The 922,746-nt window shown below is 49.7% G+C and carries 851 protein-coding genes, 13 tRNA genes, 1 other RNA gene, 4 pseudogenes and 1 CRISPR repeat array (2 of these 870 running past the window's edge); of the genes and pseudogenes, 383 read left to right on the top strand and 486 right to left on the bottom strand.

The window, feature by feature from the left end:
• The 3 genes from AACQ84_RS13205 to AACQ84_RS13195 form a co-directional block, all read right to left on the bottom strand.
• A protein-coding gene (locus AACQ84_RS13205) for a citrate synthase (RefSeq protein WP_012308218.1) crosses the window boundary here: on the bottom strand, positions 1–237 show its 5' end (the start). Its footprint begins 906 nt before the window's first position; only the first 237 of its 1,143 coding nucleotides appear in the window; it begins with the start codon at positions 235–237; the stop codon falls past the left edge of the window.
• Positions 238–319: 82 nt separating this feature from the next.
• Positions 320–817, bottom strand: a complete 498-nt coding sequence (gene sixA / locus AACQ84_RS13200) for a phosphohistidine phosphatase SixA (protein ID WP_012308217.1) — start codon at positions 815–817, stop codon at positions 320–322.
• A gap of 216 nt (positions 818–1,033) precedes the next feature.
• The gene (locus tag AACQ84_RS13195) at positions 1,034–1,150 is read right to left on the bottom strand and encodes a photosystem I reaction center subunit VIII (RefSeq protein WP_012308216.1); all 117 of its coding nucleotides are present in this window, start codon (positions 1,148–1,150) and stop codon (positions 1,034–1,036) included.
• Positions 1,151–1,397: 247 nt separating this feature from the next.
• On the opposite strand from AACQ84_RS13195, the gene AACQ84_RS13190 reads away from it, so the two are divergent.
• Positions 1,398–1,856 (top strand): photosystem I reaction center subunit XI, encoded by a 459-nt coding sequence (locus tag AACQ84_RS13190; RefSeq protein WP_012308215.1) that lies wholly within the window; start codon positions 1,398–1,400, stop codon positions 1,854–1,856.
• 327 nt (positions 1,857–2,183) lie between these two features.
• Positions 2,184–2,882: a photosystem II repair protein Psb32 gene (gene psb32, locus AACQ84_RS13185; RefSeq protein WP_012308214.1), complete on the top strand. Its 699-nt coding sequence runs from the start codon at positions 2,184–2,186 to the stop codon at positions 2,880–2,882.
• Positions 2,883–2,885: 3 nt separating this feature from the next.
• Here the strand turns inward: psb32 and AACQ84_RS13180 are convergent, their stop codons facing one another.
• Positions 2,886–3,359 carry a TspO/MBR family protein gene (locus tag AACQ84_RS13180; protein WP_012308213.1) on the bottom strand — a complete coding sequence of 158 codons (474 nt, stop codon included), beginning with the start codon at positions 3,357–3,359 and terminating at the stop codon, positions 2,886–2,888.
• Between the two features lie 81 nt (positions 3,360–3,440).
• Between AACQ84_RS13180 and AACQ84_RS13175 the strand changes: the two genes are divergently transcribed.
• Entirely contained in the window at positions 3,441–4,763 is a 1,323-nt protein-coding gene (locus AACQ84_RS13175) for a hypothetical protein (protein WP_012308212.1), read from the top strand.
• Positions 4,764–4,770: 7 nt separating this feature from the next.
• Here the strand turns inward: AACQ84_RS13175 and AACQ84_RS13170 are convergent, their stop codons facing one another.
• From AACQ84_RS13170 to AACQ84_RS13150, 5 genes are all read right to left on the bottom strand, one after another.
• A complete protein-coding gene (locus tag AACQ84_RS13170; protein WP_012308211.1) occupies positions 4,771–5,892 on the bottom strand; it encodes a CARDB domain-containing protein in 1,122 nt (373 codons plus the stop codon).
• Positions 5,893–5,933: 41 nt separating this feature from the next.
• A complete protein-coding gene (locus AACQ84_RS13165; protein ID WP_041443650.1) occupies positions 5,934–6,950 on the bottom strand; it encodes a hypothetical protein in 1,017 nt (338 codons plus the stop codon).
• A gap of 672 nt (positions 6,951–7,622) precedes the next feature.
• Positions 7,623–8,909, bottom strand: coding sequence for a glutamate-5-semialdehyde dehydrogenase (gene proA / locus AACQ84_RS13160; protein ID WP_012308209.1), 1,287 nt, complete (start codon positions 8,907–8,909; stop codon positions 7,623–7,625).
• 126 nt (positions 8,910–9,035) lie between these two features.
• The gene (locus tag AACQ84_RS13155; protein ID WP_012308208.1) at positions 9,036–9,371 is read right to left on the bottom strand and encodes a carbon dioxide-concentrating mechanism protein CcmK; all 336 of its coding nucleotides are present in this window, start codon (positions 9,369–9,371) and stop codon (positions 9,036–9,038) included.
• Between the two features lie 108 nt (positions 9,372–9,479).
• On the bottom strand, positions 9,480–9,788 hold the full coding sequence (locus AACQ84_RS13150) for a carbon dioxide-concentrating mechanism protein CcmK (protein WP_012308207.1): 309 nt from the start codon (positions 9,786–9,788) through the stop codon (positions 9,480–9,482).
• A 78-nt stretch (positions 9,789–9,866) separates the two neighbouring features.
• Here AACQ84_RS13150 and AACQ84_RS13145 point away from each other — a divergent pair, with 78 nt between their 5' ends.
• The 3 genes from AACQ84_RS13145 to AACQ84_RS13135 all read left to right on the top strand — a co-directional run bounded on the left by AACQ84_RS13145 (position 9,867) and on the right by AACQ84_RS13135 (position 14,295).
• On the top strand, positions 9,867–10,625 hold the full coding sequence (locus tag AACQ84_RS13145; protein WP_012308206.1) for a serine/threonine protein kinase: 759 nt from the start codon (positions 9,867–9,869) through the stop codon (positions 10,623–10,625).
• 69 nt (positions 10,626–10,694) lie between these two features.
• Positions 10,695–13,007, top strand: a complete 2,313-nt coding sequence (locus AACQ84_RS13140) for a heavy metal translocating P-type ATPase (protein WP_012308205.1) — start codon at positions 10,695–10,697, stop codon at positions 13,005–13,007.
• A 136-nt stretch (positions 13,008–13,143) separates the two neighbouring features.
• Positions 13,144–14,295 carry a serine hydrolase domain-containing protein gene (locus AACQ84_RS13135; protein ID WP_012308204.1) on the top strand — a complete coding sequence of 384 codons (1,152 nt, stop codon included), beginning with the start codon at positions 13,144–13,146 and terminating at the stop codon, positions 14,293–14,295.
• Positions 14,296–14,498: 203 nt separating this feature from the next.
• Here the strand turns inward: AACQ84_RS13135 and AACQ84_RS13130 are convergent, their stop codons facing one another.
• Both AACQ84_RS13130 and AACQ84_RS13125 read right to left on the bottom strand, forming a co-directional pair.
• Complete coding sequence (locus tag AACQ84_RS13130) at positions 14,499–15,221, bottom strand: hypothetical protein (protein ID WP_041443649.1); 723 nt, start codon at positions 15,219–15,221, stop codon at positions 14,499–14,501.
• Positions 15,222–15,444: 223 nt separating this feature from the next.
• Positions 15,445–16,803, bottom strand: coding sequence for an aromatic ring-hydroxylating dioxygenase subunit alpha (locus AACQ84_RS13125; protein ID WP_012308202.1), 1,359 nt, complete (start codon positions 16,801–16,803; stop codon positions 15,445–15,447).
• A 175-nt stretch (positions 16,804–16,978) separates the two neighbouring features.
• Between AACQ84_RS13125 and AACQ84_RS13120 the strand changes: the two genes are divergently transcribed.
• From AACQ84_RS13120 to AACQ84_RS13080, 9 genes are all read left to right on the top strand, one after another.
• Entirely contained in the window at positions 16,979–17,821 is an 843-nt protein-coding gene (locus AACQ84_RS13120) for a prohibitin family protein (protein WP_012308201.1), read from the top strand.
• 346 nt (positions 17,822–18,167) lie between these two features.
• Positions 18,168–19,415: an S-layer homology domain-containing protein gene (locus tag AACQ84_RS13115; RefSeq protein ID WP_198158664.1), complete on the top strand. Its 1,248-nt coding sequence runs from the start codon at positions 18,168–18,170 to the stop codon at positions 19,413–19,415.
• A gap of 88 nt (positions 19,416–19,503) precedes the next feature.
• On the top strand, positions 19,504–20,331 hold the full coding sequence (locus tag AACQ84_RS13110) for a prepilin peptidase (RefSeq protein WP_012308199.1): 828 nt from the start codon (positions 19,504–19,506) through the stop codon (positions 20,329–20,331).
• 49 nt (positions 20,332–20,380) lie between these two features.
• The gene (locus AACQ84_RS13105) at positions 20,381–22,048 is read left to right on the top strand and encodes an ABC1 kinase family protein (protein ID WP_012308198.1); all 1,668 of its coding nucleotides are present in this window, start codon (positions 20,381–20,383) and stop codon (positions 22,046–22,048) included.
• A gap of 489 nt (positions 22,049–22,537) precedes the next feature.
• Positions 22,538–23,662 carry a response regulator gene (locus tag AACQ84_RS13100; RefSeq protein ID WP_012308197.1) on the top strand — a complete coding sequence of 375 codons (1,125 nt, stop codon included), beginning with the start codon at positions 22,538–22,540 and terminating at the stop codon, positions 23,660–23,662.
• Between the two features lie 77 nt (positions 23,663–23,739).
• Positions 23,740–24,105, top strand: coding sequence for a response regulator (locus AACQ84_RS13095; protein ID WP_012308196.1), 366 nt, complete (start codon positions 23,740–23,742; stop codon positions 24,103–24,105).
• Between the two features lie 39 nt (positions 24,106–24,144).
• Complete coding sequence (locus tag AACQ84_RS13090; RefSeq protein WP_012308195.1) at positions 24,145–24,645, top strand: CheW domain-containing protein; 501 nt, start codon at positions 24,145–24,147, stop codon at positions 24,643–24,645.
• Between the two features lie 42 nt (positions 24,646–24,687).
• Positions 24,688–27,693, top strand: a complete 3,006-nt coding sequence (locus AACQ84_RS13085) for a methyl-accepting chemotaxis protein (protein ID WP_234991380.1) — start codon at positions 24,688–24,690, stop codon at positions 27,691–27,693.
• A gap of 46 nt (positions 27,694–27,739) precedes the next feature.
• Complete coding sequence (locus AACQ84_RS13080) at positions 27,740–30,505, top strand: hybrid sensor histidine kinase/response regulator (protein WP_012308193.1); 2,766 nt, start codon at positions 27,740–27,742, stop codon at positions 30,503–30,505.
• Positions 30,506–30,518: 13 nt separating this feature from the next.
• Here AACQ84_RS13080 and AACQ84_RS13075 read toward each other — a convergent pair whose 3' ends face one another.
• The 5 genes from AACQ84_RS13075 to AACQ84_RS13055 all read right to left on the bottom strand — a co-directional run bounded on the left by AACQ84_RS13075 (position 30,519) and on the right by AACQ84_RS13055 (position 37,627).
• On the bottom strand, positions 30,519–33,278 hold the full coding sequence (locus tag AACQ84_RS13075; RefSeq protein WP_143592283.1) for a carboxypeptidase-like regulatory domain-containing protein: 2,760 nt from the start codon (positions 33,276–33,278) through the stop codon (positions 30,519–30,521).
• A gap of 165 nt (positions 33,279–33,443) precedes the next feature.
• Positions 33,444–34,247 carry a hypothetical protein gene (locus AACQ84_RS13070; RefSeq protein ID WP_012308191.1) on the bottom strand — a complete coding sequence of 268 codons (804 nt, stop codon included), beginning with the start codon at positions 34,245–34,247 and terminating at the stop codon, positions 33,444–33,446.
• Positions 34,248–34,343: 96 nt separating this feature from the next.
• The gene (locus AACQ84_RS13065; protein WP_012308190.1) at positions 34,344–35,363 is read right to left on the bottom strand and encodes a hypothetical protein; all 1,020 of its coding nucleotides are present in this window, start codon (positions 35,361–35,363) and stop codon (positions 34,344–34,346) included.
• Positions 35,364–35,507: 144 nt separating this feature from the next.
• Positions 35,508–36,092 carry a hypothetical protein gene (locus tag AACQ84_RS13060; protein ID WP_012308189.1) on the bottom strand — a complete coding sequence of 195 codons (585 nt, stop codon included), beginning with the start codon at positions 36,090–36,092 and terminating at the stop codon, positions 35,508–35,510.
• A 977-nt stretch (positions 36,093–37,069) separates the two neighbouring features.
• Positions 37,070–37,627 (bottom strand): J domain-containing protein, encoded by a 558-nt coding sequence (locus tag AACQ84_RS13055; RefSeq protein ID WP_012308188.1) that lies wholly within the window; start codon positions 37,625–37,627, stop codon positions 37,070–37,072.
• 149 nt (positions 37,628–37,776) lie between these two features.
• Between AACQ84_RS13055 and AACQ84_RS13050 the strand changes: the two genes are divergently transcribed.
• The 3 genes from AACQ84_RS13050 to AACQ84_RS13040 all read left to right on the top strand — a co-directional run bounded on the left by AACQ84_RS13050 (position 37,777) and on the right by AACQ84_RS13040 (position 40,821).
• Positions 37,777–38,034, top strand: a complete 258-nt coding sequence (locus AACQ84_RS13050; RefSeq protein ID WP_012308187.1) for a MoaD/ThiS family protein — start codon at positions 37,777–37,779, stop codon at positions 38,032–38,034.
• Between the two features lie 101 nt (positions 38,035–38,135).
• A complete protein-coding gene (pdxH, locus tag AACQ84_RS13045) occupies positions 38,136–38,783 on the top strand; it encodes a pyridoxamine 5'-phosphate oxidase (RefSeq protein ID WP_012308186.1) in 648 nt (215 codons plus the stop codon).
• Positions 38,784–38,847: 64 nt separating this feature from the next.
• Positions 38,848–40,821: a bifunctional aldolase/short-chain dehydrogenase gene (locus AACQ84_RS13040; RefSeq protein ID WP_012308185.1), complete on the top strand. Its 1,974-nt coding sequence runs from the start codon at positions 38,848–38,850 to the stop codon at positions 40,819–40,821.
• 70 nt (positions 40,822–40,891) lie between these two features.
• Here AACQ84_RS13040 and hemH read toward each other — a convergent pair whose 3' ends face one another.
• The 3 genes from hemH to AACQ84_RS13025 form a co-directional block, all read right to left on the bottom strand.
• Positions 40,892–42,052: a ferrochelatase gene (hemH, locus tag AACQ84_RS13035; protein ID WP_012308184.1), complete on the bottom strand. Its 1,161-nt coding sequence runs from the start codon at positions 42,050–42,052 to the stop codon at positions 40,892–40,894.
• A gap of 160 nt (positions 42,053–42,212) precedes the next feature.
• On the bottom strand, positions 42,213–44,795 hold the full coding sequence (locus AACQ84_RS13030; RefSeq protein WP_012308182.1) for a bifunctional diguanylate cyclase/phosphodiesterase: 2,583 nt from the start codon (positions 44,793–44,795) through the stop codon (positions 42,213–42,215).
• A gap of 144 nt (positions 44,796–44,939) precedes the next feature.
• Positions 44,940–45,377: an NfeD family protein gene (locus AACQ84_RS13025; RefSeq protein WP_012308181.1), complete on the bottom strand. Its 438-nt coding sequence runs from the start codon at positions 45,375–45,377 to the stop codon at positions 44,940–44,942.
• 146 nt (positions 45,378–45,523) lie between these two features.
• On the opposite strand from AACQ84_RS13025, the gene AACQ84_RS13020 reads away from it, so the two are divergent.
• Positions 45,524–47,329, top strand: coding sequence for a protein phosphatase 2C domain-containing protein (locus tag AACQ84_RS13020; protein ID WP_012308180.1), 1,806 nt, complete (start codon positions 45,524–45,526; stop codon positions 47,327–47,329).
• On the opposite strand, the gene murG is transcribed toward AACQ84_RS13020, so the two are convergent.
• On the bottom strand, positions 47,313–48,362 hold the full coding sequence (murG, locus tag AACQ84_RS13015; RefSeq protein WP_041443645.1) for an undecaprenyldiphospho-muramoylpentapeptide beta-N-acetylglucosaminyltransferase: 1,050 nt from the start codon (positions 48,360–48,362) through the stop codon (positions 47,313–47,315). The genes AACQ84_RS13020 and murG overlap by 17 nt on opposite strands.
• A gap of 107 nt (positions 48,363–48,469) precedes the next feature.
• Here murG and AACQ84_RS13010 point away from each other — a divergent pair, with 107 nt between their 5' ends.
• The gene (locus AACQ84_RS13010; RefSeq protein ID WP_012308178.1) at positions 48,470–49,276 is read left to right on the top strand and encodes a hypothetical protein; all 807 of its coding nucleotides are present in this window, start codon (positions 48,470–48,472) and stop codon (positions 49,274–49,276) included.
• Positions 49,277–49,353: 77 nt separating this feature from the next.
• On the opposite strand, the gene AACQ84_RS13005 is transcribed toward AACQ84_RS13010, so the two are convergent.
• The 3 genes from AACQ84_RS13005 to AACQ84_RS12995 all read right to left on the bottom strand — a co-directional run bounded on the left by AACQ84_RS13005 (position 49,354) and on the right by AACQ84_RS12995 (position 54,058).
• The gene (locus AACQ84_RS13005; RefSeq protein WP_012308177.1) at positions 49,354–49,812 is read right to left on the bottom strand and encodes a phosphate-starvation-inducible PsiE family protein; all 459 of its coding nucleotides are present in this window, start codon (positions 49,810–49,812) and stop codon (positions 49,354–49,356) included.
• Between the two features lie 72 nt (positions 49,813–49,884).
• Positions 49,885–52,284 carry an endonuclease MutS2 gene (locus tag AACQ84_RS13000; RefSeq protein WP_012308176.1) on the bottom strand — a complete coding sequence of 800 codons (2,400 nt, stop codon included), beginning with the start codon at positions 52,282–52,284 and terminating at the stop codon, positions 49,885–49,887.
• 67 nt (positions 52,285–52,351) lie between these two features.
• The gene (locus AACQ84_RS12995; RefSeq protein ID WP_012308175.1) at positions 52,352–54,058 is read right to left on the bottom strand and encodes a mechanosensitive ion channel family protein; all 1,707 of its coding nucleotides are present in this window, start codon (positions 54,056–54,058) and stop codon (positions 52,352–52,354) included.
• Positions 54,059–54,417: 359 nt separating this feature from the next.
• Between AACQ84_RS12995 and AACQ84_RS12990 the strand changes: the two genes are divergently transcribed.
• Positions 54,418–54,777 (top strand): hypothetical protein, encoded by a 360-nt coding sequence (locus AACQ84_RS12990; protein ID WP_012308174.1) that lies wholly within the window; start codon positions 54,418–54,420, stop codon positions 54,775–54,777.
• 488 nt (positions 54,778–55,265) lie between these two features.
• On the opposite strand, the gene AACQ84_RS12985 is transcribed toward AACQ84_RS12990, so the two are convergent.
• Complete coding sequence (locus AACQ84_RS12985; RefSeq protein WP_159449833.1) at positions 55,266–57,875, bottom strand: hypothetical protein; 2,610 nt, start codon at positions 57,873–57,875, stop codon at positions 55,266–55,268.
• A 609-nt stretch (positions 57,876–58,484) separates the two neighbouring features.
• On the bottom strand, positions 58,485–60,032 hold the full coding sequence (locus AACQ84_RS12980; RefSeq protein ID WP_041443644.1) for a M16 family metallopeptidase: 1,548 nt from the start codon (positions 60,030–60,032) through the stop codon (positions 58,485–58,487).
• Between the two features lie 199 nt (positions 60,033–60,231).
• Here AACQ84_RS12980 and AACQ84_RS12975 point away from each other — a divergent pair, with 199 nt between their 5' ends.
• Together AACQ84_RS12975 and AACQ84_RS12970 are read left to right on the top strand one after the other, a co-directional pair.
• Positions 60,232–60,573 (top strand): hypothetical protein, encoded by a 342-nt coding sequence (locus AACQ84_RS12975; protein ID WP_012308171.1) that lies wholly within the window; start codon positions 60,232–60,234, stop codon positions 60,571–60,573.
• A gap of 29 nt (positions 60,574–60,602) precedes the next feature.
• Positions 60,603–62,405, top strand: coding sequence for a GAF domain-containing sensor histidine kinase (locus AACQ84_RS12970; protein WP_012308170.1), 1,803 nt, complete (start codon positions 60,603–60,605; stop codon positions 62,403–62,405).
• Between the two features lie 33 nt (positions 62,406–62,438).
• On the opposite strand, the gene AACQ84_RS12965 is transcribed toward AACQ84_RS12970, so the two are convergent.
• Both AACQ84_RS12965 and AACQ84_RS12960 read right to left on the bottom strand, forming a co-directional pair.
• Entirely contained in the window at positions 62,439–63,287 is an 849-nt protein-coding gene (locus AACQ84_RS12965; RefSeq protein WP_234991379.1) for a mechanosensitive ion channel family protein, read from the bottom strand.
• Positions 63,288–63,311: 24 nt separating this feature from the next.
• Positions 63,312–64,547, bottom strand: coding sequence for a hypothetical protein (locus tag AACQ84_RS12960; protein WP_012308167.1), 1,236 nt, complete (start codon positions 64,545–64,547; stop codon positions 63,312–63,314).
• A 280-nt stretch (positions 64,548–64,827) separates the two neighbouring features.
• On the opposite strand from AACQ84_RS12960, the gene AACQ84_RS12955 reads away from it, so the two are divergent.
• Positions 64,828–70,560, top strand: coding sequence for an Ig-like domain-containing alpha-2-macroglobulin family protein (locus AACQ84_RS12955; protein ID WP_041443642.1), 5,733 nt, complete (start codon positions 64,828–64,830; stop codon positions 70,558–70,560).
• Here AACQ84_RS12955 and AACQ84_RS12950 read toward each other — a convergent pair.
• Positions 70,557–72,332, bottom strand: coding sequence for a R3H domain-containing nucleic acid-binding protein (locus tag AACQ84_RS12950; RefSeq protein WP_012308166.1), 1,776 nt, complete (start codon positions 72,330–72,332; stop codon positions 70,557–70,559). The two genes, AACQ84_RS12955 and AACQ84_RS12950, sit on opposite strands and share 4 nt — an antisense overlap.
• Positions 72,329–73,393 (bottom strand): circadian clock protein LdpA, encoded by a 1,065-nt coding sequence (gene ldpA / locus AACQ84_RS12945; protein WP_012308165.1) that lies wholly within the window; start codon positions 73,391–73,393, stop codon positions 72,329–72,331. The genes AACQ84_RS12950 and ldpA overlap by 4 nt, the downstream gene beginning before the upstream one ends.
• A gap of 138 nt (positions 73,394–73,531) precedes the next feature.
• Here ldpA and AACQ84_RS12940 point away from each other — a divergent pair, with 138 nt between their 5' ends.
• Positions 73,532–75,259: a succinate dehydrogenase/fumarate reductase flavoprotein subunit gene (locus tag AACQ84_RS12940; RefSeq protein WP_012308164.1), complete on the top strand. Its 1,728-nt coding sequence runs from the start codon at positions 73,532–73,534 to the stop codon at positions 75,257–75,259.
• 75 nt (positions 75,260–75,334) lie between these two features.
• Here AACQ84_RS12940 and AACQ84_RS12935 read toward each other — a convergent pair whose 3' ends face one another.
• Complete coding sequence (locus AACQ84_RS12935; protein WP_012308163.1) at positions 75,335–76,879, bottom strand: peptide ligase PGM1-related protein; 1,545 nt, start codon at positions 76,877–76,879, stop codon at positions 75,335–75,337.
• An 86-nt stretch (positions 76,880–76,965) separates the two neighbouring features.
• A complete protein-coding gene (locus AACQ84_RS12930) occupies positions 76,966–77,172 on the bottom strand; it encodes a DUF751 family protein (RefSeq protein WP_012308162.1) in 207 nt (68 codons plus the stop codon).
• Positions 77,173–77,328: 156 nt separating this feature from the next.
• Between AACQ84_RS12930 and AACQ84_RS12925 the strand changes: the two genes are divergently transcribed.
• Complete coding sequence (locus tag AACQ84_RS12925; RefSeq protein WP_012308161.1) at positions 77,329–78,219, top strand: branched-chain amino acid ABC transporter permease; 891 nt, start codon at positions 77,329–77,331, stop codon at positions 78,217–78,219.
• Between the two features lie 76 nt (positions 78,220–78,295).
• Positions 78,296–79,375 (top strand): GDP-mannose 4,6-dehydratase, encoded by a 1,080-nt coding sequence (gene gmd / locus AACQ84_RS12920; protein ID WP_012308160.1) that lies wholly within the window; start codon positions 78,296–78,298, stop codon positions 79,373–79,375.
• Here gmd and AACQ84_RS12915 read toward each other — a convergent pair.
• Entirely contained in the window at positions 79,372–79,698 is a 327-nt protein-coding gene (locus AACQ84_RS12915; RefSeq protein ID WP_012308159.1) for an ArsR/SmtB family transcription factor, read from the bottom strand. The genes gmd and AACQ84_RS12915 overlap by 4 nt on opposite strands.
• 102 nt (positions 79,699–79,800) lie before the next feature.
• Between AACQ84_RS12915 and AACQ84_RS12910 the strand changes: the two genes are divergently transcribed.
• Entirely contained in the window at positions 79,801–79,971 is a 171-nt protein-coding gene (locus tag AACQ84_RS12910) for a metallothionein (protein ID WP_012308158.1), read from the top strand.
• A 100-nt stretch (positions 79,972–80,071) separates the two neighbouring features.
• On the opposite strand, the gene AACQ84_RS12905 is transcribed toward AACQ84_RS12910, so the two are convergent.
• On the bottom strand, positions 80,072–80,884 hold the full coding sequence (locus AACQ84_RS12905; RefSeq protein WP_012308157.1) for a tetratricopeptide repeat protein: 813 nt from the start codon (positions 80,882–80,884) through the stop codon (positions 80,072–80,074).
• Between the two features lie 108 nt (positions 80,885–80,992).
• The gene (gene folK, locus AACQ84_RS12900; RefSeq protein ID WP_041444014.1) at positions 80,993–81,496 is read right to left on the bottom strand and encodes a 2-amino-4-hydroxy-6-hydroxymethyldihydropteridine diphosphokinase; all 504 of its coding nucleotides are present in this window, start codon (positions 81,494–81,496) and stop codon (positions 80,993–80,995) included.
• A 138-nt stretch (positions 81,497–81,634) separates the two neighbouring features.
• On the opposite strand from folK, the gene AACQ84_RS12895 reads away from it, so the two are divergent.
• The 5 genes from AACQ84_RS12895 (at position 81,635) to AACQ84_RS12875 (ending at position 86,897) form a co-directional block, all read left to right on the top strand.
• Positions 81,635–82,969: a histidine phosphatase family protein gene (locus tag AACQ84_RS12895; protein ID WP_012308155.1), complete on the top strand. Its 1,335-nt coding sequence runs from the start codon at positions 81,635–81,637 to the stop codon at positions 82,967–82,969.
• Positions 82,970–83,052: 83 nt separating this feature from the next.
• Complete coding sequence (fabD, locus tag AACQ84_RS12890) at positions 83,053–83,931, top strand: ACP S-malonyltransferase (RefSeq protein ID WP_012308154.1); 879 nt, start codon at positions 83,053–83,055, stop codon at positions 83,929–83,931.
• Between the two features lie 38 nt (positions 83,932–83,969).
• Complete coding sequence (locus AACQ84_RS12885) at positions 83,970–84,602, top strand: transaldolase family protein (RefSeq protein WP_012308153.1); 633 nt, start codon at positions 83,970–83,972, stop codon at positions 84,600–84,602.
• Between the two features lie 69 nt (positions 84,603–84,671).
• Positions 84,672–86,096: a folate/biopterin family MFS transporter gene (locus tag AACQ84_RS12880; RefSeq protein ID WP_012308152.1), complete on the top strand. Its 1,425-nt coding sequence runs from the start codon at positions 84,672–84,674 to the stop codon at positions 86,094–86,096.
• Positions 86,097–86,237: 141 nt separating this feature from the next.
• Positions 86,238–86,897 carry a M23 family metallopeptidase gene (locus tag AACQ84_RS12875; protein WP_030007788.1) on the top strand — a complete coding sequence of 220 codons (660 nt, stop codon included), beginning with the start codon at positions 86,238–86,240 and terminating at the stop codon, positions 86,895–86,897.
• A gap of 13 nt (positions 86,898–86,910) precedes the next feature.
• Here the strand turns inward: AACQ84_RS12875 and AACQ84_RS12870 are convergent, their stop codons facing one another.
• Genes AACQ84_RS12870 through AACQ84_RS12860 form a run of 3 tightly spaced genes read right to left on the bottom strand, consistent with a single transcriptional unit; the run spans position 86,911 to position 90,010 of the window.
• Entirely contained in the window at positions 86,911–87,798 is an 888-nt protein-coding gene (locus tag AACQ84_RS12870) for an ATP adenylyltransferase family protein (protein WP_041443639.1), read from the bottom strand.
• A gap of 42 nt (positions 87,799–87,840) precedes the next feature.
• Positions 87,841–89,067: an ABC transporter ATP-binding protein gene (locus tag AACQ84_RS12865; protein ID WP_012308149.1), complete on the bottom strand. Its 1,227-nt coding sequence runs from the start codon at positions 89,065–89,067 to the stop codon at positions 87,841–87,843.
• 58 nt (positions 89,068–89,125) lie between these two features.
• Entirely contained in the window at positions 89,126–90,010 is an 885-nt protein-coding gene (locus AACQ84_RS12860; RefSeq protein WP_012308148.1) for a tetratricopeptide repeat protein, read from the bottom strand.
• 171 nt (positions 90,011–90,181) lie between these two features.
• Here AACQ84_RS12860 and AACQ84_RS12855 point away from each other — a divergent pair, with 171 nt between their 5' ends.
• A complete protein-coding gene (locus AACQ84_RS12855) occupies positions 90,182–91,606 on the top strand; it encodes an efflux RND transporter periplasmic adaptor subunit (protein WP_012308147.1) in 1,425 nt (474 codons plus the stop codon).
• Between the two features lie 8 nt (positions 91,607–91,614).
• On the opposite strand, the gene AACQ84_RS12850 is transcribed toward AACQ84_RS12855, so the two are convergent.
• The 5 genes from AACQ84_RS12850 to AACQ84_RS12830 all read right to left on the bottom strand — a co-directional run bounded on the left by AACQ84_RS12850 (position 91,615) and on the right by AACQ84_RS12830 (position 96,681).
• Positions 91,615–92,844: a double zinc ribbon domain-containing protein gene (locus tag AACQ84_RS12850; protein WP_012308146.1), complete on the bottom strand. Its 1,230-nt coding sequence runs from the start codon at positions 92,842–92,844 to the stop codon at positions 91,615–91,617.
• 108 nt (positions 92,845–92,952) lie between these two features.
• Complete coding sequence (locus AACQ84_RS12845; protein WP_012308145.1) at positions 92,953–93,972, bottom strand: ABC transporter permease; 1,020 nt, start codon at positions 93,970–93,972, stop codon at positions 92,953–92,955.
• Between the two features lie 31 nt (positions 93,973–94,003).
• The gene (locus tag AACQ84_RS12840; protein ID WP_012308144.1) at positions 94,004–94,522 is read right to left on the bottom strand and encodes an adenine phosphoribosyltransferase; all 519 of its coding nucleotides are present in this window, start codon (positions 94,520–94,522) and stop codon (positions 94,004–94,006) included.
• A gap of 101 nt (positions 94,523–94,623) precedes the next feature.
• The gene (locus AACQ84_RS12835; RefSeq protein WP_012308143.1) at positions 94,624–94,998 is read right to left on the bottom strand and encodes a (2Fe-2S) ferredoxin domain-containing protein; all 375 of its coding nucleotides are present in this window, start codon (positions 94,996–94,998) and stop codon (positions 94,624–94,626) included.
• A gap of 102 nt (positions 94,999–95,100) precedes the next feature.
• Positions 95,101–96,681: an NAD(P)H-quinone oxidoreductase subunit N gene (locus AACQ84_RS12830; protein ID WP_012308142.1), complete on the bottom strand. Its 1,581-nt coding sequence runs from the start codon at positions 96,679–96,681 to the stop codon at positions 95,101–95,103.
• Positions 96,682–97,115: 434 nt separating this feature from the next.
• Here AACQ84_RS12830 and topA point away from each other — a divergent pair, with 434 nt between their 5' ends.
• Entirely contained in the window at positions 97,116–99,758 is a 2,643-nt protein-coding gene (topA, locus tag AACQ84_RS12825) for a type I DNA topoisomerase (protein WP_012308141.1), read from the top strand.
• Positions 99,755–101,323, top strand: coding sequence for an ArnT family glycosyltransferase (locus AACQ84_RS12820; RefSeq protein WP_012308140.1), 1,569 nt, complete (start codon positions 99,755–99,757; stop codon positions 101,321–101,323). Before topA ends, AACQ84_RS12820 begins: the two co-directional genes overlap by 4 nt.
• A 49-nt stretch (positions 101,324–101,372) precedes the next feature.
• Here AACQ84_RS12820 and AACQ84_RS12815 read toward each other — a convergent pair whose 3' ends face one another.
• The 3 genes from AACQ84_RS12815 to rnc form a co-directional block, all read right to left on the bottom strand.
• Entirely contained in the window at positions 101,373–101,762 is a 390-nt protein-coding gene (locus AACQ84_RS12815) for a hypothetical protein (RefSeq protein WP_012308139.1), read from the bottom strand.
• Positions 101,763–101,797: 35 nt separating this feature from the next.
• The gene (locus AACQ84_RS12810) at positions 101,798–103,519 is read right to left on the bottom strand and encodes an ABC1 kinase family protein (protein WP_012308138.1); all 1,722 of its coding nucleotides are present in this window, start codon (positions 103,517–103,519) and stop codon (positions 101,798–101,800) included.
• A gap of 128 nt (positions 103,520–103,647) precedes the next feature.
• Positions 103,648–104,424 (bottom strand): ribonuclease III, encoded by a 777-nt coding sequence (rnc, locus tag AACQ84_RS12805; protein WP_012308137.1) that lies wholly within the window; start codon positions 104,422–104,424, stop codon positions 103,648–103,650.
• A gap of 186 nt (positions 104,425–104,610) precedes the next feature.
• Here rnc and AACQ84_RS12800 point away from each other — a divergent pair, with 186 nt between their 5' ends.
• Both AACQ84_RS12800 and AACQ84_RS12795 read left to right on the top strand, forming a co-directional pair.
• Positions 104,611–105,795, top strand: coding sequence for an NAD(P)H-quinone oxidoreductase subunit H (locus AACQ84_RS12800; RefSeq protein ID WP_012308136.1), 1,185 nt, complete (start codon positions 104,611–104,613; stop codon positions 105,793–105,795).
• Between the two features lie 97 nt (positions 105,796–105,892).
• Positions 105,893–106,528 carry an alpha/beta hydrolase gene (locus tag AACQ84_RS12795; protein WP_012308135.1) on the top strand — a complete coding sequence of 212 codons (636 nt, stop codon included), beginning with the start codon at positions 105,893–105,895 and terminating at the stop codon, positions 106,526–106,528.
• On the opposite strand, the gene AACQ84_RS12790 is transcribed toward AACQ84_RS12795, so the two are convergent.
• Positions 106,525–107,544, bottom strand: coding sequence for a DMT family transporter (locus AACQ84_RS12790; protein WP_012308134.1), 1,020 nt, complete (start codon positions 107,542–107,544; stop codon positions 106,525–106,527). The genes AACQ84_RS12795 and AACQ84_RS12790 overlap by 4 nt on opposite strands.
• A gap of 242 nt (positions 107,545–107,786) precedes the next feature.
• On the opposite strand from AACQ84_RS12790, the gene sppA reads away from it, so the two are divergent.
• The 3 genes from sppA (at position 107,787) to gatB (ending at position 110,601) form a co-directional block, all read left to right on the top strand.
• The gene (gene sppA / locus AACQ84_RS12785; protein WP_012308133.1) at positions 107,787–108,605 is read left to right on the top strand and encodes a signal peptide peptidase SppA; all 819 of its coding nucleotides are present in this window, start codon (positions 107,787–107,789) and stop codon (positions 108,603–108,605) included.
• Between the two features lie 15 nt (positions 108,606–108,620).
• Positions 108,621–109,034: a chorismate mutase gene (gene aroH, locus AACQ84_RS12780; RefSeq protein ID WP_041443638.1), complete on the top strand. Its 414-nt coding sequence runs from the start codon at positions 108,621–108,623 to the stop codon at positions 109,032–109,034.
• A 76-nt stretch (positions 109,035–109,110) separates the two neighbouring features.
• Positions 109,111–110,601: an Asp-tRNA(Asn)/Glu-tRNA(Gln) amidotransferase subunit GatB gene (gene gatB / locus AACQ84_RS12775; RefSeq protein ID WP_012308131.1), complete on the top strand. Its 1,491-nt coding sequence runs from the start codon at positions 109,111–109,113 to the stop codon at positions 110,599–110,601.
• A 130-nt stretch (positions 110,602–110,731) separates the two neighbouring features.
• On the opposite strand, the gene AACQ84_RS12770 is transcribed toward gatB, so the two are convergent.
• Positions 110,732–111,049 (bottom strand): DUF7734 family protein, encoded by a 318-nt coding sequence (locus AACQ84_RS12770; protein WP_012308130.1) that lies wholly within the window; start codon positions 111,047–111,049, stop codon positions 110,732–110,734.
• 120 nt (positions 111,050–111,169) lie between these two features.
• Here AACQ84_RS12770 and AACQ84_RS12765 point away from each other — a divergent pair, with 120 nt between their 5' ends.
• Positions 111,170–112,363, top strand: a complete 1,194-nt coding sequence (locus AACQ84_RS12765; protein ID WP_012308129.1) for a response regulator — start codon at positions 111,170–111,172, stop codon at positions 112,361–112,363.
• 100 nt (positions 112,364–112,463) lie between these two features.
• Here the strand turns inward: AACQ84_RS12765 and psb27 are convergent, their stop codons facing one another.
• The 12 genes and pseudogenes from psb27 to AACQ84_RS12705 form a co-directional block, all read right to left on the bottom strand.
• Positions 112,464–112,877 (bottom strand): photosystem II protein Psb27, encoded by a 414-nt coding sequence (gene psb27, locus AACQ84_RS12760; RefSeq protein WP_012308128.1) that lies wholly within the window; start codon positions 112,875–112,877, stop codon positions 112,464–112,466.
• 97 nt (positions 112,878–112,974) lie between these two features.
• Positions 112,975–113,409 (bottom strand): hypothetical protein, encoded by a 435-nt coding sequence (locus tag AACQ84_RS12755; RefSeq protein WP_086459443.1) that lies wholly within the window; start codon positions 113,407–113,409, stop codon positions 112,975–112,977.
• Between the two features lie 227 nt (positions 113,410–113,636).
• The gene (locus AACQ84_RS12750) at positions 113,637–115,073 is read right to left on the bottom strand and encodes a hypothetical protein (RefSeq protein WP_012308126.1); all 1,437 of its coding nucleotides are present in this window, start codon (positions 115,071–115,073) and stop codon (positions 113,637–113,639) included.
• Positions 115,074–115,493: 420 nt separating this feature from the next.
• Positions 115,494–115,880 (bottom strand): annotated as a pseudogene (gene panD, locus AACQ84_RS12745) (aspartate 1-decarboxylase); the annotation flags it as partial.
• A gap of 126 nt (positions 115,881–116,006) precedes the next feature.
• On the bottom strand, positions 116,007–116,633 hold the full coding sequence (gene hisH / locus AACQ84_RS12740) for an imidazole glycerol phosphate synthase subunit HisH (RefSeq protein ID WP_012308124.1): 627 nt from the start codon (positions 116,631–116,633) through the stop codon (positions 116,007–116,009).
• A 90-nt stretch (positions 116,634–116,723) separates the two neighbouring features.
• Positions 116,724–117,275 (bottom strand): DUF4340 domain-containing protein, encoded by a 552-nt coding sequence (locus AACQ84_RS12735; RefSeq protein WP_012308123.1) that lies wholly within the window; start codon positions 117,273–117,275, stop codon positions 116,724–116,726.
• Between the two features lie 19 nt (positions 117,276–117,294).
• Positions 117,295–117,738, bottom strand: a complete 444-nt coding sequence (gene aroQ / locus AACQ84_RS12730) for a type II 3-dehydroquinate dehydratase (RefSeq protein ID WP_012308122.1) — start codon at positions 117,736–117,738, stop codon at positions 117,295–117,297.
• A gap of 58 nt (positions 117,739–117,796) precedes the next feature.
• Positions 117,797–117,940 carry a hypothetical protein gene (locus tag AACQ84_RS12725; RefSeq protein WP_156785477.1) on the bottom strand — a complete coding sequence of 48 codons (144 nt, stop codon included), beginning with the start codon at positions 117,938–117,940 and terminating at the stop codon, positions 117,797–117,799.
• A gap of 185 nt (positions 117,941–118,125) precedes the next feature.
• Complete coding sequence (locus AACQ84_RS12720) at positions 118,126–119,385, bottom strand: competence/damage-inducible protein A (protein ID WP_012308120.1); 1,260 nt, start codon at positions 119,383–119,385, stop codon at positions 118,126–118,128.
• Between the two features lie 63 nt (positions 119,386–119,448).
• A tRNA-Thr gene (locus AACQ84_RS12715) sits at positions 119,449–119,521 on the bottom strand.
• 58 nt (positions 119,522–119,579) lie between these two features.
• A complete protein-coding gene (locus AACQ84_RS12710) occupies positions 119,580–120,224 on the bottom strand; it encodes a response regulator transcription factor (RefSeq protein WP_041443633.1) in 645 nt (214 codons plus the stop codon).
• 63 nt (positions 120,225–120,287) lie between these two features.
• A complete protein-coding gene (locus tag AACQ84_RS12705) occupies positions 120,288–120,704 on the bottom strand; it encodes a (2Fe-2S) ferredoxin domain-containing protein (RefSeq protein ID WP_012308118.1) in 417 nt (138 codons plus the stop codon).
• A gap of 121 nt (positions 120,705–120,825) precedes the next feature.
• Between AACQ84_RS12705 and AACQ84_RS12700 the strand changes: the two genes are divergently transcribed.
• A complete protein-coding gene (locus tag AACQ84_RS12700) occupies positions 120,826–121,566 on the top strand; it encodes a DUF561 domain-containing protein (RefSeq protein ID WP_012308117.1) in 741 nt (246 codons plus the stop codon).
• Positions 121,567–121,656: 90 nt separating this feature from the next.
• Here the strand turns inward: AACQ84_RS12700 and AACQ84_RS12695 are convergent, their stop codons facing one another.
• Positions 121,657–121,845: a hypothetical protein gene (locus tag AACQ84_RS12695; RefSeq protein ID WP_012308116.1), complete on the bottom strand. Its 189-nt coding sequence runs from the start codon at positions 121,843–121,845 to the stop codon at positions 121,657–121,659.
• Positions 121,846–122,197: 352 nt separating this feature from the next.
• Between AACQ84_RS12695 and AACQ84_RS12690 the strand changes: the two genes are divergently transcribed.
• The 4 genes from AACQ84_RS12690 to argB all read left to right on the top strand — a co-directional run bounded on the left by AACQ84_RS12690 (position 122,198) and on the right by argB (position 125,301).
• Positions 122,198–123,424 carry a bifunctional sterol desaturase/short chain dehydrogenase gene (locus tag AACQ84_RS12690; protein ID WP_012308115.1) on the top strand — a complete coding sequence of 409 codons (1,227 nt, stop codon included), beginning with the start codon at positions 122,198–122,200 and terminating at the stop codon, positions 123,422–123,424.
• 3 nt (positions 123,425–123,427) lie between these two features.
• On the top strand, positions 123,428–123,637 hold the full coding sequence (locus AACQ84_RS12685; RefSeq protein ID WP_012308114.1) for a lipopolysaccharide assembly protein LapA domain-containing protein: 210 nt from the start codon (positions 123,428–123,430) through the stop codon (positions 123,635–123,637).
• 56 nt (positions 123,638–123,693) lie between these two features.
• Complete coding sequence (locus AACQ84_RS12680) at positions 123,694–124,254, top strand: shikimate kinase (RefSeq protein ID WP_012308113.1); 561 nt, start codon at positions 123,694–123,696, stop codon at positions 124,252–124,254.
• Positions 124,255–124,389: 135 nt separating this feature from the next.
• Positions 124,390–125,301 carry an acetylglutamate kinase gene (gene argB / locus AACQ84_RS12675; protein ID WP_012308112.1) on the top strand — a complete coding sequence of 304 codons (912 nt, stop codon included), beginning with the start codon at positions 124,390–124,392 and terminating at the stop codon, positions 125,299–125,301.
• Here the strand turns inward: argB and AACQ84_RS12670 are convergent.
• Positions 125,298–126,479, bottom strand: coding sequence for an RtcB family protein (locus AACQ84_RS12670; RefSeq protein WP_012308111.1), 1,182 nt, complete (start codon positions 126,477–126,479; stop codon positions 125,298–125,300). The two genes, argB and AACQ84_RS12670, sit on opposite strands and share 4 nt — an antisense overlap.
• Before the next feature lie 193 nt (positions 126,480–126,672).
• Here AACQ84_RS12670 and AACQ84_RS12665 point away from each other — a divergent pair, with 193 nt between their 5' ends.
• Positions 126,673–128,214: a pentapeptide repeat-containing protein gene (locus AACQ84_RS12665; RefSeq protein ID WP_012308110.1), complete on the top strand. Its 1,542-nt coding sequence runs from the start codon at positions 126,673–126,675 to the stop codon at positions 128,212–128,214.
• Here the strand turns inward: AACQ84_RS12665 and AACQ84_RS12660 are convergent.
• Complete coding sequence (locus tag AACQ84_RS12660) at positions 128,211–131,843, bottom strand: hydantoinase B/oxoprolinase family protein (RefSeq protein WP_012308109.1); 3,633 nt, start codon at positions 131,841–131,843, stop codon at positions 128,211–128,213. The two genes, AACQ84_RS12665 and AACQ84_RS12660, sit on opposite strands and share 4 nt — an antisense overlap.
• Before the next feature lie 121 nt (positions 131,844–131,964).
• On the opposite strand from AACQ84_RS12660, the gene AACQ84_RS12655 reads away from it, so the two are divergent.
• Positions 131,965–132,165, top strand: a complete 201-nt coding sequence (locus AACQ84_RS12655; protein WP_012308108.1) for a chaperone DnaJ domain-containing protein — start codon at positions 131,965–131,967, stop codon at positions 132,163–132,165.
• Between the two features lie 80 nt (positions 132,166–132,245).
• Here the strand turns inward: AACQ84_RS12655 and AACQ84_RS12650 are convergent, their stop codons facing one another.
• Positions 132,246–132,455, bottom strand: a complete 210-nt coding sequence (locus AACQ84_RS12650) for a ferredoxin-thioredoxin reductase variable chain (protein WP_012308107.1) — start codon at positions 132,453–132,455, stop codon at positions 132,246–132,248.
• A gap of 231 nt (positions 132,456–132,686) precedes the next feature.
• Here AACQ84_RS12650 and AACQ84_RS12645 point away from each other — a divergent pair, with 231 nt between their 5' ends.
• Positions 132,687–134,660 (top strand): flotillin family protein, encoded by a 1,974-nt coding sequence (locus AACQ84_RS12645; RefSeq protein WP_012308106.1) that lies wholly within the window; start codon positions 132,687–132,689, stop codon positions 134,658–134,660.
• A 105-nt stretch (positions 134,661–134,765) separates the two neighbouring features.
• Entirely contained in the window at positions 134,766–135,971 is a 1,206-nt protein-coding gene (locus tag AACQ84_RS12640; RefSeq protein WP_012308105.1) for an S-layer homology domain-containing protein, read from the top strand.
• Positions 135,972–136,037: 66 nt separating this feature from the next.
• Here AACQ84_RS12640 and AACQ84_RS12635 read toward each other — a convergent pair whose 3' ends face one another.
• Positions 136,038–136,760 (bottom strand): biliverdin-producing heme oxygenase, encoded by a 723-nt coding sequence (locus AACQ84_RS12635; RefSeq protein WP_012308104.1) that lies wholly within the window; start codon positions 136,758–136,760, stop codon positions 136,038–136,040.
• A gap of 493 nt (positions 136,761–137,253) precedes the next feature.
• Positions 137,254–138,345, bottom strand: a complete 1,092-nt coding sequence (locus tag AACQ84_RS12630) for a Fe(3+) ABC transporter substrate-binding protein (RefSeq protein ID WP_012308103.1) — start codon at positions 138,343–138,345, stop codon at positions 137,254–137,256.
• A gap of 113 nt (positions 138,346–138,458) precedes the next feature.
• On the opposite strand from AACQ84_RS12630, the gene dprA reads away from it, so the two are divergent.
• Entirely contained in the window at positions 138,459–139,604 is a 1,146-nt protein-coding gene (dprA, locus tag AACQ84_RS12625) for a DNA-processing protein DprA (protein ID WP_012308102.1), read from the top strand.
• Here the strand turns inward: dprA and carA are convergent.
• The 3 genes from carA to AACQ84_RS12610 all read right to left on the bottom strand — a co-directional run bounded on the left by carA (position 139,601) and on the right by AACQ84_RS12610 (position 146,091).
• Complete coding sequence (gene carA, locus AACQ84_RS12620; RefSeq protein WP_012308101.1) at positions 139,601–140,743, bottom strand: glutamine-hydrolyzing carbamoyl-phosphate synthase small subunit; 1,143 nt, start codon at positions 140,741–140,743, stop codon at positions 139,601–139,603. The genes dprA and carA overlap by 4 nt on opposite strands.
• Positions 140,744–140,898: 155 nt before the next feature.
• Complete coding sequence (locus tag AACQ84_RS12615; RefSeq protein WP_012308100.1) at positions 140,899–145,182, bottom strand: PAS domain S-box protein; 4,284 nt, start codon at positions 145,180–145,182, stop codon at positions 140,899–140,901.
• A 240-nt stretch (positions 145,183–145,422) separates the two neighbouring features.
• On the bottom strand, positions 145,423–146,091 hold the full coding sequence (locus AACQ84_RS12610) for a hypothetical protein (protein ID WP_012308099.1): 669 nt from the start codon (positions 146,089–146,091) through the stop codon (positions 145,423–145,425).
• 388 nt (positions 146,092–146,479) lie between these two features.
• On the opposite strand from AACQ84_RS12610, the gene AACQ84_RS12605 reads away from it, so the two are divergent.
• The 5 genes from AACQ84_RS12605 (at position 146,480) to AACQ84_RS12585 (ending at position 150,196) form a co-directional block, all read left to right on the top strand.
• Positions 146,480–147,094: a class I SAM-dependent methyltransferase gene (locus AACQ84_RS12605; protein ID WP_041443631.1), complete on the top strand. Its 615-nt coding sequence runs from the start codon at positions 146,480–146,482 to the stop codon at positions 147,092–147,094.
• A gap of 119 nt (positions 147,095–147,213) precedes the next feature.
• Positions 147,214–148,143: a metal ABC transporter solute-binding protein, Zn/Mn family gene (locus tag AACQ84_RS12600; protein WP_071819482.1), complete on the top strand. Its 930-nt coding sequence runs from the start codon at positions 147,214–147,216 to the stop codon at positions 148,141–148,143.
• A gap of 7 nt (positions 148,144–148,150) precedes the next feature.
• Positions 148,151–148,954 carry a metal ABC transporter ATP-binding protein gene (locus AACQ84_RS12595; RefSeq protein ID WP_012308096.1) on the top strand — a complete coding sequence of 268 codons (804 nt, stop codon included), beginning with the start codon at positions 148,151–148,153 and terminating at the stop codon, positions 148,952–148,954.
• Positions 148,947–149,774 (top strand): metal ABC transporter permease, encoded by an 828-nt coding sequence (locus AACQ84_RS12590; protein ID WP_041443629.1) that lies wholly within the window; start codon positions 148,947–148,949, stop codon positions 149,772–149,774. Before AACQ84_RS12595 ends, AACQ84_RS12590 begins: the two co-directional genes overlap by 8 nt.
• Positions 149,774–150,196: a Fur family transcriptional regulator gene (locus tag AACQ84_RS12585; protein WP_012308094.1), complete on the top strand. Its 423-nt coding sequence runs from the start codon at positions 149,774–149,776 to the stop codon at positions 150,194–150,196. Before AACQ84_RS12590 ends, AACQ84_RS12585 begins: the two co-directional genes overlap by 1 nt.
• Here the strand turns inward: AACQ84_RS12585 and AACQ84_RS12580 are convergent.
• Positions 150,160–150,672 carry a gamma carbonic anhydrase family protein gene (locus AACQ84_RS12580; RefSeq protein WP_041443627.1) on the bottom strand — a complete coding sequence of 171 codons (513 nt, stop codon included), beginning with the start codon at positions 150,670–150,672 and terminating at the stop codon, positions 150,160–150,162. The two genes, AACQ84_RS12585 and AACQ84_RS12580, sit on opposite strands and share 37 nt — an antisense overlap.
• Positions 150,673–150,738: 66 nt before the next feature.
• Here AACQ84_RS12580 and AACQ84_RS12575 point away from each other — a divergent pair, with 66 nt between their 5' ends.
• The gene (locus tag AACQ84_RS12575; protein WP_012308093.1) at positions 150,739–151,164 is read left to right on the top strand and encodes a secondary thiamine-phosphate synthase enzyme YjbQ; all 426 of its coding nucleotides are present in this window, start codon (positions 150,739–150,741) and stop codon (positions 151,162–151,164) included.
• Here AACQ84_RS12575 and AACQ84_RS12570 read toward each other — a convergent pair.
• Complete coding sequence (locus AACQ84_RS12570; RefSeq protein WP_012308091.1) at positions 151,149–151,691, bottom strand: pyridoxamine 5'-phosphate oxidase family protein; 543 nt, start codon at positions 151,689–151,691, stop codon at positions 151,149–151,151. The genes AACQ84_RS12575 and AACQ84_RS12570 overlap by 16 nt on opposite strands.
• Positions 151,692–152,951 (bottom strand): M16 family metallopeptidase, encoded by a 1,260-nt coding sequence (locus AACQ84_RS12565; RefSeq protein ID WP_041444002.1) that lies wholly within the window; start codon positions 152,949–152,951, stop codon positions 151,692–151,694.
• Positions 152,952–153,188: 237 nt separating this feature from the next.
• Here AACQ84_RS12565 and AACQ84_RS12560 point away from each other — a divergent pair, with 237 nt between their 5' ends.
• Positions 153,189–153,518 carry a Mo-dependent nitrogenase C-terminal domain-containing protein gene (locus tag AACQ84_RS12560; RefSeq protein ID WP_012308089.1) on the top strand — a complete coding sequence of 110 codons (330 nt, stop codon included), beginning with the start codon at positions 153,189–153,191 and terminating at the stop codon, positions 153,516–153,518.
• 213 nt (positions 153,519–153,731) lie between these two features.
• The gene (locus AACQ84_RS12555; RefSeq protein WP_045442251.1) at positions 153,732–154,250 is read left to right on the top strand and encodes a phosphate-starvation-inducible PsiE family protein; all 519 of its coding nucleotides are present in this window, start codon (positions 153,732–153,734) and stop codon (positions 154,248–154,250) included.
• A 27-nt stretch (positions 154,251–154,277) separates the two neighbouring features.
• On the opposite strand, the gene yqeK is transcribed toward AACQ84_RS12555, so the two are convergent.
• A complete protein-coding gene (yqeK, locus tag AACQ84_RS12550) occupies positions 154,278–154,877 on the bottom strand; it encodes a bis(5'-nucleosyl)-tetraphosphatase (symmetrical) YqeK (protein WP_012308087.1) in 600 nt (199 codons plus the stop codon).
• Positions 154,878–154,964: 87 nt separating this feature from the next.
• Between yqeK and AACQ84_RS12545 the strand changes: the two genes are divergently transcribed.
• On the top strand, positions 154,965–156,671 hold the full coding sequence (locus AACQ84_RS12545; protein ID WP_012308086.1) for a transglutaminase domain-containing protein: 1,707 nt from the start codon (positions 154,965–154,967) through the stop codon (positions 156,669–156,671).
• Positions 156,672–156,691: 20 nt separating this feature from the next.
• On the opposite strand, the gene alr is transcribed toward AACQ84_RS12545, so the two are convergent.
• Together alr and carB are read right to left on the bottom strand one after the other, a co-directional pair.
• Positions 156,692–157,876 (bottom strand): alanine racemase, encoded by a 1,185-nt coding sequence (alr, locus tag AACQ84_RS12540; RefSeq protein WP_143589398.1) that lies wholly within the window; start codon positions 157,874–157,876, stop codon positions 156,692–156,694.
• 187 nt (positions 157,877–158,063) lie between these two features.
• A complete protein-coding gene (carB, locus tag AACQ84_RS12535) occupies positions 158,064–161,336 on the bottom strand; it encodes a carbamoyl-phosphate synthase large subunit (RefSeq protein ID WP_012308084.1) in 3,273 nt (1,090 codons plus the stop codon).
• Positions 161,337–161,591: 255 nt separating this feature from the next.
• On the opposite strand from carB, the gene argH reads away from it, so the two are divergent.
• Entirely contained in the window at positions 161,592–162,983 is a 1,392-nt protein-coding gene (gene argH / locus AACQ84_RS12530) for an argininosuccinate lyase (RefSeq protein ID WP_012308083.1), read from the top strand.
• A 250-nt stretch (positions 162,984–163,233) separates the two neighbouring features.
• Here argH and AACQ84_RS12525 read toward each other — a convergent pair whose 3' ends face one another.
• The 6 genes from AACQ84_RS12525 to AACQ84_RS12500 form a co-directional block, all read right to left on the bottom strand.
• Positions 163,234–163,431: a hypothetical protein gene (locus AACQ84_RS12525; protein ID WP_012308082.1), complete on the bottom strand. Its 198-nt coding sequence runs from the start codon at positions 163,429–163,431 to the stop codon at positions 163,234–163,236.
• A gap of 112 nt (positions 163,432–163,543) precedes the next feature.
• A complete protein-coding gene (locus tag AACQ84_RS12520; protein WP_012308081.1) occupies positions 163,544–163,972 on the bottom strand; it encodes a type II toxin-antitoxin system VapC family toxin in 429 nt (142 codons plus the stop codon).
• A complete protein-coding gene (locus tag AACQ84_RS12515) occupies positions 163,969–164,199 on the bottom strand; it encodes a hypothetical protein (RefSeq protein ID WP_012308080.1) in 231 nt (76 codons plus the stop codon). Before AACQ84_RS12515 ends, AACQ84_RS12520 begins: the two co-directional genes overlap by 4 nt.
• Positions 164,200–164,353: 154 nt before the next feature.
• Positions 164,354–165,748, bottom strand: coding sequence for a hypothetical protein (locus AACQ84_RS12510; protein WP_143589397.1), 1,395 nt, complete (start codon positions 165,746–165,748; stop codon positions 164,354–164,356).
• A 70-nt stretch (positions 165,749–165,818) separates the two neighbouring features.
• Entirely contained in the window at positions 165,819–166,163 is a 345-nt protein-coding gene (locus AACQ84_RS12505) for a hypothetical protein (protein WP_012308078.1), read from the bottom strand.
• 12 nt (positions 166,164–166,175) lie between these two features.
• Positions 166,176–166,574: an ABA4-like family protein gene (locus tag AACQ84_RS12500; protein WP_232321374.1), complete on the bottom strand. Its 399-nt coding sequence runs from the start codon at positions 166,572–166,574 to the stop codon at positions 166,176–166,178.
• 222 nt (positions 166,575–166,796) lie between these two features.
• Here AACQ84_RS12500 and AACQ84_RS12495 point away from each other — a divergent pair, with 222 nt between their 5' ends.
• Positions 166,797–167,159, top strand: coding sequence for a DUF1815 family protein (locus tag AACQ84_RS12495; RefSeq protein ID WP_012308076.1), 363 nt, complete (start codon positions 166,797–166,799; stop codon positions 167,157–167,159).
• A 133-nt stretch (positions 167,160–167,292) separates the two neighbouring features.
• Here the strand turns inward: AACQ84_RS12495 and AACQ84_RS12490 are convergent, their stop codons facing one another.
• The 9 genes from AACQ84_RS12490 to AACQ84_RS12450 form a co-directional block, all read right to left on the bottom strand.
• The gene (locus tag AACQ84_RS12490; RefSeq protein ID WP_012308075.1) at positions 167,293–168,171 is read right to left on the bottom strand and encodes a phosphatidate cytidylyltransferase; all 879 of its coding nucleotides are present in this window, start codon (positions 168,169–168,171) and stop codon (positions 167,293–167,295) included.
• A gap of 227 nt (positions 168,172–168,398) precedes the next feature.
• A complete protein-coding gene (gene cutA / locus AACQ84_RS12485) occupies positions 168,399–168,722 on the bottom strand; it encodes a divalent-cation tolerance protein CutA (protein WP_012308074.1) in 324 nt (107 codons plus the stop codon).
• A gap of 243 nt (positions 168,723–168,965) precedes the next feature.
• Positions 168,966–170,636, bottom strand: a complete 1,671-nt coding sequence (locus AACQ84_RS12480) for a sensor domain-containing diguanylate cyclase (RefSeq protein ID WP_012308073.1) — start codon at positions 170,634–170,636, stop codon at positions 168,966–168,968.
• 189 nt (positions 170,637–170,825) lie between these two features.
• Positions 170,826–172,049, bottom strand: coding sequence for a geranylgeranyl reductase (gene chlP, locus AACQ84_RS12475; protein WP_012308072.1), 1,224 nt, complete (start codon positions 172,047–172,049; stop codon positions 170,826–170,828).
• Positions 172,050–172,259: 210 nt separating this feature from the next.
• Positions 172,260–172,991, bottom strand: coding sequence for a hypothetical protein (locus tag AACQ84_RS12470; protein WP_012308071.1), 732 nt, complete (start codon positions 172,989–172,991; stop codon positions 172,260–172,262).
• Between the two features lie 87 nt (positions 172,992–173,078).
• A complete protein-coding gene (locus AACQ84_RS12465; protein WP_012308070.1) occupies positions 173,079–174,218 on the bottom strand; it encodes a glycosyltransferase family 4 protein in 1,140 nt (379 codons plus the stop codon).
• Between the two features lie 88 nt (positions 174,219–174,306).
• The gene (scpB, locus tag AACQ84_RS12460) at positions 174,307–174,801 is read right to left on the bottom strand and encodes an SMC-Scp complex subunit ScpB (RefSeq protein WP_012308069.1); all 495 of its coding nucleotides are present in this window, start codon (positions 174,799–174,801) and stop codon (positions 174,307–174,309) included.
• A 48-nt stretch (positions 174,802–174,849) separates the two neighbouring features.
• Positions 174,850–175,452: a ribonuclease HII gene (locus AACQ84_RS12455; protein WP_012308068.1), complete on the bottom strand. Its 603-nt coding sequence runs from the start codon at positions 175,450–175,452 to the stop codon at positions 174,850–174,852.
• A 3-nt stretch (positions 175,453–175,455) separates the two neighbouring features.
• Positions 175,456–176,334 carry a tetratricopeptide repeat protein gene (locus AACQ84_RS12450; protein WP_012308067.1) on the bottom strand — a complete coding sequence of 293 codons (879 nt, stop codon included), beginning with the start codon at positions 176,332–176,334 and terminating at the stop codon, positions 175,456–175,458.
• Positions 176,335–176,513: 179 nt separating this feature from the next.
• Between AACQ84_RS12450 and AACQ84_RS12445 the strand changes: the two genes are divergently transcribed.
• Both AACQ84_RS12445 and AACQ84_RS12440 read left to right on the top strand, forming a co-directional pair.
• The gene (locus tag AACQ84_RS12445; protein WP_012308066.1) at positions 176,514–177,728 is read left to right on the top strand and encodes a DUF790 family protein; all 1,215 of its coding nucleotides are present in this window, start codon (positions 176,514–176,516) and stop codon (positions 177,726–177,728) included.
• A 155-nt stretch (positions 177,729–177,883) separates the two neighbouring features.
• Entirely contained in the window at positions 177,884–178,411 is a 528-nt protein-coding gene (locus AACQ84_RS12440) for an NADPH-dependent FMN reductase (protein ID WP_012308065.1), read from the top strand.
• A 201-nt stretch (positions 178,412–178,612) separates the two neighbouring features.
• Here the strand turns inward: AACQ84_RS12440 and asnS are convergent, their stop codons facing one another.
• The 4 genes from asnS to AACQ84_RS12420 all read right to left on the bottom strand — a co-directional run bounded on the left by asnS (position 178,613) and on the right by AACQ84_RS12420 (position 185,464).
• Positions 178,613–179,995 carry an asparagine--tRNA ligase gene (gene asnS, locus AACQ84_RS12435; RefSeq protein WP_012308064.1) on the bottom strand — a complete coding sequence of 461 codons (1,383 nt, stop codon included), beginning with the start codon at positions 179,993–179,995 and terminating at the stop codon, positions 178,613–178,615.
• A 71-nt stretch (positions 179,996–180,066) separates the two neighbouring features.
• Entirely contained in the window at positions 180,067–180,468 is a 402-nt protein-coding gene (locus AACQ84_RS12430; protein WP_012308063.1) for a thiol-disulfide oxidoreductase DCC family protein, read from the bottom strand.
• Positions 180,461–184,003 carry a methionine synthase gene (metH, locus tag AACQ84_RS12425; protein WP_012308062.1) on the bottom strand — a complete coding sequence of 1,181 codons (3,543 nt, stop codon included), beginning with the start codon at positions 184,001–184,003 and terminating at the stop codon, positions 180,461–180,463. The genes AACQ84_RS12430 and metH overlap by 8 nt, the downstream gene beginning before the upstream one ends.
• 177 nt (positions 184,004–184,180) lie before the next feature.
• Entirely contained in the window at positions 184,181–185,464 is a 1,284-nt protein-coding gene (locus tag AACQ84_RS12420) for a TonB family protein (protein ID WP_012308061.1), read from the bottom strand.
• A gap of 135 nt (positions 185,465–185,599) precedes the next feature.
• Here AACQ84_RS12420 and AACQ84_RS12415 point away from each other — a divergent pair, with 135 nt between their 5' ends.
• Both AACQ84_RS12415 and AACQ84_RS12410 read left to right on the top strand, forming a co-directional pair.
• On the top strand, positions 185,600–187,642 hold the full coding sequence (locus AACQ84_RS12415) for a thioredoxin domain-containing protein (protein WP_012308060.1): 2,043 nt from the start codon (positions 185,600–185,602) through the stop codon (positions 187,640–187,642).
• Positions 187,643–187,711: 69 nt separating this feature from the next.
• The gene (locus AACQ84_RS12410; RefSeq protein ID WP_012308059.1) at positions 187,712–188,671 is read left to right on the top strand and encodes a cation diffusion facilitator family transporter; all 960 of its coding nucleotides are present in this window, start codon (positions 187,712–187,714) and stop codon (positions 188,669–188,671) included.
• Positions 188,672–188,726: 55 nt separating this feature from the next.
• Here the strand turns inward: AACQ84_RS12410 and mscL are convergent, their stop codons facing one another.
• Positions 188,727–189,164, bottom strand: a complete 438-nt coding sequence (gene mscL / locus AACQ84_RS12405; protein WP_012308058.1) for a large conductance mechanosensitive channel protein MscL — start codon at positions 189,162–189,164, stop codon at positions 188,727–188,729.
• 418 nt (positions 189,165–189,582) lie between these two features.
• Here mscL and AACQ84_RS12400 point away from each other — a divergent pair, with 418 nt between their 5' ends.
• Positions 189,583–192,189 carry an EAL domain-containing protein gene (locus tag AACQ84_RS12400; RefSeq protein ID WP_012308057.1) on the top strand — a complete coding sequence of 869 codons (2,607 nt, stop codon included), beginning with the start codon at positions 189,583–189,585 and terminating at the stop codon, positions 192,187–192,189.
• Between the two features lie 80 nt (positions 192,190–192,269).
• Entirely contained in the window at positions 192,270–193,745 is a 1,476-nt protein-coding gene (locus AACQ84_RS12395; RefSeq protein ID WP_012308056.1) for a leucyl aminopeptidase, read from the top strand.
• 73 nt (positions 193,746–193,818) lie between these two features.
• On the opposite strand, the gene AACQ84_RS12390 is transcribed toward AACQ84_RS12395, so the two are convergent.
• From AACQ84_RS12390 to glyS, 5 genes are all read right to left on the bottom strand, one after another.
• Entirely contained in the window at positions 193,819–194,283 is a 465-nt protein-coding gene (locus AACQ84_RS12390) for a DUF4870 domain-containing protein (RefSeq protein ID WP_012308055.1), read from the bottom strand.
• Between the two features lie 124 nt (positions 194,284–194,407).
• Positions 194,408–194,788, bottom strand: a complete 381-nt coding sequence (locus AACQ84_RS12385) for a hypothetical protein (RefSeq protein ID WP_041443625.1) — start codon at positions 194,786–194,788, stop codon at positions 194,408–194,410.
• Between the two features lie 231 nt (positions 194,789–195,019).
• On the bottom strand, positions 195,020–196,645 hold the full coding sequence (gene groL / locus AACQ84_RS12380; RefSeq protein WP_012308054.1) for a chaperonin GroEL: 1,626 nt from the start codon (positions 196,643–196,645) through the stop codon (positions 195,020–195,022).
• An 83-nt stretch (positions 196,646–196,728) separates the two neighbouring features.
• Entirely contained in the window at positions 196,729–197,040 is a 312-nt protein-coding gene (gene groES, locus AACQ84_RS12375; RefSeq protein ID WP_012308053.1) for a co-chaperone GroES, read from the bottom strand.
• 230 nt (positions 197,041–197,270) lie between these two features.
• A complete protein-coding gene (gene glyS, locus AACQ84_RS12370; protein ID WP_012308052.1) occupies positions 197,271–199,412 on the bottom strand; it encodes a glycine--tRNA ligase subunit beta in 2,142 nt (713 codons plus the stop codon).
• 69 nt (positions 199,413–199,481) lie between these two features.
• Between glyS and nth the strand changes: the two genes are divergently transcribed.
• A complete protein-coding gene (gene nth, locus AACQ84_RS12365) occupies positions 199,482–200,144 on the top strand; it encodes an endonuclease III (protein ID WP_012308051.1) in 663 nt (220 codons plus the stop codon).
• Positions 200,145–200,152: 8 nt separating this feature from the next.
• On the opposite strand, the gene AACQ84_RS12360 is transcribed toward nth, so the two are convergent.
• On the bottom strand, positions 200,153–200,341 hold the full coding sequence (locus tag AACQ84_RS12360; RefSeq protein WP_198158658.1) for a hypothetical protein: 189 nt from the start codon (positions 200,339–200,341) through the stop codon (positions 200,153–200,155).
• Between the two features lie 416 nt (positions 200,342–200,757).
• On the opposite strand from AACQ84_RS12360, the gene AACQ84_RS12355 reads away from it, so the two are divergent.
• From AACQ84_RS12355 to AACQ84_RS12340, 4 genes are all read left to right on the top strand, one after another.
• Positions 200,758–201,150, top strand: a complete 393-nt coding sequence (locus tag AACQ84_RS12355) for an STAS domain-containing protein (RefSeq protein ID WP_159457021.1) — start codon at positions 200,758–200,760, stop codon at positions 201,148–201,150.
• A 71-nt stretch (positions 201,151–201,221) separates the two neighbouring features.
• On the top strand, positions 201,222–203,831 hold the full coding sequence (locus AACQ84_RS12350) for a TIGR03960 family B12-binding radical SAM protein (RefSeq protein WP_012308048.1): 2,610 nt from the start codon (positions 201,222–201,224) through the stop codon (positions 203,829–203,831).
• 68 nt (positions 203,832–203,899) lie between these two features.
• Complete coding sequence (locus tag AACQ84_RS12345; protein WP_012308047.1) at positions 203,900–205,237, top strand: flippase; 1,338 nt, start codon at positions 203,900–203,902, stop codon at positions 205,235–205,237.
• Positions 205,238–205,251: 14 nt separating this feature from the next.
• Positions 205,252–206,334, top strand: a complete 1,083-nt coding sequence (locus AACQ84_RS12340) for a glycosyltransferase family 4 protein (protein WP_012308046.1) — start codon at positions 205,252–205,254, stop codon at positions 206,332–206,334.
• Between the two features lie 49 nt (positions 206,335–206,383).
• On the opposite strand, the gene AACQ84_RS12335 is transcribed toward AACQ84_RS12340, so the two are convergent.
• On the bottom strand, positions 206,384–207,235 hold the full coding sequence (locus tag AACQ84_RS12335) for a glycosyltransferase family 2 protein (protein ID WP_012308045.1): 852 nt from the start codon (positions 207,233–207,235) through the stop codon (positions 206,384–206,386).
• Positions 207,236–207,510: 275 nt separating this feature from the next.
• Positions 207,511–207,918 carry a CAAD domain-containing protein gene (locus AACQ84_RS12330; RefSeq protein ID WP_012308044.1) on the bottom strand — a complete coding sequence of 136 codons (408 nt, stop codon included), beginning with the start codon at positions 207,916–207,918 and terminating at the stop codon, positions 207,511–207,513.
• 371 nt (positions 207,919–208,289) lie between these two features.
• On the opposite strand from AACQ84_RS12330, the gene AACQ84_RS12325 reads away from it, so the two are divergent.
• The 3 genes from AACQ84_RS12325 (at position 208,290) to AACQ84_RS12315 (ending at position 213,158) form a co-directional block, all read left to right on the top strand.
• On the top strand, positions 208,290–210,296 hold the full coding sequence (locus AACQ84_RS12325) for a hypothetical protein (protein WP_143589396.1): 2,007 nt from the start codon (positions 208,290–208,292) through the stop codon (positions 210,294–210,296).
• A gap of 21 nt (positions 210,297–210,317) precedes the next feature.
• Positions 210,318–211,985: a helicase HerA domain-containing protein gene (locus AACQ84_RS12320; RefSeq protein WP_012308042.1), complete on the top strand. Its 1,668-nt coding sequence runs from the start codon at positions 210,318–210,320 to the stop codon at positions 211,983–211,985.
• A 63-nt stretch (positions 211,986–212,048) separates the two neighbouring features.
• Positions 212,049–213,158 carry an alkene reductase gene (locus tag AACQ84_RS12315; RefSeq protein ID WP_315862075.1) on the top strand — a complete coding sequence of 370 codons (1,110 nt, stop codon included), beginning with the start codon at positions 212,049–212,051 and terminating at the stop codon, positions 213,156–213,158.
• Between the two features lie 119 nt (positions 213,159–213,277).
• Here AACQ84_RS12315 and folE read toward each other — a convergent pair whose 3' ends face one another.
• The 3 genes from folE to accA all read right to left on the bottom strand — a co-directional run bounded on the left by folE (position 213,278) and on the right by accA (position 215,690).
• A complete protein-coding gene (gene folE / locus AACQ84_RS12310; RefSeq protein ID WP_012308040.1) occupies positions 213,278–213,997 on the bottom strand; it encodes a GTP cyclohydrolase I FolE in 720 nt (239 codons plus the stop codon).
• 98 nt (positions 213,998–214,095) lie between these two features.
• Positions 214,096–214,347: a hypothetical protein gene (locus tag AACQ84_RS12305; protein ID WP_156785475.1), complete on the bottom strand. Its 252-nt coding sequence runs from the start codon at positions 214,345–214,347 to the stop codon at positions 214,096–214,098.
• A gap of 365 nt (positions 214,348–214,712) precedes the next feature.
• Positions 214,713–215,690 carry an acetyl-CoA carboxylase carboxyl transferase subunit alpha gene (gene accA / locus AACQ84_RS12300; protein ID WP_012308039.1) on the bottom strand — a complete coding sequence of 326 codons (978 nt, stop codon included), beginning with the start codon at positions 215,688–215,690 and terminating at the stop codon, positions 214,713–214,715.
• 156 nt (positions 215,691–215,846) lie between these two features.
• Between accA and AACQ84_RS12295 the strand changes: the two genes are divergently transcribed.
• Positions 215,847–216,575 (top strand): Bax inhibitor-1/YccA family protein, encoded by a 729-nt coding sequence (locus tag AACQ84_RS12295; RefSeq protein ID WP_012308038.1) that lies wholly within the window; start codon positions 215,847–215,849, stop codon positions 216,573–216,575.
• Positions 216,576–216,643: 68 nt separating this feature from the next.
• Here AACQ84_RS12295 and AACQ84_RS12290 read toward each other — a convergent pair whose 3' ends face one another.
• The 5 genes from AACQ84_RS12290 to AACQ84_RS12270 form a co-directional block, all read right to left on the bottom strand.
• A complete protein-coding gene (locus AACQ84_RS12290) occupies positions 216,644–217,231 on the bottom strand; it encodes a TetR/AcrR family transcriptional regulator (protein ID WP_012308037.1) in 588 nt (195 codons plus the stop codon).
• A gap of 78 nt (positions 217,232–217,309) precedes the next feature.
• Positions 217,310–218,206 carry a hypothetical protein gene (locus AACQ84_RS12285; RefSeq protein ID WP_012308036.1) on the bottom strand — a complete coding sequence of 299 codons (897 nt, stop codon included), beginning with the start codon at positions 218,204–218,206 and terminating at the stop codon, positions 217,310–217,312.
• 137 nt (positions 218,207–218,343) lie between these two features.
• Positions 218,344–219,048, bottom strand: a complete 705-nt coding sequence (locus AACQ84_RS12280) for a hypothetical protein (protein ID WP_012308035.1) — start codon at positions 219,046–219,048, stop codon at positions 218,344–218,346.
• Between the two features lie 187 nt (positions 219,049–219,235).
• Positions 219,236–220,135: an ROK family protein gene (locus AACQ84_RS12275; protein WP_012308034.1), complete on the bottom strand. Its 900-nt coding sequence runs from the start codon at positions 220,133–220,135 to the stop codon at positions 219,236–219,238.
• Positions 220,136–220,444 (bottom strand): urease subunit beta, encoded by a 309-nt coding sequence (locus AACQ84_RS12270; RefSeq protein ID WP_041443984.1) that lies wholly within the window; start codon positions 220,442–220,444, stop codon positions 220,136–220,138. It lies immediately after the preceding gene.
• Between the two features lie 117 nt (positions 220,445–220,561).
• On the opposite strand from AACQ84_RS12270, the gene AACQ84_RS12265 reads away from it, so the two are divergent.
• Positions 220,562–221,410 carry a GNAT family N-acetyltransferase gene (locus AACQ84_RS12265; RefSeq protein ID WP_012308032.1) on the top strand — a complete coding sequence of 283 codons (849 nt, stop codon included), beginning with the start codon at positions 220,562–220,564 and terminating at the stop codon, positions 221,408–221,410.
• A 78-nt stretch (positions 221,411–221,488) separates the two neighbouring features.
• Here AACQ84_RS12265 and AACQ84_RS12260 read toward each other — a convergent pair whose 3' ends face one another.
• On the bottom strand, positions 221,489–221,635 hold the full coding sequence (locus AACQ84_RS12260; protein ID WP_156785474.1) for a hypothetical protein: 147 nt from the start codon (positions 221,633–221,635) through the stop codon (positions 221,489–221,491).
• Positions 221,636–221,838: 203 nt separating this feature from the next.
• Entirely contained in the window at positions 221,839–222,624 is a 786-nt protein-coding gene (locus AACQ84_RS12255) for a CsgG/HfaB family protein (protein WP_012308031.1), read from the bottom strand.
• 260 nt (positions 222,625–222,884) lie between these two features.
• On the opposite strand from AACQ84_RS12255, the gene AACQ84_RS12250 reads away from it, so the two are divergent.
• Positions 222,885–224,042: a glycosyltransferase gene (locus AACQ84_RS12250; RefSeq protein WP_012308030.1), complete on the top strand. Its 1,158-nt coding sequence runs from the start codon at positions 222,885–222,887 to the stop codon at positions 224,040–224,042.
• A 49-nt stretch (positions 224,043–224,091) separates the two neighbouring features.
• Positions 224,092–224,826, top strand: a complete 735-nt coding sequence (locus AACQ84_RS12245) for a sugar transferase (protein ID WP_012308029.1) — start codon at positions 224,092–224,094, stop codon at positions 224,824–224,826.
• Here the strand turns inward: AACQ84_RS12245 and AACQ84_RS12240 are convergent.
• The 3 genes from AACQ84_RS12240 to glyA all read right to left on the bottom strand — a co-directional run bounded on the left by AACQ84_RS12240 (position 224,823) and on the right by glyA (position 228,048).
• Complete coding sequence (locus AACQ84_RS12240; protein ID WP_012308028.1) at positions 224,823–225,584, bottom strand: 5-formyltetrahydrofolate cyclo-ligase; 762 nt, start codon at positions 225,582–225,584, stop codon at positions 224,823–224,825. The genes AACQ84_RS12245 and AACQ84_RS12240 overlap by 4 nt on opposite strands.
• A gap of 5 nt (positions 225,585–225,589) precedes the next feature.
• Positions 225,590–226,651, bottom strand: a complete 1,062-nt coding sequence (locus tag AACQ84_RS12235; protein ID WP_012308027.1) for a glycosyltransferase family 4 protein — start codon at positions 226,649–226,651, stop codon at positions 225,590–225,592.
• Positions 226,652–226,764: 113 nt separating this feature from the next.
• The gene (gene glyA, locus AACQ84_RS12230; protein ID WP_012308026.1) at positions 226,765–228,048 is read right to left on the bottom strand and encodes a serine hydroxymethyltransferase; all 1,284 of its coding nucleotides are present in this window, start codon (positions 228,046–228,048) and stop codon (positions 226,765–226,767) included.
• Positions 228,049–228,288: 240 nt separating this feature from the next.
• Between glyA and AACQ84_RS12225 the strand changes: the two genes are divergently transcribed.
• Positions 228,289–228,489 (top strand): hypothetical protein, encoded by a 201-nt coding sequence (locus tag AACQ84_RS12225; RefSeq protein ID WP_012308025.1) that lies wholly within the window; start codon positions 228,289–228,291, stop codon positions 228,487–228,489.
• A 113-nt stretch (positions 228,490–228,602) separates the two neighbouring features.
• On the opposite strand, the gene aqpZ is transcribed toward AACQ84_RS12225, so the two are convergent.
• From aqpZ to AACQ84_RS12210, 3 genes are all read right to left on the bottom strand, one after another.
• Positions 228,603–229,358, bottom strand: a complete 756-nt coding sequence (gene aqpZ / locus AACQ84_RS12220; RefSeq protein WP_012308024.1) for an aquaporin Z — start codon at positions 229,356–229,358, stop codon at positions 228,603–228,605.
• Between the two features lie 145 nt (positions 229,359–229,503).
• Positions 229,504–230,625 carry an LptF/LptG family permease gene (locus AACQ84_RS12215; protein WP_012308023.1) on the bottom strand — a complete coding sequence of 374 codons (1,122 nt, stop codon included), beginning with the start codon at positions 230,623–230,625 and terminating at the stop codon, positions 229,504–229,506.
• Entirely contained in the window at positions 230,622–231,752 is a 1,131-nt protein-coding gene (locus AACQ84_RS12210; protein ID WP_012308022.1) for a tetratricopeptide repeat protein, read from the bottom strand. The genes AACQ84_RS12215 and AACQ84_RS12210 overlap by 4 nt, the downstream gene beginning before the upstream one ends.
• 70 nt (positions 231,753–231,822) lie before the next feature.
• On the opposite strand from AACQ84_RS12210, the gene ppk1 reads away from it, so the two are divergent.
• The 4 genes from ppk1 to katG all read left to right on the top strand — a co-directional run bounded on the left by ppk1 (position 231,823) and on the right by katG (position 238,814).
• Positions 231,823–233,979 (top strand): polyphosphate kinase 1, encoded by a 2,157-nt coding sequence (gene ppk1, locus AACQ84_RS12205; protein ID WP_012308021.1) that lies wholly within the window; start codon positions 231,823–231,825, stop codon positions 233,977–233,979.
• Positions 233,980–234,057: 78 nt separating this feature from the next.
• Positions 234,058–235,551: a SulP family inorganic anion transporter gene (locus AACQ84_RS12200; RefSeq protein WP_012308020.1), complete on the top strand. Its 1,494-nt coding sequence runs from the start codon at positions 234,058–234,060 to the stop codon at positions 235,549–235,551.
• Positions 235,552–235,566: 15 nt separating this feature from the next.
• Positions 235,567–236,430, top strand: a complete 864-nt coding sequence (locus AACQ84_RS12195; protein ID WP_012308019.1) for a universal stress protein — start codon at positions 235,567–235,569, stop codon at positions 236,428–236,430.
• Positions 236,431–236,591: 161 nt separating this feature from the next.
• Positions 236,592–238,814, top strand: a complete 2,223-nt coding sequence (gene katG, locus AACQ84_RS12190; RefSeq protein WP_315862056.1) for a catalase/peroxidase HPI — start codon at positions 236,592–236,594, stop codon at positions 238,812–238,814.
• Positions 238,815–238,880: 66 nt separating this feature from the next.
• Here katG and lepA read toward each other — a convergent pair whose 3' ends face one another.
• Positions 238,881–240,689 (bottom strand): translation elongation factor 4, encoded by a 1,809-nt coding sequence (gene lepA, locus AACQ84_RS12185; RefSeq protein WP_012308017.1) that lies wholly within the window; start codon positions 240,687–240,689, stop codon positions 238,881–238,883.
• 133 nt (positions 240,690–240,822) lie between these two features.
• Positions 240,823–241,275: a helix-turn-helix domain-containing protein gene (locus AACQ84_RS12180; RefSeq protein ID WP_159457019.1), complete on the bottom strand. Its 453-nt coding sequence runs from the start codon at positions 241,273–241,275 to the stop codon at positions 240,823–240,825.
• A 104-nt stretch (positions 241,276–241,379) separates the two neighbouring features.
• Here AACQ84_RS12180 and AACQ84_RS12175 point away from each other — a divergent pair, with 104 nt between their 5' ends.
• A complete protein-coding gene (locus tag AACQ84_RS12175; RefSeq protein WP_012308015.1) occupies positions 241,380–242,957 on the top strand; it encodes a hypothetical protein in 1,578 nt (525 codons plus the stop codon).
• Positions 242,958–243,044: 87 nt separating this feature from the next.
• Here AACQ84_RS12175 and dnaK (AACQ84_RS12170) read toward each other — a convergent pair whose 3' ends face one another.
• From dnaK (AACQ84_RS12170) to ispE, 4 genes are all read right to left on the bottom strand, one after another.
• The gene (gene dnaK / locus AACQ84_RS12170; protein ID WP_012308014.1) at positions 243,045–244,973 is read right to left on the bottom strand and encodes a molecular chaperone DnaK; all 1,929 of its coding nucleotides are present in this window, start codon (positions 244,971–244,973) and stop codon (positions 243,045–243,047) included.
• A gap of 171 nt (positions 244,974–245,144) precedes the next feature.
• Positions 245,145–247,055: a hypothetical protein gene (locus AACQ84_RS12165; RefSeq protein WP_012308013.1), complete on the bottom strand. Its 1,911-nt coding sequence runs from the start codon at positions 247,053–247,055 to the stop codon at positions 245,145–245,147.
• A gap of 224 nt (positions 247,056–247,279) precedes the next feature.
• A complete protein-coding gene (locus AACQ84_RS16385) occupies positions 247,280–247,459 on the bottom strand; it encodes a DUF2214 family protein (protein ID WP_041443622.1) in 180 nt (59 codons plus the stop codon).
• 229 nt (positions 247,460–247,688) lie between these two features.
• Complete coding sequence (gene ispE / locus AACQ84_RS12160; RefSeq protein ID WP_012308012.1) at positions 247,689–248,639, bottom strand: 4-(cytidine 5'-diphospho)-2-C-methyl-D-erythritol kinase; 951 nt, start codon at positions 248,637–248,639, stop codon at positions 247,689–247,691.
• Positions 248,640–248,833: 194 nt separating this feature from the next.
• On the opposite strand from ispE, the gene AACQ84_RS12155 reads away from it, so the two are divergent.
• The 4 genes from AACQ84_RS12155 to AACQ84_RS12140 are packed head-to-tail and all read left to right on the top strand — an operon-like array spanning position 248,834 to position 254,051.
• Positions 248,834–250,243 carry a slr1306 family protein gene (locus tag AACQ84_RS12155; protein WP_012308011.1) on the top strand — a complete coding sequence of 470 codons (1,410 nt, stop codon included), beginning with the start codon at positions 248,834–248,836 and terminating at the stop codon, positions 250,241–250,243.
• Between the two features lie 52 nt (positions 250,244–250,295).
• Entirely contained in the window at positions 250,296–251,318 is a 1,023-nt protein-coding gene (locus AACQ84_RS12150; protein WP_012308010.1) for a DUF2325 domain-containing protein, read from the top strand.
• Positions 251,319–251,325: 7 nt separating this feature from the next.
• Positions 251,326–252,321 carry a glutathione S-transferase family protein gene (locus AACQ84_RS12145; RefSeq protein WP_012308009.1) on the top strand — a complete coding sequence of 332 codons (996 nt, stop codon included), beginning with the start codon at positions 251,326–251,328 and terminating at the stop codon, positions 252,319–252,321.
• A gap of 41 nt (positions 252,322–252,362) precedes the next feature.
• Entirely contained in the window at positions 252,363–254,051 is a 1,689-nt protein-coding gene (locus AACQ84_RS12140; RefSeq protein WP_012308008.1) for a DUF2079 domain-containing protein, read from the top strand.
• Between the two features lie 82 nt (positions 254,052–254,133).
• Here the strand turns inward: AACQ84_RS12140 and AACQ84_RS12135 are convergent, their stop codons facing one another.
• The 5 genes from AACQ84_RS12135 to trmD all read right to left on the bottom strand — a co-directional run bounded on the left by AACQ84_RS12135 (position 254,134) and on the right by trmD (position 259,189).
• Entirely contained in the window at positions 254,134–254,364 is a 231-nt protein-coding gene (locus AACQ84_RS12135) for a DUF3134 domain-containing protein (RefSeq protein WP_041443620.1), read from the bottom strand.
• Between the two features lie 91 nt (positions 254,365–254,455).
• Positions 254,456–255,211, bottom strand: coding sequence for an MBL fold metallo-hydrolase (locus tag AACQ84_RS12130; RefSeq protein ID WP_012308006.1), 756 nt, complete (start codon positions 255,209–255,211; stop codon positions 254,456–254,458).
• A gap of 51 nt (positions 255,212–255,262) precedes the next feature.
• Complete coding sequence (locus AACQ84_RS12125) at positions 255,263–257,614, bottom strand: HD family phosphohydrolase (RefSeq protein WP_012308005.1); 2,352 nt, start codon at positions 257,612–257,614, stop codon at positions 255,263–255,265.
• Between the two features lie 70 nt (positions 257,615–257,684).
• Positions 257,685–258,482, bottom strand: coding sequence for a hypothetical protein (locus tag AACQ84_RS12120; protein ID WP_012308004.1), 798 nt, complete (start codon positions 258,480–258,482; stop codon positions 257,685–257,687).
• Positions 258,479–259,189 carry a tRNA (guanosine(37)-N1)-methyltransferase TrmD gene (gene trmD, locus AACQ84_RS12115; RefSeq protein WP_012308003.1) on the bottom strand — a complete coding sequence of 237 codons (711 nt, stop codon included), beginning with the start codon at positions 259,187–259,189 and terminating at the stop codon, positions 258,479–258,481. The genes AACQ84_RS12120 and trmD overlap by 4 nt, the downstream gene beginning before the upstream one ends.
• 232 nt (positions 259,190–259,421) lie before the next feature.
• Between trmD and AACQ84_RS12110 the strand changes: the two genes are divergently transcribed.
• Complete coding sequence (locus AACQ84_RS12110) at positions 259,422–260,261, top strand: cyanophycinase (RefSeq protein WP_012308002.1); 840 nt, start codon at positions 259,422–259,424, stop codon at positions 260,259–260,261.
• A gap of 205 nt (positions 260,262–260,466) precedes the next feature.
• Positions 260,467–263,160 carry a cyanophycin synthetase gene (cphA, locus tag AACQ84_RS12105; RefSeq protein ID WP_012308001.1) on the top strand — a complete coding sequence of 898 codons (2,694 nt, stop codon included), beginning with the start codon at positions 260,467–260,469 and terminating at the stop codon, positions 263,158–263,160.
• A gap of 50 nt (positions 263,161–263,210) precedes the next feature.
• Here cphA and pheA read toward each other — a convergent pair whose 3' ends face one another.
• The 9 genes from pheA to AACQ84_RS12060 all read right to left on the bottom strand — a co-directional run bounded on the left by pheA (position 263,211) and on the right by AACQ84_RS12060 (position 270,690).
• Positions 263,211–264,089 (bottom strand): prephenate dehydratase, encoded by an 879-nt coding sequence (pheA, locus tag AACQ84_RS12100; RefSeq protein WP_012308000.1) that lies wholly within the window; start codon positions 264,087–264,089, stop codon positions 263,211–263,213.
• 42 nt (positions 264,090–264,131) lie between these two features.
• Positions 264,132–264,419 carry a hypothetical protein gene (locus AACQ84_RS12095; RefSeq protein ID WP_012307999.1) on the bottom strand — a complete coding sequence of 96 codons (288 nt, stop codon included), beginning with the start codon at positions 264,417–264,419 and terminating at the stop codon, positions 264,132–264,134.
• A 31-nt stretch (positions 264,420–264,450) separates the two neighbouring features.
• Positions 264,451–265,671: a M20 family metallopeptidase gene (locus tag AACQ84_RS12090; RefSeq protein ID WP_012307998.1), complete on the bottom strand. Its 1,221-nt coding sequence runs from the start codon at positions 265,669–265,671 to the stop codon at positions 264,451–264,453.
• A gap of 249 nt (positions 265,672–265,920) precedes the next feature.
• Positions 265,921–266,184 (bottom strand): photosystem I reaction center subunit PsaK, encoded by a 264-nt coding sequence (gene psaK / locus AACQ84_RS12085; RefSeq protein WP_012307997.1) that lies wholly within the window; start codon positions 266,182–266,184, stop codon positions 265,921–265,923.
• A gap of 148 nt (positions 266,185–266,332) precedes the next feature.
• Complete coding sequence (locus tag AACQ84_RS12080; RefSeq protein ID WP_012307996.1) at positions 266,333–266,878, bottom strand: DUF2854 domain-containing protein; 546 nt, start codon at positions 266,876–266,878, stop codon at positions 266,333–266,335.
• Positions 266,879–266,936: 58 nt separating this feature from the next.
• Positions 266,937–267,881: an AAA family ATPase gene (locus AACQ84_RS12075; RefSeq protein WP_012307995.1), complete on the bottom strand. Its 945-nt coding sequence runs from the start codon at positions 267,879–267,881 to the stop codon at positions 266,937–266,939.
• Positions 267,862–268,857: a bifunctional riboflavin kinase/FAD synthetase gene (locus tag AACQ84_RS12070; protein ID WP_012307994.1), complete on the bottom strand. Its 996-nt coding sequence runs from the start codon at positions 268,855–268,857 to the stop codon at positions 267,862–267,864. The genes AACQ84_RS12075 and AACQ84_RS12070 overlap by 20 nt, the downstream gene beginning before the upstream one ends.
• A 41-nt stretch (positions 268,858–268,898) precedes the next feature.
• Positions 268,899–269,810, bottom strand: a complete 912-nt coding sequence (locus tag AACQ84_RS12065) for an MBL fold metallo-hydrolase (protein WP_012307993.1) — start codon at positions 269,808–269,810, stop codon at positions 268,899–268,901.
• Between the two features lie 226 nt (positions 269,811–270,036).
• Positions 270,037–270,690 carry a lysophospholipid acyltransferase family protein gene (locus AACQ84_RS12060; protein WP_012307992.1) on the bottom strand — a complete coding sequence of 218 codons (654 nt, stop codon included), beginning with the start codon at positions 270,688–270,690 and terminating at the stop codon, positions 270,037–270,039.
• A gap of 465 nt (positions 270,691–271,155) precedes the next feature.
• Between AACQ84_RS12060 and AACQ84_RS12055 the strand changes: the two genes are divergently transcribed.
• Both AACQ84_RS12055 and trmFO read left to right on the top strand, forming a co-directional pair.
• Positions 271,156–271,494 carry a DUF1830 domain-containing protein gene (locus tag AACQ84_RS12055; RefSeq protein WP_012307991.1) on the top strand — a complete coding sequence of 113 codons (339 nt, stop codon included), beginning with the start codon at positions 271,156–271,158 and terminating at the stop codon, positions 271,492–271,494.
• Positions 271,495–271,624: 130 nt separating this feature from the next.
• Positions 271,625–272,995, top strand: a complete 1,371-nt coding sequence (trmFO, locus tag AACQ84_RS12050) for an FADH(2)-oxidizing methylenetetrahydrofolate--tRNA-(uracil(54)-C(5))-methyltransferase TrmFO (RefSeq protein ID WP_012307990.1) — start codon at positions 271,625–271,627, stop codon at positions 272,993–272,995.
• 165 nt (positions 272,996–273,160) lie between these two features.
• On the opposite strand, the gene gltB is transcribed toward trmFO, so the two are convergent.
• Positions 273,161–277,795 (bottom strand): glutamate synthase large subunit, encoded by a 4,635-nt coding sequence (gltB, locus tag AACQ84_RS12045; RefSeq protein WP_049761644.1) that lies wholly within the window; start codon positions 277,793–277,795, stop codon positions 273,161–273,163.
• Between the two features lie 439 nt (positions 277,796–278,234).
• Between gltB and AACQ84_RS12040 the strand changes: the two genes are divergently transcribed.
• Both AACQ84_RS12040 and AACQ84_RS12035 read left to right on the top strand, forming a co-directional pair.
• Complete coding sequence (locus tag AACQ84_RS12040) at positions 278,235–280,022, top strand: phosphodiester glycosidase family protein (RefSeq protein ID WP_012307988.1); 1,788 nt, start codon at positions 278,235–278,237, stop codon at positions 280,020–280,022.
• A 34-nt stretch (positions 280,023–280,056) separates the two neighbouring features.
• The gene (locus AACQ84_RS12035; protein ID WP_012307987.1) at positions 280,057–280,404 is read left to right on the top strand and encodes a c-type cytochrome; all 348 of its coding nucleotides are present in this window, start codon (positions 280,057–280,059) and stop codon (positions 280,402–280,404) included.
• Here the strand turns inward: AACQ84_RS12035 and AACQ84_RS12030 are convergent.
• Both AACQ84_RS12030 and AACQ84_RS12025 read right to left on the bottom strand, forming a co-directional pair.
• Entirely contained in the window at positions 280,401–281,903 is a 1,503-nt protein-coding gene (locus AACQ84_RS12030) for an MBOAT family O-acyltransferase (protein ID WP_012307986.1), read from the bottom strand. The two genes, AACQ84_RS12035 and AACQ84_RS12030, sit on opposite strands and share 4 nt — an antisense overlap.
• Positions 281,904–281,952: 49 nt before the next feature.
• Complete coding sequence (locus AACQ84_RS12025; protein WP_012307985.1) at positions 281,953–282,783, bottom strand: BMC domain-containing protein; 831 nt, start codon at positions 282,781–282,783, stop codon at positions 281,953–281,955.
• A gap of 110 nt (positions 282,784–282,893) precedes the next feature.
• Between AACQ84_RS12025 and AACQ84_RS12020 the strand changes: the two genes are divergently transcribed.
• Both AACQ84_RS12020 and AACQ84_RS12015 read left to right on the top strand, forming a co-directional pair.
• Positions 282,894–283,973 carry a RuBisCO accumulation factor 1 gene (locus AACQ84_RS12020; RefSeq protein WP_012307984.1) on the top strand — a complete coding sequence of 360 codons (1,080 nt, stop codon included), beginning with the start codon at positions 282,894–282,896 and terminating at the stop codon, positions 283,971–283,973.
• Between the two features lie 152 nt (positions 283,974–284,125).
• Entirely contained in the window at positions 284,126–284,326 is a 201-nt protein-coding gene (locus AACQ84_RS12015) for a hypothetical protein (RefSeq protein ID WP_012307983.1), read from the top strand.
• Positions 284,327–284,422: 96 nt separating this feature from the next.
• On the opposite strand, the gene AACQ84_RS12010 is transcribed toward AACQ84_RS12015, so the two are convergent.
• Entirely contained in the window at positions 284,423–285,094 is a 672-nt protein-coding gene (locus tag AACQ84_RS12010) for a pseudouridine synthase (protein ID WP_012307981.1), read from the bottom strand.
• Between AACQ84_RS12010 and AACQ84_RS12005 the strand changes: the two genes are divergently transcribed.
• The 5 genes from AACQ84_RS12005 (at position 285,082) to AACQ84_RS11985 (ending at position 290,223) form a co-directional block, all read left to right on the top strand.
• Complete coding sequence (locus AACQ84_RS12005; protein ID WP_012307982.1) at positions 285,082–285,396, top strand: hypothetical protein; 315 nt, start codon at positions 285,082–285,084, stop codon at positions 285,394–285,396. The two genes, AACQ84_RS12010 and AACQ84_RS12005, sit on opposite strands and share 13 nt — an antisense overlap.
• A gap of 350 nt (positions 285,397–285,746) precedes the next feature.
• Positions 285,747–287,087, top strand: coding sequence for a helix-hairpin-helix domain-containing protein (locus AACQ84_RS12000; RefSeq protein WP_012307980.1), 1,341 nt, complete (start codon positions 285,747–285,749; stop codon positions 287,085–287,087).
• 47 nt (positions 287,088–287,134) lie between these two features.
• Positions 287,135–287,827, top strand: coding sequence for an NUDIX hydrolase (locus AACQ84_RS11995; RefSeq protein ID WP_012307979.1), 693 nt, complete (start codon positions 287,135–287,137; stop codon positions 287,825–287,827).
• A gap of 65 nt (positions 287,828–287,892) precedes the next feature.
• Complete coding sequence (locus tag AACQ84_RS11990) at positions 287,893–288,672, top strand: MlaE family ABC transporter permease (protein WP_012307978.1); 780 nt, start codon at positions 287,893–287,895, stop codon at positions 288,670–288,672.
• An 81-nt stretch (positions 288,673–288,753) separates the two neighbouring features.
• Positions 288,754–290,223, top strand: a complete 1,470-nt coding sequence (locus tag AACQ84_RS11985) for a TM0106 family RecB-like putative nuclease (protein WP_012307977.1) — start codon at positions 288,754–288,756, stop codon at positions 290,221–290,223.
• A gap of 9 nt (positions 290,224–290,232) precedes the next feature.
• Here AACQ84_RS11985 and AACQ84_RS11980 read toward each other — a convergent pair whose 3' ends face one another.
• The 10 genes from AACQ84_RS11980 to bicA form a co-directional block, all read right to left on the bottom strand.
• Complete coding sequence (locus tag AACQ84_RS11980; protein WP_012307976.1) at positions 290,233–290,895, bottom strand: Na(+)/H(+) antiporter subunit B; 663 nt, start codon at positions 290,893–290,895, stop codon at positions 290,233–290,235.
• Positions 290,892–291,488, bottom strand: coding sequence for a DUF4040 domain-containing protein (locus AACQ84_RS11975; RefSeq protein WP_012307975.1), 597 nt, complete (start codon positions 291,486–291,488; stop codon positions 290,892–290,894). The genes AACQ84_RS11980 and AACQ84_RS11975 overlap by 4 nt, the downstream gene beginning before the upstream one ends.
• Complete coding sequence (locus AACQ84_RS11970; RefSeq protein ID WP_041443973.1) at positions 291,475–291,759, bottom strand: monovalent cation/H(+) antiporter subunit G; 285 nt, start codon at positions 291,757–291,759, stop codon at positions 291,475–291,477. The genes AACQ84_RS11975 and AACQ84_RS11970 overlap by 14 nt, the downstream gene beginning before the upstream one ends.
• A gap of 5 nt (positions 291,760–291,764) precedes the next feature.
• Complete coding sequence (locus AACQ84_RS11965) at positions 291,765–292,016, bottom strand: hypothetical protein (RefSeq protein ID WP_012307973.1); 252 nt, start codon at positions 292,014–292,016, stop codon at positions 291,765–291,767.
• Entirely contained in the window at positions 292,013–292,402 is a 390-nt protein-coding gene (locus AACQ84_RS11960; protein ID WP_012307972.1) for a cation:proton antiporter, read from the bottom strand. The genes AACQ84_RS11965 and AACQ84_RS11960 overlap by 4 nt, the downstream gene beginning before the upstream one ends.
• A complete protein-coding gene (locus AACQ84_RS11955; protein WP_012307971.1) occupies positions 292,399–293,835 on the bottom strand; it encodes a cation:proton antiporter in 1,437 nt (478 codons plus the stop codon). The genes AACQ84_RS11960 and AACQ84_RS11955 overlap by 4 nt, the downstream gene beginning before the upstream one ends.
• Before the next feature lie 40 nt (positions 293,836–293,875).
• The gene (locus AACQ84_RS11950; protein ID WP_041443972.1) at positions 293,876–295,309 is read right to left on the bottom strand and encodes a cation:proton antiporter; all 1,434 of its coding nucleotides are present in this window, start codon (positions 295,307–295,309) and stop codon (positions 293,876–293,878) included.
• Complete coding sequence (locus AACQ84_RS11945) at positions 295,309–295,659, bottom strand: cation:proton antiporter subunit C (protein WP_012307969.1); 351 nt, start codon at positions 295,657–295,659, stop codon at positions 295,309–295,311. The genes AACQ84_RS11950 and AACQ84_RS11945 overlap by 1 nt, the downstream gene beginning before the upstream one ends.
• A gap of 62 nt (positions 295,660–295,721) precedes the next feature.
• The gene (locus AACQ84_RS11940) at positions 295,722–297,140 is read right to left on the bottom strand and encodes a cation:proton antiporter (protein ID WP_012307968.1); all 1,419 of its coding nucleotides are present in this window, start codon (positions 297,138–297,140) and stop codon (positions 295,722–295,724) included.
• A gap of 178 nt (positions 297,141–297,318) precedes the next feature.
• Entirely contained in the window at positions 297,319–299,019 is a 1,701-nt protein-coding gene (bicA, locus tag AACQ84_RS11935; protein WP_012307967.1) for a bicarbonate transporter BicA, read from the bottom strand.
• Between the two features lie 332 nt (positions 299,020–299,351).
• Here bicA and mltA point away from each other — a divergent pair, with 332 nt between their 5' ends.
• Positions 299,352–300,500, top strand: a complete 1,149-nt coding sequence (mltA, locus tag AACQ84_RS11930) for a murein transglycosylase A (protein WP_012307966.1) — start codon at positions 299,352–299,354, stop codon at positions 300,498–300,500.
• A 79-nt stretch (positions 300,501–300,579) separates the two neighbouring features.
• On the opposite strand, the gene AACQ84_RS11925 is transcribed toward mltA, so the two are convergent.
• Positions 300,580–301,143 carry a hypothetical protein gene (locus AACQ84_RS11925; RefSeq protein WP_012307965.1) on the bottom strand — a complete coding sequence of 188 codons (564 nt, stop codon included), beginning with the start codon at positions 301,141–301,143 and terminating at the stop codon, positions 300,580–300,582.
• A gap of 309 nt (positions 301,144–301,452) precedes the next feature.
• Complete coding sequence (locus tag AACQ84_RS11920) at positions 301,453–301,776, bottom strand: thioredoxin family protein (protein WP_012307964.1); 324 nt, start codon at positions 301,774–301,776, stop codon at positions 301,453–301,455.
• Between the two features lie 109 nt (positions 301,777–301,885).
• On the opposite strand from AACQ84_RS11920, the gene fabG reads away from it, so the two are divergent.
• Positions 301,886–302,650, top strand: coding sequence for a 3-oxoacyl-[acyl-carrier-protein] reductase (gene fabG / locus AACQ84_RS11915; protein WP_012307963.1), 765 nt, complete (start codon positions 301,886–301,888; stop codon positions 302,648–302,650).
• Positions 302,651–302,664: 14 nt separating this feature from the next.
• Here fabG and AACQ84_RS11910 read toward each other — a convergent pair whose 3' ends face one another.
• The gene (locus tag AACQ84_RS11910) at positions 302,665–303,258 is read right to left on the bottom strand and encodes a methyltransferase domain-containing protein (protein WP_143589394.1); all 594 of its coding nucleotides are present in this window, start codon (positions 303,256–303,258) and stop codon (positions 302,665–302,667) included.
• Positions 303,259–303,445: 187 nt separating this feature from the next.
• On the opposite strand from AACQ84_RS11910, the gene AACQ84_RS11905 reads away from it, so the two are divergent.
• The 3 genes from AACQ84_RS11905 to AACQ84_RS11895 all read left to right on the top strand — a co-directional run bounded on the left by AACQ84_RS11905 (position 303,446) and on the right by AACQ84_RS11895 (position 307,384).
• A complete protein-coding gene (locus tag AACQ84_RS11905) occupies positions 303,446–304,564 on the top strand; it encodes a PAS domain-containing sensor histidine kinase (RefSeq protein WP_012307961.1) in 1,119 nt (372 codons plus the stop codon).
• 33 nt (positions 304,565–304,597) lie between these two features.
• Positions 304,598–306,406 carry a putative bifunctional diguanylate cyclase/phosphodiesterase gene (locus tag AACQ84_RS11900; protein ID WP_012307960.1) on the top strand — a complete coding sequence of 603 codons (1,809 nt, stop codon included), beginning with the start codon at positions 304,598–304,600 and terminating at the stop codon, positions 306,404–306,406.
• Positions 306,407–306,493: 87 nt separating this feature from the next.
• On the top strand, positions 306,494–307,384 hold the full coding sequence (locus AACQ84_RS11895; RefSeq protein WP_012307959.1) for a S1 RNA-binding domain-containing protein: 891 nt from the start codon (positions 306,494–306,496) through the stop codon (positions 307,382–307,384).
• A 108-nt stretch (positions 307,385–307,492) separates the two neighbouring features.
• Here AACQ84_RS11895 and AACQ84_RS11890 read toward each other — a convergent pair whose 3' ends face one another.
• On the bottom strand, positions 307,493–307,837 hold the full coding sequence (locus AACQ84_RS11890) for a DUF760 domain-containing protein (protein ID WP_012307958.1): 345 nt from the start codon (positions 307,835–307,837) through the stop codon (positions 307,493–307,495).
• A gap of 204 nt (positions 307,838–308,041) precedes the next feature.
• On the opposite strand from AACQ84_RS11890, the gene AACQ84_RS11885 reads away from it, so the two are divergent.
• Genes AACQ84_RS11885 through rsmI form a run of 3 tightly spaced genes read left to right on the top strand, consistent with a single transcriptional unit; the run spans position 308,042 to position 310,955 of the window.
• Complete coding sequence (locus tag AACQ84_RS11885; RefSeq protein WP_012307957.1) at positions 308,042–308,968, top strand: class I SAM-dependent methyltransferase; 927 nt, start codon at positions 308,042–308,044, stop codon at positions 308,966–308,968.
• Between the two features lie 3 nt (positions 308,969–308,971).
• The gene (locus AACQ84_RS11880) at positions 308,972–310,075 is read left to right on the top strand and encodes an NAD(P)/FAD-dependent oxidoreductase (RefSeq protein ID WP_012307956.1); all 1,104 of its coding nucleotides are present in this window, start codon (positions 308,972–308,974) and stop codon (positions 310,073–310,075) included.
• Between the two features lie 34 nt (positions 310,076–310,109).
• A complete protein-coding gene (rsmI, locus tag AACQ84_RS11875) occupies positions 310,110–310,955 on the top strand; it encodes a 16S rRNA (cytidine(1402)-2'-O)-methyltransferase (RefSeq protein ID WP_012307955.1) in 846 nt (281 codons plus the stop codon).
• Between the two features lie 2 nt (positions 310,956–310,957).
• Here the strand turns inward: rsmI and AACQ84_RS11870 are convergent, their stop codons facing one another.
• From AACQ84_RS11870 to AACQ84_RS11850, 5 genes are all read right to left on the bottom strand, one after another.
• On the bottom strand, positions 310,958–311,791 hold the full coding sequence (locus tag AACQ84_RS11870) for a helix-turn-helix domain-containing protein (RefSeq protein WP_012307954.1): 834 nt from the start codon (positions 311,789–311,791) through the stop codon (positions 310,958–310,960).
• Complete coding sequence (locus AACQ84_RS11865; protein ID WP_012307953.1) at positions 311,788–312,567, bottom strand: pseudouridine synthase; 780 nt, start codon at positions 312,565–312,567, stop codon at positions 311,788–311,790. The genes AACQ84_RS11870 and AACQ84_RS11865 overlap by 4 nt, the downstream gene beginning before the upstream one ends.
• A 191-nt stretch (positions 312,568–312,758) precedes the next feature.
• Positions 312,759–314,243 carry a TldD/PmbA family protein gene (locus AACQ84_RS11860; protein WP_012307952.1) on the bottom strand — a complete coding sequence of 495 codons (1,485 nt, stop codon included), beginning with the start codon at positions 314,241–314,243 and terminating at the stop codon, positions 312,759–312,761.
• A gap of 30 nt (positions 314,244–314,273) precedes the next feature.
• On the bottom strand, positions 314,274–315,506 hold the full coding sequence (locus AACQ84_RS11855) for an NAD(P)/FAD-dependent oxidoreductase (protein WP_012307951.1): 1,233 nt from the start codon (positions 315,504–315,506) through the stop codon (positions 314,274–314,276).
• A 6-nt stretch (positions 315,507–315,512) separates the two neighbouring features.
• Complete coding sequence (locus tag AACQ84_RS11850) at positions 315,513–315,782, bottom strand: hypothetical protein (protein ID WP_198158652.1); 270 nt, start codon at positions 315,780–315,782, stop codon at positions 315,513–315,515.
• Positions 315,783–315,818: 36 nt separating this feature from the next.
• On the opposite strand from AACQ84_RS11850, the gene leuB reads away from it, so the two are divergent.
• Positions 315,819–316,904: a 3-isopropylmalate dehydrogenase gene (gene leuB / locus AACQ84_RS11845; protein ID WP_012307950.1), complete on the top strand. Its 1,086-nt coding sequence runs from the start codon at positions 315,819–315,821 to the stop codon at positions 316,902–316,904.
• 205 nt (positions 316,905–317,109) lie between these two features.
• Positions 317,110–319,704, top strand: coding sequence for an ATP-dependent chaperone ClpB (clpB, locus tag AACQ84_RS11840; protein ID WP_012307949.1), 2,595 nt, complete (start codon positions 317,110–317,112; stop codon positions 319,702–319,704).
• A 112-nt stretch (positions 319,705–319,816) separates the two neighbouring features.
• On the opposite strand, the gene AACQ84_RS11835 is transcribed toward clpB, so the two are convergent.
• Positions 319,817–321,193 carry a choice-of-anchor I domain-containing protein gene (locus AACQ84_RS11835; protein ID WP_143589409.1) on the bottom strand — a complete coding sequence of 459 codons (1,377 nt, stop codon included), beginning with the start codon at positions 321,191–321,193 and terminating at the stop codon, positions 319,817–319,819.
• A 443-nt stretch (positions 321,194–321,636) separates the two neighbouring features.
• Between AACQ84_RS11835 and AACQ84_RS11830 the strand changes: the two genes are divergently transcribed.
• Positions 321,637–322,470: a DUF3598 family protein gene (locus AACQ84_RS11830; protein WP_012307947.1), complete on the top strand. Its 834-nt coding sequence runs from the start codon at positions 321,637–321,639 to the stop codon at positions 322,468–322,470.
• Here AACQ84_RS11830 and AACQ84_RS11825 read toward each other — a convergent pair.
• On the bottom strand, positions 322,433–323,407 hold the full coding sequence (locus AACQ84_RS11825) for a CHAD domain-containing protein (RefSeq protein ID WP_041443612.1): 975 nt from the start codon (positions 323,405–323,407) through the stop codon (positions 322,433–322,435). The two genes, AACQ84_RS11830 and AACQ84_RS11825, sit on opposite strands and share 38 nt — an antisense overlap.
• A 379-nt stretch (positions 323,408–323,786) precedes the next feature.
• Positions 323,787–324,191 (bottom strand): DUF4332 domain-containing protein, encoded by a 405-nt coding sequence (locus tag AACQ84_RS11820; RefSeq protein WP_012307945.1) that lies wholly within the window; start codon positions 324,189–324,191, stop codon positions 323,787–323,789.
• Between the two features lie 72 nt (positions 324,192–324,263).
• Here AACQ84_RS11820 and def point away from each other — a divergent pair, with 72 nt between their 5' ends.
• The 5 genes from def to AACQ84_RS11795 all read left to right on the top strand — a co-directional run bounded on the left by def (position 324,264) and on the right by AACQ84_RS11795 (position 328,369).
• Complete coding sequence (gene def, locus AACQ84_RS11815) at positions 324,264–324,827, top strand: peptide deformylase (protein WP_012307944.1); 564 nt, start codon at positions 324,264–324,266, stop codon at positions 324,825–324,827.
• A gap of 7 nt (positions 324,828–324,834) precedes the next feature.
• On the top strand, positions 324,835–324,957 hold the full coding sequence (locus AACQ84_RS11810; RefSeq protein ID WP_254903497.1) for a hypothetical protein: 123 nt from the start codon (positions 324,835–324,837) through the stop codon (positions 324,955–324,957).
• A gap of 472 nt (positions 324,958–325,429) precedes the next feature.
• Positions 325,430–326,296, top strand: a complete 867-nt coding sequence (gene bchL, locus AACQ84_RS11805) for a ferredoxin:protochlorophyllide reductase (ATP-dependent) iron-sulfur ATP-binding protein (protein ID WP_012307943.1) — start codon at positions 325,430–325,432, stop codon at positions 326,294–326,296.
• Between the two features lie 183 nt (positions 326,297–326,479).
• A complete protein-coding gene (locus tag AACQ84_RS11800) occupies positions 326,480–326,833 on the top strand; it encodes a DUF5331 domain-containing protein (protein WP_012307942.1) in 354 nt (117 codons plus the stop codon).
• Positions 326,834–326,950: 117 nt separating this feature from the next.
• The gene (locus tag AACQ84_RS11795) at positions 326,951–328,369 is read left to right on the top strand and encodes a ferredoxin:protochlorophyllide reductase (ATP-dependent) subunit N (RefSeq protein ID WP_012307941.1); all 1,419 of its coding nucleotides are present in this window, start codon (positions 326,951–326,953) and stop codon (positions 328,367–328,369) included.
• Positions 328,370–328,426: 57 nt separating this feature from the next.
• Here the strand turns inward: AACQ84_RS11795 and AACQ84_RS11790 are convergent, their stop codons facing one another.
• From AACQ84_RS11790 to AACQ84_RS11780, 3 genes are read right to left on the bottom strand one after another with little or no spacing between them, the layout of a single operon-like run.
• Positions 328,427–329,749, bottom strand: coding sequence for a DUF3370 domain-containing protein (locus tag AACQ84_RS11790; RefSeq protein WP_012307940.1), 1,323 nt, complete (start codon positions 329,747–329,749; stop codon positions 328,427–328,429).
• A 58-nt stretch (positions 329,750–329,807) separates the two neighbouring features.
• Positions 329,808–330,650: a type I methionyl aminopeptidase gene (gene map, locus AACQ84_RS11785; RefSeq protein ID WP_012307939.1), complete on the bottom strand. Its 843-nt coding sequence runs from the start codon at positions 330,648–330,650 to the stop codon at positions 329,808–329,810.
• On the bottom strand, positions 330,647–332,260 hold the full coding sequence (locus tag AACQ84_RS11780) for a peptidoglycan-binding domain-containing protein (RefSeq protein WP_012307937.1): 1,614 nt from the start codon (positions 332,258–332,260) through the stop codon (positions 330,647–330,649). Before AACQ84_RS11780 ends, map begins: the two co-directional genes overlap by 4 nt.
• Here AACQ84_RS11780 and sbcD point away from each other — a divergent pair.
• Positions 332,207–333,433 carry an exonuclease subunit SbcD gene (sbcD, locus tag AACQ84_RS11775; protein ID WP_012307938.1) on the top strand — a complete coding sequence of 409 codons (1,227 nt, stop codon included), beginning with the start codon at positions 332,207–332,209 and terminating at the stop codon, positions 333,431–333,433. The two genes, AACQ84_RS11780 and sbcD, sit on opposite strands and share 54 nt — an antisense overlap.
• Positions 333,434–333,596: 163 nt before the next feature.
• On the opposite strand, the gene AACQ84_RS11770 is transcribed toward sbcD, so the two are convergent.
• The 8 genes and pseudogenes from AACQ84_RS11770 to AACQ84_RS11735 all read right to left on the bottom strand — a co-directional run bounded on the left by AACQ84_RS11770 (position 333,597) and on the right by AACQ84_RS11735 (position 340,134).
• On the bottom strand, positions 333,597–334,946 hold the full coding sequence (locus AACQ84_RS11770; protein ID WP_012307936.1) for a UDP-glucose dehydrogenase family protein: 1,350 nt from the start codon (positions 334,944–334,946) through the stop codon (positions 333,597–333,599).
• A 39-nt stretch (positions 334,947–334,985) separates the two neighbouring features.
• A pseudogene (locus AACQ84_RS11765) lies at positions 334,986–335,597 on the bottom strand (NAD-dependent epimerase/dehydratase family protein); the annotation flags it as partial.
• A gap of 21 nt (positions 335,598–335,618) precedes the next feature.
• Positions 335,619–335,774 (bottom strand): annotated as a pseudogene (locus AACQ84_RS11760) (LAGLIDADG family homing endonuclease); the annotation flags it as partial.
• A 701-nt stretch (positions 335,775–336,475) separates the two neighbouring features.
• Positions 336,476–336,911, bottom strand: a pseudogene (locus tag AACQ84_RS11755) (GDP-mannose 4,6-dehydratase); the annotation flags it as partial.
• A 66-nt stretch (positions 336,912–336,977) separates the two neighbouring features.
• The gene (locus AACQ84_RS11750) at positions 336,978–338,468 is read right to left on the bottom strand and encodes a BCD family MFS transporter (RefSeq protein ID WP_012307934.1); all 1,491 of its coding nucleotides are present in this window, start codon (positions 338,466–338,468) and stop codon (positions 336,978–336,980) included.
• A 48-nt stretch (positions 338,469–338,516) separates the two neighbouring features.
• Positions 338,517–338,939 carry a YraN family protein gene (locus tag AACQ84_RS11745; protein ID WP_012307933.1) on the bottom strand — a complete coding sequence of 141 codons (423 nt, stop codon included), beginning with the start codon at positions 338,937–338,939 and terminating at the stop codon, positions 338,517–338,519.
• Positions 338,940–338,948: 9 nt separating this feature from the next.
• The gene (locus AACQ84_RS11740; RefSeq protein WP_012307932.1) at positions 338,949–339,467 is read right to left on the bottom strand and encodes a hypothetical protein; all 519 of its coding nucleotides are present in this window, start codon (positions 339,465–339,467) and stop codon (positions 338,949–338,951) included.
• Positions 339,468–339,591: 124 nt separating this feature from the next.
• Positions 339,592–340,134 (bottom strand): type II secretion system protein, encoded by a 543-nt coding sequence (locus AACQ84_RS11735; protein ID WP_012307931.1) that lies wholly within the window; start codon positions 340,132–340,134, stop codon positions 339,592–339,594.
• A gap of 322 nt (positions 340,135–340,456) precedes the next feature.
• On the opposite strand from AACQ84_RS11735, the gene AACQ84_RS11730 reads away from it, so the two are divergent.
• Positions 340,457–340,765 carry a penicillin-binding transpeptidase domain-containing protein gene (locus AACQ84_RS11730; protein ID WP_049761638.1) on the top strand — a complete coding sequence of 103 codons (309 nt, stop codon included), beginning with the start codon at positions 340,457–340,459 and terminating at the stop codon, positions 340,763–340,765.
• Positions 340,766–341,298: 533 nt separating this feature from the next.
• Here the strand turns inward: AACQ84_RS11730 and AACQ84_RS11725 are convergent.
• The 5 genes from AACQ84_RS11725 to serS all read right to left on the bottom strand — a co-directional run bounded on the left by AACQ84_RS11725 (position 341,299) and on the right by serS (position 345,996).
• Positions 341,299–342,456: an aminotransferase class V-fold PLP-dependent enzyme gene (locus AACQ84_RS11725; RefSeq protein ID WP_012307928.1), complete on the bottom strand. Its 1,158-nt coding sequence runs from the start codon at positions 342,454–342,456 to the stop codon at positions 341,299–341,301.
• 40 nt (positions 342,457–342,496) lie between these two features.
• Entirely contained in the window at positions 342,497–343,054 is a 558-nt protein-coding gene (locus tag AACQ84_RS11720) for a hypothetical protein (RefSeq protein WP_234992831.1), read from the bottom strand.
• Between the two features lie 113 nt (positions 343,055–343,167).
• On the bottom strand, positions 343,168–343,962 hold the full coding sequence (locus AACQ84_RS11715; RefSeq protein ID WP_012307926.1) for a type 1 glutamine amidotransferase: 795 nt from the start codon (positions 343,960–343,962) through the stop codon (positions 343,168–343,170).
• 55 nt (positions 343,963–344,017) lie between these two features.
• Complete coding sequence (locus AACQ84_RS11710) at positions 344,018–344,698, bottom strand: urease accessory protein UreF (protein WP_254903502.1); 681 nt, start codon at positions 344,696–344,698, stop codon at positions 344,018–344,020.
• Between the two features lie 14 nt (positions 344,699–344,712).
• Entirely contained in the window at positions 344,713–345,996 is a 1,284-nt protein-coding gene (serS, locus tag AACQ84_RS11705) for a serine--tRNA ligase (RefSeq protein WP_012307924.1), read from the bottom strand.
• A 375-nt stretch (positions 345,997–346,371) separates the two neighbouring features.
• On the opposite strand from serS, the gene AACQ84_RS11700 reads away from it, so the two are divergent.
• The gene (locus AACQ84_RS11700; RefSeq protein ID WP_012307923.1) at positions 346,372–348,024 is read left to right on the top strand and encodes an NAD(P)H-quinone oxidoreductase subunit 4; all 1,653 of its coding nucleotides are present in this window, start codon (positions 346,372–346,374) and stop codon (positions 348,022–348,024) included.
• Positions 348,025–348,184: 160 nt separating this feature from the next.
• On the opposite strand, the gene petF1 is transcribed toward AACQ84_RS11700, so the two are convergent.
• Positions 348,185–348,478 (bottom strand): ferredoxin PetF1, encoded by a 294-nt coding sequence (gene petF1 / locus AACQ84_RS11695; RefSeq protein ID WP_012307922.1) that lies wholly within the window; start codon positions 348,476–348,478, stop codon positions 348,185–348,187.
• A 363-nt stretch (positions 348,479–348,841) separates the two neighbouring features.
• On the bottom strand, positions 348,842–349,135 hold the full coding sequence (locus AACQ84_RS11690; RefSeq protein ID WP_012307921.1) for a ferredoxin: 294 nt from the start codon (positions 349,133–349,135) through the stop codon (positions 348,842–348,844).
• Between the two features lie 116 nt (positions 349,136–349,251).
• Between AACQ84_RS11690 and AACQ84_RS11685 the strand changes: the two genes are divergently transcribed.
• Both AACQ84_RS11685 and AACQ84_RS11680 read left to right on the top strand, forming a co-directional pair.
• On the top strand, positions 349,252–350,211 hold the full coding sequence (locus AACQ84_RS11685) for a Gfo/Idh/MocA family protein (protein WP_041443610.1): 960 nt from the start codon (positions 349,252–349,254) through the stop codon (positions 350,209–350,211).
• Positions 350,212–350,285: 74 nt separating this feature from the next.
• Positions 350,286–350,921 carry a hypothetical protein gene (locus AACQ84_RS11680; protein ID WP_041443608.1) on the top strand — a complete coding sequence of 212 codons (636 nt, stop codon included), beginning with the start codon at positions 350,286–350,288 and terminating at the stop codon, positions 350,919–350,921.
• On the opposite strand, the gene AACQ84_RS11675 is transcribed toward AACQ84_RS11680, so the two are convergent.
• Positions 350,918–351,283, bottom strand: a complete 366-nt coding sequence (locus tag AACQ84_RS11675; RefSeq protein ID WP_012307918.1) for a hypothetical protein — start codon at positions 351,281–351,283, stop codon at positions 350,918–350,920. The two genes, AACQ84_RS11680 and AACQ84_RS11675, sit on opposite strands and share 4 nt — an antisense overlap.
• Before the next feature lie 42 nt (positions 351,284–351,325).
• Positions 351,326–352,078, bottom strand: coding sequence for a TIGR00297 family protein (locus AACQ84_RS11670; protein WP_041443607.1), 753 nt, complete (start codon positions 352,076–352,078; stop codon positions 351,326–351,328).
• 110 nt (positions 352,079–352,188) lie between these two features.
• Here AACQ84_RS11670 and AACQ84_RS11665 point away from each other — a divergent pair, with 110 nt between their 5' ends.
• The 3 genes from AACQ84_RS11665 to AACQ84_RS11655 all read left to right on the top strand — a co-directional run bounded on the left by AACQ84_RS11665 (position 352,189) and on the right by AACQ84_RS11655 (position 356,478).
• Positions 352,189–352,710, top strand: coding sequence for a DUF411 domain-containing protein (locus AACQ84_RS11665; protein ID WP_083764467.1), 522 nt, complete (start codon positions 352,189–352,191; stop codon positions 352,708–352,710).
• A 12-nt stretch (positions 352,711–352,722) separates the two neighbouring features.
• Entirely contained in the window at positions 352,723–354,162 is a 1,440-nt protein-coding gene (locus AACQ84_RS11660; protein WP_012307915.1) for a multicopper oxidase family protein, read from the top strand.
• An 84-nt stretch (positions 354,163–354,246) separates the two neighbouring features.
• The gene (locus tag AACQ84_RS11655) at positions 354,247–356,478 is read left to right on the top strand and encodes a heavy metal translocating P-type ATPase (protein WP_012307914.1); all 2,232 of its coding nucleotides are present in this window, start codon (positions 354,247–354,249) and stop codon (positions 356,476–356,478) included.
• Here the strand turns inward: AACQ84_RS11655 and AACQ84_RS11650 are convergent.
• From AACQ84_RS11650 to AACQ84_RS11635, 4 genes are read right to left on the bottom strand one after another with little or no spacing between them, the layout of a single operon-like run.
• On the bottom strand, positions 356,475–356,918 hold the full coding sequence (locus AACQ84_RS11650) for a PIN domain-containing protein (RefSeq protein ID WP_012307913.1): 444 nt from the start codon (positions 356,916–356,918) through the stop codon (positions 356,475–356,477). The genes AACQ84_RS11655 and AACQ84_RS11650 overlap by 4 nt on opposite strands.
• Before the next feature lie 20 nt (positions 356,919–356,938).
• Positions 356,939–357,139, bottom strand: a complete 201-nt coding sequence (locus AACQ84_RS11645; protein WP_012307912.1) for a hypothetical protein — start codon at positions 357,137–357,139, stop codon at positions 356,939–356,941.
• 34 nt (positions 357,140–357,173) lie between these two features.
• On the bottom strand, positions 357,174–357,377 hold the full coding sequence (locus AACQ84_RS11640; protein WP_012307911.1) for a DUF2281 domain-containing protein: 204 nt from the start codon (positions 357,375–357,377) through the stop codon (positions 357,174–357,176).
• A gap of 23 nt (positions 357,378–357,400) precedes the next feature.
• Positions 357,401–360,145, bottom strand: coding sequence for a DNA methyltransferase (locus tag AACQ84_RS11635; protein ID WP_012307910.1), 2,745 nt, complete (start codon positions 360,143–360,145; stop codon positions 357,401–357,403).
• 142 nt (positions 360,146–360,287) lie between these two features.
• Between AACQ84_RS11635 and AACQ84_RS11630 the strand changes: the two genes are divergently transcribed.
• On the top strand, positions 360,288–360,494 hold the full coding sequence (locus AACQ84_RS11630) for a hypothetical protein (protein WP_030007371.1): 207 nt from the start codon (positions 360,288–360,290) through the stop codon (positions 360,492–360,494).
• A complete protein-coding gene (locus tag AACQ84_RS11625; RefSeq protein ID WP_012307908.1) occupies positions 360,494–360,901 on the top strand; it encodes a type II toxin-antitoxin system VapC family toxin in 408 nt (135 codons plus the stop codon). The genes AACQ84_RS11630 and AACQ84_RS11625 overlap by 1 nt, the downstream gene beginning before the upstream one ends.
• 92 nt (positions 360,902–360,993) lie before the next feature.
• Here the strand turns inward: AACQ84_RS11625 and AACQ84_RS11620 are convergent, their stop codons facing one another.
• Positions 360,994–362,376, bottom strand: coding sequence for an NAD(P)/FAD-dependent oxidoreductase (locus AACQ84_RS11620; protein ID WP_012307907.1), 1,383 nt, complete (start codon positions 362,374–362,376; stop codon positions 360,994–360,996).
• 149 nt (positions 362,377–362,525) lie between these two features.
• Between AACQ84_RS11620 and AACQ84_RS11615 the strand changes: the two genes are divergently transcribed.
• Positions 362,526–363,236, top strand: a complete 711-nt coding sequence (locus tag AACQ84_RS11615) for a 16S rRNA (uracil(1498)-N(3))-methyltransferase (RefSeq protein ID WP_012307906.1) — start codon at positions 362,526–362,528, stop codon at positions 363,234–363,236.
• 6 nt (positions 363,237–363,242) lie between these two features.
• Here the strand turns inward: AACQ84_RS11615 and AACQ84_RS11610 are convergent, their stop codons facing one another.
• A complete protein-coding gene (locus tag AACQ84_RS11610) occupies positions 363,243–363,479 on the bottom strand; it encodes a hypothetical protein (RefSeq protein ID WP_012307905.1) in 237 nt (78 codons plus the stop codon).
• Positions 363,480–363,642: 163 nt separating this feature from the next.
• On the opposite strand from AACQ84_RS11610, the gene mtnA reads away from it, so the two are divergent.
• Positions 363,643–364,683 carry an S-methyl-5-thioribose-1-phosphate isomerase gene (mtnA, locus tag AACQ84_RS11605; RefSeq protein ID WP_041443958.1) on the top strand — a complete coding sequence of 347 codons (1,041 nt, stop codon included), beginning with the start codon at positions 363,643–363,645 and terminating at the stop codon, positions 364,681–364,683.
• Positions 364,684–364,720: 37 nt separating this feature from the next.
• Here mtnA and AACQ84_RS11600 read toward each other — a convergent pair whose 3' ends face one another.
• Both AACQ84_RS11600 and AACQ84_RS11595 read right to left on the bottom strand, forming a co-directional pair.
• Positions 364,721–365,995 carry an MgtC/SapB family protein gene (locus AACQ84_RS11600; protein ID WP_012307903.1) on the bottom strand — a complete coding sequence of 425 codons (1,275 nt, stop codon included), beginning with the start codon at positions 365,993–365,995 and terminating at the stop codon, positions 364,721–364,723.
• 100 nt (positions 365,996–366,095) lie between these two features.
• A complete protein-coding gene (locus tag AACQ84_RS11595; protein ID WP_012307902.1) occupies positions 366,096–366,710 on the bottom strand; it encodes a hypothetical protein in 615 nt (204 codons plus the stop codon).
• A 296-nt stretch (positions 366,711–367,006) separates the two neighbouring features.
• On the opposite strand from AACQ84_RS11595, the gene AACQ84_RS11590 reads away from it, so the two are divergent.
• The 3 genes from AACQ84_RS11590 to AACQ84_RS11580 all read left to right on the top strand — a co-directional run bounded on the left by AACQ84_RS11590 (position 367,007) and on the right by AACQ84_RS11580 (position 369,531).
• Positions 367,007–367,357 carry a hypothetical protein gene (locus AACQ84_RS11590; protein WP_041443605.1) on the top strand — a complete coding sequence of 117 codons (351 nt, stop codon included), beginning with the start codon at positions 367,007–367,009 and terminating at the stop codon, positions 367,355–367,357.
• 287 nt (positions 367,358–367,644) lie between these two features.
• Positions 367,645–368,841, top strand: coding sequence for an HhoA/HhoB/HtrA family serine endopeptidase (locus tag AACQ84_RS11585; protein WP_012307899.1), 1,197 nt, complete (start codon positions 367,645–367,647; stop codon positions 368,839–368,841).
• 9 nt (positions 368,842–368,850) lie between these two features.
• Positions 368,851–369,531: a pantothenate kinase gene (locus AACQ84_RS11580; protein WP_071819472.1), complete on the top strand. Its 681-nt coding sequence runs from the start codon at positions 368,851–368,853 to the stop codon at positions 369,529–369,531.
• Between the two features lie 2 nt (positions 369,532–369,533).
• Here AACQ84_RS11580 and AACQ84_RS11575 read toward each other — a convergent pair whose 3' ends face one another.
• The 5 genes from AACQ84_RS11575 to AACQ84_RS11555 form a co-directional block, all read right to left on the bottom strand.
• A complete protein-coding gene (locus AACQ84_RS11575) occupies positions 369,534–370,502 on the bottom strand; it encodes a hypothetical protein (RefSeq protein WP_041443604.1) in 969 nt (322 codons plus the stop codon).
• Between the two features lie 181 nt (positions 370,503–370,683).
• Complete coding sequence (locus AACQ84_RS11570) at positions 370,684–372,609, bottom strand: peptidoglycan D,D-transpeptidase FtsI family protein (RefSeq protein ID WP_012307896.1); 1,926 nt, start codon at positions 372,607–372,609, stop codon at positions 370,684–370,686.
• A 60-nt stretch (positions 372,610–372,669) separates the two neighbouring features.
• The gene (locus AACQ84_RS11565; protein ID WP_012307895.1) at positions 372,670–373,140 is read right to left on the bottom strand and encodes a hypothetical protein; all 471 of its coding nucleotides are present in this window, start codon (positions 373,138–373,140) and stop codon (positions 372,670–372,672) included.
• A gap of 232 nt (positions 373,141–373,372) precedes the next feature.
• The gene (locus tag AACQ84_RS11560; RefSeq protein ID WP_012307894.1) at positions 373,373–374,908 is read right to left on the bottom strand and encodes a cryptochrome/photolyase family protein; all 1,536 of its coding nucleotides are present in this window, start codon (positions 374,906–374,908) and stop codon (positions 373,373–373,375) included.
• A gap of 254 nt (positions 374,909–375,162) precedes the next feature.
• Positions 375,163–376,743, bottom strand: coding sequence for a Na+/H+ antiporter (locus AACQ84_RS11555; RefSeq protein WP_041443956.1), 1,581 nt, complete (start codon positions 376,741–376,743; stop codon positions 375,163–375,165).
• A 288-nt stretch (positions 376,744–377,031) separates the two neighbouring features.
• Here AACQ84_RS11555 and AACQ84_RS11550 point away from each other — a divergent pair, with 288 nt between their 5' ends.
• The gene (locus tag AACQ84_RS11550; protein ID WP_012307891.1) at positions 377,032–377,409 is read left to right on the top strand and encodes a DUF805 domain-containing protein; all 378 of its coding nucleotides are present in this window, start codon (positions 377,032–377,034) and stop codon (positions 377,407–377,409) included.
• A 91-nt stretch (positions 377,410–377,500) separates the two neighbouring features.
• Here AACQ84_RS11550 and AACQ84_RS11545 read toward each other — a convergent pair whose 3' ends face one another.
• Both AACQ84_RS11545 and AACQ84_RS11540 read right to left on the bottom strand, forming a co-directional pair.
• A complete protein-coding gene (locus AACQ84_RS11545; RefSeq protein ID WP_012307890.1) occupies positions 377,501–378,601 on the bottom strand; it encodes a peptidylprolyl isomerase in 1,101 nt (366 codons plus the stop codon).
• 161 nt (positions 378,602–378,762) lie between these two features.
• Positions 378,763–378,836, bottom strand: a tRNA-Arg gene (locus tag AACQ84_RS11540).
• A gap of 60 nt (positions 378,837–378,896) precedes the next feature.
• Here AACQ84_RS11540 and moaC point away from each other — a divergent pair.
• The 5 genes from moaC to AACQ84_RS11515 are packed head-to-tail and all read left to right on the top strand — an operon-like array spanning position 378,897 to position 381,337.
• On the top strand, positions 378,897–379,406 hold the full coding sequence (gene moaC, locus AACQ84_RS11535; protein ID WP_012307889.1) for a cyclic pyranopterin monophosphate synthase MoaC: 510 nt from the start codon (positions 378,897–378,899) through the stop codon (positions 379,404–379,406).
• Between the two features lie 55 nt (positions 379,407–379,461).
• Entirely contained in the window at positions 379,462–379,719 is a 258-nt protein-coding gene (locus tag AACQ84_RS11530) for a 2TM domain-containing protein (RefSeq protein ID WP_012307888.1), read from the top strand.
• A complete protein-coding gene (locus AACQ84_RS11525) occupies positions 379,712–380,011 on the top strand; it encodes a DUF3181 family protein (protein ID WP_012307887.1) in 300 nt (99 codons plus the stop codon). The genes AACQ84_RS11530 and AACQ84_RS11525 overlap by 8 nt, the downstream gene beginning before the upstream one ends.
• A gap of 13 nt (positions 380,012–380,024) precedes the next feature.
• Complete coding sequence (tsaE, locus tag AACQ84_RS11520) at positions 380,025–380,480, top strand: tRNA (adenosine(37)-N6)-threonylcarbamoyltransferase complex ATPase subunit type 1 TsaE (RefSeq protein ID WP_012307886.1); 456 nt, start codon at positions 380,025–380,027, stop codon at positions 380,478–380,480.
• Between the two features lie 47 nt (positions 380,481–380,527).
• Positions 380,528–381,337, top strand: coding sequence for an LmeA family phospholipid-binding protein (locus AACQ84_RS11515; protein WP_012307885.1), 810 nt, complete (start codon positions 380,528–380,530; stop codon positions 381,335–381,337).
• Positions 381,338–381,661: 324 nt separating this feature from the next.
• On the opposite strand, the gene pstA is transcribed toward AACQ84_RS11515, so the two are convergent.
• The 3 genes from pstA to AACQ84_RS11500 all read right to left on the bottom strand — a co-directional run bounded on the left by pstA (position 381,662) and on the right by AACQ84_RS11500 (position 384,703).
• Positions 381,662–382,573 (bottom strand): phosphate ABC transporter permease PstA, encoded by a 912-nt coding sequence (gene pstA, locus AACQ84_RS11510; protein ID WP_012307883.1) that lies wholly within the window; start codon positions 382,571–382,573, stop codon positions 381,662–381,664.
• Positions 382,570–383,508: a phosphate ABC transporter permease subunit PstC gene (pstC, locus tag AACQ84_RS11505; protein ID WP_012307882.1), complete on the bottom strand. Its 939-nt coding sequence runs from the start codon at positions 383,506–383,508 to the stop codon at positions 382,570–382,572. Before pstC ends, pstA begins: the two co-directional genes overlap by 4 nt.
• 130 nt (positions 383,509–383,638) lie before the next feature.
• On the bottom strand, positions 383,639–384,703 hold the full coding sequence (locus AACQ84_RS11500; RefSeq protein WP_012307881.1) for a PstS family phosphate ABC transporter substrate-binding protein: 1,065 nt from the start codon (positions 384,701–384,703) through the stop codon (positions 383,639–383,641).
• An 873-nt stretch (positions 384,704–385,576) separates the two neighbouring features.
• Between AACQ84_RS11500 and AACQ84_RS11495 the strand changes: the two genes are divergently transcribed.
• Positions 385,577–386,521, top strand: a complete 945-nt coding sequence (locus AACQ84_RS11495; RefSeq protein WP_012307880.1) for a spermidine synthase — start codon at positions 385,577–385,579, stop codon at positions 386,519–386,521.
• 49 nt (positions 386,522–386,570) lie between these two features.
• On the opposite strand, the gene AACQ84_RS11490 is transcribed toward AACQ84_RS11495, so the two are convergent.
• Together AACQ84_RS11490 and clpS (AACQ84_RS11485) are read right to left on the bottom strand one after the other, a co-directional pair.
• Positions 386,571–387,425 (bottom strand): type II CAAX endopeptidase family protein, encoded by an 855-nt coding sequence (locus AACQ84_RS11490; protein WP_012307879.1) that lies wholly within the window; start codon positions 387,423–387,425, stop codon positions 386,571–386,573.
• Positions 387,426–387,516: 91 nt separating this feature from the next.
• The gene (gene clpS / locus AACQ84_RS11485; protein WP_012307878.1) at positions 387,517–387,804 is read right to left on the bottom strand and encodes an ATP-dependent Clp protease adapter ClpS; all 288 of its coding nucleotides are present in this window, start codon (positions 387,802–387,804) and stop codon (positions 387,517–387,519) included.
• Between the two features lie 226 nt (positions 387,805–388,030).
• Here clpS (AACQ84_RS11485) and AACQ84_RS11480 point away from each other — a divergent pair, with 226 nt between their 5' ends.
• The 10 genes from AACQ84_RS11480 to AACQ84_RS11435 all read left to right on the top strand — a co-directional run bounded on the left by AACQ84_RS11480 (position 388,031) and on the right by AACQ84_RS11435 (position 400,179).
• Positions 388,031–388,915 (top strand): alpha/beta fold hydrolase, encoded by an 885-nt coding sequence (locus AACQ84_RS11480; protein WP_012307877.1) that lies wholly within the window; start codon positions 388,031–388,033, stop codon positions 388,913–388,915.
• A gap of 22 nt (positions 388,916–388,937) precedes the next feature.
• Positions 388,938–389,480 (top strand): hypothetical protein, encoded by a 543-nt coding sequence (locus AACQ84_RS11475; RefSeq protein WP_041443603.1) that lies wholly within the window; start codon positions 388,938–388,940, stop codon positions 389,478–389,480.
• 92 nt (positions 389,481–389,572) lie between these two features.
• Complete coding sequence (locus AACQ84_RS11470) at positions 389,573–390,178, top strand: SH3 domain-containing protein (protein ID WP_041443601.1); 606 nt, start codon at positions 389,573–389,575, stop codon at positions 390,176–390,178.
• A 110-nt stretch (positions 390,179–390,288) separates the two neighbouring features.
• On the top strand, positions 390,289–391,455 hold the full coding sequence (gene recF / locus AACQ84_RS11465; protein WP_012307874.1) for a DNA replication/repair protein RecF: 1,167 nt from the start codon (positions 390,289–390,291) through the stop codon (positions 391,453–391,455).
• A gap of 85 nt (positions 391,456–391,540) precedes the next feature.
• On the top strand, positions 391,541–392,065 hold the full coding sequence (locus AACQ84_RS11460) for a hypothetical protein (RefSeq protein WP_012307873.1): 525 nt from the start codon (positions 391,541–391,543) through the stop codon (positions 392,063–392,065).
• Positions 392,066–392,094: 29 nt separating this feature from the next.
• Positions 392,095–393,375, top strand: a complete 1,281-nt coding sequence (hisS, locus tag AACQ84_RS11455) for a histidine--tRNA ligase (protein ID WP_012307872.1) — start codon at positions 392,095–392,097, stop codon at positions 393,373–393,375.
• A 19-nt stretch (positions 393,376–393,394) separates the two neighbouring features.
• Entirely contained in the window at positions 393,395–395,599 is a 2,205-nt protein-coding gene (locus AACQ84_RS11450; RefSeq protein WP_012307871.1) for a hypothetical protein, read from the top strand.
• 58 nt (positions 395,600–395,657) lie between these two features.
• Positions 395,658–396,449 carry a hypothetical protein gene (locus AACQ84_RS11445; RefSeq protein ID WP_012307870.1) on the top strand — a complete coding sequence of 264 codons (792 nt, stop codon included), beginning with the start codon at positions 395,658–395,660 and terminating at the stop codon, positions 396,447–396,449.
• A 180-nt stretch (positions 396,450–396,629) separates the two neighbouring features.
• Positions 396,630–398,150: a hypothetical protein gene (locus tag AACQ84_RS11440; RefSeq protein WP_012307869.1), complete on the top strand. Its 1,521-nt coding sequence runs from the start codon at positions 396,630–396,632 to the stop codon at positions 398,148–398,150.
• Between the two features lie 157 nt (positions 398,151–398,307).
• The gene (locus tag AACQ84_RS11435) at positions 398,308–400,179 is read left to right on the top strand and encodes an MASE1 domain-containing protein (protein ID WP_159449835.1); all 1,872 of its coding nucleotides are present in this window, start codon (positions 398,308–398,310) and stop codon (positions 400,177–400,179) included.
• Positions 400,180–400,196: 17 nt separating this feature from the next.
• On the opposite strand, the gene AACQ84_RS11430 is transcribed toward AACQ84_RS11435, so the two are convergent.
• Positions 400,197–401,816 (bottom strand): ABC transporter ATP-binding protein, encoded by a 1,620-nt coding sequence (locus tag AACQ84_RS11430; RefSeq protein WP_315862090.1) that lies wholly within the window; start codon positions 401,814–401,816, stop codon positions 400,197–400,199.
• A gap of 113 nt (positions 401,817–401,929) precedes the next feature.
• Between AACQ84_RS11430 and AACQ84_RS11425 the strand changes: the two genes are divergently transcribed.
• The 5 genes from AACQ84_RS11425 (at position 401,930) to AACQ84_RS11405 (ending at position 406,854) form a co-directional block, all read left to right on the top strand.
• On the top strand, positions 401,930–402,931 hold the full coding sequence (locus AACQ84_RS11425) for a glycosyltransferase (protein WP_234991383.1): 1,002 nt from the start codon (positions 401,930–401,932) through the stop codon (positions 402,929–402,931).
• Positions 402,932–402,984: 53 nt separating this feature from the next.
• Positions 402,985–404,319, top strand: coding sequence for a TrkH family potassium uptake protein (locus tag AACQ84_RS11420; RefSeq protein WP_041443599.1), 1,335 nt, complete (start codon positions 402,985–402,987; stop codon positions 404,317–404,319).
• A gap of 166 nt (positions 404,320–404,485) precedes the next feature.
• A complete protein-coding gene (locus tag AACQ84_RS11415; protein ID WP_012307864.1) occupies positions 404,486–405,190 on the top strand; it encodes a potassium channel family protein in 705 nt (234 codons plus the stop codon).
• Positions 405,191–405,203: 13 nt separating this feature from the next.
• The gene (locus AACQ84_RS11410) at positions 405,204–405,878 is read left to right on the top strand and encodes a M15 family metallopeptidase (RefSeq protein ID WP_012307863.1); all 675 of its coding nucleotides are present in this window, start codon (positions 405,204–405,206) and stop codon (positions 405,876–405,878) included.
• A gap of 25 nt (positions 405,879–405,903) precedes the next feature.
• A complete protein-coding gene (locus tag AACQ84_RS11405) occupies positions 405,904–406,854 on the top strand; it encodes a DUF6208 family protein (protein ID WP_012307862.1) in 951 nt (316 codons plus the stop codon).
• Here the strand turns inward: AACQ84_RS11405 and ribE are convergent.
• The gene (gene ribE, locus AACQ84_RS11400) at positions 406,849–407,532 is read right to left on the bottom strand and encodes a riboflavin synthase (protein WP_012307861.1); all 684 of its coding nucleotides are present in this window, start codon (positions 407,530–407,532) and stop codon (positions 406,849–406,851) included. The genes AACQ84_RS11405 and ribE overlap by 6 nt on opposite strands.
• Before the next feature lie 161 nt (positions 407,533–407,693).
• Here ribE and AACQ84_RS11395 point away from each other — a divergent pair, with 161 nt between their 5' ends.
• The 7 genes from AACQ84_RS11395 (at position 407,694) to bchI (ending at position 413,347) form a co-directional block, all read left to right on the top strand.
• Entirely contained in the window at positions 407,694–408,200 is a 507-nt protein-coding gene (locus AACQ84_RS11395) for a bifunctional nuclease family protein (protein WP_012307860.1), read from the top strand.
• Positions 408,201–408,221: 21 nt separating this feature from the next.
• Positions 408,222–409,547: a recombinase family protein gene (locus AACQ84_RS11390; protein WP_012307859.1), complete on the top strand. Its 1,326-nt coding sequence runs from the start codon at positions 408,222–408,224 to the stop codon at positions 409,545–409,547.
• A gap of 41 nt (positions 409,548–409,588) precedes the next feature.
• Positions 409,589–409,783, top strand: a complete 195-nt coding sequence (petP, locus tag AACQ84_RS11385) for a cytochrome b6f subunit PetP (protein ID WP_012307858.1) — start codon at positions 409,589–409,591, stop codon at positions 409,781–409,783.
• A gap of 158 nt (positions 409,784–409,941) precedes the next feature.
• Positions 409,942–410,337 (top strand): hypothetical protein, encoded by a 396-nt coding sequence (locus AACQ84_RS11380; RefSeq protein WP_041443598.1) that lies wholly within the window; start codon positions 409,942–409,944, stop codon positions 410,335–410,337.
• Positions 410,338–410,611: 274 nt separating this feature from the next.
• The gene (locus tag AACQ84_RS11375; RefSeq protein ID WP_012307855.1) at positions 410,612–411,451 is read left to right on the top strand and encodes a pentapeptide repeat-containing protein; all 840 of its coding nucleotides are present in this window, start codon (positions 410,612–410,614) and stop codon (positions 411,449–411,451) included.
• The gene (locus AACQ84_RS11370) at positions 411,452–412,210 is read left to right on the top strand and encodes a DUF429 domain-containing protein (protein ID WP_012307854.1); all 759 of its coding nucleotides are present in this window, start codon (positions 411,452–411,454) and stop codon (positions 412,208–412,210) included.
• 54 nt (positions 412,211–412,264) lie between these two features.
• The gene (gene bchI, locus AACQ84_RS11365) at positions 412,265–413,347 is read left to right on the top strand and encodes a magnesium chelatase ATPase subunit I (protein ID WP_012307853.1); all 1,083 of its coding nucleotides are present in this window, start codon (positions 412,265–412,267) and stop codon (positions 413,345–413,347) included.
• Positions 413,348–413,414: 67 nt separating this feature from the next.
• Here bchI and uvrB read toward each other — a convergent pair whose 3' ends face one another.
• On the bottom strand, positions 413,415–415,436 hold the full coding sequence (gene uvrB / locus AACQ84_RS11360; RefSeq protein WP_012307852.1) for an excinuclease ABC subunit UvrB: 2,022 nt from the start codon (positions 415,434–415,436) through the stop codon (positions 413,415–413,417).
• Positions 415,437–415,628: 192 nt separating this feature from the next.
• Here uvrB and AACQ84_RS11355 point away from each other — a divergent pair, with 192 nt between their 5' ends.
• Positions 415,629–415,997 (top strand): hypothetical protein, encoded by a 369-nt coding sequence (locus AACQ84_RS11355; protein ID WP_012307851.1) that lies wholly within the window; start codon positions 415,629–415,631, stop codon positions 415,995–415,997.
• Positions 415,998–416,075: 78 nt separating this feature from the next.
• On the opposite strand, the gene AACQ84_RS11350 is transcribed toward AACQ84_RS11355, so the two are convergent.
• From AACQ84_RS11350 to AACQ84_RS11325, 6 genes are all read right to left on the bottom strand, one after another.
• A complete protein-coding gene (locus AACQ84_RS11350; RefSeq protein WP_012307850.1) occupies positions 416,076–416,543 on the bottom strand; it encodes a GNAT family N-acetyltransferase in 468 nt (155 codons plus the stop codon).
• A gap of 94 nt (positions 416,544–416,637) precedes the next feature.
• The gene (locus tag AACQ84_RS11345; RefSeq protein ID WP_012307849.1) at positions 416,638–419,511 is read right to left on the bottom strand and encodes a DEAD/DEAH box helicase; all 2,874 of its coding nucleotides are present in this window, start codon (positions 419,509–419,511) and stop codon (positions 416,638–416,640) included.
• 178 nt (positions 419,512–419,689) lie between these two features.
• Complete coding sequence (locus tag AACQ84_RS11340) at positions 419,690–419,938, bottom strand: DUF5340 domain-containing protein (RefSeq protein WP_041443595.1); 249 nt, start codon at positions 419,936–419,938, stop codon at positions 419,690–419,692.
• Positions 419,939–419,980: 42 nt separating this feature from the next.
• On the bottom strand, positions 419,981–420,976 hold the full coding sequence (locus AACQ84_RS11335) for a hypothetical protein (RefSeq protein ID WP_012307847.1): 996 nt from the start codon (positions 420,974–420,976) through the stop codon (positions 419,981–419,983).
• A complete protein-coding gene (pth, locus tag AACQ84_RS11330; protein ID WP_012307846.1) occupies positions 420,945–421,565 on the bottom strand; it encodes an aminoacyl-tRNA hydrolase in 621 nt (206 codons plus the stop codon). Before pth ends, AACQ84_RS11335 begins: the two co-directional genes overlap by 32 nt.
• Positions 421,566–421,580: 15 nt before the next feature.
• On the bottom strand, positions 421,581–421,811 hold the full coding sequence (locus tag AACQ84_RS11325; protein ID WP_030007319.1) for a DUF2811 domain-containing protein: 231 nt from the start codon (positions 421,809–421,811) through the stop codon (positions 421,581–421,583).
• 513 nt (positions 421,812–422,324) lie between these two features.
• Here AACQ84_RS11325 and AACQ84_RS11320 point away from each other — a divergent pair.
• Positions 422,325–423,428, top strand: a complete 1,104-nt coding sequence (locus AACQ84_RS11320; RefSeq protein WP_012307843.1) for an aromatic ring-hydroxylating dioxygenase subunit alpha — start codon at positions 422,325–422,327, stop codon at positions 423,426–423,428.
• A 9-nt stretch (positions 423,429–423,437) separates the two neighbouring features.
• Here AACQ84_RS11320 and AACQ84_RS11315 read toward each other — a convergent pair whose 3' ends face one another.
• Positions 423,438–423,830: an SHOCT domain-containing protein gene (locus tag AACQ84_RS11315; RefSeq protein WP_012307842.1), complete on the bottom strand. Its 393-nt coding sequence runs from the start codon at positions 423,828–423,830 to the stop codon at positions 423,438–423,440.
• Between the two features lie 122 nt (positions 423,831–423,952).
• On the opposite strand from AACQ84_RS11315, the gene AACQ84_RS11310 reads away from it, so the two are divergent.
• On the top strand, positions 423,953–424,270 hold the full coding sequence (locus AACQ84_RS11310) for a DUF1825 family protein (protein WP_012307841.1): 318 nt from the start codon (positions 423,953–423,955) through the stop codon (positions 424,268–424,270).
• Entirely contained in the window at positions 424,270–425,043 is a 774-nt protein-coding gene (locus tag AACQ84_RS11305) for an HAD family hydrolase (RefSeq protein ID WP_012307840.1), read from the top strand. Before AACQ84_RS11310 ends, AACQ84_RS11305 begins: the two co-directional genes overlap by 1 nt.
• 3 nt (positions 425,044–425,046) lie before the next feature.
• Here the strand turns inward: AACQ84_RS11305 and AACQ84_RS11300 are convergent, their stop codons facing one another.
• The 3 genes from AACQ84_RS11300 to AACQ84_RS11290 form a co-directional block, all read right to left on the bottom strand.
• Positions 425,047–425,820 (bottom strand): ABC transporter permease, encoded by a 774-nt coding sequence (locus tag AACQ84_RS11300; RefSeq protein WP_012307839.1) that lies wholly within the window; start codon positions 425,818–425,820, stop codon positions 425,047–425,049.
• A gap of 26 nt (positions 425,821–425,846) precedes the next feature.
• Positions 425,847–426,014, bottom strand: a complete 168-nt coding sequence (locus AACQ84_RS11295) for a hypothetical protein (protein WP_012307838.1) — start codon at positions 426,012–426,014, stop codon at positions 425,847–425,849.
• 74 nt (positions 426,015–426,088) lie between these two features.
• A complete protein-coding gene (locus AACQ84_RS11290; protein WP_012307837.1) occupies positions 426,089–427,045 on the bottom strand; it encodes a ParA family protein in 957 nt (318 codons plus the stop codon).
• Between the two features lie 184 nt (positions 427,046–427,229).
• On the opposite strand from AACQ84_RS11290, the gene AACQ84_RS11285 reads away from it, so the two are divergent.
• Complete coding sequence (locus AACQ84_RS11285) at positions 427,230–428,330, top strand: acyl-CoA dehydrogenase family protein (protein ID WP_012307836.1); 1,101 nt, start codon at positions 427,230–427,232, stop codon at positions 428,328–428,330.
• Positions 428,310–428,381, top strand: a tRNA-Gly gene (locus AACQ84_RS11280). Before AACQ84_RS11285 ends, AACQ84_RS11280 begins: the two co-directional genes overlap by 21 nt.
• Before the next feature lie 170 nt (positions 428,382–428,551).
• Here AACQ84_RS11280 and AACQ84_RS11275 read toward each other — a convergent pair.
• The 8 genes from AACQ84_RS11275 to tatA all read right to left on the bottom strand — a co-directional run bounded on the left by AACQ84_RS11275 (position 428,552) and on the right by tatA (position 436,120).
• On the bottom strand, positions 428,552–429,595 hold the full coding sequence (locus tag AACQ84_RS11275; protein WP_012307834.1) for a hypothetical protein: 1,044 nt from the start codon (positions 429,593–429,595) through the stop codon (positions 428,552–428,554).
• A gap of 99 nt (positions 429,596–429,694) precedes the next feature.
• Positions 429,695–430,531 (bottom strand): matrixin family metalloprotease, encoded by an 837-nt coding sequence (locus AACQ84_RS11270; RefSeq protein ID WP_234991385.1) that lies wholly within the window; start codon positions 430,529–430,531, stop codon positions 429,695–429,697.
• 7 nt (positions 430,532–430,538) lie between these two features.
• Entirely contained in the window at positions 430,539–430,781 is a 243-nt protein-coding gene (secG, locus tag AACQ84_RS11265; protein WP_012307832.1) for a preprotein translocase subunit SecG, read from the bottom strand.
• Positions 430,782–430,840: 59 nt separating this feature from the next.
• Entirely contained in the window at positions 430,841–432,418 is a 1,578-nt protein-coding gene (gene gpmI / locus AACQ84_RS11260) for a 2,3-bisphosphoglycerate-independent phosphoglycerate mutase (RefSeq protein WP_012307831.1), read from the bottom strand.
• A 157-nt stretch (positions 432,419–432,575) separates the two neighbouring features.
• Positions 432,576–434,117 (bottom strand): GldG family protein, encoded by a 1,542-nt coding sequence (locus tag AACQ84_RS11255; protein WP_012307830.1) that lies wholly within the window; start codon positions 434,115–434,117, stop codon positions 432,576–432,578.
• Between the two features lie 29 nt (positions 434,118–434,146).
• A complete protein-coding gene (locus tag AACQ84_RS11250; protein WP_041443594.1) occupies positions 434,147–434,944 on the bottom strand; it encodes an ABC transporter permease in 798 nt (265 codons plus the stop codon).
• Positions 434,928–435,905 carry an ABC transporter ATP-binding protein gene (locus tag AACQ84_RS11245; protein ID WP_012307828.1) on the bottom strand — a complete coding sequence of 326 codons (978 nt, stop codon included), beginning with the start codon at positions 435,903–435,905 and terminating at the stop codon, positions 434,928–434,930. Before AACQ84_RS11245 ends, AACQ84_RS11250 begins: the two co-directional genes overlap by 17 nt.
• Positions 435,906–435,943: 38 nt before the next feature.
• On the bottom strand, positions 435,944–436,120 hold the full coding sequence (tatA, locus tag AACQ84_RS11240) for a twin-arginine translocase TatA/TatE family subunit (protein ID WP_041443593.1): 177 nt from the start codon (positions 436,118–436,120) through the stop codon (positions 435,944–435,946).
• A gap of 164 nt (positions 436,121–436,284) precedes the next feature.
• Between tatA and AACQ84_RS11235 the strand changes: the two genes are divergently transcribed.
• Positions 436,285–437,016, top strand: a complete 732-nt coding sequence (locus tag AACQ84_RS11235) for a phycocyanobilin:ferredoxin oxidoreductase (protein WP_012307826.1) — start codon at positions 436,285–436,287, stop codon at positions 437,014–437,016.
• A gap of 15 nt (positions 437,017–437,031) precedes the next feature.
• Here the strand turns inward: AACQ84_RS11235 and AACQ84_RS11230 are convergent, their stop codons facing one another.
• The 7 genes from AACQ84_RS11230 to AACQ84_RS11200 all read right to left on the bottom strand — a co-directional run bounded on the left by AACQ84_RS11230 (position 437,032) and on the right by AACQ84_RS11200 (position 443,052).
• A complete protein-coding gene (locus tag AACQ84_RS11230) occupies positions 437,032–437,361 on the bottom strand; it encodes a hypothetical protein (RefSeq protein WP_012307825.1) in 330 nt (109 codons plus the stop codon).
• Between the two features lie 133 nt (positions 437,362–437,494).
• Positions 437,495–437,567: transfer RNA gene (locus AACQ84_RS11225), tRNA-Arg, on the bottom strand.
• A gap of 31 nt (positions 437,568–437,598) precedes the next feature.
• Complete coding sequence (locus AACQ84_RS11220; RefSeq protein ID WP_012307824.1) at positions 437,599–439,269, bottom strand: hypothetical protein; 1,671 nt, start codon at positions 439,267–439,269, stop codon at positions 437,599–437,601.
• A 75-nt stretch (positions 439,270–439,344) separates the two neighbouring features.
• Positions 439,345–441,039: a hypothetical protein gene (locus AACQ84_RS11215; RefSeq protein WP_012307823.1), complete on the bottom strand. Its 1,695-nt coding sequence runs from the start codon at positions 441,037–441,039 to the stop codon at positions 439,345–439,347.
• Between the two features lie 75 nt (positions 441,040–441,114).
• A complete protein-coding gene (locus tag AACQ84_RS11210; protein ID WP_012307822.1) occupies positions 441,115–442,092 on the bottom strand; it encodes an ABC transporter ATP-binding protein in 978 nt (325 codons plus the stop codon).
• 193 nt (positions 442,093–442,285) lie between these two features.
• Positions 442,286–442,483 carry a DUF2949 domain-containing protein gene (locus tag AACQ84_RS11205; protein ID WP_012307821.1) on the bottom strand — a complete coding sequence of 66 codons (198 nt, stop codon included), beginning with the start codon at positions 442,481–442,483 and terminating at the stop codon, positions 442,286–442,288.
• Between the two features lie 446 nt (positions 442,484–442,929).
• Entirely contained in the window at positions 442,930–443,052 is a 123-nt protein-coding gene (locus tag AACQ84_RS11200; RefSeq protein ID WP_254903494.1) for a hypothetical protein, read from the bottom strand.
• A 13-nt stretch (positions 443,053–443,065) separates the two neighbouring features.
• Here AACQ84_RS11200 and AACQ84_RS11195 point away from each other — a divergent pair, with 13 nt between their 5' ends.
• From AACQ84_RS11195 to AACQ84_RS11170, 6 genes are all read left to right on the top strand, one after another.
• Positions 443,066–443,407, top strand: a complete 342-nt coding sequence (locus AACQ84_RS11195; protein WP_012307820.1) for a histidine triad nucleotide-binding protein — start codon at positions 443,066–443,068, stop codon at positions 443,405–443,407.
• Between the two features lie 49 nt (positions 443,408–443,456).
• The gene (locus AACQ84_RS11190; RefSeq protein WP_041443592.1) at positions 443,457–444,017 is read left to right on the top strand and encodes a gamma-glutamylcyclotransferase family protein; all 561 of its coding nucleotides are present in this window, start codon (positions 443,457–443,459) and stop codon (positions 444,015–444,017) included.
• A 42-nt stretch (positions 444,018–444,059) separates the two neighbouring features.
• Positions 444,060–444,548, top strand: coding sequence for an acyl-CoA thioesterase (locus AACQ84_RS11185; RefSeq protein ID WP_012307817.1), 489 nt, complete (start codon positions 444,060–444,062; stop codon positions 444,546–444,548).
• Positions 444,549–444,621: 73 nt separating this feature from the next.
• Positions 444,622–445,608 (top strand): (S)-8-amino-7-oxononanoate synthase BioU, encoded by a 987-nt coding sequence (bioU, locus tag AACQ84_RS11180; protein WP_012307816.1) that lies wholly within the window; start codon positions 444,622–444,624, stop codon positions 445,606–445,608.
• 207 nt (positions 445,609–445,815) lie between these two features.
• Positions 445,816–446,106 (top strand): helix-turn-helix domain-containing protein, encoded by a 291-nt coding sequence (locus AACQ84_RS11175; RefSeq protein WP_049761747.1) that lies wholly within the window; start codon positions 445,816–445,818, stop codon positions 446,104–446,106.
• Positions 446,079–447,065, top strand: coding sequence for an RNA-guided endonuclease InsQ/TnpB family protein (locus AACQ84_RS11170; protein ID WP_200807235.1), 987 nt, complete (start codon positions 446,079–446,081; stop codon positions 447,063–447,065). The genes AACQ84_RS11175 and AACQ84_RS11170 overlap by 28 nt, the downstream gene beginning before the upstream one ends.
• Positions 447,066–447,106: 41 nt before the next feature.
• Here AACQ84_RS11170 and AACQ84_RS11165 read toward each other — a convergent pair whose 3' ends face one another.
• The 8 genes from AACQ84_RS11165 to AACQ84_RS11130 all read right to left on the bottom strand — a co-directional run bounded on the left by AACQ84_RS11165 (position 447,107) and on the right by AACQ84_RS11130 (position 454,235).
• Positions 447,107–447,724, bottom strand: a complete 618-nt coding sequence (locus AACQ84_RS11165; RefSeq protein ID WP_041443591.1) for a HEAT repeat domain-containing protein — start codon at positions 447,722–447,724, stop codon at positions 447,107–447,109.
• Positions 447,725–447,777: 53 nt separating this feature from the next.
• On the bottom strand, positions 447,778–448,584 hold the full coding sequence (locus AACQ84_RS11160) for a HEAT repeat domain-containing protein (protein ID WP_012307812.1): 807 nt from the start codon (positions 448,582–448,584) through the stop codon (positions 447,778–447,780).
• A 136-nt stretch (positions 448,585–448,720) separates the two neighbouring features.
• Entirely contained in the window at positions 448,721–448,963 is a 243-nt protein-coding gene (locus AACQ84_RS11155; RefSeq protein ID WP_012307811.1) for a phycobilisome linker polypeptide, read from the bottom strand.
• A gap of 178 nt (positions 448,964–449,141) precedes the next feature.
• Complete coding sequence (locus AACQ84_RS11150; RefSeq protein WP_012307810.1) at positions 449,142–450,014, bottom strand: phycobilisome linker polypeptide; 873 nt, start codon at positions 450,012–450,014, stop codon at positions 449,142–449,144.
• Positions 450,015–450,132: 118 nt separating this feature from the next.
• Positions 450,133–450,621, bottom strand: coding sequence for a phycocyanin subunit alpha (gene cpcA / locus AACQ84_RS11145; protein WP_012307809.1), 489 nt, complete (start codon positions 450,619–450,621; stop codon positions 450,133–450,135).
• Between the two features lie 105 nt (positions 450,622–450,726).
• Positions 450,727–451,245, bottom strand: a complete 519-nt coding sequence (locus AACQ84_RS11140; protein WP_012307808.1) for a phycocyanin subunit beta — start codon at positions 451,243–451,245, stop codon at positions 450,727–450,729.
• A gap of 743 nt (positions 451,246–451,988) precedes the next feature.
• Positions 451,989–453,518 (bottom strand): ammonium transporter, encoded by a 1,530-nt coding sequence (locus tag AACQ84_RS11135; protein WP_041443948.1) that lies wholly within the window; start codon positions 453,516–453,518, stop codon positions 451,989–451,991.
• Positions 453,519–453,992: 474 nt separating this feature from the next.
• Entirely contained in the window at positions 453,993–454,235 is a 243-nt protein-coding gene (locus AACQ84_RS11130) for a 2Fe-2S iron-sulfur cluster-binding protein (protein ID WP_012307806.1), read from the bottom strand.
• A gap of 226 nt (positions 454,236–454,461) precedes the next feature.
• Here AACQ84_RS11130 and hemL point away from each other — a divergent pair, with 226 nt between their 5' ends.
• Complete coding sequence (gene hemL, locus AACQ84_RS11125; protein ID WP_012307805.1) at positions 454,462–455,760, top strand: glutamate-1-semialdehyde 2,1-aminomutase; 1,299 nt, start codon at positions 454,462–454,464, stop codon at positions 455,758–455,760.
• Positions 455,761–455,889: 129 nt separating this feature from the next.
• Positions 455,890–457,152 (top strand): pentapeptide repeat-containing protein, encoded by a 1,263-nt coding sequence (locus tag AACQ84_RS11120; protein WP_012307804.1) that lies wholly within the window; start codon positions 455,890–455,892, stop codon positions 457,150–457,152.
• Between the two features lie 21 nt (positions 457,153–457,173).
• On the opposite strand, the gene AACQ84_RS11115 is transcribed toward AACQ84_RS11120, so the two are convergent.
• Together AACQ84_RS11115 and trpD are read right to left on the bottom strand one after the other, a co-directional pair.
• Entirely contained in the window at positions 457,174–457,776 is a 603-nt protein-coding gene (locus AACQ84_RS11115; protein WP_012307803.1) for a hypothetical protein, read from the bottom strand.
• A 121-nt stretch (positions 457,777–457,897) separates the two neighbouring features.
• Positions 457,898–458,932, bottom strand: a complete 1,035-nt coding sequence (gene trpD / locus AACQ84_RS11110; RefSeq protein WP_012307802.1) for an anthranilate phosphoribosyltransferase — start codon at positions 458,930–458,932, stop codon at positions 457,898–457,900.
• Positions 458,933–459,054: 122 nt separating this feature from the next.
• Between trpD and AACQ84_RS11105 the strand changes: the two genes are divergently transcribed.
• Entirely contained in the window at positions 459,055–459,552 is a 498-nt protein-coding gene (locus tag AACQ84_RS11105) for a pentapeptide repeat-containing protein (RefSeq protein ID WP_012307801.1), read from the top strand.
• Positions 459,553–459,632: 80 nt separating this feature from the next.
• Here the strand turns inward: AACQ84_RS11105 and AACQ84_RS11100 are convergent, their stop codons facing one another.
• Complete coding sequence (locus tag AACQ84_RS11100) at positions 459,633–460,937, bottom strand: ABC transporter substrate-binding protein (protein WP_012307800.1); 1,305 nt, start codon at positions 460,935–460,937, stop codon at positions 459,633–459,635.
• Positions 460,938–461,063: 126 nt separating this feature from the next.
• On the opposite strand from AACQ84_RS11100, the gene AACQ84_RS11095 reads away from it, so the two are divergent.
• Entirely contained in the window at positions 461,064–462,518 is a 1,455-nt protein-coding gene (locus AACQ84_RS11095; RefSeq protein WP_012307799.1) for a carotenoid oxygenase family protein, read from the top strand.
• Positions 462,519–462,599: 81 nt separating this feature from the next.
• Here AACQ84_RS11095 and psbD read toward each other — a convergent pair whose 3' ends face one another.
• On the bottom strand, positions 462,600–463,658 hold the full coding sequence (gene psbD, locus AACQ84_RS11090; protein WP_012307174.1) for a photosystem II D2 protein (photosystem q(a) protein): 1,059 nt from the start codon (positions 463,656–463,658) through the stop codon (positions 462,600–462,602).
• A gap of 410 nt (positions 463,659–464,068) precedes the next feature.
• Entirely contained in the window at positions 464,069–464,902 is an 834-nt protein-coding gene (locus AACQ84_RS11085) for an acyl-CoA desaturase (RefSeq protein WP_041443588.1), read from the bottom strand.
• 408 nt (positions 464,903–465,310) lie between these two features.
• Between AACQ84_RS11085 and AACQ84_RS11080 the strand changes: the two genes are divergently transcribed.
• Positions 465,311–466,540, top strand: coding sequence for a methionine gamma-lyase family protein (locus tag AACQ84_RS11080; RefSeq protein ID WP_012307797.1), 1,230 nt, complete (start codon positions 465,311–465,313; stop codon positions 466,538–466,540).
• Here AACQ84_RS11080 and rodA read toward each other — a convergent pair.
• From rodA to AACQ84_RS11060, 4 genes are all read right to left on the bottom strand, one after another.
• The gene (rodA, locus tag AACQ84_RS11075) at positions 466,537–467,799 is read right to left on the bottom strand and encodes a rod shape-determining protein RodA (RefSeq protein WP_012307796.1); all 1,263 of its coding nucleotides are present in this window, start codon (positions 467,797–467,799) and stop codon (positions 466,537–466,539) included. The two genes, AACQ84_RS11080 and rodA, sit on opposite strands and share 4 nt — an antisense overlap.
• 64 nt (positions 467,800–467,863) lie before the next feature.
• The gene (locus tag AACQ84_RS11070) at positions 467,864–469,009 is read right to left on the bottom strand and encodes a quinone-dependent dihydroorotate dehydrogenase (RefSeq protein WP_012307795.1); all 1,146 of its coding nucleotides are present in this window, start codon (positions 469,007–469,009) and stop codon (positions 467,864–467,866) included.
• 93 nt (positions 469,010–469,102) lie between these two features.
• Complete coding sequence (locus AACQ84_RS11065) at positions 469,103–469,639, bottom strand: DUF2062 domain-containing protein (RefSeq protein ID WP_012307793.1); 537 nt, start codon at positions 469,637–469,639, stop codon at positions 469,103–469,105.
• Between the two features lie 67 nt (positions 469,640–469,706).
• Entirely contained in the window at positions 469,707–470,027 is a 321-nt protein-coding gene (locus tag AACQ84_RS11060; protein ID WP_012307792.1) for a 2Fe-2S iron-sulfur cluster-binding protein, read from the bottom strand.
• Positions 470,028–470,232: 205 nt separating this feature from the next.
• Here AACQ84_RS11060 and AACQ84_RS11055 point away from each other — a divergent pair, with 205 nt between their 5' ends.
• Together AACQ84_RS11055 and AACQ84_RS11050 are read left to right on the top strand one after the other, a co-directional pair.
• A complete protein-coding gene (locus AACQ84_RS11055) occupies positions 470,233–470,409 on the top strand; it encodes a hypothetical protein (RefSeq protein WP_012307791.1) in 177 nt (58 codons plus the stop codon).
• A 34-nt stretch (positions 470,410–470,443) separates the two neighbouring features.
• Positions 470,444–471,445 (top strand): zinc-dependent alcohol dehydrogenase family protein, encoded by a 1,002-nt coding sequence (locus AACQ84_RS11050; protein WP_012307790.1) that lies wholly within the window; start codon positions 470,444–470,446, stop codon positions 471,443–471,445.
• Here the strand turns inward: AACQ84_RS11050 and AACQ84_RS11045 are convergent.
• Positions 471,442–473,172, bottom strand: a complete 1,731-nt coding sequence (locus tag AACQ84_RS11045) for an ABC transporter ATP-binding protein (RefSeq protein ID WP_012307789.1) — start codon at positions 473,170–473,172, stop codon at positions 471,442–471,444. The genes AACQ84_RS11050 and AACQ84_RS11045 overlap by 4 nt on opposite strands.
• Positions 473,173–473,304: 132 nt before the next feature.
• Here AACQ84_RS11045 and AACQ84_RS11040 point away from each other — a divergent pair, with 132 nt between their 5' ends.
• The gene (locus tag AACQ84_RS11040; protein ID WP_012307788.1) at positions 473,305–474,510 is read left to right on the top strand and encodes an aspartate aminotransferase; all 1,206 of its coding nucleotides are present in this window, start codon (positions 473,305–473,307) and stop codon (positions 474,508–474,510) included.
• Between the two features lie 185 nt (positions 474,511–474,695).
• Positions 474,696–475,871 (top strand): TRC40/GET3/ArsA family transport-energizing ATPase, encoded by a 1,176-nt coding sequence (locus tag AACQ84_RS11035; RefSeq protein ID WP_012307786.1) that lies wholly within the window; start codon positions 474,696–474,698, stop codon positions 475,869–475,871.
• 66 nt (positions 475,872–475,937) lie between these two features.
• On the opposite strand, the gene AACQ84_RS11030 is transcribed toward AACQ84_RS11035, so the two are convergent.
• The 4 genes from AACQ84_RS11030 to AACQ84_RS11015 all read right to left on the bottom strand — a co-directional run bounded on the left by AACQ84_RS11030 (position 475,938) and on the right by AACQ84_RS11015 (position 479,022).
• Entirely contained in the window at positions 475,938–476,942 is a 1,005-nt protein-coding gene (locus tag AACQ84_RS11030) for a glycosyltransferase family 2 protein (protein WP_012307785.1), read from the bottom strand.
• A gap of 9 nt (positions 476,943–476,951) precedes the next feature.
• Positions 476,952–477,650 (bottom strand): C40 family peptidase, encoded by a 699-nt coding sequence (locus AACQ84_RS11025; protein WP_012307784.1) that lies wholly within the window; start codon positions 477,648–477,650, stop codon positions 476,952–476,954.
• A gap of 69 nt (positions 477,651–477,719) precedes the next feature.
• Complete coding sequence (locus tag AACQ84_RS11020; protein ID WP_012307783.1) at positions 477,720–478,169, bottom strand: hypothetical protein; 450 nt, start codon at positions 478,167–478,169, stop codon at positions 477,720–477,722.
• Between the two features lie 4 nt (positions 478,170–478,173).
• A complete protein-coding gene (locus AACQ84_RS11015) occupies positions 478,174–479,022 on the bottom strand; it encodes an ABC transporter permease (RefSeq protein ID WP_012307782.1) in 849 nt (282 codons plus the stop codon).
• Between the two features lie 188 nt (positions 479,023–479,210).
• Between AACQ84_RS11015 and rpmI the strand changes: the two genes are divergently transcribed.
• The 3 genes from rpmI to AACQ84_RS11000 all read left to right on the top strand — a co-directional run bounded on the left by rpmI (position 479,211) and on the right by AACQ84_RS11000 (position 480,725).
• The gene (gene rpmI / locus AACQ84_RS11010; RefSeq protein WP_012307781.1) at positions 479,211–479,414 is read left to right on the top strand and encodes a 50S ribosomal protein L35; all 204 of its coding nucleotides are present in this window, start codon (positions 479,211–479,213) and stop codon (positions 479,412–479,414) included.
• A 78-nt stretch (positions 479,415–479,492) separates the two neighbouring features.
• A complete protein-coding gene (rplT, locus tag AACQ84_RS11005) occupies positions 479,493–479,843 on the top strand; it encodes a 50S ribosomal protein L20 (RefSeq protein WP_012307780.1) in 351 nt (116 codons plus the stop codon).
• A gap of 99 nt (positions 479,844–479,942) precedes the next feature.
• Positions 479,943–480,725 (top strand): transporter substrate-binding domain-containing protein, encoded by a 783-nt coding sequence (locus AACQ84_RS11000; RefSeq protein ID WP_012307779.1) that lies wholly within the window; start codon positions 479,943–479,945, stop codon positions 480,723–480,725.
• A gap of 20 nt (positions 480,726–480,745) precedes the next feature.
• Here AACQ84_RS11000 and AACQ84_RS10995 read toward each other — a convergent pair whose 3' ends face one another.
• Positions 480,746–483,418 (bottom strand): hypothetical protein, encoded by a 2,673-nt coding sequence (locus AACQ84_RS10995; protein ID WP_143589412.1) that lies wholly within the window; start codon positions 483,416–483,418, stop codon positions 480,746–480,748.
• 610 nt (positions 483,419–484,028) lie between these two features.
• On the opposite strand from AACQ84_RS10995, the gene AACQ84_RS10990 reads away from it, so the two are divergent.
• Both AACQ84_RS10990 and AACQ84_RS10985 read left to right on the top strand, forming a co-directional pair.
• The gene (locus tag AACQ84_RS10990) at positions 484,029–484,601 is read left to right on the top strand and encodes a hypothetical protein (protein ID WP_012307777.1); all 573 of its coding nucleotides are present in this window, start codon (positions 484,029–484,031) and stop codon (positions 484,599–484,601) included.
• Between the two features lie 313 nt (positions 484,602–484,914).
• A complete protein-coding gene (locus AACQ84_RS10985; RefSeq protein ID WP_012307776.1) occupies positions 484,915–485,445 on the top strand; it encodes a tetratricopeptide repeat protein in 531 nt (176 codons plus the stop codon).
• A gap of 66 nt (positions 485,446–485,511) precedes the next feature.
• Here the strand turns inward: AACQ84_RS10985 and AACQ84_RS10980 are convergent, their stop codons facing one another.
• From AACQ84_RS10980 to psbA, 11 genes are all read right to left on the bottom strand, one after another.
• A complete protein-coding gene (locus AACQ84_RS10980) occupies positions 485,512–491,613 on the bottom strand; it encodes a beta strand repeat-containing protein (protein ID WP_083764465.1) in 6,102 nt (2,033 codons plus the stop codon).
• Between the two features lie 155 nt (positions 491,614–491,768).
• Positions 491,769–496,640 (bottom strand): hypothetical protein, encoded by a 4,872-nt coding sequence (locus tag AACQ84_RS10975; RefSeq protein ID WP_012307774.1) that lies wholly within the window; start codon positions 496,638–496,640, stop codon positions 491,769–491,771.
• Positions 496,637–498,178 (bottom strand): DUF11 domain-containing protein, encoded by a 1,542-nt coding sequence (locus AACQ84_RS10970; RefSeq protein ID WP_012307773.1) that lies wholly within the window; start codon positions 498,176–498,178, stop codon positions 496,637–496,639. The genes AACQ84_RS10975 and AACQ84_RS10970 overlap by 4 nt, the downstream gene beginning before the upstream one ends.
• A gap of 60 nt (positions 498,179–498,238) precedes the next feature.
• Positions 498,239–498,898, bottom strand: a complete 660-nt coding sequence (locus tag AACQ84_RS10965; RefSeq protein WP_083764463.1) for a DUF11 domain-containing protein — start codon at positions 498,896–498,898, stop codon at positions 498,239–498,241.
• 6 nt (positions 498,899–498,904) lie between these two features.
• On the bottom strand, positions 498,905–501,634 hold the full coding sequence (locus tag AACQ84_RS10960; protein WP_143589414.1) for a beta strand repeat-containing protein: 2,730 nt from the start codon (positions 501,632–501,634) through the stop codon (positions 498,905–498,907).
• 149 nt (positions 501,635–501,783) lie between these two features.
• A complete protein-coding gene (locus tag AACQ84_RS10955; protein ID WP_143589415.1) occupies positions 501,784–501,981 on the bottom strand; it encodes a hypothetical protein in 198 nt (65 codons plus the stop codon).
• Positions 501,982–502,144: 163 nt separating this feature from the next.
• Entirely contained in the window at positions 502,145–502,963 is an 819-nt protein-coding gene (locus AACQ84_RS10950; protein ID WP_012307768.1) for a hypothetical protein, read from the bottom strand.
• Between the two features lie 253 nt (positions 502,964–503,216).
• Positions 503,217–504,044, bottom strand: coding sequence for a putative bifunctional diguanylate cyclase/phosphodiesterase (locus AACQ84_RS10945; RefSeq protein ID WP_012307767.1), 828 nt, complete (start codon positions 504,042–504,044; stop codon positions 503,217–503,219).
• A gap of 289 nt (positions 504,045–504,333) precedes the next feature.
• Positions 504,334–504,822 carry a DUF3122 domain-containing protein gene (locus tag AACQ84_RS10940; RefSeq protein ID WP_012307766.1) on the bottom strand — a complete coding sequence of 163 codons (489 nt, stop codon included), beginning with the start codon at positions 504,820–504,822 and terminating at the stop codon, positions 504,334–504,336.
• A gap of 23 nt (positions 504,823–504,845) precedes the next feature.
• Positions 504,846–505,445, bottom strand: coding sequence for a Tll0287-like domain-containing protein (locus AACQ84_RS10935; RefSeq protein ID WP_041443936.1), 600 nt, complete (start codon positions 505,443–505,445; stop codon positions 504,846–504,848).
• Positions 505,446–505,714: 269 nt separating this feature from the next.
• Positions 505,715–506,797 carry a photosystem II q(b) protein gene (gene psbA / locus AACQ84_RS10930; protein ID WP_012307764.1) on the bottom strand — a complete coding sequence of 361 codons (1,083 nt, stop codon included), beginning with the start codon at positions 506,795–506,797 and terminating at the stop codon, positions 505,715–505,717.
• 199 nt (positions 506,798–506,996) lie between these two features.
• Between psbA and AACQ84_RS10925 the strand changes: the two genes are divergently transcribed.
• Complete coding sequence (locus AACQ84_RS10925; RefSeq protein ID WP_012307763.1) at positions 506,997–507,863, top strand: mechanosensitive ion channel family protein; 867 nt, start codon at positions 506,997–506,999, stop codon at positions 507,861–507,863.
• Here AACQ84_RS10925 and AACQ84_RS10920 read toward each other — a convergent pair.
• The 9 genes from AACQ84_RS10920 to AACQ84_RS10880 all read right to left on the bottom strand — a co-directional run bounded on the left by AACQ84_RS10920 (position 507,852) and on the right by AACQ84_RS10880 (position 517,910).
• Positions 507,852–508,763 (bottom strand): RluA family pseudouridine synthase, encoded by a 912-nt coding sequence (locus tag AACQ84_RS10920; protein ID WP_041443583.1) that lies wholly within the window; start codon positions 508,761–508,763, stop codon positions 507,852–507,854. The genes AACQ84_RS10925 and AACQ84_RS10920 overlap by 12 nt on opposite strands.
• 9 nt (positions 508,764–508,772) lie before the next feature.
• Entirely contained in the window at positions 508,773–509,720 is a 948-nt protein-coding gene (locus tag AACQ84_RS10915; protein WP_012307761.1) for a DnaJ C-terminal domain-containing protein, read from the bottom strand.
• 98 nt (positions 509,721–509,818) lie between these two features.
• Positions 509,819–512,077 (bottom strand): molecular chaperone DnaK, encoded by a 2,259-nt coding sequence (dnaK, locus tag AACQ84_RS10910; protein ID WP_012307760.1) that lies wholly within the window; start codon positions 512,075–512,077, stop codon positions 509,819–509,821.
• Positions 512,078–512,184: 107 nt separating this feature from the next.
• Entirely contained in the window at positions 512,185–513,009 is an 825-nt protein-coding gene (locus AACQ84_RS10905; protein ID WP_041443935.1) for a tetratricopeptide repeat protein, read from the bottom strand.
• Between the two features lie 161 nt (positions 513,010–513,170).
• Positions 513,171–513,743, bottom strand: a complete 573-nt coding sequence (locus AACQ84_RS10900; protein ID WP_012307758.1) for a Uma2 family endonuclease — start codon at positions 513,741–513,743, stop codon at positions 513,171–513,173.
• A 79-nt stretch (positions 513,744–513,822) separates the two neighbouring features.
• Positions 513,823–514,023, bottom strand: a complete 201-nt coding sequence (locus AACQ84_RS10895) for a hypothetical protein (protein WP_012307757.1) — start codon at positions 514,021–514,023, stop codon at positions 513,823–513,825.
• A 75-nt stretch (positions 514,024–514,098) separates the two neighbouring features.
• The gene (locus tag AACQ84_RS10890; RefSeq protein WP_012307755.1) at positions 514,099–515,154 is read right to left on the bottom strand and encodes a metallophosphoesterase family protein; all 1,056 of its coding nucleotides are present in this window, start codon (positions 515,152–515,154) and stop codon (positions 514,099–514,101) included.
• 5 nt (positions 515,155–515,159) lie between these two features.
• Positions 515,160–515,900, bottom strand: a complete 741-nt coding sequence (locus AACQ84_RS10885; RefSeq protein WP_012307754.1) for an HAD family hydrolase — start codon at positions 515,898–515,900, stop codon at positions 515,160–515,162.
• Between the two features lie 39 nt (positions 515,901–515,939).
• Complete coding sequence (locus AACQ84_RS10880) at positions 515,940–517,910, bottom strand: hypothetical protein (RefSeq protein ID WP_012307753.1); 1,971 nt, start codon at positions 517,908–517,910, stop codon at positions 515,940–515,942.
• 172 nt (positions 517,911–518,082) lie between these two features.
• On the opposite strand from AACQ84_RS10880, the gene AACQ84_RS10875 reads away from it, so the two are divergent.
• Entirely contained in the window at positions 518,083–518,379 is a 297-nt protein-coding gene (locus AACQ84_RS10875) for a 2Fe-2S iron-sulfur cluster-binding protein (RefSeq protein ID WP_012307752.1), read from the top strand.
• Between the two features lie 132 nt (positions 518,380–518,511).
• Positions 518,512–518,616, top strand: coding sequence for a photosystem II reaction center protein PsbM (gene psbM, locus AACQ84_RS10870; protein WP_012307751.1), 105 nt, complete (start codon positions 518,512–518,514; stop codon positions 518,614–518,616).
• Positions 518,617–518,709: 93 nt separating this feature from the next.
• Here psbM and AACQ84_RS10865 read toward each other — a convergent pair whose 3' ends face one another.
• Complete coding sequence (locus tag AACQ84_RS10865; RefSeq protein WP_012307750.1) at positions 518,710–519,561, bottom strand: universal stress protein; 852 nt, start codon at positions 519,559–519,561, stop codon at positions 518,710–518,712.
• A 131-nt stretch (positions 519,562–519,692) separates the two neighbouring features.
• Between AACQ84_RS10865 and AACQ84_RS10860 the strand changes: the two genes are divergently transcribed.
• On the top strand, positions 519,693–520,556 hold the full coding sequence (locus AACQ84_RS10860) for an energy-coupling factor transporter transmembrane component T family protein (RefSeq protein WP_041443581.1): 864 nt from the start codon (positions 519,693–519,695) through the stop codon (positions 520,554–520,556).
• On the opposite strand, the gene AACQ84_RS10855 is transcribed toward AACQ84_RS10860, so the two are convergent.
• On the bottom strand, positions 520,557–521,585 hold the full coding sequence (locus tag AACQ84_RS10855; RefSeq protein ID WP_041443579.1) for an ABC transporter permease: 1,029 nt from the start codon (positions 521,583–521,585) through the stop codon (positions 520,557–520,559).
• 197 nt (positions 521,586–521,782) lie between these two features.
• Here AACQ84_RS10855 and aroC point away from each other — a divergent pair, with 197 nt between their 5' ends.
• Entirely contained in the window at positions 521,783–522,877 is a 1,095-nt protein-coding gene (gene aroC / locus AACQ84_RS10850; RefSeq protein ID WP_012307747.1) for a chorismate synthase, read from the top strand.
• Here the strand turns inward: aroC and AACQ84_RS10845 are convergent.
• Positions 522,874–523,809, bottom strand: a complete 936-nt coding sequence (locus tag AACQ84_RS10845) for an AEC family transporter (RefSeq protein ID WP_041443577.1) — start codon at positions 523,807–523,809, stop codon at positions 522,874–522,876. The genes aroC and AACQ84_RS10845 overlap by 4 nt on opposite strands.
• 135 nt (positions 523,810–523,944) lie before the next feature.
• On the opposite strand from AACQ84_RS10845, the gene AACQ84_RS10840 reads away from it, so the two are divergent.
• From AACQ84_RS10840 to AACQ84_RS10830, 3 genes are all read left to right on the top strand, one after another.
• Positions 523,945–524,730, top strand: coding sequence for a M15 family metallopeptidase (locus AACQ84_RS10840; RefSeq protein WP_012307745.1), 786 nt, complete (start codon positions 523,945–523,947; stop codon positions 524,728–524,730).
• Between the two features lie 69 nt (positions 524,731–524,799).
• Positions 524,800–525,642 (top strand): SWIM zinc finger family protein, encoded by an 843-nt coding sequence (locus AACQ84_RS10835; RefSeq protein WP_012307744.1) that lies wholly within the window; start codon positions 524,800–524,802, stop codon positions 525,640–525,642.
• A 106-nt stretch (positions 525,643–525,748) separates the two neighbouring features.
• Positions 525,749–526,300, top strand: a complete 552-nt coding sequence (locus AACQ84_RS10830; RefSeq protein ID WP_012307743.1) for a hypothetical protein — start codon at positions 525,749–525,751, stop codon at positions 526,298–526,300.
• Between the two features lie 93 nt (positions 526,301–526,393).
• Here the strand turns inward: AACQ84_RS10830 and AACQ84_RS10825 are convergent, their stop codons facing one another.
• Positions 526,394–526,939: a hypothetical protein gene (locus AACQ84_RS10825; RefSeq protein WP_012307742.1), complete on the bottom strand. Its 546-nt coding sequence runs from the start codon at positions 526,937–526,939 to the stop codon at positions 526,394–526,396.
• Between the two features lie 303 nt (positions 526,940–527,242).
• On the opposite strand from AACQ84_RS10825, the gene AACQ84_RS10820 reads away from it, so the two are divergent.
• Positions 527,243–528,571: an IS4-like element ISSysp3 family transposase gene (locus AACQ84_RS10820; RefSeq protein WP_012305554.1), complete on the top strand. Its 1,329-nt coding sequence runs from the start codon at positions 527,243–527,245 to the stop codon at positions 528,569–528,571.
• A gap of 142 nt (positions 528,572–528,713) precedes the next feature.
• Here AACQ84_RS10820 and apcD read toward each other — a convergent pair whose 3' ends face one another.
• The 3 genes from apcD to AACQ84_RS10805 all read right to left on the bottom strand — a co-directional run bounded on the left by apcD (position 528,714) and on the right by AACQ84_RS10805 (position 532,248).
• Positions 528,714–529,199, bottom strand: coding sequence for an allophycocyanin subunit alpha-B (gene apcD, locus AACQ84_RS10815; RefSeq protein WP_012307741.1), 486 nt, complete (start codon positions 529,197–529,199; stop codon positions 528,714–528,716).
• Positions 529,200–529,379: 180 nt separating this feature from the next.
• Entirely contained in the window at positions 529,380–531,944 is a 2,565-nt protein-coding gene (gene glgP / locus AACQ84_RS10810) for an alpha-glucan family phosphorylase (protein ID WP_012307740.1), read from the bottom strand.
• Between the two features lie 215 nt (positions 531,945–532,159).
• Positions 532,160–532,248 (bottom strand) — tRNA-Ser (locus tag AACQ84_RS10805).
• 80 nt (positions 532,249–532,328) lie between these two features.
• Here AACQ84_RS10805 and AACQ84_RS10800 point away from each other — a divergent pair.
• On the top strand, positions 532,329–532,910 hold the full coding sequence (locus AACQ84_RS10800; protein ID WP_012307738.1) for a TIGR04376 family protein: 582 nt from the start codon (positions 532,329–532,331) through the stop codon (positions 532,908–532,910).
• Positions 532,911–532,951: 41 nt separating this feature from the next.
• Positions 532,952–533,536, top strand: coding sequence for a Uma2 family endonuclease (locus AACQ84_RS10795; protein WP_012307737.1), 585 nt, complete (start codon positions 532,952–532,954; stop codon positions 533,534–533,536).
• On the opposite strand, the gene AACQ84_RS10790 is transcribed toward AACQ84_RS10795, so the two are convergent.
• The 6 genes from AACQ84_RS10790 to AACQ84_RS10765 all read right to left on the bottom strand — a co-directional run bounded on the left by AACQ84_RS10790 (position 533,537) and on the right by AACQ84_RS10765 (position 539,247).
• Positions 533,537–533,683, bottom strand: a complete 147-nt coding sequence (locus tag AACQ84_RS10790) for a hypothetical protein (protein WP_012307736.1) — start codon at positions 533,681–533,683, stop codon at positions 533,537–533,539.
• Complete coding sequence (locus AACQ84_RS10785) at positions 533,680–534,063, bottom strand: nucleotidyltransferase family protein (protein ID WP_012307735.1); 384 nt, start codon at positions 534,061–534,063, stop codon at positions 533,680–533,682. The genes AACQ84_RS10790 and AACQ84_RS10785 overlap by 4 nt, the downstream gene beginning before the upstream one ends.
• Before the next feature lie 23 nt (positions 534,064–534,086).
• Positions 534,087–536,840 carry a class I SAM-dependent DNA methyltransferase gene (locus tag AACQ84_RS10780; protein ID WP_012307734.1) on the bottom strand — a complete coding sequence of 918 codons (2,754 nt, stop codon included), beginning with the start codon at positions 536,838–536,840 and terminating at the stop codon, positions 534,087–534,089.
• 150 nt (positions 536,841–536,990) lie between these two features.
• Complete coding sequence (locus AACQ84_RS10775; protein ID WP_012307733.1) at positions 536,991–538,286, bottom strand: homoserine dehydrogenase; 1,296 nt, start codon at positions 538,284–538,286, stop codon at positions 536,991–536,993.
• A gap of 76 nt (positions 538,287–538,362) precedes the next feature.
• On the bottom strand, positions 538,363–538,842 hold the full coding sequence (locus tag AACQ84_RS10770; RefSeq protein ID WP_041443575.1) for a hypothetical protein: 480 nt from the start codon (positions 538,840–538,842) through the stop codon (positions 538,363–538,365).
• A gap of 96 nt (positions 538,843–538,938) precedes the next feature.
• On the bottom strand, positions 538,939–539,247 hold the full coding sequence (locus tag AACQ84_RS10765) for a YggT family protein (protein WP_397427714.1): 309 nt from the start codon (positions 539,245–539,247) through the stop codon (positions 538,939–538,941).
• A 234-nt stretch (positions 539,248–539,481) separates the two neighbouring features.
• On the opposite strand from AACQ84_RS10765, the gene AACQ84_RS10760 reads away from it, so the two are divergent.
• A complete protein-coding gene (locus tag AACQ84_RS10760) occupies positions 539,482–539,967 on the top strand; it encodes a hypothetical protein (protein ID WP_030006630.1) in 486 nt (161 codons plus the stop codon).
• Between the two features lie 65 nt (positions 539,968–540,032).
• Here the strand turns inward: AACQ84_RS10760 and accC are convergent, their stop codons facing one another.
• The 3 genes from accC to glgA all read right to left on the bottom strand — a co-directional run bounded on the left by accC (position 540,033) and on the right by glgA (position 543,396).
• Complete coding sequence (gene accC / locus AACQ84_RS10755) at positions 540,033–541,379, bottom strand: acetyl-CoA carboxylase biotin carboxylase subunit (protein WP_012307729.1); 1,347 nt, start codon at positions 541,377–541,379, stop codon at positions 540,033–540,035.
• Positions 541,380–541,490: 111 nt separating this feature from the next.
• Positions 541,491–541,772 carry a hypothetical protein gene (locus AACQ84_RS10750; protein WP_012307728.1) on the bottom strand — a complete coding sequence of 94 codons (282 nt, stop codon included), beginning with the start codon at positions 541,770–541,772 and terminating at the stop codon, positions 541,491–541,493.
• 151 nt (positions 541,773–541,923) lie between these two features.
• The gene (gene glgA / locus AACQ84_RS10745; protein WP_012307727.1) at positions 541,924–543,396 is read right to left on the bottom strand and encodes a glycogen synthase GlgA; all 1,473 of its coding nucleotides are present in this window, start codon (positions 543,394–543,396) and stop codon (positions 541,924–541,926) included.
• A 267-nt stretch (positions 543,397–543,663) separates the two neighbouring features.
• Here glgA and AACQ84_RS10740 point away from each other — a divergent pair, with 267 nt between their 5' ends.
• A complete protein-coding gene (locus AACQ84_RS10740; protein WP_012307725.1) occupies positions 543,664–544,521 on the top strand; it encodes an urease accessory protein UreD in 858 nt (285 codons plus the stop codon).
• Between the two features lie 38 nt (positions 544,522–544,559).
• On the opposite strand, the gene AACQ84_RS10735 is transcribed toward AACQ84_RS10740, so the two are convergent.
• The 5 genes from AACQ84_RS10735 to AACQ84_RS10715 form a co-directional block, all read right to left on the bottom strand.
• Positions 544,560–545,888, bottom strand: a complete 1,329-nt coding sequence (locus tag AACQ84_RS10735; protein ID WP_012305554.1) for an IS4-like element ISSysp3 family transposase — start codon at positions 545,886–545,888, stop codon at positions 544,560–544,562.
• Positions 545,889–546,083: 195 nt separating this feature from the next.
• Positions 546,084–546,761, bottom strand: coding sequence for an HAD-IA family hydrolase (locus AACQ84_RS10730; RefSeq protein WP_012307724.1), 678 nt, complete (start codon positions 546,759–546,761; stop codon positions 546,084–546,086).
• Between the two features lie 14 nt (positions 546,762–546,775).
• A complete protein-coding gene (locus AACQ84_RS10725) occupies positions 546,776–547,948 on the bottom strand; it encodes an NAD(P)/FAD-dependent oxidoreductase (protein WP_012307723.1) in 1,173 nt (390 codons plus the stop codon).
• Between the two features lie 534 nt (positions 547,949–548,482).
• The gene (locus tag AACQ84_RS10720; RefSeq protein ID WP_012307722.1) at positions 548,483–548,815 is read right to left on the bottom strand and encodes an STAS domain-containing protein; all 333 of its coding nucleotides are present in this window, start codon (positions 548,813–548,815) and stop codon (positions 548,483–548,485) included.
• A 52-nt stretch (positions 548,816–548,867) separates the two neighbouring features.
• Complete coding sequence (locus AACQ84_RS10715; RefSeq protein WP_234992835.1) at positions 548,868–551,171, bottom strand: glycosyltransferase family 2 protein; 2,304 nt, start codon at positions 551,169–551,171, stop codon at positions 548,868–548,870.
• A gap of 540 nt (positions 551,172–551,711) precedes the next feature.
• Here AACQ84_RS10715 and AACQ84_RS10710 point away from each other — a divergent pair.
• Positions 551,712–552,794: a hypothetical protein gene (locus tag AACQ84_RS10710; protein ID WP_143589416.1), complete on the top strand. Its 1,083-nt coding sequence runs from the start codon at positions 551,712–551,714 to the stop codon at positions 552,792–552,794.
• An 85-nt stretch (positions 552,795–552,879) separates the two neighbouring features.
• On the opposite strand, the gene AACQ84_RS10705 is transcribed toward AACQ84_RS10710, so the two are convergent.
• A complete protein-coding gene (locus tag AACQ84_RS10705) occupies positions 552,880–555,570 on the bottom strand; it encodes a DUF3131 domain-containing protein (RefSeq protein ID WP_234991387.1) in 2,691 nt (896 codons plus the stop codon).
• 612 nt (positions 555,571–556,182) lie between these two features.
• Here AACQ84_RS10705 and AACQ84_RS10700 point away from each other — a divergent pair.
• Together AACQ84_RS10700 and AACQ84_RS10695 are read left to right on the top strand one after the other, a co-directional pair.
• Entirely contained in the window at positions 556,183–558,228 is a 2,046-nt protein-coding gene (locus tag AACQ84_RS10700) for a SpoIIE family protein phosphatase (protein ID WP_143589417.1), read from the top strand.
• 296 nt (positions 558,229–558,524) lie between these two features.
• Positions 558,525–558,611 (top strand) — tRNA-Ser (locus AACQ84_RS10695).
• A 2-nt stretch (positions 558,612–558,613) separates the two neighbouring features.
• On the opposite strand, the gene AACQ84_RS10690 is transcribed toward AACQ84_RS10695, so the two are convergent.
• Entirely contained in the window at positions 558,614–561,007 is a 2,394-nt protein-coding gene (locus AACQ84_RS10690) for a transglutaminase TgpA family protein (RefSeq protein ID WP_012307717.1), read from the bottom strand.
• A 195-nt stretch (positions 561,008–561,202) separates the two neighbouring features.
• Positions 561,203–561,274, bottom strand: a tRNA-Asn gene (locus tag AACQ84_RS10685).
• Positions 561,275–561,421: 147 nt separating this feature from the next.
• Between AACQ84_RS10685 and AACQ84_RS10680 the strand changes: the two genes are divergently transcribed.
• From AACQ84_RS10680 to AACQ84_RS10670, 3 genes are all read left to right on the top strand, one after another.
• Complete coding sequence (locus tag AACQ84_RS10680; RefSeq protein ID WP_012307716.1) at positions 561,422–562,021, top strand: sigma-70 family RNA polymerase sigma factor; 600 nt, start codon at positions 561,422–561,424, stop codon at positions 562,019–562,021.
• Complete coding sequence (locus AACQ84_RS10675) at positions 562,018–562,440, top strand: hypothetical protein (RefSeq protein WP_012307715.1); 423 nt, start codon at positions 562,018–562,020, stop codon at positions 562,438–562,440. The genes AACQ84_RS10680 and AACQ84_RS10675 overlap by 4 nt, the downstream gene beginning before the upstream one ends.
• A gap of 87 nt (positions 562,441–562,527) precedes the next feature.
• Positions 562,528–563,025, top strand: coding sequence for a Spy/CpxP family protein refolding chaperone (locus AACQ84_RS10670; protein WP_049761631.1), 498 nt, complete (start codon positions 562,528–562,530; stop codon positions 563,023–563,025).
• A gap of 6 nt (positions 563,026–563,031) precedes the next feature.
• Here AACQ84_RS10670 and AACQ84_RS10665 read toward each other — a convergent pair whose 3' ends face one another.
• Positions 563,032–565,971 (bottom strand): calcium-translocating P-type ATPase, PMCA-type, encoded by a 2,940-nt coding sequence (locus AACQ84_RS10665; RefSeq protein ID WP_012307713.1) that lies wholly within the window; start codon positions 565,969–565,971, stop codon positions 563,032–563,034.
• A 311-nt stretch (positions 565,972–566,282) separates the two neighbouring features.
• Here AACQ84_RS10665 and AACQ84_RS10660 point away from each other — a divergent pair, with 311 nt between their 5' ends.
• On the top strand, positions 566,283–567,398 hold the full coding sequence (locus AACQ84_RS10660; protein ID WP_162010638.1) for an RNA-guided endonuclease InsQ/TnpB family protein: 1,116 nt from the start codon (positions 566,283–566,285) through the stop codon (positions 567,396–567,398).
• 218 nt (positions 567,399–567,616) lie between these two features.
• Here the strand turns inward: AACQ84_RS10660 and AACQ84_RS10655 are convergent, their stop codons facing one another.
• Positions 567,617–568,600, bottom strand: coding sequence for an ABC transporter ATP-binding protein (locus AACQ84_RS10655; RefSeq protein ID WP_012307711.1), 984 nt, complete (start codon positions 568,598–568,600; stop codon positions 567,617–567,619).
• A 37-nt stretch (positions 568,601–568,637) separates the two neighbouring features.
• Entirely contained in the window at positions 568,638–569,765 is a 1,128-nt protein-coding gene (locus AACQ84_RS10650; protein WP_143589418.1) for a septal ring lytic transglycosylase RlpA family protein, read from the bottom strand.
• A gap of 398 nt (positions 569,766–570,163) precedes the next feature.
• On the opposite strand from AACQ84_RS10650, the gene AACQ84_RS10645 reads away from it, so the two are divergent.
• Positions 570,164–572,413 (top strand): ATP-dependent helicase, encoded by a 2,250-nt coding sequence (locus AACQ84_RS10645; RefSeq protein ID WP_012307708.1) that lies wholly within the window; start codon positions 570,164–570,166, stop codon positions 572,411–572,413.
• On the opposite strand, the gene argC is transcribed toward AACQ84_RS10645, so the two are convergent.
• The 3 genes from argC to AACQ84_RS10630 form a co-directional block, all read right to left on the bottom strand.
• Entirely contained in the window at positions 572,410–573,468 is a 1,059-nt protein-coding gene (argC, locus tag AACQ84_RS10640) for an N-acetyl-gamma-glutamyl-phosphate reductase (RefSeq protein WP_012307707.1), read from the bottom strand. The genes AACQ84_RS10645 and argC overlap by 4 nt on opposite strands.
• A gap of 158 nt (positions 573,469–573,626) precedes the next feature.
• On the bottom strand, positions 573,627–573,881 hold the full coding sequence (locus AACQ84_RS10635; RefSeq protein ID WP_041443573.1) for a hypothetical protein: 255 nt from the start codon (positions 573,879–573,881) through the stop codon (positions 573,627–573,629).
• Positions 573,882–574,718: 837 nt separating this feature from the next.
• The gene (locus AACQ84_RS10630) at positions 574,719–576,014 is read right to left on the bottom strand and encodes a PAS domain-containing sensor histidine kinase (protein ID WP_012307705.1); all 1,296 of its coding nucleotides are present in this window, start codon (positions 576,012–576,014) and stop codon (positions 574,719–574,721) included.
• Positions 576,015–576,152: 138 nt separating this feature from the next.
• Between AACQ84_RS10630 and AACQ84_RS10625 the strand changes: the two genes are divergently transcribed.
• From AACQ84_RS10625 to pyrC, 3 genes are read left to right on the top strand one after another with little or no spacing between them, the layout of a single operon-like run.
• Positions 576,153–577,103 (top strand): branched-chain amino acid ABC transporter permease, encoded by a 951-nt coding sequence (locus AACQ84_RS10625; RefSeq protein ID WP_012307704.1) that lies wholly within the window; start codon positions 576,153–576,155, stop codon positions 577,101–577,103.
• 1 nt (position 577,104) lies between these two features.
• On the top strand, positions 577,105–578,001 hold the full coding sequence (locus AACQ84_RS10620; protein WP_012307703.1) for a branched-chain amino acid ABC transporter permease: 897 nt from the start codon (positions 577,105–577,107) through the stop codon (positions 577,999–578,001).
• A 56-nt stretch (positions 578,002–578,057) separates the two neighbouring features.
• Complete coding sequence (gene pyrC / locus AACQ84_RS10615) at positions 578,058–579,098, top strand: dihydroorotase (protein ID WP_012307702.1); 1,041 nt, start codon at positions 578,058–578,060, stop codon at positions 579,096–579,098.
• On the opposite strand, the gene AACQ84_RS10610 is transcribed toward pyrC, so the two are convergent.
• The gene (locus AACQ84_RS10610; RefSeq protein WP_012307701.1) at positions 579,095–580,126 is read right to left on the bottom strand and encodes a hypothetical protein; all 1,032 of its coding nucleotides are present in this window, start codon (positions 580,124–580,126) and stop codon (positions 579,095–579,097) included. The two genes, pyrC and AACQ84_RS10610, sit on opposite strands and share 4 nt — an antisense overlap.
• Before the next feature lie 313 nt (positions 580,127–580,439).
• Here AACQ84_RS10610 and AACQ84_RS10605 point away from each other — a divergent pair, with 313 nt between their 5' ends.
• From AACQ84_RS10605 to AACQ84_RS10580, 6 genes are all read left to right on the top strand, one after another.
• On the top strand, positions 580,440–581,039 hold the full coding sequence (locus AACQ84_RS10605) for a chromophore lyase CpcT/CpeT (RefSeq protein ID WP_012307700.1): 600 nt from the start codon (positions 580,440–580,442) through the stop codon (positions 581,037–581,039).
• 44 nt (positions 581,040–581,083) lie between these two features.
• Complete coding sequence (locus AACQ84_RS10600) at positions 581,084–581,299, top strand: NAD(P)H-quinone oxidoreductase subunit O (RefSeq protein ID WP_012307699.1); 216 nt, start codon at positions 581,084–581,086, stop codon at positions 581,297–581,299.
• Positions 581,300–581,314: 15 nt separating this feature from the next.
• Positions 581,315–582,286 (top strand): malate dehydrogenase, encoded by a 972-nt coding sequence (gene mdh, locus AACQ84_RS10595; RefSeq protein ID WP_012307698.1) that lies wholly within the window; start codon positions 581,315–581,317, stop codon positions 582,284–582,286.
• Positions 582,287–582,297: 11 nt separating this feature from the next.
• The gene (locus AACQ84_RS10590) at positions 582,298–582,981 is read left to right on the top strand and encodes a 4'-phosphopantetheinyl transferase family protein (RefSeq protein ID WP_012307697.1); all 684 of its coding nucleotides are present in this window, start codon (positions 582,298–582,300) and stop codon (positions 582,979–582,981) included.
• Between the two features lie 65 nt (positions 582,982–583,046).
• On the top strand, positions 583,047–584,147 hold the full coding sequence (locus AACQ84_RS10585; RefSeq protein ID WP_012307696.1) for a branched-chain amino acid ABC transporter permease: 1,101 nt from the start codon (positions 583,047–583,049) through the stop codon (positions 584,145–584,147).
• Between the two features lie 118 nt (positions 584,148–584,265).
• On the top strand, positions 584,266–585,225 hold the full coding sequence (locus AACQ84_RS10580; RefSeq protein ID WP_012307695.1) for a DUF362 domain-containing protein: 960 nt from the start codon (positions 584,266–584,268) through the stop codon (positions 585,223–585,225).
• A gap of 107 nt (positions 585,226–585,332) precedes the next feature.
• On the opposite strand, the gene AACQ84_RS10575 is transcribed toward AACQ84_RS10580, so the two are convergent.
• Positions 585,333–585,403, bottom strand: a tRNA-Gly gene (locus AACQ84_RS10575).
• Between the two features lie 91 nt (positions 585,404–585,494).
• On the bottom strand, positions 585,495–586,196 hold the full coding sequence (gene modB, locus AACQ84_RS10570) for a molybdate ABC transporter permease subunit (RefSeq protein ID WP_012307694.1): 702 nt from the start codon (positions 586,194–586,196) through the stop codon (positions 585,495–585,497).
• Between the two features lie 244 nt (positions 586,197–586,440).
• Here modB and AACQ84_RS10565 point away from each other — a divergent pair, with 244 nt between their 5' ends.
• Positions 586,441–586,761 (top strand): Mo-dependent nitrogenase C-terminal domain-containing protein, encoded by a 321-nt coding sequence (locus AACQ84_RS10565; protein ID WP_045441732.1) that lies wholly within the window; start codon positions 586,441–586,443, stop codon positions 586,759–586,761.
• A 104-nt stretch (positions 586,762–586,865) separates the two neighbouring features.
• Complete coding sequence (locus AACQ84_RS10560; protein ID WP_012307691.1) at positions 586,866–587,117, top strand: hypothetical protein; 252 nt, start codon at positions 586,866–586,868, stop codon at positions 587,115–587,117.
• 156 nt (positions 587,118–587,273) lie between these two features.
• On the opposite strand, the gene AACQ84_RS10555 is transcribed toward AACQ84_RS10560, so the two are convergent.
• Positions 587,274–587,358: transfer RNA gene (locus tag AACQ84_RS10555), tRNA-Leu, on the bottom strand.
• Between the two features lie 313 nt (positions 587,359–587,671).
• Between AACQ84_RS10555 and rpsD the strand changes: the two genes are divergently transcribed.
• Positions 587,672–588,280, top strand: a complete 609-nt coding sequence (gene rpsD / locus AACQ84_RS10550) for a 30S ribosomal protein S4 (protein WP_012307690.1) — start codon at positions 587,672–587,674, stop codon at positions 588,278–588,280.
• Between the two features lie 127 nt (positions 588,281–588,407).
• Positions 588,408–589,550: a hypothetical protein gene (locus AACQ84_RS10545; RefSeq protein ID WP_012307689.1), complete on the top strand. Its 1,143-nt coding sequence runs from the start codon at positions 588,408–588,410 to the stop codon at positions 589,548–589,550.
• Positions 589,551–589,577: 27 nt separating this feature from the next.
• On the opposite strand, the gene AACQ84_RS10540 is transcribed toward AACQ84_RS10545, so the two are convergent.
• The 3 genes from AACQ84_RS10540 to AACQ84_RS10530 all read right to left on the bottom strand — a co-directional run bounded on the left by AACQ84_RS10540 (position 589,578) and on the right by AACQ84_RS10530 (position 592,445).
• Positions 589,578–589,958, bottom strand: a complete 381-nt coding sequence (locus AACQ84_RS10540; RefSeq protein ID WP_030006664.1) for a hypothetical protein — start codon at positions 589,956–589,958, stop codon at positions 589,578–589,580.
• Between the two features lie 82 nt (positions 589,959–590,040).
• Entirely contained in the window at positions 590,041–590,289 is a 249-nt protein-coding gene (locus AACQ84_RS10535) for a Ycf34 family protein (protein ID WP_012307687.1), read from the bottom strand.
• Positions 590,290–590,417: 128 nt separating this feature from the next.
• Complete coding sequence (locus AACQ84_RS10530; protein WP_012307686.1) at positions 590,418–592,445, bottom strand: elongation factor G; 2,028 nt, start codon at positions 592,443–592,445, stop codon at positions 590,418–590,420.
• A gap of 240 nt (positions 592,446–592,685) precedes the next feature.
• Between AACQ84_RS10530 and AACQ84_RS10525 the strand changes: the two genes are divergently transcribed.
• A complete protein-coding gene (locus AACQ84_RS10525; RefSeq protein WP_143589419.1) occupies positions 592,686–593,603 on the top strand; it encodes a tetratricopeptide repeat protein in 918 nt (305 codons plus the stop codon).
• 38 nt (positions 593,604–593,641) lie between these two features.
• Here AACQ84_RS10525 and rph read toward each other — a convergent pair whose 3' ends face one another.
• Together rph and AACQ84_RS10515 are read right to left on the bottom strand one after the other, a co-directional pair.
• The gene (gene rph, locus AACQ84_RS10520) at positions 593,642–594,364 is read right to left on the bottom strand and encodes a ribonuclease PH (protein WP_012307684.1); all 723 of its coding nucleotides are present in this window, start codon (positions 594,362–594,364) and stop codon (positions 593,642–593,644) included.
• A 113-nt stretch (positions 594,365–594,477) separates the two neighbouring features.
• Positions 594,478–594,549 (bottom strand) — tRNA-Lys (locus AACQ84_RS10515).
• A 278-nt stretch (positions 594,550–594,827) separates the two neighbouring features.
• Between AACQ84_RS10515 and clpS (AACQ84_RS10510) the strand changes: the two genes are divergently transcribed.
• Genes clpS (AACQ84_RS10510) through AACQ84_RS10500 form a run of 3 tightly spaced genes read left to right on the top strand, consistent with a single transcriptional unit; the run spans position 594,828 to position 596,386 of the window.
• Complete coding sequence (gene clpS / locus AACQ84_RS10510; protein ID WP_012307683.1) at positions 594,828–595,121, top strand: ATP-dependent Clp protease adapter ClpS; 294 nt, start codon at positions 594,828–594,830, stop codon at positions 595,119–595,121.
• Positions 595,122–595,409: a DUF2103 domain-containing protein gene (locus AACQ84_RS10505; RefSeq protein ID WP_012307682.1), complete on the top strand. Its 288-nt coding sequence runs from the start codon at positions 595,122–595,124 to the stop codon at positions 595,407–595,409. It begins immediately after the preceding gene.
• 41 nt (positions 595,410–595,450) lie between these two features.
• Positions 595,451–596,386 carry a YegS/Rv2252/BmrU family lipid kinase gene (locus AACQ84_RS10500; RefSeq protein ID WP_012307681.1) on the top strand — a complete coding sequence of 312 codons (936 nt, stop codon included), beginning with the start codon at positions 595,451–595,453 and terminating at the stop codon, positions 596,384–596,386.
• Here the strand turns inward: AACQ84_RS10500 and AACQ84_RS10495 are convergent.
• Together AACQ84_RS10495 and ureG are read right to left on the bottom strand one after the other, a co-directional pair.
• Positions 596,352–597,113, bottom strand: a complete 762-nt coding sequence (locus tag AACQ84_RS10495; RefSeq protein WP_012307680.1) for a hypothetical protein — start codon at positions 597,111–597,113, stop codon at positions 596,352–596,354. The genes AACQ84_RS10500 and AACQ84_RS10495 overlap by 35 nt on opposite strands.
• A 167-nt stretch (positions 597,114–597,280) precedes the next feature.
• A complete protein-coding gene (ureG, locus tag AACQ84_RS10490) occupies positions 597,281–597,880 on the bottom strand; it encodes an urease accessory protein UreG (RefSeq protein ID WP_012307679.1) in 600 nt (199 codons plus the stop codon).
• Between the two features lie 165 nt (positions 597,881–598,045).
• Between ureG and AACQ84_RS10485 the strand changes: the two genes are divergently transcribed.
• A complete protein-coding gene (locus AACQ84_RS10485) occupies positions 598,046–599,311 on the top strand; it encodes a dihydroorotase (protein ID WP_012307678.1) in 1,266 nt (421 codons plus the stop codon).
• 73 nt (positions 599,312–599,384) lie between these two features.
• Here the strand turns inward: AACQ84_RS10485 and ahcY are convergent, their stop codons facing one another.
• Positions 599,385–600,761, bottom strand: coding sequence for an adenosylhomocysteinase (ahcY, locus tag AACQ84_RS10480; protein WP_012307677.1), 1,377 nt, complete (start codon positions 600,759–600,761; stop codon positions 599,385–599,387).
• Positions 600,762–601,012: 251 nt separating this feature from the next.
• Here ahcY and grxC point away from each other — a divergent pair, with 251 nt between their 5' ends.
• From grxC to AACQ84_RS10420, 12 genes are all read left to right on the top strand, one after another.
• Entirely contained in the window at positions 601,013–601,318 is a 306-nt protein-coding gene (gene grxC / locus AACQ84_RS10475) for a glutaredoxin 3 (protein ID WP_012307676.1), read from the top strand.
• Complete coding sequence (gene tadA / locus AACQ84_RS10470) at positions 601,315–601,791, top strand: tRNA adenosine(34) deaminase TadA (protein ID WP_012307675.1); 477 nt, start codon at positions 601,315–601,317, stop codon at positions 601,789–601,791. Before grxC ends, tadA begins: the two co-directional genes overlap by 4 nt.
• 52 nt (positions 601,792–601,843) lie before the next feature.
• Positions 601,844–602,239 carry a phosphomannose isomerase type II C-terminal cupin domain gene (locus tag AACQ84_RS10465; protein WP_012307674.1) on the top strand — a complete coding sequence of 132 codons (396 nt, stop codon included), beginning with the start codon at positions 601,844–601,846 and terminating at the stop codon, positions 602,237–602,239.
• 33 nt (positions 602,240–602,272) lie between these two features.
• On the top strand, positions 602,273–602,602 hold the full coding sequence (locus AACQ84_RS10460) for a HesB/IscA family protein (protein WP_012307673.1): 330 nt from the start codon (positions 602,273–602,275) through the stop codon (positions 602,600–602,602).
• An 82-nt stretch (positions 602,603–602,684) separates the two neighbouring features.
• On the top strand, positions 602,685–603,059 hold the full coding sequence (rpsL, locus tag AACQ84_RS10455; protein WP_012307672.1) for a 30S ribosomal protein S12: 375 nt from the start codon (positions 602,685–602,687) through the stop codon (positions 603,057–603,059).
• Positions 603,060–603,284: 225 nt separating this feature from the next.
• Entirely contained in the window at positions 603,285–603,755 is a 471-nt protein-coding gene (gene rpsG / locus AACQ84_RS10450) for a 30S ribosomal protein S7 (RefSeq protein WP_012307671.1), read from the top strand.
• 216 nt (positions 603,756–603,971) lie between these two features.
• Positions 603,972–606,053, top strand: coding sequence for an elongation factor G (gene fusA, locus AACQ84_RS10445; protein ID WP_012307670.1), 2,082 nt, complete (start codon positions 603,972–603,974; stop codon positions 606,051–606,053).
• A gap of 22 nt (positions 606,054–606,075) precedes the next feature.
• Complete coding sequence (gene tuf / locus AACQ84_RS10440) at positions 606,076–607,305, top strand: elongation factor Tu (protein WP_012307669.1); 1,230 nt, start codon at positions 606,076–606,078, stop codon at positions 607,303–607,305.
• Positions 607,306–607,453: 148 nt separating this feature from the next.
• Entirely contained in the window at positions 607,454–607,771 is a 318-nt protein-coding gene (rpsJ, locus tag AACQ84_RS10435; RefSeq protein WP_002800099.1) for a 30S ribosomal protein S10, read from the top strand.
• 153 nt (positions 607,772–607,924) lie between these two features.
• Entirely contained in the window at positions 607,925–608,563 is a 639-nt protein-coding gene (locus AACQ84_RS10430) for an LON peptidase substrate-binding domain-containing protein (RefSeq protein ID WP_012307668.1), read from the top strand.
• Between the two features lie 44 nt (positions 608,564–608,607).
• Positions 608,608–610,023: a GTP-binding protein gene (locus AACQ84_RS10425; RefSeq protein WP_012307667.1), complete on the top strand. Its 1,416-nt coding sequence runs from the start codon at positions 608,608–608,610 to the stop codon at positions 610,021–610,023.
• Positions 610,024–610,082: 59 nt separating this feature from the next.
• Positions 610,083–610,523 carry an OsmC family protein gene (locus AACQ84_RS10420; protein ID WP_012307666.1) on the top strand — a complete coding sequence of 147 codons (441 nt, stop codon included), beginning with the start codon at positions 610,083–610,085 and terminating at the stop codon, positions 610,521–610,523.
• Here the strand turns inward: AACQ84_RS10420 and AACQ84_RS10415 are convergent.
• Entirely contained in the window at positions 610,520–611,458 is a 939-nt protein-coding gene (locus tag AACQ84_RS10415; protein WP_012307665.1) for a serine hydrolase, read from the bottom strand. The genes AACQ84_RS10420 and AACQ84_RS10415 overlap by 4 nt on opposite strands.
• Positions 611,459–611,525: 67 nt before the next feature.
• On the opposite strand from AACQ84_RS10415, the gene AACQ84_RS10410 reads away from it, so the two are divergent.
• Both AACQ84_RS10410 and AACQ84_RS10405 read left to right on the top strand, forming a co-directional pair.
• Positions 611,526–612,107: a DUF924 family protein gene (locus tag AACQ84_RS10410; RefSeq protein ID WP_012307664.1), complete on the top strand. Its 582-nt coding sequence runs from the start codon at positions 611,526–611,528 to the stop codon at positions 612,105–612,107.
• 52 nt (positions 612,108–612,159) lie between these two features.
• Complete coding sequence (locus tag AACQ84_RS10405) at positions 612,160–612,783, top strand: ribonuclease D (protein ID WP_012307663.1); 624 nt, start codon at positions 612,160–612,162, stop codon at positions 612,781–612,783.
• A 9-nt stretch (positions 612,784–612,792) separates the two neighbouring features.
• On the opposite strand, the gene AACQ84_RS10400 is transcribed toward AACQ84_RS10405, so the two are convergent.
• Positions 612,793–613,344, bottom strand: coding sequence for a phycobiliprotein lyase (locus AACQ84_RS10400; RefSeq protein ID WP_012307662.1), 552 nt, complete (start codon positions 613,342–613,344; stop codon positions 612,793–612,795).
• A gap of 89 nt (positions 613,345–613,433) precedes the next feature.
• On the bottom strand, positions 613,434–614,186 hold the full coding sequence (locus AACQ84_RS10395; protein WP_012307661.1) for a hypothetical protein: 753 nt from the start codon (positions 614,184–614,186) through the stop codon (positions 613,434–613,436).
• A 153-nt stretch (positions 614,187–614,339) separates the two neighbouring features.
• Here AACQ84_RS10395 and AACQ84_RS10390 point away from each other — a divergent pair, with 153 nt between their 5' ends.
• Together AACQ84_RS10390 and AACQ84_RS10385 are read left to right on the top strand one after the other, a co-directional pair.
• Positions 614,340–614,729 (top strand): hypothetical protein, encoded by a 390-nt coding sequence (locus AACQ84_RS10390; protein WP_012307660.1) that lies wholly within the window; start codon positions 614,340–614,342, stop codon positions 614,727–614,729.
• 24 nt (positions 614,730–614,753) lie between these two features.
• A complete protein-coding gene (locus AACQ84_RS10385; protein ID WP_012307659.1) occupies positions 614,754–615,179 on the top strand; it encodes a hypothetical protein in 426 nt (141 codons plus the stop codon).
• Here the strand turns inward: AACQ84_RS10385 and hisD are convergent.
• Positions 615,168–616,481 (bottom strand): histidinol dehydrogenase, encoded by a 1,314-nt coding sequence (hisD, locus tag AACQ84_RS10380; RefSeq protein ID WP_012307658.1) that lies wholly within the window; start codon positions 616,479–616,481, stop codon positions 615,168–615,170. The genes AACQ84_RS10385 and hisD overlap by 12 nt on opposite strands.
• A 239-nt stretch (positions 616,482–616,720) precedes the next feature.
• Here hisD and rpsT point away from each other — a divergent pair, with 239 nt between their 5' ends.
• The 5 genes from rpsT (at position 616,721) to AACQ84_RS10355 (ending at position 627,507) form a co-directional block, all read left to right on the top strand.
• Positions 616,721–617,020, top strand: a complete 300-nt coding sequence (gene rpsT, locus AACQ84_RS10375; RefSeq protein WP_012307657.1) for a 30S ribosomal protein S20 — start codon at positions 616,721–616,723, stop codon at positions 617,018–617,020.
• Between the two features lie 75 nt (positions 617,021–617,095).
• Positions 617,096–617,875, top strand: coding sequence for a TatD family hydrolase (locus AACQ84_RS10370; RefSeq protein WP_012307656.1), 780 nt, complete (start codon positions 617,096–617,098; stop codon positions 617,873–617,875).
• Between the two features lie 208 nt (positions 617,876–618,083).
• Complete coding sequence (rpoB, locus tag AACQ84_RS10365) at positions 618,084–621,395, top strand: DNA-directed RNA polymerase subunit beta (RefSeq protein WP_012307654.1); 3,312 nt, start codon at positions 618,084–618,086, stop codon at positions 621,393–621,395.
• 112 nt (positions 621,396–621,507) lie between these two features.
• Positions 621,508–623,418, top strand: a complete 1,911-nt coding sequence (locus AACQ84_RS10360) for a DNA-directed RNA polymerase subunit gamma (RefSeq protein WP_012307653.1) — start codon at positions 621,508–621,510, stop codon at positions 623,416–623,418.
• 93 nt (positions 623,419–623,511) lie between these two features.
• On the top strand, positions 623,512–627,507 hold the full coding sequence (locus AACQ84_RS10355) for a DNA-directed RNA polymerase subunit beta' (RefSeq protein ID WP_012307652.1): 3,996 nt from the start codon (positions 623,512–623,514) through the stop codon (positions 627,505–627,507).
• 98 nt (positions 627,508–627,605) lie between these two features.
• Here AACQ84_RS10355 and AACQ84_RS10350 read toward each other — a convergent pair whose 3' ends face one another.
• Entirely contained in the window at positions 627,606–628,265 is a 660-nt protein-coding gene (locus AACQ84_RS10350) for a Uma2 family endonuclease (protein ID WP_012307651.1), read from the bottom strand.
• On the opposite strand from AACQ84_RS10350, the gene AACQ84_RS10345 reads away from it, so the two are divergent.
• A complete protein-coding gene (locus AACQ84_RS10345) occupies positions 628,256–628,378 on the top strand; it encodes a hypothetical protein (RefSeq protein WP_255346743.1) in 123 nt (40 codons plus the stop codon). The two genes, AACQ84_RS10350 and AACQ84_RS10345, sit on opposite strands and share 10 nt — an antisense overlap.
• Here the strand turns inward: AACQ84_RS10345 and AACQ84_RS10340 are convergent.
• Entirely contained in the window at positions 628,375–629,775 is a 1,401-nt protein-coding gene (locus AACQ84_RS10340) for an aspartate ammonia-lyase (RefSeq protein WP_012307650.1), read from the bottom strand. The genes AACQ84_RS10345 and AACQ84_RS10340 overlap by 4 nt on opposite strands.
• A 99-nt stretch (positions 629,776–629,874) precedes the next feature.
• Here AACQ84_RS10340 and AACQ84_RS10335 point away from each other — a divergent pair, with 99 nt between their 5' ends.
• From AACQ84_RS10335 to AACQ84_RS10315, 5 genes are all read left to right on the top strand, one after another.
• A complete protein-coding gene (locus tag AACQ84_RS10335) occupies positions 629,875–630,555 on the top strand; it encodes a Uma2 family endonuclease (protein ID WP_012307649.1) in 681 nt (226 codons plus the stop codon).
• Between the two features lie 75 nt (positions 630,556–630,630).
• Complete coding sequence (locus tag AACQ84_RS10330) at positions 630,631–631,746, top strand: ABC transporter ATP-binding protein (protein ID WP_012307648.1); 1,116 nt, start codon at positions 630,631–630,633, stop codon at positions 631,744–631,746.
• 239 nt (positions 631,747–631,985) lie between these two features.
• Complete coding sequence (locus AACQ84_RS10325) at positions 631,986–633,140, top strand: ABC transporter substrate-binding protein (protein WP_234992837.1); 1,155 nt, start codon at positions 631,986–631,988, stop codon at positions 633,138–633,140.
• 85 nt (positions 633,141–633,225) lie between these two features.
• A complete protein-coding gene (locus AACQ84_RS10320; RefSeq protein WP_234991390.1) occupies positions 633,226–634,206 on the top strand; it encodes a carbohydrate ABC transporter permease in 981 nt (326 codons plus the stop codon).
• On the top strand, positions 634,206–635,069 hold the full coding sequence (locus AACQ84_RS10315) for a carbohydrate ABC transporter permease (RefSeq protein WP_012307645.1): 864 nt from the start codon (positions 634,206–634,208) through the stop codon (positions 635,067–635,069). The genes AACQ84_RS10320 and AACQ84_RS10315 overlap by 1 nt, the downstream gene beginning before the upstream one ends.
• Here AACQ84_RS10315 and AACQ84_RS10310 read toward each other — a convergent pair.
• The 3 genes from AACQ84_RS10310 to AACQ84_RS10300 all read right to left on the bottom strand — a co-directional run bounded on the left by AACQ84_RS10310 (position 635,066) and on the right by AACQ84_RS10300 (position 637,070).
• On the bottom strand, positions 635,066–635,755 hold the full coding sequence (locus tag AACQ84_RS10310) for a GUN4 domain-containing protein (protein ID WP_012307644.1): 690 nt from the start codon (positions 635,753–635,755) through the stop codon (positions 635,066–635,068). The two genes, AACQ84_RS10315 and AACQ84_RS10310, sit on opposite strands and share 4 nt — an antisense overlap.
• Positions 635,756–636,024: 269 nt before the next feature.
• Positions 636,025–636,411 carry an adenylyltransferase/cytidyltransferase family protein gene (locus AACQ84_RS10305; RefSeq protein ID WP_012307643.1) on the bottom strand — a complete coding sequence of 129 codons (387 nt, stop codon included), beginning with the start codon at positions 636,409–636,411 and terminating at the stop codon, positions 636,025–636,027.
• The gene (locus AACQ84_RS10300; RefSeq protein ID WP_012307642.1) at positions 636,411–637,070 is read right to left on the bottom strand and encodes a response regulator transcription factor; all 660 of its coding nucleotides are present in this window, start codon (positions 637,068–637,070) and stop codon (positions 636,411–636,413) included. The genes AACQ84_RS10305 and AACQ84_RS10300 overlap by 1 nt, the downstream gene beginning before the upstream one ends.
• Positions 637,071–637,313: 243 nt before the next feature.
• Between AACQ84_RS10300 and cruF the strand changes: the two genes are divergently transcribed.
• The 3 genes from cruF (at position 637,314) to purT (ending at position 640,727) form a co-directional block, all read left to right on the top strand.
• On the top strand, positions 637,314–638,222 hold the full coding sequence (gene cruF, locus AACQ84_RS10295; protein WP_012307641.1) for a gamma-carotene 1'-hydroxylase CruF: 909 nt from the start codon (positions 637,314–637,316) through the stop codon (positions 638,220–638,222).
• A 78-nt stretch (positions 638,223–638,300) separates the two neighbouring features.
• Positions 638,301–639,494: a 2'-O-glycosyltransferase CruG gene (gene cruG / locus AACQ84_RS10290; RefSeq protein ID WP_012307640.1), complete on the top strand. Its 1,194-nt coding sequence runs from the start codon at positions 638,301–638,303 to the stop codon at positions 639,492–639,494.
• 45 nt (positions 639,495–639,539) lie between these two features.
• Positions 639,540–640,727, top strand: coding sequence for a formate-dependent phosphoribosylglycinamide formyltransferase (gene purT, locus AACQ84_RS10285; RefSeq protein ID WP_012307639.1), 1,188 nt, complete (start codon positions 639,540–639,542; stop codon positions 640,725–640,727).
• A gap of 553 nt (positions 640,728–641,280) precedes the next feature.
• On the opposite strand, the gene AACQ84_RS10280 is transcribed toward purT, so the two are convergent.
• The 8 genes from AACQ84_RS10280 to AACQ84_RS10245 all read right to left on the bottom strand — a co-directional run bounded on the left by AACQ84_RS10280 (position 641,281) and on the right by AACQ84_RS10245 (position 649,451).
• Entirely contained in the window at positions 641,281–641,754 is a 474-nt protein-coding gene (locus tag AACQ84_RS10280) for a hypothetical protein (RefSeq protein WP_143589420.1), read from the bottom strand.
• Positions 641,755–641,919: 165 nt separating this feature from the next.
• On the bottom strand, positions 641,920–643,383 hold the full coding sequence (locus AACQ84_RS10275; RefSeq protein WP_012307637.1) for an LCP family protein: 1,464 nt from the start codon (positions 643,381–643,383) through the stop codon (positions 641,920–641,922).
• A gap of 93 nt (positions 643,384–643,476) precedes the next feature.
• On the bottom strand, positions 643,477–643,860 hold the full coding sequence (locus tag AACQ84_RS10270) for a hypothetical protein (protein ID WP_012307636.1): 384 nt from the start codon (positions 643,858–643,860) through the stop codon (positions 643,477–643,479).
• Positions 643,861–643,942: 82 nt separating this feature from the next.
• On the bottom strand, positions 643,943–644,851 hold the full coding sequence (locus AACQ84_RS10265) for a pentapeptide repeat-containing protein (protein ID WP_012307635.1): 909 nt from the start codon (positions 644,849–644,851) through the stop codon (positions 643,943–643,945).
• Between the two features lie 14 nt (positions 644,852–644,865).
• The gene (locus AACQ84_RS10260) at positions 644,866–645,504 is read right to left on the bottom strand and encodes a hypothetical protein (protein ID WP_012307634.1); all 639 of its coding nucleotides are present in this window, start codon (positions 645,502–645,504) and stop codon (positions 644,866–644,868) included.
• A gap of 152 nt (positions 645,505–645,656) precedes the next feature.
• Positions 645,657–646,769: a hypothetical protein gene (locus AACQ84_RS10255; protein WP_012307633.1), complete on the bottom strand. Its 1,113-nt coding sequence runs from the start codon at positions 646,767–646,769 to the stop codon at positions 645,657–645,659.
• Between the two features lie 107 nt (positions 646,770–646,876).
• Entirely contained in the window at positions 646,877–647,716 is an 840-nt protein-coding gene (locus AACQ84_RS10250; protein ID WP_012307632.1) for an HAD-IIB family hydrolase, read from the bottom strand.
• Positions 647,697–649,451 carry a sugar phosphorylase gene (locus AACQ84_RS10245; RefSeq protein ID WP_012307631.1) on the bottom strand — a complete coding sequence of 585 codons (1,755 nt, stop codon included), beginning with the start codon at positions 649,449–649,451 and terminating at the stop codon, positions 647,697–647,699. The genes AACQ84_RS10250 and AACQ84_RS10245 overlap by 20 nt, the downstream gene beginning before the upstream one ends.
• Positions 649,452–649,765: 314 nt before the next feature.
• On the opposite strand from AACQ84_RS10245, the gene AACQ84_RS10240 reads away from it, so the two are divergent.
• The 4 genes from AACQ84_RS10240 to AACQ84_RS10225 all read left to right on the top strand — a co-directional run bounded on the left by AACQ84_RS10240 (position 649,766) and on the right by AACQ84_RS10225 (position 654,702).
• Positions 649,766–651,022 (top strand): hypothetical protein, encoded by a 1,257-nt coding sequence (locus AACQ84_RS10240; RefSeq protein WP_012307630.1) that lies wholly within the window; start codon positions 649,766–649,768, stop codon positions 651,020–651,022.
• A 106-nt stretch (positions 651,023–651,128) separates the two neighbouring features.
• Positions 651,129–651,524: a hypothetical protein gene (locus AACQ84_RS10235; protein ID WP_012307629.1), complete on the top strand. Its 396-nt coding sequence runs from the start codon at positions 651,129–651,131 to the stop codon at positions 651,522–651,524.
• Positions 651,511–653,304 (top strand): ABC transporter substrate-binding protein, encoded by a 1,794-nt coding sequence (locus AACQ84_RS10230; RefSeq protein WP_041443568.1) that lies wholly within the window; start codon positions 651,511–651,513, stop codon positions 653,302–653,304. Before AACQ84_RS10235 ends, AACQ84_RS10230 begins: the two co-directional genes overlap by 14 nt.
• Before the next feature lie 6 nt (positions 653,305–653,310).
• Complete coding sequence (locus AACQ84_RS10225) at positions 653,311–654,702, top strand: TldD/PmbA family protein (RefSeq protein ID WP_012307627.1); 1,392 nt, start codon at positions 653,311–653,313, stop codon at positions 654,700–654,702.
• Between the two features lie 195 nt (positions 654,703–654,897).
• Here AACQ84_RS10225 and AACQ84_RS10220 read toward each other — a convergent pair whose 3' ends face one another.
• From AACQ84_RS10220 to rpoD, 4 genes are all read right to left on the bottom strand, one after another.
• Positions 654,898–655,536: a Vat family streptogramin A O-acetyltransferase gene (locus AACQ84_RS10220; protein WP_254903454.1), complete on the bottom strand. Its 639-nt coding sequence runs from the start codon at positions 655,534–655,536 to the stop codon at positions 654,898–654,900.
• 114 nt (positions 655,537–655,650) lie between these two features.
• Positions 655,651–656,031 carry a DUF423 domain-containing protein gene (locus AACQ84_RS10215; RefSeq protein ID WP_012307625.1) on the bottom strand — a complete coding sequence of 127 codons (381 nt, stop codon included), beginning with the start codon at positions 656,029–656,031 and terminating at the stop codon, positions 655,651–655,653.
• A 9-nt stretch (positions 656,032–656,040) separates the two neighbouring features.
• Positions 656,041–658,788 (bottom strand): bifunctional acetate--CoA ligase family protein/GNAT family N-acetyltransferase, encoded by a 2,748-nt coding sequence (locus AACQ84_RS10210; protein WP_012307624.1) that lies wholly within the window; start codon positions 658,786–658,788, stop codon positions 656,041–656,043.
• Between the two features lie 180 nt (positions 658,789–658,968).
• The gene (gene rpoD, locus AACQ84_RS10205) at positions 658,969–660,096 is read right to left on the bottom strand and encodes an RNA polymerase sigma factor RpoD (protein ID WP_012307623.1); all 1,128 of its coding nucleotides are present in this window, start codon (positions 660,094–660,096) and stop codon (positions 658,969–658,971) included.
• A gap of 769 nt (positions 660,097–660,865) precedes the next feature.
• Between rpoD and AACQ84_RS10200 the strand changes: the two genes are divergently transcribed.
• Entirely contained in the window at positions 660,866–661,678 is an 813-nt protein-coding gene (locus AACQ84_RS10200) for a carbon-nitrogen hydrolase family protein (RefSeq protein WP_012307621.1), read from the top strand.
• On the opposite strand, the gene AACQ84_RS10195 is transcribed toward AACQ84_RS10200, so the two are convergent.
• From AACQ84_RS10195 to AACQ84_RS10185, 3 genes are read right to left on the bottom strand one after another with little or no spacing between them, the layout of a single operon-like run.
• Positions 661,675–661,896 carry a type II toxin-antitoxin system HicB family antitoxin gene (locus tag AACQ84_RS10195; protein ID WP_041443566.1) on the bottom strand — a complete coding sequence of 74 codons (222 nt, stop codon included), beginning with the start codon at positions 661,894–661,896 and terminating at the stop codon, positions 661,675–661,677. The genes AACQ84_RS10200 and AACQ84_RS10195 overlap by 4 nt on opposite strands.
• Positions 661,889–662,101 carry a type II toxin-antitoxin system HicA family toxin gene (locus AACQ84_RS10190; protein ID WP_041443565.1) on the bottom strand — a complete coding sequence of 71 codons (213 nt, stop codon included), beginning with the start codon at positions 662,099–662,101 and terminating at the stop codon, positions 661,889–661,891. The genes AACQ84_RS10195 and AACQ84_RS10190 overlap by 8 nt, the downstream gene beginning before the upstream one ends.
• Positions 662,102–662,111: 10 nt before the next feature.
• Positions 662,112–663,311, bottom strand: coding sequence for a class I SAM-dependent methyltransferase (locus tag AACQ84_RS10185; RefSeq protein ID WP_012307619.1), 1,200 nt, complete (start codon positions 663,309–663,311; stop codon positions 662,112–662,114).
• A gap of 279 nt (positions 663,312–663,590) precedes the next feature.
• Between AACQ84_RS10185 and AACQ84_RS10180 the strand changes: the two genes are divergently transcribed.
• Positions 663,591–666,251 carry a phycobilisome rod-core linker polypeptide gene (locus AACQ84_RS10180; protein WP_012307618.1) on the top strand — a complete coding sequence of 887 codons (2,661 nt, stop codon included), beginning with the start codon at positions 663,591–663,593 and terminating at the stop codon, positions 666,249–666,251.
• Positions 666,252–666,368: 117 nt separating this feature from the next.
• On the opposite strand, the gene AACQ84_RS10175 is transcribed toward AACQ84_RS10180, so the two are convergent.
• Positions 666,369–666,863, bottom strand: a complete 495-nt coding sequence (locus tag AACQ84_RS10175; protein ID WP_012307617.1) for a hypothetical protein — start codon at positions 666,861–666,863, stop codon at positions 666,369–666,371.
• 340 nt (positions 666,864–667,203) lie between these two features.
• Here AACQ84_RS10175 and AACQ84_RS10170 point away from each other — a divergent pair, with 340 nt between their 5' ends.
• Entirely contained in the window at positions 667,204–667,596 is a 393-nt protein-coding gene (locus AACQ84_RS10170; protein ID WP_012307615.1) for a DUF3110 domain-containing protein, read from the top strand.
• A gap of 15 nt (positions 667,597–667,611) precedes the next feature.
• On the opposite strand, the gene AACQ84_RS10165 is transcribed toward AACQ84_RS10170, so the two are convergent.
• The 4 genes from AACQ84_RS10165 to AACQ84_RS10150 form a co-directional block, all read right to left on the bottom strand.
• Positions 667,612–668,175: a manganese efflux pump MntP gene (locus AACQ84_RS10165; RefSeq protein WP_041443564.1), complete on the bottom strand. Its 564-nt coding sequence runs from the start codon at positions 668,173–668,175 to the stop codon at positions 667,612–667,614.
• 244 nt (positions 668,176–668,419) lie between these two features.
• A complete protein-coding gene (locus tag AACQ84_RS10160) occupies positions 668,420–668,977 on the bottom strand; it encodes a manganese efflux pump MntP (protein WP_012307613.1) in 558 nt (185 codons plus the stop codon).
• A gap of 104 nt (positions 668,978–669,081) precedes the next feature.
• Positions 669,082–670,128, bottom strand: a complete 1,047-nt coding sequence (gene hrcA, locus AACQ84_RS10155) for a heat-inducible transcriptional repressor HrcA (protein WP_012307612.1) — start codon at positions 670,126–670,128, stop codon at positions 669,082–669,084.
• A 114-nt stretch (positions 670,129–670,242) separates the two neighbouring features.
• Entirely contained in the window at positions 670,243–670,599 is a 357-nt protein-coding gene (locus tag AACQ84_RS10150; RefSeq protein WP_012307611.1) for a rhodanese-like domain-containing protein, read from the bottom strand.
• 319 nt (positions 670,600–670,918) lie between these two features.
• Here AACQ84_RS10150 and AACQ84_RS10145 point away from each other — a divergent pair, with 319 nt between their 5' ends.
• From AACQ84_RS10145 to vapC, 3 genes are all read left to right on the top strand, one after another.
• The gene (locus AACQ84_RS10145; protein WP_012307609.1) at positions 670,919–672,499 is read left to right on the top strand and encodes an NAD(P)H-quinone oxidoreductase subunit 4; all 1,581 of its coding nucleotides are present in this window, start codon (positions 670,919–670,921) and stop codon (positions 672,497–672,499) included.
• A 216-nt stretch (positions 672,500–672,715) separates the two neighbouring features.
• Positions 672,716–672,910 carry a type II toxin-antitoxin system VapB family antitoxin gene (locus tag AACQ84_RS10140; RefSeq protein WP_012307608.1) on the top strand — a complete coding sequence of 65 codons (195 nt, stop codon included), beginning with the start codon at positions 672,716–672,718 and terminating at the stop codon, positions 672,908–672,910.
• 2 nt (positions 672,911–672,912) lie between these two features.
• Positions 672,913–673,311, top strand: a complete 399-nt coding sequence (gene vapC, locus AACQ84_RS10135; protein ID WP_012307607.1) for a type II toxin-antitoxin system VapC family toxin — start codon at positions 672,913–672,915, stop codon at positions 673,309–673,311.
• A 44-nt stretch (positions 673,312–673,355) separates the two neighbouring features.
• On the opposite strand, the gene AACQ84_RS10130 is transcribed toward vapC, so the two are convergent.
• Positions 673,356–674,105 (bottom strand): carbonic anhydrase, encoded by a 750-nt coding sequence (locus AACQ84_RS10130; protein ID WP_012307606.1) that lies wholly within the window; start codon positions 674,103–674,105, stop codon positions 673,356–673,358.
• A 207-nt stretch (positions 674,106–674,312) separates the two neighbouring features.
• On the opposite strand from AACQ84_RS10130, the gene AACQ84_RS10125 reads away from it, so the two are divergent.
• From AACQ84_RS10125 to AACQ84_RS10115, 3 genes are read left to right on the top strand one after another with little or no spacing between them, the layout of a single operon-like run.
• Complete coding sequence (locus AACQ84_RS10125) at positions 674,313–675,089, top strand: ABC transporter ATP-binding protein (protein WP_012307605.1); 777 nt, start codon at positions 674,313–674,315, stop codon at positions 675,087–675,089.
• On the top strand, positions 675,090–675,791 hold the full coding sequence (locus tag AACQ84_RS10120) for an ABC transporter ATP-binding protein (protein ID WP_012307604.1): 702 nt from the start codon (positions 675,090–675,092) through the stop codon (positions 675,789–675,791).
• A gap of 33 nt (positions 675,792–675,824) precedes the next feature.
• Complete coding sequence (locus AACQ84_RS10115; RefSeq protein WP_012307603.1) at positions 675,825–676,559, top strand: polysaccharide deacetylase family protein; 735 nt, start codon at positions 675,825–675,827, stop codon at positions 676,557–676,559.
• A gap of 4 nt (positions 676,560–676,563) precedes the next feature.
• Here AACQ84_RS10115 and AACQ84_RS10110 read toward each other — a convergent pair whose 3' ends face one another.
• Entirely contained in the window at positions 676,564–676,965 is a 402-nt protein-coding gene (locus tag AACQ84_RS10110; RefSeq protein WP_030007861.1) for a winged helix-turn-helix transcriptional regulator, read from the bottom strand.
• A gap of 165 nt (positions 676,966–677,130) precedes the next feature.
• On the opposite strand from AACQ84_RS10110, the gene acsF reads away from it, so the two are divergent.
• The 4 genes from acsF (at position 677,131) to AACQ84_RS10090 (ending at position 681,462) form a co-directional block, all read left to right on the top strand.
• Positions 677,131–678,207: a magnesium-protoporphyrin IX monomethyl ester (oxidative) cyclase gene (gene acsF, locus AACQ84_RS10105; protein WP_012307601.1), complete on the top strand. Its 1,077-nt coding sequence runs from the start codon at positions 677,131–677,133 to the stop codon at positions 678,205–678,207.
• A gap of 46 nt (positions 678,208–678,253) precedes the next feature.
• Complete coding sequence (locus AACQ84_RS10100) at positions 678,254–679,006, top strand: biliverdin-producing heme oxygenase (RefSeq protein ID WP_012307600.1); 753 nt, start codon at positions 678,254–678,256, stop codon at positions 679,004–679,006.
• Between the two features lie 139 nt (positions 679,007–679,145).
• Complete coding sequence (gene hemN, locus AACQ84_RS10095; RefSeq protein WP_012307599.1) at positions 679,146–680,543, top strand: oxygen-independent coproporphyrinogen III oxidase; 1,398 nt, start codon at positions 679,146–679,148, stop codon at positions 680,541–680,543.
• A gap of 76 nt (positions 680,544–680,619) precedes the next feature.
• On the top strand, positions 680,620–681,462 hold the full coding sequence (locus AACQ84_RS10090) for an acyl-CoA desaturase (protein WP_012307598.1): 843 nt from the start codon (positions 680,620–680,622) through the stop codon (positions 681,460–681,462).
• A gap of 95 nt (positions 681,463–681,557) precedes the next feature.
• Here AACQ84_RS10090 and AACQ84_RS10085 read toward each other — a convergent pair whose 3' ends face one another.
• Together AACQ84_RS10085 and AACQ84_RS10080 are read right to left on the bottom strand one after the other, a co-directional pair.
• Positions 681,558–682,082, bottom strand: coding sequence for an FKBP-type peptidyl-prolyl cis-trans isomerase (locus AACQ84_RS10085; RefSeq protein WP_012307596.1), 525 nt, complete (start codon positions 682,080–682,082; stop codon positions 681,558–681,560).
• Positions 682,083–682,142: 60 nt separating this feature from the next.
• A complete protein-coding gene (locus AACQ84_RS10080; protein ID WP_012307595.1) occupies positions 682,143–682,466 on the bottom strand; it encodes a phasin family protein in 324 nt (107 codons plus the stop codon).
• A gap of 97 nt (positions 682,467–682,563) precedes the next feature.
• Here AACQ84_RS10080 and hisB point away from each other — a divergent pair, with 97 nt between their 5' ends.
• Positions 682,564–683,172, top strand: coding sequence for an imidazoleglycerol-phosphate dehydratase HisB (hisB, locus tag AACQ84_RS10075; protein ID WP_143589461.1), 609 nt, complete (start codon positions 682,564–682,566; stop codon positions 683,170–683,172).
• Positions 683,173–683,311: 139 nt separating this feature from the next.
• Positions 683,312–684,262 carry a 2-carboxy-1,4-naphthoquinone phytyltransferase gene (menA, locus tag AACQ84_RS10070; RefSeq protein ID WP_012307593.1) on the top strand — a complete coding sequence of 317 codons (951 nt, stop codon included), beginning with the start codon at positions 683,312–683,314 and terminating at the stop codon, positions 684,260–684,262.
• Here menA and AACQ84_RS10065 read toward each other — a convergent pair.
• The 3 genes from AACQ84_RS10065 to AACQ84_RS10055 form a co-directional block, all read right to left on the bottom strand.
• A complete protein-coding gene (locus AACQ84_RS10065; protein ID WP_012307592.1) occupies positions 684,259–684,750 on the bottom strand; it encodes a YajQ family cyclic di-GMP-binding protein in 492 nt (163 codons plus the stop codon). The two genes, menA and AACQ84_RS10065, sit on opposite strands and share 4 nt — an antisense overlap.
• 84 nt (positions 684,751–684,834) lie before the next feature.
• Positions 684,835–685,269 (bottom strand): MAPEG family protein, encoded by a 435-nt coding sequence (locus AACQ84_RS10060; RefSeq protein ID WP_012307591.1) that lies wholly within the window; start codon positions 685,267–685,269, stop codon positions 684,835–684,837.
• A 43-nt stretch (positions 685,270–685,312) separates the two neighbouring features.
• Positions 685,313–685,816 carry a hypothetical protein gene (locus AACQ84_RS10055; protein ID WP_012307590.1) on the bottom strand — a complete coding sequence of 168 codons (504 nt, stop codon included), beginning with the start codon at positions 685,814–685,816 and terminating at the stop codon, positions 685,313–685,315.
• Positions 685,817–685,960: 144 nt separating this feature from the next.
• Here AACQ84_RS10055 and AACQ84_RS10050 point away from each other — a divergent pair.
• The 5 genes from AACQ84_RS10050 to AACQ84_RS10030 all read left to right on the top strand — a co-directional run bounded on the left by AACQ84_RS10050 (position 685,961) and on the right by AACQ84_RS10030 (position 693,571).
• Positions 685,961–686,034, top strand: a tRNA-Val gene (locus AACQ84_RS10050).
• Between the two features lie 391 nt (positions 686,035–686,425).
• On the top strand, positions 686,426–689,704 hold the full coding sequence (locus tag AACQ84_RS10045; RefSeq protein WP_041443562.1) for an aminotransferase class I/II-fold pyridoxal phosphate-dependent enzyme: 3,279 nt from the start codon (positions 686,426–686,428) through the stop codon (positions 689,702–689,704).
• On the top strand, positions 689,705–690,511 hold the full coding sequence (locus AACQ84_RS10040; RefSeq protein ID WP_012307588.1) for an SDR family oxidoreductase: 807 nt from the start codon (positions 689,705–689,707) through the stop codon (positions 690,509–690,511).
• A gap of 45 nt (positions 690,512–690,556) precedes the next feature.
• A complete protein-coding gene (locus tag AACQ84_RS10035; protein WP_012307587.1) occupies positions 690,557–692,335 on the top strand; it encodes a fatty acyl-AMP ligase in 1,779 nt (592 codons plus the stop codon).
• Positions 692,336–692,344: 9 nt separating this feature from the next.
• Entirely contained in the window at positions 692,345–693,571 is a 1,227-nt protein-coding gene (locus tag AACQ84_RS10030; RefSeq protein ID WP_012307586.1) for a glycosyltransferase, read from the top strand.
• Here the strand turns inward: AACQ84_RS10030 and AACQ84_RS10025 are convergent.
• Positions 693,560–694,897 carry a lipopolysaccharide biosynthesis protein gene (locus AACQ84_RS10025; RefSeq protein ID WP_012307585.1) on the bottom strand — a complete coding sequence of 446 codons (1,338 nt, stop codon included), beginning with the start codon at positions 694,895–694,897 and terminating at the stop codon, positions 693,560–693,562. The two genes, AACQ84_RS10030 and AACQ84_RS10025, sit on opposite strands and share 12 nt — an antisense overlap.
• A 179-nt stretch (positions 694,898–695,076) precedes the next feature.
• On the opposite strand from AACQ84_RS10025, the gene AACQ84_RS10020 reads away from it, so the two are divergent.
• Complete coding sequence (locus AACQ84_RS10020; RefSeq protein ID WP_012307584.1) at positions 695,077–695,598, top strand: sterol desaturase family protein; 522 nt, start codon at positions 695,077–695,079, stop codon at positions 695,596–695,598.
• 131 nt (positions 695,599–695,729) lie between these two features.
• On the opposite strand, the gene AACQ84_RS10015 is transcribed toward AACQ84_RS10020, so the two are convergent.
• The 6 genes from AACQ84_RS10015 to AACQ84_RS09990 all read right to left on the bottom strand — a co-directional run bounded on the left by AACQ84_RS10015 (position 695,730) and on the right by AACQ84_RS09990 (position 701,562).
• The gene (locus AACQ84_RS10015; RefSeq protein ID WP_012307583.1) at positions 695,730–697,334 is read right to left on the bottom strand and encodes an NAD(P)H-quinone oxidoreductase subunit 4; all 1,605 of its coding nucleotides are present in this window, start codon (positions 697,332–697,334) and stop codon (positions 695,730–695,732) included.
• Positions 697,335–697,601: 267 nt separating this feature from the next.
• The gene (locus tag AACQ84_RS10010) at positions 697,602–698,177 is read right to left on the bottom strand and encodes an anti-sigma factor family protein (RefSeq protein WP_012307581.1); all 576 of its coding nucleotides are present in this window, start codon (positions 698,175–698,177) and stop codon (positions 697,602–697,604) included.
• 3 nt (positions 698,178–698,180) lie between these two features.
• Positions 698,181–698,837, bottom strand: coding sequence for a sigma-70 family RNA polymerase sigma factor (locus AACQ84_RS10005; RefSeq protein ID WP_012307580.1), 657 nt, complete (start codon positions 698,835–698,837; stop codon positions 698,181–698,183).
• Between the two features lie 100 nt (positions 698,838–698,937).
• Positions 698,938–699,492, bottom strand: coding sequence for a late competence development ComFB family protein (locus AACQ84_RS10000; RefSeq protein WP_012307579.1), 555 nt, complete (start codon positions 699,490–699,492; stop codon positions 698,938–698,940).
• A gap of 258 nt (positions 699,493–699,750) precedes the next feature.
• Positions 699,751–700,716 (bottom strand): quinolinate synthase NadA, encoded by a 966-nt coding sequence (gene nadA, locus AACQ84_RS09995; protein WP_012307578.1) that lies wholly within the window; start codon positions 700,714–700,716, stop codon positions 699,751–699,753.
• A 75-nt stretch (positions 700,717–700,791) separates the two neighbouring features.
• Positions 700,792–701,562, bottom strand: coding sequence for an ABC transporter permease (locus tag AACQ84_RS09990; RefSeq protein WP_012307577.1), 771 nt, complete (start codon positions 701,560–701,562; stop codon positions 700,792–700,794).
• Between the two features lie 85 nt (positions 701,563–701,647).
• Here AACQ84_RS09990 and AACQ84_RS09985 point away from each other — a divergent pair, with 85 nt between their 5' ends.
• Positions 701,648–702,763, top strand: a complete 1,116-nt coding sequence (locus AACQ84_RS09985) for a DegT/DnrJ/EryC1/StrS family aminotransferase (protein WP_012307576.1) — start codon at positions 701,648–701,650, stop codon at positions 702,761–702,763.
• A gap of 108 nt (positions 702,764–702,871) precedes the next feature.
• Here the strand turns inward: AACQ84_RS09985 and AACQ84_RS09980 are convergent, their stop codons facing one another.
• The 6 genes from AACQ84_RS09980 to AACQ84_RS09955 all read right to left on the bottom strand — a co-directional run bounded on the left by AACQ84_RS09980 (position 702,872) and on the right by AACQ84_RS09955 (position 712,128).
• Entirely contained in the window at positions 702,872–703,150 is a 279-nt protein-coding gene (locus AACQ84_RS09980; RefSeq protein WP_012307575.1) for an HU family DNA-binding protein, read from the bottom strand.
• A gap of 266 nt (positions 703,151–703,416) precedes the next feature.
• Positions 703,417–704,538, bottom strand: coding sequence for an AI-2E family transporter (locus AACQ84_RS09975; RefSeq protein ID WP_012307574.1), 1,122 nt, complete (start codon positions 704,536–704,538; stop codon positions 703,417–703,419).
• Between the two features lie 136 nt (positions 704,539–704,674).
• Positions 704,675–706,876: an amino acid permease gene (locus AACQ84_RS09970; RefSeq protein WP_049761623.1), complete on the bottom strand. Its 2,202-nt coding sequence runs from the start codon at positions 706,874–706,876 to the stop codon at positions 704,675–704,677.
• Between the two features lie 195 nt (positions 706,877–707,071).
• Positions 707,072–709,273 (bottom strand): photosystem I core protein PsaB, encoded by a 2,202-nt coding sequence (psaB, locus tag AACQ84_RS09965; RefSeq protein WP_012307572.1) that lies wholly within the window; start codon positions 709,271–709,273, stop codon positions 707,072–707,074.
• Positions 709,274–709,447: 174 nt separating this feature from the next.
• Positions 709,448–711,667: a photosystem I core protein PsaA gene (psaA, locus tag AACQ84_RS09960; protein ID WP_012307571.1), complete on the bottom strand. Its 2,220-nt coding sequence runs from the start codon at positions 711,665–711,667 to the stop codon at positions 709,448–709,450.
• 302 nt (positions 711,668–711,969) lie between these two features.
• Positions 711,970–712,128: a hypothetical protein gene (locus AACQ84_RS09955; protein ID WP_156785473.1), complete on the bottom strand. Its 159-nt coding sequence runs from the start codon at positions 712,126–712,128 to the stop codon at positions 711,970–711,972.
• A gap of 157 nt (positions 712,129–712,285) precedes the next feature.
• On the opposite strand from AACQ84_RS09955, the gene rpsB reads away from it, so the two are divergent.
• Both rpsB and tsf read left to right on the top strand, forming a co-directional pair.
• Positions 712,286–713,056, top strand: a complete 771-nt coding sequence (rpsB, locus tag AACQ84_RS09950) for a 30S ribosomal protein S2 (protein WP_012307569.1) — start codon at positions 712,286–712,288, stop codon at positions 713,054–713,056.
• A gap of 49 nt (positions 713,057–713,105) precedes the next feature.
• The gene (gene tsf / locus AACQ84_RS09945) at positions 713,106–713,762 is read left to right on the top strand and encodes a translation elongation factor Ts (RefSeq protein WP_012307568.1); all 657 of its coding nucleotides are present in this window, start codon (positions 713,106–713,108) and stop codon (positions 713,760–713,762) included.
• A gap of 75 nt (positions 713,763–713,837) precedes the next feature.
• On the opposite strand, the gene queG is transcribed toward tsf, so the two are convergent.
• Complete coding sequence (gene queG / locus AACQ84_RS09940) at positions 713,838–714,782, bottom strand: tRNA epoxyqueuosine(34) reductase QueG (RefSeq protein WP_012307567.1); 945 nt, start codon at positions 714,780–714,782, stop codon at positions 713,838–713,840.
• A 36-nt stretch (positions 714,783–714,818) separates the two neighbouring features.
• Positions 714,819–715,529, bottom strand: a complete 711-nt coding sequence (locus AACQ84_RS09935; protein WP_041443558.1) for a response regulator transcription factor — start codon at positions 715,527–715,529, stop codon at positions 714,819–714,821.
• Positions 715,530–715,613: 84 nt separating this feature from the next.
• On the opposite strand from AACQ84_RS09935, the gene AACQ84_RS09930 reads away from it, so the two are divergent.
• Positions 715,614–716,153, top strand: a complete 540-nt coding sequence (locus AACQ84_RS09930) for a cofactor assembly of complex C subunit B (RefSeq protein WP_041443913.1) — start codon at positions 715,614–715,616, stop codon at positions 716,151–716,153.
• Between the two features lie 168 nt (positions 716,154–716,321).
• On the opposite strand, the gene AACQ84_RS09925 is transcribed toward AACQ84_RS09930, so the two are convergent.
• The gene (locus AACQ84_RS09925; RefSeq protein WP_030006452.1) at positions 716,322–716,651 is read right to left on the bottom strand and encodes a DUF3155 domain-containing protein; all 330 of its coding nucleotides are present in this window, start codon (positions 716,649–716,651) and stop codon (positions 716,322–716,324) included.
• Between the two features lie 279 nt (positions 716,652–716,930).
• Between AACQ84_RS09925 and AACQ84_RS09920 the strand changes: the two genes are divergently transcribed.
• Both AACQ84_RS09920 and AACQ84_RS09915 read left to right on the top strand, forming a co-directional pair.
• Entirely contained in the window at positions 716,931–718,247 is a 1,317-nt protein-coding gene (locus tag AACQ84_RS09920; protein ID WP_012307564.1) for a sensor histidine kinase, read from the top strand.
• 113 nt (positions 718,248–718,360) lie between these two features.
• Complete coding sequence (locus AACQ84_RS09915) at positions 718,361–719,134, top strand: HAD family hydrolase (RefSeq protein WP_012307563.1); 774 nt, start codon at positions 718,361–718,363, stop codon at positions 719,132–719,134.
• Here the strand turns inward: AACQ84_RS09915 and AACQ84_RS09910 are convergent.
• From AACQ84_RS09910 to AACQ84_RS09875, 8 genes are all read right to left on the bottom strand, one after another.
• Positions 719,080–720,261, bottom strand: coding sequence for an esterase-like activity of phytase family protein (locus AACQ84_RS09910; RefSeq protein ID WP_012307562.1), 1,182 nt, complete (start codon positions 720,259–720,261; stop codon positions 719,080–719,082). The two genes, AACQ84_RS09915 and AACQ84_RS09910, sit on opposite strands and share 55 nt — an antisense overlap.
• A 94-nt stretch (positions 720,262–720,355) precedes the next feature.
• Positions 720,356–721,246, bottom strand: coding sequence for a hypothetical protein (locus AACQ84_RS09905; RefSeq protein WP_012307561.1), 891 nt, complete (start codon positions 721,244–721,246; stop codon positions 720,356–720,358).
• Positions 721,247–721,304: 58 nt separating this feature from the next.
• The gene (locus AACQ84_RS09900; RefSeq protein ID WP_041443911.1) at positions 721,305–721,823 is read right to left on the bottom strand and encodes a hypothetical protein; all 519 of its coding nucleotides are present in this window, start codon (positions 721,821–721,823) and stop codon (positions 721,305–721,307) included.
• A gap of 90 nt (positions 721,824–721,913) precedes the next feature.
• Positions 721,914–723,125 (bottom strand): FAD-dependent hydroxylase, encoded by a 1,212-nt coding sequence (locus AACQ84_RS09895; RefSeq protein ID WP_012307559.1) that lies wholly within the window; start codon positions 723,123–723,125, stop codon positions 721,914–721,916.
• A gap of 88 nt (positions 723,126–723,213) precedes the next feature.
• Positions 723,214–723,678 (bottom strand): NADAR family protein, encoded by a 465-nt coding sequence (locus AACQ84_RS09890; RefSeq protein ID WP_012307558.1) that lies wholly within the window; start codon positions 723,676–723,678, stop codon positions 723,214–723,216.
• Between the two features lie 30 nt (positions 723,679–723,708).
• Positions 723,709–724,365 carry a YdcF family protein gene (locus AACQ84_RS09885; RefSeq protein WP_012307557.1) on the bottom strand — a complete coding sequence of 219 codons (657 nt, stop codon included), beginning with the start codon at positions 724,363–724,365 and terminating at the stop codon, positions 723,709–723,711.
• A gap of 79 nt (positions 724,366–724,444) precedes the next feature.
• Positions 724,445–725,041, bottom strand: coding sequence for a hypothetical protein (locus AACQ84_RS09880; protein WP_012307556.1), 597 nt, complete (start codon positions 725,039–725,041; stop codon positions 724,445–724,447).
• A gap of 46 nt (positions 725,042–725,087) precedes the next feature.
• The gene (locus tag AACQ84_RS09875; RefSeq protein WP_012307555.1) at positions 725,088–725,501 is read right to left on the bottom strand and encodes a VOC family protein; all 414 of its coding nucleotides are present in this window, start codon (positions 725,499–725,501) and stop codon (positions 725,088–725,090) included.
• A gap of 137 nt (positions 725,502–725,638) precedes the next feature.
• Here AACQ84_RS09875 and AACQ84_RS09870 point away from each other — a divergent pair, with 137 nt between their 5' ends.
• Positions 725,639–726,532 (top strand): ChaN family lipoprotein, encoded by an 894-nt coding sequence (locus AACQ84_RS09870; RefSeq protein ID WP_012307554.1) that lies wholly within the window; start codon positions 725,639–725,641, stop codon positions 726,530–726,532.
• Here the strand turns inward: AACQ84_RS09870 and AACQ84_RS09865 are convergent.
• From AACQ84_RS09865 to AACQ84_RS09855, 3 genes are all read right to left on the bottom strand, one after another.
• Positions 726,529–726,852 carry a translation initiation factor gene (locus AACQ84_RS09865; RefSeq protein WP_012307553.1) on the bottom strand — a complete coding sequence of 108 codons (324 nt, stop codon included), beginning with the start codon at positions 726,850–726,852 and terminating at the stop codon, positions 726,529–726,531. The genes AACQ84_RS09870 and AACQ84_RS09865 overlap by 4 nt on opposite strands.
• A gap of 383 nt (positions 726,853–727,235) precedes the next feature.
• Positions 727,236–727,463, bottom strand: a complete 228-nt coding sequence (gene psb34 / locus AACQ84_RS09860; protein WP_041443557.1) for a photosystem II assembly protein Psb34 — start codon at positions 727,461–727,463, stop codon at positions 727,236–727,238.
• Between the two features lie 50 nt (positions 727,464–727,513).
• The gene (locus tag AACQ84_RS09855; RefSeq protein ID WP_012307550.1) at positions 727,514–728,305 is read right to left on the bottom strand and encodes an ABC transporter permease; all 792 of its coding nucleotides are present in this window, start codon (positions 728,303–728,305) and stop codon (positions 727,514–727,516) included.
• A gap of 134 nt (positions 728,306–728,439) precedes the next feature.
• On the opposite strand from AACQ84_RS09855, the gene AACQ84_RS09850 reads away from it, so the two are divergent.
• The gene (locus AACQ84_RS09850; RefSeq protein ID WP_030006439.1) at positions 728,440–728,631 is read left to right on the top strand and encodes a hypothetical protein; all 192 of its coding nucleotides are present in this window, start codon (positions 728,440–728,442) and stop codon (positions 728,629–728,631) included.
• Here AACQ84_RS09850 and AACQ84_RS09845 read toward each other — a convergent pair.
• Positions 728,606–731,122 carry a DNA gyrase/topoisomerase IV subunit A gene (locus AACQ84_RS09845; RefSeq protein ID WP_041443556.1) on the bottom strand — a complete coding sequence of 839 codons (2,517 nt, stop codon included), beginning with the start codon at positions 731,120–731,122 and terminating at the stop codon, positions 728,606–728,608. The two genes, AACQ84_RS09850 and AACQ84_RS09845, sit on opposite strands and share 26 nt — an antisense overlap.
• Positions 731,123–731,441: 319 nt before the next feature.
• Here AACQ84_RS09845 and AACQ84_RS09840 point away from each other — a divergent pair, with 319 nt between their 5' ends.
• Positions 731,442–731,837 (top strand): response regulator, encoded by a 396-nt coding sequence (locus AACQ84_RS09840; RefSeq protein ID WP_012307547.1) that lies wholly within the window; start codon positions 731,442–731,444, stop codon positions 731,835–731,837.
• Between the two features lie 60 nt (positions 731,838–731,897).
• Here the strand turns inward: AACQ84_RS09840 and crtB are convergent, their stop codons facing one another.
• The 4 genes from crtB to AACQ84_RS09820 form a co-directional block, all read right to left on the bottom strand.
• Positions 731,898–732,839 carry a 15-cis-phytoene synthase CrtB gene (crtB, locus tag AACQ84_RS09835; protein ID WP_012307546.1) on the bottom strand — a complete coding sequence of 314 codons (942 nt, stop codon included), beginning with the start codon at positions 732,837–732,839 and terminating at the stop codon, positions 731,898–731,900.
• Between the two features lie 136 nt (positions 732,840–732,975).
• Positions 732,976–734,391 carry a 15-cis-phytoene desaturase gene (gene pds, locus AACQ84_RS09830; protein WP_012307545.1) on the bottom strand — a complete coding sequence of 472 codons (1,416 nt, stop codon included), beginning with the start codon at positions 734,389–734,391 and terminating at the stop codon, positions 732,976–732,978.
• Between the two features lie 168 nt (positions 734,392–734,559).
• Positions 734,560–735,432, bottom strand: coding sequence for a universal stress protein (locus AACQ84_RS09825; RefSeq protein ID WP_012307544.1), 873 nt, complete (start codon positions 735,430–735,432; stop codon positions 734,560–734,562).
• 249 nt (positions 735,433–735,681) lie between these two features.
• Positions 735,682–735,861 carry an NblA/ycf18 family protein gene (locus AACQ84_RS09820; RefSeq protein ID WP_012307543.1) on the bottom strand — a complete coding sequence of 60 codons (180 nt, stop codon included), beginning with the start codon at positions 735,859–735,861 and terminating at the stop codon, positions 735,682–735,684.
• Between the two features lie 258 nt (positions 735,862–736,119).
• Between AACQ84_RS09820 and AACQ84_RS09815 the strand changes: the two genes are divergently transcribed.
• The 6 genes from AACQ84_RS09815 to AACQ84_RS09790 all read left to right on the top strand — a co-directional run bounded on the left by AACQ84_RS09815 (position 736,120) and on the right by AACQ84_RS09790 (position 742,462).
• On the top strand, positions 736,120–736,980 hold the full coding sequence (locus AACQ84_RS09815) for a DUF72 domain-containing protein (RefSeq protein WP_012307541.1): 861 nt from the start codon (positions 736,120–736,122) through the stop codon (positions 736,978–736,980).
• A gap of 465 nt (positions 736,981–737,445) precedes the next feature.
• A complete protein-coding gene (locus AACQ84_RS09810; protein WP_012307540.1) occupies positions 737,446–737,931 on the top strand; it encodes an allophycocyanin subunit alpha in 486 nt (161 codons plus the stop codon).
• Between the two features lie 83 nt (positions 737,932–738,014).
• Positions 738,015–738,500, top strand: a complete 486-nt coding sequence (gene apcB, locus AACQ84_RS09805; protein WP_012307539.1) for an allophycocyanin subunit beta — start codon at positions 738,015–738,017, stop codon at positions 738,498–738,500.
• Between the two features lie 225 nt (positions 738,501–738,725).
• Positions 738,726–738,929: a phycobilisome linker polypeptide gene (locus AACQ84_RS09800; protein ID WP_012307538.1), complete on the top strand. Its 204-nt coding sequence runs from the start codon at positions 738,726–738,728 to the stop codon at positions 738,927–738,929.
• A gap of 196 nt (positions 738,930–739,125) precedes the next feature.
• Positions 739,126–741,360, top strand: coding sequence for a PBP1A family penicillin-binding protein (locus tag AACQ84_RS09795; protein WP_012307536.1), 2,235 nt, complete (start codon positions 739,126–739,128; stop codon positions 741,358–741,360).
• 121 nt (positions 741,361–741,481) lie between these two features.
• The gene (locus tag AACQ84_RS09790; RefSeq protein ID WP_012307535.1) at positions 741,482–742,462 is read left to right on the top strand and encodes a DnaJ C-terminal domain-containing protein; all 981 of its coding nucleotides are present in this window, start codon (positions 741,482–741,484) and stop codon (positions 742,460–742,462) included.
• Here AACQ84_RS09790 and AACQ84_RS09785 read toward each other — a convergent pair whose 3' ends face one another.
• The 9 genes from AACQ84_RS09785 to pipX all read right to left on the bottom strand — a co-directional run bounded on the left by AACQ84_RS09785 (position 742,463) and on the right by pipX (position 751,779).
• Entirely contained in the window at positions 742,463–743,242 is a 780-nt protein-coding gene (locus tag AACQ84_RS09785; RefSeq protein WP_012307534.1) for an RNA polymerase sigma factor SigF, read from the bottom strand.
• Positions 743,243–743,571: 329 nt separating this feature from the next.
• Positions 743,572–744,600, bottom strand: coding sequence for a tRNA lysidine(34) synthetase TilS (gene tilS / locus AACQ84_RS09780; RefSeq protein WP_012307533.1), 1,029 nt, complete (start codon positions 744,598–744,600; stop codon positions 743,572–743,574).
• A gap of 53 nt (positions 744,601–744,653) precedes the next feature.
• The gene (locus AACQ84_RS09775) at positions 744,654–746,411 is read right to left on the bottom strand and encodes a KGK domain-containing protein (RefSeq protein ID WP_012307532.1); all 1,758 of its coding nucleotides are present in this window, start codon (positions 746,409–746,411) and stop codon (positions 744,654–744,656) included.
• 146 nt (positions 746,412–746,557) lie between these two features.
• Positions 746,558–747,574 carry a c-type cytochrome biogenesis protein CcsB gene (gene ccsB, locus AACQ84_RS09770; RefSeq protein ID WP_012307531.1) on the bottom strand — a complete coding sequence of 339 codons (1,017 nt, stop codon included), beginning with the start codon at positions 747,572–747,574 and terminating at the stop codon, positions 746,558–746,560.
• 91 nt (positions 747,575–747,665) lie between these two features.
• Positions 747,666–748,823 carry a 7,8-didemethyl-8-hydroxy-5-deazariboflavin synthase subunit CofH gene (gene cofH / locus AACQ84_RS09765; RefSeq protein ID WP_012307530.1) on the bottom strand — a complete coding sequence of 386 codons (1,158 nt, stop codon included), beginning with the start codon at positions 748,821–748,823 and terminating at the stop codon, positions 747,666–747,668.
• On the bottom strand, positions 748,820–749,629 hold the full coding sequence (gene proC, locus AACQ84_RS09760) for a pyrroline-5-carboxylate reductase (protein ID WP_012307529.1): 810 nt from the start codon (positions 749,627–749,629) through the stop codon (positions 748,820–748,822). The genes cofH and proC overlap by 4 nt, the downstream gene beginning before the upstream one ends.
• 154 nt (positions 749,630–749,783) lie before the next feature.
• Positions 749,784–750,377, bottom strand: coding sequence for a cell division protein SepF (locus AACQ84_RS09755; RefSeq protein ID WP_012307528.1), 594 nt, complete (start codon positions 750,375–750,377; stop codon positions 749,784–749,786).
• Between the two features lie 418 nt (positions 750,378–750,795).
• Complete coding sequence (locus AACQ84_RS09750; RefSeq protein ID WP_012307527.1) at positions 750,796–751,464, bottom strand: YggS family pyridoxal phosphate-dependent enzyme; 669 nt, start codon at positions 751,462–751,464, stop codon at positions 750,796–750,798.
• Positions 751,465–751,509: 45 nt separating this feature from the next.
• Positions 751,510–751,779, bottom strand: coding sequence for a transcriptional coactivator PipX (pipX, locus tag AACQ84_RS09745; RefSeq protein WP_012307526.1), 270 nt, complete (start codon positions 751,777–751,779; stop codon positions 751,510–751,512).
• A gap of 280 nt (positions 751,780–752,059) precedes the next feature.
• Between pipX and miaB the strand changes: the two genes are divergently transcribed.
• The 5 genes from miaB to AACQ84_RS09720 all read left to right on the top strand — a co-directional run bounded on the left by miaB (position 752,060) and on the right by AACQ84_RS09720 (position 755,232).
• Complete coding sequence (gene miaB / locus AACQ84_RS09740; RefSeq protein ID WP_012307525.1) at positions 752,060–753,415, top strand: tRNA (N6-isopentenyl adenosine(37)-C2)-methylthiotransferase MiaB; 1,356 nt, start codon at positions 752,060–752,062, stop codon at positions 753,413–753,415.
• A gap of 5 nt (positions 753,416–753,420) precedes the next feature.
• Complete coding sequence (locus AACQ84_RS09735) at positions 753,421–753,897, top strand: MEKHLA domain-containing protein (RefSeq protein ID WP_012307524.1); 477 nt, start codon at positions 753,421–753,423, stop codon at positions 753,895–753,897.
• Positions 753,898–753,900: 3 nt separating this feature from the next.
• A complete protein-coding gene (locus tag AACQ84_RS09730) occupies positions 753,901–754,158 on the top strand; it encodes a hypothetical protein (protein WP_012307523.1) in 258 nt (85 codons plus the stop codon).
• Between the two features lie 81 nt (positions 754,159–754,239).
• Positions 754,240–754,566 (top strand): HD domain-containing protein, encoded by a 327-nt coding sequence (locus tag AACQ84_RS09725; RefSeq protein ID WP_012307522.1) that lies wholly within the window; start codon positions 754,240–754,242, stop codon positions 754,564–754,566.
• Between the two features lie 81 nt (positions 754,567–754,647).
• Complete coding sequence (locus AACQ84_RS09720) at positions 754,648–755,232, top strand: HD domain-containing protein (RefSeq protein WP_012307521.1); 585 nt, start codon at positions 754,648–754,650, stop codon at positions 755,230–755,232.
• Positions 755,233–755,281: 49 nt separating this feature from the next.
• Here AACQ84_RS09720 and petA read toward each other — a convergent pair whose 3' ends face one another.
• Positions 755,282–756,259 (bottom strand): cytochrome f, encoded by a 978-nt coding sequence (petA, locus tag AACQ84_RS09715; RefSeq protein WP_012307520.1) that lies wholly within the window; start codon positions 756,257–756,259, stop codon positions 755,282–755,284.
• Positions 756,260–756,309: 50 nt separating this feature from the next.
• Positions 756,310–756,852 (bottom strand): cytochrome b6-f complex iron-sulfur subunit, encoded by a 543-nt coding sequence (petC, locus tag AACQ84_RS09710; protein ID WP_012307519.1) that lies wholly within the window; start codon positions 756,850–756,852, stop codon positions 756,310–756,312.
• Between the two features lie 227 nt (positions 756,853–757,079).
• Here petC and AACQ84_RS09705 point away from each other — a divergent pair, with 227 nt between their 5' ends.
• The 3 genes from AACQ84_RS09705 (at position 757,080) to AACQ84_RS09695 (ending at position 759,808) form a co-directional block, all read left to right on the top strand.
• A complete protein-coding gene (locus AACQ84_RS09705; protein WP_012307518.1) occupies positions 757,080–757,391 on the top strand; it encodes a DUF3067 family protein in 312 nt (103 codons plus the stop codon).
• Entirely contained in the window at positions 757,376–757,912 is a 537-nt protein-coding gene (locus AACQ84_RS09700) for an AMIN domain-containing protein (protein ID WP_012307517.1), read from the top strand. The genes AACQ84_RS09705 and AACQ84_RS09700 overlap by 16 nt, the downstream gene beginning before the upstream one ends.
• Positions 757,913–758,140: 228 nt before the next feature.
• Positions 758,141–759,808 (top strand): adenylate/guanylate cyclase domain-containing protein, encoded by a 1,668-nt coding sequence (locus tag AACQ84_RS09695; protein ID WP_049761620.1) that lies wholly within the window; start codon positions 758,141–758,143, stop codon positions 759,806–759,808.
• Here the strand turns inward: AACQ84_RS09695 and ispD are convergent.
• Complete coding sequence (gene ispD, locus AACQ84_RS09690; RefSeq protein WP_041443905.1) at positions 759,805–760,500, bottom strand: 2-C-methyl-D-erythritol 4-phosphate cytidylyltransferase; 696 nt, start codon at positions 760,498–760,500, stop codon at positions 759,805–759,807. The genes AACQ84_RS09695 and ispD overlap by 4 nt on opposite strands.
• A gap of 82 nt (positions 760,501–760,582) precedes the next feature.
• Here ispD and AACQ84_RS09685 point away from each other — a divergent pair, with 82 nt between their 5' ends.
• From AACQ84_RS09685 to recQ, 5 genes are all read left to right on the top strand, one after another.
• The gene (locus AACQ84_RS09685) at positions 760,583–761,542 is read left to right on the top strand and encodes a glycosyltransferase family 9 protein (protein ID WP_012307514.1); all 960 of its coding nucleotides are present in this window, start codon (positions 760,583–760,585) and stop codon (positions 761,540–761,542) included.
• The gene (locus tag AACQ84_RS09680; RefSeq protein ID WP_012307513.1) at positions 761,535–762,128 is read left to right on the top strand and encodes a D-glycero-alpha-D-manno-heptose-1,7-bisphosphate 7-phosphatase; all 594 of its coding nucleotides are present in this window, start codon (positions 761,535–761,537) and stop codon (positions 762,126–762,128) included. Before AACQ84_RS09685 ends, AACQ84_RS09680 begins: the two co-directional genes overlap by 8 nt.
• Before the next feature lie 119 nt (positions 762,129–762,247).
• The gene (gene htpG, locus AACQ84_RS09675) at positions 762,248–764,221 is read left to right on the top strand and encodes a molecular chaperone HtpG (RefSeq protein ID WP_012307512.1); all 1,974 of its coding nucleotides are present in this window, start codon (positions 762,248–762,250) and stop codon (positions 764,219–764,221) included.
• Positions 764,222–764,340: 119 nt separating this feature from the next.
• Entirely contained in the window at positions 764,341–764,976 is a 636-nt protein-coding gene (locus AACQ84_RS09670; RefSeq protein WP_012307511.1) for an exopolysaccharide biosynthesis protein, read from the top strand.
• 22 nt (positions 764,977–764,998) lie between these two features.
• Positions 764,999–767,137: a DNA helicase RecQ gene (recQ, locus tag AACQ84_RS09665; RefSeq protein ID WP_012307510.1), complete on the top strand. Its 2,139-nt coding sequence runs from the start codon at positions 764,999–765,001 to the stop codon at positions 767,135–767,137.
• Positions 767,138–767,149: 12 nt separating this feature from the next.
• Here the strand turns inward: recQ and AACQ84_RS09660 are convergent, their stop codons facing one another.
• The 6 genes from AACQ84_RS09660 to AACQ84_RS09635 all read right to left on the bottom strand — a co-directional run bounded on the left by AACQ84_RS09660 (position 767,150) and on the right by AACQ84_RS09635 (position 773,459).
• Positions 767,150–767,938 (bottom strand): tetratricopeptide repeat protein, encoded by a 789-nt coding sequence (locus AACQ84_RS09660; RefSeq protein ID WP_041443554.1) that lies wholly within the window; start codon positions 767,936–767,938, stop codon positions 767,150–767,152.
• 55 nt (positions 767,939–767,993) lie between these two features.
• Complete coding sequence (locus AACQ84_RS09655) at positions 767,994–769,556, bottom strand: phospholipase D-like domain-containing protein (protein WP_012307508.1); 1,563 nt, start codon at positions 769,554–769,556, stop codon at positions 767,994–767,996.
• A 33-nt stretch (positions 769,557–769,589) separates the two neighbouring features.
• Positions 769,590–770,384: a TIGR03943 family putative permease subunit gene (locus AACQ84_RS09650; protein WP_012307507.1), complete on the bottom strand. Its 795-nt coding sequence runs from the start codon at positions 770,382–770,384 to the stop codon at positions 769,590–769,592.
• A 56-nt stretch (positions 770,385–770,440) separates the two neighbouring features.
• Positions 770,441–770,917, bottom strand: coding sequence for an FHA domain-containing protein (locus AACQ84_RS09645; RefSeq protein WP_012307506.1), 477 nt, complete (start codon positions 770,915–770,917; stop codon positions 770,441–770,443).
• A 293-nt stretch (positions 770,918–771,210) separates the two neighbouring features.
• On the bottom strand, positions 771,211–772,014 hold the full coding sequence (pstB, locus tag AACQ84_RS09640) for a phosphate ABC transporter ATP-binding protein PstB (protein WP_012307505.1): 804 nt from the start codon (positions 772,012–772,014) through the stop codon (positions 771,211–771,213).
• A gap of 344 nt (positions 772,015–772,358) precedes the next feature.
• A complete protein-coding gene (locus AACQ84_RS09635) occupies positions 772,359–773,459 on the bottom strand; it encodes a DUF389 domain-containing protein (protein ID WP_012307504.1) in 1,101 nt (366 codons plus the stop codon).
• Positions 773,460–773,671: 212 nt separating this feature from the next.
• On the opposite strand from AACQ84_RS09635, the gene rpmF reads away from it, so the two are divergent.
• The gene (gene rpmF, locus AACQ84_RS09630) at positions 773,672–773,839 is read left to right on the top strand and encodes a 50S ribosomal protein L32 (RefSeq protein WP_012307503.1); all 168 of its coding nucleotides are present in this window, start codon (positions 773,672–773,674) and stop codon (positions 773,837–773,839) included.
• Positions 773,840–774,068: 229 nt separating this feature from the next.
• The gene (crtH, locus tag AACQ84_RS09625) at positions 774,069–775,610 is read left to right on the top strand and encodes a carotenoid isomerase (protein ID WP_012307502.1); all 1,542 of its coding nucleotides are present in this window, start codon (positions 774,069–774,071) and stop codon (positions 775,608–775,610) included.
• Positions 775,611–775,712: 102 nt separating this feature from the next.
• Here the strand turns inward: crtH and AACQ84_RS09620 are convergent, their stop codons facing one another.
• Both AACQ84_RS09620 and hisA read right to left on the bottom strand, forming a co-directional pair.
• Positions 775,713–776,831 carry a SpoIID/LytB domain-containing protein gene (locus tag AACQ84_RS09620; protein ID WP_041443552.1) on the bottom strand — a complete coding sequence of 373 codons (1,119 nt, stop codon included), beginning with the start codon at positions 776,829–776,831 and terminating at the stop codon, positions 775,713–775,715.
• Between the two features lie 133 nt (positions 776,832–776,964).
• A complete protein-coding gene (hisA, locus tag AACQ84_RS09615) occupies positions 776,965–777,735 on the bottom strand; it encodes a 1-(5-phosphoribosyl)-5-[(5-phosphoribosylamino)methylideneamino]imidazole-4-carboxamide isomerase (protein WP_012307500.1) in 771 nt (256 codons plus the stop codon).
• Positions 777,736–777,794: 59 nt separating this feature from the next.
• Between hisA and AACQ84_RS09610 the strand changes: the two genes are divergently transcribed.
• A tRNA-Cys gene (locus AACQ84_RS09610) sits at positions 777,795–777,866 on the top strand.
• Positions 777,867–778,001: 135 nt separating this feature from the next.
• Positions 778,002–779,096 carry a phage integrase gene (locus AACQ84_RS09605; protein WP_012307499.1) on the top strand — a complete coding sequence of 365 codons (1,095 nt, stop codon included), beginning with the start codon at positions 778,002–778,004 and terminating at the stop codon, positions 779,094–779,096.
• Here AACQ84_RS09605 and AACQ84_RS09600 read toward each other — a convergent pair.
• A complete protein-coding gene (locus AACQ84_RS09600) occupies positions 779,047–779,265 on the bottom strand; it encodes a hypothetical protein (RefSeq protein ID WP_012307498.1) in 219 nt (72 codons plus the stop codon). The two genes, AACQ84_RS09605 and AACQ84_RS09600, sit on opposite strands and share 50 nt — an antisense overlap.
• A 272-nt stretch (positions 779,266–779,537) precedes the next feature.
• Here AACQ84_RS09600 and AACQ84_RS09595 point away from each other — a divergent pair, with 272 nt between their 5' ends.
• On the top strand, positions 779,538–780,161 hold the full coding sequence (locus tag AACQ84_RS09595) for a hypothetical protein (protein WP_012307497.1): 624 nt from the start codon (positions 779,538–779,540) through the stop codon (positions 780,159–780,161).
• 35 nt (positions 780,162–780,196) lie between these two features.
• Here the strand turns inward: AACQ84_RS09595 and AACQ84_RS09590 are convergent, their stop codons facing one another.
• The 4 genes from AACQ84_RS09590 to AACQ84_RS09575 form a co-directional block, all read right to left on the bottom strand.
• Positions 780,197–780,409: a hypothetical protein gene (locus AACQ84_RS09590; protein WP_012307496.1), complete on the bottom strand. Its 213-nt coding sequence runs from the start codon at positions 780,407–780,409 to the stop codon at positions 780,197–780,199.
• Positions 780,410–780,470: 61 nt separating this feature from the next.
• Complete coding sequence (locus AACQ84_RS09585) at positions 780,471–780,857, bottom strand: hypothetical protein (RefSeq protein ID WP_012307495.1); 387 nt, start codon at positions 780,855–780,857, stop codon at positions 780,471–780,473.
• Between the two features lie 31 nt (positions 780,858–780,888).
• Complete coding sequence (locus AACQ84_RS09580) at positions 780,889–781,074, bottom strand: helix-turn-helix domain-containing protein (protein WP_012307494.1); 186 nt, start codon at positions 781,072–781,074, stop codon at positions 780,889–780,891.
• A 3-nt stretch (positions 781,075–781,077) separates the two neighbouring features.
• Complete coding sequence (locus AACQ84_RS09575) at positions 781,078–781,371, bottom strand: helix-turn-helix domain-containing protein (protein ID WP_041443551.1); 294 nt, start codon at positions 781,369–781,371, stop codon at positions 781,078–781,080.
• Positions 781,372–781,494: 123 nt separating this feature from the next.
• Between AACQ84_RS09575 and AACQ84_RS09570 the strand changes: the two genes are divergently transcribed.
• The 5 genes from AACQ84_RS09570 (at position 781,495) to AACQ84_RS09550 (ending at position 784,692) form a co-directional block, all read left to right on the top strand.
• Entirely contained in the window at positions 781,495–781,716 is a 222-nt protein-coding gene (locus AACQ84_RS09570) for a hypothetical protein (protein ID WP_041443549.1), read from the top strand.
• Positions 781,703–781,921, top strand: coding sequence for a hypothetical protein (locus AACQ84_RS09565; protein ID WP_012307491.1), 219 nt, complete (start codon positions 781,703–781,705; stop codon positions 781,919–781,921). Before AACQ84_RS09570 ends, AACQ84_RS09565 begins: the two co-directional genes overlap by 14 nt.
• A gap of 83 nt (positions 781,922–782,004) precedes the next feature.
• Positions 782,005–784,152: a DnaB-like helicase N-terminal domain-containing protein gene (locus tag AACQ84_RS09560; RefSeq protein WP_012307490.1), complete on the top strand. Its 2,148-nt coding sequence runs from the start codon at positions 782,005–782,007 to the stop codon at positions 784,150–784,152.
• The gene (locus tag AACQ84_RS09555) at positions 784,145–784,288 is read left to right on the top strand and encodes a hypothetical protein (RefSeq protein ID WP_156785472.1); all 144 of its coding nucleotides are present in this window, start codon (positions 784,145–784,147) and stop codon (positions 784,286–784,288) included. The genes AACQ84_RS09560 and AACQ84_RS09555 overlap by 8 nt, the downstream gene beginning before the upstream one ends.
• Positions 784,279–784,692 (top strand): hypothetical protein, encoded by a 414-nt coding sequence (locus AACQ84_RS09550; protein ID WP_012307489.1) that lies wholly within the window; start codon positions 784,279–784,281, stop codon positions 784,690–784,692. The genes AACQ84_RS09555 and AACQ84_RS09550 overlap by 10 nt, the downstream gene beginning before the upstream one ends.
• A 2-nt stretch (positions 784,693–784,694) precedes the next feature.
• Here AACQ84_RS09550 and AACQ84_RS09545 read toward each other — a convergent pair whose 3' ends face one another.
• The 8 genes from AACQ84_RS09545 to AACQ84_RS09510 form a co-directional block, all read right to left on the bottom strand.
• On the bottom strand, positions 784,695–784,943 hold the full coding sequence (locus AACQ84_RS09545) for a hypothetical protein (protein WP_012307488.1): 249 nt from the start codon (positions 784,941–784,943) through the stop codon (positions 784,695–784,697).
• 2 nt (positions 784,944–784,945) lie between these two features.
• Complete coding sequence (locus AACQ84_RS09540) at positions 784,946–785,554, bottom strand: peptidoglycan-binding domain-containing protein (protein WP_012307487.1); 609 nt, start codon at positions 785,552–785,554, stop codon at positions 784,946–784,948.
• 88 nt (positions 785,555–785,642) lie between these two features.
• Positions 785,643–785,936, bottom strand: a complete 294-nt coding sequence (locus AACQ84_RS09535) for a hypothetical protein (RefSeq protein ID WP_012307486.1) — start codon at positions 785,934–785,936, stop codon at positions 785,643–785,645.
• A complete protein-coding gene (locus tag AACQ84_RS09530) occupies positions 785,933–786,148 on the bottom strand; it encodes a hypothetical protein (RefSeq protein WP_012307485.1) in 216 nt (71 codons plus the stop codon). Before AACQ84_RS09530 ends, AACQ84_RS09535 begins: the two co-directional genes overlap by 4 nt.
• Complete coding sequence (locus AACQ84_RS09525; protein ID WP_012307484.1) at positions 786,145–786,627, bottom strand: hypothetical protein; 483 nt, start codon at positions 786,625–786,627, stop codon at positions 786,145–786,147. Before AACQ84_RS09525 ends, AACQ84_RS09530 begins: the two co-directional genes overlap by 4 nt.
• On the bottom strand, positions 786,618–786,833 hold the full coding sequence (locus AACQ84_RS09520) for a hypothetical protein (protein ID WP_012307483.1): 216 nt from the start codon (positions 786,831–786,833) through the stop codon (positions 786,618–786,620). The genes AACQ84_RS09525 and AACQ84_RS09520 overlap by 10 nt, the downstream gene beginning before the upstream one ends.
• 3 nt (positions 786,834–786,836) lie before the next feature.
• Positions 786,837–787,487 (bottom strand): hypothetical protein, encoded by a 651-nt coding sequence (locus tag AACQ84_RS09515; protein WP_012307482.1) that lies wholly within the window; start codon positions 787,485–787,487, stop codon positions 786,837–786,839.
• Between the two features lie 52 nt (positions 787,488–787,539).
• On the bottom strand, positions 787,540–788,316 hold the full coding sequence (locus AACQ84_RS09510; protein ID WP_012307481.1) for a hypothetical protein: 777 nt from the start codon (positions 788,314–788,316) through the stop codon (positions 787,540–787,542).
• A gap of 417 nt (positions 788,317–788,733) precedes the next feature.
• Here AACQ84_RS09510 and AACQ84_RS09505 point away from each other — a divergent pair, with 417 nt between their 5' ends.
• From AACQ84_RS09505 to AACQ84_RS09490, 4 genes are all read left to right on the top strand, one after another.
• On the top strand, positions 788,734–789,372 hold the full coding sequence (locus AACQ84_RS09505; protein ID WP_012307480.1) for a hypothetical protein: 639 nt from the start codon (positions 788,734–788,736) through the stop codon (positions 789,370–789,372).
• Positions 789,373–789,417: 45 nt separating this feature from the next.
• Positions 789,418–789,906, top strand: a complete 489-nt coding sequence (locus tag AACQ84_RS09500) for a hypothetical protein (RefSeq protein WP_012307479.1) — start codon at positions 789,418–789,420, stop codon at positions 789,904–789,906.
• A 95-nt stretch (positions 789,907–790,001) separates the two neighbouring features.
• Positions 790,002–791,915, top strand: a complete 1,914-nt coding sequence (locus AACQ84_RS09495) for a hypothetical protein (protein WP_012307478.1) — start codon at positions 790,002–790,004, stop codon at positions 791,913–791,915.
• Positions 791,915–793,417, top strand: coding sequence for a hypothetical protein (locus AACQ84_RS09490; protein ID WP_012307477.1), 1,503 nt, complete (start codon positions 791,915–791,917; stop codon positions 793,415–793,417). Before AACQ84_RS09495 ends, AACQ84_RS09490 begins: the two co-directional genes overlap by 1 nt.
• A 381-nt stretch (positions 793,418–793,798) precedes the next feature.
• Here AACQ84_RS09490 and glgB read toward each other — a convergent pair whose 3' ends face one another.
• From glgB to AACQ84_RS09465, 5 genes are all read right to left on the bottom strand, one after another.
• A complete protein-coding gene (gene glgB, locus AACQ84_RS09485) occupies positions 793,799–796,132 on the bottom strand; it encodes a 1,4-alpha-glucan branching protein GlgB (RefSeq protein ID WP_012307476.1) in 2,334 nt (777 codons plus the stop codon).
• A 349-nt stretch (positions 796,133–796,481) separates the two neighbouring features.
• Positions 796,482–797,261, bottom strand: a complete 780-nt coding sequence (gene gloB / locus AACQ84_RS09480) for a hydroxyacylglutathione hydrolase (RefSeq protein ID WP_012307475.1) — start codon at positions 797,259–797,261, stop codon at positions 796,482–796,484.
• 70 nt (positions 797,262–797,331) lie between these two features.
• Complete coding sequence (locus AACQ84_RS09475) at positions 797,332–798,246, bottom strand: branched-chain amino acid transaminase (RefSeq protein WP_012307474.1); 915 nt, start codon at positions 798,244–798,246, stop codon at positions 797,332–797,334.
• Positions 798,247–798,307: 61 nt separating this feature from the next.
• Positions 798,308–800,110 (bottom strand): M61 family metallopeptidase, encoded by a 1,803-nt coding sequence (locus tag AACQ84_RS09470; protein WP_012307473.1) that lies wholly within the window; start codon positions 800,108–800,110, stop codon positions 798,308–798,310.
• 16 nt (positions 800,111–800,126) lie between these two features.
• A complete protein-coding gene (locus AACQ84_RS09465; RefSeq protein WP_012307472.1) occupies positions 800,127–800,807 on the bottom strand; it encodes a Crp/Fnr family transcriptional regulator in 681 nt (226 codons plus the stop codon).
• Positions 800,808–801,048: 241 nt separating this feature from the next.
• Here AACQ84_RS09465 and pap point away from each other — a divergent pair, with 241 nt between their 5' ends.
• Both pap and AACQ84_RS09455 read left to right on the top strand, forming a co-directional pair.
• The gene (gene pap / locus AACQ84_RS09460; protein ID WP_041443545.1) at positions 801,049–802,560 is read left to right on the top strand and encodes a polyphosphate:AMP phosphotransferase; all 1,512 of its coding nucleotides are present in this window, start codon (positions 801,049–801,051) and stop codon (positions 802,558–802,560) included.
• 278 nt (positions 802,561–802,838) lie between these two features.
• Entirely contained in the window at positions 802,839–804,599 is a 1,761-nt protein-coding gene (locus AACQ84_RS09455) for a putative bifunctional diguanylate cyclase/phosphodiesterase (RefSeq protein ID WP_200807555.1), read from the top strand.
• A gap of 40 nt (positions 804,600–804,639) precedes the next feature.
• Here AACQ84_RS09455 and AACQ84_RS09450 read toward each other — a convergent pair whose 3' ends face one another.
• Complete coding sequence (locus AACQ84_RS09450; protein WP_012307469.1) at positions 804,640–805,278, bottom strand: DUF3386 domain-containing protein; 639 nt, start codon at positions 805,276–805,278, stop codon at positions 804,640–804,642.
• Between the two features lie 239 nt (positions 805,279–805,517).
• Here AACQ84_RS09450 and AACQ84_RS09445 point away from each other — a divergent pair, with 239 nt between their 5' ends.
• Positions 805,518–806,363 carry a DMT family transporter gene (locus tag AACQ84_RS09445; protein ID WP_012307468.1) on the top strand — a complete coding sequence of 282 codons (846 nt, stop codon included), beginning with the start codon at positions 805,518–805,520 and terminating at the stop codon, positions 806,361–806,363.
• Here AACQ84_RS09445 and recG read toward each other — a convergent pair.
• Complete coding sequence (gene recG / locus AACQ84_RS09440; RefSeq protein WP_012307467.1) at positions 806,360–808,828, bottom strand: ATP-dependent DNA helicase RecG; 2,469 nt, start codon at positions 808,826–808,828, stop codon at positions 806,360–806,362. The two genes, AACQ84_RS09445 and recG, sit on opposite strands and share 4 nt — an antisense overlap.
• Before the next feature lie 185 nt (positions 808,829–809,013).
• On the opposite strand from recG, the gene AACQ84_RS09435 reads away from it, so the two are divergent.
• The 3 genes from AACQ84_RS09435 to AACQ84_RS09425 all read left to right on the top strand — a co-directional run bounded on the left by AACQ84_RS09435 (position 809,014) and on the right by AACQ84_RS09425 (position 811,535).
• Positions 809,014–809,601, top strand: coding sequence for a Uma2 family endonuclease (locus tag AACQ84_RS09435; protein WP_012307466.1), 588 nt, complete (start codon positions 809,014–809,016; stop codon positions 809,599–809,601).
• 71 nt (positions 809,602–809,672) lie between these two features.
• Positions 809,673–810,293 carry a YqiA/YcfP family alpha/beta fold hydrolase gene (locus AACQ84_RS09430; RefSeq protein ID WP_012307465.1) on the top strand — a complete coding sequence of 207 codons (621 nt, stop codon included), beginning with the start codon at positions 809,673–809,675 and terminating at the stop codon, positions 810,291–810,293.
• Positions 810,294–810,296: 3 nt separating this feature from the next.
• The gene (locus AACQ84_RS09425; protein WP_012307464.1) at positions 810,297–811,535 is read left to right on the top strand and encodes a lipid-A-disaccharide synthase-related protein; all 1,239 of its coding nucleotides are present in this window, start codon (positions 810,297–810,299) and stop codon (positions 811,533–811,535) included.
• A 19-nt stretch (positions 811,536–811,554) separates the two neighbouring features.
• Here AACQ84_RS09425 and AACQ84_RS09420 read toward each other — a convergent pair whose 3' ends face one another.
• Together AACQ84_RS09420 and AACQ84_RS09415 are read right to left on the bottom strand one after the other, a co-directional pair.
• Positions 811,555–811,938 carry a DUF309 domain-containing protein gene (locus AACQ84_RS09420; RefSeq protein WP_012307463.1) on the bottom strand — a complete coding sequence of 128 codons (384 nt, stop codon included), beginning with the start codon at positions 811,936–811,938 and terminating at the stop codon, positions 811,555–811,557.
• 5 nt (positions 811,939–811,943) lie between these two features.
• The gene (locus AACQ84_RS09415; protein WP_012307462.1) at positions 811,944–812,303 is read right to left on the bottom strand and encodes a ferredoxin-thioredoxin reductase catalytic domain-containing protein; all 360 of its coding nucleotides are present in this window, start codon (positions 812,301–812,303) and stop codon (positions 811,944–811,946) included.
• A gap of 279 nt (positions 812,304–812,582) precedes the next feature.
• On the opposite strand from AACQ84_RS09415, the gene AACQ84_RS09410 reads away from it, so the two are divergent.
• Positions 812,583–812,861 (top strand): DUF1816 domain-containing protein, encoded by a 279-nt coding sequence (locus AACQ84_RS09410; RefSeq protein WP_012307461.1) that lies wholly within the window; start codon positions 812,583–812,585, stop codon positions 812,859–812,861.
• A 93-nt stretch (positions 812,862–812,954) separates the two neighbouring features.
• Here the strand turns inward: AACQ84_RS09410 and lexA are convergent, their stop codons facing one another.
• Positions 812,955–813,572 (bottom strand): transcriptional repressor LexA, encoded by a 618-nt coding sequence (gene lexA / locus AACQ84_RS09405; RefSeq protein ID WP_012307460.1) that lies wholly within the window; start codon positions 813,570–813,572, stop codon positions 812,955–812,957.
• Positions 813,573–813,882: 310 nt separating this feature from the next.
• On the opposite strand from lexA, the gene AACQ84_RS09400 reads away from it, so the two are divergent.
• Positions 813,883–814,695 (top strand): class I SAM-dependent methyltransferase, encoded by an 813-nt coding sequence (locus AACQ84_RS09400; RefSeq protein ID WP_012307459.1) that lies wholly within the window; start codon positions 813,883–813,885, stop codon positions 814,693–814,695.
• A 53-nt stretch (positions 814,696–814,748) separates the two neighbouring features.
• Here AACQ84_RS09400 and clpP read toward each other — a convergent pair whose 3' ends face one another.
• From clpP to remA, 3 genes are all read right to left on the bottom strand, one after another.
• Positions 814,749–815,345, bottom strand: a complete 597-nt coding sequence (gene clpP, locus AACQ84_RS09395; RefSeq protein WP_012307458.1) for an ATP-dependent Clp endopeptidase proteolytic subunit ClpP — start codon at positions 815,343–815,345, stop codon at positions 814,749–814,751.
• Between the two features lie 78 nt (positions 815,346–815,423).
• Entirely contained in the window at positions 815,424–815,978 is a 555-nt protein-coding gene (gmk, locus tag AACQ84_RS09390) for a guanylate kinase (RefSeq protein WP_012307457.1), read from the bottom strand.
• Between the two features lie 35 nt (positions 815,979–816,013).
• On the bottom strand, positions 816,014–816,286 hold the full coding sequence (gene remA, locus AACQ84_RS09385; protein WP_012307456.1) for an extracellular matrix/biofilm regulator RemA: 273 nt from the start codon (positions 816,284–816,286) through the stop codon (positions 816,014–816,016).
• A gap of 738 nt (positions 816,287–817,024) precedes the next feature.
• Here remA and AACQ84_RS09380 point away from each other — a divergent pair.
• The 3 genes from AACQ84_RS09380 (at position 817,025) to AACQ84_RS09370 (ending at position 821,189) form a co-directional block, all read left to right on the top strand.
• On the top strand, positions 817,025–818,362 hold the full coding sequence (locus tag AACQ84_RS09380) for a S41 family peptidase (RefSeq protein ID WP_049761732.1): 1,338 nt from the start codon (positions 817,025–817,027) through the stop codon (positions 818,360–818,362).
• 116 nt (positions 818,363–818,478) lie between these two features.
• Positions 818,479–820,449 carry an ABC1 kinase family protein gene (locus tag AACQ84_RS09375; protein WP_012307454.1) on the top strand — a complete coding sequence of 657 codons (1,971 nt, stop codon included), beginning with the start codon at positions 818,479–818,481 and terminating at the stop codon, positions 820,447–820,449.
• A 74-nt stretch (positions 820,450–820,523) separates the two neighbouring features.
• Positions 820,524–821,189, top strand: a complete 666-nt coding sequence (locus tag AACQ84_RS09370; RefSeq protein WP_012307453.1) for a cytochrome b/b6 domain-containing protein — start codon at positions 820,524–820,526, stop codon at positions 821,187–821,189.
• Here the strand turns inward: AACQ84_RS09370 and AACQ84_RS09365 are convergent.
• Positions 821,186–821,782, bottom strand: a complete 597-nt coding sequence (locus AACQ84_RS09365) for a nitroreductase family protein (RefSeq protein ID WP_012307452.1) — start codon at positions 821,780–821,782, stop codon at positions 821,186–821,188. The genes AACQ84_RS09370 and AACQ84_RS09365 overlap by 4 nt on opposite strands.
• 119 nt (positions 821,783–821,901) lie before the next feature.
• On the opposite strand from AACQ84_RS09365, the gene AACQ84_RS09360 reads away from it, so the two are divergent.
• From AACQ84_RS09360 to acs, 3 genes are all read left to right on the top strand, one after another.
• Positions 821,902–822,567: a nuclease-related domain-containing protein gene (locus AACQ84_RS09360; protein ID WP_012307451.1), complete on the top strand. Its 666-nt coding sequence runs from the start codon at positions 821,902–821,904 to the stop codon at positions 822,565–822,567.
• Positions 822,568–822,697: 130 nt separating this feature from the next.
• The gene (locus AACQ84_RS09355) at positions 822,698–824,047 is read left to right on the top strand and encodes a hypothetical protein (RefSeq protein WP_012307450.1); all 1,350 of its coding nucleotides are present in this window, start codon (positions 822,698–822,700) and stop codon (positions 824,045–824,047) included.
• A gap of 137 nt (positions 824,048–824,184) precedes the next feature.
• On the top strand, positions 824,185–826,149 hold the full coding sequence (acs, locus tag AACQ84_RS09350) for an acetate--CoA ligase (protein WP_012307449.1): 1,965 nt from the start codon (positions 824,185–824,187) through the stop codon (positions 826,147–826,149).
• A gap of 97 nt (positions 826,150–826,246) precedes the next feature.
• Here acs and AACQ84_RS09345 read toward each other — a convergent pair whose 3' ends face one another.
• Positions 826,247–827,464 (bottom strand): ABC transporter substrate-binding protein, encoded by a 1,218-nt coding sequence (locus tag AACQ84_RS09345; protein WP_041443542.1) that lies wholly within the window; start codon positions 827,462–827,464, stop codon positions 826,247–826,249.
• Between the two features lie 657 nt (positions 827,465–828,121).
• On the opposite strand from AACQ84_RS09345, the gene AACQ84_RS09340 reads away from it, so the two are divergent.
• Together AACQ84_RS09340 and AACQ84_RS09335 are read left to right on the top strand one after the other, a co-directional pair.
• Positions 828,122–828,547 carry a Fur family transcriptional regulator gene (locus AACQ84_RS09340; protein ID WP_030006386.1) on the top strand — a complete coding sequence of 142 codons (426 nt, stop codon included), beginning with the start codon at positions 828,122–828,124 and terminating at the stop codon, positions 828,545–828,547.
• A gap of 163 nt (positions 828,548–828,710) precedes the next feature.
• A complete protein-coding gene (locus tag AACQ84_RS09335) occupies positions 828,711–829,439 on the top strand; it encodes a 2-phosphosulfolactate phosphatase family protein (RefSeq protein ID WP_012307446.1) in 729 nt (242 codons plus the stop codon).
• 78 nt (positions 829,440–829,517) lie between these two features.
• Here the strand turns inward: AACQ84_RS09335 and psaM are convergent, their stop codons facing one another.
• Complete coding sequence (gene psaM / locus AACQ84_RS09330) at positions 829,518–829,613, bottom strand: photosystem I reaction center subunit XII (RefSeq protein ID WP_012307445.1); 96 nt, start codon at positions 829,611–829,613, stop codon at positions 829,518–829,520.
• Between the two features lie 283 nt (positions 829,614–829,896).
• Between psaM and AACQ84_RS09325 the strand changes: the two genes are divergently transcribed.
• From AACQ84_RS09325 to AACQ84_RS09315, 3 genes are all read left to right on the top strand, one after another.
• Positions 829,897–830,604, top strand: a complete 708-nt coding sequence (locus tag AACQ84_RS09325) for a TerC family protein (protein ID WP_012307444.1) — start codon at positions 829,897–829,899, stop codon at positions 830,602–830,604.
• A 307-nt stretch (positions 830,605–830,911) separates the two neighbouring features.
• Positions 830,912–831,868 (top strand): RNA polymerase sigma factor, RpoD/SigA family, encoded by a 957-nt coding sequence (locus AACQ84_RS09320; protein WP_012307443.1) that lies wholly within the window; start codon positions 830,912–830,914, stop codon positions 831,866–831,868.
• A gap of 186 nt (positions 831,869–832,054) precedes the next feature.
• Complete coding sequence (locus AACQ84_RS09315) at positions 832,055–832,396, top strand: DUF760 domain-containing protein (protein WP_012307442.1); 342 nt, start codon at positions 832,055–832,057, stop codon at positions 832,394–832,396.
• A gap of 97 nt (positions 832,397–832,493) precedes the next feature.
• On the opposite strand, the gene lnt is transcribed toward AACQ84_RS09315, so the two are convergent.
• The 9 genes from lnt to AACQ84_RS09270 form a co-directional block, all read right to left on the bottom strand.
• Positions 832,494–834,158 (bottom strand): apolipoprotein N-acyltransferase, encoded by a 1,665-nt coding sequence (gene lnt / locus AACQ84_RS09310; protein ID WP_238986473.1) that lies wholly within the window; start codon positions 834,156–834,158, stop codon positions 832,494–832,496.
• The gene (panB, locus tag AACQ84_RS09305; protein WP_012307440.1) at positions 834,115–834,903 is read right to left on the bottom strand and encodes a 3-methyl-2-oxobutanoate hydroxymethyltransferase; all 789 of its coding nucleotides are present in this window, start codon (positions 834,901–834,903) and stop codon (positions 834,115–834,117) included. The genes lnt and panB overlap by 44 nt, the downstream gene beginning before the upstream one ends.
• 223 nt (positions 834,904–835,126) lie before the next feature.
• Positions 835,127–836,161 carry an oxygen-dependent coproporphyrinogen oxidase gene (gene hemF, locus AACQ84_RS09300; RefSeq protein WP_012307439.1) on the bottom strand — a complete coding sequence of 345 codons (1,035 nt, stop codon included), beginning with the start codon at positions 836,159–836,161 and terminating at the stop codon, positions 835,127–835,129.
• A 683-nt stretch (positions 836,162–836,844) separates the two neighbouring features.
• The gene (locus tag AACQ84_RS09295; RefSeq protein WP_012307438.1) at positions 836,845–838,404 is read right to left on the bottom strand and encodes a ferredoxin--nitrite reductase; all 1,560 of its coding nucleotides are present in this window, start codon (positions 838,402–838,404) and stop codon (positions 836,845–836,847) included.
• Positions 838,405–838,584: 180 nt separating this feature from the next.
• Positions 838,585–840,558 carry a glycine oxidase ThiO gene (gene thiO / locus AACQ84_RS09290; protein WP_041443897.1) on the bottom strand — a complete coding sequence of 658 codons (1,974 nt, stop codon included), beginning with the start codon at positions 840,556–840,558 and terminating at the stop codon, positions 838,585–838,587.
• A gap of 154 nt (positions 840,559–840,712) precedes the next feature.
• Positions 840,713–841,768: a 3-deoxy-7-phosphoheptulonate synthase gene (gene aroF / locus AACQ84_RS09285; RefSeq protein ID WP_012307436.1), complete on the bottom strand. Its 1,056-nt coding sequence runs from the start codon at positions 841,766–841,768 to the stop codon at positions 840,713–840,715.
• A gap of 224 nt (positions 841,769–841,992) precedes the next feature.
• Entirely contained in the window at positions 841,993–842,472 is a 480-nt protein-coding gene (locus AACQ84_RS09280; RefSeq protein ID WP_012307435.1) for a PAM68 family protein, read from the bottom strand.
• Between the two features lie 15 nt (positions 842,473–842,487).
• The gene (rpsO, locus tag AACQ84_RS09275) at positions 842,488–842,757 is read right to left on the bottom strand and encodes a 30S ribosomal protein S15 (protein WP_012307434.1); all 270 of its coding nucleotides are present in this window, start codon (positions 842,755–842,757) and stop codon (positions 842,488–842,490) included.
• 145 nt (positions 842,758–842,902) lie between these two features.
• The gene (locus tag AACQ84_RS09270) at positions 842,903–843,499 is read right to left on the bottom strand and encodes a phycobiliprotein lyase (protein ID WP_012307433.1); all 597 of its coding nucleotides are present in this window, start codon (positions 843,497–843,499) and stop codon (positions 842,903–842,905) included.
• A gap of 228 nt (positions 843,500–843,727) precedes the next feature.
• Here AACQ84_RS09270 and AACQ84_RS09265 point away from each other — a divergent pair, with 228 nt between their 5' ends.
• Entirely contained in the window at positions 843,728–843,892 is a 165-nt protein-coding gene (locus tag AACQ84_RS09265) for an NblA/ycf18 family protein (RefSeq protein WP_012307432.1), read from the top strand.
• A gap of 147 nt (positions 843,893–844,039) precedes the next feature.
• Here AACQ84_RS09265 and AACQ84_RS09260 read toward each other — a convergent pair whose 3' ends face one another.
• Positions 844,040–844,522, bottom strand: a complete 483-nt coding sequence (locus AACQ84_RS09260; protein ID WP_012307431.1) for a Tab2 family RNA-binding protein — start codon at positions 844,520–844,522, stop codon at positions 844,040–844,042.
• A 34-nt stretch (positions 844,523–844,556) separates the two neighbouring features.
• Entirely contained in the window at positions 844,557–845,504 is a 948-nt protein-coding gene (locus AACQ84_RS09255) for an NAD-dependent epimerase/dehydratase family protein (protein ID WP_012307430.1), read from the bottom strand.
• Positions 845,505–845,548: 44 nt separating this feature from the next.
• On the opposite strand from AACQ84_RS09255, the gene AACQ84_RS16380 reads away from it, so the two are divergent.
• From AACQ84_RS16380 to AACQ84_RS09245, 3 genes are all read left to right on the top strand, one after another.
• Positions 845,549–845,884: a ribbon-helix-helix protein, CopG family gene (locus AACQ84_RS16380; RefSeq protein WP_397427712.1), complete on the top strand. Its 336-nt coding sequence runs from the start codon at positions 845,549–845,551 to the stop codon at positions 845,882–845,884.
• Entirely contained in the window at positions 845,881–846,291 is a 411-nt protein-coding gene (locus AACQ84_RS09250) for a type II toxin-antitoxin system VapC family toxin (protein ID WP_012307428.1), read from the top strand. The genes AACQ84_RS16380 and AACQ84_RS09250 overlap by 4 nt, the downstream gene beginning before the upstream one ends.
• Before the next feature lie 107 nt (positions 846,292–846,398).
• On the top strand, positions 846,399–847,232 hold the full coding sequence (locus tag AACQ84_RS09245; protein ID WP_012307427.1) for a DNA-formamidopyrimidine glycosylase: 834 nt from the start codon (positions 846,399–846,401) through the stop codon (positions 847,230–847,232).
• Positions 847,233–847,245: 13 nt separating this feature from the next.
• Here AACQ84_RS09245 and sufR read toward each other — a convergent pair whose 3' ends face one another.
• Positions 847,246–847,902, bottom strand: a complete 657-nt coding sequence (sufR, locus tag AACQ84_RS09240) for an iron-sulfur cluster biosynthesis transcriptional regulator SufR (RefSeq protein WP_041443540.1) — start codon at positions 847,900–847,902, stop codon at positions 847,246–847,248.
• Between the two features lie 178 nt (positions 847,903–848,080).
• Here sufR and sufB point away from each other — a divergent pair, with 178 nt between their 5' ends.
• The 4 genes from sufB (at position 848,081) to AACQ84_RS09220 (ending at position 853,041) form a co-directional block, all read left to right on the top strand.
• Positions 848,081–849,520 (top strand): Fe-S cluster assembly protein SufB, encoded by a 1,440-nt coding sequence (sufB, locus tag AACQ84_RS09235; RefSeq protein ID WP_012307425.1) that lies wholly within the window; start codon positions 848,081–848,083, stop codon positions 849,518–849,520.
• Between the two features lie 66 nt (positions 849,521–849,586).
• Entirely contained in the window at positions 849,587–850,360 is a 774-nt protein-coding gene (sufC, locus tag AACQ84_RS09230) for a Fe-S cluster assembly ATPase SufC (protein WP_012307424.1), read from the top strand.
• 2 nt (positions 850,361–850,362) lie between these two features.
• The gene (gene sufD, locus AACQ84_RS09225; protein ID WP_012307423.1) at positions 850,363–851,721 is read left to right on the top strand and encodes a Fe-S cluster assembly protein SufD; all 1,359 of its coding nucleotides are present in this window, start codon (positions 850,363–850,365) and stop codon (positions 851,719–851,721) included.
• Between the two features lie 57 nt (positions 851,722–851,778).
• Positions 851,779–853,041 (top strand): SufS family cysteine desulfurase, encoded by a 1,263-nt coding sequence (locus AACQ84_RS09220; RefSeq protein ID WP_012307422.1) that lies wholly within the window; start codon positions 851,779–851,781, stop codon positions 853,039–853,041.
• A gap of 50 nt (positions 853,042–853,091) precedes the next feature.
• Here the strand turns inward: AACQ84_RS09220 and AACQ84_RS09215 are convergent, their stop codons facing one another.
• Positions 853,092–853,850 carry a hypothetical protein gene (locus AACQ84_RS09215; RefSeq protein WP_041443538.1) on the bottom strand — a complete coding sequence of 253 codons (759 nt, stop codon included), beginning with the start codon at positions 853,848–853,850 and terminating at the stop codon, positions 853,092–853,094.
• A gap of 282 nt (positions 853,851–854,132) precedes the next feature.
• Here AACQ84_RS09215 and speA point away from each other — a divergent pair, with 282 nt between their 5' ends.
• On the top strand, positions 854,133–856,067 hold the full coding sequence (speA, locus tag AACQ84_RS09210; RefSeq protein ID WP_012307419.1) for a biosynthetic arginine decarboxylase: 1,935 nt from the start codon (positions 854,133–854,135) through the stop codon (positions 856,065–856,067).
• A gap of 96 nt (positions 856,068–856,163) precedes the next feature.
• On the opposite strand, the gene AACQ84_RS09205 is transcribed toward speA, so the two are convergent.
• The 3 genes from AACQ84_RS09205 to AACQ84_RS09195 are packed head-to-tail and all read right to left on the bottom strand — an operon-like array spanning position 856,164 to position 860,766.
• Positions 856,164–857,300, bottom strand: a complete 1,137-nt coding sequence (locus tag AACQ84_RS09205; RefSeq protein ID WP_041443893.1) for a CO2 hydration protein — start codon at positions 857,298–857,300, stop codon at positions 856,164–856,166.
• A 31-nt stretch (positions 857,301–857,331) separates the two neighbouring features.
• Complete coding sequence (locus AACQ84_RS09200) at positions 857,332–858,813, bottom strand: NADH-quinone oxidoreductase subunit M (RefSeq protein ID WP_012307417.1); 1,482 nt, start codon at positions 858,811–858,813, stop codon at positions 857,332–857,334.
• A 54-nt stretch (positions 858,814–858,867) separates the two neighbouring features.
• Complete coding sequence (locus AACQ84_RS09195) at positions 858,868–860,766, bottom strand: NAD(P)H-quinone oxidoreductase subunit F (protein ID WP_012307416.1); 1,899 nt, start codon at positions 860,764–860,766, stop codon at positions 858,868–858,870.
• 406 nt (positions 860,767–861,172) lie between these two features.
• Between AACQ84_RS09195 and AACQ84_RS09190 the strand changes: the two genes are divergently transcribed.
• The 12 genes from AACQ84_RS09190 to AACQ84_RS09135 all read left to right on the top strand — a co-directional run bounded on the left by AACQ84_RS09190 (position 861,173) and on the right by AACQ84_RS09135 (position 872,857).
• Positions 861,173–862,849 (top strand): SulP family inorganic anion transporter, encoded by a 1,677-nt coding sequence (locus AACQ84_RS09190; RefSeq protein WP_012307415.1) that lies wholly within the window; start codon positions 861,173–861,175, stop codon positions 862,847–862,849.
• Positions 862,850–863,203: 354 nt separating this feature from the next.
• On the top strand, positions 863,204–863,515 hold the full coding sequence (locus tag AACQ84_RS09185) for a carbon dioxide-concentrating mechanism protein CcmK (protein ID WP_012307414.1): 312 nt from the start codon (positions 863,204–863,206) through the stop codon (positions 863,513–863,515).
• 96 nt (positions 863,516–863,611) lie between these two features.
• Complete coding sequence (locus tag AACQ84_RS09180) at positions 863,612–863,950, top strand: carbon dioxide-concentrating mechanism protein CcmK (protein WP_012307413.1); 339 nt, start codon at positions 863,612–863,614, stop codon at positions 863,948–863,950.
• 35 nt (positions 863,951–863,985) lie between these two features.
• On the top strand, positions 863,986–864,285 hold the full coding sequence (locus tag AACQ84_RS09175; RefSeq protein ID WP_012307412.1) for a EutN/CcmL family microcompartment protein: 300 nt from the start codon (positions 863,986–863,988) through the stop codon (positions 864,283–864,285).
• A 134-nt stretch (positions 864,286–864,419) separates the two neighbouring features.
• Positions 864,420–866,405: a ribulose bisphosphate carboxylase small subunit gene (locus tag AACQ84_RS09170; RefSeq protein ID WP_012307411.1), complete on the top strand. Its 1,986-nt coding sequence runs from the start codon at positions 864,420–864,422 to the stop codon at positions 866,403–866,405.
• A gap of 102 nt (positions 866,406–866,507) precedes the next feature.
• Positions 866,508–867,215 (top strand): carbon dioxide concentrating mechanism protein, encoded by a 708-nt coding sequence (locus AACQ84_RS09165; RefSeq protein WP_012307410.1) that lies wholly within the window; start codon positions 866,508–866,510, stop codon positions 867,213–867,215.
• 472 nt (positions 867,216–867,687) lie between these two features.
• Positions 867,688–869,103 (top strand): form I ribulose bisphosphate carboxylase large subunit, encoded by a 1,416-nt coding sequence (locus AACQ84_RS09160; RefSeq protein WP_012307409.1) that lies wholly within the window; start codon positions 867,688–867,690, stop codon positions 869,101–869,103.
• Positions 869,104–869,171: 68 nt separating this feature from the next.
• On the top strand, positions 869,172–869,576 hold the full coding sequence (locus AACQ84_RS09155) for a chaperonin family protein RbcX (protein ID WP_012307408.1): 405 nt from the start codon (positions 869,172–869,174) through the stop codon (positions 869,574–869,576).
• Between the two features lie 30 nt (positions 869,577–869,606).
• Positions 869,607–869,942, top strand: coding sequence for a ribulose bisphosphate carboxylase small subunit (locus AACQ84_RS09150; RefSeq protein WP_012307407.1), 336 nt, complete (start codon positions 869,607–869,609; stop codon positions 869,940–869,942).
• A 161-nt stretch (positions 869,943–870,103) separates the two neighbouring features.
• Positions 870,104–870,730 (top strand): DUF2059 domain-containing protein, encoded by a 627-nt coding sequence (locus AACQ84_RS09145; RefSeq protein WP_012307406.1) that lies wholly within the window; start codon positions 870,104–870,106, stop codon positions 870,728–870,730.
• A gap of 257 nt (positions 870,731–870,987) precedes the next feature.
• Entirely contained in the window at positions 870,988–871,392 is a 405-nt protein-coding gene (locus AACQ84_RS09140) for an NIL domain-containing protein (RefSeq protein ID WP_012307405.1), read from the top strand.
• Positions 871,393–871,612: 220 nt separating this feature from the next.
• Positions 871,613–872,857 (top strand): MFS transporter, encoded by a 1,245-nt coding sequence (locus tag AACQ84_RS09135; protein WP_012307404.1) that lies wholly within the window; start codon positions 871,613–871,615, stop codon positions 872,855–872,857.
• A 101-nt stretch (positions 872,858–872,958) separates the two neighbouring features.
• On the opposite strand, the gene AACQ84_RS09130 is transcribed toward AACQ84_RS09135, so the two are convergent.
• From AACQ84_RS09130 to AACQ84_RS09110, 5 genes are all read right to left on the bottom strand, one after another.
• Positions 872,959–873,522, bottom strand: a complete 564-nt coding sequence (locus AACQ84_RS09130; RefSeq protein WP_012307403.1) for a Uma2 family endonuclease — start codon at positions 873,520–873,522, stop codon at positions 872,959–872,961.
• 55 nt (positions 873,523–873,577) lie between these two features.
• Positions 873,578–874,435, bottom strand: a complete 858-nt coding sequence (locus AACQ84_RS09125) for a methyltransferase domain-containing protein (protein ID WP_012307402.1) — start codon at positions 874,433–874,435, stop codon at positions 873,578–873,580.
• Between the two features lie 11 nt (positions 874,436–874,446).
• The gene (locus AACQ84_RS09120) at positions 874,447–875,178 is read right to left on the bottom strand and encodes a DUF2232 domain-containing protein (RefSeq protein ID WP_012307401.1); all 732 of its coding nucleotides are present in this window, start codon (positions 875,176–875,178) and stop codon (positions 874,447–874,449) included.
• 51 nt (positions 875,179–875,229) lie between these two features.
• A complete protein-coding gene (locus AACQ84_RS09115; protein ID WP_012307400.1) occupies positions 875,230–875,940 on the bottom strand; it encodes a Crp/Fnr family transcriptional regulator in 711 nt (236 codons plus the stop codon).
• A gap of 130 nt (positions 875,941–876,070) precedes the next feature.
• Positions 876,071–878,281, bottom strand: a complete 2,211-nt coding sequence (locus AACQ84_RS09110; RefSeq protein ID WP_012307399.1) for a PP2C family protein-serine/threonine phosphatase — start codon at positions 878,279–878,281, stop codon at positions 876,071–876,073.
• Positions 878,282–878,363: 82 nt separating this feature from the next.
• Here AACQ84_RS09110 and AACQ84_RS09105 point away from each other — a divergent pair, with 82 nt between their 5' ends.
• From AACQ84_RS09105 to sfsA, 3 genes are all read left to right on the top strand, one after another.
• The gene (locus AACQ84_RS09105) at positions 878,364–879,002 is read left to right on the top strand and encodes a class I SAM-dependent methyltransferase (protein WP_012307398.1); all 639 of its coding nucleotides are present in this window, start codon (positions 878,364–878,366) and stop codon (positions 879,000–879,002) included.
• A gap of 178 nt (positions 879,003–879,180) precedes the next feature.
• Positions 879,181–879,759, top strand: coding sequence for a late competence development ComFB family protein (locus AACQ84_RS09100; RefSeq protein WP_012307397.1), 579 nt, complete (start codon positions 879,181–879,183; stop codon positions 879,757–879,759).
• A 29-nt stretch (positions 879,760–879,788) separates the two neighbouring features.
• Positions 879,789–880,547, top strand: a complete 759-nt coding sequence (gene sfsA, locus AACQ84_RS09095) for a DNA/RNA nuclease SfsA (protein ID WP_012307396.1) — start codon at positions 879,789–879,791, stop codon at positions 880,545–880,547.
• A gap of 15 nt (positions 880,548–880,562) precedes the next feature.
• Here the strand turns inward: sfsA and AACQ84_RS09090 are convergent, their stop codons facing one another.
• Both AACQ84_RS09090 and AACQ84_RS09085 read right to left on the bottom strand, forming a co-directional pair.
• Entirely contained in the window at positions 880,563–882,269 is a 1,707-nt protein-coding gene (locus tag AACQ84_RS09090; protein WP_012307395.1) for an NAD+ synthase, read from the bottom strand.
• Between the two features lie 22 nt (positions 882,270–882,291).
• Positions 882,292–883,248, bottom strand: coding sequence for a class I SAM-dependent methyltransferase (locus AACQ84_RS09085; protein WP_012307394.1), 957 nt, complete (start codon positions 883,246–883,248; stop codon positions 882,292–882,294).
• Between the two features lie 190 nt (positions 883,249–883,438).
• On the opposite strand from AACQ84_RS09085, the gene proB reads away from it, so the two are divergent.
• Both proB and AACQ84_RS09075 read left to right on the top strand, forming a co-directional pair.
• Positions 883,439–884,563, top strand: a complete 1,125-nt coding sequence (gene proB / locus AACQ84_RS09080) for a glutamate 5-kinase (RefSeq protein WP_012307393.1) — start codon at positions 883,439–883,441, stop codon at positions 884,561–884,563.
• 58 nt (positions 884,564–884,621) lie between these two features.
• Entirely contained in the window at positions 884,622–885,212 is a 591-nt protein-coding gene (locus AACQ84_RS09075) for a PAP/fibrillin family protein (protein ID WP_012307392.1), read from the top strand.
• A 27-nt stretch (positions 885,213–885,239) separates the two neighbouring features.
• On the opposite strand, the gene ffs is transcribed toward AACQ84_RS09075, so the two are convergent.
• Positions 885,240–885,336: signal recognition particle sRNA small type (gene ffs / locus AACQ84_RS09070), an RNA gene on the bottom strand.
• A gap of 37 nt (positions 885,337–885,373) precedes the next feature.
• Positions 885,374–885,841, bottom strand: a complete 468-nt coding sequence (locus AACQ84_RS09065; RefSeq protein WP_012307391.1) for a YidH family protein — start codon at positions 885,839–885,841, stop codon at positions 885,374–885,376.
• Between the two features lie 115 nt (positions 885,842–885,956).
• On the opposite strand from AACQ84_RS09065, the gene AACQ84_RS09060 reads away from it, so the two are divergent.
• A tRNA-Met gene (locus tag AACQ84_RS09060) sits at positions 885,957–886,030 on the top strand.
• A 169-nt stretch (positions 886,031–886,199) separates the two neighbouring features.
• Positions 886,200–887,175: direct repeats of the CRISPR family, unit length 36 nt; unit sequence GTGCTCAACGCCTTACGGCATCAATGGTTTGGACAC.
• Between the two features lie 255 nt (positions 887,176–887,430).
• Here the strand turns inward: AACQ84_RS09060 and cas2 are convergent.
• The 13 genes from cas2 to AACQ84_RS08995 form a co-directional block, all read right to left on the bottom strand.
• Complete coding sequence (gene cas2 / locus AACQ84_RS09055) at positions 887,431–887,724, bottom strand: CRISPR-associated endonuclease Cas2 (RefSeq protein ID WP_012307390.1); 294 nt, start codon at positions 887,722–887,724, stop codon at positions 887,431–887,433.
• Between the two features lie 2 nt (positions 887,725–887,726).
• A complete protein-coding gene (locus tag AACQ84_RS09050; protein WP_012307389.1) occupies positions 887,727–889,385 on the bottom strand; it encodes a type I-MYXAN CRISPR-associated endonuclease Cas4/Cas1 in 1,659 nt (552 codons plus the stop codon).
• 80 nt (positions 889,386–889,465) lie between these two features.
• Positions 889,466–890,098 (bottom strand): CRISPR-associated protein Cas5, encoded by a 633-nt coding sequence (cas5, locus tag AACQ84_RS09045; RefSeq protein WP_012307388.1) that lies wholly within the window; start codon positions 890,096–890,098, stop codon positions 889,466–889,468.
• Between the two features lie 19 nt (positions 890,099–890,117).
• Positions 890,118–890,504 (bottom strand): type II toxin-antitoxin system VapC family toxin, encoded by a 387-nt coding sequence (locus tag AACQ84_RS09040; RefSeq protein ID WP_012307387.1) that lies wholly within the window; start codon positions 890,502–890,504, stop codon positions 890,118–890,120.
• Positions 890,501–890,731, bottom strand: a complete 231-nt coding sequence (locus tag AACQ84_RS09035) for a hypothetical protein (RefSeq protein ID WP_012307386.1) — start codon at positions 890,729–890,731, stop codon at positions 890,501–890,503. Before AACQ84_RS09035 ends, AACQ84_RS09040 begins: the two co-directional genes overlap by 4 nt.
• A gap of 16 nt (positions 890,732–890,747) precedes the next feature.
• Positions 890,748–891,608, bottom strand: a complete 861-nt coding sequence (cas7i, locus tag AACQ84_RS09030; protein WP_012307385.1) for a type I-B CRISPR-associated protein Cas7/Cst2/DevR — start codon at positions 891,606–891,608, stop codon at positions 890,748–890,750.
• A 42-nt stretch (positions 891,609–891,650) separates the two neighbouring features.
• A complete protein-coding gene (cas8a1, locus tag AACQ84_RS09025) occupies positions 891,651–893,159 on the bottom strand; it encodes a type I-MYXAN CRISPR-associated Cas8a1/Cmx1 (RefSeq protein ID WP_012307384.1) in 1,509 nt (502 codons plus the stop codon).
• A complete protein-coding gene (locus AACQ84_RS09020; protein ID WP_012307383.1) occupies positions 893,156–895,447 on the bottom strand; it encodes a CRISPR-associated helicase/endonuclease Cas3 in 2,292 nt (763 codons plus the stop codon). The genes cas8a1 and AACQ84_RS09020 overlap by 4 nt, the downstream gene beginning before the upstream one ends.
• Positions 895,437–896,102, bottom strand: a complete 666-nt coding sequence (gene cas6 / locus AACQ84_RS09015; protein WP_012307382.1) for a type I-MYXAN CRISPR-associated protein Cas6/Cmx6 — start codon at positions 896,100–896,102, stop codon at positions 895,437–895,439. Before cas6 ends, AACQ84_RS09020 begins: the two co-directional genes overlap by 11 nt.
• Positions 896,103–897,080: a helix-turn-helix transcriptional regulator gene (locus AACQ84_RS09010; RefSeq protein ID WP_012307381.1), complete on the bottom strand. Its 978-nt coding sequence runs from the start codon at positions 897,078–897,080 to the stop codon at positions 896,103–896,105.
• A 140-nt stretch (positions 897,081–897,220) separates the two neighbouring features.
• The gene (locus AACQ84_RS09005) at positions 897,221–898,762 is read right to left on the bottom strand and encodes a phytoene desaturase family protein (RefSeq protein WP_012307380.1); all 1,542 of its coding nucleotides are present in this window, start codon (positions 898,760–898,762) and stop codon (positions 897,221–897,223) included.
• 44 nt (positions 898,763–898,806) lie between these two features.
• On the bottom strand, positions 898,807–899,250 hold the full coding sequence (locus tag AACQ84_RS09000; protein WP_012307379.1) for a DUF1493 family protein: 444 nt from the start codon (positions 899,248–899,250) through the stop codon (positions 898,807–898,809).
• Between the two features lie 10 nt (positions 899,251–899,260).
• Positions 899,261–900,193 carry an NAD-dependent epimerase/dehydratase family protein gene (locus AACQ84_RS08995; protein WP_012307378.1) on the bottom strand — a complete coding sequence of 311 codons (933 nt, stop codon included), beginning with the start codon at positions 900,191–900,193 and terminating at the stop codon, positions 899,261–899,263.
• 210 nt (positions 900,194–900,403) lie between these two features.
• On the opposite strand from AACQ84_RS08995, the gene AACQ84_RS08990 reads away from it, so the two are divergent.
• From AACQ84_RS08990 to AACQ84_RS08955, 8 genes are all read left to right on the top strand, one after another.
• On the top strand, positions 900,404–900,583 hold the full coding sequence (locus AACQ84_RS08990) for a DUF3285 domain-containing protein (protein ID WP_030007517.1): 180 nt from the start codon (positions 900,404–900,406) through the stop codon (positions 900,581–900,583).
• Between the two features lie 6 nt (positions 900,584–900,589).
• Positions 900,590–901,081: an rRNA maturation RNase YbeY gene (gene ybeY, locus AACQ84_RS08985; protein WP_012307376.1), complete on the top strand. Its 492-nt coding sequence runs from the start codon at positions 900,590–900,592 to the stop codon at positions 901,079–901,081.
• Between the two features lie 25 nt (positions 901,082–901,106).
• Positions 901,107–901,595: a diacylglycerol kinase family protein gene (locus tag AACQ84_RS08980; RefSeq protein WP_012307375.1), complete on the top strand. Its 489-nt coding sequence runs from the start codon at positions 901,107–901,109 to the stop codon at positions 901,593–901,595.
• Between the two features lie 48 nt (positions 901,596–901,643).
• A complete protein-coding gene (locus AACQ84_RS08975; RefSeq protein ID WP_030007514.1) occupies positions 901,644–902,258 on the top strand; it encodes an anthranilate synthase component II in 615 nt (204 codons plus the stop codon).
• Positions 902,259–902,280: 22 nt separating this feature from the next.
• On the top strand, positions 902,281–903,105 hold the full coding sequence (locus AACQ84_RS08970; protein ID WP_012307373.1) for an MBL fold metallo-hydrolase: 825 nt from the start codon (positions 902,281–902,283) through the stop codon (positions 903,103–903,105).
• Positions 903,106–903,278: 173 nt separating this feature from the next.
• Positions 903,279–903,596: a hypothetical protein gene (locus AACQ84_RS08965; RefSeq protein WP_012307372.1), complete on the top strand. Its 318-nt coding sequence runs from the start codon at positions 903,279–903,281 to the stop codon at positions 903,594–903,596.
• Positions 903,597–903,965: 369 nt separating this feature from the next.
• Entirely contained in the window at positions 903,966–905,489 is a 1,524-nt protein-coding gene (gene psbB / locus AACQ84_RS08960) for a photosystem II chlorophyll-binding protein CP47 (protein ID WP_012307371.1), read from the top strand.
• Positions 905,490–905,692: 203 nt separating this feature from the next.
• Positions 905,693–906,001: a YkvA family protein gene (locus AACQ84_RS08955; RefSeq protein ID WP_012307370.1), complete on the top strand. Its 309-nt coding sequence runs from the start codon at positions 905,693–905,695 to the stop codon at positions 905,999–906,001.
• Here AACQ84_RS08955 and AACQ84_RS08950 read toward each other — a convergent pair.
• Together AACQ84_RS08950 and ileS are read right to left on the bottom strand one after the other, a co-directional pair.
• Positions 905,998–906,702 (bottom strand): diacylglycerol/polyprenol kinase family protein, encoded by a 705-nt coding sequence (locus AACQ84_RS08950; protein ID WP_012307369.1) that lies wholly within the window; start codon positions 906,700–906,702, stop codon positions 905,998–906,000. The genes AACQ84_RS08955 and AACQ84_RS08950 overlap by 4 nt on opposite strands.
• Before the next feature lie 42 nt (positions 906,703–906,744).
• Entirely contained in the window at positions 906,745–909,636 is a 2,892-nt protein-coding gene (ileS, locus tag AACQ84_RS08945) for an isoleucine--tRNA ligase (protein ID WP_012307368.1), read from the bottom strand.
• A gap of 154 nt (positions 909,637–909,790) precedes the next feature.
• Between ileS and AACQ84_RS08940 the strand changes: the two genes are divergently transcribed.
• Positions 909,791–910,411, top strand: coding sequence for a Uma2 family endonuclease (locus AACQ84_RS08940; RefSeq protein WP_012307367.1), 621 nt, complete (start codon positions 909,791–909,793; stop codon positions 910,409–910,411).
• A 195-nt stretch (positions 910,412–910,606) separates the two neighbouring features.
• On the opposite strand, the gene AACQ84_RS08935 is transcribed toward AACQ84_RS08940, so the two are convergent.
• Entirely contained in the window at positions 910,607–911,866 is a 1,260-nt protein-coding gene (locus AACQ84_RS08935; protein WP_049761613.1) for an HNH endonuclease, read from the bottom strand.
• A gap of 498 nt (positions 911,867–912,364) precedes the next feature.
• On the opposite strand from AACQ84_RS08935, the gene hemB reads away from it, so the two are divergent.
• On the top strand, positions 912,365–913,348 hold the full coding sequence (gene hemB, locus AACQ84_RS08930; protein WP_012307365.1) for a porphobilinogen synthase: 984 nt from the start codon (positions 912,365–912,367) through the stop codon (positions 913,346–913,348).
• Positions 913,349–913,485: 137 nt separating this feature from the next.
• Here hemB and AACQ84_RS08925 read toward each other — a convergent pair whose 3' ends face one another.
• The 11 genes from AACQ84_RS08925 to cobT all read right to left on the bottom strand — a co-directional run.
• Positions 913,486–913,941, bottom strand: coding sequence for an LCCL domain-containing protein (locus AACQ84_RS08925; protein WP_012307364.1), 456 nt, complete (start codon positions 913,939–913,941; stop codon positions 913,486–913,488).
• 77 nt (positions 913,942–914,018) lie between these two features.
• Positions 914,019–915,191, bottom strand: a complete 1,173-nt coding sequence (locus tag AACQ84_RS08920) for an agmatinase family protein (protein ID WP_012307363.1) — start codon at positions 915,189–915,191, stop codon at positions 914,019–914,021.
• Between the two features lie 97 nt (positions 915,192–915,288).
• Positions 915,289–916,065, bottom strand: a complete 777-nt coding sequence (locus AACQ84_RS08915) for an ABC transporter ATP-binding protein (RefSeq protein ID WP_041443533.1) — start codon at positions 916,063–916,065, stop codon at positions 915,289–915,291.
• A 7-nt stretch (positions 916,066–916,072) separates the two neighbouring features.
• Positions 916,073–916,903, bottom strand: a complete 831-nt coding sequence (locus AACQ84_RS08910; protein WP_012307361.1) for an ABC transporter permease — start codon at positions 916,901–916,903, stop codon at positions 916,073–916,075.
• A gap of 65 nt (positions 916,904–916,968) precedes the next feature.
• Complete coding sequence (locus AACQ84_RS08905) at positions 916,969–918,009, bottom strand: ABC transporter substrate-binding protein (protein ID WP_041443531.1); 1,041 nt, start codon at positions 918,007–918,009, stop codon at positions 916,969–916,971.
• Positions 918,010–918,091: 82 nt separating this feature from the next.
• Positions 918,092–918,787, bottom strand: a complete 696-nt coding sequence (gene hypB, locus AACQ84_RS08900) for a hydrogenase nickel incorporation protein HypB (protein ID WP_012307359.1) — start codon at positions 918,785–918,787, stop codon at positions 918,092–918,094.
• Positions 918,788–918,799: 12 nt separating this feature from the next.
• Positions 918,800–919,165, bottom strand: a complete 366-nt coding sequence (hypA, locus tag AACQ84_RS08895; RefSeq protein ID WP_012307358.1) for a hydrogenase maturation nickel metallochaperone HypA — start codon at positions 919,163–919,165, stop codon at positions 918,800–918,802.
• Positions 919,166–919,265: 100 nt separating this feature from the next.
• Positions 919,266–919,763, bottom strand: a complete 498-nt coding sequence (locus AACQ84_RS08890) for a TIGR00725 family protein (RefSeq protein WP_041443530.1) — start codon at positions 919,761–919,763, stop codon at positions 919,266–919,268.
• A gap of 2 nt (positions 919,764–919,765) precedes the next feature.
• Positions 919,766–920,359: a recombination mediator RecR gene (gene recR / locus AACQ84_RS08885; protein WP_083764455.1), complete on the bottom strand. Its 594-nt coding sequence runs from the start codon at positions 920,357–920,359 to the stop codon at positions 919,766–919,768.
• 64 nt (positions 920,360–920,423) lie between these two features.
• Positions 920,424–922,154: a diflavin flavoprotein gene (locus AACQ84_RS08880; RefSeq protein WP_041443529.1), complete on the bottom strand. Its 1,731-nt coding sequence runs from the start codon at positions 922,152–922,154 to the stop codon at positions 920,424–920,426.
• A 122-nt stretch (positions 922,155–922,276) separates the two neighbouring features.
• Positions 922,277–922,746, bottom strand: the end of a protein-coding gene (cobT, locus tag AACQ84_RS08875; RefSeq protein ID WP_012307354.1) for a nicotinate mononucleotide-dependent phosphoribosyltransferase CobT. The gene runs 637 nt beyond the window's last position; only the last 470 of its 1,107 coding nucleotides appear in the window; its start codon lies beyond the right edge, outside the window — the gene reads right to left on this strand; it ends in the stop codon at positions 922,277–922,279.

Genomic DNA, 922,746 nt, shown 5'->3' with positions numbered 1-922,746 from the left:
TTTAATCCGACGATGATAGAGAATATCGTTTTTAAAATCTTCAAGTTCCTGGTAGGTCGGCAGTTCACCCCAGATCAGGAGGTAGGCAACTTCGAGGAAAGAACTTTTTTCGGCCAATTCTTGAATCGGGATCCCCCGGTATTCGAGGATGCCATTTTTTCCATCGACGAAGCTAATGCTGGATTGGGCTGCAGGAATTCCTTCTAAGCCGGGTTTAAATTCGCAACCAGTCGTCATACTGTGTACCTTGATTAGATCCTAAAAATAATATTGAGGCTAATTTCTTGATGCCCGTGGCTAACTTAGCCTATCACGGGGATTATGGCAGTAGCCATTTTGGCGAGGTCAACAAAAATAGCTCATTATCGGTGTGGGCTTGGATCCGGGCGGCACCGGAACGAAGGCCAATGATGCCTGCTTTTTTGAGGTTGAGGTGGTGGCCTGTCTGACCAAAGGCGATCGCCTCAGCCCATTCGCCCAAGTCTGGTTGATGGCCCACAAGGACTAATTTTGCATCCGGAGCCGCTTCCCAACGTTCTAGCCAGGCTAAAAATGCCCCTAGGGAACCCCTCGGTGCTAAACCTTGGAAAACCTGGGGATGGGGGCCTAGTTCTGCGGCGGCCAAAATTTCTGCGGTTTGTCTGGCCCGTAATAAAGGACTGGTTAAAATCCCCTCAAAGTGGAGACCAAGCTGCTGTAATCGTTGGGCCACAAGTTTTGTTCGGGTTTCGCCTTTGGTCGTCAAAGGGCGATCGCCATCCTCTGCATAGTCAGCCCGGTCAGCGGCGATGCCATGGCGAAAAAAATATAATTCCATTACTTTTCCTCCTGGGAGATGATGGTGCTGGAACACGCAGCAGCCATTTTCTATTCTTAACGACAATGGCCAGCAATGGGCCAAGCTTGCCCTGATCCCAGGGTGCCACACCCCAAAAACAATTCCCCACACAACCTCTAGTTACGGTGCATGGGGAAATGAGAACAATCTTAGATGTGAGGTAAATTCCTGAGGCGATCGCCCAGAATTTTTTACTTAAGCGTCAGATTCGATGTAGTTAAACAGAAGTCCCATCGCTAAAGCCGGGAAAACAACACCCGCCAAGGGGACAAGGATTACAGGCAGAAAAGAAGCTGCGTAGGCGCCGTTCATATTAAATCTTTCCTAAATGCTATTAACAAACTGGTTTTCACAATACCTTGGATATTACTGCCAGAGGTCTTGGGAGGGAACAGACATTACGATTCTTAACATAAATGGCCGAAATTCCCAGGACTTGCCCTAAATGTTGCCAAATACTAAGAAAGCCAGTAAATCTAGCAATATCTCTTATAATCCGTAACAAGTGTTTATCTGAACTTAAATTGTAAGTTTGTTTTGAGAGGAGCTTAAACATTAAATGGACATTATTCAACATGGTGGAGATCCTCAAGTAGGAAACCTCGCGACTCCGATTAATGCTTCTGCATTTAGTAAAGCTTTCATTAATAATCTACCGGGTTATCGTCAAGGACTTTCGGCACAGCGCCGTGGTCTAGAAGTTGGCATGGCCCATGGTTATTTCCTCTATGGCCCCTTTGCTCTCCTCGGCCCGCTGCGGAATGCAGACTTTGCTGGAGTTGCTGGCCTATTAGGAACCGTTGGCTTGATTTCCCTGTTGACCCTTGCCCTTTCCCTCTACGGAAGTGTCGGCGTCAGCACACCCACCGCAACCCTAACCACGCCCAATCCTCCTGAAAATCTAGGAACCAAAGAAGGCTGGAGCGAGTTTGCGGCTGGCTTCTTGATTGGCGGCTGTGGTGGTGCCCTGGTTGCCTATGGTCTCTGTATTGCCTTACCGATGATGTACACCATCTAGGGATTGGTTGATAAGTTTTTATACAAGGTGTTCTGTAGGGTAATCTAACGTTCTATTTGGTTATTCGACGGCCGCCACAATATATGACTTTAAAAATTACAAATTAGTAGATCTGGTCAATTGAGTTTGTTGTTTGTAAAGCCCGGTGAAAATTCACTGGGTTTTTTTGTGTCTGACAGAATTCAATGCCTAAAATTTAAGAGACTTAAGGAAAAGCGCGACTGGGCTAATCGGCACGGCTCAAAGGTCAGTTAGTTTCGGTGGCGATCGCCCTTGGTTTATTCTAGAACCTAAAAGATACGCACAATTTTTGGACTAGTTTTTAAGATGATATCTCAACCCAAAAGCTTGCAATGGTGGCAAAAACTGGGGGTGTGGCTCGCAACGGTATTGTTTACCTTTGGGAGTTTTGTTTCGGCAGCCCAGGCCACTGGTGTTTATGATGTGCCCTACGCCACGGGGGATCAACCGATCTGGATTGTGGATCAAGCAGAAGCAATTAGTCGTGCCAACGAAGGACGTTTAAATCGAGAGCTCAGCGAGTTAGCGGACACAACGGGCAAGGGTCTGCATTTTGTCGCGATTCGTCGCCTTGATTATGGTCAAACCATGGAAGAATTTACCGACAAGGTCTTTGCCAAGTGGTTTCCGACACCGGAGGCAGGGGCCGATGAAATCGTGGTGGCGATGGATGTGCTGACGAATAATGTGGCGATCGCCTTGGGAAATAATATCCAGGAGTTGATTCCACCGGAGACAGCCGAGAGTATTACCGGAGAAACGATCGGTTACCCCCTGCGCAGCAGTTCCTATAACCAAGCCTTCCTGGATGCTGAGGCCCGCATTGGCACCATTTTGAACGGGGAAGCAGATCCTGGCCCCCCAGACATTGCCGAAATTAACATCGAAAGCACTTTCACCAAGGCCGAAGACACAAAAACAACCAGTTCAACCATTTGGGTTGTGGTGTTGCTTCTCTTGGCGACAATCATTCCCATGGCTACTTACTGGTGGTACGTGCGCTAGGGATTAACTTTTGCCAGGATTAAGCCAAATCATTTCCCAGGTGATGTAGGTGCCGACTGGACTCCACAGCAAAAAAGGCAACAGAAGCCAAAAACTCGTTTTCGAGACGGGAAAAACGGCGATCGCCAACAATAAACCCACTACGAAACCCGCAGCCCCAATAATGGTTCCCACCGTTAGGCTGCGGGTTTTGCACATCACAGGGGTATAGGCCAAGATTACCAACTCCAACAGACCATAGCCCGCCATCAACAGCCAGGTACGAAACCCCTGGGGGTCTGCATGCCAAACATAGGTGGCGGAAATAATCCCACAGATAAAAATACTTGTCCACACCACTGGGATAATGCCTTCAAAGGTGAGCCAGGCCGGGCGGCGCAATTGGAAAAACCAGCGTTGATCGGCGCGAATCGCTCGGTTGAGCAACACCCCAAGGGCGATCGCCACCAAGGTGATCAATAATCCCGTTCCCAGCATTTCTCTGTCCCCCAGAATTTCAACCCAATTCTATACTGGTAACAGAAGCCCCCCAGATTATTTCTAACGATCCAAAGAGCCATGACCTTCTCGCCCCAACTAATGCGCGCCGTTGAAACCCTCCAATATCGAGCGACTGTCGGGGAAGTGGCGACCCAGGCTGGCCTAGAACTCAATGTGGCCCAAAACGGTCTTTATAATCTCGCGGCCGATGCCGGCGGACACCTCCAGGTGGCAGAAACCGGGGATGTTGTCTTTGAGTTTCCCAAAAATTTCCGGACGATCCTCCGCAATAAGTATTTTAAAATTCGGCTCCAGGAATGGCTCGATAAAACCTGGCGAGTTGTCTTTTTCCTAATTCGGATCTCCTTTGGCATCGCCTTGATTCTTTCGATTCTTTTGATGACGATCGCCATTCTGGCTCTAGTGACAGCCGCTAGTAGTCAGGACAATAATAATTCCTCCCGTCGTCGTAGTTCTTCTTTTAATCTACCCTGGCTCGTTTGGTGGGGGCCTAATCCATTTCGTGTCTTTAGCCCTAACTACTACGGCCCCCGACGCTATGGTTCTTCAGCAACCTTAAAAAACACGACGAGCAACACCGAGAAGGGGGGAATGAATTTCCTCGAAGCCGTTTTTTCGTTTCTATTCGGTGATGGCGACCCCAACCCAAACCTTGAGGAGCGTCGCTGGCAGACCATTGGTCAGGTCATCCAAAACAATGACGGAGCCGTGATCGCCGAACAACTTGCGCCCTATTTCGACGAACTATCACCCACAGAGAAGAATGAGGAAAGTTATATGTTGCCGGTTTTAGCCCGGTTCAATGGCTACCCGGAAGTCTCCCCTACAGGCGATTTAGTTTATTATTTCCCGGAACTACAGGTCAAAGCCCAGGAACGCCGCCAGAAATCTGTCCCCAACTATTTAGAAGAACATCGTTGGACATTTACCCTTGCCCCCACTGGACAAAAATTTTTGGCGATCGCCCTTGGGGGTGTCAACTTAGTCTTGGCCCTGATGCTAGGCGTTTTATTGCAAGATTCAGCCCTGGTGGCCGAACTTGGCGGCTTGGTGGGTCTTGCCCAGGCCCTTTATCCCCTCTTGTTCGCCTATGCGATCGCCTTTTTGGCCGTTCCCCTAGGCCGTTACTTTTGGCTCCAGCGCCGCAACCAAACCATCGAAAATCGCAACGCCCAGCGGCAAGAACGAGCGGCCCTACTCAACACTGGCGAACCTGAACTGCAACAAAAACTAGCCTATGCCCAGCAATTTGCAACCCAGAAAATTCTCACCGGTGAAACCATCACCTATGGCACCGACCAAGACCTCCTGGATCAACAACTGCAAGGGCGTGATGACCTCGCCAAAGATTGGGAACGACGCCTAGAAGAAGGTCAATAACGCTTGTTTAGTCCACGCGAATTGGAATGTAAGCTCGGTTATTAGAACCACTGACCTCAGAGATGGTGTTGTTCTCATCCACAATGATCCCAAGCCAGTAATTTTGACCAGGATTCAGATTATTCGGAATCGTAACTGGAATTGTCGTCGTATAAACGTCCGCCGGATGGATCGACCCAAATAACCCACCGCCAATGCGGGTATCACTATAACTGATATAGTCATTGCTTGAAATGTAGATCCCATAGGAAACATTATTATGGGTCTGCTTACCATTATTCTCAATCGTAAATTCAGGACGAACTGTACTGCCACGGTTGACGCGATAGCCCGGCTCCCCCGCAATCGTAATCCCACTTAAGGTAGCTGTATTCGCCGCATTGCGAATCCGTACCCTCCCATGACTTGAATACTCACCACTCGCACCCGTTCTGCGCCAGTGGGACGCAGAAACATCATTAAATGTAGAATTTTGACTGCCATAAAGTACACGGGAACCATGGGAAGCATCTTCCCCAAAATAAGTGCGTGCCGTAGAACCATTGGTATGGTGATGTCGCCAAGAGTCCCCCATTACGTTGTATTCCCAGTTGACGTGCATCAAGCCAAGGTAATGCCCAGCTTCGTGGTTAATCACTGCGTCGATCGGTAAACGAGACCCTGTATAGACCGTATTAGAGCTCTTACTCTGGGAAGTCGTCCAAGAACGGCCCGATGAATCAAGGACAATATCCACTTCATCTAAACCATAGTGCCAACCAAATAACCAGTAGCAGTGGTACCGCATCTGGGCAACCCCAGGCGGTGAAATACTATTTGCGTAAATCTCATTTTGGCCATTGCCGCTACCAACCCCCCCTGTTTCCGTCGTTGTGTTGATCACAAAGGGAGAGGGGTTGGTATTGGTCGCGTTAATGCCCCGCTCCACCGATTGCAGTAAACTACCGGGCGGAAAACTAATGGTATTGATACGGGCTGTTGTCGAATTGCCACTCCACCGTAATTTCTTACCGCTATCACCATTACACTCTAGCCAGGAAGCTGCCTGGGTGGGTTTTGGCAGGATAAAACAAGCAGAGATAATGGCTGAGGCCGCAAGTAGATAGGGATTAAACAAGTTGAACTTCATAGCAAAAGTCCCTGTAATAATTGGTTGTGATTCTGGTTAAATTAGGGGTTTATCCGTCTTAAGTCGGGTCTTAGCTCAGGTGAAATGGGTTGCGGTGAAAGGTCTCTCAAATTAGGCGAAAGATCACGAATTTGTCCTTCTCCTTCCTGGGCCTGAACATCATTCTTTTCTTCTTCGGTAATCTGATCCGGAACTGTGACAGCTCTGACTTCTTCTAACCTTGGATCCGCCACATTGAATGGTTTGTTCGGATCAGCCGATGGGATTGAAGACTGGGGGGGTTGTACCCGGTTGTTCCACTGGCGTACAGCTTCAAAAAACGCAGACAAACTGAGGGGCGGTCCAAAGGTTTCTATGGGAACTGCTTCAGGAGAATCGAAATTATCACCAGCTGTCACTGCCGCCTGAAAACCATAACCCACCCGATAAGCAGCAGGTGCTTCTGTTTCGTAGCGTCGTTGTAGCTCGGCAATGCTTTGACCCGTTCTCTGGCTTTCTTGCTGAATAATTCTTTGGGTTTCTGGTTGTTTCAATAACAGCTCAAAAGAAGGCCTTGGTAATTCGATCACATTGAGATCAAAACGGGGTTTCCCCCCAATCCTTAGTCTTTCTGTCGCTTCAACTACGGGAATTCCCCAACCATTAAACACACGATTGTCTACGACCCTAAAGCGGCCATCAACGCAATTTACCAAGGGACATCCCATTACGGCGTCTCCGGTTAGAAATAAAATATCTGCCTGGTTGCGAGCAAATATCGGTGCAGTCGTCTCCATGTAGATGCCACCACTGCCATCGGCGCCACCGGGCACTCGCAAGGTAATCGTTTCCCCTGGCGTTCTGCCCCGTAAGGTTTCACGAATTTTGTAAGTTACAAAAGTATGGGGTAATCCTTGGGGTTGTTCCCGTGTGGGTTGGGAGTTGCGATATTGAATGTCAATAACTTCGCCGAAAATGATTAGATCTGACTCGCCGACGAGAAATTCAAGCCCAGATGTTTTGGCAGAGGCCGGGTCATTTTGCAAATTAGTCGGACTGTGGGCAAGACTAGACTGCATAGGAGAAATACAGCACAATCCTAAGGTTATTAGTTTGAGAAAAGTCAGCCTTAAATAATTTTTCATGTATTTCAACAGACCTCCAATAAATTTAATGGCGTAGAATCAGATTTTGAAATCAATCAAAAAGTCATTGCTTACTTGGATTTAATACATTAAAATTTTCTTTTGCAATTCGTTTTTTTTTGAAAATTAAGCAATAAAAGAATTGTGTGTGTTTGCTTCAAATTTGACAAATCCCAACAACGAATTTCGTCTTTAAAATTTACTTGGAATTCTCGACAACAATCCTTTATAAAAGCTTTAAGCAAACGATTCTTTATTTTCGACGAAAGTATTTCACATATTTAATATGGATTTTAAAGCATGAATTTAAAGGATTCAAAGATACGATCAGTGCCGCAACAAAAAACAAAACAAATTCAAATAAATTTAGAGTAAAAATAATTGCAATCAGTTTTGATGAAGTTGTTTTTACAAAACGATCTATGATCTATATCTAAAGAAATATTTTATATTCTTAAATCACTATTAAATTGACAATGACCACTGATGCTTCACAAAAAATCAAGAAGTTGCTTATAAAGTCAATTAATCCCACTGATCACAAAAAAAATGCCCCAAAGCTAGGGGCAAATTGGAATTTCATCTATCCGGCGATCGCCATAATCGCTAGAGATCTCGGTGGGTAAAAGGCTTGGCATCGGGGCCACTATAGGTCGCGGCGATTTGACCATTGCCAACGAGATGATATTTGTAGGTCACAAGTCCTTCTAAACCCACGGGGCCACGGGGTGGCAGAGTTTGGGTGCTGATGCCTACTTCTGCACCAAAGCCGTAGCGGAAACCATCGGCAAACCGGGTCGAGCAATTATGGTAAACGCCCGCTGCTTTCACTTCATTGAGGAAAATCTGGGCCGTGGCCGCATCTTCTGTGATAATCCCGTCGGTGTGCTTGGAGCCGTAGGTATTGATGTGGGCGATCGCCGCTTCGACATCGGGCACAATTTTAATTGCCAGGACTAAATCGCTATATTCTGTGCGCCAATCTTCTGCCGTCGCAGGCTGGACAGGCATAATCTTTTGGGTTGCCGCATCGCCGCGTAAAGTGACCTGTTTCGCCGTTAAAGCTGCGGCAATCTGGGGTAAAAATTCTGGGGCAATTTTTTCGTGAATTAACAGCGTTTCCACCGCATTACAAGCCGCCGGATACTGGGTTTTCGCATCGACGACAATCGGAATGGTTTTGCTTAAATCTGCCGCCACATCAACATATAGGTGACAAACGCCATCGGCGTGGCCCAGCACGGGGATAGTCGTATTTTGCTGCACATATTGCACAAAGGCATTGGAACCGCGCGGGATGATCAAATCCACATACTGATCGAGGGACAGGAGGGTTTTAATTTCTTCGCGGGTGGTCAGGAGGGTGACAGCCTGGGGGGAAACAGCCGTGTCCTGGAGGGCGGTTTGGATAATTTCTGTCAACACAGTGCAGGATTGGATCGCTTCTTTGCCCCCTTTGAGAATCACACCATTACCCGATTTAATTGCGAGGCTGGTGATTTGGATCAGAGCTTCCGGGCGAGCTTCAAAAATAATCCCTAAAACCCCCAGGGGACAAGTGACCCGCTTCAGCACTAAATCTTGATCTAATTCTCGGTGTAGCTGGAGATGGCCGACGGGATCGGGGAGATTAATCACGTCATGGATACCGGCGATCGCCCCTTGTAATTTGCTCTCTCCCAATTTCAGACGGGCATAGAGGGCTGGCGCAATCCCATCTCGCTGGGCCGCTTCACAGTCTGCCTGGTTTGCCGCGACGATTTTCGCCTGATTGGCCGCGAGGGCCTGGGCCACTTTTGCCAAAGCATCATTGCGCTGGGCCAGGCTTAAGGTGCCTAGTTTTTGGGCTGCTGCCCGCGTTTGTTGCGCCAAGTCAATTAGCTGAGTTGCCATGATTCCCTCCAAATTTATCCAGTCCTATGGTTCTATTTAACATCACCCGTCGCCCGACCCAACAACGAAAAAAGCCCATCGAAATAGGCTTTTCTGTGATGAATCTGCGGTTTTGAGAAGGTTAATTTAAACGCGGGTTCCTTCTACGGCGGCCCGGTAGGGTTCTACATCTTCGCTGTAGTCGATGGGCAGTACCGCACAGACGTTGGGATGGGGACGGGGAATAATCACCCAGGATTCTAAAACGCCACCATGGGCTTTCTCAACGGCTTCAATACCCGCAGCCATTGCCGTTTTGACTTCCGAAACGTCGCCACGAATGTTGATATTGAAGCGGGCACTACCAACCCGAATGTAACCCACCAGGGTTACACGACCGGCTTTAACCATCGCATCGGCAGCGGCAAGTACTCCGGGAAAGCCTTTTGTTTCAAGTGATCCAACCGCAGCTTGAGCGGGCATAGGGGGTCTCCTTTATCTTTGTGATTAGTAAAACTTATTCATATTTGGTTCTTCACCCAAGCACATATTATTCTCTAAACTGGGCAAAACACCAAGATCTTCGCTGCACTAGGAGCGAAATTTGAGGGAGGCCTGGGTATATTCCAGGGGTAAAATCCCGACGACATTATCGGGGGGATTGGGCACGGTGTAATGGCTCATCACTTGACCACCGACAGTTTCCTCGGCGGCCCGTAGACCGGCTTCCATGGCAGGGCGCACTTCTGAGGTACGACCCCGAATGACAACGATAAAATTACCTCGTTCGGCTTTGTCAAAAAACACAATGGTGACACGGCCCGCTTTGACCATGGCATCAGCGGCGGCAAGGACGGCGGGAAAACCTAGGGTTTCAATAACTCCCACGGCTTCTTGCATAATCTCGACTCCTGGGGGCAAGGGATAGGGCTATATTCTCCCACATTGGTTCCCTTCTGCTATAGGAAATTTTTTGGAATGGTCTTGACTGGTTCTTTGCTGCCACTGCCCCCGGAGATTTTGGGTTATCCCCAGGCGACAACACCGGAGATCGAGCGGCGGCGATCGCATTTGAAACAGTGGGGCATTGAGGCGATGGTTGCAGTGGGGCCAAAAAACCTCGGTACTTTACCGATTCTGGGGTTGGGTTACGTGGGGGTTGTGGTCATGGTGCTTTGGCGGGGGCAGCCCCGTGCCCTGAAAATTCGCCGTTTGGATAGTAACCACGACAGCCTATTGCCGGAAATTGACTGTTTAGCAAAGGCCAATCAGATCGGCATTGGCCCCCGTTTGCTCAAAGGATCAGCAGATTTTTGTTTAATGGAATTTGTGGCAGGGCGATCGCTCCTGGCTTGGTTGCAGGCCCATCAAGGTCAAGTACATCAAACCTTGAGGCGGACGGTGATGCAAAATATCCTCTCCCAAGCCTTTGCCCTCGATCAGGTGGGGTTAGATCGCGGGGACATGGGGCGTTTGACCCAGGATGTGATTGTTAACGCTCAATGCCAGCCCGTGCTCTTAGATTTTAGTGGTGCTAGCCTGAACCGCCGCCCCCAAAACCTAACCAGTGCGCTCCAGGGACTGCTGTGGGGGAGTGCTTTAGCAGACTATTTTGCCCCGGATTTTCCGGCGAATCAGCGACAAAGATTAATGCCGCACCTGAGACTTTACAAACAAAAACCCCATTCTGAACAGTTTCAAGCGATTATGGCGACCCTATGCTGCAAACAACGGTAATAATCAGCCCTGGGACGAAAAATTTTTGGCATACTCAGGGGACAGCCTGTTGCAGTTGGGGCCTTTGGTATGACTTCCCGTTCTCTTTCTCCCGAATCGCGCCTTGCGCCACAAACCACGACGACCTTTGATGTTCAGGGGATGCGTTGTGCGGGTTGTGTCAAGGCCGTAGAACGCCAGTTAACGCAGCAGTCTGGGGTGCTTTCGGCGGTGGTGAATCTGATTACGGAGGTGGCGGTGGTCACCTATGAACCAGAAAAAATTCAACCAGAGGCGATCGCCAACCGTTTATCCCAAGCGGGCTTTCCTAGCGAACCCCGAACCACAGAAGTCGAAACCTTTAACCAATACCAAGAAAAACGCGCCCAATCCCAGCGGGAACAATATTGGCGTTTGGGGGCGGCGATTGTCTTGCTCCTCGCGTCGAGCCTGGGCCATTTGCATCATCTGACGGGCCTGAAAATTCCTCTGCTTCATTTGATGGGTGTCCATTGGGCGATCGCCACCTTGGCCTTATTTATTCCGGGGTTGCCGATTTTGCGGGACGGCTGGACAGGGCTGATTAAAGGCCATGCCAATATGAATACTCTGGTGGGTCTCGGAACATTGAGCGCCTACCTGACAAGCTGTGTGGCTTGGCTGATGCCCCAGTTGGGTTGGGAATGTTTCTTTGATGAACCGGTGATGTTACTGGGTTTTATCTTCCTTGGCCGCACCCTCGAAGGTAATGCCAGACTCAAGGCGATCGCCGCCCTCGAATCCCTCCTCGCTCTGCAACCCCAGGGGGCGCGCCTGATGGGTCGAGAACAAAAGGGCGAAACCGAAGAAATTACAATTCCCGTGGCCCAGGTACAGATTGGCGAATGGGTGCGCATTTTACCCGGCGAAAAAATTCCCGTGGATGGAGCGATTATTCGCGGTGAAACCACTGTGGATGAATCGATGTTGACGGGGGAAGCGCTGCCCCAGGAAAAAACGGTCGGCGCATCGGTGAAGGCCGGCACCCTCAATCAACTGGGGGTGATCATTGTGCAAGCCACCCAAACGGCCCAAAATACGATGCTCGCCCAGATTATTCGCACCGTAGAGGCGGCCCAGACCCGCAAGGCTCCCGTGCAAAAAATGGCAGATACCATTGCGGGATATTTTGCCTATGGGGTGATGGCTTTGGCGGTGTTGGTCTTTTTATTTTGGGAGCTGATCGGTAGCCAACTCTGGTTAGATCCAGGGGCGACGAACCCAGAAATATTAAGCCTGAAATTGGCGATCGCCGTTTTGGTGGTGGCCTGTCCCTGTGCCTTGGGGTTAGCGACGCCCACGGCTCTCCTGGTGGGGACAAGTCTTGGGGCTGAGCAGGGCATTTTAATCAAAGGGGGGGATATCCTCGAACGCCTCAATCAACTGACCACCGTTGTTTTTGATAAAACAGGCACCCTCACCCAGGGCAAACCGCAGATTGTCGAGTGGGTTAGCTTTGCCCCTTGGTCGCAAGATTCCCTGCTGCAATGGGCCGCGAGCCTGGAACAGCGCAGCACCCATCCCTATGGCCAAGCCTTTGTGGCGATCGCCCAACAGCAAAACCAAGAACTCTTTGCCCCTGATCAGGTTGAAACCGCTTTGGGTAAAGGCATTGTCGGTCAAGTGAATGGCCAGTCGGTACATATTGGCAACCAAGCCTGGCTTGAGACCGCCCAAATTACAATCCCGGAAGCCTGCCATCACCATCTCGAAACCTGGTCAGCCACGGGCAAAACCACCATTTTTATTGCCATCGATCACCAGGTGGCTGGTTTATTGGCGATCGCCGATCCAATTCGTCCCGATGCCGCCGCCTTGATCGAAAATCTACGCGCCAGAAATCTAGAAGTAATCCTCCTCAGTGGCGATCAAGCGCCCGTCGTCAAAAATCTCGCTCAAACTCTCCAGCTTGATCATTATCAAGGTGCCCTTTCCCCCATCGAAAAAGCCGCCACACTCCGCACCCTCCAGGCTCAACAAAAAGTAGTCGCGATGATCGGTGATGGCATTAACGACGCGCCAGCCCTCGCCACCGCCGATATTGGCATTTCCCTCCAGGGGAGTACTGATGTTGCCCTCGCCACCGCCGACATTATCCTCATGGGCGATCGCCTGATGGATTTTGAGCAAACCCTTCATCTGAGCCAAGCGACCGTCAAAGTGATCTACCAGAATTTGATCTGGGCCTTTGGCTATAACCTCATCGCAATTCCCCTCGCCGCAGGGATTCTCTTGCCGCAATTTAACTTCACCCTCAGTCCCGCTGTGGCCGCAGGCTTAATGGCCATGAGTTCTGTATTAGTTGTGACGAATTCTCTCACCTTGAAAAAATCGTTCCAAAAAACAAATCAAAATCCTCAATAAAGCCTCACATCAATATTTTTAAACCACTAGACTCGCCTCTGAATATTCATTCCATAATGAATGCGGTGTCAAATAGAATTAAATATTTATCATGCTTAAAATGCTGGCTTTAGCCTTCTTGGGAATTACTACTTCCATGACCTTTCCAATCATTGCTAAAGCGCTACCAGATCAAAAAATTAATCAATATTTAGCAGAACACTACACCCAATACCAAACACGAGAAAATTTTTCTGGGATTCAATTATCCGTTAAAGTTAACGAAGCCCCAACCCAAACCTACGTCATCGGTCGGGAAAGTCATGACCCCAACAGTGCGCCCATTACAGCCGAAAGCCTCTTTCACATCGGCAGCATTACGAAATCTTTTACGGCGGCTTTACTGCTTCAAAATGACCGTAACCAAGCCCTTGATCTAAATGCTGACTTTACCCAATATTTACCCGAATATTCCCACTGGTCTGGCATTATAACCACGCAGCTTTTGAATATGACATCTGGCTTGCCAAATTATACAGATAGTCCCACTGTTAATTATTTGTTGTCGCAAGACCTAGAGCAATTTTGGGAAAAACGCAGTTTGATTGACTTTGTTTATCCGCAACATTCTTCTGCTAAACCGCCCCTCAGAAGCGGGTATGACTACAACAACACAGGATATTTATTAAGTGCCCTACTTTTGGAAACAGTTACCGAAAAATCCTTTGCCAATCTGATTACAGAGCAGCTTTTGCAACCCTACGAATTGGAAAACACATTTTATCCTGTGCCTAATCCTAGTGCCGCTGTTCAGCAACGTCTCGTCGAAGGTTACAATTTCAATCCTTATACCAACCCAGAACTTGTGGGAAAAGATGTTAGCCGTAACAATCTGTCTTGGGCAGGGGCGGCGGGGGCCTTAGTTTCAAATACAGAAGACATTATCCACTGGGTACGAACATTATTCATTGAAGACAATTTGCTGTCCGCTGAAGAAAAAGAAGAAATGCAGCAAATCGTTTCTTTACAGACAGGAGAGGCGATCGCCCAAACAACAGCGACAGATCCCTATGGTTTTGGTTTGGGGATTATCCAGGGTTACGACGAACGTTGGGGCAATTATTGGTTTTATCAAGGCGAAACACTGGGCTATCGTTCATTTTATGTGTATTTCCCTTGTAATCAAGTGATTATTTCTGCTCTATTTAATAGCTCTGTAGATGCTCAGAATAACCACGCCCGCAGTTTAATCCAGCAGGTCTACGGTACTCTTTTAGAAGATGATCCTGCGTTGATATGTCAGACTTGAGTGTTGGAAAACGAATTTGCCCATCCTAGACAAGCAAGTTTAGCCTGAGTGTAGACCCAAGCCGATTTTATTTGTTCGATGCCGTCTTCATAAGCAAGGATTAAAAAAATCTTCCGCTGCTTAAGCTTGGTGAATATTTCTATCGGGGAGCTTAAGCATTGGAAGACAAGAATCAATTAAATTTGGCCTAGATTGATAGCTGGTTAGCGCACTGTAAAGGCATAACGATCTTGGACGACATAACCACCCGCAGACCAGTTGTAATAGACCCGTACTTCATAGTTGCCGGGGGCGAGACCTCTGAATTGGCGGGAGCCAGAGCGTTGTCCTTGGGTATAAAACCATTCACCGTAGCTATCATCAGGGGCATTGGCCGCAACAATGGTGATCCAATCCTGGCGATTACCAGGGAGATTAGCATAGTTCACCATAATCGGTTCATTGGCTTGGTAGACAGTCTTATTTGTCGAGATATGACGGTTGTTAATTGGTGTTACCGTTTGCGTCCCGACAGTGAAACGGTAGCGATCCTGGACGACATAACCGCCATTGGGCCAGTTGTGGTAAACCCGCACTTCGTAGCTGCCAGCAGCAAGACCTTTGAATTGACGGGAGCCAGAGCGCTGACCATCGGTATAAAACCATTCTTCGTAGCTATTGTCTGGGGCATTGGCCGGAACGATGGTAATCCAATCTCCAGAATTGCCCGGTAGATTGGCGTAGTTCACCATAATCGGTTCGCTGGGGGCGTAGGTTGTTTTTTGGGTGGCAACCTGTCGTCCCACTGGAACTTGACTCACTAGCACAGGGTAGGCGCTAGGGGTTGTGGTGGGAACCGTGGGGCGGGGATTGGCGATCGCCCCCTCAACCCAAAAGCCGAGGAGGACGGGTAAACAAGAGAGCAGGGGCCGTAAGGTGGATTTCATGGGGATTTTTAGAGGGAAAAGATAGGGAAAAGTAGTGCGCGAAATAAATTTCAGTTGGGTCTTGGGCAAACAAGTCCGTTAGATAGAGATAGTTGCTGAGGCCAAGAACTAATGCAGATTTTCTCGGAATAGCCGACTCTAGCTGAATTATAGGCAGCTCTTGGGGAGGTGACCTAGGTTTTCTGGCTGATTACAAGAAATTTTTCCCTAAAAAAAGTATTGATCAATCCTGATAGTTTCGCGTTGGGGGATATTCTCCTTCAAAAAATCGACGTTCTAGGCGATGGAGTTGCCACCAGAGTCCCGCTAAGACAATGATCACCGTGGCGATCGCCCCAAGGCTCCAAGTGGGCAAACCAGAAAAAATCGCGAAGGGCAAACCCAACCACAGGAGAAATCCCAAACCAATGACGCCTTTTTTCCCTTTCTGAATCCGATGAAGAGCCTGGGTACAACTGGCGCAATTTTTGGTGTGGGAATGGTAACGCTCTAACAATTGGCTTTGTTGTGGTTCTGCGGGCGAAAAATCTTCGTCTGGGAAAGGTTCGCCATACCGTTCTACCCATTGACGATAGGCCAACACAAACAAATCTGAACTGGTCGGTAAATAACAGGTTTTGGCATAGTTTTGGGTCGATTTTGCTAATTCCCGTTCCTGGAGATGCAAAAAGATTTGATCATCTTCAAGGATGCCCATTTGATTGAGATGGGAAAACCATCGGGGAGTAAATTTAAACGCGAGTCGGGGTATGGCTGCTTTAAAACGGAAGGGGAGTCGCACAATCGCCCGGCAGCGTCCTTTTTCGGTGGGGGTCGCGTAGACAACGGTCATCACCTGGCCAAAGGGACTTTCGGGAATGTCGTGCCACATGGCAGCCGGCGCAAAAAAGGTTGTTTTCTGGGAGCCGAGGGTGCCACGCCGGGGGCCTTCTTCCCAATTGCCCGTGAAGCCTGTTTTTTCTACTTCAGAAACATCGAGGATAAATTCCTTGGCATTTTTGCGGTTACCGACCCGGGGGTGGTGGGTAAAGGCCACATGACTCGTATCTAGGACATTTTCTAAGAGGGTTGTGGCGTCGTAGGGAATATCGCGAAACACATCGGCCATCACCCATTCCCCTGGATGTTGGTCTAACTGGGGCACCGTCGGGATTGGCGTTTGGGCTGCCTCGTGGCGATCGCCCCCATAGACAAACAGCAACCCTTGTTTAACGCAACTGGCATAGGTTTTTACCTGGGCTCTGGGACTGTGGTGGGCCTCACCGTCTGGGGCTTGGAAAGGAATTTTGGTACAGGCGCCCGTCTCCGCAAATTGCCAACCGTGGTAAGGGCATTCTAAACAGCCATCGACAATGCGACCTTCGGATAGGGGCGCGAGGCGGTGGGGACAGACATCGCTAAAGACTTGCCATTGCTGGGTTTTGGGCTGCCACCAAATCACGAGGGGTTCCCCCAGCAGCACGAAGCGGGTGGGTTTGGTTTTGTCGAGATCCTGCACGAAATGGATCGGATACCAAGCCTCATGCCAATCGAAGGCAGGCGTCGTGTCGGCAGTGGGTTCAGGGAGGGGCGTTGCAACCATAGATTAGAAAAGGAAATTTCAGACGGAATGATTGGGGTCAGTGCTTTTAGCTTAACGAATTGTTACATTTCCTTGGGGCGATCGCCTTTGGGTTTTGCCCCTTGCCTCCCGGTCGTCTTCACTACAATGGGATGGAAAACCGAGCCGCTAGAACTGATTTGGAGACCAAAACCGCGTGCGTAACATTACTCCCAACCAAAATTTTCCCCTTTCACTGATTGGGGTGGCGATCGCCCTGTTATTTTTCATCGTGCTCAATGCGTTTGTCATCATTAATCCTGGCCAAGCCGGTGTCTTGAGCGTTCTTGGGAAAGCCCAGGACGGCGCTCTCCTAGAAGGAATTCATTTCAAACCACCTCTGATTGCCAGCGTGGATGTCTATGACGTGACCGTCCAAAAATTTGAAGTCCCAGCCCAAAGCTCGACCAAGGATTTGCAAGATTTGACCGCCCGTTTCGCCATTAACTTCCGCCTCGATCCCGTGAAAGTCGTCGAAATTCGACGTACCCAGGGCACCCTACAAAATATCGTCTCGAAAATTATTGCCCCCCAAACCCAAGAATCCTTTAAGGTTGCCGCCGCCAAGCGCACCGTCGAAGAAGCGATCACCAAACGCACCGAACTTAAGGATGACTTTGATACCGCCCTCGAAACCCGCCTCGAAAAATATGGCATCCTTGTCCTCGACACCAGCGTCGTTGATTTAAACTTCTCCGCAGAATTTTCCCGCGCCGTCGAAGAAAAACAAATCGCCGAACAGCGGGCGCAGCGGGCTATCTACGTCGCCCAAGAAGCCGAACAGCAGGCCCAGGCAGATATCAACCGAGCCAAGGGGAAAGCCGAAGCCCAACGCTTGCTCGCGGAAACCCTCAAGGCCCAGGGGGGAGACCTCGTACTCAAAAAAGAAGCCATCGAAGCCTGGAAAGAAGGAGGCGCACAAATGCCTAAGGTGCTCGTCATGGGCGATCAACGCTCCAGTGCCCCCTTTATCTTTGATCTCAACGACATGCCGAAATAGCCCCACAACAATCAAAATTTTCACAAAATTACTATCGGGCGATCCAAAGGCGATCGCCTTTTTATGTTGCTTTTGACTAGCTGGAAACATTTTTTAAGCAGGGCTAGTCTTCAATAATCCCTGCATAAATTTAGCAATCCCCATTATTGTTCAGAACATTTCCAAGCAGTTGAAAACGAAAAAATCAGCGGAACATTTACGGGAACAAGTCGTCTAAAACCCTAGTAAATTTAGCTTAAATAATTTGATTTAAGCATTTTTTAAGTGAGAAGTGACGGTAACAACGCTAACCTGAAAATAAGCAGTCACCCTAATCTGAAACGCAAGGAAAAATAATATGCCTTCTATGAAGCGAACCCAGCAATCCACCGCTCTTCTTTTAGCCTTATCCCTCGGACTAGGAAGTACATTACCCTTCCAGGGATCGTTGCTGCAACCCGCAGCGGTGGTGGCCCAAACAAGCCAATTTCCAGATGTTCCGAGTAACTATTGGGCCACAGGCTTTATTAATGAATTGGTGAACCGGGGGATCATTGCCGGTTTTCCTGATGGTTCTTTTCGGCCCGATGCGCCTGTGACCCGTGCTCAATTTGCGGCCATGGTGCAGAAAGCCCTCCCCAAGAGCCAAGACCGCAATGCGATTAATTTTGTGGATGTCCCCAGCAGCTATTGGGCTTTTAATGCGATTAATAATGCCTACGAGATGGGCTTTCTTTCGGGATATCCAGGTCAGGTTTTCCGCCCCGAACAAAATATTCCCCGGGAGCAGGTTTTAGTCGCCCTAGCCAATGGTTTAAATTATTCAGCCCGTAACAACATCAATACCACCCTCGGCTATTACCAGGATGCAGCGAATATTGCTGATTTTGCCCGGAGCCCCATTGCCGCCGCGACAGAACAAAAAATGGTGGTGAACTATGCCAATTTGCAACAACTCAATCCCAAGCGCAATGCCACACGGGCTGAGGTGGCCGCGTTTATTTATCAGGCTCTCTTTTCCCAGGGTCAGGTACAGGCACTAAATTCCCCTTATATCGTTACCCAGGATGTGGTGGCTGTGGACTATCGCATCACAGCGGGCACGATTATTCCGATTAGTTACACCGCTGACAAAATTCTCTTAACCCAAGATGAAATTTTACCGGTGACCCTCACGGTGGATGCCAATATTGTCAATACCCAGGGGATAGTGCTGATTCCCCAGGGCAGTGAAATTCAAGGGGAGTTCCGACCGTCAGGAAATGGGACGCGCTTTGTCGCCCAACGCCTAGAGTTACCCAACGGCCAAATGTACAATATCAACGCGGCCTCCCAGGTGATCACAGATACGGAGAGTGTGCGTCGGGGCACTGATGTGGGCAATTTGTTGAGAAATGCGGCCTTAGGTACGGGGGCCGCCGCCGCGATCGCCGCCATTACTGGAGACCGGGCGATCGCCACAGAGGAACTCTTAATTGGTGCTGGCGCTGGCATCCTCGCCACCTTGATCCCCCAATTTTTGGGTCTTGATCGAGTGGATCTGTTGGTCGTAGAAACCAATACGGATCTCGATCTCACCTTGGCCAATGACTTGATTCTTCAGGTCAATCCCTAGGAAAAAGATTGTTTTAGGGTTTTTGAAAATTTGGCGATCGCCTAAGGGGATAATGGGGCTGGTTGGCTAGGGTTTGAGAGACATCACCATGCTCGCGCTTTTACAACAGTCCGGTTTACTGGCGATCGCCTTTATTTTTCTATTCATCTGGGGAGCCTGTTTCGGCAGTTTCCTCAACGTGGTGGTTTATCGGCTGCCAGCGGGTTTATCCCTGGCACATCCCCCCTCCCGCTGTCCCCACTGTGGCCACCAACTAGGGGCGCAGGAAAATATTCCGGTGTTGGGTTGGCTCCTGTTGGGGGGCAAATGTCACTGGTGTAAAACGCCCATTGCCGCCCGGTATCCCCTCGTCGAAACGCTGATGGGCTTGCTCTGTGTTGCCACAGTGGTTCAATTTGGACTAACCCTAGAGGCGATCGCCGCCTTTACCCTATTGTTTTGGTTAGTGGCCCTGGCCCTCATTGATTACGACACTTTTACCCTGCCCAACCCCTTAACCCAATCGGGCCTCGTACTCGGTCTCCTCTTCCAGATGGGGCTGGGTTTCCAGGCGAATGGCTTCCCTGGCGCGATCTATGGGCTAATGGGTGGCATTGGGGCGGCGGTATTGGGGCTTTGGCTACTCGATGGCATTGGTGTCATTGGTTCGGCGGTGCTGGGTCAAGAGGCCATGGGGGGCGGCGATCCGAAACTTTTGGCGATGATTGGCGCTTGGCTGGGTTGGCAAAACGTCCTCTTAACGGTAATTTTGGCCTGCGCCCTGGGCACGATGATTATTGGTGGGGCCATGGGCCTCGGCAAACACCAGCGGGGTCAACATTTACCCTTTGGGCCGTTTCTTGCCTTAGGGGCAATCATTAGTCTGTTTTGGGGCGATCGCCTGATCGAACTCTACCTAAACGCGTTTTTGGGTTGAAGCTTTTCTGTATGATGAGGGATGGTCGAAATCTAGGGCAATACCAATCGTGAAAACTCCCCGCTGGCAACGGCGCAAACTGAGTCTCAGGCAACGGCAACTGGAAATCTTTACCGTGGCCGCCCAGTTTATCTTCCGGCTGGGCAAAGACCGACTCCCCGGTGGCAACCCTGCCCGCAAACGCCATCGCCAAGCCCGCTGGCTCGTGAATCACCTCCTGGATCTGGGGCCGACCTTCATCAAAATTGGCCAGGCCATGTCAACCCGCCCGGATCTATTTCCCATCGAATACATCGAGGAACTGAGCCAACTCCAAGACCGGGTGCCCCCATTTAAGGGTCAAGCGGCGATCGCCGTCATCGAGCAAGAATTTAACAAATCCATCTACGCCCTCTTTAAGGATTTTGAACTAGAGCCCCTCGCCTCCGCTAGCCTGGGCCAAGTGCACCGGGCTACCCTCTACAGCGGCGAAGAAGTAGCCGTAAAAGTCCAGCGCCCCGGCCTGAGTCGTCTGTTCCAAGTGGATATGCAAGTCCTCGAAAAACTTTTGCATTGGGCCAGTTATTTTTTAAAAGACCTCAAAAAATACAATCTCAATCAGATTTACCGGGAATTTTTCGAGCTTCTCTACCAAGAAATTGACTACATCCATGAAGGGAAAAATGGCGATCATTTCCGGCAAAATTTCGCCGACGATCAGCAAATTCTCGTGCCCAAGGTTTATTGGCAATACACCACCCGCAAGGTCTTAACCCTCGAATATTTACCGGGCATTAAAATTGACGACCGGGCCGCCCTCGAAGCGAGCAATATTGACCCAGACCATGTGATCAGCCTCGGCATTTCTTCTTACCTCAAACAACTGCTCCAGGATGGCTTTTTTCAGTCCGATCCCCACCCCGGCAATATGGCCGTCGATGCCACAGGGAAGCTGATTTTCTATGATTTCGGCACGATGACCGAAGTCAAATCCATGGAAAAAACCCAGATGATGCGTACGTTTTTTGCGGTGCTGCGCAAGGATACGGACGAGGTGGTCGAAACTCTGGTTTACATGGGCCTCATCGAGCCGATGGCAGATATGACCCCGGTGAAACGGATGATCGCGTTTCTTTTGGATCGGTTTCGCGATCGCCCCATTGATCTCCAGGAATTTGAGCAGATTAGTAACGAGCTCTACCTGATGTTTGAGCAGCAACCGTTTCGTCTGCCGCCCCAAATGACTTTTATCATCAAGGCTCTCACCACCCTCGATGGCATTGCCCGCGCCCTCGACCCCCAATACAATCTCATGGCGGCGGCCCAACCATTTATTCGTAGCTTGGCCGTGAGTCACAAACCTGGGGAAAATCGCCTGGGGAGCCTCGCTCAACAGACTAAAGAATTTGTCCTGTACCAATTCCAGAAACCCAGCCGCACCGAAATGGCCATTAAACGCCTCGAATCACGCATCGAGTTAGGGGAACTGCAATTTCGCGTTAAATCCGTTGAAGGCGATCGCCAATTGCGCCGAATCTACCTCGCGATCAAAACCATGATGTATGGCATCCTCTGGGGTTTTAGCAGTGTGGTCGGTATTTTAGTCTGGAGTCAGGCGGCCTCTCTCTTCCTCATCGGGGCGATCGCCCTTACCGTATTTTTCTTTGGCCTCCAAACCCTCCGCGCCCTCCTCCAACTGCTCATCCAAGAACGCCTCGATCACTTAATCCGTCGTTAAGAGGCTCCCCCAATTTCAATTTAGACACCATTGGAACAGCACAAGGTAAAAATCCTGAAATTCCTTGCTATATCTAGGTTTGAAACATATTAATGGGGTGTCAAGATCGGTGGGGTCAAAGTCTTTTCGTAGCTAAACATACTACTTTTAACCAAGTCTTTATGGTAAGAAAATAATCTCTTTCTGTAGCATTAGTATTGCTCAGATTAACTAATAGAGTTGCCCCCAAGCACCATGAATTTTCAATCTTGCCCTAGCCCCATTTATTCAAGCTTTTTGTACTGCGGTTTGAGCCTAGTCACCAGGCAACCCGATAAAACTATGAAATCCATATTTTTCAGGCGATAAAGTCGATCTAGAATAAATTGCCCCTGACATAATTTTGTCGCTGCGCTTACCCACTACCCTCCCGATCCATGTTTCCCAGCCATGGGTAAAGACCAAAGGCGCTAAACCCTCTTCAAATCAATTCCCGCTAGTGTGTTTCATATGAAAGTGCAAGATGCCATCACCAAAAACGTTGTGATTCCGGGCCAAGTCCTCCAATCCCTGATCCAACGGCAAATGTCGGGGACCATGACCATTTACGATCCCTTAGATGAATCGGTATTTTGGCAGCTTTATTTTGGGGGCGGGAAGCTGCATTTTGCCACCAGTGGTATGGGCAAACGGGAGCGCTTAACGTATCTTTTGGGGCAACTGTTTCCGAAAGCGAAATTTCCCATGGGAGATAGCTTTTCCCAAGATTATGATTACATTTGTCAAATTTGGAAAGCTGGAAAATTATCCCTCCAGCAAGTCCGCCAAGTTTTATTTTTTACGACCCAAGAGGCGATCGCCCAGTTTTTATCCCTGCCCCGCGCTGCCATTAAATTTGAACGCGCCCTTAATTTAGATCCCCTGTTGCTGTCCCTGTCCCTCAAGGAAATGGTGCGCCCAATCCAGCCGACCGTTCGCCAATGGGTACAACTCCGCCCCGAAATCGCTTCCCCTTTCCAGCGCCTACAAGTCAAAGATTTCCGTGAAATCCGGAGCCGCTCCTGGCTAAACCTCCAGGACTATCAATTTATGGAAAGCCTCCGGGAGCCCCTCGACCAACAAGTCACCCTCTATGAGCTGAGTCACCACACCCGCCGTTCCACCCTCGAACTCAGCCAACTCTTCCATCCCCTCGTCAAAACAGGCTTGATTGAAGTTATTCCCTATGCGGGCGTTCCCCAAAAACCCAAACCCCGCATTGCCTGTATTGATGACAGCAAATCAATACAACGGGTCGTCAAAATGACCCTAGAAGCCAGTGGCTTTGAGGTTATCGGGGTCACTGAACCTGCTTTATCTCTGAGTACCTTTGCTCGCCAACGGCCAGAACTAATTCTGATGGATATCAACATGCCCGAAATCGATGGTTACGAGCTTTGTCGCCTGTTTAACCAATCCGAAATGCTTAGGGATATTCCCGTGGTGATGCTTACGGGGCGCGATGGAATTATTGATCGCCTCCGTGCCAAGATGGTGGGGGCTTCTGACTACATCGCTAAACCGTTCAATCCCCAGGATTTGATACGGATGGTGCAGTCCTATGTGGAGCAAACATCAGCGCAATCTACGCCCTAGAGGTTGTATTTCATAATCTCTAAACTCAATTTTCAGAATAAATTGCGCCAAGTTCTAACACTGATCAAGAAAATAAGATGAAAAAAGTTTTAGTTGTTGATGATTCTAAATCGGAACAAACCCTTGTCCGGGCACTCCTGGAAAAAATGAGCCTAGAGGTCAGCCTGGCGGACAATGGCGATGAAGCCTTAACTTGGCTGCGCAACCATGACCAACCGGATCTAATTTTCCTCGATATTGTGATGCCTGGGCTCAATGGCCTCGATTTATGCCGAGAAATTCGTGAAAGTCTGGGTTACGAGGAGGTGCCAATTATTTTTTGTTCTAACAAAAGCCAGGACTTCGACCGTTTTTGGGCGTTACGTCAAGGGGGCAATGCTTATTTAACGAAACCCTACAGTCCGATGGAATTCATGAAAACAGTCAAAGAGTATTTGGCTTAGATAGTGCTGTTTTTTCTTCGATAAAGGTCTGATTTTGCCATGGTCGCTCCCTCTACCCAAACCGATTTCTTCCGGGTTCAACTGTATCCTGCTGGGGCTGATCCCCTTGCCCAAACACGCTTGTTGATTCCCCTAGAGAATATGTTGGAAGTGATGACCCTGCCCCGCCAAGACATTTGCCCGGTACCAGGGGTCGCTCCAGGGGTGTTGGGGGTGACGAACCAACGGGGGCAGTTGATTTGGGTGGTGGATCGGCGATCGCCTTCGGGATTAGGAACATCCGCAGCGCGGCCCAATCCCCAGGAAAAGCTAACGGTGGTGCTCCTGGGCCAGGGAGATGCAGGGCAAGTGGGCTTTGTGGTGACCCAGCTTGAGGGCATTGCGCCGTTTGACTTGGGGGGGGCGGCTCCGGTGGCGACGGCTTGGCAGAGATTTTATCCCCATTGCGATCGCCAACTGGTCAAGGGGCCAGAGACGGGATTTACGTTGGCCATGGGCCATTTATCTCACTACCTACAGGGCACCCCGGTCAATCAGTAAGTTTTGAATTTTTTCAACGTCAATTTCACAGAATCACTACCTATGGGCACAACAGAACAGACCATGAACACGGCAACTTCTCCGGCTTTTTCTGAGGAAATCAAAGAACTCCAGGCGGCGATCGCCCTTGATCCGACAGATATTGTGATGAAAATCAGTCTGGCGAGTCAACTGGAAACCGAAGGCTTTTTGCCGGAGGCGGCGGAAGTTTACCGCGACATTGTGGCTTCGGATCAAGACGGCGTCTTTGCCGCCAGTGCCCAACAGGCGCTCCTTGCCCTAGGGGAAGCGATGGATTTCCCAGAGGTAAAGAATGGCAATGGTAACAATGGCGATCGCCCAGCGGCATCAACCAACGGGAACGGAACAACGGCTACGGCCCACCCGCCAGAATCTCCCATTGTCCTAGAAGTCTCAGAAACGAAAGAATACAGCCCAGAGATTGTGGCATTGCAAGCAGCGATCGCCGCTGACCCCACAGACATGGTGGCCCAAATTAGCCTCGCCAGTGCCCTCGAAAGTGAAGGCTTTTTTCCAGAGGCGATCGCCAGCTATCAGCAAATCATTGACCAAGATCCCGAAGGCATTTTTGCCGCCAGTGCCACCAAAGCCCTTGGAGATCTTCAGGCACAGTTGCCCCAGTCCGATCCAGAGACCGATGACCCCTCGGCGATCGCTCTCCCAGACCAAACCCCCAAACCCGTTGCCCTGGTTTACGACGATGTTGACTATACCGATGTCGATGTCACCTCTCCTCCCCTGAAGCGACTACAAAACCTTTCCATTGCCCAGAAACAATTTATCGGTATTTTTGTTTCCAGTGCCATTGCGATCGCCGGAGTGGTGGCAGCAGGGGCGGTGATTATTGTTACTTCTGGGCGATCGCAGCTGCGGGAACAGGCCACCTCAGAGCTCGCGGTCAACGACATTAACTACAACGTCAAAATTGACCAGATGGGTTTTGGGTTCCGGGGCCAATCGGATAATGCCGCAATCATCGCCGCCGCAGCGGCCTACCAAAGTACAGGTACCGTTCCCCCTGAGCAGCTCGCCCAGGTGCAGGCCATTCTCCAAAACGAAATCCAAGCCCGTAATATCGAATATGCCACCCTGGTCAGTACGAATCTCCGGATTATCACCAACGGCAACGGCGATCGCCAAGGGGAAGTGTTTGACCCCAATGGCCTCGTCACCCAAGCCCTCCAAACGAGACAGCAACTCAAAACCAGCGAACTGCTCTCTTGGGATGACCTGAATCGAGAAGTAACCAGATTCCCCATTGGCACCAAAAAAGGCGAATTTGCCCTCGTCCGCTACACCGTCACCCCCGTGATCGGCAGTAACGATAATCTGCTTGGAGCCTTGGTTTCCGGCGATGTGATTTTCAATGCCAAATTGGATATTGCCGCGAATACTGTCAGTGCGTTCAATGGCGGTTACAGTGCGATTTACCAAGTCAACCCCGATGGTGGTTTCCAGCTCGCCAGTGCCCTCTACCAACAGGATGCCCAGGAAGAAGGGGAAGACAGTACCCGTAAGGTGATCCAGACCTCCCTTAATGCCCCTGATCTGCTCACACTACCGGATTTCTCTTTCCTGACGGCCGCCGTCAACGCTAGGGGGGAAACCGTGGTCGATACCCAGGTGATCGATGGCATCTCCTACACCCTCGCGGCGGAATCCATTCTCAATAGCGCCGGGGAACCCGTGGCGATCATTGTCCGGGGCACCGATGAAAATACCCTCAATGCCCTAATCCAGGACAGCTTACTGCTTCAGACAACGGTGGGTTTAATTGGGGTCTTTGTGGCGGCTGGTCTAGCGTGGCTCCTGGGACGCACGATCACAAGACCGATCAAGCGCCTTCAAAAGGTAACCACCGAGTTTGGGGCCGGGAACCTTGATGCGAGGGCCGAAGTTTTTGCAAAGGACGAAGTGGGACAGTTAGCCACCACGTTTAATAATATGGCAGCTCAAATTCGCTCCATTACCGATGCCGTCGAAGCCCAAGCTCAAGCTAAAGATCAAGAGGCGGCCTTCCAACGCCAGGAGCGGGAACGTCTCCAGGAAGGGGTGATTCGGTTGTTGCTCCAAATTGAAGAGGTGCGCCAGGGGAACCTCACGGTACAGGCGATGGTAGACGAAGGGGAAGTGGGTTCCATTGCCGATGCCTTCAATGCCACCCTCCGGAGTCTGCGGGCCTTGGTTTCCCAGGTGAAATCTTCGGCAGACGAAGTATATGATTTGGCGATCGTCAACAATGACCTGATCACGCGCCTCTCCACTGAAGCCACAGTCCAGGAACAGGCGATCCAATCGGCGGAACGTTCGGTACAAGGTATTGCCCAATCCATTCAAGCGGTGGCGAAATCGGCCCAGGGGGCAGCCCAAATTGCCCGAAAATCCCGCTTGGCGGCCCAGGAAGGCCAGGCGACCATGGACGAAACGGTGACAAGTATTGATCTGATTCGGGGTTCAGTGGCAGATACCTCGAAGAAAGCGAAACGTCTGGCGGAATCTTCCCAGGAAATTTCGAAGATCGTTAACATTATTTCTGACATTTCCGAAAAGACGAACCTCCTGGCCTTTAATGCTTCCATTGAGGCAACGCGAGCCGGGGAAAATGGCCAAGGTTTCCGGGTGGTCGCTGATGAAGTACGTCGCTTGGCAGAACAGGTCACCACAGCAGCCCAGGAAGTGGAGCAGTTGATCGGCGGGATTCAAGAAGAAACGGCCCAAATGATGCAGATGATGGAGGAAAGTACTTCCCAAGTAGTCACGGGAACAGAATTGGTGAAAAAGACGAAAACGACCCTCCAGAGTGTGTCCCGCATTAGTGAGGAAATTGACAAGGTGCTGGCGCGGATTTCGAAGGCGATGGTCTCCCAGCGGGATGTGTCTGGGAAGGTCACGAAAATTATGCAATCGGCGGCGGAGGTGGCCCAAAAGACGGCGGCTGAATCCCAAACGATGTCTGGTCAGTTGGATGCGCTAACCCAGGTGGCGATCGCCCTGAAGGATTCTTCGTCCCGCTTTGAGATTGAGTAACGTTTGTATTTTTCGGCTGTTTTAATGTTCTTTTACTATCTTTGCCATGTTGGATGCTGCTAGTTTAAAGGCGATCGCCCTCGAAGCCCGCCACTGCTTTTTGCTGGAAGATGCCCCGGATTTTGTTGAGTTGTTCCACCAAAGTATGGGGCTGTTGCAAGCAGAACTCCAACAACCCGCAGGCCACGATCAGGCAAAGCTATACCAAGATCTGGTGCGCGCTGCCCATTCCATCAAAGGAGGCGCTGGCATCGCAGAATTATCGACCCTGCACAACCTAGCCCACCAGATGGAGGATCTCTTAGAGGCGATCGCCGCCGGCCGGATTAAAGAAGAACAGACTGCACTCGATTTGATCAGCCTCGCCATGGAAGAGGTGCAACATTGCCTCGACTTGGCAGCCCGGGACGACGATCACCCAGGGGACAGTCCGGGGGCCGCACAAATGGCGATCGCCCTCCAAGAATTTCTCGGTCAGGCCCAGACCCCTGCACCCGAAGCCATTGCTCCTGCTGGTAATGCCCCCAGTAAATTTGTCGCCACCGCCCTCAAGGTGGATCTCGAAGCCTGTGTGCAGCGCCTCGAAAAACTCCTCACCCACGATCCCACCCCCCGCAGTGCCGCCCGCCAACTCAAAACCCTCGAAGAAGAATGCCGCCTCCTAGGGGATGCCCTTGGGGTTCCCTGGCTGAAGGCCATTGCCACCCTGATCCAAACGGCCCTAGATAGTGCGGCCATTGATTCCGTTACCCTCAGCCAAGGGGCGATCGCCGAAATTCGTCGTCTGACCCAGGCATACCTAACCAACCCTGATGAGGCCAAGATTAGCGAATCATTCCAAGCTCTCCTAAGCGTTCCAGAACCACCAAAACTTGAGATCCCAGAGACTGATCCCAGTCCCGATCCAGTTCCTGCCACGCCGGTTAATGCCACGCCAAAACCTGCTCCCAAACAAACCTCTAGCCTGCAAATTCGGATGCCGATCCAGCAACTCAACCGCATGGGGAATGCTGTCGGGGAACTGTTCATTGGCTATGAAAAACTCACCCGGCACCAAGATCAACTCCTCCGGGCTAGCCGCAATCTTAAAAAAAGAACCCAGCAACTCAACCCGATCCGCGATGAAGTGACAGCCCTCTACGATAAATTGGCTGTGGCTACCGCTGGTTCTGGCCAAAATGGTGGCAGCCAGAAACCGTCCTTAGAATTGGCCACTGCGACCCATACGGAATTTGACACCCTCCACTTTGACCAATACACCCAGGCCCATTCCCAACTCCAGCAGTTCCAGGAACTGATGGTACAGGTGCAGGAGATCCAGGAAGATTTGGAACTAATGCGGTGGGAGTTCCAAGAATCTTTAGAAGGGGTGCGGCAACAGTTAGAGTATCTCAACCAGGATCTGACTCAATCCCGCCTGATGCCCTTTGGTAACTTGGCACGCCGTTTCCGTCAGTCCTTGGAGACCTTAAGCAAACGCTATCCCCAGATGGCACAGCTAGCCATTGAGGGGGAACAGGTTTTGGTGGATCAAGCAATTTTGGAACAATTGCGCACGCCCCTGACCCACTTAATTCGGAATGCCTTTGACCATGGCATTGAACCGCCCCAGGAACGCCGCCAAGCCCAAAAAACCGAGACGGGAACCATTCGCCTCAGTGCGCAATTGCGGGGCAATATGGTGGAAATTTTGGTGCAAGATGATGGCCGGGGCATTGATCTAAACCGGGTGCAACAAAAGGCGATCGCCAAGGGACTTTGCGCACCCAACCACCAACCGACCGAAGCCGAAATCCTTGAATATTTATTTGCCCCAGGCTTTTCGACCCGGGACACCGTCAGCGATCTCTCCGGTCGGGGTCTAGGCCTGGATATTGTCCGCCTCGAACTGGCCCAACTCAAAGGCACCATTACCGCCAGTAGTGAGCGTCACCAGGGCACACAATTTACGATCCGCATTCCCCTGAGCTTTAATATTTTGCCGTTGCTCCTCTGCCGCTGCCAGCAACAGGCGATCGCCTTTCCCTCGGTGACTGTCCAGGCTGTGCTCTCGCTGGTTAACAAAGACAATTTAGAGTATCCAGAATTTCTTGATTGGCAGGGCACCCCCCTTAAACTCCATGCCCTCGATCAACTGCTGCCCTATCCCCAAAGCAATCTCCTCTTGCCCCCGGAACAGCGACCAGCGCCCACCATCGGTCTGATCGTGCGTCAGGGGAAAAAATCTTTGGCGATCGCCGTGGATGAAATCCTTGGGGAGCGGGAACTGGTGCTGAAATCTCTAGATAATACTGTGGCCTATCCTCCCTACGTTGCGGGGTGTACCGTGTTAGGTTCCGGGGAAGTGATTCCGGTGCTTTTACCCGATGCCTTTGATCAACTCTTGGCCAGCCCAGAGCAACCCCAAGCTTCTAGCCCTGCCCCTGAACAACCCAAGCGCCAACCGACGATTTTGGTCATTGATGACTCTGTTGCTGTCCGCCGTACCCTCAATAAACTGTTGAATCAAGTCGGCTATCAGGTGCAGCAGTGCCGGGATGGCAAAGAAGCCTGGAACCTCCTCAACCGCTCAAAACAGACCTTTGATCTCGCAATTTGTGACCTGGAAATGCCTGGTTATGATGGCTTTACCCTCTTGCAAATGGTGCGGGGCCAAAGCCGATGGGATCATTTACCCTTCGTAATGCTCACCTCCCGCGATAATGATCTCCACCGTCAGAAAGCCCAGGATCTCGGTGCCAATGATTACTTCACAAAACCGTTTCACCCGGTGCGCTTCCTGAAGGCGATCGCCCAATATGTCGAGGCTTAACCGCAAACCAAGATTACAGGCGCAAATCCAATTCTGTAAATTCTTCAGCATCTATCTCAATGCGGAGCTGGCCCGGTTTAGCGGGTTTGCCATCGATGAATAGGTCATAGACACCAGTTCCTACGGATTCTAGATAGTAGATACCTGCGCCATTGGTCACCGACAATGATCGCTCCTGGGGGTTGTTTTGGTTGACTGCTTCGACCCTTACCCCACCCAGTGGTTTCCCTTGGGCATTGACCACCGTGCCCGCGACAATGTAGGCACGGGTAAGGGGCACATAAATAGGCGTGTAACTACCAGCACTCACTTCTACTGCAAAGGCCGACTGCGTTGTCTGCCAGCCCAGGGGCAAGCCCGCCGGATCTACATCGAAGCGATAGGTATCCGGTGGCAGTCGCACAAAGATTCCTCTCCGTCGCAAATCCGGCTCATATTCACTAAAGCGGTTAATGGGCTGTTCGTTAATCAAGAATAAAAAGTCTGCGGTTTCCGCCTCAATCCCTTGCAAATAGGCCGTTTCTGTTTCATCTTGGACACCATTCCGATTGGCATCGATAAAAGGGATCACCACAATGCCACCCTCTGTTCGTAAACGTTCAAAGCGACTGGGTTTTAGGCTGAAATTAGGTGAAAGGATTGCATCGGAACCAATGAGGAGGCTGAAGCTTGACTCATTACCCGTAAGAGAAATATCTTGGTACCGCGCGGTTAGATTCAGGCCCAAGAGCTGATTGGTGGTTACAGCAATTTGCCATCCTGCTCCCTGGGTGCCAACGCCATAGCCAAGATCGACGATCCAGTCGGAAAGGCGATCGCCCACCGTCGAATTTGCCTCATAGCGCCACCCTGCCACGAGCAGCTCGTTCGTCCGGGCCTCGTTGTCCTCGTTGGGGCTACTTTGGTAGCGCGCAAAGACCGAGTGACCCGTATCCACCAGGGCTTCAGGATTACGGAAAAAATACTCTACTTCCGTTGCAATCTGACGGTCACGCAGCCGGTGGTCTAGGGTGAGGTTTTGATAGCGGGAAAACAATCGCCAATCAAGGCTTTGGTCGGCACTAAAGGTTACGCTATTGCGAATTAAAAGATCCCCAAGGGCACCACTGAGGTCGAATCCACCTTCCAGGGCTTTATTGTTAAAGCTCCAACCAACCCGCGTACTAAAACCCGGAAAAAGCCGCCAAGTGGCCTGGGCGATTTGATCGCTGCTGTTACTGTTGAAGGCAAGACGAAATTTGTCACTGACATCCCAGCGGGTGCGAATGCGCTCAGACAGTTCATCTTTGTCAAACTCAAAATCAAACCTCTGGCCTGGATTGAAGCGGACATTTAGATCGTAGCGGAAATCAGATTGTTGTTCTCCCCGTTGTTCGTCGCTATTAAAGGTTGCTGCCCCAGTAATTCGCAGGGGCAATCGACCGGGCTGAAAGAAAAATTCCCCTAGACCTTTAAGTTGACCGTCGTAAAAAAGACCCGTACCGAGGGTGAGATTGTCCGTGGCGCCCCAACGGTAGGCGAATCCTCCCTGGAGATCATTCGAGAGGGAGCCAAAAAAAGTATCCGCTTGTCGAAGCCGTTCAAAGCCAGCAGAGAGGAGGAGGGCTGAGGTACCTTTACTCAGCTGCCCAGGCAGAGAAGAAAATTCAGCGGCCCGAATTTCTGGGAAGGCACTCAGTTGACCATTGGGATAAAGTCGAAGTTCGTAGCGATTACCGGCTATGCCGCCTCTGCCTTTATTGGTAGAAGCACTGGGAATATTTTCAAAGCGATAGATGCCAGACTGATCAACGAGTTGTTCCCCAACAATTAAATTGCCATTTTTATTGACCAGTTGAACGAGGGTCCCTGGTTCGGCGCGGCCTCGGATATCACGCTCTAGGCGATCGCTATTGAGACGTTGTTGGGGATTAAAGCCATCGCTGGCATTGGTAAATTCGGTGGGAGGTTGAAAGCCAAAGCGGCGCACGATACTGACACCTGTATAGCGACCACTGCCCTCTGGCCAAAAGGTACGCTGATCGCCGATGACATAGTCGGTGCTAGGGGTTTGGCGTAGGTATTGAAATTCTTCGAGTTGCCAACTGCGGGGATCGGTTAAATCGCGTTGATCAATCTTGCTGTACCAACTTCCCCCAAAAAATGTCCCGATGCCAACCAGATCGCCTTCGTATTCTGTGGGGCGATCGCCTCCTCCTGTCACACGAACTTCTTGACCAATGGCACTAAAAGACAAATTCGGAGCTTCAATGCGGGGTAAACCCTCCAACACAATGGGCCGCTCCGGGAGGGAATATCGCCCAGTTAATCCCAAAGAACCTGATGCCCTCAGCCACTCAGGGGTCAGAACAATAGCATATTCAGAAATATCAAACTCCACCGGAATTTGTAGCAGATCGCGGATCTGGGTGACGGTGAATACCAAGCCCAATTGTGGATCTGTATCGAGAAGGCTGGGATCGAGCCTGATGACTGCCGCCGGAGACCGCAACTCTATGGTGCCATCGGCAAGGGGGGTTGCCGTAAATTGGAGCGCTTTGAGGACATCATTGTAGGCGATCGCCCAGTTGGAAAAATCAATAGCTTGAATGCCATTTTCTGAACCCCGAACCAAGGTGCCAGGATTGGCCGTGCGATCGCCAAGCTTAATCCCCACTGGAATCAAATCAAAGGATGCAGGGAAAGTCTCCGACGTGGTTTCCGTTGCACCATTATCAGCAGGCTCGCTGTCCTGTTGGGCATCAACAACCTCAGCACCCAATAGGAAAAGCATGAAAAAGCTGAATAGTAGTAGCCGAAAGGTCAAGGGTAAATACTCTAAACGACGGGGAAAAATGTGAGACTTTTTCAGGTTAGAGTGCGCCACAGTTTCTTACAACAAAATAAGTCATCTGGCTGAATTTATTTTTCCCATTGGTGAGGGTCGGGTTAAGGCAAACTACCGTGCGGCAGGCACCGTGACATCAAAGGAAAATGGTGTTGTGGTCACTGCTCCAGATTCGCTCCATTGCAACTGCCCTGCTACTTGATAGGTTCCCGCTGGTAAGTTAGTCCGGTCTGGGGGCAGCTCTAGGGGGAAAAGGCGATCGCCTCCGGCAATTACAGTACGTTGATCAATATCTGCCTGGAGCAAAGGCTGATCATTTTGTGACAATGTCCAGGTGCCTTTTGATTGCACCGTACCATTGCTGGGGTTACTCACCAAAAGTTGAAATTCTTGTTTCGTTGGATCGTAGCTCGCCTCAACGGGAGTCAAGGCAAAATTGACCTGGCCATGTTTCACGTAAACTGTCACCCCCACACGGGCCCGAATACTCAAACCGCCCCCCGCTTCATCTCGTTCTCGCAGGGGTTCAGCAAAGATCACCGACCGATATTCACCATTTGCCGTCGAAGGCAACATTCGCGTAATCAGTCGCACTCGTCTCGTTTGGCCGGGTTCTAGAACCAACTCCCTAGGGGAAAACATCAAATAAGGACTGAGGTCATAGGGATCGGACTCTGCGGTGGCAAAACCAGTTCGAGTATAGGTAAAAGATTCCGCCGAGAGGCGTACCCGCTGGGATTGGGTTCCCTGGTTTGTTAGACTGATCACCCCATTCGCCATCCCCTGGCTGGTTTCTGTTTTGATCACCATGGGAGAGACTTGCACCTGGGCGTTGAGGGGGAGTGGCAAAAGTAAAGCCAAAGAACAGAGCGCCCAGCTAAGGTTTTTGCGCCAAGACACAACAGAATAAGCCATAGGACAAGGAAGAAAAGAAGTAATGGATAAAGATAAAGATGATGGCCTAGAAGCAATCTACGGAGAAAGGTTACTTACAAATTGCCTATGTGTGTATTATTTAGCCGTAATGGTGACAGTGGTTTGGGCGTTGTATTCTGAAGCGAACAGTTGATCACTATTCGGCGTCCAGGTGGAGCGAATCGTTAAGGTTGCATCACCATTGTCATCTGTATTTTGGTTTTCAATAAGCTCTGGGCCACTGTAATTGTTGAAGCCGTTGCCATTGAGTTCATAGGCGAATTGATGGGTTGCGGTCAGGTTGGTTGCCCCCCCTGTTGGCGGCGTGTAGGTAGCGCTGTCTGCACTAAAGTTGATATCGACGGTGGTGGCATTACAGTCAAACTTCGCTGTATCGCTGGCTTGAAGCTGGGAAACATTGGGTTCACTGCCTGTTTTGATATAGGGGGTGGCTGTTTCCCGGAAGCGAATCACATTATCGAGGACGCAACTGGGGCTGACCGTACTACTGATTGTGGTAGTTTCATCAGCAGTGGTGCCCCCACCAACTGGGGTTACATCAACTTCAAACTGGGTGGTGTAGGTGCCAGCGGCAAATTCGGAGGTGCTCCCCTGGAGTGCAAAGCGGGATTGGATATTCACCGTGATCGTTCCGGTACCATCGAGGAAGAGATTTTCGCCTTTACCACCAGCAGTTGACACGACTAAATTGGTTGAGCCACTGTTATTTACGGTGGTTTGAGTATCGACCAGATTCGTAAAGGAACCACCCGAACCAATCGAAATCGTATGAGTAACACCATTCGGAGAACCGAGATCCAGATTAGCCGGGCCAGCGGTTGGTGCAGTGAGCGGCAGTAGCGTCACATCTAGATCAACATTGCTGAGGTTGCTTCCTCCGGTCGTGCCATCATCGGTACAGCGAAATGTCACGGCGTAGCTTTCGGTTTGGGTTGTGCTGGTGACATCGTAGCTGAGAGGGGAAGAGGGGACATTCGTCGTAAAGCATCCTGGGGTTTGGGCGGAGGCTTGCTTTGTTTGGAGTCCCCCCAAAAACAGAGAGAGGAAGATGATCTGAAACCACCACTTGGGAGATGGAACGGCTTGAGAATTCATTACCTGAAGTGTGATCCGATGACGTTATTGCTTGATATTTTAGAAGCTGCCGAAGAGAACAGATTGAGCAAAGGCACAAATAATTTGAGAATGAAAAGAAATTCCCCCAATAATCCGGATAGAGGGGGAGATTCCAATAGAGAATTAGTTAGGAGTCACTGTTACAGTGATATCAGCAGAATAGTCCCCGGCTAACATTCCATTAGCTCCGCTCCATTTAGATTCAACACCCACTCTAAATAAGCCAGTTGCATTTACTGCTTGAGAAAATCCAGCAACGCCAGTAGCCTCATTAATGATCGTACCAGACGTTGGATCTGGATTTACAAGAGTATCAGTATCGTCTACCGCATATTTAGCAACATGAGTGGCAACTAAGCCACTTGCATTTGTAGGAGCCATTGGTTTTGAAGTAACAGGTGCAGCGATCGCAACAGTAGCAGTGTCGGTATTACATTCAAAATCAACATACTGAGTTTCAGAAAGCTCAGTGACATCTACGCCACTACCTGTGGCTGTATAAGTTCTGTCGCCGGCATCAAATGCTACTGCACCATCATCGTTGGAGAGTGCACAAGCTGGAGCGACCGTACCCGAAAAAGAAGCGGTGTCATCAACTGCGTAGGCTGACAGCATTGTGAAGTTGGCAGCGGTAATGGCCGAAACAAAGATCGTACCACCAACAATAAGCTTGGCAGATTTGGTGCTAAAAACGTTCTGGGATTTCATGGCTTTTCCTCAGTTTTAAAACAAAAAACTTTTGACCTGTAAAGCATTTTTGAATTTGAGGCAGTGATCGTCTGGCTTGACAAATTTCTTTTTGCTTTATACTCCCAATCATACCCAAAAGAAATCCAAAACCTAATAGCAAAAAAACAAAAATACAAAAGTTCACAAAGTCCATTGTTTTCAGGTAAAAACACAAGAAAAGGCAGTTATTTTCACTGATTTATATGTTTTAAAGATATTAATCACACCTAAGTACAGTGGTTTTAAGGGCGTTTTTAGGTATTTTTACGGTTAAAATAGTACCAGGCAAGAATGCCTAGTTGATATTACGAATATCAAGTTAAATGGATTAAATATTTTGTATTTGCACACAAAATCGTCGTCAAAAATCGAGCAACCTATGGGTTGCTTTTGATTTTTTTTACCACAAAGAGGGCATCTCCTTGATCAAAAAAAGACACCTAAGTCAGTTTCTTTTAAAGAAGTTCTCTAAAAAAATAAACTTTGTCTTATTTGGTTTTTTGAATCTTGTTGGGTCAGTTGGAACAACAACTGGCCGATAACAGCGCAGAAAAAATGTTTTTGTTAACGACAAGCTCTAGCGGCGATCTCCTTTTTTTAAGAGCTACTTTTGCTAGTAAGTATATGTACTTTATTTTTTCATTACAAAAAGATGGTTTTTCTTTACTGTTCTTTCATCATATCTGCATTTCTTAACGATGTCTATCTAGCGATCTGCCTTTGGACAGATGACGCACCCAGGATTACAAAATTTAATTGTCAGCCTTTGGCAGCAGATGTCTTTGGCTGAGCCGATCCAGGGTTAAGATTCGTCTTAAAACAAGGCTAAACCTATTTTGTGGTACTCATTAAGCGATCGCCAGCAGTTTTCGTCAAATATGTCCAAGTCCCCAACAGCCACCCACCCACCAGAAAAGGTGCAATGACGGCGGTTACTACACTTTTTGCGGCCTCGATTAAATCGCAGGGATCAAAATTGTCTGTAATAGTTCCTCTACCCGTTGGCGTAGCTTGCGGTTGTGGGGGTCAGCCAGGAGTGCTTTGTGGAGATAGGTGCGGGCTTTGTGGTGTTGCCCCTGTTGGAATAAATGGCGGCCCCAACTGAGATAAGTGATCCCTTGCCATTGGCGCACCTCTAGATCCTGGGGGAGCCGCTGGGCTAGACCTTCCATTAAGGCGATCGCCCTGGCATAGCGCTGTTGTTGTAGGCAGTCCTGGAGCCGTTGGTAGCTCTGCCACTTCAGCCGCTGATCCAAAGGAGAAAGGCTCGCCCTCCCTGGGGGCTGCTGTGGTTCTGGGGATGGGAGCCAAGTTTGTTTGTCCGGGGAACGGTGGATTTCTGCCAGGACTTTGTAGGCTTGGGTAATTTGGATAAATTTGTATTCCGCTTGGCGATCGCCACGATTTACATCCGGGTGACATTGCCGCGCTAAACGACGATAGGCCGCCTTTACTGCTTCCAGCTCTGCATCAACCCGTAACCCTAAAATTTTGTAGCACTCAAGGAGATTCATCGATGGTTGTTATCTGGAAGGAGGCGAAATTTAACCCAAGGATACCCCAAAAAAATCCTGTCAGCGTGATTCCTTTGGCGAAACCTCAACAACACCGCTATGATCCTCTGAAAATGTCATCACAACTCCCCCTCACCCGAAAACATTCAATGTCTGCCCCGCTCCAAATCACCATTAAGCTCTTCGCAATCTACCAAGAAACCTACGGCACCGAAGTTTTACATTGGCAAGTTGCCCCTGGCAGTACGGTTATGGACGTTTTCCAGCGCATTCTCAGTGAACATCCCAGTTTGGCAGAATGGCAGGCCGTCACCCGCTTTGGCGTGAATTTAGAATTTGTCTCCCCGGAAACAGTGCTCCAGGAGGGCGATGAGGTGGTTCTGATTCCTCCTGTCAGTGGTGGTTAATTTTTTGAGCGCACCACCCGCTGGAAAAAATTCCACTACAATACAAAGCGACTTTTGTTCTGTCCTTTGAGTCCATTACCGTTAGTTCGTTGGTGCCGCCGATGATTATGCACGTTGCCAATCTCCGCCAAAATTACACCAAAGCGGGTCTCCATGAAGATGATGTGAGCGATGACCCCATGGTGCAATTTGCCACTTGGTTCCAACAGGCAACGGAAACCAACGAAATTCGTGAGCCCAATGCGATGGTACTTAGCTCCGTCGGCCCTGACGGGAAACCGAGTTCACGGGTTGTGCTCCTAAAAGATTTTAGTGACGCTGGATTAACTTTTTTTACCAACTACGCCAGCCAAAAGGGTTTGGAACTAACAGGAACCCAATATGCGGCTTTGGTCTTTTGGTGGGAACCCCTAGAAAGGCAAGTGCGCATCGAAGGCACCGTCGAAAAACTGCCTCCTGAACGCTCCGATGAATATTTCGCCAGCCGCCCCCGGAAATCCCAAATTGGGGCCTGGGCCTCTGCTCAAAGTCAGGCGATCGCCAACCGGGAAGTCCTCGAACAACGTTTCAAAGACCTCGAAGCCGAGTACGCCGACAAAGACATTCCCCGGCCAGACCATTGGGGCGGCTTTTTGGTGAAGCCCGAAAAAATTGAATTTTGGCAAGGACGTCCCAGTCGTCTCCATGACCGGCTTGTGTTTACCTTACAAGGCGATCTCACCTGGCAACGGCAACGCCTAGCGCCGTAAAGTTTAGCTTTGCCACCCGAAGCGGCCTAAGATTTGTACTGTGTAATTTAGCGGAACTCAGTACATGAAAAGCCTTTGGAACGATCAAGAAGCAGCCACCTACCAGGGGGATTTGGCCCTGCGGGTTTACACATCGCGTTTGTTAGGGCGAGATCCCTCTTTGGTACTCCATGGCGGTGGTAATACCTCTGTCAAGGTCACGGAAACGAACCTCGTCGGGGAAACGGAAGAAATTCTCTATGTCAAAGGAAGCGGCTGGGACTTGGCGACCATCGAGGCGGCGGGTTTTGCCCCCGTGCGGATGAATCATTTGCTGAAATTGGCTCAATTGCCAAGCCTAAGCGACCCCCAGATGGTCAACGAACTAAAGACCCAAATGACTGTCGCCACGGCCCCGACCCCTTCGGTGGAAACGATTTTACACGCGATTTTGCCCTACAAATATGTCGATCACACCCACGCCGACGCAATTGTGACGATTACCAACACACCGGAGGGCCTGGAGCGAATCAAAGAAATTTATGGCGATCGCCTGGTGATTATTCCCTATATCATGCCGGGGTTTGACCTCGCTCGCCTTTGTGCCGAAAAATTTGCCGCCGCCGCCCACGCCCAAACCGAGGGGATGATTTTGTTAAACCACGGGATTTTCTCCTTTGGGGCGACGGCCAAAGAATCCTACGAGCGGATGATTGCCCTTGTCCAGGAAGCAGAAACCTATCTCCAGCAGCAAGGGGCTTGGCAGATTCCCCAACGTTCTGTAAAAACCAGTGACACTCCCATCGCGAAAACCCTAGCCCAACTCCGTTACGACGTTTCCCAGGTGGCAGGTTTCCCGGTCATTCTCAAAGGCGATCGCCGCCCGGAAATTTTGAACTTTACCCAGCGGGAAGACTTAGGGCGCATTTCCCAACAAAATCCCGCCACCCCCGACCATGTAATCCGCACCAAACCTGTGCCACTGATTGGCCGTGATGTGCAAGGGTTCGCCGCCGCTTACAAAGCCTATTTCACCAACCAAGCGCCCGAAGCCAAGGAACCCAAAACCATGCTTGATCCGGCCCCCAGGGTAATTCTCGATCCGGAATTGGGTTTAATTACCGTCGGCCAAACCGCCAAAGCCGCAAACATTGTCGCAGATATCTATCGCCACACCATCGAGATTATTACCCGTGCTGAACGGCTCAGTCGCTACCAAGCCCTGTCCCAAAAAGATATTTTTGATATGGAATATTGGGATCTAGAGCAGGCCAAACTGAAAAAAGGGGGCAATCCACCAGAATTTACCGGCGAGATTGCCCTGGTGACAGGGGCCGCCTCTGGCATTGGTAAAGCCTGCGTTGAATCTCTCCTGAAGCGAGGGGCGGCGGTGGTGGCCCTGGATATTAACCCCACCATTGAAACCTTATGCGATCGCCCTGATTTTCTTGGCCTGACCTGTGACCTGACGGACGAAACCCAAATTAAAAACGCCTTAGAGCAAGCAGTCCAATATTTTGGTGGTTTGGACATGGTAATTCTTAACGCCGGGATTTTCCCCCCCAGCCAGGCGATCGCCAATCTCCCCACCGACCACTGGCGACAGGTACTCGACATTAATCTCGACAGCAATTTGGTTCTGCTGCGGGAATGTCATCCTTTCCTGAAACTGGCACCGAAAGGGGGGCGGGTCGCGATCATTGGCTCGAAAAATGTTGCTGCCCCAGGTCAAGGCGTCGCTGCCTATTCCGTTTCCAAAGCGGCCCTCAACCAACTGGCACGGGTGGCCGCCCTCGAATGGGGTTCAGACGAGATTCGGATCAATACCATCCATCCCAATGCCGTCTTCGATACAGGGATTTGGACGCCCGAAGTGCTCGAAAAACGCGCCAAAGCCTACGGCCTAACCATTGAGGATTACAAGAAAAACAATCTCCTTCAGGTGGAAATCACTAGCCAGGACGTCGCTGAATGTGCCGTAATCCTTTGCAGTGATCTATTCGCTAAAACAACCGCCGCCCAAATTCCCCTTGATGGCGGCAACGAGCGCGTCATTTAACAAAAATCCCCCTTTGAAAGGGGGAGCTAGGGGGATGTCACTTCCGAAGGGGGAGCTAGGGGGATGTTATTTACATAATGCCAACAAAATGGAGCGGGCCTTGGCCACTAATCAACTCCAACAACAACGCCAAAAAGCCGATCATGGCGAGGCGGCCATTTAAGACCTCGGCGCTGGTATTCATGCCCCAGGACAATTCTTGGGGATACATTTTCATATTTTCTTTGGGGTGGGTGACCTGACCAAAGGTGCGAGGACATTGTTCGAGGGAATCGGTGACCAAGTTCGCCAAGGATTCGATGAACAATGGATGAGTATTCAGAGCCGGAACGCGGCGGAAATTTTCAATGCCAGCTTCCTCGGCAACTTCCCGATACTCAATATCGATTTCCTGGAGGGTTTCGATGTGCTCAGACACGAAACTAATGGGAATCACCACCAAATCCTTCACGCCTTTTTCGCCCAGGGCAATGAGGGAATCTTCGGTGTAGGGTTGGAGCCATTCTACGGGGCCAACACGACTTTGGTAGGCCAGGGTGTAGTCATTGGGACGACCAAGGGCTTCCATGATTAATTTGGTGCATTCTTCGATTTCTCGCTGGTAGGGATCTCCTGCTTCTTCGACATAGCTTTGGGGGACGCCATGGGCACTAAAGAAAATATGGGCCTGGTCTGGGTTATCAAATTGATCCAGCTCTTGGCGAATGAGATCGACCATCGCAGCAATGTATTGGGGATGGTCATACCAGGAGGGAATGAGGGTGTAATCGAGTTGATTGAGGTCTTTGTCGGTGCGCCACATTTCTTCGAGCACCCGGAAGCTAGACCCGCTAGTGCTGATGGAAAACTGGGGATAGAGTGGCAATACCACAAGCTGATCAAGGTCGTCTTTTTTGATTTCGGCGATCGCCTCTTCGGTGAAGGGGTGCCAGTAGCGCATCCCCACATAAACTTTGACCTCTTGACCCCACTCCGCCAACTTTTGGGCGAGGGCTGTCCCCTGGGCTTCGGTGATTTGTCGGAGGGGCGAACCACCGCCAATTTCTTTATAGTTTTCTTGGGATTTGCCGGCCCGGAGCGTGGAAATGAGCCAAGCAAGCGGCTTTTGCATCCATGGCGCGGGTAAACGAATAATTTCGGGGTCAGCAAACAAATTAAATAAAAAAGGACGGACATCCTCTAATTTGTCTGGCCCACCTAGGTTAAGTAATAAGACCCCAACACGACCCATAGCTGATACAAATTAAATTTACTGGTATTTTCTTTAAGTTATTGTAACAATATATCTCTTTGGGACGGCGTGCCTGTCGTGGTGGCTACAAGAAAGTCGAAAAAGTTTACATTTCACCACTTTATTTTTCAGGTTTTCAGCAAACCCAAGTAGTTTCTTTCTAAACAACTCGCTTCAGGCCTTCAGCGGAGAAGCGATGGACCTGCTCGGCCCTTTGGGGACGCCCGAGAAAATATCCTTGGGCAATGTCACACCCCATTTCTTTGAGTAAGTCTAGGATGGCCTGATTTTCAACCCCTTCTGCCACCACTTCTAAGCCGAGGCTATGGGCTAAATTAATCGTCGAGCGGACAATCACCAGGCTTTGTTCGTTGGTGAGCATATCCACCACAAAGGATTGATCAATTTTTAGGGCATGAACCGGAAACCGCTGTAAATAGCTCAGAGAAGAATATCCGGTACCAAAGTCATCAATGGATAAATGCACTCCCAGATTAGCGAAGCATTGTAATAGCTCTAGGGCATAGCGCGGGTCACTCATGAGGGCGGTTTCTGTAATTTCGAGTTCAACCTGTGCAGGGATGATTTCATATTGCTGGAGGAGCGATTCAAAGGTGGTCAGGCAGTTTGGATCGAGCAAGCTACAGGCCGATAGATTGAGGGCGATCGCCAAATCAAGACCTTGGTTTTGCCAGGCTTTTTTTTGTTGGAAAGCTTCTTCCCAAATCCAGTAGGTCAGCGCGTGGATTGCATCACTTTGTTCCGCGAGGGGGACAAATTCAGCGGGGGAAATAAGCCCAAACGTGGGGTGGTGCCAACGGGCTAAAGCCTCTACGCCGATCAGTCTTTTTTGCCGGAGATCAAACTTGGGCTGATAGCACAAAAAGAATTGTTGGCGGGCGCTCGGTTTCCCGAGGCTAGAGAGAATGGCGAGGCGACGCGGGGTGTAGTGGTCAATATCTTCGTGGTAAATCTCATAGGCTGTACGTTTTTGTTTTGCCGCATACATCGCCACTTCGGCACTGCGGAGGGCGGCGTGGCTGTCTGTCCCGTGGTTGGGGAACATCGCAATCCCCAGGCTCGCCGTAATATGAATCACATTACCCGCTGTCACAAAGGGCTGCTTAATCGCTGCCTGCAAAATATCGGCCAGCTCCACCGCATGCTGGCAGGCTTCTTCCCATTCGCTGTGCATCATCGGACAGGCAACGGCAAATTCGTCTCCCCCCAAACGACAGACGATCCCCTGGTAGGGACTGAGGGCCGAGAGTAAGCGCAGGGCAATCTGTTGTAGAAAGGTATTCCCAAGTTTGTGGCCCAGGGTGTCATTGAGATCCTTGAAACGGTCTAGGTCAATGAGCATCACAATGATTAACTCGTACCCCAAGGAGGGCGCATTTAACCACTCCTGAATCGTGTCATGGAATAGATTGCGATTGCCGATGGTCGTCAAACTATCGTAGCGGGCTTGGTAGCGCAGTTCTTTGAAATGGTGGGCATTGGCGATCGCCAAAGAAATCGACTGACCCAGGGCGCGGAGGGTATCAATTTCATAGGAAGCTAAGGTTTTATCCTCTTGGAATAGCATCAACAGCAAGCCAAACTGTTGTTCATGGAAAATCAAAGGAATCGTTAAAACCTTCGCCGCATTGCTCAGGGCGACACTTTGGGGACTGAGATCATCACAAAAACAAGCCAACTCCGCAGCGTCTAAAATTTGGAGCGTTTTATCCTGCAAAGCATAGCGAAAAAGACGATGGCTGGCGGTGAGTTGATTGAGGGCAACGCGCCTTTCCGACGAAAAACCCGCATGGCTCTGGAGCTTGAGTAGGCCATCCTCAAAAGTTGCACCTTCTAATAAATAAAAACCAATACAAGTTTCCCCATAATATTGATGTAGCGTTGTCGTGGTTTCCCGGGCAATATCTTCAATTTCTAGGGAGCCATGTAACCGCTGGGTAAGGGCATGGGCCAAGGTCAAGAAGCAATTGTGCATCTGCAAAGACCGTTGGGAACGTCGCAGTTCCGCTTCGACCTGTTTGAGGGCAGAAATATCAATGGCAATGCCCGTAAATCCCGAAGCATTTTGATCGAGATCAAGTTCAACCCGCGACGCAAATCCATATAGTCTTAAGGTTTGACCCTGTTTTGTCCGGACTCGAAATTCCCCTTCTGCATAGCCTTGACTAAAAACTTCTAGTAACTGTTGCTGCACAAACTCTCGATCTTCAGGCACAACCGTCTCAATCGCCTTGAGGTGAGACATCTCTGCATCACTAAAACCAAGCACTTCTTGATAAAAACGATTCCAACGGATAAAGTTACCCGCACCATCACAGACGAACAACGCGCCTTGGAGACTATTAAATAATCCTTGGAGAATATTGCGTTCGGATGCTAAGGCTTCACTGGTCTGTCTGTAGGCAGAGGCCCGCCGCTGGAACGCCGTTAAGGTTGGCAACCACCGCACCAGTCCAACGCCAACGAAAATCAGCCCAACACCTTCACTAATAAATCGCTCACCGAACTGCCAGACCGTTCCTAAAGATTGCCACTGGGTACCGAGGTATTGGGAGAATTGCAAAAAAGATAACCAACGTCCTAAAGCTAACAGGATGCAACCAAAAATAATGTAGCGATAGTCCTGTTGCCGCATCGCGATTTTTTGATCATGTTTTACGAGGACATAGACAATGCCCGTTAACATCAAAGCGGCACATAGGGCAGCAAGGGACTGGTACATAGATATGGCTAGAGCGGGAAGAAATGGTGTCGGGAAAAAGCTGCAATCTAAATGTATTTTATCGGTGAAAAACTTCTCAAATTATAGAATTGCTTACAGGTTAACTGAGCTTAACTAAACCTCTTCTGAGTTGGGGACATGGGCCTAGGGTTCAAGGAGATGCCGGGGCATGACAATCAAGGTTGTGCCTTCCCGACGTAGCACATAAACGGTCTGGTGGGGATCAATGGTGACGGTTTCGTCGGCGCAGCGGGCTCGCCAGGAGTTGCCTTCGTACAAAACGCGGCCAGCTTCACCGGGGGCGATCGCCGTTAGGGTTTCGGCATCGGCAGCATCACTGATGGTCCGTATGGAAGTTTTGGGGGTAAAAAAACGGCGGGAACTCACAATGGCGATGGTCGAAAACAGCAACCACAAAAAAATCTGCACATTGGGATCTAGGCTCGGAACGAGATACACAATGACGGCCACGGCCACGGCTCCAAGCCCTAGCATAAACTCCATGAAGGCGGTGGGAAAAATAAACTCTAGGGAGCAAAGCACCGCGCCAATAATTAACCAGATCATTAAAGGATTGAGCATTCACCGAGACCCTAATACTGGGGATTTTTCGCCATATAATTCGATCAGGGATGGCCTCCGTGGGTCAGCACCATTGACCGCTGACTTCATCATAGCTTGACTACTGGGCCTGGGCTGTTTGTGCGCTGTACTGTTTTCTAAAGTTTATGTCTATTACTCTTCCTTATCTCCGAGCATCGGGTTCCTTGGCGTTAACCTTTCAGGCAGCGGATCTTGTTGGCGATCGCTACTGGGTGGTTGCACCGCAAATTTGGCAAGACACCAAGCCCGAAGCACCACCGGACTGCACAGCCCCCAATGACCTGGCCCAACGCTATGGCAAATTATATTCCCGTCAACTGCACTTGCCCCGCATTTACGATATTTTGTCTCTCCCGGAAGGGGAAATTTTACTCCTCGACAACATCCCAATTAACAATCAAGGGGAACTGCTGCCTGCCCTAGGATCGGTCTGGGCCGATGCTTCTCCCCTGCAACAGTTAAATTGGCTGTGGCAAATGCTCGATCTTTGGGAAGATTTGGCAGCCGTGGCCATGGGCACCAGTCTTTTGCCGTTAGAAAATATCCGGGTCGATGGTTGGCGACTCCGACTGATGGAATTATTGGCCGATCCCCCTGGTGCCCCTGTCACCTTAGGGGCCTTAGTAACGCCCTGGCGATCGCTCCTGGCCGAAAGCACGCCGCCAGTCCAAGCAATGCTGACGGAACTAATTGAAAGCTTTAGCGAACCGGATGCAGATCTAGAGATTATTTTGCCCCGGTTAAATCAGCTCCTTTTAGAGCAGTCTAGCCAGCAACATCTGCAAATGGCGATCGCCAGTGCCACCGACCAGGGAAAACTCCCCACAAGCAACCAAGATGCCCACTACCCCACGACCCAGGATTTAGCCGCTCCCCCTACGGCAACCCTAGCCTTGAGTGATCATTTACTAATGGTGTGTGACGGCGTTGAAGGCCATGGCCAGGGGGATGTGGCGAGTCAGTTGGCAATTCAATCCCTCAAGTTGCAATTGACAGGTTTCTTCCAAGGGCTATTTGATACCGATGAAGTGGTTCCCCCGGCGGTCATCGAACAACAGTTGGCGGCCTACATTCGCATTACAAATAACTTGATCGCCGAACGTAACGATCAAGAAGGACGCACGGGGGGCGATCGCATGGCCACTACTCTAACCCTGGCCCTCCAGGTACCCCAAAGACCCAAGGCCGACAAACTCCAGGATAGCCACAGCCACGAACTCTACATTGCCCAGGTGGGGGACAGCCGTGCCTATTGGATCACTAAAGATCAATGCGTTTGCTTAACGGTGGATGATGATCTGCTCAGTCGGGAAGTCCAGGCGGGCCGGGCTATTTATCGTCAAGGGTTACAGCGTCCTGATCACATGGCCCTCACCCAAGCCCTAGGGATTAAAGGGGGCGATCGCCTCCATCCTGTGATTCGCCGCTTCGTGTTTGCTGAAGATGGGGTGTTGGTGGTCTGTTCCGATGGCCTGAGTGACCAGCAATTTTTAGAGTCCCATTGGCAGACCTTCGCCCCGGTGATTATCCAGGGTCATTTGCCCCCGGCGGCCCTGCTCCAGGGCTTAATCGAGAAGGCGATCGCCAAAAATCCTGAAGATAACATTACGGCGGCGATCGCCTTCTACCGCTTCACAACGGATACCTTCACCCAGGCCCCGGACATTGAAACGGCCCCCGCCCCGGAAGACTTTGAGCCGGAATTTGTCCCCCCAGATCTCGCCCTAGACACAACCCTTGAGGCGGAACTGGAGTCGGAACCAGAAACAGAAAACAGTCTATCCCAGTTCACCTTAATTCTGGTGAGTTTAGTGGCGATTCTTTTGATGTTAGTCCTGGCGGCCTTTGGCTTGAACTGGCTGTTAAACCGTGGGCCTGAGCCGACGCAACCGGGGGAGCCAAATCTTGAAACCCCTACAAACGCAGAGTAGTACGCAGGAAATAAGCAATTTTCTCGGCACTTTCTGGCATTCCTAGGGCAGCTACATTGGCGGCGATCGCCTCCCGTTTTCCCGGTGCTTCCAATAGACCCAAGACCATCGCGGTGAGGGATTCGGGCGTTAATTCAGCCTGGGGCGCTAACAGTGCGGCTTCGTGTTTCGCAAAAACCTGAGCATTGAGGGTTTGGTGATCCTCGGCGGCGTAGGGATAGGGAATCAGAATGGCCGGCGTTTTGGTAATGGTTAATTCCGTCAGGGCGCTGGCCCCGGAGCGACTAATCACCACGTCCGCCCGTTGCAGGAGGGGAGCAATATTCTCAACAAAGGGCAAGGTGAGATAGTTTTCGGCTTGGAACTGACCAACGTCAGGGTCGTTTTTCCCGGTGATATGAACGATCGAGGCTCCGGCTTCGAGCCAGCGGCCCGCACATTGACGCACCAATTGATTAATCCCCACGGCCCCCTGGGAGCCTCCCATCGCCAAAATCAAGGGGCGATCGCCTGGAATATCCAACTCTAGAGGTTGGGGCGTGAGAAATTCGGCTCGCACTGGGGTGCCGAGGTGAATGGTTTTTGCTTTGGGTAGATATTGGGCCGACTCCTGAAAGCCCATAATCACAGCAGTGGCATATTGCCCCAACAGGCGGGTCACTTTACCGGGAAGTACATTGGACTCGTGGAGGATCACCGGAATTCGTCGCAGTCGCGCCGCCAGGATTGCCGGAGCGGCAATATATCCCCCGGTGGTAAAGACAAGATCAATCTGGCGATCGCCTAAAATTTTGTAGGTTTGAAAAATAGACGCGAGCAACTGCAAACCATTGACTAGCTTTTGGAGGGGGTTGCCCTGGAGTCCCTTGGCCGTGACCGCGTGACGGCGATATTGATTAGGCACTAAATCCGTTTCGAGGCGATCGCGCACCCCCAACCATTCAATCTCACAGTCCGTTAATTTTTCTGCCACCGCCAGGGCCGGAAAGAGATGTCCCCCGGTGCCACTGGCCGCCATCAAGATTCGGGTCACTGCCTTTGCCACAATTTCAGTCGTTTTTCGTCTCAGGTTCTAGAATAGATTACACGTTCTGATCAACTGATGGGAACTTGTCCGCTTGAAGGAGTGATCGAAAATTTATGGGCTACTGGCAATCTTGGCAACGGTTTTTTGGCATGGCGATCGCCACGGGAGTTTTAACCCTGGGATTTGGTTTACGCAGCGAGGCCCGCACTCCGGCCACTGCCCCAGCTTCCCTCACGGATCTTTTGGTAGACATTGACCAAGCCGCCAATGACCAACAACTAGAACAACTCTTAAATTTTTATGGTGAGAATTTCACCCACAGCGACGGGCTAACCAAGACGGATCTCCAGGACTTGTTAACGCAACTCTGGGAAGAGTATCCCCGCCTGAGCTACAACACCAAGCTCCTCAATTGGGAACAAACGGGCGATCGCCTCGTGGCCGAAACCGAAACCCAAGTGCGGGGCCTCAAGAAACAAGCAGGCCGCTGGGTTCATTATGAAAGTACAATCCGTTCCCAACAGACATTCCAAGGGGACAAACTGATTAGCCAAGATATTTTGTCTGAAGCGTCAACCCTCACCAGTGGCGACAATCCCCCCGCCTTGAAAGTCTTGATCCCAGAAACCGTTGCCCCTGCCGCTGATTTTGGCTTTGATGTGATTGTGCAGGATCCCTTGGGAGAAGAAATTTTATTGGGGGGTGCCCTCGAAGAACCGATTACCAGTAGCACCTACACTAATCCGGAGGCCTTTGACCTGGATATTCTGCCTGCTGGCGGCATTTTTAAACGGGTAGAAGCCCCCACCGAAGCGGGAGATATGTGGTACTCGGCCTTGGTGGTACGCAGTGATGGCATGGTGCTCACCACCCACCGGGTCAAGGTTGGAGATGCGCCTCTCCAGGCCAACGGTCTATAGTTTGTCCGGCTAATCTAGTTGTGAATCAAATAATTAAATAACGTCAATTACCGCTCCGTGTTCAATGTTTGAGAACGCTACTGGGGCGGTTTCTGGTCTTTGGTCGGATCTAGGTCGGGGGAATATCCATCTTCGGGGTGGCTTTGTTTCATGAAGTAATAGCCCACCGTCAGGGAAAGAATAATTGCGGCAATGCCAAATAAACTCACGCTATCGGTGGTTTTGATGTCTAGAATAATTACCTTCCGGGCGATCGCAATAATGGCGACGGATAAAACCACTTCAAAATGGGGGCGTCCCTTAGAAAGATAGGTATTGATAATGCTCTCTAAAAGTTCGATGCCGATAATGATCAGCATAAAGAGACTAAAAACTTCTAGCAGTTGGTCGGCGTTTAACAACAGTATCGGGGGGGCGGCGATACTTTGGAACAGGAACCAGCCAAAATCCAGGGTTGCTAAGCCAATGGCGATCGCCATCATCGCCAGCAGAACTTGAATCATTAGTTTTTCGTAGCGTTTAAAGAGCTTGAGCATTGAGTCCCTGGGGCTAGAGTGGTGTTCTGGTACAAAAGGATTCCCAGGGAAATATTGTAGTATGCGGCCTTCTTAGGAAAAATAGGCCAGGGTGACGCCAGCTCCCCCTTCTTTTTGATCGGCGAGTTCGTAGCGCTGAATTTGGGGATGGTATTTCAAAAATTCATGGACGCCTTCCCGGAGCTTGCCGGTACCTTTGCCGTGGATAATCCAAATGACCTGGGAACCCGCAGCAGTGGCATTGGCGATCGCCTGTTCGAGGCTACTTTCTGCTTGGTGCATCCGTTGTCCCCGGATATCGATGGTATTGCGGGTGGTGCGCACCGTCACGGTCTCAGGTGTTTTTGCTTTGGGTGGCGCTTGTTTTTTCGGGGTTTTTGGCTTGGGCTCTGCCTCGACTTTCTGGCCCTGGAGCGATTCAATTTCTGTCCAATCGAGGGACATTTTCATCACCCCAAAACGGGCGACGAGGGTTTTATTGTCAGGGTCTAGTTCAATGACCTCGGCGGTTTGTCCCAGCTTAGAAATGCGAATTTTTTCCCCCAATTGCGGTTGATAACCCGGTTTTTTCCGTTTGGGTTGACTCATTTTGCTGGCGGCAATGTCCCCCAGGGCTTCGGTGGCAACCTGGGCTTTTTGGGCGGTGGGTTGGCCCTTTTGTAAGGTGCGAATTACCTGGGCAATCTCGGCTTTAGCTTCGGCGATCGCCGCTTGTACCTGTTGGTCTTGGGCGAGTTTGAGTTCAGCTTCCCGGCGTTGGAGATCGGCGGCTTTACTGGAAACTTCCGTATAGAACCGTTCGGTCTGTTTGAGGAGAGCTTCGGCTTCCTTGGCTTTTTGTTCCTGTTCCCGGCGCTGGGCTTCGAGGGCGGCGATCACCTCGTTGACATTGGTATTAGTATTCCCCAACAGATCCTGGGCTGTTTCCACAATCTCCGCATCTAGGCCCAAACGCTGGGCGATCGCCAAGGCATTGGAACGTCCCGGAATCCCCCAGAGCAACTTGTAGGTGGGCCGGAGGGAATATTCATCAAATTCGACCGAGGCATTTTCAAAGCGCTCATCCTCGTACTTTAGGGCCTTCAGTTCCCCGTAGTGGGTGGTGGCCACCGTGAGCTGGGTCTGGTCTGCCAAATATTTCAACAGGGCGATCGCCAGGGCGCTGCCTTCGGTGGGATCGGTGCCGGCCCCCACCTCATCGAGGAGCACAAGATTATTCTGACTCTCCTGGTCTAAAGCTTCAATAATCCGACCTACACGGCGAATATGGCCAGAAAAAGTCGATAAACTCTGCTGGAGGGATTGTTCATCGCCGATATCAGCTAAAACCTGGTCAAACCAAGGGATTTCCACCGGGGCGATCGCCGGGATAAAAAGGCCCACCTTCGCCATGAGCGCGGCCATTCCCAGAGTCTTTAAGGTGACAGTTTTGCCGCCAGTATTGGGGCCCGTGATCGCCACGACGCGGATTTCTGGGCGAATTTGCACATTGATCGGGATAACTTCCAGGCTTTCTTCTTGTTTCTCCTGCCACACCAGCAAAGGATGGCGCAACTGCCGCAGTATTGTCGGTTGATCGGGGGCGATAAATTTGGGCGGATGCCCATCGAGCCAAAGACTATAGCGAGCGCGGGTCATGGCGAGATCGAGGGTGGTGGCGATCGCCAGGAGTTTTTCGAGATCCTCGACTACCTCGGCCACTTTTTCGGTGAGCTGACGCAGGACAATTTCAATTTCCCGCTCCTCTTGTTTCACAGCCTGGCGGAGGCGATTACCCAGCTCCACAATCCCCTTGGGTTCGATGTAAAGGGTCGAGCCCGTGCTGGAAATATCGTGGACGATGCCAGGAATTTGTTCCTTTTGCCCTGCCTTAACGGGTAACACAAAGCGATCGCCCCGTTGGGTAATGACCGCTTCCTGGATCGAGCCACTGTGCCGCTGCATGATCCGCTGCAAGGTTTGGTAAATCTGCTCCCTGGCCCCTTTAATTTTGACGCGAATTCCTTCGAGCTTTGGGCTAGCTCGGTCTGTAACATCTCCCCGGTCATCGATGCAATGGTGAATATCTTGTTCCAATTCCGGGTAGGTGCGCACCTGCTCCACCAGGCGCGTCAATTGGGAGAGTTCTAACTCCGCATTTTCCACCAAGCGCCGCAAACGACGCACTCCGGCCAGGGTAGTGGCAATGAGCAATAAATCTTTCCCCGCGATCAGTCCTCCCACGGTCGCCCGTTCCAGAGCATCACTGATATCGCCAATCCCCTCAAAGGAAACGCCGTTGTCCACCGCTCCATCTAAGGCCTGCATTTCGACGGTTTGGGCCAGGAGAATCTCACTGTCTGCTTGGCTCTGGGGAAAAACCAAATGCTGCGCGGCGATCGCCCCTAACTTGGTTGCGGCAAAGGTCGATAAATGTTGGCACAGGCGTTGCCATTCGAGAAGTTTAAGGGTTTCGGCTTGGATCTCAGTCAAGGACAGTTAAGAGGAAATACGGCAGAGTTCAATTATATAGAAAATGAATTGAGCAAGGCGATCGCCCTTAATGGGGAGGCTCCAATGGCTGATCTGTACCGTGGAGCCACACATCACTCTGGAAGACAGGAATAATGATTCCCGCTTTTTCAAAGGCAATTTTGACCCGTCGCCGAAATTCCCGTGACACTTCCCACTGTTTTAGGGGCAAAGTTTTGATCCACAGCTTGATCACCATGCCCCGCTCATTGAAATTATCCACCCCCAGGACTAAGGGGGCTTCAATAATGCGCGATCGCCAATCTCGATCCGTATACATTTGTTCGGCCACTTCCCCCAACACCTTGAGGGCAAAATCGACATCTGTTTCGTAGGGCACCGGAATATTGAGATCGGCCCGTGACCATTGATTTGAAAGATTAGCGACGATCCGCACTTCTCCATTGGGAATCGTAATCAAGCGGCCTTCTGCGTCCCGAATTTGGGTAATGCGCAGGTTGATATTTTCGACTAAACCCGTCACCGAGCCCACATTAATCACATCGCCAACGGCGTATTGGTCTTCGAGGATAATCGAAAAACCATTGATAATATCCTTGAGTAAATTTTGAGCCGCAAAGGACACCGCCAAACCAATGATCCCGGCCCCCGCAAGGAGGGGAGCGATATTGATATTAATCGACCAAAAAAAGACCAGCAGGGCAATCACTAAAATAATCAGGGTGACGACGCTACGCATCACCTGGGAAAAGGTTTGTACCCGCAGTTCTAGCCGTTGGTTCGACTCTTGGGTGATAAAGGTAAACGCTTCGAGGGCACCATCGGCCAGGAGTTGGTTAAATTTGGCAATCAACGCATAACTCAGCCGGATCAATAAGTAACTCACTAGGGCGATCAAGGCGAGCCAAAGAGGATATCTAAAAATGCCCAACAGCCAAACCTGGGCAATCCGCGTTTGGGGAAATAAGCCCAAGTTAATAAAAATGGCTGCGGTAATCGCGCCTCCCTGAAGCAGTTGGCTCAAACGGACTTTGACTTCCCGGAGGTTGTTGCTTTGCCGTTGGCTCAGTTGAATTGAAATGAGGGTCGTATTGCCTTGGGGAAATTCTGCTTCCCGCTCCTGTTGTTTGTGGAGTTTACGCTGCCAGCGCCGCCCGAAAATTTCTAGGATTAAGGCCACCACGGCAACACCAATGGCGATCGCCACCCGCTGTTTTAAAAATGTGTCCGTTCGTTCAAGCTGAGCCCGGTCTAAGGCACTTTCAATCTGACCAATAATTTGCTCGGTGCGTCCTTCAATATCTTCGCCACTCAGTTGTGCGTCCCAGCGGGTCACGGTCATCAAGCGGATGGATTCATCATCTCCCACCTGGATTTGAATATTATTTTCTAGATCACCGTTCGCTTCCCCCTCAGACCCAACAGTTATCACTTGAATGTCTGGGGCATTTTCCGCGTCATATACCCGTTTAATCCGGTTGAGTTGGGTTTGGATATAGTTCAGCCGTGTCGAAAGTTCCGAACGGGGAGCCGCCACCTTAAAAATACAGTGGCCATCCAAATACACACACCGATCGACGATTAGCTCCTGACCATTGTTCGGCAACACCTCCCCTAGATCTGCTTCCGGTAAGGGTAGGCCAAAAATTGCCCCCGCTGGTTGCTGCAATCCAAGGCTAAGGCTGATCACCAGCAGGCAGGAGGAGAGGAAAAGGAAAAAAGGCGATCGCCAAATTTTGAATAAATGACTATATAAAAATTTAGTAACTCTCACAAATGCAAGGTGTTATGGAAACTTCAATCTTTATTTTTGGCCAAAAACAATCTAATTAACAACCCAAACCCATAAGCAGTACACGAAAACTAACTGCCCTTGCTGTCAAAGTTATACTTACGTAAAGATTGTTCCCTGGGATACTTGAAAAAAAAAGGCTTTCAATGTAGTTGTTAATTTGACTGATTCTTAACAAACAAAATATTAATTGCTCACAACAATTAAACGTGAATTTCTTATAAAGAATGATCGTTTCTTTTGAGAAGTGGGGTATATTTACTAAAGTAAGGGGTTATATATTCTAAGTATAATCTCCATCCAATTACACATTCAAAATTTTGATTATTGGAGAAACAAAAATGAACTTTGCAAAAATCGCTGCTGTTGCTGCTGGTGCTGCCGCTCTCTCTTTAGGCTTTGCCTCTTCCGCAAAGGCTGAATTCGCTGCTTCCGTCTCCTTCGTAGACATCGACACCACTGCTAACGGTATCTTTAGCTCTGACATCACTGGCTTTTCTGGCTCCGTTGCCTTTGGTGATGGCTATGCTGCTGCTGCAACTGGTGCTGCTGCCCTTCAGGTTCCTTTCGGTCCCGATGTCGTACTGACCTCTGGTTATGCCCTAGGTAATGACGATACTTCTGTATTTATCGAAGTTAACGAAATCAACCCCTTCGATGGTGAAGAAGAAGTCATCGAATTCACTATTGGTGACGACTAATACTGTTTAGGTATTTAGTTCGATAATCTATTTTTCAAAGGCTTAGATATTAAATATTATTCTAGGCCTTCTTTTTATGGCTTGATGAATTCGTTTTATCAAGCTTTTTTGGATACAAAAACAAATTTCTTATTTTTTCGAATAGATGTTACATTTTTTGTGATCATCTAAATTCTAAGAACATGTTAGCTTCTAAAAATTGCCACATGACAAAAGTTAATCTAAAGCAGTACTACTGCTGATTAAAAAGTCGCGGATTTTTAGAAGTGTATTTTTTCTGAGTAATATTGCTGTTGCTATGTTTAAGTCTTTGTATCTATGGTTTATTGATTTTCATTAAAAGGCAAAAAAATAAGCTTTTAACAATATTTTTTTATTGGCAAAGCTTTTTTTATGTGTAAATTGTTATCTGTTCACGTAATCAAAAAAAGATGGTGAGACAATCTTCACCATCTTTTTTTCTATAAATAGAGAAATTAAATTGGTTTTTACTGAGGGCCAAACGGATTGCCAGGACGACCCACGCGGAAGGTCAACGTGTAGCGATTGTCAATGAAGTTATTGGTGTCAAATCGATACTCATTTTGACTCCAACCCAAAGATAATCTTGGGCTATTGTAATCAGTACCAAAGCGGAAACCAAGGTTGGCCCCTACCAAGGCAACATTTGATCCCTCATCATAAGGTGTGTAAAAACCAGCAAAAGTAACATTCTCACCGAAGTCAATGCCAGCGGATAAAACAGTACTCGCATCATCAGAATTAGGGAAAAAGTCAATGTTATGATCAACACCTAGTCTGATGGAACCAAAGCGAGCCCCCGCACTCAATAAGAACTTACTGGCATCTGCATCAACAAAAACATCGTCACCCACATCATCCGCTTGGTCGATAGCATAGACCATTGAGGTGCCTAGTGTGAAAGCAGTATTTTTATCAGCAGAACTGAATGTTTTAGCAATTTCACCCCAAACTTGACTGTAGTAGTCTCGATCAGGATTAATGTAACCAATTACACCAGTGAAGGCCCGTACACCTTTCTCTGGATTGCGATACTGGTAGTCAGCTCCCAAGTAAGAACGAAACTTTTGCCCTGACTCTCCTTCGGTATAATCCCAAAGTAGACCAGTATAATAACGTTTTTGATTACGGGCATCAACTTTAGTTCCGGTAAAACTTACGTGGGGTACATAGTTTGTTCTTTCCCGAAATACAACAGTATTGGGGGCGATCGCATCTCTCTCAAAAAGATCGAGACCTACCTGAGTATAAGCATCGGGAATGTCACTGAAATCGAAATCAACAATATCCTCGACCTCCCCAAATTCATCCAAAAAGAGACCAAAAATATCAACATTGATATCTTCTTCGTCAAGATCAGCTGAACCGGCTTCCTCAAACACAGAATCTACTAAACGCGGCGCAGAGATGTTTCTAAAACGACTCCCATCTTCGGTCACTTCAAAACTGCGATCAATCACTGGTGATAGGCCAAGCCAAATACCGTTATAACGGCCCACTGGAATATCGTCGGACTGACGTTCTTCGCCTGGCGCTAGTCTTTCAAGGCTTGTTGCCTTTGCAATACCCGCGTGATACCAAGTAAAGCTGTTTGCCGGTAACCGAGCCGCATCGGCTGCTCTGAAAATGTTGACATTAATATTAGCGTTGTAGGGTTCGTCTGTTCCCTCTAGAGTTGGCTCCGCGTCAGGCAACCAAATACTTGCAAGCTGGGCAACAATATCTAACTCAACACTTTCATCATTGGGGATAATATTAAGCGCCCGGACGGTACGACCTAAAACAGCTTCTTCGCTATTCTGCTTAATGACTTGCCGTACATTAGCGATCTTAGTTGTCACTACATAATCACTTTCTTCGAATCTTCTCGTGAAGCGATCGCGGCTAAAGTCTTCTGCAAAGCCAGAATTACGGACATCAATGTCAAGACCAAGTTGTTTTTCCCCTGGTAATAGTGTTTCTTCTGAACCAATAAAACCATCACCATCAACGTCTTCGATTCTGGCAAGTAATGAACCAGGAACTGGTGTTCCGTCTTCGTCAGAAGCAGGAACTACTTCTCCAAACTGATACGCATCTACCCCACCATCAGGGAAACTTTCAAAGTCATCCCCAGCGAGGATGTCAATAGGAATCAAGTTAGTCGGCTCAGAATCCTCATATACAAGTCTTACTGGTGGTATGTAGCTACAAATAGAACCGTCAGGTGGGTTGGAGTTTGGCCCATCATCTAGAGGGACAAGTTCACAGGAGCCCGTAAGACTCAAGCGTAAACGAAATCCCTGAATGGTTACTGGAATCTCTAGGCTAGTAGTGACCTCTCGCAGCTGTTGGGCTGTTTTGACTTGGAGGAAATTACCATAAAATTCTGTGGTTAAGACATTATCTTCAACGCTAGCGCTCGTACCAGAGCCCAAATTCTGCAAGATTTGAAAACCAGTATCACGAACCGTGAAATCCCCGCTGAGAATACTGGTCGAAACCTCTAAATCTGAAAGATGAGAGACTGGCGTAGTATCCAAATAAACCGTGGAATAGCGCGGATTTAAGGCTCGTAGCTGGCTTTCGGAAATAACTTGTACCTCATCATCAGTATCTTCATCTTGATCGTCTGATTCAGAAAGAATATCTTCTAGCTCCTGCTCTGGATCTTCTTCTCCGGCGATAGTCTCGTCATCAACTTCTGCGTCTGGCGATACTTCATCTGGCTCAGAGAGCAGTTGCTCTAATTCTTCATCAACATTTCTAATATTAGAAGGGGAGCCAGGCTCTGAAACACTTGTGTCTTCGACGTCACCGGTGACTCCTGGCAACGAAGATTGACCTGTCGATGCAGCACCACTACCAGATTGAGCAATCAAACTTGTCTGCTGCCGAGTTTCAAGCTCAGGGACGGACTGAGGTTTGACGCGTCTTTTGTTTTCTTGTCTTTCTATGACCGGGCCGGAGTCTGAGAGAAGATGTTCTGCCGGATTCGCTGAAGCCGCGAAGATAGGGCCACAAGATAGAAGGATCGCAGTATAGACTACTGCCCTAATACCTTTGACTTGTTTTAAATTCTTGAAGTTCATACCCACACACCAAAATTATGCTTCTATTTTACGTAGACTTCCCGAAAAATCCGAGGGAATCCAAACTTATTTAACAAGTGAAACAATATTCTTCACATATTAGATGAGCTACTTTATTTTTCAATCACTCTTCATCAAAAATTCAAGACGATCGAAAATCTACCCTTAGACTGATTGCTTTTTATTTATTTAGCAAAGTAGTTGATGTGGGGTGGTGAATAGCTAGATAAACTAGGCTCTTGATTACTATTTGTTATGAAAAGTGCAAGTTTTATCGATAATTTTTGTCCTGATACTTTAAAACCACACCTAAACTTGCAGTAAATCACTGTTTCGAGAATTGTTTGTGACACTTTGTAGCTATTCTTAATATTTCGTGATTTGAACATAACACTCCCCACAACTCATAGCCCTGTGAGGTGTTTGCATTGGTGTGCATAAACACTTTAGCTGTATTTCATTAGTCAATTAATAGCGTGTCAGTTTTGACCCACGATAAGTTACCTCTATGGTTTCAGTAGAGTGTATCTACACACAAAGGCAAAGGCCTTTAACTCTCTGGGATGTACTCGCACCGCATTTTTTGATTCTGAGGCGATCGCCTTTATTCCGTCTCTATTCCGTCGGTGCCGACAACAACTTCCCAACGGTGCGATTTTCTGGGATGAAGGTTTCCTGGGCAACCCGTTGCACATCCTCTGCGGTAATTGCAGCAATGCGGTCTAGCTCCGTGAACAACTCCCGCCAGTCCCCCGTTTGCACTTCATAGGTCGCCAACAGACGGGCCATCCCCATATTGGAATCTAGCGATCGCAACAGACTGGCCCGGGCTTGGGTTTTTACCCGCTCTAGCTCCTCAGGGCTCACTGGCTCTGTTTTCAAGCGTTCCAATTCCGCCGCAAAGGCCGCAGCCACATCATCTACGGTTTTTCCGGGAGCTGTGAGGGCATAGAGCAACATAATATTCGGATATTTTTCGCCGGGAAAACCATTAAACCCTTCCGCATTCAGGGCCACCTGTTGTTCTTCCACAAGGGATTTGTACAAACGGGATGTGCGGCCATTGCTGAGAATCGAAGCGATAATTTGGTACACCACATAGTCTGGATCCGTTAACTGGGGCGCATGGTAGCCTTCCAAGTACCAAGGTTGGCTGGGCAGTTCGAGGGTGACAGAACGGGTTTCTGTTTGGGTTGGCTCCACAGGAAGCGGCGGTTCCTCCAAGGCTGCCGCTTTGGGAAAACGACCAAAGTAAACCTCTGCCATGGCTTTGACCTGGGTGGGGTCTACATCTCCCACAATGGCGATGGTGAGGTTATCGGGGGTGTAGTGTTCCGCAAAGAAATCCTTAATATCTTGGCGAGTCAGATTACGAATATCCTCGTCATAACCAATCACCGGACGACGGTAGGGGTGGGTCGAAAAGGCCGTATCAAGAAAGACTTCGACCATTTTGCCGATGGGGGAATTATCCGTGCGCATCCGCCGTTCTTCGAGGATCACCTCCCGCTCCTTATAAAATTCCCGAAAAACAGGATCTAAAAAGCGTTCCGACTCGAGGGACATCCACAGTTCTAATTTGTTGCTAGGAAAACTGTAAAAATATTGGGTATAGTCGGCGGACGTGGCGGCATTTAACCCGACTCCCCCAGCGGCTTCAACCACTTGGCCAAAGGCATTTTGGATGACATATTCGTTGGCTTCTGCTTGCACCTGCTGAAATTCGGTTTCAAGGGTCTCGAACTGGGCCATGTCGCCAGCTTCCTTGGCCTGCTGCATTTGGTCAAAGAGTCGATCAAGGCGATCTAATAGGACTTTTTCGGCCTCGTAGTTGGTGGTGCCGAGGTTTGTGCTGCCCTTGAAGGCGAGGTGTTCGAGGAAGTGGGCCACCCCTGTTTTGCCGTCGGGTTCATCGACGCCGCCCACATCAGCATAGGTGACAAAGGAAACGACGGGGGCGCTCCGGTCTTCGAGCACGATAAATTGCAGGCCATTGTCGAGGGTAAATTCGGTGATATTTTCAATGACTTGGTCGAGGTAGGGTTGAATCGAGGGGGTCACACCAGGAACCTGGGCCCAACTGATGGCGGGGGAAAGTTGCCAACTGATCACGGCGATTAAGCAACTGGCGAGTAATCTACGACGGAACAACCCTTTAAACATGGAGATTTTTGGTGATGATCTTGAAGAAAATATTCTCGTCCTATTCTAAAGGAAAGTTTTTGGAATGCCCGACGGGTTAGATCGAAAAATAGCGGCATTGATCCCCTGAAAACCGGAGAAATGGGCGACTCCCTGGCAAATTTTGGCGGGAATAAATAGTAAGATCGACGGGTCTACTTTGTCCTATCTTTGATTTTCGATGCCCATGGTTTCCCCTGATTCTGCCGCTAATCTCTCTGAACAACTTGACCGTATCCAGCAGGAATTATTAGCGATCGCCGCCCAATATGAAGGCAATGGGGAAAGGCTCCTGGAGATTTTGCGCGAACTAGAACTCACCCATCGTCAAATTTCTGAAGATTATTTTTATCCGAGTCTCCCGGAACGGCGGCGGGATCTGTATAACATCCTGCGGGACATGGAAACGGAAGGGGGATGGCCCTACATTGCGCGGCCGAAGTTACAGTTTATTTTGGAAAAGTTTTTGGCGGTGGAGTCAGAAGCCCTAGAGAATGATTCTGAGGATGACGGGGAAGAATAAAAGTAGAGCAAGATATTTCAGGCGAAACCATGGTCTCCGCTGCCCTCTACGACTGCTTAGAATTTGGCATCTCATCCCCGCGCCTTTTAACCCGCCTAACGGCGGCGATCGCCCAGCAGTTACAGGTGGATTGGGTTTGTTTGAGGGTCGATTTAAGCCCATCCCAAAGCCTCACCGAGACCTGGCCCACGAACCTAGCCGATGTCAATCTTGTTCTACCCCAAGAATTTCATCCTGACATTTGCACCTATACCGATTTACGTCACACGCCTTACCACGCTCTGATGGCCCAGGGTCTGGAGGCGATCGCCACTGTGCCCCTCCCCGCACAGCAGGCCCAGGGTTATCTATGGCTCGGTTGTCAGTCCCAAACCTTACCCCAGATAAATACCCTTGAGGCACTCCGCCCACCGCTCCAGTTGGCCCTTGGAATCTTGGCCCAGCAAAACCGCATCGTCAACTGCCAACAGTACCAACAGGCCCAGCGGGAAATTCAGCAGCTCATTGATGAAATTCAGGACACACAAAAATTATTTCAGGCCGCCAGTACCCAACTCCAAACAATTTTCGGCGTCGAGCAGGGAGGTATCCTTTTACTCAAATCGGCAAATCCCCTCCGTCAACGACAGGAACCTGATCCGACGGATACTTTGGAGCTCAAGTCTAGCTGGTCTGAGCTGCCGACCCAATGGTCGCTCCAGGACTGTGAACTCTGTCAGGTGGCTTGGCAAAAAGCGCCTCTGGTGTGGGTGATCGCCGATACCACAACCCATCCCTGGCAATCTCCTCTCCTGGGATCCCCAGTTCGTAGCCTATTATTTGCTCCGTTAATGGGTGGGCAACTGTCTTCCCAGCACAGTCAACCAGTCTTAGGCTTTGTGATTTTGGCCCAGCGATCGCCCCGACAATGGCTCCCCGAAGAAATTCAAACCATGGCCAGCATTGCTCACCAATTGGGCCGTACGATGATCCACCACCAGGCCCTCCGGCAGGTGCAATCCCTGGTCGAAGAACGCACGAGTCAATTGAAATGGAGCCTTGAAGTCCAGGCGAAACTTAGTCAACAGATGCGGCACCAAATTCAACAACTGCGGCACCTTAATCGCTTGAAGGATGATTTTTTGAGTACTGTTAGTCATGAACTCAATACTCCCCTGGCAACGATGAAGCTGGCGATTAAAATGCTCAAACAACCGGGGCGATCGCCAGAAAAACAACGGACTTATTTAAACATTCTCGATCAAGAACTCAACCGAGAAAGCAAACTCATCCACGACCTGCTCCAGCTCCAACAGGCAGAGGCCAGTGAATTTGCCCTCAAACCCCAACGCCTCGCCCTCGGCCCGGCCCTCTCAGAGCTTGTGCAAAAATTCCAAGATCGCTGGACTCCCCTCAAACAACTCCAGTTTCACCTCCGGTTTAAGCCCAAGGCTCTCAGCACAAAATTGCAATTTGAGACGGATCCAGAACAATTTCTCAATGCCATGAGTGAACTCCTCACCAATGCCGGGAAATATGCCACCCCCAAGAGTAACGTTACCCTCAGCGTTGAATATTTGGGGCGATCGCCCGCCCGGATTCAAATTCGCCTTTGTAACGATGGGGCCGCCATCCACACCGAAGAACAATCCCAGATTTTTGATAAATTTCGTCGGGGCACCGGGGCCACAGCCCAGGCCATTCCTGGTACTGGTCTTGGTCTCGCCCTCGTGAAAACCATTGTTGAACATTTAGAAGGTAGCATTACCGTTTCTAGTGACCCCAATCCTCACCGCAATGATTACCGCACGTGCTTTCTATTGGATTTTCCCCAGGCGATCGCCGGGTTTTAACAGGCGGATTTTTAGATCAATATAATTAACGACTTACTCCTCTGCATCCACGGTTTGGGGCACAAGCCTCGGGTAAGGCAGACCTTGGTGGGCGAAGGCTTGTTTCGCGCGACGGATTAAATCTGTTTTATAGATAAATTCGTCCCTCGCATCCATGGGATAGCAACGGAGTTTGAATTGGGTGCCCCACATTTTTTCTTGCATCACCACCACAATGGGTAGCTTAAGCTGGGTATATTTGCTGCTGTAGGCCGCTTGGTAGAGAATTTGGATCACCTGCTCCACATCAACGCCATGGCCAAAGAAAAAGTCCGTGGCGACCTGGGCTTCGAGTTGGCCGCTATTGGCATTGGAAACCGCCTCTGTCCAGGTTTTGTTATGGGGAATGGTGACGAGGTTATCGTCGGGGGTCTGGAGCTGAATCCCCCGCAATCCATAGCCAACGACCTCGCCATAATGTTCGCCAATTTTAATGCGATCGCCAACACGATAGGGCGCTTCAAATAAGGCCACGGCCCCGGCAATAATTGAGCTTACATAATCCTTAAAGGCAAAACCCAAGGCCACGGCGATGGTGCCGGTTAGGGCGATGAGGTTGTTTTGGGAGAGATTAAAAAACAAATTCAGCAGATAAGCGAGGATTAAAATTAGGATCAAGCCTTTCCAGAAGGGGATTGATTGTTTAATCAAGAGTCGCAAGCGCCGGGGCACCCGTTCCGACAGCCAGTTAATGGTGCCTTGGATCAGGGCCATCGTGCCGTAGGCAATGGCGATCGCCAGCACGGCCCGGAGGATTTTTTGGATCGTGAAATCCGTTAAAAGTCTTTGGGGTAAATTTTCAGGCGGGTCAACCTGGGCTAAGAGGGTGAACCATTCAGACATCGGCACAAAGGATACTCCCATCGATTAATCTTCCCCCACGAAAAAATTGTTATTGGCCAGCTCACTTTTGAGGCGGATATAGTGGGCCGCTTGGATGGAGAGGGCCCCTTGATTTTCCCGCAACACCCCCTGGCGGAGGAGCCACTGGATCCGTGCTTGGATGCGATTCCGGGATTCCCCTAAACTCAAGGCCAGATGGGCGCGGCTAATTTGGCCATGGATCAAGACGGAATGGAGAATGTAGAGATCACCACTGGCTAAGCTGGGCAGACTGGGCAGAGCTGGTTTAACGCTCTCAAGGGTGAGGGGCTGTTGGTGCGGATCTGTTGCGTCGAAATCAAATTGGAGGTTTGGGTGTTGCTCGATTTGCTCTTGGTGAATCCGTAAGCTTTGGAGCCAAAGATTTGCGGCGATTTGACCTGTGCCGTCGGCTTGACTAGCAAGATTTTGCCAATCATCGAGACGCTCGCCTTTAGGAGAATCTGATTTAGTCGTATCCTCTGGCGGGTCGTCGGGGACACTAGGGGGGGGTGGCAAAACCACCTGGGCAATGGGTTCTAACCAAGTCTGGAGCATTTCCCCTTTTAACTTAGGCAGGGTGTCCACATGGCTAAAATAGGCGCTAATTTGTCCCACAAAATCCAGAAAGTCCCAGGCCCAATGGTTACAACTCATGATCCAGAAACAGTGGCGATTTTGAATGGTGATATCCCGGAGGGTCTCAATGCCTTCCCAACCGCCAATACACCGGAGAAAACATTGCTCCAGACAGGGAATAATCACCAGGGTTTGTCGTTGTTCTAGTTGATTCACGGTTGGCTGATCTTGGCGATCGCCTGGGCTGAGATCAATCTGGGGATAAAGTTCTAGGGCTTTTTGGATCTGTTGGCTAATGTGTCTGGGGTGGAGGGGGCGCTGTAGACAATCCAGGGGAGTGAGGATTTCCAGATCAGGAAAAGTTTGGCGGGGGATACTCTCACTCAAAATTTTGGGGAGCGGCTCCACGGGATTGCCCAGAAGCACAAAACTATTGGGGGCTTCCAAATTCGTCTGCCAAGTTTCAATGGCCTCGGTAATGGAGGCTTTGACAGGCGCACAATAGACCTCTGGACTCGCCAGGGTTTCCAGTTGACGCGCCAACTGGAGGGACAGGGTATCGGGGAGTTCTACCAAGTCGGCAGCTTCTTCCGTGGTTGCCTGCTGCTGGGTAAACCAGATGTGGAACTGCTGTTTGAGGGAATCAACAAAAAGAGGTGCCATGGCATCGGTAGGGAAAAGCTACGGGGCGATCGCCAATCCATTCCCGGAGGAATCATCGTTATCAAGCCCATTTGCTCACAATTTGTCCGCCATTTTAGGGGATATTTGCAGAGCAGCCGACTTTTTCATCAAGATTGCGTCATTTTACCCAATGGCTCCCCCGGCGATCGCCACAATTTCGTCGCGAATTAATATCTTTGTCGTTTTTAAGAAATATACAAAAAATCGTTTATTGCCAGGGGGATTCGTTATCACAGAAGAGAGAATCAGAGGGCATTGTATGGGGTTTCCACGTCGCTTTGTTAAATTTCTCTTACTGGCCTGTTTAAGCTGTCTGTTGGCGATCGCCGGATTATCTGGGTGCCAACAAATCCTCCAAATCAGCCAGGTCACCAACCAAGCCGCGCCCTTTCCCACCGTTGCCGCGCTCCCTTTACCAGAACTATCCGACTGGATCACCGAAATTAGCCCCACCGGAGAAGCCGCCGATCTCGCCCAAATCAGGATTCTGTTTAAACATCCCCTGATTCCCGTTGCCCAACTCGAAAGCCCCGAAGAAACGGCCCTCCTCCAAAAGATTGAGCTGATTCCCGCCATTTCTGGACAATTTCGCTTTCTTACCCCCCAAATGATTGGTTTTCAAGCCGACCAACCCCTGCCCAAAGCCACCCGTTTCCAAGTCACTCTCAAATCCGGTTTAGGGGATCTCGAAAATAATCAACTCACGGAAGATTTAGCTTGGACATTCCAAACGCCCCAAATCCGCCTCAGTAATTTACCTGGGGTTGTCGGTACCTTGCCCGAAGAGGCAGAACCCTTGGGTCTTGAGGAAGAAAGCACAGTGACTAGCAACACCCGACTCGACCTCGATTCCCTGAAGCAACATACTGTTTTTGTCAGCAGTCAGAGTAGAGTCAAAGCGGTTATTACGCCTCAATCGCCTCCAGAAGATCCCATTGCAGACGGTCAATTCGATCCAGAAAAAACCTGGCAATACATTATTAAACCTCGTCAACCTTTACAGAAAGCAAGTCAATACACCCTAGAATTTCAACCGGGAATCGCCCCAGACCAAGGCAATTTGCCCACCGAAAAAAGCTTTCGCTCCGTCTTTAAAATCTATGCGCCGTTGCAATATGAAGAAATGGCTTTCTACGGGCAACCAGACGTAGGGGGAGCCTATGGTCGCTTTGTGAAAGGGAGCGCCCAACTGGTTTTTAATAACGGTTTAGATGCCGATTCTGCCTTGGAAAATATTACGATTAGTCCGAAACCGGAGGGTGAGGATCTCGCGGTTCGTACCTATCCCGGTAGCCGCACGGTGGATCTGAATCCGTGGGTACTCCAACCGAATACTGATTACACGATTACCATCGGCAAAAATCTCAAGGATCAATACGGGCAAACCCTCGGCAAGGATCAAACCATTACCTACAACCCCGGTGATGTGGCGGCGGATATTTGGGCGCAACGGGATCTGAATATTTTTCCGGCGGGGACGGATCTGAATCTTGATATTGAAACGATTAATTTACCTGAAAGCAAGTTTCAGGCGGGTTATCGGGTGGTGCAACCGACGGATTTGGTTTACGCGGCGACGGCTTATCCGCAAAATAACAGCACCGATTTAGTGCCGTCCGAAAGCAATTGGGAAAGTATTACGATTAAACAACCGAAAAATCAGTTGGTGAAAACACCGATTCCGATTCGGGAAAAATTGGGTGGGAATACGGGTTTACTCGCTTACGGGATTACGGCAAAAACCAATACCTATAAGGATCAGAATAATCAAACCCAGTGGCGATCGCCGCAATATTATGGCTTGGTGCAACTCACGAATTTGGGGGTGTTTGCCCAGTGGTTTCCGGAGTCGGGCATCGTGCGGGTACACCATCTGGATACGGGAGAGGCGGTTTCTAATGCCCAGATCGAAATTTATCAGTCGAAGTTAGATCAAAAAACGAAGGGCAATCCCCAAGCTTGTTTTACTGGGCGAACTGATGGGAGTGGTAATTTGCTGGTGACGGGACGTGATTGGCGCAGATGTGTGCAGGGTCAAGAATATGCGCCGCAATTGCTGGTGATTGCCAGCGAAAATTCGGACTGGGCTTTTACGCGCACCGATGAGTACAGCGGTTCCTACGGTTACGGGATTTATGCCGATTGGGATAATGGGGAAACCCAAGGGCGGGGCACAATTTTTAGCGATCACCAACTGTATCAACCGGGTGAAAAGGCTTATTTTACGGGGGTTGCCTATTATTTAAAAAATGGGGAATTGCGGCAGGATATTAACCAAAATTACAAGGTGATCCTCAGTAATCCTGAGGGGAAAGAGACCACTTTAGGCAACTTCCAAACGAATCACTACGGCACGTTTACGGTGGAATGGGATGTTCCGAAAACCCAGGATTTAGGCAATTATTATCTGCGTGCGGAAGCGTCGAATGGGGTGAATATTTACGGGGATTTTCGAGTGGCTGAATTCCGTCCACCGAATTTTAAAGTGGATCTCAAGCTCGATCAAAAATTCGCCAAAATGGGCGATCGCCTGACTGCCACCACCCAGAGCGATTATTTGTTTGGTGCGCCCGTGAGCAATAGCAAGGTGAATTATTACGTCACCCGCAGTCGCGGTTATTTTCAACCGGAGGGGTGGGATGAATTTCAGTTTGGGCGGCAGTGGCATTGGTCGGAAACGGAGCCGTCCATTAGTAGCGATGTCCTGCAAACGCAAAAAACCTTAAACGATGGTGGGCAAAGTTCCCAAACCATCGACGTGGCGCGGGATCTGCCCTATCCAGTGACCTATCGTGTGGAAACAGAAGTGACCGATGCGGCGAATCTATCCGTGTCCAATACCCAAACCTTTACCGCGTTGCCCGGCGATCGCCTGATTGGGATCAACCATGATTTTGTTGCCGATGCGGAAAAACCCTTTAAAACCCAAGTGATTGTCACCAGCCCCGACGGGAAAACACTTGAGGGGCAAACGGTCAAATTAGAATTGCAAAAAGTCAATTACAGCGAAGTTTCTCAAATTATCGAGGGATCTCAAGTTAAACGCCCCCAAGTGGAATACGAGGCGATCGCCAGCCAAACTATTAAATCTGCTGCCAAACCCCAAACCGTAGAATTAACCGCCCCCGACAGTGGTTCCTATCGTCTCCATGCCACCATTAGCGGGCAACCCGATGCCGCCGCCACCGATAGTTTCATTTGGGTCAGCGGTGCAGGCTGGTTTAATTGGGGCGATCGCTTCGACAATAACCGCGTGGAAGTCACCCTCGACAAAGATGAATACAAAATTGGCGACACCGCAACCGCGTTAATTCAATCCCCCTACCCCGAAGCAGAACTGTATTTTTCCGTGATTCGCCATGGCGTACTGTACGAAACCCAGCAAACCGTGACCGGAGCCGCGCCCCAGGTGCAATTTACCGTCACGCCGGAGATGTTGCCCAATGCTGCGGTGGAAGCCGTTTTAATTCATAGGGGGGAATCCATTGAAGCTGCCCACAAAAATGGCGTGGATAAGCTGATGAACATTGGCTTTGACGATTTCCGCACCAGCCTCGCCGAGAAAAAATTAACCGTCGCCATTCAGCCGCAACAGGATCAGGTGATGCCCGGTGACGCACAAACCTTAAATCTGCAACTCAAGGATCAAGGGGATCAACCCGTTGCCGGACAGTTAACGGTGATGGTGGTCAATGAAGCGATTTTGCAATTGACGGGCTATCGTCCCCCCGATCTGCTGGCTGAAATTTATCGCGATCAACCGATCACCACCCGCTGGGCAGACAATCGCCCCGATGTGACTATTGCGCCGATGGATTCGACCGAAGCAAAAGGTTGGGGTTATGGCGGTGGTGAATCTTCTGCGTTAGCAAATACCCGCACCCGCACCGATTTTAAGGCGATCGCCTTTTATGATGGTTCCGTTTTAACGGACAGCAACGGTCAAGCGGTTGTCTCCTTCACGCTGCCCGATGACCTGACCACCTGGCGCGTCCTCGTGGTGGCAACGGATGATCAAATGCGTTTTGGCAATGGCGACGAAACCTTTATCGCCACCCAACCCCTGCTCACCAATCCTGTGTTACCCCAATTTGCGCGGGTGGGCGATCGCCTTGAGGGGGGCGTAATGGTGACGAATACGACGGGTTCTAAGGGTCGTTTAAACATCGAAGCGCAATTGCAGGGGGTAATGGAATTTGCCCAAGGCAATAAACAACGGCAAACTCAAACTGCCGAAATTGGCAATAATACCGAGGTGTACCGTTTTCCGATGGTCGCCAATGCCGCCGGAACCGCCATCTATAAAGTTGCCACCCAGAAAAATGGGGCCGCCGATGCCGTGGAAGTGCCCCTTGACGTGAAGCAATTAGCGGTGAAAGAACAGGCGATCGCCACAGGGATTTTGACCGAGGCTGAAGTAAAAATTCCCCTGAACATCGATCGGCAGGTGGTTCCCAACCAAGGCGGTTTAACGGTCACCGTTGCCAGTACCCTAATCCCAGAATTAACTGCCCCGGCCCAAGATACGTTTAACGACGACGATTTCCCATTCCTCGAACCTACCGCCAGTCAACTACTCATTGCCGCGAATTTAGAAATCCTCAAACAGCGGTATAGTCAAGCCTCCGAGAATTTTGATATCCAAGCCGAAGCGAGCCAAGCCCTCACCCATCTCAGCCAATTGCAACTTGCCAGTGGCGGATTTGCGACCTTCCCCGGAGACGACACCTCCGATCCCTACGTCACCCCCTACGCCGCCGAGGCGATCGCCCTCGCCCAACAAACCGGATTGAGCATTGATGAAAATTTGGTGAGCAAACTGAAAAAATATCTCGACCAAACCCTCGCCAACCCTAGCCAATTTAGCGAATGCAGCACGACAAATTGTAAAAATACCGTCCGCCTCGAAACCCTCTTAGCCCTCGATCAACTGGGGGATGTGCGGGGCGACTTTGCGGCAACCCTGTACGATGCCCGCGAGGAGTTTGATACCGTCGGCAAAATTAAATTAGCCCGCCATCTTTCCCAACTGCTCGATTGGCAAATCCAAGCTCAGGAGTTAGCTGATGAAATCAACGAGTTAATTTATCAAACCGGACGCACCGCCCAGATTAATTTGCCCCAACGCTGGTTTTGGTATCACTCCAACACCACCGCCCAATCCCAAGCCCTCCGCCTATTTGCCGAGATCAAACAAACCCCCGCTACCCTTAGCCAAGTCTTACAAGGGTTGCTCGATCAACGGCGCGATGGCACATGGCAAACCAGTTATGACAATGCCCAAGCCCTCACCGCCTTAACTGCCTATAGCGCAACGGAATCGATTCCGCCCAGTTTGAGTGGCGCTATCAAGCTTGACCGTAAACAATTGGGTGAATTTAATTTCCAAGGCTACGAAAATCCCAGTGCCACCGTCGATGTGCCGATGCAGGATCTCCCCAAAGGCAATAGGGATCTGATTATCCAAAAAGACGGCGACGGCAAACTCCATTACCTGAGTGAATTTAACTATCGTCTCCCAGGCAGCCAACCCGGCAAACTAAACGGATTGCGCATTACCCGCTATATCCGCCCCGCTAACCAAACCGAAGTCGCCCGTAAATATGGGTTGTACGATCTAAAAGAACCCTTTAGCGTCGAAGCCGGACAAGTCTTTGACATTGGTTTAGAAGTAATCACCGATCACCCCGTCAATCATGTGTTGATTAGCGATCCCCTCCCCGCCGGCTTTGAAGCGATTGACACTGATTTTCAAACCGCCACCACCTATTACCAACCCCAACAGGACGCATGGCAACTCAGCTACCAAAAAGTCTATAAAGATAAAGTCGTTGCCTACGGCGATCGCCTGAATGCGGGCGTATATAACCTGCACTATCTCGTGCGGGCGATCACCCCCGGCAGCTTTGACTATCCTGGGGCTGAAGTGTCACTGCAATACAACGCCGAAACCTTCGGCAGAAGTACTTCTTCGACGTTAGAGGTGAATTAAGCAGGGAAAATCCGCAGGCGACGGTTTGGTTCTTCCCCAAAGCTCGATGATTGCAGACGGTAATGCTCAATCAGTTCGTGCTGCATCTTACGGATTTTGGCCGAACGGGGCAGCAGTTCCACGGGTTGACCCTGGGGAATGACGATTTGCTCCACTGCTAGACGGGCTTCTTCGAGGGCATCAATTTCATCGTCGCTATTGCTTTGGGCAAATAACCGTAAATCTGTCGGTTCCTGGTTTTGGGGATCATCTAAATTCAAAATGCGCCGCAAACCCCGCGTGATTTGGGGGATTGTATTAGACTTCACCGCATGGATCGGTACATGGCAAGTTTGGGCGATTTGACGCAATTTAGAATGATTTTTCAACTGCGATCGCAACGCTAAAACCGCATCGGCCCCTTCGAGATCTTTGGTGAGTTCGATGGGCAGCCGCAAAATTTCGATCACTTGCTCTAGCTGCGATCGCCCGACGCCATAGGGATAGACATACACGGGGTAATCTTCACCGTTGGGGCCAGGCACCCGCACTTTCTCCTGCTGTTGTGGATCACGGGCAATCCAAGATTGATCAATGAGGGGATCGAGGGCGTTGCTTCTCGGGGAAACTAATTTTTTTTTCTGGCTACCGAAAGGGAGAGGGGCCATTTTGCCAGAAGCACGCAGTCCCCGTGGACGGCTGGGTTCAGGGGCCATCTTTGTTTGGGGGTTCCAGTTGGGAATCTCGACGGGATGCTCCATTTCCTCGGTGATCTTCACATTGCCTTGATCATCGACGGTGCGGACTTCCAGTAACGGTTGGTGACCTCGCAAGAGGGTATCAATGGTGATCGACACATCGCTATGAACCACCCAGCGTTGCCGTTCTAGCATTTCTACAGCCACATCAAAGGTTGGGGGCGCTTTTCGTTCGAGGACAGTTTTTTGCGATCGCCTTTTGCGGGCCTCTTCATCCCCCAGGGTAACGGCTTGGATGCCGCCGACAAGATCCGAGAGGGTGGGGTTTTTAATCAGGTTTTCGATGCGATTACCGTGGGCGGTCCCAACGAGTTGAACACCCCGTTCGGCAATGGTTCTGGCGGCCTGGGCTTCAAGTTCGGTGCCAATTTCATCGATGATAATCACTTCAGGCATATGGTTTTCCACCGCCTCGATCATCACCTTGTGTTGCAATTCCGGGGTAGCCACCTGCATCCGGCGGGCGCGACCAATGGCGGAATGGGGAATATCACCATCCCCGGCAATTTCATTGGACGTATCGATAATCACGACCCGTTTGCCAAAGTCATCGGCGAGAACCCGCGCAATTTCCCGCAGCGCCGTAGTTTTACCGACCCCAGGCCGTCCCAACAGGAGAATCGATTTACCGCTTTCAACGAGTTCCTGGATCATTAAAATCGTGCCAAACACGGCGCGACCGATGCGACAGGTTAAACCGACGATGTCCCCCTGGCGGTTACGCATGGCACTGATCCGGTGCAGGGTGCGTTCGATGCCCGCCCGGTTGTCGCCACTAAACATCCCCACCCGCTCTACGGAATATTGCAAATCTTCGCGGCTAATGGGGCGATCGCCTAGGTCTTCGGTGCTATTTTCAAAGCGAGCTTCGGGGATGCGACCGAGATCCATCACCACTTCGATCAGGGCGTTTTTATTGGGGTGGTCGGCGAGGCGATCGCGGATCGCATCGGGCAAAATCGTCAGCAGTTTTTCGAGATCGTCCGTCACGAGGCGACGGTGGGCCGGAAAAGCGGGGGATTGGGGTGCAGTCATAGACTAAGGCTTGGGTTTAACGAAGATTTTAATGGATTTATCAACTGGGTGGCGTGGGCGATCGCCTGGTCAAAGCGTTCGGGATCGGTTTCGAGGGGGCGCAGCTGCATTTCAACGGCATTTTCAAGGATCGGTTGGAGTACTTTTCGGGCATAACCGCCAAAGGCAACCCCAGCAATAAAAGGCGATCGCCCTTCATTCAATAGACCAAGATGTCGCAATTTATCGAAGGTGTGATTATTCGTACCACCCGCCAGTTGCACATATCCCGGTAAACCGCTCTGGAGTACCTTTTGGGCAAACTGAATACTGGCATGGATTGTCCCTTTGCCGATGTCGCCACTCATCGGTCGTCCGTCGGTCTGCCAAAGGAGGAGACAGTCGAGGGGCTGAATTTCTATGAGCAATTGTTCGAGATAAGACAACACATCGGGATGATCCTGGCAGCTAATCGCAAGTAATTTGAGGTGATGGTGGACGGGTTTGAGGGTCTGCCAGAGTCGCTGAAAATCGGCAAAATGGCCCACTTGGGTATGGATTTCCACCGCATCGATCGCCATGGTCGTGATCATTTCCGCCGCAATGTGGGGACTGGAAATATAATTTTTCGCTTCGATTAAACCCAAAGGACAGATGGGCAAACAGCGGCCGCAACCATAACAGCGATCGCCAATTACGCCCGTGTGATCAATCGCGAGGGCAGGACAAACGGTTTCGCAGGGGCGTGGGCAATCGGCGGGACAACGATTTGGATTAAAAAACGCTTTGCGGAAATGGGGATCTTCGGCGTCATTGAGGCTAATCATCAACCAGGGTTTGCCCTGCCATTGGGGAAATTTTGCTGGATTTTGACGGGCGATCGCCTCCGCCTGGATGAGCGATTCCTGGGCCATGGTCACCACCGCCGGATCCGCCGCTACATCGATGCAATCGGCACCCACTAAGCTATAGACGAGGGTCAAATCACGGATGGCGGGGAGATGCTGAAAACTCGCACCACAGATGAGTTTGAACCAGTGGCCAGCGGTGAGGGATTGGGCAGGAAAAAGAGATTGCTTCACCCCTTTATCGTAACGCTCTAATTTTCCCTTTGGAAAGTCTTGATCAGGAGAGAGAGATGTAAAAAACCGTAAGGGCGATCGCCTTTCTCCCCGACCTCTAACCCACAATAGAAAGAATAACCCCTGAGTTTTGTGGATATGTTGCAACACGACGTCATTATTGTCGGTGGTGGTTTGGCTGGCTGCCGTGCTGCCCTTGAGATTAAAAAGAAAAATCCAAACTTTGATGTGGGACTCGTCGCGAAAACCCACCCGATCCGCTCCCATTCTGTGGCGGCCCAGGGGGGGATTGCCGCCAGCTTAAAAAATGTTGACCCAGAAGATAACTGGGAAGCCCACGCCTTCGATACCGTCAAAGGTTCTGATTACCTCGCCGATCAAGATGCCGTCGAAATCTTAACGAAAGAAGCCCCCGACGTAATCATTGAGTTGGAACATTTAGGGGTATTATTTTCGCGCCTCGAAGATGGTCGCATTGCCCAGCGCGCCTTCGGGGGTCATTCCCATAAGCGCACCTGCTATGCCGCCGACAAAACGGGACATGCCATTCTCCATGAATTAGTAAATAATCTGCGGCGTAATGGGGTCAACATCTACGATGAATGGTACGTGATGAACCTGATCTTTGAGGAGAATCAGGCGAAGGGGATTGTCATGTATCACATCGAAACTGGACATTTAGAAATTGTCCAAACGAAGGCCGTGATGTTTGCAACGGGGGGCTATGGCCGGGTGTTTAACACCACCTCCAATGATTTTGCTTCCACCGGAGACGGTTTAGCGATGACGGCGGCGGTGGGGTTGCCCTTAGAAGATATGGAATTTGTGCAGTTCCATCCGACCGGACTTTTTCCTGTCGGTGTTTTAATCTCGGAGGCGGTGCGGGGAGAAGGAGCTTACTTGCGTAATAGCGACGGCGATCGCTTTATGGAAAAGTACGCCCCGAAGCAGATGGAATTGGCCCCACGGGATATTACTTCCCGGGCGATTACCCTAGAAATTCGGGCAGGACGAGGAATTCATCCCGATGGCAGTGCCGGGGGAAATTTTGTCCATCTCGACCTGACTCACATGGGCAAGGAAAAAATTATGGAGCGGGTGCCCTTTTGTTGGGAAGAAGCCCACCGTCTTGTCGGCGTTGATGCCATTAATGAACCGATGCCTGTGCGTCCCACGGCTCACTATTCCATGGGCGGCATCCCCGTGAATACCGATGGTCGGGTGCGGCGCAATGGTACCGAATTAACCGAGGGCTTTTTTGCGGCAGGGGAATGTGCCTGTGTCTCCGTCCATGGAGCCAACCGTCTCGGCAGTAATTCCCTTTTAGAATGTGTGGTTTATGGCCAGCGGGTCGGTGGCAAGATTGCCGATTATATTGGCGATCGCCCTTTCCCAGAGATTAACGAACAACAATATTTAGACGAAGCGAAAAATCGCATTGGTCAGCTCCTCAATCAATCCGGCAATCTGCGCATCCATAATCTCAGGCAGCAGTTTCAAGACGCCATGAGCGACCATTGTGGTGTCTTTAGAACCGAGGCAACCATGGCGGCAGGGCTAGAACAAATTCAACATCTTAAGGATCAATACAATCATCTTTTTCTCGATGACAAAGATATCCATTGGAATACAGAACTGATTGAAGCCCTAGAGTTACAGAGCATTTTAAAAGTCGGAGAAGCCATTCTTACCTCTGCTTACCACCGCAAAGAAAGCCGGGGGGCGCACTCCAGGGAAGATTTCCCCACCAGGGATGATCAAACCTATCTAGCCCATACCCTAAGTTTCTGCAACGACACAGGTGTAACGATTGAGTATATGCCCGTTGTCATTAATCGTTTTGAACCCAAAGAGCGCAAGTATTAAAGCCCTCAGCCCTTCTCAAAGATGGTGCTGTGGCATGTTCCCCAAGAATACGGATTGAGGTTCCTTAGAAAAGACTTACCACGTCAAGGGAAGCGTCACCGTTGCAGGGCGTTGACTGGTTGTCTCTAAATCCAAAGCTTGCTCGACCTGTTGATAAATTTGGGCGGCTTCTTCGGGAGAATTCCCAATGCTGGTCAGCCCTAATTTGCCAAATTCTGAAAGGGTGCCCATCAGGTGAAACACGCTCCCTGTTTTCGTACTGCTGTCGAAATGGAGGCCATGGGCGGCGATGATATCCATCAAATCACTGGGCAGGAGGCCCTGGTATTGGGGTTTCTGGAGATTGTCAGAGGCGATGTAGTATTTTTTCTGGTGTTGGGGGGTAAAAAATGACCCTGTAGCGCAGTCATAGAAGCCTTTGGTTAACAGTTGCAATGTCATCAACGGATGGGTCGTACCCCCTTTGCGGAGATTAATTTCAATGGCCTGGAGATCCCAACTGTGGTCGGGGTTTTCGGTAGCGATAAAATCGACGCCATAGCGTTCCATCGCTCCCTTTTCAGCGAGAATCTTGCCAACTTTTAGGCCCAGTTCCTGTAACTGTAGGCGATATTCGCTGGCGGCTGGAAAATGGCATCCTAAGTAAATTTGGCCATCCTGTCCCCCCAGAATTTGGTCGTGGGTCGAGAGGATTTGGACTTCACCACTGGGCGTAATCAACCCTTGGACACTGGGCGATCGCTTTGGATCTCCTTCGATAAAGGCTTCGGCGATCGCCCCTAATTCGGGAATGCGCGAGGCAAAATTATCCCAGGTTTCACCGCTGGCCTGGAAACTGAGCTTGGGCAAAGCCGCCGTAATCTGTTCACAACGTTCCGTAAAACTTGCACTTTGTGGCAGAGCAGGCAACTTCAACACTGCATTCCCTTCCCCCGAAAACCCCTCGTTTAGCTTAATTACAATCCGTTTGAGGTGGGGTTGCCGCTCCCACAGTTGCGCCGTAACCTGGATCAATTCCGGCACTGTTTTCACCAAAGCACTGCCATCGGGAAAAGGAACACCCGCCGTCTGAAAGATCTCACGACTGCCACTTTTTGAACCCCAATAGTTCAGACTGGGGCTGGCGGCAAAGAGGGGAATCTGTAGTTTTTCCGATAGCTCCTGTTCTAGGGGCGTTGAGTTGTAACACACCATATAGGACTGGTTCGGGCGCAGGGCGCGACGAATTCTTTCCACCAGCCGGGGCCGCTCCAAAATCTTTTGGGTTAAAGGTTTGTAGGAATTATCATAGGTGGTCACCAACAGCAGGCGATCGCGGGCATGGGAAAACGGAATTCCCGATAGGAGCTGGAGATAATAGTCAATGATCAAAGGAGCTAGGGGTTGGGCCGTAACGTAAATCAAGCGCGTGTGGGGATTGCGCAGGCGAATTAGTGAGAACAGTAACCGCTCTTCATAGTGCAAAAATCCAGGCACCTTCTGGCCGACCCGCTGATCCACACTAAAAGAAGGCACCACTAAAATATCTTGATCGTCCGCCTCAAAATCAGCCGAATCTTGCCAACGTTGGCGCAGTTGCTGTTGTAATGCCGCAAAGGTCTGGAAAGAAGGATTATGCACCGTTTTTTGCCCAGATCAAACTCATAGGATCGTTTTTGACCACCCTACGTCTGATCTTAAAATTTTCTGTCCAGCTTACAAAAAAGCTAAACAACACTTAAACCAAGCATTGCCCGCAGGGTGAAGTAAAGAAACGCAAAGAGACCCACCAAAAGCCCAATCGTGGCGGTGGCCGTCGCTTTATTTTTAAAAAATAGTGGCTTCAGCCATTCAAATACACTGATAAAAATCCCCAGGATCAAACTAATCATGTAACGGGGATAGCGGAGGACGTTCTCAAAAAACTCTTGCATAGCACCGGAGGGGGAATTTTATGGGTTTAAATAGGGAAGATTTTATGGCTTCAAATTGTAGCATTCCCCTCTGCGTTCCCAGTTTTCCCCTGCCAAGGTAGGCTTGGTAAGATTAATTCATTTTTTATTTCCTTAGCCCTTACCTTCACCTTCGCCATGGACACCCTGCAACTCGTTCTCAATGGTCTGTCGGTCGGGAGTATCCTGGCCCTTGCTGCCGTGGGACTGACCCTAACCTACGGGATTCTGCGCTTATCCAATTTTGCCCACGGGGACTATATGACCTTGGGAGCCTACATTACCTGGCTGAGTAATTCCCTGGGGTTAAATATTTGGCTATCGATGGTGGTAGGGGCCTTTGGCACCATTGGCGGGATGCTCGTGGCAGAAAAATTACTCTGGCAGCCGATGCGGGATAAGCGGGCGACACCGACAACTTTGATCATCATCTCCATTGGATTGGCACTGTTTATCCGTAGTGCAGTGCTGTTTATTTGGGGCAGTGGCAATCAACAATATGATCTCCCGGTGGTACGGGCCATTAACTTGACCGAACTTGTGGGACTCCCGGAAACGGTGCCAGATTTGCGCATTGCCTACTATCGGGTCGTGGTGATGGTGCTGACAGTTTTAGTAATTTTAGGGCTGCATTTTATCCTGCAAAATAGCAAGGTTGGCAAAGCGATGCGGGCGGTAGCTGACAATATTGACCTGGCACGGGTGTCCGGCATTGACGTGGAACGGGTGGTACTCTGGACTTGGATTATTACAGGAACTTTAACGGCGATCGCCGGCAGTATGTACGGGCTGATCACCACGGTGCGACCGAATATGGGCTGGTTTTTAATTTTGCCGATGTTTGCTTCTGTGATCCTGGGGGGCATTGGCAATCCCTATGGGGCGATCGCCGGTGCTTTTGTGATCGGCATTGCCCAAGAACTCAGTGTGGCCTGGCTTGGCCCAGACTACAAGCTGGGGGTTGCGCTGTTCATTATGGTGGTCCTGCTGTTGGTGCGGCCCCAGGGTCTTTTTAAGGGCACCATGTAAATGGCGTCTTAAAGTCCATCTCGGTGAATACTGTTCTAAAATTGCTTAGTTGATATGTTGAGTAAACACGAGCTCCATGGGTAATCGAAAAGCACTGGTAACAGGGATCACCGGACAAGATGGCTCTTATTTGGCGGAACTGCTCCTCGAAAAAGGTTACGAAGTTCATGGCATTATCCGTCGCGCTTCTACTTTTAATACCGACCGCATTGACCATCTCTATGTCGATCCCCATATCCCCGACGCTCGGTTCTTTCTCCATTACGGGGATCTCACCGATGGCACATCCCTAGGAAAATTAATCGAAAAAATCCAGCCCCATGAAGTTTACAATCTGGGTGCCCAATCCCATGTGCGGGTGAGCTTTGATTCGCCAGAATATACCGTGGATACCGTGGCGATGGGGACGCTGCGTATCCTAGAAGCGATTCGGGACTACCAGGAACGGACGGGCAATGAAGTGCGCTTTTACCAGGCCGGTTCGTCGGAAATGTTTGGCCTTGTGCAAGAGGTGCCCCAAAAGGAAACGACCCCCTTTTATCCCCGCAGTCCCTACGCCTGTGCCAAGGTCTATGGCTACTGGCAAACGGTGAACTACCGAGAATCCTATGATTTGTTCGCTTGCAATGGCATTTTGTTTAACCATGAAGGGCCGCGCCGGGGGGAAACCTTCGTTACCCGAAAAATCACCAGGGCGATCGCCAGAATTATCGCCGGACAGCAGGACAAACTGTATCTCGGCAACCTCGATTCCAAGCGGGACTGGGGTTATGCAAAAGACTATGTGCGGGCAATGTGGCTGATGTTGCAGCAGGACAAACCCGACGACTATGTCATTGCCACAGGGGAAACCTATTCAGTCCGCCAATTTTTAGAAACCGCCTTCGCCTACGTCAATCTGAACTGGGAAGATTATGTCGCCTTTGACCGCCGTTATCTCCGCCCTGCCGAGGTGGACTTACTCATTGGCGATCCCACGAAGGCTAAAAAACAACTAAACTGGGAGCCGAGTATTGATTTTCCGACCCTCGTCGGGATCATGGTCGAAGCAGATCTTGCCATTTTGGGTTTACCGCCCCACAATCCAGCCATGGGCAAACTTTATGAAGCAGATCAAGCCTATATCCGCCAAGCAACCGGCAGCCGCGTTGATTAGTGGGTGTGTCCATCCTCTGGTTCGTCTAGGTGCTCCGAAGCGTCACGATAGAGATTAAGAATGTGGTGATCCTTGAGGCGATAAATCACATTCCGCCCTTCCTTGCGATAGCTCACTAAACGTGCTGTGCGCAGGGTTCTTAGTTGGTGAGAGACAGCCGATTCACTCATTTCAACGGCGGCGGCGAGTTCCCCCACCCGCATCTCTCCAGTGGCCAGGGCCGAAAGAATACGCCAGCGGTTGGCATCCCCCAAGACACCAAAAAATTCGGCCATCCGTTGGGCCTTGGCTTGGTTCAAGATTTTGCCACTGTGGTCTGTCATTGTTCGCTGATCTAAACAATACCTGAATAATTGTTCATGTGTTAATCTAAAAATGTGAACAATCGTTCAACTATTTAAGACAATACCTTGGAGGTTTAAACCATGGTAACTGTGACCCAAATGAAGTGCGCCTGTGAATCTTGTCTTTGCATCGTGGATCTCAATAGCGCTATCCAAAAGGAAGGTAAGAGTTATTGCAGCCAAGCCTGTGCCGATGGCCATCCCGCAGGGAGTGAAGGCTGTGGCCATGGGGGCTGTACTTGTCACCAATAGAGCCATCAATAGAAAGAAATTGAGCCAAATTTATAAGCTGAAGCAATACCCATCACCGAAGCTGGGTATTTTTTTTGATAAAGATTGATTTAGTTGAAGTTTAAAGTTGTTCTAGGGCAGCTTGGGCAATTTCTCGATTAATCAAAGCGTCTTCGTAGTCTGGGTCAATGGCGAGGGCTTGGTCATAGCTGGCGATCGCCTCGGTATAGCGCCCCAGTGCTTCGAGGGAAATACCGTGATTATTCCAGGCTTCGGCGTCGTCGGGATCGAGTTCTAGGAGGGCGGCATAGGTGGCGATCGCTTCTTCATGGCGACCTAAATCGGCCAGAACATAGCCTTTATTGAACCAAGCATCCACATCTGCGGGATCTAACGCTAGTACTTGATCGTAGCTGGCTAATTCTTCTTCATAGCGTTCCAGAAAGCCCAGGGCAATACCCCGGTTATACCAAGCATCCACATCCCCCGGATCCAGTTCCAGGGCGCGGTCATAGCTGGCCAGTTCTTCTTCGTAGCGCTCTAAAGCTCCTAACACAACGCCCCGGTTGTACCACACCAGGTTTTGATCGGGGTCAAGGGCGATCGCCTGATCATAGCTGGCCAATTCCTCTTCGTGCTGCCCCAAGGCCCCTAGGGTAACGCCCCGCCAGATCCAAAGCTCTGCATCGTTCGCATTCAAAATTAAGGCGGCATCGTAGGCTGCGAGGGCCAGTTCATATTGCCCTTGGTCATAATATTCATTGCCCTGGAATACCAATTCATCCACTGAATCGGCGGTCATGCCAGCACCTTGGGCGAAGAGGCAAGGAGTCGAACCACAGGGGCGCGCTTGGGCGATCGCCGGCGTTAATGTTCCTCCCAAAACCAAGGCTAGACCCATACCACCCAACAGCCCAGAAAAAATACGCACCATGGGAACACTCCACCAAATATTGCCGTTCGTCCAATATCTTCCATCATAGTCAGAATTACCGTTGCCGCTGCTTTTCCTAGGGGGAGATGTTTACAATCAATAATGGTTTTAGGTAGTTTCGCTGTCTAATCTCTGAATTCCAGTGAGGGGAAGCTGTTCCTTGAGGGCTTGGATCGTTTGTTGGGTGCGGGGTTCACACCAATGGGGCGCAATCTCTGCTAGGGGCACCAACACAAAGGCCCGTTCCTGCATCCGGGGGTGGGGCACCTGCAAATGGGGCAGATAAATTATGTCCTGGCCATACAAAAGCAAATCCAAATCCAACGTCCGTGCCCCCCAACGTTCCCGCCGTTCCCGTCCAAACAGTTGCTCTACTTTCAACAGGATTTCGAGGAGAGCTTCGGGACTGAGATTATGAACCTGACCAGTGACGCAACCATTGATGTAGTCCGGTTGCGGGGGGCCAACCGGGGCCGTGCGGTACCAAGCAGACCGAGCTGTTAGGGCGATCGCCGGATGTTCGCTTAAATGTTTAATGGCATTTTCTAAGATTTCCAAGGAGTTGCCCAGGTTACTCCCAAGAGCGATCGCCACATCCACAGCCCGTTCCATTGCGAAAAATTTCCCCGTATTCATGCCCCAAAATCATAGCCCGAACTTCACCTTTTCCCCTGACCCCGAACCAGATACTATGGTGTAGGCAAAAATCCCCCCTCGCAACACCACACCCAAATAATGGAGGAAACCAAGGTGGCAACCCGCGTCATAATCGTGCGTCACGGACAAAGTAGCTATAACGCCCTCAAAATGATCCAGGGCCGTTGTGATGAATCAGTACTCACCGACAAAGGCTGTGCCGACGCCGCCACCGTAGGCCAAACCCTCCAGGGCATCGACTTTGCTGCAATCTATTGCAGCCCCCTCCAACGGGCCAAACAAACCGCTGAAATTATCCACCAGCACCTCGACAAAGCCCCCGCCCCCATCACCAGTGAGGGTCTGCTAGAAATTAATTTGCCCCAGTGGGAAAAACTCCTCAAAAGTGACGTCAAAGAACAATATCCAGAAGCCTATCGCCTCTGGCACGAAAATCCCGCTGAATTTGTGATGACCCATGCTGATGGGAGCGAACACTCTCCGGTTAAAGACCTCTATGACCAAGCCCGGCAATTTTGGCAGGAAATCCTCGCAAAACACCAAGAGGAGACTGTCTTAATCGTTGCCCACAATGGCATCAACCGCTGTTTATTGATGAGTGCGGCGGGCATCCCCCCCAGCAAATACCAGAGCATTCAACAATCCAACTGCTGCATCAATGTGCTGAATTTTGTCGGCCAGTTGGGAGACATTGTCCAATTCGAATCAATTAACCAAACGGCCCACCTCGGCTTGCCCCTCCCCACCTATCGTCCTGGCCACAAAGGCCTCCGTTTACTACTGGTGCGCCACGGGGAAACCAACTGGAATAAAGAAGGGCGTTTCCAAGGCACCATGGATATTCCGTTAAATGAGAATGGCCAAGCCCAAGCCGCTAAAGCCCGTGAATTTCTTAAGGATGTGACCCTGCATTTCGGTATGACTAGCCCCATGAGTCGGCCCAAAGAAACCGCTGAAATCATTCTGCAAGCCCACCCTGGGGTGGTGTTGGGTACCCACCCTAAATTAGAAGAAATTGGCCATGGCCTCTGGGAAGGCAAACTAGAAGCTGACATTGAAGCGGGCTTCCCCGGCATGCTGGCCCAGTGGAAAACCAAGCCAGAAACCGTCCAGATGCCAGAGGGGGAAAATCTCCAACAGGTGTGGGACCGGGCCAACGAAGCCTGGGATGAGATTGTGGCGCAGTATAGCCAAACCCCGAACCAAGTGGGTTTAGTTGTTGCCCATGATGCCATTAACAAGGTGATTCTCTGTCGCTTGATGGGACTACAGCCCCAGGATATTTGGGCGGTGAAACAGGGGAACTGTGCAGTGACGGTCATTGACTATCTCCAGGGGGCAGACAGTGAACCGGTACTCCAGGCGCTAAATATTACGTCGCACCTTGGCTTTGGGGTGATTGATCAGACGGCAGCCGGAGCTTTGTAAGCCTGGGAAAAAATGAGGGGCGATCGCCATCCCCTATAATCAAGTCTGGAAAATTTTTGTAGCAAAAACAACGAGCGTGTGTAATGGGTAAAATTGCGTGGGTCTTTCCGGGCCAAGGATCTCAAACGGTGGGCATGGGTGTCGATCTCGCCGAACATCCCGTCGCCAAAGCAAGATTTGCTGAAGCAGAGGCAATCCTCGGTTGGTCAATTCTCGAAAAATGCCAGGGGGATGAAGCGACCCTCTCCCGCACCCTTTACACCCAACCCTGTCTCTATGTGCTAGAGGCAATTCTCTGCGATCGCTACCGGGAGAAAGCGCCCCAGGTAGACTTTATGGCGGGCCACAGCCTCGGTGAATATTCCGCCCTCTATGCGGCTGGGGTCTATGATTTTGCCGCTGGTTTGCAATTAGTGCAAAAGCGCGCCCAACTGATGGATCAAGCGTCTGGGGGGAAAATGGCGGCCCTGATGAAGTTTGACCGTACTGAATTAATGGAAAAAATTGCGGCGACCGAGGGAGTGACCCTCGCCAACGACAACAGCGAACAACAAGTTGTCATTTCCGGTACCCCAGAAGCCGTTGATGCGATTATGAATGGCGTTAAAACCAAGCGGGCGATCGCCCTGAATGTTTCTGGTGCGTTCCATTCCCCGTTTATGGCCGAAGCCGCCGCCCAATTTGAAGCGATTCTCGATGCCGTTACCTTTGCCGATGCCCAGGTACCCGTACTGTCTAATGTCGATCCCCAACCGGAAACCCAAGCAGCCGCCCTCAAGGAGCGCCTCAAGGCCCAAATGACCGGTTCTGTCCGTTGGCTCGAAATCATGCAGCAACTGAGCGCCCTAGAAGTTGCTGAGGCCGTAGAAATTGGCCCCGGTAAAGTATTAACGGGTTTAATTAAGCGCACCTGCAAAGACATGGCCACGGCAAACATTGATACCCTCGCCAGTATTGGCTAGGCTCAAGGCATACCAAACCACCGCGCCAAAAGGGAACCATGATTTATTTAGATTCGGCGATCGCCACCGAAGCCACCGAAGCCATGGCCTGGGGTTGGGTCAAGGGCATTACCACCAATCCCACCCTCCTGGCCAAAAGTGACGCGCCCCCGGAAGTGACCCTAAAAACCTTGGCGGCCATCACGCCTGGAGAACTCTATTACCAGTTAGTCAGTGAAGACTGTGAGGGGATGATCCGCGAAGCCCACCGGGCACGGGAAATCATTGGCAATCAGCTCGTGCTTAAAATTCCCGCCACTTTCAACGGCTTTCAGGCTTTGTCCAAACTCGCTCCGGAAATAAGCTGCTCTGTCACCGCCATCTATCAGCCGACCCAAGCGTTAATCGCTGCAGAAGGCGGCGCCAAATATGCGATCGCCTACGTGAACCGCGCCACAAACCTCCAGGGGGATGGTGGTAGCCTTCTCCGCGCCATGAAAGCTCTGTTACAAGGAAGTAAAACCACGATCCTGGCCGCCAGCCTTAAATCCGCCGCCGAAGTCACCCATGCCATAATTGCTGGGGCAGACCACATTACCGTCCCCTTTGCCCTGCTCAAAACCCTGACTACACACCCCCTATCGGCGGAAACCCAAGCCGAATTTAATCCCTTAGGGTGTGGTTTACGCTAAACAGATTTCAGAAAAGGTTGTCTATACTGAGAAAAGACTTTACAAAACTTCATCATAAGCGTTCCCTTGATGACCTTTCTCGACAATCTCAAAAAACCCACCCTCTTCGGCCATGCTGTCACCCCAGAGTTGTTTGCCCTGCTGACGGTCTATTTCGTCCAGGGGATTCTCAATCTCTCGCGGCTTGCGGTGAGCTTTTTCCTCAAAGACGATCTCGGCCTAACCCCGGCAGAAGTGGCAGCCCTCACGGGACTTGCGGCATTTCCCTGGGTCGTCAAGCCCCTTTTTGGCTTTTTGTCGGATGGCTTTCCGATCTTTGGGTATCGACGACGCTCTTACCTAATTTTGGCGGGTTTACTCGGTTGTGGCGCTTGGGCAGCAATGGCCACCATTGTCCAAGCACCCTGGTTGGCGGCAACGATGATTGTCTTGAGTTCCATCTCTGTGGCGATTAGTGATGTGATTGTCGATTCGGTGGTGGTCGAACGCGCCCGGGCCGAATCTTTGGATAAAGTAGGGTCACTCCAGTCCTTGACCTGGGCCGTGGCGGCGGTGGGGAGTTTAACAACGGCCTATTTGAGCGGTTGGTTACTGGAACAATTTAGTACCAGGGTTGTGTTTGGGATTACGGCCATTTTTCCGCTGTTGGTATCGGCGATCGCCTTGTTAATTATTGAGCAACCCCGTGAAGCCATATCCCTAAAAGCCACCACCGATAACATTGGCAACCAGATGAAAACCCTCTGGGGAGCAGTACGGCAGAAAAAAATTCTGTTGCCCACGGCCTTTGTTTTCCTCTGGCAGGCCACCCCCAGTGCCGATTCTGCCTTTTTCTTTTTTGTCACCAATGAGCTAGACTTTAACCCGGAATTTTTAGGGCGGGTGCGCCTAGTCACTAGCTTTGCGGCCCTGGCGGGGATTGCCATCTACCAAAAATATCTCAAGCAAGTTTCGTTCCGGAAAATGTTGGGGTGGAGTACCGTCATTTCCGCCGTCCTTGGTTTTACCACCCTTATTCTTGTGACCCACGCCAACCGTGCTTTGGGCATTGATGATCGCTGGTTTAGCTTGGGGGACAACTTGATTTTGACCGTTACTGGCGAAATTGCCCTGATGCCCATTCTGGTGTTGTCAGCGCGCCTTTGTCCGCCCGGCGTCGAGGCGACCATGTTTGCCCTGTTAATGTCGAGTTGGAACCTGGCGGGTTTACTCTCCCATGAGTTGGGGGCTCTTCTCACCCAGTGGCTCGGAGTGACAGAAACCAATTTTGACCGACTTTGGCTTTTGGTCACGATCACGAATTTGACGACCCTATTGCCCCTCGTCTTCTTGAAATGGCTCCCGGCAGGGGATCCCCAGGCTGATCTTGAAGAACACACCACGCCCTCAGTGGAACTTTACGAACACCACGCGGCGATTTCGGGAACAGAATCGGCCCTTTTCCCGACGGTAGAACCGAATTTGGTGGGTTCCCAGTCGGAAAAACAGTCTTAAAATGTCATGCCAGCAGTGGTACAGGTCAAAAATCTGTGAAACAAAAGTGCGCAGACTAAAGACTAGACTTACAATGGTTTGTCAACATGATCTTTTTTGTCTGGGACATCCCCTTACCATGGATTTTAGGCTTTGATGTAAATGCTTAACCTACAGTTTTATCTCCGTCGTGCTCGCCGCTGGATTAAACCAATCCTGCTGGGGGCTGTGACCTTGGCCCTTGTGTTGGGGTTTAATCTCCTGCCCCAGCCACAATCAACACCCCTGGCGATCGCCCAGGCCCAAACCCGCGTTAGTATCAACAACAGTTGGCGACAGGCTTCTTTTCCTGTCGAAAATTTTCAAAGTTACACATCTGGGTTTGGCTATCGCACTTCGCCCACCAGTGGTCAACGCCAATTTCACCAAGGCTTAGACATTGCTGCTCCCCTCGGTAGCTACATCCGTAACTGGTGGAGTGGTAAAGTTGTGGGCCTTTCGGATAACACCGCCTGCGGCACAATGATCCAGATTAAATCCGGTGATTGGGAACATATCTACTGTCACCTCAGTGGCTATGTTTCTTCCTCTGGTCAAGGGACTTTCCTCATGGATCGCAACGGTGGCATTCAGCTTTGGCTTGGTCAGGAAGTGAGCGCTGGCACTCGCATTGGTCGCGTTGGCATGACCGGACGCACCACTGGCCCCCACCTCCACTGGGGCTTGAAATATTCCGGGAACTATGTCGATCCGGCCCTTGTGCTCCAGGCAATGTACAACCAACCCACGGCTTCCCTGGATGATTTGGTACAGCCCACGTAGTCAGTTTTTTGGCTTATTCAAAGGGGGCGATCGCCCTTTGGGATAAATCCCCCCGTGCCGCCACTGAGGCTAATAGTTGCAGGGGGGTTAATTTTTTGAGCAAGCTTAACTGCATCTGATTACGCACCAAAAGAGCCCCCGCAAACCCCAGGGAATTCACTGGAATTTTTTCATACTGATCCTGGGCCCGTTGCACCAGCAACATCCAACGGCGGGTAACGAGGAGATTATAGGCTTGGGTTTGCCAGCCGGGGTTGAGCGGCCCGTCAATGAAGCGGAGAAAACGTAGTAGAGCCAGGTAACAATCGAACAAAATCTTGCCGTCGTAATCTTGGGGTAGGGAGATAATCCCGTGCATGAAGGGAAAGAGAGGAATTTGCTGGGGCTGCATCCGATCATTGAGCTGGGATAACACTTGGTCGATGGGCACTGAAAAGGTTTCCCCATTGCTCTGGAAAGGGATCAATTGCAAATGTTTGTGGGGTTGACTCGCCCCGGCGATCGCCCCGGCATTATAAAAGGCCAAGCCATCGAGACGTTGAAGACAATGGGCCAGGGCAGTAAAATCCGCCTCCATTAACCAGGTTTCCTGGGGCTGAAATTCCCGGGTGATGATCAAAATGTGGTGATCGACGACGTTAAATTTATTCAGCAGACAGACATGGTGGGGCGTCAGATCACAAACAAATAAATCCTGTTCGTAGGGCAAAAAAGGATTCACCTTCGCTTTTTCTTGCTTCGCTTGATAATTTTCCTTGCGGTCGAGTTGCTCTAAAATGCGCACCACAAAGGGAATCCCATGGTCAACAATCACTTCCTGGGCCGTGGTCAAAGAATGCAGCGCCCCTACCTGTTTGGCGTGGCGCGTAGTGTGTTGAATTTTGGTCAGCAATTCATTCATAGGGTGCTGGGGCGATCGCCACACGACTCAACATCCCAAAGTTTAGCGGATCAGTTGTTCCGCTTCACCCTTGGGGTGGGGTTGACCGAGGCTAAATTCCGTCTCTGGATCAAAAAAGTGGAGTTGCTCTAAATCAAAGGCCAACCAGACTTTTTCCTGGGGGGCAACCTTAGCCTTGGGGGGAATGCGCACCTTGAGATTTTGTAGCGGCAAGTCAACGGGGTGAGCCGAGAGGAAGGTTTCATTGCCCAGGGCTTCGACAAGATTGATCGCCACTTCAAGATTTTCGGGGGCGGCGGTACTGAGGCTGAGGTGTTCGGGCCGGATGCCCAGGAGGAGCGATCGCCCCTGGTAGGGCTGGAGTAATGGTCGCCAACCTTCTGGGACGGGAAAGCGAAATTGGGGATGTTCAACGACACCAGCGACGGTCAACTGCACTGACAGAAAGTTCATCGGTGGCGAGCCAATAAATTCCGCCACGAAGCGATTCACCGGGCGATTATAAACTTCAAGGGGCGGGGCCACCTGGAGAATCTCCCCTTGGTGCATCACTGCAATGCGATCGCCCATGGTCATTGCTTCGGTTTGGTCGTGGGTCACGTAAATCGTTGTAATCCCCAGTTGGCTCTGGAGCTGGACGATCTGGGCGCGGGTTTCACTGCGCAGGGCCGCATCCAAATTAGAAAGGGGTTCGTCCATCAGAAAAACCTGGGGATTGCGGGCGATCGCCCGCCCCAGAGCAACCCGTTGTTTTTGGCCGCCGGACAATTGTTTCGGGAGTCGTGTGAGGAGATGGTCAATCTGTAGCAGTTGGGCGACCTGCTGCACCTTTTGGCGGATTTGTAATTCGGCAGTCGGTTGGTAACGCAGGGATTTTGGGAGTGGTCTGGTGACGCCCCGCCAGGTATTTTGCAGCCAATGGCTTTTCGTTTCTGCCGTGGGCATCCGCCGCAACCCAAAGGCAATGTTGTCATAGACATTGAGGTGGGGATACAGAGCGTAATTTTGGAACACCATGGCAATGTCTCGCTGTTTAGACGGGAGATCATTTACCGGGCGATCGCCAATGGCAATTTGTCCCGTTGTTACCGTTTCGAGGCCCGCGATGAGGCGTAACAACGTACTCTTACCACACCCAGAAGCTCCCACCAGCACCATAAATTCCCCCGCCTGGATCTGGAGGTTAATCCCCCGCAAGACGGCGGTCATTTTTCCGGTGGAGCGATCCGCGAAAGATTTGTGAATATCGTTGAGTACAACCTGGGCCACGGCAATGTTTTCCCATCAACAGAGAAGCAGTGATGCTTATGGTATCGCACCCTTGTCCCTAGGGTTCCATCTCCGGTTGAAATGCCCTGCGGTCGAGTTCTGTGAAGAAAGCCTGGACGGTTGGCGTATCAAATACAGTTTGGGTGGCCTGGAGCAATTTTTCGCCCCAGAGGTTTTCCACGAGGAAATCAATTTCGCCGTAACGACCATCGAGATCTAAGGCGGTACGGGTCAGTTCTAAGCCCTTCGCGCGATCGCCTTTGGCGTAGGTGGCCACGGCAACAGCGAGCTGGGGCTCTGCGGCGGTGGGGTCGAGGGTGATCGCCTTTTGCCAACTGTTAATGGCGGCATCAACCTTGCCTTGTTCGTACTGGATCAAGCCAATATTATTAATCCCCGGCCAAAAGGTGGCATCGAGGGCAACGGCTTGGTTGTAGGTGGCGATCGCCGCGTCGTATTGCTTGAGTTTGTATTGGGTATTGCCGAGATCAAAAAGGGTTTCAATGGAATTGTCCCCAAGCTGGGTAGCCGTTTTCAGAGACCGGAGCGCCCCTTCGTAATCTTCCTGCTGGAAATAGGCCGACCCCAAAATACTATGGACGCCACTTTCACGGGGATTGAGTCGTTTGGCTGTGGTGAGGGCTTGAATCCCGGCATCAAGTTCCCGCTCTTGCACGAGGAGAGTGCCCAAAATGTACCAAGCTTCAAAACGTTCTGGCACCAGTTGGGTCGCGAGTTTGGCCCGGGGAATCGCCCATTCATATTGTTGGAAACGGGAAAGCTGAATGGCATCTTCAATAAGCATCAGCCCCTGCTGTTCCATCTGGGCCTGATCAAAATCCCGCCTCAGGGGCAGTACCGCCTGCGATCGCACAGGACTATTTCCCATCCACAACACACTAACACAGGCTCCAAGGGCAACTAACCAACGATGTTTAGGCACGGTTCAACTCTTCACGAAACAACGATTCTTAAAACCAAGTCTAGCGACTTTCCCCCGCAATTGACGTAAAACCATTGTAAAAAGATTCCCCACGGGGGACTATTTCAATTTTGAGGGATTACAGTAGACTACGGATTAGTCCTGTTTACTCAACCCCCCGCAAAAATTCCTATGATTGGTGCCCTTGTCACCCCCAAAAAAGTTGTTTTGTCCTTGGCGGCCTTAGCTGGTGGGGTGCTACTCATTGGTCTGCCGGTGGCGAGAATGTTTGGCGATCGCCAAGCAGGGGTGAATGAAGAACAACTGGCAGCCCTGACCGTTCCCGTTGAAGTGGAAAATTTAGCGGTGCGCATCGAGGCCAACGGCATTGTCGAACCGATCCAGAGCGTTAACATTAGTCCCAAAACCCCCGGTCGCCTCGCCCAACTGCTGGTGGAACAGGGAGATGTTGTCACCGAAGGCCAAGAACTGGCAATTATGGACAATAGTGAATTGTATGCCGAGGGGATTCGTGCTGAATCTCTGACAAAACAACGCATTGCCGAACTCCGGGCCACAGAAACCCGTATCCAGGGAGAAATCGAAGAAGCCCGCGCCCGCTACATTCGCACCCAAGCCCAACTGCAACAGGCGGAACAACGCATTCCCAAAGAAATTGATCAAGCCAATGCGCAACTAGCAGCAGCCCAAGCCAATCTCCAGCGCACCCAGGACAAGGTTGAACGCTTTGAAACACTCCTCGACAGTGGGGCGATCGCCCAGGAAACCTATGACGATGTCCGCAATGAATTTGACAATGCTAGCGCCCGCTTTTTTGAAGCCCAGCAACGGTTAGCCCAGGTTAGAAATACCGCCAATCCCGAACTCGAAGCCCTTACCGCTGCCACCGTCGAGGCCAGAGCGAGCCTAGATCGCCTCGAACGCAACGCTGAACCCCAATTAACTCAACTGACGGCGGCCCTCGAACAGGCCCAGGCCCAGCGACAAATTGCGGCGGTACAGTTCCAAGACAGCATTATTCGGGCGCCCTTTGATGGGGTAATCACCCAAAAATTCGCCACCGAAGGGGCATTTGTCACCCCAACGACTGCCGCTTCGAGTACGGCTTCGGCCACCTCTTCGTCTATTTTGGCCCTAGCACGGGGTTTGGAAGTGGTCGCCAGGGTGCCGGAGGTAGATATTCAGCAAATTGAACCGGGTCAGGATGTGGAAATTGTTGCCGATGCGGATCCCGCCCAGGTGTTTCGGGGACGGGTGTTGTTGGTGGCCCCGGAAGCGATTGTCGAAAATAATGTAACTTCCTTTGAGGTGCGCATTGCCCTGTTATCGGGTCGGGAATTTCTCCGCTCGAAGATGAATACTGACGTTACTTTCGTCGGCCAAAACTTAACCAATGTGATGACAGTGCCCACGGTGGCGATCGCCACAGAAAATGGCGAAACCGGGGTCCTCATTCCTGATGCGAATAACACTCCCCAATTTAAGCCTGTGATCATCGGCGCGACCGTCGGCGATCGCACCCAGATTGTCCGGGGCGTCACCCCAGAAGACAGGGTCTTTATTGACCTCCCAGAAAACCTAGAGCGGCCTGAATAATTTTAGATTTACTGGGGCAGAGAATCCGATAAATCCACCCCACACTGGCGACAAAACTCTGTGTATTTATAGGTTTTTGCCGCACAGTTTGGGCAACTAATCCATTGTTCAAATCCACAAAAAGGACAAAATTGATCGTCTTTGCGGAGCCGACTACTACATTGAATGCAGCGCTGTTTTTGAATGCGACTTTTTGCCTGGACTTTGGGATTAAAAACAAACCGCTGGAGAAATTTAATCAAGCCAAAGCCCAACAGCGGAATAATCAAGATCAGCAGATAGCTAGAAATAAAAACTAAGCCACCAAAAATTGCGATCAAGACATCAAAAATTGCCCGCACTAGATTCCCAAACTGGATAAATTGAAGAATTTTAATTAGCAGGGGGATCAGAAAAATAAGTAATAAATGCCAACTTAAAAGCGCCTGGGTTCCCCGGTGCCGCTCTACGGCCTGACGATGCCAAAAATAGCTAATCAAAATCAGCGGTAAGAGGAAAAGGGTCTGCAAAAAGAATTGCCGATTGGGGTGCCAAAATTCAGCCCGTTCAAAATCCTGTTTCAAAGTGGCAAAAAATTGGCGATCGCCAATGGCCGTTAAATACGTTTGTACCTCTGATTGATTAAGAAGCTCGGCTTTTCTACGATCTAGGGTCTCGGTCAGGGTCGCTTTTTGGGCTTCGGCGGCCTCAATGTCCGCCTTCGTTTGGGCTGCCGTTGTTTCGTTGATCGATTGATTCGGATCTTGACCCGCAATTTCTTCTAAAAGCGTCGAATCATATTGCTCTTTGTAGGTGGCAATGCGTTGGTTGACTTCATTAATTTGGGTTTGTAAATTCTGAATCTCTTTGGATAAAGCCAGGGTTTCCGGATTTTTTACCGTTGGTGTGAGGGCCAAAAGGCGATCGCACTGGCTAGAAACTTCCCCCAAGCGCCCTTCTGTTTTAATAAGCTGAATGTCTTGGGAAGGATAATCCCCCAACATTTCCATTACCCAGGTAAAGTCTTTATCGGAGTTATTGTTATTTTGATAGGTCTGATAAACGCGGTAGCAAGGATACCGTTCCTGGGGCGAAAGGGGCCAGTTACCAACACTATCAAGACCCTGAAACACATTGATCAACACAAAAATGTCGATCAAAATCAGGATTACAATACTCACTTTATTGAGTGGTTCCTGACGGACATGGGTCGATTTACGGACAAGATTCCGCCAAAGACGCTTCAGCCAACGCACCATAAAATAAGTCCCCCGTCGTTTTCTCTACTCTAGGAAAAGAAGCCCCAACGGGGGAACCTTGGTCATAAATCTTTGCTGCTGTAGCGCCTTCTGGAGGCCATGATGCAATTACTTCAAATCGTCTAATTTAATGCGGGGATCAGCAAACTTTAACATCAAATCTGCCAGGAGATTCCCCACAATGAGCATGGTTGCACTCATCATCAGGGCTGCCATGACTAAATACAAATCCTGGGATTGCACCGCTTGTAACGTCAAAGTTCCCAGGCCCGGCCAGTTAAAGAAAAATTCAGAAATAAATGAGCCACTCAACAGACTGGCAAATTCAAAGCCCAGCAGGGTAATGAGGGGATTGATCGCATTGCGGAGGGCATGGACATAGATCACGCGATTTTCGGGTAAGCCCTTGGCCCGCGCCGTTTGGATATAATCTTGCCGCAACACATCTAGGAGTTGACCACGGGTCAGCCGTTGCAACCCCGCAAAGCCCGTTAAGCTCAAGGCAATAGTGGGTAGGATCATGTGCCAGCCGATGTCGAGAATTTTGCCGTACCAGGGGAGATCCACGAAATTAATACTGGTCATGCCCCCCACCGGGAGCAACGGGGAAACCTGTTGGGCCACCATCAGCAAGGCGAGGGCCGTGATAAAGCTGGGTAAGCCCTGGCCGAGGTAACTGATCACCCGCAAAAATTTATCGAGGACGGTATTTTGCTTCACCGCACTGAGAATCCCCAAAGGAATGGCGATCGCCCAGGTACCGATAATTGACGTGAGCGCCAGGAGTAGAGTCGCGGGCATCCGTTCTAGGAGCAGCTCGTGGACAGGCCGGAAGGATTCAAAACTAATGCCAAAATCAAAGTAGCGCACCACCCGCCATAGCCAGCGGCCATATTGGGTCAGAATCGGTTGATCGAGGCCAAAACGACTTTGGAGATCTAAGAGCGTCTCTTCGGTCATCTTCGGGTTTTGCCTGAGGGCATCAAGGTAATCCCCTGGAGCCAGTTGGATAATCACAAAGCTCAGGATCGAAGCCAAAAACAGGGTAAAAATCGCCTGGAGTAGACGCTTTAAGATATAAAGAATCGTTTCTCGGTCAAAGATCGTTAGGGGATTACGAATGCTCATTGGGGGTTAAATCGGGTGTTCCAAATCCTGCCTAGTATTGTATGAGGGAAAGCACGGGGGCGTCTGGCAGGCGATCGCGGCCCTTGAGATCTAGGAGTTCGACGATAAACACAAAACCAATGATGTCACAGCCAATTTTTGTAAGCAGTTCTGCGGTGGCTTTGGCGGTACCCCCGGTGGCGATCAGGTCATCGACGATGACAATTTTGTCCCCAGACCCCACGGCATCCTGGTGAATTTCGAGGGTGTCGGTGCCGTATTCAAGTTCGTATTCGACGGTGTGGACGGCGGCGAGGAGTTTGCCGGGTTTACGCACGGGGACAAAACCAGCATTGAGGTTGTAGGCGAGGGTCGGCCCAAAGATAAACCCCCTAGACTCCATTCCCACCACATGATCGGGTTTGAGGTTGGCTTCAAGGCAGAGTTGCACTAGGGCATCCATGGTGTAGCGCATACCTTCGGGGTGGTTGAGGAGGGTGGTAATGTCGCGGAAGAGAATGCCGGGCTTGGGGAAATCAGGGATGTCACGAATCAGGGATTTTAGATCCATAGTTTTTAGAGCGGTTGAACGGGAATAAAAGGCGATCGCCCCTCATCTTAGCGAGTTCTGGCGCGTAAACATCACTGGCGGCCAGCTTATTTTCATGATTTTCAAAAGACTTCCGTGTGACTAGCCAAGAGCCAACATAGCCCGATCAGAAAGCCGAAAAAGGAAAAAAATAAAAAGAGAGCGGCGATCGCCCCGTGATTGGGTTGGTGAAATTTGCCATAGAGCTTCTGTTTGACGGGTCGGTTTTGGCGCAAATGCTGTTTAACAATTGCTGGAATATCGGCTTGTTGCACATGGGCATACCACACTTCATCGGGCAGCACGCGTACCAGGGGGCCATTGCCACATTCCCCAAAACAACCAGCCTGTCGCACTTCAACATCCGCCGGAGCTTGGGCTTGGAAGGCGGCCAAAATCGCCGTTGAACCCTGTTTTGGACAGGTATGGTGACAACAGATCAACACTGTACGGGTCATGTCGTTTGCTCAGTCGAACTCTGCTCCCATGCTAATCAAAACCCCCTACCAATTGCGGCAGAGGGTCATCATCTTGAACTGAAAATATTGTTTTACCGTTGCTTAGTGATCGGCGATCGCCACTCCAACCAGCTCGCTGTCTACTTGGGCAACGACCTGTTCTGTGGGATGATTTGCCACCTGCAACATCGGTGTACTGGTGACAGATTGATCCGCAATCACAAACAACGGATTCGAGAGAATTCCCGCCAAAGACGTGATAATCACCGACAGTACCAGACCCACTTGTAAAGGTTTCATCCCCACAGCCGTCCAAGTGACCGCTGGATAATTGCGCACAGAATCAGACATTTCCTGGGGTTCCTTGACCACCATCATCTTGATCACACGGATGTAGTAGTAGATTGAAATTACACTGGTGATCAAACCCAGCAGCACTAAGCCATAGAGGCCCGCTTGCCAGCCAGCCCAGAACAGATAAATTTTCCCGAAGAACCCAGCTAATGGCGGAATGCCCCCAAGGGAGAGTAGGCAAACACTAAGGCCGAGGGTTAGTAACGGATCTTTTTGGTAAAGTCCTGCGTACTCCGCGATTTGGTCTGTGCCCGTCCGGAGAGAGAAAAGAATCACACAGGTAAATGCACCGAGGTTCATGAACAAATACACCAGCAGATAGAAAATTACGCTGGAATAGCCCGCATCAGTCCCCGCAACGAGGCCAATCATCACAAAACCCGCCTGGGCAATGGAAGAATAGGCCAACATCCGCTTCATGCTGGTTTGCGCCAGAGCCACCACGTTCCCCAAGACCATACTGAGGATTGCCAAAGCTGTGAAAATGAAGTGCCATTCTTCGCTCACGGGGTTAAAGACCGTTACCAACAAACGGATCGCCAGGGCGAAACCAGCGGCCTTAGAACCCACCGAGAGAAACGCAACAACGGGGGTAGGCGAACCTTCGTAAACGTCAGGGGTCCATTGGTGGAAGGGCACAGCGGAAATCTTGAAGGCGATCCCGGCGATCGCAAAGACCAGGGCGATCGCCAACGCCAGGGACTGGCCCCCCTGGGGATCCGTAAATCCAAGGGCAATCTCACTGAGAATTGTCTTGCCACCCGATAGGCCATAGAGCAAAGACACACCGTAGAGGAAAATCGCCGAACTCGCGGCCCCAATTAACAAATACTTGAGGGCGGCCTCATTGGAACGGGGGTCTCGCTTCATGTAGCCCGTCAGTAGATAAGACGAGATACTAAGCATTTCGAGGGAGACAAAAATCATCACCAACTCATTCGCCCCAGAGAGGAACATCCCCCCCAGGGTGGCCGTGAGCAAGATGCAGATAAATTCAGAGAGGGCGGTGCCGGAACGTTCCACATAGCGCACCGACATCATGATCGTGAAGGCCGTAGACAGGACAATGATGCCCCGGAATAAAATACTGAGGTTATCGCTGTTAAATGCCCCCAAAAAGGCAACGGGATGGGGATTATCCCAACCGAGGTACAAGGCGAATACTGACCCCAACAGTCCGGCGATCGCCGCGTAGGGAATCCAACCCGAACGGGCGCGTCCGACAATTAAATCCCCCACCAAGACAACGATGAGGGTCAAAATAACGATACTTTCCGGCAGAATTGCCCCAGTGTACAACTGGCTTGCCACAGTGCTTGAAAAATCCATCTTTGCTCTTCGGCTTAGTGAACCAACTTCCAGTGAACTACCCCACCACAAACGGGCAGAGTTTCCTGATTCGACAGCAATGGCCTCTAGATCTCAGTCGTTCTTTTGGTCTTACATTGCCTCCACAGGCAGGCGTCCGGGTTCCCCAGACCCAATACTTTTTCTTGCGACACGACCCGCTGGGCTTAAGTTTGCGCTGCGGGATGCAGTGGTCAAGATGTATCAACCCATGGTACGCCCCAAGGGACGGGGATTTCAACCCGTTGCCGTGCAACAAAACCTTAAAAACAGGGTAAACGCCTGAATTCCCGGTTCTATCCCGGAGACTTAGAAAAATTTAATCCTTGACGAAACAGGGGCTTATGGGCCATTGATTAGATATGTAAGGTATATCAGAAGCCTAAACACCTAAACCCTCACTTTTTTGACAGCCCATGTCTACCCTTGTCATCGTTGAATCCCCGACCAAAGCCCGTACCATTCGGAACTATCTACCGAAGGGATATCATGTGACGGCATCCATGGGCCATATCCGCGATTTGCCCTCCTCTGCCGAGGAAATCCCTAAGGAACAAAAAGGGCAGCCCTGGTCTCAGCTTGGGGTCAATGTGGAAAATAACTTCGCGCCCCTCTACATCGTGCCGAAGAAAAAGAAGAAAGTTGTCACCGAACTCAAGCAAGCCCTCAAAGAAGCCGATGAGTTAATCCTGGCGACGGACGAAGACCGCGAAGGGGAAAGTATTAGCTGGCATTTGCTCGAAGTGCTCAAGCCCAAGGTGCCGATTAAACGGATGGTCTTCCATGAGATTACCCAAGAGGCGATCCAAAAAGCTTTAACCAATTGCCGGGAAATTGACGAAAACCTCGTCCATGCCCAGGAAACCCGCCGGATTTTAGACCGTTTAGTGGGCTACACTCTCTCGCCTTTACTCTGGCGCAAAATTGCCAAGGGTCTCTCGGCGGGACGGGTACAATCGGTGTCTGTACGCTTGTTGGTGCAACGGGAACGGGAACGGCAGGCCTTTCAATCGGCTAACTATTGGGACCTCAAGGCAGAATTACTCCAGAAGAAATCAAAATTTGAGGCCAAGCTGATCACCCTCGGTGGCAAGAAATTAGCGTCTGGGAGTGACTTTGATGCGGCCACGGGGAAACTCAGCAAGGGTAAAAAAGTTGTCGTTCTCTCCCAAGCAGAGGCGATCGCCCTCAAGGATCGCCTAAAAGATCAACCTTGGACGGTGAGCAAAACCGAGGAAAAACCGAGCACCCGCCGCCCCTCGCCCCCCTTTACCACTTCCACTCTGCAACAGGAAGCGAACCGCAAACTCGGTATTTCGGCGCGGGATACCATGCGCACTGCCCAGAAGCTCTACGAAGAGGGCTATATCACCTACATGCGGACGGACTCGGTGCACCTCTCGGAACAGGCGATCGCCGCAGCCCGTAGTTGCGTTGCAGAAAAATACGGCACAGAATATCTCAGTCCCAAGGTGCGCCAATATAAAACGAAAAGTAAAGGTGCCCAGGAAGCCCACGAAGCGATCCGGCCTGCGGGCAATACCTTTCGCACGCCCCAGGAAACCGGCCTCAGTGGTCGAGAGTTAGCCCTTTATGACCTTATTTGGAAACGCACTGTTGCCTGTCAGATGGCCGATGCTCGTCTCACTCAACTGTCGGTCATTCTCAAAGTCGATGATGCTGAGTTCCGCTCTGCTGGTAAACGCATTGATTTTCCAGGTTTTTTCCGGGCCTATGTGGAAGGCTCTGATGATCCCGATGCTGCCCTCGAAAACCAAGAAGTGGTGCTCCCCGATCTCAAGGAAGGAGACCAGCCCACCTGCAAAAAATTAGAAGAAGTCGATCACAATACTCAACCCCCGGCCCGTTATACCGAGGCCAGTTTGGTCAAAGCCCTTGAAAGCAAAGGCATTGGTCGCCCCAGCACCTACGCCACAATTATCGGCACCATCGTTGATCGCGGTTATGTGCAAATTCGCGATAAAGCCTTAACTCCCACCTTTACGGCCTTTGCGGTGACGGCCCTTCTGGAGGAACATTTCCCCAATCTGGTGGATACAGATTTCACCTCCCAAATGGAGCAGACCCTCGATGAGATTGCCACCGGCAAAGCCCAATGGTTGCCCTATCTAAAAAATTTCTACCTCGGAGATGATGGCCTGGGTACCCAAGTAAAAGTGCGCGAGGAAAATATTGATCCGGCCACCGCGAAGGCGATCGCCATCGAAAACCTCCCCGTGAAAGTCAAAATTGGTCGCTTTGGCCCCTACATTGAAGCTGCTAACGGCGAAGAAACAATTACCGCTTCCCTGCCCGCTGATTTAACCCCCGCTGACCTCGATCCGGAGCAGGTTGAGACAATTCTCAAACAAAAAACCGAAGGCCCCGAGCAATTGGGGACGCACCCTGAAACAGGCGATCCCATCTATTTACTTGTGGGTAGCTATGGCCCCTACGTTCAACTGGGCGAAGTCACCGAAGAGAAGAAAAAGCCCAAGCGTGCTTCCCTCCCCAAAACCGTTAAACCAGAAGAGCTCACCCTACAGATGGCTGTGGATCTGTTAGCGTTGCCGCGCCTATTGGGAGAACATCCCGAAACCAACAAACCCGTTAAAGTGGGTCTCGGTCGCTTCGGCCCCTATGTTGTCCATGACCAAGGGAAAGAAGGCAAAGATTACCGGTCTCTTAAAAAAGAAGACAATCTTTTTACGATCGATTTTGAACGGGCCATGGAACTATTAGCGCAACCAAAGCGTTCCCGTGGTCGGGGCAAAACAAAGACGCCCCTGAAGGAACTGGGGAAACATCCCGCGGATAACGAACCAGTCAATGTTTATGAAGGCCCCTATGGTATCTACGTGAATCACCTAAAAGTGAATGCAGGTTTGCCAGAAGGAGAAACCGTAGAAACAATTACCCTCGAAAAGGCCCTCGAACTAATCGCCGAAAAAGCGGGTAGCAAAGCAACCAAGAAACGTTCGACGACAAAAAAGAAAACGACGACGAAAAAAACAACAGCAAAAAAAACCACCAGCCGTAAAACAAAAACTTCTTCATGAGCCACAGCAAGCGTCGGTGGGAAGATTGGGGCCAAACCCTTGGCGATCGCCAAATTATCTTAGGTTTAAGTCTAGCGGCCCTTTTTTTGTTTTGTCTGAATCTGGGAAATATGCCCCTCCGGGATTGGGATGAAGGCACCAGGGCACTGGTGGCGCGGGAAATTTTCCGTACTGGCAACTGGTTGCATCCCACCCAATTCGGCGATCCTTACCTGCTGAAACCCCCCTTAATGGATTGGCTCGTGGCCAGTAGCTATACCCTCGGTGGCGTGAATGAATGGACAAGTCGCTTACCAGGGGCTGTAGGAAGTGCTCTGGGAGTGCCTCTCCTCTACTGCCTCGGACGGCAATTATTCCAGGGGCGATCGCCTGCCCTGTGGAGTGTCTTGGTCTATCTCACCCTCTTACCTGTGGTACGCCATGGTCGTCTGCTGATGCTTGATGGTCTGGTTTTAACGGCCCTCATCTTCAGTCTCTGGTGTTTACTCAAGGCGCAAAAATCCCCCATCTGGGGACTGGGCTTCGGTCTGGGCTTGGGCATCATTGCCTTTGTCAAGGGGTTATTAATGCTTCCCCTGGGGGCGATCGCCCTGTTGTTTGTGATTTGGGATCGCCGCTGGTTTATTTTTAAAAATCTCTATATTTGGCTGGGGTTGGGTCTCGGCGCTTGCCCGGTGCTTCTCTGGTATGGGGCGCAAATTCAGCATTATGGTGCGACTTTTATTCAGGTGCATTTTTTCAACCAAGGGTTTGACCGGGTCGCCAGTACCGTTGAAAGTCACCAAGAGCCCCCCTGGTTTTATTTATTAGAAATAGCCAAATACACGGCCCCTTGGTTATTTTTTCTACCCCAAAGTTATCAATACCTTTGGCAGATCCGCCAAACTTCTAGCAGCAGATTAATTTTGACGGGCAGCATCTTTTATCTGGGTTTAATTTCTGCGATGGGGACAAAATTGCCCTGGTATGTGATGCCGATTTACCCGTTTTTGGCCCTTGCGCTGGGACATTACTTAGCGAAACTCTGGGATGCACCACCACGCAAGGCGATGTTTCTGCGGGGGCTATTTGGGTTGTTGGCGATCGCCGCTTTGGGGGGAGGTATTTATCTCTACTTCACAGATCCCCAGGTTCCCTTAATTTTGATGGCCCTGACCCTAGGGGGGATGTTTGCCGTGACTACCTGGCTTTGGCCCCGGCCCCAGGCTCTTTATATTTTGGTGGGAGGAATGTATTGCGGTTTGGCTCTGCTGTTTTGCTCCCAGGCTTGGGTTTGGGAAATTAACGAAGCTTTTCCGGTCAAACCCATTGCCGCCATCATTCGGGCAGAGACCCCAGCCGATGCGATTATTTTTACCACCTTTGATTACAGTCGGCCCAGCTTAGATTTCTATGGCGATCGCCCTGTGCGTCCCCAGCCCCTCGAAGCGCCCGTTGGCGAGCAATATTGGCTCATTCACCAAGATTTGTTGACAGAACAACCGGCCCTAAAAGAAGCATTGCCTCCCTTTGAACTGCTGGGACGGGCCTCAGGATTTAACCTGGTGCATTTTTTCCCGGACTAAAGGAGGCGATTGCGCGATAATTCGGTTGTGTTGGGCGGCTAAATTGGCCTTAAAAAATATTGAAAGAATCAACTTCTAAGGCTTTTGATCCACCTTCCCGGAGAATGGCAAAGACTCGCTCCAATTGTTTCCATAAAAGACCCACAGTGCCGATAGTTAAAGGTAAAGACAAGCTGTAGGCAAACCAAGCGGGGATAAAAAAGACTTCTAAACCACTGGCGAGAAAAATACTCATGCCCATACCAATGCCAAAGAGAGGCAGTTGTAAATCAATGGTGGATAACTGTTTGTGAATATCGTCGTTATTGGCAACAATCCCCCGTGCTTTGAGCTTCAGGGTACTCTGGAACGCAAAGCCGCTAGTTAGGGCAATAAACAAGCCAAGGCCTACCAACAAAAACGGCGGCTGGGGAATGTAATAGTAATAATATTCTTCCATGGATTTTTTAACAAAACTTTATTAACTAGCCTTCATTATGACCGAGATTGGGCGAAACTCGGCAAAACAGCCGTTAAACGCTCACCGGAAAATTGGCGGAGATTTGACCAGGCGGCCCCCAGTAATTTTTGGGGTTGAAATTCGTCTTTCAGGAGCGCCCAGAGTCGTTGTACTTCTTCGGTATGGAGGCGATCGTCTTCCGTTAAGGCCAGGAGGATCATCCGCCGAATTTCTGCACCCTCTTCGGACATTAGATATTGAAAACCCATTTGGGCCGTGGGTAAAATATCAAACTGATTATCGGCCTGGGCGATCGCCAACATATTTTCGAGGCGATGCCATTGGAATTTTCCGTCTTTAAAGAGCACCTCTAAGAGCTTGCGGCGTAGCTCTGGGGTTTCGGCAGTTAGCAAGCGTCGAGAAACGTAAGGATAGGAAATTTCGACGATCTTGAAATCCGGATTTAGACTCAGGGCCAATCCCTCCTGGGTCACAAGGGAGCGGATAATCAACGCAAACTTGGCCGGCACCCGGAACGGATATTCATACATCAGCGCCGAAAATTCATCGGTAATCGTCTTAAAGTTAAAATCACCGACACTTTCCCCCACCGCTTTCCCTAAAACCTTTTCTAAGGCCGGAATAATCGGGCGGATGTCTGTTTTCGGAGCGAGGAAACCCAATTCCACAAAATCCTTCGCGAGGGTTTGATAATCCTGGTTGATCAGCTGTACGACGGAACTGGCAATGGTCTCTTTGGTGGTGTTGTCCAACTGATCCATCATGCCGAAGTCGATGTAAGCCATTCGTCCATCAAAGGTGGCAAACAAATTACCAGGGTGGGGATCGGCATGGAAAAACCCATGTTCTAACAATTGCCGTAGCCCTGTGGTCACACCAATTTCAATGATTCGATTCGGGTCTAGGCCAGCGGCACGGATGCGGTCTAATTCGTTGAGCTTATAACCTTGAATCCACTCTAAGGTAAGGAGGCGATGGCTTGTATATTCCCAATAAATGGCAGGGACTTTAACAGTGGGATCATCGCGAAAATTAGCGGCAAATTTCTCGGCGTTGCGACCTTCGTTAATGTAATCAATTTCTTCAAAAAGCTTGGTGCCAAATTCATCAACAATTAACGTCAAGTCATGGCCCAAATTAAGGGGAAGATAGGGGGCAAACAGGCTTGCCCCTAAACGCATCAGGTACAAATCAAGGGTCAGCAGCGGGAGTAATTTGGGACGTTGTACCTTAACGGCAACTTCTTCGCCACTATACAAACGTGCCCGATAGACCTGGGCGAGGCTGGCTGCCGCGACGGGATGGGGGGAAATTTCTTGGTAAATGTCATCGACGGGACGACCGAGATCTTTTTCAATAATCGCAAAGGCAATCTCGTTATCAAAAGAAGGCAGTTGGTCTTGGAGCTTGATTAATTCTTCGAGAAAGTCGGGACGAATCAAGTCTGGCCGGGTTGAAAGGGCTTGCCCTACTTTGATAAATGTCGGCCCTAAGCGGGTCAGAATTTCACGCAGTTCGTTGGCGCGACGGGCGCGGGTTTCGGGTTCTTCTTCGCGTTTACTATCTAGCCACAATTTGAAGGAAAACCACCCAAATAACCAAATGATCGTAAAGGCCCGCCACAGGGATTGCCAGGGTCGCCAACGGTAATGTTTGGCGATCGCCTTGGCGTCATAGCGGGTCAAGGTGGTAGAACCAAGTTTGTGGTCGGGGGCAACGGAAGGATACTGGGTCACAGTGGTTTCGCCGTCAATGAATTGTGTGGTTTTGTAAAGTAAATCACACTATATTGTATCGAAATTTTTCGCAGCGACACCAAACCAAGCCTGCATCGGGGATCAAGCACAGCCATTTTCTCGCCCAATTAAGGGGATTGGCGCGGGGTGATTTGGGTGGCAAGGGCTTGGAGGAGGGCAAAACGATCATCTGTTGCAGGTGGTTTAGGAGACGGCTCGGTGGGCACTGATGAAGGGGTTAATTTTTGTAAAGCAACCTGGGCTGCGGCTTTTTGGGCTTGCTTCTTCGAGGCCGCTTGACCCCGGCCCCATTCCTGTCCTTGGAGATAAACCGCCACCGTAAAAGTTTTTGCATGGTCGGCCCCGGATTCATTTAGGGTTTTGTATTTCGGAATTTCACCGTGGTTTGCTAGGGCCCACTCTTGCAATTGGCCTTTGAAATTTTGGGCGAGGGGATCGCTTGGTTGTTGCACGAGGCGATCGGCCACGGGAATGACTAAGGTTTCGACAAAGGCGATCGCCGCTTCGATCCCCGCATCTAAAAAGTAAGCCCCGACGACCGCCTCAAAGGTATTACTTAAAATTTCTGGGTTTTGCCTGGCCCCTTCCTTTTCGGCCCCTTTGCCGAGGCGCAAGATCTGATCGAGACCCAACACCTGGGCAAATTCAGCCAATTGGTGGCGATTATTTTCTAAACTGGCCCGCAGTCGGCTCAGTTCCCCTTCTTGAAAGTCAGGATAACGCTCGTACAGTAGCTTTCCCATGATGAACTTGAGCACCGCATCGCCTAAAAATTCCAGGCGCTCATTGTCTTGGATTGTCTCTGGTTGTTCGTTGGCAAAGGAGCGGTGGGTCAACGCCTGTAACAGAAGAGGCGATCGCTGAAAGGGAGGCAAGCTTGTCATGGTTAAGCGAAACTTTATAATGTTCAGAGAGTAAATAAACCTAGCGTCAAACCATCTAAAAGCCAATCACTGCAACTCATAAGCAACGGTGATTCAGGAGATTGGAAAAACGCAATGCACAAACAAACCATCTCACCCCATCACCAGATTTAATTTAAATAAGCATAACGGAAGACCTGCGGATCCATGACAAGAATTGAAACTCGTACCGAACCTATGGTGATTAACATGGGGCCTCACCACCCCTCCATGCACGGCGTATTACGCTTGATCGTCACCCTTGACGGGGAAGACGTCGTTGATTGCGAACCCGTCATCGGCTATCTGCATCGGGGTATGGAAAAAATTGCCGAAAATCGCACCAATGTCATGTATGTCCCCTATGTGAGTCGTTGGGACTACGCCGCAGGGATGTTTAACGAAGCGATCACCGTTAATGCCCCCGAAAAACTCGCCGATATCGAAGTGCCGAAGCGCGCCCAATATATCCGCGTGATCATGCTGGAGCTGAACCGCATTGCCAATCACCTCCTTTGGCTTGGCCCCTTCCTCGCGGATGTCGGTGCCCAGACACCTTTCTTCTACATCTTCCGGGAACGGGAAATGATCTATGACCTGTGGGAAGCCGCCACCGGGATGCGCCTAATCAACAACAACTATTTCCGCATTGGTGGTGTAGCTGTCGATCTTCCCTACGGTTGGAACGATAAATGTTTAGATTTTTGCGACTATTTCGATCCCAAAGTTGATGAATACGAAAAACTAATCACCAATAACCCCATTTTCCGCCGCCGGGTAGAAGGGGTCGGCACGATCACCCGCGATGAAGCGATCAACTGGAGTCTGTCAGGGCCAATGTTGCGGGCCTCTGGGGTGAAATGGGATCTCCGCAAAGTGGATCACTACGAGTGTTATGACGATTTTGACTGGGATGTACAGTGGGAAACTGCTGGGGACTGCTTTGCCCGCTATTTGGTACGAATTCGGGAAATGCGCGAGTCAGTGAAAATTATTCGCCAAGCCCTGAAAGGAATGCCCGGTGGTGCCTACGAAAACCTCGAAGCCAAGCGGATGTTAGAAGGGAAAAAATCCGAATGGAACGACTTCGATTACCAATACATCGCGAAAAAAGTTGCGCCGACGTTCAAAATCCCCGATGGCGAACATTATGTCCGTCTCGAAAGTGGCAAAGGCGAAGTGGGAATTTTCATTCAGGGCAATAACAATGTGTTCCCCTGGCGCTGGAAAATCCGTTCGGCAGACTTCAATAACCTCCAAATTTTGCCCCACCTGCTGAAAGGCGTGAAGGTGGCGGACATTATGGCGATTCTCGGTAGCATTGACGTGATTATGGGTTCCGTTGACCGTTAATTGTTCTGAGTGAGAAATGTGAAAGAGGGCTATGGCGGCTCTCTTTTTTTTGTTTGCGGTATTTAATAGTTTTGAAAATTTGGAGACTAGAAAAATTATGGCGATCGCCCCGTTAGAAAGTTTAGAATTTGCCAACTGCCCACCGGAGACCGCGCAATATTTGGTGGTAATGCTCCACGGTTGGGGGGCCAACTACCATGACCTCAAGCCCTTGGCCCGGATGCTGGATCTTCCCCACTGTCACTTTCTTTTCCCCAATGCACCTTTTCCCCATTTTCAGAGTCCCCAGGGGCGGGCTTGGTATGCCCTGGAACGGGAAGATTTTCAGGGTTTGCCAGAGGCGCGCGATCGCCTTTTTCAGTGGCTGCAAACCCTATCAGAAAATACGGGCATTCCTCCGGAACGAACCGCGATGATTGGCTTTTCCCAGGGAGGCGCGATGACCCTCGATGTCGGTTTGCAGTTCAATTTTGCGGCCCTTTGTAGTTGCAGCGGCTATCTCCATTACGAACCCCAAAGACGGCCAGGGGATTTTTCGCCGACGTTACTAATTCACGGCACCCAAGATCCCGTGGTGCCGATCCAAGCAGCCCACCAAGCCAAAACCCAACTGGGTCAAGTGGGCGTTCCCCTCGACTATTTTGAATTTTCTGGGGGCCACGAAATTCCGGCGATCGCCTTAGCCCGAATATCTCAGTTTCTAAACCAGCATTTGCTTCAGAAAGAAACCTAATTTCGTTTGCTGCTTTCGACGGGAATTTTACTGTCTTGGGGCGTGCCTACCCCTGCCGCAGCTTCAGCTTGGGAAAACCAAGCGGCAATTTTTTCCCGTTGGTTAATTAAATAAATGCTCACCAGAGTCAAGCCCACACCGACCCATTGCAGGGGGCTTAATTTTTCGTTGAGGAGGACATTGCCGAAAATTAGAGCAAAAACAGGGGTGAGGAACGTCAGGGCGCTAAGACTGGTTAAATTCCCCTCGGACGCCAGGTAGAAAAATAAACCATAGGCGATCGCACTGCCAAAAATCGTTGCATAGGCCAAGGCCCACCAGCCTGACGTGCTAATAAATTGCCATTGCAGGGTTTCTAGTTGATCCGAAGCGATAAAAAGTGGAATGCCGCCGAGAATCATGTGCCAGCCCGTTGCCATCACCGGATCCGCATGGCGACTGACATAACGGATCAAAATCGTGCCCACTGCCATCGATAGGGAAGCTCCCAGCATCAACACTTCACCACTGATCCCCAGGTTTTCCCACTGAAAAAAAGAAAGATCTCCCTGGAACAGCGCCAAAATCCACGCATCAGGAATGCCAATTAAGCTAATCCCCAAAATCCCAAAACCTAACCCTAGCCAACCCCAGAGGCCGATCACTTCACCAAATAGCCAGCTGGATAAAAGGGCCACGGCGAGGGGTTGCGAATCAATCATCACGGAACCCAATCCTGCTCCTGTTTTCACGAGTCCCTCTGCTAAAAAGCCTTGGAACATGAGGCCATCGACTAGGGCAAAGAGGCCAATCCAGAGCCAACCCTGCCAAGAAATGTGGCGATCGCGTCCCGATAGGAGTCCGAACAGCAACACCAATAATCCCGCTGGCACTAAGCGCAACCCCCCTAAAAAAAGAGGTGTGGTTTGGGGAATCACGCCCTTCATCGCGACCATGGCCGTACCCCACAGAAAAAAGGGCGCAATCAGTACCAAGGGAAATTGACTAAAGTTCGACTTCGAGAGATTGAGGGCCATAAATTCAGGGCAACTATAAAGACTCGCGGTAATGTGTAGTAATGTTAAGCATAGGGGAAATTTATAATTTTTGTTGTTCTTTCCCGTACAGTCCCCCCGCCACTGACCCCAAAAACTTGCCCATTTCCGCCGAAAAAACCACGGTAAGACCCAGCGGATCAGTTAGCATAGGGGATTAGTGCCCTCAACGTCTAATCTGCAGGGCCTGCTAACATTTCATTATTTATTTTTGACAAATCCCTATGGTGTGGCCGTTTCCTCCGAAAACCCGTAAACAAGTTGCGCGTATTGAAATCACCGGGGCGATCGCCGCTGATACCCGAAAACGAGTCCTGAAAGCCCTCGAAGAAGTCGAAGAGAAAAAATATCCGGCCCTGCTGTTGCGGATCGATTCCCCTGGGGGCACCGTGGGCGACTCCCAAGAAATTTATTACGCCCTCAAAAAACTCCAGGAAAAAACAAAGATTGTCGCCAGCTTTGGCAATATTTCGGCTTCCGGGGGCGTTTACATCGGCATGGGAGCGCAGCATATCGTTGCAAATCCGGGGACAATTACAGGCAGCATCGGCGTTATTTTGCGGGGCAATAACCTAGAGCGGCTCCTCGAAAAGGTTGGTGTCTCTTTTAAGGTGATTAAGTCTGGCCCTTACAAGGATATTTTGTCCTTTGACCGGGAGTTGACCGAGGCGGAAGAAAATATTCTCCAGGAAATGATCGATGTCAGCTACGGCCAGTTTGTCAAAACTGTCGCCGAAGCCCGCAATCTGGATGTGGAAACAGTGAAAACCTTTGCCGATGGTCGCATTTTTACCGGAGAGCAAGCGCAGGAACTTGGTGTCGTTGATCGCCTCGGCACCGAAGAAGATGCACGCATTTGGGCCGCAAAATTAGCGGGCTTAGATCCAGATAAGGCAGAATGTCGCACCATTGAGGAACCCAAACCCCTGATTACTCGCCTTTTGAGTCGCAATCAACTGAGTTCGCCCGTGGGGAACGCCCTTAATTGGGTAGAATTTGAACTGGCAACGGCGGGACAACCCCTGTGGCTCTATCGACCCTAATTTCGAAAATTTTTGATGCTTGAGGCGGAGGAAACCAACGTGGACTGGAAGGTGCGGGCTATTCGAGGCGCAATTACAGCAACGGCCAATACCAAGGAGGCGATCGCCGATGCGGTGCGGGAACTACTCGATGACATTGAAGTCCGCAACCAACTAGACCCCGAAGAAATTATCAGTGTGGTGTTTACTACCACCGCCGATTTGGACGCTATTTTTCCGGCAGCGATCGCCCGACAACGACCCAACTGGGATAATGTGCCCCTCCTCGATGTGCAGCAAATGGCTGTCCAAGGGAGCCTAGAGCGTTGTATTCGCGTCTTAATTCACCTCAATACCCCCAAACCCCAGGCGGAGATTTACCATTCTTACCTGCGCCACGCCCAAAACCTCCGCCCTGATTGGCACCTGGCCCAAATTGCGAGCCGTTAATCTCCAGTAACACCGCCCGCCAAGGATAGAATAGAGGCTATCGATTTTTGTACGTTTCCTAAATAAAAAAAGTCCTATGGCAGTTGCAGCACCCCGCAAAACCGAGTATGAAGCGATTATTGGGCTCGAAACCCATTGTCAGCTCAATACCGCCAGCAAAATTTTTTGTCATTGTTCTACTAAATTTGACAGCGACCCCAACAGCAATGTCTGTCCCGTCTGCCTAGGCTATCCTGGAGTTTTGCCCGTTTTAAACGAAAAGGTGCTGGAATCGGCGGTGAAAATGGGCCTGGCCCTCAAGGCAAAAATCAGCCCCTACAGCAAATTTGACCGGAAACAATATTTTTACCCAGACCTACCCAAAAATTACCAAATCTCCCAATTCGATCTGCCCATTGTTGAGCATGGTCACCTAGAAATTGAAATCGCCGACAAACCCAGTGACCCCCCCGTCAAAAAAACCATTGGCGTGACCCGCCTCCACATGGAAGAAGACGCCGGAAAATTAGTCCATGCCGGGAGCGATCGCCTCGCGGGTTCTACCTACTCTAAAGTGGATTTCAATCGTACCGGGATTCCGCTCCTGGAGATTGTCTCAGAACCCGATATTCGTTCTGGCAAAGAAGCCGCTGAATATGCCCAGGAATTGCGCCGCCTCGTCCGCTATCTCGGCATCGGCGATGGCAACATGCAAGAAGGCTCTCTCCGCTGTGACGTAAATATTTCCATTCGTCCTGTCGGCCAAGAAGAATTCGGCACCAAAGTCGAAATCAAAAATATGAACTCTTTCAGTGCGATCCAAAAGGCGATCGACTACGAAATCGAGCGACAAATCAAAGCCGTCGAAACAGGGGAACCCATCTACCAAGAAACGCGCCTCTGGGATGAAAGTAGCCAGCGCACCTTTAGTATGCGGAAAAAAGAAGGCTCCAGCGATTACCGTTATTTTCCAGAGCCAGACCTGCCCCCCATTGAAGTGACCCCAGCACAACTAGAAAAATGGGCTGCCGAACTCCCCGAAACCCCCGCCCAAAAACGAGAGCGCTACGAAACCGAGTATGGTCTGTCTTCCTATGACACGAGGGTTTTAACCGACGACCGCGACGTAGCCGAATACTTTGAAGCGGCTGTGGCGGCTGGGGCAGATCCGAAACAAGTAACCAACTGGGTGACCCAAGACATCGCTGCCCACCTGAATAAAAATGTCGGTCTAACGATTGTTGAGCTTCCCCTAAAGGCAACGCAATTAGCCGAACTCGTCAATTTAATTCACGATGGCACCATTAGCGGCAAAATTGCCAAAGAAATTCTCCCGGAACTGTTAGAGCAAGGCGGTTCGCCCAAGGCAATTGTTGAGAGTCGCGGCTTGACCCAAATTTCAGACACAGGTGCTCTAGAGGCCATGGTGGATGAAGTTTTGGCCGCCAATCCTGAGAAGGTAGAACAATTCCGCGCCGGAAAAACAAAGCTACAGGGCTTTTTTGTGGGGCAACTGATGAAAAAAACCAGCGGCCGTGCTGATCCGAAACTGCTCAACCAAATCCTGGCCCAGAAACTGCGGGGCTAGAAATTTTCTTAGGGTGAGGGGATTGTCCCCCCAGGTAGACTGGGCTATATTAAAGATAGTAGATGCACCCTGATGATTGGGGGAGTCACAAGGTGGCTCTCCTTTTTTTGTCGGTTAGAGAAATTAGCCTTTAACAGATGTCGGCATCGCTCAGGTATTGCTGCATCTGTTCTAGGGAAAGGTTTTGTTCGAGGAAAATAGGCTGGTTTGGATTGTAGGGACTTTGGAGACGATCAATCCTGAGAATTGGCATTTCTGCTAGAACTGGGTTATCGGGATTATAGTCTGTTGGCTGCATCAAAGAACTAGAAAAGCCTTTAAAAATAATAATTTGGTCTTCTATTTCCCCGTGGCCGAGGTGAAGTAGCAGCACTTCATGGGCATACTTACGGGTATAGGCTTCGAGGTGTTTGGCTAAACGGGAAAAATCTGTACTTTGGTGTGTCATGGTGATGATAGGAACAGAATAAATGACTTAGTATTGAGTATTAGTGTAGGCAATCACTGCGGTTTGTTTGTCAATTAATGTTGCAGTGGTGTTTCTATTTTGAAGCTTAAGGGTTATGCGATGACAAATGCCAACTTGCCCCCGGAAATTCCGATTCGCAATTTTGATGCAGCGAAGCAAACAACCCTTTTCCAGACCCTCAAAATGCCCCAGTTTACGGGTCGCTTGATCTTGACGGACCCGCGATCACATCAATGGTCTTTTTTCTTGTATTTTGGTCGTCTGGTCTATGCTTCGGGGGGAACCCACTCGGTACGGCGTTGGCGGCGTCATCTGACGGCTCAAATGCCCCACATCGCGGCCAATACGCAACTATTGCAACAGGGTTTATCGGCCATTACATCCCAGGCGATTAAACTGCATTGGGAATATGATTTGATTCAAACTTGGCATGGGCAACAACGGATTACGCGGGATCAAATTCGTCGCATGATTGAGGCGATCGCCACCGAGATTTTTTTTGAAGTCAGCCAGAGTACGCAAGTCACCTACCATTTCGATCCCGTCACAGAGCAGCAGGAAGATCCGCTCATTTTAATTGACCCAGCCCAAAGTATTTTGCGAGCTTGGCGCCTCTTTGAACAGTGGAATAATCTAGAGATTGCCCACCTGTCGCCCCAGGTTGCCCCCGTTATTGTTAAACCAGATCTGTTACAGGCGCGCTCTTCGGAAGCCAATTACCAGTTACTAACAAGTTTGGTCACGGGACGGCGAACCTTTTGGGATTTATCGATCCGTCTCAAACAGGATGTGCCCCAGGTCGCCCGACTCTTGATGCCCTACATGAAGTTAGGGTTTATTGATGTCAAGATGTTAGATGATCTGTCGTCACCGCTGACGAATGCTCCCCCCCAGCCGACGGCTTCAAAGCCAGTGATTGTTGAGAATCAGTCACTCATCGCCTATCTAAGCCTAGACTCCAAACAACATCAGCACCTCCGTCAAATCCTCAAGCAACAGCGTTATCGTTATTTGGCGATCGCCGATCTCACGAAGGCATTGCCGGATCTCTTAACAGAAAAACCGAATCTCATCCTTTTAGATCTAGAGCTTGATGGCAACACTAACGGTCTTGAATTTTGTACCCAGCTCAAAAAACTATCACTATTTCGCCAAACACCAGTCTTAATCATGACCGATAACAATCGTCTTTTTGATCGCGTTAAAGGACGTCTAACTGGGGTCACGGATTTTGTTTCAAAGACAAGTACACCAGACGAATTACGTAAAGCACTACAAAAATATCTCCGCTAGAGCCAGTGTTTCTGACTTACTAAAATCAAAAATCTCCCCTAAGTTTTTTAAGGAGAGATTACAAAATATTAGTCAAACAATGTAGGATTCAAGTGAACGATTAAATACCACGTTTGACAGCAATATTAGCTGTTTCAAATTCTGTCGCTAAACGTGTTTTTAATTTTTCAGGCAAGGGGCGACTGCCGAAAGAACTGTAATAGCCAGCCAAAGCATTCAGAGCAGTTTGCATGGTGGTGAAAGAACGCAACCCGGAGGTTTTGGGATCACGACGGTAGCGGGACATATATTCATTCATCTGCAAGCGGGCCGCTGCTTGTACTTCGCTGCGGTTGGGGGCATCGGCAGGGAGTTGAATTGCTTCGGTCAGATTTTCGACAACGAGTAAAGTATCGTCAACATATTTCCCGGTTAGGCCACTGGCACTGGCACCACTACAGGCTGTTAGTCCGGTTACGCTCACCATTACGACTAATACAAAGGCCACGAGGCGAGATAAAAATTTCTTTAACATAGTTTTTCGGTATAAAAAAGCACGCTTAGAGCTAACTGTTATCCTACCGCGAAAGTTTAGCCTTGTCTGCGATACGGCTGGGGATTAGTTTTGAAAATTATTGCTCTTCTGGTGACACATCAACATAGAGCGCAATCAGGCGGTAGCGACCATTGATTTGTTCATAGGCAAGGTTAAACACAGTATTCGGATTTGTCGGAAACGCGCCTCTCATCCGTAAAATACCTTGCTCATCAAGGGTAGGTTGTTCCGAAAAAACAGGTTCTAGCTGGGTGATCACCGCGATGTTTGAATCTCGACGACGCATTGGTGCGAAAACATCAGCCAAGTTTGTCAGGCTAAATCGGGCCTGGAAAGTGGGTGAAGCCAGCTCCTTCAGAACGCTGTAATTCCCTGTAAGATTGGCATTATTAACCGCAATTAAGGTGCTTTCGAGAAGAGATAAAAGCAAAAGGCGATCGCCTTCTGTTTGGACAGCAGGTCGTAAATTTGTTTGGGTTTCTGTCTGGGCATAGGCCGGTGCGAGAGGCATCAGGTTAAATAGTCCAACTGATGCAAGTCCCATGACACGAAAGATAAGCTTTGTTGAAGACTCTCTCATTGCAATAAGTTTTAATGACGTTGTGAGTAAAACAATAGCCCTAGTTTTCACTGATAACAATTACCAGGAGAACTAAGGGCTATACAAAATGAAGCAGAAATATAAGTCTCAGTGAGGACTTCGTATAAGTTATGACCTAGTTGTTATTGGTCATGTTCTTAGAAGCTTAGGCCGAGACCTGCACCGGCAGCGAAGCTATCGGTAGTAAGACCGAAACCAGCACTTGCTTTGAAAGTAACAGCGGTTCCAGTGCTGTTGGGATCGGTAAAGAGGAACTTACCAGAAGTACCAATTGCAGTTTCGTCTTCGTAGACCCCGAGACCAATACCGATGGCAAAGCGATGACCAGGACGAAGTTCAGCTTCTGCGTTATCCATCGCAATGGTGGCAGCAATACCAGATCTGAGATCATCAATGATATTGTTGTTTACACCGACTCGACCGTCACTTTCGATAACGAGGAGGTCAGTGGAGCTGCTGCTGGGAAGGTTATTGAAGAAAACATTGCCAGCATTGACGTCTAGAGTATCACCGGCAGCATCGCCAAGTGTTGTATTGTTTTGAACAGTTAGATCATTATTGATAGTCGTGGGACCATTGAGAGTAGTTGTACCATCTACTTCCAGGGTGCCTGCCACGTCGAGAGTATCAGTTGTAATCGCACCGGTATTGTCGATGCCATTAGTTGTCGTTAAACCCTGAATATCCACAGCACCGGCTGCATTTAGAGTATCAGTATTGATAGCTCCGGTGTTGTTGATGCCATTGGTTGTGGTTAAACCGTTGAGAGTTGTTTCGCCAGTAACATTAACATTACTATCGAATTGTGCGTTTCCGGTAACGTCTAGAACGCCTCCCACGACCGCGTTTCTGTTAATGAAGGCGTCTTGACCGACTTGCAGATTATTCCCAACGTTAGCGTTATTGCCAACATTGACATTGTTACCAGCGCTGACGTTACGGACAGCATTGACATCTTGACCCGCTTCAACATTGTTGGCGGCATTGATGTTATTGCCAGCATTGACATTGTTTGTTGCGCTAACGTTGCGACCAGCAGTGACATCTTGACCAGCGTTAACATTAACTCCTGCGTTAACACTTTGGTTGGTGTTAACATTGCCGCCATTGACAGTGACATTGTTATTGTTGACTTCTAGGCCGTTGTTTAGGGTCGTAAAGCCATCAACAGTCAGATCGTTCTGAACATCTACGTTGCCATTGAGATCAGTATCACCATTGACAGTCGTAGGGCCGGTAAAAGTAGACGTACCAGTGACGTTAAGTGCATCTCCAGCACTGTCGCCAATGTTTGTTGTTGAGTTATCAGCAACACCAATGTTTGTGGTTACACCAGGAGCATTGCCGACATTAACGGTTGTATCGTCTCCGGTATCGCCCAAGTTAACTGTATCATCAGGAAGACCGCCTGCGCCATCGTCACATCGGAATGTGACTGTGTTTCCAGAGGCGACGATCGCCGTCCCTGCCCCGCCCCCCACATCAGAACAAACTTGAGCGTTAACACTGCCCGCAGGCACAACGATCCCAGCGGCAAAAGCTAGGGTAAGGGAGAGTTTAAGGCCAGATTTCATCTTTTTATCCTCACACATTAAATTTTAGTTAAAAATAGGAATCTGCTAACTATTAAAAAGTTTAGGTGGAATACATTCCACTTCTTGTCATGGTAGACGCTAATTATTTTTGTGTCTACTAACTTCTATAAACAAATGATGATCCTATTGACTCAGTTGATTTTCGCAGTTTATACGTATTGTTGTCTTGCGCTAAATCAATGAATTTAGCGTCGAAAAGAGTGAAGCTGATCACCAGGGCAATAGAGCACGTCGATCTGTTGTTAAGACAGTTTTTTGGAGGAGGCTTGAACTGTATGTTTTGTATGTTTGCGTCAGCGTCGTGTACTTCACAGATGTAGTTTTTGAGAAGTGCAGATGATTTGGCTGAGTTTGATTGACAGAGCTGGGCGTTGTCACTGATAAATTCTCACCAATGGCACCTTGGGGATTGAGGCGTTGTTCAAAAAACGTCTGACAGCGGTTTTGCTCGTCGGCCAGGATTACCTTTGCCGTGTGGCCTTGCGCTAAAACATCGCGGCGATCGCGTAATTCATAGGCTGCGACAATCAGGCGATCGCCTGGGCTACAAAGATGGGCCGCCGCACCATTTAGACAGACAACACCACTATCCCGCTCACCAGGAAGAACATAGGTCGTTAAGCGGTTGCCATTTTCGACGTTCCAAATATTCACTTCTTCAAGGGGCAAAATACCTACTTTTTCGATCAGGGCTTGGTCGATGGTGATGCTGCCCACATAATCTAGCTCAGCCTGGGTCACCCGCAAATGGTGGAGTTTCGCGTGCATCAGTTTGATTTGGGCCATGGTAAAGGAGAACGGTAAAGGTAAAGAAAGTTGATTGGGAAAGGGGGACATCCCTCTAAATCTCTCTTCGGAAGGGAGACTTTGATAAATCTCTAAATCATTTTTCTGCAAGAGACTTGAAGAATTTCATTGCTGCTTAACCCAGTGCACAAAATTTTCGAGGATTTTTAGGCCAATCGCTGAGGATTTTTCGGGGTGAAATTGCATCGCAACTAAGTTATCTTTGGCGATCGCCGCTGTGACAGTTTGCTGGCCGTGGGTGACGGTGGCGGCATTTACTTCAGGATCTGTCGGGGCCACATAAAAAGAATGCACAAAATAAACGAAGGGATCTTTCGGTAAATCCTGCCAAATGGGATGATCCGGTTGGGTTAGTTGCAGTTGGTTCCAGCCCATGTGGGGAATGGTAATCTCTGGCTCTGGCTGAAAGCGTTTCACCCTGCCAGGGATAATACCTAAACCTTTTTCTGTGCCTTCGGCGGAACTGTCAAATAAAATTTGCATCCCCAAACAAATGCCGAGGAAGGGTTTGCCACTGGCGATCGCCTGGTTAATCGAGGCTTCGAGGTGGCGATCGCGGAGATGTTGCATCGCCGGATCAAACGCCCCAACCCCCGGTAGAACTACCGCATCGGCCCCCAGGATTTGTTCTGATTGATCCGTGATTGTGGGAGTTGCCCCCGCTTTTTCTAGGGCTTTGCAGGCGGAGTGGAGATTCCCCATGTCGTAGTCAACAACCGCAATATTCACCATCTTCTCATTGCCCGAACGTTCACGTTAGAAACCCCTAACATACACCACAAAAGGAATTTGATCCTAACAATTTCTTTAGAATGTTGACGCTTAACTTTCATTCACCCATTCCGACAACTGCCGGGTTACAGCATGACGAAATTCCAGCGGTAAGACTAAAACAATATTTTCATCATTCAGGCGACCGTAGATTTTGGTTTGGTCAAAGTTTTCGGTGCCGAGGCTGAGTTGAGAGGGTTGAGTTGCCGCTGTTTGGAGCGTGACCACAGCTTTGGGTTCAAGGAGGCCATAATCGGCGAGTTCCTCAGAGGCCACAGAAAAACTAGCGTAACCCTGGGGTTCGATGAGTAAATTGAGCAAATAGGCGATCGCCCCCCGATTGGCCGGTTTTTCAACGGGACTGGTCAGCCACCATTGAGGGACGGGTGCAAAGCGTTGTTCAAAGTTGAGGGTTTTCCCCTGAATTTCTAAAGACAAAGAGCGGATCTCCGCTTCCTGAATGGGAAGAAGCACCTCAGCATCTGCGGCAACAAAACCTGATTCTGAGGGTGTTAAGGTATTTTGTCGTTGCGTAACAGCCCAGGTGATTCCCCCAAGTCCCAAGGCGATCGCCAACCAAATTCCTGTACTCCGCTGCACCATGGTGATTTTTATCCAGTGCTTAAGAACGGATATGATTTACCAAAGCCCGTAAACCCAGATAGTAACTTTCCGCCCCAAAGCCGCAGATTTGACCCACTGCAATGGGCGCAATATAGGAATGGTGACGAAAAGCTTCGCGCTGGTGAATATTGCTGAGATGCACCTCTACGGTGGGTAAATTCACCGCCGCTAAAGCATCCCTAAGGGCGACACTGGTGTGGGTGTAGGCCGCCGGATTAATCAAAATGCCAGAAAATTTACCGAGGGCGCCTTGGATCTGATCGACTAACGCGCCCTCATGGTTGGACTGAAAGCAATGCAGAGAAGCATCAAGAGTTCCTGCCTCCTTTTCGAGGCGGGCGTTGATGTCTTTGAGGGTTGTGGCGCCGTAGATTTCAGGCTCCCGTAAGCCCAACAAATTTAAATTGGGCCCGTGGAGCACAAGGATATTCAGGGTGGACAACGGTGGTGAACCTAACGCAGATTAACTAATAAGGTTAGCATCCCAACGTCCGAGGCCTTTAGTAGCGGCGACGTTGACGGTCGTGGACAGGGATCGGGATGAGTTCAGGCTCAGGTTCGGCCGCTGGCCCAAGGAGGGTTTCAATGACTTTGCCCGCCCACTCTCTGAGTTTTTCCAGTACTTTTTCGATATAGCCCATCAAAAAGACGACTCCTGTAAACTCGATGTACCACGCTCTAATTTATTCATCATAAATCTTGGCGTCTTTGGTACGTTGTTCTTATAGATATATTAAGAATAACACAAGCTTTTCGGGGGGCGATCGCCGAATCCTTAGTTAGGGCCTAGACTTTTTCCTCAGAAACCATAATATTTCGTAACAAAACTTTAAGATTTGTCGCTCTTTAAATATCGCCTGAGGCCATCGAGGGCGTCACAAGCACTCAGGTAACGAATCAATTCCCGGTCTCGGTCTGTGCCGTAGCGGTAGGTATGGCTAAATACGTGATTTTGGGGATCGGCCCAGGCGATACAAACCAAGCCGATGGGTTTGGCGGAGTCATCACTCTTCGGGCCAGCAATGCCGGTAATGCCAATGCCCCAATCGCTATCAAGGGCTTGTTTGGCTCCCAGCGCCATTTGTTGGGCCACGGTTTCACTGACGGCTCCCTGGTTTTGCAGGTCGGCGGAATTCACGCCCAAAAGGTTTATTTTTACGGCATTAGCATAAGCGGTAATACCCCCCAAAAAGTAGTCGGAGCTGCCGGAAACGCTTGTAATTAGTGCGCCTAGGCCGCCGCCAGTGCAAGATTCGGCAACGGCTAGGGTTTCCTGGCGCGTCCGTAGTAAGTCGCCGATGACTAGGGGGAGACTGGCCCCATCGGAACCGAAATAATCCAATCCGGCGATCGCCTTAATTTCTGCAACCACCGGATCCATTAATTTTTTAGCTGCGGCAACAGATTCTGCCCGGGCTGCCACCCGTAACTTGACTTCTCCCTTGGAGGCATAGGGAGCTACGGTCGGGTTCGTCAACGCAAAAAGATGATTCACTTTAGCGGCTAGACTCGATTCACCAATGCCCCGGAAGCGCATCATTTCACTGTGAATCACAATCTGACCGTAGCCTTGGGCCTTGAGGTAGGGGACAGCAGTTTCTTGCCACATCCGCTTCATTTCCCCAGGGACGCCCGGAAAGGTAAAAATTGTTAGTCCCTCAATGGGTTGCCAAATCAGACCAGGGGCAGTTCCCGTTGGATTCGGGAGAATCTCTGCTCCCTCTGGCAAAAGGGCTTGTTTACGGTTGTTGGGGGTCATGGTGCGCCCCCGTTGGGCAAATTTTGTGGTGATATCGGCGACAATCTCTGGTCGCTCGATGAGAGGCGTTTGGAAATAGGCGGCGATCGCCTCGGTGGTGAGATCGTCGGGGGTGGGGCCAAGGCCACCTGTAAAGACGATAATTTCTGTCCCCCGTTGCACGGCAATCTCTAGGAGGGAATGGATGCGAGCAATATTGTCTCCCACCACAGACTGAAAATAATGGCTGATGCCAAGCTTTGCGAACTCCTGGGCAAGGTACTGGCTATTGCTATTGACGATATCTCCCAAGAGAATCTCGGTGCCGACACAGATAATTTCCGCCGCCATGGTGCTCCTTCAGTAAAAGGCGATCGCCTTTCCTCATTTGTTTGGTAGACATTTAATTTTAGAAGCCCACAACAGGACTTGAACCTGCGACCGGCTGATTACAAATCAGCTGCTCTACCAACTGAGCTACGTGGGCATTGGTCTCTAAACCGTATGCAAGTATAGCAAAAGCGCACCGGAAATTGTCAAGCCTTTTACACCAATCGACTGTCCATGGCCCACCGCGCCAGTTCCGTGCGGTTATTTAAGCTGGTTTTGTTCAACATATTCGACACATGACTTTCGATGGTGCGCTGGCTTACATTGAGCTTCTCGGCAATTTCCCGGTTAGAAAGTCCCTGGGCCACAAAGCTCACAACCTTAGTTTCCGTGGGGGTAAGCTCCACATGACTCGGCACCTGAAAGGCCATGGACGAGGTTGTCGCCCCAGAATGACTCAGGATACGCCGAGCCTGGTTTAACGACGACTCCACCTGGGCGACTAATTCTTCTGGTTCAAAAGGCTTCACAAGGTACACATCCGCCCCTTGGTTCAGGCCCTCGATGCGATCGCAGGTTTGCCCTTTTGCCGAGAGGAAAATTACAGGGATCCAGCTAATTTGCGAATTTTGACGGACATTTTGGATAAAGGTATAACCATCCATTTCTGGCATCATCACATCACAAATGATTAAGTCAGGGGTTGTCTCTTCGAGGATTTGCAGGCCTTCGACACCATTGGCCGCGGTCAACATGTCATAGCCGCGAAATTCGAGATAATCGCGCACTAACAAAATGAGATTGGGATCGTCGTCAATTAGGAGTAGAGTCGTACCTTGGGGATTAGGAAAATCGCTCATGGCAGGAATAGGGTCGCAAAGATCAGGGTTAGCCAAATCTTAGCAAAGGAATTTTGGCTGGGATTAGGGATTTGGGACGGGGTTTACTGGTGATGGTTTGGGTAGGGGGTGGGCCATAAATACATAATCCTGGACGGGGCGATCGCCGATTAAATGCTCTTGAATAATCCGTTCAATGACCGCTGGTGTGGCACTGTGATACCAAATGCCATCGGGATAGACCACCAAAATCGGCCCCTGACTACAGACCCGGAGACAGTTCGCTTTCGTGCGGAAAATGTGGGGTGAAGCGTCACTGGGAGCATCTAATCCCAATTCTTTGAGGCGTTTTTTGAGATAATTCCAAGCGTCAATGCTGGCCTGCTTATCACAGCATTTGGGCTTCGTTTGATCGGCACAGATAAACACATGGCGATCAATTCGGTCGAGGCCAAGATTCTGCGCACAGACTTTCAAACTTGCATCACATTGTTCTGCCATTACCAAGATTCTCTAGGGGGACGCGAACAATTTTACCGAGTCAGGCGATCCAGCGGCGAAGGAAGGAACATTGAAGGATACACTAGAGGGAAGCAAAAATTTTGAATAACTGTTTGATTCTATGGATCCCATGCTCAAAGATGCCTTTGCTCAACGTCGGGCATTAAAAGTCATTAGTGGTTTGAATAACTTTGATGCGACCAATGTTCTCGCTGTGGCCCGGGCAGCCGAAGCCGGTGGCGCAACCTTTGTCGATATTGCCGCCGATGCAGATTTGATTCGTCAGGTGAAAGAAGTCATTTCTCTGCCTGTATGTGTGTCTGGGGTTGATGCTCAAGTTTTAGCTGATGCGGTTGAAGCAGGGGCTGATCTTGTGGAAATTGGAAACTTTGATGCATTCTACGCCCAGGGGATTCGCTTTGAGGCAGAAGAAGTGCTGGCAATCACCAAGAAAACCCGCTCCTTACTTCCCGATGTCACCCTGTCTGTGACTGTTCCCCATATTCTCGCCCTCGATGAGCAGGTCGCCCTCGCCGAACAACTCGTGGCAGCGGGTGCAGATATTATCCAAACAGAAGGGGGGACTTCCAGCCGTCCCACCAGCGCTGGAACCCTCGGTTTAATCGAAAAGGCAGCACCCACCTTGGCTGCAGCCCATGCCATTTCCCGCGCGGTAGATGTCCCTGTGATGTGTGCGTCTGGGTTGTCTGATGTGACAGCTCCCATGGCGATCGCCGCTGGTGCTGCTGGGATTGGCGTCGGCTCTGCAATCAACAAACTCAACGATCCCTTGGCAATGGTGGCAACGGTGCGCCAATTAGTCGAGGCCCTCGATGGTGCTGTTGTGGGCGTAGAAGCTTAAAATTTCGTGCCAACAGTTTCGGTTGAGGCCAAAATAAAACCCTCCATCGTGCATGGGGGGCTTTATGTTAGGAGTTTTATTTCTTGCTTCTCAGAACAACAACAAGTGATGGAGACAGTTGTTCATCAAAAAATACACAACCATCATGGCAGCGGCGGCGGCGGCAACTAAGGTTCCTGCCAACATCAGAGAAAACTCCTGTTGGTCAAATGCCTGTTGCATCAGGTGGAGTGACCACGCAACTAAGGCAACATCAAAGATGAGAATTGGAACCAGCATATTTTAATTTTTGTTAACTTGGCTCCATTCTAATACATTGTCTTGCAAATCAGCGGGAAAAATTCAGGGTGTCTTAAGATTTGCGGGGCTGCCTAAAGCCTTATTTTGTCGAAGCTTGCGGGGATCGCCATCAAAAACAACTTTAAAATCCACTGATTTTTATTTTTGTCAAGTACAAATTGGCAGACATCAAGTTTGGGGTGTGGTGGGGTTTAAGGCGATCGCCAAAGGGAGGGCTTGGGTTGTTAGCCTGGGAAGGTTGGGCAACGTCTGAAGTTCCCAAGAAAAAGAAACAATGCTACAACAATTGGGTAGCAAAAACTCTCGATAATTCTTTTGTAATTCTTTGGGCATGATCAGCAGTAGCCAACTTGTTCTCGGTAGTGGTCTGGTTTTTGGGTCTGTCTTTTGGGTGGAACTGGTGCGGGATTTGTACCATGTCCTTGCCCATGTTTGGGAACCAGTGGGCCGCCTCCATGGATGGCACCATCGGGTTTTCCGGCGGGATCTAACGCCAGTCAACGCGGAAATTTACCGAAAAGCCCATTGGTACAATGATGTGCCAGAGGCGCTGGTGATGCTCAGTTTTGGGTTACTGCTTTGGGGGCTATTGGTTGCGCTGGCAGTGCCGACGGCTTGGCTGGGATTGGCGGGCTGCTTGTACACGCTCTCGTTTTTGGGGGCGGCGATCGCCAGGGGTTTGGGTTTACCCTACGTGGATGAACTGACGGATCTGACCCACCGTCCCGGAGACTTTACCGAGTTACCAGGGGATTGGTTTGTGAATCGCCCCTACCACTGGCGGCACCATTTTGATAACCAGGAGGCCTATTACTGTGGCACCTTTACCCTCGTGGATAAACTAATGGGCACAGCACTTTCTCTCAAAGGTAAACGTATTGCTGTAACGGGCGCTTCGGGGACCCTGGGCCATGCTCTCCTCACGGAACTACATCAGGCTGGAGCCAAGGCGATCGCCCTCACTTCGAGCCAAGAAACCATTTCCCTGACGATTAAGAATCAAGAAATCCCCCTGCAAACGGTGCCTTGGCAGATCGGCGCAGAAGCAGATTTATTAGAAACCTTAAAAAAAGTTGACATTCTTGTCCTTAACCACGGGATCAATGTCCATGGCGATCGCACCCCCGCAGCAATCCACAAATCCTACGCGATCAATACCTTTTCCCAGCAGCGTTTAATTGAGCTGTTCCTTAGCACCGTGGAAACCAACCAAGACCGGGTACGCAAAGAAATTTGGGTAAACACCTCCGAAGCGGAAGTCAGTCCCGCCGTTAGTCCTCTCTATGAACTGAGTAAGCGGGCCTTAGGCGATCTCGTTACTTTACAGCGCTTGGACTCTCCCATCGTGATCCGCAAGCTAATTTTAGGGCCATTCAAAAGTGCCTTAAATCCCGTGGGCGTGATGTCAGCCCGCTGGGTCGCGAAGGGGATCGTCGGTGGGGCTAGGCGAGATTTTCGCAATATCATTGTCACCATCAACCCCTTCACCTATCTGCTATTTCCCATCAAGGAATTTTTTGTGGCAAGCTATTTCAAGCTGTTTAGTCGCGGAGCATAACCCATGCAGACCCTAGGCCGCTTGATCGCCATGTCTCTCCTTGCTGCTGTGATGGTGGTGGTGGCGGTGGTGTCAATCCAGAATATTGAACTGGTGTCGATCCGCTTTCTTCTGTGGCAATCGGTGCGTTTACCCTTCGGCATCTTACTCGCCATTGGGGTCGGCCTGGGTCTGATTTTGGGCAGTTTAATTCCCCTCGGCTCTCGTCGTTAGGGCAGTGGGAAAAAACCCTTTATGATGGTTGTCTGTCGGTTTGGACTCGCTAATCCATGGATGATTTGCTCAAAGGTTTAAATATTTATCTCATCGGCATGATGGGCACGGGGAAAAGCACCCTCGCAGAAATTATTGCGGAATTGATGAATTACCGCAGTTTGGATTCGGACAGCATCATTGAAACCCTGGCAAAGCAGTCGATCAGTGAGATTTTTGCCGAGATGGGGGAAGCAGAATTTCGCAAACTCGAAACCCAAGTCCTCAAGCAAATCGCGGTACAAACCCGGACGGTGGTAGCGACGGGGGGCGGTATTGTGGTGTCCCAGGCCAATTGGTATTATCTGCGCCAGGGTTTGACCATTTGGCTGGATGTGCCAGTGCCAATCTTGGTAGAACGGCTGCGGAGTGATACATCGCGCCCCCTTTTGCAAAATGTTGATCTTGAGCGCAAATTAACGCAACTGCTCCAACAGCGGCGATCGCGTTATGCGGAGGCAGATTTACATATCCAAATTCCCGGCAATCGTCCCCCCCGGGCCGTGGCAGAGGACATCATCGCCCAAATTCCTTCGGTGCTGCGGAAACCGCCAGAATTTATTGGCGATCGCCCTTGAATTAAGACCCAAACCTAAAAATTCGTTAAAAATGCTAATCGGGAACAAATGGGGCGATCGCCGATCCCGTACAATACCGACCCATGTCGAGCCACATCACCGGGCTCAGTCCATCCTTAGAAACGACAACAATTCATGGAAAGCGAATACATCAGAGAAGTCGAAGCCACCCGCGTCCGCATCCTTAGTGAAGCCCTCCCTTATATGCAACAATTTGCAGGGCGTACCATTGTGGTGAAATATGGTGGCGCCGCGATGAAAGACAGCACCCTCAAAGATAAAGTGATTCGCGACATTGTCTTTCTCTCCTGTATCGGTATGCGGCCGATTGTTGTCCATGGCGGTGGCCCAGAGATTAATACCTGGCTGGCTAAATTAAACATCGAACCCCAGTTTAAAGATGGCCTGCGAGTTACCGATGCCGACACCATGGATGTGGTGGAAATGGTGCTCGTCGGTCGGGTTAACAAAGAAATTGTTTCCTTAATCAACCAAGAAGGCGGCGCTGCCGTGGGCCTCTGTGGTAAAGATGGCAACATGATCCAAGCCCGCCATGTCGGGAAAGAAGGGGTTGGTTTTGTCGGGGAAGTGACCACCATTGATACCAAATTGATTCAATCCCTCGTGGAAAATGGCTATGTGCCTGTCATTTCCAGCGTGGCCGCCGATGAAACAGGTCAAGCCCACAATATCAATGCCGATACCGTCGCCGGGGAGCTAGCTGCCGCCCTAAGTGCCGAAAAACTGATCCTACTTACCGATACCCCTGGTATTTTGGAGGATTACCATAATCCCGCAACCTTGATTCCCCGCTTGAATCTGCAGCAGGCACGGGAGTTAATTGATCAAGGTGTTGTATCCGGGGGAATGATTCCCAAGGTGACCTGTTGTGTGCGATCGCTAGCCCAAGGCGTTAAAGCCGCCCACATTATCGACGGACGGATTCCCCATGCTCTGTTGCTCGAAATCTTTACCAACGATGGCATTGGCTCGATGATCGTCGCGTCGGACTACCTCAGTCAGTTTCCGATGTCCCCTTTCCACTAGCCCTTGATGCAAAGCACTTGTTTCAGGGTGGCGACCACTTCCACTAAATCTGCCTGTTGCGCCATCACTTGTTCGATGGGTTTGTAGGCGGCGGGAATTTCGTCGATGATGCCAGTATCTTTGCGACATTCAACCCCAGCCGTTTGGGCCACCAAGTCATCTAAGGTAAAGGTTTTTTTGGCTTTGGCCCGCGACATTAAACGTCCCGCACCGTGGCTACAGGAACAATAGCTCATCACATTGCCTTTGCCCTTAACGATGTAGGATTTTGCGCCCATGGAACCGGGAATAATACCGTAGTCTTCCTGGCGTGCCCGCACTGCCCCTTTACGGGTGACGTAAATCTCTTCGTCAAAATGGGTTTCTTGTTCGGCATAGTTGTGGTGACAATTCACAACCATCAAGGCTTTTGTTGGTTTGCCACCAGCGAGATGTTTTTCGATGACCTTTTTAAACCGCGCCAGCATCACATCGCGATTGAAATGAGCATAATTTTGAGCCCATTGGAGATCGCGCCAATAAGCTTCAAATTCCGGCGTACCTTTCACGAAATAAGCGAGATCGGGATCTGGTACTTTAGTTTCCACGAGTTTCAGAAGATCCTTGGCGGTACCAATGTGACATTGGGCAAGTTTGTTGCCAATGTGACGGGAACCGGAGTGGAGCATTAACCACACATTATTTTCTTCATCCAAGCACACCTCAATGAAATGATTGCCGCCACCGAGGGAACCCATTTGCTTCAGGGCTTTGCTTTCGAGGTTTTTCACGCCCCGATGGAGATCTTTAAAGTTTTGCCAACCACCCCAATTACTCACCGTTTTATCAACGTCTTTGTTTTCTTCAAAACCAACGGGAATAATGGCTTCGAGGTCTTTGCGGATTTGCTTGAGTTTGCCGTCGAGGCGATCGCCTTTAAAGGGCAATTTGAGGGCGGCCATTCCACAGCCAATATCGACCCCCACCGCCGCAGGAATGATGGCATCTTTTGTGGCAATGACAGAACCCACCAAGGCTCCTTTCCCCAGGTGAACGTCGGGCATCAGGGAAACGTGTTTAAACACAAACGGCAGCGAGGCCACATTTTTCGCCATTTGCAGTTCCTGGGAGGCTAAATCATGGCCAGCCCAAGAATAAACGGGTTTTTCGGTTTGGATCGGTAGGGGTTGGTGGGGCATCGGGGGCTACGGAACAGCAGTAAAAATGAGGTGATTCAAAAAAGATTGGGTTATTTGTCACTCCTTCAGATCATAACGACTGCGTATCCAAGCATAAATATTTTTAACGTTTAGTTGATAAATCACGGCACCCTTGCGACGGGTTAAAGGGTGGGCACTAGGATAGAAAATCATCGGTCGCAGCAGGGCACTTATGAATTATTACGAGATTTTGGGGATTCAGATTACGGCTAACCAACGGGAAATTAAAACGGCCTACCGACGCAAGGCGATCGCCCTCCACCCAGACACCCTGACGATCAATACCCCCGCCGACCAACGGAAACAAGCGGAGGAAGACTTTAAGGAACTCAATCAGATTTACGAAATTTTATCTAATCCAGAACAGCGGCAAAAATATAACCAAGACCTCCAAGGCACTGAAAAAGCAGATCGATTGCAAAAAATTCGAGAACTCCGGGATCAACAAAATTTCCAGGCGGCGATCGCCCAGGCCCAGAGTCTCTACGGGCAATTTCCCACCGATCCCCAATGCGCCGATCTTTATGGCGAAGTTTTAATGCTCTACAGTCGCCAGTTGCTCGACAACAATCCGGTGGCGATCGCCCCAGAAATCAAAACCTATCTGGAATTAGCCCTATCGGTGGTGCACTCACACCGTATCAAACAGCAGATCCAACAACTTCTTGCTCACTTTGAAAAAACAGCCAAACAAAAAAAGACGACCCAACAGGCATCCAATAGTGAAGCGCCCCAGGAGTCATCTAACCTGATCAGCACCAAGCGCGCGATCCAACTCCTCAAAGCCGGGGAAGCTGGCATCAAAGCCTGGAACCAATTCCGGGAATATGAAACCTATTTACCCGACCTCGCCGGTGCTGATTTGAGCGGCATGGATCTCAGTCAGACCAATTTGCAGGGGGTGAATTTACGAGGGGCCGACCTGAGTCAGGCGAACCTAGGAGGCACAAATTTAAGTCAGGCCCAACTGATGCAAGCAAATTTAACAGGTATCAACGGTGAGTTGGCTAACTTTAGCCAAGCAGATCTGACAGAAGCTAACTTAACGGATAGCTGTCTAGTGAACGCTGATTTCAACCAAGCCAATTTAACCGCGGCAACTCTGAATCAAGCCAATGCTTACCGCGCCAATTTCCAGGGGGCAAATCTCCAGAATGTGCACTGGTGCGGGGGAAATCTGGGAGAAACCAACTGTCTCCAGGCGAGCTTTGCGGGAGCGATCCTCAACCAAACCAACGGCAAAAAAGGCAACTTTACAGCAACGACATTTACCAACAGTCAGTGGGAAGGGGCGGTGTTGGTAGATGCGGACTTTTCCCAGGGGAATCTGGAGCGAATGGAGTTGGCCAATGCCAATTTGTCGAACGTTAAATTTATCGGCGCGCGGCTCTGCGGCACGAACCTCAATGGCAGCGCCACCCAAGGCAGCAAAAAATATCCCTATTACCAGGGCAGCATTGATTTTTCTGGGGCAGATTTGTCCTGTGCCACCTGCATCGAAACGGTTTTTCCCAAGTCAAATTTCAGCAATACCCGCCTGCAAAATACCAATTTCGACCAGGCAGACCTCAGTGGCAGTAATTTCCAGGATGCGGTACTCCACAACACCAGCTTTCTGGGGAGTAACCTACGCGAAACCGATCTCAGTGGCACAAAGTTTTATTTTGCCTACGTGAACGCTCAGACGAAAATTACCGGGGCGAAGGGCATTTAACCAGGGGAGCCATAGCCACCCCCCCCAGGGGTCTGGATTTCTAGGCGATCGCCTTTTTCCATCGCCACTTCAACGGTACTGGGCAATATTGTTTCAGTGCCATCGCTGCGGATCACTTTATTTTCCCCACAAGCGCCCGGTAAGCCCCCCTCTAGCCCAAAGGGTTCTACTAATCGCCGACTGGACAAGATCGCGGCGGTCATTGGTTCCCGAAATTGCAAACGACGGATCACGCCATTGCCGCCATGAAATTGCCCTGGGCCACCACTATTTTTACGGATGGAAAATTCCTCGAGCATCACCGGAAAACGCCATTCCAAGACCTCTGGATCCGTCAGGCGAGAATTGGTCATGTGGGTTTGCACCGCATCCGTCCCGTGGAAATTTGGGCCAGCGCCGGAGCCGCCGCAGATGGTTTCGTAGTATTGATACTGGGCATTCCCAAAGGTGAAGTTGTTCATTGTTCCCTGGGAAGCCGCCATCACCCCCAAAGCACCATACAAACAATCGGTAATATTTTGGGATACCTCCACATTGCCCGCCACCACCGCTGCCGGATATTGGGGGTTGAGCAAACAGCCTGCGGGAACAATCACTTTGATGGGCTTGAGGCAACCATAATTTAGTGGGATGTCGTCCTGTACCAAACTCCGAAAAACGTACAATACCGCTGCTTGGGTCACAGCTTTGGGGGCGTTAAAGTTCGTCTTTGATTGGGGAGAAGTACCCGTAAAATCCACCGTGGCCGTTTGCTGCTCGCGATTAATTTGGATGCTGACCTGGAGGCGATCGCCATTGTCTAGATTGACGGTAAATTCCCCGTCTTGGAGTCGTTGAAGCTGCTGTTTGACCGCTTGTTCGGCATTATCTTGCACGTGCTGCATATAGGCCAAAACCATCCCCTGACCGTAATGGCGCACCAGTCGTTGCAGTTCCTGGAGTCCTTTTTCGTTGGCGGCAATTTGCGCCTGGAGATCCGCTAAATTCTGCGTTAAATTGCGCACGGGATAGGCAGCGTCGGTAAACAATTGCGCCACGGTTTCCGTTTGGAATTTCCCCTGTTTCACAAGGCAAACATTGTCGATTAAAATCCCTTCTTCCTGGATCTGGGTGCTTTGGGGCGGCATCGACCCCGGCGTAATCCCCCCTAGATCGGCATGGTGACCGCGAGACGCAACGAAAAATAAAGGTTTAGCCTGAGTATTTTCCCCTTGTCCCGGCGCGAAAACAGGCGTAATTACCGTCACGTCGGGTAAATGGGTGCCGCCATTGTAGGGATTATTTGACATATACACATCTCCGGGTTGGAGGTGCGTTCCGTGGGCCTGGATCAAGCTGTAAACGCTCTCACTCATGGAGCCGAGGTGGACAGGAATGTGGGGGGCATTGGCGACGAGGTGACCCTGGGGATCGAAAATCGCGCAGGAAAAATCGAGGCGTTCTTTGATATTGACCGAGTAACTGGTGTTTTGTAGAGTCACGCCCATCTGTTCGGCGATCGCCCGAAAGAGATTATTAAAAATTTCGAGGGTGACGGGATCTGGTTGACGGAAATCTGTGGGTACAGGTGTAATTTCCCGAGAGATGTCACTGACTTTTTCGAGGATCAAGTGATTGTATTCATTTAAGCGGCCTTGCCAACCGGGTTCGATGACGTTTGTGCCAGTTTTTTCGATGATTAAGGCAGGACTGGGAATCACATCACCGGGCTGGAGGACGGCGCAGTCATAAACGGGGGTTTGTTGCCATTGACCACCGCTATATATCGCTACGGTTTCCATCGGTTTTACAGGGCCAGCAGTGCGTTGGGGCTGGGGCGTTTCCGTCGCGGTTTGGGTTTCGCAAATAAGTTCCAGGCTAATGGATTCGACGATCAACGCCTTATCGGGCAGAGTAAACCCATAGCGTTGTTGGTGGAGGGCGGAAAACTCTGCCACCATGGTTTTTTGATCAGCGAAGGTGACAATTAACGTCGAGTCGGTACCCTGGTATTTCAGATGGGCTTTCCGTTCCTCAAAAATTTCCGCTTCACTTGGGGGATGTTGCTGACTAAGTTCTGCGATCGCCTGGTGCTTAAGTTGCTGGAATTCTGCTTCTAGTTCAGGGAAAAGATCCGCTTCTAAGACCTTTTCAATGGCTTTTTCCTTTAAGATGCGAATTTCGGCCAAACCAATGCCATAGGCGGACAACACCCCCGCAAAGGGATGGATCACAATAGTTTTAATCCCCAAGGTTTCGGCGATCGCACAGGCATGTTGTCCCCCAGCCCCCCCAAAGCAGCAGAGGGCATAGTCACTCACATCGTGACCCCGTTGCAGGGAAATTTGCTTGATTGCGTTACTCATATTCTCCACGGCGATCGCCAAAAAACCAGCGGCAATCTCGGCGGGCTCTTGCGCTAAAGTTTCAGCGAGGGCTTGGAACTTTTCTGTAACAATGGCGCGATCTAGGGGAGCTTTACCGTCTGAGCCAAAAACCTGCGGAAAGAAATCTGGCTGAATTTTTCCTAGGAGCACATTGCAGTCCGTGACCGTCAGTGGCCCCCCTTTGCCGTAACAGGCTGGCCCCGGATGCGCCCCGGCAGATTCTGGCCCGACCCGAAACCGTGCGCCGTCGTATTGCACTAGGGAACCGCCCCCCGCCGCGACAGTGTGGATCGCCATCATCGGTGTTTTCAAGCGTACCCCGGCAATTTCCGTTTCAAAGCTGCGTTCGTAGCTACCGTCGTAGTGGGCGACATCGGTGGAGGTGCCTCCCATGTCAAAGGTGACAATTTTCTCAAAGCCGGCGATCGCACAGGTTTTTACCGCCCCGACAATGCCCCCCGCTGGCCCGGAGAGAATGCTGTCTTTCCCTTGGAATTGCGTTGCCTCCGCCAGCCCCCCATTGGACTGCATAAACATCAGCTTTGGCCCCTGGCTCTCGGCTTGGAGATAACCCGCCACCTGATCCACATAGCGGCGCAAAATTGGCGATAAATAACCATCTACCATCGTTGTATCCCCCCGACTAACCAGCTTCATCAACGGACTGACCTGGTGGGATAGGGAGATTTGCGTAAACCCGATTTCTTTGGCGATCGCCCCAATTTGTCGTTCGTGGTCAGGGTAACGGTAGCCATGCATCAACACCACGCCACAACTGCGAATCCCTGCATCAAAAGCGTTTTGTAAATCCTGCCGCACTTGATCGAGATCCAATGGCTGCAAAATATTGCCTTGGGCATCGACTCGTTCCGCCGCCTCGATCACCCGTTCATAGAGCATCTCTGGCAGCTTAATCTCTAGGGCAAAAATATCCGGGCGATGTTGATAACCAATACGCAACGCATCCCGAAAGCCCTGGGTGATCACGAGAACTAGGCGATCGCCTTTGCGCTCTAGGAGGGCATTGGTCGCCACCGTCGTCCCCATTTTGATCACTTCAATATTTTCAGTGGGGATCGATTGATCCGGACTGAGACCCAATAAATTCCGGATACCCTGCACCGGCGCATCGGGGTAACATTCTGGATTTTCTGACAGCAACTTATGGGTAACCAGCCCGCCATCGGGGCGTTTTGCGACGATATCCGTAAAGGTGCCACCTCGATCAATCCAAAATTGCCAGCGAGAAGAAATTGTCACCATAATCCTCTGGGTTCCAAGGTTTGCGTGGTCTTGAATAAAGTCTATTTGTTTTGCGTTCTGTGGTGTCACCAGCGAGAAATTTGGTGTTCAATGGAGCAGGCTTTTTATTTTCTTCTGTGCCATGACAACTGATACCACAACTCTTTTGTGCCAATATTGTGCGGGTCAAGGTTTTATTATCGAGCGCGATTGTGGTGGCCAAGCCCAATACGAAATGACCTGTCCCCTGTGTGGCGGCACTGGAGAACTTACCCCAGAGGTAGACATTGACTCCACAGACCAAAGTGAATCTAAAAACTTAAGGACACTAGGTCAGTCCTAATGTCCCATCGAGAGCACCCTCAAAAAAATAATTCGTTGGGTTAATTTATAGCTGGGCCGGCGATCGCCCCTGACTGAGTTTTAGATGACTTCGATTTCCTCTTCCCGGAGGTGGGCCGCATATTTCGGGTCGAACCGGACTTTGATTGGTAACGTTGCGGTGATCGGGCGGCCGATAATCGTTTCGATGGTCCCTTCCATACCTTTTAGATCAAAGGCTTTTTTCCGGTTTTGGGGGTGGTTGTACACAATGACAGATGCCGTAACACGGATGCGATCGCCAACGTTCATAAACCTTTCTTGTCCTCTCTCGTACAAATATCTCTAAAGCTCTCTGGAGAGCAAACAGTTTTTCCATTGTACATAGCCATGGGCTCCCTACCGCACTGTTTTTTTGGAACTGGCGATCGCAAAAAGCCCATTCATCGGACAGATGTAAATATTGTTGCGTGAATCGCTTGATTCCCAGGGGACACGGGCAAAATAAAAACAGAATGCCCGTTACCAAAGGATGCGTGCCCCATGAAGTTTTGGTTTACCCTGCTCCAATCTCTGCCTGAACTGAGCACCATGGATGTAGAGTTACTCGATTCCAAAATCGACGCCCAGGCACTGCGGCTTGATCCGCATCCCACCTCCCCGGCCTCGGCCACCCTGACCCCCGCCCAACTCCCTGTTAGTGGCGCGTTGATCTTTCCAGGCATTATCGTCACCCTGATTGTGCTCTTTTTGATGAGCATTTGGGCCTACACCAGGGTCTATGTCATTACCCCCAACAACGAAGCCTTTGTCCGTACCGGGGGCGTGATTCGCAAAAAGAAAACGGTCATTCTCAACGGAGGTTGCATTGTTTTACCGGGATTCCACGAGTTAACTCGCGTACCGCTGCGAGAAATTTCCATCGATGTCGAACGTACCGGAAACCTCGCTGTCCGCACCCAAGATTACCTGCGGGCAAATATGCGGGTCACATTTTACGTTTGTATCAATGCCAATGAAGAAGATGTTTTAGTCGCCGCCGCCCGGTTATCCAAGCAGGGGCGCATTTCCGAAGCAGATATCAAAGAAGCCCTGGAGAAACGAGCCGATGACGCGATTCGGGCCGCCGCTAAACGCAAAAGCATTGCCGAAATTGATTCTGACAAACTGGGATTTGCTGACGAGGTTTTGAATCTAATTCAGCAGGATCTCAAGAAAGTAGGTTTGACTCTCAACAATATTGCCATTTCTGAAATCGAAGAAAGCGACACCTACGATGAAAATAATTTCTTCGATGCCCAAGGCGTCCGCCTCCGCACGGAAACAATCCAAAAATCCATTAAACAAAAACTCGATGTTGAGCTAACGGTGCTGAAGGAAAAGCGGGAGCTAGAACTCAACACCAAGGTAGAAATCGAAGAACAGGAACTCGCCGCCGAACAAAAATCCCTGAAGCTGGCTAAGGCGAAGGAAGAAGCCAAGCTCAATCAAGCGAAGGAAATTGAATTCCTCAAGGCACAACAGGCCCAGGAAATTCAGGCATCCCAGGATCAAGAATTAGCCAAGATTGAACGCAATCGCATTCTTCAGGAAAAGGCCGTCGAAGAGGAGAAAATTCAACAGAAACTTTCGATTCAGCAAAATCAAATTGCCGCCGATATTTCCCTCGAACAGCAAAATAAAGCCCTCAAAATTGCCATGGCGGAGGCGGAAGAGGAAGCAAAAATCGCCCAACAGCAGGCGGCGATCGCCATTGCCAATAAAGAAAAAGAACGCCTCGCCGCCGAGGCCGAACGCACCCGGGCCGAAGAAGCTGTGGCCACCTCCAAGGCCGTCGAACAGGCCAACCGGGAACAACGCCTGGCGATCATTGATGCTGAAAAAGAAGCCGATCAAAAACGCATCGCTGACCAAAACGTGGTGGAAATCGATGTGTTCCGGCGGCGGCGTCAAGCAGAAATTGCCCGTCAAGCGGCGGAACTAGAGGCCGAATCGATCCGCACCCTGGCCGATGCCAACCGCTACCAAGCCCTCGCCGAGGCCCAGGGGAAACAGGCTCTAATCGAAGCAGAAAATGCCCTGAGCAATGCCAACCGCACTGCGGAATTGATGAAGCTCTTTTTACCGACCCTCGCCGACCAACTGCCAGACATTATGAAATCCCTCGCTCCCCAACCCGGCGTCCTGGGCGATGCAAAAGTATTTGCCTTTCCGGGCACCAATGGCGATGGGGCTGGCCTGGGGGAGATTAATAAATTGTTGCTCTCGACGAGCGGTTTGTCGTTGGTCAATGGTCTTTTAGAAGACGGTAAATTGGGGACGCTGTTGGCCCAGGTGAAAGGCTTGTTGCAGGATAACGATGCAGACACCAGCAATAACGAGGTGTTGCAAAATGTGGAAACTCTCCTGGCTGAGTTAAAAGAGAAAAAGACAACGACAACATCCTCTGAAACCTCGCCGCTACCCACTACTTTTGTCCCGCTGCCCAAGGAGGCAAAAGATTCTGAAGGGGCATAATTTTTTCAGGGATTCTTAAACTCGATTTTCCAAAAAGGCGATCGCCAACCGAGCGAGGGAATACGCTACGATCACAAACGATGTGAATTTAGCGGCAAACCAGGCGTGCAGTACAGTTGGCAGAAATTTGGACTTTTGGGTGGGTTATTGGTGCTCTTGGGGGGCTGTGCCCAGTTAGGCAATTTAGAGGAGAGTCTAGCTCCCGATCCGCGCCTCGTAGAACAACAGGAACAGGCTGCGGAAACCGACCCCCCAGCAGATTCGTCCTTACCGACTGATTTTCCGGCAGAAATTCCCCTCTATCCCGAAGCAACCCTCATTCAAGCAGAAGACAAGACCACCGTCTGGGCGATCGCCGATAATGTCCAGAGCCTCGAAGCCTTTTACCGTAAAGCCTTTGGCGAAGCTCCCTGGGAAATTGTCGCGTCCCCCACTGCCGCGACGGATAATCTCTTAGAAATTGTCGCCCGCACCAGCGACCTAGAAGTAACCCTGTCTTTGTCGGAAGCTGCTTCTCCCACTACCAATGACTCCGACCAGGCCGTCGTGGGCACCACCTTTGTCCTCAGTTACCGAACTTTAAGCACCACCGGGACTAACGATCCAGTACCGACCGATAACGCAAATGCGGAACTTCCTACCCAGGTGCAAGATCTCGTTGCCCTCCAGGTTTTTACCGCTGCGGATTTTCAGGCCGATACGGTGATCACCAGACGCCAATTTGCCCGCTGGCTTTTCAAAGCCCACAACGCGATCTATGGCGATCGCCAAAACCAACAAATTCGCCGCGCCAATGCCAGCAGTAAACCCATCTTCACCGATGTACCGGCCAGCGACCCCGACTTTCCGTTCATTCAAGGGTTGGCCGAAGCCGGAATTATTCCCTCAAGCCTCACCAACGACACCATTACCACCTTTCGCCCCGATGCCCCCCTCACCCGGGAAAGCCTGATCGCCTGGAAAGTGCCCCTTGACCGTCGCCAGGCTCTGCCCCAAACCAGCCTCGATAATATCGCCGAAACCTGGGGCTTTCAGGATGCCGCCAAAATTGACACCAGAGCCCTCCAAGCCCTCTACGTGGACTTTCAAAACGGTGACCAAGCCAATGTGCGGCGGGTATTTGGCTATACCACCCTCTTCCAACCCCAAAAAACGGTCACTCAACAGGAAGTGGCGATCGCCCTGTGGTATTTCGGCTACCAAGGCGAGGGTCTATCCGCTGCCACTGCCCGTGGCGATCGCCAAACCTCGAACCAAAGTAACCAAACCACTGATACAGAGAACAATCCTCCCGCTTCCCAAAACCCATAGCTAAAAAAATTCCCCAATCACAACCGCGACTGAGGAATTCATTGTTTGAGGTTTAGACGAAACTTGTTAGTTGCTCGCCGGAGATAGATCAGCGTCGGTGCTGCCCTTGGTGCGGCGACGGGTCAAGGTATTGAAAAGCATCACACCGATGGCCTTAACGAGGTTTCCTTCTAGCTCCTTGAACATATTCATATTCATGCCAAAGGCATCATTGGCTTCCTGGACAATTTGCTCTGCCGTTTCTTCCGGCACATCCAAGCTGTTCATTGCCGCCCGGTACTTGTCTTTAAAGGCCTTTTCATCAGAGATATTCTCAAACTCATAGAAGGCCGTCCCTTCGCCGTCGAGGTTCATCGCATTTTGGGCAATTTTCTTGAGGATTTGTCCCCCAGAGAGATCGCCCAGGTAGCGGGTGTAGGAATGGCTGACTAAGAGTTCCGGTGCGGTCTGGGCCACTTCATGGATGCGATCCACATAAGCCTGACCAGCGGGAGTAATTTTTGCTTCGGCTTGCCAATTGGGGCCAAAATAATAGCGTAGATCCGTTTCGAGACTTTGTTTACGGTTTAACTCAGGGAAATAAATTTGGGAGACGACGGGATGATCCTTGAGGCGCTCCATCTCCTCTTCCATCGCTGAGTAAACATAGTAAAGGTCTGCCACAAGCTTCCGGTAGGATTTTTTCTCCACGACTCCCTTCAGGAAGCATTTCACGAAGCCAACGTTTTCCGCCATCGTGTGGGAAGTTTTCGTTCCCTCTCTCAACATTGTTGCTAGGTTAGCGACCATAGAAATAAGTCCCTTGTTCTTACTGAAAATGAATAGATATTAAAAGGTTTGTTAAAGAAAGTTAACAAAATTAAAAGACTGCTCAGTTTCGTAGGTTAACTGGTTTTACGGGTTTATGCTATTAAGTTTTTTTACGGGAAAATCGATGTGTTTTTTGTCAGACTTGCGCGGGCTTGGCGTTGGGATAAGGCGGGCTTTTGGGCGGCTCGGCCCTGGAGATTGGGGGCAATTTTCGCCGGGGATAGCTAATGTTTGTGATCCTGAATAATCTGCTGAGGAACTGATTCGGTTTTGGTTTCCTTTCGGTGGCGATCGCCATCAAATCTTCGCCTCATTGCGGTTATGGGAAAAAGTCAATCTCCTGAAAAATAACAGAAATGAACGGGCCTCGATGGAGCCTCTTGCAAAAAAAATCTTCCCTCAAAGGTCTTGAAGGAAGATCATTGCTATGTACATCAATAAGAGGAAAAACAAATGGTGCAGGGGGCCGGATCTATTTCCAACCAGCGCGATCCATCAACATGACGGCTTCGGCATTTTGCTCACCAAAACTTTCGAGGGGTAGATCCGAAGCTGTCCAGTCGCCAAACTGGGCCACCACGTCATTGGGGGCAACGGTATCCACCACGGGATATTCATTATTATTGTTGGCGAAAATTTCCTGGGCTTCTGGGGTCACCATAAACTCCAAAAATTCTTGGGCTGCTTCGACGTTCGGTGCATTGGCGATAATGCCAGCCCCACTGATGTTGATGTGGGTGCCACCTTCGCCTTCGTTTTGGTTCGGGAAAAATGCCCCAATATTTGCCACGATTTCTTGATCTTGGGGATCTTCAGAGGCACGCAGACGGGCGACATAGTAGCTATTGACCAGGGCGACATCACAAACCCCAGAAGCGACAGCTTGAATTTGGGCGGTATCGTTCCCTTCCGGCTCACGGGCGAAGTTCGCCACTAAACCTTGTACCCATTCTTCGGTGGCTTCAGCACCTTTTTCGACAATTTTCGCAGCCACGAGGGACTGGTTATAGGTGTTGCTGGAGCTGCGGACACAAACCCGACCTTCCCATTTCGGATCAGCAAGGTCTTCGTAGGTGGACAGTTCAGCCGGATCAACGGTTTCGGTGTTGTACACAATAATCCGTGCCCGTTTTGTCAGACCAAACCAGGTGTTGTCGCTACTGCGCAGATTTTCGGGAATGGCACTGGTCAGCACTTCGGACTCTGTGGGTTGCAGTAAACCATCCTGTTGGGCACGCCAGAGTCTGGCCACGTCTACTGTGATCAGGACATCGGCGGGACTATTTTCGCCCTCGGTTCTGATCCGTTCTAGGAGTTCGTCGTCACTGCCTTCAATGAGATTCACTTCAATGCCGGTGGCTTCGGAAAATGCTTCGTATAATTCTGCGTCGCTGTCGTAGTGCCGCGAAGAATAAAGGTTAATTTCGCCGGTTGCTTCACTGGAGGGAGCACCAGGATCAGTGGTTGTATCGGTGGCACCATTGTTATTGGTAGCTGGGGTGCAACCGGTGGCGATCGCCAAGCCAAGAAAAAGTCCGCAGAGGGACAGGGAACGGGATTTCATAAAGCGTTGTAATCGAGAGATGATGTTATGTTTTCCAAGGTAATGGTGATTTTAGCAGCTACTGCAACTTCTTCTCAATACATTTTTGTTTTTTAATTAAATTAGTCATCAAGATGGAACAGCATTACTGGGTGGCCTGGTCACAAATCAAGGGGGTCGGCCCAAGTCGCCTCAAAAAAATTTGGCACTGTTTCGGCTCCATGGAACGAGCTTGGCAGGCTTCTGGCCAGGAACTGGGGGCAGTCGATGGCCTAGGGGATAAGTTGATTCGCCTAATTTTGGCTGGGCGATCACCCCTGAATCCAGAGCGTATTTACCATGAGCACCTTGAGAAAAATCCGCAATTTTGGACGCCAGCAGATTCAGAGTACCCAAAGTTATTGTTAGAAATTCCCAGTCCGCCACCGTTGCTCTATTACCAAGGCCAAGTCAAGCTGTTAGAAAATCAAGGCCAAATTCCGGCGATCGCCATGGTGGGCACCCGGCATCCTTCGGAGCATGGTAAACGTTGGACAGCGCGCATTAGCCAGGCCCTCGCCCAGGTGGGCTTTTCGATTGTGTCGGGTATGGCCCAAGGCGTTGATGGTGTTGCCCACAGCGCCTGCCTCAAAACGGGGGGACGCACCATTGCCGTTCTAGGAACTGGCATTGATCAAATCTATCCCGCGAGCCACCGCAATTTATACAACGAGATCCTGGCCCAGGGCTTAATTTTGAGTGAATATCCGGCGGGGACGCGACCAGACCGGAGCCATTTCCCGGCCCGAAACCGGATTATTGCCGGGTTAACCAGGGCGACCCTGGTCATGGAAGCCCCCAGCCGTTCGGGTTCCCTCATTACGGCCCACTACGCGATGGATTTTAACCGTGAGGTTTATGCCCTGCCCAATTCCCCCGAACAGCAAGCGGCCACGGGGTGTTTGGACTTGATTCGGCGGGGAGCAGGCATGATTTTAGGGGAGACACAACTGATCGAGGAGTTGGGCGGACTGCCCCAGTTGGATGCAGCTTCCCCCCAGCTTAGTTTGTCATTCCCAGAGCCAGCGGTTGAGCCGACCCCGCAGCCCAGCACAGATTTTCGGCAAATTTCCCCAGAGTTACTTCCCCTCTGGCAGGCGATCGCCCCTGAACCCACGGCCTTTGATTTGATCGTTGTCCAGTCTGGCATGGGGGCAGATCAGGTTTCGGCGACCCTATTGCAATGGGAACTCGAAGGATTCATTACCCAACTGCCAGGGATGCGGTACCGTCGCCTTTAGGCATTTTTGTGGGCTTTCATGGAACGCACAAATTTTTCAAAGAGGTAGTCAGCATCGTGGGGGCCGGGGCTCGCTTCAGGGTGATACTGCACCGAGAAGAAAGGCAAGGTTTTATGTTCTAAGCCAGCGACAGTGCGGTCATTGAGGTTGAGGTGGGTAATGGCAACATCTTCGGCGAGGGAGGCTTCGGCGATCGCAAACCCATGGTTTTGGCTGGTAATTTCAATTTGCTTTTGCTTGAGACCAGCGGGTTGGTTGAGACCCCGGTGGCCAAATTTGAGTTTAAAAGTTTCAGCCCCCAATGAAAGCCCCAGAATTTGGTGCCCCATGCAAATGCCGAAGGTGGGTTTTTCAGCCTTAAGAATATCTTTAACCGTGGCGATGCCTTCGGTGACGGCGGCTGGATCCCCAGGGCCATTGGAAAGGAAAATGCCATCGGGATTATAGGCAAGGATTTTTTCGGCGGGGGTGTCGGCGGGAACAACGATTACCCGGCAGCCATAACTCGCCAAACGGCGCAGAATATTGCGTTTCACACCAAAGTCAATGGCAACGACGGTGAGTTCCTGGGCTTCAGTTGCGCTACTGCTAAATTCCCAATGGCGATCGGTAATTTCCGTCCATTCATAAACGCTAGCGGTGGTGACATCCTTGACGAGGTTTTGGCCTTCCATGGAGGGGACGTCTTGGAGTTGGCGGAGAAGTTCTTCGGGGTCGAGGATTTCTGTAGAGATCGCGCCATTCATCGCCCCAGATACCCGCAGGCGACGGGTTAGATCCCGCGTATCAATGCCATAGATGCCCACAACTTGGTGCTCTTTGAGATAATCGGGTAGGGCCTGGGTAGAACGCCAGTTGCTCGGTCGGGGAGCAATGTTCCGGGCGATCGCCCCTTTTACTTGGGGACGGCTGGATTCTTCGTCTTCAGGAGTTACGCCAGTATTGCCCAGCTCCGGATAGGTAAAAGTCACAATCTGACCACGGTAACTGGGATCGGTGAGGACTTCTTGGTAGCCCGTCATGCCTGTATTAAAAACGACTTCCCCAAAGGTGGTACCTGTCGCGCCAAATGACCGTCCGTGGTAAGTGGTGCCATCGGCTAAAACAAGGAGGGCGGGTTTTGCTTTCACAAGAGACATGGGCGGATTGACCTTTGATATATGCGTAACTTCTGCTGCTCAATCTTACTTGATCCGTTCCCTTCTCTACCGCTCCTTGGGGCGATCGCCGTTAATTTTTCTTGACCTAGGCGTTCTATTCCCCTAATTGAAACTGGATCGACTGGGAAACTTGCTCAGTTTCCGGCTGTTTCAGGGCTGTCCTCGGTGAGGGGAATGGTTACCGTAAACTGACTGCCTTTGCTGAGTTGGCTCGTGAGTTCGATCTGGCCGCCGTGGAGTTGCACATATTCTTTCACGATATTGAGGCCGAGACCGGTGCCGGGGATATTTTGGGTATTACTGGCCCGGTAGAAAGATTCAAAAATGTGGGGTTGGTCTTCTGGGGGAATGCCGACCCCTTGGTCAATGATAGTTAAGGTCAACGCTTCGGCACTGCTGCCTAACTGGACAGTCACCGTGGTGCCAGGGGCTGAATATTTACAGGCATTACCGAGAAGATTATTCAGGATGTGTTGCAACAAATTGGGGTCGAGGGCCAGGGGAGCGGCGATCGCCCCGGTGGTCTCAAGGTTGAAGTGATGCTGCTTACCGATGCCAATTTTAAGCTCGGCGATGAGATCTCGACAGAGGGTAACAATATCCACCGCTTGGCGTTGACAACCCAGTTTTCCGGCCTCGAGGCGACTCATGGTCAGCAGATCATCGATCAGTTGCCGTAACCGCATCACACTGTCTTCGATGTTGTTGAGATATTGCGATCGCCGCGCTTCGGGGAGATGGTCGTGGTAAGCACTGAGGATTTGAGCCGCACCGAGGATCACCGTTAGGGGCGTGCGGAACTCGTGGGAGGCGGTATCAATGAAGCGGGTTTTCAGGTGATTGAGTTCCCGTTCCTGGGTGAGGGCTTTTTCGAGCTCCCGTTTGGCCCGGCGCTGTTGGGTAATTTCTGAAGCCACGCCCAACACTTGATATTGGGGGTGATCGCCAGGGAGTTGGAGGGGCAGTTTCACCGTCCGAAAATAACGGGTTGCCCCTAGGAAATCCGTCGCCTTCGCCTCGTCAATGACCACGATTTTTTGTTCCCGGAGCACCTGCTGATCGGCCTGGATAAAACAGTCTGCTTCCTCAGAGTCTGGATGTAGATCACATTCTCGTTTCCCGACTAATTCATTGACCGTGGTGCCATAGAAATTCGCCATCGCCTGATTCACCAACAAGAAGCGGCCATCTTTATCTTTGACAAAAATTAAGTTGGGATTGTTATCGATGACCAGACGCAAAAAGGTTTGGCTCTGTTGCAGATCCCGTTCAGCCCGTTTGCGCTCCGTGAGGTCTTGGGTATGTACCATCACCAGATCCGGCTGGATATAAATATAAGTGGCCAGAAAATAGCGTTGAAATGCCTCAGGGTCATCGGGAGAGGGAATTTGCAGCGCCTCTTCAAAGGTCGTTTTAAAGTCGAAACAGCGGCGAATATTCTGATGAATCGCGTGGTCTGCGCCGTAAATGGCGTGGCTGGGGCAATGGAGAAAATCCTGGAGGGAGCCATCGTTGGCAATCTCGGCGGCACTGTTGTAGTCAATGAGGTAAAAGTTTCCCTGACGGTGCTGCCAGGTATAGGTGGGAATGGGAAAGTTGCGATATTGGGAACGGAGGAGGGCTTCGGTCTCACGGATTTTGAGGGCGGCGCGATTCCGGGCGGTGATGTCTCGACAGACGCAGATATAGTCACCGTCACTGGTGATGGTCAGGGAAATTTCTTGGGTAAAAATCTGACCATTTTGCCGTTGGGCGATCGCCTCCCCTTGCCAAGATTTGTGGCGATTGAGGTGGGGGAGAATATCTTTTTCTAGGCGTTTTTGCTCACTGGGGGCAAACAGCACTTCTTTCCAGGAATGCCCTGTCAAGCTTAAGCGGTGGGGATAGTCAAACAATTCTAAAAAAGCGGGATTGACTGAGATGAATTCTTCCCGCTGCAAAATGGCGATCGCATCCACCGCCGCATCCACCGCCGCCAACTGACGCCGCAGATTTTGTTCGATATTTTCTAGCACACGGGTGCGCTGTTCCACCCGAAACTCTAGCTCTTGGTTGAGGGTTTTGAGGGTGGTTTCAAAGGCTTGGCGATCGCTCATATCCATCCCCGTGGCGATCACATAATGGACGTTCCCTTGTTTATCCAAAAGAACGCCATGGGACCAACGCAGGTGGTGAACTTTCCCCGATTTAGCGCGCCAATCTACCTCGTAGGTACGGGGCTTTTTTTGTTGGAGGAGGCGTTGAAATTCCTGGACAATCTCCGCGACATCATAACGATCCCATAACAACAGATCCCAGAGGTACTGGTGGGCCACCTCGGTAAATTGATAGCCCGTAAGTTGCTCACAGGCCGGGTTAAACCGGATAATGCGCCCCTCCCGGTTCAGCACCATGAATAGGGCCGGGGTGAGGTCAAATAGGGTTTCGAGGAAATCCTGTTCCTGGCGGAGTTCCATCTCAGTCAGTTTCCGTTGCTGAATTTCGGTGTTGAGGGTTGCATTGAGGGCTTTGAGCTCCCTGGTGCGCTCTTGGATGATGGTAGTGAGGTTTTCTTGATCGGTGATCAGCTTTTGTTGGGAGAGTTTGAAGGGGGTGACATCATGGGCGGCCCAGACCACTTGCTGCTGATTAATGGCGACGATTTTCGCGACAAACCACACGGGGGCGAGGTGGGGATCTGGCTGCAGGGAATATTCATACTTCACGCTTTCCCCTGACAAGGGTTCATGGTCTGGGGTGGTGCCTTTGGCGATCGCCTGGTGAAGGTATGGCGTGAGGCGGCTTTGGTGCGCTTGTAAAAACTGGTAAGTCCCCTGGCAGAGATCTAGGGGGCCACAGCAATGGTTATTCTGGGGAGCGGTCACCTGCTTGATTTTCCAAGTTTGGGGATTGATCACAAAAACAATGTCGGTGATCGCTTCAAACAGGGCTTTCATCTGGCCATCGGTCAGTTTCAGTTGTTGGGCGATCGCCTGTTTAGCGGTCTTTTCTGCCTTGAGCCGTTGACTCAAACTCTGGAGTTGTTGATCCCGTTGCTGGAGATAACGCTTGGCCCCTGCTGTTTCGAGGACATAGCGCACCGAACGCATCAAAATTTCCCGCTCCGTTTGGGATTCCCCCGCGCACAGACTCCGCAGGAGGTAATCTTGGGCACCCAGCTCGATGCATTGGTGGGCCAGTTGGATATCTTCTTGGCGATCATCGGTGAGTAACAAAATAGGTCGTTGGGCGGCGCTGTTTTGTAAGCGCATAAAGGCTTCTAATTTGCCAGAAGAAACGATGTTGACATCGAAAATAATCAGGTCGTAGGTGTCTGTTTTTAATTGGGCGATCGCCTGGGGCAGACTGTCCACCTGGGTCACTTGAAAGGTTAGGGTACTGCCCAGGGGAGGATGCAACAGATGCTGGAGGATCACCGACTCGGTGGCAAGGCCTTCGATCAAGAGCACCCGTTGGGGTAATCCTTTTGGGTGGGGTTCTGGGGCCGCGACCTGGGCGATCGCCCTTTGGGGACGCCGGGCCACTTGGTCTAAGCGTTGTTGGAGGCTATGGGTTTGCCAATGGAGGGCAACGGGATCTAAGACCTGCAAAATTTCTCGCCAAGAAACCTTCCCCAACAATTGTTCTTCTTCGTCAACTACAGCGGCCCAACTGCCATTGGTTTCGACTAAATGGGCCGCCACTGACCAGAGAGAGTCCGTGGGTTTGACCCGCTGAAAATCATGGCTCCCCTCCGTGGCGATCGCCGTTGTGAGACCTTCTTTCCCTTTACCATAGCCCCGTAAAACATCCCATAGGGTCACCGCCCACAAGCCATTGGATGAGGGGGCTGTCATGGCACTGGCTTTTTCCATGACCATCAGGAGGGACTGTTGTTTTTGGTGTAAACGATGGGCCGCCATCAACAGAGTGCTATGGGAAGGCATCAAGGACAAATCCGTCACCATCACATCCTGGACTTGTCGCATTTGCAGGAGAGGCTCCGACCACAGGAGGCGCTGGAGGGAAAGACGTTCCACAAAACCAAGCCAAAATCCGTTCTCTCCCTGCACTGGCAGGAGATCCCGCTGCTCCTGGTGCATACGGTTGAGGCCCACCCAGGGATGCTCTAGATCTGCCAGGGCGATCGCCTTGGGGAGAGCCGTCATCACATCCCGTGCCAGGGTCTGCCCCAAATCAACATCTTCCGTAATCAGCTTCAAAACCGTTTGGGGCGAAATCAAACCCTGCAATTGATCGGCCTGCACAATCGGCACACAGGGGGCCACCATCTGCAACCCGACGCACTGGGGCACTGTCCACGGTCGAAATCCCGCCAACACATCGGCGATCGCCGCCGTCGGCGGAAAAGTTGGCATTCGACTCGGATCAATAATCTGGGCCTTGAGGGAAGCAAAGTTCACTGGAATATTGACCATGCGTTGCAGCTCGTAATTTCTGGGCTAGGGTTGGATGACAAACAAGAACTTTGACGATTTACACCAAATAAGACCGCACTGTATCTATCCCACTAAACTCAACCCTCTGTTGCCAGAAAAATTAACTTAATCGTAACCTTTGCTAAGGTTTTACTCCCACAACTATTACGGAATTTAGCAATCTCCCACCGTGGTCTGATTTTGATGCTGATGTAGAGGACATTGGCTGAGACAACTGTGTCAAAGCTGTTTGGGGTCAAAGTCTTCAGCCTTGATCAAATCAAAACTGGTCGCAAAAGCTTCTTCCGGATTAAAGGCGGGCTTTTTCGGTGGGTTGAGTTGGGGGTTTGTTTTTTTCGCTGCCTGGCGGTTCAAAAGTTTTTTGGAAGGCTTGGGGGAAGCCTGTTTCGGTGGTTTTTGGGGCAGGGTTTCTTTTAATGTCGCTCTGTTCCGTGGCGGCGTAGGCTTTTTCGTGGGACGAGAGGTCAAGGAAGTCCGAGCGAAGGGGGTTTTGTTGGTGGCGTGCAACTGATCCGGGAACAAATGTTCAATGAAAAAATGAATCGTATGTTGATTGACATAGCCCTTTAATACCGCAATTTCCCCGAAGCGCAGAGAGCGTCCCCAGGCATCATGTTTTTGGGCTGCCAGAATATCCTCTAGCTGTTCTTCATCAATGAGGTGGGCTTCCAGCAGATATTGACCAATATTTTTCCGTTCGGGCTGTGTGTGACGCATTTCCCAAAGCAGTTCAAAAAAATCAATGGTTTCTTCGACTGCCCAACCCCGGAGCGCAAGAATTTCACCGAGGGACATTTCTGGATGCAACTCTCGGTCATATCGCACCACCTGGGCCTGGGTATCACTTAAAAGCCCCGCTTGGATTAGGGTTTGAATGAGAGTTTCCATAAGTACCGGGTTTAGATGCAGTGGTCAGGGGCCTAGGTTAAGGCTCACTTTAAGAAATCGATGGGGAATAGGTAATGCTGCTTTTGATTGGTTGGAGATGCCTACATTTTAAGACAGTGGAGTTTTAGAATTATAGAACTTAATTTACATTTTAAAAAATAAAGAGTTTAGTGGTCGATGACTCAAAAATCAGCCGTTTTCTCGGATCGTGACCATGAAAATGTTGGCGTTTAGGGTATGATTTTTCTCAATTTTTCAAAAGTCATATTGTTCATATTTTTAATCATGGCATCATCAAAAAAGAGAATATTTCTTAAGTAAAAATACCGACCATTGCCCCGCCTCGCAATAAAATCATGGGGGTGTGGCCAAGGCTACGGAAAAAAATATGCATATTTACAATCGCTTTATTCTTCCCTCTTTGCTGGATTATGTGATGCATCGCCAGGCGATCGCCCAACAACGGCAAACATTACTCCAGGCGGCCCGGGGCAACGTCCTAGAGATTGGCTTTGGTACCGGGGCCAATCTTCCCCATTACCCAGGGGGAGTAGAAACTTTGCATGTCGTAGAGCCGGAAAGAATGCTACAACAACGGGTCGAGCAGCGGATTCGTCAATCGGGGTTGCGGGTCGAGTGGCATGGCCTGCGGGGAGAAGCGCTACCCTTTGAAGACCGCTGTTTTGATACAGTAGTGAGCACTTTTACCCTTTGTACGGTGCAGAAACCCGCCCAAGTGCTCCGGGAAATTCGTCGTGTCCTGAAAAAAGATGGCTACTTTTTGACCCTAGAACATGGCTTAAGTCCGGACGGAGCGATCGCCCAATGGCAACATCGGCTAAATGGCGTAATGAACTGTTGCGGCGGCGGCTGTAATTTAAACCGACCGATGGGGGCGCTTCTCAAGGCGGCGGGCTTTCAGATGGAGACCCTCAAAGAATTTTATTTACCGACCCTGCCCTCCATTGGTGGCTATCTCACCATGGCGAAACTTGCTCCTTAGGACTTGGGGGTTTACGGGGCGATCGCCTTTCTCTTAAAATAAGAACGATTATCATTTCAAGAAAGCGAGAAACGAACGTGCGATCGCCAATAACTTTTTCCCTCGCGGCCCTAAGCTGTCTGGGGCTCCTCTTTGGTTGTGGTGCAGACCCCGCTACCCAGACGGAAACATCCACGTCTAGCCCCGTAACCCCAGAGGCAACGACCCCCCAGCAGGAACCCCTGAAGATTACCGTTAGTGTTCTACCCCAGCAATATTTCGTCGAAAAAATTGCTGGCGATCGCGTCCAGGTTTCAACCTTGGTTGGCCCTGGGATCGAAGCAGAAAATTATGAACCTAAACCCCAGCAGTTAAAGGATCTCAGTGAGGCCGACGCCTACATTGGCATTGGCATCTTTTTTGAAGAAGTGTGGGGCGATCGCCTCCGCTCCGCCAATCGAGAAATGACTTGGTTAGACACCGCTGAAGGCATCGAAAAATTACCCCTTGCCGATCACCACCACCATGGCGATGACGGTCACAGCCACAGCCATGACCACGAAGGCGAACTACTCGATCCCCACATTTGGCTCTCTCCCCAGCGGGTTAAACAGCAGGCCGAAAGTATTTATCAACTGCTCGTCCAACTCGACCCCGACGGCGAAACCATCTATGCTGATAATCTCAATCAATTTTTAGGGGAACTGGATCAACTTGACCAAACCATCCGCGAGCGGTTAGCGCCTTTAGAAAATCGCACTTTCTTGGTCTTTCATCCTGCCTGGGGCTATTTTGCAGCGGACTATGACCTAGAGCAAATCTCCATCGAAGTCGAAGGCCAGGAACCCAGTGCCGCAGAACTTGCCCAACTTGTCCAAACCGCGAAGGAAAAGCAAATCCGCACCATTTTCGTGCAATATCAGTTTAATGTCCAAGCCGCCGAGGCGATCGCCCAGGAAATTAACGCCGAGGTGGTACCCCTCGATCCCCTCGCCCCCAACTGGTCAGAAAATATGTTGGCCATGACCGATGAATTTATCCAAGCCAGTCGCCCCAATCCCACGGAGTAGCTCCCCCATGGAAACGGTCATTTCCCTCGAACGAGTCTGGGCGGGCTACCCGAAGACCCCTGTCCTCGAAGACATTAACCTACAGGTACAGGCCTTGGATTTTATTGGTCTGATTGGCCCCAATGGTGGTGGGAAAACCACCCTACTGAAAGTGCTGCTTGGTTTGGTGCAACCCCAACGGGGGACGGTCAAAATTTTAGATCGCCCTGTCACCCAGGGCCGCCGTTACATCGGCTACGTACCCCAGATCCTAGAACTTGACCGGGATTTCCCGATCCAAGTCCGGGATGTGGTAAACATGGGGCGTTTGGGTAAACGAAAATTATTCCACCGCTACAACCGCAAGGACCGGGAAATTGTCCAGCGTTCCCTTGTGCAGGTGGGCATGGCTGATAAAGGCGATCGCCCCATTGGCGAACTGTCCGGGGGGGAAAGGCAACGGGTTTATATTGCGCGGGCCTTGGCTTCGGAACCGAAAATTCTCCTCCTCGATGAACCCACTGCTAACGTTGATTCCCATGTGCAGAATAGTATTTACGAATTGCTCAAAGAACTTAATCAATCCATGACGATTATGATGATTTCCCACGACCTTGGGGCCATCTCCTCCTATGTGAAAACCGTGGGCTGCCTAAATCGCCGCTTGCATTATCATCATGATCGCCTGATCACCCCCACCATGATCGAAGAAACCTACCAATGCCCCGTGGATCTCATTGCCCACGGCATTCCCCACCGGGTTTTTCCGGATCACGCTGATGGTTCTTCCTCGCCAACCCACCACCATTCTTCATCCTGCGACCATGCTTGACGCCCTCCAGTTCGACTTTATGCAAAATGCCCTGATGGCGGGAATCCTCGTCAGCATCGCCTGTGGCATTATTGGGACTTTTGTCGTCGTCAACCGCATTGTTTTTATTAGTGGGGGCATTGCCCACGCTGCCTATGGGGGTATTGGTCTGGGCTATTTTTTTCAATTTAATCCCATTTGGGGGGCGATCGCCTTTGGCTTGATCTCTGCCCTGGGGATGGGCTGGGTTGAACAACAAACCAAACAACGGGGTGATACCCTGATCGGCGTGATGTGGGCGATTGGCATGGCGATCGGCATTATTTTGATCGACTTTACCGAGGGTTATAAAGCGGGTTTAGAGAGTTATTTATTTGGCAGTATCCTGGCGGTGCCCCGGTCGGATCTGTGGCTAATGTTTGGCGTTGACTGTGTGATTATTGCCCTCATTGCTTTACTTTACAAAGAACTCCTCGCCATTTCCTTTGACCCGGTGTTTGCCACGACCCGCAATTTGCCCGTGCGCAGTCTGTATCTCGTCCTCGTGGGTTTAATCGCCCTGACGGTGGTGATGGTGATGCAAATTGTCGGTTTGATTATGGTGATTGCCCTCTTAACGATTCCGGCGGCGATCGCCAGCCAATGGCAGAAAAAAATTACCGCCATGATGGGTTTAGCCAGTCTGTTAGGGATTAGCTTTACGACGACGGGCCTCTGGCTCTCGTATCGCTTTAATCTGACTTCGGGGGCAACGATTATCCTAGTTTCAGGGATTGCCTATCTCCTGAGCCTCGGACTCAAAGCCTACGGCGATCGCCAATCCACCCAACCAGAAGCCTAATGTCCAAGAAACTCACTAAAAACCAACGCACCATTCTCCAGCTCATCCAAGCCAAAGAAACCGAAACCAGCGCCCAAAATCTCCATTTCGAGATGCAGCAAACGGGCCTAAAAATCGGTTTAGCCACCGTTTATCGCGCCCTGAAATTACTGAAAGTCGAGGGCAAAATCCAAGAGCGGGTCACCCCAGAGGGAGAATCGTTCTATAGCAAAATTGGCATGACCGAACACCACCACCACCATTTAAACTGCGTCAACTGCGGCCAATCTTACCCCCTCGATAGTTGTCCCATTAGTCAAAAAATTACCGACTGGTGCCAAACCCAGAAGTTCAAGGTCTATTACCACACCCTCGAATTCTTTGGCCTCTGCGCCGACTGTCAGACTCAGGCCGATAATGCTGAATGTTTTAACGCCAACTGATAATAGGCTTCAGCATGGTCAATTAATTCCGCTGCTTGGGTCTCCCCCACATCCTTGAGGCGCTTGGCAGGAATGCCCACCATGAGCGATCGCCCTGGGACATCCTTTGTGACGACACAACCCGCGCCGATAATACTGCCCGCGCCGACCCGCACCCCATCTAAAACAATCGCCCCAATACCAATTAGGCAGCCTTGTTCAATGTGGGCACTGTGGATCACTGCTTTATGGCCGATGGTGACGTAATCTTCAAGCACCGTCTGTTTACCCGGATCACCATGGAGTACCGCCCCATCCTGGACATTGCTAAAACGACCAATCTGAATCGCCTCTAGGTCACCCCGCACCACTGCCCCGTACCAAATGCTTGATCCCTCGGCGAGGCTGACATTGCCGATCACGGTAGCATTAGAAGCCACAAAGGCCGCTTGGCTCAGATCAGGGGTGGCAAGGGAAACATTAGACCAGGTGGACATGGTGGCTGTTGGCTCATTTTTCCCTATTCTAAAATGAGTTAGCCCGCATTTTTTTACTGCCCCCCCATGCTGCACCAACATCAAAGAGCCTTACAAATCCAAACCCAAGGGAAATCTCTCCATAAAATTACGGCCAAAATCGAGTCCTATGTGGCGGAATCGGGGATAAAAATGGGATTATGCGTCGTGTTTGTGCGCCACACTTCAGCCTCGTTAATCATTCAAGAAAATGCGGATCCGGATGTGTTGTTAGATTTAGAAAACTTCATGGCGAGATTGGTGCCAGAGGATGGCCACTCCTATATCCACAGCGCCGAAGGCCCCGATGATATGCCTGCCCATATCCGCTCGGTGCTAACCAAAACCGCTGAACAAATTCCCATTGCCAATGGTCGCTTGGTGTTGGGGACGTGGCAGGGCATTTATCTCTGGGAGCACCGCAGTTATCGCCATACCAGGGAAGTGGTGGTGCATATTTACGGGGAAAAATAATCCTTGAGAGAGTCGAGATCTAACTGAATTTTGGTGTCGATTAGTTGCCCTTGGGATAAGAGGCGATCGCCACTGACCCAAGCTTGCTCCACGATGAATTGGTACATTCGGCGCGGGGAGTCGTCAAGATAATCTGCTGCTTGCCTGGGTGTCGGTCGTTGGGCGCGCTGGTCGAATCGGCTTAAAACTTGCCGTAGAAGTTCCGATTCGGTTAATTCTGTGGCAATTCCTGCGAAAAAGGCGGCCTTAATGCGACTAGGATCATAAACTGTGACCATCGCCCGGCCTTGGTTCTGGTAAAGATTTTGGGAATGTTGGGCGGCGATCGCCGATGACCAATAGAGTTTTAAACCCTGATCCCAAACAAAAAGTAACGGGCTACTCCAGGGCAAGCCAACCGGCGAACAGGTGCTGAGGCTGCAATAAATCTGCGTGTCGAGTAAATCTTTGACGAGGGCGATCGCCTCTGGATCGGTGGCCTTAGTTGTATCCACCCAGCCGTTTTCTGCCGTTGCGAGTTGTGCCATTTAAGTACCGGTTAAAGTGACGATACCGTAGTGTTCCGGGGAAAGATACTGTCGCACTAAACGCTGGAGCGACTCAATCGTGAAGGTTTCCACCATCTGGGGATAGTGGTGGGCATAATCAAGGCTGCCGAGGGTTTGGTAATAGCCGTAGAGCCCGGCCAACTGACTCGCGCTTTCCGTCGAAAAAATGTGCTCATTACACAGCATGCGTTTCGCCCGACGCAGTTCTTCTTCGCTCACACAACAGGTCTGGAGATCAGCAAGGCGATCGCCAATCACCTGTTCTACATCGTCTAAATGTTCTGCATCGAGCCAGGCCTGGATCGTAAATAAACTAGAGTCCCGTTGCAAAGAGAAACCACTATTAATATCCAAAACCCACTGACGTTTTTCCCGCAATTCTTGCACCAGCCAAGCGGAAGTTGTCCCGGCCAAGATCACTGACAGGAGATCCAGACCCACCGCATCATTAAATTGCTCAACCCCTGTCCCCAGCCAACCGAAGATTAAGCGGGCCATTTGCACATTGGGCATTTGAATTTCATCGCGGCGAATCTCGATCAGGGGGGGTTCTGCCTCCACCTCAAAGGGGGGACATTCAGAAGGCACCTGAAAATCACTAAAGTTGGTTTGGATCAGATCTAGGGCCTGGTCGACTTGAATATTACCAACCATACTGATGATTAAATTTTGGGGTTGATAATGGGTCCGGTGAAAACAGCGCATTTGGTTGGGGGTATAGCCACACAGTTGTTCGGCATTGCCCAAAATCGAGCGGCCATAGGGGTGATTTTCGTACAGGAGACGGCTCAAGGCTTGGAAAGCGAGCCAGTCGGGGTCATCTTGGCTAATACTAATTTCTTCGAGTACTACCTGGCGTTCCCGGATAAATTCGGCGTCGGGAATGGTGGCATTGCGTAAAATATCGCTCAGATAAGGGAGAGTTTCTGGTAGGCGATCGCCCGTAGTACTGAGGTAGAAATGGGCGTAATCGTAACTGGTGGCGGCATTACTCAGCCCACCGCAAGTTTCAACAATTTGATCAAACTCACCGGGACAGACTTGGTGCGATCCCTTAAAGATCATGTGCTCTAAAAAATGGGCCATTCCTTCCCATTCTGTCGGTTCGGCGATCGCCCCTGCTTTAACCCATACATCGGTGACCACCACAGGCGTCCCTGGCAAATATTGATGCACCACCTGGAGGCCATTGGGGAGCGTAAACAATTGCACCGGATCGGGTTGGAGAGAGTAGGGCAAGGGGATAACCGAAGCGAAACTTACCCCCATCATAACCGCTTCTTTTCTGGGGCTTAAAGGAACATGAACTTAGCTAAACAACAACTTTTTTTGCGACGCCCCGATACAGGCTTTAGTTAAGCAGACATTATTAAACATAAACAAGATTTATATTATTTTAGGGTTTATATTCTTTGGGCTTATTACTAGACTGTAGAAGAACAAGGTTTTTCGCCTACTTCCCCAAAAATACTTGCCATGATTTTTTTTTCCCGCCGACCCTCTCTCAAAAATCCCAATCAGCAACTGCGGTTTTTGCCCTCGACATCTTTCGATCTGTTCCAGCCTCTCCGTCAATGGCTCAATGGCCTAGAGATTTGTAATCCAGATCGCGCCCGATTGATTTGCCAACTGGTGCCCGCCCAGTGCCCCTTTGCCCAAGAAATTTCCTTAGCGGGTCTGATTCACTTTAAAATTCCGCCACTGTGTAAGCTCAATCCCCTTTACGAAGAAGTCATCGGCCTACGATTTAGAGCCCTTTGTTACCTCGCCGAAAAATGTCCGAGCGAAGTTTGTCGCTATTGCTAACGCTCTAGGCTGGCCAAATTGCCAATCTTGAAAGTCCAACTCTTGGTTTGCTCCTTAGGATGATGAACTGCCCCAGGACTTCTGAATGATGAAGACGAGGATAATCCATGGTCAAGCTGAAACCAATCAGAGCGTATTCCACCTTATTTCGCTGCACGGCCCAAGCGACGCGGGTTCATCCAGCAACGTAGTTTTTAAATTAATTTAATGCCAATGAAAACGCCTCAAACTTTCTCTCTCCCTTGGTACCGCTGGCTCAATAGCCAATATGTTGTGCGGTTGTTAGAAACGGTTCAAGATCTGATTGTGATTGGCCTGTGTGTTGGGCTGTTTAGCTTTATGGTGTTGCAACTGCGGGAGATGGTGCTTTCGTTGTTGCCGCCTCTGCAATTTCAGACGGTTACTTCTGATATTCTCTTTTTACTGATTTTGGTAGAGCTGTTTCGTTTGCTGATTATCTACCTCCAAGAACACCGGGTTTCTATCGGTGTGGCGGTGGAAGTGTCGATTGTTTCTGTGCTCCGGGAAATTATTGTACGCGGTGTTTTAGAAACGCCTTGGACACAGGTTTTGGTTGCTTGTATTTTTCTGTTGGTTTTAGGGGCGCTGTTGGTGATTCGCGTTTGGTTGCCACCGACCTTTGACGGGATTGATCCGGAGCAAGTCGTCTCACAGCGGCACCGTTCTCGGCGTCATCCCCAAGAAAAAGAGAATCATACGTTGATTTCCTAGGGAAGTATTTTATCGGCAGCACCGGGTTTAAGTAATAGATGACTCGGTGCGATCGCCTTTAATTTGTAGAGCCCAATTGCGGGTCAAGATCATCCGGGGATGGATGATTTTGTGCTGTTTAATGAGGTGTTTCAACATATAGTCACACACTCCTGACACGGCTCGATAAAGATTTTTTTCGCTCAATTGCCGCAGTTTTTGCAGTTTTTTACCATCACCTCGATTCGGTTCTAGGGCATCGGCCACAAAAATAATGCAACTTAATTGATCCATGCCAGGGTGGCCGAGGGTGTGGTTGGCGATCGCCTGTAGAATCTGTGCATCCTGAATCCCAAACTCTGTCCGCGCCACAATTGCACTCACATCTGCATGGAGGAGGTGGGGTACATGGGCACAAATCGAATCAATCTCTAAACCGTGCTGTCGGGCGATTTGCAGCAATTTGGGCGGCGGAAAAAACTTCGCGAGGTCATGTAATAATCCCGCCTGGGCCGCTTGGTCTGGGTCTGTTCCGTGGCGTTGGGCCAAGGCTTGGGCCATTTGTTCGACTCCAAGGATATGCTCTAGGCGATCGCGCGAAACATTGTCTTGCAACCAACTGATCACCTGTCCTCGATCTAGTGTCATGCAGCCCCACTCCTCCGACGAAACATCAAGATCTTTGTACAAAACCCCCTAAATCTCCCTTACTAAAACGATAACGAAAGGAGTTTCATGGGTGATAATCCTAGTGAAGAATACAACCTACGACCGGAAATTGGGATTTTGAGTACTGCCACCCCGACAAACCACCGCACCATTCGCCCCATTTCAACCTATGCCCTCCACGGTGTGGCATTCCACGACGGCTATTTTTGGGCCATTGAAAATATTAATGGCTACTTGATGCGGATCGATCCCCAAACCGATGCAACACAAATTATCAACTCCCGCACTTGGTCAGCTTTTATTGGGGCGACGGGCCTCGCGATCCAAAACGAGATTCTTTGGTTTACCAGCGGCGATCGCCTCTACAAATGTGCCATGACCGACGGCCAATGGAATCCCGAACTCTTTACCCGCTTTCCCGATACCGTCAATGGCGTCGCGATTTCTGGCAATAGCCTTTATGTTTCCTGCCAAAAACGGGGCGAAATTTTTATCTACGATGCCACCAATGGCCGCTCCATTACCAGTCTCTATGCCCCTGGCATTGGCGTTGAAAACCTCGTGATTCGCGGCGAAGATCTCTGGGTTTCCGATAGCCTCGAACAAACCGTTTATTGCCTAGAGCGGGCCACTGGCGAAGTAAAATTCAGTCTACTGACCCCCTTTGAATCCCCCACGGGTTTGACATTCTACCCGAATCCGGAAGGAGGCCCAGACATTCTTTATGTCGCCTACGCTTCCCAAGAACCCTACATTCGCGATAATCCCAACGCCGACCCCAACTACGAACTCCAATACCGCGACGTTACTTTTCTGCATCCCCTCTATTTCCGCTACGATCCAGAGGCAAAATATGCCCTCTCCAATGGCTTTCTCCTGGAGATGAGCTACGTTGAAGAACTATCGCCCCTCGATCCCGTTGAATTGCAGGATCTCGAATGGAAAATTGCTCTCCCTGCCGAGACCGATCGCCAGCAAGTGGTTAGCATCGAACCCGTCGGTCTCCCCTTCACCATTGAAGAAAAAGAAGGCCAAAAGGTCGCCGTCTTTAAATTCGACCAACTCAATGACCGACATCGTCATATCTTTGGCTGGCGGGCCATCCTCAAAGTGTGGGGCATTAAATATCAATTTACGCCGCCGGACTGCGAAAACCTCGCGCCGATTCCAGAAGCACTCCAAGCAAAATATTTGGTGGATAACGAAAATTTGGCCATGGAAACAGAGATTATCCAGCGGGCCGCAACCGATGCCGTGGGGAGCGAAACCAATCTGCTCCGCCAAATGTACAACATCCGCAACTACGTTTATGACCATCTCTCCTACGGCATTAAGCCCCACATCGACACCCCAGATATTGCCCTCCGGCGGGGGGTCGGCTCCTGCGGTGAATATTTAGGTGTCCTCTTGGCTTTGGCTCGGCTCAACGGCATCGCCAGCCGGACGGTGGGTCGCTACAAATGTCCAGCCCACGCCCACCTGAGAAATCTCCCCCTCCAACCCGATTACAACCATGTCTGGATGGAATTTTATTTGCCGGGTTATGGTTGGCTGCCAATGGAATCGAACCCCGATGATCTGTGCGAGGGAGGGCCATACCCAGCCCGCTTTTTCATGGGACTGGCTTGGTACCACGCAGAAATGGCGAAGGGCGTCCCCTTTGAAAAGTTGTACCGCCAGGGGGAAATTGTCCCAAAAGAGCAAGTTTCCCTAGGAGATCTGGCCCTGAACCATGTGCGGTTTACGATCCTTGAGGAATTACAACCTCAATAGTTAGAAAGCGTGTGCAAATCTCAGAGGTTAATCCGGGGCAGGCGATGCTTGAAACCGCAGAGAATTTCCCAAGAAATCGTGCCCAATTGATTCGCCCATTGGTCAACGGTTAGCTGCTGGTCATGATCTGTACCAATGAGCGTCACCACATCACCGACTTGGACGTCCGGAAGATGGCTAACGTCGAGCATCAGTTGATCCATCGTAATCGCCCCAATTTGGGGGGCAAAGGCACCATTAACCAAGACTTTTAAGTTATTGGAGAGGCGACGGGGCACACCATCGGCGTAACCAATGCCCACCACTGCTGTTTTTGTGTCTGTGGCGGTAATAAAGCGATGGCCGTAGCTGACGCCAGTATCGGGGGGCAAAGTTTTCAGTTGAGTAATGCGGGCTTTGACCTGGAGCACGGGTTTGAGGTGAACTTTGGGGCTGAGGTGGGGCGCTGGATAGACACCGTAAATAGAAAGGCCCAAACGCACCAGATCGTAGTGGAGATCGCGGCTGTGGAGGGTGGCAGCGGAATTACTGATATGTCGTTTTGGGATCGGTATTCCCTGTTGTTCGAGTTTGGCGATCGCCGCTTGGAAGCGTTGGTGTTGCTGATCCATCGTCGTGGGGTCTGGGTCGTCAGCGGTGGCAAAGTGGGAGTAGATGCTGGCAATGTTGAGGTGCGGAGCTTGATGAACTGCCGCAACGAAGGGTAGCGCTTCCTCCCAGCGGGTGCCGAGACGGGACATTCCGGTGTCGATTTTGAGGTGTACAGGGAGCGTTTTCCCTAATCGGGCGAGGGCTTCATTAAAAATAGTCACCTGGGACAGGTTACAGAGGGTGGGTTGCAAATCCCAATGGGCGATCGCCTCAATCTCTTCGGTAGTATTGGTCGCCCCCAAAACGAGGATCGGCGCAGTAATCCCGGCTTCGCGCAGTTCGACCCCTTCCCCTAAGGTGGCGATCGCCAACCAACTGGCCCCCGCCTTGAGTACCGTTTCGGCGACCTTGACCGCACCATGGCCGTAGGCATCGGCTTTTACCACCGCCATCAATGCCGTTTGGGGCGCGAGAATGTCCTTGAGGGCACGGATATTAGCCGCCAGCGCTTGATGGTCAATTTCTACCCAGGCCCGTTGGCGAATCGCTTTAGAAAACTGATAATGACGGCACGCTTGGGACACGATATGGGATAGCTGTTCTCCATCTAACACAGGCGATCGCTCCAATTTTGATAAGAATTTTTTGCTTATTTTATCGAGTGTAGAGTCTAGGCTCGTATTTTGGGGCCACAAAAGCAGCAATTACGCTCCACAGAAACAGGCTGATTCCTCCAAACAGAAGGACAAAAAATCGCCCCTTGAATGAACGAGAGGCGATCGCAATTCAGAACTGGAAAAATTAAGCGTTGATGTATTCCTGGAGCGGTTTCACATCGAGGGGATGCTCTTGGAGAGACCGAATTGCTGCCACCGTTGCTCTAGCTCCTGCCAAAGTCGTGATAATCGGCAATTTGTAATCGAGGGCTGTGCGACGAATCATCCGCCCGTCCGCTTGGGATTCTTCCCCAGAGGGGGTATTGATAATGAACTGAATCCAACCATTTTTCATCCAATCGACCACATGGGGCCGCCCTTCATGGAGCTTTAATACCAATTCCACATCTTCAATACCGTTCTCTAGGAGCACTTGACGCGTACCAGAAGTGGCTACAATCCGGAATCCCAATTCCATGAGATCCTTAACCACAGGCACGGCGGCTTCTTTATTGCGGTCATTCATCGAGACAAAGACCGTTCCTTCTGTTGCCAGTTCAACCCCAGCCCCAATCTCCGCTTTAGCAAAAGCCTTACCGAAATCAACATCGATGCCCATCACTTCCCCGGTCGAGCGCATTTCGGGGCCGAGGAGGGTGTCAGTGCCTTCAAATTTGTTAAAGGGTAAGACGGCTTCTTTGACAGCAACGTGTTTCGGGGTAATTTCACCGTCAATGCCTAATTCATCAAGGGTTTTACCGGACATCACCAAGGAAGCAATTTTCGCTAGGGGCCGTCCAGTAGCTTTAGAAACATAAGGTACAGTACGGGAAGCGCGGGGATTCGCTTCGAGGATATAGACTTGGTTATCCTTGACAGCATACTGAATATTCATCAAGCCGACAACCTTAAGGGTTTGGGCTAATTTCACCGTCCATTCACGGATTGTACTAAGGACTTCATCGGGGAGAGAAGTGTGGGGGATTGAGCAAGCAGAGTCGCCGGAATGGATCCCAGCTTCTTCGATGTGTTCCATAATGCCGCCAATAACCACTTTTCCGGTGTGATCACAGAGGGCATCCACATCGACTTCGATGGCGTTTTCGAGGAATTTATCGACGAGGATCGGGTGATCGGGTTCGACCTGAACGGCGTATTTCATGTAGTGGTCGAGTTCTTCGTCGGAATAGACAATCTCCATTGCCCGTCCGCCAAGCACGTAGGAGGGACGCACGACTACCGGATAACCGACGCGATTGGCAATCTTTTGGGCTTCTTTGTAGTCGCGGGCAATGCCGTTGGCGGGTTGGAGAATTTCAAGGTCGTGGAGGATTTTTTCAAAGCGCTCCCGGTCTTCGGCGGTGTCGATCGCATCGGGCTGGGTGCCCCAAATTTTGGTATCAACGGGACAATCACCTGCGTTGAGGTAATTGTCGAGGGGGACGGCTAATTTTAACGGGGTTTGGCCGCCGAATTGGATGATTACGCCTGCGGGGTTTTCGGCTTCGATAATGTTTAAAACGTCCTCTTTGGTGAGGGGTTCAAAATACAGGCGATCGCTGGTGTCGTAGTCCGTGGAAACGGTTTCGGGGTTGGAGTTGACCATGATCGTTTCGTAGCCCGCATCGCTGAGGGAGAACGCCGCATGGCAGCAACAATAGTCGAATTCAATTCCCTGGCCAATGCGGTTGGGGCCACCGCCGAGGATCATCGCTTTGGGGCGATCGCTGGGTTCAACTTCCGATTCGGTGCCGTCGTAGGTGGAGTAGTAGTAGGGCGTAAAGGCTTCAAATTCTGCCGCACAGGTGTCCACGAGTTTATACACGGGTAAGACACCAATGGATTTGCGGTAGGCGCGCACGGCATCTTCGTTGGTTTTGGTGGCGTAGGCAATTTGGCGATCGCTGAACCCCTGTTGCTTAATCACCCGCATATCCGCCGCCGAAATTTCCGTCAGAGGGGTCTGTTTCATAAAGCGTTCCGTGACCAGCAATTCTGCCATTTTGTCGAGGAACCAGATATCAATCGCCGTCAAATCATGAATTTCTTCGACGGTCATCCCCAATTTCAACGCCTGATAAATGGTGAAAATCCGGTCGGGATTCGGTGTCCGTAAGCTCGTCGAAATGTGGCTCAGGCTGGGTAATGTTTCCTGGCGTTCTCCTCCGGAGCCGCTTTGCGGAGCGCAGCCAAAACCATACCGTCCCGTTTCAAGGGAGCGTAACGCCTTTTGGAAAGACTCTTGGAAGGTGCGCCCGATCGCCATCGCTTCGCCCACGGATTTCATTTGGGTGGTGAGAATCGGTTCTGAACCGGGGAATTTTTCAAAGGCAAAACGGGGAATTTTCGTGACCACATAGTCAATGGTCGGTTCAAAGGAAGCGGGAGTTTGCTTCGTGATGTCGTTCGGAATTTCATCGAGGGTGTAGCCCACCGCCAACTTCGCTGCAAATTTGGCGATCGGGAAGCCCGTTGCCTTCGAAGCCAGGGCAGAAGAACGGGACACGCGGGGGTTCATCTCGATGACAATCACTTCGCCGTTGAGGGGGTTCACCGAAAACTGAATGTTCGAGCCACCCGTTTCGACACCAATTTCACGAATAATTTTCAGGGAGTAGTCTCGCAACCGCTGATATTCCTTATCGGTCAAAGTTTGGGCCGGGGCCACGGTAATCGAGTCACCGGTGTGTACCCCCATCGGGTCAATATTTTCAATGGAGCAAATAATCACGACGTTATCGGCGAGATCCCGCATCACCTCCAGTTCGTATTCTTTCCAACCGAGGAGGGATTTTTCTACGAGAATCTGGGATACGGGGGAGGCTTCTAAACCGGACTTGCAGATTTTTTCGTATTCTTCTTGGTTATAGGCGATGCCGCCGCCACTACCGCCCATGGTGAAGGCTGGCCGAATAATGAGGGGGTAACTACCGATTTCGATGGCGACTTCCCGTGCTTCTTCCATCGTGCTGGCAATGCCGGAAGGACAAACGGGGACACCGATCCGGGCCATGGCTTCTTTAAAGAGGTTGCGATCCTCGGCCATCTCAATCGCTTCTAATTTCGCACCGATCAACTCGACGTTGAATTTTTCGAGGGTGCCGTTCTTCGCCAGGGAAACCGCTGTGTTTAAGGCCGTTTGGCCGCCCATGGTGGGGAGCAGGGCATCGGGCCGTTCTTTTTCGATGACTTTAGCGACAATTTCGGGGGTGATTGGCTCAACGTAGGTGCGATCGGCGGTCTCTGGATCCGTCATAATCGTGGCTGGGTTGGAGTTGACCAAGACCACTTCATAGCCTTCCTCCCGCAACGCCTTACAGGATTGGGTGCCGGAGTAGTCAAACTCACAGGCTTGTCCAATCACAATGGGGCCAGAACCAAGGATTAGAATTTTTTTGATATCGTCGCGGCGAGGCATAGGGCTACTACGTTCACTTTCGAAATTGTCTCAATCATTCTATCTGCTCTGATGCCGATTCTTAACGCGATCTGGGGCGGAACGGCAAGCCAAGTTAGATTTAGCTGACATCCGTGGTTTTGTGGCGATCGCCTTGGGGAAAATATCGTCAGTTCCTCACCGCTTTGGGGAAGATCGGCGTTTAGGGGAATGGCTTGATGCCGTAAGATTTACCGAGAGAATTGATTGTGATTTCCTGCGAGGGCTAGTGCCGTTATGACAGAAGCTAAAAAAACCTGGAGCGATCGCTTTGATACATCGCTACATCCGGCGATCGCCGTGTTTAATGCCAGTATCGGCTTTGATATTGAACTGATCGAGTATGACATTACGGGTTCAGTGGCCCATGCCCAGATGCTCGCCCACACTGGGATTATTTCCGCCGAAGAAGGTAAAATCCTCGTCCAAGGTTTAGAACAAGTCCGCCAGGAATATCGCAAGGGCAACTTTCACCCCGGCGTCGAAGATGAGGATGTCCATTTCGCAGTCGAAAAACGCTTGACGGCAATTGTTGGCGATGTGGGCAAAAAACTCCACACCGGGCGATCGCGCAATGATCAGGTAGGCACGGATATTCGTCTCTATCTGCGGGACAAAATTCGCGGCATTCAGCAGCAATTGCGAGACTTTCAACAGGTTTTATTGAATCACGCGGAAAACCATGTGGAGACTTTGATTCCCGGCTATACCCACCTGCAACGGGCGCAACCAATTAGCCTCGCCCATCACTTGATGGCCTATTTCCAGATGGCCCAACGGGATTATGAACGGTTGGATGATGTCTACAAGCGCACCAATACTTCTCCCCTTGGTTGTGGCGCTTTGGCGGGGACAACTTTTCCCATTGATCGCCATTTCAGCGCGAATTTACTCGGCTTTGAACGCCTCTATCAAAACAGTCTCGATGGGGTCAGCGATCGCGATTTTGCCATCGAGTTTTCCGCCGCTGCCAGCTTGATCATGGTGCACCTGAGCCGCTTGTCTGAAGAGATGATTTTCTGGGCCTCGAAGGAATTTAGTTTTATTAGCTTAAAAGATAGTTGTGCGACGGGTTCGAGCATTATGCCCCAGAAGAAAAACCCGGATATTCCGGAATTGGTGCGCGGCAAAACAGGTCGCGTGTTTGGACATCTCCAAGGGTTACTCGTGCTGATGAAAGGCTTACCCCTCGCCTATAATAAGGATTTGCAAGACGATAAAGAGGGCCTTTTTGATACCGTTAAAACAGTGCAGGGTTGCCTCGAAGCGATGACCATTTTGCTCGGTGAGGGGATTGAATTCCGCACCCAACGCCTTGAGGAAGCAGTAAACGAAGACTTTTCTAACGCGACCGATGTGGCTGATTATTTAGCGAGTAAAGGGGTGCCGTTCCGGGAAGCCTATAACCTCGTGGGCAAAGTAGTGAAAACCAGTCTTGCCGCTGACAAATTGCTCAAGGATTTGACGATGGACGAATGGAAAGCATTACATCCTGCCTTTGAAGAAGATATCTATCAGGCGATCGCCCCCCAGCAAGTCGTGGCAGCCCGTAATAGTTATGGAGGCACAGGTTTTGAACAGGTACGGCAGGCGATCGCTGAAGCCCAAAATCTTCTGACCAATCCCTAGCATTTCGCTGGAGGGGGTATCGAGAAGATACTTTCTTTGTAATGGATAGTGGCGATCGTTATTGCACTAATGATTTGTTAGCGAGCTATAGTGTTTCCTCTCAACCATTCTACTAATGCTTCTCGTCCTAGCTCACCCGATGCGATCGCCGACTCCAACAAGCCTAAATCTCGAATGCCAAATGCCCCACCGGATTGCTCAATGACTCTGTGGTGTAATGCCAGTACCTCGATTAACGTCAGAAAACGCACTATGCTAACCGCTGATACAACTCAGTATTTTTTGTGAGAACATAATCGGCTGCATCAACAAACCCCGTTTTTTGAGAATTAAGCCAATCCTCTAGGCTTGCCTTCAGTAAAACTTCAATCCCAATCCCATGCATGGTTGCTAAATCTTGCAGCTTTTGGAATTGGGTATCTGAAAGGTCAAGGGTAATAGAAGCCACGGCGATCGCCCTCCTGATATTTTTGTGCTAAGTCTAGCATCGACTCCAAACATTTAAGGATATCGAGAGAGTATTCCCTTAGTGATGGATGGTGGTGATCGCCCCGACTAACCTAACTACCATTTTGCTGCCTGACTTGCTGCAACAACTCTTGAATGGATAAAACGGGTATGGGTGAATTCAAAAAACCTTGAGAGTCACGGGTCACAATTGCTTCTAATCCTTGGTTGACGGCGCTAAAGATTTGAACAGCGTCTTCAAAATCAGCCAAGTCAGAATTAAAAGCTGATTCCAGAACGTCTCGATCAACTGGACAAATCATCATGGCAGTCAGTATTTCTGAGACTGCTTGCCGCGCTTGCTCAACATTACGAGTATGTCTGCGTGAGATATAAAAAATGTCTGTTAGTGTTGTTGCTGTGACATAGCCAACAATCTCACCTACATCAATTGCCTGAAACAGCAGTTCTGCATCCTGGAAAAATGGCTCTCGTTGCAGTAAAAAATCTAAAATAATATTGGTATCAACTAAGACTTTCACTGAAGATACTTCTCCGCCCGTTTTTCTTCCAGCATCACTGCCACTTCGTCATCTGTTGGCGCGGGTTGTTCCGTTTTTAACAATCCTTTCATTCGCCGAATTGCCCTAGAGCGGTCTACTTGAACAGCGGTCGTATCTTGTAAGGACTCAACGATAGCGGCGATTAGCGCGAGGCGATCGCTAGGTGGCAACTTGAAGATTTGCGCTTTTAGTTCTTGTGACAACATAGATTACTCCCAGGTTCAACGGGATTTCCCATTCAGTATGAGTGATCCTATTCTGAATGACCAAGGTAATGCTCGGTGCTTTGTCGGAGATTTCGATCTGGCGATCGCCCCTCAACAGATGATTGCTGCCTTGATTTGCTGAATGTCTAAAAACTTATCCAACTGTTTTCCAAAGCCAAAAGCCAACGCCAAGAACTAGAACAATCCCAGCAATCCACGCAAATTTTGTCCAATTTGAAGCAGGCTTCACCGGGGGAGTCGGTTCTACTTGAAATTTTGGTGTATTAAGATGTGAAAGTAGATTTTCCGGCGTGGCAATATTCTGGAAAATCTTTGTGACCCCAGGCCAAACATAATCGGTATTGTAGGCATTTGGGCCATCTTTAACGCCGCCAAAATCCTTAAATAAAGCATCGTCATAATATTGCGTCGAAGTCACCGCTTGATTATGAAAAGCGACCAGGGGCGGCTCGTTTTCTGGATTGGAATAGGAAAAATAAATCGCCTTATTTTCACTGGCGATCGCCTCATAATTAGAAGTAGCTTGTCCCCGCATCGGATCAACCCATTGACTGGGCGGCACCAAGGTATCAGAACCACCATGTAAGATTGCTACGGGCTGCTTTAGATCTGGCCCCGTATCCTGAATCAAAATCGGGGCTGCCGTGAAAGGAGACCGGAACAACTTCAAGATCCAAATCGCAATTTTGGGGATGCCCATTTCCGTACTGGCAGCGGGATCGGCTGTGACGATTTGCTTCGGGAAAAAGCGATTGCTAGGCGAATCTTTCAGCACAGAGGGGAGACTCAAGGCAATTAATCCACCCAAAGAATGACCAAAGGCAAAGGTCTCTAAGCTTTCCTGATTCCAGTGGGCATAGCGTTCCTGGGTCGTTAAATATTCCCAAGCATCTTCCGGGAGGGCGATCGCATTACTCAGCCATTCCGTTGGTGAATGCACTAGGCTCAAACCTACCGTAGACAAAAGATGAATCAAATTTTTCCCATACTCCCGCCGAAACCAGCTACACACAGTCAGCAGCAAAATAATCACGACCAAAGCCCAGGCCACGCGGCGCAAGTCTCCCATCGTAAAGGCAGATAGGCCACGGCTTAAACCCGTATCATTCCGTTCGTAAATTTCTGAAAATAGAGGGTGAATATCTTCTGTTGCTAAGGTCTTCTGGGCTGACTTCTGAGTTTGCGTCGCAGCCGCTAGCCATTGCTGAATATGGGGCTGAGATTGTCGGGGTGGCGTTGGCGTTTGGGGTGCTGTATTCGGATAAAAACTCCGCTGAAAATCAGGAAAAAAGACAATGTATCCTTGCTTTACCAACTCAAGCAGATGGGCCTCATAAAAAGAAGGCATACAGAGGGCAAACCCATGGAGATAAAGAATGACATTCAGCTTTGTGCCAGGATTTGAGGCGGACTCTGGGACATACACGCGAATAAATGTCCCATCTGCATGGCTGCCGCCCTGGTACACATAATATTCCCCCTCCGGCACATGCTCGCACATCCAAGATTCAGAAGCCGCCAGTGACATAGCTTGTAGATCCCCCTAATGAAATGGTGTAAACGCAGATTTATATAGTGTTTTGGCACTGGTCATACTTTTAACGCTTTTCCTCAGTTTTGTGGTTGAGTTTATAATCAGCCGCTGGCCAAATTTTATTAATCTCATCGGCCTGGTGCTGGGCATTAAATCGCTCCCAGATAATGCCATTCACATCCACTTCTTGGGTAAATTCCACTGCCGTAGGATCTTCCCAACCCAAATGTCTCAGGGAACCTGGAGGGCAGGTAGAATCTTGGCGCACTGAGAGGTTTAAACTGCTGGTTCTCCAGAGGGCATATTCCCCCGGAATGAATAAGTAAGGCGCTGTCCCTAAACGAGCTGTATAGTCCGCCACGGTTGCTGCAATTTTGTCGGTAGAAAGGGCGAGGTGTAGTTTCTTCATCGCTATCTGTTTTTAAGATTCTGGGGCATCGGTCGCCGCAACCTTACTTTGGTTTCGCCAAATACCAGTGATCCCAGCCGTCACAATATGAGACAACAACCCAGCCGGCCCTGCAAAAAGACATAGGGCGAGGGAATGGCGGGTGAAAATGCCTTTTTCTAACCCCTGTTGATAAATCCAGCGCCCGACAAACAAATCCATCACGAGAAAATGCGTCCAGCCAGTGGCCATCACCGGCGGTAACGAAAATAAAGCCGCTAAATCACCCAAGGTGGGATTTGACCAGATTGCAGCTTGGTCTGGATCGAGGGAAAGGGCAAACAAACCGACATATACAACGGCCAGAATCCCAAAGGGCACCAGGGAATCCATGAGTTTTTGGGTGCCTTGCCATTGGGGGGCAATGACCATTAATCCCCAAAAGGGCAATACAAATAAGTTTGTAAGATTAAATACAATGTCTAAGTTTTCTAACGTCATATTACTGATAAGTAACGGTATAGACAGGGTTTGCGGCCCATTTGGGTATGATAACTGTAGCGTATCAATCTTGCTGACTTTACACGGTAAATTTAAATCTTAAAAAAGTATTAATAAGGTTTAGAATAGGTGTGTCACTATGGAGACAATAAGGTGTTTATTCGACTGGCTCAACAACATCGTGATTTCGTAAAAGACCTCGTCATGAGTCTACAGGCCCTGGCGATCGCCCTTGAGAACCGTGGTTACCTCGCGTCCTGCTATACCTGCGGCACCGAACTCAATAGCGCTTCCTTTATGGTGAGTCTAGGCGAAAATCATCTCATTCGTTTTCTCGTTTCCGATTACGGCATCACCTGGACAGAAATGCGTGATGAGCGGGAGCTGATGAAGCTAGAAGGCGCAGAAGCGATCAGCCAACTCCAGGAGCTCGCCAACATGATCAAGTACGAGCGGGAACTGCCCAAAGAGTTTTCTTACCAGCGTCCTGAATCTGACTCTTTGGTCACCCTCTAGGCCCTAGTTCAATTGCTTCGTCTAGAAATGATTTTTTGAATTTCTCTTCAATTTTCGGACTGACTGCCACGGATCTCCCGAATGGGTGGAGATCTCTTTTGCTTGATGACCCATACTTTTTAAGAGGTGCTGTTTAGGAGCCGAAGATCGGCAGGACAATGGTCACAAATAGATAAACGACTGGCGCAGTAAAAACATAGCTATCAGTGCGGTCGAGGATTCCGCCGTGGCCCGGAATCAACTGTCCAGAATCCTTAAAGCCCGCATCCCGTTTCATGATTGATTCGGTTAGGTCTCCGAGTAGGGTGGTGACGCTGATGAGCAGCCCCAAAAGTGTTCCCGTGATGGGCCACCATGACCAATCGAGATACCAAGCCCCGGCGATCGCCACGAAGATAGTCCCTAAGGCTCCAAATACAGCCCCTTCGACGGTCTTTTTGGGGCTAATGGCCGAGAGCTTCGTTTTCCCTAGCCATTTGCCCATGAAGTAAGCCCCAATGTCGGCGGCCCAAATACAAACCATCACGACAAAGGTCAACTTGAGGGCCTGGGGCAAATTAAACCACTCTCCCCAGGAAGCCGGAAGATAGCCATAGAAGGGTAAGTTACTCACGGCTTCCGTTTCTGCGAGGCTGCCCATCCTCAGTCGTACCCAGTAGCTGGGCATATAACCGCCGTAAAAGAGTCCCAAAATTGAGGTGGAGAGATCGGCAATAGTTGCCATTTTGGGCTGGAATAGAAGATAAAAGCAGATAAACGTCCCGGCGAGGGGAAAGAGGGCGTCAGCAAGGCTCGGACTCAAGGTCGCAATCACAAGCAACAATTGAGACACGACTAGGGTGGTTTTTACCGCTGGTGCTAATCCCTTTGCCCGAACCATCCGGAAGTATTCTTGTTGGCCGAGAAAGACGAGGATGCCCATTCCCAAGGTAAAGTACCATCCCCCCAAGACAATGAGGGTCAAGGCCAGGGCGATCGCCACTACACCACTAATGATTCGCGACAAAGACATAAAACTGCAAGCTCACGGCTGGGGGCTTCAATAAAAGAATTAAAGCGGGTTCCCCAGGGTTGTTAAAGAAAATTTTATCAAACGTTAACAAGATTCACGGTACAGACGCGATGAATTCACCCGGTGGGCGCGTCCCTAGTGTTTCCTGTGACGAAGTACAGTACCCAAAAAATGCTAACACAACTCCTTTGGTCGCGGCTAAAGACCATGGCCTAGAAGTGATTTGGTTAGGCATGCTCGGAGGTGACATTGGCATCGATCCAATGGCCATAGGCGGTTTCTACCTGATCAAGGGCGATCGCATAGATGGCGGGCAGTTCATAGGGGTGGTTGGCTTTGATCGCGGTTTCCAAGGCAGCATATTGGGCCGCAGTGGTCTTAAGGAGGAGTCGAAATTCTGGTTCCTGCTGTAGCTGACCTTCCCAATAATAAAAGCTTTCAACTTCACTAATGTGGATACAAGCCGCGAGACGGAGATCCATAATTTGTTTGGCGATCGCCTGGGCTTCCTGGCGACTGCTGACGGTGGTAACGGCCATGAGATATTGCATCGACTTGATGAATCAACGAATGCTAAAATTCAAGTCTAAGCGGATTTAACGACAAAGGGTTGAAATCCCGCCCCTTGGGGCGTAATTAATGCTCTATAATCATATCGTTGACACGGCAACGGATAGCGAAAACCAAGCTAAACACATACAAAGTATTTTTTGTAACCGTGATTTTTGTCCCCGGGAACCGGGGAGTCCGCCTATCGCCAGAATATAAGACTCGCTATTCCTCGGAATAGAAAGCTATTCTTTGGGTAGGAAGCCTCGCTGCTTGCGGCGGGGTAGTTCACACGGCTTCCAACGGATGTAGCGGCGCTTGCCAGCTTGTTTAGCTTGATAAAGGGCTTTATCCGCGAAGTCTAAAACCAGCAACACATCTTCATGGTCAATGGGCCAGATTGCTAAACCGATGCTCGTGCCAATTTCGACGGTATGGTGACTCAGTTCAAAGGGCTGGGTCAGGGCGAATAAAACTTTTTGGGCAATGATCCTCGCAATATTTTCAGCTTGCGCCATGGGCAGAGGCAATAACAATAAAAACTCATCGCCCCCAAGTCGAACTCCGGCTTGGCCAACCCGCAATTCCATACGCAACCGATTGGCCACCGCTTTTAAAAGCTCATCCCCCACGCCGTGGCCGTGGTGATCATTGACCTGCTTAAACCCATCAAGATCGAGGGCCAGCACTGCCAGGGCTTGATCATTGGGAATCGCCCCTTCTGGATAATCCGCGAGAAACAACCGTAAACCTTCACGATTGGTAAGACCTGTGAGGGGGTCACGGCGGGAGGCTTGTTCTGCCAACTGCCGGGCTTTTTTTTGTTGTTCGCCTTCGTACTGGAGGTGGCGGATGGTTTGCTCTACGGTCTGGATCTCATCTGGGGCACGATACCGAGAAGAAATAGGCGTTTCTGGTGTAGACCATGCCTGCTGGCTCATGCGACTCAGACGGCGCAAAGGACGACTCAGCCAACCGGATAAATACCAAATCCCCACAATGGATAAACTACCAATCAGCAAGGAATAAACCCAGATATTGCGGGCTAAGCTGCGGGCCGGGGCGAGGGCGATCGCCTCTGGTTGTCTGGCTACCGTAAACCAGCCTAAACCAGGGTAATTTTGATAACCTTGGGTGCGACGAATATCCGTTAAATAACGGGTGCCGCCGGGCCAACGCAACACGAGGGAACGGGATTCACCTGGGGCGAGCTCCTCAAGGGGCAAAAAACCCATCAATGTTCCATCACTCCATTCCTCTGGGCCAAGCAGTTTATTTCCCTCAGCAGAAATGATGAAGAGTTCTTTTTGCCTTTCCCCAGCAATGGGCTCCATTAAAGTTGACTGGGTATTATCGGCCCATTCCCAGCTTAAGTGGGCGGCGAGGACTCCCTGGAACACCCCATCAATGCTCTCGACTGGTATTGCAATATCGACAAATTGAATTGGTTCTCCGTTGGGAAGCAGGGGAAATTTATTGGCCAATAACACTGCGTCATGGACATCCCCGATAAATTCTCCTTGGCGGCCCTCCTGAAAAACTGGGCGGCTGGCAATGGACTGGCCTTCGAGGATTCGGTCGGTGGCAATGCTGACGGTTCCCTGGGGATCGAGAAAGCCGATCCAGGTAAACATGGGTACGAATTCTTGGGCTTGTTCCAAGAGCCGTCTGGCTTCAGGATCCCGTTGGCGATCGCCAAATACAGGAATCACCGCGAGGGTTTTGACTTCATTGAGCCTTGCCCACATCCGCAGATCTAGCAGACTCGCAAACTGACGATTAATGTCCCCTAGATGTTCGGCGGCGGCGGTTTTATTGCTGACAATCGCCTGCTGACCCACCAGGGCACTCACTAGCCCCCCCACAAACAATAGGGCAAATCCATAGAAAATAGTGAGACGTTGCCGATAATTCATCTCGTGGCAAAGCGATCAATGCACCCTAAATGATAATGCTAGTGGATGCTGTTGTTTAGCCTAGGGACACCAAAGATAGAAATCAAGGTTTACTTGTTTTTTATTTACAACAAAAAATAGGGGGTCATAAAAATGCTCCCCCCGAAAAGTCAACTATTTAATCTGTTAATTTGAGATCCACAGGCACAACTAGGGTGCTAACGCATTACCCCGCAGCAGACTACCAATGGTTTTCGCGGTAATCTTCATCTGCTTGAGAGGATTAGCAGGAACAACGGTCTTGTACAGGTAGCTGTCAAAGGTGAGCTTCTGCACATCGATGTCAGCACACATTTCCACAAAGGCTTCGCGGGTGGCATCGGAACGGTAGAAAACCCGCTGGAGAATGTCCAGGACGAGGTAAGTCGCACCGTACTGCTTATCCCAACGCTTCAGGTATTGCTTGAGATCGGCTTCGGTGGGAACGCGCTGACCGTTGTTAGAAGCTTCGACGATCACCTCGGCACACATCCGCGCTGATTTGGCCGCAAAGTAAATGCCTTCACCAGAGGACTTGGTTACAGTACCGGCTGCATCACCAACGAGGGCGACACGACCAACAACGCGCCGGGGTCTGGGGTGTTCGGGAATGGGGTGGGCTTCTACTTTGATGATTTCGCCACCTTCGAGGCGTTTCGCCGCGCGGGCCCGGATGCCAGCTTGTAATTGCTTGATTTTGGCTTGGTTGACTTTCATGGTGCCAGTCCCAACAGCCACGTGGTCATATTTCGGGAAGACCCAAGCGTAGAAGTCAGGGGATACATCGTCACCGACATACATTTCGGCCAGTTCTTCGTAGTAGGCCATTTTGTCTTCGGGAAGACGAATCCGCTCTTGGAAGGCGATCGCATAGTTATAATCACCAGCATCGATGGCTTTGGCCACACGGGAGTTGGCTCCATCAGCACCGACAACCAAATCCACCTTCAGGGTTTTCATTTCCCCTTTCACTTCGCCGTTGGAGTGGTCGGAGTAGTGGAGGACGTAGGGATCGGTATTGTTGTTGGGGATCTCAAGTTTGAAAACGGTACCGTTGATCAGCGTTGCGCCGAGGTCAGCGGCTCGGTTGCGCATGAAGCTATCCATCACTTCGCGGCGGCACATCCCGATGTATTCATCGTCCTTGAGGGTTTGACCAATGTTGACTTCGATATTGGAAGGGGAAATCATCTTCATTTTCCGCACACGACGGTCGATGATCTCCGGGGGTAAGTCAAATTCGTCAACCATACAGAGGGGAATCGCCCCACCGCAGGGTTTGGCATTGTCCAGTTTGCGCTCGAAAATGTAGGTTTCGATGCCAGCTTTAGCTAAGATTTCGGCGGCGGAAGAACCGGCTGGCCCTCCTCCCACAACAGCGACCCGTAGTACCAAGGCTTTGCTCCTCGTCTCGTGATGAACTATACGTTGGGCATGGTATCACGGACTATCTGGGGCGTGCAGGCGATCGCCAAGGTTTCAGAAAATCTCGCAATAGACCTTAACAAGTTTGTTAAAAAAGTTAATGTTGATCGCCCTAAAAGCAATCTTGATCCTAGGGAATCCTCTATCTTGGTGCTCCTGCCCCGTTGAAAAATTTCAGGTTCAAAAATTTGGGGTTTCTTGGGCGTCTTGGGGGAGTTTACGGCCCGTTACCCGAAAAGCAGCCACAAGGGTCGAGAGGGCGATCGCCCCCAGGGCAAAGGCATTTAGTCCTACCATGATCCTTGGCCCCCAGATCCGCCGCTGTAGATCCTGTAAAAAGGCTTGGTGGGAGCCGGCAAAAATAATTTCACTCTGGATACTGTGGTTACCCGCTTCCGGTTCTGGCCCCACGGGGGCGTTGATAATTTCTTTTTTGCCAACAATAACGACCTGTTGTCGGGGATTAAGAAAGCGTAAATTCCGGTCTAGGGGCCAATTTCGAGGCTCGTAGGTCTCGTCATCAATAGCGATCTGGGTATCGTCGAGATCAAAGAGGATCTTGCGAGGCGTCCAGAGGCCATTGTCGTCTACATAGGCGAGGTATTCGTTATCTCGGCCCCGCACCGGATTATCGGGGCTAGCCACCGCCACCACCACAACAAGTTCTTCGGCTTCGATTTCTTGGAGATTCCGAAAAGTAGTTGTAGGCTCTAGGGCCACCGTGCGCTGAATCTGCTGCTGGGTTTGATAGGCGATCGCCAGATTAATCCCCAACACCACCATCAACACAACCACCGCCGGGAAAAAACGCTGGGTAAAGTTTTTAAATGTTTTGCAGCGGGGCAGACCGACCCGGAACAAACCAAAGGCGATCGCCACCACCCCACAGAAAATCAGAAGATTAATAAACATTGCAATCGAAACCACCTGCAATCACAGCTAAATGCCTTTAGGGTAGCGGCAAACGCTTTTTGGGGCTAAAAATGTCGGTAGTCTGGCCTAGGCAGCTAGGGAAAGGGGCTTACTTTTTTCCAAAATTTGCTGGTAGTAACTCTGTAATTGTGCCGTTGCCGCTGCCCAACCCCATTTTTCCGCTTCCTGGCGGGCTTGTACCCGGAGCATTTCCCGCTGGGTTGCATCCATCGCGAGGAGTTTTTGGGTTGCTTTTACGGCTCCGTCAGGATCTTGGGGGTCAAACATATAACCATTTTCGCCATCGGTAACGATATCAGGAATGCCACCGGAATTAGCTGCCACCACCGGACAACCCGCCGCCATCGCTTCGAGGAGGACTAAGCCAAGGGTTTCTGTGCGAGACGGGAACACAAAAGCATCAGCAGAAGCAAAAGCAGACGCCAGTTCTAAACCCTGGAGATAACCGACAAAGTGGGTATTGGTGCCCGCAAAATGGGCTTCTAGTTCAGCGCGGTAGGGGCCATCGCCAACAATCGCCAAGCGTGATCCAGGAATCGCTTCGAGGACGGGTTTAATTTGATCAATTTGTTTTTCTGCGGAGACTCGACCCACATAAAGTAACAAAGGCGCTTCTGGATGTCCCTGGGAAAGGCGATCGCGCATCTTCTCAGACTTTAAACTGGGCTGGAACATCTCTGTATCTACGCCCCGCTGCCACAGATCCAGGTTTTTAATGCCATGGCTGTGGAGTTCTTCGACCATTGCCGTAGAGGTACAGAGGTTTAATTCCGCTTGGTTATGGGCCGCTTTGAGGAGTTCCCAGAGCAAGCCTTCGAGGGCACCGAGGCCGTAATGCTGGAGATATTGGGGCAGGTGGGTATGGTAGGAGGCGATCAGGGGAATGTGGAGTTTTTTCGCGAAGAAAATCCCTCCCAAGCCAAGGATTGCGGGGTTGACCACATGAATGAGATCCGGCTGAAATTCCTCTAGGGCACGGCCCACCGAAGGCCCAGGAAATGCCATTTTTAGTTCGGGATATAAGGGCAGAGGATTGCCTTTAACGCCGTAGACCACGGCTCCTTTGTGTTCCCGCAGGCCACCGTCGGGACAAAATACCATTACTTGATCTCCGCTGCGTTGGAGATGATCTACGGTGTGGCGCAGTCTGGTGACAATCCCATCGACTTTCGGCAAAAAGGTTTCGGTAAACAGAGCTATACGCATGGCGATCGCAAACGAAGAAAATAGTTTGTCTGTAGGGTATCAGACGGGGTGACATTTCTTGACAATGGATCGCGGTTTTAAGGGGAGATTAAGGGGTTTCTGGAAGGTTGGGGGATAGCCCTAGATCCTCAGCATCAAATTCAAAGTATTGGTGAAATTTCGCGCTCACTTCGAGCCAATAGGAGCGCCCCTCTTGCTGCCGTCGCCGTTTAATAAAGCCCTGGGCCAAAAGATCCTGGATATGTTGGTAGGCACCACTACCCCGCAATTCGATCAGTTCCGTTTGTAGAATTGGTGATTTTAAGGCGATCGCCGCCAGGGTTCTTTGGGCACCAATGCTTAACTCTGTGGGGATAAGATTCGTCACGAGGGCTTGAAAGCTTTCCCGCAGTTGCAGGCTAAATCCGGTGGGGGTTTCTACCACTTCAAGGGCGCTGTCCCGGTGGGCATAATCATCCATCAATTCCAAAAGAGCATCGGCCACCAGGTGCCGGGGTTGTCCAGCGGTATCGGCCAATTCTTCCAGGCTCAGGGGTTGGGCTTTGATGTAGAGAATTGCCTCTAGGGTCGTCGCAAGCTTCATGGGGGGCAGACCAAACGGGGTGGGGTTTAGCCTCCCACTGTATCGGCTTTATTTCTGCTCCGGCAAGAGTTCGAGCTGTTGAGGCGGCGGCTGAATTTTAAAACTTTGGCGGTGGTGGGGCGTCAGTCCGTATTGCCAAATGGCTTGGCGATGTTTTTGGGTGCCATAGCCTTTGTTATTGGCTAAATCATATTCAGGATAATGCTCTGCCAATTGAATAATGTCTTGATCCCGTTGCACTTTAGCGAGGATACTGGCGGCAGCGATCGCCTTTACTTTGCTGTCCCCTTGAATAATCGCCTGTTGGGGGTAATTCAGTTTAGGAATAGTTTGGCGGCCATCAACAAAAATTTCCGTGGGTTTAATCTGTAATTTTTCAACAGCACGGGTCATCGCGAGAAACGTCGCCTGCAAAATATTAAGCTGGTCAATTTCGGCCACCGACGCCGAGGCGATCGCCCAGTCCGTTACCAGAGCCTGAATTTGGGGTACGAGGGTTTCTCGCCGTTTGGCCGACAGCTTTTTACTATCAGTAACACCCAGCTCCCCCAGGGCTTGTTCTTGGATTGTATTAACCACCACCACCGCGGCCACCACCGGCCCAAACAAACAGCCCCGGCCCACTTCATCAACGCCCGCCAGTAAAACCATGGTCTAGGCTTGGGTGGGCTGAGCTAACTGTTGGAGATTTTCCCAAGAAGCTAAGGAGCGTAGCGGTGTAAAACAGGGAGCCGTTTCTGCTTGGGGGAAATAGGTCAGCGGGTCGAGGGCGATCGCCTTTTCTAAACTCCGAAAAGCCCCTTGGCCATCACCGATCTGGGCCAAACAACGGGCTTGGGCATACCAAGTTTCTGCATCGTCGGGGGCATCAATTAGGGCTTGGGTAAAGGCGGCGATCGCCGCTGGGTAATTCCCCAAACTTGCGAGGGTGTTTCCCCGTTGGTACCAGGCCCAAAAATCATTGGGTTTTGCGTTGAGGGCTTGGTCGTAGCTGGCCAGGGCCGCTTCTGGTTTTCCCCAAGCTTGGAGGGCATCGCCTCGACGATACCAACACCAATAATCTCCAGGGCGAAATTCGAGGGCACGGTCATAGGCAGTCACAGCACGATCCTGACGGCCCAGGAGTCGCCAACATTCCCCTTGACGATAAATCGCCCAATAGTCGTTGGGTTGGGCGGCGAGGGCTTTTTCAAAACAGGCGATCGCCTGGGTGTAAACCTGGAGGACTTCCATGTAGAGGCAACCCTGGTCATACCAAGACCAATAGTTTTCTGGGCCAATGGCACAGGCCCGTTGGTAGGCGGTGATCGCCTCATCCACATGGCCTAATTTTTCATGGGCGATCGCCAGATGATACCAGGCCCAATAGTCATTGGGATAATATTCCAGGGCGCGATGGTAGCAGAGCAACGCTTCATCGACATTGCCTTCGAGCCAGCAGAGTTGTCCCTGCTGATACCAACCTCTATAACTGTCGGGACGGCATTCTAGGGGGCGATAGGTTGTGCGGGCTACGGTGAGTAAGTCTTCCATCCCAGGCGGTAATCTTGCGTTTTTTGGCAGATTAATAATTTTTCTATATCTAAGATAACGGATTTGTTAAGGTAATCTGAAGTCTGGATTTGACCTGCTTTGGGCGATTTTGCCCGGTTGAATAGGCCATTGGGACGGATTATTCACGCCGACGTTTTGTTACAAATTTTACGATTTTTATGCTGCCCACGGATTTACTCATGCACCGTCGCCAGGGGGAGAGCCTCATCCCGAAATATTTAGCTCCCAACAAGCAGGCGATCGCCTTAGCTGAAACTTTAATTGACTGTTTTCAACGGTGTCAGGGGGAACAGAAAAAAGTCCTCCAGGCGGAACTCCAGGAAATCGAAGGAGATAGCACCGATTTTAAAGTGCAGCGGGGTTTAGCCCACCTGTTGAAAAATCATTTCAGCACCTTTGAAATTGTCAGTCCCCTCGAACCCCAGATGTTGCGGGAAAAGGTGTTTGCCCAGGCCGCTGCAACGATGCCAATTCCCGAACAACAATTCAAAATCCTGGAGGCGATCGCCACCGAATTAAACAAAGCCCCGGATCAATCCGTCACCCCCGCAGCCGTTGCCACGGGTCTCTATGCCGATTTACCCGAAAATCACATTCTCACGGAGTTTTCGGCTCCCACTCCCCAAACGTTAATCGACCGCTATAACCTTTCCCAAGTCCAGGGCATTTTTTACAAAGCGAGCCAGCTCATCATCCATGCCCACCGCAATGACCCAGGGGAATACAAACTGCTATTCCGCTACCTGAAGCTTTTTCAACTGATGACCTACATCGAAGGCGATGCGGACACGGGCTTTACGATCACCATCGATGGCCCCACCAGTTTATTTAAGGCCAGTACCCGCTATGGCTTGGCGATCGCCAAAATGCTTCCGGCCCTGCTCCATGTGAGCAAATGGCAACTAGAGGCCCACCTGCAATACAAAGACACCTACAGCAACACCATGCGCCAGGGACAATTTAGCCTTGATGACAGTTGTAATCTCGTTAGCCACTATCCTCCCGGTAAACCCTATGACAGCATGCTCGAAGAATCTTTTGTGAAAGGCTGGCAAAAGCTGAAAACCGAATGGCAACTTGAACGGGAAGTTGATTTGATTCCGTTGCCGGGGAGTGTAATGATTCCCGATTTTCGTCTGGTGCATCCCGATGGCCAGGAATATCTTTTAGAAATTGTCGGTTATTGGCGACCGGAATATCTTCAGAAAAAATTCGCTCAGATTCGTCGCGCTGAACAACCTAATCTAATCATTGCCATTTCAGACCGTCTCAATCTTCAAAAAGCGGGCGTAAAATTCGACGATTTACCGAACCCAATTATTTGGTTTAAAAACAAACTGCCAGCTAAAAATATTTTGCAAATTATCGCATAAATGTCTACGTTGCTGACGCAATGAAAATGTCTAAATTTCTGACCTAATGAGCCTCTCAATGAATTATTGTCGCACGCATTGCCCCCAATCATAGAGTTTTAGAAGCTATATTAGAAACGTTGTCATCTATGTCATAAAAATCAGCAAGATCATAAATGAGTTATTTAATTATTGGTGCGAGTCTTAATCCTGAAAGCCGCAGTCAAATTCTCGCAGAACAAGCACAATTACTGCTGCAAAATCAAGGAAAATCTGCCCAATGGCTAGATCTTAGAAAGCTTGATTTACCTTTTTGTGCCGGGAGAAGCACCTACGATCACCCAAGCCTGCCTCCATTGAATGAAATGGTGGCCGAAGCGGAGGGCATCATCGTCGCTACTCCTATTTACAATTACGATGTGAATGCTGCTCTTAAAAATTTCTTGGAACTCACTGGTCAGTCTTGGCAAGAAAAAACGGTGGGGTTTCTCTGTGCTGCGGGGGGAAAATCTAGTTATATGTCTGTGATGTCCTTTGCGAATAATTTAATGTTCGATTTCCGCTGTTTAATCGTGCCACGTTTTGTTTACGCGACGCGGGAAGCTTTTGCGGAAGGAAAAATTGTCGATGAAACAATCGAAACCCGATTAGCAGAATTGGTACATGATTTGGTGCGAATCACAGAAGCCTTAAAGACCCAATAAACATAGTTCCTGACAACTAGAATATAGCTAAAGGTTGAAGTTTATCTTTAATCCGATCACACTTTTAGCTAACCAAATTTCTCAGTTTATTTATTGTGGCGATCGCCTGCTATTCTGCACTTTAGCAATGTCAGAAATTTCAACAAGATCAACATGTCTTGATTGAATTCATTTGTGAATCGCAAAACTAAAGAACAAACCTTAAAACTCAGCATTTAGAGGGGTACGGGGGAAAGGAATCACATCGCGGATATTGCCCATCCCGGTCATAAACTGCACCAGTCTTTCAAAACCAAGACCAAAGCCCGCATGGGGGACGGTGCCAAACCGCCGTAGATCGAGATACCACCACAGATCTGCTGCTTCGATGTTCATCTCCTGAATGCGTCGTTCCAGCACATCGAGCCGTTCTTCCCGTTGGGAGCCACCAATAATTTCGCCAATTTTTGGCGCGAGCACATCCATGGCCGCCACGGTTTTCTGGTCATCATTGAGGCGCATATAAAAAGCCTTAATATCTTTTGGATAGTTGCTCACGATCAAGGGCTTTTTAAATAGGTCTTCGGCGAGATAACGCTCATGTTCTGACTGGAGATCGATCCCCCATTCCACTGGAAATTCAAAGGTTTTATTGCTTTTTTCTAAAAGGGCGATCGCCTCGGTGTAGGTAATGCGGGCGAACTCATTCTCGATAATATTTTGAGCCGTGGCGAGGACAGAATTATCAATGCGCTTGTTGAAAAATTCCATGTCTTCAGGGCAAGCTTCCAACACATACTTGAAGATGTAGCGCAAAAATTCCTCGGCCAAATCCTGGTCGCCGACAATATCGCAAAAGGCCATTTCCGGTTCGACCATCCAAAACTCCGCCAAGTGCCTGGAAGTGTTGGAGTTTTCTGCCCGGAAGGTCGGCCCAAACGTATAAACATCTTTGAAAGCCATCGCCATCACTTCTGCTTCCAACTGACCGCTCACGGTGAGATAAGCAGGTCGCCCAAAAAAGTCTTCGGCATAGTCAACGGCTCCCTCTTTTGTCCGCTTCGGATTGGCCAGATCAAAATTGGTGACCGCAAACATTTCCCCGGCCCCTTCGCAATCGCTGGCAGTAATAATCGGCGTGTGAGCCCAGATAAAGCCCCGTTCCTGGAAAAATTGGTGAATCGCGGTGGCACAGGCATTCCGCACCCGCATCACTGCCCCCATGGTGTTGGTTTTGCCGCGCAGGTGGCCGATGGTGCGCAAAAATTCGAAGCTATGGCGTTTTTTCTGGAGGGGATAGGTTTCCGGATCTGCTTCCCCGTGGACAGTCACCGCTTTGGCCTGGAGTTCGATGCGTTGCCCTTTACCTGGGGATTCCACCACTAACCCCGTCGCTGTAACCGCAGCCCCTGTATTGAGCTTTTTAATGATTGCTTCGTAGTCGGCCAGATTGCCATCGATAATCACTTGGAGGCCATTCATCGTGGAGCCGTCGCTAATTTCAATGAAAGAAAATCCCTTCAATTCCCGTTTGGTTTTGACCCATCCCTCGGCGGTGATGGTGCTGTTGATGGCGGCGGTGTTGAGGATTTCCTTAATGCGCATGGTCGTTGATCGAGTCTGAGGTAGAGGAACTGAAAATAAGTGCGCCCTTTATCTTACCGAGTTTGCGGGGTTCAGGGCAGAAATGGGGACGGTTTCGTCAAATCCATGGTGCGACAGGTGCGTTGGCCAAACCAGCGGTAACGGTTAGTCGCCACCAGCCGATAGAGCCAATCCCGGAAGTTTTGCGGTAAAGGTCGGGCCAAAGTGAACAGTTGCCAGGGGCCGCCCAGCCTTTGACAGATAGCCAAGCAAGCATCGGAGGCATAGTAGGTATTCACCCCATCAAAATAGGCGATCGCCCAGTCTTCTGGATTTTCGGGGAGGGGTGGTAAATATTGCTGGGCCGTTTTTCCTTGGAGGGGGGCGAGATAAAACTTTTGGTCTGGGTCGATTTTGAGCATCAAATCCACAAAACCATTGCAAAGATTGCATTCCCCATCAAAGAAAATAATTGGCTTTGCTTGATCAAACATTGAAGTATTTCGCGACAGGGTGGTAGGTAATGATCGCCGAGGTGGATTGTTCGGGATAAATTTGCTCACTTTCGTCCATGTACATGCCAATGCGGTCGGTTTTCAGGAGGTCTAACTGGGTGTATTGATCCAAAATATTCGGACAAGCCGGATAACCAAAACTGTAGCGAGAGCCTTGGTAGCGCTGTTTCAACATATCTTTAATATTGTCGGGTTCAGCATCCCCAAAGCCTAATTCCCGTCGAATCCGAGCGTGACACCATTCTGCAAGGGCTTCCGCCGTTTGGACAGCGATGCCGTGGTAGTAGAGATAATCGGTGTATTCGTCGGCGGCAAAGAGTTTTCGGGCGTATTCCGTCGCAACTTCCCCCACGGTCACTGCCTGCATGGGAAATACATCTAAAACTCCCGATTCGGTAGACGCAAAGAAATCGGCAATGCACAGGCGTTTGCCGGATTTTTGCCGGGGAAATTCAAAGCGGGCCACTTCGCTAAGGGTCTGTTCGCTGACATATTCGTCGGGATCATAAATGATCAAGGTGTTGCCTTCCGATTGGCAGGGGAAATAACCATAAATCACTGTCGGATCAAGGATTTTTTCGGCGATCGCCTTTTGTTTCCATTGTTCTAAAAGCGGATGGACGGTGTCTTGAATGAACTGGTCATATTCCTCTTTAGATTGTTCTTTGGTTTTGCGGAATTGCCATTGACCCACAAATAATGCCTGAAGATCGAGATGCCAAAAAATTTCTTCTAGATCAATGTCTTCAGCCCGGAGAATTTTTGTCCCCCAGAAGGGAGGCCGGGGACGGGCGATATTATCCTCGACAAATTCAGAACGACGGGTATCGACAACTTCTGGTTCTTGGGATTTGGTTTCTTCGACGGCAATTTCTTCACCATCGCCGCTATAGGTGCGCTGGTTCGCTTCGGCATAGTCCCCTAGGAAACCATCAAAATCGTCCCATTGCTGCTCGGCCTTAGCGGGCATGAGTTTATCCATGAAATGGAGATCAGCGAAGGCATCTTTCCCGTAAATCACTTGTCCTTTGTAGGTATTTTGACAGTCTTGATAAACAAATTTGGGTGTTAAAGCGGCTCCCCCCAAAATCACGGGAACGGTAATCCCTTTTTCGTTAAAGGCTTCTAAATTGTCCTTCATAAAGGCAGTGGACTTTACCAATAACCCACTCATGGCAATACAATCTGCACCATTTTCTTCGTAGGCTTGGATAATGTTTTCAACGGGTTGCTTAATACCCAAATTAATTACTTTATAGCCATTATTGGACAGAATAATATCAACTAAATTCTTACCGATATCATGGACATCGCCCTTCACGGTGGCAATGATAAATGTACCTTTGCCGCTATCATCGCCTTCTTCTTTATCCATGTAGGGTTCGAGGAAAGCCACGGCAGCTTTCATGGTTTGGGCTGACTGCAAAACAAAGGGTAATTGCATTTGGCCAGAGCCGAACAGTTCCCCCACAACTTTCATGCCGTCGAGCAGGAAAATATTAATAATATCAAGGGGTGGATATTGCTCCAGAGCTTCAGTTAAAGCCTCTTCTAAACCAAGTCGTTCGCCATCAATAATGTGCTGTTTTAAGCGTTCATTAACAGGCAGATTTTTATCAATGGCTTCGGATTTTTTCGCTTTTTTCCCAGCAAATAATTCAGTGAGTTTCGTTAGCGGATCGTAGGTGCAAACTTCCCCCTCAAATTCGCGGCGATCGCCAATCAGATCCCGGCAAATTTTGATATGCTCTGGATCAATTTTCGCCATCGGTAAAATCTTACTGGCGCTCACAATCGCCGAATCCATTCCCAACTGCATCGCATCATGCAAAAAGACAGAGTTCAACACCTGGCGCGCCGCCGGATTTAGGCCGAAGGAAATATTAGAAACCCCAAGGATAATGTGACATCCTGGCAATTCCTTGTGAATTCTTTCAATCGCGTCGAGGGTCGCCTGTCCGTTATTTCTATCTTCCTCAATCCCCGTGGAAATCGGTAAAGCCAAGGGATCAAAGAACACTTCATGGGCGGGAAGGCCATAGGCGATCGCCGCATCATAGGCACGTTTGGCAATCTCAAATTTCTTCTCGGCGGTGCGGGCCATTCCTTCTTCGTCGATGGTGCCGATTACCACCCCGGCCCCGTATTTTTTCGCGAGGGAAAGCACCTGATAAAAGCGCTCTTCACCGTCTTCGTAGTTGGTGGAATTGAGAATACATTTCCCGCCAGCCACCTTTAAACCAGCCTCCATTTTTTCCCATTCGGTGGAGTCAAGCATCAAGGGCAGGGTGACGTTATTCACCAAGCGGGAAGCCAATTCATGCATATCGCGCACCCCGTCCCGCCCGACATAATCGACGTTCACATCGAGGACATGGGCACCTTCTTTTACCTGGGATTTGGCGAGTGACACCAGGCTATCCCAATCCTCTTCGTTTAATAATGTGCGGCATTTTTTCGAGCCACTGGCATTTAAGCGTTCGCCAACAATTAAAAAGGAGTTGTCTTGGATATAGGGTTGGGGACTATAGATCGAGGCCGCAGCGGGTTCATAGTCAGGGTGACGCTCTTTTGGCGTGAGTTCAGCCGCAATTTCTGCTAAGGCTTGAATATGTTCGGGGCGCGTGCCGCAACAACCGCCGATCACCTGGACACCGAGATCCTCGACGAAGTGCATCATTGCCATCTTCATTTCGAGAGGTGTGAGCTTGTAGTGGGCCTGGCCGCCAACGTTTTCGGGCAATCCAGCGTTTGGGATACAAGACACGATGAAGGGGGAATGCTCCGACAAATATTTAACGTGTTCCTTCATCAGGTCGGGGCCAGTGGCACAGTTCAACCCTAAAATGTCAATCCTGTAGGGTTCGAGAATGGCAACGGCGGCGGCAATCTCAGTGCCGACCAGCATTGTGCCCATGGTTTCCATCGTCACCGAGACCATGATCGGCAGACGATCGCCTTTTTTCGTGAAGGTGCGTTCAATGCCATTGAGGGCCGCTTTAATTTGCAATACATCCTGACAGGTTTCTACGAGCATCAGATCCGCGCCGCCATCATAGAGACCTTCGGCCTGTTCCGCAAAGGCATTTTCTAGGGTGTCGTAGTCAATGTGGCCCAAGCTCGGTAATTTTGTCCCAGGGCCAATGGAACCTGCCACAAAACGCGGTTTTTCAGACGTCGAAAATTCTGCCGTGACACTTTTCGCCAGTTCTGCAGCTTTTTTATTCAGTTCATAGGCGCGATCGCCGAGGTCATATTCCGCAAGGACGATCGAAGTACCACCAAAGGTATCTGTCTCAATCACATCCGCCCCAGCCGCTAGGAAGGCCCGGTGCACGGTGGCAACGGCTTCCGGCTTTGTCTGAACTAAATACTCATTACAGCCTTCATATTCAGCCCCCCCAAAATCTGCCGCCGTCAAATTCTGTACTTGCAGATTGGTGCCCATTGCCCCATCGAACACAAGGACAGGGCGCTCAGGACTATTTAGGCGATCGAGGAAGGCACTTTTCATGGAGAAATGTTTCGGCGGTATAGAACAAACAAATAAATAATGGCGTTCTATATTCTAACCTGATTACTCGGCCTGGGTTTGCCTGTTTTTCCTATCATTTTGGGCGGATTATGCCCTGGTTTTCCTAGGCGATCGCCTAGGAAAAAGTCCGTGAATCATCATCGCTTGGTACTCCCCTCAAGAATTTTCATCAGGGGCGATCGCCTCAGTTTCAGTTGAAGCCTCCGGTGCTTTCGGGGTCGTACGCGCTGGAGCTGGCGGATTAGCCGGAGTTGAGTTTGTTGAATTGGTGGGGGCAGGTTGGGGTTTCGGCATAAACGCCGCACAAAAAGCGGGTTCGTATCTATAGTTCACGCTGACCCGGTAGTTGCTATTTTTCCCATCAAAGCGGGCGTTACGAATATCTTGACTCGCTTGGTTATCCAAGGCATTTGTCCCAGAGCTTTGCACCAGGTTCCATTGGGAAGGACTACCTTCTGGGGACACGGTGACATTGTAAGTCGCGGTACCGCTAGCTTGGCTACTACAGGCCCCCTTGGGATAGTTTCCTGTCAGGCTACGATTGACTGCCGCTGTATTGCGGGCCGCCGTTTGGCTTGGGGGCGGTGTGTTGGTGCTGGGTGTGGGAGGGCGGTTATTCGTATTATTCGTGCCACTATTACCGTTACTATTGCTACTGCCATTGTTATTGCGCAGTTCCCGTGGCTTGAGCAAATCGGCATCAAAGTAAACTTCACCCCTGTTTGGGTTATTAGTACGGGGTTGGAGGGCGATCGCCGCTTCTTCTTCGAGTCGCCGTTGCCGTTCCACTAATTCCGGGTCGGGTTTGGTGGGAATCGTGAACTGTTGCTGTTGGCCAGAATTTCCATTGGGTCTGGGGGGTGTCAAGCTCGGTAAAGCGCCCCGCTCTGTCTCTGTTGGTGCATTAGGAAGCTGGGAACTGGTCTGGTTCGGAACGTTCGGTGGTGGCGGCAAAAAGCTCATATTCCGGGGGGGCGGCGGTGGTGCAAACCCGGTATAGCTACTGGAGATTGGGGGTGGACTGAGGGGAATAAAGGAAAAACTATCTTGCCCTAAACTGGGAGCCATGGGTGTTGGTAGGGTATTGAGGCCAGTAATGTACGTCCCGTTGGGATCCATTCCCTGACCACTTAAGCCAGACAAGTCCAAATTAAAATCTGGGCTCGCCTCGAAAATTGATAAATCTAAGGACGCTGTTGTCGAAGGGAGACGATTTTGCACCTCCGGGGGTAAATCCACCACCCTCACTACCGAACGCTCCTGGGACTCTGGGGGCGCATTGTCAAAGCTGGCCCACAGGGGAATCGTTGCTGCTGCCAATCCATGCAAGGCAATAGAACCAATAACGGCTGCTCCCTGGGGACGCCGGGCATAATCACCCAAATTTCTAAAGCTTTGGAAGAATTGGTCTCTGGGGCTAGCGAGGCTTTTGTCTAACATGAATCCAAAGGGGGCCGAGGGCAGATAGATGGCAAAAGATTGCTGTTCGATTCTAACTGATCACCCTGACAAATTTGGCACAGAATCCATTCGCTAGAATGCCTTTAGAAATTCTTTCCAGGAGCAGCACTTTCCATGGCGAATCGCTTGGCCGACACCAAAAGTCTCTATCTTCGCAAACACGCGGATAATCCCATCGACTGGTGGTATTGGTGTGATGAGGCTTTGGCCCAGGCAAAGGCAGAAAATAAGCCCATTTTTCTCTCCATTGGTTATTCTTCCTGCCATTGGTGCACTGTGATGGAAGGGGAAGCGTTTTCTGATCCAGAAATTGCCACCTATTTAAACGAAAATTTTTTACCCATCAAAGTGGATCGCGAGGAACGGCCAGACATCGACAGCATCTATATGCAAGCGTTGCAACTGATGACAGGGCAAGGGGGCTGGCCACTGAATATTTTTCTGACGCCGGCTGATTTGATGCCATTTTATGGGGGTACCTATTTTCCTGTTTCTCCCCGGTATAATCGCCCTGGATTTTTGGATGTGCTGATGTCTCTGCGACGGTTCTTTGATGAGGAGCCGGAGAAACTCCAGGAGATTAAAACTGAAATTTTCACAATTTTAGACCGTTCTGCTCAACTGCCCCAGGGCCAAGCGCCCCTCGATCAAAATCTGTTTCTCAAAGGCCTAGAGCCTTGTACTGCCATTGTGGGCCGGGGTGATGCGGGGCCAAGTTTTCCGATGATCCCCTACGGGGCGATCGCCTTACAGGGAAGTCGTTTTACCTCGAATGCGCGCCACAACGGTTTGTTAGTGAGTACCAAACGGGGTTTAGACCTTGCCCTGGGGGGAATTTATGACCATGTGGGGGGCGGCTTCCATCGCTATACCGTCGATCCCCATTGGACAGTGCCCCATTTTGAAAAAATGCTCTATGACAACGGGCAAATCACCGAGTTTCTCGCCAATCTGTGGGCTGAGGGGGTGACGGAGCCGGCCTTTAAAACGGCCCTAGAGGGAACCGTCGCTTGGCTCGCCCGGGAAATGACAGCCCCCCAAGGCTATTTTTATGCAGCCCAGGATGCCGATAGTTTTCTCGATGCCGGGCACCCAGAACCAGAAGAAGGCGCTTTCTATGTCTGGGATTACGACGAACTCCAGACGCAACTCACGGCGGCACAATTTGCTGAATTGGAACAGGCATTTTTTATTGCGCCGGACGGTAATTTTGAGGGAAAAATTGTTTTAAAACGACGGCAATCCACAGAAATTTCGGAGAGCTTGCAAGGCATTCTTGATCAATTATTTACAGAGCGCTACGGTACGCCCCGGCAGGCCCTCGATCAGTTTCCCCCTGCCCGCGATAACACCGAAGCAAAGGCAACAGCTTGGCCCAGCAGAATTCCGGCGGTTACAGATACGAAATTAATTGTGGCCTGGAATAGTTTGATGATTTCGGGATTGGCGCGGATCTATGGGGTTTTGGGTCTCGAAAAAGCTTGGGAATTAGCCGTCAACTGTGTCAATTTTATCCTCGAACACCAATGGCAAGGAGGTCGTTTATATCGGCTAAATTTTGACGGGGAAGCAGACGGGATGGCCCAGTCGGAAGATTATGCTTTCCTCATCAAAGCTTTGTTGGATTTGCAGACCAATCACCCTGAGCAGACGCATTGGCTCGAAAAGGCGATCGCCCTCCAGACAGAATTCGATCAGCAGTTTTGGTCAACGGATTTGAAGGGGTATTTTAACAACCGCCAAAGTCCCGAACTCTTGATCCAAGAACGCAGTTACCAAGACAATGCCACCCCTGCGGCTAATGGTGTTGCCATCTGTAATTTGATGCGTCTTTTCTTGCTTACAGAAAATACCCAGTACCTCGACCGCGCCACGGATGCATTGCTGTCCTTTGGGTCTGTGCTCGAAAAATCCCCACAACAGTGCCCCACATTACTTTTAGCCTTGGATTGGTACTTACATGGCACCGTTGTAAAAGCGAAGCCGCAGCAATTATTGAAACTCAGAAAAACCCTGTTAAATTCGGTGGTGCTTAAACCCACCCAGGAATTGCCTGCGGGGAGTATTGCCCTGGTGTGCCAAGGGTTGAATTGTTTAGAACCTTGTCGCAGCGAAAGTCAATTGGCGACTCAGCTTCAAACAAGTTTACAGCGGTGAGGGGTGTGAATTAGGCAACTTCGGTTACGCTGGATTTGCGATTCAATCCGTCTTCTCCCCATAAGCGCCATGCCAGAGCATAGTCATTCCTCGCACCACTTGCCCCAAGATAATCGTCGGGAGGTACGGCGGGTGTTGTGGTTAACGTTGTGGCTGAACTTGCTCGTGATGACGTTAAAGGCTGTGGTGGGTTTGATCACAGGTTCCCTGAGTCTCCAGGCGGATGCTCTCCATAGTTTTACGGATAGCGCCAATAATGTGCTGGGCTTATTTGCCAATAAGTTCTCTTCACCGGAACCCGACCGGGATCATCCCTATGGCCACCAAAAGTTTGAAGCAGTCGGCGCTTTGGGGATTGGGATGTTTCTGGGGATTGCTTGCTTTGAAATTTTACAGGGGGCGATCGCCAAATTAATTGCTGGGCAGAGTGAGATCAGCATCAGCCTGGGGGAACTGAGTTGGCTCATTGTCGTGCTGGGAATCAATATTTTTGTGGCATTCTATGAGCGGCGGGCAGGCCAACGGGTAGGCAGTGCGATTTTACTCGCCGATGCCAAACACACCATGAGCGATATTTGGGTGACGATCCTTGTGATGTTGGGTCTCTTAGGGGTCTGGCAAGCGAAGGTTTGGGGGCTGCCACAACTGCAATGGTTAGATGTGGTGCTGGCATTTCCCGTGGCCGCTTTAGTATTTAAAAGTGCCTGGGAAGTGCTCACTGATAATTTGCCCTGGTTAGTCGATGAAATGGCGATCGCCCCCGAAGCAATCCACAAACAAGTGATGACAATTCCTGGGGTGATTAACTGCCATGACATTGCGTCACGGGGTTTGCGCGGTCGGCAAGTCTTTATTGAAATGCACCTCATTGCCGCCGCCGAGGATGTGGCCACTGCCCATGCCATTAGCGAAAAAGTTGAACGTCACCTAGAGCAAATTTTCGCCCCAGCGAGGGTCACCGTTCACATCGAACCCAAAGCCTATAGCTCCGATCACATCGGCTTTGATGGCACCTCTTCTCACCCATAAAAAAGCCCCCACCAAAGGAGGCAATCCTTCCGTCAGGTATTGTGAGAATTCAGCTCTATTGCTGACGATTTTCCATTAAATTAGCCAGACGTTCGATGGCCGCCGTGAGGTTTTCTTGGGCCACAACCGCCGGATCGGGGGCTGGGGGCGGCGCGTCTATTTCTTCCATGGCTTTCGCTCGGTTAAATCGCCGTTGCATTTTTTCGATGGCCCGAATAACCAAGAAAATCGCAAATGCAATCACCAAAAAGTTAATTACAGCCGCCAAAAAAAGCCCGTATTTAATGCCATTAAAAGACAATTCACCCAGGGCATCTAAATTAGCTGCACTTAAGGCGGGTTGTAAGATCGCGGGCGTAATAATATCTGCAACTAAAGAATTGACAATTTGACCAAAGGCCCCGCCGATCACGACGGCCACTGCCAAATCAATCACATTCCCCCTCATGATGAAGGCTTGGAAATCACTCCAAAAACTACTTTTTTTTGCCATAAATGCTCATTCCTTAGTGATGGATTAAAAACGATAAACAAAGATAAAAATGTCATCGCCCCTATAAAGATAAGCGACCCGATCCAGCAAATCAATTTTCTTAACCAATTCTTAAAAAGAACCGGGGCAAAAAATCAAAATCTAGCTGAAAACAAACCTTTAAATCAGCGCCGTCAACCGTCAAACAGTCGAAAATAAAGTTGCAAATTTTGTGCCCAACTTTACTTTAGGGCCAACGATTAATCACTTGTTGGTTATTTAGCCACCACTCCATAAACAATATGCTTCACTGGCAAAAATTCACGAATAATGGCGTTGTAATATTTGTGTTACTTAATAGTGTTGCCGTTAATTTTTTATCTTAATTATACTTAAGAAGCCTGTTCCCTCAGTTGCCATCTACTAACTTCCTAATTTAATGAATAAAAGCACTGTGCTCTTGGCTCTAGGTCTTGCCGCGATGCTCTCTGGCACAGAGGCGATCGCCCAAAATCAGCCAGCAAAAACGATTACCGTGGGGGTTTACCAAAATGATCCCAAGGTTTTTATTGATTCAGGTGGGCGGGCCCGGGGCTTTTGGGTAGATATTACGAGTGACATTGGGCGTGTGGAAAATTGGGCAGTGACCTATGTTCCTTGTGAATGGAATCAATGTCTCCAACAAATTGAACAGGGGCAACTCGATTTGATGGTGGATGTCGCCTATTCCGACACGCGAGATGAAGTCTTTGATTTTAATACCATCATCGTTTTGTCAAGTTGGTCACAGATTTATGCGCGCCGGGGTGTTTATTTAGAGACGATTTTAGACCTCGACCAACGGAGAGTCAGCATCCTCGCCTCTGGGATTCAACAGGAAGTCCTCCGAGAAAGAATTAAAGCCTATGGCATTCAGCCGGAACTGGTGCCCATCGATAGTTATCCTGGGATGTTTGAACAGTTAGAGACAGGGGAAGTTGATGCTGCCATTGTCAATAATTTCTTTGGGAATAAATTTAGTCCCGACTATCCAGTCAATAAAACCAATATTCTGTTTAATCCAGCCCGGTTACATTATGTCGTTCCCGAAGGCGATCCCAAGCAGCTCCTGCCTGGTATTGATCGGCAAATGAGTCGTCTCTTACAAGATCGTGATTCTGTCTATTATCAGGCGATCGCCCAATGGTTAGAGCCACCCGAAACATTTAATTGGCTCAGCTTACAAAATTTTTTCTTTAGCCTGATTGTCTATCTACCATTTCTCTTTTTAGGATGGTTTATTCTCCGTAACTATAGCCTGAAAAAAGAAATTAAACGACGCAATCAAATTGAGACTAATCTCCTTGAAAGTCAACAACGATATGCCAACCTCGCTAATACCGTTTCCATTGGGATCTTTCGCACTAATTTGCGCCATGAATGCATTTATGTCAACGATTACTATTGTAAACTGCTGGCAATTCAACCCGAAGAAGCTCTCCATAAAGGCTGGTTAGAAAAAGTCTATCCCGACGACATTGACTACGTTCGAGAACAATGGCTAAAATCCATCACTAATCAAGAACTATTTACCTTAGAATATCGATTTCAGCGTTCTGACGGTTCGATACTTTGGGTATACGGCCAGGGCACCGCTGAGCTTGATAGTAAGGGTGAACCCCAAGGCTATGTTGCGACCATTACCGACATCAGTACCCGAATCAAAATGGAGCAACAACTCAAACATGATGCCCTCCATGATCGTCTTACTGGCCTCGCCAATCGTAACCTACTAATTGAACGGCTCAATCTAGCCTTAAAACGTTATAAGCGATATCCCATCCATGAATTTGCAGCTCTATTTTTAGACCTGGATAATTTCAAAGTAGTCAATGATAGTCTGGGCCATGTTGTTGGGGACGAATTACTCATTGAAGTCGCCCATTTACTCAAATCTTTTATTCGCGATACAGATGTAGCCGCCCGCCTGGGGGGAGATGAATTTGTCATTCTCCTAGAGGAAATTCACGGGGTAGAAGATGCTGTGCATATTGCCGATCGCATCCTCAATGCATTGAATATGCCTTTCCAGATTTCTAACTACGGCGTTTTTATCACGACGAGTATCGGGATTATCATCGGTGACTCTCGCCATGAATCAGCCCAGGATCTACTCCGGGATGCCGATATTGCCATGTACCGGGCCAAACAAAATGGGAAGTCACAGTACGCGATCTTTGACCCTCAAATGCACCTACAGGCGATGCAACGTCTCCAATTAGAAGGGGAAATCAGATCTGCCATTGAAGAAAAGCAATTTGTTTTGTACTATCAGCCGATTATTAATTTAGAACAGGGCAATATTGAAGGGTTTGAAGCATTAATTCGGTGGCAGCATCCCCAACGGGGTTTGTTATCCCCCTACGAATTTATTGATGTTGCCGAAGAAACAGGGCTCATTATTCCCCTCGGTGAATGGATTTTAGACGCGGCCTGTCGTCAATTATTTGAGTGGCAGCAGGCGTTTAAAACACCCCTGAAAGTCCATGTCAATTTATCGGTTAAACAACTCCAAGATTCGCTGTTATTTTCACTGGATCGATTATTAGAACGCTATCCAGTTTTTCCTAATACCTTAGGGTTAGAGATTACTGAGAGTATGCTAATTCAAAATATCGACATCACTTGTCGTTTGTTAAACCAAATTCGTCTCAAGGGAGTTTTTATTAGCGTTGATGATTTTGGCACGGGGTATTCTTGTTTAAGCTATTTACACCAGCTCCCCATTGATGCGCTAAAAATTGACCGGAGCTTTGTAAATATTTCTGAGTTGAATGACCGCAACCGGGTAATTGCAGAATCTATTCTCGCCCTTTCTAAATCCATTGGGATTAAAACCGTAGCAGAAGGTATCGAAACAAAACAGCAATACCAGTGGTTAAAGAGCCAGGATTGCCAGTTTGGTCAGGGTTATTTATTTTCTCGGCCTGTTTCTTTGGATCAAGCAACAGATTTGCTACAGGGTCACTCCTTCGAGGTGCTAGAGAAGTTGCGGTCTTCCTCGTAATGTTGCTCTGGGCAATTTCTTGGACAGGGTTTGCCGGAAATGTCAGACTAAAGGACAGTAACAAGTTTTGAGGTTTAGTTATGGAAATTCGCGGTAGTTCGCAAACGGCAGCGGCTTGGGCGGGTGAGGCGATCGCCTTGGGTTTTTTTGAAAGTGAAACGGTACTCACGGTACCCGAAAATTTGACGGCCCTGGACGAACGCTTATCGGGGGTGATCGCGGAAGTAATCGCTGAAACGGAATTTAAAGGTAAATCCGGCAAGCTATCGGTGACCCGTCTTGGGAGTGGTGCGCCAATTAAGAAATTACTCTTGGTGGGTCTGGGCAATGCCGAGAAATGGAATAGTGCCGTCTTACGGAGTACCGCAGCGGCGATCGCCCGGGCTGTGAAAGGGGACAAAGCCATCACAACTTTGGGTTTGCAGTTGCCAGTGGCCGAAACTGAGGCGATCACAGCGCAAATGGTCACAGAAGGGATGTATCTGGGCTTTTATGAAGATAATCGCTTCAAATCAGAACAAAAAGACCCCCCAGCCCTCGAAGCTGTTGAAATCCTTGGCATTGGCGACCAACCAGCGGCGATCGCCTTGGGCACAAGCCTCTGTGAAGGGGTGATCTATGCGCGGGAATTGGTTAACGCTCCGGCTAACATTATTAATCCTGTGACCCTGGCCGCTTCCGTGGAAAGCCTCGCCAGCACCTATGGCCTGGAACTGAATATCCTCGAAGAAGCAGACTGCGAAGCAGCAGGAATGGGATCTTTCCTTGGGGTGGCGGCGGCCTCGGATTTACCCCCGAAATTTATCCACCTCGTTTATAAACCCCTAGGCACACCCCGGAAGAAAGTGGCGATTGTCGGTAAAGGGTTAACCTTTGATTCTGGCGGTTACAACATTAAACCCTCCGGCCCCAGCATCGCGATGATGAAAATGGACATGGGGGGCGCAGCGGCAACTTTTGGAGCGGCAAAGGCGATCGCCGAACTAAAACCCGATGTGGAAGTGCATTTCATTAGTGCGGCTACTGAAAATATGATCAGTGGTCGGGGGATGCGTCCGGGGGATATTCTCACGGCCTCCAACGGTAAAACCATCGAAGTGAACAACACCGACGCCGAAGGTCGCCTCACCCTCGCCGATGCCCTCGTTTATGCCGAAAAGCTAGGGGTCGAAGCGATTGTAGACATTGCCACCTTGACCGGAGCCTGCGTCATTGCCCTGGGTGACGATATTTGTGGTCTGTGGAGTGACAATGATGATCTCGCCCAGGCGATCGCCACCGCATCAGAGAAAGCGGGCGAAAAATTCTGGCAGATGCCCCTCGAAGAAAAATACTTTGAAGGCTTAAAATCTCCCATCGCCGACATGAAAAACACTGGGCCACGGGAAGGCGGTTCGATTACGGCGGCGTTGTTCCTCAAGGAATTTGTCGAAAACACGCCCTGGGCACACCTCGATATTGCTGGGCCAGCCTGGTCAGAAAAAGACGCCGATATTTACAGCAAAGGCGGTACAGGGTTCCCGGTGCGTACCCTTGTGCATTGGGTACTGAGCTAATTTTTGCATCTAAAGTTTAATTAAAAACCCCCCTTGGCCAATCATTCCAGGGGGGCTGTTTTATGGAAATTATCTATTTCAGTAGTCTGAGATTAAAGGGATAACGATACATTTGCCCTTCTTGAACCTTGGTCGCCGCCAAGATTACGACTGCAATCTGGAAAATGGCGATCGCCACAATCAGCGCCAAAAAGATAAAGAAACCAATCCCCGTCACAATTGCCACCAGGGCCGCAAAGGGATTATTGCTGCCACCAATGCCCAACAGGATCATCAAAACAACTCCGGCGATGATCAAAATACTAAGAATAATTCCCGCCGCTAAACCATAAATGGTCATCGAAATCTGGAAATTAACCGATTCCTTTCCGTGGGCATCGATCAGCTCGGACTCCTCTTTTTTGAGATACCAGACCACCGCCGGCGCAATCACATTGACAAAGGGAATCGCCCCAATGCCGACAAAGGCTAAGACAATCCAAGCCAAGCTCGACAGATGGCAGGCGATCGCCCAATTTCTTTCCTGTTCTGCATCCATAAATTTATAGTCCCTCCATATCTACCCTAAATATATAGCAGCATTGAAAATGCTAATATAAAATTTCGAGGTTCCCTTCTATGATTACAGACACGATGTTAGTTAATAGATTTTATCTTTTAGACTATTGATTTTCAAGAAGAAAAGATTCGATTTGAAGCAGAGTTTGGTTAATGGCATTAATCACAGACTCAATTTCAAACTTCTTTTTTTCTAAAGGTTCTAATTCTCTAGCTAAGTTTCTGCGTTGTGCGTCGCGGCTGGCTGTTTGAACTGTTCTTATAAATTTCCCTACTCCTCCACCGCCTCTAAATTTAGAGCCTTGTCTTCGTATAGAATCGGTGTATTGGGAACGAATTTGTTTTTGTTCCTGAATCACTTGCTTTTTTAATAAATTAAATTCTTTCTTTTTTAACTTAAGCTGCTTAATAATGAGCTTTGCTTCTGGGACTGTGTTAAAAGAAACAGAAATTTCGTCGTTATTGATTTTTACAAAGTCATTCATGAGTTTAATTGTTTATTGACAATAAAAAAATAAGCTATTTCCAACATTATTGTAGCCCGAACACTGCGAATTGAAATCAAAGGAATTTACAATATTTACTATTTATTAACAAAAAGATCTCCTTAGTAGTCATTAAGGAGATCTTTTAATTGTTTTTAGTGGATGAAATTATTTACAGAGTGATTTCTCTAGGGGTTCACCATGGTAAACTCCTACATCGATCGATCCGCCTTAGTAGTCGAAGTCACCGGCACCGGGAGCCGCACCAGCTTTATCTTTTTCAGGCTTGTCAACAACGATGCACTCAGTGGTGAGAACCATGCCAGCGATAGAAGCCGCATTCTGGGTTGCAGAACGGGTTACCTTAGCGGGGTCAACGATACCAGCAGCGAGCATATCCACGAATTCGTTAGTTGCTGCGTTAAAACCAGTATTGAAGTCTTTTTCCTTCACACGCTCAGCGATTACCGCACCGTTTTGGCCAGCGTTTTCAGCAATGCGCTTCAGGGGGGCAGTCAAGGCACGGGCCACGATCAAAGCACCAGTGAGTTGCTCCGCAGTGAGGTTATCATTCGCCCAAGTTTCTAATTCGGGAGCGAGGTGCGCCAGGGTTGTACCACCACCGGGAACAATCCCTTCTTCAACGGCTGCTTTGGTCGCGTTGATCGCATCTTCGAGACGAAGCTTACGGTCTTTCATCTCAGTTTCGGTTGCTGCACCGACTTTGATCACAGCGACACCACCGGAGAGTTTCGCGAGACGCTCTTGGAGTTTTTCTTTGTCATAAGAAGAGTCAGATTCTTCGATTTGACGGCGGATCTGCTCACAACGGGTCTTAACTGCCTGCTCGTTACCATCGGCCACAATGGTGGTGTTGTCCTTGGTGATGGTGATGCGGCGTGCTTTACCGAGCATATCAACGCTGGTGTTGTCGAGCTTGAGACCCGCATCTTCGGTGATCAGTTGGCCACCGGTGAGTACAGCAATATCTTCGAGCATCTGCTTGCGGCGATCGCCAAAACCAGGCGCTTTAACCGCAGCAACGTTGAGGACACCCCGGAGACGGTTGACCACGAGGGTAGCAAGGGCTTCTTTCTCGATATCTTCAGCGATAATTACGAGGGGCTTACCTTGGCGAGCAACCTGTTCGAGAATCGGTACAAGGTCTTGAACCAGGGTGATTTTCTTGTCAGTGATGAGGATGAAAGGATCTTCAAGAACCGCTTCCATGCGCTCGGTGTCGGTGACGAAGTAGGGGGAAGTGTAACCCTTGTCGAAACGCATCCCTTCGGTGATTTCGAGTTCGGTTTCCATGGATTTCCCTTCTTCGAGGGAGATCACACCTTCTTTACCGACTTTGTCCATGGCTTTGGCGATCATGTCACCAACTTCCTTGTCGTTACCCGCAGAGATGGCACCGACTTGGGCAATCGCCGTCGAATCTTCTACCGGACGAGCTTGATCTTTGATGCGGCCAACGAGGAATTCAGTCGCTTTATCAATACCACGCTTGAGGGCGATGGGGTTCGCACCAGCCGCGACGTTGCGGAGACCTTCCTTGACCATGGCATGGGCGAGAACCGTTGCTGTGGTGGTTCCATCACCGGCCACATCATTGGTTTTAGAAGCCGCTTGGCGAATCAAAGAAACACCGGTGTTTTCGATGTGGTCTTCGAGCTCGATTTCCTTGGCAATGGTCACACCGTCATTCACGATCTGGGGTGCGCCAAATTTCTTTTCGAGCACAACGTTCCGACCTTTGGGGCCGAGGGTTACCGCAACAGCTTCAGCGAGGAGGTCGATCCCTTTTTCGAGGGCGCGGCGAGCATCTTCGTTGTAAATAATAGATTTAGCCATAATGATTGAATTTCTAGGTTGAGCGTTTTACGAGAAAAAATAGAAAAATCTGAAACGATTGCTTAGGTCAAACCTAAAAATAATTACGCAACGGTTGCGAGGATATCTTTCTCAGAAAGAAGCACGTAGTCATCACCACTGAGTTTGATATCAGTACCAGCGTACTTAGAGTAGAGAACTTTATCGCCAACTTTGACATCAACGGCGGAACGGCTACCGTCATCATTGCGCTTCCCTTCACCAACAGCCACAACTTCACCGATTTGGGGCTTTTCTTTGGCGCTATCGGGGAGGAGGATCCCACCAGCAGTTTTCTCTTCAGATTCGCTGACCTTTACGAAAACGCGATCGCCGAGGGGCTTGAGGGTAGAAACATTGATGCTAATTGCTGCCATGGATAATTTCTCCAGATCAATAAACGACTAAATTTAGCTAGATTGAAGTTTAGCACTCTCAATCTCTGAGTGCTAATTTAGCGGAGAAAATTAAATCCAGACAACTCCTGATAATGTACGGGTTCCCGAACTTTAGATCGCCCCAAAAATTGAACTGTATTGCTTCTCAGGGGAAACCCTGACAGAGACAGCTTTCTGTCCCTGCCATGACTCTAAAAATAAACAAGGATCTACTGTTTAACGATCGCCCCGAAATCTGCCAGAACCCGCGCGTGGTTCCGCAACAGCCCAAGGAGATTGAGGCGATTTTCCCGCACAGCAGGATCTTCTGCCATCACCAAAACACTATCCTCCCCATCAAAGAACCGCTCAACTGTGGGGGCCAGGGCAGCTAACCCATCGATCAGTTTTTGGTAATCCCGTTCGGTGCGGGCCACTTCGGTGGTGGGCACGAGTTCCACTAAGCCGGCATAGAGATCGCGCTCGGAATTTTGCGCAAATTTCTCCGGGTTAATTACCCCTGTCGGATCAAGACTATCCGTGCTGAGGTTCCCCTTGGCGGCCAACTTTGCAGAACGGTTCACGGTGGCGTAGATTTTTGCGAGTTGGCCATCGTCACGAATGCTCTGTAAAAAGGCAGCGCGATCGCCGACATCCAGTAAATCCGTTAAGGCCCGTTCAGTGTATTCTGCATCATCACCCAGCACCGCATTCACCAGGTCATAATCAATACCTTTTTCGTCCTGGAGCAGAGTCTGAATCCGCTGAATAAAGAAGCTTTGCAGGGCTTCGAGGGGAGACGTTTTATCGGGGTGAGCCGTAACAAAATCCTTCGCACCCTGGGCTAACAGTTCTCCAAGGTCAATTTCAAGACCCGCGTCCCAAGCGACAGTAATAATTGCATTGGCCGCCCGTCGCAGTGCAAAAGGATCCGAGGAACCAGAAGGGATCATCCCCAGGCCGAAAATGCTCACCAACGTATCGAGGCGATCGCCCATGCCCACCACTTGACCGGCAAGGGTTTGGGGCAAAATATCATCGGCATTGCGGGGTAGATAATGCTCAAAAATCCCCTCGGCCACGGCGGGTGCTTCCCCACTGACCAGGGCATATTTTTGACCCATGATGCCTTGGAGTTCTGGGAATTCATAGACCATCTGTGTCACCAAATCCGCCTTACAGAGCATAGCGGTGCTGGCAATAATTTCTTTGTCCGCCTCAGACAGGCCAAGCTGTTCCGCGATTTGCTGGGAAATTTCCATAATGCGGTCTACCTTGTCCCGCATCGTCCCTAATTCTTCCTGGAAGGTGACGGCTTCTAGTTGGGGCAAATAGGTTTCTAAATGTTCATCGCAATCGGCCCGGTAGAAAAATTGACCATCCGCTAACCGCGCCCGGATCACCCGACCATTCCCCGCAGCGATGATCTCTGATTTCTTGGGATCACCATTGGAAATCGTAATAAATTTCGGGAGGAGTTTTGTTTTATCTTGGCGATCGCGCACCGCAAAATACCGCTGATGGGTGACCATCACCGTCGTAATCACTTCCGTGGGTAGCTCTAAAAATTCCGCTTCAATGTCGCCGACTACCGCCGTGGGATATTCCACCAAATTCACCACCTCAGCGAGGAGATCAGCGGGCATTTCTGCTTCACCACCAATCTCTGCTGCCGCCGCTTTGACGCCAGCAACAATTTTTTCTTCCCGCACCTGGGGATTAACTTCCACGAAGGCTTGTTGCAAGGTCACCACATAATCAGCAGCATTGTTCAGGGTCACATCCCCTTGATGTAAAATCCGGTGCCCACGAGAAATACGACCCGCTTCTAACTTACCGGAGCCGTTCACCAATTCCAGGGGCAAAACAGCATCATTCCAAAGGGAAACCAACCAGCGAATCGGCCGCGGAAAGCGCAGATCGCCATCGGCCCACCGCATAAAGCGCCGCCCTTCGAGGGCCGTAAACCAACCTAAAACCAGTTCCTGCAAAATTTCTGGCGTCGGGCGACCGAGGGTTTTCTTTTGGACAAAGACAAAGTCTCCTTTTTCCGTGGGGCGCACCTCCAGGGCGGACAGTTCAACCCCCTGTTTGCGGGCAAAGCCTTCAGCAGCCTTGGTGGGTTGACCCTCTTTAAATGCGGCGGCAGCGGGGGGGCCTTTAATTTCTTCTTCCCGATCAGCCTGCTGGTCTGGCAACCCTTGGATTAACACAGCCAGGCGTCGGGGGGTTCCGTAGACTTCGATTCCGTCTGGGGTGAGAAAATACTCCGTGAGGCTATGGGAAACGCGGTCTTTTAATTGGGCGATCGCCGCCGCGACAAAATCAGCAGGGAGTTCTTCTGTACCAACTTCAATGAGGTAGGTTGCCATGGGAAACGAAATCAGGTCAATAATGAATCTTGATTAGTTTACCGTGAAGCCACAGGAAAAATAGTGCCCATGGCAATTCATTACCCGCGTAGTAAGAAAAAACGGGCGATCGCCGTTCTCGAAAAACTCCACGAACTCTATCCCGATGCCACCTGTAGTTTGGACTATGAAACCCCCGTGCAACTCATGGTGGCAACCATTCTTTCAGCCCAATGTACCGACGAGCGAGTAAATAAAGTTACACCGGCGCTCTTTGCCCGATTTCCTGATGCGGCGGCCTTTGCCGGGGCAAATGTGGCAGACATTGAACAGCTAGTGCGCTCAACGGGATTTTATCGAAATAAAGCGAAAAATATTCAGGGAGCTTGCCAGCGGATTATGGCGGTTTTCAATGGGAAAGTGCCGCAAACCATGGAAGAGCTTCTGACCTTGCCCGGTGTGGCCCGGAAAACGGCCAATGTTGTTCTGGCCCATGCTTTTGGGATTTGTGCGGGGGTGACGGTGGATACCCATGTCAAGCGTTTGAGTAATCGTTTGCGCCTCACAAAATCTGAGAATCCGGTACAAATTGAACGGGATTTGATGAAATTAATTCCCCAGCCGGAGTGGGAAAACTGGTCGATCCGTCTGATTTACCATGGTCGCGCCGTCTGTAATGCCAGAAAACCTCAATGTGAGGTCTGTGCGATCGCCAATCTTTGTCCCTCAGCCCCCAAACCCCAGCCAGTTTAAGGGTCTTGTCAAAAGATAAAGCGACTGGGCACAAGCTGAATCCGGCCCGCATCCATTTCTGCCATCAAAAGTTCGAGGGCTTCATAATCCGCATCGGAAACATGGCCAAGGCGTGTCAACTCGGAGTTGATCGCGTTTTCAATTTCGGGGGTCATCTGTTTAATGAAAAGGGCTTTTTCCACTAAACGACGAATCATAAATGGCGTACTCACAATAGTAATGTTTCCCTAAATAAGGAACTGATTTCATTACAAAAGAAAGATTCTCTTATTGTCGCTGATTAAAGGTAAATAATGAATGGTCTAAATAGCGTAAAGTGGTGAAGTTTGTTTAGGTCATGGTTCCATTTTCGAGGTATTTACACAATTTCTCCCCGGTCTTAAATAATTTTTAAACTTCGGGCTTCTTTTTTTAGAAAAAATGTAAACAAACATACCGTTCTCGAAGCAATAAAGGATCTTTTGGTAACGAGATGTTTTTGTTCAGGATAAGTTATCATCACACCTGATTTTTGAGTCTCCCCCATACAATGGTTCTATCCCGAATCAAATGTTTAGCAGCCTTTTCAGGGTTTTTTCAACCGAAAAAGTTGTTTGATTTTTGTATAAAAGTTGTGACTAAGACGATGGGTAAACAGGGAAGTTCCCCTGGGGAGAGTCTACCGATGGATAAAAACCAACAGCCTGTTATTCTGCGCCCAAATTGTGCTTTGACAACCTCAAATCTTGACGTATTTTGGCGATCGCTCCATGGGGCGATCAATGACGAATTCAGTCGAGAAATTTTAGTCGATCTCCAGCAGGTAGAATTTATCGACAGTGCGGCGGCGGTGGTGCTCAGTCAGGGCACAAAATTGGCAGAATCCCATGGTAAACGCCTCGGCTGTTGTGGGATCAATTCCCAGGTGCGCATGGTATTAGAGCTGACCCAAATGGAGCAGTTTGTGCGCATTTTCAAAGATGAAGCTGCATTTTTGACGCAGACATCCCAGTTACTCGCGGCCTAGCATCTCGAAAGCTCTCCGGTATAATGGGGGACTGAATTGTTTCCCTCGACTCCCTTGGAGGTTCATCACCTGTGGCAACGGCTCCCTGTCTTCCTCAACCGGCTGATTACGAAGCGCTGATTACGACGGATATTTTCAAACCAGCGCGCTACTTGGGTAATGAACTGGGGGCAATCCATAAGCCTTGGCAAGGGGCAGTGGTGCGTTGGGTGCTGACCTATCCGGAAGTCTATGAGGTGGGTTCCTCAAATTTGGGCCATATCCTGCTCTACAACGTGATTAATGCCCAACCTCGACAGTTGTGCGATCGCACTTATCTACCCGCCGCTGATCTGAGCGAGAAGTTAAAGGAAAAAAATCTGCCGCTGTTTGCCCTCGAATCCAGGCGATCGCTGTTGGAATTCGACATTCTCGGCTTTAGCTTGAGCTATGAACTGGGGGCGACAAATATTCTCGAAATGCTTACCCTTGCCCAGATTCCCCTCACTTGGCAGGAACGAGATCAAGGAAATTATCCGTTCATTTTTGCGGGGGGACAAACAGCCACCTCCAACCCAGAACCCTACGCTGACTTTTTCGACTTTATCGTTCTCGGCGATGGCGAAGAACTTTTGCCCGAAGTGGGTTTTATCCTCGAAGAAGCCAAGGTTAACGGTCTGAGTAAGGAAGAAACTCTGCTGGATTTAGCTCAAGTACCAGGGGTCTATGTGCCTCGCTTCTATGCAATGGCGGCGGATGGTTCTGTGCATTCAACCCGTGACGAAGTGCCCAAGCGAATTTTGCGCCGTGTCGCCACGCCAATTCCCGCCTATTCCATTGGTTTAGTGCCCTATGTGGAAACAGTTCATGATCGCCTGACGGTGGAAATTCGCCGGGGTTGTACCCGGGGCTGCCGCTTCTGCCAACCGGGAATGTTAACGCGGCCTGCAACGGATGTCGAACCAGAGAAAGTCGTCGATGCCATTGAAAAAGGAATGCGGGCGACGGGTTACAACGAATTTTCTCTACTTTCCCTCAGTTGTTCTGACTATCTCTCGTTGCCAGCGGTAGGAGTCGAGATTAAAAATCGCCTCAAGGACGAAAACATTTCCCTATCTCTGCCTAGCCAGCGGGTTGATCGCTTTGATGAAAATATTGCCAATATTGTCGGTGGGACGCGTAAAGCGGGTTTAACCTTTGCCCCAGAAGCGGGCACCCAACGAATGCGGGATGTGATCAATAAGGGTTTGACGAACGAAGAACTGCTACGGGGTATCCAAACCGCGGTAAAAGAGGGCTGGGATAAGGTCAAGCTTTATTTCATGATCGGTCTCCCTGGAGAAACGGATCTCGATGTGTTGGGCATCGCGGAAACGGTGCAATGGCTGCGGCGGGAATGTGCGTCCCTGAGCAATCGCCGTTTAAACTTCAACATCACCATTTCTAATTTCACCCCGAAACCCCACACACCTTTCCAGTGGCATTCGGTTTCGACGACAGAATTTAAGCGTAAACAGGAACTGTTGCGGGAAGCTTTTCGACCGATTCGCGGCGTGAAGGTGAACTATACCGATGTGCGCATTTCAGCCATGGAGGATTTCGTTGGCCGGGGCGATCGCCGTTTGGGTAAAGTCGTCCGCCGAGCCTGGGAACTGGGGGCGGGAATGGATTCTTGGTGGGAGAATTTAGACAAAGCCTATGGCGCTTGGGAACAGGCGATCGCCGAATCCGATCTCACCTGGAAGTACCGCAAAGTCGAAAGTGGCGAGTGGAATGTTTTTGAAACCACCGACAACGACCCCCTCGACGCCCCCTTGCCCTGGGATCACCTCAACACAGGCATTGATAAGCAGTGGCTCAAGGACGATTTAAAGCGAGCCCTCGAAGCAGCAACCATTCCCGACTGTGCCTTTGATGGTTGTTCCCATTGTGGCGTCTGCAGTACTGATTTTGGCCATAATGTCGTCTATCAACCGCCCGAAATTCCCGAATTTGTCGGTCAATTTCAAAAGGATCAAGAACGCCTACAACGGTTCCGGGTTTGGTTCGGTAAGCAAGGGGATATGCGCCTGGTTAGTCACCTCGATTTAGTCCGTTTATTTGACCGAGCTGTGCGCCGCGCTTCAATTCCCGTGGCTTTTACCAACGGCTTTCATCCGAGCCCCCGCATTTCCATCGCCAATGCCCTATCATTAGGAGCCACCAGCTCAGGAGAAATTATTGATTTTGAGTTGCGCCAAGTCTTGGATTTAGAAGATTTCCGGCGACGACTCGCTGAACAGTTGCCCATCGATATGCCGATCTATCGCGTTGAGGAAGTGCCCGTCCGTTCTAAGGCTGCCACTGCGCTCCTTACGGAAGCAGAATACCTGATTGATCTTGAAACCGAAGAACCCGTTTCTGCCGTACAGTGGGAAGCCTGGCTCGAAGTTATCCGTCAGACTCCGGAAATTCTCCTCGAAAAGAAAACGAAGTCTGGCAAAATTAAGCAACTGAATCTCCGAGAAATGTTAACGGCGATCGCCCTCGAAAAAGTCATTAGCCCCACCCAAGTCCAACTCCGTTATCGAGGTAGTTGCCGCAATGATGGCACTTTATTACAAGCAGATCATATTCTTTATATGATGCATACTATGAGTCAGCAAAATATAAAATTGCTTAAGGTACACCGCTTTATTCTGTACTTATCTGAAGATATTTAATCTAGCTTAATTGATATTATCATTTCGCTTAAATATAACACCATCATCTGACTCGACTTCTCTCATTTATGTTCAAAAGACTGTCGTTATTCAAAAAGCAGTTGATAGGTGAACAAAAAGCCATTTTGAGTAACATTTCGTGGTTGTCATTTGAATATGCTGTTCGGATGATAATCGGTTTTTTTATGAGTGCTTGGATGGCAAGATATCTAGGAGCTGCTCAATTAGGTACATTGAATTATGCCGGGGCAATTATTGTTTTACTTCACCCCCTATCCAAGCTTGGATTAGATACTTTAGTTATTCGTTCTCTAGTTAATTTTCCTCAAGAAAAAAATAAAATTTTAGGCACCGTATTTTGGCTCAAACTTGTGATATCTAGCATTATTTCACTTGGGCTTATTGCTACAGGAGTTTATCTTTTTTTGGGAACAGACAATACTGAATTTAGCTTGATTTTTCTAATACTAAGTTCAAGTATTTTATTTCAAGCTTTTGAAGTCGTTAATTTTTGGTTTTCTGCTCAAGTTAAATCTAAATATATAGTTGCCATTAAAATTCTTGTATTCATAGTTGTCACTCTCAGTAAAGTTGCGCTCTTAATTCTACAAGTTCCATTGATTTATTTTGCCTGGATTATATTTGGAGAAGCTGCTCTGGAAGCAAGTGGTTTTGTCTTAGTTTATCAATTAAAAAAATGCCCGTTCAAACTTGAATGGAATACTGAGATTGCAAAATCATTACTTCATGAAAGCTGGCCCTTAATCTTATCTGGTTTGAGCATCATCTTATATATGAAGACAGACTTAGTAATGTTGGGGAGCATCGTTGGAGAAGAAGCAGTTGGCATTTATTCATCCGCAACTAAAATATCTGAAATATGGTATTTTATTCCTAATATAATTATTGCTTCAGTTTCCCCTTCAATTTACGCAGCAAAAGAAAAAAACAAAAAACAATATTACGAAAAAATCAAAGACTTACTATCCTTTTTGATTCGTCTATCTTTGATGATTTCACTTCCCATTTTGTTCATTGCATCTCCTCTTATTTTGATGATTTATGGGCCAGAATATTTTGCTGCAGGGACAATCTTGAAAATTCATATCTGGGCAACATTATTTGTATTTATGGGAACAGGAATTTCTCCATGGTTTATTGCAGAGAAATTAAGCAATTATTCCTTCTGGATAACTTTTTCTGGCGCATTACTTAATATTATTCTAAATATCTTTTTGATTCCTAAATATTCTGGCGTCGGTGCAGCAATTTCTACAGTTATTTCTCAGTTATTTTCTGGATTTTTAATCAACGCTTTTTTTTCACAGACAAGAATTGTATTTCGTCTTCAATTAAATACTTTAAATCCATTAAAATTTCCAAAAAAAATCAATAAAAATACCTAAAATGCGTCTTTAATATGATACTCGTCAACTTATCTATCTTATCTAAAAAGCCGACAGGGATTAGTATTTATGCTCGCAATATACTACCATCCCTTTCTCAACTAAATTCTAAATCTCTTGTTTGTAATTTTGACAATCGATTTACAACTTTCAATTCTTATCTAATTCCAAAAGAACTTAGTCCAGATTTTGGCTTAAAGGGACATTTTAAACGGCTATATTGGACTCAGTTTGCTTTGCCAAAAATTTATCAAAAACTAGAGTCAAACTTGATTTTTTCTCCTTTACCAGAATCACCTATTTATACCACTGCTAAAACTGTTGTTATGGTTCATGATTTAATTCCATTACGCTATCCAGACAAGCGTTCTCCATTACACTATTATCAGAAATTTGTTTTACCTATTGTGTTAGATCAAAGTAAGCATATTATTTGTAACTCCCAAGCAACTGCAGATGACTTGATGAATTTTTTCAATATTTCTGCTACTAAAATTACACCCATTTATCTTGCTTATAATCCTAAAAATTTTTACATGCAATCGAATAAGTCAAAATCTAAAAAGCCTTATTTTTTATACTTGGGTCGCCATAACCCACACAAAAATCTCCCTAGAATGATTAAAGCATTTTCCCTGCTTAAGGATAAAGAAGATTATGAATTTTGGCTTATTGGGCCTAAAGATAAACGTTACACGCCACAGTTAATTGATTTGGTGAAAAATCTAGAATTAGAAAATCAAGTCTTATTTAAAGATTATGTTTCCTTTCAAGACTTGCCTATGATTCTTAATCAAGCATTTTGTTTAATGTTTGTAAGCCTTTGGGAAGGCTTTGGCCTCCCTTTATTGGAAGCAATGGCTTGCGGATTACCTGTCATCACATCTAATCAATCTTCATTAGTCGAAGTAGCAAAAGATTCTGCCATCTTAGTAGACCCAAAAAATGTTCAAGAAATACGTAGTGCGATGGAACGCATCACCAAAGATGATAATCTTTATGCTGATCTAATGCAAAAAGGACTCCAAAGAGCAAGTATGTTTTCATGGGAAAAAACAGGACAAGAAACCAGACAAATTCTCCGGAATTTAAGTTGATTTTCAGGCTTGTTTTTTGATCTACTTTTTTGAGAGGCTTTAGGAGTAATTATTTAGAAGAAAGCCAACCATTTAATCTACCTTGAAAAATAAGCCAATGGAATTTAGCCCGCCATCCCTGCATTTTAGTTGCATAATATAAAGTTCCCAAAATTGGCCTTAATAAAGCGATTGCAACAAACCAAAATGGATAACTATGCTTTTTTAATACACGGCCCGTTCCTGGAGCATACCTTTTTGCGCGTGCCAATGCTTGTTGGTCATACTGGGTAATTGGTTCAAGATGGTAGACTTTTACTTCTGGATCATAATATAGTTTCTTATTTTGTGATAGCAAGTTTAGAAGATAATCAGTCTCATCCGAGCATTGCCAAGGAGAGTCTGCACCTGGTCCAAGTGTCTCATCAAAACCTTGGGCGTTTGCAAGTGCATAGGTTCGCAAAAAAATGGATGAAGTAATTCCTCTACGCCAGACATTAAACTTATGAATTTCTCCTGGATTCTTATCCCATCTGCTTGTTGTCAAATTTTCTTTTAGATCAATAGTACAACCACTTAAAGCATCCCAATTAATATTATTTAAAAACCAAGTATTGACTGACATTAAAAGTATATCTGGATACCAGCAATCGTCATCAGGAAAACTGACAATTTCACCAGATACATACCTAAATCCAAAATTCCTCCCCGCTGATACCCCCCTTTGATCATGCTTCAGGTAAATCAAATTAATCTCATTAAAATAACTTTCTAATGTTACTTTGAGTTTTGAAGTCTCATTTTGATCGACAATAATCAATTCAAAATCCTGATGTTTTTGTTTTATTAAAGAGTGAATTAGGCGCACGATTTTATTATGCCTATCTTCACCTAATGTGCTGGTGATTAAGGAGAATTTCATTTTCTAGAGAACACTTATAAAAAAGGAGTTAAAATATAGCGGTTCCAAATAAAATACAAGAGTATTGCGACTTTATTTTCAGAACTACATGTAATGAAGATTCTTTTATAAGAATTTATTTAATCCAACAAAACTTTCAAGAGAGCATAGTTGGATTTTTAATTTTATAATTCTATTTTCACGATTAGAGAAAGCTGTTACTGACTATCTCTCTTAAAAATCAAAATTCCTCGGCACATGCCGAGGAGAGTCAAGTCCAGACGAGAAATCTAGGTTTATTTTTTACCCAACACTTGAGACTTAAGAGAATTGAATTCTGCTAGCAATTCATCACGGTTTGAAGCTTTAAGCAAATAGCGATAGACAAACCATGCTGTGTAAGAGATACCAATCAGCTCAAAGGTGGGCGCTAATAGGGGAATATCGTTAATGGCACCGATTAGTGCGAAGGTCAGCTTGACGGTGATCAAAGCTGCCACAATCAAACCGACGGTGATCAGGGGTTGCTTATAGTCGGCGAAAAATTTCCCTAGCTCCTCAGGCAGTTCAGACAGAAAATCCGTGATGGGTTTGACTGCTTCTTGCCAAGGCTGCTCGGTTTGGGGGGAGGTCATGGGACCGGGTGCTTCGTTGTTAAACGGAGTTGTACCAGTTTCTACTTGGGTTTCAGGCTGTTGTTCCATCTTTCAAACCTATCCTTAACGATTTATATAGTACAGAGTGGTGATGGGGCAGTCTCACTAGGATGCAGCGGAGGTGCCTTTCAGATTTTGAGTAAGGGACGAATGATGCCCATATTATCAGACATATCTATAAATCTCTGTCTACATCCTACTGAGAGAATCAAGAATAGCTGATATAAAACGGCCTTGGCGATATCTCTTCCTTAATTTATTGGAAAAGAACTTTGGAAAGGCTGTCAATTTTTTGGTTTGTACTGCGCCTAAACGCTTAAGATGCCTATGCTATGATGATGCCAATTTTTATGAAATCGCGTAGAACGTATCATAGATCTTAGCTATCCATGTCTGCAAAATTTTAGCCTCCGGTTTATATGAGCCAGAAACCTGATCCCTCGCAAGTGCAATCCGTTTCTTCCGTTGGCACCCAATCGCAGCCAGTGTTATCGACTGAAGCAGGTTTATCGGAAGCGTCTGGGACGCAAGATTTAAGCATGGAAACGACGGCGATCGCCAATGGGGATCCAGAGCAAGCAACGGCAGAGACAGAGACAGAAATCCTTGGGGTTCCGCGTAAACGCCAATTTCTTCTCCCCAATTGGCAATGGTTAGGGTTGCTCTTAATTTTCCTATCGGGAGGCGTAGGCTTTTTGGCGACATCGGTTCTCCTGAGTTTTAATGGCAGCAACAATTGCAGTGCCCTGTTCTTGCCTTTAGCCTCCGCCACAACCCGCTTATACTGCGCCCAGATTGAGGCGGAGAAACAGACCCTTGCCAGCTACCTAAAGGCGATTCGGATGGTGAGTGGTTTTTCGGAGAATCACCCCCTCCGGGCGGATATTGACCGCAACATTGAGGTGTGGGTTTCGCAAATTATTGCCCTTGCTGAGGTGGAATTCCAGGCGGGAAAGTTGGATGAGGCGATCGCCATGGTGCGCGATATTCCCGAAAAGGCCGGTTTTCAAGCAGAAATTGAGTCCCAAATCACGGCCTGGGAAGATATTTGGCAAGAGGGAGAAGCGATTCTAGCTAGCCTGCAACGGCAACTCGAAGCAGGAGATTTAAGCCAGGCGATGCGGACAGTCGTCCAACTCAGTTATTTAGACAATCGCTACTGGGCTACGGTGAAGTACGATGAGGCCATGGCGCAAATTCAGTTGGCTCGCAAGGAAACGGAGCAGCTAGAAGGGGCCTATGCAGCCCTGCGTCGGGGCGGTTTAGAAAATTGGCTCCAGGCGATCGCCCAGGCGAGCAACATTAGCCAAGATAGCTATGCTTACCCCCAAGCTCAACGTTTAATTAGTGACGCCCGCGAAAAAATCATTGACTACACCGACAACATTATTGATGAACGCCGCTGGGATGACTTACTGGCCCTCTGCGATCGCCTACCGGATCAACTGAACCTCGACAACGTGGTGGTCGATTGGCGAATTCTGGCCCAAGCTGGCCTCAGGGCGAACCAAGGAACCGTTAAGGATCTCGAAACAGCCCTGGTGCAAATCCAAAGTATTCAGCCCGCCAGTGCTGTCTATGACCAGGCCCAAGGTCTGATTAGTCGTTGGCAACGGGAAATTGAGGACGTGGCGATCCTAGAACAGGCTGAGGAATTGGCCCAGGGGGGAAATATCGCCGACTATGAACGGGCGATCGCCCAGCTCAACCGTGTTCCCTCAGGCAACCCCCGTTACGATGAAGCCCGCCAAAAAATTCGCCAATGGCGTCGCCAAATTGAAATCGCCGAAGACTCTCCCACCCTGGCCTATGCGAAAGATTTAGCAGCGACCAATCGTCTCCAGGAGGCGATCGCCGAAGCCCGCACGATCCAATCCGGTCGCGCCCTCTACAACGAAGCCCAAGAAAATATTCGTCAGTGGCGCAACACCATTGAACGGACTGAAGATCAGCCGATCTTTGACCGAGCTGTGGCCCTCGGCCAACAAAAACGCTTCGATGAGGCGATCGCCGTTGCTAACCAAATTGCCCCGAACCGTGTCCTTTATGACGAAATGCAGGCTAGGGTCAGGAGTTGGCGTCAAGAACAAACCGCGATCAATAATCTCAATCGCGCCTACCAAGTGGCCAATGGTAACTCCGTCTCTGCCTGGGTAGAAGCCATCAACCTTACCCAAGAAATTCCCAGCAGCGCTAGCCAACTGCGGGCCGAAGGAAAACAGGCCGCTGACCAATGGAGCTATCGGATCCTCTCTGTGGCCCAGAGCCAAGCCAATATCTCAATCCCCCAGGCGATCGCCACCGCTCGCCAAATCCCCCGCAATACCGCTGCCTACGACGCCGCCCAAACCCAAATCAACACCTGGCAACGTCTCACCACCCCCAGCCCTAGTCCCCAAACCATCGACGTTCCGACAAACCTCTAATTTCCCCTTCTTCAGTTGCCCATGACCACCGAACACCCCCTTGGCTCCGTAATTCAAGGTTCCCTCAGCCAAGGCCTCGAAGTCCGTCTCCATGGCGATGTGTCCGTCGAAGAAATGCGCGTCGGTAAATTTCTCGTCGTCAAAGGGAGCCGCTCCCAATTTTTCTGTCTTCTCACCGATGTTTCCCTGGGCACCTCTAGCCCCCGCATCCTCGCCGATCCACCCAATCCCAACGACGATTTCCTCCAAGCCGTCCTTGCCGGAACCAGCACCTATGGCACCGTCGAACTCGCACCGATGCTGATGTTTACCCCCAGCCAAGCAGAAGAGCATGAAACAGAAAACTTTGAGACCCTTGAGCTACTGCCCGTAAAAACGATCCCTAGTCACTTCAGTCAAGTTTACGAAGCCAACGAACAAGACTTTCGGCGAGTATTTGGTTGGGAGGACGATCCCCACCACAAAAAATTTGCCATTGGCCGTCCCCTTGATATGGATGTGCCCATTTGCCTCGACCTTGACCGCTTTGTGGAACGAAGTAACGGCATTTTTGGTAAGTCTGGCACCGGCAAATCCTTCCTAACCCGTTTATTGCTGTCTGGAATTATCAAGCGACGGGCCGCCGTAAACCTGATGTTTGATATGCATTCTGAATACGGTTGGGAAGCGATTGAAGAGGGCAAAGGCGTCAGTACCGTTAAAGGTCTCCGGCAGCTTTTCCCCGGTCAAGTCGAAATCTATACCCTCGATTCAGAATCCACTCAGCGGCGGGGGGTACGCGATGCCCAGGAACTTTACCTCAGCTTCGATCAAATTGAAATTGAAGATATTCGGCTCGTTGGCTTTGAACTGGGGCTATCTGAGGCGAGTCTCGATAATGCCAACGTCCTCTATTCTGAGTTTGGCCGTACCTGGATTGTCAAACTTCTGGAGATGAGCAATGAAGATATCCGCCTTTTTTGCGAAGAACGCCAAGGCCATGCTGGTTCTATTATGGCTCTGCAGCGGAAATTAAAACGACTCGAAAACCTTAAATATATCCGCCAAACTTGCCCCTTTAACTACATCGATCAACTGCTCCAGAGCCTTGATGCCGGGAAACACGTAATCATTGAGTTTGGCTCCCAGTCCAATATGCTGTCGTATATGTTGGCGACAAATATGATTACCCGACGCATTCACGCCGCCTATGTGAAAAAAGCAGATCTGTACCTGCAAACCAAAAACGTCCAGAATAAACCGACGCCCCTGGTGATCACCATTGAAGAAGCCCACCGATTTTTAGACTCTAAGATTGTCCATCAAACCATTTTTGGCACGATCGCCAGGGAAATGCGGAAATATTTTGTCACCCTCCTGGTCGTCGATCAACGTCCCTCCGGTATCGACAACGAAGTCATGTCCCAAATTGGCACGCGGGTAACTTGTTTGCTCAATGACGAAAAAGATATTGATGCGATTTTTACGGGGGTCTCTGGGGGCGGCAACCTACGCTCTGTCCTGGCCAAATTAGATTCCAAACAACAGGCTCTTGTGCTTGGTCACGCTCTCCCGATGCCGGTAGTGATGCGGACGCGCTCCTATGACCAGGCGTTTTACCAAGAAATTGGCTGCCATGACTGGCAAACGATGGCGGATGAAACCTTGTTTGTCGAGGCAGATTTGGCTAAGACAGATCTCGGTTTTTAGGAAAATTGTTAAAAAAGTTTACAATGAACAAATATTTTATTGACCAAGTAGTCAAAAAGAACAATTAAATCTATGACAACGACTTTTGCAACGCTTTTAGAGCCTTTTCACCTCTGGGATCTCCCTTTGACAAACCGTGTAGTAATGGCTCCCATGACCAGGGCACGGGCTGGCAAAGATCGCATTCCCAACGCGCTCATGGCGGAATACTATGGCCAACGGGCTTCGGCGGGTCTAATTATTGCAGAGGCCACAACCATTTCAGAACAGGCCAATGGTTGGAATGAATCGCCAGGTGTTTACACGGACGCCATGGTTGAAGGATGGCAACTCACCACCCAAGCCGTCCACGCCAAAGGCGGCAAGATTTTTTTGCAATTGTGGCACATGGGCCGCGCTTCCCATAGCAGTTTCCATGGGGGTCAATTGCCGATCGCCCCTTCCGCAATCAAAATTAATAACGGCGAAGAAATTCATACGCCCCTTGGCAAACAGCCCTATGAAGTCCCCAGGGCCATTGAAACAGAAGAAATCCCTGGGATTATTGAGGAGTATCGCCAGGCGGCAATCAGGGCAAAAGCAGCGGGCTTTGATGGTATTGAGATTCACTCCGCCAACGGCTATTTACTCGATACATTCCTCCAATCGAAAACGAACCATCGTACGGATGCCTATGGGGGCAGCGCCACGAATCGTTGTCGTTTACTCCTCGAGATTTTAGATGCGGTAACAACGGTCTGGGATTCCCGTCGTGTGGGTGTTCGTTTTTCCCCCAATGGTTCCTTTAATGATATGGGTTCGCCCGATTTCCGGGAGCAGTTTACCTATGCTGCCAGTCAACTCAATCGGTACAATTTGGCCTATTTCCATGTGATGGATGGTTTGGCCTTTGGTTTCCATGAACTGGGAGAGCCGCTGACCTTGGCTGATTTCCGGGCCGTTTATGATGGTGTTCTCATGGGTAATTGTGGCTATGATCGAAGCAGTGCAGAAACGGCGATCGCCACTGGGCAAGCTGACCTAATTGCCATTGGCCGTCCTTTTATTAGTAACCCTGACCTCGTTGAACGTTACACCAATAACTGGGCCTTAAACCCCGATGCAGATATAGCCACTTGGTATGCCCCCACAGGCGCGGAAGGCTATACCGATTTCCCGACCTATGCCGCCTAGGATGCTGGTCGATTTTCATTGCTGATAGGCAATTTAGCAAAAAGGGCAGCCCTAGGGCTGCCCTTCTCTTATTTATGTTTTTTATGTTTTAGATTGCGACACTACAATCTCAAATTGCCTTAAATAAAGCTGGGTTGGTGACGAATCAAGTTGAGAAACTCTTCACGGGTTTTTTGTTCTTTCTGGAAGCACCCAATCATGGCACTGGTAACTGTCCAAGAACCGGGCTTTTGGACACCCCGCATGGACATACACATGTGAATCCCTTCCATCACCACCGCAACCCCTTGGGGGTCAAGGATTTCTTGGACCGCTTCTGCAATTTGTCGGGTCAGACGTTCTTGCACCTGGAGACGACGGGAATACATTTCAACGATCCGCGCTAATTTGCTGAGGCCCACAACTTTCTGATTCGGGATATAGGCCACGTGGGCCCGACCCATAAAGGGCAACATGTGGTGTTCGCAGAGGCTAAAGAAATCGATGTCCCGCACCAATACCATTTCATTGTGCCCTTCATCGAAAATTGCACCATTGACGATGTCTTCAAGGGACTGGTTATAGCCTTGGGTCAGAAACTGCATGGCTTTTGCCACCCGCAGCGGCGTCTTTAGGAGACCTTCACGGTCAGGATCTTCGCCAACGGCTTCTAGCATCGTATGCACAGCCTCTGCCATTTTCTGCTGGCTTTCTTCTGTGGCAGGGCGAATGCTTGCTGCTTTGCCATTGTGGCTATTGCGGTCTGGCCGAGTCACCAGATCATTGAGGTCACGACCTAGAGCATCAGTCGCCATGGTTTTTGTAGAACCATTGAAGCCGCTTGAAGAAGATGTTGTCATAATTCGGTATGGAATGAAGAAGTAAAAGGAACTGGGGCAGGGGAGAGTAGATCCTCGCTAACAATAAACTGTTGGATTCCCTGCTTTAGAGATCATGGTCAATTCTTCAATACTGGGCTCAACGGATGGTCGAATCCCTTGAAGAATACTTTGGGGACGCTTTCGGAAATAAAAATCCTGGAGCGGCCAAAACTTAGCCAGACATGACTAGGCTGCGTCATTCGATGACGGCACAGCCGGGTGGGTCTGGGGATCAGGAGTTGCGGAATGGCAATGGATGAGGCGTTAAACAAAATCCCGAACCTGCCATGCTGTTGAACATTGAGCTTGGATATCAGGGGGGCTGCCATCGCAAAGGAAGGAAGAAAGGCCAAGGGTTTGCAAGAATTTAGGGGCAGAGGCGATCGCCAAAGGTGGACAGGAGAGATCATGGGCAGGGAACTGCACTCAACATAGCGCGATGGGTGGGCAAAAAATTTAGCTTAGTCCATAGAAAATCCCAGAAAAAATGTCCACGACCTAAACTCTGTTTACCAATGGAGACGAAAGGATATTGGTGATTTCACTGCCTTTTGGGAGAACAAAATTGGGGGAAAGTCCCATAGTTCACATTAGGGCTCAGCGGCTTCTTATCCTAGCAAAATTTCGGAAATGTTACAAAATATTGCTAAATGATTAGAATCAGTACCCATGAATGCCAAACCAGATCCTAAAGTTAGGAACTTTCTAAAAACACACCAATTTTCCGGAACCGCTGGTAGCGCAATTCACGGCGGCGTTCTGGCGTCAGCTTCAGCAAGGCTTGGAGGTTATCTTGGATCGCTGCTTTCAGGAGTTGGGCGGCCCCAATGGGATCGGCGTGGGCGCAGGAGGCTGGCTCTGGGACAATTTCATCGATAATCTCAAGGCTTTTCAGATCCTCTGCTGTAATCTTGAGGGCGGCGGCGGCCTGCTCTGATTTCCCGGCATCTTTCCAGAGAATGGCGGCACAAGCCTCTGGGGTCGCCACTGTGTAAACGGAATTTTTTAACATCAAGACGCGATCGCCCACGCCAATCCCTAAGGCCCCACCGGAACCGCCTTCGCCAATGACCGTGCAAATAATCGGCACATCGAGGCTAAACATTTCCCGGAGGTTAAAGGCGATCGCCTCCCCTTGGCCCAACTTTTCCGCTTCTAAACCCGCCCAAGCCCCAGGAGTATCAATAAACGTTAAAATCGGCATCCCAAAACGGTTGGCATGGTCCATCAGCCGCATCGCCTTACGGTAGCCCCCAGGAGCTGGCATGCCAAAATTGCGGGCGACATTATCCTTCGTATCCCGTCCTTTTTGGTGCCCTAGCATCATCACCGGTTGACCATCGAAGCGGGCCACCCCGCCAATGAGAGCCGGATCATCAGATCCACCGCGATCGCCATGGAGTTCAAACCATTCGTCCGCCATCATTTGAACATAATCAAGGGTGCTGGGACGCCGGGGATGCCGTGCCAATTGCAGCCGTTGGGCCGGGGTGAGGGTACTAAAAATTTCTTCCCGGAGCTGGTCTGCCCGCGCCTCTAGCTGCTGAATCTGTTCTGAAACATCAACATTATTCTCCGCAGCAAGATCACGAATTTGATGGATGCGTGATTCTAATTCCGAAAGAGGTTTTTCAAAATCAAGCAGAAACGTCCGGCGCTCCGTTTTCGGCATGGTGAGTCCAATTCACTGACGACAGTTCACAAATCAAAGTCTATTATCCCCGGAAGCCTCCCCAACAGTAAAGGAATCCGTACTGCCACCCCCGAAAAGTTTTGCCAAAATAGAAAGTAAGCAGTTTTAACTTTTCAAGCATCAAATCACTTATTTATGAGCAACACCAGTAATTTTCGTAACGCCATTCAGCAGGCCAAAGGTCAAGCCCTGGTTGGCCCAGAAGTCATTAAAAATGCCCTACCCTACTTGGGGGGCGGCCTACTCCTGACAGCCCTCGGAACCTATGGTGGTTTGGGAGTAATCCAAACCAATCCCAGCATCTTTATGCCCACCTTCTGGGTTGCCCTGATCGCTGAATTGGCCCTCTTTTTCGTTGCCCGTGGGGTCGCTGAAAAGGGAAATAATAGCGTCGCCCTCCCTCTCTTGGCCGGCTACAGTCTACTTTCTGGGTACACCCTCACAGGGATTGTTGCCCTCGCCATTGGTACTGCAGGAGTTGGGATCCAAGGGGTTGGGATCGCAGCCCTCGGCTGTGGTATTACTTTCATCATTGGGCGCAATATTGGCTCAAACCTCTCCGATGAAGATGGTTTAGCCCTGGCCCAAACAGTGCGCCTCGGAATTATTGCCTTGTTTGTGGTGCTGTTGGCCCAGCTTGGTTTTGCTTTCTTTGGAGTTTACACGCCCAGTTGGTTAGAGGTCGGGATCTCTGGCTTAGGGACACTATTATTTGCTGGTTCAGCGGTAGTTGACTTCTATGTGTTGCCTCGTGCCTACCGTAATGAGCAATATCTCTCGGCTGCTCTGTCGATGTATTTGACCTATATCAACCTATTTGTGTTTATTCTGCGCTTGTTGATTGCCATCAATAGCCGCGACTAACCCCCAATGTCTTCGACATCTCCCCCAGGGGAGAATGGGCTCTCTGGTTCATCGGCCAGGGGGCTTTTTTATTGGGGTTGCAGCACCATCAGGGCGAGATCGAGGGTTTCTCTAAGGTGTTCGGGGTTAGGCAAGCCTTTAATGCGGGTATTTAATCCTAGAAGGACATGGTAGAGATAACGGGCAGTTTTCGGGCTGTCAAAAGCGGGGGGCAGTTCTCCTTTGGCGATCGCCTGATTGAGGGTACCCGTAAAAATTTGCTCGACATTGGTGGCAATATCTTCCACGAGGGCGGCCACCTGGGGATCGTGGGGCGCGAGTTCAATCATTGCATTGACGACAAAACAGCCCCGACAACCGAGGAGCTTGGCATTGTCGGCGGTTTGATAAAACAAATTTCGGAGATTTTCGAGGGGGGAAGCGGAATAGTTGAGCCGCTCTTCTAGCTGGCGCACTGCGATTTTGCCGTAGTAGGCGATCGCCTCCAGGAACAAATCATGTTTATTGCCAAAGGTGTTGTACAGACTTTGCCGCTGGATCCCCATGTAGTCCAAAAGTTCCGCAAGGCTTGTAGCGCTGTAACCCTTTTCCCAAAACAATTCCATCGCCTTTTCAAGGGCAGCATTACGGTTAAAAGCAAGCTTTCGGCCTACCATGGCGCAACCTAGATACAGTGCAGAAAAACTGGTTTTATCCTAAAGGAAATTTCTCTGCACCGTCAAAAAATCTCGTGATCAGGGGCAAGTGCCAGACCAGGGTATTGGTCGGTTTAGGGAGTTGCCATAGACCCCTTCAAACTGACAAGGCGTCGTAAAGGTCATCTCAAAATCTCTCACAGGGCCACCCAAAGGGGCACCCAGGAGTCCTAGTTGAACAGTTCCTTTGATTACATAGGCATTTTGATTTGCGTCCCAACCCTCTGTGGTGATAGTCATGAAATCAGTGCCATCCGGCCCCCCAACCGTCGACAATCCCCAATCGATATAGCCCTGCAGTTCCCCATCGGTATAGCTGTAAGTAGTATCCCAAATTCCCCTTAAAGCAGGCCGGAATTGCCCAGAACCAGAAGGATTTCCGCCGGTAACTGGGCCATTTCCGGTATTCCCAGCATTCCCAGTATTCCCAGGATTTCCGGTGTTAGACGAGTTGTTATTGTTATTCCTATTCTGCGTCGCTGGGTTTGTGTTTGGCGTGCCAGGATTACGGGGTCGATCATTAGTGTTGCTGGTGGTAGGGGGTACCGGAGCCGCGCCTAAGCCAACGACTTGCATACAGCCTTGAGTATTATCGTTAAACACTCGGAGTGTCGTAGATTCGCTACTTTGCATGAGCTTGGGGAGATACTGGGCAGCACGGACACCAGTATCACAAATCACATTGGGTTCTCCGGAGCGAAAGGCACGATCTTGCCAACTACATTCCCCTGGTTGCAGGCCTTGGGGAGCACTGCCCGTTGCTGGCCGGAAGACAATTTTTACATTGTTACCGCTGGTATTGGTAATGCTTAAATTCCCGCCACCTCGACAGGTCAGAGGATAGTTTTGTTGGGCTTGGGCCGGGGCGATCGCCCCTTGGACAATCAGGAGAGAGGACATACCCAGATAGGCACAGGCTTCTTTAAAGACAGACATTGATTTCAGTCTCCAAAATAATGCTCAAGATAATGACATGGACAAAAAAAACAAAAAGCGATGCAGAGGAGAAGCTTGAAGCCTATTTCAATTCCCCCTGCATCTTTCAGCCAAGCAGCGATTAGGCCACAACCATTTTATTGACAGGAACCAGTCCAGCCGCCACTTGTGCCGTTAGGGCGACTCCAGCTACCGGAAAACTCGCAAGCGGAGCTAAATATCATTTCAAATGGCCCGGCATCATTACTATTTGTGCGACCCCAACGCCCTTCGACAACATAGGCATTACGATTACTGTCCCAACCTTGGGAAGTGATAGCAATGGTCTGGGTTTGGTTGCGATACCAACCTTCTTGCCAGTGGATATTGCCATAGTTAGACTGCCAAATCTGGTTTAAGTTAGGGCGAAATTGTACTGCCGCTGGAATCCCAGGGGGAACATTGAGCACAGGGGGGTTGTTAAGGATCGGTGCATTAGCTTGCATACAGCCCTGGTTGTTATTAAAAACTTGGAGGGTTGCATATTCATTGCTTTGGACAAGTTTGCTGACATATTGCACTGCCCGGGCACTGGTATCACAAATGACGGTCGGCTCTCCGGAGCGAAAGGCGCGATCCTGCCAACTGCATTCCCCTGGTTGCAGACCTTGGGGAGCACTACCAGCAGCGGCCCGGAAATTAATTCTGACGTTATTGTTGCCCGTATTGACGATGCTTAAGCCACCACCACCCCGACAGACGAGGGGGTAACTTTGTTGGGCTTGGGCCGGGGCGATCGCCAGGGGAATTGTCAACAAAGAAGTGGCACTGCAAAAAGCAGATATTTGTTTGTAGAAAGCCATGGTTTAGGGATTCCAGGAGGATAACTAAGGGACGAGATTACTTTAGTTGTAGTTCCCCTAAACAGATGCAAATATCTCGTTTTCTAACTCATTGCAGTAAATTTCTATGACGTTTACGAGGTTTCCGTATTTTGGCGGAGGCTTTTTAAAAAGATCAAGCTAGCAGAGATGGCATCAATAATTCTCCCTAATTGTCCAGGGTATTTAAGATTTTTTCGAGGGCGAGTTTTGCTGCGCCCACCATACCGGCATTGTTGCCTAACTGGGCCTTGGTCAGTTTTAAATCCACCCGTGAGGAAGGAAGCACCCGCCGTTCAATTTCGGCGATCGCCGCTGGGATGAAAAAGTCACTGCTGGCACTAATGCCGCCCCCCAGAATAATCATCTCCGGGGTGAAAATATAGATTAAGCTTGTCAGCCCAGCTCCCAACAGTTTGCCATAGGTTTGCCAATGGGCGATCGCCTCAGCATCTCCCGCCTGGGCCAGTTCTCCTAATTCCCCAGGGTCTTTACCAGAAATCCGCTTAACGCCATTGATCGAACAATATTGCTCGAAGGAACCATTATTACCACTATTGCAGGGGGGGCCATCGGGATTGAGGGTAATCAGGCCCAACTCGCCAGCGGCACCGTAATGGCCCGTAAAAAGTTTTCCGTTGAGGATTACCGCCCCACCGACTCCCGTTCCTAGGGTAATGAGCAGGAGATTTTGGCGATCGCGCCCCGCTCCTAACCAAGCTTCCCCCAGGCCGGCACAGTTGGCATCGTTATTTAACGTTGTGGGTAAACCGGTTTTGGCCTCAACCCAGTCCGCGAGGGGCACATCCTGCCAACCACTGAGATTGATCGCAACCTTGGCAATGCGCGCTGTACCATCTACCGGGCCAGGAATGCCGATCCCCACTGCTTTACAACTGTGATCTGAGTTAAGTTCCTTGACTAAATTGGCGATCGCCTCGGCGACAGCGGTTGGGGTACTGGGTTGGGGCGTAGGTACTGCTTTTTCCGCTAAACAAAGACCATCAGGGCTAAATTTTCCCCCTTTGATGGCCGTACCCCCCAGATCAATCCCAATCACTGTGCTCATCTAGTCCAATGCTCCATCTACCAAATTATTCAGACCATACACATGGCGACGACCCGCCAAGGCCACTAATTCTACGTCCTTTTCGTCACCGGGTTCAAAGCGTACTGCTGTGCCCGCCGGGATATTTAAACGCATTCCTTTTGTAGCCGCCCGGTCAAACCGCAGGGCACGATTGACTTCAAAAAAATGGAAATGAGATCCCACTTGAATGGGGCGATCGCCGCTGTTAGCAACCGTAACTATCTTTGTTTCTCGGCCAGCATTCAGTTCAATTTCCCCGGGTTGGGGGCGTAGTTCGCCTGGAATCATCGCCATGTCGCTCCAAAAACTGCTTTTATCCTACGCAATTATCAGGAAATGCAACAGAGCAAAAAGTCGCCAAAATATCCAAGCTAGACTGAAAAAAATTTACGGGGGCGATCGCCGATGAGCGGAACCTACACCATCAGAACCATGACCCGGACGGAACTAGATTTAGCGATTGAGTGGGCCGCCCAAGAAGGTTGGAATCCCGGTTTACAGGATGCTGCTAGTTTCTATGCCGCCGATCCCACAGGATTTCTGGTGGGCTTGCTCGATGGGGAGGCGATCGCCAGTATTTCGGCGGTGAAATATGCCCCAAATTTTGCGTTCATTGGTTTCTATATCGTCAAACCGGAGTACCGTGGCCAGGGTTATGGTTGGCAAATTTGGCAAGCGGCGATCGCCTCCGTGGCTGGTCGGAATGTTGGTCTCGATGGGGTCGTCGCCCAGCAGGAAAATTACAAAAAATCGGGCTTTAATCTGGCCTATAACAACGTGCGTTACAGTGGCCTCGGTGGTGGCCAGATTCCGGAATCTCCGGGCTTGAAGCCCTTGACAGCGGTCGATATTGAAGCAGTTTGTCAGTATGACCAGCAGTTTTTTCCAGGCGATCGCCGCTCCTTTTTAAAAGCTTGGCTGCAGCAACAAGACAGCACCACCTGGGTGATGGTCAATAATACTGAAATTACAGGCTATGGCATGGTGCGTCCCTGTCGTCGGGGTTATAAAATTGGCCCCCTCTTTGCTGACAATGCTGAAATTGCAGAAATTCTCTTTCTCGCCCTCAAAGGCAGTCTTCCCGCTGGTAGTGAACTTTTCCTCGATGTGTCCATGGTTAATCCAGAGGCGATCGCCCTGGCCCAACGCTACCAACTACAGCCCGTGTTTGAAACGGCGCGGATGTATACCCAAGCGCCCCCAACAATTCTTGTCCAAAACATTTTTGGGGTGACCAGTTTTGAGTTAGGCTAGCCCACTCTGGGGTTTCAAGTCATGAAAAAAAGCATATGTGTTGAAACATATGCCTACCGTAAAAATTATTTAACTGATTTATTCGCCGTATTCGTTAAGAATTTCCTTTGCTTCCCGGACTGCATCCGCATTTTTGTTCTGGGCATCTTGCTGCTTGAGCATATGTCTCGCCCAAACCCGTTCCATCGCCCGGAGGGTTTCATTTTTTTCTTTACGCATCCGCATAGCCTTAAACTCCCTTTAAGAAAAAACTTGATTTAGTTACTTTTGATACAGAAACTATCTTTTTTATATTATATGCAGCCGCCGTCAAAGATTCAAGGGCTTTTTTGGGGTACAAGTCTTCTGAAAATGGGCAAAAAAAATCAGCGATCACCGCTGACTTATATGTTGATTGTCCCTAAAGGAAGGGCAACGAGCTCAACGGTCTAGAAAAGATCAAGGACACTCCGGGTATTTTCCCGACGGCGCTCGTCCTTCGCTTCATATTCAGCCATGCAGCCATTTTGTTCGACCATCACACAACTGAGATAATCAGTGGCTTCAATCAAGGCCGCCCGGAGCGCTTGGCCAACGGGAGCGCGATTTGTTTCGGTGCGATCGCCACCAAGATTAATCCCAGCAAAACTAGCCGTTGCACCTCCGGAAGTCGAATCAGACTTTGCCTTTCCTTCAACGGTACGCGCATAGAGCACTTCCCCAGTGGTTGAGTCAACAACCCGTAGATCCACGGCAACGTAGGCTTCTTCACTAGAGCCACGGCCACCACCGCCGAGCCGGACGCCACCGATCCGAATACCACTGAGCCCAAAGCCAGTCGATTCTTCCTTGACCCCTTCTTCGTAGGAGGTGATCTGACCGAGCACGATGTATTGCGCCCCTGTGACTTGGCCCCGTTGGGCTCCCGTTTCTGGGCGAACAATTCCCAATTCAGCTAATTCCTGTTCTGACAGGACGGCCCCTAGGTTTTGCCGTTCAACAACGCGGAAGTTGCCAGTGGCAGTAAGCTCATTGCTGAGGGCATCGGCCAGTTCTTGGGAGGTGCTGCTGTTCCACCACCAATAGCTGCCATTGGTTTCGTTTTTAAATTCTGGGACAGAAATAGTCGGTTGCCACTGGGCCAGTGCTTTTTCGCCCCCAAGTCCTAGGGTGAGTGCGAGAAAGGCCAGGGCAGTAGAGCGACTTACGGATGTTAAAAGCTGATTGGTTTTCATGGGTTTCTTTCAGATGCTACAGAATAAGGACAAAGTTTTGGATGGTGCCGTATGCTTGCCCTTATATTTATACGCTTGTATGTATATGCCGCATACTGACACTGATGCACTTCACTGCACTTAAACATATATTGACGCTTTTGTCCCCTGCTGGGGTTCCCGGTTTGAGGATTTTGTGGGGTGAAATATACTAAAAGGTCTGGAATTCGCTAGAAGCTGGCATTTTCGGTTTGACCACTGCTTTGGAGAAGGGAGTCCCCATGACCCGTTACGCGCTTGTTCATGAATGGTTGACGCCCTACGCCACGGGGGGTTCAGAGCTGGTGGTGCGCGAAATGCTCCAGGACATTGAGGCGGATCTTTTTGCTCTGATTGATTTTGAGTCGTCTAACCCTGATAGCTATCTCTATGGTCGGGCGATCGCCACCAGTTTTTTACAAAAATTTCCCCGGGCCAAGTACGGTTTGCAAAACTATCTGCCGCTGATGCCCCTGGCCATTGAGCAATTTAACCTCGAAGCTTACGATGTGATTTTGTCGTCGTCCCACGCGGTGGCTAAAGGGGTTTTGACACGGCCCCACCAGCTACACATTTGCTACTGCCACACACCGATGCGCTATGCCTGGGATTTAACCTTTGATTATTTAGATAATTCTGGCCTCGGCAAGGGCGTTAAAGGGATTTTGGCGCGGTATTTTCTCCATCGACTGCGGCAATGGGATGTGATCAGTGCCAACCAGGTGGATTATTTTATTGCCAATTCCCACTGGACAGCCCAACGGATCTGGCGCTGCTATCGGCGGCGGGCAGCGGTGATTTATCCCCCGGTCAATTTGGAGCGCTTTACCTACCGAGAGGAAAAGGATGATTTTTATGTGACGGTGTCGCGGTTGGTGCCCTACAAAAAAGTGGCGTTAATCGTAGAAGCGTTTAACCAGTTGGGCAAAAATTTGGTGGTCATTGGTGGCGGGCCAGAATTAGAAAAGCTGCAAAAGATGGCAAAACCCAATGTGCAAATCCTGGGGCGGCAACCGGATGAAGTGGTGGAAGATTATCTGGCACGGGCAAAGGCCTATGTTTATGCAGGCTGTGAAGATTTTGGTATTGTTCTGGTCGAAGCCCAGGCCTGCGGGACGCCTGTGATTGCCTTCAATCGCGGGGGGGCGGCCGAAATTGTCGCCGATGGCAAAACGGGGATTTTGTTTCCTCAGCAATCGGCCCAGGCGATCGCCAATGGAGTCGAGCGTTTTGAGGCCCAGGCCCAAGATATTCAGCCGGAAGCTTGTTTTGTGAGAGCTCAGCAATTCGCCGTTAACATTTTTCGGCAAAGCTATGTAGAATTTGTAGACAACTGTCAAGAAAAATGGCGCAAATGGCGATCGCCCCGCTCCATTTTCCCAGGGTTCGACCAGTGGTGAGGCGTGACCCTAACAGCCAGGCAGTTTTTGGTGTGTGGAGAGGATCGTAATGGCAGTTTATCGGCAGTTTGATGCGCTGAAATTCGTGGCTGGGCTAGCACGACAAGGCTCAGAATTTTTGTTTGCCCCCAGCGACCATCGCTCCCTGTCCCTGCGGCGTTGGCTTGATGGGGTAGTGGCGAAGCGGAGCTTTGACATTTGTTTTTCCCTCGGCGTTCTGGTGCTATTTTCTCCCCTCTATTTGGCGATCGCCCTAATTATTAAACTCACCTCTCCCGGCCCTGTTTTCTATGTACAACGGCGGGTTGGTAAAGATTTTCGTCCCTTTGGCTGCATCAAGTTTCGGACGATGGTTATTAATGCTGACGCCGTACTCGAAGAAATGTTGCGGCGATCGCCAGAGTTGCGCGCCGAATTTGAACAGGATTTCAAGCTCAAAAAAGACCCAAGAATTACTGGCATTGGCCATATTTTGCGCCTCACCAGCCTCGATGAATTCCCCCAATTTTGGAATGTTTTAAAAGGCGATATGAGCATTGTTGGCCCCCGGCCCCTCGTCCCCAAAGAACTTTATAAATACGGTCGCCACATCGACAAAGTTTTGACCATTCGTCCGGGTCTCACGGGGCTATGGCAGGTGTCTGGGCGCAACGATATTCCCTACGGCACGAGGGTACGGATGGATTCGTATTATGTGCACCATCGCCATTGGTTTATGGATTTGTGGATCGTCTGTAAAACTGTTTTTGTGATGCTGTTCCCGAAAAATAACGGTGCCTACTAGGGCGACTTTTCCGAATTTTCTGCATAAAGCTTTTTGAGAATCGGGATTGTTTCCCACTGCTGGGGGCGAATCTGTTGCCAATCAAGGCCTTGGGGTTGCAGCTGGTTATGGTGTGTTTGATAAATAGTTGTAGGGGTACAAAGCCAATCTAGGGGCCAGTCGTGGGCTTCTAAGGGTAACGCTGTGGGGGACACCACCTGCAAATCATGCACCGTGGTCACAATGGTCGTTTTTTCGTCCACCAGGCCAAAGTGCTGAAGCATCGCTAGTTCTAAATCGGCGAAACCTGCTCCTTTCCCCGTACGTCCGCCGGCTACACTCACCGCCACACAGCCCACCACCGCTAAATCAATGGTTTTCATTTCCGCGAAACTAACGGGACGGCCATATCTGAGGATGTTGTTTTTTTCGGCGGCGATCGCCAAATCGAGACCTTGGGGTAGCTGCTCCCGCGTGATGGCGACAAAGCAAGATTCATTCACCAACTGCGGCACCGCCATATACAAGGTTTTTCCCGCAGCCAAGGCTTGGTGACGTACAGGGGCCTGGGGCTGATCGGGATTGCACTTAATCACCGTTGCCTGTTGCCAACTTGCCAAGGTAGTTAACCTCTCAGCGGCGGCGATCGCCCCGACGAAATTCGGAATGTGGCCGTGGGGAGGCGTTACTGTTGCTCCAGCCGTTGCCAAGCGGTCCCAAATGGTTTGCCTAAGGCGTGCTTTTGCGGGGTTGTAATGCTGCCAAGGGGAATGTGCCATTGGTACTATTTGCGGTGGACGGGAAAATCGCGCCTGCGCCACAGTTGCCACCCCCAAACCCCGACAATTAGGGACGTAATCCCCGCATAGAGGGTGCCGCTGGGGAGACCCGAAAAGGCGATCGCCAAACTCCCTGCCCAGAGGGTAAGGCCATAGATAAATAGAACCGTAGTGCGATGGGAAAAACCTGCCGCCAAAAGTCGGTGGTGCAGGTGCCGTTTATCCGGTTTGAAAGGAGAAGAGCCGCTACTAATCCGCGAAAAAACCACCGTGGTCATATCGATCAAGGGCACCGCCAAAATCACATAGGGCAAGAGCACCGCTGCCGCCGCCGTCGTTTTCACGAGGCCCACCACCCCCATCGCCGCCAGGGTAAAGCCCATAAAATAAGAGCCACCATCCCCCATGAAAATTTGGGCGGGGTTGAAGTTGTAGCGCAAAAAGCCGAGGGCCGATCCCGCCAAGGCCGCCGCAATAAAAGCCACCATGGGTTCGTTGAGATAGAGGGTCGTCACCAACAACACCGCCGCCGCAATCCCCGAAACCCCCGCCGCTAGACCGTCAAGGCCGTCAATCCAATTGATCGCGTTGGCCATGCCCACGAGCCAAATTAGGGTCAAAGGTAGGCTCAACCAGCCCACAGAAAACACTTCCCCGGTAAACGGAATCGTCAAAAATTCGATTTGTACCCCCATTAACCAGGCGATGCCTGCTGCGACGAATTGCATCAACAGTCGAGATAAGGCGCTTAATTCAAATAAATCGTCCCCAAAGCCAATTCCAAAAAAGGCGATCGCCCCGAAAAGCACCCCTAAGATCGGCCATTGTTCCCCAGGAAACAAAGGGGGGAACCAATCCATCTGCCAAGCCGTCCCTAGGGAGACGAGGGTGCCCATAAAAATCGCCACGCCACCCAAGCGCACCATCGGTCGGTCATGGACTTTCCGCTCGTTGGGTCGGTCTACCCGGCCACTCCGTAAGCCAATCGCTTTCACAATGGGGGTACTAATCAGCACCACAACCAGGGCGATTAGACTCGTGACTAAATACAACAATTCCTTCGGCATATTGGCGTTGGCTAAGAACAGAGAGAGTAGAGCAAAACCGAAATAAGAAAAAACTCAGGTTACCTTTTTCATTAAACCTGAGCTTTCCATTATTTAAAAAGATATTAAAGAATTTAGGCGATCGCCGCTACCGGAATCTGCAAATGGGGGTAGAGGGGGAACTTTTCACAAAGATCCGCAACGCGACCCAGACAATCCTGTTTCACCGCTTCATCATCGGGATTTAACAGACGATCCGCAATGATGTTGGCAATTTCGGCAAAGTCTACTTCCTTGAGGCCCCGGGTGGTCATCGCCGGAGAACCGAGACGGATGCCGCTCCCAATCCAAGGCTTCTCAGGATCGAAGGGAACGGTGTTTTTGTTGGCGGTGATGTTGATCTCACTAATCAAAGCATCAGCCCGCTTCCCGTTCATGCCAATGGAGCGCATATCCACAAGCATCAGGTGGTTATCTGTCCCGTTAGAAACGAGTTTGAAGCCACGGCTGACGAGGGTATTGGCCATCGCCTGGGCATTAGCAATTACCTGGGCAGAATAGGCTTTAAATTCCGGCTTGAGGGCTTCGCCGAAGGCCACCGCTTTCCCCGCAATCACATGTTCGAGGGGGCCGCCTTGGCTACCAGGGAACACCGATTTATCAAATTTCTTGCCCAGTTCGGCGTCGCGGGTCATGATCGAACCACCCCGGGGGCCACGGAGCGTTTTATGGGTGGTAGTTGTCACCACATCACAGTGGGGAATTGGGTTGGGGTGATGGCCTGTTGCGACTAATCCCGCAATGTGGGCAATGTCCGCCATCAAATAGGCACCTACTTCATCGGCGATCGCCCGGAATTTATCAAACTCAATAATGCGCGGGTAAGCAGAATAACCACAGATGATCAGCTTCGGTTTTTCCCGCAGGGCAATTTCGCGGATTTCATCATAATCGAGGCGTTCTGTCTCTTTATTAACGCCATACTGCACCACTTCAAACCATTTCCCCGACACATTCACCGGCGAACCGTGGGTCAAGTGGCCCCCATGGGACAAGTCCATCCCCATAATTTTGTCGCCAGGTTCCAGGAGCGTCAGGAACACCGCAAAGTTGGCCTGGGCGCCGGAGTGGGGTTGAACATTGGCATGGGCCGCTCCAAACAATTCCTTGACGCGATCAATGGCAATTTGCTCTACTTGATCGACAAATTCGCAGCCACCGTAATAACGCTTATTGGGAAGACCTTCGGCGTACTTATTCGTGAGGACAGAACCCTGGGCCGCCATCACCGCTGGGGAGGTGAAGTTTTCGCTGGCGATGAGTTCGAGGTGTACCCGCTGGCGGTTGAGTTCACTGGCAATCATCCCAGCAACAACGCTATCGGTTTGGGCTAAGAAATCAAGGTTAGTTTGGGTCACGGTGAGGTCTTCCTTTCGCAATCGCAAATAAAATTTAAAAATACTTCCTGCGGATGGCGCATTATACCATCGGCATCGCTAAAATTTTAACAAACATTCCTCGGCGGGCCGGACTAGGTGAATGGCGCTATGGCCCCCAAGGTTAAGCAGTGTAGCAAGTTTAACGAATTTATCAGCAGTTCCCTTTACAATAAAAATTAAGCAAGAGTGGTTGTTGGATCCCATGGGAGGCAAGCGCAGATGTTGATGATCCTTACGGATGGACAGATCTTACCCACTGATCAAGTGTGCCAGGGCTGTTTAATGGCCGATCAAAGTGGCACCCCCCGCGTACGCCAGGGCAAATTATGTTGCGGCCATCTCATCAATGGCAATTTTCCCAAGGTGGCGACGACCTATGAGTGCCAGATGGGTTTTCGGATTGCGGATGTTGGTGATTAGGCTCCCTGTCTCCAGCGGACTTAATTCCAGAGATTGACCATAAAAAATCCCCCAGGTTTTGAAAAATCAAGCGATGGGGGAAATATCAGGTAAAGATTATGTCTGGTATGGGCCTAAGCGATCGTCGGCGCCCCAGTACCCGTTGTATCTTTTGTTTCGCTAAAGAAAGCACTATAGGCATATCCTGCGGCGATCGCCCCAAAAATAGGTGCTACCCAAAAGAGCCATAGCTGACCGATTAATTCAACGTTGCCACAAAAGAGAGCGACGCCTGTACTCCGAGCCGGATTGACCGAGGTATTGGTGATTGGAATACTGATCAGGTGAATCAATGTTAAACCAAGACCAATGGCAACTGGGGCAAAACCAGCGGGGGCACGGCGATCTGTGGAACCCAAAATAATCATCAAAAACATAAAGGTCATGACAATTTCGGTAATCAAAGCCGCCAGTAAGCCATAGCCACCTGGAGAATGACTCCCAAAGCCGTTGGTAGCCAGGGGATTCGAGCCGGATAAGTCTAAGGCGCCATTGCCACTGCCGACTACCAAAATGACAAGGCCAGCTAAAGCTCCTCCCAACACCTGGGCCACGATATAGGGAAGTAATTCATGCCCAGGAAAGCGTTTGGCGGCCCATAGGCCAAAGGAAACTGCCGGGTTAAAATGGCCACCAGAAATATGCCCGAAAGCATAGGCGCCAGTCACAACTGTTAAACCAAAGGCCAGGGAAACCCCCAGAAAACCCAGACCTAACCCGTTGGAAAGGTCAGCGTCGGATAGGGCGACGACGGCGGCAAAAACAGCACTGCCACATCCCCCCAGAACCAACCAGAATGTCCCTAGAAATTCTGCAATGTATTTCTTCATGTATGTCGCCAATTACAAATAGACTACATACACAATTTTCTTTTCAACTCCAATGAAGAGGCGCTTTTTTGTCATAAGAGTTCACTAAAGATATTTACGTTCAGGCCTAGCCAATCAGCCCAGGATAAATTGCTGTGCAATGAGCTTACTTCGCGCTTTGCAGCACAAGACCAGAGGCGATCGCCATCACGATCAGGTTGGGTAACCAGGCCGCCAAAATGGGGTGCAAATACCCAGCTACGCCCACGGAACTGATCATAAAAGCGAGGAAATAATACCCAAAGATTAACCCCACACAGAGACCAAACCCGGTGGCTTTCCCTGCACTCTGGGGCCGCAAACCAATGGCGGCTCCCACCACACCCAGGGCGAGACAAATAAAGGGAAAGGAAATTTTCTCTTGGAACCGCACCCGCAACTTCCGCAACCAAGCCTCATCCCGGTCAGGGTCAGCGGCGACAGTCTGCATGTACTGCTGGAGTTGGGCTAGGCTCATATCTTCGTGTTTGGGTAATTCTTCGTCCACCCGTAGCTCGTTGCTGAGTTGAATTTGGTGGCGGTCAAAGCGCAGCACATTGCGGTAGGAGCCGTCGATATCAATGAAGTAGATAATGCCATTTTGAAAATTCCACTGATTACGGGCGAGATCCCAGCCAGCAGCATCGGCGGTGACAATTTGATTCAGGCTGCCGTTGGAGCGGTCGATGATCGTCAGATCTTTCATCTGCTGTCCGTCAAATTCAGCCGCATAAAATAAGCGTTTGAGGACGTTATCCTCGCCATATTCAGGATAAATAATTTTCTCATCTCGAAAGGGCGCTTGTTTTTGTAAAAAGGCTTGTTCCAGGGTTTGGGTGGCCTGGGCATTGGCGAGGGGGATCACTTGGTCTTTAAAAACGAAGGTGATTGCTGTGGCCAAGATACTGAAAATGAGGGCCGGTAAAACGAGGCGATAGACACTAATCCCCAGGCTGCGGAGGGCGATAATTTCACTGTCTCCAGAGAGGCGACTGTAAACAATGAGGGTCGCCAGCAAAACGGCCATCGGCAGGGCAAAACCGATAAATTCCGGCATTTTCAGAGCCATGACCTTCAGAGCCACATCAAAGAGCAACCGAGATTCTCGCACCTGGGCCAAAAGATCAAAGAGACTACCGACGGCGATTCCCAGGGCAGAAAATAGCCCCAAGCCAAACGCAAAGGCTAGATTGAGTTCACCGATGATGTAGCGGTCTAAAACGGCAAGATTTTTGAGCAAAGATTTCATTGAAGCGGCAGGGTGGCAATGGCTTGGGTGAAGTCGTTGATATTGTGGTTCAATTCTTTGGCGATCGCCAATCCCCTTTGGAGCGCAACGAGGGCGTCGGGGTAGCGGCCCGCCTGTTCATAGAGGGTGCCGAGGGTGCGGTAGGTTTCCATCATCCCAAAGCGGTTATAGCTCGCTTCCTGGACGGTGATCAGTTGTTCATAGACCTGGAGGCCAGAGGCGTTTTTCTCTTGGGCCAGGTAAAGGGTCGCCAACTGGGTGAGGGCACTTTCGGCGGCGTCAAAATACTCCAGTTCCCAGGCGAGGGTAAAGGCATCGCGGCTAAAGCTTACGGCCTGGGGATAATCCTGGAGTTGCCTGTAATTTTCGGCGATTTGTTGGTAAGTGCGGATCAGTCGGGGCAGGTTTTGTGCTTGGAAATAAACAGCGGTGAGTTGCCGTTGCTGGGCGATCGCCTTTTCGGGCTGCTGGGTTTGTTCATAGAGGGCGGCGAGTTGTTCCCGGTCTGCGTCCGTAAGGGCGTTGAGGGTTGCAATTTCTTCTAGGGCATTGAGGGCGGCGTTGGTGTTAAACCAATCTAGGGCCAATTGGGTAATTAGGCGCAAAATTTCTGGTTTGTAGGGATCTTCGAGGGTCTCTAGGTGCTGCCGATAGAGGGCGATCGCCCGTTGAGAATCCCGAATTTGTTCATAGGCCGTGGCCAGGGGCAGCAGGAGATTATAGTCTTGGGGAAAATTTTGTTGTTCGATGGCCACCAAACGTTCGGTGATGATTTGTACTGGCTCTGTTTGGTTATCTTCCCAGGCGATCGCCCCGATTTGTCCTAGGCTTTCCACTTCGGCTTGGCGATCCGGTAAAACTTGCCGTAACCGCAGTTGTCGCCACCACCGAGAAAAAGCCGCCTCTTTATTTCCCTCAGCCCATTGCTCGAACCCCTCAGCCTCTAGGGTGATAATTGTCTGGGTTAGTTGGGCCGCCTGGGATTCACTCAAGGGGCGATCGCCCTGCTGGGTTGGGAGTAAAGGATCTTGAATTGGCCCTACCAGAGATGCTGCCGAAACCTGCCCGGCCCCCATCATTAAGCTGAGGCTAAGAAAAAGCAAAAGTTTGCGATAACAATTGGTCATGGGGTTTACTCTATTAACAATGGCGAGAAAGGCTTCCCGTCACAGTTTCGATCCTCTGCATAAAAAGTATATGTCCTCTGCGAAAACCGCCAGTAAACTCAAAACTGACCTCGATAATCCGCAATATTATTTTAATCGGGAACTCAGTTGGCTTGAATTTAACCGCCGCGTTCTCAGTGAGGGATTGGACGACCGCAACGTACTGCTAGAGCGCCTCAAATTTCTCGCCATTTTTAGCAATAACCTCGACGAATTTTTCATGGTGCGGGTTGCCGGACTGAAGCAACAAGTGGAGGCCGGGGTCAGCAAACTCTCCTTTGATGGGCGCAATCCAGCCGAACAACTCCAAGACATTTACGAACGCCTCAAACCCCTCGTCCAACTCCAGGATCAACATTTTCAACATACCCTTAAGCCCCTCCTCGCCCAGGAAGGAATTCACCTCGTTGACTACCTCGACCTCAACCGGGAACAACGGAACTATTTTCATGACTTTTACCAGGAGCATATTTTCCCCGTCCTGACGCCCCTCGCCGTTGATCCGAGTCACCCATTTCCCCACATTTCTAACCTCAGCCTAAACCTTGCGGTGGTGATCAAAGAACCAGAAAATGAAGAACAAGAAAGATTTGCCCGGGTCAAGGTGCCAGGGAACTTTCCTCGGTTTGTCACATTACCCCCAGAGCTTTGCTATTACCCCGATCAAGAAAAAGTGATTTGGGTGGGGGTGCCCATCGAACAGGTGATCGCCCATAATCTGGATACCCTCTTTCCCCAGATGAATATCCAGGAGTGCTATGCCTTTCGGGTCACTCGCAATGCGTCTCTTTCGGTGGAAGAAGACGAAGCCGATGATTTGATGATTGCCATCGAGGAACAGTTACATAAGCGGCGGTTTAGCGGTTCTGTGGTGCGCCTCGAAATTCACCATTCCATGCCGGAAGATGTGCGGCAAATGCTCATCAAGGAAATGGATCTCCAGGACATTGATGTCTATGAAGTAGAGGGTTTAATTGGTCTAGATTCTTTGTTTACGTTCCTCGGTTTGCCCCTCAAGCACCTCAAGGACAAACCCTGGTCGCCCACTGCCCCGGCTTGGCTCGATGCGGGGAAGGGGAGCCGTTCTTCGGAAGATTTTGAGTCAGATTTTTTTGAGTTGATTCGTCAGGGCGATCGCCTTTTGCACCATCCGTACCATTCTTTTTCGGCCACCGTCCAAGCCTTTATTACCCAGGCGGCGAAGGATCCCGACGTGCTGGCGATCAAAATGACCCTCTATCGAACTTCCGGTGATTCCCCGATTATTCAATCCCTCATCGAAGCCGCCCAAAACGGCAAACAGGTGGCGGTACTGGTGGAATTGAAAGCCCGCTTTGATGAAGAAAATAATATTAACTGGGCTAGAACCCTCGAACAAAAAGGGGTTCATGTGGTCTATGGCCTGGCTGGGCTGAAAACCCACACCAAAATTGTTCTGGTGGTGCGCCAAGAGAAAAAGAAAAAAATTCGCCGCTACGTCCACATTGGCACCGGCAACTACAACCCAAAAACCGCCCGCCTCTATACGGATCTGGGGCTACTGAGTTGTCGTGAGGATTTGGGGGCAGATCTCACGGATTTGTTTAACTTCCTCACGGGTTATTCCCGCCAAAGTTCCTACCGTAAGTTATTGGTGGCCCCCGTCACCCTCCGGTCTCGCATGGTGGCAATGATCGAGCGGGAGATTGCCCACGTCAAAAATGGCGGCAGTGGACGGATCGTGGCAAAAATGAACTCCCTGGTCGATCTAGAGATGATCCAAACCCTCTATCGAGCGTCCCAAGCGGGGGTGGAAATTGATCTGATCGTGCGGGGGATTTGTTGTCTGCGTCCTGGCGTCGAAGGCCTCAGTGAGAATATCCGCGTCATCAGTATTATTGGGCGGTTCCTGGAACACTCGCGCATTTACTATTTCCAGAATGATGGGGCCGAGGAAATGTACATCGGTAGCGCCGATTGGATGACCCGTAACCTGAGTCGTCGGGTGGAGGCGGTGACCCCCGTAGAGGATCCCAAGTTAATTGGCGATCTCAACGAGATCCTGGGGATTATGTTGTCCGATAACCGCTTATCTTGGCAGCTCCAGCAGGACGGCCATTACCACCAAAAAGAACCCCATGCCGATGGCCATAGCGACAGCACCCACGATATTTTGATGCAGATGGCTCTCCAGGACAGCTTGGATTAGTTTTCGTTGTCGCGCGTTTCAAATTCTGTGGTAGCATCCTAACGCTTTTGGCTTGAACTTTTTTGTTACGGAGACACATTGAATTTAAGCGTTTTAAAACGGGAATGGTTTGCCAATGTGCGGGCGGATATTCTGGCTGGTGCAGTGGTGGGATTGGCGTTGATCCCGGAGGCGATCGCCTTTTCGATTATCGCTGGGGTTGATCCGAAGGTGGGCTTATATGCCTCGTTTATCATTGCGGTGATGACAGCCTTTCTGGGGGGTAGACCCGGCTCCATCTCAGCGGCCACGGGAGCGATGGCGCTGTTGATGATTGATCTGGTAAAAGATCATGGCCTGGAGTATTTGTTTGCGACGACCCTTTTGACGGGCGTGATTCAGGTGATCTTTGGGTTCCTCAAACTGGGCCGGCAGATGAAATATGTGCCGCGAGCGGTGGTTCTGGGCTATGTGAATGCCTTAGCGGTGTTGATTTTCTTGGCCCAACTGCCCCAACTGATCGGGAAATCGCCAATGGTTTATCTTCTCACGGCGTTGTCCTTGGTAATTATCTATGGTTTACCGCGGCTAACGACGGTGGTGCCTTCACCCTTGGTGACTTTGGCGGTGATGACGGTGGCGGCGATCGCCTTAAATCTAGACGTTCCCACGGTGGGGGATATGGGCGAACTGCCCACGGCCCTGCCCTTTTTCCGTTTACCCCAGGTGCCCCTGAACTGGGAAACGCTGCAGATTATTTTTCCCTACGCAATCACCCTGGCGATTGTCGGTCTCCTGGCTTCATTCTTAACGGCTTCTTTAGTGGATGAGTTAACCGATACCCCCAGTGATAAAAACCAAGAGGCGAAGGGGCAAGGCTTTGCCAACATTCTCACGGCCTTTTTTGGCGGCATGGCGGGCTGCGGCATGATTGGCCAATCGGTGATCAATGTCCAATCCGGTGGCCGGGGCCGTTTATCGACCCTGTGTGCGGGGATTTTTCTGTTGATTGCGATTTTGGGTCTCCAGGATTGGGTGCAACAGATGCCCATGGCGGCTTTGGTGGCGATCATGATCATGGTCTCCGTTGGGACGTTCCGCTGGTCTTCTCTCAAAAATTTGTCCCGTCTGCCGCGCAGTGAATCCATGGTGATGCTGACGACGATGACGGTAATTATCCTGACCCGCAATTTTGCCCTGGGAGTCGCGACGGGTATTGTGATGAGTACGGTCTTTTTCTCCAATAAGATTGCCCAGGTTGTTTTGGTAGACAAGCGGGTGGAAGCTGGCGGCGATCGCCATGTTTATACTGTCCGGGGGCAAATCTTTTTTGTCTCTAAGGAAGAATTTTTTGACGCCTTTAATTTTGAAGAAGTCGTTGATCAAGTCGTCATCGATCTCAGCGCCGCCCACCTCTGGGATCAAGGGGCTGTGGAAATGCTCGACCGCATCGTGGCGAAGTTTCACCGCACCGGGGCCGAGGTGGAATTGCTGGGCCTCAACGCTGAAAGTGCGAAACTGGTAGATAAGTTGGCCACCTACAGTAAAAAACACACCGCGAAAGTAACCCCGGCCCCCGTAGACGTTTCTTGAAAAGCTTGAAAAACCATGCAACGAATTTTGTTATGCACCGACGGCTCTAACTTTGCCCAGAGCAATTATCAATATGCCGCTTGGTTTGGTGATCGCCTGGGGGCAACCATCGACGTACTCCATGTCACCGACGCCCGGAGTAGGGCTGCCGCCGATGCCCGTAATTTTAGTGGCAGCATTGGCCTGGGAACGTCTGAAAGTCTCCTTCAACGTTTAGTCGCCCTTGAACATGAAAAAGCAAAACTCGACCACGAACGGGCAAAATTAATTCTCCAAGAAGCCCAAGAAACCCTAAGTGCTGCTGGCCAGCCCCCCGCAAAACTCCTCCATGAGGTGGGCTATTTTATCGATTGTCTCCAACATTTAGAACAAAATACCGATCTAATTATCTTGGGCAAGCGAGGGGAATCAGAAAATATCGCCCCCGATCACCTCGGAGCCAATTTGGAGCGTCTGATTCGGTCGAGCCATAAACCCTGCCTGGTCACCTCTCGCGAATTTCAACCCATCGATCGCCTCCTCGTCGCCTACGATGACAGTCCCAGTTGCCGCAAGCTCCTCGACTTTTTGAGTGAATGTGCCGCCCTCAAAGCCTTAGAAATTCATGTGCTGACCGTCACGAAAAAACCCGGTGATGCCACGACAAATCCCTGCCTTGCCCAGGCCAAACAACGATTGAGCACCGCTGGCATTGAGGCCCATTACCACCTCGTTCCAGGCAATTCCGAAACGGCGATCGCCCAATTTTGTGACCAAGCCAAAATAAACCTGTTAATGATTGGTGCCTATGGCCATAGCCGGATTCGCCACTTCGTCATTGGCAGCACCACCGCCCAAATCCTCCGGAGTAGTCGTATTCCTGTCTTCGTTTATCGCTAACTGTTTACCGACCTCTGAGAAACACTCCAGAAAGTAAAAATAAAAGTATCATCTGGGACATTACAAAAGAATCATTCCTATAATTTCTAGTTATGTAGTGCACAGGGATTGGCTGTTTGCCAGGGTGATGGCTTGGGATTACCACCATTGTGAGACCAACCATGGCAACAAGTATCTCTGTGTTGACTCGCAAGAGGAAATTATTAATGCATGACCACATCACGAACACCGGCGGCAAATGTCCAGTAATGCACGGTGCCCTGACCACGAGCAGCATGGCGACAAACATGGAGTGGTGGCCAAAAGCCCTCAATCTGGACATTCTGCACCAGCATGACCACAAAACCAACCCAATGGGCGCAAATTTCAATTATCAAGATGCAGTCAAAACCCTTGATGTTGATGCCCTCAAGCGGGATCTCCATGCACTAATGACAGACAGCCAGGACTGGTGGCCCGCAGATTGGGGACATTACGGTGGGTTGATGATTCGTATGACTTGGCACGCCGCCGGCACCTATCGGATCGCAGACGGTCGGGGTGGTGCTGGGACGGGGAATCAACGTTTTGCCCCGATCAACTCTTGGCCCGACAACACCAACCTAGACAAGGCCCGTCGCCTCCTCTGGCCGCTCAAAAAGAAATATGGCAATAAATTGAGTTGGGCCGATTTAATTGCCTATGCTGGCACCATTGCCTATGAATCCATGGGACTAAAGACTTTTGGCTTTGCCTTTGGCCGTGAGGACATCTGGCATCCCGAAAAAGATATTTATTGGGGTTCAGAAAAAGAATGGCTGGCTCCCAGTGATAACCCCCACAGTCGCTATTCCGGTGAGCGGGATCTAGAAAATCCGTTAGCTGCAGTAATGATGGGCTTAATCTATGTCAATCCTGAAGGTGTAGATGGTAATCCAGACCCCCTCAAAACAGCCCATGATATTCGGATCACTTTTTCGCGGATGGCGATGAACGACGAGGAAACCGTCGCCCTTACCGCTGGCGGCCATACCGTGGGTAAGTGCCATGGTAATGGGGATGCAACCTTACTTGGCCCAGAACCCGAAGCCGCCGATCTCGATGACCAAGGTTTGGGTTGGCTGAATAAGACCCAACGTGGCATTGGTCGTAACACCGTCACTAGTGGCATTGAAGGAGCCTGGACTACCTATCCAACCCAATGGGACAACGGTTATTTTCGGCTATTGCTCAACTACGACTGGGAACTTAAGAAAAGCCCAGCGGGAGCCTGGCAATGGGAACCGATCAATATCAAAGAAGAAGACAAGCCCGTTGATGTTGAAGATCCATCGATCCGCCTTAGCCCGATTATGACCGACGCCGACATGGCGATGAAAATGGATCCGGACTATCGACAGATTTCTGAGCGGTTTTACCAAGATCCAGCCTATTTTGCCGAAACTTTTGCCCGGGCCTGGTTCAAACTCACGCACCGGGATATGGGGCCGAAGTCCCGCTACATTGGCCCGGATGTACCCCAGGAAGATTTGTTGTGGCAAGATCCGATTCCAGCGGGCAAGACGGACTACGATCCGCAAGCGGTTAAGGACAAAATTGCGGCCAGTGGTTTAAGCGTTAGTGAAATGGTCTGTACGGCTTGGGACAGTGCGAGAACGTTTCGGGGCTCAGACAAACGCGGTGGGGCAAATGGCGCGAGAATTCGCTTGGCTCCCCAAAAGGATTGGGCAGGGAATGAACCAGCACGTTTAGCTAAGGTGTTGCCAGTACTAGAGGCGATCGCCACTGAGAGTGGAGCCAGTGTCGCAGATGTAATCGTTCTGGCAGGCAATGTTGGCATCGAGCAAGCAGCCCAAGCGGCGGGAGTGGAGATTACGGTGCCCTTTGCCCCAGGCCGTGGTGATGCGACGGCGGAAATGACCGATGTCGAGGGATTCGCGGTGTTAGAGCCCCTCCACGACGGCTACCGGAACTGGCTCCAAAAAGACTATGTGGTCAGCCCCGAAGAATTAATGCTCGACCGCACGCAATTAATGGGACTGACCGCCCCTGAGATGACTGTTTTGGTCGGCGGGATGCGTGTACTGGGCACCAATTATGGCGGCACCAAGCATGGCGTGCTCACAGACCGCGAGGGCGCCTTGACCAATGATTTCTTCGTCAATCTGACGGATATGAAATATACCTGGAAGCCAGCCGGTAAGAATCTTTATGAAATTGGCGATCGCCACACCGGTGAAGTCAAGTGGACAGCCACGCGAGTGGATCTCGTTTTCGGCTGTAACTCTATCCTGCGGGCCTATGCCGAAGTCTATGCCCAAGACGACAGCAACGAGAAATTTATCCAGGATTTTGTTGCGGCCTGGACAAAAGTGATGAATGCAGATCGCTTTGATCTAGCTTGATTTCCGAGTTAAATCCCCACACTACCGCGCTTTTTTGAGTGGGTGAGTGTGGGGATTTAGAAAAAATTACTGATCTAGCTTGAGAACTGCCATAAACGCCTCTTGGGGCACATCGACCGTACCAATCGACTTCATGCGCTTCTTACCTTTCGCCTGTTTCTGGAGCAGCTTTTTCTTCCGGGAAATATCACCACCGTAGCACTTCGCCAAAACGTCCTTGCGTAGGGCTGGAATATGCTCACTGGCAATGATTTTAGAACCGATCGCCGCCTGAATCGGAATCTTAAACTGGTGACGGGGGATTAATTCTTTGAGCTTCTCGGCCATTGCCCGTCCCACATTGTAGGCCTTGTCCCGATGGACAATCATCGCGAGGGAATCCACCGAATCTTTATTTACTAAAATATCCAAGCGCACCAACTGCCCGACTCGGTAGCCAATAAGTTGATACTCCATGCTGGCATAACCCCTGGTGCGAGACTTTAACTGATCAAAAAAGTCCGTCACCACCTCCGCCAAGGGCAATTCATAGATAATATTCGTGCGACTTTCGGTGAAATATTTCATGTCCTTGAAAATGCCCCGTCGCGTTTGGCACAGATCCATAATGGTGCCCACAAACTCTTCCGGGGTAATGACATCCACTTGAATGTAGGGCTCTTCGATTTTTTCTCGTTTTTGGGGATCTGGTAATTGACTGGGATTATCAATTTCCATCACTTCCCCATCCGTTGTGGTAACTCGATACACCACCGAAGGGGCCGTTGTAATCAAATCAAGGTTATATTCCCGCTCCAAACGTTCCTGGACAATTTCTAAGTGGAGGAGGCCCAGGAAGCCACACCGAAAACCAAACCCCATGGCGCTGGAAGTTTCTGGCTCAAAGGAAAGGGCCGCATCGTTCAGTTTCAATTTATCGAGAGCGTCCCGCAGATCTGAATATTGGTCGGCATCGGTGGGGAAAAGACCGCAGAAAACCATCGGTTTCGCTTCGGTGTAACCCGGTAGCGGTGCTGGTGCTGGGTGGACAGCGGAGGTGATCGTATCGCCGACCCGTGCATCTTCAACGGATTTGATCGCCGCCGCAAAGTAGCCTACTTCTCCGGCGTGGAGAGCGTCTACTTGCACTTGGTTTGGTGCGAGGACGCCCAGTTCGTCGATTTCATATTCTTTTTTGGAGGCCATCAGGCGCACTTTGTCGCCTTTTTTAACTTCGCCATCCATCACCCGGAAATAAACAATTACGCCACGGTAGGGGTCGTAGTAACTGTCAAAAATAAGCGCCCGCAACGGCTGATCGATGGTATCGGCCGGGGGCGGTACCTGTTGGACAATGGACTCTAAAATATCGTTGATGCCGAGGCCCTGTTTAGCGGAAGCTCGAATAATGTCAGTGCAATCTAAGCCAACGACCTCTTCAATTTCTTCGGTAACTCGATCGGGTTCAGCACCGGGCAGGTCGATTTTGTTTAAAACAGGAATAATTTCTAGGTTGTTGTCCAGGGCGAGGTAAACGTTGGCAAGGGTCTGGGCTTCAACCCCTTGGGAGGCATCTACGACCAGTAACGCCCCTTCACAGGCGGCCAAGGAGCGCGATACTTCGTAGGAAAAGTCAACGTGGCCTGGGGTATCGATGAGGTTGAGGATATATTCTTCGCCATCCTTCGCCACATAACGCATCCGTGCGGCCTGGAGCTTGATGGTGATTCCCCGTTCCCGCTCCAGTTCCATATTGTCGAGGAACTGTTCTTTCATATCCCGTTGCGCCACTGTTTGGGTGTCCTGGAGCATTCGGTCTGCCAGGGTTGATTTCCCGTGGTCGATGTGGGCAATGATCGAAAAATTACGAATACGAGAGACAGGAACGTCAGTCATGGAAGATCCACTAATTTTTGAAAAACTTTACTTATTTTAACTAATGAAGGGAGCCTTCATCGCGGAAAGACGAGGGAAGGAATCAGGATTGCCACGAATTTGGAGAGAATTTTCTGGAAAGTTAACGAGGGATTTAGGCTCGTTTGCGGCGACTGAGGCGAATCCCCTGTTCTTTGAGAATTTTACGCACGGTTTCGCGACAAATGTGTTTGACAATTTTTTGGGCTTTGAGTTCTCGTACCAGGAGACTGAGAGACCAATAGTCATGGTCGGGAGGTGGCCCACCGTGGTAGAGGGCAAGGAGTTTGGCGATCTTAGCGTCGCTGAGTTTGGGTTTGATCGGCGGGTGCGCCCTGGGTTTACGGCCGAGGGCTTGGGTTTCGCCGTCGCTGACAAAAAGTTTACGGACACGGGCGACGGTGTTGGGATGAACGCTCAGGGCTTGGGCGATTTGTTGATCTTGCCAGTTGCCGTCGGGGTGGGCGCGGTCGGCCATGAGTAGAATACGGGCATGGAGCATTTTCTTGGCTGGTTGGTAACCATTACGGGCGATCGCCCAGAGTCTTTCCCGTTGTTCAGTGCTCAAACACACCTTGTATTTAGTCCGCCTGCCCATAGAACCCGATAAAATAAACTGAAAATTTGATTCAATCCTGCTCAAAATTCACAAAAAATCGCCCTTAATTTACCATGACTATTGCACCACGCAGACAACCTAGCCGTACCAAACGTAATCGTACCAGTCTGCTTTTTGAGCGGGGTATGGCTCTCTTGGCCTCTGCTAATTTGGTGTTAGTCCTCTTTGACCTGAGTTACATCCCCCTGCGTAATTTCTGGTTACAGGGCCGAGTTCAATTTTACGCACGCATCGCTAAATATGAATGGAAATTTCCCGCCGAGCCGGTGCGTATTCTCCCGGTTAATGTAACCCACGCCTATGACTGGGTAAAGGGCATCGAAGAAAATCGCGATACCGCCTACTATCTCCAACGGGTCGAAGATCTCCAAGCAAAAATTCAGCAGATTAACGATCTGACCCTCCGGTCTACAGGTTCAAATAATGGCATTGTCGGTTCTGGCGATCGCCAAGACATCACCACCCAACTCCGCCGCTACAACCAAGAACAAGAAGCCATCCTTGCTGAACTCCGGGAACTGAGCGTTGAGATGGTGGATACCAATCCCTTTGAAATTGCCAACAAAACAGGTACCCTCGAAAAAATCAAAAATCGCATGCGCCGCCATGTATTTGGCGATGCCTCTGCCTCCTCCAAAGACGCCTTTCAACTCTTTTGGAGTAGCGAATATCTCTCAGAAAATGGCTGGCGTGAAGAATTCAACTTTTACGAACGCGAAATCGAACCCCTCCTAGAAACCAACTATTTCCGTCCCATTGGCGAAAACGGCAAATACATTGATAACTTTGGCATTCTCGATTTTCCCTTCTTTCTCGCTTTCCTCCTCGAGTTTCTCGCCCGGAGTTGGTACATCAGTCGGCGTCGCACAGGCGTAAGTTGGTTTGATGCCATGCTCTGGCGTTGGTACGATATTTTTCTGCTGATTCCCCTTTTCCGTTGGTTACGGGTGATTCCTGTGATCGTTCGTCTCAATCAAGCCGACCTTATTGATCTCAGCGCAATCCAAAAGCAAGCCAGTCAAGGTTTTGTTGCTGGCATTGCCGAAGATATTACCGAAGTCGTTGTCATTCGGATTATCAATCAAATCCAAGGCTCCATCCACCGGGGTGAATTTGCCACTCTTTTGGCCCAAACCACCAGCCGAGAATATGTCGATTTAAATGACATTAATGAACCCGTCGAGCTCGCAAAGCTCATGGCCAACCTCTTAGTCCACCAAGTCTTACCCAAAATTCAGCCCGAGGCCGAAGCCGTCATTCGCCATACCCTGGATCGAGTCATTTCCATGTCCCCTGCCTACCAAGGCTTACAGATGCTGCCCGGCATTGGCGATCTTAAAGGCACCCTGGCCAAGCAACTCTCCCATCAACTTTATCAAGTCACCGCAGACACCCTCAAAGCAGTCCTCGAAGAAGACCCCGTCTTTGAACAACTGCTCGAAGAACTCTTAACCCAACTCACCAGCAGCATCACCTCCGAGATCCAAGGCCAAGAAAGCCTCGCCCAAATGGAATCACTGATCAATGACCTCCTCGAAGAAGTCAAAATTAATTACGTTGAGAGACTCTCTGAAGAAGATGTCGAAGACATTCTGGAACAAACCCGTGCCCTGCGGCAGATGACCCGTTAAATTCACCCATAAAAAAACGAGGGTAAATCACTTACCCCCGCTGTTTGTTTACATTGCCAATACGATTGAAATCACAATGGCGATCGCTTACTTGGTTTCAGAGAACTCTGCATCAATGACATCGTCCCCACCATCGTTGCCGCCACTACCACCGGGCGCAGCGCCACCCGCTGCCGCATTCGGGTCAAACCCTGCTGCGGAAGGATCACCACCAGCTTGTTGGTAGATGTTGCTGCCAATGGTGTAGAGCAACTGTTGCAGTTCCGGCATTAATGTCGAGATTTTCTCATCATTTTCCTGGGCAACCGCTTCCTTGAGATCTTTAATCATTTGGTCAGCTTTGCTCTTGTCGTCGGCGGGCACTTTATCACCGAGCTCTTCGAGTTGCTTTTCAGCTTGGTAAACGAGGGAATCTGCCTGATTCTTGCGGTCAATTTTTTCGCGGCGTTCCTTATCTGCTGCGGCATTGGCCTCTGCCTCGCTAACCATCCGTTCTACTTCGTCATCCGGTAATGTCGATGCACCAGTAATACTGATGGATTGTTCTTTACCAGTGCCCTTGTCTTTCGCCATGACGTTCAGGATACCGTTGGCATCAATGTCAAAGGTTACTTCGATCTGGGGTACACCACGGGGAGCTGGCGGAATGCCATCGAGACGGAAGGTTCCAAGGCTCTTGTTGTCCTTAGACATTTCCCGTTCACCCTGCAGAACATGAATTTCAACGTTGGTTTGACCATCAACAGCGGTGGAGAAGACCTCTGATTTTTTGGTCGGGATGGTGGTGTTTCTGGGGATAATCTTGGTCATCACGCCACCGAGGGTTTCTACACCCAAAGATAGGGGCGTAACGTCGAGGAGGAGAATATCCTTAACCTCACCCGCAAGGACGCCACCTTGGATCGCCGCACCGATCGCTACAACTTCGTCGGGGTTCACAGTCTGGTTGGGCTTTTTACCCAGCACGCGCTCAACGACATCTTGCACGGCAGGAATCCGGGTAGAGCCCCCAACGAGAACGATTTCATCGATGGCAGACTTGTCGAGTTTGGCATCACGGATCGCGTTTTCAACGGGGATGCGGCAGCGGTCGATTAAGTCAGCGCAAAGCTCTTCAAATTTCGCCCGAGTTAGGCTCATGTCGAGGTGCTTCGGGCCATCTTGGGTTGCGGTGATGAAGGGGAGGTTGATGTCCGCTTGGGTAACGTTAGACAATTCGATTTTTGCTTTTTCAGCAGCTTCGGTCAGACGTTGAAGCGCTTGCTTGTCTTTGCGGAGATCAATGCCTTCGGTGCGTTGGAATTCTTCGGCTAAGAAATCAACGATCTTTTTGTCGAAGTCATCCCCACCCAGGTGTGTATCACCGGAAGTCGCGAGAACTTCAAAGACACCGTCACCGACTTCCAGGATGGAAACGTCGAAGGTTCCACCACCAAGGTCAAAGACGAGGATCGTTTCATTACTCTTCTTATCTAGACCATAGGCGAGGGAGGCCGCGGTGGGTTCGTTGATAATCCGCAGCACTTCTACCCCGGCGATTTTCCCGGCGTCCTTAGTGGCTTGACGTTGGGAGTCATTGAAGTATGCAGGAACAGTGATAACAGCCTGGGTAACGGGTTCGCCGAGGTACTTACTGGCGTCTTCGATCAACTTGCGGAGTACCTGGGCAGAGATTTCTTCGGGGGCGAATTTTTTCTCTTTGGCGGGGCAATCAATTTTTACGTTACCGGTGCTGTCGCGTTCTACTTTGTAAGCAACTTCGGTGGATTCGTTGCTGACTTCACTGTGTTTGCGACCGATGAAACGCTTCACGGAGTAAAAGGTGTTGCCAGGGTTCATCACGGCTTGACGCTTGGCGATTTGCCCTACGAGCAGGTCTCCGTTTTTGGCGTAGGCAACGACGGAGGGGGTAGTTCTAAATCCTTCTGCGTTGGCGATTACAGTCGGCTTACCGCCTTCCATAACGGATACGCAAGAGTTGGTGGTTCCGAGGTCAATACCGACGACTTTTCCCATAGCAGTGTGACTCCAAAGATCAGCGATTTAACTTGAATAAGACTTTCAAATATTGGTGCAAGTATGACGACTAGATATTCTAGGTTCGTTCATATGACTATTCCTATAGTGCTGTGCGATTTAAGGATCTTGATAGTGTAGGTTCCCGAACCTGTGGGGACGGTTTGGAACTTAAAAATCGAACTTGCAAGCATTGTAGCGTGGGGTTGGCCCAGGAATAATTTGGCCGAATACTAAGCGATCGCCCATGATATCTGGGGTCAGGTTGGCGGGTTCATTGACTACATTTACCTGAAGATGAGGGTTTTGCTTAGCTACTTGCAATCCCACGAGGCGTTCATAAAATTGACTTTGGTGTACCTGTTCGCAACCGATAATCGTAATTGAGTTTAACTGCGACAGTTCTTTTTGTTGGGCTGGGCTAGGCATGGTGACCTGACCAGAGGGGAACGTCGTCGCATCAGTAATTTTGTAAATGTGGAAAACAACATGGGCGATCGCCAAACCCAAAACAGCCTGGCGTTGCCAATTTGCCTGTTGGCGGAAATAATCCTTTAACCAAACCACAACTGGTAACAAAGCAAAAATTCCGAGGGGATAAATGAGACTGATGGCGATTTTCCCAAGACGATAGGTGGATTCTAATGGAATATAAGCCAGTAAATAGAAACTATATAAACCCATACCAGTACAACCAGCCAAAAGATCACGTTTAATTACAAAATCTTTGTTGCGGCTGTAGGCTCGATAGAGTTGCCAAAGGCAATAGACACTAAATAATAAACCTAAAACCACATTGAACCAAACGCCAAAATCCTTGTTTGCTCCCATAGGTTTCGGCTTTTCTTGAAAAAGACTCCAGGGATTAAGGGGTACAAAATTCGTTCCATGGGATTTCAGTGGATTAATGCTCTTTTGAATTTCATCAAGAATAAATTGAGAATTGAACAGTGTATAAAAGATTAAGCCACAAATCAAAATCAAAATAGCATATTTGCTGTAATCAAAAAACAATTGATTTAGACTTCTTTCGCTGTATTTTAAATAAATTAAAGTTGTGCAAAAATATACAGCAATAGTAATTGGTAAAAATGCTGGATAAAAAGAAAAAACAACTACTTGAATGCAAAACAAGCAGAGGAAATTTTGGGCATTAAATAAATTCTCATGTAAAGAGGCATTTCGGGCTTGACGAAAAACCAAGGAAATGACAATAATAAACAAGGTATTTGAAAAGTAAGCACTTACTAAAAGCCAATATAATTGGGGAGAAAAAACTGCCCAAATCACTAAAGCAAGATCACTTAAATTCAAGGACTGATGCTGGTCAAGGGGAGTGGCACACCAGTCTTTAAAAAGGGCCATGAATAGAGTTGCTCCTAGCATGCCTTGAAATACTGTAATTCCAAGGGATAGATCAGAAAATAGATACGAAACTATTGCCCCTAAAAATGAACTAAACTTTTTGGGACTACCAAGAAAATAGGCACAAGCAGAATTGTCAGGAAATTCAAAACTATCCGTCATCCCATAAAAATTTAGATTAGTTGTAGTCATTGCGCCATAACGACGAACATAGGCCCAAAAATCAGGGTTTGTATTTAATACCAAGGTATCTAAATTAGAATGACGAGTAACCATGACCCATATTGAAAAAACAAGGCACCAAATACTCGTATAAATAACCAAATGACGATAGCGTTGGATTAAGCGAAATCCAAATAGATCAAAAGCCTTTCGTTGAGTATTTGGCAATAATAAAAATACCAGTCCAAAGACTAATTCAAGGATTACTGTTCCATAGAAAGCATTAAAGCAATGATTAAGATAGGCTGTTGATAAACTTAAGACAGCAATTGGCATTGCCCCAACTAAGTATACCGCTGTCAAGCCTAGTGGCCTAAAATAAAAGCAATCCAGCCCGGGAGAGGTAATTGTACTTGTATTAGGCTGCCATTTCTTGTTGCATAGATGGAGGCCATAAAATAATAGTTGGCCATTGAGGTGACAAATAAACCAAAGAAAATATGTTGCCCCCAAGCTACTTAAAAATAGTAAACAAAGAAACGTTAACTTATCCATATTACAAGCTCAAAGAGGAAAATCCAAACTGGAGGAAGGATATTTACGAGTAGTTGATATTAATTATATCGTTACTCGTGTCGTAAGTTTAGCTATCAGGAGAATGAGCTAAAATCCGAAAATTCAGTGCAAATTGACCAGGTAATGAGAGTATATTAGGTGAGAATAATTGCGGGGAATACTCTTTAATTAAGTCTTTGATTAACCAGAAAATGAAAGTGATTTTAGAGTAGTCCTACCACAATAAAGATAGCGCTTTTCTGGACGAAAAGTGTGTGAAGAAGGTAGCATTCTGATTCTTTGGCAAAATAAAGCGCCCGGAGAATTTTCATAATAATAGTGCTTGCTGCAATGCCATATACATCATCTGCGATACCAACAATTAGGATATTTCTTTTTTGCAAAAGAGAGATTTCACAAATAGGGCGGCAAAACTAAGCATTAAACTAAGATAGTGGAGATAAGCGACAACAGTACTTAATAATCATGATGCTCTAAATAACATTGAAGAGAGTTGATAGGGAGTATATATGGGGGCAATCTAACTGCTTTCAGGTAGATTGCTTTTTGCTTTATTGCCTCTTAGTTATTTTAGGGACTTACTCAAAAGTGACTATTTTAAGTCATGGAAAGTTAACGGAAGTCCGCTTGGATGCCGGGGCTGGCAATGTGCGTCACCCAAAGATCGAGGGCTGGGTCGTTTAATTCTTGGGCAACTTGGACTTTGAGGGCTTGGGCTTGGGCGAGGGTCTCGCAGAGGGCAAACACACTGGGGCCGGAGCCCGACATCATCGTGCCGATCGCCCCGTGTTTGGTAAAGCAGTCACGCAGTTGTTGCACCTGGGGAAATTCGGGTAAAACGACTTTTTCGAGATCGTTATGGAGTTCATGGGCGATCGCCTGGATATTTTTTTGCTGAATGGCTTTGATCAGGCCGCCAGCATGGATTTGTGTCATGCGGGTACGCCAACTCGCCGCATCTTGGAGATAATGCTCCCCAAATTGGGCGCGGTAGGTTTGGTAGGCCCAGGGGGTAGAAACAGCAATGTTGCTGTACTTTGCGAGGACAATCGGGATGCCATCGAGATCGGGCAATGGGTCTAAAATTTCTCCCCGTCCGGTGGCGATCACCGTCCCCCCACCAATGCAAAAGGGCACATCCGAACCCAGTTCTGCTGCTAAGGTTTGTAATTCCGGTTGGGTTAACCCTAAATCCCAGAGCAAATTCAACCCCACCAATACCGCTGCGCCATCCGTTGACCCCCCAGCCAGTCCCGCCGCCACGGGGATATTTTTTTCGATGGTAATGTCAACTCCACCACCCACCCTGGCGTAGATATCTGCAAAGCGCGTCATCATTAACTGGGCGGCTCGGTAGGCAATATTGCTAGCGGTGAGGGGGACTTCGGGATGCTGGCAATAGAGATTGATGTCGCCGCTACGGTTTTGTCGCACCTCAATCCGGTCATATAAGCCAATGGTCTGCATCACCATCACCAACTCGTGGAACCCGTCGGGGCGATCGCCCAAAATTTCGAGGTAGAGATTAATTTTTGCGGGGGCAGTCAGAAGATAGGCGGACATCACACAGTACCAAGCAGTAAATCGAGACCATTATCTAGTTTCCCTTGTTTTTTGGAAATCCTTCCCAATATGAGCCAAGCTTGACTCTTAATATTTCTTGAAAGATCCCTGGCGATCGCCCCCTACCCTTAAGGGCCAGCACCTTTCGCAGTAGCATAGATAGACGAATTGTTGTATATGGCGGGGTAAGAACAATGCAAAAACCCATTCTTGTTGGCGGTTTAGGTTTAGCCTTATTTTTCGCAGTTTTGGGTCGCTGGCAGGGCAATATTTTCGACCTTGGCGAATGGCTATTTTGGGGGGTGATCGCCTGGGGTGGCCTCCTGCTTTGGCAGAAAAAACAACCCCAATACCCCCAGGACAATCCCCAAAATCCCCTTAAACGAAAAGACGTTGACCAAGCCATTGCAAACGCCCAACAGTGGGTGATGGCACTCCAGCAAGAAGTGCCCGATCAAGATTTCACAACCCTTAGGCAAACCCTGGATAACCTTAATCAAGAATTTCAACGGGACCACTTCACCGTGGCGATCGCCGGTGGCCGGGGCACTGGAAAAACAACCCTCCTCAGGCAGCTCCAAGCCACCGCACCAACTTATACCCTCCAGGAAACACCGCCCTTATTTACCGACCTCGCCAGCTATGACCAAGCGGCCCAAAACCAAGTCTTTGCCGCCGACCTGGTGATTTTCCTGGTGAATGGGGATTTGATGGCCTCCCAATGGCAAACCCTCAACCATTGGCACCAAGCTCGCCAGACAATCCTCATCGCCTTCAACAAGCAAGATCAATATCAGCCGGAGCAACGGGAATTGATCCTGAACCAACTGCGGAACCATTGTCAGCCGGCGATCGCTCCCCAAAATATTCTCCCCATCACCGCCGCGCCCCAGGCCATCAAAGTTAAAAAAATCCAAGCCGATGGCACCGCCACCGAACATTTTGAACGCCCGGATCCAGTCGTTGCCCCCCTACAACATCAACTCCAAACCCTCCTCAGTCAGCCCGAAACCCAACAACAACTGCTGTGGTCAACCATCTGGCGCACCGCACGGCTCACCCAGCACAATGCCAAGCAAACCCTCAATCAATTCCGACGGGAACGGGCTTTACCGATCCTCGAAAAATATCAGTGGTTGGCGGCTGGGGCGACCTTTGCCAATCCCGTCGCTGCTTTAGATTTACTCGCAACGGCAGCCGTAACAGGACAAATGATTATGGATGTGGGAGCGGTCTATCAACAGCGTCTTTCTCTGGGTCAGGCCCAGGCGATCGCCACCACCCTCGGCAAACAAATGATCCAACTTGGCCTTGTGGAACTCTCCACCCAAGCCGTCGGCGGAATGCTCAAAATCAACGCGATCACCTACCTTGCCGGGGGGGCTGTCCAGGGGGTCAGTGCCGCCTATCTAACCCACATTGCGGGGCTGAGTTTAATCCAGTATTTCCAAGAACAAAACCCCCAAACTGCCTCTGAATCTCTTAATTTCGAGAAACTCAGCCAGATTCTTAAGCGAGTTTTTGAGCAAAATCAGCGATCGCAATTTTTCGGCAATTTCGTGAAAGGCACCCTAAATCGCCTATCCCCCCAAACGATTAGCTAAGATCTATAGCTAGCCCAAAAAATCATAAAATTCATAACTCCCCTAAATTCCCATGGATATCGAACTCGAAAACCTAGAGGCCTCCGTTGAAAATTTGTTATCTGCGGCGAAGACCCACCTCGAAGAAAAAAAATTACAGCAGCAGCGGGACGAACAATACCAAGATATTGTGCGCCAACGGGAAGCAAAACTGCACCCTCTGCTCAAAAAAGTCGAAGAGATGATCAGTACCTACCGGGCTGAAGGATATCATCATGCCGACATAATCCAACAATTACAAGAAAAAGCCGATGATATTCGCCGTGAAATAGCAGAAATACCCGAAAAAGCCACAGAAATTGTCGATGCCCAGCTTGTCCTCCGGGAAGAAAGACTTTTAGAAGAAAAAGCGCGGGAAAAAGTCCAACGCTGGCAGTCGGATCTCCGGGACGATCTGCTCGATATGATCTTTGAACAACAAGACTTTTTTAGTGCCACCGATGCGGCGATCGCCATCAAAGGCTATGTGGATGACCTCAAGGAAATAGGTTCTCTCGAAGAAGTGGTTGACGCCCTGATTAACCAAATAAACGAACACAGCGAAGAAGGCCCCGTGGCGCGACTGCGGGGAACCCATGAACAAACCCTAAACTTTATCTATAACAAAGCCCTCGAAAACCGTTCCCGTACAGAACACCATCCCAATATTCAACCCAAATCCCGCCACCGCAAATCGGACAAACGCCCGGAACTGTATGCAGACTTAGTTGGAAAAGTCTTAGTTTTTGGCGGACATGATCGCCTCCAAACCGCCGTAAAGAATCGCCTGCGCAGTTCCCAGGTGGAATTGCAATGGTATAGCGAACAGGATGGTCTACAACTTTCTGCCCAGGGGGAAGCCCAGGTTACCAATGTTGACCTCATTCTCATTATCACGGGCTACGCCAGCCATTCCATGACGGAGCGGGCCATGGAAGCCTGTAAAAAAGCAGATAGGAAATATGAAATTATCAACACCACAGGCATGACCAGGGTACTAGAAGCCATCGAAGCAGGACTCAAAACCCAACAATTGGCACAACTCTGGAATAAGTAATCGCTCTATGGCAGTTCCCCCGAAGTTTCTGATTCAAACGGCACAATTTGTTTGGCATCGCCTGTGGCAAACCCTGATGTCTCAATTGGCCCCCAGCGACCCAACGGGCAATTTTCAGCGGGTTGAGAGTCAATTTCGCCATTGGGTCGGTTCTGAGCAGTTTCCGCCAGAGCCAAACCGTTATCGACTCTACATTGGCCTTACTTGTCCCTGGGCGCACCGGACAGCCATTACCCGCATCCTCAAGGGTCTAGAGGACGTTGTGGATCTGAGTGTGGCGATCGCCGATGTGTCAGTGGGAGGCTGGCGTCTGGAAAATGACCCCACGGGCTGCCGCAGCATGAAAGAGCTTTATCAATTGGGCCAGGCGGGTTACAGCGGCCGCTGTTCTGTACCAGTGCTGTGGGATTGCCAAACTTACCAGGTCGTCAATAACGAGAGTGCAGAGATTATTGTGATGCTCAATGATGCCTTTAATCGGTTTGCGAAATTCCCAGAGCGAGACTTATACCCAGAACCATTACGACCAGAAGGCGATCACCTCAATGACCTCATCTATCACACTGTTAATAATGGCGTTTATAAATGTGGCTTTGCCCGCACCCAAGCCGCCTATGACCAAGCGGCAACGGCACTTTTTCAAACTTTGGATCAGTTAGACCAACGCCTAGGCGATCGCCGCTATCTTTTGGGCGACCAACTCACCCTCTGCGATATCCGCCTATTTACTACCCTCATCCGCTTTGATCTCGTTTACCATGGTCTCTTTAAATGCGATCGCCGCCGCATCTGTGATTACAAAAATCTCTGGGGCTATCTACGGGATATCTATCAACTACCGGGTGTTGCCGCTACCTGCCCCCTCACAACAATCCAGCAAGAATATTACACTTCCCTCTTCCCCCTCAACCCCAGCGGCATTGTTCCCCTCGGTATCGATATTCATCGCTTTCAATCCCCCCATGACCGCCACACTTTAGCCATCAATTCCGACGATTCCTAACTCTGATAAGATTTTGGAGATTCATTGTTAGGCAGTGTTCTATGGTCAATCTTGAGGACATCAGACCCGTCAAAACCCCCTTTAAACAGGAAGAATGGCGGCCTATCCTGATTGTTAGCGGCATCTTTTTTATCATCTGTATGGCTTTGGTGCTGCACCGTCATTTCACATTCTATTCCTCCTATGACCAAGGCATCTTCAATCAGGTCATGTGGAATGGAGCCCATGGCCGTTTTTTTCAAAGTAGCCTCTCTTCACAGTTATCTACCAATGTTGTTCATGCAGGGGAAGTCCCAGATGTCAGCTACCATCGCCTTGGGCAACACTTCACTCCTGCTCTACTTCTGTGGTTGCCAATTTATTTCTTTTTTCCCCATGCTGCAACCCTAGCCGTACTTCTAGTTACCATGCTATCGGCAGCGGGTCTTGTTCTGTACCTATTAGCACGACATTATCTAGATCCAGTTCCTGCCCGTTGGATTACCTATAGCTATTACGGTGCAAATGCTGTAATTGGCCCAACTTTATGTAATTTTCACGATAATTTCCAGTTGCCTCTTTTTATCTTTACGTTGCTTTTAGCCATGGAAAAACGTTGGTGGTGGCTCTTTGGAATTATGTGTCCTTTGATCGTCATGATCCGTGAAGATAGCGGTATTGTTCTCTTCGGGGTGGGCGCTTATATGATCCTTAGTCGTCGTTTTCCAAAAATCGGAGCGGCGGTCTGTTTGTTTAGCTTTGGGTATATTCTGCTGCTAACTAATTTAATTATGCCGATCTTTTCCGAGGATATTTCTAAGCGATTTATGCTCGAACGATTTGGGCAATATACAGACGCGGCAGAGGCTTCCACCCTTGATATTTTATTGGCAATGCTCTCCAATCCATTGTTACTTCTTAGGGAACTGGTTACTCCTTTTGATCGGACAATTAAATATCTCGCAGGACAATTTTTGCCATTTGCTTTTGTCCCGGCAGTGGCTCCGAGTGCTTGGGCGCTCGCCGGATTTCCCTTGCTCAAACTTCTGTTAGGAAAAGGGATGTCTGTTCTCTCGATTAATATCCGCTATGCCCTTGCCGTTGTACCAGGTATTTGTTACGGGGTAATTTTATGGTGGTCTGGGGAAGGCTTTAATAATTTTTTCCGGAAAAACCAGCCCCGTCATCCCCGACAAATCAGCCCATTTTTTAAAAAATTCTGGATTACTTGTTTAACCTTATCTATCGCTTTTACCATCACAGCTAATCCTAACCGGACACTTTACTTTATGATTCCGGATTCTTTGCAACCTTGGGTTTATGTGTCCCCGATTGAGCAATGGTCTCGCAGTGTTGATATTCAGGGCATGATTGGCCGTATTCCTCAGGATGCAAGCGTCTCCGCAACAACCTACATCATTCCTCATTTATCTAGTCGTCGAGAAATTATTCGTTTACCCGGCATCGAAATTGAAAACGATCAACAAAACATCGAAAAAGTTGATTTTATTGTGGCAGATCTATGGCGTCTAGTGCGTTATCAAGTCGCTTTTGATGAGGATTGGCAACGATTGAAAGATTATGTTGGGGTAATTGATCAAATTGTTGATCAAAATGAATATGGCATTGTTGATTTTAAAGAAGGCGTTATTTTGTTAGAAAAAGGAAAAAGTTCAACACCTGATTCAAAACAGCAGTGGAGAGCATATCGACAAACTTTGATCCCGATCTTAAGTAAAAACGATAATTGAATATAAAAAAATTACCCCCTAATATCTTTACGGTATTGGGGGTCAACGAGATAATTTAGAGATTCATTTTTGGGTATTCTGTTTAATCGAGATCAGTATCATCATCGTCATCATCATCTTCAAAGCCGTCTTCATCCATCAGCTCAGATAAATCTTGATCGTCTGCCATCTCATCGATCAAGTCGTCTTTTTTCTCGCGGTAAATAATGCGACCGTTTTCTTCTAGCCATTCTAGTAATGATGTCTTTTGCTCGAGGGCAATCACGGAAGCAGGCGCGTATCGAGGTTCTTGGCGCAGGGAAGGATTTTTCATAGTCAAAACTAGGCGATCGCTACGGATATGTGAGCAGCTTTTTAGTATAGCTCATTCAGGATTCGGGCAGGACTTTGGATGGGGTTATTTTTTAAGCCAAAACCGTACAAGGACTCCCTGGCGTCGGTTCCAAAACCAGGGTGTCGGGTTGTTTTTCGTGGAGCATCTGCTTAAAGTCAGCGACCGTACCTTGGGGTTTGAGGAATTTCATCACCAGCCCTTCAAAGTTGACATCTCCACCAGCGGCAGTGGGCAAAATGACCTGGGGTTTTAGCCATTCACAAACCTGTAGGGCACTGGCTTGACCTTTGATCACGGGGCCGAGGAGGGGCAGGGTGAGATTAATCAATGGCGTCACCACAACGTCAATCGGAGCGTACTGCTTCAACTCCGGGGAATGATAGCCGTGGGGTTCGTAATAGAGCGTTTGGCCAGTGCTGAGATCCTTGAGCAGGTAGCCATTTTCCAAAGTGGTTGGCCCCACCGGAGACCCTTTCAGAGCCAGAATTTCTAAATTATCAATGGTGTATTTCTGGTGATGCTCTAGGGTGTGGATGGTTTGATAACCCAGAGACTCCACGACCTTGGCTGCATTAGGGGAAGCGACAACGGGTAATGCATGATCCAACTGCTCTAGGGTAGGTACGTGGGCATGGTCTGGTAGCCCTTGGGATAGGAGTATTAAATCTATATTTTCGGGAATGGGACGATCCTGGGGGCGATCGCCTTTAAATAACCAAGGCGTATTCCCAAACATCAACGAACCCACTAGCCAAGGATCTAGCAAAATACGTTTTCCGGCCATCTCAATGAGCCAGCTATTACTGTCGAGGTATGTCAATTCCATGGGTCAGCCTAGAGTACTTATTTACAGATCTTAACAATTTCTGTCCTGGGGTTAACGGCGAGACTCCAATACGGCCTGGGGATAAGCAATACGCTTATGGTTGTACTGCTCCCATACTTTTACAAAAACATCCACAATGGACGGCAACTCATTTTTTGCAATGCCAGATTCAGCTAATTGACCATCTTGCCAACGGGCCCGAAATATACGATTGACCATAATTGCCGCCTGGTCTGGGGTCGCTTCTTTCAAGGAACGTAGGGCTGCTTCACAACTATCTGCCAGCATTACAACCCCTGTTTCCCTTGATTGGGGGATCGGGCCAGCATAACGGAATAACTGTTCATCCACACTGTCTGGGGGGTGGCCTTCTTTTTCGGCAAGGGCACGGGCCTGATGATAAAAATACGAAATTTGCATCGTCCCTTGGTGTTCTGGGATGAAGTCGCGGATGGCCTTGGGGAGCTTATGTTTTTTGGCCATTTTTTCTCCTTCCGTCACATGCTTGCGAATAATCTCGACACTTTCGTAGGGACTAAGCTTGTCATGTTTATTGGGGCCACCCTGCTGATTTTCAATAAAACCTTGGGGGTCGTGGGTCTTGCCAATGTCATGGTAAAGGGTTCCAGCGCGGATTAATTCCACATCACAGCCTAATTGGCGACCAGCAGCTTCGGCGAGGGAGGCGACAAATAGTGTGTGTTGGAAGGTTCCAGGGGTTTCTTTAGCAAGCTTTGCGAGCAGAGGACGATTCGGGTTGGAAAGTTCAGCTAAGCGAATGGGGGTCAGCAGTTCAAAAAAGCGCTCCAAATAGGGGGAGAGTCCGAGGGCAATAATAATCCAGACGGTGCCAGAGAAGCCGAAAATTAATGCTTCTGGCAAGAGGACATACCAGAGGGTCTCGGCACTGGCACTGGCAATGAGATTCCAGGCGAGGCTAACGACAGCTTGCATGGCCCCAATGGTGAAGCCAAGGCTGGCTTGTTCTTCCCGTGATCGCAGTTTACCGCTTTGTTGGGCTGCAATGAGCCCGCCGACGGTGGCCGCAATGAGGTGATCCCATTTAATGTTTTCGTTGCTAATGCCCGTAATCCCGGATAAGAGGGCCACTTGGGTGATCGCAATGTGGGGATGGTAGAGGCTACCGGTGAGTAATCCGACGGCTGGTAAGTTGTTGTTGTAGGGAAATTTCGTCAGGCCCAAGAGGGGGGTACTCAGGCTAATGAGCAGCAGCAGCACCCAATCACGCCGCCGCAAGTTTTTCTTGGTTTTGGTAACGACAATGATGGTTATGACAACGCCACCGCTAACTAGAAGCGCATAACCGCCGAGACCCAACCAGTTAATTTGGCGATCGCTAAGGCCAAAGCCATCGAGTAGCACAAAATCTTCTTGGCTAATTTGCTCTCCCTTGGTGACAATGACCTCGCCCGAATCAATGCTTACAACGACGGGTTCTACGGCGAGGGCAGCCTGTTCGGAACGGCGTTTGGTTTCTTCGCGGTCTTCGATCAGGTTGGGGCGGAGAATTTGGGTTAAAGCGTCGATGGCAAAGGCGCGCCCGGAACTATCGTTTTCGAGTTGTACTTGGACAGTTTCCTGGAGGAGGCTTTGGGAAATGCCGGGAGGAATTCCCTGGGTCAAAATGCGATCGCCGGCCTGGAGAATATCAGTACGAACTTGCTCCCATTCGGCATCAGACAGACGGAGTAAAAACGTTTGGTGGGTTTGAAACAGGTCGGTGTTAAAGGTAGTTTGGGCTTCGGCGATCGCCTGTTGATAACCTTCCCGGGCAACCATGATCGTCGTGATTACCCTTTGCACTGCCGTAGGGCCAGCTACCCCTGCATAGCCGTAGAGTTCCCGGGTCGGGGTCGCCAAATTTGCATCCGTGGGCAGCAAGGTGTCGAGGGGGGGCAGGGGAGATATTTCGAGTTGATCGGCGATCGCCAACACCGTTTCCCATTGGGCATCGCTGGCTTGGCGGAGCATTGTTTGGCTCGGAACCGATAAAATTTGGGGATCGAGAAATGGAAATTCACCGGAAATGGTACGGATCCGGCTAATGTCATCGAGGAGGGTTTTGAGATCTTGCTTGATGGTTGGCGTCAGTTCTGGATCTCGCTTCAGGCTGGGGATAGCGCCCTGGCGAATTTCCTGGCGTTTGGCTTCGGTGGTCTTGGTATCTTCAAATTCGCCATCACTGGGGGCTGTGATCGTCTTGGGCGCAATGGTATCCACCGCCAATTGCGGTTGGTTATAGAAACGATCGCCAATAACGCTAGTCAAGGATGTGACCGCAACCACTGCCAATACCGAAGCAGAAAGTTGGCTAGGCGACTTCCGCCGGGTGGGAGATTGCCCTTGGCCCCGATGCTGTTTGGAATTAGACCAAAAATTCATATGCAAATTGAAAAAATGCGATTAATTCAGACGTCCACCGAGCGCAGAAGATTCAATCGGTCGCAGGGTGCTAAACAAGGTGGCGTTGGGAAATAAGTTGAAGCTGGGGGCGATATTGGAGAACGGACTGACTCGCAATGAGTGGTACTTGCTCCAACTGTAACTGATTTTCTGGGGGAAGTCCCGACCAGCGGCTCCAAAACTGTAAGACTTGGGTTTCCATTGCTTCTAAATCATGATGTAGCCGTAAGCATAGAGGTAAATGGCGATCGCCCCGGAGGATACCGATGAAAATTGCGACCCAAAGGCTGATAATACTTGATTCTGTTTGGACTAGGGCCAAGCTCTCTGGCCAACGACCGTTACCATAGGCGATCGCCCCATAGATTAGCAAAAGTTGTCGCGTTGCCTGATCAAGCTGTTTTTCGGCTCGAATCGTCCGACTGAAGCTTGTCCAGGTCTGTTGGGGAGTCCAGGGGGATGGTAGTAGTGTGCCGACCGGGGAATGTTGCGCGATGTGGGTACGGAATGTCCCAGGGGTGAGTTTTTCTCGGAAACAAGCACTCAAGGCCCCAGCCAAATCCAACACCATAGGATACTGCGCCGGGGGCAGGTCAAATTTTCCCAGGCGATCGCCTAAATCCTGGGGATCTTCATGACAAAATACCAACAGTGGCAACAACAAAAACGCATTTTCTAAGGGCTCTTCGGTAAACGGGGGCCGCCAACTGCCCGGTGTGCCGGTTTCGCTGTATTGGTTCATCAGGGCCTGCATTGAAAGGAGCAGGGGCGAGGTGTCATGGCCCTCAAATTGGCTGGCGATCGCCAACATCATGCCCAATAATCGGTGATAAAGACTCACAATCATTCTTGAACCTCCCCCTCGGAAGCCTGCCACGCTTCCCACAGATCTGGCCGCCGGGCCTGGGTGCGTTGGATTTGCTGGGACAAACGCCATTCCGCAATTTTTTGGTGATTACCAGACCGCAAGACCGCCGGTACTTCCCACTCCCGAAACTTGGCCGGGCGCGTATATTGCGGATAGTCCAACAGCGGCACCTGGAAACTATCGGCTTTCAGGGATGCTTCTTTGCCCACCGTGCCCGGCAGTAAGCGAATCACGCCGTTGAGCAACGTTAACGCCGGAATTTCGCCACAGGTCAAGACAAAATCGCCCAAGGAAATTTCCCGGGTCACCAAATGCTCCCGCACCCGTTCATCGACCCCTTCATAATGGCCGCAGATTAGAACCAACTGGTCATAGGTGGTTAATTCCGCCAAAAGTTGTTGGTCGAGCCGTTGTCCCTGGGGCGTCATCAAGATCACTTCCCGCTTAGGTTGCACGGGTAAAGACTCGACTGCGGCGAAGAGGGGTTCTGGTTTTAATAACATCCCCGCACCGCCCCCATAGGGTTCATCATCAACGCTCCGGTGTTTATCGGTGGTGAAATCCCTGGGGTTGGTGAAGTTAACGGTGGCAATGCCTTTCCCTAAAGCTTTTCCCAGGAGGCCGGACTGGAGCGGCGAGGTAAAAAAATCTGGAAAAAGGGTCACAAGATCGAAATGTAAAGCCATAGAAAAAGGGGGAGTGAAAGTGATGGTTTTTTGACCTAAAAAAGAATAATCAGCTAATTTGAGAATGACAAGGACTATGCAATAATTGTGGGGATTTTTCTGGATTTCTCTGGTTCTTTTGGTAAGGGTTCAGACCGCAGGAATCTGGTCAATGGCTCGGCCCCCATGGTGGCTTCACCAAGTGCAAACGGATCTGGAATTTCGCCTCTCACCTGTCCTCAAGATTAAACTAATGCCGTCAGAAACTTCTCTTGCTCAGCAAACTTCTTTTAAGAGTTCCATCCTTGTCATTGGGGGAGCGGAAGATAAGGTTCATGGTAAGGAAATTCTCGCTTCGTTTTTCCGACGGTCTGGGGGCACTGGGGCGGCGATCGCCATTATTCCATCGGCATCCCGCGAACCGTTACTGATTGGCGATCGCTACCAACGGATTTTTGAGGATATGGGCGTCGCAAAGGTTAAGGTCTTAGACGTGCGCGATCGCATCCATGCTGAAGATCGCTATTACCAAGAATTTGTTGAAGATTGTACTGGCGTTTTTATGACGGGCGGCGACCAGCTTCGCCTCTGTGGTCTACTTGCAGATACGCCACTAATGGAACGCATCCGCCAACGGATTCACAGCGGCGAAATCACCCTCGCTGGCACTAGCGCCGGGGCCGCGGTGATGGGCCACCATATGATCGCTGGGGGCAGTAGCGGCGAATCTCCCAACCGGGGTCTGGTGGATTTGGCCATGGGCCTGGGGATGATTCCAGAAATTATCGTCGATCAGCATTTTCACAACCGCAATCGCATGGTGCGTCTCCTCAGTACGATCGCCGTGCATCCAGACCGCCTGGGGATCGGCATTGACGAAGATACGGCGGCGGTCTTCGAGCAGGAAGGGTACTTAGAAGTCCTGGGCCGGGGGACAGTCACCATTGTTGATGCCCAGGATTTGACCCACACAAATCAGTCCCGTGTCGATACATCGGAACCGCTGAGTCTCCATAATTTGCATCTGCATATTCTCTGCCATGGCGATCGCTACGACCTCAAAAACCATCGGCCAATGTCCGGAAACCTTTAAATGATGGTCACTAACCGACAAATAATCCACGAACAAATTGTCCTAGAATAATTAGCAATTCTAGGGCGATCGCCAAATGTCATACTCCAGTTCACCATTTCCCCTTGACAGGCCACTGCTGCGGATAGCATTGGTCTAACGCCGTTTATCGTCCACCCAGCGGCATTTGCGCCCAGCCCCACCAGACTTTCAACCACGCCAACCTATGAGAATCCTCAAGACCCTAACCCTCAGAGGCCCCAATTATTGGAGTATTCGACGCAAAAAGTTGATCGTCATGCGTCTCGATCTCGAAGAAATTGCGGAAATCCCCTCCAACGAAATTAGCGGATTCTACGAAGCCCTCAGCGAAACCCTCCCGAGTCTCGTCGAACACCACTGCTCCCCCGGTTGCCGGGGTGGTTTTTTAAGTCGTGTCCGGGAAGGCACCCTCATGGGTCACATCGTGGAACATGTCGCCCTCGAACTCCAAGAATTAGCGGGTATGCCCGTTGGGTTTGGTCGCACCCGGGTCACTGGCGATCATGGTGTCTACAATGTCGTTTTTGAATATATTTATGAACAAGCCGGACGTTATGCTGGACGGGCCGCCGTACGCCTCTGTCAATCCATCCTTGATACTGGGCGCTATTCCCCCAAAGAACTAGAGCAGGATCTCGCCGATCTCAAAGATCTCTGTGCCAGCTCAGCCCTCGGCCCCAGTACCGAAACCATCGTCAAAGAGGCCGAATCCCGTGGGATTCCCTGGTCATTGCTCAGTGCCCGTTCCATGATTCAACTGGGCTATGGCCTACATCAGCGACGATTACAAGCCACCCTCAGCAACCAATCTGGCATTTTAGCCGTTGAATTAGCCTGTGACAAAGAAGGCACCAAAAATATCCTGGCCGATGCGGGTGTCCCCGTGCCCCGTGGTACCGTGATTCGCTATTTAGATGACCTTGAGGATGCCATTGAAGATGTCGGTGGCTATCCCATTGTGATTAAACCCCTCGATGGCAACCATGGCCGTGGCATTACCATTGATATCAAAACCTGGGCCGACGCAGAACACGCCTACGATCTCGCCAGTGAAGCCTCAAAAACCCGCTCCGTCATCGTAGAACGTTACTACAAAGGCAGTGACCACCGGGTATTGGTTATTAACGGTAAGCTCGTTGCTGTCTCCGAACGGGTACCAGCCCATGTGGTCGGGGATGGTCACTCAACCATTGAAACCCTCATCGAAGAAACAAACCGCGATCCAAATCGGGGCGACGGCCATGATAATGTCCTCACCCGCATCGTCATCGACCAAACAGCCCTAAAAGTGCTCGATCGCCAAGGCTTATCCCTGGACACCGTACTCCAGGACGGAGAAATTGCCTATTTGCGAGCCACGGCGAACCTCAGTACCGGGGGCATTGCCGTTGATCGTACCGATGATATCCACCCCTACAATGTGTGGCTCTTTGAGCGGGTGGCCAAAATTATTGGCTTGGATATTGCCGGGATTGATGTGGTTACTGAAGACATTACTCAGCCTCTCCCCGATACCGATGGGGTGATTGTGGAGGTCAATGCGGCTCCTGGTTTTCGGATGCACGTGGCGCCAAGCCGTGGTTTACCCCGAAATGTGGCGGCCCCAGTACTGGATATGCTCTATCCTGATGGTTCCCCCAGCCGGATCCCCATCATTGCCCTGACGGGAACCAATGGCAAAACTACCACTACCCGTTTAACGGCCCATATCTATCGCCAAACGGGAAAAGTCGTGGGCTATACCAGCACAGATGGGGTTTACATCGGTGACTATCTCGCCCAAAAGGGTGATAATACTGGCCCCCAAAGTGCGGCGATGATTCTCCAAGACCCAACGGTGGAAGTGGCCGTCCTGGAATCAGCCCGGGGCGGTATTTTACGGGCTGGTTTAGCCTTTGATCGCTGTGATGTAGGAGTCGTCCTCAATGTCGCAGCAGATCACCTAGGTCTAGGGGATATCAATACCATTGAGCAAATGGCCCAGGTCAAGGGCGTGATTGCTGAAACAGTTAGTCCCGATGGCTATGCGGTTCTGAATGCGGATGATCCCCTCGTTGCCGCCATGGCCGAAAAGGTGCGGGGTAAGGTCACTTATTTTTCAATGCAGCCAGATAATCCCTTGGTTTTAGAGCACATACGACGGGGTGGACTGGCGGCGGTTTATGACAATGGTTATCTGACGTTGTTAGAAGGAGAATGGAAGCTACAGGTGGAGCATGTGAAGCACGCGCCGGTGACAATGGGGGGCATGGCTCCGTTTATGATCGCCAATGCCCTCGCTGCTTGTTTGGCCGCCTTTGCCCAGGGCGTTGATATTGAACATATTCGCCAGGGGTTACGCACCTTTAAGCCTTCGGCAGCCCAGACCCCAGGACGGATGAACCTTTTTGATTTGGGAACGCACCACGCGCTGGTGGACTATGCCCATAATCCGGCGGGTTATGAGGCCGTTGGTGCCTTTGTGAAAAACTGGCCCGGCGAACGAATCGGGGTGGTGGGTGGCCCTGGCGATCGCCGCGATGAGGATTTAATTTTGTTGGGGCGCATTGCCGCTGCGGTTTTTGACCGAATTATCGTTAAAGAAGACGATGACAAACGGGGCCGCCACGCAGGGGAAGTGGCAGATTTAATCCGCCAGGGGATTCAAGAAGAAAATCCCAATTGCCAATACGAAACCATTCTTGATGAACAACGGGCCTTGAATGTTGCCCTCGATGAAGCGCCCCAGGAGGCTCTGGTGGTGATTTTCCCCGAAAGTGTGACCAGGGCGATCGCCATGATTGAGCAGCGCCTACCTAGCCAAACTAACCCTGGCCTGAATGGGACGGCGACTGTCTCTTCCGAAGCTCCGGTGAATTCTCCCTCCATCGCTAGCTAAGGGGTCGTTTGTCCGTAACTCACCTATTTTTCAAACAAAAAACGAGCATCCTACACCTGGAGATCAGAGGCGGGCGTTGCCCCCAGGGAAACTAAAGGAATCGTGCGGTAGTTGCCGAGGATTTTCAAAATTTCTGTGTGGGTCTGGAGTTCCGTCAGGGCTGCTTGAACATCGGGATTTGTGAGACAACCATCGAGATCGACAAAAAATAAATATTCTCCCAGGGAGCGTTTCGTGGGGCGCGATTCAATGCGGCTGAGGTTAATTTTGCGGCGGGCAAAGACCTCTAGGGCACTCACGAGAACCCCAGGAATTTTTGCGGGCAGGGTAAAGGCAAGGGAAATCACATCCCCAGCCGTCTGGACGTCCTTCCCTAAAACCCAAAACCGGGTGCAATTTTGCGGAAAATCACCAATGGCATCCACCACGATGGGTAAGTGGTAAAGATGTGCTGCCCGGGGCGCGGCGATCGCCCCCAGGTGAGGATTGTCCTTGAGGCTACCCAGGACTGCAGTTGTGGAATTTGCTTCAATCAGGGCCGCATGGGGGAGATGTTTTTCCAGCCACCGCTGACATTGGGCCAAGGCCTGGGGGTGGGAGCGGACTTCTTTGATGTCGCTAAAGTCTGAGGCAAAGGAAATTAGGGCATGGTGGATGGGCAGAATAATTTGATGGCAGATGGATAAAGGATGCAATTCCCAGACCAAATCTAAGGCGATCGCCACCGACCCTTGAATTGAATTTTCCACCGGGATCACCGCTAATTGCACCTCATCGTGGGCTAGGGCATACAAACTCTGGGCAATGCTCTGGCAGGGAACTAGATCAACAGCCGGAGATTGTTCCCGCTGCAACCACCCTTGATAGGTCTGTGCCGCTGCTTCGGCGTTGGTGCCCGCTGGCCCAAGGTGAGCAATTTTTATGGTCATACCCGACGATTAATTGGCGAATGTTTCCAATCCTACCAATTTTTAAGGGCGTTGCCGCTGCCGTGGTCGCGTCGTCCACCAGATCATCGCCCCACTGGCCAGGAGCAAAAGCAGGCCCAAGGCATTGAGAAAAGGATAGATTACCTCTAAGTTCACCGGCCCAAAATGTCCCCGGTGGAGTTCTAATAGCCAAAAAAAGTCCGCCGTGTTGCCCGTCAAAGAAGCCACTTGAAACAGGGATCCCGTTAGCACCGTAATCAAGAGAGGAGCCACCATAATGGGCACAAGACGACGGTGAACCTGACGAAGATCGCGTTGGGGAAAAGCCATAGCTTGCTGTTACCTCAAAAAATAATCTCCTCTATTGTGGGGTGTTTTCTAGAGATTGGTGGGTTGAAGCCGGGGCTGTTTCTTGGAAATATTTATGGGCCGTGTAGGCGAGGGTAATTACCCCTGTGAGAATTGCACTTTCGTCAATGTCAAAGAGGGGATGGTGCAGGGGATAGTTCAAGCGGTTTTGGTGGCCGACCCCCAAGCGAAACATCGTTCCCGGAAGATTTTCGAGGTACATGGAAAAATCCTCGGCCCCCAGAGAAGGCTCCGGTAAAATTTCGACGTGGCGATCACCTAGGGCTTCCCGACTCGCCTGTTCAAGAATTTTCGTCAAGTCAGGATCATTTTGCACCGAAGGCACCCCCCGCTGGTAGTTGACCTTATATTTTGCGCCGTAGGTATTGCAGATGTTGGCGACAATATTTTCAATCCATTGGGGTAAATCCGCATGGGTCTCTGGATGGAGCGATCGCACAGTGCCAGTCATGTGTACCTCATCGGCGATAACATTTGCCGCCCGGCCCCCGTTAATTTTGCCAATGGTCAGGACAATGGGTCGCAGGGGATTTTGGGTGCGGCTGATCGACTGTTGTAGGGCTGTGATCACCTGGGCCGCAATCCAAATCGCATCAATGGCTTGGTGAGGTCGCGCCCCATGGCCCGATTCGCCATAGATAAAAATTTCTAAATCATCGGCGGCGGCAGTGAGGGCACCATAGCGAATTCCGATGGTTTTAGCGGGAATGGTCGGGAAAACGTGCAAACCAATCACCCCATCGATCCCTACCAAGGCCCCGTCATCGACCATCCATTTCGCTCCCTGGGCAATTTCTTCGGCGGGCTGGAATAAAAAGCGGATGTTGCCGCCGATCGCCTCCGGGAGTTGAGCCAAAACCATCGCCGCTCCCAGACCCACTGTTGTGTGCACATCATGGCCGCAGGCGTGCATTACTCCCATGCGGGTAGAAGCATAGTCTAAGTTTGTACATTCTTGGATTGGCAGCGCATCCATATCGACGCGAATCCCTAGGGTGCGCGGGTCTGTCCCTTGGCCCCGGAGATTACCAACCACCCCAGTTTTTCCCACTGACTCCTGTACCGCAATGCCACAGGAAGACAAAACTCCAGACACATAGGCTGCTGTCTGTTGTTCCTCGCCGCTGAGTTCGGGGTGGGCGTGGATGTGGCGACGAATTTCAATTAAACGGGGCGCTAATTTTTCCGCAAGGCTTTTAATTTCGGCGAGCATAGGGGCGGTCAACTTTAGACGGGCAGTTGCAATGGAGGTTTAGCCTTTTATTGTAAAACAGCTAATTTGCTAGCGTTGTTCGGCGTCGTTGCTAACCAAGGGCGATCGCCCCTAGATTTTAAGACCACCCACCAAAACAAAAATCCCCAGAAAAACTCCGGGGATGCAACAACCTTCTCCAAAACAAAAGACAAAACGACGAATTTTAAAAATAACAAGCTCAAATTCAGACCAGCAAACACAGATTCTTTAGATCGCACCCATGCTACCCAAGCCGAGGATTACCCCAACACCGAGGATATGTCCGAAACTCGTGGTTGCGAGGAGTGCAGGAAGACCCATGCCACCAAACATATCAGGCATCGGCAATTCGGGGCCTTCGGAAGGGTGCTTAATGGTGGCTTTCCCAATGGCGATCGCCAAAACATTACAAATCACCATCACAACGGCGACTTTGGGGCTCCAGGCCATGGTGGTGGGCACAGCGGCAGCAACGGTAAGGGCAAGGGACATAAATCTTGACTCCTAAATAACAATTAAATAAATTTTGGATTTTTTAGCGTAATTGTCCCTAGTTTTGCCCAAAGCTGAGCCTTTGCTTTATTTCCTTTGCAATACTTAGCAACATCGTAAAGTTTTATAAATAGATCGCCCCCATCGGCTACTCAGCACGAATCAATGCCAGTTCAATTTCATCTTCTGTGGGTTGGGCGATCGCCGCCGTGACATCCGGGCCAAAAAACCGCTCAATTTTTTCCTGACGTGTCTGCCAATCTTCCAGGGAAAATAACGGCGACTTAAATTCCAGCACCAGCGCATAACGCCCTTTCCGAGACTCCTCGCGGATGTGGTGCAATAGAGGCCGTTCCTCGTCCGTCGGGCTTAATCCCAGGCGTTCTAAGGCATCATCTAAATGACAATCTTGACCATAGCGATAGCGCGTCACGTCTTTTCTGATTTGTTGTTGAGTGGCCGTTGCCTGGCTTTCTCGCAGTGCTTCTAGTTCCGGTGAAAGCGCTTTGCTGTAGGCGATCGGTTTAATTTCCGCTGCCTTGAGGGCCAACCCCCCCAAAAGAATCGGGATGCCGTAGAACATTCCCGCCAAATTCAAGGTGGCATTACCAAAGCCATAGGCCGCAAAGCCGACCACCGAGAGAATACCTCCCACCACTAAACCCACACTACCCAGGGAAATTTTGCCGAACATCCAGTTGCCCCATTAATCCTAAAAAACACAAAACGTTACTAATCTTAACATGGTGATTTTAGGTCGTCGGCAAACTGTAATCACTATTGGGCGTGGAAGGGTCAGTAATTGTTGCCACCAAAGTCTTGATCACGTCCTTCGCGCCTTTGCCACCAGTGACAATCACCCGATGAGCTAAAACAAACGGTGCAAGGTATTTGATGTCATCGGTCGTAATGAAATCTCGATCCGCCAAGAACGCATAGGCCTGGGCCGCCCGCTGGAGAGCCACCGTACCCCGGGGACTGACCCCCAGAATAATCCCTTCGTAATTGCGAGATTTTTGGACAATTTTGACAATATATTCCTGGATCGATTTTTCGACGTGGATTTGATTCACAAGACTTTGGAGTTCACGCATCTCCTCTAGGGAAATACAGGGCTTGAGTTCCTCTGGGGCAATGCGGGATTGGTGGAGTTGGAGCATATCCACCTCCTCAGAAAAGCCAGGATAGCCGAGGGTAAGCGAAAGAATAAAACGGTCCATCTGGGCTTCTGGGAGCGGAAAGGTGCCCTGGTATTCGATGGGGTTCTGGGTCGCAATCACGAAAAAAGGTTTAGGCACTTTACGGGCTTCACCATCGACGGTCACCTGTTGCTCTTCCATCACCTCAAGAAGTGCGGACTGGGTACGGGGGGTGGCCCGATTAATTTCGTCGGCGAGGAGGACATTGGCAAACACAGGGCCGGATAAAAATTCAAATTCACGGCTACTGGGATTCCAAATATTGGTGCCTGTAATGTCACTGGGTAAAAGATCGGGGGTGCATTGAATCCGCTGAAAGCGGCCATTGACGGAACGGGCGAGAGATTTTGCTAAAAGTGTCTTGCCGACGCCGGGGACGTCTTCGAGGAGCACATGGCCGCCACTTAACATCGCCACAAGGACAAGACGAATGGCATCTTCTTTACCGACGATGGTTTTCGAGAGGTTATCGGTGAGGTCACGAATGCGTTCTTTCATGCTGATTGGAGGTGGTGGTGAGCAGGGTACGGGCGCGATCGCCATCCTGGTGAATTTGATTTTGGAGGGCCTGGAGGGAGGCAAATTTTTGTTCTGGACGCAGGTAATGGAGGAGATCCACCTTCAGGTTGGCCCCATAGAGATCCTGGTGATAATCCAAGAGGTGCACTTCCACCGTCGGCAGGGCAGTGGTTGTGACCGTGGGACGACACCCAATGTTTAGTATGCCCCATTGGGCGGTGGGCAAAACATCGCTGGTGACTTGCACCGCATAGACTCCGTATTTCGGTAAAAATTTCGTCGCTTCTCCCTGGAGATTGGCGGTGGGAAAACCGATTTGACGGCCTAATTTTTGACCATGGGTTACGGTGCCTTGGAGGGAATAGGGACGACCGAGGAGTTGATTTGCGTATTGAATTTGTCCCGTCGCCAGGGCTTCGCGAATGGCAGAACTGCTAATTCTTGTTTCGGCTTCCCGGCACAGGGGCGTGATATGAACATCGATCCCAAAGCTTTTGGCGATCGCCTGGAGATCAGTGGCACTGCCACTCCGCCCTCGACCAAAGGAAAAATCACTCCCGACACTAATGGACTGGGTTTGTAACTGTTTGACGAGGATTTCGGCGACAAACTCCTGGGGAGAGAGGGCCGCGAGTTCCCGATCGAAGGGGAGTAACACCAATTGTTCGATCCCAAACTGCGCCAGAAAGGCTTGTTTCTCCGGGAGGGGCGTGAGGAGATGTTGGGGGTTCCCAGAGAAAAACTCCCGGGGGTGGGGGTCAAAGGTGACAACGGTGGCGTGGATTTTAGGAGAATTTGAAAGGCGATCGCCCACCACAACCCCTTGGGACAGCGCCCTTGCTTGGGTAACCGCCGGGGCAATGACCCGCTGGTGTCCCCGGTGAACCCCGTCAAAATTGCCCAGGGCAATGCAAGTGGGTGTTAACGCTTCAGTTGTTGATGAGATTACCCGCACGCTTTACAGTCCGAAACATTTGACCGTATTTTATACCGATATCAGACGGATAGTGCTTGGGCCGACCCAGGCAGCCCAGGATTTCCTTCTCCGGAGGCTTGCAAAATAATGGTCTTTCCTTCTTGGGCGATCGCCGTTCGGGGAAAAATAGCCTGGGCCGCTGCTTGGACGCCATCGAGGAAATCATCACCATGGCTTGGATCATGGTGAAACAAAATTAATTGCTTAACGTTGGCGGCCTGGGCCACCTTCACCGCCTCTTGCCAGGTACTATGGCCCCAGCTCACTTTGCTATGGCGCGGATCATGATATTCCTCGTCCGTGTAGGTCGCATCCATAATGAGGACATCGGCCCCCTGGGCGAGCCGTAGCACTTGATCATCGAGGCGATCGCCGTAATGTTCCGTGTCTGTGATGTAGGCGACCCCTAAACCTTGCCAATCGACCCGATAACCCACCGCGCCACCGGGATGATTCAAAGGGCCATTGGTGACTCGTACTTCTCCGAGGGACACCGTTTCCCCCAGGGCTAAGGCAACAAAATTTAACTCCGCCCGCATCACCTGGAGAGGCACCGGAAAGTTGGGATGGAGCATTTGGTCATGGAGCCGTTTTTGAATCGGGATCTCATCGTCCGCAGTGACGCCATAGATATTGAAACGATTTTGCGGCTGAAAAGCGGGCGTAAAAAAAGGAAACCCCTGGATGTGATCCCAATGGGAGTGGGAAAAAAATAGATGGGCAGCAATCGGTGCTGATTCAGCGACCAACGCTTCACCCAGCAGGCGCAGTCCCGTACCGCCATCAAAGATTAGGCGTTGATTTCCCGCGCACATTTCTACACAGGAGGTGTTGCCCCCGTAGCGGACGGTTTCTCGCCCGGGACAAGGAATACTGCCACGCACCCCCCAAAACTTGATCTTAAATTCCGTCTGGGTCTGGGCCTGGACCATGGCTCGTAAATATTACGTGAACATTAAATGAATTGACGTGAGAAGGGTGTCTTGCCTGAGATCGTTGGTTTTTGGCAATGGTAAGACTGCCTAGGGCTTTGATGCGACCAGCATTTTTATTGGTAAAACAAGCAAGATAGTAAGAATAGATACCGTTAGACTAACAAACCCGGCCGTCGATTTAGGGGGTTTGCATCACTTACGTAGCATGATTTGGATCACCAGATTAACGACCTAGGTGGTGCAGTTGATTAATAACCTCGGTACAGGTTTGGGTTACTTGGTTCAGGGATTCTTTTTTCACGGCTGGGGGTGGGGCGATCGCCTCACCGATGCGCACGGTTAAAGGTACCGATTGGGGCATTTTCTTCCCCTTGACTAAAATTTTCTCAGTGCCCCAAAGACTGATTGGCAGGAGAGGAACCTGGGCTTTCGCCGCAATGAGGGCTGCACCAGGTTTAGGATCGGTGATCATACCGTCTGGAGTCCGGGTTCCCTGGAGAAAAATACCCACGCCCCAACCTTGTTCGAGGGCTTTGATCGCCGCGCGGATCGCCCCCCGATCCCCGGCCCCCCGCTTCACTGGGTAAGCGCCATAGAGGGCGATCGCCTGCTTGAGAATTGGCACCTGAAATAATTCTTCCTTCGCCATAAAAGCCACCGGACGACAGAGGCAATTGGACAAAATCGGCGGGTCAAAGTTACTGGCATGGTTACTCACCGCGATAAATGGCCCCTCCCTGGGCACATGCTCGACCCCATACACCCGGCCCCGAAAATACGTCCGAAACACCGGGTTCACAAAGCCCCACTTAAAGGCACGATAAAGAATCAGGCTACTCAAAGGTTCCCTGGCGCGGGGAGATTCTAACTCAGGCATGGTGAAACAAGCGGCGAAACAACGGATTTGATCAGTCGATATTACCGCGATCGCCGGATCGATACCTAGACTCTCGGGACGAATTCAGAGAATTCTCTCCTTCGTGACCTGTGGTGATGGAATTCCTGATGATTTGTCGAGTTTTGCCCATTGGCTTTCGTCTTGGCCCCAAGCGTTATTTTGTAGCTTAAAGAACTTAATTTTTTCTTAAGATTCTTTTGGGGATCCAGAAACACTTTTAAGAATAAGGTTTTATATCAAAAATTGTTACTTAAATTACAAAAGAAAAATTCGGAAAACATCTTGCCAAAATGCGAATAGATAAAGAAATATCAAACTTTCAAGAAGAACTATTTTGCTTAGCTTATGTCTTTGTAGTAGACGTTACAACCATTGGGGATCAATCGGTGTTAGCTTATCATCGAGAGATATAAAAGACTATTTAAATATTTACCCAGGAATCCCATGGCTCAAATTCTTGATCCCATCCCAAATGATGACAACAAAGCTCTACTTTGCTGCTATGTAAATGCAACCAGTCAAATTCAAGTTGCGCGTATTACAAATGTTGAAGATTGGTATTTTGAGCGGGTTGTTTTTCCCGGGCAACGGCTAATATTTGAAGCCCTCCCCCAGGCGATCTTAGAAATTCATACGGGGATGATGGCGAGTGCTATTTTATCGGACACGATCCCCTGCTATCGTCTGGCAATGCAAGAAACTGGCTCGGAAACAGATGAACCAGAGCCGGCCCCGGTGAATCAAGATATTCCTGCGGCTAGACCGGTGGCGATCGCCCCCTAAGTTTTTCCTTAAATTTTTGCCACGAGCCATCCTCCGGGGTGGTTTTATTTTGTCTTCCCCCATCGTTAAACCCCAAAGCCAAAATGTAAGATAGAATACCGCTCCTAACTCTATTTGACCTTGACCGCCCATGACTAAGACCCTGCCTCCTGTAACTGTAATTGGTGGTGGCCTCGCTGGCACAGAAGCCGCCTGGCAAATTGCCCAAGCCGGGGTTCCGGTCACGCTCTATGAAATGCGCCCCGTCCAAAAAAGTCCAGCCCACCATACCGCCGACCTCGCTGAATTGGTTTGTAGTAATTCTTTTGGGGCCGCTTCCAGCGATCGCGCCGCCGGATTGCTTCACGAGGAACTTCGTCGCCTCCAATCCGTGATCATCAGCACCGCCGACCAACACCGCGTCCCTGCGGGGGGAGCCTTAGCCGTTGACCGGGGCGTTTTTAGTCAAGATCTCACCCAAAAGCTTGCCGAACATCCCCTCGTCACCTTTCGCCGGGAACCCCTAGACCAAATCCCCAGCGAAGGAATTACCGTTTTAGCGACTGGGCCTCTGACCACCGCTGCCCTGGCCACAGAACTGCAACAATTCACGGGCCTGGAATACATGAGCTTCTTTGATGCCGCCAGTCCGATTATTGTTGGTGAAAGCATCAACCAAGACATTGCCTTTCTCGCCTCTCGCTACGACAAGGGAGAAGCTGCCTATCTCAATTGCCCGATGGATCCAGCCCAGTACCAGGCGTTTCGGGCGGCCCTTTGTGAAGCAGAGCAAGCAGAACTGAAAGATTTTGAACTGGAGACCGCGAAGTTTTTTGAGGGCTGTCTTCCCATCGAAGAATTAGCCCGCCGTGGTGAAGATACCATGCGTTTTGGCCCCCTAAAACCCGTAGGTCTTTTTGATGCTCGCCTCGGGGATTTTCGCGCCCCCGAAAATAAAGGCAAACGTCCCTATGCAGTGGTGCAATTGCGCCAGGAAGATAAACAAGGTCAACTCTGGAATATGGTGGGTTTCCAAACCAATCTCCGTTGGGGCGAACAAAAGCGGGTGTTCCGGATGATCCCTGGGTTAGAAAATGCTGAATTTGTCCGTATGGGCGTGATGCACCGCAATACGTTTTTAAATTCCCCTGAGTTGCTCGAAGCAACGCTTCAATTTAAAAAACGCCCGACCCTCCTCGCCGCTGGCCAGTTGATTGGCACCGAAGGTTATACAGCAGCCGCAGCAGGGGGATGGCTCGCCGGAACCAATGCCGCGCGGTTAGCCCAAGGATTAACACCTTTGACCTTGCCGGAAACCACAATGATGGGCGCTCTCTTCGAGTTTATCCACAGTGCTTCTCCCAAGCATTTTCAACCGATGCCCCCCAATTTCGGGATTATTCCGCCCCTAGCAGAACGCGTACGGAGCAAGAAAGAACGGTATGGCGTTTATCGCGATCGCTCCCTCACTGACCTGGAGCAATGGCGGGAAGAGTCTTGTCGTCCAGCCGCCTTAGTCTAATAATTTCGTAACATCCCCCAGGTTCACCAAGATTTTTGACTCAGCAAGCGTACTTTGATGGTGCGCTTTTTTTGTGAGTAGAGAAGTCGGCGATCGCCAAAAAAAATCCCCCGATGATTACCGGGAGATTTACGGGTTAATTAGGCGTAATTCACACAATTTACATTAAACAGAAGTGAGTTGCTTTGCCGCCGCATTAACATTGGCTTCAGGGCTATCGGCCTCAGAAGGAGGAAACACTTGCCAGAACTGGGGTAAATAGTTAGCCCAATTTGCAAGAATTGCCTTGGCTTTCGGGCTACCGGTTTTCTCGGCGTGGGCTGTGATCAGATCCTTCAATTGTTTTTCCCCTGCTGTAGTACCGACCCGTTGAATGTTCACAATCTCTGTATTCATCTTTTCGGGGAGAGTGTTGTGTTCATCGAGAATGTAGGTGAGGCCACCGGTCATCCCTGCGCCCACATTACGACCCACATCACCGAGCACCACAATTACGCCACCGGTCATGTATTCGCAACAGTGGTCGCCAGTCCCTTCAACAACGGCTTTACCCTTCGAGTTCCGCACCGCAAAACGTTCACCCGCACGACCATTGGCATAGAGGGTGCCGCCGGTAGCCCCATAGAGACAGGTATTGCCGATGATTACGTTATCTGCCGCTGCATATTGGGACTGGGTTGGGGGAACGATGATAATTTCACCGCCATTCATCCCTTTACCCACATAGTCGTTGGCTTCCCCTTCGAGGTGCATGGTCATTCCCAAGAGATTAAAGGCCCCAAAACTTTGACCAGCAGAGCCTTTAAAGTTAAATTTGAGTTCTCCTTCAAAGCCTTCATTGCCGTACTGCTTGGCGATAAAACCGGAAACCCGGGCACCGACGGAGCGATCAGTGTTGATGATCTTGATCTCTTGACTCAGGGAGCCTTGTTCACGGATAGCTTGCTGCACCGCTGCATTTGCCAAAATCTCATCGTCTAGGACAGGGCCATTACTGTGCACATCACCATGGTTCAACCAATCGCGATTGTCGCGGACATCGGGCAGGTTGGTCAGGCAATCTAGGACGAGACCACTGGTCTTCGTGAGCTTGACGTTTTCGCGGGGCTTGAGCAGATCGGCGCGGCCAATAATCTCATTGAGACTCCGGTAGCCGAGTTTGGCCAAGATGGCACGAATTTCTTCGGCGATGAAGTAGAAGAAATTAACCACGTGCTCAGGAATGCCCTTAAAGCGATCGCGGAGGCGCTGTTGTTGGGTTGCGACCCCGACGGGACATTGATTAGTGTGGCAAACCCGCGCCATGATACAGCCTTCGGCAATCATCGCGATGGAACCAAAACCATATTCTTCGGCCCCCATGAGTGCGGCCATGATCACATCCCAGCCGGTTTTTAGACCACCATCGGCCCGGAGGATGACGCGATCGCGCAATTGATTATCCATGAGGGTCTTGTGCACTTCGGTCACACCCAATTCCCAGGGGCAACCTGCGTGCTTAATGGAACTGAGGGGCGAGGCACCGGTACCACCGTCATGGCCAGAAACCATAATGACATCGGCATTAGCCTTGGCGACCCCAGCGGCAATGGTTCCAATGCCAATTTCGGCAACCAGCTTCACAGAAACCTTCGCGGCAGGATTGATCTGGTGAAGATCGTAAATCAGCTGGGCGAGATCCTCGATGGAGTAAATATCGTGGTGGGGGGGCGGAGAAATAAGGGTAACACCGGGCTTAGAATTCCGCAGCATCGCGATGTATTCACTGACTTTTTTGCCGGGTAGTTGTCCTCCTTCGCCAGGTTTTGCCCCTTGGGCCATCTTGATCTCTAGCTGACGACCACTCATTAAATATTCAGGGGTCACCCCAAAGCGGCCGGAAGCAATTTGTTTGATGGCAGAGTTGGCGGTGTCGCCATTGCGCAAGCCGTGGAGATGGGGCAAGGTGGGGGAATCGCCGCTCGCATTCACATCATCAAGGATCTTAAAGCGCACGGGATCTTCGCCCCCTTCGCCGGAGTTGGATTTGGCACCGAGGCGGTTCATGGCGATCGCCAAAGTTTCGTGGGCTTCCCGAGAGAGGGAGCCTAAAGACATCCCACCGGTGCAGAAGCGTTTGACGATACTTTCTACGGACTCGACTTCACTGAGATCAATGGCCGGGCGATCGCTCTCGAAATCAAGCAAATCCCGGAGTGCCGTCGCAGGGCGATTTTCTAGATAATCCTGATAGTTGCCGTAGTGATCAAAGGCTTCTTGCTGATCGTCGTTGTAAGCTGCCACCGCCTTATGGAGGGCTTTGGTCATTTCAGGGGAATTCATATGATATTCACCCCCCTTGCGGTAATTTACAAAGCCATAATTGGCCAGTTTACTGCCGGAAAGTTCAGGGAAAGCACGACTATGGAACGCAATCCCTTCCTGGGATAGGTCGGCGAGGGTCATGCCACCCACCCGGGACGTGGTGCCCTTGAAGGCAACATTGATCACTTCCATGCCGAGGCCAATCGCTTCAAAGATTTGGGCACCATGGTAGGACTGGAGCAGGGAGATCCCCATCTTGGACAGAATTTTTAGTAGCCCCGCTTCAATGGCATGGCGATAGTTATCCTGGGCCTTTTCGATGGTCATGGCCGGAATTTGCTCAGCGGCCATTTGCTTCTGGACCCGGGGAATATACCACCAGTGACGGACGGCTTCTAAGGCGAGGTAAGGACAAACGGCAGAAGCCCCATAACCCACGAGACAGGCAAAGTGATGGGTACTCCAACATTGGGCCGTATCTACCACGATGGAGGCACTCAAGCGGAGGCCAACGCTGATGAGGTGGTGATGCACAGCCCCCACTGCTAGGAGAGGTGGAATAAAGCTGTGGTCTTGATCGACGGTGCCGTCGGCGCGATCGCTCAAGATAATAATTTTATTACCAGCCCGAACGGCAGCTTCCGCCGCTGCACAGAGTTTTTCAAGGGCACCCCGGAGACCATCGGGGCCATTGGCGATCGCATAGGTCGTGGCCAGGGTCGTGGCCCCTAGTTGGCTATCCCGGACCCGTTGCAGTTCTGCTTCGTTGAGGACGGGGCTATTCAGTTTGAGCACCTTGGCATCTTCAGTGCCGCAATCCAAGAGATTACCCCGTTCGCCGAGGTACATATTCAAGGACATGACCAGGCTTTCCCGCAGGGGGTCGATGGGCGGATTGGTGACCTGGGCAAAGCGTTGCTTAAAGTAGTCGTAGAGCAGACGGGGCTTGTCGGACAGTACCGCCAGGGGAATGTCATCGCCCATGCAGAAGGTCGGTTCTTTGCCCATCTCCGCCATGGCATTGATGATCATCTCGACGTCTTCGGCGGTGTAGCCAAAGGCCGTTTGGAGCCGGAGCAGATCGGTTTCACCTTGTTGGCGATCGCCAACGAAATCCTGGGATTCGAGGACTTGACGATTTTCCCTGAGCCAGGTGCCATAGGGCTGGGATTCAGCAACCCGCTGTTTGATTTCCCAGTTTTTGAGGAGTTCTTGGGTTTGGAAATCAACGGCGACCATCTGGCCAGGGCCGAGGCGACCTTTTTCCACAATATCTTCGTCGAGGACGTCCACAACCCCCGCTTCCGAAGACACAAGAATATAGCCGTCCTTGGTGATGCAATAGCGGGCCGGGCGTAAACCATTCCGGTCTAGGGTTGCACCGACAGTTTTACCGTCACTGAATACGAGGAGGGCCGGGCCATCCCAGGGTTCTTGCATACCCGCGTAGTAGTCATAAAAATCGGTGATTTCCGGGTGTGCTTTGAGGCTGGGTTGATTTTGGTAGGCTTCCGGCACGAGGATCATCGCCGCTTCCATGGGCGATCGCCCGGCCCGAACCAACAGCTCCATCGCACTGTCTAAATTGAAAGAATCACTATTATCGGTATTGACAATCGGGTGGAGGGCTTCAATATCATCCTTGTTCCAACCGGGAATTTCGAGGATATTTTCCCGGGCCTTCATCCAGTTGATATTCCCGATGAGTGTATTGATTTCCCCATTGTGACCCAACAAACGCATCGGGTGCGCCAGGGGCCACTTAGGCATGGTATTCGTGCTAAAGCGACGGTGGTAAACCGCAAATTCACTCTTATACAGCGGGTTGGTTAAATCCTTGTAGAACTTACCCAAGACTTCTGACTGCACCATGCCCTTATAAACGATGGTGCGACAGGACAAAGTACACACATAGAAAACATCGGTGAGGTGCTTCCCAATTTCCGAGCGGGCGATATAAAGGGCTTTATCCAGTTCATCGCCAGTTAACCCCTGTTCCGAGACCACAAACACCTGCTTCATCTGGGGTTGGTTTTCCCGCGCCTGAATACCTAGGGTTTCTGGGGCCACAGGCACATCCCGCCACCCTAAAATTTTGAATTGACGACGGGTCAGCACATCTTCAACTAACGCTTTTGCTGCTGCACATTCTGCTTCAGCCTGGGGGAGGAACACCATCCCAACGCCGTAGGTTTCGGGGGCTGGCTGGGTAATCCCCTCTGCTTGGAACCATTCAGCAAATAATTCGTGGGGCAACGCCGTCATCACCCCTGCACCATCACCGGATTCACGGTCGGCGGTACAGCCACCCCGGTGCTCCATGCAGCCCAGGGCCGTCAGGGTTTGTTCAATTAATTTATGGGTTTTGCGACCATCTTTATAGGCCAAAAAGCCAACACCACAGGCATCCCGTTCTTCCACAAGCCAACGGGGACCGGTGTAGTAGTTTGTTGTTTCTTGATGATTGTTTTGGGAGAAGGTGCCTTGATGGTTCATTATGTCTCGGTCCATAGGTTAGGAATTTTAGGGTAGAAAAAACCTGGTGTGCTGTGGGGAGGGGACGTATTTTTGGGGACGACTGGCCTCTACACGAACCCACTGGAAATGCTTGACTAGAAATCTCCGTTGGGCTTATTTAGAATAGCGATATTTTGTCGGACGTCAAGTTTTGGGGACGATGATCTCTATCCACTGCTGATCATTCGTGGCTTTGGGCAGGATTTTAGCGACTGCATTTCCCCAGGGGATGACGTTAACGCTCTTTAATTTTTAACTTGACAAAATCTGCGCTAAAGACAGCGTAGCAATATTATAGGAAATAAATTCATTTAACAATAGGGAATACCGTTAAAGGGCAGTCGTTTGGGGGGCGTGAAACATTTCCCCTGGGATAAAGTCAGTGTTTGTTGATGTTGTAAGGAAAGAGTAGGCTTTGATGGGATTACGTCGTTGGCAATGGTTCTTGGGGACAGTGGGTTGTTTTGGGCTGAGTTTTGGGACACCTAATTTGCTGGTGGGAGACTTGGCAAGTCCGCGGGCGATCGCCAATCCCGTGAGCCTTAATACCCAAATCCAAGCCAAGGGCAGTCAAATTCGCCTCAATGGTCAAACCCTCCGGGGAGCCTGGGCCCAATGGTCAGAAAATGGCACTGTGCGTCTGGGGATTGAATCGATGACCCTAGAAAAAACCCTGGGGATGGAATTGGGGAATGGCCTCGATTTGGGACAACAACCAGTCACCTGGTTTGACGATACTCCCTACCAATTGCCGATTCGCTTTGCCGCTCCCTACCGTTACCTCGATGTGACCGCTTTGGCCGCAGCGCAGCAATGGCAGGCTCGGCCCAACGGCAATGTTCTGGAACTGACGACGCCCAAGGGACAAATTTTGAGTGTCCGCCAGGGGAAACAGACCTGGGGCACGCGCTTGGTCATTGATCTAGACCGGCCTGTGCTCTGGCAAAAGGTGAGCCCCACAAAACTGCGGCTCCAGAGTGATTATGGAGTGACGGCCCAACGGCTTAGGGGGCAATTAACGGCGAATGCACTGCCGTTTACCCTCAACGATAGTAACGGTTTAACGGAACTTGTCTTTAAAGCGGGGGCTCCAGAGATCCAGGTCTTTAGTTTGGCGAACCCACCCCGCCTAGTGGTCGATTTGCGATCACAACCAGAAAATCAAAATCGGTCTGTGCAATGGCTCCCTGGGGTGCAGTGGCGACAGGAAAATTTTGCGGCCAGTTCTGGGCCTGTGCGGGTGACTTGGCTCGAAATTGACCCCACCCAACGGCAACTCCAGCTTAAGCCAATCACTCCGGATAACAACACAATTGTGGGGTTAGCGCCCCTGTTGATCCAGGCAGACACCAATCAGGCGATCGCCGCCATTAATGCGGGCTTTTTTAACCGCAATAACCAATATCCCCTGGGAATTGTCCAAGGCAATCGAGCTTTGCGTTCGGGGCCAATTCTCAATCGGGGAGCAGTGGCCTGGGATAATGCGGGCCGCTGGGAATTTGACCGCCTCAAAGTCGAAACCGATATTGTTGCAGGCAATGGTGAACGGGTCGGGGTTGAACTGATCAATAGCGGCTATGTGAAAGCCGGGGCCGCCCTGTATGACCGCGCCTGGGGCAGTCGTTACACCACAGCCGTTGATCATGAAATTGTGCTGACAGTGATGACCTCCGGGGGCCGCGACCAGGTCATTCGCCAGGAAACGGCGGGGAAAGCGGGCCAAAATAGTTATGAAATTCCCCAGGGTGGTTATTTGTTGGTCTTCCGCTCCTTTCGCACCGGGGCGGCCAAATTTCCCGTGGGGGTGACCCTAGAACGGCGACCCAGATTTACCCCCAATAGTTTTGCGACGTTACCGAATATTGTCGGTGGTGGCCCGCTCCTCCTGAAGAATGGTCAGGTTGTTCTCAATGGCCAGGCAGAACAGTTTAGTACGGCCTTCAATATTCAGTCAGCTTCCCGCAGTGCGATCGCCAGAACCCGAGACAACAAAATATTGCTGGTGACCCTCCACGGCGCGGCAGAAGAAACAGCCGGGGCAACCCTCAACGAATGGGCGAATATTCTCCGCCGTCTGGGGGCCACGGATGCCTTGAATTTAGATGGAGGTGGATCTTCGGCTCTCGCCCTTGGCGCTAATTTAAGCGATCGCCACCCCACTACCGCCGGACGGGTTAACAACGGTATCGGCTTGTTTTTAGAATAGAACCGACGCACACTAATCCCTGCCCGAATTACCGATGAATAAACGCCTTGTCCAAGTCATTGTCTTTGTGATGATCGTTCTGTTGCTGGTGCCCCTCCTGGCAACCCCTGCCTTTGGTGCTGATCTCGACCAGGGAGCCCAGATCTTTGAGGCCCATTGTGCCGGCTGTCATCTCAACGGTGGCAATATCGTCCGGCGCGGCAAAAATCTCAAAAAACGGGCCATGGCGAAAAATGGCTATACCTCCGTAGAGGCGATCGCCAATCTTGTTACCCAGGGGAAAGGCAATATGTCCGCCTACGGTGACAAACTCAGCTCTGAAGAAATCCAGGCCGTCTCCCAATACGTTCTCCAGCAATCCCAAACCGACTGGAAATCTTAAAAATCAAAGTAAATGTAAGGAATATTCCCCTCTGGCCCAAAAATCAAAATACCGTAGAAACAGAGGGGAATTAGCGCCACTTTAAGACCCCAATTCAGTTGCAGTTGCCACTGGCGCTGCACTAAATATGCGCCTCCCATGCCCAATAGGAGCAAACTCAACAGCACCAAAAAATCAGGTCTTGCTAAGCCAAGCCCCTCCAAATAAATTTTTTGGGTAAATTGCAAATCCCCCGGATAATGCCACAGATGCCGCAAAAGCAAGATAGCACGGGGGCCATCTGGTAAACGGAAGGGAATCCAACTCAAAAACACAAACGCCTGGGTCAAGAGCCATGCCCCCAGTATTCCCGGCAGCGACGCCCAGAAATTCTCTAACCACAGCCAACGATTCGCAAACCATTGTCCCAATCGATGAATCCCTAGACCCAAACCGTGGAGACAACCCCAGATAACGTAACCCCAGGCGGCCCCATGCCACAATCCGGCTAAAAACATCACTACAAAAAGATTGGCACAGGTGCGCCCCAAACCTCGCCGAGAGCCTCCCAGGGGGAAATACAGATAGTTGCGTAGCCAATCGCCCAGGCTGATGTGCCAACGTCGCCAAAATTCTGCCAAACTCGTTGAAAAGTAAGGAAAATCAAAATTTTCGGGGAGCTGAAAACCGAGCAACTTAGCACTGCCCAGGGCCAGATCCACATAGCCGCTAAAGTCAAAGTAAAGCTGGAGGCCATAGGCCAGAATAAAAAGCCACAGATCGCCGCTGCCTGCCCGTTCGAGGTTATTGGCACAAAGTTCCACAAAAACCCCCAGATTGTCGGCGATGAGGACTTTTTTTACCGCCCCGCTGGCGATGAGCCATAATCCTTCGACCCCTTCGTCGAGTAATAAGCCTGCGGTTCTACGGCTTTGCCCAGAAAAAATATGAAAGCGAGTAATCGGCCCCGATAGGAGTTTGGGAAAAAATAATTTATAGCTGCTAAATGTCAATAGGGACTGGGCCGCAGGAGCCCCCCGGTACACATCTACCAGATAGGCGATACATTCAAAGGTGAAAAAGGAAATCCCCAAGGGCGCGATTAGGGTTTCTGGGAAGGCGATCGCCCATTGCTCTAGTCCAGGCCAGGGCCAGAGCCACGCTAGATTCTCCAGGGTAAAAGGAATATATTTAAACCCAAAGAGCACCGCTAGATTTAGAAAAATACCTAAGCCCAGCCAGTACCCCGGCTGCCATTGCCACAATCGAAAAGCTTGCCGCAAAGACTGGGGGCGATCGCCCGATGGGCCTTGGCGCACGAGGAGTTTACCCCAAAAAAAGTTCAAGACCGTCAGACCTACCAGCAATGGTAAAAATTGCGGTTGTAGCAGGCTATAAAACAAGACACTAGCCAGTAGCAGCAGCCAGCGTTGCAAAGGTGGCCAAAACCGTCCCAAACCCCAATAGCTCACCACTGTTCCCAGGAGGAAACAGCCATAGCCGAAGGATACCAGCCTCATTGGTTCGTCAAAAAAACATCAGGGTCACCATAGCAGCCCTGTCTCAGAATTAATAGCCCTGGCCCGGATCAAAAGGTTCTACAATTTCGACTTCAACGGCCTTTTCAATTTCTGGTTCCGCCTCAATGACCAAAGGAGCCGACACGGGTTCTAGTTCCGGTAAGGCGATGCGCTGGGGTGCTTTTTCTTTCACAAGGTCTGGCATTGGTTCTGCCTTATCTAGCCAGTATTCCGCCACCGGTAACGTGTGCTCTAGATCCTCTAGCAGTCGCGGAATAATCATCACCGCGTGGAGCTCACCGATCCGTTCTGCTTCGTGCATCCCCGCATCAATGGCCATCGCTACGTTGGAAACAGTCCCGCGAATAATCGCCGTACATAGCCCATCACCGATGGTTTCATAGGAGGCCAGTTGTACATCAGCGGACTTTAACATCGCGTCGGCAGCCCCCACCATCGCCGGAAAACCACGGGTTTCTAGGAGACCGATAGAACGATTACTCAGACGACTATAACCCCGTTGCTGCTGGGCAATTTCTGCCAAGTGACTGCCAATGGGAAAAATGGCTTCAAGATTTGGCAACGGTCGGGGAATAACTAATTTAGAAACGTATTGATCAAACTGAGCTGCAGTGCGCGCCCCTTCTTCGACGGCCAGGCGAACATCCGCTGTTTTTCCCCGAACTACGGCTGTACAATAGCCGCCCCCAGTTTTTTCATAGCCGACAAGGGTCACTGCCGCTGACTTGAGCATCATGTCCGCAGTGCCCACAATTGCCGGAAAGCTCTTGGTGGAAACGAGTCCCAAGGCACAATCTTGAAACGGATGCGCACGGTGGGGTGCTTGGCGGAGGGGTTGCCGACGGGCAGGAAAATTCATAGGAACTGGGGGAAGGATCGGTTTAGAACAGTCTCGCTTTATGATTAAGTTTATCGGGCAAATACTGATTTACCTATCATTTTACGTTATTCCACTTTTGATTCGGCTTTATGATTGGACAACCGCAATCTCCAGAATACAAACTCTCCCCTGAAGAAACGGACGCTTTATTCCGGTCACTACTCCACAAGGAAGGGACTTGGGTCGAGTGGGGCGTCGGTTGCCAACAACTCCAGCAGTCAGGCCATAGCGCCCAGGAAATTTTTGAGCAGACAGGTTTCCAGACGGCCCAGCAAAATATGATCATTGTGGCGGCCCAGGTGTACCAAAGCATCGCAAGCAGTGGTGTGCCCGAAGATCTGCTGGCCTATTGCCGTGGCCCCCGTTCTGATGTGCTGTACGAACTACGGATCCTCAGTCATAGTCAAAGGGCGATCGCCGCCCAGGTGTGCCAGGCCAAAAGCCTTGAATTTGATGGGGCGAAGGAACTGGCCCGGGCAATGCAAGAGTTTGCCCGCTTACCCCAAATTCCCGATAGCTTCACAGAACACCCTGGAGATGCCGTTGCCTACCAAGCCTGGCGCTCCGCCAAGCAAAAAAAAGATTTACAAGACCGCACCCGCCTCATCGCCAAGGGGCTAAAGTTTGCCCATTCCGCCACGGCCCGGCAAAAAATCGAGCAACTCCTCAGTGACCTCACCACCAGCCCCACCAAGGCAGCCCCGCTCCTCCCCCTCTACCGTTACGACGAAGACACCAATGTTCCCCTGCTAATTCCGGTGGCGGGATCTTTACCGTTAGAAAGCGATCGCCTGTTGAGCGTCCCCCCCCTCAAGCAAGCGTCTCCTTTTAATCTCGTGACAGTTGCCACAGCGACAAGTCTGGTGCCGCTACCCAGTTGGCAAAATGTACTGACGGCGGGAGATCCGGTGGTGATCTTCCACCAAACTGATCAACTGCCCCAGCCCATCCCCGGTAAGCCGGAACCTGTTTTAATTTTGCTGGATCGTCAACAAACCACCTGGAATGACAACAGCTATTTTGCGGTAGATGCCGACGGCAAGGTGGAATTGGGTTGGTTTGCCGAAGCACCGATCGCCAAAATTTTAGGCCAAGTCCTCTTGGTGATGCGCCCGAAAAAAATTCTCGATGAGAATAACCTTCGGGAACCCTGGCAAATGGACGATTAAGCGCAAAAAATGCTGCTTTTACCCGAATTTTTCTCTATTTAACGCCAAAATTTTTATCTAGAAATTTCTCCTAACGGTGTACTAGATAGCATTACTTTTCTGGGCGATTGCGTTACAGTATGAAGTACAGAGCGTTATTCCTGAGGTGAAAAATGCCGCACTCGACCACTGCCTACACTGAAGCATCCCCAGATCACGCCATTTGGGATAGCCTGAAGCAGGCGATCGCCCGCAGTTCTGGTTTCAAGCGCTGGTATGCAAACCATTGCGAAATCCTCGCCCTTGAGAACCTCAGCGTCGATCAGCAAGTCACCATTTACCTCAAGGAAACCCTAGAGACCCTCGCTTATTAAGCGCCCCTCTCAATAGGGATCTGGTGGGCAACTACCAGCAAATCTTAAATCTTCAAGTTTCGTTTTCGTTCCAAACATCTTTCAAGATCAAAATAGTCAGCGGCGTTTTCCCTTCGGTTTGCGGCTGGCTGTTTTTTTGTGGGGCGATCGCTGGTTTGGCTTGGCTTTTTTTACCAGGTTTTGTAAGGCTCCAATTTCCGCCGTCGTTAAATGCCGCCATTCCCCCGGCCCCAGACCAGTGAGGGTTAATTTCGCTGGCCCTGCACCTATGGCGACGCGCATAAGGCGTAACGTGGGGTGGCCCACTGCGGCAGTCATGCGGCGCACCTGACGATTTCGCCCTTCCGTTAGGGTCAGTTCTAACCAGGCTGTCGGGACATTTTTCCGGAAGCGGATCGGGGGTTCTCGTGCGGGGACGGTTGGCTCAGGGGTCAAGAGATTGGCGATCGCCGGCCGCGTTTTTTTCCCTTGCACCATTACCCCCTGGCGCAACTGTTCTAAAGCCTGCCCGTCTGGGATATTTTCCACCTGTACCCAATAGGTGCGGGAGTGGGCAAATTTCGGTTCGCAAAGATAATGCTTTAAAGGAGCATCATTGGTCAATAATAAAAGCCCTTCGCTATCCAAATCCAAACGACCCACGGAATAAATATCTGGCACAGGCACAAAATCCTTCAACGTTTGCCGCTGTGACCCTTGGGGGCTATTATCAGTAAACTGACAAAGGACGTTATAAGGCTTGTGGAGCAAAACGTATGAGTGCTGCATTAGAACAAGAGATGACTACTAACATCATGCCCGAAGTCACCTCCCAGACACCAGAAAAAATCCAACTTCAGGAAACCCAACCCAGCCCCCTTGCGACTGCCCCGGCGGTGGTTCCTGAAACAAAAGCAGGGGAAAGTCCCCTCCTTGGCTTACTATTGCTAGTGCCCTTTATTTTTCTGATTTTGATTGCAGCCGTTGTCGTTGAGCGCCTGGTTAAATGGGGTTTGCGAAAGTTCTTTACAAATCAAACCTCTCCAGCAACTTCAATGCCGTCGTCTCCCTTTGCCATCTCCCGTGGCTGACCCCCATTTTTGTTAAAAACGAAAAGTTTTCATGGAGTCACCTTCTCTCTTTTTTAAAGATTAGAAAAAGTTTGTTTATGATGTCGCCATAGCAATGCTTAAAATTTAAAGCCAAACTATCGAAAAAGGGAATTTTTTATTGCCTTGAGGCTTGCGCAAACTAAAAAATAGAACAATTGGCCCTTTGTCCTCTGTGACTCCGTGAAAATGCGGAGACTTACTTTACAAAAAAGATGAAGTAACGGGATCAAGTGGGTCGCTGTCGGCTAAAAGTGTGCCAAGACAAAACTGAAAAATATGACTTTTTTTATATAGAATAGGGTTGATCTCGACCTAAGGTTCTCGCAGTTTTGGTTAAAATCATTCGCCGTAAGTTCATTGGCCATGCGCCGACCTATGATATTGGACTCAGTCAAGACCATAATTTCTTATTGGGTCAGGGCCTTATTGCGGCTAACTGTTTTAATAAATCCCACTCAACGGCCTATGCCTACGTCACCTACCAGACTGCTTACCTGAAGGCAAACTATCCCGTTGAATACATGACGGCACTGCTCAGTGCCAGCAGTGGAAATAAAGATAAAGTCCGCAAGTACCGGGAAAATGCCGAGCGCATGGGTATCCTGGTCTTGCCACCGGATATTAACGAGTCAGACCTGGATTTTAAGCCCGTAGGCCAAGGGATTCGTTTTGGTTTGTCAGCGGTTCAAAACCTTGGTGAAAATGCGATCAATGCCATTTTAGCGGCCCGGGAAGCGGGGCCTTTTTTAAGTTTGTCTGACCTCTGTTCTCGGTTAGATTTGCGTGTTGTGAACCGCCGCGCCCTAGAAACTTTAATTACCTGTGGTGGACTGGATTCACTCCATGATAATCGCCAGGCAATGCTGAAGGGTCTGGATTTAATGATGGATTGGGCACAGTTGAAAGCGAAAGAAAAGGCCAGTGGTCAAACGAATTTATTTGAAAGTCTGGGAGATACGGCAGCGGCATTTGATGAGGCCCCTGTGTTACCCAAAGTGGCTGATTTAACCTTAGAAGAAAAGCTCCGGCAAGAAAAAGAATTGCTGGGATTTTATGTTTCTGAGCACCCTTTAGAAAAGCTGCGGTCAACGATTTCGCCGATTTTATCGCCCATTAGCCTTACGGCGATCGCCAATCACATCAATAAAAAAGTCAGCGCCGTGGCGATCCTCACGGATATGCGCAAGATTTTTACGAAGGCCAATAATGAGCCCATGGCCTTTATTCAATTAGAAGATATTTCGGGTCAAGTAGAAGGGATTGTCTTTCCCCGCACTTATCAGAAAGTTGAGCAACTCTTACAGCTTGATAGCCGTGTCATTGTGTGGGGCAAAGTGCAACAAAAAGAGGATCGAACGCAACTGATTGTGGACGATCTCGAACCCATTGAAGAGGTGCGAATGTTGATGATTCGCCTCTCTCCGAGTGAGCTTCATCACACCCAAAGTCAGCAGCGACTGAAGCAAATTTTGTCACAGCAGGCTGGGGATAAGAAGAAGCGGGGGCGGATCCCGGTGATCGTGATCGTTGGGAGGGGCGGCGATCGCACCTTTATTCGCCTTGGGCAAGACTATTGGGTCGAGGACGATCACCAGGCCCTCTTGGCACTCCGACAGGGGGGCTTCCATGTCTACCGCGAAAACCTGATTCCCCAGGCCCAAGCGAGCTAACCATTACTTCTACTTTTTAAAAGAAACCCATAAAACCCATAAATCCTATGTCTTACACTTACGAATATCCAAAACCGAGCGTTACCGTTGACTGTGTTGTTTTCGGCCTTGACGCCACCCATACTCTGAAAATGATGCTGATTCAGCGGGGCGTTGAACCCTTTAAAGGGGAATGGGCCTTACCGGGGGGGTTTGTACGCCTTGATGAATCCCTCGAAGAAGCGGCCATGCGCGAACTCCGGGAAGAAACGGGCGTCGAAAAAATATTTCTAGAGCAGCTTTACACCTTTGGGGCTCCGGATCGTGACCCCCGCGATCGGGTGATTACCGTGGCCTACTATGCTTTGATTAACCTAGAGGATCACCCAATTCATGCCCAAACGGATGCCGATGCTGTGGCTTGGTTCTCGCTGGATGAACTGCCCAATGTTGCTTTTGATCACCAGCAAATCATTGATGTGGCGACCCAACGGCTCCAGGGTAAACTCCGCTATGAACCCATTGGCTTTGAGCTGCTGCCCCGCAAATTTACCTTGACCCAACTCCAAAAACTCTACGAGCAGATTTTAGGAACCCAGTTAGATAAGCGGAACTTCCGGCGCAAAATCCTTAAAATGGATCTCCTAATTAAATTAGATGAGTTGCAAACTGGGGTCGCCCACCGTGCGGCACGGCTTTACTCCTTTGATGAGGCTAAATATCAACGGCTCAAGGAGGCTGGCTTTAATTTCGAGCTTTAAGGCAGGTTTGGAGATCGTTCAGTTTGTCAGAGTCGCATCATTTTGAAGGCGATCGCCAAAAGTAGATGGAACCCATCGAGGAAAAACGCGATCCGAGTCTCTGGTATCGGCTTTACTGCGCAGGCTTAATGCTGGGCCAGGTGCTATGGCGTCTCCTGCGCGGGAAACTCCGGCGTGACCAGATCACGGAACAAATGCTAACGGCGGGACCGAAGGCGTTGGTGCCAGTGCTGTTAGTCGCTTTTTTTGGGGGAATGATCTTTACGATCCAAACTGCAAGGGAACTCACCACCTTTGGGGCCGAAAGTTTTGTCGGGGGGGCGTTTGCGATCGCCTTTTGTCGAGAACTGGCCCCGATTTTGACTGCGAGTATCATTGCGGGTCAGGTGGGGTCGGCTTTTGCGGCGGAATTAGGCTCGATGAAAATTACCGAACAGATCGATGCTCTGTATATGCTCCGGTCTAATCCCGTTGATTATCTGGTGATGCCCCGGGTGGTGGCTTGCTGTTTGATGTTGCCGATTTTAACGGTCTTTGCCTTGGTGGTGGGGGTGATCGGGGGTACCGGAGCCGCCTATCAGTTCTATGATCTTGCCCCCATTAATTTTTTAACGTCCGTACAAACTTTTCTTCAGCCCCGAGACCTGATTAATGTCGGCGTCAAAGGGATTCTGTTTGGGCTATTGGTGGGGATTATCGGCTGCAGTTGGGGTCTGACAACCGTCGGCAGTACGCAGCAGGTGGGTCGCTCTGCCACTTCAGCGGTGGTGACGACTTGGATCGGTATTTTTATGTTGGATTTCTTTTTATCGCTCCTGTTGTTTCACCAATCTCCCCTGGGTTAAGGGAGTCCGCAAAGATTTACTCAGCCTGAGGTCAGGGGGATATGTTATTTTCCAAGGAGATTCTTTTATTCCGAGTGCTACATGTTACTGAGCGATGATCTGTTGTTGAATTTTAAGCGGTGTGAACGTCGGGCTTTTTTAGACTTGTATGGCGATCGCACTGAGCAGACATCCGAAAAAGATTTTCTCCAAAAATTACGCAAAGAAAACCAGCGCCAAATTCAGGAATATCTGGGTCAACGCCCCTACCACGAACCCGCCGCCGCCGATTGGGAAACCTGTGCTGCCGAAACAGAAGCCCTGATGGCCGCAGGGGTCGAATGCATTTATCGGGGGGTCTTACTCTATCACTTCGACCAATGGCCCGGTACCCCTGTTGAACAGTTAACCCTGGTGGGGAAACCCACGGTTCTCTTGCGACAGGCTGGCCCTTCCCGCTGGGGTAACTGGCATTATCGACCGATCAGCGTCAAATTAGGCCAAAAACCAAAGCCGGAATATAAGCTGGTGGCGATGTTCCACTCTTTTCTATTGGAAGCGATCCAAGGGCGATCACCCCGCTTAACCCAACTCATTTTGCGGGCTCGCCGGCCCCACCGCGTTGACGTAGACCTCTGGGCCGACAAACTCCAGGAAACGATCACCGACTGCATTAACCTCCTATTACCCGAATTAGAGCCGGAAGTTTTTATTTCCCGGCAACGCTGTCACCTCTGCTCTTGGCACAACCATTGCTATGCGATCGCCCAGGCGGATAACCATTTATCCCTCGTGCCCGGCGTCACCCCCAACCGCTACGAATCCCTCCAGGGCATCGGCGTCAATACCCTCGAATCCCTCGCCCAAACTTCCCCCAAACACCTGGGTCAACACCTAGGCGCCGATATCGCCATGCAACTCCAACAGCAGGCCCGGGCGATCGTCCATCAAGAAGTCGTCTGGCGCATCAATCGTCCCAACAAAACCCAGCCCATTCCCCAGGGAAGCGTCGAACTTTTTTTTGATATCGAAGCAGAACCCGACCGCAACGTTGATTATCTTCTGGGGGTGTATCTGGTTGATCGCCAAAACCAAAAGGAAAAATTTTACGGTTTTGTGGCAGAAACTTTAGAGGAAGAAGGCAAAATTTGGCAAGAATTTGTGGCATTTGTCATGCAATTTCCCGAAGCACCGATTTTTCATTTTTCCCCCTACGAACGGGACACCCTCAATCGCCTGGGGAAAAAATACGGCACACCGCCCCAGCAACTCCAAAAAATTGTGGGTCGCCTGATGGATATTCACCAATGGGTGACAAAATATCTCGTGTTTCCCGTAGAAAGTTATTCCCTCAAGGCCCTGGCCAATTGCCTCGGCTACCAATGGCGCGAAAAGGGGGTCAGCGGCGATCAAACCGTATGCTGGTATGACCAATGGTTAGAAACGGGCGATCGCCAATTATTAGAGGCCATTGTCCGCTACAACGAAGATGATTGTCGGGCAACCCATCACCTCAAACAATGGATCACCAGCTTCCTAGAATCCCAGCAAAAAACCATGGTCTTACGTTGATCCCGTGGGCTACAGTAAACCGCGATAGCGAATAAACATTAAAATCGCCGCCCAGGAACCCAGGGCAACCTTGACCGCCACGATGATATTGAGGATCGTGATCCAACCACCACTAAATAACGTGCCAAATTCACCGTGGGGGAGCTGGAAGCCCATCAGGGACAATGCCGCTAAAAGGAAAAAGACCAGTACCGAAATTTTTTCGAGAATCGCTGCATTCCACTTTTTATAAATGGCATCCATCCATTGGGGCGAAGAGACGATCGCCACCAAACCAATGGCCGTCCCCCCCGCAACACCAGCGGCAAAACCACCCCCAGGGCTGAGGTGTCCCCGAATGGCCAGTTCAATCCCAATCAGGGCCGCAATGGTCGCCCCCAACCGCGCCAGGACAATGGAAGGGGAATCGGTAAATTGCTTAACTTCCTTCGAGGGGTGTTCGTCGGCCAGTAAAAAACGCACGCCCATGATCGCCAGGGTAAAAACCATCACTTCAAAGCCGGTGTCGTAGAGGCGATTGCGCAAAATAATCCCCGATACGGCATTGGGTACACCCGCTTCGGCGGCCACCACTTCGGCGATCGCCCCAATCTCCCCTTCCATCGCAAAATTCGGGAAGACGAGCATTTTCACAAATAAAGAAATACCAAAGGCAAGGTAGACCCACTTCATGATTGATGATTCTCCATAAGGGATTGCGGCGACGACGGCCCAACGACTTCAGGGGTAGGCTGTGGCTCTAGCAGTTGCAGTTCGATCACATCCGTCAGGGCCGAGGTTTTAAAAATTTCATAGAGGCGTGGTACACGGGTTTTCAGGACATGAAGGTGCCCATCGCCATCCACCTGCAAAATACAGTGCACATTTTTCTGCGCCAGGGCTTGACCCAGGGCTTGGGTATCTTCAAATACCACGGGTTCTAGACGCAAATGATATTTACCCAGCACCTGCTTGAGCAGCGGGTTGATTTTTTGGATGAGATTAACCGTATCTGTGCCAGTGGCCAAAACCCCCAAACGCATACTCATCGAAGAACGCACAGCCACCGCATAGAGGGTAATGGATAACATCGTCCCCACTAACGCTTCGGTCAAGGCCACATCCGCCGCTCCGAACATCGCGTAAAGGAGTGCGGCGATCGCCCCCAAAATTCCCCGAATCACCAACGCATAGTAAGGATTTTTTTGGGCGACTAATAATCCCCCCGTCACGGGCAATAACAAGGCGATCGCCCCCACAAACCAGTCAAAATTAGATCCGTTCATCACCGCCTCCACGACTCGAACAATAGGCCAGCACATACCCCAGTACCGTATTCCAAATGGCAAGGGCAATAATCGCCAAAATCAGCAGGGGCCATTCCCTAGGAATTTTTAGCAGTAGCCCCGCCATAATCGCCATCGAACCCAAGGTGTCAGAGACCGACAGAGTATGCAATTTAAACAACACAGAACGATTACCCAGTAGCGGCGCAGTGCCCCAAAACCAGAAAATCACCCCCACAATGATGCAGCCGTAGCTGAGAATATTGATCAAAGTGCTCATGGTAAATTCACCCGCCTCAAAATGTGAGCTAGTAGCATTAACGCTGCATTGCCGACGCACAAAATTAGGACACCGACAACCCCGACCGTCCAGTCATCCCGCAGTACCGAAATCACCAAAATCATCACCGAGGTTTTACTGGCAATGCTGGCGAAGGCCAGGAGCTTTTGCCAAATATCTTGATCCTGTATTGCTTCATAAATCGGGAGTAGTAACGCGCCGATCATCGCCCCAAAAATCCAGGTCATTTGAGTTTCCTCCTTTGCACACGGTGAACTTCGTACCAACCGTCTTTGTGATAATGCAGCACAATTGTTTTCGGGGTAAAGGTAATCAGAAAAATATCGAGAAAAATTAAGCCTGGAGTCCGATTTGGCTTTACCCGCTCCATGGTGACGGTTTCATAGAGATGGGGGCGAAAAATCATTTCAAAGGCTTCAAAATAGGCCTGGGGAATCGCAATGATAATTTCCCAAAACACATGGAGCCAATCTTTAATCTGAGCCCCATCAAAGCGTTTACCGGGCATCAAGATTGCAATGATCACGCCGATGAGAATATTGGCTGCACTCAGGTCTGCTGTGAGCAGAAACCAGATCATTAAAATTAGAAAAATATCGAGAATGCCGATCATAGGGTCACCATCCAAAATAATCCAGTTAAGACAACGCTCATGGCGCCGATCAACTGCTCAAACGCCTCGAAGATTCGGGGCAGCTTGAACTCGATGCGCTTCATAATGAGCCAGTACAACGCCCAACCAATGGCAATTTTGATCAAGGCCTTGGGGATATTGTCCAGTTGATAGGCTTCGAGATAAAAACCATTGCCGAGGATGACACCACTGAATAAAAAGGCGATCGCCCCCCAAAAGGTTGTGCTTTTTGCAGTAAATTTCGTCGCGGCATCATGGGGAATGAACAAGAATTTGGCGAAGGCCAGGGCTGTCCCCACGGCGGCAATATTCAGACCCATTGCCTGCCAGGGGGCAATATTTTTGAGTAGGAGGGCCTTTGAGCTGAAGCCAACCAGTAACGGCATCCCTACCATCGACAGGCAGGCGATCGCCAAGGGCAGCCACAGACTGCTCGCGATTTTGGTTTGGCGCAGTTCCTGAAAATTGCGGGTGGGCAATTGACCTGCCATCAAAAATAAAGAAGATTTCACTAAACCATGGGAGAGGGCCGCTAAACCCGCCACTGCTGGTGCTGAGAGCAACAACCCTAATTTTGAGATGGTGCTAAAAGCCAGTAAACGTTTGGCATCGGTTTCGAGAATGGCAAAGATAATCCCCAACAGGGCAGTGGCCAGCCCGAATAGTCTCAGCCATAAGTCCAGGTCTGGCACTAAAATGCCGCAGCGCAGGAGGGGGAAAATTCCCGCTTTGACCACGACACCGGACAACATCGCCGATACGGGGGTTTCTGCTTCGGAGTGGGTTAAGGGCAACCAGAGTCCCGACACAAAGACACCGCCCTTGGTGAGCAAACCCAGGAAAATCAGGGCGATCGCATCACTAGGCGCTTCGGCGAGACCCACAAAAGCGAAGGATTTTGTTGCTTGGTAGACCAGCACCGCCCCAATCAGATAGAACAGCATCGCCGTATTGCTGAGGAATAAATACCTGAGACCAATCCAAATAGAACGGTCGGTGCGCTGGTAGGTCATCAACAAAAAAGCCGCGATGCTAATGGCCTCCAGGGCAACGTAGAGGCTAATCAGATCGGCGCAGACAAAAACGGCATTGAGGGCCCCTTGCAAAACCACCAACTGGGTAAAGAAAAAAGCACTCTTGGCGCTTTTCCAGCAATACACCGTCACGGCGATCGCCACCGCCGCATTGGTCAAAATAAAATAGCCGCTCTGGTCATCCACCAGCAGATCTACCCCATACATCCCCAGGAGCTTGAGACTGTAGGGTTCCGGCTGAAAAATTTGGACAAAACCAAAGATTAACGAACAAATAGAAACGAAAATCGCCAGATAACGATCAATTTTGGGCAGTAAATAAATACTAAAGCCCACCACAAAGGGAAAAATTACCCAGCCAATGGTCAATTCATTCATGGTTATCTCCTCCCTAAACTAACGACCACTGAGAGTTGTCCTAAGCCAACACCAGCCAAAACAAACCCGTCAACACAAGACTCATCACCCCCACCAGATGTTCAAATTGCTCCACGACCCGGGGCAGCTTGACCGTAATCCGCTGGAAAATCAGCCCATAGGCCAGCCAACCGATGCCGATGGTGACTAACGCCTTGAGGATATTACTGGGTTGATAAGCTTCCAGGTAAAAGCTGTTGGTCACAAACAACCCACCCAGGAGCAGTACAATCGCGCCATAAAAATTCGGCAAAATTTTGAGGCTGGGGTCTGTTTTTTTCGGGAGGAAAATGAATTTCGCAAAGGAAATTGCTGTCCCCACTGCCGCCACATTGAGGGCGAAGCTTTGCCAAGGCAGAATATTTTTCATCGTCAGAATTTTAGAACTGTAGCCCGCCAGAAAAGGAAGACCAGAGATCGAAGCACAGGCTAACACCAAGACCCACCAGTAAGCCCGGGGAATCGACTGTTCGCGTAAAACTTTAAAATTGCGGCTGGATAACTGTCCCGCCGTCAGAAAGAGGGCGCCTTTAACGAGACCATGGGTGAGGGCATAAAACCCACCCACTGCTGGCGCGGCCAATACAAAACCCAATTGGGAAACGGTGTGAAAAGCCAACATTCGTTTTGTATCTTTCTCAAAAACCGCATAGCCAACCCCCAACAGAGCCGTACCCACACCGAATAATCGCACCACAGGATCAAGCTCTGGCACTAATAGAGCGCAGCGGGCCAAGGGAAAAACGCCAGCTTTAACCACAACCCCTGATAAAAGCGCGGATACGGGAGTTTCTGATTCCCCATGGGTGAGGGGGAGCCACAGACCAGAGACGAAAATGCCCCCTTTGGTCAGTAAGCCTAAGAAGATTAAGGCGATCGCCTCCTTGGGGGCCACCGCCAAACCCGAAAAAGCAAAGGAATTACTCGCTTGGTAGACCAATACCGCACCAATGAGATAAAACAACATCGCGGTATTGCTAATGAAGAGATAGCGCAGGCCGACCCAGAGGGAGCGATCGCTCCGGGAATAGGTGATTAACAAAAATGCAGCAATCCCAATGCACTCTAGGGCGACATACAGACTGATCAAATCTGCACAGCAAAACGTCGCGTTTACCGCCCCATGGAGGATCACCAGTTGAGTATAGAAAAAGGGTGATTTCTGTTTGTCAAAACAATAAAGGAGTACAGCCCCCGTCACCAGCCCATTCATCAAAATGAAATAGCCGCTCAGTTCATCGAACATCAGGGTGACGCCGAAGCTATCCAAGAGTTCTAGGGTAAAAGGCTCTAGACTCCAAAGCAGACCGATACTATAGACCACCGATAGAGCGGCGATCGCCAAAGCAAAGTAACGGTTCCAGCGGGGCAAGAGATAAATACTGAACCCCACAACAAACGGCAACAAAATCCAAATAATTGTGATGTCGTCGATCATGGCGTGTGGCTTTTCTCGATTTCGCTGGTTTCTAAGGTCGGATTATCCCGTGACAACTTCATCACGCCCACGAGCATCAAGGCCTGAATCGAAAAGCCAATCACAATCGCCGTCAAAATCACGGCCTGGGGCACCGGATCGGCATAGGCGATCGCCCCCTGGTCAGCATCCACAATGGGAGCAAAAATCCCCCCACGGGCCGCCACGAGAATGTAATACGCGATCACCCCTGTACTCATCACATCCATGGCCAGGATTTTCATAATCAGATTTTTTTTGAAAATGATGCCGAAAAACCCAATGAAGATTACTGCAAACACACAGGCTTCGAGCATAGACATCGACATGGCTGAATTCCCTCCGTCCGAGTGGGGGATGTCCCTGATGACAATCCCCCAGTAATGATTTCCTACACCGACAAACTTTTCTCAAGGGCTTCCCGGTCGGCAGGCACATCCGGATCCTGGGGCTTATTTAAAACAGCCTGGAGGAGCGGCGGTGCCAAGAAAGTGGTCAAGATCACCATCACAATGATGGCTGCTTCTAGGGGCTTATCTAACACACCACTAGCAGAACCAATGCCCGCAAAAACGAGGCCCACTTCTCCCCGGGGAATCATGCCAAAACCAATGGCCAAGCGATTCACCCCCGGTTGACCAAAGACGGCCCAGCCCGTGATTACCTTCCCGACAATCGCCACAACGATGAGGAACGCAGCAATCACTAATCCGGCGCGGTTGGCAGACTCGAAGGGGTTCAGAACACCAAGGTCTGCTTTTGCTCCCACAGTTACAAAAAAGATCGGCACTAAAAAGTCGGCAATGGGCATCACCTGACGGTCTAACTCTTTACGGAGATCCGTTTCATCCAACACAAGACCCGCTGCGAAGGCCCCTAAAATGGCTTCTAAATGGATGAGGTTCGCAATAATCGCCATCACCAACGCAAAGGCAAAGGCCGGAATCAACAGCGCGCCCCGGGTTTTTAGTTTGGCGGCGATCGCCTCAAAACCTTGGTTAAAGAATTTACCGAGCAGAATCGAACCCAACAGAAAAGCACTGGCCCCAATAATCAGATAGACCACATTCAGGAGATCCACTTCCCCGGTCTTGGCCAAACTCGCGACGACCGCTAAAACAATAATCCCCAGCACATCGTCAATCACCGCCGCACCAACGATAATTTTGCCTTCGGTGGACTTTAGCTGACCCAAGTCCGACAGTACCTTCGAGGTAATGCCAATACTCGTGGCCGTGAGGGCGGCCCCCGCAAAAATAGCAGGGATAATCGGCGTATGGAACAACGTCACTAGGCCCACCGTCCCCAAGAGGAAAGGTGCCACCACCCCGACAATCGCGACCACCGCAGCCTGGGAACCCACTTTACTCAGCTCTCGGAGGTCTGATTCGAGGCCAATCTCAAATAACAGCACGATGACCCCAAGCTCTGCCAATACCGAGATCACTTCGCTTTGGCTGGCAAAAATATGCTCAAGGGCAGTGCCATCTAAACCACCAAGCTGCTGCAAAAACAGCATTAAACTTGAGTCAGCAGCCGTGGCCCCTGTTTCCGGAAAGACGATGAGGTGGAGCGCCGAGACCCCGACTAGAACACCTCCGACCAGTTCCCCTAATACAGGAGGTAAGCCGACTCGTTTGGAGAGTTCTCCCCCCAACTTACTCATGGCATAGATCACGACCAGGGTCATTAAAACGCCGGTTAAAACAAATGAACCATAGTCAGCTTCCGGGGTTGTCGCCAGGGACAGGGAAGGAACGAAATCCGTCAATCCTGGCAGACTACCAGAAAAGATTGTGGGACTTAGCATAGAATTTTTGCCTCAAACGTTGTGGTAAAAAGCGATCGCAAATATTGCAGGGATGGGACAAAAGGGAAAAGGGATAGGTTGCATCGAACCTGGAGAGGGCTATCTGCCGACCATACCGTCCTGAGATAAGCCGGAAGGTTAGACCAAGATAGCCAGGAACCCACCGCAGATCAGGGCCTTAACCCATCTCTGAACTGGGAGCCGTAACACCATCCGCCAAATGGGGATAGATTCCGAGCACGGCATTCTTGAGGGCTTCTTCCCGCGACATCAAACATTTATCGGGGGGAACCCGCTTAAAGAGCTTGAGTTTTTCCAGACGGCGACGGGTTTGGCCCGCAGCACCGACAATATAAACCTGACGTTCTTTGTCGAGGGCCTCTTCAATGGCATTTTCTAAGGCTAGGGAAGCGGTAACCCCCATGTGGGGCACTTCACCGATATCAAAGACGAGGGCATCACAGTCACCCATCGCATTGTGTTCTCTGGCGATCGCCTTTGCGACCCCAAAGATCATCGGCCCACTGAGTTGAAACAAAAGAACACGGCCTTGGCCTTCATCCAACCAGCGTTTTTCAGTGGTAGTCAGGCGGATATTATCGTCAGCATCACTAACCGTTTGGACTTTTTCAGACTGGAGATTACTCATCCGTTCGATGGTGAGCACATTAGCGACAAACACACCCACACCCACGGCGACAATCAAGTCAACTAAGACCGTCAACAGAATGACGCCGTACATGATCAGTGCCCCCTTGGGGGAAATTTCGTGGGCCCGTTTTAGGAAACTCCAGTCAATGATGTCAACCCCGACCTTGAAGGCAATCCCAGCAAGCACAGCCAGGGGGATGGTTGCCGTTAAACTAGCCGCCCCAAGGATCACAACCAACAGGACAAAGGCCCGTACCAATCCAGAAAGCGCCGTTCGACCACCGGACTGGATATTTACCACAGTCCCCATGGTGGCCCCAGCCCCAGCAATCCCGCCGAACAAGCCAGAAAAGAGGTTCCCTAGACCTTGGCCAATTAATTCTTTGTTGGAATTATGCTCTGTCCGGGTCAAGCTATCGGCGACGACAGACGTCAAGAGGGCATCGATACAACCGAGCATCCCTAGCACTGCCGCATCGAGGATCATTCTCTGGAATTCAACCGGACTAAAGCTCGGTCTGACCAGCTCTGGGAACCCAGCTCGAATTTCACCGATGCGACGGAGATCGCTTACTTCTGGCGGGAAAACAAAAAAGGCGATTACTGTCCCCAAGACAAGGGCGACCAATTGGGGCGGGATTACCTTTTTAAACTTCTCTGGCATAAACCAGATGATCGCCACGGTGCCTAAAGCTAAGGCTGTTTCGCCCGGTTGAATATTACTCAGCAGTGTGGGTAAATTTTGGAGCGTGCCGATGACGCCGCCCCCCGGACTCGCCTGTCCCAGGAAGGGCGCTAATTGCAAAATGACCAGGATGATCCCGATCCCTGACATGAAGCCAGAAATCACGGTGTAGGGCATCATGGTGACGTATTTGCCGAGTTTGAGGGAGCCAAAAATAATTTGGAACACCCCGGCCATCATCACGACGGTAAAGGCGATCGCCAAACCTTCTTCTGGAGTAGCGGCGCTGGCCGTGAAATGGGCAATCACAGCGGTCATAACCACCGTCATCGGCCCTGTGGGTTCGGAAATGAGGGTGGGGGTTCCCCCAAAGAGGGCGGCAAAGAAGCCCACAAGCACAGCACCCCAGAGACCGGCTTCTGCCCCGGCACCGGATGCCACCCCGAAGGCGAGGGCCATGGGCAACGCAATGACCGCCGCCGTTAGCCCGCCAAAAATATCGCCGCGGATATTCCTAAAGTGAATTTTGTTGGTTATCTGCATGGTTACGCATTTTTCAGATCAGTGATGAGCAAAGCACTTAAACAAACCATAAAGGATTCGTTGCTTAGCCTGTTGGGTGTGAGTTAAGTTGTCAGTGCAACAGGAGCATAGTTTAATATCTATGAAAATTTTATTTTGTATTGATTAACATCTAACCATAGCCCCCTACCAATTGTCTCCATTGGGAAAACTATCTTTATTGATGAATTGAATAAGTTTTTTTTATCTAAAACATAGGTGGCGATCGCCTATGGCCTGACGCAATCGGGAGATTCCTAGGCTTCGAGTTACAATGGCAAAACTCTGTGGGGCGTCTAAGGAAAGAAGATATTATGAAAATTTTTTGGTCAGGTCTAACCATTGCCACCCTGGGCACCATCGCAAGTGTAGTCAGTCAGCCGGGCCTTACCCAAGTGCTCCAGCCGACCACAACGCCAGGGGCGATCGCCTTACCGGATTACGGCCTGTGGCAAAACCAAGAACGCCAAAAGTTACTCAACGCCATCGACCATAGCCTGCGCTACATCGACACCAATACCGCCCAAGCGGATTATGCAGCGGTACAAGTCCCCGGCTTCAGTCGAGAAAAGGTGCGGCGATCGCTGGTACGATTTCGGCAGTTAGTGCAACAATATCCCGACCCCCGCCAATTACACCAAGCGATCCAGCGAGAATTTATTTTCTATCGCTCTGTGGGTAAAGATGGCACGGGCCAGGTGGACTTTACCGCTTACTTTGAACCAGCCTACGTTGCCAGCCCCGTTAAAACTAACGAATTTCAATATCCCCTCTATCGTCAGCCCCCCGGTTTTAAAACTTGGTCGCAACCCCACCCCCGCCGTGTAGCCTTAGAAGGCCGTGATGGTATTCCGCCGAGCGATAGTCCCTTGCGGGGGCATGAATTGGTTTGGTTAAAAAGTCGCCTCGAAGCCTATCTGATCCAGGTGCAAGGTTCCGCCCGGTTGCAACTGACCAATGGCCGCACCATGACCATTGGTTTTGATGGCAGTACCGATTATGAATATGTCAGCTTGGGCAAGGAGTTGATTAACGAGGGCATTTTTCAGCCAGAAGAATTAAGCCTCCCCAAATTAATTGACTATTTTGAGGCGAATCCCACAGAACTCAGTAATTACATTCCTCGCAATAATCGCTTTATCTTTTTCCGGGAAACTTTCGGGTCGCCGCCCATCGGTAGTATCGGGGTGCCCGTCTTAGCAGAGCGATCAATTGCCACCGACAAAAGTATTTTTCCCCCAGGGGCGATCGCCTTTATTGCGACCCAGCTTCCTTACCAGCGGGCCAATGGAGACTGGTTAAAACTCCCCGTCAGTCGTTATGTCCTCGATCAAGACACAGGCAGCGCGATCAAAGGGGCTGGCCGGGTTGATATTTTCCTCGGCACCGGGCCAAACACCCAAACCCGCGCTGGTCTCGTCAACGATCCGGGTAATCTTTACTATCTCCTCCTCAAGGATTAAGCCTCGCCTAATTTCTCGATCAAAAATCCCCCTAAATTTTTTCATCTAGGGGGACTGAATCTTAAGGTTTAAAAGCGTGTTAAATATCAACAACGGCCTTAGTTGGCGCCTGGAAATCGGCACATTCTTTGAGCAGGGCATAATCTAGCTCACTAGGAACATTGATCGGTTGGAAGCCCGCTGGGACCATCTGCAACGTCGGGCGATCGCCACCAGCGGCGACAAACCCCTTAGCCACATAATCCAATTGGTAATCGTAGGCCACCTGTTCGTAGGGATCGAGGACGGCTAAATCTAACTTACCGTTGTTAATCGCGCCCGAAAAGCAAGCATATTCCGAATTCACTTGGTAAAAGACCCCTTGCACCCGGTTGTTGTCATTCACCTGGAGCACCATGTAGTCCTGGCCTAATTGTTGGGCAACAGGAGAAGTTCCATAAACGAAAACGGCACTTTGCTGCTGGGCAATCAAGCGGGTATTTAGAGATGCAAAAAAGTTTTCACTCCGACTCAGGGCACGGTGTTCGAGGGTTGCTCCCTGGGCTAAATTTGGGGCGATCGCCGTCAGACCTAAACCCAGCAGCAGCGCCACTGGCCGCGCCACGAAATGACCTGCGAATTTTCTTAACTTTTGCCACACCATATTGCGCTCCCTAAATCTCTATCAACTGCCAAAAATCTCGATTATGTCCCGAAAAATTCCCCAATTTTTGGATTACTGGCAAAAATTTTTCTGTGACTTTATTTGATTTCCTTATCTCTGACTGTAACGTAAATCGAAACCCTAATGGAAGGGGAAAAAAGCCTTTCTTCTCATAAGTTTACGATGTGATTTTTTGCTCACAAAAAAAGACCCGGCCGGGTCAAGAAATGTAAATATTCCCTGGGATTTAGATTGAATATTTTGAGCAGTAACCGTTAAGCTCGCCACCAGGGGAGTGATGTTGAAGGCTTAATTTTGGAGGGCGCGGCGGATTTGTTGCATCAGTTGTGGCGCGGCAACGGCCCCTTCGATGCGGGAAACTAATTGTCCTTTGTTGTAGAGCACGAGGGTGGGATAGGCATGGACACCGTGGTGGGAGGCAAGGGCCGGATAGCGATCGCCGTCTACTTTGACGATTTGAATTTCATTGGCCATTTGGGGGCTGATTTCTTCGAGGGTTTTGCCCATAATTTGGCAGGGGCCACACCAAGTTGCATAAAAATCGACTAAAACAGGCTTTTCGGCAGCCTGTAACATTGCTTCAAAACTGGAAAATTGTTTTTTGACAGCCATGGAAAATAGCTCCGAAACGAGATTGCGAGGGGAATTGTTGCGATCGCACGACCCTAACTCCTATGATAACCCAGTCATCAAAACGCAAAGACTTTTGGAGAGATAGGCAATGGAGCTTTTACCCGCCGCGCAACAACGTCTGAAGGATCAAGTGGCCATCGTCACCGGGGCGTCTCGGGGGATTGGTAAAGCCACGGCGATCACCCTCGCCACAGAAGGTGCAAAGGTGGTGATCAACTACGCCCGTTCCAGTGCTGCTGCCGAGGCATTGGTCGCGGAAATTCAGGCCGCCGGAGGTGAGGCGATCGCCCTCCAAGCCGATGTGTCCCAGGAAGATCAAGTCAACGATCTCGTCGAAAAAACCCTCGCCCAATGGGACCAAATTGATATCCTCGTCAACAACGCCGGGATCACAAAAGATACCCTACTGATGCGCATGAAGCTCGATGCCTGGCAAGCTGTCATTGACCTCAACCTCACCGGCGTCTTTCTCTGCACCAAAGCCGTCACCAAACCGATGATGAAAAAACGCCGGGGCCGGATCATCAACATCACCTCTGTGGCCGGACTAATGGGGAACCCTGGTCAAGCTAACTACAGCGCCGCCAAAGCCGGGGTGATTGGTTTTACGAAGACTGTCGCTAAGGAACTGGCTAGTCGAAACATTGTGGTTAATGCCGTGGCCCCTGGTTTTATTACCACTGACATGACCGAAGGCCTCGAAGCCGATGAAATTCTCAAGTACATTCCCCTGGGCCGCTATGGTCAACCGGAAGAAATTGCTGGGATGATTCGTTTCCTCGCCGCTGATCCTGCTGCTGCTTACATTACAGGTCAAACGTTTAATGTAGATGGCGGGATGGTGATGCATTAAATTAAAGCGATCGCCTATTTCTTTTGCAAGATCCCCCAATGTTCATCCCCTTGCCGACTCGACACAGAATTTTGAATCGGATCGAGGGCAAGAATCTTAAATTGTGGGGAAAACAACTGAATTACTTCCTGGGGGGTTGTGCCAAAGGGCGGGCCTCCCGTTTTGTTGTGGGTGTAGAAAATACCGTAGAGTTTGGCCCCTGGTTTAAGGATTGTGGCCGCCAAGGTAACGTAATCGGGACGCTGCTCTGGGGCGATCGCACAGAAACAGGTATGCTCGAACAGATAATCAAAGTGACTTTTATGACTTTTTTTGAGATCAAAAATATTTTCTTCGAGTAAAGTAAGAGTAACACCATGATCTTGGCTTAATGCTTTCGCGGCGGCGATCGCCGCTGGGGCAAAATCAACCCCCGTTACTGAGAACCCCTGTTTTGCTAAAAACACAGCATCATGGCCCTGGCCACAACCCAAAACCCCCCATTTCCCTTGGGGTAATGGTGCTGTCTTTGCGAAAAAATCCTGGAGCGGTGGCGCTGCTTGGCCGAGATCCCAGCGATGTTGAGCCGTTTGATATTTTTCTTCCCAAAAATTTTTTTTCCGAACCATTACCATTGCCCAACCTTAAAGCTTAGTTGCAAAGCACTAATGAGTTTATTTAATCAGTATTACACTAATTTCCAGAGGCTTTCTTATCAAACTTTTCAAATTGATTGCCGTTTAAGGGTCAGCAATTTCCCATCATTTCTCGTCTGATTTTCCTTTTTTTTTCTGTGCGTCTTATCTCACCCTGCCCATGCAATATAATCCTGCTCTAATTCAAGCCCTTGGCGACATCGTCTATGAACGCTGTTTAACCTCAGGTGCAATGGTGTGGTACGGGGATTTTACGCGGGTTTTGGGGTATTCGGCGGCGGAAATGGGTAATGATTGTCAAACTTGGCTAGAGCGGCTCTATCCGGACGATCAAACGAAAGTTTTGGCCACCCTCGAACAAGCCTTCGCCCAACAGCAAGCCTACGAGTTGGACTATCGATTCCAGCACCATGACGGTTCCTATGTTTGGATCCAAGACCGGGGAGTTCCTAAGGATATTACTGCGCAAGATTCGGATCAGTTTTGGGTGATTGGGGTGATGCGTGACATTAGCGATCGCAAACAGGTAGAGCTAGATATGCACAATGCCCTGATGCGCGAAAAAGAACTCAATCAACTGAAAACCCGTTTCATTGACATTGCCTCCCATGAATTCCGCACCCCTTTGACCTCGATTTTGGGCTTTACTGAACTCCTCGAACAATACGCCCACAAATTCAACCCAGAAGCGCAACGGCGGCATCTACAGCGAATTAAAGGGGCGGCCCAACGGCTCCAAACCCTCGTTGACGATGTCCTTTCGGTCAGTCGCGTCGATGCAGGACAACTCACCCTAGAGCCAGCGCCCGTGCATTTTGAAGGGCTGTGCCAGGACATCATCGAAGAGTTGCAAGTGGTGTTTGGCCATACCCACCCGATCCGGTTTGATTTCGTTCCCCAATACCAAGGCGATCGCCGCCTCTTACCCGTCCTAGACGCCAAGATTATCCGCCACATTCTGTCTAATTTACTCTCGAATGCCCTCAAATACTCTTTTCCCGGTGAAGCCGTCAGCCTAGTAGTTTGTTGTGGCGATCGCCAAATCAGCATCACCATCACTGACCGGGGAATTGGCATTCCCCAAGCCGATTTACCACATTTATTTGAACCCTTTCACCGGGCTCAAAATGTTGGCAAAATTCCAGGCACAGGCTTAGGACTACACATTGTGAAACGTTACATTGACTTACACAATGGTACGATTATGGTCGCAAGTCTCGTGAATTCTGGCACCACATTCCGCGTTAAAATTCCCTGCTCTTTCGTGAGTAAACCCTGACTGACGCATCAAGTCCCATGAGAAACATCTACTATGGTTGCCTCCTCACTTTCCCCCACCATTCTCGTCATTGAAGACGAAGATTCGATCCGAGAGCTCATCGTCACCTTGCTCATCGCCGAAGATTATCAGGTTCTAGAAGCAGAAAATGGGCAGATTGGCGTCGGCATTGCCATTGAAAATCGTCCAGATCTAATTATTTGTGACATCATGATGCCGGGCATGGACGGTTATGGTGTCTTAGAAATTCTCCAAGCAGATCCAGAAACCGAAACGATTCCATTCATTTTTTTAACGGCCAAAGGTACGAAAGAAAATATTCGCCAAGGGATGAACTTGGGGGCCGATGATTACCTCACAAAGCCCTTTACCACCTACGAGTTACTTGACGCCATTAAAACACGTTTGCGGAAACATCGCTCCTGGCAGGGGTATTTTCAGCAAAAGAAACAGGCTGGCGATCGCCAACAAATCAACTACGCCGTTACCCACGATCCCATTACCCAGCTTCCCAATCAACTCGCCCTCCGGGATGACCTCAACCGCCTCCTAAAACAGTGGGAACCGTTCGTTCAGCAGCAACTCCAACCCCATGAGTCGTGGCAGATTCCCATTTTCTATCTGAGCGTTGATCGCTTTGAAAAAATCAACGAATTATTTGGCTATCAATTTGGTAATGCTGTCCTCAAGCATATCGTGCGCCAGTTGGTGACGGTGGTGGCCGAGGAGGCCTATTTAGCCTGTTTAAATTACACAGATTTTGTGGTGATTTATCCCCCCAATTGTGCGGTGCATGAGGCCGAACTCAATCAAATGGCAGAGCAGATCCTAGAAGCCTTTGGCAGCCCCCTGACGGTCAATGGACAAAAGATCTTGATCAATTGGTACATCGGGATGATTACCATGCCCTACCGGGAATACAACTTCGATAAGTATCTCAACCAAGCAAAAGAGGCGATGGAGACGGCGCGGCAACGGGGCAGCACGAACTATTATTTCCATTTCCAAGAAGCGCAAATTAATGCCAATCACCAAAATCTACTGCTTGATGCGGATCTCTACGACGCGATCCAAAACAATCAACTGACCCTGTATTACCAACCTAAAATTAGTACGACGACGGGCAAAATTGTTGGTGCAGAAGCGCTCATTCGCTGGTTTCATCCCACCTTAGGTATGGTCTCACCGGCGAAGTTTATTCCCCTTGCTGAAAAAAATGGTTTGATCGCCAGCATTGGAGAATGGGTGTTTCGGGCTGCTTGTCACCAGGCTCAACAATGGATGCAAAGGGGCATGAGCGATCTTAGGATCGCTGTTAATCTTTCTGGACGGCAATTTTATCAAGCTCAACTGGTGGAAAATCTGGTCGAAATTACCCAGCAGTATGGGATTAATCCGGCTCAAATCGAACTGGAAGTGACCGAAAGTATTTTGATCTCGGATGTGGAGTTGGCGATCGCCCATCTGCAAGCCCTAAAAAACTCCGGTTTTCCCATTGCCATTGATGATTTTGGGACAGGCTACTCCTCCCTGAGTTATCTCCAAAATTTCCCCTTCGATATCCTTAAAATAGACCGCTGCTTTGTCCGCAACGTCGCCCACAACATTACCAACTCCACCATCGTCAAACACATCATCATGATGGCGAAACAACTCGAACTGACCACCGTTGCTGAGGGGGTCGAAACCATGGCCGAATTAGAATTCCTCAAGACGCAACATTGTGACGAGATCCAGGGGTTTTTGTTTAGTCCGCCGGTGCCCGCCGAAAAATTTACAGCCATGCTCCAGGCCGACCAAAATTTTTACGAACCATGCCCAATCTCCCCTAATCCCGCCTAGCTTCCGACCCTGACGCTACGAAAGAACCGGAGTACGATAGGATTAAGCCTATTCTAATCTTTTTTCGTATACAGACATTTATTAACAATGACTGCAGAGCCTAATCCCGCGATCGCCTTTTCCATGGACGACTTTGAGCATGCCCTCACCGAACACGATTACCAGTTCGAACAGGGACAAGTGGTCACAGGAAAAATCTTTGAACATCTATCCGATGGCGTCCTCGTGGATATTGGTGGAAAATCACCTGGGTTTTCTCCCCTCCGGGACGCACTCCTGGCAGGCGAAACAGATGCCCATACGGCTCTGCCCGTGGGCGAAAATGTTGAATTTTTGATTGTCCGGGGCCAAAATGCCGAAGGCCAAGTCACCCTGTCCCGTCGCAAATTAGCCGAACAACGGGTTTGGGAAGATCTCGCCCAAGCCGCCGAAGCAGGCAACTCCGTCCAAATGCGCGTCACAGGCAGTAATCGGGGCGGCGTCACCGGTGATATTCAAGGACTGCGGGGCTTTATTCCCAACTCCCACCTGGTCGATAAAAATATTGATGATCTCATGGGGCAACTGCTAACGGTTAACTTCTTGGAGTTTGACCAAGAACGTCGCAAATTAGTGCTGTCCCAACGCTATGCCGCCCAGGCCGAAGTGATGCGCCGCCTGTCGATTGGGGCTTTAGTCAGCGGCACCGTAGTGAATATTAAACCCTACGGCGTTTTCGTCGAGCTCGATGGCATGACCGGACTCCTCCATCGCAGTCAAATTAGTGCCAAGCCCGTTGAGCAAATCGAAGCCCTTTTTAGCATTGGCCAAACGGTGCGGGTGCTGATCACAGACATCGAAGAAAGTAATAATCGCATTTCCCTATCTCTCCAGGCCCTCGAAAAATTCCCCGGTGAAGTGATTGAGCAGTTTGACGCAGTACAAACCAATGCCGAGGAACGGGTAGAGGCAGCCCGCAAAAAACTCAATCTGGTTTAAGGCATAAAAATAAGGGAAAATTTTCCCTTGTTAACCGGAATCAAACAATTTGATTATTTGAGGTGGTTTTTTTAGGCCATCTTTTTTTTTTACAAATTTTGCCAGCGACTACTCAAAGTCTAAGTCCGTATGGAGAGAACCAGATTCAACTAAGCTCGATTCTAAGTTCATGCGTTGTTCCATTTGACCGAGAAAATAGCCCGTCATCATGGCGGACGCAAGGAGATTTGCTAAATTTTCGCGGTCGGTGGTGATACTTACTTGAAAATCGTCTGGGGGTAAGACACCGATTAAGCCTCTGACATTGTGGGCGATGATATCTTTTATCTCCGAGCTAGCGGACTGGGCCACCCGTGCAAGTACGTCAGGATTTTGCTGTTGCAAGTATTCCATTAAATTGTTTGCGGCTTGTTCGTCAACGTCGGCGGAAAAGAAGTCAGAGTTAAAAATCATTCCTTAGTCCGAAAATATTTACTGCTCACCCCCCACTTTAGCTTTTATTTATCGGACTGTACATGGTGGGTAACCGGAGAGCCCAGAGAGAGCGCTAGGGGCCAATGGTGTGAATCACGAAGGCGATCGCCCCCAAAAATTCCCCAGGGAAGATCACCTGTAAAATAGATTACGCCCACAAACCCTGTTGTATTCATTTCAACGATGACCGTAAGCCCGCCTCGCCAACCCACTGATTTCCGTGTCAAGCTAGTCAACGGCCTTTTAGCAATTCGGCCAATCGCCGCCCTGGCAAAAAACCGTGCTAGAGCAATGATGATTCAACGGGCCGAAAAGTTAGGGGTGCCCTGGCGAGAAACTGTGGCGACCCTACAAAAACGAGATTGGCAAGCAGATCTCGCGGCGGTTGAAAATCCAGATTTAACTTATCCCGAATACTACCTGCGTTCCTTCCATGCCTATGAAGCCGGAAATTTGGGTTGGGAGCCGGCCCTAGAGGTCGAGTCGGCGGCCTATTCTGTCCATTCAACCTTGTTTGGGGAACCGAACGTCCAAGGGGATGCGTTGTTGCGGGATAGTTATCACCAAATTTTGAAATTCAATATCGATATTACCCCGGAAAAAATTGTTGATATTGGCTGCAGTGTGGGCATGAGCACGGAGGCGCTACAGCAGGTTTTCCCCAATGCTCAGTTAACAGGGGTGGATTTGTCGCCCTATTTTCTCGCAGTGGCAAAATATCGCACCGCCGCTCATCACGCTGATCAGTTTACCTGGTGCCACGCGCCCGGAGAGGACACCCAACTGCCTGGACAATCGTTTGATTTAGTCTCCTGTTCTTTGATTTTCCATGAGCTTCCCCAAACAGCGGCGATCGCCATTTTCCGGGAAGCGAAACGACTCCTTAAGCCCGGCGGTTACTTCGCGCTGATGGACATGAATCCCCAGGCGGAAGTTTATAAAAAAATGCCCCCCTATATTTTGACGTTGCTCAAAAGTACAGAACCCTATTTGGATCAATATTTCAGCCTCGATGTGGCCGAGGAGTTGCAGCGGGCTGGGTTTGAAGCGCCCTTCATCCAAGAAAATACCGTCCGTCACCGCACGGTTATTGCCAAGGTCAGGGATTAAGCGATGGTAAAACGGGTTGTGATTTTGGGAGCAGGGGTCGTTGGGGCGGCGATCGCCTACGAGTTGAGTCAACTGGATCAGTTCAAGATTACGGTTTTGGACACAGCCCAACCCGCCAGGGGCTCGACGGGGGCTGCCTTGGGGATGCTGATGGGGATCATCAGTCGCAAAACGAAAGGACGCGCCTGGACATTACGCCGCCGCAGTATGGAACGCTTTCCGAGACTTTTAGAGGAACTTGCCGCCGCAGGTCAGCCAGTACCCCACAATTCTCACGGCATTTTGAAATTATTGCGGGAACCAGAAGAACTAGAAAAAGGCGATCGCCTCCGGGAATTGCGCCAAGCATCGGGTTGGCAGTTGGCAATCTGGGATCAAGAAATCATTCAACAACATTGTCCCCACCTCCAAGCCAAGGAAGCCGCTGGCGGCATTTTTTCGCCCCAGGATTTCCAGGTGCAGCCCGTCCCCTTCACCAAAGCCTTACTAGCCGTCGCCCAACAGAATGGTGCGCACTGCTACTTTGGAATTTCCCAACCCAAGTTGGAGATCACAGATCAACATTGTCAAAAAATTAGCACAGATCAAAACAGCTATCCTTGCGATTGGCTCATTGTTTCAGCGGGTCTGGGTTCCCTGGAGGTTACTAAACATCTAAGCGAAAGCCTGTCCCTGGGGCCAGTATTGGGGCAAGCCTTTCACCTGCGCGTGCCAAAAAAGCTTGAACCGCAAACCCCTTTTCAACCCGTGGTTAGCTTTGAAGATATCCATGTGGTACCCCTGGGCCAAGGGGAATATTGGGTAGGGGCGACGGTGGAATTTCCTGCTGAAACAGGTGGAATCACTCCAGACATCACCCTCGCCGATCAAGTGCTCCAAAAGGCGATCGCCTTCTATCCGCTTTTAAAAAATGCAGAAATTCTCCGGCATTGGTCAGGGAAACGGCCCCGGCCCAACGGTCAAGGTGCTCCCGTTCTCAAAGGGTTAGCGGGTTACGACAATATCCTCCTGGCCACAGGCCACTACCGCAATGGCGTCCTCCTGGCCCCAGCGACGGCCCTAACGATTCGCGATTGGCTCCTGGCCCCAGAAACCATTCCTTTTTAGTTTGTCCCAGTCCCTAATTTTTCTCACGTAAACCATGACGACCTCCGGCACCCTTTATTTGGTGGGCACCCCCATCGGCAATCTCGATGACATGACTTTCCGGGCGATCGCCACCCTCAAAAACGTCGATCTGATCGCCGCCGAAGACACCCGACACACCGGCAAACTTCTCAAGCATTTTCAAATTGCCACCCCCCAAATTAGCTACCACGACCACAACCGTCATCAACGGCAGGCGCAACTCCTCGAAAAATTACGCAGTGGGCTAAATATTGCCCTCGTGAGTGATGCCGGATTACCGGGGATCAGCGATCCGGGCTTTGAATTGGTCGCCAGTGCGATCGATACAGAAATTACGGTGGTGCCCATTCCTGGGGTTAGTGCCGGACTCACGGGCTTAATTGCCTCTGGATTATCACCGGAAAAATTTGTCTTTGAAGGTTTTTTACCCCCGAAAAAGAAGGATCGCCATCAGTTACTAACGGAGTTATCCCAAGAACCCCGCACCCTGATTTTCTACGAAGCGCCCCACCGATTGGTAAAAACCTTAACGGATTTGCTGGAACATTTTGAAGGCGATCGCCCCCTTGTCTGCGCCAGGGAACTGACCAAACTCCACGAAGAATTTTGGCGCGGCCCCCTCGAAACAGCCCTCACCCATTACCAGCAGCACAACCCCAAGGGAGAATTCACCCTGATCTTGGCCGGAGCAAGCCCACAAACTGACCACGAGGCACTGACCGATGCTGAAATTTTGGCCCAACTTCAGGCGTTAATGCAACAGGGCATGAGTCGTTCTGGGGCTAGCCGCACCCTCGCCCAACAGCTGAATTTATCCCGCCGCCATATCTACCAACTCAGCACAGAGCTAGAGGGTTAACTCTAGGAAGACGCTTGGGTTTTGGGCTTGTTGTTGTCTGCTTTAGCCTGGTAAGTAAATTCTTCGACGGCACCGGGTTCCCCTAAACGGTGGGGTTGCTGGTTGTTGATGGTAATGTAAACAGCCCCTGCATTGCCGGAACGGACGCGCACACTTTCATCGGCAATCCATTGTTTTTGGGTGCCCTTGGCGAGGGTGCCTTCAAAGGCCGTTTGACCATCGATTTCGACGCGCATCCAGGCCATTTCCTGGGCGCGAATATCCACCACCACGGACTCTGGTACATCTGCCCCATTGTTGTTGGGGTCGATCGGGGCGGTGACTGACGGGGATAGTGCTGTGGTCTGGGCTGTGTTACGTTCCTGGCGGGCTGGGGTTGTGCTCTCCAGGAGAGCTGGATCAAGTTGGGGCGTCAGACTGGGGTTTTGGTTGCGGACGATGTTGCCCAGGGATTGCACCGTGGCAACAATGATCAACAAATAGGCAAGGTACAGATGACTCGGCCGCAACTGGAAATGGTAAATAAATTGGCTCCAACGGGGAATATGCCAACGATTTTGGGTTTCGGCTTGGGGAAATTCCTGGGCGATCGCCGTTCCATCGAGGCCAAGACATTCCGCATAGCAACGCAGGAGACCTTGGAGATAAACCGGTTCTGGGAGTTGCTCTAGGCGACCCGCTTCAATATTTTCAAGGAGTGCCCGACGAATGTTCGTTTTACGGGACACAAAGGCGAGGGACCAGTCTTTGGCGAGGCGTTGTTGCTGCAACTGGACACCAATTTGGGCGAGGTATTCTTGCTGGGGGATGGGGGAATGGATCGCTGTCTCCTTCATGCTTGGTACTCCCGGACTGGGGCGGATGAATGGAATGGGAAATTAGAATTATATTGGGATCGGAGCTGTTTGATCTCCGCTTTCGTTAGGGGACGGGCTTGGCCCCGTTGCAGATCGCCCAGGTGTAGGTTACCAATGGCGAGACGATGGAGTTTTACCACAGGAAAACCGAGCTGTTCAGCGACCCGACGGATCTGGCGGTTGCGCCCTTCGGTAAGCATGATATCAATACAGGTTTTATCTTGGGTAATGGTTTTGAGGTGAATTTGGGTGGGCAAGGTACGGCGATCGCCCAACATTACCCCCTGACGCCACTGATCGAGGACATGTTCTGGTACTTTCCCCTTGAGCCAAACGCGATAGGTTTTGGGAATGTGGTATCGAGGATGAGTCAAGGCCAGGGTGAAATTACCGTCATTGGTCAGCAGCAACGCCCCTGTGGATTGGGCATCGAGGCGGCCGATGGGATGGATTCCCTTTCCTTGCCGTAGCGGAGGGGGCAGCAAATCTAAAACCGTCGATCGTCCCTTGGGATCAGCGCAGGTGGAAACCACACCCTTGGGTTTGTGGATTAGGTAATAGTAATGTCGCGGGCGTTCGGTCGCCTTGAGGGGTTTCCCGTCAACACAGAGGCGATCGCCTTCTGGATCCGCTTGATCCCCCAATTGAACGGGTTTGCCATTGAGGGTCACCCGTCCAGCGAGAATGAGTTTTTCTGCTCCCCGCCGTGACGCAATGCCCCAACGGGCGAGAATTTTTTGCACCCTTTCAGCCATAGATTATGGAGTGCTGGTTTCTAAAAAGCCAGGAAAATTGCAAGTCATATTTTACAAATCTTAGCAGGTGTTGTTTCCCCGCATAAATACCTAAAATCAAAGGCGGATGTCGAAATTCCTTGACAAAAGTAAGCTAAAGCGTGGGCTGACCTTGATCGTTTACCCACGACATCCGGCGTAATTTCGTCGGCTTAACGACCAATGGTGATGTTCCCCACCCGGATGGGGACGCAGGCGTGGGTCATTTGGGCAATCTGCATTGGTTCTCCTTTACCGCACATATCAGTGCCGCGCTGTTCTAATTCTGAGGCCGGGGCGATCGCCTCGACTTTATTCCAAAATTCTGTGGTCATGCTCTGGTAGGTAAGATTTTTGACCATGCCTTGAAGCTGGCCATTTTTAATCCGCCAGACGCCATTGCCGCCAAACTGGAAATTCCGCCGTTGCTGGTCAATGGAAAAAGTATCATCCCCGTCGATGAGATAACCATCTTTGGTATCGGCGATCATTGCCGCGAGGGTTGCCGTGCGATCGCCCCCTGGTTCCCCTGGTTCGAGGCCGAGATTCGGAATCCGCACCATGGGAACACTGGCCCAACTATCGGCAAAGGCACAGCCATTACTCTCCGGGCGGCCAAGGCGATGGGCGGTTTCCCGGTCGGTGAGATAATCCGTCAAAATACCATCTTTAACCACGTACCATTCCTGGGCCTTGACCCCTTCGTCATCATAGCCAGCCGTGCTGCGGCCACCGGGTTGGGTGCGGTCAGCCTTGAAATTGACCCAAGGAGCTGCGTATTGCAACTGGTTTAGATGATTGGTGGTGGCGAAGCTCGTCCCGGCAAAATTTGCCTCATAGCCATAGACCCGGTCTAGCTCCGTGGGATGGCCGACAGATTCATGGATCGGCAACCAGAGATGACTCGGCTTGAGGATCAAGGTGGTTTCACCGCTGGGGGCTTCGGGGGCGTGGACTTTTTCGATGGCTTCCTGGGCGACGCGCGCGACATTGTTCCGGAGGGTTTCCGGTTCGATGTGTTCGTAGCCGAGGTTCAAAGGCGATCGCTCATATTTGCGACCCTGGGCGTCTCCATTGGCCACCGCCGTACAACCCATCCCGGCGCCACTGCGATAGAGCCGTTGTTCAATTAACGACCCTTCCGTCGATGCAAAAATTTTATCTTCTTGGGTAAAGCTCAAATAGGCATAGGCTTTTTTAATCTGGGGATCATGGCCTAAGAACCGATCCGTTAAATCGAGGAGGAGGTTTGTCTTTTCCGTGAGGGATACCGCAAAGGGATCAATTTGAATCGGCGTTTCGTAGCGATCGCGGTAGGCTGGCACTGGCACCAAGCGAATTGGTTCCCGTTGGCTGAGGCGACTGCCTTTAGCAATATCAATGGCCAACTGCACAACGCGCACAATTTCTGCGGTCGTCCGCCGGTGACTCGCGGCAAATCCCCAGGCCCCCTGCCATAGGACTCGCACCCCAAAACCAGCGCTCACATTATCACTGAGGCGTTTGAGGGAACGATCCTGGGCCCAGAGTCGCTGCTTGCGATAGGTACAAAGACGAATTTCGCCGTACTCACAACCCTGGTTTCGGATTAGCTGAATGGCGGCCTGGGCGAGGTCGCTAAACGTCACATGTTGGGGGTGAGGCGCGGCTTGAACCATGGTTTAAAAAAGAATGAGGTTGTTGTGATCTTAATGAATATTTTGGGCGATCGCCTGACCCGCGAGCCAACTGGTCGTCCAAGCACTCTGGAAATTGAAGCCCCCCGTAATCCCATCGATGTCGAGCACTTCCCCGGCGAAAAAGAGGCCAGGACAACGGCGACTTTCGAGGGTTTTGAAGTTCACTTCCTTGAGGGAAACACCGCCGCAGGTGACAAATTCTTCTTTGAAAACGCCCTTCCCTTGGATGTTGTATTGGCCCTGGGTTAATTCTTGACAGAGGATATTCAGTTGTTTTTTCGCGAGATCCGCCCAATTTTGATCGGGGCTGATCCCCGCAGCTTGGGTCAAACTTTGCCATAGACGCTTGGGAAGGTCTACTGGAGCAAGGGTCGTAATTTTCTTTTTGGGATGTTGGGTCTTAAAAGTTTGGATGTCTTGACGGAGGGTTTCTGGATTAATGTCGGGGAGCCAATTCACCGTGAGGGACATTGTGTAGCGGTGTTCGGCTAACGTGCGCGCCCCCCAAGCCGAGAGTTTTAAAACCGCTGGCCCACTGAGGCCCCAATGGGTAATCAGCAGTGGCCCCATTTGTTCGAGCTTTTTCTTTTTATCTAACTTGATGCTGACGGTCGCCTCAGACACACTCACTCCCGCTAAACCCTGAAGACGGGGATCATTAATCTGGAACGTAAATAACGATGGTTGCGGCGGAATAATCTTGTGGCCCAAGGTGGCGGCCAATCGATGCCCGGAAGGATGACTTCCCGTCGCCAACAAAATGAAATCAGCCAAAAGGCGATCGCCCCCCTTGAGATTCACCTGAAATTGTCCTGTTTCATCTTGAATAATGCTTTGCACAACAGCCCCGGTGCGACATTGGATTTTTGCCTGGGTTGCTGCTGCGAGAAAAGCCCGGATAATCGTTTCGGAATCGTCTGTCACCGGGAACATTCGTCCGTCGACTTCGGTTTTGAGCTTGACCCCTTCGGCCTTGAGCCAAGCAATCATGTCCTGGGGTTGAAACTGACTGAAGGCCCCCCGTAATTCCCGCTGGCCCCTCGGATAGGCCTTGACTAATTCCACGGGATCAAAGCAATGGTGGGTAACATTACAGCGGCCGCCCCCAGAGATTTTCACTTTGCTCAAAAATGTTTTACCCGCTTCGAGGATAATCACCTCTAACTTTGGGTTCGTCCGGGCAGCGGCGATCGCCCCAAAAAAACCCGCCGCACCGCCCCCAACGACGATTAATCTTGCCATGGTTTGTTAGTAATTCTTTGTCCACTCCAGCCCATAGAGGATCCCAGAAAGGAGCGTCAGGAGCAACATGATATTGATGATGCCCCCCGGCAGTAGCGTAAAGGGCGGCACCCCAAACCCTCGCAAAATCCAGAGCAACAAAAAGCAGACGAGACAAGTAATAAAGAGGTAGAGAACACCGGAAGAATTGGAGCGATTCACAGGGCGACACACCGGGTCAAATAACGTCTCTAGTTTAACATTTGCCCCTTGGGGCCGCCCAAAACCCGCTATCATAAACAGTTGCAAAAATATCTAGATCAACACCCTCCTATGACCCAGCAATACCGGATCACCCTCCTCCCTGGCGATGGCATTGGCCCCGAGATTTTGGCCGTGGCAGTGGACGTTTTAAAAACCATTGGCCAACAATTTGATCTAGAGTTTGTTTTTACCGAAGCTTTGATGGGGGGCGCAGCCATTGATGCCACTGGGGAACCCCTCCCCCAAGCGACCCTAGATGCTTGTAAAGCCAGTGATGCGGTATTGTTTGCGGCCATTGGCGGCTACAAATGGGATAACCTTCCCCGGGCGCAACGGCCAGAAACGGGTCTATTGGGTTTGCGGGCGGGCCTGGGTCTGTTTGCAAATTTGCGTCCGGCCACGATTTTGCCTCAATTGATTGATGCGTCTACCCTGAAGCGGGACGTGGTCGAAGGGGTAGACATTATGGTGGTGCGGGAACTTACTGGCGGTATTTATTTCGGGAAGCCCAAAGGCAGCGTCACTTTAGAAACGGGCGAGAAACGGGGCTTTAACACCATGGTCTATGACGAATCGGAAGTGGATCGCATTGCGAAAGTCGCCTTTGACATTGCCCAAAAACGGGGTAAACGTCTCTGTTCTGTGGATAAGGCGAATGTCCTCGATGTGTCCCAACTGTGGCGCGATCGCCTGAATCTAATGGCCGAAAATTATCCCGATGTGGAACTGTCCCATCTCTACGTTGATAATGCCGCCATGCAGCTTATCCGCGCTCCCAAACAGTTTGACACCATTGTCACGGGGAATTTATTTGGGGACATTCTTTCCGATGCGGCCGCCATGCTTACGGGGAGTATCGGGATGTTGCCCTCGGCTAGTTTGGGGGCGGATGGCCCTGGGGTTTACGAGCCCGTCCATGGGTCTGCGCCAGATATTGCTGGCCAGGATAAGGCGAATCCTCTGGCGATGGTGCTCAGTGCGGCGATGATGTTGCGCTATTCTTTTGACCAACCAGAAGCAGCAGCCAAAATCGAACAAGCGGTACAAACGGTACTCGATCAAGGCTTCCGCACCGGCGACATCATGTCCGAGGGCATGACTCTCCTGGGCTGTAAAGGCATGGGCGAAAAACTCTTGGCGGCCCTCAATGCTTAGGTCTCACCTTGGAGGTTGATGCGGGTAAAAAATTCGGCGGGCTATTTTTTTGAAAACACCTTTTGGCCATGGGGAACCTGAACTTTTCGAGACGGATTCCCCTACTGTCAAATTCTCCAGACAAAAATACAATAAATGGGTAAGTTCTAGGGTTTCTTTTCGGAGAAGCGATGGGACTTTATCTTAATATTTATTGTTCTGTCCTATGCAACCCACTAACCCGAATCAATTTACCGAAAAAGCCTGGCAGGCGATCGCCCAAACGCCGGACATTGCCAAACAAAATCAGCAGCAGCAGATCGAATCTGAACATCTGCTACAGGCACTGTTAGAGCAAGACGGCCTCGCGAAAAGTATTTTTACCAAAGCGGAGATTCCCCTCTCAACATTGCGAGACCGCACCGCAACCTTTATTGCCCAGCAACCGAAAATATCCCAACCGAGCGAATCGGTTTATTTAGGCCGGAGTTTAGACCTCCTTTTAGACCGCGCCGATCAACACCGAAAATCCTTTGGGGATGACTTTATTTCCGTTGAACATTTAATCTTGAGCTATGCCAAAGATGACCGTTTTGGCAAAAATCTCTACAAAGAATTTGACCTCACAGAAAATAAATTAAAGACGATCATTACGCAAATTCGAGGTAATCAAAAGGTGACCGACCAAAACCCGGAAGGGAAATACGAATCCTTAGAAAAATATGGCCGTGATTTAACGAGTCTCGCCCGCAACGGCAAACTAGACCCGGTCATTGGTCGCGATGATGAAATTCGCCGCACGATTCAAATTCTCTCCCGCCGCACGAAAAATAATCCGGTTTTGATCGGGGAACCAGGGGTCGGGAAAACGGCGATCGCCGAAGGATTAGCCCAGCGGATCGTTAACCGTGATGTCCCCGAATCCCTAAAAGATCGCACCCTAATCGCCTTGGATATGGGGTCGCTCATTGCTGGGGCAAAATATCGTGGTGAATTTGAAGAACGCCTCAAAGCTGTTTTAAAAGAAGTCACCGATTCCGAAGGGCAGATCATTCTCTTTATTGACGAAATCCACACCGTTGTCGGCGCTGGGGCGACCCAGGGGGCAATGGATGCCGGGAACCTGCTTAAACCCATGCTCGCCCGGGGTGAACTGCGTTGTATTGGCGCGACGACCCTCGATGAATACCGTAAATACATCGAAAAAGATGCGGCCCTAGAACGGCGCTTCCAGTCGGTGATGGTCAACGAACCCAATGTGGTCGATACCATCTCGATTCTGCGGGGTCTGAAGGAACGCTACGAAGTGCACCACGGGGTCAAAATCGCCGATACAGCCCTCGTTGCTGCCGCGATGCTCTCCAACCGTTACATTAGCGATCGCTTTTTACCGGACAAGGCCATTGATCTGGTGGACGAAGCCGCCGCCAAACTGAAGATGGAGATCACCTCCAAGCCAGAAGAACTGGATGAAATTGACCGGAAAATTCTCCAGTTGGAAATGGAAAAACTCTCCATCCAAAAGGAAAAAGATGAAGTTTCCCTTGAGCGACTCGCCAAGCTGGAAAAAGAACTGGCCAATTTTAAGGAAGAGCAGTCCCAACTCAACGCCCAGTGGCAATCGGAAAAAGAATTTATCGACAAAATTCGCTTTCTTAAGGAGGAAATCGATAAAACCAACCTAGAAATTCAACAGGCCGAACGCAATTATGACCTCAATAAGGCGGCAGAGTTGCGCTACGGGAAGTTGACGGAACTGCAACAAAAAATCAAAGATATCGAGAGCAATCTCGCGGCCCAACAGGTAACTGGAGAATCTCTGCTACGGGAAGAAGTGATCGAGTCGGATATCGCTGAAATCATTTCAAAATGGACAGGTATCCCGATTAGTAAATTAATCGAATCGGAAAAAGAAAAGCTGCTCCACCTCGAAGCAGAACTCCACCGTCGGGTTGTCGGCCAAGAAGAAGCCGTTACCGCCGTTGCCGAAGCGATCCAGCGATCGCGCGCCGGACTCGCCGATCCCAACCGTCCTACGGCGAGCTTTATTTTCCTGGGGCCGACGGGGGTCGGGAAAACAGAACTCGCCAAAGCCCTCGCCCAATTTCTCTTTGATACCGAAGAAGCCCTCGTGCGGATCGATATGTCCGAATACATGGAGAAACACGCCGTTTCCCGTTTAATGGGAGCGCCTCCAGGCTATGTGGGCTATGAAGAAGGGGGCCAGTTAACGGAAGCAATTCGCCGCCGTCCCTACTCGGTGATTCTCTTTGATGAAATTGAAAAGGCCCACGCCGATGTGTTTAATGTGATGCTGCAAATCCTGGATGATGGCCGTTTGACCGATTCCCAGGGGCGGACAGTGGACTTTAAAAACACGGTGATCATCATGACCAGTAATATCGGTTCCCAATTTATTCTCGATATTGCCGGGGATGATGCCCGTTACGAGGAAATGCGCAATCGGGTAATGGAGGCGATGAATGCGAACTTCCGGCCGGAATTTCTCAACCGCATCGATGAACTGATTATTTTCCATGGTCTACAAAAAGATCAACTGCGTTCTATTGTTCAACTTCAGGTGAATCGCCTCGCCGAACGCCTCGCGGAACAGAAGATCAGCATTCAACTCACCCCAGAAGCCTATGATTTCATTGCTGAGGTGGGTTATAACCCGGTCTATGGTGCGAGACCCCTCAAGCGGGCCGTCCAGAAATATGTCGAAACGGCGATCGCCAAAGGGATCCTCAAGGGTGAATTTAAAGCAGGCAGTGCCATTACAGTCGATGTGAAAGATGAACGTTTGACTTTTCGTATTTAAACGCCTTTGAAATTCATCTTCATCAACAAACCCTGTGTTAGAGGCTTAGAAGCTAACACAGGGTCTTGAGTTTCTAAATATTTATTTATGTCAACTCAACGCAAGAAAAAGCCTAGCGTGGCATCACATTGATGTTTACCAAGCTCATGGCGTTGCCTTCTGGGTTGGAGACAATCACTTGATTCGTTGCAGGAATAAATTCAATCCCTTCTGGCTCAAACCCAGCCTCTTGATTGGCCCGAACAACATCAGGGTTGAGAACGACAGTATCGAGCAGCTGAACATTTCTAGGGTTGGAAATGTCATGGATTGTGATCGCATCTGAACGCTCGATCGCCACGAATGCTAGGGTACGACCATTTACAACACCAACGGAAACAACCTCAGGTTCTGGGCCTTTGCTGTTACAGCGCTGGGGCAAGCCGAGGGCGATGATGCTTTCTTCGATGGAATTGCCGCTATCTCCCAAAAGTTCACCCGTGGTTGCGTCAAAGACACTAATACTGCGGGTACCATGGGGACTTAAGAGAATTCCTTCGTAGGACTGGTTATTGACATTGGTCAAATTATCTTCATCGGCGGTGACAAAGTAGCGACCATCTGGGGTAATGGCAATGCCATCGGGTTCACGGGCAGAGGTGAATTCTTGTCTGAGGGATAGGTCATAGCTGCCAGAACGACAGCTTCCTTCTCCAACTTTATCTTGAACTAAACCGAAACCCGTACGAACGCCGACATCAAAGTTTTGCACCGAAAAGATATCAGGGGTTAGACGTTTGGGCAAAGGAGAGGGAATTTCAATGCGAGCGACAGCATTATTTTCTTGTAGTGTGGCGACAATAAAAGAGCTATCAGCCGCGATGCGAACCGTCTCAGGCTGTGGGTCGTGGGGGAAAAAGGGAATATTGTCGGGGGGAATGGGCACCTCGACCTGGGTCATGCGATTGGGGCCACGTCGGAGATCAATGATCGAAACGGTTCCAGCGCCGTTTTCTAGGTTCGTCAGATCTTCTTCGTTTTCTTCATCTTCATTGGCGACGGCAGCAAACTGACCATTCGGGGCGATCGCCACGGAGTCTGGGCCGCGACCTACAGTTACGTGCCCAAGGGGTTCTAGATCGGGGAGAGAGAGGGCCACGACCTTGCCTGGCATTTCGTCAAAGGTATCCAGATTTGCGTCATCTGCGTCTTTGACCCCGATGAGTGCGAAGGCCCCGTCTGGGCTAATGGAAACTCCAGTGAGTTCAGCGTCCGCAGAACCTGCGGGCAAAAATTCATCCGTTAGGGTCCAAGTCCCTTCGACGGTTAAGGCATTATCTTCGATCGCCACTAAGGTCGCTGTTTTTGCGCCGACCACAAGGGCGTGGCGACCATCTTTTGTGACAGCGAGCATTTCTGCGCCGGCGAGATCCGTTAATGTGAAAACAACTTCACCTCGAATAGTTGCGTTTTGGGCGATCGCTTGGGGCGGAAAGATTAGCGTGCCCAATGGAAGGCCGGCAAGAGTCGATAAGAGAGCTAACTTGAAACTAGCTTTTAGCTTGGGCTTCACCATTGATGCCACTAAGCTTTTCACACCACTATTTAAGTTCATTACCTAATATTTATTTGATTAATACCACGACCCCAACGATACAATGGAAAGAGAATTGCTTGAGTTAAAAAGAAACTAAGCAAAGTTTAATTTTAGATTTTGTAAAGACTATTTTTTGTGATTTTATTATTGTTTTTTAGTCAAATATTTTTTAGCTAAGGTGCAACTAAAAGTAATTAAATCAAGAAGATAATGTCTTACATTAAGCGAAGGGATTAGAGCCATGCTGAAGCATTGTTAACCTTGACCTTCCCGCATGGATCCATGATGGAGTTGCTTTCCCTTTTCTTTCTCCGGCACAATAGAAGACCGTGCAGTTTAGTCAGGGAAACATAACGATGGCCAGTCAGTGGGAAAATTTTCTAAAAAATCTGGGGAACTGGCGCGGTTCCTTTGCGGGGGTCAATCTAGATGGCGAGATCACCACGGAAGTCCCCTCTATTTTGACCCTATCACTCATCGACGGGAACCGGGATAAGGTGCTGTTTACCCTGCGGCGCTTTGAGAATGGCGGCTATGACAGCGAACCCACCAGCAATATGTCCCAGGAATTTACCGGATTGGGGCGGCACACGATGTTTTTCGATACGGGGTCTTTCTCGAAAGGTTCCATGTGTCTCTCGTCCATCTCATCGTTCATCGCCGAATATGGATTTATCAAAGGCGATCGCCGGATGCGGATGGTGCAAATGTATGGCGATGCCTTTACCTTCAATAAATTGGTCTTTATCCGAGAATTTCGTGAGGGAAGCAATGCCCAGGAACGACCACCACTGACTGTGGAACAACTTTTGGGTACCTGGGAAGCGGAATACTACGTTTACACCCCCGATCTCGATCCCCCCAAGGTGCACCAGAGCCGCTTAACCCTCAGCAAAGAAGGCGATTATCTCCACCAGACCCTCGAATTAGAACACCAAACCATCGCCTCTAAAGGACAGATCCAAGGCAAGACGATTCGCTTCACGGAAGGCAGTACGCCCCGCAATCTGGTGCTATTACCCGATGGGGCTTCGATGAATGTGCCGCCCCAATTGGCCCAGCGGCAAGCTTTTTTTGTGGAAGCAGGTTGGCTCGTCAGCGACAACGAACGACAACGGATCATGCGCAATTACAATGACCGGGGTGAATGGGTTAGTTCGACGTTGATTTTTGAGCGACGGGTGGCCTAGGCTGCGGTTGGCAGAGAGTTTGGTGTAGTTGATAGCGGTATTCGGCGTCGAGAAATTGGTGCTGGAGTTTTGTCCACTGGTGCCAAGTTTGGTGGCGATTATCGTGGAAAATTTGACAGAGGGTAGGCAACTCCTGATCGAACGTTTTACCGAGGGTTTTTTCTAGAAATGCTTGCAGCACTGCATCATCCTGGAGTAAACCGATTAGGGTTTGGACTTTTTTGATGGCCTGGAGCTGATTGGCATAATTCTCACCATAAAAAGGCGCAAAAATTTCCATGGTGTAGCGCGATCGCTTGGCGGCCTTGCGGAGGTCATGGAGAATTGGGCTGTCGGTCGCAAAAAGCGTTTCTAATTGTTTTTTGGAAAGCTTCTTCGGACTGTAACCGACCCACCAACCGGGATGGAGCAACAGTTCGCTGAGTTGGGGCAAGAGTAAATCCGGCAAGATCAGTTGAATATCCACCGAGGCGATCGCCTGATATTGGGGTTGATCTAACCAAGCCTGGGTTGCCCCTTTGAATTCCCCATAACGGGCTGAGTTGAGAAATTTCCGCACCTTAGTGAGTTGTTTTTGACGACGCTTGGCTAATTTTTTGAGGGCAATTTCGAGAATTGTGACTTCAACGGTCGGCAGTTGGGGCAGATACCGCTCCCGAAAAGTCAGGGTTATCACATCCACATCCCGCAACTTCCCCAGAACCCGACCATAACGGCCCACCTGTTTCGGGGTCAGAGCTTCCGGTAAAACCAGGGCAGGGGCAAACCCCAACAACACACTCCGCAAGCGCCGCATCCCCACCCGCATTTGGTGCAATTCTTCCGGATCACGGTCGGCTAAAACCCCCGCTTCGTGGCTGAGGATTTTTTTGTAATGCTTGGCGATCGCCTTATGTGCCCAATTGCCAAAACTTTGTGTTTGGGGTGGCTGCATCATTTATGCCCAAATCAATCTCACCACTTCGATCTTAAGAGGTGCAATTGTGAACTACCCCGCCGCAAGCAGCGGGGCTTCCTACCCAAAGAACAGCTTTCTATTCCGAGGAATAGCGAGTCTTATATTCTGGCGATAGGCGGACTCCCCGGTTCCCGAGGACAAAAATCACGGTTACAAAAAATACTTTGTATGTGTTTAGCTTGGTTTTCGCTATCCGTTGCCGTGTCAACGATATGATTTATGATTATAGAGCATTAATTACGCCCCAAGGGGCGGGGATTTCAACCCTTTGTCGTTAAAACCCGATTAAGAACACACAAGGCTTAATGATTCTGGGTTACAGTGTTTTCCCTCCCAGAGCAAAGCCCTAGTCCAATGTCTAAAGGAACTGTCGTGCTTCTGTCACCCATTGCTTGACCAACCCCAGGGGCGGCGCCAGATCCTTACGCTGGAGGTTCGCCACCTGTAACTTCATAATATTTTGGTGGAGTCGCGAAAAGGGTGTTTGGGCGAGCTGATTTACCGATGCCACGCCACTGTGCAATACTAGGCCGCAATATTGTGTGCCAATACTCGGTACTCTCGCCAGATCCGCCAGGGCCACCCATTTCAAAACGTAATTGGGATGAATTTTGAGGCGACGGGCTAACTGTTGTTTTGCCTGGGATGTGCGAGTAGCTAACAAAAGCTGATGGGTGGTGCGAATCCCTTGGGCGGCGAGTTGGGTCTGTTGTTCTTTGCTCAGGCCGGGTAACTCCGCAATCCGCCAATTACAGGAAGCCATAGGAATCCTTGTTAAAATGGAAGCACATGATATCAAGAAAAATTGTCGTTACCCTAAAACTTTAGAAAATTTATGACTGTTGGTATATCTGTCGAAAAAGGAAAGCAAGATACTCCTCCCTTAGAACTCCATTACCTCGGCGACAAAGTGCTACGCCAAAAAGCAAAACGCATCGCCAAAGTAGATGACGAAATCCGCACCCTGGCGAAGGAAATGCTGCAAACCATGTATTCTTCCCAGGGAATCGGTCTGGCTGCGCCCCAAGTTGGTGTTAATAAGCGTTTAATCGTCATTGATACCGATCCAGAAAATCCTGCCAATGCACCACTGGTTTTAATCAACCCTGAAATCAAAAAATTTGGACAACAGCTTTGTCCCTTTGAGGAAGGCTGTCTCAGCATTCCTGGGGTTCACTTAGATGTCATTCGCCCCGATGAAATTGAAGTAAGTTACCGAGATGAACAAGGTAAACCCAAACGTATCAAAGCTTCTGGCCTGTTGTCCCGGGTGATTCAGCATGAAATTGACCATCTCGATGGGGTGATGTTCGTCGATCGCGTCGAAAATGAAATTGCCCTCAGTAGCCAATTAAAACAACGGGGATTTGCCCTGAAATCGGTACAGCGCATCGCCTAAATTTTTTTTGACCTTTTCCACGTTTCAACATGACGGCAACGTAGTACTCTACGACGTTTGTGTGAGGCGATCGCCGTCCAGTGAAATAGACGTTCTGCCCTATGAGGTGGTCGTCTTTTTTATTGCCTAATATTTGGCAAGGTTGCGTTTTGTATCAAACAGCGAAAAATTTACGTTTCGTTAGCAAATGCCTGGGGTAGTCCAGAAGGATCGTTGCCACAAACATTGTTTTGAATCTCAGATTTCACAAAAAACAGAAGCTGGCTTTCGTCTATGGAGGGCGATTCACCTACTGCGGGGATTGTGTGGGGGCATCAGATTTGGCGATCGCCTTTTTGGACAGACCCCGTATTTATACTCAGGTTTATTTGTAAATCCATTTTTTGTTTATTGTCTTTATTTATATAAAACAAAGATATAAATAGAATCTAAAAAGTTTTTATCGCAGTTTTGAGTGATTTTTAGGCTTTTAAAAGTTTTATAAAAACTCTAAGTCTCTTTAGGTCTGTTTGAACGCTAAATCCCAAACAGTCGCACCTTTCCATTCCCCCAAGGATTGCCAATAATGCAGCTAACGGAATTTTTTAGGAGCACGCAATCCCATGACAATGACCCTCGCGGTTTACGGCAAAGGTGGCATCGGCAAATCTACCACCAGTTGTAATATTTCCGTCGCCCTCGCCAAACGCGGTAAAAAGGTTCTCCAAATTGGCTGTGACCCCAAGCATGACAGCACCTTTACCTTGACGGGCTTTTTGATCCCGACGATCATCGATACTCTCCAGGAAAAAGATTTTCACTACGAAGACATTTGGCCGGAGGATGTTATTTACAAAGGCTATGGCGGCGTTGATTGCGTGGAAGCAGGCGGGCCGCCGGCTGGGGCTGGCTGCGGTGGTTATGTGGTCGGGGAAACGGTCAAACTCCTCAAAGAACTCAATGCCTTCGATGAATACGATGTAATTTTGTTTGATGTGTTGGGAGATGTGGTCTGTGGGGGCTTTGCGGCACCACTCAATTATGCAGACTACTGTTTGATCGTGACGGACAATGGCTTTGATGCATTGTTTGCGGCGAATCGCATTGCGGCTTCTGTGCGAGAAAAAGCCCGGACGCACCCCCTCCGGCTGGCTGGTTTAATTGGGAACCGCACCTCGAAGCGGGATTTGATCGAAAAATATGTAAGCCATGTGCCGATGCCTGTGCTGGAAGTGTTGCCCCTGATCGAAGATATCCGGGTGTCGCGGGTGAAGGGAAAGACCCTCTTTGAGATGGCAGAAGGGGACTCGATGTTGGATTATGTCTGTGATTTTTATCTCAATATTGCTGATCAAGTATTAGCGGCTCCAGAGGGAGTTGTGCCCAGCGAAGCTTCGGATCGGGAATTGTTTAGTTTGCTCTCGGATTATTATCTCAATCCGCCCGTCGAAAAGACCCAGGAGGATGAGCTGGATCTGATGATGGTCTAGGCCAGAGGATGCTGGGCTTGGTCTCGAAATCGCTGATCCGACAATCGTTCACCTGGATCGTCCTCATGGGTTAAATTTTGCTTCAAAATAGAGGCGATCGCCCTAAACGGCACTAATGATCAAAAAAGGCGATCGCCAATGTCAAACAACCCTTGCAGTGGATTTACGAGGAGAGTAAGTATTGTGAGCTTTTTCGAGCAAATTAAACCCAGCATCAAAACCAAATGGCTAGATTATTTTGAAAATAACCAAGACTGGCTAAATATCCTGATGGATCGCGGCGAATCTGTGGCGACCCCCGACGGTGGCCGCCGCCCCCAAGGTTCCGTGATTCTCGGTGCCATCAGCGCCAAGGAACCCCGCCTCGCCGAAAGTCTTTATTTGTTTTCTTTAGTTGAAGCGAATTTTGACACGATTGTTGATGTTTTAGGGCTAAACTTTGACCCACTCTTGGAACTCCGAAACCTAGAGGAAAAAGGAGCGGCAGCAAAGCCAATGATTACGCCCCCAAGCCCAACCGTTTTACCCACCGAATAATTTCTCACCGTTTGCCCTTCATTTCTTTGGGGGGCATCCCCTGAGCAACAATCGTGTCACCCCATTTCTAATTCACCATTGCCAAAGCTATTTGCAAATCTATTTAGGAAAATTTTTATGACCGTTGCTCAAGAAACCCCGAACTTAACCTTTGATTGCGAAACAGGCAATTACCACACCTTTTGTCCGATTAGTTGTGTCGCTTGGCTTTATCAGAAAATTGAAGATAGCTTTTTCCTAGTCATCGGCACCAAAACCTGCGGCTACTTCTTGCAAAATGCCATGGGCGTGATGATCTTCGCCGAACCCCGCTACGCCATGGCCGAACTCGAAGAAGGTGATATTTCTGCCCAACTCAACGATTACGACGAACTCAAACGGCTCTGTCTACAAATTAAACGCGATCGCAATCCCAGCGTGATTGTCTTTATCGGTACCTGCACCACCGAGATTATCAAAATGGATCTCGAAGGCTTTTCGCCGCGCCTCGAAGAAGAAATCGGCATTCCCATCGTGGTTGCCCGTGCCAATGGCCTAGATTATGCTTTCACCCAAGGTGAAGATACCGTCCTCGCAGCAATGGCGAACCGTTGTCCCAGCGAACCCCCGGCCCCAGCAAAAGAAAAAGAAGAAGATGCCGCTGCCGCCACTCGCTTCCAAAAACTTTTGAATTTGGGCCTCAAGAAAAAAGAAGAAGCGCCCCCTGTGGCCACAGAACAAAAAGAGCATCATCCCTTAATTTTGTTTGGCTCTTTACCCGATCCCGTGGCGGCAAACCTAGAACACGAACTGAAGAAGCAGGGCGTTAAAGTCTCTGGTTGGCTCCCCACCAAGCTCTATACAGAATTACCCGTTGTGCAAGAAGGCTATTACGTGGCGGGAGTGAATCCATTTCTCAGCCGCACTGCCACTACCCTGATGCGTCGTCGCAAATGTAAGCTCGTGGGTGCTCCTTTCCCCATTGGCCCCGACGGTACCAGAGCCTGGGTTGAGAAAATTTGCTCCGTGTTGGAGATCGAACCCCAGGGCTTGGCAGAACGGGAAGCACAAATCTGGGAGAGTTTAGAAGACTATCTCCAGCTCATTCGCGGCAAATCGGTCTTTTTTATGGGGGACAACTTACTCGAAATTTCCCTTGCTCGGTTCCTAATTCGCTGTGGTATGACCGTCGCTGAAATTGGCATTCCCTACATGGACAAGCGTTACCAAAAAGCAGAACTGGATTTCCTCGCCCGCACCTGCCAAGAAATGGGAACGCCGATCCCCAAAATTGTTGAAAAACCCGACAATTACAACCAAATTCAGCGGATTAATGCTCTGCAACCAGATTTGGTGATTACGGGGATGGCCCATGCGAATCCCTTGGAAGCGCGCGGGATCAATACGAAGTGGTCAGTGGAATTTACCTTTGCCCAGATTCACGGTTTTACCAATGCGCGGGATATTCTCGAACTGGTCACGCGCCCCCTACGCCGTAATACAAACCTCAAGGATTTGGGCTGGGATAAGTTAGTCCGCGAAGAAGTGCTCACCTGAATAACACCACAATTTGAGTGCTCAACAAAGAGAATCATCAAGACGATGGTTCTTTTTTTATTGGGTTTTAACGGTTAAAACTTGAGGTGGCGTCGCATCAGGAGGATAGCGCAGTTGGATATTCACCAAACGGCGATCGCCTGGGGGCATTTCCAGGGTGACGAGGGGTTCCCCAGCTTGGCCGCGCTTTTGCACCAGGTGGAAATAGTCGGTACGCAAACGGCCCGTATCATCTTTGTAGTTGACCCGCACTGGCCCCCGGAAAAAGGTCGCCGTCGGCAGGGGCTCAAAAAAGCGCAATGCTTCATCCGTAGCATCTTGTTTAATGGGCGTTTCAAGGGCGATCGCCACGGTTTGGGTTGCCCCAGTGGGATTGTGGAGGGGCAGCGTCAAATCATAGAGCACCCCATAGTTGCCGTGGGCAGCATAGGCGGTATCCGGATAGCGGCGCAACATTTCTGCCGTTTGGATTTGGCCCGTGCTATGGGTGCCGCCGACGAGGGTGCTGATGCCATAGGAAAAGGCTTCCCCTGGGGCAGGAATGGTGAGATCCCAGGTGGGACTGTCATAAATTTGGGTTTTCCAAGTGCTGCCTTCAGAAACGCCAGCCACCCGACCATAGATTAATCCCCCTGGGGCACCGGGCACTGTAGGTTCGCGATCGCGCGGGCTAGAGAGTTCCCCGGTTTCTAAGAGTGCTTGCCATTCTGCCAGGGTAGGAGGCCGGAAATCACCTTGGCCATCGGGCTTTTCAAAGAGGGCTAAACTTGCCACATAAACGGGGCCAGTGCTCGTTAGTTCCAAATAGGTCGAGCGACCATTGAGGGGAGGCTCCAATTCCCGCACCGGAATCGGCAGATCAAAAATCATCTGGTAGTTCTGGGGGGCGATGGTCAACTGCTTCGGGAACTGTTCCTGGAGACGGCGACGCAGCAGATTATCCATTACCCGGCTGCCCGGCCCGGCGTAGACATTTCCCCTCGGATTCGGCACTTGGGGATCAAGGGCAATAAAAGGGGCATCCGGTTGACTTAAATAACTAGCCCCATTCAGAAAATAAAGGGTAACAGGTTGATCACTCGGATTGTAGGCGATCGCCCCAATATGTAGGCTGCGTAGATCCTCCGGAGAACCCTGGGCGACGTGGTGGGCAAACAGATCAAAGCGTCCCGAAAAGGCAAAATCGAGGTGGGCATCTGGATGGGTTTTGCCAGTGGCCGGAAATGTGGACAGTAGAATCCCTTCCCCCAACACCTTTTCTGGGCTGTTGCTATTAAACACAGGGGTTTGGTCTAGCTGTCCCGGTAAAACCCGTACTTCCTGGGGACGCACAATTTCAACTGGGGGCGGCGCTTGGGCAACAAAGAAGGGAAAAAACATACCAACATTCCACACACATTGCCGCCCATTGTATTGAGTTTTTTCGCTTTTTGGGTAATTACACCAGATTGCGATCCGTGAGAATCTCGTAGCCCGTTTCCGTCACCAGCACCGTATGTTCAAACTGGGCCGACAGGGACTTATCGGGGGTGATCACCGTCCATTTATCTTCGAGGGTGATGGTTTCTTTTGTTTTGGCATTGACAATCGGTTCAATGGCCAGCACCATGCCCGCTTCTAGGACGACATTGGGCAGGTCGCGGGTGCGGAAATTAAACACCGATGGTTCCTCGTGGAGCGCTTGACCGACCCCATGGCCCGTAAAGTCTTCCACCACCTGGTAGCCATAGCTGTGGACATGGTCTTCGACGGCCCCAGCAATATCCAGGAGCGTATTGCCTGCTTTTACTTGTTCAATCCCTTTATAGAGGGCTTCTTCAGCCGCTTGCATTAATCGTTTAGCCTCCGGTTTGATCTTTTTGCCAACGCCGACGGTAATACAAGAATCGCCATGATAACCATTAAATAATGCACCCGTATCGACTTTCACGATGTCCCCTTGGTGGATGCGTTTATCGGCCCGGGGAATGCCATGGACAACTTCATCGTTGATCGAGATGCAGATGGAACCGGGAAAACCGTAATATCCTTTAAAGCTGGGCGTTGCGCCTAATTCTCGGATCCGCTGTTCAGCATAGGTATCCACTTCGAGGGTCGTCATCCCTGGCTTGATAATCTCACTCATTTCCTTGAGGACGGTCGCCACAATCCGCGCCGATTGTCGCATAATTGCAATTTCAGCGGCGGTCTTAATTTTAACTTTGCTTTTTTTACGGCGGCGGGGGAGGCCCACTTGGGCTTTTTTAGGTTCGGGAATTAGGAGGTTGAGTAACTGTTTCAATGGAGTACCTTGAGGAAATCAATGGCAGATTGGGCAATTATTTCGGCGGCGGGATCGAGATCAGCGACAATGCGCCGGGCATGGTAAAAATCTTGGCGATCGCCATTGAGGTAATCGTCTAATTTTTGACCCGTAAACGAACCATCGCGCAGCCCCAGCACTAAGATGATCGCCGCGAGATGGGTTTCAGCGGCAAAGTCTGGGTGATCGACGAGATTAACGCCGGTGCGATCGCCCCACCGGGTATAGTTTAACCGACCGGCAATTTTTACGAAGCCCCGCCCCTGGTAGCGCAGCCCGTCACCCGGTTGGATATTCCCCAAATCACGACGACTTTCGAGGTTTGGGTCTGGGGTCGGCTCCACAAGACTGGCACCAAAATCGCCTGCATGGCCCGCCGTAGCAAGGATATAGGCCAACTGGGTCGGTTCGATGATCCCGCAACGTTGGCAGGTTTCTAGAAGCATCGGGATCGTTTTGCGGGCGGCATCCTGATGGGGATGATTTTCTAGGGAGGCAATCAGGCGATCGCCATAGCTTTTGAGGGGGCGTAGGGGCAAATAAACTTCCACCCATTGATTCAAAAGCGTCATCCAAGTTTGAGCACCAACGACGCCATCAATGGTTAATTCTGCAATCATCTGAAAGCGTCTAACCGCCTGTTCGGTTTGGGAACCAAAGTGACCATCAATGGGAAAATGCTCCAGGGACAGCAGCCGCTGCAACAAGCGTTGTAAATAGCGCACCGAGGCGTGGAGTTGAGGCGTCGCTAAACCATCGCCCAAGTGAAGGATGGGATATTTGCGGTCACTGGCTTGAAATTCCCCACTGGCAAAATGTTGCAAATCAGCATATTTTTTGGCGATCGCCTCTTGATCCCAAACGAATTTCTCCAAAGCTTCCCAGGTGGACAGCCCCACAATCCCATCGGCCACAAGTTTTTGGCGCACCTGAAAAAATTTCACGCCATTTTCTGTTTGCCGACCAAACTTTCCGTCCAGCTTGGCCGTTTCTGGGATAAATAGACCCCGTTGCAGCAATTTTTGCAGGTAATATACGGCCTGCTGTTGGGGCGAAATTTCAAAGCCAGCCCCCCGGCGCAACAGAAGCTTTTCGGGCCGATCTTGTTGCAAAAAGGAAGTGGGTTCCGGGGCCTGTTCGGAGGGAGGTTCAGCCGTCGCGGGAGAAGCTAAAAATAATTGTTGGTAACGTTCAATGGTTCGCCAGGTGCGGGGATCAACGGTGCCCGTTTTCGGCAATTTATTCGCCCGTTGAAATGACCGCACCGCCGCTTCCGTGGTGCGCCCAAAAATGCCGTCAATCACCGCTGAACGGGGTAAAAATCCGGCGGCCTGCAAAAAAGCTTGCAAATAACCCACATCATCGTTGGCGATCGCCTGGCATTGCAGTTGCCGGGGGCGTTTGAGGGAGGGACGTTCACAGACAGTGGTGGCGGACTCACGGTGACGCTTCATATTATGATTGGGGGTGATGGGAGGGGCGATCGCCTTCCATTGTAAGAAATCAAAAATTAGGCCATCCAAACTACCGCCACCATGTTCAGAATTCTTCACTTCGCCGATATCCATATGGGCAGCGGTTTTTCCCATGGTCGGGTGAACCCAGAAACCGGCCTCAATTCCCGTCTCGAAGATTTTGAGCAGACCCTGGGGCTTTGTATCGACCGGGCGATCGCCGACCCCGTAGACCTTGTTATTTTTGCTGGGGATGCCTTCCCCGATGCCACCCCCGCCCCCTACATCCACGAAGCCTTTGCGGGCCAATTTCGCCGCCTCGTCGCCCACAATATCCCGGCGGTGCTTGTCGTCGGCAACCATGACCAATATTCCCAAGGCAATGGGGGCGCTAGTTTAAATATCTATCGCACCCTGGCGGTGCCTGGTTTTATCGTGGGCGATCACCTCCGCACCCACACTCTCGAACTGCCCAAAGGCCCCCTGCAAATCATTACCCTGCCCTGGTTGAACCAAGCCACCCTCCTCACCCGGCAACAAACCGAAGGCAAAACCCTCAACGAAATCCATCAGATCCTGCTCCAAAAACTCGAACCGATCCTCGAAGCCGAAATTCGTCGCCTCAATCCCGAAATTCCCGCGATCCTGGTGGGCCATCTCATGGCCGACCGCGCCAACTTAGGGGCCGAGCGCTTCCTCGCTGTGGGCAAAGGCTTTAATATTCCTGTGGCTTTTCTGAACCGTTCCGAACTCGATTATGTGGCCCTCGGCCATGTGCACCGCCACCAAAACCTCAACCCCAGCAATGATCCCCCGATTATCTATCCTGGCAGCATTGAACGGGTTGATTTTAGCGAGGAAAAAGAAGCAAAGGGCTATGTTTTAATCAACCTCCGTAAAGGTCAAGCGGATTGGGAATTTGTGCCCCTCCCGGCCCGGGCGTTCCGCACGATTAAAATCGATGTGAGCGACGCAGACGAGCCAGAAACTGCGATTCTCAACGAAATTGCACAGGTTTCGATCACCAATACCGTTGTCCGTCTCATCTACAAAATTCGCCCCGAACAAACAGAACTCATCGACCAACGTGCCCTCAGAAAAGCCCTCAAAGCCGCCCACCAAGCTTCCATTCAAGCGGAACTGGTGAGCCAACTGTCCCGGCCCCGTCTACCGGAACTGGGCATTGGTCAATCCCTCGATCCGATGAATGCCCTAGATACTTACCTCACGAACCGAGAAGATTTACAGGATATTGCCCTCGCCATGCGCGAAACCGCCACAGAACTGATGTCACAAACCTCAACTTGAGAGGGGATTTATAAAGTAAATCTTAAGCGGCTATATCTACCGCGAAATAATGGTCTTAAGCGATGTAGGACGCTTGATCTACATGGCGACGAATGAAGCCAAATCCCTTATCCAGTCTTGATTTAATTTTTTCTTTATAAACAGGCTCTGAAGCTTAAAACACTTAATGGCCAATGCCCACATAGCGGAACCCCAGGGCTTCGAGGGCGTCTCGGTCGAGGAAATTCCGGCCATCGATGATCAACCGATTTTGGAGGCGATCGCCTAACTGTCCATAGTCGAGGTGCAAAAATTCTTGCCAGTCCGTGACTAAAACCAGAGCATCACAGGTATCTGCTAACATTTCTGGGCTATTTTCAATCAGGACGCCCGAAAGACCTTGACTAATGCCATTTTGGGACACAATCGGGTCATAGGCTTTCACCCGTGCTCCTAGACGATTAAGTTCTGCAATCAGCTTCAGGGATGGAGCATCACGCATATCATCGGTGTCTGGCTTGAAGGTTAACCCCAACAAACCAATGGTTTTCCCCTTAAGAATTTTCAATTCCTGTTGAAGCTTTTCGACGACGATTAATTTTTGCCGATTATTCACCGTCACTGCCGCTTCGAGGAGTTGCGCTTGGTAGCCATAATCTTCGGCAGTGTGTACTAAAGCGGCCACGTCTTTCGGGAAACAGGAACCACCCCAACCCAAGCCTGCCTGGAGAAATTTATTACCAATGCGACTATCGAGGCCGATGCCCTTCGCCACCTGGAGAATGTCTGCCCCCACGCGATCGCACACATTCGCCACTTCATTAATAAAGCTAATTTTCGTTGCAAGGAAAGCATTGGCAGCATATTTAATCATTTCGGCGGAATTTAGGTCAGTTTCCACCACCGGAATCGGTTTGAGGTGTTCTGGCGCGCTAAATTGCCCTTGGATGAGGGGATCATAAAGCTGTTTCATCAAGGCGATCGCCTTGGAGTTGCTACTACCTAAAACAATGCGATCGGGGTTAAAAGTATCGAAAATTGCTGACCCTTCCCGGAGAAATTCGGGGTTACTGACCACATCAAACTGCACCGTATGGCCGTTTTGCTTCTGTTTGACTCCATCGAGGACAATCATCCGCACCCAGTCCCCCGACCCAATCGGAACCGTTGATTTGTTAACAATTACTTTGTAACTATCGGCGGGCAAATGTTCACCAATACCCTTCGCCACGGCCTCCACATAGCGGGTGTCGCTTTCCCCCGTCGGCAAGGCTGGGGTACCCACAGCGATAAACAGAATTTCCCCATGATTGACGCCAAAACTGAGGTCTGTACTAAATTGCAAGCGTCCGGTGGCCATTTCTTCCTGCATCAGTTCCGCTAGACCGGGTTCATAAATCGGCGATCGCCCCGCCTGCATGAGCTTGATTTTCTGCTCATTGTTGTCGATGCAGATGACATCATGGCCCATGTGCGCCAGGCAAACCCCTGTGACCAGGCCCACGTAACCCGTTCCAATTACACAAACTTTCATCGCAATTTCTAGTGAATTTCTCGTGTTGTTGTCCGTTAGTTATTCTGCGAGGCGATCGCGGAAATAGGCGATCGTTTTTTCTAAGCCCACCTTGAGGGGCACCGTCGGCTGCCAATCCAAGTAGGTTTTAGCACGGGTAATGTCCGGTTGCCGTTGACGCGGATCATCCTGGGGTAGCGGCTCAAAGGCGACTTCAACATCAGGATTGACCATATTCTGAATCGTTTGGGCCAACTCCAAAATCGTGTACTCATCGGGATTCCCTAAATTGACGGGGCCGATAAAGTTTTGGTTCATCAAACGAATCAAACCTTCAACCAAATCACTCACATAGCAAAAACTGCGGGTTTGGGAACCATCCCCATAGACCGTCAACGGTTTCCCCTGGAGCGCTTGAACGATAAAGTTACTCACCACCCGCCCATCATTCGGCAACATATTGGGGCCATAGGTATTAAAAATTCGGGCGACACGGATATCAACATTATTAGAGCGGTGGTAATCAAAAGCCAGGGTTTCCGCCATCCGCTTCCCCTCGTCGTAACAGTTACCACAAAAAGCAACCCGACCATTACGACGTACCAAAACCACATGGTTTTTGACATTGACGCAGTACACATTCCCTTTGTAAAAAACTTTTTCTGGTTCTACCAGAGCCGCATCTTTAGCTACGCGAATATTAACCCGATATAAATCCCGTCCGACCGCATGGGACACAACAGAAGCAGCAAAGCCACACCGTAAGGCTAATTCTTGTACATTATCCGCTAGTTGCTTTGATTTAGAGTAATAGGTAAAACAATTACCCCGTTGAGAACCGTCACCCATGATCAGCGCATCAAACAAAATGCGAGATTGCCGTGGTGATAACCGCAGATATTCACGGGGAATATATTTTTCACCAGATTTACCCAATGGCAATAGAATCTCAGCAAGTTGTTTGCTACAAATCCTAAATTGATGATGATCAGAATCAAAATATTTAAAGCCCAAACGATTTAAACAAGCAGCAATCTTGGTGCGTCCTTCAGGATTTTCTTGGGCAATCAGAACATTATAATCAGCAACGTCGTAATTACTGCCATTTACCACCCGTACACGACGACGAACGTGGGTGCAGCCTTCGGACAGATAATAGCCCAGGAATTCCAGCCAATCGTCCATGAAAACAGTATTAAAGCGAACTTTGGCATTTAGAGGGGGGGGACCAAACGTAAAAGTTTTAAGCTCTTCACCTTGAAAAATTGCGCCTGTAATGACTTTCCATGAATGCCAGTGACGCTTTTCATCAGCCTGAAGAAATTTGAGTTTTCCTGTCTTACTGCGGACGTACATTTTGTGGTTTGGAGTCACACAAAGATCGAATTTGCTGTTATTAAATCTCAGCAAGTGACCAAGATAGGGTTGAATAATGAACTCATCGGGAAGATGATATTCCACTTGGTTTTGTTCGTTGAGGGTGGCAACTTTTTGGTTGGGTTGTAATTCGGGGAAGAGTACCCAACCGGAATCAGTCAAAATTTCGGTTTGGTCGTCGTAACAGGAGCGAATGCCGATGGGATTCACGTTGCCATGGTAGGTTTCTGGCTGGGGATGAACTTCCGGATCGCCATAGACTTCAGAGGTGGACGCCAACAGAATTCTCGCTTTGACCCGTTTGGCTAACCCCAACATATTTAGGGTGCCCATGACGTTGGTTTTAACGGTTTTGATGGCGTTGAACTGGTAATGGATCGGTGAGGCAGGACAAGCGAGGTGGTAAACCTGATCCACTTCGAGGCGGATCGGTTCGGTGATGTCGTGGCGCACCATTTCAAAGTAGGGGTTGCCAATCCACTGCAAAAGGTTATGCTTGCGGCCTGTGTAAAAGTTATCGAGGCAAATGACTTCATGGCCTTCGGTCATCAGGCGATCAATGAGATGGGAGCCGATGAACCCTGCGCCGCCGGTCACTAGAATTCGCATGGTTAGTTCTGGAACGATGACTGTTCAGATGGTTTTCCTAACGGTAGCGAGAGATAGACACTTTGTCTAGCCATCTAGTTCTCCTTCGAGGATCGTGGCGATCGCCTGCCTGGTATTTTCTTTGAATTCGTGGATATTCACGTTATTGAGAATAAAAATGGCACTGAACATCCCCACGGCTTGGAGCACAAAAACAGAACTGTAGGCCAAGAGGGGGGTTTGAAAAATTGCCCGCCCAATATCTAACACGACTCCCCCCATTAAAGTGGCGATCGCCCGGGACATCGCTTGGGCCAGCGCCCAGGTGCCAATGAAAGTACCAGCGGTTTCGGCGGCGGTGAGATCAAGCATTAAACTAATCGCGCCAATGGTGCCGATCCCCGTGGCCATCCCAAAGAGGACGAGGGCATATCTGAGGATCTGGGGCTGTTGGGTGAACCCTGCCAAAATAATTAAAAAGAAACAAGCCGCTGTGAGCAAACAACCTAAACGGGCAGTATTTTTCTTTCCTAGGCGCGGCACCACCAAAAATCCGGTCACACTATAGCCCACGAGAACACCGATCCCCCAGTAGGAATTGAGCAGGGTACTTTCGCCGATGGACATCCCAAACACTTCACCGCCATAGGGCTCCAGCACCGCTTCTTGCATAAATAGGCTAATCGTAAAGGTCACGAGAAAGCTAAAGAAAATGGCTGTTTGTGGACTGCTACGGACGACTTTAATAGAATCCTGAAAGGTGATTTGGTCTTCCCGCGTTGTGGGGGCAGTCCGCCGACTAAAACGAGAATATTTGCGTTCGATCCCAAGGATACCGAGTAGCCCCAAACCAAAGGCGATCGCCGGCACGACTAGAAACAGAGAATTAATTGGCCCCTGTAAACTTTCGATGGGCGTATTCAGGAGCTTTTCCCCTTGGGTGATGATTGCTCCGGCATTGGCCCCCAGGATGACCCCGGCCTGTTGTACCTGATCGAGGAAAATACTGCCACTGATCCCGCCAATCACAACCCCTAGCAGCAGCATTGACCAGACCACCGCCACAATTTTTGAGCGATTATTTTCATCGGAAATATCCACTAACAACGCCGTAAAGGGGGTGGACGTAGAGCTGAGGGCCAGGCCATAGAAACCGAGCACTGCCCCCAGGGCGATCGCCCACAGCAACATCTCCCCAGACCAGGCCCAGCCGCCATTTTCCCGCACCGCTAGGGCCAACTGCCAGACAATTTGTACCGCCACAAAGATTGCCGAACCGAACAACACCGTCCCAATCCAGACATAACCACTGCGGTGAAGCTTAAAAATCTTTTTGCTGTCGGACAGTTGCCCGAACCAGATCCGCGCGGGGGCCATAAATTGTGGTACCGCCAAAGCCCCCGCCGTCACCGTCGCCGGAATATCCAGCTCACTAATCATTACCCGGTTGAGTACCGCCAGGGTCAACACCGCCATCAGACCCAAGCCCAGGTTAAAAAGTCCCAGGCGAAACATGGTAAAGGGGCCAACAGTGGGTAAATTTTGCGCGGAGGTAGAGCTAAGTTCAGAAGTGGTCATGGGGCGATCGCCACAGGGCTTTAAGAATCACGGAAAACACCCTACATTCTAGGACGCATCGGCCTCGAATGCCCCTTCCAAGTAAGTAGCTAGGCGGAAACCCTGGGGAAAGGTTGCAGTTTTGCTGTAGGTGACAAGGGCCACATCAAAGCGACAACCGTAGGTTTCATATTGGGGAAATTTACTTAAAAATTGCATCGCCGCCCGGATGGTTTTGCGTTGTTTGCTGGGGGTGATCGCCAGTAAGCCTTGATAATCCAAGCTGTGCTGTTGTCGGGTTTTTACCTCTACAAAAGCAAGAATTTTTGTCTGGGCATGAAACGCAACCAGATCCAATTCTCCCCAACGACAGCGCCAACGGGTTGCGACAATCTGCCAATCCTGGCTTTTGAGATGCTGCTGCACAAAAAGCTCTCCCTGCTCACCAACGGCAAGGGCCGCTAATTTTTCGGGTGAAGGGGTGTCAGCCATGGCAAATGCTTACATCCCTCCAGATTCTGAATAGCCCTGGAGATTTTCCGGATTTTGCTCCTGGAGTAGACGGGTCACCAAGTCGCGGTATTTGTTCAACTCATATTTGTAGATCACGAGGTATTTCCCTGCATTGAGGCGATTGCGATAGGGTAGGGCATCGCCGCTCCCCACCGCCAAGCCAACGGTTGTGCCAACGAAATAGCTCCCCATGGCCCCGCCAACAGCCCCAGCGAGACCCCCGACAATATGATTACCCGGTGTACCAGCCCAGGCGAAGGTATCTAACCCCGTAATGTAATCGAAGACAAAACCCCCAAAGAAGCCGAAGGGGATTAGCCAATAGGCCATCAATTTTGCTCGCTTGCGCCCCTGCTTAGAGGGATCGATAAAGCCAAATTCATCGGCGGTTTGGTAGCCTTGACCAACAATAGCTAGATGTTTGGTGGGAACTTTAGCTTTTTCCAGTTGGGTATAGGCTTCTTCGGCGGTCATACGGTCTGGGAATACGGCGATCAGATAATTCATAGCAACGACAAACCAATGGAATCTTCAAAGTTTGATTGTAGGCGATCGCCTCAACCTCCGGTTCAAAGTTGTAAGAATTTAGGCCTAGTTTTATATTGGTTACAACTTAAAATGAAATATTTTTTTAATCACAGGGACTATCAGTAATATCCACAACCAAGACCAAATCATCATCAGTTCCATCATAGAAATGAAATCCAGTGGTGGATATTTCATTAATGGCAGCTTGAGTAAATCTTCTCAGACCATTTTTGCCAAAAAATGTCACCGCAATATAACAGCCAGAATTGTAATCCCAGCGTTCATAATCATAGACAGAATGAAATGGAATATCTGTATTATTATTTCGATTGATATCCGGTCTATCCCTAACATACCCTGTATGTACCTTAAAACACTCAGACCCAGGATAGTAAGGAACATTTCGATTTTGATCCGGGGGGTAACTGCCGTGATTCAGGCGATAAACTTTGAGCTCTTGAAGCATACAGCGCATTTGCAGCCGCGCTTTAGCATATCGGGACTTGTCCACTTGATTTAAAAAGGCAGGCAAGGCGATCGCCGTTAAGATGCCCGTGATTATCATTACAATCATGAGTTCAATCACGGTGAAACCTTGGAAATCTTGGGCTGCTTTCTTACGATGGAGAAAGAGAAGACGCAACATACATAAAGATATTTTTTGGAATTTTAAGAGAACTTTAGATTTACAATACCCAATTTATTTCTGACTCCATCTTTTACGCTAAAGAAAATTTCTATTGACCATGAAGCTACAGATCTCTACTTGATTAGAGGCCACAGTACTCGCTCATTACAATTGATTTTTAAGTAAAAGCTTACTTGTTTCTTTTATTTCTAGCCTACCTAAAATTTTAAAGAATTTAGTCCATCAGAAGTAAGAGTTTATGGCGTATAACGGGTGCTGCATCTGTAGTGATTTTAAGATTGAGGCATTTGACTTAGGATGCTCAACAGCAATAGATTTTATGCGTGGAGCCCTCCGTTTTACGGCAGCTTTGTCTTGTATGGAAAGATTATTTATGTCGATGGAAAGCTCAGTCAAAGAGATCATGATCGCTGAACAAATCCCCAATTACACGATTCGAGCAAAAACAGGCTGGTTTGGTTTTGGGAACCCCGGAGTTCAGAATATCGGTTGGTATGTGGGCTATGCGGAACGGGGCGATGATGTGTACTTTTTTGCGACCAACATTGATATCAATAGTCCCCAAGATGGTTCCGCTCGCCTGGAGGTTACCCGTCGCTGTTTACAGGAATTGGGGATTTTGCCTTGACCGCTTCCGCCCTTCAGCGTGGCAATTGATCAATCGGCTGTATTCTTTCCATCGCACCATACTGTCCCAGGCAACTACAGGTTTGTCCGCCAGAGTTCTGTGGCGATGTGCTGCTGGATTGATAGCCATGATAACGACAATAGTCGTGACAACGTTCTTGTGGAGATTTGGGGCCGAGGTTGCCATTACCCAACTGATGGAGCAAGATAATCGCGATTGGTAGTAAGGTTGCCCATAGAGATAGCCAAAGGTGTTTGCTTTTAAACCCTGACCTCGCCTCTAATTTTTTGCCGACACGGTAGCCCGCTACGGTAATTGTTAGCCATGAGCCAGAGAATATTAACAAAAACAAGACAGATATCAGCGGCTCTATCCACGTTGGCCATGGATTGTCGCCAAAGACATATAACCAGAGTATTCCGAGGACAGTACCCATTATTATCCAAGTACCCAGTAGAGAGACAGAGAAGCCAGGTAATAGGAACAATAATGAGTAGATATAGCGCTGTTTCATCTAAAAGGTTTTGGGAGCCTCAGGTGAGGGTGGTGAGGGCGATCGCCAATTGGTCGATGTCTGCGGGGGTGGTGAAGTAGTGTGTACAGGCGCGGATACAGTCCGGGAAGCGGATCGTCCGGAGACAAAACCCCTGGGCTTCGAGGGCTTTGACAATATCACTGTGGCTTTGGGCGGTATCGACTTGAAAGGAGACTAACCCCGAAGTGGGGGGGGTGGTTTTGAGACATTGCACCTGGGGGATCGCGTTGAGTTTTTCCCAACAGTAGGCACTGCGATCGCAGATTTGTTGATAACGGCTGGCCATATCACCCCATTGTTGATGTAAGCGGATCGCCTCCATTAAGCCAACGTAGAGAGGATAAGCGGAAGTTGCGACTTCATAACGGCGGGCATCCTGGGCAAGGGCCACTTCAGTCGTTGAATCCCACTGGGTTACCCCCCGCCAGCCAATAAAGGTCGGTCGATGCTGGGCGATCGCCTCGGTGGAAATATAAAGTCCGCCGACCCCAGCCGGGCCGCACCACCATTTATGACCCGTAAAGGCATAGAAATCGACCCCCAACCCTGGTAAATCGAGGGGTAGCATCCCGAAGGATTGGGCCGCATCCACCAGCACCAGGGTATTTTGGCCATGGCAGAGGGTACAAATTTCCTTTAAAGGCAATATCTGGCCTGTATTCCAAAAAAGATGGCTAATCACCAAGAGGCGAGTTTGGGGGGTTAAATGTTGGGCGATCGTCGCTGTAGGATCACCCCCATTGAGAGTGTCAAAGAGGGGACAAATGCGAATCTTCACGTCGAAGCGGGCCGCAATCTCCTGGACAATGCCAACAATGCCTGGATGTTCACAATCACCGAGGAGGATTTCGTCCCCCGCTTGCCAGTCGATCCCCCAGAGGGCGATGTTACAGCCAGCAGTTACATTTTCGGTGAGGGCAATATTTTGGGGTTGAGCTTGGAGTTCAGCGGCGATCGCCCCCCGCAATTTTTGAATAATGCCCGTTTCCCATTGACCCTGGGCGAGGGAAAAAGGCCCTTGGCGATCGCCCTGGTGATAACTGTCTAGGATGGCATTAAGGCTCGACTGGGGTAACGGCCCCTGGCCACCGTAGTTAAAGTAAGTTTTGTGGGCGAGGGCAGGAAACTGTTGGCGATGTTGGTGCAGATCGGGCATGGGAGAATGAATGAAATTATGGGGGTAAAAATGAACAGGGTTATTGCTGGGGCGAAAACTGACGGGTATTGGGATCGTAGCGCCAGGGAATATTATCGGGATCTTTAGCCTGACTCCATTCAGCAAAATTATCACGGCCCCGGCGTTTGCGGAGGGTGCTGGGATGTACGGAAAAACGTTTCGCGAGTTCCGTTTGAATCATCGGTGCTGGCGGTGATTTTGGAGTTAAGGGTGGTGGCGTGGGTTCCTGGAGGTCTGGCTCTGGGATTTCGGGATCACTGCCATTGAACATACTGCCCAGGGCACCGCTGGTCAAAAAGTAATAAACAATGCCTGTTTTTTGATAAACAACAGCCTGGGCGGCGTACTCCTTTGCTTTGCGTTCGAGAAACCAACGGACATCATTCCCCGATAAGCCCGTAGCAAGGGTTAAGTCGGCTACGGTAATTTTTCCTTGGTTTACTTCGATCAGGCGACGGAAATCGGGGGTGAGGGTGATTGAGAGTTGCTGCCAGCGGTACTGTTGCCAGAGATACCAGGCCACCACACAGGCGATCGCCACCACACAGATCGTCCAAACACTGAAAAATACAGTCATTAACAGGGTGCAGGGAATGATCAGGATCAAGGGGCTTTTCGCATCTTTCTCCATTGGTTTTGTCAGGCAATGCTGGTGAGAAGGGTCTACTTGCTAAGTTTAAACGGGGTTGCCTAAACGGGGCTGCTCGATACAGACAATGTGAGGCGCTGGAACATGGTCTGGCGTGCTTGGCGGGCCAGTTGATCATCGAGGGGATCAAGGTGAATTTCGGTGTTGTACTTCCGTTCCAGGGCTTTTTCGAGGAGCCAATCGGCTAGGAACGGATTTTTCGGTAGCAGTGGCCCGTGGGCATAGGTGGCGATCGCCTTTTGGTAGAATGCCCCTTCCCAACCATCTTCGCCGTTGTTACCGTAGCCCTTGAGAACTTTGCCTAGGGGTTGCACCTCTCCTAAGTAGGTACGCCCACCGTGGTTTTCAAAGCCGATGGCAATGGGGCGATCGCCGAGTTTGGCCTTTAATTCTGTGGCGAGGGGTTCAGCGGTGATTTCAAAGGCGACATTCCCGATGCAACGTTTTGCCCCAAAGCCTGGATGTTTGCTGACAAGATCTAAAATGCCGAGACCTTCAATGCGTTGGCCGAGGGCGGGTTCATAATATTTACCGAGCAATTGTGGTGAGCCGCAGGTGAAGACCCCTGGCACTTGATCTTCGATGAGGGCTTTTAATTGTTCGGCCTTGGCCCCCTGGAGATCCCGCATGACAATCTCCTGCTGGCGGTCTTGGGCGCCGCCGCCCACAATCAGATCGACCTCTTCCCAAACGTTTAGGGGCGCTTCTTTATCGAGGGGGATCACTTCAACGGTAATCTGTCGCCATTGGGCCCGTTTTTCTAGGCAAATCACATTGCCGCGATCGCCATAGGTGCCCATGAGGGTGGGGTAGAGCCAGCCGAGCTTGAGGTGCATCGTCATTGAGCCATTCACCGAAAAAAAGAATGCCCCTTATCTTAACCCCTGGGGGTCAACTCCGAAAAAGGCGAGTGTATTGGGTTTCGTGATTCATACTCGCCAAACTTAAACCCCAGGTACAGGCATAAAGATCCATCTCTTTTTGCGTTACTACAGTCTCTACTGTCTCAATAATTAGGGGTTGTAACTGGTAGATGATCCGTTGGCCTTGGGTTTGTCCGAGGGGAATCAACTTCACCCCCGCACTCACCAAGTTACTCAGCCAGCTATGAAGATAACCTAAAACGGCCTGGTGCGACTCAATGTCCCAGAGGGCGATCGCTATCCCAAAGGCGATCGCATAATGGCAGCTTTTGCCGATCTGCTCCCGGCAAGCCCCTAGCTGCGGTCGTTTGTTTTCGTCTAAATCTCCCAACAGTTTCAATAAACTATTGCCCATCTGGATACTTTGTTGCCGGAGTTCCCGCGTCTCCCGGGTGCCGTTGAGCCAGGTATTCCAATATTGGAGCTGATTAAAATCCCCGGAGGCGATCGCCTGTACAATCCTCAGCACAATGCTCACTTCAGCGCGGATCGAACCATAGCGCAGGTGCAACCCCAACCAATCCTGAAAGCTTTCTACCTCAGAACATCCAGCCGACTCTACCAAATATTCCAAACCCTCCGAATAGTTATAGGCTCCAAGGGGAAAGTTTGAATTAATCAGTTGCCAGAGAATGAGTTGTTGCACCAGTGACCTCGGATGGACTAGAGAAAATCACGCTTAAGGTAGGGCCGCAGCACCTCTGGCACAGCTACCGTTCCGTTCGGCTGTTGATAATTTTCGAGGATTGCCGCCATGGTGCGACCGATCGCCAACCCAGAACCATTGAGGGTATGGACAAACTGGGTGCCTTTTTTTCCTGCTTCTTTAAAGCGAATCCCCGCCCGTCGCGCTTGGAAATCATAAAAATTAGAACAACTAGAAATTTCCCGGTAGGTGTCTGCGGAGGGGAGCCACACTTCCAGGTCATAGCATTTCCCGGCGCTGAAACCCAAGTCACCACTACAGAGTTCGAGAACGCGATAGGGCAACTTGAGGGCTTGGAGAATCGCCTCGGCATTAGCAACGAGTTTTTCGTGTTCTGCCGCCGAGGTTTCAGGATGGACAAATTTTACAAGTTCGACTTTATTAAACTGATGCAGCCGAATTAGCCCACGGGTGTCTTTGCCATAACTACCTGCTTCCCGCCGAAAACAAGGGGTGTAGGCACAATGGTAAATGGGCAAATTTTCCGCTTCGAGGATTTCATAACGGTAGAGATTTGTGACGGGCACTTCAGCAGTGGGAGTTAGCCAGAGATCATCGTCGGCACAGCGGAAACTTTCCTCGGCAAATTTTGGCAGTTGTCCTGTTCCAGTAAGGGAATCACTATTGATCAACACCGGGGGCATTACTTCCACATAGCCTGCCGCAATTTGCTGATCCAACATGAAGTTGATCAAAGCTCGTTCTAGGGCTGCTCCCGCACCGACGAGGCTCACAAAGCGACTTTGGGCGACCTTTACTGACCGGGCAAATTCGAGAATACCGAGCTGTTCACCAATTTCCCAGTGGGGCAAGATGTTCTCATTGGTGGGCTTATGTGCTTCTCCCCAGCGGCGCACTTCGACATTTTCAGTTTCATTGGTGCCCACGGGGGTGCTTTGATCCGGCAGATTCGGCAGCGCTAACAGCAGATTGTAAATTTGGGCTTTGAGTTCTTTTTCCTGGGGTTCGAGGTCGGCGAGCTTTTGTTTGATTTCATTCCCCTCCGCTTTGAGGGTGGCAATTTCTTCGCCTTTGGGATCGGCACCGCCTTTAATCTTTTGGCCGATGAGTTTACCGATCTCATTGCTGCGGGCCTGGAGTTGGCTGCGATCGCCTTCGAGGGTGCGTTGTTGAATATCTAGATCAAGAATCGGTTGAATAGCGTATTCTCCCGCTTTACGGGCATCGAGGCGTTCTTGGACAAGGGTTGGATTTTCGCGGAGGAGTTTAATGTCTAGCACGGACTTTGCTTTGCTGCGGTTGAATCACCCAACATTATTCATGATGGGCTAGTAATAATCAATCGAATCCTGCTTGGTACTGTCTCTAGGGACACCCCTCTAACTCCCCTAACGGAAAGTCACCCTCTGCCTACGGCACCTCCCTCTAGGGAGGATTTTTAGAACTTTCCAGTGCACCGGCCAATTGTCCCCTCCTGGGAGGGGCTACGGGTGGGTTATCAGTAACTGACTGAGAACACAACACCCTCCGGTCTTCGACCACCTCCCTCAAGGGAGGATTTGGGCAGGGGGATTGCGACATTTTGCGGAGAAAGCACACCTCTTTGGTATGATGCTGGGATTCTAAACATTTCTACATATAGAAGCGAACAACTCATGGCACCAGATTTCCCATGGTTGACGGCAATCATTGCCCTGCCAGCTCTTTCGACCCTATTGATCCCGTTGCTTCCTGATAAAGAAGGAAAAACTGTACGTTGGTACGCCCTAATCGTCGGTTTAGTCGATTTTGCGCTGATGTGCTTTGCTTTTTGGCAACATTTTGACCCCCAGGCGACTGAGTTTCAATTGGCAGAGAGTTATCGTTGGCTGCCGTCCTTGGGAATTCAGTGGAGTGTGGCGGTGGATGGAATTTCCGCGCCCCTTGTTCTCCTCGCTGGTTTTGTGACGACCCTCGCGATGTTTTCGGCCTGGCAAGTTAATCAACGCCCCCGGCTTTTTTATGCCTTGATGCTGCTGCTCTATTCGGCGCAGATTGGAGTATTTGTCGCCAAGGATTTATTTTTATTCTTCCTAATGTGGGAGATCGAACTGATCCCTGTGTATCTCCTCGTTTGTATTTGGGGTGGGAAACGTCGTCGTTATGCAGCGATGAAGTTTCTCCTCTACACAGCCGCAGCTTCTATTTTCATTCTCGTTGCGGCCCTGGCCCTGAGCTTGAATCTTCCCGGTGGCCCGAACTTTGATCTAGGGGCGATCGCCCAACAGGATTATCCTCTGGGATTACAAATGTGGCTCTATGCTGGGCTGTTAGTTTCCTTTGGCGTGAAGTTAGCGATTTTTCCTCTCCACACCTGGTTGCCCGATGCCCATGGCGAAGCTTCCTCTCCCGTTTCCATGCTCCTGGCTGGCGTCCTGCTGAAAATGGGGGGCTACGGTCTCATGCGCTTCAATATGGAACTGCTACCCGACGCCCACGTGCGGTTTGCGCCCCTGTTGGTGATTTTGGGGGTGGTCAATATTGTTTATGGTGCGTTTAGTTCCTTTGGCCAGACCAACATGAAACGCCGCCTCGCCTACTCCTCTGTGTCCCACATGGGATTTGTCCTGATTGGCATTGCCTCCTTTACGGATCTAGGGATCAATGGGGCGATGCTGCAAATGCTCTCCCACGGTCTGATTGCGTCGGTGCTCTTTTTCCTCGCGGGAGTCACCTATGATCGCACGAAGACGATGGTCCTCGCGGAAGTGGGGGGCCTTGGTCAGGTTATGCCCAAGGTTTTTGCGATGTTTACGGTGGGGGCTTTGGCTTCCCTGGCACTACCGGGCATGAGTGGTTTTGTGGGGGAACTCTCGGTATTTGTGGGCCTCGCCAGCAGCGATACCTATAGCGCAACCTTCCGTACAATTACGGTTTTCCTTGCCGCCGTCGGCGTAATCCTCACGCCCATTTATCTGCTCTCGATGCTCCGGGAAATGTTCTACACCCGCGAGATGGATCTCAGTTGCGATCTTGGTCAACCGACCAATGTGGCGATCGCCGGGAATGCCCCCGTGTGTTTTGGGAATGACTGCGTATTACCGAGCAATGCCATTTATGAAGATGCGCGGCCCCGGGAAATCTTTATCGCCACTTGTTTTACCGTTTTGATTATCGGCGTGGGACTCTATCCGAAACTGCTGATGCAAATGTACGATGCGAAAACCCAAACCCTCAATACCAGTGTGCGTCAGGCCCAGGCGATCGCCAAGCAACCCAGTGAGCCCATCGCCGCTTTACAGGCCCCAGAATTGACCATGCCTCACTAGCTTGTTTGATGTTTTCAATACAGTGACATCCCCAGTCCCCGATCCGTCGGGGATTTTTTTGTACTTGCACCCCGTGGCGCAAAAAAATAGAAGCGCTTCCCAAGGGAAACACTTCTAAATGTTCTATTTATCTAGTTGCCCAAGGGTGGGCCGAGAAATTCTAGTAGAGTTCTTCCTCTTTGTTAGTTTCGATGGTGACATCAGATTGAGGATAAGCAATACAGGTCAGAACGTAACCCGCTTCAATTTGATCATCATCGAGGAAGGACTGTTCGGATTGGTCAACAGTACCGGAAACGATCTTACCAGCACAGGTGGAGCAAGCACCGGCACGGCAGGATGCAGGAAGGTCATAACCAGCATCACCGGCGGAGTCTAGAATGTATTCATCATCGGGAGCGTCGTAGGATACTTCGCCGTCGGGAGTGATGAGTGTAACCTTATATGTAGCCATTAGTGTTTCCTCTGGTGTAACAGGGTGTTTACAAGGATTTCATCCGGCCATTCAAGAGTGTGCCTGGGCCTAAGCTTTGGGCAACCCACTAAATGCCTTCTGAAATTGATGGATCATTTTCTGATGATAAAGGAAAACAAAAGAGAACGAATGTCGCATTAGGAATGAAGTTAGCCCACACACTTTATATAAGACTGACTTATGTTTTTTGGAGCAACAAAATTAGGGCAATAGAAGAATCCCTATAGCTTGCAAATCCGAGTGCTTCAGCGACCTAAGTCATGGAATGTGGTTATCGCCCCTTGTCATCTTCCTTTAAAACTGCATCAGGAATACTTATGCGATCGCCGCTGGATCGCCCAATTAGTAGAGATCTTCTTCTTTGTGAGTCTCGATCACACAGTTAGATGTGGGGTAAGCGATGCAAGTGAGCACATAGCCCGCGGCCACCTGTTCAGGGCTGAGGAAATTTTGATCACTCTGGTCAACGGTGCCTGAAATCAGTTTCCCGGCACAACTAGAACAAGCCCCGGCTCGGCAGGAATAGGGAATATCGATCCCTTGGTTTTCGGCTTCGTCGAGGATATACATATCATCGGGAACGCTGACGGTATATTCACCTTCGGGGGTTTTCAGAGTAACTTCGTAACTTGCCATTGCGGTAATGTAATTTTGCAACTAGGGTTTTCAGTTTCCATTAAACCCGTTTGGGGGCTCCGGGAAAATACCTGCCCCAGCAAGCACACAGCAGTTTGAGGAAAAAGCGTTAGGCGATGGCAAAATTTCGAGTGGGCATTGTCGGTACTGGTTACGCAGCTAAACGGCGGGCAGAGGCCTTTTTACGGGATGGACGGGCGGAACTAATGGCCGTGGCAGGAAAATGGCAGCAAGCACGGGAGCAGTTCGCTAGTAACTATGATTTAGCGGCGATCGCCTCCTGGGAAAACCTCATCCAGCGGGACGATCTCGATTTAATCGTCGTGTGTACGGTCAACCGACGTCATGGGGCAGTGGTGCGGGCGGCCCTCGAAGCGGGGAAACACGTAGTAGTGGAATATCCTTTGTCCTTGGATCCCACCGAAGCTGCTGAATTGATTCAACTGGCCGAGGCGAAAAAACGACTCCTCCATGTGGAGCATATTGAACTGTTGGGGGGACTGCACCAAACGATTCGGCAGACCTTACCGGAACTGGGCGCGATCACCTATGGCCATTACATTACCCTTGCTCCCAAAGCGAAAACCCTACCCCACTGGACATACCATTACGAAGATTATGGTTTTCCCTTTGTGGCGGCCCTGTCGCGGGTGAACCGATTGCTGGATCTCTTTGGTACGGTCGAAACAGTCACCGGGGCGGCCCAATTTCTCCCAGCAGAGTTGCCCGGCTACTACCAAAATTGCCTCTGTACGGCGCAACTAAAATTTCAAAGTGGTGTGATTGCCCACCTCACCTACGGTAAAGGAGTCTTGATCCCCAAAGGCGATCGCCGTTTTAGTCTCTATGGCGAAAAAGGCACTTTGGAATTTAACGGCAACCAAGGCACCCTAAGTCAAGGCGATCAACAGACAAACCTCGATGCGGGCAGTCGGCGCGGCGTTTTCTTGCAGGATACGGTGGCGGTGCTGGATCATTTAACCGCAGGCAAGCCCCTCTATATTCAGCCAGAACAAAGTTTATACGCTCTCCAGGTGGCCGCCCAAATCCAACGGGCTGCCCTGGGCCAAACCTAAATATTTCCCCGACTTCGCCGCTCTCGGCCCATGCCGCTCGATAAAATAGAGTCACGATTTACCTTGGGAAAATTATGGTTGCGTTGTTCTCTGCCCAACACAGGACAAAATTTTGGGGGCCAGTTCTGCTGCTGACTTTGATGCTGCTGAGTAGTTGTGGTGGTGGTGAAAATTCCCCAGAAGAGGCCGTGGTCCCTGAGTCTCAACCCCTGCCCACGGAAGAAATCCCCGTAGAAAATGCGCCCCAAGTTCCTAACGCGAAAAATAACAATAGCCCCCCCAAAGATAATCTGGTGGTGCAGGGGGAGCCGATCCAAAATGCGCCCGCCGACAGTGCCGCCCCCAAGATCACCAATAAAACGACCCTAGAGGCCGGGGCCTATTGCTACCGCACCGAAGCGGAAACCATCCAGGCGATCGCCGAACTACTCGTAGAACCCACAAACGATGTCAGTGGCACTATCGAAGCAACGATTACCAACGATGAAGCAGGCTATTACACTTCCTACAATCAAAGAATTGCCGGGGTCTTGGACACAGAAACCCTAAGCGTCGCCGTTGTCACCAACATTGAAAACGATGTGCAAAACTCCCAGGAAACCTGGACGTTGAATCGCAATGTGTTTAGCAATGGCCGGGATATGAACCTAAAGCGGGTGAGTTGCGAAGAAATTATCGCCCTGAAAGCTAACCGCAAAAATAATCCCTAGTGACTGTGGTCATGGCTGGGTTCTGCCATCGGTGCAGCGGTGGGCATTGTTGAGTTTTCGCTCGGTAAACTGTGCTGGTGGGGCTCGTTGAGGGTCATATTTTGCCGCCCAAAGGAATAAAGCCCCATGGAAACGGCCCCCACACTCAAGGCTCCCATGGAAACCAGGCCACAGGAAATCACCCCCATCGCCACAACTCCTAGGGAAATAATGCCGTGGGTGGCGACCCCAATCGCAACGATCCCGTGGGCAGAGATACCAATCGCAATGGTGCCGTGGGCGGAGATGCCAATGGAAAGAAATTTGGTTTTCGAGAGGGGCGAGGGTTTGGTGATTTTGGTTTCTGGGTGAAAAGTCGTCATCGGTACTGCACAAAATAATTTTTAAAAAAGAGGATTTAAAATCTAAGAAGTTACCGCCCAATATAACGAAGCTAAGGCGATCGCCACCGTTGCCCCCACCAAAGTATTGAGAATGTTCACCACCTCATTGGTAAGAACCGCAAATTTTTCTTGAACCGTTGCGCCGATTACGCTTTCGATATTCGTTGCCACAAAAGCCGCCACCACACACCAAAAGATTCCCAGCAGATCGATCAGACCAACGCCATACCCCACCAAGGCGATCGCCACCGAAGCCACCACCCCAGCTAGGGTTCCTTCTAAACTCACAGCTCCCTCCGTGCCCCTGGGGACAGCTTGGAAAGTGGTAATCAAAAAAGTGCGTTTCCCATAGGCTTTCCCCACCTCGCTAGCGCTTGTATCCGAGAGCTTCGTGCAAAAACTGGCCACATAACCGAGCAACAGTAAGGGTTTGATATTTTCTGGGACAATTAAAGTCCCCAGAGCGCAAAGGGTGCCAATTAAGGCCGACCCCCAAACATTTTCTGGCCCCCGCAACCCGCCCCGACCTTCGGCAATCCCAGCAGCTTCTTTGATATTTTTGCCAATTTTCGTGACACCGACCCCAACGAAAAAATAAAACAGCACCACCCCATAGCCCTGCCAACCGAGACAACCCCACACCAGTACTCCCAACAGCCAAGCGTGGAGATAACCCCAGGGGGTTAGTAACTTTTTCGGCACTAAAAAGGCGATCAAAATCAAGATCGAATTTAAGACGATCGCCACGAGCCAGTTATTTGTCAGAAGATCCATCACGAAAACCAAACTTACTTTTCAATATCTTATTGAATCGCTTTCTCGGTTGACCTTCTAGCTGAGGGGAGAGTCTATGATGAGAGTAAATTGTATTTGCGGTGTCAGTAATGGTAAAGAAATCTTGGTTTGCTGTCGGGGCGATCGCCTTTTTACTCGGAGTTGGGGGAATTGCGGCTTTTAGTCAATCCCAGGCCCAGGGGGATCAGCTCCGCCTCGTTGAAAATCAAACCCCAGTGCCCAGCCAGGCGATCGCCGCAGAGGTTTACCGGACGCCCACCTGCGGTTGTTGTGGTGCCTGGGTTGACCATGCTGAAGCCAATGGTTTCACCTTTACAGACAATATTCAGCCGGATATCACCGCCATCAAAGAACAATTTGGCATCACCCCAGAACTTGCGTCTTGTCACACCACCATTGCCAATGGTTACGTGTTTGAAGGTCATATTCCCGCCGCCGATATTCAACGGTTTTTAGCCAATCCTCCCGCCGATGTCGTCGGTTTGACCGTGCCAGGAATGCCCATCGGCTCTCCGGGGATGGAAGCGGGCGATCGCCAACAGCCCTACCAAGTTTTGGCACTCCATGAAGATGGCACGACTTCTGTCTTTCAGGAATATCCAGGTAATTAAGGGTTACAGACAATGGGCATTAAGCGGCGTGAGTTTCTCGGTTTAACGGCCTTGGGCGCAACGGGAGCATTGCTTTGGCAGGGGCGCAATCTCCTCCGAAGCCGAAACTCTAGTCCTTTAGCCGCCCCCATACCAGAGATTTATCGTAGTGAAGGGGGTTCCCTGGAAATTAACCTCGAAGCCCGCTATGAAGATGTAATCCTTGGGGGAGAACCCACGCGCAACATGATGACCTACAACGGTCAAATCCCTGGCCCCCGCTTGGAAGTTCGACCGGGCGATCGCCTAATTATTCACTTTAAAAATAGCCTCGATCAACCGACAAATCTACACTTCCACGGACTGCATCTTTCCCCAGAGGGCAACCAGGATAATGTATTCCTCCACATCGAACCAGGGGAAACTTTTCACTACGAACTGGAAATTCATCCCCAACAGCGGGCTGGCACTTACTGGTACCACCCCCACCACCATGGTTTTGTCGCCGAACAGTTATTTCAGGGGTTAGCTGGGCTGATCGTTGTGCGGGGGGACTTGGATGAACTGCCAGAAATCCGTGCCGCCCAAGAGGAATTTTTTGTTCTCCAGGATTTTAACCGTGATCGCCCACCCCAAGGAATGATGGGCTCCCACATGAATTTGATGGCGGGTCGAGAAGGGAATCTAATTACGGTCAATGGTCTTTTTCACCCAGAAATCGCCGTGACCAAAGACCTGGTGCGGCTGCGGTTACTGAATGCGTCCCCCTCGCGGTTCTATCGTCTCCAACTCTATGGCCAAAAGTTAATGCAAATTGCCGGAGATGATGGTGCTTTTTCTCAACCCCTGGAGCGGGATGAATTACTTTTAACCCCAGGTCAACGGGCGGAGGTGCTCATCAAAACCCAGGATCTACCGAAAACGCCGATCCATTTACTCAACCTTCCTTATCAACGCGCCCAGATAGGGATAATGGGACAGCAATACAACAATGCCACCGTGGCGATCGCCGATTTTACCCCCAGTGCTCCAACCTTCGCCCCGGTGCAAATTCCCGCCCAATTAATTCCCGTTGAACCTTTACCGGAGCCGAGCCGAACCCGTCGTTTTACCCTGAACCATGGCATGGTACCAGGACAGGGAATGGCTTTTTTGATCAATGGGGAAGCCTACCGGGATCAACCCCAAACCACCGTCCGCTTGAACGATGTGGAGGATTGGGAAATTGTGAATACGGGCACAATGGATCACCCCTTCCATGTCCATGTGAATGGTTTTCAGGTGGTGAGCCGCAACGGTGTACCGGAAGAAAATATTGCCTGGGCAGATACGGTACTGGTGCGGGTCGGGGAAACGGTCAAAATCAGAATCGCTTTCCGGGATTTTGCAGGGAAGACGGTCTACCATTGTCACATTCTCGACCATGAAGACCTTGGCATGATGGGCCAACTGGAAATTCTACCCGCTTCATAAAACGTGAAATTGCGGCCTTGACTCTCCAGTGCACTAGAGCTTTTATCCTGGAGCCAGCACTTGAATCATCGAGGAAAGTTCGCCATGGAAACCCGCCAGTTTCAGATCAAGGGGATGGGCTGCGCTGCCTGTGCCACCACCATCGAAACCGCCCTCCAGAACACCGCCGGGGTACAGGTTGCCCAAGTGAATTTTGCCGCCGAGCAACTGCGGGTGGAATTTGACGGCAGCCAACTCAATGGCGAAACCCTCCAGCAGGTGGTCAGTGATGCTGGTTATGAAGCAATTCCCCTAATGGCAGGCGATCGCCAAAGTCAGTTAGACCAACAGGAACGGGAACAGGCGCGGCAACTGCGCCAACTCAGCCGTAAGGTTTGGCTGGCGGGAGCCTTAAGTGCGGTGCTGGTAATCGGCAGTCTACCGATGATGCTGGGGGTCAATATTCCGGGGATCGCCCATTGGTGGCACAATCCTTGGTTGCAGTGGGCCTTAACGACGCCGATTATGGTTTGGCCAGGCCAGGGCTTTTTTACGGGGGCGTGGAAAAGTCTTAAAAATCGCACCGCTGACATGAATACCCTGGTGGCTCTGGGGACGGGTGTAGCCTATGGCTATTCGGTGCTGGCGACGGTGTTTGCGGCCCAATTCCAGACTTGGGGTTTGACGGGGGATGTGTATTTTGAAAGTGCGGCGGTCATTATTACCTTGATCCTCTTGGGGCGCTTTTTAGAGCGGCGGGCGAGGGGGAAAACGGCGGTGGCAATTCGTGAACTTATGGGCCTCCAGGTGAAAACGGCGCGGGTACTGCGGGACGAAACTACCGTTGATATTCCCGTAGAAGAGGTGCAGGTGGGCGATCGCCTTTTGATCCGGCCTGGGGAAAAAATTCCCGTCGATGGCGAAATTTTAGAAGGGAATTCCACCTTGGATGAAGCTTTGGTGACGGGGGAATCTTTACCCGTGGAAAAAACCGTTGGCGATCGCGTGATCGGTTCAACCTTGAATAAAACAGGCCGTTTGATCCTGAAGGCGACCCATGTGGGGGAAGATACGGTTTTGGCGCAGATTATTCGCCTCGTCCAGGAAGCCCAGGGCAGTAAAGCGCCGATCCAAAAGTTAGCGGATCAAGTGACCGCTTGGTTTGTGCCCGCTGTGCTGGTGATTGCGCTGGTTACTTTTAGTCTTTGGGCGATCGCCGGTAATCTTTCGCTGGCGATCACGACTTTAGTGAGCGTTTTGATTATTGCTTGCCCCTGCGCCCTGGGGTTAGCGACGCCCACCTCGATCATGGTCGGTACGGGGGTTGGTGCCCAGCACGGCATTTTGATTAAAGATGCCCAGAGCCTCGAACTCGCCGCCCACCTCAGCACCATTGTCCTCGATAAAACGGGCACCCTTACCCAGGGGAAACCCAGCGTTACCAACTGCCAAAGTTTGATTGACGAAGCGCAACTGTGGTCTTGGGTCGCCAGCGTAGAACAATCTTCGGAACATCCTTTAGGAGAAGCAATCTTTCAGCATGCCCAAGGCAAAAATGTGCCCCTCATTCCCCTGGAAAACTTCCAATCCCAAACGGGGCAAGGGGTACAGGCAACGATCGAGCAGCAGCAGATTCAAATTGGTACGGCCCAGTGGTTGACGGATCTCGGCATTGATCCGGAGCCGCTCACATCCCAGGCAACGACTTGGCAAAATGAAGGGAAAACGGTGATTTGGGTCGCCATTGACCAGCACCTCGCGGGCATTATTGCCCTGGCTGACCAGCTTAAACCCACTAGCCCCAACGTCGTGAAGCAGTTACAAAAACTGGGTCTGAAGGTTGTGCTCCTCACCGGAGATAATCCCCGCACCGCCGAGGCGATCGCCAAACAGGTGGGCATTGATCAGGTGCAAGCAGAGGTGCGCCCCGACCAAAAGGCTGCTGTGGTGCAACAATTCCAAAATCAGCGGGAAATCGTCGCCATGGTGGGGGATGGCATTAATGACGCTCCAGCCCTGGCCCAGGCGGATTTAGGGATTGCCATCGGCACGGGTACTGATGTGGCGATCGCCGCCAGTGATCTCACCCTCATTTCTGGGGATTTAGCAGGGATTTTAACGGCGATTAAACTGAGCCGCGCCACCCTCCGCAATATCAAACAAAATCTCTTTTTCGCCTTCTTCTACAATGTCGCCAGCATTCCCATTGCTGCGGGGATTCTCAGTGCTTGGGGGATTTTCCTGAACCCGATGATCGCCGGGGCAGCCATGGCCTTTAGTTCTGTTTCGGTGGTGACGAATGCTCTACGTTTGAAAAAAGTTAGTCAACGGCTTTAAAGCTTGCTTGATGGCTCAAAGGGATTGATGATTGTCAGTTGATTATCAACGACCAAACCATGATGCATATCTTCGGAATAAAGAAGCTCGACATTTACCTTTAAAGCACTAGCAATAATTAGACTGTCCCAATAGGAAAAGTAATATTTTTCTCTCAAGTGGCTCGCTTCAAGAAACACATCATAGTCAATCTGAATAATTTGATAATGCTTGTATAGAGAATCGGTAAATCTTCTGATATCTACTTCCTTAAAATTTGCTTTTTTAATTAAGTTTGCAGAAACTTCATTGACGACCTGAGTGCTGATGAAAATATTTTCAAATTCTGTTACTTTTGTCGCAATTTTCTTTTTTCTTGCGAAGTCTTCAGGATCATCCTTGATATTTTTTAGCACCCGATAAAGAAAGATATTCGTATCAACAAAGAGATTCTGAGACATGTCTACAACTTCATTTCTTATTAGCGATTATAGATTTCTTCACGATTCAAGAATCCATTTACTTCAATGGGGCTTTCTGTAAGCACTTCTAAGATGTCTTTTTCTTGAGGAGAAGAGGTGATTTTCTCCAGTTGATTTTTAGCCTTGAAAGCATCAACAATGACTTGGAGTTGATTAATTTGTTCAATCGTCAATCCAGTAAGATCAAGTTGTGTAAGCATATTTTTGAGTTACCTGAATTATACAATGGTTCTATTAAAGGATATTTTTTAGTAGTGGCTCGTCAAAGTCATCGGGAACAATAAATTCTCCTTCACACAGTCCAAAAGGACGTAATTTTTTTGACTGGTCAATATTTGATTTCTTTTGTTTTTCTTCGAGTAAGATTTCCAGAATTTTATGGACTAAATAATCTGGCATTTTTTCGATTTCTTGGATCAGTTGTTCTCTTTCTGTCATGGGTCGATGCTCGTGGTTCTGATTTATTTTGGTGGGTTATCGATCGCCCAGGGGCCAACTATATTTTCGCCATTTTTTTCTTTTTCGGCCAGGGCAAGGTTCAAGTCTAAAAGTTTTTCGAGAATGTCGTCGTCTTTTTTGAAGCCGTAGGCTTTGAGCACAAGGGCATCGAGCTTTTTGTGGAGTTTATGGAGTTGGCTGGCGGGTTCGTCGAAAAAGGCGTTGTAAAGTTTGGTGATCCCCCATTGTTTGGCTTCCATTTGGGCGGTGCGATATTCGTGGAGGTCGATCATCCCTTGGCGGATCTGTTGGGTGAGTTTTGCGATCGCCGTCTGGGGAAAGGGAAAAGTTTCAAAACAGGTATTGTGGGTGTAGCGGGTATCACCTTTTAGGGTTGAGCTTTGGGCTTTGACCCATTGGCGATGAACATCTGATGTCAAAATTCCCAACACATAAAAATCATCCGAAGCCACAACAGTTGTTGAGTCAGCAGGAAGCCAATCTAATTTACAAGGAATAAAAATAAACCATTTAGAATGTCTAGGAACTGCAAAGTAAAGAGCTAGTAACTCGATTGCTTGACGCATTGCAGGCCTAGCTCTTGGAAATAACCACCAGTATTCCCTAGTTTTTTGATCTCTGTTATTTTCACGCTGAGGCTTAACAAAAAAATTAACATGATCAAAAGGCTCTTTGTATGTAGATGCGTCTTCTAAAGAAAAATCATTAAAATCAATAATCCATCGACTGGGTTCACCATTTTTATTGCTGGCTAAATCTGAAGCTGATACAAATAGTTTCAAGACTTGATTGTTTTTTGTATTTTTCTGGATCCAATTTTCTACTTTTTTCTCAGAAATCAGAAAGTCTTTTCCCGTGGGTTGCACACCTTTGAAAGATTGATTCAGATTAACTTTTAGCTTAACGGCATTGGAAACATCCGTTTCAGACTTTAAAGATGAATTTATATTTTTGACAATTTCATGATCTAAGACATATTCTGGAGGCTTTAAATATTGCCAATTAACCAAGCTAACGTGGACATTCGCTTGTCCAGACCAAACCTGTGTAGAGATTGCATCGTGAATAATTCCGCCGTTATTGACAATATATTCTAAGCTTGCCCTTCTGCTAAAGCCTTGACTAATTGAATTTGTCCCAACTAAACCAGCTCGACCAGTTTTATTAAGATTTTCGTGTGCTAGACGAAACCAATAAACGCAAAAGTCTACTTTGTCCTTAACATCAGAAAACTTTTCAAAAATTCGTTCAACATATTTATCCCCAAGCTCTAAACGTACTCTTGAGCCACCAAGAAAAGGCGGATTGCCGATAATCGCGTCAGCCTTTGGCCAGTCATTAAATAGCGCATCTTGGCAGACAATATTTTGATCCAAAGAATCCAACGGCAAAGCAGGCTCAGTTAACCCAAACTTATCAATCGCAATCTTCCGGGCGATCATCATCGTCACCCGCGCCAACTGCACCGCAAACGGATTCGTATCCATCCCAAAAAACTGCAACGGCGTCACAATCCCGATTTCTTCCTGCTGTAAAACTTCCCCCTGGAACCGTTTGCGCCGCTCATAGATTTTGTTGAGCAAAACCCGTTCCAGCCGCTTCAACTCCTGATAAGCCACATAAAGGAAATTTCCCGAACCGCACGCCGGATCCAATACCCGATATTCCCGTAATTCCTGCTTCAGCTTTTCGAGATCTTCGTAGGTCGTCGCCTCGTCGATTTTCCCTTCCCAATAGTCGGCGATCGTCGGGCGCACAATCTGCCGGATATCCTTCTCAGAAGTGTAATGAATTCCCCTGGCATGGCGCTCATCCGCATCAATGGCACTCTCAAAAATATTTCCAAAAATCGACGGTCGGATATTCGCCCAATTATCCCGCGCACACACATCGAGAATTTCTAGCTCGTTCTTTTCTAAGGGAATCGGCTGAATTTCCCCAAACAAACCCCCATTAAAATAATCCACCCCCTTGTAACGACCCTGGGGCACGATCCCCGGCAAGTTCATCGCCCGAAACAAACCACTAAAGGCATCATAGGCATTATCCCGCCCCGCTAAACAGTCCTGCACCAACCCCACAAACAGATCCCGTGGCAGGAGATTCCGGTCTTCGGCAAACATCGCTAGCACACATTGCAGGGTAAACCGTTGCAGTTGCGCTTCTGTGAAATAAACAAACTTTTCCCTTTCGCCCCGCGATCGCACCAGCCGATAAAATTCCCCCATGCGCTTGGCCGTGCGTTCCGTCACCTCGACCTGATTGTTCCGAAAGATCGGCTCCCGACCACCGATCTCCATAAACGAAAATGTCCCTACCCGGTTCGGGAGATCTTCTAGCTTGACCCGGTCTACAGGCTCATCGACCTGGTTGTTAAAGTCATAGACCCAAAACTCATCAAAATTACAGAGAATCGAATAGCGTGGTTTCGGGGTGAGCCGCAGCCAATATTTTTCGAGCTGAGAATAATGCAGCGCCAGATCTGTCCCGCGCTTTTTCATCTCCACCACGACCCCCTTTACCCCAGGGGCGGGCGACCAGACCAAATCCGCAAAACCTGTTTTATCTTTCTTGCTCGCTTTTTTGACCCGCTCCTCAAACTCGGCCCCAACTTCCTTGATCCCAGCATGGCCAAAGGCTTGGAAAAATCGCGTTAAAAATGTCTGTGCCTCTGACTTCTCATCCCCTTGGATGTAGGCATTACAGTAATCCACAAACGCCTGGAGAGAATCACGGGTTACTGCCATCGGTCACTCAGCCCACAAGAAAAAACAATAATTTCTCCATAGTATCGCCCAACCCCAACACCATCCACCCAAAAACCACCGACAGAATTCACTGTGAGCAAGTATGATAAAAGTCATACCCTGCAGCTTGAGTCAAGCGCCCATGAAAAAGACACTGTACATCCCGGATGAGCTGTGGCAGCAGCTTGATCAATACCTCCAAACTCACCCCGAAGAAAATGCCTCTAGCCTCGTCCAGAGCGCCCTCAGAGATAAGTTACGTCCCCGGAATGGTCAGGATTTGCTAGATTTAGCAGGCCTAGTTCGTAATGCCCCTGTAGATGCTTCGACGAATCCCTTGGAGCGTTGATGGAACGACTGGTACTCGATGCAGGCCCTCTGATTGCCCTCGTTTCTCGCCAGGATCGATATCATGAGCTAGCTCAGTCCGGCTTTACCCAAATCCCAAAAGCTTTTGGAGAGATCATTACCCCTTTACCGATTGTTTTTGAGGTTTACAAATTTGTTTCACGCCGTGAGTCAATTCAAGCGGCTCAATTCCTTTTGACAACTTTGCAGACAAATACAGTCATTCAGACTATTTCTCCAACGGATTTTCAAGAGATTTACGAACTCAGCATTCGTTCACCCCAATGGCGAGGCAGTTTAGAAGATGCTTCTGTGCTGGTTGTAGCAAAACAAATGCAAGCAAAGGTTTGGACAATTGATTACAGAGACCTCGGCTTCTTTGAAGATATTGGTTTTTGGCATCCCTGAAAAAAGATTGCATCATAAAATCCCCCACAAAATTATTACTCTACGAGAATGTCGTGGGGGAAGTGCATTAAGATGCGCTATTCAGCTTGGCGTCAGGCTTCGACTTTAATGTTGACCTTCGTTTCTTTGTCCGCAGCTTCTTGGTAGAGCTTAAACCCAGACACAAGATCCTTTTCTCCGGTGATCAGACGGGCACCCCGACCTCTGGTGAAATAGTTCCAACCCCACTGGAGCATCACCACCATCTTGTTATCAAACTCGATCAGGTAATACACGTGGGCGAAGATCCAAATTAACCAGGCTAAGAACCCAGAGAATTTCACAAAACCGAGATCCACAACGGCGGCATTTTGCCCAATGACAGCTAGGCTACCCAATTCCATATAACGAAAAGGCGCCATCTCCTGACCATTGACCCGTTGTTTGATCAGTTTTGCCACATATTCCCCTTCTTGCATCGCCACCGGCGCCACCCCAGGTAGAGGCCGTTCATTTTGGTGGGGGAAGTTGGCCAAGTCCCCAATCACAAAGACATCAGGGTAGCCCGCAACGCTTAGGTTCGGCTCGACGATGACCCGACCAGCTCGGTCTAGGGTCGCGCTTAAACGGTCTTCGAGGACTTTACTCATGCCAGACGCTTTCACCCCAGCGGCCCAGACAATGGTTTTCGCGGCGATTTCGCACTGGTCATCGCCCTGCTTAAAGGTGACAAGGTGGTCTTCGATATTCGTCACGAGGCTCTTGGTTTGTACCTGAACTCCTAAGTTTTCCAGGGATTTTTGCGCTTTCGCCGACAAACTTGGATCGTAGGGGGGCAAGACCCGATCCATCCCTTCTAGGAGAATAATCCGGGCGCGGGTGGTATCAATTTTGCGGAAATCTTTTTTCAGAACGCTGTAGGCAATTTCGGCGATCGCCCCGGCCAATTCTACCCCCGTCGGGCCACCGCCCACGATCACAAAGGTCAACCATGCCTGTTGGAGTGCCGGATCTGTTTCCTTTTCCGCCGCTTCAAAGGCCATAAAAATGCGGTGGCGAATTTCGAGGGCATCTTCAACGGTTTTTAGGCCCGGTGCGTAGGGTTTCCAATGGTCATTCCCAAAATAGTGGTGGCTGACCCCCGTGGCAACGATCAAACTGTCATAGTTGACGATCCCTTCGTTCATTACCACCGTTTTGCTGTCGGGATCAATATCAACGACTTCATCAAGGAGCACATGGGTGTTTTTGTTGCCGCTGAGGACACCGCGCAGGGGCGAAGCAATATCCGCCGGGGAAAGGGTCCCCGTTGCCACTTGGTACAGCAGCGGTTGGAACAGGTGGAAGTTCCGTTTGTCGATCAGGGTGACATCCACGGCAGCCTCATATTTACCGAGGGTTTTCGCGGCATAAAGACCACCAAAACCGCCACCGATAATCACCACTTTATGCTTGTCTGTCTGGGGGGTGAGATTGGGGAGTTGGGTATTGACCATGGGTTCGCTGGGGTTGGGGAAAATATAAACTTTTATTTCAATCGGCCTGTGTTAGGTAAGAATACTAACAGAAATCTACCCAAAGAGATAAAAGGTGAGATTTCAATGGTGCTATTGCTCGAAAAAATAGGGCGGAGACGGTTAATTTAATGCAGCGTTTGGTGGTTTCTGAGGCGCAATTTACTGATCTTTCTAGGGTTAATTTAACGACAGAACAACGGCATTATCTGCTAAGTGTGCTACGGTTGCGGGCGGGCGATCGCCTGATTGTGTTAAATGGTTTGGGCCAAGCTTGGCTTGGTGAATTGACGGAGACTGAGGAAATTCAATTAATCGAATCCCAGCACCTCCAAACAGAATGCCCGATTCCAGTGAAATTAGTGGCCGCCCTGCCGAAAAATGGCTTCGATGAAGTGGTGCGGTGCTGTACAGAATTAGGCGTGACGCAGATTTATCCGGTGATTTCTGAGCGGACAATTTTAAAACCGAGTGAAAATAAGTTAAAACGCTGGCGTAAAATTGCCACCGAAGCCGCAGAACAATCGGAACGGGCAATTGTGCCGAAAATTGAAACACCACAACCTTTTTTGCAGCTTTTAGAAACCCTTTCCCCAGAGCAAACCTATCTCTGTGGCGCACGGGAAAAGTCATTGCATCTGCTTGATGCGTTACCCAAAACGCTGCCCCCAGAAATTACGGTACTGATCGGGCCGGAGGGGGGCTGGACAGAAACGGAAATCCAACAGGCGATCGCCAAAGGTATGCCAGTCGTCTCCTTGGGAAATTCGATTCTGCGGGCGGTGACGGCTTCGATCACGGCGATCGCCTTAGTGAATAGTCACTGTCGTCCAGGAAATTAACTGGATTTAACTTTGGGAATCCCGCCGGGATTTTTCGATGGCGATCAAGGTTTTGCGGAGGGACTCAATTTCCCCCTGGAGCTGACTCGTATAAGTCGCGTTACTCTGGGCTGCTGTGAGGAGTGCCGCCGCCTGGAACGCCGTATCGGGGGTAATATTCCCCTTATAGGTCATCATGATGCGTTGATAATGTTCGCCAAGGTCATCGTGCATGATGCTCATAAAATCAGCGAATTCACTCATTTTCCCGCTTCTCCAAGCCGTTAGGGGGTTTTAGTTACCTTACATGGCCATGGTAGCGGAGATGCAAGGCGATCGCCGGAGAAATTTACCGAATGTATTTTTTTTCGTCCGCCCTCAGGCCACAATAGGGAAGATTTTTCACCGTTGGAATTTTCCCAGTTTAATGAGCAACTCCATTAACCCCATCGTTTGGCAAGAAGACTGCGTCCTCCTCGTGGATCAAACCCTGCTCCCCCTCGCCTATAAAGTCGTCGAAATTAAAACCTACCAGGCCATGGCTGAGGCGATCCGCACGATGATTGTCCGGGGAGCACCTGCCATCGGGGTTTCGGCGGCCTATGGTCTATACCTGGGGGCAAAGGAGATCCAAACCACAGACCGCACCATTTTTCTGGAAAAACTAGAGGCAATCGCCGCAACCCTCCGGCAAACCAGACCCACCGCAGTCAATCTCTTTTGGGCCATTGATCGGGTGATGGCAACGGTGCAAGGGGCGACTGGTAATATTCCTGAGTTGCAAAATTTAATTCTCAATACCGCCAAGGCGATCCACAATGAAGACCTCGCCACCTGCCAGGCGATCGGTGATCAGGGGTTGGCGGTTCTTCCCGAAACCCCCGAAAAATTAACGATCCTCACCCATTGTAATGCGGGTGGTTTAGCCACGGCGGGTTATGGCACAGCTTTGGGCGTGATTCGTTCAGCTTGGCGGGAAAATCGTTTAGGGATGGTCTATGCTGACGAAACTCGACCCCGGCTCCAGGGTTCCAAGCTCACCACCTGGGAATGTGTTCAGGAAGGGATTCCCGTGACGCAAATTTGTGACAACATGGCCGCCCACTGTATGCAGCAGGGTCGCATCGATGCAGTGGTGGTCGGGGCCGACCGGATTACAGCTAATGGCGATGCGGCGAATAAAATTGGCACCTACAGTTTGGCGATCGTCGCGAAGGCCCACAATGTTCCTTTTTTCGTGGCGGCTCCTTTATCGACGGTGGATTTTTCCCTCAGTGACGGTAAACAAATTCCCATTGAGGAGCGCGATCCTAAGGAAGTTTATCAAATTGGTGACACGCGCATTTGCCCGGAAGGGGTGCAATTTTATAATCCGGCTTTTGACGTGACCCCGGCCCATCTAATCACGGCGATCATTACAGAAAAAGGGGCCGTGGCTCCCGACCAGTTGATTCATCTCAAGGGCTAGAAACCGCCCCCTCTATCCCCTCCCAAGCGGTGAAGATTCAAAATAGCTGGGTCAAAATGGGCAGTAAGCCCAACACACTAAAGCCCAGCAAAAAATACAAACTTTGTTGTCCCGTTTGGCGATCGCCAAAGGAGCGGGCATAGATTCCTTTGACCGCATTGTTACTCGCCGTCGCAATCAAAATCGAAATACTGGCTAGGGATAAAGACAAAGACTGGCCCGCCGATTGGGTCAAGCTCAGAATAAAGGGATCTACGTCGGTGATCCCCATAATCGCCGCAAAGGAATACACACCGCGATCGCCTAAATAATCAACAATGTACCGGGTCAAGAGGGAGATCACCACAAAGAGCAGCGCAAAACTAAAGGCCGCCTTTAATTCCAAGGGGTTACCCTGGGGATGTGTTGCGGCGATCGCCTGGGGATCAGTCCCATTTTTTTTCCGGAGGGCGATCGCCAAGCCTCCCACAACCCCTACCAGCCCTAACAGGAAAAACGAACCCATCAGCCGTTCCGACAAAGCCCCATTAAACAATTCCAATAGCAAAATTAAGCGCCAATACATCATCCCCGAAGCCATCACCATGCCTCCCACATACCGCTGGGAATTTGCAGGATCGACGCTAGAACGTTTCGCCAGGGCGACGGTGGTCACGGTCGAAGAATAGGCTCCCCCCAAAAGAGCCGCCAGGGGAATGCTGCCTTGACCCTTAATGAGCCTTTGGAGCAGAAAGCTGCCGTAGGAAACGGTACTCACAGCCACCACCACCAGCCAAGTTTTAAAGGGGTTGAGATCAAAGGTAGTCAGGGCTTGATTGGGCAAAATGGGCAAAATAACGATGGTCAGCAGCAGAAATTTGGTGAAGGTGAAAATATCCTCCTCAGAAAACCGCTCAGCCAATCCTTCGAGAAAAGTCTTCAGTTCCAACAAAATCAAACTGGCGATCGCCAAGGAAGACGCCACCCAAAAATGCCCGTGGTAGACCAGCGCCCCCAGAATATAGGTCGCCAAACCCGCCATCTCCGAAGTAAGACCAACCCGTGACGTTTCCGCCTTGTGCCAGTAGGAAATCATCATAAAGCCACCAATTACCGCCAAACCGCCGATCACTGCCAGCATTTGGGTTTGGGCCAAAAAAGCGACACTATAACCAATCAGACCAATGAGCGGATAGGTGCGCACGCCCCCAAAGGCATAGCCCTTATTGAGTTTGTGTTCCTCCCGTTCAAGGCCAATGAGAAACGACAAAAATAAAACAACCAGAAGCTTATAGGCATCTGCTGGGACGAGGCTGAGGAGTTGGGAGCCCATTACCAAAAATGTGTTGCGATTTTACGATAGCGATATTTGCCGCTCTGCACCCAATGACAAAAAAATGATTGTGCTTGGGGCCGAACGCGATGTACTCACCTTACCAGCAGCCGAGGTAGTAAACATCTTCGTAGTGTTCGGTGCAACCTTCACTGCCAATATTATTCAAAATATTCATGCTGGTGTTGTGGAGCATTGAACTGACATAGGATTGCTGTTCGGCGGAAACCGTAACGCCTCCACTCGCCATTAGCTGGGCTTGGTATTGCTGGAGGTAGGCAATTAAAACATTCACCATCACCCCCGAATAGGGCCAGGGGGTAATCGCCGCTTCGATAGTGTTTGGGTCAACGGCGATCGCCTGATTATTTTGCATTCTGTAGGTGGCAGTGGGGGTCAGGGCATAGAGAATTTTTGGGCCATTATTGGCGTTGGCCTGGGCGAAAAAAACCGTCACCTGACTCGGTGAAAAATAACTGATCCGCCCTTGGGCATCCAGATAAATTAAACCCTGATCATCGGAAAAAGGGCCGATAATCCCAGTATTGGGAGGTACAGGAGGAAAGCCGAGCTGTTGGGCTACAAAGACGGCATTGGCAGCCCCTTGGAACTGAATTCCTACTGGATTAGCTTGGGCTGGTGCACAGATCATTTGCCCCATGAGACAGCCAAGGCCCACACTGGCACTCAGATAACGACGCAAAACCTGGAACATCACAGCTTTCTCCCTCAGTAATACTTGATTTCAAACAATCACAACAGCATTGGGGGCACTTTTCAGGATTTTTCCGCCGCCCGAAAATCTGCTCCATTAGTATAGTGAGCTTTTCCCAGAAGCCTTTTAGATTGCAACAAAAGACAAAATTTTCACCGACAGCCCAGGACAAATTCGGTAGCGATCTGACGGCCTCAGAGAATGAACTGCATAGGTTCTGGGGGGCCGCCACTACAACCCCGTGGAGGTTAGTCCCTAATCTCTCAATTTATTCTCCTTTGCAATGGAGCAAAACCATGAAATCAACACAAGGTATTGGCGTACAGTTGTTGGATGGTCTGTCTTTGGGGTTGATGGTGCTGTTGTCTGGTGTCCCAGCGGCGATCGCCACCCCCACAGAAATGACCTGTCCAGAGGGATGGCGTCTCCATACCCAAGAACTCAATCCCCAGATCCGTGTCTGTTTACCCAAAAATATCCACCTCCCAACGCTCGCGGATCTCAGCCGACAACCGGCCCAGGTGCAGGTGCAACAACTGCGAATTATCCAAACTGGCGCTCAGATCGATCCGAGCCACCCCAAGGAATCCCACATTCAAAGTTCGAGCCGTGCCTCAATCCAGGTTTACCAACATACCAGCCAGTAACAATTTGGCGAGTTGTCGGGGGTTGATATTGTGCCAGAGTCAGCAAGCTCTGGTTTTTTGTTGGCGAAAGTGACTGGGGAGATTTTTTCTGAATCTAGATATTCCTTGGAGTGGCAAGAGTATTCAGGCCGTTGGCAGCCGATTTTTTTAAAAAGTTTTTTAAAAATTGACCGCAATTAACAAAAGAGGTTTTCTGGGCTGGTTAAAGTAGGGAATCAAGCAAGATTTTTGCCATAATTTTAAGGCAAGCTTGCGTTTATCTTTGCGCCTCCAGTCTCCTCACACCCATGCTAAATCAATCTTTTCGTCAGTGGAGCCTCTACACGACTTTCCTTATCCTCGGGGGAAGCCTGGGGTTTTTGGGCCATGCCTATTGGTTCCAAAGACAGCTAAATGCATCTTTGCAGGCCTATGGTGAGTTTCGTCAATATGAGCAATCCCTGGCTGCGCTGGATCTCAACCAAGACTCGGTAAATTTTATTGCTGAAGCGGTCAAAACCGTTGGGCCGACCGTCGTGCGCATTGATGCCCTAGATCAGACGGAGGCATCGGCATCGCCCACACCGTTATTTAAGAAGTTTTTTCAATTAGAAGAGGGCTTTCCCACCTTTGACGGCGATCGCCAACCCCAGGGCACGGGCTCCGGTTTTATTCTCAGTAGTGATGGCCAACTGGTGACCAATGCCCATGTGGTGGGAAATAGCTCTAAGGTAAAGGTGACTCTCAAAGATGGCCAGGTCTTTGAAGGACAAGTGATGGGTGTTGATGAGCTAACGGATATTGCCGTGATTAAAATCGACGCCACGGGGTTACCTACCGCAACATTAGGAAATGCGGCGAGTCTGACCCCAGGGGAATGGGCGATCGCCATTGGTAATCCCCTCGGTTTTGACAACAGTGTCACCGTCGGCATTATCAGTGCCCTCGACCGTCCCAGTGCCCAGGTCGGCATTCCGGACAAACGGGTACGTTTTATCCAAACCGATGCCGCCATTAACCCTGGTAATTCCGGTGGCCCCCTCCTCAATGTGCGGGGGGAAGTGATTGGCTTAAATACAGCGATTCGCGCCGATGGCCAAGGTCTGGGATTTGCCATTCCCATCGAAACCGCCCAACGCATTGCCCAACAACTCTTTACGGAGGGGAAAGCGACCCACCCTTACCTGGGGATTCGAATGCTGGCATTGGACGGAGAAGGGAAAAATCGATTGCGGGAAACCCTGCCTGCCATGGCCCAGACGCTTGATTTAAATCAGGAAACAGGGGTGTTGGTGATTGAGGTTGCCCCAGATTCTCCGGCGGCGATCGCCAATATCCAGGTGGGAGATATCCTCAAGCAGGTGGGGGATCAACCCGTCCTGACCGCCTTTGATGTCCAGGATGTCGTAGAACGGAGTAGCATCGGTGCTGATTTACCCATTGATCTCAAGCGCCGGGGCAAAATGCGGCAGTTAACCGTCCAGCCCACGGAGTTTCCGAGTTAGGCCAGGGTTATGGATCAATGGTGGGCCTTAATGATTGGCAACTCCCGGCTCCATTGGGCGACATTTACGGGGGATACCTTGCAAACGGTACACCACACAGCCCATGGCACTTGTCCCCCTGCCGTTAAGCAGTTGCGCTATGTGGCCTCGGTCGTCCCCCAACAAAGCACTTGGATACAGGCTCATTTTCCCACCGCCAAGCCCATTACCTTGGCCGATATTCCCCTCGAAAATCTCTATCCCCAATTGGGGATTGATCGCGCCCTAGCAGTTTTAGGAGCCGGACAACGGTATGGCTTTCCCTGTTTAGTGGTTGATGGGGGGACGGCCTTAACCTTTTCGGCGGCCAACGGCGATCGCCAATGGATCGGTGGTGCGATTCTACCGGGTTTAAACCTCCAGTTTCAAAGCCTCACCCAGCACACTGCCGCCTTACCCAAAGTTCATTTACCGACGCAATTGCCCCCCCGTTGGGCCAATGATCCCGCCGGGGCGATCGCCAGTGGCATTACCTACACAGTCCTCGCTGGGGTCAAAGATTTTATCCGCGCTTGGCAAGGCGAATTTCCCCAGGGTCAGATCTTCAGCACCGGGGGGGATGGGGCGTGGCTGGCCCAACAGTTACCTGTTTTGCATTACGATCCGGGGCTTATTTTCCACGGATTTGCGGCCTTGAGACGTAATCGCTGATCCTAACGGAGTTGGTAAACCTTGCCATCGAGCAGTAGGCGGGTAATGCCTTTGGCTGCGAGACAACCGCTCGTTTTGAGGAAAAGGTCGCCATTGGGAATTTTGATGATTTTTTGGGTGCGCCCCCGGATAAACCGCTTGGCGACACGGTGGTTATCAAAAATGGGGAGGGTTTTTTGGCTGATTTCTTCGTCGGGAATTTCCCCTAAATCCTGAAAATCCTGCATTGGCCGGGCGATCAACTCCGACAAACGATCCGTCACCACATAACAATTGCGGGGGAACTGAGCCGCTTCGAGGGGCAAAATTTCCACCGTTTCTGAGTGGGCGACCGGGGTCACATCAAATTCTTCATCGTCGTCGTCATCATCATCAAATTCCTCATCGTCGTCATCATCATCAAATTCATCGTCATCACCGATGTCTTCCCCCAATAATTCCTTGAGGGCCTGTTGGCGATCGCCCAACTGAATTTCCTGGGCTAGAGCGAGTAAATCCGGATTAATTTCGATCTCCTCAAAGGTTGCAGCTTCTGGTTCAGGCTCAGAATCCTCTAGGGCCACTGTCGTCGTCGCATCGGCAGTATCAAGCTCTGGGATTGCCTCTGGCTCTGGGTCACGGGATTTACGTCTGGTGCGCCGCCGTTCCGTTTTGGGTGGCGTGTCCTCGGCTGTATCGGTGGATTCTGGAGCTGTCTCAACCCGTTTAACTAGCTTTGGTTTTTCCACGGTTTTAGCCGTCGATGGCTCCGGTTCGGGGATTGATTTTGTCCCACGGTTGCCACGACCCAGGCGTTTGCGTTGGATCAATTCCTCATATTCACTGGCACTGAGACGACTCTTAAGAAAGCGACTAATGGTAGAGCTGCTCACGCCATAGCGGGACGCCAAAGTAGAAGTCGTTTCTGCCGTTTCACGGTAGGCAACGAGTAATTCTTCTTTGTCATGGTCGGTTAGTTTGCGGGGACTCATAGCGTCGATACAAAATGCAGATAAAGGTGAGCAGCCTGGGTCAAAGCGTGCCAGCACATTAGTTTAACCTGTGTGCTCTATTAGTGTATCCCTTCAAGGAACCAGCGGTTGCGGGATACACAGAATTTCTCCAGAAATTCCTGCAATTATCGCGGTGTCGGGAATTGTAATTGGTTTTTCCTTAGGGGGATGTTTCTGTGGAATCTTCTGGTACCACTGTAGGGCCAGTAGGAGGGATTTTTTCGCGGACAATTAGGGCCTGGAGCACATCATGAACGACGGGAGCGGCGACAGTCCCCCCAAAGGAATTGGGCTCTGTGGGTTCATCGGCAGCGGCAAAGACCACATAGCGGGGATTATCGATGGGGAAGATACTGACGAAGCTTGTGATGTAGGCTCCCGGAATATATTGGCCGTTGCGCGCTTTTTGGGCCGTGCCTGTTTTCCCACCAATCCGATAGCCGGCAATTTTTGATTTTTCGCCACTGCCATCGTCCACAACAGTTTCCATCATGTCGAGTACAGTTCTCGCCACCGCCGGGGAAAAAATTTGTGGGTTCTCCGAGGCTGTCGTTGTTGCCGCAAGCTGCTGGGCACTGTTGGGGATTTCTGCTTTGGGAGTGACGGTTTGGGGTTCTCCTTGGCTGTTGAATAGTCCCCGCACCAGATGGGGTTCGACGAGGGTACCGCCATTGGCGATCGCCCCGTGGAGTTGCACCAGCTTGATGGGCGTCACAGTTAACCCTTGGCCAAAGGAATTCACGGCTGCTTCGACGGGGCTAGCGGTAAATTTTTCGCGACTCTTGAGGGTGCCTGTCACTTCCCCCGGTAGATCAATGCCTGTGGGCTTGGTGAGTCTCAAGCTTTGCAGTCGGTCATAATAATCATCCCGGGACAGATTTTGCATCAACTGAATCATCCCCACATTACTAGAAACCCGCAAAATCCCCGCCACATCAATCACACCGTTTCCGGCACCGTTGTAGTTTTTCATCCGGTGGGGGCCAACCTGAATTGATCCCGGATCATTCACTGACGTGTTGGGGGTAATCACCCCGGCATCGAGGGCGAGGGCGACATTGATCGGTTTAAAGGTAGACCCCGGTTCATAGAGATCTGTGACTGCCCAATTTTTAAAAACACCATAATTTTCAGGCTGAACTTGGGCGTAATTGTTGGGATCGTAGTTGGGTTCTGTCACCAGACTCAGCAGTTCCCCAGACTGGGCATCCATGACAATGACAACACCCCGTTTCGCTTTGTAGGCAGCCATCTGTTTTTGCAGGGCTTGGCGGGCGGCCTTTTGGAGGGGGAGATCGAGGGACAGTTCCAATTCCCAGTCATCATATTTCATCGCCTCTGCCTGGAGGTTCCCCGGCAGGATCGCCCCATTGCCATTGCGCCGGAGACTCAGGGAAATGGGCTCCCGTTGGATTAAGCTTTCCTGGGCAAGTTCAATGCCAGCCCGGCCCAGGTGGTCGTCTTTTTGGACATAGCCGGTAATTTCTGCGGTTGCGTCCCCCTGGGGATAGAACCGACCGTATCGTTCCACCAGTTCCAGGCCATCAATACGTAATTGGCGAATGGCGCTGACCTTGGTGGCGTCGAGGCTGGCCCGCAACAAGATCCCGCTTTTTTGGCGGCGTAAGGTGGTCTCTAGGTCTGCGGGGGAAACATCCCCCAAAATAGGAGCGAGATAATGGGCAACGGCCTTCGGGAGGTCTGTGGGGGCGATCGCCTCCGGGAGATTGTCTACTAGCTCCTGGGGAAGTCGGAAACCGACGGGGTGGGCGTAGAGGGTATGGGAAATGCGGTCTAGGGCCAGGATATTCCCTTCGCGGTCAACGATGGTGCGTCGGGGAATATAGGGACGGAGGGTAATCTGATGCTGGGACTGGGCGATCGCCCCTAGCTTGTCGTAGTCAATGATCTGTAGGTAGAACACCCGGACAGCCAAAGCCAATAACCCCACCACAAAAATGCCCCAGATGAGGAATAAACGCCGTTGGAGCAGCTTCGGTGCGGGCGGCCGAGACCGGATGGCTTGTTGCTTGCGCCGATACAGTTGCCGTCGTTGTTGGTGGGAGTGGGGGGAAGGCATGGTCATCGGTTTGACCCCTGATTGCTAAGGGCAAATCTGCTCAACACTCTACCAAGAAACCAATGATTAATAGCCAATGGGAGATTGTTCGCGGACGTGGGGGAGAGTATCTTGGGGCGCGGCGGGGAGAGAGACCTGGGTAGGCGTTTTGACATAAACGCTGTGGGCTGGGGTTGGCGCCACAAGTCCTGCGGTCGGTTGCTCTGCCTGGTGTTGGAAAAACTCTCCCAGGCTGGCACTGGTGGCGATGAGATCTGCCTCGTAATCTTGGAGTTGGAGGAGGTGACTAAACGCTTCACTCCAGCCCTTTTGGTAATAGGCTTTTCCGGCATATAAACCCATGGCCGTTGTCACGGCGGCGATCGCCACCCATTGGGTCACCTGCTTACTGATTCGGAGCGTTTGTACCAAAGGGGTTGTAGAGGGCTGTTCTGGCCGCGCTGGCAAGCTGCGAACCTTGGACTCTACCACTTTGAGGGGTCTGGATTTTTGCGGACGGGAGGGGGAAACCTGCCAGGGTCGAGGTGCAACTGCCATATCTACTTTCTATCGCCTCACACAAAAGATGTTGTCATTATGGGGTATTGTAGTCGCGCCTTGATCGATTTTCCCGTGTTTTTTTCGATTTTTACTAATTTTTCAAAAAAGCAATATTGATGTACTTTTCTTTCTAAGAAAAATATAAAGAAAAATATCAATGGGCAAAAAAAGTTCCCTGATTTTTATGATTTTTATGAAGTGGTTATGGCGAACAATCGGTGGCGATCGCCTATGGTAGTTCCCCTTGTGGAGCGGGCTTTAGGCGGTTTTGCCAAGTTTGGCCCTGGGCGCGGATGGCCTGCAATTCATCTGGGGAGAGCCGTTCTAAATTTTTGAGGATTAAATTCATCCGACCTTGGCTGCGGAGTTGACCTTGGTGACGGTCGAGGAAGTGCCAGTAGAGGGTATTGAAAGGACAGGCATTTTCTCCGTGGCGATCGCCTTTGTGGTAGCGACAGTCGCGGCAGTAATCACTCATTTTATTGATGTAGTTGGCCGAGGCAGCGTAGGGCTTACTGGCAAGGATTCCCCCGTCAGCAAACTGCCCCATGCCGATGACATTGGTTTGCATTACCCAATCGTAGGCATCGATAAACGCGGCGTGAAACCAAGCTTCTAGGGCCTGAGGCTTGACCCCCAAGATCAAGGCAAAATTGCTGAGGATCATCAAGCGTTGGATATGGTGGGCATAGCCCGTTTGTTCTACTTGTTGTAAGACTTGTTTGAGGCAGTTGAGATCGGTTTTGCGGCTGTCCCAATAAAAATCGGGCAGGGGCTGTTGGTGGTTGAAATGGTTTTTCTGGGCATAATCAGCGCCCACGTAATGGTAAAGACCATGGAGATATTCCCGCCAGCCCAAAATTTGCCGGATAAAACCTTCGAGATTATTGAGGGCGATCGCCTTTTGTTCTCGGATTGCCTCTGCTTTTTTGATCAATTCCCAGGGATGCAACAGACCCAGATTGAGATAGGGCGAAATCAGACCATGCCAGAGGGTATATTCCCCCGTGACCATCGCATCTTGGAAGGTGCCAAATTTTTCTAAGCCCGTAGCGAGGAAATGCTCAAAGACCTGGAGGGCTTGGGTGCGGGTCACGGCCCAACGGAAAAGTTCAAGCTGCCCGTAGGTGACAAGACCTAAAGCTTTAACCCGGTTGATCACGGCTTGGGTCAGCTCATCGGGCGCAAAGGTTAGCGGTTGGGGAGGATTGAGGTCTTTCTTGGGCGGTTTGCGGTTGTCTTTATCAAAGTTCCACTGACCCCCAAGGGGTTGCTGTGCTTCATCGAGCAGGATCTTAAACCGTTTGCGACCCGCCCGATAAAAGTCTTCGAGGACGAGGCGTTTACGATTCTTGGCCCAGTTGTGAAATTCTGCCCGCGACCACAGGAAGTGATTATTAGGAATGAACTTGAGGGAACAGGGGAGATCTAAGGTCTGGATAAAAGTTTCAAAGGGGCGATCGCTCGGCTGCATCACCCACAATTCCGTGATCCCCGCAGTGGCAATCCAGTCGGTTAGGGCACTTTGAAAATCAGCGGCGATCGCATAATGCACAGACCAGCCGGCCTGTTCTAACTCCTGGGCAAAGTGACGCATGGCCGACCAAACCAGCACCAACTTTTGACCGTGGTAGGGCCGTTGGCGGGCATAGTCTGCCGCTTCGATCAACAGAACCGGCGTTGTTGAGCGTTGGTCTTCCCGTTGTTGGAGGGCGGCCTGGGTGGCCCACAGTTGATCCCCCAGTACCCAAATCCCGACGGTCATGGGTTTTTCTCTCCCGAAAAATGCTGTTGGAGAGTCTAACACAAGCTTTTTTGCGGCGACGGCAGCTTAATTCCAAGACAATTAAATTTCTATGAACCTGTTAGCGATCACCCGAAAAACCCTTTAACGTGAAAAGGAATCTCGTGAATTGAAGGTATTTTTATGTCCGGCGAAGAACTTTTAACCCTGGCGACCCTCCTTAGCCCTGGCTTGGCCCTGTCGTTTATCGTGATGATTTGTTTTGCAAAGGGAGGTTAACTCTGAATTGTTTTTTCGGTGGCTTTGATCAAGGTCTCCTGGAGTAGGGGCGAAAGATCTTTATTTAAACGGCCCACCCGGATAAATTCGGCATAGGTGTCCGCCTCGATATCCAGGAGGGTATCGCGCAACTGCTTCATATCCAGTTCTTGCAGTTGGGGATGGCTACTTTTGAGTTTTTCGATTTTTTCTTCGATGGTTTCTAATTCCCCTTCGACGAGATCCCGTTCATAGCGGTAGAATTCCTCGTCCACATCGGCAGCGAGGTTTAACTGGTCGAGGTAATTTAACACTCGTTTGAGGGCGACACGACGGGCAAGATACTCGGAATATTTCTGACGAATCGGTTGATCACCAATTAAATCGAGTTTTTCTAGAACCCACTGGGTTGTCAAGCCCTGTACCAGGAGGGTGAATAGCACCACCCCAAAAATGATGTTGATGATTTCTTGGCGATCGCCGAGCACTACAGGCACGCTCAAGGCCACGGCAATGGAAACTGATCCCCGCAGACCGCCCCACCACAGCACCGTTTGTTCAGAAAAGCTCAGGGGATTATTACTAAATTGATTGGAGAGCCAACCCAAACCATAGACGGAAATGGCTCGCGTCACCAACACAGCGGCGATCGCCACAAAAATTGCATCTAAGCTTTCCCCCAGGGTGCCAAAATTGACCTGATCACCAATCAGCAGAAATACAATCGAATTCACAAAAAACGCGAGAAATTCCCAGAATTCCGAAACAACTAGGCGGGTACGGGGATTCATGCCAATATTCGAACCAAAATTCCCCAAAATCATCCCCACAGTCACCACCGCAATCACCCCAGAACCGCCCAACTCCTCCGTCAAAAGGTAAGTACCATAGGCCGATACCAGGGTTAAAGATTGCTCCACGAGGGGAATATCGAAGCGTTGGGTTAAGAAAGAAATGCCAAAACCAATCAAACAACCGAAGCCGACACCAATGCCCACAAAGACCAGGAAAGTTGCCACCGTCGCCGACATCGAAAAAGTCTGGGTACCGAGGGGAATTCCCACCAGCAACAGAAACGCTACGACTGCGACTCCATCGTTAAAGAGGCTTTCCCCTTCCATCACCATCGTGAGTTTTTTACTGGCCCCCAACTCCCGGAATAAAGCCACCACCGACACCGGATCCGTCGCCGAGAGGGCCGCCCCCGCTAACAAGGCAGAACTCAGGGCCAAGCTCGTCCACTGACTGAGGGCAAAGCCAATCCCAAAGATGGCGATCGCCACCCCAGCCAAGGCAAACAACGCAATCGGTAACCATTGTTTCTGGAGTTCGCGCCAACGAATATTCCAAGCAGCTTCAAACAAGAGCGGTGGGAGGAAAATTTCAAGGATTAGCTCCGGCGAAAGATTCACTAAACGCACATTAATAAAAGCCAAACCCAGCCCCACAATCACCAACAAGAGGGTATAGGGGATTTGGCGCAACCAACTAAAAATCCGTGAAAAGGTTGCAACGGTTAGGGAGATCGATAAAACCAACACAAACTGTTGCAAGTTTGTTGAAATCGCCGCTTCTGCAAGTTCTGCTAAAACAATCATGACCAAAGGCATGTCTAGATAATCTCTACAGATGCTAACAGGCATTGACCTCTGTCATCAGAAATATCAAGAGTCTTTAAATTTTTGAAGGCGATCATTAGCCCAGAACATCTTGTATTTCAAAGGTATATTGCATGGAAAAGCATTTAATTCACGCTTCCGTCACCTTGTTGTTTTTGTGTCAATTTAATAATTACAAAATGTTGACTTTTAGCATTGACTTGAATTCTTTATGAATCTTTTATGTAGAATAAAAGCCCAATCAATTGTTAATACAATAATAAAACAATGGATAAAAGTATATTTGAAGAATTTATCGATTATTACATTAAGGCTTGGCAAAATTATACAAACTTTAGTGGTAGAGCTCGCCGCAAAGAATTCTGGTATGTTTTTATCATCAACCTTTTGATTTCCCTTGTCTTGGGTGTTTTCCAGGAAACATTTCTTGGGGCGATCGCCTCTTTGGTTAGTATTATCTATTCCTTAGCCTTTATTTTACCTGGAATAGCCCTTAGCATCAGGCGTTTGCATGATACTGGCCGCAGTGGTTGGTGGCTCTTAATTGGATTTGTACCGATTATTGGTGTAATTGTCTTAATTGTCTTCTTTGCTTCTGATAGTCAACCGGGCCCTAATCAGTATAGTGCTGACACGATGGCATAACTTTTAAAAACTAACCTGCAAAAGGATAAACACCCCAAACCGTTGTTGGTAAAGGGTGTTTTTTAAATCGAAAAATTAAAGGGTGATCGGTCTAGTTGGGGACAACTAAATTTTCAGAGCCATTAACAACTTTAGCCGTAATGATCTTGTCAGCTTTGCTGAGGCTTTCAAGAACATCCTGGCCAGCGACGGTATAGCCAAACACAGAGTAACGACCATCCATCAAGTTAAATCCGGGCGGCGCTAATTCATTATCAAATTTGAAGAAGAAAATCTGGGAAGAACCACCATTGGCATCATCGGCGGGACGGGCCAGGGCCAAGGCACCATAGGCATTAAAAGGAAGATTGATCTCTGCTAGGTAAATGCCGAGGTCTTCTAGGGTTGCCCCATAGGTCGCTTCGTGGTCGCCAGTGAGCATAATTTCCATGGGGATGGCGCGATATTCATTGGTTTTCGGGTCAATGAAACCATCGGCATCACCTTCAGGATCACCCGTTTGCAGAATGTAGAGATCTTCAGCCCGGTTAAACGGTAGGCCATCATAGAAGCCCCGCTGCACCAAATCAACAAAGTTTCCGGCATTAATCGGGGCGTTGTAACCGTCAACGACAACGGTAATGTCCCCTTGGGTGGTTTCGAGTTCGACGGTGGCCCGACCCAATAAGCGCGGTAGATTGGCATAGTCTTCGGGGATCGTGGTCGGATATTCGGCGATCATATTTTCTTCGATCGTACCGACTTTGTTGAGGATTTCCCGACGTTTTGTCCAGATCACTTCACGGTCTTTGGCGGCGATCGCCTCTCTCATGGTGGCGACATCCTGTTCCATTTCGCTCAGGAGCGTTTGGGCCTGTTCCTTAAAGCTCGGTACGACATCTTCGAGGATGCCATCTTGGCTAATGGAGAGGACGCGGCTGGCTTTCTTGGCATTGGCAGCAATCGGCCCCCAGCGTTTCGCCCGTAGATCCTTGGACATAAATTCCATGCTGTCCTGGAGGCGGCGAATGGGCTGATTTTCAATGGGCAGGGCGTAGCGGAGGATGGCTTCGGGATCAGTGATCGCATCCCCTTGGGCGAGGGAGGCGAGGGTAAAGCTCGGTTGCGGTAAAGCCGAGGCTGGTTGGGTCACGCCAAAACAAACGGCGATCGCCAAAGCCACAGATAGGCAATAGTTTAAAAATTTGGTCATGACGGAGGGAAATGAGTTTGTTTGAAAGAGTGCAGTTTGACTGGTCTCTTGTCATATTCTGCGTTTCCCTCTGGGCTTGTCAACAAAACATCACGACTCTTCAGATTCTTGCCACAACAAACCCCCCTGGGCTAACCTAGGAGGGCTGTTTTCTCTTCTTACGAGCCTGGAGAGATTCGAACTCCCGACCTGCTGATCCGTAGTCAGCTGCTCTAATCCGCTGAGCTACAGACCCATGCAGAAGAGTTGTGTTGTTTGACCAACAGTCATCTAATCTAACAGACGTTTTGGGTAAATGCAAGAGTTTTCTGAAAAAAAGATTTCCCTCCCTCCCCTGAGCCATCTCAACGCCCACGGTGAAGCGCAGATGGTGGATGTTTCTGAAAAGAATGTGACGAAACGGGAGGCGATCGCCACGGGGATCATCACCATGAATCGGGATTGTTTTCAGGCGATCCAAGCCGGGGATGCCCCAAAAGGCGATGTTTTAGGTACAGCTCGCATTGCCGGGATCATGGCAGCCAAGCAAACCTCGAACTTAATCCCCATGTGCCACCCGCTACCGATTAAAAAGGTGACGGTAAATTTTATTGCTGACGCAAACTTACCTGGTTATCGCATCGAGGCCAGTGTGACGACCAAATCCGAAACGGGGGTCGAAATGGAGGCGTTGACAGCGGTTTCCGTAGCGGCCTTAACCCTTTATGACATGGCGAAGGCAATGGATAAAGGGATGGTGATTTCTGAGATTCAACTGCTGAAAAAAACCGGGGGCAAATCCGGCGATTATACCCGACAAGCCTGAAGAAAATCCTTGTGATAGGATCACCTGTGTTCCGTAAATGTGATGGGTAAAACCTATGCCTCGCAGTTGGCCGCGCAAACCTGACCGTAAAACTGATCCTGAATTCCGTCGCGCCGAAGACCGGATGAATTTTATTGTCCATGTGATGGTCTACCTCGCGATTAATTCGCCCATTTGGTTTACTGCCATGATTCAAACGACGGTAGAGCGTCCCTGGGTAAAACCGTTTAGCCTTGTTTGGCTGGGCATTCTAGGGTTACACCTGCTTTACATTACGGCGATCGCCGATTATTCGGAGGCTTCCAATGGCTAGCACAATTCAAATCGAAAAACTCGCCGCAGAGATTGGTGAAAATATTTATATCGATGTGTCTGGGTGGCATTTATATTTAGCCGATGCCCATTTACACACCACCGTCGCTGAGAAAATTTTCCCGGCCATTGAAGACCGTACAGTGGACGAAGCAAAAGTGATGGATGTTTTACGCTCGATCCAAGTTCCCCTGGGTGGTAAACAAGCTTTTGTCACCCTGGCCCAACTGATCCCCACCGCCGGCCAAGGGGATCTGCTCAAGCTCCTCGAAGACTATCAAGACAATTGGTAAATTAAAGCGATCAATGGCAGAAATTATTCTGTTAGAAAATGCAGCCGCCACCCAAGCTCTTGGGGTAAAGCTAGGGCAAAGGTTGCCAGAAAATTCAGTAATCTTGCTCAAGGGCGATCTAGGGGCCGGAAAAACAACCCTCACCCAGGGCATCGGTCTCGGCTTGGGAATTACCGAGGCGATCGCCAGTCCGACTTTTACCCTGGTGAACGAATACCACACCGGACGCATTCCCCTCTATCACTTGGATTTGTACCGTCTTGAACCTGCCCAAGTCGATGGTCTCTACCCCGAAACCTACTGGGAAGGCGAAGAATGTGACCCTGGCCTGACGGTCATTGAATGGTCAGAACGCTTACCCTATCTCCCGGAATCTTATTACCAAATTGAATTGAGCCATACCACCAATGACCAGCGGCAAGCGACTGTGTCTGCGGTCAATGCGGATTTAAAATTGCTTGTCTCTTAGAAATTTTCAGCTAAAGTTAAGGACGAACCATCAGCCTGGGGCGCACCATGGAATTTCTCGCAATCTTGATGTCCGGTTTTCTGACAGCCCTTTCCCCAGTGGGCTTGATCCTAGAGGAGGTCAGCGGTAAACGCATTGGCGATCGCCTCCAAGCCGCAGAAACCTTTGAAGTACGGGTCGATAATGTTCCTAGTCACCAACTTCTCAAGGGCAAAATTGACCGCGTTCAGATTGCTAGTCGTGGCGTTGAACTTTTTCCTGGCCTACGTTTTGAGGTGCTAGAACTTGAAACCGATCCCCTCAGTTTTGACCTGGCTAAAGTTCGCAGTGGCAAACCTGGCCCCGGTGTTTTGGATCAGCCCCTCCAGGCAGGCGTGCGCTTTGTTCTCACCGAAACTGATCTCAATCAAGCCTTAACGTCTCCACAAGTTACGGCCTTGATACAACCTCTCATTAATCGTCTGCTCACCCGTCCCGGCAGCACCAATCCACCCCGTTTCCAATTAGAAAATGCCACCGTCGATTTCCTCGGCGAAAACCGTCTCCAGTTCACCGGAGAAATGTTCCAGATCAATCCCGAAACAGGCGAAGCAGAGCGGGCGACGCTCCAACTCAGTTTTACCCTCGGCCTTGCATCTGGTAGCCAATTCCAACTCACAGACTTTGAAGGGGCAGTGAATGATCAACCCCTCCCTCCGCCCCTCCTTAATGGCTTTGCCCAGGGGTTTAGCCGCCGCTTCAATCTGCGGATCTTCCAAGACCGGGGTTTAACGGCCCGCTTTCTCCAACTTCAAACCGGCGATCGCCAAATCCAGGGGGCGATGTTCATTCAGTTGGCTAACCCCACCCCCCAATAAATAACAAAATCTAATCACAGCCCTCAAAATTTTTGAGGTTTTTCTTTGCCCCAATCCATAGATATAAGAGTATAGTTTACCTAGATTGCATAGCCTGAAAACAATATCTAGGACACCGGAGCTCAGTCACCATGGATCAAAACTGGATTGCTTTTCTCATTACCGCTGATGTCATGGCCTTTTTGCTCATTTTGGGATTGCGGACATGGCTCTTACCCGAAGAAAAATAAAAGCTTTCGCGAGAGCTTTCGTCGAATAACGCAAAAAGAAATCCTCCATACCCTGGAGGATCTAATTTATCAATCTCAATTTTGTTTTAGAGCTTTATTTCTGGAACTTATTCCGGAGAAAAATAGCTGTGCCATTCATCGCCAATAACACCACCATCAAAACAATAATCCCCGCTGCTGCCACCGTGTGAAACTCTTCTTGGGGGCGGGAAACCCAGTTAAAGATTTGAATCGGCAGCGCCGTAAATGGCGTCTGGAGCCCTTCTAGGGATAAAGAGGGCAAGAAAGCGATAAAGGTCAAGGCCCCTAGGGTAATTAGCGGGGCTGTTTCACCGATTGCACGGGAAAGGGCCAAGATAGTCCCTGTTAAAATTCCGGGGAGAGCGAGGGGGAAAATTTGCTCCCGTACCACCTGCCATTTGGTCGCTCCGAGGGCTAGACCAGCTTGTCTGAGGCTATCGGGTACAGCCTTGAGAGCTTCGCGGGTTGCGACAATCACAATGGGCAAAATCAATAGGCTGAGGGTTAAAGCACCAGCTAAAACACTGCGTCCCCCTGTCATTGGAGAAAGGAGCCGGACAAAAACCTGTAGTCCCAAAAGACCATAAATAATTGAAGGAACGGCAGCGAGATTGTTGATGTTGACTTCAATGATTTTCGTGAAAGTATTTTCAGCGGAAAATTCCTCTAGGAAGATCCCCGCACCCACACCGATGGGAAAGGTGATTATGGCAGTTAGGATCATCAACCAAATTGTCCCGACAAGGGCTGATTTGAGGCCAGCATCTTCAGGGCGTCTAGAGGGAAAGGAAGTTAACAATTTCCAATCGAGGCGCGGCAGACCATCGAAAAAAACGTCGATCAAGAGAACGGCCAGCACCACAATGCTTAAAATTACAGCGATCCAACTGAGAGTTTGAAATGCGGTATCCCAGCGGTAACGGGTTTTAAGACGAGTATCAAACAGGGTGTTCGTATTTTGAGAATTGGGAGGGTTACTATTCATTCGTATTTCTGTCTATAGCGACGCACAACCCAGTAACTGAGGATGTTTAGGGTCAGGGTGATTAAGAATAAAGATAAACCAACGGCATAAATGGTCTTAAAAGCCAAACTGCCAGCCGGGGCATCCCCAAGACTAACTTGAACAATAAAAGCAGTCATGGTGGCGATGGGCACCGTGGGATTGAGGGTGAGGGTCGGGTTTAAACCAGCGGCAATAGTCACAATCATTGTTTCTCCGACGGCCCTAGAAATGGCCAAAATAAAGGAAGAAACAATCCCGGACAAGGCGGCGGGTAAGACGACATTCACGATGGTTTCTCGTTTGGTGGCCCCCAGTCCGTAGGAACCTTGACGTAGGCTATCGGGCACGGCATAGATTGCATCTTCACTGAGGGAGGCAACCAAGGGCAAAATTGAAATCCCTAACACTAAACCGGCACTCAAGGCATTGAAGGGAGAAAGCCCTGGAATAATCGCCCGTAGCGCTGGGGTCACCAATAACAGGGCAAAATAACCATAGACAACGGAGGGCACCCCTGCCAGAATTTCGAGGGCGGGCTTGAGCCATTTTCGGATCCCAGGGGAAGCATATTCACTTAAGCAAATAGCGGCCAACAGACCCAACGGCAAGGCCACGGAAATGGCGATCGCCGTCGTCATCAGGGTGCCAGAAACCAGCACAAAAATACCAAATTGTGGATCGACAAATAGTGGTGTCCAGCGGGTATCTGTTAGGAAAGTAAACAGGGAAACCTCATTAAAGAAGCCCGCCGCATCGACGACCAATGTGATGACAATTCCAAACGTGGTTAACACTGACACCAGGGCAAATAAACCAAAAAGCCCCACGATTAAACGTTGGCTCCATTTACTAAATGTCCGTGTTGTCCGCCAGAGTCCCGCATCAGCAAGGGGGGGGAAAGGACTAGTTGTCATAATCTTTAAATACTTATGATTTATCTACCAACACCACTGCAAAACAGCGGTATTCATTCAAAGCATAAAGGGAGTCGGGCCTTTTCTGAATGAATCTGCCCCACTCCCCAGCGAAACCTAAAAATAAAACCTAGAGAACTTCACCCAATCGAACACCGACGGTGGAACCACCATTAAAGATCGAACCAGTGGTGCGAGCAGCAAGGCGTTCCTGGGCCTTGGCGTAGATTTCAGAATTGAGGGCAACATAGCCAACTTCAGAAACGAGGGAAGAATTTTCTTCAGCCGTGTAGAAGTCCATGAAGGCTTGAACCTGGGGCTTCTCATCCAAAGACGCTGCACTAACGTAGATGAAAATAGGGCGAGCCAAAGGCTGATAGGTAGAGTCGTCTACCGTCGCAGTGCTAGGAGCCACACAGCCATCACCATTGCTGGGATCGCCGTCATCAATGGCCGCCGCATTCAAGTTATCAGCATTTTCTTCGTAGTAAGCCAAACCGAAATAGCCCATGGCGTTGGGATCATTCACAACCCCTTGGACAACAACGTTGTCATCTTCACTGGCAGTGTAATCACCCCGGCTAGCCCCTTCTTCACCATTGATGGCGTCGGTGAAGTAGTCGAAAGTTCCAGAGTCAGTCCCTGGCCCATAGAGAGTGAGGGGAGCATCCGGGAAGCCTTCCCGTACTTGACTCCAGTTGTTAATTTGAGAATCAGGAGACCAAATGCTAGCCAATTCTTCGGTGGTTAAACAAGTGGCCCAATCGTTTTCGGGGTTAATAACCACGGAGATAGCGTCATAGGCGACGGGAATTTCGATATATTCGATGCCAGCCTGTTCACAAGCTTCGATTTCTTCGGTGGAAATCGGGCGGGAAGCGTTAGAAATATCAGTTTCGCCAGCGCAGAACTTAGAAAATCCACCACCAGTCCCGGAAACCCCAACGGTTACGCGGGTATCGGGGTTTGCGATTTGGAATTCCTCGGCCATGGCTTCGGTAATCGGGAAAACGGTACTAGAACCATCAATGAGGACATCGCCAGACAAACCAGACGCACTATCTGCAGGAGCATCAGTTGTGCCAGTGCCTTCAGTCGGTGTTTGGGTAGTGTTACAAGCTGCAAGTGCAGCGGTAAGGGTGAGGCCAGCAAGACCCAAAGATAAGGTACGGAGGCGAGTAGCGCTCTGTTTCATAGTTTCCTCTATTGTGTACTGTGCAATTAAGCGTAAGTGAGCGATGGATTAAAACTTTTTAGCGAGATCGAGGCTTTCAGGCATTGACTGCTAGTCAGAGATTAAGATTAGAGCGATTTTTCTAGACTTAAACTCTCTGAAGCTCTGATGAATTTGTAAATCTTCGAAAAAATGAATTGAGATTCACAAAACTTTTCAAGATGTTTATACCATAACTACAGAAAATCAATGCAGAATTTATGTTTGTTTTTTCTCTCCTCTCTCCAAAAAGTCCATCAGCCTTAAGCAAAGTTTTTAGGGAGGTTAAATGAAGGTTAATCTTTGCAAAAGTCGAGGTAAATTCAGGGGGAGATTTTCAGCCAAATATCAAGGCAGTGACCAGTTTAATTTGATTTGACTGCTAAAAATCTTAGACGACATTCAGGGCAGCATGGGAGGCATTTAGATTGTTGATGGTTCAAGAAGTAATCTTTTTTTGAAGGACTGACTTAAATCGCGAAAAACCAGTTCACAATAGCATTATTTTAGCAATCGTAAAATAGTTTTTATGCCCAAAAAAATAGTTCCATTCTGACTAAAAGGTAATGTACTTTTTCTAAAAATATTGTACTTTCAGTTTTTATGGAAAGCTGTGGATAAAATGAAGTTAATTCCCAATGGTTATTCACGGCAAGTTTACGGATCAATGCATTGATTGTCTTTTTGGCGATCACCTTTTGGCCGAGGGAGTCGCTGACGCGGGTTCAATCCCCAGAGTTTTGGGAAGCATAAAGTTTTAAAAAGCTTACCGGACAAGGTTTTGGGGGGCGATCGCTAAAAAAATGAAAAAGTCTGCGATACTGGTATCCGGTCAATTGTCAGAAGAGAAAAATTATGGCAGGTAGCGAAGTCAAAGCCGACTATTGGATTAACGAGTACATTACGCCCTGGGACATTTATAGCCACGGGATTACCAAGATTTTGGCCTATAAACAAACCCAATTTCAGGAGATGGCGATCGTTGAAAGCGGTGCCTATGGTAAAGCCCTGGTGCTGGATGGAAAATGGCAGTCCTGTACCGGCGATGAATTTCTCTACCACGAACCCCTTGTTCATCCGGCGATGATTGCCCATGGTGCCCCGAAAAAGGTGTTGATCCTCGGTGCTGGGGAAGGGGCAACCGTGCGGGAAGTGCTGCGTTGGCAGTCCGTCGAAAAGGTGATGATGGTGGATATCGACGGCGAAGTGGTGGAAGCCTGTAAGGAATTCTTGCCGGAGATGCACCAGGGGGTCTTTGATGATCCGCGCCTCGACCTACGCATTGAAGATGCCTTCAAAATTTTAGAAACCACCACCGAAAAGTGGGATGTAATCATCTCTGACTTGTCTGATCCCATCGAAGAAGGCCCTTCCTTTAAGCTCTTTACCAAGGAATATTTCACCCAACTAAAGGATGTGCTCGCGCCCGGTGGCGTTGTGGCGGTGCAGGCAGGCCCTACGGCTCCGGCAAATTTGCGGCTCCACGCGCGGTTGGTGAATACTCTCAAGGCAGTTTATGCCAACGTTTCCTCCTATTCGACACCCATTTCGAGCTACGGCTCCCCTTGGGGGTTTGCAATCTGTACCGATGGGGATTTGAATCTGCGCCCCGACCCGGAAGCCGTGGATCAACTTTTGGCTGAGCAAACCACGGGTGGCTTCAAGATTATCGATGGCTTAACGCTGTTGGGAATGTTGCAAACTTTCCGCCATGTCCGCGAGGCGATCGCCACCCACACCGAAGTCTTTACCCTAGCAGAACCGCCGAAATTCTTTGGGAAAGGTCACAAAGCTCAGTAAGGTACTTTCCTCTTGAAACTCCTCTAACTCCCCTCAAGGGGCCACCCCTCTAGCTCCCCTCTAGGGGAGAGGGTTTTTGGGATTTTTGGGCGGCACGGGCCATGATCCAGGCGAGAACGGCAAGGAAGAGAATGCCCCAGAGACCACCGAGGGGATTCCCATCGACCCCTGTGAGCCAAGGGGAAACACCTTCTTTGGATTGAATTAAGCCGCCCACATTAAAAATGTAATAGCCCCAAACTAAGCCCCCATGGAGACCGATAGGTTTGCCGAGGCGACCGAACCGCGATCGCTTCGCCCAGACCAGAGTTAATCCCAACAAAACCAGACCGGGAAATACCGGAAGCGTTCGGATCATCTCCGGGAGGGGTTTCAAGAAGTGCAAAATCGCAAAGGCAATCGCACTGCCCCAAAGCACTATTTTTGAGCCATAGTCCCGCTCTAGCTCGTCATAAACCCAGCCCCGAAAGACCAATTCTTCTGCGAGGGCCACTCCCAGACCGCTCAAGGCTCCTTCGATCACAATGCGAATCAAGGCCGTTGTGGGGGGAATAATCTCGATAAAACCCAGCACATCTTCAAAAATCAGCAGTGCCCAGGTAAACCCCAGACCGTAGGCCAAACCTGTAACCAAATCCACGCCATTCGCCCGCTGCCACACCAAACCATAGCGCCGGAAGGGTTGCGTTTCCCCGTGGACTTGTTTCACCCAGAAGGGAAGATAGACCAGAAACTCAAGGAACAGCAGTCCCATGGTCAGGATGGTGGTTAGATTCTCGTCGGCGCGAAAAATCAGGTACAACGGGGCCGCGAGGGGAAGCCAGATGATCCCCAAACTCAAGAAAAAAAGTCCCAGCCGCAGGGGTGCTGGGGTGGTTTTACAGAGATGCCAAAATCGTTTCAAGGGAAAAAGTCGTTGAGGTTTGCCACCTTCTATTTAATCTGTTTCTGGGCCGCAATCTGGCGATCGCCTTGATCAAAAAAGCAAAATATCTCTACTCGTCCGGCTCGATGGTGCTGGTGAGGCCGTGCATTTTCAGGGTTTCACAATAAAATTCCGCGTGCTCCTGCACACAGGTGATCACCAGGGCAATGCCGTTGGTGTGGGCTTCCATCATGATACTGACCGCCTGGGGTTGGGTCAGACCGGCCACCGTTTGCATCAAGGTCTGTACCACATGTTCCATGGAGTTAAAGTCGTCGTTATGGAGCAGTACCCGGTAGCGGGGGGCTGGTTTACGGATGGTCGAAGTGGAACGTTGTTCGATCACACCGGTAGACATGATGAAGAAACCTCCTAGGCAATATTGGATTCAAGGGAAAAGATGAACTTTTACTGTCTCGGCAACTGTTGAGTTTTTGCCGCAGTAAACAATGTCACAATCAAAAACCGTCGCTTAGGTTATAGCACAAATTTTACGGGAACCTCACCCGGCGATCGCCCCAGAACCCCCCGGAAGAAAACGATACAATGGCAGTAGTTAACATTTATTTACACAAAAATCTCCGATGAGTGCGACCGTTTCCCCCCATGTTCTCGCTGAAAATCCCCCCAGTCAGTTTTGGCGATGGCGGGGTTACGACATCCACTATGTCCAGGCCGGCACCAGCCAAGGCAAACCGCCCTTGCTCCTCGTCCATGGCTTTGGGGCTTCGACAGATCACTGGCGCAAAAACATTACGGTACTGCAAGAGGATTTTTCGGTGTGGGCGATTGATTTGCTCGGCTTCGGGCGATCGCCAAAGGCTCCCGTTGTTTACAGCGGCGCTCTGTGGCGGGATCAACTGCGGGATTTTATCAATGAAGTCATTGGTGAACCCGTGGTGTTAGCCGGGAATTCCCTGGGGGGTTATGCGTCCCTTTGTGCAGCAGCCCAATGTCCAGAGGTGGCCAAGGGGTTAATTCTCCTCAATAGTGCTGGCCCTTTTAGCGACCAAGTTAAGGCCCAACCTTCACCCTGGAAAAAAGCCCTCCGCAAAGTTCTGTTTAGTCCCCTTTCGACCCAGCTTATTTTCCAATACACCAAACGGCGCGCCACCATCCGTAAAACCCTGCAAAAGGTTTACGTCAACCAAGGGGCGGTGACCGAACGTTTGATCGACGAAATTCAGCGCCCTTCTAATGATCCAGGGGCAGCCAAGGTTTTCGCGGCGGTTTTTAACACCCCAGAAGGAGCCAAAGTCGATCATCTCCTGGAAGCACTAGATCGACCGTTATTGATGATTTGGGGCGAAAAAGATCCCTGGATTCGGGCGCGGGAGCGGGGCGCAAAGTTTAAACAACACTGTCCTAGCCTCGTGGAACATTACCTGGAGTCCGGCCATTGCCCCCATGACGACACACCGGAACTGGTCAATCCTTTAATTCGTGATTGGCTCAACCAAACGTTTTAGGAAATCAAGCAATTTTGGTGCAATGACGATGGCGACCACTTTTAATCTTTCACCCCTCATCCGCATTACCCTGTTGAGTCTCTATGTTTCACTCACAGTCCCGATTCCGTTTTTAGCGGACGTCACCCAAGCCCCTGTTTCGCCAGCACTTCTCTGGGTTGGTTTGGGGTTGGGGGCGATTTTTCTTTACGGTGCCCTCAGTGAAAAAGTCTGTCTGGATGAAACCGGAATTACCGTCACCTATCCGACTTGGTTCCGCTGGCTGACCCGTAAGGGCTGGTCATTGCCCTGGGAAAAAATCGACCAACTGAAAATGCGCACCACGGGTCAAGGGGGCTTGGTTTATTATTTCGTCACCCCAGAACGCGATCGCGCCTATTTGTTACCGATGCGGGTGGCAGGTTTTGCGAAGATGGTGGGCTTGATTGAAGCACAAACCAATATTGATACCAGCGATGTGCGGCCCCTGTCTCAACCGTGGATGTACATGATTTTGCTGGGGTTTACGGTGCTGCTGTGCCTCGTGGATGGTTGGGCGATCGCCACTGCCCTGACTTTGTCCTAAGCTCCGGACATTATCTGCGGTTCTGGGCTTCAGATCTGAGATTTCCTTCTAATGTGGAAACAAAGTCATCTGCAAGGGAAGGAAGAAAAAACATGGTGCGAGTCAAACCTTACCTATTTTGTTTGGCGATCGGGTGTTGGCTGGGTGCGACCCCAGGGGCGATCGCCAACCCGGAACCCGGTTGGGAACCCTGGCGACCCAACGAAACAGAAGACGACAACTGGTCGTTTAGTGCGGGGTTTTCTAATCTGGAACTGGGGGGCTACATGGACTATGAATATACCTGCACCCAAGCCGCTACAGCAGCAGGGCAAGAACCCGTTTTTGAATATCGCTTAAATAGTTTAGTCAAGGCTATTGGCACAGGTCAGGTGCAATATCGCTGCCTCGTCAATGATCAAGTCGTTGCCCAGCACACCAGTACAGCCACCTTAAATGATCAACCCTCTCGCGGTTGTTTGATCGTTCAGAGTGATTTGGGGACGGGTCTTAATGTTAGGCAGGAACCCACTGTCTCAGCGCCAGTTGTAGGCTTTCTCAGCAACGGCAGTCAGATTATGGTGACAGGATCGCCCGCCTATCTCAGTGAAGATGCCACCGGACGAACTTGGCTTTATATTCCCTTTCAGCAGGATTACGCCTGGACATCTGTCATGGCCGAAGCCGGTGGTCACATTAATTACCGCTTCTGTGATTAATCAGGCTCAATTTTTGGTTTGCGATTCCCCAGGCGATCGCCACTGCCTTAACCTAGGCATAACACGCTAAAATCAGGGTTCTGTTTCGGGACTTGGGCGACAGAAAAAGAATGTATTTGCAAACCTTGCACCTCCGTAATTTTCGCAACTACCAGCATCAGCATGTTGATTTTTCGGCCCAAAAAACCATCTTGATCGGCAACAACGCCCAGGGAAAATCAAACCTCCTCGAAGCCGTCGAACTGCTCGCCAGCCTCAAAACCCACCGCACCAGCCGGGACGCCGACCTAGTGAAACAAGGGGAAGCCACCGCCCGCATCCAAGCCCAAATTCAGCGTGGCTATGGCACTGTTGACTTTGATCTTTTGCTCCGCAACCAGGGGGGGCGCACCCTCAAGCTCAATGGCGAAATCCTCCGTCGCCAACTCGATGGCCTCGGTACCCTCAATGCCGTGGAATTTTCCTGCCTTGATTTAGACCTTGTGCGGGGTGGGCCTGACTGTCGTCGCCAATGGATTGATAATCTTTTGATCCAGTTAGAACCTGTCTATGCCCGGATTTTGCAGGAGTATCAACAGGTGCTGAAGCAACGCAATGCCCTCCTAAGGACGGCCAAAAAACTCCACCGGAACCAAGCGGCGATCCCCACTGATTTGACCCAACAGTTGACCCTCTGGGATCTCCAGTTAGCAGCCACAGGTTCGCGGGTCACCAGAAGGCGATCGCGGGGGCTACTCAGACTGATGCCCCTGGCCCAAGCTTGGCACCGTGATATCAGTAGCCAAACCGAAACCTTAGAAATCACCTATTGTCCCAATATTCCCTGGCAACAGGATGACCCCCACCATGTGCAACAGGCCTGCCTCGACAAAATAGAACAACGCCGCCAAGCAGAACAACACCAGGGCAGCAGCATGGTTGGCCCCCACCGGGACGAAATCGAATTTTCCATTAACGGCACCCCCGCCCGCTTCTATGGCTCCCAGGGGCAGCAACGCACCTTGGTTTTAGCGCTCAAACTCGCCGAACTGCAACTCATTGAAACAATCATTGGTGAACCGCCCCTGTTGCTTTTAGATGATGTCCTGGCTGAGCTTGATCCCTCCCGCCAAAATCAACTGCTAGACACGATTCAAACCCGTTTCCAAACCCTGATTACAACCACTCACCTCAATTCCTTTGGGGCAGACTGGCTAAAGCATTCGCAAATTTTGACGGTAAACCAAGGTACCTTACAACCCTACGCCCGTCCCCTGTCGGAAACCTACGGCCCCTGAGGTAGATTGGCTCCCCACGACAGATGACAATCCTGGAATTCGATCATAATGTAAGGATATTTGCTCTTTTTGGTGTGAGCTGACCATGATTGCCAATCCTTCTAGTTCTCCGAGCTTCGATAACGTTACGCCTCTACCCCAGAGTGGTGCTTCGGTACCCATTTCTGTTTATCAACAACTGGCCGAGAAACTCCGGGCCACCCAAGCAGAGATGACAGCCCTCCAGCAGGAAAATCAACAGTTGCGGGTGCACAACCGGAAGCTATATAACCAGGTGCATCAGGTGGTGCAATCTACAGAGCGCCTCAAGGAAATGGTCAACCGCCATGATTTTGGCATTGAGCCACTGCCACCGGTTACGCCCCACCACCGTCCCCCACAGGGAAAGCCAACTGCGAATAATGTGATCGCGGCTCTACCGACACCAGAACCTGTACGGCAGTTTACGACGGTTCCCCCGGAGCAGTTTGAGAGTGGGACGGATTTTGATGCTGGGGTGAGTGCTTGGGTGCTCTTGGTAGCGGCGATCGCCATGATTTTGACAGCATTTGGGGCAGGATACATGGTAGTTTTACCTCTGCTGAACAATAACAACGCCCCATCCCGATAAGCTGGGATTGGTACTTTTTTCTAGACATAATGGCAACAATTCAAGCTTTACGAGGAACAAAGGATATTTTTGCGCCGGAGATCGCCTACTGGCAGCAGGTAGAGGCGGTGGTGCGCGATTGCCTCGGCCGGGCGATGTACCAGGAGATCCGCACGCCCATTTTTGAGCAGACCAGCCTGTTTGAGCGGGGGATCGGTGAGGCGACGGACGTGGTCAGTAAGGAAATGTATTCTTTCACAGACCGGGGCGATCGCCCGATTACCCTCCGGCCTGAAGGGACAGCAGGGGCAGTCCGGGCCTATATTGAGCGGAAATTGTTTGCCCAAGGTGGTGTGCAGCGGCTGTGGTACACAGGGCCAATGTTTCGCTATGAAAGACCCCAAGCGGGCCGTCAACGGCAATTTCACCAGGTGGGGGTCGAGGTGCTTGGCAGTGCGGATCCCCGCGCCGATGTGGAAGTGATGGCGATCGCCACGGAAATTTTGCAGAAACTCGGCCTGAAAAATCTCAGCCTGCAATTAAACTCGGTGGGGAATGGCGGCGATCGCCAACGGTATCGTGAAGCTTTAGTAGACTATCTAACCCCTTTTAAGGCGGATTTAGACGCAGATTCCCAGGAGCGGCTCGAGCGCAATCCCCTGCGCATCTTGGATAGCAAAGATCAAAAAACCCAAGAAATTGCCCAAAATGCCCCCAGTATCCTGGATTATCTGGGGGATGACTCAAAAAAACATTTCGACCAAGTACAAAGCTCCCTCACGGCCCTGGGCATTGATTATGTGTTAAACCCTTGCCTCGTGAGGGGCCTAGACTACTACACCCACACCGCCTTTGAAATCCAATCCAGCGACCTCGGTGCCCAGGCAACGGTCTGTGGGGGCGGACGTTACGACGGCCTCGTGGCAGAATTGGGTGGCCCCGAAACACCAGCAGTGGGTTGGGCCATTGGTTTGGAGCGTTTGGTGATCCTGTTACAACAATTGGGAGAAGCCTCCGGCCCCCAACTAGATTTTTACCTCGTTTCCAAAGGAGAACAGGCCGAGGCCGCCGCTGTGATTTTGGCCCATAAGTTGCGTTTTGCGGGGTTCTCAGTGGAGCTTGATCTCAGTGGCAGTGCCTTTGGGAAGCAATTTAAACGGGCTGACCGCAGTGGGGCGATCGCCTGTTTGGTGCTCGGCGATGAAGAAGCCGTCAACCAGCAGGTACAACTCAAGTGGCTCCAGACCAAGGCCCAAGAAACCCTGGCCCAAGCGGATCTGCTGGGAAATCTTGAGTCATGGCGTCAAAAAATGCAGCAGGCAAAACATTAGAACCCCAGAGGAGGCGTCGATGGTGCACTGGCAATTTCTGCTACAAAAAAAAGGCGATCGCAATTGGGACATCCTCCAGACCGAGACCCTGAGCTTAGCGCCTGGGGAGTATCGTCTAGCTGCCCGGGGCGACGCCCAAGTAGAAATTCACTGTGAGATTTGCTTCCCCCAAGGGCAAAGATCGCAGCGCACAGATGTCACCACCGACCAGGGCTTATTTGCGATCATGCCCCTGCAACACCTCGGTGCTGGAAAGTGGGTGATCATCTGCCGGAGCCTTGAGGTGACTAACCCTTGGGAAAAACGTCTCATGCTCCAGGTCACCCAGCCAACATTTAAGCCGTTGCCGCTGCCCCCAAACCCCAATGTCTTTTCCTTTGAAACAACGTTTTCCTTGGCAGACAGTCACCCAAAAACAGCAGATCAGCCTACCCAAAAAACAAGCGACGATATTCCCCCTCCACGGGAGGAAACAGCAGCAACACCCGTGATGAATTCTTTGGCCGACGCTGACCAAAGTGCAGCAAACCATGAAACGTTAGAAGAATTAGCCGGAGTAGATGAGGCTCCCACTCTGTTAGAAACATCAGAAACATCCACACCCCCAGCATCTCCAGAACCAGACGAAGAGGAACACGCCACCGCCCTGCTAGAAGATTCCCTCACGGCATTGGATGAGCTGCTCAGGGAAGAATTAGAGCCGATTTGGGCAGAAATGGATCAAGTGGCCCAAGCTCAAATTGCCGCTGCACCACCTGCGCCGCCCACTTTGGATATTCCTCCGGCCCCACTCCCCTATCAGATCGTTCTGGCGCAGACCGTTTATCCTTGGGACACAACTCATGCACCGGAACTCCGGGGAGAAATTCAACCCAATCCCGCCGCTGGCGATCGCCAACCAATTTCTGAGCCTGGCACCCTAACGTTTACCCTCCGGGATCCCCAGACAGCCACAGTGGTAACCACCTTAACGGCGGCGATCGCCCTTGATGATTTTCCCTGTGCCTTTAGCCAAACCATTACCATCGATGGGTCTTTGACAACCCTGCTCTTGGTCGGCGAAATTACTTTACACATAGGGGCAGGGGCATTACTCGCCCAGCAAACCTTTAGCCTCATGGCAGATTATGGGGCGATCGCCAGTCAACTCCAAGCAACCGCGCCCCCAAAACCAGACTCCCCAGCGCCAACTACGCCCACACCCAAACCCCTCAAGCTTCCTACCCCTGAGGCCGTGGCCCCTAGTCCCCAGCCTCAAAGTCAGCAAACCCCGACCATTCTGCCCCCCAAGCTCAAAGCCAAAAGCCAAAAGTCAACCACGGGTCTGCAATTGCCCAACTTTACCCCCAAGGCGACTGTGTCTGATGTTCCCCCGTCAGACCAAACTGAACCGACCGATGAAGCACCTGTAAGCTCCTCGGATCATGCCCTAGAAGTCTCAGAAGCTAATGACCCCCAGACAGCGGCACCAGCAATAGACACAGATACTGCTGCACAAAATTCTAATCCCCCTGCTGCCGAAGCCTCAGAAACGCCTCCGGCAGAGGATTTGGATTGGAATTCACGGTTTTTTACCCGGTTAAATGCCCTGGCCGTGGATGGGGAAGATTCCACCTGGTTAATGCCTGAACCGGAACCGCCAACAGTCCCCCCTGAAGCAACCCTAGAAGCAGAGAACCCAACACCGACACCATCGCCCCGCTTGGAAATTGTTGTTGATAGCCTCTGGGATGAGCAACTTGAAGTCCAAAGCCCAGAAGAGGTACCGGAAACAACCCCGGAAACAGCGTCTGAATTCCCTGAGCCGGAAATGCCTTTAGCTCCAGAAACACAAACTAATCCACCACCATTACCAGTCCCAGAACCCCAGCTTCACCTTGATAAAACGGCCTACCAGGTGGCAGATTTAGCCGTCGTTGAGTTGAGTTTACCCGCCGGGGGCGATCGCCTCCATGGACAACTGTGGCTCCAGGATCGCCAAACGCGGGAACTTTTAGCCGGGCCATTTCAACTAATGACCTTTACCCCAGGCCCCGAAGGACGGCTCTATTGTCGCCAAGTGGTTTCGATTCCCCCCGGTGCTTTGGCGTTGAGGTTTGAGGCGATCGCCCTTGACCCCCACTCCCAGCAAGAAAGCCGTAAAGTGAGCCAAGACTGTCAGGTGTTGCCAACCGCAGCCACGAACGGAGACTGGCCTGCCCTCGAATCTGGAGAATCTTGGTGATGTTACCCTTGGGCAAAGGATCGTCCACTCGGTTTGTCTGGCATAACGGAGCATTTTGATGAAAAAACCCATCCTGATCATTGCGAGTTCAATTTTGGCCCTCGGTGTAGTGGGGGGTGGAGCTTTGCTAGCAACGGAAAACTGGTTAGGCCAGCGCCTGGAAACGGAACTCGAAAGCGAACTCACCGAGAGCACGGGCATTGAGGCGGCAGTGGGTCAGACCGAGGTGCAACTCCTCCAACGTCGGGTGATGTTTCATGATTTGGCCTTTGCGAACGTGCCGGGCTTTTCTGGGGAAAATCTATTGGTAATTCGTCACATCGAACTGCAAGAACCCCAACTGCAGGGCAAACCCCTCCAGGTGGCGATCGCCAACCTCGAAGGGGTCACGGTCAACATCGAAGGCGATCTAAATGACTTGCCGGATCCGCGCCTTGTGGGTGCCCTACCCAATGTCAACATCGCCCAATTGATCAAACAACTAGAGCCACAGATCCAAGCTTCCACCACGGCCGATGGTCAACCCACCACGACATTTACGGTGGATCAACTAGCGGTGCAAAATATCCAGGTAAATTTAAACCTCACGGTACCCTGGCAGGAGCAGGCGATCGCCCGGCAGATTACCGTACCGGATGTTAGCCTTACAGGAGTGACGAACCTCAACCTGGGCGACAAATTAGGCGAAAGTCTTGGGGCGGCCCTCACCGAAGAATTATCCTTGTTTTTCTTTGAAGAAATTTTGCCCGGTTCCTTTCAATATGTCCAGGAATCTTTACCCGGAAACCTAGACCTCTCCGGGTTTGAACTGCCGGACACCATCGAAATCCCATCCCCCCAGCGCCCCTAGCCTGACCTTGGGGAACAATTGTGGCGCGTTTGAATTCTTGGCTTTGCAACGGGGTCGTGTAGTCCCTGGAAATTTTGGCTATCCTTAAAGACGGCAAAAGGCGATCGCCACGATTCCGATTTCTAGTTATTTTGTCATTATTTCAAGTGTGAGTATTTTATGGATCAGCGGCCACCATCAATGGGAACTTGCCCCAGAAAAATTACCCAGGCCCGGCAGCAACCTTGGCGTCACCGTCTCCAGGCCTTTTGTCTCGCCCTTGGTTTGGGTGGCCTTTCCCTCGGTATCGATCCCCTCACCGCCCAGGCCCAAGTCAATAATCAACTAGACGAATATTGTCGCCTCAATGCTGGGGCGATCGCCGCTAAAGATCAACGGCGTGCCGCCGCTATCCAAGGTGATCGTAGCGCCCAAGCCGAGTACCAAGCGCTCCTACAACAACACAAAGATCAACTGCAGCGTTGCCGACAAACCTACTGGCCACGGCACCAGGCCATGTGGCTCCGCGTCTATCCTTGCGACACAAAAGCCGGGATGATTGAGCGGATTCTCGATGACATTGTCAATAAAGGTTATGACCAGCTTTATCTCGAAGTCTTTGCCGATAGTCAGGCCCTGTTACCCAAAAACCAAAACAATACCCCCTGGCCGTCCCGCATCCAAACCCCCGGCCTCGAAAATCGCGATGTGATGGCTGAAATCATCGAGAAAGGTCGGGCGCGTGGTCTAGAGGTCTATGCTTGGCTATTTGGGATGAACTACGGCTATGTCTATGGAAATCGGGGCGATCGCCAAAGTGTCATGGCCCGGAATGGTTACGGTGAAACCAGCCTCGACTTTGTCCAAGATGGTGCCCAAGCCTTCGCAGATCCCTACAATGCGATCGCCCAGGCCGACTATAAAAATCTTGTCAATCAGATGCTCCAGCGGCAACCCGATGGCATTTTATTTGATTACATCCGCTACCCCCGTGGTACCGGTGCCCGCTCCGTGGCGGCTTCCGTGGCGGATCTGTGGATCTATAGCCCCGCCTCAGCCCAAGCCCTCTACGACCGCGCCGAAAATCGCCAGGGTCTAACCCTCATCGAAAAATATCTCCGCCAAGGCAACATTACCGTCGGGGATGTGGCGGCAGTTTTAGCCCAATATCCCGAAGAAGGCACGCCCCGGTGGCAGGGTCGAAAAATCCTGGGGGATGAAGCCGATCTAGACGTCAATGCTCTCCATCAACGCCTTGTCGCGGAACTTTGGTATCTCACGGTTAGCCATGCGGCCCAAGGGGTCGTGGATTTTGTGAATAGCGCCGCCGCCCAGGCCCAAAGTCGTAATATTCCTGCGGGGGCCGTATTTTTCCCGGGGGGTAATCAACCCGTGGGCCAACGGGGTTTTGATTCTCGCCTTCAACCTTGGGATAAATTTCCTGGTTCGATGGAATGGCACCCCATGGCCTATGCCGTCTGTGGCAACAGCAGTTGCATCGTTGACGAAATTAACCGGGTGCGTCAGTTTGCCCCAGCGGGGACAAAGATTATTCCGGCCTTGGCGGGAGATTGGAACCGTGCCCAGGATAATCGCCCTTCCCTCAAGGATCAAATGGCCGCCATCAAAGCTAGCTTCCCGGACATTACCCAGGTGAGTCATTTTGCTTACTCTTGGCAGGAACCACAATTTGATAATGACCGCAAATTTTGTCGCGTCTAGAATACTGGGGGGATTGGCTCGGTGACGAGGTACTTAGAGATTCATTGCATAGGTGTCATGAACGATTCAAGCACACCCCACAATAGAATCTAGTCATCGGTAGCCAATTATTTTCCCTAATCTTTTCTCTGTGATGGTTTTGTCGTCATTATCTCGTTTGTCTTCCCGTTTTTTGATTCATCAACCGGAACCTTGGTGGAAGCACGTGGTCGTGGCGATCGCCTATTGTGTTACGGCCCTGTTTTCTCACAATTTTACGGTTTACCCAGAAACAGGTTCGACGCCCATTTGGATTCCGGGGGGGCTAGCGGTGGGCTTCCTGGTCGTGTGGGGACTACCCATGTGGTGGGGGGTCTTGGGGGGCATTTTGGTCGCAGAGATCGTCATTTACCAAGCCTGGCTCAGTGTGCCTAATTTGTTGATGACCCTCGGCATTACGGCGATCGCCACTGCCGGAAAAGTCTTGGCGGCCCATTGGTTGCAAGGTCAAAATCAAAACCGCTATTTTCTAGACCGTCCGGAGACGACCCAAAATTTTATCCTCTACAGTTGTATCCTGAGCCACCTCCCCGTGGCGATCGCCTGTGCCCTCATCGTTTGCCTGGCCGGGAAAGCCCCTTGGTCGCTATACCCAGAAATTGCTGGGACTTGGTTTCTCAGCGACAGCTTTGGCATTCTCATTTTCGCGCCTCTGATTATTGCCACCCAGCATGGCTACCGTGAATTTATCCATCACCTCAAAAAATATTGGTTAGCGGCCATCAGCATCGCCACCCTGACCCTCGGCATTAGTCACCTGGTGATCAACGGCTACCACGGTGAATATCTCCTTGCCCCTCTCCTGGTGTGGACAACCTTTCAGTTTAAAGAAGTTGGCGCAACACTCCTGATGGTGATGATCGTTTTGATGGTGGCGATTAGCACTGTCCAGGGCTATGGCACCTTTGTGGGGGAGTCGTTACGTAATTCCCTACTGCTCTCGCAATTTTTTATTGCCTGCATTGGCCTGATGACGTTGATGTTGATTGCGGTACTAAACGAAAAAAAGCAAGCCAAAGCCGATCTCAAGGCGATGAATCAAACCCTTGCCAGCCAAAATCAACGCCTCGAAGAGCTGGCGACCCAGAAAGAATTGGCCCATCAGCAGCGGGAAAATCTCCTGGTTAAATATAATCAAGCCCTGAAACGACAACTAAACCTTATCCAAGCTAAACAAGCCGCAGAAATGGCGGCCCAGGAAAAGAGTGAATTTCTCGCCAACATGAGCCACGAGATTCGCACGCCCCTAAATGGGGTGATTGGTGTGGCCCAATTGCTACTGACTATGGATCTCAAGGACGATCAAGCAGAATTGGTCGCCATTATTGAAGACAGTGGTAAAACCCTACTGAATATCATCAACGATATCCTTGATTTTCTCCGCATTGAGTCGGGCAGCCTCCGGTTAGAAGCCCGTTGTTTTTCGTTTCAGGAACTGTTGAAATCTGTCTTCACCCTCCTGAAAGTACAGGCCGACCAAAAGGATATTGATTTGCAATATTGTGTGGCGGATTCGATTCCCAATATTTTGATGGGGGATGATCTACGGCTGCGGCAAATTTTGTTTAACCTTTTGGGTAATGCCCTCAAATTTACGGCAACGGGATCTGTGCAATTGGTGATCACAAGCCACACGGTGCCGTCCCTGAGCGACCCTCCAACGGAGGAACTGAGTTTTCAAATTTTAGATACGGGTATTGGCATTCAGGTTGCGCAACTCAATCAACTATTTCAACCCTTTATCCAGGCTGATGCTTCCATTAGTCGTCGCTACGGGGGTAGTGGCTTAGGGTTGGCGATCGCCAAACGTCTGGTGAATCTCATGGGCGGCAAAATTTGGGTTGAGAGCAATGGTGAACTGGCCGGTGATCCACCGCCAGACTGGTTTACCCCCGGTGAACTCGATCCCCAGAGTTATGGTGCTTCTTTTTACTTTACGTTTTTGAGCCATCCCGTCTCGGAGCTAGATGGTGCTCCCAACCCAAATTGAACGAGCGAGCGGGCTAATTACGCGGAGTGGAGTAGGGGAGCCGCGCCCAGGAGTTTTTGGGTGTAAGGGTGTTGGGGATGATTGAAAATATCAACGGTTTGACCCAATTCAACGATTTTGCCCTGGTTCATTACCGCAATGCGATCGCATAAAAATTTCGCCACCCACAGATCATGGGTAATGAATAGATAAGTTAGATTAAACTCCGCTTTTAGGGCTTGCATTAAATCCAACACCTGGGCCTGGATACTCGCATCGAGCATACTCACGGGTTCATCACAGATCACGAGGCGCGGCTCGGTAATCAAAGCCCTGGCAATGCCCACCCGTTGCTGTTGCCCCCCAGACAATTGCCGGGGATAGCGAGCGTAATATTCTTCAGCGGGCGTTAAACCGACCTTTTCCAGCATTTGCAATACCTTTTCTTTAACCGCTGGCCTCGTCGCTAACTGATGGATATGGAGCGGGTCGCCGATATTTTCCCCCACGGTCATCAGGGGATTGAGGGAGGCATGGGGATCCTGGAAAATCATCTGGAGGTGCCGCCGTTCCGGTCGCATTTGTCCCACCGACAGTCGGTTTAATTCTTTCCCTGCAAAGATAACTCTGCCCCCGGTGGGTTTGATCAGTTGCAAAATTGTCCGGGAGAGGGTGGATTTGCCGCAGCCGGATTCGCCGACAAGGCCCAAAATTTCCCCTGCATAGATGTCAAGGTTAATCCCATCGACAGCGCGGATCACCTGGGTTTTTTGGCCGGTGATCAGCCGTTGAAACAGGTTGCTCTCCAGGGTGTAATGTTGCTCTAAGTTTTCGAGGGAGAGGATCGGTTGTTTCTCTTGGTGAGGGGAAATTTCTTGATCGCTGTGGAGATGGAGGGCGGCTTCCAGGAGGGATTGGGTATAGGGATGCTGGGGGTCATTGAAGATTTGCTTGACGGGGCCAGTTTCGACAATTTGGCCTTGGTGCATCACGGCGATGTCTGTACAGTATTCGGCGACCATGGCGAGGTCATGGGAAATAAGCAACAAGCCCATCTCCCGTTCGGCGCAGAGACGGGTCAGTTCCTGGAGGATTTCGTTGGCAACGGTGACATCGAGGCTGGTGGTCGGTTCGTCGGCGATGATGAATTTGGGATCGAGCAACAGAGCCAGGGCGATCGCCACCCGTTGACGCATCCCACCGCTAAATTCGTGGGGATATTGATGCCAGCGGTTTTCGGGAATGCGCACAGCCGCCAGGGTTTCGAGGGCTTTTTGTTTTGCGGCTTGGGCGCTGAGGTCGGGGCGGTGGCAACGGAGGGTTTCGAGGCAGTGGTTGCCGATGGTCATCAGGGGATCGAGCCTGGTCATTGGGTCTTGGAAAATTAACCCCACCACTTCGCCCCGGTAGTGGCGTAGGGCTTCGCCCTGTAAATTGAGGATTGGTTTGGTTTGAAAAGTGGCATTGCCAGTTACCTGGGAACCCCGTGGCAGCAGTTGCAACAGGGCGCGGCCAATGGTGGATTTACCGCAGCCGGATTCTCCCACGAGACCGAGGCGATCGCCTTGATTCACCTGAAAAGACACCCCAGCAACGGCCCACTGTAAAGCTTGACCCTGGGCGGGATAGGCGATGTGTAGATCTTGAACCTGAAGCAAAGGAGGGGTCATGACAAACTCACCAAGGAACACTGACCCTCTGATTTTAAGGGGATTTCTGGCCCTGCCGAGTATTTTTCCAGATAAACAGTATATTTTTAGAGACTCTTCCAATGGCTACTATGCGATCGCTTTACTTCCTCGTCCCCGGTGTCAGTAAAAAATTTGCCAGCGGTGGCCTCTTTGCCGAAATCAAGACCTGTGAACTGGCCCAACAACTGCAATCGGCCCATTTAGTCACCTACCGAGAAAAATCCCCAGATCATCTCTATTTGCCGGAACTACTGCCCCAGGTGCAGCCCCAGGAGGCAATTTTCGTGGTCAGTTGGGGCTTTGATATTCCGCGTCTGGTCAAACAACTGCGATCGCATCCGGTGGTTTACCATGCCCACAGCACCGGCTATGGGTTTAAGCTCCCCAGTCGCATTCCCATTTGGGCGGTGAGTCGCAATTCCTTGGGCTATTGGGGGCAACGGGCACCGAATAATCCCTTGTTTTATCTGCCCAATCAAATTTCCCCGGAGTTCGAGAACTGGCAGCAAGAACGGGATATTGATGTATTGGTGCAAACCCGCAAAACTTCTAGCTATGTGCTCCAGCAACTGGTGCCCTACCTCCAGCAAAGATGTCGCGTAGAAGTGGTAAATTCCTTCGTGCCAGACCTTGCGGCCCTCTTTAATCGCAGTAAAATTTATCTCTATGATTCGGCGGAATATTGGCTGAATAATGCGGTGAGTGAAGGCTTTGGTTTGCCCCCCCTAGAGGCGATCGCCTGTGGTTGTCAGGTCTTTAGTAGCGTCAACGGTGCTTTAGCAGATTACTTAGATCCGGGCTTCAATTGTCAAAAAATCAGTACCTATTGTGTCGAATACGATGGCGATCGCCTTTTGGCCGCCCTCAACAATCCCCCAGCCGCCACCAATGCCCAAGCCCTCTTGCAGGAATACCGCACCGAAACGATTCTGCTCCGGTTTGCCACCATTCTCCAGGAGGTTAATCATTTCTTTGACTACCAAGGCCAATACCCAGGCAATATCCAACTCCAGCGACAAAATCCTCTCCTGGTGCGCCTCCGACTCGCCCTCCGTCAACAGCTTGCCCGGTGGCGCACCTAATCCCCTTTCATGTTTTTAATGTCCTAAACGTTTCTTTGTAACCTTGATCGGCCATGACCATCGCCAGAACTATTTGCCTCGGCTTTCTCGGAGCTATTTTATTAGGGACGCTGCTTTTGATGTTGCCCTTTGCCACCGCCTCCGGGGAATGGAATAGCCCCCTCGTCGCCCTATTTACATCGACGTCCGCCATCTGTGTCACGGGGTTAATTGTGGTGGATACAGGAACAGCCTTTTCCAACTTTGGCCAGGGGGTCATTCTCCTCTTGATCCAACTGGGGGGACTGGGCTACATGACCCTCTCGACATTTCTCATGCTGCTGCTGGGGCGTCGGTTTGATTTGGCTCAAAAATTTGCCATTAAAGAATCCTTTGACCAACCCTACAACCAAGGAACGCGCAACTTAATTCGTTCGATTATCGCCACGACTCTGATTGGGGAACTGACGGGGATTTTCCTCCTGTTTGGGCGGTTTAGTCGGGATTTTGATCCCGGTGAAGGGTTATGGTTAGCCATTTTTCACAGCATCAGCGCCTGGAACAATGCGGGCTTTAGTTTGTTTGCGGACAGTTTAGTGGGCTATCAAGATTCCCTTTTGGTGAACGGGGCGATCTCTGGTCTGATTATTTTTGGGGGCATTGGTTATGAGGCGATCATCGAAATGTATCTGTGGTTGCGGCACCGTCTCCAGCGCAAAAGCCGACGCTTTACCTTTTCGTTGAATTTTGAAGTGGTCACCTCTACCACCTTCTGGCTCCTGGGTCTGGGGACTGTGGCTTTTTTGTTTGTGGAATGGGCCAATCCAACCACCTTTGCGGGGATGAGTTGGGGTGATAAGGCGATCGCCGCCTGGTTCCAATCGGTGACCACCCGCACCGCTGGGTTTAATAGTATCGACATCGGCAAACTGAGCACCGCCGGACTGTTTATCACCATGGGTTTGATGTTTATTGGGGCGAGTCCCAGTGGCACCGGGGGCGGGATTAAAACAACCACCATTAATATCCTGGCGAATTGCACTAAATCCGTGCTCTATGGTCAAACCCGTGTCACTGTTTTTGACCGTGAAATTGCCCAGAGTATCGTTTTTAAGGCGATCGCCGTTGTTTTTGGTTCTGCCACCGTGATTACCATTGCTACAGCGATTATTTCCATCAGCAACCCTGAGATCGAATTAATTGCGATTTTGTTTGAGGTAATTTCGGCCTTTGCCACCGTTGGCCTGTCCACGGGGATTACTGCCAGCCTTTCCGCTGTCGGTCAACTGACCCTAATTGCCACCATGTACTGTGGTCGGGTCGGGGTACTCTTGCTGATGTCGGCCATCGTCGGAGAAATCACCCCACGCCGCATTAGCTATCCTGAAGAAAATTTATTGGTGGGTTGAGCCGCAGCACCTCGGCCAGAGGAATGTCCCAAGGCTTCACCAGCGCTTGAAATTCGAGTAGGATCATCGGTTAAGATGCGGCGATCGCCTCCACAGCATTTTGAACCTTTCGCAATCACATTAGCCACGAGTTAACAACCATTTGGGTTTTGGAGTAAAACAAACGGTGAATTTACGGAATTGGAATTTTCTCTTTCAGGGTTTTCGGCAGGAAGAAAGTCGTCAGTTTGCGGTCATTGGCCTGGGACGATTTGGTCGCGCCGTCTGCACAAAATTACACAACATGGGCTACGAAGTCCTTGGCACCGATATCAACCCGAAATTAGTCGCCCAGGTGGTTTCCGAAAAACTCGTCTCCCACGCAATGCAATTGGATTCCACCGAGGTGATGGCCCTGCGTCAGGCGGGCATTTTTGAGTTTGACACTGTCATTGTGGCGATTGGTAACTATCTCCAAGAAAGCATTGTCACGACCTTGAATGTGAAGGAAGGGGGCGTCGAACATGTGGTGGCTAAGGCCTCCTCGGAGGTACATGGCAAGCTCCTGAAACGGGTGGGGGCCGACCGCATTGTTTACCCAGAATATGAAGCTGGAGCCGCCCTCGCGATGACCCTCACAAAACCGTCAATCCTCGACCGCTTTGATATTGACGAAGAACACAGCATTGTCGAGATTAAAATCCCGGAGGCTTTCCATGATAAAACCCTAGCGGAACTGTCCCTACGGGCCAACTACGGGGTGAATGTGTTAGCAGTGGGCAATGAAGAGCATTTTGAAATTAACCCTGGGCCAGAGCATCGCCTGGATAAGTCGCTAATGATGATGGTGATTGGTACCAATGACGCGATCCATCGCCTACCGTTGTCCTAAGTTGCCCCGGCCCATGACCAAACCCTATCAACGGATCCCCATCGCAACCAGTGATGACCCCCTGGTGCCAATCCCCGCAGGTCTTTTTTCTTTGGTGACGCCCCACCCCTACATGGCTTTGGGAGCTGATTATGGGGGACGATCGCCTTATTTTTTGCGCCGCCGAGTCCTCGACAAACTCATCCAAGCCCAGGATTTTTTGCGGGCTGCCCATCCAGAATTCCAAATTCAAATCTTCGATGCCTACCGACCGATCCCGGTGCAGCAATTTATGGTGGACTACACTTTCGCCCAGCTAAAAGGCGATCGCCCCTTAACTCCCCCCGAAACAGCCCAGATTTGGGAGCATGTGTTGCAATTTTGGGCCGTACCGAGCCGCGATCCAGCGACCCCACCGCCCCACAGTACCGGCGCGGCCCTGGATGTGCGTTTGGTAAACCGCGCTCAGGAACCTCTGCCGATGGGGGGAGAAATTGACGACATTGGCGATCGCTCCTACCCCGATTTCTATGCCGCCGCCACCACGCCCCCAGAACAGCAGTACCATCAGAATCGCCAACTGCTTCGGCAGGCCATGGAACAGGCAGGCTTCGTGATTCACCCCAACGAATGGTGGCATTTTTCCTATGGGGATCAGCTCTGGGCCTGGCAAACCCAAAGGGCGATCGCCCACTACGGTAGAATTTAAAACATAATTTTTTTGATGAATAATAGTGCGCAAACCCTGGTTAGAACTTCCCTTGGCGATTTTTTCCTTTGGCTTTTATAAAGTCAACAAATTTCTGATTGGGAATCTCTACACTTTGTATTTAGCGCTGAATAAAAAAAATGCTAAGGAATGGCGCATTATTGGAGAAAAATCCCTCCAGAAATTCCTGAGTTTACCCGTTTTAATGACCAAAGCGCCCCGGTGGAATACCCACGCCATTATCGGCACCCTGGGACCACTCTCTGTAGAAAAAGAACTCACCATTAACCTCGAAACGATTCGTCAATCCACGGAAGCTTGGGTCGGTTGCATCTATGACTTTCCGGGCTATCGCACGGTGTTAAATTTCACGCAACTCACCGATGACCCCAACCAAACAGAACTCAAAATTTTCTTACCTAAAGGGAAATATACCGTCGGGTTACGTTACTACCATCCCAAGGTAAATCCTCGCTTTCCGGTCGTTAAAACAGATCTAAATCTAACCGTGCCGACTTTGGTTGTTTCGCCCCAAAACAACGACTTTTATCAAGCCCTGGCCCAGAAAACAAACCTTTATTTTCGTCTGCTTCACTACTACATTTTTACGCTATTTAAATTTCGCGATGTCTTACCCGCTGCTTTTGTGAAAGGAGAATTCCTCCCTGTCGGCGCCACCGATACTCAATTTTTTTACGGCGCTTTAGAAGCAGCAGAAAACTTAGAGATTACCATCCCAGCCCCCTGGCTTCAGACCTTTGATTTTTATCTCACCTTCTATAACCGCGCCAGTTTTCCCCTACGTTGGCAAAAAATCACCGAAGCGATGATCTGTGATCCCCTGGGAGAAAAAGGCTATTACCTAATTCGGATGCGGCCCCGTACTCAGGACGCCGAGGCACAATTACCAACGGTTAGAGGAGAAGAAACCCAGGTCACGCCCCAGCAGAAAAAACTGGCGATCCAGTCCCTATAAATAGCCATGTTCCTGGAGGAAGTCGAGGCCAATGTCAGGGGCTTTTTGTTCCCGTTGGTAACTGACAAATCGCTGGACATATTTCGCGAGGATATCCCCCTCTAGGTTCACCCAACTGCCCGGCTTGAGATAGGCCAAATTGGTTTCGGCGTAGGTATGGGGAATCACCGCCACCTTAAACCACTGCCCCAGGCGATCGCATTCGGCCACCGTTAGACTAATGCCATTCACTGCAATGCTTCCCTTGGACACCAGACAAGGGGAAATATTCATATCCCAGGTCGTCTGGTAATCGGCGATCGCCGTAAACCACAGTTCCCAGGCACGGGCGGTTTCGACAACCTTCTCTAAAGCGCCAATGGTATCCACATGGCCCGACACAAAATGACCACCGATCTTACTGCCCACCCGCAGGGACGTTTCAATATTCACCCAATTGGAGCGGGCAACGGCATCACCGAGGATGGTGCGTTTTAGGGTTTCGGGGGAGGCCGTAGCAACAAATCCTTGTTCGGCAATGGTTTCGACGGTCAAACAAACGCCATCTACGGCCACACTATCGCCGAGGGCTAGATCCGACATCACTTGACCCGCGCCGTCGCCCTGGATATCGATGGCAAAGCGATCGCCACCAAGGGCTTTAACGGTACCAAGGGCTTGAATCAATCCAGTAAACACAGGGCGTGATGCGATCGCAGTAAAAGGGCCATTCGATTGTAGCGGGAATTGACCGAAAATCAGGCCCAACATCCCCCCAGAATATCGAAGCTGTAGGATACTAGTTAGTAAGGGAATCAAATATTGCTCCCGTTGCCATCCCTACCCCGAGGCCCAGATCCATGATTGAAATGCACGTTGCTGGCATTGCCCTTGATGCCATTACTCGGAGCCCGATCATTCTCCTGAAAGATGCCTCGGAACGGCGTGCTTTACCGATCTATATTGCCCAGGATCAAGCCCGCTCAATTATGAATGTCTTGGAGCAAAAAACACCGCCACGGCCCCTCACCCATGATCTCTTTGCGGATCTATTGGAAGCTTGGGATCTCACCCTCGATAAAATTATTATCCATGCCCTAGAAGAACACACTTTCTATGCGGTGCTTTGTACCTCCCAGGGGGAAGAAACCCAAGAAATTGACTGTCGCCCCAGTGATGCGATCGCCATTGCCCTGCGCACCGAAAGTCCGATTTGGGTCGTCGAAGAAGTGATTTCTGAGGCTTCAATTCCCGTAGACCGCGATGCTGACGAAGAAGAACGGCAAGCCTTCCGCGCCTTTGTCGATCAGATTAGCCCCGAAGATTTAATCCGCCACAGCCAATCCGCCAATCCAGAAGAAAGCTAAGGCATTGGGGGTTAAAGCCGGATGACGATTTTTGTCTACAGCTACAGTGACCCACTCCTGGATGCCGCCCCAGAACCGGAACTTTGGGGGGTTGAGGTTGATCGCATTTATAGCGATTGGGGCCAACGGCAACAGCTCACCCAGTTACTCACGGATCTCGACACAGGCGATCGCCCCGATTATTTACTATTACGTCGCCTCGATGAATTGGGGGAGAACCTCAGTGAGATTGGCGATCGCCTCCAGCACATCGAAAATTATGGTGTGGGGATTATCGCCACCGAGCAAGATTACCAAAGCGATCAACCGCTAGATCAAAAAGCCCTCGGTCAACTCTTTCAAACTATTGGCGATCGCCTCAGACAACAAAAAATTCAACGGGGCCACGCCAAAAACCGCCGCCAATTTCTGCCGCCCCCAGGCAAAGCCCCCTACGGTTACAAGCGAGGCCAAGACCGTTACCTCATCGACCGCAGTACCGCCCCCGTGGTGAAAGATTTTTGTGAACATTTCCTCCTCTTCGGTTCCCTGCGGGGGGCCGTGCGTCACCTAGAACAGCGCTTTGGGAAAAAAATTGCCGTATCCACCGGGCGCAACTGGTTAAGCAATCCCGTCTACCGGGGTCAGCTCCATTACTGCGACGGAACAACCATTCCCAAAACCCACGCCGCAATCCTCACCGACAACGAAGCCGCCCAAATTGATCGCCTCCTGCGCCGCAATCGTCCCCTCGCCCCCCGCAGTGCCAGTGCTCCCCGCTGTTTAGCCGGGCTGGTGCAATGTCAAACCTGTGGCAGTGCCCTCACCATTAGCCGTGTCAGTCGGCGTAATCATCCGAAAACCTATCTATACCTGCGTCCCCTCGCCTGTCCCGAAAAGCCAAAATGCCGGGCGATCGCCTACGACAAAATTTTCCGGGCCACCGTACAAAGCATTTGCCAGGAGTTCCCCGCGATCGCCCAGCAATACCAAGGCCCCTCCCTAGATCAGCAACAGGGTCAGATTCAACAGGAGATTCAACAAAAGGAAAGCCTCATTGCCGCCCTCCCGGATCTCACGGCCCAGGGTATTTTTGACCCAGAAACGGCTGCCCAACGCCGCTATGTGCTGCGTAGCGAAATTAGCCAACTGCAAACCCAATTAAACCAACTTCCCCCCGCTAACCTGGGGGCGATCGCCAAAACCATTACCCTCGAATCTTTTTGGTATGACCTATCGGAAGCCGAGCGGCGCTTTTACCTGCGGGAATTTATCGAACAAATCCAACTCCACCGTACTAGCCGTGACGATTGGCAAATCCAGTTAAAATTCATTTTTTCGACCAGTTTCCGATACACTGATGAATGATTTAATCAAACTAAACCCTTATTAGTACAGCAATAATTGGCATGGAAATCGGGCAAAAAGTACAAATCTACCGTTTGCGGGATCGTGTTGGTAAAGATCTCGCCGATAAACTCGGTAAAGTAGGCACCATCACAGACTTTCGCGTCACCGACGGTAGCGGCATTGGGGCGATCGTGACCTTTGATGATAAAACCGCCACTTGGTTTTTTGGGGATGAACTGCGTCCTGCATCCTAGGACACATTTTTCTAACTGCCCAATTAGACCACCGAGGCGTCTCCCGTGGGGGGACGTTTTTTGTCGGTGCGCCAAAGCCAAAATTTCACCATAAACCGAGGGTAATTACCCTCACGCCTGAAACTTTTTTGCGGCACAATGGTCATCAAAGACGATCTATGCGCAACTCCATTGCCGATAAGCCCATGAAAAAACCTGCTCTACTAACTCTCATCTGTGGTTTTAGTGTCGCGATCGCCAGTGTGCCCTTCGCGCCGAGCCAAGCCCAAACTGCCAGCGATCTCGAAGGGAACTATCAACAAAGCGAAAATTCTTCCCTCTATGGCAACACAGATGGCTTCAATCCCTACGATTTGATCCACATGATGCGCTTAGGCAATAAGAATCCAGAACAATTCCGCGAGAGCACAAACTCCAACATTAACAACGCCGCCGCCGATTATCGCTCCCGACTACAGGAATATTGGCGTCAGAAAAAACAAGCCGAAACCTCTGCTGTTAATGGAACTCCGGAGGAAAGTTCGCTCATCACCCCCACAGAAACCTTCGAATAAAACCGACTTTTGTGGCCTCGGCCCATTTCCATTAGGTTCCCCATAGATCGATGCTTGATTACAACTCCAGATCGTCTGTGGGATTTTTATTGGGGAAAATTTTATCTGACGATTATCGTTTCATTGCGGCGATCGCCAATCCCCAGACCACTAACTCTACAATGCGATAAGGCAGACTAAAGATTCATAAAACTCATAAAGTTCATATTCGCCATGTCTTGGGTCACAGCCTTGGCCCAGTCACAGTCTCAGGAGGAATACCATTTTGAAACGAATGGATGCGGGAGAATTATTAGAACGCTATGCGGCCGGAGAACGGGATTTCCGGGAAATAGACCTTGAAGGGGCGTTTTTGGGGGGCGGCAGTTTTGATGGGATCAATCTCCGGGAAAGCCATTTGTCCCGGATTGTGTTCACGGGGGCATCCCTTAAGCAGGCAAATTTTCGGGAGGCAGATCTTACCAATAGCAGTCTCCAAGCCAATCTCAGTGAAGCAAATTTAATTTCCTGCGACCTGACCGACGCGAATTTAACCACCGCCCAACTCACCTACGGGGGACTCCGGGCAGCCAATTTAACTAATGCTCAACTGGTCTCAGCGGATCTCAGTTGTGCCACCCTCAACGAAGCGATTTTGCGGGAAGCCAATCTCACCAACGCGACCTTAACGGATGCATTCATTGGGCGAGCGAACTTAACCCAGGCCAACCTAGAAGGGGCCAACCTTGCCAATGCAAACCTCACCAGCACGATTTTGATCGGCGCGAATTTAAAGGGAGCCAACCTTTCCCACGCGATTATGCACGGGGTCAATGCCACCGGGGCGATCGCCGACCACGCAGATTTTAGCCAGGCGAAACTTAATAGCGCCAACTTTACCAACGTTAAACTGCGCCAGGCGGTACTCCGGAAGGTGCAAATGGCCTGGACAACCATGCGCGGAGCGGATCTGAGTGAGGCGCAACTTTTCCGCAGTAAGCTTTATTGGTCAAATTTCACCAGTGCGAATCTAACCCGGGCCGTGCTGCTAGATGCAACGGTGGATCAAGTAAATTTCCACAACGCGATTTTTGATGGGACAATTCTCCCCGAAGGTCTTGATGTGGGTAATTAAGTGAAATTTCTGGGGGTTGATTTTGGTTGGACGTCCGGTGCCAGTGGTTTGTGTTGTTTAGAAATACAAGATCAGCAATTGGCGATCGCCCAGTTTGATCTGCTTCTTGATCCCGCCGAAATTGTCACTTGGGTTGATCAACTGCTCCCGAAAGAAACAATGGGCCTCGTTGCGGTGGATGCGCCGACGATTATCCCCAACGAAACGGGAACGCGCCTGCCAGATCGCCTCACCCACAAATATTTTGGGAAATACCACGCGGGTTGTTATCCAGCGAATTTAAACCGTCCCTTTGCGCCCCGCACCACCCAATTGGGCTTGGATCTTGAAGCCTTAGGCTTTGGCCATGCCCCGGAAATTGACGCTCGAAAACCGGGCCGTTACCAGATTGAGGTGTTTCCCCACCCGGCGATGGTGCGTCTATTTCAGCTAGAGCGAATCATCAAATACAAAAAAGGAAAGTTAGGCGATCGCCGCCAGGAATTACAACGTTTGGTGGGTCTAATTGAAACAGTGTTGACGACTCTTACCCCGCAATTGAGCTTAAATCATCTCTGGGACGATCTCGTTCAACCGATCCCAACAGCCAAAGGCAGTGATCTCAAAGAAATCGAAGACCGCATCGATGCCTTAGTTTGTGCCTATGTGGGAGCCTACTGGTGGTACTGGGGCCAGGCGAAAAACCAAACCCTTGGCGATCACCACTCCGGTTACATTATCGTCCCAGCACCTGTTACGATGGGTGATCAGCAATCATAAATTGTGAATTTTTAAGATAAAAAATTACGTTCCCTTACAAAAGTTTCTATTGATATGACAGTAACGGCTGAAGCTCCTCCCCAAGAAAAAGTAAAACGTCGTGTGGTGTTCCCCTTTACGGCGGTAATCGGCCAAGATGAAATGAAACTGGCCCTCAAACTCAACATCATCGACCCCAAGATCGGCGGCGTGATGATCATGGGCGATCGCGGTACCGGAAAATCCACCACCATCCGTGCTTTAGCCGATCTCCTGCCCGAAATCGAAGTGGTTGCCAACGATCCCTTTAACAGCGACCCCAAAAACCCTGAACTCATGGGCGATGAAGTGCGGCAAAAACTCGAAAACAACGAACCAATCGAAGTCGCCCGCAAAAAAGTGCCGATGATTGACCTGCCCCTCGGCGCAACAGAAGACCGGGTTTGTGGCACCATCGACATCGAAAAAGCCCTCTCCGAAGGGGTAAAAGCCTTTGAACCGGGTCTTTTGGCAAAAGCAAACCGGGGTGTCCTCTATGTGGATGAAGTTAACCTCCTCGATGATCACCTGGTAGACGTTCTCCTCGACTCCGCCGCTGGCGGTTGGAATACCGTTGAACGGGAAGGGATTTCCATTCGTCACCCTGCCAGTTTTGTCCTTGTCGGTTCCGGCAACCCCGAAGAAGGAGAACTGCGGCCCCAACTTCTCGACCGTTTCGGGATGCACGCTGAGATCCGCACCGAACGCAATCCCGAACAGCGCGTTGAAATTGTCGAACGTCGTTCGGCCTTTGACCAAAATCCCACAGAATTTCTGCAACAATACGACGCCGAGCAAAAAGCAGAACAGGAACGCCTTGTCCGCGCCCAGGAACTTTTACCCCAGGTCACCATTGATCGAGAACTAAAGGTGAAGATCTCCGAAGTTTGTTCCGAAGCGGATGTGGATGGTCTCCGGGGTGATATCGTCACCAACCGCGCCGCCAAAGCCCTCGCCGCCTATGAAGGCCGCACCGAAGTGACCGTGGATGATATTCGCCGGGTGGTTACCCTTTGTCTGCGACACCGTCTGCGGAAAGATCCCCTTGAATCAATTGATTCTGGCTATAAGGTTCAGAAAATTGTCGCCCGCGTCTTTGGTCTAGAAGAAGACGAGTAAACCATTTTTTGATTGCATAACATTACATCCTCAGGGCTGGAGAAATTCTCTCCAGCTTTTTTGTTTGCTAGTTATCGTGACTCCCTAAAAGTTGATGGCGGAGTTTTTTAATTTGATCGCGGAGTAGAGCGGCCTGTTCAAATTCGAGATTTTTGGCGGCTTCTTTCATTTGCTCTTCTAGCTGCTTAATCACATCGGGAATTTTTTCGAGGGGGACTTCCTCCATGTGTTCAACAACTTGTTGTAATTGCTGGGTATTTAAGCGGCGGGAAATATCGAGAAAAGATAAAATTGCATTTTCGTCCCGCTTTTTGATCGGTTGGGGGGTGATGTTGTGTTTTTTGTTGTAGGCGATTTGGATAACGCGACGGCGTTCTGTTTCGGCGATCGCCTTTGCCATACTATCGGTGAGATTATCGGCGTAGAGGATCGCCTGACCCCGCACATGGCGCGCCGCCCGACCAATGGTTTGGATTAAAGACCGTTCCGCCCGCAGGAACCCTTCCTTATCGGCATCCATAATCGCGACGAGGGAAACCTCCGGTAAATCTAAACCTTCTCGGAGTAAATTGACCCCAATTAAAACATCAAATTCTCCCTTGCGGAGCGCCTGCAAAATTTCAATTCGTTCGATGGATTTAATCTCAGAATGGAGATATTGCACGGCTACTCCCTGGTCACTGAAATAATCCGTTAAATCCTCCGCCATTCGTTTCGTTAAAGTGGTAATTAAAACTCGTTCTTTTAATTTTTCTCGTTGACGAATTTCCCCTAATAGATCATCCACTTGTCCGTCGGTGGGGCGCACATCAATTTCTGGATCGACAACGCCTGTGGGACGAATGACTTGCTCAATAACCCGCGCTTCCGATTGCTCGATTTCCCAATTACCGGGGGTCGCAGAAACAAACACACATTGATTGACTTTTTGCCAAAATTCTTCAGACTTTAAAGGACGATTATCGGCGGCACTGGGTAACCGAAAGCCATGGTCAATTAAGACTTTTTTGCGGGCTTGATCACCGTTATACATTCCCCGAATTTGCGGCACAGTGACATGGGATTCATCAACCACTAAAAGCCAATCTTCAGGGAAATAATCAATTAAACATTCGGGGGGCGATCCGGCTTCCCGTCCGGCTAAGAAACGGGAATAATTTTCGACACCATTACAATAACCAACTTCCTGTAAAAGTTCGAGATCATAACTCGTTCGCTGCTTTAAACGCTGGGCTTCGAGGAGTTTATTCTCTGCTTCTAAAACTGTGAGTTGACTATCTAATTCGGCTTTGATTTGTTCACAGGCGATCGCCAACTGTTCTTGGGGCGTAACAAAGTGGCGAGCGGGATAAATATTAACCTGATCGAGGCTTTGTAAAATTTCACCCGTGACGGGATCAAGGAGGCGAATCGCATCAATTTCATCGCCGAAAAATTCGACGCGAATCACCCGATCTTCGTAGGCAGGGACAATTTCTAAAATGTCGCCCTTCACCCGAAAATTGCCGCGACTTAAATCGGTATCGTTGCGATTATATTGCACGGTCACCAGTTGCCGCAGTACCGCCCGCTGATCCAATTCTTCCCCTACTTTGAGAGAAATAGCTGCCTTTAAATATTCGCTCGGAATTCCTAACCCGTAGATACAACTAATGGAAGCCACCACAATCACATCCTTGCGTTCAAACAGTGATCGCGTGGCGGAGTGGCGCAACATATCAATTTCGTCGTTGATCGAAGCGGTTTTTTCAATATAAGTATCGGTGACGGGAATGTAGGCTTCCGGTTGATAATAGTCGTAATAACTAATGAAATATTCCACGGCGTTGTAGGGAAAAAATTGCCGCAACTCGTTACAAAGCTGTGCCGCGAGGGTTTTATTGTGTGCCAAAACGAGGGTGGGTTTCTGCATCTGGGCGATCACCGCCGCCATCGTAAAGGTTTTGCCCGTGCCCGTCGCCCCCAAGAGGGTCTGATATTTCGCTTGGGATGCTAAGGATTGCACCAATTTGGCGATCGCCTGGGGTTGATCACCAGTAGGTTCAAAAGGGGCATGGAGACGAAACAAAACATTACTCCCGTTAGACATAACTTAAATTAATGAGATACTTTAGAAACAATGTTGCGAATTTATGACAAAGTGTGTCTAAGATCAGCAAGGAATCTTTGTCCCATCATTTGGGATAATTGAAGTAAAGTAACGAAAAAATTCTTAAAACATAATCCTACTCAAAATTTTGATTCAGTAGGTGTTGGCTCAGATACCTCAAGGAGAAATCCCATGACCACCGAAAATTCGACTTCCACGAACGATAGCACAACTAAAAGTCCCACCCGTTCCCGTAGTACGGCGAAAAAAGACGAGGTGGTTGCTCTCTCTGTAAAAGAGCCTGCCAAATTAGGCCTCCCCAATAATCGTCCCATCGAACCCAGCCATCTCAAGGTGATGCATACTTACCGTTCCTCTGGTGCGGATCGCCCGGTGACCGCTGGCACGATGGAAATTTCTAGCACGATGACTGTTTCTGGGAATCGCCCGATTATGGCCAGCCACCTCCAGGTCAGCGACACTATCGTCATTATGGGGAATCGCCCTGTGGCCCCCAACGAAACCGATGATATGGCGACTTTGATCGGCTACCTCGACTAACTTTACAAAGTGGCGATTAAAAAATGGCGATCGCCAAACCATTTCCCCTATCCCCTAGGGGTTTTTTTGTGGAAAATTTTAACGAAGCTGCTTGATCATCCGGTAGTTTGTCAATGTTTGTTGATGGCGTTGAACCTGTTGCGCTTGGAGAATCCGAAACCCCAGGGCTGCAAAAAAAGGTTTCGCGGTAATACTGGCTTCAACGGTTAGGGTGCTGAGTTGTAACTGGTCTGCTTGGGCGAGGAGTGCCTGATAGAGTTGGCGACCAATGCCCCGCCGTTGGTGATCTTTGTGGCAATAGAAACAGCCAATGTGACCCGCTGGCGAAAGTTCCGCAAACCCAAGGATTTGTGTATCCTCTTCGGCAATGTAAGTAAAGCAAGCATGACAACGGGTTTCCCAATCGCGGAAATACAGGTCATCGGGTGCCCAGGCTCGCAGTTGGGCCGGGGAATAGTCCTGGGCATTGATGGTATGGACAGTGTCGTGGAACAGTTGGGCGATCGCCGGAATATCCTGAGTTTGAAACGGACGAATCGTAACCATAACAACCCTTTAGACATTTTGTAGAAATGGGAAAATTCCTGCCTTCCTCTTCGGGGCAATTACTCACAGATGATTGGCTTCCGCAAAGGGAAACCTAAACGGGGAAGCGTTTCATTTTGGCGATCGCCTCTTTGGCAGTGCGCATGAGAACAGGTTTAATCTCCGGAATTTGGGGGATTTGCCAGAGAACATCGACCGTGCGCCGCAACATCCGCACAATATCTCCCTCATCAAGGCTGGTATTTTCACAAAGTTCAGTCCACTCGACCCCCAAAGCCCACTGTTCCACTAGGCCAATAAATTTACTTTCAAGCCAAACAGGCATGGTCACACCACAATGCTTTTGCACTTGGTACAGTTGCCGACGCAATTCCCACAGGCTAACGGGGTTATGGCCTTGGTCTTTTTTGCGGATGCCCAGCACTTCTAAAACGGCATTGGGTTGAGAATAATCCGTCCAGCTATCACCCCGGGGCGGTTCGCTGATGATCGCACAGATAGCGGCGGCCAAATGTTCCGGCGCGAGGTGATCTAATTGGCCCGAAAGCAGACACAGCGCCAACCATAGTTCGTTTTCCCCACGAATTGTTGCCGCAGTACGCCCTAAAACCGTTGGCGTATAACCATCGAGGGCACGAAATTCCTGCAAGACTTCAATCAGGTTCAGGAAATCTTGCCAGTAATAGGAGCGTTTGTTGGCGTGCTGACGGTAGAGGGTTTGACGACGGTTTAATTCTTTGCGGAGGTCTTTGCGTCGCTGGTGACGTTTGAGGAGTTTGCCGGGTTTGTCCTGCTGGCTCAGGGGAGAAGCGGCAAATTTGGCCTGGACAGCGGCAAAGCATTGTTTTTGGGCTTCTACTTCAGGGGCTTCGGTGAGGGGCAGAAGGTAATCGGCGATCGCCGCCACGAGGGGAAAAGCTTCAGCATCAATTTTGCCATTTTTCCCAAGGGTAAGATTTTGATCAATGGGTAACGGAATTTGCGCCAGTTGATCGGCGGGAAAAAGACCTTCATTGAGGGCAACCACGTCCGTTTCTTTAATTAGGTACCAACGTTTATCGGTGCCCAAACACAGAAACTGCTGTTCCTCAGTTTGTTCTACAAGGACGGCGGGAACCGCTTCTTTGACCCGCAGGTTTTTCCCTTTGAGGTGCAAAATGGAGCCGAGGGGGAGCTGATCCAACAAAGGGGCCAACAGTTTACGGTTTTCGAGTTCCGCCTGCTCCCGGAGAATCCCCAATAGCCGTTCTTCTTCCTTGAGCCGTTCCTTGAGTTTGCTGTAGCGTTCAAACTGCCGTTCATCAAAGGCCGCGAGGTCAATATCAAGGCGGGCAATTTCCGTAGTCAGTTCGGCGATCGCCTCCTGTTCCGGGCTGAGTTGTTGTTGTACCTGATATTCCGCAAAACTCCGGGATAAGAGTTCCTTCGATTCCTCCAGGCTATGTTTTTGTAAAAGGTTTAACACCATACCGTAGGAAGGCGTAAACCAACTGCGCAACGGTTCTGCACTCGAGAGGGCAAGGCGAGAGGCTTCTTTTGCTCCCTCAAAGGGCGTTTCCACAGTGACCACATAGCCCACTTTATCCATGCCCCGACGACCCGCGCGACCCGCCATCTGCAAAAATTCCGAAGGTGTCAGCATCCGGTGTCCTTCATCGGTACGTTTCGAGAGGGCAGAAATTACCGTGGTGCGGGCGGGCATATTAATCCCTGCGGCCAAAGTCGCCGTTGCAAACACCAATTTCACGAGGCCCATTTCAAATAGCTTTTCGACGAGTTCTTTCCAGGCTGGCAGAATCCCCGCATGGTGAGCCGCGATGCCCCGCAGTAGAGGTTCCACCTGTTCGGGACGGGCGAATTTTGACTGTTGGGCGAGGTATTGCCAAAGCTGTTCGCGCAGGGGGAGATTTTCCTGGAGATAGTCCACTAGCTTTTCGGTAGAAAAGGGATTTTTGGCGATGAAATCCAGCACCAGGGCTTTAAATTCTGGGGTGTCATCACATTGATTGAGGAGCTTTTCCTGGAGTTTGCCTTGGTTATCTAAGAAAAAGTGCAGCAGGGTCGCTTCCAAAAGTTTGGCTTCTTCTGGGGAAACGAGGGTAATGTCGTTGAGTTGGGTCACCGAGCGATCGCAGCCCCGCCGACTAAAAATGATGTAAATCGCTGGTAGCAGATCCTTTTGGCGGAGTTGGCGCACAATGGCAAATAAACTAGGACAGTCTTCCCGTTGACGTTTTTTGCGTTTGCCTTGGGGGGCATTGGTGCGCGATCGCAAGCGAGTATTCATCTTTTCCCCTCCCTGATCGAGGAGCGGGTACAAGCCTTTTTTGTTGCTATAGAGAAACTCCAGGGGCACGGGGCGGTGGTCGGAATCGACTAATTCGCAGCGGTGTTCTTTGCTGTTGGGGTGGTCTTCGTGGGCTGCTTGACGGGTTTTGTTAATCCAGGCGGTAAAAATCTCTGGGTTGCCGATGGTCGCCGACAGACCAACAATTTGAATCTCTGAGGGGCAATAAATAATGGATTCTTCCCAGACGGTGCCGCGGCCGCGATCGCTAATGTAGTGGCATTCATCCAAGACCACTGTTAAAACATTTTCCAGGGACGTACCCACCTGACCAATGGGGGTTTCGTAGAGCATATTCCGGAAAATTTCCGTGGTCATCACGACGATGGTCGCCTGGGCATTGATGATGATATCGCCCGTGATCAAGCCCACTTGTTTTTCACCGAAGGTTTCGCCAAAATCCCGGAACTTTTGGTTGGAAAGGGCTTTGAGGGGAGTAGTATAAAAAACCCGTTGACCCATGGCGAGGGCACGGTGGATCGCATACTCACCAATGACGGTTTTGCCGGAGCCAGTCGGCGCACAGACCACCACGGATCTATCGGCATCGAGGGCGGCGATCGCCTGTTTTTGAAATTGATCTAACTGAAACGGAAAAACTTGATTTAAATCTACTTGCAACCTAACCCACCTTTGCTCCTGATCCGGTACTTTGGCCTAACGAATTCGGTCTACCGAAATCAAAAAACTGTTTATGCTATGAATTTTTTGTTCAAAATCCATTATAAAGGGGAGTCCTCCAGGCCCAGCGGGAAAATGCCAACCCAGCTTGCCCAAAAAACGGTGGAGCGTTGAGATTCTATGCTTCTGGGCTGTGGTCTGGCGTTTGATTGCTGAGGGACCAATGGTACTCGTAGGGGATACGGAGCTGGTCACAACTGCGCTCTAGTTGCTTTTGTTGAGAAAAAGCCTTGCGCAGGGTGAGGATCAATTGTTGGATTTGGGTCTGGGTCATGGGATCTTTGGCGGCGACCCGTTGGGCTTTGCGCTCCAAAATTTGCAGGATCGTTTCGTAGTGGATGTGGGAAGGCAAGGGTAAAGGTTCCATAACAATCAAAAAATATTGCGCAGACTTTGGAGTCTCACTATATCAAAGCTTTGGGGGCAACTTTTGGACGGGTGATCGCCAACCCCAAATTCCCAGGGGCAAAATTTCTGCCAGAATACTGACCCCCCGCATCAAGGCCACGATGGTTAACAGGCTGCCAACACCGACATTTGTATTTCCGACGGTTTCTAAAAGGGCGAGGGCGACCACTTCAAAGACCCCCAATCCCCCCGGTGCCCCAGGAATAATAAATCCGGCCAACCACGCCCCACTAAAGACCCCCAGCAGTTGGGGAATCTGGGAGGCACTCAGGGGGGCGATCGCCCACCAAGTTAAAAGAAATCCCGTCCCCCGTAAGCCAATGAAAACCAGTTCTCCCAGCAGGGGTTGCCAAGGGTAAATGTTCAACTGTACCGGGTCATGATCCTGGGTTTTGCCCCGGGAAACCTTTTGAATTACAGGATTGAAAAAGTATGGATGAATGCCACCGAGGACACCGATTAAGCCTAGGGGAACTAATAGTTTTAACAGGGGCAATTGCTCCAGTTGCGCGAGGCTAAGCCCCAACCCCAAGACCATGGCGATCGCCGCCGCTGCCGCCAACAAAAGCGGTTCCAATAGCACTGCTAAACTCGCCACCCCCCAGGGACTCCCCACGGCCACAATCCGGGTCATCCGCCCGTAGAAATGCCAAATATTTCCCGGCAGATACTTCGCCATATTCGTTCGCAGATATAAGGCGATCGCCTCCCCATAACCAAGGGGCACCCGGAACAGCGTGAGAATCCGTCCCCACACCAATGCCGACCATATATGGGATGACGTCGTTACTAAAATACTTGCCCCCACCAAGAGCCACCCCCGACGATCCAGACGAATTTGGGCTACCTCTTGCCAATGGTTCCGGAGGGTTGCCAGCAAAAAAAAGAGCGTCAGGCCAACAATAAACCAACGCAAATAGGGCTTGAGCCGCGATAACTTTCCTTTCAAAATTCCTGCAATACCCTTATGACTGACTCGATTCAACACTGCGGGCATTATAGAGGCTCATGGCCTTCTCCACCCCTTCCCGGAGACTCAGGGCCAATGCTTCTTCCGCAAGCCCTAGGACATCATTTAAAATGGGCTTTTCTGCTGGCGCAAACTTCCCAAGCACGTGGGAAATAGTCGGTCGGTCTCCTTTGAGTTGGGTTTTGCCGATGCCAATACGTAAGCGGGGAAATTTCTGGGTGCCGAGGTGGGAAATAATGGATTTGATCCCGTTGTGACCCCCTGCTGATCCTTGCAGACGCAACCGCAGTCGCCCTAGGGGGAGATCCATATCGTCATAGACCACCAGCACCGATTCCGGGGGAATTTTGTACCAATCAATCACAGCCCGTAAAGACTGCCCAGAACGATTCATATAGGTGGTGGGTTTGAGCAAACCGAGTTTCTGGCCGTTGCGGCGCACCTCCGCCCAAACCCCTTGAAATTTTCGATGATCCTGGAGGGTCGCACCCCAATCTGCGGCGAGGCGATCGACAAATTCAAAACCAATGTTATGGCGTGTGTGATCGTACTTTGGTTCTGGATTTCCCAGTCCCACAATCAACTGGGGAATGACGAGTGGTTTGCCTTGACCCATAACCTCACAAAATACTTAGTAGGACTTCGACTGCTCAAAGAGCGTTTCTAAGTATACTCTGGCGCAGGTACGGTAATTTTCTGCTTCCCGTGGGGTTTGTCCTTCCCCGGTTTGGAGCAGAAACTGGGACAATGCCGCCGCAAAAACCCGGTCTTGATCCCAATTGGGATGGGTTTCTAGGTAGTCGGTTAGGGATTGGTGTAGGGCTTCGGGAATTTCGGCCAAAATGCTCACGGTGGGGTTCATCATTAACTTTAGCTCTGTCGGAATCTGCGGGACTAAAAAATCAAACTAGCGAGGGACGAAGGAACGGATTTCAGAACTGCTGAAAAATAGTCTTGGCGTTTTGTTCGGTTTCGTCTGTCGTCGCCCTATTGTTGTCTATGGAGGGGTGGGTTTGTCAATATTGCAAAATGTTACGCCAAGGCGATCGCCTTTTGGTCATCCACGAAAAATCAAGGGTTTCAGGCACATTTTGTTTACGGTTCTTTACATTTATGCGCCCTTGCAGTGTGGATCTTGAGTTCAAAAAGAGAATTCCCCAGACCAATGCTAAGCCCCAAGAAAATCGTTTTGAGCTGTGGAAAACCTGGGGAAAGTTGTGGAAAAAAATGAAACAGATTGGGGAAACCATGGGGAATCATTGGGGGAATTTTTGCGGGAAAAATAAGAATTGCAAATTTGTGAGGAAAGATGAATTTTGTCAGGATTTTTGTTTAAATTTGAGAATTAAAATATCCTCCGGTACTCCCCTTCCCCATGCACAATCGCCACCCCCAAGCCGTTGCTAGTTCGAATTCTGTGACCCCCCAAAAGCTTGATGTGCGCGCCTGTGGCATCAACAAAAACCATTGGTATGTGGCGGCTCGCAGTGCCGAGTTAACGGATCAGCCCTTGGGTTTTACCCTCTGGAATGAAGATTTTGTGCTCTACCGGGATCAAGCCGGTCAAGTCCAAGCCCTCGAAGACCGCTGTCCCCACCGCCAAGTGAAACTCAGTTCTGGCCAAGTGGTTGGGGATAACTTGGAATGTGCCTACCATGGCTGGCAGTTTGATGCGTCTGGAACCTGTGCCCATGTGCCCTATCTCGCGGAAAATCAAAAACGGCCTGCTTGTAAGATTCGCACCCTCCCCGTGCGGGAACAGGATGGTTTTATTTGGGTTTTTCCGGGGGATCCCGAACGTTTAACCGACGAAGCCATTCAACCGTTGCCGATTCCAGAATGGGAGCATTTAAACTACATCGTCAGCGTCACAACCATTGACTGTGAGGGACATTTTTCCTATCTCATTGAAAACTTGATGGATATGTACCACGGTCACCTCCACGACAATTACCAAGCGTGGGCCTCGGCAAAGTTAGAGGATATCCAGGTGACTGAGCAGCGGGTAGATGCCCACTACGAAGCCCAGAGCTATTACAAAATTGATAAGATTTGGTCGATCTCCCAATTGTTTTTTCCGGCCCTGCGCAAGCTGCACCCGGAACCGTTGGATGTGAGCTATGTTTACCCCAACTGGAGCGCGACTTTGGGGAATGATTTTAAGATTATGTGCTTGTTTTGTCCGACCCACAGCAGCCGCACCCGTGCTTATCTATTGCATTTCACTTCCCTCAATGCCTTTTGGCGACTCCATAAGCTACCTGTGCCGTTTCGCCGTTGGGTAAAGGATCTCTGTTTCAATGCGGCAAAGGGGTTACTCGACGGCCTTGTGGAACAGGATGTGTTGATGATCGAGCAGGAGCAAAGGGCTTATCTGGAAAATCCCCAACGCCAAAATGTAGAACTGAACCGAGCATTGATGGCGGTGCAACGATTGATTAAACAACAGGCGATCGCCCAAGATCAGACCAGTGCTTAATTCAAGTGCTTAACTCAGTAGCTGGCGACGTTTTTGCTCAAATTCATATTCGGTGATCAAACCTTCCACCCGGAGTTTTTCGAGTTCCCGGAGCGCTTCGGCAATGGCAGCAGTTTGTTGGACAGCGGCGATCGCCTGGTCAGACGCTGGAGCTTTTGTTAAACCAAACCGGGCTTGGAACGAGTCAAAATCTTGCAGTAGGTACCAGACCGCTTCGATGGCACAGGCAATTTGGGGGATCGGCGTTGACCAGAGGAGAATATACACAACGCCCCAGACTGGTTGCCCGACATAAAATTTGTGGACGCCGGAGAGGGGCGTTACCGAACCAAGGAGGGCGAGACCGACAGCAACTTTTCGGTCTTTGGGCTGGGTCAAAAATTTGGCGATCGCCTGTTTCATGGCATTTAGATGTGGAAAACCATACTTTGCGACGGGAAATGCCTCCACTAAAATTTAAGGAAGACACTCACCCCCTATGGTAGAGCAACTTATCCAAGCCGCAGCAGTGCATAGGAGTAATGATGGGATTTTTTGATTCAGAAATTGTCCAGCAGGAAGCCAAAACGTTATTTGAAGACTACCAAAACTTAGTCCAACTCGGCAGTGACTTTGGTAAGTTCGACCGGGAAGGCAAAAAAATGTACATCGACCAGATGGAAAGCGTCATGGATCGCTACAAAATTTTCATGAAACGCTTTGAACTCTCCGATGACTTTATGGCCCAAATGGCCGTTGAGCAGATGAAAACCCAGCTTGGTCAGTTTGGCATGACCCCCCAACAAATGTTTGACCAGATGAATCTGACCCTCGAACGCATGAAGGCCCAAATCCCTGACTAATGGCAGCAAAAACAATTATCGCCTTTGACTTCGATGGGGTGATCTGTGACGGGCTGCCGGAATATTTTCATTCCGCTTGGCTTGGCTACCAAAGAATTTGGCCGGACGAACCCATAACCCCAACGGCAACCTTGCAGGGGAGTTTCAATGATCTACGCCCTCTGATCGAAACAGGTTGGGAAATGATTATTCTTTTGCGGGCGCTGCGGCAGGGCATTCCCACGGTTCAACTTTGGCAAGCATGGTCGGATATTGTTCAACGAAATCTACAGCAGGAAAATCTCAGTGCTACCCAGTTAATGGAAGCTCTTGATCAGGTGCGCGATCACCAACTGCAAACCCAGTTAGATCAATGGCTGGGGCGACATCATTTTTATCCGGGAATGGTGACTTTACTGCAAAACCTATTGCAGCAAAATGACGTAGCGCCCTATATCATCACGACGAAGGAAGCCCGGTTTACGCGACAGTTACTCCAGCACCAAAACGTCGATTTCCCGGCGGCCCAGATTTTTGGCAAAGAGCAAAAACAGCCCAAAACCGCTACTTTAAAACAATTGCTTTCTCCAGAGGTAGAGACTTTTTTCTTTATTGAAGATCGCCTCAAAACCCTAAAAAAAGTCCAACAGCAACCTGAATTAAGTACCTTGCAACTGTTTCTCGCGGACTGGGGTTATAACACCGCCCCTGAGCGATCTAGCGCCACACAGCAGGGGATTCTCGTCGTAAATTTGTCCCAATGGGTTCAAGCTGTCACTGAAATAGTTTCTTAAAGTCTACAATTGCCGTTCCACTTGGATCATTCGCCGATAGGACAGCCAGCCGCCCCCAATCATCGCCAGGGCAAAGATTCCCAAGAACCATAAATGATTGGCGATCGCCCCGATAGTTTCCCCCTCAGCCCAAAGACCCACCAAAGCTTCATTCATGTGAAAAATCGGATTGTATTGGGCTGCATTGAGCAAAGCCTCCGGGAAGAGGGAAGTCGGTAAAAAAGCGCCGCCAAGGATCAATAACGGTACGCCGAAGGTCGCCACCAACGCATTGACATCCTCGGTACGCTTCGCCAGTTGGGTGCCCAGAATAAAGCCAACCCCCACATAGGCGATGATGCTTAGGAAAATAATCCCAATGCCCACCAGCACAGACCCCGTGAAGGTCGCGCCCACAAAAATGGCGATCGCAAAGACCAATAGTGCTTGACCAATCCCAATCAAACAATGGGCCAGGAAAATTCCTAGAAAATAGGCCGTCCCACTCAACGGAGAAATAAATAAACGCTTGAGGGTGTGCTGTTCCCGTTCCGAAACCACCGTTGCAATACTCCCCCCCAAGCAGCTAAAAAATAAAGCTGCTCCTACCAGCGTTGAGGGGGCGGCAAATTCCATGGCTTCAGCCAAGCTCAAACCTGCCCGCTCCGCCAAAATAAATCCATTGAGGAACAGGAGAGATACCGGAAATAAAATCCAAAAAATTAAGCTCCGTCGCCGCCGCCACAACTCCAGTAAGATTCTTTGGCTCACGGCGATCGTTTCGTACCAATATTTCATCCGTAAAGGTGCCTAGCGATCATGGCCTACAGGGTTTGATCCAACTCCGCAATCAATTCATCTAATTCTTCAAGGGCTTGGTTAACATCGAGCCGCAGAGTGCCAATATTCGGATTTTCAAGCAGCTTGAGTAATACTGTTCGTTTACCTTTGATCGCGTCAATTTTTGTTTTGAGTACAGCCAGATCTGTCATAGCGCTTCAAGATTTGTAGGAATAAATACTATCCGCTAAAGACCATACCCCAAAAAATGGGAGCTTGCCCAGGTCTATTCGATATCCGCGAGGTTAATTCGAGAAGGACGCTGCTCTGCGAGGCCCCCTGCTTCCTTGAGTTTCGCCAGGAACTCTTCTGTGAGTTTCATAAATGCCTTCGCTCCAGCCGTATTTGGCATCGAAACAACGACCGGCTGAAATGTATCCAGGGCCTTGGCGACATTCACATCCATGGGGATTTTGTATTTAAAAATTTGCGTACTGGTAAAGTCATCACTAACCCGTTTCATCACTTGGTTGTAGTAGCGATTGAGCAGGCTCCCACCAGAGAGAATAAAAACGATGCCCAATAGATCTAATTTAATCGGATCGATATTTCTGGGGTCAGTATCCTGGTGGCTATCTCGCAGGGCACGGATTCGCCGTTGCAGTAGTTGAATTCCCACCACAGACAAAGGTTCGGGGCGGGCAGGCAAAATATAAAAATCGCTGGCGGCCAAACCACTCCGGGTTACCAGGTTATAGCCGGGGGCACAGTCCATAATGATGAAATCATATTTATCCATTACCGGGGCCAGGATCTTACGAATTAAGACCAGCTCAAAATTGTTCCAGATGGCTTGAAAGTCTAGGCTGGGATCTTTATGGGCTTTTTGGTGCAGCATTTCCGAGACGAGATATTCGTCATAAAGCTCAATGTCACCGGGAAGGAGGTCTAGGCCCTGGACGTTGGCAATGTAAGGACAAATGATGTCATTAATATCCAGGCTTTGTTTGAGGGTCGGCTTGATGGCCATTTCGATGAGATGGCTAATGGTACGGCGGCCTTTGCGGATTCGAGCAAAATCCTGGGGGGGCATCAAACTGAGGGTGGCACTAATCTGGGAGTCGAGGTCAACAACAAGTACGCGTTTTTTGTGGTGGCGGGCAAGGCAGGCGGCGAGGTTGACGGTGAGGGTGGTTTTACCAACGCCCCCTTTCATGTTGACGGTACTAATGATGAGTGCCATAGGAACCTGGGAAATAGGTGGTTGGGTGAGTGGATTGACGGGGAAGTTAAGGGTGTTAGGTTAAGATTTTTAGTTATTGTACCGCCATCTTCTAGTTTCCTTTGGGAATTAGGGCAACCGCAAAATTGAGGATGCTAATGGTCAGGGACTCTGTAAAAAAGTAGGGTTAAATTATTTTTGATCAATGGGTCAGTTTGCCTGGGAAAATTTAGCTGAATATCTCCGTTTCTCGATCGCGCCCCAGGCGGAAAAGCTGGATCAAGATCCCCTGGCTCTCGGTCGAGCCCTTGATGGTCTAAGCGATCGCCACCTCCTGGCGCTCCGGGTGCCCGAAAATTTAGGGGGTTCTGGGCTGAGTACGGTGGAATATTACCAAGCTACGGTAGCGATGGCGGCGGCTTCGGGCACTTTAGCTTTTCTGCAAACCCAACACCAGAGTGCGGCCAGTCGCATTGCCCAGTTCGGCAACTCTGAGCAGCAGCGGTTATTACCCCAAATGGCCAGGGGGGATGTGCGGATTGGTGTGGGCTTTTCCCATCTCCGGCGGCGGGGCGAACCGGCAGTACAGGCAATGCCCCAGGGTGATCGTTATTGCTTAACGGGGACGATTCCTTGGGTGACGGGCTATGGTTTTTTTCAACGGGCGATCGCCGGAGCCACATTACCCGACGGTTCAGAATGGTATGGTCTGATTCCCCTCGAAACGTGTCAACAGTCGGAGCAGGGAGAAATTTTTTGTAGTCAACCCCTCCCCCTCGCCGCCATGGGAGTGAGTCAAACGGTGACGGTCAAACTCCAAAATTGGTTAGTTCCTGCCACAGATGTTCTGGTAATCCAGCCTCCCGGCACGATTCACAAAGGCGATCACCAACAGGTTTTGCACCATGGCTTTTTCGCTCTCGGTTGCGCGCGCGGGGTGCTCGATTGGTTAGCAACGGCTGAATTTGATGATTTAGCGGCCCTAGAAGATCATTGGCAAGTACTTCATGACCAGTTGTTTCGTGCCATTGAAGAACCCCAAACAGAAAGTTTCCAAACCCAATTAGCGTTGCGTCTAAGCGTGATCCAAACGGCCCAAACCTTCGCCCAAATTGCCCTTACTTGGTCCGGGGGAGCAGGAAATTTACTCACCAGTCCGGCCCAACGTTTTTATCGCGAAGCAATGATGTACAGTATCTTTGGTCAAACCCAGGCCATTCGCGCCGCCATGGTCAAAAGCTTGCTACCGGGAAAAAGTTCAGGATATACTGTTATATCGAATTACGCGGGTGTAGTTCAGTGGTAGAACGTCAGCTTCCCAAGCTGAATGTCGTCGGTTCGAGTCCGATCATCCGCTTTGACTTGGAAAATCAAGATTATTTCCCAGGATTAAAATTGGGTGGTTTTGCTCCATTCAGTTTGGAACAATTATCAGCCTACCCTAAACATCCAAAAAGGTTCCCAGCAGATGATTGAATCCACTGGGAACTGAAATTTTGAGATCATCTAAGGACAAAAATTCGCCTTTTAGTATTTACGCCAACGATTGAGATAGAATTCGCCGATGCTGGCAACGCCTGTCGCTTGGTGAGTCTGGGCTTCTAAGGCGCGGAGGCGATCGCCTTGCAATTTGTATTGTTGCTGCAAATCCGCATGGGCCTGTTTCAGACTGGCGATCGCCTGGGCTTGGTCAGCTTGGGCGGCTATTTGTGCTCGACTAGACTGTAGCGCCTGTTCGAGTTGAGCGATCGCCTGGCGCTGCTGGGTCACTTGGCTTTGTAACGTTGCCTCAGCGGTACTGGCTGCCTGGAGTTGCTGTTGCAGTGTTGCTGTTTCTTGTTGCAGGGCCGTGAGGTGTTCCTGGAGTTGGGTTTGTTCAGTTTGGGCTTGTTTTGCCGCTACCCCCTGTTGCTGGAGTTGAGCAATCTCTGCTTTCTGAGATTTAAGGGTTTGGGAAAGGGTTTTGTTCTCGCTTTGAATTGTTTCAAACTTGGTCGTTACTTTGTCGAATTCTTGTTGTAATGCTTTATTTTTTTCGTTGGTCGCCCCAAGATTTTTTCCTGATTCATTTAACTGTTTTGTTAAGTCTTGAATCTGATTTTTTTGATCAGCAATTTGCCTTTCGAGGGTCGCAATTTTTGGAGACTGATCGGTGACTGCCTGGGCTGATTTTTCGGCAGTATTGGGACGAGCCACTGGCCGTTTAAGGGGAGGAGAAGCCTCTGCTAATTTAGCTTCTAAATCGGCAATGATCTTCGCTTGAGAAGCCACTTTGTCTGCTAATTCTGCATCGGGATCAGGGACCGTTGGTTTGGTATTAGCGGCAGTGGTTTCGGCCAAATCTACTTGTACTTTTGCGGTGTCTTCGGCCTCGTTTTCAACGGACACCAAAAGATTCTTTTCTGCTTCCAGTGCCGTGATTGAGACAGTACCCGCCATTAGGTTCTCGACAAAGGCAGACCGGGAAAAGCCAGATTTTTGAGCCATTTCTGCAAGGCGATCGATGGCTTGGGACGTAAGGGATAGGGTAACAGCATTTTTGCCAGTGGTCTTACGTTTCTTTTTTGCCATGTAGATTGCCTCAAAATTTTCTCTAGCCTTTAACTATAGGATAGGCATCTGCCCACTGTAAAGTCAGAAAAAGCCTTCATAATACTTCACAAAAGAAAATTATTGACCTTCTTTAAGGCTATGGGGATCAGCAAGTTTTTTATTGGCAAAAGGAGGCATTGGCCAACCTAAGCGGGTCGGTTGTTGGTAAATTTTGCGGAGGGTATTGATATCAGCGGCAGAGATCCTTGCTTGGGTACCCATTTGTCTTGGGAAAAGCGCATCTACAGCATTGGGACTATGACCCCAAATACCAAGGGCGTGGCCCAATTCATGGCAGGCGGTGTTTTGGGTGGCGATCGCCCCTTGGTGATCATTCAGCAGAATGGTCATGCGGTGACGGAGGATATTTCGGTCATCGATATAAAATTCGTAGCGAGTTTCGGCATTGCGGCCCAGGGAATAACGAATTTCGCCCGTTTCTGGGTCGGTCTCCCTTTGAATTAGGGGAGCTTGCCGCTGAATGATGATATCCGCAGTCTCTATTGTTTCTACAGTTAACAACGGTATGTATGCTTGCCATTGGGCGATCGCCGCGAGGGTGGCCCGTTGCCATTGCTGTTGACGTTGTTGGGCCGCTGGACTGACAGTGGGATCAAGGGGAGCCACATAAACCTTCACTGGAAATTCCGACCAGATCAAATGACCCAGGGGAGAAGGGGTAACAGCCCCAAAGTAATCTTCTGTCGCAGTCGTCGGGTCTGGCGTCCCTTGGAGCACTTCTGGCAAAGGATGAATTTGGGCTTGGGGTAACCGCGTGAGTAAGTCTGAGCTTAAACCATAGCTGCTCCACTGAATCCCTAAGGCGATCGCCAGGCCCCCAAGGAGACCAAACCAAAAACGCCACCCCCAAAGGTGACGCCGCCAAGCACGAAAAATATCGTCCAACCTAGCCAAAAGAATCCTATTGACCAACGACTGGTGTTAACCAACCCGCACTCAGAATGACTGTCAAGCTCATAAAGGTAATGCACAAAATCCAAGTGGCACGGTTGAGAGCTGTTTCGGCACTTTTTGTACTGGTAAACATCTGCGCCTGACCGCCAATGCCCCCTAAGCCGTCTCCCTTGGGGCTATGGAGTAAGACCAAAAGAATAAGGCCAACAGCGGAGACCATCCACACAATTTGCAAAATAGATTCCAACATAGATCAATGACGAACGAATAAATGTTTGATTTCAGCGGGGAAACTTTAGGATAACCGATTTATCGACGTCGGGTCACGGCATAGGGGGCCGGAGCAATGAGAGACTGACCCGTCATTTCCTGTGGTTTATCAATGCCAAGAATATCGAGGATCGTCGGGGCGACATCTGCTAAACAGCCATTTTCCCGCAACACCACATCAGCACCATGGCCAACTACCTTACGGCGTTCCCCTTCAATCAAGATAAAGGGCACAGGGTTAGTTGTGTGCGCTGTCCAAGACTTCCCATTTTGATCGGCCATATATTCTGCATTGCCGTGATCAGCGGTGATTAATGTCGTGCCGCCCATTTTGCCGATGGTTGCCACCAAACGGCCTAAACAATGATCAACGGTCTCAATGGCCTGTACCGCCGCTTCGAGTTTTCCAGTATGACCAACCATGTCCGGATTGGCATAGTTAATCACCACCAGACTATAAATACCTTTTTCGATGGCTTGGCAGGCAGCATCCGTCACTGCCTTAGCGGACATTTCTGGCTTTTGGTCGTAGGTCGCCACCTGGGGGCTAGAAATTAACTCTCGGTCTTCTCCTTCGAAGGCAACTTCTAAGCCACCATTAAAGAAATAAGTAACATGGGGATATTTTTCTGTTTCTGCGGTGCGGAATTGCTTCAGGCCATTGTCCGCAATCACTTCCCCAAGGATTTTCGTCAGGTTTTGGGGCGCAAAGGCGACCTGTACAGGCAGGTTGGCGTCGTATTGAGTAAAGGTGACAAAATTGAGATCCGGAATCAGTTCCCGCTCAAACCCTTGGAAATTCTTGTCTACCAAGGCATAGGAGAGTTGGCGGGCACGGTCGGGTCGGAAATTGTAGAAAATCACCCCATCGCCTGGTTCAATGGCACCTTCTTTAAGACGCACAGGTGGGATAAATTCATCGGTTACACCGTTGTCATAGTGGCTTTGGAGAATCTCGGCGAAGGAACGTTGGTCGAGATTACCGTTTTGGGTCATCACGTCATAGGCTTGCTTGACGCGATCCCAGCGGCGATCGCGATCCATGGCAAAGTAGCGGCCACTGATCGTCGAGATCGAGCCGACCCCAAATTTATCGATGTGCGCTTGGATCTGTTGGAGGTAATTAATCCCTTCGGTGGTATTGGTGTCGCGCCCGTCGGTAATGGCATGGATATGGACATCGGCAATGCCGTTAACCTTGGCTAGGTCTAACAAACCGAGGAGATGATTGAGATGGGAGTGGACACCACCATCTGAGCAAAGACCGATAAGGTGTAATTTTTTTCCGGCTTGGCGGGTTTCTCGGCAAACTTTAACGAGGACGTCATTGCGGAGGAAGGAACCGTCTTCAATGGCATCGGAAATACGCACCAGTTCCTGGGGGACGACACGTCCTGCTCCAAGGTTTAAGTGACCGACTTCAGAATTCCCCATTTGGCCATCTGGCAGCCCCACCCTTTTTCCGGATGTATGGATTAATGTCGAAGGGTATGTAGCGAAAAAGGCATCGACATTTGGTGTATTGGCAGCCGCAATGGCATTTGCGTTAGCTTCTTGACGGTAGCCCCAGCCATCTAAGATTACGAGCACCACTGGGGATACAGGTGCGTTCGCCATGATGAATTCTTTCCTCTATTGTGGGTGTCTGTACGGGGGAATGCAAATCGATAATATCACTTTCTGTAATTTAGACTATCATTCCCGAAAATTAATAATGTTTTAATGTTGTTTTCTCAAAGTTTACGTAAATTTATCGGTCATCTCACATATTTTTCTAACGGCGTCGCCAAAGGCAAAAGATTGCGCCGCCTAAACCACCAAGGGGAAATAGGATGGGGGCAAACCAGGCAAGGGTTGCAATTTGCCAACGACGGAGATTTAGACGTCGCTCTTGGGGGGTTCTTGGTTGGATTGCGAGGGGCGCCTCTTCCGTTTGGGCCAGCCAATTCACGGTATTGAGCAAGAGGTCGCTGTTTAGGTATTGTTCTAGCCAACCATTGGTCACAAAGGTGGTGTTACCAATTGCCACAAGGCGAGTTGCCTTCATTGTAGCTTGGGAATCTATTTTTTCCAGGGCCCAGCCAAAGGTCAGGGGGCCGGGGCGATCGCCTGGGGGGTCAAAGGTCGGATCCGGGATTTCGGGTTGGCTTTCGGCCCAGGCCTGGTCATCGGTACGGAGGATTGCGGTGGCGGCGATCGCCTCTGTGGTGTCGCTGAAAATGGGGCGCACCGCTTGATAGATAGAGTTTTGTCCAGCAAGGGCCGTGGTGATCGGATGGTCGCCGTATTGATTGAGGACAAGGGTCGATTGTCCTAAACCGAGGAAGTCCGCCCGGTTTCCTTGGTCGAGAATAAGCCGTTGATCGAGGCTGAGGCCCCACTTGTCCAGGAGCGAATTTAACTGGGGATCCGTTTGGGGATCAAGCAGAAGGAGGAGACTTTGGTTATTCGCAAGGGCAGTTTCCAAGAGGGCAACTTCCCCTGGGAGAAATGGCGTTTGGGGGCCAATGACTGCAATCAGATCGGCATCTGGGGGAATCGTAGGCGTTTGGGTGAAATTTAAAGGAGAGACTGCATAACCTTGGGTAGCCAAAAGTTGGGCCATTTGCCCTAGCCCTCCGGGAATTTGATCGAGGGGCGGTTCGCCGTGGCCTTGGAGGACGTAGAAGTGGGGTTGGCGATCGCCTTGGATTTGCAGAATGCCATTGGTTAGTTGACTTTCTGTGAGGGGTTCCCCCTGGGCTAGCACTTTCAGCAGTTGGGTTTTATCGCCATACTCAAGGTGAACTTCGCCGCGACTCTCGACCTGGAATCGCTGTACCGCGTCAAGATTACGGTCTGGATCGACAAAAACGTAGCGAAAATTATTAGGATTGAGCCGTTGATAATTGTCTAAAAAGGGCTTTAAATTCGCATCGTCCGTTTCCTGGAAGAGCCACAGGGTTAAAGGTTGAGATAAATTTTGCAGCACCCCTTGGGTTTGGCTAGAGAGGGTGTGGATTTGGTTTTCTGTGAGATCAATTCGGAGGGGGAGCTGGACAGCTAAAAAATTTGTCAGACAAAAAATCAGCAAAATGGCGATCGCCCCGACAACCCCATTCGTCCCCATCTGGGTAGATCGCTTGCGCCAGAACCGTTGCAGCCCCGTTCCCAAACCTGGAAAATGACTGATCCCCCAACCCAACAACAATAACCCAACCAGAATCAAGCCATAGGCGAAGCCTTCTCCCGTGGCCCCCAGGACGACAGCGCCCGCGACCACCAGAGCCAAGCCTAACCAAATGAAATATCGTGAAAATCGTTGCTGTGGAAACATGATGCTCTGTTAACAATATCGAGAAACCATCAACGCCGTGTCCAGCGCAAAGCTTCAATGGATTGGGCCGTGAGGACAACCCCCAGAATGCTATAGCTGAGGAGTAAGACCAGGCTACTGCTATCGAAAATTCCCTCGAGGAAATTGTTGTAATGCTTCAGTAAAGAGAAATGTTTGAGGCCATTGCCCAACGGCCCCGACAGGCGATCGCCCAGCATATCCAACAGCCACAACATCAGCACTAGGGTAAAGGTCAAGACCGCCGCAATCAGGGAACTGTCTGTGAGAGACGACACGAACATCCCCAAAGATAAAATAGCGGCCACCAAGAGCAACAAGCCCAAATGCGCTAAAAGAAAAAGACTGAGGGGAAAAGCTGGGGCTGCATTCACTAAGACAATCAGTTCCCACAGCACCATGGGCAGGAACAGTACCGAAAAAAAAGTCACGACTCCCAACAATTTGCCCACTGCCACCGCCCAGTTCGTCACCGGGGAAGTCGCTAAAAGTTCCAAAGTGCCCTGTTTGCGTTCTTCAGCATAGAGACCCATGGAGAGCAACGGCAACAGAAACAAGACTAAAATGCCCAGGATGCCCCAAAAAGCCTGGAGAAATTCTGTGGCTACATCAATGGGAGGTAAGGCAACGCCCATCTGTTCTTGGGTGGCGACAAAGGTGACAATGCCCTGGGGGCCGATCAGGAGCGTTAGGAAGAAAAATCCTCCCAAAAACCACAACAACGTTGCAAAAATATAGGCGAGGGGAGCGGTGAAGTAGCTCTGTAGTTCCCGGCGAAAAATCGCCACAATGTTATTCAGCATCAGCATGGAGTTGTTCAGACATCGGATCGTTCGCCTCAGCGTCTAATAATTCTAAAAAAACGTCCTCAAGGCTGGGGCGCAGTCGTTGCATTTCATAGAGACCGACCCCTGCATTGACAAGGATTCTGGCAATGTCTTTACCCCATTCGGGATTGTCCGCAGTGGTGATCCGGAGGCGGGGACGACGGGGATTTATTGATGCTAAAGATTCGATATGAATAACACCAGGTAAGGGATCAAGGAGACGTTGGATTTGCGCTAGTTCGCCGTCGGTCTCTAGTTCGTAACCGTGGTAATTGAGGAAATGATTCTGGAGATTGTGGGGGGTATCGGTGGCGACGAGGTGGCCTTGGTTAATCATTACCACCCGGTCACAGGTGAGACTAACTTCTGAGAGGAGATGGGTGGATAACAAAATAGTGCGATCGCCGCCTAAGGATTTAATCAGGTGTCGCACTTCGATCATCTGGGCGGGATCTAAACCAACGGTGGGTTCATCGAGAATGATCACCGGGGGGTCATGGACGATCGCCTGGGCAATGCCGACCCGTTGCCGATAGCCCTTAGACAGATTACGAATGTGGTGGTTGGCTTTGGTTTGTAATTGGCACTGGGCGAGGGCCGCTTGGATTTTGTGGGGGCGATCGCCAGCACTGACCCCTTTGAGCTGTGCGACAAAATTGAGATAGCCAGCCACGGTCATATTGGGATAGAGGGGCGGATTTTCCGGGAGATAGCCCAGGTGTCGCCGCACTGCCATGGATTCTGTGTGGACATCGTAGCCCGCAATTTTCGCCGTGCCCGTCGTCGCTGGTAGATAGGCACTGAGAATGCGGAGAGTCGTGGTTTTCCCTGCGCCGTTTGGCCCCAAGAAACCGACAATTTCCCCTGTTTCTACCCGAAAACTGAGATCGGCGATCGCCTCTGTTTGGCCATAGGTTTTGCCAAGCTGCTCAACTTCAATCATGGTGCACTTAAAATTTCGCCAACCCCAAGTAACCGAGTCTAACGTTGATCGGAGTCAAGATAATCCTCTTCCGTTTCCGGAGTTTCCATTTCTTCTTTGAAGCCCCGCAGGGTTTTTCCTAGGGCACTGCCCACTTCAGGGATTTTTTTTGGGCCAAAGATCAACACCACCACCCCTAAAATAATCAACACTTCAGGCCAACCTAAGCCGAACATGGGCGTACCCCTCACAAACATTAATTTATGGGACAATTGTGCCGCATTTGCGGCGGTTCCAGTATATCTTTGGTTCTAAATTCTGGGTCTAGGTCACCGCTCGCGTCACCTACAGGGATCTAGAACATTGTTTTAAACCACCTTTTAAGATTGCTTTTTCGCCCATGACTGCCCCTGCAACCAAGCCAAAATTTTATCCCCTCATCGAACAGCTCGCTGGTGTCATCCTCGAAACCTGGCATCAACACTTAGAGCTAGAACCCTTTACCCTGCCGGAAGGCCTCGGCTACATCGAAGGGAAATTAGAAGGGGAACGGCTCACCATCGAAAATACCTGCTACCAGAGCCAGCACTTCCGTAAAATGCACCTGGAAATGGCAAAAGTGGGCGAAAACCTCGATATTCTCCATTGTGTGATGTTTCCTCGCGCGGAATATGCCCTACCAATGTTTGGCTGTGATTTAGTCGGTAATCCCCGTGGTGTGAGTGCGGCGATCGCCGATTTATCTCCGACCAGCGCCGATAAAACTTTGTCTGTAGATTACCAAACACGACTACGACAAAATCAAGGCAACTTAAACTTTTCCCAGCCCCGTGATCTCCCAGAATGGGGCGCAATTTTTTCGGAATTTTGCCTCTTTATTCGTCCCAGCAATCCCAACGAAGAACAGCAGTTTTTGGAACGGGTGCGGGAATTTCTGACGATTCATTGTCAGTTGGCCTTGGGTTTAGAAAAGCTTTCTCCCGCTGAGCAGGCCATTTATTTGGCGGGACAACGCCACTATTGCCAAGAACAGCAGCGGAATGACAAAACGCGCCGTGTTTTAGAAAAGGCCTTTAACCCCGACTGGGCCGAGCGCTATATGAGTCAGGTGCTGTTTGATATTCCAGCCTAGATCGCGAACAAAGCTTTAATTACCGCAGCAACGGTCAATGCCCAGGCTATCAAGGATCAAATCACTCACGGCATTGGCCACCGCAAATTCGCCATAAAACGATTCTTTAAAGTTGAAGGAGCGCATTTCTGTGACGATAGCGATCACGAGGGAACCAAGGTCATTTTCCCCTTCGAGACGTTGACGCACATAAATTTCCCGGGCGCGATTGGCAATTTTTTCGTTGGCCGGTTCTGGTAAAAACTCCGTATCAAGCCAATGCTGTAGGGATTTTTCTAACCATTGTCCCTCAATGGCGGGATCAGTAATCGGTGGTAAGGTGATCGGCGGAATCGGTTCAGCCATATAAATTGCGAAAAAGGTGCACAGTAGCGGATTGACCCTCAGTATATCAATTTCCCTTAGACCTGGGGGCCTTTAAGAAAAACGACCTGCACCTTACGGAAGACAAGTCGTTGATGTTTTTTCTTTTTTTTCACGAGCACGGAGGGATTCGAACCCCCGACCCTCAGAACCGGAATCTGATGCTCTATCCACTGAGCCACGTGCCCATACAGGAATACAAGAATAACATGTTTTAGATCATTCGGTAGGGGTCGGCTGAAAAGTTTTCAGGTCGGATTGTCCGAGGCGTTGGATCTGTTGTTGCAGTCCCCAAAGACAACCGAGAATCATGCCCCACTGGGCGATCGCACTCCAGATCACCATACTGGGCACCGCCATGGCAACGGCACTGAGGGGAAACGCCGAAAAGAGGCCGAAGGTAATGGGCAAGGTAAAGCGTCCATGGAAGACCATGAAGAGGATAAAAGGGACAACACTAGACCCGATGACGGCAACGCCAAACCAAATGGCCCGTTGTTTTTGACGACGGAGAAAGATCCATTGGGTTAAAACGGCCAGAAGGAAAAGGCAACCTCCCTGGAGTCCTAGAGCTGCGATCACCAGCAGTTTTTGGCTGGGCAGGGGGGACAAGAGGACAATGGTCATTTGGTAGCCCGTGGTGAGGAGCAACATCAAGGCGATCGCCCCTAGGGCCGGAGAGCGATCATTTCTGAAAAAGGCCCATTTAAACCGTCGGTGAGAAGTATTTTGATGTCGAAATCTCGCCCAATCTTGTATCCGTTGCCGGGTCGGTGTTAACAGAAGAATTAGCCCCAACATTACCATCCAATAGAAGCCTTGCAGGGTTTGAAAATTGGCAAAAAGACGTTCGGGGCGATCGCCAGCCCAAACAAACCCAGTCATAAAAATCGTGCTGCTAACGGCGACCCCGCAGCCCATGGCCTTCGTGATCATCGTGGCCTGGGGATCATAAAAACGCCGCCGAATCCCTTGCCAAGCCAAGGCCCCTAAAAGAGCATAATGGATCGCCATAAACCCAAGGCCCCCCACCCAAAGGGAAGAGCCGTACCATTGGGTCTGAAACCAGTTGTGGGGTGAAAAATAACCGATGGTTTCCGGGGCGAGGGAATTTTGGTCGACGAGGTAATAAAAGATATTGCCCGGATAGAACAGCCGCACCCAATCAAAGGGGGTATAGCTGGGAAAATTATCCTCAAAGCAAGCCACAGACATCCCAAAAAGATAGAGGCCGAGGCCACCACTGTAGAGCCAGGTGTGGAAGCCCCCCAACAGTTCACGACCCACGAAACTCCATAGAACCACCCCCGTAAAGGCAGTGAAACTAGCGGCGATCGCCACCCCATAAAGCACCATTAGCCAACCCAGAGCAATGCCACCTTGAAAACCGAGCCACAGGTGCCAGGGCAGGACAAAAACTAAACCAACATAAATCAGGCTAGGCACTCCCAACAGTTTCCCGAGCAAAATTTTTGAGACGGGTTGGGGACTGAGGCGCACAAAACCCAGGGTGCCCCGTTGTTCTTCCTTCGCGACATCGGCCCCAATTAAATGAGTACCAACCACCAGGAGAATCCCCAGGCCCACCAGAGTCAGAGCCATGAACACATCTAAATGCCATAACTGCCAGTTGATCAGCCAGTCGTTGCCATCCCTCAAACATTGATAGGTAGACCGCCAGTAGTCATCTTCCGGCCCGGTACAGTAACGGTTGTAGGGTTGATCAACCAGGGCATTTGGCAATTCTCCCAGGTAGAAAAGATAAAGCAGGCATTGGGTAAAGCAAGCAAGACCAAAGGAGATCGCCACATTTTTACGGGTGAAGCGGCCTTTTAATTCCCGAAAAAGTTGGGGATTCCAATCACCGAGGGGGTTGAGGATTCTATCCATGGTTGATACCTGGGATTATGGTTCTTAGCAAAGGAGAAGCATTTTCGACCGACGAGACTTTATGTAATTTAGGAATTAACCCGCTGGGGTCAGGGTTTGCTTTAGCTCTGAGGTACCAAGCTGCTGAATCCGGCGACCCACAACCCAATGCAGCACGGCGATCGCCCCCATTTGGCCCAAAATGGTGAGAAAAATGCTGGCTAAACTGGCGTTTTCAGTGGCGACCATCGGAATAATTGTCCAGAACCAAGGGGCCGCCTGTAATTCTGGGTTAACGCCATTAATACCGAGGAAAATGAAGGGCAAAATCACCCCACTGGTGACGAGAATCGTGGCGCCGATGCCTTGCCGCTTGCCTTTTTTCAGAAGTACCCGCTGGGCCACAACACAAAGCAGAACAACCATTAAGCCCTGCATCACCACCCCAAGCGCAAAAGAGATTTTGTAAGGGGGAGCGACAATCACAGCCACAGCCAAGGCGATCGCCCCGGTGACAATGGCAACATTCACCATCACCGCACCAATGGCAGGACTTCGTTCCCCAAAGAACCAATCTTGCCATTCTCCTTTTTGGTAACGGCTCCAATCTTGGAGGGACTGGAACGACGGCGAAAGCACCGCCATCAGCGTAAATAAGTAACAACTACCGGCCAGGGAAAGCAGTAGAAAATTAAATAACCAATCGTTGTGGTCGGCGATCGCCCCCAGGGGAGATTGCACCGTAAAGCCAAGCCCAAAAATGGTGAGCAACGCCGTTAGACCATAACTCTGTTTCTTGCTAAGGAGGGTGCCATTGAGATAATGAAATTTCCGGCGGAACGCTTGGAGAAACCAGTAGATCCCCATTCCATAAAGCAACAGATAAATCAAACCGGCGATCGCCCCATTCTCCCAAAGATAAACCCGGAAAAAGGAAACATCGGCGAGGCTGTCGTAGTTAAACGTGAGCAGTTGTTCCGCAGCGGCACTGGCTTGACCCAAATACACCAACATATGCAGCGGATTAAACAAATTGACGCCATCCATGAGATTGCCGACGTGGCTATTTTCCTGGAGGAGAAACGTCGTGCTCCCCATCATCAAGTAAAAAAGTCCCCCCGTCGCTAACCAAGCTTTCAGGGCCGGTTGGGTTGGATTCACCAAACTATAGAGCGCCGCACCACTATAGAAAAAGCCGTAACTAGCTGTGATCACACCGTAGAAAAGCAGGATTAATGGCAACGGAATGCCGCCCCTGAGTCCGGCCCAAAAGTGTAAGGGCAAAACCAAGGCCAGGCCGACATAAATGAGACTGGGAACCCCTAAAATCTTGCCAATGGCGATCGCCTGGGCCGACTGGGGACTCAATTTGACGAAGTTCAAAGTGCCTGCCTTTTGCTCTTTGCCCAAATCTTGGATTAGTAAGTAAACGCCCCCCAACAGCGCCACGAAAAATCCCACCACACTGAGGGTAATAAATAGGTCAGTCCACCACAGGGGCCAATTTAGGTTTAAATTTCCCGCCGCATCAGCCACACAAAAGTTTTGGCTATGGATCAAATGGCTATTGGGATCAAAGTCTGCCGGGGCGCGACCGATGCAGTAATGGTTGGTGGTGCTAATCCCAGCACTGGGGAGGGCGATTCTCAGACTTAAATAAAATATTCCCTGCGTGAACAAAGAGGCGATCGCCACTAAACCGAGGGCTTTTTTAGACAGTCGGCCTTTTAGCTCCCGAAAAAGCTGAGGATTCCAGTCACCGATGCGGTCTAGCCATTGATGAAAAACCATGATGTTTTGGAGATAGGGATCAATAAACGATTAAAAAATGTGGGCAAACTTATAGATAAATTCAAACGGCCACTGCTAGGTTGTTTGTTGGTGGCCCAGCTTCAGGAAAATGCTTTCTAGATCCTCCGTTTTGCCATAAAACTCAGACACTGGAATTCCTGCGGCAATGAGATCCTTTAAAAGTGCTGTGCTTTCTGCGGGAGTTCCCGCAAATTCTACTTGCAAACGATTGGGGGCGCAGCTTTCCCAACTCCGAACCAGGGGCTGCTGCTTTAGTTCTCCCACGAGTCCGTCTAGGTTATCTAGGGTACTAACCACTAAATATTGCCGGGAAAGCCGCTGGTACAAATCCTCTAGGGAGGTACTCTCGACGAGATAACCCAATTCCATAATGCCCACAGAAGAACAGAGTTCTGCCAAATCACTGAGGACATGGGAGGAGATCAGGATGGTCATGCCAGCTTCCTGGAGCACCTTAATAATTTCACGAAATTGCATCCGCGCAATGGGATCTAAACCCGACACCGGCTCATCCAGGAGCAATAGGAGCGGTTCGTGAATAATGGTGCGGGCCAGGCTGAGACGTTGTTTCATCCCCCGGGAAAGGGTGGCAATTTTGTCGTCCCGCTTGTGGGTGAGCTGCACCAGCTCTAGGACTTCGCTTAAACGACGCCGACGACGGGGTTGGTGGAGATTATAAAGACGCGCGAAGTAGTCCAGATAATCCCAAACATTGAGGTCATCGTAGAGGGGGAAATCATCGGGGAGATAGCCGAGGCGTTGCTTCAGGTGAGGATTGCTGTCGTCCCGCAGGAGGCGATCGCCATGGATATAAATTTCGCCGAGGGTGGGTTCCTCTGCCGTTGCCAACATCCGAATTAACGTGGTTTTCCCAGCACCATTGGGGCCAATCAAGCCGTACACTTCCCCGGATTGTACCTGAAGTTCCACATCACTCACAGCCACCTGTCGGTCAAACTGTTTCGTCAAATTAAAGGTGGCGATCGCCATTTGGTCAATGATCGGCGAAGAGGTCGATTGCGCAGCAAGCATAGGCCCTTAAATTCTCAACCTAATTTGCCCCTAGCTTAACCACAGTTAACCGCCGCTGCCCTGGGCCGTTACAAAATTGAAACAGCATCTCCCCAAGGATTTTTTCACTAAAAAGCAGGCCCCACTCTTGCGAGAACCTGCATCACATATTATTCGTTGTGATTGGGTCAATCCAATTCAGCTTGAAGTCTTTTTACGCTGTCTCCAGCCATTCATAAATGCGGTCTAACTGCTCCAGGGTCACCAGGCCATACTGCCACAGCACCATGGGTAAAGGATGATGGGCAGAGGTATTACTCCGATGGCGTTCCATCACAGAAATAGATTCCCCAGGGATAGCCAGTTCTTCTTGCAGGAAGTGAATAAATTTTGAGTAGGTGATCGGCGTCATATATGGTTTTGCGCTCCATAACTTATGGAAATTTCACTAATACTTAGCGGTGAGGGAGAGGAGGATATGCGTTGACTGGGGTGAGGGGAAAATTGAAATTATCCTAAAGGACTTTGAGACAAACAAACATTATCTTAAAGGTGAATTTTTGATAAGTCTGTAGTAGAGATCACAAGGGGTTAGATTTCGCCTAGGGAGATGGGAACTCAGTGAAAAAAAGGTGACCCACGCTCTGCTCATCAATACTCCAGCCTTTATAAGTTTCCCCGATTATAGGGAGTGTTTTTCCCTTGTGGTGTGCTGTTTCTGTTTTTGCAACCCCAGATTGGTTAGGATAAAAAGAACCAAATTTCACCGGCAAACCTAGAGGCCCTATTTAGGTCGATGGTGAACGAAAAAGTGGAACTGATAAGGTTAAGGCCCATATCCTACTGTGCTTTTTTGCATTAAGCAAGAATCTTAATATCTTTTTCGGTTTGTTTGCGGTAGCGGGGATTTGCTTCACTGAACTTAATACTCAAGCGCCCCAGGCGAGCAACCCGATAAAATAACTCCCCAGAGACTTTCACAAGGCGATAGCCTATGAGCGATACGATTTTTGGCAAAATTATTCGGCGAGAGATTCCGGCGGATATTGTCTATGAGGACGATCTAGCCCTGGCTTTCCGTGATGTCAACCCCCAAGCCCCTGTGCATATCTTGGTGATTCCCAAAAAGCCAATTCCCATGCTGACAGCGGCCGATGATACAGATCAAGCGCTTTTGGGTCATTTATTATTGACCGTTAAAAAGATTGCCCGCCAGGAAAACCTCGATAAAGGCTACCGTGTCGTGATTAATACCGGTGAAGATGGGGGCCAAACGGTGTTCCATCTCCATCTGCATCTCCTCGGAGATCGCCCCCTAGCTTGGCCTCCTGGCTAAATCCTTGTAGCGTAAACCCCAGGCTTTTATTCCCTTGAGGTAGCGGCCCATGTCCTTTGACCCTTCTGCGCCCCCTTTCCAAACCCACACAGCGTCCCAACCCCGCACCATCACCCACACAGACAGGGCTTTCTATTATTTCGCCTATGGGTCTTGTATGTGTCCCGTCGATTTGGCCCGCACCATCGAGGAGGATGCCCACCAATTTGTTGTGGGTCGGGGCATTTTACAGAATTATCGTCTGGCGTTTAATCGTCTTTCTCCTAAACGCAAAAGCTGTGGTGTTTTGGATGTGGTGCCCCACGCAGGCAGTCATGTGGAAGGCGTTCTCTACCATTTGCCCTGGCGAGTCAGTGAAAAGCTCGATCTGCGGGAGGAAGTCCCCACCAATGGTTATCGCCAAACCCAGGTGACTGTTGAATGCCAAGGCCAGCGGTTCCCCTCGGTGCGTACCTACGTCGTCGTCAATAAAACGCCCCAGGAAGTTCCCCCAGACGATTGGTATTTTTATATTGTGATGCGGGGGGCAATGACCGCTGGCCTTTCCCGCGACTATTCTTGGCGATTGTTTAACCACATGAAACGTCTCCAACGGGGTCAGACCCTTTAAAATTTTTGATGCTGTGTGCTTAGGAAGAAGGATTGATATTTTATGGTTGCCCCTAAACAAGAAGAACTCCCCACAACGGCGATCGCCCGTTCCCCGGCCTTACATGCCACCAGTGAACCCTGGTTTGACTATCCAATTACGGTTTATCCCCATCACACCGATTATGCTGGCGTCGTTTGGCACGGCACTTACATTAAATGGCTAGAGGAAGCCCGGATCGCCTGTCTCCAATCCATTGGCCTTGACTACGCCGATCTGGTTCAACTGGGTTGCGAATTACCCGTGATCGCCCTATCAACCCGCTACCATAGTTTTCTGAAGATGGGGATGACCGCGATTATCAAAACCCGCATGCAAGAAATGAAAGGCGTCCGCATGGAGTGGGACTACCGCATTGAATCCCCAGACGGGCAAGAACTGTACTTCACCGGTCAAGTGACCCTGGTTAGCGTTGACCGAGAAAAAGGCAAAATCATGCGCCAATTGCCACCCGCCGTGGAAGAAGTCTTCAAGAAAATTCGTGGGATTTAAGGCCATTTCTGCCGATAATAGACAGTCTATGCTGGACTAACAGACAAAATTTTGACGTTTATCGAAAATCACTATGAGTAATATTATTCGCGTAGGTGTCCTGGGCTTTGGGGGCCTCGGTCAAGCTGCAGCCCGATTACTAGCTCCAAAATCAGAAATGCGCCTCGTCGCCGCTGCTGACCATAAAGGTTATATCTATAATCCTGAAGGCCTTGATACCCAAGCCTGCATCAGCACCTACAACCAGCAGGGTTCTGTGGGTCATGTGCCAGAATATGGCGTCCTCAGTCAAAACAGTATTGCCGATCTGATCGCTAATGCTCAAGTGGATGGTTTTTTCCTCGCTCTGCCGAACTTGCCCAACACGTTTATGGCTGATGTGACCCGGCAATTTATTGCTTCTGGTTGGCAAGGGGTGTTAGTGGATGCCCTGAAGCGCACCAGTGCGATGGAACAAATCCTCTCCCTCAAGGACGAGGTGAAAAACGCAGGTATTACCTACATGACGGGTTGCGGCGCGACGCCTGGTTTGTTGACGGCGGCGGCGGCGATCGCGGCCCAAAGCTATGCAGAGGTTCACAGCGTTAAAATCACCTTCGGGGTGGGTATTGCGAACTGGGAAGCTTACCGGGCGACCATCCGGGAAGATATTGCCCACATGCCTGGCTATGATGTGGACAAAGCGCGGGCCATGAGCGATGCAGAGGTTGAAGCCCTGTTGGATGAAACCAATGGCATTATTTCCCTCGAAAATATGGAACATGCCGATGATCTCATGCTGGAATTGGCCGGGATTTGTTCCCGTGATCAAGTTAGTGTCGGCGGTGTGGTAGATACGCGCAATCCGAAAAAACCCCTCAGCACCAATGTGCAATTGACGGGCCGTACCTTTGAAGGCAAGATTGCAACCCATACGTTCACCCTTGGGGATGAAACTAGCATGGCCGCCAATGTTTGTGGCCCCGCTTTCGGTTACCTCAAAACGGGGGTTTGGTTGCAAAAGCAAGGTTTAACAGGCATCTTCACGGCGGCGGATATGATGCCCCAATTTGTGAAGTAGTTTCGCTTGGAGAATGACATTCCCACAAATCCTCCTGGGTCAGGGGGATTTTTTTGCTTAGCTTAACAGCGGGGAAGCCCCGCGTTGTATGTGAAATATCAACGTCGGGATGAGGAGCGAGCGACTGACCAGCGGGAAGCAGCAAACTCCTAGTTAAGCGTCTTAGAAAAAGTGTACGATTTCCCTAAGTCTTACTATGGTACAGGTATGATTAACCTGACTTACGAGTACAGAGTCTATCCGACTGCCGACCAAGCCATCAAAATGGATGAATGGTTGGACACGTGCAAGCGCGTCTATAACTACGCCTTAGCTGAACGTCGTGATTGGATTCAGTCCCGTAAGTGCCCGATTAATGCTTGCAGTATTCAGCGGGAATTTATTTACCCAATGGATTCAGAAAAGCCGACCTATTACAGTCAAAAGCGCAATTTGACCGCCGCAAGGAAAACTAATTCTTTTCTCAAGCGGTGCATTCTCAAGTGCTTCAGGATGTGATGGGCAGGCTGGAAAAGGCGTTTAATGCATTGTGGAATAGTGGGTTCGGATTCCCACGGTTTAAGAAGCGTTTTCGCAGCTTTAGCTTCCCGCAGTTGGGCAAAAACCCAATTGGTGACAATCAAATTAAGTTGCCTGTATTTGGTTGGGTTAAGACCGTGATGCACCGCCCGCTCCCTGATGGGTTTGAGGTGAAGCAAGCACGGGTAGTTAAACGCGCTTCTGGTTGGTATATCCAGCTAGTTATCCAAAGCGACGTAAAGATTCCAGATCCCCCGATTGGTGGTTATGCCATTGGGATTGATGTGGGGTTAAGTCATTTTGTTGCGACATCAGAAGGCGAGTTGATTGGGAGACCCCGATTCTTTGTGGATGCACAACACAGGCTGAAAGTGCTGAACCGTGCCGTTGCCAGAAAGCAGAAAGGTTCAAAGAACCAGCAAAAAGCTCGTCAACGAGTCGCCAGATTCTATGAACGAATTGCGAACCGACGCAAAGATTTTCACCGTAAGTTAGCCCATCATCTCTGCGACCAAGCAGAGATGATATTTGCGGAGGAGTTGAACCTAAAAGGACTGGCAAAAGGAATGCTGGGGAAGCATTGTCTGGATGCTGGTTGGGGGCAGTTCCTCGAGACATTGAGATGGGTCTGCTTTAAGCGTGGTGTGCATTTCCAAAAGGTTGCTGCTAATGGCACGAGTCAGGAATGCCCATCCTGTGGTGTAGCGGTGAAAAAAGACTTGTCCATGCGTCGGCATGAATGCCCAGAATGTGGCTACACCACCAATCGAGATGTGGCCAGTGGTCAAGTAATTCGCAATCGTGGACTAGCTAGCACTGAGCATGTTGCTGAGCTTGTCGAAGCATGTCGAAGTGTAGCGGTTGGACAGACCGTTCAATCCTGTGGAGCTACGCCCAGTAGGGAGGCTTTGAAGCAGGAATTTCTTAAAGCGATTTAAGAAGCCCGCGCTGTAATCTTTGATTCAGCGTCGGGAGTATGTCACGGAAGACTCAGGATTGCTTTTTGGATTCGGGCACGGATTGCGGCTTCTGGTTCTGTGGTGAGAAATTCGGTGAGTTTGTTTTTGATGACGATTTTTCTAGCTTCTGGAATGGCTTGCGACAAACCCTCTAGTCCGGCGATCGCCCCATAGCGAACCACCCATTCTCCATCTTCAAGGGCCAGGAATAGACAATCACAGACTTTTTGCTGCTGCACTTCTCGCTCAGAATCTGGCACTTTATGCCATTGAATATTCCCTAACCCTTTGGCCGCAGAGCGCCGCACACTAAAGGCAAAATCCTTATTCGCCGCCTCAATTAGCAGGTCTAAAGCTCTGGGATCACCAATTCCGGCAAAGATCCGCAGCATCCATGCCCGCGCTCCGTAGTTATAGCCATCGACATTTTCGAGGAGGTAGGGCACAACGGCCTCGCCAATATTGATCAGACCATTGACCGCCGCGACGGCCGCCCCCGGATTATTAAATTTCAGCACTTCTACCAGAGTTGGAATGGCTTGTTCATCTTTTGTTGCGGCGAGTTGGGCCACATTTTTGACCAGGTCTTGGGCTGAAGTGGGGTTGTTAACGGCACGAATTAAAACGTCGACGGTCATGGGTTCAGAAATTAGCGATCGCAAAAAATGTAGGGATTTGGTTTATGAGGTTCCTAGAGCAGACTATCCATTAATTCGAGCAATTGTAAACCGTCCGCATCGAGGGTTTCGGCGGTCCGTTGTAAATGGGATTCGAGAATGCCCTTGAGGGAAATTAACTTTAAGCTATTTTCGGCATAGGCTTTGGCGATCGCCTGACCCGCCGGAACATAGCCGATAGCACCCAAATCTAACAGCGCAGACCGTCGTAACTGTAGCTGGTTACCATTCAAGGCTTCCATTAACTGTTCAGCGTAATGGGCTTCTTGGGTCAGTTGATATAAGGCCCGTAGTGCTGCGTAGCGAATTTTTGCGAATTCATGATCTAAAAATGGCTCAATCTCGGCGATCGCCGCCGTGGCACCAATCGTCCCTAACGCCTCAATCACCGCTTCATAGGGCTGCACTAAATGGGGTTTGCCCTCAGCCTTGACTGCCGCTGCAACCCCTCCTGCAAGTAGCGCTTGTAACGCAGGAATTGCCTGCCGATCTCCCAACATCTCCAACGATTGGGCCGCCGACTCCCGCACATAATAATCAGGACTTTCTAAACTCTCAATTAACGGTTGCACCGCTGCCAGATTGCCCAGCTTGCCCAACGCCTTTGCTGCGTTTCGACGTAGAGGATAACCTCCATCCGGCGACCGATCCGTCTCATCTTTTAACGCTGCTAGCAACGCATTTACGGCCCGCTCATCCTGCACCCGGAACTTGCCAAACCACCAAGCCGCATAATAGCGTTTACCTGTATCTTCCGTTTGTTGGATATTGGCGATCGCCTCCTCTAGGGTCCAGGCCTCAGCCATCTGCCAGTCCGACATAAATTCTCCTTTAAATAGCCCCCACAACAAGTCGGAGCAACAGCACTAAAACCAAAGCACTGCTACCCCGTCTAGAAAAAATATTCAAAACAACAATGTTATTAAGCTTATTCAGCGACAGAAAGAAACAACAAAATTATTCCTCGTCAGAAGCAGTCGCACCCGTATAAGGTTTAATCGAAACAATCTTGCCGCCTAGACGCAAAATCCGTTGCATCTCTTGATTCATCCGAGCATAGGGCACATTGATAAAAACACTACCACTGCGACGAAAGGCGTATTCTTGATTGTCTGTTTCTTCTGTTTGGCGCAGCCCTTGCACTTCGTAGGTAAAAACACGCGAAGCCGCTTCCGTTCCATTCGCAAATTGACTCAACATGGTTCTTTCTTGGAACTCCGTAAAAGATTTATGTACAATAAACGCTTAAGGTAAAGTCGCCAAAACCAGGCACAAAATCGAGAAGCTTAGACCCCCTCTCAAATTTTGTCCCTGATTTTCATCAATTACCCACTCCGGTAACAACTCAGAGATCACGCGAAAACGAGACCTCTAACCTTTACTGGCCAGCAGGTGAAATACTGGCGACTCTACCGCCCATCCGCTGAATTTCTTGCAGCTTCTGAGACAGACGAGATACCGGTACGAAGAAAACGCGACTGCTACGGCGAATCCGAGGATAACGGGGCGTAGACAACGCAGCAACTTCAACCCGGACAACCTGGTCATCCGCACTTAAGCCAGTGGAACCACCAAGGGATTGACCAGGATGATAATCATCAGCCGCAGACCGGAAAGCCCAACCTTCGTTAACACCAGAAGGCCCAACCACCGCAGAAGTAGTATTACGAGCGAGCTCTTGGGCTAAGCGAGAAGCATTCCCCGCAATCTGAGCGCGATCGCTGTTGGCATAACCCCGTTGTAGACTAAACATCCGGGTAAAACCAACGGTACGATGTCCAGTTTGAACAACATAACTACGGATGTAGGGCACAATGTTGTCCCCGAAGTTTTCCGTATATTCAGCGCTATCAATGTAAGAATTGATATCAGCTTCAAACCCTTCATTTTGATAGCGATCGAGGTGCTCAATCACCTCTGCTTCATCGTAGGGGGCCCGACCCAACAAGTGCTTGAAGTTCAGTTCAATCACACGGGTTTGGAAATTGTTGTATAAAAACTTTTCTTTATATAGCTCAGACTGGGCCACAGCACGGACAAAATCCCGCACAGAAATAAACCCATTCGTGAACAAAGATTCCGCAGCTGTTAAACGCTCAGAAGACATGACATAGTCATTGCCTAAAACCTGGCGATAAACGGCGCGGATGACGGTTTGTGCATCATCTCGAGAATAGTTAGCGCGCAGTTCGACGGGTGATTGGTCAAACGCAGCGGTTCCCAAGCGAGAGGCAGCGACAGTAACTGGCATTTGCCTAATACTCCTTGTTAAACCAATGTTTTTAGATAGAGCAAGACCCGGAGAAGTAAGTAGAACCCAACACTTAAGCTGAAAACCACTTACCCATCCGGGCCTAGACTAAGCAAAATTAGCTGAGGGCGTTAATTGCGTAGTCGATGTAGTTGTTAGTTTCAGTAGCAGCATCGCCAGTCAAACCATGGTTTGCTTTGATGTGCTTGAGAGCTTCAACATACCAGCTGGGAGAAAGATCGAAAGTACGGTTGATTTCGTCAACACCAGCGATGAGGTACTCATCCATGGGGCCAGTACCACCAGCAACTAGGCAGTAGGTAACCATGCGGAGGTAGTAACCGATGTCACGAGCACACTTGTCTTTACCGCGCTGGTCAGCAGCGAAGTTGTTGCCAGGAGTGCTGGTGGTGTAGGGGAACTTGCTGTAAACCGCTTGAGCAGCACCATTAACGAGGGTGTCAGCTTTTGCAGTCAACGTTTGAGCCGCTTCAAGGGCGAAAGCACCTTGACGAAGACGACCATAGAGGTACTGGAGCTCAGTGTTGCTGAGGAAACGGCCTTGAGAATCAGCGAGTGCTACTGCTTCGGTAAGAGGGGTTTTCATTGTCAGATTATCTCCCTATGGATTATCAATAATTTTCTTTAAAAGAGCGTCTTACGGTATCGGTAAGACTTAAAACGAAAAATGTCAGAGTTGAATTAAAAAAGATTATTCAACAGCTTTTGCAGCAGTTTCGAAGTAGAGTTCGATTTCCTGTTGGAGAGAGCTGCAGTCACCGGAAGTTACACCAGCGGGATCCATAACAATCGCTACAGCAGCTTTACCCATTGCACGTACACCAGCAGCAACGGAAGCACCGGGAACACCAAGCGCAACGTAGGTTTCACGGAGGCCATTGAGGCAGCGGTCGTTGAGTACAGACGCATCACCAGTGAAGGTTGCGTAGGTTACATAACGGAGGATGATTTCCATGTCGCGAAGACAAGCAGCCATGCGACGGTTGGTGTAAGCATTTCCACCGGGAGCGATGAGTTGGGGCTGGTCAGCGAAGAGTTGACGAGCAGCGTTAGTAACGATGGAAGACGCATTGTTGGTCATGCGGCTTACGGCATCAGAACGCTTGGTACCTTCGGCAACAACTTTTTTGAGAGCTTCGAGCTTGTCGCTAGAAATGAACTCACCTCGGGCATCAGCCTGAGAAACAACCCGGGTAAAAATATCAAACATGTTTTTATCTCCTACTTATATTTTGATGAGTGGGATTTATTTTGTGCGGTTTGCTTACTAACAAGAGTGAAGCAAGTGCTGAGGGGCTCTCTTGCTGAAAACAAAATCCTAGAGTCGATAAAAGGTTTTGTTTTCGAGTTGGAAACTTAATCCCCAAAGCCAATTAAGAGTGTCAGCTATTTTTGCTTGTTTTTCACCTTGGCATTTAAGAAACTTTACATTCATTGAATTTCTCAGATTCTTAAAGTTGCCAGATAAAGTTCATGCTAGTTCCTTGGAACCTATGGGGTTTCTAAGGAGTACTGCGAGTGACTCTTAATCTTAGGTAAATGTTATACAACGTCTGCCGGCATTTAAACATTACATCTTGTAAAAAGATCTGTCATAAAACTTCATGTTTATAGGCGATCGCCGCTAATTTTCTCAGGGAGTGCTTGGGCTAGACAGAAGAAGAGTAGGGCATTTGCAAGGTTGAGCAGAGCCGTTTTTAAGTGGACTCCCCCTAAGGTTAGATCTCTGAATTTCCAAAATTTCGCAGAAAATCAACTCAAGAAACCAAGCGGAAAGACCGGATTAATGAGTCGATATACTCAGGGACTTTCTGCTCTAGGTCAGACTTTTTGAGCGGCTCAAGTATTGATTGGGTAACGTAACAAAATGTGAACTCACATAAAAAACCTCCCTTGGGTAAGGAAGGTTAGGAAAAATTTCTTTAGATTGTTTTAAGGATTTCCTGGGAGGATTTATCCTTCGGTTTCGGAACCAGTGGCAGTCCCTCGGAAGATAACATCGGACTCTTTAACAAAGCCGCTGTAAGCTTCCATGCCGTGCTCACCAATGTCGAGACCCCGGAGTTCCTCGTCTTTTTCGACGCGAATTCCACCAAGGACTGCCGATAGGGCATACCAAACAATAAAGCTAAAGGCGACGGTAAAGCCACCAATGGAAAGAATTCCGACGATTTGGGCAATCAGCTGTTGGATGCCACCGCCAGTGAATAAACCCCCATCCATCTTGAACAGACCAACGGCAAGAGTTCCCCAGATACCGCAGACGAGGTGTACAGAGGTCGCACCAACGGGGTCATCGATTTTAATAGCATCGAAGAAGGCCACAGAGAAGACGACGAGTACACCGGCGATCGCCCCGATGATCACAGCAGAAAAGAAACTGACGCCATCACAACCGGCTGTAATCCCAACGAGACCAGCCAAAATACCGTTAATAATCATAGACAGGTCTGGCTTCCCATCTTTGATCCAAGAGGTTGCGGTTGCGGTGATTCCCCCAGCTGCAGCCGAAAGGTTTGTAGTGATTGCGATGTAAGGCACCGCAGCATCTGCTGCCAATTGAGAACCGGGGTTAAAACCAAACCAGCCAATCCAAAGAATTAGACAGCCTAAGGTCGCAATACTCATGTTGTGACCAGGAATGGCGTGGACTTGACCATCACGGTATTTGCCGAGGCGAGGCCCGACTACTGCAGCACCCACAAGGGCAGCCCAACCACCAACGGAGTGAACAATGGTTGAACCAGCAAAATCATGGAAACCAAATAAAGCAGCCCCTTCTTCATCCACACCGAGGAAAGGAAGTGCAGACAGCCATTCGCCATCCCACTGCCAGTGACCTGTAATGGGATAGGAAATCGCCACTAAAAGGAAGCTGAAAATCAAGAAAGCGTCGAATTTAATCCTCTCAGCGACAGCCCCAGAGACGATGGTGGCAGCGGTGGCGGCGAAGGCAACCTGGAACAGGAAGGAGACACTTTCCGGTACGAACTGAAGAATTTGAACTGTTTCACCATCAATAACTTCTTCGATGTACCATTCACTACCATCTCCACTGTAGGGAATACTACTACCGTTGAAGAAAAAGCCCTTCAGACCGATAAAAGTATTTCCATCGCCATACATAAAGGCATAACCAACCGCCCAATAAGCAATGGTGGCAACGGCGAAGACAATCAAGTTCTTGGAGAGGATATTGACCGCATTTTTTTGACGACAAAAACCAGCTTCAAGCATTCCGAACCCTGCATTCATGAAAATAACAAGGACGGACGCAATCAACAGGAAGATCGTGTCTAGGATAATTTGGACTTGACCTGCGGCATCGACGGCGTCGGATTGTGCCATTGCTGCAGTTCCCCAGACGACGGTGATAATCGCCGCTAAGGGAATACAGGCAAGCCAGGCAGGGGAGAAGTGACGGGAGAGCTGACGGGCAAAGCGAAGCACCACACTGTTATCTGTTGTGTGGGGAGACCGCATGTCTTCCCGTGCCCATCCACGTTGTTGAAAAGTTGACTTAGGCATTAGTTTGAGATGTTGTTTAGGCATTCACTCAATGGAATAACACAGGCAAAATTCGCTAATGGTAGCAGAAGTAACCTTTTGAAAAGCCATCAACGAAAGTTGCCGAAAAATCATCTATGGTCTGAAGCTGCACCAAGCTCGGTCTGGCACCTAAGGGCCTTAAAGTTTTCATGGTGATGGGATTTGGGGTTTTCACCATTGAGGACTTGCTGACATTTATTCAGAGCAAAGATGTTTTCAAAAAATCAAATCCCAACGCAAGTTTAAGGACTGATTGCGGTTATTCTAAGGCACCCTGGTTTTTAAAATGTTTACCACTAACATTCTGTATAAAATGATACGCTTCAGACAGATTAAAGGGAGAATTAGAATAGCTCTAACCCTTACGACACAGGCTTTTTGGAAGGTCTGTTCTAAGACTGCTGCAATTTACCAAACGGGGTCACTGAAGAGATGGATGGTGATTTCAGGGCGATCGCCAGGGATGCCACTAATGCAAGCACAGAGATTTGTACCATCGTCTAATTCCACTTCGCAAGCATGGCATGAGCCCATCAAGCAGCCTGTGGGGATCGCCACCCCAGCCCGCCGTGCCACTTCGATCATCGGTTCCCCTGCGGTGGCGGTGACGGTAACATCATTGGGCATAAAGTGAACGGCGATCGCGGACATAAAAGCGTAAAACTCCAGGAGTTGAAGACAATAAACTAAACTAGGAAATTCCCACTAACCACAGGCGACAAGAATTCCAACGGAAAACATTTTAGGGACCGTTACTGCGTAAAATGATAATCCGTTATAATGGCTCCCTGCATTGGGATGCTTTCCACAAAGCCATCAGAGCCACTCATTTTAACAAAAATAAGCTTTAAGAAAATTTGCGACAAGGAGAAAACGTTTGGTGACTACAGCCTTAAACACAACCAAATCCGAAGAGATTTTTAGTGCCGCCCAAAAGCTGATGCCTGGTGGTGTTAGCTCCCCGGTGCGGGCCTTTAAATCCGTTGGCGGACAGCCCATTGTTTTTGATCGCGTCAAAGGCTCCCGCGTTTGGGACGTCGATGGCAACGAGTACATTGACTATGTGGGCACTTGGGGGCCAGCCATCTGCGGCCATGCCAATGATGAAGTTAATGCAGCACTCCGGGAAACCCTCGAAAAAGGAACAAGCTTTGGTGCCCCTTGCCTCAAAGAAAATATCTTGGCTGAAATGGTGATCAATGCAGTTCCCAGCATTGAAATGGTGCGCTTTGTGAATTCCGGTACGGAAGCTTGCATGTCGGTGTTACGTTTGATGCGAGCTTTCACGGGGCGAGAAAAAATCATCAAATTTGAAGGTTGCTACCACGGCCATGCTGATATGTTCCTGGTGCAGGCCGGATCTGGAGTGGCAACCCTCGGTTTACCTGATTCTCCTGGTGTGCCCAAAACCACCACCGCCGCCACATTGACTGCCCCTTATAATGACCTTGAAGCGGTCAAAAAATTATTCGCAGAAAATCCCGGTGAAATTGCCGGGGTGATCCTAGAGCCTGTGGTCGGTAATTCTGGGTTTGTGCTTCCCGATGCCGGTTTCCTCGAAGGATTGCGGGAAATTACCAAAGAACATGACGCCTTACTGGTTTTTGATGAGGTGATGACAGGCTTCCGAATTTCCTATGGTGGTGCCCAAGAAAAATTTGGCGTGACCCCAGATCTCACCACCCTGGGTAAAGTAATTGGTGGCGGGCTACCTGTGGGAGCCTATGGTGGCCGCAAAGACATTATGTCCATGGTGGCTCCGGCGGGGCCGATGTACCAGGCAGGCACCCTCTCAGGGAACCCCTTGGCGATGACAGCGGGCATTAAAACCCTTGAATTACTCCAACGTCCTGGTATGTACGGGCAATTGGAAACCATCACGAAAAAGTTAATTGATGGCTTGTTGAGCATTGCCCGGGAAGCGGGTCATGAAGTCACGGGTGGTAACATCAGTGGTATGTTCGGCATGTTTTTCACGGGAGAACCTGTCCGTAATTACGAAGATGCGAAGAAATCGGACTTACACAAGTTCAGCCGCTATCACCGTGGGATGTTGGAACAGGGAATTTATCTTGCCCCCTCTCAGTTTGAGGCTGGTTTTACCTCCCTTGCCCACACTGATGAAGATATTGAAAAAACCTTGGCCGCAGCTAAAGTGGTCTTGAATAATCTCTAAAGCCTAAATTTCGGTTCTATTTTTGAGATATAGTGTTCCCTCTTTCTGTCACGAAAGGGGGAATTTTTCTGGGAATCGCGGGGGGATGAATCCGCTACAATTGCTTAAAAATTCTGTTTTCGGGGGTTTATGAGCCAAGGGAAACCAAATCCATCGCCTGAGGGGACTGAGCTTGAGGGAAAGTCTCCCGAATCTGAATTAACAACGGCCTCGGAGCAGGCGGGATCTCAACCGATAAAAATTCCACCACCCCGTTCGGATTTGGCGGCACGGCACTTTTATCTGCGCAAAATTGATCCTGGTAGTCCTTGGCTCATTTCAACGGCGATCGCCGTGACGGCATTGGGTTTGTTTAGTCATTGGCCTTGGCTCGGACTATCAGGCACCCTCGTCACCCTCTTACTCTCGTTACGGATTATTTTGCCTTCCCTGAAAAATTGGCTAGGGACTTTTTTGACCCCCGAAGAACGGCGTACCCTCATTGGTGTGGTGGCCTTTTTGGTGGCGATCGCCAGTTTGTTGAGATTTCTCGGTTTCTATCGATTGGTAGGCCATTGGCTCAACCAGATTGTCTGGGATGAATTTGGCTCCTGGGCGGACTGGGTAGGGGCTTTGGGGCAAATTATGATCGCTGTGCTGGCCGTTTATGTCGCCTGGGAACAATACGTGATCTCCCGTGATTTGACCATCCAACAAAACCGCATTACCCAGCAGCAAACCATTGACACCTATTTCCAAGGGATTTCTGACCTCGCCCTGAACGAAGAAGGACTTTTGGAAGACTGGCCCCAAGAAAGGGCGATCGCCGAAGGGAGAACCGCCGCCATTTTGAGTAGTGTCGATGCTGGTGGGAAAGCAAAAATTCTGCGATTTCTTTCCCAATCCCGATTTTTGACCCCCCTGAAGCGGGATGGTCGTTTGGGGCGTGCGATCCTCGATGGCACGGGTAGCTATGCCGAAGACAGAGAATGGGGCGTCCGCGTGATCGATTTAGGGGTAATGCTGGCAGGGGCAAATCTCGCTAACATGGATCTGCGCTGGACAGAGCTCAGTGAAGCCAATTTAGTCCGGGCGAACTTACAAAACTGCGACCTAGTCCGGGCAAATCTTTCTCGCACCATTTTGGTGGATGCGAATCTGCGGCTGGCGGACGTGAAAGGCACAATTTTCTTTTATGGCCCCTTTGAAACGGCGAGTCCCCGCATTAAAGCAAAGTCACCCAACTACCGCACTGGCGAATATACGGGGGCCGTGGTGGAAAATGTTGACTTTACAAACGTAAAGCGCATGGGAGAAGAGCTACGTTACTATTGCTGTGCTTGGTGCGGTGAAAAAAGTCGGGCCACGGTTCCTGGGGGCTGCGAGGGAATTCCAAATAAGTTGGGCCGTTAAATTAGCCGTAAAAGTAACTGTCTAACTCGTTTCAGCTTTAACCCAGAGGGCTAAACCACCACCACGACCACGGGCCGCAATGACATCGGGGGAGACGTAAAAGTAACTGAAAAAGGCCTGTTTCCCAATGGTTGTTGCGTAGAAATCTTGCCTGGCCGTTTCACCGCCCCGGATTTGGCCTCGATAAAGCCTCAATCCCCCCAAGCTTACGGTGAGTTGGGTAAAGTCGAAGGCGAGTAACCGTTTTTGAGTCTGAAATTTCACCGGGCCAGTTAAGGATAAATGCAATGGCCCCAAGTGAACTTTGTTGGTAACGCTGCCCTGCTGCCAGGGCGTTGTTGAGTCTTGCTCTGTCTGGGCAGCATAGGCGATCGCCACCGTGACCCACTGGGGTAAATAGCGCCCCTGACCCAGCACTTTTCCCGCTTGTTTTTGGGCTTTTTTGGTGCCCGTAATAAAGGTGAGCTGCCAGGTACCTAAGAGAGACACAAAAGGATAAGTCCGCTTCTCCCATTTTGCTGTTTTTTCTAGGCCAAGCAACTGTGCCGTGAGGGCCTCTGGGGTGGGTCGCCGCTGCGAATTCAAAAGAACAGCACGGGTCAAAATGTCGGCTTGGACAGTCATAAAAAAAGAGGATTCATCCTTGGTATATGGTTTTCCGGTGAAAATTTATCCAGTGAAAATTTAGCTGTGGTAGTCACAACCATTGGCGCTAGATTTTCCAGGGCGGCGATCGCCATAAAAATTATTTTAAGAAATTGACTAAGGTCTGGAGTTTGTCCCAAGCTGCCCCGCTAGCCATTACCGTTTGAGCTTTTTGAACGCCTGCGAGATGATCCCCCCAGGGCACCACTTCCGCCACCTGGAGTGCCAACCCCGCATTCAAAGCCACCGCATCTCGTTGGGCCTGGGTTCCTTTCCCCTGGAGAATATTCGTTAAAATCTCCTGGTTTACAGGCACATCGCCGCCCTTCAACGCTTGCAAGGAAACAGGCGTTAAACCCAGAGCAACTGGATCTAAAACGCTAGTTGTGACTGCACCACCATTCACAAGGGCCAAATCCGTTTTATCCCCAAGGCCCGCTTCATCTAAGCCTTCCCGACCATGGAGCACCATCGCCTTAGGGGTTCCCAGTTGATTGAGCGCTTGGGCCATCCGTTCAATAAACTGCGAATCATAAACACCAATAATCTGGCCTGTGGGCTGGAGGGGATTGACCAACGGCCCCAACAGATTAAACACCGTACGAATCTTGAGTTCGCGACGGATCGGGGCCACATTTTTCATCGCCGGATGCCAGCCAGGGGCAAACAGGAACGTAATGCCCACCGCATCAAGGGCCCCATGGACTTTTTCCGTAGGAGCACCAAGGTTAACCCCCAGGGCTTCTAAGACATCCGCTGAGCCGACTTTGCTCGAAGCTGAGCGATTACCATGTTTGGCAACTTTCACCCCAGCGGCTGCCGTCACGAAGGCCACCGCCGTCGAAATATTAAAGGTAGAAGAACCATCTCCCCCGGTGCCGCAGGTATCAATCACCGGTTGCCCATGGCTTAACAGCTGTTGTTGCCGGGATTGGGCTTTGAGAACTTGGGCCATCCCCGTCAGCTCATCAGCCGAAACTCCCTTTGTTTGTAGCGCCGCAAGTATAGCTCCAGATAGGGCTGGAGAAATCGCCTCTTGTAGCCAACCTTCCATGAGTTGAGAGGCTTGGGTTTGGCTTAGGGATTCGCCATTGATGAGTTGTTGGAGGAGAGCAGACCAATTTGGAGTTGTCATAGATTCGAGGCAAACGTGCTAGAGAGGTTTTCCAAAAACTCTATCGGATTTCCTCCCTTTCCGAGAATCTTTTAGAATATCCTTTGGAAAAATTTTGTTAAATGTCAGGCGAGTTGAGGGTTATGAAGGTTTTAGCGCGCATTGTTGTTTTAGGTTTCGTCATTTTCGGGCTTTGTTGGGGGACACCGGCTTACGGGGCCAGTCCTGCGGCTACATCTCGGTCGGCGATCGACAGTGAAGATCTCGCCGGCAGCAATTTTGCGGGGCAAAACCTCCAAGGGGTTGAATTTTCCCAGGTGAATCTTACCAACGCAGATTTAAGCGGCAGTGATCTCCGGGGGGCTGTTTTTAACAGTACGTTACTGGAAACGACCAACCTCCACGGGGCCGATTTTACCAATGGCATCGCCTATCTCTCTAAGTTTACTGGGGCCGATTTGACCGATGCGATTTTTGTGGAGGCGATTCTCCTGCGATCTACCTTTGAGAATGCCAAGATTGATGGCGCAGATTTCAGTTTTGCCGTGTTAGACGGGCCACAACAGAAGAAGCTCTGTGCGGTGGCTACAGGGGTTAATCCAGTAACAGGGATTGCCACGGCTGACTCTTTGGGCTGTTAATCAAAGCCTGAACATTCGATTTTTATGGGGATGAACAGGGGGAAATGTTCCCCCTTTTTTGTGTTGTATCCCAGGTAACCTTAAAGGGCTTCTAGGGGGTTAACGGTATCAATCACCGAGAGACTGGCATCTTCATTAACGGTCCAAACGTCGTAGTTTCCAGCCACGTCACCATTTTCATCAAAGTCAACGTTCCCGCTGGCACCTTGGTAGTTAATCGCTTGGCCTTCACGGACGAGGGTGATCGCCTCACAGGGATCACTCACTTCTTGGCCGTCCCCACTGGTAACTTCCCGGAGGTAATTTTTAATGCCTTCGCCAGTATTCACATCCGCTGCTTCGGCGGCCAACATCATGGCGATCGCCGCATCCCAGGAATGGGGCACATAGGCCGTAACCTCCTTACCTGTTTTTTCGCGCCAGAGAGCTGTAAAAGCTTCTAGGGCCGGGCCATCCGCACCGGGAACCGTCCCTAGAGCCCCCGCAATAATTGACTGACCAGCGGCGGTCGTACCTACCTGTTGGGTAAAGTCTTCGCTGTAGACGCCATCGGTTAATAGAACAGTGATCCCTTCGCTTAAGCCTTGTTCATAGGCGGCTTTGAGCAATAAACTACCAGTCTCTGCGTAGAGCACCCCAAGGACGGCATCGGGTTCTCCGGCAAAAGCGGCTGCCGCTTCACTATCGAGGGTGGCGGCTTTCGGGTCATAGCGCACCGGATTATCTTTGTTGACAATGGTGCCCCCAAGGTTTTCAAAGGCTTTGATAAATTCTTGCTCAAAGCCCACGCCATAGTCGTTGTTAATCACCACGGTAGAAACCCGTTCAAAGCCTTGTTTTTGCGCTAAAACAGCCAAAGCAGGGGCTTGGTAGCTGTCGGGGGGCGCAGTTCTGGCCCAATAGCCATCAAAATCACCATTCGCGGCCCGTTCTGTAAACACAGGACTGGTACTGCCGGGGGAAACGAGCATCACTTGGTTCCGCACCGCAACATCAACAGCGGCACTAGACACACTACTGGCAAAGGCCCCCACAACCCCGGCGACTCTATCGACTTCCGCCAGCTTTGTCATCGCTGCCCCTCCGGCGGTGGGGTCTGTTTGGGAATCTTCTTGGATGAGGGTGACGGGTTGCTCATTGACGCCCCCGCAAGCGTTAATTGTTTCTACGGCCAGTTCTACGGCGATCGGCATATTTTGACCAATGGAAGAAAGGTCGCCAGTGGTTGGCGTCAGGGAGCCTAACTTCAGGCCCTCAGCACCAGTATTTGTAGGGGTTTCGCCGTTGCCATCAGTGGGGGCAGTGGTGTCTTGGCAGGCTCCGGTGAAGGTTGCGATCGCCGCCAGGGAAAGGGCGATCGCCAAATTAAATTTCGATGTTTGCATGGTTCAGATTTTTTCAAAAAAAGATTAAAATCTCCCTCATTTTATGCACAAACCCCAGGATGCAACCCCAAGAAAGGGGAGAAGGCGATTTACAATAGTTAACATTGCTTGAGGGTAAAACTGACTATGGTTGCTGCGCCAAATTCTCCACAACTATCGACCCAACCGGCTTGGTCACGACTTTTTGCGAACCCCGCCCGACCGTTTGATTTAACGCCTCTGCTCGTTCTAGAGGGGGCAATTCCACCAGGATTGCGGGGGAGTTTGTTTCGCAATGGCCCCGGACGTTTGACACGGGGAAGGCAGGCCATGGGCCATTGGTTTGACGGCGATGGTGGCATTCTAGGGGTGTATTTTACAGAAGCAGGTGCCCAGGCCCAATATCGCTATGTAGAAACCCCCTACTTTCAACAGGAAGCAGCAGCAGAAAGCTTAATCTATCCCAACTATGGCACCCTTGCCCTGGGACAAATTTGGCAGCGGTGGGGGAAGCCCGCCAAAAATTCGGCCAATACTTCTGTGTTGCCCCTAGGCGATCGCCTTTTAGCCCTGTGGGAAGGGGGGAAACCCTATGGCCTCAATGCCCAAACCCTTAAAACCTTGGGAGAGATGGATCTTGGCTTTGCCCACTCTAGCGATACCTTTTCGGCCCACCACAAAATCCAGCCTGAAACTGGGGAAATTTACAATTTTGGCGTGACCTTCGGCCCCAAGGCGACATTCCAGCTTTACCGTTGTCACCCCCAGGGCGAAGTTTCACAGCAGACTCATTTTTCTGTACCAGGCTTAAAAGGATTGCCGCTGGTGCATGATTTTGTCTTGGCCGGAGATTACCTCGTGTTTTGTATTCCGCCGGTGCGCTTGCAGCTGGTGCCGACACTATTGGGCCTAAAAACCGTTAGCGATGCCCTTCAATGGCGGCCAGAACTGGGAACGACGATTGTGATCATTGATCGCCATACCCTCCAACCGATCAGCTTTTGCCAACAGGAGGCTTGGTTCCAGTGGCACTTTACCAATGGCTATGTTGATGATCATGGCGAAATTGTGCTGGAAATGGTGCGGTTTCCGGATTTTGCCAGCAACCAGCAGTTTGTGGAAATTCCCCAAGGTAAAATTCACACCTATACAAAGGGCACCCTCTGGCGCTACCGACTGGCACCGAAAACAGCCAAGGTCATTGAAGCCTACGAAATTTGCGATCGCTCCTGTGAATTTCCGATCACCCTCGAATCCCGCACCGGGCAGCCTTGGCTCAAAACCTTTATGGGGGTCCATCGCCAGGAAACAGACATTGGTCACGAGATCATTAATGCGATCGCCGCTTTTGACCACCGTACAGAAACCTTCACTATGGCAGATATGGGCGCCAACCATTACCCCTCCGAACCCATCCCCGTCCAAAATCCCCAGAATTCCGATGAAATCTGGCTCTTAACTGTTGTCTTTAATGCCCCAGCTAACCGGAGTGAACTCAGAATCTACGGTGGCGATCGCCTGGAGGCTGAACCCCTTTGTATCCTAGAATTTCCTGAAATTATTCCCCCCAGCTTCCATGGCAAATGGCAGCCTGCTCTTTAAAATTCCTCGGTAAAAGTTCCAAGAAAAAACCCTCCAACTTGGAGGGTAAGGGCTAAACAATTGAATCTTTGAAAAATGTTCTTAGAGCGCGTTACCACGGGGTAGAACTTCTTCAGGGAATACAAATTGTTCGTGAATTTGGTCTTGCGGTGCCATCCATGCACGCATACCTTCGTTCAACAGAATATTCTTCGTGTAGAACGTTTCAAATTCGGGGTCTTCCGCCGCGCGGATTTCCTGGGATACAAAGTCATAGGCACGCAGGTTCAATGCTAAACCCACAATCCCCACAGAACTCATCCATAGCCCAGTCACCGGCACAAACAGCATGAAGAAGTGCAACCAACGCTTGTTGGAAAACGCAATCCCGAAAATCTGAGACCAGAAACGGTTCGCGGTCACCATCGAGTAGGTTTCTTCTGCCTGGGTCGGCTCAAAAGCGCGGAAGGTATTTGCTTGGTCACTGTCTTCAAATAGGGTGTTCTCTACCGTTGCACCGTGGATCGCACAGAGCAGCGCACCACCGAGAATCCCTGCAACCCCCATCATGTGGAAGGGGTTGAGCGTCCAGTTGTGGAAACCTTGTAAGAACAGAATGAAACGGAAGATACCAGCGACACCAAAGCTGGGGGCAAAGAACCAGCTAGACTGACCCAAGGGGTACATCAGGAATACACTGACGAATACCGCGATGGGGCCAGAGAAGGCGATCGCATTGTAGGGGCGGATACCCACCAGACGGGCAATTTCAAACTGACGCAGCATGAAACCGATCAGACCAAAAGCACCATGGAGGGCAACAAAGCTCCAGAGTCCACCGAGTTGGCACCAACGGGCAAAGTTCCAGTTGGCTTCGGGGCCCCAGAGGAAAAGGAGGGAGTGACCGAGGCTGTCAGCAGGGCTGGATACAGCAACAGTCAGGAAGTTACACCCTTCGAGATAAGAGGATGCTAATCCGTGGGTGTACCAAGAAGTAACGAAGGTGGTACCAGTCAACCAGCCACCGAGAGCCATGAAGGCGCAGGGGAACAGGAGGATACCGGACCAACCGACGAAGACAAATCGATCTCGCTTCAACCAGTCATCGAGGACATCAAACCAGCCTCGTTCCTGGGGCGCGCGTCCGACTGCAATAGTCATAAGGACGAAGTCTCCAAAATAGTAAGCAACAAAAAATTACATATAATTTCGGGTGTTTATTTGATGAAACACCTTACTTTCGTCTAGGTTCTAGGCAAAAAATGATAGTGAATCTAGACAAATGTGAGAAAAGTTTACCTTTCTTAATAACCCATTTTAGGGGATAAAGGCTGATTTTGCCAAATATTTTTGCCGCCCTCACTCCCCTAAGACCCTTGAAATTGGCTTGATCTTGCCCCTAAATGACACCGTTGTTCACGGCATTGGAGCGAGGCTTTGGGGCGGCATAGATATAGATTCTTCAATATCCAAGAAGTAATGAGTCTTGCCAAAAGCCAAAAATAAAAAGATGCCCCCTTTTCAAAGGACATCTACAACAACTTAACTTTCCAGGATGGTCGTTATTTTTGTTACTTGGCCGGAGCGAGACGAATATTTTTGGCCAATCCCAAGGCTTGTAGGAAACGAATTGTCATCCAAGTCATATCAATTTCCCACCAGTTGAGGCCATGGCGCGCGGAATATTGATAGGCATGGTGATTGTTGTGCCAACCTTCGCCGTAGGTGACAAGGGCAACCCACCAGCAGTTCTTGGAGTGGTCGTTGGACTCATGGCTTTTATAGCCAAATTTATGGGTGGCACTATTCACAAACCAGGTACAGTGGAAAACCACGGCAAGGCGGAGAAACACGCCCCAAATCACGAAAGACCAGCCGTTACCGACCCAGGCTTCTCCCCAGGCATAAAGGGCTAAACCCAAGGCCACCTGGATGAGAACCATGTATTTTTGGCAAAAATTATAGAAAGGATCGTCCTTAATGTCTTTGATGTAGCGATCAATATCGCCACGGGCAGGAATTTCAAACAGCATCCAACCGATGTGACTCCACCAGAAGCCTTTATTGGAGTCATGGGGATCGGGTGTGTTGTCAGAATGTTTGTGGTGGATGCGGTGTAGCCCAATCCAGTCAATCGGCCCCCCCTGACAGGCGAGGGTGCCACAGAAAATCAAGAAATACTCAAGCCACTTTGGTACTTCAAAGCTACGGTGGGACACGAGGCGATGGAACCCTAGGGTAATTCCAATGCCGCCGGTAATCCAGTGAAACAATAAAAAGACGCCCACGGCTTGCCAACTAAAGTTACCGGGTAAAAAGGCAAGGAGGGCGACTAGATGGATCAAGCTGAAATAGATAATCGTTGTCCAATCTAGGGGGAGTTTTTGGGAAGTGGCAACAGTCATGAAATATCCTTTCTGGAAATTGTACTGTGGGACATGGTATGCGGAGGCTCCGTATTTTTTCCACTGTCCTACATGATAAACACAAGCACGGCTCAGCAAAGGGAAGATAAGAACACTTTAGAAAGACAGTGCCTATCGTCGGAGAAGTCTTTCAAAGCGAAGCACAAAAATCTTGAAAATTCGGAACTTTGGGCTGAAATAGCGCTTGGGTGTTTTCTAAACTTTACTTTTAGATGTAACCGGGTATTTTCTTCGTTAAATCAGATTTAAATTTAACATTTATTTACGAATTTAATCAAGATTTGCTGAATTTTAGCGCGGAATTATCGGGGCGTCCATTCCCTAGGTTAGAAGTTTGGGGGCTTGGTATGATTGGCTCGCTCTTAATTTTTTGCTGTTCGTTTTTTTATGAATTCTGCTGAGATTGTTCGCCGGGCGATCGCCACCCTGACCCCCACCTTCCAAGCCATTGACCAACAAACCCAAACCAATCTCCGCAAAGTTTTGGGAGCCTTTCAGAAATATCGGGTGGGCGTCCACCATTTCAGCAGTGTCAGCGGTTACGGCCACGGGGATCTGGGGCGGGATACCCTCGATCAAGTTTATGCGGAGGTGATGGGCGCAGAAGCGGCTCTGGTGCGGGTGCAGTTGGTTTCAGGAACCCATGCGATCGCCGCTGCCTTGTATGGTGTCTTGCGTCCGGGGGATGAAATGCTCGCCGTGGCGGGTGCCCCCTATGACACCCTTGAGGAAGTAATTGGTTTGCGGGAGGAAGGTCAAGGTTCCCTGGCGGAATTTGGCATTGGTTATCGGCAGTTAGAACTCACCCCCACGGGAGAAATCGATTGGGAGGCCCTCAAGATCGCAATTCGCCCAGAAACCCGTTTGGCTCTAATACAACGTTCCTGTGGTTATTCCTGGCGCAAGAGTCTTTCTACGGCTGAGATTCAGCGCATTGTTGAAATTGTCAAAGCCCAGAATCCGGACACCGTTTGCTTTGTGGACAATTGCTATGGAGAATTTATCGAAACCCAGGAACCCACCGCTGTGGGTGCGGATCTCATGGCGGGATCACTCATCAAAAATCCGGGGGGCACCATTGTCACGGGCGGCGGTTATTTAGCGGGTAAAGCAGATCTGGTTGAAAAAGCGGCCTGTCGGCTTACGGCACCGGGCATTGGGAGTCACGGGGGGGCAACCTATGATCAAAATCGGCTGTTATATCAGGGATTATTTCTTGCGCCCCAGATGGTAGCTGAGGCTGTGAAATGCACTCATTTGGTGGCCACGGTGTTTGCTGACTTGGGCTATGAGGTGCAGCCCCATCCCCTAGAAAAACGCCAGGATGTAATTCAGGCGATTCGGTTGGGTTCTCCGGAGAAATTGTTGGCCTTTTGTCGAGCTTGGCAAAAATTTTCACCCATCGGTTCTTACCTCGATCCGGTGCCAGCACCAATGCCCGGTTATGCCAGTGATTTAGTGATGGCTGGGGGGACATTTATTGATGGCAGTACCTCGGAGTTATCGGCGGATGGGCCACTGCGGGAGCCCTATATTGTCTTTTGTCAGGGGGGCACCCATTACACCCATGCGGCGATCGCCCTCGAAGCGGTACTAGATGCCTTTGGGGACCTCTAGGGGGTGCGGTTGGCGACGGACTGCACCAGGCCAATGGCGATGAAATTGGTGAGGAGAGAGGATCGGCCATAGCTCAGCCAGGGGAGGGGAATCCCGGTAATGGGCGCAATGCCAATGGTCATACCGACATTAATCAAGACCTGGAACAACACCATCGACAGCACCCCGACGGCGATGAGGGAACCAAAATTATCCTCGGTTTTGCAGGCAATGCGGATCAGGCGTAGGCACAACAGCCAAAATAAAAACATCACGGCGATCGCCCCCATAAAGCCTAATTCTTCGCCAACCACCGAAAAAATAAAGTCCGTGTGTTGTTCCGGGACGTAGTTAAGCTGGGTTTGGGAGCCATGGTAAAGACCCGTGCCCCACAGTTGACCAGAGCCAATGGCAATGCGCGATTGGATGAGGTGATAGCCGCCCCCAAGGGCATCCTGTTCTGGATTGAGGAAAAGGGTGAGACGGTCTTTTTGGTAGGGTTGGAGCATATTCCAGAGGATGCCAGCCCCGACCCCGGCGATCGCATTGCCCGCCATTGCCCCAACGGTGCCGAGCCAGCGCCAAGGAAGCGTTAACCAAGCCGTCAGCCCCATTAAGCCAAACCAAATCAGCCAGACGGGAAAAGCAACCCCAAACAAAATAGCCGACACAATGGGCGAGATAATCAGGAGAATCCAGCCAAAATTGGCATTGGCCCAGTAGAGCATCCCCAGGGTGATCGCCCCGAAAACCAGCGAGGTGCCAAGATCCTGGAGCAAAATTAGACTGCCAGGGATCGCCGCAATCACAAACACCTTTAGTAACATGGGCAACCGTGCCGCCGTATCTTGGTGGAGGGTCGCCGCTAGGGAAAGAATTAAACTCACCTTGGCAAATTCCGAGGGTTGCACATGGAAGCCCGCCACGTTAATCCAGCTCTGGGCACCGTTGGCACTCACCCCAATGAATAACACAGCGATCAGGGACAAAATACTCAGGCCATAGACTAACCAATGGCCGACAATCATCGTTTGGTAACGGGAACGGGCGATCGCCAAACAAACCCCTAGACCCACACCACCAGTGACCCAATGTTGCCACCAGTCCGTCGAACCAATATTGAGCTGGGCACTGCGGATCGCCAGACCAGCCAAGACCGTGAGGCCAACGGTGACTGTCATGAGCCACCAATCGATCCCCCACCAGGGGGCCAAAGCATTCACCAAGGGTTCCGCAATATAAGTCTTGAACGGATGACGACGTTGGGAGCGACGAAACATAGAATCATGTCCGAAAAAATCACTCCTATCTTGCCATAGACAGATGGCAGTCAACAGTAATTTGCTAGTTGTGCTTGTTGGCCATCCCAATCGCCTCGGAAATGTGATTGAGGTTGTGGGTCTCTAATTTTTCCAGCAGACCCCGGAGGATATTGGGGATAATCCAGGGGCCTTTGTAAATCCAGCCTGTATAAAGCTGCAGCAAACTCGCGCCAGCCGTCATTTTTTCCCAGGCATGGTCAGCGGTAAAAATCCCCCCAACACCGATAATCGGCAAGCTGCCTTGGGTTTGTCCGTAGATAAAACGAATTACTTCGGTGGAACGTTGACGCACGGGCGCGCCACTGATCCCCCCCGCTTCCTCGGTGACGGGATTGCCAGTTTTTTCGAGGATTTGGGTCTTGAGGCCGTCCCGTCTGGTGGTGGTGTTGGTGGCAATAATCCCAGCAAGTTGATAATCCTGGGCAATTTTTACGATATTGGCGATCGCCTCCCAGTCGAGATCCGGGGAAATTTTAATAAAAATCGGCTGTTGTTTGTGATTGGCTTGCTGAAGTGTTTCAAGGATCGGTTGAATTTGTTCCCCACCTTGCAGTGATCGCAAGCCTGGGGTATTGGGAGAACTCACATTCACCACAAAGTAATCGGCCACCGCTTGCAATGCCTCAAAGCTCCCCAGATAATCCTGGGCTGCGGCCTCAAGGGGCGTCACCTTTGACTTACAGAGGTTAATGCCGATGGGAATGGTGCGGGGTTCGATTTGCCAACTTTCCCCTAGGGTTTTCGCCATCACGGCGGCCCCTAGATTATTCGCGCCCAAACGATTAAGGGCCGCTTGGTCAGCAGGTAAACGAAACAGCCTTGGTAGAGGATTTCCCGGTTGGGCATGGAGCGTCACTGCGCCCATTTCCGCAAACCCGAAACCAAAGCGTGACCACATCCCTGCCGCCATTGCATCTTTATCACAGCCCGCCGAAAGTCCCACCGGATTCGGAAAATCGAGGCCCCAGAGGGTCTGGCTTAAGCGCGGATTTTGGACGCAAAATTCCGCGACCATCTGCTCCTTTGCCAGGCGACTCCAAAGCAAATCCGGCGATCGCTCCAACCAATGGAGGGCGTTAATGAGTTGACGGTGTCCCTGTTCTGGATTGTCCTTAAAGGCTGCCAGGACGAGGGGATAACCGGGTTTTGCAAAGTTCAGGAATGCCATAGGCTTGGGAAGAAAAGAAATGTTGGCTTGAGGAATCGCTTGTCGGGGAACGAGGCCCCAGGAAAATCCTTGAGATGTTGATTAATTAATTTTCTATCGATGATGGTCATGGGGAGGTTGCCGCCGCTGGAACTGCCGGGTCGCCCGGAGCGATCGCCAACGATATATTAGCCAGAGAGAGAGGAAATAGACCGCCACCGCCAAACCCACACCAACCACCGTACAGCCGATAAATAGGGTGCTGATAAAATTCATCCCCGCCAGACTCAAATCAGACCAGGATTCTAGCTGGGCTTCATCAAAGGTGATCGGCTGTTGGAGTAGTACTTCTCCCACCTGAAAGTTGAAGTAAAAAATGGGCACATAGGTCAGGGGATTACTCACCCAGGTGCCCGCCGCCGCCGTCAGTTTGTTGCCATTAAAAACCGTAGCCAGAAGTAGACCAATGATTGTCTGGAGACCGAAAAGCGGAAAACTCCCGGCAAATGCCCCGCAAGCCCAACCCCTGGCGATCGCCTCTGGTGTGCCTTCTTGCCGTAACACTTTGAGGTACCAATACCGGATCCAACGACGCCAACGGGACAATACATACTTGAACTGTTTGTGAGGCAGCGGTTTCACAGTAACCATACGGATCTCAGCTAAAAAAAATGGGGAATCACTCCCCGAATTGGATGGGTTGAAGTGGAGAAAGAACTTAGGCGCTCTTACCAAATTGGCGATCGTAGACCATTTCTTCCTTATCTGATTCTAGCTTGACGTCAGAACGGGGGTAAGCAACGCAGAGCAGTGCATAGCCTTCGTCTTGCAGCTCAGGAGAAAGTCCGATCCCCTCTTCACGACTGACACTGCCTTCGGTAATCAGTGCCGCACAGGTCGTACAGACCCCAGCACCACAGGAGGTGGGGAGATCAATATTGTTGGCATGGGCAACATCGAGGATTGTTTGATCTTCTGGAACGTCGATGGTGTAGGTGTTGCCGCGATGTTTAATCTCTACTTTATAGGAGGTGGTCATAGGGGGGATTTTAACAATTATTTTAAGGTTTCTTTCGCTACACATTTTAAAGGATCGCCGCGCTTATTAAGAAATGTCGCTAAATCTAAACCTTAATTGCGTGGTCGCTAAGGCCGCAAAGTTCGGGTGTTAATTTGAAGGGCGAAATTCCCGTTGGAAAATCCTTTTAAAACGCTTTAATTCGTCCATTTCAAGATTAATTCCTATGTATAACGGCAATACTAAAAAAGACTATATCCAAGCTGGCCTTGTGGCTGGTTTAGGGGCTGGGGTGGCCACTTCCTTTGCAGTGGGCCAGGGGCAACATCCGGCGATCGCCTTGGGAATTACCCTGATGGCGGCGGTGTTTGCGATGGTTTGTCACCGTTATGATCTGATTTAGATTGAAATCGCAGTTTAGTTTTTAAAAATCCGCAATGAAGGCGATCGCCATGACCGCAGCGGGGCGCCCCGATGTCCTCCAGCTTATTGAGGTGCCACAACCGCAGATCACAACCCCCCAGCAAGTCCTTGTGAAACTCCAGGCGGCGGGGGTGAATCCCATTGATGCAAAAGTCCGTAGTCGGGGCACGTTTTACGATGATCCCCTCCCAGCAATTCTCGGTTGTGACGGGGCCGGGATAATTGAGGCGGCGGGCCGTGATGTCGAAAATTTTACCGTGGGTGATGCCGTCTATTTCTGCGACGGCGGATTGGGGAAAGCAGGCACCGGAAATTACGCCGAATATGCGGTGGTCGATGCCCGATTCATTGCGAAAAAACCAGAAAATTTATCCTTTGCGGCGGCGGCAGCAGCTCCCCTCGTCTTGATCACGGCCTGGGAAGCTTTAGGCGATCGCGCCCGGTTGCAATCTGGCCAAACGGTGCTGATCCATGCCGGGGCGGGTGGCGTGGGCCATGTGGCAATTCAACTGGCAAAACTTTGGGGCGCAACGGTCTTCACGACGGTGAGTACCCCCGACAAGGCGAGACTAGCGCGGCAATATGGGGCCGATGAAGCAATTTTGTACCGCGACGTGGATGTGACCGAAACGATACACAAGTTGACCGATGGGGCTGGGGTTGATGTGGCCTTTGATACTGTCGGTGGCCAAGTCTTTTGGGAGACAGTGCCAGCGGTGAAAACCTACGGCGATTTGGTGACGATCCTTGAACCAGATTTTCAGCTTGGCAATCTCAAACAAGCACGCTTAAAAAATTTACGGATTAGCCTAGAACTGATGCTAACGCCCATGCTTACCGGGGATGTGGCGGCCCAAATGCACCAGGCCGATATTCTCCGGCAATGTACCCAATGGTTTGAGGCCGGGAAACTCAATATTCACCTAGGCCAAGCGTTTCCTCTGGCTGAAGCAGTAAAAGCCCATGCCCTGATTGAACAGGGTTCCACCACAGGAAAAATTGCCCTTACCATTTAGGCAAACTGTTGGGCATGGAATTGGGCATAGCGACCCTGGTGGGCGAGTAGTTCCTCGTGGGTACCCGACTCGACAATTTCTCCTTGGTCTAAAACGATAATGCGATCACTGCTGCGGACAGTGGCGAGACGGTGGGCAATTACAAACACGGTGCGGTCTTGCATAATCCGTTCCAAGGCTTCCTGCACCAGGGCTTCCGACTCCGCATCGAGAGCGGAGGTGGCCTCATCGAGGATCAAAATGCGGGGATTGAGTAAAACAGCCCTGGCGATCGCCACCCGTTGCCGTTGACCACCAGAGAGATTAACGCCCCGTTCCCCTACATAGGTGTGGTAGCCCTGGGAGAATTCCGAGATAAATTGGTGGGCATTGGCAATTTTGGCCGCCGCCTCTACCTGTTCCAAGCTAAATTCCGTTTGACCGAAAGCGATATTTTGGGCGATCGTTCCGGAAAAAAGTACTGTTTCCTGGGGGACAATGCCGATCTGCTGACGCAAACTTTTGAGGGTGACGGTGCTAGTATCAATGCCATCAATAAAAATTCTTCCGGCCACCGGATTATAAAAACGAGGTAATAAATTGACTAAGGTCGTTTTGCCCGCCCCCGACGATCCCACCAGGGCAATCATTTCTCCCGGTTGCACTGTCAAATTGATATTTTTTAAGACTGGCTTATCTGTTTCGTAGGCAAAGGAAACATTCTGATAGTCTACTTTTCCCGTCACAGCGGGTAATGTCTGGGCATCGGCTGCTTCTAAAATCGTTGGTTGCACGGCCATCAGTTCAAATACCCGGTCAACGGAGGCTTCCCCTTCCTTAAACTCGTTGAAATTGCTGGTGGTAATTTGGATCGGGTCAATCAGCAAGGCCACTGCTGCCACATAACTGACGAACTCTGCCGCCGTTAAATTTTCCTGGGCAATCTGCCAGCCCCCCAGGAAAAACAGAAAAATCACCGCCATCGCTTCCAGGAAACCCACCACGACAAATTGCAGGGCTTTAATCTGGGCAGTACGGAACTTGGCGCGACGGTTTTGCTCGGCTTCCTCGGTGAACCGTTGCAGCTCATAATCTTCAGCGGCAAAGGCTTGCACAAGACGAATCCCATTAAAAACTTCAGTTAATAGAGAAGAAAGGTTGGAGGTGCGGGTTTGGCTGCGGCGGGAAAACTCCAGGAGTTTCTCCCCAAAGGAACCAATCAGAATTGCCATCAATGGCCCAATAATCAAGGCCGCCAGGGTGAGTTGCCAGTTGACATAGAACATATAGCCTAGCACCACGATCAACTGGAGAATGCTGGGTACAAACTGATGGAAAATTTTGTTAATTACTTCCCCAACCCGGTCTACATCCTCCGTGAGGCGGTAGGAGAGATCCCCCGTTTTTACTCCCTCAAAGTAATTCAAACTGAGACGATGGAGGTGGCCATAAACCTGGGTGCGGAGTTGGAGGGCAATTTTTAGGGCGGCCTTGGCCATCAGGGTATCTTGGCCGTATTGCACCGCCCCTCGGATGAGAAAGATGATCGCGGCCTGGCCTGCTAAGTTGACAATACCCTGGATATTCCCTGCACCAATGTCGTTGGCCATATCACCCGCCAGGATCGCCAAAATCGGCCAAAAAACGGTGAAACCGACGGTACAAATGAGGGCTTGGCCAATGGTGAGCCGCTCGGCTTTGAGATAGGGCAATAACTGGAAATAGCTAGAACGGGGACGGCGTTTCAAAATAGGTCTTTAAAAGGGTGAGCAGACCCATGGTAAGCGAATTCGGCGGCAATTCTTTAAGGAAAAATACATCCTGGGGACTATCGGTGCGATGATGATAGGCTATACCTTTATCTATTTTTTCCGGCTTCGATGAGTGTAGATTGGATTACGAGAGCAGATCGTCTCAGTGCTTTACCGCCCTATGTGTTTGCCCGGTTAGATGAGCTGAAAGCGCGGGCACGGGAACAGGGTATTGATTTAATTGATTTGGGGATGGGTAATCCAGACGGGTTCGCCCCACAAGAAGCCATTGATGCGGCGATCGCCGCCTTTGAGACGGCCCAATTTCACGGGTATCCGCCCTTTGAGGGGACTGCGAGCTTTCGTAAGGCGATCGCCACTTGGTACAAACGCCGCTATGCCGTTGAACTCAATCCCGACAGTGAAGCTCTGCCCCTTCTGGGGTCGAAGGAAGGTCTTGCTCACTTGGCCCTCGCCTACGTGAATCCGGGAGATACGGTATTGGTGCCGAGTCCTGCCTATCCGGCTCATTTTCGCGGCCCATTAATTGCTGGCGCGAAGATCCACGAAATTATCCTCAAGCCGGAACAGGATTGGGTGATTGATCTCAGCAGCATCCCCGAAGAAGTGGCGAAAAAAGCCAAAATTCTCTACTTCAACTACCCCAGCAACCCCACCACTGCTACTGCGCCTCGGTCTTTCTTTGAGGAAGTGGTGGAGTGGGCGCACAAGTATCAGGTAATGCTCGTCCATGACCTGTGCTACGCCGAGCTTTCTTTTGACGGTTACAAGCCCACCAGTTTGCTCGAAATTCCTGGAGGGAACGAGATCGGCGTGGAGTTTCATACTCTCTCAAAAACCTACAACATGGCAGGTTGGCGCGTTGGTTTCGTCGTCGGCAATGCAGACATCATCCAAGGTCTACGCACCCTAAAAACCAACTTGGACTACGGCATTTTCTCGGCGATCCAAAAGGCCGCTGAAGCAGCATTGGGACTACCGGATAGTTATATCCAAGGGGTGCAGGAACGCTATCGGGAACGGCGTGATGCGCTGATCGAAGCCCTGGGGGAAATTGGCTGGAATATTAAACCTTCCAAAGCGACAATGTATCTCTGGGTGCCCTGTCCGCCGAGTATGAATTCTACAGATTTTGCCCTCTATGTGTTGCGGACGACGGGCGTGGTGGTTACTCCAGGCAGTGCTTTTGGGGCCGGTGGGGAAGGTTATGTGCGGATGAGTTTGATCGCCCCTGTTGATCGGCTCCGTTATGCCATTAGCCTTTGGAAAAAAGCGGGCATTCGCTTTGATATGTCTGCACCAGATAACCACTAGATTCATAATATTTTCTAGGATGCATCCTCAATTTTTTAGAAAAGTTGGGGATTTTTTGTTGCCATACTGTTTCTGATAAAGGCGATCGCCTTTCCCCAAAAAGCCAGCCATAGCGAAAACCGGAGGCAATGGGAGATAATCAGTAAAGAAATGTAAAAACCTCTCAGCAAAGGACAAACGCAACCATGCGCGTAATTTTAATGACGGGAAAAGGAGGCGTCGGCAAAACCTCTGTCGCAGCAGCTACAGGACTCCGCTGTGCCGAGTTAGGCTATCGTACCCTAGTGCTCAGTACCGATCCCGCCCACTCCCTCGCCGATAGTTTTGATGTGGAGCTTGGCCACGACCCCATCGAAGTGAAACCGAACCTCTGGGGCGCAGAACTCGATGCCCTGCGGGAGCTGGAAGGCAACTGGGGCGCAGTGAAACGCTACATTACCGAAGTTTTGCAAGCGCGTGGCCTGGACGGTGTCCAAGCCGAAGAACTGGCAATTCTCCCTGGCATGGATGAAATTTTTGGGTTGGTGCGGATGAAGCGCCACTACGACGAAGGCACCTACGATGTCCTGATTATCGACTCGGCCCCCACGGGTACTGCTTTGCGTTTATTGAGTCTGCCGGAAGTGGGCGGCTGGTATATGCGCCGTTTCTATAAGCCCCTCCAGGGGATGTCCGTGGCTTTGCGGCCCCTCGTTGAACCCATTTGGAAGCCCCTCACGGGTTTTTCTCTCCCGAATAAAGAGGTGATGGATGCGCCCTATGAATTTTATGAGCAGATCGAAGCCCTCGAAAAAGTGCTGACCGATAACACCGTTACTTCCGTGCGCCTTGTGACGAATCCAGAACGAATGGTAATCAAAGAATCCCTGCGCGCCCATGCTTACCTGAGTTTGTACAACGTTTCGACGGATATGGTGGTGGCCAACCGGATTATCCCCGACAGTGTGAATGACCCGTTCTTCGCCAACTGGAAAGACAATCAACAGACCTATAAGCAAGAAATTCACGACAATTTCCACCCCCTCCCCGTGAAGGAAGTGCCCCTCTACCAGGAGGAATTATGCGGTTTGGCGGCCCTCGAACGACTCAAGGAAACCCTTTATGGTGAGGAAGATCCGACCCAGGTCTATTACAAAGAAGATACGGTGCGGATGATCCAAGGGGATGGCGGTTACAGCCTCGAACTTTATCTTCCTGGTATTCCCAAGGAGCAAATCCAGCTCAATAAAACGGGCGATGAACTGAATATTCGTATCGGTAACCACCGTCGGAACCTTGTGCTTCCCCAAGCCCTCGCAGCGTTAAAACCCTCTGGGGCGAAGATAGAGGAAGATTTCCTGAAGATTAAGTTTGCGGCCTAGACTGCCCGAAATTTTTTAAATACAAATCACCCAACTCTCTGTTCCATCTCTGGAATGGGGAGTTTTTTATTGGGCCGAAAAATGTTTAGACTGCCCAACAATGGAACGAACCCGGTAGATGGGCCGCCCTTGAGATTCGTGGTAGGTGCGGATCAACAGTTCCCCCAAGAGGCCAAAACCAAAGAGTTGCACCCCGGCTAATAAAAGGATCGCTACCAGGAGCAACAAAGGGCGATCGCCAATCGCTTGACCGAGAAATAACTTGAGGACAGATAAATAGCCCCCCAAAATAAAACCAACGAGCATAAAAATAATGCCGAGGTAGCCAAAAACGTGCATCGGGCGGGTGAGGAATTTTTTCATAAACCACACCGTCAACAGATCAAGCAGCACCCGAAACGTCCGGTCTAGGCCGTATTTACTGCTGCCAAACTGGCGGGCATGGTGCCGCACGGGAATTTCAGAAATAGTCGCTCCCTCAATAAACGCTAGGGCGGGGATGAAGCGGTGCAATTCCCCATAGAGATTCAGATCTGCCAAAATTTCCGTCCGGTAAGCCTTGAGGGAACAGCCATAATCATGGAGATTGACCCCCGTTACCCGACGGATCAGGGCATTGGCAATTTTTGAAGGGAGAAGCCGCGTCCACTGGTTATCCTGTCGTTCCTTGCGCCAACCGCTGACGAGATCATAACCTTCGTTCATTTTTTGGAGCAGGTTGGGGATATCCGCCGGATCATTTTGTAAATCTGCATCTAGGGAAATAATGATCTCCCCTTGGGCGTGTTGGAATCCCGCTGCCATTGCTGGAGTTTGGCCGTAGTTGCGCCGCAAAATAATCGCCCGCAGGTCTTCCCGCTCGGTGGCTAATTTTTTTAAGAGTGCCGTAGAGCCATCCTTAGAGCCATCGTCCACACAGATAATTTCGTAGGCATAGTTATGGGCTTGCATCACCGAGGCGATCGCCTGGAGGAGGTGCGGCAGACTTTCCACTTCGTTGTAGATGGGCACCACAATCGACAGAGTTTGAGTCGTGGTAGGCGCTTCGGTAATCGGGGCAGGACTAGACATCAATGGTGGTTAAATTTGACAAGCTAAGGACGGTGGGGCGTAACTTTCCATGACGCGACCAAAACCGCAGAGGGTCTGGTGGTAGGCGCGGCTAATCATATCCCACGGCTCCCAGAGGCGATCGATGCCAATGCCATTGCGGCCCATCTCGATGCCGGAGCTATGGATATAATAGCCCTCCCCGAGGTATAGGGCGACGTGATCAATGCGTTGCTCTTTGGCAAAGAAAATTAAATCGCCGAGTTCCAATTCTTCTTGGGACACAGGTTCAACAAAATCCCCCTGTTGATAAGAGTTGCGCGGTAACCAAATCCCCTGGGAAGCGTAGGCCGCCTGGATAAATCCAGAACAATCATAATTCGGCGCGGTGGTGCCCCCCCACAGATAGGTATTACTCACCCGCTTTGCAGCATGGGCAAAGATCAAAATATTTTCCATGCGCGCTTCGATTTCTGGACGATCAACGGGGACAAATTCGTAGGGTTCTTCGGCGACTTCGAGGTGTCGTAAATCTGCTTTTTTGAGCCAGGTACAGTAGCCATCTTCGACGGTCATCACCCGCACAGCCTGGTCTGTTTCTTTATTGAGCATTTGCACCCGACGACCAGCGGCAGCTTGGGTACCGAGGGACTGACATTCGGCGTCGTCGTATAGATCGAGGGTTTGCAGGCAAAAGTATTCACCACTGGGAGAAGGGGACAGTTGCATAGATTTCAAAGGGGTTAGGGGGGATGGATGCGGGAGGAGAGAAATCAACGGTGCAGCCGTCTTTGCCGCCTATTCTATCCTGACCTCGGCCCGGTGCAGCGACAACTGGAGGCGATCGCCATAGGTGAGATCCAGAATCAGGGGAGCAAGGACTTCGAGGGTGGCAGGGGCTTGGAAATGGCCCAGTTTCGTTTCAGGATGCGGGTAATAAATTAGGCCATCATACCGCTGCTGGCGGTGCTCAATGTAACAGGGACTAAAAGAAAAGGTCTCTGGGGAAAAATCCGGGTGCCATTGCAGATTTGTGAACGTATAACGGGGTTGAATCAGAGTAAAGGTTTTGGGCGCAATGGAGATATTGAGAGTACCCGGAAAATAACCGGATAAATCTAGGCCCAGGTTACGAAAATGAGGTGTTTGCAGCGCAATGGTACCCGCTTCATAGGGACTGTTTTTCGCTTGCCCCGAAGCCACTTGATGACCCCGTGTAAGCAAGCCCGTCACCGTTTGCCAGGTCATAGTTTTAATCCCGCTGGTGGGAAAATTGGTAAGCACCCACAAAGGCTAGGGCGATCGCCACCCCCGCCAAAATAGGAATCGCGTGCCAGGGAAATTCCGAAAGGGGTAAATAGGCCGCCGCCCGTAGTCCGGTGGTGGTGTAGGTGAGGGGAATGCAATAGACAATTGCCCGGAACAGACGGGGTAAGGTTTCCGGGTCGAAAAAGGTCGCCCCCAAAAAGGACATCGGCACAATCAAGAAATTATTAAAAATCCCCACACTTTCCAGGGATTTGACCCGTAGACCGACAATCACCCCTAACCCCGCAAACACAGCGCAGTTCAACAGCAGCAACAGAATGAACAGAGGATTGATAAAGCTAAAAACTTTGCCCGTAAAAAGGATTGCCACAATCAGCACCGACCCCGCCGTCATCAGTCCCCGCAGGATGCCAGCCATCATTTTCCCTAGGTGTAAGGCGAGGGGATGGACGGGCAACAGGAGCAATTCTTCAAAGGTTTTGCTGTAGAGGCGATCGCCACAGATCGAGAAAGTCGTCCCCCCGAAACTAATGGTCATCGAAGACAGGGCAACCATCCCCGGCAAGATAAATTCTAGGTAGGTATCCCCGGCGGGGGGAGTAATCGCTTGATCTAGGGCACTACCGAGTCCCAGACCAAAAGCCAAAATATAGATGAGTGGCGAAACCAAACCCGTTGCTGCCACCTGTTTGAGGCGCACCCGCAACTTTAACCAGTCCCCCCAAAAAACACCGAGGGTATCACCCCAAAGATGGGCGAGTTCAAAGCGTTGACGGGGCGGTGGGGTCGTGGTGGTACGGACTTGATCGGAGACGGCTTCTAGGTTAGTCACGGTGCTTTTTAGGACAACTTTACATCGCTTCACATTATCGAATTTTAGGCGAACTTGCTAGGGTTCATCATTTAGGTAGCTAATGATTCGGGGCTAGATTCGTAAACCAAATCAAACTGCCATGGGCCTTGAAGGATTTGGCATAAACGAGGTATTATTGTAAGCTGTGTCGATTTATAGAAACTTATATGCCTAAATTAAAGACTCGCCGTGCAGCTGCGAAACGGTTTAAGCTGACTGGCAGCGGCAAGAAAATCGCCCGTCGCAAAGCGTTTAAGAATCACCTTTTGAACCATAAGAGCGCAGAACAGAAGCGTCGTCGTCTGTCTGGGATGGCCCTCGTGGACAAGAGCGATGAGAAAAATGTTCGTCTGATGCTTCCCTACGCCTAGAGACAACGAACGGTAGAAACTGTCTGGTTTCTGAAAAATCGAGAGTTTTATTACTTAAATTATATATAGGTAAAGTTTATGCCAAGAGTAAAGCGCGGTAACGTCGCCCGTAAGCGTCGTAAAAAAATCCTTAAGTTAGCGAAAGGTTTCCGGGGTTCCCACTCCAAGCTCTTCCGCACTGCAAACCAGCAGGTCATGAAGGCACTCCGGAATGCCTACCGCGATCGCCGCAAGAAAAAGCGTGATTTTCGTCGTCTGTGGATCGTGCGGGTTAATGCCGCAGCCCGGTTGAATGGTCTGAGCTACAGCAAACTTACCCACCAACTCAAAAAAGCGAACATTGAGATCAACCGGAAGATGCTGGCTGAACTGGCTGTTGTTGACCCCCAAGCCTTTGCCCAGGTGGTTGAAGTGGCAAAAAGTGCCTAGACAGTAACACCATTTCGTCGGTTGTGGCATTATTAAAAGTGAAGAATTGAATTAGCCCCCAGAGTAGCCATTCTGGGGTTTTTTTGTTAGGGGGAACTCATGGCGCGCGGTGGAGTATTTGGATATGGGTTGGCGATCGCCGCTAGCTTCTTTTTCGGGTCAACATCTTTAACCCAAGCCACCCCCCTTGAAACCATCCAAGCACGGGGAATTCTCCGGGTCGCGGTCAAGGAAAATGTGCGGCCTTTAGGATTTCGGGATGAAGCGGGAAATTTACAGGGCTTAGAAATTGAGATTGCGCACCAACTGGCGGCGGAATTATTAGGCGATCGCCAAGCAGTAGAATTAATTCCCCTCACAAACCAGGAACGCCTCGATGCGGTGCTGACCGGGGAAGTGGATCTCGTCATTGCCCAACTCGGCCTCAATGCTTCCCGTCAACGGCTCGTGAATTTTAGTCCCTACTATTACCTCGATGGGATTGGCTTCGTGACACGGGATCGCGAGATCCAATCCCTAAATCAAATCAGTGATCAACGGATCGTTGTCCTCGAAGGTTCCGAGGCGATCGCCGCCGTACGGGCCTATTTCCCTGGAGTCACTCTTGTTGGCGTTAACTCCTATCAAGAGGCGTTAAATTACCTCGAAAATAACGAAACCGCCTTCTTTGCGGGGGATCATTCCGTCCTCACGGGCTGGGTACAGGAATACCCAGAATATCAACTCCTCCCCGCTTGGCTCACGGGAAATCCCTTGGCGATCGCCTTTCCCAAGGGAAGACAACACCAAAGCCTGAGCCAAGCCCTCCAGAAAACAGTAACCGATTGGCAAAATAGCAATTGGTTAACGGAACGTATCAATCATTGGGGTCTACCCCAATAGCAACTTAGTCTCAAAAGTAACTAGCGGCGAGTGCCCGTCACAAAAGGAGCATTAGGCTGACCCGTGCTAAAGGAGACCGTGAAACGATCATCCGTAAAAGTTCCTGTGGCAAACTTATACTCGTCCTGACTCCAACCAAAGACTAAGCTGGGACTATTGTAAAAAGATCCAAATTTAATCCCTGCGTTTACACCATATCTAGCAACCACAGTATCCTCATCAAAAGGTGTGTAATAACCAGACAGAGAGAAGTTATCTCCTAATTGAGTTCCTAACCTGAGCGTCAGGTTACTTTCATCAGAGTTGGGCAAAAGACCGCCGAAGTTTTGATCTGCCGATAAAGTCACTCCCCCAAGTCGAGCCGCCGCACTTACCGTTGCTCGACTCCCGGTCGAACCCACAAAAATATCGCCAATCTGCTGATCTTGGTCAATCGCGTAATCCAAGCCTGCCGCTAAAGTAAACGAATTGCCATTATTTGCCGAAAAAGTTTTTGCAACATTGCCCCAGAGACGGCTGTAGTAGTCTTTATCAGGATTGAGGTAGCCAATACCACCCACTTCTGCGCGCACCCCAGCATTCACATTTTGATAGCGATAATCCCCTCCGACATAGGCCTTGAGCCAGTCTTGAGTGTCCTCGGCTGTGTAATCAATTAAAGCCCCTAGATAGTAGCGAGTCCGGTTGCGATTATCTGTGCGGTTGCCTGTAAAGCTGAGGTGAGGCACATAATTTGTTCGCTCACTGTAGCGAGTTTTGATGATTTGTGTTGCATCCCGCTCAAAAAAGGCCAAGCCAATTTGAGTATAGGCATCCTGAATATCATCAAAGTCCAACAATAGCTGCTGATCAACACCACCAACCTCGTTGAGTAATGTCGCTGCTACTTGAGCACTCAGATTATCTGCAACTTCGGCTCCCCCTTCACCATAAGCGGCTGCCACCAGACGCGGCCCACTAAAATCCTTAAAACGACTGCCATCTTCTAAGATTTCAATCTCACGATCAAGCACAGGAGAAAGACCGACCCAAAAACTGTTCGAGGTTGCTGCGGGAATATCCTCTGGCGGAGTACTTAGATCCGTAACGCTTTCTGCACGGGAAACACTCCCTTGATAAGCCGTGAAGCTATTGGCAGGTAAGCGAGAATTGTTCGCAGCGCTAAACAAGTTAGCATTAACATTCGGATTTGGTGGTGCATCTCCCCCTTCTAGGGCTGGGTCAACATCCGGCAAGAGTAAGGTTGCTAGCTGCACTGCACTATCGAGGCCAAAATCTTCATCGTTGGGAATCGCTGCAAACCCGCGTACTGTTCGCCCTAAAACGGCTTCCTGGTCATTTTGCTTGAGCACTTGCCGCACATTGGCAATTCCAACACTGTAGGTATTATCTAAATTTTCGCGACGAATGGTTTGGCCCTGGCGACCTGTCTCTGGGCCAACGGCAACAATTCCAGAATTGGGTACGTTTAGTTCAATACCGACTTCTTGACCGGGTAATCCTCGTTGGAAACCAGGTTGCTTGATAAAGGCTAAGTTTTCTTCTGAAACGACCCCACCAAAAGCAATACCCGAATCTAGGAGCCGACCGGGGAGGAGGGTATCTGGGTCATAGCTTTGGGGATCGAAGGCAACCGGGGGTAAAAAACTACAAGTCTCGTCACTACCGCCTCCTCCGGGATCAAGGATGTCGCATCCTCCTGTGAGGGTGAACTGGTATAAATAGCCCCCTAGAGTTACAGCCTGATCAATCTCAGTTTCCACCTCCCGGTCTTGGGCGGCAGATCGCAGGCGTACGTAAGTTCCCCGAAAATCTGTCACCGCCACGTTATCAGCGGTCGTTCCTTGGAAAATGTCAGAATCCAGCCGAGCAAAGCCGTCTACATTCACATCGCTCGTTGTGGCATCGGACAGGAGGCCAGAGGCGGCAATTTCCCAATCGGAAAAATGAGAAATCGGTACGCCATCCAGATTTTGTGTCGTGATTAAGGGATTAACACGATTGAGAGGCATTTTTTGAAGAAAATCGTCAGTCTCAGGTTCTGGTATCTCTTCTTCTGGAATTGGATCTGGCGTTAAGACAGGAATTTGCGCGACGTCACTGTCTGTTTCTGTGCTGGCTTCTGTATTAGAAACTGGTGACGATGTTGCTACAGGACGCGAATTTTCTTGATTCGTCGCAACCCTCTCTTGCTGCTGTATTGGTTCAGATAAGCGAGGGGGTGCCTGAGAGTTAATGACACTCTCCTGTTGGAGATCACGAACCACCGATCGAATTTCACCCAACTCTTCTTGGATATTACTGAGTTGTTCTTGGAGTGCGGAGAGATCGCCGAGCTGCGAAAGGAGCTGGGCTAACTGGATTAACTCAGCCGACGAGAGACCTGTTGCTGGGGCTCCAGAGTTACCTGTGGTAGGGACTTGGGCAATTAGTTGTTCTGTTGGAGGAGCTTCGGCTGATGGCTTTGATTCATCTTGTGCTGTGGTGGCAGGGGCGCGGGCAATGAGTTGCTGCTTTGGATTAGGCCCAGGGACAGTATTCTGAACTACGGTTGAAACTTCTGCTGGAGACTGGACTGCTTGGGCTTCTGGTGCAGAAGTGGGGGATAAATTGACCTGCTCAAGGGAATTATCAACGCTGACATTAGTCGCTTCCATTGCGGCGGCGAGGGTGGCGAAGGGAGTGGAGGCCATCGCACAAAGAAGACTACGGAGAATGGGGCGAGATCTAGGCAAGGTCATTTTGCTGTGGATTGTAAAAAATAAATGGTCACTAGAAAGATCTACAACAGAAACACAAAAGTAGTACGACGTAATACAACCGGGCCTGAAGTTGGGCTTTGCTTTTAGCTCAACACCATTTTGCTGTGCCAATCGATAAAATTCAAGGCAGAGATTACTCGATAATATTTCACAATGTTAAATTTGAGTTATCGACAAGCTAACCTTATCAAAACAACAGTATCAATGATGTCTCTCGCCAGAAGATAGCTAAATTTGCTGAAAAAAGCAATATCTTAGATGGACTCATAGCAAGAAATCATTTTTTTGGGAAAGACAAAAATTTAAGATATGAACACAAAGCTCAAATACTGTTGTATTTTTATGATAAATGGGTATATTGTCTAAGAGGACAAGATTAAATGCTAAAAGTTTTGATGACTTTTAGATACTTTATCCTTCATTGTTCGCTCTTTTGCTCATATACTTACGTCTTCAGAACTAGCAGTGATTTTTTCCTATCAATTAGGTCACTGCTAGGCATGACAAAACAATCAACTCAACTTAGAAATATCCTAAATCCATGAAAAAATTTTCTTTTGCTTTAGCCGCTGCTAGTGCGCTCTCCCTCAGTCTCGCTTCCACTGCCCAAGCTGGTCAAGGTGGGATTGCCGCTGGTGCCGCTGCCACTTTCCTCCCCAATGGGAATGTCGAAAGCTTGTCTGTTGCTGCCGCTGTTGGTAAGGATTCCGCTGCTGTCGCCGTCCGTAGCCAGCTCGCTCCTATCATTGTCGACATCCCAACCATTGAAACAGTTACAATTGCGAACCCAAACTTTGTGAGTGGTACAACTCCTTCCACTATTGAAGTCGATCAGATCGTCTTAACCCCGACTGTAGTAGGAGATGGTGTAACAAATGAAGCCTATGCTCTTGGTGGAGGTAGCGACATCGAAGTTAACAGTATTGCCTCTTCTGAAGCGCTTAATGCAAACAACGTAGCACCGAACTCTGTCTTGTTTGGTGGCAACGACGACAACTTGAGTACTCCACAGGCTAACGCTCTTGCCGGTGGTGGTGGCAGCTTTGTCGTTTTCGATCCTGTTACTGGTACAGTTATCCTTGTAGATGGCAACGGTCTCTCCCCGCTAAATTAATCTCTGATAGTGATCCTAGATAAGTTAAGTCGATAGGAATTTGAAACTAATCAGATAAGGTGTATTGCTTAAGGGTAATGCACCTTTTTTTGTGCTTTTCACTAAGATCTATAGTTGTATTACCAAAGCCTTAGCCAAACCCAACAAGAAACCACGGCAAAGCAGCGGATGGTTAACGGAACGTATTAATCATTGGGGACGCCCCTAAAGACCTGATACACTAGCAGGGCTTAAGTTTCTGTTGATTTTGCCGCAGCAGACTTAGGGAACAATAAAAATTTTTTATAAAACCTGCTATCAATCATTTCCTGTTATGGATCAAGAGTTTCTGCCAATCTTTTATCTGTCTATCCTCGTTGCTCTGCTAGGGGGATTAGCCTTTTTCCTATTCCGTCAAGTTATTAAGACCCGCCGCGTTGAAAACACTTTTTCTAAGCTACAAACCAAGCTCAAGCAAGGCTCTGGCACTGCAAAGGAGTATTACGAACTGGGTAGTCTCTATCTCGACAAAAAACTCTACGTCCAAGCGGCCCAACTGCTCCAAAAAGCACTGAAGGTAGAAGACGAGTTGGAACCAGAAAATCAGGCATTAGTATATAACGCCCTTGGTTATGCTTATTTTGCCCAGGAACAATACGACCTCGCCATTCGCCAGTACAAAGCAGCCCTAAAGGAAGTCCCAGATTACGTCACAGCTTTAAACAATCTGGCCAATGTGTACGAAAAAAAGCAAATGACAGCGAAAGCCCTGGAAACCTATGAACTTGCCCTAAAAGCAGAACCAGAGAATAAAACAGCGAAAAAACGGGCCGAATCACTCCGCAAACGGTTTGTTTCTCCTTAGACCTCTTCCGGCCTTCGGCCACCTTCCCCAGAGAAGGATGTGCTGGGGCCTTTTTTGGCGGCTGAATTATTTCACACGAGCCCGGAAGCGGATATAGCCATAGGAATTAGCTGGAGTCGCAGGGCTAGTCGCGGGGTCAACATTAGCTAGCTCAACTCTCAGGGTTCCATTTGGATTATCGGCGGCGGTCATGGGTTGTAGGTTGTCTGGACGAATACATCCGCTAGGGGTAAGGTCAGGGCCGAAAAATTGTCCCGCATCAACATCAGCAACGCCCGTTAAATTGGTTTCACTGTTGTTAAAGTTCAGTTTAATACCCATAGATGAACCGTAAGCATCTGGCGAATAATCTAAGTATTGGGATAGGCGATCGCAAATTTTGATATTGCTGGCCGGGGCATTGCCTTGATTGAGGAAATAAATAGTGTATTCAACTGTATCATTCGGTTTAGCCTCAAGGCCTAACTCTCCCACTGTGAAGGTGTTACTTTGATTGCCCGCACTATAACCAGGCCAAAACGGCGCATTATCATTAGCTGCGGTACTGTCACTACTCGTATCATCCCTATACACAGTGTAATTTGTAGTATTGTTTTCGCTGATAACCGCAGTAATACGTTTTACAAGAATTAAATCAGGAGCGTTAGCAACACCATCAGTAATCGTTGTCCGGTCTAAATCCGTATTATTGTCGTCATTGGGATCGGGTTGATCGCCAAAGACTGTAACAAAATTTTCGAGAGTACTGGGGGCGGTGTCTTGGACATACACCGTAATCGTCAAGGTTGGTGCCGTGGCTCCTGGGGTAAGGGTTCCGTTGTAACTGCATTCAATATCCCTCAGATCTTCGGGGGTTGGCGGGCCTGGGGCGGTAAAGCTCACAAGCGGACAAGTCCAATCTGTGCCTGTGCCCGAAACATAATAAAGACCATCAGGCAACTGATCGATTAACTGTATCCCTGTTGCGTCGGCTGTACTGGCGCTTTCATTTTTTACGGTCAATGTATAAACTCCTTGGGCTTCTTTTGTGAAATTGCCGCTATGAGCTTTGTCAACAGACAGATCTGCACTGCCTGTAATACTGGTGGGATCGGTGTCAGTGTTATTATTCGTATCAGCATCTCCCAGCGTTGTGACGATGGCACTGTTGGTGATGGAATTAGTCCCTGTTGGTGTAGTTGGGCCGATATCTACAACAATATCAACGGTATTTGTTTGACCGGGGGCCAAATCATCATTACTTATGCAAGTGACGACCTCTTGGGTACTGGTATTTCCTTGGGTTGTAACACTACAGCTCCAGCCCTGACCAACTGCACTGTTATAGGACAACTCCAGAGGAAGCGTGTCTGTAATGGTGATCGGATTTGTAATGGTGATATTGCCGACATTTTTCACTTCTAAGCTATAGGTTCCTTGGTGACCAATGGCAAAGCTACTAGCCAGGTGGCTTTTGGTGAGCGCCAAATCAAGGTTGCGGGTTTGTACAGGATCTGTTGTACTACTATTGTCATTATTGGGGTTGGGATCTGGAGTGGTCGCAGCATCGACGCTAGCTAAATTCGTAATAGTGCCAGTGGCGGCGCTATTTACATTGACAACTAAAGTGATCGTAGCGTTTTGGCCGACTGTTAGGCCGTTAGTTTTCGTGCAAGTAATAGCTTGACCAGAGGCATTACAACTAAAGCCATCGCCAGAACCGGAAACAAAATTCAAGTTGCTTGGCAAATTATCTATAACAGTGATCGCTTCGCCATCAGAAATATTAGAAAGGCCATTATTCGTTATTTCTAGTTCGTAGACTGCTTGTTCTCCGGCAACTAAACCAGGAATAGTTTCTGGGGGGGGAGAGGTATTTGTGATCGTCGAAATTAATGTTTTAGTGATGCTGAGGTCTGCGGCCTGTTGAACGGCTGTTGAGATGGTATGACGATTTCGACTATTGGAATTATTATCATTTAAAACAATATTGGCGCTGGGTTCTCCTGTTAGGTTTACTTGCGCAGTATTTGAAGTGGGATTAGTGGCAGTACCATCGACGAAAACATTTAGGTTAATCGATGTTGTTGCGCCTGCTGCGAGGTTGCTGCTTCGCGTACAAGTCACATTTTGACCGGAAGCAGTACAAGTCCAACCGGATCCGGTGCCGGAAATAAAAGTAAAACCTGTCGGCAAGGTATCCGTTACAGTAATCGGATTTGTCGTCGAGGCGATCGCCTCCGTTGGGCCATTGTTAAGAATATCCAACCGATAAGAAGACGTCTGTCCAATAGCAAAGCTACCGCCAGGGACACTTTTCGTAACCTTGAGATCGAAATTTGGTGCCACAACTAGAGTTTGTTCATAGCCAAAAAATTCTGCTAATCCAGTCGTTGTACCTGGTGCATAACCATTATTCGCCGTATTCGTATCCCCCGTTGTTGTGACCTGGGCAATATTATTAAAACTAAGTGGTAACGTTTCGGTTCCGGCGGGAATCCAAGTAGCAATGGGCTTGACACGAATCCTGATCGTACTAGAAGTACCAGCCGCCATAGCCGTACTACGAGCGCAACGCACAATATTGTTATTAATGCTATCTGCTGCCGGATTACTAATAGGATTAGCAGGGGTTGGATTTTCAACCAGGCAATTCCAGTTTGTTCCAGATGCCTCAAGTACTTGAAAACGATCCGGCACATCATCTACCACATTGATGTCATCAACCGTAGCATTAGTGCCCAGATTGTTCACCCTCAGAGTATAAACACCTTCTCCTCCAGTCGTGAAATTCGTCGTACCAGGATCTGTTGTTCCATCCACTGCATCTGTTTTGGTAATACTCAGATCAGTAACATTTAAACGAATCGAAGTAGAAGAAAGATTATCATTTGAATCTGTATCAACAAAAGTTCCATCAGTCTTCGGTGCGCTAACTCGGTTAACAATATTGCTGTTGACAATACCTAATGCTTGTAATTGAGCTAGAGTTTTAATGCTGCCAGTGAATGTATAAGTAACAATCCCCGTACCTTTGTTTAAAAAAGCTGTTTTATCAACTTGATATCTTGGGGGATTAGTATTAGGCACTAAATTAAAATTGACGGCCATGGGACTTGTGCGCCCTGAATTAGCAACTTGATTATCACAGACTGTTAAGGTTTGGCCCTGGCTACCAGTTGCAGAACAAGTTACCCCCGTTATGTTAATTTCAGGCGGGATAAAGTCTGAAATAGCCACATTAACACCATTTGGCCCACCGTTATTATTATTAGCGACCGTAACAGTATATTGAATGGGATTGCCGGGGCTTACTGTCGCCGTACAGCTTTCGGTGGTTCCATAATTGCTAGTTCCACCAGATAAAGTACAAGCAGGACTTGGAGTGACTCCGTTAATCTGAGTTAATTGCTTCCGAATCCCAATGTTGTATTTGTCATTATTACCAATCAAAACAGGTGTAGATTCAGTTGCTGTCTTTGATTGTGTTACCCCGTCATTAGCGCTATAAACTCCAACCGTATTAATCAGCGCAGTACTCGTCCCTGGGACTGTATTTGTCTGTCTTCCTCGCACAATTAGGCGCAATGTTGCAGTCTGACCAGGATTTAAAGTTCCAGGATAGACAAATGTAAAAAGTCCGCTATTGCCAACAGCACAAGTTGTTCCACTTGCGGGTAAAACTGGATTATTAATCCCTTGGTTACAAGTCCAGTTAATAACTGAACCATCTGGCCCTACTCCAGCAAAGGTTGTTGAAGCTAATTCAATAATATTGTTATTGCTGTTCGGCAAAGTTTCAGTGATGGCGATGGGGCCGACAGTTGGTGCAACGCCATTATTTCTTACAGCGATTTCATAGGTTAAATTTTCTCCGGTATAAGTTTGACCAGAAAGATTGTAAGTAAAAGCTGCCTCAAAATCATTTTTTGTAATCGTCAAATCAGAAACTGGCAATGTAATCAGAAAATCATCGCTGCTGGTGTTATCATTGCTATTTGCTTCTGTCGTGGCACTGGTAACGGTCGCTGTGTTTCTGACAACGGCGCTAGTACCCGAAGTAATCACACCACCATTTGCCCGAAAAACCAAGGGTAAAGCCGTCGCAGTTGTATTGCCGGGTAAAGGGATAGGATTAGTACCAGAAACGTAGGTACAGGTTAGATTTTGACCATCGATCGTACAATTCCAGACCGTAGGAATATTCGGATTATCAGCCAAGCTAAAAGTAAGTCCCTCCGGTAGCGTATCGGTAATGATCACTGGCGCTACCGCTGTTAGGCTACTCTGATTTTGTACAGTGAAGGTATAGGTAATCGGAGATCCAGAGAGAACCACCGGGGCATTATTACTGGCTGGATTTGCGGCCGCATCAGGACTACTATCTGCTTTTGTGAGTTTCAGATTTGTGGCTTGGATAATGCTCGTGGGGTCAATATCTGTATTGTTGGCAAGATTAGGATCGGTGGTTGGACTACTTACTGTTGCTTGGTTAAAGGTATTCGCTGCGGCAGTTTCAGCAACATTAACACGGATACTTAAGGTTGTTACTCCTCCATTTGCTAAGTCATTAGGATTGGCACAGGTGATATTACGTGTTCCTGCACCGATACAAGTCCAACCGACAATCGTCCCTGATTGACTTTCTACGCCAATGTTGGAATTGGAAGGATTGAAAATAAAACCTTGGGGTAATGTGTCTGTGATAACAAGATCACTACGGGCTGTATCCAAGCCATTGTTGGTCACTTGGAAAGTATAGATGTTGTCTCCCGGTGTAAAGTTGCCAATATGGCTTTTGTTGATTACTAAATCAGCGCTAGGGTTTGTGACATTAAAATCGACAACCCCAAGACCTGACCCAAAGCCGCCATTGTAGTGAAAGCTACCACCAGAAAAATCAAGGATCAGGTGGTTAATTGTGTAGTTACCATTGCCCCCAAGAATCTTGAAGAGATAGCGCGTTCTAACGGTGTTACCAACTTTTCCTGCACTACTAGGATATTGATCCGGCGTTCCACCCGGCGTAACTGCTGAATACTCACAGACACTAGAACTTTCTAGGTAGCCCGGTACCATGGGATCACTAATCCAACCACAGGCATTGGCATAGATACTGGAATTGTCAGGGTTGCCGCCAACGTTACTGTAGTCTGTCTGAACATCAAGGATTTGAAAGACAGCATTGGGAAAGTCGGAACTGACGGTTAACTGGGGATAGGCCGTTGCGGTTTGAGTAGTGAGCTCAAAGGCATAGGTTCCCCCCACTTCCACACTGTAGCTGCTACCACCACCACTCGCAGTATCAAGATCATTGGCATTGATCCCAAAAATACTGGCCGCCGTTGCGGGAGCGAGTTGAGTGAAACCAGTCACACTATTACGAGCTTGGGAAAGAATTTTTTCGATATAAATCTGGCGGGGGTGCCCTGTATCGTACTCATTAATAGTGCCTTGGTAAGGATCGGGGTAACTATTGGTATCGACAGTGGCAGCGTTATCAGCGAAAGCTTCAATACGGTAACGTTGGACTCGATTATAAATATCCGAAGTACGAGTTAAGGTCAAAACATAGTAGGCATCGAAGCAGTTTTTGGGCCTGCTTGTTTGTTGGTGATGGTTTAGGGGGGGTGTACTTGTAGTTGATGGAGGCAGGCTCGGCACAAGCCATTGATCTTTGTAAAGTCCTGTGGTGCTCACACTGATAAGAGGATTAAAAGCACCTTCGCGAACAAAGCGAATTCTGAGGTTTTGGGCTGCTGTCGTAGTACTGAGGTTGCAAACCCTGGCGCCCACGAGAAATTTGTCGGGACCATCATTGGGATTATTACTATCTAGGCCGATGATATCCCAGGTGAGGGGTTCAATACTCAGGGGGCCAGAGGCGATCGCCGGCTGTATGTGGAATAAAAGATGTAAGCCAGATAGTTGGATGGTCAGGATTAATGTAACGAAAAAATTAAATAGAAAGCGCTGGGTTTGATGTTTTCTTTTTTGTGTTTTTTTCCGAACTGGATTGGTAGGGAAAGAATTTTGAAGAGGTTGTTCTTTGGGATTTTTTTTCAAAACTACAAATCGGCAAAAATCTCCTATGGCAACAAGAAAGGATAGGGGCAGTAATAGTACTTTAATAAGAGATTTAAAGCACATTACTTTAAGATTTTTTTGGAAATTGGTACTCTTTGCCATGGAGTTTTAAGGAGGGTATTGCGATGAGAATACGAAAACAAAAGACTTAAGGGATATTGTTTATTGCATGGCCTCTATGGGAAGAAAAGTAGTTTGATCCAGGGAAATATTTTATGATTTGACAAAGTTAAGCTCATTGGATTTTTTTAGAAGAATTAATCTGGGGAGGTATTGGCATTCCAGAGACGATCTAAGTCAATGGTTTGACCAAGTTGGCGGCTACGTTGGCGGCCACTGATTTGGAAAAGATTATCTAGGTTGCTTAGATCTTCACTGAGGAGGAAATAAAGCGCTGATTCTAAACGGCGAATTTCTCTAGCACTGAGGAAGTTCGAGGTGGGTTCGAGGGCGGGAAACTCAGGAGTGTTTTCATCTAAACGGCGATCGCCAAGGATCAGCGGTTCGGTATTGGCATTACCAAAGAAGAAACTGTCGTCGGTATCGAGGCGGCGAGCCTGGATCTCACCCCCAAAGACCGCATCATAAATTTCGGGGGCGAGGGCCTGGAGTTCGGTCTCGCTCAACTCATCTAAACGGCGATCGCCAAAGATCAGCGGTTCGGTACTATTCGTGATCAACTCATTGGCTGCTGATTCATCCAAACGGCGATCGCCCAGAATTTGCGCCTCTGGTTGGGGTCTGGGCTGGGGTTCGCTGCGGGTGAGGAGCCGTTCTGTCGGAATCTCTGCAATGGGGTCAGATTCTGGCATCAAGCTCGTGACAAATTCGGTGATCGGATTCATCGGCGTAACATCGGCAAGGAGGAGGGTATCGGGATCAGCAAGTGGCACAAAGCCGAGGATCCAGTAGGGCAGATAGGTAAAGTTGGGGTTGAGGTCAGCATCGGTGCGGTCATAGGTTTGGACTTGGAGATTTGTATCGTCGGGGGTAAAGGTAGCCTGGGATAAGTTCAATGAAAAACTTTGGGGCCGTTCCTGGCGAGAGTTGCGATTCACTGTACTGGTGGTGTTTTGGGGGAGATCAGGCGGTAAAGTCGCTAATTGGGGTAATTCTGTGTTGATTAAGTTACCCACAATGGGATTGCCACCGAGCTGGGTAGAAATGGCCTGGAAGGTAGCAGTAGTACCACTCAGGGTAAAGGTAATCGGCTGTTCTGGAACTTTGTTTTGGGAACTGTTGCCTAGGGATCGGAGCGTCAGGCGATCGCCACTGATCCCCCGACTGAGGAGATATTGGCGGGCGGTTTGCAGACGACGGGCTTCGAGATTATCGGGGGTAAGTTCAGCCAGGGGCGGCAGAATGCCTTGGATATCCAATTTTAGGTCTGAATATTGACCCAAAACAGTGACCAAACTATCGAGCACCATTTGTCCTTCTAGGGAAACACTGGTTTTCCCTCGCTCAAAATCAATGGCCTGGGACACATCTAAACGCAGGGGTGCTGCCAAGGCTGCCTGTAGATTTGCGTCCGGTTTGGGGGCTTCGACCATTAATTTGCGGGTTTCTGGCACAGCAGCAACGGGTTGCTGGCGACCAAAATCAAACAAACTGTCCAGCTTGAGAGTAACCCCCGCATACAAACCCCCATCCGAGCGACTGCCAGAGAAATCCCGATCATTGTTCACCTGACCAGAACTGTAGCCCACCGCAAAGCGGAGATTTGGCGTCGCATAATAGCCCACCTCCGCGAGCCAACCCATTTCGCTATAGCCTGCTGAATGTTGATTAATCCAACGAATTCCCCCAGTTAAGTCGAAATTACGGTTAAGCAGATAAGTAGCCCGGAGTTGGGCGAGGGTCGCAGAAGTCGTTGTTTCAAAATCCTCGGCGAGCTTGAGGGAGGAATGACGATAACCGAGCTTGCCGTAAAATTCCCAGCGGTAGTTAGGCGCATAGATCGCCTCGGCGGCAAATAAATGTTCCGTAACGTCGTTCCCCCTGCCCGTGAGGAGGGTTTCGGGGATGGTGTTCGGATTTTTGCGATATTCATAGCGGAGGAGGGCGTTAAATTTATCCTCGTAGGGATTGCGGTAGGCGAGACCAACACGCAGTTCTGTGGTGGGAGGTAAACCACGGGTGGCTTGGCCTGCGGCGAAACGTCGGTCAAAATTAGCGAGGGCTGTCAGAGATGGCGATAGTTTGCCCCGGACAGAAGCTGTGATGTTACTGGTGCTGCTGCCGTTGGTATTGCGGAATTCGTAGCCCGCTTCGGCTTGGAAATTTTCCCCATCGCCCCCACCTCGATAGCGGCCCCGGATACTCAGACTATCGCCCCCACGTAGGCCGGTCGAACGGGATGCCCCTTGACCCACTGCGCCATCACTACCCACAAAAAGATTACCCACAACTTTCTCGTAGGCAAAATCGAGGTCAAAATTTTTGAAGACGGCCCAGTTATGTTTAATGCCAAAGGTCGCTGCATCCTGCATCCCTGTACTAAAGCGTTCCATGTCATAACGGGCGCTGAGGATGGTGTTGTGCCAGGGTTTGTATTCGCCAGTAAAGCCGATGCTGGTGGTGCTTTGGCCAGCGAGGGTACCGCTGTGGTACCAGTTTTGGTTCAGGTTTAGGTTGACGCCCTGGGCGATCTTCCAGTCCAGGCCAATTTGACTGCGATCGCTAAATACGGCATCAGATTCCGCCGAGAGGGTGGTTTGGTTGAGGAGGCGCAGTTTAAGGCGATCGCTGAGGGGCGTTGTGAAATTGGTACGCAGTTGGGTAGAGCTACCATCGTTTTCAGGGTTGAGATAATCAAGGCGATCGCGGAATAACAAATCCACATTCAGATTCGCTTTGCCGAAACGCTGGGCGAGGCCGGCGGTGATGGTGGTGAGTTCGTTGTCCACCAGTCCAGTGGGAATCCCCTCTTGGCCGGCGTTGATCAGATCACCGAGGGTAACGATGGGGCGAATATTCACCCCCTGATTTTTTTCGTGGTCGTAGTTAAAACGCAGTTGGGTGCTGGGGGAGAGCTGGGCATTCAGGTCAACGCCATAGCGAGTCTGGCCGGGGACAAAACTAATGGTGGAACGGTTAGCAAAACCGGTGTCGGCATGGCGATAGTAGGCCCGCCCGGTAAAACCATCGGCAAATTTAGCATCCAATTCAAAGCGGTAAGCGGAACCGGAAACATTCCCTAATTCGGCGGAACTATTTTGGCTCTGGGCGTATTCACCAATAAATTTGTAGTTTTCACCGAGGTGAATTTGAGCATCAACCCCATAAATTTCGAGATCTCGCTCTCCTTGGTCTTCACGGAAGTAGGTCGCCCCGATCCAACTGGCTTGCCCTGGGTCGCGGTTGAAATGGTAGCGTAGTCGTCCGGCATATACTTTATTGTCTTCACCGCTTTCATTTTGGTAGGTGACAACAATCCGCCGCACAAGAATTTCGCCGTTGTCGCCTATTTCTGTGCGTAGTACAGGATCGTTAAAGACAATGCTGCCTCGGTCGTAGTCAATTTCGTAATCTTGGCCCCGGAATAGGCGATCGCGCCAAATAATCGTACCGGGTCGTTCAAGTTCCTCTAGCTCAAAGTACACTTCTTCACTGCCGGGGACAACCAGACGTTGGGTGAGGAAATAAAAACCGCTCGTGCCATCGGGGAGGAGGGTATCCCGCTGGAAGGCTTGTCCGCCCTGGCTATAAAGGGCAGAAATTTGCAGATCGCCGAAATTGTAGTTGAGTTTCGCGCCGTTGAGTTGGCGACTGAGGGCAGTGAACTCCTGGGAAGCGGTGGCAAATTCCGCACTTGTGCCGTAGTCCCCCCACATGATGTAGTCGGGGTCAGTTGCGCCTTCAATATCCGGAGTGCGTTCGAGGCGGAGGTAGAGACTGTCTTGGGAGGGGGTCAGGTTGCGGACGGTGGAATTATCGCCGTAAGTGAGATAGGGTTGTTCGGAAACTTGATCGGCGCGAAAGAGGCGATTGGTACAGGTTTCACAGGCTTCATTTAGGGGGCGATCGCCATTGAAAGCCGCGGTGAAGAGCCAATCCCCAATCGTACCTGTGGCAAAGGCTGCGCCATCCACATCAATGACGGTATCGCCGTCAGCATCAGGGTTGAGGAAATCGCGATAACTACTGAAATAGTCTGTATTGTCTGCCCCAACCCGGAGGTTGATTACCCCCGTCAACAGGCTAGGACGGAGGGCGGTTTCAAATTGGACTTGGGTATAGGCTTCTAGTTCAAAGAGGCGGGCGCGAATCTGGACAGGGCCACTGTCAAGGGAGGATTGGAGGGTGGCAGTAAATTCCCCATCCTTGGCATCTATTTGGAAACCCGGTGCTTCAGGCCCGGCATCTTCCCCAAGAAATTCGCCGGCGGTGGCTTCGAGGGTAATCCGACCGCCCCCACTGGCCCGATTCCCATTTTTATCGAGCAATATCCCCTGGATTGTCACAGGCGATCGCCCATCGGCGGGGACTCGCGTTTCAACGGTCGAAAGCTGTAAATTTGCCACATCCCCAGGGGCTTGCACCTGAATTGCGTTGCTGACCGTGGTGCCATTGAGGGTGGTCGTCGCCTTGAGGGTATTCTCCCCAGGGCTAAAAATCACCCCATACCAGGTTTGACGCACCATCCCTGTGCTACCGTTGGTTTCCAGTTGGCCAATTTGATTCGAGTCAATTTCGACACCATTAACGCTGAGGGTGGTAGTGCTGCCCGTGGGGACTTCGATCACGACGGCACTGGCATTTTTCTCTAAAATTGTCCCCGACCCAGGGCTAATAAATTGCACCGTGGGTTGGGCGATCGCCGTTGGTATTGGAGTAGATTCAATGACCGGCGTCAGAGTCTCCCGACTGTCTAGCGCTTCAGTCGCCACGGGTACAGTCGGGGATGATTGGGCCAGTAGGATTTCTCCCTGGATCTCGCTCGCCGCAGACGGTTTATTGAGGATCGCTTGAAACTCAGTTTCCTGGGGGCCTGTTTCCGTCAGAGTCGTTACAACCCCACTGATTTCAGCCGTTGTCACCGTTGGCGTTTGGGCCGTTACTTCGGTAAACCAACCGCTGAGGGCCAAAATTAATGTTGTTAGGGGAACGGAGAAGCGTTTTTTCATTCGTCTTCTCCAGGGATTAAAGGCGTTACGGCAAAGTTCATCCGGGCCATGCCACCGGGTTCGAGGCGCACTGTGCGGCTATAGGTGCGGTCTTCGGCAATGAATTTTTTGTTGGGGGCGGGGGCGTAGCCAGGGACGCTGGTCAGATCCAGAACGCCCGTATGCCAACCGGGGAGAACATTGGCGACGGAAAACAGGCCATTTTCATCGGTGACAATGCGGTTGCCATTTTCCATAAAGACCACGGCGTTGGGAATGCCGGGTTCACCATACTGTTGTTCCCCATCGAAATTTTTGTCTTCAAAGACTCGCCCAATGATTGTGCCGAGGTCGGAAATTAAGCCGTTGCGAATCCCCACGTTGTAAACAGCGGGGCCATCCCGAACAGTGAAATTGTTGTCTTGGCGATCGCCTTCGACAAAGGCAATATTGCGCCCATCACCCCGCAGGGCATCGGGGGTAATTTCTACGGCATAGACAATGCGGGCCAGGGGGTTATTTTCGGGAGGGGTTCCACCGGGTAAGGGCTCTTGAAATGTAAAGGTAATATCTCGACCATTTACCTGGGTTTCCAGAATCGCCGGATTTTCGCCAATGATCCCTTGCACGGAATCTTCGATAAGTCGGAAGCCGAGGGGAAGGCGATCGCGCACTTCGACATTTTCTAGGGTCGTGGTACTGTGATTGCGGATACCCAGGCGATAAACAGCAATGCCCCCTGGTTCAACAGTGGCCCGGTCAGCGGTTTTTTGGATGGCGATCGCTTCGTTTTGGCAAACTGAGATCACCGCTGTGGTAAAGATAACCAGTGCACTCGTTTCCGCTCTAGGAACAGTGATCTCCTGGCTCATTAGAGTCGGATTATCGAGACTCAGGGGAAGACCATCGAGGGCGTTGGCTACATAGGTAAAAGAATTTGGCGCAACTGCTGTAATCCGAATTTGGATCCGGCGCTCATCCAGGAACGAGCCAAGCGGTGGCCGAATCACCAAGATATAAACAGTCCCTACATTAATTTGGCCAGGTTGTAGGAAAAAATTAAATTGACCCCGAAAATCCGGGTCGCCTAGGGTCTCGGTGATGCCAAGGTCAAAGGGATTAGCGTTCTCTTCGTTGACATTGACCACCCCAGGAGGAAGCGGCACTGACCCAGTGAGCGGATCGAGGGTAAGCAACGCGCCAATTTCAGTTTGTAAGGGGCCATCAGCTTCATAGAGTCCCACCAAAAAACCGCTGTAATTGTCCAAGGGCTCTCCGGCACAGCCGAGGATACGGCCAAAGGGATCAATAGGTGGTGGTGGCGGTGGCGGATTACCAGAGCCAAGGATCACTTGGTTACTGGTGATATTTGCGGCTGGGCCATTCTCCTCAATTTGGTAACTGGCTTCGGCCCGGTTGAAGAGGGTGATATTCTCTACTGTCTCCAGGGACTGGGCCAAAACCAAAGGCATACCTAAATTCAAGCCAACGCTAACTAGGGCGATCGCCAGTGGCGATCGCTTGAGGATTAGTCGTGAATGGTCAAGAAAATTAGGCATTAAAAAGACTCTGGCCGACAAAGGCCTCCAAAAAAGTAAAGACCAGTGAATGTTTGACGTTTATTGAACGCGGACTTGGTACTGGCCATTCACGCTAGCCCTTGCAGGGACAGCATTTTGGAAAGTCCAACGCACATGGGTATAGCGTTCCGCTGGGGCCGGGCGGGTTTCCACACGACCATCGGGCAAGGTGACGCGAATCGTCGGGTTGGCACTGTAGGTTTTGCCGCCATCGATGCTGTAAGTGATTGTTGCGCCACCCACAGAGGCCGCTGACCCCATCACATAGACAGTATTGGCGGGCAGATCATCGGTAAGGACGAGACCGGAAATGGGTTGTTCGGTGCGGTTATTGCCGCTGACGGTGTAGCGAATGGTGTCACCGGGTTTGACCCTGGGGGCGGGCCGCATAAAACCACCCTCTAGGCTACGCCAGGCAACTTTTTGTTCACCACGCCAATTTTTTTCGATTACCCGCAGATGGCCAGCTAGCTCAACATCAAGGTTCTGCTGGGTTTGGGCGAGGACAGACTGGGGAGTCAGAGGAGAAATATGAAGGGGAGCAAAACTCAGAGTAAGAGCGAGACCAACTCCAAAGAAAGGTAGGGAGGAACGTTTCATCGTCAAAAGACCTTTGTCTACTAGCAACATGAAATTTTTACAGCAGCCCCCTGTCCATGCCTCGACGGTAGTAATCGAAGCATGGAAACTTGAGGGCATAAAGAGTTAGTTCAAAACACGACGGAAAATGAAGCTGCCTTGGTAAGTCGAAGCAGTACCCGGTGTCACTGCTGTGTCAGGTGTCAAAGTGCCAACACTATTGACGTAGCGTGTTACCGTCGCTCCATCTGCTGGGTCTAAATTGCCCAGATTAGTCACACCATTGAAATACTGTAGTGTTCCTAGAGTTGCAGAAGTATTCTGTTGGTGAGTCGTTGAGGGAGTCGATAGTGGTAAGGCCCAGTTATTCGCCGTTCCATTACCAGGCGGCGCTATAGCAGTACCACCAGGAACGAAGGTTCCAGTTGTGCCATCCTCAGTAATCACTAAATTACTGATGCCGAGGGTGACGTTCCCAGACGAACCTGTAGTAGAGGGTGTTGAGAAGTTCACATAGGAAATGCGGTACTCGATGAACTGCCCGGGTTCAACATCAGCAATTGGGTTAGTTGTCCAATCAGTATCAACCGTTTCATTCGGATTTAATACCCGTTGCTCTTTTAAGAGAGCGAGGTGACCAAGGTACAAGCGGTCGATCTTGATGTTGAAAACGTTGTCATTATTTGACGAAGGCGTTGTTGAGAACTCAAATGCGCCAGAATTATTGTTATCAACAAAAGCAACAACTGGGACAGAATAACCGGCACGACTTACACCGTTTGCACTAAAGCGATCCGCAGATAATTGGGAACCTGCCGGTAGATCAATGGTGACTGTGTAGTTGATGGAAACTCCAGGACTGATATTGTCAAATTTTAGGGTGTTTGCTGTCCCATCAAAGTTTGGCCCAGTCCCAGAGCTGGCGACATATGTGTAACCAGTGGCATTGTCATAATCATAAGCAGCACTACTGGAACCCACTGTAATCGTTACACGAGTGCCATCAGGAATATCTGTCGCTTCTTGCACGGGAGTTGTGGCTGGAACGGCAGTATTATTCGGGGCAAGGGGAAGTAGACGAACTGTGTCTAGTTCTCCAGCGTTGCTTGATGGGTTCTGGAAGGTATTGTTAAAAACAACTGGTGCCGGATTGAAGGTTTGTCCTGGAGTTGCTGTTTGGGTGCCGCCGCCTTCAAGAGCAAGACTAGACTTATTGACAAAGTCATCGTTGTTGTTTGTCGGGCCAACAGCGCCAGGTTGATTTAGCGGGCCGTTTAGGATTGCCCCTGGAGGTGTAATCGCTAAGACATTTGCTTCACCTTCTGGGCCAGTACCTGTGTTGTTGTTGTTGTTATCTGTGTCTTGGTTAGCGGGATCTGCGACACCAGTATCATTTACAGGATCATAGTTCGTCCCGGTGGGATCTGGAGGTGTGTCATCGTCGTTAAAGTTGTTCGGGTTTTGGTCACCAGATTCATCGTAAACAACTTCGTTGTTCGGATCACCAACCGTTTCACCGAAGGCTTGGGCAATGTTGGCGATCGTTCCACCTGCTGTTAGACCACTGGTAACAACTTGGAAACGGAAACCATTCGCATCGCCAGTGGTGGCACTACCAGCTGCAAGAGTTGGGCCAGAAACTGTACTGTCAGCAACATTACTCGGACCAACATAAATCCAACCAATCCGTTCGACTGATGCCAAACTAGCTGGAGCCACTGTTTGCCAGACTGCAGCTGCGGGGGCAGTAGCTGTACTCCCACCAACTGTTCGAGTTGTGGTCGCACTCGTACTATAAACAACTTTCCAGCCTACCGGAGCAGTTGGTGGGGTATTTGTCAGTTCTGTATTTTCAGGAATCGCATCAGAGACGAGAATGCGCTGTACATCGACAGGGTTAGAACCATTAGCCGCAGTAGAAAGCTGAATGGTTGTACCTTCTAGGTTGGTGGGGGTAAAGGAAGAATTGGGAGAACTACTTTCAACCCGAAAATCTAAACGATAGGTAATTGTGTCATCGGTTGTCGCTGGAGTTGCTGGATTATAGGCAGCACGGGTTTTGAGAACTGTCGCTAATGCTAATGGTGTAACAGACTGAGAGGTTGCGCTACTTTGGAGGGCTGCAGCTTCTCTTTGTCCATTAACTGGTGTAGTTGCGGTTGTGAAAACATCATCAACTGTACCATCAGCATCATAAGACTGGTTTTGAGTCCCAGCACTATTATCATTAGGCGGGGTATTACCAAGCTGGATCGCGACAGGCTCACTTGCTCCCAGGCCGGAATTTACAGTGGTGACAACACGAACCTTAACAGAAGCATCAGCTGCAATACCTGTAGCTGTGACGTCAGTTGTAAACGGATTTCCTGAATTACTTTCACCAGTATCATCGAAATCCCCATCATTGTTGAGGTCAACGAGAAAACCAGTAACGCTTAGATTTCCATCGGGGTTTGTGATGGCAGCGAATGGAATCTCGATATTATTTGTCGCGTTTCCTGTATTTGTCAATAAAAAGTCGTAATTGACAATGTCATTGGAGTTGATACTACCGCCATTTTCATCAACAATCCCTGCGGGAACGTTAGTTAAACCTGCGACCTCTGCAACGGTAACAGTGACAGTATTAGATTCTGCGTTTAGAGGAACCCCTGGATTTGCAGGATCATTGTAAGTCGCGGTGGCTTTGTTAATGATGTCTGTATCTGCTGCTGTGCCAATTGCGATCGCCTGGGGGATGAGCTGGAATTGACCGGCGGCCATGAGGCCCGCAATCACCAAGGGACTAGCGAGCTTACGGATCGTATTTTTTCTGGGGGTTTTGCACTTTGGCGATCGCCAAACTTGATTGTTCACTTAAAAATTCCTCAAATAAAAATTCGCTAACAGTCAAGAGCGGACAAGAAGCCCTACTCTCTTGCGAGCGCCATAGTATGAAAATTAACTTGTTGGTTTTGTGTAAATAAGCAACGATTTCATATTGCCTGTCAGCTTGCTTCCTCAGATTACCCGTCAGTTAGGTCGAGCACAGCTGCTCTTTTTAAAGATTTAAACAAGCTTTCTCTCAACTTTGTGAAGGGAATATTAATACCGTTTGCGGAAAAGATAAAGTGTAAATATTTTTCTTCGAGGGCTTGACTGAAGATGTCGAATAATGCAATTCCAACCTCTTTTGCGTAAATTCCTTTAGGTTTGTCAGACATTTTTACTATGAAAAATTTAAACAATTGGTTTTTTTTAGAAACATTCAGCATATTCAATTATTTTTCTTTGTCAATTGAACATACTCAGCAAAAAAAAGAAGATTTGATGAATTTCTTGTATTTTTTTGGTGTCAAAAAGCAATTAGGGCAGCATCGCAATCTTTTACTGTGCTGTGGCAAAAGCCGTGCGGATCACGTCAATGTGATTTTGAATCTCGCCGGACAAAGGTGTAGAAGTTGCTGCATTTGACCAAGCTGCAGCCGAAAAGAATGCTTGCATTGCGGAGCTTGCGAGACGAATATCCGGATCAAAAAACTGAAGTTCGCCTTGGTCGTATTGCGTCCCCTTACGGATTTTTAGACCCTGGGGGTGATTGGGGCTGCTGAGGATAATTTCGCCCCACAACACTTCAACGATTTGGCGCTTGTCTTGGGTTGTGACGCGAACACAGATCGGTGTCTCTCCACTGGGCTGAATGACGAGTTCTGAATCGGTGGGGATAGCACTGGCAGCGGCGGGCGAAAGCACCATTTGATAGGCAAAGATTTTGAGGCGTTGGGTCGGCGATCGCCCCTCAGGGTTTGGGCGAATGCGGAGACCTTCAGCACAGCCCCGTTGCTGACCTTTTTGCCAACTCAGGGTGATGGTGCCCCCTTCAACCACACAGGGAAACCGATATTGAGTCTGTTGGGGGGCGGGGCCAGTTTGTAAAAGCAGTCCGTCATAGGTTTGGCGATCGCCCACCAGGACAAGACGCGCAAAGGAGTGGTTATTACCCGGCACAATCAGGCTTTGGCTATGGTTTTCGAGGCGATCGCCCACCTGGGCTGCTTGTTGACGGTGACTACCCTGCTGCATCATTAGGCGATCGCCCGTGAGGGAGACAATTTGACTCGCATCCGGCGGCGCGGCGATCGCCCCAGGCATTAATCCCAAATACAACAGCGAAAAAAATTGGCTAATTGTCCCAAGCTTAAACATTTCCTATTCCCGACGCTCCTAGACATCAACGTAGATCTCTTCCTGGGAAAAAGCATGAAATCATCGCCCAGCACGATTTCAGCCTAATCAAATCATAGTGGGCGTTACCATTTACCGATGCACATTGCCGTGATGTCACCGCTGAATCTATGTTCTCTGAAAAATTTTGCTGATCAATTTTGAGCAATCACCGTCACACTTAATCGAACAGGTGATCTGTCACGAGGCTTTACTGCAACGGACTATGTTTAACTCAGGCAGCTAAATAGGCGATCGCCCCAGGCATCAAATGACCACCCGTAATCTGCTGAATTTCGAGTAGAGCTGGCATGAGGGGGCGACTAAAGTAATATCCCTGGACTTCATCACAACAAAACTGCTTGAGCATTGCCAATTCTTCTGGATGTTCGATGCCCTCAGCAACCACCTTGAACCCCAGATCATGGGACATATTAATGAGATTTTTGGTGATCGCCGAATTCACTTTATTACAATGTAAATTTTTAATGAAGCAGCGGTCTAACTTCAGGGTATCCCAGCCAAACAACCTGGTGTAATTAAAAGAAGCATAGCCTGTACCGAAGTCATCAATGGCAATCTTGACGCCTAATTTTTGCAGTGATGCTAAAACGGCGCAGATATTTTGAAAATCCTCAATCAAAACTGACTCCGTGATCTCTAGCTCTAGATGTTGGGGCGCAACTTGATGGGAAACCAGGAGATCCTGGAGCCGCTCAAAGAAGTGAGGAGCCGTGACCTGATGTACCGAAATATTAACGGCCATCCGAAAGGTTTGCTGGGACTGTTGATGCCATTTTTTTAACTGTTTTATGGCCCGCTGCAAGACCCAGTCCCCAAGCTCGTGGATCAGACCCGCTTCTTCGGCAATGGGGATAAATACCGTGGGAGAAATCGAACCGAACTGGGGGTGATCCCACCGGAGTAGAGCTTCAAATCCCGTCACCATCGTCGTTTGAGGATTGACTTGGGGCTGGTAAACGACGGTCAACTGATGGCGGGCGATCGCCTGGGCAAGGGCTAATTCTAAAAAACGTCGTTCTTGGGGGAATACAGTTGCCATAGTCAGTTTTTATCCGTCACACCTTTTTGAATCAAGCGTAGGACAACCATATATGTCGTCCAGCAAGGAGAGGTTCGCTGGTATCGAGCTTTACGCCCAAGCTGAAATCTATCACGATCAAGCCAAGACAACTTCATCAAATGTTTAAGATGCTGTGAATTCTAAGAATTCATAAAGTTCATAAAGACAATATAAAAGGCAAAACCAAGATAAAAAAGTAATCGTCGCTACGAAGTCTCCCCAGACCTCCCCTTTGTCCGGAGTTGTTTACCTGTAAGAAAATTTCAGCCTAGGCCATAAGTCGCCACTCCAAGAGAACTGCCGGGGGAATCTCGATGGTCGTCTGTTCCTTGAGGGGCAAGCTAAGTTGAACTTTTTGATCGGTGGGCAACTGGGGCAAAATCTCTTTTAAATCAAATTGACCCACATTGGGCGCAGGGGCTTCGGTGGCAAATTGATCTGGTGCTGTGAGGATCGCTTGATTGGGAGCAGATAAACTCAAAGAACCCGGATGGATAAAAGTCGCCTGGCCGGGATAGGCCACAAGGCGTAGGTCAACGGTTTCGGCACGACCATCTTTAACCCGTTTAAACAGCACCACCTGCCAAGTTTGACCGTGATTGTCTTGGATAGATTGGCGAGACTGATACAGGATTTGTCCAGGGGCTTCTTCCTGTTGGCGGATACTGGCGAAACTGGGTCTTGCCCAAACGCCGCTACTCACCAAGAGAATCAGGCTTAGGCTGAGAAGAATCAATCCTTTTTTAAGAAAAAACATTGGCTGAATCTGGGGTGAGGGGTTTACTCAGGGTTAGTCTGGGCCGTTTCGAGGCTAGGAATAATGACAGAATACAGTCCCCGTAGGTCGCCAGCTTTGAAGTCGTAGGCGAGATCATCTAAATATTTAGCTTTGATGAAATTGGGGCGATTGTCCTTCGGGCCGTGGCAGGCGAGACAACTGCTTTCGATATTAATGCGGCGGTAGTAGTGGAGGCGATCGCCTTGGATTTGACTATAGCTCAGGAGTTCGGGGTGTTGCGTAAATTTGGCGATCGCCATGGTTTCCTGGAGATTTTGCGGGGCATGGTCTGGATTGCGATATTTTTTAGCCACCTGTTTGACTTGCCAACCGTTATCTTGACTCAGTTGCCTCGCTTTCATCCCCACTGGTTTACAAACTTCCTGCATAGTTTGCGGTGTAATTTCTGCCGTCGGATCAATCGTTTTGGCTAGCTCAGAGCGCATTTGGTCGAGATCTTCGATGGCCTGCACGGCCCGAGCAAAATCGGGGGGATTGGGGGCTGCTTGCACAGGGACAATGGGCCAAACCAAGGTGGCGATCACCAAGGCACTAATGAGAATGCCGGTCAGAAAATGTGAAAACTTTCGACCACTGCTCATTTGCACATTGAATGGTTTGTTTTTAAGAATAAAACGCAAAATCTTCATTGTATTTTTCCCATTTTTTATTCAATAGTTTAGTCAATTTCTCAGGAAAAATTCGCTTTTTAGAATTGATAATTAAATCTTCTTAAAATTCAAGAAAAGCCTCTACTTGAATGGCAGAGGCTAAGAGCATTTAGAGTATATTTTTCGTTCAGGATTCAGAGCAAACCAAGATTATTCAAAGCAATCATCATGCCACTGCAATCCCAAATTCAAACTTCCAGTTAGCCATTAATTGCCGGGGCTTGGAGGGCGACAGGCGCTTGATCTCCGGCTGCTAAATCGAGGGGGAAATTATGAACATTGCGTTCGTGCATGGCCTCAATCCCCAGATTTGCCCGATTGAGAATATCCGCCCAAGTATTGATCACCCGTCCTTGGGAATCTAACAGAGATTGGTTGAAATTAAACCCGTTCAAGTTAAAGGCAAAACAAGCCACTGCTAAAGAGGCAAACCAGATACCAATCACTGGCCAAGCAGCAAGGAAAAAGTGGAGGGCGCGACTATTATTAAAAGAAGCATATTGGAAGATCAAGCGTCCAAAATAACCATGGGCCGCCACAATATTGTAAGTTTCTTCCTCTTGACCAAAACGATAGCCACTATTTTGGGACTCCGTTTCTGTGGTCTCCCGAATCAAAGAAGAGGTCACGAGGGAACCGTGCATCGCAGAAAACAACGCACCACCAAAGACACCTGCAACCCCCAGCATATGGAAAGGATGCATCAACACATTATGTTCAGCTTGCAACACGAACATGAAGTTAAAGGTGCCAGAGATGCCCAACGGTAAACCATCGGAAAAAGATCCTTGGCCAATTGAATAAACCAAGAGCACAGCAGTCGCCGCCGCTACCGGTGCGGAATAGGCAACCGCAATCCACGGACGCATTCCTAAACGGTAGGACAGTTCCCATTCCCGCCCCATATAGGAAAAGATGCCAAGCAGGAAGTGGAACACAATCAGTTGGTAGGGGCCACCGTTGTAGAGCCATTCATCTAAATTTGCGGCATCCCAAATGGGATAAAAGTGCAGACCGATCGCATTAGAACTCGGCACCACAGCAGCGGTAATAATATTGTTGCCATACAGCAAAGAGCCAGCAACAGGTTCGCGAATCCCATCAATATCAACCGGGGGCGCAGCAACAAATGCCAGGATAAAACAAATCGTTGCGGTCAACAGTGTGGGAATCATTAAAACCCCAAACCAGCCTACATAGAAACGATTTTCTGTGCTTGTAACCCATTGGCAAAAGCGCTCCCAGAGATTGGCAGAGCCTTGCTGTTGTAGAAGTGTAGTCATAATTGCATGTACCAGTTTAAAGTACTGGGGACTAAGCAATCGCTCAATCGATTTATTGCTTAATCACTTTTTGATTATATAGCACCGTTTCTAAAAAAGACAAGGCTTGCGGAAACTAAAGCTGCAAATAATCTTTTCTGTCCGTTTCTTGAGAGGCGATCGCCCCATTACACTAAAGTCATTACCACCACGCAGCACCATGTCAACCCTGTTCACCAGCATTGCCAATCGCCTCCAAAACGTTTTTAACCTAGAGGTTATCGGTGACCAAATTGCCCAGGGCCTAATCAACCTCGTCGTTGCCCTCATTACCTTCGCGGTGTTCTACTGCCTTTGGAAGATTGTTGATGTGCCCCTCTATGCATCCTTCAAAAAATCAAAACTCGATAAAACCTCCGCCAGCTTCTTAAGAACCCTCGTTCGCTACGCCATTTTGACCTTTGGCGCGATCCAAGCCCTCAACGCAGTTGGGATTAACATGGCCGCAATCGTCACCAGTTTGGGACTTGTGGGATTAACGGTCGGTTTTGCTGCCCGGGATGCCCTTTCTAACTTGATTTCTGGGCTGCTCATTTTTTGGGATCGGCCCTTTGTGATTGATGACCTCGTGGAAATTAATGGTCTCTATGGCCGCGTCGAAACAATCACCCTAAGGAGCACGCGCATTGTGACCGTTGATGGCCGGATGTTAGCGGTGCCTAATTCTGTCGTGATCAATTCAACGGTGATCTCTTACACTAATTTTCCACAGTTACGCCTCGATATTGATGTCACCGTCGCTGTCCATGAAAATCTAGAGCGGGTACGACAGATCCTCTTGTCTTTGGTCGATGATCGCAGCATATTTACCGACACACCGCCCGCTAAAGTGGTGGTGACGGCTCTCAATGACTATAACGTGGCACTCCAACTTCAGGTTTGGTTACGCAATGAGCGCACCCATATTCCCGAACGCTTTGCCCTCCGAGAAAAAGTTTTTACCGCTTTAACCGCAGCAGGGATTGATATGCCCTTTGAAACAATTCAGCTCACTCCCTTGGCTGTGCAATTGCAATCAGAAATCTAGACAAGACGCCTGAAGCTGCGAGAAAAAATCGATTGGTTTGTCCTGGTGGGGATGTTGAAACTTTAGGTAATAAGCATTAAGAGAATAACCACAATCCCCTGGCAAAGGACTGTGATTGGCATCTTCGTAAATAGCCGGTAAACCCCCTGGAAGATAAAGGCGATCGCCGACCAGGGGAAAGCCCATTGCTGCCATATGAATCCGAATTTGATGGGGGCGTCCAGTGAAAATTTGCACCTCAACCCGTGAAACTTTTGCTAGACGTTCTAGAACTCGCATTTCACTATGGGCAGATAAACCATCTGCTGTGGCGGCAAAGATTGTCCCCAGGCTAGGATGAAAGATTTTGCCGATGGGTGTGGTGATGGTGATTTGATCAGGATAATCGCCCGCTGGAATGACGGCCCGATAAATTTTTGTGATTTGATGTTCTCGTAATTGGCGTGTTAGTGACTGTCGCCCCAAAGGCGATCGCCCCAGGATCATCAACCCAGAAGTCCCCCGTCCCAAGCGATGAATCGGCACTGGTGTTTCGTCAGGAAATTGCCTTTTGAGTTGCGCTAACAACGTATTTTCTAAAAAATTTCCCGCTGGCAGCACCGGTAAACCCGCGGGTTTATCGATGATCCAAAAATGGGGGTCTTGGTGCAAAATTTGGAAATTTAACGGCACATCTGGCTCTTCCCAAGGGGGGCGATGATACTCTAGCCGTTGATTCTTTGCTAAACGTTGTGTGGCAGTGGCCGGTTTGCCGTCTACAAAAATTTGCTGATTTTCAAGCCGTTTAGCCCATTCTTGTCGCGTTGAATGGCGATAAAATTCTGCATAAAAATCCAAGACCGCTAGGCCCGCTTGGGAGGGTTTCACGCGATCCCGGTAGACCCAGCCTTGATTGAGCATTTTACGAATTTACGAATACTGATAAATATTTTTGCGGGGATTAAAACTTTCGACTTCCTGTAATTTTTCGTACAAAGCCCGCTCTTCTTCGGTAATTTCTGGTGGTAAAACAAGCTGGACTTCTACCAGTTGATCGCCACGAGAGCCGGAGCTACGGGGATACCCTTTATTCGCCAACCGTAATCGCTGACCTGGTTTAACCCCCTTGGGCACAGTCATTTTTACTAGGCCGTCAATGGTCGGAATTTCGATGGAACCACCCAAAATAGCTTCGCTAGGACTGAGGGGCACTTGGCAGTAAATATCAGCACCCTGCACTTCAAAGAAAGGATGGGGAGCCACAGTAATTTTGAGATATAAGTTACCGCCATTGATACCCTGATTGCGCAACCGAATGCGCTGGCCATCGACCATGTGGGGCGGCATATCGACTTCAAGCGATCGCCCATCTTCGAGACGAATCCGTTCTCGCCCACCGCGATAGGCTTTTTCCAGGGGCAGGGTGAGACGTGCTTCCACATCCCGTTTGGCAGGGGATTTTGGGGTAGCCACTTTGGTTGTTTTTGTGGTGCCGGGGCGAAAATCTTCGTAGCTATTGCTCCGAACCCGGGCGGTGGTCTGCTGTCGGTCTTTCGGCCCAAAGGGATTGACACTGCCAATATTGGCGAACTGACTAAAATCGTTGCGCTGGGGTCGATTGGTGCGATTAAAACCAGGGCGACTGTATTTTCCCCCCATGGCCCGGGTGAACTGGTCATACTGCGATCGCCGCCCATCATCGGACAGCACTTCGTAGGCCTCGTTGAGATCCTTAAACTTTTCTTCTGCTACCTTATCCCCTGGGTTGACATCCGGATGATAGCGCCGCGCTAACCGTCGAAAGGAGCGCTTAATCTCATCACTAGAGGCATTACGAGGAACGCCTAAAATTTCATAATAGTTACGCAAATTGTTCATATTTAGGCGACAGAGTGAGGAATTCTCTCCTTAGATAATGGCGCACTGTTCCCAGATGTGATGTTTATTATGCCGGAATTACGAAGTAAAACAACTGTCTAGAACCATTCATCGTCCTCGTCCCAATCATTTTCGTAGGGGATATTGCGCCCTTGGCCTTGGCTGTAATACTTGCGGGAGACGTTCCGTTGTTCGTAGGGATCGCGACTGGTGGGTCGCGGTGGTCGAGAAGCGGGCGGTTCCACGGGACGACGGGGGGCAGTACCATTCCCATAGCGGTCATCTAGTGGGCGATCGCCCCCATAATTTTGGCGCGGTTGGGCAGCCCCATAGTCATAATTGCGGGTCGGTTGCGGTCTTTGGGGTGGCCGGGGGGCATAGTCATAGTTGCGTTGGGGTGGTGGCGCATCATAGCCCCGCTGGGGTGGGTAACCAGCCCCTGGTCGGTAGTTAGAACGGGAATCATAGTACAAATCATCCTCATCATCACCGATCAAGGTTTTCTTAATCGTGTCAAAGAAAGAATCATCTTCCCCTTGGTCATACTGGAGGCGTACCTCGCGGTTAAGCTCATACAACGCATCCTGTAAATCCGCCTGGGCGCGATCCAAACGGCGATCATCATTTTGTTTGAGGCTCTCTAAAATTTCCTGGGACAAACTCTCAATGCGGCGACGATAGTAGCTCGCAAACTGACTACCAAAATCAAGGGTGACTTCCTTCAATCTGCGTTGGGCTTGATCCGTTAAAGCTTTGGCCCGGTTGCGCTTTTCAACCTTCTCCCGTCGCTCTCGATCCTCTTGGGCAAATTGCTCTGCATCCCGCATCATCCGGTTCACTTCACTATCTGTCAAGGTGGAGGAACCCTGGATTGTAATGCTTTGTTCCCGGCCGGTGGTTTTATCCCGGGCCGACACCTGCAAAATACCATTGGCATCAATATCAAAGGATACCTGTACCTGGGGAATCCCACGGGGCGCTGGCGGAATTCCCGTTAACTTAAAGCGACCGAGGGATTTATTTCCCTGGGCCATTTCCCGTTCCCCCTGAACCACATGAATCTCGACGACGGTTTGGTTATTTTCTCCCGTCGAAAAAATATCCGAACGCCGCACCGGAATCGTCGTATTCCGGGGAATCAGCTTTTTCGTCACCCCACCGATGGTTTCTAACCCAAGGGACAAAGGCGTCACATCAAGCAGCAAAATATCTTTGACTTCTCCGCCGAGGATCCCCGCTTGGATCGCCGCTCCCACTGCCACTACTTCATCGGGGTTGACGTTTTGATTGGGTTCGCGGTCAATGAAACTCCGTACGAGACCCTGCACGAGGGGAATACGGGTAGAACCCCCCACAAGAACTACTTCTCGAATTTGCACAGGACTAATGCCTGCATCCTGGAGGGCACGTTTAATGGGGCGACGCAAACGACTGATCAATTCTCCGCAAAGGCTCTCAAAGGTGGCACGGTCGAGTTGGGTTTCGAGGTGCTTCGGGCCCTCCTCGGTGGCGGTAATAAAGGGAAGATTGATCTCAGTGACGGTGACCCCAGACAGTTCAATTTTGGCTTTTTCGGCAGCTTCCGTGAGTCGTTGGAGGGATTGGCGGTCTTTGCGCAGATCAATATTTTCCGCTTCGAGGAATTTTTCAGCGAGCCAATCAACAATTTTTTTATCGAAATCGTTCCCACCAAGCTGGGTATCGCCACTGGTGGCTTTCACTTCAAAAACGCCATCCCCCACTTCTAGGACGGAGACATCGAATGTCCCGCCCCCCAGGTCAAAGACGAGGATGGAGGAACTGCCTTGTTGTTCCAAGCCATAGGCAAGGGCGGCGGCGGTGGGTTCGTTGATAATCCGCAGGACTTCAAGACCGGCAATACGTCCGGCATCACGGGTTGCCTGGCGTTGGGCATCGTTGAAGTAGGCAGGTACGGTGATCACGGCGCCTGTGACGGGTTCACCGAGGTAACGTTCGGCTTCGTCGGCAAGGCGGCGAATAATTTTGGCAGAAATTTCTTCGGGGGCGAATTCTTGACGGAGACGGGGACAACGAATTTTGACGGTATCGGTTTCGGTGCGGCGGATGGTATAGGGGACTTGTTTGGATTCGGGGGTGAGTTCGCTGTAGCGGCGACCCATGAAACGTTTGACGCCGTAGTAAGTGTTTTGGGGGTTGAGTACGGCTTGACGGCGCGCCATTTGGCCGACGAGGAGTTCGCCATCTTTGTTAAAGCCAACGACGGAGGGGGTGGTTCTGGCTCCTTCGGAATTTGCAATGACAAGGGGTTTGCCGCCTTCCATCACTGCAACGACGGAATTTGTGGTTCCTAGATCGATGCCGACTACTCTACCCATGCGTTTTTTGATTCTCCTTGGTGTGGCCCGACAATCTATATATATTAGGTTGCGCCACGATTGTTAACAATATTTGCCCTTTATTTTATCGGAGCGATTGGGGAATTTCAGAGCTGACCTTGGAGGCTTTCGAGAATTTTGAGGGCTTGGGTTTGGTTTGTGGCTTGGTTTTGCTGCTCAAAAAGGGAGACAGCTTGGGTCATATCGGCGATCGCCTGTTCGAGATTATCGAGTTTGTAGTGGGTAATGGCGCGGTTGTAGTAGGCTTCGGCGAATTCAGGATTGCCAGTAATGCTAGCGGTGTAGTCCTGGAGGGCGGCGGTGTGATTTTCAAAACGGTTGTGGGCCAGGGCGCGATTATAGTAGGCCTTGAAATAGTTGGGCCGGAGGGTCAGGGCTGCATTGTAGTCGGCGATCGCCTTGGCATGGTAACCGTTGGCGAGTTCGGTTTGGTTGGCGTTGCGGGCCTGGAGCGCGAGATCGTCGTAGGCGTTGCCCCGGTTAATGAAAAAATCTGGATTGTTATTTTTGAGGATAATCGCTTGGTCACAATCGGCGATCGCCTGTTCATAGTTGTCGAGCAAATAGGCAGCGTAACAGCGGTTCCCGTAGGCGTCGGCAAATTCGGGTTTGAGCTGGATCGCCTGGCTATAGTCATCGTAGGCGGCCTGGTATTCCCCCAGGACATGGTAGCTGTAGCCGCGATTGTAGTAGGCGTCGGGGTCGGATTCGTCGAGGTTAATGGCCGCTGAAAATTCGGCGATCGCCCCTTCAAAATTCCCTTGGGTGAGGGCATCGACCCCCGCGTTATACCGTTGGATCGCGTTGGCGGCGTTATTGCTTGTTTCAGGGGCGGTCTGGGACAGTCCGGGGGTGCCGGAGCCGAGGAGAAGGACTGTTCCCAAAAGGATCCAAGGGGTGCTGCTGTTCATGGGAATTTTCGTTCGGGGCTGCGCATAGTTACCTAGTTCCATCTTAGAGGGCTATGACAGCGTTAAGTTCCCGTCCTTAAGACTTTGCATTAGTTTGATGATTGGTGGCGATCGCCTAACTTACCGCATTCCCACACATTTGCCATGGTGAATAAGCAAAATTACAATTCGATGTCTTCGTAAATATCGGCTAGGGCCAGATCGCAGTCGATGGAAACAAGGTGAATCACTTCATCAATGGCCGTATATTCCGTGAGGCTCCATTGTTTCGGGCCTTGGCGATGGTAATGCTCCACAAATAACTGCTCCGGTTCGATGAGCAGATAGTCTTGAAACTCTGGGATAGAGCGATAATAATGGAACTTTTCGCTGCGGTCATAGTTTTTTGTCGCAGGGGAAAGCACTTCGGCAATGAGGCAGGCATTTAAAACGGTATCTTTTCGCCCCTCCTGCAATACCAAGGGCTTGCCAGTGACCATCACATCGGGATAGGTATAAATTTGCTGGGAGGGAATCCAGAGTCGCTGATCAACGTGAAAAACTCGATAGGGACTTTTTTTGAGCCTTAGTTTTAAAGCAATATATAAATTGCCACTAACTTCATTGTGAATAGGTGTCCCACCAGCCATGGGTTTAATCACTCCTTGGATATATTCGTGGCGATCGCTTGCCTGTTCCTCTTGGGCTAAATAGGCTTCGGGGGAAATGGGTTTTGCCAATGTTTGTGGGGTCATAGTTTTTTCTCACCTGGGGCTTTACCGCTTGCCTTGCCTTCAAGCTAACATAAGTTTTTCGCGCAGATTGCCTTAGCGATTAGGATTTGGTGTTGCTTTGGTCGTCGGGTGATTCCTTTGATTTGAAGACGGTCATGATGCCTTTGTCATAGTTGGAGGCGATCGCCAAAAAAGCGCCCCCCAAAATGTAGAAAGGCAAGGGCACAAAAAATCCTTTGATTAGCTGAAAAATTTGCACTGCGATAAACAGGACGACAACACTCGTTAACCAAACTTGCATTTGTTTTTCTCCTCAAATCCCAACAGTCTAGGTAATTTTTAGCGCATCCAGGTTGGCGATCGCCAGAAATCTTGCTCAAGTGGCCCGCAGATCGCGGCGTTGCAAATATCCCCTCGGAGTATTCAAACTGCCGGGTAAAGTGCCGTGATCAACCACAGTCAGGCGATCCATGTTGTAGGTGGTGTAGCGCAAGTTTGTGCCGCCCCTGGGAATATCAATCATCGTGAGGCTCCGGTAAGGGGAAAGATTGCCTTGAACTAGAGAACGCGGCCCATCTCCTAAAGCACCTGTATGGAGCAGTTCCAATTGCCCCCGGTGAGCGGGATAGTAAGCGTGTTGGTGACCGCTGATGTAGGTGTGGACGTTGTATTTTTCGAGCAGAGCCTGGAGGCGATCGCCATCATGGAGATAATTTCCTGGCTCTGAGCGGCTGCCCGAAGCGACAGGATAGAGGGATAAATGCCCTAGGGCGAACCGTAAACGACTCCGTTGAGCTTGGTCACTGGCGAGACTGGCTTCGATCCAAGCCAACTGTGCTGGACTAATGCGGGCGGTGGAAGCATCCCACACAGAGTAAAAAATATTGTCTTGGGTAAAGCTGTAATAGAAAGGAAAATGACGACGGTCAACAAAGTCTAGGGTCGGGGTATGGGCAGGGTTGCGCCAATATTGACTGGCCGCCTGACGATCTGCGGCAAAGGCGTATTGTCCATTGCGCAGGGAGCCGGAAGCATCGTGGTTCCCGAGGGTGAAGGCGAAGGGAATGTTTGCTTGGCGCAGGGGTTGGGCAATGTATCGTTCAAAGGCTTGCCACATGGAGGTGAGCTGGGCTGGGGTGAGGCTGCTTTTTTGGCCTGCGACCATATCGCCCGCACAGAGCACTAGATCCGGTTGCCAATCGGGAATCAAGGCGATCGCCCGTTTCACTTGGGACAGATAATCCGTGGAACCATAGGCACTGTTCAGGTCGCTAATCACAACCAGGCGCGTCTCCCCTGGGGCTGGGGCATTAAGTGCAGTCGGTGCAGAATTAGCGATCGCCTGAGATTTTGCAATAATCCCACGCGAAATAAGTACACTCCCTAGGGCCAAGCCCCCATAGGTTAAAAACTGTCGTCGATTCCCGTGCATTGGTTTTAGCCCCGCAAAATTTTCACTTCATCGAGGTTGGCGATCGCCACATCCGCTGTTTCTAGGTGCGCTTGGGTAGCATCTCCCCAACAAATTCCCACGGTGCCCGCGGCCCCTGCCGCCTTGGCCATTTGAATATCCCCTGGGGCATCGCCCACCATCAGGGTTCGACTCGGCTCAGTTCCCAGGGTTGCACAGGCTTTGAGGAATAACGCGGGGTCGGGTTTGAGGCCAAATTCTGCCCCCATTTCCAGTTGGATGTAATCTTGCAACTGGTAAGTTTTGACGAAAATTTCCACGTTGGCGGTGCTGTCCATGGAGAGAATCCCCAGTTTCAAACCTGCATCGTGGCAAAATTTCAGCACCTCTAGGCTCCCGGCAAACAATGGTGATGTATGACTGCGATCACCCAACATCTGTTCCGCTTCCGCAAAGGCTTTTTTGGCAATATCGAGGGCTTCAAACCAACTGCGCCCGGTTTCGGCAATGTAGGCGGCGGCGGCGATCGCATTTTCTGGGTGACTGCCCACCGCCATTAGTCCCGTTGGGTCGAGTACCCCATCCACCATCCCGAAGGCCATCAGCAGCGGTTCCCCCACTCCTGGAATTTGGGCATCGATCAACCGGGCGCGTTTTTGGGCCAGTTCCCGCAGATAGTTCTGGGAGTCGGCGAGGGTGCCATCTTTATCAAAAATGATTCCCGTAATGTTTTCAAAAAGGCGATCGCCCACTTGCACTGTAATCATCGTAAATGCCACTAATCCGTTGCCAAGGTCAATAACATTTTAGGTGCCGACGGTGAGCCGATATTTTAAACTGAGCAGACTCAGCCAGAGGGAAGGGTATTTTTCCGATAGCCAAGCTTCCGAGTTTTCGAGCCACTGGGGTAACCAACCCATTAACAGTAGACTCAACACCGCATCAAAACTAAAGGCAAAGTAAGCACCGACCCAGCGGATAAAGTCCTTCGCCCCAGCCATTTGCCAAATCCACACCAGCAACGCCGGGTTTTGGCGGGCCGCAACCAGGGCTAGCTTATTGAACATCAGCCAACTGGTGCGGTCTTTAATAAAGGTCTCGGCCACCTCTGGGGAGGAATCTGCTAACAGCCCAAAGAAGGTGTTTAACATGGCATTGATCCGTTGGGGCGGTAACTTCATCCCCGTCGGCACCATCATCCCCTTAGAAAAGAGCCAAGTCACCGCAATATTACTTTGGTAGGCGCGGATCTTGCTCAAATTCTGCTGGTCAAGGAGATCTTTTTGGAGAGCAATATCCAGGAGCTTCGTCAGACGGTCTAAATTGCGTACCAGGGAACCAAACCCCGTAAAGACCAACGGAGACTGGAGGGAGGCCGCATCCCCAATGGCGAGGAGTCGATCAAAGGCCACTTGGCGATCGCCTGCGCCCACATTGAAATAACCCGGAATATAACCAAACGTCGCCTTCTCAAAGGTGAGTTGGGCCATGTCACAGCGGCGGTACTCCGGCAAAATGCTGAAAAAGTCTTCGTACATTTCCAACAAAGACCCCGGATTCTCCGGGTTTACCTCGTGGTAATGGAACAGATAAATCGTCATCTCGTCCCCTTGACCCGGAAACAATTCCCAAATTAACTGTCTGCCCCGGGAAATATCCCCATGGGAATTTAAAACATCCCCATATTCGCTATCCCACACCGCCGGGTCAAACCCCTTCACCACGGCTCCCACCGTCGGACAAACGCTATCAAAAGGACGTCCCTGGTTCAACTGCGCCGCAATGGGAGAAGCCGTCCCCATTGCATCCATCAGCAGCCGCGCCTGAACAATTTTTTCGTCTCCGGTCACCAATGATTTCGTGAAAATCTGCGCCCGTTCCCGGCCAATATCTGCCCGGATAAATTCCGTCTGATCCCAAATTTCGCCCCCAGCAGCCCGTAATTTTTCACCACATTTTTCGAGCAACAGTTCCGAAGCTACGGCAATATTCAGCACCGTCGGCGTGTAGAGAATATTCGCCTTGAGGTGGGATGGATTATTCCCATCGAAAAACTTGTTAAACCCATTTTTATATTCACGGGCAACTAAGGTTTCAATTTCTGTTTCATCAAACAAGCCCAGATTAATCAGACTTTGGAGTTCACTGCGGGAAATATTCCACTCCCGGTTCATCCGCCCAAAGGGCAACCGCTCAATTAGCAACACCTTGTAACCCAGTCGTGCCATAACAGCAGCATGAATCACCCCTAAAGCGCCACCAATGTAAACCAAGTCATATTGGGCGAACTGGGGATCGGCGGGCTGATTTTTTTCAAAAATAACGGGTTGGGGCGCTTGGGGATTTTTCACCGTTTCTCGCCAGCGTTTTTCCCACCAATAGGCCCGCTGCAAGTCAAACTCTCCCTGGGGAAATTTCTGGAAATATTCGACTGTTTTCGGATAATCTGCGGCCAAAGCGTCAAAAATGGATTGGCCTGGTTGAATTTCAGGGGGGGCTGGGTACTGATTGGGGAAAGCCTGTTCTAAATCTGATTTGAGTTGGCGACAAAGACTCTGGGGCTGGGGAAATCCTGACGCCCAGGCAAATACTTTTAAGTAGGTGGTACGCTGCACATTCCAGGTGAAAATCGAGAGTTTGGCCCCATTGGCGACTAGGCGAATGCCTGTGGGGGTCTGCTGCTTCTCTCCGTGCCGGGGTTGCCAACTGGTCTGTAGCCAATGACAAACTTTGTCAGTGTCGGGGGTAGGGACTTCGAGATAAAGCAGTTCTTCCATGGAAATTACAGATGGGTGAGGGGTGATGTCGCTCTGGATTATCATACCCGCTTTGATTTGCCCAAGGGAGAGGCCTTAGGATCGACAAAACAGCGTTGGGTTCGTAATTTTTCTTATAAAAACTTAACCTTGTTAAAATAGAATTGATCATTTATTCAACACAGGAGGGTTCATGGCTAATATCACCTACGTTCCGGCAAATAAGGACGTGATTGCGGCAGATGGTGCAAATTTACGGGAAAAAGCCCTGCAAAATGGCGTGGATTTGTACACTTTCGGCGGAAAATTGATGAATTGCGGTGGTGTTGGCCAATGCGGAACCTGCATTGTCGAGATTCTGGAGGGGATGGAAAACCTGTCGCCCAAGACTGATTTTGAGAAGCGGCGTCTCAAGCGTAAGCCCCCCAGCTATCGCCTTGCTTGCCAAACCTTGGCCCATGGGGATGTTGTTGTAAAAACCAAACCCTAAGGGCAGCCTCTTTGGTTTTTTGTTTAGGAAGATATTCTTTGGGAATCCCCGTGGCGATCGCCCCTGGTAAGGAGCTAGAGGTGATATTCTTGATATCATTGTGATCTAGCTCGATGAAGAGGCGATTATTCAATGCAAGTTAACGATCTCGGTTTCATTGCAACGATTCTTTTTGTACTCGTACCCACCGTTTTTTTGTTGATCCTTTATATCCAGACCAACAAAACGGCTTCCTAAGAAAAACCATTTTAAAAAAACACGATAAAAAACAATGGGGGACAGATCCTTGGCGATCGCCCCCTTTTTTATGGCTGTGAATCGGTTTTCTTTTTAGCTGGCATCAGTCCGAGCTAAGAGCACAGGACAAGGCGCATTGACCCGCACATAGTCCGATAGAGACGTGCCCAGCAAGCGATCTAGGTCAGGCATACTCTTAGCAATGGAAGGACGGCGATCTGGGGAACCTAGGATTAACAAGTCAATGTTTTGGTCTTTGGCGACATTACAGATCGTGGCCCCAGGACGACCCCCAACGACTAACGTTTTGTACGCAATGCCCATTTGTTTAGCCCGTTGAATCGCTGGGGCGAGGGCCGGATTCGCGTCCATTTCTGCTTGGGAAAGGGAAAGATTCCCTGGTAAATCAGGGTTAACCCGCAGGAGCAGCAGTTCGCAGCCACCATAATCCCGCAGCATTTGCAGGGCTAGATCCAAACCATACATTGCTGCATCGGATTTATCGATGGCGACCATGACTTTTTTGACTGTGCGCACATAGATGTCATCCTTAACCAGGAGCATCGGGCGATTGGTGAGCTGGAAGACGTATTGACTCACAGAATTAGCGAGGATCGACTGTAGCCGTTTGAGTCCCCGGGAGCCCATCAGAATTAGGTCGGCATCAATCTCATCGGCGACTTTGCAGACCACGTCTTTAGGGTCCCCTTGGCGCAGAATGGTGTTAACGTTGCCAGGATCGAGCTTGAGGTCTTGGATCGCTTGGGCGAGGAGCTTACCACCGGTTTCGTAGCCTTTTTGTTCGATGTCGGGAGTCAGCTCTTCCTTCACAACATGGAGAATATTAATGCTAGTGTCTTTGAAGGCAGGGAGCTTGAGCAAGTTTTTCAACATATCCTGGACTTGCCCAGTGCCAGAATCAGCGAAGAGAATTTTTCTAATCATGGGACGACTGTTAACGGGGTTTTTCAAATGGGCTTTTATCCCTAGGATCCAGCATACTCCCTTCTGAGGGCGGGAAATTTTAAGGCTTATTACATAATGGAAGTTGATTTTTTTACGGAATTTTCACCACGATGGATTTGATGCGATCGCTGCCCATTGGGTTATATCTGGAGCAGCCCCAAACCTGGCTCCACCGACTAGACCCTCGGGTAAAACTCGCTTGGTTGATGAGTTTTTTGATTGGGCCGATTTTGGCGAACAACCTGTGGCGCTTGGGTTTGGTGGGGTTATTAATCGCGATCACCCTAACGGCATTAATTCCCCTGCGGGTCTGGAAACAACAGATGGGGTTGCTATTAATTTTTTGTTTGGTGTTGTTTGGGGTTACGTTAATCACCCCCGATGGCTTGGTGCTTGATCATCAGCCCCGTTTACCGGCAGAGGATCTAGATATTCAGCAAAACTATGAATATGTGGTGTGGCAGTTTAAATTTATCTCCGTCACGCGCCTCAAACTCGATCTGGGCATTAAGCTCAGTACACAAATTTTCACGTTGCTCTACAGCACCAATCTGTATCTGTTGACCACGGCAGCGGAAGAAATTACCACGGGTTTAGAGTTTCTCCTGGGGCCCCTGCGCCGACTCAAGGTTCCGGTGACAGAAATTTTGCTCACCCTGACCCTCTCACTCCGATTTATTCCCCTTGTGTTAGAGGAAATTCAGAATTTAACGCGTTCAGTCCGCACAAGGGCGATCGCCTGGAAGACCCTAGGGTTCAAACAGAGTGCTCAACTGTGGCTGATGGTCTCCGAAAAACTCCTCGAAAATCTCCTAATGCGGGCTGAACAAATGGCGACGGCGATGGATATCCGGGGCTTCACCAGTCCAAACCAGCACCTTGTCCGTTGGCATCAACTGCGCTTCCACCGTTGGGATTGGCTGATCCTTGTGTTGCTGCTGCCCTTTTGGTCATTGCGCTTCCTCTGGGGCTAGTTAGTAACGAATCCGTGGGTCGATCAACGCATTCACAATATCAATCACCAGACTGACCACCACCACAATCGCCCCGAAAAACACCATAATCCCCTGTACCGTTGGATAATCCCGCAGGGAAATTGCCTCATAAAGACGATTCCCCAAACCTGGCCAGGAAAATGTCACTTCCGTTAAAACCGCTCCTCCCAACAAAGCCGCGAAGGTTAAACCCAAGACCGTGATTACCGGAATGAGCGCATTTTTCAGGGCATGGTTCCAGAGAATTTTTCGTTCAGGAATACCCCTGGCCCGCGCCGCTTCGACATAATCCGACTGCAACGTTTGGCGCAGATTAACCCGCACAATGCGCTCAAAAATACCACTCAAGAGAATTCCCAACGTACAGCAGGGCAACACCAAATAATACAAAGCCGTTCTGAGTTGCAAAAAACTTCCCGTGAGCAGACTATCGAGGGTATAGAGGCCCGACAAGGTGGGCGGTGGGGGCACATCCAACGGAAAGCGTGTCCCCAGGGGAAACCACCCCAACTGCACCGAAAAAATGAGTTGTACCACCATTCCCATCCAGAACAAAGGCAGTGCGTAGGTGATAATCCCGAATAATCGCCCGCCCACATCAAACCAAGTGCCTTGGCGGGAGGCCGCGAGCATCCCCACGCCAGCTCCCACCACCACCGCAACAATCATGCCAAACAAGGTTAATTCTACGGTTGCGGGAAAATGCTGCTGAATCACCTCCCACACCGGTAAGCCGCGACTGGTGAGGGATGTTCCTAAGTCAAATTGCAATAGGCTGCCGAGGTAACGGACATACTGCAACCAGAGGGGCAGATCTAAGCCTAGTTGTTCCCGGAGTAGGGCCTTGGTCGCTTCAGGGGCACGGTTGCCGAGGATTGCATCAGCGGGATCGCCTGGGGTGGCCCGGAGTAGTAGAAAAACGACAGTGATAATGGTTAACAACATCAAGGGAGCCAGGAGCAGACGCACCAAGATGTAGTACTGGAGAGCTTTACTGCGGGAAGCCATGGGCAATGGGTGGGGAGAGATAGAACTGGAAAAATTATAGGAAACTGCGGTCGTTCCCCAGAAAAATTATTCTGGGCTAGTGAGGGGAATTAACGTTATGACAGACGGTAGAGTTGGGGAACTAGGTTACAATACAGTCTCGAAATTTTCTGCAATTTCGGCACAAATCTTTCTCTTTCATCATTGCGATCAGACCTATGGGCAACAGCTTCGGACATTTATTTCGGATTACAACCTACGGTGAATCCCATGGGGGTGGCGTTGGCGTCGTGATTGATGGTTGTCCGCCCCTCGTGGAAATTTCTGAAGCGGAAATCCAGGCGGAATTAGACCGCCGTCGTCCGGGCCAAAGTCGCATTACAACCCCCCGGAACGAAGCCGACCGCTGTGAGATTATGTCTGGGGTCTTTGATGGGAAAACAACGGGAACGCCCATTTCAATTTTGGTGCGCAATAAAGATCAACGCTCCAAGGATTATTCGGAGATGAAGGAAAAATATCGCCCTTCCCACGCGGATTTTACCTATGATGCGAAGTATGGCATTCGCAACTATGAAGGGGGTGGTCGCTCTTCGGCAAGGGAAACTATCGGTCGGGTAGCAGCTGGGGCGATCGCCAAAAAAATCCTCCAGCAGGTGGCCGGGGTAGAAATTATCGGCTATGTCAAGCGGATCAAAGACTGTGAAGCCGTTGATATTGACCCGAATCAAGTCACCCTTGCGCAAGTAGAAAGCAATATTGTTCGTTGTCCCGATGCGGCGGCGGCGGAAAAAATGATTGCCCTGATCGATGAGATTCGCAAGCAAAAGGATTCCATCGGGGGGGTGGTTGAATGTGTGGCTCGCAATGTCCCTGTCGGCCTGGGGATGCCTGTATTTGATAAGCTCGAGGCAGATTTAGCCAAAGGGGCCATGTCGCTCCCAGCCAGCAAAGGCTTTGAAATTGGTTCTGGCTTTGCGGGGACTTTGCTCACGGGCCAAGAACACAACGATGAATTTACCGTGGATGACCAGGGCCAGATCCGCACTAAAACCAACCGTTCTGGGGGGATCCAAGGGGGTATTTCCAACGGCGAAAACATTGTCCTGCGGGTCGCCTTTAAACCCACTGCAACCATTGGGAAAGAACAACAGACAGCGACGCGAGCCGGTGAAGAAGCAACCCTCGCCGCGAAAGGCCGCCATGATCCCTGCGTGTTACCCCGTGCCGTACCGATGGTGGAAGCGATGGTCGCCCTCGTGCTGTGTGATCATCTCTTGCGGCACCAAGGGCAGTGTCGCACACTCAGCTAACGAAACCACAAGAGCCAAATGGGCAGTGTTCCCAACAAAAGTAGGGTGCCAGTGGCCAGAGAACTAACGGCTAACTGGCGATCGAGGGCATAGGTTTCGCTGACGATCAGGGTGGCAAAGGCGGGCGGCATCGCGATCTGCAACACCAACACTAGACAAATAACGTTGGGCAAATTGAAAAAAGGCAAGATCAAGCCGAACAGAAACGGGGCGATCGCCATTTTGATCAAAAGACTACTGCGCACTGGCGGTATTTCTTGGCCCGGTTCCAATTCCCCCAGGCGCATCCCGATCAAGATGATCGCCAAACCAATGACTACCCAGGAAGCGATTTCTAGACCCCATTCTAAAGGTTCCGGAAAAACGAGCGGCTTACAGGCCAACCCCAACACCAAACTCCAGAGGGAAGGGTTGATGCCCACCTGGGTACCCATATTTTTCAGGCGCGTCCCCCAAGTTTGATTTTCCCCCTGGCCGTAGTAGGTGGCCACCATCACCCCGACCCCATAGCCCCACAACAGACTGCCCAGTAAGTCGTAGAACAAAGCCCAGGCGAAGGTTTCTGGCCCGGCGATCGCCAAACTGATCGGATAGCCCAGATAGCCCGTATTACCAATGCTCGAAACCAATAGGAAACTGCCCTGGGAGGGGAGCGATAAATCGGGGGTACGGTAACGCAACCAGAGCCAAGCCACCCCAAAACAGAGTCCCATTGCCAACCAAGCAACGACCGGCGCAAACCAGAGAGTGCCTGTCAAATCCACCTGGCGCACAAAGCCAAACACACTCAAGGGAATGCCAAACCAAAACAGACCTTTGCCCAGATTGCGCCCCAGGGATGCAGGGAGATATTTCCCCAGGAGCCAACCGCCCCCAATGCCGAGCCCCAACTTGCCGTAGATGAGCGCCAATTGCAGCAGCAATTCTGCCATAAAGTCCCTAACCTTTGATCCTTGTTTGAGCCTAACACCAGATGATGATTTTGCCGGAGAACTTCCCCATTGCGAAGAAAGCAACATAAGATAGAACCACAAAATATTTAGGGAGTGCAGCGGTAGGAATTGAGCGTGTCCGAAGAATTTGATGACCTCTCTGTCCTGGATGACATTGATATTCCTGAGGTCGTGCGGGATGAAGATCCAGAACAAAGCGAAAAAACCACAGGATCTAACCCCAAGCAACGCCTCTTGTTGGGGTTGGGGGGAATCCTCATTGTCGGGTTCGGGGCGATCGCCTCGCGCCAGTTTTTCCAGGCCACCCCAGATCCCGTTGTGCCAGAGGATCTTGCCAGCGATGTTTCTCCGTCCGAATCAGGCAGCAATGATACCGAAACCAGCGAACAAATTCTCGGTCATTTTCCCTACCCCGAAGCCGAGGTCAGTGAACTGGTCGCCGTCAGTGCCAATGGTCGCTTGAAATTACGCCCCGCCGCTGCTGAAAAATTTCTTCAAATGCAGGCTGATGCCAGACAAGCCGGGATCAACTTAGCCTTACTTTCTGCCTTTCGCACCATCGAAGAGCAACAATATTTATTTTTTGACATTAAAGAGCAGCGCGCCCAGGACACCACCAAACGGGCCGAGGTGAGTGCCCCCCCCCGCTACAGTGAACACCATACAGGCTACGCTATCGATCTAGGGGATGGAAATTTGCCAGCGACCCACCTCCAGGAAAACTTTGAAAATACAGCGGCGTTTCAGTGGCTCCAAAATAATGCCGCCCGTTATAGTTTTGAGTTGTCTTTCCCGCGAGATAATCCCCAGGGCATCGCCTACGAGCCTTGGCATTGGCGCTTTGTGGGGGATCAAGATAGTCTGGAAACGTTTTACAAATCCCGCAATTTGAATCCGTAGCCCTTTTCTTGGGAAACGATTGGGAGAGAAAAAGGTGATGGGCGTACATTTTCAGAGGAACATTAGATCATGGTAGAAACCCTCGATCAACAGCGTTGGTGGGTACAACGGTGGCTAGAATTACTGGATTCTTACCGCTTTAAAAAACGTCTCGAACGGGCGCGTATCTATGCGAAAGCGGGTAATGTGCTGCAAATTGATTTCGTCGAAGCCCAGGCGATCGCCCTCGTGCAGGGGAGCGAACCAGAACCCTACCGCGTTTCTTTAAAACTAGACCCCTTTAGTGACGAAGCTTGGGGCTATGTGGTGGAAAGTTTAGCCCAAAAGGCGCTCTTTTCGGCCCAACTGCTAGCCGGGGAAATGCCGGCGGCCATTGAGCAGGTCTTCACGGCAAATGGTTTGAATTTGTTTCCCTTTACCCTGGCAGATATCCACTCCCGCTGTACTTGCCCCGATAAAGCCAACCCCTGTAAACACATTGGCGCGGTTTATTATCAACTCGGCGATCGCTTTAACGAAGATCCCTTTGTGATTTTTCAACTGCGGGGCCGCACCAAGCAACAAATCCTCGATGCACTCCGGGACTACCGACGGCAACATTTCGCCACGGCAACTGCGACCAATTTACCCAGCCATGATCAAGCAGAAATTGAAACATCCCAACCGCAACAGAACCCGGAAACTATTGATATTAAACAGTTCTGGCAATATGACCATCCCCTCGATCCAGATTTGGTTGTGATTACGCCGCCCACCGATGGCACCACGAGCCTCGATCTTTTGGGGGCGATTGCCCTTAATCCAGAGGATGCCCAAGCTTTCCAAAGTTACCTCAATTATGTCTATGGCATGGCCAGTCAAAAGGGGTTAATGCAGGCCTTACAGGGGTTGAATGTGAGCGAATCAGCCTAAATCCAGAAAAATTCGCTAAAATCAAAAGCCGATTGCCTTGAAATACAGCAAAAAGGTCACAATCGATCTGTTTTTTTAGTGGTTTTGCCTGGAGTGTATTGAAATTATGTGGATTATTTCCTTTGTGATTGGTTGTGGTGTTGGTGCGGGGGCGTTTTACCTCGTCAAAAAAGATGACCTGAATCGGCTGGGCACTTTAGAAACGGAACTGAGTCAACTACGACGGGATCTACAAACCAGCGAAACCAACCACGAGCAACGGTTGCGGGAGGCGATCGCCACCTTACAGCAAGAGTATCAAGGCAAAATTGCCACCCTGGAAACGCAACTTGCCGCCGCAAAAAATCCGGCCCCGGCAGAAACAGCAAGCTTGAAGGATCACACCGTCCCGGATACCCTAGAACCGCCGATCCTGGCCGCCACCATCCAACCCCGCACCGACTCTACCCCCGTCTTGGTAAGTAGCCCCAGTGGTAAACCCTGCATTCCGCCAATTCTCGCCCAAGGGGTGACGTTTCAAACTGTCGCAGCGGCGATCGCCTCCTTTGAACCCCCAATTCTCGCTGCCGAAATTCACTGTCGCACCGAAACCTCAAGCCCCAGCCTCACCACCCCCAGCGGCAAACCCTGCATTCCGCCGATTCTTGCCCAAGCCTAAACCAATTTCCCCTTGGGGAGATGCCATAGGATAGAGAGAGCTCTTCCCTGGAGAAAGGTCGCAAATACAAAACTGACTTCCCAGGGAAAATATCTAAGCGGCTTGGAAAATAGACCAGAATTGGGCAATCTCAATTTGAAACTGAGAAAATAAATATCCCCCCAAGGCAAAACTCCCCAGGCCCATCCCACTGAGAATGAGGAACACCTGCCACACCCGATAACCGCGAATCTGTAAATCTAAGTGACACAAAATCCCCGCTGAAAGCAACACAAAAAAGCGGACAAATTGCTCTAGCCAACAAATAATCAAGACCGCCGCAAAGGCCCAGGCTAAGACCGATGTAAAGGCCTTAGCATCGGAGCGCAACCAAGTCCCAAATAACAATTGCATGATTCGTAGAGGAGCCACTAAGACCACCATCAAAAGCAGCACAAGTCCCCCGCCAAATCCCCAGGCCATCTTAAAGGCGATCGCCTGGTCAATAGGCCAGAAAAACCATGTCTGATGCCCTAAGAGCCATGCCTGCCACGCGGGAATCATTTCCCCCACCAGCCAACCAAACACCCCATAGGCCAAACAAAAAAGTCCCAAGGAAATCCAAGGAAAACCATAATCTTGGGTTCGTGATGCTGTCATCTCTATTCTTTACCCACGGACAAATCCTGTTACTTGCTAGGATACCCAACAACCATCCTTCCCTGGGGAAGGTGGCTGAACGCCGGAAGGAATTCTCCCTTGAGGGAGGTGGCCGTCAGGCTGGAGGGTGCCATTCTCCCCTTAAGGCTACTGTGTACACACAAGTAGGGTGAACTAAAATGGAGGAGTCGAGAGGCAGGAAATTCCAATGGATAATCCAATCCTGATTCACGCTACACAAATGAGCGGCAGCTCCTTTGGCGACCCTCGCCTAGAAAAAAGGGGGCGGCATTGTATGAAGCGATGCAAGACCATCAATCAGTAAATATCCGCGCCCTGAGCCGAAATCGAGCAGAACAAGTGGGGTACTATCGTTTCCTTGACAACGACAATGTCAGCCTATGTGAGTTGATACAGAGCGTGTCTGACGCCTGCCAACAACAAGTGGGAGGACTCCACGTCCTGGCCATTAGTGATAGCAGTGAGGTTAACCTACAAGCCCATGTAGGACGAATCAACCCAGAAGGATTAGGAGTGGTAGGCAATAACCAAGATGTCGGCTTTTTTATTCACCCGACTTTAATCGTGAACGCCGAAACAGGGTTTCCCCTAGGTCTCAGTAATATCCAAATATGGAGCCGAAAAGCAGTTCGTCCCAATAAGCATCAACGACGTTACCTAAAGCTACCGATTGAAGAGAAAGAATCCTACAAATGGCTACTGTCTGCCGAAGCATCTGAGCCCTGTCTGAAAAACGGGGGAGTGAAACAAGTAACCCATGTGGGCGACCGCGAAAATGACATATATCAAGAATGGGTGCGAGTTCCCAATGACCAAACCCATGTTTTAGTGAGAGCTTGTCGGGACCGTCGCCTCTGGGATGAGCAGCAATCCCTGTATGAATACTTAAGCGCACAGCACTGCGAAGGGACTTATTCGGTGCAGGTAGTGGCAGATTCTCGATTGGGACGTACTGCCCGCGAAGCTTGGTTAGCGGTACGGATGACTCCAGTTCAGATTCAACGGCCAGATACAGTGGAAGCTCAGGATTATCCCGAGAAGGTACAGCTGTATGCCGTAGAAGCAAAGGAAGTCAATCCTCCCGTAGGACAAGACCCCATTCATTGGCGATTGCTTACAACTCATCGGGTCGTCAGTCTAGAGCAAGCTTTACAAGTGATTGAATGGTATCGTTGGCGCTGGCGAATTGAGCAACTTTTTGGCACTTTGAAGCGGTCTGGATTGGATTTAGAATCCACGCAGTTAGAGTCGGTTAGTGCCATTGAACGACTGACAGTTTTAGCTTTGTCCGTGGCCCTAAGGGTGTTGCAGCTTCTAGAGGGTCGAGATGATTCCAGCCTTGTTGCTCAGGTGGTATTTAGTCCTGAAGAGCAGGAATGTCTCAGGCAACTAGCTCCGACATTGCAGGGGAAAACTCAAAAGCAGCAAAATCCTCATGCTTCAGCTTCGTTGTCTTGGGCAACTTGGCTAATTGGCCGTTTAGGAGGATGGTCTGGGTATCGCTCCCAGTCTCCTCCTGGCATCCGAACTTTGTGGAGGGGGCTATACCAGTTTGAATCTATCTTCCATGGATGGAAGCTCGCTCAATCCACACTTGTGTGTACACAGTAGCCCCTTAAGGGGAGTTAGAGGGGTGGCCCTTGAGGGGAGTTAGAGGGGTGGCTCGAAAGCAATAAAAATCAGGGTGCGCAAACAACCCTGATCCCCAACGAAATAATTGAATTGAATTAGACCGCAATCCCAGAACTCAACCCTAGGACATTGCTTGGGTAATGAAGTCAAAATAAGGAGCAGCAATTCTTGCTTCCTCTGAATCAAGCACACCAAGGGCGGCATCCTTGAGGCAGCGAATCGCATCAACCATCCCAGGCACCGGTACACCGAGGGCGTTGTACATTTCCTTCACCCCGATTAAACCAATTCTTTCAATGGGATCTTTGTCGCCAGCGAGGATACCGTAGGTGACCAGACGTAGGTACCAACCGTAGTCCCGCAGACATTGGTTATATTGCTTCGTGGTGGCTGCATTCCCGCCCGAGGTTCGATATTCTGGGTGGATGCTAAACAGTTGCTTTTGGGCTTGGTCAACGATTTTCTTTTCGTTGTCGGCAAGGGCCTCCGCAATGCGGATCCGTACCGCCCCAGTGGCTAAAAAGTTTTTAATCCCCGAGAGTTCACCGCTGCTGGGATAGCGGAGTTCGTCATCGGCTCTCAGGATAACTTGACTAACGACGCTCATATTATTGCTGTTTTAATAAATGGATTCTTGCTTAGTTTAATAGCTTAGACTATTGTCTCACAAGGCATTCGGGCTTTAATGATTGCCCGATAATTTTAAGAAACGTAAACTCTCTCAGGGAAAGTTCTTCCCCAGTATAGGGGTAAATTGCCATTGGCATCGTCTCTTGGACGGTTTGTCCTAGGCCCAACGGATGAGCCGGGGCTCGGTGGCATCATCTAGGTGAGGGTGGTGGGGGAGAATACGTAGGGCCATGCCTTGGTAGCCACTTTTTTTGTATTGCACAACGCCTTGGTAGATTGCTTTTTGGTCGGTGGTCAGGCCCTGGAAGGTCATAGGGTAACTTTCGCCGTTAATGAGTTCGTCCTGGTCATTGATGGTGCCGAGGTAAATTTGCACGGCCAGATCGTCTGGGGTCAGGGCCGCGAGATCGAGGATTGCTTTGACATGGACGGGCTGTTGAATATCGATTTCGGCGGACTCCCCGACATCAAAGGCTTCGACGCGGATGTTGTACCAGGCTTTAAATAGTTGGGATTTCCAATCGGCGAGTTCTTGGACGGCTTGGTAGTGATTGTCGCTGAGTTCAAAATGGCGATCGCTCAATTTAAAATAAGCCTTTTGGGCATAGTCCCGGAGCATCCGCGACGTATTAAACATGGGGCAATTCAGGCGAATCGCTTCCTTCATTTTATTGACCCAGCCTTCGGGGACATCGAAACTGTTGCGCGTATAGAACAGCGGCACAATTTCTTTTTCTAGCAGTTCATACAGGGCACTGGCTTCTACCCGGTCTTGGTAATCTTGATCATCGTAAATTTCCCCGTGGCCGATCGCCCAACCGGTGCGGGTATAGTCGGCCTCATCCCACCAGCCATCAAGGACGCTTAAATTCGGCAAGCCATTCATCGCCGCTTTCATCCCGGAAGTGCCAGAGGCTTCCCGGGGGCGTCGGGGGGTATTAAGCCACACATCGCACCCAGACACCATTTTGCGGGCAATGTGAATATTGTAGTTGGGTAAGAAGACGACGTAATCTTCGAGGCCTTCTTCCTGGACGGTATGGATGATGTTGCGGATTAGTTCTTTCCCCGGAATATCTTTTGGGTGGGCTTTCCCGGCAATGACAAATTGCACTTGACGCTCTGGATTGCCGAGGATAATTTTTTTAATTCGTTCAATGTCATACAAAAAGAGATTAGCCCGTTTGTAGGTGGCAAAGCGACGGGCAAAGCCGATGGTCAGGAGGTTGGGCTTGAGTACCTGGCGGGCTTTGGCGATCGCCGCTTCAGTGGCCCCTTGTTTTTGTAGTTGCTTGGCGAGGTGCTGTCGGATATAAACAACCAAATCGGAGCGTTGACGCTCGTGGTTACGCCACAGTTCTTCGTTGGGAATGGTGCTCACTTTTTCCCAGATATGGCTTTCGGCGGGGGCTTCATCCCAGGTGGGGGCCAGGTAGCGGTCGTAGAGATCTTGGGTGGCGGGGGCGGTGACGCTGCGGGCATGGACACCATTCGTGATCGAGGTAATCCCCACTTCGTCGCGGGGAAAATCAGGCCACAAGCTATGGAACATTTCCCGGGAAACTTGGCCATGGAGTTGACTCACACCATTGATAAAAGCACTGTGTTTGAGGGCAAAGATCGCCATATTAAAGGGCGCTTCTAGATCCCCAGTATTTTCCCGACCCAGGCCCAGGAAGCGGTCTGGGGAGAGGCCAAATTTTTCGGCATAGTGACCCACATAATGCAGGGTTTGCTCCGGGGAAAAGAGATCAAACCCAGCGGACACGGGGGTATGGGTCGTAAACATTTGGGTCGAGAGGGCAAACTGTTGGGCATGGCGGAAGGTTAAGCCCTGCTCTTGCATGAGTTTGCGGATGCGCTCCAGGATCAAAAAGGCGCTGTGGCCTTCGTTCATGTGGTAGACCGTCGGTTTATAGCCTAGTTTTTCGAGCATGCGCACGCCACCGATACCCAGGAGGATCTCTTGGTGGAGCCGGAGATCGCGATCACCTCCATACAGTTCATCGGTAATGTCGTGGTCGTAGGGGTTAGTATTTTGCTCAATGTTGGTATCTAACATATAGAGGGGCACCGTCCCCACATCGATACGCCAAACCCGTGCATAGATCATCCGCCCCGGAAATTCCACCTCAATGATCAGTTCATTTCCCTGGTCATCTTTTTCTAAATGGAGGGGCATATTGTAGAAATCATTGATCGGATATTCTTCCTGTTGCCAGCCGTCATGGTTGAGATACTGGGCGAAATACCCCTCCTGGTACAGTAAACCAACGGCCACTAGGGGTAAACCGAGATCACTGGCGGATTTGAGGTGATCCCCCGCAAGAATCCCCAATCCCCCGGAATAGATCGGTAGGCAGTAGCTGAGGCCATACTCCGCACAGAAATAGGCATAGCATTCTTTCCCTTTGGTTTCGCCCCGTGCTTTGTGGTACCAAGTGTGTTGTTGGAGGTAGTCATCGAGCTGTTCAATGGCCCGTTCCATGTGGGCGATAAAACCGTCATCCTTGGCTAATTCATCGAGGCGGGCTTGGTCAACGCGACCCAACATCGCCACCGGATTGTGGCTCGTCTGCTGCCATAGGTCTGGATCGAGGCGAACAAAGAGACTTTTTGCGGCGACATTCCAATCCCAGTGGATGTTATGGGCGAGGCGGCGTAGGGGTTCCAGGACAGGGGGTAAAACGGCTTTGACCTGAAACTTGTGGGTCGGTTTCATGGGAAAAATCCTTCAACGGACAACGGGATGATCTGTCTTTAATAAATAGCGAATTCCCTTTGATTTTCTGGCGATCGCCCCTGGGGAATTTATAAATCGATAGAACTCCACACATTTCTTCTGAAAGCCCAAGGAGCCGGGGAAATACTAAAAAATCCCGTCAATCGTAGGGAGTTGCGGGAAATACAGGGGAATATATTTAGTTAATTTTGGTACGGAGAGAGAGGGATTCGAACCCTCGGAGCCGCGTACACGACTCGGCACATTAGCAATGTGCTGCTTTCGACCACTCAGCCATCTCTCCTGGCGTGACGATAAATGATTGTAGCAGACCTCCCTAAAAAAAGCTAACCTAAAGTCAGCAATTGTGAAAACGGCGGAATTATGGGTCTTTTTAGCGAAGTTGGGCAGTTTTTTGAGACGCGATTAGAGGAATTTCTCAAGGCACATCCCCAGTTAGAACTCCAGGCGATCGCCGAGCAACTCCAAGAACAAGAACGAGAAGCCAACCGCCTCACCCAGGATCTACAACGGCAACTGACCCAGGTGGAGCAACAGATCGCCCAGGTGGCCCAGGATATCCAACATTGGCACCAGCGGGTACAACAGGCCGAAGCGGGTCGGAGACCGGATCTCGCCAGCGCCGCCAAAGCGAGGGAAGCGGCCCTCCTCCGCCAGGGGAATCAACTCTGGGGCAAGATGCAAGGCACTAAAAAACGCATTGAACAGGCCCAGTCTCTTTTGGTGCAGCTCCAGCAGAAACGCCAGGAAGTGAAGCAAAAAATGGATGAACTGCAAGCGTCTCAAAAAGTAGAGGATGCCTACACCAGCAGTTGGGAAAACTTTAGTGGTACCAATGGCGATCGCCAAACCTACAACAGTGCCACCGATCCCCTCGAAGCTCAGTTCCAAAAGTGGGAAATGGACGAACAAATTCGGCAAATGAAGCAAAAAATGGGCCGCTAGTTTTTCACTAAGTGACTCAGCTTAGAATGAGGAAAATAACGATGATTGCAACACCTAAGTTTCCAGAAAAAATGACTGCTGCGGAATATCTCCAGTGGGAAGAACGGCAGGAACTTCGCTATGAATATATTGATGGTGAAATTATTGCGATGACTGGAGGAACGTTGCCTCACAATGATATTGCAATCAATCTATTAGTTGCTTTGAGAGCACACCTTAAGTCCAGAGGTTGTCGGGTAAATATGTCTGATGTAAAAGTGCAAGGGAAAGCAAATCGGCGTTATTTTTATCCGGATCTGGTGGTCAGTTGTCATCCTGAAGATCTCAAAGCCCGTAAATGGATTCAGTATCCGAAAGTAATTGTTGAAGTTTTATCACCAAGCACTTCAAATTACGATAGCAAAACAAAGCTGAAATATTATCGACAAATGCCTAGTCTAGAGGAATATATTTTGCTTGATTCTGAGCATATTTATGTAGAACTTTATCAACGGCAAACGGGAGAAATGTGGGGATATCGAGATTTTGGTGTTGACGATACGCTGGTGATTCCCAGTATTGAATTTGAGTGGGCAGTAGCAGATATTTATGCTGATGTGATTCTAGCGGCAGAGAATAGTGAATAATTAGGCGATCGCATCGATCAATAAGTCACTATCAAGGGCATTTGATTGTCGAGCTTGATTGGCACGATGAATTCTCTGGTAGGTTTTTTCTAAGCTAACAAGTTCATCATTAATATGTCCTGCGACTTTCAAATAAGAAGAAATCATATTTCCTGGTGGTTCTTTAGAATGCTTTGGTAAACTTCTGATTTGACTGTGTTGATATCGACCAGATTGATTTCAATCTCATCACTAAGGCTTTGTACTGTGTCCATAGCTAACAACGTTTCACTTGGCTCTAGTCCCCATGCAGCAATGTCAATATCTGACCACTGGGTAAATGTTTCTAAATCAAGAATTGAACCGAACAAAGCAACTTTAGAGGCATTGAATTTTTCTTTTAAAATTATTGCTGCTTGCTTGGCTAAATAAAGACTATTTTTCTGATGATTTTTGTTAATCTCAAATTTTTTTTGTGACTTTTTCAACGCTGATTGATAGTAGAAATAGAGTCTTTCTTGGTCTTTTAATAATTCTTTGATGGTCATTGTTCTCATTATTCAATGTGAAATTAAGATGTTTTGTTTTTGCGGGCTTTTTTCTGTTTTGTACTTTGTAGGAGTGGTGTTATCAGTTTCTCATATTCGTTAAATAAAAATTCGATGCGGTTGAGTTCGCTGGTAAAAGCTTGAGGACGGTAACAGAGATCCACTGCTTTATCGAGTTTTTGGTGGGCTTTCATTAAGTCGGGGGGCATGGTGAGGGGATCGTAAAGATCGGCAAGGCTACTATCGGGATATTTGTCTCTAGTGTCTAAAACTAACTGCGCTGCTTTTTCAACTGTTTGTTTTTGTTTGTCAGTTACGTTCTGCGGAAAAGGAAAATTATTATAGACAATATCTTTTGAATAACGATAATCACTTTTTAATCTTCCACAAACATATTTAACCCATGCCATGTGCATTACTGAAGTAAAGATACCAAAATGAAACAAGGTGGCATTACCAACAATAAACACCAAGTCACTAGATAACGTACTTTGATTTAAAAACCCAATAGGAATATAGTTGCGCCTTTCACTAGAAACTTTTGGAATAAGTAAATATTCTGATTCTGGCATATTTTCAACATGAAATCTTGTCGGTGTTTGCGCTAGCTTTTGGGTCGGTTTACTGTTGCTATTTAATCGAGTTTCTTTAACTGCCTTGACTCGCTCTAAAGCATGGGGCATTTTTTTGAGTTCGTTAGGTGGACAGTCTCCCAACCACAAACACCATCTTTCTTCTTTATTGATAAACTCCCTAGAACCCAACCATTTCCTAAACCATTTTTCTGCTTTTGGCTCTAGTTTTAAAAAATCCTCCTTTTCTTCTGTGGTGAACAAGTAATGGCCGCCATCAATGGGCTTATTGCCAATGCCAATATTAGGGACATTACATAAAGGTTGCCGCCGTCTTAGAATAATTAAATCATCACCATTTACCAAATATGGATTGATGTTACTTACTTTGATTTCTAACGCTTCTCCCTTGATATCTTCATACTCGAATAAACGCTTTCCTTTAATGTTAAAAGTTGCAAATCCAATAATCACACAATAAACAGCCGCTTTCCCTTTTGCCTCATTTGACCATTTAAAAGTACGGTGTGCAAAATGAATCTTAATTTGATATTTTTCAAAAAGTAGTCCCCATAAAATTCCAACTTGCTCACCTTGAGAGATAGAATTTGTACTTACAAAAGCTGTTTTTATCTTTTTCTCTTGAATAAAATCTGCCGCTTTAACATACCAAGCAGAAACATAATCCATTACCCCTGCACCCTTGGCACTTTCAAAAACAGATAAAAGATCTGCTCGCTGATCTTTCGTCATCATCTTTGAACCCACAAAAGGTGGATTACCGAGAATGTAATTTAACTTTTCCTTTGGAATCACTTCTTCCCAATCAATCCGTAACGCATTCCCATTCACAATTCTGGCAGCCTTCTTTAGCGGCAACCGGACAAAATACTGCCCAAACTCATTACTCACCTTGATATTCATCTGATGATCGATGAGCCACATCGCCACCTCTGCCACCCGTGCCGGAAACTCATCATATTCAATGCCCCCAAACTGATCCACATCCACCTTTAGGAACAAACGAATATCAATAAACCCCTCCTTCTTCTTGTAAAGCTCTTTGAGAATCAATAACTCTAGATCTCGCAATTCCCGATAAGAAATAATCAAAAAATTTCCACAGCCACAAGCCGGATCAAGAAAATGTAATTCCCCAAGCTCATCATGGAGCCGCTTTAACGCCGTTGGACTGCCTTTTGCCTTCTTAAATTTCTCGTGCAACTCATCCAAAAACAAAGGCTTAATCACCTTCTGAATATTTTTCTCAGACGTATAATGCGCCCCCAAATTTCGTCGAGTCTGTTGATCCATCGCCGCTTGGAACATTGACCCAAAAATGGCCGGAGAAATTTTCCCCCAATTAAATCCACAAGCTTCTAATAACATTTCTCGCATTTTGCGATCAAAAGCCGCAGGCGCTAACTGCTCTTCAAATAACTTGCCATTCACATAGGGAAACTGTCCTAAACTCTCATCCAGATTTTTTAACCGCTTCTCCGGTGGCGTATTCAACACATGGAAAATATGCCCCAAGTGCATCGCCAAATCACTACCATCTTCTTTGGTATGAATATCGAGATATTCCTCAAAAATTCCCTTTTCAAAAATGCCTGTGTCATCTGCAAATAAGCAAAATAACAACCTCACTAAGTAAACTTCTAGATCATGACCCGTATAACCAATCTCCCTGAGACGGTCATGCAGCTTACCCATCAACTCCGCCGCGTGAATATTAACCGGATCTTCATCCTTATAGGTTCGCTGCTCATATCCCGCAATAAAATCAAACAGATGAACATAATTGACGAAATCTTTTAGTAGAAATTCATGGGTCTGATCCGTTTCGAGGTCATAAAGCCGGAATTGAGCGAAATCCGACACCAAAATATATCGAGGTAGCTCATGCTCCTTTAACCCCGGAAAATAATCTTTTGCCTGTTCAAACGCCTTATCTAAACTTTTGCCTCGTGATTTATGCTCAACAAGGATATTTCCCTTCCATAACAGGTCAATAGAACCTTTCTTATTCCCTAATTTGTTAACTGACTTCTCAAATGTTGCGATTCGCTTACGAGAAATGCCAAATACCTGAAAAAAATCATTCCAAAACGATTGTGCTTCTGATTTTTCTGACTCCTCAAATTCCCACTCCTTCGAGAAGGCGATCGCCCGACTTTTGATTTCATTCCAACTTAAAGGCATTATTTCTCGGTATCCTCAAAAAGTATCGCTAAAGAGGCATTTATTCACTAACTTAGCCCAACTCTGGAAAACATCGTCAGAATTGTAGACAAATTAACAAAAAATCCTCCAGAAATGTGGAGGATCAAGAATTTTGCAGTTGAATGATTACTAAAGGACGCGGAGAATACTCGGCACTTCCTTGATCGCCTCTAGGCCTTCGATTTCTCGCATGGCTTCCCGGAAATTCGCCTCATGGACATCATGGGTCACGACGACGATCTCAGCGCAATCATCCTGAAGACCAATCTGCACGACTGATTCCAAGCTCACTTGGTGCTGCCCAAAGCAAGTCCCCAGATCGCCGATCACACCGGGCAAATCCCGCGACAAGAAGCGCGCATAAAAACGAGTTTTTAGGGTATCAATGGGTAAAATTTTGCTGTAATGCTCATGGGTGCAGCCCAGGAGAGGGTTGAGTTTCTGGATCACCTGGTCAGAATGCAACAGACCCACCACATGAACAATGTCAGAAACTACGGCGCTGGCCGTTGCCCCAGCCCCAGCCCCAGGGCCATAGAACATTACCTGGCCGAGGGGTTCCCCTTCCACGAGGATCGCATTAAAGACACCATTGACGCTGGCGATGGGATGATCTTCTGGCACCAAAGTCGGGTGAACGCGCAACTGTAGGGCATCTTCTTCGAGGTCTGGTCGTTCGGCGATCGCCAATAATTTGATCACAAAACCGAGCTTTTTCGCAAAACTGATATCTGCCGCACTAATGGAACGAATCCCTTCGCAGTAGACATCTTCGCGCCGAATTCGTCCCCCAAAGGCCAAGGAAGCGAGAATCGCAATTTTGTCCGCCGCGTCGCCCCCATCCACATCGGCACTGGGATCGGCTTCGGCATAACCCAATTTTTGGGCTTCCGCTAATACTTCCCCAAAGTCTGCCCCGTGCTGGGCCATCTGGGTGAGGATATAGTTGGTGGTGCCATTGATAATGCCAATGACACGGGTAATGCGGTTCACTCCTAAAGATTGCTTGAGGGGTTTAATGATCGGAATGCCACCGCCCACCGCCGCCTCAAGGAGCACATAGACCCCTGCTTGGTTCGCTGCGGTGTAAATTTCTTCGCCATATTTGGCAATCACTGCTTTGTTGGCCGTGACCACATGTTTCCCATTGGCGATCGCCGCCAGGATGAGAGTCCGCGCTGGCTCCAGGCCACCCAACAACTCAACCACCACCTGAATCTCTGGATCTTTGACGATGGCCTCTAGATCAGTGGTTAGGCAACCCGCTGGTAAATCAATGTTGCGGGGCTTGTCTAGGGAGCGCACCCCTGCCCGTTTCAAAACCACTTCCCCCAACAGCGGGTGGCGGCCCTGGGGCGACAGCAAAATTTCTGCAGTGCCCGTGCCAACCGTTCCTAAGCCAAGTAAACCAATTCCGATAGCCACAATGTTTTCTCTAGTGCAACATCAAGATAATGTTTCCATTATCCCCCATTACCTGATCTCCCAACTTAGGGATCAACTACTTCCGATGGTGAATTTCTAAAATATAAGGATAATATTGCCGTTGTCCCCGGGAGCCAACCCAGACTTGATACAGTCCTTTTTGCCATTCGCCGCGAATTGCCGGATTTTGACCCACCGCATCGTCATTGCACCACACACCACCGGGGCCTTTGACCACAAGCACCGTATCCCCGGCACTTTCAACGCTCAGTTCTAAATCATTAAAAAATGTCATGAGGCTGAGGCGATGGTCGGCATGGTTATCGATAAAGCCAACACAAGACCCCGTGGGGGTATCCTCGATGCCCAAAAATTCTGCGGCGGGTTCACTTCCCCCACTGACTCCCCGTAATAGCTGGGGATTGGGGGCAAAATTAGGGCGCAACTGGAGATTTTCAAAAATGGCTTGTTTTGGTAACGGTTGGGCCATCACCGGGGCGATCGCCAGTCCCATCCCCCAAGCCCCCGTTAACGCCAATAAGCACCGTCGCCACATATCGAATATCCTTTTTTGATTCCAGCATTACCTCGCTAGACGCGGATCAAAAGCCTGGGGTTCCAACTGCCTAATCCTTGCCATTTGCCAGTGTCTCTAGCGCAACAACATCACCAATAGACCCTGCTGACCCAAGAGTACCTCCCGCAGGAGAGTGACGATTCCCACCCAAATCACCGGAGAAATATCAATGCCTCCTAGGGGCGGCACCAGTTTTCTCGTCGGGGCCAAAAGCGGTTCCGTCGGCAAAACCACCAAGCTAAAGGGCAGTTTCGTTAATTCCGCCTGGGGATACCAAGTGAGCACAATGCGGAAAATAAAAAATAGGGTCATCGCGCCCAACAGCAGATTGAGCCCTAGACTTGTCACAGCTAACCAAGACATCGCATTCACCAAAAAATTCATCGCGTTAAGACTTAATTTAACTTAACTGCGACCTTGATTTTTACCGAACCCATCGAGAATGGGGCAACGACCTGGGATTTTTAGAAACTGCATCAGTCTGCCTGGGTGCCCACTATAAATTATTATTGGCGGTTTATTTTGACCATTGCCCCTAAAACCAAAGCACATAACCCAAAGGGCCATGGCAAGTACCGCAAGCCAATGATTAACAAACAAAATTTAAGGACAAAAGCCGTGAAAAAGTTGATTCTCCCTGCCTTCTTCCTCTGTGCCCTCAGCCTCGGTGGCTGCGGTATGGTTCAGGAAATAATTTTTGAAAAAGCGATTGAAGCTGGCTCCGGCGAAAAAGTCGATATCGATATGTCCAAAGAATCCGTCGATATCAAAACCAACGAAGGGAATCTGTCCGTCAGTAGTGGCGACAATGTCAAACTCCCCGACACCTTCCCCAAGGACATTTATTTCGATAAAAATGCCGAAATTAGAATGGCGATGGATTTACCGGAGGGGGTCTCCGTCACCTTTGTCACTAATGAAAGTGTGGCCGCTGTCAAGGACAAATACACCGCAGAAATGGCGAAAAATGGTTGGACTCAAGAAATGACCATGGACGTCAACGGGCAATCGATGTTTGGCTTTCAAAAGCAAGAGCGCGCTTCCCAAATCATGATCTACGCAGACCAAGACCAGACTTTGGTGCAAGTCATCGCGAAAAAGTAAGGGCATTTCCCCAATCGTCACTTATGGGGGTTGCCCTCAAGGTTAGAGACTATTTGCGATCGCCCCTAGGGCAACATGTGCTGCTGGATAAAGTTTGTATCGACATCGGCCGCCAAAAAAGCCGGATGATTCAAAATCTTTTGGTGGAAGCTAATGGTGGTCGATACTCCAGTAATGGCACATTCTCGGAGTGCCCGCTTCATGCGGCGAATGGCGGTGTCTCGGTCTGGTCCCCAAACGATTAATTTACCGATCAAAGAATCGTAGTAAGGAGAAATTTCATAGTCGGTGTAAACGTGGGAATCCATCCGTACCCCAGGGCCACCGGGGGGAAGATAGCCACTGATTTTGCCTGGGGTCGGTCGGAAATCATGGTCGGGATCTTCGGCATTAATCCGGCACTCGATGGCATGACCATTCAAGTTCACTTGATTTTGATTCAAACTGAGGCGATCGCCTTGGGCAACTTTAATTTGCTCGGCGATCAGATCTAGTCCCGTCACCATCTCTGTGACCGGGTGTTCCACCTGAATGCGGGTATTCATTTCCATAAAGTAGAAATCCCCATTCTTATCCACGAGGAATTCCACCGTCCCCGCCCCGACATAATCAATGGATTTCGCCGCTTTTACTGCCGCTTTCCCCATTTTGTCCCGCAGTCTGGGGGTGAGGATCGCGCTGGGAGCTTCTTCGAGGAGTTTTTGGTGCCGCCGTTGGATCGAACAATCCCGTTCGCCGAGGTGAATTACATTGCCGTACTGATCCGCGAGGATCTGAAATTCGATGTGACGGGGCCGTTCAATAAATTTTTCGATGTAAACGCCGCCATTCCCAAAGGCTGCTTCTGCTTCCCCCTGGGCCGCTCGGTACAAACGGGGTAACTCCTCAGCGCTGGGCACAAGGCGCATCCCCCGGCCACCACCACCCGCCGTGGCTTTGATCATCACAGGGTAGCCAATTTGTTGGGCGATTTCTAGGGCTTGTTCTTCGGAGGCCACCAACCCAGCACTACCGGGTACGGTAGGGACTTTTGCCGCCTGCATCGTTTTTTTGGCGGTGGATTTGTCCCCCATGGCGATCATTGCTTCTGGGGAAGGGCCAATGAAGGTGATTTGGTGGTCGGCACAAATTTCTGCAAACTTGGCATTTTCAGCGAGGAAACCGTAGCCTGGGTGGATTGCGTCGGCGTTACTGCTGAGGGCCGCAGCGATAATATTGGGAATGTTGAGATAGCTTTTGCTGCTCTGGGGCGGGCCAATGCAAATGCTCTCATCGGCGAGCTGAACGTGGAGGGCTTGGCGATCTACGGTGGAGTGGACGGCAACTGTGGCAATGCCGAGCTCCTGACAGGTGTGGATAATGCGTAGGGCAACTTCTCCGCGATTGGCGATGAGAATCTTTGAAAACTGCATGGTGTTCCGTTGGCGTTTGCGTCCCCAGTGTGATGGGTAGCCAACATTATCATGGTAAGGGGTATCCCTCGGCAAGCGGCGATCGCCCCGGAAAAGACTTTCGCGATTTCTCTAAAACAAGCCCCGCCGAAATTCGTCATTTTCACCCCGGTCATTTGTTTGGTAGCGAGACGGGGGGCGATCGCTACTCCAGGCCCACCAAACGGTGCCGCATTGACATTCATAAAACTCCTGCCAGCGGCGACGGTGCAGCGCATCGGTCACGGGGGCATAGCGATTTAACCAAGCCCGTTTCGCATCATGGGGGAGCGCTTCACAGCTAGGACAATGGAAACTGAGGGCGTGGCTCGCATTTTTGATCCACTCAGGTGGATAGGGACTAAAGGCATCCATAGGCACGGACAAAGGAGAAACTTGCCTACCATGGTAGCGACTTCCCTGGGAATTGTTGGGGCCTTGGTTCAGGCTTTGGGCACATATTTCCCAGGGATGACTGAGCTGTTTGATCTCAAAATGTACTCAAAGTGTGTTGGATAAGAACCCATTAGGCGCGGATAAACTCATAGAGATCAATATATTCATTGCCGGGGTTATGCCAAGAGTAGTCATATTTCATCCCCTGGATTTGCAGCTTCCGGAACTCCTCTGGGTACACGGTGTATAAACCAATGGCCCGTTCCATGGCGGATTCGAGGGCGTGGTTATCCGTTTGGTAAAAGACATAACCATTTCGTTCTTCGGGGGGATGTTTATCATCATGATCCCGGTCAAACACGGTACTCACGAGGCCACCGACACCACGGACAATGGGCACCACACCATACTTCAGGGCGATGAGTTGGGTCAGGCCGCAGGGTTCGTAGTTACTGGGGACGACAAGCATATCAGCCCCGGCATAGATCATGTGGGACAGTTCGGCGTTGAAGCCCAGCTCGATGTGACAGTTGGGGTTGTCGTTGAGGTGGAATTTTTCATGCCAGAACCAAGAGTTGATCGAGCCTTCGGTGGCGGAACCAAGGAGGACAAATTGGGCTCCCCGATTCAAGGCGTAGTACATGGCATGGTGAACGAGATGAACGCCTTTTTGGTCATCGAGACGGCCAATGTAGGCGATGATCGGTCGGTCATTGTCTTCAAGTAATAGGCGATCGCGTAGGGCTTTTTTGTTTTTCGCCTTATTTTCGAGGCTATCCCAACTGTATTGCAGCTCGATATTGTGGTCTACTTCTGGGTTCCAAGTGCTGTAGTCGATGCCGTTGAGAATTCCCTTGAACTTGTCTTGGTGGAGATGGAGGGTATGGCTTAGGCCACAACCAATATCGGTGTAGTGGGCTTCCCAGGCGTGGTGGGGAGAAACGGTCGTCACCGCATTGGCATAGACAATGCCCCCTTTCATGCAATTTAAGGCAAAGGGATTAAAGTTATCCCGGAGGCGATCGTAGTGGAAATAGTAGCCCTCGTTATTGAGACCCGTCGCCCACAGTACGTCAGCGCCCGCGATACCCTGATGTTTAAAGTTGTGGATGGTGTAGCACACCCGCTGATTCCACAGGCCATGCCACTTGTACATTTCAAAGAGCATCACCGGAACGAGACCGGTTTGCCAGTCATGGCAGTGGATAATATCGGGGCGTTTGTTGGATTTTTGTAAAAATTCGAGGGCCGCCTTGCTAAAGAAGGCAAAGCGCATGTGGTCGTCTAAGGCTCCATAAAAAAAGCCCCGACTGAAAAAGTTATCACCGGAGTGGGGTTCGATAAAGAAACATTGTTGGCCATGGACCCAGCCATAGAAAACGGTGCAGTGGATCGCACCGCCAAACCAGGGTACCCAAAGATCCCGATAGGCTTCGTGCATCCCCCAAATGTGGTCATAACGGAGACAATCATATTTGGGCAAAATGATTTCGACACAATGACCGCGCAGACTAAGCTCGCGACTGAGTCCGTAAACCACATCTCCAAGTCCACCTACCTTCGCGACGGGGGCGCATTCCGAAGCAATCTGGACGATGTACATAGGGACTCCTTATGTTTCTGAAAGAATGGGAAATTCGTAAAATTTTTTCAAAGATAAAGCATCTGTCTGTGAGCGGCAACTATACGGGGGCGGAAGTGTGATTAGGATTCTTGAGGTTTGTTTGCTCCATTGTTTTAGGAACAAAATATTTGGCGATCGCCGTTGGGTCTGCCCGGATCAGTGGGATGATCGAAAAAATAGACTGCTGCTGGGGGCTGTTTTGGCAGTAATTTTTAGTCCCCCTAATCCCATCAATTTCAGACAAAAATGCAAGATCAACAACAGGTGATTCACAAAGCGCAGCCCTGGCACGGCAAGGTGGGCTTAATTTACGGGCAACGCCAGGGCAAGACGGAAATGCAACGCTGTTTTACCCAAGCGCCGTTTCGCATCCAGCGGCCTTTTTATCCGGAAGGAAATCGAGTTTGTCACACGGTCTTGCTCCACACGGCAGGGGGCATTGTCGGCGGCGATCGCCTATCTCTGGATCTCGAACTGAAGCCAGAAAGTCATGTTTTCCTCACAACGGCAGCAGCCAACAAAATTTATCGTACTAACGGGGAAACGGCGCAACAGGACGGCATTATTCACCAGGCACCGGGCAGCATTTTGGAATACTTTCCCCAGGAAATGATTATTTTCGATGGGGCGGAATATCACCAGAGCCTGCGGGTCAATCTGGCTCCCGGTGCGGTGTGGTGTGGCTGGGAAGTTCTTCGGTTTGGGCGCACGGCCCGGGGCGAAAAATTCATCTCTGGTAACTGGCGGGGGCTGACAGAAATTTGGCAAGATGATGAACTGCTCTGGGGCGATCGCCAATGGCTACCGGGACATCCAGAAGTCTTCGCCGCCTGGAATGGTCTGAATAATCAGCCGGTGGTGGGAAGTCTGGCCTTGGTGGGGCTAGAGATTAGCGAGGCTCAAATGGCGGAGTTGCGACAAACCATGGCCACCATTCAGCAGGGCTTGGGCGGGATCACACAATTACCCAAAGGCGTGCTCTGTCGCTACCGGGGCCCCTCCAGCACGGAAGTAAAACGCTGGTTTATCTCCCTTTGGCAAAATTGGCGATCGCTCTATTCCCCGCAACCACCAACCCTGTCCCGCGTCTGGCAGACCTATTAACCCATCCCTAGCTCCCCAAAACATTCTCCCCTTTAAGGCTACTGTGTACACACAAGTGTGGATTGAGCGAGCTTCCATCCATGGAAGATAGATTCAAACTGGTATAGCCCCCTCCACAAAGTTCGGATGCCAGGAGGAGACTGGGAGCGATACCCAGACCATCCTCCTAAACGGCCAATTAGCCAAGTTGCCCAAGACAACGAAGCTGAAGCATGAGGATTTTGCTGCTTTTGAGTTTTCCCCTGCAATGTCGGAGCTAGTTGCCTGAGACATTCCTGCTCTTCAGGACTAAATACCACCTGAGCAACAAGGCTGGAATCATCTCGACCCTCTAGAAGCTGCAACACCCTTAGGGCCACGGACAAAGCTAAAACTGTCAGTCGTTCAATGGCACTAACCGACTCTAACTGCGTGGATTCTAAATCCAATCCAGACCGCTTCAAAGTGCCAAAAAGTTGCTCAATTCGCCAGCGCCAACGATACCATTCAATCACTTGTAAAGCTTGCTCTAGACTGACGACCCGATGAGTTGTAAGCAATCGCCAATGAATGGGGTCTTGTCCTACGGGAGGATTGACTTCCTTTGCTTCTACGGCATACAGCTGTACCTTCTCGGGATAATCCTGAGCTTCCACTGTATCTGGCCGTTGAATCTGAACTGGAGTCATCCGTACCGCTAACCAAGCTTCGCGGGCAGTACGTCCCAATCGAGAATCTGCCACTACCTGCACCGAATAAGTCCCTTCGCAGTGCTGTGCGCTTAAGTATTCATACAGGGATTGCTGCTCATCCCAGAGGCGACGGTCCCGACAAGCTCTCACTAAAACATGGGTTTGGTCATTGGGAACTCGCACCCATTCTTGATATATGTCATTTTCGCGGTCGCCCACATGGGTTACTTGTTTCACTCCCCCGTTTTTCAGACAGGGCTCAGATGCTTCGGCAGACAGTAGCCATTTGTAGGATTCTTTCTCTTCAATCGGTAGCTTTAGGTAACGTCGTTGATGCTTATTGGGACGAACTGCTTTTCGGCTCCATATTTGGATATTACTGAGACCTAGGGGAAACCCTGTTTCGGCGTTCACGATTAAAGTCGGGTGAATAAAAAAGCCGACATCTTGGTTATTGCCTACCACTCCTAATCCTTCTGGGTTGATTCGTCCTACATGGGCTTGTAGGTTAACCTCACTGCTATCACTAATGGCCAGGACGTGGAGTCCTCCCACTTGTTGTTGGCAGGCGTCAGACACGCTCTGTATCAACTCACATAGGCTGACATTGTCGTTGTCAAGGAAACGATAGTACCCCACTTGTTCTGCTCGATTTCGGCTCAGGGCGCGGATATTTACTGATTGATGGTCTTGCATCGCTTCATACAATGCCGCCCCCTTTTTTCTAGGCGAGGGTCGCCAAAGGAGCTGCCGCTCATTTGTGTAGCGTGAATCAGGATTGGATTATCCATTGGAATTTCCTGCCTCTCGACTCCTCCATTTTAGTTCACCCTACTTGTGTGTACACAGTAGCCCCTTTAAGGGGAGTTAGAGGGGTATCCCTTGAGGGAGTTAAGGCTGGCGACTGTAGGGAAAAGGCTGATCCCGTTCGATGAGGTGCGCCTGCATCCCCAACCGTTTTGCAGCTTCGTAATCTTCCAGGCGACTGTCGCCGATGTGGAGCGCTTCTTCTGGCTGACAACGATGTTTAGCGAGGGCTGTTTGGAAAATTTTGGGGTCTGGTTTCGCTGCTCCGGTTAGGGAGGAAATGGTCACACTCTGGAAATAGGGGGCTAGTTCTAGAGCATCTAGCACCTGTAACAGGCGGGAGTCAAAATTTGAAATTAAACCCAACTCAATGCCCTGGGCATGCCAAGTCTGCACCGAAGCCAAGGTTTCTGTGAAAATAAACCAGGGTTCTGCCGTCGCAAAATGCTGGTACAAATCCGTAAAAAAAGCATGAAAATCAGGAAACTGCTCAATCACTCCGGCAGCAGTAAAGGTTTCCTGGGCGATCGCCTCCCACCACAGAAATTCCTGTTTCGGGATCAACTCAGCATCAATATTCGGAAATGCCGGGGCAGGTTTACGCTTAAAGGATTGACGAAACCCCTGTTCTAAACGCTCCGGATCCGCCGTTACCCCGTGACGTTGGGCAATTTTGGCATAGGTCGCCCCGACCCCATCTTGGACGCCAAAGAGCGTCCCCACCGCATCGAAAAAAATAACCTTTGGTTGTGTTGCCATCATTTTGCTTGTTTCGTCTACTGGGCCAATAATTTTGTGAGGGGTTGCACAAGCCAATTCAGTCCCACCTGCACCTGATGTTCCCAGGTCGGCAAACGGTAGAGATAGACCAAGCGACGGGCGACATGGGCGAGATTGCCTTCGAGTTCTAGGCCCAAACCGCTGAGGGTGGCATTATTTTCGCCTAGGGTGAGCATTTCACCGAGGTTGAAAAATTTAAACGGCAAAAGAGGCTTATTTGTAATCAGGCCCCGCAAATTCCAGGCGCAGACATCGGCCTGCTGAATCGCCACCTGGGCCGTCATCGGTAAATTGTCCTCTGCTTGGGCGACATCCCCAAGGGCGAAAATGTTCGGGTGGTTCTGGATCTGGAGTTGGGCATTGACATCGAGTTTGCCATTGCCTGCGTGGGGCAGGGCGAGATCTTTTACCCAAGGGGCGATCGCCGTTCCGCCAGTCCACAACACGAGATCAGCGGGAATGGTATCTACTTCCCCTTTGTAGCGTAGGCTCAGGCTATCGGCGGTGACTTCTGTGACTTCTGTGGCGTAGTCTACCCAAATTCCCCGTGCTTCCAGGGCTTCCTTAGCGGCTAATTGGTTAAATTTAGGCGCATTTTTGAGGATTTCATCGCCGCGATCAATGATCCGTAACCGGCCGCGATCGCCTAAGCGATCCGCTAATTTACAGGCCAATTCCACACCACTGTAACCACCCCCAACGATGGCAATGCGAATTTTTTCCGCCACACTAGTTTCCAAAGCCCGTAATTTTTCCTTGAGGTGCAGGGCATCATTGAGGGTTTTAAAGGGCAGAGCGTATTCCTTGATGCCAGGCAAATTCACAAATTTTGTTGTGCCCCCAGCCGCAATGACGAGGTAGTCATAGGTGATTTGGCGATCGCCACAGACGACGTTTTTTTGCTCCGGGTCAACGGTTTGTACTTGGGTTTGGACAAATTTAACCGGGCCATGGCGCAACAATTCCGTGTAGGTGGGGGCCACTTCCCAGGGTTGCATTTCCTCCGTGATCAGCTCGTAGAGGAGGGGACTAAAGACAAAGTGATTCTGGCGATCAATTAGGGTGATGTCTGGCCGCTGGGAGGTCTCCCAGGGAAATTGCAACAGACGGAGCGCCGTATAGAGTCCGGCGAAACCGCCGCCGATAATGACGATGTGGGGCTGACTCATGGAGAAATAAAAGGTGAGGGCGGGCAACGTTTAACTATTGTGCCTTAATTTTCCGGTCGGGGGGGCCAGCCCTTGGGCAATAAAAAACCGCCACTGGGTGAGGACGGTCTAGCTTGATAAGCAATCGGAGGGTATTGCTAACCTAGCGCGGGGATCATTGGGGAAATGTAATCTTTTTAACTTCTTTAGGTTTTTTCCTGTCTATTTTGGGTGCAATGATGCCCATAATCTCCAATAGCGATGCACACGAAGGAGACTCAAGCACAACTAAAATCAAGCTGATCAAAAAGTAGTAAAAAAGAATTTTAGTAATGGATGAGAAGCAAAATCATGTTTCAATACTCCTTTAACTTCCGTCTGTCAAGAAGTCACACTCTATAAAATAGACAAGAAAAATTTCAGGATAAAATATGTAATTGGAACTCTTGATTCAGTCTTGTTGCTGCTCGATATACTCTGCTTAAAAGCCCTACCTATCATGATTTTTTTAGCAGCAATCACCAATAACAAACCAAGCTCAAGAAGACAAACATACTATGCCTCAGAAGCTTCAATCACTTTCCTATTAAATTCATCACGATCTTTAAAGGTAGTAAAAATACGATCCATCTTTGTTAGCTCAAAAATCATACTTACTTGGTCTGTCAACGAGCATAAGTATAATTTTTTATTTTCGGCACGAACTACTTTCAGAATAGCGACCAAGGCACCGATACTTGAGCTATTCATAAACTCAATTTGATTTAAGTCAAGCAAAATACTATCTATTTCTCCCCTTAATAGATCAATTATCTGCAATCTCAGTTCATTTGTATTGGGGCCATCTAATATCCCCTGAGGTTCAAGAATCACAAATTCCTTAGACATGAGCTTTTCTCCAAATGCAAATAATGATGATTTACTTGTCTCCTAAAACAAGTTATTGTTCTTCTGGCTGCCAGTAAGCAGCTCTGATAATACTCCACAAAAGACCTAAATGGTATACACACCATACGGCATTAATGAAGTAAGTCAATTCAGAAAGTCCATCATAGAATAATAACTGAAATCCTCCCCAGATCAAGGCCATTATTGTTGCCAAAAAGAAAAATATTTGAACTGGAATTAGACTGAAGTATATACCAGACTGGCGTTGTTTTGGGGTGACTTCAAACTTAATCGATGTTCCAGTAAAAACGCTCAGAACAGCCTGTATCTGCAAAGGAAAAAGACCAATCATATATTGTTCATTACGCCAAAGCTCACGCCATGATATTCCCCAAGCAGAAATCCATAATGTTATTCGATTTAACATATATGCTGGAATAAAATGCCACGCAAAATCAGCTCCAAAGGAGCCCACTGGAATTAGTCCTGTCCCCAGAGAAATTAGCGGACAAGATAATAAAATCAAAACAAAAAAACCGGAAAAATAACTGTACATAGTTTGGAAATATTGAATACGTTGTCCAAAACTTAAACCAGTTTTAAATAAAGGATTATCTCGAAGTAAGACTTGGATTGTGCCCTGAGCCCATCGTAGTTTTTGCTGCAACGTAGATCGCAGGTCATCTGGAGCCAAACCTTCTGCAAGAATTTCATTATGATAAATAGATCTCCACCCGGTCGCATGTAAACGCATCGCTGTATTCATATCTTCAGTAATACTAATGCTAGACAAAGCCCCAATCATTTCAAATTCTTCTAATTTATTTTCATTACTAATATAATCATCGGAAAAATGTTGCAGTCCCATTTGAACCAAGGCTTCTCGTCTTAGAACAGCATTTGTTCCTGTATAAAAAGCTGCATTCATGCCGTCTTTTCCCTGTTGGATAGGGCCATAAAAAAAGTGGGCATTATGACCAAAAGGATCATCACTGGGAAGATTTGAAAAAGCCTGAGGTGTCTGTACAAAAGCGACATGATTTAATTCATAGCAGCCATTTTCTATATTGAATCTATAAAAATGTGGAATTACTCTTTGTAAAAAATTTGGTTTAGGGATATGATCAGCATCCAGAGTGAGAATCAACTGGCCATTGGTTTCTCCAGAAAAAATTGCGTGATTTATGTTGCCAGCTTTGGCATGGTGTGGGCGATCTTTTGGTTTTTGACGAGCAATGTAGCGACATCTGGGGAGATCGATCAATTGCTGTGTATACTTATCAACTTCGGCTTCTAATTTTTTGATTTTTTGTTCGTAGATATCAATTATGCTTTGAGAATTCAGAGAATCGCTCAACATTAACTGTTTAAGACTGTGAATATAGCTTTGATATTTCTCTTTTTTGTCTCCAGTATCAACGGGAGAAAGTTCTTTGATTATCATTAAACAATTTTGTTGATCATCAGTGCGAATATAAAAAAACTGATCTACCAATTGACGAATAATAGAGATACCGCGCCCATGTTCGGCTTCTTCTTCAATGTCATCATTGAGCCCTTTTAGATGGCTTTCTAAGTCAAAAAAATCACCTTTATCCCAAATTCTAAGAATAAAAGCATAATTAAAAATTGAAATTTCCAGGGTAATCGACTGTTTTTGAGGTGAATTTTTATGGGCATGGACAATGGCATTGTCTAAACCCTCGCCAAGGATTGTTTGACAAATGATCCAGTCTCGATCTGAAACTGCAGCTGGACGAAGATGATTAAGCCAATCAAGGGCATTTTTTAATTCTTGGTGATCGCTAGGAATAATCAAGCGATAGCTATTAATAAATCCTTCTATTTCGACTAGATCTTTTTTAATAGCATTCAATTGAGCAATATACGATTGACGTAAATATTTTTGTCTTTGAATTGTTTCTGCTATTTCTTGTAGAGCTGGCCGCTGTAAATCTTGAAGACAGAGCTTTTCAGCCATTGCTCTCATTTCGGAAGAATTGCCATCGTCTAAAATATAGACTCGGAGTTTTTCCAATGGATAGTCCATTGATAGTGCTGCCTGAGCCGTTGTGTAGACCATTTCACTCGGTTCATTGTAACAGGTAATAAAAACATCAACTGAGGGGAAATTTTTTGATAAAAACTGCGGCTTGAGAGCAGATAAGTTTTTATTATTACGCTCAATTGGTCGCCATATAGAATAGAAAAAAAGTATTCCTCCAAGAAACATATAGGTCTCTGCACAAACGAGGGGTATGGCAAACCATAATGCCTGAAGGTTTAATGACTCTGTCCAACGCCAATACAAATACCAAGCACCTATAATCAGATTGATTAAAATCATGTAGCGCATTAATAATGTATGCTTTCGGAGTGTGACTCGTTTGTTTTTAAATGAAGGGACTAGTTCCAACATAATTGATAAATAAAATGAATAAAAATAAGCTCGCCAAGAAGTTAAATTAAAGAAAAATAAATTCGGTTTAGTCTAACGCTCAAGTTTAATTTATATTTTTTTGACTCAAAAAATAGTGTTTTATGAGACAAGCTAATTGTATTTTTAAATTGATTTTTTGCAGAATGTATTCTTTTTTTTAATCGCATTTCTCTTGTATGGCCTTCATAGAACTTTGCTTTAAAATTATTAATGACAAGAAAAGCTTCTAGTAAGAAGAATGATTTTCATGAAAAATAGCCAATTAAATTTTGACTTACTCTTTTCTAGATAGATCATTTGCTTACTTATTTAATTAGTATATATTAGCAATGATTTCATGACCTATGGCTTTCCTTAGACAAGTCACACTCAAATTGAGTCTATATTACATCCAAAAAAACAGTTTATAATCTCTGTTAAGAAAAATATTTATAAATCATTTTGTCTATCTTCACTATGTTACTGAATATTGACAGCAATACCACCCCGATTGAAGCACCAATCCACAGGGAAGAACGAGAGATAAAAAAGGTTTGGTATCTAGCGGCACCGCAAAATTTAAACCCTAGTTTACGAGAAACATCTACATCCTCTGAAGATGTAACGGAAGGTTTACAGACTATTCCTGAGACTTCTTCTACAGACAATGAAGAACAACAAACAAAAAATTCAACATCTTTTTGGGATCCGGAATCAGTCACCATAGATTTTCGCTACTTTACCACCAATTTTGAGCAGGATAATCTTTTAATTCAACCCAGCATTACTGGTACTTTACCTAATGGCGATCGCCTGAGTTTGACAAGCGGCTTTAATCGATTCCAGCAACCAGAGATTGATTCGATCCAAAATATTCCTTTACAGTTTGATTGGGAAGGAAAAATTGCTGGTTTAGAGAGTGATATTGGGACTGGAATTGATTGGTTTGATCGCGTTACGCCAGCTCTTAGTTTTCGGGCCAATAGCCGTGTGAATATCGGTGAACGAGCCAGTTTGTCTTTTTTTGTCGAACATGCTCCCTATAAATTTAATGCAAAAACCGTTGAAAATGAAATCACAAATTGGCGTTATGGCCCCAATCTATTCTGGCAAATTTCTCCAGATACAAGCTTTTTTAGTTTGGTTCGTTGGGGTCGTTACAGTGATGGCAATCATGAACAACAATCCTTTAGTCGATTAGAACATACTAGCGGTGAATTTCAGCTAGCAGCGAATCTTTTTAACTGGCGTTATCGCGAAGATAAAGAAATAGAAAGTGGCTATTTTTCACCAGAAGATTTTCTTGTTATCAATGGTGAATTGATTTGGAATAAAAATATTTTTTCCTGGTTGGATTGTAATTTGTCCACATCTGTTGGCCGGCAACGCCTCCAAGGACAATGGGATTTTGTATATGGCTATGGTGGTCGCTGTACCACAACAATTGCTGAAGATATTTTCTGGGATCTAGATTATCGTTTTAGTAATGTTTTAGGAGACAACAGTAACAGTCGATATAACAGCGAAACATGGAGAATAATATTGCGGGTACAGCTTTGATTTTTTAACTAATGATTTCTGAGATTTCGAGATACGAAAAAAAAATTCTACTTAATAAATAGAAATAAACGTGAGACGTTTGTAGTTAATTATTTACATTGGTTTTGAGATCCCAATATTGGCGATTTCCAGTCCCTTTAAGTTCGATGCGAGGAAAGCTCCGACTAGGGAGTCCTAAGCCATGGCGATCGCCATTTTTGATTTCCTGCCACCAGCGACTTTCTAGATTTTGATGGGGCCGAATAATCGGCTGTTGAGCCATGTATTTATAGAGCAAAGCCTGCAGGATCAAGCTATTTGTACCGCTGGTCAGTCCGAGGCTAGGCTGTCCGCTCTCTTCGTACAAACCTTCGTAATAGCCTAGGTTTGGATCGTATAGGTCTAATGTGGCTTGCCATAGGGTTTTCCCATAGTCATCATCTGGAAATAACGCATGGTAAGCAGAGGCGATCGCCGTACTGACAACACGGCCTTGTGGTACCAGGTTTCCCCCGTCATCCACTGCGGCCCAAGGCTTCCCATTATTAATGACCGTACTGTGGATCACATAGGGGGGTTCCTGAATCAGTGTGGTTCCCGATGCGCTCAACTCCCCCGTCTCTCCATAGCGTTTTGCCTCTGCTCGATAGATACTGTCAATAAAATTACGACTTTGGGGGTCAAAACCAAATTCCAAACCATAAAGCAGAAAGGGATTCGTGATAGTGCTGGCTCTCTTCTGTTGCTGACGGTGGTCTGATTGGGAGTGGGCGATGGGGATTGCTTCCCCAGCAACCGTTTGGGTTACATAATCATCCCCAATGGCAGAACGATGGACATCAAAACCCCAAAGCTGAAATCCCCGCGCAGCATATTCTTCATAACCAAGCAGATGAGCTGGCTGAACTTGGAGACGCTGTTGTCTGCCCCGGTTATTTTTCTCCACACTGATATTCGCAACTTGGCCATCGCGCACAACCCGTAGATACGACCAATCTAAAACTACCTGATCGACTGCCTCTTGATATTCTGGGTGGCAAGTTTTTAAAACATGGAGAGAGGTCAAAAGCCGACCCAGATCTAAGCCAGACCAACCATTGTTGCTGTGGTTACCACCATAGTCGATGGGTTTCAGGGTCAAAGTATCATAGGCGCGGTAGGGCAACTCCGCCCCAAATAGCTCCATTTCTTGCAAGGCACCGAGAAAGTGGCGCACGCGCTGATCAAAGGTTTCTGGGGAAATTATATTAAGGGTACGGGCCGCATGGAGTGCAGCCAAATAATCTCCCATTCCCCACGCGGTTATGCCTTCTAGATCGCTTCGATCTGGCACCAGACCCGTTTTTCGATGGTTGGTTTCAAAATATTGCCAGGCGATTTCTGCGTAACGACGATCAGCCGGATTTATTTCCTCGCCTGGGGCAGGACAATTACTGGATTTTACTGGGCGCACGGGGGCGATCGCCGCCACATCAATTTCTTCAGCTTGGGGCGCACAACTAACCGTAGCACTATTGGTAAGTGACGCAATGGGAGCAACTGAAACCCTTGGAACAGGGGAGCTAGCGATTGAGCTTTGCCCCTCAACCATCGGTTTAAAACCCCTGGCTTTGTAATAGAGAATTTCAAGGATCAACCCATTGGTATTCCCCGTCAAAATATCGTTGAGGGGCGGCTGCGGATCATAGAGGCCCGACTCATAAATCCCCGCATAGTAACCTCTACCGGAATTTGTACTGTCTTTGATATGGTCAAAAACTTTCTGGGCATAGGCATCGTCAGGATAAATGTAGCGCCAACCGAATGCTGATTTTGAACTGAGAGTGCGTAGTTCTGGATATGCTTCGTTGTTTTCTGTGATCACAGCCCAGGGCTGACCATTGGCATAAACCGTGTTGTAGAGAAAGTGGGGGGCCTGATTAATATTATCTTCTGAAACAGAGGTCAACAGTCCTGTCTCTTCATAACGCCGTTTTTGTGCTTCAAATACCCGACGAGCATGGTCTGCCCGTTCTCCCTGTAAGCCAAATTCGATGGCATCTAAAATGTAGGCTTCGCTGACGACGTAGTTATTAGCATTAGTCTCAAAGTAATCGCGGGTATCAACCGGAATTTGCACACCATAGATATCGACAAATTCAAAAGGTTCGTGGGCGATCGCCGCTGGTACCTCAAATCCCCAGAGAGAATAACCCCGGGCTGCATATTCCTCATAGCCAAGCCGCCCCTCCTGTACCTTGAGGGTCGAGCCGTCGGGTAAAATCATTGCACCATAGAGGCTGCCATTTTCAACGGACTCCGCAACATTCCAACTTGAAACAATGCCAGAAATCCAGTCTGAATATTGAGGATGGCACCTTTGGACGATATGAAAAGCAGCAAGGAGACGGCCTATATCAAGGGCAGACCAGCCAATGCCTCGTTCAATGGCATTGTTGCCATAGTCTACGATCTCTTTAGTTGCGCTGTTATAGACTTTATTGGGCAGGGTATTTTCAAAGAGGGGCAGTTCGGCGAGGCTCGTCAAAAACTGATTTAATCGACTATCAAAGTCCTCTTGGTTGATCAGTCCTATCCCCCGTGCCGCATTCATCGCCATTAAGTAATTACCTAAATCCCACATCGTACTAGCTGGGAAACTCCCAGCAGCATTTGATAATCCAGTACTGGGTTGTACATTATCTACAAAGTATTGCCAAGCAGACTGGGCATATTTTTGCTCTTCCGGGGTCAGAGGTATGGCGATCGCCCCACACATTTCTGGAGCAGATTGCGCTTTTACCAGTGGAGTTGGCATAAAATTCAGCCCGTAGGATAAAAAAAGACCGAAAACCAGACAAACGAGAATAACCTTAGATCTGCGAATCATGTAAGAAAAAGACATGCGCTCTTAATTCAAATAATAGAAAAGCAATATCAGTCGCACTTAGATTGAGGCTGGCTGAAAAATGAAGACGAAGAGTAATCACTCCAGGGAATAACCATTGAGATAACTCGATGATTAGAAGTTGAACTTGGTTGGGGCGGGATTTTTTTACTTAAGTATTCCAAGAGAATAATCAGTCCGATACCAGATAGCACCCCCGCAATTACGGTACCTATAACCAATATTGTGGGGGGAGCTTCAAAATTCTCATCATCCATAAATCAAAAAACATCCTCACCAAGTGTCAAGCAATACGTAAAAATAATTAATACTCTTGATGACTTAGCCTCATTGGCTTACTTTTATTAGAATGACAGTATAACAATATTTTAAAAAGCAAAACATTCTAGTTAACAAAGTCTGATACTAATATTAATCCTGAGTTTTAAACAAAACAAATAACTACTTTAGCCTGCCTGGATTACTCCAGCGCAATATACACATATCTTTTTTGTGTTATCTACTAAGTCCTGTCAAACAAAAATGAAACCAGCCGCCGAAATCCTTCTCATTGATGATGATGCCCTATCCAGAAAGCTAGTTAAACATATTTTAATCAAAGCGAATTATCGAGTGATTGAAGCGGAAAATGGAGAGCAAGGGATCTCACTCTTTCAAGAGCGATCGCCAGCTTTGATTTTAGTAGATGCTTTGATGCCCGAACTTGACGGCTTTGATTTTTGTCAGATTATTAGAGAGTTTCCACAGGGCAAAGATACTCCCATAATGATGTTAACTTCCCTTGGAGATAATCAATCTATCGATAAAGCATTTCAAATAGGTGTCAGTGATTTTATTACAAAACCCATTCGCACTTCAGTCTTGCTTGGACGGATTCAACATATGTTAAAACTTGTTGATACAATACAAGCACTACGCGACAGTAAAAAAGTATATCAAACACTTGTAAGCAGTCTTCAAGAAGTTTTATTTCACCTTACTCCAGAGGGATATATTACTTTTGTGAATCCGGCTTGGTATCAAATCATGGGCTATCAGCCAGATGAAACAATTGGTCAAAATTTTCTCGATTTTCTTCATCCCAAAGAGAAAAATCATAATCAAACAAAGCTGCAAAAAGTACTAGGAAATAGCAAGATAAGGGCCTATAAAACTCGTTTTATTACGAAACTAGAAGAAGTTCGTTGGGTAAATATTCAAATTTCCGGAAAAATCGATAAAAAATCACTAGAATCATCCGGAATCGCTGGCAGACTATACGATATTACTAAAGATTTTTATAATGAAAAATATCGTCGATTAGAACATATAATTAACAAAATTATTTCCCGCTCCGACAGTACCAATCTAACCATTCAATACATATTACAAGCAATTAGCGGAAATTTAGGGTTTTCCCTTGCAGAATTCTGGCTATTAGATCCCCAAAAACAAGAATTAAAAAAAACTGTTCATTGGCATTTAAAAAAATATGAAATCAAAAGTTCAAACAATGTACCTGACTCTTTTTATCTAGAAGATTGGATGGAAAGTATTTATGATATTACATCTCACATCAGTGAAATCCAGTCTCAACAAGAAATCCTTGAGGTCGAAAGTACGCATCAATCTTCCCAGATCATTTCATTTAAATATGCTCAAAACTGCATCCTTAATCATAGCAAAGAAACGCTAGGCTTAATGGTATTTTTTGATACAAAACAACAAAAAAGAAATGATATTCTCTCAAGGGGTTTAGAGGTTTTAGGAAAACAAATTGGACAGTACCTCAAAAGAAAACAAATTGAAAAAGAACTACAACAAAAAAATGATCTGCTGCAATTTGAACTTGATCAGGCGGCACATTATGTAGAGTCACTATTGCCGCATGAAACCCTTTCTAAGACGCACTCCTCAGTACAAATTGAAACACTTTTTAAGCCCTCCAATGCTCTCGGTGGAGATATCTTTGATTATGTATGGCTTGATCCAGAGAACCTGATGTTCTATGTTTTAGATGTCGCAGGCCATGGCATCAAATCTTCGCTGCTTTCAGTATCAATTTTAAACATCCTACGTCAACAGGATTATACAAAAATGAATTTGTATGAGCCTGAAATTGTTTTAGGGAATCTAAATCGATTGTTTCAAATTAATGAGAGTGGTGAAGATTATTTCACTATCTGGTATGGTGTTTTAAATAAAAAATCTAATATCTTGAAATATGCTTCAGCGGGTCATCCTGAGGCTTTTCTTCTGACTCCAAATAAACAAAAAGCAGATTATGAAGTTCAAGGTCTAAATTCAGGCAATATTGCTGTAGGGTTATTTTCTAACTTTCCTTTTATATCGGCTGAAATTGAAGTAACAAAAGAAAGTCGACTTTTCCTTTTTAGCGATGGCACCTATGAATTTTTTATCAATGAAAACAAAAACATATTTGGGCTACAAAACTGGCGTCAGTTAATCTTGTCCTATGCTCGATCACATTCATCACCCGATTTGCAATTTCTTTTTCAACAAATCAACCATCTCAATTATGACTACGAGTTGGAGGATGATTGTTCAATCATGGAAATAATATTTTAATCAAAAATATCTCATGTATTTAGGTCACGTCATTTTAAAACTAAATTTCTCGAAGAAATAGCTTTCAAAAAAACAAACTCAAAAACTCCAATGACGTAAAAAATTACAATGAATTAATACCGAATCGCTTGAATTTTACCTTTTGTCAGAGAAGGAGTAACCCATCATTAATACAATTATAGAACGAATGAACTGTTGGCCCCGGAGTGCTTGCGGGGAGCCAGTAACTTTTGGATTCTTTATGGCAATCGGACTAGCCAAGACCCTGAATTGTGCTTAGAATAGTTTAGGTCCCTGGAGAGGTGGCAGAGTGGTTGAATGCGGCGGTCTCGAAAACCGTTACTGGGGCAACTCAGTCGGGGGTTCGAATCCCCCCCTCTCCGTTTTAAGATTGACCTCGATAAAAGGAACGTCGTAAGCGTTTGAGTTGCTGCCGGAGGTAGTCCGTATTGGCAGGCTGTTCACCGTAGCGCCAGTTGACATAGGCTTCGGTCAGTTCCGTCAAAATTTCTAAGGTTTCAGGACGATATTGTGGTTGAATCGTCCGCAAAAACTCCCAAGGAGTTTGGGTACGTTGTTTTTGGTGCCCTTTGTTTTGGAGCAGCAGGAGCATTTGTTGGTAGAGCTGTTCCATCATCGGTAATCGAGCAAAGCGACGCCGTTGGAACCAGTTGCGAATTTGTTTAATGACAAACCAACCACCCATGCTGGCGACAGCAACGGCGATCGCCCCCGTAATGGCCCCAACGAGGCCACTGGAAACAAAGCCCCACAGCCGCGAAATTACATATCCCAGTATTTTCAAGGTCGTAAACCAAAGCCCCTCAAAGAAGCCAAGAATCGGCGACGGCACCCAACCCGCAACCCAACGCCAAAATGATCTCAATACGCCAAAAGCGCCGCTATCCTCAAAGGAAGGCGGCACAACTTCATAACCCGGCAGTGGATTGAACGCAAACCAACCCTGACCAGGAAAATAGGCTTCTGTGACAGCGTGGGCATCGGTATTGTGGACGAGGTAATAGCCCGTAAATGGATTAAAATCTCCCTGGTCAAATCCCGTTGCAAACCGAGCCGGAATCCCAATAGAGCGCAACATAATTGTGAGGACTGTGGCGTAATGATCGGCGTAGCCCCCCTTGTATTTGAACAGGAAGGCCTCAACAAGATCTTCATCGTCTGCGAAGAACGGAATTTCTTGGGCTTGGGGGAAGCGTTGCTTCAACCCTTGGGCGAGATAGAGAGCCTTTTCGTAGGGGGAAGTGATGGGGCTATTGGCCTGGGAGAGAATTTCCTCGGCAACGGCCCTTACCTCCGCTTTTATCTCTGGGGGGACATCTAGATATTTCTCGGTGACAAAGGGCGGATAATCTGTCCCTGCTGCCGCCAATTCCGTCCGGTTACGGTAGGGTACTTTAGAAACAACGGTATAGGTTAGACCTTCTAAAAGTCCCAAAGGCGATCGCAAATTTCCCTCTGGATCTTGGCCAATCTCCGCCGTGGGAAAATAAAGCTCCGTCGGATACTGCATCGCCGGGACAATGTTCGGCAAAGACAAAACGGCGGTATAGCTCTGGATAATTTTTTTCTTTTCCACTGGGTTGGGGATAAAAGGCGTTAGGAAAAAACGTCCTGCCCAACGGGAACGCTCCGTGAGTTGCAAATCATCGGCATTGGTGACTTCCCAGCCCTGGCCTGTGTAACGGTCAAAGGACATCACGCGCCAAAAACCAGGGGCCTGCGATCGCACCCGCATCACCAGCACCTTTTCCATCTCACCCCGGAGATTTTGGTTGATTTTGCTATTGAAACCGTAATACTGAGTTTTATCGAGTTCCCCTTGACCTTCGCTGGGACTACTACCTTCACCCGTGCCTGCCCCAGTACCCGGACTATTCCCAAAGGTCGCACCATCGGCGTTTTCATTTCCTTCGCCGCCAGGATTCTCGTAACCGGGATTGACGAGGCTAAGGTTAGTCGGGCTAAAACGTTCATTTTCAGGGGCATCGGCGGGCAAACTCACAGGCAAGGTGCTGAGTTGATAGCCAGGAAAACGGGGCATGATGCTAAAGAGTCCCAAGCCCAATACCAAGGTAATCCCCAAAATTGCGCCCAGGCGTTTGGGCGACAGGGGAGAATTTTTCAGGAGGTCAGCGCGGCCTTTACGGGCACTGGAGCGCTGCGGCCAAAGGAGCGTCTCCAAGCCAGCTAGGCCAAGGCGCGAACGGTAATCTAAAACTAGAACAGGGAGGGCGATCGCCAAAAATAGAATTAACCAGGGCGCAAAGGTTAGCGTTTGAGAAACAGTGCCCGCCACCCCCAACAAAATAAGGCCGATCACCATCGAATAACCCAGATCCTTTCGGCGGGGCAAATCGAAGCTATGGAGAATTTGCAGTTGAATGAGGAGCTCTGCCAGCACCAAGCGCGTATCGTTTAAATTGGCATACAGATTCCGGAAAAAGAGCAACAGCATGCCCAACATGCCGATGGCAATAAAAAATTTTGCCCCCACATTCGCCTTCTGACGGTTTTGCCAACTCCAGACTCCCCCCAGGAGCGTTAAGGGCACCGCTAGAACACTGATCGGCCAGCCAAACCAGATCATGTTTCCTTCTGAAGCCACATCCGTCGCAATAATGCCGACAACCACCAATAGCTGTACCAAGGCCCGCAGCAGTACGGAATCTTCGCTTTGGGGTTTGGGAAAATTACGCAATTGGGCCACTAAATCCGCAAAGGATTTCGGTTTGAGGCGTTGGGAAGAGGGTGATGTCATCGTGCTGTAGGCGGAAATCAAAAACCTTCTACTAGACTACCCTTATCCTTCAAATTCAGCACAAATCCCACTGACGCTATAAAACGGAACAGCAGCCTACAGTTTTTTTTGAATCCTGACGTAAACCGACAAATTCCAGAATCGTGAAATTTTATGGCCCAATTAGCAAGACTATCGGGTGATTTAATTTTTGTACTCCCCAGGCAAGATTCGAACTTGCGACCAATCGATTAACAGTCGACCGCTCTACCGCTGAGCTACTGAGGATTGTGTAGCGCGTTGTGTTCCAACGGTTTAACATTGTAGCCACAGTTTTTGGATTTGGCAATACCTTGGTTCAAGTTTTTTTTGAGCCGGTTGAACTTTTTGGGTAAAGGTTCAGTCTAAAGGGACGTGCGATGACTGGAGAGGGATATGCCCGATCAAGCTGTTGACCACCCTACTGCCATTTCGGATAGGGAATTGGTTTGTCTTTGCCAAGGGAAAATAGGGTCTATTCGGGGGCGGCGCGATCGCCAAAGTTTCCGAATCCTGTACCGACGCTATCACCAAAAGGTACGGTCTACCCTGTATCAACTCTGTGGGGTGGCGCTCTTGGATGATTTAGTTCAAGAGGTTTTTTTAAAGGCCTGGCAGGGGCTCCCGCGCCTCAAAAATCCGGACTATTTTGCCACCTGGTTGTACCGCATTACTTGGAATGTGGCGACGGATCAACGGCGACGCTTTGCGAAGCAGATGACCTTAATCACAGGCTTAGAGGCGCAAATTGGTGCGGTGACAGATCCTAGGCCGGAGGGGCTGGGTCAAATTTATTATCAAGATTTGGTGCAACGGGGTTTGCAATCGCTAAGCTTGGAACACCGGGCGGTCTTGGTGCTCCATGATCTCAAGGATCTGCCCCAAAAGGAGGTGGCTGAAATTCTTGGGATTCCGCCAGGAACGGTGAAATCTCGCCTCCACCATGCCCGACGATCGCTGCGTCAGTTTTTAGAAACCCAAGGAGTCAGTCTATGAATTTCCATGACCATGACAACTTAATTCGGTTTTTAAAGAACCACGAACCCTACGGGCCACCGCCACCAGGGGATCACGAAGAAAGGCTTTTGGCACGACTCAACCAAACAGAACCGTCAAACCTGACAGCTTCGTCCCAGGGGAAATGGTGGGTTCCGACAGTGGTTGCTGCCGGGTTTGTGCTCGTGGTTGGCCATGGACAACTGCACCAGGAATTTGGGACGCTGCCGGAGGTGATGCCGCAACAGTATTGGGGGAGAGTTGAACAACCCCAGCCACAGGCGATCGCCGGGGGAGCCGATGAAGAACTGGAGGCCTTTCTTGAAGAAAGCTGGTCTTACTCCTTTGGGGAGCACCTTTACCAGGAACAGGAACTGTCCTACGAGTACGTTGATTTTGTTGTCAATACTGATCCCTAGTGCTTCGCAAAACATTCCTAAATTTCAACACTGGGCTAATGCCGTCTTAGCGGAATCTGTGATTAGTTTTGGAGATGAATTTTAATCATGTTTAAAAAACAAGTATTAATGGCTTCTGCGGTGGCCCTCTCGTTGACAGGGGAAATGGCGATCGCCGACTCAACCACGAAAGCCACCCACTTCACCGTTGCCCCAGCACCAGTCCTCATGAGCCAAGGGGATGAGCAGGAAGCAGATCTCGTTGATCGGCTTGACCTCAGTACCGCCCAGAGACAACAAATTCAGGGAATCCGCGCCAATTACCGTAGCCAAATGGGAGCCAAACGGGCAGCAATTCAACAGGCAAAAAATACCATGCGGACATTAATGCGCAATAGCACGACTACCCGCAATCAATTAGAGGCCCAACACCGTACCATTACAAACCTGCGCCAAGATTTAGCAGACCTCCATTTCCGGCAGATGTTAGACATTCGTGAAGTGCTCACCCCCGCCCAACGGGCAGAATTAGCGCAGCACATGGCCCAAAAACGCCAGGGCGATCGCTTCCAACGGTGGCGGAGCTGGTTTGGCTGGCGACAATAGTCAAAATTATTGAGACGAGCCTTGCACTTTGCGCCAAATTTCCCCGAACCACAACACAAAAGAGGTTCCTCCGATAATCCATAGCCAATCGCGGCAGGCCAGGGGGACGGTACGAAAGGCACTGCTTCCCCACTGCACCATGGCCACTTGACCGATAAAAATGGTGGCAATAATCGCGCTAAAAGCTGGATTTTTCGAGAGCCCTGTAAACGCAGAAATCGAGAGGCCAAAACAGCGGGCATTAAATAAATTCCACAGTTGCAGAAAGACGAAAATCGCGAAAAAGACGGAAAGCTCGTAGGTATTGATGGTGCCATCGCGCATTTCATATTCCAAAATGCCTACCATCAGCACCAAAAATCCACACCCTAAGAAGGCAATTTGTTTGGCCATGGCCCCGGTGATGATAAATGCCTCGGCTTGACGGGGCGATCGCCCTAGGACTTCTGGATTAGGGGGTTCCGTGGCTAAGGCCAGGGCAGCAAAGGTATCCATAATCAAATTGACCCACAGCATTTGGGTCACCGTTAGGGGAAGCTCAATGCCAATAAATGGCCCCAAAAGGGCTGTCCCCAGGGCTACCACGTTAATGGTGAGCTGAAAGAGAAGAAATTTTTGAATATTTTCATAGAGCGATCGCCCCCAGAGCACCGCATTAACAATGCTGCTAAAGGAATCATCTAAAAGAATAATGTCACTGGCTTCCTTGGCGATCGCCGTACCACTCCCCATGGCGAGACCCACCTGGGCCTGTTTGAGGGCCGCCGCATCATTCGTCCCATCCCCCGTCACACCAACCACTTCTCCCGATTGTTGGAGCAACTTCACCAAGCGTAATTTATCTAGGGGGCAAGCGCGGGAGAGGATCTTTAAGGACTTCACGGCTTCCCGTGCAGTATCATCATCCATCGCAGCAAACTCTGGCCCCGTCAGGTGCAAGGCTTTAAAGTTGACCTCTTCTGTTTGGTGCCAGAGGCCAATTTGTCGGCCAATTTCCCTCGCCGTTTGGGGACTATCACCGGTAACAATTTTGACCTGAATGCCGGCACGGAGACAGGCTTTAACGGCGGCGGGGACATCGTCCCGCAGGGGGTCAATAATCGCAAAAAAACCAAGCCATACCAGGTGCCGTTCGATTTCGGTGATTTTAAAATGCTTGAGATCCCCCAGGGGACGGTAGGCAAAACCCAGGGTCCGCATCCCCCGGCTTTGGTAGTCTTGGAGCGTTTTGATAATGGCAGCCCGTTCGGTGAGGGGCATAACCCCACCAGCACTTAATTGATAATCACAGCGTTTGAGTACGACTTCTGGAGCGCCTTTAACGTAGAGAACTTCCTCTTGCAAAATGGGCGATTTGCCGAGGCTGGTCATGTACTTTTTTTCGGCAGAAAATGCCCCCTGGGAACTGAGGTCAAAATTGTAACGGTAGTCGAGGTAGTCAAGGTTTTGTTGATCGAGCCAGAGTAAAAGGGCTCCCTCTGTGGCGTTCCCAATGACCGTGGGCAGCGCTTGGGTGGCGTACTCTAGGTCGGCGGTACTGTTAGCGGCGATCGCCTCGGCGAGCACCTGACGAACATGGGTGGCTTGCGCCGGTTCAGCCTCCACCAGCCCAGGGATACAGGTCTCATGGACATGCATTTGATTACAGGTCAATGTTCCGGTTTTATCGGAGCAGATCACGGTGGTTGCGCCAATGGTTTCACAGGCATGCATCCGCCGCACCAGATTATTTTCGGCGGTCATGCGGCGCATACTGTAGGCCAAAGACAAGGTGACACTCATGGCCAGTCCTTCCGGCACAGCCACCACGATAATCGTCACGGCCACCATGAAGTAATTGAGGAGGGCCAGCCCCACATCTAGGGGGAGCCATTCTCTCACTGTGGGGGACAGCCAGTGGGTAGCAACACCATAGCCGAGACTCCCCCCTAACCAGAGGCTACCCCCAAGCAACATCAAGGGGGTATTTTTTAGGGTCGCCGGGGCTGGAACAGCGAAAACTTCGGGTAACTTCCCCAAGCGTTCGAGTAGTTCTTGGCCATCTTCGAGCACCGGCAGCCACACGGGTGCTGACATCATGGCGATCGCCCCCAGTAAACAGGCCATCACGTAACCCTGGGAGCCTGTTAGCCTCAGTTCTTGGGTGAGGAGACCCCGGATTAACAGAGCATTAAACGTTAGGAGAGCTACGGTTAAACCCACCACCCCAATTGCTTTACTCAGGGTTTCGAGTTGTTGATTGAGGGGCGTATTGGGATCATCTTCAACGGTGGCCACCGCTTGGGCTAACTTACCAATTTCGGTGCGATCGCCAACGGCAATGACCTCACAAAAACCATGGCCTTGGGTGACGATGGTACTGCGGTAGACACAATTAAACGGGTAAGCGGACTGCTCGGCTTCTACCTGGAAAGGATCCGCTTGGGCTGATTTGTTAACGGGTTCTGATTCCCCCGTGAGTTTTGCTTGATCAATGTGAAGGGAAACGCTTTCAAGAATTTTGGCATCGGCGGGAACTTCATGGCCCTGTTCGATGTAGATAATGTCGCCCACCACCAAATCCTGGCTCGGCAGACTGTGATATTGAGCCTCGCGAATCACCTTGACCATGACTTGATCGTAAACATGGTTGAGGAGGGCAAATTCTTGGTTCGCTTTAAATTCATTAAAAAAAGCAACGACGGTAGCCAACAAGATCGCGACAATAATCCCCAGACCTTCGGCATATTCGCCCCGCAACACCCCTACCGCAAGGGCGATCGCCGCCGCAATCATCAGAATGCGAATCACCGGGTCAGTAAATTTCTCTAAAAAAAGTTGCCACCAGGGACGCCGTTGGGGCGGGGTTAAAACATTGGCGCCATATTCGGCACGATTCGCCTGAACTTGTGCGGCCGTCAACCCTGCATAGGGCAGATGGCGATCGCCTGGAGATGCAATAGTCATAGGTAGTAATGCTGGGAAAAGGCTGACCCTTACGGTAGTGGTCGCTACTTCTACTCCTATGGTAGGTTTCACCCTTTGGCCGATGGGGGGGAACGTTAGAAAAATTTAGCTGAGTCGCGGGGAAGCCCGCGCTGTATGCGTAGCGTCAGCATCGGGATGAAGAGCGAGCGACTGACCAACGGGAGGAAGCAAACTTCCAATAAGTAGTCTTAGGGACTGGCGCAACGTCCCTAAGTATTTGCTACAATAGGAGCATGCTCAACCTAACTTACGAGTACAGAGCTTATCCAACTGCCGACCAAGCCCTTCAAATGGCTCAATGGTTGAACACCTGCCGCCGTGTGTATAATTACGCGCTGGCGGAACGTCGTGATTGGATTCAGGCCCGTAAGTGCCCCGTTAATGCTTGTAGTATCCAGCGGGAATTTATTTATCCCATGGATGCGGAAAAACCGACTTATTACAGTCAAAAGCGAAATTTGACCGCTGCGCGAAAAGAGAATCCTTTTCTGCAAAACGTCCATTCTCAAGTGCTTCAAGATGTCATGGGTCGGCTAGAAAGGGCATTTAACGCCCTGTGGAATAGTGGGTTTGGATTCCCAAGGTTTAAGAAGCGTTTTCGCAGCTTTAACTTCCCACAGTTGGGCAAAAACCCAATTGGTGACAATCAAATTAAGTTGCCTGTATTTGGTTGGGTTAAGACCGTGATGCACCGCCCAATCCCTGATGGGTTTGAGGTGAAGCAAGCACGGGTAGTTAAACGCGCTTCTGGCTGGTATATCCAGTTGGTAATCCAAAGCGATGTAAAGATTCCAGATCCCCCGATTGGTGGTTATGCCATCGGGATTGATGTGGGGTTAAATCATTTTGTTGCGACATCAGACAACGAGTTAATTGGGAGACCCCGATTCTTTGTGGAGGCACAACACAGGCTGAAAGTGCTGAACCGTGCCGTTGCCAGAAAGCAAAAAGGGTCAAAGAACCAGCAAAAAGCTCGTCAACGAGTCGCAAGATTTTACGAACGAATTGCTAACCGGCGTAAAGACTTCCATCACAAGCTCGCCCATCATCTCTGTGATCAAGCAGGCATGATATTTGCGGAGGAGTTGAACCTTAAAGGACTGGCTAAAGGAATGCTGGGTAAGCATTGCCTTGACGCTGGTTGGGGACAATTCCTCGATACGCTCAAATGGGTTTGCTTTAAGCGTGGTGTGTATTTCCAGAAAGTTGCCGCCCATGGCACTAGCCAGGAATGCCCAGCCTGCGGAGTGGCGGTGAAAAAAGATTTGTCTATGCGTCGGCATGAATGCCCGGAATGCGGCTACACCACTAATCGAGATGTAGCCAGCGGGCAAGTGATTCGCAATCGTGGACTAGCTAGCACTGAGCATGTTGCTGAGCATGTTGCTGAGCATGTCGAAGTGTAGCGGTTGGACAGACCGTTCAATCCTGTGGAGCTACGCCCAGTAGGGAGGCTTTGAAGCAGGAATCTCTTAAGGCGACTTAAGAAGCCCACGCTGTCTCGTAGAGCAGCGTCGGGAGTGTGTCACTCTCTGGGTTACTGCCCTAAGCCCTTGGTTTCCTGGAAATCAGAAAGGCGATCGCCTTTTTGAAAATATCACCGAAAAAATGCTGTACTTTGCCCCTAGGCGACGATGCCTTCACTAAACACCCGGCCAATTACTTCTTCAACGGGGGGATCATTGACGCTGAGATCCGCCACAGGCAAATTTTCTAAGATTTTGGCGATGCTCTGGGTCAAATTTTCTCGCTTCACCAAAAAACGTACCGCTTGACCATCGATGTGTTCCACTTCCCCAAAAAAGCTCAGGGCCTCGCGGGAATAGGTTTCTGTTAATTCGACCCGCACTTCTCGATAGGGCGCAAAGCGATCCAGTAACTTTTCTAAATTGCCATCGTAGATCAGTTTTCCCTGGTAGATGAGCAACACCCGCTCGCAGAGGGCGGTAATATCCGCCATATAGTGGCTGGTTAAGAGAATTGTCGCCCCATAACGCTGGTTATATTCCCGCAGAAAATCCCGTACAGCCACCTGGGCATTTACATCTAAACCGAGGGTCGGCTCATCCAAAAAGAGCACCTGGGGATGGTGTAATAGGGCAGCCAGGAGTTCCGCCTTCATCCGCTCCCCCAAGGAGAGTTTGCGCATGGGCTGAGTCAGTTTCCCTTCTAGGGAGAGCATCGCGCTGAGTTCTTCCAGGCGTTCTTCAAAAACAGGTTCGGGAATGTCGTAGACGGCGGCATTGATACGGAGGGAGTCAAGGGCAGGCAAATCCCAAAGGAGCTGCTGTTTTTGCCCCATGACCAGGCTGATTTGCTTAAGAAATGTCCGTTGCCGCTGGAAAGGAATCGCCCCTGCCACACGTACTACCCCCGTGGAGGGATAAATTAGCCCCGTGAGCATTTTGAGGGTCGTGGTTTTGCCGGCCCCGTTTGGCCCCAAAAAGCCCACAATTTCGCCGGGTTCAATGTTAAAGGTGATCTCCTCAACGGCTTTAATTTGTCGGTATTGCCGCTGGAAAAAGTGTTTGAGGGTTCCCTTAAAACCGGGTTGCTTGAGGGCGACGGGATAGATTTTACTGAGGGAATCGACTTCAATAATTGGCATGGTCAGGGAACGGGCCTAGGCAGCACTCAAGATAGACCTAGATCATATCAGGGGCGATCGCCTCTGGTTCGGGCGATTTTTGTTCCATGATCGTGGCCTTGTAGGGAATTACGCCTGTTTCCACACTATTGAGACAGCGGGCGGCACCAAGGGATAAGTCCAGGCTCCGGGGCGGAATATAGGGGCCACGGTCATTAAGGCGGATGATTACACTCCGGTCATTGTTGAGGTTGGTGACCTTGAGGTAAGTATTCAGGGGCATTGAAGGGTGGGCCGCCGTCAGGGCGTATTGGTCGTAGGTTTCCCCATTGGCCGTCAGGCGACCGTGAAAGTAGGGGCCATACCAGGAGGCTAGTCCTTCGAGGGATTGACCTGTTTCTTCGAGCTGATACATTTGCTGCTGGGCGGTGACCATATCCAGCGCTGGCACACCGAGGGCGAGGCGGAGATTATTCGCCCACTGAATGGCGAGGATCTCATGGTTGAGAACGTCCTCATGGGTAATCGTTTCGTCCACAACTAAAAGAATGTCATCACCAAAGGCGATCGCCGGTTTGTCTTCATGTAACGTCGGGGCGATCGCCGTGGCTTGAAATTCCGCCATCGCCACCAGTTGTTCAAGGCGTTGGGCCAACCGTTCGGCCTCCTGTTGGGAGCGAATGGTGGCAACGGGCTTATTCTGGAGCCAAAGTTGATGGCTTTGGGGGTTGGTGGCGGGGCGGTCTGTGTCGTAGCTAATCAGCTGTGCCCCAGACTCAGCAGCAGCTTGGGGTATTGCTTCCGGCGTAGGCACCACCGCGACGAGGGGGGCAGTGGCCAGCGGCACTTCTAACTGAAGTAAAGAATCGAGGCCCAGACTTTGGGTAAATCGCTGAAATAAATTAAAGGCCCACCACTTAGAGACCTGGGGCGTGAGTTGTTCCGGGTTTGTATCGGCCACGAGTTGCGCTTCCGGGGCCTTATCCAGGGTACTCGCTAAACGGCACAGGGGATTTTCGGCCAGGGTTTCCCGTTGGGCGTTGAGGCTCACTGTTTTGGCTGGGTCGGCACTGGTGGCGATCGCCTTAGTTTGAAAGGGAGCGAGGTTAACGGCTGCCGCGCCGAGGCCCATCACTAGGGAAGCGCCCAAAGTAGATAATAATCCTGTGAATTTCGGTAAATGCATACAGAATAAAAGAAAAGCTAAAAATCACAGACAGCACCCATTGTTTAGCAGAGATAATCTGAAACTGGGTTTTAGGTGCCGCGTCACATTGCAGGTTCATCAGATAAATTGCTCTATGTTTTATAGCCCATGAATTTCCGAAAAAAGTTGGCCTTCAGCGACAATCCGAGGCTGAATTGACAGGAAATCCCCCTCTCCGTCATCCCAAAAATTCTTCCAGGCGCTTACTGTGACCACCTTTAGGCACCGCTGGGCAAATCTCTGGTTAACACGACATTATGATTTCTTATTTAATGTTTTTACTAATGCAAAAAATCGCCACTGATAACGAAAGCTAATTTAAAATTCCGCTATTTTGTTCGTTCCGCTACAAAACTTCCAGGCAGTAAGTGAGACCCATGAACCACCTTAGTGTGCATCAACAGCAATTTTTAACGCAACTGGCCGCTGGCCTCCGCCCTGGTCAAGATGCGTTGGCCCAATGGCGGTCTGGAGAAATGGCGATCGCCGCCGTTCCCGGTTCCGGAAAATCCCATGCCCTAGCCGTTGCCGCTGTCCTCACCCTTGCCCGGCAATCTTTGCACCACGGCCAACAGTTGGTCATTGTGACCTTTACACGAGCCGCAGCCGAGGGGATTAAGCAAAAAATTCTGACCCACCTCAAGGCCGCCCAGTTACCTGTGGTGGGTTTTTCGGTACAAACGATCCATGGTTTAGCCTTGCAAATTGCCAGTCGCCACCCGGAGGTTTCTGGCGTGGATCTAGATAGCCTTTCTCTCCAGGATATTCCCGCAAATCACCCCATTCTCCGCGCCGCCGTTGAGCAGTGGATTCAAGCCCATGGGGAACAATATGAACGTCTTTGTCAGGGGGCACGCTCTGATCAGGAAAAAACGGAGCAATTGCGCCGCCGTTTTGCCCTCAGCACAGAAATTTTGCCAGACCTTGCCCATACGGTGATCCATGAAAGTAAAAGTTCTAATCTCTCGCCCCAGGCCGTAGCCAAACTGGGAGAAACCCTGGACGATCCCTATCAATCCTTGGCGATCGCCGCTGGCATTTATCAGAATTACCAACAACTGCTCCAGGAGAACAATGTCCTTGACTACGACGATCTGGTGCTAGGGGCTATCCGGGTGCTGCAACAGCCGGAGTTACAACAATATTGGCAGGGACAAATTTACGGGATTTTTGAAGATGAGGCCCAGGATTCTAGCCCCCTCCAAGAGCAATTGATTCGCCTCCTGGCCACAGCTCCCGAATCTGGAGAATGTAACCTCGTGCGGGTGGGCGATCCAAATCAGGCGATCAATTCCACCTTTACCCCCGCTGACCCGTTCTATTTCAATCGCTTTTGTCAGGCCGTAGACTGTGCCGAAATTCACTACGCGGGCCGCTCTAGCTTGCCAATTATCACTGCGGCGAATCAGATGCTCCACTGGGCCAGTCACACCCTTTCACCGCCGGATCGGTTTGCGTTTCGCTGGCAAGAAATTTTTCCGGTGCCCAACCATGACCCCCAACAAAATGCCAATCCTGATCCCACTGGGGCGGGGGTAGAACGCCATTACCCCCAGGATATTTACGCGACGGTGCAACAACTTGGCGATCGCCTCGAAACTTTATTAACCGAAAATCCAGACCACAGTGCGGCGATTCTCGTGCGCAAACAACGCCAGGCCAAATTTGTCACTGAGCAATTAAGGGCGCGATTTCAGCCAACAACAATTCGCCTTTATGATGCCCGCAGCGGTAATGATGCCAACCATCTGGTGCTAGAGCTTTATCAAATTCTGCGGTTTCTGGAGCGGCCCCACTCCCCTGACTGCCTGAAGGGTGCCCTCGATGTTTTAGGCGATCGCCAAAAAATTCCCACCCAAGATCTAGCTCGTTTAGCCACCTATCCCGAAAAATTTCTCTATCCAGGCCCCCTCGACCCGGCCCTCTCCTCTGGCCCCGCCCAGGCCACCCAAACCCTCTGTGTTCAACTGCTCCAGGCCCGCTGGCAACTGCCCCACTACCAACTACTACCCTTTTTGGCGATGACCCTGGACTATAGCGATGTCGAACTCGCCACGGTGCAAAAACTCGCCGAACGCATCGCCCAGCAAACCCAGGGCCAAAAAAATCTACGCCAGAGCCTCGAAGTGTTTGAGATGCTCCTCCGGGATGGTTTTGAAGGCATTGAACTCGACACCGACGCCCGCTACACTCGCCCGCAGCAAATTACGGTGATCACCATGCACAAGGCGAAGGGCTTAGATTGGGACTATGTCTTTATTCCCTTTTTGCACGACTCCGAAATCCCCGGCATGAGTTGGGTGCCTAGTGGGGCGCAATTTCTCGGCGATTACAACCTGGCGCAGGTGGCCCGGGCCCAAATTCGCCATTTTGTCCATGGCCAAGATCAGGGGCGATCGCCAACGGCACCAGCCACCATTACGACCCTTTGGCAAGAAGCCCAGCAGCTTAAAACCGAAGAAGAATACCGACTTCTGTACGTGGCCATGACCCGCGCCAAACGACTCCTGTGGCTTTCTGCGGCCAAACAAGCTCCCTTTTCCTGGAGTACCTTTAAACCCCACCAAAGTTCATTGCAGTCCCAGAAACCCTGTCCAATTTTTGACGTTTTACAAGGAAAAATTTAAGGATAAAACGCTAACTGCGGTAAGCCTGCCGTTTCCTCCCAGCCCAGCATAATATTCATACATTGGACGGCTTGGCCCGACTGACCCTTCAGGAGATTATCAATGGCGGACATCACAATGACGCGGCCCGTGCGGTGATCTACTTCAATTCCCAAATAGCAGAGGTTTGTACCACAGGCCCACTTCGTCTGGGGATAAACACCGTTGGGTAGAACTTCTACACAGGGAGCTGCTCGATAAAAGGCGCTGTAAATGGTCAGTAAATCATCGCGCACCAAACCCGGATCCCGGAGGGTTGCGTAGACCGTCGCCAGAATGCCCCTGGGCATCGGGATGAGGTGGGGCGTAAATTGCACGCGAATATCTTGGCTGGCGAGTTTGCTACAAATTTGTTCAATTTCTGGGGTATGGCGGTGGGAGGCTACTCCATAGGCTCCCAGGGAAGCATCGGCTTCGGCTAAGAGTAAATTTATTTTCCCTTGGCGACCTCCGCCGGATGTGCCGGATTTGGCATCAATAATTGCGGTTTCTGGCTGAATCAAGCCCTGTTTGAAGAGGGGTGCCAGGGCCAAGAGGCTAGCAGTGACATAACAACCAGGGCAACCCACCAGTTGGGCGCGGCGAATGTCATCCCGGTAGAGTTCTGGCAGACCATAAACGGCGATCGCATTCGTATCTTGGTCGGTGCGTTCTGTTTTATACCAAGCCTGATAGGTGTCGAGATCCTTGAAGCGATAGTCAGCCGAAAGGTCAAGGACTTTGCAGCCCCGTTCGATCAGTTGGGGGGCAAGGTCACAGGCCAAGCCATTGGGCAAACCGAGAAAAACCACCTGGCAACGGCTGGCAATCACATCGAGATCAATGGGCTCAACGATCATTTTGATGCGGTGGCCGACATGGGGATAAAGTTCTGCGTAGGGTTTTCCGGCACTGCTGTTGCCCCCTAGATAGGTCAGCTCCACTTGGGGATGATCACTCAGCAGACGGACGAGTTGCATACCACCATAGCCCGACGCGCCGACAATCCCGACCGAAACCTTTTCCGAACTGCTCATAAATCCTGCTATTACCTGAACATTGCCTGGGGGCGATCGCCCTTGTTGGCTGCAATTGTACAGGGAAACGCTAAGGACAACCGATTTTATTTTGCGCCATCACCGTGGCCGAGAAAAACCGTTGTCATTCGGAGGGAAACTCGCCGATCAGTCTGGCCCTAAATCAAGCGACACAGTTGATCTTGGTGGAGCACAACTTCCCCTTGGGACGGGAGCCAAGCGACCCAGGATTGTTCTCCGTGGGGACATAACAAAAGCGCATATTCTTCTTCGGCGATCGCCTCAGGGGTTTGGGCTAGCTTAACCCAATCACTGTTTGCTTGGGCCGGCGCAAAAGTCGTATCAAAGGGGTGTTCCGTTGTGTTGGGGCAGTAGCGAATACTGGATAAATCAAGGGAAGGGGTGCGTTGCATCAGGATTTTCTCCGAGACGAGTATTTGAGATACAGAGCATAGATGATTAGCCAGCCTAATCACTGCAATGTTTGTATTTAATGATACAGAAAATATTCCAAAAATCAGGGTCTGCCATAGAAGTTTACGGATTGTTGCCCAGGACAACCGCGCCAAAATCTATTGATTTACCCCCATGATTAGGTACAAACGAACGATATTTGTCCTAGGAACAAGGGTGATCATTGTGGGCATAAATGAGTTTCATTAGCCCCTCAAAAGACCTTACCCTGGAAATTCCCCCTTGAATGGAGGGGGGGGTTAGATGTTAGGATGAAATTGGATAGGGATAATTAAATTTTTTGAAACTTTAGTTTTCTACACAGAGTAATAACCCCTTAAGCCCAAGCAGAATGCCATTTAGGCACTGCCTTGGGGAGTCCCCCTTAAGTGGGTCGATCTATTTTAGATCTTAATTGGTTCGGGAAAATACGGCCTAATTGTGGCTTTTATTTTCGTTGAATGTGTGTGTAAAAAGCGAAGAATGGGAATATTAAAGCTGTAAAGAAAAGCGAATAATAGTCTCAGGTCGATCCCTTTGGGAAAAATCTGAGGACTTAGCGTAATTTCCAGTTGTAATTTCGGATTATGGGGAACAAAAAAGCAATTTTACCTGTGGCATAAAGATTAACCACCGGGAAAGTTGGTGCTTCGGAATGCAACTTTTCGCTGCAGTTGATTGTCTCTGTCCAGCACAGAGAGACACCATCTAGTTCAGATATGTGGGGGAAGATCATATGCCAGTGCAAATTTATTTCTTGATCGTTGTTTATCTATTCACGATCCTGTGGGAGAAAATTAAATATCAAGATCCTCATTAGGCAGTTGCAGCGGTAGGGTGAAGGTTAGCCAAGCGCCTCGATATTTGGGGTGATTGCGGGCGGTAATTGTGCCGCCATGGGCAGTAATAATTTGCTGCACGATCGCTAAGCCTAGCCCACTCCCCTGGCGCAAATCGGTATTATCTCCCGGTCTTGTTCTTGCTTGGTCGCCCCGGTACAAGCGCTCAAACACAAATGGCAAGTCTTCTGGATCAAAGCCAACGCCTTGATCGATCACTTCTACGGTAACGAAGTCTGAATCGACTTCAGGGGGAGATACAGTAACAAAAATGGCCTCCCCAACGGGATTGTATTTAATGCCATTGTCAAAAAGATTGAGAAAAACCTGGGTGAGGCGATCGCCATCGGCGGTCATTTTTAATGCGTCTGGCCCCTGATATTGTCGTGTGACTTGTTTTTGTTGGGCGAGGGGGGTGAGGGTTTCCCAAGCATCGTTAATCAACTGCACTAGATCAAAGGTTTGGTAGCTCAGCACCTGGTGGGGGTGGGACTCTAGTCGGCTCAGTTCTAGCCAGTCCTGGACAAGGTAAAACAAACGATTAATTTCCTTAAGAATTTGACCAGCCCATTTCAATTCCAAGCCTGTTAGACGCTGTTCTAGGGTTTCTGCGAGGAGCCGCATCGCCGTTAGGGGCGTCCGTAATTCGTGGGTCAGATCAGACAGTAATTTTTCTTGGGAACGTTTCAGGATGTGAATCGGCTCTTGGTTTTCTAAAAAAACCGCCACATCGCCACGACTTAAAGGGATAGTGCTTCCCCGCAGGTGTATCGGTTGGTTGGGGCCTTCAGCACGGGTTTGGGCGTCATGGCTCGGAAAAAATTCCCATTCCTGGCTTTGGGCGGTGCGAGCGCTGCGGGTGGTTTCGATGAGCTGGTCTAACTCATAGGAGCGGACTAATTCCAGCAAGAGACGAATTTGCCCTGGCTGCCAACGATTCAAGCACAGGAGCTGTCGGGCCTTTGGGTTGCACAAAATGAGTTGATTATCCATGTCAACCCGCAGATACCCAAAGGGGGCATTTTCGATCACCCGATACCATTGGTCTAGTTCTGCCTGGAGTTCTTGTTTTTCTTCGTAGAGGCTTTTTAGTTCCCGGCGGAGAGAAGAAAGAGGCGCAAAGAGAAGCTCGTCACTGGGATGTTCACCGTAGGAGTAAAGCATTTGTCGGACTTGTTGCTTTTGGCGCTGTTGCCAAGTGAAACAAATAATGCCTGCTGTGCCACAGCCAATGATTATCGGAATCCAAATCATGCTTTGATACGGGTGCTTTTGGCGATCGCCGTTATTTGCTAGGGGTTACTCAGGATGATGGCGTTGAGAATGGGGCAGGACTTTCCCATTGGTGGTATTACTATTTAGAAACCACCGTGCCGTTCTTCGCCTGACAACATGGATCTTACCCTGTTCCTCCAGCAACTTCTCAATGGTCTTTCCATTGGTAGTGTCTACGCGATTTTTGCCCTGGGTTATACCCTTGTTTTTTCGATTCTTGGCATTATCAATTTTGCCCACGGAGCGATTTTTACCCTAGGCGCTTACTTCACTTATCTCTTTGCCGGAGGACAATTTGGCTTCAATGGCTTCTTGGCCCAGGTGAAATTACCCTTTGCCCTACCCTTTGGTTTAGCGTTGTTAATTGGCTGCGGTTTCGCGGGCTGCGTTTCGATGTTAGTAGAATGGCTCGCGTTTCGCCCTTTACGCCTCCGGGGCGCCGATCCCCTCCTGAGTTTGGTTTCTAGTCTGGGGGCTGCCGTGGTGATTGTGAATGGGATTCAGCTGTTGGTGGGCGCAGAGATTTATACGTTTCCAGCGGATATTTACGGTGGTTTGCCGGAGTCGATTAACTTTGGCTCCCCAGAGCGACCGATTCTGATCCGGACAGTACAGCTCATTATCTTGACGGTGTCCGCACTGGTTGTGACCCTGTTGACCTACGGCATGACCCGAACGAAATTTGGGAAAGCGATCCAAGCGGTGGCAGAGGATAGCACAACCGCCAGTCTCTTGGGAATTAATACGGAACAAGTGGTGCGGGTGACGTTTTTTGTGAGCGGTGCCTTGGCAGGACTGGCGGGAACATTGGTGGGTTCTAGCGTGAGCATTGCGGGGCCTTATTTTGGCATTAGCTATGGTTTGAAGGGATTAGGCGTAATTGTTCTAGGGGGTTTGGGAAATATTCCGGGAGCGGTGCTGGGCGGTTTAATTATCGGCATGGCAGAAGCGTTCATTCCAGCGGATTTTTCAGGGTATCGGGAGGCGATCGCCTTTGCGTTACTGTTTGGGATGTTGCTGCTCCGGCCCCAGGGGTTATTGGGCCAAAAAACGATTCAAAAGGTGTGAGATGGCGGCATTTTTGAGTACCTACGGCTATTTGATCGTTTCTACGCTTCTGGGGGCACTGTTGGGGATCTCGGTTTACCTACCACTGATGGCGGGTCAGCTTTCTTTGGCGACACCGGGTTTCTATGCCCTGGGGGGTTACATTGCGGCGATCCTCTCGACCCAGGCGATCGCCTTTACGGGGACGACCTTTCCACTGCCTTGGCTCCTGGGGGAAATGGCCCTGGCGGGGTTGGCCTCTGGAATGGTTGCGCTGATCATTGGGGTGCCCGTGCTGCGGTTGCGGGGGATTTATTTGGCGATCGCCACCATCGCCTTAGTAGAAATTGTCCGGGTATTGTCGCTAAATTTGCCCATCACCGGGGGCGCTGTGGGGATTTTTGGCATTCCCCAACCCTTTCGCAGTCCCCTGGGTTATTTGTGGTTGGTGGGGCCATTGTTAATTATCGTGGGCGTTCTAGTGTGGCGTCTAGAAAATACGAAAGTGGGCCGCGCCTTTAACGCCATCCGTGAAGACGAACTCGCCGCTAGTGCCATGGGCATTAACCCGACGCAATATAAAGTTTTGGCCTTTGTGTTGGGGGCCATTTTAGCGGGTATTGTCGGGGCGATCGCCGCTCATTTTCTCAACACCTGGAATGCCCGCCAGGGCACCTTTGACGCCAGCATTACCTACCTTGCCTTTGTGTTGGTCGGGGGGAGTCGTACCTTTTTGGGGCCGATCCTGGGGGGCATTGTCCTTACGGCGCTCCCGGAAATATTGCGCGGTTTAGGGGATGCCCGGTTAATTTTCTTCGGTTTGCTGTTGCTGCTGGGGACGATTTTTTATCCCCAGGGTTTGATTACCCCCGAACTGCTACGTCGTTGTTTACCCACTGCCTTGAAGCCTAAAATCTAATTTTTAGCGTTAAATCGCCGCTTTTTCCCCTCCTTTGACCAATTTATCTTGAAATAATGGAAAAAATCACCCTCACCCGCCCCGATGACTGGCATTTGCACCTCCGCGACGGGGAAGCGCTCAAGGCTGTTTTGCCCGATACGGTGCGCCAATTTGCCCGGGCCATTGTGATGCCCAACCTCAAGCCCCCCGTGCGTACCGTTGCTGAGGCCGCTGCCTATCACGATCGCATTTTGGCTGCCATTCCCCCAGGGCGAACCTTTGAACCCCTGATGACCCTCTACCTCACGGACAATACCAGTCCTGCTGAAATTCAGGCCGCGAAAGAATCCGGGTTTGTGAAAGCGGTGAAATATTATCCCGCTGGTGCCACAACCAACTCTGACCTTGGCGTCACAGATATCCGCAAATGTGATGCGGTGTTTGAGGCGATGCAAACGGTTGATCTACCCCTGCTACTCCATGGAGAGGTGACCGATCATCGGGTGGATGTGTTTGACCGGGAAAAAGTTTTTATCGAAACCTATCTCCGTCCCCTGAAGGAACGCTTTCCGCAGCTACGCATTGTTTTAGAGCACATCACCACCAAAGATGCGGTGGAATTTGTCCTGGCGAGCGATGAAAAAGTGGCGGCGACGATTACACCCCAACATTTGCTGTTCAATCGCAACAGTATTTTCCAGGGCGGCATTCGGCCCCATTTCTACTGTTTACCGATCTTGAAACGAGAGACCCACCGGGAAGCCCTGCTAGAAGCGGCAACCTCTGGCAATCCAAAATTTTTCCTCGGCACCGATAGTGCGCCCCATGGCCGCGATCGCAAAGAAAGTGACTGTGGCTGTGCGGGGTGTTATTCGGCGCTCCATGCCCTAGAGCTATATGCCACGGTGTTTGAAGCAGCAGACGCCCTGGATAAACTTGAAGGCTTTGCCAGTTTCTATGGGCCAGATTTTTACCAACTGCCCCGCAACACCGAAAAAATTACTTTGACGAAAACCCCTTGGCAGATTCCCGACGCGCTGCCTTTTCCGGAATCAAGTCTTGTGCCCCTTTGGGCTGGCCAGGAATTAAGCTGGAAATTCGCCCCAGTCGCCTAGGAATTTTCGTACCAACTGGCGCGCCAGGCGGCCTCTGCTTCGGCGATCGCCAAATCCTGTTTCGCCTTTTGGTAATACTTTTGCAAATTACGGAGCTTATCAACTTGTTCCCGGAGACGGCGGCGCTGGGCCGAAACTTCCGGTTCCGTAAACTCGACTTCTGAAACTTTGAGGTGCACAGCGGTTAGGTGGGTACGGTGCTTCCTCTTCTTCTTTTTTTTACCTAGTTCAGCTTCGATGACGACGTTTACTAAATGGCTCGGCATCTGACCGCCATGCTGTTGATTGTCGGCTTGGATCGCCATATCGAGGACGGTGGTTGGGATATTTTCCGGGAGAATCTTGGCGCCCTGGAGCTGGTGATTAACCGTTTGGGAGACTTGGTTAAGGGTGCGACGAATACGTTTTTCAGTGGTTTTGCACCATTCGAGCCAATAGTCTGGGCTATTTTCATCGGTGGAGACCTCTACCGCAGGCCCCTGCATCATTTCGGCCAAACTATCGGCGATGCGCTCTGCCAACTGGGACAATTCCCGCCGCTTTTCTTTGTCTTCGAGTTGGGCTGGTAGTTGATCATCTTTATCTATTTTGTCTTCTGGCGGCTCATCGGTGCCGATCGCCTGATCGAGGCTTTCAAAAACTTCAAACAATTCTTGATCAAGATCCTCGCTATTTTCCATGTCGCCAGCATCAACGAAAAATTCGGCCATCACTTCCGATTCCGCTTCACTCGGCTGATCATCCTCTGGCTCTGTTAGGAGGGTGTGTAGGCGTGTCTGGAGATCGATCCCCAGTTGACGCAGTTCCTGTTGTAGGGCTTGCCGCTGACTATGGGAAAGTTGCAAAAACTTTTGAGGATAAATCTGGGTGCAGAGTTGGTAACTGGCGAGAACCAATTGACGTTTGAGGCTATCTCCGAGGCAATTGAGGTAATCGCCATAGGCGCTGGTCAGGGCTTCACGCACCCCCACTACCCGCTCACTAATGGTGGCTAAATCTCGACGAACCTGTTCAATTGCTTTGACCATTCACTTCCTAAATCTTATTGGTGTACGGGTGTCCGCTGAGACTTGTTCACGATATAACGATTGCAAAAATCAAACCTTGGGATGTCTCATTGTCTGGGATGGTCAGCGAAAAGGAAAGGGAGGATGCCGCACTCCCCAAGGGGCGATCGCCCCACCTAAGCTGTCGATTTCTGCTAGGGAAAGTCAAGACGACGAATGTTGCCTAGCTGTCCCCCTTTTTCCTAAGCTTAGACAATCAGCCCCAAAAGCTGACCCCAATCTTTTTAGAAAATCCTTTACCAAACCATTTATCAAATTATCAAAGCAATTTCCTATGTCCCACTCTACCGATGCCCATACCCTTGCCCGCTGGATGGCAGGGGAGTTTTCTAACGAAGCCCAGGCCCTCGCCAATCCGCCCCTCTGGGCCCACATCAAAGTTTGTATGCGCCCCCTGCCCAATCAATTTTTCGATGGCTATGGCCTCTACCTCGAACAGGCCTACAGCTCCGATACCTCTGCCCCCTATCGTCTGCGCCTGTTTCACATCAAACCCGTCGATGACCACATGGAACTGGTGCATTACAAACCCAAAGATGACGCCAAAACCAAATATATGGGCGCTGCCCGCAACCCTGCCATGATGCAGCACTTTGACATGGCTGATCTAGACCCCATGCCCGGTTGCGACATGATCGTCACCTGGAGTGGGACGAGCTTCAAAGGCACTGTCCAGGCCGGAAAAGGCTGCCGGGTTGTGCGTTATAACAAAGAGAGTTACCTCGATAACAGCTTTGAAATCACCGATAACGCCTTGATCAGTATCGATCGCGGTCGTGATCCGGTCACCAATGAAATCCTCTGGGGCTCCCTGGCGGGGGCGTTTGAGTTTGAAAAGATCAACAATTTCTCTGGGGAAGTTCAACCCCATTAACCTCTAAAATAAAATTCATCACAATTAGGAGAGAAGCAAAAATTATGGCGGCTAAACTAAAGAAAGGAAGCCTTGTGCGGGTGATTAAAGAACAATTCACCAATAGCCTCGAAGCGAAAGCGAGTGATTCCCGTTTACCCGCCTACTTTTTCGGAAGCCAAGGCGAAATCCTCGATCTCGACGATGAATACGCCTTTGTGCGTTTCTATACCCCAACTCCCAGTGTTTGGCTCCGTCTCGATCAACTCGAAGCTGTTTAAATTTGGAATAGTCCCATGTGTGCGATCGCCGTCCCTTCCATTTCCTGTAAAGCACCCCAAGTGACGGTGATCGGTGCCGGGAAAGTCGGTAGCACCCTAGCCCAACGGGTCATCGAAAAAAACCTCGCGGATGTGGTCTTGCTCGATATTGTTGAAGGTCTTCCCCAAGGCATTGCCCTTGATTTATACGAGGCCCAGGGTTTAGAAGGGCACCATAAAACCATTCTCGGCACCAATGATTATGCTGATACAACGGGTTCCGACATTGTGGTGATTACTGCTGGGCTGGCCCGCAAGCCCGGCATGAGCCGAGAAGATCTGCTCCATTACAATGCCAAGATCGTTGTCCATGCCGCAAGGGAAGCCATGGAGCGCAGCCCCCAAGCCATTTTTATCGTGGTGACAAACCCGATGGATGTGATGACCTACCTCACCTGGAAAGTGACGGGTTTGCCAGTGAACCATTTGTTGGGGATGGGGGGCGTCCTAGATTCAGCCCGTTTACGCACCTTTATTGCGATGGAACTAGGAGTCAGTACTGGGGATGTTTCAACCCTCGTCCTTGGGGGCCATGGGGATTTGATGGTGCCGTTGCCCCACTACTGTACGGTGAGTGGTATCCCAATTACTGAGTTGATGGATGCCACTAAAATTCAAGGGTTAATTGAACGCACCCGGAACGGTGGCGCAGAGATTGTGTCCCTCCTTAAAACGGGCAGTGCTTTCTATGCCCCTGCTTCGTCTGTTTGTCACATGATTGAGTCCCTCATTCAGGATCAATCCCGCCTGTTACCTGCCTCGGTGTATCTGCAAGGTCAGTACGGTTTGACGGATTTGTTCTTGGGGGTGCCCTGTCGGTTGGGGTGCCGGGGCGTAGAAGCAATTGTTGAGATCCCTTTGACCGATGCTGAACTGGCACAATTGCATCGCTCTGCGGCCTCGGTACGGGATAGCCTCGATAAAGCCCTCTCTAAACTGAGTCTTTAACAGATCGATCCATGGCAGTGTCGGTGGAATATTGGTTAATTTCCCTGGAGCAACTGGGACTGTCAACAAAGCTGTGGTGGCTCTTGAGCGACGACGAACAACAGCGGGCCAAGGAGTTTAAATTCCTAGATTTGCAACGGCGTTTTATTCTGGCACGGGCTGGTTTACGGCAAATCCTTGGGTTTTATCTCCAGCGAGATCCCAGGGCGATCGCCTTTGATTATGGTGACCACGGCAAACCGCTGTTGCCAGACATTGCGTTTAATTTATCCCACACACAAAAATTAGCCCTCTGCGCCATTAGCTTAGATGTTCCCCAAGCCCATTTAGGGGCGGATTTAGAAGCAAAAAGACGAAAAAGTGACATTCTGGGGCTCGCAAAACGATTTTTCACAGCGACAGAATCTAATTTCCTGCAACAGCTCCCAGAAACAGCGCAACAATCAGCCTTTTTCCAACTCTGGACAGCGAAGGAAGCTTATCTAAAGGGAATCGGCTGCGGTCTCCAAGGGGGCCTAGACCGCGTCGAAGTCCGCTTAACGCCGACGCCACAACTCCTGACGCCAGAGCAACAGCCTTGGTCATTATCGCTGTTTGCACCCAACGCTGATCATTGGGGGGCGATCGCCATTGATCAACCCGGTGCCCAGTTTACAAACCGGGGGGAATGGATGCTATATGATGGGGCAGCTTGAGGCTTTACTTCGTCTTTTTAAAACAAGCTTTTTAATCTCCATCCCTATAAAAATCACAAATCACTATGGTCGGCTATCTCGTCTATCTCACCATCTCAGCGGCAACCTACGGCATTTTTTGTCTGGGCCTCAATTTGCAATGGGGCTTTACGGGCCTGATTAACTTTGGTCATGTGGCTTTTATGACCGTCGGTGCCTATGCCACAGTTTTACTTTCCAGCCAAGGCGTGCCCTTACTGCTTTCTCTCGCCATTGGGGCTGGGGTCGCGGCTTTACTGGGGCTGCTCATTGGCCTCTCAACCCTGCGGCTGCGGGAAGATTATTTGGCAATTGTGACCATTGGGGTGTCTGAATTGGTGCGGTTGGTGGCCCTCAACGAAGAATGGTTAACCAGGGGAGCCTTTGGGGTGCAGGGTTATCCGTTGCCCCTGGGAAGTTTTCGACCGAATCAGGTGGGTAAGATTTCTTTGATTTTTTGGTTGACGATCATTGCAATTTTTGCGGCATGGCAACTATGGCGGGGGTTGCGCTGGCGCTGGAAAAAACTCAAAAAACAGGAAAAATCTGGTTTAGGGGTGATTGTCTGGGGCATCCTTGGGGGCGGCATCATCACCAGTTTGTTTATCAACGGCTGCATTGCCCTCCAAAATTACAACTACAAAGCAGGGCTGATGTTGCTGTCGGTGGTCGCCTTGACTTTGGTTTATGCCGGTCTAGAGTATTTAGTGCAATCCCCCTGGGGTCGGGTGCTAAAGGCGATTCGCGAAGATGAGGAAATCCCCCGTGCCCTCGGTAAAAATGTTTTTTGGTATAAGTTGCAGGCCTTTATGCTCGGTGGGGCGATCGCCGGTGGAGCGGGTTCTTTTTATGCATGGCAGTTGACTAATGTTTATCCGGCTAATTTTGATCCGTTAGTCACCTTCAACGCTTGGACGATTGTGGTGTTGGGCGGCGCTGGCACGAATCCCGGTACTTTAATTGGTGCGCTCATTTTCTTTGCCTACGACTCCCTGACGCGGTTTGTGTTGCCCCAGTTAAATTTGGTGGACGATGCCCGCCTCGGCGCATTACGGATAATGGTGATTGGTCTAATTTTGATGGTGTTGATGGTATGGCGGCCCCAGGGGATTTTGGGGAATAAAGATGAGTTGACCCTTGGTAAATAATTGGTAAAATTTCTGGCATTACCGTTATTACTGCTGAGATAAACATAAAGTCCTGGCATTTCCTACGTTAATCTATGGGAAATGCTTTTTTGTCGCCTATTATCTCCGTTCATTTGCCATGTCTACCGTTAGCTTACTTGCGGCCCAAGCCTACGAACTGCCCGAACTGCGCCAATCCCTTGAAACTTTACTGGAGCCTTTGGGGGGGATGGCGGCTTTTGTGAAACCAGGCGATCGCGTTTTGCTAAAACCGAATATGCTCACCGGGGCACGGCCGACCAAAGAATGCATTACCCGTAAGGAAGTGGTTTACTGCGTCGCCCAAATGGTTTTAGAAGCAGGCGGCAAACCCTTTATTGGTGACAGTCCGGCGTTTGGGTCGGCCCAGGGGGTCGCGAAAAATAACGGCTATTTACCCTTGCTCGAAGAGTTGGGGATTCCCCTGGTGGAATTCCACGGCAAACGGTACCGCACGGCAGGGGACAACTACCAAAATTTGCGTCTTTCTAAAGAGGCAATGGAGGCGGATGTGGTGATTAATCTGCCCAAGGTAAAATCCCACGTGCAACTCACCCTGACTTTGGGCGTGAAAAATTTGTTTGGTTGTGTGCCTGGGAAAATGAAAGCTTGGTGGCATATGGAAGCGGGCAAAGATCCTGAACAGTTTGCAACGATGCTCATCGAAACGGCCCAGGCGATCGCCCCGGATTTGACAATTCTTGATGGGATTATTGGCCATGAGGGAAATGGCCCCAGTGGTGGCGAACCGAAGCAATTGGGCGTATTGGGGGCTTCTGCGGACGTTTTTGCCCTAGACCGGGCGATGGTGGATATTTTAGGCGTTGAACCGGAATTGGTGCCGACGGTGGCGAAATCTATGGAACTAGGACTCTGTAGTGATCTGGCAAACATTCACTTTCCCCTAGCGACGCCGCAACAGTTGGCGATCGCCGATTGGAAACTCCCCGAAGCCCTGATGCCCATCGACTTTGCCCTACCCCGCATTCTCAAGTCTACCTTTCGGCACCTCTACATCCGCTTTATCAAAGAACCCATGGCTTCCTATAGCGACAAGTAGGTTGAGTTTGGCCCTGTCTAGTTGCAAAATTTAGTCTGGGCCAGCATAAATTATCTAACCCAGAATTCCTTCTCGGACAATTGCAGCTTTCGGTTTTCTGTAAACTAAGCGGGTGAGGGGAATCGAACCCCTATCATCAGCTTGGAAGGCTGAGGTTTTACCACTAAACTACACCCGCAAGCGGTTTAGACACTCACACAAATCTAGCATCTTTAAGTCACTTTGACCAGAAAAATCATAAATTTTTTCTCTTCTTCCCCAAGGGATTATTACCGGAAAAACTGTGGTTTTGTCGCGGTGCGAGATTCTAGGTATTGGGTCATTAATAGGCTGAGGAAAGAAATCCCTGTCAAAATCGCCACAAATATGGCCGCAAGGGTCTGGTCTCCCGTTTGCACCGCTTCATAAATGGCCATGGGCATCGTTTGGGTTAACCCAGGGATATTGCCAGCCACCATCAAGGTCGCGCCAAATTCACCGAGAGCCCGGGTAAAACTCAGCAAAATTCCCACTAAAACGCCACGGTTTGCCAACGGCAGCCACACCCGCCAAAAAATTTGCCATTCCGATTGCCCCAGGGTCGCCGCTGCCTCCAAATAAATAGGATTGACGCTTTGTAGGGCTGCTTTGGTGGTTTTAAACATAAGTGGCAGAGCCATGACCGTCGCCGCGATGGTGGCCCCTTGCCAGGAAAAAATTAGGCGAATTTGCAACCATTGATCTAACCAGAATCCCAGTAAACCCTGTTGACTCAAGAGTTGTAGTAAATAGAAGCCAACGACGGTGGGCGGCATCACTAACGGTAAAGTGGCGATCGCCTCTAGCCAAAATTTCCCCCAGAACTGATAGCGCACAACGCCATAGGCCAACCCTCCCCCAAAAAACGTCGATAAAATTGTGGCGAATCCGGCCACCTTGAGGGAAATCCATAGGGCAGGCAACACAACGGCGATCGCCTCAGGCGAGAACATCAAACCCCAGACCTCAAAACGCGCTTAAAGTTCAAAAAACAGCGGAGAATCCCAGAAAAAATCTCGATTTGCCGGAAAATTGTCAATTCAATCACGTTTTTTCCAAGCCAATTTATCGATACTAAAATAGAGTTAACCCCCGAAACAAGTCAGCATTTGTTTGGCGATCGCCCCAAAATCCCCTACACCAAATTTTCCCATCATCGCTCCGCACACCCATCATTTTTATCAAGGGATCATCTCAATGCACTCTTCTCCTAGTAATCGTCATCACCTTCATTATTCTGGCCTTTTTCGCAACCGACGCTTTGATTTATTCCAATCCCTACGATTTTGGCTCAATGCCATCGAATTCACGACCCCCGAAGCCGCCCACCTCGTCTGCCGCTTGATTCCCGCCCAATGTCCCTTTGCCCGCGATGTGAGCCTTTTAGGGCGCGTTTTATTTAGTATTCCGCCCTTGTGCAAACTCAACCCCCTCTATAACGAACTGGTCGCACTCCGCTTCCGAGCCCTCACCTTCCTCGCTGAAACCGGTGAAGACATCAATATGTATTGCCAATGAGAAACACAGCCCTATGGCAGATCCCACAACCTGAGATACACTAGGTCAAGAATCAATTACCCTTTGGTTTTCCTGAATTTGACCCCTGCTGAGTACAAGACCCTATGCCCAGACAAGCAGACGAATACGCTATTTTTTTCCTGATCGAAGGTGGTCACCGCGAGGAAGTTCGCTTTAGCGACATCAAAGAATTTCAAAAATGGTACAGCAGTGTTCTAATTCCCAAGGCTGAGGCCGACGACTTTATTAATGTGCCGATTAAGAATATGCAGGGAGAATTTATGGTTGTTCGCCCTTCTAGTATCAAGGCCATTCGGGTAGAACCTGTATTTCTCGGTAGTATTGAGCGTTTCTAAAATATTTCGTTCTCGGAATTATTTGAACTTCATCGGATCACATTGTCCAGTGATTTATCTGATACCGTACAGCTCAGAATCGGCCCAGTTTCCTTTGAAAAGCACTGAGGGTCGTGACACAAATATTAATCTGAAAGTACGAATTCGACTATTTGATGGGGGTAGAGAGACTTGAACTCTCACGACATTTTACTGTCAACGGATTTTAAGTCCGCAGCGTCTACCATTCCGCCACACCCCCATTTGGGCACTCTTACAAGTAAATCATAGTTTTTAGGTTTCGACAAGCATTCACCTCTGGCGATCGCCCCGAAAAGGCAATTTATTCACTGTTTCGAGTGAGAGCATGATATGCTTGTTAAATTGTGGAATTTTCTAAAATCCTCGATTGTCTCTATTGGAAAGACAGTCGAACTTTAGAATGTTTACAGCCCGTGGGACGTCAAGTTTCGACCTCCCTCCCGTGGGTAAAAATCTCAAAAAGAGCCGTAGTAAGCGGTTTGAGGTCTTTATTTCTACATCCATTTTTTACTTGTAAGGAGAAAGAAAACCTTATGGCTCGTTATCGTGGAGCACGTCTACGCATCACCCGTAGACTCGGAGAATTACCGGGTTTAACCCGTAAAAGCGCCCGTCGGGAATATCCCCCGGGACAGCATGGCCAGGGTCGCCGCAAGCGTTCTGAATATGCAATTCGTTTGGAAGAGAAGCAAAAGCTACGCTTCAACTATGGTGTGTCTGAGAAGCAACTTATTCGTTATGTGCGTAAAGCGCGGCGGACGACTGGTTCTACAGGACAGACCATTCTGCAGTTGTTAGAAATGCGCTTGGATAATACTGTCTTCCGTCTAGGGATGGCTGGTACCATTCCTGGGGCACGCCAGTTGGTAAACCATGGTCACATCTTGGTCAATGGCCGGGTTGTGGATATTCCGAGTTACCAATGTCGTCCTGGAGATGTGATCACAGTGCGTGACCGCGATCGCTCTCGGAAATTGATCGAAGCGAACATGGAATTTCCTGGTTTAGCGAATATTCCCAGCCACTTGGAATTTGATAAGCCCACTCTAACCGGTAAGGTTAACGGCATCATCGAACGGGAATGGGTTGCACTCCAAATTAACGAGCTACTCGTTGTGGAATACTACTCTCGGATGGCCTAAATATTATTTGGCAATTTTTGCAGAGTTCATTATTTGGGAGAGGGGCAATTATGCCCCTTTTTTTGTGGGGGAGAGTGGCTAGAATGAGGGAAATGTCAGAGGCGATCGCCTTTTTCTTTGTATTGCTATGGCCCAGTCTGTTCCGATCCTCAAACAAATCCAGGTTGCCCTTGCCGCAAAGGACTACAGCCAGATGCGTCAACTGCTGTTGCAATGGCAAAAAGTAGAGCCAAAAAATCCTTGGTTTCGCTTATATGTAGCGCGGTGGTATGAAGCGACAGAACAATGGCAAAAGGCCGAAAAAGGTTATCGGCGGTTACTCAAAGGCGTTACTGTGCCCAAAGTGGTTACCCAAGCACGGCAGGGTTTGGCACGACTTGAAGCAAGAGCATTAGCTCTGACCCAGACGGCGATCGCCGAAGAAAAGGCTGCCCCCGGCGGAGAAGTTTATGGTCTGATGGTGTTAGAGCCCATTAGCCCCAAACAAAAGAAAACAGCCGCCCAATATTTCGCGACGGTATTACGCACCGATGCCTACTCGGCGGGATTACAGCTGCCCCTGAAATCTTGGCGCTTATTCCGCACAGGTGCCTTGGGAGAACTCCGTTTTTTAAAGAAAGCCCTCACCCAGGGTAATATTCCCAGTTTTTGTCTCTCTTTGGCCCAGTTACAAAATATTCCGGTGATCCAAGTCCAGACCATTGAACAACTCGATCCCCATTTGCTGCTCCGGGGCCTTGATGAAACCCAACAGGCCGTTGAATATACAGTGCCTTGGTCAGAAATTTCCCAATGGGTAACGGGCATGTTGCCAATTTTTGAAGAGTCCCTAGAAAAAGACGGTCGCGGCAAACCCTATTACAAAACAAAAGTCCTTGATTATGCCCAATTCTGCGATTTACATTGGGGCGATCGCCAAGTGATTTTCCGGCTGAATGACCAGCACTACCAATTCCAGCAGGGATTATCTTTTCTCGAAGTAACCCAAAATCCCATTGAACAGCTCAGTAACCGCCGCAACTGGAATCAGATGCAACACCGTCTTACTGAGCACCTGAGCCATAGTCGAAAATGGTCAGACTTTAAGAGTTTCGCAAATAATGCCCGTGACTTTCCGGAACTGCTGCGTAAAATCCAACCTCAGGTGAATCTATTCCGCCAGGAAACTCACCAAGATACCTATTGGGATCCGGCCTGGCACCTCTACAGCACAATTATTTTCGCCCATGGTGCCGAAACCCATTCTGAGGCGATCGCCCAAAAGAACTAACGATTGATTTTGCTAACTTAAATAACCCTAAAAAGTCGGCACCGTATCAGTGCGCATATTGGGGTTACTGCCAGAACTGGAGTTGGGGTTGGTTGCATTGGGATTCGGCAACGCCTCCACCGTCCCAGCACAATAATCAGACGCGGGCCAAGCGGCAATGCGGGTATTGTTATTGCGGAAATTTACGAGGAAAGACCGGTATCGCTCCAGACTAGACCGATCTTTGGGACTAATGCGCTTCATGGTGTCGAGGACTTGGATCGCCCGGGGCCAGTTTTGCCCGCAGAGGGCTTCTCGCATCTGAACATTGAGAAAGCCATTTTTCATATTGGCCTGGGCGATCGCCTTTGACCCCGGTAGGAGCATTCCCGCCAAGGCACAGGCCCAAACAAAACCCTTTATCTTCATCGGATGTTTCCTCACAGCGATGTTCACGCCCATATTTTACTGGAGAAAACCCGTGGACTTTTGCCAAGGGTTAAGCGATTATTCAAGTGGGAATCGCCTCCCCCGGTCGGAGCCGCGCCCATTTTCCTTTTTCTTGGGAAAAACTCGCGCAACCCACCACATCCCATTCCATTTCGATCATTTCCCCTTCAGAGCGGATATTGACGTTGATCATCGGTTCGATGGGCGAAAAATCAGGCTGGTCGGTTAGATGGGGCTGTTGGTGCTGGGTTTCAACGACATGGTAGGTTTCGCAGCGGTCAACATATTCACAGTCCACGCAAATGCACATGGGGCGCACCTCCAGGGGTTACGAAACTTTGTTTTAGTATAGCGAGATCCCCAGAGGCGATCGCCTCAAAGAAGAATCCCCAATGCCGCACACACCAGGGATTTATTACTTTTTGGCAATAATTAGATTTAATGATCTTTTAGGGTTGCCAAGACTTGCTCCGAAACTTTATCCGGTACCTCCTGGAGGTGGTCATATTGCCAATCAAAAAAGCCGACCCCAAAGGTGAGCGATCGCAGTTCGATGATTAAATTGTGCATTTCAGCGAGGGGGAAATAACCCGTAATGTGGTCCCAACCGCGCCAATCGGTCAAACTTTCGTAGCCGAGAATTTGACCCCGTTTACTGCTGATGAGCTGCAAGGCGTTGGAGGTAAATTCATTGGGAATATAGATATTGATCAGCAGAATAGGCTCTAGCAACTGAGGATCACAGAGGGGCATCCCTTCAGTCATCGCAATGCGCGCCGCTTGTTTAAAAGCCTGCTCAGAACTGTCTACGGCATGATACGAACCATTGGTGAGGGTCACATCCACATCCACCACCGGGAAACCCAAAGGCCCCTGAGTTAAGTATTCCCGCACTCCCATTTCCACCCCAGGAATGTACTGTCTGGGGACAACGCCACCGACGATGGTTTCGTGGAATTGAAAACCCGTGCCCCGATTGAGCGGTTTAATTTCGAGGTACACATCCCCAAAGGCCCCATGGCCCCCGGTTTGGTGTTTGTAACGACCATGGGAGCTACCACCATGGCGGATTGTTTCTTTGTAGGGCACCCGTGGTAAATGGGTCGTCATCGGTAGGTTATATTTGCGGCGGAGGCGTTCGAGGGCCACCTGGAGATGGATATCCCCTTGACCCCAGAGGATAACTTCGTGGGTATCACCATGTTGCTCCCAGGCCAGGGATGGATCTTCATCGACCAGTTTGTTGAGGGCATTACTCAGCTTGACTTCATCTTTGCGATTTTCTGGGGCGATCGCCAAAGTATAAACCGGTTGCATCACCGTGGCTGTCCGCAGCGGTTTAAGGGGTTTATCACCACTACTGAGGGTTTCGCCGACCTTGACATCCTCCAGGCGAGCCAGGGCAACAATTTCTCCGGTAATCGCCTTTTGGATCGGCTTTTGTTGGTGTCCCATCAGTTGATAGATGCCCGCTGGCCGGAGACCATTGAGGAGCATGCCTTCCTGGAGTTCCCCTTGCCAAACCCGCACTAGGGATAGTTTTCCACCCTGGGGCGTATAGAAGTTCTTTAAAACCTGCACAACAGTTTCCTGGGGGGAAGCTTTGAGTTCCCGACGAGCAGTGGTATCCACAGGGGCCGGGGCTTCCTGCACCAAAATATCAAGGAGTGGTCGGACACCATAATCTTCGCTGGCAATCCCAAATACCACAGGCACAATTTGATCTGCGCTGAGTTCCTTGCGGAGATCCTGGAGAATTTCTTCTGAAGAAGGGGCCACCTCTTCCAGGAGCATTGCTAAAAGTTCATCATCAAAGTCGGCCAGGGTTTCTAGCATTTCTTCCCTGGTGATCTTTTCTTCAATGTGCAGTTCCTCCGGGAAAGGTACTGGATCCGCTGGACAGTCGGGATGGTAGTGGTAGGCTTGTTCTGAAACTAGATCGATGTAGCCCAGGAGGATTTGCTGATCCTTGCGGATAGGGTACTGTTGGGGCACCAAGGGACGGTTCGAGGCTTCCTGGAGGGCAGCGAGAACATCGAGGAAGTTATTCTTAGCCCGATCCATTTTGTTGATAAAAACGATGTGGGGAATATTCCAATCGTCGAGGAATTTAAACAGGGGCGACAGGGTGAGAATTCTTTCGGTTTCTGGCTCACAAACAATCACAGCGGTGCCGACGCCCACAAGGGCATTGTAAGTTTCCTGGAGAAATTCAATGGAGCCGGGGCAATCGAGAAAGGTCAGTTCGATATCTTGATATTTTGTGCTGGCGATGGACAGTTCGACGCTCATGGTATGGTCACGGGCTTCGGGGCTACTGTCGCCAACGGTATTTTTGTCTTCGATGCGGCCTTTGCGAGTAGTGGCTTGGGTGAGAAAAAGTAGGCTTTCGAGGAGGGTGGTTTTACCCGCAGAATAGGGGCCAATGATCGCGATATTACGGATATTTTCGGTCGTTCTGGTCATGGTTTTCTCGTCTCGTGATTGAAGCAGGGGGCGCAATGGGGCAATCTTTGCGGTGAACTTAGGAGATGATCCGCTGAAAAACGCTGGAACTTATGGGAAAAGCTAATCTTCTTGGGTAAGAGGGACAAGATACGCCCTAGTGGTAAGCCTAACGCCGTTTGGCGGCCTGCTGCGTAAAACTGATATGTCTTGTAAGGTATTTTGCGTTTAAGTTTAAGTTGGATAAATATCTGTAAATCTGTGCTGAATTTATTTACGCTTCGCAATGTTTTTATCGCTCTGCTCTTTTTGGGTTTGCCTAGGGGAGAGGCGATCGCCCAAGAAATCCCCCAGACTCCAGCGCTGCAGACATGGCCGAGCATTACCCCAACAACCCCAGCAGCCAAAGCCAAGCTCAGTGAGGGATTAGCCCTCATCCAGCAGGGAAATTTAGACGGGGCGATCGCGCAATTTCAACAGGCGATCGCCCTCGATCCGCTCCTGTGGCAGGCCCATTACAATCTGGGTTTAGCCCTGGGGCAACGGGGGGATTTACCGAGCGCGGCCCAGGCTTTTCTTGAAACCATTGCCCTCCAGCCTAATTTTGCGGTGGCCTATGGCAATCTGGGGGGCGTGCTCATCGATAGTCAAAATTGGCCCCAGGCAGAAACCTATCTCCGGCGGGCTTTATCTTTAGATCCCAATTTGGCGATCGCCCATTACAACCTCGGCTTAATTTATCGCCACCAGGGCAATCGAGACGCCGCCATCCAAGCGTGGCAAAAGGCCCGTGAATTAGCCCCTAATTTTCCTGACGCTACCATCCAACTAGCGGAGTTATACCTCGCCGGTGATCGCCCCGAAGCAGCCCAACCTTTAATCCAAGAGTTATTGAAAAGCCAGTTAAACCTCGCCGCTGTGCATTATCTCCAGGGACGTTTGCTCACCCAGCGGGGGGATTTTTCGGAAGCCCTCGCCGCTTTTCGGGCCAGTAGTGAGCGGGACCCAACCTACGCCAATGCCTACTTTGCGGCGGCCCAACTTCTGATCAAAAATAATCAACGTGCCGCCGCGATGCCCCTGTTGGACTATGCCCATTCCCTCTATGGCCAGCAGCAACAGGCTCCCTGGCTAGAAGCAGTTCAAACCCTCCGGCAACAACTCCAAAATTCGCAATAGGGTCTGAAAAAGGCGATCGCCTTTTCCTAAAAAATCCATTAGTGAATGGCTTTTGTTTGTAGGGTCATAATGGTTTGAATCCCTTTTTCTGCAACATCGAGAATTTGATTCAGTTGGGCGCGGTTATAACTGCCTGCCTCGGCGGTGCCCTGCACTTCAATGAGGTTTAGCCCTTGGCCGCCGATCATCACCACATTGAAATCCACATCCGCCGCCACATCTTCGAGGTAATTCAAATCGAGGTAAGCTTGCCCGGCGATGAGACCCACAGAAATGGCCGCCACCGGTGCAATAATCGGTGATTTTCCTAGGATGCCTGCTTTGACTAAACGCTCACAGGCGATCGCCAAGCCCACATAACCCCCTGTGATTGCCGTGGTCCGCGTTCCCCCATCGGCCTGGAGCACATCCGCATCGATGGTAATTGTTCGCTCGCCCAAAGCCTTGAGATCGATTGCCGCCCGTAAACTGCGGCCGATCAGCCGTTGAATTTCCTGGGTGCGCCCCGATAATTTCATAAACTCGCGCCGTTGCCGTTCTGGGGTTGCGCCGGGCATCATCCGATATTCTGCGGTGAGCCAGCCTTGGCCACTATCCCGTAAAAATGGCGGCACCCCTTCCTCTACGGAAACCGTGCACAAAACCTTGGTATCGCCACAGCTTGTTAAAACAGAAGCCTGGGCAAATTTTGTGAAATCTAGCTCAAACTTAAAGGGACGCAGTTGATCGAAGAACCGATTATCCAGACGCTGCCAAACCATAGCTTACTCAAAACACAAACACAGCCCATCATACCGGAACCTTTCCCAAAGGCCGCGTGGAGAAAAAACGAGAAAGTCCCACAAACATGATGCTTGCAGGACTTCCTAAAAAATGGGTCGTCAGAGATTCGAACTCTGGGCCAATCGGTTAAAAGCCGAGTGCTCTACCGCTGAGCTAACGACCCGTTGTGCTTTTCAACACAGTTATACAATGTAGCACCGAATTTTTGAAAGCGCAAGGTTTTGCGTTAACTTTTTTCTGAAAAATGTCGCCAACCGAGTCAATGGGCCACCCACATCTTGTCAAGCAGGGGGGTTCTCTCTAGAATAAGGGGCATTATCGGCGCAACTTTTGCCTCCAGAGGAAGCGATTCTGGTTAATCAGCCAAATGCTCCCACTATAAATTTTCTAACAAATTTGTTTTAACGTTCTTCGTCTATCCCAAGGATTGATTCGGTTACCATGGCCCCTGCTCCCGGTATTCTCAAAGAAAGCGATCGCCAAACAGTCCGTAAGCCTTACCCAAACTTTAAGGTGATTGTCCTCAACGATGATTTCAATACCTTTGAGCATGTTGCCCATTGTTTAATGACCTACATCCCGAATATGACGGCGGATCAAGCTTGGAATTTAACCAATCAAGTGCATTTCGACGGTCAGGCCATTGTCTGGGTAGGCCCCCAGGAACCAGCGGAACTTTATCACCAACAATTGCGACGGGAAGGTTTGACCATGGCTCCCCTTGAGGCGGCGTAGATGGCATCAGAGGAAAAAGGAAGACTCGTTTGGAATCATTCGACCCACATTGAGGGGCTGATCCCAGTGCTCGAAAAATTAGTCAACTGTGAGGGGATTCGCACGATCACCCCAGGGGCTCTCAGTCGAACCAGAGGCAATATTCCCCGGTTGAAACTGCGGGTGTCTGTGCCATTGCAAGGGGGCTTTAAGGTCATTGCCCGCAAGGGAAAATCGGTCCAGGAGGTTTTTATCATTACTGACCTCGCCCAGGAACAACTCCAAGCGGCGATCGCCACGGTACTCTAGGAAGTCTAGGGCGAACTTTTCATATCCCCTCGTAGAACACGATGAAAAAAGTGCATCTCATTTTTAATCCGGTATCCGGTGCGGGCCATGCCCCCCAGGAACTGGAACAAATTCGAGCCAAGCTCCTCGATCAGGTTGAGCTTGAGATTCAATTTACCTCCCCCGAAGAAAGTGCGACGGCCTTGGCAGAAACGGCGATCGCCCAGGGAGCTGATCTCATCATTGCGTCTGGGGGCGACGGCACTGTTTCAGCGGTGGCGACAGTTTTGATGCACAGTAATATTCCCCTGGCCGTTATTCCCCGGGGGACGGCCAATGCCTTCGCGGCGGCCTTAGATATTCCCACAGCTATCGACCAAGCCTGTGATGTGATTTTGCAGGGACAGCCCCAACAGATCGACTGCGCCACCTGCAATGGTCAACCGATGATTCTTTTGGCTGGGATTGGCCTAGAGGCGGCGACCATTGGCGAAACTGACCGGGATAGTAAACAACGGTTTGGTTTCTTTGCCTATTTGTCCACGGCAGTACAACAACTGCAAAAGCTGCAACCCTTCCAGGCGACCCTCGATTTTGGCGATCGCCAACAAACCTTTGATGATGTGCTCGCGATCACCGTAGCGAACTTGGCCCCCAGCACTTCAATTTTGGCCCAGGGAACGGGCGGGGCCTCGGGTCAAGATGCCCTACTCGATGTCACCGTTCTCACCATGGCTGACGAGGGAGAGCTTTTTGGTTTGCTCAGTGCATCCTACGAATTATTCCAGGCGGCTCTCCAAGACAATCCCGCTGATCATCCCCACATCCAATCTTGGCGCACCGCCGAGTTAACAGTAACCACCACGTCGCCCCAGGCTCTACTCTTAGACGGAGAATTGCTAGAGGAAATAACCATGGCCCAGTTCGCGGCGGTACCCCGGAGCCTCTGGGTGCAGCTTCCCCCTAAAGCGGCAACCCCCCCTGAAGAATCACCGTAATCCCTGCAATTAATAAACTCAAACCAATGAGTCCTAAGCTCCCCAAAATAATCACAATACGGGCGCGGGGTTGGTGGCTAATCACCCAAGGGATGAGGATTTTATGCTGGCGATCGCGCCGGATCAGCTTGCCATAAATGTAAACCGGATCCCCCGCCACCCAAATGTATTCCCGTAAAACCAGCCCCCGACGATTTCCTAGGGGGCCTTTGGGGTTAATGTGATTCGCTTCTAAAAAGGCGATCGCCTGGGGATCTTTGAGGGGCATGAAAATGTTTTGCTGCACTTGGTAATGGCATTTGCCGAGGCCCACGTAGTTATCCAGTTCATGCTGGGGAGACGACAGCACAACTCGACTTTTTCCGATGGCGATCGCCGTGCCAGAGCGTTGCTGACGGGGGAGCACTTCTAGGATTTGTTGTTGATCGGCGACAAAAAAAGTGCTTTTAGAAGTTTGATCGATGAGGCGTCTCGACTGTTTCCCTTGGGTTTCTATCACCATTAATTGCCATCTCAGACAGGTCGTTTTTGTTAAGGGAGAAAGAATACTTTTGCCGACGCTATATTGTCCCTGAAAATAAATTTTCTCACCAGGGCGAATTTGGCCCAGGGGAGGCTTACGGTAGCTCAGTAAAGGACGTAGTTGCTGACCAATAGTTGCTTTAAGGAGCATTCCCCCAAAGAGAATGAACCAAAAACCGATAAACCAGGAAAAAAAGTAAGACATTATTGAAAGAGGCTTCTTTTACTTTTCAAATCGCCTAAAAAGCCGCCATTATTTAAATTGGATAAGTATCGAAAAATGCCATCAAGAGAAATTTTAAAACCGCTTATGAGTTCATTTGGGAGACAAAAAAAATAGTTCTTTGAATTAGAATTATTTTGTTTTTTACGTTACTCAAGAATATGTTTTTTGATGAAATCAAGCACCGCCTCTAAGCCAGTTTGGGTCTTGAGATTGGTAAAAATAAAGGGCTTATCCCCCCGCATTTTTTTGGCATCGCGATCCATCACGTCTAGGTCAGCGCCCACTGCTGGGGCTAAATCGATTTTGTTAATGACCAACAGATCCGATTTGGTGATACCAGGGCCACCTTTACGGGGAATTTTGTCACCTGCGGCCACGTCAATCACATAGATCGTCACATCCACGAGTTCCGGGCTAAAGGTCGCCGCCAGATTATCGCCCCCACTTTCAACGAACATCAGGGTCAAGGGCTGGAATTTTTCTTCGAGTTCGGCGATCGCCGCCAAATTGAGGGACGCATCTTCACGGATCGCCGTGTGGGGACAGCCCCCTGTTTCAACTCCCATAATGCGTTCTGGGGGAAGTGCGCCGGAGCGGGTTAAAAACTGGGCGTCTTCTTTGGTGTAAATGTCATTGGTGACGACGGCGATCGCATATTGGTCGCGTAGCGCCTTACATAGGGCATCCAAAAGGGCTGTTTTCCCTGACCCCACTGGCCCCGCAATGCCCACTCGCAATGCACTCATTTTTGATTCACTCCAAAATCACCACAAAATCATCATAGTGAGACCGATTCGCTTTTGTCGTAAATGTTGTTGAATTTCACAAAGTCCAGGGGGATTTGGGGCAGAAACAGTAGAATGGGGGACGGATTTTCATGGAAGGGGAATATTTCGGTGGTAAGCGCGGCAATGGATAACGTTGTTTTACGGCAGGTGCGGGTTCTGGATCCCGTGGCCAACTTGGATCATCGCCAAGATGTCTGGTTTAAGGATGGTCAGCTCCAGGCGATCACCCCCCAATTGTCAGATCTCCCCACCGCAGTAGAATCCATCGAAGCCGCAGATCTAATCCTGGCGCCCGGTTTAGTGGATCTTTATAGCCACAGTAGCGAACCTGGGTACGAATCCCGCGAAACGTTGAAACAACTCGCCCAAGGTGCCCTCGCTGGAGGGTTTACCCAAGTGGGGATTTTGCCGAATACCCAGCCTCCCCTTGATAATCTTGGCCAACTGCAAAGCTTTCAACAACTCATCCAGCAAATACCCGGCCCCAAACCAAATTTTTTACCCTGGGCTGCCCTGACGAAAAAATGCCAAGGGGAAAGCCTCACGGAATTAGGAGAACTCGCGGCCGCAAATATTGCCGGATTTAGCGACAGCCAAGCGTTAAACAATTGGCTCCTGCTGCGGCGTACCCTCGAATATTTATGCCCCCATCACCGACCCATCGCCCTCTACCCGCAAAATTTAGCCCTCCATAACGGGGGAACGGCCCGCTACGGCAAGGCGAGTTTAGCCTATGGCCTCGTGGAGGAATTAGTCTCAGTAGAAACCACGGCGATCGCTTCGATCTGTGAACTGGTGGCCGAACTGAAAACCCCTGTCCATCTCATGCGCATCTCCACCGCCCGGGGGGTGGAATTGATTGCGGAAGCCAAACAACGGGGATTGCCAATTACTGCCAGTGTTTCTTGGATGCATCTGCTCTGGAATACGAAGGCCCTCAGTACCTATGACCCGAATCTCCGCCTAGATCCGCCCCTTGGTAATCCCGAAGATCAACAAGCATTAATCGAGGGCGTGAAAACTGGGGTCATTGAGGCGATCGCCATTGACCACCAACCCTATCTCTACGAAGAAAAAACCGTCAGCTTTGCCGAAGCCCCTTCCGGCGTGATTGGTTTAGAAATTGCCCTGCCAATCCTCTGGCAAAATTTTGTTGTTTCCCAAGAATGGCAACCCCTCCAACTTTGGCAAGCCCTCAGTACCAATCCCCAGAAATGCTTAGGTCAGGCAATAAAGTCGATTGCCCCCGAAAATTGCCAACCCCTAATCCTTTTTGACCCCAGCAAAACCTGGCAGGTTAACCACGAAAATCTCCACTGTCCCCAGACCAATACCCCTTGGTGGCAAAAAACGCTCACGGGCAAAGTGATCAATACATTTTTAGGTTAAAACCCGCCATCAAAAAAGGGTTGACCCAGATCAACCCCTGTCATGTTTATTCAAGTTAAAAAGAAATCAAGCTTTAGTACTTGTAGCTTTCCGTTTTGAAAGGCCCTGCCACAGGTACATGGATGTAATCCGCTTGGGTTTGGGTGAGTTGGGTGATCACGCCGCCAAAACCTTGCACCATGTAGCGGGCCACTTCCTCATCAAGATGCTTCGGTAACACCTCAACCGTAATCTTGCGTTCACTGGGATCTTGGTTGGCAAACTGACGCTCAAACAAGAACATTTGCGCGAGAACTTGGTTAGCAAACGAACCATCCATAATCCGGGAGGGGTGCCCTGTCGCATTCCCCAGGTTGACCAAACGACCTTCCGCTAAGAGAATCAAAAAGTCCTGGGGATCATCACTGCGATAAACCTTATGAACTTGGGGCTTGATTTCTTCCCACTGCCAGTTTTTCCGCATGTAAGCAGTGTCAATCTCATTATCGAAGTGACCAATGTTGCAAACCACTGCACTGGGCTTCAGGGCAGCAAGCATATTGGCATCGCAAACATTAAAGTTACCGGTGGCCGTCACCAAGAGATCCGTATTCGCTAAGAGATCTTTATTGATGCTCTCTGGCCCATTGTTGATGCCGTTAATGAAGGGTGAAACCACTTCAAATCCATCCATACAAGCCTGCATCGCGCAGATGGGGTCAACTTCAGTGACCTTGACAATCATGCCTTCCTGACGGAGAGACGCAGCCGAGCCTTTGCCCACATCGCCATACCCAATCACCAGGGCTTTTTTCCCGGCGAGGAGGTGGTCAGTGGCGCGTTTAATCGCATCGTTTAAGCTGTGGCGGCACCCATACTTGTTGTCGTTTTTCGCCTTGGTAACGGAGTCATTAACGTTAATGGCGGGGATTTTTAGTTTGCCCTTTTCGAGCATTTCGTAGAGACGATGGACGCCAGTGGTGGTCTCTTCGGTGACGCCATGGATGCGGGAGAGCATTTCAGGATAGGTAGTGTGGATGTAGCCCGTCAGGTCACCACCATCGTCGAGGATCATGTTGGCATCCCAAAGTTCGCCGTCAGGGGTGCGACAGGTCTGCTCAATACACCACATGTATTCTTCTTCGGTTTCCCCTTTCCACGCGAAAACGGGTACGCCTGCCTCGGCGATCGCCGCTGCGGCATGGTCTTGGGTAGAGAAAATATTACAGGATGACCAACGCACTTCGGCCCCCAGTTCGACCAGGGTTTCAATCAGCACCGCCGTCTGAATGGTCATGTGGATACAGCCAATAATCTTTGCCCCAGCTAAGGGCTTGCTTGCACTGTATTTTTTCCGGATGGTCATGAGGGCGGGCATTTCGCCTTCGGCGATCGCAATTTCCTTGCGGCCCCAGCTTGCCAAATTAATATCGGCGACCTTGTAGTCACGGGTGAGGGTTGAAGTGCTCATAGTTTTGCTGTTGAGTTAATGTCCAGAGAAAGGTGATTAAAAATATATTGTGGCTGATCTAGAAATATATCGATCCGGTAATCATGCCACTCGCTCGCATGGCTCAGATGGAATTTTTCCTTAGGATCAGCAGTGTTTAAAGTATTCTAAAGTTTAACCTTAAGTCCATTGACTTTGTCAGTCCCATGTTGAGTGTGAATGGGCATAATTGGCGGCAAAGCAATGATTAAGGGTATGGGAGAACGTCAAAAATGTTTAATTGCCTGAAGTCGCTATTTGGAAAAAAAGCAACGGGGATTCATGCCAAGGTTGAAATTTATACTTGGCGGACTTGTCCCTACTGCATTGCAGCGAAAATATTGCTTTTTTTCAAAGGGGTACATTTCACGGAATACAAAATTGATGGGGATGAGATTGCCCGTAAAAAAATGGCAGAGCGGGCCAATGGCAAGCGCACTGTCCCCCAGATTTTCATCAACAACGCCCACATCGGCGGTTGCACAGATTTATTCGCCCTTGAACAAAAAGGCGAGCTAAACGTATTACTACACCAGTGATTACCCAAGCAGAATATCGACGCCATTATCACTGGATGCAAAAGGCGATCGCCCTCGCAAAAGTTGCCGGACAATCTGGAGAAATCCCCGTCGGTGCTGTGATTGTTGATGGCAAAAATCAATGCCTTGCCCAGAGTGGTAATCGCAAAGAAAAAACCCAAGATCCCACCGCCCACGCCGAAATGCTGGTGATCCGTGCCGCCAGCCAGATGCGCCAAGATTGGCATCTCCAGGACTGCACCCTCTATGTCACTCTCGAACCCTGTCCCATGTGTGCCGGAGCGATGATTCACAGCCGTCTTAAGCAAGTCGTTTATGGTGCTGATGATCCGAAAACAGGCGCTCTACGCAGTATGGCTAATTTTCCCGATGCTCCCTTTTCTAATCATTCTTTCCCAGTTCTTGGTGGGATCGCAGCAATGGAATGTCGGCAACTTCTCCAGAATTGGTTTCAACACAATTGCCGTCCCTGACGCATAATGGGAGGCAAGTATTTATGTTGTCATCTACGGTTTTTGAGTGCCCATGATCTTGACGGGACAATCCAGTAGCCCTGCCACCACGGCCCCAACTCAACCATGCCCCACTGATTCTCGACCCTGGGGTACTTTTACGGTTCTCGATGAAGGGCCAGGCTACAAAATCAAACGCATCGAAGTAAAACCCGGTCATCGCCTCAGTCTCCAGATGCACCATCATCGTAGTGAACATTGGATCGTTGTGTCTGGAACGGCCCACGTTGAATGTGGTGACAAAACTGAATTATTAACCCCGAACCAATCCACCTACGTCCCGGCCTGTACCAAGCATCGCCTCCAAAATCCTGGCGTTGTGCCCTTGATCTTGATCGAAGTGCAGAATGGTGAGTACCTGGGCGAAGATGATATTATTCGCTTCCAGGATGACTATGCTCGCCAGTAGAGCTTGGTTCCCATTGGCTTTTCCTTTTTTGAAATGATTCAAATCACTCCGAGCGCCGCCCAAGAAATTAAACGTATCCAGCGTAGTCGCCAAGCGACTGATAGTTATCTCCGGATCACTGTGCAGTCCGGCGGCTGTTTAGACTACATCTACCAATTTTCTCTAGATGCTGAACCCCAGAGCGGCGATCGCCAAGAAACGATCCGCAATATCAACATCTTGATTAATCACAATGATGCCGAGCAGCTCAAAGACCTCAGCATTGACTACTCCGAAGATTTAATGGGGGGAAGCTTTCGGTTTAAAAATCCCCACACAATCAAAACCTGCAACTGTGGTCAGTCCTTTCAGAAAGAACCTTGACAGTAGCCGATCTTTGTCACTAAGATTGTAATTTGTCAATGTTAATGACCTACGTTAAACCATCCGCGTAGGGCAATTGTCCATGCCAACTATCCAACAGCTTATTCGTTCAGAGCGCTACAAGCTCAAGAAAAAGACTAAGTCCCCCGCTCTTAAGCAATGCCCCCAGCGTCGTGGCGTTTGCACCCGTGTGTATACCACCACCCCCAAGAAGCCGAACTCTGCGCTTCGGAAGGTGGCTCGTGTGCGTTTGACCTCTGGTTTTGAAGTGACCGCTTACATTCCTGGCATCGGCCACAACCTCCAAGAACACTCCGTCGTCCTCATCCGGGGCGGTCGTGTGAAGGATTTACCTGGTGTCCGTTATCATATTGTCCGTGGCACCCTCGACGCGACTGGTGTTAAGGATCGGAAGCAAGGCCGCTCCAAATATGGTGCTAAGCGCCCTAAAGAGTAATCTATCCGGTTGAATGATTGGCAAGAGTTGCGATCGCCAATTTTTCCCAGAATTTAGATTCTCCATTGAATTTATTTAAGCTTGTTGCGAACCTCCCAAAGCTCACGACTACCGGTGGAGTGTTCCCTTTATATAAAATTGCTGCCCCTATTTTAAAAATCGCGCCTAGGCCGCCTAGCGCAACCACCCTAAGAAAACCCTCTATCTGTAAAAGCATAGAAAAATATGTCTCGTCGCTCAGTTACTAAAAAGCGTGTTGTGCCGCCTGATGCCGTGTACAACAACCGTCTTCTCAGCATGACTATCCGCCGTGTGATGAAAAGCGGCAAAAAATCCTTGGCAGCACGGATTGTTTACGATGCCCTCGACATCATCAAAGAAAGAACTGGCAGCGATCCCATCGAAGTCTTTGAAACAGCAATCCGTAACCTGACTCCCCTCGTGGAAGTTAAGGCCCGTCGTGTTGGTGGCGCAACCTACCAGGTGCCCATGGAAGTCCGCCAAGGCCGGGGTACTGCTTTGGCCCTCCGTTGGTTAATCGGCTATGCTCGGCAACGCTCCGGTAAAAGCATGGCGATCAAGCTTGCCAACGAATTGATGGATGCAGCCAACGAAACGGGCGGCGCAATCAAGAAGCGGGAAGATACCCACCGGATGGCAGAAGCGAACAAGGCTTTCGCCCACTACCGCTACTAAAAACAATCTATACCGGGGAAGATTTCAGTTTGTTTTTCACAACAAAAAATTCCCCGGTGCTAGACGAAACGAAACAGCAAGACTATAATAATGAGTCGCCATTGCTAAGAAGTATTAAGCAACTGTTTTCATCATCATTTTTCGGCGCGCACACTTTAAAAAGATTTTTTTTGATTGTGCGATCGCCTTTAGAAAATCAGTTTGCAGGAGGTCATCGTGCCACGTAGCATCGCCCTAGAACAAGTCCGTAACATTGGCATTGCCGCGCATATTGATGCGGGTAAAACCACGACAACTGAAAGAATTTTGTTCTACTCCGGAATTGTCCACAAGATCGGAGAGGTTCACGATGGCAACGCAGTGACCGACTGGATGGAACAAGAACGGGAGCGGGGTATTACAATTACCGCTGCCGCGATCAGCACGAGCTGGCGCAACCACAAAGTTAATATTATTGACACCCCTGGACACGTTGATTTCACGATTGAAGTAGAGCGCTCGATGCGGGTGCTCGATGGTGTAATCGCAGTTTTTTGTTCCGTCGGTGGTGTGCAACCCCAATCAGAGACCGTTTGGCGTCAGGCTGACCGGTACCGCGTGCCCCGGATTGCCTTCGTCAATAAGATGGATCGCACCGGCGCAAATTTCTTTAAAGTTTACGAGCAAATCCGCGATCGCCTCAAAGCCAATGCCATCGCGATTCAGATTCCCATTGGTACCGAAAGCGAATTTCAAGGCATTATTGACCTGGTGAAAATGCGGGCCCATATCTACAAAGATGATATTGGTCAGGACATTGAAATCACAGAAATTCCCGCAGCATTACAGGATAAAGCCGCTGAATATCGCACGATCATGATCGAGGCGATCGCCGAGAGTGACGAAAGCCTCCTGGAAAAATATCTAGAAGGAGAAGCCTTTACCGAAGCAGAAATCATGGCCGCACTCCGGCAAGGAACCATTGCCGGGACGATTGTTCCCCTGCTGTGTGGCTCTGCCTTTAAAAACAAAGGCGTACAACTCCTCCTTGATGCCGTTGTCGATTATCTGCCCTCCCCCCTAGATGTTCCTCCTATTCAAGGGGAACTCCCCGATGGCACCCTAGGCGATCGCCCAGCCGATGACGAAGCCCCCTTTGCCGCTTTGGCCTTTAAGATTGCCTCTGATCCCTACGGGAGACTCAGTTTTATCCGTGTCTACTCTGGTGTTATCGAAAAAGGCAGCTATGTCTACAACTCCACAAAAGACCAAAAAGAACGAATTTCTCGTCTGATTGTCCTCAAATCCAATGAACGGATTGAAGTTGACGAACTTCGTGCCGGCGATCTCGGTGCCGTCATCGGCATGCGTGACACAATGACTGGTGACACCCTCTGCGAGGCAAATGACCCGATCATCCTCGAATCCCTCTACATTCCAGAACCTGTCATTTCCGTCGCCGTCGAGCCGAAGACCAAACAAGATATGGAGAAGCTCTCTAAAGCGCTCCAAGCCCTATCCGATGAAGACCCGACCTTTCGTGTCAGTGTCGATCCGGAGACCAACCAAACAGTAATCGCAGGGATGGGAGAACTTCACCTCGAAATCCTTGTGGACCGCATGCTGCGAGAATTCAAAGTTGAGGCAGATGTCGGTCAACCCCAAGTCGCCTACCGGGAGACAATTCGCCAGAAAGCAGATGCCGAAGGTAAATTTATCCGTCAGAGTGGCGGCAAAGGCCAATACGGCCATGTTGTCATCCAGATTGAACCTGGAGATGAAGGCAGTGGCTTTGCGTTTGAATCAAAGATTGTTGGTGGTGCCATTCCGCGTGAATACATCCCGTCTGTAGAACAGGGGATGAAAGAAGCATGCGAATCTGGTATCATCGCAGGCTACCCGATGATTGATCTCAAAGCCACCCTGCTTGATGGCTCTTTCCACGACGTAGATTCCTCAGAGATGGCATTTAAGATTGCTGGTTCTATCGCAATCCGTAATGCCGTTGACCAGGCCTCTCCCGTGGTGCTAGAACCTGTCATGCAGGTTGAGGTCGAAGTCCCTGAGGAATTCCTTGGTGACATCATGGGTGACCTCAATGCCCGTCGGGGCAACATCCAAGGTATGAATTCCGAAGAAGGCCTGGCTAAGGTTTCTGCAAAGGTTCCACTGGCAGAAATGTTTGGTTACGCTACCGATATCCGTTCAAAAACCCAAGGACGTGGTATCTTTTCGATGGAATTCAGCAACTACGATGAGGTGCCTCGCCATGTGGCTGAAGCCATCATCGCAAAAAACAAAGGGAACGCAAACTTTTAACGATTAAGGAATAACGAAACTCATGGCACGCGCTAAGTTTGAAAGAAACAAAGACCACGCCAATATTGGTACTGTTGGCCACGTTGACCACGGTAAAACAACGCTAACCGCAGCGATCACTATGGCCTTAGCGGCTCAAGGTGGCGGTAAAGCGAAGAGCTATGAAGATATCGACGCGGCTCCTGAAGAAAAAGCGCGTGGTATCACCATCAACACTGCCCACGTAGAATACGAGACAGAAAATCGTCACTATGCTCACGTTGACTGCCCTGGTCACGCTGACTATGTGAAAAACATGATCACTGGTGCAGCACAGATGGATGGCGGTATCCTTGTGGTTTCTGCAGCCGATGGCCCGATGCCCCAGACCCGTGAACACATCCTCTTGGCCAAGCAGGTTGGTGTACCTAGCCTTGTTGTTTTCTTGAACAAAGAAGACCAAGTTGATGACGAAGAACTCCTTGAGTTGGTTGAACTTGAAGTTCGTGAATTGCTCAGTGAATATGACTTCCCTGGCGATGATATTCCGATCACCACTGGTTCTGCGCTCAAGGCAGTAGAAGCCCTCGTTGCTAACCCCAACATCAAGCGTGGCGAAGACAAGTGGGTTGACAAAATTTTGGCCCTGATGGACAGCGTTGACGAATATATGCCCCTGCCTGAGCGGGATGTTGACAAGCCTTTCTTGATGGCTGTAGAAGACGTCTTCTCCATTACTGGTCGTGGTACCGTTGCCACCGGTCGGATCGAGCGTGGTCGCGTTAAAGTTGGCGAAACCATCGAAATCGTTGGGATTAGAGACACCCGCAGCACCACCGTTACTGGTGTTGAAATGTTCCAGAAGACCCTCGATGAAGGGATGGCTGGGGACAACGTTGGTGTACTCCTCCGTGGTGTACAAAAGGATGATATCGAGCGCGGCATGGTCCTTGCTAAGCCCGGTTCTATCACCCCCCACACCAACTTCGAAGCTGAGGTTTATGTTTTGACTAAAGAAGAAGGTGGTCGTCACACGCCTTTCTTCCCCAACTACCGTCCTCAGTTCTACGTCCGGACAACTGACGTAACTGGTACCATCTCTGCTTTCACCGCCGATGATGGCTCCAGCGCTGAAATGGTTATGCCTGGCGATCGCATCAAGATGACCGTAGAACTCATCAACCCCATTGCCATTGAGCAAGGGATGCGTTTTGCGATCCGTGAAGGTGGCCGCACTATCGGTGCTGGTACCGTTTCTAAGATCCTGAAGTAAGCCTAACGGCTGAATTCACTGGTGGGGAGCGGGTTTAAAGCATACGCCTACTCCCCATTCAGGCTCAAAACCTAGCTTGGTAAAATTACACAGCCGCTTTTTCGACGTGTGATTTGTAGTCTATCCTGCACCTTGACAAATAAAAACAATGGCAACTCTGCAACAGCAAAAAATCCGGATTCGTTTGAAAGCATTTGACCGTCGCCTACTCGACACATCTTGCGAAAAAATTGTTGATACCGCTAACCGTACCAACGCAACGGCGATCGGCCCAATTCCCCTCCCCACGAAACGTAAAATTTATTGTGTGCTCCGCTCTCCCCACGTCGATAAAGATTCCCGGGAGCACTTCGAGACCCGGACTCACCGTCGCATTATTGACATTTACCAGCCCTCTTCTAAAACCATCGATGCTTTGATGAAGCTTGATCTACCGGCTGGGGTAGATATCGAAGTGAAACTTTAGGCTAAGGCCAGTATTTTTCAAGCTCAAAAAAGTCATCTTTGAATGATATTCAATCTGGGTCTTTTCTGAATTTATTTCGGGGAAGACCCTTTCCGTTTCCTTTAGGTTTTGTATATCCGCTACAGTATAAACAGATCGTATTTGTCACCGCCCATGACCTCTTTTTCCGTTGCTGTCCGAGAACTACCACTTTTCCCGTTACCGGAATTGGTGCTGTTTCCATCGCGGCCTTTACCGCTCCATGTGTTTGAGTTTCGGTACCGCATTATGATGAACACGATTTTGGAGCATGATCGACGTTTTGGGGTATTAATGGTCAATCCTGTGGATGGCACGATCGCCAATGTGGGTTGTTGCGCAGAAATTGTCCACTGCGAAAAATTACCCGATGGCCGAATGAAAATGTTGACGATTGGCCAACAGCGATTTCGGGTTTTAGATTATGTCCGTGAAAAGCCCTACCGGGTCGGTTTGGTGGAATGGATCGAAGATGATCCAACGACAGGAAATTTATCTTCTTTGGCGGTAGATGCAAAACAGGTGTTAATGGATGTGGTGGGTTTATCGGCCAAGCTCGCCGGTCAAGATCTAGAGCTACCGGAGGAATTGCCGGATCTGCCACGGGAATTGTCTTTTTGGATTGCGGGTAGTTTGTATGGCGTTGCGGAGGAGCAACAAGCCCTCTTGGAATTACAAGACACCCAGGAAAGATTGCGGCGGGAGGTAGAAATTTTGACTTCTACGAGAAATCATTTGGCGGCCAGAACAGCGTTGAAAGATGTGTTTGAATAACTGAGATTGTCCCTAGATAGTCATGGAAAAGTTGTATTAAAGCGATGGTGGACTGGTCACAGACGGATTTGGAAGGGGCGATCGCCAACTTTTCAGAGATTCAAACGGAAATCAATTACCAACACGCCCAGGATGTACTCCGCCAGGCATTGCAACATCTGGATCTCACCCAGACAGAACAACAGGGCCTAGAGGGGGAAATTGCCCAGCTTTCACAGATGCTGGATAAATTAGAACAAACCCGTCTGCAAATCGCGGCCTTTGGTTTGGTGGGACGAGGTAAATCCTCGGTCTTAAATGCACTGTTAGGGAAAGAGGTTTTTCAGACCGGGGCCCTCCATGGTGTCACGACGGATATTCAGCAGGTACCTTGGACATTGCAGACGGAGGCGATCGCCAATAGCGAAATTCAACGGGCGACTTTTTTTCGGGAAGGTCAAGGACGTTTAGAGTTGATCGATACCCCAGGCATTGACGAGGTGAACGGCGAAACCCGCGAACAGCTCGCTAAACTGATCGCCAAGCAAATGGATTTATTGCTGTTTGTCATCGCTGGGGATATGTCACGGGTCGAGTTTGAAGCGTTGTCCCAGCTCCGGGATGTGGGCAAGCCGATGATCTTGGTTTTTAACAAGGTAGATCAATACCCCAGCACTGACCGAGATTTGATTTACCAAACTATATGTGATCGCCGGGTGAAAGAATTGCTCTCCCCCGCAGAAATTGTCATGGTTTCAGCGGCTCCTCTCGTCACCAAAATCACTACCGATGCCACGGGACAACGCCACATTCTCCGAGAACGGGGCACCGCGAATGTAATTGATCTCAAGTTGAAAATTCTTGAAATCCTCGACCGGGAGGGAAAAGCCCTTTTAGCGCTCAATTCCATGCTCTTTGTGGATCGGCTCCATGGCCAACTGACCCAACGTAAACTTCTATTGCGTGCCCAGGCAGCCGATCGCCTCATTGAACGGGCGATGCTCACCAAAGCAGTTGCTGTGGCTTTAAATCCCGTGACAGTTGTGGATGTATTTAGCGGGGCGGTGGTAGATGTGGCCCTGATTATTCGTTTGGCCCAGTGGTATGGTTTGCCCTTAAACCAACGGGAGGCGATCGCCCTCCTCCAGAAAATTGTCTTGAGTATGGGGGGGATTAGCCTTGGGGAAGTGCTGGCAAATCTTGGCCTCAGCTCCCTGAAAACCGCCCTGGGGATTAGTGCGCCACTTACGGGAGGATTATCGGTCATGCCTTATCTTTCTGTGGCAGTGACCCAAGGGGCGATCGCCGGACTCACGACCCAAATTATCGGCAAAAGCACCCAAACCTATTTAGCCAATGGTGGTTCCTGGGGGGACGCTGATCCGAAAGTCGTCGTTAAAAACATCATTGAATCTTTGGATCGAGACTCTATTTTGCACCGACTACGCCAGGAACTCACGGCCAAATTACAGCCCCAGTAGAGCATCCCAGAAAATCACCGCTACCATGATTGTATCGATACATAATTTTTTAGTAAAAAATGACGAGCCAACCTCTTCCCCACTATTACGCCGTCCAGGCTAGGGCAAGCAACACTAGCAACGTCACCCTCGAAAGTACTGGCCTAAACGCCATGGAGTCTGCTCCTCCTGTAGAATTCGGTGGGCCAGCAGGATATTGGTCGCCAGAAACTTTATTGGTAGGGGCGATCGCCGATTGTTTTATCCTCAGCTTTCGGGGGACAGCCCGGGCCTCTAATTTTGCTTGGGAATCTTTGCATTGTTCCGTGGCGGGCACCCTAGAAAAAGCGGATCGTTTGACCCAATTTACCCATTACCAAATTACCGCAACCCTCGTGATCCCCCCGGAGAGTGACCCAGCCAAAGGCGATCGCCTCCTCCATAAAGCAGAAGCCAATTGTTTGATTACGAATTCCCTTTCAGGCACCGTCTCCCTTGAGACAACCATTCAAGTGCGTTAAATATTGGCGATCGCCCCCAGGATTTCCTGGGAAATAAAAGGGAGAATGGCGCGATTTTTCGCATTGGCTTCCCCTTCTGTGAACACAACCAATAAATAAGGTTGCTGCCCCGGCACTTCGATGTAGGCAGCATCATGGCGGGCGCGGCTCGTCCAACCCGCCTTCGACCACAGTTGACTACCGTCTGGGAGCACTTCCCCCAAAAAGCCAGTTACTTGATTTTCCTCGTCAAATTCCTGCAGATCCGCCGGATCAAGGGAGCGGTTCAATAAATGAATCATGCTTTGGCACCGTTCACGGGAGACGGCAACGCCGCCCATAATGCTGTGAAATAACCGGACGATTGCATTGGTGGTGAGCATATTTCGATTTTCATAGTTTGCCCCCAAAAACTGCCGCTCCCGACCATAGGGGCCATTACTCCAAGGTTTTTGATTGACATTGATCGGCGCGAGTTCCGCCCAACCGAGGGACTGATAATAGCGATTGATAATGTTGCGCTGGTGGCTCCAGGTTTGCAGGGGTTCTGGGGGGAGTTCCGGGCCGCTGGTGGTTCCGGTGAGACTATCGACAATGTAGCTCGTGGCGTCGTTACTCGACTCAACAATCATGTCCTGGATTGCCCGTTCTAGCTCGGTGCTGTTCTGGAGCATTCGTCCCTCTAGCCATTCGTGGATCGCTACTAAATAAAAAAGTTTCACCACACTCGCCGGATAAAGGCGCACATCACCCCGATATTGAAACCCCCGGACTGGGTGCTCCCAAAAAGCTTCTGGCGAAAGGGCACCATCGGTATTGACCACCACCGGATTGTCATAGACCAACCACGTTAGGGCGATTTGTTCGGGACTCAGGCTGGGAAATTTGCGCCAGGTCGTCTGTAAAATTTGCTGTCCTAGTTCCGTGAGGCGATCGCAACTTTGATAGAACGGCACACCCTCTCTCCTTGCTTACATTAATGGTAAGATTCTGGCATATTTTCAGTGGGAGGCACGGTTATCGATGGCGGAACCCTGGCAAACGGTCTTAAATTTTTGGTTTGGCCGACCTGATGCGCCGGATTATGGTCAACCCCGCAAAGAATGGTTCCGCAAAAGCCAAGCATTTGACAATGCCGTTGCTGAAACCCTAGGGCCTTTATACCGAAAGGCGATCGCCGCAAAATTTAGTACCTGGCGTGATGCCCCCGAATCTTGCTTGGCCTTAATTTTGCTTTTTGATCAAGTGCCCCGCAATCTCTTTCGTGGTGATCCCCAAGCCTTTGCCACGGATCCCCAGGCATTAACCCTAGCGAAACAGGTGATCGCCCAGAAATTTGATCAAGATCTTTGGCCAATTCAACGGGTATTTCTCTACCTTCCTTTTGAGCACAGCGAAAATCTTGATGATCAATACCAATCTCTCGCCTTGTTTCGTCAACTAGAAAAAAATACTGAAATGGGCAGCGATTTTTTAGAATATGCCCAGCGCCACTTTGACGTTATTCAGCAATTTGGGCGTTTCCCCCACCGCAATCAAATTTTGGGCCGCACCAGCACCGAGGCCGAATTGGACTTCCTTGCCCAACCAGGTTCCTCCTTTTAACGGGTGCTAAAACGACTGCGCCATTTTTTTATTACAAACTTAGACCGAAACCATGGATCAATTTGCACTTTTTGACCAAGACCTCAGCCTCGAAATTTTAGAACGCTACCTCAAATCTGGGGCGATCGCCATCGATACCGAAACCATGGGCCTCAACCCTTACCGCGATCGCCTTTGTCTGGTGCAACTCTGTGATGATGCTGGCTATGTCAGTGCGATTCGCATCGCCCAGGGTCAGACCGCCGCTCCCAACTTAAAAGCCCTAATGGAAGCCCCTGAAATCACAAAAGTTTTTCACTTTGCGCGGTTCGATCTTGCCCAACTACGCCATGTCTTTGGCATCGAAACTCGGCCCTTTTTCTGTACTAAAATCGCCAGCAAATTAGGCCGCACCTATACCTCTAGCCATGGCCTAAAAGCGTTGGTCAAAGAATTAATGGGCGTTGAACTGGACAAATCGGCCCAGAGTTCTGATTGGGGAAATGTAGCAGTCCTCAGCGCGGAACAGCTTAAATATGCCTCAAACGATGTGCGCTATCTCATTCCCATGATGCGCAAACTAACAGCTATGCTCCAGCGCGAAAACCGTTGGCCTCTGATGGAAGAATGTCTCCGTTGTCTCCCCACCTTTATCAGTTTAGATCTTGCCTTTTATGACAATGTTTTCGAGCACTAAAAGCGTTCGTTAGTTACTGGCTTCAGCGGTTACTTCTGCAGTTTTTTCGGGTTCAATGATCCGACGGATTTCTGAGTAAAAAGCAGTCTGTAAAACGCCTGTTTTACCCGTGACGATGTTGGTTCTGAGGCGGAGATTTTCATTGCCAAACCATTGCCGTTCGATAATTTTTACTTCTCCCGCTTCTAGGGTAACGATCAAAATTTGATCTTCCCCAAGGCGATACTGACCCTGGGCAAGGGTGCGCTCGTCCAAGCTAAAGGCTTGCCCTTGGGTCGGCTGGTCGGGGTTAATCACAAAGGCAAAGAGAGAACTCCCAACGGCTTTTGGTTTACCCCAATCCACGGAGGTGTCCCAACTGCTCTGGAAGACACGCCAATGTTCATTGGGAGCCTGGGCGATCGCCGCCGCAAAACGACTAACTTCTGGGTGATCGAGGGGCAGTAGCTCAAAGGCCAAATTAGCTTTGCCATTATCAGGCTCTGGGTGGTGGGCTTGATAAAATGTGCGCTGGGCGAACCAATTGCCCGCACTCTGATGGATAAAGGCATTGATATCCATAAAAACAGTTACAACAGGATAAAAGTCAGAATTCGATCCATCATACCGGACTGCCCTAGGGCTGACAAAAATCAGTTATTCCCAGTAAGTTACTCCCAGTAAAAATCGTCATTGCGCACGGTTTGGGGAGTGCGATAGTTGTAAGGTTCAATGCTCAGGGCACTGCTGAGGATTAGATCCAGGTCACGGTCAGCATCAAAGGCGATTACTTCACCGCTGCTATTACCGCCGAGCAACCACCCCCCCAGGGCACCGAGGCCGCCACCCAGGAGAATTTCCCCGAAATCAATGCTGCGATCGCCTGTGACCAAGGCAATAATCGCCGCTGCCCCAGCTCCGATCGCTGCCCCTTCTAGGAGATCACCGCCATCGGCACCTTGGTTAATATTTTCAACTCGATCATTGACCCGGGATTCAGCATAGATACGCTGGGTGTCGTTATTGTCAAAAATCAAGCGTTCAGCAATGAATTGGGAACCGCCCCGCACGGGTCGAATTTGTCCCTCAATTTCTGTGCCATAGGGAATTAAAATCTGGCCATTGCGATCCCGCAGGTTGGCGGCTACTTCCACGGTCAAATCAAGGGTTTCTTCAGAAGACACGAGAATGCGCTCGGCGTCAGGGTACATCACCGGAATACTCGTCCCCCGCGCAATGGTGATCGTTTGGCCGTAATATTGGCCCTGGCGTTGAATGGTCGTGTTGCGGTTCGACTGGCGTGGAAAAAGCTGGGCCTGGGCTGGATTTAGTGCAGCAAAGGGGGCGATCGCCGTACTCAAGAGCAAGGCACTCAAACAAGTAATGGTGCCGGTTTTCCCAGGAGAGATTGAAGTAGTAGACATGGCAAATATCCCTTTACTGAATAATTAAACTGAAAAACTGATTTACATAGGTCAGTCTTTAAAGACGCGCGCTTGGGGTCGTTTGTTTCCAATGGCCAGAGCATCCCTCGTTATAATCATAGGCATTCCCTTGAGAAGGCCCAGAATTTTTGCATGTTTGGACAGTTTCAGCAGAGTAACATTCGCCTCGAAATCAACGCTTCTAGCCAGACCATCCGTGAGAGCCTAACCCAGCCTCAGCAACTCAAACAATGGCTCTGGTTGCAGCGCTGGCCGGAGCTGCCCGCCCAATTGACGACGGGGACGACCTTTACGACCCAGATTGGGGTTGTGCCGATTCACCACACCGTTGAGACGCTCCATGACCACGGCATTCGCTTCCTATTGCGCCAGGGGATTGACGGTTTCCATGGGTGGTCTTGGGATGATGGCTGGCTCCAGTCCCATTTAGAAGGCGTTTCTCTGTTACCGTTAAATTTGGGTCAGACAGTGACGCTGCTCAGTTTACGTCGTTTCATCGAAACCAAAGCAGCAAAATCGTAAACAAAATTTCTGTGTGAATCATTTATGGAAAGGGGATTATTGTGGCTGCCGCTATTGGCGCTATTTATCGGGCTAGCCTGGGCTGGTTGGGCCGAATACCAAAAAATTGAGGCCTATCAACGGTGGGCCGAAGGTTTTGATCAAGCAAAATATGATCTGTATTCGATCTTGGGTTATCGCAATGGTCAGATTACCTACGGTAAAGCGACCCGGCGAGGCATGGTGGATCTGCAAACGGTGGCGATCGCCTCGATCCAAAAAATTGTCCTCCGCGTTGATCAACAAATTATTGATCGCTTAGATGAATCAGAAGAATTACCCCGCCAGGGAAAAGCCTTTTTATTACTCGAAACCCAGGATCAAGAAACAATCGAAATTCCCTTTACCCAAATTGAATTAGCCGCCCAATGGGGCCTCTACCTCCGTAAATTTTTGGGATTAGGGATCTAGAGATTGACCTTTCTGGGTCCGCAACCGCACGGAATCCCCATGGGAGGGTAGACCTTCGGCTTCGGCCAGGGTTTGTACGGCACTGGCAACGTTTTGGAGTGCTTTCGCAGAATATTGAATAATGCTGGAGTGCTTCATAAAAGTTTCTACCCCTAAGGCCGAGGCATAACGGGCCGCCCCAGCCGTCGGTAGAGTATGGTTTGGCCCGGCGAGATAATCTCCCACCGCCTCCGGGGTTGAGTGGCCCAGGAAAATCGCGCCAGCATGGCGAATTAAGGGTAATAGTTCCCAGGGTTCTGCCACTTCCAGTTCGAGGTGTTCTGGGGCAAAAAGGTTAGAGAGTTCCGCTGCTTTCTCCAGGGAATCCACCACCACCACGAGGCCATAGTGGGCGATCGCCTTTTCAGTTAACTCTTGACGGGGGTGATTTTCTAACTGTTGGGCTACCGCTGCTTGTACCTGTTCGGCGAATTCTTGGTCGGGGGTAAGGAGGATCGCCGCTGCTAGGGGGTCATGTTCTGCCTGGGCGAGCAAATCTGCTGCTACATGGGTCGGATTTGCACTATTGTCTGCAATCACCAGCACTTCCGAAGGCCCTGCCAAGGAATCGATCCCCACGCGACCGTAGACCATTTTTTTGGCAAGGGTGACGAAAATATTCCCCGGCCCAGTAATCACATCCACTGCCGGAATTGTTTCGGTACCGTAGGCGAGGGCGGCGATCGCCTGGGCCCCCCCAACGCGATAAATTTCCTCAATACCTGCTTCCTGGGCAGCGACTAAAACCGCCGGATTGATTTTGAGCTCTGGCCCTGGGGGCGTCACCATCACAATTTTTGGCACACCAGCCACCTTTGCCGGAATCGCATTCATCAGCACCGTACTCGGATAGGCCGCGCGGCCCCCTGGCACATACAGACCTGCCCGATCCACAGCCGTGTAACGTTTCCCTAAAACCACATCATTCAGGCCAAATTGCACCCAGGATTTGGGTACCCGTTGGCGGTGAAAGGCTTCGATCTGGCGACTGGCCAGTTGGATCGCCTCTAGCAGGGGACGATCAATTTGTTGGTAGGCCGCATCTAGCTCGGCGGCAGAAACCCTTAATTTTTCGGGGGTGAGGGTTTGGCGATCAAATTTTGCCGTGAAATCAACCAACGCGCGATCGCCACTATTTTTTACCGCTGTGACAATCTCTTTCACCGCCGCCTCTTGGGTTAGAGCTACATCATGGGAGGTGCGGTTCGCAATACGTTGTAACTCAGAAGGGGCATCAGTCTGCTGATAGAGAATGCGCAGCATAGAAAATATCAATCACTCATTGCTTAAAATCTTGTCTCATTCTACTGAATTTTTCTAACCAATGGCAGCCATTCCGCGCTTATCCTCGGTTTTCGTGGTAGAATTTCACCTCTGAAATTAGAGACTTCCAACTCCTAACCTAAATTCTGCGGTGATTGATCTCAGTGGGGCAACTTTTGCTACAATGAGATTTTTGATCATCTATATTTATCTGTCCACCTAAATTAACCTAGACCACTGTGGCTAATATTAAATCTGCGATTAAGCGTATCCAAACTGCTGAACGTAATCGTCTCCGCAACAAATCCTATAAGTCTGCGGTCAAGACCCTCACCAAAAAGTGCCTCCAAGCGATTGAACAATATGCAGCGGCTCCCTCTGCAGATGCCCAAGCAGAAGCACAAAAATATCTCTCTGCAACCTACAGCAAAATTGATAAAGCTGTAAAACGGGGAGTTTACCATCACAATACGGCTGCCCGGAAAAAGGCACGGCTCGCAAAGGAATTTAAACAAGCAACTGGACAAGTGGCCGCCTAGGACGAGAGAGCGGTCGCGTTCTCTGGGGTTTTCCCTATTTGCTAATCATTTGAAGGAGCCGCTGTCACTTTTACCATGCAACTTGTTGACACCCATGTGCACATCAACTTCGATGTTTTCCAAGAAGATATCGAGGCGATCGCCAGTCGTTGGCGTGCCGCTGGTGTTGCCCACTTGGTCCATTCCTGCGTCGAACCCCAAGAGTTCACTGAAATTCAAGCCCTGGTTGATCGGTTTCCGGAGCTAAAATTTTCTGTCGGCCTGCATCCCCTCGATGCAGATAAGTGGACAGAGACCATGGCTGCAGAAATCAAGGCCTTGGCCCAGAGTGATTCGCGGATCGTTGCCCTTGGGGAAATGGGCCTAGACTTTTTTAAGGCGGAAAATCACCGTCACCAGGAAAAAGTACTCAGGGCGCAACTTGAGCTGGCGGCGGAACTCGATTTGCCGGTGATCATTCACTGTCGTGATGCAGCGGCAGAATTGTTAGCAATCCTCAAAGAGTTTCAGGCGAATGATCAACCCGTGCGCGGTGTAATGCATTGTTGGAGTGGCACCCCCGAAGAAACTCAATGGTTTCTTGACCTTGGTTTTTTCGTTAGCTTTAGTGGTGTGGTGACTTTTAAAAATGCTGAACAGGTCAGGGATTCCGCTCGTCTAGTGCCCGATGATCGCCTTTTGATCGAAACAGATTGTCCTTTTCTTGCCCCTGTACCCAAACGGGGAAAGCGAAATGAACCAGCCTTTGTCCGCCATGTGGCAGAATACCTTGCCCAATTACGGGAAACTTCTTTGGAAACCCTTGCCCAACAAACGACAGCTAATGCCCGCCAGCTGTTTCGGCTGCATTTCTAAATATCTTTTTTATTTTGTCGGCATTCTCGTCACCTTAGGATTCAACCTAGGGATCAGAGAAGGTCGCATTCTGCTGTAGGAGCTTTTGTCCCGAACTATCATTGAAGGGCCTTATTGTTTCTACGCAAATTCTCTACCTAACCCAAGGCGATCGCCTGCCATCTGCTGCACCATTGCCTCCCAGTTATCCCGACCCAAGATAATACCTATGACTCATATCACCCAAAGCCTGCTTCCTGATCTAATTGATATTCAACGGTCAAGCTTTCGTTGGTTCCTTGAAAAAGGGTTAATTGAGGAGCTCAACAGTTTCTCGCCCATCACCGACTATACCGGCAAATTAGAGCTGCACTTCATTGGGGAAAAATACCGTCTCAAAGAACCCAAGTACAGCATGAGTGAGGCCAAGAGTCGGGATAGCACCTATGGTGTCCAGATGTATGTGCCCACCCGCCTCATCAACAAAGAAACTGGCGAAATCAAAGAACAGGAAGTCTTCATTGGGGATCTGCCTCTGATGACAGACCGTGGTACCTTCATCATCAATGGTGCAGAACGGGTAATCGTCAACCAAATTGTGCGATCGCCTGGGGTTTATTACAAATCCGAAGTCGATAAACATGGTCGTCGCACCTACTCCGCATCCCTCATTCCTAACCGTGGGGCATGGTTGAAATTCGAGACAGACAAAAACAACATTGTCTGGGTGCGGATTGATAAAACCCGTAAGCTTTCAGCCCAGGTACTCCTCAAGGCTATGGGTCTATCCGACAGCGAAATCCTTGACGCCTTGCGCCATGCTGACTTCTACCAAAAAACCCTCGAAAAAGAAGGCAATCCCAGCGAAGAAGAAGCACTCCTCGAACTCTATCGCAAGCTCCGCCCCGGTGAACCTCCCACGGTCAGCGGTGGTCAGCAGTTATTAGAATCCCGTTTCTTCGACAACAAGCGCTACGACTTGGGTAAAGTCGGTCGTTACAAAATCAATAAAAAGTTACGGCTCAACATCCCCGATACCGTACGGGTACTCACCCCCACCGATATCCTCTCGGCGATTGATTATCTCATTAACCTAGAATTCGATACCGGAAACATTGACGACATCGATCACCTGGGCAACCGTCGTGTTCGGTCTGTGGGTGAACTCCTACAAAACCAAGTACGTGTTGGTCTAAACCGTCTTGAACGCATCATTCGTGAACGCATGACCGTTAGCGAAGCCGACACCCTAACACCAGCCTCCTTGGTTAACCCAAAACCCCTTGTTGCGGCGATTAAGGAATTTTTCGGCTCCTCCCAGCTTTCTCAGTTTATGGATCAAACCAATCCACTCGCTGAGTTGACCCACAAACGGCGTCTATCCGCCCTCGGCCCTGGTGGTTTAACCCGTGAACGGGCAGGCTTTGCTGTGCGAGACATTCACCCCACCCAGTATGGTCGGATTTGTCCTGTAGAAACCCCAGAAGGTCCCAACGCTGGTCTCATCGGTTCCCTAGCAACCTATGCCCGTGTTAATGAATATGGCTTTATCGAAACGCCCTATTACAAAGTCGAAAATGGCAAAATCCTTTTTGACCAAGGCTCTGTTTACCTCACGGCAGGCGAAGAAGACGATCTGCGGGTTGCCCCCGGCGATGTACCACGGGATGAAGACGGTAACATTCTCGGTGAAACAGTTCCCGTGCGTTATCGTCGGGAATTCTCGACCACCACTCCCGAACAGGTGGACTATGTGGCAGTTTCGCCCCTACAAATTGTTTCTGTGGCAACCTCACTGATTCCCTTCCTAGAGCACGATGACGCGAACCGCGCTCTGATGGGTTCTAACATGCAGCGACAAGCTGTTCCCCTCCTCAGACCAGAACGTCCCCTTGTTGGCACCGGTCTGGAGGCACAAGCAGCCCGTGACTCTGGGATGGTCATTGTGTCCCGGTGTGATGGTGTTGTTACCTTCGTTGACGCTACCGTAATCCGCGTGCAACCAACCGGTGAAGGCACCGAGGACGCCGCTGAAATTGTTTATCCTCTGCAAAAATATCAGCGTTCTAACCAAGATACTTGTCTTAATCAGCGTCCCCTTGTAGACATTGGTGAAGATGTTGTCGCTGGTCAGGTTCTCGCAGATGGCTCCGCAACTGAAGGTGGTGAAATTGCCCTCGGTCAAAATGTGACCATCGCCTACATGCCCTGGGAAGGCTACAACTACGAAGACGCAATCCTCATCAGTGAGCGCCTTGTCTATGACGATGTGTATACCAGTATCCACATTGAAAAATTCGAAATTGAAGCCCGTCAAACAAAGTTGGGGCCTGAAGAGATTACCCGTGAAATTCCCAACGTTGGGGAAGATGCCCTGCGTCACCTCGATGAACAAGGGATTATTCGCATTGGTGCTTGGGTAGAATCTGGTGACATTTTGGTGGGTAAAGTCACTCCGAAAGGTGAGTCCGATCAGCCACCGGAAGAGAAACTCCTACGGGCAATTTTCGGGGAGAAGGCACGGGATGTACGGGATAACTCCCTCCGGGTTCCCAACGGTGAAAAGGGACGTGTGGTTGATGTCCGCGTCTTTACCCGTGAGCAGGGTGATGAATTACCCCCGGGTGCCAATATGGTGGTTCGGGTCTACGTGGCTCAAAAACGAAAAATCCAAGTTGGGGATAAAATGGCAGGCCGCCACGGGAATAAGGGGATTATTTCCCGGATTCTCCCGATTGAGGATATGCCTTACTTACCCGATGGTTCCCCTGTCGACATTGTGCTCAATCCCCTAGGGGTTCCCTCCCGGATGAACGTAGGCCAAGTTTTTGAGTGTCTCCTAGGCTGGGCCGGTGAACATCTCAATGCTCGCTTTAAGATGATGCCTTTCGACGAAATGCACGGAGCTGAAGCATCACGGGAAACCGTACATGGCAAAATTCGCGAAGCAGCGAAAAAGCCAAACAAAGACTGGGTCTTTAATGAAGATGAACCTGGCAAAATCCAAGTCTACGATGGTCGGACTGGGGAATCCTTTGATCGAGCCGTGACTGTCGGTAAAGCGTACATGCTTAAGCTTGTTCACTTGGTTGACGATAAGATCCACGCGCGTTCTACGGGGCCATACTCTCTGGTGACGCAGCAGCCCCTTGGTGGTAAAGCCCAACAGGGTGGTCAGCGCTTCGGGGAAATGGAGGTTTGGGCTCTCGAAGCCTATGGAGCCGCCTATACTCTCCAAGAGTTACTCACGGTGAAATCCGATGATATGCAAGGACGTAACGAAGCCTTAAATGCGATTGTCAAAGGGAAGCCGATTCCTCGCCCAGGTACTCCCGAATCTTTCAAAGTTCTAATGCGAGAATTGCAATCCCTGGGTCTCGACATTGCTGTTCATAAAGTGGAAGCAGCCGATGATGGTACCAGTCGTGATGTGGAAGTAGATTTGATGATGGACAACCAACGTCGCGCCCCTAACCGGCCCACCTATGAGTCAGTCACCAATGAAGATCAAGAGGATTTAGTAGAAGAGGCAGCAGAGTAAGCATCCTTAAAAGTAGTGGGGCCAGCATTTTGCCAAATGTGCCCCATGCTTTTTGAAGCTTGTATAGGCCAAATTTTATTCGTCGAGTCGTTTTTAAAGAGCAGTTACGGGCATGAAAAGTCAACAAGAGCAACATTTCGATTACGTCAAAATTGGTATTGCTTCTCCTGAACGGGTACGCCAGTGGGGAGAGCGGACTTTACCAAATGGTCAAACCGTCGGCGAGGTTACAAAACCAGAAACTATTAACTACCGGACGTTAAAACCGGAAATGGATGGTTTATTTTGTGAGCGGATTTTTGGCCCGGCCAAGGACTGGGAATGCCACTGTGGTAAATACAAGCGGGTTAGACACCGGGGAATTGTCTGTGAGCGTTGTGGCGTAGAGGTCACTGAATCCCGGGTGCGTCGTCATCGCATGGGGTACATCAAGCTCGCTGCGGCAGTTACCCACGTTTGGTATCTCAAGGGGATCCCCAGCTACCTCAGCATTTTGCTGGATATGGCACTGCGGGATGTGGAGCAGATTGTTTATTTCAATGCCTATGTCGTCCTCGATCCGGGTAATGCGACTAACCTCAGCTATAAGCAACTATTGACGGAAGATCAGTGGTTAGAAATTGAAGAGCAACTCTACAGCGAAGATTCTCAGTTAGAGGATGTGGAAGTTGGCATTGGGGCTGAAGCGATTGAGCGTTTGTTGCAAGAGCTTGAGTTAGAGGCGGTTGCTGAGGAACTACGGGAAGGCATTGCTAATTCTAAAGGTCAAAAACGGGCGAAGTTAATTAAACGTTTGCGCGTTATTGATAACTTTATTGCGACTGGGGCACGCCCTGAATGGATGGTTCTGAACAGTATCCCTGTCATTCCACCGGATCTGCGCCCGATGGTGCAGCTCGATGGGGGCCGCTTTGCCACCTCCGATTTGAATGATCTTTATCGCCGCGTTATCAATCGAAACAACCGTCTCGCTCGATTACAAGAAATTCTGGCACCGGAAATTATCGTCCGCAACGAAAAACGGATGTTGCAAGAGGCGGTGGATGCGCTAATTGACAATGGCCGTCGTGGTCGGACAGTTGTCGGTGCAAATAACCGTCCCCTCAAGTCTTTATCGGACATTATTGAAGGGAAGCAAGGTCGTTTCCGGCAAAACCTCCTTGGGAAACGGGTTGACTATTCTGGTCGTTCTGTCATCGTGGTTGGGCCAAAGCTAAAAATTTATCAGTGTGGTCTGCCCCGTGAGATGGCCATTGAACTGTTCCAGCCTTTTGTAATTCAGCGACTGATTAAGAGCACTATTGTCAGCAATATTAAGGCGGCGAAAAAGCTGATTCAACGGGGGGATGAAAGTGTTTGGGATGTGCTCGCTGAAGTAATTACGGGTCACCCTGTACTACTCAACCGGGCACCAACGCTACACCGACTAGGGATTCAGGCTTTTGAACCGATTCTCGTGGAAGGTCGCGCGATTCAGTTGCACCCGTTGGTTTGTCCTGCGTTTAACGCTGACTTTGATGGCGACCAAATGGCGGTGCACGTGCCTTTGTCTTTGGAGGCCCAAGCTGAGGCTCGTCTGTTGATGCTGGCTTGTCATAATATTCTTTCGCCCGCTACGGGTAAACCCATTGTGGCTCCTTCCCAGGATATGGTTTTAGGTTGTTATTATTTGACGGCGGAAAATCCAGGGGCACAGCGGGGTGCGGGACGCTACTTTAGCAGTATGGATGATGCGTTGCGGGCCTATGAGCAAGGGGATGTGGATTTGCATGCCTATGTATGGTTGCGCTACCTCGGCGATGTTGAGACCAATGAGGCGGATGATCGGGTGTTGGAATCTGAAACGTTAGAGGATGGTTCTATTTTGAAAATTTACCGTGAACGGAAGGTTCGGGAAACGGCAGAGGGTGAAATGATTAGTCAGTTTATCCGCACAACGCCGGGACGAATCATCTACAACAAGACGATCCAAGATGCCCTTGATTTAACCGAGCGGACGCTCCCAGAAGGACTACCTGTATAAGGTGACTGTAAGCGGAAAGAAAAGGGCGATCGCCTTTTGCTTTCTTTAAGTTTTTCTTCTTAAGTTATTAACACCAGAGATCACAAAAAAACCATGACCAAGGAAAAACCCGCCGTTTTTTACAACCGCATCATCGATAAAGGACGTCTGAAAAAGCTGATGTCCTGGGCCTACACGAGTTTTGGTTCTGCCCACTGCGCCACCATGGCCGACGAACTGAAGACCCTTGGTTTTCGTTACGCAACCCAGGCTGGTGTCTCGATTAGTGTCGATGACCTCCAGGTACCGCCCATCAAGCGGCAAATGCTAGACAGTGCCGAACAGGAAATTAAGACCACAGAAGCTCGCTATTCCCGTGGTGAAATTACTGAGGTTGAGCGTTTCCAAAAGGTTATTGACACCTGGAACAGCACCTCTGAATCCCTTAAAGATGAAGTGGTCAAAAACTTCCGGGAAACCAACCCCCTCAACTCCGTTTACATGATGGCCTTTAGTGGTGCCCGGGGTAATCTCTCCCAAGTGCGTCAGTTGGTCGGGATGCGCGGCTTGATGGCAGATCCCCAAGGGGAAATTATTGACTTGCCGATTAAAACCAACTTCCGGGAAGGTCTCACAGTCACGGAATACATTATTTCTTCCTATGGTGCCCGTAAAGGTCTGGTAGATACCGCCCTCCGCACGGCAGATTCTGGTTATTTGACCCGACGTTTGGTGGATGTTTCCCAGGATGTGATCGTTCGAGAAGAAGACTGCGGCACCGCCCGGGGTCTCAAACTCCGCGCCATGACCGATGGTGAGCGTGAACAGATTTCCCTTGAAGATCGCCTCTTTGGTCGGGTACTCAATGCCGATGTGGTTGATCCCAAAACCGGCGAAGTCATTGCCCAACGAAATCAAGATATTGATGCTGATCTGGCGAAGAAAATTGCGACTACGGTAGCTGAGGTGGAAGTGCGATCGCCGCTGACCTGTGAAGCGGCCCGTTCCGTCTGTCGCAAGTGCTATGGTTGGAGCCTTGCCCATGGTCACATGGTCGATATGGGAGAGGCCGTCGGGATTATTGCGGCCCAATCCATTGGGGAGCCTGGCACCCAGTTAACCATGCGGACTTTCCACACCGGGGGGGTATTTACCAAGGAAGCCGCCCGGACGATCAAAGCCTCCAAAGCTGGCACAATTCAGTTTAAAGATGGCCTCAGCACGCGGCGGATGCGGACGCCCCACGGGGATGAAGTAGAGCAGGTAGAAGTAGCCGGTACTCTGGTGTTGAAGCCCAGCGACAATGGCAAAATGGTAAGCCATGCTCTCTCACCGGGTTCCTTTGTCTTGGTGGCAGAAGGAGCTTCCGTCAAGAAAGGCGATTTGCTCGTTGAAGTTGGTGCGGGTCAGAAAACCCAAAAATCCACCGAGAGAGCGACCAAAGACGTTTCCTCCGATCTGGCTGGGGAAGTTCTCTTTGATAATCTCATTGCCGAAGAAAAAACGGACCGTCAAGGCAACACAACCCGCTCCGCCCAAAGAAGTGGTTTGATGTGGGTTTTAGCTGGGGATGTTTATAATCTGCCGGCTGGGGCTGAACCCGTCGTTGAAAACGGCACCCATGTCAATGTAGGGGATATCCTTGCTGAAACAAAATTAGTTTCCCTCTCCGGTGGTGTTGTACGACTCATTCCCAATAGTCGAGAGATTGAAATTGTCACCGCTTCGGTACTTCTAGATGAGGCGAAGGTACTCCACGAAACTGGGGGCGGCTCAGAACAATACATCATTGAAACCTCTAAAGGGGACCAGTTCCTTCTAAAAACAGCCCCTGGCACGAAGGTGCAAAACAACGCCAACATCGCCGAACTCATCGATGACCGCTACCGGACGACCACCGGAGGCATCATCAAATACTCTGGTGTAGAAGTGGCCAAGGGCACGAAAAAACAGGGCTACGAAGTGCTGAAAGGGGGCACACTCCTTTGGATCCCAGAGGAAACCCACGAGGTAAACAAGGATAGCTCCCTCCGTATCGTCGAAGATGGCCAGTACGTCGAAGCGGGCACAGAAGTCGTTAAGGATATTTTCTCCCAATCGGCTGGGGTTGCAGAAGTCATCGAAAAGAATGACATTCTCCGGGAAGTGATTATTAAGCCGGGTGAATTGCACCTCACCGAAGAGGCGATCGCCGATAAATATCACGAACAACTGATCCAGCCCGGTGAAGAGGTGATCCCTGGGGTGACCATCGACAAACTGAGCTACGGCGAAAAAGTGATCAGCACCGAAGGGGTCGCGCTCCTTGTCCGTCCCGTCGAGGAATTCCAAGTCGAGGATACTCCCGTTGAACCGTCCCAGGGTTCCATTAACGAACAGGGCGCAGGCCGGAATATCGAACTCCATGCTGTCCAGCGCTTATTTTTCAAAGATGGCGAACGGGTGAAATCCGTTGATGGTGTTTCTCTCCTGAGCACCCAGCTGATTATCGAAATTGGTGCCATTGAAGGGGAAGATGAAGATGTCCTGGCGAACCTCTATGCGGACATTGAACTGCAAGATGATCCCACCGATGACGAAGTAAAACGTCTCCAGTTAGTGATTCTTGAGTCCTTGATTCTCCGCCGTGATTCCGACAGTGATCCCTTTGGCGGCCAAGTCCAGACCCGACTCATGGTCGAAGATGGTCAGGAAATTGTCCCTGGCGCAGTGGTGGCCCGCACGGAAATTCAATGTAAAGAACCCGGTGAAGTTCGAGGGATCCGTTCCGGTCAAGAAGCGATCCGCCGTTTGTTGATTGTGCGTGATAGCGATCGCCAAACCCTCGCCATCGACGGCAAAGCCAAGGTGAAAGAAAATACCCTGGTGGTTGCTGGCACCGAAATTGCCGAAGGCGTTGTGATCGAAGATTCCGCCCAAGTCCTTAAGGTCAGCGACAAAGAAATTGTCCTCCGTCATGCCCGGCCCTACCGTGTGTCTGGTGGTGCAGTCCTGCACATCGACGAAGGTGATCTTGTCCAACGGGGTGATAATCTCGTGCTGCTCGTCTTTGAGCGGGCAAAAACTGGGGACATCATCCAGGGTCTCCCCCGGATCGAAGAACTCCTCGAAGCCCGGAAACCCAAGGAAGCAGCAGTGCTCGCCCGTCGCCCTGGCACCTGCCAAGTCGAATACCTCGACGACGAAACCGTGGATGTCAAAGTCATCGAAGATGATGGTGTCATTAGCGAGTATCCGGTTAGCCTCAACCAAAGTGTGATGGTAGTTGATGGTCAACGGGTTGGCCCAGCAGAACCCCTCACTGACGGCTTGAATAATCCCCACGAAATCCTAGAAATTTTCTTTGATTACTACGCTGAGAGTAAGGGGATATACGAAGCAGCTTTGATTGGTCTCCGGGAATCTCAACGGTTCTTGGTAGAAGAAGTGCAGCGGGTTTACCAGTCCCAGGGCATTGACATTTCTGACAAACACATCGAGGTGATCGTGCGTCAGATGACGGCAAAAGTCCGCATCGATGACGGTGGCGATACCACAATGTTGCCAGGAGAATTAATTGAGCTACGTCAAGTAGAACAAGTTAACGAAGCCATGTCCATTACTGGTGGTGCACCGGCCCGTTACACTCCAGTGCTCCTAGGGATTACCAAAGCTTCCTTGAACACCGATAGCTTTATTTCTGCGGCTTCCTTCCAAGAAACCACACGGGTACTCACCGAAGCGGCCATTGAAGGGAAATCCGACTGGTTACGGGGTCTTAAGGAAAACGTGATTATCGGTCGCTTGATTCCGGCCGGAACGGGGTTTGCGAGTCAAAACGATTTCGTAGACGAAGGCACTTCACGGTCTCCCAATGGCTACAGTAATGTTGTGACCAATGACAATGGTGCTGGGTTATCGAGTCGTACCTATGATGATCTCGATGGCAGTGAAATTCTTGATGATCAAACAGCGCGGGCCTTTACGGAAGGAAAATCAAACCGTAAGGATATTATTTCTGGCGATGAATTGATTTCTGATGATACGCCGATCCCGTCGGATGTTCAGGGAAAAGCACCTGTGATTGATGATGATGCGATGATTGATGATAATTGGATGAAAGACCAATAATGGCAATCTAATCGCCAAAAATCATCAAACAATGTGGGTTAGTCTTCGGGCTGGCCCATTTTTTTATGTGGCTAAAAACTCATTTTAAAATCGCCTTTTTAATTGTCTTCATCTGTTATTTTCTGTTTTAAGAAAGCTTGAAAATTACGCATTGCCTCCATCTCATCCTCTACTGCCTCAGCGAGAAAACGATATAAATCTTCTTTCTGCACAATCGAGAATAATGGACTGGTTTCACATTCTTCATATTCGCCATTGTTTAGCGTGAATATGCGTAGAGTTTCGCCATTGTATCGCCAAAATTCAGGAACGCCCATGGCTGCATAAAGTTGATTTTTATTAATATTTGTGTTGGTGATATCCACTTCTATGATGAGATCGGGCGGCGGATCTTTGTCAAAATCAACATTACGTCCTGCAACCTGGGGCTGATTTTGAATGTAGTAGGCACAGTCGGGCTCTGCTCCTTTCTTTACATCCTTACGATTCATCGTTGTTGAACCCATTGTCTTCATTTTTAATCCCATTTCAAGGACAAAAAGTCGAATAAAGAGTTCAATGAGTCGTAGGGCAAATTCGTGATCTTCTAAAGGCGCGGTGATTTCTAACGTTCCATTACAAAAGGAGAGGCGGGAATGACGGTCTTGGGGTAATGCTTGAAAAATCTTGAGACAGTCATCCCAACTGAGGTTATGAAATGCGACCCGCTGTTCTCCCACTGGTTTAGGAATATTTGTTCTAATTGGTGTTGCGACCATGGTATTTCCTCTTCACAACAAAACCTAAATCTATCTTACTGAAGTGCATTGGTTTAGAGTGGCGATCGCCTTCCCTTTTGCCTGAGGCGATCGCCTTTTTTATTCCCGATTAATTGCTGGGTAATTGACTCATTTTTTCGAGGTCGAGAACTTGGGCCAGGGTCGCCTCATCCATTAAGCCCCGTTCGAGGACAATTTGCCGGAGGGTTTTGCCCGTTTGCAAGGATTCCTTGGCGACATCGGCAGCGTTGAGATAACCGATATGGGTATTGAGGGCTGTCACAAGGGACAGACTGCTTTCAGCATAATTGTGACAGCGTTGTTCGTTGGCGGTGATGCCTGCAATACATTTGTCGCTGAGGGCCTTGATGGTGTTGCCGAGAATTTCGATGCTGTGGATTAAATCATAGGCAATCAGAGGCATCATCACGTTAAGTTCCAATTGACCTGCTTGGGCGGCAAAGGCGATCGCCGTATCGTAGCCCATCACCTGAAAGCACACCATAGAAGTCATTTCCGCCATGACGGGATTGTACTTACCGGGCATAATCGAGGAACCGGGTTGCACAGGGGGCAGTTGAATTTCCTTAAAGCCAGTGTTGGGGCCAGAATCCATCAGACGCAAATCATGGGAAATTTTCACGAGATCCTGAGCAAGGTTACGCAACGCACCGGAAACATTGACGAAGGGCGACATACTTTGCATCGCTGCCATTAGGTGGGGGGCGGAGGTCAAAGGTTGCCCGATCAGTTCACTTAAAATTTCTGCCACGCGGAAACGATATTGGGGATGGGTGTTTAAACCTGTTCCGGAAGCACTACCGCCTAAACCTAAAACCGTTAAATCTTTGGCGGCGGTTTCGATGCGCCCCATGTGGGCGGTTAAAATTTCTGCCCAAGCGCGGAATCCTTCCCCAAGCCGGACGGGAACGGCATCCTGCATGTGGGTGCGGCCAGATTTGACGATGTGGGCAAATTCTTCTGCTTTATTATCCAAAGTGGCGATCGCCCCAGAGAGAGCTGGATATAAACAATGTTCGAGGGCTAATAACCCACCGATACGAATTGCCGTGGGAATCACATCATTGGTGGATTGCCCGTAGTTCACATGATCGTTGGGGCTAACGGTTTGGTAATCGCCCTTTTCGCCGCCGAGAAGTTCGAGGGCACGGTTCGCCAAGACTTCGTTGACATTCATGTGGTGGGAGGTGCCAGCCCCCGCTTGGTACACATCGACGACGAATTGCTCTCGTAATGCCCCCTGCAACACTTCATCACAGGCTTTTACAATTGCCTCGGACATCTGGGCTTCAATACAACCGAGTTCCGCATTGGCGATCGCCGTCGCTTTTTTGATCAGAACGCAAGCATCGATATAGGTAGGGAGGGGTTTAATGCCGCTGATCGGAAAATTTTCCGTCGCCCTCAGGGTTTGGATGCCATAGTAGGCGTCGTGAGGGATTTGGCGATCGCCCATGGAATCTTTTTCAATGCGAAAATCTGCGCTCATATATTTTGACTGAATCGAGTTTGTATCCCCCTAGTTTAAAAGGATGGCACGAAATTCAGATCTTACAATGGAGCTAATCAATGCTCTGGAGGATAACCGATGGTTGCTTCGATGAAGAATGCGCGCCGGAAAGAGGCGATCGCCCCTTGGGTTCCGTCCCAGTGGGAAGCGTACCAACAACAGCGGGATTTGCCCACCGATGATCTTAATAAACAAAAGCTGTATTTTTATCAAAATTCATTATTAGTTGAAATGGGAAAAGAAGGTCTGAATCATGCTTCTGTGAGTGATTTATTCACAATGTTATTTTTCGTGATTGCATCCCATTTTCAGCTTAAACTACGATCCTTTGGTCGTTGTCTGCTAGAAAAGCCGACTCAAAAAATTGCGGCTTCTCCGGATTTAATGCTTTTTCTTGGGGAAGATTATCCGGTTTGGAAACAAGGCGATCGCCGTTATTTAAACTTAGATGAATGGCGCGTGCCAGATTTGGTGGGTGAAATTTCTGACACGACAATTTTCCATGATTTAGACCGTAAAAAAGAAATTTACGCTGCGTTAGGTATCCCTGAATATTGGGTGATTGATATCCAGGCTCAACGGTTTTTTCTCTTAGTTTTAAATGGGGCTGGACGCTATGAATCCGTTGAAACATCTCAGGTTTTAAAGGACTTGCCGAAAGCAATATTAGAAGAAGCCCTAGAACGTGTTGCCTCAGACGGCAATGCCCAGGTGGCCCAGTGGTTTATGGGACAATTGCAAGTCGAACAGCCCCAATGATGTGGTTTTAGTTTTGGGAAATTGAAGGATTATTCGCTTTAATGGGGAATAATTGTTGTCAATCCAAAACTTTCTATGGCTAGCGTAACGTTCGAGCAAGTGACGAAGCGATTTGATGATTTTGTCGCCGTCAACAACCTCAACCTTGCCATCGAAGATGGTGAATTCTTAGTATTTGTGGGGCCGTCCGGCTGTGGGAAAACGACTTCTCTCCGGTTGCTGGCGGGTCTGGAATCGATTACCGATGGGCAAATTTGCATTGGCGATCGCCGGGTCAATCACCTCTCCCCTAAAGATCGCGACATTGCGATGGTGTTCCAATCCTACGCCCTCTATCCCCACATGAGCGTCTATGAAAATATGGCGTTCAGTCTGCAATTGCAAGGAGTTGATCAAACCGAAATTAACAAGCGTGTCCAGAGTGCCGCCGCCCAATTAGGCATCGAAAGACTATTACAACGCAAACCCAAAGAACTTTCTGGGGGACAGCGGCAACGGGTCGCCGTGGGGCGGGCGATCGTCCGTAAACCCGCCGTCTTTCTGATGGATGAACCCCTTTCTAACCTTGATGCAAAATTGCGTGTCCAGGCCCGTAAAGAGATTAGTAAACTCCACCAAGACCTCAACACCACCTTTATCTACGTCACCCACGACCAAGTGGAAGCGATGACCATGGGCGATCGCATTGCCGTGATGAAAGATGGGATTTTGCAGCAGGTCGATAGTCCCGGCAATCTCTATAACAATCCCAATAATTTGTTTGTCGCTGGATTTATTGGCAGTCCTGCGATGAACTTTTTTGACGTCGAACAAACCACCAATGAAGGGGAACCCTGTCTCAAACTGGGGGAAAACTTAATTTCAATTCAAAAATATTTATCGCAATTTATAGTCGATGGTGGCGTGACGTTCAAGGATCGGCCCCTTACCCTAGGGATTCGTCCTGAAGATATTTATCATCCCCAATATTTACCCCCTGATATTCCCACTGTCGCTGTGCAAGCGACGATCAATATGATTGAAATGATGGGCAATGAACTCATTGTTTATCTCATAACGGCTGAACAAGGGGAATTCGTCGCGCGCTTTGATCCCCGTGCTACGGTTAAACAGGGAGAAACCCTTGATGTGTTATGGAATGTCCAACGCTTGTATCTTTTTGATCGCGAAATGGAAACCGTTATTGCATAAAATCATCTGCTATTTTTGGGGCGCTTAAACCCCATTCAAAATTCAAAATAAAACTTCTCTTTTAATTTATTTGCTGAATTCAACTTTTATGAATGTTTTTTGTACAAAAAAAATCTCCCCTTAAGCTTACTTCCCTTGCACTTAGTTCCGCATTGGTTTTAACGGGCTGTGTTGGCGAACAAACAACCTCTGGAGACGATACAACAAGCGATACAAAACAAGTCACCGTTTTCGGAGTAATGATCGGGGAGCAACAGGAAAAAATTGAGGCGGCACTGGCTCCCTTTACCGAAGAAACAGGCATTGAAGTGGTTTACGAAGGCACAGATACCTTTGCGACGACCTTGCCGATTCGGGTTGATTCCGGCAATCCGCCAGATCTAGCGATGTTTCCCCAACCGGGGCTGATGGCGGATTTCGCGCGGGAAGGTCGGTTGGTTCCCCTCACAGAATTTATGAGCCTTGAGGATTTGCAGGCGGCCTATGATGAGTCTTGGATTCAGCTCGGTAGTGTGGAAAATGTGCCCTATGGGGTGTGGTATCGGGCTTCGGTCAAAAGTTTAGTTTGGTACAACCCGCAGCAGTTTGCGGTGAATGGCTACGAGATTCCCACCACTTGGGATGAAATGCTAGCTCTGAGCGATCGCCTTGTGTCTGAAGGCAAAACCCCTTGGTGTATTGGCATGGAAAGTGGCGATTCGACGGGTTGGGCTGGTACCGATTGGGTCGAAGAAATTATGCTACGCACCGCAGGCCCCAATGTCTATGACCAATGGATCAACCACGAAATTCCCTTTAACGATCCGGCGGTGGAAAATGCGGTCAACATTTTTGGCGACATTGTTCGCAACGAAGATTATGTCTATGGTGGCGTGGTGAGTGCCCTGAGTACGCCCTTTGGGGATTCGATTCAAGGATTGTTTGGCGAAGATCCCAACTGCTACCTACACAAGCAAGGGAATTTTATTGAGGCGTTTTTACCAACGGACATTAACCTCAATGAAGATGTGGATGTGTTCCCACTGCCGCAGATTAATCCGGAACAAGGTTTACCGATCCTCGTTGCGGGGGATGTGTTCGCCATGTTTAATGACACTCCGGAAGCGCGGCAATTGATGGAATATCTCGCCAGTAAAACGCCCCACGAAGTTGCCGCAGGACTGGGGGGTTATCTTTCGCCCCGACAGGGCATTGATTTGGCCCTATATCCCACAGATTTGAGCCGCAAACAAGCAGAGATTTTGGGGAATGCGGAAGTGATCCGCTTTGATGCGTCGGATATGATGCCGGGTGCGGTGGGCACGGGCACTTTCTGGTCGGGCATGGTGGACTATGTCGGCGGCGCAGATGCCGAAACGGTTTTAACCAATATTGAAAACAGTTGGCCTGAGTAACATCCCCCTAAATCCCCCTTCAAAGGGGGACTTCGATTCCCCTGAATCCTTCTTTAACCGAGACTGTAAGTATTTCATGGAGGTCATGATGGAATTCTGGACGCGTCTACTGAACGTGGTCTTGGCGATCGCCATTGGTTGTGGCGGTGTGATTGGGCTGTTTTATTTAGCGAATATTGCGATTAATGCCCTGCCGAAACCCTGGAATCAGCGACTATTGCCGTGGGTTTATATTTCTCCGGCATTATTATTGCTTTCTGCCTATTTGATTTTGCCGACGATGCAAACGTTTTATTTGAGTTTTCTAGATGGGCGATCGCAAAATTTTGTCGGACTCAAAAACTATATTTTTGCCTTCACTGACCGGGCAATGTTAATTGCGTTTAAAAATAATTTGCTTTGGCTTGTTTTGGTTACAGGTGTCAGCGTCAGTTTGGGATTAATTATTGCCGTACTAGTTGACAAAGTGCGCTATGAACCAATTATTAAATCCTTAATTTTCTTGCCGATGGCAATCTCCTTTGTGGGGGCGAGTGTCATCTGGAAATTTATGTACGCCTACAAACCGGCTGGGGATGATCAAATTGGTGTTTTAAATGCGCTGTTGGTGAATTTTGGCTTTGAACCCGTGGGCTGGATTGTCGAACAATCGGTGAATAATTTTGCTTTGATTGCAATTATGATCTGGCTTTACACCGGTTTTGCGATGGTAATTTTATCGTCAGCGGTCAAAGGTATTCCAGAAGAAGTGATCGAAGCGGCGCGGATTGATGGGGCGAATAGTTGGCAAATTTTTTGGCGAATTACGATCCCAATGATCCGTTCCACGATTCTCGTTGTCAGTACCACGATTATTATTTTGGTCTTGAAAGTATTTGATATCGTCTTTGTGATGACAGGGGGCAATTATGGTACGGAAGTGATCGCCAGTCGCATGATTAAAGAGATGTTTAATTATCGAAATTTTGGGCGTGGTAGTGCGATCGCCATCGTGCTTTTAATCTTAATTATTCCGGTAATGATCAGTAATATTCGACGGTTTAGAACACAGGAGAAATTACGCTAATGGCACAGCAAAAGCAAACTCAATTTTGGCAAAAAACACCGATTCATATTTCGTTATTGGTGATCGCTTTTATCTGGACATTGCCGTCGGTGGGGTTACTCATTAGCTCTTTTCGGCGACGGGATGCAATGCTGGAAACGGGCTGGTGGACTATTTTTCAACATCCCTTTGAACTAACCCAATATCACATTGGAAATTATGTGGATGTGCTCCAAGCGGAGGGCATGGGACAGGCCTTTTTTAATAGCTTGACAATCGCCATTCCCGCGACGGTGATCCCGATTGCGATCGCCTGTTTTGCTGCCTATGCCTTTGCCTGGATGAAATTTCCGGGGCGACAATTTTTATTTATCGTGGTGGTTTGTTTGCTGGTTGTCCCGCTACAAACGACCCTGATTCCGATTCTGCGGGCCTATCGAGATTTTGGTCTGTCCAATAGTTTCCTGGGGGTATGGCTTGCCCATGCGGGGTATGGTCTGCCCCTGGGGATTTACCTCCTGCGGAACTACATTGGCGAATTACCCAAGGATTTAATCGAAGCGGCGGCGGTGGATGGCGCATCCCACTTGAAGATTTTTACAAAATTAATCGTCCCCCTCTCGATGCCGGCGATCGCCTCCTTTGCGGTCTTCCAGTTTCTGTGGGTGTGGAATGATTTGCTCATCGCCCTAGTTTATTTAGGCACCACAAATGACGTTGCCCCCGTCACGATCCAACTGAGTAATTTAGTCGGGTCACGGGGCCAAGACTGGCACCTGCTTACTGCCGGAGCCTTTATCTCGATGATCGTTCCCCTCGGCGTTTTCTTCAGCCTACAACGCTATTTCGTACGGGGAATTTTAGCGGGTTCAGTGAAATCCTAGTCCTTTGTCCACACGGGATGTTGGAACAGCGCGAGGATCGTTTTTGCGCCCCGTAACTGGTTAGAGGTGGGCAGATGTCCCCTGGGTGCATCCAGATTCCAAATAAATGCTTTGGGATAACGCGCCCAGGTTCTCCCATCCCGCCAAGCAATTTTTTCCCAGAGGGCATTGAAGTCTTTACCGAGGGAATTCCATAATTTACGCTGTACCGAAAAGCCAAATTTCCCGCCGGAATAAACCTGCCACAACTGATCGAGGGTGAGCAGATCCTCGTCGGGAAACCGCTCTACCTCCGTAAAGTAGAGCCATTTTCGTTTCATAGCAGATTCCCCTGCCAGTTCACACATTTTCTGGAGGGTTAAAATATCTGCTTCCAGAAACTCCTCTTCGATCAATTTGTCTTGAATAATCTGGTAATCAATCTCTCGCGCTGACTTGAGTTCAACGACCCCCTCCGGAAATTCCTGCTGCATGAACAGTAAATTTTCGGCGGTTTGATTCTGGGTGAGCACTTGGCAAATTTTCCCCATGACAGGGGTTGCCGCCTGGCCCTGTTGCGCCATCAAAAATTCTCTCAAGCAAGCAAAACCAGCATCCCCTTGGTCAATCAGTTGGGGGATTTGTTCTAGCTGCTTTTTCGCCGATAATGCCGAAAATTCTTGCAGTAAATCGCTGGTTGCCTCCATGTAAACTGTGTCTCCCCAATGTGTTGCGTCAAAAAATTGTGATGGATGTAGTGCGTGGGCGATCGCCGTCAAAATCTACTATTGAGTCAAGCAGAGCGATAAAGCTTTACCCAGTGGGACGGAAATCACCATCAAACCAGACTATCACAGGACACAGTAGGAAATATTGACTCTTGTTTAAGAATCTTTTGGATAATGCCACTGGTGGAGGTCGGAATTTCAATCTGGATCAACTCAATTTTACCGCCGTAGGCCTTGACGGTAGGCGCTTATGGGAGTGTTTCTGGCGTGTAATCACCCCCTTTAACATAAATATCCGGTTGTAGGGCAGCGATGGTTTGGGTGGCGGTGGGTTCATCAAATAACACGACGGCATCCACAACAGCGAGAGCAGTCAAAAGTTCAGCGCGTTGGGCTTCGGGGATGATGGGACGATCGGGTAAATGGTCGGGTTGGGGTTTAAGGCCTGCCACGGAGCGATCGCCATTTAAGCCAATCACCAAAGTTTTGCCCAGTTGTTTCGCAGCGGTTAGATAACGGACATGGCCCACGTGGAGCAGATCAAAACAGCCATTGGTAAACACAAGGGGACGCCAGCGGTCTGGATCAGTGGCGATCGCCCGCTGCAATACCGCCAATTCATAAACCTGTCCCATTAGTTGTCCTCAGAATGATTTGCTGGTTTTTCATAGCCATTTTCATAGGCAAACCGCACCAATTGAGACCGATTTTCAAGGTTTAATTTATTCAAAATACTACTAAGGTGCGTCTGGACAGTGCGCGGACTGACATAAAGATGCTCACTGATTTGCTTATTGGTCCAACCTTGAACTGCCTCCCAAAAAACACGCATCTCGGCGGGGGTTAACGGGAGTGGTTCTGGGGCTTGCTTCATCTGCTCAACGTTAGCCTGGGCAGCGAGCCGTTGCATTTCTGCGCGAATGTTCTCTATTCTGGCTAGCTGGCGCTCAATCTTTGCGAGTAATTCCTTCATTTCAAAAGGTTTGGCGATATAGTCGTCGGCCCCTGAAAAATGACCCTCAACACGCGCCTCCACATCAGTCTGACTCGACAAAAATAGAAAAGGAATCAACTGTCCTGTCGGTTGAGAACGAATATACCGGCAGAATTCAAAACCATCCATTTCTGGCATACGCACATCAGAAACGATTAGATCCGGTTGAAATTCCAGCCAAATATCGAGTCCCTGCTTTCCAGACAGAACGACCGCGACGAGATATCCAGCTTGCGTGAGTAAATTTTCCAGGATCTTTTGCAAGATAGGATCATCATCGATCACAAGAATTCGTTTCATGTCATTGCACCAACTGAAAATAAAGATTTACGGGTTAGTCTACAGACTACAGACATTTCGGAAAGCTCTTCTCCACCCAAAAAACGTGGTTAGATCAAGGGTATTACAGATAAGAGCGATACGAGTGGTTATTTTGTAACCAATCTACAGATTTATTTACAATTTTTTGTAAACTATGGGGAGTGTCAATTGCTTCTCAGTTCAATTTTGCGCCCCAGGGACGCCAGGAGGTCAGCGCCAGTTATGAAAATTAGGCTCAAGCCAGAAGAATATTTATTGTGGGGTCATGGGTTGGCCATGGCCTTTGGTTTAGCGGGCTTACTGCTTGTTTTACCAAATGCCGACTTCATTGCCAGCTTGCCCGATTTTGGCCAGGTTGCTTTTCGTCTCTCGATGGCCAATGGTGGTGTGATGTACATGCTCCTGGGGATGGCTGCGGTCACTGTCTATGCCTATCGCCTGCTGGGGAAAAAATATTTATTGTCTTTTCTCATTCCAGCGCTAGCAGTGTCGGTATCAGCGGAACTAATGGGCACCAGTACAGGGTTTCCGTTTGGGGCTTATCACTACACCAGCGGTTTGGGCTATAAGATTGCGGGGTTAGTCCCGTTTACCATTCCTCTATCTTGGTTCTATCTGGGCTTTAGTAGTTTTCTGATCGCGCGGGTGGGTTTGCAGAAATATAACTTACCCCGGTGGATTTATTCTTTGGCGGCGATCGCCCTTGGCGCTTTGCTGCTCACCTCTTGGGATTTTGTTCTAGATCCGGGGATGAGCCAAACTGCTGTACCTTTCTGGGAATGGGAAGTGGTTGGGCCATTTTTCGGGATGCCCTACGAAAATTTCTCCGGTTGGTTTGGAACCGGTTGTGTGTTTATGGGCATTGCCAGTCTGTTTTGGGGCAAACAACCCCTTGAGCTGTCCCGGGAACAGTTGATGTTGCCCTTCGCCATGTATCTTTTAAATTTTGGCTTTGCGACGATGATGAGCATTGGTGGCGGCATTTATCCACCGATTTTGTTGGGAATCCTGCTGGGCTTGGCACCGGTTACTGTGTTGTACTTCAGTATCCCCAAAGCAAGCCAAGCAACGACGACGCTGCCGATGGTGGATGCCACGACTGAGAAAATGCCCGTGGGCGCCGGTCGTTAACTATTTTTTTCGTATTACCCCCATCCTCTAAAATTGGGGGTTTTTTGTGTTTATTTTTAGCTGGAAATTACTTGAGTTATGGATTTTTCCCCGGTATGGATCGGTGGTCTTTGCTTGTTTGGCTTGCTCATTCAGGGTAGTGGGGCTTTAGTTGTCTTATCGCGGTTAATGAAGGGGGCCGTGCGGCGATCGCCTTTGACTCCCCAAGCTTCAAATTCTGATAATTTAGCCGCCGTCACAGTGGTGGTGCCGAGCCTCAACGAAGTAGAACGAATTCAACCCTGCCTGGATGGGCTAAGTCAGCAAAGCTATGAAGTGCGAGAAATCCTCGTCGTTGATAGTAATTCCACCGATGGCACTAGGGAAAAAGTTTTAGCTAAGGCTGCAACGGATCCCCGGTTTCGCTTACTAACAGATGATCCGCTGCCCCAGGGTTGGGTGGGCCGTCCCTGGGCGTTAAATTGGGGCTTTGAGCACAGTTCCCCAGACAGTGAGTGGATTTTGGGAGTCGATGCCGATACCCAACCCCAGCGGGGGATGATCGCCAGTGTTCTCCAGGCCGCTGAGGAGGAAGGGTTTGATTTGGTCTCCCTATCGCCCCAGTTTATTTTGCGATCGCCGGGGGAATGGTGGTTACAACCAGCGCTGCTGATGACCCTACTCTTTCGTTTTGATGTGGCAGGGATTCGCCAACCGGATCAAGACAGTGTGATGGCCAATGGGCAATGTTTCCTCTGTCGGCGCAAGGTATTAGAAAACGTCGGGGGTTATCGTTCGGCGGCGGGATCGTTTTGTGATGATGTGACCCTGGCGAGAAATATTGCGAAGGCGGGCTATCGGGTTGGTTTTCTTGATGGCGCGAAAATTATTAAAGTCAGAATGTACGAGGGGATGCGGGAAACCTGGGACGAATGGGGGCGATCGCTCGATTTAAAAGATGCCACCTCCCGCACAGAACTCTGGGGACAACTATGGCTCCTGACAATGGTGCAAGGCCTACCGATTCCCTTAACGATGCTGCTGTTTGGGGGCATCGAAGAAGGTCTAAGCAACCCCTTTTTGTCTGGTTGGTTGGACTTAAATGTCTTTTTGCTCCTGGTGCGCTTCGGGATGCTGTTGGCCATTTCCGGCTCCTATGATCGCCAATTTAGCGTCGGTAAAAGTGCATGGCTATTTTGGTTATCTCCCTTTGCAGATCCCTTTGCGGTGGCACGGATTTTCCTCTCAGCCCGACAAAAACCCAAGGCCTGGCGGGGGCGCGTGTACAGCTAAAAACGGTATGATATCTCTGTTTTGTTCTTGGCAATAGGTGAAAAAATGGCGATCGCATTACCGAAAAAAATCATGTTGTTGGGCTCTGGGGAACTGGGTAAAGAAGTGGCGATCGCCGCCCAACGTTTAGGCAATACCGTGATCGCTGTGGATCGCTATGACAACGCCCCGGCAATGCAGGTGGCCGACCAACGGGAAGTCATCTCTATGCTTGATGGGGTAGCCCTCGAAGCGGTGATCAAAAAACATCAACCGGATCTGATCGTGCCGGAAGTAGAAGCCATCCGCACCGAAAAACTCATCGAATTAGAACAGCAAGGCTATACCGTTATCCCCACCGCCGCCGCCACCAACTTCACCATGAACCGCGATCGCATCCGGGATCTTGCCAGCGAAGAATTAGGCCTGCGTACTGCCAAATATGCCTATGCCACCAACCTCGCAGAACTCAAAACCGTCGCCCAGGACATCGGCTTTCCCAACGTGATCAAGCCCGTAATGTCCTCCTCTGGTAAAGGGCAATCCGTGGTACAAACTGCCGACGAATTAGAAGCCGCCTGGAATTACGCCATTGAGGGGGCCAGGGGTGACACCGCCAAAATTATCATCGAAGAATTTATCGATTTCGAGGTAGAAATCACCCTCCTCACCATCCGCCAATGGGCAGGAGAAACCCTCTTTTGTCCGGCGATCGCCCACCGCCAAGAGCGGGGTGACTACCAAGAATCCTGGCAGCCCGTTGGTTTAACCGCAGCCCAAGTAAAAGATGCCCAGGACATTGCCCGGAAAGTTACCGATAAACTCGGGGGCGCTGGCATTTTTGGGGTCGAGTTTTTTATCACCAAAGATGAAGTAATTTTTTCGGAATTGTCTCCCCGGCCCCACGATACGGGCATGGTGACGCTCATTTCCCAAAACCTGAATGAATTTGAACTCCATCTCCGGGCGATCTTGGGTCTACCGATTCCTACCATTGAATTGCTGAGTCCGGCGGCCAGTGCAGTGATTCTCGCTGAGAAAAATAGCGATCAAATTATGTTTACTGGTGTTGCAGCAGCCTTGGCTATCCCAGACACCGACCTCCGTTTATTTGGTAAGCCCGATTCTCGTCCCTACCGTCGCATGGGGGTCGCCCTCGCCAAGGGGAAAGATGCTACCGAAGCTCGTCAAAAGGCAACGACGGCAGCAGCCACAATCAAAATTACTGCAACAGCTCCTCACCCGAGCCATTGAGGATTAAAAAAGATCAACAGGACCAAAGGAATCGACTTCTTCTAGTCCCTCGTTGAACGATAAATAAACGTAAGGAAAAAGACGTGCTGGTGGGCAATGTGCTTGAGGATTTTACTAATACCTGCTAGCTACTATCAAACACGAGAAAGAATCCTATTATGAGAATTCAATTATGAGCCGAAGAAATATCATTGCTCATATTTACCTAGATGAGAATATTCTGTAGTAAACCGTCCAGAATGAACTAGAATCACGGCATAAGTATATTTAAGAACCCTGGGACAAAGAAGCATTGATCAATGACTGTAAAGCAGTTTAGTCTTTGTCCTCTAACTTCCCAATGCAATAAACCATAGTCATCATAGACATAAGTGTCCAAGTACCATCAAATCCCACATTGATTCGGTGGCGCAATTCAGCTTCGGATTCCTTTGCATTATAGGCTTTAATGAGTTCCATATAATCACGATAAACCCAATAACTCCAAAATACGGTAGAGGCAAAAAAGAATAGAGTAAAAAATCGAAATAAGTTTTTAATACGCATAAAAGTTTTAGTATTCACCTACAAAACAAGCTGGAGATCGGCCACCTGTACGGACATATGCTGAATTGTTCCCACAGTATCTTTCTTCGCCAGTATAGTAAAAGATATCGTATGGACAATCACATTGATTATATCTTGGTTCTCTTATGGGAGTTGGAGCTGAGTTACCGCCGTAAATCTTGCCTAACATTTCAGTTTGAGACTGGTTGATATCGCTTAGCGATTTCATATAATCACTCACAACCTCTTGTTGCCTATGTACTTTTTCTTGATACTGCTGCCTTTCTCTTTGTTCATTGATATTTTCTGAAACCATCAATGGAACACCTATAAAAACACAAATCATAAACCATAAAATACTTAAACGACCAAAACAACCAAGAGATTGATGTTGGTTTTGAACAGCCTTACACTCTTGACACACTTGACGACCACTAGATAATGTAATGACTTTTTCAGAATTACATTTTTGGCATTTCATCGAACTTGACTTCAACACAAATATTTTACACTTATTGTCACTATCGAATATATGTCTTAAGAATAGCAGCAATCAAGTTTAGTGAACTATTTGTGGCTTCGTAACTTGCAAAAATAAGAAATTTAGGACATCTGTCATAACAATATTTGAAATCGTTAAATTACTCTAATTGACTGTGGTTTGACCGGGAAGGTTATTTGCGAGGGTAAGCCAGTCGCGGCCGAGTTGAATCGTAATGTCGGAATTTAATACTCCGGTACTTTCTACTCGCACTTCCCCAAATCCTAGGTTTGCGCGAATTTCGGAAGCTGCTAGATCATCTCCTTTTTGGGCCACGATGCGCGTGTTTTCCAACGGTTCTGACCAGTCCTGGGCGATACTAACCCGACTGTAACCCGCTTCGTTTAAACGCTGGAGGAGCGATCGCACAGCTTGAGAATTCCCCGTACTGTCTTGGATTGCAATGCGCACATCCCCAGGGGAGAGAAAGTCTAAATTGCTGGCGTAATCGGTCTGGATGTCAAAATGCTGGGCCATCACCCGACTAATGCGGCTGCGGTGGGGTAACCAATAGCTTGTGCTGCCGTTTCTGCCGTCGCCGCTAAATTCCCCTGGGAGCATCACCATCTGAATATTACTGCGCTCGATCTGAGAACCAAAGCCAGCGAGGGCAATCAGTTCTTGAACGCTCATATTCGTATCAATATGGGATTGAATAATCGACATGACCTGGGGAAATTTCACCAAGTTACTGGGAGTTAAACTTTGCTCTAGAACAGCACGGATTAAGGTCTGTTGGCGCTGAACACGGCCAATATCGCCATATTCGTCATAGCGGAACCGCAAAAATTGGAGGGCTTCGTCGCCATTAAGGTGCTGTTCTCCTTCCTTGAGGTTGATGTAGAGACGCTGGCTATCGTCCTGGTATTTCATGTCCTTCGGGACGTAGACTGTGACCCCACCGAGGGCATCAATGAGTTTGCCAATGCCCTGGACGTTGACGCGGATGTAGCGGTCAATTTCGACGCCACCCAGAAGATCCCCAACGGTTTTGGCGGAAAGGACTGCACCACCGTAGGCATTGGCATGGTTAATTTTCGAGAGACCATAGCCTTCGATGTTGGCCTGGGTGTCCCGGGGAATGGAGAGAATTGAGATTTGTTTGTCGGCGGGATCAAAGCGCAATAACAGCATCGTATCGGCCAGCCCTTCAAAGGAATTCACGAGGGCGTGGTAACCAAGGTCTTCATTGGTGCCATCATCTACTTCAGAGGTGAGCACTTTTGTCCCCAACAGCAGAATATTTACGGGGCGCGTCAGTTCTGGTAAACGGAGGGATTGTTTGGCGATCGCCTCATCCTGGGAGAAGACGCTGAGTTCTTCCGGGGCGAGGGGTGTTTGGCGCAGGGGGGTTGAGGAGAGGGACACCGCCAATAAAGCACCCGCCGTAGCAGACACAATCGAAACGCCCGTCAAACCACACCAAATCATTAACCAGTGCCAAGTCGAAAGGGGCCGCCGTTTTTTCGACGACGACTTCTGAAAAGGGTTAGCTTTAGCGTTTTTTTGTTTTTGGGTTGCTTTGGCCGATAGACGTTGATTTGCTAGGGACGATTTTGTTGCAGGCACAGGTTTCCTCACACCGGAAAGACCACACTAAAAATTGCGGGACGAAATACTTTGATAGCTATGCTAAACCAGAGGTTCCACTTTTGGTGAGTTTTACTTCAGAAAATATTCCTCGAAATTGTCGGCCATCTGATCAGTGTTTGTCGGGGTCGTTTTAGCGGATTTTTGCCAAACACGTACCATCAAAACAAAGCAACCGAGAAAATATCCAGACGTCAGCAGGGCATTGAGATACATCATCCGAAACCCGCCAATTCCCGCCAGATGGTCACTCCCCCAGCCTAACCCCAGGTAGAGGCTTAGCCAGCTCAGCATTAGCATAATCGCCTGGCGACTAATGCGTTGTTCACGGCGATCACCTTTGTTTCCATAGAGCTGCCATAATGCCGGAAAAAAACCCAGAATCGGCACCAAATAGAGGTAAAGACGTAATTGTCGTAGACGATTCTCACCAAGGCGATCGCCAGATTCAGCCATAGATCTCGACTCCGCAGGGACTACATTTATCCTAGCTTAAGTTCTTAATGCTCCAGCTTTCCCCAGCGGGACAACACCGGATTTAACAACGCCGTTGGCCATCGGGCATGATCGCCCCCTGCAAATTGACCCGTCCCAAAGCAACTCCTTCTAGGTCAGCATTTTCTAAGTTGCAACCCTGGAGATTTGCCCCCTGGAGCAGACAACCCCGCAGATTTGCCCCCACCAAAGACGCCCCGGTTAGATCGCTATGACTGAGATCTGCCCCCCGGAGATTTACCCCTTCTAGATCCGCCCCCACCAGATTGCTATAGGCCAGATTGCTCCAGCGTACATCGGTTTTACGGAGGGTCGCCCCCTGGAGATTTGCCCCAAACAGGTAACTGTGGTGGAGGTGGGCTTGGGTCAAATCCGCGCCCACAAGTTTGACTTTATAAAGCTGTCCCTTGCCGACTTCTGCCTCGAATAAATTGGCTTGACTGAGATCCGCTTCATTGAAACTCACTTCATTCAGGTTCGTTTCGCTTAAATTAGCGCGATGCAGTTGGGCTTGGCTGAGGTTTGCCCCTAGGAGGCTGCTGTAGCGGAGATTGGCCCCGATCAGATTTGTGTGGTAAAAATTGACTCCTTGCAAACAGCATTGACGTAAGTCCGCACCGATCAAATTGGCAAAACTGAGATCGGCCCCCGAAAAATTACTATTGGCAAAGTGGCCATTACTGGCGTTGGCAGACTGCAAATTGGCATCCAAAAGCTGCAGAGATTCCCCCTGGGCACCACTCAAGTCGGCTTGTTTGAGATTGGCCGCAATTAAACGACTGTGGTCAAAGAGGCATTGGGACAGGTTGCAGCGACTGAGATCGACCCCCCGCAAGTTGAGGCGACTGAGATTGGCGTGGCTCAAGTCAGGAATCACGGTGGGGTGGGCTTGCCGCCATTGGAGCCATGCCAGGGTGCCTTGTTTGAGGATATTGAGCGGTTGAGATGCCATGGTTCGTTTCAGAATTATTCTTGACGCTGGGTTGATTGGGGTCGGCCAGGGGCATAGGCGATCGCCGCAAGGGCAGCCTGGGAACCGGCAATAATGTCCCGTTCTTCACCCCCAAGATAGACCCGGCCAAAACTCCCCACCGCCGTCACCTGCAAAATATTAATCTGGGCATATTTTTCCGCCTCATTAGCTGCGAGGGCAGCATAGGCTGCGGGTTGTACTTCTAGGACATAGAGGGTTTGGCCCGCCAGCAACATTTGCCCCCGTCGATTTCGGTTTACCAATTGGGCCTGGTGGGCATCAATATTACGAATAATTTGGCTAGAGACTACCTCCGGTTTGAGGCAATCCTTAGCCGTGACCCCAAGGGAATCGAGGATTGCTTGGCCCGCAGCTTTCGTTTCTCCTTGGCGGGGCGAGTGAATTTCGAGTAACCCATACAAACGTTCAACGAATTGTACCCCTGGGCGCACGGAGGTGGATTTGAGGGCCACATCGGTAATGCGGTTAATTTCGATGCCTGGGGACACTTCAATCCAGAGGGATGAGTCTCCTGGTAAAGGTAGAAATCCAAGGGCGACTGTACCAATGTAGGATGCGTGTTGCGGTTGCAGGCTATCGAGATAAACATAGCTGCGCAGTTCAATGCCCAAGATTGTCTCCCTGTATTGTCTGGGTTTACTGGGTTAAAAGTTTACCCCACTTCCGGGTCTTGCTGGATCTTTACCAGGGGCTTCGGCTGAGAACGATTAGGACATGGGTTATTTTAATCGCTGGGCGATCGTCCACACTTCATCTCAATGGCTTAACTTTCAATGGGTTGCCACTGGGGAGACCGACCGAATAGGAGAAAAATGGCGGTATCTGCCAGGGAAGAGCTTGGGTAAACTCGCTTGGTCATCAAAAAAATGAAGCTTAAATAGAAGGCGATCGCCCCACAGAATACGCAAAATAGAGGCAAATTGAGGAGGCCAGCCTGGAGTAAGCAGGCAAAAATCCCCACCCGCATCAACAGATCCCAGAGGGTGCTGGCACACCAAATCCGGTCTTTCCCGGCAATGAGGAGGGTGCCGGAACGGGACAACATTAATAAATTCCCCACCACAAACAGCACTTGGGTTGTGAGGGAGAGAGCCGCCAGATCATCGGGATAAATTAAGCAGTTCACAAACTGGGCCAGGGAGTTAAACATAAACAGGAGGTTTGCCGTCCAGCCCGCTAAACCGCGCCAGCCCCGCCGCAGCCAGCTTTTCAACCAAGTGCTCTGGGCCATTACCCCCCGTCGCCAACGGTTTTGGTATTGAAAAAAATTGGGTAAGCTTACGGTTTGTCGCTGGATCAGTTGCACCATCAAGCCACTCAAGAGAAACGCCGCCCCAAGGCCCCCTGGCCATTCTGGGAAATTCGGCAAAAAAGCATCGTGGAGTTGGAGCACAACCAATGCGGGGAGCAGGGCAATGCCGAGCCACTGTAAGATACGTCGCCATTGGGGCCAAAATTGATCCTGCCAACCGGGGCGATCGCAAATGAAAAAATGGCCGTAGTTCAGCACCATCCCCACCACCAAAAATAGGGTCGCTGGCCAAAATAACCACCCCGGAATGAAACCCACCTGAAACAGTTGAAAGATCACAATGTCGGCGGTGACAATCCCTGCCGCTTGGACGGTGGTGCCCCAAAATTCCCGTTGCCCGGCAAGGAAATTCATCAACAACAAATTACCTAAAATCCCGGCCGCATAACCGCCCACGGGAATCACCCCCAGGGTGGCGATCGCCGCTGGATTTCCCGTACCAATGACGGCGGCATTGCTGATCACCTGGGGAAACTGGAGGGGTAAAAAGGCCAAAATTGAGAGACTCACCAGGAATTGATTCCAGCGGTCCCAACTGGTCAGTTGCTTCAAAAAGAAAAACATAGGCGGTGCTTGGGCGATGTCCGGGAATAGCCTAACAAATGGTTGGCGATCGCCTAATCAGAAAAAATGATGATTTTTTGCTGAATTGTTGAAGAATCCAAGTCGCGCTAGTCAAACGAAATCTCAAGTTGAGCGGTTACGGCCCTGGCCCATCCTTTTGCACCGGGTTCTGGAGCGACGAGCCAGCCTTTTGTTTCAATCTGGGACACGAGTTTGGGATTAACCCCTTGAGGCCCCGGCACGGCGATCGCCACATCCACAGCTTCTAGTAAAGACAAATCATTGGGACTATCCCCCAGGCCGAGGGTTTTGATCGGTGCTTGATCGGGATGAGCTTGTTGCCACGCCTGCTGGAGGAGTTGCACAGCCCGTCCTTTGCCAGCACCTGCACCTAGGAGATGACAGAAACGATTGCCCACCAGGATTTGTAGGCCAGCTTTTGTCGCTAAAAATTCCAACTGTGCTAAATCCGTCTGGGGTCGCAAAAACGGTTCACTAAATTGGCGATCGCCCGCCTGTTTTAACGCCGCCAAGGGCAATTGCGTAAGATCCTGCAAGGCTGCCAGACTTAAATCCCCAAACCCTGTTAACGGTTCCCCGATCTGTTGGGCCAAATTCTGGAGGGATTGTCGCGCTTGGGCATAGGAAATGCCGAGGGTAATAGTGGTTAGGGTGGCCTCGGTTGTCATCTCCAGATCCAATGCCGAAAAATCAAAGCGTGGATCGTCAGATTCTAGGAAAATGCCGCTGCCATTCTCCACAATGAACGGATCCTTTAACCCAAGGGCTTCCCGCAGTTCCAGCACTTCAGCTTTTGTTTTGCTGGTGGTGGGAATAACCGGAATTCCTAATTTTTTTAAGGTCTGGATCGTCGGGATTGCGGCATCGTAGCGATAGTCATCATGGTTGAGGAGGGTGCCGTCGAGGTCAGTAAAGCAGAGGAACATTGGTAATCCACGCAGTTTGATAGGGGGCTAGGGAAATGTCCGTTGTGCCTTCTTCTAACACAACTTCATCTAATAAATCCTGCCAGTCATCGGTGCAAATCAGGTTTAAGCTGGCCACCGGGATGGTTGTCGGGCGATCGCCTAGGTTAAACAAGCAGAAAATACTCTGGCGGCGATCGCGGCTCTGACGCCAAAACCCAAAGACTGCCGGACTCTGGAAATCAAGGGTGTATTGGGTCGCGTTGGGATGAAATGCCGGTTGCTGGCGACGGATCCGGATGAGTTTTGTCAGTTCTTGCAACACCCAGGCTTGGTCAGAATCAGGGTCAGCGAGCTTTTGCTGGAGTCGGTCATCGTCCCATTGGTGACGGTTAATGCTGCGGTTATGGTTTGTCATCGCCACCTTGGCGTCATCATTGGGGGTCGCCAAAAAACTATGGATATAGAAAGCGGGCACTCCCTCTAAGGACATCATGATCGCCTGGGAACAGAGGAATCGTTGCCGTTGCCAAGGATCGGGGCCTGTAACTGTGCCTTTGAGGGCATCGAACAAAGAAATATTCAGTTCATAGGGTTTTTCGGTGCCATTGGGCAAACTACGGTAGCTAATTCTGGCCCCAAAATCGGCCATGGTTTGGATCAATTGATCGAATTCTTTGCCTTCTAGCAGACCTTCGGCGGGGCGGAGGCCAATGCCATCGTGGGAGGCGGTGAAATTAAAGTAGGCGCAACCATCCTGGGCCGGGGGCATACTTTTCATCCAGGTTTTGAGGTGCCGGGCTTCGCCCCGAATCAGCGCATTGAGGAGTAGGGGCGGCAGGCTGAAATTGTAGATCATGTGGGCCTCGTTGCCCTTGCCGAAATAGCTGAGGTTTTCCCGGTTGGGGACGTTGGTTTCGGTAATCACCACGGTGCGTGGGTAGGTGACAGCAAGGATTTCCCGGATCAATTGGATCACCAGATGGGTTTCCCGCAGGTGAATGCAGGCGGTTTGTAATTTTTTCCAGAGAAAGCCCACCGCATCAAGGCGAATAAAGCGGATGCCGTGCTGACAGTAACCCAAGAGGATATCGATAAATTCAAAGAGGACGTCGGGGTTAGCAAAGTTGACATCTACTTGATCGCGGCTAAAGGTGGTCCACACGTGGCGATCGCCTTTTGTCGTGGCAAATTGACTCAGGAGCGGGCTACTGCGGGGGCGCACCACTAACTGGGTATCGGTATCTGGGGGCACCTCAATGAAGTAGTCACAACCGGGTTTTTCCTGGGCGAGGAATTGCCGAAACCAGTCTGATTCACTTGAGACATGGTTGATCACCAGATCGGCCATCACTTCAAATTCTTTGGCGATCGCCTCGATATCTTGCCAACTGCCCAACTGCGGATTGACCTGGCGGTAATCAATTACCGCAAAGCCATCATCGGAACTGTAGGGAAAAAACGGCAGAATATGCACACCGCTAATCACTCCCTGGAGCCGTTCCCGCAGAAAAGTCAAAAGTACCTGGAGGGGGTTGGGGCCATTGTCAGTATTGGGTTGGTACAGGCTATCCCCGTAGGTAATCATCAGGGCCGTGCTTTGATCCCATAACTCTTCATTTTTCGTCGCCGTCACATGGGGCGCAAGTACCTGCTCCAAACGCGCAACTAATGCTGCAGGCGGATGATCAGGATATAGGGTCGCAAAAAATTCATCAAGGCGATCGCCAAGACCTGCAATCTGGGGAATGGTCATAGGAGTAACAGGAAAAACACGCTAATTTCACTCATCGGGGACAAGCCCACGTCGCTTTTTTAAACCCCAGAGTCTCGTGATTACAGGATCAACAGACATCATTTTTAAAAACTCGCTTGATCTGTTTTTTTAGTATTTTCTTGGGGGCGAAAAAACGGCTGACTCATCCTTTATTCAAGTTAAATCTCAGCCTATCAACAAATGCGGATGACATTGTAGTGATTTTTACGTCGCTTTAGATACGGCCAACCCCCAAAAATTGGGTTACTTTAAAGGCAAATTTTAAGATTTTCTTTTTATTTAGGTGACTAGCAATGGACTTTTGCCAAGAATTCATCACCACCATCCATGATCTTGATGCCGATCTGGACTACCTCGAAAAACGCCTGATGAATCTTCGTGAAATTTGCCCCATGGCGTTACTCATTCCCTCACTTTATGAAGAACTTCAACGGCCTGCCCTCACTCGGATCAAAGAGCATTTAAAAGGCTGTGCCTACATCCAAACCATCAATGTTTGTCTCCATGCCGAAACCGTCGAACAGTATCACCATGCCGTGACGTTTTTTCGTGAATTGCCCCAAAAGGTCAACGTCATTTGGACGAATGGAGCCCGGATTCGCGGCATTTTAGAAAAGCTCGCCCAGCAAAATCTCAATCTCCTTGACTACATGGGCAAGGGCTGGGCGGTGTGGCTGGGCCTTGGTCTGGCGTCCCTAGATGCCCGGGCGATCGCCCTCCATGATGCCGACATTGTCACCTTTGACCGTTCCCTGGTGGCCAAGCTGTTCTATCCTATCGTGGAGCCAGAATTCGGTATTGCCTACAACAAAGCCTATTACACCCGTCTCGGCCTCGAAACCCGAGCGATGAATGGCCGGGTTGTGCGTCTCTTCGTTGCGCCTCTGTTGGCAACCCTTGAAGACGTCCTGGGGCGCAATGCCTACCTCCACTACCTCAAATCCTACCGTTATCCCCTCGCCGGCGAATTTGCCATGACCGCAGATCTGGCCTTAAATTTGCGCGTTCCCTGTGACTGGGGTATTGAGGTGGGGCTATTGGCAGAGGTTTATCGCAACGTAGCGCCGAAACGGGTGGCCCAGGTGGATCTGGGGTTCTTTGACCACAAACACAAAGCCGTGGGCAACAATCCCCAAGAAGGGCTACAGAAAATGTGTACCGAAATTTTGTCTTCGATCCTGCGTACCTTGACAGAAACGGAGTCAATTGTTTTCTCTGAAGGGCACCAAATCGCGCTCCAGGTGAAATTCCGCCGCGTCGCCCAGGATATGATCCGTCAATATTTTGTCGATGCGACCTGTAACGGTATTCCCTACGATCGCCACCGGGAGGAAATGACCGTCGAAAGCTTTGAACAGATCATTCCTTTAGCCTTTGATAAATATATGCACGAGCCGGCTGTGTACCGCATTCCAGACTGGACAAGGGCCTTGGCTGTAATGCCTGACCTCCGGGAGCAACTGATGGCAGCGGTGGAAGCGGATATGGCAGAGGTGCAGTTAGAGGCGACGATGCAGCGCTCGGAAATTCCCCCTTTGGAGATGGTTTAACTCCCTAAGGCGATCGCCATTGCCGCAACAGATGATGGGGGGAGGATGCCGAAGGCCACCACAATCGATACAATCTTTAAACACAGTTGTCGCCCTTACTCTCCCCATGTTGCGTGAATTTTTTCCCTTTATTATTCCCATCGAAGCCAGCACGATCGCCGGCGCTTGCCTCTGGGCCTTTGCCCTCTACATTGGCATTGCTCCGTTGCGGGAAGGGATCTTGAATGGTCTGGAACGCTGGATGAATTGGGCCGAGCGATCGCTCTATTTTTCCGAAGAAGAATTTGAGAAGGACAAAGAAATTCGTGAATCCAAGAGTGCTTTTTCGGCCTCGCTCTTGAGCATTGTGCCTTTTTTATTATTTGGCGCAGGGTGTAATTTTGGGGTGGAGTGGAGCCTCGGTCACAGTTGGGCAATCAGTTTGGGGGTGATGGCCTGTGCTGGCTGTGGGGTGTATGAACTAGGGCGTTTAGATGGGGCGCAGCGCAATGAAGAAGAATAAATTCTTGAAACTTTCTAAATTATTTCGGTTACAGCGGTTTTGGGCATTTGTGGCGGCGATCGCCTTTTCCTTGACTTTGCCCTCTGTCCTCACCGCCTGTAATCCCCAAGCCAGTAACGCCACCGGGGCAGGGGACAACCAAATTGTGATCAGCGTCCTCAGCGACCCGAAAACCTTTAACCCGGCCCTCTCGGCAGAGTCCCCCAGTATTTTTGGCCTTACCTATGAAGGCTTAGTTTCAGAAAACCCCGTCACGGGGGAAACGGAGCCACGGCTTGCCGAATCCTGGGAATTTTCTGAAGACCAACTCAGCTTGACCTTTACCCTGCGGGACAACCTGCAATGGTCTGACGGGGAACCGCTCACCGTTGATGATGTGGTCTTTAGCTACAACCAGATTTATCTCAACGAAAAAATCCCCACCAATTCCCGTGATGGCCTCCGGGTGGGCGTTGCCGGAACTTTGCCGACCGTGGAAAAAGTAGGCGATCGCCAGGTGAAATTCACCATCACCGAGCCCTTTGCGCCTTTCCTCAACAATACGGCCCTGGAAATTCTGCCAGAACACGTCCTCCGCGAAAGCGTTGAGCAGACCGACAGCGAAGGCAATCCCCTCTTTTTGGGTACCTGGGGCGTCAGCACGCCACCACAAGATTTAGTTTCCAGTGGCCCCTACCAGTTAATTAACTATGCCGTGGGTCAGCGCTTAATCTTCCAGCCCAACCCCTACTACTGGCAAACCCCCAAGCCCTACGTGGATCAAATCGTTTGGCAAATCGTCCCCAACACTGACACCACTTTGCTGCAATTTCGGTCTGGCGATTTAGATGTCACGGGGGTCAGCCCAGATTATTTTTCGCTCCTGAAACGGGAAGAAGACCGGGGTAAATTTACCATCTACAACGGCGGGGAAGCCTACGGCACCAGTTTTATTTCCTTTAATCTCAATACCGGGAAGCGGGACGGCAAACCCCTCGTCGATCCCATCAAGTCGAAATGGTTCAACAATCTGAAGTTTCGTCAGGCTGTGGCTTATGGCATTGATCGACAGCGCATGGTGAACAATATTTACCGGGGTTTGGGGGAAGTGCAACATTCGCCGATTTCGGTGCAATCTCCTTTCTATAATGATCAAATAAAAACCTACGATTATGACCCAGACAGGGCCAAGGCGCTCCTCGAAGAAGCGGGCTTTTCCTACAACGCCCAGGGACAATTAATCGATGCCGACAATAATCCCGTGCGTTTTTCCTTGATTACCAATGCGGGCAACAAAATTCGCGAAGCAATGGCGACTCAAATTGAGCAGGATCTCGAAGCCCTGGGAATGCAGGTGGATTACAGCCCGATTGGTTTTAATATCCTCGTCGATAAGTTGAGCAACTCCCTCGATTGGGATTGTTTCTTGTTGGGCTTGACAGGAGGGAATGAACCCAATGGGGGCGCGAATGTGTGGTTCCCAGAGGGGAATTTGCATATGTTTAACCAAGCGGCGCGGCCAGGCACTACCCCCCTGACGGATCGGCTGATCAATGACTGGGAACAGGAAATTGCGGATCTCTACATCCAAGGGGCCCAGGAGCTGGATCTCGACAAACGCAAGGAGATTTATGCTAAAACCCAAGAACTTGCAGCGGAATATCTACCGTTTATCCATTTAGTGAACAATTATTCCCTCGCAGCGGTGCGTGACAAAATTGAAGGGGTACAACATTCGGCCCTGGGTGGCCCCCTCTGGAACCTAGAAGATTTAACGATTGCGGCTGAAATTAAGGAGTAAAGATCGATGACGACCCTCACCATGCAACAAATTACCGATGCCCTCAAGGGGGCGATCGCCACCCATCAAGGGGCTGTGGACTACCTAGAAATTCGGGTGCAGCAGAGTGAATCTACCAGTCTGGCCTTCCGGGGGGCGCAGTTCGACGGCAGTAACCGTAGTTTTGCCCTCGCCGGCGGGATTCGGGCCTGTCACCAGGGGGGTTGGAGTTTTGTCACGTTCAATGGCCTCGCCGAATTAGGCGATCGCGTTGCCGAAGCGGTTTCCCAGGCGAAACTTGTGGGCAAAGAATCTACCCAACTGGCTCCCAGTGGGGCCATCGAGGACTATGTACCAGTAGAGATTAAAACCGACCCCCGCACTATTTCCCTCAAGGAAAAACGAGATTTGTTGGCGAAATACAACCAAATTTTGCTGGATTATGACCCCCGGATTCAAACAACGATGGCCAGCATTAGCGATAGTTTCGTCACCACCTACTTCGTCAATTCCAATGGCAGTTGCATCATCCAAGAACGCCTCGATGTCAACGGTAGATTTGGGGCGATCGCCAGGGGAGAAAATGGTGTCGTGCGCCAGGGCTTTGAATCGATTAATTCCCGCTGTGATTTCGATGCGCTCATTGGAATCGAAGAGCGTGTTAAAGGCGCAGCAGAACGAGCGATCCGTCAACTAGAAGCCAAGCCCGTCAAAGGCGGACAATATACCGTTGTTCTGGATCCTTACCTCGCAGGGGTCTTTATCCACGAAGCCTTTGGCCACCTATCCGAAGCCGATTTTGTCTACGAAAATCCCCGGATGCAGGAACTCCTGACCATCGGCAAACCCCTCGGCATTTCCCAACTAAATGTGATCGATGATGCCACCCTCCCTGATCTGCCCGGCACGATGAAATACGATGACGAAGGGGTACCCGGCCAACGCAAATATTTAATCAAAGACGGTGTGCTCACCCAGCGACTCCACTCCCGCGAAACCGCAGGGAAAATGAGCGAAGCGCCCACAGGGAATGCCCGCGCCATTCAAGCTGGTTATCCGCCCCTGGTGCGCATGACGAATACGGCCATCGAACCCGGTGATACGCCCTTTGCAGAAATGATCCAAGATATCCAAGAAGGAGTCTATGCAGTGCGGATGATCGGTGGTCAAACTAATGGGGAAATGTTTACCTTTGCGGCGGCGGAAGGCTACATGATCCGTGATGGCAAAATCGCCGAACCTGTCAGTGATGTCACCCTCTCTGGGAACGTCTTCCAAACCTTAAAGGACATTGAGGCGATCGGTAACGACACCCTCTATACCAACGGCGGCTGTGGTAAAGGTGGCCAAGGAGGTTTACCTGTCAGCGTTGGCGGCCCGCACTTGCGCATTAAAAATGTTGTCGTCGGTGGCCGTTAAATAGAATTTAAAATCTCAAGCTATCTGCAATCTGTGATGCCCTGCTTAAACATAGAGAAAATTAGCAGGGTTTTTTGTTGGTTTTATTTTGAAAGCTCAGGCAAGAGTGTCAATAGTTTTGATGATGAAGCTCGTGAGCTGTGTTTAAACTTTTGCAGCGAGCATGACGATTATAGAAGCTATATAAAGATTTCGTTATTCACACTGGAGCAGAGCATCTAAATCCGCTGCGACAATTTTTTCTAAATTGCGGGTAATTTTCTCGATCTCCCAATCCCACCAAGCCACTGATAGTAAGGTTTTAATCACTTCATCGGTAAAGCGTTGTCGAATACATTTGGCGGGGTTGCCACCTACAATGGTGTAGGGAGGGACATCGTTAACCACGACTGATTTGGCGGCAATAATCGCACCATCTCCCACGTGCACACCGGGCATAATCACGGCTTCATAGCCAATCCAAACATCATTGCCGATGACTGTATCGCCTTTGTAGGGGAAGTCACTAGGTTGCAGGGCGAGTTTGTCCCAACCATTGCCAAAAATCTGAAACGGATAGGTGGAAAAACCATCGATTTTGTGGTTGCCCCCGTTCATGATGAACTTAACTCCCCTGGCCAGAGCGCAAAATTTACCGATGATTAGGCGATCGCCAATAAAGGGAAAGTGATACAAAACATTGCGTTCAAAGTTTTCTGAATCCTCCGGATCGTCGTAGTAAGTGTAATCGCCGATGATGATATTCGGATTTGTCACCGTGTTGCGGATAAAACAAATCTGCGGAAATCCTGCCATGGGATGCGGATCATTGGGGTCGGCTCCATACACAGCCAGGTGCTCCTATTGCTAAAAAGATTCGTAGTTCCTTGAATCTTAGCGAGGAATTGAAAACGAAGTTACAGCAAATTCACAAAATCTGTCCAAACTTAATCGCTTTGCCAAAATTCTTTAGCGGCTAAACTGCCAACCGGCGATCGCCAAACAGATCCAGCCAACGATGAAAGCCGCCCCACCGAGCGGTGTAATGGCCCCCAAAATTTTCACCCCACTTAAACTCAAGGCATAGAGGCTACCGGAAAAGAGCACAATCCCGACAATAAAGGCAATGCCAGCCCCATTGAGCCAACTTTGGGGGAACGACCCCTGGACAGAAAATAGGCCCACCAGCAGTAAGGCGATCGCCTGATACATTTGGTATTTAGCGGCAGTTTCCCAGATATCAAGGGCATTGGCGTCGAGGGTTTCTTTAAGGCCATGGCTGGCAAAGGCACCAGCGGCGACGGCGAGACCAGCAAGGATGGGGGCAATAACTAAGAAAAAACGGGTCATAGTCTTTGTTTAATTGAGTTGTAGAGTCGCTTTAACCACTTCAAAATTTTGGCGCTTGAGGGTAAAACCAGCCTTTTCCGAAACCCGTTGCATCCCTTTATTTTCTGAGAGAATGTCGGCGGTAATGGCAGTCAGCCCTTCATTGCGACCAATTTCCACCAGACGCCGGAGTAATTCGGTACCAAGTCCTTGGCGTTGGATCGGGTCGCTGACAATCATCGCAAATTCCCCCTCCGTGGTGCCGTGGAGTTGACTCAAACGGGCCACAGCATAGACTTCTTTTGTTTGGGTTTCAGGGTCGGTGTATTCAGCAACCAGCGCCATTTCCCGGTCGTAATCAATGAAACAGAGGCGGGTTAACCGTTCGTGGGCGATGCGACTTTGCAGGGTGACGAGGTGAAAATAACGGAAATAAACGCTTTGCTCAGACAAAGTTTGGTGAAACTTCACCAGCATCGGTTCATCTTCGGGGCGGATCGGGCGAATCATAAACTCCCGTCCATCGGCGCTTGTCCAGGGTTTTTCATATTGCAAGGGGTAGGGGCGAATGGCAGGTTTTGGTAAGTCTTTTTCGACTAAGTCGAGGGGATGCAGCACAAGCCGCGCGTCAAGGGCAACGAGGCGATCGCCGGAGGCAAAGAGGGGATTAATGTCCATTTCTTTGATCCAAGGTTGCTCGACGATTAAACGGCTAAAACGGATTAAAATTTGCTCTAGTTCGTCTAAATTGACCGCTTTTCGACCCCGGACTCCCTTGAGGGCTTTATAAATTTTGGTTTGCTCCATCGTGCGGCGAGCGAGGGTACTGTTCAGCGGTGGTAGGGCGATCGCCCGATCCTGAAAGACTTCCACGAGTTGTCCACCACTGCCAAAAACTAACACTGGCCCAAACTGCCCATCGATACTGCTGCCGAGGATCAGTTCGTAGCCATCCTTAAGGTTGAGCATCGGTTGCACTGTCACGCCGTGGAAATGCTCTGCACCGACTTTTTCGGTGACGCTCTGGCAAATCCGCTCAAAGGCACGCTCGACACTCGCCGCACTGTTTAAATTCAGTTCCACACCCCCCACATCGGTTTTATGGGTGATCGTGGTGGAGAGTAGTTTCAAAACCACTGGATAGCCAATTTCATCGGCAAGGGCGATCGCCATTTCTGGGGTACTGGCATTGCCCGTTGGCACGATGGGGATGCCGTAGGCGGCTAACACTTTCTTCGACTCGGATTCCGTGAGGAGTGTCCGACCTTCGGCGCGAATCGAATCAAGGATCACTTTGACATTGTGGCGATCAATAATCCCATCAGTATCGGGGGCGAGGGTCGGCGTTTCGTAAATGCCCTCAAGGGTGTATTTATACCGCCACAACAATTGAAATAAATACGCTGCCGAATCGGGATAACGGTAGGTGGGCACTTGGGAGCGATTTAAAAAGAGTTCCCCCTCGGTTACCTCATCGCCCCCCATCCAACTGGCAAGGACGGGTTTATCGGTTTTTTCGACACATTTTTGTAAGGCGATCGCCGTGGCGGTGGGGTCAGTCATTGCTTGGGGGGTCAGGATCACCAAAAATCCGGCACTGTTCGGGTCAGCGATCGCCACATCGAGGGTTTTGGCATAGCGTTCCGGTTCCGCGTCCCCCAAAATATCGATCGGGTTACTATTGCTCCAATGGCTCGGCAAAAATTCATCCAAGGCGGCGATCGTTTCGGGGGCTAATTCCGACAGTTCTCCTCCCCGCTGAATAATCGCATCGGTCGCTAAAACTCCCGGCCCCCCCGCATTGGTGATAATCGTTAGTTTCGGTTTTTTCGGTAAGCGGGGCTGTTTCGCGAGAATTTCCGCCAAATTAAACAATTCTGAAATGCGATCCACCCGCAGCACCCCGCAGCGTCGAAATGCCGCATCTAACACCGCATCACTCCCCGCCAAGGAACCCGTATGGGAAGCTGAAGCTTTTGCCGCCGCCTCCGTCCGTCCCGCCTTAATCACAATAATCGGCTTGGCGATCGCCACCTCCCGCGCTGCCGAAAGGAACGACCGGGCATCCCCCACCGACTCCATATAAATCACAATGCTTTTCGTGTTCGGGTCATCGCCGAGGTAGGTGATCAAATCACCCCAGTTCACATCCAGCATCGACCCCAGCGAAATAAAGGCACTAAAGCCCACATTCTCCGGAAAACTCCAGTCCAACACCGCTGTACAAAACGCCCCACTCTGGCTGATAAACCCCACATGACCTGGTTGCGCCATCGCATGGGCAAAGGTGGCATTTAGCCCACTATGGGGATTCATTAACCCCAAACAGTTCGGCCCAATAATCCGCAACTTCCCAGCGGCGATCGCCATAATTTCTTTTTCCAGCGCCTTCCCTTCCTCACCAATCTCCTTAAACCCCGCCGAGATAATAATTGCGGCTTTTACCCCCACATCAACACATTCGCGCACCACTTGGGGCACAAACTGCGCTGGAATTGCAATCACTACTAACTCCACCGTTTCGGGGACTGCGGAAATATTGTCGTAGGCTTTAATTCCCAACACACTATTGCGCTTCGGGTTCACCGGATAGACCGTCCCGCCAAAGGGATGACTAATCAAATTCCAGAGCAACGTCCGCCCCACGCTACCCTCTTTGTCCGTGGCACCAATGACAGCAACAGATTTGGGATTAAAAAAATAACTGAGGGGTTGTTTTTCCGAGCGGAGGATATCGTATGCCGGATCAATCGTGATCGTCAGGGGAGAGTTTGCCATGGGAACTCGCTAAACTGCTGTTGCCGCTATGCTACTGTGAACCATCCAAATTTTTACGGTTTTTTTACAGAATATTTCTTCGGGAAAATTGAGCAATAAAAAACCCCACCGACTGGCAGGGTAATTCTAAAATTTTATGTTCTCAGTATTCAGCTTTTAAAGATTGAGGCTGAATATGGCCTAGCGGATATATTCTTTCAGGATGCTGTTGCGGTTCGGGTGACGCAGTTTACGCAGCGCTTTTGCTTCGATCTGGCGAATCCGTTCACGGGTTACGTTAAAAATTTGGCCAATTTCTTCGAGGGTTTTCATGCGGCCATCATCCAAGCCATAACGGAGACGGAGAACATCACGCTCACGGGCACTGAGGGTATCAAGCACGTTTTCTAGATCTTCCCGCAGGAGGCTCTTGGAGACTTGATCTTCTGGAGTTTCCCCATCGGCTTCGATGAAGTCACCCAAGCGAGAATCTTCTTCTTTACCAATCGGCGTTTCGAGGGAAATCGGTAACTGGGCAGACTTGGCGATGAAGCGCAGTTTTTCGATGGTCATTTCCATGCGCTCAGCAATCTCTTCCTCGGTGGGTTTGCGGCCTAATTCTTGGGAAAGAATCTTGGTGGTTTTTTTGATGCGGGAAATGGTTTCGTAGAGGTGAACAGGCAGACGAATGGTCCGGGATTGATCGGCGATCGCCCGCGTAATAGCCTGACGAATCCACCAGGTCGCGTAGGTAGAGAACTTATAACCTTTTTCGTGGTCAAACTTTTCGGCGGCACGGATCAGACCCAAAGAACCCTCTTGGATCAAGTCCTGAAACGAAAGGCCGCGGTTCATATATTTTTTCGCAATAGAGACCACCAGACGGAGGTTTGATTGCACCATTTTGTCTTTGGCACGGCGACCATGGAACAAGCGACGCCGAAAATCTTTGAGGGGCATCCCAGCGGCTTCGGCCCACTCTTTGTCCGTAGGAACGCGAGACTCATGCTCGGTGAGTTGTTCCCGCATCCGCTCTAGTTCGAGCAAATCAGCAATTTTCCGGGCCAGCTCAATTTCTTCTTCAGCCCGCAGCAGACGAATCCGGCCAATTTCTTGGAGGTAAATCCGAATCGAGTCTTCGGTGTAGGGTTTTTTCTTGGTGGCAGTTTCCTTACGACGACTGGTTTTTGCTTTCCGACTTTTTTTCGTGGGGAGGGTAAGTTCTACATAGTCGGTACCTTCTTTAATTTGCGCTTCCGCAAGGGCACTGTAATCAATATCACCCTCATTCCGAGTCTGATCCAGTACGGGGTTCGTCGCTTGGGTCATGCCTATTTCCTCTTGTTCGTTTAAAAAAGCAACTAAATGGACATTCAATGGAGACTTCTAGCAAACAGAATGATTCTGTCGAAGTCGAGGTTTTCCCTACCAAAGGCTATGTTTGATAGAAAAAAACTGTGGGTTTTGATTGTACTAGTAGATGGGAACTTTCCTGCTACCTTTTGGGGGTTTTATTCCGTCTCTAAAACTAGTCAAAATCTGTAATGAGCTTCTCCGACGAGATAGCTTGGAGCAAATCCTTAGCCATTTTAGTGAATTTGTCTTTTATTGCCCACATGGTTATAGCAAAATCTGTAAACTTCGCCCACCCATAGGTTTTTTTGTTAAGTACAAATATTCTAGTGCCCAAGTAAAGCGACTGATGGATGGCGATCGCCTCTAGCATCGCCAGTCGCAAAAACTACTCCAGGTGGGATGCAACCTTTGTCAAGGGCTATCCAGAAACTTGATGCTAATAGGTTAACTGATCTTTTCTGAAAATGTTCACCATGGGCAAAATTTTCTGCGCTAAAGGTTTTCAAACCGAGACATCTGTGCTTTGGTAATGCGATCGCCGCAAGATTTCCATGCCAATGATTCACAGCCTCCAGCGTTTTTGATCATCCACTCAAGAAAGGTATGCTGCAAAGCCCGTCTCGAAGCGATCGCCCCATGTTGGTGGGGAAAGATTCTGCTATGGTATTAAACCAGTTTAACCATCAAAACTTCTGGTTGACGGTTTTCCCAGATCCCTATTTCTAAAAACATCTCAGGCCATATGAAATCCTATCTCGCGGCAGCGATCCAAATGACCAGTAAGCCCGACTTAGACCACAACTTGGGCGAAGCAGAAGACTTGATTCAGTTGGCTGTCAACCAGGGGGCGAAACTTGTGACGCTGCCGGAAAATTTTTCTTTCCTCGGCGAAGAAGCCGCTAAGCTTGCTCAGGCCGATGTCATTGCCCAAAAAAGCGAAAAATTTCTCAAGACTATGGCCCAGAGATTTCAAATCACCCTCCTGGGTGGTGGGTTTCCGGTGCCTGGCGGTGACAATAAAGTCTTTAACACGGCCCTGCTGATTTCCCCTGATGGCCAAGAATTAGCCCGCTATCACAAGGTGCATTTGTTTGATGTGAATTTGCCCGACGGAAATACCTACAAAGAATCAAGTACAGTCCAGGCGGGCGATACACTCCCCCAAATCTTTGCTTCGCCGGAGTTGGGCAAAATTGGTTTATCCGTTTGTTATGATGTGCGCTTTCCGGAGCTATATCGTTCGTTATCAAAGCAAGGAGCCGATATTCTTTGCATTCCCGCCGCATTTACAGCCTATACCGGCAAAGATCACTGGCAAACCTTGATTCAAGCCAGAGCCATTGAAAATACCTGTTATGTAATCGCGCCAGCACAAACAGGCAACCATTACGGCATGCGTTATTCCCACGGCCACGCGATGATCGTCGATCCTTGGGGAACTGTGCTGAATGATGCGGGTGTTCACCCAGGGGTGGCGATCGCCGAAATTAATCCCAATCGCCTAGCCCAAGTGCGCCGTCAAATGCCCTCCCTCGAACACCGGGTTTTCGGTTAGGCTGCAACCAAGACAGCGGTGGGCTTTGGTAAAGTTTCTCCTGCCGCTTCGTAGTCTTCAATTAAGCTTTCTAGGCATTCAACACCATTTTGAACAGCTTCTTGATAACTCTCACCATGGGTACGCCAGGTTTGACCAATAAAATCCGGAAAGCCAACCAGATAACAATTATCAAGGTCGCTCCACTGAATTACCATTTGATATTTGAGTTTATCCATTGTCTTTTGCCTCGTTAACCTGTTGAATGGCATCTAGAATAGTTTGTTCCTGATAGGGCTTTGCGTCTCTTCCATCTTTTCCGGCTAAGGTGATCCTGCCTGCATATTTTGGATGTGTCCAGTTGGTATGACTTCCTTTACCAGGTCGCATCGTAAATCCAGCCCGACGCAAGAGTTTTTTTAACTCACGAATCTTTTTAGGCATCCTTCACTGCTTATATTTTAGGTGTCAGCATAATCAATTGTCTGGCCTGGAGCGATCGCCCTAGATCTAACCCGACTCCCAGAGCTTGGGAAATTTCACCAATCGTTTTTGTGCCGTCGCAAGCCTGCATAAACTGAAACTCAGTGTCGTTGAGGCTAACGAGTTGGTAGTCGTAGTCAAAGAGAGACTGGCTAGGCCAGCCATTCAAACAAGGATGAACCTCTGCTATTGCTTGGGCAAGAGTTTGATCGTCAGACCAATCCATTTTTGCCAGGGGCGGTTTGCAGAGGAAAAATTCGTAGTGGCTAATGGTGGTATCCAACAATTCGATTAAACGATAACGGGAACGTTCATCTAAGTTTTTTGCCCGCTCGATTAACTCTGGTTCCTTGCCCACAAGTCGCTCTAGCTCCCAGAACTGGGGATTAGAAAAGCCAACAAATTCTAGTTCTGACGCATCAATGAGTTCAAATAAAGTCTTGATGTTGTAGTCTACTTCCTGGGGATGAACATACATATCTGCAAAGGATGCATCCCGGTGATTTTCTAAAGACCAGCGTTCTTTGTCGTACTGAACAAGGCGACTATTTTCTGGTAGGTTTGCGAAAATTTGGCGGCCTACTTTAACTCCGTCAATATAGTCGCCGCGCTTATCGGCCTGCAAAATGGCGATCGCCTCTTGCATCAGTTGAATTTCCCAACGGCCCAACTCCGCATAGACAAAAATATGAAAAATGCCGCCGGGGGCTAGTTTTTGCGCGAGGGCTTGAATTCCCTGAATTGGGTCGGGCATATGGTGCAAGACGCCGACGCAATTGATTAGATCAAATTCCCCTTCTAGTTCCGTTGCCTGTTCAATAGGTAAACGCTTAAAGGTGACTGGTGCGGTATGGCGATCGCGTACCCCAGACTGTTGACAGCGTTTTTCGGCGACTTCTAAGGCCCCTTCACTGAGGTCAATGCCGACAATTTCAGCGGCTGGGTTTAAATGAATTAAATATTCCGTACCGACTCCCGTGCCACAACCAGCATCGAGGATGCGAATGTTATCTGTGCTCGGTTTACGTCCAGTGCAAAAGTTATAGGCGGCCTGCCAATGCCAACGCCAGTTATACCCTGGGGGCGGTTCATCCAACAGCGGCTCCGGCGGAAAAGGATAGGTATTGTAGAGATTTCGGACGGCTTGTTGGCGATCGCTAGGGTGAGTCATAGGGGGAAGGTCGCAAATAGATTAACTGGCTTGAAAACAGTACAGGTCACATTGTGCAACCTTGATCCCCAGTTTTTCTGAATTTTTGACATACTTCTTAATAAATTTCGTGTCCGGGCCGGAAACGTTCTACCCTAAAGTCTAGCTAACTGATAAACATCTCATTTAATAAAGCATTTGGGAGAAGCGATCGCCAAAGGGAACCCGAAAACTCTTGCTGACTTTCTCCCCAATTTCGCTATAAATTGAACATTTTTGATTGGAGATAGTTGAAAATCCATGACGATTAAGGCCAGCGGTGGAAGCTCTTTAGCTCGCCCCCAGTTATATCAAACCGTTCCCCTCTCCAACATTTCCCAGGCAGAGCAACAGGATCGCTACCTGGAATCTGGAGAACTAACGGCACTGAAAACGTTTTATGACTCTGGACTCAAGCGTTTGGCGATCGCCCAAGCGATTAAACTGAGTTCCCAGCTCATCGTCTCCCGTGCCGCGAACCGGATTTTTGCCGGTGGATCCCCCCTTGCTTACCTCGACCAACCGGAAACCGATACCGATGACAGCGATCTCGGCGTTTCCATGGCTGTCGGGGATGCCAGTGGTGCCACAGGGATCTTTGGTGGTGTCAAAAATTTGTTTCTCGGTTCTGGTGGCGGTAAGATTCCCGCTGGTTTCCGGCCAATCAGTGTTTCCCGTTACGGCCCCCGCAACATGACCAAGTCCCTGCGGGATATGGCTTGGTTCCTCCGCTACACTACCTATGCCATTGTGGCCGGTGATCCGAGCATCCTCGTGGTCAACACCCGTGGTCTAAAAGAAGTCATCGAGAATGCTTGCTCCATTCCGGCGACCATCGTGGCGATCCAGGAAATGAAAGCGGCTTCTTTGGATCTGTTCCGGGGCGATCGCGAAGCCCAAGAAACCGTGGTTCAGTATTTCGATGTGTTAATCACCGAAATGCAGACCCAAGTGCCCAACGATAAATTGCGCCAACGGCCTTCCATCGATGCCCAGGGTTTACAACTGCCCCAGAGCTACTTCAACGCCGCCGAAAAGCGTCAGAAGTTCGTGATGAAGCCTGGCTTGTCTGCCCTAGAGAAAAACTCAGTCGTCAAAGCCGCCTATCGCCAAATCTTTGAACGAGACATTACACGGGCCTACAGCCAATCCATTTCTTACCTTGAATCCCAAGTGAAAAGTGGCGACATTTCCATGAAGGAATTTGTCCGTCGCTTGGCGAAATCTCCCCTCTACCGGAAGCAATTTTTTGAACCTTTTATCAACAGCCGAGCTTTAGAACTTGCTTTCCGTCACATCCTCGGTCGTGGCCCCTCTTCCCGCGAAGAAGTCCAAGAATACTTTGCCATTGTCTCTAGCGGTGGTTTAGCGGCCCTGGTCGATGCTTTGGTCGATTCCCAAGAATATGCCGATTATTTCGGGGAAGAAACCGTGCCTTACCTCCGTGGTTTAGGCCAAGAAGCCCAGGAATGTCGCAACTGGGGCATGCAACAGGATCTGTTTAAATACAGCGCACCTTTCCGCAAAGTCCCTCAATTTATCACGACCTTCGCCAGCTACAATCAGCCCCTACCGGATCAGCACGTATATGGCTCTGGTAACGATGCCTTAGAAATTCAGTTCGGGGCAATCTTCCCGAAAGCAACCCGGAGTCCCAGCGCCAGCCCTGCTCCCTTTAATAAGGATACTCGGCGGATCTTGATTCACCGTGGCCCTGGCATTAACAACCAACTGGGTAATCCCCGCGCCCGCGCTACACAACCCGGCAGCCTTGGAGCCAAGGTATTCCGTCTCAATAACGAATTACCGTCAGGGAAGACTACCAACGTTAGTTTCTCGGAAAGTGCAACCCAAAAGGTCATTGAAGCGGCTTACCGTCAGGTCTTCGGTCGGATGGTCTATGCTGGCCAACGCCAGAAAGTAGCAGAGATCAAGCTCGAAAATGGTGAAATCACCCTGCGGGAATTCATCCGGGCTTTGGCAAAATCTGATGTTTTCCGGAATACTTACTGGTCTTCTCTATACGTAACCAAGGCTGTGGAGTACATCCACCGTCGTCTGTTGGGTCGTCCCACCTATGGTCGCCAAGAAATCAACAGCTACTTTGATACCTGTGCGAAAAAAGGTTTCTACGCGTTGGTAGATGCGATCATTGACAGTAAAGAATACGAAGAAGCTTTCGGTGAAGATACAGTTCCCTACGAACGCTATCTGACTCCCGGTGGTTATTCGCTGCGTCAGACTCGCCCCGGTGCGCTCCGTGAAGATGTGGGGGTTAAGGTTAAGGTTGAGAAGACAGCTCGCTTTATTGAGTTGGGCACTTCTAGCACGAAGAATCTACCGGTGACGGATGTGGATGCTCGCCTCAAGCAAGGGGTTAACATCCAGCGTCAGCAAACGAAGGCCTTTAAACTCACGGATACCTTCAACAAGGTCGAACTGAAAACGGCGATCGCCGCAGCCTACCGTCAGATCTTTGAGCGGGACATTGAACCCTATATCGTCGATGCCCAATTCACCGCCCTTGAAAGCAAGCTGGGTAACCGTGAGATCAACATGAAGGAATTCATCGAAGGTCTGGGTTGTTCTGAGCTGTACCAGAAGGAATTCTATACTCCCTACCCCAACACGAAGGTGATTGAAATGGGAACGAAGCACTTCCTTGGTCGGGCTCCCTTAGATCAGCAGGAAATCCGTAAGTATAACCAAATCCTTGCTTCCCAAGGTCTGAAAGCCTTTATCGGCGCGATGGTTAACAGCATGGAGTACCTCGATAACTTCGGTGAGGATACGGTACCCTTCCGTCGCTTCCCGACTTTACCGGCGGCAAACTTCCCAAATACGGAACGACTCTACAACCAACTCACGAAGCAAAATCGTGATCTTGTGGTACCGAGCTTTGAGCCTGCGGTAAAACGCTAAAACACGAAAATTCGGTTAAGACCATAAAAACTGCCCCCCTTTCAAAATTAAGAGAGGAGGGCAATTTTTTAATTGATTTTCCAGAGAATTATTTTGGGGAACCGACGGTTGTTGATGCTACTGGGAAATTTGTAAAACGTAGGGAGCGCGACCTGCATTACCAGCCTGTTCAAAGTTGCCGATAAAGACTTGGTAGCGGCCTGGATTCCAAACACCACCAATTTCGGCAGGAATCCCGCTAAAAGGATCGGCGATCGCACAGAAGGGATCTGCACTGGGATCATCGGCATTTTTGATCAGAAGCGTAAAGGGTCTGGAAACGCCACCGTTAGGATCGACAACGCTGAGATTGAGAGACATCAGGCCATTGCCATTAATGCGAAAGGTGTGGTTGGGGCGATTGGCAATCCAGCCACAAAAGTTACTATTGGTTGGCCCCCCAGCCTGGCCGGTGATTGTCCCGTTAAAGACTTCATTGGAGGTAATGGCTCCGTTAGCGGCGATCGTAAAGGTTTCCGGGCCGGCGATCGCCCCTTGAATACCACCAAGACCAGCAGCAATGGTCAGGAGCGTTGTTGCCCCAATAATGGTCGGTGCATAAAATTTTGTCATGGCTGTCCCCCTCCCCAGTTGGGTTATACCGTCAGAGGCTCCCTCGATAAAGTGAGCGTCTAGGCTCTATGAAAGAAAAGATTCCAGGAAAGTTCCACTACTGCTGTTTTGTGAAGGCTTGTTAAGCAAAAAGGCCCTGAAACAGCGATGGCGATCGCCACCTTTAAGATCGATACCAAGCAAAAATAAACCATGGTTGAGCATGGGAAGATTCGCAATTTGCCAATCGAGCGGTACCATTTTAAAGGGTTTGAGCGAAATTTCCCGTCACCTTATCATAAACAATTTGATCACCCTCCCCCAAAAGGAGCCGATTAGTAAGCATCTAAGGAGAAAGTCCATGAGTCGCGTGTATGTCTTGCTGTTTAATGCCCGGACAGAAAATGAAGGGATTCACACACTCCAAACTGGCGATCGCAACAAGATTTTAATGTTTGAAGATGAAGATGACGCCACCCGGTTTGGGCTAATGTTGGAAGCCCAGGATTTCCCGCCCGTCTCCATCGAAGCCATGGATGAAGAAGACATTATCGAGTTTTGTCGGGATGCAGATTATGATTGGCAACACGTTGCCGCCGGTGAATTAGCCACGCCCCCCGAAGCGAATGTGACAGATTTAGCTTGGGATCCAGAGGGAAAGCAACAGCCAGCAGAGCAAACCACAGCGTCAGAAAATGATTTGTCGGATACAGAATTAGACCGCATTCGACGTCAATTAGAAGGGCTTTTGTAGTGTATTCGGAATAGATTAGATTGACAGCATCTTAATGCCCAAGGCGATCAAAACTCCGCCGCCAAAAAATTCTACCTTTTCACCTAAGTGCCCGGAAATGAGTTTGGCACAAAATAAGCCCCCATAGGTGGCACAAAAAGCAGCCAAGCCAATGCTGAGGGAGTAGGGCACAAGCGGTTTACCAATGAGGCCGAGGGAAACGCCCACCCCCAAAGAATCGATGCTGGTGATACTAGAAATAAACAAAATTTTCCACAGGCTATGGATTTTGACGGATTCACCATCGTCATCGCCTGGCTTGGCTCGCATCTCTTGGTAAGCGTTGTAGCACATATGTCCACCCACCAAAACCAATAGGGCAAAGGCCACCCAATGATCGTAGGCCATAATTATAGTCTGGGCAAAACGTCCCAAAATGAAGCCGAGGGCGATCGCCACCCCTTCAGAAAGCCCCGAACTGAGCGCAAAAAATAAAGCCCGTTTTCCAGAAAAGTGGCGAATACCAAGGGCTAAGGCGGCGGAAAAAGAGTCAATACTGAGGACAAGGGCGAAAATAATAATGTCTAATTCAAAACCCATAAATGCCGTGGCGATCGCCAACCCGAAAAGAATGCATTTATTACTATAAACGAAAAATCGTGGGCCGATTTATCATAGTTTTTTCATTGTTCCCAAGTTCCACAAAATCATTTAAAAAAATCTTCCCAAAAAGTAATTATCTACAAACAAATCCTAATTCTCGTGAAACTGAGCGAAATAATAATCTGCTTTTTACTTGGAAAATGACGACTTTAGATTTATAAAAATCGGGTCTAAATAATCATTATATTGAGAGCATTTTAAGGCCCATGGCAATCAAAACACCACCGCCAAAAAACTCTACCTTTTCCTTCAATTGACTAGAAATTAATTGTGCGCAAAATAAGCCCACATAAGTAGCAAAAAAGGCGGAAATTCCGATCCCCAGGGAATAGGGAATTAAGGGTTTGCCCATTAAACCAAGGGAAATACCAACCCCCAAAGAATCAACACTGGAAATGCTGGAGACCAAAAGGATTTTCCAAAGGCCATGAATTTTTCTGGATTCATCATCATCGCCTGGGAGTTTTTGCATTTCTCGGTAGGCGCTGTAGCACATGTGAACACCGATGAGAATCAAGAGAATAAAAGCAATTCCTTGATCATAGAAGGTGATGTATTGGGCGAAATTACCCAGGAGAAAACCGAGGGAAATAGCGCCGCCACCGGAGAAACCTGAACTGAGCGCAAAAAATAAGGCCCGCTTGCGGGAAAAATGGCGTGCTCCTAGTGCAAGGGCGACAGAAAAACAGTCAATACTCAGCACTAGGGCGAAGAGAAGAATATCTAAGTCAAAGTCCATGAAATCCCCTATGGGTACTCCCCTAAAAAGATTGTGGCGATCGCCATCAACAAAAAAACAAAAAATTGAATTATTTGATCCTTATTTTCTACGATTCTTAAACCTTAAAAAGCGGCTTTTAAATTCTCAGACAGATAATCTGCTGTGGCTTCAACTAAGGCGATCGCATTTTCATAGAACATCCGCGTCGGGCCAAGCACCGCAACACTGCCAACGGGCGTTTTTTCTTGGTAATAATATGTGGAAATAAGGGCGCAGGTTTTCATGGGTTCTAGGGGATTTTCGGTGCCGATGTGAATGAGCGTCGGGCGATCGCCTGGTAAACCGCTAAAAACCACCGGGAGTAGCTGTTCTTGTTTCGCCTCTAGCAAGTGCAATAGGGTTTGTAACTGCTCAATTTGGGAAAACTCAGGTTGACGCAGCACTTCCGAAATGCCCCGTACCAGAATTGGTGTCGCAATCGTATGAGGCACAATCTGAGCAATCTTACCCAAAATCGTCTCCAATAACAGCTGACAATGGTGAAAGTCTTCATCTAAAGTCTGGGGATCAAGGCTGGCAATTTCTTGGAGCGATCGCCCTTGGAGATGGTGATTTAAAAAATTCGATAGAATCTCTAGCTCATCGGGGTCACAGTCCAGGGTCAAGGACAACGATTGGGGTTGATAACTATCCGTCACCACAATCATCATCACCTTCTGATCCCCTAGGGGGAGTAACTGTAGATAGCGTAGGCGAGCATGGTTTTGATGGGGCACCGTGATTAGAGCAATATAACCACTTAACGTCGCCAAAATTTGCGTTGCCCGCTGGAGGGTCGCTTCTAGTCCCCAATACTCTGCAACAGTCTGTTCCTGTAACGTTTGGCTCGCTCGTTTACGGGTCTGGGAATTGGGGGTGACGAGTTCGTCCACATAGAGACGATAGCCGGAATCAGAGGGGACCCGTCCCGCCGAGATGTGGGGTTGATACAAGAAACCTGCCTTTTCCAACTTGCCCATCACATTACGAATGGTGGCAGAACTGACCTGGAAGTCATATTCCTCCACAAGGGTTTTGGAGCCTACGGGTTCCGCTGTGGAAATGTAATGGTTGACCGTTGCTCGAAAAATATTTTGGTGACGGGGATTAAGAATTTTCTGAGCAACCATACGCCGACAGTAGTGCTTTCAATAACTAAGAAATATAAAAAAATAGTAAAAAAACTTCGCTTAACTTAAGAAAGATTTAAGGTCTAAGTTTGGGTTAGTATAGCTCATTCTTCCCTAGTAGCGCGGTAGGCTTTGATCCACAGAGAGGGTGTAAAGGTGAATCCCACCTTCAATATTAATCACTTGGGTAAAACCTTGTTGTTGCAGCCAGTAACACATTTGTGCCGAACGCACACCATGGTGACAAAGCACATAGGTTTCTGCCTGGGGGTCAAAGTCCACAGCAATGCGGGCAGCCCATTGTTCAAATTGACTCAGGGGTAAATTGGTAAAGCCTGGGAGAGCGACAATCTCTAGCTCATCGGGCTCACGCACATCAATGAGTTGCAAAGATTCGGTCGTGGCGACGCGCTGGGCAAACACCGTGGGACTGATGGCCTGGAGTTGTGGGTTAGAACTAGGGTCGGTCATGGTCAAGCTACTGATAAAAAATTAAGAGGTGAGCATTTCTAGCATTTTCTGGCTGCGTTTGGGAATGCCAAGGCTGAATTGCTAGGGGATCTTCACCTTAGGGGGGTTCAAAGTTAAGGAGTATTGCAGTTCCCCCGGAGAGTCGGTCAAGAAAATTTGGGAATGGTACAAGTAACGTTAGAGGCGTTAGATCTTCTGTCCCACTTTTTGAAGATGGTACAGGGTAAAGCATTCTGCTTGGCGATCGCCTTTATTCTGCGTTAACGATTTATAAATATTGCATTTTTTAAGAAACAGCCATTAATTTTTTTGAGTTTGTATGAACTTTGCAAATTTTCCGTGGTTATCCACGATTATTTTATTTCCCATTATTGCGGCATTATTTTTGCCCCTCATCCCCGACAAAGATGGGAAAACAGTGCGCTGGTATGCCTTGACCATTGGCTTAATTGACTTTGTGATCATCGTGACAGCCTTTTACACGGGCTACGATTTTGGCAACCCGAATCTGCAACTGGTAGAGAGCTATACCTGGGTCGAAGCAATCGATCTGCGCTGGTCAGTGGGGGCCGATGGCCTTTCCATGCCCTTGATTCTTCTCACGGGTTTTATCACAACTTTGGCGATCTTGGCAGCCTGGCCCGTAAGCTTTAAGCCGAAGCTATTTTATTTCCTGATGCTGCTGATGTATGGCGGTCAAATCGCTGTCTTTGCCGTGCAGGATATGTTGCTATTTTTCTTTACCTGGGAACTCGAACTGGTTCCGGTTTACCTGATTCTTTCCATTTGGGGCGGCAAAAAACGGCTCTATGCCGCAACGAAATTCATTCTCTACACCGCCGGCGGTTCGTTATTTATTCTGATTGCCGCCCTAACCATGGCTTTCTATGGAGATACGGTCACCTTTGATATGACGGCGATCGCCCAAAAAGACTTTGGCATTAATCTCCAACTGCTGCTCTATGGCGGCCTCCTCATCGCCTATGGGGTGAAGTTACCGATTTTTCCTCTGCATACCTGGCTCCCCGATGCCCACGGTGAAGCCACGGCCCCGGCCCACATGCTCCTGGCAGGCATTCTCTTAAAAATGGGAGGCTATGCCCTGCTGCGAATGAATGCCGGGATGCTCCCCGATGCCCATGCCCTGTTTGGCCCGGTGCTCGTCATCTTGGGGGTCGTCAATATCGTTTATGCGGCTCTAACTTCCTTTGCTCAACGCAATCTCAAACGAAAAATCGCCTATTCCTCCATTTCCCACATGGGCTTTGTGCTGATTGGGATGGCTTCGTTTACCGATTTGGGCACCAGCGGCGCAATGTTGCAGATGATTTCCCACGGGCTAATTGGCGCAAGCCTCTTCTTTATGGTTGGTGCCACCTATGACCGTACCCATACCCTCATGCTCGATGAAATGGGTGGAGTCGGCAAAAAGATGAAGAAAATCTTTGCGATGTGGACGACCTGCTCGATGGCATCTTTGGCGTTGCCGGGGATGAGTGGTTTTGTTGCTGAATTAATGGTGTTTGTTGGTTTTGCCACCAGTGACGCCTATAGCCCCACCTTCCGGGTGATTATCGTTTTCCTCGCAGCGGTGGGCGTCATTTTAACGCCGATCTACCTGCTTTCAATGTTGCGGGAAATCCTCTACGGCCCTGAAAACAAAGAGCTTGTGGCGCATGAAAAACTGATCGACGCTGAACCCCGCGAAGTCTTTGTGATTGCGTGCTTGTTGATTCCGATTATTGGGATTGGTCTGTATCCGAAGGCTGTGACCCAGATCTATGCTTCGACTACAGAAAATCTAACGGCGATCCTGCGTCAATCGGTGCCGAGTCTCCAGCAAACGGCACAGGCACCTAGTTTAGATGTTGCGGTTCTGCGTGCCCCAGAGATTCGCTAATCGTTCAAACTTGAGTCCATAATTTTTGCAAGGCGGTGTGTTAATGGGCACCGTCTTTTTTATTAGCTGGAGTTCGGCGATCGCCTTTATCAAAGGACTTGATACACTAGAAATCATCAAGGATTTCACAAACATGACAAGAAGCCAGGCACTTCTCGAGAGACGATTGGCAAAAAAATTAACAGAGTGAATTTAATTTAACTGAAGGCAACTGAAATGACTGTAGCTTTGAATATTGATGATGCTCTTTTGGAAGAAGCTCTCGCCCTCGGCAATCAAACACCGCCCGATGCCCTTGTTGAAATTGCCCTCAAAGAATACATTCAGCGGCGTAAACGCCTCAAATTAATTGAGCTTTTTGGAACGATTGAATACGATCCCAACTATAACTACAAAACACAACGACGATAGAGATGCAAACGATCGTTGATACTTCAGTTTGGTCCCTGGCTTTACGTCGAAAAGCACCGCCTGAGCTGTTGCCTCAAGTTTTAGAACTACAACGACTGATTATCGCGGATGAAGTTGTTATGCTTGGGTTGATTCGTCAAGAAATCTTATCTGGGATCCGCAATCTTGATCAATTTGCCCGTCTCAAAAGCTATCTTCAAGGATTTTTGGATTTAGAGCTAGATACCGCTGACTATAAAACCGCTGCTGAGTTTTTTAATCAATGTCGACGCAATGGCGTACAAGGATCAAATACAGATTTTTTGATTTGTGCTGTTGCTCATCGCCGACGCTACAAAATTTTGACAGAAGACCAAGATTTTAAAAATTTTCAGGCCTACATTCCCATCGAACTCGCTTAACATTGGCGATCGCCCCAGGGATCAAAAAAAATTTGTATGGCAGCCTAACCACTCACAGAGAAGGTATCAGTTTCGCCGTACCAACCCGCTAAACTCTGGCCAGAAGCGACGGTGTAGGGAAGTGGGCAACCTTCTAGGGCTTCACGCTCCGTTAAGGGGGTTTCGTCGATGAGGCTATAGTCTGGCTTCACATAGGCGTGTTTTGTTTCGTCGTAGGCTAACACTTCGCCATTTTCGATGTTGTAGATCCAGCCATAGATTTTCAGCTTGCCCTGGTGGAGCCGCGATCGCACCACGGGATAGGTTTTGAGATTATCAATCTGAACAAGGACATTTTCCGCAACGAGGGTTTCGACCAGTTCTTCCCCTTCGCAGTGGGGGTAAGTATCCCGGACGAGGCGACGGGTGGCTTCGGCGTGCTTGAGCCAATCGTAAACCAAAGGCATATCCGCTTGGAGTTTATTTAATTTAAGCAGCCCTTTCATCGCGCCACAGTGGGAATGGCCACAGACAATAATTTGCCGAATATCGAGGCCTTGGAGAGCATATTCTAGGGTGCCCCCTTCGCCGCCATTGGCCGCACCATAGGGAGGAATAATATTTCCGGCATTGCGGATGACGAAGATTTCACCAATATCCGTTTGGGTAATCAGCGCCGGGTCAACACGGGAGTCGGAGCAACAAATGAACAGAACGCGGGGCTTTTGGCCGTGGGAAAGTTGTTCAAAAAGATCCTGGTGGCTCGCAACATAGCTTTGCTTAAATTTGTCCAGGCCGCGAATAAGTTTTTTCACTGTTCGATCGTCCGATGTCAAAACGAGGTGACTACTGAGGAATCATAGTAAACCAAAATAATCCATTTAGATAAATGAGGATGGCACATATTTTTCATAAGGTAGACCAATCACCTGGGGAGATTTTTGGCGATCGCCGACTCAATAATCCCGTTAATTTCCCCCCTAGATGCCGCTAAAATAAGCTTGATTTAATCGGTCAAGCCTATGCCGGATTTAGCCATCCCCATCCTCAACGTTCAACATTTGACCCGGCGCTTCGGGGGCTTGGTGGCGGTACATGATGTGTCTTTTCAGGTGGCCCCAAGGGAAATTTTCGGCTTGATTGGGCCAAATGGGGCGGGCAAAACAACTTTTTTTAATCTGTTGACTGGGATGATTCCCCCTTCCCAAGGAAACATTCTGTACCAAGGCCGCAAGATTCACGGTCTGGCTCCCCACCAAATTGCCGCCTCTGGTATTGCGCGGACGTTTCAAAATCTGCGCTTGTTTGGAAATTTGTCGGCCCTCGAAAATGTGGCGATCGCCCGCCATCTGCACCAAAAAAACAATATTTTTGAAGGAATTTTAGGTTTACCCAAAGCGAAAAAAGCTGAGCAAGAAACCTACGACCGGGCGAAGGAATTGCTAGATTTGGTGGGCTTAACCGGAAAATACCGTCAACAGGCAAAAAATTTTTCCTATGGTGATCAGCGGCGTTTAGAAATTGCCCGCGCCTTGGCCCTAGAACCCCAGCTTTTACTCCTCGATGAACCCGCTGCCGGGATGAACCCCAACGAAAAAGGCGCTTTGAGTGATTTGATTCGACAAATTCGGGCGCAATTTGACCTGACGATTCTGTTGATTGAGCATCATATTCCCCTGGTGATGGGACTGTGCGATCGCCTGGCGGTGTTGGACTTTGGCGAACTGATTGCCCTCGGTTTACCAGAGGATGTAAAGGCAGATCCAGCGGTGATTGAAGCGTATTTGGGGGATGAGTAAATGTTGGAACTCATTGATGTCTCAGTCAATTACGGTGGTATCGAAGCCCTGAAAAATATCCACTTAACGGTCAATGCCGGGGAAATTGTCACCCTGATCGGCGCGAATGGGGCCGGAAAAACCACCACTCTCAAGGCCATTTCGCGGCTGGTCAATCTCCGCCAAGGTCGAATTTTGTATCACGGCACCGAGATCACCAAAAGTGCCCCCCATGCCGTTGTCAGGGCTGGCATTGCCCATAGTCCAGAGGGAAGACGAATTTTAGCGCGGCAAACAGTTTTAACGAATTTGGAATTGGGGGCCTACACGCGCCAGGATCGGTTAGGGATTAAAGCAGATCTCGAAAAACAATTTGCCATTTTCCCGCGCCTCGCAGAACGGAAAAATCAAATTGCGGGCACCCTCAGCGGTGGGGAACAACAAATGTTGGCGATCGCCAGGGCGGTGATGGGTCGGCCAAAACTTTTACTCCTTGATGAACCGAGTCTTGGTTTAGCGCCCCAAATTGTGAAGGAAATTTTTCAGGTAATTCAACAACTCCACGCCGATGGCACCACGATTCTTTTAGTCGAACAAAATGCGAGTTTGGCCCTCGAATGTAGCGATCGCGCCTATGTTTTAGAAGCGGGTTACCTTAAAATTAGCGGCAACGCCCGGGATCTACTCACCGATGAACGGGTTAAAGCAGCCTATCTTGGCTAGGTAGGTGCTCACTTCTTCCCTGCGGTACCCATTGTGAAAGCTGTTCGTTTTGTTCCCCTGCGCCCCAAGGCTTGGCAGAAGGTCATTCGTTTATTTTTCGCCACGGCGATCGCCTTGATCTTAGTGCGAAATGCGTTGCCTTTGATCAGACAGATTAGCTTTTTTGGCCTGTACCAAGTCGCCACCCCAGAGAAAGTTGTTGCTTTGACCTATGATGACGGCCCGGCACCGCCCTATACCGAAGCCATTTTAGAGATTCTCGACGACTACCAAGCGAAGGCCACCTTTTATGTGGTGGGGCAAAATATCGAACTCTATCCAGACACCGTCCGCCAAACCATCGCCGCTGGCCATGAACTGAGCAACCATTCCTACGAGCACAAATACATGGCCTTCCGTTCCTGGGACTACATCACCAACGAAGTGGACAAAACGGATCAACTGCTGCGAAATTTGGGGGTCACGGGCCAGATCGATTTTCGGCCGCCCTGGGGTCGTCGTTTTCTCCTGCTTCCCCTTTATCTCCATCAGCAACAGAAACGCCTCGTGATTTGGGATGTGGATTCTTTTGATTGGGAAATTGAGGCTAGTCCTGTGGACATTGCGGCACGGGTCATTGGGGCTGTACAACCCGGATCGATTGTTTTGATGCACGATGGCGGCGGCGATCGCCAACGCACCGTAGAAGCGACAGATTTGATTTTGAGTCAGTTGACCGAAGCCGGCTATCGCTTTGTGACCGTGGCTGAACTCTTTGAATTGTCCTAAAAAATTAAGCCGATTGCACCGAATCTATTTCCCCCTGCAAAGGACAAACGCAAGTCTCCTGTTCCAACCATTGGGAGCCGACTTGATGGAGGGCGGTCATCACCGGCTGAATTTCCCGTCCCTTTGCTGTTAACGAATATTCCACCCGGGGGGGGATCTCTGCGTAAATGCGCCGTTCCACCAGGCCATGGGCTTCTAGTTCTCGCAGGCGCACCATTAACGTTTTGGTACTGATCCCCGGTAAAGCCTTGAGCAGTTCATTGGTGCGGCGATCGCCTGTAAACAGCTCCCGCAACACTAAAATTGACCATTTATTTCCCAACAAATCCACCACAAATTGGATCGGACATTGGAAATTAACATCATTACAAGGGTTGGGGTCAGTCATTGGCCAAACATACTTCATTGCTAAAACTTTAACATTTCTTCAATGTCCCTGGAATCCTAACAAAGGCAACATTTTTTTACCCCAGGTAACTATAGGCTAGCCGGAGAAACCCTCTTGAAACTTCAGGATAATTCCGAAAAGATGAGTCCCAGAAAGATTTAAAAAACACCTTTTAATCAGCCTATGGTTACGCTCACTGACCAGCCGAGTCCAGAACTTCTCAGACCAGGGGTTAAAAAACCAGTTCAAGAAACCCTCCTAACACCCCGCTTTTACACCACAGATTTCGATAAAATTGCCAACATGGTGCTCTCTTCCCATGAGGAAGAAATTTTGGCTGCCCTCGAAGAATTGCGGGCCGATTATAACCGCAACCATTTCATCCGTGACGAAAGTTTTGAGCAATCTTGGGATCATTTTGATGAAAAAACTCGCAGTATTTTCATTGACTTTTTAGAACGTTCTTGTACTTCTGAGTTTTCTGGCTTTCTTTTATTTAAAGAGCTTTCCCGCCGCCTCCGCGATCGCAGCCCGATTTTGGCCGAAGCTTTTCACCTGCTGGCCCGGGACGAGGCACGCCATGCGGGATTTATCAACAAATCAATGGTGGATTTTGGTCTCTGTTTAGACCTGAAATATCTCACCCAAAAACGAACCTATACTTTCTTTCCGCCGGAGTGGGTAATTTATACCGTTTACCTGTCAGAAAAGATTGGCTATTGGCGTTATATCCTCGTGTATCGCCACCTGGAGAAACACCCAGAACACAATATTTATCCGCTGTTTAAGTATTTTGAAAGCTGGTGCCAGGACGAAAACCGCCACGGAGACTTTTTTAAAGCCCTATTGCGATCGCAAAAATCCCTGTGGAAAACTTGGCAATCTCGCTTGTGGTCGCGCTTTTTCTTGTTAACGGTATTTGTCACCCATTCCCTGACAACCCTGGAACGGTCTGACTTTTACGAGATGATTGGCCTTGATGCCCACCAATACAATCGGGACGTGATTCGCAACACCAACGAAACGTCTCTACGGGCTTTCCCGGAAGTGCTCGACACAAACCATCCGCAGTTTTTCACCCGCCTAGAAGCCTGCGCCGCCGCCAATGAACACCTAAAGGCGATCGCCACCAACGGCAACCCCAAAGTGATTCAGTTTTTCCAAAAAATCCCCTGGATTATCAACATTGTTTGGCATATGGCTTTGATTTTCTTCACCAAGCCTGTGGATGCCGAAGCCCTACGGGCCGAGGTTCACTAAAAATTCCCCTCAGTATTTTTCCGCTTATTTACCCCATGGAGTAGCCATGACGACCCTATCCCAACGCCTCCGCTTTGGTACCCAAACCTCCCATACCCTCTCAGAAAATACAGCTTTTATGAAGTGCTTTTTGAAGGGCATTGTGGAGCGGCAACCCCTCCGGAAATTGATGGCCAATTTGTATGCGGTCTATTACACCCTGGAGACGGCTTTTGAACAGTACAAAGACCACGAAATTCTAGGGGAAATCTATTTCCCGGAGTTGAACCGAGTGCCCCATTTGGAAGAGGATCTTGCCTTTTACTACGGTGAGCATTGGCACAGGCAACTGGAACTACTCCCGGCGGGTAAAGTCTACCAAGCGCGCTTACAAGAACTGGCCGCCACTGATCCACTGCTCCTGATTGCCCATGCCTATGTGCGCTATATGGGAGATCTATCCGGCGGTCAGAGTTTAAAAAATATTATCCGCTCAGCCTTAGCGTTACCCGATGGCCAGGGCACCAGATTTTATGAATTTGACTCCTGGCCGACCCCAGGCGATCGCCGCAATTTTAAGCTGCAATATCGGGATGCGCTGGATCGCTTGAATCTAGACGAAGAAACGATCCAGAAGATGATCAACGAAGCGAATTATGCCTTTGCCCTCAACCGGGATGTGATGCACGAGTTGGAGCCGGACGTAAAGGCGGCCATCGGTGAACATACCTTTGATTTGTTAACTCGCCAAGACCGCCCGGGCAGTACCGAAAATCAGCGCCGCTATCCCGAAGACCAGGCGATCGTGGCGTCTTCTTAGAACCTGTTTTAATCCTCTATTCCTACAAGTTCCCCTGAGCACTTTTGTGATGTGGTTTGAAAGCTTAACGTCGCCCTGAAGTGGAGGTGCCGGGGGATTTTTTTGAAAAATCAACTGCTTTCATTAATCTCTTTTTCCCATGAATTTAGCCTGTCAAAATGTCCGCTTTGATGGACAGCTCCTCCAAAAATATAATCAAGCGGTTCCCCGCTATACCAGTTACCCCCCCGCAACGGAATTAACCCCCGATTTTGATGGGGATCTTTTCCGCCAGGCGATCGCCATGGGGAATTATAAAAAAACGCCCCTTTCCCTCTACTGCCACATTCCTTTTTGTGAAAAGCCCTGCTATTTCTGTGGCTGCAATACGATCATTACCCAGTACAAACCCGCCGCCGCTACCTATCTGGACTACCTGATTCGTCACATTCAACAGGTTGCCCCCCTCGTCCAAGGCGATCGCCTGGTGCAACAACTCCACTGGGGTGGCGGCACACCCAATTATTTAAACTTGGAGCAAGTGACGCGTTTGTGGCAAACCCTCCAGGACAATTTTCAATTTGCGCCCGATGCGGAGATTTCCATCGAGATCAACCCCTGCGAGGTGAGTCGCGAGTATATTTTTGTCTTGCATCAACTGGGTTTTAAGCGGATCAGCTTTGGCATTCAGGATTTTAATCCCCAGGTACAAGCGGCGGTCAATCGCATCCAGCCGGAAGAAAAACTCTTTGAGGTGATGGCCTGGATCCGCGAGGCAGGTTTTGAGAGCGTCAACGTAGATTTAATTTACGGCCTGCCCTACCAAACCCTGGCGACGTTCACGGAAACGGTGGAAAAAACAATCCAACTCAACCCCGACCGGATCGCTGTCTTTAGCTTTGCCTATGTGCCCTGGCTGAAACCTCTGCAAAAACGGATGCCCGAAGCGGCGATGCCCCCCACCGCCGAAAAGCTCGAAATCCTCAAGATGACCATCGCTAATCTGACCTACCACGGTTATGTGTTCATCGGGATGGATCATTTTGCCAAGCCCAACGATGAATTGGCGATCGCCCAACAGGCGGGGGAACTGCACCGGAATTTCCAGGGCTACACCACGAAGCCGGAATCGGATCTTTTGGGATTTGGCATGACATCGATCAGTATGCTCCAGAACGTTTACGCCCAGAACCATAAAAAGCTCAAAGATTTTTATGCTGCCATTGATCAACAAGTTCTTCCCATCGAAAAGGGCGTTCAACTCAGCCAAGATGACCTGATTCGTCGCACTGTGATCATGGAATTGATGTGTCAGTTCCAACTGTCGGCCCCCAACCTCGAAAACAAATATCACCTGGGCTTTGATTTAGACTTTAACGATTATTTCCAAGCCGAATTGAGTGCCCTAAACGATTTGGAAGCCGATGGTCTAATTCATCGTTCTGGAGATGGTTTCCAGGTGACGCCCAGTGGTCGGCTGCTGATCCGCAATATTGCGGCGGTGTTTGATACCTACCTGCAACACAAAACGGAGAAAACCTTCTCCAAGGCGATTTAGCGATCGCCACCAGTTCCCTGGGGGAGGATCAACCCACCGATATTCCCCTTTGTCTTGTTCTATTGTTTGAGAATTCATGACCCAATCTGTGCAACACCCCACCCAAAAACCGACCCTAGACTGGGTTGCCGTGTTCTTTTTTGGCGCGGTTCATCTCCTGGCCCTTGGTTTGGCCCCCTTCTTTTTCTCTTGGTCGGCGATCGCCGTTTGTCTGTTTCTCCACTGGCTCTTTGGCAGTATTGGCATTTGTTTGGGCTACCATCGCCTGTTGAGCCACCGCAGCCTCAAAGTCCCGCAATGGCTGGAATATACCCTGGCGTTTATTGGTGCCCTTGCCCTCCAGGGTGGCCCTATTTTTTGGGTGGCGGGCCACCGGCTGCACCATGCCCACACGGAAGATGAAGTTAAAGACCCCTATTCCGCCAAACGGGGTTTTTGGTGGAGCCATATGCTCTGGATTTTCTACCCCGATCAACAATTTTTTGATGCTGACCAATACAGCCGCTATGCCCAGGATCTCGCGAAACAGCCCTTTTACCGTTGGCTAAACCGCAATTTTCTGTTGCTACAAATTCCTTTGGCGATCGCCCTTTATCTCCTCGGCGGTTGGTCTTGGGTCGTGTATGGGATGCTGGTGCGGGCGGTGTTGCTATGGCATAGCACCTGGTTTATCAACTCTGTCACCCATGTGTGGGGCTACCGCAGTCACGCAAGCGACGATAATTCCCGTAATCTCTGGTGGGCGGCAATTCTCACCTATGGCGAAGGCTGGCATAACAACCACCATGCCTATCCCAGTGTGGCGAAAGCCGGTTGGCGCTGGTGGGAAATCGATGTTACCTGGTGGGCCATCTGGCTCCTACAACGGCTTGGTCTCGCCACGAAAGTCATTTTGCCGCCAGCCGTCGTCACAGAATAAATTTGCGTTTGATCATTACCGCCAATTCAAAAAAATAACCCCCCATTTTCCGTTTGGCATGGGGGATTTTTGTAGCAATATCAATCGTGGTTAGCCTAGCGAATCCCAAGCAATTCCACATCAAAGATCAAAGTGGCATTGGGGGGGATCACACCACCAGCACCACGGGAACCATAGCCCAGTTCCGCGGGAATAATCAGCGTGCGCTTACCACCAGGCTTCATGGTAATGACACCTTCGTCCCAACCTTTAATCACTTGCCCAACACCGATCACAAAAGAAAAGGGTTCATTGCGCTTGACGGAGCTATCGAATACTTTGCCATTGGTGAGTTTGCCGGTGTAATGTACCGTCACCATTTCCCCTTCCATGGGGGACGCTCCTTCGCCAACAACTTCGTCGATGTACTGAAGACCAGATTCGGTCGTTGTTGCTTTCGATAAATCAATATCCATATTTTTGAGTTCCTCGGTGGGATTGGCGGCAATTTGTACCACTGGACTGGTTGAGTTGAGTTCAGCGGCGATCGCCGTTTGGCTGGCCCCATTAAAGACCGCAGACAAGATTAACATAACCCCACAGATCACGATGACCCCAAAACTAAGCCAAATTTCTCGCATGGATGTTCATTCACTCCCAGATTTACAAACAGTGTGCATTGCTTTCCTATCTTACCGGGCCTATCGCCACTGCTTATTTTCCAGTTCGCGCACCTGCCGCTCTAAACGATCAATGCGACCGCGCAGTTCATCCATTTCTGACTGACGAGGCACCCCAAGATCCCGCAAAATATTCCGCACCTGCCGCTCGAAATAAGCCTCTGCATTGCCCTGTTCGAGTTTGAGTTGGTTCATCATGTCATCGAGCATTGTTTTGGCCTGCTCTGGGTTGATCGTCCCTTCTTTTACCCACTGGTCACTGGCTTCTTTGACTTTTTCGGCGACGATCGAGGTGGTCCCAATCCCAATCATCAGCATTTGTTGCAGGAAGTTGTTGTTGTCCATGGTGTAGTCTGTCTCGTCTTCAGTATGGGTTTCCCTAAATGGTTTCAACCTTAAGCTAGAATAGCTTAGCGAATTTGAACCTAGCTATATTCTAATGATGCCTGCTTCTTCTGAGTCCCCCCGGATTGCGACCGTTGCCCGGGTGACGGGTGAAACGAATGTGAAAGTAACGGTCAATCTGGATGGAACTGGCAAGTGTGAGGTGAATACTGGGGTGCCATTCCTCGATCACATGCTGCATCAGCTTTGTTCCCATGGTCTATTGGATCTGCACATCCAGGCCCAAGGGGACTATGAGATTGACGACCACCACACCAACGAGGATGTGGGCATTACCCTGGGGATGGCGATCGCCAAAGCCATTGGTGAGCGCAAAGGGATTCAGCGGTTTGGTCATTTTGTCGCGCCCCTCGACGAGGCCTTAGTACAGGTCGCCTTAGATTTTTCTGGTCGGCCCCACCTCAGCTATGGTTTAGAAATCCCCACGGAACGGGTCGGCACCTACGATACCCAACTGGTGCGGGAATTTTTTGTGGCGATCGTCAACCATGTCCAAATGACGATCCACGTGCGCCAATTAGACGGTATTAATTCCCACCACATCATTGAAGCGACCTTTAAAGCCTTTGCCCGGGCGATGCGCATGGCCCTAGAAATTGACCCCCGTCGGGCGGCAACGATCCCTAGTTCTAAAGGGGTTCTTTAGGCTCTTTCTAAAATTTTTATTCCCAACATTTGCAAGCAGATTTTCACAGCTAAAGTGTATTGGGGCATTGCTTCGCTCCTCCCCCCTTGCGGAAAGGTTAAGGTACACTTTTCTGAAGAATTGGCTCATTTAATCAATAATGCTCACGGAAAACCCACCCACCTCTAGTCCGAAAGCTACCCGTCGTCTTTGGCTTGCGGCGATTAAACCCCCCATTTATACGGTGGCAGTGACCCCTGTGATCGTGACAACGGCAGCGGCCTATGGGGAATTTGGGGTGTTTAACCCGGTGCGGTTTGGGCTTTTCCTAGGGGCGGCAATTTGCTTAATTGCTTGGATGAATCTCAGTAATGATGTGTTCGACGCGGACACGGGCATTGATGTCAATAAAGCGACTTCGGTGGTCAATCTCACGGGCGATCGCCCATTGGTTTTTGGCATTGCCCTCGGTTTTTTGGGTCTGGGAATCACCGGAATTGCCTTAATCAGCTACCTCCAGCAGGATTGGATGGTGTTTAATTTGTTGCTCCTGGCAACGGCGATCGCCTACACCTACCAGGGGCCACCGTTTCGCTTGGGTTATCTCGGTATTGGCGAGTTCGTCTGTTTTCTCGCCTATTGGATTACGGGTCAGGGAGTCTTTTATAGCCAAGCCCAAACCCTCACGCTCAATGCGGTCTGGGCCTCAGCTTGGGTTGCTTTGACCACCAGTATTATTTTGTTTTGCTCCCATTTTCACCAGGCCGAAGATGACCTAGCCGCCGGGAAAAAATCACCCATTGTCCGCCTCGGCACCTACCAAGGGGCGCAGGTATTGACCTACAGCCTGGGAGCCGTTTTAGTTTTGACCTGCCTATTAGTGGCTGTCGGCACCTGGTCACCCTGGATGCTCCTCACGTTTGCCAGTGCCCCCTTTGCCCTGAGTCTGATCAACCATGTCCGCCTGAACCATGACCAACCTGACAAGGTGAGTAACTGCAAATTTTTTGCGGTCAAGTTTCACTTTGCCAGCGGTCTATTGTTGGCGATCGCCTATGTTTTGTCCTATTACAACCTAGAATTTCTCAGTGTTACGGGCTTGGGTTATTAGCGATAGTTCGTAAACTGAATCGGCATCGGGAAATCCAAATCTCGCACCGCCTGCATTACTGCCTGGAGGTCATCTTTTGACTTGCTCGAAATGCGGACAGCATCCCCTTGGATCGAAGCCTGCACCTTTTTAAAATCTGTTTTGACCATCTTGGTTATTTTCTTCGCATCATCCTTAGAAATGCCCTGGCGCAGGGTGATCACTTGGCGCACGCGGCCACCACTGGCGGATTCTGCCTCGCCATAATCAAAAAGTTTCGGTGACAGGTTCCGTTTAACGGCCTTAGTGACCAGGATAGTTTGCACTGCATCGAGGGTAAAATCGCTGGCAGTATTAATTGTGATGGTGTTTTCTCCCAGCTCAATGGTAGTCTTGGTATCCTTGAGGTCATAGCGCGTGTTGATGTCCCGGAGAGCTTGATCAATGGTATTGACCACTTCCTGACGATCAAAATCACTCACCACATCAAAGGAATTTGTAGAAGCCATAAAGATACTTAGCTGAATTCAACAGATAAAAATTTCAAGGTTCACATTGGCCTGTAAACGTTGTGCGAGGCCCTGGGGATTTTCCTAGAGGCTCTGGACGGCGATCGCACTCAAGGCAAAAAGCGTAATGTTGGCGATATTCCCCACGGCAAACATCATCGAACGCAACACCGGAATGTTGAGGATATAAAACAACGGGTAGAGGGTTCTCGCCACCAAAAAGGCGATCGCCGCAATCTTTGCCCAGGGAGAATCCACCCCCGTTACCAACGCAGACAAACAAGCAACGCCATAAACCGCCAACGCTTCAAAAGCATTCTGGTGCGCCCAATTGGCCCGCTGCGCATAATCTGGCAATAGATCTACCGTTGCCCTAGGCCGCCGAAACATCTCCAGGCGATCGCTCATTTGACCAGCCAGTTTAACCCGTGCATAGCCCACCACCCCATAGGGTAGATAAACCAGAAATACCGCGCCGATCAACGAATAGATAAGGACAGCAGAAACAGACAGATTCATGGATTAATCCTAAACAACTGGGCAAATGGGTAGCACAAAAAAATTAATCGAAATAGAAGAGGGTGACAAGTTTTCGCTGTTCTTCTGCTTCTTGGCAGGTTTGCAGGAGGGTGTCACTGTCATGGAACGCAAAACAAATGAGCTGTTGGCAGCGGGAGATAATTTCACTATTACACAGGCTGCTGGCTTCTCCCAGAGAAAGTTCATCATTCTCAGGATGCTCTACCAGATGCACGACCTTTTCGAGTTCCACACGGGATTCACGGGGTTGTTTTTCGAGGCTCTGGGGCAGAATTACAGTTAAAAGGCTCGAATCAGCCCGCATTACACCCTTAATCGCCGCTGAATTTGTCCCCGTTGCGCCGGAGGTGATAATTCGATTTCCCCCTAGGGCTAGGGCATAGCTCATCATTTCGATCAGGTGCTGGTGGGTAATCGGGACATGCCGAGAACCGAGAAGAGCAATGCGCTTAGAGCCAGTTTGTTGAATGGCAGCTAGCTCCTGTGCCAGGGTGTCAAGGGTCGGAATATCTAAAGATTGACTCAAAGATCGTAAGGGGACTCGATAGCCTGAATAATCGATGCTATTTTAATCAAACATCCCTGATAAAGCAATCCTTCTGTTTTTCTTTGCCGAGATGCTTGCATATTCTTAAATGCTAATGCTACATTTATATACTGTTTGCAACCCGGACGTATAGCTCAGTTGGTTAGAGTACATCGTTGACATCGATGGGGTCACTGGTTCGAATCCAGTTACGTCCATACCCAAGAAATAACCCCTAGCCGTTTCCCGGCTGGATGATGGTGAATTCGAGTCGGAAAATGCCCTGTCTCGTTTTTCTAGCCCATTAGCGCTATGATTTTACGGCACCTAGGGGGCGATCGCCGATCGCCTATGGTCTTTTCCAGTGATTGAGCCGCTGTCTGGCCGATACTGAATTCAACCGGGGGATCTACTATGCCCATTGACTTGAGGTTGTGAAAATGGGACTGGTAATTCTCATTCTCAATGCTCTAAATACTGGGGCAAAAATACCGGGATTGACAACATTAGGCTATATTTCTGCATAACAAAATTAGAAAACTCCTTTATTATTCCTTAAGGTCAGGCTCCACAACTGTTGCGTCCCCTTAGCTTTTGATTTACTGCTTTATGACGTTTCTCCAGCATTCTATCCAGGCACAAGCATCGTTGCTCGATATCCTCAATGAGCGGGCACGCAGCCAACCCAATGCCCAAGCCTATGTTTTTTTAGAAAATGGAGAAACTGAATCTGGTCACCTCACTTACCAAGAATTAGCGACCCAGGCGAAGGCGATCGCCTCCCATCTGACCCCCTGGCGTGGGGAACGGGCATTGTTACTGTATCCGTCTGGATTGGCGTTTATCACAGCATTTTTGGGGTGTCTTTATGCCGGGGTGATTGCGGTGCCTGTCTATCCGCCGAAGCGCAACCAAAAGTTATCGCGCCTGTTGGCGATCGCCGATAATGCCCAGGCCGAACTTGCCCTAACCACCGAGGCTTTGTTAGGAGATATTCAACAAAGATTTGCCCAAGCAGAGCAGTTTCAGGATTTAACCTTTTTGGCGACGGATACTTTAAAACAAGCTCCCCAAGGCTTCAAGCCCCAGACAATTCAGGGGGATGATCTAGCATTTCTGCAATACACTTCTGGCTCTACGGGGACACCCAAGGGCGTGATGGTTTCCCACCGGAATATCCTCCACAACCAGCGACTGATTCAAACCGCCTTTGGCCATAGTGAAAAGAGTATCGGGGTCGGTTGGCTGCCCCTTTTCCATGATATGGGTCTCATTGGCCATGTACTCCAGCCGCTTTACGTGGGCTTTCCCAGTATTTTGATGCCTCCGGTGGCGTTTTTGACAAATCCCCGCCGCTGGCTCCAGGCGATCGCCAAATATCGGGCTACGACCAGCGGTGGGCCAAATTTTGCCTATGATCTGTGTGTTGATCGCCTGACGGACAGTGATCTAGCCGATCTAGATTTAAGCAGTTGGAATCTTGCCTACAGTGGTGCGGAACCAGTGCGGGCGGCGACCCTCGAAAAATTCAATCAAAAATTTGCCCCCTGTGGTTTCCGGCCAGAGGCCTTTTATCCCTGCTATGGCATGGCGGAGGCGACCCTATTCATTACGGGGGGTGATAAGCAACAAGCCCCGATCACCACCAGTTCGTCCGAAGAGTCAGACAATTTATTTGTTAGTTGTGGCCAACCCTACCATGACACCCAGGTGGCGATCGTCGATCCGGAGTCTTTTGCCCCTTGTCCTGAAGGGACGACTGGGGAAGTGTGGGTGCGGGGGGACAGTGTCGCCCGGGGTTATTGGAATGCCCCCATTGCCACCCAGGAAACCTTTACGGCAACTCTCAATCACCATCAAAAATCTTTCCTGCGCACTGGTGATCTTGGTTTTATCGCCGCAGGAGAACTGTTCATTACCGGTCGCCTTAAGGATTTAATTATCGTCCGAGGAAAAAATCACTATCCCCACGACATCGAGCTTACGGCTCAACAGTCTCACCCAGCTCTCCGGGAAAATTGCGGGGCGGCCTTCACGGTAGAAATTGACGGTACAGAACGCCTAATGCTGGTGCAAGAGGTAAAACGAACCTTTCTCCGAAATCTGGATGTCGAGGCGATCGCCCAAAAAATCCGTCAAACGATCGCGGCAAACCATGAACTACAAACCTATGGCATCATCCTGATTAAAACCGGTAGTATCCCGAAAACGTCCAGCGGTAAAATCCAACGACACCGTTGCCGTCAGGCGTTTCTGGCCGATGAGTTGATGGTTGTGGGCCGCAGCGTCCTGGGTGAAGTAGATCATGCTTCCGCCCAAAGTTTTAATCCTCCCCAGAAACAACAACCCTCCCAGCCGACCACTGACTTAATTAAACCCCTCCGCGAACAATTGGCCCAAGCCCTCTCGTTGCCCCTTGATACCATCCAAGACGATCAGCCCATCGCCGCTTTGGGCCTAGATTCCGTGCAAGTTGTTGAAATCAAGCATTACATCGAGCAAAAATTCGACTTAATAGTGCCCCTTGAAAAATTTTTTGAGGATCTTACCGTTGCCCAACTCGCCCAAGATATCCTGACTCTAGCTAATCTCCCCCAAGAATCCCAACATCACCAAAACGGACATCTCCCCCAAGCGACTCAGCTAGAAGCAGAGGGCATCGATCTCGACCAACGGTTGCGCCTCGCTTATAAACCAAGCCGCAATGTCCTCGATAAAGCCAGGGAGTTTAACCTGCCGGATCAATTGCGAGCTAATGATCTACTGCCCTATTTCCGTGCCCTTGAACGCAATGAAGGGGCCACCTGTATTTTTGAAGGGCGACAACTAATTATGTTGGGCTCCAATAATTATCTGGGGCTGACTGCCGATGTCCGAGTACGAGAAGCCACTGCCAAGGCCGCTCTAGAAGAAGGGCCGAGTTTAACGGGATCACGATTGCTCAATGGTTCGACCCGCCAACACCGAGAATTTGAGCGAAAACTTGCCGCCTTCGTCGGTCATGAGGATGCTCTAGTCTTTACCACGGGATATCAAGCGAATTTAGGCTTTATTTCCGCCTTAATGAACGAAAATACAACGATGATCCTCGACAGTGAGGCCCATGCTTGCATTTACGATGGGGCGTTTATGAGTCGCTGCCGGGTAGTTCAATACCAGCACAATGACCTGCAAGATTTAGAACAAAAATTGATCCAGGTGACGCCAGAGTCCGCAACAATGGTCACGATTGATGGTCTGTATTCAATGACGGGGGATATTGCGCCCCTACCAGAAATTCGGCAATTATGCGATCGCCATGGGGCTACCCTCGCAGTAGATGATGCCCATGCTCTGGGTGTTTTGGGAAAAACGGGCCGGGGGACGGAGGAGCATTTCGGGATGATCGACAGCAGTGATATTCTTTGTGGCACTTTTTCCAAGAGTTTGGCTTCCATTGGCGGTTGGGTCGCCGCCGAAGCAAAGGTGATTGATTGGATTCGTTTTAACGGGCGGTCTATGTTATTTTCTGCTTCTATTCCGCCTACTTCCCTGGCTGCGGCTGCCACGGCCTTGGATATTTTGATCGCCGAGCCCTGGCGGGTACAAAAGCTCCACGAAAATGCCCAATATTGGCAACGGGGGTTACAGTCCCTTGGCTTTACGGTCGGTACCGCCCAAACGCCGATTATTACGGTACACATTGGCGATGATTTTAAATGTATGCAGTTCTGTAAGGCCCTACTAGAGGCAGGAGTTTATGTGAATGCAGCGGTGTATCCGGCGGTGCCTCGTAATAAAGCCGCCCTCCGGACCAGTGTGATGGCGACCCACACCCAGGAACATTTAGACAAAGCCCTCGCAATTTTTGCGGAAGTCGGTCAGCAATTTCTGGCTGGGGCTGAATAGATGCGACACGCAATTATTACGGGGGGATCGAGTGGGATTGGTTTGGCGATCGCCTGTCAATTAGCTCAACAGGGGAATGTCAATCTTTCAATCATTGCCCGCAGTCCCACTAAGCTCCAGGTAGCGCAAACTCAGATTCAAGAAGCTTTTGCCGATGCCCAGCAGCAATGTTTAACCCTCACGGCGGATGTGGCCCAACGGTTGGAAATTGAACAGGCGATCGCCACAGCCATAGAAAAATTTGGAGCGCCGGATTTATTAATCACCTCAGCGGGAATAGCCCACCCTGGTTATTTTCAGGAACTGCCCCTCGAAATTTTTGAACAAACCATGGCGGTAAATTATTTCGGCACGCTGTATGCAATTCGTGCCGCTCTCCCAGCAATGCAGACCCAAAACCAGGGCCAAATTGTGATGATTTCCTCTGGAGCGGGTCTAGTGGGTTTGTTTGGCTATACTCCCTACAGTCCGAGTAAATTTGCCCTGCGGGGTCTGGCGGAATCCCTCCGGGGAGAATTAAAGTCCCAGGGGATTCAGGTGGCGATCACCTATCCGCCCGATACCGATACCCCCCAACTGGCCGCCGAAAATTTGACAAAACCGCCGGAAACCAAGTTAATTACAGAGACCGCCCAAATGTGGACAGCAGAACGGGTTGCCGCCACCATTCTCCGGGGTATTCAGCGACAACAATTCGTTATTACCCCTGGCTTGGAAATGCAACTGCTCTATCGCCTCCATAGCCTGCTGGCCCCCGTCCTGCAATGGTATTTTGATCGACTGGTGGCCCGCGCCCGCCAACACTAAATCTTTATCCTTTTCCTTTACCCTGACCCCATGGGATCGCCCACCATGACCCATTCTGCGAAAACCATTGTTGATCTGCTTCGTCACCGCGCTGACAGCACCCCCGACCGCACCGCCTATCACTTTATTTCAGGCGAAGATAACCTCACAACCCTGACCTATGCCCAACTAGAGCACCAGGTAAAGGCGATCGCCGCCCATTTGCAAACCTTTATCGAACCAGGCGATCGCATTTTGTTAGTGTTCCCCTACTCGGCGGGCCTCGAATTCGTCGCTAGTTTTTACGCTTGTCTCTACGCCGGGGCGATCGCCGTCACCATTAACCCCAGTCGCAGTGATGACGCCCTCGAAAAGCTTATGGAAAGGGTAGAAGATTGTCAGGCCAAGGGAATCCTCACAACCCGCGCCCTCATTGACTATTTCCAAAAGAAACTCACTAAAGCCCCCCGCCAGGCCGCTGGTCTTGTGCGCAAATTTAGCCAAGTCAAAGTAATTGCGATGGATGAAATTCCCGCAGATCTCGCAGCAGACTGGCAAGCCCCCAAGATTACCGACGACACCCTCGCCTTTTTGCAATACACCTCCGGCTCCACAGGGAAACCCAAAGGCGTGATGGTCACCCATGGTAATGTGCTCCATAACTCCGCCGTGATTTACAAATCCTTTAGCCACAGTCCCGAAACCCGGATGGCCAGTTGGCTCCCCATGTTTCACGATATGGGCTTGATTGGCGGCGTCCTCCAGCCTTTTTATGGCAACTTTGAGGCCTTTCTGATGTCTCCCATCGAGCTAGTACAAAAGCCCGTCCGGTGGCTAGAGATCATCTCCCAGCACCGCATCACCACCAGTGGTGGCCCGAACTTTGCCTATGATCTGGTTGCTCGCCAAGTCACCCCAGAACAACTCAAAACCCTCGATCTCAACTCTTGGGATGTGGCCTATAGTGGCGCTGAAACTGTCCGGGCTAGTACCCTAGAAAAATTCACCCAGACCTTCGCCCCCTGTGGGTTTCGTCGCGAAGCCTTTTATCCTTGCTATGGCATGGCCGAAGCGACTCTGTTCATCAGTGGTGGCTCCAAGGAAAAAGCGCCAGTGGTGCAATATATGGCCCCCGAAGCCCTCGAACAAAATCAAGCGATCATCAGTACCGATGGCAGTCGGGGTATTGTTAGTTGTGGCTGGACATGGCTTGACGATGAAGTAATTATCGTTGACCCGGAAACCAAAACCAAGCTTCCCGAAGGCCAAGTGGGCGAAATTTGGGCCGCAGGCAAAGGCATTGGTAAAGGCTACTGGGAGCAGCCAGAAATCACAAAAGAAACCTTCCAAGCCTATGTGGATAACCAAGGCCCCTATCTCCGCACAGGGGATCTCGGCTTTTTAAAAGATGGTGAACTCTTTATTACCGGACGTACGAAGGACGTAATGATTCTTTGGGGCCGCTACCGTTATCCCCAGGACATTGAACTGACTGTGGAGCAATGTCACCCGGCTCTGCGTCCCTGTGCGGGTGCGGCTTTTTCCGTTGAGGCCGCCGATGAAGAACGACTGGTGGTGGTTCAAGAATTGGAACGGAGCTATGTCCGTAAATTTGATCTAGAGGAAATTGTTGGGGCAGTTCGCCAGGCTGTGTACGAGGAACATACGGTGGAAGTTTACGGTATTGTCCTCTTGCGAACGGGCAATATCCCCAAGACCTCCAGCGGTAAGATTCAACGGCAAGCCTGTCGTCAGCAATATCTGGCGGGTACCCTCAACGGTTTGGGGGAATGGCAGTTGGCGATCGCCGATAGTGATGTCACGGCCCTGGCCAATAGCCTCTAAAGGGTGGCGATGAAAATTGCGATTATTTCGAGTACCTTTTTGCCTTCCCACGATGGGGTGAGCATCACGCTATTTGAACGTTTAAAATTCCTATCTGCCCAGGGACATCAGGTGCTCTGTTTTGTTTCCAGTTACCAGGAAGTCGCCGCTATTTATCCCCGTTGGGCTGATTATGTGGGCGATTTGTTTGCAAATATCGCAATTGTGCCATTGCCCAGTGTGGCCTGGTTGGGGATTCCCCAGGAACGCAATCCCAAGCGGAGTAGTTTAAGGCGCATCGAAACAGAATTAGCACAATTCCAGCCAGATTTGATTCAAGTCGAAGAACCAGAACGGCTTTGGACGACGCTTTTCGCCTTACCGGGGTTGGATTATGCCCAAGCGCGAAATATTCCCTATATCGGCTGTTACCGGACGAATTTTGTCGATTATCTCCAGGACTATGCCCCGGCTTGGTTAATTGGGCCAGCGAAATGGGCCGCTTTAGCCCTAACCCGTCGGCTCTATGGCAAATGTTCTGTCACCCTGGTGGGCAGTCATTTTATTGAACAGCGCCTAAAGCAATGGCAACTAGAAAATGTGGTTTATATGCCCGTGATTGGCCCGCCGAAAATTGCGAATCCCCAAGCCCTAAAACAGACTAATTTTTTTCAGCAGCATTATGGCTTACCAGACCTAGATCAGCAGGTCAAAATTCTTTTTTTGGGGCGACTGTCTCCCGATAAAAATTGGGCTTTTATTCTGAAGCATTTACCAGAACTTGGTCGAGCAAACATTACTGAAAACTTTACGCTGCTAGTAGCAGGCCGGGGAGAATTGGCAGAGGCGATCGCCGAAAGTAAATTTGCCCAAACCTTACCGACAGTGATTCTGGGCGAGGTGCCCCACGAGCAGGTGCCAGCCCTCTTAGCGAATGTGGATCTTCATGTGACTGCTTCCCTTAAAGAAACCTTTGGCCGCACAGTGCAAGAATCCCTCTATGTGGGGACGCCCGTTTTAGCCCCGGACTGTGACTGGGCGCGGAATCTGATTGAGCCTGGGGTCAATGGTTGTTTGTTTCAACCTGAAGACGGAAAAGATTTTATCCAGCAGCTAGCTCAGTTGATCGACTCTAAAGGCGATCGCCAACGGCTGCAAAACAATATCCAAAAGCAAAACCAAAATCGAGAGGTGCAACTTGATCCCAGTGAACAATGGGTTCGTTATTTAGAAACCCAAATCCGATCAACGGGTTAAATATTCCGGCGTTGGTGTCGAACGTCGTTGCACTTCCCGCCACGTACAGAATAAATTCAGTGAAAACCCAACACCATTGGCAATGAGAGTCGCCATGCCCGCCCCCAAAGCTCCGTAATAGTAAGCCAAAACCACCAGTAACGGCAGATAGAAAAGAAGAATGGCGGTGGCATTATTTCGCAGTGAGATATGGGGCATTTCCATCGCAAACAGGGCTGGTTCAAGCAGATAGTTCCCCATCATCAAAATACCGCCGATAATCAACAAAACTAAGGTGCCATAGGCCGCCGTAAACTCTTCTCCCATCGCGTAGTAGAGTAACCCTTTGCCCCCCAACAAAATGGCAATCAGCAAAATAAAACCAATCCCCTGGAGCACCCGTCCTAGTTTCCACAGCAGCTTTTGAAATTTGCGCCAGCGTCCTTGGGCACTCAAATGGGCCAATTCAGGATAAACCGACTGGGTAAAAATTAAAGCGAGTTCTCGAAACGGGGTCGAAAATTCATAGCCAGCCCGAAATAACGCCACAGCACTGGGGGTCGCCACCGCGCCGACAATCAACGGACTCAGGGTGATCGCCAGCGGTAAAGAAGAATTCAGATTAGAAACAAAGCAAAATTTTAGAACACGGCGATCGCCAAACAAAAAATCCGGCAAAGACCAATCCAAACGACGCAAAATTTGCTTTTTATGGGCTTGCCACAAACCCAAAGCCAACAGCGAAAGACCATTAAGTGCCTCCCCACACAACCAAGCCAGAAGATAGCCCATCAAAGGAGCATCGAGCCAGAGGGCAATGAGAGTGCCCACAAGACGCGTAAGCGGTGGCACCAATTGTTGGGCCGCGAGTAGATCAAAGCGATCATCGAGTCGCAGTAAACCAATAGGGGTTGAGCCAAGGGTACAAAGCATTAAAATACTGGCCTGCTGCACAGCATGGATCGTCTGCGGCTCCCATCCCACGATTGGCCCGACCCACGGCGCCGCCGCAACAGCAACTAGATACCCCCCCAAAGAACCCAGAAGATCCAGGCCAGTGGTTAATTTAAATAACTCGCATAAACCCTTAGAATCCTTGTTCTTTACATAATCAGCGCCATAACGAATTAACGCTTGCCATGACTGAAAAGTCGTCAAGCCAATCAAAAGCTCAATGTAGGCCCGGAGTAAAATTAACCTCCCAAAAGTCTCAACCCCAAGGGCATGGGCCGTGAGACTGAGATAACAGAAGTTGATGATCGCCGTCAGGATTTGACCACAGAGCAACCAACTGAAATTTTTTAAAATTTTGCGGAGAATGCGGTCTGCCCAAAAAAATTTAGCCATTGATTCGTGACGGAAAAAAAATTACGGCCTTCACTGTTGAGACCCAAAGGTTTGCCGGGACAACTATAATACAAAAGTTCACAAATGTTTCCTGGCCCAATCATGGCGAACCGCAAGGGTTGTAGCCAACATAGCCTGTTTACTCTATTGAAGTTTTGCGTGAACTGCAAGTGTGACCTATGGAAATTTTGTTGCCTTTACTCATCTTCAGCCTGGCCTTTATCTTCGGTAGTTTTCTGGAATATTGGATTCACCGAATTTTCCATGTTTCCCCCAAGCATCCCCTGAAGCGAATTTTTCCTAAACTGGGCCAAGGCCATGCCCAACATCATGTTGGCGGTACTGGCCAGGGTTTTCTTTGGGAGTTTCGCAACTATGTTTTCGGGATTAATGTTGTGATGTTGCCTTTTTTTCTCCATTCTCTGACCCTGGGAATCAGTTGGTTTCTGGGCTGTTTTATCTACGCGGCCTTTGCTGCCTTCGCCCACCAATTGCAACATGACAACCCGATTAAATGTTTTTGGCTACCGATGCCCGTCCATTACGTTCACCATAAATACAATCAGTGGCACCATAATTTTGGGATCGGTGTTGATTGGTGGGATCGGCTTTTTGGCACCTATCGTCCGATGCCCGCTTGGCTCACAGAAAAGGAACAGCGCACGGCAGACCAGAAATTTTGGCAGATTAAATGGCTCTAGAGAATATGTAGTCTGAGCAGCATTTATTCGGACAAAAAATGGGCTACTTAGAGCCCATCCGTTTCAGATTATTTTCCTAAATTTATGGTGCTAACCCAAGGAGCTTATCAATGGAAAGCATCCAATAATTGCTAAAAACGAGGAGCAATCAGGGCCGGCATTTGCGAGCTTAAACCCATTTGCGCTTGGCGATCGCCATTTTGGGGGAGTTGCTCTGCATACAACGGTAAAGCGGCCCGTACCTTCGAGGCGACCTCAACGGTTTTGAGATCATAGGTAGTCGTTGCCAGTTTTGGATAAAGGCCGATGGCAATAATCGGGGCCAGCAAACAAACTGCCACAAAGATTTCTCTCGGTTTGGCATCTTCCCCCGCCGCAAGGCTGAGTGGAGCCTGGGAGCCTTTGCCGTAGAATACTTCCCGCAGCATTGAAAGCAGGTAAATGGGCGTTAAAATCACCCCAACCGCCGTTAAGAAAATGGCGATCGCCTTAAAGCCATAGCTATAGGCATCACTATTGCTTAAACCGAGGAAGACAGTCAGTTCACTGACGAAACCACTCATCCCTGGCAGTGCCAAAGACGCCATCGCCGCCGCCGTAAACATCGCAAAGGTTTTGGGCATCAACCGCGCAATACCGCTCATTTCATCCATCATTAAAGTATGGGTGCGTTCATAGGTGACCCCAGACAGGAAGAACAGGGCCGCCGCAATGAAACCATGGGACAACATCTGTAACACGGCACCATTCATTCCCAAATCGGTGAATGAAGCAATCCCAACGAGGACAAAACCCATGTGGGAGATAGAAGACGAAGCCAAACGTCGCTTTAAGTTGGTCTGTCCAAAGGCGGTCAGCGCCCCATAGACAATGTTGACAATCCCTAGAACAATCAGCAGGGGAGCAAAACGAATATGGGCATCCGGCAACATTTCCATGTTTAACCGAATCAAACCATAGCCACCCATTTTTAAGAGCACACCAGCAAGGATCATGGAGACCGGCGCAGACGCTTCACTATGGGCATCCGGTAGCCAAGTGTGGAGCGGGAAAATAGGCAATTTAACGCCAAAGCCAATGAGAAATCCAGCATAGGCCAGTAATTCTAACGCCAGCGGATAATCCTTTAATCCCAGGGCTTGCATATCAAAGGTCACGTCACCGCCATAGAAAGCAAGGGCTAAGGTAGACGCGAGGATGAAAACAGAACCTAGGGCCGTGTAGAGAATAAATTTAGTGGCCGCATAGAGGCGTTTTTTTCCGCCCCAAATGGAAATGAGCAGATACACAGGAACTAGCTCTAATTCCCACATAATGAAGAACAGCAGCAAATCCTGGACGGCAAAAACACCGATTTGCGCACTCAGCATCACGAGGATGAGGCCAGCAAAGAGTTTCGGCTTCTTGGTGACGTTCCAGGCCGCGAGGGTCGCTAAGGTAGTGATCAGGGTCGCCAAAATAATTAAAGGCATTGACAAACCGTCAACGCCTAGGGACCAGTTCAACCCCAATTGGGGAATCCATGCAAAATTTTCAGTGAGTTGAAATTCTGTGCGACCGAGATCGTAGTTTTGCCAAAAAGCAGTGACTAAAAGGGCAAAATCGGTGAGGGCAACGCCTAGGGTATACCAGCGGATGGTTTTACCTTCTTTGTCGGGGATGAGGGGAATGACAAGGGCGGCCAAAAGCGGAAAGGCGATCGCCGTAGTGAGCCACGGGATTTGCAAGCTATCCATAGGACTAGGAAAAAATACTTATTATTGCGTTCGCCTCCGATTATATGAATTTTTGTTACAACCTGCCAAGGGGTTAAAGTAAAAACTTCTTATGGTCATGTTTATTTTTTGTGTTGTCTGTCTATCAGAAGACAGAATCCTGGTTTTGTGATGGAAAAAAGAAAAAAAATAATGCTTTTTTTACATCGAAATTCCCCCCAAACAAAAATCCACGGCGAGACAGCTCACCATGGACGATGTGGGCAAAACTTAACATCAGCCGAAACATTAGGGCGACTCTGTGGTGGCCAGTTTGGGAATTTGTAAAACCGGGCGATTTAGAGCGACCACAAGGGCTTCTTCTCCCTGGGGAGAGGTTTCGACTAGGGCAGCGGTGGGTTGCTGATCGGGGTCATTTTTAGCAAAGCGATCAAAGTTAAGGCGCGGCATCTGACCCATAACCCCAGCCACAAAGAGAGCGGCGATCGCCCCACTGCCCCAGAGGGAAAGGGTGCGTAACTGGGAACGACGCAACCGCGCCAATACCCGTTGACCGAGATATTGGGCCGAAATGCTGGTGGGAATGGGCAGCAACTGTAGCGCTTGTTTGAGTTGCCGTAGCTGTTGATATTGCTGTTTGACCTGGGGGTCAGTATCCAGGAGGTGCTGAATTTCCTTGCGTTCTGCTGGGGTGGCCTCCCCATCAAAATAGGCGCTCAGGCGCTGGAACTGCTCAAAATTGTGGCCCATAGGAGTTTCAGAATCGGTGTGGTGTTGGTGAGAAGTGTGGTTTTTTTTCATTTCTAGGTCACCCCCTCTTCGGCGATCGCCATCGGTTTGCCGCTGAGAAAAGCTTTCATTCATTATCTAGTCCGCCAAATAGGGCTGGAGCATTTCCTGTAACTTGGCCCGGGCCCGGGCGATCCTTGACTTGACGGTGCCGAGAGAAACCCCGGTGATTTCCGCAATTTCTTCGTAGGCGAGCCCTTCAATTTCCCGCAGCACGATTGTTGTGCGAAAGACTTCTGGTAGTTCAGCGATCGCCTCCCGTAAATGTTCGTAAAATTCCTGGGTTGCCAGATCATCATCGGGGCTGGGATCATCAGAGGCTACGTCCCAAGCCACTTCTCCATCCTGGGTCTGAAACGGATTGTCCAACGAGAGGGGACGACGAACCCGTTTACGTTTGCGTAGCTCATCATAGAAGAGGTTTGTAATAATTCGACTCAGCCAACCCTTAAATTTTTGGGGATCATTCAAACGCTGAAGATTGCGATAAACCCGAATCCAAACTTCCTGGGATAAATCGGACCGATCCTGCCAATCCGGAGCGAGGTGGTAGAGGAGTCGATCCACATGGGACTGGTAACGTTTTAATAATTCCACGAAAGCAGCCCGCTCAGGCTTACTACCCGCCTGGCAACGGAGAATTAGATCATAGTTAGAGAGTTTTTCCGGAGACACACCACTTTTGGGAACGACTCCCTGCTGGGAAGGAATGGGGATAGAAAGGGATCGGTTCATGCTCTCTTCACAAAGAACTCATAACGGGACTTCTTCTTGTAAAGACCCTACGGCCCAGAAAAAAGTTCCAGCCCCTAGCTCTAAGTGTCAGCCCCTAGTCCTAGGAAAACACATTCTCTTCCTGTTCAAAGCCCGGTGCATAGCCTTCCAGGAGCTTACTGACCTGGGCTAACATGCTCTTGTCTTGGTTCGGAGAGGTGATCGCCTGGCGCTCAGGGAAAAAGTCCGGTCGGTCTAGATAGCGAGACAGGGCTGCATCCACCTGTTCATTAATTAAACCCTGCAATTCCTCACGGGCCTTTTGACGCTGATAATTCGCTCTCTCTTCCGTCGTTGCGTAGAGCGGCGGCAAACGGTTTAGGGCATAGGCCGCAATATCCCCCACATCCAAACTTTGGGTGCTACTCGCCTCGATCTCAGCGACCCGGGCAATGGAGCGGCTAATGACTAGCTCCTCCATGACATTGATGAATTGTTTCCGGGGGACAGCAATCACTTCCCCCGTGAGCAAAGCCCCCATGAGGCGATCTAGCGCCATATATTCCTCAATGGAAAGCTCAGAGGACATATCGCAAATGCGTCCAACTTCCGCTTCCATGCTCGGGGTGAGATAGCCGTCTTTTAGGGCTTGTTCAACAATTTGATCAATACTCATAGGTTTCTTGGAAAATTCCGGGACAAGGGGGCCAATCACTTCACTATCTTTGCGTAAAAATCGGGGAAAAACCACGATTCTCTAAGAAAGTACATCCCATTACTATCATTCCAATTTATAGCAAGGGAATGGGCAATCTTTTTGCTTGACTTACACAGATTTACAAATGTTTTACTTCCCAGATAGGGAATGTAATTTACTCTAAAGGATTTTTGTCAATTTGCTACCGTCTATTTTGCCGCGACTAACGCCTTTGTTCTAGACACTCATCTCTAGCATTTTCTGAATCGGTTTCAAGGCAGCCGTCGCAATGTCGGGGCTAAGAGTGATTTCCGGCGCTTTATGTTTCATGGCCAAATAGAGTTTTTCTAGGGTGTTGAGGCGCATATGGGGGCATTCATTGCAGGCACAGTTACTGGTGGAAGGAGCCGGAATAAAAGTTTTACCGGGGCTGGCTTTTTCCATTTGATGGATGATGCCCGGTTCGGTGGCGACAATGAAAGTCTGGCTGGCACTCTCTTGGGAGCGCTTTAGTAGGGCGGTCGTGGAGCCGATAAAGTCAGCATGGTTTAACACAGGGGTTTCGCATTCAGGGTGAGCGAGCACCTCCGCATCGGGATGTTCAAGTTTGAGTTCGATGATACGTTTTTCAGAAAAAGTCTCGTGGACGATGCAACTACCCTGCCAGAGGAGGAGATCCCGTCCGGTTTGTTCACTCACGTAACGACCGAGGTTTTTATCGGGGGCAAAAATGATCGGTTGGTCGGCGGGAATTTGGTTGACGATTTTGACGGCATTGGAGCTGGTGCAGATGATGTCGCTCATCGCTTTGATCTCGGCGGTGCAGTTGATATAGGAGATGACGATGTGGTCTGGGTGCTTGGCTTTAAATTGGGCAAATTCGGCGGGGGGACAACTGTCGGCGAGGGAACAACCGGCATCGAGATCGGGCAGGAGCACAAGTTTATTGGGGTTAAGGATTTTTGCGGTTTCTGCCATGAAATGTACCCCAGCGAAGACAATCACTTCGGCATCGGTTTGGGCGGCTTGGCGGGCTAATCCCAGGGAATCACCAATGTAGTCGGCAATGTCTTGGATATCGTTTTCTTGGTAGTAGTGGGCGAGAATGATGGCGTTGAGGTCTTGTTTGAGATCGGCGATCGCCCCAAAGAGGTCTTGGGGAATGGCAGGCGTTGTCGGACGGGCAGCGGCAGCAGCAAACATGGTCGTTTTTCCGTGAGAGATAGATCGCAACAAATGTGGAAACTCAGTCTAGCAAGGATTGGCGAGGAGCAAAACTTAGAGGGTGAGCTGGGCAGTGGGGTTAAAAAATTGTCGATAAAGGCCCTCAGTCACCAGGGAAGTACAGATGAGGTTAATGGTCACAATCAAAAAGAGAATCAAAATTTGATAGGAGGCAGCATTAAGCGGATCAATGCCCGATAAGACTTGCCCCGTAAACATCCCCGGCAAACTCACTAAACCTACTACCATCATAGAATTGATCGTCGGGATTAGGCTGGCGCGGATCGCTTCGGTACGGTAGCTGGCGATCGCCTGTTTGGGGGTTGCGCCGAGACAAAGCTGGGTTTCGATTTCCAAACGACTGGTTTTAATCCGACTGCTGAGCCGTTCTCCCGCCAAGGAAGCACTATTCATCGCGTTCCCCAAGACCATCCCTGCCAACGGAATCAAATATTGGGGGTCATACCAAGTCTCCGGCTGCACAATTACCAATAGGGTATACGCCAACGGCACACTGAAACTGATAAAAATTGATCCCCAGATCAATGGCAATTCAACCCGATCGTTAATCCGATTTTTCGCGGCGATCGCCGCAATGGTTAACATCACCAAAACAATCCCTAACACCGCCAATGGGTGCGCCAAGGCAAAGACCATTTCCAGGGCATAGCCCACCACCAACAATTGCAAAATTGTCCGTCCCGTTGCGAGTAAAAGCTGCCCCTCTAGCCCCAACTTTTGCCACCGGGCCAGGGCGATCGCCAAGGCAATTAGTCCCAACGCCCAGCCCAAATCTCCCGGATCTAAGGCAATAAATTCACCCATGCGCTTTTTTTTTTCACTCCCATAACCTATAACATTTATATTTACGCTTTTATGCGAATTCCTACCCAAAAAATCACCGTCACCCATGAGCCAAATTCCTCCTGTTGATCTAGGGCGCCAGTATGCAACCATTGCCGATGAAACCAATGCCGCCGTCTTGGAAGTGCTCAGTTCCGGTCGCTATATCGGGGGGACAGCAGTAAGCGAATTCGAAAAACATTTTGCCGCTTATCACCAGGTTGACTCTGCCATCGGCTGCAACTCCGGCACCGATGCCCTTTATCTGGCCCTAAAAGCCCTTGGGATTGGCGTTGGCGATGAAGTGATCACCTCTACTTTTACTTTTATCGCCACCGCTGAAGCCATTGCCATGTGTGGCGCAACCCCTGTCTTTGTTGATATTACCGCTGCAACCTTCAACCTCGACCTCGATCAACTAGAAGCGGCCATTACTCCCCGTACCAAGGCCGTGATTCCCGTCCATCTCTTTGGACAGCCTGTGGATATGACCCGTCTTGGGGAAATTGCCCAAAAACATGACCTGTTTATCGTTGAAGATTGTGCCCAGGCCACGGGAGCAAAATGGGGCGATCGCCAAGTGGGAGCCTGGGGAGATGCTGGCTGTTTTAGCTTTTTTCCGACGAAAAATTTAGGCGGTTGTGGCGATGGTGGTGCTGTGACGACCAACAATCCCACCCTCCACGAACAGATCAAAATGCTCCGGGAGCATGGTTCTAAAGTTCGCTATCAACATGAAGTGCTGGGGGTAAATAGTCGGTTAGATGCAGTGCAAGCCACAATTCTCGCCGTTAAATTGCGTCACCTCGACCTTTGGAATCAACAACGTCAGGCGATCGCCCACCGTTACCATGAATTGCTGGCTGGGATCGAAGGCATTCAACTCCCCCAAGCAACCCCTGGCGGTACCCATGTCTGGAACCAATACACGATCCTCGTTCAAGCCGGCGATCGCGATACCCTCCGTAGCCAGCTACAAGCCGAGGGCATCATTGCGATGGTGTACTATCCCAAACCCCTACATCTCCAGCCCGTGTTTGCAACCTTTGGCTACCAATCCGGAGCATTTCCCATTGCTGAGCAATGTTCTCACCAGGTGCTGTCTTTGCCTATGTTCCCCGACCTCAGCATCCCAGAACAAGAACAAGTGGCCACAACCCTCAAGCGTTTATTGGCGGCTTAACAACGCGATAATACTGAACAGTCAAAAAATAAAAAAGCCCAGAGAGTCAACGTTGTGACCATCTAAGCCTCCGTACACATTTTTAGTTTGTCCGACCAAAGCCAACTTCTATTTAGGGGCAACCATTTCCTTAAACTGTTTACCAGCAGAAAATGCGGGCACTGTGGTTGCTGGAATTTGCATTTTTTCGTTGGTCTTAGGGTTGCGACCTTCTCTCGCTTTGCGGTGGCGGGGTTCAAAGGAGCCAAAACCGACGAGGGTTACTTTGTCACCATTGGCAACGGTTTCCATGATTGCCTCTACGGTGGCACTAATCACAGAATCTGCCTGCTTTTTGCTGATACCAGCTTTCTCAGCGACTAAATCGACTAATTCGCCTTTATTCATTAAAAATCTCCTGAATTTTAGATATTGTGAGAAGTATAGGTAAAAAAACCAGGCAAAACAAGAATCCCAGAAGAGATATTTTGCACTGTTGCGGGTCAAACTTATCTTGTTGCAAGGTTTTCCTGCATTATTCTAAGCGTTCTTTGCTCAATATGGATCGCTGAAAGCATTAATTTACATAGATTTCAACAATTTTTCCGTTTCAAAACTTTAAAAACAGAACAAGGGAGAGCAAATTTGTCAGAGAACGCCAAAATAATTGCTACCTAGACTTGATTTTTCTCAGATTTATGGCTGTCGGCCAGGGATGGAGTCGCCGTTAAAGTGAGGGACACGGGTAATGGTTTTGTTTTGAGGTAAAGATTATCGAGCAGTACAGCGGCTCCCGCAACCCAGGGTGGCACAATCACCGCGCCTAAAATTCCCAGCACCTGGGCCCCTCCCAAAACCGCCAGCAACTGATAAAGCGGGTTCACTTTGACCGAAGAACCGACTAATAACGGATCTAATACATAGGTTTCGAGGTTTTGGATCAAGGTAAAAAGCAGTAGGACGGATAAAAATGTCCATCCTCCCTGGGCGATCGCCACAATCAAAGCCGGCACAGCACCTAGCACAGGCCCAAAAAACGGAATTAAATTTGTCACCGCCGCGATCACCCCCAAACCGAGGGCTAATTCTGAAATCCCCAGCAGCCTTAGGCCAATGGTAATGACAATGCCGAGAATCCCCGAAACCACAATCCGACCCTGAATATAACTTCCCATCCGCTCGCTCATGGGCTGTACCTGTTCCAGAAGTTGTTCATCCCAGGGAGCCGGAAAAAGACTGACAAAGCCTTTAATTAATTTGTCAGAACCAGACAGCATATAACCAGAGAGCATAAACGCCAGAATCAAGCTTAAAATGCCCCCAATGACCCCTCGCGTAATGCCGTAGGAACGAATCAACAGCTCTTGGGAAGAACGAAAAGCCCAGGCTGTCAACGCTTGCAAATCAAAAAGACGGTTCAATTGTTCTAAAACTTGTGGCTCTGTCATGCCCAAGCGCACGGCCCAGGATTGAACCAAAACCCCAACAATTTCTAAATATAGGGGTAGCTTCCGGATCAACTTTTGAATTTGATCAACTACCGTGGGGCCAATGAGTAAAACTACCCCCGTGAGAATTGAGATTAAGCCGAGGTACACACCGATCACTGCCAGCCAACGGGGCACCCGGAAAGATTCAGCGATGGTAATCACTGGTGCAAGGGTCGCTGCAATGACGACGGCAATCATGAGCACAACCAGTAAACTACGTAATTGCCAGAGTAAAAATAGCAATAGCACTGCCCCGACAATCAACAGCAGCGTTGAAAAAGATATTGTAATTTTCCGCTCAGACATACTGAATTTTGCTATTGGTCAGAATTGTTCCCATTGTCAGGGCAAAGTTGCTTGAATGTCACACAAAAGCTATTTTTCTTTCGAGAATATGTCGTTAATACGCGACTAGACGAGAGACGACTGGTTTTTGAGAGATTTAAGTGCTCACTTTTCGGGGCGCACCCACCACTTCTGCAAAGGCAAAATCGGGGGCGGCGAGAACAAACACGGTGCTTGGTAGGTTCTGGGCCCGCTGGGAAAGGCTTTTGTAATAATCCTGGAAATTGGCGGGCTCGTGGGGGCGGGCCATGCCAAGGAAAACAAGATCTGCACTCGCAGAGGATTGGTACAGGATATCTTCAAAGGAGCGATCGCCAGCGATAATAACCATTGGTTCTGCTTTGATGCGGGCACTACTAATCAGGGACTCCAGGTTTAAACGGGCGGCCTGGGCGGCTGTGGCATCCTGTACCACCAGCTTGAGGTAAATCTGGGCACTGCGCCACCGGATATCGGTACGGAGCAAATAAGCCAGCATCAACATTAAGCCGCCATTGCTCTGAACCCCGCCCCACCAGATGTCAATTCGTTTTTTACGACCAAAAACCCGCTCTGGATTTTCATGGAAGATAATAATATTGCGTTGGGCAATGTGAACCTGCTGCAAAAGATGACAGTAGGCAGCAAATCGTTCGGGTGATTCTGTACTGCCCAGCAAAACCGTGTTGGGGGTTAAATCGCCTAGGCCATAGGTTTCAATTAAATTTAAGGCGCCAACAAAGGGATCATCGGCGGTACTGAGACGTACCAAGGCTTTTACACCCCGTTTTGCCAAGTAATCGCGGATTGTGGTTTCCATTTTCACCTGTTGACCAGGGTCGCGGGAGCCTTCGGGGAGCACTGTGGCCACCGTCATCAAGGCCCGATTGTGACTAAAACCATCTGCTAGTTCGATTAAAGACCAACGTTTTCGGGGTGCCCCAGAAAGCACCAGGAGGTGAGGCCGCCAGTTTTTGCTATCTTCGGCTCCCGCCACTTGATAAATCGCTTTACTAATCAGGGCCATCCACAGGCCACGCCGAACATCTCCCCAGGTGACTTGGAGTTCCCGCCGCTGTAGCCAAAAGTAAATGATCGTCACGATCAAAGCGGCAACGACCGTGGCGATCGCATTGATTAAAAACATCACCCCAAGGCAGCCCACAGCCCCCAACAGAGAAAGCGCCCAGTGCACCCGGAAGGTCGGTCGGAAGGAAGGACTTTGGAGGAGAGTTTCAATACCGGCAGAAATATTGAGGACAAGATAAGTGGTCAAGAAAAACATCGTCAACACCGGCGCAATGATGTTGAGATCACCAATACAAACAGCGGCGATCGCCACCCCCAAAGTGACAATGGTGCCAATACGCGGCTCATCCTCCGACCCACTACCAGATCCCAGAAAACCTAACCATGGCGGCAACACGCCATCCCGGGCGAGGGCTTGTAAAACCCTAGGGGCACCGAGGATACTCCCAATTGCGCTACTGAGCGTTGCTCCCCAGACCCCCAATAAAATCGCTGGCCCCCAAACAGACAAGCGTTGCATCACCAGGGGATCCTCAATGAGACTGGCTGTATCTCCCCGTTGGGCCAACAGCAACGGAATGAGCATATAGATCACATAGCCAGTACCCACGGCAGCCAGAGTACCAATGGGAATTGCTTTAATCGGATCCTTGAGATCACCGGACATATTTACGCCAGACATAATCCCCGTAACTGCCGGAAAAAATACTGCGAAAACTGTCCAAAAGGGGACTGTCACCTCAGCGCTAGAACCCCATAGGAGAATATCTCCAGCTTCGGGCAAGGGGCGACCCAGCACCAGGGAAAAAAGAGAAAGGGCGATCGCCGCCATGATGAAGTACTGGGCTTTAATGGCAATGCTGGCGGAAGTGAGGGCTAAAATTCCCACTAAAATTGTCACAATCAAAGCCACATAAAGCTGATTTAAGCCACCAAAAACCTGGACAACACTCTCCGCAAAACCAATGGTGTATAGGGCCACCGAAAAGGCCTGGGCGAAATACAACGGGATTCCCACCGCCCCGCCGGTTTCGAGTCCCAAAGAGCGACTAATCATGTAGTAAGCGCCCCCCACACGAACCACCTTATCCGTGGCGATCGCACAGATCGAAAGGGCCGTTAAAAAGGTAATGGCATTGGCGAGGGTAACAATGGCGAGGGAGCCTAACAATCCTGCATTACCCACAACCCAACCAAACCGGAGATACATGATCACCCCAAGGATGGTCAAAATAGAAGGGGTGTAGACCCCCCCAAACATTCCTAACCCAGATTTTTTCTCACTCGCCATAAAAATTCTAAGCTTGCCAAGTTTGTGTCCAGCATAGCGTTATTTTTTCCTTCCTTTGTGCAGAAACAAACTATTTCCGCCTTTTCTAGGATATTTGGCCCATTGTTCTAGGGTTTTTTTCATCGCAAAGCAAAAACCCCCTGCCGAAAAGACAAGGGGTGAGATTTTAGCAGGTTAATTTTCAGAAGAACTTAATCAACCAAACTTACCTGACGTCGAGGCAATCAGGAAGGCCGCGTAGGTGAGGACGTAACCCACCGTGAAGTGAGCGAGACCAACCAAACGAGCCTGAACGATGGATAGCGCAACGGGCTTGTCCTTCCAACGAACAATGTTCGCCAGGGGAGTGCGCTCGTGGGCCCAAACGATAGTTTCGATCAGCTCTTGCCAGTAACCACGCCAAGAGATGAGGAACATGAAACCAGTTGCCCAAACAAGGTGTCCGAAGAGGAACATCCAAGCCCAGACGGAGAGATTGTTTACACCGTAGGGGTTGTAGCCGTTGATCAACTGTGCGGAGTTCGCCCAGAGGTAGTCACGGAACCAGCCCATCAGGTAGGTGGAGTTTTCGTTGAACTGAGCAACGTTACCTTGCCAAATGCCGAGGTGCTTCCAGTGCCAGTAGAAGGTCAACCAGCCCAGGGTGTTCAGCATCCAGAACATTGCGAGGTAGAAGGCATCCCAAGCGGAGATATCACAAGTACCGCCACGACCGGGGCCATCACAGGGGAAGCTGTAGCCGAAGTCTTTCTTATCGGGCATTAGCTTAGAACCACGGGCATCCAACGCACCTTTCACAAGAATGAGAGTGGTGGTGTGAAGACCGAGGGCGATCGCGTGGTGAACGAGGAAGTCACCAGGACCAATGTTGAGGAAGAGAGAGTTAGAACCGCTGTTGATGGCATCTAACCAGCCGGGAAGATAAGCCGCACTTGCATTGGAAGCGATGCTATCAGCGTTGGAAAGAAGTACATCAAAGCCGTAGAGTGCTTTACCAGAAGCCGCTTGGACAAACTGAGCAAAGACAGGTTCGATGAGGATTTGCTTTTCAGGGGTACCGAAGGCAACTACTACATCGTTGTGGACATAGAGTCCGAGGGTGTGGAAACCGAGGAAGAGAGATACCCAGCTGAGGTGAGAGATCAGGGCTTCCTTGTGCTCCAACATGCGATAAAGAACATTGTCTTTGTTCGCTTCGGGATCGTAGTCACGGACGAAGAAAATCGCACCGTGGGCAAACGCACCGACCATCAAGAAACCAGCGATGTACTGGTGGTGGGTGTACAGTGCTGCCTGGGTAGTGTAATCCTTGGCGATGAACGCATAGGAAGGCAGAGAGTACATGTGCTGTGCAACCAAGGAGGTGATTACACCCAAGGATGCAAGCGCCAGACCCAACTGGAAGTGGAGGGAGTTGTTAACGGTATCGTAAAGACCTTTGTGGCCGGCACCAAGCTTACCCGAGGGGGGCTGGTGGGCATTGAGGATCTCTTTGATGCTGTGACCAATCCCGAACTTGGTGCGATACATGTGACCCGCGATGATAAACAGCACGGCGATCGCCAAGTGGTGGTGGGCAATATCAGTCAACCAGAGAGACTCCGTTTGGGGGTGGAAACCACCAAGGAAGGTCAGAATCGCAGTACCTGCACCTTGGGATGTGCCAAACACATGACCCGCAGTATCAGGGTTTTGCGCATACACACCCCAGTTCCCAGTGAAGAAGGGCATCAAACCAGCGGGGTGAGGCTTCACAGAAAGGAAGTTATCCCAGCCAACATGAACACCGCGAGACTCAGGAATTGCAACGTGTACCAGGTGACCTGTCCAAGCCAAAGAACTGACACCAAACAAACCAGCTAAGTGGTGGTTGAGGCGAGATTCAGCATCCTTGAACCACGCAAGACTAGGACGGAACTTGGGTTGCAAGTGCAGCCAGCCTGCGAACAAAAACAGAGAAGAGAGGATCAGAAGGAATACTGCGCCTTGGTAGAGGTCAGCATTGGTGGTCATCCCAATGGTGTAGAACCAATGGTAAACCCCAGAATATGCAATGTTTACAGGGTTAGAAGCGCCCGCTTGGGTAAAGGCATCAATTGCGCCTTGACCAAAGTGGGGATCCCAGATCGCATGGGCGATGGGACGGACGTTCAGGGGATCTTTGATCCACTGCTCGAAATTGCCTTGCCAAGCAACGTGGAAGAGGGTGCCGGAAGTCCACAGGAAGATGATTGCGAGGTGACCGAAGTGGGAAGCAAAGATCTTTTGGTAAAGATTCTCCTCAGTCATCCCGTCGTGGGTCTCGAAATCATGTGCTGTAGCGATTCCGTACCAAATCCGACGCGTAGTGGGATCTTGAGCAAGGTCTTGGCTAAATTTTGGAAATTTAGTTGCCATAACTATGCTTGAGGTTCTCCTCGTTAAACAAATGAGGGTGAGGTCTTCAAATGTAACCTCTGTATTTTCCCGCAGGGAAAGATACTAGGAGCCAATTGGGAGGGAAGGTGAATCGAGTGAAATACAACTCTTACAACTCCCCCTGAAATTGGCGATCGGTAAACCATTTCAGAGTTAACCGATGGACAAGCTTCTCGCTAGGAAGAAGGCCCAGGTTGTCACGATCCCACCGAGGAGATAGTGAGCAACACCAACCGCACGACCTTGAACGATGCTCAAAGCACGGGGTTGAATTGCAGGAGCCAACTTGAGCTTATTGTGTGCCCAAACGATGGACTCGATGAGTTCTTGCCAATAGCCACGTCCACTGAAGAGGAACATGAGACTGAAGGCAAACACAAAGTGACCCGCCAGGAACATGATGCCGTAAGCCGACAGTGCAGAACCGTAGGAGTTGATCACCTGAGAAGACTGTGCCCAGAGGAAGTCACGGAGCCAGCCGTTAATGGTAATTGCGCTTGTGGCAAAGTTACCACCAGTGACGTGGGATACGCTACCGTCTGGGAGGATTGTGCCCCAAACATCGGATTGCATCTTCCAGCTAAAGTGGAAAATCACGATGGAGAGGGAGTTGTACATCCAGAACAAGCCAAGGAAGACATGGTCCCAACCAGAAACTTGGCAAGTACCACCACGACCAGGACCGTCACAGGGGAAGCGGAAGCCCAGTTGACCCTTATCGGGTACGAGACGGGAGCTGCGGGAATAGAGAAGACCCTTCAGCAGAATAAGTACAGTGACGTGGATGGTAAACGCATGGATATGGTGAACCATGAAGTCAGCAGTACCGAGGGTGATGGGCATTAGGGCAACTTTGTTGCCGATTGCCACTACGTCACCACCGAAAACTTGACTCGCAGAGGCGATCGCATTGGGAGCGGTGCCACCGGGAGCAAGGGTATGGATGTTTTGAATCCACTGCGCGAAGATAGGCTGCAACTGAATCGCAGAATCAGAGAACATATCTTGGGGACGACCCAACGCACGCATGGTGTCATTGTGAATGTAGAGGCCAAAGCTGTGGAAGCCAAGGAAAATACAAACCCAGTTGAGGTGAGAAATAATCGCGTCACGGTGACGAATTACGCGGTCTAAGAGGTTGTTAACGTTCTTAGCGGGATCGTAATCGCGAACCATGAAAATTGCGCCGTGGGCACCAGCACCAACAATGAGGAAGCCGCCAATCCAAGTGTGGTGAGTGAACAGAGACAGCTGGGTGCCGTAATCTGTTGCCATGTAAGGATAGGGAGGCATGGAGTACATGTGGTGCGCGATGACGATGGTTAAAGAACCAAGCAGCGCGAGGTTAACCGCCAATTGAGCGTGCCAAGAGGTGGTTAGAATTTCGTAAAGACCTTTGTGACCTTCGCCAGTGAAAGGGCCTTTGTGGGCTTCGAGGATCTCTTTCATGCTGTGGCCAATACCGAAACCAGTCCGGTACATGTGACCTGCGATGATGAAGAGAACAGCGATCGCCAAATGGTGGTGAGCCACATCAGAAAGCCAGAGGCTACCAGTAGTGGGATTCAAGCCACCCTTAAAGGTTAAGAAATCAGAGTATGCAGCCCAATCTAAAGTAAAGAAAGGCTTCAGACCCTGGGCAAAGCTGGGATACAGTTCCGCCATTACCGAAGCATCAAAGAACTCGTGGGGTAAAGGAATATCCTTTGCAGCCACACCAGAATCTAGGAGCTTGTTTACCGGTAGGGAAACGTGGATCAAGTGGCCAGTCCAGCCCAAAGAACCACAACCTAACAATACGGATAGGTGGTGATTCATCATGGCTTCAGCATTCTGGAACCATTCCAGTTTCGGAGCTGCTTTATGGTAGTGGAACCAACCGGCAAACACCATTAGGGCTGCCATAACAAGACCGCCAATGGCAGTCACATAGAGCTGATAAGAGTTGGTAAAACCAGCAGCACGCCAGAGGTAAAACAGACCAGAGGTAATTTGAATACCGCTGAAGCCGCCACCGACGTCTCCGTTCAGAATGCCTTGACCCACAACGGGCCAAACCACTTGTGCACTTGGCTTAATAACAGTGGGGTTATTTAACCAAGCTTCATAGTTAGAAAATTTTGCGCCATGGAAGTACATGCCGCTGAGCCAAACAAAGACTACAGCAAGGTGACCGAAGTGGGCGCTAAAGATTTTGCGCGAAATATCTTCGAGATCACTTGTTTGGCTATCGAAATCATGTGCATCAGCATGGAGGTTCCAAATCCAGGTGGTGGTTTTTGGACCCCGTGCCAGAGTTCGGTCAAAGTGACCCGGTTTGCCCCACTTCTCAAAGGAAGTTGGTACCGGATCCTTATCAACCTTTACTGCCATGAGGATTCTCCTCTCTAGACAATCGACGTAATAAAGGTTCTATCTAAATAGATGTATTCAAATAGATAAGCTGTGAGCGAATCACCAGCTTGCAAGGTTTCCAGTGATTTAGGACTGCTCTAAAACCCATTGGGCAAAAAGCATTGATGTAAATGATAGGGCCTACTTTCCAAGGATGTTGGGGGACATTAACAATATTTAAAACTCCCTGAAATCATTACGGCACAATGGCTGAAATCAATTGAATTCCGCCGAAAAACTGAAAACTCAAACGGTTTTTTGTAACAAAAAGCAATGTAACGTTACCTTTCATTATGGGAAGTTCTCTGGCGATCGCCCCCAGGAACGACGGCCATGATTCCAAGGGTGCCCCTTCGTTTTCCACAAAACCCAATATAAAAACCAAGGCTAAATGAAATAATGGTTGTTGGCGATCGCCTTAAGTCGTTTTTGTCACGCATCCCAAACCTGTTCTCCGTAGACCTCTCCCCTCAAATGCGGAGCTATGCTACCCTGATAAGGTTGTTTAAAACTCGCACATCTGGGATTCTTTCGGGTGTTTCGCACAGATGAAATGTCCCCAGATGAAGGTTTAACCCGAAAAGGAGTAAACAGAATATGCCCGTTGTATCTCTCGCTGAGCTACTAGAATCTGGTGTCCACTTTGGGCACCAAACCCGCCGCTGGAACCCCAGAATGGCACCTTACATCTACACATCCCGTAACGGTGTCCACATCATTGACCTGGTTCAAACTGCGCAACTCGTTGAACAAGCCTACACCTACATGAAGGAAGCTTCCGAAAACGGTAAGCACGTCCTTTTCGTCGGCACCAAACGTCAGGCCGCTGGCATCATTGCCCAAGAAGCAAAACGCTGTGGCGCTTTCTACATCAACCAGCGTTGGCTGGGGGGAATGCTCACCAACTGGGAAACTATTAAAACCCGTGTTGAGCGCCTCAAAGAATTAGAAGCCCTCGAAGAAAGCGGTAACCTTGCTCGCCGTCCGAAAAAAGAAGCCTCCATGCTTCGTCGCGAACTGGACAAGCTGCAAAAATACCTCGGCGGCATTAAGAATATGCGCAAAATCCCTGACATTGTGGTGATCATTGACCAACGTCGGGAGCACAATGCCATCCAAGAATGCCAAAAATTAGGGATTCCCATCGTTTCTCTCCTAGATACCAACTGCGATCCCCAAACCGTTGATTTGCCAATTCCGGCCAACGACGATGCAATTCGTTCCATTAAATTGATTGTGGGTAAATTGGCCGATGCAATTTATGCCGGTCGCCACGGTCAGCCCGTTGATGATAACGGTGACTACGGAGACTTCGATGAAGCAATCGATGAGTACGCCGATGAGACCGATGCATCTGAGTCTGAATAAGCGTAATATCTTCTTGAATTGACCTGATAATTTTTTGGTGAACAGCAACATGGCACAAATTTCTGCAAAGCTTGTCAAGGAACTGCGCGATAAAACTGGCGCAGGGATGATGGATTGCAAAAAAGCGCTTGGTGAAACCAATGGGGACATCACTAAAGCGATTGAGTGGCTCCGTCAGAAAGGGATTACCTCTGCTGAGAAAAAAGCAGGTCGGGTAGCAGCCGAAGGACTGATCGAAAGCTATATTCACACCGGTGGTGGCATTGGTGTTCTCGTAGAAGTGAACTGCGAAACGGATTTCGTTGCCCGTGGTGATATCTTCAAAGATCTGGCCAAAGGGATTGCGATGCAAATCGCTGCTTGTCCTAATGTTCAGTATGTGAAAGTCGATGACATTCCGACTGAAATTGCCGACAAAGAGCGCGAAATTGAAATGGGTCGCGATGACCTGGCCGGTAAACCCGATAATATCAAAGAAAAGATTGTTGAAGGCCGCATTGCTAAGCGCCTCAAAGAGCTTTCTTTGATGGATCAGCCCTACATCCGTGATCAGAATATGACGGTTGAAGAGCTTGTGAAGCAGTCGATCGCCACCATTGGTGAAAATATCCAAATTCGTCGTTTCCAACGGTTCGTCCTGGGCGAAGGCATTGAGAAAAAAGAAGAAGACTTCGCCGCAGAAGTCGCTGCGCAAATGGGTCAATAGGAACTCTCATTTCTGATTTGATTGTGTGTGCTTAAATATTGTCCCGCCTTCTCCATGTTATGGGGGAGGTTTTTTCTATGGTTGATGGTCAAGGTTTGCCTGGGCATTACGTCGCCACATGGCTGGTTTAATACGCCGCAGCGCCGATCCTGTGAGTCTTTGATCCCATTCTGTTTCGGATAAGGTGGCAAGTTCGGCTAACTTTGGTGCAAGGTGTTTGGGGTAAGGCTGAAAATCTTCAATATTGGTGGGTTGGGCAAAGCGCTGGTTCCAGGGGCAGACATCCTGACAGATATCACAACCTGCCACCCAATTTTGTAGGTGTGGGGCAATGTGAGGGGGCAGTTGTTCGGCTCGATTTTCGATGGTGTGATAGGCGATGCAACGGTTCGCATCAACGGTAAAGGGAGCGGCGATCGCCTCTGTTGGACAAGCCTCGATACAACGGGTACAGGTACCACAATGCTTTGTATGGGGCTGATCCGGCGTCAAAGCTAAAGTGGTGAGGACTTCCCCCAAAAAGACCCAACTACCGTACTCTCTGGTAATGACATTGCTATTTTTGGCAATCCAACCGAGGCCAGCTCGTTCTGCCCAAACCTTATCCTGGACAGGCCCGGTATCCACATAGAAACGGTGGTGTTCCTCCGGAAATTCTTTGGTGAGCCACTGGCAGAAAGCTTTTAGACGTTTGCCTAAGACACGATGGTAATCTCGGCCCCAGCCGTACCGGGAAATCTTACCTACGCCTGGTGCCTCAGAATGGGCATGGGGTGTGTAATAGTTGAGGGCCACACAAATGACCGACTGCACCCCTGGTAAACAGGCTTGGATATCCTGGCGTTTCGGGTTAGCCATCCAGGCCATTTCCGCCTGATACCCGGCCGCCAACCAAGCTTGTAACTGCTGTTGATTGTGAGCATTGTCCACGGTAGCATCGGCAATGCCCACCAAATGAAATCCTAAACTTAGAGCATAATTTTTGACTCGGATAGTCCTATCTGTTTGCAACTGCGACATTTTGAATAATTTGATGAATCTCCGCCAAGGCGCTTTTTAACCGACCAGACCAGAACGAAGGGCACGCACAGCAGCCTGGGTACGGTCATCGGCACAAAGCTTATTGAGAATATTGCGGACATGGGTTTTAACGGTACCCACGGTGATAAATAAATGCTCGGCAATTTCGGAGTTGCTGCAACCATCAACAATCAATTGGAGTACTTCCAATTCTCGATCCGTTAGGGGACAGCTTTCTAGGAGTTGTTGATCTTCTGGGGAAGTCGCTTGAATCGTAACTGTAGAGCCAGAAAGGGGTTCTCCCCCTTGCACTTGATTGAGGACAATGCGGGCGATCGCCGGATCAATCCAACTGTTGCCTGAGTCTGTCGTTTTGACCGCCTCTACCAAGTGATCAAACGTAATATCCTTCATACAATAGGAATCAGCTCCTGCCGCAAAGGCTGCTAAAACAGCGGCATCATCATCCTGCAACGTCAAAATCAAAACCTTTGTTTGCGCCTCGTGGGACTGATCCTTGAGCTTTTCCTGTTTCAAAATTCGGGTCAACTCAATCCCGTCAAGCTCAGGCAAACCAATATCCACAATCGCTAAATCAGGATGAATCTCTTCTAACAAACGCAATCCATCCGCTCCATTGGCCGCCTCTGCTAAAAGTTCAATGTCCGCACATTGTTGTAGAGAAGTTCTTAGCCCGATGCGCGTTAAATCATGATCTTCAATTAGAACAACCCGAATTTTTTTCATGGTTTTCCCGGAGACTTTCCAAAATATAGCATGATCGATATACATTTATATGCAGTGAATCTTCAAGCCCTCCTTGTAAAAACCGTGTTAGAACAATCCGTAATCACCTCGACCCTCCTCCTTACATTGCTCTTGATGGTCGGTCTGTTTTTCTTCATTCGCGCTTCCATCAAAGATCGCACCGAACAAGTAGAGCTATTGGCAAAAGAGCCTGAAGAATCCATCTTTGAGCGTCTCCAAACCTACTTCGAACAGCGAGCCTATCGGATTACCACCGTTGATGGTGTCAATAATATTGTCACCTATGAAGGTTTTGTTCCTCCCAGTGGTTTTATTGCTGTTTTTTTGAGCCTATTAGCAGCCCTCGGTTTAGTTTGTATTGCCCTGGTCTTAGCACTGCTCTATCCCAATATTGGCTTTGCTTTCCTTGGTATTTGTCTCCTGGCTCCCTTGGCAGGTCTCTTTTACTGGCGTAAGGCAGGGAAGGTAGAAAAAGTTATTTTACAGATCACCACACAAACACCGATTACCGAGACTCCCACCCGATTAATTACGGTGACCGCCCACCGGGATGAGTTGATCCAACTGCGTCAGGTGATGCCTTACCAGCTCCATGAAGCTTAGGAAATGTCCCCAACAAAACTAATTGAGCTATCCATTAACACCATGGCAAAAACGCGACAAAAATAGCCCCGACCCGAAAATGGGTGGGACTAGGGAGTATTGAAATTGATAGAAGGGGATTAGAGATCACCTAAACGTTAGGTTAAGTGATATATTTTTGAAGGAACTTTAAGCTTTGCTAGAAACAGTCGCTTTTTCAGATACTTCTTCATCGGCGTTGCTACAAAGCACCCGTAGACTGGGGAATAAAAAGTGATTCTCCTCTACATATTGGGCACCAAATAATCCTTTTTCTGCCCAAAAGTACCGATCAGTGGTATGCTCATTACGCTTAACTACAACGACTGCTGGGGGCATAATCCCATTCGCAGCGATATGCTTGCGGGCTGCAGTCACGGGTTTGTCATCACCGCTTTCGATATTATATTGTGGGACAATCTCTAAAATTTTTCTTCCTTCTTGCCGACGCCGACTCTTGCGTTTACGCTTTCTTGCCAACCCAGTACCTCCTCTTCTTTACTTTTTTAGAACAGCTGTAACAGGAGTTACAGAATGTCGAGCAAAGTATATCGGCTCCATTGAAAAAAATCAAGTGAAAATTGACTGGTTTTCGCGATGGGTTGGATTTTTTGTATTAAGAAATCTACTACAATCCAATGAAGGTAGGCGATCAATCCAAAAGTAAAAAAAGAATTAAGTTTTTTGTCAAAACCCCTGATTTATCAAGGTTTCCTGGGAAATATCCCCTAGGGATTGCGGCTTGGGAGGATGAAATTCATGACGACATTACCGCAACTGTTGCCAGTTAGCCCAGAGTATTTGTCCCTGTGCCAAGGGCAGTTGCAATTGTTAGCCCAAGGCGTTGGGGCAGAGTGGGGGATCGTTTATTTGGCCCAGCCAGATCAAGAGAATCAAGAAATTACGCTCCAACCCATTAGTGCCTTTCCCGATCGTTTGCTGGCGGCGGGGAGGCAGGGATCAACGGAGATGGCAACGATGGTTTCGGATCAAGAGGAATGGCTTGATGTCCCGATGGGCGAGGAAACGGCTGCTTTGCCGGATGACCTTGTGGGTTTGTTGGGGGAACCAGCTCGGGCATTTCCCCTGTGGCATGGTGATTTAATTTTGGGGATTTTAGCGACGGGACGCCGGGATCGGGGTTGGCGATCGCCAGAGGTGACCCAGATTGAATTGATCGCCGAAGGTTTAGTGCTGGCCTGTGTGTTGGATCAGCAAAAGAGTTGGGCCACTGAGCGGCTCACCCAGCAGCAACATCTCCAGGCCCTAGAACAAGAGCATTTCCATGATCTGCTACACCAGCTCCGTAATCCAACAATGGCGATCAGTACCTTCGGTAAGTTGTTGTTGAAGCGGTTACTGCCGACGGAGAAAAATTATCCGGTCGCCGAAGGCATTGTCCGGGAAAGCGATCGCCTGAAAGGATTGCTCACCCAATTTAGTGAAGAGGTGGATCTCTTAACGGCTCAAATTCCCCAGTTGGAGGGAGGGCCAAGTTTAGCTTTACCGCCCAATGGTGAACTGAGTTTTGCCCCAGACCGTTCCCTCTCCGTAGAGCCGTTACCCGTAGCAGAAGTGGTACTTCCCCTCGTCGCTTCCCTAGGGGCGATCGCCACCGAGCGGGGGATCACCTTAAATTATAGGTTGCCAGAACCGTCTCCTTGGGTCTTGGGGAATCACACAGCCCTGATGGAAGTTTTGAATAATCTTTTAGAAAATGCGCTGAAATATACACCGTCCGGGGGACAAGTGTTCTTGCAGGTAGAAGCCCAGGCCCATGAACTCACCATTGCCGTCCATGATACGGGCTACGGTATCCCCCCGGCGGATTTGCCCCATGTCTTTGAACGACATTACCGGGGAGTGCAGGCGGAAAGTGCCATTGAAGGTACTGGGCTGGGGTTGGCGATCGCCGCTGATCTTGTGGGAAAAATGGCCGGAGACATTGAAGTATATAGCCCAACCATTGGCTTACCCCATACCGAAGCTCTCCCCGGTAGCACTTTTATGTTGTGGCTTAAAGTCGCGTCAAATCCTCATCAAGTTACCTCTGCTGAGCTTCCCCAAGGCAATTGATTTGATTATTTGATTTTTGAGATTTAGAATGCTGTTTTTGCATTAAGCAACTTTTCGGTATTGCAGACAATTTCCCAGTACAGTGGGGACGATAAAAATAGTTGAGGTTTTACATGGGACAACTAGAAGCCCTGATTTTTGATGTGGATGGCACCCTAGCCAATACAGAAAAGGATGCCCACCGCGTTGCTTTTAACCGCGCCTTTGCGGATGTCGGTTTGCCCTGGGATTGGTCGGTGGATCTTTACGGTCAGCTCCTGAAGGTGACGGGGGGTAAAGAAAGAATTCGCTTTTACATTGAATCTTGGCAGCCACAAATGCCATCGGTCGGTGATCTGACTGCTTTTATCAAGGATCTCCATGCCCGCAAAACCCAGCATTACTGCGATTTACTGGCCAATGAAGTTTTACCACTGCGCCCTGGCGTTAGACGACTGATCCAAGAAGCACGGGATCAAGGCATTCGTTTGGCGATCGCCACCACCACTACCCCAGCCAATGTCACCGCCCTATTGACCCATTCCCTCGCCCCCGATGCGATGGATTGGTTTGAGGTTATTGCCGCTGGCGACATGGTTCCCCAGAAAAAACCGGCCCCCGATATCTTTTTCTATGCCCTCGAAAAAATGAATCTCCGGGCTGATCAATGCGTTGCCTTTGAGGATTCCGGTAATGGCTGGCTTTCGTCTCGGGATGCCGGCCTCACCACCGTCGTCACAGTGAATAACTACACCGCTAACCAAGATTTTACGGGGGCCGACCTGGTACTCAGTGACCTGGGGGAACCCGATCAACCCTTTACGGTGCTAGCCGGAGAGGTGGGGACTTGGCCTTATTTTGATGTGACTTTAGCCGCCGAATTACTCAAGCGAAAAAGCAAAAGTTGATTTACCTGATCGGTACTGAAATTATCATCGCTGATCAACAGTAAACTTTGGCTGCCATCGGCAAGCCGTGGCCCTAGGGTCATACCTTCTAGGTTATCGAGGCCAATCCCCAACTGTCGCAGATCCAGCAATAGGGTTTTCTGCATGGGGACAACGGTCTCTGGATTTCCGGCGAGGGATTCGATGCGGGCAGTGTCGGTGGCATTACCAATGGTCACCTGGAACAGTTTCGCACCAACCCCCCCAAGGCCATAGCTGCGCTCCAGGCTGAGAAAATAACCTTCCTGGGGGAGGGCAATCATTTCCACGAGGCCATTGGAAAAGGTTCCTTGGGGTGCAGGTTCTAAAGGATAGAGATGCTCGGCGATTAACACAGGCTCGCCGATGGGATTGATGACGTAATGCAGTAGACGGATGGGCGCACCCACATTATCAGAACGCGTGTCTTGATGAAGAGATGATTCTGGAGCGACAAAGATCCGAAAGGGGTCAACGGCGGCTTGGGAAGGGGCAGAAATGGCCAAGGATTCAAATCCTAAATTATTGCGCACACCCCGCTGGCGATCGCCTGTTAGAAAACGTTGGGGAATTCTGAGGGACGTTAATTCACGACCTTCGTGATCAAATTCTTTTACAAACGGGTCAATGGCGGCGTCGGTATCTCCCTCGCTGGAAATAAATAACGTATTGCGGGGCGAGAGCACCAATCCTTCTGGGTCAAGGCTTCCTGGGGCAAAGGTTTCACCGTCAGGGGTGGTTAAAGGCGTCATGCCCTTGAGGTTGAGCTGCTGGATTTGGGGAATGGCTCCGGTTTCGTCGATGTCCAGATCGAAGGTATAAAAGCGGGCCGGGGCAAACTGGGAACGGTCGTCACTCAGGGCATAATAATCACCGGTCTGGGCATCGTAATAGAGAGCCGATAGGCCGCCGACCGTTGTCCCTTGAAACTCTGTTTTGGGTAACCAATATTCGTCTAGAAATTCTACGCTCAGGGGGGCAAAGGTGCGGGGATTGCTTTCTGCCGGGGGCACAACGGGGGCACAACCGATCAGTAAGCTGCCAATCAGACAAAGTTTAATCCATAAAATTTTTGGCGATCGCCACCAGGAATTTTTCGGCTTCATCATGGCTTTTGGCTTTCCCACAACACAACAAAAAAGAGAGGTGATTTTCCTCCCTTAAACTAGCAGATTATCAAAATTTGCCTGGTAATGGCTGGTTTTAGATTTCTCCGTAGGCGCGGTCAATGAGCCGCCGGGCAACGGTTTGGGTGCCTGTGTGTTCGTAATAGTTGGTACTGAGATCCAAGAAGGCCGCCACATAATCGAGCTTGTTATCGGAAACTTCCACAAACCCTTGGATATGATCCATGATTTTTTCGGGGGTCAAACCACGGGCGCTCACAAAGCCGCTCATCCAGCCCTGCATGGAGCTAAAACTGCGGTTAATAAAGGCCAATTTCCCCGCAGGATTCCCCCCTGGCAAGAATTCTCCAACGCGACCAAAGGCCGGATTATTGCTGAGTTCTCCCGCCGAAAGATTATTTAAGGTGCGGTCAATTTTTTGGAGGAAATCTGGCCCCAGGGGAATCAAACCATCCACACAAATCAGGGTCGCAATCCGCATCAATTCTTCGCCACTGTAGTCGGCGATCGCCTTCATGAAATCCCCTAGACTATCCCCCGGAATGCCGTTAATCTGACAAAAACAGGTAATTTCGGCGACCAGCTTTAGACACAAATCAATCGCCTGGGCCTTATCCGCGTTGGGGGTCACTTTCTGCATCAAGCCACCTACCAAAGGGATTTTGTCGCCCACTTTATTCGCCAGGGCCGCCGCCGCCAATGCTTTATCCGCCTGGTCAACGGTTTGGTAGATCCACATCGCCCGCTGATAACCCTGGGATTTGTCGCTGTAGAGGACAATGGCGCGATCGCGCACCGCTTGGATAATTGCCGGATCGGTTTCCCGTGTCACCGCTTTGACCATATTGTCGAAGCCAACAATGTTCGTCCATTCCCCAGGCACCACAAAATCCAGACCATTTAACAGCATGGTCGTGAGATTTTTTTCGGGTAACTGATCCATCAACTCCACAATCGAAGCACTCATGAAAAACCTCCTAATTTAGTCAATAGAAAATTACGGCTGTGGTTTACAAAAAATTGGCCTATAAACTCGCTAAACCCTGTAGATTCACCTTGGCGAGCCAAGCCTTGCGCTCATCGGGGCCAAAACTAGGATCCCGGGACATCACTTTCACTTGATAGCGATCGCCCACTAAAACCGCATGGGCATTTGCTCCCTGGGCCACGAGGGGGAACCCATCAACCGTTTCTTCGGCTTCAGCAAATTTACTGCGGGCAGCGAGATTGGTGGCGGTATCTGAGATGGAAATTTTTGCCATTTCCGTACCGTTGAGGGTTAATTTAATTTCCGCGAAACCTTCTTTTTCTTGGGTAAAGACCCGGTCATAGCCCTCGGTTTTGTCCGCTGGGAAAAATTGATTAAAAGCACTGCCCTTTTGAGGTGTTTGGGCCGTCTCCGTTGCCGGGGTGGTGACTTCAGTATTAGCCCCAGGGTTTGGGTCAGGGGGGGGAACCGGGGCATTGCCACCACAGGCCGTCAGGAACAATAGACTCGCCAGAAGCACAGGGGCGATCGCCCGATAGATAAATTGAAAACGCATGGGATGATTGGGAAATTTACGCTCACTTGGTTTCAATTTTGAACGCAAATTCCCAGAATCTCCCGAAAAATTAATAATCTAGCAAGAAAGTTACGCCAAAATGCGGGGTTGACGGCCCTTTTGTCCGGTCATGAGTTTGAGCGCAAACAGGCGCAGGGGATTAAATTTTGCCATCACAATCAGCCCCAGACGGCGCACCCAGACCACAGGCCAAATGCGGTTGGAAAAAAGGCGGTTGAGGAAATCCGTAAAGCCAAGAATTACCAGATTTTCACGCTTGCGCCACCGTTCATAGCGTTTCAACACAGCCAAACTTCCTAGATCCTGACCCCGTTGCTGGGCTTCGATCAAGGTTTGGGCGAGGGCCGCCGCATCGCGGATGCCTAAATTGAGACCCTGGCCCCCCACCGGGTGGCAACAATGGGCCGCATCTCCCACCAACGCGAGACGATGATCCACATAACGATCGCCTTGCATCAATTGCACCGGAAAGACCTGGCGATCGCCAAGCAATTTTAAGCGACCGAGCTGGGGGCCGGTGTGTTGTTCTAAATATTCTAGGAAAACTTCCGGAGGTAATTCTTTCAGGCGTTGGGCTTCGGCATGGGGATTTGTCCAGACGATTTGACAGCGATTTTCGGTTAGGGGCAAAACTCCCATCGGCCCCGTACCCCAAAACCGTTCAAAGGCGACATCATTGCGGGGGGCGTCATGTTCAACAACGCAGGTGACACAGGATTGCCAATATTTCCAACCCCTCGTTTTAATGCTGGCTCCTTGGCGCACAAGAGAGCGTGGCCCGTCGGCTCCAACTACCAAGGCCCCTTGAATTTTGATCTGCCCCTGGGTTTCGCTAGATAACTCCACGATCGCCTGCTCAGACTCGTAGTGAATGGCGGTGACTTGGGCTGGACAGAACCAGCGGATATTGCCATAGCCCCGCAGAGAAGCCTGGAGAGTTTCAAGAACAACTTGGTGCTGCCCCGAAAACCCAAGAAAATCAGTCTTGAGATCCTGGCGGGAGAATCTAACGACCCCAGAAAAATCTTCGTCCGATAATTGAATATTGCGGTATTTGCCACTACGGGCGGCGATCACCTCCCAAACCCCCAACTCCTGAAAAAGCCGCTGGGAAAGCAGGGACATCGCATAGGCCCGCTGCCGTTGGGTCACCACATCAAGGGGTTGTGCTTCCACGATGGCAATCCGCAGATTTGTCCGTTTGAGGCAGGCCGCGAGGGTGACCCCGACAATACCGCCACCGACAATGATCACATCAAACCCAAGGTGAGATTTTTCCATTACTGAGCGCGAGAAACTAAAGACCGTAGGACGTGGCTTGTCCTAAACAAAAGGTAACATTTTCGCGAGAGAGAAGGCTATGGCGTGACTACCCCTGGCGCAGTTGGCTGCGCACTCGCATTAACACTTTGCCCAGATAATTACGCCCACTGCCATCGGCACCACAGCCCCAGTAATAGTCCACCGGGGAATTTTCAATAATTGCTGCGTCCCCCGTTGCCAGCAAAATTTGGGCAATGTCAGGGTGGGTTTTAAATTTTGTCCAAACCCCTTGCCACATCACGGTTCGTTTAATGTCTTCCCAATCGGGGCGTTTGGGGTGCTGGGGATCGCGGCCTAGGGCGGCGGCAATTTCTGGGGTCGAGGCAGCGCGAATTTTGTCGATGAGATCTTGTTGGTGGGTAGGGAGAAATTTATGGGCCTGGTAAAAATGCTCAACAGTAGGCCAATCTAGGGCTTCGCAGTGGATCGGGTGCAGCGAAAAATTCGAGAAACAGCCATAGGGGTCATGGGCCTTGTAGAAATAAATCGGTTCGGCGGTTGACTCCATCATGACTCCTGTACGCAAGCAAAACCTCAGCTATTATAAATTCTCCTCTGGTCGTCTGGCGCTGGGGGCGATCGCCTGGGTAGGGATCTGAGTCAAGGTTTGCCACTCGCGGCCCGTTTCGCCGGTGACCACCCAGAGGATTGAGCGGAGCCCATCACGGATACATTTCATCGTCGTTTCCGGGGGATTATCCGATGGGACAGGCACTGGTTTAATGGCAATGTCACGGGTGCCGAAAACAATGCTGGCCACGAGCTTGGCGCGGTTCATGTGGTTTTCGGAAGTGATGAGGTAGACGCTATCGATATTTTCTTGTTTAAATTCGTCTACGAGGCTGGTGAAGTTGGTGACGGTGTCTTCGGCCTGGTAATCGAGCTGGAGGCGATCGCCTTCGATTTGATAGTTCGCAAAAATCTGGCGGGCATATTCCGGTGGACTACCGGAGGAAACCCAAACTTTGAGATCCGGATGTTCCTGGGCAAATTGGGCCGCAAACCGCTCCCGTTCTTCGTGGCCCCCAAGGACAAAAATGGCTTTGGCTGGACGTAAAGCGCCTTGGATACGTTGGTAGGCGATCGCCCCACAGGTTAGGCCAATTAGACCCAAAACAAACCAGCGCCGTCGGCAAAACGTTGTTTGCTGCTGTCGGGGCGCTCGCGGTCGCGCCACTTTTCTAGGAGAAATAGCCATGCCAAGGGAAAAAGAGGAAGCGAAACATCGCCAATTATAGGCAATGGGTAGAAAAATTTACGGGGAGCATAGCCCCATCTTAGCCCCGCCGCTGGAAGGGCTGTCCCCAGTAGCGCCAACATTCTTTATTAAACGGCGATCGCCACTTCAAGATTAAATCCCGTTCTAGAGCGAGCCGTTGGGAACGGTCTGTGGGGACTGACACATTAAACGCTAAATTAACAGCCACATTCAAGCCATACTGACGGTGCAAGCTGATGTAAGCATCAATATAGTCCTTGCAATCATGAACCCCTTTCCAGCGTTGCTTAATCGATAATTTTGTTTCCCCCACATAGAGCAGCAACGGCACCGCATGGTCGAGGACAAAGTAAATATTCGCTTGACCTTCCTGGAGGGGATCATAACGCTCCCGATAGAAATCCCAGGGCTTCGGCGGCAGGGTAAAGGGGTCAATTTTTTCGGCGTCCCAGTGGTCTGGCTTCGACTGGGTCTCAAAAAGTAAACTGGTTTGGCTTGCGGCTGGATTTTGACGAACCTTGTCCTGAAAGTTTTGCAGTCGTTGCTTCCATTGCAGGAGGCTTTCTTGGCCCATGGTAAGCCTGGGGGCGCGTTCGACGCGGTAAGGATTGGGGGCATCGGCCACAGAAAAAAGCTTGAGCTGTTCGTCGGTCATGGGCGAGAAAAAATTCACAGGCTCTCCAGTGTAGCAAAGGCAAATCCTAGGCCCGTGCTCCCTGATACCGGATAAATTCGAGGGGTAGCCCATCGGCATCGGCAAGGAACATCACCTCATAAATGCGATCGCCAATCATCTGCTGTTGGGGTTTTAGAAGAACCGTGATCGGTTCCGGGGCATTTTGTTGCAAATCGGCGAGCCAAGTGACTAAATCTGGCGTGATTTCCGTCAGGTCAAAGGATAAATGATAGTAGCCGACATAATGTTCATCACCAAAGGCATCGAGGGCGGGCTTCGGTTGGGGGATTTGGATGAGTTCCAAACGTCCAAGGGGGCCTTTAAGCCAACAGGCAAGGGTGTACCCTGTGGTGAACTGGGTTTCCATGGCAAAACCGAGCTGTCCGTAAAAGGCGATCGCCCGGTGGATATCGGCAGTGCGAATTGAAGCGTGGTGCATGGCTGACTGGTTTCAGTAGAGGACAGATCAATTTTCCCCCAGGGCTAAATCTGTCGCCAAAAATCCCCTGCGTTACCATAGCCATAGTTTTTTGCGTTCTCTTTGTTTTCTAAAAAAAGATTTGTGGGGAAAAGTTTATGGGAGCATGGCGCAGTGCTTGGGGTTGGCTGTTGTGGGGAAGCATCTTTTTCTATGGCTCCTTCGCCTATGCCGATGACAGTTTCGGCAATACCTTAGACGCAATCACTGTCAAAACCGCGCCCACAACCGACGCGAGGGCTGCCCTCGCCACCCTGAAAACAGCACAAGTCATTTACCTCGGTGAACACCACACCAGCGAGGCTGACCACATCGCCCAGTTAGAAATTATCAAAGCCCTCCACGACCATCATCCCCAGGTGGCGATCGCCATGGAAATGTTTCAACGGCCTTTCCAAGGGGTTTTAGATCAATACATTGCCGGGGAAATTAGCGAAGCTGACCTTGTCGCCCAAACGGAATATGAAACCCGTTGGGGTTTTGACTGGGAATTGTATGCGCCTATTCTTCGTTTTGCCCAGGAAAAACAGATTCCAGTGATCGCCCTCAATGCCCCCAATGAAGTGGTACGTCAGGTATCCTCAGTTGGTTTGGCTAGTTTAGAGGCGGCGGATTTTGAATATTTGCCTCCCCGCAGCGATTTAGACTTGAGCAATGAAAGTTATCAGGCGCTTCTCCAGGAGGCCTTTACGGGCCATGGTCAGCATGGCAACTTTGACTTTGACAATTTTTTCGCCGCCCAGGTGGTGTGGGATGAAACCATGGCCGAGGCGATCGCCAATTTTGCTCAACGCAACCCCAATACCCAAATTATTACCCTCGCGGGTCAAGGCCATGTCATTTATGGTTACGGCATTCCCGACCGGGTAAAACGTCGCCTCGGACAATACCTAAAACAGCAGACCGTATTGCTCAATCCAAGTCCAGATCTCACCCCGACGCCAGAGGTTGCCGATCTTTTCTGGTGGACGGAAGCGCCGACCATTCCCTAGCCACCGCTAATTTTCGCCTTGTAACCTTGGTCAAGGAGGAATGCGAGAATTGGCTGGCGCTGATCTCCCTGGATTTCTAGGGTATTGTCCTTGAGGGTGCCCCCGGAGCCACATTTATTTTTTAGCTGCTTTAAGAGTTTTTGTAACGTCTCTGGGGAATGTTGTAGTCCCGTAATTACAGTTACCGTCTTGCCTTTACGACCAGAACGGCTCGTTTGGATGCGGGGACTTTGTTGTTGGGGCGGCAGATCAACGATTTCCGGGGTCTCGTCTGGGACAGTGTTACCAAATTCTTGATAGACAACTTTTTTACGCGCCATCGTTCAAATTCAATCGATTGGGTGTACTTTTCCTTAGCTTACGGGTTTTATGGGATCTTGGATTACAAGCTACTTTTTTTGAAATTTTAAATGCCTACAAAAAAGAGCGACATAGCCGCCCTTGGTGAACTGAATTCCATCAATATCCTTGTGGTGGGCCAGGTACAGCCCGAGGAAACTTGACCAAAACTGCTTTCAGGAAAGAGAAAAATGGTGCGGTAAAACCCAATAAAGAATTGGGGTCAAAATTATAAACGCAACCGTAAAAATCCCAATAATCTCAACAGCAAGAAGTCCTTCATTCATGGCGATCGCCTCTTAAATGTGATTGATCCATCACATCTTTAGTGTAGCCTGACTTCCTTCGCGACCAGACCAGACCCCTAACCGGAGATCAGTACCGTGACACCGATGAGGGTCGCCACAAGTACGCCTCCTAGAACACCAATAACCAGCAAATTTTTTTGTTCTTTCGCTGTTTTTGCCTCTGCTTGGTACATTTTGGGCTCTTGGGCAAAATTATTCAGCTTACCGTCTTCATCTTCCATGTAGCGCATGGTGGCTCCTTCAAATTTGTCAATCTTTAAACCCCCTGGGGGTTCGATCATCATAGGAACCGGACTTTATAGCTATCAATAAAACTCAACAAAAGTTAAGCTTCCTACGCACCCATGCCGGAATAATGTTTCAAACCTTTACGCCAAAAGTAACGATTTAGGCCATAGAAAATCAAACTCCAGACGCCCATGACAATGAAGCCTTCGGTGAGACGCACCGGCAACCCCATCAAGATCGCCGAGGGAAAATACACCACATAGGGAAAAGGGGTCAGCAGGGCAATTTCCTTCATGAGGGGCGGAAAGGTTTCCAGGGGAGCGATATAGCCAGAGAGGAAAATATAAAACAAAAACCAAATTTGTTCGATGGCGCTGGCCCGTTCCACCCAAAAGGCCGCCATCGCAAAGGTGTATTGCAGGAGGAAACGCAGACCAAAGGCGATCGCCGCCGTAAGAATACAGAGCAGTACCTGGGTCAAGCTCGGTACCCAAAACGCCTGGGGATAAAGAGCAAAAAACAAGAGCACCAGGGCAATGCTAAAGGGCAGGCGAGCAAATCGTTCCGACACATGGCTCGCAAAATGTCGCCAAACGGGATCAATGGGTTGGAGTAGGGCAAAGGACAGTTTTCCCTGGAAGACTTCCTTTTCAAATTCCCAGATCACCCAGACGAGGGTCAGTTGGCGAATAAAAAAGACGGCGATAAAGTAGCGGGCAAATTCAATCGCAGACAGGGGCAACTCCACTTGGTTCGAGGCTTCTGTCCAGACCCCCAGCAGGATAATCGGTAGGGACGAGTTGAGCACCCAAAAAAATAGCTCGGCCCGATATTCCACCATGTAGGCGTAGTAGGTGGTGAATAAAACCTGTGCTTTTCGAAACGGCGATCGCACCATAATCTCCCAGAAAAAAGTCGTTTTTATCATAGGCTGAAAGTCTAACCCATGGCTGAGTTTTAGGCCGCGCAGAAAAATCTAGGCTATTTGTGTTATTGTCGAAAAAAGAAGTTCAGAAAATTACTATTAATCCGATGCGCATCAAAAGTTGGGAAAGTCCCCGGCGTCGGGGTCGTAACGACAAAGGCAAAGGCGGCGCGGCCCGTCAACGGCAACTAAAAAAACGCAATAAAATGCTCAAAAACAAGCTCAAAGGCAATGACCACGGAGGGGAAATTAATCCCCTCTTTTTTATGGCTTCTACGACCCACTCAGATAACAATTAACGAGGCGATCGCCACCGCTTAGTTTCACCAATTTTTGTCCGGGGCTATCCTTTTCGGTGAGGTTGAATTTACTGAAGGGCAACAGATCGAGGTTTTCTTGGGAATCTTTTACCAACAGGGATTCCTGTTGATCGGGAACGAAAAGTGTGAGGAGCAGATCGGTTTTTGATTCAAAGCGCATCACATGGTTGCCCATATCACCCCGTTTACCGAGCCGTAAGCTGCTGGCGGCTAATTTCTTGCCGTAGCCTTCCTCGGAGATTAAGTAAAGTTCGTTGTGCCGTTGGCAGGGAACACAGGCGACAATTTGCTCGTTAAAGCGGAGGCGCAGGGCTTGGTTCCCTTGGGAAGTTCTGCCCATCACGGGGATTTCGTGATCGTTGACGGGCAAATGTAAGACCCGCCCACTGCTGACGGCGATCGCCACCTGCTCACCCCCCTTCACGAAACAAGCGAATTTGAGGGTGTCCTTGTCCTTGAGCTTGATCAAACTCAAGCCGCGACTGGTGAAACTTTCGAGTTCGATCGCCGGGAGACGTTTAATTCGTCCTTGGGCTGTAAGTAAAAGTAAATCGTACTCTGCTAAATTATCGGGCAGTAAAAACTGAGTGATCGGCTGATGGTCATCCCGTAGGGCATGATCTGGTAATAAATCGATTAATTGGGGTTTATCCCGCTGTTCTTGGTAGGGTAAATCGGCGATCGCCACCGGAAAGGCTTTTCCTTGATCGGTGCAGACGATTAACTTTTTCTGCGTGCCGATCTGCGCCTTAAAAATGGTCGGTTCCTCATCCAATAGCCCCGCATCATCATTACCCCAGTACACGCCCCCCGACGCGGCGATCGCCACATGGGAGGTCTCCGTCAATTGCGGCAGGAGGGCAAGCACGGGTTCCTCCTTTTTGCGGGATTGGCGTTTTTTCTTCGGGGTCGCTGCGGGGGTGTCTGGCTCCGCCTCGACTGTGACAGGTTCCGGTTCAGGGGATGGCACATCCGGTAAACGGGTGCGACGCGGGTCGGCAAATTTCCGTTTTAAACTGCGCAATTCCCGCTTTAGTGCCTTGAGTAATTCGTGGCGATCGCTCAATAATTTATTTAACTTGGCGATCTCCGTCGCCAGTTCCGTAGACTCCTGTTCCAGTTTTTGCCGTTCCAAGCCCGTTAACCGTCGCATCGGCATCGCCAAGATCGCATCCGACTGACTCTCACTAAACCCCAATGCCGCCTGAAACTGCTGTTTTGCCGTCGTGCCATCCGCCGCATTCCGCAAAATCTCGATCACCGCATCCAAATTATTCAGCGCAAGCAATAACCCCTCCACCGAATGTTGCCGCGTTTCCTTCTGCTCTAACTCATACCGATATTGCCGAGTGACCGTTTCCTCCCGAAATTCAAGAAATTCCTGCAAAATCGCCTTTAATGACAACTGGCGCGGCTGATTATTCACCAACGACAGTAAAATTGCCCCAAAATTGGACTGCAACGCCGTTTTCTTATACAGCAACTTTAAAACCTTCTCCGGCTCCGCATCCCGCTTCAGTTCAATCACCACCCGCATCCCTTGGCGATCGCTCTCATCCCGAATATCCGAAATTCCCGAAATCTTGCCATCATTCACCAGATCCGCGATCTTTTCAATCCACGCCGCCTTATTCACCTGATAGGGCAGTTCCGTCACCACCAATGCATTCACATCCCGCTTCCGTTTCCGCCCCACCTGCAGCACTTCCAAATGGACAATGCCCCGCATCGGAATAATGCCCCGTCCCGTCCGGTAGGCGTCGCGCACCCCAGCGAGATCAACGATTTCTCCCCCTGTCGGAAAATCCGGCGCAGGAATAACTGCCCATAACTTCTCATCCTCAATTTCTGGATCATCAATCAAAGCGATCAACCCATCCACCACTTCCCCCAAATTGTGCGGCGGCATATTCGTTGCCATCCCCACCGCAATCCCCGAAGAACCATTCAACAGCAAGATCGGCAACTGTACCGGCAGCACCACTGGCTCCTGCTGCGACCCATCAAAATTATCCGTAAAATCAACAATATCCTCACTAATCTGCGCCAACATCGCCTCAAAACTCACGGGCGATAACCGCGTTTCCGTATACCGCATCGCCGCCGGCGGATCATTGTCAATCGAACCAAAATTCCCATGTCCCGCCAACAACGGATAGCGCGTTGAGAAATCCTGCACCAACCGCACCAACGCATCGTAAACGGACTGATCGCCGTGGGGGTGATACTTCCCCAACACATCCCCCACCACCCGCGCACATTTGCGGTAAGGGCGATCCGGACTTAAGCCCAACTCATACATCGCATACAAAATCCGCCGATGCACTGGTTTCAGACCATCCCGCACATCTGGCAATGCCCGTCCGACGATCACACTCATCGCATATTCCATATAGGACTGTTCCATTTCCACATGGAGCGCTGTCGGGATAATGTGACCGGACTGGAGCAGATCGAGTTGTTGTGCCATGAATTTATGCTGATTGGACAATAATGGGGAACGCTGTTTTCAAGGAATATACTGTTGATTCTTAAATCTTTACAAGCGTTTGCATCTTTTTCACCATAAAGGCATAGGGCTCTCTGTCGCAAAAAACATTGTTATGGATTCGCTTTGCTTTGGGTAGAAATAAGTTACGCGATGTCTTTAATTCAAGGGGGTAATAATCGAGGTGACAGAGATGATATATTGTGCTTCTGCTCAATGGCCCGCAAGACCCCAGTGATTACGCCATAGTGAATCCCAGAATTGATTGTTTGCAGTTGTCCCTAATCTCAAGAAAGTAGTTATGGCCACGATATTGATAGTTGAAGATGATCCGATTAATGTGCGTGTTTTCAGCACAATTTTGCAGAAACGGGGCCAGTTCGATGTGCTCTGCTCTGAGAATGTCGGGGAAATTATGGCCTTAACGTCAGCGGGAAAGGTTGATCTGGTGATGATGGATGTTTCCCTAACGGCCAGTCTCTATGAAGGGGAGTCAGTGGATGGAATTCGGATTACCCAAATGCTCAAAGCAGATCCCCAGACGAAGGAAATTCCAGTGATTTTAGTGACAGCCCACGCGATGCAAGGCGATCGCGAAACGTTCCTGAGTAAGAGCGGGGCTGAAGGGTATATTTCTAAGCCAGTGGTTGATTATGATGATTTTCTGCAACAGATTCATCGCCTAATCGGAGAGTAACAAATAAAACTTGGCGATCGCCTTTTTTTGCTTCAGGGAAAATCCGTTGACGTTAATGGTTTACAACACTTGCGATCGCAGTAGGGCAACGGGCAGATAAACCATTTTCTTAGCCGTCGGCACATAGGCGCGGCGGTTAAAAACATCGTAGTCATTTTTCTCGATGATATCGAGGATCCCTTGGTACAACATCAAGGCAGACCACACCGGCCAGCGGGCATCGGGATGGAGCGACCGAATTCCTCGCTCGGCAATTTGGTAGTAATGGCGGGCCCGCTTAATTTGAAATTTCATTAGCGATCGCCACCGCTCATCGATAACTCCCGCGAACAAGTCCTTTTCGGAATAGTTAAATAACGCTAAATCTTCTAGGGGCAGGTAAATGCGACCACGGCCCCGGTCTTCCCCCACATCCCGGAGAATGTTTGTTAGTTGATTCGCAATCCCCAGGGCGATCGCCTCTTCCGTCGGCATCTGAGACTGGCTTTGGCGATTCCAGGGGGCTGTATTCGTGCGATTTTCTAAACCCATGACCGCCCCGGACATCAGGCCCACAGTCCCAGCAACTCGGTAGCAATAGAGCTCTAGATCTTCAAATGTTTCATAGCGACTGCGATACAAATCCATGCGCTGCCCAGCAATCATGTCACGAAAGGGCTGGATATCAAGGGGAAAGCGATTCAAGCTATCCACCAAGGCCACATCTGGATCGGCAACCGGTTGCCCCGCAAATACAGATTCGAGATCCCGCTCCCATTGATCGAGGGTTTCTGGGGTAGTATTAACCGCTTCTGGCCCATCAACCAGTTCATCGGTGCGACGACACCAGACATAAATGGCCCAAATTGCCTCGCGTTTTTCCTTGGGCATGAGGAGGGTGCCTAGGTAAAACGTCTTAGAATACATCGCCGTAACAGTACGACAATATTCGTAGGCCTCTTCACGGGAGATGAAGGACGAGGCAGTGGGTGGGGAAGGTTGAAGTCTAGACAATTGCAGCATGCGTTGCGGGCGAAGTGTCTGGGGAGTCGTTTCCGGGCCTCCCCGTGGGCAAAAAAAGCCATAATGATTGTCGCATTGTACGAGTCAAATGGGAAATTAATCTTAATTTTGTCAAGAAGTCTCCCACAGACTGATTTTATGCGGCAACGGAAACAGTGGTGGCCTGGTCAGCAAGGGTGGTTTCAGCCGCTTTCGCAACAGCTTGGGCGGTGAGTTTCCCGGAGAGGACGGCCCCTTCCATACTGGCGAGATAGCGCTGCATTGTGTAGTCCCCAGTGAGGAAGAAGTTAGAGATGGGTGTTTCCTGGGAGGGACGGTGATCTTGGCGACCGGGGGTTGACTTGTAAACGGAGCGGGGAGTTTTCACCACATGGTACTTCAAAAGTTTGGCTTGATTATCACCCGTAAAGTCATCGGGGAAGAGTTGTTGCAATTCTTCCATGCTGGCGGCGATGATCTCCTCATCGGACTTGCTAATCCAGTCCTTTGCGGGGGCTAAGACCAGCTCTAACATGGATTTGTCGCTGTAGTAGCCACGGCAAGTGTTGCTCATGTCCGCATACACGCTTAATAAAGGCGATCGCGAAAAGAGGAGATGATCCACATCGGTTAATTTGCGATCAAACCACATGTGCAGATTGATGACCGGGACACCTTCGAGGCCATCCAGCTTCTGGAAAAAAGACATTTCTTTCCAAGGCTTGGGCAACATTACCTTGAGGGGATCGACGGGCATCGCTGACACATAGGCATCGGCGGTGAAAAATTCGTCTTCGGCCCCATTTAAACCGCGCAGGAGGAAGCCTTTTACAGAGCCATCATCGTTGAGTTGAATTTCTTTGAGAGGACGATTCAGATGGACTTCGCCGCCCCGTTCAGTGATGTAGTCCACGATGGGTTGACAGAGGCGTTCGGTGGGAGAGCCATCAAGGAAGGCCATTTTTGAGCCATTCTTTTCTTGGAGGAAGCGGTTCAGGGCGGTGAGCAGAATGGTGGCAGAAATTTCATCGGGGTTGATGAAGTTCAAGGCCTTGGACATGGCGATGAAAACTTCTTTCTCGACCCGCTCAGGAATTCCTTGTTTCTTCATCCATTCGGACCAGGAATATTGATCCATGTCTTCGACATATTTTTGGCCCTGTACCATCGCCGGAATTAAGCCGATGCCAAATTTGATTTTTTCTTCCCAGGTGAGCATGTCGTTGTTGCGGAGGATGGCAAACACACCGTTGATGGGGGCAGGCAGATCGGGGAAGTCGAACCGGGAATAGGTACCAGGAGCGTCGGGCTGGTTGAAGATCATCGTATGCTCTTTCCACTGCAGACGATCCTCGATGTCGAGTTCCTTAAAGAGCTGGAGCATATTAGGATAGGCTCCAAAAAAGATGTGTAAACCGGTTTCGTACCAGTCTCCATCTTCGTCTTGCCATGCGGCGACTTTGCCACCGAGAACGTCTCTTCTTTCGAGGACAATAGGAGTATGTCCTGCATCAACAAGGTATTTCGCACAGGATAATCCTGCTAATCCGGCTCCGGCGATCGCAACTCGCATGGTGAAGGGCTTCCTACTCTAACGAACGACAACTAAAAATTAGATGTTGTTCATTATACTTTGCAATTCGTTACATTTGAGTTTTTCTCCAGAAATCCCTTGATTTTCCACAAAATCTACGGTCTAAATTACGGCAAGGGCGATCGCCTTTACATACTTCTGAATCACCTACATCGGGAAAAATAGGGTCGGGAACCAACTGCGGTGTAACAAATCGCTGGCATAGCTGTGTACTGTAAGTTCAAGGAGTTGATTGCGGGGTTTGCTGGCGATGGCGATCGCACTAATATCTTCTTTGACGGCAATGTCGAGGGTTTCACTGAGGGGATTGCCAATTTTAACGGCGGTTTTGACCGTCAGTCCCAAGGCTTCTAGCTCTCCTTTAACCTTCGCGAGTTTTTCCTCGGCTTCCTTTTGGAGATATTCAATCTGAATGCGCTGGATACCAGAATTATCAAGGACGGACAACAAAAAACAATTGGCGATCGCCCCTTGGGGCGCATTTTTCGCAAAAGTCTTCACCTGTTCAATTAAATACTTCGCCTCATCACTGCCATTGTAGGGAAGCAGCAGATATCGCCACAGATGGCGGCAACGCAGCGCCAACTCCTCACAAGTATAGGTAGAGACAATCTGGGGCCGGAGGATCATGATCGGCTTTTTAAGAGACTTGATCAGACCCAGGCTCGTACTACCAAACATTTTTTCTTGGATTAAATTTTTGATGGGGGTGCCCACCAAAATGACATCACATTGATATTGCTCAAGGACTTGGGGAATATTATCGAGGGCATTCCCAGAAACAATTTCTACTTTGACATCTGCACCAGCCGGCACCTGGGTGAGGGCCTTGGAAAGATGGGCTTGGGCAGCGGCAACTTTTTCTTTGTCAATGCGGGGGATATTGCCTTCTGTCCAGAGGGGCACACTGTGGAAAAAAACAATCCGGGATAGTCCTCCCTGTACCAGATTTGCGATGCAGCCAGTGAGTCGATCTAAGCCATCGGAAAAATCTGTACAGACTAAGGCGCTATGAAACATGGCAATATCGCTAAAAACTGTGGGCTAAGAATCAAAATTTTCTTTACGGTAGCACTTCTCCCCGAAGAAGTTGAACTGTAAGTCAATAAATCGTTTGGAATTTTTTCTCTACCCCCACATCCCTAGCGTGATGCTGTTGTGATCAGGCTTGAGAAGGAGGCCAGTGAAAAATATTCACGTTCACCAGTGGATGCTCTTAATTGGAATAAACTTGACTATTAGTGCTGTTTCCAGCATTTGGACTATTCCCTAGAGTCCCCATTGGTGTTTGATCACTTCTTTGTACATATTCTCCCGTGAGAGCATTTGCTCATAAAGTTTTACGAGGTGCTCTAGGGCTTGCTCACGATTCATCTGTTGCACTTGGTTTTCGAAGGAACGGAGACTGAATTGTTGTTCTAATGAAAGTTCGTTATTTGTTGGAAACATAGTTATCTCCTGAACAGTTTTGACAATTAATACTGGGCTGAATTTCTACTGATGCAGAAATGCCCGGCTAACTATTACATATTGTAAACAATTATTGACAACTGTGTGATTGCGTCAATTCGTTTTTAGCGATTCTTCCCCCAAGAAGTTGCTCAAAGTGAACAAAGCAATGAGTAAAAATACTTGTTTGTCTGGATTTCTAGATAAAATCAGTAAAAATCAGGGACAGCCAAACTAGCAGTAGGGAGAAATGTCTTCGTGGTACAGGAATTTCGTTTGGGGTGTGCAGTCTGGGCCTACCGGGGTTGGTTAGGGGATTTTTACCCAAGGGGCAGTGCTGCGAAGGATTTTTTGAGGCTCTATGGCGATCGCCTCTATGCCGTAGAAGGAAATACGACGTTTTATGCGGTGCCATCCGCTGAAACCGTGACACGCTGGCGGGAACAAACGTCCCCCGAATTCCGCTTTTGCTTGAAATTTCCCCAGACCGTGACCCACCAAGGCCCGTTAATGGCTCAATTAGACCAGGCAAAGGCGTTTATCGACCGGGTTGCACCTTTAGGCGATCGCCTAGGCAGTATCTTTGCCCAGCTTCCCCCTTACTATTCCCCGAATTACTACGACGATCTACAAGCATTTCTACTCGCTTTAGCAGATTGCCCCATTACCCTAGGTGTGGAGGTACGCCACCTCGACTGGTTTCAAGCGCCCCACCGCGATCGCCTTGACATCCTGCTCGCTCACCACAGTGTGAGTAAAGTTCTATTAGATACCCGCCCCATTTACAATTGCCCCGATAACCCCCAGGCCCATTCCCAACGCCCCAAACCAGAAGTGCCGCTGATCCCAACAGTAACGAACCAGAAAGCCATTGTCCGTTTTATCAGCCATCCCAAACGTTCTTTAAATCAGCCCTACTTTGATCAGTGGTGTCAGCAGATTCAGCAATGGTATGCCGCTGGCCACTCCATCTATTTCTTCATGCACTGTCCCATCGAAGATCACTCCCCCGGTCATGCCCGCTATTTCCAAGAACAACTACAACAGGCCCAGATTCCAGTGCCGCCCCTCCCCTGGCAGGAGCTCACCCCCGAACCAGAACAACTCAGTCTTTTCTAAAAGCCATTAGCTTTCAGCATCTAACCCCCAATCCTGGCATTTCCATGCTCGTCAAAGTCTATTCCATGACAAAATTCGAGGTCTATTTTTCAGTAAACCTGCCAGCAACTGAGAAAAATACCAGCTCTAGTACCTCAGGACAGCACTCAACCCAAGATCCCCCTTAGCCCCTGTAGATGTTAAAAACTGTTACGAAACAACAAGGAGAGGTGACACAGTAACGCAAAATATTTGCGGATGGCTGTAGGAAAACCTAGGACAATGTCGGCTTATTTCTCTGATGAAACATTTAGGTAGTAATCCGGACGCTTAGGGGCTTCACACACCCACAATGTTGGTTTTAATTTGAGCAATATAAAGCAAATTAAAGAAAGCCACCATTCATTTGATAAAAAACCAGTTTAAACCTAAAATCTGGTAATTATTTACTTTATTTAGTCTCATATCTAGAGGAGGAATCCATAGATGAGTATTGTCACGAAATCCATCGTGAATGCCGACGCTGAAGCTCGTTACCTCAGCCCCGGTGAACTCGATCGCATCAAAGCTTTTGTTACTTCTGGTGAAAGCCGTCTTCGGATCGCTGAAACCCTGACTGGCTCCCGTGAGCGCATCATCAAATCTGCTGGTGATGCCCTCTTCCAGAAGCGCCCCGACGTTGTTTCTCCCGGCGGTAACGCTTACGGCGAAGAAATGACTGCAACTTGCCTCCGTGACATGGACTACTATCTCCGTCTAATCACCTACGGTGTCGTTGCTGGTGATGTAACTCCCATCGAAGAAATCGGTCTTGTTGGCGTTCGCGAAATGTACAAGTCCTTGGGCACTCCCGTTGATGCGGTTGCTCAGGCCGTTCGTGAAATGAAAGCTGTTGCGACTGGCATGATGTCTGGCGACGATGCAGCTGAAGCTGGTGCTTACTTTGACTATGTCATCGGAGCAATGGAGTAATCATAAAATTTGATTACTTTCTCCATAGTGGTTTTTACCCTCTGGAACTTCGTTAAGACCTACTAAGATAAGGAATTATAACAATGCAAGACGCAATTACTTCTGTAATCAACTCTGCTGACGTCCAAGGTAAGTACCTTGATGGCAGTGCAATGGATAAGCTCAAGGCTTATTTCACAACTGGTGCTCTCCGTGTCCGTGCTGCTAGCACCATCAGTGCTAACGCTGCAGCAATTGTAAAGGAAGCTGTTGCTAAGTCTCTCCTTTACTCCGATGTAACTCGTCCTGGTGGCAACATGTACACCACTCGTCGTTACGCTGCTTGTATTCGTGACCTCGACTACTACCTCCGCTATGCAACCTATGCAATGCTTGCTGGCGATCCTTCCATCCTCGATGAGCGTGTGCTCAACGGTTTGAAAGAAACCTACAACTCCCTCGGTGTACCCGTTGGTTCTACTGTTCAAGCAATCCAAGCAATGAAAGAAGTCACTGCTGGTCTTGTCGGTGCTGACGCTGGCCGTGAAATGGGTGTTTACTTCGACTACATCTGCTCTGGCTTAAGCTAATGCTTCGCATCTGTCGGATGCAAATGGTGTAGTAACCCAATTGAGTTCGGAGGTATGCGCTCACTGTCTAGCTCTTTATAAGCTTTTACTAGGTTTATCTGGGTACAAGTTTTGGGGATCTAGGATCTGGGTTGCGACTTCCGAACTTTGCTATATCAGCCTTGATAATAAAACTCTTTCAGATAAACGACTGGGCTCAAAAACGTTTAAGGAGATCATTAAGCTATGCGGATGTTTAAAATTACGGCCTGTGTACCAAGCCAAAGCCGAATTCGGACACAGCGTGAATTACAAAATACATACTTCACCAAGCTGGTTCCCTACGACAATTGGTTCCGTGAGCAACAACGCATCATGAAGATGGGCGGCAAGATTGTTAAGGTGCAACTGGCAACTGGTAAGCCCGGCACCAATACTGGTTTGACCTAAATACAAATCGTCAAGTGTCCATCTGTTTTTGGGTTTGACTTGGGGAGGTCGATTAACGGCCTCTTATTTTTTTGGCAAAATCTGGGGTCATTGGCAAAAATTTGGTTCACGAATGGGTAACGAAGTCTAAATTTCACGCCAAAATTGACTACCCTAGATCTTGTATTTTCAGTGTCTCTTTGTGGTGGTACTCGCGATGACCCAACAAAATCCCCAACCTCCAAAAACACAATTGGGACAGATGGTCACCCAAGCCTTCAACACGATGGTTCACTTTGGGCAGCATACCCTCAAGCCTGGTGCTCGCGTACCTGAGCTACACATTGAAGGCCAGACACAACCTTTTCCGTTGATTGGCGATCGCCACACAGGGGGCCGGAGTTCGAGCCAAGATATCACCATCCGCAACGAAACGGTGAGTGCCCAACATTTTTCACTTAGTAAAGATCCCGAAAATCCGCGCCATTACCTCATCCATGACGAACGCTCTTCTAATGGTATTTATGTCAATCGGCGTAAAGTTAAACATTTTCCCCTCCGCCATGGCGACGTGATTCATCTTGCGCCCCCCGAATTAGCCCAGGCCGCTTGTTTGACCTACCGTTATGAAATGCCGGTCTGGGTCAAAATTATTCGTTATGGTCTGTTAAGCGGTGGTGGTTTCGTCGGTTTCTTGACCTTGTTTTTGCTATGGCAATGGACAAAATATCCTTTAAATCCTCTTCCCTCCGGCGTTACAGGCCCTGTCGTGATTTTTTCCCGGGACGGAGAGACCGCGATTAATCCTGTTACTACCGATAGCCATCGAGAACTGCAGCGGCTCAAGGATTTTTCACCTTACCTAAAAAACGGGGTAATGGCTTCTGAGGATGCCCGTTTTTATTGGCACCCAGGCATTGATCCCATTGGGATTGCGCGGGCGATCAGGGTGGCCCTTTTACGGGGAAGCGCGACCCAAGGGGCAAGTACAATTACGCAACAGGTGGCCCGGAGTCTATTTCCAGAGGTGGGGCGAGAAAAAAGTGCCAGCCGTAAGTTACGGGAAATAATTGTCGCCTTGAAGATGGAAACTTTCTTCAGTAAAGATGAAATTTTGCTGCTGTATTTAAACAAGGTTTACCTGGGGGTGGGCCAATCGGGTTTTGAGGATGCGGCTCAGTTTTATTTTGATAAGTCGGCCCGAAACCTCGATTTGCTGGAATCTGCGACTTTGATCGCCATGTTGCCTGCCCCAAATGCCTTTAATCCCATTGTTGATCCGGATAAATCCCGCGAACAGCGCAATCTTGTGATTGACCGGATGCACAAGTTAGGGATGATCACCGATCAAGAACAACGTCAGGCAAAGTTGACGCCCATCGAAGAGCGTTTAAGTGAAGAAGCCCGCCGTTCGCTATCGAACAATGCCGCTCCTTATTTCTATGGCTATGTACAGCAGGAGTTGACGGAATTACTGGGGGAAGATGCCCTGAAAATGGGGAATCTCTACATCGAAACGGGGCTGGACATCACGATGCAACAGAAAGCGGCCTCGGCTCTCAAGGCCTCCATTGAGCAGGATGGCACCCAGGTCGGATTTTCCCAAGGGGCGATCGCCACCCTCGATAGCGACACGGGTGAAATTCTCGCCATGGTTGGCGGCAAAGATTATGCCGAAAGCCAATTTAATCGCGCCGTCCAGGCGAAACGACAACCGGGTTCAACCTTTAAAGTGTTTGGCTATGGTGCCGCCCTTGAACAAGGCATTTCCCCCTACACTGCCTTTTCCTGTGCGCCTCTCAATTGGCAAGGACAACAATACCGTGGTTGTGAGCGCACCAGCACCGCCAGTACCGATATGTTTCGCGGCATGGCCCAATCTGAAAATGCGATCGCCCTGCGCATTGCCCAGACAGTGGGGTTAGATGGCGTCATTAACTTTGCCCAACAATTAGGCGTAGACTCACAACTGAGACCCTCCCCTGGTTTGATTTTGGGAGAAAGTGAAGTCTCTGTTTTAGAAATGGCAGGGGCCTATGCGACCTTTGCCAACGACGGTACCTGGAATAAACCCCACGCCATCCGTCGGATTTTTGACAGCAGCGACTGTACTGGTGAAACCATTGATAGCTGTCATTTACTCTACGATTTCAGTAACCGCGCCGATCTCCACCGAGAACAGGTCATTTCCCGCGATACCGCCCGCACCATGACCAGTATGCTTCAGGGAGTGATTCAAGGGGGCACAGGCACCGCCGCCCGTCTGGGCCTTGATGAAGCCGGCAAAACAGGGACAACGAACAGTAATGTTGACCTGTGGTTTGTTGGCTATGTCCCCTCCCAAGATTTAGTAACGGCCATTTGGTTGGGAAACGACGATAATAGTCCAACCCGGGGCGGGAGCTCATACGCGGCTAAACTGTGGGGCGCTTATATGCGTGAGGCCTTTTAAAACCGCTTCCAATACGGAAATCTAACAACGCACCATCGGGAAAACCAAACCATTCTTGGCAGAGCAATTTGCTATTCTATGGTGTAGTGAATCATGACCCCCGCAAGGAGGCTTAATTTCGATGGCAGCAACGGATTTTAAAGATTACTATTCCATCCTTGGGGTCAGTAAAAGTGCCTCTGCCGATGAAATTAAGAAAAAGTTTCGCAAGCTCGCTCTCCAATACCATCCTGATCGCAATCCAGGCAATGATGCCGCTGAAGCGAAGTTTAAGGAAATTAGTGAAGCATACGAAGTTCTTTCTGATCCAGAAAAACGGCAAAAATATGACCAGTTTGGCCAATACTGGCAACAGGCTGCTCGCGGGGGCGGTAGTCCCTATGGTGGCGCTGGCGTAAACGTCGATTTTGAGAACTTTAGTAACTTCGACTTTGGTAATTTTGGAAGCTTTGATGAATTTATTAACGATTTACTCGGACGAGCCGCAGCGAGTGCGGGGCCAAGAAGTACCGGGAATCCCTACAGTGATTTTGGTTTCAATACAGCAGCGAGTGGTACAACCCAAGGCGCCGATCGAGAAGCAAATATTCAACTGACATTGTCCGAAGCCTTTCGCGGTGTTGAAAAACGGTTGAGCCTAGGCACAGAGACAATTACAGTCAAAATCCCAGCAGGAGTAACCAACGGCAATAAAATCCGTGTCAAGGGCAAAGGTTCTCCTAGTGCCATGGGCGGCCAGAGGGGTGATCTGTATTTAATTGTTCAGCTCCAGGCCCATCATTTTTTCCACTTTGAAGGGGATAACTTAATCTGTACTTTACCCATTACCCCCGATGAGGCTGTGCTAGGGGCATCTGTCGCAGTCCCAACGCCGGATGGTATGGTGACGATGAAAATTCCCCCAGGGATTAAATCAGGACAATCACTGCGACTCCGAGGCAAGGGCTGGCCCAAACCAAAGGGAAACCGCACGGATCAGCTTGTCAAAATAGAAATTGCTGTCCCTGCTGCACCCACCGAAGCGGAAAAAGAGTGTTATGAGAAGCTCCGGGCGCTTAATTCTTTTAAACCCCGCGATCGCCTCCAAAATGTAAGCCTCTAACTAATCACCACCGAGGATTTTCTTAAGGGAATTAATCCCTTTTTTAATCCGCCGTGACACGGTAATAACACTCACTCCTAGTAGGTCAGCGGCCTCTTTTTGGGTAAGGTCATGGAGAAAAACAAATTCCAATACCTTGCGGGTATGTTCTTCGAGTTGAGCAAGGCCCTGTTGAATGCGAATTTGATCTTCAATGGCCAGTTGAAAGCTTTTGTAACCCGGATCCGGAACCAGATCTCCTAAAGAAGTATTTTCCCCTTGGTCAGCTTTTACAGAAACATCAAGACTGACAGGATCACGGTTTTGATAAGCCAGATTAATGGATTGCCATTCAGTTACAGAAATGTTGAGGTGTTCAGCGATTTCGATGGCAGAGGGTTGTCGATTATGTTCTTGGCGAAAAGTGTGGATAAAGCGATTAGACTGTTGCCGCAATTGCAACATTCGGCGGGGAATACGGACAGTAGAGCTTTTATCTCGCAGGTAATGTTGAATTTCACCGCGGATATAGGGATTCGCAAAGGAACTGAAAGCGTTGCCCCGCTCTAGGGTAAATCGCTCAATGGCCCGGAGTAAACCCAAGCTCCCCACCTGCATGAGATCATCAAAATTTTCGCTACATTGTCTCGACCAATGGTGGGCTTCTTTGCGAACCAAGCCAATATTTAAACTTACAATCTGATTACGAATTTTGACATCTTGGGACTGCCGATATTCCTGTAACAGTTCCAGGGTTTTTGACTTAATATTGTCACTAACTTTTGTCGTCGTAGGTTCCATTATTTTTCGGCCAGATTAATGGTCAAGCGATTACTGAGAAATGGATTGGAGCAAACTAAAAAAGATACGCTATTTTTCTGATGAAAAACTTCAAAATTAATGCGAGACTAAGGGAGGATTTTGGGAAAGATAAATTTAGATACCCCTAACATCCATCAGTTGTACTGTTCGTGATCATAATATTGGCATAGGTAGATCCGAAATAGTATTGATTTTTATCAAAATTCACTACTTTTTACGGAATCTTCAACAAAACTCCGTGAAACTACTGAAAAACCAGGGAAGATGACCTTTTAAATTCTTTCCAAAGACTCCCCAAATCTACGGAATTAATAGTCTTTGGCCTGCGGCGGATAATGATCTTGATTATTAGTTGATTTGGGTAAATTTGATTTTAGTGCTTCCGGCACAAGCCATTCTCCCATGACTTGCAGTTGAATTTTACCGGGTAAAGTGCTGAGGCGATCGCCATTGCAGCCATGGATCAACTCGACTGTAGCGCTAATTTGGGCGAAGGTGGGCATTTTGGGCAAAACTTGCTGGAGATATTGCCGGATTATCCGGCGTTGGAGGGCAATGTGTAAGGGCTGTAGGACAAGGCGATGGAGATGTTGCTGGGGAGTTAGGGCTTGCTGGAGATATTGTTGGGCGATCGCCTCAAGGTAGTCATTTTCATCCTGCAAAATGAGCGCTGTTTGGGCAAGGTGTTTATCGGCTTGGGTGTTTAATGTCCGTAAATGGGGCAAGATTTGCTGGCGTATTTGGTTGCGTTTAAAGCGCATTTGTTGATTGAAAGGATCAAAACACACAAGCAGATTAAATTGTCGGCAAAATTCCCCCGTTTCCTGTCGCGTAATTGTCAACAAAGGACGCACCAACTTGACCTTGTTGGAGAGCGATCGCCGTTCGGTGAGACTGCCTAGACCAGCCGTCCCCGCCCCCCGCACCAGGTTATATATTAAGGTTTCTGCACGGTCACTTTGAGTATGACCCGTCACCACATAGGCCTGATCGAGTTGTTCTGCTAAGTGAGTTAGGGTTTCATAGCGCCAGCGGCGTGCCGCATTTTCTGTTTCTGGGAGAGAAGACACCGCGCGGCAGAGGTAGAAAGGTAACTGCCATTGTGCCCCCAGAGTTTGTACGTGGGCGGCAATCTCTTCATCACCGGGCCAGCCATGGTGACAATGGGCGATCGCCAAGGACCATTGCCAATGGCGTTGTAAGTCCAGCATCAACCGACTTAAACACACAGAATCCTGCCCGCCGGAGACAGCCATGATGAGCTTGGCCCCTGCAGGCAATAAATTTGACTCCTTCAAATGTTGGTGTAGCCGCGCGTGTAAAGGACTCCAGTTCATGGAATCATCGATCTACTAATACGCCCATAGGATCATTATCTTCGTATCCAGGCTTATGGCTTTTTACGAAACATCGCAACATTGATAAACTGGCCCAGATCATCCTCCGATGCTTGGGTATTTTGGGGACTTGAAACTTCTGAGTCATCAAAAAGATCGTCTAAATCGAGATCACTATCCTCGGATAATGGCTCTTCTGCCTCATCTAAAGACAACTCCAAATCCCCTGACAGATCATCTAGACTTTCGGCGTTCTGACCTGTAAACACCGTAAACGGATCATCTGCCTCTGAAACATCCGCCTGGGTTGGTGCTTGATCTTCTGTCACCCCTTCAAAGGGATTAGGGGCCTCAAGAGAATCTGTTTCTAGGGCTTCAGGAGTACTTTCTGTCTCCATCTCCGGTAGATCTTCTGGTAGATCTAAAGTTTCTAAATCACCAGTCTCAGGGGTTGGGTTCTCTTCCAATAGGGATTGGAATAAATCGTCTTCCTCTGGAATCTGCTCCGGTTCATCAAACAGGTCTGTAAGGGCCATTTCCTGTTCTTCAATGCTATCGACGGTGATTGCAGTTGGCTCATCGTCGTCGGCAAATTCATCTAAATCTAAATCAAGATCAAAATCTCCCTCTTCTGTATCACCAAACAAATCATTGAGATCTTCGTCAGAAATTGCTTCATTTAGCGCATTAGCTGGTGTGTCTTCCGCAAATAATGCCTCTAAATCATCGGTTTCTTGAAGCTCAGCTTCTGCCTCTGAAGCTTGTTGCTCTGGGGATTCAGAAGTTTCTTGATCAAAAATATTTTCTAAAAACTCTTCATCCGGCTGCACCAGAGTCTCTTGAAAAACAATGGTTTCTTTACCATTAACGGTGGACTTTTCAACGGGTTCTGAGGTGCTAGTCGAGATATTCTCCTCACCGTGATCAGCTTCTGGGGCGATCCCGGTAAAATCTGCTTCAGGAGTCATTGTCTCGGCAAAGTCTGGCGCCTCTTCTAACTCCTCTGAGTCTAGGTCTTCTGAGAAGGTATCAGTGACTCCCGCAGTTTCCTCTGATGCCGTGTCAGGCCCATGAATTTCAGGTTCTACTTCGGCAACAGCAGCATCAAAATCAAAGTCTTCTTCCCCGAACAGATCATCAAGGTCGTCGATTGGTTCTGCCAAGTCTGCTTCGGCTGTGTCGCTAGATTCTTCAAAAAGAGCCTCAAAATCATCGAGGTCATCCTGATCAGAGAAATCAGCACCATCGGCAGTCGCTAGATTTAAATCTTCTAAATCTGCACTAACATCTTGGGGTTCTACCTCCATGTCCGGCAGGTCAAGGTCTGGTAGATCTGTCTCTGGGGTATCAGATGCAGAATCATCAAAATCCAAACCAAGGTCAGCAAATTCTGCTTCGTTAAACTCTAGTTCCAAATCATCAAAGTCTGATTCTGATTCAGAAGTCGTAGAGGCAGTCGCACTAGGGAAATCACTGGCAGCTACCGAAGGAAGGAGATCAGCAGCTGCCTTAGGCTTTGGGTCTGCGCTTGCCTCCCCACCGTCTTCTTCGGCAAATTCAAGGTGTAGCCTGACTTTTCCTTTGACCCAACCAGAGGCACCAAACCGCAGCACATCACATTCAATGCCGTTATCCGTTAACCAATCAACGGTTTCTTCGGTGAGTCCCCCCAACCCTTGTTCTAGCAAGAGTTGCTTTAAGGCGGCGGCGAACTCGTCAACGCGAAAAGTGCTATGGCCGATTACAAAACGAGATTCGCTATTAATCGACAGCACTTCACCGCTGCTCAGTGGTTGAAAGTTTTTGCTCACGGTTATTTCCCCACAGTGTCAAAATAGTTAGGTCATCAAGCTAAAAGAGGGTTCGGGCGGATTGATCACAATTCCCGCCTTTGTGTCTTATTTTAATCGGGCTTTTCCTACGGAAATGTCTTTTTCTCTTTAAAATTTACGGATTTTTAGAAAAACCAACCGTAGGAATGCAATCCTTTACCAAGAATATTGACCCCTAGATAACATACCCAAACGACGAAAAAACCTGCCGCTGCGAGAAAGGCGGGTTGTCGACCTTGCCAACCCCGGGTGATACGGGCGTGTAAATAAGCGGCAAAAACTAACCAAGTGATGAGGGCCCAGGTTTCTTTGGGATCCCAACTCCAATAGGAACCCCAGGCTTCGTTGGCCCAAACGGCACCGGCAATAATCCCAATGGTCAAAAGCGGAAATCCTAGGCCAATGATGCGGTAGCTGATGTTATCGAGGGTATCGGCAAGGCTCAACATCTGGGGACTGAGAGCTGGGGTCGTAGTGAGCTGCTGGAGGTCAGGGGATGCTAGGACGGCGGTATTACCGTTACTTTGGGGTTCGGTTTTCTGAAAAGCGACTACGGTCACTGGGGTTTCGTCGGTGGTGTTTTGGGGCTGGCGGAGTCGATAGCTGCCATTACCAACAGAACTGCCTCGCAATTCAATTTTCTGGCCTTTGGTGACAATTAAAAAGGCGATCGCCAATAGAGATCCCACCAAGAGTGCGGCATAGCTGATCATCATCACACTGACGTGCATCATCAGCCAGTTAGATTTGAGAGCCGGGACGAGAGGGGCAGAATTTTGCATTTCCGCCGGGAGCGATAGGGCAGCAAAGGCCGTGATCCCCATGGCAACCGGAGCAGTAATCACACCGACCCAACGACTGCGACTCATCCATTCGGCGACGAGGTGCATGGTGGTTACCCCCCAGGCGAGGAAAAAGAGCGATTCGTAAAGATTGCTGAGGGGGAAATAGCCGGCTTCTAACCAACGGGCTCCCAGGAGGGTGGCCATGCAGAGATTGGCGATCGCCACGCCGAGGGTGCCTAAACCGGTTAAGCCCGGAATGTTCGGAAACGCAGCCCCGCCCCAGTAGAGGAGCATCGTCAAGAAAAGAACCAGAAAAGAAGTGTTATCTAAAAGGCTTTGGAGTGCGACCAAATCCATTGTGCGATTCTCCTAAAAAAATATCGATCAAAAAAGCTTGGACTTTTAGCGGACTGTAATTAAAAAATTTTTATCGTTACTTATTTTCCCATTAGATCATATCGGCTGAGCTCCCCCGACGGCTATGTCGATCCTGATAGAGGGTGGTACGTTCTGCGGGAAGGCGATCCACTGAGGCGATCGCCATTCGTAATTGAGAGACCGTTAAACAGGTTCCCCCTTGGGCCCCAGCCATGGTTGTAATGTGCTCTTCCATGAGGGTGCCGCCCAAATCATTGCAACCCCAACGGAGGGCAGTGGTGGCCCCCCCTAAGCCCAGTTTGACCCAGCTCGGCTGGTGATTGATGATCCATTTTCCAAGAAAGAGACGCGCCACTGCCGTTAATAACAGGGTTTTTCGTAGATCCGGTTGATCCCGGCCCACTTTTTTGCGGAGTACCTGGGGGGCTAGTTGGCCGACAAAGGGTAAGAGAATAAATTCAGTGATTTTAGCGGGTTTCCCCTCGGCGATCGCCTGTTGTTGCAGTTGCCGGATCTGGTCTAAATGCTGTACCTGATGCAATGGTGTTTCGATGTGGCCACAGAGCATTGTGCTGGTGGTCGGTAGTCCCAGGTGATGGGCTGTGCTGACAATTTCTAGCCACGTTGCCGCCTTTAACTTTTCGGGGCAAATTTGACGACGAATCTGATCGTCGAGGACTTCTGCCGCCGTACCCGGTAGGGAACCAACACCAGCGTCCTTGAGGGCAATGATTACATCTCGGAAGGACAGCTGATCCTCGCGGGCAATAAATTCAATTTCCTGGGGAGAAAAGGCGTGGAGATGCAAACCGGGAAAAGCATCCTTCAAAGCAGCAACCAGATCGAGGTAGTAGTCGAGCGATCGTCCATTACGTTTTGCCTGGGGATTTAACCCCCCCTGGATGCACAGTTCCGTTGCCCCCTCCGCCCAGGCCGCCGCCGCTTTTTCCTGGAGTTGTGCTTGATCGAGCCAAAAGGAATCTGGGTCTCCCGCATCCCGTCGAAAGGCACAAAAGTGACAGTGCTGCTCACAAATATTGGTGAAGTTTAGATTGCGGTTCACCACATAGGTAACGGTTTCCCCACAAAGCGATTGTCTGAGGGTATCAGCCGCCATGCGGATACTTTCGATGGCCTCCGGCTCCGTTTGGGAAAGGAGGAATACTCCGGCCTCAACCGTGAGATCAACACCGGCGATCGCCGCATCTAGTACCTGCAGTAACTTCATCCTTGGCCCAACTCGACAGAACGGGCCTTCGCCGCGGTAACAGCAGCAATGACCCCTGAGCGAAACCCATGGGCTTCAAGGGCCGCAACACCAGCAATGGTAGTGCCCCCTGGACTGGTCACCCGGTCTTTGAGTTGAGCGGGATGTAAGCCGGAGGTTTGGAGTAATTCCGCCGTTCCCTTGACCGTTTGGAGGGCGAGTTGTTGGGCCGTGGCCCGGGGCAAACCTGCCGCAACGCCGCCATCGGCCAGGGCTTCTACCATCAAGGCCACAAAAGCCGGGCCAGAGCCAGAAAGTCCAGTCACCGCATCCATCAGAGACTCTGGTACTGCCACCACTTCACCCACAGCCCCAAAAATTCGTTTTGCGAGGGCGACCTGGGCTTCTGAAACGCGATCCCCAGGGGTGATCGCCGTCATCCCTTGGCCAATAATCGCCGGTGTATTTGGCATTGCCCGCACCACTGGATAGTCCCTAAAACCGCCTTGTAACTGAGCCAGGGTAACCCCAGCGAGGATTGACAACACCAGGGGAGGCGTTTCTAGCTGTTGACCTTGGAGTTCGGTGCTGACTTGATTAAAAATTTGTGGCTTGATTGCCAACATTAAAACTTCAGAGGCGATCGCCGCTTCCTGGTTACTGGCCGTGACACCCACTTGATATTCCTGTTGTAAATAAGCCCGCCGTTCCGCCACAGGTTCACTCACAATCACATCTGCTGGCAAGTAAATTTGTTCCTTGAGGAGCCGTGCGAGGAGGGCCTCTCCCATGACACCGCCGCCAATCATGCCGAATTTTGCCGCCATCTTAATTCTTCACATTCATCCCTGAAATGACGCATTCATCTTGACTGATTTTTTCCCAGAAGGCAAATGCAGCGCACTAAAAAGGGGACAGAAAATCTATCCCCAAAATTTGGCGATCGCCTTGGACCTTACAGCGTTTTTGTTGGGCCAATTCTTATTGAGCCTGGGCCATCGGTGTCATCTCATCACTCCAAGCGGGAGCAGGGGCGGCAGGACGAGCCGGGGCTGCCGGGGTGGCAGGGGTTTCTTCGCGGCTTAAGCTATTTGTGACTTGTACACAGTTCGGCGTAAAGAGGAAAATGCTATCGCCAATCCGTTCTTGGTGGCCATCAATAGCAAAAGTCCCACCCGCAACAAAATCTACTGCCCGCTGTGCTTCGTCGGGATCCATCATGTTGAGATTGAGGACAATGGAACGTCGATCCCTAAGGGCTTGGATAATTTGAGGCATTTCCTCAAAGGAATGGGGCTCACAAACAACCACTTCAGCCGGGGAGTTACTGACGCCAGGGAGGCCGATGACATTGTTACGAGTGGGGGTGGTGTTAGAGTTCATGGCAAAGTTAGAAGCAACGGTAGGGTTTTCAGGTAGACGACGGGGGGCAGGCGCACTCTCTTCGGGCAAAGGGGTGGGCATTTCAGCAGGATAGAGGGCATGATAATCGTTGTTATCAATTTCCCCTTCATAGTATTCTTCGTATTCTTCTGGTTCGTTGAAGCCTAGGAAGTTACGTATGCTGTTGAACATGGGGCTAAATATCCTTGGTTATAGGGTTTTCAATATTGATTGATGATATGCTTCGTCGGCTTGGTAGATGGTGGGCAACATCTCCAAAAATTGTTTGTCCAGGATATAAGGCTCGAAGGGTGAAGAGACTTGACCAAGACTTAGGTAATTTTGAGCATATTCTAAGGGATGAATTATCTAGGGTTTCGCCAATTTAAAATTCTTAAGCTTAGCGATCGCCTTGGGACATATGGCTTATTTTGCCCTAAAAGTGAAGTTTTGGAGAATCGACATTGATAAGATTTTGTGAATCGAACATTGCAAATTCTAGATATTTTTCATCAATAGAATTGTTGCAAGAGGATCAATTTCAAAATTCTTTATGGAACTGCGGCCATTCACTGGGGTGATCAACAAATTTTTCAGCGGTTAGATTGGCTTATTCCCGTGCCCCGAAGATCCCCTGGCCAACGCGAATCATTGTTGCTCCAGCCTCGATCGCCAGGGGATAATCACCGGACATTCCCATGGATAATTCTGTTAATTGCTCCGGTAAGCTTGCCATCTGATTCAGTTGTTCCTTGAGAGAAAATATCTGTTTAAACGCCGTCCGGGTCTCAGTGCGGGAAAGCCCCAGGGGAAGAATTGTCATTAAACCCTGAAGCTTGAGGTGTTGACAGGTGGCGAGTTGCGGTAGCTCGCTCAGGAGTTGGGGAATTTCCCAGCCAAATTTATTAGGGTCAGGCAGGGGTTTAATTTGTAAACAGCAGCGGGCTGGATTTTCTAAGTCGGCGGCATATTGATCAAGTTTTTGGGCGAGAGCCAGGCTATCTACAGTATGAATCCAATCGAAATGGGTGATCGCCTTTTTCGCCTTATTTTTTTGCAGATGGCCAATAAAATGCCAACGAATATCTGGTAAGTCCTCTAATTCCGCTTGTTTTTGCTGGGCTTCCTGGAACCGATTTTCGCCAAAATCTCGAATTCCCGCCGCATAGGCCAGACGAATTTTTGCCGCAGAGTGGGTTTTGCTAACGGCGATCAGGCGCACCTCCGGAGGGATTTCTTCCCGTAGTCGGGCAATATTTTCGGCGATCGCATCTGACATTACTAAAAAAATGACCCGTAAATTAATTAGACTCAACTAACTCGCTTATTGGAATGTCCGTTTATAGAGCGCCTGTAATACCTGAAACTCAGCCATGGCACCAGATCGACGCACCTGACGCAGGCGATTTTCCATCTTTAACCGGGCATCCATCCGGGTGACCGACTCAAAACTCATGCCATTGGTATCTTGGTGCACAATAAAAAATAACCGCTGGGCATAGAGCGTCGTAAATAACTCCTGCTTGTCTTCCAGTTCACAGATTCGGAAGAGCATCCCAAATGTCGGGTGATTAAAATAAGATTCCGTGTTCATTCAAATTTTAGCGAGTTCACCAATAGCTACAAAGCACCCTTTCTTTTTCGGTTTTCGACCACAAAAAATCAGAGGTTAGCTTTGCTGTAATCAAAAATACACATCAAAAATATTAGACATAGTATATAGGCAAGACTCCCCCTGGGATAGCGTGATCCAGAGTTTTCACAGCTCACATCGAGGTTTTGGCGGATTCACATCCCCATCTCCCACAAGCGAAACCTAAATTGGTAGAATAAAAAGCTGCTAATTTGCCTAGCCCATTATTTTTGAAACGACCATGACTAAGCCTCGTCAATATCACATTACCACTTTCGGTTGTCAGATGAACAAGGCCGACTCCGAACGTATGGCGGGCATCCTCGAAGAGATGGGCTATCACTTCACCGAAGATCCCTATGCTGCAGATCTCGTCCTCTACAATACCTGCACGATTCGGGATAATGCGGAACAAAAAGTTTACTCTTACCTCGGTCGTCAAGCTAAGCGGAAACAAGAAAAACCCGACCTCACCCTGATCGTTGCCGGTTGCGTCGCCCAACAGGAAGGAGAAAGTCTCCTGCGCCGTGTCCCAGAACTAGATCTGATCATGGGGCCTCAACATGCCAACCGTCTCCAGGATTTGTTAGAGCAAGTCGAAGGGGGAAGTCAGGTGGTGGCAACGGAGCCAATCCATATCGTTGAAGATATTACGAAACCCCGGCGAGACAGCACGGTCACGGCCTGGGTCAATGTGATCTATGGCTGCAATGAGCACTGTACCTATTGTGTTGTTCCTGGCGTGCGGGGCACGGAACAATCGCGCTATCCAGAAGCGATCCGGGCAGAAATGGAAGAACTAGGGCGACAAGGGTTTAAGGAAGTCACGCTCCTCGGTCAAAACATCGATGCCTATGGCCGGGATTTACCGGGGACAACACCGGAGGGCAGAAATAAATACACCCTCACGGATCTTTTGTATTACGTTCATGATGTGCCGGGCATTGAGCGGATTCGCTTTGCCACCAGTCACCCCCGCTACTTTACGGAACGCTTGATTAAGGCTTGCCAGGAGTTACCCAAGGTTTGTGAGCATTTTCATATTCCTTTTCAGTCTGGGGACAATGAGGTGCTTAAGGCGATGCGACGCGGTTATACCCACGAAAAATATCGCCGCATTATCAATACCATTCGGAGTTATATGCCCGATGCTTCCATTAGTGCGGATGCGATTGTGGCGTTCCCCGGAGAAACGGAAGAGCAGTTTGAAAACACCCTCAAATTGGTGGATGAGATTGGTTTTGATCAATTAAATACGGCGGCCTATTCTCCCCGACCCGGCACCCCCGCCGCCACTTGGGATAATCAATTGTCAGAGGAAGTAAAAGGCGATCGCCTCCAACGTTTGAATCATTTGGTCGCCCAAAAAGCAGCAGAACGCTCCCAACGCTATGCCGGACGGATCGAAGAAGTGCTCGTTGAAGATCAAAATCCGAAAAATCCAAGTCAGGTTATGGGACGGACCCGGGGCAACCGCCTCACCTTTTTTGAGGGAGAGATTAACGAACTCAAAGGAAAAATTGTTGCGGTCAAAATCACCGAAGCACGGGCCTTTAGCCTAACCGGAGAAGCCGTTGAAGCCCTCGTAACTGCTTAGATACCATGACCACTCAACCTTGGCTCACCCCAGCGGCGATCGCCCAAGTGCAGCTTATTTTGGATAGTTATCATCATTGGTTTGGGGCGGATTTGATTGATCGCAGTGAATCCCCCCAAAAGCAGGCGGCAATTTTATTTGATGCACCGCTGGTGGTATTTTCCCATGGCACAGAGGCCGACCCAATTTATAACTACGGTTCTCGCCTCGGTTTAGAACTTTGGGAACGGTCTTGGGAGGAGTTGTTACAGATGCCCTCCCGACAATCGGCGGAACCTTTGGCACAGGTACAGGCAGAGCGCAATCAATTGTTAGCGAGCAGCCGTAGCTATGGGTTTAAAACAGGTTTTTCGGGGGTACGCATTACCAAAAGCGGGAAGCGGGTACGGATTGAGGATGTTAAGCTTTGGGACTTACTCGACCCGGCGGGAAATTACCGGGGGCAGGCTGCCGTATATTCTAAATGGACAAATTTAGATTAGGACATGAAAGAGCAATTTATCCTGTGGTTGGATCGTCTATTGGTCGCGGATGTGTTTGTGGTGTTATTCGCCTTTTTTTGGTTTGCGATCGCCTTAGTTGGCCGCTCATCGGGGGTTAATCTGGGCTGGGATTTGTGGTATTCCCTCTGGGAGCCTGTGTTTACGCCAGCCATTGGTATTTTGATGTTGGGGGCAATCCTCAGTTGGGTGGTGAAAAAACTGGGCCTCTGGTTTGGTGACAAATCCGATGAACTGTCTTAATTCTCTTCCCCATTAATGAGGCACAATCCTGCTTAGTTCATTGGTTAGGATTGGTGCAAATGCAACCTAGGCATTAAGTTGATGAAGCTCTCTGACCGATTTTCTGAAGCGCTGGTTTTTGCGGAAAAATTGCACCGTCAGCAAGTGCGTAAAGGTTCTGGCGTTCCCTATGTGGCCCATCTCCTGGGGGTTGCCAGTTTAGTGCTCGAAGCTGGGGGTGATGAAGACGAGGCGATCGCCTTAGTTGGCCGCTCATCGGGGGTTAATCTGGGCTGGGATTTGTGGTATTCCCTCTGGGAGCCTGTGTTTACGCCAGCCATTGGTATTTTGATGTTGGGGGCAATCCTCAGTTGGGTGGTGAAAAAACTGGGCCTCTGGTTTGGTGACAAATCCGATGAACTGTCTTAATTCTCTTCCCCATTAATGAGGCACAATCCTGCTTAGTTCATTGGTTAGGATTGGTGCAAATGCAACCTAGGCATTAAGTTGATGAAGCTCTCTGACCGATTTTCTGAAGCGCTGGTTTTTGCGGAAAAATTGCACCGTCAGCAAGTGCGTAAAGGTTCTGGCGTTCCCTATGTGGCCCATCTCCTGGGGGTTGCCAGTTTAGTGCTCGAAGCTGGGGGTGATGAAGACGAGGCGATCGCCGCCCTGCTCCATGATGCCATTGAAGACCAAGGGGGAGGGGAAACCAGAGCTTTAATCTGTGAAAAATTTGGCGAGCGGGTGGCAACCATTGTCGAAGGCTGTTCCGATAGTTTTGATGGTGAAAAAAAGAGGCCTTGGCGGGAACGCAAAGAAGCTTACCTCCAGCATCTACAAACAGCTTCAGCCTCAGTGCACCTGGTTGCCATGGCCGATAAACTCTACAATGCCCAATCTATTTTGCGGGATTACCAACGGATCGGTGAAGCCCTCTGGCCCCGTTTTAAAGGTGAAAAAGAGGGCACCCTTTGGTATTACAACTCACTTTTGAAAATCTTCGATTTATCCCATCCCCTCGCCCAGGAACTGCACCGCACGATGGAAACTTTGAAAACATTGATGGCGGCAAATCAAGCACATCAGCAATAAAAAAGACAGACCGGAGTCTGCCTTCGCACAATTTTAAATTTCTTGTAATTTAGAAGTCGAGTTGGCCAGCGGCTTGAACCCGTTCTACCTGTTTCTTCTTCAGAACGAGGAAGATTTGAGTCAACATAATCCCAGCAACAAAGGCCATGTAGCCATAGATGCGAGCGGGATTCTGGAGGACAACTTCTGTATCTTTTTGGCCAAATCCACCGACGTTGGGGTTGTTCGTGAGGGCTTCACCAGCGGCGATCGCCTGACCTTCAGAAACAATCACTTCGGGGCCAGCCGGGATCGTATCGATCACTTCGCCCGCTTCAGTGGAAATGGTGATATCAGTGCCCGCAGCCTCATTCACCGCAATATTGGTGATGGTGCCGGTAGCGGACGCTTTAAATTGATTGTTATTGCTTAGTTCACCAGTGGGATAAACTTGACCACGGCCACGGTTCGCACCGAGGTGGACTGCATATTTACCGTAGTTGATGTTCTTATCGGTTTTCGGATCGGGGGAGAGTACTGGGAAAACGATCTCTTCGTATTGATCACCGGAAATCGGCCCAATGATCACAACGTTTTCTTGATCCGGAGCGTAGGACTGGAAGTAGAGACCTTCGGTTTTTTCCTTCAGTTCGTCAGAGAGACGATCAGCGGGCGCAATTTTGAAACCGTCAGGAAGCATCAAAACAGCACCAACGTTGAGGCCACCCTTTGAGCCGTCCCCTAGAACCTGCTGTTGGCTATGGTCATAGGGAATTTTGACAACGGCTTCAAAAACTTGATCGGGTAAAACGGACTGGGGAATTTCCACCTCGGCTTCTTTGGCAGCGAGGTGACAGTTGGCACAGACGATCCGGCCTGTTGCTTCACGGGGCGTTTCTGGGGCGGTTTGCTGGGCCCAAAAAGGATAGGCGGCAGCGGCTTGGGGGAAAAGGACGTCACTGGCGAAAAATAAACCAAAGGTGGCGATCGCCACGAGGCAGGCGGTCTTTAGCCGTTGCCAGATTGCCATCAGTTCAGGTGTTTTCATCGTAAATTTTTACAAGCGTTTTCTCTAATGGATGAACCCGTATGGGGTTTTTAGGCCCACCAAGGAGCTTCGTCAGTACGGAAATCAGTTTCTGTCCAGTCGGTGAAGGAGATCTTGTCATCTTCAGTCACTTCCGCATGGACAAGGGCCAAGGATAAGGGGGCTGGGCCGCGGACAACTTTCCCGGTTTCGTCATACTGAGAACCGTGGCAAGGACACATGAATTTATTTTCAGCGGTATTCCAAGGGACGACACAACCAAGGTGGGTACAGATGGCGTTGATCCCATAGCTGGAGATGGTGTTATCCCCTTCGACAACCACATAGGTGGGATCCCCTTTGAGGCCTTGGGCCAAGGAGCGATCGCCTGCGGTGTGGGTTTGGAGATAGTCGCTCACGATAATGTCATTACCGAGGGCATCTTTAGCAATCACGCCACCACCAGCGCCACCACTAGAAGGAGGAATAAAATATTTAATAACGGGATATAAACCACCGAGAGCCGTTCCCGCCGCCGTCCCCACCCAGAGGAGGTTCAAAAATTGGCGACGACCTAGATCTGGAACATCGGAGGAACCTGATAATTGAGTCATAATCAGAGCCTTTTTGTATAGTTATGTAAGCGTTTCTACAATACTTCCTATGAAGAATATCATCCAAATGGCGAGCAAAGATGGCGTTTTACCTGAGCTTGAGCCTTAGTTGGTTGCCGGATAGCCTTTAAAAAGGTTAACAAAGTTTTGTAGATAAATTATTACAGATCGGCTGAGATTAGGCTTTTGGCCACAGAAATGTCAATGAACCGCAGGAGGAGTGGGCGATGAATGGTGGAGAACTACGGGAACTTTTGTGGCGTAAATGGGGACGATCCTATGACATCCAACTGCGACAAATTAAGGGGGAATGGTATCTCCAGGTGATGTGGAAATATTTGGAACAGGTTTCTTTTCCCCTCTCGGAGGCTCAATATGAGGAACATCTCCAGGCGATCGCCACTTATTTAGGGGAATGGGGTGTGAGTCAACAAGTTCATACTTACCTCGAAGAAACCACAGAACGCCCCAGGGTCGGCAAAGCAATTAGTATTCGTTTGGAATTGGGAGAACGGGCCTCAGAATGGCTGTTGGGTTAATCCAAAAATATTTTAATCAGAGTGTCTGTGTAGTGCTGGTGTTGGTAGCCGGACTGAGCCACAGCCCCAAGGCGATCGCCGATCCGCCGTCAGAGTTGCCCTCCCTCCAAGATTGGGCCTTTGACCCCCAAGCGCAGCAACTCCGCCTCCAAACCGCTCCAACGACGATTCCCCAATATTCTCGCCTCAGTAACCCGACTCGTCTGATCATTGACCTGACCGATACCCGCTGGCCCGCTGCTACCTTGACCCAGGCCTACGACGGCACCATTCGTCAACTGCGCATTGGCCAATTTAATGACCGCACCACTCGAATCGTTTTAACCTGGGCTGGGGAAATTCCGCCCACTTGGTCGCCCACCTTTCAACGTTTGCCCCAAGCTGATGGTTCTGTGGTGTGGCGCTTTGAATTTCAAGGGGCGATCGCCAGTGCAGATCTCCCCTTCACATTTCCCCCGGCCCTCTTGCCCCCCACCCAGGCGATACCGATCCAACTCCCCCCATTGCCAGAACTTCCTTAACGGTTTGTGGCGATCGCCACTATCTTTAGACAGAAAAATATCCTCCTTGGGCTACACTCAGGGATGAATCTCCGCTTCGAGCGCTGACTTTTTATGACAAGCCGAGCAAAATTTCCCCTTGCTTTTTGAACTTCCGTGGGCAGAGTTATCCTGGCATCGCTTTGACTATTTAAATTCAGCAATTTTTTTCGCAGGCCACTGGCACGTGTTATTTCCCGTGAAACTCCTATGACTGATCTGCAACTCCGCATCCAAGCTGAGGGCTACCCAGAACGTATTGTGGTGGTCGATCAAGGGGAGTTTGTGATCGGTCGCTTGCCTGAATGTAGTCTCTCGCTACAGATGACCCAAATTTCCCGGTACCACGCCCGGATCAAACGGCGGCAACAGGCTTGGATTTTAGAGGACTTGGGCAGCACCAATGGCACATATCTCAATCACGTCCGGATTACTGAGCCCCAAACGATCCGCCAAGGAGATCTAATTCGTCTTGGCCATGCCTCAATTTTAGTCACGTTCCAGAATGTGACCCTCGATGAAACGACAGATCTACAGGCTGACCAATGGGGATCGGGGCGCACCATTCTCCGTAACGCCGAAGATCTCAAGGAGCAATGGCTACAGGGGGAAGAAGGCTATGGTCATCAGCCCCACACGGAAACGGCGATCGCCCGCCTTAAGGAGTTGGTGGACATTGTGAAACAACTTAGTTCTGCCGAATCCATTGAAGCTATTTTTCGCCTGACCCGGAATGTTATTTTTCAGGAATTGCCAGGCTTAGAACGGCTGGCGCTGCTCATTGATATTCGGGGCAATGGCAAATTAGAACTCCTCAGTGCTGCGGCCCAGAGTCTCCCGGATAATCACCCGGCCATTCGCACCAGTGCTTGGATTAGTCAATCGGTCTGCCAAAAGGTTTTTAAAGAAAGGGTTGCCCTCAAATCCGTAGATGCCCAGAGCGACCAGCGCTTTGCAGGGGAAGATAGCATTTTGGCAAAGGGGATTCGAGGAGTGTTGGCGGTGCCCCTATGGGATCAAACAAAAGTGGTGGGGGTTCTGTATGGTGATGCCCACTTGAAGTTAGATGAATCAGAACCATTAACCGATGATGATTTAAGTTTTTTTTCGACCATTGGTCATCTGTTGGCGGCCAGTGTGCAACGGTGGTTGCTGAGCCGTCGTCTCCAGGAACAGGCTCAAATTCGCCAAAAACTAGAGCGTTACCATTCGCCTGCGGTGGTACATCAATTAATTTCGGTGGGGGCGTTAAAAAATGGGCGACTCCCCCCTAGGGAAGCGGAAATCAGTATTTTATTTGCAGATATCGTTAATTTTACGCCCATTGCGGAGCAGTCTTCCCCCAGTGCCATTGCGGATTTGCTGAACGTTTTTTTTGAGGAGATGCTCCATTCGGTGTTTGCCCAAGGGGGAACCCTCGATAAGTTTATTGGCGACTGCATTATGGCGTTTTTTGGGGCACCAGAACCCCAGATCGATCATGCTGAACGGGCGATCGCCACCGCCATGGGCATGCTCAACCGCCTTGATCAACTAAATTTACAAAATATTTGGCCCCAACCGATTCAACTGCGGGTTGCGGTAAATAGCGGCAAGGCTTTTGTGGGCGATGTGGGCAGCTCCCAGCGGGTAGACTACACGGTTCTGGGGGGAACGGTGAATCTTGCGGCCCGCCTTGAGACCATTTGTCCACCAGGGGAATGTGTGATCACCGATGCGACATATCAAGCGATTGGCGATCGCCACCAGGATTTATTTATTCCCATGGGGGCCGGGCGATTTAAAGGCATTGACCGCCCCATCCAGGTTTACCGTACCCAACGGCACCGCCACCCCAAACCGCTACCGTTAAAAAGCACCGAGGTTTCCAGCTCCTAGGTTTTTGGCATTTCATCACGGCTCTGCAAAATAAATTCGGCGATCGCCAAATCTCCTGGCGTCGTAATTTTGAGGTTTGTTTCTTCCCCAGAGACAATTTTCACAGGCAGACCACAACGCTCGAACAAAGCCGCATCATCGGTCACTTCCCAACCCAGGGTTTTGCCTTTTTCGTGGCAATCCTTGAGGCGCTGCACCGTAAACCCCTGGGGCGTCTGGGCAGCCCAAAGCTTCGCCCGCTCCGGCGTCTCTTTGACCCAACCTTGTTCATCTACTACCTTAATGGTGTCCTTGACGGGAATCGCCGCAATTAAGCCCTCACAGGTTTCTAGGGCCGCTGCACAGCGATTAAATAGCGCCGGGGTGGCCAAACACCTTGCCCCATCGTGGATCAGCACCTGGGTTGCCTCTGGGGGAAGGGCTTGTAGACCGTTATAAACTGATTCTTGGCGAGTTTTGCCACCTCGAATCAGTTGGACAGGCTTAGAAAGCTTTAAATCGGCCAAAATTGCCTCAAAGTCCGGAAAATCTAAGGGCTGTCCCATGATGCCAATCCAGGCCACTGAATCCGCCGCCGCTGCTGCCTGGAGCGTCCAACTAAAGAGCGGTTTATCCTGTAGTGTCATCAGCAGTTTGTTGCGATCGCCGCCCATCCGTTTGCCGACGCCCGCCGCAGGCAATAACAAGTGCACCATGGCTTTTCCCTAAGTTACTAAACGTTTCCGCCTATTCTCTTCTAAAATGATGCTGGATACGTAAGTTTATACCCCCAAGATGCGCATACTAGCCCTAGTTCCCGGAGGAGTTGGCGACCAAATCCTCTTCTTCCCGACCCTCGCTGATCTCAAGGAACGTTATCCCGAAGCCATGATTGACGTTCTGGTCGAACCCCGTGCCAAGGCAGCCTATCGCGTCTGTCCCCAGGTTCATGAAGTGCTGACCTTCGACTTTAAAGATCGTAATGGCCCCGCTGACTATCTCAATATTCTCGGCACCATCCGCGATCGCGAATACGAAATTGCCCTCTCCCTCGGCAAAAATTGGGCTGTGGGCTTCCTGCTCTGGCTGAATGGAATTCCCACCCGCGTGGGCTACAAAACCGCAACATCTTGGTTTATCTCCAATCCAGCCCCCCTCAACGAAAACCAATACGCAGCGGCCCTCTACCACGATCTCCTCAAAGGCTTAGGCATTGACACCGATTGTCCATCCCCCAGTATCACAGTGCCCAATGGGGACATTCAGTGGGCTGAAGGGGAACAAAAACGCCTGGACTTAACCGAGGGGTATATCCTGATTCACGGTGGTGCCAGTCAACTCTCCCAAGCCAAGGGCATCAACAAACTCTACCCTGTGGCAAATTGGCAACCGATCATTGAAGATATCCAGAGCAAGCAGCCAAACCTCCCGATTGTCTTGCTCCAAGGCCCCGACGATGCCCCTTGGGTCACGGAACTCATTGCCCTTTATCCAGCGCTCAAGGTGACACGGCCTGAGGATATTGGTAAAGCAGCAGCCATGATTGCCGGGGCCAACTTGATGGTTTGTACAGATAGTGCGCCGATGCACCTGGCCGCCGCCGTGGGGACTTACACCATTGCTCTCTTTGGTGCGACCCACGCCGAAAAGCTCTTACCGCCAAAGAATGATAAATTGATTGGCATCCAGTCTCCCACTGGAGAAATGGCAGATATTCAACCCAAAGACGTATTGGCTCAAATTTGGCGTGGCTAAACCAGCAGTTTTCCTTGATCGTGATGGTGTCCTTAACATCGAAGCAGGATATATTCACACCCTCGAAGACCTGAATCTAATTCCAGGGGTGGCGGCGGCTGTGCGATCGCTCAACGATCAAGGAATTTTTTGTTGCTTGGTTTCCAACCAATCGGGGCCAGCCCGGGACTACTACGGCATTGACCATGTAGAAGCCCTCCACACCAGACTGCGTACCCTCCTAAACCAAGAAGCGGCGGCCCACCTCGATGCGCTGTATTATTGCCCTTATTTAAGCCAGTCAGCCGGGGGCACCCACCCAGACTTTACCCAGTGGGGCACCTGGCGTAAGCCGAATACGGGAATGTTGGTGACAGCGGCCTGGGAACATGATTTAGATTTACGCCGTAGTTTTATGGTGGGGGACAAAGCGACGGATATTGACCTCGCCCACAACGCTGGCCTCCGGGGGATTTTGGTCCAAACAGGCTACGGTAAACAAGTCCTCAGCGGCAAATATCAACACCACACCAAGCCCGATTATGTCGCCAAGGATCTCCAAGATGGGGTGAATTGGGTATTACAACAGCTCCAAAAGAAGCCATAGGAATCAAGAAAATACGGAAATCCGCATCTGGGGATGGGGGCGATCGCCGCCTTGAGGTTTTTCCAAGTTCCGGCAAAATAGAGGACGAATCCTTAGACCAAGTTGGAAGCATACGACCTATGGCAGTCCTCGAAAAAGGTAATATTACAATCCATACCGAGAATATTTTCCCGATAATCAAAAAATCTCTGTATACCGACCACGAGATCTTTTTACGGGAACTCATCTCCAATGCCGCCGATGCGATCACCAAGCGCAAAATGGCAAAAATGGCCGGTGAAAGTAGCGTTGATGTGCCCGATGGAGAAATCATTATTGACGTTAACAAGGAGAAAAAACAACTCTCCATCACCGATAACGGCATTGGGATGACCGCCGACGAAATCAAAAAATATATTAACCAAGTTGCCTTTTCGAGTGCCGAAGAATTTATTCAAAAATATGGCAAAGATGCGAACGATTTAATCGGGCATTTTGGTTTAGGGTTTTATTCCGCCTTTATGGTGGCCACCCAAGTAGAAATTAATACCCTTTCCTGCAAAGATGGTGCGGAAGCGGTTCATTGGAGCTGTGATGGTTCCCCCGAATTTCAACTGAGTGCCAGTGACAAAACCAGCATCGGCACAACCATTACCCTCACCATGATGGATGAGGAAACAGAATATTTAGAATCCCAACGGATTCGCCAATTGGTCAAAACCTATTCTGATTTTATGCCCGTTGCCATTCGCTTTGAAGGGGAACAAATCAACAAACAGCGGGCCATTTGGAAGGAATCTCCCCAGAATTTAACCGACGAAGATTACCTCGAATTTTATCGCTATCTTTATCCTTTCCAAGAAGACCCATTACTGTGGGTTCACTTGAATACGGACTATCCTTTCTTGCTCAATGGCATTCTCTATTTTCCGAAATTGCGCCCGGACATTGATGTTACTAAAGGACAAATTAAGCTGTTCTGTAATCAGGTTTTCGTCAGTGACCATTGCGAAGAAGTCATTCCTGAATTTCTGATGCCGTTGCGGGGCGTTGTGGACAGCACCGACATTCCCCTCAATGTTTCCCGCAGTGCCTTAACAAACCACCGGACAGTGCGCCGCATCTCCGATTACATCGCCAAAAAAGTTGGCGATCGCCTGAAGTCTCTCTACAACGAAAGCTATAGTGACTACGTTAAAAGTTGGGAAGATGTCGGCACCTTTGTAAAGTACGGTAGTATCCGCGATGAGAAGTTTAAAAAACAAGTCGAAGACATTCTCATTTACCGCACAACCCACCAACCGGAAACAGCAGCGACAACGCCGAAAGTAGAAGTACAGGGCAATGACGGTGATGTGTGGGAAGACGTGAAATCCGAAGACACCCAGGCAACGTCTACGGCCCCCTACACAACCCTCAAAGATTATTTAGAACGCAATAAAGAGAAGCACGAAAATCGCGTTTTTTATTGCACCGATCCCAGCACCCAGGGCACTTACATTGAACTGTACAAAAACCAAGGTTTAGAAGTCCTTTACATGGACTCCTTTATTGATACCAATTACTTCATTCCTTTCCTAGAACAGGAATACAGCGATGTGAAGTTTTCACGGGTGGACTCGGAGCTAGATCAAAGCCTCGTAGAAGACGATAAGGCCAGTGAAATTGTTGACCCGAATACCAACAAAACCCGTGGCGACGTCGTTAAAGAGTTGTTTGAAAAGGCAATTGGGAAACCAAAGGTCAACATCAAAACCCAATCGATTAAATCCGCAGAAACAGCAGCAACGCCCCCGGCAATGGTGCTTTTACCAGAGGCCATGCGGCGTCTGCAAGAGATGACGGCGATGATGCAACAAACGGCAATGCAATTCCCAGAAGATCATGTGTTGATGATTAATTTGTCGCATCCCTTGATCGAAAATATTTACCAACTCAGCCAGGGTTCGATTATCCAAGCAGATGGCAAAGCCTCCAACCAGGAAACCATCGATATGATGTGTCAACACGTCTATGATTTGGCATTGATGGCCCAGAAGGCCTTTGATGCGGAGGGGATGAAAGCGTTTGTGGAACGTTCGAACCAAGTGTTGACCCGTTTAACCCAGAAGTAAGCCTTCATTTAATTTGCCCGATGATCTCCCCCCCCGGTGGGGAGATTTTTTTGTAAACACAATTAACGGACGGGCATTGCGCTATGCTCAGTAGCTGTCCCTCTGCGTAACATTTGGCTATGGCTCGCCTCTCCCAAGAATTGCACCGTTATTTTTTTGAAGAAGACCGTGGTGAAACCGTTAGTTTAGCCCAGGCGATCGCCCTCGCAGAGGAAAAAGTCTTTGGGGTCATTTTGCTGCTGTTGGCCTTTCCGTCGGCCCTGCCAATTCCGGCCCCAGGCTATTCGACGCCCTTTGGGATTTTAATTTTTGCGATCGCCCTCCAGTTGATTTTTGGGCGGAAAAAACTCTGGCTTCCGGTTGCTTGGCAACGAAAAACCGTCAAAACGACCATGGCCCAGGGCATCCTGAAAAAAGGTCTCCCTTGGCTCAAAAAAATTGAGGCGATCGCCCATCCCCGGTTTCCCATCGTTTGCCAGAGTCGCCTGGGTCGCACTGTCATGGGTTGTACCATTGCCCTGATGGCTACCTCCATGATGATCCCCATTCCCGGCACCAATACCCTCCCGGCCATGGCGATCTTCCTCACCGCCTTTGGCCTCCAAGAGGACGATGGCTTGATCAGTGGCGCTGGGGTTGTTTTCTCCATTGTCATTGCTGTGCTGATGGTGTCTGTGATTTATGTGTTCTTCAACGGTGGCCTCAGCCTATTGGATCTGCTCAAAGACTGGGTCACGGTACGATTAGGGGGCTAGTTGTTTTCGTTTTGTTGCCGCCATGTCCCAGTTCCCATCCCTAGAAGCCGCCCTCAAACACTTCTTTGGATATGACAATTTTCGCCATGGCCAAAAGGCGGTCATTACCGCTGCCCTGGAAAATCGCGACATCCTCGCCCTGATGCCAACAGGAGCGGGCAAGTCCCTTTGTTTCCAACTGCCCGCCCTGCTGAAACCGGGGTTGACGGTGGTGATTTCTCCCTTGATTGCCCTAATGCAGGATCAAGTCGATGCCCTGACGGACAATGGCATTGGTGCAACTTTCCTAAACAGTACCCTCAACCTCGACCAAGCGCGATCGCGGATTCAGGCAATTTTTAACGGCAACATTAAACTGCTCTATGTTGCCCCAGAACGGCTGTTTAACGAGGGCTTCCAGCAACTGCTCACAGATGTGGATCAGACCATTGGCCTGACTGGATTTGTGGTGGATGAAGCCCACTGTGTTTCAGAGTGGGGCCATGATTTTCGCCCAGAATATCGTCAACTGAGTCGCATCCGGAGACGCTACCCCCGGACTCCTTGCCAGGCCTTTACTGCTACCGCCACCCAGCGCGTCCGGGAAGATATTATTGATCAACTTGCCCTACAGAACCCCAGCTTTCACTGCACCAGCTTTAATCGCCCCAACCTTTACTACGAGGTTCTTCCCAAAGTCCGGAAAAGTTATACGCAACTGCTGTGCTATGTCCGTCAACGGCGTGGGCAGCCAGGAATTATCTACTGTTCTAGCCGCAAAAAAGTAGACGAGTTGGCCGATCGCCTCAAACAAGATGGCGTTAAAGCCTTGCCCTACCATGCAGGCTTGGCGGATCGTTTACGAGCGGATTATCAAGAGCAATTTATCCGGGATGATGTGCCTGTGATGGTCGCCACCGTTGCCTTTGGCATGGGCATCAACAAACCCGACGTGCGCTTTGTGGTGCATTACGATTTACCGACCAATTTAGAACGCTATTACCAAGAGTCGGGTCGTGCGGGTCGGGACGGAGAGCCTGCCCACTGTACTCTGTTCTATCGGGCAGGGGATATTAAAAGGGCCGAATATTTCATTGAACTCAAGGAAGACGAACAGGAAAAACGCATCGCCTACCAGCAACTGCAAAAGATGATCGACTATGCCGAGGGGATCGATTGTCGGCGGACGATCCAACTGAGCTATTTTGGGGAGCAATTTCCGGGGGACTGTGGCGGTTGCGATAATTGTCAGAATCCTCGCCCTATCGAAGATTGGACGATTGAGGCCCAGAAGTTTTTATCCTGTGTTGCCCGTTGTCGAGAACGCTATGGCATGACCTACATTATCGATGTGTTGCGGGGTTCTAAGAAAGAAAAAATTATTCAAAACGGGCACCACCAACTGTCTACCTATGGCATTGGCCTCGACCATACTAAAGAAGCATGGAAAAATTTGGGGCGATCGCTCCTGTATCAGGGCTTGATGACCGAAACAAGCGATGGCTATCGAGTCTTGAAACTCAACGCTCGCAGTTGGGAAATTTTGCGACAACAGAAAACAGTGAAAATTGCTGTGGAACGGCGGCAAACGGCCCAGGAAATTCTAGGGATTTCTGAAAGTCGCCTCGATGCGGAAATTCTTTTTGGGCAACTGCGACAACTGCGGAAACAATTGGCCGATGCAAATTGGGTTGCTCCCTATATGATTTTTTCCGATGCGACCCTCCGGCAAATGGCAACTCGGCGACCCCGCACCCAAGCAGATTTTTGTTTGATTTCTGGGGTAACGAGTGCAAAATATCAACGTTATGGGGAGCCTTTCCTCGCGGCGATTCAGGAATTTTGCGCCAGCCAAGAGCCACCAAAACCCCAGGTCAATGGCACCCAGTTACTCACCCTCCAGCTTTATCAACAGGGCCTTTCGGTTACAGAAATTGCCAAGCGGCGCAGTCTGACGGCGGGGACGATCAACGAGCACCTGGCAACATTACTCCAGAATGGCGAGATTACTGACCTAGACCGCCTCGTAAAACCAGCCGCCCAAGTGGAAATTGAAAAGGCGATCGCCACCGTGGGAGCAGAATCTTTAACGCAGTTGCGGGAGCACCTCCAGGAAAAATACAGCTACGATGCGATTAAACTGGTGCGGGCTAAACTGCTGCAAACTGCAAAATCAGCCTAGGTTTTTTAAAATCTACTGGAGATTGAGGAAATTATCTAAATCTTCAAGGACTTTCGGCGGAAAGCGACGAATATCCTCTAACCATTCTAAATCCCGGTAACGATCGTCTAAACCCGCTGCGGCCACCCAGTTACTTTCAGCCTCGCCGAATTGGTGGTTGCCCCAGAGCATCGCCGTCAGAGCCACCCGCGCATCGGCAAACATCGGGTATTTGCGCACCAGGCCTTTCATTCGCTGGATCGCTTGGTTGTTTTCGCCAACTTGATACAGAGCAAGGGCATAACTTTCGGCGGCCCAGGCAAAGCGGGGATCCAGTTCCGTTGCTTTCTGGTAGTCCTGGCGGGCCTGTTCCCAATTGCCCAAACTGCCGTAGGCATTGCCGCGATTGTGGTAGGCGATCGCCTCTTGGGGATCAAGTTCGATAGCTTTGTCATAGTCGGCGATCGCTTCGCTAAACCGTTGCTGTTGTTCAAGGATCGCACCGCGATTAAAGTAGGGTTCGACTTGGTTTGGGGCCAGGCGAATCGCTTCATTGAGATCGTCAAGGGCCGCATCAAACTGATTTAAACTCGCCCTCGTATTGCCTCGGTTGCTCCAGAGGGCCGGATTTTGGGGAAATGCTTCAATTAAATCTGACCAAATTTTTTCGGCGGTAAACAAATCACCTTTTTTCGCTGCCTGGATCGCAGTTTGGGTGAGGCGATCGCCTTCAGAGATTTGAGCATTGGTGAGGGCAACACTGGGCCAACAAAGGCTAATCCACAGCAGCAGACTACACAGAAAACTAAAAATTGGGCGCATAGATAAATCGCTCAACGGCGTTCAGAGAAAGGGCTAAGGGTACTATAACGCGTCTCTACCAAGTGACTTTTCCGGCCAGGTCGGCGGCTTTCTTTTCCCCAATGCCCGACACCCGTTGCAGATCCGTCAAACCAGAGTAGGGACGGCCTTCGATAATTCCTTGGGCGAGGCTGGGGCCAATGCCAGGTAGGGTTTCGAGTTCGATGGCACTGGCGGTATTAAGGTTCACAGGGCCATTGGTGGCGGCTACAGTACAGTCAGCGGGCATCGGTTTTTGTTTGCTGGCGATAAAGGGCGGAATCCCCAGGTAGGCCATAGTATAAAACTGATCGAATTCAGCTTGAAATTGTTGGGCGATCGCCTCGTTCTGGATAATTAAGAGGGTTTCGTCGTTCTGGTTGTTGGCAGCAGCTGACCAATTATGGGAGCCGGTAATCACGGTTTTGCCATCAATGACAGCGAATTTGTGGTGAAATTTGTCCCCCTTGGGTAATTTTGGCGTGCCGACGGTTTGAATGGGGTTAGCCCAAGGCCGATTAAAGGGGTCACATTTTTCCTTGAGATTCACCCCCAACAGATCCAGCCCATCGCTATATTCCCGAAAGGCAAAACTCGGATCAATTAAGGCGCGGATTGCAGTGCCCGCTTGGGCTTCTTTTTCTAAAATATTGGCGATTTTTTGCTCAGAGAACACAAATAGGGCCAGGCTAATCGACTCTTGGGCTTGGGCGAGGGTGCTGCCAATGAGACCATTGCTCGTATTTTCCCAAGGTTGGGAACTGGAGAAAGGCGAAAACTGAACAGTGATGCGACTGTTGCCCACGCTAAAGGTTTGGGGCGGTTCCTGAAGTTTCTGAACCCCAAATTTGTGCCCTGTCCACATCTCCTCAAATTCTGCCGTAAAAACCTGGGCGATCGCCGCATCTTGGATCCGCATTAGGTGGTTTACATTGCCCCTGGTTTCCGGGTTGGCGAAATCTCCGTGGATGCCGCTTAATGTCCAATTCGCCGAGCCGGTGATCACCGTTTCCCCATCGACCACCATAAATTTGTGGTGCATCAGGCCGCTCCCTTTGGAACCGTCGGCGGTGTCGTCTAAAATCGGAATCTTTGCCCGTTCTAAAATGGCGATCGCATCATATTTAGCCGTCTCTGCCGCATCCAAAAAGCCATCTTGGTTTTCGTCGGCGAGGGCGACAAATTCTTGGTATTTTCCCTGATCCCGTTCATCGAGTTCTAAAATTTCTGCCGAATCAGGTTCAGCCCAGGGTTGACGATAATTATTTTCGACGATGACGCGAATTGTGATTCCCGCAGCGGCTTGGTCGGCCAGAACTTCAGCTACCAGGGGCAAGTTCAACTCCTGAATCGCAATATCGATGGTGTTTTGGGCGCTGTTAATGCCCTCGATTAGAACAGCTTCGAGGTTATCCCCTGGGCGTTTCAGTTGGCGGTAGGGTTCGGTGTAACTAATATGTCGGCCTTGACGCTGATTGAAATACACCTGAATGGATTCATCCTGGGGCGATCGCCCCCTTCCTCCCTGGCAACCCAGCAGACCAACGGCCAACAGACCCCAAAAAGCGAAAAATGGGCGGCGAGCGGCGGGATTAACCATCGAAGATTTAAGAGCGCGACACCACCCTTATACCTAATAATCGTAAGGATTTCTGGGGGTGGGAATCGGTTCGACGGCACTGGCTTGGATCACCAACTGGCGCTGGGGCAAATTATTATCACCCTCAGCTTCTGTGGTGAGTTGGAGATCCTCGGTGATCATTTCCCCCGTGACTTCTACCCAGGAGTCCGGCGCAAAGGCTTGGCGATCGCCTTCGAGTTTCACGGGCAATCCCACCGGATAGGCATCCACTGCACAACAGGTCAACACAAACCGCGACACCATCATGTAATTGTCCGGCAACTGGGGCAGGTGAGTCACAAACCCATTTACCTTCACCGGATCCCCCGTATAGGCATCGGGTTCCGGGTAAACATTCAACGTCCGAATCCAATCCAATAACGTCCGCTCCTCTGGGGAGGTACCGACCCGAAAACTTTCCGGTTGACTCCGGGTGAGGGGCAACTCTTCCGTTAAACCCCGTTGAATCGCTGTCTGGCTTGACAAAATGGTCGGCGGGATCAAAAATCCGGCGATCGCCACCACAATTAATAGGGCACTCCCCACATTCTGGGGTAATAGCGTAATGTGCTGCACCGACTCCCCGCCACTAACTTGGGGACGCACCTGTTGTAGTAATTTTCCCAACCCCAGCAGGAGGAGAATAATCCCCGCCGCCACACATAAACCGAAGTAATTGGGGTGGATCAACAGAGCTAGCTGGCCCGTAATCGCATACTTGAGCAGCAAAGCTCCCCACAACAACAGGGCCGTAATATCAAACCAAGGGGCCAAACCAGCCGCTTTCGGAGCAGAAAAATTAACCATTGCGTTCCTGGAAAAAATACCTCAAACAACTATCACCCGTTTCCGTTAAGGCCACCCTAAAACAAACGTGTTGCCTCTTCATCAGCCATCAGTTCTTGATCCTCGGCTAACATCGCCGGATCAATGAGCGTAATGTCAAAGGGATCTTCCTCCCCTGGCTGAGTGCGCTTTGAAGCACGCGGCGATCGCCGTTCATAACGACCCAAAATTTGGGGGCCAAACGTCACGACATCCCCATCTTGGAGTGTGACCGCATTCACTTTGTTCCCATTGACCAAAATGCCATTGGCACTCGCCTCCTGCAAACCGTCCCCATCAACAATGCGATAGTAAACATGATCATCCGTGAGATGCCGGACTAAGGTGGCATGGAGACGAGACACAAACTGAGACTGGAGGTGAATCGCGCAACTACTACGACGCCCAATAGAATAGCGAGCATCCGTCAAAATATATTCCCGTTGTCCAGTGTCATCTTGGACAACAAAAACATGTTGAGGTTGGTTCATTGTGACGGTAGGAGCAACAGCCATGGATTCCAAATCAGTGCAGAAAAATTGTCGCTAAACAAAGACAATACTAAGTCCTCACATTTAAACATATCAGCTCAACATTCAATCGTGGTATGAACCCACAAAGCCCAATTCGTGTTCAGTCTCTAGGATTGTCCTATCCTATCGAAGTGCCGTCTTTTTTGGTCAACCCGTAACAAATTCAATCACAAACAAAAAACCCATTACCGGCAACAGCGGGCATGGGTTACGGCTGAGACAAAAATTTAGTGTAGCGTTGCGAGAAAAACAGACCCTAAAGTCATTCTCTCAAATTAACCGAAACGGCCACTGACATATTCTTGGGTGGCCTGTTCCCGGGGATTTTGGAAAATAACCTCCGTGCGATCGCATTCCCCCAGATAGCCCTGGCGGGTACCATCATCATTGGTCTTCACGTTGAAAAATGCCGTCATATCAGCGACCCGCGAAGCCTGTTGCATGTTATGGGTCACGATAACAATCGTGTATTGCTCTTTGAGCTGGTGGATCAACTCTTCAATTTTGAGGGTCGAAATCGGGTCTAAAGCAGAACAGGGCTCGTCCATCAACACCACCTCTGGCTGAATGGCGATTGTCCGGGCAATACAAAGCCGTTGCTGTTGCCCCCCAGATAGGGCGAGGCCACTTTGACGCAATTTATCCTTAACCTCATCCCAAAGAGCGGCCTGGCGCAGTGAGCGTTCTACCAGTTCGTCCATGTCGCCCTTGTAACCATTGATCCGTGCCCCATAGGCGATATTGTCATAGATCGATTTAGGGAAGGGGTTTGGCTTCTGGAACACCATGCCAATGCGACGGCGCACTTCCACTGGATCTACACCGGATCCGTAGAGACTACTGCCGTGGTAAGCGATGTCGCCATCTATGCGGAAAGAAGGAATGAGATCATTGAGACGGTTATAGCAACGCAGCAGAGTGCTTTTACCGCAACCAGAGGGGCCAATAAATGCTGTTACTTGATTTTTGGGAATGTTGAGGTAAACGCCTTTGATCGCCAGGAAGTTACCGTAATAGACACTGACATTTTCTGTCTGCAGAACGTAGTCTGTGGCGTTTGCATTGTCGAGTTCAATCATTGGAAAAGCAGCTTATCTAGGCCGGATGCGGGGAGTCAAGAAAATAGTCAATCACTTGCCGAATGACTTGGTGGAGCTAATGTTGAGGCTTGTTTAAATCTGAGAAGAGCTTAACGATGGAGAGGGTTTCCGCGTTTGCCAGCTTTATCAGTTTTGCCTAGACCATTAGAATACAAAACCTTCGGCTCCAGTATATTATCAGTCCTGCGACATCTTGACTTTAAGAACAGGTAAACCTTTTGGCTGGCGCTAGATAGGGTCGTCTTTTGTCGGTTATTGTTAGGTTGAACTAAAGCGGAAAGCTTGATATTTCAAAGATTTCTAGTTGACAATTGGAGTCTTTTCTATTGGCGTGGTGGGGCCATGTCTAATTCGGGGAGGTCCAGGTCATGGGGATCGAGATCATCGGCTTTGACTTCTTGGATCGGACTAACTTGAAAAATGACTTGAAAAACTTGACGGTTACGTTTGCGTAAAAATTCTTCAACGAGGAGAGCTTGTCTGGGGGTAATTTCTTTTTTCGCCTGGAGATTGACATAGATAATCGGCGGGGAAGAAGTCCAGTCAACCCGCACCCGAACATTTTCAACATCTTGACCGACGGTGACGGTTTTAGTTGTGAGCTGGCTGGTGATGGTTTGTTGTAGGCGGAGCTGTTGCACAAGTTGAACAAATCTTGCCCCCAGGGGTACTAACAAAATCAGGGTTAGGGCCATCGTCCAACCCAAGGCGTGGTTGATCTCGGCGTAACCAGCCAAGATGTAGACCACCATGCAGGCAAGGGTAATGCCGAGGAGGTTGGTTAGATAGAGTAAGAAAGCGCCACGGGAGTAATTGAAATAACCTTGGGAAAAGGATAGGCCCACCACACAGAGGGGAGGCATCAGGGCAACGGCGATCGCCGTCCCTGCGAGGGCATCACTAATGCCTCGGCGCACCTTCGCAAAACCGCTAATTCCCCCGGCGGCCACGGCAATACCAAGGTCGATCAGATTTGGCTGCGTCCGGGCCGTTAGTTCCGAGCCAAAATCAGGAATACCAATGACGACGCCGATCATCCAGGATAAAGCCAGGGAAAGGGCGGTTGCGCCGGTAATTGAATACAGCGATCGCCAAAATAATTTCAATTCCCCTTCTAGGGCGGCAAAGGCCAATCCCCGCAACGGCAACATGAGCGGCGCCACCAGCATCGCCCCGATAATCACAGCCGTACTATTACTAATGAGCCCGAAAGTGGCAATAATACAGGAGCTGACCGTCAACATCACAAAATTAAGCCGCCAGCTCGCCTCGATCAAAAGCTGCCGATACAGACGCCGCGTCTTTTTCCCCGTCACCGGGCGAGGAATAAACCACTGCACAAAATCGACCCAACCCAACCACCATTCCATCACGACCCCGTAGGCTTGGGGATTACGGTATAGCCGTCGTCGATACCACACCATCGCTGTTAAGACTCCTAGACAAATAGACACACAAATGCGATTTCGATTGTAAAAGCTCGGTTCCTCTCTGGTGGGATTTGCATGGATTTCTTTACCCGTGACAAACCCCGCCTTCGTTCAACCCCACAATTCAAGAGATTCTGACGGAGGACTTACTTTTTGGGAGAGAAGATTTTATAATGGTAATTCTGTAAAAATCTGTAGTTAATCCCATGGCAGTTCCAAAGAAGAAAACCTCAAAGGCAAAGCGTGACCAACGCCGGGCCCACTGGAAGCGTAAGGCAACCATCGAAGCCCAAAAGGCCCTTTCCCTTGGCAAATCTGTGCTCACTGGTCGTTCTAGCTTTGTTTATCCTTCCCCCGAAGACGACGAAGAGTAAATTCAGTATTTTTCTGGCCCCAGTGCCCTCTAAATCTCTTATTAAAAATAAATATAGTTCTGATACAGCAAGGTGGAAAGTCTTCCGCCTTTTTTTGTGACAAAGGCCCATGCCCAACAAAGAACTGTCGCCGTAACATCGCCGGAGAGTTACCCTACTAATCCCAAGGGAAATAAAGGTAGACTATGTAACAGTCAAAATTTAGCCTATCTTGCGAGCCTCACCGTTTATGACCGCCAAAACTGCCATTTCTGCTCCCCAGTACGATGTGATTGTCATTGGTTCCGGTATCGGGGGCCTCGTCACGGCAACCCAATTAGCAGCGAAAGGGATCAAGGTGTTGGTGCTAGAACGCTATGTGATCCCCGGTGGCAGTGCGGGTTATTTTGAGCGGCAGGGTTATCGGTTTGATGTGGGCGCTTCGATGATCTTTGGCTTTGGCGATCGCGGCACCACCAATCTCCTCACCCGGGCCCTCGCCGCAGTGGATATGTCAATTGCGACCATCCCAGATCCGGTGCAAATTCATTACCATCTCCCCAATGATCTTGAGGTCAAGGTACACCGTGACTACGAAGAATTTTTAACGGAGTTAACGGCACGGTTTCCCCACGAAGCCAAGGGCATTCGTAAATTTTATGATGAGTGCTGGAAAGTTTTTAATTGCCTCAATAGTATTGAGCTGCTTTCCCTCGAAGAAATTCGCTACCTGCTGCGGGTCTTTATGCAGAAACCCTTTGCTTGCCTAGGGTTACTCAAATATTTACCCAAAAATGCTGGGGATCTCGCCCGTCAATATATTAAAGACCCCGAACTGCTGAAGTTTATCGATATGGAATGTTACTGCTGGTCAGTGGTGCCAGCTGAACTGACTCCCATGATTAATGCGGGTATGGTGTTTAGCGATCGCCATTACGGGGGCATCAACTATCCAGAAGGCGGAGTGGGCCAAATCGCCCTCAAACTGGTTGAAGGTTTCGAACAACATGGTGGTGAAATCCAATACGGTGCGAATGTCTACGAAATCATCACCGACCAAGGCCGGGCCGTCGGCGTGCGCTTAGCCAATGGCACCGAGTATTTCGCCAAAAAAGTCATTTCCAATGCCACCCGCTGGGACACTTTTGAAAAACTGCTCCCCAGTGAAAATAAACCCTTTTTTGAAGAAAAGTGGACGGAGAATTACCAAAAATCCCCCAGCTTTCTCAGCGTTCACCTCGGTGTCAAAGCCGATGTTCTTCCTCCTGGGACGGAATGCCACCACATTTTGCTGGAGAATTGGGACACCATGGAAGCCGAGCAAGGCACCATTTTTGTTTCTATTCCGACGCTCCTCGATCCGAGTCTGGCCCCTGAGGGATACCACATCATTCACACCTTTACTCCCAGTTGGCTGAGTGAGTGGCAGGGCCTTTCTCCCCAGGAATATGAAGCCAAAAAAGAAGCCGCCGCCTGGCAACTCGTGGATCGCCTTGAAGCTATTTTTCCAGGGTTAGATGCGGGATTGGACTACATGGAAGTGGGGACACCGCGCACCCACCGCAAATTCCTCGGACGGGTCGATGGCTCCTACGGGCCGATTCCCCAACGCAAACTTTTGGGATTACTGGGAATGTTTAATTTTGCTGGTTTTCCACCCCGGGTCAATAAAACAGAAGTCTCTGGACTTTATTGTGTCGGCGATAGTACCTTCCCCGGACAGGGCTTAAATGCTGTGGCGTTTTCTGGTTTTGCCTGCGCCCACAAAGTAGCGACAGATCTCGGCTATTAAGTGACAGGCACAAGAAAGGCGATCGCCCTTGGGAAAAACAAAAAAGAGGGGTAAAATTCCCCTCCTGAGATCTTGTATTTACTTCACGTTGAAAACTGACAGTTACCGTGGCGTCAGCTTCGCAATGGTTGCATTTTGGTAATAGTGACGCAGAATTTGTTGGTAATCGATGCCCTGGGCTGCTAAACCATTAGCTCCCCATTGACTCATACCAACGCCATGGCCAAAGCCTTTACCGTAGATATAAACGTCGCCCTGTTGGATTCTGGCATTGATCAAAGTGCTACGCAGTTCCAATAAACTACGCAGTTGATCGCCACTGATATTTTTGGTGCCGCGATCGCCAATCACTTTCATCGTAATCACCCGACCCTGGGGGGTAGCCCGTTGGGGAATGAGTTGCTTTACGGTACCAACACCACCAACCAGTTCTCCTAAGCGAGCCGCAGAAATGGTTTTACTCCACTGATAGACTGGCGAAGACTGATCATAATCCACAACCCCCCGGAGATAGGGCAGAGGTTGACTCCAGATATCCTCGACGTTTTCGGTATGGCCACCCGAAGAAGAATGGAATACCGCCAGAATAACACTACCGTTATAGGTCATCACCTGACTTTCCGTGGCGTTAACGGCAGCATGGGTTGTGCTGTACTCGCTATTTAGACCCTTGTAGACCTGTGTCGCCGTTGTGGTGTCTAGGTCGTAGGGTTTCCCGGCATTTTCCGAGCGTTTTTTTAATGCATAGGTACGAGCCGCGACAGCCTGGGCTTTGAGGGCTTCCTGGGGCCAACTGGGAATTGCTTCAGCGCCGACAACACTATAGAGATAGTCTTCGAGATCGACGTGATTGATGGCGAGAATTCCGTTGCCACTCTGCCGGAGTTGGGTGCGCCCCCGGTACCAGCGATCGCCAATCCACACATAGCCATCACCCTGGGGCTCAATCCAGACCTCAGTTGCCCGCCAACGGTCAAACGCCAACTGATTACCCTGGCGTCCCACGGCAAAGGAACTCATTCCGGCAATTTCACCGAGGACTTGGCCTTGGCCATTTCTGATTAAAGCATTGGTGGAACTGCCCACCTGGAGATTGGCCGTCGTCTGCCGTACAGCGACCCGGAGATCAACCGCTGCCTGTGCAGGTGCAAGGGTTCCTAGCCATACAAGCCCCGAAAGAACCCAGGAATGTCCGATTAATCTACGTAAGGGTCTCAGCATAAACACATTAGAAATCTACAACAAATATCAATGGCATAAAGTGGTGCAGTCGATCACTATATAGCTTTACTCTAGAATCGCTTTTGATGTGGTTTGTTCCATTACAATTTCACGACTCAATCTAGCACGAAAATTAGGCGATCGCCGTACCATCATCCGGAAACACATCCTGTAAACGTTGGGGGCCAACCGCCTTCACCGCTTCAGCCAAATTAATATCTCCGGTATAAATCGCCCGGCCCACAATCGCTCCTGTGACTCCGATCCCTTCGAGGGCCACAAGATTAACCAGATCCGCCAAAGAACTCACGCCCCCCGACGCAATCACCGGAATCTCAATGGTGGCCGCCAATTCCCGCAGCGCCTCCAAATTAGGCCCAGCCATGGTGCCATCTCGATGAATATCCGTGTAAATAATGGCAGCGACCCCCTGGGTAGCCATCTGTTTCGCCAAATCCGTCGCTAAAACCGCCGATGTTTCCAACCATCCCTTTGTCGCTACCTTTCCATCGCGGGCATCAATCCCAACCGCAATCCGGCCCGGATATTTGGCACAGAGTTCTGTCACGAGATCCGGATTATCTACCGCCGCCGTCCCAAGAATGGCTCGCTCTACACCCACATCAAACAATTGCGCCACACTTTCTACCGTACGGAGACCACCGCCCACCTGTACAGGAATATCAATCGCTGCTGCAATTTTGGCGATCGCCCCTAGATTGACCGACTCTCCCTGTTTTGCCCCGTCTAAATCCACCACATGGAGCCGCGTTGCCCCCTGCTCAGCCCAAGTCCGTGCCACCTGAACCGGGTCATTATTAAACACTTGCGCCTGTTGATAATCACCCTGATAGAGGCGCACACATTGGCCACCGAGCAGATCAATAGCGGGAATAACTTCCATAACGAAAAAAATGTTGTGATGTGAACAAAAGCCCTGTTATAATAGCGAACTGTTGACCCGGTGGTATAGCCAAGTGGTAAGGCAGAGGTCTGCAAAACCTCCACTCCCCAGTTCGAATCTGGGTACCACCTTATTTTTGCTGACTGAAATTGACCTGGAAACCGCTCCACAAGTAGGATTCCAGGTTTTCTTGTTTTTGGGCATCCTCCCTAATCAGGACTAACTAGGACTAATTGGACAGCAAAAATTAGGCAAATTTTAGGCAAGTGGAAATTTCAGGGAAAATTTCCCAGGCCAATGGCCGGCTGTTGGCTGCTGGTTTGGGTCTACAGATTCAAAAAATTAACAATCGTTTATATCTGCGGGGGACTTTGCCGCCGAAGCCTGAGAGCGGAAAGTCTTCCCCTTATCAACAGCGCATTTCAACGGGGCTAGCCGCGACGCCTTCGGGATTGAGGGAGGCGGAACGGCGGGCCAGGGAAATCGGGCTACAGCTCATGACCGGTAACTTTACTTGGGACGCTCCAGAGCAACCGCAACAGATCGGTGATCTGATCGAAACCTTTGGGCGATCGCTTTTGGCCCAGGGCATCACCGAGACCACATGGAAAAAGGAATATCAATCACCATTATTAAGGATGGCTGATCAGCCCCTCGACCCTGATGTGTTGGTAAAAATTCTCTTAGAAGAAACAAAACCGGATACCCGCACCCGGAAGCGGTGGGCCTTGGCGATCGCCAAATTACTCGACTATGCAAAAATCCCCAACGACCTCCGGCAATATAAGGGGTCTTATTCCCAAAAGGCAGTTTCCCCCAGGAATTTACCGACCGATGCCCAAATTTGGCGGGCCTGGGGACGGCTTACAGAAATTGATCCACGGTGGGGAAATGTCTATGGCCTAATGGCGGTGTATGGCGTCCGGAATCACGAGGTTTTCAATTGTGACTTAAATGACTTTCCGGTGCTGTGGGTCAGCCGTGGCAAAACCGGGGAACGTTATGTTTACCCGCTTTATCCGGAATGGGCGGATCATGTGGCCCTGGATCTGCCGAATATTTGCCGCAAGGATGCCCAGGGCTATGGGGGAGCTGTCACCCAGGCTTTTTCTGATTATGGGGTGGGCTTCTCTCCTTATAATTTGCGTCACTGTTGGGCGGTGCGGGCGATTGAGTGTGGTTTGGATAATGCCCTAGCCGCTTTCCAGATGGGCCATCGCCTATCGGTTCACAATGCCACCTACCAGCATCACTTGAAACGTCAAACCCACCAGCGGGCCTTTGAAATTCTGCGGGATAATCCCCTACGGCCTAGGCCCCCCAGCCATGAAAATGGGCATATAGCCCGAACAATCGTTTAAGGGCACGGCTCGGATTTTGGGCTTTGCGTCGTTCGATGCAGTTGGCGATCTCGTATTCTTCAAACCAGCCGGACTTGACTAAATCCGTTTTGGTGACGCCGTGGCGCAACATTAAAGCCTTAAACTCGTTCGCCTCTAAAGGTTCTGGGCTAAAATAACCGTTGTCCATTTGTTGCTACCTCAACTTATGGATATTCCCTGGGAAGTGAGCGCTTCTTAGGGATTTTTTATTTGACTGTTAAGAACATTTTAAGGCTCTTTGTTTTCGGAAGATAATAGGGCCAAATACTCAAGAAATAACCCGATACAAATATTTACGGTCTTTGCCCAACGCTCACAATGGGTAGGGAAACGCCCTCTTTTAATGGTCTTTTTAGGGGGCGTTTTACGATGGGAATAATTTTCTTCTGGGTAAGATTATGGCAATGAGGAAGAAAAATTATGGCGAAGAAATTTGGCTGGTCTCCGGCGATACCCTACCCGTTGGCCTGGTTGCGTTTATTGATTAATTTAATTGTTTTTGGTACGACTGCAGGCTTGATTAAGGAGGCTTCTGAAAATTATGTTTTAACGGTTCATCCCTTGTTTTTGCTGTTTGTGCTGGTGTTTATGGGTGGACTGGCCTTTGGGCTGCATTATCTATCCCAATGGATATTGGTGAGATTGGCAGGCATTCGAGAGATGGGGATGATTGATAGTCTCTGGGAAGCGGTGCTATTGGTGATGGTGACGGTAAACAGCCTTCTCTTGGTGTTGTTGCTCTATGCGGGGACTTATATCGGCGCTCCCTTTGTCGAGCCGGAAAGCTTAGATGTGGTCTCTGCTGAGACGATCTGGATCGCCATTATGTATTCGGCGATCGCCTTATATCTGTACCACCTGGAATATTTGGTCAGACACCCGGAAGTTTTGAGACGATATTTCACGCCACCAGAGGAACGGATCAACCTGGAGAAAAAACCACCCAAGACTGAGCTAACGCCCCAGACACGACAGCGCGAAATCGATTGGGAGCTAGAGCGACTCAAGGCCCAGATCGACAATGAAAAAAGGTTCGGGAAATAATCCTGAACCTTTGTGATTGGAGAGAAACAAACTTTTTATTTGATGACGGCGGTGACGATCGTCGTGATCGTGGCAGTCGCCAACAGGCCAAAGGCTAAATTAACCACCCATTGAGAGGCCATCTGGTAGGCATTGAACCGGATGGTCAGTTCCTTCTGTTCGTCCCGTTGGGTTTTGATAGATTCGGTAAGCTCCTGTACGTCATCGGCGAGCTTATCGAGCATTTCGTCTGTCCAGCGTTGGGTCATTGTGCTACCTCAATTTCTTTTATTAAAACGGAATGTCATCCAGATTAGGGCTACCAGAGAGTCATAAATCCATTTCAACGCCGCTGATCTGGGTGCTGGCTAATTTCTTTGGGTTTTCGTAGTGGTGGGCTTCTCGGATGGGGAAATTTGGAATGGCTTCCTTTAGACCTTGGGCTTTGAGAAATTCTGTTGCTTTGTTCCATTCCTGCTGCATTTTCTTTAAGGCCCGTTGGCTGTCACTGAGGTCTAATTCTGCTTTGGCGGTTCTGCCCTTGATTTCTTCGTAAAGTCTGTCTGAGTGGGAAGCATGAAAGGCTAAGGCTCTTAATTTCTCCAGTTCGAGAGGTAGATCTTTCTCTTCAGTTACTGAGCTGGAAACCTTAATTTCTTCTGTGAGAGAGCCATGGTCAATGGTTGATCGGAGGGTGTAGCCAATGGTGTATGTCATTTTTGATATACCTGGGGTTAGGGGTTGACTTTTAAGGTTTTAAAAATTCGTTTATGGTGCCAGCGGTAGGAAGGCCGATCGCCAAAAGGATTGCATTGTAGTAATGGTGTCCTTCCTTAAACCTTTTCCGATTGCGGATGAGGGTTTTGGGGTTGATGCCGAGGGCCTGGGCCATGGCGCTGGTCGGGAACCAAGGAGAATTTGGGGAATTGGGCATAGGCTAAATTGCTACTTTTTCAGAAAGCCGATCAGGTAGCTTTTCCGGGTCAAAACCAGCTTGCCGAGCAATGGATGTAAATTTTTTCCATTGTTCATAGCTGAGGTTTGGCTCTCGTTGCCCTGATTCAGCCCGTTGAATAGTGCTAAGAGAGATACCCGTTTTTGCAGCAAACTCGAATTGAGTCAGCGACAAAGTTTCACGGATTTGTTTCAACACTGTTGCTTGCGTTTGTTGCGGCTTGGACGTTTTCATCATACCATTAAAACGTCCATTAGACGTGTCCAGTGGATGCATCTAACGGGCGTTTTCCTACTTGTTTTGTGAGCGTTCCCCGTGCAGCAACACGGGGGATATTTCTTAATCAATTTCAGCACATACCACCAAGTCAACAAATCACCAAGTCAACACACAAAGACCATGGATAACCCCGAAAATATTGAGCTTCGCGCCCGTCACCTAGGCAATCAGAAAGGATGTGGCACTTACCGTGAGTATTTGATTGGTCAAGCCTTAGCGGGAACCGCCACAAAGTTTTACTCAGAAGAGCCTTGGGTTCTAGAAACGGCTGCAAAACGAGCGGTCTCCCTTGCAGATGCAGTTTTGCTTGAAATGGCGCGACGGGAATATGAACACCATTGAGATGCTGCTCGCCATCGTGCGGGGCTATGAGGAAATTCTGGGTGTTGAAGGGCCGTCAGATCTTCCCCTCGAAAGTCGTTTGAGGGCTTTGTTAATGACCCTCACCCATTGCACGCGCCGCGCTGAGAACCTAAGCGAGCATTTACAGCCTAAGCAGGTCTGGGCAGATGCGATCGCCATTGAGCGGGCCAGATTAAACCAGTAATTATTTTTGGGCAAAAAAAAGGGGGGAGACCCCTCTCGCCCCTAGTGAAAATCAACTTCTTTAATGGAGGAAGAATATCAATTATGTATAGCAATTCCCTTGCAACTAATAAGGTAACACCGATTTTTTCGGATCGCAGCTTGCCCCCCCAGAACCTCGACGCTGAGGAAATGATCTTGGGGGGGATTTTAATGGGGGGAGCTGCAGCCCTGGCCCGGGTGAAACACATCCTAGAGCCAGAAGCCTTTTATGTGTCAGCTCACCGCCAGATTTATCAAGAGTTTCTGAAGCTGGATCAAAAAAATCTCCCCATTGATCTGCTGACAGTCATCTCTACCTTGAGCGCAAAGAAAAAATTTTTTGAGACCATCGGTGGGACTGCTAAATTATCTTTGCTGGTGGATCGCACCGTCTCGGATGTGAATCTAGATCATTATGCTGATCTGGTACAGCAAGCCTTTCTCCGGCGACAGGCGATCGCCATCGCAGAAGAGGTCATCTCCCACGCCTACAGCCGCGATACTCCGGTTAGTGACCTAGCCAATGTGATCCGCGATCGCTTTACAGAGATCACCGCTTCACCCCTGATGACCGGAGAGGCGAAATCGATCAAGCTCCACCAATGCGATCGCCTCCTCGAAAAGCTCAATCACATTCAGTTGGATATCGACAGCCCCACCTACAAAGAATTTATGCTCCAGGAGCTGGCAAGGGAAACCGGGCGATCGCCGGCCCAGCTCCAGAGCCTTTTTTATAAATCCCTCATCGAGGACGAATGGGAACCGACCCTAAGCCTTTCCCAATTGCGCGATAAATACGGCGATCAGGTGCGGGAATGGCTTTTACATGGATTCATACCAAAAGGAGCAACCACCCTGCTCCATGCCCTCGGTGGCCAGGGGAAAACGAGACTTTTGTATGACTTCATCTATCACCTCGCCCTAGGGGAATCTTGGCAGGGCTTCCCCGTTACAAAAAAAGCCAAGATTCTCATCATCCAGACCGATGAACAGCCCGTTGATATGTTGGCCGCCCTCGAAGTGCGGGGCATTCGCCCAGACGATCCACGCTTTGATATCCACTACAAAACCCGTTGGTCTACCGAACATATCCCCCAGCTCTACCGGGAAGTCCAGAACGAACGCTACGACCTTATCCTGATCGACTCCCTCGCCTCCGTGAGCCGCTTCTCTACCGTCAGTGAGAATGATGCAGAGTTTGCGAAGCCCATATTGCTGCTCAACAAGATCGCCGCCGACTTCAACACCGCGATCATGTTGGTTCACCATTCCAGCAAATCCGGGGACGCCAGGGGCACCACCGCCGTTTACAATGCCGTCTCCCAGGTCTTCCAACTCACCAAAGACCCCCAAGACCTAAACCCCTCATCCTGTGAGCGAATCCTCTGCATCCAGAAGAGCCGCGCCCGCCGCCCTGCTAAATATGCCCTGGTGTTTAACCCAGAGGAAGGGTCATGGGTTTGCGAAGGAGAAGCCACTCTCACCCCAGACCCAGATTCTTCTTTAAAAGAGCAGGTTTCTCAATTCCTAAGCCAACACAGAGGGGTAAAGTTTGGCAGTCGAGATTTAGCGGAAGCCCTAAACTTTAATACCAATTCTGTTAGAAAGGTTCTTGGCCAACTGGCCGCAGACGGAATTATTTCCTGGAGAAAACAGGGCCGGAGCAAGACTTATTGGATCGACGCCTTCGAGGAAATGGTTAAGGGAAGGTTAACTGATCCGCCCATGGATCAGGTCGGATCAGATGCGGATCAGTTCGTGGATCAGTTCGCTAACCCAGACGGGGTAAAGGATGTAGCTCTAACTGATCCATTGATCCAAAAAAACGAAAAATTTTTGAGAAAAAAATCTGGAGAAAAAGCGGATCAACGGATCAGGTCGTCTGAAACCCAGTCAGGGCATAAAACACAAACTGATCCACCCTCCGGATCAGTTCGGATCAGTTCGGATCAGGTGGATCAGATGGATCAGATGGATCAGATAGAAAAAGGCGATCGCGTCACGGTGGCCCAGGGCTGTGAGATATATCCAAAGGTGGGAATCCTCTGGGAAGCCGGAACGATATTGGAAGTTTTAGATATTGGGAGAAAAGGCATCTATTCTAATCAGCTTCAAGTGAAAAGATTGGGTGACAATTCTCATGCTGCCTGGATACCAATCGCCAATATTGAAATCAATCATGTGTCAAAGGAGGATAAAAATCATGGCTAAACTCCATCCCGTAAAGGCGATCGCCTGGGCACACCGCCACAAACAACAACCCCTTTTGGAGGCGTTGATCCTCTATGGCTACCCACGCCTCAGACCGCTATTTGAGTTCCTCATGGAGGACAAGCGATGCCGATGAAACGTGAGCTTTATCCCGACAACTGGGAGGCGATCGCCCTCGAAATCAAAGAGTCAGTCCATTGGTTTTGTGAAAAATGTGGCCGGCCATGCCGTCGCCCTGGGGAGGATTGGTTTGATTTCCTAGAAAAATTACAAAGCACTTTCCCCCAGTGGTACCAGCAATATGAAGAAGAAGTTTATGACGATGACACCGGAGAATGGGGGTACATCGAGAAACGGGGCCGCTTTATCCTCACCGTGGCCCACCTCGATCACAATCCGGCCAATTGCGATCGCCAAAACCTAAAGGCTCTTTGCAGTGTTTGCCATCTCCGAAACGATCACAGTCACCACCTCAAAAACGCCTCACGGACGCGCTTCCTTAAAAAGCAGGTTGATGGTCAACTTTCCTTGTTCGAATAATCTTATTTCCGTCGCCAAAACTCCCCAGCAACGGGAACGCCCATCAAAACGCAGCTCACCCAGAGCAGGGGCTTCAGCCGTTGTTCCGGGATGTCTGGATAAAACAAGATCGCCTTTCCCCAAAAATAAAAGCCCACTATCCCCGTCACCAAGGGCAAAAACAACAGGAAGTAGTAGGCCACATCCGCCGCCTGAATGCCATCTTTCGCCATGGCGATTTTGAAAAGCTTGTCCTTGTCAGGCTCAGGCACGGCTAAACCTCTCTGCTGGGCTTAAAAGTCCGCTCCCAGGTAATTGGGCCGATCACCCCGTCCACCTCAAGGCCCCATTTCTCTTGTAAGGTGCGGCAAACTTTCTCACTTTCCGGGCCGTAAATTCCATCAATCTCGATAGAAATTCCCCAGAAATTTACCTGTTTTTGCCACTCCCTCACGTCATGGCCTGCCATGTAGGGGCGTCTTAACCGGATCAGCCGATAATAAGCATCCTTCCCTGTGCGGGCCTGAATATCCATGGGCCGATAAAATCCCCGGCACTGAGAGACATTGCGCGATCGCCTTTGCACCATGCCCCCATTGGCATTGCTGGCTGCTGAGGTGTTGCCCTCGATAGAGCTAAATTTTGCGCCTGAGATATTTTCAACAATCCCAATGTGAACCGCCAACCGATTGCCAAAATGAAACAGCGCCAAATCTCCGGGCCGTGGGGTTTTGTGCCATTGCCCGATCCGCCGCGCATACCCTTCGATGTAGGGGCAATAGGCCGCGCCGCTGGGGGCGCCGTCCTGCATTTTCGGCAAGGGAAAACCCGCCTCAGCATAAACCCAGCTCGTAAACATCGCGCACCATGGATTTCCGTCCATGCCATACCAGCGCCCGAACTTTGTGCGATTGCTCCCCGCAGGGTTCTCCCGGTAACCGATTTGTGATTTTGCTGTGCTTAAAATTTTCTCAATCATGGCGCCCTTCCAAGTTTTCAAGACTGATCCGAACCGTCCCTGCCAAGTAATTAAGTTGCCGCTCCATGCGGTCTAGCCTTGCATCGGTTAGCTCGGTGAGGTGATCGAGCTTTCCCCACATCGCGTTTAGTTGGCGGTGGATTTCGCCTAGGTCTTCCTCCATCTCTTCAGGGAGATTCTTTAGTAAATGCCAATGCTTATAAATGTTTAGTCCGGCGCGGATCGCCCCCCAAACTGTCGCCACAAGGATCGTTAGGTTGACTAAAAGTTGGGTAATTTCGTTCACGGTTGAATCGTTGTAATTTCCAGTTCGTAGGGCAGGTTGATGGAGTCCTCGATCACCTGTTTGATTTCTGCCAGCGTCACTTGTTGCCCAGTCCCCACAAGCCGCGATTCTAGAGCAGAAATTTCCGCCTCGATTTTGGCGTGGAGCGATTCGATCAACCGACCCTCAAGGGCTGCGATATCTTCTTTCGTGGCAATCTGGGGGCAGCTCATTGTCTTCGGAATAACCTAAAAATGCGCGTTGTTTCAGACGCGGGTGCTGGAGCAGGCTCCTGGGTGGGGTAGGTGACATTGCTATCAATTTTTTCTAGGAGCTGACACGACCAACGGCGATCAATGGCCAGCCGCCGCGCATACCGAGAATCAGAAAGCTTTACTTGGTATTGCCGCTGGGGAAGCGGATCATTCATCAAATCTGGAGGATAGGGATATTGCAAAATCTCCGGCTCATCCTTGGGGTAAAGCCTGAGCCAATTCCGATCAAACCAATAGCTAGACCCCGAAAAGTAAACCCCCCGGAGATAACCCCAGGGGTGCTGGGCATTAAACCCAGCTTCTGGGACTTCCGAAAAATAGATGATTCTCAGGGCAGTAGTAGGGGAATTGGTGAAAAGTGGTAAAAATTGCCAGTCAAAGGTAGGCCGCACAACCCCTAGATTTTCCCAAACCCCAAAGCTATCAACTACTGCCATTCATCTTCTCCCATGGCCTCCAGGCGCTCGTCATACTCTCCCCCTTCGACATAATCGATCATCTCGGCCCTAGTCGCAGGGCGCATTAACCCAGTGGCATGATCCACCACAAAGGCAATTTCCTCTGAGGCGTGGTTTTGCCAGCCTGGGGGCCGCGCCGTCTGCAATGTCAAATTGAATAAAGGATTATCAGGAAGGATGAGCATGGGTTAGTTCGCCGTTACGCCATAGAGGGCCGCAAAGTGCCCCTGGTTGTAAAAACCAGCATCTTTCTCCTTAAACAAACCGCCACTATTTAGCAGTTCATTTGCCTGAGAGGGGTCTGTTTTGGAGCTAAACACGGATCCGTCTTCCAGATCGTAGGAGTAGCTAGGCAGGCGCGGGAATTCTGCCCCATAGACTAGCTCTCCAGTATCTGCAGAAGTCGCAAGCCGTACCCCATATTGAGACGGGAAACCAGCCGCGGCCCCTCGACCGCCGCTATCCAGCGCATTGGAGAGAAAAGCAACCTTGATCCCGTTCACCGTGGCGAAATAGGTATCCGAGTGGTTGCCCCCTTGAATTTTGCTGGGCTTGGCACGAGTGATCGAATAGCGATCTGCTCTTAAAGCCGCAATTCTATTTGTGGAGCAATAAGACCCCTCATAACCGGTCTCTGTCCGTCTGGAAGCCCGCGCCGGCTTCGGGGAGTTTGCCCCAATCACCAGATTTTGAATAGAAACACCATTGGCGATCACCGTTTGCCCAAAGTTATCCCGGAGAGAATCCCGGAGGCGGGAACGAAAGCCATATTTAAGTTCACCACCACCTAAAGGCATGGTGACGAATACTAACGTTGCAGTTTCACGATTTCTAGCCATTTGTAAACCTCAAAATAAATAATTTATTCCCCTTTAAAACCGGAGATTAAGCCTAAAGGGTGACTACATTTACGTCGAAGGTTTGGGCCGCTTGGTCAAGGGCAACTTGCACCGTCCAAGAAGTCGTGAACTGAAGCAAACCAAGTTTAGGTAAATCTGCTGCGGCGATCCCAGTGGTGGGGTCAGTCTCAGCGGTGGCCGCAGGTGCCAGGGTAAAGGTCGTTCCTGCGGGTCGGGTAGTAGTGGTCACCCCAGAGGCAACGGAAGCAGTCCGAATCGGCAATAGATCGGGCATGGAACGAATCATGGCCGCGACGAAATCACGGTTATCAACGCCGGTGATCGCCGCCGGATCAGCACCACCAAAATCAGCCAGGTCAGCGTAGGGAATCACGACGCCTTCTCCAGAAATCGCGCCCTCAGCAGCAACCTCGGCAGCATTGGCGAAAAGGTCATCAATTGCGAACCCGCCGATGCCGGAATTCGCCCCAGAAGCAGGCAAGGGGATCTGGCCCACCGTCTCAGTTTCTAAATCGGCAATGTATTGGCAAGCAAAGGAATAAGTCAGGTTATCCAAGCTGTCGGAAACAGAAGCCTTAGCCCGCGTGGAAGTCATGCCCACAATGTCGGCGCTGTTGGCGGAAACATAGGTATGGATCGCGTTGGCAATGGCGAGAGCTGCTTTGCTTTCCTTAGTGGCTTGGGTCTCGCTGTCAGCAAACTCCCCCGCAACTACCCCAGGCAAATCGGCGATCGGTAAAAACAAACCAGCGGGAACCCCGTTAGATGCCCCTGCGCTCACGGAACTTTCAAAGAACGTTAAAGCCATGAAAAAAATCCTCAAATAGTCCCTAGCGATTCATCCCAAAAACGCTAGAAAGCTTGTGTTGTCTAAACTCTAGCAATCGAACCTGTTAGTGTCACGTACTATCGTTAAACTAGGTCTCTGCGTAGTACGCAGTTAAAAAAAACGGGAATTTAATTCCTTGGTTATCATTGTGATAATTAATTGACTGTATAGGCATGGATAAATATGGCGATTTGGTTTTGTACCCTTTACTGGGGACAAATTCCAAGCGGGCCTTGCAAAGAGTCAGAAGAAGGGGGTACAAACCCTATCACTATCGCCCCAGAGCTAGGCTGCTTTATCGCCTTGCTGAGGAAATGGATTGGACGATTGATCGGGTTTATAACCAACTATTGAAAGAACGCTCTATCCTGCTGCGGATGAACCGGGAGGTAAATAATGGCGACTTGTGATTGTAGCGGCGCAAGTCGCGCTTATGTGATTGTTAACCCGAACAGCGTTAACCGCCGGGAAATCTTAAGCCTTAATCCCCCCATCTGCCACGACGTAAAAACCAAGGGGCTGCTAATCAATGGATCGCCCTGGACTGCCCCAAAAGAGATCCAATCATGGGAGACAGAGCAGTTACCTACAGGCCCTTTATTAGTAGCAAATGGGATGTTTTCTTACAATGCAGCTTTACAACAACCTATTTGTTTACAGTCCACAAATGCACCAGACATCAATGTTTTTCACCCTAGCCTTTTCTCTCAATCTGGAATTAGCAACACAACAGGGTTACAGACTCTAAGCGAGGGATTTTCTCTAGAAAATACTCGTGGAGGGGCTGCAAGCGGCCATAGTGGAACGGTGAATTGTAGAAAATTCCATAAACACAATTGCAACTGGGGAGAAATAAGTTTTAATGGCGGCCCCTTTAGGCAATTAGGGTCTGGGCGTCTCTATTATTCTTCCCCAGGTAATTGCATTCTAACTATCACCTACACAGACAACACAACACAAGAATTAATTTATGATGAATGTCCCGCAGTTGAGCCGTTGCAATGCCTGGAAATAACCGACCAAGGGGCGTATTAGCTGATATTTGCCCCTACAACGGAGAGCAAATAGCCTTTCAATGCGATGAGCGCAAATGTCCGCCGGAAACGTGCTGCGAATTGGAATGCGGGGGCGGTCGGGTGTGTTGCTATGGGCCGAACAGTGGGACGGCGATTGATTCTTTTATTCGGAGGACTTAATTTAATGGCGCTTACTCTACAGGACTTTGGGGGACAATTTTCCCCGTCAACAATCACTTTTAACATCGCGGATCTCAATGCCAAATTAGAGGCTGCTGGGTTGCCAAAGTGGGATGACCCAAGAAACGCAATTGAGCCGTTTTTTTGGATATTGTTGAGGCTTTTTTATTCAACACAGATTGATTTCTCCCAGGTGAGCGGCGTTTTATTTAATCAGCAAGATTTAGAAAATCAATCGCGAACCTTAAGAGTTAGTCGGGTTAATCTTTCGCCTACTATTTTGTCAGCCAGTTCGATTTCGGCTCGCGAGCTGTACACCTTGCAATTTAATTTTGTTGGAGCGAATGATTTAACTGATCCAGATTTACTTTAAGGGGTGTTATGGGCTGTTTGAATGTGGGCTGCTTTACGGTGTTTGTGATTTTTGTGATTATTTCACTGCTGATTTTGTCGGGGGTCATCCTTTAAATGTCTTGTCCAAATCTGGCGACAAAATCGGATATATCGGCCCTTGAGGGGAGAATTTTAGAGGCGCTTTCGGGGCTGGCAACCAAAGGTGATATCTCTGACCTGGAATCGAAAATTGATAGCTTTAGATCCACTATTGAAGATCGTTTAAGCAGCTTAAATAGTCGAATTAGTGGCCTTGATTCAAAATTGGATGATGCGTTGGCGGCATTGGGGCGGATCGAGGATTTGCTAGAGGGCACAAACGGGCGAATCAGCAGTATTTGGGATGCAATTTCCAATATTGTGGAATCTTTGGTTAGCCTAATCCGCGATCCAATTGTGGCGGCGATCAATGCCCAACGGGCTTTAGTTGAGGGGCTTTTTGATTCGCTCCAAGAATTTATCAGGGGGTATTTTGATGGAATTCAGGCCTTTATAGATGGGGCGTTTGCTTCTCAAAAGGCTTTTATTGATGGTTTTTTTGGGAGTATCCAAACCCTGATCCAGGAATATTTTGGCCTGGTGCGGGATTTGGTTCGCCGAACGAATGAAGAAATAGGGGAGGTTTTAGCTCTAGTTAGAGGATTGGGGGACGATGTGGCGAGTCTCCGAAGTTTGGCCGCCGAAATTCGGCAAGCAGTAAGCGAGAATGGGTCAACATTACGGGTAATTTCCTCGACTCAACTCCCACAATTGGTTAGCTTATGCCGGGATATTGGGGAGGGAGTAGCAGCCCTGCGAGGGGTGGCGACAGAAATCCGGCAAGCAGTAAGCGAGAATGGGTCAACATTACGGGTAATTTCCTCGACTCAACTCCCACAATTGGTTAGCTTATGCCGGGATATTGGGGAGGGAGTAGCAGCCCTGCGAGGGGTGGCGACAGAAATCCGGCAATCAGTAGCTGAAAATGGGTCAACATTACGGGTAATCTCCTCGACCCAGCTCCCACAATTGGTTAGCTTATGCCGGGATATTGGGGAGGGAGTAGAGGCTTTACCTGGGGATGTTTGGGGTTATGGCCTGAGCTGCGGCCCTGCTGGGAGTGCGGTTTGTCGATCCCTGTCTGCTGCGGAAGATCCAGAGAAAAACTTTAGTGATGATGACCGCCAGAAGCTTGACGATATTAAGGATGACCTGGACAACTTGGGGAATGATTTGGAGGCGATCGCCAAAGTGACAGGCGTCCCAGATTTCCCTGGAAAGCTGCCTAAATCGTTACTAGGAGATGACAACCTCAAGGGAGAAACTGAAGTAGAAAGCATCCCCCAGTTCATCCTGTGGCTAACAAAACAGCTTGATGCTTTAGTGGGAGAATTTCCGGTGAGTATCGAAGTCACAGACAATGATTTGACTCAATCAGGGAACCAAAAACAAACCATTCAGCTCCGGAATATCGCCGAAGCCTTTGCCGAGCTGTACGGGCAGGGAGTCTTAACCACAACCCATCAATCAGTGCAAACAAATGGCCTTGTCCGGGTGGGAACAGAATTAACATCATTAAAAGTGATGGTGGCCGTAGCCCAGGATTTAATCATGGCCACGACTGAATTCCTTGGGTTCAAAACCAAGCAAAAAAGAAGGGATATCGATACATCTTTTACCCTCAAAAAATCAGGCGATAACAATTACACTCTGGCTAATTTTCTTGACTCCGACAAAATTTCCTACAAAGGCTATGAATTTGATGACGATGACATCCTGATCGAATATTTGCCCCAGTTGATGTATGGCGTCTCCCTCATTAAAGCGGCCACCCTCCGAGGTGAAGATGATGTGAACGAAATTGAGGATCGCGTCAAGGAAGTCTTGGAGGATGGGGCTTCCGCTTGGGATAAATTCCAGGAAATTGTCAACAATCCCGATTCTGAATACAACATCGATCAAGACGTGAAATTCAAAATTACTGACCGCGATGTGGAGATTGATGAATAATGGCTTTTGAGCTGGACATCGGCGATCTGATTAGCCGCCAAATTAGGGTAGAGGTCGCCCCAGAAGGCCGAGAGATTGGTGATCTTCTTGATGTTTTCGAGGATGACAGCGGGGGCTTCCTTGGGAGAATCTTCTCGTTTACCAAGCAATTAATCGGGTTTGCTTTAAAGGCAATCCCGGTAATTAGATTTCCTTTTTCTTCTCTGTTTGGCTGGGCTGTCCAAGCTTTTAACTTTATTCGCTTCTTTGATTGGAATGCCTCAGACGCCGAATTACAAGCCGGAATCAAACAGCGCAATTTAGCGGTGGCTGATGCCTGGGGCGCTTTCTTTGGGCAATTAGCCGGGACGCTGGTCGTGGGAGGCTTGGGGGCACTGGGGGCGCTATATATTCCCGCCATTGGGGGCAAAATGTTGGCAATCTCAACCCTCGTCAAGCTGTTTAAAGAACGGGGGGATGAAGTTTTCGAGGAATTGCGCTTTGCTGTTCGACAATCAGCAGTCGTCTTTGGAGAGAAAAAATTTATTCAAGCCTATATTCGTATCCGTCGCCTAATCAAAAATCGTTTCCCTCAGTTAAAGAACTGGGGCGCTGACGATGGCGATCGCTGGACATTTGCTGAGAAATTTGAAGAGAAAATCGACAGCATCGAAAATGATGGCCTCCGGACATTTTTAGAATCCTTCTTTGATGAATTTGAGGAAGCCTTTATCGAAGGGGGCTATGTGATTGCGGGCTATTGGGACAACCTTATGGCCCAAACCAATGAGAATCGCCTAGAAATCCTAGGGGAAGACAAGGCCGGAACCATTCAGCTCAGGGCTGGGGGAGAAGATACGCCATTCTTGCGTTACATCCAGCTCCCCTCTAATTTGGCGATCTCCGGTCTCCAGCACCAAATGAATACCTACCGGTCTTTCCAAGGATTAAGAATTGGGGAGTATGGTGGAGAGCCGACCGAGCCGGATAATACCCTACGCCCCTACCTCCGCACCGCCAAAATTATCATGCGGTCTGGGAGTGAAAAGCCACCATTCACGAATCCCGACGGCACCATTAGCAGCCGCCATCAGATCACCCTGAAATCCCTAAAGCCAGATTTACGTTGGCGAGATTTTAAGCGGGTGTTCCGTCGCCACACCTGGGGGCCATGGAAAATCGAAGTAGTCCTCCAGAGCCGCGCCTCGATTTGGCTCTATGCTGACAGTCGAGAAAATGGGGTGCTATTTGCGCGGGAAATTGTGGACGAGCTGATCGAGGAAGATGCAATTCGGATCGCCGCCACGATTGAGGAAGTTGACCCAAGGGTGACCCAACGGCCCAAAGTAATTTATCCCCAGGAGGTCTATATCACCCTCAAGCGGGCGATCGCCTCTGGGAGGATTATAGATTTGTCGGGGAAACGCTGGGAGCAACAAAAGTTTACTTATGATCTGTGGCCGGACGATGAGCCATTCGGGACGCCACAATTTATTACAAATTTTCCGGTCGATCCGACCTAATCAAAAGGTGATTTTAGGCAAAATTTAGGCAAGAATTAAAAAGAAGTCCTCAAATCCTTTCCTAGTGGCCTTTCTGGAATAACAATGGGTGTCTGCAAAACCTCCACTCCCCAGTTCGAATCTGGGTACCACCTTATTTTAAAAAAAAATCAATCTTAAGCTCTCTTTATCGCAAGGATTTTTATCTATTTTTTTGGATATTTAGTTCAACCGAGACTGAGCAAAGCATGTCTTTTAGAACAACTCTAGGAGACGACAAATCACTAAAAAAACGACATAAATTTATACCCAGTTCCCCTTTAACCCAACAAAAAAAGGTCTGGAGACAAACTCCCAGACCCTGTAAATATAGTTCAACAGCTAACGACAAAATTTTATTTTTTATATTTCGCCGGATAGAGCCTTGGCTTTATCGGCCTGTTTTTGAGCAAGCATTGCGGCTGTTTTTTCTCGATCAATTTTTAGGACAACCACGCCGAGGGGCGGCAAACACAGATCAATGGAATAGGGAAGATTATGGAAGCGCCAATCTTCAGTCCAAACGCCGCCGAAGTTGAGTAGATTACTCCCCCCAAAGGTTTCGGCATCACTATTCAAAATTTCTTGATAGTAGCCCTCTTCTGGAATGCCAATTCGATAATGGCTATGGGGTTGCGGCGTAAAATTGCAGACCACAACTAAAAAATCATTGGGATCTTTTGCCCGTCGAATAAAGGAAAGAACACTATTTTGATTGTCAGAACAGTCAATCCATTGGAATCCTTCCTCTTCAAAATCCCGTTCGTAAAGGGCCGGTTCCTGTTTATAGAGACTATTTAATGCCCCGAAGAAACCTTTGAGTTTGGCGTGGGGTTCATGTTGCAGTAAATCCCAACTCAAGTCACTCCAAACATTCCACTCATTCCATTGGCCAAATTCCATGCTCATAAACATGGTCTTTTTACCAGGATGGGTAAACATATAGGCGAATAAAGCCCGCACATTGGCAAATTTCTGCCATTCATCCCCCGGCATTTTGCCAATAATCGAGCTCTTACCATGGACGACTTCATCGTGGGAAAGGGCCAACATGTAGTTCTCGCTGTGATGATACCACATACTGAAGGTAATGCTGTTTTGGTGGTGCTGCCGGAACCAGGGATCCATGCTGAAGTATTTGAGATTGTCGTGCATCCAGCCCATATTCCACTTGAGGTTGAAGCCGAGGCCACCGAGGTAAGTGGGACGAGAAACCATGGGCCAAGCCGTGGACTCTTCGGCAACGGAGATAATCCCTGGATAGTACTTGAAGATGAGATTGTTGGTTTGGCGGAGAAATTCTACGGCTTCGAGGTGTTCGTTGCCGCCGTAGTCATTGGGAAGCCACTCGCCATCTTCCCGGTCGTAGTCGAGGTAGAGCATTGATGCCACTGCATCGACCCGAATGCCATCGATGTGATATTTATCAAACCAGAATAGGGCATTGGCAATGAGGAAGTTGCGAACCTCATTGCGATTGTAGTTAAAGATCAGGGTGCCCCAGCCTTTGTGCTCACCTTTGCGGGGATCGGCGTGTTCATAGAGATGGGTGCCATCGAAGTAAGCGAGACCATGGGCATCCTTAGGGAAATGGCCAGGAACCCAGTCAACGATCACCCCGATACCATTGGCGTGGCATTGATCGATGAAATACATCAGGTCTTCGGGATTGCCAAAGCGGGAAGTGGGGGAATAGTAGCCGGTCACTTGGTAGCCCCAGGAACCGTCAAAGGGATGTTCAGCGACAGGCAGTAGCTCGATGTGGGTGTAGCCCATGTCCTTAACGTAGGGGATGAGCTTATCAACCAGTTCGTAATAGCTCAGGAAGCGGGCACCGGGTTTTTGATCGCCCACGGGAATGGGATCGACTTCACCGGAAAGGAGTTGCATTTTTTCGGTGGCGGAACCATGGAGCCAGGAGCCGAGGTGTAGTTCGTAGATGGAAACAGGATTTTTGAGGGGGTCTTGTTTGGCACGTTGTTCTAGCCAATCGTGATCCTGCCATTGGTACTGGTCGAGGTCAGCAACGATGGAGGCAGTGTCGGGGCGCACTTCCCGGAGAAAGCCGTAGGGGTCTGATTTTTCGTAGATGTGGCCGTGTTGGTTTTTGATTTCGTATTTGTATTTGGTGTTGGGGCCGAGGTCAGGAATGAAAATTCCCCAGATACCAACGTTTAAACGGCGCATTTGGTGTTTGCGACCATCCCAGTTGTTAAAGTCGCCCAGGATGGAGACGTTGCGGGCATTGGGCGCCCAAACGGCAAAGTAAACGCCTTTGATGCCATCGACTTCGACGAGGTGTGCCCCCAGTTTGTTGTAGATGCGGTGGTGATTCCCTTCGGCAAAGAGGTGGAGATCGAGATCGCTAATGTGGGGGGCTTCGGCAAAGGCATAGGGATCGTTGATGATGTGTTGGCGATCGCCTTCTTGGAGCTTCAGTTGATATTTCGGTGTTGTTTCACTCTGGAGGGTGCATTCAAAAAAGTGGGGATGATGCACCGTTGTCATCGGGTGTTCCGTTTGGGAAGGGGTATCAATCACCCAAGCTTGGCTAGCAGAAGGTAAATAAGCGCGAATTGACCAGGTTTTCGGATTGGGATCGTCGTTGGTGGGATGACAACCCAAGACAGCATGGGGGTTGTCATGGTGGTTAGAAACAATTTGGTTGATCTGGTCTGGAGTGAGGAGAGTAGGCATTATGGCAATTACCGAAAATCGATTAGAGGTTTATTAAAGGAATTTTTTTGTTTGGCGATATGGAACAAGGCTAGCTCAGGATAGGGTAATCCGAGGGAGATTATAGGACGTGGTGGGCGTTTGGAAATGATTGTGACAAAGAGGATAGGGGAGAAATGTCGTGTGTGATACCTTGCTCCTGATTGGAGGCCCTGGGGTTCACTTTTCAGGAAAAAAGAAGAGAAAACTATAAATTGAGCCTTATTTTAGGGGATTGATCCTCACTGTAAACGGTTTTAGCAAATCCACAATCGTTCCCCTGGGGTATGGTTGAATTTTTTTATGGAAGTCGCTGCCACCAGTTTAAACTTCAAAAGAGATCCCGTTTGCCGCGCAATTTTGTAAAAACTCGCAGGGGATCTGTTGTCTTTAAGTTAGCTTGCAGTTGGCGATCGCTACAGCGCAAAAAAGGATTTGTCTGTTTTTCTAAAGCTAACACCGTTGGAATGGTCGGTTTCTGGCGTTGTCGTTGGGTCTGCACTTGCTGAAAACGTCTCTGAAGAGCCTCATTTTCTGGATCAACCGTCAAGGAAAATTTAATATTTTTCAGGGTGTACTCATGGGCACACCAGATATTCGTGTTGTCCGGCAAATCACAAATTTGTTGGAGCGAGGCAAAAAGTTGAGCAGGCGTTCCTTCCAAAAGACGACCACAGCCATTGGCAAACAGCGTATCGCCACAAAATAAATCGCCACTGTCTTCGGGCTGTAGGGGAGGGAAATAGTAGGCGATGTGACCTTGGGTATGGCCTGGCACAAACAAAATTTCGACGGTGCGATTAAATAAATCTAAGTGATTACCAGCCTTAAGGCTCACCGTTTGGCCTGGAATACGTCTTTTTTGTAAATCTATCTCGCTACCATACACAGCCGCTGCGGGAAAATGACTTAATAGTTGACGATTGCCACCCACATGGTCAGCATGATGGTGCGTAATCAGAATGGTCTTAAGCGTTAAATCTTCTTTACTTAGATACTCCAGAACAACCTTAGCGTCGCCTGGATCAACAACCGCACAATCCCCTGTAGCTCGATCAACCAAGAGAAAAATATAGTTATCGTTAAAAGCTGGTAAACGAATAATTTCCATGCCGGAATGTCCCCCATGAGTCACTGATGCTGATCATAACAAGGGGGATTTTGTACGAAAAAACGAGTCATTAATCGAGGGAAATTTTATAAACCCACTCCGCAAACTCTGGATCGCGGTTTTCTGTGATTGCCGTTAGTTTTTCTCGCAATTTCTCAGTGATGGGCCGTTCCTTGGGCAAGGTATAGTTTTCGATGCGCTTCACGGGGGTGACTTTGGCCGCCGTCCCACTTAAAAAGACCTCATCGGCAATTAGAAGCTCTGATTTATCAATGGGGCGTTCGATCACGTCGATACCCAGATGTTTAGCAAGGGTAACGACGCTGTCACGGGTAATGCCTTCGAGAATATCCTGGTCAGAACCAGGGGTGATCAGTTTGCCATCGCGGACGATAAAGACGTTCATCCCAGATGCTTCACAAACTTTCCCTTGGGAATTCATTAGCAATGCTTCGTCAAATCCAGAGGCAACGGCTTCGGTTTTGGCTAGGGCCGAAGCAATGTAAGCACCGCTAATTTTGCCCCGGAGTGGAAAACTCCGGTCTTCTTGGCGTGTCCAGGAACTGATGCGACAGGCGATCCCGTCGGGGGAAAGGTAATCACCCAGTTCTAAGCCATAGACGAAGAAATCTTTTTCAATATTGTGGAGGCGGGGGGCAATGCCTAAATCAGAGGTATAGACAAAGGGGCGAATGTAAAAGGATTTTGTGGGCCGATTTTGTTTTACAAAGTCCACAATGACGTGTTCAATTTTGTCAGCCGGGAGATCGAAATGGAGAAATTTTGCGCTATTGCTGAGACGGCGGCAGTGGCGTTCGAGACGAAATAAAAGAATTTGGTTTGCGTCGGCGGGATCAGGAATACCCCGTAAGCCCCCAAAAGCCCCTGTTCCATAGTGGAGTGCGTGGGTTGCAATGGAAATATTTGCGTCAATGAAGGGAACAAATTTTCCTTGGAAATAGGCAGTGGGAAGGAAATTATGCATGGGTTGGGGGCAAACGGTAGGGTGCGAAATGAATTACAGAAAGAACAATGAAGCAAGAAATTTATCTTACCGCACCTGAATCTTTGGGATTCAGCCAGCCCTTGAGGTTTTGCAACTGCTTGGCAGAGGCTTGGGGATTTTTCACGACTTGATAACTGCTCGGTTGGGGGGCAGCGAGGGTGACGGCAAGGGTTTTCAGTTGGTCTTGGTGAAAAATCGTGATCGAAATTGTATCACCTGCTTGGTAGTTCTGAAGGCGATGGTTGAGTTGTTCGGCATTGGTGCGATAGTTGGTGATCGCCAGGAGTTCATCTTCTGGATCAATGCCCGCTTGATGGGCCGGGGAATCAACATTGACCGTTTGCACCAGGGTGCGATTGTTTTGGTCGGTGACGGTGAGACCCAGGTAGGGGAGATCTTTGTTGGTGTAGACGGGTTTAATTTGTAGACCGAAGGTTTCAAGGGCTGCGCCGAGGGGAAGTTCTGCCGTGGTATGGAGAAATTCGTGGAAAAAGTCACTCAGGTCAAAGCCCGCCACCTCACTAATTACCTGCTCCACTTGGGCCGGGGTAAAGCCAATTTCTGGTTTGCCAAATTTTTCCCACATGATCCGCAACACATCATCTAGGGATTTTTGGTTTTGGTGGCGATCGCGGATTTTGAGATCCAGTAGCATCGCCACGAGAGCACCCTTGAGATAGTAGGACATCTGGTTATTGTTGCTATGGGCCTCGCGGCGGTAGAGCTTAATCCAGGCATCAAAACTCGATTCGGCCAGGGGCTGCACCAAACGCCCAGGGGTAAGGAGATAGCGGGTGATGTCCTTGCTGAGGCTTTCAAGGAAAAAGGTCTTGTCATAGATGCCAGCCCACAACGGAATGAGCAGATCATAGTAACTGGTCACACCCTCGGCAAACCAAAGGGAAGGGGTGTAATTTTCTGTCTCGTAGTCAAAGGTTTCGAGTTCCTTGGGGCGAATGCGCTTCACATTCCAGAGGTGGAAAAATTCGTGGGCCACCAACTGCATAAAGCGGTTGTATTGGTCGGATTTTTGGAAGCCAAACCGGGGATAATTTAAAGAGCAACTTTCTTTATGTTCGAGGCCCCCATAGCCACTGCCGGACAGGTGCAACAAAAACATATATTCGTCGTAGGGCAACTCACCGCCGAAAATTTTGGCTTCGGTCTGGATGATTTTTTTGGTATCGGCGATCGCCTTTTCCGCTTCAAAATTGCCTTCCCCCCAAACGACCCAACGGTGGGGCTTCCCTTCACAGAGGAACTCATAATTTTCGTGGAGACCCACCTCCACAGGACTATCCACCAACACATCAAAATTTTCGACCCAGAAACAATTTTCCTGGTCTTCGATCAGGGGCAAGGTGGTATTTACTTCCCAGGCGATGTGGGGCGGTTCGACGGTCAAGGTACAAGCTTGGTCTTGGTAGCCCGGAATAAAGCAAAATAAAGCCGCACCGTTGAAATAACCGTGGGTACTATCAAGGTGATTGGTGCGGACGGTGAGGTCATTGGCAAAGACCCGATAGTGGACTTGGATGTCTGAGGTGTCAGCGGTTTCAACTTGCCAGTGGTTTTTCGTCACTTTGCGCCAACTGAGGTCAACACCTGCCGCTGTAGTCGCCCGAAAATCCTGGAGATGGCGGGAATATTCGCGCACCATATAAGAGCCAGGCGTCCATACGGGCATTTTTAGATCCAGCACTGCGGCTTCCCATTGGCTAATGTGAATGGTTACCTCAAACAGGTGGGTTTGGGGCTGGGGCATTGCCACTTGATAGGCGATCGCCACCGTATTTTGCGCGCTTGGGGCTGGCGTTGCCATGGAAGTTGCCGTGTGAACCATCAGAAAAAATTTACTCCTATGCTCGGTTGGCTAAATTTGTCAGTTGTTTAAAGTTGATCAAATGAATGCGACCTTCACCCATTTCGATCCACCCTTTCCCTTCCAGTTTAGACAGAATCATCTCAACTTCTTTCGTGCTGATATCAGCCACATCGGCCAGGTCAGACACCGACAATTGAATAATTTCTAGGCCCTGTTCCGTGGGTTGACCGTAGTTTTCTGCCAGGAGGAGGAGAGTTTTGACTAACTTGAGGGCGGGGGGCTGCTTGCGCCAAGAAAACCGGGCATTGGCATTACGAAGACGACGCACCATGAGTTGCAGCATTTTGTGGTGCAATTGGGGGTCTTTAAACAGTAGCTGGATAAAACGTTGGGCCGAAACACTGAATAGTTTGACCGGCGAAAGGGCCACCACATCCGTGGAACGGGGCGATTCATCTAGTACTGACATTTCCCCAAAAAAATCACCTTTGCCCATAATTGCGAGGGTCACAGTTTCACCATCCTCTGTGAGGCGGCGCACCTTAACCCAGCCGGATTCGATGAAATAGACGGCATTGCCCCAGGAGTCTTCCATTAAGACGGTGCGTTCTGCGGGATAGTCATGCTCGGTGGTGACAGACAGGAGCCATTCGATGGTTTCGGGGTTTGCGGTGCTAAAGAGGGGGAAAAGCTCGCTAAAAGCTTCAATGTCCATGAAATCTTGCCAGGATGTGCAGAATGAAACAATACAACGAATACAAGGTGATTGGCTGTTAGGCGCTATTTTCGCACGTTTTCTTTTCAGAATAGCTCACTTTCTGGTGAGGTCTAAATGGGGCGATCGCCCTACGGGAAAAGTCAGCCCCCTCACATTACAGTTTTTGTCACGATAACCATGGCGCGGGGTGTCCTTATTCATAATTTGTAGTGAAGCACTCTTGGAATGCAAAAGGCGCGTGTTAAATACCCTTGATCTAAAGCGAACCCTAGCAAAGGACACCTACAAAGAACAATTAGAGGAGTTGATGCAGCAATTGCGGTCTTTGCAAAATGCCTGTTGGCAGCACCAATTACCCGTAACGGTCGTCCTCGAAGGCTGGGCGGCGGCTGGCAAGGGCGCTTTAGTCAAAAAAATGACCAACTACATGGATCCCCGTGGGTTTTCGGTATTACCGATCTTTGAACCCTCAGCCCGTGAGAAGCAATATCCATTTCTTTGGCGCTTTTGGCATAAGCTCCCGGCGAAGGGCAGTATCGCTTTTTTCTACCACAGTTGGTACACCCACGTCCTCGAAGACCGTCTGTTTGAGCGGCTGGACCCGGTGGAAGTGCCCCTGGTGACGCGGGAAATTAATGCTTTTGAGCGGCAGCTAGTAGACGATGGCATGGCGATCGCCAAATTTTGGATTCATCTGTCCCAAAAAGAATTAAAAAAACGCCTCAAAAGTGCCGAAGCCGATGAATTAGAAGCCTGGCGAGTGCGTCCGGAAGATTGGCAACAGGCGAAAAACTACAAAGAATATCGGCACCTCGCGGAGGAAATGTTGATCTACTCCAGCACCGGTGCCGCTCCCTGGATTCTCGTCGAGGGCAACGATTACCGGTGGTCGGAAATCAAGGTGCTCTCCCAATTGGTAGCGACCATTGTCGAAGCCCTGGATCGCTGCAAAATCACTATTCCTGAAGCGGTTCATATTCGTCCCCAGTCCCAACTCTTGCCCACGGAACCAGACTTTCTTGCCAAGGTGGATTTAAGCCTAGAACTAGAGGACAAAGACTACAAAAAACGTCTCCGGGCGGCCCAAATTAAATTACGGCAACTGCAACTCAAGATTCACCAAGAAAAATTACCAGTTCTTCTGTTGTTTGAAGGCTGGGATGCTGCGGGCAAAGGGGGAGCCATTAAACGCTTAACTGATGTCCTCGATCCCCGTAGCTATAAAGTGGATGCCTTTGGTGCGCCTACCGAAGAAGAAAACCGTTACCATTACCTCTGGCGTTTTTCTCGCCATTTACCCGGTATGGGGACGATTGGTATTTTTGACCGCAGTTGGTACGGGCGCGTTTTAGTTGAACGGGTCGAAGGCTTTGCGACGGAAGCCGAATGGAAGCGGGCCTATCGCGAAATCAATGAGTTTGAAGCCCAGCTAATTCATAAGGGTTATGTGCTTGTAAAATTTTGGCTCCACATTGACCCGGATGAACAACTAAAACGCTTTGAGCAACGACAGGACAATATTTTCAAAAAATATAAGCTGACCGACGAAGATTGGCGCAATCGAGAAAAATGGGATCAATATGCAGTAGCCATTAATCAGGCGATCGCCCGCACCAGTACCCCCGCCGCCCCCTGGACGATTGTGCCGGCCAATGACAAACTTTATGCCCGTGTTTTTGTGATTGAGACCGTTATCGAAGCGATCGAGTACAAACTCAAACGTCTAAAAAATGGTGAAGCCATTGCCTAAGCCAACTAACAAATCACTTAAAAGTCTCTCTTATCCTTCAATCTCAAGAGATCTCCAGAACGACAAAAATATATTATTTATTACTGCTTGGACACCCCTTGAATAGCCCCTAAAAACGGCTTATTTTGGACTTTAAAAGTTATAGATTTATTTTTGGCACTAAAATGATTGGCTGTTTTAAATCCTATTTCTCTAGTGTTTTACTAGATGGCATTGGTAAAACGAAACAAATATTTAATTCATGCAAAATAAATACATATTCTTGTTAAAATAATTAAATGCTATTATTACTTCAATGGTTGCAGACAAAAGAAAGCTTTTTGGGCATGAAAAATCAATACAAAATGAAACAAGAAAAGCACCAACTTAATTGGTATGCCAATATTTCTAGGCTCAGTCGTCCTAAGAGCTATTTGGGCAAGATAATGTTAGTGGCGTTTCTAGGAACCCATATACCATTATTGACTTTGTTCTTTTATTCCATTAGCGTTACCACCCTAAGTACAGATACAAAAATTCGCGTTTTAGTAGTCGCACTCCTCGCTACATTAATTGGAACAGCCGTTACTCTTTTTACGTTACAAAAACTATTATTGCCGATCAGTGTTACAGCAAAAGGCTTAAGGAAATATTTAGAAAACAATCAAATCCCAAAGCTGCCAACACATTTTCAAGACGAAGTAGGCGTTTTAATGGCCGATACCCTATACACGATTTCTAAATTAGATGAATTAATCGAACAATTAAAAAACTACGATCACACCACATCCTTGCCGAATCTCCATTTATTTCAAGCACTACTACAAAAAGAAATTTACAACGCTCAATGTCGCAATCAATCCTTGGCCGTATTGTTTCTAGATCTAGACAATTTCACAAACATCAATACTCATTTAGGCAGAGATTATGGGAATTTAATTTTAAGAACAATTGCTCAACAATTAACTCAAGCAATTGGTGATAATGACTTATTGGCGAAAATAAATACCGATACATTTGCGATTATTTACCCCCATTTAATATCTTTAGAGGATTTAGAAAAATACTCTCAAAAACTCTTAACTATCATCAATCAAAAAGTGACGGTCAAACATGAAGATATTTATCTGAGTGCGACTATGGGGATCACTGTTTATGATGAAGGCAAGGTAGAGCCCCAAGAAATCATCAATCAAGCAGAAACCGCCCTCAATTTAGCCAAGGAAGAAGGGCGGAATATTTATCGCTTTTATTCGGTAGAAACCAATGAAAAATTACGCAGCCGTTTTCAGTTAGAGAGAGATTTATATCGTGCCTTAGAGAGAGAAGAGTTAGAACTTTTTTACCAACCACAAATTGATGTCAAAACAGGAAACATTACTGGTGCTGAAGCTTTATTGCGATGGCGTCATCATGAACATGGGTTTATATCCCCTGGTATATTCATCCCCATTGCAGAAGCAAGTGATTTAATTATTAACATCAGTGATTGGGTTCTTAAAACTGCTTGTTACCAAAATCAACAATGGACTAAAGATGGTTTTCCTGAACTTTGCGTGGCTGTTAATTTATCAGGAAAACAGTTCCAACAGCCTCAGTTAGTGGATGATGTTTCCAAGATCTTAAAAGAAACCTCTCTTAAACCAAGTCAATTAGAATTAGAAATTACAGAAGGATTACTGATTAACAATATACAAAACGCAGTAAAGACTTTAGAGGATTTACACAATTTGGGTTTGATTACTGCTTTGGATGATTTTGGGACTGGCTTTTCTTCTTTGAGCTATCTGAAGCGTTTTTCTTTAGATTATTTAAAAATAGATCAATCTTTTGTTCGTGGTATTCCCCTAGACAAAGACGATGTTGCAATTACCAACTCTATCATTGCCCTTGCCCATAGCTTACAGATAGAAGTCATCGCAGAGGGAGTAGAAACTATTGAGCAAGTTAATTATCTCAAAAGTGTTGGTTGTAATAAGTTACAAGGTTATTACTATAGTCGTCCTATTTGCGCTAAAGACTTTGCTGAACTTTGGGAACAAAATCTAGAAAAAGGTTAGTTCACCACAAATAGAACGACATAATGTCCTAGATCACGCTCTAAAATTGAATATCAGTGAAGGTAAACACTTTTTTATCAACTTCTTGATCGTTTTCTAGGTAAGTGATCTCCCGACGGGTGAGGACATAGTAACCGCTAACTTTTTCGAAGCTATCCCGGAAAAGGCTCTTACCCGCTTTGGGTTCTTTGGTGGCCGCATCAAAATAGACCGAATCATAGCCCAAAGAAAGATAGCCTTCGTCGGTATTGAGCACGTCAAAGGTATTGATGTTAACGATGATGTCGCGGATCTTGCGGTTCACAAAGGTAACGACATTATTTTTGATTTTGTAGGAATTCCCCATGGACGCGCCAGTCACTTGGATTTCCTGGGCACCGTCGGCAAACTTTTCGCCAAATTCAAAGCTATTTTTGCCGTGGCTGTCTTCAAAGGAGCGGCGTACTCGGTGGACAGTGATTTCCCACAGTTGACCTTCGATTTCTTTTTTTGCTGCTTCGGCTTCAATCCCTGTGACCTCAAAGGACATATCGGCTTTGATGGCTACTGTGCCGGTGTAGCTCTGGTCGCCGTGGGTAAAGGTAACGGTGGCAGTAAAGCCGGGAAAATCTTGATCCCAGGTGTAGCGGTTTTCGTAGGCGGCCCGAAAGGCATCCTGGGCGGTGAGAGTCTGTGTCATAGTGTGCTCCAGCGCTTGCGTGTAATCACTGTTATTTCAACTTTTCTAAGATAACAGGTTCGTTTAAGTACAATCTACTAATAAAAGAGTTTTTCAATATTATTGAGAATTTAATTAACTATTTTTGGGCGATCATGTTGTTTTTGATCTTGTCAGGGGCTAGCGCTAGGAGTTGTTGGGGGTTACCTTACATAGGTCGGTCTCTGTGGCCTGTTTTCTACACTGTCTAAAAACCTTTGATGAGTCCTGTACTGCAATTGGCGATCGCCACCCTGATTTTGGGGACCTCCGGCGTCTTTATCAAACTGGCCGCTTTGTCTCCCCTCGTGATGACCTTTTTTCGGGCGGGCATTCCCCTAATCTTCGTCTCAGGTTTATTCCTTTACCGTCGGGAACCTCTTTTTTGGGGCGCAACTCCTTTTTTGTTGCTCATTTCCTTTCTCGATGCCGTGCGGGGATTATGCTACATCATTGGCTTTAGCTATGCCGACCTCAGCAGTGCCGTCGTGATCCTCTACACCTGGCCCCTATTTACGACCCTATTGAGTTGGATTTTTCTCAAAGAAACAATTCCCCACCGTAACCTGTGGCTATTACCCTGCTTCATTTTGGGGATCATCGTTATCTACGCTGATGCGGAAATTAGTCTATCGAGCCGGAGCTTCTTGGGTCTTACCAGCGTTCTCATTGCCGCCGTTTTGGTGGCGTCTACTGTGGTGATGTACAAAGTTAAAGCCGCTGATTTTTCGGTATATCGGCTGATTTTTTACCAAAACCTTGTTGCTGGCGTCGTTTCCTTTCCTTTTCTGCTAGGAACTCAACCTTGGCCCAACCTATTTCAGTTCACCATGGGAGGGATTTACGGTATTTCCATCGGGATTATTGGTTTTATGCTGTTTTTTTCTGCCCTTAGTAAACTCAAAGCTTCGACCACAGCCCTCCTCTGTTATCTCGAAATTTTAAGCACTATTGTCTGTGGCATCGTCTTTTTCCAAGAAGAGCTTTCCGTAAATATTATTCTGGGCGCTTCCCTAATTTTAGGAGGGAGTTTCTGTTTGAAAAAAACCGGCGATGTTGCCCCCTAGGTCAGGACGTCAGCCCCCAACAATTTTTGGTATTTGCGCTGGAGTTCCTGTTGCATCAGGGGATATTGCTCTAGGAGAGGATCAATTTTGAGCAATTGTTCTGCCGCTTGTCGGGCAATAAGTAAAACCTCTTGATCTTCTGTCAGACTGGCTAGGGCAAAATCTGGTAGCCCCGACTGTTTCGTCCCCAGCACTTCCCCCGGCCCCCGCAGGCGTAGATCCATTTCTGAGATAAAAAAACCGTCGGTGGATTGCTCCAACACCCGGAGACGAGTTTGGGAATCAGGATTTTTACTATTGGTGACGAGCAAACAGTGGGATTGATGTTGACCCCGACCGACACGCCCCCGCAACTGGTGCAACTGGGAGAGGCCAAAGCGTTCGGCATTTTCGATCAGCATTACCGTCGCATTGGGCACATCAACCCCCACTTCGATCACAGTGGTGGAAACAATAATGTGGTTTTGGTTATCGCGGAAAGCATTGAGGGCGGCGTCTTTTTCCTCGGATTTCATGCGGCCGTGCAGTAAACCCACGTTAAAGCTCTTGAACACTTGCTCAGAAAGCCTTTGGTGTTCGGCGACGGCGGCCTTAGCTTCGAGTTTTTCGGATTCTTCAATTAGCGGAAAAATGACGTAGGCTTGGCGACCCTGGGCTACTTCCCGCTTAATCAGTTCGTAGGCTTTGTGGCGATCGCCTCCTTTGATCACCCGCGTATCGATGGGTTGGCGACCGGGGGGCAGCTCATCAATTTGACTAACATCCAAGTCCCCATGGAGGGTGAGGGCCAAGCTCCGGGGAATCGGGGTGGCGGTCATGGTCAGGACGTGAGGCGCTTTCCCCTTGGCGAGGAGTCTCCCCCGCTGTTGGACACCAAAGCGGTGCTGTTCGTCGATCACCACCAGGCCGAGATTTTGGAACTGTACCGGATCTTCGATTAGGGCGTGGGTGCCGACGAGAACTTTGAGTTCTCCCGTTTGCAATTGACTATGGATTTCCCGACGTTTTTTCGTTTTTGTCGAACCCGTGAGCAGTTCAACGGGCAGATGGAGCAGGTTAAACCAGCCCACCAATTTCCGGTAATGCTGCTCGGCAAGGACTTCGGTGGGCGCCATGAGAGCGGCTTGGTAGCCAGACTGGATCGCGGCCAGGATTGCAAAGACTGCCACGACAGTTTTCCCCGCCCCCACATCCCCCTGGACAAGGCGATTCATTGGCGTTGACTGGGCCAGATCCGCAAGAATTTCAGTGATCACCCGTTGCTGAGCGTTGGTGAGTTGGAAGGGCAGCAGTTTTTCAAAACGTTTAATGAGTTCCCCCTGGGGAATAAACACAGCACTTTTTTGGCTCGCTTTCTCCTGTTGCCGCCGTTGGAGGAAACCCAGTTGCAAGTAGAAAAATTCATCGAAAACCAGCCGTTGCCGCGCCTGTTGGAGAATTTCGGCATTTTCTGGGAAATGAATATTGGCGATCGCCTCTTGGAGTTTCATCAAGCCGTGTTGCTCCCGAAAAGCGGTGGGAAAAGCATCCTTAAGCTGCGCAATGGCAGGTAGAGAGTTAATGACCACCTTCCGAATTAGGTCGGCGGGGACCCCTTCCGTGAGGGGATAAACGGGCAATACTCGGCCAATTTTCAGGGATTTGATATCAGCGCCACTGCTGTCGAGCACCTCAATTTCTGGGTTGTCGAGGGTGAGGCCATATTTATTTTTTTTCACCAATCCCGACGCGGCGATCGCCACCCCCTGGGGATATTGCCGTTTCATTTTTTCTTGCCAACCCCGATTACTGTAACGGGTGCCCGCATAGAAACGACTGAGCTTAATGCGGCCACTGCTATCCCGCAACCAGAGTTCGAAAATACTGAGCTTCTGGTTTTTCGGGCTGGTAAAAATATTGCAACGCACCACATGGCCCACCAGGGTCACCGTTTCTCCCGCTTCTAGGTCAGTGATTTTGACCTGCTTGGCATAGTCGATGTGCTGTCGGGGGTAGTAAAAGAGTGCATCCCGCACCGTCTCTAAACCTAGCTTTGCCAATTGGTTGCTGCGTTTCGGCCCGATGCCTGGCAAATACATCAACGGTTGATCCAGGGAAATTCTCTTGCCATAGGTTGAACTTTTGACATTACTTTCACAGACCGATTGGGTGCGGGGCAGTTTCGCTTTGGGAGCAATCTGGCTTGGCTGTTCTAGCTCTTGTTTAAGTTGCTGCAAAAAACGTCTCGCCCCGGCTACCAAAAGACGGCGATCGCCTAACGTTGCCACGGGGTAATCGGCAAATTTCTGGGCAAATCCCTGCCACCGGCGTCGCTGATCCGGATCAATGCCTGCCGGGGGAACTGCGCCAAAACTCAAGCAAAGAAATTCGCTAAACCGATGCTGATGGCCCTGGAGATCCTGAAAGCCTCGTTCTGCTTCGATGGATAAGGCTTTTTGTAATCGCAAAAAATCCGGCTGATTCATAACACCATAAACAAAAAACGCAGGCTAACCCCTCTGCCAACATTAAACCTTATCTGCTAATAAGCTTGTACCGCAATGGAAACGGTAATCACACAGCAAAAGAGATTCAGGGGCGATCGCCTTAATCACCGCAATCCCGCCCACTACAATAGAACCATCGGTTTGAAATAGAAAAAGCAGCCGCCATGATTGCGAACCTCAATGTACCTTCTAGAAAAATGACCCCGGAGGAATACCTCGACTGGGAAGCTACCCAGGAACTCCGGTATGAATACATTGATGGCGAAATTATTGCGATGACTGGTGGTAGCGTGAATCACGGTAGGATTTATCTCAATCTGTACGCTGCATTACGCTCTCATCTCGCAAAACGAGGTTGTGAAGCCTTTGTCGCCGATGTCAAAGTGCAGGATCAAAAAAATCAGCGATATTTTTATCCCGATCTTGTGGTGACCTGCCATCCCGATGACCGCCGCAATAATCAATTTATCCAACATCCCACGGTGATTGTAGAAGTCCTTTCTCCCAGCACCGCCAACTATGACCAAAGCCGTAAACTAAAGCTCTATCGGCAAATTCCCAGCCTCCAGGAATATGTTTTAATCGACAGTCAACAAATTTCTGTGGCCCTTTACCAACGGCAATCGGGCCGGATGTGGGGTTACAGCGACTACGGCCCCGACGAAACCTTTTGGCTCCCCAGTATTGAATTTGAATGTGCTGTGGCTGATCTTTATGAAAATGCGATTCTTGAGACTCTTGATGACGAATAGAAAGGCGATCGCCCTTCGCCCAAACACCCAAAATATTAGATGATGGTCTGTGCTGTCCGTTTCCCTGGCTGATGACCCGCACCCTCTATCTCCACGGCTTCGCTTCTAGTCCCCAATCCCGCAAAGCCCAATATTTTGCCGAACATATCCCTGATCTCGTTATTCCCGATCTCAATCAAGACGATTTCGGTGGCTTGACTATTTCCCGACAACTGGCGCAGCTTAAACCCCTGCTCACAGAACCCAGTTACATCATTGGTTCAAGTTTGGGGGGACTGACAGCGGCAATCCTGGCGGAACAATGTCCAGAACTGGTTAAAAAAATTGTTTTACTGGCCCCGGCTTTCCAATTCACCACCAATTGGCGTCGTCGCTTAGGCGAAACTACCATCGCAGAATGGCAAAAGAAAATTTATCGTCCGGTGTTTCATTACAGCTACCAACGGGAAATTCCCCTCCACTACAACTTTTTTCAAGATGCAGAAACTTACGCGAATTATTCGTTTAAAAATACAATATCAACGTTAATTCTCCACGGCATTCATGATGAAACAGTACCCATTCAAGTAAGCGAAGATTATTGTAAAGAGCGACCCTGGACAACGTTGATTTCTCTCGACAGTGACCACAGTTTAGGTAATTGCTTAGACACGCTTGTGCAAGAAACAAAACAGTTTTTATTTGGGGGTTAACCGATGCGGATTTTATGTCTCAGTAATGGCCACGGAGAAGATGTGATCGCCGTCCAAATCCTCAGCGCCATCCAAGCCCAAAACCCAGAGGTGAGCCTCGCTGCGTTGCCTATTGTTGGTACAGGTCATGCCTACCAAAAGTTAGATATACCAATCATTGGTCGTACCCAGCAAATGCCTTCTGGGGGGTTTGTTTATATGGATAATCGGCAATTAATGCGGGATCTTAAAGGGGGTTTACTGCAGCTCACTTGGCAACAATATCAGGCTGTGAAACGCTGGAAAAACCAAGGACAAGAAAAGTCCTTAATTCTTGCGGTGGGTGATATTGTCCCGCTCATTTTTGCTTGGCTCAGTGGTTGCCGATATGCTTTTGTGGGGACAGCAAAGTCAGAATATTATTTGCGCGATCGCCAGGGAAATTGGCTCCCGAAAACTTCTGCCCTCGAAAAGTGGTTTGGGTCAGTTTATTTGCCCTGGGAACGGTGGCTGCTCAGTCGGAAAAATTGTGTCGCTGTCTATCCGCGCGATCGCCTCACCACCGATGTTTTAACAACCTACAAGATTCCCGCCGTAAATTTGGGGAACCCAATGATGGATGGCCTCGAACCTCCTGAAAATTTGCCCCAGAAGGAAACAAAACAAACTTTGACCTTTGTCTTGCTGCCCGGTTCGCGCCCCCCGGAAGCCCTACACAATTGGCAAAAAATTCTCCAAGCCGCACAATTATTTGTGGAAAAGTACCAGGCGGTGAATTTTATGGCGGCGATCGCCCCTAGTCTCGACCCAAAAGAATTCTTCGACTGTTTGTCCTCTTTAGGTTGGCAAAAACTCGATTCCCAGCCCACTGAACTCACGTTTGGTGATCCTGAAGCCCAGGTTTTCCAGCAAAATAAAGCTCAGCTTGTCTTCACCCAACATCGCTATGCCGAAAGTTTGCACTGTGCTGATTTGGCGATCGCCATGGCGGGTACGGCCACCGAACAATTTGTTGGCCTGGGAAAGCCTGCTTTGACCATCGTCGGTGCTGGCCCCCAATTTACCCCGGCCTTCGCTGAGGCCCAAACCCGGCTCCTGGGAGAATCCGTGCTTCTTTGTTCTCGCCCCAAAGCCGTTCCTGATAAAGTAGATTTTTTGCTGAGTCATCCTGATTTACTCCAGGCGATCGCCATCAACGGCCAAGAACGCATGGGTACGGCTGGTGCAGCGAACCGTATCGCTAGTCATCTTTTGGCACTTTAATATTTAGAGAAGAAACAACCTAAACGGGATTGAGGCGTGGGAAACGATTCTCTGCCTGGAGCGCCTGATAAAAAGTTGTCACCTCTGCCGTGGGCAACCGTTGCAAACTGGCGAGCAGCACCTCTCCCTGCTGAATAAAGTCCACGAGATTCAGGCCACCATAAACTTCTTCTTCCGTCTGGCGGAGGCGGCGTAGCCCTTCTCCCATGAGAATTGTTGCGCCCCTGAGATTTTCATTACTGAGGTGATAACAAGCCACGGCAATTTGCAAAATACCTTGGTAAAGAGACTTTTCTGGCTCCATAGCCTCAAACCATAGAGCCTCAAGGGTATCGTGGCACGCATAAAACTGTTGAGTGTTTAGTTGCTCTACCCCCACAAAAAAAGTCTCTGGAATTGTCATCGGCTCTATCCTTTCATGCTCGCCGCTACTTCTTTGACGTAATCCAGTTCAATTTCCTGCTTATCGCCAGCGAAATCGTTGTCTTCGGTGATAAAGAGCATACAGTGGCAATCATTGCGCTCCCGCATGGGGACACAGGGGCAGTTCCAAAAGGCATTGTCAACTTCCGCTTTTTTGTCTTCGTAATGGCGACAGGGACAGAGGGGCGCACCCAATTCTTCTTTATGTTTAGCGAGGCCTTCGATCACAACTGCCGTTACCGAAGGATCGACACAAAAATAGGTGCCTGTGCGTTGGGCGTATTTTTCGGCAAAGTTTTTCATCAACTCTAAAGCCTTGTCGGAAGCATTGTTCTCAGCAGTCATCGCGGTATTTTCTGGTGTATGGGACTGTTTATACGATAGTACGCTTTCGTGAATTTCCTCAACTGCTTGGGGTCTGTGCCCTGGAAACTTCGCTAGCATTTAAGGAGTCATATTATTCAGCGGGCGATCGCCTGGGAGAATTTTTCAACCAAAAGTCTCCTCGTCCAGTGCCTAGCAACAAATATTGGCGAAAACCATTGATTTCTGGTCGAAATTGCGAAATTTGTCTGCTGAAGCATCTACATAAATATTGACTTTTGCTGTAGTGAGGTTTGAACAATGACTGGTTTAATTATTTTTGCGGTTTATTCCCTAGCCCTGGGTTCTGTATTTTATTATCTCAACCAACCCTATAACCGCGATTGGTGGCTCAAAGTGACTACCATGAATCCATTTTGTGTCTACTACTTTGGCCCTTTTTCCAGTGAAAAAATAGCCCGCTGTCATCTGGCGGGTTACCAAGAAGACTTGGAACGAGAACAGGCCACAATTACCCAGGTTGTTTTAAATCAAACGATGCCCCCGGCACAACTGACCATTTGTCCGGAAGAAGCATAAATAACAAAGATTAACAGTAACCTGAATGAATATCTCTGCGAGTCAAATAATTCAGGGGTTGTACTTTCTGTTTCTATTGAAGTTTATCGTCGCCTATTGGCCGTAGCCGCGCCAAACTCCCACTAAAACCCCCTGTAAATCGACATTGAGCGCATCGGTTTTTATTTCGTCATACTTGGGGTTTGCGGGCTTAAGAACAACTTTTTTTCCTTCCCGATAAAAGTGCTTTAGGGTTGTGCCGTCCCCTGTCACACGCGCCGCGACAATAGTGCCATTTTTAACACGGTCTGGGTCAAATACTTTTTGCATGATCGCGTAATCCCCTTCGGTAATGAAGGCTTCAATCATGCTGTCACCGGTGACTTTGAGGGCATAACAATTAGGTTGGTTGACGACTTGATTAAGAATCAGGGTCTCACTTTGATCATCCGTAAAAGGTTCAACCAGGCCACCAGCGGTAATTGTCCCCAGAATCGGCAGACCTTCTCGCTGTTGTTGGGGGCGCAAAATCTTGAGAGTACGGGCTTTGCCATCGATCCAGTCGATGTATTTTTTCTTGCGCAGTCGCTCTAAACGGCTTTGGATTGGTGCTGGCGATCGCAAATTCATCGCGACCATCATCTGGCGAATGGATGGGGCATGTTGGTTTGTCTGGATGTAGTAAACAAGCCAATCGTAGAGTTCTTGTTGGGCAACAGTTAATTTTTGCATAGTCGGAATATTGCGCCAGTGCCGCGAGCTTAATCACTTTCAAGGGACAAGCCAGGGGCGTGAAGGCGTTGAATGTTTATGGTGCCATGGTGCAGTTAAAAACACATGATCTTAAGATGATTTGTACTAAACTATGTTCCCAATGGCAACAACTTCGCGGCCAATCTGTAATATTTTTTGAGCTTTATCGCGTTTGATCTCCCTCGCAACCCTGACTTGAATCTGCCAAAAACAAGCCACAATGACAGAGAAAGGGGGATTAAGTGCGTTAGATTGTTGAGCAGGCATATTTTGGGTGAAAAATAAGGATATGGCTGAATATATCCACGGGTATGATCCAGAGGAACAACAACGTCTCGTTGATCAAGCACGCTACTGGGGCGATCGCCTGTTGTTAAAAGATCTCGCATTTGACCCCAAGGCGAAAATTTTAGACATTGGTTGTGGCGTCGGCGCTGTCCTTGAGATCATCGGTGAAAAGTTTCCCACCCTAACCTTTGCGGGCATCGATCACCAACCCCGTCAAATTGCCTATGCCACAGAATATTTACGTCGCCTGGGGTTCAAGACTGACCTCCAAGTGGGGGATGCCTACACTTTGCCCTGGGCAGAAAATACCTTTGATTTTGCCCTGACCGTGTGGCTCCTGGAGCACGTACCCGATTCGGCGGGAATTATTGCTGAAGCGTTGCGGGTTTTACGACCAGGGGGCAAAATTTGCCTGACAGAAACCGATTACCAAAATCTTTTAATTTATCCGCCCCATCCTGATTTTGACTATTTTCAGCAGGCTCTTTGTGAATTATTTCAAGTTGCAGACGGCAATCCCTATGTTGGTCGCAGCTTAGGGGGATATTTAGAACAGGCGGGCTTTACTGGGGTTAAAAATGAGGCGATCGCCGTTCACCATTGGCACAGTCCCCAAAATCAAGATCTAAAAGGCTTAGTCGATCATCTCGACACCTGGATCAAACTGATGATCCCCCAGATGGTAGAGAAATTAGGCAAAAATCCCGACCACCTCGAAAACGGCTTAACTCACTTTCGTCAAGTGCCGCAACATCCCCACGGCGCAATTACCCTGACCATTTATCGCGCCACAGGTTGCAAGCCTCAACCATAAAAAAATCCCCCTAGGAATAGGAGGACGATCAATCATTCACAACAGAAAAAAATCTAAGCTGGATTTGTGGCCGAAGGACTTCTCTCAATGACCTGATCAATGAGGCCATAATCCTTCGCCTCCGCTGCAGACATGAAGAAATCGCGGTCTGTATCAATCTCAATCTTTTCTAAAGGTTGGCCTGTGTGGTCAGCCAGGTGTTGGTTGAGCTTGCCTTTGAGATAAAGAATTTCTTTGGCTTGAATTTCAATATCCGTCGCCTGGCCCTGGGCACCGCCTAGGGGTTGGTGGATCATAATCCGGGAGTTGGGTAAGCTCATGCGCTTCCCTTTGGCCCCAGCACTCAGCAGAAACGCCCCCATACTGGCCGCTAGACCAATACAGATCGTACAAACATCCGGACGCACTTGGTTCATCGTATCGAAGATCCCCATGCCGGCTGAGACAGAACCCCCCGGAGAATTGATGTAGAGGTAAATATCCTTTTCGGGATCATCGGCTTCGAGGAATAACAACTGTGCCACGATGAGATTGGCAATTTCGTCGTTGACTTGGGTGCCGAGGAACACAATGCGCTCCCGGAGTAGACGAGAGTAAATATCAAAGGCACGTTCGCCCCGACCAGAACTTTCGATAACGGTTGGAATCATGGGGTCTGTAAGCTCGTTGTTGTTTATGTCTTATTTGTTTGATTGTAATGGATTCAGTTGGCAGCGGTGGCGTTTCGGCTAGCTGAAAATCACTTTTTCGAGTTCTGTTAAGGCTGTTTCTAGGTCGTCATTGACAATTTCATGGTCGAACTCATGGCTCATGGCCAATTCTTCTTTTGCCCGGACGAGCCGTTTGGCGATCGCCGCTTCTGGATCATTACCCCGTCCCCGCAGCCGCTGTTCTAACTCTTCAAAGGACGGTGGCAAAATAAAAATTCTGAGGGCATCTGCATAGATTTCTTTAACTTGGTTGGCCCCAATGACCTCGATTTCGAGGATGACAAAGTTTCCCTGTTGAATTTGTGTTTTCACCGGAGGCAGAGGGGTGCCGTAGTAATTTCCCGCATACTCGGCCCATTCGAGGAGATCCCCCGCAGCGATCATCGCCTCAAATTGTTCACGGGTTTTGAAAAAATAGTCTTGCCCATCCACTTCTCCAGGGCGGGGCTGACGGGTTGTTGCTGAGATCGAGAGAAATAAATTTTGGTGGCGCGGTAGTAAAGAACGAACTAAGGTTCCTTTACCAACACCACTTGGCCCTGTGAGGACAATTAATTTTCCGGGGGTGGTCATGGATTCGGCGGCGACGGGAGATGATAACTCAACCGTTAAACTTTGGTCATCGCCATGGCGGGATCTTTTTGCACAACAAAGCGATGGGCCACTGTCTCTGGTTGGATCGCTGATAGTACCACATGGCTGGAATCTGTAATAATCACTGCTCGGGTACGTCTACCATAGGTGGCATCAATTAATTGGCCGCGATCGCGCGCATCGCTAATGATCCGTTTGATCGGTGCAGACTCAGGACTCACAATCGCAATGACACGATTGGCAGAGACAATATTACCGAAACCGATATTAATTAATTGTATTTCCATAGGTCGCTTGAGCTTTCACTAGCAGCAGCCAGTTAAGATTACAGATGGTTGATCGAGCACTTATAACTCAAGTCCAATGGTAGCGAGAAAAAATCGGAGATACAACGATTTAAGGGCAAAAATAATATAAATTTCTTGATTTTTACAGTTGTTTACCCATGGGACGAAAAATCTCGCCTATCTTAAAGCAAAAGCACCATTCTTGCCCTACATTGCATAGATTTATTACGGAGATCTAGCTTCTCCGCAGATTCATTAGTCGGGGTGGCAACGCGGTATCTCTTGATCCCTAAGATGCTCAGCGGCAGATAGTAACAGAATCACCTCGGCTTCTGTGGAATAGCAGATCACCACCCCAGCATAATTGCTGAAAATTGGGGCTAATTGGTGGAGTAATTAGAATACAGATGTCCCATGGCTTCAGCGACCCGTTAAGCCCTTTGTAAGAATGTGCTGTCGTACCCGATAAAAGCAAAACTGAATTGATTACAATGGAGGGCAACCGCACAAGATTCGGTCGAGTCAATCTCCCCTTTAAGCTGATCTAAAAGCGTTCGAGACTTGCAAGTTTCTCGCCCACAGCGTTTTTAGGGTCAAGCCCAGGGGTTTCCAGGGGGCTTTTTCCAACCGTTTTTCCGGTGGGGAAGTCAGAAGGAAAGTAGATTGTTGACTTTGACCTGTCCCAATGGGGTGATTTGCGCCATTCCTCCCCCCTTTTTTCTTCGCTTTCAGATCTCCATGAAAAAGATTGCTCTGTCTTTGCCTCGTTGCCCAGATACTTTTGTAAAGGGTGCCCTGAGAACGTTATCTGTTTTAGTTTTGTTGACTGTGCCCAGTTTGTCTCGTCCGGCGATCGCCGCGATGGAAGATAGTCCGAAAGCCATCGTTGATGAAATGTGGCAGATCGTCTACACAGAATCCGTTGCCAAAAATTTTGAGCCGGAATCTTGGCTAAAACTCCGCGAAGATTTATTAAGCCAGAACTACGATACCTATGACACGGCCTATCGTCAAATTCGTGGTGCCCTCAGAACCTTGGGAGACCCCTACACGCGATTCCTTGATCCAGAGGAGTTTGAAACCCTAACCAGCCAAACCACCGGCGAACTATCTGGCATTGGCATCCGCATGGAAATTAATGCAGAAACTGGGATCTTGACGGTGGTCGATGTCCTCCCGGATTCTCCGGCAGAGGCGGCGGGAGTCCAAGCAGAAGATCAGATTATGCAGATCGATGGTCAGGTGACCGCTCTTTTGAGCCTAGAGCAGTCTTCGGAACTGATTCGGGGCCTAGAAGGGACTGAAGTGAATTTAAAAATTCGTCGCCGCGACCAGTCTTCCCTAGATCTTGCGATTACGCGAGCAAAAATTGAATTGGCCACGGTGAACTACGGGGTACAAACCATCGGGGACGAAAAAGTTGGCTACATTCGCCTTGATGAGTTTAGTTCCCATGCCGCTGAGCAAATGTATAACGCGATCCAGGATCTAAAGGCGGAAACGGTTACGGGTTTTGTACTGGATCTCCGGGGAAATCCTGGGGGCTTACTCTACTCCAGCGTTGATATTGCCCGGATGTGGATGGAAGAAGGAGCAATCGTTCGCACAGTGGATCGCAAAGGGGGCGATCGCCAATTTAGCGCCAACCAAACAGCGATTACCGATTTACCCCTCGTCGTGCTTGTGGATGAAAACTCTGCCAGTGCCAGCGAAATCTTAGCGGCGGCCCTCAAGGACAACCAACGGGCAACCCTGGTGGGGACTCGCACCTACGGCAAGGGCACCGTCCAATCAGTCCATGAATTATCCAACGGTGCGGGCCTGGCAGTCACAATCTCCCGGTACTATCCCCCCAGTGGCATGAGTATCAATATGAATGGGGTTAGTCCTGACATTACCGTAGAACTAGATAATGAACAGTTCACGCAACTGCGTCTCGATCCGAGTTTGATCGGGACGAGTGCTGATCCCCAGTTTCTCAAGGCAGTCAATATTCTCCAGAACCAGCGCCTTAGTGAAACTCCAGGCAAACAAGCCCCCCTCAGCGCCCGCTCGTCTGGTGCCATCTCCAATTAAGCACCTCCCGCTGCTTTGATCGTCTGCAGTTCCCGTAGATGAGTAACCCAGAAACATTTGTTACAATCATTTACAATGCAACCCATTCAACTGTAGGCGATCGCATCGGATAAACTATGCCATACCAGACCCGTACCCCCGCGACCCCGGTCAATTCGGTTATCGAACAGCCCGCCCAGGAGTCCGAGCTGTGGCGTTACAATCCAGAGGCGATCGAAGCCAAATACCGCAATCGTCCCTTTGCTGTTCTGGGACGCCTCCTCACCATTATTTCCAGCTTTAGTGGCCTGCTACTCAGAATTTGGTGGGCTAAGGCCACTGGAAACAACAACAATCCTAAAGCCCAACAGAAACAAGCCGATCACCTCAAGGCGATTCTGACGAAATTAGGCCCCACCTACATCAAAATTGGCCAAGCCCTCTCTACCCGTCCTGACCTCGTCCCTCCCGTCTATCTGACGGAACTAACCAGTCTTCAGGATCAACTCCCTTCCTTTCCGAATGAAATTGCCTTTCGCTTCATTGAAGAAGAATTAGGACAACCCCCCGAAAAAATCTACGCCGAGATCTCAGATCATCCCCTTGCTGCCGCCTCCCTCGGCCAAGTCTATCAAGCTCGCCTCAAAACCGGCGAAAAAGTTGCCGTAAAAGTTCAGCGCCCTGACCTGCAACAGCGCATCAACCTCGATATTTTTATCATGCGGCGCATTGCCCGCTGGCTTCAAAATAATGTCAAACAAGTCCGCTCCGACCTAATTGGCATTACCGACGAATTTGCGGCGCGTATTTTCGAAGAAATGAACTATGCCCAGGAAGGACGTAACGCAGAGAAATTCAAAAAACTCTACGGCGGCATGGCAGAAATCTATGTGCCAAAAATTTATTGGAAATATACCGGTAAGCGCGTCCTCACCATGGAGTGGCTCGATGGGACGAAGCTAACTAACCTCAAAGAAGTCGCTGCCAAAGGGATTGATGCCACCCATTTAGTCGAAGTCGGGGTGGAATGTTCCCTGCGCCAACTCCTAGAGTTTGGATTTTTCCATGCTGATCCCCACCCCGGTAATCTTTTAGCCCTCGATGATGGTCGCCTCGCTTATCTAGACTTTGGCATGATGAGCATGATCGAACCCTACCAACGTTATGGGTTAATCGAAGCTGTGGTGCACCTAGTTAACCGCGATTTTGAAGCCCTGGCCCATGACTATGTCAAATTAGATTTTCTCAAGCCAGATACTGATCTTGCGCCCATTGTACCTGCCCTAAGCACCGTTTTTAATAATGCTTTGGGAGCTAGTGTTGCGGAACTTAATTTTAAGAGCATCACGGATCAAATGTCGGGCATTATGTACGAATTTCCGTTTAAGGTGCCTGCCTACTACGCTTTGATTATTCGTTCGATGGTGACCCTCGAAGGGATTGCCATTGGTGTTGATCCAGAATTTAAAGTCTTGAGTAAAGCTTATCCCTATGTTGCAAAACGCTTGTTGACCGATAATTCTCCGGAATTACGTCATTCTCTGAAGGATTTATTGTTTAAAGAAGGCAGTTTTCGCTGGAATCGCCTCGAAAATTTGCTGAACAATGCGAAGGATTCTACCGACTACGATCTTAAAGGGGCGGTTAATCAAGCCATTGACTATATCTTTTCAGAACGGGGTGAATTTATCCGGGAGCGCCTTGCCGAAGAAATTATTCAATCGGTGGATATCCTCGGACGTAATACCTTCCAAAACATTACCAGTTTGGTACAAGAGCAATTGGGTCAAAAGCCAACCCACAACCAGACTAGGGGGATGAGTGCAGAAGACCGGGCGAACCTGGTGCACATTCAAAATATTTGGCGCATCCTCCAGGAAACCCCTGATTTTGACCCGATGTTTATTTTGCCTTTAATTCCTAAAGTGCTCATTAAGCCGGAAACGCAACAATTAGGTCAGAAAATCGCTGAGGGACTTTTACAGCGCATTGCCGCCCGTTTCATTCGTAATGTTTTGTTGGCCGATCCCAACGGAGATAAGACTCGTCAGCGGGAGGTGATCCGTTATCCTGGGTCTCTGCCGCTGCCAAAGTCTGCGTTACGGTAATGTCTTAGGGAAATGGGTTGCTTTTTTGCGTAAAATTGAGCAAATATTAGCAACCTAAAAGACATTGTGGAGCCATGGCACAATCTAAACCATATCAACCTATTTTATTGCGCTTGCTCCATGGCCTAACGGCGATTTTGGTATTGCTGGCTTTAGATACGGGGTTTTGGGTTTACGACATTTATGATGGTCGCTGGGGCCGTTTGGGTCTGCCACGGCTCGAAGCGATGCAGGGCATCCATGGGACGATCGCCTTAACATTCTTTTTATTGCTACCGTTCTTTGCGGTGTACAGTTTTCGTCTGGGCGATCACCGTTTGTTGCAGCCGAATTCCCTGACGCAATTAAAGCAACTGGGAAAACCGATTTGGTGGGTTTCGGCCCATCGACTGATTAATACAGGCATGCTGCTGGCGGGAACCTTAGCCGTCATTACAGGCCGGATGATGAAGGAAGAATGGCTACCGGCAAGAGAACTCAATCATTTCGCCTACCTTGGTCATCTGTTGGCCTGGGTGGTCATGTTTGGGGCGCTGGCTCTGCACTTACTTTTGGGCATTAAAGTTGGAGGTGTGCCCCTATTAATTTCGATGGTTAGTCTGGGGCAACGGGAAGGCGATCGCCCCAAAAACTGGTTACAGGGATTTCAGCAGCGACAGAGCTTGTTACTGAAATCCCTAGAAATCATTGTGGGTTTAGGGGTGCTTTTTGCTTTGGTTGTGCCCTTGTTTAATTTTTAGAAATAGGGATTTTCCCAAGTTCCAGTAAAGACAATTTCCGCGAAGGGTTTGCGGCTACGGGGGCTCTGTTCCCGTTCTTGGAGGGCTTCTGGGGCTTTAGTAATATCACCCGGATAGCCAATGGCCACGGCAGCGGCCGGTTCAAAGCCAGCGGGAATTTTGTAGCGGTCACGGGCTTTGTCTTTATCGAAACCGCCCATTTGGTGTACCCGCAGACCGAGGGCTTCAGCTTGGATCGTTAAACTGGTCAAGGCTTGGCCCACATCATACATTCCGTAGGGATTCGGGTTATCATTGCGGGTAAATCGCTGTTTTCCGACAGAAATCATCAGAATGTATGCGTTTTTTGCCCAGGTCTGGTTTGTTTCCATCAGGCAGTCCAACATTTTGCCATAGGCAGCAGCATCAGCTTTTGTGGCCATCAAAAACCGCCAAGGCTGTTCATTAAAACAAGAGGAAGCCCACCGGGCGGCTTCTAATAAGCTCCCAATTTTTTCTGCTTCGACGGGGCGATCGCCATCAAAGATGACCGTACTAAACCGTTGACGCAGTAGGGGGTGAATTGGATATTGAGTTTGGGCGGGTTTTTCCATGGAACTTACGACAGAATAATGGGCAATAGAAAGAAAACTAAATTCCAGCTTTAGGATAACGACTTTTGGGTTGGATGTTTGGTGGATTATTGATGGATTAACTTTTATCTGGGCTAGTTATGGTTGCCTCTTCCCCTAGAACAGCGGGTCAAAATGTACGTCGCTTAGCCTTTAGACGTCGCCTCCAGTCCTGGCGGGCTTTCTTGGCGGCGGGAGGACTCCCGGTCTTGGTGGTGTTCATGTTTCCGGTCTTGGCGATTGGTCTGGGGTTTATTGCGGCGATCGTCATTGTGGCGATCGCCGCCTTTGGGGCAATGGGTTTTATTTTCCGGGGTTTAGATCTTTGGCAAGCCGCAAACCGTGCCGTTCAGGGGGCCAAAGCCGAGGAAAATGTCGCCAAAATTCTCCAGGAACTAGAGCCCCAGGGGTGGTCTTTTGAATATGGGATGCGCCTTGATGATGGCCTGGGGGATGCCGATGTGATTTGCTTTTCGCCCCAGCAAAAAACCTATGTCATTGATGTCAAATCCCATAAAGGCACGGTGATTTTCCAGGATCATCGGCTCCATCGCCGCATGGGGCGCACGATCTATGGCTTCAAGAAAGATTTTTTGCAAATCGTGATGAAACAGGCGCTCCAGGTACGCGACAAAAAAAAGCTTAGTTTTGTTACGCCGCTGTTGGTGTTTACCCGTGCCCAGTTAGCTGTCTCCCACAAAAAAATTCGGGGGGTTTATGTAATTGGCCAGGCGGATTTGGTGGCGAAGTTGCAGGAATTGGGTTGAGCACTGGGATAGCTGTGGTCGTTCAAGGCGGTCGCGAATTACATCATTGTCCCAAAAATTTGATCGAGAAACAATTCAGACTCGCTTACGATCAAGGTAACAGCATCTCCCTGGACACGACAGATTTTTTATGCTCCACGATTTTCAATTGTCTATCTTGGCCCTGGGTCATGACCAGTATCAATTGCGTTTGAGTTCGGCGATCGCCCCTGGTGCGGAACCCATCGTGGCAGTGGTCACTTGGCAACCGGAAGCTTGGCTGGCAACCTGGGCCAATTACCCCCTAGAGACTTGGGGGAAAATGCTGTTTACGGCCCTTTTCACGGGAGAGATTTACGAGCATTGGCAGGACATGGTGGCGATCGCCAAAGTGGATAATCTTCCCATTCACGTTTATTTGGGCTTACCGGATGGGATTTTGTGGTTTCTGCCATGGGAGGCGATGTTTATCGAACCGCAAAATTACACAGTCCACTTTTCTCGGCAACGGGACAGGGCCATTGGTGCCGACAATTCTGAAAATTTAGATACAGCGGTTGATTTGTCTTGGTTGGGGGAGACAGAACCCGAAGAGGATGTTGCTTTTATCCAAGATATTTTTGCGAATATGCCCGAACCGTCCGAGACGGAGACGGATACTGAGAATGATCATCGGGGAATGCTCTTGATTCCCTCCTGGCGCTCCCTATTGGCTTTTCCCCGTAACCTCCTAGGATTGGGTTTGATCATCATGCTCACCCTGGGGGGCATTCTACTGGGCCGACATTTACAAAATCTCTCTGTAACGCCGACCACCACGGAGGGGATCATGCGCCTGACAGAAAAGGAATTAGAAAAGCTCACTGATGCAGACTTGGTGCAGTTGGCCCAGGCAGATATTGACCAAGACAATTGGGGTAACGCTGAGATGATCCTCGCTGAACTCCTCGATCGCCAAGCCTTTGGTGCGGTGCAACCATTACTGTTTGATCCGGCGATCGCCCCGGAGAATGAAACCATTGCTTTTTTGCGGGGGCGCTATATCTGGCAAACAACTTTGGCTGCCGTCCCACCATCGCCAACCCAAGCAACGGCGATCGCCACGGTGCAAGACAATTGGGACATGGCCCTAGCCCAACAGCCCAACGACCCCGAAATTTTGATGGCCCTGGGTTTTGTCCATTACCTCAATGCAGATTACGAAGCCGCCAATGATCGTTGGTATGAAGCCTTAGCGGCGGCAACGACCCAGGATTTCCCCCCAGCCCTCCAGGCGGAGATTTATGCGGGCCTGGCGATTAGTATGTACGATTTGGCCCAAAGGCAACCCACCGACGTTGACCAGGAAATTCTTGTAGGGAAAGCCGAAAAACTCCGGGCGATCGCCCTAGATCTCGATCGTTCCCAGCTCAACCCCCGCCGCCTCGAACAAAGTTGGTTATGGTTCCCTGAGGCGATCGCCACTTGGCAAACCCTGCTCGCTTTAGAAGAATCTCCCTAGGTCATATCCGGGGCATACATTCGATCAACTTGAGCGCAAAAATCTTGCAAACCATTACGGCTTAAGCACGAGACCCCCTGATGGGGCGGACTTGGGGGACAATGGGGTGAAATAAATCCCACGATAATAACCCTATTATGTCCGAACAAAACATTGAATCCATCCTCCAGGAGCAGCGCCTTTTTTCGCCTGCACCAGACTTTGCTGCCGAGGCCCAGATCAAGAGCTTAGACCAGTACCAAGCCCTCTACGACCGGGCGAAAAATGACCCCGAAGGCTTTTGGGGGGAACTCGCCGAACAGGAATTGGAATGGTTTGAGAAATGGGACAAGGTGCTCGATTGGCAACCGCCCTTCGCCAAATGGTTTGTCAACGGGAAAATTAACATTTCCTACAATTGCCTCGACCGTCATCTCAAAACCTGGCGCAAAAATAAAGCCGCCCTCATCTGGGAAGGGGAACCCGGTGACTCCCGTACCCTCACCTATGCCCAGCTACACCACGAGGTCTGCCAGTTTGCCAATGCGATGAAAAAGTTGGGCGTCAAAAAAGGCGATCGCGTCGGGATTTATATGCCAATGATCCCGGAAGCCGTCGTTGCCCTCCTCGCCTGTGCCCGCATTGGTGCGCCCCATACGGTGATATTTGGTGGCTTTAGTGCCGAAGCCCTCCGCAGTCGCCTCGAAGACGCTGAAGCCAAACTGGTGATCACCGCCGACGGGGGCTTCCGCAAAGATAAAGCGGTACCCCTCAAGGATCAAGTAGATGCGGCGATCGCCGATCACCATGCCCCCAGCGTTGAGAATGTTTTGGTCGTTCAACGCACCAAAGAGCCTGTCCACATGGAAGCCGGGCGGGATCACTGGTGGCATGATTTGCAAAAAGAAGTCTCCGCTGACTGTCCCGCCGAGCCGATGGATGCCGAAGATATGCTCTTCATCCTCTATACCAGCGGCACCACGGGTAAACCCAAGGGCGTTGTCCACACTACGGGCGGTTATAATCTCTACACCCATATAACGACCAAGTGGATCTTTGATCTCAAAGATGATGACGTGTATTGGTGTGGTGCTGATGTGGGTTGGATCACCGGCCACAGTTACATTACCTATGGCCCTCTATCTAACGGGGCAACGGTCTTAATGTATGAAGGCGCACCCCGTCCGTCTAATCCCGGTTGCTATTGGGAAATTATTCAAAAATATGGTGTCACCATTTTCTATACGGCACCCACAGCGATTCGGGCCTTTATCAAAATGGGTGAAGGCATCCCCAATAAATATGACATGAGTTCCCTGCGCCTCTTAGGAACCGTGGGTGAACCGATTAACCCAGAAGCTTGGATGTGGTACCACCGGGTCATTGGTGGCGAACGTTGTCCCATTGTTGATACATGGTGGCAAACGGAAACCGGTGGTGTGATGATTACGCCTTTACCCGGTGCAACTCCCACAAAACCCGGCTCGGCAACTCGTCCTTTTCCGGGGATTGTGGCGGATGTCGTTGACCTTGATGGAAATTCCGTTGGTGACAACGAAGGCGGCTACCTGGTAGTGAAACAACCCTGGCCTGGGATGATGCGTACTGTTTACGGCAATCCCGAACGCTTCCGGTCTACCTATTGGGAGCACATCGCCCCGAAAGATGGACAATACCTTTATTTCGCAGGTGACGGGGCACGCCGTGACCAAGATGGCTATTTTTGGATTATGGGTCGCGTCGATGATGTCTTAAATGTTTCGGGCCATCGCCTCGGCACCATGGAAGTGGAATCGGCCCTCGTTTCCCACCCTGCCGTCGCCGAAGCAGCCGTGGTTGGAAAGCCAGATCCGGTTAAGGGGGAAGAGGTGTTTGCCTTTGTCACCCTTGAGGGCACCTACAGTCCGAGCGACGATCTCGTAACGGAACTCAAGGCCCATGTGGTGAAAGAAATTGGGGCGATCGCCCGTCCGGGAGAAATCCGTTTTGCCGATGTAATGCCCAAAACCCGTTCTGGGAAGATCATGCGGCGTTTGTTGCGAAACCTAGCCGCAGGTCAGGAAATTGTGGGCGACACCTCCACCCTCGAAGACCGCAGCGTCCTCGATCAACTCCGGGGCTAACCCCCCATTCTCCCTTGAGGGAGATGTCCAGAGGGGAGTCAGTAAATTCCAAAGACAAAACTGATTCCCCCTTTTAAACACAGGCCTAGGTTTGACTTTAGTTCGTTTCAATGAAGGCGAAACGCCCCTGTTGACCCGATTCATCCATTTCAATTTGGGCCACAAAAAATTCCTTCTGGACAATTTCCCCTTCCTCTGTGAAGGAAATTTCACCCAAAGGCGTGACGTAGGTACCTGCAAAAATTTCGTCCCGCAGTTGTCGTCGCAAGTCCGGTAGAGCAAGAGTTTCTAAGGGCGTTTTTTCATCGAGGCTGCTGAGGGCTTCAACAAAAACTTGGATCGCCGTAAAAGCCTGGGCACTAAATTGGGGCGGCTCTTTTTGGTTTTGTTGAAAATAGGCGTCCCGAAACGCGCGGTTAATCTCATTATCTAACTCGGCACTGTAGGCTTGGGCCACCAACACCCCATCACATTTTGCTTGGCAGACGGGGAAAATATTAGAAGTATTTAAGCCGTTCCCCCCAACAATAATGCCGTTGTAACCTAATTCTCGCAGTTGCTTCACCAGGTTGCCCGCATCGGCTGCTAACCCCGAAATAATCACTAGATCTGGTTGAACATTGAGTGCGGCAGTCACCTGGGCTTGAAAATCAGTGTCGGTCGTTTGAAACCTTTGTACCGTGACTAATTCCAGGCCAAAATCTTGCACAGCTGCCTGGAAGGTTTCTGTCTCTGATTTACTAAAGGCATCATTTTGGGCGAAGAAAACCGCAACGCGCTGTAGTTCTGGGTTGAGCTTGAGGGCTTGGGCCACGGCATTGGGAGCAACCACCGAGACAGGGGCAGAAACTCGGCCAATAAATGCACCAATCTGCGGAACCCCTTCGGCGGTATTGGAAGGGCCAAGGACGGGAACTTGAGCACGGTCGGCGATCGGATCAGCGGCAAAGGCTTGTTGGGAAAGGGTCGGGCCAACGATACCGACCACTTTATCTTGGTTGATCAGGGTATTAAAGGCGTTGATGGCGCCCTGCTCATCGGCGGCCACATCCTGGAGAATGATCTTTAGGGGTTTACCGTTGATCCCGCCGTTTTCGTTGAAGTAGGTTTCCGCAATCTGGGTGCCGAGGATCTGCTCTTGGCCAAACAGGGCAACATTACTGGTCTGGGCGACGGCGACTCCCAGAGGAATTTCTGCCAGATTGCCATTATTATTACCGGCATCCGTAGGAGGAGATGGGGCATTACAGGCAATCACCAGCACCGCCGTTAAAAAGGCGATCGCCCCCTGGAGCAAGCGTCGATATTTAAGCATAAAAATTTCTATAGAGTCTTGATATAACAGACATCCAGAATACTGCGAAGCTCGATGCTCCTTCAACTGCTTGCTGCTTGATTGGCAGCGATGGGGAATCAGTAACTCCTAATGAATCGTTACAGGCAGACGAGGGCTGTAAAAAAACTAGACACCAATAACGCTAACCCCGAAATGATCCCGATTTCTTGAATTTCTTTTTTGAGTTCCATGGTTTGACAGCTCCACTAGCAAAATATGCAACGAAGAAATATGGATTTTGCTTGTTTTTAAGTATAAATACTCAAGTGCTGTTTGCCCACCCTTGGCCCCAAGGGAAATCACCGGAGGGAGAGATTTAGCCCGTTAAATGTCATCAAAGCCAAATAATGAGACCAAAGAATGCCGTCAATTCGTTTTCGATCTGATTGGATTCATTCTTACTTAGGGAAAAGTATAAGATAGAACTTTCTCCTAGATAGGCGTAAAGCTTAATTTAAGGTGCTAAGATCATTAAAGAACTATTAACCTATATTTTTTTCTTATCCGTAATCCGAAAAAATTCTTAAGAATTGCTTTTATCGTTGATTTTGCAACGAACAAGCCTTGATTTCACCTTGGCCCATTCGTCAGAATAGCCCCCATTATTTCCTTGTCGTCTGTTCTTCCTCCAAAACCATGTCCCAAGCCTTTAGTGCCACAGAAATTCGTAACACGATGAAGCAAGAGGGGTTGCGCATCACGCCCCAGCGGTTTGCGGTTTATGCCAATCTACTCGGTCGGCAGGATCATCCCACGGTAGAACAGATCCTAGAGGATGTGAATGCGGATTTACCCATTGCTTCTAAGGCCAGTGTTTACAGTGCCCTGACGGTCTTGCGGGAAGTGAATCTTGTGCGAGAGGTGCTCTTGGATGAAGGCGTGACTCGGTATGACGCCAATGTTAATCCGCACCACCATTTCGTCTGTCGAGACTGCGGGGCCATCCAAGATCTGCCTTGGCAAGCCTTTAGCTGTTTTGATTTGGGTCAGTTTGCGACGCAAGTTACCGCCGAGAGCTATGAAGTAACCGTTAAGGGACTTTGTGCGGACTGCCGTGCTTAACTTGTTTAAATAATCTGGGATTTTTTCTCGACTAGCCTGGGTTGATCCTTGCTGTTTGGCAGCCTTGGTCAGAACCCTTAACCTCATGAAGGTTTTGTCCGGGGCGATCGCCAAATCAGGTATTTTGGAATCTAGACTGGATTGTTAGGAAGGATTTTATTGCGTGAAACTTTTTGTGTATCACACGCCTGAGGCGACGCCAACGGATCAACTCCCCGATTGTGCTGTGGTTATTGACGTACTGCGGGCCACCACAACCATCGCTACGGCGCTCCACGCTGGAGCAGAAGCAGTGCAAACCTTTGCTGACCTCGATGAACTGTTTCAATTTAGTGAAACTTGGCAGCAAACCCCCTTTCTCCGGGCTGGGGAACGGGGCGGGCAACAGGTAGAAGGCTGTGAGCTTGGCAATTCTCCCCGCAGTTGTACTCCAGAAATGGTGGCTGGGAAGCGCCTCTTCTTAACAACCACCAACGGCACGAGGGCCCTCAAGCGCGTTGAGCAAGCACCCACAGTGATTACCGCAGCCCAAGTGAATCGCCAGAGCGTGGTGAAGTTTCTCCAGACAGAACAGCCAGACACCGTTTGGTTCGTTGGTTCCGGTTGGCAGGGGGATTATTCCCTCGAAGATACCGTCTGTGCTGGGGCGATCGCCAAGTCCCTGTGGAATGGGGACAGTGACCAGTTAGGGAATGACGAAGTGATTGGGGCAATTTCCCTTTACCAACAGTGGCAGCAAGATTTATTTGGCCTCTTCAAGCTCGCAAGCCACGGCCAGCGTCTCCTGCGCTTAGACAATGAAATCGATATTCGTTACTGTGCCCAAAGCGATACCCTGGCGGTTTTACCGATCCAAACAGAGCCGGGTGTCCTCAAAGCCTATCGCCACTAAAAAAAAATTAAGGGAGCCATGAAAAAAGGGTTCCGCACGGAACCCCCAAGTCTGCTTCTGTGGCAGATTTAGACAAATTTACTTATAAAGCTCAGTGGAGAGCCGGAAAGCCAAAACACCAGGAATGAGGGCAATGGCAAGGGCCACTAACACTTGGGTATCAGAAATTCCCATAATTTTAAAAACTCCGAATATAAACTGAGGTTTATCCCTTAATTTGCGATATTGCCTCTGGTTTCCCCAAGGTTTTGTAACAAGACGCAACATATCACCCCAACCTTCACCCATTCACCAAAAATGCGTCGCTTTAACCTTGATTCTGAGAAGTTTCTGCCGTTGACTGGATAGTTTGTTTACAATGGCCTTAAGGTGACCCATTTGCCGCCACAGCAACCCGACGGGCGGTCTTTTTTTGTCTTGAATTGTTCTCAAAAGTTTACTGTGTCGAATTTTTCCCATGCTCGAGCAAATTCTTCATCCCCAGTTGCATTTCAGCTTAGAAACGTCTCTCATTCTCGTGATTTTGGTGGCCCTAGAAGCTGTTCTTTCAGCCGATAATGCCATTGCCCTCGCGGCGATCGCCCAGGGGTTAGCCAGTCCGACCCAACAACGCAAAGCCCTCAACATTGGTTTGATGGTGGCTTACATTCTCAGAATCACCCTCATTTTCACGGCAACTTGGGTGATCCATTATTGGCAAGTAGAACTTTTGGGGGCATTGTATTTGCTGTGGCTGGTTTTTCGCTACTTTACCTCCCCTGAAGATGATAAAAATCACCACCATAGCCTAGAGTTCAAGTCCCTCTGGCAAGCGATTCCGATGATTGCGGTCACGGATTTAGCCTTTTCCCTCGATAGCGTCACAACGGCGATCGCCGTCGCGGAAGACATTTGGTTGATTGTGCTTGGGGGCACCATTGGCGTTCTGACCCTCCGCTTTCTGGCGGGGCTGTTTATCCGCTGGCTCGATGAATTTACCAACTTAGAAGATGCAGGTTTTGTGACCGTGGGCTTTGTGGGGGTTCGTCTCCTCCTTAAGGCGGTTTATCCCAGTTTTGTGATGCCTGAATGGCTGATGATCACGGCGATCGCCGCCATGTTTATTTGGGGATTTTCTAAACGCAACCCTGATTTTGTCCCCCAAGAGGACTCGCCATCGCCCTAATTTGTGCCTGGATCCCTTAGTCCGCCGTAGTTTCCCCTACGGCCTGTTTGCCATTCTCAGTAACTTTACATTTATTAAATAAACTTAATAAAACTCTAATTTTTTGGTAAAATAAATTCATAAATAAAAATTAAGCATTTCGATTCTCGTTTTTTCACCAAGGTTAAATCGCTGCTCCGTCAGTACAGACCTTGCCTGTTTCCTTTAGTGGACAACTCACTTTTTCCGCAGCCCTGGCGAATCCAGTCTAGGGAGTAGCTTCTTATTTTCATTTTTTAAATTTCGTCCTTTCTAGCCGAGTTGACCTATGAAAACTGCCAAATACTCCGCCGATCCTGTCCGTACCTATCTTAAAGAAATTGGAAGAGTTCCCCTTTTAACCCACGAAGAGGAAGTTCTTTATTCTCGCCGTGTCCAGAAAATGGTCAACCTAGAGAAGCTTAAAGCCGAATTAGCAGAGAAGCAGGATCAAGAGCCGAGCCTCAAGGAATGGGCCCAGGCAGCGAACCTTTCCCAGCGGGAGCTGAAAAAGCAACTCCTCCTAGGGAAGCAGGCAAAACAAAAAATGGTCGAAGCGAACCTCCGCCTTGTGGTCTCAGTGGCGAAAAAATACATTAAGCGCAATATGGATCTCCTCGATTTGATTCAAGAGGGCACCATCGGCATGCAACGGGGGGTAGAAAAATTTGACCCGACCAAGGGTTATCGTTTCTCGACCTATGCTTATTGGTGGATCCGGCAGGCAATCACCCGGGCGATCGCCGAAAAGAGTCGCACGATTCGCCTCCCGATTCATATCACCGAAAAGCTCAATAAAATTAAGAAAGCCCAGCGCCAACTTGCCCAAGCCAATGGACGTTCTGCCTCAATCCCAGAACTAGCCGATGAACTAGGTTTAACCACCAAGCAAGTCAGGGACTACCTCGAAAAATCCCGCCAGCCCCTTTCTCTAGACCTGCGGGTTGGGGATAACAACGACACGGAACTGATCGAGCTCCTCGAAGACGATGGCTTAACCCCCGATGATTATGCGACCCATGCGGCTCTAAAACGGGATTTAGCGCGGATGTTAAATGATTTGACCGCCCAACAACAGGAAGTTTTAACCCTCCGCTTTGGTCTCCGGGATGGGACGCCCCACACCCTCGCAAAAATTGGTGAACATCTGAGCATCAGCCGGGAGCGGGTACGTCAAATTGAACGGGAAGCCCTCGCTAAACTCCGCAAACGAAAAGCGGAAATGGGTGAATATTTAGCCAGTTAATTGCTCAGTCAAAGGATAATTTGGCGATCGCCTGGGGGGAGAAAATCGTAAAAACGCCACCGCAAAAGTTCGGTTACACTCCCCTCTGGGTTGTCAATAAGTTGTTACATTAGCCTTAGTTAGTATTGCATCAAAACATAGTGATTCAACGCATCACTCCCATTGAGCATCTAGGAGGAAAGACTGGTGAATAACGAAGCCCAAAGTTTTTATGGTCTCACAGGCAACAAACAACAAGGTTCAGACGAGCTTTGGCATTATGTCCAGTCTTTGTCTCCAGAAATGATTGCCCACATGTCAAAGCCCCAATCTCCGGCTGTTAACCAAGTTATCGAACGCAATATTGTTGGGTTATTAGGCGTTTTATCTAGCGCCGATGGATTTAATGTATCGGTCAATATGAGCCGCGAACAGCTTGGTCACTTGTTGGCCTCAGCAATGATGGGGGGCTACTTTATTCGCAATGCCGAGCAACGGTTCAACATCGAAAAATCCCTCCAGGAGCAAGACCTTAATTTGTCCGATTAAAGTCCATTTTCTAGCAATGATCTAGTCAGCAAAATTCAGAAGATTTCAAGGGGAAAAGCTTCCCTTTTTTATTGTCTATTTGTATTGCCTAAGTTCCCTAAACTCTGGCTCTGTGAGCGTAGCTAATATATCCAGACAAACCCGTTCCTAATAGGAATAAACCTTGGCTTTTAACGAGCCAATTTCCCCAGTGGACATAGGGTGTTTTTTTATCGCTTAAATATATTTGTGCGCTGTAGGTGACAAATTCATTTAGGGAAGATAACCACAAAGTTTTTCCGGTGGGGTCAATCACGCCCGAATGACCCGTATTGTTAGCCCGCACTAACCAACGACCATTGGCGATCGCCTGCATCACATCGAGGGCATGGTGTTGGGCTGGCATGGTTTCACTGTAGTGGGCGTCATTGGAAGCCACAATGATAAATTCTCCCCCGGCGGCGGTTTGGCGACGGAAATGTTCTGGATAGGCGGACTCATAGCAGATGGCAACGGTGGCTGGGCCGAGGGGGGTTTGCATCACTGCTGGGTTTTGGCCCCGCACCAGGTGGGCATCGAGGGGCGACAAGCGATTAATGATCTTGCCCAGGACAGCTTCAAAGGGAATATATTCCCCCAGGGGCACGAGGCGCTGTTTGTTGTAGCGGCTGAATACGTAGCCTTGGCGATCCAGGGCAAATAGGCTGTTGGTAAAGTTATTTGCTTCACTACTAAAAGCCCCCAGGACGAGGGGGACGTTTTCTGTGCGGATCAGGCGGGGCCAAAAGGTTGCCTGGAGAATTTGCTCGATGCGAAAGGGTAAGGCCGTCTCCGGGGTAATAATCAAGTCTAGGGGCTGTTGGGCAAGGGTTTCATAGCCCGCGCGATAATTGGCGATCGCCAACTGATTACCATCTTGGTAGAGTTTAATTTCGTTGGGAATATTCCCCTGAATAATGCCGATTTGGGCAGGGCGATCGCTGGTAACGGGCGTTGTCTGGAGTAGCGACCAACCAATCAGGTGAGCACTACCCAGAAGAATTAGGGTGAGTCCCCCCAACAGACCACTGCAACGGTGGAAGCGCACAGTCCCAGTCGCATCGAAACAGGCCTCCGCAAGACAACCATTCACCAGCACAATGAGCCAAGAAATGGTGGTAAATCCCGACAGTTGAGCCAATTGTAAAATCGCTAAATTATGGGGACTCTGGCTAAAGGCAAGGAAGTGCCAAAAGAGATCACTCTGGCTCCAGAGATATTCGATCACACACCACAAGGACGCCCCATAAACAACCCGGTAAAGTCGCCCGGCAAAGCTTAAAGGCCCGAAGGAAGCACGAAATTCCTCGAAACAAACCATCCCTAACGCCCAGAGCACCGGGATGCCCGCCCCCCACAGGGTGATAATAATCCAGCAAACAATGGCGATCGCCAAACTCCACAGCCAAGGAACCCCCATCCAGGTCATCGGGTGAATCCCCGTAATCCAAAACAGCGTAAAACCCTGGTACCCCAAACCCCAATAAAAACTCAACCAGAGGGGCTGTTTGTATCTCTGGTAAAAATTACGCATCGCCCGTAGACCTTTACGACCTTGAGCAGATGGGAATGACTTAGTCCTTTGGGGCGATCGCCCAAGATAGATCCAGAGGGGGATCAAGGCGATCCAAGCGAGATACCAAGCTTCGACGGGGGCCGAGGCCATGCCCATCAGTACCCCTGCCCCTAATACGAGAAATCTAGGAGCCCAGATGGGGCGGAAACTGCTGCGTACGAACATCATCGCTATAGCGTTGGACTGCGTTGGTAATCAGATTGTCTAAGTCTAAATATTGTTTGGCAAAGGGGGGCGCTTTTTCACTGAGGCCCAAAAGATCCGCCGTTACCAGCACTTGCCCATCACAATGGCGTCCCGCGCCGATGCCAATGGTCGGAATTGTCAGTTTTTCGGTAATCGTCTGTGCCAGGGTCGCTGGAATATGTTCTAAGACCACCGCAAAGGCCCCGGCCTGTTCGAGGGCGATCGCCTCTTGGATCACCCGTGTCGCTTCTAGTTCCGTATTGCCCTGTTGCCGATAACCCAGGGTATGCACCGATTGGGGAGTGAGACCCACATGACCCATCACCGGTACCCCTAAGCGAGTGAGACGTTCCACCGTTTCGGCCATCGCTGGGTGTCCCCCTTCCAGTTTGATCGCCTGGGCGGTGGTTTCCTTGAGAATTCGACCCGCCGTATGGATCGCCTGGGAGAGGCTTTCTTGGTAGGTTAAAAAAGGAAGATCACTGACCACGAGGGCATTTTTAACCCCCCGACAAACGGCCTGGGTATGGTGAATCATCGCCTCTAGGGTCACAGGCAGCGTATTTTCATAGCCGAGGGCCACCATCGCGAGGGAGTCCCCCACCAGGATGACATCGACCCCGGCTTGATCAACTAAGCGGGCGATCGCATAGTCCCAGGCCGTCAGGGTCACGATGGGTCGTGCCGTTTTTTTATAGTTTTGTAGTGTTCTCGGTGTAACCCGCATCAATCGTTCTCTAGGGCACAATAAAGCTGACCGGGCAGTGGTGAGCAACACCCCAAAGCGGCTTGAATTGCCACCGCTGGTGTTGGACTTTTCCGGTAATACCTGAGCTATTATGCCCCAAATCAAAATTCTGGGGAAATCTCGGCGTTCGCGCCCCCAGATTTGCCCCAGTGATCACTACAATTTTCGCTTTCGGTTTTGACTCTTTAAAAGAGGCCGATTCTTAACCTTGCCAGTTGGCCCAATCCTGGGGCTTGAGGAACCGTTCATAGAGTTCTGCCTCTGGGGTACCAGGCTCAGGACTGTAGCTATATTCCCAACGCACCAGGGGCGGTAAAGACATCAAAATCGATTCGGTACGGCCATTGGTCTGCAAGCCGAAAATAGTTCCCCGGTCATAGACGAGGTTAAATTCGACGTAGCGGCCCCGGCGGTAAAGTTGGAATTGCCGTTCGCGATCGCCATATTCTGTGTTGCGTCGCCGTTCAATGATCGGCACATAGGAATCAAGGAAGGAACCACCACAGTCTTGCACAAACGCAAAAATATCTTCCCAACTGCGCTGGGGCTGTTCCCCTAAATCCTTACTGTAGGCAGCAGCAGCTTTATCGGGGTGGGGGCCTTTATACAGTTCCCCGGTGCCATCTTGATAGTCGAAGAACAATCCACCGACCCCACGGGTTTCGTCCCGGTGCTTCAGGTAGAAATATTCATCACACCAGCGCTTAAAGACGTTGTAATACTCTTTGTGGTGGCGATCGCAGGCGGCTTGGTAGGTTTTGTGGAAATGGGCCGCATCCTCAGCAAAAGGGTAGTAGGGCGTCAAATCTGCACCACCGCCAAACCACCAGACGGGGCCAGCTTCAAAATAACGATAGTTGAGGTGAACCGTTGGGATATAAGGATTGCGGGGATGTAACACCATTGATGTGCCCGTGGCATAGAACCCGTGGCCTGCGGCTTCAGGGCGCTGTTTCAAAATCGAAGGCGGCAGTTGATCACCCCATACCTCAGAGAAATTGACGCCCCCCTGTTCTAGGACATTCCCCTCACGCATTACCCGAGAACGACCGCCGCCGCCCTCCTGTCGCTGCCAAGAATCTTCCTGAAATTTTCCTTTTCCGTCGGCCACCTCTAATCCCTGACAAATTTTGTCCTGGATTTGCTGCATAAACTGGCTCACCCGTTCTTTGGAATCACTGGGGGGCACAGGCTTAGCGGAACTGGCATTGGTGGATTCTGTTTGCAAAGCTGTCATGGTTGCGTGGGAAGAAGTTTTATCTATTTATTAAAAGGGTTTACCTGATGGCCCAAAGGCTGATGTTGCAAGGCTTCTTTAGGTCGACACAGGTCAAACTAGTATTCCAGACTAACCTGAATTGGCACGTTTTCGGCCTCGGTGAATGTGATTTTTCATGAAGTTTGTAACGAATAATTAAAAAGCTGCCTCCCGTGAATTCGTCGCCTGAGGCTATCCCCAGAGGCAAGGCGATCGCCCCCAATCCCGCTCCAAGGTTAAGAATAGATTAACTATATCCTTACGGACTTTTCCGTTTTAAAACCGTGATACAAAGGAAATCTCCCAAAAGCTTCGGTGTATACTAAAACCAAGGTTAAGAAAAAGTAAATTATGACTTAATCCTTTCATTACCTATTGGCGTGTCCAGGAGATTTGAACAATGCATCATGTTGCTAATCCAACCACCCCCCAAACTTCGATCCCTTTTCCCCTCAAAACAGATCGAAATGTGCCGACCCGCCTTGTAGCTCACTGGTTAATAGATGCGAATGGTAAGCTCTATCGAATCTGGGTCAGCGAAAAAATTTAGTCTCCTCGTCCCAACAAATTCCATCCAGCAAAAATCCCACAGAGTCACTGACGGATTCTGTGGGATGGTTTGTAAGTTTTTAAGATTAAAGCAAAATTAGAAGGACTTCAGCCTACTCCGACTTCGGCGTTGCTCCAAACTGTTCGATTAAAATATGCTTCACAGTTGCCTTGAGGGTGTCCCCACAGGGCACTTTCTGAGCTACCGGCGCACCGAGGCTCGCCTGGTTACCGACCGTTCCCCCAGTGAGCACATTGACCGCTTCGACAATTGCCCCATCAACTTTCGCTTTAGAACCGATAAAGCCGATATCACCCACCTGGGCTTGACCACAGGAATTTGGGCAGCCAGTCCAGTGCATCCGTACCCGTTGGGGAATATCTAATTCGGCATCCAATTCACGGGCCAAAGCTAACCCCTGTTCCTTCGTCTCCACAAGGGCAAAATTGCAGTAGCGATTACCTGTGCAGGACACAAAGGAACGTACCAAGGTCGAAGGATTCACCGAGAATTTTTCTAGTAACGGTTCCTGGAGTAGCGCCTCAACGTTTTCGCTTTTGACGTAGGGAATAATGAAATTCTCTTCCACTGTGGCCCGAATTTCGCCATTGCCATAGGTTTCTGCGAGGCGTGCTACCTCGAACATGTCCTCTGCGGTCAAGCGTCCGGCGGGGACATGCAAGCCCACATAGTGATAACCTGCTTGTTTTTGGGCATAGACACCGATGTGATCTCGCTTATCCATGGTTAAGGCGTGTTCTGGGGCTGCCGGTTCTAAAGATTGGCCAATTTCTGCTTCTAATCTCGCCCGGAAAGCATTGACACCCCACGCTTCAACCAGCCACAACACCCGCGCTTTGGCCCGATTTCCCCGGAGACCTTCCTCGGCACTGTGGCGGGTATATAGCGCTAAAATACCACGACTGACCGCAAGGACAGCTTCGTTGGGGGGAACCCAAACATTAATCGAAATCCCTTCGGCTTGTCGCTGGGCAGAAAAATATCCGCCAACCAGGACATTAAAGCCAAATTGCCCATCCTTAAAGGCCGGGACAAAGCCAATGTCATTGATTTCTACGTGGGAAGAATTATCCGGCGCTCCTTCTAGGCAGATATTAAACTTCCGGGGGAGGTCACTAAATTCGAGGCTGCCTTCACCGTAATTGGTGATCATATTTTGGAGTTGGGCCGCGAGTTCCCGGGTATCAAAATATTCTTCGGGGTCGATACCGGCGACGGGAGACCCTGTAATGTTGCGCACGTTATCGTGGCCAGACTGTACCGTGGTGAGGCCCACTTGCTTTAATTTCGTCAAAATCTCTGGGGTGTCTTCCAGTCGAATGCCGCGTAATTGGATATTTTGGCGGGTTGTGATGTCGGCACTCCCGTCTTCGCCGTAGCGTTGCACAATTTCTGCTAGGGCGCGCACTTGGGCACTGTTGAGGATGCCGTGGGGAGTCCGCAGACGCAGCATAAATTTGCCTGGGGTCACCGGTCGGTGAAAAAGTCCCAGAAATTTAAGACGAATGATTAAGTCATCTTGATCCATGGCTTCCCAGCCAGCCTGGGCCAGGGTTGCCAACTCATCTTTAATCGCTAAGCCGGGTTTGGCTTGTTTGGCTTGTTCGATTTTTGTGAGTTTGATTTTTTGGATTGTGGCGGCGTCAGTCATGGAGTTAATCCTGATTTCAATACTGATGTTGCTATGGGCGTCGGCTGGATATCCAGGGTGATTTGACCAAGGTAAACATTCAGTCAGGGAGATTTTGTAGTGTTAACTACGGGCCTGGCTTGCTTTTGCGAAATCAGAATATTGATGATGCGATCGCCGCATTCAATCGACAGGAGGAACTTAGGTGCTGACCAGTCCAGTTTGGGGAGAACTGGCACTGGCAATATGTTGAACCGGAATGCGCCCGGCTAGGTGAGCGAGGCGGCCGGCAGTGGTGGCTAACCCCATGGCTCGACCCATTTGTACGGGATCTTTAGCGAGGGCGATCGCCGAATTGACCAGTAGCGCATCGGCTCCCAATTCCATCCCGTAGGCCGCTTCACTAGGGGAGCCAATCCCCGCATCAATCACCACGGGAACCTTGCTCTGTTCAATAATAATTTTGATGTTGGCTTCATTTTGAATCCCCTGGCCCGACCCAATGGGAGAACCGAGGGGCATCACCGTGGCACAGCCCACTTCCTCTAAGCGTTTCGCCAACAGAGGATCGGCATTAATATAGGGCAGCACCGCAAACCCTTCTTTGACCAATTGTTCTGCGGCGTCGAGGGTACCGATGGGATCCGGCAGTAGGTAGCGGGCATCGGGGATCACTTCTAATTTGACAAAGTTGTTATCTTCTTGGCCTAACAGACGGGCCATTTCCCGACCTAAACGAGCTACCCGGATCGCTTCCTCGGCAGTTTTACAGCCCGCCGTATTAGGCAACATCCAAATTTTTTGCCAGTCGAGGGCTTCGGCAAGTCCTTCGTGGCCTGGGGCTTTGGTTTGGACGCGACGCACTGCCACCGTGACAATTTCGCAACCGCTGGCTTCAACGCTTGCTTGCATTGCGGCAATTGAGGGATATTTCCCCGTTCCTGTCATTAACCGGGAAGTAAAGCGACGACCGGCAATGACCAGTTGATCAGGGGTTTCCGTGGGGTTTGGCGTTGCAGTTGTGGTTTTGGGGCTGATAAAAAAGCTCGGCATTGAACCGTTTTGAGCATTCTGACTGTTGTGACCGTTTTGCATGGGTTGATGGGTTGGGTTATTTAAAAAGCGTTGGTAAGAAAAATGTTGGAGGAGGGGATCTGCTTGGTTGCGGATTAGGCGATCGCCAATGAGTTTCGCCGTGATGGGAGCCAATAAAATGCCATTGCGATAATGGCCCGTGGCGTAGGTGAGATTTTCACAAGGGGATGCCCCCAGAATCGGCTTTTCATCGGGGGTTGCGGGCCGAAAACCCCACCAGAGTTCCGTGATTTCCCAATCTTTGAGTTTCGGCAACAGTTGAATCGCTTTATTCAGCAGGGTTTGGATCCCTTGGGGGGTATTGTTGGGTTGCCACTTCACAGTTTCTGCGGTAGCCCCAATGATTAGGGTCCCATTGGTGCGCGGCACGAGGTACAGATTATCACCAAAAATCACCCGCCGGAGGGCCTCAGGATTCGGCATCCTCAGGGACATCATTTCCCCTTTAATCGGATAAACGGACAGGGGCGTGATCTGACTCGACCAGGAACCTGCGGCCAAAACATAATGGCCCGCTTGGAATAGCCCTTGATCGGTCTGCACCGCTTGCACCTGTCCTTGGATTTGTTGGAGACCCAAAACAGTAACGCCTTCTTTAATTACCACTCCCAGACCCCGTGCCGCTTGGAGTAAGGCTTGGCTCAGACGGCGGTTGTCTACTTGGCCATCTTCGGGGTGCCACCAGGCTCCCACCACCCCATCACCAAAACCCGGTTCATGGTAGGTCAGTTGGGCGCGGTCTAGCCAAACAGAAGCGCTATCAGTCACGGTTTGGCTCGGTGCAACGGATTTGGGAGCAAAAATACCACAGGGCAAATAACCCACATCGACGCCGCTGAGTTGTTCAATTTTGCGGCACCAGTCGGCGTACATATTGCGCGATCGCCGCCCCAATTCGAGCATCGTTCCTGTTAACCCTTCGGCCTCCGGGGCGAGCATTCCGGCAGCGGCATGGCAGGCAGCCTCGGTAAAGTTTCGATTCAGGATTGTCACGGCACAACCCTGTTGTTGCAATTCGACGGCGATCGCCAAACCAATGATCCCGCCTCCTAAAATTAAAACGTCCGCTTGCTGTGCCATTTTTTCCATCACCTTAAATTCCTTCCGGTGCCTTCCTTTAAGCTACAACGGCCAAGATTTTTGCGGCAACCTTGACTTGTAAATAAAAAATCCCCACTCCAAGTAGCAGGGATATCACGTTAGGTACTGACATTAACCAGCCATCACAGGGGCCTTAAACTGTTGCCAATTCCTTTTGGCCACGTCCCGTTAATTTTTCAACCTCTGCCAGTTCTTGCATCACCTGGTCGAACGCTTCTGGGGTCAAGGATTGGGGGCCATCGGAAAGGGCTTTCTTCGGGTTGGGGTGAACTTCGATCATCAGCGAATCAGTACCAATGGCGATCGCCCCTTTAGCCAGGGAAAGAACAAATTCAGACTTCCCTGTACCGTGGCTCGGATCGATCATCATCGGTAAGTGGGTCAAACTGCGCAACACCGGAATCACCGATAGATCCAAAACATTGCGTGTGTACTTACTATCGAAGGTGCGAATGCCCCGTTCACAGAGGATCACCTGGGAATTTCCTTCCGCCAAAATATATTCTGCAGCCATTAACCAGTCGTCGATGGTGGCGGCCATCCCACGCTTTAACAACACCGGCTTATTCTGAGCTCCTACCTTCTTCAAGAGGGCAAAGTTTTGCATATTGCGCGCGCCGATTTGGAGCACATCGGCAACCTCAGCAATTTTTTCTACGTCCGCCGTATCCATTACTTCTGTGATAATCCCTAGACCGGAGGCTTCCCGTGCTGCCGCCAACAATTCTAAAGCACTTTCACCGTGGCCCTGGAACGCATAGGGAGAAGTTCTCGGCTTGTACGCCCCACCCCGGAGGAATTTTGCCCCGGCTGCTTTGACCCGGAGGGCGGTTTCAACGATCATTTCTTCATTTTCAACGGAGCAAGGGCCAGCGACGACGACCACCGGATGATTGGGGCCGAAGGTGACATCCCCGTTCGGAGTAGGCACAACGACCTCGCTGTATTGACCATGACGGTACTCAAGACTGACCCGCTTAAAGGGCTTTTCGACCCGGAGTACATTTTCGATCCAGGGGCTCATTTCTTGGATCAGTTCAATGTTAAAAGTGGCGGTATCTCCCACTAAGCCAATGACCACTTTGTGGGCCCCAACAATTTTTTCGGGGGTCAGGCCTAACTCTTTAAGCTCACTCCCTAAACGGTTGATTTCGGCTTCAGGAGTGCCAACTTTCATGACTACGATCATGGTATTTCCTCGAAGATTTACGACAGGTAAAAGAAATTTTATTTATGGAATAACGATGTAATAGGGCGTTTTTTATGGATAACGTTCTTAAAAACTAAGTTGTCGGCGATCGCCACCCTCCCAGTCTTATCTTGACACATTCACCTGAGAAAATTTTGATAACCGACAAGGCTGCATACGTGATATTTAAGCTCGGAAACCCTGAAAAACCAAGGGTCGAAACTTTAAGATTTGCTGCGGGCTTCCCGGCGACTAGCACGCCAGGCTTGAACCATCCGACCAAGGTTAAGACTAAATTCTTCCCAACCAAAGAGACTTCCGGGACGATTTTCATCCCAGGAAGTGGAGAGAATACCGTAGCTCAGCCCCACAACCCCCAAACCGAAACAGCCTAGGCTCACCAGCAGCACGGCAATGGTGGGCAACTCCAGAAGTTCGCGGGAAACAATATAGTAGGACACCACGAAGGAAGTGATCCCCAAGGCCGTGGGAATCCCAGAAAATAAGGCCATCCGGCGAATCATCCGTTTGCTTACTGCATCGGGGATCGCCGATAAACTGGCCTCATCCTTTGGCGATCGCCTAGGCGCATTTGATCCTGAACTAGACTGGGTTGTTGCCGTTGCCGGGGGCTTTTTGGGAGCCTTTTGCTTCGTTTGCTTGGGCTCGAAGGGGAGCCGATCTCGCTTCGGTTCAGAGGACATGGGTTCGGTAAAAACTTAACGACGAATTCCGAGACGACCAATCAAGGTTTGATAACGTTCTTGGTCGTTAGATTTAATAAATTGTAAAAGGCGCTTCCGTTTCCCAATCATTTTTAACAAACCACGCCGGGAGGAATGGTCTTTTTTGTTGACCTTGAGGTGTTCGGTCAGTTGGTTAATGCGCTCCGTGAGGAAGGCCACTTGGAGATCCGCAGACCCAGTATCAGTTTCGTGTACCTGATACTCGCCCATGAGTTCCTGTTTACGCTCTTGCGTTAAAGCCATAATCTGTTTTTGTAGAAAATAAAATACAAATATTGCAGTCTATTATGCTAACACTGTTTGCCCCGAAAGCCTATGGACAGACGGAATCTTTTTGACCACAGCAACACGGATATCTCTGTGGGGCAAAATGGCTGAAAATTCCCCACTACCAACCGCTAATAGCGTAAAGGGGATTGGTTTCCGCAGCCGCAGTCGCCGTTACCGGGGATGTCTGGATGCGCTCTTCCATACAAAAAGTTGTTGTGTTAAAGCCCCCAAAGCGTTTTACGGTGCTGGTACGCAGGCGTAGGTCTGGGTTGGCGAACCAAAACCGTTCGTAGATCGTCATGGTTTCGTATTCGGTGGTCAGAACGAGGCCATCTTCGTGATCCAGATGATATTCACCAGCGACGGGGACGATTTCCGCATAGCCGCGCTCCCGCAACAGTTTTCCTTGGCGGGGGTTGTCAGCATCGGGGATGAGGGCAAAAACAGTGCTGCCTTCGTGGTTTTCATCGTCTTTGTCCCATTGCATCGTGCCAGCCCAGGTGACATAGGAGCCGCCGACGCTGAGGCTAGCGTCCATGTCGTGCATCTGGCAAATTTCAATGATGCGGGGGTCGTCTTTTTCGAGGGTTTCGACTTGGATATTCGAACCACCGGATTCGGCTCGCCGGAAGGGGAGGTGGTGGGTAACGCGTCGAGACTGCCATTGTCCGGCACTGTATTGGAAAAATTCCTTGGCATCCGCAAAGCTTTGCATATCGAAAAATTGTCCTCTGGGTCTTGGCTGATTACAAAAATATCGTTTTATCGGTGTTTGTTAAAAACATCTTTCAGCTTAACGAATTTCGGGCCGCTCCCTGGAAAATAGGCGATCGCCCCATTGTTTCTTTTTGTTTCAATTTTGACAGAACGATTGACAGAGGTTAGATTAAATGCAGTAGAGACATTCGCAATATTCGCCAGAATTATTGGCAAGGAGCTGCCCATGTCCCCGGAAACAAACTTAACCCTCGAACAAAGGCTACAGGTACAAATTTTTGAAACCCGTACCCAAGACCTGAGCCTGGAGCAAGCCCAAGAATTTTTAATGGAAATGTTTCGGCAAATGCTGGTGAAAGATACCCTGTTCACCAAGTTGACGGAAAGCTAGAACCAGCTTTAGGTGTCTAGCAAGAGTGCTGAAAAAACTGAAAAAATTGGTCGGCGATCGCCCTTCTCCTATTCCTCTCAGGTGGCGATCGCTTTTTATTGGGATTTTGATTTGGACTAATTCATCTGGGCTAATTTGCGTCAACGACTAAGCTTTCAGGAGCCAAAGGGCCGTGTGGGTCACATCGGAATCGTCGGGTTGCACTAAAAGGAAATGTAAACCTTGGGCTTGCTGGAGCCGTTGTTGGTAACGTTGTCCGGCGCTGGCGATCGCCTGGTCATGGAAAGTCATGATCACCCACCGTTGGGTATCGGCCCCGGTAAGGACAAATCCGCCCGCGAGGTTGGCCTCCGTTTCCTGGTAAAAAACCGTTTGGGGTTGCTGTTCTTGGAGCCACTGGGCCAACTGCATCGACTGCCTGCCACCATAAATAATCGTCCCCGGAATCAGCACATTAGAAGCTAGCCCTAATTTCACCGGCTGCAACTCCTCCGGCAGCGACAAAATCGGGATCGGGCGATCGCCAAACAAATCCCAAAAATCTCCAGCAGGGATACTGCCAAAACGCCAATTTTCACCCCAAAGTTTATCGGGCAAAGGTTGGGGGGGAGCGGGTAAATTTTGCGCCATAATCAATTCGCCTCAGGGATTGTTTTCATACAAACTAATACAGACTTTGAATCCAGTCCCATTCTCGCTGCAGGCCCTCACTGAGTTTCACCTGGGGGTCATAACCCAAAATCGTTTTCGCCTTGGTCACATCGGCGCTGGTATGTCTGGCATCTCCCCGGGCGCGATCGCCATAGTTTCGTGGAATCGGTTTGCCAACGATCTGGTCAATTTCATCGAGCACATCATTTAAAATCACCCGACTGCCACCGCCGATATTGAAAATTTCGCCAATCGCCTTTGGTTCCTGGGCGGCTAAGAGGTTCGCCTGTACTGCGTCGCTGATATAGGTAAAATCACGGGTTTGTTTTCCATCGCCGTAAATGCCAATGGTTTCACCCAGGATTGCCGCCCGGAAAAACTTATGGAAAGCCATATCGGGCCGTTGTCGGGGGCCATACACCGTGAAGTAACGCAGGGATGTGACCGGGACAGCGTAATTTTTTAAATAAAGCCAGCAGAGCCGTTCCGCCGCTAATTTTGTAATGCCATAGGGAGAAACGGGCTGGGGACAAATGGTTTCTGGGGTGGGCATGGTTTCCGCATCGCCATAAACCGAGGATGTACCCGCATAGACAAAACGTTCTAAAGTACCGACCTTTTTCGCCGCTTCGAGCATTACCTGGGTGGAATTAATATTTCGTTCGGTATAGTCCCGAAAGCCGATGCCCCAACTGGCCCGTACCCCGGCTTGGGCTGCCTGATGGTAAACCACACTCACACCTTTCAGCAGATCTTCCCAATCGAGGTGCTGTATATCTGCTTCGATGAGTTGGAAATTTTGGTACTGGGCGAGGGCGGCTAGATTTTTACGCTTGAGAGTTATGTCGTAATAGTCATTCACCTGATCAACACCCACCACTGTAATCCCCTGCTGGAGGAGAGTTTCTGCGAGGCTAGAGCCAATGAATCCCGCAGCGCCTGTGACAATGACCTTCGACATGATGATGTTCGGGGGAGAAAAATTTGATGTTTCCAAAATAGAGGATGGGGTTAGGCGATCGCAAAGTTTTTTTTCAGCCATTAGCACTCCCCCAATTTTGTTGTACTACAATATGCAATACGACAATGGTGTTGTTAATGATTACCCTAAGACTTGACCCAGACCTAGACAAAATAGTTAGTAATACGGCCAAAAATTTAGGCATCACAAAATCTGAACTAATCCGCAAAAGCCTAGTTGAATACATTCACAATCTCGACCAACAAAGTGCTTGGGAAACTGGCAAAGATTTGTTTGGAAAATATAGCAGTGGTAGAGATGATTTATCTTCCTGTCGAAAAATGCTCCTAAAAGAAAAGCTTAAAGCGAAGCGAGCATGAAAAAGATTCTGATTGACTCTGGGCCGCTGATTGCCCTGTTTGATGCGTCGGATAAATATCATCCAAAAGCCTTGGAATTCATCAGACACAATAATCTGCCGCTGATCACAACGATTGCCTCAATCACAGAAACCCTCCATCTCCTAGATTTCAATCGCAATGCGCAAATTGATTTTCTGGAATGGATTAGTAGAGGTGGTGTGGAAATTTGTCAAATTGAAAACCATGATTTTCAGCGGCTACGGGAACTGACAGAAAAGTACCGTGATTTACCCATGGATTTTGCGGATTCTTGCTTAGTGCTTCTCGCAGAAAAATTAAATTTAGACACCGTCGCCACCATTGACCGCGATTTTTCTATCTACCGGATTAAGGGCCGGAAAAAATTTAAAATCATCCTTTCCTAAAAAATGCAGAATTAATTCTTCATTCAGTAACGCGAGGCTCGTCCAAGTTGCTCCATCCCTGAAAAACTGCTTCAATCTGCAAAGGCGATAGTAAGTTAGGGGAATCCATGCCAGAACTACCAGAGGTGGAAACCGTTCGTCGCGGTTTAATGCAAATTAGTCTAAATCAGCAGTTTACAGGAGCAGAAATTCTCCTCCGGAAGACCCTGGCCTATCCCACAGATCCCGATCACTTTTTAGGGATGATCCAAGGCCTGTTCATTCAAGATTGGCAGCGACGCGGCAAGTACTTACTCGGAAAATTATCGGATGGCTCAACCCTTGGGATTCACCTGCGGATGACAGGGAAATTTCTCTGGACAACCCCGGATGTGCCTGTGCAAAAACATACTCGGATACGCTTTTTCATAGAAGGCGATCGCGAACTGAGATTTGTTGACCTGCGCACCTTTGGACAAATTTGGTGGGTACCAGCGGGAACCATTGTGAAATCTGTAATTACGGGATTGACACGCTTGGGTGTGGAACCGCTTTCCCCAGATTTTACGGCTGATCTGTTGGCCAATTTCTGCGAAAAGCGCCAGCGGCCAATGAAAACGTTTTTGCTTGACCAAAGCATTATCACTGGCTTGGGAAATATCTATGCTGACGAAGCACTGTTTAAATCGGGCATCCATCCCACCCGCAAGGCCAGCAGTTTAAAGATGTCAGAAATCGAGAAGCTCCATAAAGCAATTGTCGAAGTGCTGGAAACTTCTATTGCCCAAGGCGGCACCACCTTTAGCGATTTTGTCAGCACCACGGGCACCAACGGTAACTATGGCGGCATGGCTCTCACCTACGGGCGCACAGGTGAACCTTGTCGTGTTTGCAGTCATCCCATCGAACGGATCAAACTCGGCGGACGATCAACCCATTTCTGTCCCCAATGCCAGAGCTAATATTTTTGTTTGGTTAATCTTTGGCTTGGATGATGTAGCCGCACTGGTGTTCCCCTTCGTTGATCCACTGGGTGCGAGTCACAGTGCAGTCGGGCAAAACTTCTTCGAACATTTCTAATTCATTACCACAGACCACCGGGAAGGATTCGGCCACATCGGCGATCGCACAATGATGTTCCGTCAATAAAAAACCGTCATGACCATGGTCTGTCGCCGGAATGACCTCCGCCATGTAGCCTTCTTCTTTGCGTAAATTGACCAAACGGGCTAAACGCTCTGGCAAAGAACCATCCCCAAGGCGATCGCGGTAACTGTGGGCCTTCTTTTGCCATTGTTTGCGGAGCACTTCCTTGACCTGCTCTTCTCCCGCCGTCTCTGCTAAGGTATCCAAAAAAGATACCGCAAAATCGTTATAGCGGTTCGGAAAGCGATCGCGGCCGGCCCGACTCAGACCATAAAAATAATTAGGACGCCCCAAACCCTCCTGCTTTGCCCGGTGTTCAATGAGGCCTTCTTCTTCTAGATCTTTCAGGTGACGTCGCACCGCCTGGGGGCTAATTTGTAAAGATTTCGCCAACTGCACAGCCTTAACTTGACCATGTTTCAATAAATATTCCAAAATGTCATGCTTCGTTGAACGGGTTTCGGCGCGGGTGTCAGAAAGGGTCATGGATAAGCCGTTAGACAAGATCTACCACAAATATTTGACAACTTTTTTGTTGTTAAAGTACCTTGAATAGAAACTAAAACAACCAAACAGTTGTTAAACTAATCATATCGCGTTTTCTTAATCCGACAACGCCAAACCCAGAAAGCATTACCCATTCTGTAGAGAGACTGACCCCAGCATGAGTGCGACCGTCAAAACCCTTGTCAATCAGCCCTATAAATATGGTTTCGTCACAGATATCGAGACGGAAAAAATTCCCCGTGGCCTCAGCGAAGATGTCGTTCGCTTAATTTCCGCCAAGAAAAACGAACCGGACTTTATGCTGGAGTTTCGTCTCAAGGCTTACCACCAGTGGCTTAAAATGGCTGAGCCAGAATGGGCCCATGTTAAATATCCCCCCATCGACTACCAGGACATCGTTTACTACGCTGCCCCCAAAAAAGAAACTAAAAAAATCGAGAGCCTAGACGAAATTGATCCGGCCCTCCTAGAAACGTTCGAGAAGCTAGGCATCCCCCTTTCAGAACAAAAGCGTCTATCCAATGTCGCTGTAGATGCCGTTTTTGATAGCGTTTCCATTGCGACCACCTTTAAAAAAGACCTCGCCAAGCACGGTGTAATTTTCTGCTCCATTTCCGAAGCACTGCAGGAATATCCAGACCTGGTCAAAAAATATCTCGGTACCGTTGTGCCCACTTCTGACAACTACTTTGCGGCGCTCAACTCCGCCGTGTTTAGTGACGGTTCCTTCGTCTTTATTCCCAAAGGCGTGAAATGCCCAATGGAGTTGTCCACCTATTTTCGGATCAATGATGGGGAAACTGGTCAATTTGAACGGACGCTGATTATCGCCGAAGAAGGTGCCTCCGTGAGCTATCTCGAAGGTTGTACCGCACCGATGTTTGACACCAATCAGCTCCATGCTGCTGTGGTTGAACTGGTGGCCCTTGATAACGCTGACATCAAATATTCCACCGTCCAAAACTGGTTTGCGGGGGACGAAGAGGGCAAAGGCGGTATCTACAACTTCGTGACGAAGCGGGGCCTCTGTAAAGGTATCAATTCTAAGATTTCCTGGACTCAGGTAGAAACCGGCTCGGCGATCACCTGGAAATACCCCAGTTGTGTCTTGCTCGGCGATAACTCCGTGGGTGAATTTTATTCCATTGCTTTAACGAATAATCACCAGCAGGCTGACACAGGCACCAAAATGATCCACATCGGTAAAAACAGCCGTAGCACAATCATTTCTAAAGGCATTTCGGCGGGCAAATCGAAAAATAGCTACCGGGGCTTGGTGAAAATGCACCCCAAAGCCGACGGAGCGCGTAACTATTCCCAATGTGATTCGATGCTCATTGGCGATACAGCAGAAGCGAATACCTTCCCCTACATCCAAGTGGATAATCAAAATGCCAAGGTGGAACATGAAGCCTCCACTGCAAAAATTGGCGAGGAGCAGCTCTTTTACTTTGCCCAGCGGGGTATCGCCGAAGAGGACGCCATTTCAATGCTTGTTAGTGGCTTCTGTAAGGACGTACTCAGTGAGTTACCGATGGAATTTGCGGCTGAAGCGGATAAACTTCTCAGCCTCAAACTCGAAGGCACTGTTGGGTAGCTTCAAACCTCAATTATCAGCAAATAAGTATTCGTTTTTTAGTTCAGAAATAAGCAATCGAAGGCAATGAGTGAAGTTATCTTAGCGATTAAAAATTTGACTGCGACCGTCGATGGTCAGCCGATTCTCAAGGGCGTTGATCTAGAGATCAAAGCAGGAGAAATCCACGCAATTATGGGCCGGAATGGTTCAGGAAAAAGTACCCTGTCAAAAATTATTGCGGGGCACCCTGAGTATGAAGTCACTGGTGGCGAAATTATCTACAAGGGCGAAAACCTCTTGGAGAAGGAAGCCGAAGAACGGGCTTTAGACGGTATTTTCCTCGCCTTCCAATATCCGTTAGAGATTCCTGGAGTGAGCAACCTTGATTTCCTGCGGGTTGCCTACAATGCCAAGCTCAAGCATCAGGGCAAAGAGGAGATTGATGCCTTTGATTTTGAGGATTTGATTGAAGAAAAACTCGAAGTGGTCAAAATGAACCCCAGTTTCCTCGAAAGAAGCTTGAACGAAGGCTTTTCTGGGGGCGAGAAAAAGCGCAACGAAATTTTGCAAATGGCCCTACTAGAGCCGAGCCTCGGCATTTTAGATGAGATTGATTCTGGCCTCGATATTGATGCGCTGCGAATTGTGGCGGAAGGGGTTAATCAATTGGCAACACCGGATAATGCGTTTCTTTTGATCACCCACTACCAACGCTTATTGGATTACATTACGCCCCAGTTCGTCCACGTGATGTACGATGGCCGGATTGTGAAGAGTGGCGGTAAGGAACTTGCCCTGGAATTAGAAGCAACGGGCTATGATTTCCTCGATCAAGAACTGGCTGCGGGGGTTGTGTAACGATGTCTAGCGGTACCATGACAGCGGCGATCGCCTTTTCCCAGAGTCAACCGACAGAAGTCGATCCCAATCTGGAAAAATTTCTCGGATTACTCGACCGAAGCCAATCAGCGGAATTTCAAGCCATTCGCGATCAAGGCCTTGAAAAAGTTCGCCAAGGAAAATTCCCAAGCCGACGGGATGAAGCCTGGCGGGTAACGGATTTATCGGTGCTCAAACATACGACTTTCCAAGCAGCCCAACCGACAACCCCAACGGCGGCAGATTTAGATGTTTTTGCCCTGCCGGAAACAGCCAACAGTCGTTTGGTATTTGTGAATGGCCACTATGCCCCCGACCAGTCCTGCGTTTCGGGATTACCTGACGGCGTTTTTGTCGGCAACTTCACGGCATTAGCGGCGGATCAAAAAGCGGCGATCGCCAAATATCTTGGCCAGCAGACCGAGCAACTGGATGTGTTTGCCGCCCTCAATGATGCAGGTCTTGGGGATCTCGCCATTGTTTGGGTGCCGAAAAATACCGTTGTTGAACAGCCAATCCAACTGCTATTTGTCGGCAACGGTGCGGATCAACCGACGGCTATGCAGTCCCGCTGTCTCGTGATTGCGGAAACGGGAGCCCAAGCTAATGTGGTGGAATATTACGGGGCGATCGCCCAGGGTTGCACCGATCAAGATACCCACCGCTATTTCAACAATGCTTTAACAGAAGTTTGGGTGCAGACCAATGCCCGCCTTAACCATGTGCGGGTACAACGGGAAGCTGGGGGCGCGATTCATCTCGGTAATACGGCGATCGCCCAAGCCCAAGACAGCCATTACCAACTCACAGAAGTTAATTTTGGTGCCCGACTGAGTCGCCATACCCTGACCCTGACCCAAAACGGCCCCCAAACAGAAACCATTCTAAAGGGGTTAACCATGGTTGGCGCCGAACAACTCAGCGACACCCACACCGCCGTTTATCTCCAGCATCCCTACGGCAGCGTCGATCAACTCCATAAATGCATTATTGACGATGCAGCCCGGTCTGTTTTCAACGGCCAAATCCATGTGCCTCAGAAAGCACAAATGACTAATGCGGCCCAACTGAACCGTAATTTGCTGCTGTCTCCCAAGGCCAAAGTCGATACCAAACCCGAACTGCAAATTACCGCTGATAACGTGAAATGTGCCCACGGCGCAACCGTCAGCCAACTGGAAGCCGAGGAAATTTTCTACCTCCGCAGTCGCGGTCTCAATGACTATGATGCGCGCCATTTGCTGATTGATGCTTTTGCTGCGGAAATTCTCGATACCGTGGCGATCGCCCATTTACAGCAGGCCCTTACGGGTTGTGTTGCCTGTCGCACCGTTGACTAACTTGTAAATTGCCGCCCCAACTGTTCCCGCTTACCCATCCGACCCAGTGAATCCCCTATGATCACAACCCAACCGAAACCCCTTGCCGAACAGGTTCGTGACGACTTTCCCATCCTGCACCAAACCGTGCACGGAAAGCCACTGATCTACTTCGATAACGCTGCCACCTCCCAAAAGCCCAAGGCCGTCCTCGATGCGTTGCTGCATTATTACCAGCAAGATAATGCCAATGTTCACCGGGGGATCCATAGTCTTAGTGCCCGGGCAACGGATGGCTACGAAGGGGCACGGGATAAAGTCGCCCGGTTTATCAATGCGGCCAGTCGTGATGAAATCGTCTACACCCGCAATGCCAGTGAAGCGATTAATCTTGTCGCCTACAGTTGGGGGTTGAGTAATCTAGGGCCGGGGGATGAAATTATCCTGTCGGTAATGGAACACCACAGCAATATTGTGCCTTGGCAAATGATCGCGGCGAAAACTGGCGCTGTCTTGAAGTATGTACCGTTAACCCAGGATGAAACCTTTGATTTTGAGCAATACCAAGCGCTACTTAGCGACAAAACGAAACTAGTCACAGTGGTTCATGTCTCCAATACTTTGGGCAATGTCAATCCGGTGACCGAGATCATTCAAGCGGCCCGTAAATATGGCGCGAAAATCCTTATCGATGCCTGCCAGAGTTTGCCCCATATGCCCGTTGATGTGCAGCAAATGGACTGTGACTGGCTTGTCGGCTCTGGTCACAAAATGTGTGCACCCACAGGAATTGGTTTTCTTTATGGAAAACGAGCAATTCTCGAAGCGATGCCCCCTTTCTTGGGCGGTGGAGAAATGATCGCCGAGGTCTTCTTTGATCATTCTACCTACGGTGAACTGCCCCATAAATTTGAAGCGGGAACCCCAGCCATCGGTGAGGCGATCGCCCTTGGAGCGGCGGTGGATTATCTCTCTCAAATTGGGATGGATCGCATCCATGCCTACGAAGCCGAACTCACTGCCTATCTTTTTAAGGGACTCCGGGACATCCCGAACCTAAAAATTTATGGCAAACAACCCGATGCCCAGGGGGAAGGTCGGGCGGCCCTCGCGGCCTTTAATGTTGCTGGTGTCCATGCCAATGACTTAGCGACCCTCCTCGACCACGAAGGGGTTGCGATTCGTTCGGGCCATCACTGCACCCAACCCCTCCACCGTCTGTTTGAGGCCTCTGGCAGTGCCCGCGCCAGCCTCTATTTTTACAACACCACCGCTGAAATCGATCAGTTTATTGCTGCCCTGAAGGACACCATTGATTTCTTTACCAGCATGGGTAGTTAATGAAGCATACTTCTCAAATCTCCCTAATTTTCGCTAACTGCTAGAGATCATCAGGCAATACTACGAAAACTCACATTGTCTCCTTCTTCTGACTGTTTAAAGAGGAGTAGCGGTGTGGGTTTTGCTTTTTGATCCCATTCAATGGTGACGACACGCCCTTGCACCGTAGGCTGCCAATAGTCAGGAGCTTCACTGGGATTGAGAAATTTTTCGAGACAATCAATAATTTGTTCAACAGTGATGCTGCTAGCTTGGGCGGGAAGTTTTGTAAGGCTAATATTGACGCGAAATAAGACCCCTTCCTGGCGTTGACCTTCTCGATTAATTGTGTCGTAATAAACGTCAAAAATTTCGTCTACGGGGCGACCACTGGTGGCGATCCCCACAGTGGCTACATCGGCGGTACTGGGGCGTAGGGCAACGCTAATAATTAGACGCACCTTAATTTTGAGCTGGTTCACAATCACGTAGTGGAACTGATCTTCTTCCATCCGCATCCGGAGGTAATCGAGGTTAAACTCCCGGGAGTGTACCAAGTCCGGGTTACTTTCCATTTTCTTGATTGTGCTCAGGGCCAGTTTGAGTTTTTTCTTGAGATCGTTAATTTTGTAACGATTGAGCTTGGCTTCTTTTTTATGCTTTTGATTAATGCCACGAATATAGAACAGAAGCCCTAGGGTGCTACAGAAAAAGGCTGAGGCGAGAATAATCCATGGGGCAATGCCACCAAAGATCGGTCGATCTGAGGTTGTAATCGATGTGGGTTGTTGCGCGATGATCGGCTTTGTGGAAAGGAGGGTTGGCGGCATATGCAAGGATAAGCGGAAAATTTGAGGATGAAGGCGCGGCAAAAAGTTACTAACAGATTAGCAAGGGTCGGTAGGGTCTGTTTCCAGAAGTATAGAAAAAATTTAGAACTATGGAGAGTTCACAGGCCACAATTAGCGGAAAGGCGATCGCCGAATCATTCTCCAACATTTTCACAAAAACATTGTGTATGATGAGGCGTCTCTGGGAAAATAAGAGAGTGGCAATTTTCAAAAATTGTCCAGGCCCGGCAAAAATTTAATGGAATAGGTTGCAAACCCACGATGAACAAAGCCCTTGGTTGTTTGGAGCAGTCAGTAAATACCCGTTGGACAGTGGCGGATAGCGAGACGTTATACCAAGTGGCAGGGTGGGGGGAACCATATTTTTCGATTAATAACCAGGGTCATGTGCAGGTGTCTCCCCTTGGGGACGCAGGGACAAGCATTGATCTATTTGAGCTGGTAGAATCCCTCAAACAGCGAAACATTGGTTTACCCTTCTTAATTCGTTTTCCGGATATTCTGCGCGATCGCATTGAACGGCTCCAGGACTGTTTTGCGACGGCGATCGCCCGGTATGACTATCCGAACCATTACCGGGGTGTGTATCCGGTCAAATGCAATCAGCAGCGCCATTTGGTAGAAGATCTTGTGGAATTGGGGCGCACCCACCATCTGGGCCTAGAAGCGGGTTCTAAGCCAGAACTCATGATTGCGATCGCCCTGTTGGAACCAGAGGCCGATCAAGAGCGACTGCTCATTTGCAACGGTTATAAGGATCAGCATTACATTGAAACGGCCCTCCTAGCGACCCAATTGGGGCACCGCGCCTTGATCGTGATCGAGCAGCCGGAAGAATTAGACTTGGTGATTCGGGCGAGTCAAAGTTTGGGCATCCGGCCGATGTTGGGCATTCGCGCCAAGCTTGCCAGTCGCGGCATTGGTCGTTGGGGGGGCTCCTCTGGCGATCGCGCTAAATTTGGGTTAACCATTCCGCAGATTTTGCGGCTCGTGGAAAAACTACAGGCAGAGGAAATGCTCGATTGCCTGCAATTATTGCATTACCACATCGGTTCCCAACTTTCCTCGATCAGTGTTGTTAAGTCTGCCATCCGAGAAGCCTCACAAATCTATGTGGAACTGGTAAAACTCGGCGCTCCCATGGGCTTTTTGGATGTGGGCGGCGGTCTCGCGGTGGATTACAGCGGCTCCAAGAACAATTTCCCCTCCTCGAAGAACTACAACATGCAAAACTACGCCAATGACGTGGTGGCGACGGTGCAGGATACTTGCGATGAAACTAACGTGCCCGTGCCCGTGCTGGTAAGTGAAAGTGGGCGAGCGATCGCCTCCCACCAGGCCGTGTTAATTTTTGATGTCCTCGGCAGTAGTGAAGTAGACCCAATTTTGCCCCCGAAGCCCGATTACAAAGAGCATTTAGTGCTGCGTAATCTACGGGAAACCTACGACACCATTACCCCAGAAAATTACCAAGAAAATTATCATGATGCCGTGCAATTTAAAGACGAAGCGATCAGTTTGTTTAATTTGGGCTATCTCAGTTTAGGCGATCGCGCCAATGCCGAAGAATTGTACTGGTCTTGTTGCCAGAAAATTTTCTCGATTATCCAAGGGCAAGCCAGCATCCCCGAAGACTTTGAAGAACTGTGGCAAAATATGGCCGCCCTCTACTACGTGAATTTGTCTGTGTTTCAATCGGTGCCAGACAGTTGGGCTATTGATCAGCTTTTTCCGATTATGCCGATCCACCGACTCCACGAAGAGCCGACAAAAAAAGGCATCCTGGCAGATTTAACCTGTGATAGTGACGGACGTATTAACCGTTTTATTGATACTAAGGCCGAAAGTAAAAATCTTCTTGAACTGCATCCTCCCAATGGTCAGCCTTACTATCTGGGTCTCTTTTTAATGGGCGCTTACCAAGAAATTATGGGCAACCTCCACAACCTGTTTGGCGATACCCATGTGGTGCACGTGCGTCTGACCGATGACGGCTACCACCTCGAACACCTCGTAGAAGGGGACACGATCAAAGAAGTTTTGCAGTATGTGCAATATGACGTGGCCGATCTCCTCGAAACAATGCGGTGTCGCACAGAGAAAGCCCTGAGTGAAAAACGCCTAACCCTCCAGCAGTCACAACTTTTGATTAACCATTATCGTCAAAGCTTAGAGAGCTACACCTACCTCCACTAATCATCCGATCAGTGCAAATTCACAAGGAATCTGTATTTACTCCAAGCCCAAATATTGACTTATTTTTCTACAGGATAAGAAAAGCAGCCGCCGTCTCTATGCTTGGCTATTAACAGCTTTAATTTGAGAACTTAAGAGGCGATCCATCCAATGTTCAAAAAATTCACGGTTTGCCTGTTGCTCAGCGAGGGTTTTGGGTTCTAACCCGTGGGGAGCCAGCCCCATCAAAGCCGCACTGGTCACACAGAACATTGATTTTTGGAAGGTTTGGCAAATTTTGACCCGCAAATCCTGCTCTTTGCGCAGGGTGCCCATATAGTAATCCCAGAGATAGTCTGGCAAAAAGTGGCGCATATCTTGCATCAACAGAGTCGGCGGAATCCCCGAACCACCAATGGGTAATGGGTCGGCATAGAGGGCCCCATAGGTAAAGATCCCTTGTTCGGCGGGGACTTGGGCGGCCTGGGCATTGTAGGAGATGGTGCCAGCAAAGGGAGTTCCCCGGAAGAAAATCGCTTCGACGTAGGGAACGGCGGTATCCATGAGGAAGGTTAAACCCGCAGATTCTGGGATCAACTCATACACTTCCCCTTTGATTTCGACCTTGTAGGTGATGGGACGGCTGGCATCAGCTACCAATCCGGCTAGGACGTGGTTGGTCACGTCGGCGGTGGTTTTGATTTCACCGGCATCATAGCGATCGCTCAGGTCGAGAAACATATCACTCATGACGCGCCAGAACTGACCTAAGCCTGTGTAGTAGGCCATTTGTCGGGTTTGCTCCAGGAGAAAATCGGGGAAGAGTTTATTCAAACCCAACATGAAGGGATTATTTTTCCAGCGGGCGGCGATCGCCTTTTTGGCGGCCTCAATAAATTCTGGCGTGTCGAGGTAGGCATCTAAACCCCCACCACCATGCCAAAACATCGACTTCATGCAATATTCGGCATATTCAAAGTTAATCCGGTCATGCCACCAATGTTTCAGGAGGCGATCGCCCGTTAATTGGCCGTTGAAATACTTAAAAAAGGGAAAAACATTGAGAAATTGCGATTCGGCCACATAGTTCAGATTATTCGAGTAGGCATCTAAGACCACCCCATAACTCTTGAGGATGCCCACCACTTCCATCACATTTTGATCGCTATTTTCCAGCATCGGTAAACCTTGCTCAAGGCGATGAATGAAAGGGGCAAGGGGGTGCCGCGAAGGCTCTAAAACAGCAGTGACCATATTCATATCCACAATTCTTAAACGCTTACTTTTACTTTAAAGAAATTTCAATAGCCGTCGGGGATGCCACCAAGGCCGCTGTGTCGATCTCACTCCAGCGCACCAGCCACTGGGGCTGCAACCCAAAGACGAACAGCAATATCACTAACATAACCGCCGGAAACTGATCCGCCCAATTGACCGGGGACATATTAATGAGTTCTGGGGTCAAGCGGCCAAAAAAGACCTTATTAATCATCAGCAGAAAATACACCGCCGTGAGACCTGTCCCCACCATACACAGGAGAGTCGCCACTGGATACACCGGAAAGCTGCCCCGAAAAATGAGGAATTCAGCGATAAAGCCCGCCATCCCCGGCAAACCCGCACTGGCCATGACCCCCAGGATCATCAAACTCCCCGTCAAAGGCAGACCCCGTTCTGGGGTGAGCAGTCCCCGTAGATAATCGACATCCCGACTGCCCGTTTTTTTGTAGACAATGCCCACCAACAAAAAGAGCAGCCCAGAGATTAAACCATGGCTGACCATCTGGATTTCTGCCGCTGCCAAACTTAAGGGGGTCGCCGCCGCCGCCGCCAGCAGAATAAACGCCATGTGGGCAATGGAGGAATAGGCCACCACTTTTTTCATGTCTTTTTGGGCGATCGCACAGGAAGCCCCATACAAGGCACTGATTGCCGCCCAGATCGCTAGCCAAGGGGCCACGACAGCCCAAGCCAGGGGAAATAGGCCAATCCCAAACTTCAGTAGACCGTAGGTACCAACTTTGAGGAGTACCCCCGCCAAAATCACCGATACAGGGGTAGACGCTTCGACGTGGGCATCCGGGAGCCAAGTATGGAAAGGCAAAAACGGAATTTTGATCCCAAAGCCCACCAAAATGCCGCCGAGGAGAATTAATTGGGTGGTCAGGGGCAACAAATCACTGTGGAGGGCACTGTAGGCAAAGGTATTAGATTCTGTGAGGAAGGCCAGACCCAAGAAAGAAGCCAGAATTAAAATTCCGGAAACGGCTGTGTAGAGCAAAAATTTAATGGCGGCATAGCCTCGTTTTTTGCCGCCCCAAATCGCAATGAGAAAATATAGGGGGATAATTTCAATTTCGTAGAACAGAAAAAAGAGCAGCACATCCTGGGCCAAAAACGCCCCATTGACACTCGCCTGCAAGAGCAAAAAGAGGGCGTAATAAAAGCGAGGGCGGTGCAGATCCTTGGGGCTAATCCAGAGGGCTACTAGGGTCAACAACGCATTGAGGGCAAGGAGGGGCAACGATAGACCATCAACACCGAGATCGTAGTTCAGACCCAACCACTCAATCCAAAGATAATGTTCGACAAATTGGAGGCCGGCGATCGCCACATCATAATGGAACCCCAACCAAGCTGTCCAAACAAAAACGAGGGCAGCCGCTCCCAGGGCCATCGTCCGGGAAAACTGATTTTTTTCTCCCTGGGGGAGTATCGCCACCAACAGAGCTCCGGCCAAGGGCAGCCAAATTAAGGCACTCAGCATTCTTTCCTCCAAAATTCACAAAAAAGCAGATTTAACAACAAAGGGGGAAACTCCTTAGGCCAACTGATTCGACCAAAAATCCGTAATCATCGTCCATTGACCCGTGGCCATAAACCAGACTAGGCCGAGGATCATCCCTAAAACAATCGTCAAAACATAGAATTGAGACTGTCCCGAAACGTTGTAACGCAGGGCGCTTCCACTAAAAAGTGTCGCCAAACCTGTCAAGTTGACAAAACCATCCACAACGTAGCGATCAAACCAAGCGGCGAGTTTTGAAAGGGTTGTGACCAGCCAAACCACTGTCACGTTGTAAATGCGGTCAATGTAAAAATCGTAGGCCAGCAAATCCTGCAAAAAGCGCAGATAAAGCTGTCGGGGACGACTCAGGGAAGGATTCAAAGTAATCGTTAGACCAGCGACTAAGCCGAGGCCCCCAGTGATCATCAGTGCTGGTATTGCTAAAGTCACGATGAGCGGCCGTTCAACAAGGGTCGGCAGGGATGGGTTAAAGAGCAATTGCCATTGGTGCAAAAAGAAGGGCACCATCAGGGTCATTAGGATCAGACTCACCATGGGCACAGCCATTTGCCAGACCACCTCAGGCGATCGCCGCGTTTTTGGCTTGGGGGCACCGAGGAAAACAGAACGAAAGACCCTGGTCAGATTAAAACTGGAGCAGAAGTTTACTCCCACGAGGAGCAGCACGAGCCACGGGGGTGTATCCCAAAAACCATCGACCCAACGGCGCATCGTCCAAAACGTCCCCAGGGGAAAGAGGCACACAAGCCCCGCTGACCCCACCACAAAGGCACTAGTGGTTGCCGGCATCCGTGACCAGAGGCCACCCATTTCCGTAATATTTTGACCGTGGGTATTGAGAATAACCGCACCAATACTCATAAATAAGAGCGCTTTGGCGATCGCATGGGTTAGCAAAAGCAACAGGGCAATATCGACTTGATTTAACCCCACCGCAATAAACACCAAACCAAGGTAAGCACTGGTGGAATGGGATAAGGCCCGCTTAATATCAATTTGAGCTAGGGCAACCAACGAAGCCCCCACCGTAGTTACGGTACCGATAATAATCAAAGCGTCGGAGGTGATCGGCGTAATCGTAAAAACGGGCTCCATTTTGAGCAGTACATAGGCCCCCGCAGAAACCACCACCGAATTACGAATAATCCCCGCTGGGTTTGGCCCTTCCATCGCTTCATCAAGCCAGAGGTTCAACGGGAACTGGGCACATTTACCAATCGGCCCGGAAATGAGCGCAAGGCCCACGAGACTGGCTTCCCAGGGGGGCAAGGGGGGATTCGCCGCCCAAGTTTCTAGTTCACTAAAAGTGAGCCCCGTACCATAGCTAGACAAAGCAACAATGCCCATCAAGAGCAAGATATCGCCGACCCGTTTGGTCAAAAAAGCATCCCTAGCCGCTGTCACGACCAGGGGTTGGGCGTACCAAAAACCAACTAATAAATAAGTAGAAAGGGTTAATACTTCCAACAGGCCATAGCTCAAGAGCAGCGAGTCGCTAATGGCCAAACCCGATAGGGCCGCCTCAAAAAAGCCCATCAAGCCATAGAAGCGGGCAATAGACCAATCCTTTTCTAGGTACCCAAGGCCGTAGAGTTGGGCCATGAAACAAATGCCAGTCACCAGTTCCATTGCGCCGAGGTTAACCGGAGAAATTTCAATAACCAGGGAAAGATTTAGATCGGCAACCTGGAGCCACTCCAGTGATAGTTGTTGGGGGGGCATGTTCCAAAGGGAAGCGAAGGCAAAGGAACCGTGTAAAAGACCCAAAAAGGTCATGATCAGGTTGAGATAGGCGGCAGGTCGAGGCCCGGTGCGCCGAATTAACCCGAGGGACCAAGGCAAGGTCAAGAGTGCCCCCGTAATTCCGTAGACTGGAACTAGCCATACGCTTTGTAAAAGAAATTCACTCATGGAGGGTGTCTAGAAAATCACAACAGAAGGTTGGTTGGCATTGGGTGGATTGGCCAGAAAATATTTCAAATCGTCGGTCTACAGTCTTTGTAAGAGAGTGTAATCGATTAGATGGCGATTTCCCAAAGGTTTGAGGCTTTTTTGTGGTGATAACGATGCTTAATTGGCATAGCGTTAAGAAATAATAATTTGGCGATCGCCTACATGGTTTTGTTAATTATTAAGTCGAAATGTCAGCCTTTGCCGACCCTTTGATGTTTCTTAAAATTCAGCCGAGGGGAACCACTTCTATGATTGGCGTAGTGGCTGTTGACCGTCAATTTGAAATTCTAAAAAGATAACTTTGAGTTGATGCCCAGCGGGCCGCTTTCCCGTCACCAACTCATTCGTTGGAGTAAACCTCTCCATGGCATCAATCGCAAATATCGGGCATTGGATCTCCCGCCCAACCTTTAGACATTGGCGTGGTGATTTTTTTGGGGGGCTAACGGCGGCCATTGTCGCACTCCCCCTTGCCCTTGCCTTTGGGGTTTCTTCCGGAGCCGGGGCGATCGCCGGAATGTATGGGGCCATTTGTACTGGATTTTTTGCCGCGTTGTTTGGGGGAACCCCAGCCCAGATCACGGGACCTACGGGGCCGATGACGGTGGTGATGGCAACAGTTTTGACCGCCGCCGCGAGGACCGCTGATGATCCGGCCACAGGCCTAGCGATCGCCTTCACCGTGGTCATGTTGGGGGGTCTCTTTCAGATCCTTCTAGGCATCCTGCGCCTGGGAAAATACATCACCCTGATTCCCTACACCGTCATTTCTGGGTTTATGTCTGGGATTGGTGTGATCATTGTTGTGCTTCAGTTTGGCCCCTTGCTTGGTTATCCCGGCGGCGCGAATATTTTAGGGGCCGTTCAAGAAATTCCCTACGATCTAACCCATCCTTACCTCGGGGCCACGGCCCTGGGCCTTCTGACTTTGGCGATTGTATTTGCTTCACCGGCCCGGCTCAATCGTCTTGTCCCCTCTCCCCTCCTTGCTCTGGTCATCTGCACGATTTTATCTCTGTTAATTCCCAATCCTGACTTGGCGCGCATTGGCGACATTCCCCAGGGTTTTCCGACCCTCCATTGGCCCTATTTCAGCCTGCCTCTGTTGCGTCAAATGCTTGGCTATGGCGTGATCCTCGGTACCCTAGGCGCCATTGATTCGCTTCTGACTTCTTTAGTTGCGGACAATATCACCCGTACCCAGCACGACTCCGATCAAGAATTAATCGGCCAAGGCATTGGCAATTTTCTCTCTGGCTTTGTGGGAGGACTACCGGGGGCTGGGGCAACGATGCGGACAGTGATCAATGTGCGCTCTGGGGGCAAAAGCAACCTTGCAGGCATGCTCCATGCTTTGGTGTTATTGGTGATTTTACTTGGGGCGGCCCCCCTCACGGCCCCCATCCCCCATGCGGTCTTAGCGGGCATTTTGATCAAGGTGGGCATTGACATTATTGATTGGAGTTTCTTGAAACGGGCCCACAAAATTTCCTGGAAAGCGACGGGATTAATGTATGGTGTTTTATTGTTAACCGTCTTTGTCGATTTGATCACGGCGGTGGCAGCGGGGGTTTTTGTGGCGAATCTCCTGACGGTCAAAAGCCTCACAGATTTGCAAATGCAGCGGCTAGAAACCATCACTGCTGGGGCCGATACAAATACGTTAAATGAGCGCGAACGGGAACTGTTACACCAGGCCCAGGGACACATTATTCTTTTTTGTTTAGGTGGCCCCATGAGCTTTGGGGCAGCGAAAGGGATTGCCCAACGGATGGCCATCGTTGAAAAATACGAGGTTTTAATTTTAGACCTCAGTGAGGTACCCCGGATGGGAGTGACGGCCTCCCTGGCGGTGGAGACGATGATCCGGGATGCCCACGGTCGGGGACGGGAAGTGTTTTTAGTGGGGGCCATGGGCCAGGTGCGCGATCGCCTGAGGAAATTAGAAGTGTTAAAGTTGCTGCCACCCCGCAATCGTGTAACAAATCGTTTAGATGCGCTCCAACAGGCGATCGCCTTCATTCAACAGCGAAAAGCTTAGTCCTCTGACCTTTGGGCAACTTCTTCTAGAAACCCCTGTCTATTTAAACGATGAAGCATTGACTCTACTTAACCTTGGTATTACGAAATATCATTGCAGTTTATGTTGTCAAAGGTGCCATTGTTGCTTATGCTCTTCATAGCTTGCCAAAATCAAAATTAGTAGCAAACGCGATTCCTGGCGATCGCCTTGTCCACTATAAAGCCTGTAAAGGACCCTAACCCCTGCGCAGAGGCAAGTGGTCGGTCTTATGCCGCTTCCGTTATCCCAACTAGAAGCAGACCAAACTCCCAGGGGGACGCCTGTTCCTTAGTATTTTTAAGACATTAAGCTTGATAAGCGAGGATAAATTAGATGCCTATTGCAGTTGGAATGATTGAAACCCGCGGTTTCCCCGCAGTTGTAGAAGCTGCTGACGCGATGGTAAAAGCCGCCCGTGTAACCCTCGTTGGTTACGAAAAAATCGGTAGTGGCCGCGTTACTGTGATTGTCCGTGGTGATGTTTCTGAAGTCCAAGCCTCCGTTTCCGCTGGCATTGAGAGCGCCAACCGTGTCAATGGTGGTGAAGTGCTTTCTACCCACATCATCGCCCGTCCCCACGAAAACCTCGAATACGTCTTGCCGATTCGCTACACCGAAGAAGTAGAACAATTCAGAACCTATTAACCCTGGGACAGAGGGGCGATCGCCATTCTTTTTTCGGTCACGCATCCTCTGTGATTTCCAGAAACTATTAATTAAAAGCAAGAGGAGAAAAACTCAATGTCTATTGCAGTCGGAATGGTAGAAACCCTCGGTTTCCCCGCAGTTGTAGAAGCTGCTGACGCGATGGTAAAAGCCGCCCGTGTAACCCTCGTTGGTTACGAAAAAATCGGTAGTGGCCGCGTTACCGTAATTGTCCGTGGTGATGTTTCTGAAGTCCAAGCTTCCGTTTCTGCCGGTACTGATAATGTCAGCCGCGTCAACGGTGGCCAAGTGCTTTCTACCCACATCATCGCCCGTCCCCACGAGAACCTCGAATACGTTCTGCCGATCCGGTACACCGAAGCCGTAGAACAGTTTCGTGAAAGCGTGAATCCCCAACCTCTGAGAAGAGTGTAATTTTTTAATAAAAAAATTTTTAGTTATAAATTTTCATGCAAATTGCCAAAGTACGTGGCACTGTCGTCAGCACCTACAAAGCAGAAAGCCTCCGGGGGATTAAATTTTTGCTCGTTCAATTTATAGATGAACAGGGTCAGCCCCTTCCTAAATATGAAGTGGCAGGAGATCTCGTAGGCGCTGGCGTCAATGAATGGGTTTTGGTCAGTCGTGGTGGTGCTGCCCGTACCGAAACGGGAATGGAGGGAAGACCCCTAGATGCGATGGTCATTGGCATCATTGATACGGTCAACGTCGATAATCGTTCCCTTTACAGCAAGAAAGATGCAGGCTAAATGGTCTGAATCCTTTCCAGCCGGACTACCCAAAGTCAATGCGTGGCTCGTTTGGTAATCTCAAGCAATTTATGGCGGATGGTTAAAAGCTAGCGAGAGAAGCAATCAATGACATTGATAGGAGGGATTGATTCATGGTAGTCCGCAGTACCGCGGCTCCCCCAACACCTTGGTCTAAGGACTTAGCTGAACCAAAGATTCACGAAAGTGCCTATGTGCATTCTTTCTCGAATTTAATTGGTGATGTCACAGTTTGCGAACATGTGCTCATTTCTCCGGGAACGTCTATTCGGGCAGATGAGGGCGCACCTTTCCATATCGGGGCAGCAACCAATATCCAAGATGGCGTTGTGATCCATGGTTTGGAGCAGGGCCGTGTCGTTGGGGCAGATGGCCATGACTATTCTGTCTGGATTGGCGATCGCAGCTGTATTACCCACATGGCCCTTGTCCATGGTCCCGCCTACATTGGCAACGATTGCTTTGTTGGTTTTCGTTCCACAGTGTTTAATGCCCGCATCGGTGATGGTTGTGTCATCATGATGCACGCCCTCGTTCAAGATGTGGACATTCCCCCCGGCAAGTATGTGCCTTCGGGAGCTGTGATTACGAACCAGCAGCAGGTGGAGCGCCTCTCCAATGTGACCGAGGCCGATCGCGCCTTTGCCAAACAGGTGGTGGAAATCAATGAAGCATTACGGGAGGTCTCCCCAGGGGCCACTAATAATGGTTCACGAATTGCTGCCAACCAGCAACCAACCCCCTCTTCTTCTACAAATACAAGCGGTACTAGCGAACATCAATCGGTGGGAAATATGAGTTTAAACGGAGATCTTTACAATCAGGTGCGTGGCCTTGCCGCCCAAGGGTGCACCTTCACCGCAGAATATGCCAACAAGCGGCGCTTCAAAACCAAATCTTGGTTGAGTGCTGGTTTTGTCGAAGGTCATTCTGCCGATCAAATTATTGGTAACTTGAACCGGGTGCTGGCTGATCATGCCGGGGAATATGTCCAGTTAATCGCTGTGGCTCCCAATAGCAAATCAAGGGCGGCAGAAATTGTTGTGCAACGTCCAGGCGATAGTGCCCCAGTCCAAACATCGACAACGGCTAGTTACAGCAATAACGGCAACCGCAGCAACGGCACCAGTGCGGGAAGTCAAGCGGCAGCGGTTGGGGGCGATTTAACGTCTCAGATCCATGCTTTAGCGTCCCAGGGCTGTAGCTTTACCGCTGAACATGCCAATACCCGTCGTTTTAAGACGCAATCTTGGTTGAGCGCCGGTTTTGTCGAAGGTCATTCTGCGGAACAAATCATTACCAACGTTAATGGCTTGTTGGGTCAATATCCCAATGAGTATGTGCAAGTCATTGCCGTTGACCCCCACAGCAAATTTCGGGTAGCGGAATTAATCGTCCAGCGTCCTGGGGAAACGGGGACTCTATCTACTAAGGCAACAGCCTCCGCCCGTCGCAGCGGCAACAAGGTGGTTAACACGGCCTCGGGTGGTGATGTGGCAGGGCAAATCGCGGCTCTGGCTTCCCAGGGTTGTAGCTTTACGGCAGAACACGCCAGCACTCGCCGTTTTAAAACCCAGTCTTGGCTAGGGGCAGGCTTTGTGGAGGGTCATTCTGCTAATCAGATTTTGGCAAATATCCAGGCGATCGCCGCCCAGTTCCCCAACGAATATGTCCAGTTAATCGCCGTTGACCCCAACTCCAAAACACGGGCCGCAGAGATCATCATCCAACGCCCTGGCAACAATGCGCCTGTCCAGACAGCAACCGCAACCAGTAGTTTTTCGGGAGGCACGAAAGCAGCCCCAAGCAGCAATGGTTTCGGGGGTCACAGTAGCGGGAGTCTCAGTGGGGATGTGGTTTCTAAAGTCCGTTCGCTTTTGATGCAAGGCTACAAGATTGGAACAGAACACGCCGATAAGCGCCGTTTCCGTGTTAAGTCCTGGAGTAGTTGTGGCACCATTGACAGCACCCAAGAGGCAGAAGTTTTACGTCACCTCGAAGGTTGTCTCCAGGAGCACAGTGGCGAATATGTCCGCATGATTGGTGTCGATGAAGCGGCTAAACGACGGGTGCTTGAGGAAATTATCCAACGCCCCTAGGTTGTGTAACGCGACCACTTCGTTATGGGGGAGAAAACGAATGTCTATCCCCCAACCCTTACCCCACCTGTGATTAATTGAATCACCGTTGACAGAATCATTGTGACTTTCCAGGCAATTACCCATCCAGATATTCAAATTAGTGGCGATGTAAGGATTCATCCCCGTGCGGTTATTGCCCCCGGTGTTATTCTGCAAGCAACCGAAGGCAATTATGTGGCGATCGCCACTGGTGCTTGTATTGGTGCAGGTGCGATTATCCAGGCCCACGGCGGCAACATCGAGATCCATGCCGGCGCGATTATCGGGGCAGGCTGCCTGATCATTGGCCAATGCTCAGTGGGAGAAAATGCCTGCTTAGGTTATGGCTCTACCCTATTTCAAGCGGCGATCGCCGCCGCCGCAATTCTCCCGCCCCAAAGCCTCATCGGCGATCCGTCCCGCCAAGAAACCACCGCTTCTTACCAGACTCAACCGCCAAAACCCGCGAATCAATCGACAACCCAACCCCTCGATCCTTGGCAGGCAGAAGATACAACTAACCAGACTGCCACAACCTTTTCGCCACCAGGGCGATCGCCCACTAGCAGCAGCAATCGTCCCAATGTCCAGCCCCCACCAGAAGCAGGATCCCCTCCAACTGAAACACCAAACACCGAAGTGATGCCGACGGTTCCAGAATCAAAGGAATCCCTAGAATCGGGCGAAAAAACACCAGTTGTCGGGCAAGTTTATATCAATCAACTATTAATGACCCTATTCCCTCACCAAAATTCTCTCAATACCCCAAATCAACCAGATGAGCCTTAGCCCCACAAAACTTTCATGATTGCTTGAGTGAAAATTAAATGTTTAAAGTTCTTAAAGGAGATTGTTGAGAAACATAAATACTTAATTCATCTCATTTGAACGCTTTCCCTCTCTAAAGATCCCGACAGAAAACGGTTTTAGCCCAATGTCTCATTAGGTAGCATGGCTGAATTCGAGCGGGATTTTATGGCTTTTTTAGGTATTTTTGTAAGGGTAAAATAGGCCCATCAAACAGCATTAGAAATGCTAATCAGCCCAAAAAACAAAAGCAATCTTTTTTTGTTGCTAAAAGATAAAAATAAGTCGAGGCTGTGGTAACATATCCCACAGATTAAAGAAAGTCATAAGACTTGAATCTTCAGAATTTTAAAAAGCAGTTTTGCCAACGTAAGATTTTTGAAGTTTTCGACCAACAATACCGTTACTGGTATTTGTCTGTTAAAGATAAGCATTTTTGCTGGAGGAAAACCGCATGGTTCAGACCAAATCTGCTGGGTTTAATGCCGGTGTACAGGACTACCGCCTGACTTACTACACCCCCGATTACACCCCGAAAGATACCGACTTACTCGCTTGTTTCCGGATGACTCCCCAACCTGGAGTCCCCCCCGAAGAATGTGCTGCGGCTGTTGCGGCTGAATCTTCTACCGGTACTTGGACCACTGTATGGACCGATGGTTTAACTGACCTCGACCGCTACAAGGGTCGTTGCTACAATGTTGAACCCGTTCCCGGTGAAGACAACCAATATTTCTGTTTCGTTGCTTACCCCCTCGATCTGTTTGAAGAAGGTTCTGTAACCAACGTTTTGACTTCCTTGGTTGGTAACGTATTCGGTTTTAAAGCGCTGCGTGCCCTGCGCCTCGAAGATATCCGCTTCCCCGTTGCGTTAATCAAAACTTACCAAGGGCCTCCCCACGGGATCACTGTAGAGCGTGACCTCCTCAACAAGTATGGTCGTCCTCTCCTCGGTTGTACGATTAAGCCGAAGCTCGGTCTGTCTGCGAAGAACTACGGTCGTGCGGTTTATGAATGTCTCCGTGGTGGTCTTGACTTCACCAAAGATGACGAAAACATCAACTCTCAGCCTTTCATGCGTTGGCGCGATCGCTTCCTGTTCGTTCAAGAAGCTATCGAAAAATCCCAAGCTGAAACCAACGAAGTTAAGGGTCACTACCTTAACGTCACCGCTGGCACTTGCGAAGAAATGCTCAAGCGGGCTGAATTCGCTAAGGAAATCGGCACTCCCATCATCATGCACGACTTCTTAACTGGTGGTTTCACTGCGAATACTACCCTTGCGAAGTGGTGTCGTGATAACGGCGTTCTGCTCCACATCCACCGGGCAATGCACGCGGTAATCGACCGTCAGAAGAACCACGGTATTCACTTCCGCGTTCTCGCTAAGTGTCTCCGCCTCTCTGGTGGTGACCACCTCCACTCCGGTACGGTTGTTGGTAAGCTCGAAGGCGATCGCGCCGCCACCCTCGGTTTCGTAGACCTGATGCGTGAAGACTACGTTGAAGAAGATCGTTCTCGCGGTGTATTCTTCACCCAAGACTACGCTTCTCTCCCCGGCACCATGCCTGTGGCTTCCGGTGGTATCCACGTATGGCACATGCCTGCCCTCGTTGAAATCTTCGGCGACGATTCCTGCCTCCAGTTTGGTGGTGGTACCCTCGGTCACCCCTGGGGTAACGCACCTGGTGCAACTGCAAACCGTGTTGCTCTGGAAGCTTGTGTTCAAGCTCGTAACGAAGGTCGCAGCCTGGCCCGTGAAGGTAATGATGTCCTCCGTGAAGCAGGTAAGTGGTCGCCTGAATTGGCAGCCGCCCTCGACCTGTGGAAGGAAATCAAGTTCGAATTCGATACCGTTGACACTCTCTAAGCTCCTGATGAGCATCAGTGGATGGGGAAGTTTGTCACAATCTACCTATTCACTGATGATTTCCTCCCATGGAGTTTAAAAAAGTTGCGAAGGAAACGGCCATCACTTTGCAAAGCTATTTGACCTACCAAGCGGTGCGTCTAATTAGTCAGCAGCTTAGTGAAACCAATCCTGGACAGGCGATTTGGCTAGGAGAGTTCTCTAAACGTCATCCAATTCAGGAAAGTGATCTTTACCTCGAAGCGATGATGCTAGAAAACAAAGAGCTCGTCCTCAGAATCCTGACGGTGCGAGAAAACCTTGCGGAAGGAGTTCTGGAGTTTTTGCCAGAAATGGTCCTCAGCCAAATCAAGCAGTCCAATGGAAACCATCGCCGTTCTTTATTAGAGCGTTTAACTCAAGTTGATTCTTCATCAACTGATCAGACTGAACCTAACCCTGGTGAGTCTGATACTTCAGAAGATTCTGAATAAACTTTGATCCGATAAAGAGGACATAAATCAATGAAAACTTTACCTAAAGAAAAGCGTTACGAAACTCTTTCTTACTTGCCCCCCCTCAGCGACCAGCAAATCGCTCGCCAAGTCCAGTACATGATGGATCAAGGCTATATTCCTGGTATCGAGTTCGAAAAAGATCCGACTCCTGAACTCCACCACTGGACACTGTGGAAGCTGCCCCTTTTCAACGCAAGCTCTGCTCAAGAAGTACTCAACGAAGTGCGTGAGTGCCGTAGTGAATATTCTGACTGCTACATCCGTGTTGTTGGTTTCGACAACATCAAGCAGTGCCAAACCGTTAGCTTCATCGTTTACAAGCCCAACCAAACCCGTTACTAAGGTTTTGTTGGTTTTTGTGACCTGAATTTAATTTGAATCATGCGGAATGCGATCGCCTTAGGACGGTCGCATTTTTTGTTTACGTCTAAAATTAGTCGAAATCCCCCATCAACGCCATGGTAGTGATTTTGTCTTAACGTTATTCACCCATCAATTTCAAAATGAACCTGAAGTTTCTTAAATCTCTCTGGGCTACGGCGGCGATCGCCTTTGCCATTAGCGTAAATCCGAGCCTTGTCTTTGCTGAAACGGAACCCCCAAGCGAAACCAAAACTGCCCTGATCAATGAACTCCGCACCTTAACTTTCCGGGATGAAAACGCGACCCAGATTTTGGACTTGATGCTGCAACAGATCCAAGCTCAATCCACCACCATGGGCGATGGCTTTTTGGGTGAAGAAACAGATCCCGAAACCCTGGCCGCTATCCAAGAAAGTGTCACCCGCATCACCGACCGCATTTATACCCTGATGCAAGACAGAATTGATTTCGTTGCCCTCCAGCGGGATATCGACTTCAAGCTCTATCACGAATATTTCACCGAAGCCGAACTCCAAGATTTAATCACCTTCTATAAAACACCCACCGGACAAAAGACTGCCGCAACTTTTCCAGAACTTACAGAACGCTCCACAGCCCTCTTTAGTGAGCAGCTAGCCCCAGCCATGATAGAAATTACCCAACAGGTGATGTTAGAAGAATTTGCCTCTGCCTTTGCAACGTTCGATGCTCCAGAAACTGAAGCGCCTGAAAATTCGGAGTCGGCTGAAGCAGAAGCCATCGATTAAACAGAGTTGCGGATGGATCTGTGTAATCATCCTGAAACTTCTACAGATCCCGCAAATTACCAACCAAGATAATTGAATTCCCCATCATCTCATCATGGCAACGGACGGCTTTCTTCAGATATTGCTCGCCTTTCTCATTGGGAACACACAATTTACTTTTTTTGCCAAACTTGAGCCTTAATCGCGCCAGTCCCCATGGGTGAGAAAGCCGCACTAGAATGATTCTAGAGAAGTGAGATTCGAGGGGAATTTTTAAGATGAAAAAACGAGTGACTCTGACATTTCCCCAGGACACGGTGCAAATGCCCGTCACCTATCGCTTGGCAAAGGATTTTAATATTGCGGCGAATATCATCCGCGCCCAGGTCGCTCCAAACCAGGTGGGCAAGTTGGTGGTGGAACTCCAGGGGGATATTGATGCCATTGAGATGGCCTTGGAATGGATGAAAGGCAAGGGGATTTTAGTTTCCCTCGCGAGCAAAGAAATTGTGATTAACGAAGATATTTGTGTGGATTGTGGTCTCTGTACAGGGGTTTGTCCGACGGGAGCATTATCGCTAGATCCCCAAACGTTTCGACTAAAATTTACCCGCCAAAAATGTGTGGTTTGCGAACAGTGTTTACCCGCTTGTCCGGTCCAGGCGATCGCCACAAATTTTTAAGGTACCTTCCCAAAAAAAAGTGCTGTTGGCGGTGATGAAATCAACCCAAAGATTGCAATTGTTAATGAGAGTGATTATAAATTCTGTTGAAAAATGTATTTAAAGGTAGAAACCATTGTGTTTTAAGCTTTTTGGGTCTGTTTTGAGCAATTAAGAAGATTATTCTAGGCCAGAGCATCCCTTAGGATATTGTTAGGAATTCCTAACTTTTTAATTCTTCATGAAAAAACAGGCCAACGTTCAGCGTCACACAGAGCCCGCAGATCAGAATTTGCGGCTAAAAAGTCATGGCAATTTATTTTATTTATTGGCTGTGGCGGCGGGCTTGATTTTTTTACAGGGTTACATGATTGCGCCCTTAATTCCCCGTTTATCGGAGATTTTTGGCGTTTCTGTCCAGGAAATTGGCTTTATTGTGCCGATTTATATGCTGTCCTACGCTGTCATGGCTCTTTTTTATGGCATTCTCTCGGATCGTTTTGGTCGTTGGGCAATTATTCGAGTTGCACTGATTATTTTTGTAATTTGTACCGGGTTAACAGCGACATCCCAAAATCTGTCCCAATTAGCTACTTGGCGACTATTAACGGGCATTGGGGCCAGTGGCATTATTCCAATGACCTTTGCTCTAATTGGAGATCTGTTTCCCTTTGAGCGTCGGGGCGCAATGTTGGGTTTAATCTTTGCGGCAATGGAAGGAGGGATGGCTGCGGGTTCTGCTGGGGGCGCAATCCTAGAGCCGTTTATTGGCTGGCGGACTTTGTTTATCGGCACGGCGATCGCCGCTGGTTTAGTGCTGTGGCGACTGCAACCCTATGGTGCACTGTTTGACGAAGCCCCCCAGGAATCTCCTCCTTCGATCCAGCAAATCTTCCGGGGATACTGGCAGGTGCTCCGTAGCTTTCGGGGTCAGCGCACCTATGCCTATGTCCTGTGGAATGGGATTTACCATGCAGGGGTCTTTACTTGGTTGGGCCTTTATCTCTCGGAACGCTTTACCATGAGTCCCTTGAATATTGGTTTAACCATTTTGGGTTATGGGGTGCCGGGCTTATTGCTGAGTGCTTGGATTGGCAAAGCGGTAGATCGTTGGGGACGACGCTGGTTAGTGCCGGCAGGTCTGGTGATGGCGGCCCTGTCGGGTCTGGTGATGATCTTACCGATTACCCCTTGGATGACCACGGTGGCCGTGGTCATTTTGTCCATTGGCTATGATTTGACCCAACCGCTTTTTGTGGGTATTGTCACGGACTTGGGGGACGACGACAACCTCGGTCAAACCATGGGTCTCAAGGTCTTTACTCTCTTTACAGGGTTTGGGATCGGTAGTTTGCTATTCGGAAAGCTGCTCACCTGGGGCTTTGCCTGGGCCTTGGGGATTTTTGGCGGGTTCCAGTTGCTAGCGGGGATCTTCGCCTTGAGGTTTTTTTGGTGGGAAGTACCTTGGCGGCGATCGCCCCAGTAAGGGAATAATATCGCGCCTTGAATGCTGCTTTGAAAAGACTACTTTTTAGCTGATCACCTGAACCAAGCAATCAGCCTTGATTTTTTAACAAATTACCGGATTTATTCCAAAAGCCACCTAAAAATATCTTCGACCGTTAACTGGATTGCCTGGGCAAAAGATGGCATAGCAATTTGCTGAGTTGGCCCATCAAAAACCAATGTTTGCTGTTTGGGTTGATATACAAAAATTGTTCTTTCGGCAGGATCAATTAACCACCCCATTTCAGTGCCATGATCGAGACAGTGCAAGATATTTTTCGTGACTTTCGTTTGACTTTGATCCGGCGATAGAATTTCAATTGTCCAATCAGGAGCAAGCTGGAAAGCATTAGCAATCTCACCATTTTCATCCCGTACAATTCTTGCCCAAGTAAACACAGAAATATCAGGGACTGTAGAGCGATCGCCAAAGGTACAGCGCAGTTCAGAAAAGGCTCTTGCTATTTTTGAAGATCTCAACTTCAAGTTAATTGTTGAGGCCAACTCTGTTTGAATGGAACTATGCTTTCCTTGGGGCATTGGTTTTTGGATGATTTGGCCATTGATATACTCCCCCGCTGGTTTTGTTTCGGGTAATGAGAGGAATTCTGGGAGCGTTAATTGTTTTAAGGGAGTTTGAACCATCTCAAGATCTCCTGAAGAATATAGACCAAACGCGGTAAATTGAGCCCATGGGAATTTATGCTTTTGGTTTCGTGGCCTGGAGTAGACCATAGCGAATTAAACCCCGCCGAAAACCGCTTTTCATCAAGTCTAAGGCCAATGCCCCTTGCAGAGTTTGCCAGCCTGCTTTGAGAATGCCAAAAACTGCTTCTGGGGTGAGGGCAGAATCGATCACTTGATCCCAGAAGGGAGCCACGGCGGTAGACCAATCTGCTGTCTCAATATTTTCTAAACCACATTCGGTGGCGATCGCCTGATAATCTGGCAACGAAATCACATAGGGCAAGCAGTAAATCCGATACAGATCTTCAAGGTGCTTTTGCTCGGCAGGGGTGAGGGTGCCCGCTACCGAATCCGTTGGTCGATGACACCAAGTCGCCATTAATAACTTGCCACCCGGCTTGAGTACTCTTGTGCATTCCTGGAGAAACTGCCGCTTGTTGGGCATATGTTCACCACTTTCGAGGGTCCAGACGAGGTCAAATTCCCCATCTCGAAAGGGCATATTCAACGCATCGGCCACTTTAAACTCAACCTGATCCTGTAAATTCTGTTCCGTTGCCCTGGCGATCGCCCGATTGGCCTGTACCGGAGAGAGGGTAATCCCAACGCCCTGCGCATTAAACTTATCAGCCAAATAGAGGGTACTGCCGCCAATACCACAGCCCACATCGACAAAATTTCCAACTTGTTCGACTTTGCCCCAGGCCAGAAATTCTTCAATTAATTCAATTTGTGCCTGCCGACGATTGAGTCGTTCTGTGCCCCCTAGTCCATAGAAACCGTGGTGCATGTGTTCACCCCAGATCGATTCCCAGAGGGGACTAGACGCATCATAAAATTCGCGGATTTGCTGATACAGTTGCGCTCCCATAAACCTTAAGCCTATTCTTCATACTCAATTAACACCTGAACCCAGTGGGGCGGACGCGGAATCGAATTTCCTAAACGATCCAACATCAACAATGCCACCAGATGCACCACGAATAGGTATAACACACTATTAATAGTCAGCATGACCAGGGCCAAAAGCTGAATCACCAGTAAACTCGGTTGGGTCAACAGGCCCAGCTTGAGAAAGAGCCAATCCGCCATCTCCGAAATTTGCGAGATTACATAAACCCACAGGTCTTCGCCGAGCAGTAATGACAATAGCCACACCCGAAAGAAAAAGCCGAGGGTGCCCAAAATTGTCCCCAGGGTGACCGACCAATACCAAGACACCTGGCGTCGCCACATCCACCCCAACTGCACACCAATCAGGCCATAGGGAATGGTGTAAATAATGCTACGGGTCGGCCCCATCAAAATCGACAATAGCAAGCTAGAGACGAGGGTTGACATCCACGCCGCCCGGGAACCCCAACGCAAATAGACCAAGGCAATGGGCAACGGAAAAAATAGCCGTAGTAGTGGCCCAATGGGAAAGTAATAGTTAATCAGCCAAATTAAGCTGGCGGTGCTGGCTAAAAAAGCAGTTTCGACCACCACCAAGGTTTTACGATGTCTTGTCGCTGAGGTGGGGGCGGGTGGAGCAATAATATCTGGGTTATTGACCTGGGTCAGGGAGGAGCTTGGGGGTTGGGATGCTTGGGAATCTAAATCTACCCAATTCATATCTTCTGGAGAATTCTTTGGATCAGAAAAATGCTCAGTCACAGCGATCGCCTAATGGATGATGTCGTCGAGGGCACGCAGATTTGGGATAAACACAGCATCCGGGGTGCGCCTAATTAAACCTTTCTTTTCTAACTTAGTCAAAACCCGCGTGACTGTCTCCCGCGCCAGACCACTTAAACTACTCAGTTCTCGATGGGGCAGACTCGGAATGCGGATCTCCCCTTGGTCTGTGGCTTGTCCTTGACTTTCAGCTAAAAAGACCAAGATATCAGCGACTCGCGCCAGACTATTGGTTTCGCGCACCTGGAGGCGACGGTTCACTTGGCGGAGGCGTTTGGCCATCAGTTGGGCGAGACGGACTCCCACCAGAGGCTCTGTGTTTACCAATTCAACGAAGTCGGCGGCGGGGATACTACTAATGGTGGTGGCGGTCAGGGTGATCACATCGGTGGAACGGGTGGCTTCTTCGAGGGCGGCCATTTCGCCAAATAATTCCCCAGCGCCGAGGATATTCAGGGTAATTTCTTTGCCATCGAGGTTGTAGGTGCGAATTTTCACCCAGCCCGTCTGGATAAAGTAAACAGAACCGCCCCAGTCTTTTTCTAAAAGGATAATTTGGTTGGCTGGGAAGGGCCGCGTCACCAGATGGGAGATCGCCTTTTGTAGACTTGCCTCCGGTAGCCCCTGGAAAAAAGGCAACGCCTTGAGGAAGGTGCGGGCTGTGTCATCACTCACCGGATTCGTGGGGGATTCGGCCATAATTCTTGGGGCAAAGGGCAGGAGATACTAACTGCTGATAGCGATAGATCTGTCGAATGGCAGGGCCACACTGAGCTTAAATCTCCCTCCATTATGCAATGCCTCCGGAAAATCGATAGCCCCAACATTTTTATTCCAGAGCAGATGGCACACAAGGATTCGCGGCAGGCACCGTAAAATCAGGGGTTAATTGTCCCTCTAGGTCAGCAAGGGCCACCCAAGCATTATTGCCCTCGGTCAAAAGTTTGCGACTTGGAGGCGCGCTTTGATCGCCTTTTTGACAAAGTTTAAGCATCACTTGATTTTCCCCGTTGATTTGTTCGACCCGAAGAATACTGCCCCCCAAAATTAATAACGGATCGGCGGTGGTGGTGGCGATCGCCTCTGGTGTGGCGTAGGCTGTGAGAGAACGATTTTCCTGGAGCTGAAAAATTTGGTTTTTGCTCAGGGGTAAAGTCGTCTCCTCTGGTTCCCCTGCGGGCACCGTTACTGTTGGTGGATCTTCGGTGACATCCGTAATGGGGACAGGATTAATCGTTGGTGGTGTTGTGGAGGGAGAACTGCCTAGGGGTTCCCGCTGCCAACGTTGCCACAGCAAACTACCAACCCCCAACAAACACAGACACCCAACCAAAATCAGCAATAGACGACTGGGGGAATTTGCCGTTTTACGTCCCCGGAGCCGAGACATTTGGGTTGCCACGGGGGGCGGCGCCTTGGGTTGGATAAAGGTCGGTTGTAGTTGGGTGAGTTTCGGGTAAGGAATCGGCGTTTCGGGAACTTCTCCCTGCACCTTGACCTGGAGCAGGGCAATGGTGCTGTTGTCGTGGCCATTCTTGGTATTGGCAATTTCAATCAGGCGATCGCCCACTTGGGCCAGATCTTTTTGGCCTTGGATTAGGGGCGCGATTTCCGCTGCCCAATGGGCTTCTACTTGGCCATCATCACTGAGGCCGTCAGAACAAAGGAGGTAAATCGCGTCTTGATCCAGCACCAGGGACGTTACGGTGGGGTGGAGGGAATGGGACGGATTCATCCCCAAAGCTTGCACCAAAGCCCCAGATCCAGGGTAGGCCAGGGCGTCTTTGTAGAGGGCATAGCCAAGGCGGACTTCCCGGGAACCGAGGTCATCGTCATAGGTCAGTTGGTGGCAACTGGTGGTGGTGATGCGATAAATGCGGGAATCCCCCACGTGGGTCAAGTAAAGTTCGGGGGCATGAACCCAGGCCATGACAACGGTGGTGCCCATGCGGTTCCGGTCTTGGCGATTTTCTTGGTCGTTGCGATCGCAAATTACATCGTTGGCCTGGAGCACGGCGGCGGCTAATTTTTCTTGGATCTGGGCGGCCTGCTCCGGTGGGTGATCCGTGAAATTTTCCAGTTGGGTTTGCAGTTGCTCAATGGCGATCGCCGAGGCCACTTCCCCCTGTTCATGGCCGCCAATGCCATCACAGACAATCGCTAGGGGCGCATCGGGATAAACTTTGCCGGGGGGCGGAAAACAGGCATCCTCATTGTGGTCACGGCTGGGGCCAGCGTCAGTTTTGGTATAGAGGCGGTAATGATATTCCAGGGGCGATCGCCCCAATTCCAAAACCCCCTGGCGCAAAATCCCATAGAGCTGCTGCGGATCTTGGATCTGGCCTTGGCTTAACCCCTGCTGGAGGCGATGACAAAAAGGTTGAATCACAGGGGCCACGGTTTCGAGTAACTCGGCCCACAAATTCCCCAGGCGCACCAAATTTAAGGGCTGTTTGGGTTCAAAGCGCAGTTTTTGCACCTGAATAAGGCCCCCGTGGACAGCCCAGTCCCCCAGATAGTAAACACTCGGAACCACTCCATGTTCCACAAAATCTGGTAACAGCGCCGCAATCTGCATCAGCCAGTTGAGTTGTTGCAGCGGGGTTGCGGTCTGCCAAGCCTCCGTGAGGGGCATAAATAAATTTGGCCAGCGGGGATAGCCGGTTTCGTCGAGGGCCACCGATGGATATTCCAGTAACCACCCTTCCTGGGGCGTCAACAGGCCAAATACCTTGGGAATGTGGAGCAGATGGGTCGAGAGCCGTAGATAACTTTCGATGGCCGGGGGGAGCGTTTCAGTCAGTACCGGGGGCAATGCGGGCTTTGTGTCTAAGAGAATATCTGGGGTTTCTGTCACCCAATAGCGATCGCCTTCTCCGACGAGAGTTTGGGGCGTCAGGGTCAACTGAGGGGCCCCCACAACCCGCAGATAGCGCTTGACCACCGGCGCTTGGCAGAGGGGACAATGGGATTGGGCCAACGAAGCTACCCCTGGGCAGTCGTTTTTCCCGCAAGAAATCGTTACCTTAGAAATATCCATACATCTGTGCCTGAGGGGCAGATTGACTGGGGGTTTCCCCGCATGATCACTAATTTAACGTATTCTTTGCGCTGCATTTTCTATGATTCTTTCCCCTAGCCAACGGCAGAAGCTCGATTCTAGCGATGATCAGCTTTTCTACGATTACCCCCGGTTTGTGACCCACGTAGATGATGGCTTTATTGACCAGTTAACCCAACTCTATGGCACGTTGTTGCAGCCCAATGATCGAGTTCTAGATTTGATGAGCAGTTGGGTCTCCCATTTGCCAGATCTCGCGTTTCGGGAGGTGGTCGGCCACGGAATGAACGCGGCAGAACTGGCGAAAAACCGTCGTCTGGATCGCTATTTTGTTCAAAACCTCAATGTCGATCCCAAATTACCCTTGGCCGATCAAAGCTTTGAGGCGGTTTTGGTGGCGGTCTCGGTGCAATATCTCCAATATCCAGAGGCGGTGTTTGCAGAAATTCAACGGGTGCTGACCCCAGGGGGAATTTGTATTGTTAGTTTTTCAAATCGGATGTTTTACCAAAAGGCGATCGCCGCTTGGCGCGATAGTACCGACGCAGAGCACCTCCAGCTTGTGCAGCGTTACTTCCAGCAGACCCCAGGCTTTGACAAGCCCACTGTGGTGAAACAACGTAGCGATCAGCCTCTCCTGTTACAGATGTTGGGCTTGGGCCACCGGGATCCGTTTTATGCGGTGTATGCTCGAAAATAATCCCCCGGAGCCAGTGTAGAAGAACCGCAACAATTGTTAACTTAATCTGGGTCTTCGGGGAAGGCAAACTATAGTATTAAGTGGGTACCTTAAAGAAAAAGTGTTTTTCGCCCTTGTTTTCGCCAAAACCTGCAGTCTTTGCTAAAAAATTCCCCGTTGCTCTACAGGGGCTATTGTTATGAATCAGCCATTTGTGCCCTCACCAGGAAAGGGTAATCGCCGTGCTTACCAAAATATTATGGAAAACCTGGTGCACAAGGAAATCCATCGGCAACTCAAGCGCCTCCCACAGAAATTAGCTGAATATATTGATGTGGTGGAGGTGGCCACCTATGCTTTGAACCGGGTGCCTCCCCTCTATGCCTCCAGCGAACGGGGTAAAGAGCGCCAAGAAGAAAAAGGCGTTCTGGATCTCAAGCAACAAATTAATATTGCGGTGCGCCAGGCGATCGCCGCTGTCCAACGGGATCCTTTGCGTTCTTCAACGCCCCTAGTGCCAGCCCAATATGCCCAATACGAAATCGCCGAAACCTGCCTACGGGATCTCGAAAAACTCCTACGGGATTCCTACCTCATCGAATCAGATGCCCCAGATATGGATTGGGATACCCTGAAAATCATTGTGGCCAAAGCCCTCAAAAAAGCAGCCACCCAGGGGATTGTGCATCGCCGCATTGAAGATGTGATCACAGAATGGGAATATCAAACCTACGTTCCCCCTGTCTTTGATTGGCAAGATCCCCATTACAAGTTTTAGGGGTGATCGCCAGCTTAATTTTTCCACCGATGACCGCGACCACACAGCCTTTTGTTTATCGTTATCCTGGATTGATCCCTGGCATCCTGCGGAAACGCTACAAACGTTTTCTAGCAGACATTGAATTGGCCTCCGGAGAAATCGTTACGGCCCATTGTCCCAATACGGGGCCGATGACGGGGATTTGTGAGTTGGGAGCGCCGGTGATGCTCTCAAAAAGTGATAATCCCAAGCGCAAACTAGCCTATACCTGGGAGATGATCCAGTTACCCACCCCAGAACCGACCTGGATCGGCGTCAATACAGCGTTACCTAACCGGGTGATCAAAGCGATGCTTTTGGCGAAGCAAATCCCTGAATTAGCCGACCATTACGACACGGTGCGACCGGAGGTGCGCTATGGCACAGAGAACAAAAGTCGCATTGATTTTCTGCTGACAGGGGAAGGGCGATCGCCTCTTTATGTGGAAGTTAAAAATACCACCTGGACAAAGGGAAAACTGGCGCTTTTCCCGGATACTGAAACCACCAGGGGCCAAAAGCACCTCCAAGAACTTATCGACATTGTGCCCGCAGCAAAAGCGGTGATGCTCTATTTCATCAATCGAGGCGATTGCACCCGATTTGCCCCTGGGGATAGCAAAGACCCGAAATATGGAGAGCTATTCCGTCAGGCGATCGCCGCCGGCATCCAAATTCTTCCCTGTCGCTTTGCGGTTAGTCCAGAGGGCATTTGTTACCTCGGTTTGGCTCCCTGGGAATCAACTGAAATCTCTGGGGTTGGTTAATGTTTGGGATCTGCTTCACCAGCGGCAGGCAATGGGCATCCGCCACCCCGTACCAAAGGCTCGATCGGTAATTTTTAAACCAGGGGCAGCTTGACGGCGCTTAAATTCGGCGCGATGGAGGAGCTTTAAAACCTGGGCCACAGTATCGTGGTCATAGCCAGCGGCGTGGAGTTCTGGGGCCGATTGATTGCGGTGGATGACCCGTTTGAGGATCTCATCCAACACCGGATAGGGGGGCAAGGAGTCTTGATCCAATTGGTCGGGACGCAGTTCCGCACTAGGGGGTTTGGTAATAATTGCCGGGGGAATGAGTTCTCGGTCACGGTTTAACCATTGACAAAGGCTAAACACCCGCATTTTCGGGACATCAGCAATCACCGCCAGGCCGCCATTCATATCGCCATAGAGGGTGCAATAACCCACCGCCATTTCGGACTTGTTGCCCGTTGACACCAGCAGATAACCAAATTTATTGGCGATCGCCATCAGCAGATTTCCCCGGATGCGGGACTGGAGATTTTCTTCGGCTACTCCAAATTCTGTGCCCGCAAATAAATCACCCAGCATCGTCTCAAAGGCTTGCATCGCTGGCTCAATGGGAATAATTTCGTGGCGAATCTGGAGATTTTCCACCAGGGCGATCGCATCGCTGAGGGAATGTTCGGAACTGTAGGGGGAAGGCATGAGCACCCCCAACACATTTTCAGCCCCCACCGCTGCAACGGCGATCGCCGCCACCAAGGCCGAGTCGATGCCACCACTCAAACCCAGGACAATTTTCGAAAAGCCGCATTTACGGGCATAGTCCCGGAGACCCAACACCAGGGCCGCAAAAATTTCCGCCTCATCGGCATCATATTCGGGACTAATGGTTTGCTGAAAAGCAGCAGGTAAACCCTGGGGCAGTGATAGGGTTTGTTGGTCGGGGCTAAATTCCACCGCCAACAGGGACTCTTGAAAACTTGGCGATCGCCCAACCAGTTGTCCCTCTCGGTCAAAGGCCACACTCCCGCCGTCAAAAATCAAATCGTCATTCCCCCCCACTTGGTTCGCGTAGAGAATGGGCGTCCGGTAACGTTGAGCGCCATGGTGGAGCATCCCTTCCCGCAGGCGCTGTTTTCCGACGGTGTAGGGAGAAGCCGACAAGTTCACGATTAAATCGACCCCGGCCTCGGCCAATTGTTCGAGGGGATTAATTTCGTACTGGCGCTTGCCCCAAAAGGCTTGGTCATTCCAGAGATCTTCGCAGATGGTAACGCCAATTTTTAAAGGGGCGACCGTCGGGCTAGGATGGAGGAAAAACCAGTTGGACTGCTTGCCGGGTTCAAAATAGCGGTCTTCGTCGAACACATCGTAGGTGGGCAACAGTTGCTTATGGAAAATGTGCTGGACTTTCCCCTGGTCAATGAGGGCGATGCTGTTGTGGAGGGCTTTTTCTCCCTTGGCGATCGCCTCTGGGTTGGGAGTCGCCAAACCGACTAAAACGGCGAGGGTCGGCGGAATTTTTGCCGCCACGGTCGTGAGCTGGGCCTGCATCCGGTCAATAAAATCCGCATGGAGCAAGAGATCCCGGGGGCGGGATACCCACAGAGGGGACAGTTCCGGCGTGAGCAATAAGCGGACATTGGCGATCGCCGCTTCTTCTGCTGCGACCAGGATCCGCTCGGCATTACCAGTCAAGTCCCCGATGGTGGGGTTCAGTTGGGCGATCGCAATTTTCATTCGGCAAACATTTGGCAAACAATTAAAAGGGCTTGTGGGCAATGATCGTGCGGTGGCGCGGATCACTGGCGACGGTGGTGCGGTAATCAAAACCGACTTCCTTTAGTGTCGATTCTACATCAAAAGTATAATATTCGTCACTCCAAGGTTCTGTACTCTTCATCAACACAAACAAGGCTGGCGGTAAACCCTGAATCACCGGAGATTTCGGATTGTTATCGACGATCGCCAAACAACCTCCGGGCCGCAAAATGCGTCGGCATTCCTGGAAAATTTCGCGGGTGGCCTGGTTGGGCAGTTCATGGAGGACAAATTGCAAGGTAATTAAATCGAATCGATCATCGGTAAACTCCGTCGTTTCCGCCTTGCCATGGCACCATTGCACCGCCTGATTTTTATCTTGAACCTTAGCCACCGCGAGCATATGGGGCGAAAGATCTAGGCCCGTTACCTCAACTGCTGGATTTTTGGCCTGGAGTCGTTCTAGAAGCGCAAAGGTCGAAATCCCCACGGAGCAACCGATATCCAAGACTTCGTTTACGTTCTGGGGCAAATATTGTTCAAGGACATCTAAAAAACTATTGCGGAGTCGGGCCTGAGCCACTTCTGGGGTGAGGGGTTCCGTTTTCCAAACCCGTAGGGCCATCGCTGCCGTCGCCGGGGCCGCCTCAAAGGCTGCTTGCCAACATAAATTCCCTTCGTTATAGGCATGGAAGGGGACTCGGTAATAGTCGGGGTAGTCCAGGTGGGGATTGGCGATGTCTTGGAAATATTGTTTGGCGGGGGATTGCTCCAATTCCTTCACAGTCTGCCGCCAGGGAACACCATTTTTTTCGGCGGTTTTGATCAGAACGCGCCGGGCCTGTTGTTTCATCAGAGCGTAGAGGGGCTTTGTTTGGATCAGACGGTTGACGAGGCGGGATAACCAGTCTTCCCCAGCCCAATCGGGTTTTTCTTTGGTGATCGCAGTGTGGGTCATGGATAACGTTGGGGGCTTTTGTCAGCGGATGTAAAACACAGAAACTGGGTCTATTTTACCGCCATTGCTGAAATCCCTTGTTTTCCCTAACGGGAGACGGAAAGGATGCTGTGGACGTGGGGTAAGATTTTCGGCTCAAGGGAATTTTTGCTGAAATAATAGAAAAATTCACCTAGCCTCACAGTCTTCTATGCCCCAAACCATCGTCGTTAAAATTGGCACCTCTAGCCTCACAGATCCCAAGACAGGCATGTTGGCTTTGGCAACTATCGGTACCCTCGTGGAAACCTTGACCCGCCTCAAACAAAAGGGCCACCGGGTGATCCTCGTCTCCTCTGGGGCCGTGGGCGTGGGCTGTGGGGTGTTGAAACGTTCAGAACGCCCGAAAAAAATTGCCGAAAAACAGGCGATCGCCGCCGTGGGTCAGGGGCGCTTAATCCGGCTTTATGATGATCTATTTACCAGTCTGCAACAGGCGATCGCCCAGGTATTACTCACCCGTCGAGACCTCGTGGATCGCACTTCCTACCTGACCGTCCAGGAAGCCCTCAACGCGATGTTGGATCTCAGCGTGATCCCGATTGTGAACGAAAACGATACCGTTGCCGTCGATGAACTGAAATTCGGCGATAACGATACCCTCTCTGCCCTGGTCGCCAGCTTGGTGAATGCCGACTGGTTGGTGCTACTCACCGATGTGGATCGCCTCTATTCCGCTGACCCCAGACAAAATCCTGACGCCCGCCCTATTCCCCTGGTCAGTTCCAGCGAACTGTTTAACCTCCAAGTCGATGCTGGATCTAGCGGCTCCCAATGGGGGACAGGGGGCATGCAAACAAAGCTCACTGCTGCTCGCATTGCCACCAGCGCTGGCGTACGCACGGTGATTACCCAGGGCAAAACCCCCCAGAATCTCCTGAAAATTGTTGCTGGGGAAGATATCGGCACCCATTTTGAAGCCCAACCCCAGGCCGATAATGCCCGTAAACGTTGGATTGCCTATGGCCTTGTACCCCAGGGAATTCTCACCCTTGACGATGGCGCAACCCAGGCTCTCCTGAAAAATGGTCGTTCTCTCCTTGCGGCAGGTATTGTTGCCGTGGAAGGAGAATTTACCATTAACGACCCCGTAGAACTGAGAACCCAAACAGGTCAGGCGATCGCCAGAGGGTTAGTAAACTACAACCACCAAGATATTGAAAAAATTCAAGGGCAACATTCGACCCAAATTCGCCAAATTCTCGGCTACGGCAGCGCCGACACCGTGATTCACCGAGATAACTTGGCCCTGCTGATCGCCGCTGAAGGGATATGAGAAAATAATCTATGGCCTAAATTTCCTTAGACCTGCGCTGACCACTGCTCACCTTTCCATGAATCTAAAAACGAACCTCCTTGAAACCATTGCCGGAAAAAATCGTGGTCTGATCGCCACTGAAGTAGACCGCGCCAATATCCTCGCCATCGTCGATCGCCTCGAAGACCAAAACCCGACCCCCAAGCCCCTAGAAGCGACAACCTTACTCGAAGGGGATTGGCGACTGATTTATACCACCAGCAAAGGCATCTTGGGGATCAATCGCTTTCCCCTTTTGCAGCTAGGGCAGGTTTACCAATGTGTGCGGCCACTCCAGCAAAAAATCTACAACATCGCCGAACTAGAGGGGATTCCTTTCCTTGAAGGCTTAGTGCTTGTGGAAGCCTCTTTCACTCCCGTCTCTGATCAGCGGGTGAATGTTTTCTTCAATCGCTACGTGATTGGCTCCCAGCGCCTAATGAACTACCGTTTTCCGAAAGGACTCGTCGAGCAAATGTTAGCCGGGAAAAAATTCTTTCCTGTTGATGTGGGAATTAACAGCAAAAATAATAATGGCTGGCTTGATATTACTTATCTCGACGAAGATCTGCGCATTGGCCGGGGGAATGAGGGTAGCGTGTTTGTCCTAAGCCGTGAAAAGTACTAACTGACTGCTGCAATCCCCAAAAAACTAAAAGACCCGGAGCCTACGCCTACCACGAGCATCCCGTATTGCTGCTACCTTCCGGTCCTGACAAGGTTTGGGCGTCGAGATCGCATAGATCCGAGTCGCTTAAAAATATAACACAGAAGTCTTCCCCTTGGGAATTAGTACCTAGTGTGACGCTTAAACACATTTGAAGCTCTAGGAAAGGCCTGGGAGCGAGAAAAATCCTCCCGAGTCGGATCGGGTTTACTGCCAATCATCAAAATCAAACTCAGCCCCCCTAAAACCATTGCCACCAGAGCCGTTGTGGTAATCATCCAGCGATTGGGTTGATAATTTCCCTGCTCAATTTGGCGAAAATGTTGGTGGTAGTTCCACAGAGCCAAAGCAATGATCACAATGCCGGCGATCGCAAAGGCTCGACCCAGTGTTTCGGAAGAGGCCAGGTTCGGCAAGGGCAAATTACTTTGGGAGACTAGGGTTTCTTCAATTTGACGCACAAAAAAACCAAAACGGGCGATCGCAAAGCCGAAGCCAATTAGGGCGATTGAGGTGCGCAACCAGGCCAGAAAGGTACGTTCGTTGGCTTGGTGTTCCCGCTGTCGGTCAATTTTGGGCAATTTAGACATGGTTAATGTGGGCAGCGGCTAGTCTTGTTTTGTACTCAAGTTTGGACATTTACAATGACCCTAAACCAAGCCCTTGACACAAGCAGTTGCTATAGTTATAATCGTTTACGGTTTTGGCTCGGTAGCTCAGTTGGTTAGAGCAGGGGACTCATAAGCCCAAGGTCGGCAGTTCAAATCTGCCTCGAGCCATATTTACAGTGTAGGTCAAATTTCCATTGCGCTATCGGTAGCGTAAGGAAAATTTGCTTACTTTTTCATGGTGGCCTGGGATGCCTGTCCCCTCGTAAGGCTTAGGCCAAATATAGGCCAGAAAAGCCATGAATATTGAAACGATAAACCGGGATTTAGACGCCCTAAAGTGCTCAACGCCTTATGGCATCAATGGTCTGGACACATTAAGTTTTTCTGGATCTACGCCAACACAGCCGCCGTGCTCAACGCCTTACGGCATCAATGGTTTGGACACTGGGCATAATTCCGTAGCCATTTATCTCTCAATCGTCGTGCTCAACGCCTTACGGCATCAATGGTTTGGACACCTGAAGAACCTGTATTGCTAACGCCCTCTCGAAAGTGTGCTCAACGCCTTACGGCATCAATGGTTTGGACACACCTTAAAAAACGAAACGGATTACAGCACCCTGGTCGCGTGCTCAACGCCTTACGGCATCAATGGTTTGGACACACACTCAAATACTAAGCCAATGTTCGAGGATTTACTGTGCTCAACGCCTTACGGCATCAATGGTTTGGACACTTTGCCGTCACTGCCACAGCTGCTCCAAGTGCCGCCGTGCTCAACGCCTTACGGCATCAATGGTTTGGACACGTACTCCGCAAGGACATCCACCGGAAGTTCCTCTGGTGCTCAACGCCTTACGGCATCAATGGTTTGGACACTTCTGGGAATGGGTGAAAAATACCCCGCAGCTCCCCATGTGCTCAACGCCTTACGGCATCAATGGTTTGGACACTCCTGGCAAGAAGAAACCCACGAGCTTGCCCATTAGTGCTCAACGCCTTACGGCATCAATGGTTTGGACACTCAACTGTGAAGCGTGGTTCTCTTTCTCCATTCTCCGTGCTCAACGCCTTACGGCATCAATGGTTTGGACACATTTAATCAAAGAACAACAACAACATTCAACGCCTCAGTGCTCAACGCCTTACGGCATCAATGGTTTGGACACCCTATGAAAGATTATTCGCCCCAGGTTGATTACGTGTGCTCAACGCCTTACGGCATCAATGGTTTGGACACAACCTGCAAATCAGCGATGGGAACGGAGAGTTCGTCTGTGCTCAACGCCTTACGGCATCAATGGTTTGGACATAGCGCGTCCTAGAATTTAGTCTGAGCAAGACTTCTGGGTAACTTTTGCAAGGTTCCTAGTGAATCATAGCAAGCTGAGGCTCTTTGAAGAAAATTTAGCTTGATTGGATGTTCCTGAAACCTAGATAGGGTAGGCGTTTTCAGAAAAAACAGGGATCTAAGCCGCTGCTGATAAATTGCAAAAGCCCAGTAGCCAATTCTTTGAGCGATTTTAAAAAGGCGATCGCCCCAAACAGTCCCCATTGCTTGCAACATTTCAGAGTACCTTAAATGTCTGTTCATCAAAGAGCCAAGTATTCGGACGGTTATATTTGGGTAAATCCTGTACACATTGTTGTGACAAGCGAATAAGTAAAAGATCATCCTCCTTGGTGAGCACCTCCTCTAATTGCCAGCGTAACTTTTCTCGCGATCGCTGAGTCAACCAACAGCGGAAAATCGAATATTGGATGCGTTCCCCATAGCCTTCGAGGAGCTTATAAGCTTTACGCCAACGCTTTTGGGAGCGGATGTCATAACAAACTAAATACCAATGTTTGAGTTCTGCCATGATCACCTCACAATCAGTTGACCGAATAGACCCGCTTCCCCAGACCATTCTTTTTCGAGGAGCCGCACCTCTAGCTCAATGAGGCGGGCATAACTGAGGGAATAACCAAGCATGGGATGTTTCCATAACTCAGCTTTACGGCGTTCATAGCACTCGATAAACTTTTTGCGACCCGAATCAGAGAGCCAAACCTGCTGACCCCGAATTGAAAAATCCTCGGTAATATCCCATTGAGAACGGTTGATCGAGGCGATGACGACCATATCGACGAGGGGAACTCGAAAAATCTCCATCAGATCAAGGGCGAGGGGGGAGGCTTGGGTGCGGGGTTGGTGATAGAAACCGAGGGCAGGCTCTAGACCAACGGCGATAATGCTGTTCATCACATCTTTTAGTAGGAGACTATAGCCAAAACTGAGGAGGGCATTAAAGCGATCTTTGGGTGGACGACGATTGCGACCAGAAAACCGTAGTTCATTAGGGACAGTTGCGGTGAGGGTACAGGGTAATGCGCCAAAATAGAGTGCCGCCAAATTCCCTTCAATGCCGAGGAGAGTAGCCAGATTCTCCGCATTTTCCACCTGTTTCAATACCCGTTTCATTTGGGAGATCGCCTCATTCAATTTGGGTGAACTGGCTTTGTTACTTCGTTTTCCCCGCATGAGAAATTTTCGTTGCCCTTGACCGCGACACCACACCAGTTTTTTGGCGAGATCCACACAAAAATCCGTTTGGCTGAGGGCGCGATATTGCTGAATCCGCCGCTGGATACTGCCCTGACGATTATCGAAACTACCGATGTAGCGATCGCCACCCGAAATCCAGTGAATGCCGACATTGTGACTGGCAAGGAAATGGAGGGCTTGGGTCGAAATTTGCGAAAAACCATGGAGAACGACTTGGGAGACTTGCTGGACGGCAATCTTTTCGATGGGTTGATCTCGTCGGGTAATTTTAATTTGTTCTCCGGTGCGCCCGACCCTCGTGCCCGGTTCAAGAGTATGAAGAATTTGGCGATCGTCGTCCTTGGGAAATAAGCGGATCGGTTGCCATTCTCGGTCATGGGCAAGGCGTGCTTCCTCTGGTAAACAAACGGGCGCAAGGGAACAACGGGCACAAAGTCGTTCGTTTTCCGTGACAGGGGGACGAAAATCAGAGTCTAAAAGTTTTCTAGCATTGGCGATCGCCTCTCTGACCTCTGCTTTTGCCGTTTCATCAAAGGGCACATGGATGAGGACATTATCCGCATGGTAACGAATCCGACCCTCGGAAATAGAAATCCCTAGGGAGACTTCTAACAGATAGCAGTAGGAAATAATCTGCAGGTGATCGCTCTCCCAAGGCAAAGGATTTTTCTGATCATCCCGTGCCGCCTTCCCTCGCTTGTGCTCATAGGGAATCGTTAGACCATTACGAGTGCGGAGGGCATCCACCCGACCCCGAATGCCTAAATCTTCACTTTCGAGATAAAGATCTTCCCATTCTCCCTCCTCCTCTTGTTCGAGATCCACATGGAGTCGCCGCCCTGCAAATACTGCTGCATCCTGTGTATAGAGTCCTTCTACTTCCTCAAGATAGAACAGTCGCGGACAATAGGCGATCGCATGAAGACCTGATACTTTAATTGTTGGTTGTGTTTCGGGAATAACCGGAGCAAACATTTAATGAACCTCAAAAAAGTTATTAAATGTATTTTGAAAAATCACCCCGGCAATAATCTTTCCTACTTAAAAAAAACACGTTAGTTATCACACTTGATTGTGACCCAAGCTTTCTCATGAAACATGCCACCTTGTTCTAGGGTAAACCGCTGAAATGTTCCTCTGGTTGTTTTTCGGTCAATCCAAATCGGCAGACCAATCAAACCACGGTTATCAGTTATCAGCCAACGAATATCCCCATCATCCAGTCGATAGGGACGAACGCCATTGGCCATTGCCCAAGATTCGCCTAGTGATAAGCCTCCAAATCGGGCGATCTTCTCTGGACTAGAGAGGGCGATCGCCACTCTTTCGGCAAGGTTTACCTTAGCTGTTTCTTCAGCGGAATCTAGCCGCAGGGCAACCTTTAAATCTGTCAGTAATTCCTGATGATTCGGCTTAGAAAATTTACTGCTGGGATAGGTTCCCATGTGAGTTTTACTAAATTTGTGGTGACGTTGTTTGCGAACAATGCGAGAGACGGTTGGTGCATCACCAATGAGACCAATGGCAATTTTTACCCCTAGATGGGCGGTTAAATCTTCCTCACCGACTAGGGATAATAGAAAGCCATAGATCGTTGATGGTGGTGGGTAGAGATAGGTTTCTTTGTAGTCCCGTGCAAAGCTTCGAGGGAAACTGGTACAGGGGCACTCTAAATAAAGTATTTCCATTATTTTTTCATCTCAAAAATTACCAAATCACTTCTAACTGTCCCCATTGTTGACTTAGAGAATCTTTGGACACCAGAGAAGTTTGGTAGGTTAAACAGGTTGCAACAATGAGTCGATCCGCTGGATCACTGTGAAAATTTTTAGGTAAGCGGGTGGAAAGCACCGCAATTTCTGGGCTGAGGGGTAAAAGCCGAATTTTGGGATGTTCTAAGGATAATTTCAGCCAAGTTTGAACATCCATCGAGAAAGTAAGACGATTTTTCGCGACTAACATTGCTATTTCCCAACAAGAAATACTGGGTATGCCAATGATGGAATATTCGGCGATCGCCGCTGCTGCTGGACTAGATAATTTTGGTGATTCGGTCATCCACCAGATCCAGACATGGGTATCTAGGATGATCATGTTTGGGCATCCCAAGCAACATCAATCGGGCTCACAATATCCTCTTCGGCAATAATCGTATTTTTGAGAGGATTTCCCTGTGACCAAGTTTGGACTGTATCGTTTGATGGAATGCTTATTTGCTCTTGTTTGAGCCCCAACTGAAAATAATGAATGAGTTCATAGACCTGATTCAGTTTATCCTCAGGAATTTCATGGAGTTCATCGATAATTTTTTGGATCAGCATCGGTTGTTCTCCCAAATTATGCCTCTAGCTTAATCTGCAAAGATTCCTTTGTGAGGGCGATCGCCTCTTTTACACCGCGACAAACATTTACGCCCAATTCCTTAAGCTGTTGACCGTAGGGCGTATCCGCAATTTCCCCCGCAACGATTAACTCATTGGCAGGAATATCATTGACCTCTACAAGGCGCACTAATTTGGGACAACCAATAGATTCACTGACCCGTTCAAAGCAGCCCATAATCCAAGGACTCGGATCTTCTGTGACCCGCAGGATAATCGACTCAGGACGAAACTCAAATAGGAATCGGGAATGATTACCACCCACATGGCGAATGGAAGGCATGGCATCGAGGAGATAATTTACCCGCTCAATTTTTTTTAAATGTCCCGGTGTAACCGCAAGGGTGTATTGATAGGCTGTGCAATGGACTTCCGTTTGATGGATGGAAGTTTTATTTTTCTCGCCACCCTTGGAACCAAAAGCCACATCTCCCCAATAGGGATCAAGGCTGATTGCCCGACTAATTTCTAAAGCACCTCGGCGTTTAGTTGTCGCATTCTCATTTTTCGCTCCTTTCTTGGCATCCATGTACCCAAAAAGGTCATCGTCAATGAATGTCTCGGCATTAAACTTCTCAGTCTGAAACTCGTAAATATCTTTGTCCGGGTCAAAACTGCGGTTGGTTTCATCCCCATGATGGTACTGAAAATATTCTCGATATGCCCACCGGATCGCCTCCGCACTGACAGTGGTGTATTGGTCATAACCACGGGTGATTTTTTGAAGCGTGGATAATGTACTACCATCGCCCTCCCCCCGGTTATTCGCAGCAACAGCAGTGGGGGTGACGATAGTGGCAAAAAGATGTTGAGACATAATTATTTTCCTTAATTTTTCAGTGATGATTGTATAAATGGTTTAGAGAGTGAGTTCAAAGGATTCGTTGGTTTCTGCTTCAGAGAGAGTTTGATCCAAAATCTCCTCCGGCACTTCCGTTTCACCTTGTTTGTTTTTGCCCTCATAGGTGGCGATCGCCAAAAGTGCTAAATCACGGGCTTGTTTCCATTGGCGATCGCGGTGAAGCCAGAGATAAATCTCGGAACCCGAACCTCGTGCTGCCCTACTACGAAATTGACTGAGAAAATCCACGACCGCCGAAGCAAATTCCTGTTGAGTGCTCGGACGTTGAAAACGATAGATGACCTTTTTGGTAACTTGGGCATAATCAAGCTTGCGGCCTTGTTTTGTAGCCTGTTCAATCTGTCCTCGCAAAAAAGTACTAAACCCTCCCTGAATCGCATCAAAGAAAATTTGTTCTTGTGATGTCAGTGCGTTTTCAATTTTGGTCATCTTGACTAATCCTGTACGTTCATAAATTTCATTAGCTTTACGGAATTCAAAAAATCCCTGATACCAGCGATCGCCCTTGATTAAGTTATCGGCAATCCAAGGCAAAACTTTAGAATGGGCGAGCCATGTTTCCCCCTTGTCAGTTTCGCGAACCACACTAGGAAAAAGTCCCCAAGCTTCCCGATAAAGCTCAAGTAATTCATCGTTAGCATGAACCCGATAAACCTCCTGTTTTAAATAGGATTGATTGCCGTCCCAAGGCTGTTTACCAAGGCGATAAACCTCACAGTAATCAACCTTAAAATCTTTGGCATCCTCAATGAGTTTTTCCTGCAAAAGAAATCTTAGAGCAGATTCCCCTGCACCATTAGCCCGAAATTCTCCATAAGGTTTGAGTTTAGTGACTGTCTTTGCTGCATAGGCTTTTCGTCGTTTTACCCATGCTTTTAGGTTGCTGACTGAGAGAATTACTAAGCCAGATAAAAAGTTGGGTAAGCGGTAATAATGACAGGCGATAGGAAGAAAAAGTAAGGCTAAATAATTTTCTGGAGATTCTTGATAAGCTCCATTAGCAAAATCTTCCACTAGACCAGGTAAGTGATGACCTTTCAAAGGAATAGATTTTTGAAATTTACCCTTACTGCTAAAAGCTTCTTTGAAGTCTCTGGTATAATAGCAATCTAACAATTGTCGATGATTAACTTGAATTTCGGGTTGACCTTCATCCACTTGAAAACTGAGGGATTGAGTTTGTTTATCTAAACTTCTTTGTTTACTATGTTGTAAGAAAGTTGTCGTTACACCGTCCGTAAAAATATAACGACTTTGGTCATCTAACTTGAGAGCTTTAACATTGAGATAACCATCTTTGATTTGATAAGTTTCCTTTAGTAACCATTGAATTGCTTCTTTATCGGTGCAATCCCAAGTCAGTTTTACTGCATCATCCGTGACTTCCCATTGCAATGGTGCATCAGTAGGGTCAATGGCAGATAAAGCCAATGCCAAACCCGCCACCCCTGCCCGATGGGGCAAAAGACTATTGGGGTTGAATAAAGAGAGAATCATCTCTGTCATGACACATCACCTCCTTGTTTTCTCAAATCAAAGGCTCCTTTTTCTTCGGAATAGCCCCAAATATTAGCGGGAGCGATGGGATAAAATTTGTGTTTTTCCTTGGGTTTCCAGCTTTGATTAGGAATGGGAACAGTAAATCGGGGAACTTCCTTGGCGGGTAGTTTTTTAATCTTGGGTAAGTCCTCCTCTAATAAAGCTGTGACATTATGACCTCCTTCTCTTAAAGATGCTGGGTAGGTTTTCCAGTTGCCATCGAGCCACACTAAACCCAGTTCTCCATCATCTTGATTTGGTTCTGGGGTGAATGCCTCCAACCACTGCGCTAACTCCGCTTGGCTGACATCTTCCACAAAGTTTTGAACCATCGCTAACCCATCGGCGAGTTGCTCTTTTTTGTAGGGATATCCTTCTTTTTCGTCGGGGTAAAACAGCGCATCAAGGACATGACCGCAATAATGGCGATTTAAGCGCCCTAATCTCTGAATTAATCCCGCTGGATCTGCAATTTGGGAGACTAACAAAGTGGCTGATAAATCGAGGGACATTTCAGCAACTTGGGTACAAATGGCGATGACTGGTTTAGTCTGGTCTGGCTTAAAGGCATCCACTACCGCCCGATGGTGATCTCTTCGATCCTGATACCGATAGCGACTGTGATAAAGCAAGGCATCTAAACCTCTACGTTTTGCCTCGTCGTAAACGTCAATAGCTGTCTGAACTTGATTACAAACCCAGAGCACCTTGCCCCCAGAATTTAGCTCCTGTTCAACTCGTTCCCAATCCGGTTGATCAAGAACATGAAAGCGATATCGAGGTAAAGCTTCGAGATCTTTTGCCCCTTCAATGACTTCTACAGGTTCGCCAACAGCCGCTTCAATGGCTGCTTTTTGCCACGGAAGAACCGATGCAGACATCAGTAGTACCGGAGCTTTGACTACCTGTAAGAATCGGAGTAATGTGCCGAAAGGTTTGGCATCGTAGCAATGGACTTCATCGAAAACAAATGCACCATTGGCGATCGCCGGAAAACAGTAGAGGGGACGGCGATTACATTGAAATAAACCAAGGACAGTATCCACTGTACAAACGATAGATTCCGCACCCCATGCCCGAAAAGATTCGAGTTTGATGGTTGCATCAGCACCGGAATCGAGATCATTTTCTTCCCCCGTTTGCATCATTTCCAGATCCACCTGATACCGCGAGTGAAATAATTCCGCCTCGACTTTGCCATGGACATAATCGATAAAACCTTCGGTACTGGTTCCGGTGGTGGGATAGCAGAAAAAGAGTTTACGATCTAGAGCATGGGTTTTTGCCCAGTTGTATGCCCCCAAAGTTTTGCCTGTACCACAACCCGCACGGGCGATCGCCACACGACTTTTTACTTTTCCTAAATCCTGCTGAAATCTTCTGAGTTCATGATCACCTAAACGAGATTTGATAACTCGATCAAGCTTGTCTTCATCAAGGGTGTTTTTTAGCTCATCTTGAATCCATTTCTGGAGTGAAACATCTTCTTTCGCGAGGGCAGAACCAGAACAGTCCCCGGCAACCAATAGGGCTTTGACCACTGCGATAAACACTGGATCGCCTTCCCAATCAAGGGTTAGATAATCTCGAATTTCATGCTGTTTCGTCTCAATATCTTTTCTAGTCCACTGCAAAGAAGGTGCTTTGGAAAGTTTGATATTTTTGGGTAAACCCAGAGCTTTAACACTGTATTTCAGTAAGCCTTTAAATTGAGGGTGATAGGCAATTTTGCCTTCTTTTTTCTGGAGAGCATAGAGATATATTTGAGCATCGCCACTCTGGCGAATTTCTCCCAGTTCATCCGTTGCCTTGCCATCCCTCCCACCTAATTTCAAGTGATGCCCACCTGCTGCCACTAGGGCTGTATAAAAGTCACCATCAGCTTGTTCTAGCCACTCTCTAAACTCCCAAGCCAACAGTACAGAAGCAATTTCATGGCGCAACATTTGGGGAGATTGATCAAAAAAACGCTTAGGAGTCGCACCGGGAATGGAAGCCCTGACCATGCCCTGAAAGTGATTATTACCTTTACCCCAGTCATGTAAATAAGCTGCTAATCTTGCAGTTGACCGCAGGTATTGAAAAGAGCAAGTTAAGCCAAATTGAGTGATCAGGCGATCGCCCAAAGTATCCACCAAGGTTGTTATGGCATTGACCACATCAGCAGTGTGACCCACCAAACTATAGGAACCTTTCCAGTGACCAGGTTCAAAGGATTTTGCGAGGAGACAATTGGGTTTGAGTTTAGGCTGCATTAGTTTGTTCCTCCTCTTTTTTCGGATAGAACCAACCACAACCAAAATGACCCCGACCGCCTAAGCCTAGGCATTGCAACTTAATAGAATCGTTGTCACTTAAGCCTTCGACAGTCACGCCAAAACCCATAATGTGCTTACCCTTAATGCGGAGCGATCGCCGCGCCAAATCACCATCTGGCAAACTTTCAATAAAAGGCTGACCTTCGATTTCTAGGCGTTCCAAACCCTTTTGGCAGGACTCCAGAAAATATTGAGGTGCAGTATGGTTATCCCATTGCTCTAATTTGATAACGACTAACCGTGAAGTCAGGGTAGAGGCTGGTTGAATAACGGTTAAACGAGGTTGAATCAAACGCACCAAATGACCCTGAAGATCGAGGACTTGATTTTGCAGAACCCGATACCAAACCTGAGCCTGTTCCGCCGGACATCGCAACCGAAACCGAGATCGCCGATTTAGATAAATCATGCCCTGCTTATTCCCCACCCCTGAAATACTACTGATTAAGACCTCTGGGGAAATATCTTCATTCAGTTCGGGGATTAATGCCGACTGTTGCCAAATCTGTTTAATCCCAGAATAGAGGCTGTAACCATGATCCGCAGGCAGCGTTTTACCCCGCAGCTCAAACTGCACTTCCAAAAAATTCATCTACTTAAATTCTCCTGTTTCGTTTTGCCGTGCCATCTGTGCTGTTTCCCGTTCCAGCATATTCACCAGTTCCGGAGGAGATTTGGCGATCGCCCCTCTGCCATAACCGAGAATCCAGCGTTTCATATCGTTCAAGCCCGAAGCCGTAAAACGCAGCGTAATCGACCCATCAGCATGGGTTTCAATCCTTTGGGTGCTATGCCATTGCCGTTCCGTAATATAGGGAGCCGTCTGAGCATTAAAGGTGATCACTACATCATAGGTTTTGCCACCCACCTCGTACTGAAAACTGCTTTTCAGCTTCTCCTGCAAATCGAATTCCCGCCGCTCAAAGGTTTGCCCTGTGGGTTCAAGCTTCCGAATCCGGTCAATCCGAAATTGCCTAACCTCGTTCCGTAAATGGCAATAACCCCACACATAGGCATTACTCGCTCGGTAAATGTCCAAAACATAAGGATCAAAACCACGCTCTGACACTTCCCGACGCTTCGGCGAAAAATAGTGCATCACCACCGACTGCGATCGCTCACTGGCTTCAATGAGAGCTTGCCAAATCTCAGGATTTAGTTGAATTTCTCCCCCAACGCGGAAGTGAACTCGTTCCTCTGCCAACTGTCGCAGATTAATCACACTCTGTTCTGGTAAACGTTTTGCAATTCGCTCAATAGTTTCCCGCAATTGAATTTGATAAATAGAACCTGAATAAGATTCCAGCATCCTTGCTCCGAGGGTGAGGGCAAAAAGTTCCCCTTGGGTCACCGGAGTACTGGGCAATCGCCAATTAGAGTCGGTATAGTACCAACCCTGATTTCTGTTGTACTCCAGCGGGGCATCATAGCGATCTCGCAAAAAATTAACATCATTACGAATTGTTCTTTCTGAAACTTCCAAGGTCTGAGCAAGACTCACTTGTGTTTGCCGCTCTCTTGAACGGATCAGGCGATCAATTTCCAGTAGGCGCTCTAATTGGCGGGACATAGTGTCACTAAATCGACTACGCTCTTCATCATAAAGATAAAACCCGTCAAAAGACTTACCGGGTCAAAAAATATTTATTGCGTGACTAAAAGACACATCAAGTCTTAGAGGATGTCTGAGAAGGGTATGGCAGGATGGTTTCAATCGGCAATCATCTGCAAAATTTGTAAATGTTGACCCAGGGGACTGAGGGTATTGGCGGCAATCATCCCAGACCCAGCCACCGCCGGAATGCCGATCCCAGGAAAAGTCGAATCTCCACAGCAAAATAACTGAGCGATGGGTGTTGTACAGCCCGGAAACTGTTCTTTGCCCGCTTTTAATGCGGGGCCATAGGTACCGCGATCGCGTCTGAGGAAACGACTATGGGTGAGAGGCGTACCAACGAGGGTTAATTCCGTGCGTTGACGAATATCGGGGATCACTTTTTCCAGGGCTTGCCACAAAACCTGGGAACGTTCTTCTTTGAAAGCAGCATATTCTGGGGAACGACGGTCTAGGTTTGCCCAGGGTGTATAGTCTTCGGTAGCAGGCAAATAAACGTGGATACTATGTTTTCCTGGGGGCGCTAGGCCCGGATCCAGCAGTGAAGGAATCGAAACAGCGACCACATTTTGAGCCGCATCAACTCCCTTTTCCCAGTCATCAACGATGAGGTAATGGCACTCCAAATCTTCGGGCAAATTGCTGCTGTCAATCCCTAAATGAAGGTGCATAAAACTGCGACAGGGCTGCATTTTATTAGCCCGTTTCTGCAATTTTTGGGGAATATTTTGCGGCTCAATCAACTTGAGGGTATCCCAAACAGAAGCGTTAGAAACCACTGCCCGTCGTGCTTGAAGGATTTCACCATTGCGGAGTTGAACCCCCGTGGCCTTGCCATTTTCAGTGAGGATTTTTTCCACATGGCTATTCAGGCGCAGCTTGCCCCCAAATTTTTCGAGGCCCCGCACCAGAGCCGCTACAATCGCCCCGCTACCTCCCTGGGGATAATCCAGCAAAACTTGGGGACGATACCAGTCAGCGAACATAAAAGCCATCTCCGCGCAAATCGTGCCGTTGGCTGGCAATCCAGACAGCATAAAACAGAGTAAATCTAGCCAGTTACGGATAAAGGGGTCGGTAATCACGCGATCCATCACCCGGCTAAAGGGGGCATTCAGTTGGGGAGTGTAGGGAAGGTAGGGCAAGAGAGTTTTGGCATATTTACCGACGGTGCGGACAACACCGAGATCGTTACGAAAGGCCGCCAAGGGAAGTTTTGTCGCCGCTTCACCGAGGGGACGCATGGTTTCTTGGAGTTTGCGCCATTGGGGAATTGCATCAGCCTTACCGATCTGGGTCAACATTTCACAGAAGCCATCGGCTCCCACCGCAGCGCGGAAATAACCTTCGGGTAAGTGAACACCCCAGGCATCGTAGGTGAGCCATTGGCAATCCTCTTCGAGGAGATCAAGGACTTGCCGCAGGGGATTGGGGGAAGGGCTGTAGGAAAGACCAGAATACAGAGATGGCCCAGAGTCGAAGTGGTAGCCCTGTCGGGTAAAACTGTGGGCCGCACCACCGGCGATCGCATGGCTTTCTAAGACCAAAACATCATAACCATAACGAGCCAAAAGACCCGCACAACAAAGCCCGCCAATGCCGCTACCAATGACGATTACCTCTGGATTTGCACTCATCACTACATTTTCCCGAATACTGCTTCGACGTATGGTAAACGCCTTTAGGTGAATTTTTCGATGAGGAGGGGCGCAAAACGATTCAGGATGTAGAAAAAGACGAGGAACAGAATAATTTTATTGACCACCATATCCCAACGTTTTTTCGGGAGGGTGTGGTCGGGATAGCTGAGTTTCCAGCGGCGCTTGGTGGCCGCTTTTAATAAAATTTCTGGGGTGATAGGAATGCGTTCAACCCGTTCGTAGGGAGGCTTGATCAAAAATCCACCAAGGTTAAGGCCCGCTTCGCCGTGGTGAAAATACCAAAGGTAGCCATCAAGATCGACTTTGAATTTCTGGGCGAATTTTTCTATAAAGGTGGCACAGTCATCGGCCTGGATGTCAAAGGTGCCAAAAAGATCGGTTGTTGCGTTGAGGCGATCGCCTGTCGCGCTGGGAATTTCCTGTTGAATGAAACGGTAAATGTCGGTGAGGGTGCTAGTAGCCATGGGCGGGTTCCTATCGCTGTCCTAAAATTTGGTCATCAAGACTGAAGTCGAGGTCAACCTTGTCTCGACCATTGGCGAGATAGTCATTCTGGAAAGAATCTTTTAAGCCACTCACTAGATCATATTTCGGTTGCCAGTCGAGGTCATTCAGGGCTTTATTGATATCTGCCATGAAGTGCTGGGCGCGGATCGGAAAGGCTTTGCGTTTGCCGAGGTCGAATTGTTTGGGGTTGTAATAAACCAATGCCAACGTATCGGGATCTTTCCCTGCTGCTACGGCGCAGGCTTTTGCGAGTCCGGTAAAAGTGACAAAGCGATCGCCTGAAATATTGTAAATTTGTCCAATCGCTTTCGGATTATCTAGCACCGCTGCCATGGCCGTCGCCAGATCATAAACATGGCCAAACTGGGTGATCAATTGCCCATCCCCAGGAATTGGAATCGGGCGATCGCGGACGATGCGGTCAAAGAACCAAGCTTCCAGGTCATTGTAATTTTTTGCGCCGTAAATGTAGGTGGGACGGATCGATGTCCAGGGCAAATCACTCTGGGCCAAATAAGCCTCCGTTTCGTGCTTCCCCTTGTGGCGGCTGTTGGGATCAACGGGATCGGCTTCTTTGTGGGGCGGTTGGTCAGTGGGCAGATAAACGCCAGCGGAACTGACATAGACAAAATGCTTCACTTTTCCAGCAAAAATTTCGGCGAGGGGCTGGGTATGGGCGAGTTCCCTGCCATTATTATCAAAAATCGCGTCAAAGGTTTCGCCAGCCAGTTTTTCCTTCAGTTGCGCCGGCTCTTGGCGATCGCCAATAATTTGCCCTACGCCCATCGGTGCCGGATGATTGCCCCGGTTAAACAGCACTACCTCGTGGCCTGCCGCCAATAAAACTTGGGTGAGATAAACCCCAATAAACCGGGTACCACCAATAATTAAAATGCGCATAATTTTTTCCCAAACAGCGATCGCCTTAAGCATTCAGTGTATCGGATGGGGTTCCAGAACTGGAGCGACGTATCAGAAAAACTCGTCTCAAGGGGTTGGCTCTTCCCGCCGTTATTTTTTGCAACAAACTGTTACATTAGAGAGGCATTTTTCAAACAAATATTTTTTTCAAAATTCCGACCCGTTGCCGTAAATTCTTCGTCCCGAACCATGTCTGAATCCCAAACTTCCCTCGACCAGGCCCCAGAAGCCACTGAACCTAAACCCAGCTACGTCAAGCTCGCCATGCGGAATATGGTGCGCAAAGGGGGTAAGTCCCTCTGGCATTTTTTCCTCACCACCGCTGGCCTGTTGGGGTTTTTCGTCACCATGGCCTACCTCACCCGTTAGATGGGGATGCAGCCCGTGCTTGAGTGTGAAATTTTTGTCGAAAATGCTTCTGGTCTAGAACTGCCTGAATTGGCGATCGCCCCTTGGGAAAATCACCTTCAACGGTGGCTACCGGAATTAACAGCGGCTTTACCCCCGGCCGACGGTTACGAGTTAACCCTCCGCTTCACCACTGACGCCGAAATCCACAATCTCAATCACCAATATCGCCACAAAGACCAACCCACCGACGTCCTTTCCTTTGCGGCCCTCGAAGATAATTTTGCTAGCCCCTTACCCCCTGGGGAACCGCTCTATCTGGGAGACATTATTGTTTCGGTAGAAACGGCCCAACGCCAGGCCCAGGAACGGCAGCACAGCCTCCAAACGGAACTGGGTTGGTTGGTGAGCCATGGTTTATTGCACCTGCTGGGGTGGGATCATCCCGATGAAGCCCGGTTAATTGAAATGCTCGATCGTCAAGCCGTACTCTTGCGAAACGTTCAACTTATTCCATAATGGGGTGATTCTATTGAGGGAGAAGATGACACAGCACAAAAAAATCCTCTCACCCCCCGACCGGGAACGGCGATCGCTAGCCTGGAAAGTGGCCCCTGACCTCCTCGCGAGCTTCCGTTACGCTTGGCAGGGCATTGTGTACGCCACCCGCACCCAGAGAAATTTTCGGATTCACTTGGCGATCGCCGTTTTTGTGTGGACAATGTGTTGGCTGTTGTCCCTCAATTATCTAGAAACAGCGATCCTCACAGCCATGGTCGCCCTAGTGCTTGTCCTGGAGTTGCTAAATACAGCCCTCGAATCGGTGGTGGATCTCACAGTACAGCAGAGTTACCATGAGCTCGCAAAAATTGCCAAAGACTGCGCGGCGGCGGCAGTACTCATTGGGGCGATCGCCTCGGTGGCCATTGCCGGATTAATCGCTTGGCCCCACTTCCAAGCACTCCTAGAGCCTGCTATCTTAACCCCTGTAAAATCCTATTTTTCACCGCAAAAAATTTCCCTGTTTCCCTAGCTCAACCCCGCACAAATCCCCATCACTATCTAAAGGAGTGTGACCCCTTTGATCATCGTCATCGACAACTATGACAGTTTCACCTATAACCTTGTCCAATACCTCGGCGAATTAGGCAAAGAATTACCCGTGGCCCAGGACATCGAAGTGTATCGGAACGACAAAATTACCCTCGCTGAAATTCGTGCCAAACAACCTGCGGGCATCGTCATTTCGCCGGGGCCAGGCCGTCCAGAAGACGCGGGGATTTCCTTGGCGGTGATCAAAGAATTGGGCCAGGAACTTCCTATCCTTGGGGTTTGTCTGGGACACCAAAGCATCGGCCAGGTGTTTGGGGGCAAAATTATCGGTGCCGCAACCCTGATGCATGGCAAGATCTCCGCGATTCACCATGCCAACAAAGGGGTATTTGCTGGTTTAGAAAATCCATTCCCCGCCACCCGTTACCATAGCTTGGTGATCGACAAAAATAATTGTCCTGATTGTTTAGAGGTCACTGCTTGGGTGGATGACGGTACGATTATGGGCGTACAACATCGGGATTATCCCCATATCCAGGGGGTACAATTCCATCCCGAAAGTATCTTAACCACGGCAGGTAAACAGCTTTTGCGGAATTTCCTCGCTACTCTGTCGCCTGTACCGCTGCTTGTAACGAATTAGTGAGGGGCTCCCCGACATAACCATGAAACGTAGACAGTTTATTCAGACCGCAGGGATTAGTGCTTTTGGGGCGATCGCCGGCTTTTCTCTGCTGCAAAAAAATACCGTCCAAGCCCAAACCGGCAACCTTGATATTGAATGGCTGGGTCACACCTGTTTTTCCGTCAGTGGTGCGGGGACTAAGGTTCTCATTAATCCCTTCCGTGCCCTCAGTTGTACCGCAGGTTATCGGGACACATTTCCCCAAGCAGACATTGTCCTGTTGAGTAGCCAACTGTTCGACGAAGGCTATACCGATGGTTTACCCGGAGACCCCAGGATTTTGTTCCAAGCCGGACAATATCCCGTGAATAACATCACCTTTGACGGCATTAGCCTCGCCCATGCCAACATCGAACGCTATCGGGGCTGGCGCTTCCCGCCCAACATTGCCTGGAGCTGGCGCCAGGGAGGCATTAGTCTCTTGCACCTCGGCGGCGCTGGGGAAGAAGTGGACATCGATGATTTTATTTTGACCGGGGGCAGCCCAGATATTCTGATGATCCCCGTTGGGGGCACCGACGCCGACCCACAGAATATTCCCCCCAAGGGTTACACCCCAGCCCAAGCGCTCCAAGCCCTAGAGTTGCTGCGTCCCAAGATTGTTATCCCGACCCACTATAAAACAACGGCCGGGGACGACACCTGTGGGCTCCAGTCCATTGAATCCTTTTTAAACTTAGTAGACCGTAACGAAATTAAGGTGACCACGGTGGCTTCAAATCGCCTCCAGGTCAATCGAGCGGCCCTTTCCCAAGCCAATTCGGAGATTAAAGTTTTAAGCGATCGCCCCCTGTTGCGGGCCTAGGCGGATCATCATTGTTCCTTTGATTTGATTGAAAAACCTCCAAAATCCTTGGGGGTTTTTTGATCGCGATGGTAAAACCTAGAAAATATTTGCGATTTATTGACCCCACCCCTGGGTATAAAGGGCAATCGAGCCTATCATTTTGGACATTGATCTGCCCTAAATTCTCGCTTATGCAATATTTTTTTCTCACCGAAGGGTGGCACATTGGCCGCGTTTGGGAACCCGGTGGCCCCTGGGATATTCTGTCCTGGCGGCGTCCCCCCAAGATTCAGCGCACCAACATCGCCATGGAAAACCAGGGGGAGCGCCTCTGGCTCTACCAAGTAGACGACCCGATCCTGATGCTGGAAGTGACGCCCGATCCCACGAAGGTCAAAACCGAGAACATCGGTCAAGTGATGATCAAACGCCTCATCAGTCCCGAAGAGGCGATCGCCCAATTAAACCAAGCCAACACTCTCTACAAAGACCCAACTCCAAGCCATTAGCGCCATTACATTTCCCGTAATACGCTTGCCAAGCCCTCTAACAATAGTTACACTTCTTTAAACAATCTTCCCCCTAAACCCAGCACAAACCCTTTGTATCGTAGTTTAGAGAGAAGAAAAAAACGCTTAAGTCCTTGGGACAACTAGCAATAACAAAACAACTTTCTTGAGGATGCTTTGTAAACTTTTGTAAATTTTTCCGAGGAAGCTTTTATTAAAGTCTACGAAGACATTGCCGTCAAAAAGCCGTTTCAACTCAAAATCTTCCTATAGATTTGAAGTTGTTTTTCTCGGTTCAGACCAATCCTCGTTAATAATGAGAAAATATTTGGTCATAGTAGACACGATTGTTTAGGAGGAGAGTAGTCAATGGGACTACCTTGGTACCGCGTACATACAGTCGTCCTTAACGACCCAGGTCGTCTGATTTCTGTACACCTCATGCACACTGCGCTTGTCGCAGGTTGGGCTGGCTCAATGGCCCTCTATGAGCTAGCAATTTTCGATCCCAGTGATCCCGTCCTCAATCCCATGTGGCGGCAGGGCATGTTCGTACTGCCGTTCATGGCACGGCTGGGCGTAACTGGCTCCTGGAATGGCTGGGATATCACTGGTGCTGTAGGCACTAACCCCGGTTTTTGGTCCTTTGAAGGCGTCGCCGCAGCACACATCGTTCTGTCCGGTCTTCTGTTCCTCGCTGCCGTTTGGCACTGGGTTTATTGGGATCTCGATCTTTTTGTTGACTCCCGTACCGGTAAGCCTGCCCTAGACTTGCCGAAAATGTTTGGGATTCACCTGTTCCTATCTGGTCTTCTTTGCTTCGGCTTTGGAGCCTTTCACCTCAGCGGCGTCTGGGGGCCTGGAATGTGGGTTTCTGACCCCTATGGTGTAACGGGCCATGTCCAAGCCGTTGCCCCCGATTGGGGCCCCAGTGGATTTAACCCCTTCAACCCTGGCGGCGTTGTGGCGCACCACATTGCCGCTGGTATCGTTGGGATTATTGCTGGTCTTTTCCACCTCAGTGTGCGTCCCCCTGAGCGTCTGTATAAGGCACTCCGGATGGGTAACATTGAGACGGTTTTATCCAGCAGTATTGCAGCGGTATTTTTTGCCGCATTCGTCGTCGCTGGCACCATGTGGTACGGCAACGCTACCACCCCCATCGAACTTTTCGGCCCGACCCGTTATCAGTGGGACCAGGGTTATTTCCAAAACGAAATTCAGCGCCGTGTGGATGCTGAAATTGCGTCAGGGGCAACACCTGCGGAAGCTTGGAATACAATTCCTGAAAAACTTGCTTTTTATGACTATGTCGGTAACAGCCCTGCGAAAGGTGGTTTGTTCCGTACAGGGCCGATGGATCAAGGTGATGGAATTGCTCAGTCTTGGGCCGGCCACCCTGTCTTCAAAGATGCAGAAGGTCGTGAGCTTTTTGTTCGTCGGATGCCCAACTTCTTTGAAACCTTCCCTGTGGTCATGACCGATGCGGATGGCGTCCTCCGGGCTGATATTCCGTTCCGTCGTTCTGAGTCTAAGTTCTCCGTTGAACAGGCTGGGGTTACGGTTTCCTTCTTGGGTGGCGAACTCAATGGTCAAACCTTCACCGATGCTGCCACTGTCAGAAAATACGCCCGTCGTGCCCAGTTGGGTGAGCCTTTCGAGTTTGATACTGAAACCCTTGGTTCTGACGGTGTATTCCGGACGAGCCCCCGTGGTTGGTTCACTTTTGGTCACGCTGTATTTGCGCTGCTGTTCTTCTTTGGTCACATTTGGCATGGTTCTCGGACGTTGTACCGTGACGTATTTGCTGGGGTTGACCCTGAACTGGCAGAAGAGCAAGTGGAATGGGGCTTCTTCCAGAAGGTTGGTGACAAGAGTACCCGTGCTAGCTAATTAAACACAGGTATCTATTGCATCGATCGGAAAGTTTTTTCCAATAATTCATTTTGAGGAGGTTGGGCCTTTAAGCCTAGCCTCTTTTTTCTTGGGAAAAATTAACTGGATTCGGGGGAGATGGTGGCGGTTTTCTACACTGGTTGCGAAAGAAGAGGATTCTGCAAAATTGAGGTATTCCCTGAATGAATTAAAAGAATATTATGTCGCTTTCTCCCAAGGCTCTTTATGATTGGTACCGCAACACCCTGCGCAATCCGAAATACCGGTGGTGGATTATTTTAGGCACTTTGGCATATTTGATCAGCCCCATTGATATTTCACCGGACTTTTTCCCCATTGCGGGTCAGATTGATGATGTGATGCTGGCGACATTGTTGATTGCGGAACTGTCCCAAATGGCCTTGGCTTTTTTCCAAGCCCGCCAAGAAAATTCCCAAGGGAAAACGACAACCCAGGGAGAAACGACGGCAACGGTGGATATCCCTTCGGTTTCGGTAGATGAATCCTAAATCAAAGCTTGTACGAGTAAAAAGGCGATCGCCGCACTGCCGACGGGCACCAAAAAATTATCAATGCCAAACTGGGCAATGCTTTCGAGCAAGGTAGAACAAAGGGCAACAACGAGGGCGATCGCCGCTTTTTGCCAAAGCATGAGGTCAAAACCGAGAAATAATAAACCGCAAATCAAGAAACCCACCCCAAACATTGTGGCGGTGCCTTCGAGGCTTTTTTTGTTGCCAAGAATTTCGTAGGGATGTTTGCCCAATTGGCTACCGACCACGGCAGCCAAACCATCGCCCCAGGCCATCACCAAAATGCCAAGCACCGCAAATACAGGTTGCTGAATCGACCAAAACCACCAGATCAACACCCCCATACTGAGGGCATAGAAAAAGGTGCCGAGGCTCTGGCGACCGACGCTATTCACGCTGGGTAAAATCGGCAGGAAGTAGGAAATCAGGGCAATTAAGCCTGCAATAAAGGCGGCAGCAATGCCAATTTCCATCGGAATATCAAACCACCAGGCGAGGAGAATGACATTACCACTGCCGATATGGACAATTTTGCGGGTCAGTTCTGGGCTTAGGTGATTTTTGCGACTGAGACCTTCGGCGATCGCCAACAGCGCCCCCAGATAAGTGATGACCGTTCCCAGGGGCATCCGGAGGGCTGGGGAAAAGATTTCCGCGACGAGATGATTGACATCCATAAAAAATTAAGGGCGAGATTACTCCCACCCCTAAAGCGCAACTTAGAATTGACCGGCTAAGGCTGCATTACAGCGTTCACAAATGGTGGGATCATCCGTAAAGGTGCCCACTTGTGTGGAGTAATTCCAACAGCGATCGCATTTGTGACCGTCCGCCTTGACCACGGCGATTTGGAGCTTGCCTTCAGCCAACTCCAGGGTGTCTTGGTACTGCTGATCGTCGAGGGCTGCCGTTACAAATTCCACCTGGGAAATAAGGAGCAAATAGCGCAGTTCATCCACCCGTGGGGACTCACTCAAACTATCGGCGGGATTTAGGGCCGCGAGCCAGTCTGTTAAGGCCCCATCCACATCGCGCATCAGAATTTTTGCTTCGAGGGAAGCACCGATTAATTTTTCTGTGCGGGCTTTTTCGAGAACGAGGTTCACGCTGTTGCGGATTTTGCGCAGTTCTTCCCACCGTTGGAATAAAGTTTCGTCCGCTGCCCATTGGGGATCGAGTTGATACCAACCCGCACTAAACACCGATTGATGCTCCGTTTCGTAGGGCAAGTTCTGCCAAATATCCTCCGCCATGTGACACAATACTGGGGCGATCGCCTTGGCCAGAGTTTCAAGGATAATCGCCATTACCGTTTGACAACTGCGCCGCCGGGGAGCATTCACATCAGAAATGTAGAGGCGATCCTTGGCAATATCGAGATAGAAATTCGACAGATCCACCACGCAGAAATTTTGCACCTTTTGGAAGAATTTAAAGAATTGGAATTCCTCAAAAGCTTCTGTAACTTCTGTAAAAACATTGTGGGTTTGATGCAAAATATACTTATCTAATTCCGGTAAATCACTGTAAGCAACTGCATCTTTCGCTGGATCAAAATCATGGATATTTCCTAATAAGAAACGGGCTGTATTGCGAATTTTGCGATAAACATCCGCCAACTGTTTCAGAATTGTTTGGCCAATGGGCACATCTGAAGAGTAATCCACCGAAGAAACCCATAGGCGCAGCACATCTGCACCATAGGGCGGTTCGGTTTTCTGGTTTTTGCCGCCATTAATAATGATATTGGGATCAACAACATTTCCCAGGGATTTACTCATTTTGTAGCCCTTTTCATCGAGCACAAAACCGTGGGTTAATACCGTTTTATAGGGGGCCACATTATTAACAGCCACACTGGTTAAAAGACTCGACTGGAACCAACCCCGATGCTGGTCAGAACCTTCTAAATACAGATCCACAGGATAATTTAAACCGTCCCGCTGTTTAGCCACAGCCGCCCAGGAAGAACCCGAATCAAACCACACATCCATGGTATCGGTACCCTTGCGGTAAGTGCGACCATTGTCACGATATTCCTCCGGTAAAAGTTCTTCTACCGAACGTTTCCACCAAGCGTCAGAACCTTCCTTGGCAATGATTTCTTTAACGTGGTTAATGGTGGTTTCATTTAACAATGCTTCCCCGGTTTCCTCGTCGTAGAAAACAGGAATGGGGACACCCCAATTGCGTTGCCGGGAAATACACCAGTCACTGCGATCGCCAACCATGGCCGTGATCCGATTTTCCCCCTGGGCCGGAATCCACCGCACCCCCTTAATTGCCTTGAGAGCTTCATCCCGGAACCCTTCCACGGAGGCGAACCACTGTTCTGTGGCCCGGAAAATCGTCGGTTTTTTGGTACGCCAATCGTAGGGATATTTGTGTTGGTAGGCTTCTTGTTTTAAAAGAGCACGTTTTTCCGTTAAAGCCGCGATGATTGCGTTATTTGCTCCGTCGAGAACATTTAAGCCCGCAAATTCGCCTGCTTCTTCAGTTAAAGTTCCTTCTGCATCTACCGGGGAAAGGATGGGTAAACCATATTTCTGGCCCGTGATGTAGTCTTCCTGACCATGGCCTGGCGCAGTGTGAACGAGGCCCGTCCCAGATTCCGTTGTGATGTAGTCACCACCAGCCACCACCGGACTGGTGCGATTGTAGAGGGGATGCTGATAGGTGCAATGTTCAAGGATTTCCCCTTTAAAGCTGGTTTTCACTGTTAAGGCAGCGTCAAAGGTTTTCGTTAAACTTTCTGCGAGATCCTTGGCCACCACTAAATATTTCTGGGCGCAGAGGCTACCATCGGTTTCTACCACGGCATATTCCAGGTCAGGATTAATCGCCACAGCCAAGTTACCAGGCAATGTCCAAGGGGTTGTTGTCCAAATCGCCACGCCCAAACTATCGGCAAATTCGCCTAAAGTAGCTTTGGCTTCCGGGCTTAGATCCGTGATCGGAAAAGAGACATAGATACTTTGGGAAGTGTGGCCTTCGGGGTATTCAAGTTCTGCCTCGGCGAGGGCCGTTTGGGAACTCGGACTCCAATGGACGGGCTTCAGACCGCGATAGATATAGCCTTTGAGGGCCATGTCGCCAAATACGCCGATTTGAGCCGCTTCATATTCTGGGGTGAGGGTGAGATAAGGGTTTTCCCAGTCGCCCCAAACGCCATACCGTTGAAATCCGGCTGCTTGGGCTTTTTGGGTTTTGAGGGCAAAGTCACGGGCTTTGTAACGCAGTTTAAGGGGCGTGAGATTTTGCCGGGCATCGGCACTGAGATTTTGCAGTACCTTTAATTCGATGGGTAAACCGTGACAATCCCAACCGGGGACATAGTGGGTTTTGTAGCCTTGTAAGAGCTTGTACTTATTAATGATGTCCTTCAGCACCTTGTTTAGGGCATGGCCCATGTGGAGGTCGCCGTTGGCATAGGGGGGGCCATCGTGCAGCGTAAAGAAGTCTTTGGGGTTATTCTGCGCTAGGTCTTCGTAAATGCGGTTTTCTTGCCAGAATTTTTGGATTTCTGGTTCTTTTTGGGGAGCATTGGCCCGCATATTAAAGGTGGTTTTTGGCAAATTAACGGTATCTTTGTAGCTCTTTGCGTCTGTCACGGTGGCTGTGGTGGCTGATGTTTACAAATGTTTGCTATGGCTGATTTTAACTTGCCATGGCTTTTCCCGTGAATCTCGGTGAAAAAAGGCGATCGCCAACGTCCTGGGATTCATTAAATAGAATGGAGGGTGATCGGCAAGGGGAGATAAAGTGATGCTGACAAAACAACGGGCGGATCGGGTGCTGTTGAGTAATATCAGTTGGCAACAGTTTGAGAATATCCTGCGGGATTTGGGAGAAAGCCGTGCCAGTCGCGTGGCCTACTGTGATGGAGCTTTAGAAATTATGACGCCCCTCCCTGAACATGAATTTTATAAAGAGGCGATCGGTGATGCGATCAAAGATTGCGCCGATGAACTAGAAATTGATTATGAAAGTCTCGGCTCAACCACCTGGCGCAAACCGGCGGCCAAAGCAGGTTTAGAACCGGACAATTGTTTTTACTTCCAGCATGAACCCTTGATCCGGGGCCAGTTGGACTATGACCTCGCTAAAGATCCGCCTCCCGATTTGGCTTTAGAAATTGAACTGACAAGCCGCTCTTTAGAACGGTTTCCCATCTATGCACGGTTAGGAGTGCCGGAAATTTGGAGCTATGAGGATGGCAAAATAACCATTTATCTCCTTGACCAGGGAGAATATCGCGTTTCAGAAACGAGTTTGGCCCTGCCGCAAATTTCAGTGACAAAAATGATGGCTTTGATCGAAGAAAATCGTCCCTTAGGTCGTCGGGCGATCCGCCGCGCCATTCGGGAGTGGGCAAAAACCCTGTAATCCTTAAACCATCAATCATTATCGCCAATGTGAAACACTTAATAGATTAATTTCTCAAATCGAGAGGTGATTGACAGGATGCTCTCTCGCCTTGTGCTTTGTAATGTTAACGGCAAAACGCAGCGGCGGCAGATAACATCGAACTAAGCACCAGTGGCTTTCGTCCGTCCGCTACCGTGATGTGTTAGGTTGCGGCTACTCTCCCTGATTATGCTTCTGCAAGAAGTTTTCATAATGCTTTCTGAGTGCCTCGCTATTAGGTAATGCAAACGTATCCTTTGGCAAAATGAGCTTCTTACCAAAAAGTTCCTGATAACAGGTTTCAATAAGTTCTGGGGCAACTATTACTTCATAAGTATCTGGCTGAACCGATAGCAAATATAGATCAAATAAAGTGTGTATATCCGCTCTTAGTGGTAACCCATTTGTGATGTGATTAGTTTGAGTACCTTGATAGGGAAAGATATGCGCCGCTTCTATTGCTGGTTCTGCATCACAGCCAGAAATAGCGCACCGACCAGCATAAGCAGTAAGTAGCTTACGACGAAACTCAGATTGCCCTTGGCGTTGCACAATAGAAGCTGTGACTCTTCTTCTTGCATCCTCTAGATTCTCAACGTTAAAGTATCCTTCTGCTTCAATTCTTTGTCGCTCGTCTCGCAACTCCGCTAGGTCATCCTGATTCTCAAGCTGATTACTCCAAAACTTGTTTAGGCGACGTTTATGTCTGCTTTGCTGAAACTCTACACTACGAGTACGGGAAATTGGTGAATTTAGAATTTTGGTGGATGCGTTTGAGTAAGACAACCAAAATTCAGAACTTTCAAGCAAGGCACTAACATCTGTAATATCATCTAGATGTGCCCAAGTAAGAGGATCGTACTTTTGCGTAGATTTAACAGGCTTATAATCAACTTTAGGAATGACTACCGGATTTTGGTCTAAAAGCACCCAAATACCATAATCAGGATTAGACAGATTGATTGCAGCCAAAAATATGCCACCCACCACTAAGCTCACTGTTTGTTCATGAACTCCAAACCACGCTTCATCTGGATGCTGCGTATGTTCAAAAACTAGATCAAAAAATCTTACTAAGTCTCTACTTAGGGTGTTAGGTAGTTTTCGATGTTTTGCGACCCATTGCTCTATGTCACTTTGCCAAGATGAAGGGTCAATACCTCTTACGCTTTTGTAATGTCGGGCAAACAGTTCAAAAATCCGATTGATCTCATCTACTGACTTATCACCAAAACGTACTCCTGTCCGATAGCCCAAGTTACGCCAAGTTAGTCTTTGAAGAGTGATTGGCGAATAAATCCGTTGACGAATAACTGCATCTTCCCAACCTGATTTGAATTGCCCTCTACGGAGATTATCTGGATACTTGCGAATATCCTGTTTATATTCAATTTCCGAGATAATTTGTTCGCACTCTTGAACATTAAGCACCACCAGACAACCTCTCGCTATGTCCTCACCGATATTTTAAGCAACCTAACTAGTGATTATGCGGAAAAAGTCCATCTAAAATGCCTCATAGCACTTTTATTTGGAAGAATTCCGTATAAAATTCCTACTGGGGATGTTATGCAGACGACATCCATATAAGGTGGTTATCCAGATATTGTACAGACTTCATTTCCATCGTAAACAATAACCTCTGCATAAGCTTCTGGATTTTTTCCGGGGAGTGATTAGCCTTAGTATAGTGACCCTGGCACTGAGATTGATCAAAGCAAAAAGGCGATTTTCGATTTTAGGGTCATTCTTGAAAATAGACCATTGAGAGGTTGGGCCACCTGCTGTGCCATTCGAGAGTGGGCGAAAACCCTCTAGGCCAAGCCAAAGATTGCTAATCATTGAGGACTGTTACGTTTCAGTAAAGGAAAGGGAGCGATCGCCTAAACTATTCAGAAGCAATTTTTCATCTGGATTTTATTTTTGCCAACTATGTTCCCTTCTAGCCGCCCCCGTCGCCTTCGCCAAAGTGAGTCGCTTCGCCGCATGGTGCGGGAAAATACCTTTACGGCCAATGATTTGATCTATCCCCTCTTTGCAGTGCCCGGAGAGGCGATCGCCAATGAAGTAAAGTCGATGCCCGGTGTTTATCAACTGTCCATCGATAAGATCGTCACCGAGGCCAAGGAAGTTTGGGAACTGGGCATTCCGGCGGTGATTTTGTTTGGCATTCCCCCCGAAAAAGATAACGATGCAACCGGAGCCTGGCACGATTGCGGCATTGTCCAAAAGGCAACCACGGCGATCAAGGAAGCAATTCCTGAAATGACAGTCATTAATGACACTTGTCTGTGTGAATATACGCCCCACGGTCACTGCGGTTACCTGCAAACCGGAGACTTAACCGGACGCGTCTTAAATGATCCCACCCTTGAACTGCTGAAAAAAACCGCTGTATCCCAGGCCAAAGCTGGCGCGGATATTATCGCGCCTTCGGGGATGATGGATGGTTTCGTCGCCGCGATTCGTGAAGGTTTAGATGAAGCTGGTTTTACGAATATTCCGATCATGGGCTATTCCGCAAAATATGCCTCGGCTTACTATGGCCCCTTTCGGGATGTGGCCGAATCTGCTCCCCAATTTGGCGATCGCCGCACCTACCAAATGGATCCGGGTAATGGCCGCGAAGCCCTCAAGGAAGTGGAACTCGACATCCTCGAAGGGGTAGATTTCGTCATGGTCAAACCGGCCCTCGCCTACATGGACATCATTTGGCGGGTCAAGGAAATGACCAACCTGCCCGTCGCCGCCTACAACGTGTCTGGAGAATATTCCATGGTCAAAGCCGCCGCCTTAAACGGTTGGATTGACGAGAAAAAAGTCGTCCTCGAAACCCTCACGAGCTTTAAACGGGCGGGCGCAGATTTGATTCTCACCTACCACGCTAAAGACGCTGTGCGCTGGTTAGCAGAGTAAATTTTGGCCTGGGACATATTTCCCCGAACCAACAAATGAATGAATCATGGGGACGCTTGTGAGTTGTCCCCTTTTTTGTGATCAAAGAAAGCCCCGTACATCCTACGGAGCCAATTCTTTTTCGGAAACATCAACAACTATTCCACCTCGAAACTGCCACCCCAAGGCCCATAACTAGAGGTTGTAATGCCGTTGCGTTCTGTGCCGACAAAATCCGTTTGGGAACCCAGCACTTTGACCGTCACATTGCCCCCAGTAGTTGGTTCTACCAGGCCTGCGTGGACAGCCGCCGTACAAATCGATGAGCCATCACTGTAGATATCCGTGCCCCAAATTTTTTCTGTGGGTTGTCCCGCCGGACAAATCACGTTGAGGGTCTGGCCTATTTGGCTCCGCAGACCAAGCATTCCTGGGGTTGTTTCCCAGTCAATGGCCCGGACTTTGGCCGTTTGGGTGCTGGGCTGGTGGTGGCTGATCTGGGTAGTGGGTTGGTGGTGGGCTACGGTGGGTGCAGGGTCATGGTGGGCAAGGGTGGCAACGGGGGCGATCGCCAACCCCAAAAACACACAACTGCCAAGGGTCAAATACTTCATCGCAAACAATTACTCTAGAAAACACAGACAAAGATTATGCTTTGCCGCTAAGAAAACAGAACACTCTTCCTCAAAGTTTAAGTCCAAGCCTGATCCACTGCCATATTTGCTTCGGGGTGAATGTAGGCGGGCTTTTCTTTGCGGGGTAGCTGACCAGATAAAACGAGGTGGGCCATGGTATCACAAATCACGCGGGTCGCCATCAGGGACGTGATATCGCTAATGTCGTAGGGCGGTGAAACTTCGACGATTTCCAAACCACAGACGGGGGCCTTCCGGACGATTTTACCGAGGAGAGCGAGGGCTTCCCTGGGCAATAAACCGCCTGGTTCTGGCCAACCTGTGCCGGGGACAAATCCCGCATCAATGCAGTCAATGTCAAAGCTGATGTAAACACAATCGGTACCATCTAGGGCACGCTCCAGGGCAAACTCCGCCGCCGCATCGATACCCATTTCGGTAATATCAGTCACCGTGAGAATATTGGTCGCCCGTTCTCGACAAACCTTGACCCCTTGCCGGGGCACCTGCCAACCGCCAATCCCCAACTGCACCAGATTTTTGGCGGGAGCATTGGCCATATTGGTGGCATGGAACCAAGGACAGGTGTGCATCCGCTCGTCTAAATCTGTTTCCTGGGTATCCACATGGCGGTCAAAGTGAATAATGCCTACTTTTTTATCGCCTAAATGCCGACAAACCCCCCGCACCGTGGGAAAGCCAATGGAATGGTCGCCGCCGAGAATAATCGGGAAAGCACCGGAACTAAACACATGGGCGACCCCTTTAGAAATTTGATCAAAGGATTTTTCGTTATTGGCCGGAATCGTAAAGACATCCCCCACATCACAAAGGGTAATTTGCTCCCGCAGATCAATGCCCATCTCAAAGTTGTAGGGGGTATAGAGAGCCGAGATCCGCCGAATCCCCTGGGGGCCAAAGCGAGTGCCGGGGCGATAGGTGGTGCCAGAGTCGTGGGGGACGCCAAGGATGGCCACGTCATATTCACCAACCTTGCGGACATCTTCGAGATAAGGGGCCTTTAGGAAAGTATTGATCCCGGCATAGTGGGGCAGTTCTCCTCGGGAAAAGGTGGGAATGCTGCGGTCTTTGATACTGGCGGCGGCTTCGAGGCCGTATTCCAGGCCCCGGTCTACTTCCTGTTGCCAACCGGTGAGGGGGAGGTGAGATTCTTTTTCGAGGGCTGCTTGGGCTTCACTGGGGGGACGAAAATTCGGTTGTTCACTCATGGTGATCGCGCCTTTTTTGGGACGAATTTAGTTAACGATAGCAGTAACCAGGCAAATTCTTGGTTTTTGGGTTAATTACGCAAGATAGCTTTGCATTTTATGGGGTCTGTACTGCTTCTATGGGGACTTCACGCATTAGTTGCATCACATGGTATTTGTAATCAATAAATTCCGGCGATCGCTTAATTTCGTCGCCATGGTGGTGGGAAAAATCTACCTTTAATTCTTCTTTGATACGTCCCGGATGGGCGGCCATGACATAGATCCGTTGACCGAGAAAAATGGCTTCTTCGACATCGTGGGTAATCAAGAGAATACTGATTTCGGTTTGCTCCCAAATTTCTAGGAGAAATTGCTGCATATTTTCTTTGGTGAGAACATCCAAGGCCCCAAAGGGTTCATCCATTAACAAAATCTTTGGTTGGGAAGCGAGGGCGCGGGCGATCGCCACCCGTTGTTTCATCCCCCCAGAAAGCTGTTTTGGCAGTGCTTCTTGGAATGGCCCTAAACCGACCACATTGAGATAGTAATAGGCCCGTTCGTAACGCTCTTTTTTCGGCACCCCCTGCAATTTCAAGCCAAAGGTGACATTATCCAAAACAGAAAGCCAAGGATAAAGGGTATAGCGTTGAAAGACCATGCCCCGGTCGGCCCCAGGCCCAATAATTTCTTGTTGATCGACAGTCACCTTACCAGCACTTTGGGTTTCGAGGCCCGCAATGATCCTCAAGAGGGTAGATTTCCCCGAACCGGACGCCCCAACTACACAAACAAATTCGCCTCCCTCGACGTGGAGACTAATATTTTGGAGAGCCGTAATTTTTCCGTGGCGAGTTTGGAAAAATTTATGGACTTGATCAACTTCTAAATGCATGATGTTTCTAGTCGAGAGACCAGCGGCAGAGGAATCTTTGGAGCCAAATAAAACAGAGGTCAATGAGGAGGCCAATTAGGCCAATCACAATTAAGCCAGCGAAAATTTGGTCAGTATTTAAAAATCTTTGGGCGACACTAATGCGCCTGCCTAGCCCTTCTGTGGCGGCCACCAATTCTGAGACGATTACTAGGTTCCAGGAGGCGGCGATATTCACCCGGCCAGCGTCAATGATTTTGGGCAAAATGTAGGGAAAAATCACTTTGATCACGATTTGGGGTCGATTTCCCCCCAGGGTGTAGGTGGCCTCAATCAGTTCTTTGGGGACAAATTTTACGGCATCCATAATCATCAAAGTATTGAAGAAAAGGGTGCCAATAAAAATCAATAAAACCTTGGGAATTTCCCCGACGCCGAAATATAAAACCAATAAGGGAATAAAAGCGGGGGCCGGCATATAGCGGACAATGCCGATGATCGGTTCACACAGCGCCCGGATACTGGCAAAGGCCCCCATCAAAATGCCCAAAGGAATCGAAATGATGACCGCGAGGCTAAACCCCGTCAGCACCCGCAAAACGCTGTAAATAATGTCTTTTTGCAGGTCGCCGCTGGCCCACAAATTGGTGATCGCCTCCCAGACAGCCATGGGGGTGGGTAGAAAGAGCGGTTTAACCCAGCCCTGACTGGAGATAATCCCCCACAAAATGAGAGGCAACAGAATCGAGGCAGACATCAACAGCCAACGTAACTTTGGGGGAATTCCAGAGGTGATATCCCAAAATAAAGAGGGCTTGAGCATCCGGAAAGAGGGTTTGATAACGGGCGCTTTAGTCATGGCGATCGCCAAAATAATGGATTTTAAAAATCCCCCGGAGTGAGAAGACCGAGGGATGCAAAAAGCTACTGTTTTTCTGCGTAGGCTTTAACGAAAGAAGGGTCAAATAAACCACTGAGATCCGCTGGCGCCTCAATTAACCCCGCATCCACCAAGAAAGTATTAATTTCCTGGGCGGCGTAGTTCAGGGAGATCATGCTTTCTTCTGTAGAATCAAAGGCTATTAGGTTATCTTCAAGGCTAAAAATTGTCGTTCCCGCATCATATTCTTGATATTCTTCGACGGAAACATTGGCTCGCGCCGCCATGATTTCCAGGGCTTCCTCTGGATTTTCTTCAATGAAATCTAGCACCGCAAACCAAGTATCCACTAACCCTTGAACCGCTTCGGGATTATTTTGAATTAGCTCACGACTGACCACCAAATGATCCGGAATTGCCCCCGGAAAATCTGCCGAAGAAATGAGGATTTTACTGCCTTCCCGCTCTAAAGCCTGGGTCGTAAAAGGGGCAAAGGCTCCCACCGCATCCACCTGACCAGCGACAAATGCAGCAGCGGCGGCCCCCGTTTCTAGGGGTTTGATAATCACATCATCGGGGCCAAGGCCAGCTTCCTGGAGTGCCAGCAATAGGAGAAAATGATCGACGGTGCCCTCTTCAATGGCGATGGTTTTTCCCTGTAAATCCTCAATACTATTAATGCCTTCGCTGACAATAATTTGATCATTCCCTGTGGAGTTATCATTCACCAGAACAATCACTTGTTCAGAACCCGCTGCCACTGAACTAATCGTGTCATTCAGGGTTTGGGTATTTGCGTCTAGCTGTCCCGCCGCAAAAGCATTAATTGAATCTAAATAACCATCAAACCAAGTCAAGTTTACATCAACGCCATTCGCTTCAAATAGGCCTTTTTCTGCGGCAATTTGCCAAGGAAACCAACCGGGCCATGCGCTAAAACCAAGGGTAATTGTTTCTGTTTCCGCTGTTGGAGTTTCCGGAGTTTCACCTGTTGTTGTGGGCGGTGTACTTTGGCAGCCGATGGTCAAGGCAAGACCCGCACAAAATAGCGCCGGTCGGATCAGAAGACTAGGCAGTTTTAGCATAGGAAAATGACAAGAATAAACGCAAGGGATCAATTAAAAGGCGATCGCACCTTGCCTGTTGTTTATCCTGTTTTCGGACAAATTATGCTGTAACTTTCATTACATCTTCCCGATGACAACTTTTTTTAACCCAGTCATACCAAGTTTCTAAACCTTCCCCAGTCTGGGCAGAAACGGGGATAATCGTCGCGTGGGAATTCATTTGGCGGACATGATCAATAATCCGTTGGACATCAATGTTTAGATAGGGAACCAGGTCAATTTTTGTAACCAATAAACAGTCCGCTTCTTGGAACATAACGGGATATTTGAGGGGTTTATCTTCTCCTTCCGTCACACTAAGGAGCGCAATTTTTGCATGTTCACCCACTTCAAATTCGGCGGGACAAACGAGATTTCCTACATTTTCCACAAGCAATAGATCAAAATCATTTGGGTTATATTCCTGTTCGAGGCGGTGCAATCCCCCGGAAACCATCTTGGCATCTAAATGGCAGGAACGCCCCGTATTAATGGGGATCACAGGCACGCCGTATTGACGGAGGCGATCGGCATCGAGTTCTGTGGTCATATCCCCTTCAATGACGGCCATTTTTAAGTCATCTCTTAGGGCGGCCAGGGTTTTTTCGAGTAAAACAGTTTTACCAGCACCGGGACTACTCATCACATTGAGGCAGGTCAGGCCCCAGGCATCAAAATGTTCACGGTTGTGGTCAGCAAGGTCTTGGTTGGCATGGAGGAGATTGACCCCCAGGGCAGCGTCAAAGGTCTGGTGCATGGTGGTTAGTTCCTAGGAATGGAGAGTTAAGGGAGCGTATTCAATGCGGTCGATTTTTAGCTCACGACCGGAGCGGATATCATCCATAGGCTGATGACAGTCTGGGCAAGAATATTGCAGGCCGATATTGGGGGCATATTCTTGTTGGCAGGTGTGGCAGTAGGCAATCAGGGGCGTTTCTTGGATCACCAGGGCTACCCCATCGAGAAACGTGCCTTGGGTTTGGGCAGCAAAAGTGAATTCCAAGCTGACGGGTTCAACACAGGTGAATTGCCCCACGATGAGGTGGACTTTTTCGATCTTGACGGGTTCGGGATGGCTATCCTGCCAATCTTTAATGGTCAAGATGAGTGCCTTGGTCATGTCCACTTCATGCATCGCCAGAGGCTCCGGATTGAGGGCTACTTTCGTCCACGATACAACAGGAATTGGGACAGAAATGTTTAGTTTATTGTTGACTGGAGGAATAGATGAATGCTCATGCGGGGTTGTCCATGAGGGCTTGAATTTGGGCGATCGCCCCTGGAATATCTTTCGCGACCGAAAACTGACCGGGAGCAAGTTCCGTAAAAAAGGCTTGGGTGGCCGGGCTGGGTTGCCAGAGAATGACGGGCTTATGGTTTTTCAGGGCGAGGGCAATTTCTGAGACGGTGCCCAAACCGCTGCCCACTGCCACCACCACATCCGCACTGAGAACATTGACGTTATTGCGGCCATGGCCCAAATCTGTACAAATAGCAATATCGACGCTGTCGGCTAAACCCTGGTGATTCTTTCCCGGCAAAATGCCCACCGTTAACCCCCCAGCTACTTTTGCTCCCTGACTGGCCGCGGCCATCACCCCAGCCTCCCTGCCCCCGGTGAGCAGTACCCACCCTGCTTCGGCGATCGCCTTTCCCAGATCGTAAGCGGCGGTTAAATTTTCTGGAGTAGCGCCGCCCCCCGGCCCCATCACCCCGATGATCGTTTTGCGCATTGTTAATCTAGTTCCCGGCGACCTTCTAAGGCCCTGGCCAAAGTGACTTCATCGGCATATTCCAAATCACCGCCCATGGGCAAGCCAAAGGCAATGCGGGTAACTTTAGTAAAGGGTCGCAGCAGTTGCGCCAGGTACAACGTCGTCGTTTCCCCTTCTACACTGGGATTGATCGCTAAAATCACTTCCTTGGTTTTCTCAGCGCTTACCCGTTGTACTAGGGCCTGGATTGTCAGTTGCTCCGGGCCAATGCCATCCATCGGCGAAATTACGCCCCCCAGGACGTGATATTTTCCCCGATATTCCCGGGTTTTTTCGAGGGCGATCACATCCCTGGAGTCCGCCACCACACAAATTACGTCTGGCTCCCGTTGGGGATTGCGACAAATATCACAAACCGAAGTGGCCGACAGATGGAAACATTTTTGGCAAACGCCCACCTGTTTTTTCGCGTTCAATAGTGCCTGGGCAAAGGCTTCCACATCCTTTTCCGGGCGCTTGATGACGTATAGGGCAAGGCGTTGGGCGGTTTTCGGGCCAATACCGGGTAAGCGCTGGAACTGTTCGATCAAGCGGGCGAGGGGGGGCGTATAAATGGCAGGTTCCTCCAGGGACGGTCAAATTCTCCGAACCCTATTCTAAAAGGCGATCGCCTCAGCCTTAATAGTGGGTGCCTGATTTGCGGTGGTGGACGGCGGTCATGCCGTTATTTTGCAGCACTTGCCCCTTGTCGGTGGTCGCATAGATCACCCAATGGTCACCACATTCGAGCCGATTCGCCACAGTACATTCGAGATAGGCGAGGGCATCGGTGAGGATCTGGCAGCCATTGTCCGCCGTTTCCGTTGCCACCCCGGCAAAACGATCTTCCCCAGGGGCAAAGGGTTTGAGGAAATGTTTCATTAGCCCTAAATGGTTCCCCTCCTGGAGGACATTAATCACGAAATTAGTGCCCTTGTGGAGGAGAGATTCGATCGCCCGTTCCTTAGCCACCGCTACCGTAAAGCCAGGGGGATTGAATGTTGCTTGGGAGACCCAGGAAGCCAGCATTGCCCCAGAAAGGTTGTCCTGTTGGGTCGTAACGATACAAAGGGAACCGACAATCCGGCCCAGGGCTTGTTCCAGGTTGTCTGATTGGGATGTGGAAGCCACATTTTGTTTCGGTTGCCGCCGTTTAGCCGCTTTTTTAATCGCCTGGGCAAAGTCTGTCCCTGTTTCTTCGCAGGTTTTTAGGGTCACTGCCGTAGGTTTAAATTTGACGCGGATTGGCTCGAAGCCCATTTGGTAGCCCGCATCTTTAAATTTGCCTTCGAGGAGATCAATTGCCTCACCACTCCAACCAAAGGAACCAAAGACCCCAGCCAGTTTATTTTTGTCGGCATTGTTTAGAACGATTCCTAGGGCCGTTTGGATCTGGGTCGGGGCATGGCCGCCGAGGGTCGGGGAACCCATCACAAAGCCACTACACCGGGAAATGGCCCCTTTAATTTCCTCTGGGTCAGCGTGTTCAGCATTAAAGGTTTCGACCATCACCCCCGCTTTGGAAATGCCATGGGCGATCGCCTGGGCGACAGTAGCCGTATTGCCGTAGGCCGAGGCGTAAATGAGGGCAACGGACAGTTCGTTTTTCTGTTTTTCGATCCAGTGGCGGTAGTTATTGAATAGTTCCTGGCGGCTGTAGCGGATTAGGGGACCATGGCCAGGGGCATAGATTTTCGCAGGGATGTCTTCAATTTTGTTCAAGCCAGCGAGAGTTTGGCGGATGGAACTGGCCATCACACAGTCGAAATAATAGCGGCGGTCTTCGTCGTAAAATTGCCAGCCTTCGTCAAAAACTTGATTGCCGCAAACGTGGGCGCCAAAAAATTTATCCGTAAAGAGAATTTCCTCTTGGGGGTCGTAGGTGCAGAGGTGACCGGGAAAACGGGGAGTCGGCGTCGGGATAAATTCCAGCCCATGGCTTTTGCCCAAATCGAGGGTGTCACCACTTTTAACGATCTGTACCTTGGGAGTTTCATCCTTGAGTAAATCCTTAAGGGCGATCGCCGCTGGGTTAGAACAAACCAACGTCACCTGGGGCGCAAGTTTGAGCAGTGCCTTGAGGGTAAAACAGCGGTTGGGGTTGGTATGGCCGAGGATAATGTAATCTAGTTGGCTTAGGTCTGTGCGGTTTTGGATTTCTGTTAAAAATAGCTCGGAAAAAGATTCCCCAGGGGGATCAAGCAATGCCGTTTTTTCCCCAGTGATCAGGTAGCTATTGGCCGTTGTCCCCTTTTGTAGGCCGTATTCAATCTCGAATTTGAGGCGATCCCAGGTGCGCGATCGCAGCAGCAGAACGTCATCACTCACCAAATAGGGTTGGATATCTCTGGGGGGTGTTGCAACGGCCATAAAATTTTGGGGATCAAAATGTGCTTCGAATCCCAGTATCGCAAACTTCGGCGGGCGATCGCCATTCGGTGACAATGCGTAAAATTTATCGCCCCAATTGGCAAACTCAATGCCCTAATCCCTTAATTTGCCGCGAGGTAGGGGACAATGGTACGTTCAATCATCGCTAACAATTCTGCCTGGGTCGCACCATAGGCCAAATGGGCGGCGATCGCCAATCCTCCCGCACCGACTCCTTCTTTGACGTAACCCTGTTCGTAGGATTGCAGTTGTGAATATTGAGAAGTTTGAAAACTGAGTTGCGTCGCTAATAAAGGCACTTCACCAATTAACTCGGCCAAACCCACCGTGTCCCCCGTCGGATCTTCTGCGACCCAGCGTGTCGTTCCCACCGCAATATTTTTCGGATCAAAATCAAGCGAATGGTACTTACAAATCCGTTCCATCAAGGCATACACCGCTAACATTTGTGTTCCCCCTGCGAGCAAAACTCCTTGAGTCCTGCTTAAGGCGATCGCCATGCCAGCGACGAAAATCTGCATCGGATCGCCCACTGCCGCCACTACTGCAAAAGGATCAGGGTTTGGGTTTA

This window comes from Picosynechococcus sp. PCC 7002 (genome assembly GCF_963860125.1).
Taxonomy (GTDB): Bacteria; Cyanobacteriota; Cyanobacteriia; order Cyanobacteriales; family MRBY01; genus MRBY01.
This window is presented reverse-complemented; position numbering and strand designations above follow the sequence as displayed.

What these genes read in the sequence shown, in the direction of transcription:
- sixA (WP_012308217.1), bottom strand. Translation starts at nt 817, where the DNA reads ATGGAATTATATTTTTTTCGCCATGGCATCGCCGCTGACCGGGCTGAC.
- AACQ84_RS13195 (WP_012308216.1), bottom strand. Translation starts at nt 1,150, where the DNA reads ATGAACGGCGCCTACGCAGCTTCTTTTCTGCCTGTAATCCTTGTCCCC.
- AACQ84_RS13190 (WP_012308215.1), top strand. Translation starts at nt 1,398, where the DNA reads ATGGACATTATTCAACATGGTGGAGATCCTCAAGTAGGAAACCTCGCG.
- psb32 (WP_012308214.1), top strand. Translation starts at nt 2,184, where the DNA reads ATGATATCTCAACCCAAAAGCTTGCAATGGTGGCAAAAACTGGGGGTG.
- AACQ84_RS13180 (WP_012308213.1), bottom strand. Translation starts at nt 3,359, where the DNA reads ATGCTGGGAACGGGATTATTGATCACCTTGGTGGCGATCGCCCTTGGG.
- AACQ84_RS13175 (WP_012308212.1), top strand. Translation starts at nt 3,441, where the DNA reads ATGACCTTCTCGCCCCAACTAATGCGCGCCGTTGAAACCCTCCAATAT.
- AACQ84_RS13170 (WP_012308211.1), bottom strand. Translation starts at nt 5,892, where the DNA reads ATGAAGTTCAACTTGTTTAATCCCTATCTACTTGCGGCCTCAGCCATT.
- AACQ84_RS13165 (WP_041443650.1), bottom strand. Translation starts at nt 6,950, where the DNA reads ATGCAGTCTAGTCTTGCCCACAGTCCGACTAATTTGCAAAATGACCCG.
- proA (WP_012308209.1), bottom strand. Translation starts at nt 8,909, where the DNA reads ATGGCAACTCAGCTAATTGACTTGGCGCAACAAACGCGGGCAGCAGCC.
- AACQ84_RS13155 (WP_012308208.1), bottom strand. Translation starts at nt 9,371, where the DNA reads ATGCCCGCTCAAGCTGCGGTTGGATCACTTGAAACAAAAGGCTTTCCC.
- AACQ84_RS13150 (WP_012308207.1), bottom strand. Translation starts at nt 9,788, where the DNA reads ATGCAAGAAGCCGTGGGAGTTATTGAAACCCTAGGTTTTCCCGCCGTC.
- AACQ84_RS13145 (WP_012308206.1), top strand. Translation starts at nt 9,867, where the DNA reads ATGGTCTTGACTGGTTCTTTGCTGCCACTGCCCCCGGAGATTTTGGGT.
- AACQ84_RS13140 (WP_012308205.1), top strand. Translation starts at nt 10,695, where the DNA reads ATGACTTCCCGTTCTCTTTCTCCCGAATCGCGCCTTGCGCCACAAACC.
- AACQ84_RS13135 (WP_012308204.1), top strand. Translation starts at nt 13,144, where the DNA reads ATGACCTTTCCAATCATTGCTAAAGCGCTACCAGATCAAAAAATTAAT.
- AACQ84_RS13130 (WP_041443649.1), bottom strand. Translation starts at nt 15,221, where the DNA reads ATGAAATCCACCTTACGGCCCCTGCTCTCTTGTTTACCCGTCCTCCTC.
- AACQ84_RS13125 (WP_012308202.1), bottom strand. Translation starts at nt 16,803, where the DNA reads ATGGTTGCAACGCCCCTCCCTGAACCCACTGCCGACACGACGCCTGCC.
- AACQ84_RS13115 (WP_198158664.1), top strand. Translation starts at nt 18,168, where the DNA reads ATGAAGCGAACCCAGCAATCCACCGCTCTTCTTTTAGCCTTATCCCTC.
- AACQ84_RS13110 (WP_012308199.1), top strand. Translation starts at nt 19,504, where the DNA reads ATGCTCGCGCTTTTACAACAGTCCGGTTTACTGGCGATCGCCTTTATT.
- AACQ84_RS13100 (WP_012308197.1), top strand. Translation starts at nt 22,538, where the DNA reads ATGAAAGTGCAAGATGCCATCACCAAAAACGTTGTGATTCCGGGCCAA.
- AACQ84_RS13095 (WP_012308196.1), top strand. Translation starts at nt 23,740, where the DNA reads ATGAAAAAAGTTTTAGTTGTTGATGATTCTAAATCGGAACAAACCCTT.
- AACQ84_RS13090 (WP_012308195.1), top strand. Translation starts at nt 24,145, where the DNA reads ATGGTCGCTCCCTCTACCCAAACCGATTTCTTCCGGGTTCAACTGTAT.
- AACQ84_RS13085 (WP_234991380.1), top strand. Translation starts at nt 24,688, where the DNA reads ATGGGCACAACAGAACAGACCATGAACACGGCAACTTCTCCGGCTTTT.
- AACQ84_RS13080 (WP_012308193.1), top strand. Translation starts at nt 27,740, where the DNA reads ATGTTGGATGCTGCTAGTTTAAAGGCGATCGCCCTCGAAGCCCGCCAC.
- AACQ84_RS13075 (WP_143592283.1), bottom strand. Translation starts at nt 33,278, where the DNA reads ATGCTTTTCCTATTGGGTGCTGAGGTTGTTGATGCCCAACAGGACAGC.
- AACQ84_RS13070 (WP_012308191.1), bottom strand. Translation starts at nt 34,247, where the DNA reads ATGGCTTATTCTGTTGTGTCTTGGCGCAAAAACCTTAGCTGGGCGCTC.
- AACQ84_RS13065 (WP_012308190.1), bottom strand. Translation starts at nt 35,363, where the DNA reads ATGAATTCTCAAGCCGTTCCATCTCCCAAGTGGTGGTTTCAGATCATC.
- AACQ84_RS13060 (WP_012308189.1), bottom strand. Translation starts at nt 36,092, where the DNA reads ATGAAATCCCAGAACGTTTTTAGCACCAAATCTGCCAAGCTTATTGTT.
- AACQ84_RS13055 (WP_012308188.1), bottom strand. Translation starts at nt 37,627, where the DNA reads ATGAATCTCCTTGAGTGCTACAAAATTTTAGGGTTACGGGTTGATGCA.
- AACQ84_RS13050 (WP_012308187.1), top strand. Translation starts at nt 37,777, where the DNA reads ATGTCTGCCCCGCTCCAAATCACCATTAAGCTCTTCGCAATCTACCAA.
- pdxH (WP_012308186.1), top strand. Translation starts at nt 38,136, where the DNA reads ATGATTATGCACGTTGCCAATCTCCGCCAAAATTACACCAAAGCGGGT.
- AACQ84_RS13040 (WP_012308185.1), top strand. Translation starts at nt 38,848, where the DNA reads ATGAAAAGCCTTTGGAACGATCAAGAAGCAGCCACCTACCAGGGGGAT.
- hemH (WP_012308184.1), bottom strand. Translation starts at nt 42,052, where the DNA reads ATGGGTCGTGTTGGGGTCTTATTACTTAACCTAGGTGGGCCAGACAAA.
- AACQ84_RS13030 (WP_012308182.1), bottom strand. Translation starts at nt 44,795, where the DNA reads ATGTACCAGTCCCTTGCTGCCCTATGTGCCGCTTTGATGTTAACGGGC.
- AACQ84_RS13025 (WP_012308181.1), bottom strand. Translation starts at nt 45,377, where the DNA reads ATGCTCAATCCTTTAATGATCTGGTTAATTATTGGCGCGGTGCTTTGC.
- AACQ84_RS13020 (WP_012308180.1), top strand. Translation starts at nt 45,524, where the DNA reads ATGTCTATTACTCTTCCTTATCTCCGAGCATCGGGTTCCTTGGCGTTA.
- AACQ84_RS13010 (WP_012308178.1), top strand. Translation starts at nt 48,470, where the DNA reads ATGGGCTACTGGCAATCTTGGCAACGGTTTTTTGGCATGGCGATCGCC.
- AACQ84_RS13005 (WP_012308177.1), bottom strand. Translation starts at nt 49,812, where the DNA reads ATGCTCAAGCTCTTTAAACGCTACGAAAAACTAATGATTCAAGTTCTG.
- AACQ84_RS12990 (WP_012308174.1), top strand. Translation starts at nt 54,418, where the DNA reads ATGAACTTTGCAAAAATCGCTGCTGTTGCTGCTGGTGCTGCCGCTCTC.
- AACQ84_RS12980 (WP_041443644.1), bottom strand. Translation starts at nt 60,032, where the DNA reads ATGTTTAAAGGGTTGTTCCGTCGTAGATTACTCGCCAGTTGCTTAATC.
- AACQ84_RS12975 (WP_012308171.1), top strand. Translation starts at nt 60,232, where the DNA reads ATGCCCATGGTTTCCCCTGATTCTGCCGCTAATCTCTCTGAACAACTT.
- AACQ84_RS12970 (WP_012308170.1), top strand. Translation starts at nt 60,603, where the DNA reads ATGGTCTCCGCTGCCCTCTACGACTGCTTAGAATTTGGCATCTCATCC.
- AACQ84_RS12965 (WP_234991379.1), bottom strand. Translation starts at nt 63,287, where the DNA reads ATGTCTGAATGGTTCACCCTCTTAGCCCAGGTTGACCCGCCTGAAAAT.
- AACQ84_RS12960 (WP_012308167.1), bottom strand. Translation starts at nt 64,547, where the DNA reads ATGGCACCTCTTTTTGTTGATTCCCTCAAACAGCAGTTCCACATCTGG.
- AACQ84_RS12955 (WP_041443642.1), top strand. Translation starts at nt 64,828, where the DNA reads ATGGGGTTTCCACGTCGCTTTGTTAAATTTCTCTTACTGGCCTGTTTA.
- AACQ84_RS12950 (WP_012308166.1), bottom strand. Translation starts at nt 72,332, where the DNA reads ATGACTGCACCCCAATCCCCCGCTTTTCCGGCCCACCGTCGCCTCGTG.
- AACQ84_RS12940 (WP_012308164.1), top strand. Translation starts at nt 73,532, where the DNA reads ATGTTGCAACACGACGTCATTATTGTCGGTGGTGGTTTGGCTGGCTGC.
- AACQ84_RS12930 (WP_012308162.1), bottom strand. Translation starts at nt 77,172, where the DNA reads ATGCAAGAGTTTTTTGAGAACGTCCTCCGCTATCCCCGTTACATGATT.
- AACQ84_RS12925 (WP_012308161.1), top strand. Translation starts at nt 77,329, where the DNA reads ATGGACACCCTGCAACTCGTTCTCAATGGTCTGTCGGTCGGGAGTATC.
- gmd (WP_012308160.1), top strand. Translation starts at nt 78,296, where the DNA reads ATGGGTAATCGAAAAGCACTGGTAACAGGGATCACCGGACAAGATGGC.
- AACQ84_RS12915 (WP_012308159.1), bottom strand. Translation starts at nt 79,698, where the DNA reads ATGACAGACCACAGTGGCAAAATCTTGAACCAAGCCAAGGCCCAACGG.
- AACQ84_RS12910 (WP_012308158.1), top strand. Translation starts at nt 79,801, where the DNA reads ATGGTAACTGTGACCCAAATGAAGTGCGCCTGTGAATCTTGTCTTTGC.
- AACQ84_RS12905 (WP_012308157.1), bottom strand. Translation starts at nt 80,884, where the DNA reads ATGGTGCGTATTTTTTCTGGGCTGTTGGGTGGTATGGGTCTAGCCTTG.
- folK (WP_041444014.1), bottom strand. Translation starts at nt 81,496, where the DNA reads ATGGAACGGGCTGTGGATGTGGCGATCGCTCTTGGGAGTAACCTGGGC.
- fabD (WP_012308154.1), top strand. Translation starts at nt 83,053, where the DNA reads ATGGGTAAAATTGCGTGGGTCTTTCCGGGCCAAGGATCTCAAACGGTG.
- AACQ84_RS12885 (WP_012308153.1), top strand. Translation starts at nt 83,970, where the DNA reads ATGATTTATTTAGATTCGGCGATCGCCACCGAAGCCACCGAAGCCATG.
- AACQ84_RS12880 (WP_012308152.1), top strand. Translation starts at nt 84,672, where the DNA reads ATGACCTTTCTCGACAATCTCAAAAAACCCACCCTCTTCGGCCATGCT.
- AACQ84_RS12875 (WP_030007788.1), top strand. Translation starts at nt 86,238, where the DNA reads ATGCTTAACCTACAGTTTTATCTCCGTCGTGCTCGCCGCTGGATTAAA.
- AACQ84_RS12870 (WP_041443639.1), bottom strand. Translation starts at nt 87,798, where the DNA reads ATGAATGAATTGCTGACCAAAATTCAACACACTACGCGCCACGCCAAA.
- AACQ84_RS12855 (WP_012308147.1), top strand. Translation starts at nt 90,182, where the DNA reads ATGATTGGTGCCCTTGTCACCCCCAAAAAAGTTGTTTTGTCCTTGGCG.
- AACQ84_RS12850 (WP_012308146.1), bottom strand. Translation starts at nt 92,844, where the DNA reads ATGGTGCGTTGGCTGAAGCGTCTTTGGCGGAATCTTGTCCGTAAATCG.
- AACQ84_RS12845 (WP_012308145.1), bottom strand. Translation starts at nt 93,972, where the DNA reads ATGAGCATTCGTAATCCCCTAACGATCTTTGACCGAGAAACGATTCTT.
- AACQ84_RS12840 (WP_012308144.1), bottom strand. Translation starts at nt 94,522, where the DNA reads ATGGATCTAAAATCCCTGATTCGTGACATCCCTGATTTCCCCAAGCCC.
- AACQ84_RS12835 (WP_012308143.1), bottom strand. Translation starts at nt 94,998, where the DNA reads ATGACCCGTACAGTGTTGATCTGTTGTCACCATACCTGTCCAAAACAG.
- AACQ84_RS12830 (WP_012308142.1), bottom strand. Translation starts at nt 96,681, where the DNA reads ATGGATTTTTCAAGCACTGTGGCAAGCCAGTTGTACACTGGGGCAATT.
- topA (WP_012308141.1), top strand. Translation starts at nt 97,116, where the DNA reads ATGTCTACCCTTGTCATCGTTGAATCCCCGACCAAAGCCCGTACCATT.
- AACQ84_RS12820 (WP_012308140.1), top strand. Translation starts at nt 99,755, where the DNA reads ATGAGCCACAGCAAGCGTCGGTGGGAAGATTGGGGCCAAACCCTTGGC.
- AACQ84_RS12815 (WP_012308139.1), bottom strand. Translation starts at nt 101,762, where the DNA reads ATGGAAGAATATTATTACTATTACATTCCCCAGCCGCCGTTTTTGTTG.
- rnc (WP_012308137.1), bottom strand. Translation starts at nt 104,424, where the DNA reads ATGACAAGCTTGCCTCCCTTTCAGCGATCGCCTCTTCTGTTACAGGCG.
- AACQ84_RS12800 (WP_012308136.1), top strand. Translation starts at nt 104,611, where the DNA reads ATGACAAGAATTGAAACTCGTACCGAACCTATGGTGATTAACATGGGG.
- AACQ84_RS12795 (WP_012308135.1), top strand. Translation starts at nt 105,893, where the DNA reads ATGGCGATCGCCCCGTTAGAAAGTTTAGAATTTGCCAACTGCCCACCG.
- AACQ84_RS12790 (WP_012308134.1), bottom strand. Translation starts at nt 107,544, where the DNA reads ATGGCCCTCAATCTCTCGAAGTCGAACTTTAGTCAATTTCCCTTGGTA.
- sppA (WP_012308133.1), top strand. Translation starts at nt 107,787, where the DNA reads ATGGTGTGGCCGTTTCCTCCGAAAACCCGTAAACAAGTTGCGCGTATT.
- aroH (WP_041443638.1), top strand. Translation starts at nt 108,621, where the DNA reads ATGCTTGAGGCGGAGGAAACCAACGTGGACTGGAAGGTGCGGGCTATT.
- gatB (WP_012308131.1), top strand. Translation starts at nt 109,111, where the DNA reads ATGGCAGTTGCAGCACCCCGCAAAACCGAGTATGAAGCGATTATTGGG.
- AACQ84_RS12770 (WP_012308130.1), bottom strand. Translation starts at nt 111,049, where the DNA reads ATGACACACCAAAGTACAGATTTTTCCCGTTTAGCCAAACACCTCGAA.
- AACQ84_RS12765 (WP_012308129.1), top strand. Translation starts at nt 111,170, where the DNA reads ATGACAAATGCCAACTTGCCCCCGGAAATTCCGATTCGCAATTTTGAT.
- psb27 (WP_012308128.1), bottom strand. Translation starts at nt 112,877, where the DNA reads ATGTTAAAGAAATTTTTATCTCGCCTCGTGGCCTTTGTATTAGTCGTA.
- AACQ84_RS12755 (WP_086459443.1), bottom strand. Translation starts at nt 113,409, where the DNA reads ATGCCTCTCGCACCGGCCTATGCCCAGACAGAAACCCAAACAAATTTA.
- AACQ84_RS12750 (WP_012308126.1), bottom strand. Translation starts at nt 115,073, where the DNA reads ATGAAATCTGGCCTTAAACTCTCCCTTACCCTAGCTTTTGCCGCTGGG.
- hisH (WP_012308124.1), bottom strand. Translation starts at nt 116,633, where the DNA reads ATGGTGAATATTGCGGTTGTTGACTACGACATGGGGAATCTCCACTCC.
- AACQ84_RS12735 (WP_012308123.1), bottom strand. Translation starts at nt 117,275, where the DNA reads ATGGTGCAGCGGAGTACAGGAATTTGGTTGGCGATCGCCTTGGGACTT.
- AACQ84_RS12720 (WP_012308120.1), bottom strand. Translation starts at nt 119,385, where the DNA reads ATGGCGGCGGAAATTATCTGTGTCGGCACCGAGATTCTCTTGGGAGAT.
- AACQ84_RS12710 (WP_041443633.1), bottom strand. Translation starts at nt 120,224, where the DNA reads ATGAGCGATTTTCCTAATCCCCAAGGTACGACTCTACTCCTAATTGAC.
- AACQ84_RS12705 (WP_012308118.1), bottom strand. Translation starts at nt 120,704, where the DNA reads ATGGCAGAACAATGTGATGCAAGTTTGAAAGTCTGTGCGCAGAATCTT.
- AACQ84_RS12700 (WP_012308117.1), top strand. Translation starts at nt 120,826, where the DNA reads ATGGATCCCATGCTCAAAGATGCCTTTGCTCAACGTCGGGCATTAAAA.
- AACQ84_RS12695 (WP_012308116.1), bottom strand. Translation starts at nt 121,845, where the DNA reads ATGCTGGTTCCAATTCTCATCTTTGATGTTGCCTTAGTTGCGTGGTCA.
- AACQ84_RS12690 (WP_012308115.1), top strand. Translation starts at nt 122,198, where the DNA reads ATGATCAGCAGTAGCCAACTTGTTCTCGGTAGTGGTCTGGTTTTTGGG.
- AACQ84_RS12685 (WP_012308114.1), top strand. Translation starts at nt 123,428, where the DNA reads ATGCAGACCCTAGGCCGCTTGATCGCCATGTCTCTCCTTGCTGCTGTG.
- AACQ84_RS12680 (WP_012308113.1), top strand. Translation starts at nt 123,694, where the DNA reads ATGGATGATTTGCTCAAAGGTTTAAATATTTATCTCATCGGCATGATG.
- argB (WP_012308112.1), top strand. Translation starts at nt 124,390, where the DNA reads ATGGAAAGCGAATACATCAGAGAAGTCGAAGCCACCCGCGTCCGCATC.
- AACQ84_RS12670 (WP_012308111.1), bottom strand. Translation starts at nt 126,479, where the DNA reads ATGCCCCACCAACCCCTACCGATCCAAACCGAAAAACCCGTTTATTCT.
- AACQ84_RS12665 (WP_012308110.1), top strand. Translation starts at nt 126,673, where the DNA reads ATGAATTATTACGAGATTTTGGGGATTCAGATTACGGCTAACCAACGG.
- AACQ84_RS12660 (WP_012308109.1), bottom strand. Translation starts at nt 131,843, where the DNA reads ATGGTGACAATTTCTTCTCGCTGGCAATTTTGGATTGATCGAGGTGGC.
- AACQ84_RS12655 (WP_012308108.1), top strand. Translation starts at nt 131,965, where the DNA reads ATGACAACTGATACCACAACTCTTTTGTGCCAATATTGTGCGGGTCAA.
- AACQ84_RS12650 (WP_012308107.1), bottom strand. Translation starts at nt 132,455, where the DNA reads ATGAACGTTGGCGATCGCATCCGTGTTACGGCATCTGTCATTGTGTAC.
- AACQ84_RS12645 (WP_012308106.1), top strand. Translation starts at nt 132,687, where the DNA reads ATGAAGTTTTGGTTTACCCTGCTCCAATCTCTGCCTGAACTGAGCACC.
- AACQ84_RS12635 (WP_012308104.1), bottom strand. Translation starts at nt 136,760, where the DNA reads ATGGTCGCTAACCTAGCAACAATGTTGAGAGAGGGAACGAAAACTTCC.
- AACQ84_RS12630 (WP_012308103.1), bottom strand. Translation starts at nt 138,345, where the DNA reads ATGAAATCCCGTTCCCTGTCCCTCTGCGGACTTTTTCTTGGCTTGGCG.
- dprA (WP_012308102.1), top strand. Translation starts at nt 138,459, where the DNA reads ATGGAACAGCATTACTGGGTGGCCTGGTCACAAATCAAGGGGGTCGGC.
- carA (WP_012308101.1), bottom strand. Translation starts at nt 140,743, where the DNA reads ATGTCTCTTGTGAAAGCAAAACCCGCCCTCCTTGTTTTAGCCGATGGC.
- AACQ84_RS12615 (WP_012308100.1), bottom strand. Translation starts at nt 145,182, where the DNA reads ATGGTCAATATTCCAGTGAACTTTGCTTCCCTCAAGGCCCAGATTATT.
- AACQ84_RS12610 (WP_012308099.1), bottom strand. Translation starts at nt 146,091, where the DNA reads ATGGAAACTCTCATTCAAACCCTAATCCAAGCGGGGCTTTTAAGTGAT.
- AACQ84_RS12605 (WP_041443631.1), top strand. Translation starts at nt 146,480, where the DNA reads ATGCATATTTACAATCGCTTTATTCTTCCCTCTTTGCTGGATTATGTG.
- AACQ84_RS12595 (WP_012308096.1), top strand. Translation starts at nt 148,151, where the DNA reads ATGGAAACGGTCATTTCCCTCGAACGAGTCTGGGCGGGCTACCCGAAG.
- AACQ84_RS12590 (WP_041443629.1), top strand. Translation starts at nt 148,947, where the DNA reads ATGCTTGACGCCCTCCAGTTCGACTTTATGCAAAATGCCCTGATGGCG.
- AACQ84_RS12585 (WP_012308094.1), top strand. Translation starts at nt 149,774, where the DNA reads ATGTCCAAGAAACTCACTAAAAACCAACGCACCATTCTCCAGCTCATC.
- AACQ84_RS12580 (WP_041443627.1), bottom strand. Translation starts at nt 150,672, where the DNA reads ATGTCCACCTGGTCTAATGTTTCCCTTGCCACCCCTGATCTGAGCCAA.
- AACQ84_RS12575 (WP_012308093.1), top strand. Translation starts at nt 150,739, where the DNA reads ATGCTGCACCAACATCAAAGAGCCTTACAAATCCAAACCCAAGGGAAA.
- AACQ84_RS12570 (WP_012308091.1), bottom strand. Translation starts at nt 151,691, where the DNA reads ATGGCACAACTCGCAACGGCAGAAAACGGCTGGGTGGATACAACTAAG.
- AACQ84_RS12560 (WP_012308089.1), top strand. Translation starts at nt 153,189, where the DNA reads ATGATTTTTTTTTCCCGCCGACCCTCTCTCAAAAATCCCAATCAGCAA.
- AACQ84_RS12555 (WP_045442251.1), top strand. Translation starts at nt 153,732, where the DNA reads ATGAAAACGCCTCAAACTTTCTCTCTCCCTTGGTACCGCTGGCTCAAT.
- yqeK (WP_012308087.1), bottom strand. Translation starts at nt 154,877, where the DNA reads ATGACACTAGATCGAGGACAGGTGATCAGTTGGTTGCAAGACAATGTT.
- AACQ84_RS12545 (WP_012308086.1), top strand. Translation starts at nt 154,965, where the DNA reads ATGGGTGATAATCCTAGTGAAGAATACAACCTACGACCGGAAATTGGG.
- carB (WP_012308084.1), bottom strand. Translation starts at nt 161,336, where the DNA reads ATGCCTCGCCGCGACGATATCAAAAAAATTCTAATCCTTGGTTCTGGC.
- argH (WP_012308083.1), top strand. Translation starts at nt 161,592, where the DNA reads ATGACAGAAGCTAAAAAAACCTGGAGCGATCGCTTTGATACATCGCTA.
- AACQ84_RS12515 (WP_012308080.1), bottom strand. Translation starts at nt 164,199, where the DNA reads ATGTTGTCACAAGAACTAAAAGCGCAAATCTTCAAGTTGCCACCTAGC.
- AACQ84_RS12510 (WP_143589397.1), bottom strand. Translation starts at nt 165,748, where the DNA reads ATGTCACTGGCGGCTTCTGAATCTTGGATGTGCGAGCATGTGCCGGAG.
- AACQ84_RS12505 (WP_012308078.1), bottom strand. Translation starts at nt 166,163, where the DNA reads ATGAAGAAACTACACCTCGCCCTTTCTACCGACAAAATTGCAGCAACC.
- AACQ84_RS12500 (WP_232321374.1), bottom strand. Translation starts at nt 166,574, where the DNA reads ATGGTCATTGCCCCCCAATGGCAAGGCACCCAAAAACTCATGGATTCC.
- AACQ84_RS12490 (WP_012308075.1), bottom strand. Translation starts at nt 168,171, where the DNA reads ATGTCTTTGTCGCGAATCATTAGTGGTGTAGTGGCGATCGCCCTGGCC.
- cutA (WP_012308074.1), bottom strand. Translation starts at nt 168,722, where the DNA reads ATGCAATATCTCATGGCCGTTACCACCGTCAGCAGTCGCCAGGAAGCC.
- AACQ84_RS12480 (WP_012308073.1), bottom strand. Translation starts at nt 170,636, where the DNA reads ATGAATTATCGGCAACGTCTCACTATTTTCTATGGATTTGCCCTATTG.
- AACQ84_RS12470 (WP_012308071.1), bottom strand. Translation starts at nt 172,991, where the DNA reads ATGTTTATTAATCTTCTGATTTTCTGTGGGGTGGTGGCGATCGCCTTT.
- AACQ84_RS12465 (WP_012308070.1), bottom strand. Translation starts at nt 174,218, where the DNA reads ATGCGTATAGCTCTGTTTACCGAAACCTTTTTGCCGAAAGTCGATGGG.
- scpB (WP_012308069.1), bottom strand. Translation starts at nt 174,801, where the DNA reads ATGAAGCTTGCGACGACCCTAGAGGCAATTCTCTACATCAAAGCCCAA.
- AACQ84_RS12455 (WP_012308068.1), bottom strand. Translation starts at nt 175,452, where the DNA reads ATGGTTTTACTGGCGGGCGTTGATGAAGTGGGCCGGGGCTGTTTGTTT.
- AACQ84_RS12450 (WP_012308067.1), bottom strand. Translation starts at nt 176,334, where the DNA reads ATGGAAGACTTACTCACCGTAGCCCGCACAACCTATCGCCCCCTAGAA.
- AACQ84_RS12445 (WP_012308066.1), top strand. Translation starts at nt 176,514, where the DNA reads ATGCTGCCCACGGATTTACTCATGCACCGTCGCCAGGGGGAGAGCCTC.
- AACQ84_RS12440 (WP_012308065.1), top strand. Translation starts at nt 177,884, where the DNA reads ATGAGTTATTTAATTATTGGTGCGAGTCTTAATCCTGAAAGCCGCAGT.
- asnS (WP_012308064.1), bottom strand. Translation starts at nt 179,995, where the DNA reads ATGCGCATTAAGGAAATCCTCAACACCGCCGCCATCAACAGCACCATC.
- AACQ84_RS12430 (WP_012308063.1), bottom strand. Translation starts at nt 180,468, where the DNA reads ATGTTTGATCAAGCAAAGCCAATTATTTTCTTTGATGGGGAATGCAAT.
- metH (WP_012308062.1), bottom strand. Translation starts at nt 184,003, where the DNA reads ATGAAAAGTGCCTTCCTCGATCGCCTAAATAGTCCTGAGCGCCCTGTC.
- AACQ84_RS12420 (WP_012308061.1), bottom strand. Translation starts at nt 185,464, where the DNA reads ATGTTAGACAAAAGCCTCGCTAGCCCCAGAGACCAATTCTTCCAAAGC.
- AACQ84_RS12415 (WP_012308060.1), top strand. Translation starts at nt 185,600, where the DNA reads ATGGCGAATCGCTTGGCCGACACCAAAAGTCTCTATCTTCGCAAACAC.
- AACQ84_RS12410 (WP_012308059.1), top strand. Translation starts at nt 187,712, where the DNA reads ATGCCAGAGCATAGTCATTCCTCGCACCACTTGCCCCAAGATAATCGT.
- mscL (WP_012308058.1), bottom strand. Translation starts at nt 189,164, where the DNA reads ATGGCAAAAAAAAGTAGTTTTTGGAGTGATTTCCAAGCCTTCATCATG.
- AACQ84_RS12400 (WP_012308057.1), top strand. Translation starts at nt 189,583, where the DNA reads ATGAATAAAAGCACTGTGCTCTTGGCTCTAGGTCTTGCCGCGATGCTC.
- AACQ84_RS12395 (WP_012308056.1), top strand. Translation starts at nt 192,270, where the DNA reads ATGGAAATTCGCGGTAGTTCGCAAACGGCAGCGGCTTGGGCGGGTGAG.
- AACQ84_RS12390 (WP_012308055.1), bottom strand. Translation starts at nt 194,283, where the DNA reads ATGGATGCAGAACAGGAAAGAAATTGGGCGATCGCCTGCCATCTGTCG.
- AACQ84_RS12385 (WP_041443625.1), bottom strand. Translation starts at nt 194,788, where the DNA reads ATGAATGACTTTGTAAAAATCAATAACGACGAAATTTCTGTTTCTTTT.
- groL (WP_012308054.1), bottom strand. Translation starts at nt 196,645, where the DNA reads ATGGCTAAATCTATTATTTACAACGAAGATGCTCGCCGCGCCCTCGAA.
- groES (WP_012308053.1), bottom strand. Translation starts at nt 197,040, where the DNA reads ATGGCAGCAATTAGCATCAATGTTTCTACCCTCAAGCCCCTCGGCGAT.
- glyS (WP_012308052.1), bottom strand. Translation starts at nt 199,412, where the DNA reads ATGGCAACCTACCTCATTGAAGTTGGTACAGAAGAACTCCCTGCTGAT.
- nth (WP_012308051.1), top strand. Translation starts at nt 199,482, where the DNA reads ATGGCAATTCATTACCCGCGTAGTAAGAAAAAACGGGCGATCGCCGTT.
- AACQ84_RS12360 (WP_198158658.1), bottom strand. Translation starts at nt 200,341, where the DNA reads ATGATTCGTCGTTTAGTGGAAAAAGCCCTTTTCATTAAACAGATGACC.
- AACQ84_RS12345 (WP_012308047.1), top strand. Translation starts at nt 203,900, where the DNA reads ATGTTCAAAAGACTGTCGTTATTCAAAAAGCAGTTGATAGGTGAACAA.
- AACQ84_RS12340 (WP_012308046.1), top strand. Translation starts at nt 205,252, where the DNA reads ATGATACTCGTCAACTTATCTATCTTATCTAAAAAGCCGACAGGGATT.
- AACQ84_RS12335 (WP_012308045.1), bottom strand. Translation starts at nt 207,235, where the DNA reads ATGAAATTCTCCTTAATCACCAGCACATTAGGTGAAGATAGGCATAAT.
- AACQ84_RS12330 (WP_012308044.1), bottom strand. Translation starts at nt 207,918, where the DNA reads ATGGAACAACAGCCTGAAACCCAAGTAGAAACTGGTACAACTCCGTTT.
- AACQ84_RS12325 (WP_143589396.1), top strand. Translation starts at nt 208,290, where the DNA reads ATGAGCCAGAAACCTGATCCCTCGCAAGTGCAATCCGTTTCTTCCGTT.
- AACQ84_RS12320 (WP_012308042.1), top strand. Translation starts at nt 210,318, where the DNA reads ATGACCACCGAACACCCCCTTGGCTCCGTAATTCAAGGTTCCCTCAGC.
- folE (WP_012308040.1), bottom strand. Translation starts at nt 213,997, where the DNA reads ATGACAACATCTTCTTCAAGCGGCTTCAATGGTTCTACAAAAACCATG.
- AACQ84_RS12305 (WP_156785475.1), bottom strand. Translation starts at nt 214,347, where the DNA reads ATGGCAGCCCCCCTGATATCCAAGCTCAATGTTCAACAGCATGGCAGG.
- accA (WP_012308039.1), bottom strand. Translation starts at nt 215,690, where the DNA reads ATGCCGAAAACGGAGCGCCGGACGTTTCTGCTTGATTTTGAAAAACCT.
- AACQ84_RS12295 (WP_012308038.1), top strand. Translation starts at nt 215,847, where the DNA reads ATGAGCAACACCAGTAATTTTCGTAACGCCATTCAGCAGGCCAAAGGT.
- AACQ84_RS12290 (WP_012308037.1), bottom strand. Translation starts at nt 217,231, where the DNA reads ATGGTAGGCCGAAAGCTTGCTTTTAACCGTAATGCTGCCCTTGAAAAG.
- AACQ84_RS12285 (WP_012308036.1), bottom strand. Translation starts at nt 218,206, where the DNA reads ATGTCTGTCTTTAAAGAAGCCTGTGCCTATCTGGGTATGTCCTCTCTC.
- AACQ84_RS12280 (WP_012308035.1), bottom strand. Translation starts at nt 219,048, where the DNA reads ATGGCTTTCTACAAACAAATATCTGCTTTTTGCAGTGCCACTTCTTTG.
- AACQ84_RS12275 (WP_012308034.1), bottom strand. Translation starts at nt 220,135, where the DNA reads ATGAGCACAGTGATTGGGATTGATCTGGGGGGTACGGCCATCAAAGGG.
- AACQ84_RS12270 (WP_041443984.1), bottom strand. Translation starts at nt 220,444, where the DNA reads ATGATTCCAGGCGAACTACGCCCCCAACCCGGGGAAATTGAACTGAAT.
- AACQ84_RS12265 (WP_012308032.1), top strand. Translation starts at nt 220,562, where the DNA reads ATGAGCGGAACCTACACCATCAGAACCATGACCCGGACGGAACTAGAT.
- AACQ84_RS12260 (WP_156785474.1), bottom strand. Translation starts at nt 221,635, where the DNA reads ATGCGGATGCGTAAAGAAAAAAATGAAACCCTCCGGGCGATGGAACGG.
- AACQ84_RS12255 (WP_012308031.1), bottom strand. Translation starts at nt 222,624, where the DNA reads ATGAAAACCAATCAGCTTTTAACATCCGTAAGTCGCTCTACTGCCCTG.
- AACQ84_RS12250 (WP_012308030.1), top strand. Translation starts at nt 222,885, where the DNA reads ATGACCCGTTACGCGCTTGTTCATGAATGGTTGACGCCCTACGCCACG.
- AACQ84_RS12245 (WP_012308029.1), top strand. Translation starts at nt 224,092, where the DNA reads ATGGCAGTTTATCGGCAGTTTGATGCGCTGAAATTCGTGGCTGGGCTA.
- AACQ84_RS12240 (WP_012308028.1), bottom strand. Translation starts at nt 225,584, where the DNA reads ATGGCACATTCCCCTTGGCAGCATTACAACCCCGCAAAAGCACGCCTT.
- AACQ84_RS12235 (WP_012308027.1), bottom strand. Translation starts at nt 226,651, where the DNA reads ATGCCGAAGGAATTGTTGTATTTAGTCACGAGTCTAATCGCCCTGGTT.
- AACQ84_RS12225 (WP_012308025.1), top strand. Translation starts at nt 228,289, where the DNA reads ATGTTGATGATCCTTACGGATGGACAGATCTTACCCACTGATCAAGTG.
- aqpZ (WP_012308024.1), bottom strand. Translation starts at nt 229,358, where the DNA reads ATGAAGAAATACATTGCAGAATTTCTAGGGACATTCTGGTTGGTTCTG.
- AACQ84_RS12215 (WP_012308023.1), bottom strand. Translation starts at nt 230,625, where the DNA reads ATGAAATCTTTGCTCAAAAATCTTGCCGTTTTAGACCGCTACATCATC.
- AACQ84_RS12210 (WP_012308022.1), bottom strand. Translation starts at nt 231,752, where the DNA reads ATGACCAATTGTTATCGCAAACTTTTGCTTTTTCTTAGCCTCAGCTTA.
- ppk1 (WP_012308021.1), top strand. Translation starts at nt 231,823, where the DNA reads ATGTCCTCTGCGAAAACCGCCAGTAAACTCAAAACTGACCTCGATAAT.
- AACQ84_RS12195 (WP_012308019.1), top strand. Translation starts at nt 235,567, where the DNA reads ATGCAACGAATTTTGTTATGCACCGACGGCTCTAACTTTGCCCAGAGC.
- katG (WP_315862056.1), top strand. Translation starts at nt 236,592, where the DNA reads ATGGCAACAAGTATCTCTGTGTTGACTCGCAAGAGGAAATTATTAATG.
- lepA (WP_012308017.1), bottom strand. Translation starts at nt 240,689, where the DNA reads ATGACTGACGTTCCTGTCTCTCGTATTCGTAATTTTTCGATCATTGCC.
- AACQ84_RS12175 (WP_012308015.1), top strand. Translation starts at nt 241,380, where the DNA reads ATGACTATTGCACCACGCAGACAACCTAGCCGTACCAAACGTAATCGT.
- dnaK (WP_012308014.1), bottom strand. Translation starts at nt 244,973, where the DNA reads ATGGGAAAAGTCGTCGGTATTGACCTCGGAACCACCAACTCTTGCGTA.
- AACQ84_RS12165 (WP_012308013.1), bottom strand. Translation starts at nt 247,055, where the DNA reads ATGGATAAGTTAACGTTTCTTTGTTTACTATTTTTAAGTAGCTTGGGG.
- ispE (WP_012308012.1), bottom strand. Translation starts at nt 248,639, where the DNA reads ATGTCCGCCTATCTTCTGACTGCCCCCGCAAAAATTAATCTCTACCTC.
- AACQ84_RS12155 (WP_012308011.1), top strand. Translation starts at nt 248,834, where the DNA reads ATGCAAAAACCCATTCTTGTTGGCGGTTTAGGTTTAGCCTTATTTTTC.
- AACQ84_RS12150 (WP_012308010.1), top strand. Translation starts at nt 250,296, where the DNA reads ATGGATATCGAACTCGAAAACCTAGAGGCCTCCGTTGAAAATTTGTTA.
- AACQ84_RS12145 (WP_012308009.1), top strand. Translation starts at nt 251,326, where the DNA reads ATGGCAGTTCCCCCGAAGTTTCTGATTCAAACGGCACAATTTGTTTGG.
- AACQ84_RS12140 (WP_012308008.1), top strand. Translation starts at nt 252,363, where the DNA reads ATGGTCAATCTTGAGGACATCAGACCCGTCAAAACCCCCTTTAAACAG.
- AACQ84_RS12135 (WP_041443620.1), bottom strand. Translation starts at nt 254,364, where the DNA reads ATGAAAAATCCTTCCCTGCGCCAAGAACCTCGATACGCGCCTGCTTCC.
- AACQ84_RS12130 (WP_012308006.1), bottom strand. Translation starts at nt 255,211, where the DNA reads ATGGAATTGACATACCTCGACAGTAATAGCTGGCTCATTGAGATGGCC.
- AACQ84_RS12125 (WP_012308005.1), bottom strand. Translation starts at nt 257,614, where the DNA reads ATGAATTTTTGGTCTAATTCCAAACAGCATCGGGGCCAAGGGCAATCT.
- AACQ84_RS12120 (WP_012308004.1), bottom strand. Translation starts at nt 258,482, where the DNA reads ATGATTGTGAGTCTTTATCACCGATTATTGGGCATGATGTTGGCGATC.
- trmD (WP_012308003.1), bottom strand. Translation starts at nt 259,189, where the DNA reads ATGGCTTTACATTTCGATCTTGTGACCCTTTTTCCAGATTTTTTTACC.
- AACQ84_RS12110 (WP_012308002.1), top strand. Translation starts at nt 259,422, where the DNA reads ATGCCGTCAGAAACTTCTCTTGCTCAGCAAACTTCTTTTAAGAGTTCC.
- cphA (WP_012308001.1), top strand. Translation starts at nt 260,467, where the DNA reads ATGAGAATCCTCAAGACCCTAACCCTCAGAGGCCCCAATTATTGGAGT.
- pheA (WP_012308000.1), bottom strand. Translation starts at nt 264,089, where the DNA reads ATGACCATAAAAATTGCTCACCTTGGGCCAGCGGGCACCAACGCCGAA.
- AACQ84_RS12095 (WP_012307999.1), bottom strand. Translation starts at nt 264,419, where the DNA reads ATGGCTTTTCCCCAACGCGATCTTCGTCAGGTTCACCGTCGTCTTGTG.
- AACQ84_RS12090 (WP_012307998.1), bottom strand. Translation starts at nt 265,671, where the DNA reads ATGCTCGCCGAAATTAAAAGCCTTGCGGAAAAATTAGCGCCCCGTTTA.
- psaK (WP_012307997.1), bottom strand. Translation starts at nt 266,184, where the DNA reads ATGTCCCTTGCCCTTACCGTTGCTGCCGCTGTGCCCACCACCATGGCC.
- AACQ84_RS12080 (WP_012307996.1), bottom strand. Translation starts at nt 266,878, where the DNA reads ATGTTCGGCAAAATTTCCCTGGGTAGTGTGGGTTTAGTGGTGGGAGGT.
- AACQ84_RS12075 (WP_012307995.1), bottom strand. Translation starts at nt 267,881, where the DNA reads ATGAAAGAACGCATTCGTGACCTCACCGATAACCTCTCGAAAACCATC.
- AACQ84_RS12065 (WP_012307993.1), bottom strand. Translation starts at nt 269,810, where the DNA reads ATGGTCCAGGCCCAGACCCAGACGGAATTTAAGATCAAGTTTTGGGGG.
- AACQ84_RS12060 (WP_012307992.1), bottom strand. Translation starts at nt 270,690, where the DNA reads ATGCCTGAGTTAGAATCTCCCCGCGCCAGGGAACCTTTGAGTAGCCTG.
- AACQ84_RS12055 (WP_012307991.1), top strand. Translation starts at nt 271,156, where the DNA reads ATGGCTCAAATTCTTGATCCCATCCCAAATGATGACAACAAAGCTCTA.
- trmFO (WP_012307990.1), top strand. Translation starts at nt 271,625, where the DNA reads ATGACTAAGACCCTGCCTCCTGTAACTGTAATTGGTGGTGGCCTCGCT.
- gltB (WP_049761644.1), bottom strand. Translation starts at nt 277,795, where the DNA reads ATGAACCATCAAGGCACCTTCTCCCAAAACAATCATCAAGAAACAACA.
- AACQ84_RS12040 (WP_012307988.1), top strand. Translation starts at nt 278,235, where the DNA reads ATGGGATTACGTCGTTGGCAATGGTTCTTGGGGACAGTGGGTTGTTTT.
- AACQ84_RS12035 (WP_012307987.1), top strand. Translation starts at nt 280,057, where the DNA reads ATGAATAAACGCCTTGTCCAAGTCATTGTCTTTGTGATGATCGTTCTG.
- AACQ84_RS12030 (WP_012307986.1), bottom strand. Translation starts at nt 281,903, where the DNA reads ATGAGGCTGGTATCCTTCGGCTATGGCTGTTTCCTCCTGGGAACAGTG.
- AACQ84_RS12025 (WP_012307985.1), bottom strand. Translation starts at nt 282,783, where the DNA reads ATGAATTTTCCTGCCCGTCGGCAACCCCTCCGCCAAGCACCCCACCGT.
- AACQ84_RS12020 (WP_012307984.1), top strand. Translation starts at nt 282,894, where the DNA reads ATGATTGGACAACCGCAATCTCCAGAATACAAACTCTCCCCTGAAGAA.
- AACQ84_RS12015 (WP_012307983.1), top strand. Translation starts at nt 284,126, where the DNA reads ATGCCGCACTCGACCACTGCCTACACTGAAGCATCCCCAGATCACGCC.
- AACQ84_RS12005 (WP_012307982.1), top strand. Translation starts at nt 285,082, where the DNA reads ATGAGTGCTGCATTAGAACAAGAGATGACTACTAACATCATGCCCGAA.
- AACQ84_RS12010 (WP_012307981.1), bottom strand. Translation starts at nt 285,094, where the DNA reads ATGCAGCACTCATACGTTTTGCTCCACAAGCCTTATAACGTCCTTTGT.
- AACQ84_RS11995 (WP_012307979.1), top strand. Translation starts at nt 287,135, where the DNA reads ATGTCTTACACTTACGAATATCCAAAACCGAGCGTTACCGTTGACTGT.
- AACQ84_RS11990 (WP_012307978.1), top strand. Translation starts at nt 287,893, where the DNA reads ATGGAACCCATCGAGGAAAAACGCGATCCGAGTCTCTGGTATCGGCTT.
- AACQ84_RS11985 (WP_012307977.1), top strand. Translation starts at nt 288,754, where the DNA reads ATGTTACTGAGCGATGATCTGTTGTTGAATTTTAAGCGGTGTGAACGT.
- AACQ84_RS11980 (WP_012307976.1), bottom strand. Translation starts at nt 290,895, where the DNA reads ATGAAGTGGGTCTACCTTGCCTTTGGTATTTCTTTATTTGTGAAAATG.
- AACQ84_RS11975 (WP_012307975.1), bottom strand. Translation starts at nt 291,488, where the DNA reads ATGAACGGATCTAATTTTGACTGGTTTGTGGGGGCGATCGCCTTGTTA.
- AACQ84_RS11965 (WP_012307973.1), bottom strand. Translation starts at nt 292,016, where the DNA reads ATGACCTGGATTTTTGGGGCGATGATCGGCGCGTTACTACTCCCGATT.
- AACQ84_RS11960 (WP_012307972.1), bottom strand. Translation starts at nt 292,402, where the DNA reads ATGATCGGCATTCTCGATATTTTTCTAATTTTAATGATCTGGTTTCTG.
- AACQ84_RS11955 (WP_012307971.1), bottom strand. Translation starts at nt 293,835, where the DNA reads ATGAATGAATTGACCATTGGCTGGGTAATTTTTCCCTTTGTGGTGGGC.
- AACQ84_RS11945 (WP_012307969.1), bottom strand. Translation starts at nt 295,659, where the DNA reads ATGTCGATGTCTATGCTCGAAGCCTGTGTGTTTGCAGTAATCTTCATT.
- AACQ84_RS11940 (WP_012307968.1), bottom strand. Translation starts at nt 297,140, where the DNA reads ATGCTAAGTCCCACAATCTTTTCTGGTAGTCTGCCAGGATTGACGGAT.
- bicA (WP_012307967.1), bottom strand. Translation starts at nt 299,019, where the DNA reads ATGCAGATAACCAACAAAATTCACTTTAGGAATATCCGCGGCGATATT.
- mltA (WP_012307966.1), top strand. Translation starts at nt 299,352, where the DNA reads ATGAAAATTTTTTGGTCAGGTCTAACCATTGCCACCCTGGGCACCATC.
- AACQ84_RS11925 (WP_012307965.1), bottom strand. Translation starts at nt 301,143, where the DNA reads ATGGTGTGGCAAAAGTTAAGAAAATTCGCAGGTCATTTCGTGGCGCGG.
- AACQ84_RS11920 (WP_012307964.1), bottom strand. Translation starts at nt 301,776, where the DNA reads ATGGCTGTCAAAAAACAATTTTCCAGTTTTGAAGCAATGTTACAGGCT.
- fabG (WP_012307963.1), top strand. Translation starts at nt 301,886, where the DNA reads ATGGAGCTTTTACCCGCCGCGCAACAACGTCTGAAGGATCAAGTGGCC.
- AACQ84_RS11910 (WP_143589394.1), bottom strand. Translation starts at nt 303,258, where the DNA reads ATGGTTCGGAAAAAAAATTTTTGGGAAGAAAAATATCAAACGGCTCAA.
- AACQ84_RS11905 (WP_012307961.1), top strand. Translation starts at nt 303,446, where the DNA reads ATGCAATATAATCCTGCTCTAATTCAAGCCCTTGGCGACATCGTCTAT.
- AACQ84_RS11900 (WP_012307960.1), top strand. Translation starts at nt 304,598, where the DNA reads ATGGTTGCCTCCTCACTTTCCCCCACCATTCTCGTCATTGAAGACGAA.
- AACQ84_RS11895 (WP_012307959.1), top strand. Translation starts at nt 306,494, where the DNA reads ATGACTGCAGAGCCTAATCCCGCGATCGCCTTTTCCATGGACGACTTT.
- AACQ84_RS11890 (WP_012307958.1), bottom strand. Translation starts at nt 307,837, where the DNA reads ATGATTTTTAACTCTGACTTCTTTTCCGCCGACGTTGACGAACAAGCC.
- AACQ84_RS11885 (WP_012307957.1), top strand. Translation starts at nt 308,042, where the DNA reads ATGACCGTAAGCCCGCCTCGCCAACCCACTGATTTCCGTGTCAAGCTA.
- AACQ84_RS11880 (WP_012307956.1), top strand. Translation starts at nt 308,972, where the DNA reads ATGGTAAAACGGGTTGTGATTTTGGGAGCAGGGGTCGTTGGGGCGGCG.
- rsmI (WP_012307955.1), top strand. Translation starts at nt 310,110, where the DNA reads ATGACGACCTCCGGCACCCTTTATTTGGTGGGCACCCCCATCGGCAAT.
- AACQ84_RS11870 (WP_012307954.1), bottom strand. Translation starts at nt 311,791, where the DNA reads ATGAAGGAGACAGCGATCCATTCCCCCATCCCCCAGCAAGAATACCTC.
- AACQ84_RS11865 (WP_012307953.1), bottom strand. Translation starts at nt 312,567, where the DNA reads ATGGCTGAAAGGGTGCAAAAAATTCTCGCCCGTTGGGGCATTGCGTCA.
- AACQ84_RS11860 (WP_012307952.1), bottom strand. Translation starts at nt 314,243, where the DNA reads ATGGTTCAAGCCGCGCCTCACCCCCAACATGTGACGTTTAGCGACCTC.
- AACQ84_RS11855 (WP_012307951.1), bottom strand. Translation starts at nt 315,506, where the DNA reads ATGGCAAGATTAATCGTCGTTGGGGGCGGTGCGGCGGGTTTTTTTGGG.
- AACQ84_RS11850 (WP_198158652.1), bottom strand. Translation starts at nt 315,782, where the DNA reads ATGATAGCGGGTTTTGGGCGGCCCCAAGGGGCAAATGTTAAACTAGAG.
- leuB (WP_012307950.1), top strand. Translation starts at nt 315,819, where the DNA reads ATGACCCAGCAATACCGGATCACCCTCCTCCCTGGCGATGGCATTGGC.
- clpB (WP_012307949.1), top strand. Translation starts at nt 317,110, where the DNA reads ATGCAACCCACTAACCCGAATCAATTTACCGAAAAAGCCTGGCAGGCG.
- AACQ84_RS11830 (WP_012307947.1), top strand. Translation starts at nt 321,637, where the DNA reads ATGGCCAGTCAGTGGGAAAATTTTCTAAAAAATCTGGGGAACTGGCGC.
- AACQ84_RS11825 (WP_041443612.1), bottom strand. Translation starts at nt 323,407, where the DNA reads ATGATGCAGCCACCCCAAACACAAAGTTTTGGCAATTGGGCACATAAG.
- AACQ84_RS11820 (WP_012307945.1), bottom strand. Translation starts at nt 324,191, where the DNA reads ATGGCTTCCTGTAATTGGCGGATTGCGGAGTTACCCGGCCTGAGCAAA.
- def (WP_012307944.1), top strand. Translation starts at nt 324,264, where the DNA reads ATGACTGTTGGTATATCTGTCGAAAAAGGAAAGCAAGATACTCCTCCC.
- bchL (WP_012307943.1), top strand. Translation starts at nt 325,430, where the DNA reads ATGACAATGACCCTCGCGGTTTACGGCAAAGGTGGCATCGGCAAATCT.
- AACQ84_RS11795 (WP_012307941.1), top strand. Translation starts at nt 326,951, where the DNA reads ATGACCGTTGCTCAAGAAACCCCGAACTTAACCTTTGATTGCGAAACA.
- AACQ84_RS11790 (WP_012307940.1), bottom strand. Translation starts at nt 329,749, where the DNA reads ATGTTTTTTCCCTTCTTTGTTGCCCAAGCGCCGCCCCCAGTTGAAATT.
- sbcD (WP_012307938.1), top strand. Translation starts at nt 332,207, where the DNA reads ATGTTCAGAATTCTTCACTTCGCCGATATCCATATGGGCAGCGGTTTT.
- AACQ84_RS11780 (WP_012307937.1), bottom strand. Translation starts at nt 332,260, where the DNA reads ATGGGAAAAACCGCTGCCCATATGGATATCGGCGAAGTGAAGAATTCT.
- AACQ84_RS11770 (WP_012307936.1), bottom strand. Translation starts at nt 334,946, where the DNA reads ATGAAAGTTTGTGTAATTGGAACGGGTTACGTGGGCCTGGTCACAGGG.
- AACQ84_RS11750 (WP_012307934.1), bottom strand. Translation starts at nt 338,468, where the DNA reads ATGACCACTTCTGAACTTAGCTCTACCTCCGCGCAAAATTTACCCACT.
- AACQ84_RS11745 (WP_012307933.1), bottom strand. Translation starts at nt 338,939, where the DNA reads ATGGCTGACACCCCTTCACCCGAAAAATTAGCGGCCCTTGCCGTTGGT.
- AACQ84_RS11740 (WP_012307932.1), bottom strand. Translation starts at nt 339,467, where the DNA reads ATGAATTATCTGATCGCCGTATTCCCAGACCGTATGACCGCCGAAGAA.
- AACQ84_RS11735 (WP_012307931.1), bottom strand. Translation starts at nt 340,134, where the DNA reads ATGTTGCGTCTTCTCTTTCTCCATCGTAAGAAAGCAGCCCAAGATTTC.
- AACQ84_RS11730 (WP_049761638.1), top strand. Translation starts at nt 340,457, where the DNA reads ATGCGTGGAGCCCTCCGTTTTACGGCAGCTTTGTCTTGTATGGAAAGA.
- AACQ84_RS11725 (WP_012307928.1), bottom strand. Translation starts at nt 342,456, where the DNA reads ATGCCCGATCTGCACCAACATCGCCAACAGTTTCCTGCCCTCGCCCAC.
- AACQ84_RS11720 (WP_234992831.1), bottom strand. Translation starts at nt 343,054, where the DNA reads ATGACTGTATTTTTCAGTGTTTGGACGATCTGTGTGGTGGCGATCGCC.
- AACQ84_RS11715 (WP_012307926.1), bottom strand. Translation starts at nt 343,962, where the DNA reads ATGCACCTCAAGCTCGGCTGGCTCTACCCCACCCTCATGGGCACCTAT.
- AACQ84_RS11700 (WP_012307923.1), top strand. Translation starts at nt 346,372, where the DNA reads ATGGCACCAGATTTCCCATGGTTGACGGCAATCATTGCCCTGCCAGCT.
- petF1 (WP_012307922.1), bottom strand. Translation starts at nt 348,478, where the DNA reads ATGGCTACATATAAGGTTACACTCATCACTCCCGACGGCGAAGTATCC.
- AACQ84_RS11690 (WP_012307921.1), bottom strand. Translation starts at nt 349,135, where the DNA reads ATGGCAAGTTACGAAGTTACTCTGAAAACCCCCGAAGGTGAATATACC.
- AACQ84_RS11685 (WP_041443610.1), top strand. Translation starts at nt 349,252, where the DNA reads ATGGCAAAATTTCGAGTGGGCATTGTCGGTACTGGTTACGCAGCTAAA.
- AACQ84_RS11680 (WP_041443608.1), top strand. Translation starts at nt 350,286, where the DNA reads ATGGTTGCGTTGTTCTCTGCCCAACACAGGACAAAATTTTGGGGGCCA.
- AACQ84_RS11675 (WP_012307918.1), bottom strand. Translation starts at nt 351,283, where the DNA reads ATGACGACTTTTCACCCAGAAACCAAAATCACCAAACCCTCGCCCCTC.
- AACQ84_RS11670 (WP_041443607.1), bottom strand. Translation starts at nt 352,078, where the DNA reads ATGGATCTTCTGACAAATAACTGGCTCGTGGCGATCGTCTTAAATTCG.
- AACQ84_RS11665 (WP_083764467.1), top strand. Translation starts at nt 352,189, where the DNA reads ATGGTAAAGAAATCTTGGTTTGCTGTCGGGGCGATCGCCTTTTTACTC.
- AACQ84_RS11660 (WP_012307915.1), top strand. Translation starts at nt 352,723, where the DNA reads ATGGGCATTAAGCGGCGTGAGTTTCTCGGTTTAACGGCCTTGGGCGCA.
- AACQ84_RS11655 (WP_012307914.1), top strand. Translation starts at nt 354,247, where the DNA reads ATGGAAACCCGCCAGTTTCAGATCAAGGGGATGGGCTGCGCTGCCTGT.
- AACQ84_RS11650 (WP_012307913.1), bottom strand. Translation starts at nt 356,918, where the DNA reads ATGTCTCAGAATCTCTTTGTTGATACGAATATCTTTCTTTATCGGGTG.
- AACQ84_RS11645 (WP_012307912.1), bottom strand. Translation starts at nt 357,139, where the DNA reads ATGCTTACACAACTTGATCTTACTGGATTGACGATTGAACAAATTAAT.
- AACQ84_RS11640 (WP_012307911.1), bottom strand. Translation starts at nt 357,377, where the DNA reads ATGACAGAAAGAGAACAACTGATCCAAGAAATCGAAAAAATGCCAGAT.
- AACQ84_RS11635 (WP_012307910.1), bottom strand. Translation starts at nt 360,145, where the DNA reads ATGGCAGTAACCCGTGATTCTCTCCAGGCGTTTGTGGATTACTGTAAT.
- AACQ84_RS11630 (WP_030007371.1), top strand. Translation starts at nt 360,288, where the DNA reads ATGAAAAAGACACTGTACATCCCGGATGAGCTGTGGCAGCAGCTTGAT.
- AACQ84_RS11625 (WP_012307908.1), top strand. Translation starts at nt 360,494, where the DNA reads ATGGAACGACTGGTACTCGATGCAGGCCCTCTGATTGCCCTCGTTTCT.
- AACQ84_RS11620 (WP_012307907.1), bottom strand. Translation starts at nt 362,376, where the DNA reads ATGGTCAATACCCAACTCCCCAATCTCACCCCCCAGACAGACAAGCAT.
- AACQ84_RS11615 (WP_012307906.1), top strand. Translation starts at nt 362,526, where the DNA reads ATGCAGCGTTTGGTGGTTTCTGAGGCGCAATTTACTGATCTTTCTAGG.
- AACQ84_RS11610 (WP_012307905.1), bottom strand. Translation starts at nt 363,479, where the DNA reads ATGAGTGAATTCGCTGATTTTATGAGCATCATGCACGATGACCTTGGC.
- mtnA (WP_041443958.1), top strand. Translation starts at nt 363,643, where the DNA reads ATGAGCAACTCCATTAACCCCATCGTTTGGCAAGAAGACTGCGTCCTC.
- AACQ84_RS11600 (WP_012307903.1), bottom strand. Translation starts at nt 365,995, where the DNA reads ATGGGCTCCCAACTCCTCAGCCTCGTCCCAGCAGATGCCTATAAGCTT.
- AACQ84_RS11595 (WP_012307902.1), bottom strand. Translation starts at nt 366,710, where the DNA reads ATGTTCCAGGTTTTGCGTCGTTATCTGAGTGCCAGTGTGGGCCTTGGC.
- AACQ84_RS11590 (WP_041443605.1), top strand. Translation starts at nt 367,007, where the DNA reads ATGAAATCAACACAAGGTATTGGCGTACAGTTGTTGGATGGTCTGTCT.
- AACQ84_RS11585 (WP_012307899.1), top strand. Translation starts at nt 367,645, where the DNA reads ATGCTAAATCAATCTTTTCGTCAGTGGAGCCTCTACACGACTTTCCTT.
- AACQ84_RS11580 (WP_071819472.1), top strand. Translation starts at nt 368,851, where the DNA reads ATGGATCAATGGTGGGCCTTAATGATTGGCAACTCCCGGCTCCATTGG.
- AACQ84_RS11575 (WP_041443604.1), bottom strand. Translation starts at nt 370,502, where the DNA reads ATGAGTCCCCGCAAACTAACCGACCATGACAAAGAAGAATTACTCGTT.
- AACQ84_RS11570 (WP_012307896.1), bottom strand. Translation starts at nt 372,609, where the DNA reads ATGACCATGCCTTCCCCCCACTCCCACCAACAACGACGGCAACTGTAT.
- AACQ84_RS11565 (WP_012307895.1), bottom strand. Translation starts at nt 373,140, where the DNA reads ATGGCAGTTGCACCTCGACCCTGGCAGGTTTCCCCCTCCCGTCCGCAA.
- AACQ84_RS11560 (WP_012307894.1), bottom strand. Translation starts at nt 374,908, where the DNA reads ATGACCGTCGGGATTTGGGTACTGGGGGATCAACTGTGGGCCACCCAG.
- AACQ84_RS11555 (WP_041443956.1), bottom strand. Translation starts at nt 376,743, where the DNA reads ATGATTGTTTTAGCAGAACTTGCAGAAGCGGCGATTTCAACAAACTTG.
- AACQ84_RS11550 (WP_012307891.1), top strand. Translation starts at nt 377,032, where the DNA reads ATGGATAAAAGTATATTTGAAGAATTTATCGATTATTACATTAAGGCT.
- AACQ84_RS11545 (WP_012307890.1), bottom strand. Translation starts at nt 378,601, where the DNA reads ATGACCAAATTTTTAAACTATTGCCTATCTGTGGCTTTGGCGATCGCC.
- moaC (WP_012307889.1), top strand. Translation starts at nt 378,897, where the DNA reads ATGCAAGAGTTTTCTGAAAAAAAGATTTCCCTCCCTCCCCTGAGCCAT.
- AACQ84_RS11530 (WP_012307888.1), top strand. Translation starts at nt 379,462, where the DNA reads ATGCCTCGCAGTTGGCCGCGCAAACCTGACCGTAAAACTGATCCTGAA.
- AACQ84_RS11525 (WP_012307887.1), top strand. Translation starts at nt 379,712, where the DNA reads ATGGCTAGCACAATTCAAATCGAAAAACTCGCCGCAGAGATTGGTGAA.
- tsaE (WP_012307886.1), top strand. Translation starts at nt 380,025, where the DNA reads ATGGCAGAAATTATTCTGTTAGAAAATGCAGCCGCCACCCAAGCTCTT.
- AACQ84_RS11515 (WP_012307885.1), top strand. Translation starts at nt 380,528, where the DNA reads ATGGAATTTCTCGCAATCTTGATGTCCGGTTTTCTGACAGCCCTTTCC.
- pstA (WP_012307883.1), bottom strand. Translation starts at nt 382,573, where the DNA reads ATGAATAGTAACCCTCCCAATTCTCAAAATACGAACACCCTGTTTGAT.
- pstC (WP_012307882.1), bottom strand. Translation starts at nt 383,508, where the DNA reads ATGACAACTAGTCCTTTCCCCCCCCTTGCTGATGCGGGACTCTGGCGG.
- AACQ84_RS11500 (WP_012307881.1), bottom strand. Translation starts at nt 384,703, where the DNA reads ATGAAACAGAGCGCTACTCGCCTCCGTACCTTATCTTTGGGTCTTGCT.
- AACQ84_RS11495 (WP_012307880.1), top strand. Translation starts at nt 385,577, where the DNA reads ATGGCAGGTAGCGAAGTCAAAGCCGACTATTGGATTAACGAGTACATT.
- clpS (WP_012307878.1), bottom strand. Translation starts at nt 387,804, where the DNA reads ATGTCTACCGGTGTGATCGAACAACGTTCCACTTCGACCATCCGTAAA.
- AACQ84_RS11480 (WP_012307877.1), top strand. Translation starts at nt 388,031, where the DNA reads ATGAGTGCGACCGTTTCCCCCCATGTTCTCGCTGAAAATCCCCCCAGT.
- AACQ84_RS11475 (WP_041443603.1), top strand. Translation starts at nt 388,938, where the DNA reads ATGACGATGGCGACCACTTTTAATCTTTCACCCCTCATCCGCATTACC.
- AACQ84_RS11470 (WP_041443601.1), top strand. Translation starts at nt 389,573, where the DNA reads ATGGTGCGAGTCAAACCTTACCTATTTTGTTTGGCGATCGGGTGTTGG.
- recF (WP_012307874.1), top strand. Translation starts at nt 390,289, where the DNA reads ATGTATTTGCAAACCTTGCACCTCCGTAATTTTCGCAACTACCAGCAT.
- AACQ84_RS11460 (WP_012307873.1), top strand. Translation starts at nt 391,541, where the DNA reads ATGATTGCCAATCCTTCTAGTTCTCCGAGCTTCGATAACGTTACGCCT.
- hisS (WP_012307872.1), top strand. Translation starts at nt 392,095, where the DNA reads ATGGCAACAATTCAAGCTTTACGAGGAACAAAGGATATTTTTGCGCCG.
- AACQ84_RS11450 (WP_012307871.1), top strand. Translation starts at nt 393,395, where the DNA reads ATGGTGCACTGGCAATTTCTGCTACAAAAAAAAGGCGATCGCAATTGG.
- AACQ84_RS11445 (WP_012307870.1), top strand. Translation starts at nt 395,658, where the DNA reads ATGAAAAAACCCATCCTGATCATTGCGAGTTCAATTTTGGCCCTCGGT.
- AACQ84_RS11440 (WP_012307869.1), top strand. Translation starts at nt 396,630, where the DNA reads ATGGGAACTTGCCCCAGAAAAATTACCCAGGCCCGGCAGCAACCTTGG.
- AACQ84_RS11425 (WP_234991383.1), top strand. Translation starts at nt 401,930, where the DNA reads ATGGCTACTATGCGATCGCTTTACTTCCTCGTCCCCGGTGTCAGTAAA.
- AACQ84_RS11420 (WP_041443599.1), top strand. Translation starts at nt 402,985, where the DNA reads ATGACCATCGCCAGAACTATTTGCCTCGGCTTTCTCGGAGCTATTTTA.
- AACQ84_RS11410 (WP_012307863.1), top strand. Translation starts at nt 405,204, where the DNA reads ATGACCAAACCCTATCAACGGATCCCCATCGCAACCAGTGATGACCCC.
- AACQ84_RS11395 (WP_012307860.1), top strand. Translation starts at nt 407,694, where the DNA reads ATGATTGAAATGCACGTTGCTGGCATTGCCCTTGATGCCATTACTCGG.
- AACQ84_RS11390 (WP_012307859.1), top strand. Translation starts at nt 408,222, where the DNA reads ATGACGATTTTTGTCTACAGCTACAGTGACCCACTCCTGGATGCCGCC.
- petP (WP_012307858.1), top strand. Translation starts at nt 409,589, where the DNA reads ATGGAAATCGGGCAAAAAGTACAAATCTACCGTTTGCGGGATCGTGTT.
- AACQ84_RS11380 (WP_041443598.1), top strand. Translation starts at nt 409,942, where the DNA reads ATGCGCAACTCCATTGCCGATAAGCCCATGAAAAAACCTGCTCTACTA.
- AACQ84_RS11375 (WP_012307855.1), top strand. Translation starts at nt 410,612, where the DNA reads ATGGATGCGGGAGAATTATTAGAACGCTATGCGGCCGGAGAACGGGAT.
- bchI (WP_012307853.1), top strand. Translation starts at nt 412,265, where the DNA reads ATGACAGTAACGGCTGAAGCTCCTCCCCAAGAAAAAGTAAAACGTCGT.
- uvrB (WP_012307852.1), bottom strand. Translation starts at nt 415,436, where the DNA reads ATGTCTAACGGGAGTAATGTTTTGTTTCGTCTCCATGCCCCTTTTGAA.
- AACQ84_RS11355 (WP_012307851.1), top strand. Translation starts at nt 415,629, where the DNA reads ATGACCACCGAAAATTCGACTTCCACGAACGATAGCACAACTAAAAGT.
- AACQ84_RS11350 (WP_012307850.1), bottom strand. Translation starts at nt 416,543, where the DNA reads ATGGTTACGATTCGTCCGTTTCAAACTCAGGATATTCCGGCGATCGCC.
- AACQ84_RS11340 (WP_041443595.1), bottom strand. Translation starts at nt 419,938, where the DNA reads ATGGAACCTTTACCCTTGCCTTCCCACATCCACTACGAAACGATCCTG.
- AACQ84_RS11335 (WP_012307847.1), bottom strand. Translation starts at nt 420,976, where the DNA reads ATGCCCGCAGTGTTGAATCGAGTCAGTCATAAGGGTATTGCAGGAATT.
- pth (WP_012307846.1), bottom strand. Translation starts at nt 421,565, where the DNA reads ATGGGTCAAGGCAAACCACTCGTCATTCCCCAGTTGATTGTGGGACTG.
- AACQ84_RS11325 (WP_030007319.1), bottom strand. Translation starts at nt 421,811, where the DNA reads ATGAACCCCACCGTGAGCATTTTGGCCGAAATTCCCGAAGCCCTACAC.
- AACQ84_RS11320 (WP_012307843.1), top strand. Translation starts at nt 422,325, where the DNA reads ATGCACAATCGCCACCCCCAAGCCGTTGCTAGTTCGAATTCTGTGACC.
- AACQ84_RS11315 (WP_012307842.1), bottom strand. Translation starts at nt 423,830, where the DNA reads ATGAAACAGGCGATCGCCAAATTTTTGACCCAGCCCAAAGACCGAAAA.
- AACQ84_RS11310 (WP_012307841.1), top strand. Translation starts at nt 423,953, where the DNA reads ATGGGATTTTTTGATTCAGAAATTGTCCAGCAGGAAGCCAAAACGTTA.
- AACQ84_RS11305 (WP_012307840.1), top strand. Translation starts at nt 424,270, where the DNA reads ATGGCAGCAAAAACAATTATCGCCTTTGACTTCGATGGGGTGATCTGT.
- AACQ84_RS11300 (WP_012307839.1), bottom strand. Translation starts at nt 425,820, where the DNA reads ATGAAATATTGGTACGAAACGATCGCCGTGAGCCAAAGAATCTTACTG.
- AACQ84_RS11295 (WP_012307838.1), bottom strand. Translation starts at nt 426,014, where the DNA reads ATGACAGATCTGGCTGTACTCAAAACAAAAATTGACGCGATCAAAGGT.
- AACQ84_RS11290 (WP_012307837.1), bottom strand. Translation starts at nt 427,045, where the DNA reads ATGGCACTCATCATTAGTACCGTCAACATGAAAGGGGGCGTTGGTAAA.
- AACQ84_RS11285 (WP_012307836.1), top strand. Translation starts at nt 427,230, where the DNA reads ATGGGTCAGTTTGCCTGGGAAAATTTAGCTGAATATCTCCGTTTCTCG.
- AACQ84_RS11275 (WP_012307834.1), bottom strand. Translation starts at nt 429,595, where the DNA reads ATGGCAAAAAAGAAACGTAAGACCACTGGCAAAAATGCTGTTACCCTA.
- secG (WP_012307832.1), bottom strand. Translation starts at nt 430,781, where the DNA reads ATGTTGGAATCTATTTTGCAAATTGTGTGGATGGTCTCCGCTGTTGGC.
- gpmI (WP_012307831.1), bottom strand. Translation starts at nt 432,418, where the DNA reads ATGGCGAACGCACCTGTATCCCCAGTGGTGCTCGTAATCTTAGATGGC.
- AACQ84_RS11255 (WP_012307830.1), bottom strand. Translation starts at nt 434,117, where the DNA reads ATGTTTCCACAGCAACGATTTTCACGATATTTCATTTGGTTAGGCTTG.
- AACQ84_RS11250 (WP_041443594.1), bottom strand. Translation starts at nt 434,944, where the DNA reads ATGCTGATGCTGAATAACATTGTGGCGATTTTTCGCCGGGAACTACAG.
- AACQ84_RS11245 (WP_012307828.1), bottom strand. Translation starts at nt 435,905, where the DNA reads ATGATTGAAGTTGAGCAGCTTGGCAAAACCTATGGCCAAACAGAGGCG.
- tatA (WP_041443593.1), bottom strand. Translation starts at nt 436,120, where the DNA reads ATGTTCGGCTTAGGTTGGCCTGAAGTGTTGATTATTTTAGGGGTGGTG.
- AACQ84_RS11235 (WP_012307826.1), top strand. Translation starts at nt 436,285, where the DNA reads ATGACTGCCCCTGCAACCAAGCCAAAATTTTATCCCCTCATCGAACAG.
- AACQ84_RS11230 (WP_012307825.1), bottom strand. Translation starts at nt 437,361, where the DNA reads ATGGCTGAACCGATTCCGCCGATCACCTTACCACCGATTACTGATCCC.
- AACQ84_RS11220 (WP_012307824.1), bottom strand. Translation starts at nt 439,269, where the DNA reads ATGGATAGAATCCTCAACCCCCTCGGTGATTGGAATCCCCAACTTTTT.
- AACQ84_RS11215 (WP_012307823.1), bottom strand. Translation starts at nt 441,039, where the DNA reads ATGGTTTTTCATCAATGGCTAGACCGCATCGGTGACTGGAATCCTCAG.
- AACQ84_RS11210 (WP_012307822.1), bottom strand. Translation starts at nt 442,092, where the DNA reads ATGCTTGCTGCGCAATCGACCTCTTCGCCGATCATTGACCAAATGGCG.
- AACQ84_RS11205 (WP_012307821.1), bottom strand. Translation starts at nt 442,483, where the DNA reads ATGACGCCGATCACCTACTCAAAATTTATTCACTTCCTGCAAGAAGAA.
- AACQ84_RS11195 (WP_012307820.1), top strand. Translation starts at nt 443,066, where the DNA reads ATGAGCGATACGATTTTTGGCAAAATTATTCGGCGAGAGATTCCGGCG.
- AACQ84_RS11190 (WP_041443592.1), top strand. Translation starts at nt 443,457, where the DNA reads ATGTCCTTTGACCCTTCTGCGCCCCCTTTCCAAACCCACACAGCGTCC.
- AACQ84_RS11185 (WP_012307817.1), top strand. Translation starts at nt 444,060, where the DNA reads ATGGTTGCCCCTAAACAAGAAGAACTCCCCACAACGGCGATCGCCCGT.
- bioU (WP_012307816.1), top strand. Translation starts at nt 444,622, where the DNA reads ATGAGTAATATTATTCGCGTAGGTGTCCTGGGCTTTGGGGGCCTCGGT.
- AACQ84_RS11175 (WP_049761747.1), top strand. Translation starts at nt 445,816, where the DNA reads ATGATTAACCTGACTTACGAGTACAGAGTCTATCCGACTGCCGACCAA.
- AACQ84_RS11165 (WP_041443591.1), bottom strand. Translation starts at nt 447,724, where the DNA reads ATGACCGTCGACGTTTTAATTCGTGCCGTTAACAACCCCACTTCAGCC.
- AACQ84_RS11160 (WP_012307812.1), bottom strand. Translation starts at nt 448,584, where the DNA reads ATGTCGGACTGGCAGATGGCTGAGGCCTGGACCCTAGAGGAGGCGATC.
- AACQ84_RS11155 (WP_012307811.1), bottom strand. Translation starts at nt 448,963, where the DNA reads ATGTTGAGTCAATTTGCGAATGGAACGGAAGCGGCTTCGCGTGTTTTT.
- AACQ84_RS11150 (WP_012307810.1), bottom strand. Translation starts at nt 450,014, where the DNA reads ATGCCAGTTACTGTCGCTGCCTCTCGCTTGGGAACCGCTGCGTTTGAC.
- cpcA (WP_012307809.1), bottom strand. Translation starts at nt 450,621, where the DNA reads ATGAAAACCCCTCTTACCGAAGCAGTAGCACTCGCTGATTCTCAAGGC.
- AACQ84_RS11140 (WP_012307808.1), bottom strand. Translation starts at nt 451,245, where the DNA reads ATGTTTGATATTTTTACCCGGGTTGTTTCTCAGGCTGATGCCCGAGGT.
- AACQ84_RS11135 (WP_041443948.1), bottom strand. Translation starts at nt 453,518, where the DNA reads ATGCGGTCTCCCCACACAACAGATAACAGTGTGGTGCTTCGCTTTGCC.
- AACQ84_RS11130 (WP_012307806.1), bottom strand. Translation starts at nt 454,235, where the DNA reads ATGTCCGCGATCGCCGTTCACTTTATGCCCAATGATGTTACCGTCACC.
- AACQ84_RS11120 (WP_012307804.1), top strand. Translation starts at nt 455,890, where the DNA reads ATGAGCCAAGGGAAACCAAATCCATCGCCTGAGGGGACTGAGCTTGAG.
- AACQ84_RS11115 (WP_012307803.1), bottom strand. Translation starts at nt 457,776, where the DNA reads ATGACTGTCCAAGCCGACATTTTGACCCGTGCTGTTCTTTTGAATTCG.
- trpD (WP_012307802.1), bottom strand. Translation starts at nt 458,932, where the DNA reads ATGACAACTCCAAATTGGTCTGCTCTCCTCCAACAACTCATCAATGGC.
- AACQ84_RS11105 (WP_012307801.1), top strand. Translation starts at nt 459,055, where the DNA reads ATGAAGGTTTTAGCGCGCATTGTTGTTTTAGGTTTCGTCATTTTCGGG.
- AACQ84_RS11100 (WP_012307800.1), bottom strand. Translation starts at nt 460,937, where the DNA reads ATGCAAACATCGAAATTTAATTTGGCGATCGCCCTTTCCCTGGCGGCG.
- AACQ84_RS11095 (WP_012307799.1), top strand. Translation starts at nt 461,064, where the DNA reads ATGGTTGCTGCGCCAAATTCTCCACAACTATCGACCCAACCGGCTTGG.
- psbD (WP_012307174.1), bottom strand. Translation starts at nt 463,658, where the DNA reads ATGACTATTGCAGTCGGACGCGCGCCCCAGGAACGAGGCTGGTTTGAT.
- AACQ84_RS11085 (WP_041443588.1), bottom strand. Translation starts at nt 464,902, where the DNA reads ATGACTGTTGCCACTTCCCAAAAACTCCCCCTAGATTGGACAACGATT.
- AACQ84_RS11080 (WP_012307797.1), top strand. Translation starts at nt 465,311, where the DNA reads ATGAATTCTGCTGAGATTGTTCGCCGGGCGATCGCCACCCTGACCCCC.
- rodA (WP_012307796.1), bottom strand. Translation starts at nt 467,799, where the DNA reads ATGTTTCGTCGCTCCCAACGTCGTCATCCGTTCAAGACTTATATTGCG.
- AACQ84_RS11070 (WP_012307795.1), bottom strand. Translation starts at nt 469,009, where the DNA reads ATGGCATTCCTGAACTTTGCAAAACCCGGTTATCCCCTCGTCCTGGCA.
- AACQ84_RS11065 (WP_012307793.1), bottom strand. Translation starts at nt 469,639, where the DNA reads ATGGTTACTGTGAAACCGCTGCCTCACAAACAGTTCAAGTATGTATTG.
- AACQ84_RS11060 (WP_012307792.1), bottom strand. Translation starts at nt 470,027, where the DNA reads ATGACCACCTCCTATAAAGTAGAGATTAAACATCGCGGCAACACCTAC.
- AACQ84_RS11055 (WP_012307791.1), top strand. Translation starts at nt 470,233, where the DNA reads ATGTATAACGGCAATACTAAAAAAGACTATATCCAAGCTGGCCTTGTG.
- AACQ84_RS11050 (WP_012307790.1), top strand. Translation starts at nt 470,444, where the DNA reads ATGAAGGCGATCGCCATGACCGCAGCGGGGCGCCCCGATGTCCTCCAG.
- AACQ84_RS11040 (WP_012307788.1), top strand. Translation starts at nt 473,305, where the DNA reads ATGAGTGTAGATTGGATTACGAGAGCAGATCGTCTCAGTGCTTTACCG.
- AACQ84_RS11035 (WP_012307786.1), top strand. Translation starts at nt 474,696, where the DNA reads ATGCGCGTAATTTTAATGACGGGAAAAGGAGGCGTCGGCAAAACCTCT.
- AACQ84_RS11030 (WP_012307785.1), bottom strand. Translation starts at nt 476,942, where the DNA reads ATGTCTAGTCCTGCCCCGATTACCGAAGCGCCTACCACGACTCAAACT.
- AACQ84_RS11025 (WP_012307784.1), bottom strand. Translation starts at nt 477,650, where the DNA reads ATGCAACTGTCCCCTTCTCCCAGTGGTGAATACTTTTGCCTGCAAACC.
- AACQ84_RS11020 (WP_012307783.1), bottom strand. Translation starts at nt 478,169, where the DNA reads ATGACCTGGCAAACGGTGACGGGCTTGCTTACACGGGGTCATCAAGTG.
- rpmI (WP_012307781.1), top strand. Translation starts at nt 479,211, where the DNA reads ATGCCTAAATTAAAGACTCGCCGTGCAGCTGCGAAACGGTTTAAGCTG.
- rplT (WP_012307780.1), top strand. Translation starts at nt 479,493, where the DNA reads ATGCCAAGAGTAAAGCGCGGTAACGTCGCCCGTAAGCGTCGTAAAAAA.
- AACQ84_RS11000 (WP_012307779.1), top strand. Translation starts at nt 479,943, where the DNA reads ATGGCGCGCGGTGGAGTATTTGGATATGGGTTGGCGATCGCCGCTAGC.
- AACQ84_RS10995 (WP_143589412.1), bottom strand. Translation starts at nt 483,418, where the DNA reads ATGGCCTCCACTCCCTTCGCCACCCTCGCCGCCGCAATGGAAGCGACT.
- AACQ84_RS10990 (WP_012307777.1), top strand. Translation starts at nt 484,029, where the DNA reads ATGAAAAAATTTTCTTTTGCTTTAGCCGCTGCTAGTGCGCTCTCCCTC.
- AACQ84_RS10985 (WP_012307776.1), top strand. Translation starts at nt 484,915, where the DNA reads ATGGATCAAGAGTTTCTGCCAATCTTTTATCTGTCTATCCTCGTTGCT.
- AACQ84_RS10980 (WP_083764465.1), bottom strand. Translation starts at nt 491,613, where the DNA reads ATGGCAAAGAGTACCAATTTCCAAAAAAATCTTAAAGTAATGTGCTTT.
- AACQ84_RS10975 (WP_012307774.1), bottom strand. Translation starts at nt 496,640, where the DNA reads ATGAAAAAACGCTTCTCCGTTCCCCTAACAACATTAATTTTGGCCCTC.
- AACQ84_RS10970 (WP_012307773.1), bottom strand. Translation starts at nt 498,178, where the DNA reads ATGCCTAATTTTCTTGACCATTCACGACTAATCCTCAAGCGATCGCCA.
- AACQ84_RS10965 (WP_083764463.1), bottom strand. Translation starts at nt 498,898, where the DNA reads ATGCCCTCAAGTTTCCATGCTTCGATTACTACCGTCGAGGCATGGACA.
- AACQ84_RS10955 (WP_143589415.1), bottom strand. Translation starts at nt 501,981, where the DNA reads ATGTCTGACAAACCTAAAGGAATTTACGCAAAAGAGGTTGGAATTGCA.
- AACQ84_RS10950 (WP_012307768.1), bottom strand. Translation starts at nt 502,963, where the DNA reads ATGTTTAAGCTTGGGACAATTAGCCAATTTTTTTCGCTGTTGTATTTG.
- AACQ84_RS10945 (WP_012307767.1), bottom strand. Translation starts at nt 504,044, where the DNA reads ATGGCAACTGTATTCCCCCAAGAACGACGTTTTTTAGAATTAGCCCTT.
- AACQ84_RS10940 (WP_012307766.1), bottom strand. Translation starts at nt 504,822, where the DNA reads ATGTTTTTTCTTAAAAAAGGATTGATTCTTCTCAGCCTAAGCCTGATT.
- AACQ84_RS10935 (WP_041443936.1), bottom strand. Translation starts at nt 505,445, where the DNA reads ATGAGCAGTGGTCGAAAGTTTTCACATTTTCTGACCGGCATTCTCATT.
- psbA (WP_012307764.1), bottom strand. Translation starts at nt 506,797, where the DNA reads ATGACTACACTTCTACAACAGCAAGGCTCTGCCAATCTCTGGGAGCGC.
- AACQ84_RS10925 (WP_012307763.1), top strand. Translation starts at nt 506,997, where the DNA reads ATGTCAACCCTGTTCACCAGCATTGCCAATCGCCTCCAAAACGTTTTT.
- AACQ84_RS10920 (WP_041443583.1), bottom strand. Translation starts at nt 508,763, where the DNA reads ATGCTCAATCAAGGCTGGGTCTACCGGGATCGCGTGAAACCCTCCCAA.
- AACQ84_RS10915 (WP_012307761.1), bottom strand. Translation starts at nt 509,720, where the DNA reads ATGAACAATTTGCGTAACTATTATGAAATTTTAGGCGTTCCTCGTAAT.
- dnaK (WP_012307760.1), bottom strand. Translation starts at nt 512,077, where the DNA reads ATGGGTAGAGTAGTCGGCATCGATCTAGGAACCACAAATTCCGTCGTT.
- AACQ84_RS10905 (WP_041443935.1), bottom strand. Translation starts at nt 513,009, where the DNA reads ATGAACAGCAGCACCCCTTGGATCCTTTTGGGAACAGTCCTTCTCCTC.
- AACQ84_RS10900 (WP_012307758.1), bottom strand. Translation starts at nt 513,743, where the DNA reads ATGACCCCACAAACATTGGCAAAACCCATTTCCCCCGAAGCCTATTTA.
- AACQ84_RS10895 (WP_012307757.1), bottom strand. Translation starts at nt 514,023, where the DNA reads ATGCAAGTTTGGTTAACGAGTGTTGTCGTCCTGTTTATCGCAGTGCAA.
- AACQ84_RS10890 (WP_012307755.1), bottom strand. Translation starts at nt 515,154, where the DNA reads ATGCACGGGAATCGACGACAGTTTTTAACCTATGGGGGCTTGGCCCTA.
- AACQ84_RS10885 (WP_012307754.1), bottom strand. Translation starts at nt 515,900, where the DNA reads ATGATTACAGTGCAAGTGGGCGATCGCCTTTTTGAAAACATTACGGGA.
- AACQ84_RS10880 (WP_012307753.1), bottom strand. Translation starts at nt 517,910, where the DNA reads ATGGAAGAACTGCTTTATCTCGAAGTCCCTACCCCCGACACTGACAAA.
- AACQ84_RS10875 (WP_012307752.1), top strand. Translation starts at nt 518,083, where the DNA reads ATGGCTAATATCACCTACGTTCCGGCAAATAAGGACGTGATTGCGGCA.
- psbM (WP_012307751.1), top strand. Translation starts at nt 518,512, where the DNA reads ATGCAAGTTAACGATCTCGGTTTCATTGCAACGATTCTTTTTGTACTC.
- AACQ84_RS10865 (WP_012307750.1), bottom strand. Translation starts at nt 519,561, where the DNA reads ATGATTAGAAAAATTCTCTTCGCTGATTCTGGCACTGGGCAAGTCCAG.
- AACQ84_RS10860 (WP_041443581.1), top strand. Translation starts at nt 519,693, where the DNA reads ATGGATTTGATGCGATCGCTGCCCATTGGGTTATATCTGGAGCAGCCC.
- AACQ84_RS10855 (WP_041443579.1), bottom strand. Translation starts at nt 521,585, where the DNA reads ATGGCTTCCCGCAGTAAAGCTCTCCAGTACTACATCTTGGTGCGTCTG.
- aroC (WP_012307747.1), top strand. Translation starts at nt 521,783, where the DNA reads ATGGGCAACAGCTTCGGACATTTATTTCGGATTACAACCTACGGTGAA.
- AACQ84_RS10845 (WP_041443577.1), bottom strand. Translation starts at nt 523,809, where the DNA reads ATGGCAGAATTGCTGCTGCAATTGGCGCTCATCTACGGCAAGTTGGGG.
- AACQ84_RS10835 (WP_012307744.1), top strand. Translation starts at nt 524,800, where the DNA reads ATGGTAGAAACCCTCGATCAACAGCGTTGGTGGGTACAACGGTGGCTA.
- AACQ84_RS10830 (WP_012307743.1), top strand. Translation starts at nt 525,749, where the DNA reads ATGTGGATTATTTCCTTTGTGATTGGTTGTGGTGTTGGTGCGGGGGCG.
- AACQ84_RS10825 (WP_012307742.1), bottom strand. Translation starts at nt 526,939, where the DNA reads ATGACAGCATCACGAACCCAAGATTATGGTTTTCCTTGGATTTCCTTG.
- AACQ84_RS10820 (WP_012305554.1), top strand. Translation starts at nt 527,243, where the DNA reads ATGCAAGACCATCAATCAGTAAATATCCGCGCCCTGAGCCGAAATCGA.
- apcD (WP_012307741.1), bottom strand. Translation starts at nt 529,199, where the DNA reads ATGAGCGTCGTTAGTCAAGTTATCCTGAGAGCCGATGACGAACTCCGC.
- glgP (WP_012307740.1), bottom strand. Translation starts at nt 531,944, where the DNA reads ATGAAACCGACCCACAAGTTTCAGGTCAAAGCCGTTTTACCCCCTGTC.
- AACQ84_RS10800 (WP_012307738.1), top strand. Translation starts at nt 532,329, where the DNA reads ATGGGTCTTTTTAGCGAAGTTGGGCAGTTTTTTGAGACGCGATTAGAG.
- AACQ84_RS10795 (WP_012307737.1), top strand. Translation starts at nt 532,952, where the DNA reads ATGATTGCAACACCTAAGTTTCCAGAAAAAATGACTGCTGCGGAATAT.
- AACQ84_RS10790 (WP_012307736.1), bottom strand. Translation starts at nt 533,683, where the DNA reads ATGATTTCTTCTTATTTGAAAGTCGCAGGACATATTAATGATGAACTT.
- AACQ84_RS10785 (WP_012307735.1), bottom strand. Translation starts at nt 534,063, where the DNA reads ATGACCATCAAAGAATTATTAAAAGACCAAGAAAGACTCTATTTCTAC.
- AACQ84_RS10780 (WP_012307734.1), bottom strand. Translation starts at nt 536,840, where the DNA reads ATGCCTTTAAGTTGGAATGAAATCAAAAGTCGGGCGATCGCCTTCTCG.
- AACQ84_RS10770 (WP_041443575.1), bottom strand. Translation starts at nt 538,842, where the DNA reads ATGTGGCGACGGTGCTTATTGGCGTTAACGGGGGCTTGGGGGATGGGA.
- AACQ84_RS10765 (WP_397427714.1), bottom strand. Translation starts at nt 539,247, where the DNA reads ATGAATTTTTTGGTGAATGCGATGTCTTGGTTAGCTGTGACAAGTCTA.
- accC (WP_012307729.1), bottom strand. Translation starts at nt 541,379, where the DNA reads ATGCAGTTTTCAAAGATTCTCATCGCCAATCGCGGAGAAGTTGCCCTA.
- AACQ84_RS10750 (WP_012307728.1), bottom strand. Translation starts at nt 541,772, where the DNA reads ATGGATGCCTTTAGTCCCTATCCACCTGAGTGGATCAAAAATGCGAGC.
- glgA (WP_012307727.1), bottom strand. Translation starts at nt 543,396, where the DNA reads ATGTACATCGTCCAGATTGCTTCGGAATGCGCCCCCGTCGCGAAGGTA.
- AACQ84_RS10740 (WP_012307725.1), top strand. Translation starts at nt 543,664, where the DNA reads ATGCAAGATCAACAACAGGTGATTCACAAAGCGCAGCCCTGGCACGGC.
- AACQ84_RS10735 (WP_012305554.1), bottom strand. Translation starts at nt 545,888, where the DNA reads ATGCAAGACCATCAATCAGTAAATATCCGCGCCCTGAGCCGAAATCGA.
- AACQ84_RS10730 (WP_012307724.1), bottom strand. Translation starts at nt 546,761, where the DNA reads ATGATGGCAACACAACCAAAGGTTATTTTTTTCGATGCGGTGGGGACG.
- AACQ84_RS10725 (WP_012307723.1), bottom strand. Translation starts at nt 547,948, where the DNA reads ATGAGTCAGCCCCACATCGTCATTATCGGCGGCGGTTTCGCCGGACTC.
- AACQ84_RS10720 (WP_012307722.1), bottom strand. Translation starts at nt 548,815, where the DNA reads ATGTCTAAGGAATTTGTGATTCTTGAACCTCAGGGGATATTAGATGGC.
- AACQ84_RS10715 (WP_234992835.1), bottom strand. Translation starts at nt 551,171, where the DNA reads ATGCGCTACATGATTTTAATCAATCTGATTATAGGTGCTTGGTATTTG.
- AACQ84_RS10710 (WP_143589416.1), top strand. Translation starts at nt 551,712, where the DNA reads ATGTTACTGAATATTGACAGCAATACCACCCCGATTGAAGCACCAATC.
- AACQ84_RS10705 (WP_234991387.1), bottom strand. Translation starts at nt 555,570, where the DNA reads ATGCCAACTCCACTGGTAAAAGCGCAATCTGCTCCAGAAATGTGTGGG.
- AACQ84_RS10700 (WP_143589417.1), top strand. Translation starts at nt 556,183, where the DNA reads ATGAAACCAGCCGCCGAAATCCTTCTCATTGATGATGATGCCCTATCC.
- AACQ84_RS10690 (WP_012307717.1), bottom strand. Translation starts at nt 561,007, where the DNA reads ATGACATCACCCTCTTCCCAACGCCTCAAACCGAAATCCTTTGCGGAT.
- AACQ84_RS10680 (WP_012307716.1), top strand. Translation starts at nt 561,422, where the DNA reads ATGCCCGATCAAGCTGTTGACCACCCTACTGCCATTTCGGATAGGGAA.
- AACQ84_RS10675 (WP_012307715.1), top strand. Translation starts at nt 562,018, where the DNA reads ATGAATTTCCATGACCATGACAACTTAATTCGGTTTTTAAAGAACCAC.
- AACQ84_RS10670 (WP_049761631.1), top strand. Translation starts at nt 562,528, where the DNA reads ATGTTTAAAAAACAAGTATTAATGGCTTCTGCGGTGGCCCTCTCGTTG.
- AACQ84_RS10665 (WP_012307713.1), bottom strand. Translation starts at nt 565,971, where the DNA reads ATGACTATTGCATCTCCAGGCGATCGCCATCTGCCCTATGCAGGGTTG.
- AACQ84_RS10660 (WP_162010638.1), top strand. Translation starts at nt 566,283, where the DNA reads ATGGCTCAATGGTTGAACACCTGCCGCCGTGTGTATAATTACGCGCTG.
- AACQ84_RS10655 (WP_012307711.1), bottom strand. Translation starts at nt 568,600, where the DNA reads ATGCCAATTATTGAAGTCGATTCCCTCAGTAAAATCTATCCCGTCGCC.
- AACQ84_RS10650 (WP_143589418.1), bottom strand. Translation starts at nt 569,765, where the DNA reads ATGCATTTACCGAAATTCACAGGATTATTATCTACTTTGGGCGCTTCC.
- AACQ84_RS10645 (WP_012307708.1), top strand. Translation starts at nt 570,164, where the DNA reads ATGAACCACCTTAGTGTGCATCAACAGCAATTTTTAACGCAACTGGCC.
- argC (WP_012307707.1), bottom strand. Translation starts at nt 573,468, where the DNA reads ATGAGCAGTTCGGAAAAGGTTTCGGTCGGGATTGTCGGCGCGTCGGGC.
- AACQ84_RS10635 (WP_041443573.1), bottom strand. Translation starts at nt 573,881, where the DNA reads ATGCAACGCACCCCTTCCCTTGATTTATCCAGTATTCGCTACTGCCCC.
- AACQ84_RS10630 (WP_012307705.1), bottom strand. Translation starts at nt 576,014, where the DNA reads ATGATTTGGATTCCGATAATCATTGGCTGTGGCACAGCAGGCATTATT.
- AACQ84_RS10625 (WP_012307704.1), top strand. Translation starts at nt 576,153, where the DNA reads ATGGATCTTACCCTGTTCCTCCAGCAACTTCTCAATGGTCTTTCCATT.
- AACQ84_RS10620 (WP_012307703.1), top strand. Translation starts at nt 577,105, where the DNA reads ATGGCGGCATTTTTGAGTACCTACGGCTATTTGATCGTTTCTACGCTT.
- pyrC (WP_012307702.1), top strand. Translation starts at nt 578,058, where the DNA reads ATGGAAAAAATCACCCTCACCCGCCCCGATGACTGGCATTTGCACCTC.
- AACQ84_RS10610 (WP_012307701.1), bottom strand. Translation starts at nt 580,126, where the DNA reads ATGGTCAAAGCAATTGAACAGGTTCGTCGAGATTTAGCCACCATTAGT.
- AACQ84_RS10605 (WP_012307700.1), top strand. Translation starts at nt 580,440, where the DNA reads ATGTCCCACTCTACCGATGCCCATACCCTTGCCCGCTGGATGGCAGGG.
- AACQ84_RS10600 (WP_012307699.1), top strand. Translation starts at nt 581,084, where the DNA reads ATGGCGGCTAAACTAAAGAAAGGAAGCCTTGTGCGGGTGATTAAAGAA.
- mdh (WP_012307698.1), top strand. Translation starts at nt 581,315, where the DNA reads ATGTGTGCGATCGCCGTCCCTTCCATTTCCTGTAAAGCACCCCAAGTG.
- AACQ84_RS10590 (WP_012307697.1), top strand. Translation starts at nt 582,298, where the DNA reads ATGGCAGTGTCGGTGGAATATTGGTTAATTTCCCTGGAGCAACTGGGA.
- AACQ84_RS10585 (WP_012307696.1), top strand. Translation starts at nt 583,047, where the DNA reads ATGGTCGGCTATCTCGTCTATCTCACCATCTCAGCGGCAACCTACGGC.
- AACQ84_RS10580 (WP_012307695.1), top strand. Translation starts at nt 584,266, where the DNA reads ATGTCTACCGTTAGCTTACTTGCGGCCCAAGCCTACGAACTGCCCGAA.
- modB (WP_012307694.1), bottom strand. Translation starts at nt 586,196, where the DNA reads ATGTTCTCGCCTGAGGCGATCGCCGTTGTGTTGCCTGCCCTATGGATT.
- AACQ84_RS10565 (WP_045441732.1), top strand. Translation starts at nt 586,441, where the DNA reads ATGCACTCTTCTCCTAGTAATCGTCATCACCTTCATTATTCTGGCCTT.
- AACQ84_RS10560 (WP_012307691.1), top strand. Translation starts at nt 586,866, where the DNA reads ATGCCCAGACAAGCAGACGAATACGCTATTTTTTTCCTGATCGAAGGT.
- rpsD (WP_012307690.1), top strand. Translation starts at nt 587,672, where the DNA reads ATGGCTCGTTATCGTGGAGCACGTCTACGCATCACCCGTAGACTCGGA.
- AACQ84_RS10545 (WP_012307689.1), top strand. Translation starts at nt 588,408, where the DNA reads ATGGCCCAGTCTGTTCCGATCCTCAAACAAATCCAGGTTGCCCTTGCC.
- AACQ84_RS10540 (WP_030006664.1), bottom strand. Translation starts at nt 589,958, where the DNA reads ATGAAGATAAAGGGTTTTGTTTGGGCCTGTGCCTTGGCGGGAATGCTC.
- AACQ84_RS10535 (WP_012307687.1), bottom strand. Translation starts at nt 590,289, where the DNA reads ATGTGCATTTGCGTGGACTGTGAATATGTTGACCGCTGCGAAACCTAC.
- AACQ84_RS10530 (WP_012307686.1), bottom strand. Translation starts at nt 592,445, where the DNA reads ATGACCAGAACGACCGAAAATATCCGTAATATCGCGATCATTGGCCCC.
- rph (WP_012307684.1), bottom strand. Translation starts at nt 594,364, where the DNA reads ATGGTTTGGCAGCGTCTGGATAATCGGTTCTTCGATCAACTGCGTCCC.
- clpS (WP_012307683.1), top strand. Translation starts at nt 594,828, where the DNA reads ATGGCCCCTGCTCCCGGTATTCTCAAAGAAAGCGATCGCCAAACAGTC.
- AACQ84_RS10505 (WP_012307682.1), top strand. Translation starts at nt 595,122, where the DNA reads ATGGCATCAGAGGAAAAAGGAAGACTCGTTTGGAATCATTCGACCCAC.
- AACQ84_RS10500 (WP_012307681.1), top strand. Translation starts at nt 595,451, where the DNA reads ATGAAAAAAGTGCATCTCATTTTTAATCCGGTATCCGGTGCGGGCCAT.
- AACQ84_RS10495 (WP_012307680.1), bottom strand. Translation starts at nt 597,113, where the DNA reads ATGTCTTACTTTTTTTCCTGGTTTATCGGTTTTTGGTTCATTCTCTTT.
- ureG (WP_012307679.1), bottom strand. Translation starts at nt 597,880, where the DNA reads ATGAGTGCATTGCGAGTGGGCATTGCGGGGCCAGTGGGGTCAGGGAAA.
- AACQ84_RS10485 (WP_012307678.1), top strand. Translation starts at nt 598,046, where the DNA reads ATGGATAACGTTGTTTTACGGCAGGTGCGGGTTCTGGATCCCGTGGCC.
- ahcY (WP_012307677.1), bottom strand. Translation starts at nt 600,761, where the DNA reads ATGAGCACTTCAACCCTCACCCGTGACTACAAGGTCGCCGATATTAAT.
- grxC (WP_012307676.1), top strand. Translation starts at nt 601,013, where the DNA reads ATGTTTAATTGCCTGAAGTCGCTATTTGGAAAAAAAGCAACGGGGATT.
- AACQ84_RS10465 (WP_012307674.1), top strand. Translation starts at nt 601,844, where the DNA reads ATGATCTTGACGGGACAATCCAGTAGCCCTGCCACCACGGCCCCAACT.
- AACQ84_RS10460 (WP_012307673.1), top strand. Translation starts at nt 602,273, where the DNA reads ATGATTCAAATCACTCCGAGCGCCGCCCAAGAAATTAAACGTATCCAG.
- rpsL (WP_012307672.1), top strand. Translation starts at nt 602,685, where the DNA reads ATGCCAACTATCCAACAGCTTATTCGTTCAGAGCGCTACAAGCTCAAG.
- rpsG (WP_012307671.1), top strand. Translation starts at nt 603,285, where the DNA reads ATGTCTCGTCGCTCAGTTACTAAAAAGCGTGTTGTGCCGCCTGATGCC.
- tuf (WP_012307669.1), top strand. Translation starts at nt 606,076, where the DNA reads ATGGCACGCGCTAAGTTTGAAAGAAACAAAGACCACGCCAATATTGGT.
- rpsJ (WP_002800099.1), top strand. Translation starts at nt 607,454, where the DNA reads ATGGCAACTCTGCAACAGCAAAAAATCCGGATTCGTTTGAAAGCATTT.
- AACQ84_RS10430 (WP_012307668.1), top strand. Translation starts at nt 607,925, where the DNA reads ATGACCTCTTTTTCCGTTGCTGTCCGAGAACTACCACTTTTCCCGTTA.
- AACQ84_RS10425 (WP_012307667.1), top strand. Translation starts at nt 608,608, where the DNA reads ATGGTGGACTGGTCACAGACGGATTTGGAAGGGGCGATCGCCAACTTT.
- AACQ84_RS10420 (WP_012307666.1), top strand. Translation starts at nt 610,083, where the DNA reads ATGACGAGCCAACCTCTTCCCCACTATTACGCCGTCCAGGCTAGGGCA.
- AACQ84_RS10410 (WP_012307664.1), top strand. Translation starts at nt 611,526, where the DNA reads ATGGCGGAACCCTGGCAAACGGTCTTAAATTTTTGGTTTGGCCGACCT.
- AACQ84_RS10405 (WP_012307663.1), top strand. Translation starts at nt 612,160, where the DNA reads ATGGATCAATTTGCACTTTTTGACCAAGACCTCAGCCTCGAAATTTTA.
- AACQ84_RS10400 (WP_012307662.1), bottom strand. Translation starts at nt 613,344, where the DNA reads ATGGATATCAATGCCTTTATCCATCAGAGTGCGGGCAATTGGTTCGCC.
- AACQ84_RS10395 (WP_012307661.1), bottom strand. Translation starts at nt 614,186, where the DNA reads ATGTCTACTACTTCAATCTCTCCTGGGAAAACCGGCACCATTACTTGT.
- AACQ84_RS10390 (WP_012307660.1), top strand. Translation starts at nt 614,340, where the DNA reads ATGTTTGGACAGTTTCAGCAGAGTAACATTCGCCTCGAAATCAACGCT.
- AACQ84_RS10385 (WP_012307659.1), top strand. Translation starts at nt 614,754, where the DNA reads ATGGAAAGGGGATTATTGTGGCTGCCGCTATTGGCGCTATTTATCGGG.
- hisD (WP_012307658.1), bottom strand. Translation starts at nt 616,481, where the DNA reads ATGCTGCGCATTCTCTATCAGCAGACTGATGCCCCTTCTGAGTTACAA.
- AACQ84_RS10370 (WP_012307656.1), top strand. Translation starts at nt 617,096, where the DNA reads ATGCAACTTGTTGACACCCATGTGCACATCAACTTCGATGTTTTCCAA.
- rpoB (WP_012307654.1), top strand. Translation starts at nt 618,084, where the DNA reads ATGACTCATATCACCCAAAGCCTGCTTCCTGATCTAATTGATATTCAA.
- AACQ84_RS10360 (WP_012307653.1), top strand. Translation starts at nt 621,508, where the DNA reads ATGAAAAGTCAACAAGAGCAACATTTCGATTACGTCAAAATTGGTATT.
- AACQ84_RS10355 (WP_012307652.1), top strand. Translation starts at nt 623,512, where the DNA reads ATGACCAAGGAAAAACCCGCCGTTTTTTACAACCGCATCATCGATAAA.
- AACQ84_RS10350 (WP_012307651.1), bottom strand. Translation starts at nt 628,265, where the DNA reads ATGGTCGCAACACCAATTAGAACAAATATTCCTAAACCAGTGGGAGAA.
- AACQ84_RS10340 (WP_012307650.1), bottom strand. Translation starts at nt 629,775, where the DNA reads ATGAGCGCAGATTTTCGCATTGAAAAAGATTCCATGGGCGATCGCCAA.
- AACQ84_RS10335 (WP_012307649.1), top strand. Translation starts at nt 629,875, where the DNA reads ATGGTTGCTTCGATGAAGAATGCGCGCCGGAAAGAGGCGATCGCCCCT.
- AACQ84_RS10330 (WP_012307648.1), top strand. Translation starts at nt 630,631, where the DNA reads ATGGCTAGCGTAACGTTCGAGCAAGTGACGAAGCGATTTGATGATTTT.
- AACQ84_RS10325 (WP_234992837.1), top strand. Translation starts at nt 631,986, where the DNA reads ATGATCGGGGAGCAACAGGAAAAAATTGAGGCGGCACTGGCTCCCTTT.
- AACQ84_RS10320 (WP_234991390.1), top strand. Translation starts at nt 633,226, where the DNA reads ATGATGGAATTCTGGACGCGTCTACTGAACGTGGTCTTGGCGATCGCC.
- AACQ84_RS10315 (WP_012307645.1), top strand. Translation starts at nt 634,206, where the DNA reads ATGGCACAGCAAAAGCAAACTCAATTTTGGCAAAAAACACCGATTCAT.
- AACQ84_RS10310 (WP_012307644.1), bottom strand. Translation starts at nt 635,755, where the DNA reads ATGGAGGCAACCAGCGATTTACTGCAAGAATTTTCGGCATTATCGGCG.
- AACQ84_RS10305 (WP_012307643.1), bottom strand. Translation starts at nt 636,411, where the DNA reads ATGGGACAGGTTTATGAATTGGCGGTATTGCAGCGGGCGATCGCCACT.
- AACQ84_RS10300 (WP_012307642.1), bottom strand. Translation starts at nt 637,070, where the DNA reads ATGAAACGAATTCTTGTGATCGATGATGATCCTATCTTGCAAAAGATC.
- cruF (WP_012307641.1), top strand. Translation starts at nt 637,314, where the DNA reads ATGAAAATTAGGCTCAAGCCAGAAGAATATTTATTGTGGGGTCATGGG.
- cruG (WP_012307640.1), top strand. Translation starts at nt 638,301, where the DNA reads ATGGATTTTTCCCCGGTATGGATCGGTGGTCTTTGCTTGTTTGGCTTG.
- purT (WP_012307639.1), top strand. Translation starts at nt 639,540, where the DNA reads ATGGCGATCGCATTACCGAAAAAAATCATGTTGTTGGGCTCTGGGGAA.
- AACQ84_RS10280 (WP_143589420.1), bottom strand. Translation starts at nt 641,754, where the DNA reads ATGAAATGCCAAAAATGTAATTCTGAAAAAGTCATTACATTATCTAGT.
- AACQ84_RS10270 (WP_012307636.1), bottom strand. Translation starts at nt 643,860, where the DNA reads ATGGCTGAATCTGGCGATCGCCTTGGTGAGAATCGTCTACGACAATTA.
- AACQ84_RS10265 (WP_012307635.1), bottom strand. Translation starts at nt 644,851, where the DNA reads ATGGCATCTCAACCGCTCAATATCCTCAAACAAGGCACCCTGGCATGG.
- AACQ84_RS10255 (WP_012307633.1), bottom strand. Translation starts at nt 646,769, where the DNA reads ATGTTTTTCTTTTTGAAGCAACTGACCAGTTGGGACCGCTGGAATCAA.
- AACQ84_RS10250 (WP_012307632.1), bottom strand. Translation starts at nt 647,716, where the DNA reads ATGTTCCTCTGCTTTACTGACCTCGACGGCACCCTCCTCAACCATGAT.
- AACQ84_RS10245 (WP_012307631.1), bottom strand. Translation starts at nt 649,451, where the DNA reads ATGACCATTCCCCAGATTGCAGGTCTTGGCGATCGCCTTGATGAATTT.
- AACQ84_RS10240 (WP_012307630.1), top strand. Translation starts at nt 649,766, where the DNA reads ATGGACTTTTGCCAAGAATTCATCACCACCATCCATGATCTTGATGCC.
- AACQ84_RS10235 (WP_012307629.1), top strand. Translation starts at nt 651,129, where the DNA reads ATGTTGCGTGAATTTTTTCCCTTTATTATTCCCATCGAAGCCAGCACG.
- AACQ84_RS10230 (WP_041443568.1), top strand. Translation starts at nt 651,511, where the DNA reads ATGAAGAAGAATAAATTCTTGAAACTTTCTAAATTATTTCGGTTACAG.
- AACQ84_RS10225 (WP_012307627.1), top strand. Translation starts at nt 653,311, where the DNA reads ATGACGACCCTCACCATGCAACAAATTACCGATGCCCTCAAGGGGGCG.
- AACQ84_RS10215 (WP_012307625.1), bottom strand. Translation starts at nt 656,031, where the DNA reads ATGACCCGTTTTTTCTTAGTTATTGCCCCCATCCTTGCTGGTCTCGCC.
- AACQ84_RS10210 (WP_012307624.1), bottom strand. Translation starts at nt 658,788, where the DNA reads ATGGCAAACTCTCCCCTGACGATCACGATTGATCCGGCATACGATATC.
- rpoD (WP_012307623.1), bottom strand. Translation starts at nt 660,096, where the DNA reads ATGACCCAAGCGACGAACCCCGTACTGGATCAGACTCGGAATGAGGGT.
- AACQ84_RS10200 (WP_012307621.1), top strand. Translation starts at nt 660,866, where the DNA reads ATGAAATCCTATCTCGCGGCAGCGATCCAAATGACCAGTAAGCCCGAC.
- AACQ84_RS10195 (WP_041443566.1), bottom strand. Translation starts at nt 661,896, where the DNA reads ATGGATAAACTCAAATATCAAATGGTAATTCAGTGGAGCGACCTTGAT.
- AACQ84_RS10190 (WP_041443565.1), bottom strand. Translation starts at nt 662,101, where the DNA reads ATGCCTAAAAAGATTCGTGAGTTAAAAAAACTCTTGCGTCGGGCTGGA.
- AACQ84_RS10185 (WP_012307619.1), bottom strand. Translation starts at nt 663,311, where the DNA reads ATGACTCACCCTAGCGATCGCCAACAAGCCGTCCGAAATCTCTACAAT.
- AACQ84_RS10180 (WP_012307618.1), top strand. Translation starts at nt 663,591, where the DNA reads ATGACGATTAAGGCCAGCGGTGGAAGCTCTTTAGCTCGCCCCCAGTTA.
- AACQ84_RS10175 (WP_012307617.1), bottom strand. Translation starts at nt 666,863, where the DNA reads ATGACAAAATTTTATGCACCGACCATTATTGGGGCAACAACGCTCCTG.
- AACQ84_RS10170 (WP_012307615.1), top strand. Translation starts at nt 667,204, where the DNA reads ATGAGTCGCGTGTATGTCTTGCTGTTTAATGCCCGGACAGAAAATGAA.
- AACQ84_RS10165 (WP_041443564.1), bottom strand. Translation starts at nt 668,175, where the DNA reads ATGGGTTTTGAATTAGACATTATTATTTTCGCCCTTGTCCTCAGTATT.
- AACQ84_RS10160 (WP_012307613.1), bottom strand. Translation starts at nt 668,977, where the DNA reads ATGGACTTTGACTTAGATATTCTTCTCTTCGCCCTAGTGCTGAGTATT.
- hrcA (WP_012307612.1), bottom strand. Translation starts at nt 670,128, where the DNA reads ATGGTTGCTCAGAAAATTCTTAATCCCCGTCACCAAAATATTTTTCGA.
- AACQ84_RS10150 (WP_012307611.1), bottom strand. Translation starts at nt 670,599, where the DNA reads ATGACCGACCCTAGTTCTAACCCACAACTCCAGGCCATCAGTCCCACG.
- AACQ84_RS10145 (WP_012307609.1), top strand. Translation starts at nt 670,919, where the DNA reads ATGAACTTTGCAAATTTTCCGTGGTTATCCACGATTATTTTATTTCCC.
- AACQ84_RS10140 (WP_012307608.1), top strand. Translation starts at nt 672,716, where the DNA reads ATGACTGTAGCTTTGAATATTGATGATGCTCTTTTGGAAGAAGCTCTC.
- vapC (WP_012307607.1), top strand. Translation starts at nt 672,913, where the DNA reads ATGCAAACGATCGTTGATACTTCAGTTTGGTCCCTGGCTTTACGTCGA.
- AACQ84_RS10125 (WP_012307605.1), top strand. Translation starts at nt 674,313, where the DNA reads ATGCCGGATTTAGCCATCCCCATCCTCAACGTTCAACATTTGACCCGG.
- AACQ84_RS10120 (WP_012307604.1), top strand. Translation starts at nt 675,090, where the DNA reads ATGTTGGAACTCATTGATGTCTCAGTCAATTACGGTGGTATCGAAGCC.
- AACQ84_RS10110 (WP_030007861.1), bottom strand. Translation starts at nt 676,965, where the DNA reads ATGAAGTATGTTTGGCCAATGACTGACCCCAACCCTTGTAATGATGTT.
- acsF (WP_012307601.1), top strand. Translation starts at nt 677,131, where the DNA reads ATGGTTACGCTCACTGACCAGCCGAGTCCAGAACTTCTCAGACCAGGG.
- AACQ84_RS10100 (WP_012307600.1), top strand. Translation starts at nt 678,254, where the DNA reads ATGACGACCCTATCCCAACGCCTCCGCTTTGGTACCCAAACCTCCCAT.
- hemN (WP_012307599.1), top strand. Translation starts at nt 679,146, where the DNA reads ATGAATTTAGCCTGTCAAAATGTCCGCTTTGATGGACAGCTCCTCCAA.
- AACQ84_RS10090 (WP_012307598.1), top strand. Translation starts at nt 680,620, where the DNA reads ATGACCCAATCTGTGCAACACCCCACCCAAAAACCGACCCTAGACTGG.
- AACQ84_RS10085 (WP_012307596.1), bottom strand. Translation starts at nt 682,082, where the DNA reads ATGCGAGAAATTTGGCTTAGTTTTGGGGTCATCGTGATCTGTGGGGTT.
- AACQ84_RS10080 (WP_012307595.1), bottom strand. Translation starts at nt 682,466, where the DNA reads ATGGACAACAACAACTTCCTGCAACAAATGCTGATGATTGGGATTGGG.
- hisB (WP_143589461.1), top strand. Translation starts at nt 682,564, where the DNA reads ATGCCTGCTTCTTCTGAGTCCCCCCGGATTGCGACCGTTGCCCGGGTG.
- menA (WP_012307593.1), top strand. Translation starts at nt 683,312, where the DNA reads ATGCTCACGGAAAACCCACCCACCTCTAGTCCGAAAGCTACCCGTCGT.
- AACQ84_RS10065 (WP_012307592.1), bottom strand. Translation starts at nt 684,750, where the DNA reads ATGGCTTCTACAAATTCCTTTGATGTGGTGAGTGATTTTGATCGTCAG.
- AACQ84_RS10060 (WP_012307591.1), bottom strand. Translation starts at nt 685,269, where the DNA reads ATGAATCTGTCTGTTTCTGCTGTCCTTATCTATTCGTTGATCGGCGCG.
- AACQ84_RS10045 (WP_041443562.1), top strand. Translation starts at nt 686,426, where the DNA reads ATGACGTTTCTCCAGCATTCTATCCAGGCACAAGCATCGTTGCTCGAT.
- AACQ84_RS10040 (WP_012307588.1), top strand. Translation starts at nt 689,705, where the DNA reads ATGCGACACGCAATTATTACGGGGGGATCGAGTGGGATTGGTTTGGCG.
- AACQ84_RS10035 (WP_012307587.1), top strand. Translation starts at nt 690,557, where the DNA reads ATGACCCATTCTGCGAAAACCATTGTTGATCTGCTTCGTCACCGCGCT.
- AACQ84_RS10030 (WP_012307586.1), top strand. Translation starts at nt 692,345, where the DNA reads ATGAAAATTGCGATTATTTCGAGTACCTTTTTGCCTTCCCACGATGGG.
- AACQ84_RS10025 (WP_012307585.1), bottom strand. Translation starts at nt 694,897, where the DNA reads ATGGCTAAATTTTTTTGGGCAGACCGCATTCTCCGCAAAATTTTAAAA.
- AACQ84_RS10020 (WP_012307584.1), top strand. Translation starts at nt 695,077, where the DNA reads ATGGAAATTTTGTTGCCTTTACTCATCTTCAGCCTGGCCTTTATCTTC.
- AACQ84_RS10015 (WP_012307583.1), bottom strand. Translation starts at nt 697,334, where the DNA reads ATGGATAGCTTGCAAATCCCGTGGCTCACTACGGCGATCGCCTTTCCG.
- AACQ84_RS10010 (WP_012307581.1), bottom strand. Translation starts at nt 698,177, where the DNA reads ATGAATGAAAGCTTTTCTCAGCGGCAAACCGATGGCGATCGCCGAAGA.
- AACQ84_RS10005 (WP_012307580.1), bottom strand. Translation starts at nt 698,837, where the DNA reads ATGAACCGATCCCTTTCTATCCCCATTCCTTCCCAGCAGGGAGTCGTT.
- AACQ84_RS10000 (WP_012307579.1), bottom strand. Translation starts at nt 699,492, where the DNA reads ATGAGTATTGATCAAATTGTTGAACAAGCCCTAAAAGACGGCTATCTC.
- nadA (WP_012307578.1), bottom strand. Translation starts at nt 700,716, where the DNA reads ATGTTTGCTGCTGCCGCTGCCCGTCCGACAACGCCTGCCATTCCCCAA.
- AACQ84_RS09990 (WP_012307577.1), bottom strand. Translation starts at nt 701,562, where the DNA reads ATGGGTGAATTTATTGCCTTAGATCCGGGAGATTTGGGCTGGGCGTTG.
- AACQ84_RS09985 (WP_012307576.1), top strand. Translation starts at nt 701,648, where the DNA reads ATGAGCCAAATTCCTCCTGTTGATCTAGGGCGCCAGTATGCAACCATT.
- AACQ84_RS09980 (WP_012307575.1), bottom strand. Translation starts at nt 703,150, where the DNA reads ATGAATAAAGGCGAATTAGTCGATTTAGTCGCTGAGAAAGCTGGTATC.
- AACQ84_RS09975 (WP_012307574.1), bottom strand. Translation starts at nt 704,538, where the DNA reads ATGTCTGAGCGGAAAATTACAATATCTTTTTCAACGCTGCTGTTGATT.
- AACQ84_RS09970 (WP_049761623.1), bottom strand. Translation starts at nt 706,876, where the DNA reads ATGGCGAGTGAGAAAAAATCTGGGTTAGGAATGTTTGGGGGGGTCTAC.
- psaB (WP_012307572.1), bottom strand. Translation starts at nt 709,273, where the DNA reads ATGGCAACTAAATTTCCAAAATTTAGCCAAGACCTTGCTCAAGATCCC.
- psaA (WP_012307571.1), bottom strand. Translation starts at nt 711,667, where the DNA reads ATGGCAGTAAAGGTTGATAAGGATCCGGTACCAACTTCCTTTGAGAAG.
- AACQ84_RS09955 (WP_156785473.1), bottom strand. Translation starts at nt 712,128, where the DNA reads ATGCGTGACAAAAACGACTTAAGGCGATCGCCAACAACCATTATTTCA.
- rpsB (WP_012307569.1), top strand. Translation starts at nt 712,286, where the DNA reads ATGCCCGTTGTATCTCTCGCTGAGCTACTAGAATCTGGTGTCCACTTT.
- tsf (WP_012307568.1), top strand. Translation starts at nt 713,106, where the DNA reads ATGGCACAAATTTCTGCAAAGCTTGTCAAGGAACTGCGCGATAAAACT.
- queG (WP_012307567.1), bottom strand. Translation starts at nt 714,782, where the DNA reads ATGTCGCAGTTGCAAACAGATAGGACTATCCGAGTCAAAAATTATGCT.
- AACQ84_RS09935 (WP_041443558.1), bottom strand. Translation starts at nt 715,529, where the DNA reads ATGAAAAAAATTCGGGTTGTTCTAATTGAAGATCATGATTTAACGCGC.
- AACQ84_RS09920 (WP_012307564.1), top strand. Translation starts at nt 716,931, where the DNA reads ATGACGACATTACCGCAACTGTTGCCAGTTAGCCCAGAGTATTTGTCC.
- AACQ84_RS09915 (WP_012307563.1), top strand. Translation starts at nt 718,361, where the DNA reads ATGGGACAACTAGAAGCCCTGATTTTTGATGTGGATGGCACCCTAGCC.
- AACQ84_RS09910 (WP_012307562.1), bottom strand. Translation starts at nt 720,261, where the DNA reads ATGATGAAGCCGAAAAATTCCTGGTGGCGATCGCCAAAAATTTTATGG.
- AACQ84_RS09905 (WP_012307561.1), bottom strand. Translation starts at nt 721,246, where the DNA reads ATGAGTGCTTCGATTGTGGAGTTGATGGATCAGTTACCCGAAAAAAAT.
- AACQ84_RS09900 (WP_041443911.1), bottom strand. Translation starts at nt 721,823, where the DNA reads ATGCGTTTTCAATTTATCTATCGGGCGATCGCCCCTGTGCTTCTGGCG.
- AACQ84_RS09895 (WP_012307559.1), bottom strand. Translation starts at nt 723,125, where the DNA reads ATGGAAAAATCTCACCTTGGGTTTGATGTGATCATTGTCGGTGGCGGT.
- AACQ84_RS09890 (WP_012307558.1), bottom strand. Translation starts at nt 723,678, where the DNA reads ATGATGGAGTCAACCGCCGAACCGATTTATTTCTACAAGGCCCATGAC.
- AACQ84_RS09885 (WP_012307557.1), bottom strand. Translation starts at nt 724,365, where the DNA reads ATGGCTATTTCTCCTAGAAAAGTGGCGCGACCGCGAGCGCCCCGACAG.
- AACQ84_RS09880 (WP_012307556.1), bottom strand. Translation starts at nt 725,041, where the DNA reads ATGACCGACGAACAGCTCAAGCTTTTTTCTGTGGCCGATGCCCCCAAT.
- AACQ84_RS09875 (WP_012307555.1), bottom strand. Translation starts at nt 725,501, where the DNA reads ATGCACCACGCTTCAATTCGCACTGCCGATATCCACCGGGCGATCGCC.
- AACQ84_RS09870 (WP_012307554.1), top strand. Translation starts at nt 725,639, where the DNA reads ATGGGAGCATGGCGCAGTGCTTGGGGTTGGCTGTTGTGGGGAAGCATC.
- AACQ84_RS09865 (WP_012307553.1), bottom strand. Translation starts at nt 726,852, where the DNA reads ATGGCGCGTAAAAAAGTTGTCTATCAAGAATTTGGTAACACTGTCCCA.
- psb34 (WP_041443557.1), bottom strand. Translation starts at nt 727,463, where the DNA reads ATGATGATCGAACCCCCAGGGGGTTTAAAGATTGACAAATTTGAAGGA.
- AACQ84_RS09855 (WP_012307550.1), bottom strand. Translation starts at nt 728,305, where the DNA reads ATGGTGCGATCGCCGTTTCGAAAAGCACAGGTTTTATTCACCACCTAC.
- AACQ84_RS09850 (WP_030006439.1), top strand. Translation starts at nt 728,440, where the DNA reads ATGCGCATCAAAAGTTGGGAAAGTCCCCGGCGTCGGGGTCGTAACGAC.
- AACQ84_RS09845 (WP_041443556.1), bottom strand. Translation starts at nt 731,122, where the DNA reads ATGGCACAACAACTCGATCTGCTCCAGTCCGGTCACATTATCCCGACA.
- AACQ84_RS09840 (WP_012307547.1), top strand. Translation starts at nt 731,442, where the DNA reads ATGGCCACGATATTGATAGTTGAAGATGATCCGATTAATGTGCGTGTT.
- crtB (WP_012307546.1), bottom strand. Translation starts at nt 732,839, where the DNA reads ATGCTGCAATTGTCTAGACTTCAACCTTCCCCACCCACTGCCTCGTCC.
- pds (WP_012307545.1), bottom strand. Translation starts at nt 734,391, where the DNA reads ATGCGAGTTGCGATCGCCGGAGCCGGATTAGCAGGATTATCCTGTGCG.
- AACQ84_RS09825 (WP_012307544.1), bottom strand. Translation starts at nt 735,432, where the DNA reads ATGTTTCATAGCGCCTTAGTCTGTACAGATTTTTCCGATGGCTTAGAT.
- AACQ84_RS09820 (WP_012307543.1), bottom strand. Translation starts at nt 735,861, where the DNA reads ATGTTTCCAACAAATAACGAACTTTCATTAGAACAACAATTCAGTCTC.
- AACQ84_RS09810 (WP_012307540.1), top strand. Translation starts at nt 737,446, where the DNA reads ATGAGTATTGTCACGAAATCCATCGTGAATGCCGACGCTGAAGCTCGT.
- apcB (WP_012307539.1), top strand. Translation starts at nt 738,015, where the DNA reads ATGCAAGACGCAATTACTTCTGTAATCAACTCTGCTGACGTCCAAGGT.
- AACQ84_RS09800 (WP_012307538.1), top strand. Translation starts at nt 738,726, where the DNA reads ATGCGGATGTTTAAAATTACGGCCTGTGTACCAAGCCAAAGCCGAATT.
- AACQ84_RS09795 (WP_012307536.1), top strand. Translation starts at nt 739,126, where the DNA reads ATGACCCAACAAAATCCCCAACCTCCAAAAACACAATTGGGACAGATG.
- AACQ84_RS09790 (WP_012307535.1), top strand. Translation starts at nt 741,482, where the DNA reads ATGGCAGCAACGGATTTTAAAGATTACTATTCCATCCTTGGGGTCAGT.
- AACQ84_RS09785 (WP_012307534.1), bottom strand. Translation starts at nt 743,242, where the DNA reads ATGGAACCTACGACGACAAAAGTTAGTGACAATATTAAGTCAAAAACC.
- tilS (WP_012307533.1), bottom strand. Translation starts at nt 744,600, where the DNA reads ATGAACTGGAGTCCTTTACACGCGCGGCTACACCAACATTTGAAGGAG.
- ccsB (WP_012307531.1), bottom strand. Translation starts at nt 747,574, where the DNA reads ATGGATTTGGTCGCACTCCAAAGCCTTTTAGATAACACTTCTTTTCTG.
- cofH (WP_012307530.1), bottom strand. Translation starts at nt 748,823, where the DNA reads ATGAAGTTACTGCAGGTACTAGATGCGGCGATCGCCGGTGTTGATCTC.
- proC (WP_012307529.1), bottom strand. Translation starts at nt 749,629, where the DNA reads ATGGCGGCAAAATTCGGCATGATTGGCGGCGGTGTCATGGGAGAGGCC.
- AACQ84_RS09755 (WP_012307528.1), bottom strand. Translation starts at nt 750,377, where the DNA reads ATGTTCAACAGCATACGTAACTTCCTAGGCTTCAACGAACCAGAAGAA.
- AACQ84_RS09750 (WP_012307527.1), bottom strand. Translation starts at nt 751,464, where the DNA reads ATGTCAGATGCGATCGCCGAAAATATTGCCCGACTACGGGAAGAAATC.
- pipX (WP_012307526.1), bottom strand. Translation starts at nt 751,779, where the DNA reads ATGAACACGGAATCTTATTTTAATCACCCGACATTTGGGATGCTCTTC.
- miaB (WP_012307525.1), top strand. Translation starts at nt 752,060, where the DNA reads ATGACTAAGCCTCGTCAATATCACATTACCACTTTCGGTTGTCAGATG.
- AACQ84_RS09735 (WP_012307524.1), top strand. Translation starts at nt 753,421, where the DNA reads ATGACCACTCAACCTTGGCTCACCCCAGCGGCGATCGCCCAAGTGCAG.
- AACQ84_RS09730 (WP_012307523.1), top strand. Translation starts at nt 753,901, where the DNA reads ATGAAAGAGCAATTTATCCTGTGGTTGGATCGTCTATTGGTCGCGGAT.
- AACQ84_RS09725 (WP_012307522.1), top strand. Translation starts at nt 754,240, where the DNA reads ATGAAGCTCTCTGACCGATTTTCTGAAGCGCTGGTTTTTGCGGAAAAA.
- AACQ84_RS09720 (WP_012307521.1), top strand. Translation starts at nt 754,648, where the DNA reads ATGAAGCTCTCTGACCGATTTTCTGAAGCGCTGGTTTTTGCGGAAAAA.
- petA (WP_012307520.1), bottom strand. Translation starts at nt 756,259, where the DNA reads ATGAAAACACCTGAACTGATGGCAATCTGGCAACGGCTAAAGACCGCC.
- petC (WP_012307519.1), bottom strand. Translation starts at nt 756,852, where the DNA reads ATGACTCAATTATCAGGTTCCTCCGATGTTCCAGATCTAGGTCGTCGC.
- AACQ84_RS09705 (WP_012307518.1), top strand. Translation starts at nt 757,080, where the DNA reads ATGAATGGTGGAGAACTACGGGAACTTTTGTGGCGTAAATGGGGACGA.
- AACQ84_RS09700 (WP_012307517.1), top strand. Translation starts at nt 757,376, where the DNA reads ATGGCTGTTGGGTTAATCCAAAAATATTTTAATCAGAGTGTCTGTGTA.
- AACQ84_RS09695 (WP_049761620.1), top strand. Translation starts at nt 758,141, where the DNA reads ATGACTGATCTGCAACTCCGCATCCAAGCTGAGGGCTACCCAGAACGT.
- AACQ84_RS09685 (WP_012307514.1), top strand. Translation starts at nt 760,583, where the DNA reads ATGCGCATACTAGCCCTAGTTCCCGGAGGAGTTGGCGACCAAATCCTC.
- htpG (WP_012307512.1), top strand. Translation starts at nt 762,248, where the DNA reads ATGGCAGTCCTCGAAAAAGGTAATATTACAATCCATACCGAGAATATT.
- AACQ84_RS09670 (WP_012307511.1), top strand. Translation starts at nt 764,341, where the DNA reads ATGGCTCGCCTCTCCCAAGAATTGCACCGTTATTTTTTTGAAGAAGAC.
- recQ (WP_012307510.1), top strand. Translation starts at nt 764,999, where the DNA reads ATGTCCCAGTTCCCATCCCTAGAAGCCGCCCTCAAACACTTCTTTGGA.
- AACQ84_RS09660 (WP_041443554.1), bottom strand. Translation starts at nt 767,938, where the DNA reads ATGCGCCCAATTTTTAGTTTTCTGTGTAGTCTGCTGCTGTGGATTAGC.
- AACQ84_RS09655 (WP_012307508.1), bottom strand. Translation starts at nt 769,556, where the DNA reads ATGGTTAATCCCGCCGCTCGCCGCCCATTTTTCGCTTTTTGGGGTCTG.
- AACQ84_RS09650 (WP_012307507.1), bottom strand. Translation starts at nt 770,384, where the DNA reads ATGGTTAATTTTTCTGCTCCGAAAGCGGCTGGTTTGGCCCCTTGGTTT.
- AACQ84_RS09645 (WP_012307506.1), bottom strand. Translation starts at nt 770,917, where the DNA reads ATGGCTGTTGCTCCTACCGTCACAATGAACCAACCTCAACATGTTTTT.
- pstB (WP_012307505.1), bottom strand. Translation starts at nt 772,014, where the DNA reads ATGATTGAACTCGACAATGCAAACGCCACAGACTACGTTCTGCAGACA.
- AACQ84_RS09635 (WP_012307504.1), bottom strand. Translation starts at nt 773,459, where the DNA reads ATGGTGTGGTATCGACGACGGCTATACCGTAATCCCCAAGCCTACGGG.
- rpmF (WP_012307503.1), top strand. Translation starts at nt 773,672, where the DNA reads ATGGCAGTTCCAAAGAAGAAAACCTCAAAGGCAAAGCGTGACCAACGC.
- crtH (WP_012307502.1), top strand. Translation starts at nt 774,069, where the DNA reads ATGACCGCCAAAACTGCCATTTCTGCTCCCCAGTACGATGTGATTGTC.
- AACQ84_RS09620 (WP_041443552.1), bottom strand. Translation starts at nt 776,831, where the DNA reads ATGCTGAGACCCTTACGTAGATTAATCGGACATTCCTGGGTTCTTTCG.
- hisA (WP_012307500.1), bottom strand. Translation starts at nt 777,735, where the DNA reads ATGGAAGTTATTCCCGCTATTGATCTGCTCGGTGGCCAATGTGTGCGC.
- AACQ84_RS09600 (WP_012307498.1), bottom strand. Translation starts at nt 779,265, where the DNA reads ATGGACAACGGTTATTTTAGCCCAGAACCTTTAGAGGCGAACGAGTTT.
- AACQ84_RS09595 (WP_012307497.1), top strand. Translation starts at nt 779,538, where the DNA reads ATGGCGAAGAAATTTGGCTGGTCTCCGGCGATACCCTACCCGTTGGCC.
- AACQ84_RS09590 (WP_012307496.1), bottom strand. Translation starts at nt 780,409, where the DNA reads ATGACCCAACGCTGGACAGACGAAATGCTCGATAAGCTCGCCGATGAC.
- AACQ84_RS09585 (WP_012307495.1), bottom strand. Translation starts at nt 780,857, where the DNA reads ATGACATACACCATTGGCTACACCCTCCGATCAACCATTGACCATGGC.
- AACQ84_RS09580 (WP_012307494.1), bottom strand. Translation starts at nt 781,074, where the DNA reads ATGCCCAATTCCCCAAATTCTCCTTGGTTCCCGACCAGCGCCATGGCC.
- AACQ84_RS09575 (WP_041443551.1), bottom strand. Translation starts at nt 781,371, where the DNA reads ATGCATCCACTGGACACGTCTAATGGACGTTTTAATGGTATGATGAAA.
- AACQ84_RS09570 (WP_041443549.1), top strand. Translation starts at nt 781,495, where the DNA reads ATGGATAACCCCGAAAATATTGAGCTTCGCGCCCGTCACCTAGGCAAT.
- AACQ84_RS09565 (WP_012307491.1), top strand. Translation starts at nt 781,703, where the DNA reads ATGAACACCATTGAGATGCTGCTCGCCATCGTGCGGGGCTATGAGGAA.
- AACQ84_RS09560 (WP_012307490.1), top strand. Translation starts at nt 782,005, where the DNA reads ATGTATAGCAATTCCCTTGCAACTAATAAGGTAACACCGATTTTTTCG.
- AACQ84_RS09555 (WP_156785472.1), top strand. Translation starts at nt 784,145, where the DNA reads ATGGCTAAACTCCATCCCGTAAAGGCGATCGCCTGGGCACACCGCCAC.
- AACQ84_RS09550 (WP_012307489.1), top strand. Translation starts at nt 784,279, where the DNA reads ATGCCGATGAAACGTGAGCTTTATCCCGACAACTGGGAGGCGATCGCC.
- AACQ84_RS09540 (WP_012307487.1), bottom strand. Translation starts at nt 785,554, where the DNA reads ATGGACGGAAATCCATGGTGCGCGATGTTTACGAGCTGGGTTTATGCT.
- AACQ84_RS09530 (WP_012307485.1), bottom strand. Translation starts at nt 786,148, where the DNA reads ATGAGCTGCCCCCAGATTGCCACGAAAGAAGATATCGCAGCCCTTGAG.
- AACQ84_RS09525 (WP_012307484.1), bottom strand. Translation starts at nt 786,627, where the DNA reads ATGGCAGTAGTTGATAGCTTTGGGGTTTGGGAAAATCTAGGGGTTGTG.
- AACQ84_RS09520 (WP_012307483.1), bottom strand. Translation starts at nt 786,833, where the DNA reads ATGCTCATCCTTCCTGATAATCCTTTATTCAATTTGACATTGCAGACG.
- AACQ84_RS09515 (WP_012307482.1), bottom strand. Translation starts at nt 787,487, where the DNA reads ATGGCTAGAAATCGTGAAACTGCAACGTTAGTATTCGTCACCATGCCT.
- AACQ84_RS09510 (WP_012307481.1), bottom strand. Translation starts at nt 788,316, where the DNA reads ATGGCTTTAACGTTCTTTGAAAGTTCCGTGAGCGCAGGGGCATCTAAC.
- AACQ84_RS09505 (WP_012307480.1), top strand. Translation starts at nt 788,734, where the DNA reads ATGGCGACTTGTGATTGTAGCGGCGCAAGTCGCGCTTATGTGATTGTT.
- AACQ84_RS09500 (WP_012307479.1), top strand. Translation starts at nt 789,418, where the DNA reads ATGAGCGCAAATGTCCGCCGGAAACGTGCTGCGAATTGGAATGCGGGG.
- AACQ84_RS09495 (WP_012307478.1), top strand. Translation starts at nt 790,002, where the DNA reads ATGTCTTGTCCAAATCTGGCGACAAAATCGGATATATCGGCCCTTGAG.
- AACQ84_RS09490 (WP_012307477.1), top strand. Translation starts at nt 791,915, where the DNA reads ATGGCTTTTGAGCTGGACATCGGCGATCTGATTAGCCGCCAAATTAGG.
- glgB (WP_012307476.1), bottom strand. Translation starts at nt 796,132, where the DNA reads ATGCCTACTCTCCTCACTCCAGACCAGATCAACCAAATTGTTTCTAAC.
- gloB (WP_012307475.1), bottom strand. Translation starts at nt 797,261, where the DNA reads ATGGAAATTATTCGTTTACCAGCTTTTAACGATAACTATATTTTTCTC.
- AACQ84_RS09475 (WP_012307474.1), bottom strand. Translation starts at nt 798,246, where the DNA reads ATGCATAATTTCCTTCCCACTGCCTATTTCCAAGGAAAATTTGTTCCC.
- AACQ84_RS09470 (WP_012307473.1), bottom strand. Translation starts at nt 800,110, where the DNA reads ATGGTTCACACGGCAACTTCCATGGCAACGCCAGCCCCAAGCGCGCAA.
- AACQ84_RS09465 (WP_012307472.1), bottom strand. Translation starts at nt 800,807, where the DNA reads ATGGACATTGAAGCTTTTAGCGAGCTTTTCCCCCTCTTTAGCACCGCA.
- AACQ84_RS09455 (WP_200807555.1), top strand. Translation starts at nt 802,839, where the DNA reads ATGCTATTATTACTTCAATGGTTGCAGACAAAAGAAAGCTTTTTGGGC.
- AACQ84_RS09450 (WP_012307469.1), bottom strand. Translation starts at nt 805,278, where the DNA reads ATGACACAGACTCTCACCGCCCAGGATGCCTTTCGGGCCGCCTACGAA.
- AACQ84_RS09445 (WP_012307468.1), top strand. Translation starts at nt 805,518, where the DNA reads ATGAGTCCTGTACTGCAATTGGCGATCGCCACCCTGATTTTGGGGACC.
- recG (WP_012307467.1), bottom strand. Translation starts at nt 808,828, where the DNA reads ATGAATCAGCCGGATTTTTTGCGATTACAAAAAGCCTTATCCATCGAA.
- AACQ84_RS09435 (WP_012307466.1), top strand. Translation starts at nt 809,014, where the DNA reads ATGATTGCGAACCTCAATGTACCTTCTAGAAAAATGACCCCGGAGGAA.
- AACQ84_RS09430 (WP_012307465.1), top strand. Translation starts at nt 809,673, where the DNA reads ATGACCCGCACCCTCTATCTCCACGGCTTCGCTTCTAGTCCCCAATCC.
- AACQ84_RS09425 (WP_012307464.1), top strand. Translation starts at nt 810,297, where the DNA reads ATGCGGATTTTATGTCTCAGTAATGGCCACGGAGAAGATGTGATCGCC.
- AACQ84_RS09420 (WP_012307463.1), bottom strand. Translation starts at nt 811,938, where the DNA reads ATGACAATTCCAGAGACTTTTTTTGTGGGGGTAGAGCAACTAAACACT.
- AACQ84_RS09415 (WP_012307462.1), bottom strand. Translation starts at nt 812,303, where the DNA reads ATGACTGCTGAGAACAATGCTTCCGACAAGGCTTTAGAGTTGATGAAA.
- AACQ84_RS09410 (WP_012307461.1), top strand. Translation starts at nt 812,583, where the DNA reads ATGACTGGTTTAATTATTTTTGCGGTTTATTCCCTAGCCCTGGGTTCT.
- lexA (WP_012307460.1), bottom strand. Translation starts at nt 813,572, where the DNA reads ATGCAAAAATTAACTGTTGCCCAACAAGAACTCTACGATTGGCTTGTT.
- AACQ84_RS09400 (WP_012307459.1), top strand. Translation starts at nt 813,883, where the DNA reads ATGGCTGAATATATCCACGGGTATGATCCAGAGGAACAACAACGTCTC.
- clpP (WP_012307458.1), bottom strand. Translation starts at nt 815,345, where the DNA reads ATGATTCCAACCGTTATCGAAAGTTCTGGTCGGGGCGAACGTGCCTTT.
- gmk (WP_012307457.1), bottom strand. Translation starts at nt 815,978, where the DNA reads ATGACCACCCCCGGAAAATTAATTGTCCTCACAGGGCCAAGTGGTGTT.
- remA (WP_012307456.1), bottom strand. Translation starts at nt 816,286, where the DNA reads ATGGAAATACAATTAATTAATATCGGTTTCGGTAATATTGTCTCTGCC.
- AACQ84_RS09380 (WP_049761732.1), top strand. Translation starts at nt 817,025, where the DNA reads ATGAAAAAGATTGCTCTGTCTTTGCCTCGTTGCCCAGATACTTTTGTA.
- AACQ84_RS09375 (WP_012307454.1), top strand. Translation starts at nt 818,479, where the DNA reads ATGCCATACCAGACCCGTACCCCCGCGACCCCGGTCAATTCGGTTATC.
- AACQ84_RS09370 (WP_012307453.1), top strand. Translation starts at nt 820,524, where the DNA reads ATGGCACAATCTAAACCATATCAACCTATTTTATTGCGCTTGCTCCAT.
- AACQ84_RS09365 (WP_012307452.1), bottom strand. Translation starts at nt 821,782, where the DNA reads ATGGAAAAACCCGCCCAAACTCAATATCCAATTCACCCCCTACTGCGT.
- AACQ84_RS09360 (WP_012307451.1), top strand. Translation starts at nt 821,902, where the DNA reads ATGGTTGCCTCTTCCCCTAGAACAGCGGGTCAAAATGTACGTCGCTTA.
- AACQ84_RS09355 (WP_012307450.1), top strand. Translation starts at nt 822,698, where the DNA reads ATGCTCCACGATTTTCAATTGTCTATCTTGGCCCTGGGTCATGACCAG.
- acs (WP_012307449.1), top strand. Translation starts at nt 824,185, where the DNA reads ATGTCCGAACAAAACATTGAATCCATCCTCCAGGAGCAGCGCCTTTTT.
- AACQ84_RS09345 (WP_041443542.1), bottom strand. Translation starts at nt 827,464, where the DNA reads ATGCTTAAATATCGACGCTTGCTCCAGGGGGCGATCGCCTTTTTAACG.
- AACQ84_RS09340 (WP_030006386.1), top strand. Translation starts at nt 828,122, where the DNA reads ATGTCCCAAGCCTTTAGTGCCACAGAAATTCGTAACACGATGAAGCAA.
- psaM (WP_012307445.1), bottom strand. Translation starts at nt 829,613, where the DNA reads ATGGGAATTTCTGATACCCAAGTGTTAGTGGCCCTTGCCATTGCCCTC.
- AACQ84_RS09325 (WP_012307444.1), top strand. Translation starts at nt 829,897, where the DNA reads ATGCTCGAGCAAATTCTTCATCCCCAGTTGCATTTCAGCTTAGAAACG.
- AACQ84_RS09320 (WP_012307443.1), top strand. Translation starts at nt 830,912, where the DNA reads ATGAAAACTGCCAAATACTCCGCCGATCCTGTCCGTACCTATCTTAAA.
- lnt (WP_238986473.1), bottom strand. Translation starts at nt 834,158, where the DNA reads ATGATGTTCGTACGCAGCAGTTTCCGCCCCATCTGGGCTCCTAGATTT.
- panB (WP_012307440.1), bottom strand. Translation starts at nt 834,903, where the DNA reads ATGCGGGTTACACCGAGAACACTACAAAACTATAAAAAAACGGCACGA.
- hemF (WP_012307439.1), bottom strand. Translation starts at nt 836,161, where the DNA reads ATGACAGCTTTGCAAACAGAATCCACCAATGCCAGTTCCGCTAAGCCT.
- AACQ84_RS09295 (WP_012307438.1), bottom strand. Translation starts at nt 838,404, where the DNA reads ATGACTGACGCCGCCACAATCCAAAAAATCAAACTCACAAAAATCGAA.
- thiO (WP_041443897.1), bottom strand. Translation starts at nt 840,558, where the DNA reads ATGGCACAGCAAGCGGACGTTTTAATTTTAGGAGGCGGGATCATTGGT.
- aroF (WP_012307436.1), bottom strand. Translation starts at nt 841,768, where the DNA reads ATGATCGTAGTCATGAAAGTTGGCACTCCTGAAGCCGAAATCAACCGT.
- AACQ84_RS09280 (WP_012307435.1), bottom strand. Translation starts at nt 842,472, where the DNA reads ATGTCCTCTGAACCGAAGCGAGATCGGCTCCCCTTCGAGCCCAAGCAA.
- rpsO (WP_012307434.1), bottom strand. Translation starts at nt 842,757, where the DNA reads ATGGCTTTAACGCAAGAGCGTAAACAGGAACTCATGGGCGAGTATCAG.
- AACQ84_RS09270 (WP_012307433.1), bottom strand. Translation starts at nt 843,499, where the DNA reads ATGCAAAGCTTTGCGGATGCCAAGGAATTTTTCCAATACAGTGCCGGA.
- AACQ84_RS09265 (WP_012307432.1), top strand. Translation starts at nt 843,728, where the DNA reads ATGTCCCCGGAAACAAACTTAACCCTCGAACAAAGGCTACAGGTACAA.
- AACQ84_RS09260 (WP_012307431.1), bottom strand. Translation starts at nt 844,522, where the DNA reads ATGGCGCAAAATTTACCCGCTCCCCCCCAACCTTTGCCCGATAAACTT.
- AACQ84_RS09255 (WP_012307430.1), bottom strand. Translation starts at nt 845,504, where the DNA reads ATGTCGAAGGTCATTGTCACAGGCGCTGCGGGATTCATTGGCTCTAGC.
- AACQ84_RS16380 (WP_397427712.1), top strand. Translation starts at nt 845,549, where the DNA reads ATGGGGTTAGGCGATCGCAAAGTTTTTTTTCAGCCATTAGCACTCCCC.
- AACQ84_RS09250 (WP_012307428.1), top strand. Translation starts at nt 845,881, where the DNA reads ATGAAAAAGATTCTGATTGACTCTGGGCCGCTGATTGCCCTGTTTGAT.
- AACQ84_RS09245 (WP_012307427.1), top strand. Translation starts at nt 846,399, where the DNA reads ATGCCAGAACTACCAGAGGTGGAAACCGTTCGTCGCGGTTTAATGCAA.
- sufR (WP_041443540.1), bottom strand. Translation starts at nt 847,902, where the DNA reads ATGACCCTTTCTGACACCCGCGCCGAAACCCGTTCAACGAAGCATGAC.
- sufB (WP_012307425.1), top strand. Translation starts at nt 848,081, where the DNA reads ATGAGTGCGACCGTCAAAACCCTTGTCAATCAGCCCTATAAATATGGT.
- sufC (WP_012307424.1), top strand. Translation starts at nt 849,587, where the DNA reads ATGAGTGAAGTTATCTTAGCGATTAAAAATTTGACTGCGACCGTCGAT.
- sufD (WP_012307423.1), top strand. Translation starts at nt 850,363, where the DNA reads ATGTCTAGCGGTACCATGACAGCGGCGATCGCCTTTTCCCAGAGTCAA.
- AACQ84_RS09220 (WP_012307422.1), top strand. Translation starts at nt 851,779, where the DNA reads ATGATCACAACCCAACCGAAACCCCTTGCCGAACAGGTTCGTGACGAC.
- AACQ84_RS09215 (WP_041443538.1), bottom strand. Translation starts at nt 853,850, where the DNA reads ATGCCGCCAACCCTCCTTTCCACAAAGCCGATCATCGCGCAACAACCC.
- speA (WP_012307419.1), top strand. Translation starts at nt 854,133, where the DNA reads ATGAACAAAGCCCTTGGTTGTTTGGAGCAGTCAGTAAATACCCGTTGG.
- AACQ84_RS09205 (WP_041443893.1), bottom strand. Translation starts at nt 857,300, where the DNA reads ATGGTCACTGCTGTTTTAGAGCCTTCGCGGCACCCCCTTGCCCCTTTC.
- AACQ84_RS09200 (WP_012307417.1), bottom strand. Translation starts at nt 858,813, where the DNA reads ATGCTGAGTGCCTTAATTTGGCTGCCCTTGGCCGGAGCTCTGTTGGTG.
- AACQ84_RS09195 (WP_012307416.1), bottom strand. Translation starts at nt 860,766, where the DNA reads ATGAGTGAATTTCTTTTACAAAGCGTATGGCTAGTTCCAGTCTACGGA.
- AACQ84_RS09190 (WP_012307415.1), top strand. Translation starts at nt 861,173, where the DNA reads ATGGCATCAATCGCAAATATCGGGCATTGGATCTCCCGCCCAACCTTT.
- AACQ84_RS09185 (WP_012307414.1), top strand. Translation starts at nt 863,204, where the DNA reads ATGCCTATTGCAGTTGGAATGATTGAAACCCGCGGTTTCCCCGCAGTT.
- AACQ84_RS09180 (WP_012307413.1), top strand. Translation starts at nt 863,612, where the DNA reads ATGTCTATTGCAGTCGGAATGGTAGAAACCCTCGGTTTCCCCGCAGTT.
- AACQ84_RS09175 (WP_012307412.1), top strand. Translation starts at nt 863,986, where the DNA reads ATGCAAATTGCCAAAGTACGTGGCACTGTCGTCAGCACCTACAAAGCA.
- AACQ84_RS09170 (WP_012307411.1), top strand. Translation starts at nt 864,420, where the DNA reads ATGGTAGTCCGCAGTACCGCGGCTCCCCCAACACCTTGGTCTAAGGAC.
- AACQ84_RS09160 (WP_012307409.1), top strand. Translation starts at nt 867,688, where the DNA reads ATGGTTCAGACCAAATCTGCTGGGTTTAATGCCGGTGTACAGGACTAC.
- AACQ84_RS09155 (WP_012307408.1), top strand. Translation starts at nt 869,172, where the DNA reads ATGGAGTTTAAAAAAGTTGCGAAGGAAACGGCCATCACTTTGCAAAGC.
- AACQ84_RS09150 (WP_012307407.1), top strand. Translation starts at nt 869,607, where the DNA reads ATGAAAACTTTACCTAAAGAAAAGCGTTACGAAACTCTTTCTTACTTG.
- AACQ84_RS09145 (WP_012307406.1), top strand. Translation starts at nt 870,104, where the DNA reads ATGAACCTGAAGTTTCTTAAATCTCTCTGGGCTACGGCGGCGATCGCC.
- AACQ84_RS09140 (WP_012307405.1), top strand. Translation starts at nt 870,988, where the DNA reads ATGAAAAAACGAGTGACTCTGACATTTCCCCAGGACACGGTGCAAATG.
- AACQ84_RS09135 (WP_012307404.1), top strand. Translation starts at nt 871,613, where the DNA reads ATGAAAAAACAGGCCAACGTTCAGCGTCACACAGAGCCCGCAGATCAG.
- AACQ84_RS09130 (WP_012307403.1), bottom strand. Translation starts at nt 873,522, where the DNA reads ATGGTTCAAACTCCCTTAAAACAATTAACGCTCCCAGAATTCCTCTCA.
- AACQ84_RS09125 (WP_012307402.1), bottom strand. Translation starts at nt 874,435, where the DNA reads ATGGGAGCGCAACTGTATCAGCAAATCCGCGAATTTTATGATGCGTCT.
- AACQ84_RS09120 (WP_012307401.1), bottom strand. Translation starts at nt 875,178, where the DNA reads ATGAATTGGGTAGATTTAGATTCCCAAGCATCCCAACCCCCAAGCTCC.
- AACQ84_RS09115 (WP_012307400.1), bottom strand. Translation starts at nt 875,940, where the DNA reads ATGGCCGAATCCCCCACGAATCCGGTGAGTGATGACACAGCCCGCACC.
- AACQ84_RS09110 (WP_012307399.1), bottom strand. Translation starts at nt 878,281, where the DNA reads ATGGATATTTCTAAGGTAACGATTTCTTGCGGGAAAAACGACTGCCCA.
- AACQ84_RS09105 (WP_012307398.1), top strand. Translation starts at nt 878,364, where the DNA reads ATGATTCTTTCCCCTAGCCAACGGCAGAAGCTCGATTCTAGCGATGAT.
- AACQ84_RS09100 (WP_012307397.1), top strand. Translation starts at nt 879,181, where the DNA reads ATGAATCAGCCATTTGTGCCCTCACCAGGAAAGGGTAATCGCCGTGCT.
- sfsA (WP_012307396.1), top strand. Translation starts at nt 879,789, where the DNA reads ATGACCGCGACCACACAGCCTTTTGTTTATCGTTATCCTGGATTGATC.
- AACQ84_RS09090 (WP_012307395.1), bottom strand. Translation starts at nt 882,269, where the DNA reads ATGAAAATTGCGATCGCCCAACTGAACCCCACCATCGGGGACTTGACT.
- AACQ84_RS09085 (WP_012307394.1), bottom strand. Translation starts at nt 883,248, where the DNA reads ATGACCCACACTGCGATCACCAAAGAAAAACCCGATTGGGCTGGGGAA.
- proB (WP_012307393.1), top strand. Translation starts at nt 883,439, where the DNA reads ATGCCCCAAACCATCGTCGTTAAAATTGGCACCTCTAGCCTCACAGAT.
- AACQ84_RS09075 (WP_012307392.1), top strand. Translation starts at nt 884,622, where the DNA reads ATGAATCTAAAAACGAACCTCCTTGAAACCATTGCCGGAAAAAATCGT.
- AACQ84_RS09065 (WP_012307391.1), bottom strand. Translation starts at nt 885,841, where the DNA reads ATGTCTAAATTGCCCAAAATTGACCGACAGCGGGAACACCAAGCCAAC.
- cas2 (WP_012307390.1), bottom strand. Translation starts at nt 887,724, where the DNA reads ATGGCAGAACTCAAACATTGGTATTTAGTTTGTTATGACATCCGCTCC.
- AACQ84_RS09050 (WP_012307389.1), bottom strand. Translation starts at nt 889,385, where the DNA reads ATGTTTGCTCCGGTTATTCCCGAAACACAACCAACAATTAAAGTATCA.
- cas5 (WP_012307388.1), bottom strand. Translation starts at nt 890,098, where the DNA reads ATGGAAATACTTTATTTAGAGTGCCCCTGTACCAGTTTCCCTCGAAGC.
- AACQ84_RS09040 (WP_012307387.1), bottom strand. Translation starts at nt 890,504, where the DNA reads ATGATCATCCTAGATACCCATGTCTGGATCTGGTGGATGACCGAATCA.
- AACQ84_RS09035 (WP_012307386.1), bottom strand. Translation starts at nt 890,731, where the DNA reads ATGCTGATCCAAAAAATTATCGATGAACTCCATGAAATTCCTGAGGAT.
- cas7i (WP_012307385.1), bottom strand. Translation starts at nt 891,608, where the DNA reads ATGTCTCAACATCTTTTTGCCACTATCGTCACCCCCACTGCTGTTGCT.
- cas8a1 (WP_012307384.1), bottom strand. Translation starts at nt 893,159, where the DNA reads ATGACAGAGATGATTCTCTCTTTATTCAACCCCAATAGTCTTTTGCCC.
- AACQ84_RS09020 (WP_012307383.1), bottom strand. Translation starts at nt 895,447, where the DNA reads ATGCAGCCTAAACTCAAACCCAATTGTCTCCTCGCAAAATCCTTTGAA.
- cas6 (WP_012307382.1), bottom strand. Translation starts at nt 896,102, where the DNA reads ATGAATTTTTTGGAAGTGCAGTTTGAGCTGCGGGGTAAAACGCTGCCT.
- AACQ84_RS09010 (WP_012307381.1), bottom strand. Translation starts at nt 897,080, where the DNA reads ATGTCCCGCCAATTAGAGCGCCTACTGGAAATTGATCGCCTGATCCGT.
- AACQ84_RS09005 (WP_012307380.1), bottom strand. Translation starts at nt 898,762, where the DNA reads ATGAGTGCAAATCCAGAGGTAATCGTCATTGGTAGCGGCATTGGCGGG.
- AACQ84_RS09000 (WP_012307379.1), bottom strand. Translation starts at nt 899,250, where the DNA reads ATGGCTACTAGCACCCTCACCGACATTTACCGTTTCATTCAACAGGAA.
- AACQ84_RS08995 (WP_012307378.1), bottom strand. Translation starts at nt 900,193, where the DNA reads ATGCGCATTTTAATTATTGGTGGTACCCGGTTTATTGGGGTTTATCTC.
- AACQ84_RS08990 (WP_030007517.1), top strand. Translation starts at nt 900,404, where the DNA reads ATGTCTGAATCCCAAACTTCCCTCGACCAGGCCCCAGAAGCCACTGAA.
- ybeY (WP_012307376.1), top strand. Translation starts at nt 900,590, where the DNA reads ATGCAGCCCGTGCTTGAGTGTGAAATTTTTGTCGAAAATGCTTCTGGT.
- AACQ84_RS08980 (WP_012307375.1), top strand. Translation starts at nt 901,107, where the DNA reads ATGACACAGCACAAAAAAATCCTCTCACCCCCCGACCGGGAACGGCGA.
- AACQ84_RS08970 (WP_012307373.1), top strand. Translation starts at nt 902,281, where the DNA reads ATGAAACGTAGACAGTTTATTCAGACCGCAGGGATTAGTGCTTTTGGG.
- AACQ84_RS08965 (WP_012307372.1), top strand. Translation starts at nt 903,279, where the DNA reads ATGCAATATTTTTTTCTCACCGAAGGGTGGCACATTGGCCGCGTTTGG.
- psbB (WP_012307371.1), top strand. Translation starts at nt 903,966, where the DNA reads ATGGGACTACCTTGGTACCGCGTACATACAGTCGTCCTTAACGACCCA.
- AACQ84_RS08955 (WP_012307370.1), top strand. Translation starts at nt 905,693, where the DNA reads ATGTCGCTTTCTCCCAAGGCTCTTTATGATTGGTACCGCAACACCCTG.
- AACQ84_RS08950 (WP_012307369.1), bottom strand. Translation starts at nt 906,702, where the DNA reads ATGGATGTCAATCATCTCGTCGCGGAAATCTTTTCCCCAGCCCTCCGG.
- AACQ84_RS08940 (WP_012307367.1), top strand. Translation starts at nt 909,791, where the DNA reads ATGCTGACAAAACAACGGGCGGATCGGGTGCTGTTGAGTAATATCAGT.
- hemB (WP_012307365.1), top strand. Translation starts at nt 912,365, where the DNA reads ATGTTCCCTTCTAGCCGCCCCCGTCGCCTTCGCCAAAGTGAGTCGCTT.
- AACQ84_RS08925 (WP_012307364.1), bottom strand. Translation starts at nt 913,941, where the DNA reads ATGAAGTATTTGACCCTTGGCAGTTGTGTGTTTTTGGGGTTGGCGATC.
- AACQ84_RS08920 (WP_012307363.1), bottom strand. Translation starts at nt 915,191, where the DNA reads ATGAGTGAACAACCGAATTTTCGTCCCCCCAGTGAAGCCCAAGCAGCC.
- AACQ84_RS08915 (WP_041443533.1), bottom strand. Translation starts at nt 916,065, where the DNA reads ATGCATTTAGAAGTTGATCAAGTCCATAAATTTTTCCAAACTCGCCAC.
- AACQ84_RS08910 (WP_012307361.1), bottom strand. Translation starts at nt 916,903, where the DNA reads ATGACTAAAGCGCCCGTTATCAAACCCTCTTTCCGGATGCTCAAGCCC.
- AACQ84_RS08905 (WP_041443531.1), bottom strand. Translation starts at nt 918,009, where the DNA reads ATGCTAAAACTGCCTAGTCTTCTGATCCGACCGGCGCTATTTTGTGCG.
- hypB (WP_012307359.1), bottom strand. Translation starts at nt 918,787, where the DNA reads ATGCACCAGACCTTTGACGCTGCCCTGGGGGTCAATCTCCTCCATGCC.
- hypA (WP_012307358.1), bottom strand. Translation starts at nt 919,165, where the DNA reads ATGCATGAAGTGGACATGACCAAGGCACTCATCTTGACCATTAAAGAT.
- AACQ84_RS08890 (WP_041443530.1), bottom strand. Translation starts at nt 919,763, where the DNA reads ATGCGCAAAACGATCATCGGGGTGATGGGGCCGGGGGGCGGCGCTACT.
- AACQ84_RS08880 (WP_041443529.1), bottom strand. Translation starts at nt 922,154, where the DNA reads ATGGCCGTTGCAACACCCCCCAGAGATATCCAACCCTATTTGGTGAGT.